Here is a 918,202-nt window from a genome sequence, read left to right on the forward strand (position 1 = left end):
TCCCCTCGGAAAGTGCAAGAAGGCCTTTTGCGAACTTGCTGCTGGCCGTCGTCGCCTCGTCCAGCTTCCCCACGGTGACAGTCAGCGAGTTGTTGAAGGCGGTCATCGCCTGACCTGCGGTGACACTCATGCTTGCGCTGAGCTCGTCTACCTTGTTTTTCTGGCTCTCAAGCGCACGCACGACGCTTTCTGAGGTTAGCTTGCCCTCGGCGCCCATTGTTCGAAGTTGACCGATAGTGACCCCCAGCCCTCGAGCAATCGCCTGGGCTAGTGCTGGGGTCTGCTCCATTATGCTATTGAGCTCATCACCTCGAAGCGTGCCAGAGGCAAGAGCCTGCCCGAATTGCACCAAGGCCGCGTCCGCCGCCTGAGCGCTCGCTCCACTGAGTGCGACCGACTTGGCGACCGTTTCGGTTATGCTTGCCACTCGATCCAGCGATAGTCCAAGTTGCTTACCGTTCTGAGCAATCCGCTGGTACACCTGAGCGGTGCTTTCAAGTGCTTGACGTGAGTTCTGGGCAACTTGGAACACGTCGTTTTGGGCCTTGCTCAGCTGCTGGCTACCCTCAGTGACTAACCGTAGGCGGTTGGTGATGTTGGTATATTCCGCGGCCGCCTGGCTGATTTTGGTGATACTGAAGGCAGCCGCCAAAGGAGCTACGAGACCAGACGCCATGGCCGCTAAAGATCGAAACTGGCGTTCCATGCCTCTGATTTGCGGAGCTGTCGCCTGGGCATTATCACCAAGCTGTTGAATGGATCTGCTCGCCTTGCTGAGCGCCGGGTTAATGAGCAACCCCTGGTCCTCAAGCTCGCCCAGCGCTTTTTTTGTATCAGCTGCTTTTTTTTCTGCGTCGCGACTATCAATCTCGAGGACGAGTCGTGAGGTCTGGGCCATATGAATCTCCGGGCATAAAAAAACCCGCCTGAGCGGGTTGGTGTAAAAACTCTTCTATTCGGTGAGCGCCGGAAGCTCCGCATGGCAGTGTTTGCATTTGATCGCTTCTTTTTGCACCAGCTCAGCGCAGATAGGGCATTTCCTGTATTTCGCGGAGACGCCAAATTTTCTCGCGATCTCCCGGCTTTTTTCTTCATCAAAACCCAAAGGCGGCAAGAACCACAGAGCGAATAGCGCTAGCAAGGAAAAGAAGAAACCTAGGATGACCCAAGCAACAACCCCCCTGCCTTTTTGGTTAGCGTAGTATCCACAAAGTCCCGCAATGGCAATTCCAAAAATTAGGTATTCCACTTCAAGACCTCCATTTCTGCCGAGCCTCTAAGATTTCTCCGCCAGGCCGCAGCTGTTTGGCAGCCCTGTCTCTGGCAGCAGGCCTCAGCGTGGAGACCTCGAACTCCATCATCTCTTCGATGGTCTGCGTAGGTGCTTGCGAGCTACCTGTAACCACAGCAGCTATACGCACGTTAACGGCCGCTTGCTCCTCTGCCCTCGCCAGCCATTCAGAGGGATGGCTATCGTAGGTAAGATCCCTATAAAACCAATCGCCCACAAGCTCTTGTATTTTCGTTAAGAGCTCATCTCTGTCGTAGTCCATTGCCTTCTCCCGGTTGGCTGGCATCAATCTACCACCATCCGCGGGAAGCGCCAAAACCCCGCCTGTACGAATCCCAGTAGCACCACTCCTCCCGCCGATAGTAGCCTCCTGCCACACGCAACGGATCCCCCAGTCCTTTGCCTGCAAGCCCAAGGACTGGGATTGCGCCAATTTCGGCGCCTTTAACGCAAGGAAAGTAAAATGAGTGAAGTTAATACAGCTGAGCAACGCCTGAACGAACTTGAAACCGTCGTCAGGACACTGATTCTCTTCAACCAAAATGCCATATCGACTGTTAGTCGGCGGATTACCCAAGGCAATCCAGCCATTGCGGACGCTCTAATCCAAGACCTCGCCAGCCTGAAATCTCGCAGCTACAGCGGCATCGACAAAGGTCTACATGACCAATATGTTGACAGTCTTATAGCCCGGGTTAGCTGACCTTCCCAAACCCAGCCGCGTAAAGCAGGCCGCTGCGATCGCACTTCTTCATAGTGACGCCCCAGCGGCTTGCCAGGCTCTGCTCGACAACCACCGGCCACCCACACTCCTGGGTGGCAGGCTCCGAGCGCCGAGTGCCTTTAGATTGATTCGTCATACCCTTCTCCCGCGGCCCTGCCGCATCATGTGGTTTCAATCTTCATTGCTCGCCAGACACACCGCATCCAGCGCAAACATCACCTCGTCTACCTCATCGCGCGGTAGTGGTGATGGATGCGATTCCAGCCAGTCGGAGATCTCCCGGGCCGATAATGGCAGCGGGAACGCCCCGGCCATGCCAGCGATGTACCGGCGCCCGCGGCAGACGTTGCGATAGAGGTTCAGCAGGTATGCCGTGATCTGGTCATTCTCGGGCTCGTCCGGCACCGCTAGTCTCAGGCGCGCGTAGACCGCCCTGCGCTTTTCGCTTTCCCCGCCCCACTCTTGCTCCCACTCGAAGCGGCAGACGGCTTTCCCACCGACTCAGCCCGATCTTCTGCGGCGTCGGTGGCGGCAGAGGCGCCCTCGCGCAGGACGAATACGAAGAACTCGATATTGGTTTCCAGAAGCTCGGCGGCGATCGCCGGGCTGTACTTAACCGGGTTGCCTTCGGCGTCCAGCACGCCTTCCCAGTCCTTCACGATGAAGTGGCTGAGCAGCATCGCATGGTTCTGGTGCTCGGTCTTTTCGCCGGCGACTACGCCCACCTGCCCCTCTTCAAATCGTGCATCGTTGCGCTGAATGCGGCGGCGCATGCGCTCCAGGGCGACCTGGTATTCGGGGTTGTCGATGCCGGCCAGCAACACCTTGGTGTCACTGTCGAACTTCGCCCAGCGCTCACCGGTAATATCCGGTTTCTTTTTGCCCAGTTGCAAAGCCATGTGGATTCCTCAACGCCACGCCAATAAAAAGGGCTACCCCGGGCGGCGTTACTGCCGGGGCGGCCAAAATTTGATTCAGGATTACGCGGTGACAGTGATGGTCGCAGTGCCGGCCTTGGTGCCATCTGCCACGCTGGTGGCGGTGATAACCGAGGTGCCGGCCGATACGCCAGTGACCAGGCCAGACGAGTTGACTGTGGCCACGCCTGGTGTGCCGCTGGACCAGGTCACTGCCTGGCTTGCACCGGCCGGGGCAACGGTGGCCGCCATCTGGCGGGTTGCTGCTACCGCGATCGAGGCGGTTGCCGGGGTCACGGTCACGCCCGTAACGACAATCGGCGCAGCTTCCCGGGTGATGGTCGGGCTGACCTTGGCCACGGTGTAATTCAGCGTCACCTCGATCAGGTCGCGCTTGCCGCCGTTCGGCAGTTCGCCGTCCACTTCCACCGCGGGGAAGTTGAAGATGTACTTGTTGCCCAGACTGTCGGTGATCGGGAACACTACGCCGATCGGTGCGCGGGTGAAGGTGTTCTTCCAGATCTCCCACGCCCGCTTCGACCAGGCCAGGGTGATGCTGCCAGTGATAGCTGCCTCAGTGGCGATATGTGCACCCGGGCCAAGCTTGTCAGAGCCGAGGCAGCGCTGAGTTTGCAGACTGTTGTCGAGGTTGACGGTCATGGCCGATACACAGGCCACGCCTTCCAGCGACTCGCCATTCACCAGGATCGTGCCGACGTTGTTGTTCGATAGGAACGGCGTGGTGGTCGGGGCGTTCGGCGAGACAACGATTGGGGTCTCGCTGTCGGTGTAGTCCAGGCACGCCATGTTAAAGGTGGCGGTGATTTTGCCGTCGGACGGGATGTCGAGTGCGAACGTCGAGGCGTGCGCACCCTTGAACACGCCGTAGACGCCGACATCGTCGTAGCCCTTGGCGATGCTGAAGGTGTGGCGGGTATCGCCTACGCTCAGCACGTTGCCGGTCCAGCTGCCGTAGAAAGCGGCCTCCAGCAGCTGATCAAACGAGCCGAACGAGAACTCCGCCGTCAGGTCGCCGCCGATATCGATGCTGGTGGCCACCGATCCTTGGCTGAGCCGGGTGTCGGTGATCTCGTCGCTGACCTGTTTGTTGACGGTTGGGGTCAGCGCGTTGCCGGTAAGGCGCAGCGTGTCCCAGGTGCCGGCCGGGGTCACGCCGGGCGTCACCTCGGCGATGATGTGACTTACAACTTTTGCGCCCGAACTCATCGGAGCCTCCTTAGATCAATTGATCCGGGGAGGCGTGATGAGCAGAGAGGCCTTTCGGCGGGTCTGATCAGCGTGCCCGGTGAATTTGGGTAAATTTATGCTGGGTCGAATGTGCGGATAATTGTCGGAACTGGGTCGCCGAGCATCCATATGGCTTGCTCGCCATCCTCAAGCTCTGGCTCTTCCCGTGGGAGGATGTAGCCGAGCCCAGATTGATCACTAGTCTGCTCGTGCTCGATGTAATGCTTGCGCTCTACCAGCTTTCCATCAATTCTGACCTGCATCGCCCTTCTCCTTTGCTGCAAGCCAGCGCTCCCATGCGGCAAGCGCTCCTTTCGCAGCACGGATAAGGCTGCGGTGAAGTTCTTTCGTTACTTCGCTCATGTCCTTCTCTCAACCGGCGCGAAACCGGATGTTGACGTTGATCTGGTAGAAGCCCTCGAACTCGCCGGCGACCACTTGGCTGGCTTCCATGCACTCAAGGTCGCCGGACTGCCAGTAGGCAAAGTGCGCCTCGAGCGCGTCGGCCAGCTCGTTGATGGCCTTGGTGCCGGCGCGCACCCGGGCGAAGCACTGGATGCTGATCTGCCCGGGCTTGCGTGTGTGGGGTCGGTCGGCCATGCCGGCCATATATGCGGTGGCGTACTGGATATTTGGCCGGCACCAGAGGCCGGTCGCCGGCGGCGTGAAAACTTCCGGCTGGTTCGGGTAGTCGATCCGATCCTGCTCGATGCCGGTGAAGGCCACCATGCGCGCGGTGATTAGCGCCCTGATTTGCTCGAAGGTCATTTGTAGGCCTCGGATACGCTGATGAAGGCAAGCTCGTAGACCCCGCCAGGCGCTTGATCAGACCAACCGTTTTCGAGCCGCTCGGCATATGGCAGATTGTTCTGGATGTAAACCACTGTGAATGGCTCAAGGCCGCTCATGACAGACAGCCCGCGCTGGATTGTTGCCCCACCGCCTGGGTCTACTTCGGCGGAAGCCGTATAGACCGGCGAGCCGATGCTCAAGATGTTGTTGCCACGGAAGCGACCAGTATCGACTGGCGATCGAAGCACTATTTTGTTGAGCATGGCCATGGCGATTACTCGAACTCGCTGCGCCATGTCCTGCTCGATCTGGTCAGCGAACAGCGTCGGCGATGTACTCCACCCTTTTGCCATCAGGCTTTTCTCAACTGGATTCGGTACGTAGCCGAGGCCGCATCGGCGCGCACCGACTTGACCAGGTAGACCACCTGCTTGGCGCGGTCCATCAGGTCAGGCGCAGTGATCTTGTGCCCAACACCCGGGGTATCCGTGACCTCGTTGGCCAGCGCGGTTAGGCGCAGATCACCGACGAGGATGTTGATGTTGTCGATCCGGCTATCTTCGTAGCGCGATAGCACGCCACGACCAGTATAGGTCGCTGGCTGGGCCGTCGTGGTTTCGTTGACCGGGTCCCATACGCCAGGCCCAAGGTACTCGCCGATGAAGGCCAGCACCGCATCAGCCAGGTCCGTATTGAAAGCCTCGGCCAGGTCCGCCTGCAGTTCCTCGCGAAGTCCCATATCAGCCCCTCACGACTTTGGTCTGGCCGCTGCTGTTCAGGTAATGCGCCAACAGTGCCAGGGCGAACGACTCGCCAGCGCTGATGGTGCGGGATGATTCGGAGTAGGTTTTGCTGCTGGACACGCCGTCGGCGTCCACTGACTTGCTCAGCACGCCGGTCTCCTTGGCGCCATAGAGCTTGCCGGCCGCAGCCTCTCGGGCAATCTCGGCGCCGGCCTGGATGACGTCGTCCGGGACCGGATCGAAGTCAGGCAGGTTCAAGTTGGTGAGCCAGGTGTTGGCCATCAGCACCGCCCGGGCTTTCTGGTCGTCGGGCGCCCAGGCCGGCCCAAGCAGGGCGTCTACCTGCTCGACGGTGATGTAGATGGTCATTACACGGCCTCGTCCAGCAGCTTCTGGAGGTCTTCCAGCGTGACGGCGGCGGTGAAGTCGACGCCCTTCTCGGTCAGCTTGGTCTTGAGATCTTCAGCCTTATTAGTGTCGTCCAGCAGCTTTTGCAGGGCAGGTTTCTTGGCGCCTGCTTCGAACGTAACCCCCTTGGCGTTCAACGCTGCACGGATCTCGTCGATGCTCAGGGCCTTACCGGACTTGCCGGCCTCGTCCAGCAGCTCATGGAAGTCCGGATTGAAGTCTTCTTCGTTGATGTGCACGAAGTCGCCCTGCCCTTCGCCCCACGGCTTTACCTTGATCAGTTTCATGCGGTTCTCCAGTGGAAGATTGGGGCCCGCAGGCCCCTGCAGGGTCAGCCCAGCAGCAGGCCGATATGTTCGGATTTCACGGCCGCGCAACCCCAGGCCATGGCGATCTCGAACTGCATTTGGCGGTACTGGGCGTACATGGACACTTCGAAGCTAAGGCCGGTCAGTGGGTCGGTCACGATCATGCGATCGATGGCCGAGTCGCCCTGAGGCGGCAGCGCCGGGGCGCGGGTGGCCAGGGCGATTGCCGAGCGGGCAAAGAACATGTTGCGCGCGCTGGTAGCCGACAGGGTGACGGCAGTGGCGGCAGCTGGGATCGCCTTCATCAGGCCTGGCGCGGCGATGGTGATCGCGCCGCCGTTGGACACGTCAGTGTCACCGGCAACGACCACGTACTTGTTGGCGTCGCCCGCGAAGCTGATCACGTCGCCAGCCAGGATGGTGCCGGTACCAGCCGAGGCCAGGGTAATGACGGTTGCGCCGACAGCGTAGCCAGCGGCGTTGGTGGTCGACGCGGCGCCGGTACCAGAAACCACGGTCTTGATCTGGGCAGACTGGCGCAGAGCCAGGTTCTGCAGGCGGTCGGTGATGCCGTTGCGCAGCATGTCTTCGCGGCCGGCTTCGTTGACCTTGAACAGGACCGACTGCTTGCCGCGCAGATTGGCCATCGCGCCGGTGCCCAGCACCAGCTGGAAGTCCAGGCCTTGGGCGCCGTTCTCTTCCAGAATGCGCAGAGCGCCGGCGGAGTCGCTCAGGTCGGCAGCGGTGCCGAACGGGGCAGTACCAGCGGTACCGTAGGCGCGGGACGCTTTGGTATGCAAGCCGGCCAGGTCCGATTCGATCTCGTTGACCAGGGTGCGCATGCCTTGCTGGATCTGCTGCGACAGGATGACGTTGTACGATGCGCCGTTGTTATCCAGGCCGCGCTTTTCTTCGCCGTTCCAGCGGATCGGCACGCGGCGGGCCTTGGTGATGGTCATCGGGACATTACCGATATCCTGGTCGCCGTCGTTCGGCGGGGTAACCGCCGGAGTGATGTCGGTGGCGGTGGCAGCCGGAGCCACCGGAGACATGACGGTCTGACCGACAGCAGCGCGCTCGTAGGTCATATCGGAGGTGACGGCAGGGATGAAGCCGACCAGTTCGCGGGAGACCACGTCCAGGGCGTTATACAGGGTTGGGATCAGGCCGGTGAGGGTGTTGGCCATGGTGATACTCCTAAGGGATCGATGTTTGAGTTTTCAGACTTCCGGGCCATCCGACCCAAGCACCGATCCCCATCCGGGGACCGGCATGTTGTCTGGCGTCATTCGGTGACGACGCCACCTTCACGCGCGAACGCGGCTTGCCCTGCTGGGTCGAGGGCGTTCCAGTTCGTGCGCGACATGGATTTCTTGCCGTTCGGCACATTGCCCTGCTGGGCTCCGCTGCCATTGGCGCCGGATGCCTTCAGGATGTGGGCCTTGTGCGGGTAGGCATCCACCAGCAGTTCGATTGCTTCGTCTGCGGTGGCGAGTTCGCCCGGGCGGGCGCGGGAAAACAGCTTTTGACCGTTACTGTCGTAGCCGACGACCTTGCCGTCTTCGACCTTGAGGCTGTTGCCGAACAGCGCGCGGGCGATCTCAACGCCGGCCGGGCCTTCAGCGGCGAACTTCTCGGCGATGAACTTGGACGAGGAGAACGCGCCACCGATCAGGTGGTTGTTCAGCTGCCCTTTCAGGCTTTCGTTTTCCTTCACGACCGGCGCGTACTTTTCCTCGAACGCCTTCACCGCCTCATTCTTGACCCGCTCTACCTCGCCGGCATCGACCAGCTTCTTGTCGTCCAGGTTCTTCACGGTGGCCAGCGCCTTGATGGCGGCGGCGGGATCGGTGATGCCTTCGAACCCCTTCAGGGTGCTTTCAGCGGCTTCAGCACGCTCACGGTGAGATTTGGCTTCAGCGTTTAGACGGGAAATGGTGTTGACGGTACCAGCGGCATCGAATGCCACCTCCTTGCCGTCGTCATGCACATACACCGGCTTGCCGTCTTGAACAACAACATGGCCTTGGTCGTCGAGCTTCAGTTTCATGCGGTTCTCCGGGCATCCGCCCATCTGCGCGGCATCCGCCGCTGTGCGCCCTACCCATCCGGGCTTCAGGCATGAAAAAGCCCCGCACTGGGCGAGGCTATGAAAATGTGCGCCACGAAATGGCGACTCAGTGTTTTGTGGCGCGGGCTACAACAGCCGCTCCCGCAGCTCATCTAGCGTCAGGAACTTGCCCTTGTCGTTGTAGAAGTCCTGCAGCTTCAGCTTGTCTTGGCGCAGCAGCTTCCCCCGCTCCGGCCCAAGGATCTCGTCCTGGCGTGCGGCAGGTTGGCGGGCAAGCCATTGCGCATAGGTGGTCTGCTGCGGTACCTGGCCGTCCATGCTTGCCCGCGTCGCCGCATCACTGATCCCCAGCGCCAAAGCGCTCTTGAGGATCGGCAGCTTGGTCGAGCGGCAGCAGAAGTGAATACGACCCGGCCCGGCCAGCCACGGCACCTTGTGCCCAATGGGCTGGTATGTGCCCAGCGTGTAAGGCAGCCGGTCACGGATTCGGCAAGTCGTCGAGGTCCGATTGTCCAGCGTACTCAGCCACTCGACATGGCTGATGATGTCGCTGTTGGCCTCGAACGCCTTGTCGCTGGCCGCCTCTGCCGTGCTGGACACGGCAGACCGGACAACCGCCTCCACCTCGCGGCGAGACTTCTGCAGGATGCCGTCGGCGTACTTCTCCGCCTTGGTGCCCATGATCTGCCGGACGATCTCCGGTGTCGTACGGCCTTCAAGCACTCCAGACCGCACGGCATCGCGGATCGACGCAGCGCGGTCAGCCTCAATGCCCGCCATCCACTCGCTGAGCAGTCGCCCCTGGAATGGCCTTGCCAGCGCAATGGCGCGTACCTGACTGAACTCAGCCACGGCAATCGGAAACTTCTCATGCACAAGCTTCGGCACAATCGAGCGCAGCACGCTGGCCTGGTAGGCGATCTCATAGCTGGCCACACCCTCGACCGACGCAGTGAGCGCCTGCTGAAGGCTAACGAAGGTTGCCTGGTTGATGCGCAGTACAGGCGCCAGCGCCGCATCGATCTGCGCAACGGACGCGTCCGCGCTCAGGCTGTCGATGGCCGCTATCAGCGCAGCCCGCAAATCCGGGTCAGAACTGTTCAGGATCCTGATGATCGCCACGACCTGGCTGTTGCTCAGACTGGACAGGTCAACTTCATGACCGATCAGCTCGTCCAGCAGCTTCTCGTTGGCCGTCTTCATCAGATAGCTCCGAGGGCTGGGCCTTGAGACCCGATCCTTCCAAGCTCTTCAGGCCATTTGTACTCGTCGCTGATAACGCCACGACGCTGCATCTCGGTGAAGAGGGTTTCGTGCGAGAGCATGCCGGCGTTGGCCATAGATACCAGGGTAGGCAGCGAGACCTCAGGCATGTAGTCAACATCGAAGTTGCCGCGCATCTCGACCGTGCCACCGTCGCCCAGGCTGCGGTAATCGGCCATGTATTGGAGCAACTGCGCCAGGCAGTCGCCGAACTGGTGCGCCATGCGCTCCAGCGGTGACAGCTCCTGCGCCGCGTCCTCCTCCGCCTGCGTGGCGGTCTTGGTCGCTACTTTCTCGGGCGTGAGCAGCTTGGCCCCGGCCATCCGCATCTCGTCGATGAGATCCTTCAGGGCGGTGCGTCCAGCCTCAACGGCTTTGCCAGTGTGCTCGACGTACTTCATGTCGCCGTTCATGGGCAGGTCAGTCAGCGCGCCGACACCCACCTTGAATTCAGTGGGCAGGGGCTTGCCTTGGTTGTCGTACTGCTGCTGCACGCCGATCCGAGCCAGGATGGGCACACGGATTACATGCAGGATGTTGTCCTGATCGCTCTGGCTCTGCCAGTGCTTGACGTTCAGGTGTGCCAGCTCCATCAGTGGCGGCTTGGCCGTCATGAAGCCGGTTCGGCCGGTGTAGAAGGTAACCCAAGGGATGACAGGAAGGCTCGTGGGGCCTTCGTCATGCACCTCCCACTCACCAGCCTTTTCACCCTTGCGGTAGATGCGCCAGGAACCCGGCTCAAGGACGCGGATCTGCTCGACGCACTTGGCGCCAAACTCGCCATCCTCCTCCTCTACCACTTCCTTGTAGCGAATCATGGTCAGGACACCGCCCTTGGACCGCCATCCAAGCACCTGCTCAGGCTTCACCAGGACGGCGTAAGGGCGAACCCCTGCGGCCTGCTCATCAGCCTGGGTGCGAACCCCTTCGACCTGCGCGTGGTCAATGAAGGCGTGGCACAGGCCGTGGCTGAGCCCCTCACTGAAGAAGGCGACCGACCATGAGTTGAGGTCGTTACCGGCGTTGTCGATGTTCTTGGCCATCTCAGCGATCTGCGGCGGAACGTCATCGCCCAGTTGCAGAGGCTCGGCAAACACACGGGAGGTCATGTTCCCGACCGTCTCGGAGTACGCCGGCAGAAGCGTGGACAGCGCCAGGCGCTCCTTGTACACGCAGTCTTCCTCTGCCGGATACTTTGGCAGCAGGCAGGTGCCAGCCTCGCGCATGGCCAGCGTGCCGAGCATTAAAGGGGTAATCCGCTCCCAGTACACGCGCATGGCGTTGACCGCTGGCAGCGTGGCGTCGGGGCTGTTGGACATTGGTCACATTCTCAAAGGTTGGGTCGTTGTCATTGGCCGTTCGATTGGGAACAGGTAGGCCAGCGGGTAACCGCCAGCGTCGTTCAGGTGATCGACCCCGCTCGATTTATCCGGCATGCCGTTCTTGTCGTACGCCTGCTGTTCCAGGCCGTCGGCCAGGTGCGGGCAGCGATTGGTGTTGATCTTCAGCCTCCTCTCACCTGCCCCATTCAGGATCAGCGCATTAACGGCGTTGACGCGATCAGCGATAGCCGGGTTCGTCGCATTCACGCGGATCACGAAGCCCGCCTGGCGAAGGATGCTCAGGTCTGACTCGCTCGCGTTCTTGCTGCTGGAGTTGGCGCCGGATGCGTCCGGAAAAATCTGGATGGGGTGACCTTTGTCGGCGTACTGCCGTTTGATCAGGTCCGCCATGTATGGGGTGTCGCGACCGTCGGTTATCTCGGCCACCGCAACCGGCCACCCGCCCCGCAGCACGTAGACCACAGCACTCATCTTGAGCCGGTTGAAGTCCATGCCGATCAGCAGCGGCTCGCGCTCCCGCTCTACCGTATCGCTGTGGTTTAGTACACGGTCAAAGTCGGGGTAGACGCTACCGCTGTTCAGGTTGGTGAACTTCCCCTCGATGTACGCTGTGATCAGCGCCGCTGGATAGCTGTCACGAAGGCTCTGCACATAGTCATCAGGAAGGAACGGGTTGGTGTACGTCGCCGCCTGGACCATCGCGTAGCCGGGCTTAGGCGAACGACCCCAGGTGTCGTAGACGAACTGGAACCCCTCAGGCGTGGTGTACGCCGAGACGCGGTTGAATGGCTGCTCAACGCCGGCTGGCCGCTGCCGGTTCCGCGCGATGATCTTGCGCCATGCCAGTGCAGCCTGGGCCTTCTTCAGCGTGTCGATCTCGTCGACATGCGCCCGGTACGATTCGTACCCGATGATGCGCGCCGGGTTCTCGAGCGTCCTCAGGATGAAGTCACCGCAGTTCGGCGCGCTGGTGTAGATAATGTTCTCTTGCTTGTTGTACTTGTACCGAATGCCCAGCTCGCTCAGCTTTTCCTCCATGCGCGGCGCCAGGATCAGCCGGACCAGGTCATAGGTCGGCTCGTACAGGGCGACCAAGGCATCCGACGATGACAGGGCATCACGAAGCGCACAGTTGGCCAGCGTCTCAGTCTTCCCAGTACCAAACCCACCGACGAACGCCGGGTATTTATCCTGCAGCTGGAAGAACTCAGCCTGGGGCTCGGTCATCTGAATTCGGAGCGTTCGACCTGCCACCTACCACCTCAATCTCTATCTTGGTCACCGGAGGCGCCGGCTCATGCCCGGCCTTCAACGCTGCGAGCTCAACCCGGCGTTTCTCGATCTCGATCCGCTTCAGCTCTGCATCAAGGTCGGCGTGGCCAGCAGGCACGAACATCCCCAGGTGCCGGCCGATATCGACCAGCGCACCTTTCTTGTCGTGCAGCTTCACCTTTAGGCCATCGCGCCCCTGGGACACCTCAGCAATCGCCGCAGCAGTGGCATCGTCGATCTCGGTCGAGTCGATCAGCGCCAGGCCGTGGTACGCCACCATGTCCTCGGCGCACTCCTCCTCACCGTCGACCATTCGGACCATCGTCTCGCCCCAGCGGACCACCTTGCGGATGTCGCTGAAGCCGATCTTGGCCAGCTCACGGAGCACCATGTCTTGAGTGATGCCGGTTCGATTCGACCGGGACTTCATGCTCTCGGACAAGGCCGCCGAAACACTAACATTTGCTAACAGGCGAGAGCCCTGCTCGTTGGCCGTCTTCTTGCTGTAGCCCGCACGGATAGCGGCCTGTGTAGCATTCAAGTCGATCAGGTATTCGTCGACGAAGCGCTGCTGTTTTGCTGTCAGCGCCATAGGGATTCCTTGAGACTTTGGTGCCTCGCTCGGGCAGCGCTTGAAATGGTGGCTGGATGCCGGTATTGGTGTGGGCTGAACCTTTCGGAGAAGCACCGATGCTAAAACTCACAGATGGCGAGAAACACTACCTGCTCGAAATGCGGGCCATATCCACTGACTCACAAGGGCGGGACATCTTTGTCGGCCTGACATCCGAAGAATCTGAGCGCTATCACCTCCTGAGCAACCATCTTCACCAAGGGACCTTTGAGGAGAAAGATGAATATCTGGCGCTCAACGAGAAACACGAGAAAGCCCGTCATCAAGTGTTAGCGGCGGAGCACATCAAGCGCACTGAGTCGCCATCCCTGCACTGACTCGAATCGGGCGACGATCTTCAGTTGTCGTCCGACAGCAGCACATCAATCAGCTTCTGCTCACCCAGCCGCATTGCGCCCAAGCACTGCAGGTCGTCGCATTTGGGGCCCAAGCCGAAGACTGTGACCTCGCCTTTCGGCCCCATCAGGGTCAACGCGCCAACAGTGCATTCCGGGTGCACGCCGGCATCAAGATCATCTGCAATCTTGCGCAGCGTCTTGGCGGCGTCGCGCCAACCCTCCCGCTTGAACTCAACGAGCTTTGCGGTCATGCCTTCACCATGTTGTGGGTTTGTGCGTGGGCGTGCCCATGCAGCTCGGCGACGATCAGGCCCTGGGGCAGACCGGAAGCTTTGGCAGCATCGATGGCCTTGGCGATCGCGCCATCCAGATCTGTCAGTGCCTTGTTGATTTCCTTGCCCGCCGACAGCGCGTGATGAAGGCGGGTGATGCTGGCCGGCTCAGGACGGTTCGCAACACAACGCTCGCACAGCCCGCACGCAGTACCCAGCGCCGAATCGCCCTTGCATACCGGCTTCGTGTAACCACTGCTCATGCTCTTCTCCAATGTCGCGACACAATTAACTGGTTCGCGAAACGTGTCGCGACCCTATGCTGCAAGCCGAAGCTGTTTGTTGAACATCTCACGGATCTCACCAAGCCTTGCCGTCACCAGCGGCTCGCCCTTCAGATGAATCAGGTGGGCCAACTGGTGGACGATCCCCTCATCCGACAGAACAACGCTCGTTGGCAACTCCTTGAACCAGCATACGAACACTGCGAAGTGCAGAGCCGCTGGCAGCTCTCTCAGGAAGCGCTTGTCGGTCATACCGGCGAACCGGGCGTGTTCCTCGCGTATGTCCTGGTAACTCGCGGAGTAGTGGTTTCCGCCGATGATGTAGTCCATGGGCCTACTCTGCCTTTCGACTCGGCAGCTTGAAGTCAGCGAACCGATCAGCCAGTTCAGCGATCTTCTTCACACCGAGGAAGCCGATGAACACGCCAGCCGGAGTCGCGAAGCTCTGCGGCAACCCGAAATACTCGAGCAGCGGTATCAGCCCGATGGTGATCAGGGTGCAGAGACAGGCCTCGAGCAGAGCCTGGCGCCGAGTCCCGCCGCCATAGATGATGCGTAGCGCACCCACTACGAACGACAGCGCCCCGGCATAGATCGTCGGCGCGTGCTGGCTCAGCCACGCAAGGACGAGCAGCCAGGTATCTGGTTTATCGGGCATGTTCGACATCTCGATGTCCTCCCGACGAGGGAGTTATGGGTTGGGGTTATCAGCCGCGGTACAGAATTCCGCCCTGCCGGAGTTCGGCACGGATAACATCGCGGACCTGGTCGGCGATTGCTGGGCCCTTGCCGATCTCGTTCAACAGGTCCTTGCCGAGCGATGTTTCGCTGATCGTGCTGGCCATGGCGTCGAGCATTGAGGTCACGCTGCCAGCCTTCATTGCATCACCAAGCTGAGGGGCATTTCCGGAAGAGCCATTGATTGCCCAGCGATCAGCACTCACCAGGAATGGCGACTCAAGGCCAGCGCCAATGCCGGCGACATACTTCTTCCCGTCCGGGCCCGCCTCCACCCTCACCGACCAGTCAGGCCCGAGCTTCTCGTTGGCGATCGAAGCCCGCTCGATCTCAGCCAGCCTGTCTTCATATTTCTTCAGGCTGGCCTCGTTGAATTTCACCAATTCTGCTGTCTGCACAACACAAGCCAAAGCTTCGCCATGCATCTTCTTAACTTCGGCCAGCTTGGCCTCCTGCGAGGTGATCGACTCGACCACCTGACGGTATTCGCTCTTCATGCTGTGCTCCAGAAATGAAAAAGCCCCAGCGAATGCTGAGGCCCTGAATAGGTGCGCGGTCTTTCCCGCCGTCTGCCGTAGCCATCGCCGCGCCGACACCTTATTGCATCGGTCTCGCCGCTCAGGCTTCGCGCCACCCTGCAGCAGTTGGTGAGGACAAGGCGCGCGGGCTGCCGGTGTTGATTCCGTACGTCGCACTATCCGGCTATCGACGTCCAGGCCTTCCCGAGGGTTGCCCTGGCTACAGGTAAATCAGAAAGCTGGCGAGATATCGAAGTAGTAATCCTTCCCTTCCTCGAAATGCTCGGTACGGTCAGCCACCACGTTGACGGTGTATTCACCATACGGGGTGTACTTGCCGTATATCGCATCCTCCTCCGCCGGGTTGGCTGACCAGACTGCACCGAAGTTCAGACGGATCAACGATTCTGAGGAGCCCTGAACAGGGCCTTTGGAGCGGAGAGTCATCTTGCAGCGCGTAATGTGGGTCATCGGTAGAACCTCGAACGTCGATTGAGCAGGAGGGTCTTTCCGGTCTTTCGCCTGCATTTGGGCAATAAAAAACCCGGCGCGGCGGCCGGGTTTTGTTTGATTTATAAGTAAGTTGCCGAAGGCAAAACTCTAACAGTGGCGAAATAGTGCCAGAACACTCCTCAAATCGTCAAGCGGCTATTTCCTCTTCGTTATCTTCGCGCTCACGCAGGCGCTCAACGACTGCCGCAACAGGCTTCAGCGCCTGCTTGTCGAGCTTATCAATGTGAGTACACAGGGCATTCCAGATGTCGCACCAGTCCCTCGCCCAGTTCTGAGGATTCATCTTCTCGCCCGTGCGATCCTCGACGAACATGCACACGGCACCCGGCCCCATGCCTTCGGCGCCAGCCACCAGCATTTTGTGCGACTGCAAGGCGGCCATGGCCATCCAGTAGGCGCGCTGCTTCTTGCGGTCGGTCAGCGCCTCCAGTCCGCTTCCGAGCCAAACCAGGCCGTGAGCGATACTCAAGTCATTGCCGGTGGCGATCGGCGAGTACATGAAGTTGCCAAAGTGGCGAATCGATTTTGGCAGCGAGTCGATGGCTTGCAGCACTAAGCCAGCAACCAGCATATGGGCGCAGCGCGATTCAGTGAGACGACGCCCCGACCTGGTTTCGGTGACGCCTTCAGTCCGAATGTCGTACACCTTGGCGACCTCTACCCCGTCATGGTTTTCCAGCATCACCATGACTTTCACGTCCCCTCCCCCTGACTTCTTGCCAAGGGCTGCTTGTTCGGCCGCTACTGCCAGAGCAGAACTGCGGTTTTCATGAAGTGCGTCGTGCCAAGCTTGGCGTGCTCCGATGATTTTCATGCTACTGCTCTCCCCTTCAGCTCTTTGATTTTCGCCCGGCAGTCAGCCTTGATCTCTTGCAGCTCCGGGATGGTGTAACGTTTTGGCTGGCAGGGCCCAAAAAGGGCCTCTACCGCTTCGATGCCGATACGGCGCTCAAGCTCTGGCCGGTATCCGTGGATGTTTCCGCTCAGGTGGTTGTTGCAGACCGAGCAGGCCTTGTGCACGTTCAGCGGGTTGAAACGATGCTCAGGCGACGACCCAACACTCAGGAAGTGCGAGGCATGCCACTGACCATTCCAGGCTGCCGGCTTGTCGCAGCTCACGCAGCCAAGGTGCGCATCGCGCAGTCGAATCCACTGATTGAAAAGAGCCTGGGCCTCGCGCAGATGGCCGGACCTGGACTTGACCCGCTCCCTGGCCGCGCGGGTCTCTCGGCGCTCGACCTGGGCCAGCGACTTGCGGGCCTTCTCCCGGTTACTCGGGGCGATGGCCAACGCACAGGCAGGACTGCAAACAGCTTGGCCCAGGCGCTGCGGTGTGAACTTCTCGCCGCAGGTGGGGTTCTTGCACTTCTTCGGCTTGGGCGGCTTGGTGGCCTTGATGGCTTTGCGCATCATGCGAAGCTCCCGATCATGTCCGCCGCGGCCAGGGCCTGCTCCTCGCTTTCGAAGTGCGCAGACAGCACCAGACGCCAGCAGGCGTTGAACACGTCGCGGTACAGCGGCTCGAACTGGGTATCGTCCATGTTCGCCCAGCTGATGGACTTGGCCTCCTTGCGCACACCGTCGGGAGTGCGCACCAGATGGAAATGGCCGGCCTCGATCGTCACCCACTCGCGGAAGGCTTCGCGGGACTTATCGACCGCCGGGAAACGCTCGGCGCGCGCCTGCTCAAGTCCGGCGATGTAGGCGTCAACGGCGTTCGATAGCTGCCCAGGCTTGCCGCTCTGCGCCTCGAAGAATTTGGCCAGGCCCTGGATGCCGCGCATCTCCTGGCGCGGTATCAGACCGCCGACAGGCTCCCAGTAATCCCAAGCCAGATCCAGCATGGCGAAGAACTTGCCGTGGAACCGGGCATTGCGCATCTTGGTGAACTTGCCGTGGATGACCTGGCCAGCCTTCCAGTGCTGGATGACTTCTCGGTCGGCTTCGGTGGCCGGCACCAGGCCTTGGGCGGTTCGAATAAGGGCGAGCTCAGCCATGGGATGCCTCCTTGGTCATGAACTCGTCAACGACAGCATCCGCAATGCCGCTGAACAAGGGCATCCTCCCCTCGTTCCAGATCGCAAGCGGTGAACTGGTCCCAATCGGGTTACGAACGAAGCGATACCGCTCTGCATCCTTGCGCAGTGCCTTGACCTCCTCCTGAAGCTGACCGGCGCCGCGCTGCACACCTTCCAACTGGGAGCGCAGAGCGCCGTTCTCCGCACTGACGTGAGCGAACTGGGCGGCGATATGCTCCTCCAGCGACACCTGATCGCGCTGCCAGTCGGCCTCATCGTGGAAATAACCGAAGCGCTCGCAGAGGCTGCGGTGGAAGCTTTTGAAGTCCACCTGGAGCTGGTCGATGCGCTTGCGGAGGACATCAGCACGATGCATGCCCAGCTCAGACCAATGGCCTGTTTTCTGAACCCATTCGGTCTTTTCGATCCACTCGAAAAATGCATGCTCGACACTTTTGAGGCGCTCGTTCTCGCTAGTCAGGGCAAAGACTGCGGCGGGACTGGCTGCCTCGATAAACGCACGGAATGCCTCAGGGCACTGCACGCTATCCCGGTATGCGCTAATCGCATCGCCATCAGCTCCGTGGCGGCCATTGACCTCAGTAGTCAGGCGCAGGGTGGAATTGCTGTCCCACCACTTCCAGTCAGCGCCACCGGCGGCTTCGGCCAGTTGTTGCAGTTTGGTGTAGTCGCTCATTGCGCGATCCCTTTCAGCAGAGCCTGCAGCTGCTTCAGCTTGCCCAGGGCTTCGGCATTCCCCTCCTGCTCGGCCGCAACAGAAAGCGCAACCTCTTCGATGCGGGCCGACATGGCCTTCATGCGCTGGCCGAACTCGTCGGCGAGCAACAACATCTCACCGGAGAGCGCCGCGAGAGAGTCGAGCGCTCCGGTTTCGGTTTTCTTGATGGACACGACGGTTTGGGTGGCGCTCTTCGACATGGTCTGTTCTTTCCTTGATTTTTGGGTGGCAGCAGCGCGCTGGAAGTGGCCATTGACCGGTTCGTAGATCAGGCCTTGTTCTTTCAGGTCGCCGAGGCAGGCGCGAACTGCCGGGAACTGGGCGCTGCTGGTTTTCGAGGCCTGCAGGGCGCGATGGATGTCGAGTGCGGCCCAGTGCTGCTGGATCGGAACGACTTGGAAAACCTTGCGCGCCAGGGCCGTTTGGCCGGCGAGCATTTGTTGTTGCCTGGCTGCGTTCACTGAGCCGCCCTCCTCGCGTCCAATTGTTCGGCCTGCTGAATCAGCAGGGCCCGGCGATCGGCCAGGTCGTTGGCCGCCTGAATTCGCATTTCTGCCTTCTCCTCGGCGCTCGCTTTCTGCATGGCAAGCATTGAGCCCCTCACTTCGGCGAGCTTGGCGCGGAGCTTTGGTGATGGCCGTGCGACCTCGCCGGTGAGCAGCGCCACCACGGCCCGGCCGTCCTCGGTAATCGGCGTCACGCTCAGGTCGGCCAGGTACTTCTGGCCGCGCTCCTGCGGGATGCGCTGCATCTGCACTGCGCGGGTTACGGCCTGGATACGGCGGCTTGCGTCGAATCCGACGGACACGTGCCAGTTAACGGGCTTTGCGTCTTCCCGGGCCTGGCCCACGAACCGCTCGTAAGCGCTGATGAACGCCATACGGGCGCCGACCTTATCGCCAGCATCGAGGACGGGCTTTGCCGCGGCCAGGGCCAGCTGAATCTCATCGGTCAGCACCACGGTCTCGAACTCGTCGTTGGTGGTCATGGCGATTGCCCATGCTTCGTCCTTGCCCGGGCGGCCGTCGGCGGCCTGAACGCGCTGAAGAATGGCGGCCAGGGTCAGCTTGCCGGTCAGCTCACGGCGGCACGCCTTCAGCGCGCCGGCCACTGCCTCCGCGGGATAGTCGGCCAGGTCGTCAGCCATCATTTCAGCGGCTTCCGACGTGATGGCCTGACCCAGCACTTCCGCGGTGGCGGCGATCGCCAGGGTCAGGCGGGCGATTTGGTCGGGCGCCATGCGCTCAGAGGAACTCATTGGGCTGTCCCCCTGCGCGCTGCATGATCCGTTGTGCCGCTTCCATGCCGGCGTTCAGGTTCGCTTGCTTGCGCTCGATCTGCTGGGCAGTGGTCGAGTTCATACGGCGATTGGTGGCCCACTGGGTGTGGTAGCCCTCAGCCTTGGCCAGCAGGTCGCTGATGCTGTGGCATCCGTTGATCAGTCGCGAGTCGTCGATGGTCAGGTAGTACGCGGCGACGTGGTGAGCAACGTCGATGCCGAGGCGATCAATGAGCTTGCCGATCTGGCCGCCGACCGTTCCGTTCCACACCGGCCAGGTCCCGTAGCGCTTGCGGTAGGCCATTGCGTAGTTCGCCCAGGTCTTGAAGGTTTTGCAGGCCTGGTCTTTTGGGCCTGGCATGTCAGCTGGGATCTCGCACCGCGGCTGCTGGGGAGTGAATGGCACCACCTGCCCCGTCACGACCTTGGCGGAAGCCCGGGGCGTAATTGGTTCAATGACTGGTTCACTGACCGATTCAGAAGAGTGACTGGTTCTGGGTGCAGCTCCTGCACTACCCCATTGTGCAGCAGATTCACTAGGGGGTGCATCTGCTGCATTACCCTGGTGAATCTCCTGCACTGCCCCTGGTGCAGGAGATTCACCACCATCAAGAGTCAGAAAGTACACGTTCGACGAGTTGCCTTTTGGCCCGCCCTTCCGGATCTCCTTGCGCAACAGTCCGGCCTCACACAAGGCGGTGACGTGGTTCATGACAGAGCGCTTACTGATCTCGCACTGGTCGGCAATGTGCTGGTAGGACGGCCAGCATTCGCCTACGTCGCTGGCGTTGTCGGCCAGCTTGATCAGCACCAGCTTGCGCAATGGATTGCCGACGCGAAGCTTCATCGCGGCGACCATAAGGCCCATGCTCACGCAGCACCTCGCAGGGCCTTGTCGTGGGTATACAGTCCGTCCCAGGTCTTCTTCATGGGCAGTTCGCCAGCCAGGTACAGGTCGTACAGGCGAACGGCACCTTTCTTGAGCAGGACCGGTGTGAAGGAGATAAAGGCCTCGCGGCCGTGCGGAGTGACCTCGTGCTGGTGCTCGGTCATGTACTTGTCGCGGGCATACGACGCCACGCGCAGGCGCAGGCCTGATTTGCTCTCGTTGTAGAGCCAGTTGCGACCCTCGAGGAATTTGCCCACCTGCATGACATTGACCCCATTGAGGCCCTTGCAGAATTGGGTGTGGGTCATCCCTTCCTTGAACAGGCTCTCCAGGGAGTGGATCTTGGTGGCCTGCTGCTCGACCTGGGCAGCCAGCAGCAAGCGGGCCTTTTCAGACTCCATGGCGATCTGCAGGATCTCGATGGTGGTGAGCTGCTGAGGCTTGGCTGCCTGGGCTTCCAGCTCCTGCCAGCGATCAACAAGCGCCGCGGTGAACTCCGGGCTGAGCTGGGCAACCACGACGAAGCTGTCACGCTTGCAGACGTGATAGACAGATTCGGCCCGCGGCCGGCCGAGAGAGTCGCGAAATTGTTCATCCCCCATTGGGGGTTGGACGATTACGCCGCGCTCTACCAGGCGCTCGATGGACTGTTTCACCTTGTCATGGCGCGAATCGACCAGGTCGGCGATCTCGCGAGAAGACATGGTGGTGCGCGACACGTTTTCAGAATTCACAAAACGTGTCGCGACATTGAAGGGGGTATTGATCGTTTCGGTTTGATGGTGCATGATTTGCTCCACATGTTTTATCGCTGTTGAAAGAGCCGACCTCGTCCGTCGGCTTTTTTTGTGCCTGGAATTCGGCAGAGGCCCTCTGGATTACCCTTAAGAGTCCCTGCCCGAGGCCCTCATTGGGGTCACCAGTTGAAGAACCTTGGCCTTCTTCCTTCCAACTTCGGAAAGCGCGCCACAGGCAATGGCGTTTTCCATCACTTCGTTGATTGTGCGGCTGAAGCTCCAGCCATTTGCGCGCATCAACCCCTCTACCTTCTCCCGCGTCTTTGGCGGCAGCCTTTCGAGCTCTACGGTCATTTGGCCCTCCAAAGGGGCTTTAACCCGCGATATCTTCTTGTTTGTCCTGCATCAGTTCCTCGATCACCCCATTGGCCACCGCCCATTCGATGATTTCGTAGAGGTAGGTCGCGTGCTGCATTCGAGTTTTCGTGGCAGCCCGACGCAGAATCCGGTCAAGCACTGGTTCAAAACGAACCTTCACCGGGATAGCGCGTTTTTGGCTGGGGTCCATGTACATGCTTCGATGCTCCTCACTGTTGAAATTGGTTATGCCGCTGTTTGCTTGGTCGAGCTGGCAGGGTCGTCGTGACGGCTCGCAGTGAGCTTCCCGGCAGACTCTTTCTCCAGCACGCATTGCATTGGGTAGGAGAAGCCGCCGGCAGATCGGCACTGCGAGACGCGGCTACGGGTGACGCGCAGGGCTTCACCGATCGCGCCGGGCGAGCCGAAGAATTGCAGGGCTTGGTCATAGGTCATTTAAGGTTTCTCCACTTCACTGCGAGCGAGTTTAGAAATGTTAACAGCAAAGTGCAAGTTATCTAAACAGATGCTTGTTTAGAATCCTAAATATGAATTTCAGCGAACGATTGAAGAGTCGAATGGAGGCCAAGGGCCTACGAGCGACTGACATAAGCGAAATGACTGGTGTCTCTCGGACGACTGTCTCTTTCTGGCTGGCTGGTACGAATGGGGCGAAGGGCAAGAACCTGCTCGCCTTGGCCAAAGCCTTGGACTGTTCGCCGGATTGGCTATCTGATGGTGTTGGGTCGCCCGAGGCGCACAAGTCGATACCGCTCGGAACGATCGAGACGTGGGACGACGACACCCCGCTCGACGATGACGAGGTCTACGTCCCCTTCCTTCAAGAAGTTGAGTTGGCGGCAGGCTCGGGAAGATTTGCTATTGAGGAAAGCGATATCTCTCGGCTGCGCTTCTTCAAGAAAGACTTGCGCCACAATGGTGTTCAGTTCAGCAACGCCAAGTGCGTGGTTGTCAGCGGAAATAGCATGGTGCCCGTGCTACGCGACGGCGCCACGGTGGGCATCAACATCGGTAAGAACACTCTGCGCGACGTGGTCGATGGCGAGATGTACGCCATCAATCACAATGGACAGCTGCGCGTGAAGCAACTCTACCGAATCCCGACCGGTCTTAGGCTTCGCAGCTTCAATCGCGACGAGCATCCCGACGAGGATTACACCTTCGATCAGATCCAGGAGCAGCAGATCGTGATCCTTGGTCACGTCTTCTGGTGGGCTATGTACTCACGCGGCGCGAACTGACGTAACACCGCCCCCCCCAAGGCCCGCCAATCGGCGGGCTTTTTTGTGCCCGCAAATCAGCCTCTCTAAACTTTTGTTAAGTTTTCTAAAAAAAAGCCTTGACCAATCTTGTTAAGTTTTCTAAATTTGCCTCAACGCCAACGCAAGACGGCGTCAGGGCCTCAAGAGACCCGCCGCTCTTTAACAGTCAGGAATCTTCGCGGATCGATCCCCGGAAACGGGCATAGCGCGAAACACAAACTTCGATCCCCATGCAGGCTCTGGAACCTGCCGGACTCCCCATAAGGGAGGACGCCAAACCATGCAAGCCAGCCGGCGAAGAACACCGAACACGAAATGTGTGACGCCGGCCAGGTGGGGAAACCGCGGCGCCGCGCATGGGGCGGATAGCAAAACCACAGATTTACTGATGCCGCTTCGATGAGGCGGCATTGGAAATCAACGGGAGAGACGCAGATGGCACGACAAAACGACATCGAGCACCTGCAGGACCTGATGCAGCGCGGCGAGTTAACCGCCGACCAGGCGAATGTGCAGATGGTCCGCAATGAACGCTTCAGGATGGTAGTGAACAGCCTTCCGGCCAACGTTCGAAAAGCTCTCAATGCAGCGGTACGCAGCGGCGAGCTGGGCCACATGAAAAAAGACGGCCACAAGCCTGAATGCTATTTCCACCCCACCTTCGAATACTTGGCAAAGGCTGAGCGCCTCAAGCGAGAGCGCGAAGTCATCAGCATGCGCGGCACAGTGACTGTCTGCATGAGCGACATTCTTCGAGCCGGCAACTCAGCATGACGGTCTTTTCACTGATGCGCCTGGTTACCCGGGCGCATTGGGAAAACAACCGGAGGGATTCACGATGTTCAACATGGCAACCATGGCGGCTGATGAATGCCGCGAAGACGCTCAAGAGCGCACCTACTACCGCTGGATCGACAAGGCGTCCGAGTTGCTCGGTCACCAGGTCGCCTTGGGTTCGCAGGAAGAAAGTGACCTGGGCGACTTCTACGCCGATGGCTGCACCCCGGCCGAGGCTGTAACTGAGCTGCTGGCCCAGCAGGCTTTGGAGGCGGCATGAACAAAGTCCTTCGCATCACCCTGCGCGGAGAGCTGCAGGTATTCGCCGATGACGACCTGGCCACCTGCATCCGCGAGGCGAACCAGCTCAACACGGAGCGCGGCTACCGCAACGGCGTGTGCGTGGTAGAGCTGGAAGACGGGCAGCGGATGACAGCAGCCGACTGCAAAGCCGCAGCATGACGGTCTTTTCACTTCTGCCACCGCCTCGGTGGCAGCGGGAAAACAACCTAGCCCTGGAGGGCAAGACGATGATCGCTCGAATAAAAGCATTTCTACTTGGCGCCATGGAGTTTCGCCTCACCGTAACAACCTCGTTCTCCGATCTCGATCACCAAGACGCTTACGACTGGGGTCGCGAAGTTGCGCACCGCTGCACCCTGCGCAGGCTTGAGCCGCACTGAACAACCAGCGCCACGACAGCCTGTCGTTAACTGCCGGTGAAGCATGGCCAGCTTGTAGAAATTGGCCCGCACCGCGATCAGTGCCCGCACATGCGGAACCCACATTCCCAAACAGGACTTCCCGATGAACGCACAACAGCAACTCACCCCGCCGGCCATCGGCGAAGCTTGGTCAGGCCAGGGCGGTATCTACCTCGGCCTTCGCCGGTATCCGGAAGGGCTCTGCCACGTCATCGTCGCGGAGAAGGATCTTCCGGGGCGCCACGCCTATGGCGACTACGGCGTTTCGGTCGAAGCGACCAGTCGAACCGATGGCCGCACAAACACTGCGATCCTTCTGGCCCGCGAAGGTAAGCACTCCGCAGCCATTGCCGCTGCCGGCTATACCGCAGACGGCCACGCTGACTTCTACCTTTCGGCCATCGGCGAACTGCATCACGCCTGGCAGTACGCTCCTGAGTCGTTCAGTGAAGACTGGTACTACCTGTCGAGCACGCAGTACTCAGCCTACGGCGCCTACCACATGGTCTTTGAGAATGGCTGGCTCAGCCTCGACGTCAAGGACCACGAGCGTCTCGTCCGTCCTGTCCGCAGATTCCTTCAGTAATTCATTCCTTCAATTCGATATCCCTGACTGCCGGAAAGACGGCCCGATCCTCTCTATGAGAGCGCATCGGAGGTGATCTTCAGTCCCGAAAGGGTCTAAGGGCGTCGAGCTGAAAGGTCATGCCCTGCGAGCCGAAAGGCTGACACATGCGGCGGGGTTCCGAGCCCTTAAATGGGAGTTCATAGGAAAGGCGGACCTGGCCTCAGCACTGAAGATTACCTCCGATGCGGACGAAACTGCGGCCTATAACCGCCCACCTGCATCAACGTAACACGCAGATGAATGCCCGGGCTGACGGGCAAGTGTAAGACCTGAGGGATCGTGGGAATCGTGGCCGGTAGAGTGAGTAAGCGCCCAGATGGCCACGGCGAGTCCAAGAATAAGCGGCTGAAACCTTCGCCCCGGTGAAACTCCGGTGTCACTAAGGCCGCTAATAGCCATGCCGGGATCAGCTCCGGCCTTCTGCATCACAACCCAAGCGGAGATCACCATGCTCCTATTGTTCCTGATCGGCGCAGCGCTGAGTCATGTGCGGCCAGAACCGCCAACTGAGGCCAGCCTGCCAACCGGTCCACTGCGCATCATCTACGCATTTTGGCGATGTACTGAGGGTCAGCGGTCGTTCTGGCGATCCCTGCCCCGCCCAAAATACTGACTTTTAATCACGGAATCTGCGCAATACACGAAAGCCCCGAAGTCCAACGGGGCTTTCTTCTTCCCCGACACCGCCCGCATGCACTCCCCTCCACGCCCAACGGCAACCAGTGGAGCAGTCGAGTGCAGCCGAGTTTTGTTGGATCAACCAAGAGGTATCCGCAATGTGCAATTGCAGGCAAGAGACCGAGGCGCGCTTGCTTGAAGCGCTTCCTGAAAGGCTCCCAGAGGGGCACAAGAACTTAAGCGCCAGACTCACTGGCTACGCGCTGATGTTCTGCGACGGAAAGATGCAATCCCGCCAGGTTATGCCCATCGAGGTGGCCTACCAGGCACCGACTAAGGCTGGCGGGATGAAGGACAAAAAGCAGTCGATGAGCATGCAGGCAAACTACTGCATGTTCTGCGGCGAGAAGTACAACAAAGACGCCGACCAGGCCGCCTAAAAACTGGAGGTCGCCATGAAACGCAAGCCATCCAAGCCTCGCCCCAACGTCCACGACTGCGCCAAAGGCCGCATGCATGACGCGCCGCGGAAAGTCGTTACCACTATGCCTGGCGGGTATCTGGCATGAGCGGCTGGCAGACGATCGATTCTGCGCCCCGCAACGGCACCGAAATCATTCTGCGGAAAGGCGATCGAGTAACCGCAGGTGCTTGGATCGAGTGGAGCAAGTCCGAAGCTGCATTCAACAGCCGAGGCGACTATCTCGGCCAGGACGAATACGACTCTGGCGCGCACTGGGCTTCTTGGGATGGTGGCTTCCATGAAGACGACGAGCCCACCCACTGGCAGCCTCTCCCTTCCCCACCCACCGAGTAAACCGCCGTGCGCAATAAGTACCAAGGCACCTGCTACCGGTGCGGACAGCGCGTAGAGGCTCGCCAAGGCCACTTTGAGCGCTATCCCGGTGGCTGGCGAACCCAGCACGCCGACTGCGCCATAAAGGCCAGGCAGGCTAAGCAAGAACAGCAGCAATCCCAATAGCGCAACCCTGGAGGCGACCATGTCCGCGCTACGCGAAGCACAGTTTGAATACGACAACCGCCAGCCACCTCCGGTGAGCGAAGAGAGCCATGCCGAAGCCGAATGGCTGGAAACGAACGCTGAGCGCCTGATCCTCGGATATCGCATTGAGTGGGGCTACCGCAAGGATGACCGCGGCGAAGTCACCCAGGCCGACTACTGGCGAGCACTTCAGGACCTGGCCAATCAGCGGCAGAAGGATGGCGAAGATCAAATTGACGCCTTCGGCGAGCTTCTGGCCCTGGCCGGCAACTTCGGCAGCGGCGGCAGGATGTTTGACCTGCAGGTGTACTTGCTGGGCTCCAAGACGGCCCGCAAGGAAGTAGCCCTTGAGCTGCTGCGACCTCACGCGGCCAAGGCCGTGGCCCTCCAGGTCGAGCAGGACGAACTGGAGCGGGAGATCGGATGGTGAGTCCTCACATCCTCATCGACCAGGCCCTGGACGGAGTCGCAGACCCGAAAAGCCAGTCGGACATCGACATCCTGGTGCAGGGCTTGATCACCCGCCTGTTCACCGACGGCGCAATCACCATCGACGAATTCAACCACTACTGCGAGCGCCTGCGTAACACCTGCCAGCGGCGCAAGGAGGCAGCATGAGCACTGCATCGGCTAATTCATTAATTGAAAAGTGCGACGAGATCGAAGCGAAGCTGATCATGTTGGGCTTCGGCATCCCCTTCAACGAGGTGATCGGCCAGCCGCGGGAGCGCGCCGTGGCCAGCCTTACCCAGCGTCTGGCACCAACGATGAAAGGCGGCCGGATAGCGGTGAGGGTTCGGCCGTGAGCTTCTACGAAGACAGCGTGGCCGACGGCAGTCACTGCATGAGCTGCTGCCAGTTCATCGGCGATGATGTTGGCTATCCGCGCTGCTGCCGGAATTGTGGCGGCGAAGGCAGCGAGCCGAACCCCGAAGGTCATAAAAAGCGCATGAAGGCCGAAGCAATGCAGCGCTTTGAAGGCTGGCTATCCCGAACTGGCATTGCCCACAAGAAGCACAACAACGGCTACCACGTTGTGCTGACGCTCCCCGATGGACGAATGATTGACTGCTGGCCCAGCACGAAAAAGTGGCAGCTTCGGGGGCAACGCATCAGTCGTAACGGAAAGGCACTTCATGAACTGGTGCTTCAGCAACTGAGGCCATGGCCATGACCTCCCGCCAGCGCGCCCGTCGCCTTCTGATATGGCGCGGCTCCTTTCCTGCGCTCGCTTTCTTCTCTTTCCTGATGCTGCTTGGCGCCCTCGCCGATCGTATCACTCAGTGATTCCACCTCTTCAAGCGCTGCGAGATTCGCGGCAAGGAATTCCCGTGTCCGCACAAACCGAACTGGCCGTCGTGCCGCCGCAAGAAACTGCCCTGGCGGTTTACAGCACGCCGAACGGCCTTGAGCCATGGCTGCAACAGATCAGGACCGAAATCGATGGCTTCACGCCGGACATCAGCACTCGCAAGGGCCGCGAAGCCATTGCCTCGATGGCCTACAAGGTCGCCCGCTCCAAGACGGCGCTCGATGACGTCGGCAAGAAGCTGGTCGCCGATCTGAAGGAGGTGCCGAAGAAGATCGACGCTGAGCGCAAACGCGTCCGGGACACCCTGGAGGCCTGGCAAGAAGAAGTACGGCGCCCGCTGAACGAATGGCAGGCCGCGGAAGATGCCCGAGTCGACAAGCACAATGACGGCATCGAGAGCATCAAGGCCTTGGCCAGGTTCGAAGAGCCGCCGGCGGCGGCCCATGTCGCCCAGGTCATCGCCGACCTGGAGCTGCTGGCTCTCGATGATTCATGGGAGGAGTTCCTGCCCGAGGCGGCCCAGGCCAAGGATCAAACCCTGATCTTCCTGCGCGGCCTGCTGGCCAAGCGCCAAAAGGAAGAAGCAGAACAGGCCGAGCTGGCCCGCCTGCGCGCCGAGGCTGTGGCCCGCGAGCAGAAAGAGCGCGAAGAGCGCATAGCTCGTGAAGCGGCGGAGCGCGCCAAGGCTGAAGCCGAACAAAAGGCCCAGGCAGAGCGAGAAGCAGCCCTGCGCCGCGAGCAGGAAGCCAAGGCCGCCGCCGAGCGCCGCGAGTTGGAACTAAAGCTGCAGGCCGAGCAAGCCGAGCGCGCCGCGGCCCAGGCGAAAGCTGATCGAATCGCAGCCGAACAACGTGCTGAGCAGGCTGCCGAACAGGCGCGCATTGAAGAGCGCCGCCGGGCAGACGCGGCTGCCGCCGAAATCGTGCGACAGCAGGAGGCCCGCGAGGCCGACAAGGCTCACCGCGCCAGAATTAATCGCGCTGTCCTGGAGGCTTTTGTCGCCGGCGGCATGACCGAGGAATGCGCGAGACAGGTAATCATCCTGATTGCCCAGCGCAAGATCCCCGCCATTTCTATTCAGTACTGAGGTCGCCATGAGCAATCTTTCAGTGACAGAAACAGTCGAACGCGTCCCGGCCATTCAAACCGAGTCGGCCACCATCATGTCGATCATCCAACAGGTGGCCATGAACCCTGCGGCGGACATCGACAAGATGGAGAGGCTGATGGTTATGCATCGGCAGCACCAGGCGCTGATGGCACAACAGGCCTACGACACAGCCCTGGCCGGCATGCAGCAGGAATTACCCGTAGTGCGGGAACGCGGCGCGATCCTAGACAAATATAAGAATGTTCAGTCCACCTATGCCCTCTGGGAGGACATCAACGAAGAGCTGAAGCCGGTGCTGGCGAAGTTTGGCTTCGCCCTCTCCTTTCGCATCCCTCGCAACGAGCGCGGCGTCGAAGTAGAAGGCGTGCTGAGCCATCGCGACGGCCATCGAGAGTCGACTTCGATCCTACTGCCCGTGGATACATCCGGCAGCAAGAACTCAGTCCAGGCGGTGGCCAGTTCAGTCAGCTACGGAAAGCGTTACACGGCCGGCGCTCTGCTGAACTTCACCACCACCGGCGAGGACGACGATGGCCACGGTGCCGGGAAGAAGCCGGAGCCGCCGAAGGAGCCGGTTATTACCGCGGCACAGGCGGCACAGCTCGAAGCGAAGCTGCAGAAGTGCAGCCAGGTACTTCAGGACAACTTCAACGCCAAGTACGGCTGCGCCGCCAACGTCTACAAATCCGAATTCGACGCGGTGTCGGCCCGGATCACCAAGGCCGCCAATCGGCCGCAGGAGTGAGTCATGCAGATCATCACCGACGTAACGCAGGGCACCCCCGAATGGTTGGCCTTGCGCCTGGGCATCGTCACCTGCTCCGAGCTGGATTGCCTGCTGGTGAACGGCAAAGGAGAGGCAGGCTTCAGCGCAGGCGCCTTCACCTACATGAACACGCTGATCGGTGAGCGAATCACCGGCGAGCTGGCCGATCCGTTCACCGGCAATCGCCATACCGAACGCGGTCATGAACTGGAAGGCGTAGCCCGCGGGCTCTACCAGGACAGTGAAGAGGTTGAGACGACAGAGGTAGGGATCATCCTCAATCACGGCATTGGCTACTCGCCTGACGCCCTTGTCGGCGATAAAGGCCTGACCGAGATCAAGACCAAGTTACCGAAGCTCCAGGTGGAAGTAATCCTCGGCGGCGAGATCCCGAAAGAGCACGTCGCCCAGTGCCAGGGCGGCCTGTGGGTGTCGGAGCGCGAATGGATCGACTTCATCTGTTACTGGCCCGGCATGCCCCTGTTCGTGAAGCGCGCCTACCGCGATGAAGCCATGATTCGCAAACTCTCCGAGCGCGTGAAGACCTTCTACGAAATCCTCGACGAACGTATGAACCAGGTGCTGGGGATAGCAGCATGATCAGTCTCAACCTCAACGCAGTTCGAGCAAAACAAGCCGAGTCGGATCATATCGCCGCTGCGATGGCTGATTTCTGGGGGCGGTCCGGCGGTAACTACAAGGAGCTGCCGCCGGCTCGCATGAAGCCCATACCTGCGCGGCGGGACTGGGTAGACCCTGAAACGATCCTCAAGCGCAAACCAAGGCCGCTGACCCTGGCCGAGCGCCGCGCCCTTCGCAAAATGGCGGACTCACTATGAGCAAGCACAAGCGCAAGCCTCACAACCTGAAAGCGCGCATTGAGCGGTCATGTCGCTCTCTGCTGGCCACCAACCATGTAGCCGTGGTGAACATTGACCCCAGCGGCCGTCAGGGCATGATCAATTACAAGTCATTGAAGAGCATCGCGCCCGGGAAAATCGGCCAGGCCGTCTGTGGCATCGCTCACCAGTGGACGATCTACCTTAGCGCGCTCTGCATCGACGCCCGCGGCGATCGATACAGCAAATCCATTGAGGTGGCGCCGAATGGCGTGTATCTGTCTGACCACCTCGCGGACGTGATCGAGCATTGCTACAAGGACCTGCGCGACTCAGCCAACCAGAGCCAGATGATAGCCTCGGGCTGGATCGCCATTCCTGAAGCCATGTCGCTGGACGAGGACCACGCAGCACGGATCTTCGAAGCTGTCGGCGCCTGGAATCAGCGGAAGGTCGCGGCGTGAAACGAACAATCAACCGGGTGGCCACGCGCCGACGACAGACCTGGCTGGACTTGCCGGCCAGCGGAATTGAAGAGGTAGGCCATGGCCAAGAGCAACGCCGAAGCGCAGAAAGTAAAGCGCCTAAAGGAGAAGCAGCTGCTGGCCAAGATCGGCGGCGAGAAGCGATCGCTGATTGTGTCAAAGGCCTTGGACGATGCACTGCAGGTGCTGGGCAACCGCCACGACTTCGAGGAGTGGCAGGAAACGATTTCCACCCTGCTGATCAACCTTGCTGCAGCGCCAGCTGAAGAGTCAGCCCGCTTCGCCACCATGTCGCGACATGATTTCGTAATGACAGAAAAGCAGTCGCGACAGCTCAAGAAGTTCGCCGAGACCGGCATCGAAGAATGACCCACCCTACTCGCTGCATCCGGGACTCCGGAGGGCGGCGCTTATCCGGAGAATCACCATGACCCAAGTTGCACAGCCAACTATCGCCGCTTCCAACCTGCCGGAGCGCGGCCAGCCACTGGCCGGCGGCACCTTCGTAACCCGCTACTGGCTCAACGGCGTAGAACGCGCCCTGGTGCTGCTCGATGACGAACTCGCCGGCGCCTGGGGCGAGTACGGCGTGAAGATCCCCGGCGCAGACAGCTACAGCGACGGCGAGGCGAATACCCGAGCCATGGCAGAGGCCGGCAGTGAGATCGCCGTGAAGGCGCTGGAGATTGGCGCACACATCCCCTCCTGCCTGGAGGGTCAACTGCTGATGGCGGCTAAGGCCGACGGCCTGGTCACCCTGCGCGATGATCGCTTCCACTGGCTCAGCACGCAGTCCTCAGCCCACGGCGCCTACCTCATGGACTTTGAGCATGGCTGGCTCAGCCTCTACGCCAAGAGCACCGAGCGGCTCGTGCGTCCTGTCCGCAGCCTTCCCATCCAGTAATTCGCTTCTTCAATCCTTTTTTTGCAGGCGATTCCGGGTTCGTCAGGATGACGATCAGACCAGAAGCGCGCCGGGAAGCGCCGGCCGCCTGCACCCTATTCCACGCGTAGGAGCATCCCATGCAACTGATCACCGTAAGCAAAGGCGAAACCATGTTGACCACTCCGGATGCCGCACTAGCGCTGCAAGTGCTGACCGAACTGAGCGTTTCCGCGAAGCCGGCAGCGGCGCCATCTGGCATCCCGGCAATCGGCGAATACTGGCCCGGCGAAGGCGGCGTCAACGGCGGCCTGTTCCAGGGCGGCGACCGCCCCTATTACCTGATCGTGCCAACGGGCGAAGATGTCGAGGCAGACCTTGAGTGGGGCGGCTACGGCCAAGAACTCGATGGCGCAAAATCCCCCTGGGATGGGCAGGCCAACACCGCTTACCTGGCAAGCAGCAACCGAGAGCATGACCACCCTGCCGCCCAGTTCTGCGCCAACTTCGAACGCGATGGACACAGTGACTTCTATCTAATGGCCAGGCGTGAGGCGACCCATCTCGAAATCACGGTGCCGCACCTGTTCAGCAAGCCCTGGCACTGGACCAGTTCGCAGTACTCAGCCCTCAGCGCCTGCAACGTGGACTTTGAGGGTGGCTGGCTCTACGGCAGCGGCAAGCACGGCGAGCGGCTCGTGCGTCCTGTCCGCAGAAAGTACTTCTGATCATTCAATGATTCATTCCTGGGCGCCTTGGCGCCCTCGCTTTTCGAGGAGGCCAGGATGGCCCTGCACACGGAACTGGAAATCCACGGAACGGCAGAAGAACTGCTCGGACTTGCGCTCGACCTAGTCAGGAACATCCCTCGCGATCTGAAACAGGTTGTCGGGTCAAAAATCCGGGACGAATGCCTACAGGTCCTGGTGCTGATTGGCCGGGCCAACATGGCGCGGGAGAAGCTGCCTCACCTGAACCTCCTTCTGGAAAGCGTTTGGGTGCTCAACTACCTGCTCCGCGTCCTGACGAACAAGGGCTTGATCAGCAAAGGGCAGCACGCCAAAGCAATGAAGCTCACGGCCTCCGTCGGCCGACAGGCCAATGCCTGGAAGAAATCCGCAATCGCAACCGCGCCCGTTGCATGAGGGTCACGGCCCTCCTGCCTGTGCGCTGAATCTGGTCGTGCCGCTGTCCAGTTGGACACCGCCATGCGCATCAGAGATACCGCCGATCTAAAGCGTTCGGGCTGGTCTCGCGCAGTTTCTCTGCTGATCGGCATCGCCTTCGGCAGAGCGACGTAGATAGCACGGCAGGTCGCAGTACTCAGCCAACAACGCCTACAACATGGACTTTGAGAATGGCTGGCTCAACAACAACGACAAGAACAACGAGCGGCTCGTGCGTCCTGTCCGCAGATTCGAGTGTTGCTCCCTTCCAGTTCGAGGATCTCGTCCAGGCCTACTACGATTGCCGACGACGCAAGCGGAACACCGCAAGCGCTCGGCGATACGAGCAGGACATGGAGATCAACTTACTGGAACTTTACGACGACCTGATCGCCGGCACTTACCGGCCAGGCCGCTCTATCTGCTTCGTCGTGACAAGACCAAAGGCCCGGGAAGTATGGGCCGCCGACTTCCGCGACCGCATAGTTCATCACCTGCTGTACAACCACATCGGGCCGGCCATCGAGCGCACTTTCATTGCGGACAGCTGCGCTTGCATCCCAGGCCGCGGCACGCTGTACGCCGCAAAGCGTCTTGAATCGAAGATTCGTAGCCAGACGCAGAACTGGTTACGACCGGGCTTTTACCTGAAGTGCGACCTCGCAAACTTCTTCGTCGCCATCGACAAGCGCGTTCTGGCTCGACAGCTGACCGACCGGATCAGCGAGCCCTGGTGGCTGCAACTGGCCCTCCAGGTGCTGATGCACGATCCCAGGGATAACTACGAGACGCGCAGCCCGGCCCACTTGTTCAACCGGGTGCCGCAGCACAAGCGGCTCACTGCGCAGCCAGCGTACCTGGGGCTACCGATCGGCAACCTATCGTCGCAGTTCTTCGCGAACGTGTACCTGGACGCCCTGGACCAGTTCTGCAAGCACACGCTCAAGGCGCGCCATTACATCCGCTACGTCGACGACTTCGTCTTCCTGCACGAATCGCCGCAGCAGTTGAACGAGTGGCTGGCCCAGGTTGAGACGTTCCTGCCGCAGCTCGGCGCCAGGCTCAACCCGAAGAAAACGATCCTCCAGCCCGTAGACCGCGGCGTCGACTTCGTCGGGCACGTCATCAAGCCCTGGCGGCGAACTACCCGGAGGCGGTCAGCGGCTCAGGCACTGAAGCGAACCGCCACTGTCCCGGCCGAGGACCTGCGCGAGACCGCCAACAGCTACTTCGGCTTGCTCGGACAGGCCAGCCACAGCGTCAAGGACCGGGAGAAGCTGGCCCGGGTCGTGCTCAAGCGCGGGCATGTCGTCAACAGCGCATTTACCAAAACCTACCCGAAGAAATAACCAACTCTGCTGGAGGCAACGCCATGTCTACCCCCCCCCCTCCGCATCAAGCGGATTGATTTGTCGCGCCCACGCATCCGTCGGCGCGTTCCGCGAGCCCTGAAAAGGAGCTACCAGCTCACTGGCGGGCCAATCACTAGAGCCTGGCTGTGCACGCCTGGAACCCTGACATTCAAGCTCGGTAAATGGTACGGCCACTACAACGAAAAGAATGAATGGGTGCCGCTATGACGCCCCATGAATTCATCGAGAAGAACGTCCACGACGAGCTGCGCAAGCTGAAGTTCAAGGAATCGGTTTGCTTCATCGTGAGTCGCGATGCCGTCGACTACTACCGCCAACGCAGCATGTTCAGCAAGAGCGTTGTGCTCGACGTTCTTGCCTGGTCGAAGAAGCGAGCCAAAGAGCTTTCCCGATGACCACCCACCAACCACCCGGGCATGCCCCGGCAAGGACTCCCCATGCCTACAGAAAACAAGCCGGTCAAGCCGTTCCAGCGCGAAGACCGATACATCGTCATCAAGCGCAGTGACCTGGACAAGCTGTCTCCACTGGATCACGACGTAGCCATGTCCAATCTTGAGCATGTCTCCGCCATTCTCTTCGGCTGGAACGTGCCTGACCGCAAGTGCCTAGTTATCGAAAGCGACTGGCCCGAGTACGAACCGGCCTGGCAGATGATCGAGCGCCGCATGACTGGGCAGCCGCCGGTAACCGCAGCAGAAGAACTGGACGCGCTGAAAGCCGCCCGGGGCGAGCCGGTGGCGTGGGATATTCATTGGTCTGATAACGGCGAATACTACTTCACGCTTCGTCGAAAGGAGCGCCTGGAAAAGTACGCAACAGACCCTGACTTCAAGGTGAAACCGCTCTACGCCGCGCAGCCGCCGGTAGCGGTGGTGCTGCCCGAGCGAAAGCCAGAACACGTCACAGCCCCAGACAACGACATGCGGGCCCGGCTCGAATGCAAGCACAAAGGCTACAACGAAGCGCTGGATGATGTAGCCCGCCTGAACAGCCTGTAACCCCCTTCCCCACTTCTAGAGCCTGCCCAGCGGCGGGATGGAGAGAGATATGTCCGAAATAAAGGAACACCAGATCCTGTTCAATGGGTCGATGGTGCGCGCCATTCTGGAAGGCCGGAAGACGGTCACGCGGCGGGTGATGAAGTTTCAGCCCGGCCCAGACGCTTCAGTCGAAGTCGGGGGCTACCACCCAACAATCAACAACCGGCGCGGAGAAGAGAGCCCAGGGCCCGAAGTTTTCGGGGCCTGGTGGCAAGACGGTGAACGCACTTGCAAAAGCCCATATGGGCCGCCAGGTGACCGGCTGTGGGTGCGCGAGAGCCTCGGCTACGACTGCGAATACGGCCACTACTTCGCCGCCGGCGGCGCCCATGGCGAGACGGTTTACCTGTGCTCGCTGTTCGACAACGAGGAGACCCAAACCGGCTACAGCTACGACGGCCTGCTGCCAGAACGCTCGGTGCCAAGCATCCACCTTCACCGGCGATACAGCCGCATCCTGCTGGAAGTCACTGCGGTTCGCATCGAGCGACTGCAGGACATCACGCCAGAACAAGCGCTCGCCGAGGGCGTGATGAGTGCCGAGCGCGATATAGACCCAGATGGCAATGACTACTCGCCATATGAGCTGTTCGGCGGCCTGTGGACAATGATCAACGGCATGGAGTCTTGGTTCGCAAACCCCTGGGTCTGGGTCATCGAGTTTCGGAGGGTTCAGCCATGATCGCCCTCCTCTGGTTTGCATGGAACATCTACACGGGGCCGAAGCGATGAACGAACAAAACACCAAAGAATTTTACTCTGCCGAGCAAGCTGCTCAGCATGCCGCCGAGTGGTGCAAGCGCAATCCAGCATGGCGCCGGATCTGTGATATCCCAGATAGCTCCGTGTTTTATAAAACCTACGATGAGATTCCGAAGCGAGAACGCGGCTACTGGGAAAAGAACGGCGGCGAAGAATGCTGGCGAGAATTCGGGATCGCTGAAAGCAAGGTGCCTACGGGGTTCATATCCGGAAAGGGCGAGTTTTTCGACCACGTGCTCAAGGTGCCATTGCATCACAACATGATGATGGTGTTTCGCGTGGGCAGGAGCTGGAAGCCATGAGCGAAATGATCGAAGTGAAGACCGCCGACCTGATCGGCGCGGCGCTGGATTGGGCTGTTGCGAAGGCTGAAGGAATGCGACAGCACACACCGGCTGGCTTGAAGCACGTCTACTGGTATTCAGGAGATCGTTGCATCGGCATCCACTGGCAGCCATCGACCAACTGGAGCCAGGGCGGCCAACTTATCGAAAAGTATGCAGCTATGGTTCGCGGATATCCCAACCAGATGTACGACACCCTGGCGATCGCCAGAGTGTGCTGTGACGGCGCACTGTCCTGGAGCAGCGGCGCAACCCCACTCATTGCCCTGTGCCGCGCCATCGCCCATACCAGGCTCGGCAAAGTGGTCCAGGTGCCCAAGGAGCTGGCCCAGCAATAGGAGTTCGCCCTGACCCGCACGTAGTCGGCTCCTGCCTGACAGCGAGCCGGGCGAACAACTTCACAGTAGCCGAGCGCAATGCCGGCGACCATCGGCCGAATCCGAAACACGCACTCAACTTTCACGAGCCTGCTGAAGCGGGCGAGGAATCTCTATGACCAAAAATCAGTTACCGGAACTGGCGGCAGCAGTCGCTCGCGCCATTGATGCCGGAAAGGCAGCATCTGCGGCCGCTCCAGATGACGGCGGCAGCGCCAACCTTGACCGCGTCTATGTGCGCGTTGGGCTTTTGCGTGAAAAAACACTGAAAGCTGCTGGCATTGAAGGTTGGATGCAGTCGGCCAGCACTTACCACGCTCGAGCGTTTCACCTCGGTGCGCCATTTCCCGGCCAAGGCAACCGGCGCTACGCCGGTGTACAGGCCATGTACAAGTCCCTCCAAGCCGACGGCGTCGATTGCGGCGTCTGGTATCAGGTTGATTAACCCATCAACACCCTCTGCCGCCGGTGGCGGCGTGGAGTACACCATGGAAACCGAGATCCTTTCGGATGAAGAACTGGCCGAACTCACCGGCTACAAGGCCAGGAGCTGGCAGCGCCGCTGGCTCCGCGATCGCGGCTGGACTTTCGTCGAGAGCCGCAGCGGGCGCCCTCTTGTGGGGCGCCAGTACGTGCGCATGAAACTGGGCGTGACGCTGGAGGTGATGCAGCTGGCACCACCTCCTCCGGCCACGCCGACATGGATGCCTGACATTTCGAAGGTGAGGTGATATGCGCCCTCGCAAAACCCAAAACCGCAATCTCCCGCCGCGGATGTATGTTCGACAACGAAAGCGCAAGAACGGGAAAGTCTGGGTCAGCTACTACTACCTGGACACTCAAGGAAAGGAGGTTACGCTTGGCAGCGACCTGAGCCTGGCTCGCCTGAAGTGGGCAGAACTTGAGGCGAAGGACAAGCCTCGAGACCTGTGCCTGATGCGGGCGATCTTCGACCGATACGAGAGGGACATCATCCCGAAGAAGGGTGAGCGAACCCAGAAGGACAACCGGGCTGAACTGCGCCAGCTCAGGCCCTACTTCAATGACGCGCCGATTGATGCAATCACCCCGGCCCAGATCGCGCAATATCGAGACGCGCGTAGCGCCAAGGTCCGGGCAAACAGGGAGATTGCCACCCTATCCCACGTTTTCAATATGGCGCGAGAGTGGGGGCTGACAGTCAGGGAAAACCCGTGCCAGGGGATTCGCAAGAACAAGGAAACGCCGAGGGACTTTTATGCTAATGACGCAGTTTGGGATGCCGTCTACAAAAAGGCAGTTCAAGAGCTGAAGGTTGCAATGGACCTTGCATATTTGAGCGGCCAGAGGCCCGCGGACGTGCTTGTAATGCGAAAGGACGATATCGAAGGCGTGGCACTGGGCGTTGAACAGAACAAGACCCACAAGAAGCTGCGGATTCTGCTGGAGGTGGAGGGAAAAGAGACGGGGCTTGGAGCGCTTGTGCGAGGCATCATGGCGCGAAACGAGGGGCACAGCTCGCCGTACCTGATTTTGACGGACGAAGGGCGGCGGGTGACGGCGACGATGCTGAGGCGTAGATGGGACGATGCGAGGGACGAGGCGGCAAAAACTGCTGACGCTGAGGGCGATGCTCTGCTGGCCAGCAGGATCAGGCAATTCCAGTTCCGCGATATACGGCCCAAGGCGGCATCGGAAATCACAAGCGTCGAAGACGCAAGCCTGTTGCTGGGTCATACCAAAGGCGACATAACAGAGCGCGTTTATCGTCGTGTCGGGGCGGTAGCGAAGCCAACAAAATGACCTGAAAAGAGTTCCAAAACTGAGAGGTGACGCCTTGCAGATCAAGGCCTGTAGCGCCATTGCTTGGCTACCTGTTTTTGGACGCCAAGCTGCTGCCGAGCAGCGAAATATCTAGGTTTATCTGTCGGTCTTGAAAACCGTCGACTGTAACAGGTCCATGAGTTCGAATCCCATCGCCTCCGCCATATTCGTCACGCTAAAGCCCCGATTATTCGGGGCTTTTTCGTTTCTGGCGTTTAAGAATCGCGCCATCAACCCGCGTGCGTTACAAAACCTCGGGGTTTTGGGCGAGCGGCGAATCGGTTGGAGGGATTATCACGTGAAGGCTTCGATCTTCGTGCTCGCCGCACTGTATTGCCTCTCCACCCGCTCAGCGTTGGCCGATGCCTCGCAACCACCAAACGACCCACGCGCACCGGCCGGCATCGCGGTCGGGGAGCCCTTGGTCGCGGCCAGGGCCAAACTCGTCGGGCACGGCTGGCTGCCGACGCCGATGCATGCCCGCGATGGCTATGAATACAGTGGCGTGGAACGGGAGCTCGCCGCACACAGGTTCTTCGAGGTCGATACCTGCTCCTTTGATAGCTCGCGCTGCATCCTCTTCTATTCCAGGAAAGGCACGTGCCTGCGCGTAGACACCCTTGGCGAGCGGCTCAATGAGATGACCGTCACTCGCTGGACAGAGGAATGTCCCGAGGCGCCTGCAGAGCCTGGCAAGGATGGTGCGGGCTAGCCACTTCCCGATGCTCCATCCGTCAGTTGCCCCTGAAATACCCCACCGGAAACTTGCAAGTAGCGTCCTGGAACCTACAGTGATATCGCAGTAATGGCGCCGTATCTCTCCGAGTTTTTCGAATACCGAACATTGTTTATCAAGGACGATAAAAATGAGCGTATGCCAGAAGTTTCCCCACTCTTCCAAGATCCCCTCGCCCCTGCCCCCCGCCTGATGGCGCGCCTGGCGAGGCTCCCGCGCCGCCTACCGGTGCTTGCGATACGCGGCTGCAAGGCAGGCCCGCAGCGCGCAAGACCACTCGGCACATGGATTCCGGAAACCATTCAATAAACGGGGCGAACTCCGAAAAGCCAGACGAGTAGGAACTTATATATGGAGATATATCGTATGACGGCTCAAGAGAACTTCGTTGGCGGATGGACTCCTTATCACAAGCTGACGCCAAAGGATCAGGAAGTATTCAAGGAAGCCCTGGCCGGGTTCGTGGGTGTGCACTACACGCCTGAACTGGTATCGACCCAGGTCGTCAACGGCACCAACTATCGTTATCAGTCGAAAGCCACGCTGCCCGGCTCGACGGAGAGCTGGCAGGCGGTCGTGGAGATCTACGCGCCGATCAAGGGCAAGCCGCACATCACCCAGATCCACCGGATCTAAGCCCGTAGCGAACCCGTCGGGCCGCGCGCAGGTGGCGCGGCCCGACGGTTCATCAAGAGGCTCTTTCCTCGACCTCTTCCCGCCCACCGCACACCGCCCATCACGCCTGGCGGTTGCCGATACCCTTGGCCTTGTCGATACCCCACTCGAACGCGCCTTCCATATCCAGGCCATCCGGGGCCAGGTGGTCGTCCTCGAGCACGACGCTGCCATCCGCCGCATAGACGCCGATGAACATCTTCAGCGAGCCATCCCTGAGGATCTCCGCCCGCACCTTGATCCTGCCCCCATTTGAAAGCGTTTCGCTGTGATTCAAATGACGCTCGGTCATGGCCGTCTCCCTCAGTCGATGAATGTCGAGTAAGGCACAAGCCGCTCATTCGCGCCAGGCGCCGAAACCTACGGGCGGCCTTTGCCGGACGCAATAAAAAGCCCCGCACAGGGCGAGGCTGGCAGGTACGGCAACCGGCCTTCAACTGGCGGGTTTCAGCGGCACCGGCGCCGACATGACATAACGCGACATCAGGTACGCGATCAAGCCACCCAGGGCCGCGCCCGCCGCATCGGCGAGGAACAGCGCCAGCTGGGAGGCCGAACGCTGGTAGACCCGGCACATTTCCACCCAGGCGTTCTCCATGAACCCGGAAGCCCAGTCCCAGCCACAGGGGTAGACCATCAGGAAGGCCAGGCCGACCAGGGTCACCCAGGCACACAGCCGAGGATGGGTCTGTGCGAAGACGAACCGGGCAAGCCGGCAGATCCCGACGAAGATCCAGGCAGCCAGCAGGCTTCTCATGAATTGGTCGAACAGCTCGAAAAAGGCCATGACAAGGTACGCAGAAAACTCGATGGCCGATGATAGCCATTCATCCCGACATAAAAAACCCGACGCATTGGCCGGGTATCAGGGGGCTGATGGCGACCTTCAGCCGGACACGCCCCGGCCCCTCTCCTCCCAGGCGCCACCCGCGGCCAGGACCAAGGCTTCAAGCAGCGCCTCGGTGTGATTGATCGACTCGCGGATCTCGTCGAAGGCGTCCTCCAGATCGCGCGCCTTCGCTGGCGCCGACGTGCCGCACAAGGCTTGCTGGATCAGGAATTCATCCTGCTTGAACTGCAGGACATTAGCTCGCAGGCCTTCGATGCGAAGGGATAGCTGCGAGAGGTGATGACGGCGACGCTGAACCATTTCGATTGTCCTTCAAGGCCCTCTTACCTATTCAGATCGTCGCGCGTCGGCAGATGTTCAGCCGTTCCTGACCAAAGGCACGCCCGGCCACCACAGCTTGCGGGCACTCACGGCTTGCCCCCCAGGGCGACCAGCAGCGCCGCGTCCCGCCCATAGATGTCCGGCGCATAGGACAGCTGGCCATGGCTGTCGGCCTGCGCCGTCCAGTAGGTGAGCAGGATCGGCACCGGCGTGGCTAGCCGGAACTCGTGGGTCAGCCCGGTGCTCAGCAGCTCGTCGGTGCGCGCCCGTTCCGCCGGGCTCACCAGCAGGTCGCGCAGTTGCAAGGCATGCTCGACTCGCACGCAACCCGAGCTGAAGGCCCGCGGCCCCTTGTTGAACAGCGCCTGGCTCGGCGTGTCGTGCAGGTACACCGAGAACGGGTTGGGAAAGCGGATCGCCATCTGCCCCAGGGGGTTGCGCGGCCCCGCGTCCTGGCGCAGGAGAATATTGCCGGGGTTGTCCCAGTCGATGTCTTCCACCGCCAGGGGGTGGCCCTCGCTATCGAGCACCTGCAGGTTCTGCCGGTTGAGGAAGGACTGGTCGCGGCGGATTTCCGGCAGCTTGTCTTCGCGGAAAATGGTCGGCGGCACCGTCCAGGTGGGGTTCAGGGTCAGGCGCGTGACCCGGGACTTGAGCAAGGGCGTCTGGCGCTCGGCGCGCCCCACTTGGGTGCGTGTCTGCCAGACCGCCACCCCACCCTGATAGACCGTCAATTGCGCCGCCGCCAGGTTGACCAGCAGGCTGTCGGGCTCCATGTCCTGCGCCAGCCAGCGGAAACGCTCGAGGTTGATGCGCAGCTGTTCACGGCGCATTTGCGGGCTGATGTTCAACTCGTTCAAGGTTCCTGCCCCGACCACCCCGTCGGCCTGCAGCGAATGGCTCAACTGGAAGCTTTTCACCGCGCTCACCAGGTCGTCGCGGTACAGGGTGCCGAGGTCGTGGGGCAGCGCGCTCAGGTAGCCCTCCTCGAACAGCCGCCGGGCCAGTTCCGGCACGCGTTCGTCCTGCATTTGCGGGCGCAACAGCGGCCCGCTGGCCAGCGGCTGCCAATGGGGCAGCGCCTGCTGGCGTTGCCGGGCGTACAACTGGCGCAAGCTCTGGTACTGCTCGAGGTGCGGCCGGGCCAGGGCGAAAGCCGCCGGCAGATCTTGCAGCCCCGGCCCGGCGATAGCGAGCACCTGGGCCTGGCGATCCGGCTGCACCGGCTGGGCATGCCACATCGGCTCGAAACGCGCCTGCGGCAGGCGTCCGTAATGCAGGTCTTGCAGGGCCTGCAGGTAATCGTGGCTGAGGCTCAGGTCGGCGCACAGGGCGTCCCCCGAATTAGCGCCGGCCGTCGTGTGGTAGTTGGCGGGTTCGAGGCCATCGTCGGCCAGTTGCTGCAATTGAGTGCGCAGTGCCGCCGAACGTCCGCCCGACGACCACAAAGGCTGGTTGCCCTGCTGTTGGTAGAACCCCTGCAACAGGCTCAGGGCCGCCACATCAAGGTGCGCCGCCAGGCCCGGGCAGGCCGCCGGCAAGCGGGTGAACAGCAGTTGCACGGGGCCTGCATGATCGACCGGGACATCCTCGGCAGTCGCGACCAACGGCGCAGCGAGCAGGAAAAGGCTCAAGTAACATGCGTGTTTTTTGAACAACTGCTTTACTCCAATCACGGCCATCACCCTGATGGCCAACCTCGGCAGTGGCTGCGAACAATTATCAGACCACCATCAACCGGAACTGCCAGGAAAACGACGGGACGTCAGGAGCCAAAGCGACAGTGGGGACCCTCTAGAATGCCGACCTTCTTGTGCCGACTCTGCCTGGCCATGACCGCCCTGGGCGCGATCTGCGGCCCCGCGCTTGCCGCCAGCAGCGCACCTGCGCCGCTGTACAACAGCCTCGCCCACGCCGCACCGGAACTCAATCCCCAAGTATTAAAAAGTGCCCTCAGCGCCATGCAGTGCGCGGTCAACAGCGGCGCCCGGCAGGCCCGGCACCTGGCGGTCATCGATTACTCGCAACCCTCCACCGCCCGCCGCCTGTGGATCTTCGACCTGAACAAACGAACCCTGGTGCTGCGCGACCTGGTGGCCCACGGGCAGAAATCCGGGGAAAACTTCGCCACCCAGTTCTCCAATCGCATGGGCAGCTACCAGTCCAGCCTCGGCCTGTTCCGTACCCGGGAAAGTTATGAAGGCAGCCACGGCTACTCGTTGCGCATGGATGGCCTGGAGCCGGGCTTCAACGATCTGGCCCGCGACCGCGACATCGTGATTCACGCGGCCGACTACGTGAACCCGTTGTGGAGCCGGCGCCAGGGCCGCATCGGCCGCAGCCTCGGTTGCCCGGCGGTGCGGCCACAGGTGGCGCGCCAGGTCATCGACCGGCTCAAGGACGGTCAGTTCATGTTTTCCTGGTACCCCGACCAGCAGTGGCTGAAGTCCTCGCCCTACCTCAATTGCCAGCCGCGCCAGGTGGCAGGCATCGTCGCCGCCAATGGCGGCTGACCCCGCTCAACCGGTCGCCACGGCCACCGGTTGCGGCTCTTCGGGCACCTTGACGAAGACGCTGTATTTCGCCCCTTCCATGGCCTCGAAGGCGATGAGTTTCTCCACCAGCGGACCGCTCAGCACCTTGCCGGCATTGAGCAGCAGCATGCCGTTGTCGGCGTTCAGGTTGCGCGCCAGGATCATCCCGGACGCCAGCTCGCGGGTGGTCAGGACCTTGACCGTCGGATCGGCCAGGGTCACGTCGCTGAGGAACGCCGCGCAGACCGCGACGAAGTCCTCCACCAGCGCCGGGTCGTAGAGTTTGCCGGCGTATTTGCGAATGAACAGCAGCGCTTCGTCGCTGTTCATTTGCCGTTCGAGTATCAGCCCGCGCTGCAACTCGATGAAGTCCACCGCCAGCTTGAGCCAGCGCGACCCCAGCGGAATGGCCTCGCCCTTGAGGTGATCGGGAAAGCCGCTGCCGTCCCAGCGTTCCTGGTGATGCAGGATGATGCGCGCCGCGTCCTTCATCGGCTCCAGGGTCATCAACAGCGACTCGCTCTGCTTCGGGTAGGCCCGGTACAGGTCACGCTCGGTGTGATGCAGCAGATCGGCGGGCGCCGTCATCATGCTGTCGGTCCAGCCGAGCTTGCCGATGTTGTACAGCGCCGCGGCCATGGTCATGTCGCGGCTCTCGGTTTCCCCCAGGCCGTGAGTGGCGCAGTACACGCGAATCAGTTCGATGATCTGGCGGTTGGTCTGCTTGGCCTTGGGCAACCGCAGGTTCGCCAGCAGCGAAAACACCTCGGTCCCGGTCACGTAGCTGCGCTTGAGCTCCTCATACGCCAGGTCGAGCATATCGGCGGTCTGCTGCAGCTCGGCGGTACGCGCCGCCACGTGTTTTTCCAGGGTCGCGTTGAGCGTCTTCAATTGCTCGTTCTGCTGCCGGGTGAGTGCTTCCAGGCGCTGGCGCTCGCTCTCCGAATGGTGATGGGCCATGGCCTGGCGCAAGGTCACGAGCATGTCCTCGTCGTTCCAGGGCTTGCTGATGTAACGGTGGATCTGCCCTTCGTTGATCGCCTTGGCGATCAGGGTCATGTCGGCATAGCCGGTGAGCAGGATGCGCAAGGTCGACGGATGGCGCTGGTGAACCTGGGCCAGCAGGGTCGCACCGTCCATGCCGGGCATGCGCGCATCGCTCATCACCACGTCCACCGGTCGCTGCCCGAGGATCTCCAGGGCCTTGGCGCCGCTGTCGGCCAGCAGGATGTCGTAGGGCTGGCTGCGCAACAGCCGGCGCAGGCTATTGAGAATCGATTCCTCATCGTCGACCAGCAGTACCGTGGGCCGCCCCTGGGCCCCGTCTGCGCGCTGTTCTTCCATGCTTGCCCCCTTTCCTCTGCTGTGATCGGACCTGCCTTCCCGGACAGGCTAGATGACTCGCAGCATTTCGGCATGAATTTGACGCCGGTCGATTAGCGCATGCGAAGGAGCCTGACTATGCTCAAGCCGAAAATGGATTGCTTGTCCAGGTATCAGGAAGGGAAACCCGATGAGCCTATATGCAAGGCCCTCCCGCCAGGCTGGAGCCCGCCGATGAAATCCATGCCGGACCGGGCCAACCGGCGGATCCTGATCGTCGACGATACCGCGTCGATCCATGAGGATTTCCGCAAGATCCTCACGCACGCGCACGCCTCCGAGGATCGCCTCAGCGATGCCGAAACCGCGCTGTTCGGTGCCCCGGCCAGTGCCTCGCTGGAACATTTTTTCCTCGATTCGGCGTTCCAGGGCCAGGAGGCGCTGGGCATGGTGCAAGCCGCCCTGGACCGCGACCTGCCGTACGCCATGGCCTTTATCGACATGCGCATGCCGCCTGGCTGGGACGGCCTGGAAACCATCGAACGGCTGTGGCAGGTCGATCCCAAGCTGCAGATCGCCCTGTGCACCGCCTATTCCGACTACTCCTGGGAAGACATCGCCGAACGCCTGTCGCTGGGCGATCGCCTGCTGATCCTGAAAAAGCCCTTCGATGCCATCGAGATCCGCCAGATGGCCAGCACCCTGACCGTCAAATGGCAGATGACCGAAGAGGCGGCGCTGAAGATGGACCAGCTGGAGCAGGCGGTCGAGGAGCGCACCCGGGAACTGGCCGACGCCAACATCATCGTGCAGAACAGCCCCACCATTCTCTATCGCCTGCGGGGCGAGCCTTCGTTCACGCTGATGTACATCTCCCACAACATCACCAAGTTCGGCCATGTGGCGGCGCAACTGGTGGCCTCGGCCGACTGGGCGCAGACACTGATCCACCCCGACGACCAGGCCAAGGTCGAGAGCGCCATGCTCCGGGTCCTGGACCGCGATGTCGCCGGGGCGTCCATCGAGTTCCGCATGCGCACCGGCGACGGCGCCTTCCGCTGGGTGGAAAACCGCTATATCCCGGTGCGCAACCAGCAGGGCCAACTGGTCGAAGTCGAAGGCATCATCCTCGACATCACCGAGCGCAAGCTGGCCGAGGAAAAGATCGCGCAGATGGCGCGCACCGACAGCCTGACCGGCCTGGCCAACCGCGCCACGCTGATCGAACGCCTGCACCAGGCCTTCGCAGCCGCCCGCCGCGGGGCCGGGCGCTTCGCCATGTTCTATCTGGACCTGGACCACTTCAAGCGCATCAACGACACCCTGGGCCACCCCATCGGCGACTTGCTGCTGCAGGAAGTGGCCCGGCGCATCAGGTCCTGTACCCGGGAAAACGATGTGGTGGCGCGCCTGGGCGGCGACGAATTCGCGATCCTGCAGCTGGACGTCGAAGAAGCCACGCACTGCGCCGCCCTGGCGACAAAGATCCGCGACATCCTGGTGCAGCCCTACTCCCTGGACGGCAACGAGGTGCGCATTTCGGTGAGCATCGGCATCAGCCTCTACAGCCCGCACACCCTCAGCGCCGACAGCCTGATGGCGCAGTCGGACATGGCGCTGTACCGCTCCAAGGACAAGGGGCGTAACCAGTTCCATTTCCACAGCGAGGAAATCGACCAGGAAGTCACCGAGCGCGTGACCCTGGCCAATGACCTGAAACTGGCCCTGGAGCGCGATGAACTGCACCTGCACTACCTGCCGGAGGTCGACCTGGGCACCGGCCGGATCCTCGGCATGGCGACGCAGGTCCGCTGGCTGCACCCCCGGCGCGGCTGGCTGGAGGCCGAGGACTTCATGCCCGCCGCCGAGAAGACCGGCATCGTCATCGCCCTCGGTCGCTGGCTGCTGGACCAGGCCTGCCGGCAGATGCGCGCCTGGCGCGACCAGAACATGGCGCCGCCGCTGATCGCGATCCACCTGTCCCTGGTCCAGCTCAAGACCGGTCCGGAACTGATCTACGACGTGTTGCGCACCACCGCGCGCTGGGACCTGTGCCCCTGGGATCTGCGGTTCGACGTCACCGAGGGCACCCTGGCCCAGACCAAATGGACCCACAACGACATCCTGCCCAGGCTGTGCGAGCTGGGTGTGAAGATCGCCATCGACGATTTCGGCACCGAGTATTCTTCGTTCGATTACCTCAAGACCTATCGGGTCAACCACCTCAAGCTCGCCCAGCGCTTTATCGACAGCGCCAGCAGCGACCCCGAGAACGCCATGACCCTACGGGCCATTCTCAACTTCGCCCGCGAAGTGGGGATCGGCGTCACCGCCGAAGGCGTGGAAACCCAGGAGCAGCGCGTCACCCTGATCTCCAGCGGTACGCCGCTGGGCCACTCGCTCGGCACGGCGGTCAACAGCGACCAGGCGGGCGAGTTGCTCAAGGCCCGAGCCGCCGCCGTGGACAACCGCGCCTGGCCGGCGGATCCGACACAGGAGAACCTCAGGTGAACCCTCTGTCCGTGGCGCCTAACCGCAGGATCCTGATCGTCGACGACACCCCGGCGATTCATCAGGATTTCCGCAAGATTCTCGGGCCTCAGGACCAAGAGCCCCTGAGCAGCATCGAAACCTCCCTGTTCGGCAGCCACCAGGCCCCGGGCCAGCACTTCCAGCTGGACTCCGCCTACCAGGGCCAGGAAGCGGTGGAACTGGTCAAGCGCGCCCAGGCCGAGGGCCGGCCTTATGCCCTGGCGTTTCTCGACATGCGCATGCCGCCGGGCTGGGATGGCCTGCAGACCATCGAGCACCTGTGGAAGATCGACCCGCACCTGCAGATCGCCCTCTGCACGGCGTTTTCCGATTACTCATGGGAAGCCATGGCCGAACGCATCGAGTTCGGCGACCAACTGTTGATCCTGAAAAAGCCGTTCGACAGCCTGGAAATCCGCCAGATGGCCAGCGCACTGACCTGGAAATGGCAATTGACCCAGGATGCCGCGAGCAAGATGCGCTACCTGGAGCAGGCCATCGAGGAACGGGTGCAGGAACTGCTGAGCGTGTCGCAACTGTTGCACTACGATGTGCTCACCGGCTTGCCCAACAGCACGTTGCTGGGCGATCGCCTGACCCAGCATATGTCCCTGTCCCGCCGGCACGACCGGCAGGTGGCGGTGATGTTCATCGGCCTGGACCGGTTCAAACGCATCAACAACGCCCTCGGCCATCCGGCGGGCGACGAAATGCTCAAGCATGTCGCTCATGGCCTGGCGGCCACGGTGCGCGAAACCGATTCGGTGTTCCGCTACGGTTCGGACGAATTCGTGGTGATTCTCGGCGACATCCTGCACCCGCAGCAGACCCGGGGGGTGGCCGAGAAGCTGCTGGCCGCGGTCAACACCAGCCACTCCGTGGCGGGGCACGACCTGACCGTCACCGCCAGCCTGGGCATCAGCCTCTACCCCGACGACGGCTACGATGCCGTGACGCTGATCAAGAAGGCCGAGACGGCCATGCGCAACGTCAAGGACAACGGCCCCAACGACTTCAGCTTCTTCATCGAAGACATGAACCTGCGCGCCCGCCAGGCACAAACCCTGGAAACCGGCCTGCGCCTGGCCCTGCAACGCGAAGAGTTCGTCCTGCACTACCAACCCAAGCTGGATCTGGCGCACGGCACGGTAGTCGGCGCCGAGGCGCTGGTGCGCTGGCATCGGCCCGGCCATGGCTGGGTATTCCCCTCGGATTTCATCCCGGTGGCCGAAGACAGCGGCCTGATCGTCGCGCTCAGCCAGTGGGTGCTGCGCCACGCCTGCCTGCAAGCGCAGGCCTGGCAAGCCCAGGGCCTGCCGCCGATCAATATGTCGGTGAACGTTTCAGCCATAGACTTTCGGCAACGCGATTTCGTCGAGCGCCTTAGCCGTACCCTCAGCGAAACAGGGCTCGAGCCGAAGCTGCTGGAGCTGGAAATCACCGAAAGCGTGCTGATGCAGAATGTCGGCGCCACCATCGCCACGCTCAATGCCATCAAGCAACTGGGCGTGCGGCTGGCCATCGATGATTTCGGCACCGGCTACTCGAGCCTGAGCTACCTGCAGAAGTTTCCCGTGGATGTGCTGAAGATCGACCAATCGTTCGTGCGCGACCTGAGTACCGACAGCAACGACGCAAAACTGGTGAGCAGCATCATCGACCTGGGCAGAAGCCTGAACCTGAGCATCATCGCCGAAGGGGTGGAGACGCTCGAGCAACTGGATTTCCTCAAGCAGCACCAGTGCGAGGAAGGCCAGGGTTTCTACTTCAGCAAAGCCGTGGAGCCCGAGGTGTTCGCCCGTATCCTGGCCGACTCCCGACAACCCCCGCCCCCCCGTCCATGAGCTCGTGACAGGTAAGGAAACCGACCATGTCGTCACTCGCCGCACTCTTCTCGGCCGGCCTGCTGCTCGCTTCAAGCGCCACCGCCGCGCCCCTGGAAGGACCGCTCAAGCCCCTGCCGCCGGCACCGGCGCTGAATGGCAAACAGGTCGAACTGGGACGACGCTTGTTCAACGACCCGCGCCTGTCGGTGAACAACAGCCTGTCGTGCGCCAGTTGCCATCGCCTCGACCGCGGCGGCGCCGACACCTTGCCCCACTCCCTGGGCTTCGATGGCAAGCCCGTGGCGGTCAACACGCCGAGCGTGTTCAACACCAGCCTGAACTTTCGCCAGTTCTGGGACGGCCGGGTCGAAACCCTGGAGGACCAGGTGCACACCGTGGTGCAAAGCCCCACTGAAATGGGCAGCGACTGGGCGGCCGTGGTACAGCGCATCGCCGACGCCCCCGGCTACCGCGCCGACTTCGCCGCCGCTTACCCCGACGCCGTGACCCAGGCCAACATCCAGAACGCCCTGGCCAACTACGAGCGCACCCTGCTCAGCGCCAACTCGCGCTTCGACCAGTACCTGGCAGGCAACACCGAGATCCTCGACATCGAGGAAAAGTACGGTTACCAGCGCTTCCAGGATTACGGCTGCATCGCCTGTCACCAGGGGGTGAACATCGGCGGCAACATGTTTCAGAAATTCGGCGTGCTCGGCGATTACTTCAAGGCCCGGGGCAACCCCACCGAAGCCGACCAGGGGCGTTTCAACGTCACGGGCGAAGAGGACGACCGCTACGTGTTCAAGGTGCCGAGCCTGCGTAACGTCGCGGTTACCGCGCCGTATTTCCACGATGGCTCGCAAACCACCCTCGAAGGCGCCGTGGCGGTGATGTTCAAGTACCAGCTGGGGCGTACGCCGTCCGAGGAGGACAAACGCCTGATCGTCAAATTCCTCAAGACCCTGACCGGCGAATGGGAAGGCAAGCCCCTATGAAAGTCTCCAGTCGCGTGAGCATCCTGCTGCTGGCCGCCCTCGCTGTGCTGCTGGCTTCCGTCCTGGTGTTTCTCTATCTCAAGTCCCGCTCCGACCAGACGGCGAGCTATACCGAGTCCCGCGACCTGATCCGCCAGATCAAGCAGCAGGATGCGCAGTGGGAGAACGAGGTCCTCAAGGCCAGGGTGGCCATCACCCACAACTATGACCCGCTGGTGTCGCCCCTGAACGAGATGACGCACTTGTGGCAGGCCTTCGACTCGATGGAGGCACAGAAACAGCGCGACGCTTCGCCGATGTGGAGCAACGCCCACGACGGCTACCTGAATGCCATGAAGGAAAAGACCCGGCTGGTGGAACAGTTCAAGTCGCACAACTCGGTGCTGCGCAATTCCCTGGCGTTCCTGCCGACCGCCGAAGACGATATCCAGCAGCAACTGGCGCAACTGCCCGACGCCGACAAACTGCAGTTGCAGAATATCGCCACCGACACCTACGACCTGTTGCTCAGCAGCCTGGAGTTCGCCCAGGTCACCTCGGACGACAAGGCCGCGGACATCCTCGTGGGCCTGAACAAACTGAGCGTCAACAAGGAGCGCCTGCCCGAGGCGTTCCACGACCCGATCGACATTCTCAGCAATCACATCGAACTGATCCTGCGCGAGCAGCCCACGGTCAACCGCCTGCTCGAGGAAATCGAAGTGGTGCCGGTCGACGAGCGCCTGGACGACATCACCGTCCTGCTCGACCGCGACCAGCAACAGGCCGAAGCCATCAACCAGCGCTATCACTTTTACCTGCTGCTGTTCTCCACCCTCCTGGTGCTGCTGCTGATCTGGCTGGGTATCCGCCTGATTCGCAGCTTCGCCGAGATCAATCAGATGAACCGTGCCCTGGTGGTCGCCAACGACGAACTCGAGCAACGGGTCGAGGAACGTACGCGCCAGCTCAAGGACACCCAGAGCGAGCTGCTCGACACCGCCCGCCAGGCCGGCATGGCGGAAATCGCCACCAATGTCCTGCACAACGTGGGCAACGTGCTCAACAGCGTGAACATCTCCGCCGACCTGGTCAGCCGCAAGCTGCGCAACAGCAAGGCCCAGGGGCTGGGCAAGGCGATGCAGCTGATCAACGAACACCCCCATGACCTGGGGCGTTTTCTCACCGAGGACGAAAAAGGCAAGCTGCTGCCGGGCTACCTGAACCAGTTGGTCGACGCCATCGACCAGGAGCAACAGGGCATGGCCGAGGAGCTGACCCAGTTGAGCAAGAGCGTCGATCACATCAAGGACATCGTCGCCACCCAGCAATCCTATGCCGGCGCCAGCAGCGTGCTGGAGCCCCTGGCGGTCAGCGAACTGCTCGAAGACGCCCTGCGCATGAACTCCGGCGCCCTCACCCGCCACCACGTGACCGTGCTCAAGGAATATGCCGATGTGCCCCGGATCATGGGCGACAAGCACCGCCTGCTGCTGATCCTGATCAACCTGATCAGCAACGCCAAGTACGCCATGTCCGACCTGACCAACCAGGCGCGCAACATGACCCTGGCGGCGGCCGTGGTCGACGGCCAGACCCTGCAGATCAGCGTGCGCGACGAGGGCGAAGGCATCGCCCCGGAAAACATGACCCGCATCTTTGCCCACGGCTTCACGACCCGCAAGGAAGGCCATGGCTTCGGCCTGCACAGTTGCGCGCTGGCGGCCATGGAGATGAGCGGCCACTTGACGGCCCACAGCGATGGCCCGGGCAAGGGCGCGCTGTTCGTCCTGCAGATTCCCCTGATACTCGCCGAAGGTGAGCCATGAACAACCCGATAAACCGGCGCGTCCTGCTGATCGACGACACCCCCGCGATCCACGACGACTTCCGCAAGATCCTCACCCCCAAGACCGGTGACAGCGCCGACCTCGATGCGATGGAAAGCGCGCTGTTCGGCAGCGCGCCGAAAACCGCCGCCACGGTGTTCGAGCTGGACTCGGCCTACGGCGGCCAGGAAGGCCTGGGCAAGCTGCTGGACGCCGCCAGCAAGGACCTGCCCTACGCGCTGGCTTTCGTCGACATGCGTATGCCCGACGGCTGGGACGGCGCGCAGACCATCGAAGAACTGTGGAAGCACGACCCGCAGTTGCAGGTGGTGGTCTGCACCGCCTACTCCGACTATTCCTGGGACGAACTGCTCGAACGCCTCAACGGGCACGATCGCCTGCTGATTCTGAAAAAGCCGTTCGACAACATCGAAGTGCAGCAGATGGCCAACACCCTCACCACCAAGTGGGAAATGACCCAGCGCGCGCAATTGCAGATGAGCCAGCTGGAAGAGCGGGTGGAACAGCGCACCCTGGCGCTGACCCAGGCCAGCGCCGCGCTGCAGCGGGAGATCGACGAGCGCAAGCTGCTGGAAAGCCAACTGGTGCAATCGGAAAAGCTCGCCTCGCTGGGCCAGTTGGCCGCGGGGGTGGCCCACGAGATCAATAACCCGATCGGGTTCATTTCCTCCAACCTCGGCGCCCTGGACAACTACTTCAAGCGCCTGCAAGAGATGCTCGAAGCCTATGGCAACGCCGAGGCCGAGATCGGCGCCAGCGAGCGCCGCGGGCAATTGCAGCAACTGCGCACGGCCATCGAGCTGGACTTCCTCCTGGAAGACATTCCACTGCTGATCAAGGAGTCCAAGGACGGCATCGGCCGGGTCAGCCAGATCGTCAAGGACCTCAAGGACTTTTCCCGGGTGGATTCGACCCAGGAATGGCAGTGGGCGAACCTGCAACAGGGCATCGACTCGACGCTGAACATCGTTGCCGCCGAAATCAAGTACAAGGCCGACGTGGTCAAGGAGTACAGCGAGCTGCCGGAAGTCGAGTGCCTGCCGTCGCAGATCAATCAGGTGGTGATGAACCTGATCGTCAATGCCGCCCAGGCCATGGGTGAGGAACGCGGTACCATCACCCTGCGCGACGGCAGCGACGGCGAGCATGTCTGGATCGAGGTCGCCGACAACGGTTCGGGCATTGCGCCGGACAGCCTGCAGAAAATCTTCGACCCGTTCTTCACCACCAAGCCGGTCGGCCAGGGCACCGGGCTCGGGCTGTCGTTGTCCTACGGCATCGTGAAGAAACACCGCGGCGACATCTCGGTCCGCAGCGAGCTCGGGGTCGGCACCACCTTCCGGGTCGAACTTCCGGTGCACCAGAGCAGAAAGGCCGGCTGACCTCACCCCGCCTCCGTAGGAGCCAGGCTTGCCGGCGATCCAGGCAACGCGATGAACCAGGCCCGCCGCCATCGCGGGCAAGCCTCGCTCCTACATCCCGCGATGACAGCACCTCCCCGTAGGAGCCAGGCTTGCCGGCGATCCAGGCAACGCGGTGAACCAGGCCCGCCGCCATCGCGGGCAAGCCTCGCTCCTACATCCCGCGATGACAGCAGCGCTCCCGTAGGAGCCAGGCTTGCCGGCGATCCAGGCAACGCGGTGAACCAGGCCCGCCGCCATCGCGGGCAAGCCTCGCTCCTACACCCCGCGATGGCAGCACCTCCCCGTAGGAGCCAGGCTTGCCGGCGATCCAGGCAACGCGGTGGACCAGGCCCGCCGCCATCGCGGGCAAGCCTCGCTCCTACATCCCGCGATGACAGCAGCGCTTCCGTAGGAGCCAGGCTTGCCGGCGATCCGGGCAACGCGGTGGACCAGGCCCGCCGCCATCACGGGCAAGCCTCGCTCCTACATCCCGCGATGACAGCACCTCCCCGTAGGAGCCAGGCTTGCCGGCGATCCAGGCAACGCGGTGAACCAGGCCCGCCGCCATCGCGGGCAAGCCTCGCTCCTACATCCCGCGATGACAGGAGCGCTTCCGTAGGAGCCAGGCTTGCCGGCGATCCAGGCTACGCGGTGAACCAGGCCCGCCGCCATCGCGGGCAAGCCTCGCTCCTACATCCCGCGATGACAGGAGCGCTTCCGTAGGAGCCAGGCTTGCCGGCGATCCAGGCTACGCGGTGAACCAGGCCCGCCGCCATCGCGGGCAAGCCTGGCGCCTACAGAACGGCATGCTGCGCGCCCAATCTCTTGTATGATGCCGCGCTTCAAGAATGGGTCGCGGATTTCGTCTTGCCAATGACCGTCGGAGCAAATCCGGCCGGACGCCTTCAGGGCACACAGCGCTTTCCCGTCTTACACAGCAGGCTCTTTCCCCAGCACCAGCCCCCTCGTGCCTGCCCCGGGATCGCAGTCGTCGAGGAGCTTTTCATGCATACGTCTTACCGGGCTTCCCGCCAGGGACTGCCCGCCCCACGGTTCGCGCGCAATCTGCTGGGCCTGCTGCTGGCCGGCGCCACGCCTGCGACCCAGGCCGCCGAAACGCTACTGCCGGCACTCACCGTGAGCGGCGACGACTACTCCGGCTATCAGGCCGACAGCGCCGCGGTCGGCGGCTTCGAGGCCGCACCGCTGCTTGACACGCCCGCCTCGATCGCCGTGTTCAACGAGGCCCTGATCAAGGACCAGCAGGCGCGCCTGCTCAGCGAGGTGCTGAAGAACGACGCCTCGGTGGGCGAAAGCTATGCACCGGTCGGCTACTACGAAAACTTCATGCTGCGCGGCTTTTCGCTGAACGCCGCCAACAGCTATCGGATCAATGGCCGCAGTATCGCCGGCGAGCAGAATGTCGGCCTGGAGAACAAGCAGCAGGTGGAAGTGCTCAAAGGCCTTTCCGGCCTGCAGAGCGGGATCAGCGAGCCCGGCGGGCTGATCAACTACGTGACCAAGCGCCCCACCGACGTGCGTTCGGTGACGGTCGCCACCGACGATCGCGGCAGCGGCTACCTGGCCACCGATGTCGGCGGCTGGTTCGGCAGCGAGCAACAGTTCGGGCTGCGCGCCAACCTGGCTCACGAAGACATCCACTCCTATGTCGAGCACGCCAACGGCCAGCGCGATTTCGCCGCCCTGGCCTTCGACTGGAACATCAGCCCCGACGCCCTGCTGCAACTGGACGTCGAGTACCAGACCCGGGAACAGCGTTCGGCCCCGGGTTATCAATTGCTCGGCGGCAGCGAACTGCCACACCACGCCTCGCCGAAGAAGCTGCTGGCGCACCAGAGCGGCTCGAAACCAGTCAGCAGCGAAGCCTTGAACCTTAACGGCAGCTTCGAATACCGCTTCGACGACCAATGGAAAGGCACCTTCAGCGCCTCGCGCAGCCGGGTGGTGATCGACGACTACAGCTCGTTCGCCTGGGGCTGCTACGGTGCCGCCAGTTGTGCCGGTACGACAGTGCCCAACCATTTCAGCCCCGAAGGCGACTATGACCTCTACGACTTCCGCAGCCCGGACGACACCCGGCGCAACGACGAAGCGCAGGCGATGCTCAGCGGCAACTTCGCGGCCGGCGGGCTGGATCACGAACTCAACGTCGGCACCAGCGCCTTGCGCCGTGTGGTGGACAAGCGCGATGCCATCAACCAGATGATCGGCAGCGCCAATATCAACGGCGAACCGGCGGACTTCCCCCGCTACGACGGGCCGCTCAACGATTCCTACCGGCACCTGGACAGCCGCCAGTACGGACTGTTCATCAATGACCGGATCAGCTTCAACGAACACTGGCAGACGGTGCTCGGCGCGCGCGAGGTGCGCCTGGACGAAAAGACCTTCGACAGCCAGGGCGACACCCGCCGCCACACCCAGCGGTACGTGTTCCTGCCCCAGGCCGCGCTGATCTACAAGCCGATCGAAAACCTGGCGCTCTACACCCGCTACAGCAAGGGCCTGTCGCTGGGCGGCGAAGCGCCATGGTTCGCCAGCAATGCCTTCGACATCCTCGCCCCCACCGTATCGCGGCAGATCGAGGCCGGCATCAAGTACGACTGGCAACGCATCAGCCTGGCTGCGGCGCTGTTCCAGATCCGCCAGGCCTACCAGTATTCCCGGCCGAACGAAGACGGCTCGTTCACCTACACCCAGCAAGGCGAGCAGAAGAACACCGGGCTGGAACTGTCGGCCAACGGCTGGGCCACCCAGCGCCTGCAGCTATCGGCCAGCGTGGCGGCGATCCGTGCGCGGGTCAGCGGCAGCGATACCCCGGCGTATGAGGGCCACCAGGCGCTGAACGTGCCGACGCTGCGCGCCAGCCTCCATGGCGACTACGCCCTGCCCTGGCTCGACGGCCTGGCGCTGCTCGGCGGGGTGCAATACAGCGGCAGCAAGTACGCCAACCGCCAGGGCGAAGTGCGAACCGGCAGCTACGCCGTGTTCAATATCGGCAGCCGCTACAGCACCCGCATCGACGGTTACGACACGGTGTTCCGGCTGACCGTGGACAACCTGTTCGACAAGCGCTACTGGCGCGACGCCGGCGACTACATGGGCGATGGCTACCTGTTCCAGGGCCCGCCCCTGACGGCGCGGCTGAGTGCCTCGATCAACTTCTGACACCCCTATGCCTATTGGAAGGCGTCGACCACTACATCGAAGATCATCTGGTTCGACGTCCTGACCAGCAGCAGGTCGGAGCCGGCCCGCCACCATTGGTAGCCTTCATAGCGCGGCAGTTGCCGGAGCAGCCTGGGGCTCAGTGGCCGGGACTGCTGCGCTGGCAGGGTGCGACCGCGGCGGATGCCCTGCCGGAGGTCCGGCGCCAGTGCCGCGGCCGGGCGCCAATCCCGCTTCGAGTCTTGCAGCAGGTTTTTCACCTGGTAGTAATTGACCACCGGCAGGCGCTCCCAATTCGCGTGGTCGTTGGAATATGGGACAGTGGCCTGGATCTCGGGCGCCGCACCGCAAACCGGCGGTAACGCCAGCAGAATCGAGACGATCGGGATTGCAAAGCCTGCTCTGAGCATCGCCTTCTCCAGGCATCGTGGCGTCGAAGCTTATGGAAAGGCATTTCCCGGCAATAGTTCCCGCACTGGCCGGCATCGCGATGTCCAGGCAAACAAAAACGCCGCTCCCGAGGGGAGCGGCGTTTGTTGTTTCGACCCGGGCCATGCAACGGGCCCCGGCCTGGGCTGCACCGCAAGGGCGCAGCCGGGTGTTACAGAGCCATGTCAGTCGACGCGTTGCTGGCTGGCGCCTTTGGCGCTTCGGCCGCAGGTTGCGCTGGCGCGGCGGCGTTACCGATGGCGGGTGGTGGGGTCAGTTGCAGGGTTTCTGCGGTATAGGCCCACTCTTTCGCGACGCGCTCAGGGCTGCCGTTGAGCTGGGTGCCGTAGCTCGGCACGATCTGGTGCAGCTTTTCCTGCCAGGCCGGGGTCGCGACCTTGTCCTTGAACACCTTCTCCAGCACGCTCAGCATGATCGGCGCGGCAGTCGAAGCACCCGGCGAAGCGCCCAGCAGGCCGGCAATGCTGCCGTCCTGGGCGGCAACGATCTCGGTGCCCAGTTTCAGGACGCCGCCCTGCTGCTCATCGCGCTTGATGATCTGCACGCGCTGGCCGGCCTGCCACAGACGCCAGTCTTCAGCCTTGGCGTTGGGGAAGTACTCTTTCAGGGCGTTAAGGCGGTCTTCATCCGACAGCATCAGCTGGCCGGCAAGGTACTCGACCAGCGGGTATTCCTTGATGCCGACCTTGGTCATGGGCCAGATGTTGTGAGTGGTGGTGCTGGTCAGCAGGTCGAAGTACGAACCTTCCTTGAGGAACTTGGTGGAGAAGGTCGCGAACGGGCCAAACAGGATCACGCGCTTGCCGTCCAGCACGCGGGTGTCCAGGTGCGGAACCGACATCGGCGGCGCGCCGACCGATGCCTTGCCGTAGGCCTTCGCCAGGTGCTGCTCGGCGATCGATGGGTTCTCGGTCACCAGGAACGAACCGCCCACAGGGAAGCCGGCATATTCCTTGGCTTCGGGGATGCCCGACTTCTGCAGCAGGTGCAGGGCACCGCCGCCGGCGCCGATGAACACGAACTTGGCATCGGTCTGGGTTCGGTACCGTCTTTCAGGTTCTTGTACACCACGCGCCACGAGCCATCGTCGTTACGCTTGATGTCTTCCACTTCGCTGGACAGCTTCAGCGAGAAGTTCGGCTGGGCTTTCAAGTGGCCGACGAACTGGCGGGTGATCTCGCCGAAGTTCACGTCGGTGCCGATCGGCGACCAGGTGGCGGCGATCTTCTGCTTCGGATCGCGCCCTTCCATCATCAGCGGGACCCACTTCTTGATCTGCTCCGGGTCTTCGGAGTACTGCATGCCGGCGAACAGCGGGCTCGCCTGCAGCGCTTCGTAGCGCTTCTTGAGGAACTTGATGTTGTCGTCGCCCCACACGAAGCTCATGTGCGGCGTGGAGTTGATGAACGAACGCGGGTTCTTCAGCACATCGTTCTTGACCTGCCACGACCAGAACTGGCGGGAAATCTGGAACGCTTCGTTGATCTCGATCGCCTTGGCGATCTCGACCTTGCCGTCCTTGTTTTCCGGGGTGTAGTTCAGTTCCGCCAGGGCGGAGTGACCGGTACCGGCGTTGTTCCAGCCGTTCGAGCTTTCTTCGGCGACGCCGTCGAGACGCTCGACCATTTCCATCGACCAGCCCGGCTCCAGCTCATTGAGCCAGATACCCAGGGTCGAACTCATGATGCCGCCACCGATGAGCAGCACATCCACTTTCTTGGTCTCGGCGGCGTACGCGGAGCTGAGCCCCATCGTCATCGCCAAGCCCAGCAGGGCCGTGTTCACTTTTTTCAACATACAGTAGTTCCTACGATAGAACGCCATCCGCCCCCCATTCCCGATCATGAGCTGCCCAGGCACCGCCGGGGGTCCCTGTACTCGGAAGAACTGAAGGGTGGGCACACAAAGCCGACATGACACTATCGACCTCAGTTTATATGTCGCTCCTGCGCTGACTTCTTATTCGTGTTGGCTTCAGCTACTTGAGTGACACGCTTTTGTTGGGACGCTCGCGGACGGCATCAGTCGATGGTCCGGTGCGCCCGCTAAAACCACATTCCCACAGAGAGACTAGTCGGGTGTAACCAAAGGAGTGAATAAACAGCACCCGGTATTACGATCGGCCTGTAGCCGCCGCTCCTGCGCTCGCCACCTGACAGCAGCGAGAAGATAGGCATGACCCACAGAGATCGCCCCCAACCCTGGCAGCCCTGCTGGTGAAAGCGAAATGGCCAGCATGGGTGGTGGCTAACGCGCCATTGTCCACGGGACGGCCAAAGCCGTCAAAAAAACTGTCAGATTTGTCCTGTTTTTATGCAGAAAAGTACCTTGATGATTCAAGAACTTACCTGGCTCAAGACGAGCGCCGGACATCCCGACCCATCGCGCGGGCATAAAAAAGCCCCGGAGACCCAGGGCTTCAGCTACAGCGCCGACCTTCATGAAGTGGCTCTGGACCGCCTACAGGCAATCCTGCACCACCTTTTTCAAGCTCCCGGACTTGGCCCAGGGAGTGCCCTGGTAGAGCGATACCAGGCTGCCATTCTTCGATTTCACCACTTCCACGATTTCATCCGAGGCCAGGCTGCCGGGGGCGGTAATCCGGTAACCATTGGAGATATCGGTCTGGGTGGTCCGGGACGTCTCGCGCTGCCAGGCCGGCAGTACGCACTGGGCATAGTCCTTGGGCGTCTTGCTGGTGATTTCGCTGACATTCGGCTTGCCCGGTGCCAGCGCCGTGGGCAACGAACAACCGGCCAGCAGTCCCATCAGCGACGCTCCGAGCCAAACTCGCATAGTGTTTCCTCATCCTTAAATAATCGACAAATGTATCATTTACCGGTGCCGCCAGTTAATGACCGGGGGTTGGACAGCGGCGCCGGGCAATATCTCCCTGCGCCGCCAATCATCGCCGCGTCGCTGTCAAAAAAACGTTAAGCCCGTCACGCCCTGGTCAAGCGAGGGCCGAGGCTCCGGCCCTGTCGATTGGCGGAAAACTCCCGCAGCCTGTCGTTTCCGAACCTTCCCGGGCCTGTGGCGCGCCGGTAGCGTGGTGCCCCTACCCAGCATTCGGAAAGAAAACCATGATCCATCGAGGAAGTTGCCTGTGCGGCGGGGTTCGTTACGAAATCGCGGGAGCCTTGACGGATGTCCTGAACTGCCATTGCTCCATGTGCCGCAAACTGCATGCCGCGGCCTTTCGCACGCGCGCCAAGGTCAGGACCGCAGATTGGAAAACCTTGTGCGGGGAACACCTGCTGTCGTTTTATGAATCGTCGCCCGGCGAGTGGAAGAGCTTCTGTTCGGTCTGCGGTTCCAGCCTGTTCACCCGGTTCGACGCCGATCCCCAGGTACTCGGATTTCCCTTGGGCACCCTGGACACCGATCCACAGGTCAGCGCCAGCCGGCATGTCTTTGTCGCCAGCAAAGCGCCCTGGTTCACCATTACCGATGCCCTGCCCAGGCACGAAACCTATTGATGGCAGGCGGCTCACCCCGCCAATGGATGGGGGGATGGCCAGTATCGAGAAGACCGAGATTCGTTACCGCTGCGCCGGGACGAACAGTGCGACACCTAGAACCCGCCCGCGAATGCCCGGCGCCCGGCCCTGATTTCCGTTCGCAGCTCCGCAACGAAATTGGCCGCCGCCCGGACACTGGTCAGGTCTTCGGTCGACACACCGGTCAGCAACAGCTCGACCCGCCCGCTTCGCGGTTCGAACACCCTGATTGCCAGGGATCCGTCGGCGTTGACGGTGCAACTGCAGGACAGCGGCAGGAACGCGGTTTCCAGGATCTGGCGAAGCTCGCTCACCGAGAGCATGAGGGATTCCTCCTTGACGGCCACGTGCAAATGGCCCGTTGAGAATAGGTCACAATGGCACCCCCCATACCCAGGCATTCGCTGGAAAGTGTTACCCAGTGCTCATTTTGCCGGGGCGATCCGCTCAACGGCACAGGCCGATCGCCCATGACCCTTAGTCGCGGCGGCGGCGCCGAGCGTCTTTTGACGCTGGGATGGCCAGGCGCTATGGTCGCAGGGCTTGCCTGCCGTCCTGCCCGAAGCGCTGCCCCCTTCGTTCAGAGTCAAGGAACCACCGTCCCGATGAGCCAACCCTGATGCTGCCCTCTTCCCCCCACTCTCTTGGCAACCCGCGCCTGTTGCGCCGCCAGCGCTGGCAGGGCCGTATCGGCCTGTGCCTGGTCGCCAGCCTGTCCGTACTGGCCGGCATGACCGACGCCATCGGCTTCATGGCCACCGGCGACTTCGTCTCCTTCATGAGCGGCAACACCACACGCCTGGCCGTGGCCATCAGCGACGCCGACCTGGCCCTGGTCCTGCACCTGGTGCTGCTGGTACTCACCTTCATCGCCGGCAACGCCCTGGGCATCGTCATCAGCCGCCTGGGCCGGCGCCGAGCCCTGCCGCTACTGCTGTGTATCGCCGTGCTGCTGGGCGTGGCCGCCGCCTGGCCTTTCGCGGAGCGCCTGCCTGCGTTGCTGGCGGCGATCGTCGCCATGGGCATGCTCAACGCGGCCGTCGAGGAAGTGAACGGGCTGCCCGTGGGCCTGACCTATGTCACCGGCGCCCTGTCGCGTTTTGGCCGGGGCCTGGGACGCTGGCTGCTGGGCGAACGGCGCAACGGCTGGCGCGTGCAGCTGGTGCCCTGGACCGGCATGTTCGCCGGGGCCGTGCTGGGCGCCATCCTGGAGCACCATTTCGGCCTCAAGGCGCTGTTCGCCAGCGCGCTGCTGTCCGCGACGCTGGGGCTGCTGTCGCTGAAGATCCCCCATCGCTGGCAACTGGGCTACACGCCACGCTAAAGCCACTTCGCCGGGCCCGGCATAAAGCTTTATCATGGCCGCCTGGTTTGCAGACAGAGTGCTTCATGAAGTTCGCCATTGCCCTTTTCTCCGCCCCTCATGCGCCGTCCTCGCGCCGTGCCCTGGCCTTTGCCCAGGCAGCGCTGGCCGGCGGCCATGAGATCGTGCGGCTGTTTTTCTACCAGGATGGCGTGTACAGCGCATCGGACAACATCGTCACCCCGCAGGACGAGCTGGACTTGCCCGCCCAGTGGCGGGCCTTTGTCAGCGAGCATCGGCTCGATGGCGTGGTGTGCATTGCCGCGGCCCTGCGCCGTGGGGTGCTGAACCCGGAAGAAGCCGCGCGCTATCAGCGCCCGGCCGTCAACCTGAGCGCGCCCTGGGAACTGTCCGGGCTCGGCCAGTTGCATGATGCGATCCAGGCGGCCGATCGCCTGATCTGTTTCGGAGGGCCATAAGACATGGCGCAATCCCTGCTGATTATCAGCCGCCAGGCCCCCTGGTCCGGCCCTGCCGCCCGCGAAGCCCTGGATATCGTCCTGGCCGGCGGCGCCTTCGACCTGCCGATCGGCCTGCTGTTTCTCGACGACGGCGTGTTCCAACTGGCGCCCGGCCAGCAAGCGGCCGCCGTCCAGCAAAAGGACCTCGCTGCCAACCTGCAGGCCCTGTCGCTGTTCGGTGTCGAGCAACTGTTTGCCTGCGGCGCCAGCGTGGCGGAACGCGGCCTGGCCCCGGAGGCCCTGAACCTGGACGATGTGCAGGTCCTGGCGCCAGCCGAACTCGGCGCACTCATTGACCGTTTTGACCAAGTGATCACCCTCTGATGTCGACCTTGCATGTGCTGTCCCATTCGCCTTTCACCGACTCCCGGCTGGGCAGTTGCCTGCGCCTGCTGGGCCCACAGGACGCCATCCTGCTGTGTGGCGACGCCGTGTATGCCTTGCAGCCTGGCAGCGCACCGCTGGCGACCCTGCAGGCGCACGGCGAGGGGCTGAAGCTCTACGTGCTGGCCGAAGACCACCAGGCCCGCGGCCTGGAAGTGCCGGCCTGGGCCACGAGCGTCGATTACCCGGGGTTCGTCGAGTTGTCGATCCACTACGCCAAGGTCAACAGCTGGTTATGAATGCACTGACCGTCGGCGCGCGCGCCATCGCCCTGGACAAGGACGGCTACCTGGTGAACCTGGACGACTGGTCCGCCGAGGTGGCCGACGCCCTGGCTGCGGCGGAACAGCTGGAACTGACCCCCGAACACTGGGAAATCCTCGAGCTGCTGCGCGGCTTCTACCAGGAGTTCCAGCTCTCGCCCGCGACCCGTCCGCTGATCAAGTACACCGCCTTGAAGCTGGGCCCGGACAAGGGCAACAGCCTGCACCTGAACCGCCTGTTCAACGGCACTCCCGCCAAACTGGCCGCCAAGCTGGCGGGCCTGCCCAAGCCGACCAATTGCCTATGACCGACTTCGCCCCGCTGACCACCGAAACGCCCGCCGAACATCCTTTCGCGCAATTCGTGCGCATCCTCGGCAAAGGCAAACGCGGCGCCCGCAGCCTCACCCGCGAAGAAGCCCGGGAAGCCATGGGCATGCTGCTCGACGAGCAAGTCGAGGACACCCAGCTCGGCGCCTTCCTGATGCTGTTGCGGCACAAGGAGGAAAGCCCGGAGGAACTGGCCGGCTTTACCGAGGCCCTGCGCGAGCGCCTGCAGGCGCCGCCGATCCGGGTCGACCTGGACTGGCCCAGCTACGCCGGTAAAAAGCGCCACCTGCCCTGGTTCCTGCTGGCCGCCAAGTGCCTGGCGCAGAACGGCGTGCGCATCCTGCTGCATGGCGGTGGTGCCCACACGGCCGGCCGGCTGTACACCGAGCAATTGCTGGAACAGTTGCAGATCCCGCTGTGCCGCGACTGGCAGGCAGTCGGCAGCGCCCTGGACCGGGGCAACCTGGCCTTCATCCCGCTGGGCGACTGGGCGCCGCAACTGCAACGCATGATCGACTTGCGCAACACCCTGGGCCTGCGCTCGCCGATCCACTCGCTGGCGCGCATCCTCAATCCGCTGGGCGCGCGCTGCGGCCTGCAAAGCATCTTCCACCCCGGTTACCAGGGCGTACACCGCGACGCCAGCGGCCTGTTGGGCGACAACGTCATTGTGATCAAGGGCGATGGCGGCGAAATCGAGATCAATCCGGACAGCGCCAGCCATCTGTATGGCACCACCGGCGGCGTGAGCTGGGATGAGGAATGGCCGGCGCTGTCCGCCCAGCGCCATGTGAAACCGGCTTCCCTCGACCCGGCGCACCTGGCTGCCATCTGGCGTGGCGAGGTGCAGGACAGCTACCCGCAACTGGCCTTGATCGCCACCATGGCCCTGGCCCTGCGCGGGCTCGGCACACCGCGGGAGCAAGCGTTCGTGCAGGCCCAGGCCTACTGGGACGCACGGGACAGATCGATCTAGCCGATCATAACCGCCCGACTTTTGCGTAATTCGTTCGAACTCCTCGGCATAGACTGCACACCAATGCACATTACCGAGGAGTTTTTTCATGGGCTTGCTGATCGAAGGACGCTGGCACGACCAGTGGTACGAAAGCAGCAAAGACGGCACGTTCCAGCGCGAACAGGCACAACGCCGCAACTGGGTGACCGCTGACGGCGCGCCGGGCCCGAGCGGCGAAGGCGGCTTTCGCGCCCAGGCCGGCCGCTATCACCTGTACGTCTCCCTCGCCTGCCCCTGGGCCCATCGCACCCTGATCCTGCGCAAGCTCAAGGGCCTGGAACAGCTGATCGATGTCTCGGTGGTCAGTTGGCTGATGCTGGAAAATGGCTGGACGTTCGACCGGGCCCGAGGCTCCAGCGGCGATCCGCTGGATCACCTGGATTTCCTGCACCAGCGCTACACCGCCGACACCCGCGACTACACCGGACGCGTCACCGTGCCGCTGCTGTGGGACAAACAGCAACAACGCATCGTCAGCAACGAATCGGCGGAAATCATCCGCATGTTCAACAGCGCCTTCGACGGCCTGAGCGGCAATGACCTGGACTTCTATCCGCAACCGCTGCGCAAGGAAATCGACGCACTGAACGAGCGCATTTATCCCGCAGTGAACAATGGTGTGTATCGCGCCGGCTTCGCCACCTCGCAACAGGCCTACGACGCCGCCTTCGACGATGTGTTCGCCGAACTCGACTGGCTGGAACGACGCTTGAGCACCCAGCGCTACCTGGCAGGCGAATACCTGACCGAAGCGGACATCCGCCTGTTCACCACGCTGATTCGCTTCGACGCCGTGTATTACGGCCACTTCAAGTGCAACCTGCGACGGATCGCCGACTATCCCAACCTGTCGAACTGGCTGCGGGAGCTGTACCAGTGGCCGGGGATTGCCGAAACCGTCGACTTCACCCATATCAAGGGGCACTACTACGCCAGCCACCGCACCATCAACCCGACCGGCATCGTGCCCAAAGGGCCGGCGCAGGATTTCGATGCTGCCCATGACCGGGAGCGTTTGAAGGGGCTTGGGGTTTGGCGCAAGAATTGAGCCAGTAGCCAGATCGCTATCGCGGGCAAGCCTTGCTCCTACCTGTAGGAGCAAGGCTTGCCCGCGATGCTTTTCAGACCTGCGACTGGGCGCCTTCGAACCAGGCGAGCTTGTCGCGAAGCTGCACCACTTCACCGACTATCACCAGGGTCGGCGCATGCACTTCGTGCTCCGCCACCAGCTTCGGCAGATCCGCCAGGGTGCCGGTGAACACCCGCTGGTTGGCGGTCGTGCCCTGCTGGATCAATGCGGCCGGCGTATCCGCCGCGCGGCCATGGCGAATCAGTTGCTCGCAGATCACCGGCAAGCCCACCAGGCCCATGTAGAACACCAGGGTCTGTGCGGGCGCGACCAGGTCTGCCCAGGGCAGATCGGTGGTGCCGTCCTTCAGGTGCCCGGTGACGAAACGCACGGACTGCGCATAGTCGCGATGGGTCAGCGGAATCCCGGCATAGGCGGCGCAACCGCTGGCCGCGGTAATGCCCGGCACCACCTGGAACGGAATGCCATGGGTCGCCAGCTCTTCGATTTCCTCGCCGCCCCGGCCGAAGATGAACGGATCGCCGCCCTTGAGCCGCAATACACGCTTGCCCTGCCTGGCCAGGTCCACCAGTTGCTGGTTGATCTGCTCCTGAGGCAAGGCGTGATCGGCGCGACGCTTGCCGACATACACCCGATCGGCATCGCGACGGCACAGTTCGAGAATCGCCGGCGCCACCAGGCGGTCGTAGAGCACCACATCGGCTTGCTGCATCAGGCGCAGTGCGCGGAAGGTCAGGAGATCCGGATCGCCCGGCCCGGCACCTACCAGGTACACCTCGCCCGGCGCATCGGGGGCTTCGCCGGCGATCTTGGCCCGCAACAGACGCTCGGCCTCCTCGCCCTGCCCGGCCAGCTGCCGGTCGGCGATCGGCCCCTGGAACACCTCTTCCCAGAACGCCCGGCGCTGTTGCACACCCGGAAACAGGCCCTTGACCTGATTGCGAAAACGCGCGGCCAGGCCGGCCAGTTGACCGTAGGTCGAGGGAATCCAGGTTTCCAGCTTGGCCCGGATCAACCGCGCCAGCACCGGCGCATCGCCACCGCTGGAGACCGCGATCACCAGCGGCGAACGATCGACGATCGCCGGAAAGATCACGCTGCACAGGGCCGGCGCATCCACCACGTTAACGGGTACGCAGCGCCGATGGGCGTCGGCGGACACCTGGGCATTGAGCGGCTCGTCGTCGGTGGCGGCAATGATCAGCACGCAGCCGTCCAGGTCCGCCTCGACATAACCGCGCAACAGGCATTCGCCACCGCTGGCTGTCACCAGGTCGCGCAACTGCGGTTCCACTTCAGGCGCAACGACCCGCAGCAGCGCACCGGCATCGGCCAGCAGGCGGGATTTGCGCAAGGCAATCTCCCCGCCGCCGACCACCAACACACGACTGCCGCGCAGGTTATGAAACAGCGGCAGAAATTCCATTTAGCCGATGACCTCGACACCGCCCATGTAAGGCTTGAGCACGTCAGGCACACGGATCGAACCGTCGGCCTGCTGATAGTTCTCCAGCACCGCCACCAGGGTACGACCGACCGCCAAGCCGGAACCGTTCAGGGTGTGGACCAGCTCCGGCTTGCCGGTTTCCGGGTTACGGAAACGCGCCTGCATGCGGCGGGCCTGGAAATCGCCGCAGTTGGAGCACGACGAGATTTCCCGGTATTTGTCCTGGCTCGGCACCCAGACTTCCAGGTCGTAGGTCTTCACCGCGCTGAAGCCCATGTCGCCGGTGCACAACGCCAGGACGCGATAAGGCAGGCCCAGCAGTTGCAGGACCTTCTCGGCATTGGCGGTCAGGCCTTCCAGGGCTTCCATGGAGGTCGACGGCTCGACGATCTGCACCATCTCGACCTTGTCGAACTGGTGCTGGCGGATCATGCCGCGGGTGTCGCGGCCCGACGAACCGGCTTCGCTACGGAAGCACGGGGTATGGGCGACGAACTTGATCGGCAGTTGCTTCGGATCGAGGATCTCGCCCGCCACGATATTGGTCAGCGACACTTCGGCGGTCGGGATCAGGTACAGGTCGGCTTCGTTTTCACGGCCGATCTTGAACAGGTCCTCTTCGAACTTCGGCAACTGGCCGGTCCCCATCAGGGCCGGCGCCTGCACCAGGTAAGGCGTGTAGGCTTCTTCATAGCCGTGCTCGCTGGTATGCAGGTTGATCATGAACTGTGCCAGGGCGCGGTGCAGACGGGCAATCGGTCCGCGCAGCAGGGCAAACCGCGCGCCCGACAGCTTGGCCGCGGTCTCGAAGTCCAGCCAGCCGTTTTTTTCGCCCAGGGCAACGTGGTCCAGGATCGGGAAGTCAAAGGCCGTCGGCGTGCCCCAGCGGCGCACTTCGACGTTACCTTCTTCGTCGGCACCTACCGGCACGGACTCGTGAGGCAGGTTCGGAATCCCCTGCAGGATCGAGTCCAGCTCGGTCTGGATGCCTTCCAGCTCGGCCTTGCCGGAGGTCAGCTCGTTCCCCATGCGCTCGACGTCGGCCATCAGCGGCGCGATATCTTCACCACGCTGCTTGGCCTGACCGATGGACTTGGAGCGCGCGTTACGTTCGGCCTGCAGTTGTTCGGTGCGGGTCTGGACGGTCTTGCGCTGTTCCTCCAGCGCTTCGATGCGTGCTACATCCAGGGCAAAGCCACGGGATGCCAGGCGGTCCGCTACGTCCTGAAGGTTGCTACGTAACAGTTTGGAATCGAGCATGTCGGTCTCTCGTTTATCAAAGTTTGGTCAGGGACAGGCCGGCCCAGGTCGCGAGCAGCCCGCCGAATACGCTGATAGCCGCATAGCCCAGGGCTAGCGGTACCTGTCCGCTTTCCAGCAGACGCACCGTATCCAGTGAAAAGGATGAAAAAGTCGTCAGGCCACCGAGGAAGCCCACGATCAACCCGGCGCGCACCTCGACGGGCACTTCCGGGCGGATCAGAAACAGGCCGTACAACACGCCGATCAGCAGGCAGCCCACGATATTAACGGCCAGCGTCGCGGTATAGAAGTGCCGCGGCCAATTGGCGTTGATCCAGTTACCGGCGGCAAAACGCAACAAGGTGCCGGCAATGCCGCCTGCCGAGACGGCAACGATCAATGGAATCACGGTTTTCTCCGTTGCTTGGGGCTGGTTCGGTCAAGTTCCGCCAGATGCTTGAGCTTCTCGCCGATCTTCAACTCCAGGCCGCGAGGCACGGGCTGATAGAAAGCCTGCGGCTCCAGCTCCTCGGGAAAATAGTCTTCGCCGGCCGCGTAGGCGTCCGGTTCATCGTGGGCATAGCGGTATTCGTCGCCATAGCCCAGTTGCTTCATCAGCTTGGTCGGGGCGTTGCGCAGGTGCAGCGGCACCTCCAGCGACCCATGCTCGGCGGCGCTGCGCATGGCGGTCTTGAAGCCCATGTACACTGCATTGCTTTTCGGCGCGCAGGCAAGGTAGGTAATGGCCTGGGCCACCGCCAGCTCGCCCTCGGGGCTGCCCAGGCGCTCCTGTACGTCCCAGGCGGCCAGGCACAGGCTCAGCGCCCGCGGATCGGCATTGCCGATGTCCTCGCTAGCCATGCGCACCACCCGCCGCGCCAGGTACAGCGGGTCGCAACCGCCGTCGAGCATCCGCGCGAACCAGTACAGGGCGCCGTCCGGGTTGGAGCCACGGACCGATTTGTGCAGCGCCGATATCTGGTCGTAGAAGGCTTCACCGCCCTTGTCGAAACGCCGCCGGGTGTCGCCCAGCAGGCTTTGCAGCAGCTCGACCCCGATTTGCGTGCCGTCCTCGGCAAGGTCCGACGCGTTTTCCAGCAGGTTGAGCAAGCGGCGACCGTCGCCGTCCGCCGCTGCCAGCAACATCTGGAAGCCTTCGTCACTGAGGCTCAGCTGGCGCTTGCCCAGCCCGCGCTCTTCGGTCAGCGCCCGCTGCACCAGCTTGTGCAGGGCGGCCTCGTCGAGGCTCTTGAGCACATACACCCGGGCCCGGGACAACAGCGCGTTGTTCAGCTCGAAGGACGGGTTTTCCGTGGTCGCGCCGATGAAAATCAGCGTGCCGTCCTCGACATAGGGCAGGAAGGCGTCCTGCTGGGACTTGTTGAAGCGGTGCACTTCATCGACGAATAGGATGGTCCGGCGCCCGTACTGGGCCGCCTGCTGCTTGGCGATCTCCACCGCCTGGCGGATCTCCTTGACCCCGGCCAGCACCGCCGAGACAGTCTCGAAGTGCGCGTCCGAGACTTTCGCCAGGAGCCGCGCCAGGGTGGTCTTGCCCACCCCCGGCGGCCCCCAGAAGATCATCGAATGCAGGGCCCCCTGCTCCAACGCCTCGCGCAGCGGCTTGCCTCGGGCGAGCACATGCTCCTGACCGACATACTCGTCCAGATTGGCCGGGCGCAAGCGCGCGGCCAGGGGTTGGGCGATCGGGTCACTGCGAAACAGATCCATGGCGGACGATTGAAACCTCTTGGCGTCGACTTATTCTTGAATCACATCGGCACCCTTGGGGATGTCGAACTTGAACTTGGTAGCGGCGATCGGCTCGTTGGCCTTGACCCCGGTGAACAGGATATTGGTGCGCTGCCCAACGCTGTCGATCAGTTGCATGTCATTGACCAGGCCATTGCGGAACGACAGGCGCAGGCTGTCGAACAGCGTGTCCTTGGTCTTCGGCTTGAGAATGAAATCGACCACGCCGCCGGCTTCCTTGGCGCTGATATCGAAACTCTCGCTGATTTTCGACACATCGCCCGACAACAACAGCGCCGGGGTCTGGGTCAGGCGCTGGTCCAGGGTCTTGATGGTGACCTGCTCCAGGTCCGGGTCCCACAGGGAAACTTTCTTGCCGTCGGAAACCATCAGTTGTTCCTGCGGCGCGTCGGTGTGCCAGTAGAACAGGCCCGGGCGCTTGAGCGCCATGTCGCCGGCGGTTTCCTGCAGCTGGGTGCCGCTGCCGTCGAGGGTCAATTGGGAAAAGCGCGCAGTCAGGGTCTGGGACTTTTCAAGCAGTTGGGTCAGACGCGCCACGTCTTTCTGATCGGCCTGGGCCGACAGGGTCGTTAAAGCCAGTACCGGTACCAGCAACATGCGGATAAGACGCATGGGAGTCCTCATTGGATTCGTGGAAAAAACCGGCGGCGCGGGTTCACGCCGCCTGTATCGGGTCGCTGCTCAATCGCGCATTGGACCCGGAGCAATCACTTCGCGGGAGCCGTTGGTGTTCATGGCGGTCACCACACCGGCCATTTCCATCGCTTCGATCATCCGCGCGGCGCGGTTGTAGCCGATCTTGAGCTTGCGCTGCACGGCGGAAATGGAGGCCCGGCGGCTTTCGAGAACGAACTGCACGGCTTCGTCGTACAACGCATCGGTTTCAGCGTCGTCACCCTCGCCGCCGCCACCGCCACCCTCGAAGCCGCTGCCGGCCTCTTCGACGCCGTTGAGGATGTCGTCGTTGTACTCCGGCGCGCCGCGCAGTTTCCAGGCTTCTACGACACGGTGCACTTCATCGTCGGAGACGAAGGCACCATGGACGCGGATCGGCAGGCTGGTGCCGGGCGGCATGTAGAGCATGTCACCGTGGCCCAGCAACTGCTCGGCGCCGCCCTGGTCGATGATGGTCCGCGAATCGATCTTGCTCGACACCTGGAACGCCATGCGGGTCGGGATGTTGGCCTTGATCAGGCCGGTGATCACATCCACCGATGGACGCTGGGTCGCCAGGATCAGGTGGATCCCCGCCGCACGGGCTTTCTGGGCGATACGCGCGATCAGTTCCTCGACCTTCTTGCCGACAATCATCATCATGTCGGCGAACTCGTCCACCACGACCACGATAGTCGGCAACTTGGTCAGCAGCGGTGCTTCGTCGTGAATGCTTTCGCGGTTGTACAGCGGGTCCGTCAGCGGCGTACCGGCCTCGATCGCCTCCTTGACCTTGGCGTTGAAGCCCGACAGGTTACGCACGCCCATCTTGGCCATCAGCTTGTAGCGCCGCTCCATCTCGGCCACGCTCCAGCGCAGGGCATTGGCGGCGTCCTTCATGTCGGTCACCACCGGGCACAGCAGGTGCGGGATGCCTTCATAGATCGACAGTTCGAGCATTTTCGGGTCGATCATGATCAGCTTGGCGTCTTCCGGGCCGGACTTGAACAGGATCGACAGGATCATCGCGTTGACCCCCACCGACTTACCGGAACCGGTGGTACCGGCGACCAGCAGGTGAGGCATCTTGGCCAGGTCGGTGATGATCGGCTTGCCGCCGATATCGTGGCCCAGGGCCAGGGTGACCGGAGACTTGAAGTTGTCGTACTCCGGCGTCGACAGGACCTCGGAGAAACGCACGATCTGCCGGTCTTCGTTGGGAATCTCGATACCCACGGTGGTCTTGCCGGGAATCACTTCCACTACCCGCACGCTGGTCACCGCCAGCGAACGCGCCAGGTCCTTGGCCAGGTTGGCGATACGGCTGACCTTGACGCCGGCCGCCGGCTGGATTTCGTAACGGGTAATCACCGGGCCGGGGTGGATCGAGTCCACCGACACTTCGACGCCGAATTCCTTGAGCTTGATTTCCAGCAGGTGGCCGACAGCCGCCAGCGATTCGGGGGAATAGTTGAGTTGTTTCTTTTCCGCCGGGTCGAGAATCGAAATGGCCGGCAAAGTGCCCTCGACCGCGCTGTCGACAAACAGCGGGGCCTGCTTCTCTTTCTGCACGCGCTTGCTCGGCTCCGGCGCCTTGACGGCGACCGGTGCAATCACCGGCGGGACCTGTTTTTCCCGCTCGGACATGTGTTTGCTCAAGGCCTGCTCGCGCTCGATCAGGCGTTCCTTGACCTTGGCCTGCTCCCGCTTGTCGGGCACGATCGGCGCCACCACCTCGTCGACCCGCGCATCCACTTCGCGCAACTGAGCGACCAGTTGCTTGCGCTCGGTACGCGCGGCCCACCAGCGATTGGCAGCTCCTTGGAACAGCTCGAACAGGTCGAGGGTGATCTTGCCGGTCACATCCATGACCTTGAACCAGGACAGATCGGTGAAAACGGTCAGGCCGAACAGGAACAGCGCGATGAACATCAGGGTGCTGCCCTGGATGTTCAACGCGTTCCGGGCCAGGTCACCGAGGCTCTCGCCCAGTGCCCCACCGGCGCCGGCTGGCAGGCCGGTCGCCGCATGAAAATGAATATGCGCCAACGCAGCGCCGGACAGCACCAGGAAGACCAGGCCGATCAGGCGCCAGGAAAACAGCCAACCGCTCCACTGCCAGGGCTCATGGCGCTGACGAAAGATCTGATAAGTCTTGATCGCCAATAACAACGGGAAGATATAGGCGAAGTATCCCAACACCATAAACAGGATATCGGCGCTGTAAGAACCGGCAGGACCACCGAAGTTCTGCACATCTTCGATCTTGCTGTTATGACTCCAGCCCGGGTCGTCTTTGCCATAGGTCAGCAATGCCATCATCAGGAACAGGCACAAGGCACCAATGGCGATCAACGCACCTTCCTTGAGCCGGTAGTGCAGTTGCTGGCGCCAGAGTGGGACTACTGTTTTAGGTGCAGCGGTGGATTTCTTCAAAACGCGTCTTTTCCTGCGCCATGGGCGCGTCCAACTGTTGATCGACTAAAAAATGCTGCCCAATCCGAGCAGATAAATAAAGTTGACGAGCATAACCGGGGCTACTTTTAACATTCTGTCCCGGTATTGCGAAACTGGAAGAGCTATCACGGCTGCAACCCTGCAAAGCCGATACTATTCAACATATGGATACAAAACCGCATTGTACGGGTTTACAAGCGCCATGCCACGCCGCTCAGTACGGGGATACAGCACGACCAGAAGCACTTTACGCAATATTCAATTTGAGCACGCATTCTCTTTTGTGACAAAGGCTTATGAGGTGTTTTTATGAACGAAGCGAAGCATTCACGCCTGATCATTCTCGGCTCCGGCCCCGCCGGTTACAGCGCCGCCGTGTATGCCGCCCGCGCCAACCTCAAACCGACGGTTATCACCGGCCTGCAAGCGGGGGGACAGCTGACGACGACCGTCGAGGTCGACAACTGGCCGGGCGATGCAGAAGGCCTGACGGGCCCGGTGCTGATGGAACGCATGCAAAAACACGCGGAACGCTTCGACACCGAGATCATCTACGACCATATCCATACCGCCGAGTTGCAACAACGCCCCTTTATCCTCAAGGGCGATAGCGGCACCTATAGCTGCGATGCCCTGATCATCGCCACCGGCGCCTCGGCCCAGTATCTGGGACTGCCCTCCGAGGAAGCCTTCGCCGGCAAAGGCGTATCCGCTTGCGCCACCTGCGACGGCTTTTTCTACCGCAATCAGGTAGTGGCCGTGGTGGGCGGCGGCAATACGGCCGTGGAAGAAGCCCTGTACCTCTCCAACATCGCCCGAGAGGTGCATCTGGTGCATCGGCGCGACAAATTGCGGGCGGAAAAGATCCTCCAGGACAAGCTGTTCGAGAAAGCGGCCAAGGGCAATATCCGCCTGCACTGGAATCAGCATCTCGACGAGGTACTGGGCGATGCCAGCGGCGTCACCGGCGCCCGCCTGCGCGACAGCCTGACCGGCGAAACCCGGGAACTGGCGCTAGCCGGCGTGTTCATTGCCATCGGCCACAAACCCAATACGGACTTGTTCCAGGGACAACTGGACATGCACGACGGCTACCTGCGGATCAAGGGCGGTAGCGAGGGGGACGCCACGGCTACCGCCATCCCAGGGGTATTTGCAGCAGGCGACGTGGCCGACCACGTCTATCGCCAGGCCATCACCTCTGCCGGCGCGGGGTGCATGGCAGCCCTGGATGCGGAAAAATTCCTCGACGACAACTGATCTCCCGACCTACGCTTGCGGCGGGCCCGGCAAGGCCCGCCACCGCCCTCCCCTTCCGCAAGTCTGGACGCCATGCTGACCTGGTTACAACGCAACACCTTTGACTTCCCGCCACTGGAAAAAGCCCTGCGCGACCCCAACGGCCTGCTGGCCGCGGGCGGCGACCTGTCAGCCGACCGATTGATCCATGCCTATCGCCACGGCTGCTTTCCATGGTTCTCCGAAGGCCAGCCAATTCTCTGGTGGTCCCCGGACCCGCGCACAGTCCTGCTTCCAGACGAACTGCATGTATCCCGCAGCCTGAACAAACTGTTGCGCCAGCAACGTTACCAGGTCACCTTCGACCAGGACTTTCCAGCCGTCATCAGTGCCTGCGCGGCGCCACGCGCCTATGCCGATGGCACCTGGATCACCGAGTCGATGCAGAATGCCTACCTCGAACTGCACAAGCGCGGCTACGCCCATTCCGTCGAAGTGTGGGACCAGGGCTCGCTGGTGGGCGGGCTGTACGGGCTAGCAATGGGCCAGTTGTTTTTCGGGGAGTCGATGTTCAGCCGCGCCGACAACGCGTCGAAATTCGGCTTCACCATACTGGTCGAACGCTTGCGGGCATGGGGATTCGCCCTGATCGACTGCCAGATGCCCACCGACCACCTGCACAGCCTGGGAGCCCGCGCCATCACGCGCCAGGAGTTCGCCGGCTACCTGCAACGCCATCTGGACCAGCCCAGCCGCGCCATATGGGTTTCCTAGGCGGGTTGCGCCAGCGTGGCTTACACTTAATTCAAAGCTAATCCCGAGGGTTGATTCATGACCGAGTTGGCGCGTTTGAAGTTCTATGCCACTCAGCCCCACTCTTGCAGCTACCTGCCCGAAGAACAGGCGACCACGCTGTTCCTCGACCCTAGCCAGCCCATGGATGTGCATGTCTACGCAGATCTGTCGGAAATGGGCTTTCGCCGCAGTGGCGATCACCTCTACCGGCCGCATTGCCAGAACTGCAATGCCTGTGTCCCGGCGCGCATTCCTGCCGCGCAATTCTTGCCCAATCGGCAGCAGAAACGCATTCTCAAACGCAATGCCGACTTGCAGGTTCAGCCTGTCAAACCGGCCTTCAGCGAAGAATATTTCGATCTTTACCAGCGTTATATCGAACAACGCCACGCCGATGGCGACATGTACCCCCCCAGCCGCGATCAGTTCTCGACCTTTCTGGTCCGTGACCTGCCCTTCTCCCGGTTCTATGAGTTCCGCCTCGACGGACGCCTGCTTGCCGTGGCTGTCACCGACCTGCTGCCCAACGGGCTTTCCGCGGTCTACACCTTCTATGAGCCCGAAGAGGAGCGCCGCAGTCTTGGCCGCTTCGCCATCCTGTGGCAGATCGGCGAGGCCTTGCGCCTGGGCCTGGACGCGGTCTACCTCGGTTACTGGATCAAGAACTGCAAAAAAATGAACTACAAGACCCAATATCGGCCTATCGAGCTGCTGATTAACCAGAGATGGGTCATCCTCAACTAGAAGCCCTTGGCTTGAACCCCACTTTTCGGGCACAATGCACGCCGCTTTTGCCTGGCGCAGTTGCACCGGGCCATTCACTGGACACCGAGGGCTTTACTGCATGTCGAAAGAAGACAGCTTCGAAATGGAAGGCACTGTCGTCGACACCCTGCCCAACACCATGTTTCGCGTGGAGTTGGAAAATGGGCACGTCGTAACCGCGCATATCTCCGGCAAGATGCGCAAGAACTACATTCGTATTCTTACCGGTGACAAAGTGCGCGTCGAGCTGACGCCCTATGACTTGAGCAAAGGGCGCATCACTTACCGCGCTCGCTAAGCAAGTCGACACAAGACGCCCGGCCCACGCCGGGCGTTTTTGTTTGTGCGCTTTATGCCTGACATGAAAAAGGCGCCTTGCGGCGCCTTTTTTGTTGCGGCCTTTCAGGCCATTTCTGCAGTGGTCTCGAACTCGAAGGTCAGCTCGCCATCCTTGATGTCGATGTGCACCACACCGCCATGCTCGGCCAGTTCGCCAAAGAGTATCTCCTCCGCCAGCGGACGCTTGATCTTGTCCTGGATCAGGCGCGCCATCGGACGAGCACCCATCGTCACATCGTAACCACCCGCCGCCAGCCAGCTGCGAGCCGCGTCGGTGACCTCCAGCTGAACGCGCTTGTCTTCCAGCTGCGCCTGAAGCTCGGTAAGGAACTTGTCCACCACGCTCTTGATGACCTCATGGCTGAGGCGACCAAACTGGATAATGGTGTCCAGACGGTTGCGGAACTCCGGCGTGAAGCTCTTCTTGATCACTTCCATCGCATCGGAAGAGTGATCCTGATGAGTGAAACCGATAGAGGCCCGCGCCGCTGTTTCGGCACCCGCGTTGGTGGTCATGATAATGATCACGTTGCGGAAGTCCGCCTTGCGCCCGTTGTTATCGGTCAAGGTACCGTGATCCATCACCTGCAGCAGCAGATTGAAGACCTCGGGGTGGGCTTTTTCGATCTCATCGAGCAGCAGCACACAGTGAGGCTGCTTGGTAATGGCCTCGGTCAGCAGGCCACCCTGGTCGAACCCGACATAACCCGGAGGCGCACCGATCAGACGCGACACGGTATGGCGCTCCATGTACTCGGACATATCGAAACGTACCAGCTCGATACCCAGCGCCTTGGCCAACTGCCGCGCGGCTTCGGTTTTACCGACACCGGTAGGACCGGCGAACAGGAACGAGCCGACGGGCTTGTCTGGCGACTTCAGGCCAGCGCGAGACAGCTTGATCGCAGTGGACAGCGAGTCGATCGCCGCATCCTGGCCAAATACGGTCAACTTCAAATCACGCTCGAGATTACGCAACAGCTCCTTGTCGGAACTGGTGACATGCTTCGGCGGAATCCGCGCGATTTTTGCCACGATATCCTCGACCTGAGCCACCTCGATGCGCTTGACGCGCTTGTCGGAAGGCTGCAGGCGCTGATAGGCACCCGCCTCGTCAATGACATCGATAGCCTTGTCCGGCATATGCCGGTCATTGATGTAGCGCGAGGCCAGTTCGGCCGCGGCGCGCAAGGCTTCGTCGCTGTACTCGATGCTGTGGTGCAGTTCGAAACGCCCCTTGAGACCGCGCAGGATACCAATGGTGTCCTCGACCGAAGGCTCGGAGACGTCGACCTTCTGGAAACGACGCGCCAAAGCGCGATCCTTCTCGAAAATCCCGCGGAACTCCTGGAATGTGGTCGAGCCAATGCAACGGATATCGCCCGAGGAAAGCAATGGCTTGAGCAGGTTCGAGGCATCCATTACCCCACCGGACGCCGCACCGGCACCAATGATGGTGTGGATCTCATCGATGAACAGGATCGCCTGCGGACGCTTCTTCAGCTCACCCAGCAACGCCTTGAAACGCTTCTCGAAATCGCCGCGGTACTTGGTACCGGCCAGCAACGCACCGAGATCCAGGGAGTACACCACGCTATTGGCCAGCAGATCGGGAACCTGGCTGTCGACAATGCGCTTAGCCAGGCCTTCGGCGATCGCGGTTTTACCCACGCCCGCCTCACCGACCAGCAACGGGTTATTCTTGCGCCGACGCGCAAGGATCTGCGCCACGCGCTCGACTTCCTGCTCACGCCCCACCAACGGATCGATACGCCCCTGGCGTGCCAGTTCATTGAGATTGCTGGCATAGGCATCCAGCGGATTGCCGGAAGAGGAAGACTCGCCGCCTTCATCGTCCTGCATGTCCTGCTCACCTTCAGAATGATCGCCATGCCCCGGCACCTTGGAGATGCCATGGGCGATATAGTTGACGACGTCGATACGGGCAACGCTCTGCTGTTTCAGCAGGAACACCGCCTGGCTCTCTTGCTCACTGAAGATTGCAACCAGCACATTGGCACCGGTCACTTCGCGCTTGCCCGAACTCTGCACATGAAAGACAGCACGTTGCAGCACACGCTGGAAGCCCAGGGTTGGCTGGGTTTCGCGATCCTCGTCATGTACGGGAATCAGTGGCGTGGTGGAGTCGATGAACTCCTGCAGGTCGTGCTTGAGTTTGTCGAGGTTTGCTCCGCAGGCACGTAAAACGGTGGCGGCGGCCTCATTATCCAAAAGAGCCAACAAGAGGTGCTCGACGGTCATGAATTCATGACGCTTCGAACGGGCCTCTTTGAAGGCGAGATTGAGGGTGACTTCGAGCTCGCGGTTTAACATAGCTTCACCTCATACCCAAGTGGTCGGCGTTAACCGTCCTTCTCGATTTCACAGAGTAGCGGATGCTGGCTTTCCCTGGCGTACTGGTTGACCTGCATGGCCTTGGTCTCGGCGATGTCGCGGGTAAACAATCCACATACTGCCCGTCCTTCTGTATGAACGGCCAGCATTACCTTGGTCGCCAGCTCGCGATTCAGGTTAAAAAACACCTCGAGCACTTCGACGACGAAATCCATCGGTGTGTAGTCATCATTGAACAAAACCACCTTGTACATCGGCGGGGCCTGTAACGTCGGCTTAGCTTCCTGTACAGCCAAGCCAGCGGAATCGTCGTCTTGGAAATCCGGGCGATCCTGATTGAATGTTAGTCGAATCTGGCTGATTGCATGCATGGAAAGAAAGGTTCGTTAGTTGAGCAAATACAGTGGTGGGGGCACTCCGGGAGGATTTCAACTCCGACCGCCGGGTCACCTTGACTATCGGCAAAACGGTGTTACAACCAATAGAGCCCACATTGGGTAATAAAGGTCCGTACCGTCAATCCCATATTTCGGATTTCGGTACGGATGAACAGGATGATACTCCAGTGATGGAGTCTGTTGCAGAGGGATATGAGCATGGCAAGCGGCAAGGTCAAGTGGTTCAACAACGCCAAGGGTTATGGCTTTATTAATGAGGAGGGCAAGAACGACGACCTGTTTGCCCACTACTCGGCCATCGAGATGGAAGGCTACAAAACCTTGAAAGCCGGTCAGGCCGTGAGCTTCGAGATCACGCAAGGTCCCAAGGGCCTGCACGCCGTGAAAATCAACTCCATCAAGACCCAGAACGCCCCTGCCGCCACTCCCTCCTTCCCGGAAACAGCCTTGAGCTGAATCCGACACCCCGTCATAAAACAGTCATAAAAAAACGGCCGGTTCAATCACTTGAACCGGCCGTTTTACTGAGCGCGTATCACTTACATGTGCGAGATCAGCGCATCGCCGAACGCCGACGACGACAACAGCGTGGCGCCGTCCATCAGGCGCTCGAAGTCGTAGGTCACGGTCTTGGCGCCAATGGCACCGTTAGTGCCCTTGATGATCAGGTCGGCCGCCTCGGTCCAGCCCATGTGCCGCAACATCATTTCAGCCGAGAGGATCAGCGAACCCGGGTTCACCTGGTCCTTGCCGGCATATTTCGGCGCGGTGCCGTGGGTGGCCTCGAACATGGCCACGGTGTCGGACAGGTTGGCGCCCGGGGCGATACCGATCCCACCTACCTCCGCAGCCAGCGCGTCGGACAGGTAGTCACCGTTCAGGTTCAGGGTCGCAATAACGTCATATTCGGCGGGACGCAGCAGGATCTGCTGGAGCATCGCATCCGCGATGGCGTCCTTGACGATCACGTTCTTGCCGGTTTTCGGGTTCTTGAATTGCATCCATGGACCACCGTCGAGCAGGGTCGCGCCGAACTCCTCGGCCGCCACTTCATAGGCCCACTCCTTGAAGGCACCTTCGGTGAACTTCATGATGTTGCCTTTATGCACGATGGTCAGCGAGTCGCGATCGTTGTCGACGACATATTGCAGCGCCTTGCGCGCCAGGCGCTTGGTGCCCTGCAGGGAAACCGGCTTGACGCCGATACCGCAGTTCTCATCGAAACGGATCTTGGTGACACCCATCTCTTCCTTGAGGAACTTGATGACCTTGGTGGCTTCCGCGGAACCGGCCTTCCATTCGATACCGGCATAGATGTCTTCGGAGTTCTCACGGAAGATGGTCATGTCGACATCGCCGGGCTTCTTCACCGGGCTGGGCACACCTTCGAACCAGCGCACCGGGCGCAGGCAGACATAGAGGTCCAGTTGCTGGCGCAGGGCCACGTTCAGGGAGCGGATACCGCCACCCACCGGCGTGGTCAGCGGGCCCTTGATGGACACCACATAATCCTTGACCGCGTCCAGAGTTTCCTGAGGGAGCCAGGTGTCCTGGTCGTACACTTGGGTGGCTTTCTCGCCGGCGTAAACCTCCATCCAGGAAATTTTGCGCTCGCCGCCGTAGGCTTTCTTCACTGCAGCATCGACAACCTTGATCATGACCGGGCTGATATCAACGCCAATACCATCACCTTCGATGAAAGGGATGATCGGGTTGTTAGGAACATTGAGAGAATGGTCTGCATTGACGGTGATTTTGTCGCCGACTGCTGGAACCTGAATCTTCTTGTATCCCATGCTGAACTCCGTTGTGTGGATTGAACATCTGGCTGCGTTCGAGCGTACCCCAGTTGAATCTGGACGGGAACCTCATGTTCCCGTCACCGAGCGCGAAACAGCACAGTTCGCGGCCTACAAGCCTGAAAACAAAGGGAAAAGCGCCAAATTCGAGCACTTTGAGCGAGCCTAGGCCAACCCTGGCTGCGACCTTTAGACCAATGGACGAGACGCGCGGCCTATGAACCATCGGCGTTTTGCCAGCTACCTATGTATAATGCCGCCGCTGACCACAGAGTCACGACGGCTGAGCGCTCTGCCACTGGAAAAAATGTAGCCGAGACTTTCCGCCAAAAGCCGGGCTGTTATCGCAGCCCACACGCTTGACGCTCGACTGATGCACCCAACATCACCGCGAAGAAACCTCGACATTCGGTTCACGGATGGCTTTGAACGAACGCGCTCACCCGGCGCCCCTCGAGTTTTTCTGCGCACGCTTTAGCAAAGAAGAGAGTTAATCCGAATATGCCCACCCGCTCGAAGATCATCTATACCTTCACCGACGAAGCTCCCGCCCTCGCCACCTACTCGCTGCTCCCTATCATCGAAGCCTTCACCGCTTCCGCTGATATTGCCGTGGAAACCCGCGACATCTCTCTCGCAGGGCGTATTCTTGCCAGCTTCCCGGAGCTGCTGGGCGACAAAGCCGTACCAGACCATCTGGCCGAGCTGGGCGAACTGGCCGTAACACCTGAAGCCAACATCATCAAGCTGCCGAACATCAGTGCTTCGGTTCCCCAGCTTCAGGCCGCCATCAAAGAGCTGCAGGCCAAGGGCTACGCCCTGCCGGACTACCCGGAAACCGTGACCAGCGACGCCGACAAAGACGCCAAGGCGCGCTACGACAAGGTCAAGGGCAGCGCCGTGAACCCGGTCCTGCGCGAAGGCAACTCCGATCGTCGCGCCCCGCTGTCGGTCAAGAACTACGCACGCAAGCACCCGCACAAGATGGGCGCCTGGGCCAAGGACTCCAAGTCCCACGTGGCCCACATGAGCAACGGCGACTTCTATGGCAGCGAAAAAGCCGCCCTGATCGATGCCCAGGACAGCGTCAAGATCGAACTGATCGCCCAGGACGGTAGCGCTACTGTCCTGAAGGAAAAAACCGCCGTACAAGCCGGCGAGATCCTCGACTGCGCCGTCATGAGCAAGAAAGCCCTGCGCGCTTTCGTTGCCGCAGAGATCGAAGACGCCAAGCAGCAGGGCGTGCTGCTGTCGGTGCACCTCAAGGCCACCATGATGAAGGTTTCCGATCCGATCATGTTCGGCCAGATCGTTGCCGAGTTCTATCAGGACGCCCTGAGCAAGCACGCCGAAGTGCTGAGTCAGATCGGCTTCAACCTGAACAACGGCATCGGCGACCTGTATGCCCGCATCAAGGCCCTGCCTACCGATCAGCAAGCCGCGATCGAAGCCGACATCCAGGCGGTCTACGCCGTGCGCCCTGCCCTGGCCATGGTCAATTCCGACAAAGGCATCACCAACCTGCACGTGCCGAGCGACGTGATCGTCGACGCCTCGATGCCTGCCATGATCCGTGACTCCGGCAAGATGTGGGGCACCGACGGCCAGCTGCACGACACCAAGGCACTGATCCCGGACCGCTGCTACGCCACCATCTACCAGGCGGTCATCGAAGATTGCAAAGCCAACGGCGCCTTCGATCCGACCACCATGGGCAGCGTGCCGAACGTCGGCCTGATGGCCAAGAAAGCCGAAGAGTACGGCTCCCACGACAAGACCTTCCAGATCAAGGCCGACGGCGTCGTACGCGTCACCGACAGCAAGGGCAACCTGCTGCTGGAACAGGCGGTCGAGGCCGGCGACATCTTCCGCATGTGCCAGACCAAAGACGCCCCGATCCAGGACTGGGTCAAACTGGCCGTCAATCGCGCTCGCGCCAGCGATACTCCAGCGATTTTCTGGCTGGACCCGATGCGCGCCCACGACGGCGTGATGATCGAGAAGGTGCAGGCCTACCTGAAGGATCACGACACCAGCGGCCTGGATATCCGCGTGATGTCGCCGGTCGACGCCATGAAGTTCACCCTGGCCCGCACCCGCGAAGGCAAGGACACCATCTCCGTCACCGGCAACGTGCTGCGCGACTACCTGACCGACCTGTTCCCAATCATGGAACTGGGCACCAGCGCCAAAATGCTGTCGATCGTGCCACTGATGAACGGTGGCGGCCTGTTCGAAACCGGCGCCGGCGGTTCGGCACCGAAGCACGTACAGCAGTTGCTGGAAGAAAACTTCCTGCGCTGGGACTCCCTGGGTGAGTTCCTGGCCCTGGCCGCCTCCCTGGAGCACCTGGGCAACACCTACAACAACCCGAAAGCGCTGGTATTGGCCAAGACCCTCGACCAGGCAACCGGTCAGTTCCTGGACAACAATAAGTCGCCATCGCGCAAAGTCGGCAACATCGACAACCGCGGCAGCCACTTCTACCTGGCGCTGTACTGGGCCCAGGCCCTGGCCGCCCAGACTGAAGATGCCGCCCTGCAAGCGCAGTTCAGCCCCCTGGCCAAGACCCTGACCGAGAACGAGGCAAGCATCGTTGCCGAACTCAATGCGGTCCAAGGCAAGCCAGTGGACATCGGCGGCTACTACAGCGCCAACCCTGAGCTGGTGAGCAAGGCCATGCGCCCGAGCGCCACGCTCAACGCGGCTATCGCTGCGCTGGCATAAGCCTACCGCTGCAATGCAAACCCCGGCCAAGCGCCGGGGTTTGTGTTTCCGGATAACACCCTCCTTGTAGGAGCGACGCTTGCTCGCGATAAGGACGCCGCGCTGAATCAGTCAAAACGCGCTGCTTTCATCGCGAGCAAGCTTCGCTCCTACAGGGTCAGTGTTCGTTTTATGATGATCGCCCACCCAAGACAGAGCCTTATCCATGGAATGGCAACCCCACATCACCGTCGCCACCATCATCGAGGATCAGGGACGCTTCCTGTTCGTCGAAGAGTTCCAGGGCGAGCAGGCGGTACTCAACCAGCCCGCCGGGCACCTGGACGCGAATGAAAGCCTGCTCCAGGCCGCCATTCGCGAAACCCTGGAAGAAACCGGCTGGGACATCGAATTGACCGGCGTGGTCGGTATCTATCTGTACACCGCCCCGAGCAATGGCGTGACCTACCAGCGCGTGTGCTTCGCCGGCAAACCGCTGCGGCACCACCCCGACTATCGACTGGACGATGGCATCATCGGCCCGCGCTGGCTGAGCCGCGACGAGTTGCTGGCCTTGCGCCCGCAATGGCGCAGCGAGCTGATCATCCAATGCCTTGACGACTATCTGGCCGGCCAGCTGCACAGCCTCACGCTGATCCGCCCATCGCTTTAACCGCAGTTTTAGCCTTGCAGGCCGCAGCCTGTTAGAATCGCGTCCTTTTTCAAGACACCCGTTGAATTCCTATGCGTGATCCAGCCCCTTCTGACAACCAAAAGAAGCGCGTCATCGTCGGCATGTCCGGCGGCGTGGACTCTTCCGTTTCCGCCCTCCTGCTGATGGAGCAGGGTTACCAGGTGGAAGGCCTGTTCATGAAGAACTGGGAGGAAGACGACGGAACCGAATACTGCACTGCCATGGACGACCTCGCGGACGCCCAGGCCGTATGCGACAAGATCGGCATCAAGCTGCACACCGCCAACTTCGCCGCCGAGTACTGGGACAACGTGTTCGAGCACTTCCTGGCCGAATACAAGGCCGGCCGCACGCCGAACCCGGACATCCTGTGCAACCGCGAGATCAAGTTCAAGGCGTTCCTCGACTACGCCATGATGCTCGGCGCCGACCTGATCGCCACCGGTCACTATGTGCGTCGCCGCGATATCGACGGGCGCACCGAACTGCTCAAGGGCCTGGACCCGAACAAGGACCAGAGCTATTTCCTGCACGCCGTCGGCGGCGAACAGATCGCCAAGACCCTGTTCCCGGTGGGCGAACTGGAAAAGCCCGAAGTCCGCGCGATCGCCGAAAAACACGACTTGGCCACCGCCAAGAAGAAGGATTCCACCGGCATCTGCTTTATCGGCGAACGGCGCTTCAGCGATTTCCTCAAGCAATACCTGCCGGCCCAGCCCGGCGAGATCAAGACCACCGAAGGTGAAGTGATCGGCCGCCACCACGGCCTGATGTACCACACCATCGGCCAGCGCCAGGGCCTGGGCATCGGCGGCCTCAAGGACGCCGGCGAAGAGCCGTGGTACGTGCTGATCAAGGATCTGGAGCACAACGAGCTGATCGTGGGCCAGGGCAATGACCATCCGTGGCTGTTCTCCCGCGCCCTGCTCGCCTCCGACATCTATTGGGTCAACCCGATCGACCTGAGCGAACCACGCCGCCTGACCGCGAAAGTGCGCTATCGCCAGAGCGACCAGCCCTGCACCCTGGAAAAGACCGCCAGCGGCTACCGCGCGACCTTCGACGACCCGCAACGCGCCGTCACCCCCGGCCAGTCCGTGGTGTTCTATGACGGCGAAATCTGCCTGGGCGGCGGCGTGATCGAAGTCGCGGAGCCCTGGAGCAGCAAGGCATGAGCCCGATCCAGGAGCAACTGACGGCACTGGGCGGCGTGTTTCTCGCCGCCGTGCTGGTGGACAAGATCGCCAAGACCGGCCAGGTCACCGAAGCCTCCTTGAGCTGCATGCTCGGCAGCCTGCTGATCCGCGACCCGAAGGACACCCTGGAAGTCTACGGCGGTGACGATATCAACCTGCGCGAAGGCTATCGCGCCCTGATCGGCGCCCTGGAACGCGACCCCAGCACGCTGCAGCGCGAACCGCTGCGCTACGCCCTGTCGATGCTCGGCCTCGAGCGCCAGCTGGCCAAGCGTGACGACATGCTGGAGATCATCGGCAAGCGCCTGCCGCAGATTCAGTCCCAGGTCGAACATTTCGGCCCGGCTCACGAAAACGTGATTGCCGCGTGCGGCTCGCTGTACCAGGACACCCTGAGCACCCTGCGCCAGCGAATCCAGGTGCATGGCGACATGCGCAACCTGCAGCAACCGAGCAACGCTTCGAAGATCCGCGCCCTGCTGCTGGCCGGCATCCGCTCGGCGCGCCTGTGGCGCCAACTGGGCGGTCACCGCTGGCAGCTGGTGATCAGCCGCCGCAAGCTGCTCAAAGAGCTTTATCCGCTGATGCGCAACAGCTGAACCGCACCCGCAAGACCTTTAGTAGTCAGTAACGCGTAATACGCCGGTCAGTTGGCAACGGACCGGCGGATATTTTCATGTATGATACGCGCCCCATTTCGTTGCCCGACTGTCCGAGAACACCCCATGCAGCTCTCTTCGCTCACTGCGGTTTCCCCTGTTGACGGCCGCTACGCCGGCAAAACCCAGGCCCTGCGCCCCATTTTCAGCGAATACGGCCTGATCCGTGCTCGCGTCCTGGTCGAAGTGCGCTGGCTCCAGCGCCTGGCCGCCCACTCCGCCATCGGCGAAGTACCAGCGTTCTCCGCACAAGCCAATGCCGTGCTGAACGCCCTGGTGGAAAACTTCTCTCTGGAGCACGCCGAGCGCGTCAAAGAGATCGAGCGCACCACCAACCACGACGTCAAGGCTATCGAGTACCTGCTCAAGGAGCAGGCCGCCCAGTTGCCTGAACTGGCCAAGGTCAGCGAATTCATCCACTTCGCCTGCACCAGCGAGGACATCAACAACCTGTCCCACGCCCTGATGCTGCGCGAAGGTCGCGACGACGTGATGCTGCCGCTGATGCGCCAGACCGCCGAGGCCATCCGCGAGCTGGCGCTGCGCTTCGCCGACGTGCCGATGCTGTCGCGCACCCACGGCCAGCCGGCCTCGCCGACCACCCTGGGCAAAGAGCTGGCGAACGTGGTGTACCGCCTAGAGCGCCAGATCGCCCAAGTCGCCGCCGTACCGCTGCTGGGCAAGATCAATGGCGCCGTGGGCAACTACAACGCCCACCTGTCGGCCTACCCGGAAATCGACTGGGAAGCCAACGCCCGCGCCTTCATCGAAGACGAGCTGGGCCTGAGCTTCAACCCGTACACCACGCAGATCGAACCGCACGACTACATTGCCGAGCTGTTCGACGCCATCGCCCGCTTCAACACCATCCTGATCGACTTCGATCGCGATATCTGGGGCTACATCTCCCTGGGCTACTTCAAGCAGCGCACCATTGCTGGCGAAATCGGCTCGTCGACCATGCCGCACAAGGTCAACCCGATCGACTTCGAAAACTCCGAAGGCAACCTGGGCATCGCCAACGCACTGTTCCAGCACCTGGCGAGCAAACTGCCGATCTCCCGCTGGCAGCGCGACCTGACCGACTCCACCGTCCTGCGCAACCTGGGCGTCGGTTTCGCCCACAGCGTGATCGCCTATGAAGCCAGCCTCAAAGGCATCAGCAAGCTGGAGCTCAACGCCCAGAAGATCGCCGAAGACCTGGACGCCTGCTGGGAAGTCCTGGCCGAGCCGATCCAGACCGTGATGCGTCGCTACAACATCGAAAACCCGTACGAAAAGCTCAAGGAACTGACACGCGGCAAGGGCATCAGCCCAGAAGCGCTGCAAACCTTCATCGACGGGCTGGAAATGCCTGAAGCCGCCAAGGCCGAGCTGAAAAAGCTCACCCCGGCCAGCTACATCGGCAATGCCGTGGCCCAAGCCAAACGCATCTGATCGATGGCAAGACCTTGACGCCCGGCAGCGCCGGGCGTTTTTATTCCCGTATGAAAAGTGCATTTTTTCAATAGGTTACACATGAATCCTGATATTCCTCTTCAACTTCTGGGTGGCATCAGCGCACGGGAATTCCTGCGTGACTACTGGCAGAAAAAGCCCCTGCTGATCCGTCAGGCCATGCCTGACTTCGAAAGCCCGATCGACGCCAACGAACTGGCCGGCCTGGCCCTGGAAGAGGAAGTCGAATCGCGCCTGGTGCTCGAGCATGGTGCCCATCCCTGGGAAATGCGCCGCGGCCCCTTCGCCGAAGACGAGTTCAGCAAGCTGCCGGAACGCGACTGGACCCTGCTGGTCCAGGCCGTCGACCAGTTCGTACCGGAAGTCGCCGAGCTGCTGGAGAACTTCCGCTTCCTGCCGAGCTGGCGCATCGACGACGTGATGATCAGCTTTGCCGCGCCTGGCGGCAGCGTTGGTCCGCACTTCGACAACTACGACGTGTTCCTGCTGCAGGGTCACGGCAAGCGCAACTGGAAAATCGGCCAGATGTGCAACTCCGAGAGCCCGCTGCTGCAACACGCCGACCTGCGCATCCTGGCGGACTTCGAAGAATCCGCCGAATGGGTCCTGGAACCCGGCGACATGCTTTACCTGCCGCCGCGCCTGGCCCACTACGGTGTCGCGGTAGACGACTGCCTGACCTACTCGGTGGGCTTCCGCGCCCCGAGCGCCGCTGAAGTCCTGACCCACTTCACCGACTTCCTCAGCCAGTACCTGCCGGACGAAGAGCGCTACACCGACGCCGACGCCCAGCCGGCCAGCGACCCGCACCAGATCCAGCACGATGCCCTCGACCGCCTCAAGGGACTGCTGGCCGAGCACATGAGCGACGAGCGCATGCTGCTGACCTGGTTCGGCCAGTTCATGACCGAGCCGCGCTACCCGGAACTGGTGACGGGCGCCGAACTGGAAGAAGAGGATCTGCTCGGCAGCCTCGAACAGGGCGCGGTGCTGATCCGCAACCCGAGCGCGCGCCTGGCCTGGTCCGAAGTCGATGACGACCTGCTGCTGTTCGCCAGCGGCCAGAGCCGTTACCTGCCGGGCAAACTGCGGGAACTGCTGAAGATGATCTGCGCCGCCGACGCGCTGCACATCGACAACCTGGGTCCATGGCTGGCCGATGACGATGGCCGTGACCTGCTGTGCGAACTGGTCAAGCAAGGAAGCCTGGGATTTGCCGATGAATAAGATTCACGTACGTGTCGCAGACTGGCAAAAGGATAACGCCGAGATCCGGCGCATTCGTGAAGCGGTGTTCATCATCGAGCAGTCCGTCCCGCCCGAACTGGAATGGGATGCCGACGACGACAGCGCCGTGCATTTCCTCGCGCTCGAAGGCGACTTTCCGGTCGGCACGGCACGCTTGCTGCCCGACGGACAGGTCGGCCGGGTATCGGTGCTCAAGGACTGGCGTGGCCTGAAGGTCGGCGATGCACTGATGCAAGCGGTGATCGGCGAAGCCGAAAAGCGCGGCCTCAAGCAACTGGTGCTCAGCGCCCAGGTACAGGCCACGGCTTTTTACGAGCGCCTGGGCTTCCGCATCGTCAGCGAGGAGTTCCTGGAAGCCGGCATCCCTCACGTCGACATGGTTCGCGACAGCATCTGACCCCCGGACCGCGCTCGCTGCCCTGCCGGGCAACCCAAACGCCCCGCCCTCCCGAATCCAGCAAGCTAAGCTGGCTCCAGGAAGGCGGGGCGTTTTGCCATCGGCGATTCAACTTGCCCCACCCAGGGCCGACAAACTGTCAAACTCAAGGCTTTCATCCCCCAGCGGAGATAACGGACATGTCCCTACGCACCCTGCTCACGACACTGCTGCTGGCTGCCAGCTTTACCGCCACTGCGGCGACGGAGATCGTGCCCCTGAACAATCGCACCAGCGCCGACCTGTTGCCGATCGCGCAGAACTTTCTCGGCAAGGACGGCCAGGTCAGCGCCTATGGCAATCAACTGATCGTCAAGGCCGAACCGGAAAAAATCGAGGAGTTGCGCGCTTTCATCGCCCAGCTGGATACCGCCGCAAAACGCCTGCTGATCACGGTCGACACCAACGAAAACAATACGCAGAACAATCAGGGCTATTCGACGAACGGCGCGCCGCAGACCCGCATCATCACTCGCAGCACCGCCAGCCGGGACGGCGGGATACAGCAGATCCAGGCCAGCGAAGGCATTCCTGCGCTGATCCAGGTCGGCCAGAGCGTGCCGCTGACCACGACCCAGACCGATCCTTACGGCCGCCTGCAGAATCAGACCCAGTATCGCAACGTCACCCAAGGCTTTTATGTCACCGCCAGCGTCACCGGCGAAACCGTTCATCTGAGCATCAGCACAAATCGTGACCGCATGAGCCAGGAACGTCCCGATGTAGTGAACGTACAAAGTACCGACACAACTGTCAGCGGTCGCCTCGGAGAGTGGATCACCCTGGCCGGTGTCAACCGCCAGAACCAGGCCGACAAACAGGCTCTAACCCGCAGCTACTCGACTCAGGGCCGGGACGACATGACTTTGCGGGTGAAAGTCGACACCCTGGACTAAAGCACCGAAAACTGACTGATTAGTCGTATTAGACCAAAGATGTAGTGATAGAAAAAAAGCACTACAAAACGTTTGACGAGCCAAAAAACCGAAGGCATGATGGCCTCGCTCCCGCTAATCAGGGGCCCTGGCAAGGGCCTTCGGATCGCCGCTCTAACCTACCCACCTGAGCCGATTCGTGTCTGTACCGCCCACAAGGTGTGTTTGACGAGATTGCGACTGGAACGAGGTTGTCCCGAGGGACGGAAGCTAATTAGGTAGACCGGCAACACCCTGCTTGATCGCATGAAGGCCCACGACGCCCGCATGTGCTCGACAGCCAGCCCTTACCTGCTCACTTCTCCCCTTGAGCCCATCGTTCAACCGTCGCCATCCGCGTCGAACCCGACTTGACCGCCTAAGCTTCTGGTCAGCGAGCAGCCAACTACGCACCTTCAACCCTGCGTATCTGGCGAGTCGGAATTTTCCGCCCAAGAACGACTTTTCACACAAGACGCGACGAGGTTTATCTCCATGGCACTGACACGCGAACAGCAAATTGCAGCCCTTGAAAAAGACTGGGCTGAAAACCCGCGCTGGAAAGGCGTGACTCGCACTTACTCCGCTGCCGACGTTGTCCGTCTGCGTGGCTCGGTCCAGCCTGAGCACACCCTGGCACGCATGGGCGCCGAGAAGCTCTGGAACCTGGTGACCCAGGGTGCCAAACCGTCCTTCCGTCCTGAGAAAGATTTCGTCAACTGCATGGGCGCCCTGACCGGCGGCCAGGCCGTACAGCAAGTCAAAGCCGGCATCCAGGCGATCTACCTGTCGGGCTGGCAGGTTGCCGCGGACAACAACTCCGCCGAATCGATGTACCCGGATCAGTCGCTGTACCCGGTCGACTCCGTTCCGACCGTGGTCAAGCGCATCAACAACTCGTTCCGTCGTGCCGACCAGATCCAGTGGAAAGCCGGCAAGAACCCGGGCGACGAAGGCTACATCGACTACTTCGCGCCAATCGTGGCTGACGCCGAAGCCGGTTTCGGCGGCGTACTGAATGCTTACGAGCTGATGAAGAGCATGATCGAGGCTGGCGCCGCCGGCGTTCACTTCGAAGACCAGCTGGCTTCCGTGAAGAAATGCGGCCACATGGGCGGCAAGGTACTGGTTCCGACCCAGGAAGCCGTACAGAAGCTGACCGCTGCCCGACTGGCGGCCGACGTGGCTGGCGTACCGACCATCATCCTGGCCCGTACCGACGCCAACGCCGCCGACCTGCTGACCTCCGACTGCGACCCGTACGACCAGCCGTTCGTGACCGGCACCCGCACCCAGGAAGGCTTCTATAAAGTGAAAGCCGGCCTGGACCAGGCGATCGCCCGCGGCCTGGCCTACGCGCCGTACGCCGACCTGATCTGGTGCGAAACCGCCAAGCCGGACCTGGAAGAGGCCCGCCGCTTCGCCGAAGCGATCAAGAAGGAATACCCGGACCAGATCCTGTCGTACAACTGCTCGCCTTCCTTCAACTGGAAGAAGAACCTGGACGACGCGACCATCGCCAAGTTCCAGCGCGAACTGTCCGCCATGGGCTACAAGCACCAGTTCATCACCCTGGCCGGCATCCACAACATGTGGCACAGCATGTTCAACCTGGCGCACGACTACGCCCGCAACGACATGACCGCCTACGTGAAACTGCAGGAGCAGGAATTCGCCGACGCCGCCAAGGGCTACACCTTCGTGGCTCACCAGCAGGAAGTGGGCACCGGCTACTTCGACGACATGACCACCGTGATCCAGGGCGGTTCGTCGTCGGTAACCGCACTGACCGGCTCCACCGAAGAAGAACAGTTCCACTGATTCGGCTTCGCAGCGAAAAACGGCCACCGCAGACCCGGTAAAAGCTAACTGCAGTGCCGCACATCTGACGCCCCGACTGGTTCGGGGCGTTTTTTTTGCGTGAAGCCTTGTGCCGACCCAAGCCGCCTCCACCCAGCCGTGTCGCGAAAAACCGCACAACCGTCCAGGCCAGGTGCTGTACGCAATGGCCTCATGCCAGCCATGGGCAATCAGGCAAAACATTGACCCAGAGCGGTATGCGCGGAAGAAAAAGCGGGTAAAAGGGGCTCGCTCGCAACTTGCAGTAACACGGATATAAAAGACAACTTAGCGAAGCGCCATGGAAGGTATTGTTTATAGATCGCCGCTAAACAATATTGATTATCATTTAGATGGAGAAATATTCGTTACAGCCCTGACAAAACATAATTAACGAAACTCCCGCTAATGCCCGCAGGGCGTGGCTTACGGGGCCTGCGAGGGGCGCTATGTCCTTATTCCACTAAATAATTTCGCTATAGAAAATTTACTTGCCCGGTGTTTAGCCATAAAATCACGCCGATTGATTGCACTGCGACATATCGTCACTGCTTTGTTTCTTTATCAAGCTCAGAGACCTTTGCTCTCTGTTAAGGATTACCAGCATGCCCGAAGCGACAGGACTCATGGCCCACAACTGGGGCTTTGCCATTTTCCTTCTGGGTGTAGGCGGCCTCTGCGCCTTCATGCTCGGCCTCTCCAGCCTCCTCGGGTCAAAAGCCTGGGGCCGCAGCAAAAACGAACCGTTCGAGTCCGGCATGCTACCCACCGGTGGCGCCCGCTTGCGGCTCTCAGCCAAATTCTATCTGGTCGCGATGCTCTTCGTGATCTTCGATATCGAAGCCCTCTTTCTCTTTGCCTGGTCTGTGTCCGTCCGCGAAAGCGGCTGGACCGGATTCGTCGAAGCTCTCGTTTTCATAGCAATTCTGTTGGCAGGTCTTGTCTACCTTTGGCGGGTGGGGGCTCTTGATTGGGCTCCGGAAGGTCGTCGTAAGCGGCAGGCGAAGCTAAAACAATGAGGCTTTGGCGATGCAATACAATCTCACCCGGATCGACCCTGATGCTCCTAACGAGCAATACCCGATCGGCGAACGGGAAACCGTTTCCGATCCGTTAGAGGATCAAGTCCACAAAAACATCTTCATGGGCAAGCTGGAAGACGTGCTGAGCGGCGCGGTCAACTGGGGGCGCAAGAATTCCCTGTGGCCGTACAACTTCGGTCTGTCCTGCTGCTACGTGGAAATGACCACCGCCTTCACGGCGCCCCACGACATCGCGCGCTTCGGCGCCGAAGTTATCCGGGCATCACCGCGCCAGGCGGATTTCATGGTTATTGCCGGAACCTGCTTCATCAAGATGGCGCCGATCATTCAGCGTCTCTACGAGCAAATGCTCGAGCCGAAGTGGGTTATCTCCATGGGTTCGTGCGCCAACTCCGGTGGCATGTACGACATCTATTCCGTCGTTCAGGGGGTGGACAAGTTCCTGCCCGTGGACGTCTACGTACCTGGCTGCCCGCCCCGCCCTGAAGCTTTTCTGCAAGGCCTGATGCTCTTGCAGGAGTCGATTGGCCAGGAGCGTCGCCCACTTTCCTGGGTCGTCGGCGACCAAGGCGTGTATCGCGCCGAGATGCCGGCACAAAAGGATGTGCGCCGCGAACAGCGTATTCAGGTAACCAACCTGCGCAGCCCTGACGAAGTCTGATCCAGACCGTTTCTTAGCAAAGAACGAAAAACTGGCTTCATTCTTTACGTTGACCGAAAGCGATAAAAAACCATGACTACAGGCAGTGCTCTGTACATCCCGCCTTATAAGGCAGACGACCAGGATGTGGTCGTCGAACTCAATAACCGTTTTGGCCCCGAGGCGTTCACCGCCCAGGCGACCCGCACCGGCATGCCGGTGTTGTGGGTTACCCGCGCCAAACTCGTCGAAGTCCTGACCTTCCTGCGCAACCTGCCCAAGCCGTACGTCATGCTCTATGACCTGCACGGCGTGGACGAGCGCCTGCGCACCAAGCGTCACGGGCTGCCAGGCGCCGATTTCAGCGTGTTCTACCACCTGCTGTCGATCGAGCGTAATAGTGACGTAATGATCAAGGTCGCCTTGTCCGAGAGCGACCTCAGCTTGCCGACCGTGACCGGTATCTGGCCGAACGCCAACTGGTACGAGCGTGAAGTCTGGGACATGTTCGGCATCGACTTCGCCGGCCACCCTCACCTGTCGCGTATCATGATGCCGCCGACCTGGGAAGGTCATCCGCTGCGCAAGGACTTCCCCGCCCGCGCCACCGAATTCGATCCGTTCAGCCTGAACCTGGCCAAGCAACAGTTGGAAGAAGAAGCCGCGCGCTTCCGTCCGGAAGACTGGGGCATGAAGCGTTCCGGCGCCAACGAGGACTACATGTTCCTCAACCTGGGCCCGAACCACCCTTCGGCCCACGGTGCCTTCCGCATCATCCTGCAACTGGACGGCGAAGAGATCGTCGACTGCGTTCCGGACATCGGCTACCACCACCGTGGCGCCGAGAAAATGGCCGAGCGTCAGTCCTGGCACAGCTTCATTCCGTACACCGACCGGATCGACTACCTCGGCGGCGTGATGAACAACCTGCCGTACGTGCTCTCGGTCGAGAAGCTGGCCGGGATCAAGGTGCCGGAGAAGGTCGACGTCATCCGCATCATGATGGCCGAGTTCTTCCGCATCACCAGCCACCTGCTGTTCCTGGGAACCTACATCCAGGACGTCGGCGCCATGACCCCGGTGTTCTTCACCTTCACCGACCGTCAGCGCGCCTACACCGTGATCGAAGCCATCACCGGCTTCCGCCTGCACCCGGCCTGGTACCGCATCGGCGGGGTCGCCCACGACCTGCCGCGCGGCTGGGAAAAGCTGGTGAAGGACTTCGTCGACTGGTTGCCCAAGCGTCTCGACGAATACACCAAGGCGGCTCTGCAGAACAGCATCCTCAAGGGTCGTACCATCGGCGTCGCTGCCTACAACACCAAGGAAGCCCTGGAATGGGGCGTCACCGGTGCCGGCCTGCGCTCCACCGGCTGCGACTTCGACCTGCGCAAGGCGCGCCCGTATTCCGGCTACGAGAACTTCGAGTTCGAAGTACCGTTGGCCGCCAACGGCGATGCCTATGACCGCTGCATGGTCCGCGTCGAAGAAATGCGCCAGAGCATCAGGATCATCGACCAGTGCCTGCGCAACATGCCGGAAGGCCCGTACAAGGCGGATCATCCGCTGACCACGCCGCCGCCCAAAGAGCGCACGCTGCAGCACATCGAAACCCTGATCACGCACTTCCTGCAGGTTTCGTGGGGCCCGGTCATGCCGGCCAACGAATCCTTCCAGATGATCGAAGCGACCAAGGGCATCAACAGTTATTACCTGACGAGCGATGGCGGCACCATGAGCTACCGCACCCGGATCCGTACCCCAAGCTACGCTCACCTGCAGCAGATCCCTTCGGTGATCCGCGGCAGCATGGTCGCGGACTTGATCGCGTACCTGGGTAGTATCGACTTCGTTATGGCCGACGTGGACCGCTAAGCATGAACAGCACGCTTATCCAGACAGACCGTTTCGCCCTGAGCGAAACCGAGCGCTCGGCCATCGAGCACGAGCTGCATCACTACGAAGACCCGCGCGCGGCGTCTATCGAAGCCCTGAAGATCGTCCAGAAGGAACGTGGCTGGGTGCCTGACGGCGCGCTCTACGCCATCGGCGAGATCCTCGGCATCCCGGCCAGCGACGTAGAAGGCGTGGCGACGTTCTACAGCCAGATCTTCCGTCAACCGGTCGGCCGCCACATCATCCGCGTCTGCGACAGCATGGTCTGCTACATCGGTGGCCATGAATCCGTGGTCAGCCAGATCCAGAGCGAACTGGGCATCGGCCTCGGCCAGACCACCGCCGACGGCCGCTTCACCCTGCTGCCGGTATGCTGCCTGGGCAACTGCGACAAGGCCCCGGCGCTGATGATCGACGACGACACTTTCGGCGACGTGCAGCCTGCTGGCGTGGCCAAACTGTTGGAGGGCTACGTATGACCCTGACATCCTTCGGCCCTGCCAACCGCATCCAGCGCAGCCCGGAAACCCATCCGCTGACCTGGCGCCTGCGTGACGACGGCGAGCCGGTCTGGCTCGACGAGTACCAGGCCAAGAACGGCTACGCCGCTGCGCGCAAAGCGTTCGCCGACCTGTCCCAGGACGATATCGTGCAGACCGTCAAGGACGCCGGCCTCAAAGGCCGCGGCGGCGCGGGCTTCCCCACGGGCGTGAAGTGGGGCCTGATGCCCAAGGACGAGTCCCTGAACATCCGCTACCTGTTGTGCAACGCGGATGAGATGGAACCCAATACCTGGAAGGACCGCATGCTGATGGAGCAACTGCCCCATCTGCTGATCGAAGGCATGCTGATCAGCGCCCGTGCGCTGAAAACCTACCGGGGCTACATCTTCCTGCGCGGCGAATACACCACCGCCGCCAAGCACCTCAACCGTGCCGTGGAAGAAGCCAAGGCCGCGGGCCTGTTGGGCAAGAACATCCTGGGCTCGGGCTTCGACTTCGAACTGTTCGTGCACACCGGCGCCGGGCGTTACATCTGCGGTGAAGAAACCGCGCTGATCAACTCCCTCGAAGGCCGCCGCGCCAACCCGCGTTCCAAGCCGCCCTTCCCTGCCGCCGTCGGCGTATGGGGCAAGCCGACCTGCGTGAACAACGTCGAGACCCTGTGCAACGTGCCGGCGATCATCGGCGACGGCGTGGACTGGTACAAATCCCTCGCTCGCGAAGGCAGCGAAGACCACGGCACCAAGCTGATGGGCTTCTCCGGCAAAGTGAAGAACCCCGGCCTGTGGGAACTGCCATTCGGCGTGACCGCGCGCGAGCTGTTCGAAGATTACGCCGGTGGCATGCGCGACGGCTTCAAGCTCAAGTGCTGGCAGCCTGGCGGCGCCGGCACCGGCTTCCTGTTGCCCGAACACCTGGATGCCCAGATGTACGCCGGCGGCATCGCCAAGGTAGGCACCCGGATGGGTACCGGCCTGGCCATGGCGGTGGACGACAGCATCAACATGGTGTCCTTGCTGCGCAACATGGAAGAGTTCTTCGCCCGCGAGTCCTGCGGCTTCTGCACCCCTTGCCGCGACGGCCTGCCGTGGAGCGTCAAGCTGCTGCGCGCCCTCGAGAAGGGCCAGGGCCAGGCCGGCGATATCGAGACCCTGCTGGGTCTGGTCGGCTTCCTCGGCCCAGGCAAGACCTTCTGTGCTCACGCACCGGGTGCCGTGGAGCCATTGGGCAGCGCCATCAAGTATTTCCGCCCAGAGTTCGAGGCCGGTATCGCAGCCACCAGCGCTGCCGCCGTCCCGCCCCTGGCCCGGCCGATCGTAGTCGGCGCGTAAACGTATCGAGCGAGGGTGGTCCGTGCCGCCCTCGTATCGCCCGAAGACGCCTAAACGCGCCGGGCGAGCACCAAGATTCCATTAGCCACGCCCGCTGACACCGGGCCAACGAAGAACTTTGAACCATGGCCACTATCCACGTAGACGGCAAAGCGCTCGAAGTCGATGGGGCGGACAACCTGTTACAGGCATGTCTGTCACTAGGCCTCGACATCCCTTATTTCTGCTGGCACCCCGCTCTCGGTAGCGTCGGTGCCTGTCGCCAGTGCGCGGTCAAGCAGTACACCGACGAGAACGACACCCGCGGTCGCATCGTCATGTCCTGCATGACTCCCGCCACCGACAACACCTGGATTTCCATCGACGACGAAGAGTCCAAGGCCTTCCGCGCCAGCGTCGTCGAATGGCTGATGACCAACCACCCGCACGACTGCCCGGTCTGCGAGGAAGGCGGTCATTGCCACCTGCAAGACATGACGGTGATGACCGGCCACAACGAGCGCCGTTATCGCTTCACCAAGCGCACCCACCAGAACCAGGACCTCGGCCCGTTCATCGCCCACGAGATGAACCGCTGCATCGCCTGCTACCGCTGCGTGCGCTTCTACAAGGACTACGCCGGCGGCACCGACCTCGGCGTGTTCGGCGCCCACGACAACGTGTACTTCGGTCGCGTTGAAGACGGCACCCTGGAAAGCGAATTCTCCGGCAACCTCACCGAGGTCTGCCCGACCGGTGTGTTCACCGACAAGACGCACTCCGAGCGCTACAACCGCAAGTGGGACATGCAGTTCTCGCCGAGCATCTGCCATGGCTGCTCCAGCGGTTGCAACATCTCCCCGGGCGAGCGCTACGGCGAACTGCGGCGCATCGAGAACCGCTACAACGGTTCGGTGAACCAGTACTTCCTGTGCGACCGTGGCCGCTTCGGCTACGGCTACGTCAACCGCGAAGACCGCCCACGCCAGCCACTGCTGAACGATGGCACCAAGCTGAGCCTGGACCAGGCGCTGGACAAGGCCGCCGACCTGCTGCGCGGTCGCAACATCGTCGGGATCGGCTCGCCGCGCGCCAGCCTGGAAAGCAACTACGCCCTGCGCGAGCTGGTCGGCGCCGAGCATTTCTACTCCGGTATCGAAGCCTCCGAGCTGGAGCGCATCCGCCTGGTGCTGCAAGTGCTCAAGGACAGCCCGCTCCCCGTGCCGACCATGCGTGAGATCGAAGATCACGACGCCGTGTTCGTCCTCGGCGAAGACCTGACCCAGACCGCCGCCCGCATGGCCCTGGCCCTGCGCCAGTCGGTCAAGGGCAAGGCCGAGGATATGGCCGAAGCCATGCGCGTCCAGCCCTGGCTCGACGCCGCGGTGAAAAACATCGGCCAGCACGCGCTGAACCCGCTGTTCATCGCCAGCCTGGCCGAAACCAAGCTCGACGACGTTGCCGAGGAGTGTGTACACGCCGCTCCCGATGACCTGGCGCGCATCGGCTTCGCCGTGGCCCATGCCCTGGACGCCAGCGCTCCGGCCGTCGAAGGCCTGGACGCCGAAGCCCTGGAGCTGGCCAAGCGCATCGCCGACGCCCTGCTCGCCGCCAAGCGCCCACTGATCATCGCCGGCACCTCCCTGGGTTCCAAGGCGCTGATCGAAGCCGCGGCCAACATCGCCAAGGCCCTGAAGCTGCGCGAGAAGAACGGTTCCATCAGCCTGATCGTGCCCGAGGCCAACAGCCTGGGCCTGGCCATGCTCGGTGGCGAATCGGTGGACGCCGCGCTGCAAGCGGTCATCGACGGCCGTGCCGACGCCATCGTCGTGCTGGAAAACGATCTGTACACCCGCACCGACGCTGCCAAGGTCGATGCCGCGCTGAACGCCGCGAAAGTGCTGATCGTCGCCGACCATCAGAAGACCGCCACCAGCGACCGCGCGCACCTGGTCCTGCCAGCGGCCAGCTTCGCCGAAGGCGACGGCACCCTGGTCAGCCAGGAAGGCCGCGCCCAGCGTTTCTTCCAAGTGTTCGATCCGACCTACCTGGATGCCAGCATCCTGGTACGCGAAGGCTGGCGCTGGCTGCATGCCCTGCGCGCCACCCTGCTGAACAAGCCGGTGGACTGGACCCAACTGGACCACGTGACCGCCGCCTGCGCCCAGAGCACCCCGCAACTGGCGCGTATCGTCGACGCCGCGCCATCGGCCTCGTTCCGCATCAAGGGCCTGAAGCTGGCTCGCGAACCGCTGCGTTACAGCGGCCGTACCGCCATGCGCGCCGACATCAGCGTGCACGAACCGCGTACCCCGCAAGACAAGGACACCGCGTTCGCCTTCTCCATGGAAGGTTACTCGGGCTCCGCCGAACCGCGTTCCCAGGTGCCGTTCGCCTGGTCGCCGGGCTGGAACTCGCCGCAAGCCTGGAACAAGTTCCAGGACGAAGTCGGTGGTCACCTGCGTGCCGGCGATCCGGGCACCCGCCTGATCGAAAGCCAGGGCGACAGCCTCGGCTGGTTCGCCAGCGTGCCGCGCGCCTTCTCCCCAGCCCAGGGCACCTGGCAGGCGGTGCCGTTCTATCACCTGTTCGGCAGCGAGGAGAACTCCTCGAAAGCCGCTCCGGTCCAGGAACGCATCCCGGCCGCCTACGTTTCCCTGGCCAAGTCCGAGGCCGATCGCCTGGGCGTCAACGATGGCGCGCTGCTGGCCCTGAACGTGGCCGGCCAGACCCTGCGCCTGCCGCTGCGCATCAACGAGGAACTGGGCGCTGGCCTGGTGGCGTTGCCGGCTGGCCTGGCAGGCATTCCGCCGGCGATCTTTGGCAAATCCGTTGACGGTCTGCAGGAGGCAGCGCAATGACCTGGTTCACCCCTGAAGTGATCGATGTGATCCTGGCGGTCGTCAAGGCGCTGGTCATCATGCTGGCCGTGGTGATCGCCGGCGCCCTGCTCAGCTTTATCGAGCGGCGCCTGCTGGGCTGGTGGCAGGACCGTTACGGTCCGAACCGCGTGGGCCCGTTCGGCATGTTCCAGATCGCTGCCGACATGCTGAAAATGTTCTTCAAGGAAGACTGGACCCCACCGTTCGCCGACAAGGTGATCTTCACTCTGGCGCCGGTCGTGGCCATGAGCGCCTTGCTGATCGCCTTCGCGATCATCCCGATCACCCCGACCTGGGGCGTGGCGGACCTGAACATCGGCCTGCTGTTCTTCTTCGCCATGGCGGGCCTGTCGGTCTACGCGGTGCTGTTCGCCGGCTGGTCGAGCAACAACAAGTTCGCCCTGCTCGGCAGCCTGCGGGCCTCGGCCCAGACCGTGTCCTATGAAGTGTTCATGGGCCTGGCGCTGATGGGCATCGTGGCTCAGGTCGGCTCGTTCAACATGCGCGACATCGTCGACTACCAGGCGCAGAACCTGTGGTTCATCATTCCGCAGTTCTTCGGCTTCTGTACCTTCTTCATCGCTGGCGTGGCCGTGACTCACCGTCACCCGTTCGACCAGCCGGAAGCGGAACAGGAACTGGCCGACGGTTACCACATTGAATACGCCGGCATGAAATGGGGCATGTTCTTCGTCGGCGAGTACATCGGCATCATCCTGATCTCGGCATTGCTGGTCACCCTGTTCTTCGGTGGCTGGCACGGTCCGTTCGGCATCCTGCCGCAACTGTCCTTCGTCTGGTTCGCCCTGAAGACCGCGTTCTTCATCATGCTGTTCATCCTGCTGCGCGCTTCCATCCCGCGTCCGCGTTATGACCAGGTGATGGACTTCAGCTGGAAATTCTGCCTGCCGCTGACCCTGATCAATTTGCTGGTGACTGCTGCGCTTGTGTTGTTGAACACGCCAGCAGGCGCGGTTCAGTGAGGATTTGACCCATGTTCAAATATATTGGCGACATCGTTAAGGGTACTGGTACCCAACTGCGCAGCCTGGTCATGGTCTTCGGCCATGGCTTCCGCAAGCGCGACACCCTGCAATACCCGGAACAGCCGGTCTATCTGCCGCCACGCTACCGTGGTCGCATCGTGCTGACCCGCGACCCCGACGGCGAAGAGCGTTGCGTAGCCTGCAACCTGTGCGCCGTGGCCTGTCCGGTAGGTTGCATCTCGCTGCAGAAAGCCGAGACCGAAGACGGTCGCTGGTACCCGGACTTCTTCCGCATCAACTTCTCGCGTTGCATCTTCTGCGGCCTCTGCGAGGAAGCCTGCCCGACCACCGCGATCCAGCTGACGCCGGATTTCGAGATGGCCGAGTTCAAACGTCAGGACCTGGTTTACGAGAAAGAAGATCTGCTGATCTCCGGCCCCGGAAAGAACCCTGATTACAACTTCTATCGTGTTGCAGGTATGGCCATCGCCGGCAAGCCCAAGGGCGCCGCGCAGAACGAAGCCGAGCCGATCAACGTGAAGAGCTTGCTGCCTTAAGGAAGAAAGATGGAATTCGCTTTCTATTTCGCGTCAGGTGTCGCCGTTGTCTCCACGCTGCGCGTGGTGACCAACACCAACCCTGTGCACGCCCTGCTCTACCTGATCATTTCGCTGATCGCCGTGGCGATGACGTTCTTCAGCCTCGGCGCGCCGTTCGCCGGCGTGCTGGAAGTGATCGCCTATGCCGGCGCCATCATGGTGCTGTTCGTGTTCGTGGTGATGATGCTGAACCTGGGGCCCGCCTCGGTTCAGCAGGAACGCATCTGGCTCAAACCGGGCATCTGGGTCGGGCCGGTGATTCTCGCCGCCCTGCTGCTGGTCGAACTGCTGTACGTGCTGTTCAGCCACCAGAGCGGTGTCGGTATCGGTCAAACCACCGTGGACGCCAAGGCCGTGGGCATCAGCCTGTTCGGACCTTACCTGCTGGTGGTCGAACTCGCCTCGATGCTGCTGCTCGCCGCAGCCGTCACGGCGTTCCACCTGGGCCGCAACGAGGCGAAGGAGTAACTCTATGCCTGCTATCCCCCTGGAACATGGCCTGGCTGTCGCCGGCATCCTGTTCTGCCTCGGTCTGGTCGGCCTGATGGTCCGCCGCAACATTCTCTTCGTATTGATGAGCCTGGAAGTGATGATGAACGCCTCGGCACTGGCGTTCATCGTCGCAGGCGCCCGCTGGGCGCAGCCGGATGGACAAGTCATGTTCATCCTGGTGATCAGCCTCGCAGCCGCCGAGGCCAGTATCGGCCTGGCGATCCTGCTGCAGCTGTATCGCCGCTTCCACACTCTCGATATCGACGCTGCCAGCGAGATGCGCGGATGAACCTTCTCTATCTGACTTTCGTGTTCCCCCTGATCGGTTTCCTGCTGTTGTCGTTCTCCCGTGGACGCTTCTCGGAAAACCTCTCTGCCCTGATCGGCGTCGGCTCCATCGGCTTGTCGGCGATTGTCGCGGCCTATGTGATCTGGCAATTCAACGTCGCCCCGCCCGAGGGTGGCCATGTCACCCAGGTGCTGTGGCAATGGATCGCCGTGGGCGACTTCAAGCCGACCTTCGCCCTGTACCTGGACGGCCTGTCCGTGACCATGCTCGGCGTGGTGGTGGGCGTGGGCTTCCTGATCCACCTGTTCGCGTCCTGGTACATGCGGGGTGAAGACGGCTACTCGCGCTTCTTCTCCTACACCAACCTGTTCATCGCCAGCATGCTGTTCCTGGTCCTGGGCGACGACCTGCTGTTCCTGTACTTCGGCTGGGAAGGCGTGGGCCTGTGCTCGTACCTGCTGATCGGTTTCTACTACAGCAACCGCAACAACGGTAACGCGGCACTCAAGGCGTTCATCGTGACCCGGATCGGCGACGTGTTCATGGCCATCGGCCTGTTCATCCTGTTCCAGCAGCTGGGCACCCTGAACATCCAGCAACTGCTGGTCCTGGCACCGCAGAAGTTCCAGGCTGGCGACTTCTGGATCACCCTGGCGACCCTGATGCTGCTCGGTGGCGCGGTCGGTAAATCCGCCCAGCTGCCGTTGCAGACCTGGCTGGCGGACGCGATGGCCGGCCCTACCCCGGTTTCGGCACTGATCCACGCCGCGACCATGGTGACCGCCGGTGTCTACCTGATCGCCCGTACCCACGGCCTGTTCACCCTGGCGCCGGACATCCTGCACCTGGTGGGCGTGGTCGGTGGCGTGACCCTGGTGCTGGCCGGCTTCGCCGCGCTGGTGCAGACCGATATCAAGCGTATCCTCGCCTACTCGACCATGAGCCAGATCGGCTACATGTTCCTGGCCCTGGGCGTTGGCGCCTGGGACGGCGCGATCTTCCACCTGATGACCCACGCCTTCTTCAAGGCCCTGCTGTTCCTTGCCTCCGGTGCGGTGATCGTCGCCTGCCACCACGAGCAGAACATCTTCAAGATGGGCGGCCTGTGGAAGAAGCTGCCGCTGGCCTACGCCAGCTTCATCGTCGGCGGCGCGGCCCTGGCGGCCCTGCCCCTGGTCACCGCCGGCTTCTACTCCAAGGACGAGATCCTCTGGGAAGCCTTTGCCAGCGGTAACGAAGGTCTGCTGTATGCCGGTCTGGTGGGGGCCTTCATGACCTCGCTGTACACCTTCCGCCTGATCTTCATCACCTTCCACGGCGAAGCGAAGACCGAAGCCCATGCCGGCCATGGCATCAGCCACTGGCTGCCGCTGTCGGTGCTGATCATCCTGTCGACCGCCATCGGCGCGATGATCACCCCGCCGCTGCACGGCGTGCTGCCGCAAAGCGTCGGCCATGCCGGCGGCGAAGCCAAGCACAGCCTGGAAATCGCCTCGGGCGCCATCGCCATCGCCGGTATCCTGCTGGCCGCGCTGCTGTTCCTCGGCAAGCGCCGCTTCGTCAGCGCCGTCGCCAACAGCGGTATCGGCCGCGTCCTCTCGGCCTGGTGGTTCGCTGCCTGGGGCTTCGACTGGATCTACGACAAACTGTTCGTCAAGCCATATCTGGCGATCAGCCATGTACTGCGCAAAGACCCGCTCGACCAGACCATCGGTCTGATCCCGCGCCTGGCCAAAGGGGGCCACAACTCCCTGAGCCGTACGGAAACCGGTCAACTGCGTTGGTACGCCGCCTCGATGGCTGCGGGTGCCGTGCTGGTTATCGGCGCCGTCGTGCTGGTAGCGGTCTGATATGAACCTTGCGAACTTGCGAAAGGAATTGAGCCCGTCATGATTCTGCCTTGGCTAATCCTGATCCCCTTCATCGGCGGCCTGCTGTGCTGGATGGGTGAGCGCTTCGGCGCCACCCTCCCCCGCTGGATTGCGCTGTTGACCATGTCCCTGGAACTCGCTCTCGGCCTCTGGCTGTGGGCCCATGGTGACTATTCATTCGCTCCGGCCCCCGGTGCCGATCCGACCTGGACCCTAGAGTTCAAGCACGTCTGGATCCAGCGCTTCGGCATCAACGTGCACCTGGCCCTCGATGGCCTGTCGCTGCTGATGATCCTGCTGACCGGCCTGCTGGGCGTGCTTTCGGTCCTCTGCTCGTGGAAAGAGATCCAGCGTCACGTGGGCTTCTTCCACCTGAACCTGATGTGGATCCTGGGCGGCGTCGTCGGCGTGTTCCTCGCCCTCGACCTGTTCATGTTCTTCTTCTTCTGGGAAATGATGCTGGTGCCGATGTACTTCCTCATCGCGCTCTGGGGTCACAGCTCCTCGGACGGCAAGAAGACCCGGATCTACGCAGCGACCAAGTTCTTCATCTTCACCCAGGCTTCCGGCCTGATCATGCTGGTGGCGATCCTCGGCCTGGTACTGGTCAACTTCAACAACACCGGCGTGATTACCTTCAACTACGCCGATCTGTTGAAGACCAAGATGTCGACCGCCACCGAATACGTGCTGATGCTGGGTTTCTTCATCGCGTTCGCGGTGAAGCTGCCGGTGGTGCCGTTCCACTCCTGGCTGCCTGACGCTCACGCCCAGGCACCGACCGCAGGCTCCGTGGACCTGGCGGGTATCCTGCTGAAGACTGCGGCCTACGGCCTGCTGCGCTTCGCCCTGCCGCTGTTCCCGAACGCCTCGGCCGAGTTCGCGCCGATCGCCATGACCCTGGGCCTGATCGGGATTTTCTACGGTGCCTTCCTGGCCTTCGCCCAGACCGACATCAAGCGCCTGATCGCCTTCTCCAGCGTTTCGCACATGGGCTTCGTGCTGATCGGTATCTACTCCGGCAGCCAGCAGGCCCTGCAAGGCGCGGTGATCCAGATGCTGGCCCACGGCCTGTCGGCGGCGGCGCTGTTTATCCTCAGCGGCCAGCTGTACGAACGCACCCACACCCGCGACATGCGTGAAATGGGCGGCCTGTGGTCGAAGATCGCCTACCTGCCGGCGATCAGCCTGTTCTTCGCCGCCGCATCCCTGGGCCTGCCGGGAACCGGCAACTTCGTCGGCGAGTTCCTGATCCTGATCGGTACCTTCGCCAGCGCTCCGTGGATCACCGCGATCGCCACCTCCGGCCTGGTATTCGGTTCGGTCTACTCGCTGATCATGATCCACCGTGCCTACTTCGGTCCGGCCAAGTCGGACGCGGTACTGCACGGCATGGATGCTCGCGAACTGATCATGGTGCTCGGCCTGGCAGCGCTGCTGGTGTACCTCGGCGTCTACCCGCAACCGTTCCTCGATACCTCTGCCGCTACGATGCATGGCGTGCAGCAATGGCTCGGCACCGCCTTCACTCAACTCGCTTCGGCCCGGTAAGAGCGCTATGGACTTTACGATTCAACACTTTATCGCGCTTGCGCCGCTGTTGATCACCAGCCTCACCATCGTTGTGGTGATGCTGGCGATCGCCTGGCGTCGCAACCATGCGCAAACCTTCCTGCTGTCGGTCGCCGGCCTGAACCTGGCATTGCTGTCGATCCTGCCGGCCTTGAAAGTCGCCCCCCTGGCGGTGACTCCACTGTTGCAGATCGACCAGTTCGCCTGCCTGTACATGGCGCTGATCCTGGTGGCCACCCTGGCCTGCGTCACCCTCGCCCATGCCTACCTGGGCGACGGCGGCACCGGCTACCCGGGCAACCGCGAAGAGCTGTACCTGCTGATCCTGATGGCCGCCGCCGGCGGCCTGGTGCTGGTCAGCGCGCAACACCTGGCCGGCTTGTTCATCGGCCTGGAGCTGCTCTCGGTACCGGTCTACGGCCTGGTGGCGTATGCCTTCTTCAACAAGCGCTCGCTGGAAGCCGGCATCAAGTACATGGTGCTGTCGGCCGCCGGCTCCGCGTTCCTGCTGTTCGGCATGGCCCTGCTCTACGCCGAAGCCGGCAGCCTGAGCTTCAACGGCATCGGCCAGGCCCTGGCCGCGACCGGCCTGCCTAGCCCGCTGGCCCAACTGGGCCTGGGCATGATGCTGATCGGCCTGGCCTTCAAGCTGTCGCTGGTGCCGTTCCACCTGTGGACCCCGGACGTCTACGAAGGCGCCCCGGCGCCGGTGGCGGCCTTCCTGGCCACCGCGAGCAAGGTGGCGGTGTTCGCGGTGATGGTGCGCCTGTTCCAGATCTCGCCAGTGGCCAGCAGCGGTGTCCTGAACACCGTGCTGACCGTGATCGCGATCGCCTCGATCCTGTTCGGTAACCTGCTGGCGCTGACCCAGAGCAACCTCAAGCGTCTGCTGGGTTACTCGTCCATCGCGCACTTCGGTTACCTGCTGATCGCCCTGGTGGCGAGCAAGGGCCTGGCGATGGAAGCCATCGGCGTCTACCTGGTCACCTACGTGATCACCAGCCTCGGCGCCTTCGGCGTGATCACCCTGATGTCCTCGCCTTACAAGGGCCGCGACGCGGACGCCCTGTACGAGTACCGCGGCCTGTTCTGGCGCCGTCCGTACCTGACCGCCGTACTGACCGTGATGATGCTGTCCCTGGCCGGTATTCCGCTGACCGCGGGCTTCATCGGCAAGTTCTACATCATCGCCACCGGTGTCGAAGCGCATCAGTGGTGGCTGGTCGGTTCCCTGGTCCTGGGCAGCGCCATCGGCGTGTTCTACTACCTGCGCGTGATGGTCACCCTGTACCTGATCGAGCCGAACCTGCGCCGCGTCGACGCCCAGCTGCACTGGGAACAGAAGGCGGGTGGCGTGATGCTGCTGGCCATCGCGGTCCTGGCGTTCTTCCTGGGCGTCTACCCACAACCGCTGCTGACCCTGGTCCAGCAATCCGGTCTGGCGGGCTGATCGCTCAAGCACCTTCCGCGGTAAAACAAACGGCGCCTTCGGGCGCCGTTTTGTTTGCCCGGGAAAAACCCATGCCCTCCCCTTCCACGTGAAAGGAATTGCCTTTCCCACGTTCAAGAAATGCCCTACGTCCGTCCCTGTGCCCGCCATCTAAGGTCATTAAAAGGCGACCAACGACCGGTTCGACGCCTTGATCTTTCAGTCAATCCCCCAGAATATATACGTAGGTAACGTACAGAGCATGGACGCCCTTTTTATCGAACTGCCCCCGTTCCAGCGCCATCGCCAGGGCCTCCTGGACGATGAGCTGTTTCACAGCCTGCAGCTGGAGTTGCTGAAGAACCCGCAGGCCGGCGACCTCATCGAAGGCACCGGCGGCTTGCGCAAGCTGCGCTTTGTCGATGAACGCCGGCACAAGGGCAAGCGCAGCGGGATCAGGGTGATTTATTACTGCTGGTGCGCGGGCGCTCAGTTCTGGCTCTTTACCCTTTACGCGAAGAACCAGCAGGACGACCTGGCACCGCACCAGAAGAAACTGCTCAAGCACCTGCTGAACCAGGAAATCGAGGCGAGGACCCAACATGAAACGTGACATCTTTTCCGAACTGGTCGAAGGTTTCGACGCCCTGGCCAAGGAGCGCGAGGGCAAAATCACACTGCGCACCCACAAGGTGAAGCTGAACGCCTTGCTGCCGATCACCGCCGAAGAAGTGCTGGCGGTGCGCGAACAACTGAACCTGTCCCGCTCGGTGTTTGCCATGTACCTGCGCACCAACACCCGGACCCTGGAAAACTGGGAACAAGGGCGCGCAAAACCCAACGCTCAGGCCACGACCCTGATCCGCCTGGTACAGCGCTTTCCCGATACTGTGGAGCGGCTGGCGACACTTGCCTGAAGGTCTGCGCCGGCCAGAAGATCGTTTTCGCGGGCAAGCCTCGCTCCTACAGGTCACCGGCGCTACATGCTCCTCCACCACTACGGCGAAAACACAACGGCACCCGAAGGTGCCGTTGTGCATGACAGATCTACCCCCTTACTTGCGCGCCGCCTCCCACGACTTGAGCAGTTCGTTGTAGCTCACGGTTTCGCCCTGGGGCTTCTCGTTGGCCAGTTTCGGCTTCGGCGCGCCCGGCTGGTCGAACCAGTATTGCGCGTCACGCTCGGGGTTCATTTTCGGCGCACAAGTGGCCTGGGCCTTGGAGCGTTCGAGCCGCGTCATGATCGCGTCCTGATCCTTGGCCAGGCCATCGAGTGCCTGTTGCGGGGTCTTCTCGCCGCTGGCGGCTTCGGCGATATGGCTCCACCACAGCTGCGCCAGGCGCGGATAGTCCGGCACGTTGGTGCCGGTCGGCGTCCACTGCACACGGGCCGGGCTACGATAGAACTCCACCAGCCCGCCGAGTTTCGGCGCCAGGTCGGTCATCGCCTGGGAGTTGATGTCCGACTCGCGGATCGGCGTCAAACCGACGATGGTCTTCTTCAGCGACACGGTCTTGGAGGTCACGAACTGGGCATAGAGCCAGGCCGCGAGTTTCTGCTTCTCCGGGGTCGACTTCATGAAGGTCCAGGAACCCACGTCCTGATACCCCAGCTTCATGCCCTCCTCCCAGTACGGTCCGCGCGGCGACGGTGCCATGCGCCATTTCGGCGTGCCATCGGCGTTCATCACCGCCAGGCCCGGCTTGGTCATGTCGGCGGTGAAGGCGGTGTACCAGAAGATCTGCTGGGCGATATTGCCCTGGGACGGCACCGGCCCGGATTCGGAGAAAGTCATGCCCGCCGCTTCCGGTGGCGCATACTTCTTCATCCAATCCACGTACTTGGTGGTGGCGAACACCGCCGCCGGGCCGTTGGTATCGCCACCACGGGTCACGCTGGAACCTACCGGATGGCAATCCTCGACACGGATGCCCCACTCGTCCACGGGCAGGCCATTGGGCAAGCCCTTGTCGCCGCCGCCGGCCATGGAGAACCAGGCGTCGGTGAAGCGCCAGCCCAGGGACGGGTCTTTCTTGCCGTAGTCCATGTGCCCGTAGACCCGCTTGCCGTCGATCTCCTTGACGTCCTCGCTGAAGAACTTGGCGATGTCCTCATAGGCCGACCAGTTCACCGGCACGCCCAGCTCGTAGCCGTACTTTTCCTTGAACTTGGCTTTCAGGTCGGCGCGCTCGAACCAGTCGGCGCGGAACCAGTACAAGTTGGCGAACTGCTGGTCGGGCAACTGGTAGATCTTGCCGTCCGGCGCGGTGGTGAAGGAGATGCCGATGAAGTCCTTGATGTCCAGGGTCGGCGAGGTGAAGTCCTTGCCCTCGTTGGCCATCAGGTCGGTAATGGCTTCGGTCTTGCCGTAGCGGAAATGCGTGCCGATCAGGTCGGAGTCGTTGACCCAGCCGTCGTAGATGTTCTTGTCCGACTGCATCTGGGTCTGCAGCTTCTCCACCACGTCGCCTTCCTGCAGCAGGTCGTGGGTCAGCTGGATCCCGGTGATTTCACTGAAGGCCTTGGCCAGCACCTTGGACTCGTATTCATGGGTGGCGATGGTTTCCGAGACCACGTTGATCTTCATCCCGCGAAACGGCTCGGACGCCTTGATGAACCACTTCAACTCTTCCAGCTGTTGTGCCGCGGTCAGGGTGGATGGCTTGAACTCGCTGCCGATCCATTTCTTCGCGGCATCCTCGTAGGCATCGGCCCAGGCCGTCGCGCTCAAGCCGCTCAGGGCCAGCATGGCCGCCAATGACACGCTATGTCGCAGCTTATTGTTTTTGTCGAACATAGAGACCTCCCGGTTGAATTTCGAAGCAGGACCACCGCGCACGCGCCCGACTAGCCCCAACGCATCACAGCCAACAGCCACACCAGGGACAGCGCGAACGCCACCCAGATGCTCCAGTCGGTGACGCCGATTACCAGCAGATGCAGGTAGGCGCTGCCGAGAAGACCGATAAACAGTCGATCGCCACGGGTGGTGGCAATCGGCAGGAAACCACGCCGAGGGATGCTCGGCGAACGCAACTCCCAACTGGTCATGCCCAGCAGGATCGCGGCAATCACGCCAAAGAACGCCGCCGTCGGGGCGGTCCAGTTCATCCATTCCATCAGCGCTTCCTCATACCCGGCCCAGGGCAAAGCCCTTGGCCACATGGTTGCGGACAAACCAGATCACCAGCATGCCCGGCAGAATGGTCAGCACCCCGGCCGCCGCCAGCACGCCCCAGTCGATACCGGAGGCGGAGACGGTGCGGGTCATCACCGCGGCGATCGGCTTGGCGTTCACCGAGGTCAGGGTCCGCGCCAGCAGCAGCTCGACCCAGGAAAACATGAAGCAGAAAAATGCCGTGACGCCGATCCCCGAGCCGATCAGCGGGACGAAGATCTTCACGAAGAACCGGGGAAAGCTGTAGCCGTCGATGTAGGCCGTCTCGTCGATTTCCTTCGGCACCCCGGACATGAAGCCCTCGAGGATCCACACCGCCAGCGGCACGTTGAACAGGCAATGGGCCAGGGCCACGGCAATGTGCGTATCGAACAGGCCAATGGACGAATACAACTGGAAGAACGGCAACAGGAACACCGCCGGCGGCGCCATGCGGTTGGTCAACAGCCAGAAGAACAGGTGCTTGTCGCCGAGGAAGCGGTACCGCGAGAACGCATAGGCCGCCGGCAACGCCACGCTCAGGGAAATCACGGTGTTCAGGCTGACGTAGTACAGCGAGTTGAGGTAACCGGTGTACCAGCTGGGATCAGTGAAGATCACCTTGTAGTTGTGCCAGGTGAAGTCCTGTGGCCACAGGGTCAGGCTGCCGAGGATTTCGTTGTTGCTCTTGAACGACATGTTCAGCAGCCAGTAGATCGGCACCAGCAGGAACAGGATATAGAGCAGCAGCGGGATCAGCTTGCGCTTGGTCATGGCGGCACCCTCAGCGATTGGCGTCGGAGTGGGTCATGGCGGTGTAGAACAGCCAGGACACCAACAGGATGATCAGGAAATACACCAGGGAGAACGCCGCGGCCGGGCCCAGGTCGAACTGGCCGATGGCCATTTGCGTCAGGGTCTGGCTGAGGAAGGTCGTGGCGTTGCCCGGGCCGCCGCCGGTGAGCACGAACGGCTCGGTGTAGATCATGAAGCTGTCCATGAAGCGCAGCATTACCGCGATCAGCAGCACGCTCTTCATCTTCGGCAACTGGATATGGCGGAACACCGCCCAGTTCGACGCCCGGTCGATGCGCGCCGCCTGGTAATACACGTCGGGAATCGCCCGCAGCCCCGAATAGCAGAGCAGTGCCACCAGCGAGGTCCAGTGCCACACGTCCATCACCAGCACCGTGACCCAGGCATCCATGGTGTTGGCCGCATAGTTGTAGTTGATGCCCAGGGCATTCAGCGCCGACCCCATCAGGCCGATGTCGGCCCGGCCGAAGATCTGCCAGATGGTGCCCACCACGTTCCACGGGATCAGCAAGGGAATGGCCAGGATGATCAGCACCACCGACGACCAGCGGCCCTTGCTCGGCATGGTCAGGGCGATGGCTATGCCTAAGGGGATTTCGATCAGCAGCACGCAGGCCGAATAGATGAACTGGCGCAGCAGCGAATCGTGCAGCCGGGGGTCGAGCAGCACCTGGCGGTACCAGTCGGCGCCGACGAAGTAGCGGCTGGACTGGTCGAAGATGTCCTGCACCGAGTAGTTGACCACGGTCATCATCGGGATCACCGCACTGAAGGCCACCAGCAGGAACACCGGCAATACCAGCCACCAGGCCTTGTTATTCTGCACTTTGTTCATGGCTGAACCTCGTTGGTGGTGTGGGCCTCCAGCAGGTATTCGTCGGCGTAGACCATCAGCCACTGCGCCGGAAAACTGATCCAGGCACGCCCTTGCGGCACAGGTTTATCTTCGGCCAGGCGCACTTTCAAGGGGGCGCCGTCGAGGTCCAGGGTCATGATCTTGTAGGTGCCCAGGTCTTCGACATGCACCACCTCGGCCTGCAGGGCCTCCTCGTAGGGCTCGTCCCAGACGTGGATGAACTCGGGGCGGATACCGACTTTCAGGCTTCGGTAATCGCTCTCGGCAATGCGTTGTTGCAAGGCTTCGGGCAGCGCCAGATGCGTCCCCGCGAACCCGACGCCGCCGGCCTCGGCCCGGACCTCGATCAGGTTCATCCCCGGGCTGCCGATGAAGTAGCCGACAAAGGTGTGGCTCGGCCGCTCGAACAACTCCCGTGGCGTGCCGAACTGGACAATCTGTCCGCCGTACATCACCGCGATCTTGTCGGCGAAGGTCGAGGCCTCCAGTTGGTCGTGGGTGACATAGACCATGGTGATGTTGAACTGCTCATGGATCTGCTTGAGCTTGCGCCGCAGCTTCCACTTCAGGTGCGGGTCGATCACCGTCAGCGGCTCGTCGAAGAGGATCGCCGACACGTCGTCGCGCACCAGGCCGCGGCCCATGGAGACCTTCTGCTTTTCGTCGGCGCTGAGGTTGCGCGCCTTCTTGTCCAGCAGCGCCTGCAGGTCGAGGACCTCGGCGATCTCCTGCACCTTGCTGTGCACCCGGGCCTCGGCCATGCCCTGGTTGCGCAGCGGGAAGGCCAGGTTGTCGAACACGGTCATGGTGTCGTAGACCACCGGGAACTGGAACACCTGGGCGATGTTGCGCAGCGACGGGCTCAACTCGTTGACCACCCGGGTATCGAACAGCACCTGGCCCTGGGAGGGGCTGAGCAGCCCGGAAATGATGTTGAGCAAGGTCGACTTGCCGCAGCCGGACGGCCCGAGCAAGGCATAGGCGCCGCCCTGCTCCCAGACATGGTTCATTTCCCGGATCGCATAGTCCTCCGGGCCCGCCGGAGTGTTGGTGTAACTGTGTGCGAGGTTGTGCAAGCGGATCTCGGCCATCAGGCAACCCTCGCGACGCGTCGTCCCGGCGCCTGGACCAGGCGGCCCTGGGCATCGAAGACGAACAGTTTGTGGGTGGGGATATAAATGCGAATCGGCGCGTCGACGTCGTACTCGTGCACGCCGGGCAGGTGCAGCACCAGCAGGAAATGCTCGTTGCGCACGTGCAGGAAGGTTTCCGAACCGCTGATCTCGGCCACTTCGACGGTCACCGCCAGTTCCAGGTCGTCGTCGTTGCTCGGCACCAGGGAGATGTGACTGGGGCGCACGCCGAAGCGGAACTCGCCCTCGCCCACCGGGCGCAGGTCCACGTTCAGGGGAAAGTGCACGAAGTTGGCGAAGCTCACTTCGTTGCCGGCGATGCGCCCCGGCATCAGGTTGATCGGCGGCTCGGAGAACAGCTCGGCGGCCAGCACCGTCTGCGGCTGGTGATAGACCTCGGGGGTCTTGCCGCTCTGCACCAGGCGGCCCTCGTGCAACAGCGTGGTGGTGCCGCCCAGGGCCAGCGCCTCGTTGGGCTCGGTGGTGGCGTAGATGGCGATGGTATGGCGGGCCTGGAACAGCTCGCGCATTTCCTGGCGCAGCTCTTCGCGCAGCTTGTAGTCGAGGTTGACCAGCGGCTCGTCGAACAGGATCAGCTCGGCATCCTTGACCAGCGCCCGGGCCATCGCGGTGCGCTGCTGCTGGCCACCGGACAGCTCCAGTGGATGGCGTTGCAGGAACTTCTCGATCCGCAGCATCTTCGCCGTCTCCAGCACCTTGCTCTGGATCAGCTCGGCAGCCACGCCGGCCTGGCGCAGCGGCGAGGCGATGTTCTCGAACACGGTCATGGTCGGGTAGTTGATGAACTGCTGATAAACCATCGACACATTGCGCAACCGCACCGGGCGGCCGGTGACATCCACGCCGTTCATCAGGATGCGCCCGCTGGCAGGCTTGTCGAGGCCGGCGATCAGGCGCATCAGGCTGGTCTTGCCGGACAGCGTGCGCCCCAGCAGCACATTGAAGGAACCGGGTTCAAAGCGTAGCGAGATGTCATCGATCCAGCTCTGGCCTTCGACGACACGGCTGACATGCTCCAGCGTTAATGACATGGCTCGGCCTTTTTATTATTGGAGTCAAGCGACCCGGGCAGCAGAGCGACTTTCGTGCCAGGAACCGCGGCCTGCGGCCAAGCTGCTGATAAGGCTGGGGTTTATATGCAGACCGGAAATCCGCCATTGCGCGACTGAACAGAAATGAACAATCGGCACTGAACAACTGAACACTTAGGCGGTTGACAATGAACAATCGTGAACAACACTGGATGGACGTTTTCGCCGCCAGGGTTGCTTTATGCAGCCGCTGGCAGGCTGCGATGGGCGGCACAGCCGTAAACCGGCCGACGCGTTTTTCCCGATCGATCGCGCAGGCAGGTGTTGCGGCAACTGCGTTGCCGATCGCAGCCTCGCACGCTTGGCAGCGGCTACATGGGCGCCACCGTCTGATGTAGCTCCATAACAACAATAAAAGCGTTTGCAGAGACCTACCGCCATGAGCGCACCTGCCTCACCGCTGTCTCACGAAACCATCGTCCAGGACTCCTGGAGCCGCTGCCGGGCCTTCGGCCTCAACCACCAGAGCGCGCCCGCCTTCGACCAGTTGCCCGCCGAGCGCATCGCCCAGTTGCTGGAGAGCCAGCACGCCCTGGTGCAGACCACTCATCAGGAGGTGCTGCCCTATTACGAGAACATCCTCAGCAACTCCAATTGCCTGATCATGCTCGCCGACAACCAGGGCCAGGTACTGACGTCCTGGGGCACCCAGCGCTTCATCGAACCCGGCCTGGCCCGCGGTTTCAGCGCCGGCGCCAGCTGGCTGGAACACTGCAGCGGGACCAACGCCATCGGCACGGCCCTGGCGTGCGAGCAGGCGGTGCATATCGAACACGACGAACACTTTCTCAAGGCCAACCGCTTCATGACCGGCTCGGCGGCGCCGATCTTCGATACCGAACGCCGGGTGATCGCGGTGCTGGACGTTTCCAGCGACAGCTACCTGCCGCCGTCCCATACTCTGGGCATGGTCAAGATGATGAGCCAGACGGTGGAAAACCGGCTGATCCTCAACCTCTTCGAAGGCCGGCATTTCCAGCTGACCTTCAACACCGGGCTGAACAACCTCGACAGCCAGTGGGCCGGCCTGCTGATCTTCGACGAAAGCGGCCAGGTGCTGTCGGCCAACCGCCGCGCCGACAACCTGCTGGGCCTCAGCCTGTCGCGGGTGGCCATCGACAGCCTGTTCCAAGTGTCCCTGCTGGAGCTGCTCAACCAGCCCGAGGGCCTGCCCTTCGCCCTGCAGGCCGCCGGACGCAACCGTTTCCACTGTCTGCTCAAGCGACCGCGGCAGGTGCCGGTCCAGGCCCGGATTTTCACTGCGCCCCCTGCCCGGCCCGCCCCTGCCAACCACGACCGTATCAGCCTCGATACCCTGCACTTCGGCGACGGCCGCGTGGAAAAGGCCGTGCGCCAGGCCGAGCGACTGCTGGAGAAGGACATTCCGCTGCTGATCCACGGCGAGACCGGGGTCGGCAAGGAAGTCTTCGTCAAGGCGCTGCACCAGGCCAGCTCGCGCAGCAAGCAGGCGCTGATCGCCGTCAACTGTGCGGCGATCCCCGCCGAACTGGTGGAGTCCGAACTGTTCGGCTACGAAAAAGGCGCCTTCACCGGGGCCAGCCAGAAAGGCAGCATCGGCCTGATCCGCAAAGCCGACAAAGGTACGCTGTTCCTCGACGAAATCGGTGACATGCCCCTGCCGACCCAGGCCCGCCTGCTGCGGGTGTTGCAGGAACGCTGCGTGCAACCGGTGGGCAGCAGCGAACTGTTCCCGGTGGACATCCGCATCATCTCGGCCACCAACCGCTCCCTGCGCGAACAGGTGCAACTGGGGCGTTTCCGCGAGGATTTGTACTACCGCATCGGCGGCCTGACCCTGGAACTGCCGCCCCTGCGCGAACGCAGCGACCGGCCGGCTCTGTTCCAGCGCATCTGGGAACAACACCGCGAACCCGGCCAATGGGCCGGGCTCAGCCGCGAAGTCCAGGACCTCTTCGAGCGCCACCCCTGGCCCGGCAACCTGCGCCAGGTCAGCAGCGTGATGCAGGTGGCCCTGGCCATGGCCGAAGACCAGCCGATTCGCGCCGAGCACCTGCCGGACGACTTCTTCGTCGACCTGGAAATAGAGCCCGCCAACCGCCACGCCGCGCCCGAAAACATCGCCCCGGAAGACACCCAGGACCTGCAACATGAACTCAAGGCGGTGGGCGGCAACATCTCCCTGTTGGCGCGGCGGCTGGGGGTCAGTCGCAATACCCTCTATAAAAGATTGCGCCAACAGGAAGGCTGACCACTGCGCAGCCGGTCGCGAGCAGGTTCGCTTCTGAAAAAGCGCGCGATAGCCAGTCGCCCACGACTGCTCGCGATAAAGCCTTCCTTTCATCAAAGACCGCAAATGCCAGCCAAACAAAAACCCGCACAAGGCGGGTTTTCGTTTGTAGCCACTACACCGGTCAGTCGGCCAGGCGCCAGGTGGTGCCGCCCTTGCCGTCTTCCAGCACCACGCCCATGGCGGTGATCTGGTCGCGGATGCGGTCGGACTCGGCCCAGTCCTTGTTGGCACGGGCCGCCAGGCGCGCCTGGATCAGCGCTTCGACCTGCGCCGCGTCGACCCGGCCTACGGCACCGGCTTGCAGGAAGTCGTCGGCTTCCAGCTGCAACACGCCCAGTACGTCGGCCAGCTCCCGCAGGCGCGCCGCCAGGCCAGCCGCGGCGTCGAGATCGCTCTCGCGCAGGCGGTTGATCTCGCGGACCATCTCGAACAGCACGGCGCAGGCTTCCGGCGTGCCGAAGTCGTCGTTCATCACCTCGGTGAAACGCTCGACAAAGGCTTCGCCACCGGCGGCCGGGACGTTCGGCAGGCCCTTGAGCGCGTGGTAGAAACGCTCCAGCGCGCCCTTGGCGTCCTTGAGGTTGTCTTCCGAGTAGTTGATCGCGCTGCGGTAGTGGCTCGACACCAGCAGGTAACGCACCACTTCCGGATGGTACTTGTCGAGCACGTCGCGAATGGTGAAGAAGTTGTTCAAGGACTTGGACATCTTCTCGCCATTGATGCGGATCATGCCGCAATGCATCCAGGCATTGGCGTAGGTCTTGCCGGTGGCCGCCTCGCTCTGGGCGATCTCGTTTTCATGATGCGGGAACTCGAGGTCGCTGCCGCCGCCGTGGATGTCGAAGGTCTCGCCCAAGCAGCAGGTGGACATCACCGAACATTCGATGTGCCAGCCCGGACGCCCGGCGCCCCATGGCGACTCCCAGCTCGGCTCGCCCGGCTTGGCGGCTTTCCACAGCACGAAGTCCAGCGGGTCCTGTTTCGACTCGTCGACTTCGATGCGCGCACCGATGCGCAGGTCTTCGATCTTCTTGCGCGACAGCTTGCCGTAGCCCATGAACTTGCCGACGCGGTAGTACACGTCGCCGTTGCCCGGGGCGTAGGCGTAGCCCTTGTCGATCAGGGTCTGGATCATCGCGTGCATGCCGGCGATATGGTCGGTGGCACGCGGCTCCATGTCCGGCTTCTTGATGTTCAGGCGCGCTTCGTCTTCATGCATCGCGGCGATCATGCGCTCGGTCAACGCCTCGAACGACTCGCCGTTCTCGTTGGCCCGGTTGATGATCTTGTCGTCGATGTCGGTGATGTTGCGCACATAGGTCAGGTCGTAACCGCTGAAACGCAGCCAGCGGGTCACCAGGTCGAAGGCGACCATGCTGCGACCGTGGCCCAGGTGGCAGTAGTCGTACACGGTCATGCCGCACACGTACATGCGCACCTTGTTGCCATCCAGCGGCTTGAAGACTTCTTTGCTCTTGGTGAGCGTGTTGTAGATCGTAAGCACGTTAATTCCTTGACTGAATCACTGACCCCAGGAGTCGCGCAGGGTCACGGTACGGTTGAATACCGGTGCGCCCGGTTTCGAGTCCTTGAGATCCGCGCAGAAGTAGCCTTCGCGCTCGAACTGGAAACGGTCTTCCGGCTGTGCGTTGCCCAGCGAGGGTTCGGCACGACAACCCGTAAGGACCTGCAGGGAGTCAGGGTTGATGTTGTCGAGGAAACTGGCGCCGTCTTCGGCTTTCTCCGGGTTCGGCGAACGGAACAGGCGATCGTACAGGCGCACCTCGCACTCGACGCTGGCAGCGGCCGGCACCCAGTGGATCACGCCCTTGACCTTGCGCCCTTCCGGGTTCTTGCCCAGGGTGTCCGGATCGTAGGAGCAACGCAGTTCGACGATGTTGCCATCGGCGTCCTTGATCGCCTCGTCGGCGCGGATCACGTAGCTGCCCCGCAGGCGCACTTCGCCGGCCGGTTCCAGGCGCTTGTAGCCCTTGGGCGGCTCTTCCATGAAATCGTCGCGGTCGATGTAGATCTCACGGGCGAACGGCAGGACCCGCACGCCCATGTCTTCTTTCGGATGGCGCGGCAGCTCGAGGTTCTCGACCTGGCCTTCCGGATAGTTGGTGATCACCACCTTCAGCGGACGCAGCACGCACATGGCGCGCGGGGCGCTCTGGTCGAGGTCGTCGCGGATGCTGAATTCCAGCATGCCGAAGTCCACCACGCCGTCGGAACGGTTGGTGCCGATCATTTCGCAGAAGTTGCGGATGGATTTCGGTGTGTAGCCGCGACGACGGAAGCCGGACAGGGTCGACATGCGCGGGTCGTCCCAGCCGTTGACGTGCTGCTCGTCCACAAGCTGCTTGAGCTTGCGCTTGCTGGTGATGGTGTAGTTCAGGTTCAGACGGCTGAACTCGTACTGGCGCGGCTTGCAGGGCACCGACAGGTTGTCCAGGAACCACTCGTACAGCGGACGGTGGCTTTCGAACTCCAGGGTGCAGATCGAGTGGGTAATGCCCTCGATGGCGTCCGACTGGCCGTGGGTGAAATCGTAGATCGGGTAGATGCACCACTTGTCGCCGGTCTGGTGGTGGTGGGCATGACGGATGCGATAGAGGATCGGGTCGCGCAGGTTCATGTTCGGCGAGGCCATGTCGATCTTGGCGCGCAGCACACGTTCGCCGTCCTTGAACTCGCCGGCCTTCATGCGGGCGAACCAGTCCAGGTTCTCCTCCACGGAGCGATCGCGGAACGGGCTGTTCTTACCCGGCTCGGTGAGGGTGCCGCGATATTCCCGGGCCTGCTCGGGAGTCAGGTCGTCGACATAGGCCTTGCCCGCCTTGATCAGTTCCACGGCCCAGTCGTGCAGCTGGTCGAAATACTGCGAGGCATAGCGCACTTCACCGGCCCATTCGAAGCCCAGCCACTTCACGTCGCGCTCGATGGCGTCGATGTACTCCTGGTCTTCCTTGGCCGGGTTCGTGTCGTCGAAACGCAGGTGAGTGACGCCGCCGAACTCCTGGGCCAGGCCGAAGTTCACGCAGATCGACTTGGCGTGACCGATGTGCAGGTAACCGTTGGGCTCCGGTGGAAAGCGGGTCACGATCTGTGTGTGCTTACCCGAGTCCAGGTCCGCCTGGATGATCGGGCGCAGGAAGTTGACCGGCACGGCCGGTCCGGTCTTGGAATTCGAGGTAGGGTCGACAGTGGGCTTGCTCATAGGATCCTTGAACGTACAAGTGCGCGGCCGGTGCGGCCTGATAAATCAAAACGGACATCATAGCCGATGCAGTCAAGCCCCTGACAGAGCAGGCTTTAAATCTGCCGCGATTAATCCGTCGCAAATGAAAAAACAGCCTCGAATTTCACGCCCGGCACGCTAAACTGCGCACCTTGGCGGATTTTTGCCAGAGCGGCTCCGCGGCGGCATGCCGGCCCGGAACCCGGGAATTCCTTGAAAACGCTCCTCCCTATAAAGAGTACCGATCATGACCCAAGTCAAACTGACCACCAACTTCGGCGACATCGTGCTGGAACTGAACGCCGAGAAAGCCCCGGTTACCGTGGCCAACTTCGTCGAATACGTTAAGGCCGGTCATTACGAAAACACCGTATTCCACCGCGTCATCGGTAACTTCATGATCCAGGGCGGCGGTTTCGAGCCAGGCATGAAAGAGAAGAAAGACAAGCGTCCAAGCATCCAGAACGAAGCCGACAACGGTCTTTCCAACGACAAGTACACCATCGCCATGGCCCGCACCATGGAGCCGCATTCGGCCTCCGCGCAGTTCTTCATCAACGTCACCGACAACAGCTTTCTCAACCACAGCGGCAAGACCGTCCAGGGCTGGGGCTACGCGGTATTCGGCAAAGTGATCGCCGGCACCGAAGTGGTCGACAAGATCAAAGGCGTGGCCACCACCATGAAGGCCGGCCACCAGGACGTACCGGCAGACGACGTGATCATCGAGAAAGCCGAGATCATTGAGTGATACTGCTGATTTCAGATCTGCATCTGGAAGAGGAGCGCCCGGACATTACCCGGGCGTTTCTGGATTTACTGGGCGGGCGTGCCCGCTCGGCGCAAGCGCTGTACATCCTGGGAGATTTCTTCGAGGTCTGGATCGGCGACGACGCCATGACCCCCTACCAGCTTTCCATTTGCCAGGCACTGCGCGAGCTCAGCGACAGCGGCACGCAGGTTTTCCTGATGCATGGCAATCGCGACTTCATGCTCGGCAAGGCCTTCTGCAAGGCTGCCGGCGCCACCCTGCTGGCGGACCCGAGCGTGGTCGACTTCTACGGCGAGCCGGTGCTGCTGATGCATGGCGACAGCCTGTGCACCCGCGACGAAGCCTATATGCGCATGCGCCGTTACCTGCGCAACCCGGTTTCGCTGTGGATCCTCAGGCACCTGCCGCTGCGCACCCGGCACAAGCTGGCGCGCAAGCTGCGCAACGAAAGCCGCGCGCAGACCCGCATGAAAGCCAATGACATTGTCGACGTGACCCCGGAAGAAGTGCCGCGGATCATGCAGCAGTTCAAGGTGCGGACCCTGGTCCATGGCCACACGCATCGCCCCGCCATCCACAAGTTGCAGATTGGCGACCTGGCCGCCAAGCGCATTGTGCTGGGCGACTGGGATCGCCAGGGCTGGGCGCTGCAGGTGGATGAGCAAGGCATGCAACTGGGGGCCTTCGAACTGATGCCGCCGCTGGCACTGCCCCGTTCATGAAAGCGAACGCTGCGCGTTCTATCGCGAGCAAGCTCACTCCTACCAGGCCGCCTATCCTCCTGTAGGAGCGAGCTTGCTCGCGATCCCTCCTCAAGCCCCACGCACTATCAATGCCCCGCCGACGCCGGCCCCGCCTTGGCGGTGAACGGCGGCTTGGCCAGCCACACCAGCAGGATCAGCCCCATGAAGCTCCAGCCCAGCAGTGTGAAGTAGTCCACCGTGGACATCATGTACGCCTGGCCGGTCAGTACCTGGTCCAGCTGCGCGTAGGCCTGGCTGCCGGCACCGCCGAGGGCGCCCAGGGCGTCGCGGGTGGCCGGCTCGAAGCTGCTGATGTGTTCGCTCATGTAGGCGTGATGTTCGTTCGCCCGGCGGATCCAGATCCAGGTGGTCAGCGAGGCGGCGAAGCTGCCGCCCAGGGTCCGCAGGAAGGTCGCGAGGCCCGCGCCGTCGGCGATCTGGTGCGGCGGCAGGTCCGACATCAGGATGCTCAGGGTCGGCATGAAGAACAGCGCCACGCCAATCCCCATGAACAGCTGCACCAGGGCGATGTGCTGGAAATCCACCTCGTTGGTAAAGCCGGCGCGCATGAAGCAGCTCAGGCCGATGGCCAGGAAGGCCAGCCCGGCCAGCAGCCGCAGGTCGAACTTGTGCGCGTACTTGCCGACGAAAGGCGACATCAGCACCGGCAGGATGCCGATCGGCGCCACCGCCAGGCCGGCCCAGGTCGCGGTATAGCCCATCTGGGTCTGCAACCACTGCGGCAAGATCAGGTTGATGCCGAAGAACCCGGCATAACCGCCCACCAACACGATGGTGCCGATGCGGAAGTTGCGATGGGCGAACAGCCGCAGGTTGACGACCGGATGGCGGTCGGTCATTTCCCAGATCACGAACACCGCCAGGGCGATCACCGAGATCAGCGTGCCGATGACGATGAAGTTGGACTCGAACCAGTCCAGGTCGTTGCCCTTGTCGAGCACGATCTGCAGGGCGCCGACGCCGACGATCAGGCTCAGCAGGCCGATGTAGTCCATCGGCTGGCGGCTGGTCACCACCGGCCGCGCCTTGAGCTGCTGCCTGACCACCCAGGCGGCGAACAGGCCGATCGGTACGTTGATGAAGAAGATCCACGGCCAGCTGTAGCTGTCCGTGATCCAGCCGCCGAGGATCGGCCCGGCAATCGGCGCCACCACCGTGACCATCGCCAGCAGCGCCAGGGCCATGCCGCGCTTCGCCGGCGGATAGACGGCAATCAGCAGGGTCTGGGTCATCGGGTACAACGGCCCGGCCACCACCCCCTGCAACACGCGAAAGCCCACCAGTTCGGGCATGGAAGTGGAAATCCCGCAGAGGAACGAGGCCAGCACGAACAGCAGCGTGGCCCAGATAAACAGCTTCACTTCGCCGAAGCGCCGGCTCAGCCAGCCGGTCAGCGGCAAGGCGATGGCGTTGCTCACGGCAAACGAGGTGATGACCCAGGTGCCCTGTTCCGAACTCACCCCGAGGTTGCCGGAAATGGTCGGCAAGGCCACGTTGGCGATGGTGGTATCGAGCACCTGCATGAAGGTCGCCAGCGACAGGCCGATGGTGCTGAGCAACAGGCTGGGCGGCGTGAAAGAGGCGTTATTGCTCATCGCGAATCCTATGAAGCGAGGCAGGCGCCGGGGCCGCTAGCGGCCCCGGCAGGGGGATCGGCGAATCAGCGCTGCGCGGTCTTGCCGGTGACGGCGCTGTTGTCGTGGATCAGCCGGCTGATCAGGGCGTCGGCCTCGCCCAACTGGCGCTCGTAGACGTTGGTGCTGAACGAGGCCTGCTGGGGCGGTTGCTGGGCCAGCACCGGACCGCTCTGGTCGCGCAGATTGACGTTGACCACGGTCGACAGGCCGACCCGCAGCGGGTGCTTGGCCAGCTCTTCGGCGTTGACGTGGATGCGCACCGGCACCCGCTGCACGATCTTGATCCAGTTGCCGGTGGCGTTCTGCGCCGGCAGCAGGGCGAAGGCGCTGCCGGTCCCGGCCCCCAGGCTGTCGACGGTGCCGCTGTACTTGACGTCGCTGCCGTAGATGTCGGCCTCGATGTCCACCGGCTGGCCGATGCGCATGTCGCGCAGCTGGGTTTCCTTGAAATTGGCATCGATCCACAACTGGTCCAGGGGAATCACCGCCATCAACGCAGTGCCCGGCTGTACCCGCTGGCCCAGCTGCACGGTGCGCTTGGCGACATAGCCGGTCACCGGGGCGATCAGGGTGCTGCGGGCGTTGGTCAGGTAGGCCTGGCGCAGTTGCGCGGCGGCGGCCTGCACGTCCGGATGGCTGGACACCACGGTGTCGTCCACCAGCGCGTTGGTGGTGTTGAGCTGCTGCTGGGCATTGGCCAGGGCGTTCTGCGCCGAGGTCAGGTCGTCGCGCGCATGGGACAGTTCTTCCTGGGAGATCGCCCCGCTGCTGGCGAGGGTCTTGCGCCGGCTGAAGTTGTCCTGGGCTTTCTGTACCTCGGCCTTCTGCGCCGCCACCTGGGCGCGCATGCCGTCGACATTGCTATACAGCCCGCGCACCTGGCGCACGGTCCGGGCCAGGTTGGCCTCGGCGCTTTGCAGGCCGACCTCGGCATCGTTGGGGTCGAAGTTGATCAGCACCTGGCCTTCGTGGACCAGGTCGCCATCGTCGGCGCCGATGCTCACCACCGTGCCGGTCACCAGCGGCGTGATCTCCACCACGTTGCCGTTCACATAGGCATCGTCGGTGCTTTCGTTCCAGCGGCCATACAGCTGGTACCAGGCAAAGACGCCCAGCCCGCCCAGCACGACCAGCGCCGCCAGGCCCAGCAGCATGACCTTGCGCTTGCGCGGATTGGCGGTGTCCGGGGTGTTTTCAGGTGCGTTGTTGGTTTCGGCAGTGGCCATGATGAGTACCTTGGATTATTGATTGCGCGAGGCTGGGGTCGGAGTGGCCGCGGCCAGGTTGTCGACCTGGAAACCACCGCCCAGGGCTTGCATGAGTTGGATCGACAGGTCGATCTGCTCGGCATTCAGGGTCGCCAGCTGACGCTGGGCCTGCAGCAGCTGTTGCTCGATGCTGAGCACGTCCAGGTAGTTGCCGATACCCGAACCGTAGCGCTGCACCACGGTGTCGTAGGAGTCCTGGGCAATGTCGGTGGCGTGTTGCTGGGCGGCGATCTGCCGACCGATGTCACGCAGCTGGGACAGGGTGTCGCTGACATCCCCCAGGGCATTCACCAGGCTCTTGTTGTATTGCGCCACGGCCAGGTCGTAGTCGGCGTCGCGGGCGTCCAGGTCGGCGCGCAGGCGGCCGCCGTCGAAGATCGGCAGCGACACGGTCGGGGCGATATTGAAGAAGCGGCTGGCCGAACCGAACATCGCATCCCCCAGCAAGGCCTGGGTGCCGGCAACGGCGCCCAGGTTGAGGTTGGGATAGAAATTGGTCTTGCCGGCATCGATGCTCTTGCTCGCTGCCTCGACCCGCCAGCGCGCCGCCACCAGGTCGGGACGGCGGCCGAGCAGTTCCGCCGGCAACACCGACGGCAGCGCCACGGCACTGGCTTGCAGGACTCTCGGCCGGGCGATTTCGTTGCCGCGGTCGGGACCCTTGCCGAGCAATACCGCCAGGGCGATCTTGGCGCTTTGCAGCCGTTTCTCGGCATCGATCAACGACGCTTCGGAGCTGGCTTCCAGGCTTTCGGTCTGCTGGTACTGGTACTGGCTGTCGATGCCCGAGCTCAGGCGCTTCTGGCTCAGTTCGAGCATCTGCCGGGTGCGCTTGAGGTCTTCGGCGGCCAGGTCATGGACGATATGCGCCTGGCCCAGGTCGCTGTAGGCCCGGGCCACATCGGCGGCCAGGGTCAGCTGGGCGGCCTGGCGATCGATCTCGGCGGCGCGGGCCTGGCCCAGCGCAGCTTCCCAGGTATCACGCTGGCCACCCCAGAGGTCGAAGGTGTAATTGAAGTTCATGCTCAGGCTGCGCAAGGTGCTGTAGGCCCCGCCCTGCCCACGCGGGTCCTGGTCACGGGCCAGGCGCGAGCGGCTGACGCTGCCGCTGGCATCCAGGGTCGGCATGCGCGCCGCGTCGGCGGCATAGGCCGCGGCGCTGGCCTGATGGGCCCGGGCGCTGGCGATCTGCATGTCCGGGCTGTCGTGCAGCGCTTCGCGGATCAGGCCGTCGAGTTGCGGGTCGCCGAGGCTTGTCCACCAGTCGCTCTTCGGCCAGGCCGCCGGCGACAGGGTCACGCCATTCAGGGATTGTCCGACCTTGAGGGATTTGGCATCGAGGCTCACCCCTTCGGTCTTCAGGCCGCTGTAATTGGCACAACCGGCCAGGCTCATGGCCAGCAGCACCAGGCTCAAACGGGTACGCAAGGTTTTACTGCTCATTTACTGGTCACCTACCCGCAGCACGGTGATCGGGTCACCGGCCGCCAGCAAAATTTTCTTGAGAATCCGTTCCAGGGTTTTCAGTTCTTCGGGGGTAATGGCGCCCGCCAGTTCGTTCATGGCGTCGGCGCCGATGTGCGGCAGGCAGTTGGCGAGCTTCTGGCCTTCTTCGGTGAGCACCAAGCGCACCTGGCGGCGGTCATGCTCGGAGCGCCGGCGAGCGAGGAAGTCCTTCTGCTCCAGGCGATCGAGCATGCGGGTCATCGAACCGCTGTCCAGGGACAGGTGGCGGCACAGCTCCGCCGGGGTATCGACGCCGAACTGGGCCATGATGATCAGCACCTTGAACTGCGCGGCGGTGATGCCGTGCGGCTCCATGTGGGTGTCGATAATCCGGTCCTTGAGCAGGGCCGCGCGGCCCAGCAGGAGCCCGAGGTGGCAATTGTGGAAATCGTCGGGGGAGAAGTGCTTCATCTGACCACCTGTTAGCTGCCTAGGCAGCGAAAGTATGTCGAGATGTTACTGCCTAGGCAGCCAATATCCAAGCAATAATTAGCATGCTTACTATCAAGCTGATTAATGGGACGGGCCTGAAGCCGAACAACACAGGGGAATGCCCGCGGGGGGCCGCAAACCGGCGGGCCCGCCCCTGGCTACAGGGGCTGGGCCGGCGCCTGGTCAGAAATCGCGTTTGTAGAAGATGTCCAGCGAGCTGGCGACGCCGCTGGCGGCTTCCAGGTAGACCTTCTTACTCAGCTTGTAGCGCAGGGCGATGGTGTTGGCCGGCTCGAAGACCCCGACCCCGTAGCGCAGGCTGAGGCGCTCGGAGATATTGCCGCTGGCCACCACGCTGGTGGTATTGCCGCTGCCCTGGGTGTCGAGCTGGAAGTCGTCGATCCCCAGGTCCTTGGCCAGGCCGCCGGTGATGTTCGAGCTGCCCATCAGGCCAAGCCCCAGGGCGGCTTGCGCCAGCATGTTGTTGTCCTCGCCGGTGGTGCTCAGCGGACGGCCGAGCACCAGGTAGGACAAGGCCTGCTCCTGGCTCATCGCCGGTTCGGAGAAGATCTGCGTGGTCGGTTGTTCGGCGCTGCCGCTGAGGCGGATACCGGCAATCACATCACCGGTCTGGCGGATCGCCTCGATGTCCAGGTACGGCTGGTCGATCGGCCCGGCGAACAACAGCCGCGCCCGACGCACAGTCAGGCGCTGGCCATAGGCACGGTAGCGGCCGTCGTTGAGCCACAGCTCGCCGCGGGTGTCCATGTTGTCGCCGATGTGCACATGGCCCTGCAGGTTGGCGGTCAGGCCGAACCCGGAGAAGCTGAGCTTGTCTTCGCCGACCACCACATCGATATCCATCGCCATGGCCATCGGCGCTTTGCCCTCTTCGGTCTGGTGCCCGATGATCACCGTGTCGTCCGACACCTTGACCGTCGACGGCGGCAGCTCGCGGACCGTGATTTCGCCCTTGGGCACCTGGACCTTGCCGGCGATCGCCAGTTTGTCGTCCTTCATCGAGATCTTCAGGTCCGGCGCCACTTCCAGCACCGCATAGGGCTCGACGGTGACCGGCAGTTGCGTGCCTTTGAGGCTCAGGTCCACCACCAGCGCCTGCCCCCAGGCGAGATTGCCGCTCAGGCTGCCCTGCCCGGCCTTGCCACTCTTCCAGCCACCCTTGAGCTGCACGCTTTCACCGGCGATCAGCGCCTGCACCTGCAGGTCCTGGAGGCTGATGGGCAACTCGGGGCCGGAGACTTCGCCACCGCTGAGCATCAGGTTGCCATTGACCTGCGGCGCCAGCAGGCCGCCGGAAATGCGTCCGCTGCCATTCAGGGTGCCGGCCAGCTTCTCGACCATCGGCACGAACGGCCGCGCCACCGCCAGGTCCAGCCCGCTGAGGCGGAACTCGCCAGAAAGCGGTCTGTTTTTCGGCAGCGGGTTGATCTGCGCCTGCAGCATCAGTTCGCCAAGCTTGCCGCCGTTGAAGGCCAGTTGCGTGTCGATGCGCTTGGGGCTCAGGGTGGTGTCAAGCTTCAGCGCCTGATACGGGAAATCCAGCCACTGCTGCTTTTCCCTGACCCGCAAAGTGCCGCCGCTGGCATCCAGGACAATCCGCCCCTGCGGGCCAGCGGCCGGCATATCCAGCTTCACGTCGGCGTTGAGCCGGCCCTTCCAGGCGAAGTCCTTGGGCAACCACTGCGCCAGGCTGTCGATCGGGAACTGCTTGAGGTGGTAGCGCAGCTTGGGCTCGGGCATCAGCCGCTGGTCCTCGCCGCACAGGCTGGCGTCGCCGCTGGCCCAGCAATGGGCGCCGAAGTTCAGTTTGCCGTCGGCCAGGTATTCGAGCTTCGCCGGGGCTTGCAGCTTCCAGTCCTGCCCGCCGGTCTGGATATCGCCGCTGGCCAGGCGCCCGCGCCAATTGCCCTGGTTCAGGTTGCCGTCCAGGCCCAGCGCCAGCTTGAGTTGCGGGCCTTGCAGGTCCAGTTGCAGCTTCTGGCTCTTGATATCGCCCTGGCCACTGGCCGTCAGCGTGCCCAGGGAGGTTTCACCGACCTGGATGCCGGCGCCCTTGAGGTCGATCCGCGCCCGCTGTGCAGCGTCCAGGTTGGCATCGAGCTTGAGGCTCTGCAGACGATTGTCGGCGAGCCCCAGTTGCTGGCCTTGCAGGTCGAGCTTGCCCTGCGGCGCCTTGAGCGTGCCGGCCACATCGACCCGGCCGTTGAGCTGGCCGCGCAGCCCGGGCCACAGCTGGCCGAGGCGGGGCAGCTTGATATCGAGCTGCCCGGCCAGGCGCTGTTGCAGGCGACCGGCACCGTTGATGCGGTTGTCGCCCAGGCGGATGTCCAGGGTGTTCAGGTTCCATTGCTCGCCACCGCCATCGGCCCTGGCCTGCAACACCACCGGCTGGCCGCGCAGCTTGCCCTTGAGATCCAGGTCGGCATTGAGCTTGAGCTGCTCGTTCTTCATTTCGCCCTGGCTGCGCAAGGGGCCGGCCAGGGTGCCGGGCAACTCGGCGACCCAGTACGCCGGGTTGATCGCCGACAGATCCAGGGCGGTATCCCAGGCAATGCCATCGGCGAATTGCAGGTTCAGGTGCCCCTCGGCCTTGCCCTGCCCGGCCGCGAGCTTGAACTCGGGCAGGAAGATTTTCGTCAGGTCGCCGCTGAACGGGCTGCCGAGGCTGAACGCGCCCGCCGGACCGTCGAGGTCGCCCTGGAAGTTGCCCAGGTAGTTGCCATCGCGGTAAGCGACCTCGGCATTAAAACGATGCACCGCCACCGCCGGCTCTTCGATCAGCGGGTACAGGCGATGCCAGGGGAAATCCAGCCAGTCGAGCCGGGCTTCGGCGTTCAGGCCCTGGCTCCAGTCCAGCTGGCCGCTGAGCTTGAGGTGCTGCTTGTCGCTGGCCGTGAGGTCGAGCGCGGCGATCTGTGCGCCCTTGGCGTCGACCTTGCCTTGCAGCGCCAGCGCCACGGCCCCCTGCTCGGCCGGCAGAATGGCCTTGCCCAGCAACTGGTAACCGGCCTTGAGGTCGCCATCGCCGGTCAGTTCCAGCTGATTGAGCGTCAGGGTATCGGGCAGTTCGGCGCTGGCCTTGAAACCATCGGCGGTGATCCGCACCCGCGCCGGCAGGTTTTCCGCCAAAGGTTGCAGTTCACCGCTCAACCGGCCTTGCAGATAACCGCTGCTGTCGGCCGTGAGCTTGAGGGTCTTCAGCAGATCACCCTCCACCTTCAGCGCCAGCGCCCAGGGTTCGCCCCCCGGGGCCGGGAGGGTCAGGGTGCCGGCGGCGCTCAATGGCCAGTCGCCGCTGGGCGACAACAGCCCGGAAAGATTGAGGCTGAGGTCGTCGCGCAGCAGGCTCAGCGTCTCGATGTGCAGGCCCTTGGCGGTCCACTGCGCGGCCAGTTGCAGGCCCTTGAGCTGCTCGCTGCCGTTGAACCGCAAATCGCCGATGCGCACCTGGCCCAGTTCGATAGCCAGGGGCAAGCGCAGATCCGGCAGGCTGATCGGGCCACTGTCCTGCTCTTCCGCGCCCGGCGGGAATTGCAGGCTGACCTGTTGCACATCCAGTTGCTCGATGCACAGGGTCATGCGCATCAGGCAGGCCGGCGACCAGGCGAACGTCGGTGCCTGGAGCTCGACCCGGCTACTGTCCTGCTGCCATAACAAGTGATCGGCGCTCCACTGGCCGCCCAAACGCCCGGCGAAGTTTTCCACCGTCAGCCCCGGTACCAGGCCCAGGGCCCAGCGACTGCCGGCCTGGGTCCCGAGCAGCGACGCCAGCGCCAGTACCGTCACGGCCACCAGCGCGAACAGCGCCAGCAGCCCGATCTTCACACCACGCTTCACAGCTCTGGCCCCATGGAAAAGTGCAAGCGAATGCCGCCGTCGTCGTCCAGCGCATGGGCCAGGTCCAGGCGGATCGGCCCCACCGGCGACACCCAGCGCACACCGACGCCCACGCCGGTCTTGAGGTTCGGCAGCTCCAGCTTGTCGAACGAATTGCCCTGGTCGACAAAGGTCGCCAGGCGCCATTTTTCCGCGATCGAGTATTGGTACTCGACGCTGCCGGCCACCATGTAGCGACCGCCGATCCGATCGCCGTCGGAGTTCTCCGGCGACAGGCTCTGATAGTCGTAGCCCCGCACGCTCTGGTCGCCGCCGGCGAAAAAGCGCAGCGACGGCGGAATCTTCTTGTAACCGTTGGTGGCGCTGCCGCCGAACTGCACGCGGCCGAGGAAACGATGGTTGTCCCACACCGTGGTCAGGCCCTTGAGCAACACGGTGCCGTACAGCAGGTTGGTGTCTGAACCGGCCCCCTCCTTGGCCACCTTGGTGTCGAATTGCAGGCGATAGCCATTGTGCGGGTCGATACGGTTGTCGCTGCGCAGGTAGGAATAACTGACGCCCGGCATCAACAGGTTACTCAGGCCCGAGTCGTCGCCCAGCCGGTATTCCTCGCGCTGCCACTTCAGCGAAATCACCCGCTGCCAGCCACTGGGCAGCTTGCTATGCCACTCGGGGCCGAGGGTGAGCAACTTGCTCAGGCTGTCGGTATTGGCGATTTCTTCGTTCTGATAGCCGCCGGCGAAACGCAGCTTGTCGGTCAGCGGCGGGTCCAGCGGTATGTCGTAGAACAGCCCGACGTTCTGCCGCGGCGCGGACACTTCCGCTTCCCAGCCATAACTGTGGCCTTCGGCGTTGACCCAGTGCCGGGTCCAGTTGGCCTTGGCCCGCGGCCCCACGTCGGTGGAAAAACCCAGGCCCAGGCCCATGGTCCGCGGCTTGCGGGTCTGCAACTGGACCGCCACCGGGATCACCTCGGCGGTGGCCGCGGTGGGCGCCGCGTCGACGCGCACGCCTTCGAAATAACCGCTCGATTGCAGCGCCTGGTTGAGCTCGGCGATCAGCTCGGAATCGTAGGGAGTGCCGGCCTTGAAGGGCACCATGCGTTGCAGCAGGTCTTCGTCGAACGGCGTATCGCCGGCGAAACTGACCTTGCCCAGGGCATAGCGCGGACCACTTTCGTACACCAGCTCGATATCCGCCACCCCGGCCTGGGGGTCCACCGCGAGCTGCTGGCGGGTGAAGCGCCCGCTGAAAAAGCCATAGCGCGACGCCTGGTTCTGGATCAGGCGCTTGGCGTCTTCGTAGTGACCGTGGTTGAGCACCGCGCCGCTCTTGAGCTGATCGCTCCTGGGCACGCGAAAGCCCTTGAGGGAAGCCGCCGGGCCGTCGACCCGGATGGTGACGTTGCGCAGATGCACCGGCTCGCCCGGGTCGATGTCGAGCACCAGGCGCGGCTTCTCGCCGCCTTTGACTTCGCTGCTGATCCGCGGCTGGTAGTAGCCCAGGGCCTGGGCGGCCTTGCGGGCCTGCTCCTCGGCGCCACGGCTGAAGCGCAGCAGCGCCTCCTCGTCACGCTCGCCAACGCCGCCAATGTAGCCTTCCACATTGGCCTTGAGCTCGTCGTTAGAGGGTTTGACCCTGACGTCCAGTTCGCTCTGCGCCAGCGCCGCACAGCTGGTGAACAGCAGCAACAAGCCGCTGGTGAATCTTCCTGAAAACTTCATAGGCGCGAATGCTATCACGAGCGGGGAACGTGATAGAGCGCACAAATGTGAGGAAAGTTCTGTTCAACCGATCGCGCTGTGCACGACCTGCGGATTGGCGTGAAAAAAAACGTGTTCGCGAATCGGGCCAACCGCGATCTCGCCGATCTCCTCATAGCCCTGGCGCTTGTAGAAGTCCAGGTAGCGCGGGTCACCGGTGTCCAGCACCACCCCCTGGGAATGCTCGTCCACCGCGCACCAGTTGTGTACGGCCTGCAGCAGCTGCTCGCCGAAATGCTTGCCCTGGAATTGCGGATGGATGCCCAGCAACGGCAGCAGGTGCACCGCCTCCGTGGGCAGGCAGCTCTGCACCGCCGCGTGGTAGTCCAGGTAGCGCCGGGTACAGCGAAAACCGGTGCTGAGCACCATGCGCAGGCGCCAGGCCCAGCTCTCGGTGATCCCCAGACGGCGCTGGGGCGGCGCGATCAGGGCAATGCCGATCAGCCGGTCGTTGACCAGCAGGCCGATGGCCGGCAGGTCCTGGATGAAATGCTGCTTGACCAGCTCGCGCACCGTGGCCCGCACGCGCTGCTCGAACCCCGGGCGCTCGGCTTCGAACAGATAAGCGAAAGTCGGCTCGTGACGATAAGCCTGATACAGCAGGGACCGGGCTTCGCGGGCGTAGCCGCTGTCGAGCATATGAATGTCGGCGATGGCCGTCGAGGTTTCAGGCATGGCGGTGGCTCTCCCCTGGGCTGGCTGGAAATGGCCGGGCGGCATGGCAGTGTTCTGCGGTGCGGGTCTTGTTGCTAGGAGCCGAAACGGTGGGTGATCGTTCCTTCGCACCGCCCATGGACCTTAGCAGCGCATCCCTGCCGTCGCCACGCTGGCTGCCGCGCGACTTGTCGGCTAGCATCGCAGTTTTGCCAGGACTGCCGACCATGAAGATCGTCTCGTTCAATATCAACGGGCTGCGTGCCCGCCCCCATCAGCTGGCGGCGCTGATCGACAAGCACCAACCGGACGTCATCGGCCTGCAGGAGACCAAGGTCGCCGACGAGCAGTTCCCCCTGGCCGAAGTCCAGGCGCTGGGGTATCACGTGCATTACCACGGGCAGAAAGGCCACTACGGTGTCGCGCTGCTTTCGCGCCAGGCGCCCCTGGAGTTGCACAAAGGCTTCGACGGTGACGAGGAAGATGCCCAGCGGCGGTTTATCTGGGGCACCTTCGCCGATGCCCAGGGTACCCCGGTGACCATCATGAACGGCTACTTCCCCCAGGGCGAAAGCCGCGACCACCCCACCAAGTTCCCGGCCAAGCAGCGCTTCTACAGCGACCTGCAACACCTCCTGGAAACCCGCTTCAGCAACGAACAACCGCTGGTGGTCATGGGCGATGTGAACATTTCCCCGGAAGACTGCGACATCGGCATCGGCCCGGACAACATGAAGCGCTGGCTGAAAACCGGTAAATGCAGCTTCCTGCCGGAAGAACGCGAGTGGATGGCCCGCCTGAAAAACTGGGGCCTGGTGGACAGCTTCCGCCACCTGAACCCCGAGGTGGCCGATCGTTTCAGCTGGTTCGACTACCGCAGCCGCGGTTTCGAGGACGAACCCAAACGCGGCCTGCGCATCGACCTGATCATGGCCTCCCACGGCCTGCTGCCACGGATCAAGGAAGCAGGCGTCGACTACGACCTGCGCGGTATGGAGAAACCTTCCGACCATGCGCCGATCTGGCTCGAACTGAGCTGATCGCCGGCACAAAAAAGCCCATCCGAAGATGGGCTTTCTTTTTATACGCTCAGCAACTCGACCCGTTCGCTGGTGCCGGCCTGCATGATGGCCTCGATGGCGGACTCGCGGGTCGGCTCCGAGTCATACAGGTGGCTGACCAGGATCACCTCCTTGCCGGCCTTGAGGTTGAAGTAGGATTTGCCGCCCGGGGCGATCTTCTTTTCGTAATGGTTTGCCGAGGCGCAGTGGGTGCGAAACAGCGCGATGGCGGCCTCGGCACTGTCACGACACGGGTAACGGTCGCTTTGAAGCATGGTCTGCGCGTCCCTGGATTTCAGCAGGAACCTGAAAGCGCCGCTGCCATATTGCTTCAGTTCGAACCAGCCACTCATTTCATACTCCTTTGACACAAGCAAATTGCAGCCGCGGCTGCATCGACGCCTGGTGACAACGAGTCCTGGCATGCGCCAGTTCCCCTCCAGACAAAGTTTTCAACTCTACTAAGCCGCTGGCGCAGGGTCTTTAGGAGCATTCTGAAAAGCCCAGGCGAACCTTCTGGATAGCTGCCTCCGCTGTCACATCCCGGTCACCTCACCGACTTAATCTCGCCGCATTCGCTTCCGCCATAGAAGGCCATCGCCACATGTCACGCGTTTGCACCGTCACTGAACGGGATCTCTGGTGCCGGACCCTGTGCCTGCTCGTGGTCGGCTTCGTCTGCTACGCCCTGCCCTGGTCGGTGTTCGCCGCCCTGCCCCTGGCCGTCGACCAGCAGCCGGTGCTGCGCATCCAGGGCTCGAACACCATCGGCGCCGCATTGGGGCCGGCCCTGGTCAAGGGCCTGATGCAGGAACAAGGCTTGCTCGATATCCGCATCGACGCCTCGGACCGGGACAACGAACGCCGGGTAAGCGGCCAGGATGCCCAGGGCCGGCGGGTCTTCGTCGAGATCGCCGCCCATGGCTCCAGCACCGGTTTCAGTGCCCTGAAGAACGCCAGCGCCGACCTCGCCGCGGCGTCACGCCCGATCAAGGACAGCGAGCTGGTGGAACTGGAAAGCCTCGGCGACCTGAAAGCCCCGGAGGCCGAGCAGGTGATTGCCATCGATGGCCTGGCCATCATTCTCCACCCGCACAACCCGCTGGCGCGGCTGGATACCGAGCAACTGGCGCGCATCTTCAGCGGCGAGGTGAAAACCTGGGAAGAACTGGGCGGCGTCGGCGGCGCGATCCACCTGTACGCTCGCGATGACCGCTCCGGCACCTACGACACCTTCAAGGAACTGGTGCTGGCCCGGCGCGGCAAGAGCCTCGGCACGGCGGCGAAGCGCTTCGAGTCCAGCGAACAGTTGTCCGACGCCGTCAGCCGCGATCCCCAGGGCATCGGTTTCATCGGCCTGCCCTATGTGCGCCAGGCCAAGGCCGTGGCCATCGTCGACGGCGGCTCGCAAGCGATGTTGCCCCTGGACAGCCTGATCGCCACCGAGGACTACCCGCTGTCCCGGCGCCTGTACTTCTACCTGCCGCCGGAGGCACAGAACCCCTGGGCCAGCGCCCTGGTGCGCTTTGCCCAGAGCGACCGCGGCCAGGCCATAGTCGCGGCCAACGGTTTCGTCGCCCAGACCGTGCTGGCCATGAGCGTCGCCCCCGCGCCACAGATGCCCGAGGGCTACCAGGCCATCGCGCGGCAGGCGCAGCGCCTGACCGTGAATTTTCGCTTCGAGGAAGGCAGCGCCACCCTGGACAACAAGGCGCGCCAGGATCTGCTGCGGGTGGTGGATTTTCTCAAGCGTTACGACAAGCTGGACAAACGGGTGAGCCTGGTCGGGTTCGGCGACGACAAGGACGATCCGGCCCGCGCCGCGCTGCTGTCCAAGCTGCGGGCCATGGCGGTGCGTCGGGAGCTGGTGAAGAACGGCGTGGTGCTGCGCGAGATCCGCGGCTTCGGCGCGCAGATGCCGGTCGCGGCCAATACCGCGGACGAGGGGCGGATCAAGAATCGGCGGGTGGAAGTCTGGGTGTATTGACGCGGCGGCCGACGTCATCGCGGGCAAGCCAAGCGCCTACAGATGTACAGCGTCCGTAGGCGCTCGACTTGCCCGCGATAGCTGTTTAGTGCCCGCTGCGCAGCATTTCCTTGGGCACGTACTTGCCGATTTCGAACTTGCCGATGGCCGCGCGGTGCACTTCGTCCGGGCCGTCCGCCAGGCGCAGGGTGCGCTGCATGGCGTACATGTAGGCCAGCGGGAAATCGTTGGAGACGCCGGCCCCGCCATGGATCTGGATGGCCCGATCGATCACCTTCAAAGCCACGTTCGGCGCCACCACCTTGATCTGTGCGATCTCGCTTCTCGCCACCTTGTTGCCCACGGTATCCATCATGTAGGCGGCTTTGAGGGTCAGCAGCCGCGCCATGTCGATCTCCATCCGCGAGTCGGCGATCTTATCCACGTTACCACCCAGGCGGGCCAGCGGCTTGCCGAACGCGGTGCGGCTCACCGAGCGCTTGCACATCAGTTCCAGCGCGCGCTCGGCCATGCCGATCGAGCGCATGCAGTGGTGGATCCGGCCCGGGCCAAGGCGGCCCTGGGCGATCTCGAAGCCGCGCCCCTCGCCCAGCAGCACGTTTTCATAAGGCACCCGCACGTTGTCGAACAGCACTTCGGCGTGACCATGGGGCGCGTCGTCATAACCGAACACCGGCAGCGGCCGGATAATCTTCACCCCGGGGGTGTCGACCGGCACCAGGATCATCGAATGCTGCTGATGGCGCGGCGCGTCCGGGTTGCTCAGGCCCATGAAGATCAGGATCTTGCAGCGCGGATCGCAGGCGCCCGATGTCCACCACTTCTTGCCGTTGATCACCCATTCGTCGCCGTCGCGTACCGCCCGGGCGGCCATATTGGTGGCGTCGGACGAGGCCACGTCCGGTTCGGTCATGGCGAAGGCGGAACGGATCTCGCCGCGCAACAGCGGCTCCAGCCAGCGCTGCTTCTGCTCTTCATTGGCATAACGCACCAGCACTTCCATGTTGCCGGTATCCGGCGCGGAGCAGTTGAACGGCTCCGGCCCCAGCAGGGAGCGGCCCATGATCTCCGCCAGCGGTGCATATTCGAGGTTGGTCAGGCCGGCGCCGAGCTCCGACTCCGGCAGGAACAGGTTCCACAGGCCTTCGGCCCGGGCCTTGGCCTTGAGCTCCTCCATGATCGCCGTCGGCTGCCAGCGATCGCCTTCGGCGACCTGGCGCTCGAACACCGCTTCAGCCGGATACACATAAGCGTCCATGAACGCGGTCACGCGCTCACGCAGTTCCTGAACCTTGGGGGAATAGGCGAAATCCATGGGGCAGCTACCTTCTTGGCAAGGTGGTTGGGGGCATGGGACCGATGCTAGAACAGCTTACGAAAATTTACCTAGCCTATTCTCGGCGTGTATTAACATTCATCACCGATATATGATCGACGGATAAAAGCGGTCCCGGCCTCGCCAGCCGACCGGACAAGATGCCCTAACAAGACGCCCTAACAATAAGAGGCAGCGCAATGAATCTGAGCAAGGTCGACCTCAACCTTTTCATCGTCTTCGACGCGATCTACACCGAAGCCAACCTGACCCGTGCCGGGCAGATCGTCGGCATTACCCAGCCCGCCGTCTCCAACGCCCTGGCCCGCCTGCGCGAAACCTTCAACGACCCGCTGTTCGTGCGTACCGCCCAGGGCATGGTGCCCACGCCCATGGCGCAGAACATCATCGGCCCGGTGCGCAACGCCCTGTCGCTGCTGCGGGTGTCGGTCCAGGAAAGCCGCATCTTCAACCCCTTGCAGGCGGTCAAGACCTACCGCATCAGCATGACCGACCTGACCGAGGCGGTGATCCTGCCGCCGCTGTTCCAGCGCCTGCGGCGCCTGGCGCCCACGGTGATCATCGAAAGCTTCCTGTCCAAGCGCCGGGAAACCACCAAGGAACTGGCCGCCGGCCGCCTGGACTTCGCCGTCGACGCACCGCTCAATACCGACCCGCAGGTCCGTCACGTCAAACTGATGGAAGACCGCTATGTCTGCGCCATGCGCAAGAGCCATCCGCTGGCGGGCAAGGACACACTCAGCCTCGACGATTACCTGTCGCTGACCCATATCCATATTTCCAGCCGCCGCAGCGGCCTGGGCTACGTCGACCTGGCGCTGGGCAAGATGGGCATCCAGCGCAAGATCGCCCTGCGTTCCCAGCATTACCTGATGGCCTCGCAGGTGCTGCAACAGACCGACATGGTGATGACCGTGCCGGAACGTTTCGCCCGCCGTCACGACCTGCAAGCCTTCCACCTGCCCGTCAGCGGTGTGCCGCCGCTGGAAACCCACCTCTATTGGCACGAGAGCACCGACCAGGATCCCGCCAACCGCTGGATGCGCGAGCAGATGATCGAGTTGTGCCAGCAAGTGACCGCCCAGGAGAAAAAACTCGAACAGTGAACCGTAGGAGCGAGGCTTGCCCGCGATAAGCACGCCGTGGTTTCCCTGAACCACCGTGTCCTCGCTCATCGCGCGCAAGCCTCGCCCCTACCGACGGCACTGGATCTTGCTTGACGTATACGTCAACCTCGAATTAGCTTAGCGCCAAGACCTTTTTCGAGTGCCTCCATGAGCAGCCAGACCTACAGCATTTCCGACCTCGCCCGAGAACTCGACATCACCACCCGGGCCATCCGCTTTTATGAAGAACAGGGCCTGCTCGCCCCCGAACGCCGTGGCCAGGAACGCATCTACTCACCGCGGGACAAGGTCAGCCTGAAGCTGATCCTGCGCGGCAAGCGCATCGGTTTCTCCCTGGCCGAATGCCGCGAGCTGATCGAACTCTACGACCCCTCCAGCGGCAACCTGAAACAACTGCACAGCATGCTGGCGAAAATCGCCGAGCGTCGCGAACAGCTGGAACAGCAGTTGCTGGACATCGAGCAGATGAAACTCGAACTGGACACCGCCGAGGAACGCTGCACCCAGGCGCTGGAGCAAACCATCAAGAATCAGAAAAGCGCCGCGCAATAACCGCCCCGGGTCACCAACGCGAACATCGCTCCCGCCCTGCGGTTTGCGTCGCCGATCGCAGCCTGCGGCAGCGGCGACATCCGTGCCCACTCATTACAGGTAAAGCCCCATGTCTCTTCCCTCCCATGTACGCCTGGTCGAAGTCGGTCCCCGCGACGGCCTGCAGAACGAAGCCCAGCCCATCAGCGTCGCCGACAAGGTGCGGCTGGTGGATGCCCTGAGTGACGCCGGGCTTGGCTATATAGAAGTCGGCAGTTTCGTCTCGCCCAAATGGGTGCCGCAGATGGCCGGATCGGCCGAGGTGTTCGCGCAAATCCAGCGCAAGCCGGGGGTGACCTACGGCGCCCTCGCCCCGAACCTGCGCGGGTTCGAGGATGCGCTGGCCGCCGGGGTCAAGGAAGTCGCGGTGTTCGCCGCCGCGTCCGAAGCCTTCTCCCAGCGCAACATCAATTGCTCCATCAGCGAAAGCCTGGAGCGTTTCGTGCCGATCATGGAGGCGGCGAAACGACAGGGCGTTACCGTGCGCGGCTACGTGTCTTGCGTGCTGGGTTGCCCCTACGAGGGCGCGGTAGCCGCGGAGCAGGTCGCCGTGGTGGCCCGCGAGCTGTACAACATGGGCTGCTACGAAGTGTCCCTGGGCGACACCATCGGCACCGGGACCGCGGGCGCCACCCGGCGGATGTTCGACGTGGTGGGCGCCCAAGTGCCGCGGGACAAGCTCGCCGGGCATTTCCACGACACCTACGGCCAGGCCCTGGCCAATATCTACGCCAGCCTGCTGGAAGGCATCACGGTGTTCGACAGCTCCGTCGCCGGGCTCGGCGGCTGCCCCTACGCCAAGGGCGCCAGCGGTAACGTCGCCAGCGAGGACGTGCTGTACCTGCTCGATGGCCTGGGGATCGAAACCGGTGTCGACCTGGAACGCCTGATCCTCGCCGGCCGGCAAATCTGCTCCGTATTGGGGCGCCCCAGCGGTTCGCGCGTCGCCAAGGCCCGTTACCCCGAATGAGGCCCTCGCCTGTTGCAGGGTGTTACCGGGCCCGCTGAGGCACGCTCGAAACGGGTAACACGGAAACAGTTTGTCGATTTTCTAGCGGTACAGATAAAACCCAGTTTTTATCAAATCATTGATTTTAAAGGGTTTTAAAAAGTTGGCACGGCAACTGCTATATCTCTGGCATAACAAGAATAAAAAGCAGCAAAGCTAATAAAAATAAGACGAAACGACTCTGACATAACAAAAACAACACGGCAGAGACGCAGCTAACAGATTTTTTTGGAGAGGATGTGTTTTCCAGGGTGCCCTCAACAACAAGAGCCACCCGCAACCGGGCAGAGAACAATAAAACTACCCCAAGGTAGCTCCCGAACTGGTTGGTCGCGCAAGCGAGAAAATAGATCAGCGCTCAAAAAAATACGTTTGCTCTTGATCCCGGATGGGGATCGCCAAAAACAGCGGTAAAGGGCAACGGTTGCCAAAAACAACAACAGACCGCCCCTTCAATAATAAAAAAGAGCACGCAACGACAAAATTAAAGGGGAGCTTCGGCTCCCCTTTGTGCTTTCTGCCATTCCTGTTTTCTTTCCTGATTCGGCGGCGACCCTGGGGTCGCTATCGCCAGGCTCGCTCCTTGTAGGAGCGAACCTTGCGATGACATCAGGAACGCCCGCGCAACTCCTCGATGCTGATCTCGCGCATCCTGAACTTCTGGATCTTGCCGGTCACGGTCATCGGAAACTCCTCGACGAACCTGAAGTAACGCGGCGTCTTGAAGTGGGCGATGCGTTCCTTGCACCAGGCCTGCAGCTCTCCTTCGCTGGCGGTATGGCCGGGGTGGAACTTGATCCAGGCGACTATTTCCTCGCCGTACTTCGAGCACGGAATGCCGATCACCTGCACATCGGCCACCGCCGGATGGGTGAAGAAAAACTCTTCCAGCTCCCGCGGATAAATGTTCTCGCCGCCGCGAATGATCATGTCCTTGTTACGCCCGGCGATGCACACGTAGCCCTGCTCGTCCATGGTCGCCAGGTCGCCGGTGTGCATCCAGCCGGCCTGGTCGATGGCTTCGGCGGTGCCCTGGGGGTTATTCCAGTAACCCAGCATCACGCTGTAGCCGCGGGTACACAGCTCGCCGATAGTGCCCCGCGGGACCACATTGCCCGCCTCGTCGATGATCTTGCTTTCCAACTGCGGCTGGGTGCGGCCGACCGTGGTCACGCGCAGTTCCAGCTCGTCCGCCGGCCCGGTCTGCAGCGACACCGGGCTGGTTTCGGTCATGCCGTAGGCGATCTGCACTTCGCTCATGTGCATCTCGCCGATGACCCGGCGCATCACCTCGATCGGGCACGTCGCCCCGGCCATGATCCCGGTGCGCAGGCTCGACAGGTCGAACCCGGCCCGCTGTGGCTGATCGAGCATGGCGATGAACATGGTCGGTACGCCGTACAAGCCGGTGGCTTTCTCCTCGGCCACGGTGCTCAGGGTCAGCAGCGGGTCGAAGGCATCGTTGGGGTAGATCATGGTGCTGCCGTGGGTCACGCAGCCCAGGTTGCCCATGACCATGCCGAAGCAGTGATACAGCGGCACCGGGATCACCAGGCGGTCCTCGGGGCCCAGGCCCAGGCTCTCGCCGACCATGTAACCGTTATTGAGGATGTTGTAGTGGCTCAGGGTCGCGCCCTTGGGGAAACCGGTGGTGCCGGAGGTGTACTGGATATTCACCGCCTGGTCGGGGTCCAGGCTGTCCTGGCGTTCGCGCAAGGCCTCGACGCTGACCGCGGCCGCCAGGTCGGCCAGTTGCGACCAGGGCAGAAAGCCCACCGGCGGGCGGGCATCGAGGCTGATCACGCCGCGCAGATCCGGCAGGCGCTCACTCTGCAACTGGCCGATGGAGTGCTGCGCCAGTTCCGGCGCCAGGCCCTGCAGCATGGCGTGGTAGTCGGAGGTCTTGAACGCGCCGGCACACACCAGCCACTGGCAACCGGACTGCTTGAGCGCGTATTCCAGCTCGGAACTGCGATAGGCCGGGTTGATGTTCACCAGGATCACGCCGATCTTGGCGCTGGCGAACTGGATGATGCACCACTGCGCGCAATTGGGCGCCCAGATCCCCAACCGGTCGCCGGTCTTCAGGCCCAGGGCCAACAGCGCCCGGGCGTGCAGGTCGACGGCCTCGGCCAGTTGCTGCCAGCTGTAACGCAACTGTTGATGACGCACCACCAGGGCTTCGCCCTGTGGGTAGGACGCCACCGTGCGATCGAACGCCTGACCGACGGTCAGCGCCAGCAAGGCCTTGTCCTGTGTGCCGCGAGTGTAGCTGCGCCCCGGCGCGGATGCGGATTGATCCATGACGACCCCTATTGTCTTTATTGTAGGAGCGAGGCTTGCCCGCGATGGGTCACCGCGATGGGGTTGTTCCATCGCGTCAGCGCCATCGCCAGCGAGCTCGGCATTGACAGAATCGCGCAAGTTGACGTTTACGTAAAGGGTGATTGACAGCCACCGTTCGCAGGCTTACGTTAACGTAAAGGTGAGAGCCAAATCAGCCGCTCTCCACAGCCCCACTCCTCACATAAAAACAAGTTTGAAGGTGCCCCCATGAGCTATCCGACCCTGAACTTTGCCCTCGGCGAAACCATCGACATGCTCCGCGACCAGGTGCAAGCCTTCGTCAAGGCCGAGCTCGCGCCACGAGCGGCACAGATCGATGCCGACAACCTGTTCCCCGCCGACATGTGGCGCAAGTTCGGCGACATGGGCCTGCTGGGCATCACCGTGCCGGAAGAGTACGGCGGTGCCGGCCTGGGCTACCTGGCCCACGTGGTGGCCATGGAAGAAATCAGCCGCGGCTCGGCCTCGGTCGCCCTCTCCTACGGCGCCCACTCCAACCTCTGCGTCAACCAGATCAACCGCAACGGCAACCACGAACAGAAAAGCAAATACCTGCCCAGGCTGATCAGCGGCGAGCACATCGGCGCCCTGGCCATGAGCGAACCCAACGCCGGCTCCGACGTGGTGTCGATGAAGCTGCGCGCCGACAAGCGCGGCGACCGCTACGTGCTCAACGGCAGCAAGACCTGGATCACCAACGGCCCCGACGCCAACACCTACGTGATCTACGCCAAGACCGACCTGGACAAGGGCCCCCACGGCATCACCGCCTTCATCGTCGAGCGCGACTGGAAAGGCTTCAGCCGCAGCAACAAGTTCGACAAGCTGGGCATGCGCGGCTCCAACACCTGCGAACTGTTTTTCGATGACGTGGAAGTGCCGGAAGAAAACATCCTCGGCGTGCTCAACGGCGGCGTGAAAGTGCTGATGAGCGGTCTGGACTACGAGCGCGTGGTGCTCTCCGGCGGACCGACCGGGATCATGCAGGCCTGCATGGACCTGGTGGTGCCCTACATCCATGACCGCAAGCAGTTCGGCCAGAGCATCGGCGAGTTCCAGCTGATCCAGGGCAAGATCGCCGACATGTACACCCAGCTCAACGCCAGCCGCGCCTACCTGTATGCGGTGGCCCAGGCTTGCGAGCGCGGCGAGACCACGCGCAAGGACGCCGCCGGGGTGATCCTCTACAGCGCCGAGCGCGCCACCCAGATGGCCCTGGACGCGATCCAGATCCTCGGCGGCAACGGCTACATCAACGAATTCCCCGCCGGCCGCCTGCTGCGCGACGCCAAGTTGTATGAAATCGGCGCCGGCACCAGCGAAATCCGCCGCATGCTGATCGGCCGCGAACTGTTCAACGAAACCCGCTAACGGAGCTGTCCATGGCTATCCTGCATACCCAGCTCAACCCCCGTTCGGCGGAGTTCGTCGCCAACAGCGCAGCCATGCTGCAACAGGTCGACGCCTTGCACACCCTGCTCGCCCAGGTCCAGCAAGGCGGTGGCGCCAAGGCCCAGGAGCGGCATACCTCGCGCGGCAAACTGCTACCCCGCGAACGCATCAACCGCCTGCTCGACCCGGGCTCGCCCTTCCTCGAGGTCAGCCAGTTGGCAGCCTATGAGGTGTATGGCGAAGACGTGCCGGCCGCCGGGGTGATCGCCGGCATTGGCCGGGTGGAAGGCGTGGAATGCATGATCGTGGCCAACGACGCCACGGTGAAAGGCGGCTCCTACTACCCGCTGACGGTGAAAAAACACCTGCGCGCCCAGACCATCGCCCAGCAGAACCGCCTGCCGTGCATCTACCTGGTGGACTCCGGTGGCGCCAACCTGCCGCGCCAGGACGAGGTGTTTCCGGACCGCGAGCACTTCGGGCGGATCTTCTTCAACCAGGCCAACATGAGCGCCCAGGGCATCCCGCAGATCGCCGTGGTCATGGGCTCCTGCACCGCCGGGGGCGCCTATGTGCCGGCCATGGCCGACGAGGCGATCATGGTCCGCGAACAGGCCACTATCTTTCTCGCCGGTCCGCCGCTGGTGAAGGCTGCCACCGGTGAAGTGGTCAGCGCCGAGGACCTCGGCGGCGCCGATGTGCACTGCAAGGTCTCCGGTGTCGCCGACCACTATGCCGACAGCGACGAGCACGCCCTGGCCCTGGCCCGGCGCAGCGTGGCCAACCTCAACTGGCGCAAGCAGGGCGAGTTGCAGCAACGCGCGCCGATCGCCCCCTTGTATGCCAGCGACGAGCTATACGGAGTGATTCCGGCGGACGCCAAGCAGCCCTTCGATGTCCGCGAAGTGATCGCGCGGCTGGTGGACGGCTCGGTCTTCGATGAGTTCAAGGCGCTGTTCGGCACCACCCTGGTGTGCGGTTTCGCCCACCTGCACGGCTACCCGATCGCCATCCTCGCCAACAACGGCATCCTCTTCGCCGAAGCCGCGCAGAAAGGCGCGCACTTCATCGAACTGGCCTGCCAGCGCGGCATCCCGCTGCTGTTCCTGCAGAACATCACCGGCTTCATGGTCGGGCAGAAATACGAAGCCGGCGGCATCGCCAAGCATGGCGCCAAACTGGTGACCGCGGTGGCCTGCGCCAAGGTGCCGAAATTCACGGTGATCATCGGCGGCAGTTTCGGCGCCGGTAACTACGGCATGTGCGGCCGCGCCTACGACCCGCGCTTTCTGTGGATGTGGCCCAACGCGCGGATCGGCGTGATGGGCGCCGAGCAGGCCGCCGGGGTACTGGTGCAGGTCAAGCGCGAACAGGCCGAACGCGGCGGACACCCCTTCAGCGCCGCCCAGGAAGCCGAGATCAAGCAGCCGATCCTCGACCAGTACGAACACCAGGGCCATCCGTATTACTCCAGCGCCCGGCTGTGGGACGACGGCGTCATCGACCCGGCGCAGACCCGCGACGTCCTGGCGCTGGCCTTGTCCGCGTCCCTCAACGCCCCTATCGAACAGAGCCGCTTCGGCGTGTTCCGCATGTAACCTGCGCGAGACTGACATGAACGACTTCAACACCCTGGAACTGCTGAAGGACCCTCGTGGTTTCGCCACCCTGTGGCTCAGCCGCGAGGACAAGAACAACGCCTTCAACGCGGAAATGATCCGTGAACTGATCCTCGCCCTGGACCAGGTGCAAAGCGATCCGAGCCTGCGCTTTTTGCTGCTGCGCGGCCGTGGCCGGCACTTCAGCGCCGGCGCCGACCTGGCCTGGATGCAGCAGTCGGCGGAACTCGACTACCACACCAACCTCGACGATGCCCGTGAGCTGGCCGAGCTGATGTACAACCTGGCCAAGCTGAAGATCCCGACCCTGGCGGTGGTGCAAGGTGCGGCCTTCGGCGGCGCCCTGGGCCTGATCAGCTGTTGCGACATGGCGATCGGCGCCGACGATGCGCAGTTCTGCCTCTCGGAAGTGCGCATTGGCCTGGCTCCGGCGGTGATCAGCCCGTTCGTGGTGCAGGCCATCGGCGAACGCGCGGCGCGCCGCTACGCCCTGACCGCCGAACGCTTCAGCGGCCAGCGCGCCCGGGAAATCGGCCTGCTGTCGGAAAGCTACCCGGCGGCCGAGCTGGAGCCACAGGTGGCGTTGTGGATCGACAACCTGCTGCTCAACAGCCCCTGCGCCATGCGCGCCAGCAAGGACCTGCTGCGTGAAGTCGGCAACGGTGCCCTGACCCCTGCCCTGCGCCGCTACTGCGAAAACGCCATTGCCCGGATTCGTGTCAGCCCCGAGGGCCAGGAAGGCCTGCGCGCCTTCCTGCAAAAACGCCCGCCGAGCTGGCAGCCTGCCCCGACCACCAAGGAGTCGCGTTGATGAGCGCCCCTGTCCTGACCACCCTGCTGGTGGCCAACCGCGGCGAGATCGCCTGCCGCGTGATGCGCACCGCCAAGGCCCTGGGCCTGACCACCGTGGCTGTGCACAGCGCCACCGACCGTGATGCCCGGCACAGCCGCGAAGCCGACTTGCGGGTCGACCTGGGCGGCAGCAAGGCCGCCGACAGCTACCTGCAGATCGACAAACTGATCGCCGCCGCCAAGGCCAGCGGCGCCCAGGCGATCCACCCGGGCTACGGCTTCCTCTCGGAAAACGCCGGTTTTGCCCGCGCCATCGAGGCCGCCGGCCTGATCTTCCTCGGCCCGCCGGCTTCGGCCATCGACGCCATGGGCAGCAAGTCGGCCGCCAAGGCCCTGATGGAAACCGCTGGCGTGCCCCTGGTCCCGGGTTACCACGGCGAAGCCCAGGATCTGGAAACCTTCCGCCTCGCTGCCGAACGCATCGGCTACCCGGTGCTGCTCAAGGCCACCGCCGGGGGCGGCGGCAAGGGCATGAAAGTGGTGGAAGACGTCAGCCAGCTGGCCGAAGCCCTGGCCTCGGCCCAGCGTGAAGCGCAGTCGTCCTTTGGCGACGCGCGGATGCTGGTGGAGAAATACGTGCTCAAGCCGCGTCACGTGGAAATCCAGGTGTTCGCCGACCGGCACGGCAACTGCCTGTACCTCAACGAACGCGACTGCTCGATCCAGCGTCGCCACCAGAAAGTCGTCGAGGAAGCCCCGGCCCCGGGCCTGAGCGTCGAACAGCGCAAGGCCATGGGCGAAGCCGCGGTGCGCGCGGCCCAGGCCATCGGCTACGTCGGCGCCGGCACCGTGGAATTCCTGCTCGATGCCCGCGGCGAATTCTTCTTCATGGAAATGAATACCCGCCTGCAGGTGGAACACCCGGTGACCGAAGCCATTACCGGGCTGGACCTGGTGGCCTGGCAGATCCGCGTGGCCCAGGGCGAAGCGTTGCCTCTCACCCAGGACCAGGTGCCGCTCAACGGCCATGCGATCGAAGTGCGGCTGTATGCCGAAGATCCGGGCAACGACTTCCTGCCGGCGACCGGGCGCCTGGAGCTGTACTGCGAATCGGCGCCGGGGCCGGGCCGACGGGTGGACAGTGGCGTCGCGGAAGGCGACAGCGTGTCGCCGTTCTACGACCCGATGCTCGGCAAGCTGATTGCCTGGGGCGAGAACCGCGAACAGGCGCGCTTGCGCCTGCTGGGCATGCTCGACGAGTTCGCCATCGGTGGATTGAAGACCAACCTGGCGTTCCTGCGGCGCATCATCGCTCATCCGGCCTTCGCCGCCGCCGAGCTGGATACCGGTTTTATCCCGCGTTATCAGGACCAACTACTACCGCCGGCCAGCGCCCTGGGCGACGAGTTCTGGCAGGCCGCCGCCCAGGCGTTCGCCCAGGGCCAGCCGAAGCAGCCGCGCGCCGACGACCGCCACTCCCCCTGGGCCGAAGCCAGCGGGTTGCGCCTCGGCCTGCCGCGGGAAACCGTGCTGCACCTGGAGTGCGAGGGGCAGGACCGGGCGCTCAAGCTGGATACGAGCAACGGCGCTATGCGCCTGGACGGAGAACGGCTGTCCATCGACCACCAGGGGCTGCGCCAGCAGCACCGGGCAATTCGCCAGGGCGACTCGCTGTATCTGCAGTGGCAGGGCGAGATGCGTCGCGTCACGCCCTACGACCCGATCGCCGCGGTCGAGGCCAGCCACAGCCATCAAGGCGGCCTGACCGCGCCCATGAACGGCAGTATCGTGCGGGTCCTGGTACAGGCCGGGCAGAGCGTCGAGGCCGGGGCGCAACTGGTGGTGCTGGAGGCCATGAAGATGGAACACAGCATCCGTGCACCACAAGCCGGGGTGGTCAAGGCGCTGCATTGCCAGGAAGGCGAGATGGTCAGTGAGGGAAGTGCCCTGGTAGAGCTCGAATAAGCTCTTGAGGCCAAAGATCGTTCCCGCAGCTTTGCGGGAACGGTCGTATTTTTACGTCAGAATTTCGCGGTAGCCTGCACCACTACACCAATAATCCGACAGTCATCACTGTAAAGAGCTTTCGGGTAAGTCGGATTAAGCGGCATCAGATAACGTTGCCCGCCCTCTTCCACCAGCTTGCGGAAGATCGCCTCGGTACTGCCCGGGCATTGCACGATCACCAGCTTGCCGGGCACCGCTTCCACCGCCGGATCCACCAGGATCAGCATGTCCTGGGCGATGCTCAGGCCACTGGGAGCGATCATCGCGTCGCCCACCACGACCAGCCAGAACGCCGAGCCCTGCGCCTGGTAGTCGGACAGCTCGTAACGCTCCCCGGCATACCCCGTGCCGCCAGCCTCGCGAACCTCGCCAACGCCCCGCCAGTCGCTGACCGGGTAGCGGAAATACGGGTTGTATTTGTGCGCCAGGGACGGCTCGTCCAGCAGCGGCTGGCCCTCGTCATCCACCTGCGGTTTCTCGCGAATCACCAGGGCGACTTCAAGGAAACCCAGGCCGATTTCCTCGAGCACACGGTTCATGTCTTCGATCTTCGGCTGGCGTCTTTTACTCAGCCAGTGACCGATGCCGCCCTGGGACATGCCCAGGCGTTCCGCGAGCTTTTCTTGGGTGACCTTGCGGTCCTTCATGTTGGATTTAACCAACTCGATCCATTTGTCCATGGCCGGAACAATACGTTGTGTATTTCGGCCCTCAACACACAAGTTGTAGTATTTGAAACCTAGTCACAAATACATTAAGTATTACCCTTTCCAGACCCTCTCAATTCCACGTCAAAGGATGGAACCGCTCATGAACAGCATCAGCAAAGACGCTCCGGAACTGGAAACCGACGTCGACTTCAACGCCCTCAAGGACAGCGAAGCCGCCCGCCGAGCCATGGACTATTACTTGAAACCGGCTGTTTCAGAATCGCTGGCCGACGAGAAGTTCTTCGAAGTCCGGCACAGCATCAGCAGCGAGGAAGCCATGATCCACGCCTCCGACCTGCTGCGCTGCGCCGCGGCGAGCGCCTACGAGGCAGCCGACCACCTGCGCGGCACCCGGCGGGACCTGGCGTTTTCCGTGGTGCACATGATCGATATGGCCAAGGCGCTGGTGGATCGTTCGCTCGACAGCCATCGCCAGGAATGAGCGCGACAGGGCTGGGCACGACTCGGCCCGCCGCTGGATCCGGCAAGCGAAAGAGAAAGGAAATTTTTTCTATCGGGCGAAGAAAAACATTTGACTTGCAAATGATAATGATTATTATTGCAAGCAACTGATCGCGAGATCAGTCGATAACCCAAGAGACCTTAGGTCGGACTCCTGGATTATCTCCTCATCAGGCTAATCACGGTTTTTGACCCGGCTTTTTGCCGGGTCTTTTTTTTCTGCCAGTTTTTCTGGCTTGGCTTCAGGCTAATGAAGTCGGGTACCGCTTGATGGGCGGCGATGATAGCAAAAGAATGCCTCATTGCAAGCCGACGCCCACCGCAACGGCTGGCAAATCCTAAAACAGCGCTTGAGAATCAATCGCATAGCTTCTAAGCTGCTTTTGCGTCAAGGACGACGCCCCCCTTCCCTCGCTGAAATTGCCCCCCTGCCACTCCCTCGCCTTGCTACAGTAACGGCCATAAAAATCATATTCAGGAAGGACTATGACCGTGGCCCAAAGCTCGTTTCAGATCTCTGCCAATTTCGACAGCGGCAACATCGAAGTACTGGATGCCAGCAACCCCTCGCAAGTCATGCTGGCCATCAAGCCCGACACGCGCAGCGCGCATTTCCAGTGGTTCCACTTCAAGGCCAGCGGCCTGCATGTCGGCCAGGAACACTGGTTCCGCCTGAGCAACGCCAGCAAATCCTCGTACAACAAGGCCTGGGCCGGTTACCAGGCGGTGGCGTCCTACGATCACGTCAACTGGTTCCGCGTGCCGACGATTTTCGAAGGCGATAGCCTGCGCTTCTGCCTGGAAGCCACCCAGACCCACGCCTGGTTCGCCTACTTCGAGCCCTACAGCCGCGGCCGCCATGACTGGCTGATCGAGCAGGCCCTGAACAAGGCCGGCACCGAGCTGCTGGCCACCGGCAAGAGCGTCGAGGGCCGGGATATCCAGCTGTTGCGCAAAGGCAGCGGCGGCGAAGGCCGGCGCAAGGTGTGGATCATCGCCCAGCAGCATCCCGGGGAGCACATGGCCGAATGGTTCATGGAGGGGGTGATCGAACGCCTGCAGCACCACGACGATGCCGAGCTGAACCGCCTGCTGGCCAGCGCCGACCTGTACCTGGTGCCGAACATGAACCCCGACGGCGCCTTCCACGGCCACCTGCGCACCAACGCCATGGGCCAGGACCTCAACCGTGCCTGGCAGAACGCCAGCCAGGAGCTCAGCCCCGAGGTGCTGTTCGTCCATCAGCAGATGGAGCGATACGGCGTCGACCTGTTCCTCGACGTGCACGGCGACGAGGAAATCCCCCACGTATTTACCGCCGGTTGCGAAGGCAACCCGGGCTACACGCCGCGCCTGGCCAAGCTCGAGGAACATTTCCGCAGCCACCTGAAGCACAAGACCCGGGACTTCCAGACCACCCACGGCTACACCCGGGACAAACCCGGCGAAGCCAACATGACCCTGGCCTGCAACGCCGTCGGCGAGAAGTTCGACTGCCTGGCGCTGACCCTGGAAATGCCGTTCAAGGACCACGACGACAATCCCAACCCGCTCACCGGCTGGTCCGGCAAGCGTTCGATGCAGTTGGGCAAGGATGTCCTCAGCACCGTGGCCGACATGGTCGGCGTGCTGCGCTGACCACCCTGCGCTGGCTGCGGGAGCACCCGCAGCCAGCGGCTATGGCACCGGCACCCGCCGGCAATCCTCAGGCCCGAGCAGGCGCCCGTCCGCCGAGCGCAGTTCCAGCGGCCGCACCGGCTGCCCCTGCTGGCGGTCGACCATCAGCGAATGCGTCTCCCCCGCCTCATAGAAATACCGCTCGCCCCACTGCCGCAGGCCGATGATCAGGTTGAACAGGCCGTTGCCCTTCTCCGTCAGCACATATTCCTGATAGGCACTGCCGTCGGAGGCCGGCACGACCTCGAAGATGCCGTGCGCCACCAGGGTCCGCAGGCGCGCAGCGAGGATGTTCTTGGCCATTCCCAGATTGCGCTGGAATTCGCTGAAGCGACGGATGCCATCGAAGGCATCGCGGACGATCAGCAGCGACCACCAGTCGCCGATGGCGTCCAGGGAGCGGGCCACCGGGCATTCGGCGCCTTCCAGGCTTGTACGTTTGACCATGGGGACTGACTCGCGACGGAAAAGTGGTTGCAATATAAAACCAGCGTCACTACCGTACAACTGGTTTCATAAAGCAACCAGAATTCGGAGCCGCCATGACCTCAGCCCTTGCCCCCTTGCCGACCGCCCCTCTCTCGGCGCCGGTGGTGCTGCTCTTCGCCATGGCCTGCGGGCTGGCGGTGGGCAACGTCTATTACGCCCAGCCCCTGCTCGATGCCATGGCCCATAGCCTGGCCATGTCGCCGGCGACCATCGGCCTGGTGATCAGCCTGACCCAGGTCGGCTACGGCCTCGGCCTGCTGTTCCTGGTTCCCCTGGGCGACCTGTTGAACCGCCGGCGCCTGATCGTCGGCCAGACGGGCTTGTCGGTCGGTGCGCTGCTGATGGTGGCGCTCGCGACGGACAGCACCTGGCTGCTGCTGGGCATGGCCCTGACCGGGCTGCTGGCGGTGGTCACCCAGGTGCTGGTGGCCTATGCCGCGAACCTGGCCGCGCCCGGCCTGCGCGGCCGGGTGGTCGGCAGTGTGACCAGCGGCATCGTGCTCGGCATCCTGCTGGCGCGCACGGTGTCGGGAACCATGGCCGACCTGGCCGGTTGGCGCTCGGTCTACTGGCTGTCGGCCGGGCTGACCCTGCTCATGGCGCTGTCGTTGTGGCGGGTGCTGCCCAAGGTCGAACAACCGGCCACCCGGCACAGCTACGGCCGGTTGATCCGCTCGCTGTTCGGCCTGTTTCGCGAAGAAAAAGTACTGCGCGACCGCGCGGTGCTGGCGATGCTGATCTTCGCCGCCGGCACCGTGCTGTGGACGCCCCTGGTACTGCCCCTGAGCGCCCCGCCGCTGTCGCTGTCGCACACCGAGATCGGCCTGTTCGGCCTTGCCGGTGCCGCCGGCGCCCTGGGCGCGGCACGTGCCGGACGGCTGGCCGACCGTGGCCTGGGCCAGTGGACCAGCGGCCTGGCCCTCTGCCTGATGCTGGTTGCCTGGTGGCCGATCGCCTATACCCAGTCGTCGCTCTGGGCGTTGCTGCTGGGGGTGATCGTCTTCGACCTGGGCCTGCAAGCGGTGCATGTCACCAGCCAGAGCCTGATCTACGCCACCCGCCCCGAGGCCCAGAGCCGCCTGGCCGCGGGCTACATGCTGTTCTATTCGATCGGCAGCGCCAGCGGCTCGATCGGCGCCACCGCCCTCTACGCCCGGACCGGCTGGACCGGAGTGTGCCTGCTGGGCGCGGCGATCAACGGCGTGGCGCTGCTCTACTGGTTATGGAGCCTGCCCCCGCGCACATCCCCGGTGCACGCGGGGTGAGCCGCCACGCCTCTCAATGCCTGCCGCGCAGCATGCTCTGCAACACCCCGTCGCGGCGCACCCAACCATGGAACAGCGCCGCCGCCAGATGCAACAGCACGGTCAGGAACAGCAGGTAGGCGAGAAAGCCATGGGCCTTGCGCAACAGGGCGAACAACGAGGCATTGGCGGGCAGGATCGCTGGCAATTGCAGCGAGCTGGACAGCATCACCGGATCGCCCGCCGCCGAGATCATCGCCCAGCCCAGCAGCGGCAGGATCAGCATCAGTGCATACAGCAAGCCATGCGAAACCTTGGCCGCCAGCGCCTGCCAGGCCGGCAGGTCCGCCGGCAAGGGCGGTTGACGGGTGGAAAAGCGCACGAACAGGCGCACCACCGCCAGCAGCAAGATAGCGATGCCCAGTGGCTTGTGCAGGTGCAGCAGCCATTCGTGACGTTCGGACACCGAGGCCGCCATGCCCGCGCCGATAAACAGCATGGCCAGGATCAGCAGCGCCATCAGCCAGTGCAGCAGGCGCGCCAGCGGCGCGAAGTGGTTCGGTTGGGCGCTCATGGGCGAGCCTCCTGGGCGGTGCCGGGCAATTGATCGACTTCACTGGTGCGACGCAGGTAGGAATTGGCATAGGCCGCCGAACGGGCCGCCAGCAGCGGGTCGTCGGAAGCGGCAATGCCGCTCGGCAAGACCAGCGGGTCATAGTTGATGTCGCGGCATTCGCCGTCGTCCTGCGGCTGGCTGCGTTCCAGCACCAGGGTCCCGGCATTCAGCACCTTGCGCTCGCTCGGCCAGGCCTTGCTGGCGTCGTCGGTGGGATCTCCGGGGTTGGCCAGGGTGAGGTTCAAGCGCCAGCGCAGCGGGCCCGCGGCCAGGCGCTGCACCAGGTCCTGGTCGAGAAAGTCGTTGCCTGGCGGCGCCACCGCGCCCGGCGCGTCCTGGACCAGCGGCACCACGCCCCAGCGCACCGCCTGGCGTTGCCCGGCCGCATTCACCAGGTAGAAGGCGTTGATGCCGTTGTAGGTTTCCGTGGCATAGCTGGCCGAAGGCTTGGCGACCTTGATCCATTGCAGGAACGGCATGGCTTCCGGATGCGCGGCGAAGAAGGCCGGCACGCTGGCCGGGTTCGGCTTGCCGGTGGCCGGGTCCGGCGAGCTGGCCTGCTGCAATTGATAAAACGCCTCGGGGGTGCCCACCGGGAAGACCGGCATGCTGTTCATCCCGGTGCGCCACTGCTGGCCGTTGGCCTGGGTGAAGCGCAGCGCCAGGCTGCGGATCGGCACGCTGCCGTCCGGCGCGTAGGGGTTGCCGGCCGGCAAGGCGAAACGCCCGACCACCGGGGTCCGCGCCTCGCTGAACACCTGGGCGCTGGAATACGCGCGGGCCTCGCCGCTGCTCTCGAAATACCCGGCCACGCACACGCCCTTGGCATGGTTGCGGCGGAACCCCGGGTGCACGCCGTTGTTTTTCTCCAGCACATCCACCAGGGCCTTGGGGGTCAGCCGCTGCGGATCGAAGCGGCCCTGCACATAAGCCATGGCGCCGGCCAGCGCGGCGGCGACCAGGGCGATGCCGCCCAGGCGCAGGCCCAGGCGGGCGGTGTTCAAGGGGGGCCGCTCGGGCGGTGACGGACGATCTACCATGAGTCTCTCCAGGGCCGTGGGCCACAGGTGCAAAGGACCTGTCAGACGTGCCTCGACAGGTTTTATTCCCGGGCCCGGTATTTATTTTCCGCACCGGGGAATAACCTGCGTTGCCAGGCGTCTGGCTGTGGCAAGCGCGCTTTGACGAGCGCCTCATGCAACCCGAGTGAATGCCAGCGAGCCGCAGGACCCCATGAACGACATCGACGACCAGCTGCGTGACATCATCCCCCGCCTGCGGCGCTTCGCCCTGTCCCTGAGCCGCCAGCCGAGCAGCGCCGACGACCTGGTGCAGGCCTGCCTGGAGCGCGCCCTGTCGAGCTGGAGCGCCAAGCGTCCCGAGGGCGACCTGCGCGCCTGGCTGTTCGCCATTCTCTACCGACAGTTTCTCGACACCCATCGCCGCTCGCGGCGCTATGCGCGCATGCTGGAATTCTTTGGCGGGCGCGACGACGCCCAGCCGTCGGTGGAGCGCAGCGTGATTGCGCAGTCGACCCTGGAAGCCTTCGACCGCTTGCCGGACGAGCAGCGCGCGTTGCTGCTCTGGGTCTCGGTGGAGGGGCTGAGCTACCAGCAAGTCGCAACCATCCTTAACGTGCCCACCGGCACCGTGATGTCGCGCCTGTCGCGGGCGCGCCAGGCCCTGCGCCAGCTCAGCGACGGCGAAATCACCAGCCCTTCTCTGCGGATACTCAAATGATCAGCCTGCCCCCCAGCGAACGCGACCTGCATGCCTATGTCGATCATCAGCTCAACGAGAGCGACCGGCGCCTGCTGGAAACCTACCTGAGCAGCCATCCGCAGCTCGCCGCCCAGGTCCAGGCCTGGCAACAGGACGCCCAGCAGTTGCGCGCGGCCCTCGGCGGCGCCCTGCGGCAACCGGCCAACCCCGAGCTGGACCCGGCATTGATCCGCCAGCGCCTCAAGCGCCAGTCGCGGCGCCAGCTGGCCAGCGTCGCGCTGTTGCTGCTCGCCCTCGGCCTCGGTGGCCTGAGCGGCTGGCAGGCGCGGGAGATGACCCTGGCCGGCAGCCAGCTGCCGATGACCGATGCCCTGCAGGCTTATCGCCTGTTCGCCGAGCAAGGCATCCTGCCGGCCGACCTCGAGGTCCAGGGCAACGCGGCCATGCAGGCCTGGCTCGACCGTTACTTCGAGCGCGCCGAACGCCTGCCGGACCTGCGCGACGCCGGGTTCCAGGCCGTCAGCGGGCGCCTGCTCAGCACCGATCAGGGGCCGGCGGCGATGGTGCTGTACGCCGACCGCAACGGGCACAAGATCAGCTTCTACATCCGTCCACCGGGACCGAAGAATTACCTGCTGCCCCGGGGCAGCCGCAGCGACGGCGAACTGCAGGCCCGATACTGGTCCGACAGCGGCTACAACTACGCCATGGTCGGCCCGGCCAGCTCGCCGGTGGCGCAACGCTTGCAGGACACCCGGACGTTCTGAGTGCTTGGCCTGCCGCGACCGTCGTGCTCTAGAAACCCACGTCCAGCACCACATTGTCGGTGTAGGTGCCCGCCGGCGGGGTGGCCTGGTCGGTGTAGATCCTGGCGTTGTAGTTGAACACCTGGCTGCCGGTGCCCAGGCCGTTGCCCGGGTTGACCTCGGCGTCGGAGCTGGCCCGCCGCGCGGCGCCGACGCTGCCCCAGCGAGTGGTGCCGGCGCTCTTGAAGATGTCGTAGGCCAGGTAGTTGCCCCCCGAGACCATCCGCCGTCGCCCGCCGACGCCGAGCGCCTGCTGCCCGTCACCCAGGCCCACGGTGTAGGCGCTGCCCTTGGTGCAGGCCAGGTTGATGGTCTGCCCGCTGACCGTGGCGAAGGCGCTGACCACCGGCGCGCTGCCGAAATTGATGTTGGGCGCGGTGATCACGCAGTCGTTGGCCACCGTCAGGTTGACCGTCAGGCTGGCGACGCCGCTGCCGATATCGCGTCCCAGGCAGGCGCCCAGCGCACCGATCCCGGCACAGTAGTTCCAGCTCCAGGCGATACTCAGGGTTTCGCTATAGACCCCGGCAGCCACGTTGCTGCCGGTGATGCTGCCCAGGTAGAGCGGGATGGCCTTGGCCACGGTCGGGCTGCCCAGCAGCCCCAGGGCGTCGACGATGGAGTTGCGCGCAAAGTCGAACTGCACGCCGCGGGTGATGGGGTAGCTGGTGCTGTTGTTGGCGTAGATCGTATAGCCGATGACATCGCCGGTGGGCCCCAGCAGCCCGCTCTGCGAAGAGGTGATGGTGGCGTAGAAGTGGTCGTTGCTGGCCAGCAGGCTCAGCAACGAGCCGGTGCAGGCCAGGCCGGCGTTGGTCGTGGAAGCGGGCTGCGAGGTGGTGCGCACCAGGATCGAACTGAGGGTGCCGAAGCCCGCCGGCGAGGTGCTGACCACCGAACACAGGGCCCAGGCGCGATTGGCGCCTATCAGCAACCACAGCGCCAGCAATACGGCCAGCGACCACCTCCTCCTGCTCCGATGCCCGCGCAACCTGTCCATGTGCGTCGCCTCCCGTTTGTATTGATGAATCCTCACTGGCACACCAGCGGCCCGATCAGCGGCACCTGCTCCTGCTCGGGCGCCAGGGTAAAGCTCGCCCGGCAGCTGCTGCCGTCGGCCAGCTCGACCCGCAGCGTATTGCTCGGCGAGAGGTTCTCCAGATACACCAGGCCATCCCACCCCACCACGGCCTGGCTCGCGCTCTGCTCGTGGGTCACCCGCGAGCCCAGCGGCAGCTCCTGCTGCCGGGCATCCACCAGGATCACGCTGGCGGCGACCACCCGGGTCAGCGGGAACTCCACCAGATAGCCACTGCCGCGACGCACCGCGACCCGTTGCTCGACCTGCGGGCTGCGCACGTTGGCCGGCAGGTTCAGCGGGTCGATCTCGTACTTGCCGCGGTAATAGGCGCTGCTCCAGGGCACCAGCAGGTGGCCGTTCTTGTCGGTCTGGCCCACCAGCTGGTTCTCATAACGCACCGGGATGTCCCGGTAGCCGTCGGTGCTGACCACCACGAAGGCATCGTCGATCCGGTTGGCGGCGAACACCTGGCGGTCCATCCACACCAACGAGCCGCTGGCGTCGGCCCAGCGGGTTTCGGCCTCGCTAGAACCGTAGACCCCGGCCTGCAACTGCACCGACTGCAAGCGCCAGGTCAGGTCGGCCTGCCGGTAGGTCGGCGCATCGCCCTGGGCATACCCCAGGTTGAAACCGACGCCGCCCTCGCTGGGCACCGCGCGGCTGTAGTTGACCCGCTGCTGGCGTTGTCCGTCCTTGCTGCGCTCGCTGCTGAGGCTGAGGCTGCCGTGGAGGTCGAAAGGCACCACCAGTTGCGCCTGGACCGCCCAGTTGCTGTCGCCGATCTCGCGGTTGGCCGAAAGGTAGAAACTGCTGCTGCGCCACAGCGGCTTGCTCCAGGTCAGGTTGAGCAGGCGGGTGCGCGAAGCGTCCGCGGCGCGTACATCGAAATAGCCGGCGCCGAGGCTGCCGTAGCGTTCCAGGTTGAGGCTCAGGGTCACCTGCTCGCTGCGCTGGCTGAGGCTGGCGTAGGGGCTGTCCACCACCGTCAGGTCGGCATAGCCGTCGCGACGCTGCATGCGCTGGTAGGACAGGCTGTAACGCTGGCTGCTGTACTGGTAGCCGAGGCTGACCTGCTGCCCGCCCTGGCCGTCGAAACGGCTCTGGCTGAGCGCGCTGTTGAGCACGCCGAAATTGCCCAGGCGCAGATTGCCGCCTACCCCGCCCAGGCTCAGGGACTCGGCCGCCTCGACATGGCTCTCCAGGGTCAGGCTGTCGCTCAGGCCATAGCGCAGGCTGCCGGAGGCGACGCCCGGGCCGTAGCTGAAATCCTTCAGCGTGTAGTCGCGGCGCAGGGTCCCGGCCGACACCGAGAAATCGCTCAGGCCCTTTTGCAGCAGGCTGCTGGTGACATAGAACGGCACCGTGGTGGACACCTGGCGCCCCAGGGCATCGGTGGTCACCACCACCGCTTCGCCGGCGCCGTTGATGAACGGAATGTTGGTCAGGGTGTAGGGCCCCGGCTGCAGGTCGCTGCTGCTGGACTTGTAGCCGTTGATGAACAGGTCCACCGACGACGGCACCGCCGCCTCCCCGGCGAACTGCGGCAAGGGATAGGTCACCAGGTCCGGGCGCACGGCAAAATCCCGCGACAGCTGCACACCGCCCAGGCGCACCGAGTTGCTCCAGGGCAGGGCCCCGCTGACCAGGTCGCCGGCCTCGTAGGTCAGCAGGCGCTCGTCGTCCGAATAGCGCCAGGTACTGTCGTAGCGCCGGTAGCCATTGTTCAGCGCGCCCCCGTCCAGCCCGGAAAACGTGCGCCGGTACTGGCCGGTAGTGGACAGCGTGCCCCAGCTGTCGAACAGCCGCACTTCGTTCCAGGCGGCCAGGTAAGTGCCGGCATCGTCGGTGTCGTTGAGGTACAGATCGTAATTGAGCAAGGCGCCGAAACTGCTCAGCGCCGGCGTTCGCGGATAGGCCTGGCGATTGCCGATCCGTTGCTCCGGCAACCAGCCCGGCGGCACCTCCAGCAACAGGCGCTGGCCCTGGCTGTCGTAGTCGCTGTGCAGCCCCGGCAGGCGGTCGAGGGCGACTTGCGCATCGGGGCCTTCGGCAAGCGGCATTGCGGGCAGCGTCATGCCGCTGTCCCGCAGGGCCTGGGCCGGGACGAACAGGCGCCCGGCACGCTGCTCGACGGCGATCACCTGCCCGGTATTCATCTGATTGACCACCAGTTCCAGGAAGAGCTGCGCATCGCTGACCGCATCCATGCCGCTGGGCGGGGGTGGTAACTCCCCAGCCAGGCTGCCGCTGGCGAATACCCAGCAGCAGAGTCCATTGACCACCCACCCGGGACGCCGCGCACCGCGCGCCGCGCCAAGGCTCATGGCGGCGTTACGTCCATCGTGGACACCTTTCATCCATGACCTGCAAGGGCTCCCCCGTAACGCTCAGCCCACCGTGCGCATCGACGGCCCGCTGCGAACGCCGCCATCACGGGCGGCGTCAGCGGGCCGGCGCAATGTCCTGCACCTGCGGCGCGCCATTGATCCGCACCTGCAGCGCCGCATCTGCCGTCGGCGCGGCGGGCAACGGCCAGCGCATGCTCGCCCCGGGCAACACATAGCCGAGCAGGCCTTCCACCACGGGCCGGGTCTGCCCGGCCTGCTTGAACGCCACGTCGGTCAGGCGCGCATGCACCGCGCCCTGGTTGCGCACCTCGACATAGTTGCGCCCGTCCACCGCCACCTTGCGCCAGCTCAGCTGGGGCACGCCGGCGCTTTTCGGGTCGCGCTGGCGGGTGCTGTCCTCCTTGCTCCAGAGCCCGGCGCCATAGGCGAACAGCGGCACCGAGTAACGCATCTGGAAACGGATCGCCGCGGCCGTCTTGCCATCGCCCTCGGCGGTTGCCGGCTGCGCCGAGGGGATTTCATCGATGATGATCCGGTAGGCCAGTTCCTGGCCCGGGGGAATGTCGCGGGTGCGGGTCAGGCGTACCAGTTGCTTCTGCCCCGGGGCGATCTTCGCCACCGGCGGGCTGCCGATCACATCGCGCTGGTTCTGGTACTGGTCTTCGAAGCCGCTCTGGCTCCAGGCGAACACCCGCACCTGCAGGTTGGCGGTTTCCGTGCCGCGGTTTTCCAGCCACAGCGCGCTGGCCTGCTGGTCGGCCTCCAGCACCGGGTCGATCGGCCAGATCAGCACCGAACTGGCAGCGCCGGCCTGGGCCACCCACAGCAACGCCAGGGTCGACACGGCACCACACACCCCCTGCAACCGCCGGAACGTCGAATACATACTGCTGCTCCTCATGGTCTTGCTCCCTCACCACGACAGCTGCACTTGCAGCACGTCGCTGTACGTCCCCCCAGGCTGGTTGCCTGGCAACTGCACCTGGCCATAGATCGGCAGGCTGATGTTGTTCGCGTCGCTGTAGGCCACCGCCACGCTCTGGCCAATGCCCAGGCTCTGGCTGAACGCCGCATCGCGAAACAGCTGGTAGGCCACTCGCGCGCTACCGCCATTGAGCTGCATGTGCCGCCCGCTGCTGTTGTACTGGCCACCGTCGACGCTCATGTTCAGCGTCACCCCCGGCGTGCATTGCAGCTGCACGCCCGCCGTGAGCGCGACCTGCAGCGTGCTGGTGGACAACGCCGACTGGCTGCCGAAATTCAGGTTGCCGTAATTGCTCACCCCGCCCACCACCAGGCACCCGGCGACCACCGTGGCGCTGACCTGGAAGCTCTGGCTGGTCACCGCCGCCAACGGCAGCGGCAGGCTGCCGGCCCCCAGCAGCACCAGCGCCGCGCAGGCATGCCGGGCCATGGCCTCAGAACGTCAGCTCGACGGCAACGGTGTCGGTGTAGGTCCCCGCCGGCAGGCCAGCCTTGCCCACCGCCTTGCCGTAGATATTCACGGTCTGCGCCACGCCGGTGCTGGCGGACAGGTTGATGACCCCGTCGATGGCCAGGAGCTGCGAATGGCCGGAGTCGGTGTACAGGTCGTAGGGCACGAAGTTGCCGCTGCCGTCGGCCAGGGCCCGGCCCCCGCCGGCGGACTGGCCGTCATGGGCGCCCGCACGTACTTTCACCGTCGGGCTGGTGCCGCTGGAACAGAGGATCGACAACGCCCCGCCGCCGCCACCGAGCACCTGCGCCGAGGCCTGGGTGAACAGGCTGTCGGTGGTGCCGAAGTTCAGCGTACCGAAGTTCAGGCCACTGCTGCCGCCCACGCCGTTGACCTGGCAGCTGCTGGTGAGAATCAGGCTGGAAGTGATCTGTCCGGTGACCGTCGTGGCGGCCTGCGCACTGGCGGCCAGGGCCAGGCCAAGCAGTGACAGGGCGATCCGGGAGACAAGCGCGTGCATGAGATTCATCCTCTGTGGGTTTACCAATCCAGCGTGACCGTCAGGGTGTCGGTGTAGACCCCTGCCGGCAGCGCGCTGGTATTCGCGACCACCGAGCCGAATACCGGGATCGGTATCTGGGCTGCGCTGGTAACGGCGAAATTGTGTTGTTGGCCGATGCTGTAGCTATCGCTGCCGGACGCATCGAGGAACAGCCGATAGGCGATGGTCTGGCGACCGTTGCTCAGGCGTCGTGTCGTGCCGTCGCCATTGAGGCCGCCGTCGATGGTCACGGTGAAACCGGTCACCGAAGGGTTGCAGGCGACTTCCAGGCGACCCTTGCCGGCACCGCTGATATTGGCGCTCAGGGGATTGTTCCAGGTTGGCCCCTGCTGGCCGAAATCCAGCAGGCCGAAGTCGCTGGCCGGGCTCTGGGGCGAAGCCGTCGCGCCGTTGGTCACCTCGCAGCCGGCGATGATGGTCAGCCGGGCATGGATCTGGCCGCTGATCGCCGCCTGCGCATTGCCCGCCAACACCAGCAAGCAGCCCAGGGCCACCAGCGCCCGGTTCGTGATTATCATCGCCGCCATCCCAGGTCCATCAGGCCTCTCACCCTGGCCGCCACGCGTGGCGACCTCCCTGTGCCGCCCGGATCCGCCGGGCAGCTCTCGCCGGGCCACCTACCAGGTGACCGTCACTTTCAGCAAATCGGAATAGCGGCTGACCCGCGGAATCTCCGCCAGCGGCTCGATCCGCCCATACAGCGGCAGGTCCACCGAGCCCGAGCTCGGCACCCGGCCGCTCACCGGCACGTCGACCGGCAGCGGGATACGCCGGGCGGCGTCCTGGTACAGCCGATACGCAATGGGCTTGCTGTGCTCGGCCGTACCGGCCAGGTAGCGCACTTCACCGACGCCGCCGTGCTGTCCGCCGTCGACACGCATTTGATAAGGGGTATCCGGGTTGCATTCGAGCCGGGGCCGACGGGTCGCGGGCAGCGCCGCGCCAAGGGCTCCCTCGGGGCCGTCGAGGCGCGGGCCGCTGCCGAAATCCAGCACGCCCAGCTGCTCGACGCCGGCGCCGCGCTCCTGCCCCACCAACTGGCAGCCGCGCTGCACGTTGACCCGGACCTCCACCTGGAACTCCGCGGCCCATGCAGTCGCGCCGAGCACAATGCCCATGCCTGCGAAAACCAGCTTGCCATTCAATGCCTCAGTCCTTTTGAGGAGCGATAGGTACAGCTCAGGTTAGCCAGCAGCGGAAAAAGCGCCAGCGACGCGGGGAACTTGCCTCGCCTGAAATCACCCCCTCAAGGCTGATCGCACCATTGCGGCACACGGCTCGACGGGCAAAAAACTGTATAGGCCAGAGCTTTTCGTATAGAAAGTCGCCCCTCCAGACAGCGCTGGATGCCAGGCCGGGGATTGGTTAAATTACCGCGCCGGTTCCAGGAGGGGAGCAGGCCTGGAACCATCGGGGTAACACCATTGGCCGCTTTACCGCCAAACCGCTCGCCGCGCCCATCGCGCTGGCCCAGGCTGCGCGCCTGGTTCGCCAGGGCGTTCAGCCGGCCCGCCGCCGGCCACGGCCACGGCACCGTGATTCACGACTATTTCCGGCATCAGGCGCATGACCAGGGTTACACCCTCAGTCACAGCCAGCAGCGGGTGATCGACTACATGGCCGGGCAGGCCGACGCCCTGCTCCAGGCAGGCGCCAGCGCCCATGCCCGTCGTGGCTTGTATCTCTACGGTGCGGTGGGACGCGGCAAAAGCTGGCTGCTGGACGGTTTTTTCCGCGCCCTGCCCCTGGCCGACAAGCAGCGCCTGCACTTCCATGACTTCTTCGCCCAGCTGCACCAGGGCATGTTCCGCCATCGCGAGCAGCCCGACGCCCTGGAAACCACCCTCGACGAACTGCTCAGCCAGTGCCGCGTGCTGTGTTTCGACGAGTTCCACGTCCACGATATCGGCGACGCGATGCTGATCACGCGGTTGTTCCAGGCCCTGTTCCAGCGCGGCATCCTGCTGCTGGTGACCTCCAACTACCCGCCCCAGGGCCTGCTGCCCAACCCGCTTTATCACGCGCGCTTCAAGCCGGTGATCGACCTGATCGGCAGCCGGATGCAGGTGATGGAAGTCGGCGGCCCCCACGACTACCGCAGCCAGCCCCGCCAGCATTCGCAGCAGCTGTTCACCCAGGGACGCTACCTGTGGCCCGGCGACGAGCAGCAGCGCCAGGCCTTGCGCCTGCCACAAGGCGACGGCCCGAGCGTGGCGCTAATGGTCGGCGCGCGCCAGCTCCAGGCGCGGTTGTGCGAGCAGCGCACCGTCGGCTTTGCCTTCAGCGACCTGTGCGAACAGCCCACCGCGGTCATGGACTACCTGGAACTGAGCCGCCGTTTCGACACCTGGATCCTCGATGGGCTGCCGTCCCTGGACGACTGTCCGATCGCCGTCCAGCAGCGCTTCATCAATCTGATCGACGTGCTGTACGACCAGGACAAACACCTCACCCTGATCGGCACGCAGCCCTTGCGCGACAGCCTGGGCGGCAACGCCATCGACCTGGCGCGTACCCGCAGCCGCCTGGGCCAGTTGCAGGAAATCGCCGCGGCTACCACGCCCACCTGAGCCGGCGGTCGCCACCGGCCACTGCCGGCCGCTATCATGGCGAGCATTTCCAGGGCCCAGCGCCCCCACCTTGCCCGAGTGTCGAACCTGTTCATGGATACCCTTGCCCAACTGCGGGCCGGCCAACTGGCCGGGCTCAAGCGTCTGGACCTGTCTTGCGGGCTGACGGAGTTTCCCCGGGAAATCTTCGACCTGGCGGACTCGCTGGAAGTCCTCAACCTCAGCGGCAACGCCCTGAGCAGCCTGCCGGACGATCTGCACCGCCTGCCCCACCTGCGCGTGCTGTTCTGTTCCGACAACCGCTTCACCGAGCTGCCCGCCTGTCTCGGCCAGTGCGCCCGGCTGAGCATGATCGGCTTCAAGGCCAACCGCATCGAGCGGGTGCCCGCCGCCGCCCTGCCGCCGCTGCTGCGCTGGCTGATCCTCACCGACAACCGCATCGAGGAGTTGCCCGAGGAACTGGGCCAGCGCCCGCACCTGCAAAAACTGATGCTCGCCGGCAACCGCCTGGCCCGGCTGCCGCACAGCCTCGGCCAGTGCCATCGGCTGGAGCTGATCCGCATCGCCGCCAACCGCCTGGGCAGCCTGCCGCCGTTCCTGCTGGCACTGCCGCGCCTGACCTGGCTGGCCTACGCTGGCAACCCGCTGGAGTCCGAGGCAGACGCCGCGGCGCTGGAGTCGGTGGCGAGCATCCCCTGGGCCGAGCTGCAGCTGCAGGAACGCCTGGGCGAAGGCGCCTCCGGGGTGATTCACCGGGCCCTGTGGCAGCGCCCCGGACACGCGCCGGTGGCCGTGGCGGTCAAGCTGTACAAGGGCGAAATGACCAGCGACGGCTCGCCGCTGCATGAAATGAACGCCTGCATCAGCGCCGGCCTGCACCCGAACCTGATTCGCGTCGAAGGCCGGATCGGCGCCCATCCCGCAGGGCAGAACGGCCTGGTGATGCAACTGATCGACCCGAGCTACCGCAACCTCGCGGCCCTGCCGAGCCTGGCCTCATGCACCCGGGACATCTACGAAGAAACCACCCGTTTCAGTGCCGACGCGGCCTTGCGCCTGGCCCGGGGCATCGCCTCGGTGGGCGCGCACCTGCATCGCCAGGGCATCACCCACGGCGACCTGTACGGCCATAACATTCTGTGGAACCCGCAAGGCGATTGCCTGCTGGGGGATTTTGGCGCCGCGTCCTTCCATGCCCTGGACGACACCGAGGAAACCCGGGCGCTGCAACGCATCGAAGTGCGGGCCTTCGGCATTCTGCTGGAGGAGTTGCTGGAGAGGATCGAGACGGGCCTGAGCCCAGGGCAGCATGAACGCCTGCGAGCGCTGGTCGGCGACTGTTGTCAGCCCCAGGTGCTGGCGCGGCCGGGCTTTGCCGAAGTGATAGGGGTATTGCAGGGCATTTGAAACAGAGCATCGCGAGCAGGCTCGCTCCTACGGGAGCGAGCTGATCGCTCAGGCAACGCGATTCACAGGGTCGGGCTCAGCCCGCCAGGCCGACGAACATGTCCTGTACGTCGTCATGGTTGTCCAGGCCTTCGAGGAAGGCTTCGACTTCCGCCATCTGCTCGTCGGACAGGCCGCTGACCGGGTTCTTCGGCTGGTAGCCGAGCTTGGCCGAGAGCACAGTGAAACCTTGTTCCGGCAGGGCTTTCTGCACGGCATCGAGGTCGGCGGGGTCGGTCAGGAACAGGGTCGCGCCCTCTTCTTCCGCCGGTTCGAAATCCTGGGCCCCGGCTTCGATGGCCGCCAGTTCCGGATCGGCATCCGGGCTGTCCGCAGTGGCTTCGATCATGCCGACATGGTTGAAGTCCCAGGACACCGAACCGGACGCGCCCAGCTGCCCCTTGCGGAACGCCACGCGGATTTCCGCGACGGTGCGGTTGATGTTGTCGGTCACGCATTCGACGATCAGCGGCACCTGGTGCGGGGCGAAACCTTCATAGGTCACGCGGTGGTACTGCACGGTCTCGCCCAGCTGGCCGGAACCCTTCTTGATCGCGCGCTCCAGGGTCTCGCGGGGCATCGAGGCCTTTTTCGCCTGCTCCACCACCAGGCGCAGGTGCGCGTTGGTGGCGACATCGGCGCCGTTGCGGGCAGCAATGGTGATTTCCTTGACCAGCTTGCCGAAGATCTTGCCCTTGGCGTTGGCTGCCGCTTCTTTGTGTTTAACCTTCCACTGTGCGCCCATTACTCACTCTCTTTGATCTGTGGCGTCGAGTTGGATGTGGCCGACGCGATGGGCAAGTTTATACGGCCTGAGGCCGCCAATCGACCAAAAAGTCAGATCCGCGACCACCTGCCCCGCCCCTCAGCCCTTGTCGGCCTTGCCCGCCGCCGCAGCCAGGCGGGCCAGGCGCACGTCCAGGTGCCGCGGCCGCCACCCGTGGTCCTCGGCCCGCTCTTTGCGACGGATGGCGTTGCGCACCAGCAGCGAGCCCAGGTAGCGAAACGGCTCCGGCGGGAAGTACCCCAGCGGGCCGTTGACCAGTGGCGAACGGGTCCAGGGATTGTCCAGGCCCAGCACCAGCGAAGCGAGGATCTGCCCACCCATGTGGCACGGGCCGACGCCGCTTCCGGAGTAGCCGAAGCCGTAGAACACATTGCCGCTGGCGCTCATCTGGCCGAAGAACGGCAGGCCGGTGACCGAGCGATCCGACGGCCCGTTCCAGGTCGCCGCCACCGGCACCTCGGCAAAGGCCGGGAAGAACGCTTCCAGGCTGCGGCGTAACTGGTCGGCATAGGGCGACGGTTGGTCGAACACCGGCAGCATGCGCCCGCCATAGGCGAAGGTGTTGCCGCCCTTGCCGAGCATGATCCGGCCGTCCGGGGTGTTGCGGTAGTAATGCACGAAGATCCGCGAATCGAGCACGGTGACGCCGCTGGTCAGGCCGATCGACTTGAGCAGTTCGGGGCGCGGCGCGGTGATCAGCATGTCGCTGGAAACGATCGCCACGCTGCGCTCGAAACGCGGAAAGGCCCGGGCCATCCAGGCGTTCATCGCCAGCACCACCCGCCGTGCCCGGATCCGTCCGCCGGGCGTATGGATCGTCGCCGGCACGCCCTCCTCCAGGCCGGTCATCGCGCTGTTCTCGTAAATCCGCACGCCCCGTTGCAGGGCCACGCGGCGCAGGCCGCGCACCAGCTTGCCCGGCTGCACGCTGGCGGCCATCGGCGAGAACCAGCCTTCCAGGTGCCGGGTGGAACCGGCCAGGCGCTGCACATCCGCCGGCGGGCGCTTCTCGAACGAATGGATGCCCTGGCGCTCCAGCGCGGCGATCACGCCATCGGTGGCGCCGCACTGGGCCCGGCTGGTGGCGGTGTAGAGCGTGCCGTCGAGACGGTACTCGGCGTCGATCCCGTGGCGTTCGCAGAACGCGCCGATGGCGCGGACGCTGCGCTCCGACTCCTTGACCAGCCGCACCGCCTCCTCGACGCCGAACAGCCGTTCGAGGGTGAAATACTTGGCCGACCAGGACAGCACGCAACCGCCGTTGCGCCCGCTGGCCCCCGCGCCACAGAGGTCCGCTTCGATCAGCGCCACGTCCAGGCCCGGGTTCTGTTCCTTGAGTTGGATCGCGGTCCACAACCCGGTGTAGCCGCCGCCGACGATGCACACATCCGCCTCGGTATCGCCTTGCAGCGGTGGGCAATTCACGGCGCTTTCGGCGCTCAGCGCCTGTTCCAGCCAGAAGGGTCTCATTGGTTTTTCTCATTCAGGGCGCGGCCGGCCCGCCGTCGACGCAACGACGGCGGGTGGGCGGCGCGGTGGGTAAAGGCGAGGTTCAGCCGCGCAGCGGCTTGATGCTCAGGGGGCGGTTGGGGACGAAGGCGCAGTGGGGCTTGAGGCCGACCGGGCGGCTGTTCCAATGCGGGATCAGCACCAGCGCCGAGAACAACGCGCAACCGGCGAAGACCAGGAACACCGTGACGGTGTCGAAGTAGCCCGGCAGCAGGCCACCGAGAATCGCCCCGACCGAGCCGCAGCCATTGACGAAACCGGCAGCGGTGGCACCGGCCCTGGCCGTGCCGAAGTCGATGGCCGCCGCGCCGCTGATCATCGAGTCCGGCCCGTACAGGGTCAGGCCCATGACAAACAGCAGGACCACCACCAGCGCCACGCTGCCGGTGTGCAGCGCGCCCATGAACAGCGCCAGGGCCAGGGTCAGCGCCAGCAGGCTGAGCACGCAGGCCGGCATGCGCCGGGCGCCGAACAGCTTGTCCGACGCCAGGCCGATCATGATCGGCCCCAGCAGCCCGGCCAGCTCGAACGCGGTGGGCACGATGGCCGCGCCGACCTTGCCCACCGAAGGCATCTGTTCGTAGACGATCACCGGGCCCCAGAGCAGGATCGCGTAGCGCGCCGGTTTCAACAGGAAATAGGCGAACCCCAGGGTCAGCACCGTGCGGTTGCGCAGGATCTCGCGCAGGGGCGCCCAGACGCTGAGCCGGCCGTGCGCCGCCGCATGTTCGGCGCTTGGCTCGGGTTCCGGGTCCACCGCTGGCAGGCCCACGTCCTGGGGTTTGTCGCGCTGCAGGAAGAAGAACAGCACCGCCACCAGGCCGACCACCGCGGCACTGGAAACAAAGGCCGCGTGCCAGCTGCCGATCGCCGTGTAGGCCCACCAGCCGGCAAAGGGCGAGGCCACCAGGCCGCCGAAGGCATAGCAGGAACTCCACAGCCCCAGCACCCGGCCACGCTGTTCGGCGGCAAAGAAACTGCCGATGTTCTTGCACAGCCCCGACCAGCCAGTGGATTGCGCCAGCCCCTGGACCAGCATGCAGGTGGCGAAGATCGGCAGCGTGGCGAAACTGCCCATCAACAGGGCCGCGGCGGCGGAAATCAGCAGGCCGCCGAGCACCACCACCCGCGGGCCGAAGCGGTCGGCGAGCATGCCCCAGGTGAACTGGCCGACCGCATAGGCCGCCAGGTAGATAGCGTCGAGGTTGGCCATGGCCATCTTGTCCAGATGGAAGGCGGGGTCGTCGGCGATCCCCAGCTTGGCCACGGAAAAAGCTTTGCGAGTGAAGTAGAAAGCGGCGTAGGCGAGCCAGGTGATGGCGAAAATCTGCACGCGCCAACGTTTAATGGTGCTGATCTGCTTGTTCATTGTTCTGACCTCAGGGTGTGAGTGTGCCGGCAGAATTGGGGGAAAACGCCTGGATTTTTTTATTGTTGAGCACGGCGGCACCGCCCTTTTTCGGGGGCGATACCGGTCAGATGAGGCTGGTGGGCGCCGCTGTTCGCGGAGAGTCACGGCACACGCACAGGCTCAGGGCCGGCGGGTGGTCGAACGGCCCGTCAGCGGCTTGCGGCGATGGAAACAAGTGCGGACTAATAAGTGAAATCGATTTATCGTATTTCAAATATAAGTCCAGCTTGTCAGAGGTTCGGCGATGTCGGTTTCCCATGCACAGCTCAAGGCCTTCCATGCCGTGGCCCAGCACGGCAGCTTCACCCGTGCCGCCGAACGGCTGTACCTCACCCAGCCGGCGATCTCCGACCAGGTGCGCAAACTCGAGGAGCGCTTCGGCGTGCAGTTGTTCCATCGCAACAAGCGCTCGGTGCGCCTGACCGACCTGGGCGAACGCCTGCTGGCCATTACCCAGCGCCTGTTCGTAGTCGAGGCCGAGGCCCAGGAACTGCTGCAGGCCTCCCGGGCGCTACAGACCGGCAGCCTGGTCCTTGCCGTGGATGCACCGGTGCATGTGCTGCCGCAGGTTGCACGTTTCTGCGAGCGCTACCCCGGCATCAGCGTGAAGATCGAGACCGGCAATACCGACGAATCGCTGCTGCGCCTGTTCAACTACCAGGCCGACCTGGCCCTGCTCGGGCGCGAGGTCAACGACGAACGCCTGCTCTGCCTGCCCCTGCGCAACGATCCGATGGTGGCTTTCGTTTCCCGCCACCATCCGTGGGCGGGACGCGAATCGATCTGCCTCGGGGACCTGGACGACACGCCGCTGGTGCTGCGCGAAGTCGGCTCGGTGACCCGGCAGACCCTGGAAGAAGAAATGGCCCGGGCCGGCTTGCGCATCCGCCCGGCGATCCAGGTCGAGGGGCGCGAGGCGGCCCGCGAAGCGGTGGTGGTGGGGATTGGCGTGGGGGTGGTGTCGGCCGCCGAGTTCGGCGCCGATGCACGGGTCTGCGCCCTGCCGATCCTCGACTGCGAACGACGCCTGACGGAAACCCTGGTGTGCCTGCGCGAGCAGAGTTCGCGGCGGGTGGTGGCGAGCTTTCTGGAGATGGTCCGCGAGAGCCTGGACGTACCCGGCTAGCCCCCCGCCGGGCTCTACCCGCCCGGCGCCAGCCCCATGAACGCCTGGATCAGGCGCAGCTCGCGGCGCCGCTCCAGGCAGCCGATCAGGTGGCGGTTCAGCAGCCCTGCGCCGATGATCGGCACCGCCCGCACCCGCGGGTCGGGGCTCAGTTCCAGGGACGACACCACACCGACCCCCAGCTGCGCCGCCACCGCCTCGGTCACCGCTTCGCGGCTGTCCAGTTCCAGCAGCACCTTGGGCGTCACCGCGGCCTGGGCGCAGGCGCGGTCGAAGGTGCGGCGGGTGATCGAACCGGGCTCGCGCAGGACCATGATCACCTGGTCCAGTTGCTCCAGCCTCAGCCCCTCGGGCTCGGCCGCCCACGGATGGCCGTCCGGCACCAGGGCGCAGATCCGCGACTCGCCGAGGCTTTGCAGGTGCAGGCCCTTGCGCGGCTCGACTTCGGTCAGCACCGCCACGTCGGCGTGCTCCGAGAGCAGGGCCGCCAGGGTTTCCTGGGCATTGCCTAGGCGCAGGTTGACGGTGACTCCCGGATAGCGCGCCCGCAGGCTGGCCAGCATCGGCATGACCATGTGCGGGCCATCCGCCGCCACTTCCAGGCGTCCGGTGAGCAACTGCCGGTTGGCTTCGAGCATCGCCTGGGCCTCTTCGGCCAGGCCGAACATGGCGCGGGTGATCGCCGCCAGCTTGGTGCCCTCCTCGGTCAGCTCGACCCGGCGCGCGGTGCGGCGCAGCAAGGTGATCTGGTAATGCTCCTCCAGGGCCTTGATGTGCCCGGTGACCGCCGGCTGGCTGATGAACAGCCGCGCGGCGGCCCGGGTGAAGCTGCCTTCACGGGCCACGGCATCGAATGCGCGCAGTTGGAACAGGTTCATATCTATCGGCCTCACTTATGGCAGGCATAACAACAAACAATTTGATTGATAACAAGCCAAACTGCAATTTAGGTCCCGTAGTTTTCACCCACAGCGCATCCCATAGCGCTTCTGCGAGGACACCTGAATGAGTACCGCCGCGCCTATCCTGCTCACTCCCGGCCCCCTGACCACCTCGGCCCGTACCCGCCAGGCGATGATGGTGGACTGGGGTTCATGGGATGACCGCTTCAACCAATTGACCGCCAGCCTCTGCGAGCGCCTGCTGGCCATCGTCGACGGCGCCGCCAGCCACCACTGCGTGCCCCTGCAAGGCAGCGGCACCTTCGCCGTGGAAGCCGCCATCGGCACCCTGGTGCCCCGCGACGGCAAGGTGCTGGTGCTGATCAACGGTGCCTACGGCAAGCGCCTGGCGAAAATCTGCGAAGTCCTGGGGCGCGACTTCAGCACCTTCGAAACCGCCGAAGACCAGCCGACCACTGCGGCCGACGTCGACCGCCTGCTGCGGGCCGATGCCGCCATTACCCACGTAGCGCTGATCCACTGCGAAACCAGCACCGGGATCCTCAACCCGCTGGCGGACATCGCCCAGGTGATCGCCGGCCATGGCAAGCGCCTGATCATCGACGCCATGAGCTCCTTCGGCGCACTGCCGATCGACGCCCGAACCCTCCCCTTCGACGCGCTGATCGCCGCGTCCGGCAAATGCCTGGAAGGCGTGCCCGGCATGGGTTTCGTCTTCGCCCGCAAGGAGACCCTGGCCGCGGCCGCCGGCAACAGCCACTCGCTGGCCATGGACCTGCACGACCAGCACGCCTACATGGCCAGGACCGGGCAATGGCGCTTCACCCCGCCCACGCACGTGGTCGCGGCGCTGCATGAAGCCCTGCTGCAATACCACGAGGAAGGCGGCCTGGCGGCGCGCCACCAGCGCTATGCCGACAACTGCCGGGCCCTGCTCGACGGCATGACGCAACTGGGCCTGCGCAGCTTCCTGCCGGCGCAGATCCAGGCGCCGATCATCGTCACCTTCCACGCCCCGAGAGACCCGCGCTATCAGTTCAAGGAATTCTACGAGCGGGTCAAGGCCAAGGGTTTCATTCTCTACCCCGGCAAGCTGACCCAGGTCGAGACCTTCCGCGTCGGCTGCATCGGCCACGTCGACCAGGACGGCATGCGCGCCGCGGTCCAGGCCATCGCCGAAGTGCTGCAAGAAATGGAAGTGCTCGACATCTAACCCCACACAACCTGTAGGAGCGAGCGGGCGGCGATCCGACTTGCCCGCGATCGCAGGCACTGCGTTCCTTCAGGTCAACCCCGTCATCGTTCATCGCGGGCACGCCTCGCTCCTACATACACAGGCATCGACACATGAACTACAACACCCCCAACCAGCTGCAAGCCGCCATCCTCGACTGGGCCGGCACCGTGGTCGATTTCGGCTCCTTCGCTCCGACCCAGATTTTCGTCGAGGCCTTCGCCGAGTTCGACGTCCGGGTGTCCATCGAAGAAGCCCGCGGCCCGATGGGCATGGGCAAATGGGACCATATCCGTACCCTGTGCAACCTGCCGGAAGTCGCCGAGCGTTATCGCCAGGTGTTCGGCCGCACCCCGACCGACGCTGACGTCACCGCCATCTACCAGCGCTTCATGCCGCTGCAGATCGAGAAGATCGCCGAACACTCCGCGCTGATCCCCGGCGCCCTGGACACCATCGCCAACCTGCGCCGCCAAGGCATCAGGATCGGCTCCTGCTCCGGCTATCCCAAGCAAGTCATGGACAAGGTGGTGGAGCTGGCGGCGAGCAACGGCTACGTCGCCGACCATGTGGTGGCCACCGATGAAGTGCCCAACGGCCGCCCGTGGCCGGCCCAGGCCCTGGCCAACGTGATCGCCCTGGGGATCGACGATGTCGCCGCCTGCGTGAAGATCGACGACACCGTGCCGGGCATTCTCGAAGGCCGGCGCGCCGGCATGTGGACCGTGGCGCTGCTCTGCTCCGGCAACGCCCTGGGCCTGACCTACGAGGCCTACCGCGCCCTGGGCAGCGATACCCTGGCCAGCGAACGCCAGCGCATCCAGGCGCTGTTCGAAGGGTCGCGCCCGCACTACATGATCGACACCATCACCGACCTGCCGCAGGTCATCGCCGACATCAACAAGCGCCTGGCCAACGGCGAAATGCCGCAAAGCAGCTGACCGCGAGGGTTCGCCAGGCACAAAACGGCAGCACCGATCCGGTGCTGTCGTTTTTTTTACCGGCACCGCCGCAAACCGCGCATTTGCCCCGCGCAGAGCCTCGGAAACAGGATTACAGTTACAGCACTCCGCCGCTTAGAACGGAGACTACTGACCTGATGAACGAGGAAGGCGCTATGCCCTGGAAGAACTCCGACAGCCGTTACAGCACGGTGTCGATTGCATTGCATTGGCTGATGCTGGTGTTGTTGATCGCGGTGTACGCCTGCATCGAATTACGCGGGATCTTTCCCAAGGGCAGTGGGGGTCGGACGCTGATCAAGGAAGCGCATTTCATGCTCGGCCTGACAGTGTTCGTGCTGGTCTGGCTGCGGCTGTTCGCCCGTAGCCTGGGGGTAGCGCCGAAGATCCTGCCGGCCCCGCCGACCTGGCAGCAGGTGCTGGCCAAGTTGATGCATTGGGCCCTGTACCTGTTCATGATCGCGATGCCGATCCTCGGCTGGCTGATCACCAGCGCAGAAGGCCACCAAGTGATGTTCTACGGCATCGACCTGCCGCTGCTGGTGGCCGAGAACAAGCCTTTGGCCAAGCAGGTCGAAGGCTGGCACGTGCTGCTGGGCACCATCGGCTATTGGCTGATCGGGCTGCACGCGGGGGCCGGCCTCTATCACCACTACTTCGTGCGCGACAACACCCTGCAACGCATGCTGCCCAAGCGCGGCTAAGCGCGCCCCGGCAGGGCAAAACCCCGGCGGCCCTGCAACCCGCCGGTGTGCACGAAGATCAACCGGCTGCCGGCGGCGAAACGCCCGGCCTCCACCTGTTGCTGCAAGGCCAGCAAGGCCTTGCCGGTGTACAGCGGCTCCAGGGGGAGGCCGCTGTGCCGTTCGGTCTCATCGATAAACGCCAGCAGCGCCGGATCGACCTTGGCGAAGCCGCCGCGACTGCTGTCCAGCAGTTCATAACCCGCAGCCTGCCTCCCCGCCTCCTGCACAATCGCCGTCACCCGTCGGGCCACGCCGTGATCGTCCGGCACCGCCAGGGCGCCATACACCGGATGGCCGCCAGCCTCCGCCAGCACCAGCCCGGCCAGGGTGGTGCCGGTACCGGCGGCCAGCCACCAGGCTTGATAATCCTCCCAGCCCAGCGCGCTCAACTGGCCGCGGACCTGGCTCACCAGCGGCATGCAACCGCTGGCGCCGAGCAAGCCGCCACCGCCCTCCGCCACCGGCAACAGCTCGGGGTATTGCGCCTGCCAGGGCTGCCAGAACCCGGGTTCGTGTCGAGCGCGGTAGCCGGCGTAACCGAGCCAGTGCAGAGCCATGCCGAAGCCTTGCAGGTCGCGCACGGTGGGCGTGTCCTGCGGGTGGCCGCGCAGCAGGCCCACAGTGGCAAAGCCAAAGCGCTGGCCGGCGGCCGCCAGCGCATGCAGGTGATTGGAATGCGCGCCGCCCAGGCTGATCAGGCCACGAGCGCCGGTTTCCCGAGCCCGTGCCAGATGCGGGGCGAGCTTGAACCATTTGTTGCCGCTGATCAGTGGATCGATCAGGTCCAGGCGCAGCACCGCCACCTCGACGCCGGCACGGGACAGCCAGTCGAGGACCAGGGGTTGCAGGGGTGCGTTCGGCAGGTTGGGGAAAGGGCCGAGACTCATAAAGCAAGACGGTGATGCATGGCGGGCGGGTTCTGGGTGGCGAAGGTGGGGAGTCTATCAGCCTGGAGGGCCCTATCGCGGGCAAGTCGGAACAGTCACAAAAAAGCCACCGGGACCCTGCACAGAGTCGCGGTGGCTGTCGTTACCGGCGAATCAGAGTTCGGCGGCCAGGCGCGAGCCCTGGTTGATCGCACGCTTGGCGTCCAGCTCGGCGGCCACGTCGGCGCCGCCGATCAGGTGCACGTTCTGCCCGGCGGCCAGCAGGCCTTCATGCAATTCGCGCAGCGGGTCCTGGCCGGCGCAGATCACCACGTTGTCCACTGGCAGCACCTGTGGCTCGCCGCTCTCGCCGATACGGATATGCAGGCCCGCGTCGTCGATCTTCAGGTACTCGACACTGTTGAGCATCTGCACCTGCTTGTTCTTCAAGCCGGTGCGATGGATCCAGCCGGTGGTCTTGCCCAGGCCGTCGCCGACCTTGGAAGTCTTGCGCTGTAGCAGGAAGACCTGGCGCGCCGGGGCATGCGGCTCGGGCTTGATGCCGGCCACCCCGCCACGGGCCTCCAGGTGCGTATCGATGCCCCATTCCTTCCAGAACGCTTCGCGGTCCTGGCTGGTGGCCACGCCCTGGTGCACGAGGAACTCGGAGACGTCGAAGCCGATACCGCCGGCGCCGATCACTGCCACGCTCCGGCCCACCGGCTTGCGCTGCAGCAACACGTCCAGGTAGCTCAGTACCTTGGCGTGGTCGACACCCGGAATCGCCGGCGTGCGCGGCGCGATACCGGTGGCCAGGATGATTTCGTCATAACCGCCCGCCACCAGTTGCGCGACATCGACCCGCTGGTTGAGGCACAGCTCGACGTGGGTGGTCTGCAGCTTGCGCTTGAAGTAGCGCAGGGTTTCATAGAACTCTTCCTTACCCGGCACCCGCTTGGCGACATTGAACTGGCCGCCGATTTCGCTGGCCGAATCGAACAGCGTCACCTGGTGGCCGCGTTCGGCCGCCACGGTCGCCGCCGACAACCCGGCAGGGCCGGCGCCGACCACGGCAATCTTCTTGATCTGCTGCACCGGCAGGTAGTTGAGTTCGGTCTCATGGCAGGCCCGCGGGTTGACCAGGCAACTGGTGAGCTTGCCGCCGAAGGTGTGGTCCAGGCACGCCTGGTTGCAACCGATGCAGGTATTGATTTCATCGCCACGCCCGGCGGCCGCCTTGTTGACGAACTCCGGGTCGGCGAGGAATGGCCGCGCCATGGACACCATGTCGGCGTCGCCTTCGGCGAGGATCTGCTCGGCCACTTCCGGGGTGTTGATGCGGTTGGTGGTGATCAGCGGGATCGATACCGAACCGCGCAACTTGGCCGTGACCTTGCTGAAAGCGGCGCGCGGCACCTTGGTGGCGATGGTCGGGATCCGCGCTTCGTGCCAGCCGATGCCGGTGTTGATAATGGTCGCGCCAGCCTGCTCGATGGCCTTGGCCAGTTGCACGATTTCTTCCCAGGTGCTGCCGCCCTCCACCAGGTCGAGCATTGACAGGCGGAAGATGATGATGAAGTTCGGGCCCACCGCCTCGCGCACCCGGCGGACGATTTCCACCGGCAGGCGCATGCGGTTCTCGTAGCTGCCGCCCCAACGGTCGGTACGGTGGTTGGTGTGCGCGGCGAGGAACTGGTTGATGAAGTAGCCTTCGGAGCCCATGATCTCGACGCCGTCGTATTCGGCCTGCTGCGCCAGGGTGGAGCAGGTGACGAAATCGCGGATCTGTTTCTCGATGCCTTCCTCGTCCAGTTCCTTGGGCTTGAACGGGTTGATCGGCGCCTGGATGGCGCTCGGCGCCACCTGTTTCGGGCTGTAGGCGTACCGCCCGGCATGCAGGATCTGCATGCAGATCTTGCCGCCGGCCTCATGCACCGCCCGGGTAACGATACGGTGCTTGAGCGCCTCCTCCTCGGTGGTCAGCTTGGCCGCGCCGGAATACACCCCGCCTTCGTCGTTGGGGCCGATGCCACCCGTCACCATCAGCCCCACGCCGCCACGGGCGCGCTCGGCGAAGTAGGCCGCCATGCGCTCGAAACCGCCGGGCTTTTCTTCCAGGCCGGTGTGCATCGAGCCCATCAGGGTGCGGTTGCGCAGGGTGGTAAAGCCCAGGTCCAGCGGGGCCAGCAAATGCGGGTAGTGAGCGGCGGCCATCGGTAACTCCACATCGAAACGATCACGGAAAGAATGCGGAAGCTCTGCGGCCTCCGTCGGTCATGCTCGACAGACTAAGAGCAGCCCCCCAGGCGCTCAATGACCGTAACTGACAACTTATTGATCCAAATGCGCAGCCCGCCCTTGGCAACCGAGAACATGCGCCCTACCCTAGTCAGCGAATCCCGCACACGGCTGCCGACTGCTTTCCCATGCGCACACTTCTGTATTTCACCTTCTCCCTGGCGCTGATCGCCGCACTGACCAGCTATACGCTATGGACCCGCGAGCGGCCGATCGGGCACTACCTGTCCGACCTGCGCATCCAGCTGGCGGTGGACCAGGGCACCCCCGCCGACAACGGCAACCTGCTGGGCATCCAGCCGGAACTGTTCCCCACCGACTACCAGAGCCCCGAGCGTCTGCACCGCAAGCTCGCCGCCTACCTGCAACAGGCCCGCGACCAGGGGCTGCTGAACGACAAGACCGTGGTCGTGCTGCCGGAACACATCGGCACCTGGCTGATGCTCAGCGGCGAGAAAAACGAGCTGTACCAGGCCGCCAGCCTGAAGGAAGCGATGAACTGGCTGGCGGTGAGCAACCCCCTGCCCTTCCTGCGCGCCCTGATCACTGCCAAGGGCGACAGTCGCCTGGACGACGCCCATCTGCGGATGAAGGCCCCGAGCATGGCCGAGCAGTACCAGCGCCTATTCGGCGGCCTGGCCAAGGAATTCCGCATCACCCTGGTGGCCGGTTCCATCGTCCTGCCGGAACCGGTGATCGAAGGCAGCAACCTGCAGATCGGCAGTGGCGCGCTGTACAACACCACCCTGGTGTTCGGTCGCGATGGCCTGCCGCTTGGCCAGCCCCAGCGCCAGCTGTACCCGAGCTTCGACGAACGCGGTTTCATCAAGGCCAGCGCCGACCAGGCGGTCCAGGTCGTCGACACCCCCGCCGGCCGCCTGGGCGTGCTGATCGGCAGCGACAGCTGGTACCCGGACAACTACCGCAAGCTCGATGCCCAGGGCGCCCAGTTGGTGGCGGTGCCGGCCTTCGTCCTGGGCCGCGGCGCCTGGGAGCGGCCATGGCGCGGCTACAAGAACCTCGCGACGCCGAGCGAGGTCAGCCTCAAGCCCGAAGAAGTCAGCGAAGGCGAAGCCTGGCGCCGCCTGACCCTGACCAGCCGGGCGCCCAGCAGCCTGGCCAGCGCCGGTGTCAGCGTGTTCCTGCGCGGCCAGTTCTGGGATCAGGGCAGCGCCGGGCAAAGCTTCATCAACGCCAGGGGCGAGAACTTCGCCGATGGCGACGCCCGCGGCGCACGCTTGCTGAATATCTGGTTGTAAGCCCGTGAAGCCCCAACCGATGCGCCTCGGAGACCTGTCGGTCGGCTTCGTCCATAGCCTGGCCGATGCCGTACGCGGCCATGGCATCGACCCGCAACCGCTGCTGGAGCAATACGGCCTGGACACCGCGCGCCTGGCCGAGGCCGGTGCACGACTGTCGATCCCGCGCTACATGCGCCTGGGCCACGCGGCGATCCAGCTGACCGGCGACCCGGCCCTGGGCTTGCGCATGGGCCAGCTCAGCCGCCTGAGCCAGGCCGGCCTGGCGGGTGTCACCGCGGCCCAGGCCCCCACCGTGCGCGAGGCGGCTCGCTGCCTGACCCGCTTCGAGGCCTTGTATGGCTCGAACTACCGCGGCCAGTCGAGCTTCCACGAAGATGCCGATGGCGCCTGGCTGCGCTTCTACTCCATCAGCCCCTACAACGCGTACAACCGCTTCGTGGTGGATTCGATCCTCGCCGGTTGGCTGCAGCAACTGGGCAGCCTTGGCGCGCCGGTCAGGGCCGAACGCATCGAGATCGAGTTTGCCCAGACCGATTACCGCGAGCGCTACGACGTCCTGGGGGATTGCCCGATCCAGTTCGGCGCCGAGCACAATCAGTTGCGCCTGGGCCAGGCCACCCTCGCCCAGCGCAATGCCGGGCACTGCCCCAGCACCTGGCAACAACTGCTCAAACTGTGCGAACGGGAACTGGAGCAACTGACCCGCACCCGCAGCCTGCGCGAACGCATCACGCAGTTGCTGGGGCCGTTGCTCAGTGGTGGCCGGGAGCCCGACCTGGAGGAAGTGGCGGCACGCCTGAAGCTGCCGACCTGGACGCTACGCCGCAAACTCGCCGAGGAAGGCACGCAGTTTCGCGCCATTCTCAACGACACCCGGCGCGATCTGGCCATGACCTACATTCGCGATACCGAACTGGCCTTCGGGGAAATTGCCTACCTGTTGGGCTTTGCCTCGGCCGAGGCCTTTCAACGGGCCTTCAAGCGCTGGAGCGGCCAGACACCGGGCGAGTTTCGCCGCAGCCACCGCCAGTCCGCCTGAAAAAAAAAGCCACCGGCGTTACAGCTCGGTGGCGTCTTCTGCGGGTTCCAGCGGGTCCAGTTCGAAAGCCTGGAATTCCAGCAGTTCTTCTTGGTAATCGTCCATGGCGGACTCCTTGTTGCAGAGAGGTGAATAACCTTGCTCGGTGATTTTCCTACTGACCTTGGCTAGCAGCATAAAGTGCCGGTATGACAGAAAAAATACCTCGCACCCGCCTTCGCCCTGCAAAAGAAACGTAATCGCCAGCGACCGATTTACCCGGGTCGGACCATTGCCCGCATCAGGGATGCGGCAATCGCGGGAACGCCCTGTCCGGGTCGGCCCCGCGAGGCCGGAGTTTTACTGCGGCAGCGCCGGAATCGGCTCTGTGGGTGGCGGCAGGGTGCTGGCGGGAGGCGGCGTGACGGTTTCGACGGACGGGGCCGGAGTCGGTTCCACGGGACCGCTCGGCGCAATCGGGGCGGCTTCGGCAGGCGCGGCCTGGGGTTGCGAGAAGTTCGACTCAGGCGGCGCGCTCGGAGCCGCGGGCGCTGCCGGCTCGGCTGCCGGGGCTGCCGGCGCCGGCTGCGGGCTCGCTGGGGCCACCGGGGCCGCCGCAGGTTCTACGGGCTTGGCCTCGGGCACGCCCAGATCGGTCTTGGGCTTCTCGATGATATGCGCGGCCTTTTTCGCTTCCTGCGGCAGGAACAGCTCCACCAGGGCGAAATAACGTTCGTAGAACTTCGCCGAGGAAACCGTCTCGCTGGCGACCTTGACCATGGAATCGTCGGTCGAGCCGATCGGCATCGACACCGAGCCCAGCACGCCCACCCCGAGGCTCGCCGAGTTGTTGACCTTCTTCAGCGCATAACGGTCCTGCAGGGCATTGGCGAACACCGTGGAATGGCGATCGCCGCTGCCGTCCTGGGCACAGACCACACTGAAGCTGATCTCCAGGTGGGTCTCGCCTGTCTGCTGGAAGCTCTTGTGCCCGTTGACCAGCTTCGGATCGCTGCTGGTGATGATGTAGCCCTGGCTGAGCAAGGCACGGCGGGCCGCCTCGCAGGAAGCTGTGTCACTCACCGGGTAATTGCGCGAAAAGGTGCCGGAATCATCGAAGTGTTCATGCTCGTAAATGGCCGTCTTCTGCGACGAGCAACCGGCAACGGCGGCCAACAGCATCAACCCGGCAGTGCGCAGGTGAAATGGTCTAAACATCGAAAATCCTGAGGGAAACGTCCGGGGCGTATTGTGCAACAGTTCAAGGTCGCAGGGCGCGCGGATTAGTGTCTTAAAATTAATACAAGTCTACTGACCCTGGTTTGCCGGAAAAAGTCGCTCGCACAGATGATCGATGAACACGCGCAGCTTGGCGGCGGCGTGGCGGCTGGACGGCCAGAGCACCCAGAACACCCCGCTGTGCTCCAGATGCGTATCGAGCACGCGCTGCAATTCGCCCCGCGCGACCGCCTCGCTCACCATGAAATCGGGCAGGCAGGCGATGCCCTGGTCGCGGCGTACCACATACTCCAGGGCCTCGATGGAGGTGCTGACCAGGCGCGTCGGCAGCAGCGGTTCCGGGACATCGAGCGATCGCCGCAACGGCCAGGGCTCGAGCTTGCCGGTGGCATGGAAGGTATGCCGCAAACAGTCGTGGTTCGCCAGGTCCGCGGGAGTCTGCGGCACGCCGCGCTCGCGAAAGTAGGCCGGCGTACCGACCAGCACCAGGCGAAACTGCCCCAGCTGACGGGCCATCAGCCGCGAATCCTTGGGGTTGCCGGTGCGCACCACGGCGTCGAAACCCTCCTCCACCACGTCCACCATGCGGTCCGTCAGGTCGATGTCCAGTTCGATCTGCGGATAGCGCTGCATGAAGGCCACCAGGACCGGCATCACCAGGCCATGCACCTGCGGCAGGCTGATCCGCAATTTGCCCCGGGGCGCACTGGCCGACTTGCACAGGTCGAACTCGGCCGCCTCGACCTCGGCGAGGATGCGCCGGCAGCGCTCGAGAAAACCCGCCCCCTCGGCAGTCAGCGTGACGCTACGGGTGCTGCGATGGAACAACCGGGTCTCCAGGCGCTCTTCCAGCCGCGCGATACTCTTGCCCACGGCCGACGACGAGACCCCGAGCAGCCGCCCCGCTTCGGTGAAACTGCGGGTCTCGGCCACCTGGACGAATACCGAGATACTGCTCAACCAGTCCATCGCGCACCTCAGGATTGCGGACATGGACGTCCGATAAGTTCGGAACCTTAGCCTATTTTTCTCTGCCCCACAGCGCCCTAGGCTCAGCCCTTCCCGGAACCTGAATCTGTAGCGAGCCTGACACCATGAGCGAACCCCTTTGCGCCGCCGACCTGCTGGACATCGAATCCCGGCGAAACCACCGACTGCCATTGAGCGGCCTGCTGGCCCTGGCGACCGCCGGCTTCATCACCATTCTCACCGAGGCAATGCCCGCGGGCCTGCTGCCGCAGATGAGCCAGGACCTGAGGGTGTCGCCCGCGCTGATCGGCCAGTTGGTCACCCTGTACGCCATCGGTTCGCTGCTGGCGGCGATCCCCCTGGTGATCCTTACCCAAGGCTGGCGCCGCCGGCCTTTGCTGATGGTCGCCATAGGCGGCTTTGCCGTGGTCAACAGCGTCACCGCGCTCTCCACGAGCTACAGCCTGATCCTGGTCGCCCGCCTGTTCGCCGGGGTGTTTGCCGGCCTGCTCTGGGCCCTGGTAGCGGGTTATGCGAGCCGGATGGTCGCGCCGCACCTGCAAGGCCGCGCCATTGCCGTAGCGATGCTCGGCGCCCCGCTGGCGCTGTCCCTGGGCGTTCCCGCCGGTACGCTGCTGGGCACCCTGCTGGGTTGGCGCGCGAGCTTTGCCTTGATGACCCTGCTGACGCTGGTGCTACTGGCCTGGGTGCGCTGGCAAGTGCCGGACTTTCCCGGCCAGCGCGCCGACAAGCGCCTGCCCCTCCGAGGCGTGTTCGCGTTGCCCGGGGTCAAGCCGGTACTGTTCGTGACCTTCGCCTATGTCCTGGGCCACAACATCCTCTACACCTACATCGCGCCGTTTCTGGAACCGGCCGGCATCGCCGGGCAAATCGAGCGGGTCCTGCTGGCGTTCGGCTTGAGTGCACTGGTAAGTATCTGGGTCGTCGGCCTGTTGATCGATCGCTGGCTGCGACAGCTGGTCCTGATCAGTTGCGTCCTGTTCGGTCTTTCGGCGCTGCTCCTGGCCTTCCGGGCCGAGACACCGCTAGCGGTCTATGCCTCGATCGCACTCTGGGGATTATCGTTCGGCGGCCTGGCCACCCTGTTGCAGACCGCACTGGCCAAGGCGGCCGGCAGTGCCGCCGATGCGGCACAGTCGATGCTGGTGACGGCATGGAACCTGGCAATCGCCGGCGGCGGGCTGGTGGGTGGCGTGCTGTTGGAAGGCCCGGGCGTGCTGTCGTTTCCCTGGGTGATCATCGGCCTGCTGCTGGTTTGCCTGCTGGTGACGATCAAGGCCCGACGGCATGGCTTTGCCGCCATCGGCTGAAAACAAAAACCCCGGCGCATGGCCGGGGTCTGTGTTTGTCGCTTCACTCAGGCATCAGAACCGCTTGATGTCAGCCTGGTTTTCCAACTGCTTGCGGTAAGCCGCGAAGTCCTGCTGCCCCATGCGCGAGGCAAGGAAACGGCGGTACTGGGCCTTCTCTTCGTCGGTCGGTGCAGCCGCTTCGTTCACGCCTTTGAGTTGCAGGACCACCACGCTGCCGTTGGGCAGGGTCACGCTACCGAAGGTCGGCTTGTCCTTGGCCGCAGGCTTGGCCATGCGGAACAGGGTCTGCAGCACGATCGGCTCGACACCTTCCTGGGCACGGGTCGCCGCTTCCGAAACCTTCCAGTTCTGGTCGTCGACAGCAGCATTCGACGCCGTCTTGCCGTCACGCAGGCTGGCGATCAAGGCATCGGCCTTGGCCTTGGCGGCAGCGCTCGCACGCTCCTTGGCCAACTGGGTACGGATGCTGCTGGCAACGCTTTCCAGTGGCAGTTGCGCAGGCTTGCGGTGCTCCTTGGCACGCAGCACCACGACGGTTTCCGGGTCCAGCTCGATGGCCGTGCTGTTGGCGCCCTCATCCAGTACTTCAGGGCTGAAGGCAGCCTGTACCACGGCACGATTGGCCGCAATGCCCTCGCCGCCTTCACGCCCGAACGGCGCGGAGGTATGCACAGTCAGTTTCAGATCCTGTGCAGGCTGGGCCAGGTCCGAGGCTTCGAACGAGGAGTCTTCCAGTTGCTTGGTCGCCTCGACGAAACGCTGCTCGACCTGCTGGGTTTTCAGCTCGCGGGTCAGCTTGTCTTTCAGGCTGGCGAAGCTCGGTACTTCCGGCGCTTCGACGCCCAGCAGCTTGATCAGGTGGAAACCGAAGGCCGTCCGCACCGGGGCGGAAACCTGGTCCTTGTTCAGCGCGTACAGCGCCTCCTCGAAAGCCGGGTCATAGACGCCAGGACCGGCATAACCCAGGTCACCGCCGTTGTTCGCCGAACCCGGGTCCTGGGAGAACTCCTTGGCCAGAGCCTCGAAGCTTTCGCCCTTGGCCAGGCGCGCCTGGATCTCTTCGATCTTGGCCTTGGCCTGAGCCTCGTTCACCTTGTCGTTCACTTCGATCAGGATGTGCGCGGCACGACGCTGCTCGGACAGGTTGGCGGTCTCTTTCTGGTACAGCGCCTGCAGCTCTTCATCCTTCACGCTGACCTGATCGAAGAAGGCAGCCTTCTTCAGCTCCAGGTAATCGATGACCACCTGATCCGGCGACATGAATTCCTTGGCGTGTTCGTCGTAGTAGGCCTTGACCTCATCATCGGTCAGCTTGATCGCCGCCGGGTCGGCCTTGATGGTCAGCGAAGCGTAATCGCGGGTCTGCTTTTCCAGGCGAGCGAATGCCAGGACCTGGGCATCGGTCACGAAGCCGCTACCCGCCAGACCGGCGCGCACCTGGCCGATCAGCATTTCCTGGGCCAGCATCTGGCGGAACTGCATCCGGCTGTAGCCCAGTTGACGGACCACCTGGTCGAAACGCTCGGGACTGAACTTGCCGTCCACCTGGAATTCCGGCGTTTGCAGGATCACTTGGTCCAGCGCGGCTTCAGAGAACGCGAACTTGGAGTCTTGCGCGCCTTGCAGCAGCAGTTTGCGGTCGATCAGACCTTTGAGAGCCGCCTCGCGCAGCATCTTCTCGTCGAGCAACGAGGCATCGAAATCCTTGCCCAGCTGTTGCATGAGCTGGCGGCGTTGCATATCGACCGCCTGGCTCAATTCATTCTGGGTGATTTCTTCGCCATTGACCTTGGCCGCGTCCTGACTGGTGGAGGTGGCTTGAAAAATGGCATCGAAACCGGTCAGCGCCATCAGTGCGACGATGACCCCGATAATGGTCTTGGCAATCCAGCCTTGTGAATTGTCCCTGATATTCTGCAGCATGCGTCCCCCAGAAACGGTTGTACTTCAAAATAGGCAACCGTGGAGCGTGGGTAGAATCCGGATAGAAGAAAGGCGCATCCGAGGATGCGCCTTTCTCGTAACTGGCGAAGCGGACGGAGGTTCGAGTCTTCGATCCCCGTGTGACAAACCGGACGTCTGACCGGCTGCCCTACCGCTCCGCTGCCAGGTCGGGAAAGACCCCGACCCGGGTAGGCAAAGGCTTGAACGAAGCTTAGTTAACGGCTTCTTTCAGTGCTTTACCGGCTTTGAAACCTGGTTTTTTGGCTGCAGCGATTTCCAGCGTCTTACCGGTCTGTGGGTTACGACCAATGCGAGCAGGACGATCGGTAACAGAGAAAGTACCGAAACCAACCAGTACAACGGAGTCGCCAGCCTTAAGAGCGCCAGTGACGGATTCGATTACAGCGTCCAGCGCACGGCCAGCAGCGGCTTTCGGGATATCAGCAGATGCAGCGATAGCATCAATCAGTTCCGACTTGTTCACTCTAAGTCCCCTTATATATCTATTTGAGTATGATTCTAAGTTTTTTGGTGAAAGCAAAAACCAGTGCTGAATGGCCTACAGACACTTAAGAGCCGCTTTATAACAAGGGCTCTAAAAAGCTGTCAAGGAAGCCCCCCAGGCTAATGCGTACTAATGCGTGCTAATTCTTTCCTTAGAGTCAGACTCGCGCTTTTCATCCTTTGCAACTATCTCGGGAGCCACATCCGGCAAGGGCTCCGGCGCGTATTGCAGCGCAATTTGGAGGACCTCGTCAATCCATTTAACTGGCTTAATTTGTAGATCCTGCTTGATATTGTCAGGAATTTCCTTCAAATCGCGCACATTCTCTTCTGGAATGATGACAGTCTTGATTCCACCGCGATGTGCTGCAAGAAGTTTCTCTTTCAAACCGCCGATCGCCAACACCTGACCACGCAGGGTAATTTCCCCGGTCATGGCCACATCAGCCCGCACCGGAATACCGGTAAGCGCCGAAACCAGGGCCGTGCACATGCCTACGCCCGCGCTAGGGCCGTCTTTCGGGGTCGCCCCTTCCGGCATATGGATGTGCGTGTCGCGCTTCTCGTGGAAGTCCAGGGGAATCCCCAGGCTCTTCGCCCGGCTGCGCACCACCGTCAGCGCGGCGGTAATGGACTCGACCATCACATCGCCCAGCGAACCGGTCTTGATCAGTTGGCCCTTGCCAGGCACCACGGCCGCTTCGATGGTCAGCAATTCGCCGCCCACCTGGGTCCAGGCCAGGCCCGTTACCTGCCCGATCTGATCCTGCTGCTCGGCCAGGCCGTAGCGGAATTTACGCACGCCGAGGAAATGCTCCAGCAGGTCGGACGTGACCTTCACCGAGAAGCGTTTCTCCAGGGCATGCTCCTTGACCGCCTTGCGGCAAACCTTGGCAATCTGCCGCTCCAGCCCACGTACGCCGGCTTCCCGAGTGTAGTAGCGGATGATGTCGCGGATGGCTTCTTCGTCGAATTCCAGCTCGCCTTTCTTCAAGCCATTGGCCTGAATCTGCTTCGGCGAGAGGTACTTGACCGCGATGTTGATCTTCTCGTCCTCGGTGTAACCCGGCAGGCGAATCACTTCCATCCGGTCCAGCAAGGCCGGTGGAATATTCATCGAGTTGGAGGTACAGAGGAACATCACATCGGAAAGATCGTAATCGACTTCCAGATAGTGGTCGTTGAAGTTGTGGTTCTGCTCGGGGTCGAGCACTTCGAGCAATGCCGACGCCGGATCGCCACGCATGTCGCTGCCCATCTTGTCGATTTCATCGAGCAGGAACAGCGGGTTGCGAACGCCCACCTTTGTCATCTTTTGAATCAATCTTCCTGGCATCGAACCGATGTAGGTACGACGGTGGCCACGGATTTCCGCCTCATCACGCACGCCACCCAGGGCCATGCGGACAAATTTGCGGTTGGTGGCATGAGCGATCGACTCTGCCAGGGAAGTCTTGCCCACCCCAGGAGGCCCTACCAGGCACAGCACCGGACCACGAATCTTCTTCACACGCTTTTGCACGGCGAGGTATTCGAGAATCCGCTCTTTGACTTCTTCCAGGCCGTAATGGTCGGCGTCAAGAATATCTTCGGCGCGTGCCAGATCCAGGCGCACCTTGCTCTGCGCCTTCCACGGCACCTGAACCAGCCAGTCGATGTACGAACGCACTACCGTGGCTTCAGCGGACATCGGCGACATTTGCTTGAGCTTGTTCAGCTCTGCCTGGGCTTTGGCCAGGGCATCTTTAGGCAAGCCAGCGGCGTCGATACGTTTTTTCAGTTCTTCGACTTCATTGTGACCTTCGTCACCGTCGCCCAACTCTTTCTGAATGGCCTTCATCTGCTCATTCAGGTAGTACTCGCGCTGGCTGCGCTCCATTTGTTTCTTCACGCGACCGCGGATGCGCTTCTCGACCTGCAACAGGTCGATTTCCGCATCCAGCAATGCCAGCACGTGTTCGACACGCGCCGACAGATCGATGATTTCGAGAATTTCCTGCTTCTGCTCGATTTTCAGCGCCATATGGGCAGCCATGGTGTCGACCAGGCGGCTCGGCTCATCGATGCTGTTCAGGGACGACAGCACTTCGGCAGGGACTTTCTTACCTAGCTGAACATACTGTTCGAACTGGGACAGCAGGCTACGAACAAAGACTTCCGACTCGCGCTCAGGAGCATCTACCTCATCAATCAGGGCGACTTCGGCACGGCAGTGGCCGTCCACTTCACTGAAACGCTCTACGGTGCCACGCTGCTCACCCTCGACCAATACCTTGACAGTACCGTCGGGCAGCTTGAGCAATTGCAAAACAGTGGCGATGGTACCCACGCGATAGAGTGCATCTTCACCGGGATCGTCATCAGCAGGATTTCTCTGAGCCAGCAGAAGAATCTGCTTGTCGCCCGTCATCGCGGCCTCGAGGGCTTCGATAGACTTCTCGCGCCCCACGAACAGCGGGATAACCATGTGCGGATAAACCACGACGTCACGCAATGGCAGGAGAGGCAATTCGATGGTTGTCTTCATGATTTCGCCTCTATGGCGGCCACAAGGCCGTAAACAGATGGAAGTAAGCTTGAAACCAAGATGGGGGCTGCCCGAGAAAAAAACAAGCTCAAGGACAGTACTTTAAAGACTGTAAAAGCAAAGGGGCCCGAAGGCCCCTTCTGTAAACCAGCAGTCCGGCACTTAGGCGTCCGGGGCTGCCTTGGCAGTCGGCTCACTGTTTTCGTAGATATACAGTGGCTTGGACTTGCCTTCTATAACGCTTTCGTCGATCACTACTTTACTCACCTCGGACTGCGAGGGGATCTCATACATAGTGTCGAGCAACACGCCTTCGAGAATCGAACGCAACCCGCGAGCACCGGTCTTGCGCTCAAGTGCGCGCTTGGCGACGGACTTGAGGGCATCGGTACGGAACTCCAGATCGACGCCTTCCATTTCGAACAACTTGGCGTACTGTTTGGTCAACGCGTTTTTCGGCTCGGTGAGAATCTGGATCAACGCAGCCTCATCCAGCTCATCCAAAGTTGCCAGAACCGGCAAGCGGCCCACGAACTCCGGAATCAGACCGAACTTGACCAGATCGTCCGGTTCGACTTCCCGCAGGGACTCACCGACCTTCTTGCCCTCTTCCTTGCTACGTACTTCAGCATTGAAGCCGATGCCGCCGCGAGTCGAACGATTCTGAATAACCTTTTCCAGGCCCGAGAACGCGCCACCGCAAATGAACAGGATATTGCGCGTATCAACCTGCAGGAACTCTTGCTGCGGGTGCTTGCGACCACCTTGAGGCGGAACGGAAGCCACAGTACCTTCGATCAGCTTCAGCAGGGCCTGCTGTACACCTTCACCCGAAACATCGCGAGTAATCGAAGGGTTATCAGACTTGCGGGAAATCTTGTCGATTTCATCGATATAGACGATGCCCATCTGGGCTTTCTCTACATCGTAATCGCACTTCTGCAGCAGTTTCTGAATGATGTTCTCGACGTCCTCACCCACATAACCGGCTTCGGTGAGGGTGGTGGCGTCGGCAATAGTGAACGGTACATTCAACAGGCGCGCCAAGGTCTCTGCCAGCAGAGTCTTGCCCGAGCCTGTAGGGCCGATCAGCAAGATGTTGCTCTTGCCCAGTTCGACCTCGTCATTCTTTTTGTCACGCTGGTTGAGGCGCTTGTAGTGGTTATATACCGCTACAGCCAGAACCTTTTTCGCACGTTCCTGACCAATCACGTACTGATCAAGGATGCCGCTGATTTCTTTAGGCGAAGGCAATTTATGCGCGCTGCTTTCGGCCTGTGCTTCCTGCACCTCCTCACGGATGATGTCATTGCACAGGTCGACGCACTCGTCGCAGATAAAGACCGAGGGGCCGGCAATCAATTTGCGTACTTCATGCTGGCTTTTGCCACAGAAGGAGCAATAAAGCAGTTTGCCGTTGTCCTCGCCGTTGCGGGTGTCAGTCATTCGATCGATCCAAATCCGATAGGCTTGCAACACAAGATGAAGGCAATTGCGGGCTTTTTCAAGTCCGCAGGTGGCCGGTTAAACCAACCACCTACATTTGAGTTGCTTAGGCAGGCATTTGACGCTTGTTGATCACAGAGTCAATCAGGCCGTATTCAGCCGCGCGCTCTGCGCTCATGAAGTTGTCGCGCTCGGTATCCCGCTCGATCGTCTCGAGGGTTTGACCGGTGTGATGGGCCAGCAACGAGTTCAGACGCGAACGGATGTGCAGGATTTCCTTGGCATGGATGTCGATATCCGACGCCTGCCCCTGAAAACCGCCCAACGGTTGGTGAATCATCATCCGCGAGTTAGGCAGGCAATGACGCTTGCCTGCTGCGCCACCGGCAAGCAGGAATGCACCCATGCTGCAGGCCTGGCCGATGCAGATGGTAGAAACGTCCGGCTTGATGAACTGCATGGTGTCGTAGATCGACATGCCTGCAGTCACCGAACCACCTGGCGAGTTGATATAAAGATGGATGTCCTTGTCCGGGTTTTCCGCTTCAAGGAAGAGCAATTGTGCCGCGACCAGGTTGGCCATGTAGTCTTCTACCGGGCCGATCAGGAAGATCACCCGCTCCTTGAGGAGACGCGAGTAGATGTCATAGGCGCGCTCGCCACGGGCGGACTGCTCGATAACCATCGGGACCAGACCGCCTGCGGCCTGGATGTCAGAGCTCTGCTGATAATAAGAATTGCGGGACATGTCCTGCAGTCACTCCCAAATAGTCATGTCTTGAATACGCATAAGCCAGCTCGAAGGCTGGCTTATGGTGTGTATTTTCGAACGAGTAAAAAATCAGTCGGCTTGTGGTGCTTCTACCGGCTTGACCGCTTCTTCGTAAGAGACCGATTTGTCGGTCACGCTAGCTTTCTGCAGAACAGTATCCACAACTTGTTCTTCCAGCACAACCGAACGGACTTCGTTCAGTTGCTGCTCGTTCTTGTAGTACCAGGACACGACCTGCTCTGGTTCCTGGTAAGCAGAAGCCATTTCCTGAATCAGCTCACGCACGCGCGCTTCGTCAGGCTTGAGGTCGAATTGCTTGACCACTTCAGCAACGATCAGGCCCAGCACTACACGACGCTTGGCTTGCTCTTCGAACAGCTCGGCCGGCAGTTGATCAGGCTTGATGTTGCCACCGAACTGCTGAACGGCCTGAACGCGCAGACGGTTCACTTCATTGTCCAGCAGAGCCTTGGGAACTTCGATCGGGTTGGCAGCCAGCAGACCGTCCATTACCTGGTTCTTGACCTTGGACTTGATGGCCTGACGCAGTTCACGCTCCATGTTCTTGCGAACTTCGGCACGGAAACCTTCCAGACCGGCTTCCTTGATGCCGAATTGAGCGAAGAACTCTTCGGTCAGTTCTGGCAGCTTAGGTTCGGAAACAGTGTTGACGGTCACGGTGAACTCGGCCGCTTTGTTAGCCAGGTCCAGGTTCTGGTAGTTCTCAGGGAAAGTCAGGTTCAGAACACGCTCTTCACCGGCTTTGGCGCCGACCAGACCGTCTTCGAAACCAGGGATCATGCGGCCCGAGCCCAGCACCAGCTGGGTGCCCTTGGCGGAACCGCCAGCGAATGCTTCGCCGTCGATCTTGCCGACGAAATCGATGTTCAGCTGATCTTCGTTCTGGGCAGCACGATCGGCCACTTCGAAGCGAATGTTCTGCTTGCGCAGGATTTCCAGCATGTTGTCCAGATCGGCGTCCGCCACGTCAGCGCTCAGGCGCTCGACCGCGATGGACTCGAAGCCGGCAACGGTGAACTCAGGGAACACTTCGAACGTTGCAACGTACTCCAGGTCCTTGCCCTTCTCCAGAACCTTGGGCTCAACCGAAGGAGCACCGGCTGGGTTCAGCTTCTGCTCGACAACAGCTTCGTAGAAGGAAGCCTGGATCACATCGCCCACAGCTTCTTGACGCGCATCGGCTTCATAACGCTGACGGATCACGCTCATTGGGACTTTGCCAGGACGGAAGCCTGGAATCTTGGCCTTTTGGGCAGTCTGCTGCAGACGCTTGTTGACCTGTGTCTCGATGCGCTCAGCCGGCACGGTGATGCTCATGCGGCGCTCAAGAGCAGAAGTATTTTCAACAGAAACTTGCATGGATATTCCTCGTTGCACAGACGTTAGCCGGCCGTTTCCGACCCCAGAATCAAGGGCATGCATTCTAGTGGGTCAAACTCAAGAAGTCACCCTACTGAAAACGGGTAAAAAACGGTTGGCGATTTAAAAGCGAGGACCGATGACTGAGCCCCGCCCTGAGAGCAAATATGGCGAACCAAACCAGGGCCTCTGCATCAACGCCTCCTATATATAGAAGGAAGACCCAGCACACCCCGGACAACCGGGCCAATTCACAGCCCGACTGGTGAAACCTCGATATTTCGACGACGAAAGGACGATTGCTTCGTCACCTCATCGACCAGGCCTGCCGAAAATAAAATCCAGCGCCCTGAAACGACAACGGCGCAGCCCTTTTCAGGTGCTGCGCCGTTATCCGCTATATAAATAGCCACTTAATTGGTGCGGACGAAGAGACTCGAACTCTTACACCTTGCGGCGCTGGAACCTAAATCCAGTGTGTCTACCAATTCCACCACGTCCGCGTATCAAGCTTTTAAAGCAAAGGCGCCAGACTGTTAATCTGGCGCCTTTTCGAATATGGGGTGGACGATGGGGATCGAACCCACGACAACAGGAGTCACAATCCTGTGCTCTACCAACTGAGCTACGCCCACCATATTGCGTTACTTGTGCCAAAGCTGCCTAATGGCGCACCCGGCAGGACTCGAACCTGCGACCATCCGCTTAGAAGGCGGATGCTCTATCCAGCTGAGCTACGGGCGCCTTATTAATCTGTATTCTTTAATGATTACAAACTAAGTGCTTTCAGTCGTTACGAGCTAAACATCAACTCTGCCCGACCTTCTTAACCAGTGCTAGGCTGTGCCCGACAAGTGCGACGAATGTTATAGACGGGCCGTTGGGTCGTCAACTCTTTTTTCAAAAAAATTCATTTAATTAAAGGAGTTAGGGGAATTTGCAGACCAAGCGCCTTTGCCCTCACGTCCTGGCATGCGAGAATGCGTGCTCTTTTTCTCTCCCTCTCGATGGTTAATCACGCGTCATGACTGCACAACTAATCGACGGCAAAGCGATCGCCGCTAGCCTGCGCCAGCAGATCGCCAAACGTGTCGCCGAGCGTCGCCAGCAAGGCCTGCGTACTCCGGGCCTCGCGGTGATTCTGGTCGGCAGCGACCCGGCCTCTCAGGTTTATGTCTCGCACAAGCGTAAAGACTGCGAAGAGGTCGGCTTTCTTTCACAAGCCTATGACTTGCCTACAGACACCACTCAAGAAGCACTGGCCGGCCTGATCGACCGCCTCAACGATGATCCGAACATCGATGGCGTCCTCCTGCAGTTGCCGCTGCCCGAACATCTCGATGCCTCCAAGCTGCTGGAGCGCATTCGTCCGGATAAAGACGTGGATGGTTTCCATCCTTATAACGTCGGCCGCCTGGCCCAGCGTATCCCGCTGCTGCGCCCCTGCACCCCCAAAGGCATCATGACGCTGCTGGAAAGCACGGGTGCCGATCTGTACGGCATGGACGCAGTGGTGGTCGGCGCCTCCAATATCGTCGGTCGCCCGATGGCGATGGAGCTGCTGCTGGCCGGCTGCACCGTTACCGTTACTCATCGCTTCACCAAGGACCTGGCCGGCCACGTCGGACGCGCCGATCTGGTGGTCGTGGCCGCCGGCAAGCCGGGCCTGGTCAAGGGTGAATGGATCAAGGAAGGCGCCATCGTCATCGACGTGGGCATCAACCGCCAGGAGGACGGCAAGCTGGTAGGCGATGTGGTCTACGAGACCGCACTGCCCCGCGCCGGCTGGATCACTCCGGTACCGGGCGGCGTAGGCCCGATGACTCGTGCCTGCCTGCTGGAAAATACCTTGTATGCGGCAGAGTCGTTGCACGACTGAACCGCGCCGTCATCTCGAACAGAAGAACCCCGCCGCTGGCGGGGTTCTTCGTTTCTGCCTCACCAAAAACCTCAAGCCATGCGCCTGCCTGCAGCAACGAGCAAGCCGGGGACCAGCAATGCAAGCCCTTCGCAAAGGGCGCCGCTCGCTGCAAAACCGATACAGCATGAAATTTAATTTACCTGAGGCTCTTTCCCCGCAGGCGTGTAGCTCTTTCCTGGGACATACTCATAAAATGTAACGTTTTTTTGAAAGCAGCCCGTTGCAGAACGGCATATCCACTCCATGAGTCCGCCCGCGTGAAAATCCGTCTTTCTATCCTGAGCCTTTTTTTTGCATTTACAGGCACCGTCATCACGCAGAGCGCCATTGCTCGCGAAACCACCGAAGCACCACGCGATACTTCCCAACTGCATATTGCCTCCGGCAGCGCGATGTTGCTGGACGTGCAAACCAACAAGGTCATCTACTCCAGCAATCCCGATGTCGTAGTGCCTATCGCCTCAGTGACCAAACTGATGACCGGCCTGGTGGTCCTCGATGCCAAACAACCGCTGGATGAATACATTTCCGTCGACATCAGCAATACCCCGGAAATGAAAGGGGTGTTTTCCCGGGTCAAGCTCAAGAGTGAATTGCCGCGCAAGGAAATGCTGCTGATTGCGCTGATGTCATCGGAAAACCGCGCCGCCGCCAGCCTCGCCCACCACTATCCGGGTGGATACGCGGCCTTTATCGCGGCCATGAACGCCAAGGCCAAGGCCCTGGGCATGACCAGCACGCATTATGTCGAACCGACAGGCCTGTCGATCCACAACGTGTCCACCGCCCGGGACCTGAGCAAACTGCTGCTGGAAGCGCGTAAATACCCGCTGCTCAGCGAGCTGAGCACCACCAAGGAAAAAACCGTGGCGTTCCGCAAGCCCAACTACACCCTGGGCTTTCGCAACACCGACCATCTGGTCAACAAGGCCAACTGGGATATCAAGCTGACCAAGACCGGCTTTACCAATGAAGCGGGCCACTGCCTGGTACTGGTGACCAGCATGAGCAATCGCCCGGTGGCCCTGGTGATTCTCGATGCCTTTGGCAAGTACACCCACTTTGCCGATGCCAGCCGCATCCGCCAGTGGCTGGAAACCGGGAAAAGCAGTTCGGTGCCGGATGTGGCCTTGCGCTACAAGGCAGACAAGAACCTGAAAAGCCGCCAGGGCGGCGTGGCCCAGACAGCCAAATAAAACAGCGGGAAGAAAAAGGGCCGCGCCTCCATCGGTCGCGGCCCCTTCGCACAGACGGCGCCTTCGGGCGCCGTCTGTATTTGTGTCGTGTCAGTTGGCGCTCAGCGCCTTGGTGGCCCGCGCCGCCGCATTTTCCTGCCCGGCCTGGGCCAGCTCATTGGCCGCCTTCAACCAGCGATCGCGATCGACCTCGGCGGGAACCTGGGTCGGCCCCTGGATCAGCACCGCCCAATGCCCGGCGCTGTTCCAGGCCGATTCGAACGCGGAGAATTCCATCGTCAGACGACGGTTCGTGCCGGCTCGCAGCAATACCGTCTGCTTATGCCGGTTGTAGCCGGCCAGCACGGCGTAGCGGGGTTCTGCCCAGAACGCCGAGCCTTCGGTGTAGCGCACCATCACCGGATAGCCCGCGGCGACCTGGCTCAACAACGCCGCCAAATTGGCGTCCAGCGGATAGACCACCATCCCGTACTCGCGGGCCAGCTTCAGCATGTTCTGCTGTAGCTGGGCCTCGGCGCCCGGCAGATGCAATGGTTTATCCAGCAATCCCGGGGTGATGGTGACGCCTTGCTGGGACAGCATGCTGGCCAGCGCGCCCGGGCCACTCTGATAAGCCTCACCAGCGAAGAACGGCACGCCATTGAGCTCCACCCGCTCCGGCAGACGCTGGATTTGCGGCTGTACGCTGCTAGCGCAACCGGCCAGCGCCAGGGCACAGGCCCCCGCCCACAACACTGTTCGAAATCGTAGAAACATCCGTTGCATCATGACTCTCTTGTTCAGTCGCCAAGCCAGGGTCCCGGCCAAAGCACCGATCATAGGGCCCCGCGCTGCGGGGGTATAGCGCCCAGCCACAGTAATTTGCCCCCTATAGAGCAAACCGGTCGATGACACGCGACTATTGGTCAATGGCCTGAAACACATCCCCGGCTAGACTGTCCCTTGCAATGTGTGTGCGCCCGGCACCGGGCAACAAGGAGGCATCCATGAGCCTGACGACGACAATCCTGATGCTGATCTGCGGCTGGCTGGCCGTGGCTGCGGCCATGCTCTGGGGAGTCCTGCGGATCACCCGCCGGCACCATCATCCGCGCCTGCCGACGCCTTCGGCGAAATCCGCGAAGCCACCCCGCCATCACGCCACCGCGCATTGACTGGCGCTTTTCCCCCAATGAAAAACGGCGGCCTGTGTCCTTGAACACAGGCCGCCGTTATTTTTATTGCCGCGCGGATCAGGCTTCGGCTTGTTCCTCAGCCGCCAGGCGCTTCTGCCGGGCACGACGGGCCAGCATGTTCAGCCCTTCGATGGCAGCCGAGAAGGCCATGGCCGCATACACATAACCTTTAGGCACATGAGCACCGAAGCCTTCGGCGATCAGGGTCATGCCGATCATGATCAGGAAGCCCAGGGCCAGCATGACCACCGTCGGGTTGTCATTGATGAACTTGGCCAGCGGCTCGGCAGCCAGCAACATCACCAGCACCGAAACCACTACCGCGATGATCATGATCGGCAAGTGTTCGGTCATGCCGACCGCGGTGATGATGCTGTCGATGGAGAACACCAGGTCGAGCATCAGGATCTGGCCGATCGCCGCGGCAAAGCCCAGGGACACGCCCGCCGTCTCGCTCTTGGTCTGCTCCGGCGCCGGGTCCATGCTGTGGTGGATTTCCGTCGTGGCTTTCCACAGCAGGAACAGGCCACCGGCAATCAGGATCATGTCCTTCCAGGAGAAGGTCTGGCCGAAGACATCGATCACCGGCTCGGTCAGCTGCACGATGAACGCGATGGTGCTGAGCAATGCCAGGCGCAGGATCAGGGCCATGCCGATGCCGATCCGGCGGGCCTTGGCCCGATGCTGCTCCGGCAGTTTGTTGGTCAGGATCGAAATGAAGATCAGGTTATCGATGCCCAGCACGATTTCCATGACCACCAGGGTAGCCAGGGCGACCCACGCGGTGGGGCTGGCGGCGAGTTGTAAAAGGTATTCCATGGCTCAGTCCTGAGTCGGGGGATGGGAATCAGATTTCCTGGGACGACGAGACGGGTTCTTTTTGCTCGTCGGCCGGTTTTTCCTGCCTGCCGGTCAAACCCTGGGTAGCGTCACTGAGGGCCTGTTCGGCGGCCTTGTGCGTGTCGTCGATCGCCTGCTTGGCGTTTTCCGCGGCCTTGCCCAGCAGCTGCTGAGCGCTTTTCTCCGCCTGGTCGCAACCGGCGACGGCGATCAGTGACAACGCCAGCAACGACGCGGCGATGGATTTGTAGGTCATTGCGTTTTCCTCGTTAGAACCGCACGGGCCAGGACACCGGCCCGGCAATAGCGAGGCATTCTATGGAGTGAAACACTTCAGGAAAATTCGTATTTTTAACAGCTATACTTCGGTTTTTACGAATTGAACCCGCCATGCTCAATTACCGCCAACTGCATTATTTCTGGGTAGTCGCCAAGACCGGCAGCATCGTCCGCGCCTGCGAGCAACTGAACCTGACCCCGCAAACCGTCAGCGGCCAGATTACGCTGCTCGAACACACCTACGGCATCGAGCTGTTTCGCCGGGTCGGCCGGCAACTGGAGCTGACCGAGGCCGGACGCCAGGCCCTGCCCTACGCCGAACAGATGTTCCAGCTGGGCGGCGAGCTGGAGGCCATGCTGCAGGCCCGCCCCAACGAACAGCAGATCCTGTTTCGAGTCGGCGTGGCCGACGTAGTGCCCAAATCCATCGTCTATCGCCTGATCGCGCCGACCATGGAACTGAGCGAGCCAATCCGCATCACCTGCCGCGAAGACAAACTCGAGCGCCTGCTGGCCGACCTGGCCATCCAGCGCCTGGACCTGGTGATCTCCGACAGCCCCATGCCGTCGCATCTGGATATCAAGGGTTATAGCCAGAAACTCGGCGAGTGCGGTATCAGCTTCTTTGCCACCCAGGAGCTGGCCGAACGCTACGGGAAGGATTTTCCCCAGAGCCTGCAAGGCGCCCCGCTGCTGATTCCCGGGCAGGAAACCGTGGTACGCAGCCGCCTGCTGCGCTGGCTGGCCGAGCAGCAGATCCAGCCGAGGATCATCGGCGAATTCGACGACAGCGCCCTGATGCAGGCATTCGGCCAGTCCGGCAGCGGGATCTTTATCGGCCCCAGCGTGATCGCCGACGAGGTGACGCGCCAATACGGCGTGCAATTGATCGGCCAGACCGACGCGGTCAGCGAGTCGTTCTATGCCATTTCGGTCGAGCGCAAGGTCAAGCACCCCGGCATCGTGGCGATCACCGAAGGCGCCCGCCGCGAGTTGTTCACCGCGATGGGCGCCTGAGGCCAGGTCAGGCGCAGCTGGCCTGTGGCTTGAGGGTCATCAGCAGCGACGCCAGCAGGATCGAGAGCAGGATGAAACCGGCGGCGGCAAACCCCAGGCTGCCCAGCCCCAGGCTGTCGATCACCCGCCCGCCGACCATCGCGCCCAGGCCGATTCCCAGGTTGGCCCCGGCGATATTCAGCGAAGCGGCGAACGCCGGCGCTTCGGGCGCGGCCTTGATCAGGCGGACATGGCTGACCAGAAACAGCGCCGCCTGGGTCACGCCCCAGATCCCCATGGCCGCGGCCAACCCCAGGGGCGAATGAATGCTCGGCACCAGCGCCAGCATGCCGCCGATCATCAAGGCGCAGAAGCCCATGGACGCCAGCAATGGGTGGCGATCCACCGCGCGGCCGCCCAGCGAATTGCCCAGCAGCCCTACCGCACCGAACCCCATCAGGCACCAGCCGACCAGCGTGCCATCGAAGCCGGCCAGGCGCTCGAGGATATCCGCCAGGTAGGTGTAGGCGGTGAACATGCCGCTGAACACCAGGATCGACAGCAGTACGTGCCCCTGCATCAACGGGCTGCGCAGGATGCCGAACTGCGAGCGCAGGCTGGCCTGCTCGTTGTGCACGCGGGTCTGCGGCAGATAGACGTACAGCAGCAACGCCTTGGCAAAGGCCACCAGCGCCAGGATGGCGAAAGCGCTGCGCCAGCCGAACGCGTCGGAAATCAGCGTGCCCACCGGAATCCCGAACACCGTGGCGCAGACGATACCGAAGCCGATCTTGGCGATGGCGCGCCCGGCATAGTCCGGACCGACGATATCCACCGCGGTTTCACTGGCCAGGGCCCAGAACACTGGCAACCCCAGCGCGGGGATCAGGCGCGCCACGGCCATCACCCAGATATTCGGCGCCAGCGCCGCCAGCGTGTTGGCCAGGCCGAACATCACCAGCACCGAAATGAACAGGCGCTTGCGCGGGAAACGGGCGAAATAGGCCGTCAGGAACGGCCCGAACGCCGCGACGGTAAAGGCGAACAGCGTCACCAGCAGGCCGGCCTGGGGAATGCTGACCGAAAGGTCACGGGCGATCGAAGGCAGCAGGCCGACGATGATGAACTCCGTCGTCAGCACGGTAAAACCGGCGGCTGACAACAGCAGGATGGGCAACAGCATGGAAAACTCCGGAAACGACGACATCAGCGTTGGCCGCAAGGCCCGCTGACGGGAGATGAGAAGAGGATGGCAAAGCCTAACAGAATGTTTGCGTCCAGGGGCGGCCAAGGGCAAAAAACCATGGCTCGCGCATGAGGCACCTGGGTGGCAGATCGTCACATCCGGGCGGCAAGCCCCTGTGATAAAGTCCGCCCCCTGCCGCAACATCCGCTACTTTCAGTAATTCATCAGCATGGCGTCCTCCCCCTGACGCAACGCATATTAAAAAAACAGAGATACCGCTATGACTGCTTCACCCTCCTCGTTCCTGGAAAAATTCAAACGCATCAGCCTGGTCACCCAGATCGTCATCGGCCTGATCGCCGGCATCGCCCTGGCGCTGTTCGCCCCCGAGCTGGCGAAAACCACCGCCTTTATCGGCAAGGTGTTCGTCTCGGCGCTGAAAGCCGTCGCGCCGATCCTGGTGTTCGTGCTGGTAATGGCCTCCATCGCCAACCACAAGCACGGCCAGGAAACCCATATCCGGCCGATCCTGGTGCTGTACCTGCTGGGCACCTTCGCCGCGGCGGTGGTGGCGGTGATCGCCAGCAGCCTGTTCCCCTCCTCGCTGGTGCTGAGCACCCATGACGTGGCCATCACCGCGCCCGGCGGTATCAACGAAGTGTTGCAGAGCCTGCTGCTGAGCGTGGTGGACAACCCGGTCAGCGCGCTGATGAACGCCAACTTCATCGGCATCCTGGCCTGGGCCATCGGCATGGGCGTGGCCATCCGCCATGCCGGCCAGACCACCCGCACCGTGCTCGACGACCTGTCCAACGGCGTGACCCTGATCGTGCGGGTCGTCATCCGCTTCGCCCCGCTGGGCATCTTCGGCCTCGTGGCCTCGACCCTGGCCACTTCCGGCTTCGATGCGCTGCTGGGCTATATCCACCTGCTGGCGGTGCTGATCGGCTGCATGCTGTTCGTCGCGCTGGTGATGAACCCGCTGATCGTGTTCTGGAAGATCCGTCGCAACCCGTTCCCGCTGGTGCTGACGTGCCTGCGCGAAAGTGGCATCACGGCCTTCTTCACCCGCAGCTCGGCGGCCAACATCCCGGTCAACCTGGAACTGAGCAAGCGCCTGGGCCTGCATGAAGACACCTACTCGGTGTCCATCCCGCTGGGTGCGACCATCAACATGGCCGGCGCCGCCATCACCATCACCGTGCTGACCCTGGCCGCCGTGCACACCCTGGGGATCGCCGTCGACCTGCCCACCGCCGTGCTGCTCAGCGTGGTCGCGGCCATCTGCGCCTGCGGCGCCTCCGGCGTGGCGGGCGGCTCGCTGCTGCTGATTCCCCTGGCCTGCAGCCTGTTCGGCATCCCCAGCGAAATCGCCATGCAGGTGGTAGCGGTCGGTTTCATCATCGGCGTACTGCAAGACTCGGCGGAAACCGCGCTGAACTCTTCCACCGACGTGCTGTTCACCGCCGCCGCGTGCATGGCCCAGGAAGAAAAGGCCCAGCCGGCTGCCTGATCGCTCCTGCTACGCACAAAAAAGCCCGGCCAGGTGCAAATCTGGCCGGGCTTTTTTGTGCGCCGGTTTCTAGACCCGGCGTTTCAGATTCAGAAGGCCCCCATTCAGAAGGCACCCATGTAGTCGCGCTTGCCGATTTCCACACCGTTGTGCCGCAGGATCGCGTAGGTGGTGGTGACGTGGAAGAAGAACTGCGGCAGGCCGTAGGTCAGCAGGTAGGACTGGCCGCTGAAGCGCTTCTCTTTCGGGGTGCCCGGACGGGTCACGATCTCGATGCCTTCCTTGCCATCGACCTGCGCCGGCTGGATGCCATCGATAAAGGCCAGGACCTTGGCCAGCAGCGCCTGCAGTTCGGCGAAGGTGGTTTCGCTGTCGTCGTACTTCGGCAGCTCGACCTCGGCCAGGCGCGCCGAAACGCCCTTGGCGAAATCCACGGCGATCTGCACCTGGCGGATCAGCGGGAACATGTCCGGATACAGGCGCGCCTGCAGCAGGGCATTGGGGTCGATGTTCTTTGCCGTGGCATGGGCCTCGGCCTTGTGCAGTACATCGCTCAGGGCATTGAGCATTTGCTTGAAGACGGGAACGGAAGCGGCGTACAGGGAAATGGTCATGACAGTCTCGAGACAGTGGTGGAAAGAATTGGCAACAAGGTGGCGGATTATAGACCTGCCGGACGTCCGTCGGCGGCTTGTCTTTTATCCGCCAGGGATTAGGCTAGGCGCCTTCGACAGCATAGGGAAAGCGCGATGAGCATCGAGCAAGAAAACGCCAACGAACCACTGACCAGCACCGAACTGCGCATTCTCGGGTCGCTGATCGAGAAACAGGCCACCAGCCCGGAAACCTATCCGCTGACCCTCAATGCACTGGTCATCGCCTGCAACCAGAAAACCAGCCGCGAACCGGTGATGAACCTGACCCAGGGCCAGGTCGGCCAGAGCCTGCGCGCCCTGGAAAACCGCGGCCTGGCGCGCCTGGTGATGGGCAGCCGCGCCGACCGCTGGGAACACCGCCTGGACAAGGCGCTGGAACTGGTCCCGGCGCAAGTCGTGCTCGCCGGCCTGCTGTTTCTGCGAGGCCCGCAGACCGTCAACGAACTGCTGACCCGCAGCGGCCGCATGCATGACTTCGAAGACAGCGAGCAGGTGGTGCATCAGCTGGAACGCCTGATCGCCCGCGACCTGGCGCTGCTGATTCCGCGCCAGGCCGGCCAACGCGAAGATCGCTACATGCATGCCCTCGGCGATCCGGCGGATCTCGAAGCGATCCTGGCCGCCCGGCAGAACCCGGCGGAACGCAGCACGGCGAGCGGCGTATCCGCCGAGCGCATCGAGGAGCTGGAGGCGCGCATCGCCGCGCTCGAAGAACGCCTGGCGAAACTCGAAGGCTGATTCCCGGCAGCGCCTGCCTCCCTGGCACGATCGCCGGGGGCGGGCAGGCCGCTACTCGCCGTCCCAGTAGTCGACGCCGTCGGCATGCCGCGCCACGGCGACGAAGCCCTCGGCGCCGCTCATGAAATCCTTCACCACATATTTGCCGGAGTCGGGGTATTCGCAGATGTCCGGCGCCTCCTGGGTGCTGACCGCCAGATAGCGCAGCTCGCCCTGGCTGTTATTGATGATCTGATGCGCACTGGCCATATCGCCCGGCGGGCAGGCAATCACATCGCCCGCCCGGATGGCGAAACGTTCGGCGCCCAGGCGGATCTCGCCCTCGCCGGAGACGACGTAGAACATCTCTTCGTTGACCCGATGGTTGTGGAAGGGGCTGGCGCGCATTCCCGGTTCCAGCGCGATCAGCCGGTAACCCAGCTTGCGCGCGCCCAGTTGCTGGCCGATGCGGGCGATGCGTTGTTGATAACGACCGGCGGTGTCGCCGGTCGGGGAGAGGGCTTCGGGCAGCGGCTGCAGATCCGCCTGGTCCAGGTTGAGAATGGCAGGGGGCATACGGACCTCGATCACGGTGGCTGGAGGAAAGGCAAGTCTCGGCTTGCTGGCCGACAGTAAAGCAGCATTTCCCTGCCCCGCTCCACCGCGATCAGCCCGGGATCACGCCCGGGCGAAGGCCACGGCTTTCTGGAACTGCTCCTCGCTCGGACGCACGCCGGTGTACAGCACGAACTGCTCCAGCGCCTGGATGGCGATCACTTCCAGGCCGGTGATCACTTGCTTGCCTTCGGCCCGGGCCCGCTGGATCAGTGGGGTTTCCACCGGAATCGCCACCACGTCGAATACCGTGCGCGCGGCCGCGATCGCCTCGACGGGGAATGCCAGCTGATCGGCCTCGGGGCCACCGGCCATGCCGATCGGCGTGACGTTGATCAGCATCGACGGGCGCAACGCCCCCAGCTCGGCTTGCCAGGCATAGCCCAGGGACTCGGCCAGGGCCTGCCCCGCCTGGGCATTGCGCGCGACGATCACGCCGTCGCGGTAGCCGCCGTCACGCAATGCGCTGGCCACCGCCTTGGCCATGCCGCCACTGCCGCGCAGGGCAAAGTGGGTGTCCTTGGGGATGCGGTGGCTGTCGAGCAATTGGGCGACGGCGATGTAATCGGTGTTATAGGCCTTGAGATGGCCGTTGGTGTTGACGATGGTATTGATCGACTGGATCGCCCGGGCCGAGGCATCCAGCTCGTCCACCAGGGCAATGCAGGCTTCCTTGAACGGCATGGACACGCCACAGCCGCGGATGCCCAGGGCGCGAATCCCGCCCACGGCGCCCTGCAGGTCCTGGCTGCTGAAGGCCTTGTAGTAGAAATTCAGCCCCAGCTGTTCATACAGGTGGTTGTGAAAGCGCAGGCCGAAATTCCCCGGACGCCCGGACAGCGACATGCACAGCTGCGTGTCTTTGTTGGGGTTCATCTGCATGTTGAATCTCCTTGGAACGCACTTTCGGATGGACGGGATTAGCCAGTCTTCGGGTTCTGCCCGATGATGTCGGCGTTGACGGGAAGACAACCCGCCGCTCACGGATGAGGGTAAAGAAACCGGTACACGACCTTACACAAAATTTACTCGGCGGCTGTGCAGTTTTTCAGGAAAACACTGTCATAGAAGTATCCCCGCGACAGTCCTCGTTTCTATCGCAGAACGAGCGCTGGGGTCGCAACCGAGGAACAACCATGATTCGTACAATCCCCAAGATTGCCTTGCTCGTTGGTGCACTCGCAGTAGCCGGCCAAGCGTCCGCCCACGGTGGTGGTTGGGGTGGGCCGGCGGTGTTCGGTGCCGTGGTCGGCGCCGCGGTGGTGGGTTCGGTCATCGCCAACCAGAGCCGCCCGGTGTACGTGCAACAGCCGGTCTATGTCCAGCCGCAGCCCGTCTATGCCGCACCGCCTCCGGTCTATTACCAGCCGCAGCCGGTGTATGTGGAGGCCCCGCCGGTCTATTACCGTCCGGCGCCGGTGTACTACGGCCCGCCTCGCTACTATGGGCCGCCGCGCCACTACTATTACGGTCCCGGCCGCTGGTAAGCCAGTAGCCATCCGACAGGCCCCGCCCTCGCCAGCGGGGCTTGTTGCGTTTTGCCATCACCCAAACGTCTGAATAAATCTTGCAAAGGTCGCTACCGGGACAGTTTTTGCGCTCCAATCGGGCAATAGTATCGCCAGCGACAGCCCGGCCGCGCGGGCCCATGACTGTCATATTTATGTCATGACAGGTCCGCAAGATCGGATCTGTCCACACAACGGTTCCATAACAACAAGGACGACCGCCATGCCGACTCAGAACCCGCACCACTCGCCCAGCCTGTGTACCTCCAGCAAGGTGTACAGCGCCCTGACCGAGCTCAAGCACCTGGAAGGCCATCGCAGCGCGAAGTTCCTGGCACTGCTGGCCGAGCACCTGGTGCGCAAGGGCCTGCTGCACGACCAGGAAGTGGTCTACATGCTCGATCAGGTCGTCGACTGAGCGACCTGCCGGCGTTTTTTTCGGCGCGATCAATGTCCACTATCGAGCGCGTTGATTTTTCGTAGCACCTGCCGGGCCGTAAGGTAACTCCACCCTTTGATGGAGGTACTTCCCATGCCCAAGATCCAGATCATGTCCGTTATCGGCAGCGCCGTTCCCGCCTCGCTCAGGGAGCTGGGGTTGCTCGCGTGCTGGTACCTGGTACGCGACGGTGAAGCGGTCAGCGGCCCCTTGACGTCGTTGCGCGCAGCCCAGGCCCTCTCGCAAAAGATCGAACCCCATGTGCTGCATGCCTAAGGCAATGGCAGCTGGGTCCGTGGCCGGCTCTCGACGAACAGGGCCCAGCTGGAAATGAACAAGGCGGCGATCAACGGGCCGATGACAAAACCGTTCAAGCCGAAAATCGCCAGGCCGCCCAGAGTCGAAATCAGGATCAGGTAGTCCGGCATCTTGGTGTCCTTGCCCACCAGGATCGGGCGCAGCACGTTGTCCACCAGGCCGATCACGAACACCCCGTACAACCCCAGCACCACCCCTTGCCAGAGCGCCCCGCTGAACAGGAAATACAGGGCGACCGGAGCCCAGACCACACCCGCCCCGACCGCCGGCAACAACGACAGCAAGGCCATCAGCACCGCCCACAGCAATGGGCTGGGGATCTCCAGGAACCAGAAAATCAGCCCGCCCAGCAAGCCCTGGCTGGCCGCCACCAGCACGTTGCCCTTCACCGTGGCGCGCACCACGCGGTTGAACTTGAGTTGCAGGCGGCGCTTCTGGTGCTCGGCCAACGGCACTGCGTTGCGCACCTTGCGCACCAGTTCGGGGCCATCGCGCAGGAAGAAGAACAGCAGGTAGAGCATGACGAAAAAGCTCACCACGAACTCGAAGGTGCCCTGGCCGACGCTGAACGCCTGGGTGGCGAAGAACTGGCTGCCCTGCAACGCCCCCTTGACGATCTTCTCGCGCAAACCCTCCAGCTCGCCCAGGCCGAAGCGGTCCAGCAACTGCTGGAAGTACGGTGGCAGGCTGTGCTTGAACTGGTCCAGGTAGCCGGCGATATCCAGCCTGCCGCTTTCGATGCTCTGGTAGAGGCGCGTCCCCTCCTGCACCAGCAAGGTACTGATGACGGCCATGGGCAGGATGGCGATCAGCAGGCAGACACTCAGGGTGCACAAGGCGGTCAGGTTGCGCGGCCAGGCGAACCTCAGTTGCAGGCGCCGCTGCAGCGGGTTGAACAGGATGCCCAGGATCACCGCCCAGAACACCGCGCCGTAGAACGGCAGCAGGATCCAGCCAAAGGCGATGGTCACCAGGCTCAGCAGAAGCAGCAGGCTTTTGTTTTGCAGCGTGTTCTGGTTCATGGTCGCGTCCTGTCGATAAGGCCTGCGGTGCCACGCGGCACCTAAAGCCTTAGTCCGCCGGCGCGCGCCCGAGTGCCCTGTTTTATTCGCCGGGCATAGATCCAGATCAATGACGCCCCCGCCCCCAGGCCTTACCCTCGCGACCCTTTGCCAGCCACCACCGACCACCATCATGACGCCCCTTGCCCGCCCCGAACTGCTGGCCCCCGCCGGCACCCTGAAAAACATGCGCTACGCCTTCGCCTACGGCGCCGACGCGGTGTACGCCGGCCAGCCGCGCTACAGCCTGCGGGTGCGCAACAACGAATTCGACCACGCCAACCTGGCCCTCGGCATCCGCGAGGCCCAGGCCCAGGGCAAGCGTTTCTACGTGGTGGTCAACATCGCCCCGCACAACGCCAAGCTCAAGACCTTCCTCAAGGACCTGGAACCGGTGATCGCCATGGCTCCGGACGCGCTGATCATGTCCGACCCGGGGCTGATCATGCTGGTGCGCCGGCACTTCCCGCAGATGCCGATCCACCTGTCGGTACAAGCCAACACGGTGAACTGGGCCAGCGTCGAGTTCTGGCAGCACCAGGGCCTGAGCCGGATCATCCTGTCCCGGGAGCTGTCCCTGGAGGAGATCGAGGAAATCCGCCAGCAGGTGCCGGGCATGGAACTGGAAGTCTTCGTCCACGGCGCCCTGTGCATGGCCTATTCCGGACGGTGCCTGCTGTCCGGCTACCTGAACAAACGCGACGCCAACCAGGGCACCTGCACCAACGCCTGCCGCTGGAAATACCAGGCCGAGGAAGCCACCCAGGACCTCACCGGCGAGATCGTCCAGACATTCCAGCCGGAGCCGACCCTGGGCCTGGGCGCACCGACCGACCAGGTGTTCCTGCTGCACGAGGCCAATCGTCCGGACGAGGCGATGCCGGCCTTCGAGGACGAACACGGCACCTACATCATGAACGCCAAGGACCTGCGCGCGGTGCAGCACGTCGAGCGCCTGGCGCGGATGGGCGTGCATTCGCTGAAGATCGAGGGCCGCACCAAATCCCACTTCTATTGCGCCCGCACCACCCAGGTCTATCGCCGGGCCATCGACGACGCCGTGGCCGGCCGCGAGTTCGACCGCAGCCTGATGAACGACCTCGAGTCCCTGGCCCAGCGCGGCTACACCGAGGGTTTCCTGCGCCGCCATGTGCACGACGAATACCAGAACTACCAGAACGGCAGCTCGGTCTCGGAACGCCAGCAGTTCGTCGGCGAGCTTACCGGCGAACGCCGGGACCGCCTGGCCGAAGTGAAGGTGAAGAACCGTTTCGCCCTGGGCGACCACATGGAATTGATGACGCCCAAGGGCAACTTCCACTTCGACCTGCATCAGTTGCAGAACGTGCGCGGCGAGCCGATCGAGGTGGCGCCGGGAGACGGGCACACCGTGTACCTGCCGATCCCGGATGCGGTGGACCTGCGCTTTGCCTTGCTGATGCGCGATGTGATGCCCAGCGGCGCGGTGTAATCCGGATTGAGGTGGCGTCTCTGATGACGCCATCGCGGGCAAGCCTCGCTCCTACAGGAAACTTCGCGGGCAAGCCGGATCGCGCCCAGAAGACCGCAGGAGCGAGCGGGTGGCGATCCGGCTTGCCCGCGATGGCGATCCTGACCTAGATGCGGAACTGCCCCACCAGCTTGCCCAGGCGCTGCCCGAGGTCCGCCAGGCTGCGTGAGGTCTGGGCGCCGAGCTGGGTCTCGTCGGCGACGCTGTCCACTGCCACCGCGATCTGATGCACGCTGCGGTTGATCTCTTCGGCCACCGCGGTCTGCTCTTCGGCGGCGCTGGCGATCTGCGCGTTCATCGAGTTGATGGTGCCGATCAACTGCGCCATGGCATCCAGCGACGCCCCGGCCTCGTTGGCCTGGTGCGAGGTGCCGTCGCCGGCATCGCTGGAGCGGCGCATGGCTTCCACCGCGGTGCGCGTGCCCTGTTGCAGGCGGTCGATCATGCCCTGGATTTCCTGGGTGCTCTGCTGGGTGCGGCTGGCGAGTGCCCGGACCTCGTCGGCCACCACCGCGAACCCGCGCCCGGCCTCACCGGCCCGCGCCGCCTCGATGGCCGCGTTGAGGGCCAGCAGGTTGGTCTGCTCGGCGATCGAGCGGATCACATCCAGCACGCTGACGATCGACGCCACGTCCTTCTGCAGGCTGTCCAGGGAGGTGCCGCTGCTGCGGATGTCGCTGACCAGGGCATGGATCTGCTGGATGCTGCCGTCCACCACGCGCTTGGCCGCCTGGCCTTCCTCGTCGGTCTGCTGCGCCGCCACCGCCGCGCCCTGGGCACTGCGCGCCACTTCCTGGGCGGCCGAGGACATTTGGTTGATCGCCGTGGCCACCTGGTCGGTCTCGTGGCGCTGACGCTCCATCGCCTGCTCGGAACGCTGCGCCTGCTCGGACACCTGGGTCACCAGGCCGGTCAACTGGCCGGTCATCTCGGTGATCTGCCGCACCAGGCCGTGGATCTTGTCGACGAAACGGTTGAAGGAGCCGGCCAGATCCCCCAGTTCGTCCTGGCTGGTGATTGCCAGGCGCCGGGTCAGGTCGCCCTCGCCGGCGGCGATATCGTCGAGGTTGAGCTTCATCAGGTTCAGCGGCCGCAGGATGGTGTTGGCCACCAGCATGCCGAGGGCGGCGATCACCAGCAGCACCACCACGGCGATGCCGACGATGCTCAGGACCATGCCGCGCATGCGCTGGTTGACGCTGGCCTCGACCTCGGCCACCTGGGCGTCGATGCCGTCCAGGTTCACCGACGAGCCGACCACCAGGTCCCACTTGGCCAGGTATTCGGTGTAGCCCAGCTTCGGCACCAGCACGTCGCTGCCCGGCTGGGTCGAGCTGTACTGCACATAGTGGGTGCCGTCCTTGCCGACCTTGACCAGCTCGCGGTTGACGTACACGCCGTTGGGGTCGCGGTTGTCCTTGAAGCTCTTGCCGACGCCGTCCGGGCTGTTGCCCTTGAACAGGCGCACCGTCTCGGAGTCGTAGCCGAAGAAGTAACCGTCCTTGCCGTAGGTGATGTTCGACAGCAGCTTCACCACCTGGGCGCGAGCCGCCGTATCGCCGGGCGCCGCCGCGTCGTAGAGCGGGCGGATGGTGCTCAGGGCGACTTCCACATAGCTCTGCAGGGTGGTCTTGGCCTCGCCGAGCAGGCGCTGGCGGGTCTCGTCCACCTCCTTGCGCGCCTGTTCCCTGAGCATGAAGACCGTGGTCAGGCTGATGACCAGCGCGAACAGCAGGACCGGGAGGACCGCGAGGGCCAGGACTTTGCCCTTCAGACTTAGGCGCATAGGAGGTTCACTCTTGATTTTGTTGGCGTGATACCGCCTTAACGGCACGCCGGATCAAAAGTTGAGCAGCGAAGGATCTGTGGACACGCAGTGTCCCTGAGATTTTTCGCGAGCAAGCTTCGCTCCTACAGGCAAGGCCCTTGTAGGAGCGAAGCTTGCTCGCGATGAAGACAGCACGGTGCCGCTGAAGCCCCGCAGGCTCAGAGCACCATCGCCGCCACCCAGCCAAAGGCCAGCAGCGGCAGGTTGTAGTGCAGGAAGGTCGGGACCACGGTGTCCCAGATATGGTGGTGCTGGCCGTCGATGTTCAGGCCGGAGGTCGGCCCCAGGGTCGAGTCCGAAGCCGGCGAACCGGCATCGCCCAGGGCGCCGGCGGTGCCGACGATGCAGACGATCGCCAGCGGGCTGAAGCCCAGTTGCACGCACAGCGGCACGAAGATGGTCGCCAGGATCGGCACCGTGGAGAACGACGAGCCGATGCCCATGGTCACCAGCAGCCCCACCAGCAGCATCAGCAACGCGCCCACGCCCTTGCTGTGACCGATCCAGCTGGCCGAGGATTCCACCAGCCCCTTCACCTCGCCGGTGGCCTTCATGACCTCGGCGAAACCGGCGGCGGCGATCATGATGAAGCCGATCATCGCCATCATCTTCATGCCTTCGGTGAACAGGTCGTCGGTCTCGCGCCAGCGCACGATGCCCGACACCGAGAAGATCAGGAAACCGGCCAGCGCCCCGATAATCATCGAGTCCAGCAACAGCTGGATGACGAAGGCCGCCACGATCGCCAGGCCCGCCACCAGCAGCGTGCGCGGGTTGTACTGCACCGTCACCTGCTCGACCTTCTCGATCAGTTCCAGGTCGTACACGCGCTTCTTGCGGTAGCTGACAAAGGCCAGCAACAGGCCGAAGACCATGCCCAGCGCCGGGATGCCCATGGCATGGGTGACGTTGATATCGCTGACGTCCACGCCGCTGCGGGCGACGTTGGCCAGCAGGATCTCGTTGAGGAAGATGTTGCCGAAGCCCACCGGCAGGAACATGTACGGGGTGATCAGGCCGAAGGTGATGACACAGGCGATCAACCGCCGGTCCAGTTGCAGCTTGCTCAGCACATACAGCAGCGGCGGCACCAGCAGCGGGATAAAGGCGATATGGATCGGCAGGATGTTCTGCGACGCGATGGCCACCACCCACAACAGGCCGATCAACAGCCATTTGACGCTGCCGCCACCCTGGCTGTCCTGGCGGTCCACCAGCAGCAGGATCTTGTCCGCCAGGGCGTGGGCCAGGCCGGACTTGGCGATCGCCACCGCGAACGCGCCGAGCAAGGCGTAGGACAAGGCCACGGTCGCCCCGCCGCCCAGGCCGTTGTTGAACGCCTTGAGCGTCGCCTCGATCCCCAGGCCGCCGGTCAAGCCTCCCACCAGCGCGCCCACGATCAGCGCGATCACCACATGCACGCGGGACAGGCTGAGGATCAGCATCACGCCAACCGCGGCAATTACTGCATTAATCATCGTTACCTCATGGCACTGCGACGGGAAAACGCCGCCAAGGAAATGAGTCCGGCCAGAGGGCAACGACTGCCGACGCCGGATCGAAAAGGAGGGTCTTGTTAGAGGGCGCGCACTTTGCAGCAGCGGGCAACGCTTGTCAAAACCGGCGGTCCGCTGCCCATGCGTTTCCTGTCGCCGCCGGCGCCGGCGGCTACCCGGCCCAAGGGGCGAATCCGCAGCGGGCCAGCCCCCGGGGAAAGTTCGAACGAGCGTTTAAAGAAGGCCGTTTTTTGGCCGATACGTTGCAAAGTCTCAAATAAATATCGAATAAGGACGTCTCCATGTCGCTCGGACAACTTTCCATCCAATGGAAAATCACCCTGCTCGCCGGCCTCTGCCTGGCCGGCATCGTGACCCTGTTGGTGGGGCTCTCGCTGTACCGCATGGAGCACAGCTCCGAACTGGTGAAGGCCTCGAGCATGGCGATGCTCAACGAGTCCGCCCAGGCCCGCATCGAAGCCCAGGGCGAAGTCCAGGCGCTGGGCATCCGCCAGCAGTTCATGGACGCCTACCAGTACGGCCACGGCTTCTCGCGCCAGGTGCTGTTCTTGCGTGAACAGGCCGAGAAGCGCTTCCTCGATGCCTTCGACCTGCGCGAGGACCTGACCCGCCAGGTCAAGTCGGCCCTGCAGGCCAACCCCGACCTGCTCGGCCTGTCGCTGGTGTTCGAAGCCAACGCCCTGGATGGCAAGGACTCGCTCTTCAGCGGCCAGGGCGAACTGGGCAGCAACGACAAGGGCCGCTTCGCCCTGTACTGGTCGCAGCCGACCCCGGGCCAGCTGACATCCATGGCGCTGCCGGAAAGCGACATGAGCGACACCACCACCGGCCCCAGCGGCCAGCCGGCCAACGCCTGGTTCACCTGCCCGCGCAGCACCCTCAAGCCCTGCGTGATCGAACCCTACTTCTATGTGATCGACGGCCAGAACGTACTGATGACCAGCATCGTGTTCCCGCTGGTGGTGGACGGCAAAGTCATCGCCTCGCTGTCGGTGGACATCAACCTCAACAGCCTGCAGTCGGTCAGCCAGCAGGCCAGCAAGAAGCTCTACGACGGCCAGACCGCTGTCAGCATCATCAGTCCCGTCGGCCTGCTCGCCGGGCACAGCGCCGACGCCGGCAAGCTCAGCCAGCGCCTGGACCAGCTGGACCCGGCCAATGGCGCCGAACTGATCCGCAGGCTGTCGACCAGCACCCAGACCCAGAGCCTGCACAACGACAGCGAGTTGAAAGTGCTCGCGCCCTTCACCCCGATTCCCGGCGGCAAGCCCTGGGGCGTGCTGCTGGAAGTGCCGGAACGGGTCCTGGTGGGCCCGGCCGAAGCGCTGAAAAGCGAGCTGGACCAGAGCAACCGCAGCGGCACCCTGATCGAACTGAGCCTGGGCCTCGCAGCCGCGGTGCTCGGCCTGCTGCTGGTGTGGCTGATGGCGCGCAGCGTGACCCGGCCGATCCTCGGCGTGGCGCACATGCTGGAAGACATCGCCAGCGGCGAAGGCGACCTGACCCGGCGCCTGGCCTACGACAAGAAAGATGAGCTGGGCCAGTTGGCCGGCTGGTTCAACCGCTTCCTCGACAAGCTGCAACCGATCATCGCCGAAGTGAAACGCTCGGTGCAGGATGCCCGCGGCACCGCCGACCAGTCCTCGGCGATCGCCACCCAGACCAGCGCCGGCATGGAGCAGCAGTATCGCCAGGTCGACCAGGTGGCCACCGCCTCCCACGAGATGAGCGCCACCGCCCAGGACGTGGCCCGCAGCGCGGCGCAGGCCGCCCAGGCCGCCCGCGACGCCGACCAGGCCACACGCCAGGGCCTGAACGTGATCGACCGCACCACCAGCAGCATCGACCACCTGGCCGCCGACATGAGCACCGCCATGACCCAGGTCGAAGGCCTGGCCGCCAACAGCGAGAAGATCGGTACGGTGCTGGAAGTGATTCGCGCCATCGCCGAGCAGACCAACCTGCTGGCCCTCAACGCCGCCATCGAAGCGGCCCGCGCGGGCGAGGCCGGGCGCGGTTTCGCGGTGGTCGCCGATGAGGTGCGCAACCTCGCCCGCCGCACCCAGGAGTCGGTGGAGGAAACCCGCCAGGTCATCGAAGAGTTGCAAAGCGGCACCCAGGAAGTGGTCGGCTCGATGGGCAACAGCCATCGCCAGGCCCAGGGCAGCGTCGAACAGGTTGGCCAGGCGGTCATCGCCTTGCGCCAGATCGGCGACGCGGTGACGGTGATCAACGACATGAACCTGCAGATCGCCAGCGCCGCCGAAGAGCAAAGCGCGGTGGCCGAGGAGATCAACAACAACGTGGCGACCATCCGCGACGTCACCGAATCGCTGTCGGAACAGGCCAACGAATCGGCCCGGGTCAGCCAGTCGCTGAACAGCCTGGCCAACCAGCAGCAGGGCCTGATGGACCAGTTCCGGGTCTGACCTCAAGCCCCCTCTTCCCGAGGGGGCATCCCTTTCAAAAACGCCTCGTCCCTGTAGCCGCTGCCGAAGAATGAGGCTGCTATCGGGCGCAACGCGCCCGCTATCCGGCCTCCTCGGTATGCCTGACAGACCCTGTCGTCGGGATTGCGACTGCTGCGCAGCCGATCGCAGCCTCGTGCCTCGGCAGCGGCTACAGCTCGGTGTTAGCGCCCAGACAAGTCGATCAGCACCTCATTTCGAGACCAACCCGGCTCTTGTAGCCGCTGCCGAAGAATGAGGCTGCGATCGGGCGCAACGCGCCCGCTATCCGGCCTCCTCGCTATGCCTGACAGACCCTGTCGTCGGGATTGCGGCTGCTGCGCAGCCGATCGCAGCCTCGTGCCTCGGCAGCGGCTACGGGTCGGCGTTAGCGTTTGGGGAGTTCGATCAATACTCGCAGTCCGCCCTGCGGGCTTTGCAGCAGGCGCAGCTCGCCGCCCCAGCTGGCGACGATATCGCGCACGATCCCCAGCCCCAGGCCGTGGCCGTCGGTCTGCTCGTCCAGCCGCGCGCCGCGGCTGAACACCTGGCTGCGCTGCTCTTCGGGAATCCCCGGCCCGTCGTCGTCCACCGCCAGCCCGTAGCCCTGGGGGGTCTGCCAGACGCTCAGCGCCACTTCGGCGTCCGCCCATTTGCAGGCGTTGTCCAGCAGGTTGCCCAGCAGCTCCAGCAAGTCTTCGCGGTCCCAGGGCAATTGCAGCCCGGGCGCGGCCTGGAAGCTCAGGTCCAGATGCTCGCCGTGGATCATCTGCAAGGTCGCCAGCAGCCCGGGCAGTTCGGCGTCGCAGTCGAACAGCGCGCCGGGCAGCGCGTCGCCGGCCAGGCGCGCCCGATTGAGCTCGCGGCTGAGCCGCTGCTGCACCTGGTCCAGCTGCTCATGGAGGATCTTGCGCAGTTCCGGGTAAGCATCGAGCTTCGGGTTGGCGGCCAGGCTCAACAGCACCGCCAGCGGGGTCTTCAGTGCATGCCCCAGGTTGCCCAGGGCATTGCGCGAGCGTTTCAGGCTGTCTTCGGTATGGGCCAGCAGATGGTTGATCTGCGCCACCAGCGGCTCCAGCTCCAGCGGCACCTGCTCGTCCAGCTGCGAACGCTGGCCGCGCTGCAACTGGGCGATCTGCTCGCGGGCCTGCTCCAGGGGGCGCAAGGCGCGGCGCACGGTGAGCCGCTGCAGCACCAGGATCAGCAACAGGCCGGCCAGGCCCAGGCCCAGGCCGATCTGCCGCATGCGCTGGAAGCTCTCGCGCACCGGGGTGTAGTCCTGGGCCACGCTGATCGAGATCGACTGCCCCAGGCGCCGATACTCGCTGCGCAGCACCAGCAATTGCTGCCCTTCCGGCCCCAGTTGCAGGTTGTTGTGCAGCCCGGTCTGCGCAAGCTTCGGCAGCTCCTGGTCCCACAACGAGCGCGAGCGCCAGTGCACGTCGGCGAAGTCGATGCGGAAGTAATGCCCGGAAAACGGCCGCTGATAGGCCGGCGACAGGCGTCGCTCATCCAGTTGCAGGCCCTGCGGCCCGCGGACCAGCGCCACCAGCAGGCTTTCGCTGTCGTTGCGCAGGCCGGCCTCCAGATAGCGTTGCAGGCCCATCTCGAACAGCCACAGGCTGGTCTGCGCCAGCACCAGGCCGACAATCACCATCACGCTGATCAGGCCCAGGCTCAGGCGGCGCTGGATCGACCTCACTGGGCCTTCCCGCCGAACAGATAGCCCTGGCCCCGCCGGGTCTCGATCACGCTGCGCCCGAGCTTGCGCCGCAGGTGGTTGACGTGCACTTCCAGCACATTGGAGTCGCGCTCGGTCTCACCGTCGTACAGGTGTTCGGCCAGGTGGCTTTTGGAAAGGATCTGCTCGGGGTGCAGCATGAAATAACGCAACAGCCGGAACTCGGCGGCGGTCAGCTGGATATCCACGCCATCGCGCACCACGCACTGGCGGCCCTCGTCGAGGTGCAGCCCGGCGGCCTGCAGCGTCGGCTGGTTGGCCTGGCCGTGGGAACGGCGCAACAGCGCCTGGATGCGCAGGTGCAACTCTTCGGGGTGGAAAGGTTTGGTCAGGTAGTCGTCGGCGCCGGCCTTGAGGCCTTCGATGCGTTCGGCCCAGGAACCGCGGGCGGTGAGGATCAGCACCGGGGTCGCGAGACCGCCGGCACGCCACTTCGCCAGCACGTCCAGGCCCGGCACCCCCGGCAGGCCGAGGTCGAGCACGATCAGGTCGTAAGGTTCGCTGGCGCCCTGGTACAGCGCGTCGCGGCCGTCGGCCAGCCAATCCACGGCGTAGCCCTGGCGGTTGAGCCCGGCCAGCAGTTCGTCGGCCAGGGAGACATGGTCTTCCACCAGAAGCAGGCGCATCAGTCATCTTCCTTGTCTTTGAGAAGGCGACCGGTGGCGGCCTCCAGGTCCAGCTCGCGGACCACGCCGTCGACGGTCAGCAGCTCGACCTCATAGATATAGACGTCGTGTTTTTCTTCCAGCTCGGCTTCCAGAAGCCGGGCCCCGGGATGGCGATCCAGGGCCTGTTGCAGCAGTTGTTCCAGCGGCAGGATCACCCCCTGCTGGCGCAGGCGCAGGGCTTCGTCCTGATCCAGGTCGCGGGCCAGGGCCAGCGAGCAGAAGGCCAGAAGCGCCAGGGCCACCTTGGCGCGGGCGCGCAGATTCGGCTTCATTACGTATCCTGATGATCCTTGAGCACCTGGCCGCTCACCGCGTCCAGCTCCAGGTTCCACTCGGCCCCTTGCGGGTCGCGCAGCTCGATCTGGTAGATGTACTTGCCGTACTCCTCTTCCAGCTCGGTTTCGCCGATGGTCGCGCCCGGGTGCCTGGCCAAGGCCGTGGCATTGAGTTTTTCGAAGGACACAATGGTACCAGCGTCGCGCAGTCTCAGGGCCTCGTCGGGCCCCAGGTCGCGGGCCTGGGCCAGGCTCGCGGTCAGGCCGACGAGGGTGGCGGTGAACAGGGCAGTCAAGGTGTTCATGGATGTCTCCACTTTCTAGTTATGTGTCGCTGATGGCGCTGAAGATAACGGCAAGATAACAAAATGAACTTAATTGAAACTGAATCGCCATCATCGCTGACCGCGCAGGTTTCATTCGGCAGCGCCGACCTGAGCTTTTATACTCACCCGCTCGCCCGAGACTGAGACCGGCATGACCGCTATCCATATCAAGTTTCCCGCCCTGACCCTCAAGGCCGGACCCCGCGCCCTGGCCCGGATCCGCGCCCACGGCCTGAGCGCGGCGCAGGTCGGCACCCTGCCCGGTGCCGCCGGCGGGCCCAAGGCCCTGGGCATCCAGGGGTTGGACCTTGCGCTGTTCGGCGAATGGTTGCCGGCGGCGCCGCGCGAACGTTCGCTGATCGGTGCCTCGGTGGGCTCCTGGCGCTTCGCCAGCGCCTGCCTGCCGGACGCCGCCGAAGGCATCCGCCGCCTGGGCCAGCTGTACAACGCCCAGAGTTTCGCCAAGGGCGTGACCATGGCGCAGATCAGCCAGAGCTCGCAGCGCATGCTGCACGACCTGCTCGACGGCCGCGACGCGAGCATTCTCGCCAACCCGCACTACCGGCTGAACATCATGGTGGTGAAAAGCCACGGCCTGCTCGCCGACGACCATCGCGGGCGCCTGGGCCTGGGCCTGTCCTCGGTGATCGCCGACAACCTGCGCGGCCGGGCGCGCCTGGCGCGGCACTTCGAGCGGCTGGTACTGCACGACCCGAGGCTCGCGCCGCCGCTGCACGCCCTCGAAGACTTCCCCTCGCGCTTCGTGCCGCTGGACACCGGCAACCTGCGCCAGGCCCTGCTGGCCTCGGGCTCGATCCCGATGGTCATGCAAGGCGTGCGCGACCTGCCCGGCGCCGGGGCCGGCACCTTCCGCGACGGCGGCCTGCTGGACTACCACCTCGACCTGCCCTACAGCGGCGACGATATCGTGCTCTACCCGCACTTCACCGACCGGGTGATCCCCGGCTGGTTCGACAAGACCCTGCCCTGGCGCCGCGGCAACCCGGGCCGCCTGCAGGACGTGTTGCTGCTGGCGCCGTCCAAGGAATACCTGGCGCGCCTGCCCTACGGCAAACTGCCGGACCGCAACGACTTCAAGCGCTTCATGGGCAACGACGCCAGCCGCCAGAAATACTGGCGCAGCGCGATGGACGAAAGCCGGCGCCTGGGCGACGAGTTCCTTGAACTGGCGCAGAGCGGGAGACTTGGCGAGCGCCTCCTGACCCTTTAGGGGCTGTACGAGAAGTCGGCGAGCGAAGGTCAGGCAAGGCAAAAACAGGCGAGGAAGCGGAGTGTAGGGGCCTACATGAGCATTCCGAGCCTGTTTTTAACGCAGCATGATCGAGCGTAGCCACTTCTCGTACAGCCCCTAGTCAGTGTTTTCCCGCAACCGCGCGATCAAGCTGATAAACTCGCCGCCTGCCTGACATCGCCCGCGGCGATAGCCACCTGACCGAGCTGACCGACACTGTGGAAATCTTCAAAGAATTTACCTTCGAATCCGCCCACCGCCTGCCCCACGTGCCCGCAGGCCACAAATGCGGGCGCCTGCACGGCCACTCGTTCAAGGTGGCCATCCACCTGAGCGGCGACCTCGATCCGCATACCGGCTGGATCCGCGACTTCTCCGAGATCAAGGCGATCTTCAAGCCGCTCTACGAGCGCCTGGACCACAACTACCTGAACGATATCCCCGGCCTGGAAAACCCCACCAGCGAAGTGCTGGCCAAGTGGATCTGGAACGAGCTCAAGCCCTTGCTGCCGGAACTGAGCGCGATCCGCATCCACGAGACCTGCACCAGCGGCTGCATCTATCGCGGCGAATAACCCGTCGCCCGCTTGAAAAAACCACCGCTCGCGGTGGTTTTTTTATGCCTGTGCCGCCCGCCCAGCCCTTGCGCCCTTGAGCGAAGATCGCCCCCTTCATGCCCTCGACCACTGGCCCGATCAGGGCTGCATCCGGCTTTACATCCACGAAGCCATGAGCGAAAACATCGCCCTGTGCACGCGCCGTGGTGCCCCCCAAGCCCACCGCGCCGAGGAGCACGGGCTGCGCCGGGTCTGGACGAGCCAGGCGCAGGACTGATCACCCGCAGAGGACCACAGCATGAGCGACTGGCCGCTGGATCGAAGCTACCGCTTCAACGGACACAACGTGCGCTACGCCATTCACGGCGAGGGCCCACCCCTGGTATTCGTGCACGGCACCCCCTTCTCTTCCTACGTGTGGCACCGTATCGCCCCGCATTTTCACGCCAGCCACCGCGTGCACTACTTCGACCTGCTGGGCTACGGCCAGTCGGAACAGGCCGCCGGCCAGGACGTCTCCCTGGGCGTGCAGAACCGGCTGCTGGCCGAACTGCTGGAACACTGGGGCCTGGAGCGCCCGGACGTGGTGGCCCACGACTTCGGCGGCGCCACCGCCCTGCGCGCGCACTTGCTCGACGGCAAGGACTACCGCAGCCTGACCCTGCTCGCCCCGGTGGCGCTGGCGCCCTGGGGCTCGCCGTTCGTGCAGCATGTGCGCGAGCATGAGCAGGCCTTCAGCGGCGTGCCGGACTACATCCAGCGCGCCATAGTGCCGGCCTACATCCGCGGGGCGATCCGGCGCGAGATCCCCGACCGGGAACTGGCGCCCTACGTCCAGCCCTGGCTCGGCGAGACCGGCCAGGCGGCCTTCTACCGGCAGATCGCGCAGATGGACGAACGCTACACCGCCGAGGTGGCCGGGCTCTATCCGCAGATTCGTTGCCCGACCCAGATCCTCTGGGGCGAGGACGATCAATGGATCCCCATCGAGCGCGGGCGCCAGCTGCATCGGCTGATTCCCGGGTCGCGCTTCCAGGCGGTGCCCAACGCCGGCCACCTGCTGCAGGAAGATGCCCCGGAAACCATAGTCGCCGCGCTGCTGCGCTTTCTGCCCCTGGCCTGAAAGGAGCAAGGCATGCACCCAGGCATCTACCTCGCCGGCTTCGACCTGTTTCGCCGCGACGCCCTGGCCCGCGGCGAATACCTCAAGCGCCTGTGCGCCGCCCAGGGCTTGCGCGGCCTCTACCCCTTCGACCAGCCGGTAGTGGCACAGGCGACACCGGAGCATACCGCTCGGCTGATCTGCCAGCAGAACCTGCGGCTGCTGCGCGACTGCGACGCGGTGCTGGCCAACCTCAATGCCTTCCGCGGCCTGGAGCCGGACTCCGGCACCGCTTTCGAGGTCGGCATGGCGGTGGCCCTGGGCAAGCCGGTCTGGGCCTGGTTCGAGGCCCCCGCGACGTTGCGCGAGCAAGTGCCCCACGACGCCGACGGCCGTGACGCCCAAGGCTTGCTGGTGGAAGACTTCAACCTGCCGCGCAACCTGATGCTGGCCTGCACCTGGGCCGGGTGCAGCGCCAGTGTCGAAGCGGCCCTGCCGGACCTGGCCGCTTACCTCGCCCGCCAACGCCCGGCCCACCCCCTGTAGGAGCGAGCTTGCTCGCGATAAGTCTTCAAGGCCGATGCAATGCTCAAAGGCCTCATCGCGAACAAGCTCGCTCCTACAGTGACGGATTTGCCCCTGCGATCACTTGAGGACACGCACCATGGAAAACGCCTGGCTCACCCACGCCAAACGCTTGCAGGCCCTGGCCTCCACCGGGCTGCACTTCTGCAAGGACCCGTTCGATCGCGAGCGTTACCAGGAAGTCGCCGACATCGCCCACAGCATGCTCGCGCAACTGGCCGACGTGCCCCTGGAACGCATCGCCGGCCTGGTCTCGGACTTCGCCAAACGCTACTCCACCCCGCTGGTGGATGTGCGCGGCGCCCTGATCGAAGACGAGCGGATCCTCCTGGTCCGAGAACGGACCGACGGCTGCTGGGCCCTGCCCGGCGGGTATGCCGACATCGGCCTGTCGGCCGCCGAGAACGTCGTCAAGGAGATCCGCGAAGAGGCCGGGCTCGGCGTCTCGGTGCGTGCCTTGTACAGCGTCCGGCACAAGGCCAAGGGGCCGTTCACCCCCGACACCCGGGATTTCTACAAGCTGTACTTTCTCTGCGAACGCCATGAGCGCAGCGCCCCCGTGGCCGGTGCGGAGGTCAGCGACGCCGGCTTCTTTGCCCGCGACGCCCTGCCCGAGCTGTCTCGCGGGCGCACCGTGGAAAGCGATATCGACGCCGCCTTCGCCTTCCACCGTGGCGAAACCCGCTTGACCCTGTTCGATTGAGCCGATGTAAAGCCTCCTTGACACAGCGGGACCGCCTGCCTAATGTAAAGCATCCTTTACTTCAGGAGTCGGTCATGTGCGGTAAACGCTACCTCGTGGAACTTACTCTCACCCTGCTGGTGTACATCGCCACCCTGCTGCTCAGCATGTACCTGATACCGGGCATGGACAGCAGCGCCGGGCGTATCGCTGTGTCGCTGATTCCCGTCATTCCGCTGATCGTCATGGCACTGGTGGTCATTCGCCAGCTGCGGCGCCTGGACGAACTCAGCCAGCGCATCCAGCTCAACGCCCTGGGCATCGCCTTTGTCTGCACCGCGCTGATCACCTTCAGCTACGGTTTCCTGGAAATAGCGGGCCTGCCGCGGCTGTCGATGTTCGCCGTGTGGCCGATCATGGGCTCGGTGTGGCTGGTGGCCACCCTCCTGGGCAACAGGCGTTATCAGTGAACAACCGCCTGCGCGAGTTGCGCGCCGCGCAAGGCTGGTCCCAGGCGGAGCTGGCCGCACGCCTGGACGTTTCGCGACAGACCGTGAACGCCATCGAGACCGGCCGCTACGACCCCAGCCTGCCCCTGGCCTTCAAGATCGCCAAGGCCTTCGGCCTGCCCATCGAAGGCATTTTCCAGGCCCCCGAGGACTGAGCGGCCGGTGATCCAATGTGGCTCACCGGTGCACCGCTTTCGCGCCCGGGCCGGCCTCTCGGGCATGCCGGAAAGCAAAAATCCCCCGCTTGTCTATAAATCTCCTGCAGCTCGCCCAACAGCGGCCGGGCGCCGCCGCCCCTGGGGCGTTGGCACGGCGGCTGCAACAGGCTGGCGTCGCTTACGCACCGGGCCAGGCCTGGGGCCAATCAGGGGAAGGCAGATGACGCAGAACGATCCAGGCAACGACTACCCGCTCAGTGAAGTTCCGCTGCATGCGCGCAAGGGCCTGGCCTCCACGGCCATGGTGCTGCTGGGCTTCACCTTTTTCACCGCCACCATGTTCGCCGGCGGCAAGCTCGGCGTGGCCTTCGGCTTTGCCCAGATGCTCGGGGTGATCGTCCTCGGCAACCTGCTGCTGGGCCTGTATGCGGCGGGCCTGGGCTATATCGCCTTCAAGAGCGGGCTGAACTCGGTGCTGATGGGGCGCTTCTGTTTCGGCGAGGTGGGCAGCAAGCTCAGCGACCTGATCCTGGGGTTCACCCAGATCGGCTGGTACGCCTGGGGCACCGCCACCGCCGCGGTGGTGCTGGGCAAGTATTTCGAGCTGAGCCAGGGCACGGTGCTGGGCCTGATGCTGCTGTTCGGCCTGGTGTTCTGCGCCACCGCCTACGTCGGTTATCGCGGCCTGGAGATCCTTTCCTGGATCGCCGTGCCGGCCATGGCCCTGCTATTGCTGCTGTCGATGTGGGTGGCCACGGTCAAGGTCGGCGGCCTGGACGGGCTGCTGGCCGTGGTGCCCAGCGCCAGCCTGGATCTGTCCACGGCCATCACCCTGGTGTTCGGCACCTTCGTCAGCGGCGCCACCCAGGCCACCAACTGGACGCGCTTCTCGCGCTCGGCCAGGGTCGCGGTGCTGGCCAGCCTGATCGGCTTTTTCATCGGCAACGGCCTGATGGTGTTGATCGGCGCCTACGGCGCCATCGTCTACCAGCAGCCGGACGTGGTCGAAGTCCTGCTGTTGCAAGGGTTCGCCACGGCCGCCATGGCCATGCTCCTGTTGAATATCTGGAGCACCCAGGACAACACCATCTACAACTTCGCCGTCGCCGGCTGCAACCTGCTGCGCACCGGCCGGCGCAAGACCGTGACCCTGGCGGGCGCGGTGATCGGCACCCTGCTGGCGCTGCTGGGCATGTACGACCTGCTGGTGCCCTACCTGATCCTGCTGGGTACGGTGATTCCGCCGATCGGCGGAGTGATCATGGCCGACTTCTTCTACCGTTATCGCGGCCAGTACCCGCGCCTGGCCGACGCCCGGCTGCCGGCCTTCAACTGGGCGGGGCTCGGCGCCTATGCCATCGGCACCGTGGCGGCCTTCGGCTCGCCCTGGGTCGCGCCGCTGGTGGGCATCGCGGCGGCGGCCCTGAGCTACATGCTGCTCAGCAGCCTGCTCGGCGCCCGTACCGCGGCGCTGGATGCCCGGGCCTGAACCCGGGCCGCGCCCCGTTGCGACGGCTGGCCCGGGCACCGTACCCTGACGGCCTGATCGAAAGAGGAATTGCCCCGATGCTCATCATCAACGCCCGCCTGCGCAACCGTGAAGGCCTGCACGAGCTGCACCTGGAAAACGGTCGCATCGCCAGCATTGCCCGGCAGACCGAAGCCCCGACGCTGGGCCCCGACGACCTCGACGCCGGCGGCAACCTGGTGGTGCCGCCCTTCGTCGAGCCACACATTCACCTGGACGCCACCCTGACCGCCGGCGAGCCGCGCTGGAACATGAGCGGCACCCTGTTCGAAGGCATCGAATGCTGGGGCGAACGCAAGGCCACCATCACCCATGAAGACACCAGGGCCCGCGCCAGCAAGACCCTGCGCGCCCTCGCCGCCCACGGCATCCAGCATGTGCGCACCCATGTCGATGTCACCGATCCCGAGCTCACCGCACTCAAGGCCATGCTCGAAGTGCGCGAGCAAAACACGCACCTGGTGGACATGCAGATCGTCGCCTTTCCCCAGGAAGGCATCGAAAGCTACCGCAACGGCCGCGAGCTGATGGAGGAAGCGATCCGCCTGGGCGCCGACGTGGTGGGCGGCATCCCGCATTTCGAATACACCCGCGACCAGGGTGTGAGCTCGGTGAAGTTCCTCATGGACCTGGCCGAACGCACCGGCTGCCTGGTGGACGTGCATTGCGACGAAACCGACGACCCGCACTCGCGTTTTCTCGAAGTGCTGGCCGAAGAGGCCCGCAGCCGCGACATGGGTTCGCGGGTGACCGCCAGCCACACCACCGCCATGGGTTCCTACGACAACGCCTACTGCGCCAAGCTGTTCCGCCTGCTCGGCCACTCGGGCATCAGCTTCGTCTCCTGCCCCACCGAGAGCATCCACCTGCAGGGGCGCTTCGACAGCTTCCCGAAACGCCGCGGCGTGACCCGGGTCAACGAGCTGCTGGAGGCCGGGATGAACGTGTGCTTCGGCCAGGATTCGATCGTCGATCCCTGGTACCCCCTGGGCAATGGCAACATCCTGCGGGTGCTGGAGGCTGGCCTGCATATCTGCCACATGCTCGGCTACCGCAACCTGCAGAACGCCCTCGACCTGGTCACCGACAACAGCGCCAGGGCCATGGCCCTGGGCGAGCGCTACGGCCTGGAGGAAGGCCGGCCGGCCAACCTGCTGATCCTCTCGGCCGACAGCGACTACGAGATGATCCGCAGCCAGGGCCTGGCGCTGTATTCGATCCGCGATGGCAAGGTGCTGATGAAACGGCAGATGGCCCAGGTGGCAATGCCGGGCGATGCGGGCTTTGCCTAACGGCCACCGCCGTCATCGCGGGCAAGCCGGATCGCCGCCCGGGACATTGAGTGGGGCCCCATCCTGTAGCCGCTGCCAAGCGCCAGCGAGGCTGCGATAGACCCGCAGGGTCTCCAGCGCCCTCAAGATCCTCGCGAGCGTTCCGCTCGATCGCAGCCTCGCCTGCGGTTCGACAGCGGCTACACAAGCATCGGCATCCCCGACTATCGAGGGGGAATCACCATCCTGTAGCCGCTGCCGAGCACCAGCGAGGCTGCGATAGACCCGCAGGGTCTCCAGCACCCACAAGCCCGTCGCGAGCGTTCCGCTCGATCGCAGCCTCGCCTGCGGCTCGGCAGCGGCTACACAAGCATCGGCATCCCCGAATATCGAGGGCGACCACAATCCTGTAGCCGCTGCCAAGCGTCAGCGAGGCTGCGATAGACCCGCAGGGTCTCCAGCGCCCGCAAGATCCCCGCGAGCGTTCTGCTCGATCGCAGCCTCGCCTGCGGCTCGGCAGCGGCTACACAAGCACTGGCATACCCGAATATCGAGGGCGACCACCATCCTGTAGCCGCTGCCAAGCGCCAGCGAGGCTGCGATAGACCCGCAGGGTCTCCAGCGCCCGCAAGCCCGTCGCGAGCGTTCCGCTCGATCGCAGCCTCGCCTGCGGCTCGGCAGCGGCTACGCAAGCATCGGCACACCCGAATATCGAGGGTGCCCCAATCCTGTAGCCGCTGCCGAGCGCCAGCGAGGCTGCGATAGACCCGCAGGGTCTCCGGCGCCCGCATGATCGTCGCGAGCGCTCCGCTCGATAGCAGGCTAGGAGATCAGGCTTGCCGTACCGAACAGGCTCACCCGCAGCAATTGCCCGCCCTGCTCTTCCAGGCGCAGCGGCGCGGTGCCGCCGGGCATCACGACCGAGACTTCACCGGCCTTGACCCAGCCAATCCGCCACGCCGCGCAGGCCACCGCGCTGGCGCTGGTGCCGGAGGACGCGGTGGGCCCCTCGCCGCGCTCGAACACCCGGGCGGCAAGGCGTTGCGGGCCCTCCAGCATCGCCCATTGCAGGTTCACCCCCGCCGGGCAAGGCTCGCCGCTGCCGGTGGGCATGGCGTAGGCGAGGCGCGTCAGGGCCTCGGCCAGGGGCGCCTGGCTCATCTGTCGGTTGCTCGGCAAGGCGCTGGCGTCATCGACCAGGGTCACGCAATGCGGGTTGCCGATCCGCACGAACTGGCTGCGGCTCCATTCCGGGCGCAACCGCGCCAGCCCGGACACACGGCTCAGGTCGAGGCAGCTCGAAGCGTCGCGCTCGATCCCTTGCCGGGCGCCCACCGCCTGGGCACCGAACGACGGTTGCCCGAGGTCCAGCCAGAAACCGGCCACCCCGGCCACCTGCGCCGGTTCGACCACAGTCGCCACCGGCGACACCCCCTCCGCCGTGTCATGGTGCACCCGCAACACAGTGGGCCCCTGGGCCGGCAGCAGTCCTTGCTCGGCCAGGGCCTGGGAAAAGATGGTCAGGCCATTGCCACTGCGCTCGGCCAGGGTGCCGTCGGTGTTGACGATCAGCAGGTCGAACGGCGCCGCGCCCTGGAACGGCCCGACCAGCAAGCCGTCGCTGCGATGGGCCTTGGCCCCTTCGGGCCGGGTGCCAGGTGCCCAGTCGCACACGGCCTGGATCGCCTGCGTACTCCAGCGGGCCCGGGCTTGCGCCGCCGCGGCCGCGCTGGCCGGCAGGGCAATGCCCAGCTCGCGCAGCCGCGCGGGCGCCACCACAGCGTAGCGATTACCGCGCGCATCGTAGAAAGAGGTCATTGCCGGGGCTCCACAAACACCAGGGCCGCTGACATTACTGTGAATGCCGCGGCCCGGCCAAGCCCCGGTCACTGCCGGCTCAGCGCACCAGGCACGGACGCTTGTTGTCGAAGCGCCAGCCCGGGATCAGGAACTGCATGGCCACGCTGTCGTCGCGCGCGCCCAGGCCCCGGCGGTTGTACAGCTCGTGGGCGCGGGCCAGGGCGTCCAGGTCCAGCTCGACGCCCAGCCCCGGGGTCTGCGGCACCACCACGCAACCCTCGACGATTTGCAGCGGGTTGCGGGTCAGGTGCTGGCCGTCCTGCCAGATCCAGTGGGTGTCGATCGCCGTGATCTCGCCCGGCGCGGCGGCGGCCACATGGGTGAACATCGCCAGGGAAATATCGAAGTGGTTGTTGGAGTGCGAGCCCCAGGTCAGGCCCCATTCATGGCACATCTGCGCCACCCGCACCGAGCCCTGCATCGTCCAGAAATGCGGATCGGCCAAGGGAATGTCCACCGCGTGCAACTGGATCGCATGGCCCATTTCCCGCCAGTCGGTGGCGATCATGTTGGTCGCAGTGGGCAAGCCGGTGGCGCGGCGGAACTCGGCCATCACCTCGCGCCCCGAGTAGCCGTTTTCCGCGCCGCAAGGGTCTTCGGCATAGGCCAGCACCCGATGCTGGTCACGGCACAGGGCGATCGCCTGCTGCAGCGACCAGGCGCCGTTGGGGTCGAGGGTGATGCGCGCCCGGGGGAAACGTTCGGCCAGGGCGGTGACCGCCTCCAGTTCCTCTTCGCCGCGCAGCACGCCGCCCTTGAGCTTGAAGTCGTTGAAGCCATAGCGCGCCTGGGCCGCCTCGGCCAGGCGCACCACGCTCGCGGCGTCCAGCGCCGGTTCGTGGCGCAGGCGCAGCCAGGCATCGTCGGCCTCGGCTTCGTTGCGATAGGCCAGGTCAGTGGCGTGCCGGTCGCCGATGTAGAACAGGTAGCCGAGCATCTTCACCGAATCGCGCTGCTGGCCTTCGCCGAGCAATGCCGCCACCGGCACACCGAGGAACTGGCCGAGCAGGTCGAGCAGCGCCGCCTCCAGCGCGGTCACCGCATGGACGGTGATGCGCAGGTCGAAGGTCTGCTGCCCGCGCCCGCCGGCATCGCGCCCGGCGAAACGCTGGCGCACCTGGTTGAGCAGCTTCTGGTAATGGCCGATGGACTGGCCGACCAGCAGTTCGCCGGCCTCTTCCAGGGTCGCGCGAATCCGCTCGCCGCCCGGCACTTCACCGACTCCGGTATGACCGGCGTTGTCGCTGATGATCACGATGTTGCGGGTGAAGAACGGGCCGTGGGCGCCGCTGAGGTTGAGCAGCATGCTGTCATGCCCGGCCACCGGCACCACTTGCACTCGGGTGATGAGCGGGGCCTGGCCGGGATGGTCGATTGCAGGGGTCATGGGGCGGTTCCTGTCGCGAAAGTCAGTGGGATTTTTCCAGCAGCGGGCGGACATCGCCCGCGGGCGTCGGCACGGCGGCGGCCTTGGGCCGGGTGCGAGCGAAGAACACGATGATCGCGGCGATCACCGAGGTTGCCGCCAGGCCGTACAGGCCGCCCTGGATCGAACCGGTGCGCTGCTCCAGTACGCCGAAGGTGGCCGGGGCGACGAAACCGCCGAGATTGCCGATGGAGTTGATCAGGGCGATCACCGCGGCGGCGATGCGCGCATCCAGGTAGGCCTGGGGAATCGGCCAGAACAGCGCGGACGCCGACTTGAAGCCGATGGCGGCAAAACACACCGCGACAAAGGCGAAGACCGGCCCGCCCGTGGTGGACAGGAACATGCCGACGGCGGCCACCAGCAGGGCGCCGGCAACCCAGGCCTGCTGGAACTTCCATTTGCCGGAAGCCGCGGCGAAGGCGTACATGGCGATGATCGAGATCAGCCAGGGAATGGAATTGAACAACCCCACCTGCAGGTCACTGAGCTCGCCCATCTTCTTGATGATGCTCGGCAGCCAGAAGGTCGCGGCATAGATCGTCAGCTGGATGCAGAAGTAGATCAGGCAGAACAGCAGGATCTGCCGGTCCTTGAGCAGGGTCCAGAGCGACGGCTTGACCGGCAGCGCCGCTTCGCGCTCGCGCTGCTCGCTGTCAATGGCCTGCACCAGCGCGTCCTGCTCGGCGCGGCCCAGCCACTTGGCGTCGTGGGGCGCGGCGTCGAGCCAGAACCAGACGAACCCGCAGAGCAGCACCGACGCCATGCCCTCGACGATGAACATCCATTGCCAACCGTGCCAGCCCAGCCCTTCGATCTGCAACAGCGCGCCGGACAGCGGCCCGGAGATCAGCGACGCCACGGCCGAGCCGCTGAGGAAGATGGCGATCGCCTTGCCCCGCTCCACACCGGGCAGCCAGCGGGTGAAGTAGTAGATCACCCCGGGAAAGAACCCGGCCTCGGCCACCCCGAGCAGAAAGCGCAGCACATAGAACTGGGTTTCGTTCTGCACGAAGGCCATGGCCGTGGCCACCAGCCCCCAGGTGAACATGATGCGGGTCAGCCAGATCCGCGCGCCGACCCGCTGCAGCAGCATGTTGGACGGCACCTCGAACAGCGCATAACCGATGAAGAACAGCCCGGCGCCAAAACCGTAGGCCGCGGCGCCGATGCCCAGGTCGTGCTCCAGGTGGGTGCGCACGAAACCGATGTTGACCCGGTCGATGTAGTTGACGATGAACATGATGACGAACAGCGGCAGCACATGGCGCTTGACCTTCGCCACCGCGCTGGCCAGCGGAGCGTCGTCCGCGGATGGATCAAGGGTGGTGTTCACGATGCTTCTCCCACGTGTTTGTTGTTGTGTGCGGGTGACTGGGCAGGCGCCTCAGTTGACAGTCATCATACAAGTAGAAAAATAGCCTCACAAGCGAAGTCTCGGGAGCGACGGGGGCAATGCGGCAAGATCACACTCGATCAGCGCCTAAATAACAAAATAACTAATTGATTTTATTCTTATAAAAATAATAACGACTAAGATGAATATTTTTTCGGTGCTTCCCGACGCATAGTCTGGACTGAACTCCACCAGCCACTTATCCGACAACTTGTCATACATGTCGGACAAGTTGCCCTCCCCCGCGCTGCTTCGGTGATAAGCTTCCGGCTTTCCCCGCACCGGCCTTGCCATGAGCACCGAATCCGCCAATGCCCCGGGCCGTCGCCGCCCGTCCACCAACCTGGCCCATGACCTGGTCAGCGACCTGACGCAGCAGATCCTGCGCGGCCTGCTCAAGCCCGGCGACAAGCTGCCCTCGGAAAGCACCATCGTCCGCGCCCATGGCGTCAGCCGCACCGTGGTGCGCGAAGCCATCTCCAAGCTGCAGGCCGCCGGCTGGGTGGAAACCCACCATGGCGTCGGCAGTTTCGTCCTGGAACGCCAGGACACCCACGGCCTGCGCCTGAACGTCGGCACCGCCCTGGGGGTGCGCGACATCCTCGAACTGCGCCTGGGCCTGGAAACCCAGGCAGTCGCCCTGGCCGCCCGCCGCCGCAGCGCCGAGCAACTGGCGCAGATGCGCCAGGCGCTGGACGACTACCAGCAGTCGCTGGCCAATAACGACAGCTGCGTGGAGGCCGACCAGCGTTTCCACCTGCTGCTCGCCGAGGCCACCGGCAACCCGTATTTCGTGCAGATCCTGCAATCGCTGGGCAATGCCCTGATCCCGCGGACCCGGGTGCGCGACGCCGAGCGCGGCGACGTCGACCTGGCGCAACTGGCGACCCTGGCCAACCTCGAGCACGAAGCCATCTACGCCGCGATCCGCCGTCAGGACCCGGATGCCGCGCGAGCGGCGATGTGGACCCACCTGAGCAACAGCCGGGAGCGGTTTTCGGCGGGATAATCGAGGGGAATCACCATCCTGTAGCCGCTGCCGAGCGCCAGCGAGGCTGCGATAGACCCGCAGGGTCTCCAGCGCCCTCAAGTCCGCTGCGAGCGTGCCGCTCGATCGCAGCCTCGCCTGTGGCTCGGCAGCGGCTACACCAGCACCGGCATACCCGAATATCGAGGGGAATCACCACCCTGTAGCCGCTGCCAAGCGCCAGCGAGGCTGCGATAGACCCGCAGGGGCTCCGGCGCCCGCAAGCCCGCCGCGAGCGTGCCGCTCGATCGCAGCCTCGCCTGTGGCTCGGCAGCGGCTACACAAGCACCGGACATGACCGGGATATTGGGGGAGCCGCGATCCTGTAGCCGCTGCCGAGCGCCAGCGAGGCTGCGATAGACCCGCAGGGTCTCCAGCGCCCTCAAGATCCCCGCGAGCGTGCCGCTCGATCGCAGCCTCGCCTTTGGCTCGGCAGCGGCTACCAAGCACCGGCACACCCGGCTATCGAGGACGACCACAATCCTGTAGCCGCTGCCAAGCGCCAGCGAGGCTGCGATAGACCCGCAGGGTCTCCAGCGCCCTCAAGCCCGCAGCGAGCGTGCCGCTCGATCGCAGCCTCGCCTTTGGCTCGGCAGCGGCTACACCAGCACCGGCACACCCGATATCGAGGGCGACCACAGTCCTGTAGCCGCTGTCGAGCGCCAGCGAGGCTGCGATAGACCCGTAGGGTCTCCAGCGCCCTCAAGATCCCCGCGAGCGTGCCGCTCGATCGCAGCCTCGCCTTTGGCTCGGCAGCGGCTACGCAAGCACCGGGGCTGGCCGGATGGCTGTGCCTAACGGATCGGCAAGGCGATCGGCCGGATCGGCGCGGCATCGGCACCGCGCAGCTTCAGCGACGCGCCGATAAAGGCGAACTGGTACACCCGGTCCCGCGACAGGCCTTCGAGGTTGACCAGCTCCAGGATCGGCGCGCCCTGCATCGCCAGCAGGTAGGTGTGCAGCGGCAGGTAGTTGCCTTCCACTTCCGATGGGAAGGTCTCGAAGCTCAGGTTATCGGCGCCCACCACCATGGCGCCGCCCTCTTCCACCAGGAACTTCGCCGCATCCAGGCTCATGCCCGGCGGGTTGGCCATATAGGCCTGGGCCTTGTCATAGTCGCGCATGCGCCCGGTACGGATCAGCACCACGTCGCCCTTTTCCAGGCTGACCTGCTGCGCCTTCAGTGCCGCTTGCAGGTCGGCCCGGGTCACCCGGTAATTGTCCGCCAGCATGTCCACGCCCTTGGCCGCGGCGACATCGATCAATACCCCGCGGGCGACGATCGGCGGCAGCTTTTCCGCCCCGGTGACATTCCAGCCGCGGTCGCCCAGATGCTGGTCGGCACGGAAGCCGTTCCAGATCTTGCCGTCGAGCCCGAAGTGGTTGAGCGCGTCGATATGAGTGCCCATGTGGGCATACATCGACACCGCCGAACCGGTGTAGCTGACATGCCGGTTCATCGCCTCGCCGACCTGCATCGGGTCGGCGATCACATTGCCGTGCGGGGTGTGGGTCATCCACATCTGGTAAGGCGGATCGCCCGCCGCCTGCCAGCTGGGCATGCCGACGTAGTAATCCACTGCCAGGTCATAGGCCTGGGCGCCGCTGACCCGGGCCATGATCGCCGCCCGCGACTGTTCGGTGATCAGGTTCAGGCGCCCGATCTCGTCCTTCGGCCCCCAAGGGCTGACGCCCACTTCGGCCCGGGGCGCCGCAGCGCACAGCGCGCTGAACAGCGACAAGGCGGCGAGGCCGGGAATAACGCGCAACAAACGGGAAACAGCCATGACGACACTCCTGTGAAATTGAAGTGGCCATGGTAAGGATTAACCATTGAGCGATAATCAGGCGCTTGGTTAAGACATATTCAACCCAGGAGAAACAATATGGATGTACTGGCAGCCATGCGCACCTTTCGCCGCGTGGTCGAGCGCGCCAGCTTCAGCCTGGCGGCCAACGACCTGGGGCAATCCACCGCCGCGGTCAGCAAGCAGGTGCGCCAGCTGGAGGAACACCTGGGCAGCCTGTTGCTGCTGCGCACCACGCGCCGCATGAGCTTGTCCGAGGCCGGCCATGCCTACTTCAGCGAGTGCTGCCACCTGCTCGACGAACTGGCCGCCCTGGAGTGCGCGACCCGCGCCGGCAGCCGCGAGCCGGGCGGCCGCCTGCGGGTCAACGCGCCGCTGTCGTTCGGCCTCAAGGTGCTGTCGCCGATCCTCGCCGACTTCATGCAGCGCTACCCGCAGTTTCACATCGACCTGACCCTCGACGATCGGCTGCTGGACGTGGTGGGCGAAGGCTTCGATGTCTCGCTGCGGATTCGCCGGCAGTTGAGCGACTCGTCGCTGGTGGCCCGGCGCCTGGGGGAAATCGAGCAGTTGATCTGCGCGGCGCCGGCCTACCTGCAGGCCAATGGCAGCCCGCAGACCGTGGACGAACTGCGCGACCACCGCTGCCTGGCCTATCGCCTGGCCGAACATCCCGGCCACTGGCAGCTGGAAGGCCCGCAAGGCAGCAGCCGCCTGGAACTACCGGTGCGTTTCGCCGTGGACAACAGCCTGATGCTCAGCGACATGCTCCAGGCCGGGCTGGGGATCGGCGCCCTGCCCTCGTTCATCGCCCAGCCGCTGCTCGACAGCGGCCGGTTGCAGCGGGTGCTGCCCTGCTACGCCCTGCCGCGGCGCTCCATCTACGCGGTGTACGCCAGCAATCGCCATGTGTCGCAGAAGATCCGCTTCTTCGTCGACTTCCTGGCCCAGGCCCTTGGCCCGGCTTCAGTCGGCACCTGAGTCAGCGGCCCGGGTCTGGGCCGCCAGCCAGTCGATCAGCCAGGATGCCGCCGGCCCCGGCGGCGTATCAATGCGGTAGATGGCGTCGAAACCATAGGGCAGGCCCTGGTTGCCCGGCAGGTCGAGCAGCACCAGGCGTCCGCTGGCCAGGTCCTCCTCGACCATCGGCTGCGGCATGTTGCCCCAGCCGATGCCTTCGCGCAGCAGCATGTGCTTGGAACCCAGGTCGGCCAGGCGCCAGCTGTGGGTGCCGACCACACCGAAATCCTGATTGCGGGTCAGTTGTGAACGATCCGACAGCACCAGTTGCACATGCTCGCGCCCGGCGCCCGGCAGGTTCTGTTCGGCCTGCGCCAGCGGGTGCTGCGGGGCCGCGACCGGAATCAGCTTGACGAACCCCACCTGCACCCGCTCGACCCCGGACAGGTTGCGGTGCATCAACCCGCAGACCCCCACCGCCGCGCGCCCCTGCAACACCATCTCGGCCACCGCCCCCAGGGCCTCCATGTGCAGGTGCAACTGCACCGTGGGAAATTCGCGACGAAAATTCTTCAGTGCATCGACAATGCGCGCCGCCGGGAACATCACATCGATCACCAGGTGGACTTCGGCCTCCAGCCCCTGCAACAGCCCCTTGACCTTGGCTCGCAGGCCGTCGATGCCGTCGTAGATGCTGCGCGCCTCGGCCAGCACCGTGCGCCCGGCCTCGGTGAGCTGCGGCTTGCGGGTGGTCTTGCGGTCGAACAGGGTCACGCCCAGCTGCAACTCCAGGTTGGCCATGGAATAGCTGATCACCGAAGTGGCGCGGTGCAGCTTGCGCGCCGCGCCGGCAAAGCTCCCCACCTCGACGATGGTGAGGAAAATGCGCAACTGGTCGAGGGTGGGCGTACCGGGATTGCTGGACATGCGGAGGCTCTCGCAGGGTTACGTTCGAAAATATCGAACCTGAGGCTCGAAATTATTCGGCTATTGCGTTCATAACGCCAGTGGCAGACTGCACTCCATCGCGGCGCACCACGAGGGTGAGGCCGAACCCACTAGAGAGAACATCGACATGACGAGCGCTACCAACACCCTGTCCGCCACATCCAACAGCAACGCCAGCATCAGCCTGATCGGGCGCATCCTGCTCAGCGCGATCTTCATCCTCTCCGGTTTCTCGAAAATCGCCGCACCGGCGGCCATGGTCGGTTACATCCAGTCGGTCGGCCTGCCCTTCCCGCAACTGGCCCTGGGCATCGCCATCGCCGTCGAACTGGGTGGCGGCCTGCTGCTGATCGCCGGCTACCGCACCCGCCTGGTCGCCCTGGGCCTGGCCGTGTTCAGCGTGGTCACCGCCCTGGCCTTCCACAACAACCTGGGCGACCAGAACCAGTTCATCCACTTCTTCAAGAACATCGCCATGGCCGGCGGCCTGCTGCAAGTGGTGGCCTTCGGCGCCGGTCGCTTCAGCCTGGATGCCCGCCGCCAGGGCTGATCGACCTGCCAGAGACAGCTTGGCTTCTGTAGGAGCGAACGGGCGGCGATCCGACTTGCTCGCGATAAGAACAACGCGGTCCTCCAGCAGGACCGCGTTTTCGTTCATCGCGGGCAAGCCTCGCTCCTACAGGTGTTGTGGGAGTCTCAAGGGCCGGTCGGCACTTCTAGCCCGACCTTGACCCGGCTCATGGCCACCAGGGTCTTGAAGCGCTTGACGTTATCGTTCTCGAAGAACAGCTCGCGGGTCAGCTCGTTGTACTGGGCCATGTTGCGCACCGCGAAGATCAGCACGAAATCGCACTCGCCGGCCACGTAGTAGCACTGCTGCACCTGCGGGCAGGCCTGGAAGCTGCGCTTGAGGGCATCGAGCTGATCGATGCGCTCACTCTCCACCTCCACCTCGACAATGATGCTCAGCTCATAGCCCAGGGCTTCGGGAGCGACGACCACGCTATAGCGTTCGATCACCCCTTCGTCGGTCAGGCGCTTGAGCCGCCGGTTGACCGCCGCCGTGGACAGGTTCACCCGCAACCCCAGCTCGCTTTGCGGGGTGCGCGCATCCCGTTGCAGCTCGGCGAGCAGTTTCAGGTCGTAGGTGTCCAGACTAGTGGTCATGGCAGGCAATCCGTGGGCGGGCAATCGGCAGGCGGCCGAACAATGAAATGAAATTGTGCGAAGCACGCCGATTATGCGAAATAAATTCAGGGTCCACGCAATATTATTTCCGGGCTCCCGCTCACCCTCAGCCCCCGGAACCTGCCTGCAATGCCTGCCGCCCCTGACCCCTTCGACCTGCGCCTCGATGGCGCGACCTTGCTCCAGCAGTTGCAAACACTGGCCACCGTCGGCCACGACCCGCAGCAAGGCGGACGCACCCGCATTGCCCTGAGCGATGCCGACAAGGCCGGCCGCGATCTGCTGGTGGCATGGATGCGCGCCCTGGACCTGCAAGTGCGCGTCGACCGTATCGGCAATATCTTCGGCACCCTGCCCGCCGCTGGCGACCAAGAGCAACAGCAGGTGCTGATGATCGGCTCGCATATCGACACCGTGACCAACGCCGGCGCCCTGGACGGCTGCTACGGCGTGCTCGCCGGGCTGGCGGTGGCGCGGGCTTATCGCGCGGCGGGCATCACGCCCCGGCGTTCGATTTGCATTGCCGCCTTCACCAACGAAGAAGGCGTGCGCTACCAGCCGGACATGCTCGGCTCGCTGGTGTATGCCGGCGGCTTCGACCTCGACCAGGCCCTGGACCTGATCGGCACCGACGGCAGCCGCCTGGGGGACGAACTGGCGCGCATCGGTTATGCCGGCGACCTGCAGCCCGGGGCGCTGGTGCCCCATGAATACCTGGAGCTGCACATCGAACAGGGGCCGATCCTCGAAGCCGAGAACCGCCAGATCGGTGTGGTGGACAACCTCCAGGGCATCTCCTGGCAGCAGATTACCGTGCGCGGCAGCGCCAACCATGCCGGCACCACCCCGACCCATCTGCGCCACGACGCCGGCTGGGTGGCGGCGGCCACCACGGTCTTCCTGCACGAGCTGGCCCGGGACTCCGGCGGCAGCACCCTGGCCACCGTCGGCTGCCTGCAGCTGCAGCCCAATGTGATCAACGTCATCCCGCGCCAGGCGGTGTTCACCGTCGACCTGCGCGACCCCGACGAGCAGCGCCTGCGGGCCGCCGAACAGCGCCTGGCGCGTTTTCTCGACGAGACCGCGGCGAGCGAAGGCGTGAGCATCGCCCGGGAACCCCTGGCGCGCTTCCAGCCGGTGGTGTTCGACCCCGGCCTGACCCGGCTGATATCCGACTGCGCCGACGAGCTAGGCCTGAGCCAGCGCCCCATGACCTCCGGCGCCGGCCACGACGCGCAGATGCTCGCGCGCATCGCTCCGGCGGCGATGATCTTCGTACCCAGCCGCGGCGGGATCAGCCACAACCCGCGGGAACACACCGACGACCAACAATTGCTCGACGGCGCCCGGGTGCTGCTGGCGGTGGTCCGCCGGCGCCTGGAACAGGCCTGAGCCCGACTTCCCCCGCCCCTGGAGGCAGCATGCCGTACGCCAATCCCCATGCCGTCCGCACGCCCTACCCCGAAGCGCTACGGCACTGGCTGAACATCGAGCGCGCCACGCAAAGCCGCGACTGGCTGGCCCACTGGTCGCTGCTCAACCCGCTGCCGACCCCGCTCTACCCATTGCCGGACCTGGCCCGACAGCTGGGCGTGGCCGAGCTGTGGATCAAGGACGAAGGCCAGCGCTCGGTGCTGGGCAGCTTCAAGGCCCTGGGCGCGCCGATCGCCCTGGTCCGACAGATCCTTGAGCGCTGGCCGGACCAGGGCCTGAGCGCGCCCGGGCTGTTCAGCGGCGAGTACCGCCCGTTGCTCAAGGACTTCACGGTGATCAGCGCCACCGACGGCAATCATGGCCGGGCGCTGGCGGCGGCTGCGCAGAGCATCGGCTGCCGCTGCGTGATCGTGCTGCATGCCCAGGTCAGCCTGGAGCGGGAGCTGGCGATCGCCGCCTATGGCGCGCATATCGTACGGATTCGCGGGCACTACGATCAGTCGGTCGCCGAGGCCGCGCGGCTGGCGGCGGACTACGGCTGGCAAGTGATAGCCGACACCTCCTATGCCGGCTACGAACAGATCCCCTGCGACGTGATGCAAGGCTACGGCGCCCTGGTGGCCGAGGTCCTGGAACAGAGCGCCAGCCAACCGCAGGCACCGGCGTTCAGCCATGTGCTGCTGCAAGGCGGCGTCGGTGGCCTGGCGGCGAGCGTGGCCAGTTACCTGTGGCAGTTCCACGGCTGCGCCCGACCCCGGCTGCTGGTGGTCGAGCCCGAGCAGGCCGACTGCCTGTACCAGAGCGCCAGGGCCGGCCGCGCGGCGCAGGCCAGCGGCACGGTGGACTCGCTGATGGCCGGCCTGGCGTGTGGCGCCACCTCGCCCCTGGCCTGGCGTTTCCTGCAACCGTCTATCGATTGTTTTGTCACTATCCCCGACGCGCTGGTCGCCGGCGCCATGCGCCAACTGGCCGGCGGCAGCGCCCGGGACATTCCCCTGGTGGCCGGCGAATCCGGCGCCGCGGGCCTCGCGGGACTGGGCCTGATGTGCAAGGATATCGCGCGGCGCAGCGTCGCCCGGCTCGACGCCCACTCCCGCGTCCTGCTGATCAACACCGAAGGCGCGACGTCGCCGGCGGTGTATCAACAACTGGTCGGTGAAACGGTTGATTCGGTCCTCCAGCGACAGCAGCAATGGCGCCCGGCTCCAGGCGAGCCAGGGTCATAGCCGGCGCGTTGCCGCCTGGAGCTGGAAAAGACCGCCAAGGATTTTTATGACAGCCCAGAACACCCACACCTCGCCACAACAACTCAGCCCCGGCCGCCCGGAACAGATGGCCACGCGCATCGCCTTCTTCATCGCCGGCTTCGGCATCGCCGCCTGGGCGCCGCTGGTGCCCTACGCCAAGGCCCGGGCCGGGCTCGACGAGGGCACCCTGGGCCTGTTGCTGCTGTGCCTGGGGGTCGGCTCGATCCTGGCGATGCCGATCGCCGGGGTGCTGGCCGGGCGCTTCGGTTGCCGTCGGGTGATGGCGGCCGGCAGCCTGCTGATCTGCCTGGCCCTGCCGCTGCTGGCCACGGTGAGCACGCTGCCGCTGCTGGTGGCCGGGCTGTTCCTGTTCGGCGCCGGACTGGGCACGGTGGACTCCACCGTGAACCTGCAGGCGGTGATCGTCGAGCGCGCCAGCGGGCGGCCGATGATGTCGGGCTTCCATGGTCTGTTCAGCCTCGGCGGCATCGTCGGCGCGGCCGGGGTCAGCGCCCTGCTCGGCCTGGGCCTGTCGCCGCTGGGCGCGACCCTGGTGGTCGTGGCCCTGCTGCTCGTCGCACTGCTCAAGGCGGCGCCGCACATGTTGCCCTACGCCAGCCGCAGTTCCGGCCCCGCCTTCGCCGTACCCCACGGCGTGGTGCTGTTCATCGGCTGCCTGTGCTTCGTGGTGTTCCTCGCCGAAGGCGCGGTGCTGGACTGGAGCGCGGTGTTCCTCAGCGCCGAACGCCAAGTCGACGCCGCCTATGCCGGCCTGGGCTATGCCGCCTTCGCCCTGACCATGACCGCCGGCCGCCTGACCGGCGACGCCATCGTGCACAAGCTGGGGGCCCGGCGTGTGATAGTCGGCGGCGGCGCGCTGGCCGCCGCGGGCCTGCTGCTGGCGACCCTGGCCCCCGCCTGGGAAGCGGCGCTGGTGGGCTATGCGCTGGTCGGCGTCGGTTGCTCGAACATCGTGCCGGTGCTGTACACCGCCGTGGGCAAACAGACCGTCATGCCCGAAGCCATCGCCGTACCCGCCATCACCACCCTGGGCTACGCCGGCATCCTCGCCGGCCCGGCGGTGATCGGCTTCGTCGCCCACGCCAGCAGCCTGAGCATCGCCTTCGGCCTGATCGCGCTGATGCTGATCGGCGTGGCGGCCAGCGGGAAAGTATTGAAGGTGTAAGCCTTATCGCGGGCCATCGGGCATCGAGATCGCTGGAAGGCCCTGCGGGCCTTATCGCAGCCTCGCCTAAGCTCGGCAGCGGCTACACAAGCCCGGGCCTCGGGATATCGAGGGGGCCACGAGCCCTGTAGCCGCTGTCGAGCAACGCGAGGCTGCGATAGACCCGAAGAGTCTCCAGCGCCCGCAAGATCGCCGCGAGCGTTCCGCTCGATCGCAGCCTCGCCTAAGCTCGGCAGCGGCTACAAGGATTTGTGCCAGGCATAAAAATCGCGGACAAACCGCGCTCTTGTAGTAGCGGCCGGTCGACGCTCGATTGCCCGCGATGGGCGCGACGCGGTCCGTCAGAAACCGACGCTGGCCTGGACGAAGAAGGTCCGGGGCGCGCCGACGTAGATACCGGAGTTGTTGTCGCTGGAGCGGGTGAAGTACTGCTTGTCGAAGAGGTTTTTCACCCCCGCGCCGAGCTTGAGGTTCGACAGCTGCGAACCGAAGTCATAGCCGCCGCGCACGTTCCAGGTGACGTAGCCCGGGATGTCGCCGTACTGGCCGTCGGCGGTGCCTTCGGTGATGTAGTTGTCGTTGAAGCTGCCGTCGGCGTTGACCATGCTCCCCGGCGAGCGCTGCTTGGACTGGGCGAAGGCATCGACGTTATAGGTCCAGCGGTTGACCGCGTAGCGCAGGCCCAGGGTCGCCACCTGGCGCGAGTAGAACGGCAGGTCGCGGTCCTTGAACGCCGAGCTGCCGCCCTCGTAGGTCGCACGGGTGTAGGTGAAACCGGCATTGGCGGTCAGGCCGTCGAGGCGCGGGTCCAGCGCGGCCAGGTCGTAGTGCACGGACGCCTCGATGCCCTGGTGCTTGGTCGCGCCGAGGTTGGTCCAGCCGACATCGTTGCTGATGTATTGCAGCTCGTCCGAGAAGTCGATGTAGAACGCCGTCAGTTCGCCGCCCCACACCGCGTCGTTGTAGCGCGTACCGATCTCGTAGGTCTTGGCCTTCTCCGGGTTCAGGCCGTTGGCGGTCTGGTCGCCGACCCCGCCCTGGCCGAGCTGGAAGTACTGCAGGCTGCCGAACGAGGTCTCGTAGTTGGCGAACAGCTTCCACGCATCGGAGAGGTGGTACATCACGCTCAGCGCCGGCAGCGGTTCGTTGCTATTGACCTCGCGGCGCTTCTCCTGGACCCGCACGCCATTGGTGCCGAGCACCGGGCGGTCGTGCCATTCGGTGCGGATGTTCTCGAAGCGGATGCCCGGGGTGATGGTCCACTTGCCGACGTCGATCTTGTCGTCGATGTAGAAGGCGTTGGCCTCGGTGCCGCCTGTACGGTCCTGGTACACGTGGCCGTCGGAGCCCGGGCGCACCACCGGCTGGTTGTTGACCAGGGCCAGGCGGCTGGCCTCTTCGTGCATGCCTTCCTTCAGGTAGCGGTAGCCGACGCTGGCTTCCTGGGTGGTCGGGCCGAGGTCGAACACATGGGACACCCGCGGCTCGATGCCGAAGGTGTAGTAGGTGCGCGGGTAGGACACCAGGGTCTTCTGGTCGCGGGCGGCGATGTTGCTGCCGCGGAAGCTGTCGGAGTAGTAGGTCAGCACTTCGAACTGGGTGCGGTCGTCGACCTGGCGCAGGTACTTGAACGACACGTCCTTGCGCCGGCCGCTGAAGTTGTCCCAGTCGCGGTCCGACTGGTAGGGGTCGGCGTCGTACTGCTTCTGGGTCAGGCCACCGGGCATGTCGGCCTTGGCGTCGTAGTAGTGGAAATTGAGGCTGAAATCGTCCTGGTCGGTAGGCGCCCAGTGGGTCTTGAGGATCACGTCGTCGATGTCGTTGCCGTTGTTGCTGCCGCGATAGCCGTTGCCGTTGACCCCGGAATACAGCAACGCCGCGCCGATGCCGTTGTCCGCGGTGCCGCCGAGGAACGCCGTGTCGATGTGCTTCCAGCCGCCGCGCTGGGAGGTTTCCAGGGTGCTGCCGATTTCCCCGGTGGCCTTTTCCGGGATCGCCCGGGTCACGAAGTTGATCACCCCGCCGACGTTCTGCGGCCCGTAGCGCACGGAACCGGCGCCGCGCACCACGTCGATGCTGTCGAGGTTGCCCGAGGAAATCGGCGCCATCGACAGCTGCGGCTGGCCATAGGGCGCGAAAGCCGCCGGCACGCCGTCGATCAGCACCGTGGAGCGCGGCGACAGGCGCGAGGTCAGGCCACGCACGCCGACGTTGAGGGAAATATCGCTGCCGCCGGTGCCGTTGGCGTCCTGCACCTGCACCCCGGGCACCCGGCGCAAGGCGTCGCCGACGTTCATCGTGCCTTGCTCGAGCATCGTTTCGCGGCGGATCACCGTGCGCGCGCCCGGGTGGTTCTGTACCACCGTCTCGTTGGCGTCGCCCAGCCAGTCGCCGACCACGCTGATGTTGGTGGCGCCCAGCTCCAGGGGACCGCCCTCGACCGTCGACGGCGCCGGGCTCAGGGTCACCGAATCGCCCTCGATCCGGTAGTGCAGGCCGCTGCCTTGCAGCAACTGGCGCAGCGCCTGCTCCGGCGACAGGTTGCCGTCCACCGCCGGGGCCTGCTTGCCAGCCACCAGCTCCGGGCTGAAAAACACTTGCAGCGGGGTTTGCAGGCCCAACTGGCTCAGGGCCTGGCCCAGCGGCTGGGCCTGGATATGAATGGCGCTCGGCGCCTGCTCGGCCTGGGCCTGGGGCAGCGCGGTGGCGACCGCCAGGGCCAGGGCCAGCGGCAGCCAGCGAGGGGATGACGGGCAGGGATTGTTGTTATTCAGGTCGAGGCGTTTCACGTTCGAGCAGTCCTGTTGATCGCAAGAAGATGCGTCTGTTAATGCAAACCAGTTGCAGTTGGACAAGAAGACGAAGAACTCGAAAAAAACCTGAATCTAGCGCGCAATTATTTCCTGGCTGCCATCGGCATGGGCCTTCACGGCCACTGGCAGGATGCTCGGCAGGGCCTTGAGCAGCGCGTCGGTGTCGTCGGCCTGGAACACGCTGGTCAGGCGCAGCCGGCCCACCGCCTCATTGGCGACCCGCAGCGGCTGCGCCCGGTACTGCGACACCTCGGCCGCCACCTCGCTGAGGCTGGCGTTGTTGAACACCAGCTTGCCGCTGCGCCAGGCGGTCAGCGCCTGGGCATCCACCGCATAGGCCGTGGCCACCTGGCCCCGGGCATCGACAGAGGTGCCCAGGCCGGCAGTCAGGCTGACGAAGTCGTTGTCGGCGGCCTCGCGGCCCTGGACCTTCACGCTGCCCTGCTCCACCACCACCCGGGTCTGCATAGCGTCGCGGCGCACATCGAAACGCGTGCCGGTAACGGTGACCTTGCCCGGCCCGGCCGCCACCACGAAGGGCCGACTGCTGTCGTGCTCGACACTGAACATGGCCTCGCCCTCGCGCAGCTCGACGCGGCGCTGGCCTTGCTCGTAACGCACCAGTAAATGGCTGCGGCCGTTGAGGTCCACCTGGGAACCGTCGGGCAAGGCCACATGCCGGCGCTCGCCCAGGGCGGTGCTGAACTCGGCGGTGTAAGCGGAGGAATGATTCAAACCGCTGAACAGCCCCAGGCCCAGAGCCACTGCCAGCACACTCGCCGCTACCGCATAACGCAATAGCGGACGGCGTTTGAGGGGCTCGGCCGGAGTGGCGCACAGGGCCTGCAAACGCGCCCTGGGCACCAGGTCGGTGGCCGCCCACAGGTTTTGCAGCAGCTGGAATTCATGCCGATGCGCGTCGTGCTGCGCCAACCAGGCGTCGAAGCGCTGCCGCTCCTCGACGGCGATCGCCGGTTCCTGCAGGCGCACGAACCACTGCGCCGCCTCGTCGCGCACCGTCGCCTGCCCGCACGCGCACTCGCCAATCTGCGTCATCGAACATCCTGTTGGGCTGGTGGGTGGAAAGTCGGGGCGATCATCGCGGCGGCCCGTCCACGCGCTCGCGCAGATGCCGCAGGGTGCGGATCATATACTTTTCCACCATGTTTTTTGACAGCCCCAGGCGCTGGGCGATCTCGGCCTGGGTCAGCCCTTCGATCTTCTGCCAGACGAACACCTTGCGGCAGTTCAACGGCAACTCGCCAAGGGCCCGCTCGATGGAATCGGCCAGCTGGATCGCATGCATGAAATGCTCCGGGTCGCCAGCGGGCGACGCAACGGGATACACCGCCTCCAGCTCCAGGGCACCGCGGCGGTCCTCGCGGCGGTAGGCATCCACCGCGATATTGCGCGCGGTCTGATGCAGATACGCCCGCGGCTGCTCGACCACCGCCGCCTGTGCCTCCAGCACCCGGACAAAGGTGTCATGGGCCAGGTCTTCCGCCTGCTGGCGGTTCTTCAACCGACGCGTCCAGGTGCCGATCAACTCTTCGTAGTGCTCGAAAAAGCCAGGTCGGCGCGGCGGCTTGGGAGTCATTGCAGTGTGCTGAGGGTGGAAAGGCGTGAATAGTAATGCTTCTTATTAATGGAGAGCAATGGATGGAGGGAAACTCGCCTCGCAGGAGATAGGGCGGGATGTTACCCGCCCTGCCCTTTTTAGCTGCGAACGAACGCCAGCAGATCGGCATTGATCGTATCGGCGTGGGTTGTCGGCATGCCGTGCGGGAAGCCCGGGTAGATTTTCAGCGTACTGTTTTGCAGGAGTCTGGCTGACAGGACGCCGGCATTCTCATGGGGGACGATCTGGTCATCGTCCCCATGCATCACCAGGACGGGGATCTTGATGCCTTTCAAATCCTCGGTGAAGTCGGTCTGGGAAAACGCCACGATCCCGTCGTAGTGGGCTATGGCACAGCCCATCATGCCTTGGCGCCACCAGTTCAGGACGATGCCCTCGGACGGTTTTGCACCCGGGCGGTTATAGCCGTAGAAAGGGCCTGCCGGAACGTCATGGTAAAACTGCGCGCGGTTGGTTTTGAGTTGGGCCTGCAAATCGTCGAACACCGACTTCGGCAGGCCGCCAGGATTGCTCGGGGTCTGGACCATCAGCGGCGGCACGGCGCTGATGATGACGGCCTTCGACACCCGGTCTTCGCCATGACGAGCGATGTAATGGATGACTTCGCCACCGCCCGTGGAGTGCCCGACATGGACCGCGCCTTGCACACCCAGGTGGTTGACCACGGCCGCGACGTCGTCGGCGTAGTGATCCATGTCGTGCCCATTCCAGACCTGACTGGAGCGCCCATGGCCCCGTCGGTCATGGGCAACGACGCGGTAGCCGTTGGCCAGGAAAAACAGCATTTGCGCGTCCCAATCGTCCGCGCTCAGTGGCCATCCGTGGTGGAAAAAGATGACCTGGGCATCCCGTGGCCCCCAGTCTTTGTAAAAGATTTCAACACCATCACGCGTAGTGACATACCCCATGTTCGTCTCTCCTGAATGAAGTGAAGGCCTTCACCGAAACCCGTTCGGAGCAGGGCCTTGTGAACGTCGTGCAGTGAACGTCGTGCGGTAAACATAGCGCCGCCCACTCGACAGGCGGTTCAAAGGGCACGCTTGTGGAGCGTCTACGCCTGCCCCGTGGCCGCCATGACGGCTGGGAAACACTGTGCATCCGGGCTGCTTGGCCGCCCGATGACTTTAGGTTTAAAGTCAACTTTAAGGTCAACAGGTTTTTCAGGGTGAGTGATGAGAATAGGCGAACTGGCAAAAATCAGCGGACTGGCGCCGTCCCGTATCCGCTTCTACGAGGCCAGTGGCCTGATCAGCTCCGTCGAGCGCAAAGCCAACGGCTACCGGGACTACGCGCCGGATACCGAGTGGGTTCTGGAACTCATCACCGGCGCACAGGCGGCAGGTTTTTCCCTGGAGGAAATCCGCCAGTTAATGCCGGTGAATGCCGGCGGCTGGCAGCACGATGAGCTGCTCAGCGGGCTCAAGCAGAAGGTCGAGGAAATCAGCGTCCTGCAGGAACGGCTAGCCCAGAATAAAGCGCAACTGCTGCTCGTCATCCAGGGCATCGAGGACAAGCCCGAGGGCGTGGCGTGTGCGGACAATGCGCAAATGCTGATCGATCGCCTGCGGGAAGAAGGGGCCGGCCGCGCGTCGGGCAAGCGAGCGACGACCGCTTCCACACGAAAGAACGCCCGCCAGGCGTCCGGGGCCTGACAGGCGCAGGGAGCAGGTTTCAGCGTTCGCCCATCAGGCTCGCGAGGGGTTTGGGCGCATAGAGCGCGCTCTGGAACTCGGGCACGTATTCGTACTTCAGCATTTTCCCCAGCTTCAGGGCGCGCAGGTAGTTCGACAGGCTGCCGTCGCCCAGCGTGAGGCTGACCGCATCCGCGTCGCGACTGGAGCCATGGCTGAGCTGGCGGGAAACCGCATACCCATAGGCCAGTTGGCCCTGATGATCGAGATTGGTGAAGCTGCTGGTGACGATATCGACATCGCGCGCGAGGTTGTCGAGTTTCTTCGCCCTGAACGACACGTCGACTTTGCCGCTCTGGCTGTCGGTGATGTCGTAGACCACGGATTGAGCATCCGCCCTGCGGTCGATCCCAGTCAGCCATTTCGGCAGGTTGTAACCGACGACGCCACGCACCCGTGCAAGCTCGGTATTGACCGGCAGCTTGAGCACATAGCCCCAGAAATCACCCGACATCGACTGGCCCAGCAGCGTGAAGGGCCCCAGGTTGGCCTTGCCTGGCTTGTTGGTAACGATCGACACGGCCACTTCGTTATAGGCGTCGTTGTCACAATGTTCGTAGGTGTAGGCGGTAAACGCGATCAAGCCGCGCCCTGGCCAGACTTGCAGGGGCTGCACGGCGGCCAGGACCTCGGCCGGCATCAAGGCCCGCAGCGCCTCCAGGTCGGCCGTGTAGACCGCCGTCACGCGACTGTTCTGGTAGTAGAAGTTCGGCGAGTACGACTCGAAGCCGATGTCGACCTTGTGCTTTTCCAGTCCCTTGAACCAGCTCAGATCCACCCCCGGCAGTTGCGCCGCAATCACCGACAAGGGCGGGTTCGAGCGATAACGATCGTACAGGCCGCCCTTGACGACCGGCACGACGTGGCCGGCGATATCGATGGTGTTGGTTTCAGTCGGGCTAGGCATTTCTGGCGTCCCCGCCAACCCATGGCTGGCAATTGAGCTGAACAGCAATCCTGTTGATACGGCGCTTGCGAGTTTCAATCGGTCTTTCTCCGGTTGGTGGGACCCACTTGGGGGTTCAGCGAGCCAGGTTGTCGCCGGCGAGCACAGCCATCACGGCTTCAGCCACGGCTTTGGGCGATTGCGGGTTCTGGCCGGTGACCAGCCTTCCCTCGGTGATGGCAAATGAGGTGAACGGCAGCCAGCCCTTGCAGTACTTCGCCCCCCGGCTCACCAGCCGGTCCTCGAGGAAAAACGGCACCTGGCTTTTCATGCCGGAAAGCAGCTCTTCGCGATCCGAGAACCCGGTGAGGTGCTTGCCCTGGATGAGCCACTGGCCCTGTTCATCCTTCAGGTCCAGAAGGCCCGCTACGCCATGGCAGACGGCAGCAACGATGCCGCCCTGCCGGTAGATGCTTTCGGCGACACGCCGCAGGTCCGGATTATCGGGGAAGTCCCACATGACCCCATGGCCCCCCGTGAAGTAGATGACGCCGAACCGGGACGGATCGACCTCGGCGATCGGCAGCGTGTTTTGCAGGCGGGCGCGAAAGGCCGGGGACTGCAAATGTTTGCGCGCTGCCTTGTCCATGTACAGCCAACCGAGGCTGCGCTCGTCCAGCGGCACCGCGCGCCCCTTGGGGCTGGCAAACACCGTGGTGTAGCCGGCCGCTTCCACCACATCGGTGAAATGCGTCAGCTCGGTTAGCCACAACCCCGTGGTATCGGTTCGCGAGGGATAGCGGGAGTGGTTGGTCATGATCACCAGTATCGGGCGATCCTTGGCCAGCGTTCCAGCAGGAGCCGTCTGGGCATTGGCAAACGTCATGAAAGCACCACCTATCAATAGCAACGCATAGGAAACAAGGAGCTTGAGCATCATCCGGGGTCCATCGGCCAGGCAGGTCAGCGCATGCTCACCTTAAACCTCGCTTTAAGGTCAACCCCCGCTGCGGCAAATAATTTCTCCCGTCGCCGGGCACCGATCTGACGCAGGTGCCAGGGGCCCGCCCGATGCGCATCGACCAACCTTAAAAAAGCTCTTGACCTTAAAGTTGACTTCAATCTTAAGGTGGCCGCATCTCCAATTGAGGGCTGCTCCATGAACCTGTTCGACACCCTGATGCTTCCCAACGGTTCGACCATCAAGAACCGAATCGCCAAAGCCGCCATGGAAGAAAACATGGCGGACGCCGACCAGGCGCCCTCCGCAGAACTGATGCGTCTCTACCAGGCATGGGCCGACGGTGGCGCCGGCCTGCTCATCACCGGCAACGTGATGGTCGACGGCCGCGCCATGACCGGGCCGGGCGGCGTGGTGTTGCAGGACGATCAGCAACTGGACAAGTTCAAGCGCTGGGCCCGTATCGGCCGATCCGGCGGCGCGCAGTTCTGGCTGCAGATCAATCACCCGGGGCGGCAGATGCAGGCCAATCTCGGGCAGAAGACCTGGGCGCCGTCGGCCGTGCCGCTGGAGCTGGGCAACATGTCCAAGCGCTTCGCCACACCTCACGCGATGACCCCTGAGGTGATCGAAGAGGTGATCCAGCGCTTCGCGAACACTGCACGCCTGGGCGAACAGGCCGGCTTCACCGGGGTGGAAATCCACGCCGCCCATGGTTATCTGCTCAGCCAGTTCCTGTCGCCGCTGACCAACCAGAGGACGGACGCCTGGGGCGGCTCCCTGGAAAACCGCGCGCGCCTGTTGCTCGAAATCGTCAAGGCGGTCAGGGCCGTGGTTTCGGCTGAATTTGCCGTAGCGGTGAAACTCAATTCCGCCGACTTCCAGCGCGGCGGGTTCACCGCCGCTGACGCGAAAAAGGTCGTTGGCCTGCTCAACGAGCTGAGCGTGGACCTGGTGGAGTTGTCCGGCGGCAGTTACGAAGTACCCGCCATGCAGGGTGAAGCGCGCGATGGCCGGACCCTGGCTCGCGAAGCCTATTTCGTCGAGTTCGCCCGGGACATCCGCACCGTCGCCAGAATGCCGGTGATGGTCACCGGTGGCATACGTCGTCGCCCGGTGGCTGAAAGCGTCGTGCAAAGTGGCGTGGATATGGTGGGCATCGGGACGGCGTTGGCCATCGACCCGTACTTGCCGCGGGACTGGTCGCAGGGTAAGGACAACGCCCCGCAACTGCCGCCGATCACCTGGAAAAACAAAACCATCGCGGCGCTGGCGAACATGGCGGTCGTCAAGTTTCAGCTGCACAAACTGAGCCGGGCCAAACAGCCCGATCCGAGCGTTTCACCTTTACGCGCCCTGATCTTGCAACAACTCGCCATGGCCGTTCGCACCCGTCAATACCGACGCTGGGTAGAAAAGCGTCTGGTATGAGTCGAAATCCGTTGCGATGCCAGATCGGCGCGTACTACCCCCTACTGGCCTGAGTGACATGGGCTCAGGGTTGGGCGCAATGCCGAGCAAGGAAATCCTCCAGCAGCTTGACGAAGTGCAGCGGCACCTCCTCCATCGGGTAGTGCCCACTGCCGGGAATAACCTGCAACGACGCATTGGCAAACCATGCCATGCAGGTTTCTTGCATGATCGCCTGGGTTTGCGCCGGGTCGGCGTCGCCCACCAGCACTAACAGCGGCGTCATTCCGGCAAGCCCGGCGCTCAAGTCCTCGCGCGCCCAGGCATGCAGATAGCCCTCGAAGGCCTGTCGTGTGCTAGTCAATCGCGAGTGCTTGACCAACGCTTGAATCCATCGCTGCGGCAAACGACTGGCGGACGTTACGTCGATAATCTTGTAGCGCAACTCGTCATCGTCCACCGCCCCGGAAAACAGGCTCCACTGTTGGGCATTGAAGGGCACCCCGCAGGCCGGTACCGGCGTAATCGCCACACCGCTGATAATACGCGCCGGATGACGAGCCAATGCCAGTTGCACCACTTTGCCCGCCATCGAATGGCCGGCGAAATGAAAACGTTTCCAGCCCAGGTTATCGGCCAGCGCCATGACATCCGCGAGCATTTCCTCGCAGGTGAATTGCCCCTTGATGTGCCAGGACAATCCATAACCACGTACATCGGGAAAGACGTAGGTATAACGCTCCGTGTCCAAGTAAGGAAAAATCGACTTATAGATTTGATGATCGCCAAACCAACCATGCAAGAGGATGACTCGCCGGGGACCATTACCGAGTTTTATATGTTCTATCATACAGACTCCGTATATTTTCAATTCACACTCAATGCATCTGAAGCCGCCAAGCAATTCCTGTAGTTTTGTGAAAGTCAAAACTTGCCACTTGAATAATTCATGCCCCTGGAGATCACTTGAATAAAATCAAGCAGACACCCACTTACTGACAAACATCATTCGCCTCCCAAGCAACAAGCTACTCATATAAAAAAGTCACGCCAATAATAGACTGCACATTACCGGCGGTAACCTGCCCACTGGTGCGAGCGTAACTGGCGCTCAGCCCAAGATTGACTGGCGAGGTATCGACAGAGCCGAGAGATACCGTGTTGTTTACCGCAAGCACGCCGCCATTACGGAAAATCTGCACACCCACGCCTTGAGCTGCCGAAGCAGAAGCAGAGTTGGTAAATATCGTATTGGCAGCATCCGTCGTCGTACCGGACAGATAGTAAGCCAGCTTTTGGCTTTTTGCGCAGTGCACGGTCACTGGAACGGCAGCCGAACCGGGATAATCCGGCAACGTCACAGTTACATTTCGAGCAGAGACATCACAGCCGCCAGTAGGAACCACAACACTATTATTTGCATACAGATTCCAGATGATTGTCTGGGAAACACTACCGCCAGGCCCTTGTTTTTGAAGGGCTAGCGACGCAAATAACTGCCCAGTCTGGATAACCACCCCGCTGGCTGAGCTTACAGGCGTCAGATATAAAACAGTTCTCCACCCCTGAAATGTCCCCCAAGGCGTATCAACCCATGAAGTTGGCGACCTTAGAGGAAATGGCTGGTTGACTCCATGATAAGATAAAGTCCCGCTAAACGAAGCAAGAACGCCCTCATACGCCGACCCACTTCCTACCCTGATAGGATCTCTATAAACAGAAGGCCTATCATTTTTACACTGAATGGATTGTGACAAGTCAACAACAAGATTTTGGCCCGGGCTTATTGCCGGCTGCAAGTTCACATAGACACTAAGAGTTCCAGAACCGCTAATAGTTTTCCCCAGCGCTTGGCAAGTGAATGCCCATCCGCTGGATGACCAACCTGCAATCGCCAACATCATGATGTAAAAATTGAAACCGGCTAAAACTCTTCGAGCACAGTTCATGTGCAACCTCGTTATGTGATTCATGCCCAGGTATAGATAATGTTAATTACAGCCTGAATACTTCCCTGGGTAGTACGACCGTTCACCGTCAATGCCCTGATCTGCAGCGGAATGCGAGCGGACTGCGTCGACTCGTTCACCTGCACCGTTTTGCTCGTACCGTTGTTCAGCGCCGTACCGCCATCGTCCTGCAACTCCAGCTGGATGTTGCCCGCCGTCCCCAGGTTCCTGTAATAGCCGGTACTGTCCGTCGCGCCGCTGAAGGTGGCCGTGACCTTGCTGGTCCCGACCGGGCAGTTGCTCAAATCGAACGACACGCTGTGCCAGGCCGAGGCGGCGCCCGGTTGAGACAGGCTGAAGGTGTAAAGATCGCCGAAGTCGACGGTGGCGTTGGTGGTGGAAACCGTGCATGGCTTCGCCACCACCCTGCCATTGACGGTAATAGTCACGTCGGCCGCCTGTAACACGCTGGAGGCCAGGGCCAGGAGCCCGGCCACCCACCACTTTGCATGAGTCCGCTTCATATCAGCCTCCGGTTACTGGAATTCAAGGGTGAATGTCGCTGTTGCGTTGACGTGGCCGGCAGTGACCGGCACGCGGGTAGCCATCAGCCGGGCATGGAAGCCCAATGTATTGGTCTGGCCGGGTTTTAGCGCGGTCCAGGGCAGCGTCGACGACGCGGCGTTGAGCGGCAGCGCCGCTTGAGCGCCGTCCAGTATCTGGATGCCCATTCCCGAGGCGTGCGAGCTGCCGCCATCCAGCTTCAGGAGGCTGGTATTGTCGCTATCCGCCGCCCCGGTGAACCCGACCTTCACCGCCGTGGTCGCGGCGCCACAGGGTGAAAGCACGATACGAAAAGCCACCATGGGCGACGTGGCCCCAACGGCATGGAATTGCTTCGTCGTGTTCTCCAGCAGATCGACGCTGAAATCTTTCGATGCCGTCGCTACCGCGCAAGCGTTATCCCGGACCCGGCCGGTGACAGTCAGGGTGCTGTCCGCGGCCTGGCTGTGGCCGGCGACAAGCCACAAGGCGAGTCCCGGAAGAACAACGTGTTTTTTCTTCATGGTTTGGTTCCTCAGAGACAGGCTGCCGTCAGTTCGCTCAATGCCTGCTTCTGGCTTTCCTCTGGCAAGCGATAGTCCGCAGTGCAGGTGCTCCCCGCGGTGTCTCCCCAGGTCGCCCGGACCTGCCCTGCCAGCGGCATGCCGCTCAGGTAGACCTGCCCGTTATCGGCGACGATGCTGCTCTGGTTGTTGTCGGCAGTGACCGTGGCGCCGAAGGGCACAGGCTCGCCGTTTCGGGTCAACGTCATGAGCACTTTCATTCCCACCCGCGCCTTGAACTCGGCCCGCACGATGGCGCCATGGGAAGGCACGACGCTCACTACCGCGTCATCCAGGTCCACGTTGTCGGCCAACGTATTAGTGTTCAGGGCTATTCGGTTTTCCCGATATTCCGTGGCGTAAGGCTGCACCGCATAACCGCGCCAGTCGGTGCGGACACCGGTCTGGTTCTCCACTTTCACGCTCTTCGCACCCGGGGCCTTGATCAAGACAGTCGTATCGTTCAACGGCTGGCTGAACGTGACGCCGTCGGCGTGGGCCAGTACGCCGCCGCTCAAGCCGTAGTACAACTGGTCATAACCGTCGCTGTGGCTGTAGCCGACATTCGCGTTGCCGTAACCACCGCGGTAATTCATCGCCGCATAACCGTTATCGCCACTACCGCCGTTCCCGCCGTCGGCATAACCACTCTGCACGCTGTAGCTGAGGTTGTTATCTTCGAGTAGCGTGCCGGATACCCCGGCCAGATTGGTCATCCGTCCTTTCAGATCGTGCGACATGCTGTAGCTGGCATTCGCATGGCGCCAGGCGGACTTGCTATCGGACCTGGTCCAATGGCTGAACGGAATATTCACGTTTATTGCCAACATCTGGTCACGCCCGCTTTGCCAGGCGTTTTGGGTCAGGCTGTAGTTCACCGTCCAGCTGATATCGCCCACCGTAGTGTTCAATCCGGCCTGCCACTGCTGATCGGCCTTGTTACTGCCCCAATAGGTCTGGTGACTGCCACTCAGATACAACGTGGACTTGTTGCCTATCTGCTGGGTGACGCTGGCCTGGAGCCTGCCGCGCTTGTTGTAAGCGAGGTTGTAGTAGTCGGTAAGTTTCGGTTTCGTCTGGAATACCCCCGGCTCGGTCTCCAGGTTGTAACCGCTCATCCGTTTGTAAGTGGTATCGGCCAGGTTGTAGTAACCCTTGGTGGAATAGCGATAGCCCACCAATCGAATGTTGGTGCCCGTATCGAGCGACTTGTTGTACAGAAAGCGCACCGACTGCCCCTGGTGCTTACTGTCATCGGGCAGCGTCGCATTGGCTTGGGTCATGTCCAGCGAAATGGCGCCCAGCCTGCCCATGTTCTTGCCGACACCCAGGTTCAGCGCATGGTAACGGTCCGCCAATTGTGTGCCGCCGTAGACCGTCCAGCCGTCCGCAAGCCCCTGTAATACCGTACTTTGCAGGAACTTGGGTTTTTCCTGTTCATCCACCCCACTGCGGTATTCGCCCGCGGTCAGGGAGTAGCGTGTATGGCCTTCACGTTGCAGCAGCGGAACGGAGGAATAGGGCACGGTAAAGACCTGTGCGCTGCCATTGGCCTCCTTGATACTGACCTCCAGGTCTCCACTGCTGCCTGCCGCATAGAGGTCAGTAATGGTGAACGGTCCGGGTGGAACGGTGCTTTGGTAGATCTCGTAACCGTTCTGCTTGATAGACACTTGCGCCGTACCGTGGGCGATGCCGCGAACCACCGGCGCGAAACCTTTCTGGCTGTCTGGCAGCATGTTTTCCTCGGAGGCCAACTGCACACCACGGAAGTTGATACCTTCGAAAATATCACCGCTGGTATAGCGGTCTCCAAGCGTCAGTCGCGAGCGCAGCGGCGTAATATCACGCTCAAGCCAGCTATTAACATGCTGCCATTTGTTTTCATAAGTTGCTGCTCCACCGCCATCGTTGTAACTCCAGTTGGTGTTATTGCGTAACCGCCAGGCGCCTAGATTGATCCCGCTCTGCAGGCTCAGGTAGGCATAGTTGGTAGTTCCGCCATTATCAAGATGGACATTATTACCAGTGAAGTTGTAGTTGATCAGCCCCGCGTTGATCCCATGATCCCATAACTCCGGTGGAATATAGCCGCGCACCTGGTTCCCCATGAACGCCTGCGGGATGGTCAGGTTCAAGCGTTGCTGGCCAACGTTAAAGTCCGTCGTAGCATCTTTGATCAGCTCGGCCAATGGCACGCAGGCATCGACTGCGATCTCGTCCATTCCGGGTATCGCCCCGGTGTTCACGCCCATGCTGGATAATTGCCCACGGGTTAAACAAGGAACTAAAGCATGCCCTTTCTCGCCGGCTTTAAAGGCCACATCACGAGTGACCATAAACCCGCTATTCAGGTAGATATCGACACGGTATTTGCCCGGAGGGACTTCCTGGCCACTTTCGAATGCACTCAGGTCCGCCACCGCATCGGGGTTGTCTGATAAAAAACGAGGATTGAAATAGAGTTCTGCCTGTACCGGAAAAATCGGCAACGCGATAAAACAGGCAAGCGATATCGGCGCGACACCAACACTAGACAGATAACGTTTGCATAGGCACTCCTCCCGAAGCCCAGACAGCCAGTAACTTTTTTTCATATATGAAATGCCTCTTCCCGGCCGACTCTATCGCCCGGAATTTGGTTCCTCTTTTCACTCGGATTAGGTGCTGTATCGGTCCCGCTCGGACTACTGCGTCACGCCATTCGCCCGCGGAGTCAATGACCCATAGTCATTAATGGTGCGATAACTGATTTCGCCGCCAGCGCCTGGTGGCAACTTGACCGATGTTTCCCCCATGGGAGGAACAAGTGCGTTTTCCAACGCCTGAGTGCCCGCCTTGAGCTCCGTGACGGTCAGGAAGTAGGGGGTCGGATTGATCAATAGCACGCTGTTCGCGCTACGGCGAAAACGCAATTGACCCGCCGCCTGGTCCGCAGGCAAATCCAGTTTCGCCGGCCGGTAATAAAGTTTGATGCGACTGGTAATTGCCAGTTGCAATGTGTTTTCACTCAACTTGGACTTGTCCATGGAAGGAATAGCCTTGACGTTGAGCCAGAACAGGCTTTCGCGGTCTTGAGGCAGCTGATTATTGGTAGCGTCAATAATACGCAGCGTGTTCTCTTTCTTTCCCTGGATGGCGAACAGTGGAGGGGTAATCACAAAACGCCCATCTTTCTGGCCGCCAGCATTTTCCACCCAGGATTGAATAAGATAAGTACTTTTTTCGTCATTATTGGTGACAGGCAGTTGCACTTGCTTCTGCCCCGCGGGATAGATCACTCGAGTCGCCCCCAGTGCCACGCCTGCCGCGGCACCAGCGGTATATCCAACTGCGGATGTCACTAGCAATACCGCTAATAAGCGGCGAGTTATCGCCGTTGTTTTGTTCACATTCTCACCTTGTGTTGTTATCACTGACTCCTGCTTTCCGGCCAGTCTCCATCGTATTGTGGGGAAAACCATCGATACCGCCGCGAACCGTGGATGGCTGCAGTAAATGAATATCAGGAGCGCAAGGTTCGTAGCCCCTGCAAAATGAAAACCGATAACGTGCCTGGCTATACCGTTCGTTATCTTCCGATCTCTCGACTGAACATGACGAAGCTCGACAATGCTGCCGGCCCGGGATTGCCTGTCAGTGCAAGAGACGTCAGCAGGGAAACCGCCAGGTTCGATACATGCTCAGCATCGTTGTCGTACCCTGGCCGATCCTCCCTGCCTGACGAACTACTTACTCGTATTGCACTTTAAAGGTGGCATCCGCGTTAGCGATACCCGCAGTGGCAACGCCTGTTGCGTAGTAGCGTGCCTGGAACGGGATAATGTTGGTGCCTTCGCTAAGGGTGTATTTGGCACTGGCGGTAGTGCCATCCAGAACCACCGGGCTGCCGGTGTTGTCGAGAATTTGTACGCCAACATTGGTTGCACCACCGGCCGCGGAGCTCTGAAGCCCCAGGACATTCGGGTTGGCGCTATCGACAGCCGTGCCAGAAAAAGCAATGGCCGCCGTTTTGATGGTCGTAATATCACAGTCGTTCAACTGGATATTGAACCCCACCGCGCTACTGGTTTGCCCTGAAGCGGCCAGTGTCGCGGAACGTACCTGGCCCAATTGAACGGTTTGCTCAATGGAACCTGCATCGACTGCGCAAGCAGCGTTAACCACTTCGCCCTTGAAGTGCACGGTACCGCCGCTAGCGGTAGTAACGGCAGCGTGGGCCAGAGTGGAACCCAGGGACAGAGCCGACAGCATGAAGATTGCCGAACCTTTGATTTTCATAACACATTCCTTTCAACAGATTATTTTCAACTAAACCCGCAGTTACAGCAGCGCATGCAATACCGCACCCGTGACCGAAACTACCGACAGCGCGCACGCCCCAATCCTTATTTAATTGAGATACAGCACGCTCTTACAGATGGCGTTCGACTCTCTATGACCAACGAACAACCTGGACTTTACCAGCCCTGACTTGCGCATAAGCTGAACGCAAAAAGCCACCAGAACAAGAATCCTCGTATTGATAGAAGAGTCGTTGCTCAATGCCAAGCTGTGACGACAATATTATAGATCGCGCAAAAAAGTACTTTAGAATAGCTGCGGAAATTTTATCAAAATTGCTTTAGCCGGCACTATCGAGGCCATGGATATTATTCATTGGATCTTGAATTGCTGACGGCAACACGGACACCTCCCCCTGACCATCCGGCAGAAGAAAGATATTCATGGAAAGCTATAGAAATGACACCCGCCGCAGTGAACAATCAAGAATGGACCTGATCAAAACACTCGCGACGGGAGAATAGGAGGATGACTATCGCAACCCTGGTAAAGGTTGCATGAGTCATTGAGGACAATAACGGTCGGTATCACACCAGGAGCTTGATACACCTGTTCTACAACACGCAGCTTAACTCCATCAAAATAGCTTCAGCACAGGTACCCAGTGCGGGAACAGCAATCTTACAACGGTAGCCAGGCGCGCCCTTCCCCTTCTTCCAGCCAACACAACATTTCATCAGGGCTCAACGGCTTGGAGTACAGATAACCTTGCCCAAAGGAACAACCCAGCTCCCTGAGCTTGCTCAATTGGCATTCTGTCTCGATGCCTTCCGCGATCACGGTCATTTCCAGGGTGTTAGCCAGCGCCAGGATCGACTCGACAATATCGGAGCATCGCGGGGAAGTGAGAATACTGGCCACGAACGACGCATCGATCTTCAGTTCGGTGAACGGCAACTCGAACAACCGCTGTAACGATGAGTAACCCACACCAAAGTCATCGATTACCAACCCACAGCCCATGACCCTGAGGTTGTAGAGGTTCTCGAAAGTACTGGAACCATCATCCAGCGATCCAGACTCGGTCAGTTCAAAAGACACATTCGACGCAGAAACGGCGTGGCTGCGTAAAACAGAATTGACCCGGATGGCAAAATCCTTGTTGGCAAGCTGCACCGGATGGACATTAAACGCCAGTTTCATCGGGAGCGCGCCATGGCTACTGTAGCGGTGCACATCCAGGCCCTGCTCCAACAACTCGAAAAACACATCGTCCATCATGCCCTTCTCGATCACCGTATCGAGAAAAGCCGAGGGCATGAGCATTCCGCGCTCGGGATGAATCCACCGCGCCAGGACTTCGGCGCCAATAAAACTGCCATCAATCAAATCGAACATAGGTTGTAAATAAGGCAGAAACTCCTTGCGCTGCAACCCCAGATAAATCTCTCTCTCGCTAAACATCTTTTTCCATTGCCCTCTGCAAACCTTCAGCCGAGCCGACTCTGCAAAGCGCCAATCAATTATTTGCGCATTAAAATAAGCCACAAACAATTCATGACTTAGATCGCCGATCTGCGTGCTGGATTTGGCGCATCATAACAACAGCAACACCCCCCTCCTTTACAATTATTGTGATGACTGCACAATATTTGCGCTGCTTCTTGAACCATCCATTTAGTCACTCACAGGCGAGTACCTAGATACCTGACCGTCGCTTCACGCCTTATAGCAAATCCATCTGCTCTTGCTGGTCAATCACGTTCATATACAAAAGCCCCGCAACAATATTGGTTCTCTTTTTTATTGCCGGACAATCGGACCAATCCGCACAACTTTTATAGCCACCGTAACGCGCATGCTAATCCTCGACTAGTCGGTCAAAATCAAAATCCATTACAGCGGAATTACAACTCATTATTAACAACCATCTAATAGCCGAAACTTCTGATAAAATACCGCCCCTTTTTTATCCCAGCCTCAGCACCGCAACTCAAAACCTCTACTAATCTCGATAAGAAAAACGATCGCCATGTAAACCCAAGGTGTTTTCGCCTCTGCCGTGCCAGGAACCACTCCCATGAAGAAAGAAAACCTCATACAAGAGAACAATCAGCCCATCCACCACCCCAGTGCCAGATCACTTGATTTGGCAGGTATCGTCTATGACACCGACTGCAAGCTTGTCACGCACTCCACCCAGTGGTCTTTTGGCAGGACCGACCGCATTGTGATCGAGGGCCTTCATGACGTTACGGTAGCGAGAAGCGAACATACTATTGTCTTGTTCGAAGACGGGGAAAACGAGCGAGGCCAGGCCACACTCGATGGCAAGCCTGTTTATCGGCGGGGAACACTACGCGGCAAAATGGACCTTATCCCCAAAGATGCTGAATACATCAGTACTTATGTAGGTCCACCGATACGTTTAACCACCATAAGTTTTTCGGAAGAGCTTATCTCGTTGATGCCATCCCGACGCGATCTGTTTCATATCAAGGCCAGGTTCTACATGATGGATAAATTCCTGGTCGCTGCCTGCGGCGAGTTTGTCAAAACCGACTCTTCCTTGCTTAAGGAAACACTGGCCTTGACGATCCTCTCCCACTCCACCCTGCTGCAAACCGAGAGCAGCCATAGTGGAGTGGGGGCTTTATCGAAACACCTCAAGGATCTGTTGTCCGACTACATCGAAGAGCATCTGGATACCGAAATAAAGATCGCCGATCTGGCTGAACTCTCGCAGATCAGCACCTTCCACTTCATTCGCCTGTTCAGGAATTCTTTCAACCTTACGCCCTACCAGTACATCATCCAGAGACGCCTTATAAGAGCTGAGGTACTCCTGGTCCATACCATGCAGCCGATCATCGACATCGCTCTGGCCTGCGGCTTCCAGGGCGCTTCGCAATTCAGCTATGCCTTCAAGAAAAACAAGGGAGTCTCGCCCATCGAGTTCAGAAGACGGCAATCATTGATATAAGCCTCCCCCAAAGAGACTCCGGCCCACTGAACGATGAGCATTGCCAGCCCATGGCACATTCAGTCGCGGCGAATTACCCAACGAACTGTCGGGACCAAGCCTCGCTGAGGGGGTATTCGCCCCATCAGGAGCGGGCCTCAGGTATAGGCGACATGTCTGAAGCCACCCATTCTTCATCCAGAACTCAAGCAAGGATGTTCAGCGCAGCACTCTGACCAGGACCCCGCTGTTTAGCGTCATGGGCGAATATCCCGCGCGACTCTGAAGCCATACATGTAGGCACGGAACTGGGACGAGTAATACGTATCGCGGTAGGCGATCCGGTCATTAAATGTGTTGTAGGGCCATGCCCCACCCTTCAGGACCGCAAAATGGCACAGGCCGCCCTCCTCGCTGCCCCACTCGCGCTGATTGGCCGGAGCGCCGACAAAATTGCCATGCCAGCAATCCGCCACCCACTCCCGCGCATTGCCAATCATGTCGAACAACTCGAAATCATTAGGCTGAAAACTGCCGACCGGAGCCAGGTAGGCATAACCATCCGTACACGGAAAATGAACGAAGCCAAATTGATTGACCTCATCGCTTTCCAGGTCGTAGACGTTGGCGAACGAGCACGCTTGCGCGTCGGCTTCGCTCCCCCAGAAGTAGGCCGTCTGTGTGCCGGCGCGAGCGGCGTAATCCCATTCTGCCTCCGTGGGTAGGCGGTAGGTTTCTCCGGTCTTTCTGGACAGCCATTGGGTATAGGCTTCGGCATCCTGGCGGCGGACACAGGTAACGGGTTGATCGTTATTTTGCGGGAACCCGACGTTTTTCAGATTGGCACGGCTTTCGAATGCCAGATTCAACGGATCCCCCTTGAGCTGAGTACAACCATCCGGGATCCGATAACCAGTTTCCTGCATGAACCTCAGAAAATTCCCAAGGCTCACTTCATGCGCACTCAAGGCAAACGCCTGGGTGACCTGAACCGGGTGCCGAGGCGTTTCCCAGGCGACGGTCTGTGGCGTAATGTCGAACGCCTTGTGCTCTTCGGCAGATCCGCCCATCACGAACCGACCGGCCGGAATGACCACCATTCGCTCACACACCGCCTCGTCGCAATCGGTAAATGACCGGGTTGGCATGACTACAGGGAGTTTCTTGACCGACCGAGTGGACTTGCCGTCCAGGTCATAGCTGTAGTTCTCCTTGATTCCCTGGTTGAAAAAGTCGATGGCACTCCTCCACTCCTGGACAAATTGCTGCAAGCGAATCTCTCGCTCCGGGCTGAACCCCGTATTGTCATAGTCGGCGGCGGCGCAGCGCTGCGCCAGAAACGCCGACTCCTCGGACAGGCTCTGGAGCGAAGGCAAGAGGTCACGGTCGACAAGGCTGGCCGTTTGCGCCGAGATGCCCCTGCGCTGACGATGCAGATGAATGTTTCTTCTCGCTGCCTGAGCGGCCACGGATATCGCCGAATTGCTCGAAGCGCATTGCGCCAGCCCGTTCCACTGCAGCGCGGCAGAAAGACCATCCAACTCCTTGCCCACCACAGTTTTGAAATCTTCGTTGGACCTGGGCTGGTCGTTACAGGCCGACAGGAACACGGCGGACGCCACCATCGTCAGCAAGGTATGCAACTTCATGAAAACTAGCCCTTTGACAGCAACGGTGAAGCAAGAGCCGATTTGCTGAGTTCAAGCACTTTCAAATGGCTCGGGCTGCTGTATTCACCCCTGCAAAAATGTAAGAGACAGCGTCTCGCGCAAAAAACAGGCGCGACCGTACGCCGGCCGCGCCTGCTCAATCAGGCCTCTTCGCCGCGAATCCGGTCGGCGATTTTCTCGGCCATCATGATCACGTTGGGGTTGAGATTGATCAGCGGGATTTCCGGAAAGATCGACGCATCGACGATCCGCAGCCCTTGCAGCCCGTGAACCCGGCCTTCACCATCGACGACCGCGAGCGGGTCGCTGGCCAGGCCCATGCGTGCGGTGGCGCAAGGATGCTGCAAGGTGCCAACGCCCTTGGCCAGCGCTTCGCTGATTTGCGCGTCGCTGTCGCCCACGGAAGGCCCCGGATAGATCTCCTCCACGATCAGGCTCTTGAGCGGTTCGGTCCGCGCCAGTTTGCGGGCGAGGCGGAAGCACTCGACCATGCGTCGCATGTCGTCCTTGTCGCTCAGGTGATTGAACTGGATGACCGGCGCCTCTTTCGGATCGCGGCTCTTGAGCTTCACCGTACCGGTGGACTTGACCTTCATCAGTTCCAGGCCAAGGGAGAACGCCACGCCCGTCTTGCTGATGGCCGGATCGAGCAAGTGCGAAGGAGAAACGGCGATGTCCAGCTCACGTGCCGAACTGGCAAACGATGAGTGCGTCCATACCTGGGCGCCCACGACCGGATGCTCTTTTCCCTTGAGTTCGGGGCGCGCGGCAAAATTCATCCAGTAAAACGCATGGTCCAGCAACTGGGTTCCCACTGGAGCGTCTTTCACCAGGGGGATGTTCATCGCAGCGAGGTCCGCCTTGGGACCCACGCCCGAACGCAACAGGATTGCCGTTGTGCCATAGGAGCCGGCAGAAAGGATGACCTGTTTACCGAACACTTCGCGGCCGTCGGCCAGCAACGCCGCCTGTACCCGGTTGCCCTGGAACCGCAGCTTGTCGATCAAGGCGTCGGAGAGGATGGTCAGGTTGCTCCGCTCGCGCACCTCGCGGCTCAGGTAGGCCATGCCCGTGTTGACCCGTACCCCGTTGACGATATTCATAGGGTTGGGCCCGGCACCGTTGTTGGCGGTCGGATCATTGAAGTCACTGACCTTGGCGTAACCCAGTTTCCAGGAGGATTCGACCATGGCCTTCTGCACCGGGGTGATGTAGTCCATGGTCAGCTGGTGGATCGGGAAAGGCCCGTTACGGCCATGGATCTCGTCACGCCCCGTGTGATAGGTCTCCATTTTGCGGAAGTACGGCAGGACCTCCTCGTAGCTCCAGCCCTTGAGGCCTTTGGCGGTAATGCGCTCGAAATCGTAAGGCAGCGCACGACAGGCAACGGCGCCATTGATCGCGGAACTGCCGCCGATGACCTTGCCTCGCGGGGTGTAGACCGGCTGCTCCTGTTTATCCGGCAGCGCGTAGTAGCCCCACTCGTAACGCGGGTCGGCATTGGCCGCGATGATGTTGCTGCTGTACAGCTCTTCCGGGTATTGCTCCGGGTCGAATGAAGGACCGGCCTCGACCAGCAATACGCTCTTTTTCCCATCCTCGCTCAGGCGCGCGGCCAGCACCGCGCCCGCGGAGCCCCCGCCCAGGATCAGGTAATCGAACGTATTGCCGATGGCCTCTTTGCGCTTGAGGCGGCTGACGGGAGCCACTGCCGGGCTGGCCGAAGCTTGACCGGTAGCGCCTGCGGCGGCTACCGCACCAGCGGCCATGACCACCATCGAACGCTTGATGAAGTCACGACGATCTTCACGCACATTGATATCGGCGGCGGATGGATTGTCGAGGTGCAACTCTTGATTATCGGACATGCCGAAGTCTCCTGTTATTCATTGCAGGCAAGAAAGGGAATGCGGGGATAGAGGTGAATCAGGGGCGATCAATGCTCATGGGGCATAGCCACGATGGCCTTTACCACCTTGCCGCCGATGCCGTCGGCGATGGCTTCATTGATCGACTCGAGCGGGTAGATCCGGCTGATTTTTTCCAGCGGCAGTTGGCCGTTGCGGTAGTACTCCACCAACTGCGGGATGAAGGTGTCCGGGTCGGTGTCGCCCATGACGCTGCCAATGACTTTGCGTCCGCGGAGCAACTTCCAGGCATCGAACTCAACCGTCGATCCCTGCGGCAATACGCCGGTCATCACCAGGGTGCCCATCTCGCGAAGGCTATCGAAGGCGGCAGCAATGACCGGGCGCACACCACTGGACTCAAAGGCATAGTGCACACCCTGGCCATCGGTCAGCTCGCGCAGTTTCGCCGCCACATCGACGCCAGGCTCGGAGAGCACGGTGTGGGTCGCCCCCAGCTCCTTGGCCAGGTCCAGCCGCGCCTGCTTGTTGTCCACCACAATGCGACGTGTGCAACCAATGATCCGCGTCGCCATCAGCCCACTGAGTCCCACGGTGCCTGCACCAAAGATCGCGACGCTGCTGTCGGCGGTGGGCTTGAGCGTATTGAGCACCCCTCCGGCGCCGGTCATCACGCCACAGGCCAATGGCCCCAGGAATTTGAGATCGACCTCCCTGGGCACCTTCACCAGCGAGGTCTGATCAGCCACGGCATAGGTCGCATGCGACGACTGACAGAAAAAGTGACTGTGCACAGCACTCGCCCCATTGTGCAGACAAGCTGTCCCGTCACGGCGCGCGCCGCTGAAGTTGAGTTCCATATGGTGAACACAGAAGGCCGGCTGCCCCTGCTTGCAAGGCTCGCATTGACCGCAGCGGCCAATCGAAAGCACCACATGGTCACCAGGCTGGAAACCCGTGACAGCGGCGCCGACCTTATCGACGATACCGGCGCCCTCATGTCCGAGCACCACCGGAAGCGGAGTAGGCAAGTAACCGTCACGTACATCGAGATCCGTCCGGCAGATGCCGGCGGCGACGATTTTCACTCGCACTTCGCTGTCTCGCGGTTCGTCAAGATCCAGCGTACGAATTGCCAGAGCCTGTTGTTTCTGCTCTGCCACTGCGGCAAGAATTTTCATGGTCTGTTCACTTGTCGACTATCAGGTTATAGGTGATCTGAATAAATACGGCGCTCCATCAGAGCAATCCGTTATTCAATTAAAAATGTTCGGAAAATCTTTTTCCCGTAATATGCAAGGCACTCTGCTATAGCGCAGAAGAGAGTAATCATTCGCCGTACCCCATGCTTGTCCATGGATGTGCTGAAACTTGTCCAGGAGTGATGTCATGGTCCACAAGGTATCTACCGATGGTATTCCCGTCGATCTTCAATTGGAGTTCTGGCGCGAAGCGATCAATGACTACTTCATACGTTTTGATATGAAGCTCAATAGTGAAACGCCCTCTTTCGCTGCCCAGTTCATTCAACATACCGACGGCCCGATTACCTTCTCCGAAGTAGTTTCAGATGGGCATACCGTTGTCCGTAAAGTACCGGGCCAGATGGATGGCAATGACGACTACTACCTGTTATTGATCCAACGCCATGGCACCAGCCAGATCGAGCAGGCCGGCCGTTCGGTTCTGATGCGTCCCGGCGACCTGGTGCTGTGCCACAGTTGCAGCCCTTATTCGATGAATATGCCCCTCGCGTTCCACCATGACGTGCTGATGATTCCCGGCAACATCATGCGTCACGCTTTACGCACGCCAGAACGCTACACGGCGCTGGCCGTGCCCAATCAGAAAGGCGCGGGCCGACTGTTCATGAGCTTTATCGATTCATTGCGCACGACCCTGCCCGAACTGGATGAGCGCAGTGCCTCTTCAGTGGCCAATGCCACGGTTGACCTGCTCTGCGCGGCCCTGCTCGCCACACCGATGGATGAAATACCTCTGAACAGCAGCCTGCAGCAGTACCATCTGCAACGTTTGCGCTTGTACGTTCAAACCCACCTGGCCGACCCGGATCTGAGCGTGGAACGTATCGCCATTGCACTGCAGCTTTCCAAACGCCACCTGCATGCCCTGTTCGACAGCCAGCCGACCACGCTCAATGCCTGGATCTGGAAGGAACGCGTGGACGCTGCACGGCGGGCGCTGGCGGCACCGGCCAATGCCCATCGCTCGATCACCGATATCGCTCACTCCCTTGGGTTCAAGAGCTCTGCGCACTTCAGTCGGCTGTTTCAATCCGCCGTCGGCATGAGTCCCCGCGATTTTCGAAGCATGGCCAGTGGGGAAGGCTGATCGGCGCACGGCATGACCAGGCAGTCCGGCAGCGCCCTGGTCAATCGATCATGCCGTGGTAGCAACTCAGCAGGATTGCCGGTGGCCCAACACTCGAACGAGCCAGCGAATACGCGCGTTTCGGGTATCGCGCGAAAGTGCGGCATCGGGCACGAAGCTGTCGTATCCATGAAACCCACCCGGCCAGACATGCAACTCGCATTCGCCCCCGGCATACCAGATCTGGTTGGCGTAATTCACCGCCTCGTCGCGAAAAGTCTCGGCCGACCCGACATCGATCAATGTCGGCGGCAAGCGCGATAAATCGGTCGCACGAGCGGGTGCCGCATAAGCAGAGACATTGGCCGTACCCCGTGACGTGCCCAGCAGGGCCGTCCAACCGGTGTTGTTGGAAACTCGATCCCAAACACCGCGTCCCTCCATCTGAAATGCCGAAATGCTGTCATTACGATCATCCAGCATCGGATACATGAGGAGTTGCGCGGCAATCGCCGGACCACCGTGGTCCCGTGCCAGCAGACAAGTAGCTGCCGCCAGCCCCCCGCCCGCACTGGCACCTGTGACGACAATGCGGCATGGATCACTGCCCAGTTCCCGGGCCCGTTCGCTGACCCATGCCAAGCCCGCGTAGCAATCTGAAACGGGGCCGGGATGGGGCGTCTCGGGCGCCAGGCGATATTCGACGGAGACCAGCGGTGCACCGAATCGAGCGGCCATTTCCAGCGCTGCCTCGATGCCATTGCGGTTGTCGCCGCTGATCGTGCCACCGCCATGGATGTAATAAAACAGCGGTGCATCGACGGTCTGCTCCACCGGCAGGCACAACAAGAGCGAAATATCCGGCGCACCAACCAACCCCTTGATCTTGCGCTCCTCCACCCGATACAAGCCGTCGCGGGTCAAATCCAGAGTACTCGGGGTCAGGTTGTATTTTCGGCCCCGCTCGATACTGCTCAAGCTATCGAATACAGGGATTTGAGGCGTGATGGCTTTCAGGGCGACAGCAAGTTCCGGGTCGAACGGTGGCGGTGTGTGGATCTGTCCACATGATGGTTTCTCAGTTTTCATAAATTACTTGTCTCGTCACCCAACTAGGTTTTTAACAGTGGCTACCAAGTGAATAATAAAGATTACCCATTCGATCTTGCTTGACTGTAAAAGAACGAGGTATTGCCTGAGCGTGCACTGCAACTCGTTCATCGACATACCCGAACGAACAAATAACCATTTGATTGCTTATTGCATCCAACAATCTGTATTCAATGCTCTTGAGTTACTGCTCATTGAACGTATCCAAAGTCATCTAACGTCGCCTTCTCTTCGCCTCTAATCCACTTCTCCCCCATCCCTGACTTCCTTCAATCAACCGAATACGTGGACAAGTTCTCCGTCACTGGAGCAGGAAGTGATAACTGCAAGTCCCAGGCATGCATCAGCACAGCCTCGCTGCACAGGGGGAGAACTTGCACGCAAAGCCTTTGCTTGTATCCGGGGAATTAGCAGCCTTTTGCCGGCAGCCCAACGCCCTGACAGCCCCGCCCGATCAATCTGCAAGCAGTGGATTTGTCCTAACACCATTCAGAAACATCTTATTTATCCCCCCAGAACAAACCCGCATGCTTTGCCCCCCGCAAACCTGCCTGGCACCTGGGCGCAACGCGGTTGCCCAACCCTGAGCCAGGCCTTGCCGACTCAAGCCAGCCCTGGACGCCGTCGCGCTCTCCCCGCGTCGCGCCACTCACCAGAGGACCCCAGCCGCCATGACCTTTACCCTCAACGGCCGCCCGCTTTCACTGGACCCGCTGCCCGCGGACACGCCCCTGCTGTACGCCCTGCGCAACGACTTCGCCCTCAACGGCCCCAAATACGGCTGCGGCCTGGGGCAATGCGGGGCCTGTACGGTGCTGGTGGATGGCGTTGCCGCCCGCTCCTGCACGCTGCCGCTGTCCAGTGTGCAGGGCAAGCAGGTGACCACCCTGGAAGGGCTGGTCGAAGAAGACCGACCGCACCCGGTGCAGCAGGCGTTCATCGATGAGCAGGCGGCGCAATGCGGCTATTGCAGCAACGGCATGATCATGACCCTGGTGGCGCTGTTCGAACGCGAGCCCGAGGCCGACGAGCAACGGATCAAGAACGAGCTGGCCTATAACCTGTGCCGCTGCGGCGCGCATTTCGAGATCCTGCGGGCCGCGGCCCACGCCCGCCAGTTGCTGGCGCAACGGAGGTCGGCATGAACGCGTTGCCGCTGACCCGTCGCCGCCTGCTGCAAGCCGGTGGCCTGATCATGATCAGCACGCTGCTGCCCAAGCCGCTGCAGGCCCTGGCCGATAGCCAGACCCCGACCGCTTTGCCCGCCGACCCGACACCCGAGCATGTCGACAGCTTTATCGCCCTGGGCGCCGACGGTGGGGTGACGGCCTTCTGCGGCCACGTCGACCTCGGCACCGGGGTGCGCACGGCGCTGGCGCAACTGGTCGCCGACGAGCTGGATGTCGATTTCGAGCAGGTGCGGATGATCCTCGGCGACACCGCCCGCACCCCGGACCAGGGGCCGACCATCGCCAGCGCGACGATCCAGGTCAGCGCCCTGCCCCTGCGCCAGGCCGCGGCCCAGTTGCGCCGCCTGCTGCTGGAGGGCGCGGCGGAAATCCTTGACCGGCCTATTGCCGAGTTGTGCGTGGAGCGCGGGCAGATCTATCGCCATGACCAGCCCCAGCGGCGCCTGAGCTACGCTGAGCTGGCCCGCGGGCAAGACCTGCACCTGCCCCTGGACAGCCGCACGCCGCTCAAGGCGCTCGGCGCCGGCCGGTATGTCGGCCAGTCCACGCCACGGGTGGACATCCCGGCCAAGGTCAGCGGCCAGCTCACCTATGTCCACGACCTGCGCCTGGACGGCATGCTCCACGGCCGCGTGGTGCGTCCGCCCTACACCGGCGCCGACGCCAGCGCGCCCCTGGGCCATGCCCTGGTCTCGGTGGACGCGGCGTCCATCGCCCACCTGCCGGGCATCGTCAAGCTGGTGGTGATCCGCGACTTCGTCGGCATAGTCGCCAAGCGCGAAGAGCAAGCCATCGACGCCATGCGCCAGCTCAAGGTGCATTGGCAGCCCTGGGCCGGGCTGCCGGACCTGCGGCTCAAGTCCCTGCACAAGACCCTGATGGCCCACCCCAAGCAAGACCGCGTGCTGCAGGACGATCCCGGTTTCGACAGTGCCCTGGGCACGCTCAACACCCGGCTCGATGCCGACTATGTCTGGCCTTTTCACCTGCACGCCTCCATCGGCCCGTCCTGCGCGGTGGCGAGGGTCGACGCCGAGCGCGCCGAGATCTGGACCGGCAGCCAGAACCCCCACGACCTGCGCAAGGACCTCGCCCTGCTGCTGGGGCGCGCGCCGCAGCAGGTGCTGGTCAATCGCCTGGAGGCCTCGGGCTGCTACGGGCGCAACGGCGCCGATGACGTGGCCGCCGATGCCGCCCTGTTGTCCCGCGCGGTCGGGCGGCCGGTGCGGGTCCAGCTGATGCGCGAACAGGAAGCCGGCTGGGAACCCAAGGGCACCGCGCAGTTGATCCGCGTTCGCGGTGGCCTCAACGGCAAGCGCGAAGTGGCGGCCTACGAACTGCGCACCTGCTATCCGTCGAACAACGCCCGCACCCTGGCGCTGCTGCTCACCGGCACCGTGGCCAACCGCCCCGAGATCCAGCAGATGGGCGACCGCACCGCGATCCCGCAATACCGCTACCCGAAGATGCGCGTCATCTGCCAGGACGCCGCCCCGATCGTCCGCGCCTCCTGGCTGCGCGGGGTCTCGGCCTTGCCCAACGTGTTCGCCCACGAATCCTGGATCGACGAACTGGCCTATATCGCCCAGCAGGACCCCATCGCCTTCCGCCTGCGCTACCTCGACGACCCGCGCGCCCTGGCGCTGATCGAGGCACTGAAACAGCAGGCCAACTGGCAGCACGGCCCTGCCTACGACAGCCCACCTCCCGCCGGGCAGGAGTGGGTCAAGGGCCGCGGCTTTGCCTATGCGCGGTATTTCCACAGCAAGTTCCCCGGCTTCGGCGCCGCGTGGGCCGCGTGGGTCTGCGACCTGAGCGTCAACCGCCGCACCGGGCAGATCCGCCTGGACAAGATCTTCGTCGCCCACGACTGCGGGCGCATGGTCAACCCGGCCGGGGTGCGGCATCAGGTGCATGGCAACGTCGTGCAGTCCTGCAGCCGGGTGCTCAAGGAATTCGTCGGCTTCGACCGTTCCGGCAGCACCTCCCTGGAATGGGGCGGCTACCCGATCCTGCGTTTCGACGAGCTGCCGGAGGTCGATGTGCAGTTGCTGGACCGCCCGGAAGAGCCGTCCATGGGCGCCGGCGAGTCGGCCTCGGTGCCCAGCGCCGCGGCCATCGCCAACGCGATTTTCGATGCGCTCGGCGTGCGCCTGCGCCAAGTGCCCTTCACCCCGGAGCGGCTGCTGCAAGCCCTGCAAGCGCAAGCTTGCGACCACCGCCAGGAGCGTCACCCATGAGCCGCCTCAAGACCATCGCCGGCGCGAGCCTGATCGCCCTGAGCCTGGCCGTCACTGCCGGCGTCTGGCTCAGCTGGCAGCCGGCGATCCCGGCGCTGGACAACCACGACACGCAGTACTTCAGCCACGCGCAGATCGCCAAGGGCGAGCAACTGGCGGCGCTGGGCGACTGCGCGGTCTGCCACACCGCGCCGGGCGGGGTACGCAATGCCGGTGGGCTGGCCATGACCATCCCGTTCGGCACCCTGTACAGCAGCAACATCACCCCCGACCCGGACACCGGTATCGGCAACTGGTCCTATCCGGCCTTCGAGCGCGCGATGCGCCACGGCATCGACCGCAACGGCCGCTACCTGTACCCGGCCTTTCCCTACACCGCCTTTACCCGCACCCGCGACGAAGACCTCAAGGCGCTCTACGCCTACCTGATGAGCCAGCCCGCAGTCCGGCACCAGCCGCCGCAAACCGCGCTGCATTTCCCCTTCAATATCCGCCCGGGCATCCTCTTGTGGAACTGGCTCTACCTGAAACCCGGCGCCTACGCCGACAACCCCGAACGCAGCGCCCAGTGGAACCGCGGCGCCTACCTGAGCGAAGGCCTGGGCCATTGCAGCGCGTGCCACTCGCCCCGCGACCTGCTGTTCGGCGAGCGCGGCGGTAGCCGCCACCTGAGCGGCGGCGTCGCCGAAGACTGGAGCGCCCACGCCCTGGCTGGCGGTAACGCGCCGCTGGCCTGGACCGAGGACGACCTGCTGGACTTCCTGCGCCGCGGCTACAGCCCGCGCCACGGCGTCGCCGCCGGGCCCATGGCGCCAGTGATCCACCAGGGCCTGGGGCAACTGCCGGACGCCGACCTGCAGGCCATCGCCCACTACCTGTCCAGCCTGCAGCCCGCCAGTGCCGAACAACCCAGCGCCGTCGCCCTGAACCGAGAGGCCGAACAACGCACCGAACCCCTGGCCTCCCCCGGCGCCCGCCTGTTCTCCGGCGCCTGCATGGCCTGCCACGCCCAGGAAAAAGGCCCGGCCCTGACCGGCGTGCGGCCCTCCCTGGCCCTCAACAGCAACCTCTACGCCGCCAGCCCCGACAACCTCATCCGCGTGATACTCGAAGGCATCGCCCAACCGGCCAGCCCGGAACTGGGCTACATGCCGGCGTTCCGCCACAGCCTCAATGACCAGCAGATCGCCGACCTGCTGACCTTCCTGCGCCAGGACCTGGCGGGCCAGGCGCCGTGGAAGGCACTGAAACAAAGGGTAGGCGAGATACGCGCGACCCTGCCTGCCGGCTGAGCCGTTACTCCCCGCCATGAAAAAGCCCCGCCTGAGCGGGGCTTTCATCATTGCCGCATGCAGTTCGACAAACCGAGGCATCACACCTTGAAGCCCGGCAAGCCATTCGCAGCTCGCCACGCCTTCACAACTCGCGTGATGTCTTCAGCTGTTCCCTTTGAACCGTCCTCTGGGTAGTAAATCAAATCGGTGCCGTCTGGATGACCGGTAATCTCGCAGAACTCCTCTAGAAGATCGTCAAGCACATCGTCGGTTGCGGTCTTGTTAGCGGCTAGCAGTTCTTTCAGATAGTTGACAAATTCGCCTTCGGTAAAATCTGTGATCTTGTTGTTCATTGATAAGCGTCATCCTTTTCGGTGAATGTCGATGTGATGTTTCGGTGTAACGACGCTCAGGTTGTCGACATCATAGAGGCTTCCACCCTGGGCAATATGATCAAGGTGGTGCAGTTCAAATGATCCGCGCTTCCCGGCCCTGTCCCTGTAACGTGCCTTTGGAGCATTGCCCCCTCGCATCCGGTCGCTATTGTTGTCTGTGAACTGCCCTGCAAACTCAGGACAATTGGCAATCGCTTTCCACAGGGCTCGCCTGAAGCTATTGAAGCTGCCGAAACTTTTTCCGCGTAGTTGCGTGGCAATCACTGCAGGTATAGGTACCCCCAACCCAATACCGGCCCCGGCAAGCCAAATACCCATGACATTTTTACCCTCGCCAGTCACCACGCCCGGATTGAATCGGACACTCATCACAATATAGAGCGGCCGTACTCCCGAGCCAGGTGGGAACACCAGAATGAAGTCCTGGTACTGCGGCGGATAGAGCGGATTGACGATGAGGTTATCCGCCTGCTCGGTCGGCGGATAAATCCAGATGGGGGGCGCTTGCGGTGCGGCTTCCAACGGCGGGATACCCGAGGTGCTGGAGGGGTCGACCGCTGGCGTCCAGATCAGGGTGATGCCATCGCCAAGGTCGGCCACCTGCTGCTGGTCCCGAAGCTGAAACCGGACCACCGGGATCATTTCCCAATCGCGGCGCTTCTCGGTGTTATACCCATAGCCCTTGAGCGTGCCATCGACTTGCTCTTCGATATGCAGGCGAACCCGGCTGCGGCCTGCTTTGAGCGACTTGAGCTGTTCCTCCGTATACAGGGCGCTATCACCCAGGCTCGACGGTGCGAGCATGGCGATAACACCGAGCAGTCCTCCCGCCACCGCACCAGAAGCCAAGGCACCGCTGGTGCCACCCACAGCCGTGCCACAAAGCCCACCGCACACCCCACCCGCAGGCACCAGCGCATTGGCGCCAAGCATCAGTCCACCTAGCGCCGCAGGCACATTTCCACTGATCCTTCCAAGCCTGAGGTTTCCCGCCGCATCGGTTTCACGTCCCCCCAACAACGCCAACTCGCCGTACTCCTTGACGGCCTCCGTGGGGATGAAAGAACAGGCGTAGTTGATCACCCCATCAGCCAGCTTGCAGGGCTTGGTAAAGGTGCATCCCACCGTCGATGGTTGCGTTTCCACTTTCGCCGGCAGGTCCTGGTACTCAGCCCAGCGCCGGGCCCCCAGATCGACCGGTTCGATACCCTTGTTGCGATAGCCCTTCGGGCTATTGGCGATGTAGCCACTCATCCATGTTGCTCCCCATTCCCCCAAGAAAACCTCGCACCGGTCATTCCGGGTGCGAGGCGTCCTAACTTGGCGAATCGGGTGGTGCCTGGAAACGTGGAGAACTCTGAGATTGACGTGGACCGGTCTGAATGACCCGTAGTCCGGATTCCGGTCAGGGCTTGCGAACCAGCAGCAGTGATGGCACCCGCTGCTTATTGGCCAACAGGCGCCACTCCCCCGTTACTTATGAAACGTCTGCCCCAACGCTTCCAGGCGGATCGCGATCGGCGGCAGGCGCTGGCTGCTCAGGGCCAGGCTGCCCATGTCGTCCGCGGTGTTCTGGGCGATGGCCTGGACCGAGTGCAGGCGCTCGACGATGTCGAGGCTGGCGCTGGACTGTTCGCGGGTGGTGCTGACGATGCGGCCGTTGAGCTGGTCGATGTGGGCGATATCGGCACCCGCCGCCTGGAACATGGCGGACGCCTGGCGGCTGTCCTCGACGCAGCGCTGGGCGCCTTCGCGGCTGTCGTGCATGGCTTCGGCGGCCTCACGGCTGCCCTGTTGCAGGGCTTCGATGATGGTGCGGATTTCTTGGGTCGACAGCGCGGTGCGCTGGGCCAGGTTGCGCACCTCGTCTGCGACCACGGCGAAGCCACGCCCCTGCTCGCCGGCACGGGCGGCCTCGATGGCGGCGTTGAGCGCCAGCAGGTTGGTCTGGGCGGCGATGCTGCCGATCACTTCCAGCACGTTGCCAATCTGCTCCGCCTGCCCCGCCAGGCGCTGCACGGTTTCGTCGGTGCCGTTGATCCGCGAGGCCAACTGGGTGATTTCCGCCTGGGCCCGGTCGACGCTCTGCTGGCCGCGGTTGATCTGCGCACTGGCCTGCCCGGCACGCTCGACCGCCTGTTCGACGTGCTGGGCGATGTCGCCCATGGCATCGCCCATGCGTTGCATGGAGCCGGTCATCTGGGTGATTTCCGTGAGCTGGTGCTGGGCGCCCTGTTCCAGGCTCTGACTGGTCTTCGCCAGGTCCTGGCCCAGTTCGCGCAAGCCATGGGTGTCGCGCACCACGCCATCGACCAGCGCGGTGATCTGCCCCATGAAGCGATCGAAGCGCTGGGCCAGCGGCACATGCGCCTGGCGTTCATCCTGGCCGGCCTCGACGGTCAGCTCGGAGGCGGCGGCGAGCATCTTGTCCAGCATGTCCTGGCTCTCTACCGCGTCGGCGTGGCTGTGCAGCGCCAGGTACAGCAGGATCACCGTCTCCACCACCACATAGAGCGCGTGCACCGCCACCATGCCGAAGCCGCCATGATGGGCCATCACATAGACCGGGAACCCCTGGTGCTGCAGCACATGGAACACCACGTGATGCAGGGCGATGGTCACCGCCGCCAGCAGGATCGGCAACCAGTCGCGGTAGAAGGTCAGCACCGCCAGCAGCACGAAGATGCCGAAGTGCGTTTCGATCAGGCCCCTGGCCTGGTTGATGTGTAGCGCGGCCAGCAGCATGAAGCCGATGGCGATGCCGCAGCGCATCAGGCGTGTACCGCTGATGACGCGGTACAGCAGGCTAAGGACCAGGGTCGTGCCACCGCCCACCAGCAGCGCCTGGGTGAAGGTGTCGTGCCAGAACGCCAGGCCCAGCGCAACGACGAACATCAACCAGATCAGGCCCATCATGATGCGGTCGGCTTTGCGGTAGTGCTCGAGAAAACGCGGTGGGAAAGCCATGCACTCTTACTCCATGTACGTGAGCGGGAAGAAACGGCAGAGGGCGACGCGGAATGAGGACTGCGGCGAGCGGCTCAGTCAGCAACGATAGTGGCAAATAGCCAAGTTCGCCTTGGCGCTATCGACAGGGCTCGGGTTTTCTTGACGCCCCACGGCGGGGAGTCGGGCTACGGAGGGGCAAAGTCGGGAGATTGGCAGGAATGCCATGGAGTATGGAACCACGGTGGCAGCGCGAAGCCGACCGCCGACACGCCGCCCGGCAAGGCGACGCGCGGCGGTCCGCAAGGGCTCAGAAGGTCACGCTGGCACTCAACCGCGCCGTGCGCGGCTCGCCGACGTTGACCTGCAACTGGCTGCCGGTGGACGACGGGTAGTACTGCTTGTCGAACAGGTTGTCGACGTTGAATTGCAGGCTGGTTTTATAGCCGAACAGCGGCGATTCCCAGCGCACGAAGGCGTCGGCCACGGTGTAGCTGCTGAGCCAGAAATCGTTGGCGTTGTTGGCCGCGCGCTCGCCGACATAACGCGCCCCGCCGCCGGCATGCCAGGCGCCAAACTCCGCGGGGACGTTCAGGTGATGGCTGAGGTACAGGCTGGCGGTGTGCTTCGGCGCGTTGGCCAGGCGATGGCCTTCGTTGCTCGGGTCGTCGAGGATTTCCGTGTGGTTGTAGGCGTAGGTGCCGATCAGGTCCCAGCGTTCGGCGATGCGCCCGGTGACGTCCAGTTCCACGCCCTGGGAACCGACCTTGCCGGCGGCTTCCGAGAGGCTCACGCCGTTGACCGTGGTGGTGGTCACCACGTTCTTCTTCTCGATGTCGTACAGCGCCAGGTTGATGTTCAGCCCCGGCAGCGGATCGTACTTGGCGCCGACCTCGTAGCTGCGGCCCTCCTCCGGATCGAAGGTCTTGCCTGTGTCGTCGACATCGGTGTTGGGCTTGAACGAGCGGCTGTAGTTGCCGTACAGCGACAGGCCGTCGGTGGCCTGGAACACCAGGCCGAGGAACGGCACGAAGGTGTCGCCGTTGCTGTCGCGGTTGACCGTGTAGCTCCTGCCCAGGCCCTGGTCGCTGTACTGGTCGTAATGCTGCTGGCGGCCGCCGAAGACCAGGATCCACTGGTCGTCCAAGTGCCAGTTGTCCTTGAAGTACACCGAGCTCGAGGTCAGCTGGTTGCGCAGGTTGCTTTGCGTGGCGCTGACCAGGCTCGGCTCGGCCAGCTTGCCGTAGACCGGGTCGGTGATGTTGAAGCCGCCCTGGGCGGTGTTGCGGTAGGTCTTGCCGCGGTACTGGTCGGAGTGCTCGCTGTCGACGCCCACCAGCAGGTCATGGCGCTGGCCGAACAGCTCCTGCTGGCCGATGAAGTCCCAGCTGGCGTAGCGGGTTTCGTCGTCGTAGTGGGCGCCGTTGGCGGCGCGGCGCAGGATATTGCCGGTCAGGCTGTTGGGCTGGGCGATCGACAGGCTGTAGCGGTCGTTGTTCCAGCCGTAGGTGACGCGGGTTTTCCAGGCATCGCTCAATTGATACTCGAAGCGCGCGCTGGCCACTTCGCGGATGCCGGTGCTTTTCGCCCAGCGTTCGTCCAGGCGCTTGTCGTAGTCGATGTCCGCCGGGTGGCCGTTGGTGAACACCGTGCCGCGGTCGAAGGGGCTGGAATAGTCGTTGTATTCGTAGTTCAGGGTCAGGCTGGCGCGCTCGCCGGTCCAGGTCAGCGACGGCGCCACCAGGGTGTGCTCGTTGACCCCGTAGTTGCGCCAGTAGTCTTCATGGCCCCGCTCGGCGACCAGGCGGTAGGCCAGGCCGGTATCGCCCAGCGGCCCGGTGGTGTCCAGGGCCATGCTGCCGCCGCCTTCGCTGTAGGCCGAGCCGCTGAGCGTGGTGCTCCGGGTGTATTGCGGCTGCTTGCTGATGATGTTGATCAGGCCGCCGGGCTCCAGCGCGCCGTAGAGCATCGAGGCCGGGCCCTTGAGCACTTCCACCCGCTCGGTGGTGGCGCTGAAGTTGCGCCCCAGGTTGGAGCGCACGCCGTCGCGCAGGACCGAGCCGTCGTCGTTGGTGCCGAAACCGCGCTTGATCAGCGAGTCCCGCGAGCCGCCCAGGGTGTTGCCCTGGGTCACGCCGCTGACGAACTTCATGGCGTCCTGCAGCGAATGCACCTGGTAATCGGCCAGGGTCTGCGGGGTCACCACATTGATCGATTGCGCCTCCTCCTTGATCGGCACGTCGCTCTTGCTCGCGGTGCTGGCTTGCGAGGTGGTGTAGCCCGTGTCCTGGCCGAGGCGGTCGGCCTGGATGTCGGTGGCCGGCAATTCCACTGTGTCCTGGGCCCACAACGGGCTGGCGACCAGGCAGCAGGACAACGGCGGCAACAGGTGTTTGAGCAGGGTCTTACGACGGGCACGCGCACAGGATGGCTTCAAGATGGGCACTCGAGGGAGGGGGATATTAATGACAATGATTATCATTGTAATGAGCGCATGATTCTCAGTAAATCCCCGCTGCCGCGCCTGCCGGGAATTTTTTGCGCCCGCCCTGGCGCCGATTGCCGGCAGCCTGGCGCGATCCGAATGCCGGCCGGTGCCGCCGACTCCCTATACTCGACCGTGCACATTCACTCCCCGCCCTTCTCCGCCAGGCGACAGACCTTCGATGACCCGCAACCAGGCTTTTCCCCTAGACGCCGGCTGGCGCCTGATCCTCAAGGACCTGGGCGTACAGCCCGCCCGCGTGCTGCGCCGTGCCGGCCTGCCGGAAGACCTGCTGTCCCGCCCCGGGCAGAGCCTGGCCACGTCAGACTATCTGCGCTTCTGGCAGAGCCTGGAGGACGAAGCCGCCGACCCGCTGTTCGCGCTGCGGATCGTCGAATCGATCACGGCGGAATCCTTCGACCCGCCGATCTTCGCCGCGCTGTGCAGTGCCAACCTGATGCAGGCCGTGCAACGCCTGGCCAAGTACAAACAGTTGGTGGCACCGATGAGCCTGGAGATCGCGGTCGCCGGCAATGGCGACCTGAGCCTGACGCCCCGCTGGCTGCAAGCGCCAAGCGGCGTGCCCGGGTCGTTGCAGGCCGCGGAGATCGCGCTGTTTGTCCGGCTGGTGCGCCTGGCGACCCGCGAACCGGTGAACGCCATCGGCGCGACGCTGCCGGTGCTCCCCGCCGCCGCCCTTGCCCGGCCCTATGAAAACTTCTTCGGCGTGCCCGTGCGGCAAGGGCCGAACCCGAGCGTCAGCTTCGCCGCGGCGGATGCGCTGCGCCCCTTCCTGACCCTCAATGAAGGTATGTGGCGGGTCTTCGAGCCCGACCTGCGCCGGCGCCTGAGCGAACTCGACGCCACCGCGACCACCGCCGAACGAGTCCGCGCGCTGCTGCTGGAATTGCTGCCGAGCAATGCCGCCAGCATCGAGGGCGTCGCCGCCCGCCTGGGCATGAGCAAGCGCACGCTGCAACGGCGCCTGGAGGAAGAAGGCGCGCCCTTTCGCGCGCTGGTCAACGGCACCCGGGAAAGCCTGGCCCGCCACTACCTGGAAAACACTGCGCTGTCCGGCGGCGAAATCGCCTTTCTGCTGGGCTTCGAAGACCCCAACTCGTTCTACCGCGCCTTCCTCGACTGGACCGGCCAGACTCCCGAGCGCCTGCGTCACGCCCAACGCCTGAACTGAAGCTGGCGCCGGCAGCCCATCGCTCGCCCTGGCGCCGTTTGCAAGCGCAATGGCGCCCATCGCCAGGGTGCTGGCGCGCTCATCCCCCTAAAGTCGCCCTGCAGACGGCGGCCGCCACGGCCCGCCGATCACTTCTCGAGCAAAGGATCGACCACCATGAGTTGCAAAGTTGCCCTGGTCACAGGCGCCTCCTCCGGCATTGGCGAAGCCACGGCCCTCACCCTGAAAAAACTCGGCTATACGGTGTATGCCGCCGCCCGCCGGACCGAGCGCATGCGCCACCTGCTCGCCGCCGGCATCCAGGTACTGCCCCTGGACGTGACCGACGAGGCCTCGATGCAGGCCTGCGTGCAGGACATTCTCGAGCGTTCGGGGCGCCTCGATGTGCTAGTCAACAACGCCGGCTACGGCTCCTACGGCGCGGTGGAGGATGTGCCGAGCGCGGAAGCCCGGGCCCAGTTCGAGGTCAATGTGTTCGGCGCCACGCGGCTGATCCAGTTGGTGCTGCCGCAGATGCGCGCGCAGCGCTCGGGAACCATCGTCAATGTCACCTCGATGGGCGGCAAGATATACACGCCGCTGGGCGCCTGGTACCACGGCACCAAGTTCGCCCTGGAGGCCATCAGCGATTGCCTGCGCCTGGAGGTCCAGCCTTTCGGCATCGATGTTGTGGTGATCGAGCCGGGCGGCATCAAGACCGAATGGGCCGGTATTGCCGCCGAAAAGCTGCTCGCCACCTCCATCAGCGGGCCCTATGCCCACCAGGCCCGGGCCATCGTCCAGACCATGGTCGATGAGAGCAGCCGCAAGTGGTATTCCCCGCCACAACTGATTGCCGACACCATCGCCAAGGCAGTAACGGCCCGGCGCCCCAAGACCCGCTATGCCGTCGGCTTCGCGGCCAGGCCGCTGCTGTTGCTGCGCCGGCTGTTGTCGGACCGCGGCTTCGACCGCCTCATGCGCCTGGCCACCGGGATCTCCCGCCAGCCCCGCTGAGCCGGTCTTTCACCGCGCCACGCCCTGGGTCAAGTGCTCGATCAGGGCCCGCGCCGCCGCCGACAGCTGGCGGTGCGGCGGGTAGATCAGCGAAAACGCTCGCGAACGGCCGCCTGCCTCCGGCAGCAGCGCCACCAGGCGGCCGCTGGCAATCCGTTCGCGGACGATAAATTCGTAGGTCTGGCAGATGCCCATGCCGTGCTCGGCGAGGGACACGATGCCCAGCACATCGTCGGCGACCTGGACAGTGGCCCGAGGTGTCCACTCCAGATCCCGCCCCTGCTCGCGCAACAGCCAGGACCCGACCCGGCCGCTGCTGGGCATGACGAACGGCAGGCAGGCATGGGCCGCCAGGTCCTCCAGGCAGCGGGGCGTGCCGGCGCGTTGCAGGTAATCGGGGGCCGCCACCAGGCACAGCGGCGCGTCCTCCAGCTTGCGCCCGACCAGGCCGCTGTCGGGCAGTGGCCCGAGGCGGATCGCCAGGTCGTAGCCTTCGGCCACCAGGTCGACATTGCGGTTGCTGATGCTCAGTTCGATGCGCACCTGCGGATACTGCCGGCCGAAGCTGGCGAGCAGCGGCGGCAGGCGGTAGTGCCCGTAGGTGGTGGGCACGCTCAGGCGCACCCGCCCGTTCAGTTCGCCCTCCTGGCCCTGGATGCGGCGCTCCGCGCTATCGATCAGCTCGAACGCCGTGCGCGATTGCTCCAGGTACAGCAGCCCGGCCTCGGTCAGGCTCAGGCGGCGGGTGGTACGGCGCAGCAACTGCACGCCCAGGCGCGCTTCCAGCCGGGAAATCGCTCGGCTGACCACCGACGCGGTGGTGCCCAAGGCCACCGCGCCAGCGCTCAACGAACCCTTTTCCACCACGCTGACGAACACTTCGACATCCGCCAGATAATCGAACCGGCGACTCATCTTGACCCCCAGCGAACAAGTGATTTCCAGCGGCGCGAGTTTATCGCCCCCAAAGGCATGAATACAGTGGGCGCCTCGTCGGCCACCGCCGGCTTCCCGACCTCCTACCCTGGAACCCCACATGCGCGCCCTCAGCCCCTTCGCCCTAGCCCTGACCCTCACCGCCGCCACCTTCAACGCCCAGGCCGCAAATGTTCTGGTGGTGCTTTCGGACTCCGATCACCTGGACCTCAAGGACGGCCGGGTGTTTTCCACCGGCTTCTACCTCAACGAACTGATGCAGCCGGTCAAGCAGTTGCTCGACGCCGGCCATTCGGTGACCTTCGCCACCCCGCAGGGCAAGGCGCCGACCCTGGACCGCTCTTCCAGCGACAAGCTGTACTTCAACAACGATGTCGCGGCCTTGCAGGCGCACCAGGCACTGCTCGATCAATTGAAAATCACCGTCCCCGGCGAGTCGCCGGTGATCAGCCTGGCGCGGGTCGAGCAGATCGGCTACGCGCATTTCGATGCCCTGTACGTACCCGGCGGCCACGCGCCGATGCAGGACCTGCTGCACAGCCCGGAGCTGGGCCGGCTGCTGAGCAACTTCCACCAGAACGCCAAGACCACCGCCCTGGTCTGCCACGGGCCCATTGCCTTGCTGTCGACCCTGCCCCAGGCGCAGGACTTCACTCGGCAACTGGCCAGCGGCGGCAAGGCCAGCGCCCCGGGCTGGATCTACGCCGGCTACCGGTTCACGGTGATCAGCAATCAGGAAGAGGAATTGGCCAAGGGTCTGCTGGGCGGCGGCAGCATGCGCTTCTATCCGCAAACCGCCCTGGAACAGGCCGGCGGCCTGTACCGCAGCAACCGCTCGCCCTGGAGCGAAAACGTGGTGATCGACCGGGAACTGGTGACCGGGCAGAACCCCGGCTCGGCCCAGGGCGTGGCCAAGGTGTTGCTGGAACGCTTGCAGGAACGCGCCGGTAACGGCGCATAAAGAACCTCGCCATGCCCGCCGCCCGGGGCAGCGCTCAGTGCAGCCTCAGGCGTTCGTCGACCAGGGCCCGGGCGTGGCGGGTCAGTTGGTCCAGATGGCGGTCGCGCTGCTTCTCGGCATCGAGCATCGCCCGCTTGCCATGCTTTTGCAGCAGGTAGCTATGGATCTGCCGCACTTCCAGCGAGCGATAGACCGCTGCCACGTCCAGCAGGCCCATCAGGCCGTCGCTGGGCTGCTCGCAGGTGCTCATCAGTACCTGCGGGCCGCGCACGCCCAGCACCTGGAAACCCAAGGCCTCGAACCAGGGCACCTTGCCCGCCGCGCATGCCAGTTCCACCTGCGGGTAACGCTCGCGCACCTGCGCCAGCAGCGCCCGGGCGATCCCGCGGCGGCGGTGGCTGGCGCGCACCGCCATATAGGCCACGCCACAGGCCTGGGCATCGTCCTTGACCGGCAGGTAGAGCACAAAGCCCAGCACCTGCTCCGGGTCGTCCTCGTCGAAGGCCACCAGCAGCTCCACGGCGATGCCCTTGGCACCGTTCAGCGCCTCCAGGTACAGGTGCACTTCGTAGCCGACGGCGTACTGGTAGATGTTGTACAGCAGGTTGCTCGGCGGCAGCGCCACCGCGCTGATATCGCTCAGGTAGTCGACCACCATCTGCAGGATCTGGCTGTTGACGGCCTCCGGGCACGGGGTCTGGAAGTGGCTGAGGATGGGCATTGCGCGCTGGGCTCCGAGAATTGAGGCTCGCCGGTGACGGCTGGCCGCGCATGATAACGCAGTCCCCGCAGGAGCGAGCCTGCTCGCGATAGCGCGCGTCCCGCCACATCGGTCGAGGGGCCCGCCCGCAGAAAAAACCCTTGCGCCAGGCGGGGCGAAATCACGCATCATGGGCGCCATTCGCCCAAGGGAGAGCTACATGCGCCGCACATCCTCCATTCTGCCGCTGGCCGCACTGTCACTGGCCATGGCCTTCGCCAGCGCCGCCGCGGCGAGCGACGAAACGCAACTGGTGGCCTCGATCAACAGCTACCGCAGCCAGGTCCAGCGCTGCGCCGGCCAGGTGTCGCAGGAACTGCCGCCGCTGGCCGCCGACCCGCGCCTGGTGCTGCCCGCCAACAGCATCGGCAACCTGCAACAGGCCCTGGCCAGCAGCGCCTACCCGATGGTCAACGTGCAGGCCATCAGCCTCTCCGGCCCGCGCGATGCGCAGGCGGCGATGCAGGCGGTGCAGGAGAGTTTCTGCCAGGTGGTGCTGGACCCGCAGTTCGTCGACATCGGCGTCAGCCGCACGGGCCAGGACTGGCGCATCGTCCTCGCCCGGCCGCTGTTGACCGCGCGCCTCGGCGACTGGCAGGCCGAAGGCCAGAAACTCCTGGAAAGCCTCAACAGCGCCCGCGCCCAAGCCCGCCAGTGCGGCGCCCAGGCCTACGCCGCGACCACGCCGCTGGCCTGGAACGCCACCCTGGCGGAGGCGGCCCTGGCCCATACTCGCGACATGGCCAACCACAACTTCTTCGATCACAAGGACCGTGACGGCCGCACCCCGGGCGACCGCGCCGAGCTGGCCGGATACGCCGGCCAGCAGATCGGCGAGAACATCGCCGCCGGCCAGGACAGCGTGCGCAAGGTGGTCGACGGCTGGCTGGCCAGCCCCGGGCACTGCGCCAACCTGATGAACCCGCAGTATCGCGAGCTGGGCGCGGCCTATGCGGTCGACCCGAAAAGCGATGCCGGCATCTACTGGACCGCGATGTTCGGCACGCCCTGAGCCCAGCCCCTTATCGGCCGCCCCGGCGGCCCCCGCGCCGCCGAACTAGACTCAACCCTACCTGCCAGGGCCACACCCGCGAGCGCCCCCGAGCCAGCACGGTTCCCCGGCGCCGCACCGATGGCCACCCCCCTTACCCGCCCGGCAGGTCCAGGCACCGCGCCTCTACCGCAGGCGCCCGTGCATCGTCAGCGGCCTGCCCGGCAGGCCCATTCGTGCGGCCTTGCCGGGGCCTGGCCTCCCGGTGCTGGCCCTGTACATTCATCCGGCCACTGCCGGGCCATTTGCGGCAGCGACCTTCACAGCGGAGGACAAGGCCATGGATGAAGCCAAGCTCAACGATTTCATGGGCAAGCTGGTGTCCGACATGGGCGGCGCGGCGATGCTCGCCAACATGATTGTCGGCGAGGAACTGGGCCTGTACCGGGCCATGGCCGACAGCCTGTTCGTCAGCCCCGAGACCCTGGCCACAAGGACCGGCTGCAACGCGCGCCTGTTGCGCGAATGGCTCAGCGCCCACGCCGCCTCCGGCTACATGGAGCACCGGGACGGCCAGTTCCGCCTGCCGGAAGAGCAGGCCCTGGCCCTGGCCGTCGAGGACTCGCCGGTGTACGTGGCCGGTGGCGCCGTGGTGGTCGCCGCGCTGTTCCACGACAAGGACAAACTGCTGGCCGCAATGCGCGGCGACGGCGCCCTGGCCTGGGGCGATCACCACCCGTGCATGTTCAGCGGCACCGAGCGCTTCTTCCGCCCAGGGTATCGCGCACATCTGGTGGCCGAGTGGCTGCCGGCCCTGGAAGGCGTGGTGGACAAATTGCAGGCCGGGGCCAAGGTGGCGGACATCGGCTGCGGGCATGGCGCGTCGACGGTGATCATGGCCCAGGCGTTTCCCGCCTCGCGGTTTTTCGGCTTCGACTACCACGCGCCGTCGGTGGCCACCGCCCGGCAACGCGCCGCGGACGCCGGCCTCGCCGGCCAGGCCGAGTTCGCCCAGGCCAGCGCCAAGAACTATCCCGGCGACGGCTACGACTTGATCTGCTACTTCGACTGCCTGCACGACATGGGCGACCCGGTGGGCGCCGCGCGGCATAGCTTCCAGGCACTGAAGGACGACGGCAGCGTGCTCTTGGTGGAGCCCTTCGCCAACGATCACCTGGACCAGAACCTCAACCCGGTGGGCCGGCTGTTCTATGCCGCCTCGACCTTTATCTGCACGCCCAACTCGCTGTCCCAGGAAGTCGGCCTGGGGCTCGGCGCCCAGGCCGGCGAGGCACGCTTGCGCGAGGTGTTCCGCGAAGCCGGCTTCAGCCAGTTCCGCCGGGCGGCGCAGACCCCGTTCAACCTGATTCTCGAGGCCCGCAAATAGAAACGCAGCCCTGTAGGAGCCAGGCTTGCCGGCGATGGGCGACGACGCGGTGTGTCAGGGGCGACGCCATCGCGGGCAAGCCTCGCTCCTACAGGTGGGGGATGATTGATGCAGAAACACGGCGCCCGGGAAATCCCGGGCGCCGCGCTTGCTTCATACCGCCGGCAGATCCACCAGGACCACCGCCTGCTGCCCAACGGGCAACAGCCGTCCGCCATGGCTGGCGACGTAGGCGCGGGCTTCGTCCAGCGACGAGAACCAGCAGTTGAGGTGCCCCGCCTGTCGGTAGACCAGCTCGAAGTGCTGCAACTGCTCGGGCGCCAGTTCGTCCAGGGCCTGGCGATAGGCTTCCCAACTGGCGAACCCGGCCTCGCGGGCCAGCGTGCGCAGCAGGTGCTTGCGTTGCACCTGGTCCCGCTGCCGATACAGCTCGGGCAACGACAGGCCCGGCAGGCTGTCGCTCGCCAGCAGGCGCCGCAGGATCGGCAAGGCGCTGGCCAGGGTGGCGCAAGTGGCGCTGCGGTGCAGGCGCCTGGCTTCGCGCAGCACCAGGCTGGCGGCGGAACTGACGGGTGAACGACGGATGGATTTCTTGATAGGCATACCAACTCCAGGAGAATCGGCCTGCTCGCTACTGGCCAGGAGGGGTATGCAAGCCTTGTGCTTGCGGGAATGAAAGGTGCTTGCGCTTTCGCGAGGTGGGCGCCCAGGAAGCCCGGCCGCCATACTACCCAATCCCCGGCGGGCTGCACATCCCCGCGCGGGGGCCCTCTTGCGCCCAGGCGTGCGCTTCAGCTCGACCAGCCTTGGCGTTTTTCCAACAGGAAATCGATGAAGGCCCGCAGGCGCAACGGCACATGCCGGCCGTGGGGATACAGCAGGCTGAAAGGCCGGGAGCGCCCGGCGTAAGGCTTAAGCACCTCCACCAGGGAGCCTTCGGCCAGTTCGCGCTCGCCCATGAAACGGTAAGTCTGGAACAGGCCGGCCCCATGCTTGGCCAGGGTCACGCCGCCGAACAGATCCTCGGAACACACATAGGCACTCTCGGCCAGCACTTCGCAGGGGCCGTCGGGACCGTTGAACAGCCAGGGGATCCGCCGGCCGCTGCTGGGCAACTCGAACTGGATGCACTCGTGCCGCGCCAGGTCGTCGAGATCCTGCGGCGTGCCGGCCCGCGCCAGGTAGTCGGGGGCGGCGAACACCACCAGTGCGGCGTCTTCCAGCAGGCGCGCGACCAGCCCGGAATCCGGCTGCGCGCGGACCCGGATCGCCAGGTCATAGCCGCCTTCGACGAAGTCGATATTGCGGTTGCTCAGGTTGACCTCCACCCGCACCTGCGGGTAGCGCCGGCGAAACTCCGGCAGCAGCGGCAGGACCCGCAAATGACCGTAGGTCGTCGGCAGGCTGATGCGCAAGGTGCCGGAGGGCTCCAGTTGCTGTCCCGTCAACTGGCGCTCGGCCTCGAGCATCTGGTTCAGCGCGCTCCGGCACTGCTGGTGATAGTCACGCCCGCCATCGGTCAGGCGGATGCTGCGGGTGGTGCGCACGAACAGGCGCACGCCGAGCCGTTCCTCCAGGCGCGACACCGAGCGGCTGACTGCGGCCGGCGTGACCCCGGCCGCCAGCGCCGCGCCGGTAAAACTGCCGACTTCCGCCGCCAGGCAGAACAGCTCGATGCTGCCCAGCAGCACATCGTCGAATTGCCGACTCATTGATTACACCGTGTATCAAGTGAAATGCGATTGGCGCTATTTATCAGCATTCCACGCACAAATATAGTCCTGCCCAACAGCGCTGAAACCTCCCGTTCCCTCGCACAGGATCATCGTCATGAGCAGTACTCGAACCGTCATCGTCACCGGTGCCTCCAGCGGCATCGGCCTCGGCCTGGCCCGGGCTTTCCTGGCCCGCGGCTACAACGTGGTCGGCAATGCCCGCTCGGCGGAGCGCCTGGCCGAGGCCGCCGCCAGCCTGGGCCACGGCGAGCGCTTTGTCGGCGTCGCCGGCGACATCGCCGACCCCGCCACTGCCCCACGGCTAATTGAGCAGGCCCTCGCCCGCTTCGGCCAGGTCGACGTGCTGGTCAACAACGCCGGTTTCTTCCTGCCCAAGCCCTTCGTCGACTACAGCGCCGCGGAGCTGGAAAGCCTGCTGCAGACCAACCTCAAGGGCGTGGTCTACGCTTCCCAGGCCGTCGCGCGGCACATGATCGAACGGCGCCAGGGCCACATCATCAACATCAGCGCCAGCGTCGCGCTGCAACCGAACCTGGCGGTGCCGGCGGCCTTGCCGGTGCTGATCAAGGGCGGGATCAACCAGATGACCCGCGCCCTGGCCCTGGAACTGTCGCCGTTCAATATCCAGGTCAATGCCGTGGCGCCCGGGATCATCGACACGCCGATGCACGACCCGGCGCACCGCGCCTTCCTGGACGGCCTGCAACCGGCCGGGCGGGTCGGGCGCATCGAGGACATCGCCGACGCCGTGCTCTATCTGGCCGGCGCCGACTTCACTACCGGTGCGGTGCTGCCCGTGGACGGCGGCATGAGCAGCGGCAAATGGTAAACCCGGCGGGAGGCGCAGCCGCCTTCCGCCCCTTGCAAGCCCCACCTTGTCTCCAGGAGTACGAACATGCCTTTCGTCAATGTGCGCATCACCCGTGACGGCGCGACCCGTGAACAGAAAGCCCAGGTGATCCGCGAGATCACCGACACCCTGCAACGGGTGCTGAACAAGGCCCCGGAACTGACCCATATCGTCATCGAGGAAGTCGACACCGATAACTGGGGCTACGCCGGCATGACCACCACCGAATACCGCCAGCGAACGGCGGAATAAACCCGCATCGGCCCGGAACCTCCCGGCCCCCGCATCGCCAGCAAGCTCGCTCCCCGTAGGAGCGAGGCTTGCCCGCGATGACGCCCGGCCCTCCGCTCAGGCATTCACCAGCATCTTGAAGCCGCCGTAAATCATGCGCTGGCCATCGAACGGCATCGGGCAGACATCGGGCTTGAGCCGCGGGTCTTCCATGGCTTTCTGCATGCCCGTGTCGCGGATTTCCCGGGACGGCCAGATGATCCACGTGAACACCACCGTCTCGTCCGCCTTGAGCTTGACCGCCATGGGGAACGACGTCAGCTTGCCGTCGGGCACGTCGTCGCCCCAGCAATCGACCACGCTCAGGGCGCCGAACTCCTTGAACACGGCCGCGGCGACCTCGGCATGCTGCTTGAACGCGTCCCGGTTGGCGGTGGGCACCGCCAGTACACAACCATCGACATACGACATGATCTTGCTCCTGCGTGCCAGGCACGCTGCGGGTGGGGAACGAAAGATTCGACCGCCGTCGCGGCGGGTCGATCTGTGAACTGGTCGTTCGGCAGGCCGGGCAATCGACAGTCGGCGGCGCAAACCGACCAGTGGCGGTCTAGCGCGGAGGCGTCCAGTATTGGCCCGGAGCGGGCGGCGATCCCGGGCCGGGTGCGGCGGGAAGCTCTTGGGCCGCGCGCTTGCCCAGCTCGCCCTCGATCTGCCCCGCCAGGTAATAGGTCCCGGCCATCACCCCGTTGCCGGTGTTGTTCATCAGCCTGAGCCAGGCCCGGTCGAACGCCTGGCCCAGGCTCTGGCGCATCTGCGCCTCGATCCCGGCCCGGTCGCTCTCATGGGCGATCGCCCGGAAACCGGCGGTGCCCAGGGAAATCACCGCGCCGGCGATCTTGCCCGCCACCGCCGACGCGGCCCCGGCAATGCCGCGGCCGGCCATCTGCGCTTCGAGCTTTTCGCTGGTCTGGCGGGCCACCGAGACGATTCCCGCCTGGGACGACATCTCGCCCGTGCCCGCGGGTGCGCTGTGGATCTGCTGGTACAGCGCCGAATAGGCCGGCAGCGTGATCAGCGGCTTGGCGTGCAGCACCTGGTACAACGAGGCATCGCGGGCCGGCGGCGGCCCCAGGCGGATCGCCGGGATGGCGTTGAGCCGTTGGTCCAGCTGCGCGGCCGGCAGGCGATAACGCTGGGCGATGGCCTGCAACGACTTATCCAGCAGCTCGAGGTAAAACTCGGTGGCCTGGCCGAGAATCGCATCCGGGTCGATCTCCACCGCCACCGGCGCCAGCACCTGTTCCTGGTATTCCTGCTGCAGGTAGGCCGACAGCCGCGCCGCCGGGGCGTCCTGCTCGTCGTGGGCGCTGAGGCTGTACCAGCTGACTTTCATGGCCATCCATTCCTGGGTCCAGTAGCTGCTGAACCAGGGAATGAAGGTCTCGTCGGTGACCGCATAGACCCGCAGCCGCCAGTGCTCCATGGAGCCGCGGGCGAAGACCTTGACCTGCAGCACCGCCTGTTGCGAGGCCTGGACGATGTCGCGGTCGACCTGGCGCCAGGTGCTGGCCGATACCGGCGCCGGCGCCACCGCCTCGCGGGCACGCTGGGACGCGGCGCACCCGGCCAGCAGCACCAGCATCGTCACGACCAGCCCACGCAGGTACACGATGGCAGCCCTCGCACAGCCTCGACCGCGGCCGCCCGCCCGTCACCGGGCAGGCTTGAACCGGCGCGACCATGCCAGGGTGGAGTATAGGACCCGGGCGCCAACCACTGGCCCGCCGTAACGCTGCTCAACCGGGCAAGGTTTTCACCTCAATCGCGCGCCCGTGGCGCAACCGCGACCCGCGCCGCTGGCCGGCGCCAGCTCAGCACGCCATGGGCCGCCAGGCCGAACACCAGCCCCCAGAAAGCCGCCGACAGGCCGAACAACGACATGCCCGAGGCCGTCACCAGGAAGGTGATCAACGCCGCCTCGCGATCCCGCGGCACGGCCATGGCGCTGCTCAGGGCGCCACCGATCGCGGCGAACAGCGCCAGCCCCGCCAGGGCGGCGATCAGTGCCCGGGGAAAGGCGCTGAACAACGAGACCAGGGTCGCGCCGAACATCCCCAGCAGCAGGTAGAACACCCCGCCCATGACCCCCGCCACATAACGCCTGCCCGGGTCTTCGTGGGCTTCGCGGCCGGTGCAGATGGCCGCAGTGATCGCCGCCAGGTTCAGGCCGTGGCAACCGAACGGCGCCAGCAACAGGCTGGCCAGGCCGCTGCTGGCGATGATCGGGCTGGCCGGCGTGGTGTAGCCGTCGTTGCGCAGCACGGCGATGCCGGTCACGAACTGCCCGGTCAGGGCCACCACCACCAGCGGCAGCGCGACGTTGAGCACGCCGCTCCAGCTGAACGCCGGGCTGATCCAGCGCGGCGTGGCCAGGCCGATCACCAGCGCCGAGCGGTCGATATCCCCCGCGCCCAGGGACAGCGCGCAGCCCACCAGCAACACCGCCAGTACCGCGTAGCGCGGCGCCAGGCGCTTGGCCAGCAGGTAGGTGGCGAACATCGCCCCCACCAGCAGCGGCCGATCCTGGATCGAGCGGAACAGCCCGGTGCCGAAACTGAACAGGATGCCCGCCAGCATTGCCGCGCAGATCGCCGACGGCAGCCGGCCGATCAGCCTGTCGAAAATCCCGCACAGGCCGATCAGCAGGATCAGCGCACTGGCCACCAGGTAGGCGCCCACCGCCTGATCCAGGCCAATGCCCGGCAACAGCACCACCAGCAGCGCCGAACCCGGCGCCGACCAGGCGATCACCACCGGCACCCTGTAGCGCAGGCTGAGGACGATCCCCAGCACCCCGCTGCCGATGGAAATCGCCCAGACCCAGGACGACAGCGCCTCCTGGGGCAGGCCTGCGGCCTTGGCCGCCTGGAAGATGATCACCAGCGGCCCGGCATAGGAAATCAGCGTGGCGATGAAACCGGCCACCAGCGCCGACAACGAAAAATCCTCGATCAACGAACGCATGCAAGCTCCGAAGCCCTGAAGCATGACTGGACCATCGGCGCCGGCGCTAGAACGCACGCGGCGCCAACCCGGGACGCGGCTACAGCGACGGCGCGCCGGCCTGGGCGGCCGACAGCCCCTTGGCGGGCCGCGGGTAGACGAAGCACATCGCCAGCGCCGCCACCGCCCCCGGCATCGCGAACGCCATGAAGTTGTAGTGCAACGGTAGCTCGCCGGCCACCAGCGCGCCGCCCAGCAGCGGGCCGACGATCGCCCCGCTGCGCCCCACGCCCGAGGCCCAGCCAAGGCCGGTGGAGCGGATCGCCATCGGGTAGAACTGGGCCACGCAGGCATAGGCCAGGATCTGCGTGCCGATGGTGGTCGCCCCGGCGATGGCGATCAGGGCATACAGCAGGCCGCTCGGACTCTTGAAGCCGAGCAGGCTGATCGACAACGCGGCCACCACGAAGAACGCCACCAGGACCTTTTGCAGTTGCAACCGGTCGCCGATCCAGCCGCCGCCCACCGCACCGAAAATCGCCCCGAAGTTCAGCACCAGCAGGAACATCAGGCTCGACCCCAGGCCGTAGCCGGCGCTGGCCATCAGCTTGGGCAGCCAGGAGTTGAGCGCGTAGACCATCAGCAGGCAGCAGAAGAAGGCGACCCAGAGCATCAGCGTGCTCAGCGCCCGGCCCTCGCGGAACAGCTGCACCAGCGGCGCGCCGCCGGGCTTGAGGGCGGTCGTGACGAAGCGGTCGCCGGGCTGCGGCACGAACCCCGGTTCGACGCGTTGCAGCACTTCGCGCGCCTGGTCCTCGCGGCCCTGGCGCAGCAGGAAGCCCACCGATTCGGGGAGGTATTTGAGAATCAGCGGCAGCAGCACCAGCGGGATCGCCGCCACGTAGAACACCGACTGCCAGCCGAAGTTCGGCAGCAGCACGATGCCCAGGCCGGCGGAGAGCATGCCGCCCACCGAGTAGCCGCTGAACATGATCGCCACCAGGGTGCTGCGGATCTTCTTCGGCGCGTATTCGTTCATCAGCGCGACCACGTTGGGCATCACCCCGCCGATGCCAAGGCCGGCGATAAAGCGGCAGAGGCCGAACTGGGTCGGCGTGGCGGCAAAACCGTTGAGCAGGGTGAAGCCGCTGAACAACACCACGCACAGGGCGATGACTTTCTTGCGCCCGATACGGTCCGACAGCGAGCCGAAGAACAGCGCGCCGAACATCATGCCGAACAGCGCATAGCTGCCCAGCGCCCCGGCCTGCAAGGGGCTCAGGCCCCATTCGCGCATCAGCACCGGCAGCACCACGCCGTAGATCACCAGGTCGTAGCCGTCGAAGATGATGATCAGCGCGCACCAGAACAGCACGCGCCAGTGGAAGGCATTGAAGTGGGCTTCGTCGATCAGTTGATTGCTGTCTATGTTTCGCATGGCATCCGACTCTTGTTGTTGTTTTTAGAGTGCGCAGCTGGTGTTGCTTGCTCTTGTAGGAGCGAGGCTTGCCCGCGATGGCGTCCGCCCTGACACACCGCGGCGCTCCGATCGCGGGCAAGCCTCGCTCCTACAGTTGGGTACGGTTTTCGATGACGCCTGAGACTTCAGCCCTGGTCGCCACCGCCTACCGGCATGACCAGGCCGGTGATATAGGAGGCCTCGTCGGAGGCCAGGAACAGGATCGCCGCGGCCTGTTCGTCGATGCTGCCGTAGCGTTTCATCAGGCTGCTGTCGACGGTCTGGTCGACGATCTGCTGGTACCAGATCTTTTCCTCGGCGCTCTGCTCGGTGCTGTTGCGCGGAATCCGCCGGGGCGGCGCCTCGGTGCCGCCGGGGGCCGTGGCATTGACCCGCACCCCGCGCCCGGCGGTCTCGAACGCCAGGCAGGCGGTCAGGGCGTTCACCCCACCCTTGGCCGCGCCATAGGGCACGCGGTTGATACTGCGGGTGGCGATGGACGACACGTTGACGATGGCGCCGCTGCCCTGCTCCAGCATGTACGGCAGCGCGGCGTGGCAGCACCACAGGGTGGGGAACAGCGAGCGGCGCACTTCGGCCTCGATCTGCCGCTCTTCGTAGTGCTCGAAGGGCTTGGCCCAGATGGTGCCGCCGACGTTGTTGACCAGCACGTCGATCCGGCCGAAACGCTCGATGGCGGCGGCCATTACTCGGTTGCATTCGGCGTATTGCTCAAGGTCGGCGGTCAGCGCCAGGTGCCGGGGCGCCAGTTCGGCCTGCAACTCGAACACCAGTTCGGAGCGATCCACCAGCACCAGCCGCGCGCCCTCCGCCGCCAGCCGCTCGGCGACCCGCCGGCCGATGCCCTGCGCCGCCCCGGTGACCAAGGCGACTTTTTCCTGAAATCTGTTCATCTCAAAACCTCACATCAATGGGCCTGACCACGCCGTCTTCTGTAGGAGCGTGGCTTGCCCGCGATGAACGATAACGCGGTATGGCTGATCCACCGCGTCGCCTGGATCGCGGGCAAGTCGGATCGCCGCCCGCTCGCTCCTACAGAAAAGCAGGGCGGGTCAGGCCGCGCTGGCGGCGAATTTTTCGTAGTAGAAATTGGCCGGGGCGATGCCCTGGTCGCGGATGAACTGGCTCACCGCCTCGACCATCGGCGGCGGGCCGCACAGGTACACGTCCACATCGCCGTCGTTCAGGTGCCTGGGCTCGATGTGCTGGGTCACGTAGCCCTTGAGCGGGTGCGAGCTCTCGGGGCTGGCCACGCAGGCGCTGAAGCTGAAGTTGGGGATGCGCGCGGCGAAGGCTTCCAGGCGGTCGATTTCCACCAGGTCGAAATCGTTCGTCACCCCGTAGATCAGGTGCAGGGGATGCTCGCTGCCCTGCTCGGCGATCTTCTCCAGCATCGCGGTGAACGGCGCCAGCCCGGTGCCGCCAGCCAGCAGCAACAGCGGCCGGCGGATGTCGCGCAGGTAAAAGCTGCCCAGGGGCCCGGCCAGGCGCATCGGGTCGCCGGCCTTGGCCAGGCCAGTAAGGAAGCTGCTCATCAGTCCACCCGGCACGTTGCGGATCAGGAAGCTGACCTCGCCGTCGCGTTGCAGCGAGCTGAAGGAATAGGCGCGGGTCTGCTCGCTGCCGGGCACGCCGAGGTTGACGTACTGGCCCGGCAGAAACGCCAGCTTGCCCAGGGCCTCGCCCTTGATCGACAAGGCGATGGTGCTGTCGGACAGCTGGCGCACCGCGCTGATGGTGGCGTCGAAGGTGGCCTGGGCGGTGCGGCAGACCTCGGACGAGGCCGGCACCCGCACCACGCAGTCGCTCAGGGCGCGCATCTGGCAGGTCAGGACAAAGCCCTGCCCGGCCTCGTCCGCGGTCAGCGCGTCGTCGATGTAGTCCTCGCCAAGGTCGTAGCGCCCGGCTTCGGCGAAACACTTGCAGGTGCCGCAGGCGCCGTCGCGGCAGTCCAGGGGGATGTTGATGCCCTGGCGGTAAGCCGCGTCGGCCACGGTTTCCCCGGGGTTGGCGGCGACGAAGCGGGTCACCCCGTCTTCGAAATTGAGTGCGATGTGATGAGTCATGGCAGTCGCCTCAGAGGTGGTAGACATCGACGACCTGACGAACGTAGTCGTTCTTCAGGATGACTTTCTTGGCCAGGATCAGCGGGTTCTCGCCCCGTACATCCAGGGTGTAGAAACTGGTGCCGAAGTAGCTGTCGACGGTCTTGTAGCGAAAGCTCAGGGTGTGCCAGTTGAAGCGCACCTTGCACAGGCCGTCGGCCTGCTCCAGCAGCTCGATATTGCTCAGGTTGTGCGAGGTGCGGGTGTCGGGAATGCTCGCGCTGGAGCGCTCGGTCTTGATCCGGAACACCCGGTCTTCCAGGCCGCTGCGGCTGCCGTACCAGATCAGCGAGATCTCCCGCTGCGGGTCTTCGGTCAGGGTGTCGTGGTCGTCCCAGGAGGGCATCCAGAAGGTCGCGTCGGGGGCGTAGAGCTCCAGCCAGCTGTCCCAGTCCTTATCGTCCAGGTAGCGCGCTTCGCGGTAGAGGAAGTCGCGCACGGTGTCATAACCAACGTTCATCACACGGCCTCCACGGGAATGCTGCGCGCGGCTTCGACGGCCACGGCCTTGAGCAGGGTTTGCTGCCAGTACTTGTGCTGCATCACGAACAGGCCTTCGTCTTCGGTGCGCACGCCGCTGAGCAGCGGTTGCAGGTCGATTTCCCTGGCCGCCTCGTCCGCGCCTTCGACCCAGTGCTCGGCGCCGCGGGACATGTCGTTCCAGGCGCTACCGCTGCCCTGGTAGCCCATCTGGCAGGAACGGAATTCCTCCAGGTCGTCCGGGGTGGCCATGCCGCTGACGTTGAAGAAGTCTTCGTACTGGCGAATGCGCATGGCCCGGGCTTCGGCGCTCTCGCCCTTGGGCGCGATGCAGTAGATGGTGATCTCGGTACGGTCCACCGAGATCGGCCGGGCGATGCGGATCTGCGAGCTGAACTGGTCCATCAGGTAGACGTTGGGGTACAGGCACAGGTTGCGCGAGTTCTCGATCATCCAGTCGGCGCGGGCCTGGCCGAAGTCCCGGGCCAGCTCGTCGCGGCGCTCGTAGAGCGGACGGTCCTCGGGGTTGGCCCAGCGGGTCCAGAGCAGCATGTGGCCCTTGTCGAAGGAGTAGAAACCGCCGCCGCTTTTCGCCCAGCCGCCGGCGCTCATGGTGCGGATATCTTCGCCGGCCTCGCGCTGCTTACGCTGGTTCTGGGTGGCCGCGTAGTTCCAGTGCACGGAGCTGACGTGGTAGCCGTCGGCGCCGTTTTCCGCGGTGAGCTTCCAGTTGCCTTCGTAGATGTAGCTGGAGGAACCGCGCAGCACTTCCAGGCCGTCGGCGGACTGGTCGACGATCATGTCGATGATCTTCGCCGACTCGCCCAGGTGCTCCACCAGCGGCAGCACGTCGGGGTTGAGGCTGCCGAACAGGAAGCCGCGGTAGGACTCGAAGCGCGCGACCTTGGTCAGGTCGTGGGAGCCTTCGCAGTTGAAGCTCGCCGGATAACCCGCGGCGGCCGGGTCCTTGACTTTGAGCAGCTTGCCGGAGTTGTTGAAGGTCCAGCCGTGGAACGGGCAGGTGTAGCTCGATTTGTTGCCGGTCTTGTGCCGGCAGAGCATCGCGCCGCGGTGGCTGCAGGCGTTGAGGAAGGCGTTGAGCTGGCCGTCCTTGTTGCGCGCGATGAAAATCGACTGTCGGCCCATGGTGGTGGTGTAGTAATCGTTGGGGTTGGGGATCTGGCTCTCGTGGGCGAGGTACAGCCAGTTGCCCTCGAAGATGTGTTGCATCTCCAGGTCGAACAACCGGGGATCGGTGAACATCTCCCGCTTGCAGCGGTAGACGCCCCGGTCACGGTCTTCTTCAAGCAGGGAGTGAAGGTATTCGGGTCGCAGGGTCATGGCCGCCGCCTCCATTGTTTTTGTTCAGGCAAGGTCATGCTAGGACGGGGGTTGTCGCGGCAATATCCAGTGCGTGCAGACCTCTATCCGTTTTCTGCAAGGGCTCTGTAGCCCTGTAACCCTGTAGCCGCTGCCGAGCCGCAGGCGAGGCTGCGATCGACTGCGCAGCAGGCGCAAAACCTGAGCATGCGTTAGGTCTGGATAACCGCGTTGGCCTCATTACGGCTGCTACGCAGCCGATCGCAGCCTCGCTGGCGCTCGGCAGCGGCTACAGGGAGGGTGGAGGCGGTTCGGGCCGGGTTGCTTGCGTAGGAGCGAAGCTTGCTCGCGATGGCGTCGGGTCAGTCACCTGCGCGTCGCTCGCCATCGCCGGCAAGCCTGGCTCCTACAGTTCCTACAGTTCCTACAGTTCCTACAGTTCCTACAGTTCCTACAGAAGCATGGGCAGGATCAATGCCGGCGCCGCAAGGTGTCGGACGGCAGTTCGCCGAACTGTTTGCGGTAGTTTTCCGAGAAGCGCCCCAGGTGCAGGAAACCGAAATCCATGGCCAGCTCGGTGACGTTGCGCACGTTGCAGCTCGGGTCGCTGAGGCAGGCGTTGACCCGCTCCAGTTTCTTCTGCCGGATGTAGTGCCTGGGCGTGGTCCGCGCGTTGCGCTCGAACAGCGCATACAGCGAACGCAGGCTCATCTGCGCCTGCTGCGCCAGCTGTTCGCAGCCGATGTCCTGCTTGAGGTTGCGCTCGATGTAGTCGGCGATCGCCTCGAAGGTCGCCGCCGACGAGCCCAGCCCGGCGCGCCGCACGTTGGTCTTCATCAGGCTGAGCAGCTTGCTCACCACGATCTGCGCGTAATGCTCCTGCACCCGCGGCATGCGCTCGGCGGCCTCGGCCTCGCGGCAGACCATGCTCAAGAGCTGGACGAAGCCCTCCAGCTCATCGAGCTGGTAGCGGTTTTCCAGGAAGCGCACACCCTGCCCCGGATACAGCCAGCGCTGCTCCTGGCACACCGACTCCAGCAGGTGGGTGGGCATCTTGATGATGAATTTCTCGCAGTCGTCGGAATAGGTCAGGTCCACCGGATCGTCGGGGTTGATCAGCAGCAGCTCGCCCGGGGCGAAGTAATGCTCCTGGCGATGGCCGCGCCACAGGCAGTGGCCGCGCAGCAGCACTTGCAGGTGGTAGATGGTTTCCAGCGCCGGCGAGGTGACGCGCACGCTGCCGCCGTAGCTGATCGAACACAGGTCGAGGCTGGCGAACTGCCGGTGGTTGAGGCTGGCCTGGGGACTGCCGGCCTTGGGCAGGCGAATGCAGTGGCTGCCCACGTGCTGGTTGACGTAGCCGGACACGGCGTAGGGATCGGCCTGGGCGAATACCCGGCTGCGCTCACTCAACAGATGCGTTTCCATAAGCGGGTCACTCCCGGTTCTTATTATTGGGATCGGGCGGTGAGTGTTCGTCACCGCCGGCACATCAGGCACAAGGTGAACCGTCGCCACAACGGCGAAAGCCACGGGACAACCGGCAGGTTATCCCGTGGCCCGCGCCGCGCGGACGCCGCCGGTCAGGCTTCCAGGGCGCGCACCCGCTCGTGACGCTGCTGCTCCTCGGGCTGGGCGGAGGGCTGCAGGGTGAAGTCGAACTCGATCTCGGCGAACCGCCCGCTGACGCCGTACTGCGCCGCACGCTGCGGGTCCTCGCTGAAGGTGATCCTGGCGATCAGCTCGTCGCGGGTGGCGTAGGCGAAATCGTCGTGCAGGTACTGATCGCCGTCGAGGTTGATCTGGGTGGTCAGGTGACGGTGGTCGTCGGCCGAAATGAAGAAGTGGATATGCGCCGGACGCTGGCCATGGCGGCCGAGTTGGTCGAGCAACTGCTGGGTCGGACCGTCCGGCGGGCAGCCGTAGCCCGACGGCACGATGCTGCGGAACCGGTAGCGGCCTTCGGCATCGGTGACGATACGCCGGCGCAGGTTGAACTCCGATTGCGCGGTATCGAAGTAGGAATAGGTGCCGCCGGTATTGGCATGCCAGACGTCGACGATGGCGCCGGCCAGCGGCTGCCCGGCGGTGTCGCGCACCTGGCCCTGCATGAACAGCACCACGCCCGGGTCGCGGCCGTCGTCGAGGCGCGCCTCGCCCTGGCTCAGCGGCGCGCCGGCCACGTACAGCGGGCCTTCGATGGTGCGCGGGGTGCCGCCGGTCTTGCCGGCCTGTTCGTCGGCGGCGTCCATCAGCAGGTCCAGGTAGTGCTCCAGGCCCAGGCCGGCCACCAGCAGCCCGGCTTCCTGGCGCGCGCCGAGCACGTTGAGGTAGTTGACCGCCTTCCAGAATTCTTCCGGGGTCACGTCGAGGTCTTCAATGATGTTCACCGCGTCACGCAGGATGCGGTAGATCAACGCCTTGGTCCGCGGGTTGCCCTGGTCGTTGAACTGGCCGCTGGCCTCCTCGAGAAATTTCTGGACGCTGGCAGTGTGGGAAATTCGGACGTTCATGGTTATTCCTCATCTTGTATTTATTAGGGGATGGAGCGGGCTGCCAGGGACTCAGCGGTCATCCGCATGAATAGACGAAGGATGCCTGCACAGCGCGTTCACTTCGATGGCCATGTAGGGGTACAGCGGCAATTGCATCAGCAGGTCGTGCAGTTCCTGCACGCTGTCGACGTCGAACACGCTGTAGTTGGCATACAGCCCGGCGATGCGCCACAGGTGGCGCCACTTGCCCTGCTCCTGCAGGCGCTGGGCCAGGGCCTTTTCGTCGGCCTTGAGCTGGGCGGCGCGCTCGGGGTTCATGTCGACCGGCAGGTTCACGGTCATTTTGACGTGGAACAGCATGGTGCTCTCCTCATGCGGGATGAATGACAGTTCAGGCTTTGTCGCGGCGGAAGAACGCCAGGCGCTCCTCGTCCAGGCTCAGGCCAAGGCCCGGCGCGCGGGGTACATGCAGCTGGAAATCGTGGTACTGCGGCGGCTCGGCGAGGATGTCCTCGGTCAGCAGCAGCGGGCCGAACAGCTCGGTGTCCCAGCTCAGGGTGCCCAGGGTCAGGAAGGCATGGGCCGAGGCCAGGGTGCCGATGCCGCCTTCGAGCATGGTGCCGCCGTACAGGCCGATACCCGCCGCCTCGGCGATCGCCGCGGTGCGCAATACCGCGCGCGGGCCGCCGTTCTTGGCGATCTTCAGGGCGAACACCGAGGCCGCACCTTCGCGGGCCAGGTTGAAGGCGTCTTCCACGCACTCGATGGATTCGTCGGCCATGATCGGCGCCGGGCTGACGGCGTTCAGGCGCACCATGCCGGCGCGGTTGTGGCGCGAGATCGGCTGTTCGATCAGGTCGATGCCGTTGCCGCCCAGCACCCGGCAGGCGCGCAGCGCCACCGCTTCGTCCCAGGCCTGGTTGACGTCGACCCGCACGCTGGCGCGGTCGCCCAGGGCCTTCTTGATCGCGATCACGTGGGCCAGGTCGCGGTCCACCTCGCCGGCGCCGATCTTCAGCTTGAAGATGCGGTGGCGGCGCAGGTCGAGCATCCGCTCGGCTTCGGCGATGTCCTTGGCGGTGTCGCCGCTGGCCAGGGTCCAGGCCACCGGCAAGGCGTCGCGCACCCGGCCGCCGAGCAGCTCGCTGACCGGCAGCCCCAGGCGCTTGCCCTGGGCGTCGAGCAAGGCGCTTTCGATACCGGATTTGGCGAAGGTATTGCCGCGGATGCTGCGCTCCAGGCGCTGCATGGCGGCGTTGATATTGGCGCCGTCCTGGCCGAGCAGCAGCGGCGTGAAGAAGCGGTCGATATTGGTCTTGATGCTGTCCGGGCTTTCATTGCCATAGGCCAGGCCGCCGATGGTGGTGGCCTCGCCCAGGCCTTCGATGCCGTCGACGCAGCGCAGGCGGATCAGCACCAGGGTCTGGTTCTGCATGGTGTGCATCGCCAGCTTGTGCGGGCGGATGGTCGGCAGGTCGACGATGATCGTTTCGATCGATTCAATGGCACTTGCAAGCATTTCCATACCCATCAGGTTCTTGACGTTATGGGCCCGATTCTCATACGGCTTTTTCCGGGGTTCCAATATAGAATTGGTCTGGTTCGATACCTTAAAGGTATTCATTGATTGCCTGTGGAGGCCTTATGGAGCTGCGTCATCTGCGTTACTTCCAGGTGCTGGGCCAGACCCTCAACTTCACCAAGGCCGCCGAACGCCTGCACATCGCCCAGCCGCCCCTGAGCCGGCAGATCCAGCAACTGGAAGACGAACTCGGGGTGTTGCTGCTGGAACGCGGCCGGCCGTTACGCCTGACCGAGGCCGGGCGGTTTTTCTATGAGCATTCCAGCGTGTTGCTGGAGCAACTGGCCAAGGTTTGCGACAACACCCGGCGCATCGGCCACGGCGAGAAGACCTGGCTCGGCATCGGCTTCGCCCCCTCGACCCTGTACGGCCTGCTGCCGGAACTGATCCGCCGCCTGCGCAGCCACGAGACCCTGGCCCTGGAACTGGGCCTGTCGGAAATGACCACCCTGCAACAGGTGGAAGCGCTCAAGGCCGGGCGCATCGACATCGGCTTCGGGCGCATCCGCATCGACGACCCGGCCATCGTGCAAAAGGTGCAGACCGAGGACCGCCTGGTGGCCGCCCTGCCCGCCGGCCATCCGCTGATCGGCCAGCCGCTGAGCCTGGCGCAACTGGCCGACGAACCCTTTGTGCTCTACCCCGGCAACCCGCGCCCGAGCTACGCCGACCACGTGATCGCGCTGTTCAATACCCATGGCCTGGACATCCGCATCGTGCAGTGGACCAACGAATTGCAGACCGCCATCGGCCTGGTCGGCGCCGGCATCGGCATCACCCTGGTGCCGGCCTCGGTGCAATTGCTGCACCGCGACGACATCGGCTTCAGCCCCCTGCTGGAAGCCAACGCCACCTCGCCGATCATCGTCAGCCGCCGGGTCGGCGATGTGTCCGCCGGGCTCAGCCACTGCCTGCGCATGATCGACCAGTTGCGTGCGGAGTTTCCCGACGCTTGAGTCCGGTGTTCGAACGCTGGTAGGCACCCGCGTTCGTTAATCGCCGGCAAGCCGGGCTCCTACAGCCCCCTCTGCAGAAAAGGGATACAGCTCTGCACGCAGCGGATAGTCCTCGCTCCATCCCCGCCCCTAGCCTGCGCGTCAGTGAACTGCTTTCAATAACAATAAGAGTAAAAAGCAATGAACCTTGCCAAGACCCTCCCCGTGCTGGGCGCCAGCGCGGTGTGCCTGAGTGCGCCCCAACCACTGCTGGCCGACGCCGGCGGTTTTATCCAGGACGCCACCGCCACCCTCCAGGCGCGCAACTACTTCTTCAGCCGCGACTACTCGGATATCCGCGGCACCGAGCAGTCCATGGCCCAGGAATGGGCCCAGGGCTTCATCCTCAACTTCAAGTCCGGCTACACCCCCGGCACCCTCGGCGTGGGCCTGGATGCCATCGGCACCCTGGGGCTAAAGCTCGACAGCGGCCGGGGCCGGGTCAACAGCGGTTTGCTGCCGGTGCAAGAGGACGGCGCAGCCGCCGACGACTACAGCCGCCTGGGCCTGGCGCTGAAACTGCGCCTGGGCAAAAGCGAACTGCGCCTCGGCGAGCTGCAACCCAACCTGCCGGTGCTGAGCTTCAGCGATATCCGCCTGCTGCCGCCCTCCTACCAGGGCGCAAGTGTTGTCTCCAACGACATCGACGGCCTGACCCTGCAAGGCGGCCGCCTGCATTCCACCAGCCTGCGCAACGAAGCCGGCGACGGCAAGCTGCAAGCCATGCTCGGCCACGTGCCGAAACGTGCGGTCAGCAGCGACGCCTTCAACTACGCCGGTGCCGACTACGCCTTCAATGCCAGGCGCACCAGCCTCAGCGCCTGGTACGGCCAGCTGGAAGACCTCTACCACCAGCGCTTCCTCGGCCTGAAACACAGCCAGCCAATGGGCACCTGGATACTCGGCGCCAACCTCGGCTACTACGACAGTGAAGAAGACGGCAAACGGCTGCTCGGCGCCATCGACAACCGGGCCTTGTTCTCCCTGCTCTCGGCCAAGCGCGGCGGCCACACCTTCTACATCGGCTACCAAGGCCTGTTCGGCGACAGCCCCTTCCCCCGGGTCTTCGCCAACATCACCCCGCTGGGCAACGAAGTGCCCACCTACGAATTCGCCTACACCGACGAACGCTCCTGGCAACTGCGCTACGACTATGACTTCGCAGCCAGCGGCCTGCCCGGCCTGACCAGCACCCTGCGCTACATCCGCGGCGACAACGTCGACACCGGCAAAGGCTACGAAGGCAAGGACTGGGAACGCGACCTGGATATCGGCTACGTGATCCAGTCCGGGCCGCTGGGGGGATTGGGGATCAAGGTACGCAATGTGGTGGCGCGGTCGAACTATCGGACCGACATCAATGAGAACCGGTTGTTGCTGAGTTACAGCTGGAAGTTGTTTTAGGGCGCTAAGCCGAGCGCGCCAGGGGATAGCGCGCTCGGCCTGGCCGGGCGCCTTGCCCAGGCCCTTGATCTTTCACCGGGTAATGTAGGGATCCTGGGTCTTGATGAAGTCGTCGAACGCCTGGGCGTTATAGATAGCGAGGCAGGCATGGAACACGACTTTCCTATCCCTATGCTTGCTATTGGCCTGCGTCTTTTCATACAGGGAAGACACAAAGTCCGTCGTCGCCTCATAAGGGTCGTGCAGCGTCTCCAGGGTGTCTTCGTTCTGCTGAATGCTATGCATGCCGTTGCCCATGAACGAGTAGCCGCCAATCGCCGACTCGATATCGCGCTTCAGATCGGACTTGGCCTTGAACTGATTGACGATGCAATAACCCAAGCCGTAGTTCTTCAACGACTGCCGGGCCGCGGCGACATCGACCCCAGCGTAAGCGACGCTGCCCAACTGGCCCGCGGTCAAAAGCAACACCGCTAACATCCGTTTCATTCTTTCAGTTCCCACTCGTTGGTCTTGCGTTGCCTTTGCCCTGATCAAAGCCGAAGGGCCGGATACCGATCGAGGGCTCACCCGTTGCGTAGCGCCGAGTCCGCTTTTAGCACGAACTCCAGCCCGATCCCGACGTCTTCCAGCACTTCAGTCGCACGATCGATAAAGAACTCGGCCTGCTCGGGCAACTCGTGCAGGCCGTGGATGCGGATGATGGGATGCTTACCCAGCGCCCCTGGGATCTCGGTGTAGATCTCACCACTCTCGATAAACGCAACGTAGGTGTTGAGCTTGTCTTGCAGCAATTGCAGGTGTTCGCCTTGCTCGCCTTTATCGCCCCATTCAAGGTGGTCAGTGATAACCAGAATGACGTTGTCAGGCTCCCAGTCGGGGATTGCCCAGATATCGATGACCTGTGAGTTCGTGATGGACATGCCGCTCCTTCAGGGTTTGGGTCGAACAATTTCAACTTTAGTGGGTGGAATTTCAGTGCCTCCGGGGAACCCGGTTTTTCCCTTGCCAACAATAGTGGCACCGCTTTCTTCGATTTCCGGAAAGGCGACTTTCTGGTTCCGGGTCAGGGGGGCTGTAGCCGATGATTTGCATTCGACACAGGAAAGCTTGCCGTCAACATCACGGCCCAACATATCAAACCGTGTACGTATTCCGCTTTTGGTTCTGACCGTCACTTCTCGCCCGCTCTGGACCTGCCTGACACTGTATTCATCGTAAGTGTTGTCTTCGAAGTCTTTTCCGTTTTGCTTGTTCTTCTCCAACTGCGTGCTAAGCACAACGTAGATCGGCTCAAGCCCCGCCCCCGCGGGGAACCAGATAATTGCATCCTGGAATTCAGGGGGATGCTCCGGATTGTGCAGCAGGGTGTCGGACTGCGCAGTGGGCGGGTACACCCACACCAGCGGCAACGGACGCACGCCTTCCAGTGCGGGAATACCCAGTACAGCGTCAGGGTTTGCTGCCGGAGTCCAAATAAGATCAATGCCGTTACAAATGTTCGCAACGTACCGCTCACCGTCCTTCGTCGCCTCGATGACGGGGACATTTTCCCAGTCCCTTTTACCGCCGGTGTAGAACCCGTATGCGTTAACGGAGCCGTCCGGCAAAGTCTTCACGTTGATCCGTACACGGGTCCGGCCCATATCAAGCTGCGCGTACTGGTCAGCTGTATAGAAGGCGCTATCAGGTGCTAGGCGGGTGTTCGGCATCAGTAGCACAAGGGTGCCCACGGCAGCACTCGCCGCAACAGAGCCGGCTGCTGCCGACAGGCTCAGCGCCAGCGAACCACCCAGCCGCTCGGCAATGGCTCCAGCGCTTGCCGAGCCGCCCACCCATTGCAGCGAGGTGCTTTCGGCCGCAATCGCAATCCCGGTGCCAAGCACCGCCCATATCCCGTAGTCGGCCAATGGCTCGACGGGAACAAAACCGGCGGGTTGTCGGTGACTGATTTCACCGTCGGGCAGGTTGCGGCTCTTGGCAAATACACAGCCCCGGAGTGGGGGACCGGCGTCAGGCTTCGGTGCAAGGTCCTTGTACTCGGCCCAGCGTCGAGCGCCGATATCGACAGGATCGACACCCTTATTGCGATAGCCCTTCGGTAGGTTGGGTACATAACCGCTCATGCAACGTCCTTGTTCCGGCTGAGATCAGCCGGCATGACGTTACCGAGACGCCCCACTCCCTGGCTTTAGGACCTATCCTGATTACCCTGCTCCGGTTTCCTGTTCGCCGGTTCTTGGGCAACTCGAACGGCCCAAGAAGCCAACCCGACACACCTTTGCGCGTCGCCCCTTGTAACTACCCGCCGCAACCGGCACCCCGGAAGGTTATTTTTCCCATGAGGACCAATCGATGATCGACTTCAACAACAAAGGCTTCTTCAAGCTCAAGCAGAACGACGAATACGCCGAGCGGGTCAGTGACCTGCTGCTGGACGGCGAGCAGGTGATAGACGCCTATAAATCCCTGCGCGACGGCGTGGTGTTCACCAACAAGCGCATCATCGCGGTCAACGTGCAGGGCATTACCGGCAGCAAGAAGGATTTCACCTCCCTGCCCTACAAAAACATCGTCGCCTACTCGGTGGAAACCTCCGGCACCTTCGACCTGGACTCGGAACTGGAGATCTACTTTTCATCCCTGGGCCAGGTGAAGTTCGAGTTCACCGGCAGGACCTCGATGGTGGAGATTTCCAGGCACATTTCCAGGCATCTGCTGGGCTGACTATTCCGCGCTCAACCCCCACAACACCTGCAGCACATGCTGGGTCGCCCGCTCCACTTCCCCGTCGCGATGGGCGATGCCCAGCTGGCGCCACAGCGGCGGCTGCAACGGGCGCATGGCGATCCGCGTGTCGGGCAGCGGCGTGGCGGCTTCATGGGGCAGCAAGGTGGCGCCGTAACCGGCAGCCACCAGGCTCTTGATCGCGTCGTTGTAGTTGAGCTGGATCCGCGCCGTGGCTTGCTGCCCGCCCAGGGCGAACCATTCCGCCGTGAGGCGCGACAGCCGGGTGCTGTGGTCGTTGAGGATCAGCGGCTGGGCGGCCAGCCACTGCGGGGTCACCGGGTCGGGGCAGTGCCAGCGGGCCGGCAGGAAGGCCATCACCGGGTCCTTGCGCCAGGGCGCGATGCGCAGGCCTTTGACCGGGGTTTGCGGCAAGGCCACGAGGCCGATGTCCAGCGAACCCTCGGCGAGTTTCTTCAGACTCTCCTGGGAGGTCAGCACCGCCACCTGCACGTCGATACCCGGATGCGCCTGGCCCAGGGTCTCCAGGGCCTGGGGCAGCAACTGGGCGATAGCCCCGGTGGACGCCCCCAGGCGCACCCGCCCGGCCAGGCCCAGCACCTGGCGTTGCACATCTTCCAGCGCCTGCTCGGCGTCGGCCAACAGGCGCCGCGCGCGCTCCACCAGGGTTTCGCCGATGGCCGAGGGTTGCACCCGGCCGCGGGTGCGCGACAGCAGCGCCGCGCCCACCCGCGCCTCCAGGTCGGCGATATGCAGGCTGACCGTGGGCGGCGCCAGGTTCAGCGCGCGGGCCGCTTCGGCAAAGGAACCGAGGTCGACAATCGCCACCAGGGTGCGCAACCGGTCGAGGCTGATCTCACGCATGGCCTGCTCCAGATTCAGAAAAACTGAAGCTTAGCGTTATTAAATTCAACTTTCTCTATTTCAGACGCCACCGGAAAATCCGCCCATCCTTCCCGCCTGCGAGTACCCGGCATGAGCACACCCCTTGTATTTATCGATGGCGACCAGGGCACTACCGGGTTGCAGATCCACCAGCGCCTGCGCGGCCGCGACGACCTGCACCTGCTGACCCTCCCCGCCGACCAGCGCAAAGACCCGCAACGGCGCGCCGAGGCCATCAACGCCTGCGACATCGCCCTGCTGTGCCTGCCCGACGAGGCCGCCCGCGAGGCCGTCGCCAGCATCCGCAACCCGGCCGTGCGGGTGATCGACGCCAGCTCCGCGCACCGCACCCATCCCCACTGGACCTACGGCTTCGCCCAGATGGACCCGCAACAGGCGCAACGCATCGCCAGCGCCAAGCGCGTAAGCAACCCCGGCTGCTACCCCACCGGCGCCATCGGCCTGCTGCGGCCCCTGCTGCAAGCCGGGCTGCTGCCCAAGGACTACCCGATCAGCATCAACGCCATCTCCGGCTACTCCGGCGGCGGCCGCGCCGCGGTCGAAGCCCACGAAGGCCCGGACGCCGCTCACACCGCCCCGTTCCAGATCTACGGCCTGGGCCTGGCGCACAAACACGTACCGGAAATCCAGCACCACAGCGGCCTCAACCAACGCCCCCTGTTCGTCCCCGCCTACGGCGCGTTTCGCCAAGGCATCGTGCTGACCATCCCCCTGCAACTGCGCCTGCTGGCTCCGGGGATCGATGGCACGCGGATCCAGAGCTGCCTGGAACGGCATTACGCCGGCAGCAATGCGGTGCAGGTGATGTCGTTGCCACAGGCACAGGCGCTGACGGGGCTTGATCCGCGGGGGTTGAACGATACGGATGAGATGCGGTTGATGGTGTTTGAGGGTGAGGGGCAGGTGTTGTTGGCGGCGGTGTTTGACAATTTGGGTAAGGGGGCGGCTGGGGCGGCGGTGGAGAATTTAGGGTTGATGATTGGGGAGGTGGGTTGAGGTAGGAGGTTTTAGGCGGGGTAATGAGCGGTCGTAGTTTGTCTTTGGTCATTAGCATTCGACCTATGACAGCTTTCGGCCATTAGCGGGCGTTCGATCATAGTTCTCCTACCCCCTTCGATCCTACTAGCTATCAGCCATTAATTTGCTACTATGAAACCGCTTCGTCTGCTTGCTGGTCGAGCCGCCACGCGGCGTTGAACCAAGTTTGCCAGACGGCAGCGTTATCTCTTCGGAGGGCGCTGTGCGGGTCGCGACCAAGATAGCCGTTCAGGTATCTGGGTCTCCCGAAGGTAGTTAGTCCCTGTAGCAGTTGGGTGAGAGCGAACTGGTGATGCCCAACAACACAAGGATCGTCTGAGTGAGCAGACTTTATAAGGACATCTGTAGTCAACGAACCCTATACGGTGCGTGGAGGAAGGTGCGCAGTAGCGCGTTTTTTTCTTCCTCCGACGAAATCAGGCGAGACGCTGAAGAATTTGAGAGTCGACTGCCTGACTCATTGATTGAAATTCAGAGGTCCCTGTCAAAGCAGACATTTGCTTTTCTCCAACAGACCGGAGTTGCACAAAAAAAACCGGGCGGGAAATCTCGTCCGTTGGTGCTATCTCCTATCCCCAATCGCGTTGTGCAGCGTGCCTTGCTCGACGTTTTACAGCGTCGTGTGCCGTTTGTTAGGAAAGTGCTCGACACTGCAACGAGCTATGGGGGAATACCCACGAAACGCGTTGCTATGGCCATATCTGACGCTAGGGATGCTATGCGAAATGGTGCCCGTTTCCATATTCGCTCGGACATTCCGGCCTTTTTTACCAAGATAAATAAAGACCGTATCCAGAATCTATTACGTTCCCACATAAAATGTGACGCAACACTCAAGCTCCTAGACTTGGCGATCACGACCGACCTCGTTAACATCGACGACTTGAGACGGCAGGGTCTCGACGAGATATTTCCGATAGGAATCGAAGGTGTAGCGCAAGGCTCACCCTTATCCCCGTTGTTAGCCAATATCTACCTAGCCGATTTCGACGTGGCCATGAACGCCGATGGCATCACCTGCCTTCGCTACATCGATGACTTCCTGCTGCTTGGAGAAAGTCTTAGCGATGTGGATCGAGCCTTCAACAGGGCTTTAAAGGAGCTAAGCAAAATTGGCTTGAGCGCCTATGACCCACGTGTAGACAAAGTAAAAGCGTCTCGAGGATCCATAGACAAAGGTTTCGACTTCCTAGGTTGCAACGTATCTCCAGGGCTAGTCCAGCCTAGCGAAGCAACTCGTAAGCGCTTCAAAGTGAAGCTAAGGGCCGAATTTGACACAGCAGCTCATGCCCTTCGCTACAATGCGGAATATAAAGATGGTAACGGTAAATACTCGTATTCATCAGCCCTCTACCGAATCGACAAGATCATCTTGGGGTGGGGAAAAGCATTTACGTTTTGCAATGGCTCTCAGTCCATGAAAACCCTAGACGATTTCATCTCAGAACGGCTCATGTCTCTTGAAGCAACAAAAACAAAGGTGCTAGCGATGGCGGATGACGAGGCGCGAAGGAGAGTGTTAGGGATCCGGCTACTGAGCAGTACCCAAGTTGCAATTGATCAATAATATTTTGGATGCACAAAGCGTTCTTGCCACTGCATTTTTAGACATCGCGGTGCATATCCACCGCGATGGCGGCATTCCGAGCTCAAACTAACCACGGCTTCATTTGCTATGAAGATGCGATGTACGCGGTAGTGTAAAAAACCTGAAAATCGACGGCCCTGAGCTTGAGTTGCAGCAATTGATTTCTGATTTGAGTTTCGTCGCTGATTAGGCCTTGTGAGCACACTGACTTAATGAAATCTCGAACACCTTTTTTGAGAGCTTCCAGTTTTTCACTAGTCATGATTCTTGTAGTTGCTTTTGGAGATGCTGCATGCTCAAACTTCTTCGCTGGATGAATCATTATGGGAAAGTATGAAACCCCTGCCCCATACTTATTTTCAAACCACTCTCCCGATCCGTTCAATTGGTTGCAGTCATGTTTATTGATAGTATCGGTTATCGCACCATTTTTACATTCTATGACGATATATTGGTTAGGACCGGTACGCCACAAGACATCTGGACCTCTGCCAGAGTCTGTTTCTGGACGTTGCGAAGTAAAGCCTATAAATCTTGCCAACTGAGCAAGCGCAAGTTCAAAGCGAGCCGCTGTCTCCGGCTCAAATTTTAGGTCCTCTAAAACGCCGTCAAGCTCAATTATCGGGATATTTGGGTTAGCAAAGCTCTGGAGATAACTTTTACATTCTCTTGCCTGCTCAAGAAGTTCACCCTCCAACTTGTGATAGCCAATCCCATCAATAGGCTTCAAAGTTCTTGGGTTATCATTCGCCGCAGAAAGCACCAGCTTTTGACTTTCGACTTGATCATACAAATTTACGTATTCCGCAGCTCTAAGCTTTAAATAGGACCTCATCACCCTGGTAGCTGTCGGCAGAGAATTTATTATCCCACCCCCAATATCCTTTGAATTATTTGCTAATGCTTGATCGTAGGCTTTACGGAGTGCCATTGTTACTGGGTCGGCATTGCTAGTAGGGGTTGCCGTGAGACTAGTTAGTGCACCTTTGCTTGCAGAAACCCAATTAGGATCTTGGTTTAAACAATAGAGCAGTGTATCCCAAATGGCTTGCAAATCAGCTTTGGCAATCTGGCTGGCGACTTTTTCTGATAGGTCAAGCTGAGCCTTGGTTCCAACCGAGAACTTTTGAACGCCGGAACTCGCATATAATTTTCGAGTTAGCGTTTTACCTATTAAGAGTACTGCACAATAATCATCGTTAGAACGTACTCCTCGGCCCATACCTTGCTCCACTCGCTGCGTGATTTGAGTGCTAGAACGGTCAGTGCCTAGCAGAATTCCTTCTTCGACTTTGTCGATCATGCGCCTTACGTCGGGAAGGCCATCAATAACCAGTAACCGACAAGCATCGTTGGGCAAGTCTATGCCATCGTAGCGATTGACTAGCACCGTTAGACCAGCTGTCGTTTTTTTCAGCGCTTTAATTCCATCGTCGATGTTTCCTTTCTTCAACACCGAGTCTGCAATATCTTTCCAGTACTTAGCGCGATGATCTGACGGCACAATAATTACTACATTTACATGTTGCTTTGCATGAATGCAAAGCTGTTTTATGTCGTCATCTGACAACTCCGGATTGATAACTTGCGGCATTAAAATCAACCGATCACCAATATCACCAAAAGAATCAGGACATATCGCTTGATACGCCCGCTCATCAGTAATCCCGAAGTGACTTGCCAGCACGCTATCATCAGCCAGAGTTGCAGTCATGAATACTTTTCGCTCTGCGTACTCAATGCTTGGGATTGAGTTGATAGGTATACAGTGAGAGGATATTTCAATTTTTGAGCTACTAACGACACAGCGCGATAGCTTTAGGCTATCTTTTATTAGCGACCACTTAAACCTAAGGTAATCTTCGTTTCTTTCTTGAATAAGAAGCTTACTTATCTCACTTACATTACTCTGCCAAGCCCAGAATGGCGCAAGCATCTGAATTGACGGGTCATAATTCTCCAACTCTAAAACGCGGGGCTCACTCTGTTGCAATAGCGAATTTCTCAGTAGCTTATAAATCCCCTTATATGACTCACTAGAGCTAGGCAGGGATACTGTATACTGCTCTTCAATTGTATCTAAACATGCATGCGCATCGTCTACTATTAAAGATCCAATACGAATTTTTATTCCTTGATCACCAACCCCGAACGCTGACAGCCCATTGACAAGAGTATAAATATTCGCGACAAGGATCTCTTTCCCCTGAAGGAAACCGTGGGAATTATAATCGGTAGTGGCCGACAGCCCTAACGACCTGGCCTCTTGGACAACTTGTTCAACTAGGTAGTTATCTGGAACGATGTAAACTGCTGGCCCCTTCCCTTCATTCAGGCAGCTTTTTAGTATTAGCAGTCCAACTACTGTTTTACCGCTACCCGTATTCATTTTTATTACGAGATTGCTCTCAGCCTTTCGACTGTGCCATTGCTCCCAAACTTTAGATTGCACATCCCGTGGATATTGATACCTTCCTTTCTCTTTTCCTGGGAGAGAATTGAATATATCCCTGGGCTGCAAGGCAGTATCGCTATTCTGGCCGGTTTGAAGTTTTGAAAAGTCGATCATCGGACGCACTCCCTGTCTGTCACTACTATAGTTATTCTAAAGACCGAGAGAGTAGTAATGACGTCAACTCGCCAGTCGTTCTAGTGCTATACCTCACTCGAATATAAATTGCAATTTTCACCTATGCGATAAACTGTCGTGGGGAGGCTTTACAGGGAAGAAGTTCCAAGTCAGCCAGGCCGCCTTTCGGTGCCATCAACGAGTGCTGCCTCCATAGAAAGGTAAGGAAGAGTCGGCTTTTGTTGATTTATACATTATGACCAGCGGCAGTTTTTGGCCGAAAGCGGTCTTCCATATGTAAAGCACCGTTCATTCCTTCAGGATAAGCGGTGCTTTCATGGTTCTTACTATAGGACCTCAAATCAAAATCAGCTCACTGGCGCTCCACTCCCCAACCCTAAACAAACATCATCAATCACCGCCTTCCCCATCTCCGCCAAAAAGTGCGAAGCCCAGGCGTAACGCTCCCCTTGCTCCTCCATGGCAGCGTCGAGTGCAAGTTTCTTGGCGTAGTACAGCAAGGTCGAAGCCTGTTCCAGCGCTTGCTGTAAAGGCACATCGGCGTTGACGCGGAACAGGGTTTGCTCGGGATCGGCGCAACTGCCGAAGGTGACGAAGCCCAGGGTTTTGATGGGGGGTGGCGTGCTCATAGGTCACCTCCTGCGACAGCCAGGAAGTGGGTGTTATTGAGCATGGAAAGGCGAGACGAAAAACAACGAAGTCCAGACAGATGACGGGCGTGCATGATTGGAACTCCCATATCGAAATGAGAGCTGCCGCGTTCGTTCTCAGGCGAATGGGTGGCAGCTGTGCGCAGGCTGAGAAACCGGAGATACAGGAACCCGGCAGACCCGAAGGTCTCCCACGCACAGCCGCCATAACACGAATTGACGGGCACAAAAAAACGCCTGCAATCGTGGGCGGGCGCTTGTGCGCCTGCATCTTACCGGGTTCTCAGGCCCGATCGCTGATTTTGCAGCGACAGGGGCAGACTAGGTGCGTGACCACCAAGCAACAACCACAAAACCGTCGCCGTTTATGTCGATGCCCTGCCCTTCAACCACCCTCGCCGCTCCCCCGCCAACATCAATTCCCTCTGAGCCCACGCCCACTGCGCCACCGCACAAAAAAAACGCCTCCCCCACAGGAAGGCGTTTCAGCTGTACAGAAACATCAAGTGGCAACTGGCTGGCTATTGCTCATCCTTTTTCATCGAGGCGCGTGCCTCGTATTCCCGGCTTTCTTCGGCGTCGGGTGCTTCGGGCAGGCTGCCGGGGGTGAACATGTGGGTTTGCAGGTCGCTGGCGTCGATGTCGACCACGCCTTGGATGCCGCGGGTCAGGCTGATGGCTTGTTCGCATTGTTTGTGGGTGGCGAGGCGGCCGCTCAGGGTGACTTTGCCGGCGTGGGTCTTGACGTGGATGGGCAGGCCACGGGTCGGTTCGGCGAAGGTCAGGGCCGAGCGGACCTTGGTGCTGAGCCACACATCGTGCATGACGCTTTCCAGGCCCTGGGAGTAATGCTGCAAGGAATGAAGTTTCATCGTGGGACCCTCTCGCGCAAGCGGTTGGACAATGCGTCCCCGGGCGCTGTCGCCCTCCGCCGGAGCCGGTTCGCTAGCGGGCAAGGGAACTCGCCGGCCCCGCAGGGACACGAAATAATTATAGTCCGGCCAGGGCCCGCGCCGACGTTGGGCAGTGGCCAGGGCACGCCCCTGTTCAGGCGGCCGCCACCACCGGCAGGCGCGGATTTTTCCGTGACACCCCGGCGCTATTCGCTAAGGTCTATGGACCACCGGCCCAAGGCTCGACGGCCTCGAAGCAGCGCCCCGGGCCGGCCCATGTGACAGACCAGGAGAACCCCATGCACCCCTTCACCCTCGAACGTATCGACCATGTCGTCCTGCGGGTCAGCGACCTGGCGCGCAGCCTGGCCTTCTACCAGTCGGTGCTCGGCTGTGAGTTGAAGAAGCGCCGCGACGACCTGGGGCTGCTGCACCTGAGCGCGGGCGCGTCGATGATCGACCTGGTGGACGTCGCCGGGCCACTCGGCCGCGAAGGCGGAGCGGCGGCCGGTGCGCAGCGGCGCAATGTCGATCACTTCTGCCTGCGCGTCGAACCCTTCGACGAGCAGGCGCTGCTGGCGCACTTGAGCGCGGCCGGCCAGCAGGTGCAAGCCGCAGAGCTGCGCTACGGCGCAGAGGGCAAGGGCTTGTCGATCTATTGCTTCGACCCCGACGGCAACCAGATCGAGCTCAAGGGCCCGCCGCTGGAGCCTTGAGCCTCTTAACCCCTGCGCAGCCGGCCAGGCTTTGCCAGGCGCCCGCGCCCCTGGCAGGCTGTTGCCCCTGTTTGATGTGTCTTGCCACTTTCGAGATCGCCATGTCGCACTACCCAGGCGTCGACGCCGACGGTTTTATCCAGTGCCTGCCCGAGCAGCCGTTGCAGCCCCTATTCGCCCCCTTGGTGGAAGAGCTGTGCGCCCTGCTCTCGCGGCGTTTTCCCGCCCTGCTCGACGGCCTGTACCTGTACGGCAGCGTGGCCCGTGGCGATGCGCGGCCGGGCACGTCCGACCTGGACGTGACCCTGGTGCTGGCCTGGGCGCCGAGCGCCGAAGAGGCGCAGCGCCTGGAGGCCACCCGCCTGGAACTGCAGGCGCGGCACCCGCAGGTGTCGAAGATCGACTTCGACATCGGCGTGCTCAGCGAGGTGCTGGCGCCGGGCAATCTCTACCGCTGGGGCTTCTGGCTCAAGCATCAGTGCCGCTGCATCTGGGGCAACGACCTGGGGCTGCGCTTTGCGCCCTTCCGCCCGAGCCGCGCCATTGCCCTGGCGGTGAACGGCGACTTCCCCGAGGTGCTGGAAGGCTACGCGCAGCACCTGGAACAGGCCGCCAGCGCCACCGAGCAGCAGCGCCTGCAACGGGCCGCCGCGCGCAAAGCGCTACGCTCGGCCAACCTGCTACGCGGCGAACAGGAACGCGGCTGGCCGAGCACCCTGCACGAGCACGCGCAACTGCTGAGCGCGGCCGAGCCGGGCCTGAGCGGCTACGCGGCGTTTTTCCTGCAGCAGGCCTATGCGCCCCAGGGGCCGGTGGCGGATTTCGTGCAGCGGCTGCGGGCCTACAGCGCCTTGCTGGCGGGGGAAGTGCGGGCCCAACCCTGACCGTGCAGGGTGCGGGTGTCGCGGCGAGGAACCTGGTTCCGACCCGATGATGGCATTTTGATTACCTTCGACTAGGGTCACAGGAGCAGCCCGCGCCGCGCTCGTGCGCTCCGTCCGGTTGCCGTGCCACGCCCTTCGTAGCCGGTCATGGAGACCTTCGATATGCGTATCGCCCTTCTATTGAGCCTCGCCCTCTTGTCAGCCTGTTCCACCACGCAACACAGCGCGATCAATCTGCAAACCACCCGCAACCTCGACCAGCAATTGCTGGCAAAAGCCCGGATCTCCCCACAGTCGGCCAAGGCCCCAGACTGTGAGGCTGCGCCTGCCGAAGGCGTCGAGGACGGTTACTTCAAAGTCCGCAAGCGCTGGCAGTTGCTCAATAAATGCCTGTACGGCGACTCGGGCCCGCGCAAGCTGGTGGTGCTGCTCGACGGCACCGAAAACACCAAGGAGGACAACACCAATATCTGGCGCCTGTATAACCAGGCGCTCGAACAGGCCAAGAACGGCGCCAGGGTGATTCCCTATTACGACAAGGGCGTGGCCACCAGCATCACCACGCCCTTCGGCGCGCTGTTCGGCAGCGGCGTCAGCCTGAATATCCGCCAGGCCTACCGCTTCCTGGTCGAGGCCTACCGCCCCGGCGACGAGATCTACCTCTTCGGTTTCAGCCGCGGCGCCTTTACCGCGCGTTCCTTGAACGGCTTTATCGAAATCGCCGGCCTGCCCAGCAACCTGAAGCCCGATGCCTGGGACAACAGCACGCTGTGGGGCTGGACCGGGCACATGCACGATGTGGTGGAGGACATGTACGACCTCTACAAGGTGCGCAACGATGGCGTGCCGGGGTTCGACGATACGCTGCGCAGAAATCTGGCGGCCTACCGGCAGGCGAACGGCATCAGCATCTATGGCGACCCTCCTGGCAAGGCCGAGGACAAAGTCGTGGTCAAGGTCATCGGGGTCTTCGACACCGTGCCGGCGGTGGGCTCCAGCCTGAAGGAAGAGCCCGACGAACACCGTCTGGAGCTGTACGCCGAGCGCGGTTACCACGCCATGTCGCTGGACGAGCAGCGGGCCTCGTTCCGCCTGCTGCGCTTCGGCCTGCCGCAATCGAAATCGCAGGTGCTGGAGGAAGTGTGGTTCGCCGGCGTCCATGCCGATGTGGGGGGCGGTTACCTCAACGAGCCGGACCTGGCCCAATGCGGCCAAAGCCCGTATGCCAAGGGCGGCCAGGGGCTGGAAACCATCCCGTTGCGCTGGATGCTGAAAAACCTCGAGGGAGACGGCATCTTCGCCAACAGCACCCACTGGCCGACCGAGTGCATCGGCGGGCCGTTGCACGATGAGTTCCACGATGCCAAGTACGTGGTCAGCTCCGCCTACCGGGAAGCCGGGCTGATCCGCCGCAAACCGGTGGAGCACGACAAGGTGCATGCCAGCGTATTCCAGCGCATGGACATTCCCCGGCTGGCGGCGCCTCACCAGCAGCGCGAACCCGATAAGCGCTACGACCCGATCAACCTCGGCTACGCCCGGCGCGACCGCTGCCGGAAGGACGATCTGGCGCGCAACTACACCATCGTCGGCCGCTACGAACCTCACTGCGCGCCCGCCAGCAACAGCCGGGGCGAGGCCGTACAGAGTGATGCGGTGAATCTCGAGAAGCGCCAGTAGCGCCACTGCGCGGGGCCGGTCCGGGACTCGGGCCGGCCCCCCGTTAACAACGCAGAAGCCGGGCTGCCGGGGACGGCCTTATCGCGGGCAAGCCTCGCTCCTACGGGGTGAGGCTGGCCTTTTGGGCGAGCCGAGCCCGGCCATCAACAGCGCCAGCGCCATCAGTGCCGCGGCCAGGGCGAAGGTCAGGTGCAGGCCGCGGGCGATGGCCTCGGCGCTGGCCGTGCCCGGGTCGCCGGCGAGCGCGGCGAACACCGCGCCCATCAGCGACGCGCCGCTCATCAGGCCGAGGTTGCGCGACAGGTTGAGCACGCCCGAGACCAGCCCGCGCTGCTGCGGCCCGACCTCGCTCATCACCGCGGTGTTGTTGGCCGCCTGGAACGTCGCATAACCCAGGGTGGTGACGACCAGCGCGCCCAGGTAACCGCCAACGCCCAGGCCGGAGGGCAATACCGCCAGCAGCAGGCAGCCCAGCAGCAGGCCGCCGAGGCCGGCGAGGACCATCGGCCGCGCACCAAAGCGATCGGCGAGGCGCCCGGCAGGCACTCCACACAGCGCGGACACACAGGGCCCGAGCGCCATCGCCAGGCCCACTTGCAGCGCCGACAGGCCCAGGCCATGGGCCAGATAAAAGGGCCCGACCACAAAGGTGCTCATGATCACCGTCGACACCAGCGCACTCATGACCAGGCTGGCGCTCAAGGCCGCCTGGCGGAACAGCCCCAGGCACACCAGCGGCGCGGCCACCCGCCCTTCCACCCAGACGAACAGCCCGCCCGCCAGCACCGCCGCCACCAACAGGGCGCCGTTGAGCAGGCCGAAATGGCCGCGCCCCAGGGTCATGGCCAGGCCGTAGGCCAGCAGGGCCAGCGCCAGCAGCACGGTGCCCGGCAGATCGAAGGCGCCGCGCAACGCCGCCCGCGCCGGGCGCTCGGCCGGCAGGTAGCGATAGCCCAGCGCCCAGGCCAGGCCGCCCAGCGGCACGCAGACCAGGAACAGCGCCGGCCAGCCGAACCCGGCGAGCAACAGCCCGCCCAGCGACGGACCGAGGGCGGTGCCGACCGCCGACAGGCTGCCCAGCAGCCCCATGGCCCGGCCAGTGCGCGCCTGGCTCACGGTCTCGCCGACCAGGGCCAGGGTCAGCGCCATCATGATCGCCGCCCCCACGCCCTGCAGGGCCCGCGCGGCAATCAGCGCGCCCAGGGTCGGCGCGGCCGCGCACAGCGCCGAGGCCAGGGTGAACAACAGCAGCCCCGCCAGCAGTACGCGCCGGCGCCCGATCAGGTCGCCCAGCCGGCCGACGCTGACAATCAGCGCGGTAATCGTCAGCAGGTAGGCCAGGACCACCCACTGCACCTGCTGGAAGCTCGCGCCGAACGCCAGCACCAGGGTCGGCAACCCGACGTTGGCAATGCTGGTGCCCAGCGACGCCAGCAGCATCGACAGCGCCAGGCTGGCCAGGGCCCGACCCGCCGCAACCGGAGGCGGGGAGCTGGTTCGGGGGGCCTGGGCATTGACGGTGTTCATCGCGGACTTCCTCGCTGATCGGCGCAAAACGCTGTTGTGGGCAATCTAGCCCGCGCCCTAACATGGCGGAAGGCGCAGCCGTTGCAGGTTATTCATGCACGTGACGCCATCTCACAGACACCCACTCCGAGGCCGTCGCCATGTCCAGCCCCGATCTCAACCTGCTGCTGACCCTCGACGCGCTGCTGGCCGAAGGCAGCGTGGCCCGCGCAGCCCAGCGCCTGCGGCTGAGCCCCTCGGCCATGAGCCGGGCCCTGGCGCGCCTGCGCGACACCACCGGCGATCCGCTGCTGGTGCGCGCCGGACGCGGCCTGGTGCCCACCCCCCGCGCCCTGGAATTGCGCGAGCGGGTCGGCCATCTGGTACGGGAGGCCGAGGCCATGCTGCGTCCCGCCGCCGGGGTCGACCTGCGGCGCCTGGTGCGCACCTTCACCCTGCGTGGCAGCGACGGGTTCGTGGAAAACTTCGGCCCGGCCCTGGTCGAGCACCTGCGCGCCGAGGCGCCGGGGGTGCGCCTGCATTTCCGGCAGAAAACCAGCAAGGACAGCGCGCCCCTGCGCGACGGCACGATCGACCTCGACACCGGCGTGGTGGACGCCGGCACCAGCCCGGAAATCCACACCCGCGCGCTGTTCCGCGATCGGTTCATCGGCGTGGTGCGCCACGGCCATCCCCTGAGCAACGGCCCGATCAGCCCGGCCCGTTACGCCGCCGGCCGGCATGTGCTGGTCTCGCGCCAGGGCCTCGACCGCGGGCTGGTGGACGAGGCGTTGCAGGCACTGGGCCTGCAACGGGAGATCGCCAGCATCGTCGACGGCTTCTGCGCCGCCCTGGCCCTGGTGAGCGTCTCGGACCTGATCAGCGCCGTCCCGGAACGCTACACGCGCAACCTGCGCGGCCACCTGTACAGCTTCGCGCTGCCCGTGACCACGCCGGAAATCACCGTGTCGATGCTCTGGCACCCACGGACCAACAGTGACCCGGCACACAAGTGGCTGCGCGACTGTGTGCGCCAGGTGTGTGCGCAATGACCTCGCTGACCGCCGTGCCGCTCAGCCTGGTGGAATTGCTGCGCGCCAGCGAGAACGTCGATCCCCTGCGCCAGGCCATCGCCCTGAAGCGGTCGAGCTTCGACCGTTATGGCAGCACCTTCCAGCCCGTTTTCCAGGGCGCCGGGACCCTGGTCCTGAGCCGGGCGGATGTGTTCGCCGCGTTCCGCCAGGCGCCGGTGCTGGGCGCCCTGACCGCGATAGCCTGGGGATTTCCCCGCGGTGGCCTGCCAGGCGGCAGGTCCCTGCGCCATGCCCTGGATGCCCTGCCGCTGATCCTGGAGCGGATCGGCCCGGGCGCGGTCCTCGATGCCGAGACCTTCCAGGCGATCAACTCGCACCACTACGTGAAGAACGGCATCACCACCAAGCTGCTGCACTTCAGCGGCATCCTTACCCGGGAAGGCCACAGGGCGCAGATCTACGACTCCAGGATCCACAAGTACCTGACCCTGGCCAGGCCAGTGGAATATGCGCCGCTGATAACCACGCTGAAAAAGTCCGAGGCCATGCCTACGCCGGCCCAGTACCTGGAGTACCTGCGGCTTACCGAGCAGGTGGCGCGCGAGGCCGGGCACGACGATCCGTCCCGGGCGGAGATGTTCATGTTCAGCAACGCCCCCGGAACGCGCCGGGCGCGGCACCGGGTCATGCCTTAAAAGCCAGGCGCCCGCCTCACGCCGGGGGCATCACCCCGGGCAGCACTTCGGCCAGCGGCACCAGCGCCGGCTGCTGGCGCAGCGCGCGCAGGCTGGCGCGCAGTTCGGCCGGGCGCACCGGCTTGGAGAGGATGGCGATATTGCGGTCGTGCAACGCGGCTTGGATCTTCTCCACCTCGTGGCCGGTGAGGATCAGCGCCGGCACCGCCCAGCCGCGCTGCTCGCGCAGCTGGTCGATGCACTCGATGCCGGTGGCGTGGTTACCCAGGTCGTAGTCGGCGACGATGATGTCGCAGTCGCTGACCAGGTCGCGGGCCGTCAGCTCGGCCTGGACCACGCAGCCCCAGCGCTCCAGCAAGGCCGAGGTGGCCAGCAGCACGTTGCGGTCGTCCTCCACCAGGCAGACCTTCAAGCCGGTCAGCAGCCCCGCCTGGCGCGCTTCGTCGCGCGGCACCGGCAGCTGCGCGGCGTATTTGAAGCAGTTGGACAGCACATTCTGGACCATGGTCGCCAGCAGCGCCGGGTCGACCCGGACCCAGTGCGAACAGGGCCGCAGGCGCAACTCCACCCCGGCCCAGCGCGCGGCCTCGGCGTTTTCGCGCACCTGCTCGGCGAGGAATTGCCCCAGGTCCAGGGACTGGAAACTGGGTTGCACCCGGCCGTTGTCCAGGGTGTAGAGGTCGAGAATCGAACGGAACAGTTGCGAGACGTTGAGCAGCGAGCGGTCGATGTTGTCCACCAGGCGCCGCTCCTCCTCGCCCAGCGGCGATTCGCGCAGGCAGGCGGTGAACAGGCCGATGGAGTGGATCGGCTGGCGCAGGTCGTGGCTGGCCTGGGCGAGGAACCGCGACTTTTCCAGGTTGGCGGCAATCGCCTCTTCCGAGGCCTTGCGCGTGCGCTCGAGCAACAGGTGGGCGTAGACCGGGATCACCGTGCTGGTGATCAGCAGCATCAGCACCATGAAGGGGTGCGCCTGCCAGGCCGGCGTCAGGCGATAGACGATCACCAGCGCCAGCAACGCCAGCACGGTGGCGATCGCCAGGTAGCGCGAACCGAAGCGCATGCCGTTGCCCAGGTTGACCCACACCATCACCGCGTACAGCGGCAACGCCGCATCCCCGCCGACCACCAGGCCGAACGAGGTGCCGGTGTAGTCGTGGACCATGCCCAGGACGCGCCGCGCCGGATAATGCCCGGGCCAGCGCACGATGGCCTGGCGCAGGACGACCGACAGCAGCAGGAACAGGCCGATGTAGATCACGATCGGCAGGTAGGTGGCGACCTGCTGTCCGGGCAAGAAGCCTAGCGCGCCGACATAGACCAGCGCGCAGCTGGCCACGATGATGCGCAGGTTGGCTTGGTCGAGCTCGGAGTTTTTCTCGAACTTCATGGGGAACATCCTTGTGCGTCAGTCGTCATACCCGGCACGAATCGCAAGGCAGTTGCCGGGCTCGCTGCTAAAGTAGCCTGCCTCAAGGAAAGCTCGACCCAAGGAGGCTCACCCTATGCCATGCCGGATCATCATAGCCGACGATCACCCGCTGTTTCGCGAAGGCATGTTGCGCACCGTACAACGCCTGCTGCCGGACGCGCAGATCGAGCAGGCCGGCGACCTGGACGCGGTACTCGCCCTGATCCGCAGCGGTGACGAGCCGGACACGCTGATTCTCGACCTGCGTTTTCCAGGCCTGACCTGCATCAGCCAGCTGGCCGCGCTGCGCCAGCAACTGCCGCGCACCACCCTGATCGTGGTGTCGATGGTCGACGACCAGGCCCTGATCGGCGAGGTGATGGCCGCCGGCGTCGACGGTTTCATCGGCAAGAACATCGCCCCGCAAGAGATCGGCCAGGCGGTGCAGGCCATTCGCGAAGGCGAAGTGCTGGTCAAGTTCGCGCCTTCGGGCCTGCTGCCCCTGGGAAGCGCCGGCGCCCGCACGCTCACCGCGCGCCAGCAGGAAGTGCTGCGCCTGATCGCCCAGGGCAAGACCAACAAGGAAATCGCCCGCGAACTGGGCATTTCGCCCTTCACCGTGCGCATCCACGTGACGGCGTTGTTGCGCGTGCTCGACGTGCCTTCCCGGGCCGCCGCGGCGGTGAAGTATTCGAGCGGGTTGTAGGCGCCCGCCCGGCGGCAACAGACGGAGCGACACCCGAGCGGGCGCACAAAGGCCTGGCGTGGAAATCTGTAGGGAGAGAAACCCGGCTCGCACGCGCTTCAGGCCGGCTGGCCGAAGGGTACGCTGGGGAAGAAAAATGGCAGGGGCGGCTGGATTCGAACCAACGCATGGCAGGATCAAAACCTGCTGCCTTACCGCTTGGCGACGCCCCTGTGATGCGATGTTGCTCGCCTTGACTGCAGGTCCTGGGAGGACCTCGGCGAGAACGGGCGCAAATTTAGCAACTTTTCTCGCGCCTGGGAAGCAATTTATTCACAAATCTGTTGTGAAAACAGCCACTTACTTTTTTACCCTCGGCGCAGCGGGCCCACGGCCGGCACAACGCCGGGATTCGTCGCCGGCGCAAAGCTTTAGCGGCGCCCGCGCCGCAACTTGGTGCAAAATACCCCGTTCAGGTTGTAGCCCAACCCCTGTCGCGTCATGCCGCGCAACGAGAACCGATATGAACACCCAATTGCAGACCCGTGCCGTGCCCACGCCGCCCCAGCGCCAGCGTGATGGCCGCCCTTACCCTCTCTCCCATCAGTCGGCGGTAACCGCATGATCGAAGTCACCGAGGTTTCCATTGCCCAACTGCGGGCCGCGCTCGAATCCGGCCAGACCACCGCGGTCGAACTGGTCCAGGCTTACCTGGCCCGGATCGACGCCTACGACGGCCCCGATACTCCCACCGCGCTCAATGCCGTCGTCGTGCGCAACCCCGAGGCGCTCGCCGAGGCCCGGGCCAGCGATGCCCGCCGCGCCCGGGGGGAAACCCTGGGGCCGCTGGACGGCATTCCCTACACCGCCAAGGACAGCTACCTGGTCAAGGGCCTGACCGCCGCCTCCGGCAGCCCGGCCTTTGCCCACCTGGTCGCCCATCGCGACGCCTTCACCATCGAACGGCTGCGCGCGGCCGGCGCCATCTGCCTGGGCAAGACCAACATGCCGCCCATGGCCAACGGCGGCATGCAACGCGGAGTCTACGGCCGCGCGGAAAGCCCCTATAACGCCGACTACCTGACCGCGCCCTTCGCCTCGGGCTCGTCGAACGGCGCGGGCACGGCCACCGCCGCCAGCTTCGCTGCCTTCGGCCTGGCGGAAGAAACCTGGTCCAGCGGTCGCGGCCCGGCCTCGAACAACGGGCTGTGCGCCTACACGCCGTCGCGCGGGGTGATTTCGGTCCGCGGCAACTGGCCGCTGACCCCGACCATGGACGTGGTGGTGCCCTACGCCCGGACCATGGCCGACCTGCTGGAAGTGCTCGACGTCGTCGTCGCTGAAGACCCGGACACCCGCGGCGACCTGTGGCGCCTGCAACCCTGGGTGCCGATCCCCAGCGTGGCCAGCGTACGCCCCGCGTCCTACCCGGCCCTGGCGGCCCCGGCCACGGCCCTGGCCGGCAAGCGTTTCGGCGTGCCGCGCATGTACATCAACGCCGACCCCGAGGCCGGCACCAGCGAAGCGCCGGGCATCGGCGGCCCGACCGGGCAGCGCATCCATACCCGGCCGTCGGTGATCGACCTGTGGCAACAGGCCCGCCAGGCACTCGAAGCGGCGGGCGCCGAGGTGCTGGAAGTGGACTTCCCGCTGGTCTCCAATTGCGAAGGCGATCGCCCTGGCGCGCCGACGGTGTTCAACCGCGGCCTGGTGTCCAAGGAGTTCCTGCACCATGAACTGTGGGACCTGACGGCCTGGGCGTTCGACGACTTCCTGCAGGCCAACGGCGACCCGCAGCTCAATCGCCTGGTCGACGTCGACGGCCCGCTGATCTTCCCCCACGACCCGGGCACCCTGCCCAACCGCGAGGGCGACCTGGCCGCGGGCATGGACGAATACGTGAAGATGGCCGAGCGCGGCATCACCCCCTGGGACCGGATCGAGACCCTGCCCGACGGCCTGCGCGGCCTGGAGAAAACCCGCAAGCTCGACCTAGAAGACTGGATGGACCGGCTCGGGCTGGACGCGGTGCTCTTCCCCACCGTGGCCGACGTCGGCCCGGCCAACGCCGATGTCGACCCGGCAGCCGCGGACATCGCCTGGAGCAACGGCGTGTGGGTCGCCAACGGCAACCTCGCGATCCGCCACCTGGGCGTGCCCACGGTCACCGTGCCGATGGGCGTGATGCCGGACATCGGCATGCCCGTCGGGCTGACGTTCGCCGGCCGCGCCTACGACGACTCGACGCTGTTGCGCCTGGCCGCGGCGTTCGAATCGACCGGCAGCAAGCGCCTGGTCCCACCGCGCACGCCGGCCTTGAACCCAGGCCGATAACGCCGTCAGGGCAAGAAAAAAGGGGATGGGCGCCAGCGCCCATCCCCTTTTGTTTGAGCTGCCATTTGTTTGAGCTGCGATTGCTCAGCGGCGCGCACAGCGGCTGGGCATAGGGCCGGGCTCAGGCCAGCAGTTCGGCGATCCAGCGGGCCTGCCGGGCCACTTCCTGCCGCGTCGCCTCGGGCACCGCCTGCCGCGCCCGGTCGAACTGGGCCAGGGTCTTGTGTTTCTGGCGCAGCCGGCGCTGCCACTTGAGCAGGAACGCCGGGCTGCGCGCCTGCAGCTGCAGCGGGCCGAAGTACAGCTCCTCGGCGCTGTAGCTCACAGGGCCCGTGGGCTCGGCGACGATGATTTCGTAGTCGAAGCGGTTCTCGTGCAGCACTTCCTCGGCAACGATGCGGTAGCCGTGGTCCATCAGCCATTGGCGCAGCGGCTGCTCGCCGCCGTTGGGCTGCAGGATCAGGCGCTCCTGGCCGCTCAGGCGGGCCTGGCCGCGGTCGAGGATGTCGCGGATGGTCTCGCCGCCCATGCCGCAGAGGCTGATCGCGGTGATCCCGTCCGCCGGCTCGATGGCCGCCAGGCCGTTGGCCAGGCGCACGCTGATCCGCTGTTCCAGGCCGCTGTCGCGCACGCTGCGCAAGGCGGCGTGGAATGGCGTGGGCGCCACTTCGCCGGCCACCGCCGCGTCGATGACGCCACGGCGCAGCAGCGCCACCGGCAGGTAGCCGTGGTCCGAGCCGATGTCGGCCAGCCGCGCACCCGCCGGCACCTGCGCCGCCACGCGCTCCAGGCGCATGGACAATGTCTGTTGGTTCAACTGCCGCCCCTTCTCGCTACGAACGTCCGGCACCTGTGGCCGGCTCGGGGCGCGATTCTGTCGGGCAATGCAGGACATTTCAAATCTATGCGCGCGGCGCCACGGACGGACCGATCGGCGGAGCCGCCCGGGCGCCAGCGCGAGCGACCCGGCGCCCCCCAAAGGAGGTGCCGGGTCGTTTGCCGGGCGTCGATCAGAACGGCTTGGTGGGCAGGTATTTGCCGTCCAGGGTGATCACCGCGCGCGAACCGCCTTCCGGGTCGTCGACTTTCTTCACGTCCAGCTTGAAGTTGATGGCGCTGATGATGCCGTCGCCGAATTTCTCGTGGACCAGCGCCTTCAGCGTGGTGCCGTAGACCTGCAGCATCTCGTAGAAGCGGTAGATGGTCGGGTCGGTGGGGATGCCGCCCGGGATGCTGCCGCGCAGCGGCACGGTCTGCAGCAGGGCCACGCCGTCGGCGTCGAGGCCGAGCTTGTCGCCCACCACCTGGGCGGCGCTGGCCGGCAGCGGGTGCTGGCCGAGCAGGGCCGCGGTGACGAAGGCTTCGGACAGGCCGGTGCCGTCGGTGATCTGGGCGAACGACAGGTCCTTGCGGGCCTTGGCCAGGAGGATGACTTCGCTCAGGGCGAGACGGGCGTTCTGGCTGATTTGCGACTGGATCATGGGGTGTCTCCGTGGGATGAAAAAAGGGTTCAGACCGCGTGTCGAAGCGGCGGGCAGATGCCCCGCACGCCGGGGTTGTCCGCCAGGGACACGAACCTGCCGGTGCCGCCATCGAAGGCCTCGATAGCGCCGCTCTCGATGTCGTAGACCCAGCCGTGCAGCGTCACCCGCCCTTCTTCGAGGGCCAGGCGCACCGAGGGATGGGTCTGGAGATTGGCCAGCTGGGCGATCACGTTTTCGCGGACCATGGCCTCGACCTTGGCCTGCGGGTGGGCGTGTTGACGGGCCTCGTTCACCACCCGCGCAGAATCGGCGTAGCGCAGCCAGCCGGCCACGGCGGGCATGTGGTCCAGGCATTTGCAGGTGGCGATGGCGGTCATCGCGCCGCAGTCGGAATGCCCGCAGATCACGATGTCCGCGACCTGCAAGGCGGCGACGGCGTACTCCACCGAGGCCGACACGCCGCCCGGCTCGGGGCCGTAGGACGGCACGATATTGCCGGCGTTGCGGATGACGAACAGCTCGCCCGGCTCGCGCTGGGTCACCAGTTCCGGCACCAGGCGGCTGTCGGAGCAGGAAATGAACAGCGCCCGCGGGCTCTGCCGGGTGGCCAGGTCCTTGAACAGGCCGGCCCGTTCGGGAAAGGCGTGCCGCTGGAATTTGAGGAAACCGTCGATGATGTCTTGCATGGGGACTCCTTGAGTCGTCGCGCTGCGATGAAGTAAAGGCTACGCAGCGCACGACATAAGGTAAAAGTCTCATTTATGATGCGCCCCATCAGATAATCTTATGAGAGCACCCATGCTTGCCCGACCTATCCACTACTTCCTGGCGGTGGCGGAACATCACAGCTTCACCCGCGCGGCGGCGGCCCTGCATGTCTCGCAGCCGGCGCTGTCGCAGCAGGTCCGGCAACTGGAGGAAAGCCTCGGCGTGCAGTTGTTCGACCGCTCGGGGCGCAGCACGCGCCTGACCGACGCCGGCGAGGTCTACCTGCGCCATGCGCGCCGCGCCGCGCAGGAGCTGCAGGCCGGTCAGCGCGCCCTGCACGATGTCAGCGACCTGAGCCGCGGCTCGCTGCGGGTGGCGGTGACTCCGACCTTCACCACCTACCTGGTCGGGCCCTTGGTCGAGGCTTTCCATGGGCGTTATCCGCACATCACCCTGAACCTGCGGGAAATGGCCCAGGAATCCATGGAGGAAGGCTTGCTGGCCGACGAGCTGGACCTGGGCATCGCCTTCGAGCAAGTGCAGGCCCGGGACATCGACAGCCGCCCGCTGCTGGTCGAGACCCTGGCCCTGGTGGTCGGCAGCGCGCACCCGCTGGCCGGGCAGCGCAGCGTGGGACTGGCCGCCTTGAACGACGAGGCGCTGGTGCTGCTCAGCGGCGAGTTCGCCACCCGCGAGCAGATCGACCGCTACTGCCGCCAGCACGATATTCGCCCGCGGGTGCAGATGGAGGCCAACGCCATCGGCGCGGTGATCGAGGTGGTGCGCCGGACCGGGCTGTCGACCCTGCTGCCGGCGACCCTCGCGCGGACGCACCCGGACCTGCGCGCGATCGAACTGCCGCAGCGGCTGCAACGCACCGCCGTGCTCATGCAGCGCCAGGGCGCCTACCAGAGCGCGGCCGCGCGCGCCTTTAGCGAAACCGCCGTCCAGGTCGCCGGGCAGCTGCAAACACCCTAGGACCTGCCGACCCGGATCAGAGGGTCATCAGCATTTCGTGCCAGGCCATGCCGCCGTGTTCCGAGGGCGAAGGTCGCACGTAGCGATAGCCCATGCGCTCGTACAGCGGCACATGCTGCGCCTTGCACATCAGGTGGATGCTGCGCTTGCCCAGGGCGCGCATGCGCGCGACGAATTCGTCCATCAAGCGCCGGGCATGGCCCTGGCCTTGCCGGGCCGGGTCGACCACCACCGACATGATCACCACGTTCGGCGCGTCCGCCGCGTGGCCCACCAGTTCCTTGAACGCCTCGTCGGCCATCACCACCTCGAAAGCACAGCCGCTGTTGATGAAGCCGACGATCTCGCCAGCCTGCTCCAGCACCAGGAAGCCCTGCGGATACTGGGCGATGCGCGTGGAGATTTTCTCCAGGGTGGCCGCTTCGTCGCCCTCGTAGGCCGTGGATTCAATCTGGAAGCAGCGGGCGGCGTCGGACAATACGGCGTTACGAAAGCCAAGGGCGGACATTGAATTCTGATCCTGAAAAGCCATGGAAGGCCGCAGTCTAGAGAAAACCCGGCCTGGGGGGTACGACCCTGCAGGCTGGCCGCCCGGCTCGCCTGCGAACCCGCCCGGCCTTACGCCGTCGTCGACGACACCTGGGCCAGGTAGTCCAGATGGCCCTGCGCGAAGTCCAGGTAGGTTCGCACGATCGCCGAGGGGTGACGGTGCGAGGGGTACAACAGGTTGATCTGCTGCTCGGGCAACGGCTGCCCGGGCAGCAGCGCCAGCAGCCGGCCTTCGCGGATCGCCTGCGCCGCCAGGAACGGTGGCAGCTCGGTGACCACATCGCCGGCCAGGGCCCGGCTGCGCAGGTGCAGGTAATCGTTGGTGGCCAGCACCGGCTCGGGCTGGAACAGTTCCTCGCCCAGACGCCAGCTCGCCCCGGCCCCCTGGCTCCACACCGCGCAGGGAAAGCCATGCAGCGCCGCCACGCTGTCGAGCCCGCCCCGCCGCTCGACCAGGGCCGGGCTGGCCACCAGGATGTGGCGATAGCTGAGCATGCGCCGCGCGATCATGCTCTCGTGGGCGATGCTGCCGACGCGCAGCGCCACATCCACCCCATCCTCGATCAGGTCGATACGCCGCTCGGTGGTGTAGACGCTGACCTGGATCTGCGGGTAGCTGCGCTGGAACGCCGCGAGGACTTCCCACCACGGCTCGAACGCGGGAGGCAGGGACAAGCGCAAGCGCCCTTTCAACTGCGCCTGGTCGCTGATGACCGCCTGCTCGCCTTCGATCAGCGCCTCGATGCCCCGGCTGGCGTGCTCGTACAGGCGCGCCCCGGAATCGGTGAGCCGGGTGCCGCGCACCGAACGCTCCAGCAACTGCACCTGCAACTGCTGCTCCAGCTCGCGGATGCGCCGGCTCAGGGTCGGCAACGGAATATCCAGGCGCTCGGCCGCAGCCGACAGGCTGCCGGCCTGGGCCACGCCGACGAACATGCGCACCGCATTGAAATCCATGGTGGCCACCCCTCTCATTTTTGAGATCCAGCTTATCTTTCCTGTGGATTATCTTCCAGATTCGATTGATGGATAGTGGCCTCACTGCCTGGCGAACGACCTCCACCCACCCGCCACGCACCCGAGGAAACGACCATGAAAGCCTACGTGATTGAACAACCCGGTGATGCCCAAGCCCTGCAACTGCAAGACATCCCCTCCCCCGAGCCGAAGCACGACGAAGTGCAGATCCGCGTCCGGGCGTTCGGCCTGAACCGTGCGGAAACCTACCTGCGGGCCGGCAAGATGGGCGAGATCACTGCCCCACGGGTGCCCGGCATCGAAGCCGTGGGCGAAGTCATCCATGACCCGGCCGGCGTGTTCCGCACCGGCCAGCGCGTAGCCACCGCCATGGGCGGCATGCAATTCGGCCGCAACGGCAGCTACGCCGAACAGGTCACCGTGCTGCGCGACAACGTGGTCTCACTGGACGGCAGCACCCTCTCCTGGGAAGAACTGGCCGCCCTGCCCGAGGCTTACCTGACAATCTGGGGCGCGCTGGACAAGAGCCTGGCGATCCAGCCCGGCCAGACCCTGCTGGTCCGTGGCGGCACGTCTTCGGTCGGCATGGCTGCCATCGCCTATGCCAAGGCCCGCGGCTTGACGGTGATCGCGACCACCCGCAGCGCCGCCAACAGCCAGCGCCTGCGAGACGTGGGCGCGGACCAGGTGGTGATCGACAGCGGCGAGATCGCCCAGCGCGTTCGGGAACTCGCCCCCGCCGGCGTCGACGCGGCCCTGGAAGTGGTCGGCGCCGCGACCTTGCGCGATACCCTCAAGACCGTGCGGCCGTTCGGCGCGGTGAGCGTCATCGGCCTGCTGGGCGGCGCGCCGGTGCTGGAGCAGTTGCACCTGATGCAGGACCTGCCCGGCGCGGTGCGGCTGAACTTCTTCCCCAGCGGCTTGCTGGGCACCGCGGCCATGCCGTTGAAGGATTCGCCGCTGGCCTGGATCGCCGAGCAGGTCGCCGCCAAGCGCATGCCGTCGATCCGCGCCCGGACCTTCGCCTTCGACGAAGTCCGCCAGGCCCACCGCCTGATGGAAAGCGATCGTGCCCTGGGCAAGCTGGTCGTGGTGCTCTGAGCCCCTGCCACCCTCAAGGAGTATTGCCATGCGTAACACATTGATCGCCATGATCCTGGGCGCCTCGGTCCTGCCCATGGCGGCCCAGGCGGCCGCCCCCGCCTCCAGCGACGCGGTGCGCAACGAAGTGACCCGGCAACTGGAACGCTATGAGCGCGCGCTCAACGCCTCCAACGTCGACCAGGTGATGACCCTGTACGCCAAGGATGCGGTGTTCATGCCGCAGAACAGCCAGCCGGTGGTGGGCCGCGACGCCGTGCGCGCCGCGTACCGCCAGATCTTCGGCCAGATCAAGCTCGAGGTGGATTTCACCATCGACGAGATCCAGCCGCTGTCGCCCGACTGGGCCTTTGCCCGGACCCGCTCCAAGGGCACGGTCAAGGTCCTGGCCGGCGACGGCAAGGCCAGCCCGGAAGGCAACCAGGAGGTGTTCCTGCTGCACCGGGAAAGCGATGGCCAGTGGCGCTTTGCGCGCTATATCTTCTCGACCACCAACCCGCCCGCCGCGCAGTAGGCGCCCCGCGCAAAAAAAACACCCTGGCCGCAAGGTCCAGGGTGTTTTTTTGCCGGCGCGATCCAGCGCCTCAGAGAAAGATCGTGCCCTTGAGGTACAGCGCGCCCTGGCCGCTGATCAGCACCCGGCCGTTATCCAGCACTTCGCACCACAGCTGGCCCTTGCGCGCCCCGCCCTGCTGCGCACTCAGGCGCTTCTTGCCCAGGCGCGCGGCCCAGTACGGCGCCAGGGAGGTGTGGGCCGAGCCGGTGACCGGGTCTTCGTTGACGCCAACGTTCGGGCCGAACCAGCGCGAGACGAAATCGAACTCCCGGCCCGGCGCGGTGACGGCGATGCCACGCACGTCGAACCGGGCCAGGGCGGCGAAATCGGGCGTGAGGCCGGCGATGCTCGCCTCGTCCTCGACCACCAGCAGGTAGTCGTCGGTGCGGTACAGCGCCTGGGCGCTCGACAGGCCGAGGGCGTGCAGCAGGCCCGGGGCGATCTCCACCGCGACCGGCTGCTTGGCCGGGAAATCCATGGACAGGCGCTCGCCGTCGCGGCGCACGCGCAACTCGCCGCTGCGGGTGGTGAAACGCAGCACGTCGCTGGGCTCGTGCAATTGCTCGAACAGCACCCAGGCCGCCGCCAGGGTGGCGTGGCCGCACAAGTCGACCTCTACCGTCGGGGTGAACCAGCGCAACTCGAACCCCTCGCCGTTGCGCACGAAGTAGGCGGTTTCCGACAGGTTGTTCTCCGCGGCGATGCGTTGCAGCGTGGCATCGGGCAGCCAGGCCTGCAGCGGGCAGACCGCGGCCGGGTTGCCGCCAAAAGGCGTGGCGGAAAAAGCGTCCACTTGAAAGATGTCGAGCTGCATCGGGTTCACTCCTGGTTTCGTGCGGATGGGTTGGCGTGGTCGGTGGCCCGGAGCTGGTCCAGGTAGTTGTAGATGGTGTAGCGGGTGACGCCCAGGGCCGCGGCGGCCTTCTCGATGCCGCCCTTGACGATGAACAGCCCGCGATCCTGCATCTGGCGCACGGCATCGAGCTTCTGCGGTTTCTTCATCAGGGCGGTGCCGCCGGGGCAGGCGCCGTGGATGATCTGCGCCATCAACTGCTCCATGTCCTGGGGTTCGTCGCCGCGCGGCTCGGGAGCGGCGGCCAGGCCCAGCAACTCGCCGAGGCAGGCATGGGCGGCGGCCAGGCCACTGAGGTCGGCGTTGCTGCACAGGGTGGCGAAGGGTTGGCCGCTGCTGTCGCGGTAGACCACCGTCGAGCTGCGCAACGGCCGGCCGTCCGGCGCGGTGGTCGGGTAGTTCTCCACCACCACCGGCTCGCTGCCGGAACGGTCCTCCATGGCCCGACGCACAGCGATGAACCCCAGGTCGTCGCGCGGCCCGCCCAGCACCGGACTGCCGACCCGGCGCCCGGTGACATGGCCATTGGCGATGGCGACGATGGACGCCTCCGGGCGGCTCAGGTCATGCAAGACGATTTCGATGTGCCGGCCGACCACGTTGCCGAGCATGGTCACGGTGCTGCGCAGCACCTTGAACAGCAGTTGGCGTTCGGCGGCGTGTTCGGCGCAAAAACGGGACTTTGGCGGCTTCATGACGGTTTCGCGGGAAAAATGATTCGCGGAAAAATATCAACACGCCATTGAATATTCAACTTTTTGTTGATATCGATTGCGCCACCGCCTCCAGCAACCAGTGCTTGAACGCCAGCATCGTCGGGCTCTGCGCCCGGGATTGCAGGCGGGTCAGCCAGTAACTGCCGGTGGTGATGCCCACCGCGAACGGCTGCACGATGCTGCCGGCCTGCAACGAGCGCTCGAACATCAGCGGCGGCGCCAGGGCCACGCCGATGCCTTGCTGCGCGGCCTCCATCATGCCCAGGGACGAGTCGAAGACGATGCTGCGCGACGGCAGGGTATTGGCCGGCAGGCCGGCGGCGCTGAACCATTCCGGCCACTCGTCGGCGCGGTAGGAGCGCAACAGGGTCTGCCCGAGCAGGTCGGCGGGATGGCGCAGTTGCCGCGCCAGCTCCGGCACGCAGAGCACCGACAGCGGCGCCTCCAGCAACTGCACGGCGTCGGTGCCGTGCCAGGCGCCGCTGCCGAAACGGATGGCGTAGTCCAGGCCCTCGGCGGCCACGTCGACCCGGTTGTTGTGGGTCGACAGGCGCAGGTCGATGAACGGGTGGCGCGCCTGGAAATCCTCCAGCCGCGGCAGCAACCAGCCGACGGCGAAGGTGCCGACCGCCCCCACGCTGAGCACTTCGCGGTAGTGCCCGCCCTCGAAGCGCCCGAGGGCCTGGGCGATGCGATCGAAACATTCGCAGAGCACCGGCAGCAGGGTTTCGCCCTCGCGGGTGAGCATCAGCCCGCGCGGCAGGCGCTTGAACAGCGTGACATTGAGCTGGGCCTCGAGGCTCTTCACCTGGTGGCTGACCGCGGCCTGGGTCACGCACAGCTCGATGGCGGCGCGGGTAAAGCTCAAGTGCCGCGCCGAGGCCTCGAACGCCCGCAGGGCATTCAGCGGCAAATGGGGTCGGATCATGACACTCCCTAGTTTTTCTAATGGCTCGGGCGAAATATCATCGTTTGCCGATCCCTCGCCGGACACCTACATTGAGCCCGCCCGCCGTACCACGCTGCACCTGAACACCTGTATGCGGGCCCGGCCGCCTGGATCGCAGCGGCTACTCTTTCTGCAAAATCATGGAATGCCTCCCCATCATGCACAACAAAAACTTAGCCTTGCCCGGCTTTATCGCCGCGTCCCTGCTGGCTTTCGGCGCCGGCGACTGCCTCGCCGCCGCTCCCCGGGACAGCGCCTTGAAACCGCTGGTCGACGCGGTGATCCGCCCGCTGATGCAACAACAGGGCATCGCCGGCATGGCCGTGGCCATCACCGTCAAGGGCCAGCCCCATTACTTCAATTACGGCCTGGCCTCCAGGGAAGAGCAGAAAGCCGTCGACCAGGACACGCTGTTCGAGATCGGTTCGGTGAGCAAGACCTTCACCGCGACCCTGGCGGCGTATGCCCAGGCCAGCGGCAAGCTGGCCTTCGACGCGCCGGCCAGCCGCTACCTGCCGGCCCTGCAAGGCAGCGCCTTCGAGCGCATCAGCGTGCTGCAACTGGGCACCTACAGCGCCGGCGGCCTGCCGTTGCAGTTCCCGCAGCAATGGGACAGCCAGGCCAAGATGCTCGGCTACTACCAGCAGTGGCAACCGAGCTACGCCCCCGGTGCCCAGCGCCTGTACTCGAACCCGAGCCTCGGCCTGTTCGGCTACCTGGCCGCGCAGAGCCTGGGGCAACCGTTCGCCCAGGCCATGGAGCAGCGCCTGTTCCCGGCGCTCGGCCTCACGCACACCTACCTCCAGGTCCCGGCCGCGCAGCAGGGCCATTACGCCCAGGGCTACGACAAGGACGGCAAGCCGGTGCGCGTCGGCCCCGGCGCCATGGACGCCGAGGCCTATGGGGTGAAGACCAGCGCCGCCGACCTGCTGCGTTTCGTCCAGGCCAACCTCCAGCCCCAAGCGCTGCCCCAGCCCTGGCAGCAGGCCATCGCCCTCACCCACACCGGCTATTACCAGGTCGAAGGCATGACCCAGGGCCTGGGCTGGGAGCTCTACCCTTACCCGTCCAGCCTGGACGCCCTGCTGGCCGGCAACTCGGCGCAGATGGCCTTCGAGCCCCACCCGACCCGCTGGCTGAACCCGCCCCAGGCGCCGCAGGCCGATACCCTGCTGAACAAGACCGGCGGCACCGGCGGCTTCGGCACTTATGTGCTGTTCGTGCCCGGCAAGGACATCGGCCTGGTGCTGCTGGCGAACAAGAACTACCCCAACGCCGAACGGGTGAAGGTCGCCCATGCGCTGCTCGAGGCCCTGGACAAGAGCACCGCGGTGGCCGGGCAACCCTGAAACGACGGCCAGCGGCACGAGCGCGATGATCGGCGCTGGCTAAAACCGGCGGAACGCGCCATCCTCCGCGTCTTTTCCCGCGCCGCCGTCATCGGCGGCGCACGCTTTTCCAAGGAAGCCGTCCATGCACAACTCGCCGCTGAACCCCGCCGAATTCGAATTCCTCGAAGACACCCTGCTCAAGTACGGCGACGACCACTCCGTGCTCAACCTCGCCGAATTCGACGGTTTCTGCACGGCCCTGGTGTCCGGCCCGACCCAGGTGGACATTGCCGAATGGTTCCCGGCCATCTGGGGCGGGCAGAACCCGGACTGGCAGAGCCCGGAAGAATGCAAGCGCTTCATCGAACTGAGCGTGCGCCATCTGAACGCCATCGCCACCGCGCTGGCCAGCGTCCCGACGCACTTCGCCCCGCGCTTCGAAGAGACCGAACACCAGGACCAGCCACTGGTCCTGGCCGAGGAATGGTGCTTCGGCTACCTGCGCGCCATGGCCGTGAGCAACTGGCCCGAACTCCCCGCCCCCCAGGCCGCCCAGTTGCAAGCGATCATCAGCTGCGCCGAACAGGACAACTTCGAACTGCCGGCCGATCTCGACCTGGCTCAGCATCGCCAGACCGTGGCCAGCGTCGAACAGGCAGCGCGTGGGCTGCACGATTATTGGTTGGCGCAACGCTGAGGGGGGACGGGGGCAGGCGGGGTGCCTGCCCTTGGGGGCTGGAGCATGACGACCAAAGGTTCGCCTAGATGACAGGCCAATGCCTTATCAGCGTTACAGCCGCGGACTCCATGAGCAGACTCAGCAACAGCCCACCCATGATGTAGTGCGAAATGATCAATCTTCTTTTGAGCGGTTGCGGGAAGTTGTTTATCTCATCGGCATCCAACAACCCTCTCCTGATGAAAAAGCCCGGGCAGGCCAAATAACCTGCGACTACTCCCACCATCATCATTCGGCCCCAGGGCCCCATGGACAGATAGAACCTGTTGCCGGTGATCATCTGGCAATTCCTGACATGTCCGAGCATCTCGTCCATACGGGTATATCCCCAATACAGATAGACGCCGAGCATGGTGAACATGCCAAGAAAAGTTATTCCGATACACCCCCCCAGAACGATATGTGCAGCAGTGATTACCATGCAGTTTTTCCCTCATAAATCAGCTCTCCAAAAAACTCTCCAGCTGATTCCCCACGCTTACTGGCAAAATAACTTCCGCCACCGGCCACCACTAAACCACAAGCGACGCTGCCCATTCCCCCTGTAGGAACACCAATAGCTACACAGATGGCGCCCGCTGTAGACGATGTTAAAAACACCCCCGCTAGCGCTCCACCGCTTACTCCCCCCAAGAAACTCCCCGCCTGCGTAAACTTCACCCGTTCACACGCTTCCTTGTTTCCCGCCAAGCACACATCCTGCACCTTCACATAAGACGCCCCGCCACCTAATGCAATGCCAACCCAACCACCCCACTTAAGCACCCTGGACGCTCTCGCAACACCTTCAATATGCGTCGCATACCCTGGTATCTGCCCAACCGCACCCGCCTGGGTCCAGCGATGCACCAGGCTGCGACTGGAAATCCCCAAGGCACTTTTAAGGTTGGGGTGATCGGGAAAGGCAATGCTCATTTTGGTGATGGAATTCAGGTTGGTATCCAACTGGGCAAACAGCTTTCTCCTTTCTGCAAAGAACTCGACGCTGCGCAAATGCCCATCCCGCAGAAAGAACGTCTGATGCAAGGCCTCGATATCCAGCAGGGTCCTTTTCAAACCGTCCATAGGGTTGCCAGCCGCCGCTGTACCGACACCTAGAACCGTCGAACCATAGGCCAGTATCGACTCGACCTGCGCCCGGTACTTGAGCATAAAAGCCGCTTCCTCATCGCTCAGGGACGCCAGGGCCGTACTCACCTGCTCCGCTGCTGCCATCAGTTGCGCTTCTTCACGGGTGCATTGGTAATTGTCGGGATGACTGAGCACGACCAGTTGCCCAGGCTTGGCATCGTTCGCGAGGTGCGGATTGAGCCGGCGGAATTTCTCCAGCACCGCCGCGTCGGCTTGACCGAAGAGCACTGTCTCCAATACAGCCCGAGTCATCGGCGTTTGCACGATATGAAACCCCGGCTCGATTAGGTGCTGCGTGTCCTGCACGGACAGCGGCGGTGACACGATATCGCCGTGGGCCACCGCAAGGCCGCGCACCTGGTCCCGCGGCACCGCATCGGCAAACGGGTTTTGCGGGTAGCCCTGGTGAATGGCGTCGGCCCAGCGTTGAGTGTTGGCCACCGCGGGCCCGACGCAATCGCTGTCGAGCGGGATAAACGGCTGGTTGCCGGAACAGACCGTCCCCTGGGTGGCGATCAGGCGATTGGCCCCGCTCGGGCAACCGCATTGCACGCGGCCGCCTTCCACCGCCGTGGCTTGATGGTTATCGGCCCAGGTGTGATGACCTTCGGCGATAAAGCCAACCGTCTGGCACACCGGGCACCAGACCGGGTCGGCAATACGGGCGATCCGTCGCCCCACGACAAAGGTGCTGCCTGACCCCGCAATGACCTTGCCACCGGTGGTGGTGGGGTCGCCTTCCCTGATGACCAAGGCCATGGCTTACGTCCGAGTGAGAAATGGGCCTCGAACGTAACGATGCGGGTCAGGCGGCTGAATCAGGCGTTCCTGAAAGTGCTTGCAGCAGTGGAAAGACATCCCGCAAAAACGCAAAAACCTCCCGCAGGAGGCTTTTGCTTCGACCGCGAGCAGCGGATCAGAACGCCAGTTTGTAACCGATGGAGAACAGCATGAGCGCCAGGAACGGTCGCAGCAGTTCGTCCGAGACACGGCCACTCATGTGGCTGCCCAGCCAGATCCCCGGCAGCGAGCCCATCAGCAGGAAGCCCAGCAACTGCCAGTCCATGTTGCCCATGCTGGCATGGCCCAGGCCGGCGACCTGGGTCAATGGCACGGCGTGGGCGATTTCGGTGCCGACCAGGCGCCGGGTGGCCAGGAACGGATACAGGATGAACAACGCCACGGTGCCCAGGGCGCCGGCGCCGATGGACGTGAGGGCGACCATGGTGCCCAGGATCAGCCCGGTGACCACGGTCAGCGCGTTGAGGCTGGAGGCCTTCAGGTGGTAGTGGTCGCCGGCATGCTTCTGGGCAAAGGCCAGCAGTTTTTTCTTGAACAGGATCGCCAGCGCAGTGAGCAGCAGGACCACGCCCAGCGCTTGCTTGATCACGCTGTTCAGCGCTTGCGGGTCGGTGTCCAGGCTCTTGAGGAACCACAGGGTGGCCAATACCGCCGGCACGCTGCCCAGGGTCAGCCAACCGGTGATCTTCCAGTCGATATTGCGGTTCTTCTGATGGACCAGCACCCCACCGGACTTGGTGATGGCGGCGTACAGCAGGTCGGTGCCGACGGCGGTTGCCGGGTTGATGCCGAACCACAACAGGATCGGGGTCATCAGCGAACCGCCGCCCACTCCTGTCATCCCCACGATGAAACCCACTATCAGGCCCGCGACTACAAAACCGAAATTGCCCACATCCATCAATAAGCCCTACGCAATCGCGGCCAGGTAAAAAACTGGCGGCAGCATAGCGCTAATGCTTATGTCCATTTATAAAAATAAAATCTAACGTTATAACCACTTTCCAAAAAACCATGCATTGCGCGCATTCAACGCGGGCTACGCATGCTTTCTGTACATGGCTTCGCGAGCGCGCCAAGGGCCCGTTTATCGGTCATTTTCCGGGGGCGATCCGCTTCACCGCGTCGATCCAGTCCGGGTCCAGGCGCTCTTGCCGAGTGTCCATGCCCAGGGTCTCCATGCGCTCCTTGTGGCGGTCGATCTCATGCACCGCCTGGCTCAAGGCGCTGGAGTTGGCGTCCAGCTGGTGCATCTGGATCAGCCCCAGGTGATAGAAACGCAGCAGCTTCATCGCCGTCGGGTCCCCGGCCTCGACCCCGGCGGTGACGTGGTGCATGACATTGGTCACGCTCATCAGGCTGCGCTTGAGCTGCCAGCCGTACACCGCGGCGGCCATCCACGGCTGCGACCAGAACCGCAGGCGCATCAGCGCGATGCTCAGCACCAACCCGGCCAGCACGCCGGCAACATTGAGACGAAAGTTGTCGCCGCCCGGGGTGCCGAACAGCAACACCGCGGCGCTGGACAGCAACATGGCCAGGGACAGGAAGATCAGGGCGATATACAGGGTGCTGCGGCGGGTCTGCTGACGGAAAAGCTCGGGGTTCTGCGGCTGGATCTCGAACATGGGGACGGCGCGCTCGGCGGATGGACAGGCCGGCATTATCACCTCGCCGGTGTCGACAGATGGCGATTAAATCCGCACTGCGACAATTCACCCCGGGCCCGCAAGACCCTACCGGCCCCGCGAGGGGCCGGTGGGCGTTGTTCAGGCCGCCCCGCCCTTGGCCTGCTGTTCCAGGTGCAGTTGCAGCTCGGGGTCGATCTTGAGCGCCGCCGCCAGTTCGTCCAGGTAATTGCGCTCGGCGTCTTGCTGGTCGTCCACCAGCATCACGCTGGCCAGGTACATTTCCGCAGCCATGCCCGGCTCGCCCGCAGCCGAGCGGGCCACGTCGGCGGCGTCCAGGGGACGCGCGACTTCCTCGTCGAGCCACTGCTGCAATTGCGGATCGTCGGTGTGCCGGCCTATTTCGGCGCCGATCAGCTGTTTTTCCTGTTCGTCGATGCGGCCGTCGGCCTTGGCCGCGGCGATCAGCGCGCGCAAGATCGCGTGGCTGTGTTCCTCGGCTTCCGGGCCGGCCAGCTGGTCGACCGTGCGCAGCCCTTGCGGCGCCGCCGTCTGTTGCTGCCGTTGCCAGGCCTGGTACGCCTGGAACGCCATCATGCCCAGGGAGGCCAGCGCCGCGTAGTTCATGCCGCCGCCGGAACGGCCCTGGGCGGCGCCACCGGAAGCCGCGCCGCCGGCTAACGCACCGCCCAGCCCGGAACCGCCCAACAGGCCGCCGAGCAGGCCACCCAGCCCACCGCCGCCCAGCCCGCCCGTGGCGCCACCGCCCGCGCTGTTGCCGCCCAACAGGCCACCGAGCAAGCCACCCAGGCCTCCGAGGCCATCCTGCGAGGCCGAAGCCCCGCCACCTTGCTGCGTCATCGAGGCCTGGCCGGCGCGCAGCAACTGTTCAAGCAAATCACTGGTGTTCATGGCATCGCTCTCTTGGGGCAGTTATTCAGATTGCCAACAATAGTCTTCGCCACGGATTGCGCCAACTGCTGGCACTTCTGCCACGGCCCGCACTGCCGAGCACCGGCCCACCAGCTGACGATCGGCGCAAGAATTGAATTGCCAGCAAATATTACATATATCATATTGCGACAATAATATTCAGCCTCCGGTGCCCCGCCATGACCAGCCTGCCCACCCTCGACCCCTCCGCCGTCACTGCCACCCCGGTCCCGGACCAACCGCCCGTGCTCAAGCGCCTGGCCTTCACCGCCCTGGCGCTGGCAGCCCTGGTGGGCCTGGCGTTCTACGGCCTGCACTGGTGGACCAGCGGGCGCTTTATCGAAAAGACCGACGACGCCTACATAGGCGGCGACGTGACCGTGGTCGGCCCCAAGGTGGCCGGCTACATCGAGCAGGTGCTGGTCAGCGACAACCAGCGGGTCAAGGCCGGCGACCTGCTGATCCGCCTCGACTCGCGGGACTACCGCGCCAACCTGGCCAAGGCCGAAGGCGCGGTGGCCGCCGCCCAGGCGCTGCTGGCCAACCTGGATGCCACCGAACAGTTGCAACAGGCGGTGATCAGCCAGGCCCGCGCCGGGATCGACGCCACCACCGCGGAGATGAACCGCTCCCGCGACGATAATGCCCGCTACAAGCGCCTCGTAGGCAGCTCGGCGGTGTCGGTGGAAAGCGCGCAACGGGCCGAGGCCGGCTTCAGGACCGCCCAGGCCCTCAACACCCGGGCCCAGGCCGAGCTGCTGGCGACCCAGCGCCAGTTGCAGGTGATCGCCACCCAGAAGCTGCAGGCCAGGGCTGCCCTGCTGCAGGCCAGCGCCGAACGCGACCTGGCGCAGCTGAACCTGGGCTACACCGAGATCCGCGCGCCCATGGACGGGGTAATCGGCAACCGCCGGGCGCGCAATGGCGCCTACACCACGGCCGGTGCCCAGTTGCTGTCGCTGGTGCCCGCCAGCGGCCTGTGGGTGGACGCCAACTTCAAGGAAGACCAGCTGCAACACATGAGCCCCGGCCAGCGTGTGGTGATTCGCGCCGACGTGCTGCCCGGCCGCGAGTTCCATGGCCACCTGGACAGCCTGGCACCGGCCACCGGCGCCCAGTTCAGCGTGCTGCCGCCGGAAAACGCCACCGGCAATTTCACCAAGATCGTCCAGCGGGTGCCGGTGCGGGTGATCCTCGATCCCCAGGATGCCCTGCTCGGCCAGTTGCGCCCCGGCCTGTCGGTGACGGCCGCGGTGGACACCCAGGACCGTCCGGCAAGCGCCGCGCCCGCCGTGGCCAGCGCGCCATGAGCCGGGCCCTCGCCGCCCCGGCCCAGCCCTTCGATGCGGCCAGCATGGCCACCGCGGCCAAGGTCTTCGCCTTCGCCACCATGTGCATCGGCATGTTCATCGCCCTGCTGGATATCCAGATCGTCTCGGCGTCGCTGCGCGATATCGGCGGCGGGCTGTCGGCCGGCACCGACGAAACCGCCTGGGTGCAGACCAGCTACCTGATCGCCGAAATCATCGTCATCCCGCTGTCGGGCTGGCTGTCGCGGGTGTTCTCCACGCGCTGGCTGTTCTGTGCCTCGGCGGTGGGCTTCACCCTGACCAGCCTGCTCTGCGGCGCGGCCTGGAATATCCAGAGCATGATTGTGTTCCGCGCGCTGCAGGGTTTTCTCGGCGGCTCGATGATCCCGCTGGTGTTCACCACCGCGTTCTTTTTCTTCACCGGCAAGCAGCGGGTGATCGCCGCGGCGACCATCGGCGCCGTAGCATCCCTGGCGCCGACCCTGGGGCCGGTGATCGGCGGCTGGATCACCGAGGTGTCGAGCTGGCACTGGCTGTTCTACATCAACCTGCTGCCCGGGGTATTCGTCGCCGTGGCGGTGCCGCTGCTGGTGAAGATCGACCACCCGGACCTGAGCCTGCTCAAGGGCGCCGACTACCTGAGCATGCTGTTGCTCGCGCTGCTCCTCGGCTGCCTGGAATACACCCTGGAAGAAGGCCCGCGCTGGAACTGGTTCAGCGACAGCACCATCCTCGCCACCGCCTGGATTTCCGGGCTGGCCGGCCTGGCCTTTATCGGCCGCACCCTGCACGCGGCCAACCCCATCGTCGACCTGCGCGCCCTCAAGGATCGCAACTTCGCCCTCGGCTGCTTCTTTTCCTTCGTCACCGGCATCGGCCTGTTCGCCACCATCTACCTGACGCCGCTGTTCCTCGGCCGGGTGCGCGGCTACAGCGCGCTGGACATCGGCATGGCGGTGTTTTCCACCGGGGTGTTCCAGATTCTCGCGATCCCGCTCTATGCGTTTCTCGCCAACCGCGTCGACCTGCGCTGGATCATGATGGCGGGCCTGGGGCTGTTCGCGGTGTCGATGTGGGATTTCAGCCCGATCACCCATGACTGGGGGGCCAACGAATTGTTGCTGCCACAAGCCTTGCGCGGCATCGCCCAGCAACTGGCGGTGCCGCCGGCAGTGACCCTGACCCTGGGCGGGCTGGCCCCGGCGCGGCTCAAGCATGCCTCGGGGTTGTTCAACCTGATGCGCAACCTCGGTGGCGCGATCGGCATCGCCGCCTGCGCGACCATCCTCAACGATCGCACCAACCTGCACTTCACCCGCCTGGCCGAACACCTCAACAGCAGCAACGAGGCGCTCAACCAGTGGCTGGCCCGGGTCGGCGGCAATTTCGCGGCGCTGGGCCAGGGCCCGGACGAGAGCGTCACCGCCAGCCTGCGCCAGCTGTGGCAACTGACGTACCGCGAAGCGCAGACGCAGACCTACGGCGATGCGTTCCTGATGATCATGGCCTGCTTCATCGTCGCCACGGTGCTGGTGCCGCTGATGCGCAAGGTCGCGCCGCCGGCGGCGCCGTCGGCCGACGCTCATTGAGCCAGGGGAGTCAGGCCTTGGGCATCTTGCGAAAGCCCACCGCCAGGCGGTTCCAGCTGTTGATGGTGGCGATGGCCAGGCTCAGGTCGACCTGCTCGCTGGGGCTGAACTGGCTGCTCAGCAGCTCGTAGTCGGCATCCGGCGCGTGGGTTTCGCTGACCCGGGTCAGGGCCTCGGTCCAGGCCAGGGCCGCCCGCTCGCGGTCGGTGAAGAACGGCGCCTCGCGCCAGACCGCAACGGCGTACAGGCGGCGTTCGGTTTCCCCGGCCTTGCGCGCATCGGCGGTGTGCATGTCGACGCAGAAGGCACAGCCGTTGATCTGCGAGGCGCGCAGCTTCACCAGCTCGATCAGGGGCTTTTCCAGGGGCAGTTTCGAGACCGCGGTTTCCAGCGCCATCATGGCTTTGAGGGCGTCCGGCGAGGCGGTGTAGAAGTCGATGCGCGGTTGCATGGGGGGGCTCCGGGTCACAGTGAATGTGGCGCTACGTTAAGCCCGGGCCTGCTGCGGACCAATAACCAATTCCGGCGAAGAGCAGGTGACCAATCGCCCCGGCCCAACGACGACCTTGCGTAGGAGCGCAGCTTGCGCGCGATCCGCGCAGCGGCCATTGATTGCGGTGGCCGGGCTGGCGTCATCGCGCGCAAGCTGCGCTCCTACACGATCGTTGGGGTCAGGCGCGGCGGCGCAGCCACTGCATGAAGCCTTTTTTCGCCACCGGGCGCGGGGCTTCCTGGGTCAGGGCCTGGGCCAGGTGCTCGCGGAAATCCAGCAGGTTCTTCATCGCCTCGTTGATGTCGCGCCGGGCGTCCAGGCACGGCTTGAGGAACTCGTTGTCGATACGGTACAGGCTGCACTGGCTCTTGGCCGTGAAGTCGGCCCGGGTCGCCTCTTCGCTGACCACCCCCGCCTCGCCCAGCACTTCCCCCGGCCCCATGCGCCCGCCCTCGAACAGCTTGCCGTCGCGCACCAGGCTCACCGAGACCACGCCCGACTCGATGATGAACAGATGGTCGCTGACCTCCCCCGCCGCCAGGATCGTCTCGCCGGCGCGGAAGGTCTGCAGGGTCATGTTCTGGCTGAAGGTTTCCTTCTCCTCCTGGCGCAGGGTGGAGAAGATGTTCGAGCTGTCGAGCAGCTTGCGCGCCCGCGAGGTATCGGCCGGCGCGCTGCTTTCGGTGCTGGACAGCAGGCTGACGCCGGACGCCTGCAAGTGCCGGAACGCCAGGTCGAACAGCTGGTTGCGCACTTCGCGCTTCTGCCCCATGGAAGACACGAAGCCGCTGATTTCATACTCCACCCCGGCGTTGCCCGAGCTTTTCAGGGTCACGCTGGGGGCTGGCGTCGCGAGCAGGAAACGGCAGCCGAGCATGGCCCGCTCCAGCGCCTCGATCACCGTTTGCGGCCGGGCGTGGGGGCTGACCTGGACACTGATCGACAGCCCGTGCATGTCGGCAGGACGGCTGAAGTTGACGATCTTGGCCTTGGCCGCCATGGAGTTGGGGATCACCGCCGTACTGCCCTGGGAGGTCTGCAGGCGGGTGGCGCGCCAGTCGATATCGATGACCCGGCCTTCGGTGCCGTCGATGGAGATCCAGTCATCGAGCTGGTAAGGCTTGGTGGTGTTCAGCACGATGCCGGAGAACACATCGCTCAAGGTGCTCTGCAACGCCAGGCCGACGATGATCGCCACTGCGCCGGAGGTCGCCAGCACGCCCTTGACCGGCAGTTCCAGCACATAGGCCATGGCCGCGATCACGGCGATCAGGAAGATCACCGCGCCCATCAGGTCTTGCAGCAGCCTTCCGGTGTGCCCGACCCGTTGCATCATCAGGGTGCCCAGCAGCACCGTCAGGGTCCGCGCGCCGAACAGCCACCAACCGATCTGCAAGCCCGTGGCGGCCAGGTGCATCGGCACATCGTCCGGCCAGGGCGCCGCCTGCAGCGGGTTCAGGCCCTGGTTGAACAGCAGCACGCTGTACAGGCTGAAAATCACCACCCGCACCACGAGCTTCCAGTAACCGACCCAGGTGCCGATCAGGCGCCACAGCAGCATGTCCAGCAGGATCAGGACCAGCGCGGCGAACAGCGGGTGGTCGACGAACAGAATCGGCATCGGGCAACTCCAGCACAGTCAGAGGCGCGACAATCGCACAGAAGCCACTTTGCAGGTATAGCCGGAAAAGAAAAAAACAGGGGCCTCGCCAGAGGCCCCTGTGCGCAACGCTGCCTTCATCCGGCCGCAGGCCCGGCCTGCGGCGGGCGGCAGGTCACTTGCCCTGGGTCAGGGTGGTGTAGCTGGTGATCAGGTTGCGGTAGTCCGGGATGTGGTTGGAGAACAGCGTCCCCAGGCCCTCGATGTCGTTGCGCCAGTCGCGGTGCAGTTCGCAGGCCAGGCCGAACCAGGTCATCAGCTGGGCGCCGGCGGTGGACATGCGGTTCCAGGCCGAATCGCGGGTCAGTTCGTTGAAGGTGCCGGAAGCGTCGGTCACCACGAACACCTCGAACCCTTCTTCCAGCGCCGACAGCGCCGGGAACGCCACGCAGACCTCGGTCACCACGCCGGCGATGATCAGTTGCTTCTTGCCGGTGGCCTTGATCGCCTTGACGAAGTCTTCGTTATCCCAGGCATTGATCTGGCCCGGGCGGGCGATGTAGGGCGCGTCCGGGAACAGCGCCTTGAGCTCGGGCACCAGCGGGCCGTTGGGGCCGGTTTCGAAACTGGTGGTGAGGATGGTCGGCAGCTTGAAGTACTTGGCCAGGTCGGCCAGGGCCAGCACGTTGTTCTTGAACTTGTCCGGATCGATGTCACGGACCAGGGACAGCAAGCCGGCCTGATGATCGACCAGCAGAACGGCGGCGTTGTCCTTGTCCAGGCGCTTGTAAGTGGAAGTCATGGGGAAATCCTCGCTTCTTGTCGATGCCGAACCCACGTCGGCGTTGGGGTGCTCATTCAGCGCTGGGAGTCCAGCACTTCATGCTCGTTGGCCACTTGCTGAGCCTTGATGTAGCTCTCGATCAGCAACTGGTAATGCGGCATGGCCTGGGCGTAGACCGCGGCCCATTGCTCGGCGTCCGGGCGGTTCCACGAACCCTGCAATTCGGAAAGCGTAGCCATGATGTCGATCGGCACCACCCCGGCCTGGGCCAGGCGGGCGATGGTCAGATCAGTGGCCAGGCTGGAGTGGTTGCCCGAGGCATCGACCACCGCGAACACCTTGTAGCCTTCGTAGGCCGCGGCGATCGAGGGAAACGCCAGGCACACGCTGGTCAGGGTCCCGGCGATCACCAGGGTGTTCTTGCCGGTGGCCTTGACCGCCGCGCGGAACTCGGGATTGTCCCAGGCGTTTATTTCACCTTTGCGCGCCACGTACTGGGCATGCGGCGCCTCCTGGTGGATCTCCGGGATCAACGGGCCGTTGGGGCCCTGGGGCACCGAAGCGGTGGTGATCACCGGCATCTTCAGCAGGGTCGCGGCTTTCGCCAGGGCGACGGCGTTGGCCCGCAGCTGCGGTACGTCCATGTCCTTGACGATCTGGAACAGCCCGCTCTGGTGGTCGATCAGCAGCATCGCCGCGTCGCTGGGATCGATGGTCGGCTTGGCGCCATTGAAGTTGGCCACATTGACGTTATTCATCTGCAGTTCCTCTTGGGGTTAAGGCATGCCTGTTCCAGGCACGTTTTTTTCAGGCAACCGCCCTCCCTGGCGCTGAATCCGGCCCACACGTCCTGTACACGCCGGTGTTGGAGGGTCAGCCGGGCATCTGCCCGAAGCGACCGGACTGGAAGTCGGCGAACGCCTGGTGAATCTCTGCCTCACTGTTCATCACGAACGGCCCGTGGCCGACGATGGGCTCGTCGATCGGTTCGCCGCTGAGCAGCAGCACCACCGCTTCGTTGTTGGCTTCCAGGCCGAGCTGGTCACCGTCGCGCTCGAACAGCGCCAGCTGCCCTTCGCGCACCAGCTCCTGGCCGTTGACCTGGACCGTGCCGCGCAGCACCACCAGCGCGGTGTTGCGCCCCGGGTGCAAGTCGAGGGTCAGGGGCTTGCCGGCATTGAGCCGCAGGTCCCAGACATCGATCGGGGTGAAGGTCCGGGCCGGGCCCCGCACGCCGTCGAATTCGCCGGCGATCAGGCGCAGGGAACCGGCCTTGCCGGGCAGCGCGATGGACGGGATGTCGCCGTCGACGATGGTCTGGTAGCCCGGCGCGGCCATCTTGTCCCGCGCCGGCAGGTTGACCCACAGCTGGACCATTTCCAGGGTGCCGCCAGACCGGGCGAACGCTTCGGAGTGGAACTCCTCGTGGAGGATCCCCGACGCCGCGGTCATCCATTGCACGTCGCCGGGGCCGATCTTGCCGCCGCTGCCGGTGGAGTCGCGGTGTTCCAGCTCGCCCTTGTAGACGATGGTCACGGTTTCGAAACCGCGGTGCGGGTGCTGGCCCACGCCGCGGCGCTCGCGGGTCGGGGTGAATTCAGCGGGCCCTGCGTGATCGAGCAGCAGGAACGGGCTGATGTGCTTGCCCAGGCTGTCGTAGGAAAACAGCGTGCGCACCGGGAAACCGTCGCCCACCCAATGGGACCGTGGGCTGGTGTAGATACCAATGATGTTTTTCATGCTGTGCCTCCGAAATGGGTGAGTTATTTCGTGGAGACACCTTAAAACCCATACCTTTGCTGCACTAGACTGCAAAAATTGCCCTTAGCGTTCCATTTGGAGAACGATGGTGGAAGACCTCAATACCCTCTACTACTTCACCCAGGTCGTCGAACATCGCGGTTTCGCTGCCGCCGGGCGCGCCCTGGACATCCCCAAGTCGAAGCTCAGCCGGCGCATTTCCCAGCTCGAGGAACGCCTCGGCGTGCGCCTGATCCATCGCACCAGCCGCCATTGTTCGCTCACCGAGATCGGCCAGGAGTACTACCAGCGTTGCCTGGCCATGCGCGTGGAGGCGGAGAGCGCCGCCGAAGTCATCGAGCGCAACCGCTCCGAACCCCAGGGCGTGGTGCGCATCAGTTGCCCGGTCGCGCTGCTCAACTCCTGGGTCGGGCCGATGCTGACCCGCTATATGCTCAAGTACCCGCTGGTGGAACTGTTCATCGAGAGCACCAACCGCCGCGTCGACCTGCTCCACGAAGGGTTCGACATCGCCCTGCGGGTGCGCTTCCCGCCACTGGAGAGCAGCGACCTGGTGATGAAGGTGCTGGGCAACAGTACCCAGTGCCTGGTCGGCCACCCGGACTTTCTCGCGCGCCTGTCGAACCCCGCCTCGCCCGCCGACCTCAGCGGCCTGCCGAGCCTGCACTGGGGCGCGGCGCAGCGCGAATACCACTGGGAACTGTTCGGCCCCAACGAAGCGCTGGCGCAGATCCGCCACCAGCCGCGCATGGTCACCGACGACCTGATCGCCCTGCGCCACGCGGCCGTGGCCGGTATCGGCATCGTCCACCTGCCCAGCGTGGTGGTGCGCGACGACATCGCCGCCGGACGCCTGGTGCAATTGGTGCCGGACTGGACGCCCAAGTGCGGGATCGTCCATGCGATCTTTCCGTCGCGCCGGGGCCTGCTGCCGTCGGTGCGCACCCTGCTCGACTTTCTCGGCGAAGAGTTCGACCGCAGCGACATGACCTGAAGGCGAGGATTCTCCAGCCTGTGGCGGTTTTGGCACTGGCTCGCGAAATATTTCGAGCATAATATTTTCTCTCGAACCCTTGTCCCGTCCTTGAGGAAACACTCATGCAAAGCCCATCACGCGACGCCACGCTGGCCCAGTGGATTGCCCAGGAACAGGCCATGCGCGCGCGCCTCGCCGGTCCGGGCAGCCTGTCCCTGGCCGAGGTCAGCGCCCTCACGCCCGCCGAGTTCTTCGCCGGCATCGGCAACGGCGAACTGCCCTCGCCGCCCATCGGCAGCCTGCTGGACTTCATCCCCATCGAATGGTCCGAGGGGCACTTCGTGTTCCAGGGCACGCCGGACTCGCGCCACTACAACCCGCTGGGCAGCGTGCATGGCGGTTATGCCGCGACCCTGCTGGATTCCTGCATGGGCTGCGCGATCCATACCCGGCTGCAAAAGGGTCAGGGCTACACCACCCTGGACCTGCGCATCAGCTATGTCCGCGCCCTGACCGGCGCCAGCGGGCCGATCCGCGCCGAAGGCAAGATCGTCCACCTCGGCCGCTCCACCGCCCTGGCCGAAGGGCGGATCTACGACGTCGACGGCCGCCTGTACGCCACCGGTTCCACCACCTGCATGATCCTCGCGCCGCGCGGCTGAAATCCATGTTCGCCGCCGGCCCGGCTCGTTACGACGGACAGCCGCGTGTCGCCCCTCGGGGGAGCAGGCAGGCGCAGGGTTGCAGGAGGAAGGATAAAGCGCGGGAGCCGAGGGCCGCTCGACCGACCTGCCCCGCCGGCCTTGCGCCGGCGCGGGCTCGAGGTTTCAGCGCAACATGGCGCTGCGCGGCACACCGTCGGGAGTGAGCTGGGCCTCGTTGCAAGAGTCGAAGGACGCTCCCGGCACCGGGGCCGGGTGCCGGCGGCCGGTGTCGACCGCGCGCATCAGGCGGCCGAGGGTGTCGTGGTCCGGCAACGCCTGGCTGCTGGTGTAGATCTTGCGTTGCCGGCCGACGGCAACCGACGGCGCCATCGACCGTTCGCAGTCATAGACCAGGCCATGGCGGATCTGCGGGTTGTCCATGCAGAACGCCAGCATGTCGAGCCGGGCGTGGCGCCCCAGGGTCGCGTTGATGATCACCAGGTCCATCGGCTCGCTGCCGTATTCCACGACGTTCAGCAGCTCGATGAGCCGGTACATCGGGGCGATCCGGTAGTAGCCGAGCTGGTTCAACACCCGCTCGATCTTCATTCGATGAAAATGCTGCTCATCGGCGATCAGGATTCGTAACGCTTTATTCGGCATTTTTCTCGACCATGAAAAAATCTGATGTGACAGGCTCCAAGCCCCGGTCATGAAGGCTAGGGGAGCGACCCGGCGTTTTCTCTAAGGTTTTCCTGAAAGTGCCGGTCCAGCGGTGCTGGACAGGCCATTTACGTTTTGCCGACCTGAAGCCAAGGCGTTATCTGTGCCGCCTCGGGATTATTCGTCCGATCACCCATCCTCCTTCGCAGGGCGAGGAGTGATATGCGCAATGAAGCGCTGGAGGATTTCCGCGGTGGCCCGGCGCACCCAGAGCACCTGCTGCAACGCCGGGGCGCCGAGCAGCACCGGCAGCGCCTGCTCGGTGCGGCCGCCATAGATCAGCGCATGGCGGATCTGCGGGTTGCCCAGGCAGAACGCCCCGGCATCCACCCCGGCGGCGAACGCCAGTTCGCCGCTGAGCAGCAACAGGTCGAAGTTGTCGAACGGCTCGCAGGAATAGTGGGTCAGGGTCGCCAGTTCGCGGAACGACGGCACCGCGGCGACACGGAAATACCCCAGGCCATTGAGCAGCCGCGTGATACCCGCGCACTGCTTGGCGGACGCGTCGGCGATCAGGATTCTCAAACGCTTGTCGAGCATGGGCGCGGCAACTATCGGCAGGACACCAGAGGGATAAAAAGACTATCCGATGGGCCTGGCCCGACTCTTTAGGAAAATTCCCAAAGAACGGCCGTAAACAGGAATTTCTTTCTTGGAAACGGCTTACCTGACAGATCGGACACCACGGCCAGGCGCACCGCGCGGGGCGCGGCGCCGCAGGCTCACTCCGTGGTGCTGGGGCTCCAGAACGCCTGCTCCACCAGGGCCGAGGTGGACAGGCGCGCCACCAGCGCATCGAGCTCGTCGCCGTCCACCGAGGTGGTGGCCAGGGTGGCCTCGATCTCCACGTCGTCGTTGCCGAAGGCGTGCACATCGATATCGCTGGCCGGGTAGTTGCTGCGCTCCAGTTCCGCCTCGAGCAGGGCGAACACGGCTTTCTGCTTGGAGCGATGGGCGATGACGTAGACGATGTTGGTGACCTCGGCGGAAATCACATCCAGCGGCTGGCGGTTGATGTTGTTGACGATCGGCCGCAGCAGGGTGTTGGCCGCCAGCACGAACAGCGTGCCGAGGAAGGCTTCGAGGATCAGGTCGGCGCCGGCGCAGGCGCCCACCGCCGCCGAGGCCCAGAGGGTGGCGGCGGTGTTCAGGCCACGGACGTTGCCCTCCTCGCGCATGATCACCCCGGCGCCGAGAAAGCCGATGCCGGACACCACATAGGCCACCACCCGCACCGCACCTTCGGCGCCGCCGAGACGGTTGGCCATGTCGACGAAGATCGCCGCGCCCACCGCCACCAGCACGTTGGTGCGCAAGCCCGCGGTGCGTTGCCGGTACTGCCGCTCGAAGCCGATCAGGCCGCCGAGGATAAAGGCCGCGCTGAGGCTGACCAGGGTGTCGACCAGGGAGGCCAGGTTGATGTTGTGCAGGGCTTGCATCGGGTCTGTCCTTGGAATTGAGGGGGGGTCGAGCAGCGGACCGCTGGGCGGTCCATCGCGCGCAAGCTGCGCTCCTACAGGATAGAGGGGCCAGGATAGTGGGGCGACCGCGATCTTGCCCCACGCCTGTTACAGCCCGGTGGCTGGCCTCCTGTAGGAGCGCAGCTTGCGCGCGATGGGGCCAGCCGGTGCAACGACCATCTTGCGCCGGCGTGCATGACGAGGAGATGGCGATTGTCGGCTGGCTCAAGGAATCAGGGCCGCTTCATTGCCAGCCGAACCGCCGGATATAGAAGCCCTTCACCGCCTGGGTCAGCGCCATGTAGGCCAGCAGGATCGCCGGCAGGAACACGAAGTACAGCGACGGCAACGCCTGCAGCTTGAAGTAGTGCGCCAGCGGGCCCATGGGCAGGAAGATGCCGATGGCCATGATCAGCCCGGTCATCACCAGCAGCGGCGTGGCCGCGCGGCTTTGCAGGAACGGGATCTTCGGCGTGCGGATCATGTGCACGATCAGGGTCTGGGTCAGCAGCCCGACCACGAACCAGCCGGACTGGAACAGGGTCTGGTGGTCCGGGGTATTGGCGTCGAACACGTACCACATCAGGGCGAAGGTGCCGATGTCGAAGATCGAGCTGATCGGCCCGAAGAACAGCATGAAGCGCCCGACGTCCGCCGGCTGCCAGCGCTGCGGCCGGGCCAGCATTTCTTCGTCGACGTTGTCGAACGGGATGGCGATCTGCGAAATGTCGTACAGCAGGTTCTGCACCAGCAGGTGCATCGGCAGCATCGGCAGGAATGGAATGAAAGCGCTGGCCACCAGCACCGAGAACACGTTGCCGAAGTTGGAGCTGGCGGTCATTTTGATGTACTTGAGCATGTTGGCGAAGGTCCGCCGCCCTTCCAGCACGCCCTCCTCCAGCACCATCAGGCTCTTTTCCAGGAGGATGATGTCCGCCGCCTCCTTGGCGATGTCCACCGCGCTGTCCACCGAGATGCCGATATCCGCAGTGCGCAACGCCGGGGCGTCGTTGATGCCGTCGCCCATGAAGCCCACCACATGGCCGTTGCCCTTGAGCAAGCGGACGATGCGTTCCTTGTGGCTGGGGGTCAGCCGGGCGAAAACGTTGGTGCTCTCCACCGCCTGCGCCAGCTGTTCGTCGCTCATGCGCTCGATGTCGTTGCCCAGCAGCAGGCCCTGCTGGTCGAGACCGACTTCGCGGCAGATCTTCGCGGTCACCAGCTCGTTGTCGCCGGTCAGCACCTTCACCGCCACGCCGTGGGCGGCCAGGGCCTTGAGGGCCGGCGCGGTGCTTTCCTTGGGCGGGTCGAGGAAGGCCACGTAGCCGATCAGGGTCAGCTCGCGCTCGTCCGCCAGGCTGTAGCTGTCGCCGCCCTGCGCCATCGCCCGGGCGGCCACGGCCACCACCCGCAGGCCTTCGCCGTTGAACGCCGCAGTGACCTCGCGGATGCGCGCCAGCAACGCCTCGCTCAGCGCTTCCTCGGCGTCGCCATGGCGCACCCGGGTGCACACCGCCAGCACCTCCTCCACCGCGCCCTTGCAGATCAGCAAATGCGGCCGCTGTTGTTCGGCCACCACCACCGACATGCGCCGCCGGGTGAAGTCGAAGGGGATCTCGTCGACCTTCTGGAACGCGGTGCCGACCCGCAGTTCGCGGTGCACTTCGACGTGTTCGAGCACCGCCACGTCGAGCAGGTTTTTCAGCCCGGTCTGGTAGTAGCTGTTCAGGTAGGCCATCTCCAGCACGTCGTCGGACTCCTCCCCCCAGACATCCACATGCCGGGCGAGGAAGATCTTGTCCTGGGTCAGGGTGCCGGTCTTGTCGGTGCACAGCACGTCCATGGCGCCGAAGTTCTGGATCGCGTCCAGGCGCTTGACGATGACCTTCTTGCGCGACAGGAACACCGCGCCCTTGGCCAGGGTCGAGGTGACGATCATCGGCAGCATTTCCGGGGTCAGGCCCACAGCGATGGACAACGCGAACAGCAGCGCCTCCATCCAGTCGCCCTTGGTGAAGCCGTTGATGAACAGCACCAGCGGCGCCATCACAAACATGAAGCGGATCAGCAGCCAGCTGACCTTGTTCACCCCGTTCTGGAACGAGGTCGGCGCGCGGTCGGTGGCGCCGACCCGCTGCGCCAGGGCGCCGAAATAGGTGGCGTTGCCGGTGGTCAGGACCAGCGCCGTGGCCGCGCCGGACACCACGTTGGTGCCCATGAACAGGATGTTGTCCAGCTCCAGCGGGTTGAGGGTCGCGGCGTCCTGTTGGCGCGGGAATTTCTCCACCGGCATCGATTCGCCGGTCATCGCCGCCTGGCTGACGAACAGGTCCTTGGCGCTGAGCACCCGGCAGTCGGCGGGGATCATGTCGCCGGCCGAGAGCTGGATCAGGTCGCCCGGCACCAGTTGCCGGATCGGCAGTTCCACGCGGGGCAAGCCCTGGCTCGCCACCGTCTCGCCGTGCAGCCGGGCAAACATCGACGGCGCGCTGCCGGCGACGTCGCGCCGCAGCACGGTGGCGGTGTTGCTGACCATCGCCTTGAGGGCGTCGGCGGCCTTGTTCGACTTGGCCTCCTGCCAGAAGCGCAGCAGGGTCGAGAGCACCACCATGGACAGGATCACCGTGGCCGCCTTCAGGTCTTCGGTCAGCCAGGAGATCAGCGCCAGCAGGCTCAGCAGCAGGTTGAAGGGGTTCCGGTAGCAGTGCCACAGGTGCGCCCACCATGGCAGCGGTTGCTCGTGCTCGACCTCGTTGAGGCCGTGCCGCTCGCGCAGCACGTGGGCCTCGGCCTCGCTCAGGCCGTCGCTGTGGCTGCCGAGGCGTTCCAGCAGGCCCGCGGTGTCGCTGTTGGCCGCGGCCACCAGGGTCTGCGCCAGGCTCGGCGGCACATCGCGGCTGACACTGGCGTCGCTGAAGCTTTCCAGCAGGGCCAGGCGACGAAAGTGCCGGGCGAAGTGCCGGGTCCGCAGGAAGCCGGCAAAAAACTCTTTGAGCAGGGTGAGGTTCATCGATGTCCCCTAAACGGTCGGCGCCGCGGGACGCGCAACAGGCTCGGGTTCGCCGGCCGCGCAGGCGCGACCGTAGCGGCGATGCGGCGCTCGGCCGGGCATCGCCCACTGGTGCAGTGTCGACGGGAAGGCATCGGGATGCGGGCCGCAAAGGCCGCGATCGGGAAGCCGCCGCTCGCTGTTACGGCAAGACAACGGCGCAAAAAGCGGGGGCGTTATCTGGCCGGGAAGGGGCCGGTCAGGACAACCGGCCGACTACTGTCACTCGAACACGTACCCACTGTGGGTCTCCGCTTGATGGAAAACGCGCGCAGCTTACGCCGCGGTTTTGGCAGAGTAAATCGACGCCGGGACGTCGGCCGGGGAATCGAAAAGTTCTTCAGCGAAGGTTCAGAAACGAGTGGCAGCGAAGGCGGGATGGGGGATTTGCGGGGGCATCAGGAGAGCAGAAACGGGACGGCTGCGCCGTCCATCGCGGGCAAGTCGGATCGCCGCCCGCTCGCTCCTACGTAGGAGCGAGGCTTGCCCGCGATGGGGCCCGAACGTCCCACACAGGAACCCCGGGCCCGACGCCAATCAGCTGGCGGTGGCCAGCAACAGGTCGCGCACCGACCGGCTGTGGCGGCCCTTGTCATGCTCGTACAGCGAGGCGGCGATTTCCTCGGCGCGGATCGGCAGCACCGACAGCAGCGTGTCGCTCAGGCCGTGGCTGGCCTGGCTGAAGCCCTGGGTGTAGATGCCGGCCTTGCAGCGCTCGTCGGTGATGACCCGGTAGTTGCGGTCCACTTCGAAGTCGCCCAGGTAGGCCTCCAGCGGCGCCAGCAGCGCGCGGTGGGTCTGGCGCTCGTAGCCGGTGGCGAGGATCACCGCATCGTAGTGGCGGGTGCTCGGTTCGCCGGTGGAGGTATTGCGCAGCACCAGCTCGATGCCCTGCGCGGTGGCGCTGGCCTTTTCCACGGTGGTCAGGGTACGGAAGGCATGGCGCGCGACGCCCGAGACTTTCTGCCGGTAGAGAATGCCGTAGATGCGTTCGATCAGCTCGACGTCCACCACCGAATAATTGGTGTTCTGGTATTCGTGGACCAGGCGCTCGCGCTCGCCGTGCGGCTGCTGGAACACCAGGTCGGTGAAGGCCGGCGAGAACACTTCGTTGACGAACGGGCTGTCGTCCGCCGGCTTCAGCGCCGACCCGCGGACCAGCATGTCCACCTGCACCGACGGGAAGCTGTCGTTGAGGTCGATGAACGCCTCGGCCGCGCTCTGCCCGCCGCCGATGATCGCCACCTTCATCGGCTGGCCACTGATGCATGGCTGGCTGGCCATGCGCTCCAGGTAATGGGCGTGGTGGAATACCCGGCCATCGTCCTTGAGCGCCTTGAAGGTGTCCGGGATCAGCGGCGTGCCGCCGGCACTGACCACCACCGAACGGCTGGTGCGCACGAACTCCTGGCCCTGGCTGTCACGGGAAATCACCCGCAGCGCCTCGACCTGCTGGTTGTGCAGCACCGGCTCGATGCCCAGCACTTCTTCGCCGTAGCGGCTCTGCTCCTGGAAGTGCCCGGCGACCCAGCGCAGGTAGTCGTTGAACTCCATGCGGCACGGATAGAAGGTGCCCAGGTTGATGAAGTCCACCAGGCGCCCGTGTGCCTTGAGGTAGTTGACGAAGGAGTACGGGCTGGTCGGGTTGCGCAGGGTCACCAGGTCCTTGAGGAAGGAAATCTGCAGATCGCTCTGGGCCACCAGCGTGTTGCCGTGCCAGCGGTAGTCGGCCTGCTTGTCGAGAAACAGCGCGTCCAGCGGCCCGTGGGTCTGCCCGCGCTCTTCCAGCGCGATAGCCAGCGCCAGGTTCGAGGGGCCGAAACCGATACCGATCAGGTCGTGAACGAGGGTCGATGCAATTGCCTGTGTCATTTCCAGTGTCCTCTGGATAAATCCCTCAACGCGGGGAGAACTCGACGGTGACCTGATCGGCCCATGGCAAGGCAGCAGGTCGTCTGTTGAGTAGGAACGAGGACAGTGAAAAAAAATTTAACCAAGAAGGATCAATGGGCGTCCCACTGCCGGACCCGCACCCGGCAGTGCTTCATCGCGTTGACGATGTGCTTTTCCACCAGGCTGCGGGAGATCCCCAGGCGCTCGGCGATCTCCGGGTGGGACAGGCCCTCGAGCTTGCGCAGCAGGAAGCTTTCGCGGCACAGCGCGGGCAGTTCGGCCAGGGCGCGCTGCAACATGTCCAGGCGCTGGCCGTGGTCGATGCTGGTTTGCGGCGACGGGCTGAAAAAGCGCTCTTCGTTGTCCAGCACGTCCAGGGGCTCTACCTGGCGCAGGGCGTTGCGCCGGTGGCCGTCGATCACCAGGTTCAGCGCGGTGCGATAGAGGAAGGCCCGCGGCTGCTCGATCGGCGTGTCGCTGGAACGCTCCAGCACCCGCACGTAAGCGTCATGCACCACATCTTCGGCCACCTGCAGGTTGCCCAGCTTGGCGTTGAGGAAACACACCAGCTCGCGATAGTAGTTTTCCAACATGACTCCCGACCGCGACCTGCGGCTTTTGTCCTTGAGCGCTACCGGCGCCCCGCCCTTGGGCAGGCGACTCGATGATGGCAGTTTAGAAGTGGCGTAATTTATAGTAATTCTCATATAGATTTAAAGTACCGCGTCGATTCGCCCGCCTTCTTTTTGTCGTCTATACCTTCGATCCGGCACCTGTAACGCCATGTGTCCCGGCTTAAATTCCCCCCGGCCTCCCTCGTTTACCTGACAGCTCCCCGTAGCTGCCGCCCTGGCGACAGCCTCCCACCCGCCCATCCCCCGGGCCGGGACGGACCACGGGCCGACTTCCTCTGGCCGGAACCCTGCATGAAACGTCCTCGTCATTCCCGACGCGCCCTGCTTGTCACCCTGTGTCTGATTCCCATCGCCGCCCTCGCCGCCTGGCAGTTGCTGCCACCCGGGCGCGACCAGTTCGCCACGGTGCAAGTCAGCCGCGGCACCATCGAAAGCAGCGTCACCGCCCTGGGCACCCTGCAACCGCGACGTTATGTCGATGTGGGCGCCCAGGCCTCCGGGCAGATCCGCAAGATCCACGTCGAAGCCGGCGATCAGGTCAAGGAAGGCCAGTTGCTGGTAGAGATCGACCCCGCGACCCAGCAGGCCAAGCTCGACGCCAGCCGCTTCTCCATCGAGAACCTGCAGGCCCAGTTGCAGGAGCAGCGGGCGCAGAACGAGCTGGCGCGGCAGAAGTACCAGCGCCAGCAGAACCTCGCCGCCGGCGGTGCGACCCGCGACGAAGACGTGCAGACCGCCCGCGCCGAACTCAAGGCCACCCAGGCGCGGATCGACATGTTCCAGGCGCAGATCCGCCAGGCCCAGGCCAGCCTGCGCAGCGACCAGGCCGAGCTGGGCTACACCCGCATCTATGCGCCGATGTCCGGCACCGTGGTCGCGGTGGACGCCCGCGAAGGCCAGACCCTCAACGCCCAGCAGCAGACCCCGCTGATCCTGCGCATCGCCCGGCTGTCGCCGATGACCGTCTGGGCCGAAGTCTCCGAAGCCGATATCGGCCACGTCAAACCGGGCATGACCGCCTACTTCACTACCCTGAGCGGTGGCGCCCGGCGCTGGACCAGCACCGTGCGGCAGATCCTGCCGATCCCGCCCAAGCCGCTCAACGAAACCAGCCAGGGCAGCGGCAGCCCCAACAGTTCGAGCAAGAGCGGCAGCGGCCGGGTGGTGCTCTATACCGTGCTGCTGGATGTGGACAACGCCGACAACGCGCTGATGGCCGAGATGACCACCCAGGTGTTCTTCGTCGCCGACCGCGCGCAGGACGTGCTGACCGCGCCGATCGCCGCCCTGGAGGGCAGCACCGAGAGCGGCGTGCAACTGGCCCGGGTGGTGGCGAAAAACGGCGCGATCGAGGAACGCAAGGTCCAGGTCGGCATCAGCGACCGCTTGCACATCCAGATCCTCGATGGCCTCGCTGAAGGCGAGCATTTGCTGATCGGCCCCACACCCGGCAGCGGAGGCTGAATGCAGACCCCGCTGATCGACCTCAAGGACATCCGCAAATCCTACGGCGGCGGCGACACGCCGCAGGTGGACGTGCTGCGTGGCATCGACCTGGCGATCCACGCCGGCGAATTCGTCGCCATCGTCGGCGCCTCTGGCTCCGGCAAATCGACGCTGATGAACATCCTCGGCTGCCTCGACCGCCCGACCTCGGGCGAGTACCGGTTCGCCGGGGAAAACGTCGCCCGACTGGGCAGCGACGAACTGGCCTGGCTGCGCCGCGAGGCCTTCGGCTTCGTGTTCCAGGGCTACCACCTGATCCCATCCGGCTCGGCCCAGGAAAACGTCGAGATGCCGGCAATCTACGCCGGCACCCCGGCGGCCGAGCGCCACGCCCGCGCCGCCGCGCTGCTGGAACGCCTGGGCCTGGGCAGCCGCACCGGCAACCGCCCGCACCAGTTGTCCGGCGGCCAGCAGCAGCGGGTGTCGATCGCCCGCGCGCTGATGAACGGCGGCCACATCATCCTCGCCGACGAACCCACCGGCGCCCTCGACAGCCACAGCGGCGCCGAGGTCATGAGCCTGCTCGACGAGCTGGCCAGCCAGGGCCATGTGGTGATCCTCATTACCCACGACCGCGAGGTCGCGGCGCGGGCCAAGCGCATCATCGAGATCCGCGACGGCGAGATCATCAGCGACACCGCCGAGCAGCAGCCCGAGGTCCAGGCCAGCGCCAACAGCGGCGCCCTGCAGGCCGTGGACCTGCGCCAGCGCCTGGCCGCCGGCAGCGAACACAACGGTGCCTGGAAAGGCGAACTGGTGGACGCCGTGCAAGCGGCCTGGCGGGTGATGTGGATCAACCGCTTCCGCACCGCCCTGACCCTGCTGGGCATCGTCATAGGCGTGGCCTCGGTGGTGGTGATGCTGGCGGTGGGCGAAGGCAGCAAGCGCCAGGTCATGGCGCAGATGGGTGCCTTCGGCTCGAACATCATTTACCTGAGCGGGCATATGCCCAACCCGCGCACCCCGCCCGGCCGGGTCACTCTGGACGACGTCGCGGCGCTGGCGGCGCTGCCCCAGGTCAAGCGCATCATGCCGGTCAACGGCGCCGAGGCCGGCGTGCGCTTCGGCAACGTCGACCATATGAGCTACGTCGGCGGCAACGACACCAACTTCCCGGCGATCTTCAACTGGCCGGTGGTCGAGGGCAGCTATTTCACCGAGGCCGACGAGCGCAACGCCGCCGCGGTGGCGGTGATCGGCAAGAAGGTCCGTGACAAGCTGTTCAAGGACATGCCCACGCCCCTGGGCCACTACATCCTGATCGAGAACGTGCCGTTCCAGGTGGTCGGCGTATTGGCGGAAAAAGGCGCCAGCTCCGGCGACAAGGACAGCGACGACCGCATCGCCATCCCCTACTCCGCCGCGAGCATCCGCCTGTTCGGCAGCCACAACCCGGAATACGTGGCGATCGCCACCAGCGACGCGCGCAATGTAAAGGAGGCCGAACAGGCCATCGAGCAATTGATGCTGCGCCTGCACAACGGCAAGCGCGACTTCCAGCTGTTCAACAACGCGGCGATGATCCAGGCCGAGGCCCGCACCCAGAACACCCTGTCGCTGATGCTCGGCGCCATCGCCGCGATCTCGCTGCTGGTGGGCGGCATCGGGGTGATGAACATCATGCTCATGACCGTGCGCGAGCGGACCCGCGAGATCGGTATCCGCATGGCCACCGGCGCCCGCCAGCGCGACATCCTGCGCCAGTTCCTCACCGAGGCAGTGATGCTCTCGGTGGTCGGCGGCCTGACCGGCATCGCCCTGGCGCTGCTGATCGGCGGCGTGCTGCTGCTCAGCGAGGTGGCGGTGGCCTTCTCCCTGGTGGCGGTGCTCGGCGCCTTCGCCTGCGCCCTGGTCACCGGCGTCATTTTCGGCTTCATGCCGGCCCGCAAGGCAGCCCGGCTCGACCCGGTCACGGCCCTTACCAGTGAATGATCGATCTATGAAAGCGTCCCTCAGCCTCATCGCCGCCAGCCTGCTGCTGGCCGCCTGCAGCGGCCCCGCGCCGCGTCCGGACAGCGGCCTGCAGGCGCCGCCGGCCTGGCATTCGCCGCACACCGCGGCGGCGACGCAAGACAACCGCCAATGGTGGACCCGCTTCGGCAGCCCGCAGCTGGAGCGCCTGATCGAACAGGCGCGGCTGGGCAGCCACGACCTGGCCGCCGCCATGGCCCGGGTGCGCCAGGCACAGGCCACGGCGGTGGTCGCCGGCGCGCCGTTGCTGCCGGAACTCAAAGGCGCGCTCAACGCCAACCGGCAGAAACTGCTGCGCGGCAACGGCTACAGCCAACTGGACGCCGACAGCAGCAACGATGCCGTGGATTACTTCGACGCCAGCCTCAGCGCCAGCTATGAAATCGACTTCTGGGGCGGCCGCCGCGCGGCCCGCGACAGCGCCGTGGACAGCCTGCGCGCCAGCGAATTCGACCAGGCCACAGTCGAGCTGACCCTGCTCAGCGGCGTCGCCAACAGCTACGCCCAGGCGCTGTCGCTGCAGGAACAGGAGCGCATCGCCGCGCTCAACCTGGCCAACGCGCAAAACGTGCAGCGCCTGGTGCAGACCCGCTACGACTCGGGCTCGGCCACCGCCCTGGAGCTGGCCCAGCAGAACAGCCTGGTGGCTGCCCAGCAACGCCAGCTGCCCCTGGTGCAGCAGCAGGCCGCCGACGCGCGGATCACCCTCGCCGCCCTGCTCGGCCAGCCGGTGCAGAACCTCGACCTCGGCCAGCAGCCTTTCGCCCACCTGACCTGGCCGAGCATCGACGCCGGGGTGCCCAGCGACCTGCTGAGCCGGCGCCCGGACATCGCCAGCGCCGAAGCCCGGCTCGCCGCCGCCCAGGCCGACGTCACGGTGGCGCGGGCGGCGATGCTGCCCACCGTGACCCTCAGCGCCAGCCTCGGCTCGGGGGCCAACAGCGCCTCGGATATCCTGCGCAGCCCGTTCTACAACCTCACCAGTGCCCTGGCGGCACCGATCTTCAACGCCGGCCGCCTGAGCGCCGAACGCGACCGTGCCCGGGCGCGCCAGGAAGAGCTGCTGGAAAGCTATCGCGCGGCGATCGTCAACGGCTTCGCCGACGTGGAAAAGGCCCTGTCCAGCATCCGCGGCCTCGACCGCCAGCGGCAATGGCAAAGCGAAGAACTGCAACAGGCGCAGACCGCCTTCGACCTCGCCCAGCGCCGCTACCAGGCCGGCGCCGCGGACCTGCTGACCGTCCTCGAAACCCAGCGCACCCTGTACGCCGCGCAAGACCAGAACGTGCAACTGCGCCTGTCGCGGCTGCAAGCCAGCGTCGCCTTGTACAAAGCCTTGGGCGGTGGCTGGAAAGCGCCCTGAACCCGAAACACAGTCCAGGCTTCAGACACACCGCGTCGCCTGGATCGCGGGCAAGCCTCGCTCCTACAGGTATGGCGTCGAATCGTCATCGACACGAATCCCGTAGCCGCTGTCGAGCGCCAGCGAGGCTGCGATCGACTGCAAGGCAGGCGCAGGGATCTCAAAACCGCAGGAGGACCTTCGGTCCTATCGCAGCCTCGCCAGGGCTCGGCAGCGGCTACAGGGTTTCGCGCCGAACGGTAGGTCGCGTTTGGATTTGATTTCCCCGCCCATCGCAAGCCAAGTGGAATTCTCAACCAGGCCGGCCGGTAGGCCGCCATCTTGCTTTTGATCTGAGCGCCCCGTTAACCACGATGGCCGAACGCAGGCATTGAGCCGTGGGTAACCCGGCAGGGATGCCGGGTTAGCCGCCCCAGGCCATGGATGGCCTGTGGCGGCGGCCCACGGATCAATGCCGGAGTGAGGGCATGCCGAGCCTAGGCGAGGCACCGAGTGGAGGGGCAAAGCGTTTTGGTTACTTTGGCGCTCTTCCAAAGTGACCCGCCGTAAGGGCGGAACCATAAGCCGCCATTACCGCAGCAATGGATATGTACACCATCCAAAAAATGCAGCGCCAGAGCAGACGCCATCGCGCGCAAGCTGCGCTCCTACGGGTTCGGGGGGGGTTAAAGCAACCGCTCGCGCACTTTCAGGTGGCGGGCATACCACGGTCGCTTGGGCACCTTGCGGAACAGCTCGGCCAGTTTGTCTTCCTCGGCGAAGGTGATGCGCAGCGCCAGCTTCATGGTTTCCGGGTCCATCTCCACCGAACGCCCCACCTGCAGGCCTGGCGTGGTGCTGCAACCGTGGGTATCCGGCCCCAGCCAGGGGTCGTCGACCTCGACCCAGCGCCCGGGGGCGAACCAGGGCACGCCATTGACCTCGAGGCGGCTGACCTCGCCCGGATGGAAACGCTCATGGGCACGGAACCAGTCCTCCACGCGATCGTCGATCCAGCCGTGGAACGACCAGAACACCGGGTTCACATGGGAAGAAAACGGATCGCCGAGGAAATCGTTCTCCGCGGCATACCAGCGCGCCGCGAAGTCCGCCGGATCGCGGGCGAACGGCACTGGCGCGCCGTTGGAAGGGTCGCGCGGCACCGAGGCCCAGCGCATGTGCAACCAGTCGTGCAGGCCCAGCTCCAGCTCGGAGCCGAACTGCCCCAGAGTCAGCGTCGACAGATAGCGCGGATCGCGGTAACGCGACTCCCAGACCTCGAAGTTGCTGTGGTAGGTCTCGGCGGTCTTGATGTCGCTGACCCACTGCGTGTAGTCGGCGTCGTCGCTGGCCTGCCAGGTCGGCGGCAGGGCGAAGCCGTCGTGGTTGTCGAAATAGCGGGCAAAGCCCTGGCGATCGCGCATCAGTTCCGGTTGCGGGGTCGGGAAGTTCGCCCAGGACGGCAGGTCCTGCATGGAGCGCGCGGTGCCGAGCATGTGCCGGTGCATGAAAAAGAAATCGATGCCCGAGCCGTTGCGATCCTTGCGCTTGCCCCGGGCGTCGCGCTCCCGGCCCCGCGGGCCGGGCTGCCAACCGATGCCCCGCAGGGCCTCGCGCTTGTCTTCGGGCAGGGTGTGCCATTTGTCCCGCGAGGCGTGCCACAGCTGATGGAACAGGCGGTGCTCGGGAGAAATCAGCCAGGCCAGCAGCGTCGGGTTCAGGCCGATGCGCTGGCGGGCTTCGGGAAACAGTTTTTTGCTGGCGACGAAGCGGTTGTCCTGCTCGGGCAACGCCAGCGGCCGATCCAGGCGTGCAATGCGACCGCTGAGGGTGCCGCCGCCGGCGTTGCCGAAATCTGCCCAGACCTCGTCGAGCTTGACGCTGAACTCATAGCAGGGCGCGCCCTGATCGGCATCGACACTCACCAGGCGCCAGTAGAGCTGCTGCGGATCGGCCGTCACCAGGTCGCCGACCACCCGGTAGCGCGGCTCGCCGGCGCCGCGCAACGCCTCGGCAGTGTCCAGGTAACCGCGCAGGCCGCGGCCGCGCTGGGCGACGTCGAGGAACAGCTCCAGGCCCTCGCGCGGCAGCCCCGCCAGGCCCGCGTCCGCGCCCTCGAAACGCAGGGTCCAGACCCCGCGCAACTTGTCCGCCAATTGCTGGCCGGCGACATCCGCCAGATCGACCGTGGCCTCGCCGGGCGTCTGCGGCTCCTCCTCACGCGTCAGTTCACGGTGCGCATAAATGGCCGCCGGCACCGCGGCGCCAGTGAGCGCCAAGCCGGCGATAAACCCTCGTCGAGAAATCGTCATTGCCCTACCTGTGTCAGCCCTGAAGCAGGCTTTATCCCAGCTAGGACGTTTGCTGAATGGGGAAATTTAAGCCGGCCCGATACCCTAAGAGCGAGGCTTGCCCGCGATGAACCTGAGAACGCCGCGCCTACCCCGCCCCACCCGCCACCACGGCTAATTTTCCCCGCGCCCCGCTCGTTCCTCCCAGATAGCACAAGGCGCACCGGCACCGGCACGCCTGTTCCCTGATGGCGAACCCGACTGAGACGGCAATGACAAAACCACGTTCGAAAAAGGCTCTTTACATCGGTCTGCCGCTGGCGCTGGCGGTCAGCGCGGGGGCCGCTTTCCTGGCTTGGGACTATGGGTTCCGGGGCAACCCCGGTTACCCGGTCAAGGTCATCAAGCAGGCCGACGAGCTGCAGGAGCGCCTCTTGTCGTTCGACAGCCATATCAGCCTGCCACTGGATTTCGGCGCCGCCGGCAACGAATTCGATAAGGACGGCGGCGGCCAGTTCGACCTGGTCAAGGCCAATCGCGGACGGCTCTCCGGCGCGGCGCTGACCATCTTCGGCTGGCCGGAAATGTGGAACGGGCCGAATGCGCCGCATCGCCCCACCGACGGTTTCGTCGAGGAGGCGCGCAACCAGCAGGAGGTGCGCTACAAGATCATCTCCGGCATGGTCCGCGACTTCCCCAACCAGGTCGGCATCGCCTACACCCCGGACGATTTCCGCCGCCTGCACGGCGAAGGCAAGTTCGCGATTTTCATCAGCATGCTCAACGCCTACCCGCTGGGCAACGACCTGGACCTGCTGGACCTGTGGACCGCCCGCGGCATGCGCATGTTCGGCTTCAGCTACATCGGCAACAACGCCTGGGCCGATTCCTCGCGGCCGCTGCCGTTCTTCAACGACTCCCCGGACGCCCTCGACGGCCTGTCGGACATCGGCAAGCAGGCGGTGCACCGGCTCAACGACCTGGGGGTGATCATCGATGTCTCGCAGATGTCGACCAAGGCCCTGGAGCAGGTGGCGCAGCTGAGCCGCACGCCGATGGTGGCCTCGCACTCGGCGCCGCGAGCCGCGGTGGATATCCCGCGCAACCTCAGCGACAAGGAAATGCAACTGATCAAGCGCAGCGGCGGCGTGATCCAGGTGGTCGGTTTCTCGCAGTACCTGCGCCCGCTGACCCAGGCCACCCAGGACAAGCTCAACGCCCTGCGCGCGCGCTTCGACCTGCCGCCGCTGCCGAACCTGGCCATGGCCCTGATGCCGGGCGACCCGATCATCTCGGCCTGGCCGGAGCAGAAGTTCGGCCAGTACGCCAGCGAGCTCTACGCGATCCTCGAGGAAGAGCCCAAGGCGACCCTCAAGGACCTGGGCGACGCCATCGACTACACGGTGCGCAAGGTCGGTATCGACCATGTCGGCATCAGCTCGGACTTCAACGAAGGCGGCGGGGTCAAGGGCTGGGAGAACGTCGGCGAGATCCGCAACGTCACCGCCGAGTTGCTGTCGCGCGGTTATTCGGAGGCGGACATCGCCAAGCTCTGGGGCGGCAACTTCCTGCGGGTCTGGGACCAGGTGCAGAAGGCCGCGAACCCCGCCGTACAACCCGTAGCCCAGCGTTGATTCCCTTGCCCATAGCGAACCCCGACATGACCGACCGCCGTACCTTCCTCAAACAGGCCGGCCTGCTGGCCGCCAGCCTGCCCCTGGGCAACGCCGCCCTCGGCACCCTGGCCCAGGCCGCCGAAACCCCGGGCAGCTCCGCCGCCACGGACAAATGGAGCCGCCTGCGCCAGCTGTTCGACCAGGACCCGGACTACCTGCACTTTTCCAACTTCCTGGTGACCTCCCACCCTAGGCCGGTGCGCGAGGCCATCGAGCGCCATCGCGCGAGCATCGACCGCAACCCCGGCCTGGCCATGGACTGGGACCTGCAGGAGACCTGGAAACGCGAAGCCGAAGTCCGCAAGTGGGCCGCGCGCTACCTGGACGCCCAGCCCGCGCAGATCGCGCTCACCGGCAGTACCACCGAAGGCCTGGCGCTGATCTACGGCGGCATTCATGTGCGTCCCGACCAGGAGATCCTGACCACCGTCCACGAGCACTACTCCACCGAGTACAGCCTGGACTTCCGGGTGAAAAAACAGGGCACCCAGGTGCGCAAGATCCAGCTGTTCGAGAACGCCCACACGGTCTCGGCGGATGAAGTGCTGGGCTCGATCAAGCGCAGCATCCGCCCCAACACCCGGGTGCTGGGCATGACCTGGGTGCAGTCCGGCAGCGGAGTGAAACTGCCCATCGGGCAGATCGGCCAACTGGTGCAAGAACTCAACCGCGAGCGTGCCGAGGCGGATCGCATCCTCTACGTGGTCGACGGCGTGCACGGCTTCGGCGTCGAAGACCTGAGCTTCCCGGACATGCACTGCGACTTCTTCATCGCCGGCGCCCACAAGTGGCTGTTCGGCCCGCGCGGCACCGGGATCGTCTGCGCCCGCAGCACCGAACTCAAGGACATCACCCCGACGGTGCCGACCTTCTCCGAAGACCGCGACTTCGCGACCGCCATGTCGCCCGGCGGCTACCACGCCTTCGAGCACCGCTGGGCGCTGGACGAAGCCTTCAAGCTGCACCTGGAACTGGGCAAGGCCGAGGTCCAGGCGCGGATCCACGGCCTCAACAGCTACCTGAAACAGCGCCTGCGGCAGCACCCGCAGATCGAACTGGTCACGCCACTGAGCAGCGAGCTGTCGGCCGGTTTCACCTTCTTCCGGGTCAGGGGCCAGGACTGCGACGCGGTCGCCGCCTACCTGATGCAGAACCGCGTGGTGGCCGACGCCGTGGACCGCGACGTCGGCCCGGTGATCCGCACCGCCCCCGGGCTGCTCAACGACGAGGCGCAGATCGACCGTTTCATGGACCTGCTGGCCCGCAGGCTCTGAGCCCGCGCCACGAGCGATCCACCTTTTCCAACCTTCGAGATGACCATGACCACAGCCCCGAATCACCCCGCCACCCCACCGCTGCCGTTGAAAAGACTCTGCGCCGCGTCCCTGCTCGCCCTGTTCGGCGGCCTGCTGTCCCAGGGCGCGCAAGCCGCCACGCCCCACCCGGGCCAGGTGTTCAAGGACTGCAAGAACTGCCCGGAAATGGTCGTGCTGCCCGCCGGCACCTTCACCATGGGCACGCCGGACGACGAGGTCGGCCGCGAACCCGACGAAGGCCCGATGCATGACGTGACCTTCGCCAAGCCCTTCGCCATGAGCCGCTTCCAGATCACCGCCGGCGAATGGGACAGCTACGTCAAGGAGACCGGCGTGGTGATCGCCAACGGCGACACCCGCCCCGGCCGCGAATGCATCGCCAGCAAGCCGCGCTACCAGCAGGGCCCACGCCAGCCGGCGGTGTGCATGGACTTCGCCGACGTGCAGGCCTATGTCGCCTGGTTGTCGAAAAAGACCGGGCACCATTACCAGATGGTCAGCGAGGCCCAGCGCGAATACGCCGCACGCGCGGGCTCCAAGGGGCCCTTCCCGTTCCCCTTCGACGAGGGCAAGGGCTACAGCATCGCCAAGCACGCCAACACCTACGGCCCGGCCGACGGCTACAGCTTCACCTCGCCGGTGGGCAGCTACCCGCCCAACGCGTTCGGCATGTACGACATGCACGGCAACGTCTACGAATGGATCGCCGATTGCGAACACGCCAACTACGTGGGGGCACCGACCGATGGCAGCGCCTGGGTGGAGCCGGGCTGCGAAGCGCGGCAGATCCGCGGCAACGACTGGGGCGAAGCGCCCGTGTTCTCCCGCTCGGGCAACCGCAACAACATCTACCCGAGCACCCGCGGCGACTGGATCGGCTTCCGCGTGGTACGCGATCTCTAATCCCCTCCCTACGGCAGCGGCTACAGGTGCGGCGTGTTCGCACGACACCTGTAGCCGCTGTCGAGCGCCAGCGAGGCTGCGATCGACCGCAAAGCGGGCGCCAATCCATACGGCCCCATCCATCAGACACACTGCGTTGCCAGGTTTTACGGGGCTGCGCCCCGATCGCAGCCTCGCCAAGGCTCGGCAGCGGCTACAGGTGCGACGTGTTTGCACGACATCTGTAGGAGCGAAGCTTGCTCGCGATGGCGTCCGTTCAGACAGACCGCGTCGCCCGGATCGCAGGCAAGCCTCGCTCCTACAATGACAGCACCTAACCCCGTAGCCGCTGTCGAGCCTTGGCGAGGCTGCGATCGACCGCAAAGCGGGCGCCAATCCAAACAACCCCATCCATCAGACACACCGCGTCGCCCGGATCGCGGGCAAGCCTCGCTCCTACAGGGAGGGCGCCGGGTCGTTTCGAGGCGGCGCCCGCCATGGGCTCAGCCCTGCCTGGCCAGCAGCGCCAGGCCTTCGTGCAGGGCCGGGAACAGGCTGTTGTTGAAGTTGTTCCAGCGCAGTTCGAGGATGGTGTCCTCGGGGCTGATCTCGGTGTTGAGCACGTCGTGGAACACCTCGCCGGAATCGATGCCGTTGTCCACGTAGTGGAAGGACGCGCCGGTCTTGTACAGCGGCTCCACCGGCACGGTTTCCCGCGTGGTCCAGTCCACCACCTTCTGCCCACGGGCACCGTACAGCGCGTTCCAGGTGGCATAGGCACCGCGGCGCTCGTAGGGCGACTCGAGGCGGGTGATGCCCGGGTGGATGTTCATGATCCGCCGCGCGAACGGCGCGCCCGGACGCACCAGCTCGTCGAGGATCACCAGCAGGCCGTCGAGCACCACGATGTCGGCTTTCAGTTCCACCAGGGTGTCGTGCAGGCGGCGCTCGAAATCCTGCTTGCCGGCGATATGCTCGGCCGAGCCCCGCGGATGGCGGCGGTAGGTAGACGGCACGCTGAGCAGCAGGTCGTTGACCAGGCGCCCATGCACTCGCAGGTCCGCCGGGTACAGCCATTGCCGGCCCGGCTGATAGGCGAAGCCGTAGTCGCTGACCAGCTGCTGGTCGCGCGGCGATTGCTCGTCGTCGTCATACACCACCCCGACCAGTTCATAGGCGTCGCCCAGGGGCGTCTGGTTGAGTGTCTCGACCAGGAACTCCAGCACCGACTTCATGTAACGCTCGTGATCCTTGTAGGCCACCGGCTGCCCCGCCTTGTCGGCCGCCGCGTTCCTCAGGGACCAGACATACACCAGATTCTTTTTCGTCATCTCAATCGCTCTCGCTGAATGGGCCAGGCACGGCGTCGTTACGCGTGCACCTGCACAACAAGAACGAATCGGGCGCCGCGCAATTTATCCGCGCCCGCGCCCGAGCTAAATACTCCCGACAACGGTTCGTCTGTCATGAGTACGGGTCTTTGTGCCTCGACCCCTCATTCACTGCCGGGAACCCCTTATGACCGACCCCAAGCGCGGCGCCTTCCACGGCCTGCTCGCCCTGCTCAGACCCTTTCGCACCACTGTGGTGATTTCCGTGGCCCTGGGCATGGTAGGCGGCCTGGCCATCACCCTGCTGCTGGCGACCATCAACAACGCCCTGCACTCGCAGACCGGCATGACCCAGGGCGTGGTCCTGACCTTCGCCGCCCTGTGCCTGCTGGCGCTGACCAGCTCGATCGTCTCGGACATCGGCACCAACTACGTCGGCCAGCGCATCATCGCCGCCCTGCGCAAGGACCTGGGCGAGAAGGTCCTGTCGGCGCCCATCGGCCAGATCGAGCGCTACCGCTCCCACCGCCTGATCCCGGTGCTGACCCACGACGTCGACACCATCAGCGACTTCTCCTTCGCCTTCACCCCGCTGGCCATCGCCGCCACCGTGACCCTGGGCTGCCTGGGCTACCTGGCGTACCTGTCGGTGCCGATGTTCCTGATGATGGTGGTCGCCATCCTCATCGGCACCAGCGTGCAGTACGTGGCCGGCGGCAAGGGGATCCGCGGTTTCGACCTGGCCCGCGACCAGGAAGACGAGTTGCAGCGCTACTACAACGCGATTGCCTCCGGCGCCAAGGAACTGCGCATGCACCGGCCGCGCCGCTACCGGATGAACACCCACCGCATCCAGGAAACCGCAGACCGCATCGCCTCGATCCAGGTGCGCTCGGTGAACATCTATATCCTGGCCAAGACCTTCGGCTCGATGCTGTTCTTCGTGGTCATCGGCCTGGCGCTGGCCATGCAGGCCTACAACCCGAACCCGGACCCGACCGTGATCACCGGCTTCGTGCTGGTGCTGCTGTACATGAAGGGCCCGCTGGAAAACCTGGTGGCCTACCTGCCGGTGGTGGGCAAGGCGAAGATCGCCTTCGGCCGCATCAGCGAGCTGTCCGAACGCTTCTCCTCCCCCGAACCGCACCTGCTGCTGGACGACAGCGAAGCGCCCAAACCGGTGGTGCGCAGCCTCGAACTGCGCGGCGTGAGCTACAGCCCGCCGCCGGTGGAAGGCAGCGAGCCGTTCCACCTGGGGCCGATCGACCTGCACATCAAGCAAGGCGACATCGTGTTCATCGTCGGCGAGAACGGCTGCGGCAAGACCACCCTGATCAAGCTGCTGCTGGGCCTGTACCCGCCCCAGGCCGGGGAGATCCGCCTGAACGGCGAGGCCGTGACCGACCCGGTCCGCGACGACTATCGCCAACTGTTCACCACGGTGTTCGCCGACTACTACCTGTTCGACGACCTGGTCCAGGGCAGCGGCGGCAAGTCCCTGGACAGCGCCAGCCAGTACCTGGACCGCCTGGAGATCGCGCACAAGGTCAGCATCAAGGACGGCGCCTTCACCACCACCGACCTGTCCACCGGCCAGCGCAAGCGCCTGGCCCTGGTCAACGCCTGGCTGGAGGAGCGCCCCGTGCTGGTGTTCGACGAATGGGCGGCGGACCAGGACCCGGCCTTCCGGCGGATTTTCTACACCGAGCTGCTGCCGGACCTCAAGCGCCTGGGCAAGACCATCATCGTGATCAGCCACGACGACCGTTACTTCGACATCGCCGACCAGCTGGTGCGCCTGCGCGCGGGCAAGGTGGTGGAGGCAATGCAGCCGGCCTGATTTTTTTCCGGTTTATTCATGGATGAACGTCTCACTATCGGTAATGAGAATTAACCGCAATAAATGCCCATAACTGCCCACCCAAAACACAGAAGAGAACGCATCCATGTCAGCACTGCTCGGTCTCAGTCCCCTGAGTAAAGCGCTATCCATGCGAAAGGCCCTGAACATCAACCTGCTTCCCAGCGCCCTGGCCCTTGCCGTGTCGCTGCCGGTAGCCGGTTATGTACAGGCGCAGGAGATCGAGCTGGACATTCCTGTGCAATCTCTGGGCAGCGCCCTGCAAGAGTTCGGGCGCCAGACCAACCTGCAGGTGCTCTACAGCCCACAGGACGTGCAAGGCAAGCAGAGCACCGCGGTGAAGGGCAAGATGGACGCGCAGCGGGCCATCGGCCTGCTGCTGACCGGCAGCGGCATCCGCTACAGCCTGCAGGGCAACTCGCTGACCCTCAGCGCCACCAGCGCCGGCGCCGAGGGCCTAGAACTGAGCCCGACGCAGGTCACCGCCAACCAGTTGGGCAACGTCACCGAAGGCACCGGCTCCTACACCCCGGGCACCATCGCCACCGCCACCCGCCTGCCGCTGACCCTGCGCGAAACCCCGCAGTCGATCAGCGTGGTCACCCGCCAGCACATGGACGACTTCGCCCTCAACAGCGTCGACGCCGTGATGCGCCACACCCCGGGCATCACCGTATCGGCGTTCGACACCGACCGGACCAACTACTATTCCCGCGGTTTCTCGATCAACAACTTCCAGTACGACGGCATTCCCTCCGCCGTGCGCAACGTCGCCTATTCGGCGGGTAACACCCTGAGCGACATGGCGATCTACGACCGCATCGAAGTGCTCAAGGGCGCGTCCGGCCTGCTCAGCGGCGCCGGCTCCCTGGGCGGCACCATCAACCTGGTGCGCAAGAAGCCCACCGCCGACTTCCAGGGCCACGCCACCCTGGGCGCGGGTTCCTGGGACAACTACCGCAGCGAACTGGATGTCAGCGGCCCGCTGACCGAAACCGGCAACGTCCGCGGCCGGGCCGTGGCCGCCTACCAGGACAAGCAGTCGTTCATCGACCGCTACTCGAGCAAGAACTCGGTGTTCTACGGCATCCTCGAGTTCGACCTGTCGCCCGACACCCTGCTGACCGTGGGCGCCGACTACCAGGACAACGACCCGCGGGGCTCCACCTGGTCCGGCAGCTTCCCGCTGCTCAACTCCAAGGGCGAGCGCAACGACGCCAAGCGCTCGTTCAGCAACGCCACCGACTGGAGCAGCTGGCAGCAGTACACCCGCACGGTCTTCGCCACCCTGGAACACGACCTGGGCGACGGCTGGGTGACCAAGCTGCAACTGGACCACAAGTACAACGGCTATGACGCGCAGATGGGCTCCATCCAGTTCGACCAGCCGCAACCCGACGGCAGCGCCGAAATCAACGCGCAGCGCTACAAGGGTGACACCACCAGCGACTCGGCCGACCTGTATGTCAGCGGCCCGTTCAGCCTGCTCGGCCGCGATCATGACCTGGTGATCGGCGGCTCGATCAGCAAGGCCCACTGGAAAGGCAAGGGCTACTGGGACGAAACCTTCTCGGTGCCCAACCGCGTGGACTACAACAACTGGCACGGCAACCTGCCCAAGCCCGACTGGGGCCCGGTGTCGCAGCGCACCGATGACGTGATCCGCCAGACCGGGGTCTACCTGACCACCCGCCTGAACGTCACCGACGACCTGAAATTCCTGCTCGGCGGGCGCGTGGTCAACTACAGCCTGACCGGCCTGACCCCGACCTACACCGAATCCGGACGCTTCATTCCCTATGCCGGCGCCATCTACGACCTGAACGAGAACTTCTCGGTCTACGCCAGCTACACCGACGTGTTCATGCCTCAGGAGAACTTCAACCGCGATCGCGACAACAAGCTGATCGAGCCGGATGAAGGCGAGAACTACGAAATCGGCATCAAGAGCGAGTTCTTCGACGGTCGCCTGAACGCCAGCCTGGCCTACTTCGAGGTCAAGGAAACCAACCGCTCGGTGCCGGACGACGCCTACAACAACCAGACCCCGACCCCGCCCAACTACGCCTTCAAGGGCAGCAAGGCGACCACCAAGGGCTACGAGCTGGAAGTGTCCGGCGAGCTGGCCCCGGGCTGGCAGGTGCAGGGCGGCTACACCCACAAGGTGGTGCGCGACGACAACGATGTGAAGCTCTCGACCTTCGAGCCCGAAGACCAGCTCAGCCTCTACACCACCTATAAGCTCTCCGGCCAGCTGGACAAGATGACCGTCGGCGGCGGCGCGCGCTGGCAGAACAAGGCCTGGCAGCAGATCTGGAACAGCCCCAAGGGCGTGAACGAGGACATCACCCAGGAATCCTACTGGGTGGTGGACCTGATGACCCGCTACCAGATCACCCAGAACCTGTCGGCGACGCTCAACGTCAACAACATCTTCGACAAGTACTACTACACCAACGTCGGCTTCTATAACTCGGCCATCTACGGCGAACCGCGCAACGTCATGGTCACCACCCGCTGGGACTTCTGACCCCCGCACCGCCCCACGCCCCGGAAAGGCCCCGCCTTCCCGGGGCGTTTTCATTTGCCCGCCCTGCCAGCGGCCACAACATGCGCATCGTCCCCCGTAGGAGCGAGGCTTGCCCGCGATCCAGGCAACGCGGTCTGTCTGCATGGACGCCATCGCGAGCAAGCTTCGCTCCTACGGATGTCGGGCTGATACCTCGCCCCTGTAGCCGCTGCCGAGCTTTAGCGAGGCTGCGATCGGGTGGGCGGCATTCCGATGCAGCCCCGAAAACCCTGACAACGCGGTGTACCTGACCTGCACGGTCGCCTGGGATGGCGCCTGCTGCGCAGGCGATCGCAGCCTCGCTGACGCTCGACAGCGGCTACAGGCATTCGCATCGACAGGTTCGGACCGTGCCCGTAGGAGCGAGGCTTGCCCGCGATCCAGGCGACGCGGTTTGTCTGCACAAACGCCATCGCGAGCAAGCTTCGCTCCTACAGATGTCGTGTTAACGCCTCGCATCTGTAGCCGCTGCCGAGCCCTGGCGAGGCTGCGATCGGGGCGTAGCCCCGTAAACCTGGCCACACGGTATGCGTGATGGATGGTGTTGCCTGGGTTGGCGCCTGCTTCGTCGGAATGCCGCCCAAGTCGATCGCAGCCTCGCTGGCGCTCGACAGCGGCTACACGGAAACAAAAACGCCCCCGGTCACCGCAAGCGGCCGGGGGCGTTTTGTTGTTGCCGGGGTTACGCCATGGCGGCGGCGAAGCTTTCGATGAACTCGGCGTTGTCGATGATCCGGTCATGGTCGGTATCGATCAGCACCGAGCGCACCACGCAGGACGGGGCGATGGCCTGGCGCATGCTCGCCTCGATCAGTTCCCGGTGCTGGCCGGCGCGGCTCAGGCCCGCCCACCAGCAACTGATCGGCGCCTTGAGCGGCTGGAAGTCGGCCTGCTCCATGCGCTGGGTCAGGACCCGGTCGACTTCCCAGGAAATCGCCGCCTCGTTGCCGCGCAGCAGCTCTTCCCTGATCTCGCAAAAAGCCTCGCCCAGGGTCTGTTCGGCCCAGGCGCAGAAGCGGCTCCACTGCTGGGCCTCGTCCGTCGTCGCGGCCTGGCTGGCCAGCCAGGCGTCGCGGATCGGCCCGGCGGACTCGCCGAACATCACCCCGAGCAAGGCCACCCGCCGTTCGTTGGCCGACACCTCGCGCTCGTCGCTGACCACCGCGGCGTCCCAGTAGCGGGTGAGCCAGGCCGGCGGCGCGGAGTCGATCCAGCCGACGAATTCCACTTCGCGGCCCGCCCGCTCCAGTCCATGGGCGACCTCGATCGCCAGGTTGCCGCCCAGGGACCAGCCGGCCAGGCGGAACGCACCGTGCGGCTGCGCTTGCAGCAATTGCCCGGTGTAGTCCTCGACCATCGCGGCCCAGGTCGGCACCTCGGCGCCCTCCTCGGCCAGGGCCCGGCAGATCACCCCCAGCACCGGCCGCTGCTCGCGCAGCGCCAGGGCCAGCGCCTTGTAGCAGTGCACCGAACCGTAGCTGGGGTGGAACAGGTACAGCGGCGTGCCCTCGGTCTGGCTGTTGAGCCTGACGATCAGCGAGCTGCGCGCCTTGCCCTCCAGGCAATTGACCTGGCCACGCACGGTCGGGTTGAGCATCAGCTGGCTGACCGACAGGCCGATGCCGCTGGCCTTGCGGATCCGTTCCTTGAGCATCAGCACCAGCAGCGAGTGCCCGCCGAGCTCGAAGAAGTTGTCGTTGAGGCCCACGCGCTCCACGCCCAGCACCTCGCTCCAGATCGCCGCGAGTTGCTGCTCCAGCTCGCTGTGCGGCGCCTCATAAGCCTGCGCGGCCTGGTGCGCCTCCGGCTTGGGCAGCGCCTTGCGGTCCAGCTTGCCGTTGGGGCTCAGCGGCATGCGCTCCAGCAGCACCCATTGCGCCGGCACCATGTAGTCCGGCAGCTGCGCCGCCAAGTGGCCGGCCAGGGTGTCGCGCCAGTTGTCCCGCGCGTCCTGCAGCACCAGGTAGCCCACCAGGTGCTGGTTTTCCACCGCCAGCACCGCCGCCTCGCGCACCAGGGCGTGTTCCAGCAGGCGCGCCTCGATCTCGCCCAGCTCGATGCGCAGGCCGCGCAGCTTGACCTGATGGTCGATCCGCCCGGCGTACTCGATCACCCCGTCGGCGCGGTAGCGGGCCAGGTCGCCGGTGCGGTACATACGCTCGCCGCCGAGGAACGGATGGGCGACGAAACGTTCGGCGCTCAGGGCCGGCCGCCGATGGTAACCACGAGCCAGGCCGACGCCGCCCAGGTACAGCTCACCGAGCACGCCCACCGGCACCGGTTCCAGGTTGGCGTCCAGCACATGGCAGCCCAGGTTGGCGATCGGCACCCCGATCGGCACCCCGTCGCGACCTTCGTCGACGCAGGTCCAGTGGGTCACGTCGATGGCCGCCTCGGTCGGGCCGTAGAGGTTATACAGCGCGGCCGCCGGCAGTTTGTCGAAGACCTGCTGCTGGGCGTCCACCGGCAGGGCCTCGCCGCTGCAGACGATGCGTTGCAGGCTGCGGCAGGCCGCCTCGCCCTGTGGCAGGGCCTGGAGGAAGGCTTGCAGCATCGACGGCACGAAGTGCAGCGTGCTGACTTGCTCGCGCTCGATCAGGCGCATCAGCCGCTCCGGATCGCGATGGTCCCCCGGCGCCGCCACCACCAGGCGCGCACCGGTCATCAGCGGCCAGAAGAACTCCCACACCGACACGTCGAAGCTGAACGGGGTCTTCTGCAAGACTGTGTCGCGGGCGTCCAGCCCATAGGCTTCCTGCATCCAGCACAGGCGGTTGGTCAGGGCCGCGTGGCGGTTGCCCGCGCCCTTGGGCTGCCCGGTGGAACCGGAGGTGTAGATCACGTAGGCCAGGTTCTCCCCGTCCAGCTGGATGCCCGGGTTGTGTTCGCCATAACCGTCGAGCCACTGCTCGCCCTGCTCCAGCACCAGGCTCTGCACACCCGCCGGTACCGGCAACTGCGCCTGCAAACGGGCCTGGGTCAGCAGCAGTTTCACGCCGCTGTCGTCGAGCATGTAGGCCAGGCGCTCGCGCGGGTATTCCGGGTCGAGCGGCACATAGGCGCCGCCGGCCTTGAGCACCGCCAGCAGGCCGACGACCATTTCGATGGACCGCTCCAGCGCCAGCCCCACCAGCACATCGGGACCGACACCGGCAGCGATCAGGCGATGGGCCAGGCGGTTGGCGCGACGGTTCAACTGGGCATAGCTCAGGCGCTCTTCGCCAAAGGCCAGCGCCAGAGCGGCCGGGCTACGCAGCACCTGCTCCTCGATCAATTGGTGCACGCCAAGGTGCAGCGGGTAATCGCGGGCCGTGGCGTTCCAGTCGTGGAGCATGCGTTGGCGCTGCGCGGCCGGCAGCGACGGCAGGTCCGCCAGGCGCTGCGGCGCCGGGCTGGCCAGGGCCAGCAGCAGTTGCCGGAAGTGCCCGGCCAGTTGCTCGATGTCCTCGGCGTCGAAGGCCAGGCGGTCGTAGTTGAACTCCAGGCCCAGGGTCTCGCCGATGGCCAGCAGCACCGTCAGCGGGTAGTGGGTCTGCTCCAGGCTGTCGATGCCGCCGAAGCGCAGGCCCGCGGGCGAGCCCTGCTCCAGCGCCTCGGACACCGGGTAGTTCTCGAACACCAGGATGCTGTCGAACAGCGCCTCGCCGCCCAGCCCGGCCCAGCGCTGGATCTCGAACAACGGCGTGTGTTCCTGCTCGCGCAGGCGAAGGTTCTGTTCCTGCAACTGGCGCAGCCATTCTTCCACCGCCATCAGCGGATCGGGCGTGGCCACCACCGGCAGGGTGTTGATGAACAGGCCGACCTGCTGCTCGATGCCCGGAAGCTCCGCCGGGCGCCCCGCCACCGTCGCGCCGAAGGCCACGGTGCGCTGGCCGGTGTAGCGTTGCAGCAGCAACAGCCAGGCGCTTTGCACCAGGGTATTGAGGGTCACCTTGCGGCCCTGGGCGAACGCCTTGAGGCGCTCGGTCTGCTCGTGGTCGAGGCTCAGGCGATGCGCGCCGTTGACCCGCGTGGCCGCGTCCCGGACCTGCCCGTCATGGCGGGCGCGGGCCAGCCGGGTCGGTTCTTGCAGGTCGGCCAGCTGGGCTTTCCAGAAGGTCTCGCTGAGTTCGCGGTCCTGCGCCTGCAGCCAGCCGATGTAATCGCGGTAACGCCCCAGCGGCGCGCGCGGCGGCTCGCCGGCGTAGTGTTGCAGCACCTCGCCGAACAGCTGCGAACCGCTCCAGCCGTCCATCAGGATGTGGTGGTTGGTGTAGATCAGGTGATGGCTGTCGGCGCCGGTGCGCACCACTTGCAGGCTCAGCAGCGGCGCCCGTTCGAGGACGAAGCCCTGGGTCCGGGCCGCTTCGGCCAGTTGCTCGAGCGCCTGGGCGCGGTCCGCGCGGTGCTGCCAGTCGTATTCCACCAGCGGCACCTTCCGCTGCTTGTAGACCACCTGCAGCGGCTGCTCCAGCTCCGCCTGCCAGAGGAAACCGCTGCGCAGGATGTCGTGGTGCTCCAGCGCCACCTGCCAGGCGGCCTCGAAGCGCGCGACATCCAGGCCCTGGACGTCGACCCGCATCTGGTTGATGTAGTCGCCCGACCCCTGGCCGTACAGGGACTGGAACAGCATGCCCTGCTGCATCGGCGACAGCGGATAGAGGTCCTCCACCTGTTGCAGCGGCAGGTCCAGGCCATCCAGTTGCGCCTGGCTCAAGCGCGCCAGCGGGAAGTCCGACGGCGTGGCGCCGCGGAGCTCGGGCTGGCAGCAATGCTCGATCAGCGCCTTGAGCTCCTCGGCGTAGTCGTCGGCCAGCTGTTGGATGGTCGCCTGGTCGAACATTTCCTGGCTGAAGCTCCAGTTCAGGTTCAACTCGCCGCCGTAGACCTGGCCGTTGATTTCCAGCCAGTTGCCCAGCGCGGCCTCGGGGCTCTGCTCGGCGCCGGCGAAATCGCCGGACGGCGCGAACAGCCCTTCCTCCTCGCCGCCGTCGAAGCTGGCGTCGAACTGGCCCAGGTAGTTGAAGGTGATGCGCGGCTTCGGCAATTGCCCCAGGGCCTGGCGAATCGCCGGGCTGCCCAGGTAACGCAGGGCGCCGAAACCCAGGCCCTTGTCGGGAATCGCGCGCAGTTGCTCCTTGATCGCCTTGAGCGAGCCGGCCAGGGTCGGCGCCGGCACCAGCTGCACCGGGTAGATGCTGGTGAACCAGCCCACGGTGCGGGTCAGGTCGATGTCGTCGAACAGCTCTTCGCGGCCGTGGCCTTCCAGGCGGATCAGGGTCGACGCATGGCCGCTCCAGCGGCCGATCACCCGCGCCAGGGCGGTCAGCAGCAGGTCGTTGATCTGGGTGCGATAGGCCGCCGGCGCCTCCTGCAACAGCTGGCGGGTGAACGCCTGGTCCAGGTGGGTGGTCACGCTCAGGGCGTGGCGGTTGCTCAGGCTGGCCTGCGGGTTGGCGCACGGCAGCTCGGCCGGCGCGTCCTGCAACTGCGCCTGCCACCAGGCCAGCTCATGCGCCAGGGCCTCGCCCTGGGCATAGCCTTGCAGGCGCCGGGCCCAGTCGCGGGTCGAGCTGGTCTTGGCCGGCAACGCCACGGCGACGCCCGCGGCCAACTGGCGGTAGGCGCTCTGCAAATCCTCCAGCAGGATGCGCCACGACACGCCGTCCACCACCAGGTGATGGATCACCAGCAGCAACCGCTGGGAGCCGTCCGCCAGTTCGGCGAGCACCGCGCGCAACAGTGGGCCGGCCGCCAGGTCCAGGCTGCGCTGGGCCTCTTCGCCGAGGGCGGCGAGTTCCTCGACGCCTTGCAGCGCGCTCTGCCACAGCACCTGCTCGGCCTGATGCCGTTCGGCCGGACGATAGCTCGCCTGCCAGCCCGCGCCGTCCGCCACGAACTGCGAACGCAGCGCGTCGTGCTGCACGATCAGGGCTTGCAGGGCCTGGGTGAGAAGGCCCGGGTCCAGGCGCTCATGGCTGCGCAGTACCACCGACTGGTTCCAGTGATGGCGCTCGGCGATCTCGTCCTCGAAGAACGCCTGCTGGATCGGCAGCAGCAACAGCTCGCCGCTCAGCGGCGCCTGGTCGATCGCCGGGCCGGCGTCGCCCTGGCGCGCGACCGCGGCCAGGCTGTGCACGGTCTGGTGCTGGAACAGGTCCTTGGGGGTGAAACGAATACCGGCCTGACGGGCGCGGCTGACCACCTGGATCGAGATGATCGAGTCGCCGCCCAGTTCGAAGAAGTTGTCGTTCAAGCCGACCTGCGGCAGGCGCAGGACCTCGGCCCAGATCGCCGCGATCTGCCGCTCCAGCTCGCTTTCGGGGGCCACGTATTCCTGTTGCAGCAGGCTGGCGTCCGGTTGCGGCAGGCCCTTGCGGTCGAGCTTGCCGTTCGGCGTCAGCGGCATCTGTTCGAGGAACATCAGGTGCGCCGGGACCATGTAGTCCGGCAGCCGCGCCTTCAGGGCCCGACGTAGATTCTCGCGGCACGTGGCCTGGGCCGAGGTGTCCGCCGCCACGCTCGGATCGAGCGCCACGATGTAGCCCACCAACTGCTTGCCGCTCGGCCCGTCCTGGGCCACCACCACCGCTTCGCGCACGCTGTCCTGCTCGCGCAGGCGCGCTTCGATCTCGCCCAGTTCGATACGGAAGCCGCGGACCTTGACCTGATGGTCGACCCGGCCGAGGTAATCCACCACGCCGTCCGGACGGCCACGGGTCAGGTCGCCGCTGCGGTAGGCACGGCTGCCCGGCTTGCCGAACGGATCGGGGACAAAACGTTCGGCGGTCATCGCCGGACGCTCCAGGTAACCGCGGGCCACGCCTTCGCCACCAAGGTACAGCTCACCGGCCACACCGATGGGTTGCAGGTTCAACTGCGCGTCCAGCACATAACCGCTGCGGTTGCCCAGCAGCTCACCAATCGGCGCATAGGCCGCGCCGCACGGATCGCCCTTGCGCGCTTTCCACAGCAGCGGCGTGACCACGGTTTCGGTCGGGCCATAGCCGTTGAACAGGTAGGTCGGGCGCAAGGCACGCCAGGCCAGGTCGTAGCTGGACTGCGCCACCGCGTCGCCGCCGAAGCAGTAGACCCGCACCGCCGGTGGGTTGCCGTCGCGTTCGGCGTGCTCGGCCAGCTGTTGCAGGTACACCGGCGGGAACACGCCGACGGTCACGCCATGGCGCTTCATTTGCGCGTAGGTGTATTCCGGCAGCCACAGGCTGTCGTCGCGGATCAGCACTCGCGCGCCGTTGATCAGCGGATGCATCCAGCCTTCGTGGGAACCGTCGAAGGCGAAGGACATGAAATGCAGCTCACAGTCCGCCGCCGTCATTTCATAACGCTCGCCGGTGGCGATGATATGCGCCACCAACGGCCCGTGAGACACCGCCACGCCCTTGGGCATGCCGGTGGAGCCGGAGGTGTAGATCACGTAGGCCAGGTTGTCGCCGTCCAGCTTCACGCTCGGCGCCGTGTCGTCCTGCCCTGCCCATTCTTCGGCACGGTCCACCGCCAGGCTGTCGAGCCCGTCCGGAATCGGCAGTTTGTGCTGCACGGCGCTATGGCTCAGCAGCAGCCTGGCGCGGCTGTCCTGCATCATGTACAGCAGGCGGTCGCGGGGGTATTCCACGTCCAGCGGCACATACACGCCACCGGCTTTCAGTACCGCGAGGAACGCCACCATGATTTCGGCGCTGCGCGGCATGGCGATGGCCACCCGTACTTCCGGGCCGACGCCACGGGCGATCAACGCCCGGGCCAGGCGGTTGGCGCGGCGCTCCAGCTCGCCGTAAGTCAGTTGTTCGTCGCCGAACAGCACCGCCACCGCCTGAGGGTTTTCCCGGGCGCGGTCGGCCACCAACTCATGCACCAGGCGCCGAGACGGGAAGCCGGAATCGGTGCGGTCCCACAGGGTCAGGATCTGCTGGCGCTCCTCGCGGTCCAGCAGGTCGACCTGGCCGATGCGCTGCTGCGGATCGGCGACCATCGCCTGCAACAGGTTCTGCCAGTGCCGCGCCATGCGTTCGATGGTCGAGGCCTCGAACAGGTCCAGGGCATAGCCCAGGGAGGCCCAGATGCCCTCCTCGGCTTCCTGGATATCCAGGTCCAGGTCGAAGTGCGCGGTGCGGCTGTCCCATTCCAGGCCCTCGACCCGCAGGCCGGGCAGCTGCTGCTCGGCGCGCCCGCCTCGGCCCTCGGTCTGGTGGTTGAACATCACCTGGAACAGCGGGTTGTGGCTCAGGCTGCGCTCCGGTTGCAGCGCCTCCACCAGTTGTTCGAACGGCAGGTCCTGATGGCTCTGCGCCTGCAACGCCCGCTGCTTGGTCTGTTGCAGCAACTGGGCGATGCTCATCTGCCCGTCGATCTCGGCCTTGAGCACCTGGGTGTTGACGAAGAAGCCGATCAGGCGCTCGGTCTCGACCCGGTTGCGGTTGGCGATCGGCACGCCGACGCGCACCTCTTCCTGGCCGCTGTAGCGGTGCAGCAGGGTCTGGAACGAGGCCAGCAACAGCATGAACATCGTCACGCCCTGTTGCTGGGCCAAGGCCTTGAGGCGCATCGCCAGCTGCGGGTCGAGGGCGATGCCCAGGCGCGCGCCGCGATGGCTCTGTACCGCCGGGCGCGGGTGATCGAACGGCAACTCCAGCACCGGCTGCTCGCCGCCCAACTGCTCGACCCAGTACGCCAGCTGGCGCTCGCGCTCGCCGGCGTCCATCCAGGCCCGCTGCCAGACCGCGTAGTCGGCGTACTGGATCGGCAAGGCCGGCAAGGCCAGCTCCCGGCCCTGGCTATAGGCCGCGTACAACTGCACCAGTTCGTCGACCATGATCTGCATCGACCAGCCATCGGAGACGATGTGGTGCTGCACCAGCACCAGCACATGCTCGTCCTGCGCCAGGCGCAGCAGCCGAACCCGCAACAGCGGCCCCTGCTCAAGATTGAACGGCTGGGCGATCTCGGCTTCCACCAGCGACTTGAGACGCGCCTCGTCGGCCTCGCCCTGCCGGAGCTCGACGCGGGCGGCGGCGCTAATCACCTGCAGCGTGCGCTGGCCGTCGTGGAGCAAGTGGGTGCGCAAGCTTTCATGGCGCGCCACCAGGGTGTCGAAGGCGCGTTGCAGGGCCGCCAGGTCCAGCCGGCCCTTCAGGCGCAGGGCGCTGGGGATATGGTAGGCGGCACTTTCAGGTTCGAGCTGCCAGAGGAACCACTGGCGCTCCTGGGCATAGGACAGGGCCAGCGGCTGCTGGCGATCCACCGACAGCATGGCCGGCGCCTGTCCGCCCTCGGCGGTGCCGGCCAAGGCACGGACGAAACCGTCGAGGCGCGGCTGCTCGAACAGGGTCCTGAGCGGTACTTCCAGGCCCAGGGCATGGCGCAGGCGCGACACCACCTGCATCGCCAGCAGGGAATGCCCGCCCAGCTCGAAGAAGTGCTCGCTGCGGCCGACGCGCTCGACGCCGAGGATATCCGCCCAGATGGCCGCCACCTGCTGCTCGACCTCGCCCTGCGGCGCCACCCAGGCCGCTTGCGCCTGGCTGGCGTCGGGCTTGGGCAGCGCCTGGCGGTCCAGCTTGCCGTTGGGGTTGAGCGGCAGACGGTCGAGGAACAGCAGGTGCGCCGGCACCATGTAGTCCGGCAGTTGCTCGCGCAACTGCGCCTTGAGCGCCTCGCCCAGGGCATGCCGCTCCTCGGCGGTGGCCAGCGACCGGGCCGCCACCACATAGCCGAACAACTGACCGTCGACGGCCAGTAGCACCGCTTCGCGCACGCTGGCCTGGGCCAGCAGCAGGGCCTCGATTTCCCCCAGTTCGATGCGGAAACCGCGGATCTTCACCTGATGGTCGACCCGGCCGACGTACTCGATCACCCCGTCGGCGCGGTAGCGCGCCAGGTCGCCGGTGCGGTACAGGCGCTCGCCGCGGCTGGAGAACGGATCGGCCACGAAGCGCTCGGCGGTCAGCGCCGGACGTTGCAGATAGGCCCGCGCCAGGCCGCTGGCGCTGCCGATATAGAGTTCGCCCACGGTGCCCAGCGGCGCCAGGTTGAGATCGCGGTCCAGCACATACAGGGCGCGCCCCGGCAGCGAGCGGCCGATGGGGCTGGCGGTGGCGCCCGTCACGTCGTGACCGGCGCTGCAATCGAGCACGCTGGAGACCACCGTGGCCTCGGTCGGGCCATAGGTATTGAGCAGGCGCACCTGCCCCAGGCCGGCGCGCTGCCATTGCGCGGGGCCGTCCAGCGGCATGGCTTCGCCGCCGATATGCACCTGCCGCAGGGCGCCGTAGGAACGCGGGCCGGCGGCCAGGCAATCGAGCAGGAACAGGTTCCAGTAGGCGGTCGGCAAGTCGGCCAGGGTGATGCCCTGGCGGATGATTTCCTGGTACAGCCGGGCGCTGTCCCACAGCTCCGGCCCGCGCAGCACCACACTGGCGCCCAGGGTCAGGGCCGGGTACAGCTGCTCGACGAAACCGTCGAAGTTCAGGGTGGCGAATTGCAGGACCCGGTCGTCGCGGGTCAATTGCGAATAGCCCGCGGCAATGCCGGCGAACTCGCCCAGGGCCTGGTGATCGATGGCCACGCCCTTGGGCTTGCCGGTGGAACCGGAGGTGTAGATCACATAGGCCAGGTTGTGCGGCTCGACCGTCAGCCCGGGGTTGTCCTCGGCGCACTGCGCCAGTGGCGCCGCGGCGCGGTCGAGTTCCAGCACCGCCAGCGTGTCCGGCAACGGCAGGCGCTGGCGCAGGTGGGACTGGGTCAGCACCAGGCGCACACCGCTGTCTTCGAGCATGTGCGCCAGGCGTTCGCGCGGGTATTGCGGGTCCAGCGGCACATAGGCGCCACCCACCTTGAGCACCGCCAGCAGGCTGACCACCATGGCGAAGGAGCGCTCCACGGCGATCCCCACCAGCACTTCCGGGCCCACGCCCTGGCCGATCAGGTAGTGCGCCAGGCGGTTGGCCTCACGGTTGAGCTCGGCGTAACTCATGCGCTGCTCGTCCAGCAGCAGCGCCACGGCCTCGGGCCGCTGCCCGGCCTGGGCCTCGAACCGCCGGTGCACCGGGCCTTGCGCCGCGACCTGCGCGCCGGCGTTCCAGTCGTGGAGCATCCGCTGCCGCTCGTCCGCGCCGAGCAGCGGCAAGGCGTCGAGCCGCTGCTGCGGGTTGTCCAGCATGCCGCGCAGCAAGCTCTGCCAGTGCTGCGCCAGGCGCGCCACGGTCGCGGCCTCGAACAGGTCAGTGGCGTAGGTCAGGGACGCCCAGAGGTCGTCGCCGGACTCCTGGGTATCCAGGCTCAGGTCGAAGTGGGTGGTGTGGCTGTCCCACTCCAGGCCTTCCACGCGCAAACCGGGCAACTGGTGCGCGGTACGTCCGCCGCGCTCTTCGGCCTGGTGGTTGAACATCACCTGGAACAGCGGGTTGTGGCTCAGGCTGCGTTCCGGTTGCAGCGCCTCCACCAGTTGCTCGAACGGCAGGTCCTGGTGCGCCTGGGCTTCCAGGGCGCGCTGCTTGACCTGTTGCAGCAGCTGGGCAACGGTGCTCCGCCCGTCGAGGTCGGCCTTGAGCACCTGGGTGTTGACGAAAAAGCCGATCAGGTGCTCGGTCTCCACCCGGTTGCGGTTGGCGATCGGCACGCCGACGCGGATGTCCGACTGGCCGCTGTAGCGGTACAGCAGGGCCTGGAACGAGGCCAGCAACAGCATGAACAGGGTCACCCCCTCACGCTGCGCCAGGCCTTTGAGGCCGGCCGCCAGGGCCGCCTCCAGCTTCAGGTCCAGGCGCGCGCCGCGCTGGCTCTGCACCGCCGGGCGCGGACGGTCCAGGGGCAACTCCAGCACCGGCTGCTCGCCGCCCAGCAGGGCTTGCCAGTAGTCCAGCTGGCGCGCCTTCTCCCCCGCCTCCATCCAGGCGCGCTGCCACAGCGCGTAGTCGGCGTACTGGATCGGCAGCGCCGGCAGCCGCGGTTCCTGGCCCTGGCTGTAAGCCGCGTACAACTGCACCAGCTCGGCCACCATCACCTGCATCGACCAGCCATCGGAGACGATGTGGTGCTGCACCAGCACCAGCACGTGTTCGTCCTCGCTCAGGCGCAGCAGCGTCACCCGCAGCAGCGGGCCCTGCTGCAAGTCGAACGGCCGGGCGATTTCCGCCTCTACCAGGGCCCGGAGCCGGGCCTCGTCGACGCTTTCGGCCGCGACCTGGACGATCTCGACCCGCGCCTCGGCGTCCACCACCTGCAACGTGCGCTCGGCCTCCTGTTGCAAGCGCGTGCGCAGGCTTTCATGGCGCGCCACCAGGGCATCGAAACTGCGCTGCAGGGCCGCAAGGTCCAGCTGGCCCTTCAGGCGCAGGGCGCTGGGGATGTGGTAGGTGACGCTGTCGGGCTCCAGCTGCCAGAGAAACCACTGGCGTTCCTGGGCGTAGGACAGCGGCAGGCTGTCGACCAGTTCGCGGGTCGGCGCGATCGGCAGTTGGGCAAAGCTCAGGCCGCGGCCTTGCAGGCGGGTGTAAAACAGCTTGCGTTGTTCCAGGGGCAGGCGAACGAAGCGAGACACCAGATCGATATTTTCAGTGGAAAGCATGGGTTCAAATCGCCTCAAGTTCGCTCATGAATTGTCTTAGGTCGTCAAAATCCTCTGCGCTGCCGGAGCGGCAAGCGCCGGCGGCCTGGGCATAGGCCTGCAGCGACTCGGTCTGGAACAGCGCAGCCAACGGCACTTCCAGGCCCAGCTCGGCCTGCACCCGCGAGGTGATCTGGGTCGCCAGCAGTGAATGCCCGCCCAGCTCGAAGAAGTGGTCGTTGCGGCCGACCCGCGGCAGGCGCAGGACCTCGGCCCAGATCGCCGCGATCTGCTGCTCCAGCTCGCTTTCGGGGGCCACGTATTCCTGTTGCAGCAGGCTGGCGTCCGGTTGCGGCAGGCCCTTGCGATCCAGCTTGCCGTTTGGCGTCAGCGGCATCTGCTCCAGGAACATCAGGTGCGCCGGGACCATGTAGTCCGGCAGCCGCGCCTTCAGTGCCCGGCGCAGGGTTTCGCGGCAGGCGGCCTGGGCCGAGGTGTCCGCCGCCACGCTCGGATCGAGCGCCACGATGTAGCCCACCAACTGCTTGCCGCTCGGCCCGTCCTGGGCCACCACCACCGCTTCGCGCACGCTGTCCTGCTCGCGCAGGCGCGCTTCGATTTCACCCAGCTCGATACGGAAACCGCGGACCTTGACCTGATGGTCGACCCGGCCGAGGTAATCCACCACGCCGTCCGGACGGCCACGGGTCAGGTCGCCGCTGCGGTAGGCGCGGCTGCCCGGTTTGCCGAACGGATCCGGCACAAAACGTTCGGCGGTCATCGCCGGACGCTCCAGGTAACCGCGGGCCACGCCCTCGCCACCGAGGTACAGCTCACCGGCCACGCCGATCGGTTGCAGGTTGAGTTGCGCATCCAGCACATAACCGCTGCGGTTGCCCAGCAGCTCGCCAATCGGCGCGTAGGCCGCCCCGCACGGATCGCCCTTGCGCGCCTTCCACAACAGCGGCGTAACCACGGTTTCCGTCGGGCCATAGCCGTTGAACAGGTAGGTCGGGCGCAAGGCACGCCAGGCCAGGTCATAGCTGGACTGCGCCACCGCGTCGCCGCCGAAGCAGTAGACCCGCACCGCCGGTGGGTTGCCGTCGCGTTCGGCATGTTCGGCCAGTTGTTGCAGGTACACCGGTGGGAACACGCCCACAGTCACACCGTGGCGCTTCATCTGCGCGTAGGTGTATTCCGGCAGCCACAGGCTGTCGTCGCGGATCAGTACCCGCGCGCCATTGATCAGCGGATGCATCCAGCCTTCGTGGGAGCCGTCGAAGGCGAAGGACATAAAGTGCAGTTCGCAATCCGCCGGGCTCATTTCATAACGCTCGCCGGTGGCGATGATATGTGCCACCAACGGCCCGTGAGACACCGCCACACCCTTGGGCATGCCGGTGGAGCCGGAGGTGTAGATCACGTAGGCCAGGTTATCGCCATCCAGTGCCACTTCTGGGGCGGTATCGCTGTAATCGGCCCACTCCTCGGTACGGTCCACCGCCAAAGTGCTCAAGCCTTCGGCAATCGGCAGTTGCTGCAACACCGCGCTATGGCTCAGCAGCAGCCTGGCGCGGCTGTCCTGCATCATGTACAGCAGGCGATCCCGTGGGTACTCCACATCCAGCGGCACATACACGCCACCGGCTTTCAGCACCGCCAGGAACGCCACCATGATCTCGGCGCTGCGCGGCATGGCGATCGCCACCCGCACTTCCGGGCCGACGCCACGGGCGATCAGCGCGCGGGCCAGGCGATTGGCACTGCTTTCCAGCTCACCGTAGGTCAGTTGCTGCTCGCCAAAGATCACCGCCACCGCCTCGGGAGTTTCCCGGGCGCGGTCGGCCACCAGTTCATGCACCAGGCGCTGGGCCGGGAAGCCGGAATCGGTGCGGTCCCACAGGTCGAGGATCTGCTGCTGTTCCTCGGCATCGAGCAGCACCACCTGGCCGATGCTCTGCCGACGGTCGGCGACCATCGCCCGCAGCAGGTTCTGCCAATGCCGCGCCATGCGCTCGATGGTCGCTGCCTCGAACAGGTCGGTGGCGTAGCTCAGGGACGCGCGCAGCTCGGCCGGTGCCTCCTCGATATCCAGGGCCAGGTCGAACTGGGCCACGCCTTCGTCCCAGGTCACCACGTCGATGTCCAGTTGCGGCACTGCGCGCCATTGGCTGTCGGCCAGGGTCACGCGATGGTTGAACAGCACCTGGAACAACGGGCTCAGGCTCAGGCTGCGCTCCGGTTGCAGCGCCTCCACCAGTTGCTCGAACGGCAGGTCCTGGTGCGCCTGGGCTTCCAGGGCGCGTTGCTTGACCTGTTGCAGCAGCTGGGCAACGGTGGTCTGCCCGTCGATTTCGGCCTTGAGCACCTGGGTGTTGACGAAGAAGCCAATCAGGCGCTCGGTCTCGACCCGGTTGCGGTTGGCGATCGGCACGCCGACGCGGATATCTTCCTGGCCGCTGTAGCGGTGCAACAGCGCCTGGAACGAGGCCAGCAACAGCATGAACAGGGTCACGCCTTCCGCCTGCGCCAGGGCCTGCAGTCCCGCCAGCAGCGACGTGTCCAGGGTCAGGTCGAGGCGTGCGCCACGGTGGCTCGGCAGCGCCGGGCGCGGGTGATCGAACGGCAACTCCAGCACCGGCTGCGCGCCGCCCAACTGTTTCAGCCAGTAGTCCAGCTGGCGCTGTTTCTCGCCGGCTTCCATCCACTGGCGCTGCCAGACCGCGTAGTCGGCGTACTGGATCGGCAAGGCCGGCAACACCGGGTCCTGGCCCTGGCTGTAGGCGCCATACAGGCGCACCAGTTCTTCGACCATCACCTGCATCGACCAGCCATCGGAGACGATGTGGTGCTGCACCAGCACCAGCACATGCTCGTCCTCGCTCAGGCGCAGCAGGGTCACCCGCAGCAGCGGGCCCTGCTGCAAGTCGAACGGCCGGGAAATCTCGGCCACCACCCGGGCCTGGAGGCTGGCCTCGTCGGTGCTTGCCAGGGCGATCTCCAGGCTCGCCCGGGGGCGGATCACCTGGACGATGCGCTCGCCGTCCTGATGCAGATGGGTGCGCAGGCTTTCATGGCGCGCCACCAGGGCGTCGAAGCTGCGTTGCAGGGCCGAGAGGTCCAGCCGGCCCTTCAGGCGCAGGGCGCTGGGAATGTGATAGGCGGCGCTTTGCGGGTCCAGCCGCCAGAGGAACCACTGGCGCTCCTGGGCGTAGGACAGCGGCAACGGCAGCGCGCGGTCGGCCTGGAAAATCGCCGACACTTCGCTGGCCGCATCACCCAGCGCCTGGACGAAATCGCCCAGCACCGGGTGCTCGAACAGCGCCTTGAGCGCCACCTCGAGGCCCAGCGCCTGGCGCACCCGCGACACCACGCGGGTGGCCAGCAGCGAATGGCCGCCAAGTTCGAAGAAATGGTCTTCCAGGCCGACCTGGGCGATTTCCAGCACCTCGGCCCAGATCGCCGCCACCTGCTGCTCCCGGGCGCTGACCGGCGCCACGTGGCGTTTGCGCAACAAGCTGGCGTCCGGCTTGGGCAGGGCCTTGCGGTCCAGCTTGCCGTTCGGGGTCAGCGGCATGCGTTCCAGGAACAACAGGTAGGCCGGGACCATGTAGTCCGGCAGCGTCTCGCGCAACGCCGCCTTGAGCCGCTCGCGCAGGCCGGCTTGCTGCGCATCCGCGAGCGGCTCGTGGGTCACCAGGTAGGCGATCAGGCGGTCGTTCTCGGCCAGCACCGCGGCCTCGCGCACCTCGGCCTGCTCGCGCAGGGCGCTTTCGATTTCCCCCAGCTCGATGCGGAAACCGCGCACCTTGACCTGATGGTCGACCCGGCCGATGTACTCGACCACGCCGTCGGCGCGGTAACGCGCCAGGTCGCCGGTGCGGTACAGGCGCTCGCCACTGCTGGAGAACGGATCCGGCACGAAGCGTTCGGCGGTCAGCGCCGCCCGGCCGTGATAACCGCGGGCCAGGCCGACGCCGCCGATCAGCAGTTCGCCGGCGGCGCCCGGCGGGCACGGCGCCAGGTCGGCGCTGAGGATAAATAGCCCGGTGTTGGCGATGGGCCGGCCGACAAAAGGCCGGGCGTCGGACAAGCGATGGGCGGCCGACCAGATGGTGGTCTCGGTCGGGCCGTAGAGGTTCCACACCCTGCCTTGCAGGTCGAGCAGGCGCTGGGCCAGGTCGCCCGGCAGCGCTTCGCCGCCGCACAGGCAGGTGACGCCGCGCAGCGCGTCACGCCGCTCGCTGTCGAGCAGCATGCGCCAGGTCGCCGGCGTGGCCTGGACCACGCTGGCCCCGTGGGCCTGCGCCAGGTCGAGGATCGCCTGCGGGTCCTGCGCCAGCGCCTGGTCGCCGAGGATCACCGTGGCGCCCACCGTCAGCGGCACGTACAGCTCCAGGGCGAAAATATCGAAGGAGAAGGTGGTCAGCGACAGCATCCGCGCATCGGCAGCGATCTCCAGGGTGCCGGCCATGCCGCTGGCGAAACTGCTCAGCGCCTGGTGGCGGACCATCACCCCCTTGGGCTTGCCGGTGGAACCGGAGGTGTAGATCACATAGGCCAGGTGCTCCGGCGCCAGCGCCACACACGGGTTGTCGGCGCTGAACACGGCGTCGACCGCCGGCTCGTCCACCAGCAGCACCCGCGGGCCGCTCGGCAGGTGCAGGCGAGCGCGCAGGTGCGACTGGGTCAGCACCACCCGGGCGCGGCTGTCTTCGAGCATGAAGGCCAGGCGCTCGGCCGGGTATTGCGGGTCGAGCGGCACATAGGCGCCGCCGGCCTTGAGGGTCGCCAACAGGCCGACCACCATCGCCACCGAGCGCTCCAGCGCCACGGCCACCAGCACGTCCGGGCCGACCCCGGCGTCCAGCAGGCGATGGGCCAGGCGGTTGGCGCGGCGGTTCAGTTCGGCATAGGTCAGCGCTTCGCCGTTGCACCGCAGGGCAATCGCCTCGGGCCGGGCCAGCGCCTGGGCCTCGAACACCTGGTGCACGCCCTGCTCCCGCGGGTAGGCGGTGGCCGTGGCGTTCCAGTCCTGGAGCAGCTGCCGGCGTTGCGCGGCACTGAGCAACGCCAGGTCATCCAGGCGCGCCGAGGCCTGGCCGACCACGGCCCGCAGCAGGTTCTGCCAGTGGTGCAGCAAGCGTTCGGCGGTAGCCTCGTCGAACAGGTCGGTGGCGTAGGTCAGCGAGGCCCACAGGCCCTCGGCGGTTTCCTGGGTGTCCAGGTTGAGGTCGAACTGCGCGGTGTGGCTGCTCCATGCCAGGCCGTGCAGCGCCAGGCCGGGCAACTGCCGGGCGTCATGCGCCTGGCTCTGATGGTTGAACATCACCTGGAACAGCGGGTTGTGGCTCAGGCTGCGTTCCGGTTGCAGCGCCTCCACCAGTTGCTCGAACGGCAAGTCCTGATGGGCCTGGGCCTCCAGGGCGCGTTGCCTGACCTGTTGCAGCAGTCCGGCAAAGGTCGTCTGCGGCTCGATATCGGCCTTGAGCACCTGGGTGTTTACGAAGAAGCCGAGCAGGCGTTCGGTCTCCACCCGGTTGCGGTTGGCGATCGGCACGCCGACGCGGATGTCCGACTGGCCGCTGTAGCGGTACAGCAGGGTCTGGAACGAGGCCAGCAACAGCATGAACAGGGTCACCCCGTGCTGCTGCGCGAGGTCCTTGAGCTCAGCCGCCAGCGCCGGGTCCAGGGTCAGGTCCAGGCGCGCGCCGCGGTAGCTTTGCAACGCCGGGCGCGGACGGTCCAGGGGCAGTTCCAGCACCGGTTGCTCACCGCCCAGCAGGCCTTGCCAGTAGTCCAGCTGGCGCGCCTTTTCGCCCGCCTCCATCCACTGGCGCTGCCACTGCGCGTAGTCGGCGTACTGGATCGGCAAGGCCGGCAATGCCGGGTCCTGGCCCTGGCTATAGGCCGCGTACAGCTGCACCAGCTCGTCGACCATGATCCGCATCGACCAGCCATCGGAGACGATGTGGTGCTGCACCAGCACCAGCACATGCTCCTCCGCGCTCAATTGCAGCAGCGTGACCCGCAACAGCGGCCCCTGCTCCAGGTCGAACGGACGGGCGATAGCCTCGTCCACCAGGCTTTCCAGACGGGCCTCGTCGGCCTCGCCCAGGAGCAGCTCGAACGGGCCGGCGGCCTCGATCACCTGCCAGGTCTGCTCGCCGTCCTGCCACAGGCGGGTGCGCAGGCTTTCATGGCGCGCCACCAGGGTATCGAAGCTGCGTTGCAGGGCCTCAAGGTCCAGCTGGCCCTTCAGGCGCAGGACGCCCGGCACGTGGTAGGCGGCACTTGCGGGATCGAGCTGCCAGAGGAACCACTGGCGTTCCTGGGCATAGGACAGGGCCAGCGGCCGGCCCCGTTGCAGGGCCTGCATCGGCGGCGTGCCGCTGCCCTGCACTGTGCTGCAGGCGGCGGCGAACGCGCCCAGGGTCGGCTGTTCGAACAGGCTGCGCAGCGGTACTTCCAGGTGCAGTTCGTGACGCACCCGGGAGATCACCTGGGTGGCCAGCAGCGAATGCCCGCCACGCTCGAAGAAGTGGTCGTCCAGGCCAATCGGCGCGCTCTGCAACACCGCTTCCCAGATCGTCGCGAGCTGGCGCTGCAACTCGGTCTGCGGCGCGACAAAGGCCTGGTCGCGCGGGGCCAGTTCGGGCTTGGGCAGCGCCTTGCGGTCGAGCTTGCCGTTGCTGTTCAACGGCAGGCGCTCGAGCAGCAGCACATGGCTGGGCAGCATGTAATCCGGCAACGAGCGGGCCAGGGCCGCGCGCAGCCCCTCGCGGTAGGCCGCCTGCAACGCCGGGGTGGCCTGGGCCGGGTCGCTGGCGACCACATAGGCCACCAGTTGCGCGCCCGCCGCGCCCTCCTGGGCGATCACCGCCGCTTCGCGCACCTGTTCCAGGGCTTGCAGGCAGGCTTCGATCTCGCCCATTTCGATACGGAAACCACGGATCTTCACCTGGTGGTCGATCCGCCCGACGTACTCCAGGTCCGCGCCGTGGTAGCGCGCCAGGTCGCCGCTGCGGTACAGCCGGGCACCCGGTTCGGCGGCGAACGGATCGGGCAGGAAACGCTCGGCGGTGAGCGCCGGCCGATCGAAATAACCCTGCGCCAGGCCGGCCCCGGCGCCGATGCACAGCTCGCCCACGCCACCGCCCGGCAGCAGCTGGCCGGCGCTGTCCAGCACATACAGCGCGCGGCCGTCGATGGCGCGGCCGATCGGCACGCCAAAGGCGTCGCTGGCGTCTTCCAGGCGGCATTCGTGCACGCTGGAGACCACCGTGGCCTCGGTCGGGCCATAGGTATTGAGCAGGCGCACATGGCCCAGGCCGGCCTCGTGCCACAGGCGCAGGCCTTCCACCGACATGGCCTCGCCGCCCACGTGGACCTGGCGCAGGCGCCCCAGGGAACGCGTGGCGTCGATCGCACATTCGCGGGCCAGCAGATACCAGTAGGCGGCCGGCAAGTCGGCCAGGGTCACCCCGTGGCGCACCACCTCGTCCGCCAGCTGGCCGACGTCCCACGGCTCGTCGCCGCGCATCACCAGCGCCGCACCGACACACAGCGGCGGATAGCACTGCTCGACGAAGCCGTCGAAGCTCACGGTGGCGAATTGCAGGACGCGATCGTCGGCCGTCAACTGCGAATACGCGGCGGCGCCCTGGCAGAACTCGCCCAGGGCCCGGTGATCGATGGCCACGCCCTTGGGCTGGCCGGTGGAACCGGAGGTGTAGATCACATACGCCAGGTCGCTGGCGGTGGCGCGGTTCTGCGGGTCGCTGTCGGCGTAGGCCGCCAGTTCGAGGTGCAGGTCGCCCAGGTCCAGGCGCGGCAGCGAACCCGGCAGCGCCAGGTCCGGCAGCAGCCCGGTGGCGCACAGCAGCAGGTCGAGGCGGCTGTCCTCGATCATGTAGGCCAGGCGCTCGGCCGGGTATTTCGGGTCCAGCGGCACGTAGGCCGCGCCGCTCTTGAGCACCGCCAGCAGGCTGACGATCAGTTGCGGGCCGCGGCCCATGGCCAGGCCGACGCGCTGGCCGGGCGCCACGCCCTGCTCCAGCAAGCGATGCGCCAGGCGGTTGGCCAGGGCGTTCAGCTGGCCGTAGCTCAGGCGTTGCTCGCCGGCTTGCAGCGCCAGCGCCTCGGGCGTGGCGGCGGCCTGGGCGGCGAAACGCTGGTGCACCAGTTGCCGGTCCGCAGGCGCTTCGCTGCGCAGGGCCGGCAGCGCTGGCCGGCTGACGGCGAGGAGCGCCGCCGCGTCGGCGTCGTCCAGCAGGCGCAGCTCGCCCAGCGGCGCCTGCGGCTGGGCGACCATCTGCGCCAGCAGGTGCACGAGGTCGGCACTCAGGCGCTCGACCTGGGCGCGATCGAAGCGCGCCAGGTCGTAGCTGAATTCCAGGCGCAGCCCGGTGCCGAGTTCGATGCCCAGGGTCAGCGGGTAGTGGGTGCGCTCGTGGTTGTGCAGCGCACCGAAGCTCAAGCCGGCCGGCGCGCCGCCCTTGAGGGCCTCGGCCACCGGGAAGTTCTCGAACACCAGCAGGCTGTCGAACAGCGCCGTGCCCTGCTGCCCGGCCCAGCCCTGGATGTCGTACAGCGGCACGTGTTCGTACTCGCGCATGCTCAGGTTGAGTGCTTGCAGCGCCACCAGCCACTGCGCCAGCGGCTGGTCCGGCGCCGGCGCGCAGACCAGCGGCAGGGTGTTGATAAACAGCCCCAGTTGCTGCTCGATGCCCGGCACGGCCGCCGAACGCCCGGACACGGTGGCGCCGAAGGCCACGCCATCCTGGCCGGTATAGCGTTGCAGCAGCAGGCCCCAGGCGGCCTGGACCAGGGTGTTGAGGGTGACCTTGTGCTGGCGGGCGAAGTCCGCCAGGCCCTGGGTCGCCGCGGCGTCCAGGGCCGTATGGTGCTCGGCGCTGCCGCTGCCAGCCACCGGCGGGCGCAGGGCCTCGGCCAGCAGGGTCGGGGTTTGCAACGGCGCCAGGGCAGCCTTCCAGAACTGCTCGCCGGCAGCGCTCGACTGCTGCTGCAACCAGCCCAGGTAATCACGGTATTTACTCAAGGGCTTGCTCAAAGGCTGGCCCGGCGCCTGCCCGGCATAGTCCTGCAGCACTTCGGCCAGCAGCTGCGCGTTGCTCCAGCCGTCCATGAGGATGTGGTGGCTGGTGTAGATCAGGTGCCAGGCCGCGTCGCCACGGCGCACCAGGTGCAGGCGCAGCAGCGGCGCGGTGCCCAGCTCGAAACCGCGCTCGCGCTCGGCGCGGGCCAGGCCGTCGAGGTCGGCGTCGCGGTCGTCGATCACCTGCAGTTGCAGGTCGACCTGGCGATGCACCAGCTGGTGCGCGACCGCCAGCCCCAGCCAGTGGAAGCTGCTGCGCAGGATCGCGTGGCGGTTCAGCGCCGCTTGCCAGGCGCGCCCGAAGGCCTGGAGGTCCAGGTCGCCCTGGATGTCCAGGCGCAGCTGGTTGATATAGGCCTCGGCCTGGGGTTCGTACAGGGTGTGGAACAGCATGCCCTGCTGCATCGGCGACAGCGGGTAGAGATCCTCGATGGCGCCGCTGTCCGGCACCAGGGCGTCCAGCTGCGCCTGGTCGAGGCGTGCCAGCGGGAAGTCCGACGGCGTGGCCTGGCCGGCCGGCGCCGCGCAGCAATGTGCGATCAATGCCTTGAGTTCGGCGACATAGGCGTCGGCCAGGCGCTGCACGGTGGCGTCGGCGAACATCTCGCGGCTGAAGCCCCACTGCAACGCCAGTTCACCGCCGTAGACCTGCCCTTCCAGGGTCAGCCAGTTGGCCAGCGGCGCTTCGGGGTCCTGGGCCCGACCGCTGCTTTCCACGGCCGGCGCCCACAGGGCCGCGTCGTCGAACTGGCGGTCGAACTGCCCCAGGTAGTTGAAGGTGATGCGCGGCGCCGGCAGCGCCTGCAACAGCTCGCGGCCGCCCGGCTCGCCCAGGTAGCGCAACAGGCCGTAGCCCAGGCCCTTGTCCGGCACGCCACGCAGTTGTTCCTTGATCGCCTTGATCGCCTGCGGCCACTCGGCGTGGGGTTGCAGGCGCACCGGGAACAGGCTGGTGAACCAGCCGATCGTGCGGCTCAGGTCGAGGTCGGCGGCCAGCTCTTCGCGGCCATGGCCTTCGAGCTGGATCAGTGCCGCTTGCTGCCCGCTCCAGCGGCACAGCACCCGTGCCAGCGCGGTCAGCAGCAGGTCGTTGACCTGGGTGCGATAGGCCGCCGGCGCGCTTTGCAGCAGTTGCCGGGTCAGCTCGCGGTCCAGCCGCGATTCGATCTTGCGTTCCAGGCGGTTGTGCAGGCCGCCCTGGGGGTTGTCGCACGGCAGGTCGAGCCCGCCCTGCTGCTGCGCCTGCCAGTACGGCAGTTGCCCGGCCAACTGGCCGGCCTGGGCCTGCAATTGCGCCGCCCAGGCCTGGTAGGCGCTGGTCTTGGCCGGCAACGCCGGGGCCTGGCCCGCCGCCAATTGCTCGTAGGCGCGCTGCAGGTCTTCGAGCAGGATGCGCCAGGACACGCCGTCCACCACCAGGTGATGGATCGCCAGCAACAGGCGCTGGCTGCCGTCGGCCAGTTCCACCAGCACGGCGCGCAACAGCGGTCCGTTTTCCAGGTCCAGGCTGCGCTGGGCCTCGTCGCAGAGGGCGGCCAGGGTCTCGCCGTTTTCCGCCTGGCACTGCCACAGGCCGCTCTCTTGGAGCGGTGCCGCGTGTTTTTGCTGCCAGCCGGCGGCGCCCTGCACAAACCGCAGGCGCAAGGCATCGTGATGATTGAGCACCGCCGTCAGCGCGCCTTCCAGCCACGGCGCTTGCAGCGCCTGGCGCGGGGTCAGCAGCAGCGACTGGTTCCAGTGGCCGCGTTCGGCGATCGCCTGCTCGAAGAAATACTGCTGGGCCGGGGTCAGGATCGCCTCGCCGCTGACCGGCCCCTGGTCGATGGCGCCCTGGCTCTCGAACACCGCCGCCAGCGCCAGGCTGCGCACGGTCTGGTACTGGAACAGGTCCCGCGGGCTCAGGCGGATGCCCGCCTGACGGGCCCGGCTAACCACCTGGATGGAGATGATCGAATCGCCGCCCAGCTCGAAGAAGTTGTCTTCCAGGCCCACCTGCTCCAGCCCCAGGACCTCGCCCCAGATCGCCGCCAGGGCTTTCTGCATGGCGTCTTCGGGGGCCACGAAGGCCTGCTGCGCGGCCGCCTCGGGCAGCGGCAGCGCCTTGCGGTCGAGCTTGCCGTTGGCGGTGACCGGCAGCTTCGCCAAGGGCATCAGGTAGGTCGGCACCATGTATTCCGGCAGGCTGCCCAGCAGCCAGGCCTTGAGTGGCTGCTGCCAGTCGGCCGCCGGCTCGGCGTCTTCCAGCACCAGGTAGCCCACCAGGTGCTTGCCGCCCTGCACCAGCACCACCGCCTCGCGCACCAGCGGGTGCTGCTGCAGGCGGGTCTCGATCTCGCCCAGTTCGATGCGCAGCCCGCGCAGCTTGACCTGGTGATCGAGGCGCCCGAGGTATTCGATCACCCCGTCGGCGCGCTGGCGCACCCGGTCGCCGGTGCGATACAGGCGCGCACCGGCCTCGAACGGGCTGGTGACAAACCGCTCGGCGGTCAGGCCCGGGCGACGATGGTAACTGCGCGCCAGGCCGGCGCCGCCCAGGTACAGCTCGCCGGCCACACCGGCCGGCACCGGCGACAGCTCGGCGTCCAGCACATAGGTGCGCAGGTTGGCGATCGGCCGGCCGATGGGCACGCTCTGTGCGCCCTCGTCGACACAGGTCCAGTGAGTCACGTCGATGGCCGCTTCCGTCGGGCCGTAGAGGTTGTACAGGCCGGCTTGGGGCAGCTTGGCGAACACCTGCTGCTGGGCATCCAGGGGCAAGGCCTCGCCGCTGCAGACGATGCGCTTGAGGCAGGTGCAGGCCTGCACGCCCGGCTCATGGATGAACGCCTGGAGCATCGACGGCACGAAGTGCAAGGTGCTGATGCGGTGTTGGACGATGGTGTCGATCAGCCGCGCCGGCTCGCGATGCGCCCCCGGCGCGGCCACCACCAGGCGCGCGCCGGCGAGCAGCGGCCAGAAGAATTCCCAGACCGACACGTCGAAGCTGAACGGGGTCTTTTGCAGCACCGAATCACTGGCGTCCAGGCCATAGGCCTGCTGCATCCAGCACAGGCGGTTGACCAGCGCGGCATGGCTGTTGCCGGCGCCCTTGGGCTTGCCGGTGGAGCCGGAGGTGTAGATCACGTAGGCCAGGTTCTGCGGCTGGGCGCTCGGCACCAGCGGCGCTTCGCTGTAGCCATCCAGCCAGTCCTGTTCCTGATCGAGAACCAGGGTCTTGACCGCGTCGCCCGGCAGCAGCGGCAGCAACGCGCTTTGCGTCAGCAGCAGGCCGATGCCGCTGTCCTCGATCATGTAGGCCAGGCGCTCCAGCGGGTATTCCGGATCCAGCGGCACATAGGCGCCGCCGGCCTTGAGGATCGCCAGCAGGCCGACCACCATTTCGATCGAGCGCTCGACACAGATGCCCACCAGCACATCCGGGCCCACGCCCTGCTCGCGCAGCAGGCGCGCCAGCTGGTTGGCGCGGGCATCGAGCCGGGCGTAGCTCAGTTCCTGCTCGGCGAACACCAGGGCCGGCGCGTGTGGGGCGCGTTGCACCTGCTCTTCGATCAATTGATGAATGCAGCGCTCGACCGGGTAGCGGGCCTCGGTCCGGTTCCACTCCTCGACTAACTGCTGGCGCTCGGCGGCGGCCAGCATCGGCAGCTCGCCGATCCGCTGGGTGCTGTCGGCAACCATCGCCTGCAACAGGCGGGTCCAGTGCTGCGCCATGCGCTCGATGGTGGCGGCGTCGAACAGGTCGTTGGCATAAGTCAGCGCGGCCTGCAGCCGGCCGGACTTCTCGAAGGTGTCCAGGGTCAGGTCGAACTGGGTGGTGCGGCTCTGCCATTCCACCAGGCCCAGCTCCAGGCCCGAGGCGGTGCTGACCGCGGCGATATCGGCGACCTGCGGCTGGTGGTTGTACATCACCTGGAACAGCGGCGTGTGGCTCAGGCTGCGCTCCAGCTTGAGGGCTTCCACCAGTTGCTCGAACGGCAGGTCCTGGTGGGCCTGGGCGCCGAGGGCGGCTTCCTTGACCTGTTGCAGCAGCGCGTCGACCCGGGTCTGGCCGTCCAGCCGGGTGCGCAGCACCTGGGTGTTGACGAAGAAGCCGATCAGCCCTTCGACTTCCGCACGGTTGCGGTTGGCGATCGGCACGCCGACGCGGAGGTCGCCCTGCCCGGTGTAGCGGTGCAGCAGCACGTTGAAGGCACCGAGCAGCAGCATGAACAGGGTCACGTTGTGCTGCCGGGCGCAGGCGCGCAGTTGCTCGGCCAGCGCCGGCTCGATGGCGAAGTCGTAGCGGGTGCCGCGATGGCTGGGCATGGCCGGGCGCGGATGATCGGTGGGCAGCTCCAGCACCGGGTGTTCGTCCCCCAGCTGCGCCTGCCAGTACTCCAGCTGCCGCGCCTGCTCACCGGCTTCCAGCCAGCGGCGCTGCCACAGGGCGTAGTCGCTGTACTGGATCGGCAGCGCCGGCAACTGCGGCGTTTGCTGCTGTTCATGGGCGTCGTAGCAGCGCACGAACTCGTCGATCAGCACGTTCATCGACCAACCGTCGGAAACGATGTGGTGCAGGGTCAGCAGCAGCACATGTTCCTCGGCCGCCAGTTTCAGCAGCGTGACCCGCAGCAGCGGGCCCGTCCCGAGATCGAACGGCAGCAGCGACTGGCGCTGGGCCTCGGCGGCCACCGCCTGTTCGCGCGCGTCCGGCGCCAGGGCGCTCAGGTCCTGCACCTGGACGGGCACCGCGACCTCGACCGCCACCTGCTCCAGGCGCTCGTCGGGGTGGCGCTTGAACACAGTGCGCAGGGTTTCGTGGCGTGCCACCAGGCTGGCGAACGCCTGCTCCAGGGCCGTCAGGTTCAGGGCACCGCGCAAGCGCACCGCGCCCGGCAGGTTATAGGCGCCGCTGTGCGGGTCCATCTGCCAGAGGAACCACATGCGGCGCTGGGCATAGGACAGCGCCTGGCGGTCGTCGGCGGCGATCCCGGCCGGAATCGGAAACAACGAAAAGTCGATGTTTTCCGCCCGCAGACCATCGAGGAACAACCGCCGTTTTTCCAGCGGCAGCTCGATAAATCGACTGGCGAGTTTCAGGGACTTTTCAGCATTCATCTGGCTTCATCCGTAGCTGTGGGGTATCGAGCAAAGGCTCGGCTATCCCTACGGAACGGATGGGCCAGGGGAAAAATTAACCGCCGCCGGACACGCGCCAGGCCGCGCCGCGCGGCTAAATTCCACGGCGGGCGACTCGTCAAGACAGGACCACCCTTTATCAAGGTCGCCATCATGTCCTCTGCCATTTCCCTGGCCGCCCTGCTGGCCAACAATCCCCTGGCACACGGCTTGCGCAAACTGGTCGGCGCCGGCAGCCAGGCACCGCGCGCCTATCGCCTGATCAATGTCGAGCTCAAGCAACGGATCGACCTCAGCCCGTGCCTGGCGCGCCTGGTGTTCGGCGGCGAAGACGTCGCCCATGTGCGCACCCTGGCGCCGGACCAGCGCATCAAGCTGCTGTTTCCCGCCGCCGACGGCTGCCCGCCGGACCTGCCGCGCATCGGTGACTGGCACGCCGCCCGGCGCAAGCTGCCGGCAGCGCAACAGCCGCCGATGCGCACCTACACCATCCGCGCCCTGCGCGCCGAGCCGGCGGAACTGGACGTGGACTTCGTGCTGCACGGGGTCAGCGGCCCGGCATCGCGCTGGGCGACCCACGCCAAGGTCGGCGACCGCCTGCAAATGGCCGTGCCGAACAAGGCGTTCAGCGGCGACCCCGGCGGCTACGAATGGCAACCGCCGGCCGGCATCCGCAAGGTGCTGCTGATCGGCGACGAAACCGCGCTACCGGCCATCGCCGGGATTCTCGAGGACCTGATGGAGTACCCGGTGCCGCCCGACGTCCAGGCCTTTATCGAGGTGCCCCACGAAAGCGATTGCCTGGCCCTGCGGCACAACCACCAGACCCGCCTGAGCTGGCTGCCCCGGGATGTGCTCGGCGCCGCGCATGGCGAGGCGCTGATGCACGCCGCGCGGGAGCTGGCCGAGCTGCCCGCGCCGAGCAGGCCGCCGCGCCGGCCCAAGCCCCGGGAACAGGCCGACGACCTGCGCCCCTGGGATTCGGCCACCCCGTCGGACAACGGCTTCTATGCCTGGATCGCCGGCGAGTCGGGCACGGTGATGAAGATCCGCCGGCACCTGATCGACGAACGCGGCCTGGAACGTCGCAACCTGGCGCTGATGGGCTACTGGCGCCAGGGCCGCTCGCTGGAATGAGCGGCCTGGAATGACCGGCGCGGCACACGCCAGCCCCGGAGCCTGGCGCCTGCTCAGCCGGTCAGCGCCTCGCGCAGCGCCTGCCGGCGCATATGCGGCTCCAGGTAGCCCTTGAGCAGGCGCAGCACTTTCGGCTCGTGCTCATGGATGAAGAAGTGCCCGCCGGACAGCATGTCCACCGAGAAACTACCGCTGGTTTCCCGACGCCAGGCCATCAGTTGCTCGCTGCTGGCCCGATCTTCCCGGCCGCCCAGCACATGCACCGGGCACTTGAGCGGGGCGCGTTGCTGCGGGCGGAAACTGCCGCATAGCAGGAAGTCGGCGCGCAGCACCGGCAGCGTCAGGCTCATCAGCTCGCGGTTGGCCAGTACCTCTTCGCTGGTGCCATTGAGGGTGCGCAGTTGCTCGATCAGCTGGGCATCGCTTTTCGGCTCGGCGAGGTCGCGGTCGTACTCGTGGCGCATGCTCGGCGCCGCGGTGCCCGAGGCGAACAGCGCCACCGGCTCCGGGCCGCCCAACTGGCGCAGGGCATGGGCCAGCTCGCAGGCCAGCAAGGCGCCCAGGCTATGGCCGAACAAGGCGTAGGGCGCCTGGGTGTGTGCCAGATGCTCCCTGGCCAGTTGCCGGGCCAGCGGCGCCAGGTCGGTCTGCAAGGCTTCGCCGAAACGCGCGCCGCGCCCCGGCAGTTCCACCGGCTGCAACTTCAGCCAGTCGGGCAACTTGCGCCGCCAGCGGCTGTAGACCATGGCGCTGGCTCCGGAATACGGCAGGCACAGCAGCGTCAGCTGGGTCACGGTGTTCCCCTCGAAAAAATGATGGCAAGGAGTGAACGTGCCGCCGCGCCAGCAAATTAGTCCCGGTCCGCCGTCAACCTCCGCCGTCAACCTGTAGGAGCGAAGCTTGCTCGCGATGATCGTTAACGATGACGCGTATCGACCGGGTCTACGCGGCGTCCTCAAGTTCATCGCGGGCAAGCCTCGCTCCTACAGTCGATCGTCGGCGTGTGCCCCATCGGCGTCAGGTGGTCGACCGCTCGCGAGGGCCTGTGCCGCAGGCCTCAGGCCGCCGCCGGCTGCCGGCGCGTCAGCCGGCGCCCGCTCTGCACCGCCGCGCCCAGCACCACCGCGCCGGCCGCCAGCGCCACCCAGAAACCGCTGCGCGCGCCGAAGGCATCCACCAGCCAGCCGGAACTCGCGGCGCCGATGGCCACGCCGATGCTCAGCCCGGTGATCAACCAGGTCAGGCCCTCGGTGAGCTTGGCCGGCGGCACGATGTTCTCCACCAGGGCCATAGCCACGATCAGGGTCGGGGCGAAGAACAGCCCGGCCACGAACACCGCCAGGGACAGGCCGAAGATATTGCTCGCCAGCAGCAGCGGCAGCGTGGTCACGGCGGTGGCGATGCCGCCGTACATGAACAGCCGCGGCAGCGGCACATCCAGCTTCAGGGCCCCGAAGGCGATGCCCGCCAGGCAGGAACCGATGGCGTACACCGACAGCACGATACTCGCCGCCGCAGGCTGCCCCTGCTGCTGGGCGAAGGCCACGCTGACCACGTCCACCACGCCGACGATCACGCCCAGGGCGATCATCAGCAGCACCAGCAGTTGCAGCTCCAGCGAACGGATGATCGACGCCTTGTGCCGCTCTTCATGGGGGTGCACCGGCGGCTCGGTCGAGCGCTGCGCCACCAGGGCGGTGACGCCGATCGCCAGCAGCACCAGCGCCACCAGCGGACCGGCCTCGGGGAACACCGCCACGCACAGCCCCACCGACAGCGGCGGGCCGACGATGAAGCACACCTCGTCGAGCACCGACTCCAGGGCGTAGGCGGTCTGCAACCGCGGCTGGCCCCGGTACAGCTCGGTCCAGCGGGCGCGGACCATCGCCGACATGCTCGGCATGCAACCGGCCAGGGCGGCGAACAGGAACAGCGTCCAGTGCGGCGCCTGCAAGCGCGTGCACAGCAGCAGGGCCAGCAGCGCCCCGCCGCCCACGCCGGCGGCGATCGGCAACACCCGGCCCTGGCCGAAGCGGTCGACCATGCGCGACACCTGGGGCGCGCAGAACGCGGTGGCCAGGGCGAAGGTGGCCGCCACCGAACCGGCCAGCGCATAGCCGCCCTTGAGTTGCGAGAGCATGGTGATCAGGCCGATGCCGGTCATGGAAATCGGCATCCGCGCAATCATCCCCGCCGTCACGAAAGCGCGGCTGCCGGGGGCGTCGAACAGTTCGCGGTAAGGGTTCGCCATTGTCTGTACACCTGTGCTGGGGGCAGTAACTTGCCAGAAATGCACCGCGCGGCAAAAATACATACGGTGCGTATGTGAAAATCATGAAAACATACGCCGCGTATGTCAAACCATTTATCAGCTGTGTGAGTGCCCGCCATGAGCCCGCGTCAACGCGCCGAGATGATCGAAGAAACCCGCAGCAAACTCATCGCCAGCGCCCGCCGGGCCTTCGGCAGCCTGGGTTATGCCAATACCTCGATGGACGATCTGACCGCCGAGGCGGGGCTGACCCGGGGCGCCTTGTACCACCATTTCGGCGACAAGAAGGGCTTGCTGGCGGCGGTGGTCGAACAGCTCGACGCGGAAATGGACCAGCGCCTGGAGGCGATCTCGCGCGGCACCGACGACCTCTGGGGCGCCTTTGTCCAACGTTGCCGGACCTACCTGGAAATGGCCCAGCAGGCCGAGATCCAGCGGGTCATGCTGCAGGACGCGCCGGCCGTGCTGGGCGACCTGTTCGAGGCCAGCGAAGAACGCTGCGTGCACTCCTTGAGTGGCCTGCTCGACGAGCTGATCCAGGCCGGGCTGGTGGTCCCCGCCCCCAGCGAAGCCCTGGCGCGCCTGATCAACGGCAGCCTGCTCGACGCCTCGCTGTGGATCGCCCGGGACGAACATCCGGGGCAGCGCCTGCACCAGGCGCTGGCCGGGCTGGACGTGCTGCTGCAAGGCTTGCGCGTGCGCTGAAGGCGCGTCCACCACGGGGCGATGCGCCGTCGCCGAGCGGCGCCATCGTAATTGCGATGAACTCCTGCGGGTGCCCGCCGGTCAGCTGATCAGGCTCTCCGGTCGAGGTACCCGCATGCAGATCACCCTGAACCAGCAAGTCGCCCTGGTCACCGGCGCCAGTTCCGGCATCGGTGCCGCGGCGGCCACCGCCCTGGCCGCGGCCGGGGCCTCGGTGGTACTCAACTACCATCGCCAGGCCGCGCCCGCCGAGAAACTCGCCGCCGATATCAACGCCTGCGGCGGCCGGGCCATCGCCGTGGGCGCCGACATTTCCCGGGAAGACGAGGTCCAGCGCCTGTTCGACAAGGCGCTGGAAGCCTTCGGCGTCCTCGACATCCTGGTGGCCAACTCGGGCCTGCAAAAAGACGCCCCGGTGGTGGACATGACCCTGGACGACTGGAACCGGGTGATCGGCGTCAACCTCACCGGCCAGTTCCTCTGCGCCCGCGCCGCCCTGCGGATTTTCCAGCGCCAGGGGATCCGCACCGGGGTGTCGCGCGCCGCCGGCAAGATCATCCACATGAGTTCGGTGCACCAGCACATTCCCTGGGCCGGGCACGTCAATTACGCGGCGTCCAAGGGCGGCGTGGAGATGCTGATGCGCAGCCTGGCCCAGGAAGTCAGCCACCAGCGGATCCGGGTCAACGCCATCGCCCCCGGCGCCATCGCCACCCCCATCAATCGCCGCGCCACCGAGGGCTCGGCCGGCGCCCGGCTGCTCGAACTGATCCCCTACGGGCGCCTCGGCGACGTCAAGGACGTGGCCAACGCCGTGGTCTGGCTGGCCAGCGACGCCTCCGACTACGTGCTGGGCAGCACCCTGGTGATCGACGGCGGCATGAGCCTGTATCCGGAGTTTCGCGACAATGGCTGACACTGAACGACAAGCCTCGATCGATGCCCACGGCATCATTGGCGACCTGCGCACCGCGGCGCTGGTCAACGACAAGGGCAGCGTGGATTTCTTCTGCTGGCCGGAGTTCGACAGCCCCTCGCTGTTCTGCTCGCTGCTCGACACCCCGGACGCCGGGATCTTCCAGCTCGCGCCGGACCTGCCCGACGCGCGCCGCGAACAGATCTACCTGCCGGACAGCAATGTCCTGCAGACCCGCTGGCTCAGCGCGCGCGCGGTGGTGGAAATCACCGACCTGCTGGCCATCGGCGACAGCGACGACGACCTGCCGCTGCTGATCCGCCGGGTGCGGGTGGTCAGCGGCCGCGCCACGCTGCGCCTGCGCTGCGCGGTGCGCCATGACTACGCCCGCGCCACCACCCGCGCGCGGCTCGACGGCGCGACCGTGTGCTTCGAGGCCGAACGCCAGCCGAGCCTGCGCCTGGTCGGCAGCCAAGCGCTGCGCATCGAGCGCGACGCCGCGGTGGCCGAGTTCGAGCTGGAGCAGGAGCAGAGCGCCGAATTCAGGCTCGGCGACCTCGACGACCCGCGCCTGCCTGCCGATGGCGAACTGTACCTGGCGCGTACGCTGAAGTTCTGGCGCGACTGGATCGGCCAGTCCAACTACCGCGGCCGCTGGCGCGAGATGGTCAACCGTTCGGCCCTGGCGCTGAAGCTGCTGACCTCGCGCAAGCACGGGGCGATCCTTGCCGCCGCCACCTTCGGCCTGCCGGAAACCCCGGGCGGCGAACGCAATTGGGATTATCGCTACACCTGGATCCGCGACGCCTCGTTCACCGTCTACGCCTTCATGCGCCTGGGCTTCGTCGAGGAGGCCAACGCCTACATGCGCTGGCTGCGCGGGCGGGTCAGCGACTGCTGCGACCAGCCGACCAAGCTCAACATCCTGTACGCCATCGACGGCCGCCAGGAGCTACCGGAAACCCTGCTGAAACACTTCTCGGGACACGGCGGGGCGACGCCCGTGCGGATCGGCAACCAGGCGTTCGAGCAGGTCCAGCTGGACATCTTCGGCGAACTGCTGGACGCGGTGTACCTGGTCAACAAATACGGCGAGGCGATCTCCCACGAAGGCTGGCAACACGCGGTCGACGTGGTGGACCAGGTCTGCGCCAGCTGGGACGGCAAGGACGTGGGCATTTGGGAGATGCGCGGCGAGGAGCATCACTTCCTGCATTCGCGGCTGATGTGCTGGGTGGCCCTGGACCGCGCCATCCGCCTCGCCTCGAAGCGCTCGCTGCCGGCGCCCTTCGCTCGCTGGGACCAGACCCGCCAGGCGATCCATGACGATATCTGGAGCAACTTCTGGGACGAGGAGCGCGGGCATTTCGTGCAGTACAAGGGCGGCACCGCGCTGGACGGCTCGATGCTGCTGATGCCGCTGGTGCGCTTCGTCGGCGCCCGCGATCCGCGCTGGCTGGCGACCCTGGAGGCGATCGAGAAAACCCTGGTGCGCGACGGCATGGTCTACCGCTACCGCAACGAAGACAGCGGCATCGACGGCCTGGCCGGCACCGAAGGCGCGTTCGTCGCCTGCTCGTTCTGGTACGTCGAATGCCTGGCCCGCGCCGGCCAGCTGGACAAGGCCCACCTGGAGTTCGAGCAGTTGCTGCGCTACGCCAACCCGCTGGGGCTGTACGCCGAAGAGTTCGACAGCCACGCCCGCCACCTGGGTAACACGCCCCAGGCGCTGAGCCACCTGGCGCTGATCAGCGCCGCCTGCTTCCTCGACCGGCGGCTCAGCGGCGAGAAGATCTTCTGGCAGCCCTGACCGCCCGCCCCCACCGCCCGCAGGAGCGAGGCTTGCCCGCGATGAACGATGACGCGGTACATCCGGCGTTACGCGTCGTCCCTATCGCGGGCAAGCCTCGCTCCTACGCAAGAAGGCCGTGGCTGTTGGCATCGATACAGGCTAACGCGCTTTGTGTAGCCGCTGCCGAGCCCTGGCGAGGCTGCGATCGAGGCCGCAGGACTCGCCAGGCGCACAACGCGTTTCTCCAGGTCCTTCGCGGCGGCAGGCTTGGCGGCCCTACGGGCCGATCGCAGCCTCGCTGGCGCTCGGCAGCGGCTACAGGGGCGGCGTGGCGTATCAACGAGAAGGGTTCGCAGCACCGGGGCTTTGCAGGCAGAATGGACCGCCCGGCCCGCTCAAGGACTGCCATGCGCCAGGTGCTGCTGATCATCGACGTGCAACCCTCGTTCAACCCGCCGGCCTGGCTGCTGGACGGCATCAACGCCCTGCTCGGCCAACTGCCGTCGGTGGCCACCGTCGAACGCCACGACGAAAGCCACACGCCCTTCGCCCGCCAGCTCGGCTGGCAACCCGCGCCGGACGACGACAGCCTGGTCGCCGCCGACCGCGTCTTCATCAAGCACGGCTACACCCTCACCGCGCCCACCCTCGCCTACCTGCACAGCCTGGCCCCGGACCGGGTGCTGGTCTGCGGCATCCAGACCGACACCTGCGTGCTCGCCGCCGGCTTCGCCCTGTTCGACGCCGGCCTGCAACCGACCCTGATCACCGACCTGACGGTAGGCTCGTCGCTGGACCGCAGCGGCGAACTGGGCGTGCGCTTGTGGCGGCATCATTTCAAGCACCTGACCACCCGCGCCGAGCTCTTGGGCTCCTAGCTCTTTTTAACCTGGCTGGAACGAACCAGCCCGCGACCGAGCGTTCGGCTGCCCAACGACAATCGCAGCCAGGCCATCCTATTGATACCATTGGTTTTCCTGGCGACACCCCACCTCGGCCATCCACCCTCCGACGCAGCGCCAGGCCCATACCTGTAATTTCGCAACAGTTTTCCAATCCCCACTCCCATGTCCACAAGGAATCAGGCATGAGCTACTTCGTACATATCTCGTTCGATCTCAAGAATGCCAAGGCTTCGCCTCACGGCACCTATGCCTACAAGCTGATAGGCAAGGCCCTGGAAAAAATCGACTACGCGAAGGTGGTCAAAGGCAAGCGCAAGAAAACCGCGACCAAGCTGACCGCCAACACCTTCATCGCCGAGTTCGAGAAGACGAACGCCCACCAGACCGATATCACCAAATTCGTCACCAAAGAGCTGCGCAAAATCTTCAAGACCTATCAAGTCGAAGGGAAATACTTCATTTCCACCGGCACCCAGTGGGCCTGGAAGATCGGCAAGTTCAGCAAGAAGAAATAGCCTGCAAGCCGGGACTGGCCAGGCGCGTGGATTGAGCTAAGGTTCTGGCTTTCCTTGTCACTGGATCCGCCATGAGCCGCCCTCTCCCTGTCCAGTTCCTCCACACCCCCCGCCTGCACCTCGCCTACGAACACCACGGCCCCGAGAGCGGTGAGCCGGTGATCCTGCTGCATGGTTTTCCCTACGACCCGCGCAGTTATGACGAGATCGTTCCCGAGCTGGCGGCGCGCGGTTATCGGGTGATAGTGCCTTACCTGCGCGGCTACGGCCCGACGCGCTTCGCCGGGCCGCAGGTCATGCGTTCCGGGCAGCAGGCGGCGCTGGCCCAGGACCTGTTGGACCTGATGGACGGCCTGAACCTGCCCCGGGCCGCCCTCGCCGGCTTCGACTGGGGCGGGCGCGCCGCCTGCATCGTCGCGGCGCTGTGGCCGGAGCGGGTGCGCTGCCTGGTGAGCGCCGACGGCTACAACATCCAGGACATCGCCCGCTCGACGCAGCCTCTGCCGCCCGAGGCCGAGCACCGCTACTGGTACCAGTACTACTTCCACACTCAGCGCGGGGTGGACGGCCTGAGCACCAACCGCCGCGAACTGTGCGAGCTGCTGTGGCGGCTCTGGTCGCCGACCTGGGCGCGCGGCGCGGCGCTGTATCCGTTGAGCGCGCCGTCGTTCGACAACCCGGACTTCGTCGAGGTGGTGATCCATTCCTACCGCCACCGCTTCATGTACGCCCCGGGCGATCCCGGCCTGGAAGCCATCGAGCAGGCGCTGGCGCAACAGCCGCCGATCGGCGTGCCGAGCATTTCCCTGTGCGGCGCCGACGACGGGGTCGGCCCGGCGAGCGAAGAGGACGAGGACATCGGCCTGTTCACCGGCCCCTACCAACGCCGCGTGCTGCCCGGGGTCGGCCACAACGTGCCGCAGGAGGCGCCGCTGGCTACCTTGCAAGCGTTACTGGAACTGCTGGAAGGCTGACCCGCCCTCCGACGAAAAGCGCTCTCGATACGCCTGCGGCGTCACCCCCACGCCGCGCAGGAAGCTGCGGCGCAGGGTTTCTTCGCTGCCGAAACCGCACTGCATGGCAATGCGCTTGATCGCCAGGCCGCTCTCGCCGAGCAGGCGCCGGGCGCTTTCGACGCGGATCCGTTCGATGGCCCGGGCCGGGGTCTGGCCGGTGTCGGCGCGGTAATGGCGCACGAAGCTGCGCTCGCTCATGCCGGCCTGTTCGGCCAGGGTCGGGATGCTCAGGTCGCGGCCGAGGTTTTCGGCGATCCAGGCATGCAGGTCGTCGAAGCGCCCGCCCTGTTTCTGCAGGGCCAGGGTGGCGCTGAATTGCGCTTGGCCGCCCGGACGCTTGAGGAACACCACCAGGTGCCGGGCCACTTCCAGGGCCAGGGCGTGCCCCAGGTCCGCTTCCACCAGCGCCAGGGCCAGGTCGATCCCGGCGGTGACGCCGGCCGAGGTCCAGACCGGGCCTTCGTTGATGAAGATCGGATCGGCCTCCACCCGCAAGCGCGGGTATTGCCGCGCCAGTTGCTCGCAGCGGGTCCAGTGGGTCACCACCCGGCGCCCGTCGAGCCAGCCGCTGGCGGCCAGCAGGAAAGCCCCGGTGCACACCGAGGCGACCCGCCGCGCCTGCGCGGCCTGTTGGCGGACCCAGGCCACCAGCGCCGGGTCTTCGGCCGCGGCATACACACCCCAGCCGCCGGCGACGATCAGCGTGTCGCAGGCGCTGTCCGGCTCCGGCAAGGGCGCGGCCAGCAGCGTCAGCCCGGCCGAGGTCAGCACCGTCCCGTCGCCCGCGGCGATCACGCTGGCCGCATAGGGCTGCGGCAGGCCCTTGTGCCGCGCCAGGTCGTTGGCCGAGGCGAACACCTGCAGGGGGCCCGTGACGTCCAGCACCTGGGCGTTGGCAAATGTCAGGACACGAATGGTTTTCGGGCTGGACATGATTGGCGTAATTCGTGGGCAGGTTGGCGAATACGCCAAAGCCTAGGGCGCTAGAGTCCAATCGTCCAGCGCGAAGACTGGATACCCTCGACAAGCCCAGGAGCTTCCCCATGACGCTGCAGATCGGTTTCCTGTTGTTCCCCAACGTCCAGCAACTCGACCTCACGGGCCCCTACGACGTGCTCGCTTCGCTGCCGGATGTGCAGGTGCACCTGGTGTGGAAAGAACGCGGCCCGATCGTCGCCAGTACCGGGCTGGTGTTGCAGGCGACCACCCGCTTCGCCGACTGCCCGGCGCTGGATGTGATCTGCGTGCCCGGGGGCGCGGGGGTCGGCGCGCTGATGGAGGATCGTCAGACCCTCGATTTCATCCGCCACCAGGCGGCGCAGGCGCGCTATGTCACCTCGGTGTGCACCGGCTCGCTGGTCCTCGGCGCCGCCGGGCTGCTGCGCGGCAAGCGCGCCACCACCCACTGGGCCTACCATCATTTGCTGGAGCCCCTGGGGGCGATTGCGGTGCAGGAACGTGTGGTGCGCGACGGCAACCTGCTGAGCGGCGGCGGGATCACCGCGGGGATCGACTTTGCCCTGGTCCTGGCCGCCGAGCTGTTCGACGAGGCCACAGCGCAACGGGTCCAACTGCAACTGGAGTACGCCCCGGCTCCGCCTTTCGCGGCGGGGAGCCCACAGACGGCGCCCGCATCGGTGGTGGCGGAAGCCCGGCGGCTCGCGGCGAATTCCCTCCGGCAGCGCGGCGAGATCGTCGAACGGGTCGTGCAGGGCTGGCAACAGGATTGAAACGGCGCCTGTAGCAACAGGCGGTAGAACAACAGATGCGGACCGGAGCAACCTTATCGGCCAGCTGAGCCCCGGCCGCATCTTCACAGGACCGGCGTCAGGCCGGGACTGCGTTCTCGCAGGCCTGGCGGAGGTGGTCGATCACCTGCTGCACGGTCTGCAAGCCATCGGCCTGGTCATCGGGGATGGTGAGGTCGAACTCGGTCTCCAGGGCCGACACCAGTTCCACCCGGGCCAGCGAATCGGCGCCCAGGTCCTCGACGAACGCATCCTGGTTGCGGATGCTCGCCAGAGCGACGCCCAGTTCGGTCGCCACCACTTCTTTCACACGCTGTTCTAGCGTTTCCATAGTCATTCCCTTGCGATTGGATATACGACGAAACAGTGGCCGGGTACGCCGGCCACCAGGTTTTGGCGTCAGCCGGGGCGATCTCAGACCGCCGTCAGGTGCATGAAGCCACCGGAGAAGCGCCCGCTCTCCGGAACGAAGCACAGCACGCGCTGGCCCTTGTGCAGGCGGCCGGATTCCAGCAGTTCGTGGACCATGATGTAGATCGACGCCGCGCCGGTGTTACCGCGCTGGGACAGGTTGGTGTACCAGCGCTCCTGGGGAATCGGCATTTCGTTGCTTTCCAGGCACTCGGCGATCGGCTTGCGGAAGTACTCCGAGGACATGTGTGGCAGGAACCAGTCGACGGCTTCGGGCGACAAGTTGTGCTTGACCATCACCTCCCGCAGCGGCCGGCCCAGGGTGTACTTCACCACATTCTCGTTGAGCAGGCGCACGTCCTGCTTGATCGCGAAGATCGAGCGCGCGGCCCAGTCTTCCGGGGTCAGGAGTTTCCAGCCGGTGAGGCTTTCGTCCTCGGCCTTTTCCGCGCCGGCGTACATGCAGGTCGGCAATTCGTTGGCGTAGGAGAAGGTGTCGATCCAGTCGATACGCAGCGACAGGCCGCCCGCGCGTGGCTGGTTCTCGATCAGGAAGGCGCCGGCGCCGTCGGACAGCATCCAGCGCAGGAAGTCTTTCTCGAAGGCAATTTCCGGACGGGCCGCCAGTTGCGCCACCAGTGCCTCGTTTTCCGCGGTGAAATTGCGCGCATGCAGCACCGGCGACAGCACCTCGGACGCCGTGGCCACGGCGTTGCTGGTGGTCCCCGAGAGGACCGACAGGTAGGCGTATTTCAGCGCGGTGAGGCCGGCCAGGCAGATGCCGGCGGCGGACACCACTTCGCAGGGCTTGTTGCCCAGCTCGCCGTGCACCATCACGCCATGGTTGGGCATCAACTGGTCTGGCAGGGTGGTGCCGGTGGACAGGCATTGCATGTTGTCCAGGGCAAAACCGTCGCCCACCAGGCCCTTGATCGCCTCGGCGGTGATCTGTGCGTTAGTGAAGCGAGGAACACCGGTTTGCGGGTCCAGCACATAGTAGCGTTGCTTGATTCCGTTATTACGCAACACGACTTGCCGAGACCGCGAAGGTCGCCCGCCCACATACCCGAGAATACTTTCCATGGTTTCGTTATCCACTGCCTCTCCCGGCATGAAAGTGGATGTTTTCGTAATATAGGCAAAGGCTTCGCTCATGATAAATCTACTCCTCGTTTTCAATGGTTAGTTGCGCACCGGACGGTTGTTCGTAATAACGCTGCAAGGCGTCCAGGCGCGCACGGATAAACGGTTGAAGCAAACGGCGTAACACCAGGGAAATAGGCAGAACCGTCAAGATGACCAGTAATAGATAAACGATGAACAAGCACAGCAAGAGTCGCCGCAACCATTGTCCATGTTTGCCGAAACGGCAGATAAGTCCCGACCAGAACCTGAAGCCTCGATAAGCCGCACGCTCGCTGAGTATCAATCCGGGGTTGACGGGCGCCGCCCCCAGCCCAGCCAGCATCGGCCCTTCGGCTTTCTCTTTGTTGGCATACAGGGCGGCATTCAATGCCCGCCCGAACCGTGCGGCGCCCTGCACATCCTCGGCGCTGACCCCGGCCGGGGGCAGGCCCATGAAAGATGCGCGGCTGCCGGTGAACATCCAGCGCGGCGTGGTGATCAGGGTGGCGAAGGTGTTGGCGCGGTCGGTCAGCACCACGTTGTCGCGCAGCGTCGCGCCGGCCTCGTCCAGCAGGCGCTTGACCACCTCCTGGGCCATCAGCCACATGTTGCGGCAGGCGATCACCGTGACCACCGGGCGCCCGGCCAGCAAGCGCTTGCCCTCCTCGCTCTGGAGAAACGCGGTGATCAGCGGCGATGGCGACAGGTACCAGACCTGATACGCCAGGATCACCAGGTCGAAGGGCCCCGGATGGTCGGTGTGCACCGGCTCGATGGCCGGCGGACGCAACTGCACGGTCTCGGGAAACACGTCGAAGAACTTGCCCACCGGCCACGGGAACGGATAGGCGACGCGGGGCTTGAGCACCACTTCATGGACCTGGATTTCCTGCGCCGAACGCGGGGGCGCGACCAGGCTCTCGACCACCTCGCTCAACTGACCGCTTTGCGAATAACGAACCACCAGAACATGTTTCATAAATACGGGGACCTTTTGCTTTACAACCACAAAGGCACGCCAGAGATCATTGACGATGAACTTCGGCATGGATGTCGGTTTTTATATTTGCGGGCACGATAAAAAGCGCGCACTGCCTTGTTGCAAGTCGAACGTAAAAACAAAAGAGGATGAACGACGAAATGGCAATCGCCGGAACAACGACCTGATAATCAATCGAAACCGGAAAACGCCCCCGCTTTTCATTACAGTTTCATTACATCCTTGCTGGACAATAAAGAACCGTTAATGGGAAGGGACGCGTCTTCTGGCTGAAACTCTATCTGCAACAGGGCGCTTGTAAACCTACCAACTCTGGTAGGGATTTGTGCTCTATCCAGAAGCCGGCTTACATGCTCTTATCGGAACTTTTTTTGCAGGTGGGAAACTTCATTCGGTACTGGCTAATGGCCCTTATCCAACTAATTACCATTACACTCGACATACTATCCTGATGGCATCGTGGCGCCCGCACTTTCGACGAGGGCATAGCCAGCCGACACTTTTTCACGGGCGAAAAAAAACCCGCCGAAGCGGGTTTTTTTCAAGACCATTCACGACTCCCTGTCGCTGCAATCCTTGCAATGGTCGGTCTTCCATGACCCTGAGCGCATCCTGCGCTGCAGTGGGTAGGTGAAGATTAAGCCTGTCGCGTAATCGGCAACAGTCGAGATAGCTGGCAGCGCGTGTAAGCCTTTTGCCATAGACCGACTTCCGTAGACCCTTAGGTCACGCGACGCCCTGGCCCGCGCCTTCCAGGGCATGAATGGCCAACTCCGCCACTTGCAGTTCGTGCTCCGCGCTGCTGACGTCGCCGTCCTCCAGGAACCACGCGGCGGACAACCCGGTATAGGCCAACACCCATTGCAGCAGGCGCTTGCGCTCCAGCCCCGCGGCATGGGCGATGACGTCGACCTGGCGGGTGAAGCGCCGCGGGTCGCCGCTGGTCGGCAGCTCCGGGTTGCAGATCAGGTTGGCGTAGTCGAAACCGCGCTCGCCCATGACCCGCTTGGGGTCGATCACCAGCCAGCCGCGCTGCTCGAAATCCAGCACATTGTCATGGTGGATATCGCCGTGCAGCACCACCTGTTCCCTGGGGCTCGCCAGCAGTTCATCGGCAGTGGCCAGGCTGCGCCGGAACACCCCGCCCTCGCGTCGGGCGGCCGGGCGCAGGGCCGCGAACCATTGCGGCAAGCCCAGCAACGCCGGCAAGGGCGCCAGGCGTGGCGCATGCAGGCGCGCCAGGCTGGCGCAGACGATCCGGCTGACCTCGTCGTCTTCACCGGCCAGCGCCATCTGCATCAGCGAGCGCTGGCCCATGGCGCGCTCCATCAACAGGGCATCGCCCTGCTGGGCATAGACCCGCGCCGCGCCCTCCCCGTCCCACCAGGCCATCAGGCGGTTGCCGTGTTTTTCCTCGTCGTCGAGGGCGATCTTGAGCATGGCCGGAGCGTCGTTCTCCAGGCGCACGGGCAGCAAGTGGCTGCCGGGGGTGACGATAGGCGCGCCATCGACCCGCAGGTCCCAGCGTTTCAGGTAAGGCTCGAACATCCGTGATGATTTCCGTTATGACTCGACAAAGGCCTGCAACTGGCCCAGCGCATGATCCCACTGCTGGCTGATGACCTCCAGCGAACGCCGGGCCTCCACCAGCCGCGCCGGCTCGAAGGCCCACAGGCGCTCGCGCCCCAGCTTGGCGTCGCGTACCAGGCCGGCCTGCGCCAGCACCCGCAAGTGTTTGGTCACCGCCTGGCGGCTGATGGCGGTGCCCAGGGTCAGCTGGCTGATCGACAGCGCGCCGCCGCCACACAAAATGGCGACGAGCCGTAGACGGGTCTCGTCGCCCAGTGCCGCGAAGATCATCGCCGGGCTGTCCGGCGAGGCCGCCACCGCTAACGGGGCGTTGGCATGGCTGTCAGGGGCCAAGGTAGTTCTCGATATTGCTCATCTGTTCATCCCAGCCGCGGCTGTTCATGCGAAACGCCTTGAGCCGCCGCTCCGGTGGAATGCCGTCGAAGCCCGATTCGACCACCCGCAGCAAGGTGCCGCCGTCCAGGTCTTCGAGTTCGAATTGCACCAGGGTGCTGGGCTCGCTTGAATAATCGACGCCCGGCTCCACCGCGTAAGGGTGCCAGCTGAACGCGAACAGGCGCTCGGGCTCCAGCCGCTCGACCTGGACGTCCCAGACCAGGTGTTCGTAGCCCGGGTAGGTAATCTGCCCGCGGGTGCGTTGCCCGACGACAAAACGCTGGCCCGCCAGCGCCACGCCAAACCAGCTGCCGAAGGCCTCGGCATCGCTCAACGCAGCCCAGACCCGGGAACGCGGGGCCTTGAGCAGGATCTTTCTTTCGATACGATCTGATGAGTTCATGGGTCACCTCCAGTGCTACACCCTAGTTCGCCCTCGCCAAAGCGCAACCTTGAAGTTGCACTTTTCGACAAAGACAGACATGCGGTCATGACAAGCTGACAGAATGCCGGCACCGTGATCCGCTTCAGACCGATCCGTTTTCCATTGCGAGAATCCTGATGAACCCACGCTTGCTGCTGGCCCTGGCGCCCTTTGTTCTCATCGCCCCGGCCCAGGCCGACGACTGCGCCAATGCCACCACCCAGACCACCATGAACCAGTGCGCCGCCAAACAGCACGAGGCGGCGGACAAGGAGTTGAACCGGCTCTACCAGCGCATCACCCAACGCCTGAAGGACAACCCGCAGGGCCAGCGGCTGCTGGTCGACGCCCAGCGCGCCTGGCTGGCCTTCCGGGACACGGAGTGCAAGTTCGCCGCGTCCGGGGTCGCCGGTGGCAGTGTCTATCCGCTGATCTACAGCAACTGCACCACCGACCTGACCAAGGCGCGGGTCGAGGCGTTCAAGACCTATCTCAAGTGCCCGGAAGGCGACCTGAGTTGCCCGGTGCCGGGGAATTGAATCGGCGGTGGTCTTGAGGTTTTTCGCGAGCAAGCTTCGCTCCTACGGGGCGTTCCCCCCCTTCTGTAGGAGCGAAGCTTGCTCGCGATAGCGGTAGCAGCACCTAGCGCACGAACACCTGGGCCGTGGTGATCGCCATGTCGCCGCCCGGCAGCTTGATGGAGCCGATCTGTTTCAGGCTGTCGGCATCGAACACCGCCACGTCGTTGAAGGTCCCCGCCAGGTAGATCTTGCTGCCGGCCCGGTTGAAGGAAATGCAGTAGTAGGAGTGCTCCAGGGTGGCGGCCTGGAGCAGTTTCTTCTGCTTGATGTCGTACTTGGCCAGGCGGTTGAGCACGCCGAACATCAGGTTCGGGTCCTTGGGCGAGCGCATGCCGCTGAAGTAGATTTCCGTCAGCGGGCCGAAGTCGGTGGTTTCGCTCTTGCCGGTCTTCAGGTCGATGCTGAACAGGCCGTACAGGTAGTCGGCGGTGGCCGGATCCTGCTTGTGGTCCTTGAATTTCGCCGTGGTGTAGAGCAACGAGAAATCATGGCGCCAGGTCTGCTGGTTCCACACATAGAGCACGTCCGGCGCACTGTAGTTGGGGCGCTTCCAGTGGCGGCTGGGGATCAGCACCTCGAACTTGCCGGTCTTGACGTCGACCTTGTACACATCCGGCCCGGCCACATACAACGAGCCGTCGTCGCCGCTCTGCATGATGGTCAGTTGCCGCGGCGCCGGGAAGCTGCGCACCGGCCTGGCCTGCAACCCGGCATCGGTGGCGTAGACATCCAGCCGCGGCTGCCGGACCTCATAGCGGTCGTTGAGCATCTGTGTCGGGTTGGCCACCGCGTACAGCTCCTTGCCGTCGTGGCTGACGGTGAAGGCGAACATCGAGCGCGCCTTCTCCCCCGGCTGCTGGGTGATGCTGGCGTGGAACACCTGCTTGCAGCTGTCGAGCTCGACGCCATAGACATCGGCGTAATGGTTGTTCAGCACATAGGCGATCTTGCGGTCCGGTGCCAGTTGCACGGTGCCCGGGCCGAAGGCGTCGGGCATGGTGCAGGTCTTGTACAGCGTGTCGCTGGCCAGGTCGATCACGTGCAGGTTGTTCGGGTAATTGGTGGTGACCATGTATTCATGGCCGGGGTCGAGGGCCTTGCCGGCCGTATCGTCGGCCAGGGCGCCGAGGGAACAGCCCCCCAGAATCACGGAAGCGGCCAGGCCGCAGGCATTGTTGCGAAGCATGCTGGAATCCTTCTGCTGACCGGTTATTTATCTTTGGGGAACACGGTGCCGAGGTTGCGCCAGTTCTCGTTGGAGGCCTGGGCATCCTTGTTCCAGTCGGGGTAGGTGCTCATCATGTCCGGCACCTGGGCCGGCCACCAGCAAGGGTCGGAGCAACCGTAGAGGTCGGCCTCCATCGGCTGGCACAGCGACGACACGCCACCGAAGGCATCGATTTCCCAACCCGGGTCGGTGGTCGAGGCGCAGCCGGCCACGGAACTCATGGCGACCACTTCTTCGATCCGGTTCTCGTCGGCGGCCTGTTGCAGTTTCTGGGCTTTTTCGTTGATCGGCTTGAGATGCTTCATGTCAGTGAGCCTTGCGCGGAGTGATGTAGCGGCTGATGAACGCAGGGTTGTGGGCCATGATCCGGCTGTAGACCTCGATGCCGAAATCCACCCAGTCGCGCATCAGTTCGCAGTAGTGGTACGTCGGGTGCGCCGGGTCGCCGTAGCGCGCGTAGCTCTCGTGGTAGCAGCCACCGGAACACAGGTTGCGGATGCGGCAACTGGCGCAGCCGGTGCCGGTGCGGTCCAGGCGCTGGGACAGGAAGTCGTTGAGCTCCACCTGCTTGACCCCGCCGTCGCGCACGTTGCCGAAGGTCGGCAGCGACGAGCCGGTAAAGCGATGGCACAGGTTCAGCTCGCCCTTGTGGTCCACCGCCAGCATCTTCAATCCGGCGCCGCAGGGCAGGGCCTTCTTGTGGCCTTCGTGGATATCGGTGATCAGCTGGTGCAGGTTGGAGAAGCCGATATTGCGCTGCTCCAGGGCCGCTTCCAGGTAACGCCGGCCCAGGCGCTTCATGCTGGCGAAGACTTCGACCAGCTCGTCGCCGCTGAGGTTGAAACTGCTGATATCCCCCGAGGTCACCGGGGCGAAACCGACCTCGGCGAAACCCAACTCGTTGAACAGGTGGTCCCAGATGGTCTCCACGTCGGTGACGCCGGTGGTCAGGGTCACCCGCGCGCCGACCGGACGGCTGTCGTAGCGCGCCAGCAGCATCTGCGCCTTGCGCCGCACCACGTCATAGGTGCCCTGCCCGCCCACGGTGATGCGGTTGCGGTCGTGCATCGTCTTCGGCCCGTCGATGCTCACCGACAGCCCGAAGCGATGGGCATTGAGGTAGTCCACCACTTCCTCGGTGAGCAGCGTGGCGTTGGTGGTCATGACGAATTCGACCCGCTTGCCCGCCGCGGCGAAACGCTGCTCGCAATAGTCGACCATGCGTTCGATCAGCGGCCGGTTGCTCAGCGGTTCGCCACCGAAGAACACCACGGTGAAGCGCTCTTCGTCGGGGGATTCGCGAAGCAGCATCTCCACCGCGGCGATGGCCGTCTCGACCTCCATCTTCTTGCCGGCCGAAGGCTTGTCCAGGTCCTCCTTGTAGCAGTAGGTGCAACTCAGGTTGCAGCCGGTGTTGACGTTGAGCACCACGGTGTTGATCGCCGTACGCTCGACCCGCTTCAGCGCGATCTCGGGGGTCAGCGGCGAACCGTCGCTGACCAGTTCCAGGGCGATCAGCTCGCGCAGGGTCTGGTGGATGTCCTCGCCGTCGAAACGTGCGCCGAGGCGCCGCACCAGGTCTTCCGGGGTGCAGCCGGGGCCGCGCAAGGTGTCGATGATGGTGCCGGTCAGCTCGTCGCTGGCGAACAGCGAACTGCTGGGGATGTGGAACAGCATGCGGTCGGCATCGACCTGCACTTCGTGCAGGTTGCGTTCGACCAGGTTCAAGATAGCGCCCATGGCAAACCTCCTGTGCCGGCCCCTGTCTGCGGGGGCCTGCGGTCATTCCGGAAAGGGTGTCTCGGATCGCGAGGCGCGCCTTAGGGGATGGGTGGATTGTTCCAGCGTTGCACCGTGACGATCAGGTGGCCCTCGCCGGTCAGGGACGTCCCCGCATCGTCGACGGCGGCGATCACCTTGAGGTTGCCGGCATTGTTGGTGGACATCTTGCGCGCCGGGTTCGGCCCCGCGTCGCCCGGGACGAACACGCCCGCGTCGGCCTGCATCCGGCCGGCGAACTTGACGTCTTCATCTTCCCTGGCGCGGTCGTCGAAGGCCTCGACCTTCCACTGCGCGGGGAACACGCCGATGCGATACGGCTTGCCGTCGGCCCCCTTACCCCAGGCCTCGGCGTCGAAGCGGCCCTGGACCTTGGGCGTCGAACCGCCGCCCTCGCCGATCCGCGCCACCGCGAAGGCCGGCACCACCTTGACCGCGTCGATCTTGCGGTAGACCGACAGGCTCGGGCCCTGCAAGGTGCCGACGCTGACCGTCCGCAGGCCCGGCTCGGCGTTGGCCGCAGCCTTGAGCCTGACCTTGATCCGCTGCGGACTCTGCGAGACGATGATCGCCGTACGCTCGACCCGCTTCAGCGCGATCTCGGGGGTCAGCGGCGAACCGTCGCTGACCAGTTCCAGGGCGATCAGCTCGCGCAGGGTCTGGTGGATGTCCTCGCCGTCGAAACGTGCGCCGAGGCGCCGCACCAGGTCTTCCGGGGTGCAGCCGGGGCCGCGCAAGGTGTCGATGATGGTGCCGGTCAGCTCGTCGCTGGCGAACAGCGAACTGCTGGGGATGTGGAACAGCATGCGGTCGGCATCGACCTGCACTTCGTGCAGGTTGCGTTCGACCAGGTTCAAGATAGCGCCCATGGCAAACCTCCTGTGCCGGCCCCTGTCTGCGGGGGCCTGCGGTCATTCCGGAAAGGGTGTCTCGGATCGCGAGGCGCGCCTTAGGGGATGGGTGGATTGTTCCAGCGTTGCACCGTGACGATCAGGTGGCCCTCGCCGGTCAGGGACGTCCCCGCATCGTCGACGGCGGCGATCACCTTGAGGTTGCCGGCATTGTTGGTGGACATCTTGCGCGCCGGGTTCGGCCCCGCGTCGCCCGGGACGAACACGCCCGCGTCGGCCTGCATCCGGCCGGCGAACTTGACGTCTTCATCTTCCCTGGCGCGGTCGTCGAAGGCCTCGACCTTCCACTGCGCGGGGAACACGCCGATGCGATACGGCTTGCCGTCGGCCCCCTTACCCCAGGCCTCGGCGTCGAAGCGGCCCTGGACCTTGGGCGTCGAACCGCCGCCCTCGCCGATCCGCGCCACCGCGAAGGCCGGCACCACCTTGACCGCGTCGATCTTGCGGTAGACCGACAGGCTCGGGCCCTGCAAGGTGCCGACGCTGACCGTCCGCAGGCCCGGCTCGGCGTTGGCCGCAGCCTTGAGCCTGACCTTGATCCGCTGCGGACTCTGCGAGACGACTTCGACGACCTCCACGCCGTTGCCGAAGTCCGGCGTACCCGCCAGTCCACTGCCGACCAGGGTCACTTCGGTTTCGCTGCCGGCCTTCACATAACCCGGTTGCACCGCCAGCAAGCGCTGGGCGCCCTGCCGGGCGGCGACAAAGTCCAGGCCGCGTTCGTCGTGCTCGGCCTCGAACATCCGGCCCTGCATGGCATCGCCTTGGGCGGCGAATACCTGGCGCAGGGTCACGCCGTCGATATTCACGTTGCCGCGCCATTCATAGCCGCTGTAGAGAATCGCGCTGCCGTCGCCATTGAACGGCGTGCCATCGGCGTATTGCCCCTTGAGGCCGACCTTGAAGGTATCGCCGCCGTCGGCGCTGACGCTCATCACCCCGGCCAGCTCGCCCTTGCCCGGCATGTGGCCGCTGAAGCTCCAGTCGCCCACCAGCGCGGCGCTGTTCGGCGCGCTGGCCTGCCATGTCTTCCAGGCCGGGTTGTCCAGCGGATAACGCTTGGCCAGCAGCGGCACCATATCCTTGCGCGCCAGGTCGAACCAGTCGCGATCGCGGGACAGCGCCTGGTACTCCAGGGACGGCCATTGGCCGAGGTGGAAATTCACCAGGCGTTCCCACTCCTGGGCCGGACGCCGTTGCAGCGCGACCCGCGCGCCGGAGTGGCAGCGGCCGCACATCTGGCTGGTCTGTTCGTCGAAGGTTTCCACGGTGTTCAGGCGCCGCTCCAGGGCATAACGCACCCCGTCGGTCTCGCTCGGTGCCAGGCCCTGGGTGTCGGCCAGGTACTTGACCAGGGTGCGGCGGTCGTCGTCGCCGATCTGCAGGCCGTGCATGGTCTGCATGCGGGCGATGCTCATCAGCCAGCCTTCCGGGGTCTTGCGCTGGTGGCTGATGCGGCTCAGGCCGCCATCGGCTTCAGGGGTATGACAGCCCTGGCAGGTTTGCGTGAGGATGGCCTGGGCATCGCGCGCGGCCAGGCTGGGTGGGGCATGCAAGGCGGCGCAGACCGCCAGCGCCAGCAGGCCGCTGGACGCGCCTGCGCGGAGTGTTCTGTTGATCAAGGTCGGCCCTCCACGGAGCTTTTTGTTTTTTATAAGTGCGCTTTCTTGTTGTGCTGCGTCTTTTTCAGTTTCCGCCGTGGCCGGCATCACCGGGCACGACAGCAGGAGAAACGGCTGAACCCAGCAATACACGGAGCGTGCCAGCTTATGAATAGTGTTTTTTATCAGTAGCTTGCTGGAGCCTGGCGGGGTATGAGGCAGAGGGTCGCCGGCCCGTCGCGTTCCATTTCGCGACACCTGTTGCACGCTGAGACGCGCCCCGCTCACACCCCGCGAGCGCAGCAGGATGCTCAAAGCTAAGCACAGGAAAGCAGCCCGCGAGCGCCTGGCCGAACCCGCGGCGTAGCGTCGCCCGGGAGGCGGTCGGAGGGCGTGGCGCCTTACCGGCGCGGGAATGGAGAGCGCTGGCCCCCGAGGGACCCGCCAGGGTCTTTTTTGTGCCGCCGCCGATCGGGGCTCACAAAAAAGACCAGAAGGCCTGCTGGGCGCTGCACATCAATCAGCGGCCATCAGCAGGAGCGTGGGGCATGACTCAACCGTTCACGGCCAGCCGGGCCAGGGTCGATTCAGTGCAGATGTTGCGCAGCAGCGCCAGGCCGCTTTCGAACACCTGCGCCGGCCGGGCCAGCGAGATGCGGATGAAGCGGGAACTCTGGATACCGCGTTCGTAATAGGCGTGCCAGAAAAAGTGGCTGCCGGGCAGGCAATGGAAGCCGTGGCGCAGGAACTGTTTGATCAGCTCGGCGTCGGTTTTCCCGGTGCGCGAGACATCGATCCACTCCACCGGCATCGCCGTCGCGCGACTGTCGGTGATGCAGCGCAAATCGGTATCGGCCAGCACGGCCCTGACCTTGGCGCTGCGCTGCCCGATCTCATGCACCAGCGCCTGCTCCAGGCCCACCGCCGCAGTGCGCCGGAACAGGTCGACGAACACGCCCATGACAAAGCGCGAATGGCACAGGTAGATCTCCTCGTAGATCTTTTCCAGGTCCACCGCCAGGTCCTCGGAATAGACGATCATGCTCGACTTCATGTCCTGGGTCGGCCAGGTCTTGCCGGTGTCCTCGATGACCACGAACGAGCCGCCGGCCTTCAACAGCGCGGCATAGTCGTTGAAGGGTTGCTTGCTATAGAAACGGAAGGTCGAGTCCACCACCAGCACCTTGCCCTGGCGCTGGCAATAGTCGGCGATGGCCTTGAATTGTCGCTCGCGGATCAGATACCCGGTGGGGTTGTTCGGGTTGACCAGGAACAGGGTATCGAACGCATAGCCGTCCAGCAGCTCGGCGACCTTGTCCTGCTCGATGGCGTCGATCATCGCTTGCTCGTTCAGCGGCGCCACCTCGCAACCGCGGCGCTTGAGCATCAGGTACAGGTTGTCGAAGGTCGGCTCGATCAGCAGCACCCGCGGGGCGCGTTCGGCCAGCAGCGTGGCGACGATATCGATGGAGTTGGAGGCCGTCGGGGACACCCGGAAGTGCTCGTGGCGCAACAACTCGCTGGAGTCGAGCAGGTTGGCCCACTCGCATTTGAAGGCCTTCTCCATGTCGCGCACCTTGGTCTGGTTGCAGTCATACCAGATGCTCGGCAGTTGCTCGACGACCCCCTCCAGCCCGCGGGACAACTCGTGATAGGCGTGCCCATCGGCAAAGCTGCACGCCGAATTCAGGGCCAGGTACTCGTGATCGGTCAATGTAGTCAACATAACACCTCCTTGTGAACGTCGACCCCTAGGGCAACGTGATTTTCAGGCCGCTCACGATCCCGGACAGGTTGTTCCCGAAGGATTCGAAGAACGGTATGAGTCCGTGGGGCATCGCCTGATAGATTTCCATTCCTTGGTAATAGCGACGCAGGTAACCGTGCGTCACCGGTAGCCCGAGATGCCGGATCGCCTGGGCGATGAACTGCTTGGGCACATTGTTGTAGGTGGCCTTGCAGTTGATGTAATAGGCGCCCAGGCCACAACGCCCGGCGAACTCGGCGACGCTGCCGAGGATGTCCAGCACCCGCTCTTCCGATTGCAACAGGCGCCCGCCCCCCTCGACGCCATCGAGCAACAGGCCCGGCGTGCCGTCGACGTCCGCCACGGCGACCAGGTTGAGCCGACCGATGCGCCGTCCCTGGTACCAGACGTACAGCCGGCACAGGTTCGGTTCGACCAGGTAACCCGGGGCGTTGTTGACCGCGTAATCGCCAATGCCGGTGCAGGAGTAGAACTCGTCGGAGCGGCTGTAGTCCTGCCAGGGGTTTCTATTCCAGGTGCTGATGAACACCCGCTGCCGCGACTGCCGATCGCGCAATCCCTGGCGGTCGTGGTCGTCGAGATAGGTCCTGATGCTGGCGATATCCTCGGGCACCGGCACCGCGCCGCCCTGGGGAAACGCCGCGTCGATCATCAGCCGCAGGCGCTGCTCGCTGTACTCGGCATGCCGGTCGAAGAGCGCCTTGTTCTGGTAGACCAGGGTTTGCCGGGCCTGCTTGTCGTAGCAGGCCTCGATCGCCTGGCCGATCAGCGTGCGAAAACGCGGGATAGCCATCTCGCCGCCCCAGTAGTCGAACGGCGAGAACCAGGCACCGGCATAGGCGTCGGCAATCTGCATGCGCGCGTTGGCGAACGCCGGTTGTTGTTCGAACCAGCGCGTGAAATCAGCGATCGACAGTTGCTGGCGCATGTTCTCCAGGGTCTTGGGATCCATGAAGCTCATGTTGGAAATGATCGCCGAGACCAGCCCGCCGTCGAACACTCCCGGGGCATCGAGGTGCGAGGTCAGGCTCGCGCCTTCCAGTTGCTCGACCGAGGCCGTGTCGGCGCGCACCGCCTCGACCTGCGGCAGGCCGTTGGCCAGCAGGTAGTGGAAATAATCGACACTGGCATCCGCCAGTTCGTCCAGGCGTTCGCGCACCGCCTGCACACTGTGCCGGGCAAACACGCCATCGGCGTTTTCCAGCAGGGCCACCGCGCCGAAACTGCCGTAGCGCGCGTGCACTTCGCAGACCAGGGCCGCCAGCGCGTCCAGCTCGCCGGCGGGCAGATGCGGGTGGTAGTTCTTGATGTGGATAAGCAAGGGCGCGCAGCACGCGCCGAGTTCGTCCTTGTGCCGCAGTACGCAGTCCATGGCGGCTTGATAGTAGGCCGTGCCCACCGCCTCCAGGATCGACTCCAGATCGTCGCACAGCGCCGAATCGGCGGTGCCGATCAGGTAGGACAAACCGCGTGCCGAATGGTCCTTGATGGCCAGCAGGAATTCGACGAAGGCCCGCATGTCCAGCTGTTGCTTGAGCAGCGGGATCTTCTCGATCAGGTAGGCCGCGACGAAGGCGCTGTTGCGCTCCAGTTCGAGAATCCCGGGCAGGAACCACGCCCATTCCTCGCGGTTCAGCTCAAGGACATGACGATGATGCTTGAGCACGTTGTTGACCAGCACATCGTCACAGGCCGCGATCCGCGACAACAGCTGGTCGACGGCCGTCGCCAGCTCGGCGCCATGCAAACGCGCCAGGCAATCGATCGCGACGTCATAAGCCTCAATATAAGTAGCCAGTACTTCACGCATGCGCACTCCCCCGTACAGACCGGCGATCTTGCGAAAATCTTGATGGTGGGTTGCCAGGCCGGGTTCGACCGGCCTGGCGCTAGGTCAGTCGTGCGCCGAGGTCGCGCACAACAGAGGGCTGTTGGGCCGGGTGACCAGCAGCAGCCGGGCCGTCAACAGCACCAGCGACAGCAGATGGCTGAGAATCAGCGCCACCCACAGGCCGACGACGCCCTGCTCCAGGTTGAAGGTCAGGTGGTAACCCCCGGCCACGCCGATCACCCAGGCGGTGGTGGTGTTGATCAGGAACGGCACCTTGGTGTCTTCCAGGCCCTTGAGCGCGCCGAGCACGATGACCTGCACACACTCGACGACGATGCTCAGGGCGGCGAGGCCGACGATCAGGTTGAACTGGGTCAGCAGGCCGAGATTCGCCGCCTCGTCGACGTTGAAGAACATCGAGGCCACCAGCGTGGAATCGAAAAACACCACGAAGGCGAAGGGGAACAGGAACAGCATGCTCACCAGGCAAGCCACCACCGTCAGCTTGCGCACCTTGTGCACATTGCCCAGCGCATGCTCCTGGGCCACGCGGATGGCGATGGCTTCCCGCACTCCCTCGACCAGCATGAAGACCGGGTAGATATAGGAGAACACCAGTTGCGCCGCGGCCAGTTCCAGGGTCCCGACCTTCTCGGTAAAGAGCATCAGCACGATGAACATCAACGAGATCACCAGGCTGTTCGCCGACAGCGGCAGGCCCATCGCCAGGTACTTCTTGACCAGCGCCCAACGCAGGCTGATCCAGCCGGTGAAGATCGCGTAGGGCTTGCCGGAGCGGCGATTGCTCAGGGAATACAGGAGGATCTCGGCGCCGAGCATGCCCCAGCTGACCAGGGACGTGGAAAGGCCCGCGCCGTAGGCGCCCAGCCGCGGAAAACCAAACTCGCCGAGGATCAGCACGTAGGAAATCAGCGCCTTGAACACGCTGGCGAACAGGGTGATGTAGAAAATCGACGAGAAGTCGGACACTGCCGCCGAGTGGTCCCGCAGGACGCAGAACAAGGCCAGCGGCAAGATCGAGTACACCGCGCCTTGCGCATACTGGTCGGCCTGCAGGGCCACCGCCGCGTCGACATTGAAGGCCACCAGCAAGCTGCCCAGGTTCAGCGTCACCAGGACCACCGGCAGGCTGAGCAGCAGGCACATATAGAAGCCGTGCTGCACATGCGCTTCCACGGCCCGCTTGTCCTTGAGCGCGTCGTACTTGGCGGAGAACACCGCGACCATACCGATGACGCACAGGCAGATGACATTGGTCGCGTCGAAAACGATGCGCGCCCCCAGCCCATAACCGGCGATTTCATCGGCGCGAAAACGCCCCATGAACACGGAGTCGACAAAGGCCATCATACTTTCGATCAGATAGACGATCGAAAGCGGCACCGCCACTTTGATAATGCGCCGACCTTCTGCAATCCACTGCATACCTGCATCCTTCATTCAATTCAGCACACACAAGAAATAAAAGTGTAGCCACCCGCCGCTCGATCGATCTCGTGCCGAAATGAACCAGCCGACCTTCCGATATTGGTGGAAGAGAGTGAGACTCGAACTCACGACTACCCACTTAAATAGTGGGCGCCCAAGCCACCGGGCGTTCTCCCCCATGTACCGCACTTGCCTCCCGGGCGCTAAGCCACCGCACCCGGGCAAAAATGGTGGAAGAGAGTGAGACTCGAACTCACGACTACCCACTTAAGTAGTGGGCGCCCAAGCCACCGGGCGTTCTCCCCCATGTATCGCACTTGCCTCCCGGGCGCTAAGCCACCGCCCCGGGCCAAAATGGTGGAAGAGAGTGAGACTCGAACTCACGACTACCCACTTAAGTAGTGGGCGCCCAAGCCACCGGGCGTTCTCCCCCATGTATCGCACTGGCCTCCCGGGCGCTAAGCCACCGCCCCGGGCCAAAATGGTGGAAGAGAGTGAGACTCGAACTCACGACTACCCACTTAAGTAGTGGGCGCCCAAGCCACCGGGCATTCTCCCCCATGTATCGATAGTGCGCCCCTCAAGCAGGGGCGCGAGCGGCCTCTTTATTCATGCCGATGTTGTGGTTGCGCCGGAACAGATTGCCCCCGTCGTAGCGCTGCTTGACCTTGAGCAGGCGCTCGCTGTCGCTGCCGAGCAAGACCGTATGCGACGAGCCTTCGGCGAACGAGTAGTTGGAATACGCCGGCGCGCTATCGTTACCCGCAGTGGCCAGCGCAGCCGCCCTGACCCAGCGAATGAAGCGGTCATCGTCCCGGGCCTGCTCCCAGCGGGCGGAAAACAGCACGCTGTAGCTTCTCGACTTGAGCGGGAAGGCAGAATCATCGGGCGTGGTCGAACGGCGTGCCTTGTTCAGATGCTCGATGGTGATGCTGCACCGTTGGCCCGGCATGCTGGACGCCGCCGTCAGCAAGGCATCCATGGCGTCGCTGGTGAAATCGTCCAGGCAAATCGATTTCCAGTAGCCGCGCATCGGTGGCTGGAATCGGTCGTCGAACCAGCCCTGCCAGGCCCGGAAGTCGTCCGTGACGTACTGGTGCCTGCCCACAAGACCCAGCGCCTGTTCCAATGCCTCGATGGCACCGAGGTCCTGATAGTCGCTGAGGCAGAAGTCGATCGCCAACCCGCACCGGTCGCTCTCCGGGACCGGGCTGAAGAGCGGCGCCAGCACCAGGTTCGCCGGGCAGTCCTGCTCCATGTAATGGCCCAGTTGCAACAGCACGCGCGGCACCTCCTGCGGTGCCACCGCAATCGAGCCACAGTAGACTTTGGGCAACGGCGACAGGCGATAGCGGAACTCCAGGACCACGCCAAAGTTGCCGCCACCGCCGCGCAGCGCCCAGAGCAGATCCCTATGCTGCGGATCCTCGGCCCTGACCACCTCGCCACTGGCCAGCATCACATCGGCGCCGACCAGGTTGTCGCAGGTGAACCCCAGCGTGCCGACAAACCAGCCGATACCGCCCCCCAGCGTCAGCCCGGCAATCCCGGTATCGCTGACCGTCCCGGTCGGCACTACATAGCCCCGCGGGCACAATGCCGCGTCCACATCCCCCAGGCGGGCGCCCGGCTGAACCCTGGCGATCCCCTGCTGCGCGTCGATCTCTACGCCCCGGAACCCGGAGAAGTCGAGCAGCACGCCGCCTTCGGTCGAACCGAACCCGGCGATATGATGCCCCCCGCCACGCAGGGCGAGTTCCAGCCGGTTCTCTGTCACCACCTTGAGCACGGTCCGGATGGCGGCGCGATCGAGGGTCCGCACAATGAGCAGCGGGTGCAGGTCGTGCATCCGGTTATAGAGCTGGCGCCCTTCTTCGTAACCCGGCTCCCCGGGGAACAGCAGTTCGACCGCCTCATGGCCCTGCAAGGCCTGTTGCAGGCGGATTTGCGTGGTAACGTCGTTCATCCTGGCTCAGCCTTCCAGTTCTGCGACAAGCGGCGAACCGAAGCCCATGCGCCGGGCGTGGCGAGTCGCATCCAGGTTGCGGTTATAGAGGTTCTTGTCGGTGCCCTGCTCGATGAAGTGCAGGATCGAAGCGACCGCCACACTCGCCATCTCGTCCCACACCGCCGACGTCATGGCGCCGACATAAGGCGTACAGATGAAGCGATCATCCGACAGGTCGAGCATCTCGATCGGCATGTTGATGGTCTTGCCATCCTTGATCAGCGGCGGTGCATCCCAGTTCTTGTCGTCGAATGCCGCGCCGGCGATCTTCTCCTCGACCAGCGCCTTGTAGACCGCCTGGCCATCGACCAGGGACGACTCCGAGGTATTGATCAGGATCGCGCTGGGCTTCATCAGCGCCAGCTCGGCCTCACCGATAAACCCTAGCGTCGAGTCGTTGTACGGGCATGCCAGGATCACCACGTCGCTGGTGGCCAGCAACTCGTCCTGCGACAACCGTTGCGCCTGGGTGTCGCGTTCCACATCCGGCTTCTGCGAGTTGGCGGTGTAGACGATCCGGCAATGAAAGCCATCGTGCATCATCCTTGCCACCCGCGAGCCGACCTTGCCCATGCCGATGATGCCGATCACCGCATCCTTGAGCAGCGGCGTGTCGGTTTCGTGCAGGCGGCCATTTTTCTGCTCGCTGTGGAAGTAGATCAGCTTGCGGCGCAAGGCAATGACCAGCCCCACCAGGAACTCGCCCATGGCCTCGTACATCACTTTCAGGCCAGGGGTGTTGGTCACTGCGATCCCCAGGCGGTCGGCCGCGTCGATATCGACCAGATGCTCGGCCCCCGACGCCAGGCACGCCACCAACTTCAACTTCCCGGCCTGCTGCAGGATCTCTTCGGTGAGGATTTCTTCACCGGCATGCATATAAATGTGGGCATCACGGATAGCGGAAATAACCCGCGCCTGATCGGGAAACGATTCGCCAATCAACGCCACTTCATAGAGCGACGGATTCAACTCGGCGATATAGCGTTGAGCCAAACGATCGGCCCCGGAGATAACTACCTTAATTCGTTCCGACACAGTGACACCCCAAAATAAGTTCTAATGGAATATTAAATTTCAAACGCCACTACATGACGCGTTGAAAGCAACAGTGATAACGGGCGAGCCCCGCCAACCGTCGAGCCATGCGTTACAACATCCACCAACAGAAGAGGCCGGACGCCAGGCAGGAGCGACGGGAAAGCCGATGACCGCGCTATGGACTCGTGGTCGGAGCGGTCTCGCAAAGGTAATGAATAGCGGGGACGAAGAGGGTCAAGAACATACACATATCCTTATGGGTACGGTGCAGTACGGCACCTGGCAATAACGATGCATCCTTTGCATCGCTGAACTTGGGACTTACCTGAAAAGTTCAGGACCCCATAAAAGATCAATATATTTACCCTGTCAAGAATTTTTCTCGAACAGCGAAAGCGGATACATTTGCGCTACATTTTCGAAACTTTTCACGACTTCATGGCAGCTTATTAGTTACGAAAAACTAATTAACCATTTCGTGAATTTTTGCCCGACCAATCACCAGCAACGTTCTAACGTTTATTTATCGCCATTCGACTAGTTTAACTATTGACAACATTCCAAGAACGCCTGTCTATTAAAAATAAACACAGCATCGGCAAGGAAGCCTGCGAATGAATGCCCTTATTGCGCCCGGAAAAATCATCTTTGTCGGCTTTGGTTCCATAGCGGAATCGTTCGTCGCACTGCTGGACCAAACTCATGATCTGGCCAGGATCGAGCTGATCGCCATCGATCCGTTGCGCCCACCGCGCCAGGAGTTCTTCCAGAGCGAGTACCACCTGAATTTCATCCAGGCCCGCCTCGACCCGAACAACCTCCGGGACATGCTTACGCCCCTCGTCGAGCGGGACTGCTTCGTCATCAATCTGTCGACGGACGTCTCGAGCCTCGACCTCATCGAGCTCTGTCACCAGGCCGGCGCCCTGTACCTGGACACCTGCATCGAACCCTGGCCGGGTGGCTACAGCGATCCCGCGCAGCCCATGGCCCAACGCACCAACTACCACCTGCGCGAGTGCATGCTGAAACTGAAAAAACGCCTTGGCGGCGGGCCGACGGCGGTGGTGGCGCATGGCGCCAATCCCGGCCTGGTCTCGCACCTCGTGAAACAGGCCCTGGTGAACCTGGGCAACGACCTCATCCCGGGTTTCACTCCCCCGCAGTGCCGCGAAGACTGGGCGCGCACCAGCAAGGAACTGGGGGTGAAAGTGATCCATATCGCCGAATACGATTCCCAGGTCGCCGTCGAGCCCAAGGCCCGGGGCGAGTTCGTCAACACCTGGTCGGTCAATGGTTTCATCAGCGAAGCGCAACAGCCTGCGGAGCTAGGCTGGGGCTCCCATGAAAAATCCCTTCCCGAGCAGGGCTTCGAACATGAGTCCGGAAGCAAGGCCGCCATCTACATCGGCAAACCCGGGGCGACGGTGCAGGTGAAGACATGGACGCCGCACGACCAGGAAACCCTGGGCTTCCTGGTCACCCATAACGAGGCGATTTCCATAGCCGACTTCCTCACCGGTACGTTCACCGACGAAACCTATCGCCCCACCGTCCACTACGCCTACAGGCCCTGCGACAACGCGATTCTTTCCCTCCTGGAATGGCTGGGTAAAAGCCGCCAGGACCCGGCGCTCAAACGCGTGTTGAAATCAGAAGAGATCGCCAGCGGCGCGGACCATCTGGGCGTGCTGCTGATGGGGCACCGCAAAAGTTGCTACTGGTTCGGCTCGACGCTCTCCATCGAGCAAGCCAGGGCGTTGGCGCCGTTGAACACCGCGACCACCCTGCAAGTCGCAGCGGGTGTCCTGGCCGGTTATCTGTGGGCCCTGAATCATCCGGATGCGGGCATGGTCGAAGCCGAGGACATGGACTATCAAGAGGTGCTCGCCTATGCCGCGCCTTACCTGGGCGGGCTGCAAGGCTTTTTCTCCGACTGGAACCCGGTCCAGAACGATCCGGGCACCTTTGCCCGCAACGACCCGAGCGACGTCTGGCAATTCAATAACTTCCTGGTCTAGAAAAACCTCCCTCCCCTGATCTGTCTGGGCTGGAAAACATTCCAGCCCGGGCAGCGTGCGCCGCCCCGCCCTCTTCCCCCACCGTTGCCACGCCAATCCCTCGACAAAGGCTGTAGCGTCCCCCCGGCAGCTGCTACGATGCCCGGCTTAACCGCTTCAGCCACCGGCCCTGATGGGCCGAGAGGAACCGCGCCATGCTCGACGCCCTGCTTTTCGATCTCGACGGCACCCTGACCGACACCGACCAATTGCACCTGCTGGCCTTGCAGCAACTGCTGCTGGAGGAAGAGGGCCGGGTGTTCACCCGCGAAGCGTTCGAGGCCCATGTCAGCGGCCAGGCCAATGCCGCCATGTGCCGCTACCTGTTCCCCGAACGCTCGGTGGCCGAGCACGAGGCCTTCGCCGATCGCAAGGAGGCGCGCTTTCGCCAGCTGTCGCCACGACTGACGCCGATGCCGGGCCTGCTGCGCCTGCTGGACTTCGCCCAGGCGCAGGCGATCGGCGTCTGTGTGGTGACCAATGCGCCGCGGGCCAACGCCGAGCACATGCTGGACGTGCTGGGCCTGCGTGAGCGATTCGCCACGGTGCTGGTGGCCGAGGAACTGCCCCGGGCCAAGCCCGACCCACTGCCCTACCTCACCGGCCTCGAATGCCTCGGCGCCCTGCCCGAGGCCGGGATCGCCTTCGAGGACTCGATTCCCGGCCTCACCGCCGCGGTGGGCGCCGGGGTCTTCACCGTCGGCCTGGCCACCAGCCAGAGCCCCGAGGCGCTGCTGGCCGCCGGCGCCCATCTGGTGATCGAGGACTTCGACGATCCACGGCTGTGGGCGGTGATCGAGCGGATGCTCGGCCCACGCTAACCCGGCGACACGCCCGTCCTGGGCGGGCGACTCAGAAATAACCCGAGGCTTTTCAGTTGTGTCTGATGGTCCGGCGCGCTTTGGCTCTTGAAGATAGCGCCCCGCCTGACCGTCGTTTCAAGGACCTTCATGAACGCCCTCATCTCCCTGCCTCTATTGGCCCTGCTTGGCTTCGCGAGCAGCCCGGCCCACGCCCAGGACATCCCCGAACCCGCCCTGCCGGAAGCGACGAGCAGTTGCCTGGCCCGGGGCGAGGCGATCAAGGGCAGCCTGGAACAGCTCCTGGCCGAGCCGCAATACCAGCAGCTGGCCGGCCTGCAACGGGTGCTCGAACCCCTCAGCCGCTATTGCGACGGCCTGCATTTCGAGCACAACCCACCGCTGCGCCAGGCCGAATACCAGGTGCTGTTGCGGCAGATGGAGCTGGACGCGGCGCGCGACTATGGCGATCCGAGCATCATCGGCAAACGCAAGGCGCGGCTGACCCACGCCTTGCAAGTCCTGCAATACGCCCTCGGCGCCCACGAGCGCTGAATCCCGTCGCGCCTGCCACACCGCCTCTCCGCCAGCCGATTTTCCCAGCCGATTCAACGACCTGCGCCAGCCGCTCGGGCGTATTCGGAATTCCTCGCAAATGGGAATGCAACTAATTGTTATGCAAGGAATTTTCATAAAACTGACTAAGATTGTTCTGAGCGGTGCCGATGGCTTGAAAGGACACAAGGAGCAATCTGGAAATGAGAAACAATCAGCCCGTAACACAACGTGAAGTGGCTTTGGGAACACACCAGAAACTCATCTCCACCACCGACGCCCGCGGCGTCATCAGCTACTGCAACGATGCCTTCGTGGACATCAGCGGTTTCGACCGCGACGACCTGATCGGTGCGCCCCAGAATATCGTCCGCCATCCCGATGTACCGCCCGCGGTATTCGCCCACATGTGGGCCGCGCTGAAACAGGGCCAGCCATGGATGGGCATCGTCAAGAACCGCTCGAAGAACGGCGACCATTACTGGGTCAACGCCTACGTCACGCCGATTTTCGAGGGCAGCAAGATCGTCGGCTACGAGTCGGTACGGGTCAAACCCACGGCCGAGCAGATCCGCCGCGCCCAGGACCTGTACCGGCGCCTCAACGCCCAGCAGCCCGCCATCCCCCGCCGGCATCGCTGGCAACCGGCCCTGCTGGGCTGGGCGCCGTCGCTGGTCGCCGGCCTGGCCGGTTGCCTGAGCGGCCTCTGGCTGGCGCCGCCCCTGGCGCTGGCGGTGGCCGCCGGGCTTTCCGTGCCCCTGGGCCTGCTGGCGACGCAGCGCCAGGGCAAGGCGGCGCGGCAACTGCTGCAACTCGCCGATCCGTCCACCTGCGATCCGCTGATCGCGCAGATGTACAGCGATGCCCAGGGCGCCCAGGCCTGCCTGGAAACCGCCTTCGTCAGCCAGGACGCGCGCTTGAAGACCTGCCTCACCCGCCTGCAGGACAGCGCCGAGCAACTCAACGCCCTGGCCAGCCGCTCCGATACCCTGGCCAGCGACAGCTCCCGCGGCCTGGACCGCCAGCGCGTGGAAACCGAGCAGGTGTCCGCCGCCGTCAACCAGATGGCCGCCACCACCCAGGAAGTTGCCAGCCACGTGCAGCGCACCGCCGACGCCACCCAGGCGGCCAACCAGCTGACCGGCCGCGGGCGCGAAGTGGCGCGCGATACCCGCGAGGCCATCGAGCGCCTGTCGGCGGTGGTCGGCGAAACCGGGCAGAACGTGGCGCAACTGGCCCGGGACAGCAGCGAGATCGGCACCGTGGTCGATGTGATCAAGGGCATCGCCGACCAGACCAACCTGCTGGCGCTCAACGCCGCCATCGAGGCGGCCCGCGCCGGGGACATGGGCCGCGGCTTCGCCGTGGTGGCCGACGAGGTGCGCCAGCTGGCCCAGCGCACCGCGCAATCCACCCAGCAGATCCACGAGTTGATCACCCAGTTGCAGACCTCTTCGCAGAACGCCGTGCACAGCATGGAAAACGGCCAGCGCCAGGCCGAGGAAGGCGTGGCCCGGGTGCTGGAGGCGGACCAGGCGCTGCTGGGGATCAGCGAGGCGGTGGCCAACATCACCGACATGACCACCCAGATCGCCGCCGCCACCGAAGAGCAAAGCGCGGTGGCCGAGGAGATCAGCCGCAATATCAGCACCATCGCCCAACTGGCCGACCAGACCTCGGAACAGGCCCACCATTCGGCCGAACTGAGCAAAGAACTGACCCAGACCGCGACCACCCAGTACTCGTTGGTGGAGCGCTTCAACCGCTAGCGGCGAGGCGCTGCGTGCCCGGCATCCAGGGCAAAAAAAACGGCGCTGGCCCTTCCCGGGCCAGCGCCGTTTTCCTGTTGCGGGGTTCAAGGTTGAGGCATGAAACCGGTGCCGATGAAGGACCGCTGAGGATTGCCGCGTTCAACGCCATGGTGGAAGTCGCGACGTTGCAGGCGCAAGTCGCTCTGCGCCGCCTGCTCGAGGGCGGCGAGGCGCTGCTCGATCAGCAGCAGCGCCATGCGCCGGTTGTCGTGCTGGCTGCGTTCGGACTGCACCTTGACGCTGATGCCGCTGGCCAGGTGGGTCGCGCGCACCGCCGAATCGGTGGTGTTGACATGCTGCCCGCCGGGACCGGAGGCGCGCATGGTTTCAAACCGCACCTCACTGTCCCAGCGCTGCTGCGGCGCCGTGAAGACCTGGCCGGCGAAGAACCAGTTCTTGCGTTTGTGCCCCGGCCGACAAGGGCTCTTGCAGACCCACAACAGCGTCCCGCTCCAGCGCCGGGCCAGGCTTTGCGCACGCTCGCCGTCCAGGCCGAGCAACAGCGATTTGTAGCTGCCCCGACGGGCCCCGGGCTCGCTTTCGACGAGACTGATCCTCACCTGCTCCGCCTCGGCTTCAAGGTCGAGGCGTTGCCAGGCCTTGGCCACCGCCAGTTCACATTCCGCCGGCCCTTGCGCCGACGACAGTTGCAACAGAATCATCAACAGCACCCCCGGCGCTTGTAGGTCAGGACCGGCTTGAGGCGGGCGATCAGCCTGACCAGGCCGGCTTCGAGCAGGCTGCCGACCACGCTGTCGATGCTCTTGTAGGCCTCGGGGGCCTCCTCGTACATGAGCGCCCGGTCTTCGCAGACCACCCGGCTGCCCAGGGCCGTGCGCTTGAGCTGGTCGAAGCTGAAGCGCGCAGCCAGGCGGCCCTTGCAGTCGCCGCGAAGCCATTTGCGGCCGGCGCCATGGGCCAGCGAGTAGAGGCTGGCGGCCTGCGGCACGGGTTGCACCAGGTAGCTGTAGTCGCCCCGGGAGCCCGGGATGACGACCACGCCCCGGTCGGAGGGGGTCGCGCCTTTGCGGTGGATCCAGCCCGCAACGCCGTCGACGGTCGCCGGCGAGACCAGGTTGTGGTCGATATCCAGGGCCGCGTGCCCGCGCGCGCGCAGGTTCGCCAGGAGGCGCTCGGCGATCAGCCGCCGGTTGGCTTGCGCGAAGCGCAGGGCTTCGTCATGCCGTTGCAGGTAGTCGATCCCCGCTTCGCTGTCGGCCGCGATGCCGGCATGGCCATAGCGGTCGACGTGACGCCGCAGAATGGCCTCGCCCAACCCGCGCGAACCGCTGTGCACCAGCAGCAGGAGTGCTTTGCGGTCCAGTTGCAGGCTGTCCATGAGTTCGTCGCAGTGAACCTGGTCGATCTGTTGCAGCTCGGCAAAGTGGTTGCCGCCGCCAATGGTGCCCAGGGCCGGTTCGTGGCCGGTGGCGGCGAAGCCCAGTTGCGCCAGGTCCTCCTGCCAGTGCTCGTCCAGCGCGGTGTCGATGTTGCCGATTTTCTTTTCGAGCTTGTCCAGGTTCAGCCTGGCGCTGGCGATGTCGGTCTGCCACAGCGCCATGCCGCAGCCGATATCGTTGCCGACCAGCGCCGGGTAGAGGGTCGTGGTGGAGAAGAACGCCGCGCCCACCGGATACCCCCGGCCCGGGTGCAGGTCCGGCATGCCGACCACGCGTTGCATGCCCTCGAGTCTTGCCGTCGTTTGAAGTTGCTGGATCGCTTGATCTTCGATCCAGGTGCTGTCGGAGGCGACCAGTGATACGCCGGCCGACACAGTGCGGATGCAATTGCCCATGTCCAATTCCTGATTGGAGAAAAATAAAAGTCAGGGAATGGCAGGTCGGATCCGGGTTAAAGCGAAGGGCTGAAAAACAGCGGATGCAGCGTTTAAACCAGGCACGTCCTGCAGAAAGCGATCGGGTATTTCATGGTGGATCTCCTCTGCTGAAGTGTGGGTTGAAGTGCGGGAATGGGCGCGCAGATTAATCGCGCCGAAACTTTCTGACAATGGCTGCGGCGTTTTTTATCGAGCAGGGCCCGCGGCGGCTGGCCAGGAGCCCGCCCGGCACCCCGGCGATGCCGGGGTGCCCCCTTTTGTGGGCGAGCGCGGAGCACTATAAGTGCACAGACCGGCGGTGGCCATCAGGCAGGTCCTAAAGCCCGCCGTGGCCTTACTTTTCCTGGAGCGGCTGTTCCTCGACCGGCTGTTCCTTGCATGCCTTCAACAGTTGCTGTTCCTTGGCCGTGTGGTCGGCTTCCAGGAAGCTCAACACACCGGCGTCGCCCTTGGTATGCCAGCGGTAGCTGTTCTGCTCGTCGTCGGCGACATACAGCGCGCCGGAACCGGAACGGGCGATATGCATCGGAATCAGCTGGCCCTTGTAGTAGAGGGTGGCGAACGAAGCGCCGTTCTCGATATTCAGGTACGCCGCCTGCACCGCGACCCCGCCCTCGCAGCGGTAATTCGCCAGGCTGCTCTGGTACGCCGGCGGTTCCTGCTCGACCGGGGTGGCGGCCGCCTGGGCCAGGAAGGGAGCCAGCAACGCGGCGGTTCCCAGGATGGTTGAAAGCTTCATGCACATCTCCTTGTTCAATGCCCCTCTACGACGAACTCATGCCCCGAAAGTTCAGGCCGGATTGGACAAGGAGCGGACCGGGAGCAGGTCGAGCAAGACCGCCGCGGTTGCGCCTTTCCACCCCGCCCGTGGATGGACCAGTAGCGTTTTAAGAATCCTCTGATCCCGAAGAAAATCCCGCATCACTACTATGCCCAGCCAGGACAGGCGCAGAGGACAACCGCTCGCACTGGCCTATCAACACTCCAAGAAGAAGCGCCTCGATGCCTCTTTCAACGCTGTCGAGAAACGTCATGAACAATTACTTTGCCAAGGGTGCGGCGCTGGGCGGTTTTCTGTCGTTGCTTACCGGGCCATCCCATGCCGGTATCACCCTGGATGGAACCCGCGTGGTATTGGCCGGACCGAAGAAAGAAGCCTCCATTCTGGTACAGAATGACGAATCGGCCTCCTTCATCATCCAGTCCTGGATCGAGCCTTTCAGCGCCAGCACCGAACAAGATATCCCCCTGGCCATCACCCCTCCCCTGAAACGCCTGGACGGCAACGCTCGCCAACGGTTGCGTGTCCTCTATCAAGGAACGGGGCTGGCAGCGGACAGGGAGTCGGTGTTCTGGCTGAGCGTGCAGGAAGTTCCCCAGAAGTCGAAGGACGAGAACGTCCTGCAGATTGCCGTGCGCCAGCGCATCAAGTTGTTTTACCGGCCCGCCAATTTGCCAGGCGACGTTGACCAGGCCCCCTCTAAGTTGCAATGGCGCCTGGCACTCAAGAACGGCAAGCCGACTCTGGAAGTCAGGAATGACTCAGCGTTTCACATCTCTTTTGCCACGGTGAACATCAAGAGCGGTTCGAACACCTATCCGGCGCCCGCAACAATGCTGCTGCCCTATTCGAGCCAATCATTCGCGGTCGAGGGGACTGATTCTCTGGTGCCAAACGGAACCACAAGGATCGAGTTCGAGACCATCAATGACGAAGGCGTGTCCATACAGCACTCAAGCAACCTCTCCAGCTGAGCAGGTTTAAAGATCGGAGTGCTTTGTTTGTCACGTAATCCAATGTCTTGCCATCGGCTGAATATCCCTGCTGAAGCAAATGCTTTGTCAACGATCTCCATTCCAGATCGATCAGAGAGAAACAGGTATGAAGAGCACAACAAGAAAAATGCCCCGCACTATATTCCTCGCTCCCCAACTTTCTGCGATAGGACTTATAGCCCTCACCCTGTCACCGTCCGCCAGGGCCCTGGATGCATTCGGGCAACAGTTGTCGATCCCGAAGAGCACGGCCAGTGGAACCATATTGGCTCGACAATACTTCACCCCCTCGCAGATATGCGGTCAGTTGAAGTGCACAGCTAAAAGCCTTTCCGCCTTCCCAAATGGAGGCGCATATACCTCAACCTCGCCAGTCATCACCACGAATGTCTCGGGCATATCGAGCCGTTTTTTAATCAATGGCAGAGCCTACGGAACTGAAACGTTCTCGATCGAGTTCAGCCAGCCAATCGAATTACAGTTGATTGGCGATGGTCGACCCAATCTAGGTGGCTCCCTCGCGGGCGTCCACCAATTCCCGTATTACTACTCTCTCTCAACGGCAGAAGGTTATATCCCGCGGTTCTACCTGATGGGCACCATCACTCCGATCGACGGCACCTGCTCGGTGCCGAGCCAGACGGTGAAACTACCCAAGACCGTAATGAACCTCATGGACCGCGTCGGCTCGACAGCCGGTACCCAGAACTTCCAGATCAGGATCAACGACTGTCCCAAGGGTTATAACCGGATTGGCTATACCCTCGATCCGGTTGGCGGCGTGATCGCGAACTCGCCTGGGGTGCTGCCGCTTGCCAGCGGTTCGACCGCGAGCGGCGTGAAAATCCGCGTCGAAAACACCCAGGGCGCTCCGGCGTCCCTCGGTACCTCGATAACGGTCGACGGATACAGTAAGACGGCAGGGGGTTCGTTTGTCATTCCGATGCAAGCGTCCTACATCAGAACCGACACGGTCGCCAAACCGGGAACGGTAAACGGTGCGATGACCGTGTATCTGGATTACCGATGACATCTAGCGCCTGACCTGCGGTGGAGGGTCGACCTGGACCCCGGGGCCATACCTTCGATCCGGCCATCCACTGCCCCTCCTCGGCACAGGCCGCCAGACTCCGCTAAAGCGTCTCAACACCGTCGCAGATTGCGACATCCACCCTCTGTCTGCTTCCTTCTCCTGCCAGCGCCCGCCCCCGGAACAGGGGCGCCGCAGCCTTCCCCGGCAGGCTGGCACACGCCTTGCGAAAGCCCTCGCCTCACGCCCAACAAGAGGTTCCGCCATGGCTATTGCAACCCTGCTTCCCGCCACCATCGCGTTCATCCGGCGCGCGCCGCGCATGCTGATCGGCGCCGACTGGGTCGAGGCCGCCGACGGCCAGACCATGCCCCTGCACAACCCGGCCACGGGCGAGCAGCTGTGCGTGGTGCCGCGCGCCACGGTGGAGGATGTCGATCGCGCGGTACTCGCCGCGCGCCAGGCCTTCGACGATTCGCCCTGGAGCCGCACCCGCCCGCGGGAACGGCAGAATCTGCTGTGGAAGCTCGCCGAGCTGATGCAACGCGACGCCGAACTGCTGGCGCAACTGGAGTGCCTGAACAACGGCAAGAGCGCGGCGGTGGCCCAGGCCATGGACGTGCAACTGGCCATCGACTTTTTGCGCTACATGGCCGGCTGGGCGACCAAGATCGAAGGCAGCAGCCCCGAGGTGTCGCTGCCGCTGATGCCCGATGCGCAGTTTCACAGTTTCATCCGCCGCGAAGCCGTGGGCGTGGTCGGGGCCATCGTCGCCTGGAATTTCCCGCTGCTGCTGGCCTGCTGGAAACTCGGCCCGGCCCTGGCCACCGGCTGCACGGTGGTGCTCAAGCCGGCCGACGAAACCCCGCTGACCGCGCTCAAGCTCGCCGAGCTGGTGCAGGAAGCCGGCTACCCCGCCGGCGTGTTCAACGTGGTCACCGGCACCGGGATCACCGCCGGCAGCGCCCTGACCCGCAACCCGCGGGTGGACAAGCTGACCTTCACCGGCTCCACCGCGGTGGGCAAGGAGATCGGCAAGGTCGCCATGGACGCCATGACCCGGGTCACCCTGGAGCTGGGCGGCAAGTCGCCGACCATCGTCCTCGCCGATGCCGACCTGGACAGCGCCGCGGCCGGGGCCGCCAGCGCGATCTTCTTCAACCAGGGCCAGGTGTGCTGCGCCGGCTCGCGGCTGTATGTGCAGCGCAAGCACTTCGACAAAGTGGTGGCCGACATCGCCGGCATCGCCAATGCGATGAAGCTCGGCAGCGGCCTGGACGCCAGCGTCGACATGGGCCCGCTGATATCCGCGCGCCAGCAGGAGCGGGTCTGGCGCTACATCGAGACGGGCCGCGAGAGCGGCGCCACCATTGCCTGTGGTGGCGAGCAGTTCGGCCCCGGCTACTTCGTCCAGCCGACAGTGATAGTCGATGTCGACCAGCGCCACCCGCTGGTGCAGGAAGAAATCTTCGGCCCGGTGCTGGTGGCGATACCGTTCGACGACGAAGCCGATGCCCTGCGCATGGCCAACGACAGCCCCTACGGCCTTGGCGCGAGCCTGTGGTCCAACGACCTGGCCGCGGTGCACCGGATGATCCCGCGGATCAGGTCCGGATCGGTCTGGGTCAATTGCCACAGCGCCCTCGACCCGGCGCTGCCCTTCGGTGGCTACAAGATGTCCGGCGTGGGCCGGGAGATGGGCCATGCGGCGATCGAGCATTACACCGAGTTGAAGTCGGTGTTGATCAAGCTGTAGCGCCTGTCGGGCTGCCGCCATCGCGGGCAAGCCTCGCTCCTACGGGGGTTGCCCATGGCCCGCGATAATCACCCGGGTTTGCGCGTTACCTGTAGGAGCGAGGCTTGCCCGCGATCAATCGCCCAGGCGACACCTATCCTCACGGCCGATACCCCTGCCCCAGCAACCACCCACGCACCGCCCTGTCCTGCTCTTCGCTCAAGCCGGCCAGGGCCTCGCCGGGCGCTTGCCGCTGCAATCGGCGCAACAACGGCGCCAACTCGACGCCCTGCACGTGCCAGACGCCCAGCGGCTGGTCCGGGGCGATCACCACCTCGGCTTCGTCCACCAGGCCATCGCGCAATACCGGGGCCCGTTCGATGCGCAACGCAGCAAAATCCGCCGCGCGGTGCGCCGGCTGGAGGTCCGGCCATTGCCGGCGGGCCTGCCAGAAAGGCTGCTCGGGCCAGCGCTGCTCGTCGCCGTAGAAATCCCGGCCGATGCGGGCAAAACGCAGAAACAGCTGCTCGACCCGCTGACCATGGAAACGCTGCGCCAGGGCCGCGCGCTCGGGGCGCTGCAACAGGGTGTTGATCACCGCGGGGGCCTGCAGCGCCGAGGACAGCGACTGGAAAATACCGTTGCCGGACAACGGGTCCACCGCCATCGCCGCATCGCCCACGCGAATCCAGTTGGCGCCGCACACCTGCGGGCAGAGGATCGCCGTGCTGCTGCGCGCATGCAGTTGCAGGTCCGCCTCGGCCGCGCCGCCAAAGAACGCGCGCGCCGGCGCCGAACCCAGGCGCCGCTGGCGGCAGTAGTCGAGCAACTGCGCCTTGCCCGGCAGCCCGGCGCTGGCCACATCCACGGTCAGTTGCCAGTAGCACTGGCCGTCGGCCTGGCGCGCCATCCAGGCCCAGCCGTCTTCCAGGCTGTGCACGGCGCTGGCGGCGCTGCCCGGCGAGCCCTGCCAGCGGTTGAGCAGGCTGAGGGTTTCCGGCCCGCGCCGGCCTTTGCGCAAGCTTTTACCCAGCTCCTTGCTCAGGGCCGGTGCCTGCCGTCCCCGCGCCTCCACCAGGAAATCCGCGAAATGCTCGCCCTGGCCTTCGATGCACACCCGATGCCCGGCCGCCGTCGACTGCACGTCCAGTACCCGGCCTTCGACCAGCTCGACACCCGCCGTGCGCAAGGCTTCGCGCAGGCCGCGATCGAAACGCGGGCGATCCAGCAGGTACTCGACGTTCTGCGCATGCTGCTCGCCATTCCATGCCACCTCGCGCCGGCACGCCTGCAAGGCGCTGTCCAGCGCCTGCCCCAGGCCGGCGCCACGCAACGCCTCGAGCACGCGCAGCGACACCCCTTCCAGCGCCGCAAAGCGCCGCCACTGGCTGACCAGCGCCACCGGGTAACCCAGGCGCCGCAAGCCCAGGGCCACCGCGGCGCCGGCCGGCCCGGCGCCGAGCACCAGCAGCGGCCTCATGGCCAGCCGCGCCGTTCGGGGCCGTGGTAGCGGGCGTGGGTCCGCAGCCACTGGAGCACCTGCGGGTTGTCGGCGTCGCGGTGCTCGCCCAGGTAACCGGCGATATGCCCGCTCAACGCCGCGCAGCCCAGGCTGGCCCCGGACTGGCCGGGATGGCTGCCCTGCACGCAGGCGGCGAAGTCGGCCTGCTGGCTGTCGAGCCACGACCACTCCCCGGGGGTGCAGCGGGCATCGCCGGTCACCCGCAGCACGCCGGGATAACGGGCCGGGTACACCGCGGCGCCCTGGGCCGGGGTCGACGCGCACAGCATCACGCCTTGCGCCAGCGCCGCGGCGCAGGCTTCGCGCAACAGGCTGCGGTCCTGGCGCAGGCCCAGGCTGAGGTTGACCAGGCGCACGCCCCGGGCCACCAGCCAGTCCAGGGCGCTGGCGATCTGCAGGGCGCTGGTCACCCCGCGCTGGTCGAACACCTGGGCGACGCAGAACCGCGCCCGGGGTGCCCGCTCGGCGATCGCGTCGAGGATCGCGCTGCCGTGGCCGAGCGGATCGTCCTGTACCTCGCCTGCGCCGACACCGTCCTCCACCAGATAGAAACGCCGTCCGGCCACCACCCGGGCGCGTTGCGCGGCCGAATGCCCGCTGTCGACCACGCCGACCAGCAATTCGGGCGTCATGCCGCCACCTGCGCGGGGCGCAATACGCCGTCCACCAGTTCGAAACGCAGGTCGGCGTCGGCCAGGGTCGAAGGCCGGTGGCTGATCAGGATCCGCGTGCGCCCGGCGAACAGCCGGTCGATGGCCTCGATCACCTCGCGCTCGGTGCTTTCGTCCACCGCCGAGGTGGCTTCGTCCAGCACCAGGATCAAGGGGTCCTGGAGCAACGCGCGGGCAATCGCGATCCGCTGTTTCTGCCCGCCGGACAGCTGCTGGCCACGCTCGCCCAGCGGGCTGTCCAGGCCCTCGGGCAACGACTCGATGAGGCTCTGCAGTTGCGCCAGCCGCGCCACCTCGGCCACCGCCGCGCGCGGTGCGTCGGGCACGCTGTAGGCCAGGTTGTCGGCCAGGCTGCCACGAAACAGCACGATGTCCTGGCTGACCACGGCGATGCGCCGGCGCAGCTCGCACAGGTCGAGCCGGCGCAGGTCGACACCGTCCAGCAGCACCTGCCCGGACTGCGGGTCGTGATGGCGTTGCAGCAGGTCGATCAGGGTCGACTTGCCGACCCCGGAGCCGCCGCTCAGGGCCACCTTCAGCCCGTAGGGAATCCGCGCCTCGATGCCGCTCAGGGTGCTGGGCCGCCCGGGGTGGCTGAAGTGCACGTCATGGAAATGCAGCTCGCCGCCCCCGGGCATCGGCGCAGGTTCCTGCGGCGTGGTCACGCCCGGTGCTTCGCCGCGCAGCTCCATCACCCGGCCCAGGCTGACGCTCATGCGCTGGACCGCCACATACAGCCCCAGCAGGCTCTGCACCGGCCCGACGGCCATGCCCAGGTAGGTGGAAAAGGCGATCAGCGCGCCCAGTTGCCAGGTGCCCTGCACCACCCAATAGCCGCCGATCAGGAAGGCACAGGCCCGCGACAGCGAGGTCAGGGTGCCGGGCACCGCCTGGGTGAAGAACTCGCTGACCTGCAAGCGCAGCAACTGGCTCAGGTAGCCCTGGCCCAGCAACTCCAGGCGCCGCGCCTCGCGCTGTTGCTGGCCGGCGCTCTGGATGAACTTCATCACCGGCAGGGTCTCGACCATGAACGACGACAGGTCCGCCGAGCGCTCGCGCAACTGCCGCACCTCGCGCTCGACCTTGCGCCGCATCCAGCGCAGCCAGAGCAGGTCCAGGGGAATCAGCAGCAGCGCCAGCAACGACAGTTGCCAGGACAGAGTCACCAGCATCGCCAGCGCCACCATCAGGCCGATCACGCTGGACACCGCGGAGAACAGCGAATCCACGGCAAAGCGCTGGATCTCCGCCACATCACCGTCGAGCCGCGAGATCAGGTCGCCGATCCGCCGCTGCCCGTAGAAGCCCGGCGACAGGCGCTGCAAATGCCGGTACAGGTCGTCGCGCAGGGCAAACAGGATGCGCCCCGACAAGCGCGTGTGCAGGTAGCGGTTGACGCCCGACAGCGCCGTGCCCAGCAGCCCGGCGAGGATCATCAGCCCGGCGATCCACGCCAGCATCGGGAAATCCCGCGCCAGCAGGCCGTCGTCGATCAGCAGCTTGGTCAGCCAGGGTTGCACCAGCACCAGCAACGAGGCGCAGACCGACAGCCCCAGCAACCCGGCGATGGCCAGGCGCTGCGGGCGGACAAAGCCATACAGCCAGCGCAGGGCCGCCTGCAGCGCCGCGGGGTCGGGGCTGTCCACCAGCCGGCTGAGCAGGCGCGCCATCAGTCGCGCAACTGCTTGAGCTTGCGGTACAGGGTCGCGCGGCTGATGCCCAGGGCCTCGGCCGCGGCGGACACATTGCCGCGATGATCGTCCAGCGCCTGGCGGATCAGTTCCAGCTGATGTTCGCGGATGCTGCCGGTGGCGGGCCGGGCGTCGGTATTGAGATCGTCGAGCAGGCTGTCGGGCAGGTGCTCCAGGCCCAGCACCCGATCGCCCTCTTCGCGCATCGCCAGGGCCGTGCGCAGGACCATCTCCAGCTGGCGGATATTGCCCGGCCAGTGGTAGCCGGCCAGCAGCTGGCGCAGGTTCGCCGCCAGGGCCATTCCGGGACTGCCGAGCTTGGCCAGCAGGACCTCCAGCAGCGCGTCGAAATCCTCGCGCTCGCGCAGCGCCGGGAGCATCACGCTGATGCCGTTGACCCGGTAGAACAGGTCTTCGCGAAACTGCTTGTCGGCCACCTGCTGCTTGAGATCGCGATGGGTGGCGCAGATCAGCGCCACGTCGATCTCCTGTTCCTCGCCGGCCCCCAGCGGCGCCACCTTGCGGTCCTGCAACACGCGCAGCAGACGCGCCTGCAGGGCCAGCGGCATGTCGCCGATTTCATCGAGAAACAGCGTGCCGCCATGGGCCTGCTGCAAGCGACCGACCATCCCGCCCCGGCGCGAACCGGTGAAGGCGCCCTCGCGATAGCCGAACAGCTCGGACTCGATCAGGCCTTCGGGGATCGCCGCGCAGTTCACCGCGACAAAGGGTTTGTCGGCGCGGGCCCCGGCCAGGTGCAGGGCGCGGGCCACCACTTCCTTGCCGGTGCCGGTTTCCCCCAGCAGCAACACCGGCAAGGCGTTGGCCAGGCCCTGCCGGGCCATGCGCAGGGCGCGGGCATAACGCGGGTTGCTGCCGGCCAGCGCATCGAGCGGGGGTTGCGCGGAAGGCTTCTTGGCTGGGCTTTTCGGCGTGCCGGCGACATTGATCGAGCGTTGCGGCGCGCGCAGGGTCTTGTAGAAGAACTCGCCCTTGGCGGTCTGCAGGCTGCCGACGCCGCCCTGCTGCAAGCGCGTCAGCAGTTGCAGGCCGTCGACCCCGAGAAACTCTTCGCAGCGCCGGCCGACCAGGGTCGCGCGCGGGGCGTCGAGCAACTGGCAGGCCTGGCTGCTGACCGCCAGGATCTGCCCACCCAGGCTCAGGGCCAGCAAGCCTTGCCAGGGCGACTCCAGGTACTGCCGGCGGCTGTGGAACGCCAGGACGATCTGCTCGGGGTAGGAGGCATTGAACACCCGGCTCTCGATCTGGCTGACCGCCATGGCCAGCAGCGCCGAGCTGTCCTGGAAGCGCCCCAGCGGCCCTTCGCGGGTCAGGTCGAGCACGCCGAGGATTTCGCCCTGGGGGCAATGGATAGGCACCGAGGTGCAGGAAAAATGGCTCAGGCGATCCAGGTAATGTTCGCCGCAGTCGATCAGGGTGGTGCGCGCTTCCACCAGCGCGGTGCCCAGGGCATTGGTGCCACGGGCGGCTTCGCTCCAGCAGGCGCCGAGGGTGATGTCGCGCACGCCGCTGCCCTGGAGGCGGTCGGCCCGGCCGCCGATCGACAGGATGGTCGCCTCGGCATTGGCCAGGATGATCAGGCCGTCCTGGCCCTGGCGCTCGGCCAGGTAGTCGACGGCCGGCAGCGCCGCGTCGAGCAGCAGGCGGTTGTTCGCCAGCAGCACCTCGAGGCTGGTGCCGGATTCCAGGCCCAGCTCCGGCTGGCCATCGACGTGCACGCCATGGCCGAGGCTGCGCCGCCATGAGGCATCGATTTCCGCACGCAACACTCCATTGGGGACGGCGCCTTCCAGATGGAGTCTTTCCCGGGCCAGTCGAGCTTCGCCGGTTATTGTTTTTATGAGAGTCATCAAGCGCTCCGATTCGGTCCGCCCGCAGCCTCCCCGGTCCATTCCCTTGGATTGCCAGGAGCACGCAAGCCAAGGCCAATGTCTACACCCGGAGCAGAGGGCAGTAAAGGGAAGTTTGGCCCGTGGCCGGCCCTGTCTCTGACACGCAAGCAAAACCTGCGCCACGGGAAAAACCGCGCCGGAGCATCTTGACGTTAACGTAAAGCAAATGGCAAGTGCCGTATGGCACCCTCAACCCCAACCTCAACCCCAACCTGTAGGAGCGGAGCTCCTCTAGGCCAGCAGCGGAGCTCCTCTAGCGGCAGCGGAGCTTGCCCGCGATAGCAATCGTATGGACAAAGCTGCCCTAACCACCCCGCGCCCGAGAAAGCCCGCGCAGCCACGGCAACACTTGCAGCGCCCGACGGGGCGACGGCGGATCGATGATCGCCATCAGGTTTTTCAGCAGCTCTCCCTCCGGCGGCCCCGCCAGGCTGACCTGCAAGGACTGCGGCAACATCAGCCACTGCGTCTGTGGGCGGTCGTAGACCAGCGCATGACGAATCGTCGGGTTGCCGCGGCAGAACCCATCGAGGTCGATATCCAGGGCATCGACCAGGGCGTCGCTGACGATCAGCAGGTCGAACGGCTGGCCGGCGAACTGCGTCAAGGCTTCGAGTTCATCGAACGATTGCACCGGGGCGATGCGGAAGTAGCCCAGGTGGTTGAGCGTCCTTTCGATTCTCAGGCGCTGGAAGTGCTGGGGGGCGGCAATCAATATCCGCAAGGTCTTGTTGATCATCGTGGAAACCGTCGTTGGAAAATGCAGTTGATCCCTATGAAAAATCAGCTGAGGCGCGAAAGCTTAGCGAGCCGGTCAATACCGGTATGTAGGACTTTTCCTAAGCCCTGGGGGGAATGTGGCGAGTTGGTATCAATGGTCGGAAACCCCGGCCTTCAGGCGCAAACCGGCTGTTTACCGAGCCAGTGCAGCAGTTGCCCGCCGCTCATGGGCCGGGCGCACAGATACCCCTGCCCCGTGGCGCAGTCCAGGCGCAGCAGATGCTGACGCTGCTCCTGGGTCTCGATGCCCTCGACCACCACCGACATTCCCAGGGCCTTGCCCAAGGCCAGGGTGCTGCTGATCGCCACTTGGCAACGCGGCTCGTGCCCGAGCCCGCGCACGAACTCGGCATCCAGCTTGATCTCGGTAAAGGGCAGCGCGCACAGCCGCTGCAATGAAGAAAAGCCGGCGCCAAAATCGTCGATCGCCAGGCCACAGCCCATCATGCGCAAGCGCACCAGGTTCTTGATGCTGGTTTGCGGGGCCTGCAACAGCCCGCTTTCGGTCAGCTCGAAGGTCAGGCTTGCGCCCGATACGCCGTACCGCGCCAGCAATGCCCTGATTCGAGGCGCCAGGGCATCGTCGACCAGTTGGGCCGCCTGCAGGTTGAAAGCCATGTTCAGGGCATGGCCGTGCCGCCGCATCTGGCAGTGCAATTCCAGGGCTAGTTCCATCTGTCCGAACAGCAGCGCATCCATCAGCTTGCAACGCTCCAGCAGCGGCATGAAGGCTGGCGGCGGCAGCACGCCCCTGGAAGGGTGCGCCCAGCGGGCCAGGACTTCCACGCCGCGCACCTGCCCCGTGCGCAAGTCGAACTTGGGCTGGTAATACGGCTGCAACTGGCCGGCCTGCAGGGCGTGCCGGATCTCATCCTCCCGCGCGACTTCCAGGGCCGGTCGTGGAACAGGCCCGGTAGCAGGCGCAGGCACGGGCTTTTTTAGCAGGCTGCGCAACGCCTCCAGGCACAGGGGTTTACCCAGATCGCCCAAGAACTCCAGGCCCAGCAGGGAAACGATCTGCCGCACCGAGCGGCGCAAATCCCCGGAGAGTTCGCTGCACAGGATCACCGAGCCGACCTGGCGGGACGCGCCGACGGCCTGGAGAAACTCCAGCCCGTCCACGCCGTCCATGCGCAGGTCGCACAGGACGATATCCACCGGCCCCGCTTCGCGCAGCAATGCCAGGGCCTCTGCCCCGTCGGCGGCCTCGAACACCTCGCGGCAGCCCAGCTGTCGCAGCATGCGCACCGCCAGGGCACGTTGAAAGGAATGGTCCTCGAGGACCAGGACACGCAAGGGAAGTCTGGGCATGGAACGACGCTCTCGATGGGAGTGGGTCTATGACCGGGGGCGCGCCCTTCCCGCACCCGGCGGGAAGCTCGCGACCATCGCTATTGGTAGTTGATGGTGAACACCGCCGAGGCATTCGCCGGCCCCGCCGTGACACTGCCCGCGGTCTGGATGTAGCGGGCCTTGAGCGGAATGCTGTAGCTGGCGCCCTCCGTGGCCCGCGGGGTGATACCGCTGGGCCGCAGGGTGGCCAGGGGCAATGCCCCGCCATGGCTGTCGGCCACCTGCAGGCCGATACCGCTGGCCGCCACTGCACCGCCTGGGGCGCTCGGATCGAGGCTCAGGATGCCCTGGCCGGGGTTGATCGCGGTGCGCACCGGGTCCAGGCGCAGACGCAAGAGGTTGTTGGTACGCGAGTCGAGGTTATTGCTGGTGCCATCGCTCAACCAGCGCGGGCCGGTACCGGAATAGATGCCGTGAAACGCCGGGCAGTTGTTCAGCGCAATGGAGAAATCCTTCCAGGGCGTGGCGCTGTTGCCCCCGGAAAACTCGCTCAACTGATGCGTGCCCATGGGCACCGTCACATCCGGGGTGCTGCAGGTACGGGACACAATATTGATGCTGCCGGTCAGGCTGACGCGTTGCACTTCAAGGGTGTTGGAGGTGACCCAGCTCTGCGCCATGGTCGGCAACAGCACACCGCGAATGGTGCCTGGAGAAACCTCGCCGATCTTGATCAAGGAAATATCGAACGCCATGGCCCTTTCCACACCAGTCCAATTGCAACTGGCGGTTCCACCGCCACAGTTGCCGTATGGCCGAGAGGAAGGCATCGCGGTATTAGCATTCCAGACAGCAACCCCGATCCCTGGCACGTTCGTCTGATAGACCTGTCCTCCATAGGGTGAACCCGACCAGGAGGATAAAGGCATGGGCGTGACCGGCAGCGTACGAACCCGCTCGATCTCGTAAATACCCCGATCACAGTTGATAGCGGTAGTACCAGGCACTTGAAAAGTCTGCCGATACACCTCCGTCCCCAGCGGCACATCCCGGCCCACGGTGATATTGCCCCCCAGCAGCGGCATCGAGCCAAAGAACGGCGCCCCCTCATAAAATCGACAATCGGCCATCGCCAATCCCGCCAGCGACGACAAGCCCAGTACAGCCATACTCAACTTCAACACTCGCATCATGTTCATCACTTGTTCTCCTGGGCGTTGTTCACAGAAGCAACGCGATTGTCTGGTTGGGCCGGCGAACACACGGCATCCACCTGGCGCAGTTGCTGGCCGCCGCTCTTGCCCGGCGGCAAGGGCAGCGAGCATTGCTGGCCGGCCTGGCTGCCCCAGCTGATCAGCAGCCGGCGGGCGTTGTCCTTGACCCGCGCGTACAGCTGGCCGCCCTGCCCGACCACGCCCACCGAGACGCCGCGGTCGTCGGTCACGCTGGCGCCGAACGGCAGCGCGCCGCCATCGGCCAGGGTCACGTTGAGCAGCAGTGCCTGACCGTTGCTGGTGCCGTACTGGAGGGCCACCACGGCGCCGGCGCGCGGGGCGATCTGCTGGCTGGTTTCGGTCAGCTCGACGTCCAGCGAGATGCCCTGCGGGTCGATGGCCACTTCGTTCAGTTCATAAGGGCGCAGGTAAGGCACCACGGCGTTGCCGCGGCCATCGAGCGCCAGGCCCGGGTAGCCGACCACCTTGGCCCCGGCCGCGCCCGGCGCGCTGACCACGGCCATGGTTTCGCCGCGATACGGGGTGAAGGTCACACCGGCCGGATGCGCGACCACCGTGCCGCTGGTGTTCAGCGACAGGCTGTCGTAGCCCTCGCCGCGGCTCAGGGTGCCGCCGAGCATGGCCTTGGAGCCGATGTACTGGCCGTTCAGCGAGGTGCTGTTGGTGCGGGTCGCGCCGTCATGGCCGGCGGTCACGCCGTAGCTGTAGCGACGGTCTTCGCCGGCGGTGCCGCTGAGGGTCGCCTGCTGGCTGAAGTCGCCCGTGGCATCGCGCATCACCCGCGCCGACAGTTGCGGCCGGTTGGCCGACGAGCCGAACTCCAGCGGCATGCTGAGGGTGAACAGCAGGTTGTTCTGCATATCGCCCAGGCCGGCACGGCTGCGGTTGGCGCTGACACCCAGGCTGACCTGGTTGACCTGTTTGTTGTAGCTGAGCTGGTACTGCACATCGCGGCCCGGCAAGTTCCAGTAGTTCTGGGTAAAACCGCTGAACGCCACTTGCCCCCAGTCGCCGAGGCTCTGGTTGGCGGTCAGCGAGACGCGGCTGCGTGGGCGGCCGAACCGGCTGGTGTCCAGGGCGTTGCGCTCGGCATCGAGCAGTTGCACGGCGTTGTTGAAATCCAGGTAGCCCTCGGTGGAAAAGCGCGTGGCGGCCACGGCGAAGTTGCTGCCGGTGCTGAGGATGTTCTTGCTGTAGCTCAGGCGCAGGCTCTGGCCCTGGACGGTGCCGCTGGTCAGGTTGGTCTGCGCCTGGGTGATGTCCGCCGCCATGGCGCCAATCGGCGTGCTGAACGCCAGGCCGCCGAGCAGCGCCAGGTAGTCGTCGCTGGCCTGGGTGCCACCAAACCCGGTGAAGGTGTTGTTCAAGCCGCGCTGATAAGTGCCTTGCAGCACCTTGGCCTGGCGCTCGATGTAGTTGTTGCGGGTTTCGCCCGCGGTGACGCTGAAGCGCGACGTGCCCGGGCGCAGCAATTGCGCGGTGGAGGCAAAGGGCACGATGAAGCTCTGCTCGCTGCCGTCGGCTTCGTAGACGGTAACCTCCAGGTCGCCGCCATAGCCGGTGGAATACAGGTCGTCGATGACGAACGCGCCTGGGGCCACGGTGGTCTCGTACAGCAGGTTGCCGGCCTGGCGCACGGCTACCCGCGCACTGGTGCGGGCGATGCCGCGGATCACCGGCGCATAACCGCGCTGCGACTCGGGCAGCATGCGGTCGTCGGTGCCCAACTGCAGGCCGCGATAAGCGATGGTGTCGAAGATCTCGCCGCTGGTGTTGGCTTCGCCCAGGGTCAGCTGGCTCTTGAGCGACGTGATATCGCGCTGGGCGTAGGTGTTCAGCACCTGGTAATCCTGGCCGGTCTCTTTCTGCCAGCTCAGCGAGCCGTCATGGCGCAGGCGCCAGTCGCCGAGGTTCAGGCCGGCATTCAGGCCCAGGTAGGCCGAATCGTAATTACCCGTGTCGGTACGGTTGTGGTTGGCGTTGAGGTTGTAGCTCAGGGTGCCGGCGGTCACGCCGCGGTCCCACAGTTCGGGGCTGACGTAGCCGCGCGCATCGCGGCGCAGGGCAATCTGCGGAATGCTCACGTCCAACTGCTGGCTGGAGGGCGAGAAGCTCGCGCCGGCGCCTTCGATCAACGATGCCAGCTCCAGGCAGGGCGCGCCGCTTTCGACGCGCATCAGGGTTTCGGCCGAGAGGCGGCGCAGGTCGACCCCGATCAATTCCAGCAGGCCACGGTTGAAGCAGACCGTCGGGTTGCTGCCATCCGCCTCGGCATCGATGCGGATGTCCTGGCGGCTGACCAGGCGACCGTTGACCGCCACGTCCGCGCGGTATTCGCCGGGCAGCACCGGGTTGCCTTTCTGGTAGGCGCTCAGGTCGAGGCTCTGCGAATCCTGGGGCAGGAAGATTTCATTGAACTGCACGTCTTCGGCCTGCGCCCCCTGCGCCACACACAGTCCCAGCACCACCGCGATGGCCCGGGGCAGCAACGCGGCCAGCGGATTCAAGGCAAAGCGAGGCTGTGCCCGCAGGTAAGCCCCGGGGCTGGGAAGAGTCTTCATAGGTACCTCGAACGCGGGAATGTGAAGCCAGGGTCAGGGCTTGAGGGCTTGCTTGCTCGGCACCAGGGCGCCGTAGTCATTGATGGCGTTGAATTCGACCTGGGCGCCCGCACCGGGCAATGCCTTGAGGGTCGGCAAGGGGAACTGCCGGGTCTGGCCTGGGCCGATCATGCCGTCTTCGCTGGGATAGCGCTGGGTGCCGGCGACCAGTGCCAATTCCACCTGGGACACGTGGAAAGCCGTGGGGTTATAGGCCTGCAGGGCATAACCCTGGCCCTGCCGGGTCAGCGACCATTGCAGTTGCTCGATGGCCTCGGCCGGTTTGCCGGGCAGGCTGTCGGGGCGGTAGAAGATCTTGATGCGCGAACGAAAGGCCATCTGCAGCACGTTCAGGTCCACCGGGCCTTCGGCCTTGGGCGGGATCTCCAGCACGTTGAGCCAGAACACCGACTCCTTGTTGGCCGGCAAGGCACTGCCGGTGAACATCAGGCGCAGGCTCTGGCCCTTGCCCGGGTCGATGCGCGACACCGGCGGCGACAGCACGAACGGCGCCTTCGAGCTGGTGGGGCTGGACTCCACGTCGCCACTGTCGACCCAGGACTGGATCAGCGCGGGACGGATGCCGTTGTTGTTCAGCTTGACGGTGATTTCCTTCTGGCTCGCCGGGTAGATCAAGCGCGTGCCGGTGATCACCACACCCGCCACGGCCTGGGAGCAGACCAGGGTGGCCAGCAGGGCCAGGGCGGCGCGACGCAGGATTTTCTTGTCTCCAGACATGGTGCACCTCATCGGTGGGGCCGATGCGCATCCGGGCGGGCGCGCATCGGCGAACGGGGCTTACTGGTAGTCGATCGAGTAGGTCACGGAGCTGACCACGGTGCCTGGGTTGGTTGCACCGCTGGCGACGTACTGAATCGCGTACGGCATGTTGGCGGCGCCGCTGGCATCCAGGGTGTTACGCGTGGTGCGGGTACGCTGGTTGGTGTTGCCCGCCTGGATCGCCGAACCGTTGGCGGCGTCGACCAGTTGCAGTTGCACGTTAGTGGCGGTGCCGGTCATGTTGCGCAGGTTGCCGCTGACCGGATCCACCGACGCACCGGACTCGAAGAAGGCCGCAGTAGTGGTGGCGGCGCCCACGCAGCTGCTCAGTTGAATGTTGAAGCCGGTGCGGCCGGCTACCTGCCCGGCAGCGGTCAGCAGGCTGGTGGAAACGGTCGGCAGGGTCACGGTCGCCGCGGCCGGGGTCACCACGCCGTCGACCGCGATGGTGCAGGTCTGGTTGACCAGCTCACCGTTGAAATTGATGGTGCCGTCGGCGGCATTGGCGAATGGCGCGGCGGAGGCAGCAACCAGTGCGGCGAGGACAAGGGCTTGGCGATTCATGGCATAACTCCAAAAAAATAGATTTTGAAACCTGTCGCGAAAGCCTGGAGGGTTGCCGGACGCGGGATGCGTCCTGTGGGAACAAACCACCTGCCCTACTGCGACGGGTTCATGATCGCCAGTTCTTTCAAACCGTAGAGCAGGGTGATTCCCAGGGATTTGTAGGAAATTTCTTAGGGAATGACTGAGGGCGTTTCGGGGGGAATGGCCAGCCGCTGCCCACCGGCCCGGCAGGGCGAGCGCGGTGGCAAGTAGAGGGAGGGATAGGCTGGGCCCAGGCGCCCGAGACCTCAGGCGCCGTGCATCTCCAGGGTCGCGGCCAGCCGCTCCATGGCCTGGTGCAGGGCATCGACCGACTGCGTCAGGCGGGCGCCGCCGTCCAGTTCGTGGCACGCGCGCTCCAGCTGTTCGCAACAGGCGACCAGCGCCTGCGCCTTGACGATCCGCGCCCCGCCCTTCACCCGGTGCGCCAGGTCCGCCAGGCCCGGCAAGTCATTCTTGCTGAACAGTTCGAGCAGGCGCGCCAGGTCCTGCTCATTGCTGCTGGCGAGGTCGCCGAGCAGGCCCCTGATCGACTCCCGATCGCCGCCGGTCAACTGCTCCAGGCTGCTCAGATCGAGGCTGTCCACCGCCACCGTCACTTCGTCGCCGAATGACGGCTCCGCACCCGGCGCGACCTCGGCCAGCCGCGCGCCCAGGTCCTTGAGGCTGATGGGTTTGAACAGGCAGTCGTCCATTCCCGCCTCCAGGCAGCGCGCTTTCTCCTCCGGCTGGGCATTGGCGGTGAAACCGAGGATCAGGCACGGCGCGAGGCCCTGGCTGGCCTCTTCCTCGCGGATCGCCTTGCTCAGCGCATAGCCGTTCATCACCGGCATGTTGCAGTCGGTGATCAGCACATCGAAGTGCTGATTGCGCCACGCCCGCAGGCCATGGGCGCCATCCTCGGCGTCGCTGACCCGGTGCCCCAGGTAGCTCAGTTGCTGGGACAGCAGCAGGCGGTTGGCCGGGTAGTCGTCGACCACCAGGATGTCGAGGACCTGCGTCGGCGCAACCCGCTCCACCGCCGGTGCCTCGACTTCGGGCAAGGGCTCCAGCGTGGGGAAATCGAGCAGCACCTCGACCCGGGTGCCCTCGCCCAGGACGCTGCCGAGGGTCAGTTGGCCGCCCATCATTTCGCACAGGGTACGGCTGATCACCAGGCCCAGGCCCGAGCCGCCACGGCCCAGCTGCTGGCTGTTGGCGGCCTGGGCGAAGGGGCTGAACAGGCGCTTCTGGTCCTCGGGCGAAATGCCGCTGCCGGTGTCCTCGATCAACAGGCGGATGGCCAGCCGTTCCTCGTCGGCGGCGGACGCCACCTGCACGCTCAGGCGCACCTCGCCTTCGCGGGTGAACTTGATGGCATTGCTCAGCAGGTTCGAAACGATCTGCTTGAAGCGCAACGGGTCGATCAGCACATCGCGGTTGCTCTTGAAATCGAGGTCGAGGATCAGTTGCAGGCGCTTCTGGCGCGCCAGCCCTTCGAAGATCCGCGCCACCGAATCCACCAGGACCCGCAGATTGGCCCGTTGCGGCGACAGCGACAGGCGCCCGGACTCGATCCGCGCGATGTCGAGGATGTCGCCGATCAGTTCCAGCAGCCCCAGGGCCGCTCCGGAGGCGACCTCGATGGAGAAGCGGTCCATGACCCCCTGGTCGGCCTTTTTCATCGCCAGTTCGAGCATGCCGATCACCGCGTTCATCGGCGTGCGGATCTCGTGGCTCATGGTGGCCAGGAAGGTGGTCTTGGCCCGGTTGGCGTCGTCGGCGTCGTCCTTGGCCTCGCGCAACTGTTCCAGCAGGTGCTGGCGCTCGCTGACATCGATCCAGCCGGAAATCAGCCCCGCTACTTCGCCGTCGCTGCCGCGGTACGGCAGCATCCAGTGGTAAATGGTCAGCACCCGGCCCTGGGACAGGGTCAGGGCGCGGTCCTGGATGCGCGACTTGCCATCGTTCATGACGGCCAGGTAATCGTCGTGATAAGCCTGGGCCTCGACTTTCTGGGTGCTCAATACACCCTCGATAATGGTCTTGCCGATCACTGCCTCACGGGCGACGCCAAACACTTCGAGGTAGGCCGAATTGCACGCCATCAGGCGCCCTTGCCGATCGCGGACATAGATCGGATGCGGGGTGCCGTCGATCAGCACGCGCATGAACTCTATCTGGTCGCCCAGGGCCCGCTCGGCCTGCTCGCGCTTGCGGACCAAGCCACGCAGGTAGCTGATCCAGCCCACGGCGAGCAACAGCAGGAACGCGGCCACGACAAATCCCTGGATGATCGCCGGACGATAGCGCTGCCAGTAGCTGTCGTTGATCACCACCTCGCTGCGCCAGCGGTTGGTCAGCGCATCCATTTCATCGGGCGTGATGCTCAACAATGCCTTGTCGAGGATCGAGTACAGCTCCAGTGCGCCGCGATCGGTGGCGAAGGCCACCCGGGCTGGCAAGCTGCCGACCGTGCTGGTCACCCGCAAGCGTTCCCGGTACTGCCGGGAGATGATGTAGCGGGCGCTGATCAGTGAATTGACCGCGCCGTCCACCGCGCCACTGGCCACCAGGGCCATGGCTTCGGCGGCGTTTTCCACCGCCACCAGCTCGATCCGCGGAAAGTGGTCGATGATGAATTCACGCTGCACATTGCCGCGGATCAGCGCCAGTTTTTTCCCCGCCATCTCGTCCAGGGTGTTCGGCATGCCCGCGCCGACCCGGGTCACCAGGACAAATGGCGTGCTCAGGTAAGGCGGGGTGAAACGCAGCTCGTTCTCGCGCTCGTAGCTGGCGGTGAAAGCGGCCAGCAGGTCGGCCTTGCCGCTCTTGACCAGGCCAGTCAGGTCATGCACCGACTCCCCGCGCACCACGTCGAACTTCAGGCCGGTACGCAGGCTGATCTTGTTCAGCACATCGGCGCTGATGCCGCGAAACTCGCCCTGGGCATCGATGAACGACAGCGGCAGGTAGTTCTCGTTGATCGCCACTTTCAGCCGCGGGTGTTGCTCCAGCCAGCGCTGTTCCTTGTCGCTGAAATGCAGGCGCGACTGCCCGGCAATGCTCGCCCCGCCGGCGCTCCAGCGGCGCTGGATAGTCATCTGCTCGCTGACCGGAATCGCCGCCAGTGCGGCGTTGACGATATTCAGCAGACGCGTGTTGCCCCGGGCCGCGGCAAAGGCGAAAGAGTTCACCTCCAGGCGCGCGAAGTCGGTCAGTTGCACATTGTTCAGGTAGTTACGGTTGATCAGGTAATTGGCACTGATCGAGTCGCCCAGGTAGACGTCGGCCTGGCCGAAGGCAACCGCGCCGATGGCGCTCAGGGCCGAGGGATAGAGTTGCAGTCGGGCGTCGGGATAGAGCTTCTTGACCGCTTCGGCCGGCAGGTAGTGATACAGCATCGCCACCTGCTTGCCTGCCAGGTCGGCGGGCAGGCCCTGGCTATCGTTGCTGCGGGTGACCAGGGTCGGCTGGTCCTCGGCATAGGGCCGGGACATCAGCAGTTGCGGGTCGGCGGCCTCGAAGCCGTTGGCGGTGGCGAGCAGATCGACCTCGCCGTTCTTCAGCGCCTGGATCACCGCATCCCGGGAGGGGTAGCGGCGCACCTGCACGTTGACGTGCAACAGGCTGGCGAGCAGCGCCGCGTAATCGGCCGACAAGCCTTCGAAGGCACGCCCGTTGCCCGTCATGTCGAAGGGTGCGTAGTCGGGCTCCGAAGCGCCCAGCAGCAAGCTGCCCTTGTGCCGCAGCCAGCTCCAGTCGGCTTCGTCGAGCGCCACCTGATAATCCGCGACGCTGGAGCGTCCGAGCACGCTCAGCGTCTCGACCCTGGCCCCGACCTCGGCCACGGCGACCGGCGCCGTACCCAGCAGGGCCAACAGAAACAGCACAGCGAGGCGGGTTCGCAAATGATTGCCCATCTAGATCAGGTTATTGCGCTTGGCGAAGTCGGCCAGGTACACCACCGACTTCATGTTCAGCTTCTCGATCAGCCGGGTCTTGTAGGTACTGACGGTCTTGCTGCTGAGCAACATGCTTTCGCCGATGTCCTTGTTGCTCATGCCCAGGGCAAGCTGCTGAAGGATGCTCAGTTCACGGTCGGACAGGCTCTGGATCATGCTCTGCTCCGAGGCCTCGCTGTCGCTGCGGCGCACCGAACTGCCGGCAAGGTTGGGGAAATACAGGTAGCCCGACATCGCCGCCCGGATGCCCTTGACCAGCTCGCTCAAGTCGTCGACTTTCGAGATATAGCCCGCCGCGCCGGCCTTCATGCAGCGCGCCGAATAATAGACCGGCGACTGCGAGGTGAGGATCAGGACCTTGGTGGCCAGGCCCAGCGCGGTGATGCGGTTCAGCACTTCCAGGCCGTCCATGCGCGGCAAGGCGATGTCCAGCAGGATCAGCTCGGGCTGGTGCTCGCGGGCCAGTTGTACCGCATCGACGCCGTTGTCCGTTTCCGCCACGACCTCGAACCCTTCCTGCTTGAGCAGCATCTTCACCGTGGACCGAATGAACGGGTGATCATCGACAACCAAAGCCTTTTGCATTGAACCTCCAGAAATAGATCGGCTGATACTGCCCGCCGGGCTCGACGTCAGGGCTGCCCGGGCTGCCCGGCCTGTCCTTCCAGCCACTGCCGCAGGCCATGCCCCGTCATCGGATGGGCGAGATAGAAACCCTGGCCGAAGGGGCAACCCATGCGCACCAATTCATCGCGGATACGCTGGCTGCTCACGCCTTCGATCACCACACTCATGTTCAACGCTCCCGCCAGGGCCAGGGTGCTGCTGACCACCGCCCGACTGCGTGGATCCCAGAGGTTCTGCACGCATTCGCCTTCCAGCTTGATCTGATTGAAAGGCACCTGACAGAGTAGCTTCAACGACGAAAAACCCAGGCCGAAATCATCGATCGCCAGGCCACACCCCATCATGCGCAAACGCAGCAGGCTCTCCAGGGTGGTGAACTGCATGTCCAGCAGGCCATTCTCCGCCAGCTCGAACAACAAGGTCGAGCCAGGAAGATCATGGCGGCGCAAGGCACGCTGGATTTCGTCGATCAGTTCACACTGCGCCAACTGCGAGGCGTGCAAATTGAACGCCAGTTCGAGGCTCACGCCATCGCGCCGCAACATGCCCAGCAGGCCCAGGCCCTGCTCCAGCAGTTGCTTGAACATCTCGTCGATCAGGTCGTAGGCCAGCACCGCCGCCAGAAAACTCTCCGGCAACAGCAGGCCCCGGGAGGGATGCTCCCAGCGCGCCAGGGCTTCGATACCGGCCAGCTCGCCGCTCGGCATCGCGAACTTGGGCTGGAACCAGGCGCGGAACTCGCCCAGCGCCAGGCCACGGCGCACATCGTCTTCGCTGGGCAGATCCTGCAGGGTCGCCACCAGCGACCGGGGCAGATGCCGCCGGTGGTTGTAGCGCTTGAGCACCCGTTGCAGAGTCTGGGACTGCAACGGGTTGGCCAACTCCCCCAGCAACTTCACGCCCATCAGCGCCAGCAGATGCCCCAGGCCCCGGCGCAGCTCCGGCTCCAGTTCGCCGCACTGCACCACGGAACGCACCATGCCGGCCTGGCTGGACTTGCGCAGGAACCGCAGCGAATCCCCGCCCTGCATGCCCAGGTCGCAGAGCACGATATCGATGCAGCCCAACCGCTCGATCCGGGCCATGGCCTGCTCGCAATGCTCGGCCTGCAGCACCTCGGACATGCCGAGCTTGTGCAATTGCATGACCAGCACATGGCGTTGAAAGGAATGGCTTTCCAGCACGAGAACCCGAGGTGAGACCATCGTTGCACGTCACTTTGCAGGCAGAGAGGCTGCCCATAGTGACAATGACACCGCGAGGTTGAAGAAGGGTTTGTCTTGCGCGGTTGTAGGAAATTTCCTAGCGATCACAGGCTGCCCGTGATGAACCCATCGCGGGCAAGCCTTGCTCCTGTAAAGGCTTGGCCGTCATCGTCCGGTCTGGGCTGTTAACCCTGACACGCTGAAATACGAATGGGCTATGGGTACCACCCCACGACTTTGCCAATGACCCATAGCAGGAAAGCAAAGCCCAGAAGCCCGATAACGCTCCACTGCAATGCGGCCAGTTTTCGCCTGAATGGCAGGGGAAAATTGTTCAAATCCGCAACGCTCAACTCCCCCCTTTTGAGATAAAAACCGGGAAACGTCACGATCCCGGAGATCCCCCCAATCAGCAAAAGCTTCCCCCAGGGACCGCCATGCCTTAACGGAGCGCGCGCCATGATGGCTGAACAGTTTTTCAGATGATCCAGGAGCTCATCCATTTCGTATAGGCCATGTGCAACGCCACACCGATCCAGACAAATGCGCCGAGAATCACGACGCCACCCAGATAGCCGAAAACAATCTCGGGGGTATTCATTGGCGGCTCTCGTCAACGATTCAAACAAGCCCCAGCTTGACCACCGCCGCAAGGCCCGTCATGACCACCATCAGCCCTAGCGCAGTCCACTGCAGCATGACCAACTTGCGCTTAAGCGCCGCAGGAAAACCCTGCAAGTCCTCGGCACTGACCCAGCCACGCTTAAGGTAAAAGCTGGGGAAGGTCACAAAACCCGAAATGCTCCCGACCAGAATCAATTTCCCCCACGGTCCACCGTGCCTGAGCGTGGTCAGGGTGCTGAGCACAGCACTGGTTTTCAGGTGCTCCAACATCAGATCCATCTTGGTGTAGGCCATGTGCAAGCAGATACCAAGCACCATAAATATCCCTGCAAAATCGACGAGTCCGATTACTAGAAATATTTTATCTGCCGTATTCAGGCTCATTTGACCGCCTTGTTTTTCGGCAAGCAAATCCTATGGAGGACGCAGAAATACGCACAGTTTATTTGTGCCAACCTACAACTTTGCCAATGACCCATAACAGGAAAGCAACACCCAGAAGTCCGATTACGCTCCACTGCAACAGTGCTAGCTTTCGTTTAAAGGGCGCGGGAAAGTTGTTTAGATCCTCAGCACTCAATTCTCCCCTTTTGAGATAAAAACCGGGAAACGTCACGATCCCGGAAATACCCCCAATCAGCAAAAGCTTCCCCCAGGGACCTCCATGCCTTAACGGAGCGCGGACCATGATGGCGGAACAGTTTTTTAAATGGTCGAGGAGTTCATCCATTTTCGTATAAGCCATGTGCAATGCGACGCCAATCCAGGCAAATATGCCGAGAATCACTACTCCTCCCAGATAGCCAAAAACAATCTCAGGGGTATTCATTTGCTGCCCTCATAAATGACCTCACCCATCTTCTCGCCAGCATTACCGAGTATTGACACTCCAGCAAAAGAGCCTCCCCCAACGACCACAACACCACAAACCAAGGCGGCTACCCCACCCGTTGGAACACCGAGGGCGACACACAATGCTCCGACTGTGGTCCCTGTTAACACGGCACCTACGGCCGCACCGCCCGCGACCCCACCGACAAAATTACCGGTCTCGGTGAATCTGACTTTCTCGCATGCCTCGGAGTTACCGGCCGCGCACACCTTTTGAACCTTCAGGTAAGAAGCTCCACCGCCAAGAGCCGTGCCGATCCAGCCGCCATACTTGACGACTTTAGCCGCCTTGACCACTCCCTCGATGTGCGTGGCATAACCGGGAATCTGCTCTGCCGCACCGGCCTTGGTCCACCGGTGAACCAAGCTGCGGCTGGAAATTCCCAGGGCACTTTTCAAGTTCGGATGATCGGGGAAGCCAATGCCTTTTCGGGTCATGGAGGTTAGTCGCGTATCGAGCTGTGCCAGCAGTTTTTTACGTTCGGCAAAGAACTCCGGCGACCGCAGGTGGCCGTCTTTCTGGAACGTGCGTTGATGCAGCGCTTCGATATCACGCAGTGTGGTTTTGACGTCTTCCAGGTTCTTGGCAAACATCGCTTCACCGATGCCGATCGCCGTCGAACCCTGGGCCAGAAAGGTTTCGATTTCGTCTCGATGCCTGGCCATGAAATCCGCTTCTTGCGCGCTGAGCGATTTGAGGGCGGCGTGGGTCTTGGCCGCGGCCTCCATCAGCAACCCCTCTTCGCGGCTACATTGCAGGTTGTTGGGGTCGCCGAGCAGGATCATCGAGCCCGCCTTGACGTCGTCCAAGCCGGGATTCAGCGACTCAAACTTGCTCATCACAGCAGGGTTGCGAGAAGGGAACAGCACGGACTCAAGCTGTTCACGGGTCATGCTTTTAGGCACGACGTAAAAGCCCGGTTCTTGCGGTTGAGGTTTTACGACAGGTTCGGCGTCAGGCCACGCAGGCTTGGCTTTTTCTTGCTCGCGATAATCCAGGGTACCCGCCACCCAGCCCTTTCCGGTGATGTGCGAATACTTGCCAAAGGTGTCTGCGCTCAAAGGGCTGAAAGGGTCATTCGAGACCAGCAACCAATCACCCTCATCCACGCTCGCCAGGATGTGGCGCAGGTCATCGTTCGATAGCTGGCCGTGCGAACTGCCGTGGGCATAAAGCAATTCGCCCAGCCCGTCGATTCTCTTGCCGTACTGTCCGAGGGCCTGCTGAACCTCGAACCGGGCAAAAAACGGCGACTCGATTCTGTTGAAACCAATGCCTTCACGTTCCCGATCTTGCCGACGAATAAGGCGCAGCCCCATACCCCCTCCTCCCTGATAAAACGACACGCCCGAACAAGCCGTCGAAGACATATCTATTGATTAGGCGGGGGGATGGTGCTGGCGCTCATCTGTTGGCTCAAGCGAACAGAGCACTTGAACAGGGTAAAACCCTGTATTTCAGGAGAGTCCTACAAGCGTACCGGTACTTGTCTGACGCTAGAGGAAAGCCATGCCCACCTTCTCGACGCCAGCCTGTTGCAGGCATAAAAAGCCCCTGAATCTTTCGATTCGGGGGCTTCGGTATCAGGGGTCAGCAGAAGCAGCGCGTTATCGTTGGCGTCCATCGCGGGCAAGCCTCGCTCCTACAGGAGCGCCATCGTCTGTAGGAGCGAGGCTTGCCCGCGAGGCGATTTCGCAGTCAGCGCCGTCAGAGCTTCCAGGCTCCGGCCTCGGCGAAGAAGGCCCGGGCATTGTCCTCCAGGCTGTCCAGGTGATAACCGCCCTCCTGCACGATCAGGCAGGGCAGGCCGAGGCTGCGGATGCGTTCGCCGAGGCGGGCGAAGCCTGCGCGGGTCACGGCCACTTTGCTTTGTGGATCGAGCTTGTAGATGTCGAAGCCCAGGGACAGTACCAGCACCTGGGCGTCGAAGGCCTTCACGGCCGCCAGGGCGGTTTCCAGCTGGGCGAGGAAGTCGGCTTCACTGGCGCCGTGGGCCATTGGCAGGTTGAGGTTGTAGCCCTGCCCCGCGCCGCTGCCGCGCTCGTCGGCGAAACCGGCGACGCCCGGGTAGAAGTTGGTCGGGTCGCCGTGCACCGAGACGTAGAGCACGTCGTCGCGGGCGTAGAAGATTTCCTGGATGCCCTGGCCGTGGTGCATGTCGGTGTCCAGTACCGCGACCCGGGCGAATTGTTCGCGCAGCACCTGGGCGGCGATCGCCGCGTTGTTCAGGTAGCAGAAACCGCCCGCGGCTTCGGGCCGGGCGTGGTGGCCCGGCGGGCGGCACAGGGCATAGGCCGCCGGCTCGCCATCGAGCAGGGCCCGGGCGCCGGCGATCGCGCTTTGCGCCGACCAGTAGGCCGAGCGCCAGGTCGTCTTGCCCACCGGGCAACTGCCGTCGGCCAGGTAGCGCGCGGCCTGGGCCAGCACGCCGCGCAAGGCGTTCGGCTCCTTGACGAAGATGTTCGACATCACCTCGTCGCCCCAGTCCTCGGGAATTTCCTTCCAGCGCTGGTGGGCTTCCTCGAGAAATTGCAGGTAGGCCGCGCCGTGCACCGCCAGCAGCGGCTGCATGCCGGCATCTTCCGGCTGCTGCACCGCAAAGCCCAGGGCATGCGCGGCCTGGACCAGGCGCCGGGCGCGCTCGGGCACTTCCTGGGGGATGCGCATCTGGCCGCGCGAGTAATAGCTGCGCGGAAGGTGCAGCAACTGTTCGGGATGGAAAAAACTGCGCATGACCTTCTCCTTATTCGGACCGGCCGGCACGGGCCAGCACGGCGTTCAACAAGACGTCGGCGCCCTGGCGCACGTCCTCGGGCAAGGCGTCTTCGGCTTCGTTATGGCTCAGGCCGTTGACGCAGGGAATGAAGACCATGGCCGTCGGGCAGAACCGCGCCAGGTGGATCGCGTCATGCCCGGCGCCGCTGACGATCGATTGTTGAGCGTAGCCCAGGCCATCCACCGCCTGCTGCACCGCCGCCACGCAAGCGGCGTCGAAGGGCGTGGCCGGGCTGATCCAGTGCGGGCTGATGCGCACCTGCAACTGGCGCTGTGCAGCGATGGCGTCCAGGCGCGCGCGCACCTCCTGTTCCATCGCGGCGATGGCGCTGTCGCGGTGGTGGCGCAGGTCGACGGTGAACTGCAACAGGCCGGGAATGGTATTGCGCGAAGACTTGGCGATGCTCAATTCACCGACCGTGGTCAGACCCTCGGGAGCGAAGTCCGCGGCCAGGGTCTCGATGGCCAGGATCATCTGCGCGGCGCCGTACAGCGCATCCTTGCGCAGCGACATCGGCGTGGTGCCGGCATGGGCCGCCTGGCCTTCGACCTGCACATCGAGCCAGCGGATCGCCTGGCCGCCGCTGACCACGCCGATGCTCTTGGCGTTGTCCTCGAGGATCGGCCCCTGCTCGATATGCGCCTCGAAGTAGGCGTCCACCGCCCCGCCCAGCGGGCGCGTACCGGCGTAGCCAGTGGCATGCAGGGCCTCGGCGACGCTGATGCCGGCGGCGTCACGCACCGCCAGCGCCGTGTCCAGGTCCATGATCCCGGTGAACACCGCCGAGCCGAACATCGCCGGGGTGAAGCGCGCGCCCTCCTCGTTGGTCCATACCGCGATCTCCAGCGGCTTGCGGGTAGAGATCCGCAGGTCATTGAGGCGGCGCACCACCTCCAGCCCGGCCAGCACCCCGTACACGCCATCGAAGCGCCCGCCTTCGGGCTGGGTGTCGAGGTGGCTGCCCATCATCACCGGCGCGGCGTCGGGGTCGCTGCCGGGGCGCCGGGCGAACAGGTTGCCGATGGGGTCGACGCTCAGGCTCAGCCCCGCCTCCGTGCACCAGTGGGCGAACAGTTCGCGCCCGGCCTTGTCCTCCTCGCTCAGGGCCAGGCGGCAGCTGCCGCCCCGGGCGGTCGCGCCGATTTCGGCCATGGCCATCAGGCTCGCCCACAGGCGTTCACCATTGATCTTCAACATGCTTGGGTTCTCCGGATTCGATAAAGGCTCAGGCCATTTCCAGGCGGTGGGCAGCGGCATGCCGGCGCGCCAGGGCCAGCACGCACAGCAACGACACCGCCGCGATCAGGCTGTAGAACAGCGCCATCGGCCACCACTGGCCGGCGAAGCGGTGCGCCAGCCAGGTGCCGATCAGCGGCGTCAGGCCACCGGCCACGGCACCGCAGACCTGATAGGCCAGGGAGATCGCGGTATAGCGCACGCGGGTGTCGAACATGCCGCTGACGTAGCCGGCGATCACCGCATAGAAAGACGCCATGCACACCACCGCCAGGGCGATGCCGAGGATGATCAGCGGCGCCTGGCCGCTGCTCACCAGCACGAACATCGGGTACGGCGAAGCCATCGCCAGCAGCGACACCAGGCACAGGAAACGCGTGGCGCCGAGCTTCTCGGCGGTCCAGGCGGCCAGCGGCTGGATGCAGAACTGGATGATCGCCACCACGAACAGGCATTCCAGGATCAGCGAACGCGGCAGGCCCAGCTGCTGGGTGCTGTAGGCGATCATGAAGGTGTTGGTGAAGTACACCCCGGCAATGCCCAGGGTATTGGCGCCGATGCACAGCAGCAGAGGCCGCCAGGCGCTGCGCAGCACTTGCATCACCGGCGCCTGCTCCTTGCGGGCGGCCTTGGCGGCCTGTTCGCGGCTGGCGATGAATTCCGGCGACTCGTTGACCCCCAGGCGAATCGCCAGGCCCACCACCAGCAACAGAGCACTGGCCAGGAACGGCAGGCGCCAGCCCCAACTCATCAGCTCGTCCTCGGGCAGGCGGGTGACCGCGCTGAACGCCAGCAACGACAGGATCAGGCCCGCCGGGCTACCCAGTTGGGCGAAGGAGGCGAAGAAGTTGCGCCGCCCCCTGGGCGCATGCTCGCCGGCCATCAACACCGCCCCGCCCCACTCGCCGCCCACGGCGATGCCCTGGACGATGCGCAGCAGGATCAGCAGCACCGGCGCCGCCGCGCCGATCTGCGCATAGGTCGGCAGCAGGCCGATGCACACCGTGACCACGCCCATCATCAGCAGGGTGATCACCAGGGATTTCTTGCGCCCGATACGGTCGCCGATATGGCCGAACACGATGCCGCCCAATGGCCGGGCGAAGAAGCCCACGGCGAAGGTGCCGAACGCCGCCATGGTGCTGAACAGCTTGTCGTCGGAGGGGAAGAACAAGGCGCCGAACACCAGCGCCGCGGCGGTGGCGTAGATGTAGAAGTCGTACCACTCGATCATGGTGCCGATAAAGGCGGCGGCCGCCGCACGGCGCGGCTGGGGCGAAGCGGAAGGCTTCATGGGGGGACTCCTTTGATTATTTTTCTGGCAGGAGATAACGGATTCGGCAGCGGCGCTCTGAAGGCGCCTGTACGGAAGGGATTTATCGAGGCGCGGCGATAATTAGTCAATTTTCTATTTGTTATTCCGATTATTATTCAGGCTTATTATCAAGCCCTGCCCCCGACCCAGAGCCCCGCGCCATGCCCAATCGCTTGCCCGACCGTCTGCTCAACGACCGCCTGGACTGGAACCTGCTGCGCACCTTCAGGGTCATCGGCCAGGAACTGAGCATCAGCCGTGCCGCCGCGCGCCTGCACCTGACCCAGCCCGCGGTGAGCCAGGCCCTCAAGCGCCTGGAGGAGCAACTGGGCCGACAGCTGATTGCCCGGCGCGGACCGCGCTTCGCCCTGACCGAAACCGGCGAGCAGATCTTCCAGCTGGCCGGGGAGATCTATGGGCAGATGTCCCAGGTCGGCAGCCTGTTGCAACAGCCGGCCGACGAGGTGATCGGCAAGGTGCGCCTGCTGATGATCAGCCGGATCTTTTCCGAGCGTTTCGACGACTTCCTCGCCGACTTCCATCGCCAGCATCCGCGGGTCGACCTGGAGATCGAGGTGATGCGCAGCTCGGACATCGTTAGCGCCTTGCAGGAAAAGACCGCGACCCTCGGCCTGAGCCTCAACCGCCGGCCGCAGCCGCGCCTGGAACAGCAGTTGTTCCTGCGCCAGCGCTATGCGTTTTTCTGCGGCAAGCACCATGCCCTGTTCGGCCGGCAGAACGTGGCCGAGGGCGACTTGCAGCGGGAGAACTTCGTCAGTTTCACCAGCGACCAGATCGGCGGCATGCTCTCGCCGCTGACTATCTTCCGCGACCAGCAGGGGTTCAGCGGGCGTCTGGTCGCCTCGTCGCCGAGCCTGGAAGAAGTCCGCCGCCTGGTAATCGCCGGCTACGGCATCGGCTGCCTGCCCGAGCATGTAGTGGCGGCCGACGTCGAGGCCGGGCTGCTCTGGCGCCTGCCGCCCGACGATGGCATCGCCGACGTCGATATCCACCTGCTGTGGAACCGCGAACAGCGCCTGAGCCGCGCCGAAACCCTCTTTCTCGAAGCCTTGCGGGCCTGCCTGAACGCTCAGTAACCCTGGGCCCGGTCCACCTCGTTCAACAGGCGCTCACCGGCGTGCAGGCGCCGCAGGTTGTCCGCCACCTGCTCGGCGATGCAGTCGTGGGAGGCCGCCGACGCCATGTGCGGGGTGATGCTGACCCCGGGCGTGGTCCACAACGGATGCCCGGCCGGCAAGGGCTCCTGCTCGAACACATCGAGCAGGGCGCCGCGCAACTGGCCGCTGGCCAGGGCCTGGCGCAAGTCGTCGAGGTCGAGGTGGGCGCCTCGCCCGACATTGACCAGCGCCGCGCCGCGGGCCAGCCGGGAGAAGGTGTTTCGCCCGAGAATGCCGCGGGTCTCGACGGTCAGCGGCAGCAGGTTGATCAACAGCTCCACGCCGTCGAGAAACGGCTCCAGTTCCCGCGGCCCGACAAAGGTCTGCACCTGCGCCAGGCGCTTGGCGCTGCGGGCCCAGCCGCGCACCTCGTAGCCGGCCTCGGCCAGGTCGAGGGCGATGGCGCCGCCCAGCGAGCCCAGGCCCATGACCCCGACCCGGAACTGCCGCGCCGGCCGTTGCAACGGGCGCTCCCAGAGACCTTCGCGCTGCTGTTCCAGCACCCGGTCGAAGCCGCGGTGATAGTGGATCACCGCCCAGCGCAGGTACTCAGTCATGCCCTGGCGGTGCCCCGGATCCACCACCCGGCACACGGGCAGGTCCGGGCAGGAAGGGTCGTGTTCCAGGTGGTCGATGCCCGCCGCCACCGAGTGGATCACTTGCAGCCCGGGCAAGTACCCCAGGCTGCCGGCCGGTGGAAACCAGCACGCCGCGACCCGCGCCTGGAGCGCCCGCGGGTCGTCGGCCAGCACCGCCTGCACCTGGGGAGCGCAGCGGGCGAAAGCGGCCTGCAGTTGTGTGAGCAACAGGCTGTCGCGGGACAGCAACACCACGATACTCATGACAGGTAGGACTCGCGCTGGGACTCGATCAGAGTCAGGGCAGCCTCCCAGGCCAGTTCGATGATGTGGTCGGCATCGTCGCGCTCGAACTGTTCGGCGGTGTGGGCGCAGACCTCCGGCGACGGGTAGTTCAGCTGGCAACCGCCGGCCAGCGCCTGGACCTGGGCCTGGCAGGCACGCTCGAGGAAATGGATTTCCTGGAAGGCGTGGGCAACGCTGGCACCGCCCACCAGCAGGCCGTGGTTGCGCAGGATCATCGCCTTGTGTGGGCCGAGGTCGGCGATCAGGCGCTCACGCTCATCCAGCGACAGGGCGATGCCTTCATAGGTGTGGTACGCCAGCTTGCCGTAGAACTTCAGCGCGTGCTGGCTGATCGGCAGCAGCCCCTGCTTCTGCGCGGCCACCGCCATGCCGGCGGCGGTGTGGGTGTGGATCACGCAGTTGAGGTCGGGGCGGGCCATGTGGATCGCCGAATGGATCACGAACCCCGCGGCGTTCACCCGGTGCCCGGCGTAGTGCGGATCGACGACGCGCCCCTCCTGGTCGATGCGCACCAGGTCGCTGGCGCGCATGCGATCGAAGATGACCCCGTAGCGGTTGATCAGGAAATGATGCTCCGGCCCGGGAATGCGCAGGGTGATGTGGGTGTCGATCAGGTCGGTCATGCGAAAGTGCGCGACCAGTCGGTACAGGGCCGCCAGTTCGCAGCGGGCTTGCCATTCGATGGGGCTCATATGCTCGGGTTTGCTCACGAATACACCTCTTTGCCAGCGTGATGGACAGTTGGGTTGGCGCGCAGCCGGGCCAGGCCGCACACGCCGATCAGCGACAGGGCCGAGAGCAGGCTGAAGAACACCGCCAGCGGCAGCCACTGCCCGGAAAACTTGCTGGCCAGCAAGGTGCCGATCAGCGGCGTGCTGCCGCCGGCGACCGCGCAGGCCAGTTGATAGGCGATGGAAATCCCCGAATAGCGCAGGTGCACCGGGAAGGCCTCGGTCATGTAGCCGGCGATCACCGCGTACAGCGCCGAAAGGATCACCACCGCCAGGGCGATGCCGAGGGTCATCAGCAGGATGTCCCGGGTCCCGACCAGCAGGAACATCGGGTACGGCGTGACCATGCACAGCAGCGCCACCAGCCTGAGGAAACGCCCTTCACCGATCCGCTCGGCGAGCAGCGCGGAGACCGGCTGGGACAGCAACTGGATGACCGTCACCAGGAACAGGCAATCGAGAATGGTCGCCCGGGAAATGCCCTGGTACTGGGTCACGTAGGTGATCATGAAGGTGTTGGTGAAGAAGAAGCCGGCCGAGCCGATGGTCACCGCGGCGGCGGCGAACAGGATCTGTTTCCAGCAGCTGCGCAGCACCTCCAGCACCGGGTACCTGGCGGTCTCGTGGTTGTCCCGGGCCTTGGCGAACTCCGGCGACTCATGCACGCCGGAGCGGATCATCAGGCCGAACATCATCAGCACGCCGCTGGCGAGGAACGGCAGGCGCCAGCCCCAGTCGAGGAAGTCCTGCGGGTCCAGGCTGGTCACCAGGCGGAAGGCGATCAACGCCAGCAGCAGGCCGGCCGGGCTGCCGAGCTGGGCGAACGAGGCGTAGAAAGTCTTGCGCCTGGCCGGGGCGTGCTCGCTGGCCATCAGCACCGCCCCGCCCCACTCGCCGCCCACGGAAATGCCCTGGACGATGCGCAGCACGATCAGGCTGACGGGCGCCCAGATGCCGACGCTGGCATAGCTGGGCAGCAGGCCGATGCCGGTGGTGGCCAGGCCCATCAGCGCCATGGTCACCAGCAGCATTTTCTTGCGCCCGAGGCGATCGCCCAGGTGGCCGAAGACCATGCCGGCCATGGGGCGGGCGATAAAGCCCACGGCAAAGCTGCCGAAGGCCGCCAGGGTGCTCATCACCGGATCGCTGCTGGGAAAGAACACCTGCCCGAGGACCAGCGCCGCCGCCGTGGCATAGATGTAGAAGTCGTAGAATTCGATGGTCGTGCCAATGAAGGCCGCCGCCGCGGCTCGGCGCGGCTGAGAGGTGGTGTGCATGCAAGGACCCTGTGTAGTTGTAGTTCTGGGCAGGTACTGAAGGCTGGTCACGGGCGCTCTGCGGCGCTTGTGGGCTTTATCGCCGCCGTGCCAGGATTAGTCAATGTTCAAATCCTTATCTTTGCTATTAGCCCTGCTACTACCTGGAGCCGCCATGCCCGCACCGCACTCCGCCTCCAACCCCTGGGTCGGCCGGCGTTTCCTCAACGACCGCCTGGACTGGAACCTGCTGCGCACCTACCTGGTGATCGGCCAGGAAGGCAGCATGAGCCGCGCCGCCGCGCGCCTGCACATCACCCAGTCGGCGGTCAGCCAGGCGCTCAAGCGCCTCGAGGAGCAACTCGACTGTGTGCTGATCGCGCGGGGTGGCCGGCGCTTCGAATTGACGGAGAGCGGCGAGGAAGTGCTGCGCATCGCCACCGATATCTACGGCGATATCTCGCGCCTGGGCACGGTGCTGGAAAGCCGCAACGACGACGTGGTGGGCAAGATCCGCATCCTCACCGTCAGCGGCGTGCAGGCGCCGCATTACGACGAATTCCTCGCCGACTTCCATGCCAGCCACCCGAAGATCGAGCTGGAAGTCGAGGTGATGGGCAGCTCGGACATCATCAGTTCGTTGCTGCAAAAGACCGCGACCCTCGGGGTCGGGCTGTGCCGCCTGCCGCAGCCGCGGCTGGAGCAGCGGGTGCTGTTTCGCGAGCGCTATGCCTATTTCTGCGGCCAGCGCCACCGCCTGTTCGGCCAGCGGGGCCTGAGCCTGCAACAGTTGGCGACGGAGAACTTCGTCAGCTTCACCAGCGACCAGTTGGGCGGCAACCTGTCACCCTTGACGCTGTTTCGCGACCAGCAGGGTTTCACCGGCAAGATCGTCGCCTCCTCCACCAGCTTCGAAGAGATCTATCGGCTGGTCTGCGCCGGGTTCGGCATCGGCTGCCTGCCGATCCACCTGGTGCGGCGCGATGTCGAGCAAGGGCTGCTCTGGCGCCTGCCGCCGGACGACGGCGTGGTGGATTTCGATATCCAGTTGCTATGGCACCGGGAACAGAAGATGAGCCAGGCCGAAACCCTGTTCCTGGACAGCATCCAGCACATGCTCAGCATCCGTGAGCAGGTGCCGGACAGCCTGATGTTCAAGTGACTCAGACGTGGGGCACGGCCGGCACCTTGGCCGGGCTGGCGTATTGCGGCTTCAGGTGGCCCTGCGGGTCCAGCAGCCAGGCGTCCATGACCTGGCGCACCACAGGCCCCGCCACGCGGCCACCGGCCTCGCCGTTCTCGATCATCACCGCCACCACGATCTGCGGGTGCTCGGCCGGGGCGAAGCCGACGAACAAGGCATTGTCACGATGACGCTCGCGGGTCTTGAGCCGGTCGTAACGCTCGCCCTGCTTGATCGCCACCACCTGCGCCGTACCACTCTTGCCGGCGATGCGGTACTGCGCGCCGGCCGCCGCGTCGCGCGCCGTGCCTCGCGGCGCGTGCATCACCATCTGCATACCGTGGCTGACCAGGTCCCAGTCGACCGCGTCCTTGAGCTGGATGTTCGGCATCGGGTGCGCATCCACCGGCGGCTGGCCGTCCACAGTCTTGGCCAGGTGCGGGCGATTCCAGATGCCCTTGTTGGCGATCAGCGTGGTGGCCTGGGCCAGTTGCAACGGCGTGACCTGCATATAGCCCTGGCCGATGCCGAGGATCACCGTCTCGCCGGGGAACCAGGGCTGGCGGCGCGTGGCGCGTTTCCAGGCCTGGGACGGCATCAGCCCGGGCGCCTCTTCGAGCATGTCCAGGGAAACCCGCTCGCCCAGGCCGAACATTGCCAGGTAATCATGCAGGCGATCGATGCCCAGCTTGTGCGCCAGGTCGTAGAAGTAGGTGTCGTTGGAACGCATGATCGCCGCGTCCAGGTCGACCCAGCCGTCACCGCTGTGGTTCCAGTTGCGGTACTTGTGGTCGACGTCCGGCAACTGGTAGTACCCCGGATCGAACACCCGGGTCGAAGCGTTGACGACCCCGGAGTCGAGCCCGGCGATCGCCACCTCCGGCTTGATGGTCGACCCGGGCGCATACAGGCCGCGCAGCACGCGGTTGAACAGCGGCCGGTCGATGGAATCGCGTAGCGCGGTGTATTCCTTGAAGCTGATACCGGTGACGAACAGGTTCGGGTCGTAGCTCGGCTTGCTGACCATGGCCAGCACTTCGCCGGTCTGCGGATCGATCGCCACCACGGCCCCACGGCGATCGCCCAGGGCCTGTTCGGCCGCCTCCTGCAACTTCGCGTCGAGGCTGAGCACGATGTTTTTCCCCGGGACCGGATCGGTGTGCTTGAGCACCCGCATGACCCGGCCCTGGGCGTTGGTCTCCACCTCTTCGTAGCCGACATGGCCATGCAGCTCGGGCTCGTAGAACTTCTCGATCCCGGTCTTGCCGATCGACTGGGTGCCACGGTATTCCACCGTGTCCAGGGTCTTGGCTTCCTTCTCGTTGATTCGCCCGACATAGCCGATGGAATGGGCAAAGTGCGCGCCCATCGGGTAGTGCCGCACGAACTGCGCCTCGACCTCCAGCCCCGGCAAGCGGTACTCGTTGACCGCCAGTACGGCGATCTGCTCCTCGGTCAGCTCATAGAACAGGGTGACCGGCACGAAGGGATGGCGCGCCTGCTTCAGCGCCTTGTCGAACAGGGCGCGGTCTTCGGCGGGCAGATGCAGCAGGCTGACCACCTGATCCAGCTCGCCTTTCAAGTCGGTGGTGCGCTCGCGGGTCACGGTCAGGTTGAAACTGGGACGGTTATCGGCCAGCAGCACCCCATTGCGGTCGTAGATCAGGCCGCGGGTCGGGGTGATGGGCAATACATGCACGCGATTGTTTTCAGAGACGGTCGAGTGGTAGTCGTACTCGACCACCTGCAGGAAGTACAGGCGCCCGATCAGGGTGCAGGTGATAGCGACCACCAGCAGCGCACAGGCCAGCAGCCTTTTATTGACCAGCCGCGTTTCTTTCTCGTGGTCCTTGATCGGTATCGGTTCGGGCATTGCTACAGCTTCTCGTGAAATGAACTAGGCGCTGGTCCGTGCGGCTGAATGTCGGTCCCTCGAAAATCGAGCTGCACCATACCAAAAACCGTCTCGACGCTTGCATGAAGAATGCCCAGCGGTTCCCACAAGACCGTCGATTCGTGATTCGTCCTCAAGATTGTTGTTCTGATTCATGCATTTTTCTGCGGGCCCGGCCTGGGGATACTGCTGTCCTGCAATCCCTTTGACCGTCTTGCTGCGGGCAAGACGCTGGAGCCTTTCATGCACCCTCGTTTCCACCGCCTGCTTGGCGAAAAGCACTTTTCCATTGGCCTGGAACTGCCTCTGGACAACGACTGGTCCAGTGCCGGACAACGTCTGCGCCAGGACGCAGGCCGCCCCTTCGGCGTACCGGACCTCAAGCAACACGCGAACCTCGCCCGCCTGGCGGACCAGGCCGGTTTCCGGGCGCTATGGGTCCGCGATGTGCCGGTATACGACCCCGACTTCGGCGATGCCGCCCAGGTCTTCGAAACCTTTTCCTACCTGGGCTACCTGGCCGGGATCACGCAGAACATCCTGCTCGGGACCGCCGCCGTGGTCTTGCCGCTGCGCCAGCCGTGGCTGACCCTCAAGGCGGCGAACAGCGTCGACGAACTGAGCGACGGCCGCCTGTTGCTGGGCGTCGCCAGCGGTGACCGGCCCATGGAATACCCCTTGTTCGGCGTCGACTACGCCCAGCGCGGCGCGCTGTTTCGCAATGCGCTGGAGTTGCTGCGCAGCCAGGGACAAGGCCGTCTTCCCCCCGGAGCTCAGTTGCTGCCGCAACGCCCCGAGGCCGCCCCCTTGCTAGTGGCCGGGTTGGGCCAGCAATCGCCGGCCTGGATCGGCGAGCACATGGACGCCTGGCTCGCTTACCCCGGTACTCCGGAGGAACACCGGCGCCGCGTCGCTCTCTGGCGAGAGGTCGGTGGCGACAAACCCTATATCAGCTTCCTGCACCTGGACCTTGCCGCCGATCCACAGGCGCCCATGCAACGCCTGCGTTTCGGCGGCCGCTGCGGACGCCTGGCCCTGATCGACGAATTGCAGGCCCTGCGTGAAGCGGGCGTGCAGCATGTCGGCCTACACCTGCGCCGCAGCGAGCGCCCGGTGGCCGAAGTCATCGAAGAAATTTCCCAACACATACTGCCGAGGTTTCATGATGCCAACTGACTACAACGCCTGGAGCTGGACCGAAGGAGCCGGCCTGGACGGCCTTGAACTGATCCGTAAACCGCTGCCGCAACCGGGGCCCGGGGAAGTGCTGATCGCCAATACGGTGATCGCTCTCAACCCGGTGGACTGGAAAATCATCGAATGGGGACATGCCGACTGGCATACCGGTCGGGTACCGGGGGTCGATGGAGTGGGTGTGGTGGTGGCCAAGGGAGAGGCGGTGACATTGAAGGTCGGTACGCGGGTGGCTTATCACCAATCGCTGAGCCGTGATGGCAGCTTCGCCGAATATTGCCTGCTTGCTGCCCATGCCGCACTGCCAATCCCCGAGGCGCTGGATGACGGCGTAGCGGCCAGTCTGCCTTGCCCGGGCCTGACTGCCCTGCAGGCGCTGGACAAAGTTCCTCCTGCCGGGGCACGCGATGTGCTGGTGGTGGGAGCTGGCGGGGCCGTGAGTTCGTTGCTGGCTCAATTGGCGGTGCAGCGCGGACTAAGGGTCTGGGCGACCGCGTCTGCCAGGCATCATGCACAACTTATAGCCCAAGGCGTGGCCGGGGTTTTCGACTATCGGGCTGCTAACTGGCAGGGCGAACTGCAATCGCGCCTGGGAGAACGTCGCCTGCATGCTGTGTTCGATACCGTCAGTGCCGCCCACGCCCATAGCCTGGCAACGCTGCTGGGGTACAACGGGCATCTGGTATGTATCCAGGATCGTCAGGAAACAGCGCCATTGCCGGCGTTCAGCAGTGCCATCTCGCTGCATGAGGTGGCGCTCAACAGCATTCACGCTTATGGCTCCCGGAGCGACTGGCAACAACTGCAACAGTATGCCGAGCAGTTAATGAGCCAAACCCTGTCAGGACTGCTGCAACCCGCACCGCTGCTTGAGTTCGACTTCAAACAACTGCCGGAGAAACTGCTGGCCTTGAAGAATGGCGAACAGCACGGCAAGTGGATAGCTCGGCTGGGTGCCCGGTAGCCAATACCCTTCTCCACAGTGCCCTTTGGCTCGAGGTATCGGCTGAGCCAAAGGGCTACCTCAAAGGCCCCCACCAGCAACGGCTCTTGGAAAAATTTCACGCACAAAAAACAAAACCCCAACTGCTTTCGCAATTGGGGTTTCGGAATTTAATCTTGACGATGACCTACTCTCACATGGGGAAACCCCACACTACCATCGGCGATGCATCGTTTCACTTCTGAGTTCGGGATGGGATCAGGTGGTTCCAATGCTCTATGGTCGTCAAGAAATTCGGTAGCCGATTCGTTACAGGAGTAACGCCTCAGCGAATGGGTATGTAATAGCGGGTGCTTTGTGAGCAATACGAACTTTCGGTTCTTGCGTCTTCACACACCGCAATCTGGTCTCTTTCGAGTTCGCAGATTGCTTGGGTGTTATATGGTCAAGCCTCACGGGCAATTAGTATCGGTTAGCTCAACGCCTCACAGCGCTTACACACCCGACCTATCAACGTCGTAGTCTTCGACGGCCCTTTAGGGAACTCAAGGTTCCAGTGAGATCTCATCTTGAGGCAAGTTTCCCGCTTAGATGCTTTCAGCGGTTATCTTTTCCGAACATAGCTACCCGGCAATGCCACTGGCGTGACAACCGGAACACCAGAGGTTCGTCCACTCCGGTCCTCTCGTACTAGGAGCAGCCCCTCTCAAATCTCAAACGTCCACGGCAGATAGGGACCGAACTGTCTCACGACGTTCTAAACCCAGCTCGCGTACCACTTTAAATGGCGAACAGCCATACCCTTGGGACCGGCTTCAGCCCCAGGATGTGATGAGCCGACATCGAGGTGCCAAACACCGCCGTCGATATGAACTCTTGGGCGGTATCAGCCTGTTATCCCCGGAGTACCTTTTATCCGTTGAGCGATGGCCCTTCCATACAGAACCACCGGATCACTAAGACCTACTTTCGTACCTGCTCGACGTGTCTGTCTCGCAGTCAAGCGCGCTTTTGCCTTTATACTCTACGACCGATTTCCGACCGGTCTGAGCGCACCTTCGTACTCCTCCGTTACTCTTTAGGAGGAGACCGCCCCAGTCAAACTACCCACCATACACTGTCCTCGATCCGGATAACGGACCTGAGTTAGAACCTCAAAGTTGCCAGGGTGGTATTTCAAGGATGGCTCCATGAGAACTGGCGTCCCCACTTCAAAGCCTCCCACCTATCCTACACAAGCAAATTCAAAGTCCAGTGCAAAGCTATAGTAAAGGTTCACGGGGTCTTTCCGTCTAGCCGCGGATACACTGCATCTTCACAGCGATTTCAATTTCACTGAGTCTCGGGTGGAGACAGCGCCGCCATCGTTACGCCATTCGTGCAGGTCGGAACTTACCCGACAAGGAATTTCGCTACCTTAGGACCGTTATAGTTACGGCCGCCGTTTACCGGGGCTTCGATCAAGAGCTTCGCGTTAGCTAACCCCATCAATTAACCTTCCGGCACCGGGCAGGCGTCACACCCTATACGTCCACTTTCGTGTTTGCAGAGTGCTGTGTTTTTAATAAACAGTCGCAGCGGCCTGGTATCTTCGACCGGCATGGGCTTACGGAGCAAGTCCTTCACCCTCACCGGCGCACCTTCTCCCGAAGTTACGGTGCCATTTTGCCTAGTTCCTTCACCCGAGTTCTCTCAAGCGCCTTGGTATTCTCTACCCAACCACCTGTGTCGGTTTGGGGTACGGTTCCTGGTTATCTGAAGCTTAGAAGCTTTTCTTGGAAGCATGGCATCAACCACTTCGTCACCTAAAAGGTAACTCGTCATCAGCTCTCGGCCTTGAAACCCCGGATTTACCTAAGATTTCAGCCTACCACCTTAAACTTGGACAACCAACGCCAAGCTGGCCTAGCCTTCTCCGTCCCTCCATCGCAATAACCAGAAGTACAGGAATATTAACCTGTTTTCCATCGACTACGCTTTTCAGCCTCGCCTTAGGGACCGACTAACCCTGCGTCGATTAACGTTGCGCAGGAAACCTTGGTCTTTCGGCGTGGGTGTTTTTCACACCCATTGTCGTTACTCATGTCAGCATTCGCACTTCTGATACCTCCAGCAAGCTTCTCAACTCACCTTCACAGGCTTACAGAACGCTCCTCTACCGCATCACTTACGTGATACCCGTAGCTTCGGTGTATGGTTTGAGCCCCGTTACATCTTCCGCGCAGGCCGACTCGACTAGTGAGCTATTACGCTTTCTTTAAAGGGTGGCTGCTTCTAAGCCAACCTCCTAGCTGTCTAAGCCTTCCCACATCGTTTCCCACTTAACCATAACTTTGGGACCTTAGCTGACGGTCTGGGTTGTTTCCCTTTTCACGACGGACGTTAGCACCCGCCGTGTGTCTCCCATGCTCGGCACTTGTAGGTATTCGGAGTTTGCATCGGTTTGGTAAGTCGGGATGACCCCCTAGCCGAAACAGTGCTCTACCCCCTACAGTGATACATGAGGCGCTACCTAAATAGCTTTCGAGGAGAACCAGCTATCTCCGAGCTTGATTAGCCTTTCACTCCGATCCACAGGTCATCCGCTAACTTTTCAACGGTAGTCGGTTCGGTCCTCCAGTCAGTGTTACCTAACCTTCAACCTGCCCATGGATAGATCGCCCGGTTTCGGGTCTATACCCAGCGACTAAACGCCCTATTAAGACTCGCTTTCGCTACGCCTCCCCTATTCGGTTAAGCTCGCCACTGAATATAAGTCGCTGACCCATTATACAAAAGGTACGCAGTCACAGAACAAAGTCTGCTCCCACTGCTTGTACGCATACGGTTTCAGGATCTATTTCACTCCCCTCTCCGGGGTTCTTTTCGCCTTTCCCTCACGGTACTAGTTCACTATCGGTCAGTCAGTAGTATTTAGCCTTGGAGGATGGTCCCCCCATATTCAGACAAAGTTTCTCGTGCTCCGTCCTACTCGATTTCATGACTAAGAGACTTTCGCGTACAGGGCTATCACCCACTATGGCCGCACTTTCCAGAGCGTTCCGCTAATCTCAAAGCCACTTAAGGGCTAGTCCCCGTTCGCTCGCCACTACTAAGGGAATCTCGGTTGATTTCTTTTCCTCAGGGTACTTAGATGTTTCAGTTCCCCTGGTTCGCCTCTTGCACCTATGTATTCAGTACAAGATAACCAGCTTATGCTGGCTGGGTTCCCCCATTCAGAGATCTCCGGATCAAAGTCTGTTTGCCGACTCCCCGAAGCTTATCGCAGGCTACCACGTCTTTCATCGCCTCTGACTGCCAAGGCATCCACCGTATGCGCTTCTTCACTTGACCATATAACCCCAAGCAATCTGGTTATACTGTGAAGACGACATTCGCCGAAAATTCGCAATGCTCTTAAGAGCCACTCACAAATTTTACCTTAGCCTGATCCACTACCAGTGAAAGTAGTGTTCAGTCTATCTTTCTATCACATACCCAAATTTTTAAAGAACGATTCTGATAAAGATCAGAAATCAACATTCATCGCCACTTGGGCGGAATGCTCATTTCTAAGCTTTAAACGATGGACACCAATCTGTAATGGTGGAGCCAAGCGGGATCGAACCGCTGACCTCCTGCGTGCAAGGCAGGCGCTCTCCCAGCTGAGCTATGGCCCCGTATCGCTACAGGGTGCACCAGTAATTGGTGGGTCTGGGCAGATTCGAACTGCCGACCTCACCCTTATCAGGGGTGCGCTCTAACCAACTGAGCTACAGACCCAATCGTCTTCTTCAATGAATCAAGCAATTCGTGTGGGAGCTTATGAAGCAGCTGATGTCGTCGATTAAGGAGGTGATCCAGCCGCAGGTTCCCCTACGGCTACCTTGTTACGACTTCACCCCAGTCATGAATCACACCGTGGTAACCGTCCCCCCGAAGGTTAGACTAGCTACTTCTGGTGCAACCCACTCCCATGGTGTGACGGGCGGTGTGTACAAGGCCCGGGAACGTATTCACCGCGACATTCTGATTCGCGATTACTAGCGATTCCGACTTCACGCAGTCGAGTTGCAGACTGCGATCCGGACTACGATCGGTTTTGTGGGATTAGCTCCACCTCGCGGCTTGGCAACCCTCTGTACCGACCATTGTAGCACGTGTGTAGCCCAGGCCGTAAGGGCCATGATGACTTGACGTCATCCCCACCTTCCTCCGGTTTGTCACCGGCAGTCTCCTTAGAGTGCCCACCATAACGTGCTGGTAACTAAGGACAAGGGTTGCGCTCGTTACGGGACTTAACCCAACATCTCACGACACGAGCTGACGACAGCCATGCAGCACCTGTCTCAATGTTCCCGAAGGCACCAATCCATCTCTGGAAAGTTCATTGGATGTCAAGGCCTGGTAAGGTTCTTCGCGTTGCTTCGAATTAAACCACATGCTCCACCGCTTGTGCGGGCCCCCGTCAATTCATTTGAGTTTTAACCTTGCGGCCGTACTCCCCAGGCGGTCAACTTAATGCGTTAGCTGCGCCACTAAGAGCTCAAGGCTCCCAACGGCTAGTTGACATCGTTTACGGCGTGGACTACCAGGGTATCTAATCCTGTTTGCTCCCCACGCTTTCGCACCTCAGTGTCAGTATCAGTCCAGGTGGTCGCCTTCGCCACTGGTGTTCCTTCCTATATCTACGCATTTCACCGCTACACAGGAAATTCCACCACCCTCTACCATACTCTAGCTCGCCAGTTTTGGATGCAGTTCCCAGGTTGAGCCCGGGGATTTCACATCCAACTTAACGAACCACCTACGCGCGCTTTACGCCCAGTAATTCCGATTAACGCTTGCACCCTCTGTATTACCGCGGCTGCTGGCACAGAGTTAGCCGGTGCTTATTCTGTCGGTAACGTCAAAATACTCACGTATTAGGTAAGTACCCTTCCTCCCAACTTAAAGTGCTTTACAATCCGAAGACCTTCTTCACACACGCGGCATGGCTGGATCAGGCTTTCGCCCATTGTCCAATATTCCCCACTGCTGCCTCCCGTAGGAGTCTGGACCGTGTCTCAGTTCCAGTGTGACTGATCATCCTCTCAGACCAGTTACGGATCGTCGCCTTGGTGAGCCTTTACCTCACCAACTAGCTAATCCGACCTAGGCTCATCTGATAGCGCAAGGCCCGAAGGTCCCCTGCTTTCTCCCGTAGGACGTATGCGGTATTAGCGTCCGTTTCCGGACGTTATCCCCCACTACCAGGCAGATTCCTAGGCATTACTCACCCGTCCGCCGCTCTCAAGAGGTGCAAGCACCTCTCTACCGCTCGACTTGCATGTGTTAGGCCTGCCGCCAGCGTTCAATCTGAGCCATGATCAAACTCTTCAGTTCAAACATCTTTGGGTTTTGAGAAAACCCTAAACTTGGCTCAGCAATCGTTGGTTACATCTTTGATTTCTCGCGGAGTAACTTGTGATGCTGATAATCTTTTTGACTATCAGTCTGACTCCACAAGCACCCACACGAATTGCTTGATTCAGTTGTTAAAGAGCGGTTGGTTAAGTCTTTCGTCTCAACCGAGGCGCGCATTCTACAGCAGCCTCTGTATCTGTCAAGCGGTTATTTTAAGAAGTTTTCAAAGTTTCCTTTGCAACTTCAACCACTTGCGCTTCCGATCTCTCGTCAGCGGGAGGCGAATTCTACAGCGTTACACGCTGCTGTCAACACCTCTTTTTCTCCGCTTTCGACCGAGACGATCGAATCGTCAACAAGGCGAAAACTCACTGCCTTATCAACTCCTTCGGGCCTCGATGAACTGAAGCGTGACCGCTGTCGAAAACTGCTTAACTCGTTGAATCTTAAGGAGCTTTCCGTTTCGACTGCGCCGGAAGTGGGGCGAATTATAGACCTGTGGAATCTGCCGTCAACACTTATTTTCCTTTTCTATCAATAACCTGGAAAAACCGACAAATCCGCCTCTATATAAGAAGCAGAAACACCATGAGCAATATATTGCTCAAGCCTTATGAGTTGAGCATCATGTCGGCGCACCAAACCCACCGCCTTCTGATCCGGACGATGCCCCGCCATGAACAACCACTCCCGCAGCCTTGCCTCAACCCTGTTCCCCGTAGGGCTGCTACTTATTGCCATGGCGTCCATTCAATCCGGCGCCTCCCTGGCCAAAAGCATGTTCCCGATCGTAGGAGCACAAGGCACCACCACCCTGCGCCTGATTTTCGCCAGCATCATCATGTTGCTTCTGCTGCGCCCATGGCGCGCCAAGCTCACCGCCAGATCCCTGCGCACCGTCATCGTCTACGGCATGGCACTAGGTGGCATGAACTTCCTCTTCTATATGTCGCTGCGCAGCGTTCCTCTGGGAATCGCCGTGGCCCTGGAGTTCACCGGGCCGCTTGCCGTTGCCATTTATGCGTCGCGCAAAGCCATCGACTTTCTCTGGATTGCCCTGGCGATCATTGGCTTGCTGCTACTGATTCCGACCAGCGATACCAGTGCTGGCATCGACCTGATCGGTGCAGGTTATGCCTTGGGGGCGGGAGCCTGCTGGGCGCTGTACATTCTGTTCGGGCAGAAGGCCGGAGCCGACAATGGCATCCAGACCGCGGCGCTGGGCGTGATGATCGCCGCCCTGTTTGTCGCGCCTATCGGCATCGTGCATGCGGGCGCCGCTTTGCTGACACCTGGCCTGATTCCCGTCGCCATCGGTGTAGCCATTCTGTCCACCGCCCTCCCCTATAGCCTGGAAATGGTTGCCCTGACCCGAATCCCAGCGAGAACCTTCGGTACGCTGATGAGTATCGAGCCTGCTTTCGGTGCCCTGTCCGGCCTGCTGTTCCTCCACGAATACCTGAGCCTGGCGCAGTGGCTGGCGATTGCCTGCATCATCCTGGCATCAGTAGGTGCAACCCTGACCATGCGCGGCGAATCGAATCCGCCGGTAGCCGCTGATTGATTCTCGGTTGTACATAGCTCTGGTATTTGCCGCTTAATTAGGCCATGTTTAGGCGCTGTAACTCAGCGCCAATCATGGATTTTTCGGCCAGGGACCGCATAGACGCTAAAAGTGACAGCCAACGCAGTCGAACTCGGGCAATAGATCCGGGATCAGCAATAGGGACGGGAATGAAACGTTTTTTGATTCTGTTAGCCGTACTTGCCATCGCAGGTTGCGCCGCGACTTCAAAAACCGAAGTCAAACGTGGAAAGAAAGGGTTGCACATCAACTGCTCCGGCCTGTCCTCTTCCTGGGACAAATGCTACGCCAGCGCCGCCGCGTCCTGTGGACCCAAAGGCTACAAAGTGATCGCCAAGTCCGGCGATACCGTGGAAGACCCGGGTGATTACCCCTTTGGCCTGAACCCCGCCGGCTATACCAGCCGCAGCATGATCGTCATCTGCAAGTAGCCAGCCCCTGCCTACTGCCCTTCCCGGGGTGGCAACTGACGAACGATTTCATCATGGTTCGACTTCAGCACCTGGTGCTGAATGTCCTGACTGACCAGCATGCGCGCCACCACCAGCGCGCCGACGCACTGCGACAGGATCGCCCAGGCCAGACTGTCGCTGCCCAAGGTGCGCGCCCAACTCTGCTGCAAACGGCAAATCCATTCCTGCGTCTGCTGTCGAGTCGCCTCGCCTGCCCGCGAGATTTCCGCCCCCAGGGCCGGCAACGCACAGCCTGTGGCAGGGCTCTCGACATGAGCCATGCTCAGATAGTGCTTGAGACAACGTTCGAGCCGGCTCCGGCTTTGTTCGCCTTCCGCTCCCAGACGCTCAAGACTATTGCGTAGCTCCCGCTCGACAATAGAGCTGAAAAGCTCATCCTTCGACGAGAAATGACTGTAGAACGCGCCGCCGCTCAGGCCGATCGCTTTCATCAAGCCATCGACCCCCACATTCGAAAACCCTGCCTCTTTGGCCGACACGGCACTGCTTTCCAGCAAGCGCTCGCGGGTTTCCTGTTTGTGGCTGCTTGAATAACGCATGACTTCCCCTCTCTTAGCGCCTTGACGGACCGGCGAATCGTAGCATAACGTTCGTTTAGTTAACGACCGTTTACCTATAGAGCGATCCGCCATGACTACATCCCCGAACAACAAGAAAGTCGTTTTGGTCGTCGGCGCCGGCGATGCCACCGGCAGCGCCATTGCCAAGCGTTTTGCCCGAGAAGGCTTCGCGGCCTGCGTCACCCGCCGCAGTGTGGAGAAGCTGCAACCCTTGGTCGACGCCATCCAGCAGTCGGGAGGCGAAGCCCATGGGTTTGCCTGCGATGCTCGAAAGGAGGAAGAAGTGGTGGCCCTGATCGAGCGGATCGAGCATGAGATCGGTCCGATCGAGGCCCTGGTGTTCAATATCGGCGCCAACGTGCCGTGCAGCATCCTCGAGGAAACCGCCCGCAAGTATTTCAAGATCTGGGAAATGGCCTGCTTCTCGGGCTTTCTCAACGCGCGGGAAGTGGCCAAACGCATGGTGACTCGCAAACGCGGGACCATTCTGTTCACCGGAGCCACCGCCGGCCTGCGCGGTGCCGCCGGCTTTGCCGCGTTCGCCGGAGCCAAGCACGGTATTCGCGCCCTGGCGCAAAGCATGGCGCGGGAACTGGGGCCCCTGAACATCCACGTGGCTCATGTGGTGGTCGATGGCGCCATCGACACTGATTTCATCCGCAGCAACTTCCCGGAAAAATATGCACTCAAGGATGAGGACGGCATCCTCAACCCCGAACATATCGCTGACAACTACTGGCACCTGCACAGCCAACCCCGGGATGCCTGGACCTTCGAGCTGGATCTGCGGCCCTGGAACGAGCGCTGGTAACCCCTCCTCCATAACAACAAAAGGGAGCACCCCATGAGTAAAACCGTCGAGTTCTTTTTCGACCTGGGCAGTCCAACCTCCTACCTGGCCTACACCCAACTGCCGAAGATCTGTGCCCAGACGGGCAGCCAGCTGATTTATCAACCCATGCTGCTGGGCGGCGTATTCAAGGTCACCGGCAATGCCTCGCCCATCAGTATCCCCGCCAAAGGCCGCTACATGCTGCTCGACCTGGCGCGTTATGCCAGGCGATATCAGGTGCCGCTGGTTTTCAACCCGCACTTCCCGATCAATACCCTGGTGCTGATGCGGGCGGTGACCGGCATGCAGCTGCGGCACCCGCAGCGGTTTCTCGGCTTTATCGATTGCCTGTTCCGCGCGCTCTGGGTCGAGCAACGCAATCTGAACGATCAGGCCATTATTGCAGCGACACTCGACGAGGCGGGTTTCGACCCGCAGGAAATCCTGGCGCTGACCCAGGATGAGGAAGTGAAGAACGCGCTCAAGGACAAGACCGAGCAAGCCCTGCAACGCGGCATTTTTGGCGCGCCGAGCATGTTCGTCGATAACCAGTTGTTCTTCGGCCAGGATCGCCTGGACTTCGTTCTGGAAGCCTTGAGCTGAGCCAAGGCCCCAGCATGGCGGACAAAGGAAAGCGCGCCGCCCGCCAAGCGCTGGCGGCGCGAGCCGTTTTCAGAGCGCCGCGGTGCGGGTGTTCAACCAGGCCAGCGCTGCACCCTGCAGTAGCGGAGCGAGGCGCCGGCGCACTTCGGCGTGATAGCCGTTGAGCCACTCGCGTTCGTCCTGGGTCAGCAACGAAGGCTCCAGGCAGCGGCTATCGATCGGGCACAGGGTCAGGGTTTCGAACCTGAGGAACTCGCCAAACTCGGTGCTGCCCGCCTCCCGGTTCAATGCCAGGTTCTCGATACGCACGCCCCAGCGGCCCGGACGATAGGTGCCCGGCTCGATGGAGGTGATCATCCCCGGCTGCATCGCGGTTTGCGGCGCCGGCGCGGCCTGATAGGCAATCACCTGCGGACCTTCGTGGACATTCAGGAAGTACCCCACGCCATGCCCGGTGCCATGCCCGTAGTCCACACCTTCGGCCCAGATCGGCGCGCGGGCGATGGCGTCCAGCAACGGTGACAGGATGCCCCGCGGGAACTGCGCCCGAGACAGCGCGATCACGCCCTTGAGCACCCGCGTGCAGTCACGCTTCTGCTCGGCGCTCGGCGTACCGACCGGAACCATGCGCGTGATGTCCGTGGTGCCGCCCAGGTATTGGCCACCGGAATCGATCAGCAACAGGCCGTCGCCTTCGATCACCGCATGTTCTTGCGCGGTGGCGTGGTAGTGCGGCATCGCACCGTTGGCGTTGAACGCAGCGATGGTGTTGAAACTCAGCGAGACATAACCCGGACGCCGGGCGCGCGCGGCGGTCAGGTGCTCGTCGATGGTCAGCTCGGTGATACGCTCGCGGCCCCAGGCGGTCTCCAGCCAGGCGAAGAATTCGCAGAGCGCCGCGCCGTCCTGCTCCATGGCCTGACGAATATGCTCGGCATCGGCCAGGCTTTTCTGCGACTTGGCCAGGGTGGTCGGGTTCAAGCCCTCCAGCAGCTTCACGCCACTGCCCAGATGATCCAGCAAACCGGCGGTGACCCGCGCCGGGTCGACCAGCAGGCTGCTGCCGTCGGCGATCGCCTTCAAGGCGCTGGCCACTTCGCGGTAGTCGCGCAAGGTCACGCCGTCCCGTTCCAGGACGGCGCGCAACGCCCCGTCGACCTTGCTCGGCGCCACGAACAGCGTCGCCTGCTGCTGGCTGACCAGGGCAAAGGACACGAACACCGGATTGAACGAAACGTCGGCGCCACGCAGGTTGAACAGCCAGGCGATATCATCGAGGGTCGCGATGAAATGCCAGTCCGCGCCGCGCTCCTTCAGGGTCTCGCGCAGCTTGCCGAGCTTCTCGACCCGGCTGACGGTGGCCTGGGGCGGCAAATGTTCGTAGATCGGCTGGTCCGGCAGGCTCGGGCGATCGCTCCAGACTTCGTTCAACAGGTCGAGATCGGTCCGCAGGCGAGCGCCGCGTTCCTGCAGCTTGTTACCCAGGGTCCGTGCCGAAGCGACCGCCATCACCGCACCATCGACTGCGACCACGGCGCCTTCGGGCGTCTGCTCGGCCAGCCAGTCCAGCGGCCCGGGCTGGCCCGGCAACAGTTTCACCAGTTCGATGCCACTGCCCTTGAGCTCCTTGGTCGCCTGCTCCCAGTAACGGCTGTCGGCCCAGACCCCGGCGAAATCCGCCGTCACGATCAGGGTGCCGACCGAGCCGTGGAACCCCGACAACCACTGGCGCCCCTGCCAGTAGCCCGGCAGGTATTCCGACAGATGCGGGTCGGCCGACGGCACCAGCAGGGCATGGATGCCCTCGCGGCTCATCAGCTCACGGGTGCGCGCCAGGCGCTGGGGGACCACTCCATTGGTCAAGGGCTGTGTACTCATTGCGTCTCCTGCTACCAGGTCAATCATTGTTATTGGATACCGAGGGCGTGGTCCCTCAGGGTTGGGCAACTGCCCAGAACGCCGGTGCACTGGCGGATGAAGCCTTGATCAGCCGGACCGCCTGATCGATGTCCTGCTCGGTAGTGAAGCGTCCCAGGCTCAGGCGGATGGTCCGCCCTGCCGCACGGGCGTCGAGCCCCAGCGCCAGCAACACATGGGACGGCGCATTGCTCGCCGAGTTGCAGGCCGAAGTCGCGGAAAAGGCGATCGACGCACTCAGCGCCGCCGGATTGAACTCGCCCTCGCCGAACGTCAGGCTCAGGGTATGGGGAATACGCCGCTCCGGGCTGCCGTTGAGACGCAGCCCCGGCACGTCGGCCAATTGCTCGAGCAGGCGATCGCGCAGGCGCGCAATGGTCGCCGCCTCCTCGTCGAAATGTTCGGCGGCCAGGGCAAAGGCCGCGCCCATGGCGGCAATCTGGTGGGTCGCCAGCGTTCCGGAGCGCAGGCCACCCTCATGGCCGCCACCGTGAATCTGCGCCTGCAGGCGTTGCTGCGCGCGAGGGCCGACGTACAGCGCGCCGATGCCCTTGGGGCCATAGATCTTGTGGGCGGAAAAGGACATCAGGTCCACCGGCCACTGCGCCAGGTCGATCGCCACCTTGCCCGCGCCCTGGGCGGCGTCGACATGCAGCAGCGCCCCGCGTTCGCGGACCACGCGGCCGATGCCCGGGATATCGTTGAGCGTGCCCAGCTCGTTGTTGACCAGCATCAGCGACACCAGGAAGGTGTCCTCGCGCAGCGCCTCGCTGACCGCCTCGGGCGTGATCAGGCCGTCGCTGTCCGGCACCAGGTAAGTCACCGCCACGCCGGCCGCCTGCAATTGGCTGGCGGTATCGAGGATGGCCTTGTGTTCGATCTGGCTGGTGATGATGTGCCCGCCGGGAACGCCCCGGGCCTGGGCCACGCCCTTGAGCGCCAGGTTGTTGGATTCGGTGGCGCCGGAGGTCCAGACGATCTGTTCGGGCGCCGCGCCCACCAGGTGCGCGACCTGCTGCCGCGCCAGCTCGACACTGCGCCGGGCCTGCTGGCCGAAAGCGTGGGAGCTGGACGCCGGGTTGCCGAAGTTACCGTCGAACCCCAGACATTCCACCATCACCTGGATGACCCGCTCGTCCACCGGCGTGGTGGCGGCGTAGTCGAAATAGAGAGGACGTTTATTCATCGCAAAATACTCGCAGAGCCTGTTCCAGGATCAGGGTTCGCTCGGTGCCGAATGCCGGCAGGCGCCTTGCGGCAACGCAACAACGGCAGACCGTCAGCATGACCCGATCGGATGCAGTTAAAGAAGGACCACTTCATTTAAAAGTGCGTAGGAACGCTCCCGAGGGGCAGCTTAACAGGCTCGGGGGGGCCGGGTTAAGCGAGGTTCGGCCAGGGCGGCCGAAGAACAGCGTGAGGCAGGGAAAATCACCACCGGATATTGCCGCCCGCCACCGGCAGCCCGGCATCCTCTCAGGCAGCAGCTCGGCCACGACGCCTCAGCTGGCACGCCCCGGCAGCACCACACTCTGTTCGGCGTTCATTGCGCCTTTCTGGTCGAAACCGAAAGTTCGTTGCGGGGCACCGAGCAACTCGGCTTTCTTCTGCTGGTATTCGTCGAAGGACAGCCCGCGCCGGTTCAGCGCTTCCATCGCCAGTTCACGGGTTTCCTCTGCGGTGTAGGGACGCGACTCCGGACCGGGCTGGTTGGCACAACCGGCCAGGACCAGGGTGGCGGCAAACAGGGAAAAGACGAGCGAACGGTTCATGGCAAACACTCCGGAATCTGGGCTGCGAGGCAATGAACAAAGGCTACCGCCGCCCCTTTCCGGACAAAAATCATCGTGCTCGATAGTGGCTATCGATTCCTCCTATTGCCGGCCCAGGATGCCCACTTATATTTCCAAACGAACTATAAATATGGAAATAAAGTATTTTTTAGGAATATCACCAAGCCTATATAACAGGCCCATCGCATCACCCGCTGTTGCCTGAGCAACTGTTCGCCAGGCAACAGCCAATCAACAAAACAGTGCTTCGCCAACAACAGCAACATTCCGCGAAAGCCCTGCAGGCCCCGTCGGCAAAGGCTTGGCGTGGCTGGTACAGCTCTTGCTCAAGCCCCGGGACTACCCACTGCTCGTCGAGCCCTGTCGAAGAAAGGAATTGATCATGTCGCGTCCATTGAAAGTCGTTGCCCTGTCCGGTGGAACCTGGCGCCCTTCGCGCACCCTGGTGCTGACCCAGGCGCTGCTCGCCGAACTGGCGGGGCACCTGCCGATCGAGAGCACGCTCATCGAACTGGGCGATATCGCCCGGCCATTGGGCGCGGCCCTGTCCCGCCAGGAACTGACGGCGGAAGTCGAAGCCCAGTTGCAGGCCATCGAAAGCGCCGACCTGCTGATCGTCGCGGCGCCGGTGTATCGCGGTTCCTACCCGGGCCTGCTCAAGCACCTGTTCGACCTGATCGACCTCAATGCGCTGATCGACACCCCGGTGCTGCTGGCCGCCACTGGAGGCAGCGAGCGGCACGCCCTGGTCCTGGATCACCAGTTGCGGCCACTGTTCAGTTTCTTCCAGGCCGTGACCCTGCCGATCGGCGTCTATGCCACCGAAGCCGACTTCGCCAACTACCAGATCACCAGCGAGCCCCTGAAGGCCCGCATTCGCCTGGCGGCGGAGCGTGCCGCGCCGCTGTTCGGCGCCCACCCGAACCCACTGCTGAAAATCGCCTGAGGATCTGTCATGGATGTTTTCTGGTTTCTCCCCACTCACGGCGATGGCCACTACCTGGGCACCGCCCAGGGCGCGCGCCCGGTCACCCTCAACTACCTCAAGCAAGTGGCCCAGGCCGCGGACAGCCTGGGTTATCACGGCGTGCTGATCCCGACCGGGCGCTCGTGCGAAGACTCCTGGGTGATCGCCTCGGCGCTGGTGCCCCTGACCGAACGCCTGCGCTACCTGGTGGCGATTCGCCCGGGGATCATCTCGCCGACCGTCTCGGCGCGCATGGCCGCCACCCTCGACCGGCTGTCCAATGGCCGCCTGCTGATCAACGTGGTGACCGGCGGCGACCCCGACGAAAACCGTGGCGACGGCAGCTTCCTCAGCCACGCCGAACGTTACGAGGTCACCGACGAATTCCTCAGGATCTGGCGCCGGGTGCTGCAGGGCGAAGCGGTGGACTTCGAGGGCAAGCACTTGCATGTGCAGAACGCCAAGGCCCTGTACCCACCCGTGCAGCGACCCTACCCACCGTTGTATTTCGGCGGTTCCTCGGATGCCGCCCATGACCTTGCCGCCGAACAGGTGGACGTCTACCTGACCTGGGGCGAGCCACCCGCCGCCGTCGCCGCGAAACTCGCCGATGTACGCGAACGGGCCGCCCGCCATGGCCGCACGGTGAAGTTCGGCATCCGCCTGCATGTGATCGTGCGCGAAACCGCGGAAGAAGCCTGGAAAGCCGCTGACCGGCTGATCGAACACATCAGCGACGAGACCATCGCCGCGGCGCAGCAATCCTTCTCGCGCTTCGACTCCGAAGGCCAGCGGCGCATGGCGGCCCTGCATGACGGGCGGCGCGACAACCTGGAAATTGCCCCCAACCTCTGGGCCGGTGTCGGCCTGGTACGCGGCGGCGCCGGCACCGCGCTGGTGGGCAATCCCGAGCAGGTGGCGGCGCGGATCAAGGAGTACGCGGACCTGGGTATCGAGAGTTTCATCTTCTCCGGCTACCCGCACCTGGAAGAAGCCTATCGGTTCGCCGAGCTGGTGTTCCCGCTGCTGCCGGAGCCCTACGCCAGCCTGGCCGGACGCGGCGTGACCAACCTCACCGGGCCGTTTGGCGAAATGATTGCCAACGATGTGCTGCCGGCAAAAAAAGCGGCTGGGGTTTGAAGGTCTCTGTCGTCTGATAAGACGCTATCGCGGGCAAGCCTCGCTCCTACAAATTCCCCCAGCGTCCTGTAGGAGCGACCGGGCGGCGATCCGATTTGCCCGCGATGGCCCCACCCGATAGCCCACCGATTCCACGGCCCATCAACCGGCCCCCAATGAGGTACACCGCGTGACTGCAAAGCCGCAAAGCGCCCTGTTGTCCCCCTTGCAGACCGCCCGCCAGCTGGCGGAGGAATTTGCCCTCACCGCCGTCGAACGCGACGAGCGCGGCGGCACCCCGAAGGCCCAGCGCGATGCCCTGCGCCAGAGCGGCCTGCTGGCCCTGAGCATTCCCACCCAGTACGGCGGCCTCGGCGCCAGCTGGAGCGAAACCCTGAACATCGTCCGCGAGTTCGCCAAGGTCGACAGCTCCATCGCCCACGTCTTCGGTTTCCATCACCTGATGTTGGCCACCGTGCGCCTGTTCGCCCGGCCCGAACAATGGCAGCCCTGGTTCGAGCAGACCGCGCGCAAGAACTGGTTCTGGGGCAATGCCCTGAACCCGCTGGACACCCGCACCGTGGTGAAGAACCTCGGTGGCTGGCGCGAGTTTTCCGGCAAGAAGAGTTTCTGTTCCGGCGCCAGCGACTCGGAAATGCTCATCGCTTCGGCGGTCGACGAAAGCAACGGCGGCAAGCTGTTGATCGCCGCCATCCCCAGCGGCCGCAGCGGCATCACCCTGCACAACGACTGGAACAACATGGGCCAGCGCCAGACCGACAGCGGCAGCGCCAGCTTCGAGCGGGTGCGGGTCGAGGAATCGGAGCTGTTGCTGGACCCCGGTCCCTTGAGCACGCCGTTCGCCTGCCTGCGCCCGCTGATCGCCCAATTGACCTTCACCCATATGTTCCTCGGCATCGCCGAAGGCGCCTTCGAGGAAGCCCGCCACTACACCCTCACGGAAACCCGGCCCTGGCATAAGTCCAGCGCGCAAGAGGCGTCCCATGACCCTTATGTGCTGGGCCATTACGGCGATTTCTGGGTCGCCCTGGAAGGCATGCGGCTGCTGGTGGAACGGGCGGCGGATCTGCTGGACAAGGCCTGGGCCAAGGGCCCGAACCTCAGCGCCGAAGAGCGCGGCCACCTGGCCACGGCCATCGCCACCGCCAAGGTCGCCACCACCCGCCAGGGCCTGGAGTTGTGCAGCCGCCTGTTCGAGGTCACCGGCGCCCGCTCCACCCATGCCTCGCTGCGCCTGGACCGGCATTGGCGCAACCTGCGCACCCAGACCCTGCACGACCCGGTGGATTACAAACTCCAAGAACTGGGCGACTGGGCGCTGAACCAGTCCCTGCCGACCCCGACTTTCTATTCCTAGCTTTCTGCCCCCGGAGCGTGCCCATGCAGCTTTTGACCTTACCGCCCTCGCCCGCCCTGGCCACCTCGATCCGGGCCACCGCCCAGGTGTTCGAGGACCCGAAATCCCAGGCGCTGCTGGCGCATCTGCAGCAGGTCGCGCCCAGCGAAGCCAGCGTGCTGATCATCGGCGAAACCGGTACCGGCAAGGAGCTGGTGGCGCGCCATATCCACAACCTCAGCGCCCGGCGCAACCGGCCGTTCGTGGCGGTGAACTGTGGCGCGTTTTCCGAATCGCTGGTGGAGGCCGAACTGTTCGGCCATGAGAAAGGCGCCTTCACCGGCGCCTTGAGCGCCAAGGCCGGCTGGTTCGAGGAGGCCAACGGCGGCACCCTGTTCCTCGACGAGATCGGCGACCTGCCGATGGCGATCCAGGTGAAACTGTTGCGGGTGCTGCAGGAACGCGAAGTGGTGCGCCTGGGTTCGCGCAAGAGCATCCCCATCGATGTGCGGGTGCTGGCGGCGACCAACGTGCAACTGGAGAAAGCCATCAACGCCGGGCATTTCCGCGAGGACCTGTACTACCGCCTGGACGTGGTCAGCCTGGAACTGAGCCCGCTGCGCGAACGCCCCGGCGACATCCTGCCGCTGACCCGGCATTTCATCGAGGCCTACAGCCAGCGCCTGGGCTACGGCGCCATCACCATCAGCAGCGAGGCCGAGCACAAGCTGCGCAGCTACAGCTGGCCGGGCAATATCCGCGAGCTGGAAAACGTCATCCACCACACCCTGCTGATCTGCCGCGACGGCGTGATCGAGCGGGACGACCTGCGCCTGTCGAACATGCGCATCGAGCGCCAGGACGACCATCACCACAGCCACGACGATTCAGCCGAAGCCCTGCTGGAGCGGGCCTTTCACAAGCTCTTCGAGGAGCAGGCCGGGGCCCTGCATGAAAAAGTCGAGGATGCGTTGTTGCGTGCGGCCTACCGCTTCAGCCACTACAACCAGGTGCACACCGCCAACCTGCTGGGCCTGAGCCGCAACGTCACCCGTACCCGGCTGATCAAGATCGGCGAACTGGCGGTGAACAAGCGCCGCCCGGCGGAACACCCCCACTCGCACGAACGCACCCTGCAACTGTCGATCTAGCTGGCCAGGCGACAGTGCAGCGCGTTGTCCGGGCTGCGTTCGATGCTGCGCACCACCTGGAACGAACCAAAGGTCACGGTCCTGGCCTGGTAGGTGCGGATCAGCTGCCAGAAGTCCTGCTCCCCGTTCTCGAACCCCTGGAACGCCGCCTCGCCGGCCTCCCGGGTCTGCCATTGCAGGTAATTGAGCACCCGCCGGCCATCGTCGCTGACCAGCACACTGGCATTCAGGAACCCCGGATAGCCCTGGGCCAGGCGCTCGGTCTGTTCGGACAGCGCCGCCACCAGGCCGGCTTGTTGATGAGGTTCGATGTCGAATTCGATCAATTGCGTGAAGCTGCGGTTTTGCTCGATCGCGTGCATGGCGGGTCCCCACTGACGAATAAACGGAATCTTGCGATTCGAAGGCCTGCAGGGTAAAACCTCTAGTTAACTAGAGGTCAAGCGCCTTTTTTCTGATCATTCGCGAGCCGCAAACGCCATGCTCAAACAGGACAGCGTCCACAAGGAACTCACCGTCGGCCAAGTGGCCGCCCGCAGCGGCGTGGCGGTCACCGCCCTGCACTTCTATGAAAGCAAGGGCCTGATCAAGAGCAACCGCAACCCCGGCAACCAGCGCCGCTATCCGCGGGAAGTGTTGCGCCGGGTGGCCTTGATCAAGGTGGCGCAGCGCCTGGGCATTCCCCTGGCGGAAATCGGCAGCGCCCTGCAACAGCTGCCGGACCACCGGGCGCCGAGCGCCGCGGACTGGCAGCGCCTCTCGCAACAATGGAGCCGGGAGCTGGACGAGCGGATCAAGCAGCTGACCCTGCTGCGCGACCGCCTCGACGGTTGCATCGGCTGCGGCTGCCTGTCGATGGAAGCCTGCCCGCTGCGCAACCAGGGCGACGTCCTGGGCGAACGCGGCCCGGGCGCACAGTTGCTGGAAAGCGACTGATCCGCCAGGCCGCAGGAGCGAAGCGTCCTCGCAGGCGCCCCGCACGACGACATCCGGCTCAGAACCCCGGGGCGATCTGGCCTTTGTAGCGGGTGAGGATGAACTGGCGCACCGCATCGGAATTCAGGGCCTTGGCCAGTTTCTGGAGGCCCGGGTCGTTGAGGTTGTCCGGCCGGGCCACCAGGAACTCGATGTACAGATCCTTGCCCTTCTCCACGATCAACGCGCTGTTGGTATCGATCCCGGCCTCCAGGGCGTAGTTGGCGAACACGAACGCCAGGTCCACCTGGCTCACCGACCGCGCCAGCAGCGCGCCTTCCAGCTCACGGATCTTCAGGTGCCGCGGGTTGTCGACGATGTCGCGCTGGGTGGCCAGGGTGTTGCTCGGGTCCTTGAGCCTGATCAGCCCGGCTTCGTGCAACAGCACCAGGGCGCGGCCGGCGTTCACCGGGTCGTTGGGGATCGACACGCTGGCGCCGTCCTTGAGTTCGGCGATGCTGTGGATCCGCGTCGAATAGGCGCCGAACGGCTCGATATGCACCCCCACCACCGGCACCAGGTCGGTGTGCCGGGTCTTGTTGAAATCGTCGAGGAACGGCCGGTACTGGTAATAGTTGGCGTCGAGGTGCTTCAAGGCCAGTTGCTGGTTGGGCTGGATGAAATCGGTGAACACCTTGATGTCCAGGTCCACGCCTTCCTTGGCCAGCTCGGGTTTGACGAATTCGAGGATCTCCGCGTGGGGCACCGGGGTGGCGCCTACCACCAGTTTCTCGTTGGCATGAACGCTCAAGGACAGTACGGCGGCCAACAGGGCCAGGGTCTTCTTCATGGGTTGCTCCTAAGGCAGAAACGGACAGCCGTCGTGGGGCGCACGTGGGGCCAGGTTTTTTTCGGGTTATCCAGTGAATTCAGCGCCGGCTGTAGCGCGCCACCAGGCGGTCGCCGGTCATTTGCAGGGCCTGCACCAGCACCAGCAGAAGCACCACGGTGACCACCATCACATCGGTCTGGAAACGCTGGTAGCCATAGCGGATCGCCAGGTCCCCGAGCCCGCCGCCACCGATCACCCCGGCCATGGCGGTGTAATCCACCAGCACGATGGCCGTCACCGTGACCGCCGCCAGCAGGCCGCCGCGGGCTTCGGGTAGCAGGGTGTGACGAATGATCTGCCAGGTGCTGCCGCCCATGGCCTGGGTCGCCTCCACCACGCCGCGATCGACCTCGCGCAGCGCGGTTTCCACCAGCCGGGCGAAGAACGGCGTGCATCCCACCACCAGCGGCGGGATGGTCCCCGGTACGCCCAGCGAGGTGCCCACCAGCAGGGTGGTCAGCGGGATCAGCACGATCAGCAAGATGATGAACGGCAGCGAACGCAGCATGTTCACCAGCACCGACAGCACCCGGTACACGCCCATGGATTCGTGCAACTGGCGCTTGCCGGTGAGAAACAGCAGCACCCCCAGCGGCAGTCCCAGCAGCACGGTAAAGCCCAGGGCCGCGCCGAGCATGCCCAGGGTGTCGAGGCAGGCCTGGCCGATGTCGGCCCAATAAATGTTGCGCAGCAGTTCGGCCATGCTTCAGGACCAGTCGTGACGCGGCGGCTTGACCCCGTTGAGCAGCCAGTTGCCGACCACGTGATACTTCCAGCGCACCGGATCGTGCAGGGTGTGCACCCGGGCATTGCGCCAGTGGCGATCGAAGTTGTGCGCCCTCAGGGTCGAACGGGTGCCGCCCAGCTCGAACAGCTTGTTGCTCGCCTCGATGGCGATCTCCGTGGTCAGCACCTTGGCCCGGGCCACCGCCAGCGATGCCTGCGCCACCTGCTCCGCATCCGGCGCCAGGCGTGCTGCGTCCAGTGCCTGCCCGGCGCGTTCGAGCAGGGCTTCGGCGGCCTCCAGGCGAATGTCCAGGGCGCCGACCTGGATGATGGTCAGCGGGTCTTCGCTGGCCTTGTCCACCCCGGCGTCGATCCACGGGCGGGCGTGTTGCTGCACGAAAGCGATGGTGTCGCGCAGGGCGGCGCGAGCGATGCCGGCGTCGATGGCGGCCGTGGTCAACTGGGCGAAGGGCCCGGCCAGGGTCGGGGTTTCATAGGAGCGATAGGTCGGGAACAGGTTGAACGCCGGGACACGCAGGTCCTGCGTCAGCACCGTGCCGCTGGACGTGGTGCGCTGGCCCATGCTGTCCCAGTCGTCGAGCACCACCAGCCCCGGGGTGCCGCGTTCGACGAACGCCAGCTGGGCCTTCTGCTCTTCGTCCAGGGCCAGCACCGCCAGCCAATGGGCATACAGCGAGCCGGTGCAATAGCCCTTGCGGGCATCGATCCGATACTCGTCGCCGTAGCGGCGCACGCTGGCCTGGATGTCTTGCACATGTTTGCCGCCGGTTTCCGACAGCGCATTGGCAAAACGATGGCCTTGCAGCGCCAGGGCGAAAAAATGCGCCTGTTGCTCGGCGGTGCCTTGCAGGCGGATGTCTTCCAGCAGGCAGTAATGGTTCTGCGGGATCTGTCCCAGCGACGGGTCCGCCGCGGAAATGATCGCAATCACCCGGGCCAGCACCGCATGCGACACCTCGGCGCCGCCGAACGCCCGGGGCACGCTGATGCCCCACAGGCCGCTGTTGGAATACAGGTCGACCACCTGCGCCGGCACCTGGCGCGTGCGATCGCGCTCGGCAGCGCCTTCCAGCAGGGCCGCGGCGACCCGCTCGGCCACCGCCAGCGCCTCGGCGGCATCGCGAATCACATGGGCGGCGGGGGCATGGATGGGGTACGCGGCGGATTCAGGCAAGGCAGGCATACAAGGCTCTCGGACGAATGAAGGGTCGAGTGGCCCATTGCAGCTTCTGTGCCGGAAGATTCGCCCCGCTATTCAAGGGCTTGCGCGCATCGACCGCGGGCCCTGGCCGCGGTTTCGGGGCAAATTGCTGGATCGCTGTTGGCCGGCGGACAGCGCCGCTGTTGCCTGGCCGACACCTCGTCGGTCCGCCAGGGCCCGGCGCCGGCCCGGGCCTATAGTGAACCGACCGGAAAACCGGCCAGGGCTCGCTGTACCGACGAGCCCACAACAAGATCAAGGAGAACCGCGATGAGCGTCAAACCTATCCCCGAGGGCTATGCCGGCGTCACGCCCTACCTGGGGATCGCCCAGGCTGCCCAGGCTATCGAGTTCTACAAGAAAGCCTTCGGCGCGATCCAGACCCTGCGCCTGGACATGCCCGACGGCAGTGTCGGCCATGCCGAGCTGCGCATCGGCAACTGCCCGATCATGCTCGGCAGCCCCTGCGACCAGGGGCCGCTGAGCAGTCCCGACCAATCGCCTTCCGTGGGCCTGCACCTGTACGTCGAAGACGTCGACCGGCAGTTCGCCCAGGCCGTCGCCGCCGGCGCCCAGGTGGTGTCCGAGGTTAAGGACCAGTTCTACGGCGACCGCAGCGGCACCCTGAAAGACCCGTTCGGCCACCTGTGGTTCATCGCCACCCACAAGGAGGACCTGAGCGAGGAACAGATCAGGCAACGGGCCATGGAGATGTTTCAGCAGCAATAACGTTGCCGCCGGAATACCGCTGATCGCGGGCAAGTCGGATCGCCGCCCGCTCGCTCCTACAGATGCGCGAGCTCTTGTAGGAGCGAGGCTTGCCCGCGATAGCGTCCGCCCCACCACCGCCCCTTTCATGGTTTTCTCCATCTCGTTTTCCCTACCGCTGGTCGCCTGGAAACATTTGCTTTCATATCGTCTTTCGGGATTTACGATTCTCATTCGTCTTAATCAGATGCAGCAGGCCGCGTTGGCGAAAGCCCCGTCGCGGCCCCACTCCTCGAATCAAGACGCGTGTTCAATGTCGAAGAAGTCCCGCTCGAAAATCTGGTTCCTCGTTCACAGCTGGCTGGCGCTGCCCATCTGGTTCTTTGTGCTGATCGTCTGCGTCACCGGCACCCTGGCCGTGGTCAGCCAGGAGATCGTCTGGCTGGCCAACCCGGACATCCGCGCCAGCAAACCCACCGACGACGCCCAGCCGCTGAGCTACGACCAGATCGTCCAGGCCATCCGGCAGGCCGAGCCGCAGACCCTGGTGGAAAGCATCAGCACCCCCGACGAATCCCATTTCGCCCTGACCGTGGGCGTCAGCTACCCCGACGGCCGTTCGGTCGATGTCTATGTCAATCCCTACACCGGCGTCATCCAGGGCATCAGCCCGGCGTTCAACTTCCAGGCCTTCACCCGCGCCCTGCACGGCTGGTGGCTGGTGCCCTTCACCAATGGCTACAGCTGGGGCTGGTACCTGGTGTCGCTGCTCGGCCTGCCGATGCTGGCGTCCCTGGTCACAGGCCTGGTGGTCTACAAGAAGTTCTGGAAAGGCTTTCTCAAGCCGACCCTGCGCCTGCGCCATGGCGCGCGGATCTTCTGGGGCGATTTCCATCGCCTGAGCGGTATCTGGTCGATCTGGTTCATCGCGGTGATCTCCATCACCGGCACCTGGTTCCTGATCGAGGCGGCGCTCAGCGACAACCAGATCAGCATTTCCAGCGAGCCCATCGTGCCGGTGATCGCCCGCGACAGCGTGCCGCTGTCCAGCGATGGCCGCCCGGCGCCGATGATCGGCATCGACCAGGCCATCCGCATCGCCACCGACAAGATCCCGGGCTTCGAAGTCGGCTTCGTCAGCCTGCCGAGCAACGCCTACAGCCACCTGTTCGTCAGCGGCCGCGGCTGGTACCCGCTGATGTACCAGACCGCCAACCTCAACCCCTACTCCGGCACCGTGGATACCGCGCACCTGCTGTCCCATCGCACGCCGCTGGAGTTCGTCACCGAGTCCATGCGCCCGTTGCACACCGGGGACTTCGGCGGGATCTGGATCAAGCTGATCTGGTGCTTCTTCGGCCTGCTGCTGAGCATGATGGTGCTCAGCGGCCTGCTGATCTGGACCAAACGCACCGCCCTGGCCACCGCCGCCGCGCTCAAACGCAGTCACCAGGCGCCGCGCCCCGCCGTCGCCCCACGCCCAGTGGCGGCCCTGCACACCGACACCCCGGAGGGCAACCTGTGAGCAAGACAGACCACGCAACGCCGGCTTCGCCCCTGGGCCGGTTCTGGCAGCGCTGGCGCTTCCACCTGAACATCCTGCTGTTGCTGATCCCCCTGGGCTTCATGCCCAAGTACTTTGCCGATGCCGCGTTGTTCCGTGGCGACAGCGGCCTGGGCGAGCGCGAGGTCGGCGAGATCCAGGTCGGCCCCTGGAGCCTGCGCCTGGCCGAACTGCGCAACGAACCGCCGCAGCTGCAAGGGCCGGCCGGCTACCTCAAAGGCTTCAACGCCGCGCTGTGCGAGCGCTGCATCGACCAGGTCAAGGCCACTTACCTGCGCATCGGCAAGCCCCGCAGCCTGCGTACCGCCGGGGTGATCTTCTTCGGCAGCCCGTACCGCATGGGCGCCAGCCTGCCCGTCGCGCAAAAGACCAGGGCCGACGCCGAGCTGTGGATAACCATGGAAGGCTGGGACGGCAGCCTGCACCAGGCGGCCATTCCCCTGGCGCAGGCGTCCCCGGCCACCCTCGCCTGGCTGAACCAACAAGGAGGCAAACCATGACTGTCCTACCCACCCGCCGCCTGCGCCTGTTCGGCAGCGCCATGCTGCTCGCCAGCGCCGTGTTCAGCGGCGGCGCCCTGGCCCACAACCCGATGTGCGAGTGCAAGCAGATCGACGGCGAGCAGATCCGCTGCACCGGCGGCTTCTCCGATGGCAGCGGCGCGCCGGGCGTCACCCTGGACGTGATCGGCTACGACGAAACCATCCTCGTGCCCGGCAAGCTGGGCGCCGATTCCACCCTGACCTTCAAGAAACCCGACGCCGAGTTCTACGTGCTGTTCGACGCCGGCCCCGGCCACGTGGTCGAGATCGACCAAGCCGACATCGAGGCCCCATGAGTACCACCACCCAAGTCGTGCGCCCGGCGGGCGCCGGTCACGAAACCCTCTACGTCCTGCTGCTGTGCCTGTTGATCCTCGGCGTGGCCGGTGCCGTGGTGCTCTGGCGCGGCGAACCCCGCGAGGTGGCCAGCGTCGCCAGCCACCAGCTGGACGCACGCCGCGACCTGACCGCCGGCGAACAGGGCATCTATGCCGACCTGCGGGTGACCCTCGACGAAATCCGCCTGTTGCACGAGGAAGCCCAGGCCCTGCCGACGCCCGGGCAACTGGCCGAGGAAGGTTTCGCGCCCTTCGCCCAGGACGCCAGCTCGGTCAGCCGTGGCGGGCACGCCTGGCAACTGCGCCAGCAGGCCTATGTCGGCCTCAGCCAGGACAATGCCGTCGCCGGCTCGTTTTTGCTGCGCATCGCCGCCGACCCGGCCGCCGCACCGGATATCTGGCTCAACCGCGCGCCCGCCCTCGCCGTTCCCGACGACTTCAGCGACACCGCCCTGGCCAGTGCCGGCTGGCAGCAGGTGGTCGCGCAATTCGATGCCGGAGTGACCCGCCAGCATCGCCACTGAACCCACGCATTCACCCGAGAGAAGACCGCTAGCCCATGCCTATTCCATCTCAACGCCGCCCGTTCCTGCGGGTGCTGCTGGTCAGCCTGCTCGCCCTGTTGCTCAGCCCGCTCGCCACGGCCGACCAAGCCAAGCGCCTGCGGATCGGCATCACCCTGCATCCTTATTACAGCTACGTGGCGAACATAGTCGGCGACAAGGCCGACGTGGTGCCGCTGATTCCCGCCGGCTTCAACCCGCACGCCTATGAACCCCGCGCCGAAGACATCAAGCGCATCGGCACCCTGGACGTGATCGTGCTCAACGGCGTGGGCCACGACGATTTCGCCGACCGCATGATCGAGGCCAGCGAGCGCCCGGACATCCCGGTGATCGAGGCCAACCAGAACGTGCCGCTGCTGGCCGCCACCGGCATCGCCGCGCGCGGCGCCGGCAAGGTGGTCAACCCGCATACCTTCCTGTCCATCAGCGCCTCCATCGCCCAGGTCAACAACATCGCCCGCGAGCTGGGCACGCTGGACCCGGCCAACGCCAAGACCTACACCCAGAACGCCCGCGCCTACGGCAAGCGCCTGCGGCAGATGCGCGCCGAAGCCCTGGCCAAGCTGACCCAGGCGCCCAACGCCGACCTGCGGGTGGCCACGGTGCACGCCGCCTACGATTACCTGCTGCGCGAGTTCGGCCTGGAAGTCACCGCGGTGGTCGAGCCGGCCCATGGCATCGAGCCCAGCCCGAGCCAGTTGAAGAAGACCATCGACCAACTGCGCGAGCTGGACGTCAAGGTGATCTTCTCCGAGATGGATTTCCCCTCCACCTACGTCGACACCATCCAGCGCGAGTCCGGGGTCAAGCTGTACCCGCTGTCGCACATTTCCTATGGCGACTACAGCGCCGAGAAATACGAAAAGGAAATGAAGGGCAACCTCGACACCGTGGTCCGCGCCATCCAGGAGGCCGGCGCATGACCGCCCTGCACAGCCTGGCCCGCGGCCCGTCCATCGAGTTCGACCGGGTCGGCCTGACCCTGGGCCGTACCACCATCCTCGACGATGTCAGCTTCAAGGTGCAGCCCGGCACCGTGCATGCCCTGGTCGGCCCCAACGGCGGCGGCAAGAGCTCGCTGATCAAGACCTTGCTCGGGCAGACGCCCCACCAGGGCCAGTTGCGCCTGCACTGGCCCGGCGAGCCGGGGGTGATCGGCTATGTGCCGCAGGCCCTGGAATTCGACCGCGGCCTGCCGATGACCGTCGACGACTTCATGGCCGCCATGTGCCAGCGACGCCCGGCGTTCCTCGGCCTCAGCCGGCATTACGCCACGGCCATCGGCGAGGCCCTGGAACGGGTCGGCATGCAGGACAAGCGCAAGCGGCGCATGGGCGCCCTGTCCGGCGGCGAACGCCAGCGCGTGCTGCTGGCCCAGGGCCTGATTCCGGCGCCGCACCTGCTGGTGCTCGACGAACCCATGTCGGCCCTCGACGAGGCCGGCATCCAGGTGTTCGAGCGCCTGCTCGGCGACTGGCGCCAGGCCGGCATCACCCTGCTGTGGATCGAGCACGACCTGGAAGCGGTCGGCCGCCTGGCGGACCGGGTCACCGGCCTGCACCGCCGGGTGCTGTTCGATGCCCAGCCGCAACAGGCGCTGACCCCGGAGCGCCTGTTGACGCTGTTTTCCACCCATCCGCGCACTGCGCAACCGGTCAGCGGGAGCCTTGCCTGATGAGTTACGAAGCCTTTCGTCTGATGGTCCAGGGCTGGGCCTCTTCCGGTTATCTGCCGGAAGCCCTGGCCTACGGATTCGTGGTCAACGCCCTGCTCGCCGGATTGCTGATCGGCCCGGTGCTGGGCGGCCTGGGCACGCTGGTGGTGGTCAAGCGCTTCGCGTTCTTCTCCGAAGCGGTGGGCCACGCCGCGCTGACCGGTGTGGCCATCGGCATCCTGCTCGGCGAACCCTACACCGGCCCTTACGGCAGCCTGTTCGGCTACTGCCTGCTGTTCGGCATCCTGCTCAACTATTTGCGCAACCGCACCGGCCTGGCCCCGGACACCCTGATCGGCGTATTCCTCTCGGTGTCCCTGGCCCTGGGCGCCAGCCTGCTGTTGATCCTCGCCGGCAAGATTAACGTGCACATCCTGGAAAACGTGCTGTTCGGCTCGGTGCTCACGGTCAACGGCAACGACCTGCTGGTGCTGCTGGTCGTCGGCGCCCTGGTGCTGGGCCTGAGCCTGCCGCTGTACAACCGCATCATGCTGGCCAGCTTCAACCCGCAACTGGCGGCGGTGCGCGGGGTCGCGGTGAAAGCCCTGGACTACCTGTTCGTGATCCTGGTGACCCTGATCACCGTGGCCGCGGTGAAAGTCATAGGTGCGATCCTGGTCGGCGCGCTGCTGGTGATCCCGGCCGCCGCCGCGCGCCTGCTGAGCCAGTCGCTCAAGGGCTTTTTCTGGATCTCGGTGTCGATCGCCACGGTCAGCACCCTGTGCGGCATCCTGCTGCCGATCGTCTTCGACCTGCCGGTGCCGTCGGGGGCCGCGATCATCCTGGTGGCCGGTGTCGCCTTCGCCCTGGCCGCCATTGCCCGCGGCCTGGTCCCCAGCCTCAAAGGGAATATCGGATAAATGCACCCTTCATTACGTCACCTGGCACTCCCCCTGACCCTGGCAATCTGCGGGCTGAGCAGCGCTGCAGCCCTGGCCCAGCCGGACCGTTTCGAACCCATGCGCGTCACCGTCAACCAGAGCCTGGGCACCACCGCGCTGCACGGCGCCAGCTCACCCAAGCCGCTGAGCGTGCTGGCCTCGCTGCCAGTGACCTTCGGCCTCGGCCAGTTGCTGCTGCACGGCACCGACGTGCGGCTCGAACGCGCCGCGCCGGCCAACCTGCCGGGCTCGCGCCAGACCGCCTACTTCACCGGCCGTGGCGCCCCGGCGCTGCACAAACTGGCGCTGGACGCCGACGCGGTGATCGGCCTGCGCTCGATCTGGCCGGACGATCCGCTCTACCCCCATGCGCGGCGCAGCAATATCCGCGTCGTCGAAGTCGATGCCGCGCGCCCGGTGGATGGCGCCCTGCCCGGGGTGGCCCTGCAGCCTGGCAAAAGCGATGGCCTGAACAGTCAGCCGTGGCTGTCTAGCAACAACCTGGGGCGCATGGCCGACGTGCTGGCCGCCGATCTGGTGCGCCTGGCCCCCGCCGCCAAGCCGAAGATCGAGGCCAACCTGGCCGGCCTCAAGCAGCGCCTGCTCAAGCTCAGCGCCGACGCCGAAGGGCAGTTGGCCAACGCCGACAACCTCAGTGTGTTCAGCCTCAGCGATCACTTCGCCTACCTGGTCAGCGGGCTCAACCTGGAACTGCTGGACACCGACGCCCGCGCCGACAACGACTGGACGCCCGAAGCCCTGCAGCAGCTGCAAACCCGGCTCAAGGACCACGACGTGGCGCTGGTCCTGCACCACCGCCAGCCGTCCGACGCGCTCAAGGCCGCCATTGCCGCCGCCGGCAGCCAACTGCTGGTGCTGGAAACCGACAGCGCCGACCCGCTGGCGGAGCTGGAGAGCGATATCCAGCAAATCACCACGGCGCTGAACGCCAAGTCCTGAATGGGCCATGCGGCAACTGCGTTGCCGATCGCAGCCTCGCTGACGCTCGACAGCGGCTACACACCGCGGTCCCTGTAGCCGCTGCCGAGCCTTGGCGAGGCTGCGATCGCCCGCGAAGCGGGCGCCAAACCAGACAACCTCAACACATCAGGCCCACCGCGGCGTCAGGTTTATGGGACACGCCTTACGCTTACAAATTTCCTGAAGAGTCTCCCGCCTTGCCGGTGCTAGGGTGCTGCTCCCATCGAACGGACAGGAAGCCCCGCCATGAGTGACTACCTCAAGCTCAACCAGGCCAACTGGGACGAGCGCGCGCCGCTGCACGCGGCCTCCCCGGACTATCAGGCGCAGATGTTTGTCGACGACCCGCGGCACCTGTCCGAGGTGGTGCGGTTCGACCTGCCGCGGCTGGGAGATATCAGCGGCCTGCGCGGCGTGCATCTGCAATGCCATATCGGCACCGACACCCTGTCGCTGGCGCGCCTCGGGGCACGGATGACCGGACTGGATTTTTCCCCCGCGTCGCTGGCCGAGGCCCGCGCCCTGGCGGCACGTACCGGGACCGCCATCGAGTACGTCGAATCCGATGTCTACAAGGCCAGCGAGGCACTGCCCAACGCTGCGTTCGACCTGGTCTACACCGGCATCGGCGCCCTGTGCTGGCTGCCCAGCGTCGACACCTGGGCGCGTAACGTCAGCGCCCTGCTCAAGCCCGGTGGCCGGCTGTTCATCCGCGAAGGCCACCCGATGCTCTGGGCCGTGGACGAACGCCGCGAGGACGGGCTGTTGGTGACGCTGCCCTACTTCGAGCACCGCGAACCGCTGGTCTGGGACGACGACAGCACCTACGTCAGCACCGACCGCCGGCTCAAGGCCACGGTCACCCATGCCTGGAACCACGGCCTGGGGGAGATCGTCAGCGCGCTGCTCAGCCACGGCCTGGACATCACCGGCCTGGTCGAGCACCAGAGCGTCCCCTGGGAGGCCCTGCCCGGGCAGATGCGCTGCGACGAGCACGGCGAATGGCACCTCAAGGAAGCGCCCCTGCGCCTGCCGCTGAGCTACACCCTGCAAGCCGTCAAGCGCTGAACCTTGCGCCCACCAAAAAGCCCGCTGGACTCTACATCCAGCGGGCTTTCTGCATTACGTGATTCCCTGTAGCCGCTGCCGAGCCCTGGCGAGGCTGCGATCGACTGCGCAGCAGGCGCCAAACCTGTGCATGCGTTGGGTCTGACTAAACGGGGTGCCCCTGTTACGGCCGCTTCGCGCCCGATCGCAGCCTCGCCCAGGCTCGGCAGCGGCTACAGGCAGCGGCGACAAGACCAGGGGTGGTCAGTTGGCCGCGGCGGCATCCATCTTCTGGCGCAGGCTCAGCGGGCGCATGTCGGTCCAGACCTCTTCGATATAGGCCAGGCATTCCTTTTTCAGGCCGCTCTTGCCCACGGTGCGCCAGCCTTGGGGCACCGCCTTGTAGTCCGGCCAGATCGAATACTGTTCCTCGTGGTTGACCACTACCTGAAAGAGGATGTCCTCGCGGTCAAATACTGACGTCATTGCTTGTCTCCATCGCTGTAAGGCTCGCTGCGCCAAGCGCGCAGCGGTTGTGAATAAGGAACGTGCCACTGCGGCGAAAAATTAGAGGCTGGCCACCGCCGCGGCCAGGGCCTTGCTGAAGATTTCCGCCACCTCGTCGATTTGCGCCGCGCTGATCACCAGCGGCGGCAGGAACCGCACCACGCTGCCATGGCGCCCGCCCATCTCCAGGATCAACCCGCGCTTGAGGCATTCGCGCTGCACCAGCGGCGCCAGGCGGCTGAACTGCGGCGGATGGCCCAGGGCGTCTTTTTCGCCGCTCGGATCCACCAGTTCCACCCCGAGCATCAGGCCGCGCCCACGGATGTCGCCCATCTGCGGGTAGTCGCGCTGCAGGATCCGCAAATGCTCGCTCAGGCGCTCGCCCATGGCCGCCGCGTGTTCGGCCACATGGTGTTCCTTGAGGTAGCGCATCACCGCGGAGCCGGTGGCCATGGCCATCTGGTTGCCGCGGAAGGTGCCGGCATGGGCGCCGGGCAACCAGGTGTCGAGCCAGTCGCGGTAGACCACCACCGCCATCGGCAGGCTGCCGCCGATGGCCTTGGACATCACCACCACATCCGGGATGATCCCCGCATGTTCGAAGGCGAACATCTTGCCGGTGCGGGCGAAACCGCTCTGGATCTCGTCGACGATCAAGGCCACGCCGGCCTTCTCGGTGATCCGCCGCACACCGCGCAGCCAGTCGAGGTCGGCGGGAATCACCCCGCCTTCGCCCTGCACGGCTTCGACGATGATCGCCGCCGGCAGCTGCACGCCGGCTTCCGGGTCGCTCAGCAGGTTTTCCAGGTAGCTCAGGTTGGCCTTCACCCCGGCCGCACCGCCCAGGCCGAACGGGCAGCGGTAGTCGTAGGGAAACGGCAGGATCTGCACGCCATTGCTCAGCAGCGCGCCCAGCGGCCGCTTCGGCCCCAGGCTGCCCATCAGGCTCAGGGCACCCTGGGTCATGCCGTGGTAGGCGCCCTGGAACGACAGCACGGTGCTGCGGCCGGTGGCGGTGCGCGCCAGCTTCAACGCGGCTTCCACCGCGTCGGTGCCGGTGGGGCCGCAGAACTGGATTTTCGCCTCGGCGGCCAGCTCCGGCGGCAACAGGCCGAACAGGTCCTGGACGAACCGGTCCTTGACCGGGGTGGTCAGGTCCAGGGTCAGCAGCGGCAGCTCATCGGCCAGCACCTGCTGGATGGCCTCGATCACCACCGGGTGGTTGTGGCCCAGGGCCAGGGTCCCGGCGCCGGCCAGGCAATCGATGAAACGCCGGCCCTCGACGTCCTCGACATAAATGCCCCGCGCGCGCTTGAGCGCCAGGGGAATGCGCCGCGGGTAGCTGCGGGCGTTGGATTCCTGCTGGTTCTGCCGCGCCAGCAACGGCGATTCGGTGAACTGGTAAAGCGTCTCGGCCGGCGCGGGGCTGGTCCGCGCGGGCTGATCGTCGACAAGGCTGGTAGCAACTGACATCTCTCGAATCCTCACGCTGATGAGTTGAGCGAAACCGCACACCACGCAGGTACGCCGCCGGTTCAGCGCGCACTCGCAGGTTTTCCTGTTCTGGAAACGCATCAGCGGGGGGAGGATTTACACCCGGGAGAGGGTTTATTGCGGATCAACCATAAGGTTGTGGTGAATATCAGAATGTCATCGCGGGCAAGCCTCGCTCCTACAGAAGAATGCGTTCCTCTGTAGGAGCGAGCGGGCGGCGATCCGACTTGCCCGCGATAAGGCCGTCAGGCCGACTGCAACGGCATGGTCAACTCGACGCGCAGCCCATCGGGCCGGCTGTCGAAACGCAGCACACAGCCGCAACGCTGGACAATCGCCTGCACGATCGCCAGGCCCAGGCCGCAGCCGGTGCTCTGGCCGTTGCGCCAGAAACGCTGGGTCAGGTGCTGCAGGTCGTCCTCGGGAATGCCGCTGCCGTGGTCGCGCACCTGGAAGCGCACGCGGTTGCCGATGGTTTCCAGGTTCAGGTCCACCGGCGCATCGCTCGGGGTATGGCGCAGGGCGTTGTCCAGCAGGTTGCGCAAGGCGGCGATGGCCAGCACCGAAGGCATTTCCAGAGGCGCCGCCGACACCCGCTCGTCGACATGCAACCGCACCCGCTGCCGCGCACCGCTGGCGGCATCCTGGATCGCGGTCTGCGCCACCTGCTCGGCACTGCACTGCACGCCATCCTCGAACGACAGGCTGCCTTCGACCCGCGCCAGCAGCAACAGCTGCTCCAGGGTCCGGTGCAAGCGGTCGGCGCCCTCTTCGGCGCGCGCCAGGGATTGGTCGCGCGCCGCGCCTTCGGTCATGCGCGCCACCTGCAGGTGGGTCTTGATCGCCGTCAGCGGGCTGCGCAATTCGTGGGCCGCGTCGCCGGTCAGGCGGCGTTCGCGCTCGATGGTCTTGCCGATACGCTGGAACAGCTGGTTCTGGGTTTCCAGCAGCGGCCGCAACTCGCTGGGCAGCGGGTGGATCTGCAACGGCTCCAGGGAGTCGGCGCTGCGCCGCATCAAGGCATCGCGCATGCGGTTCAGCGGCGCCAGGCCCTGGCCCATCCCCAGCCACAACAGCCACAGGCACGCCAGCAGGGCCACGCCCACCGGCACCGAGGCCGCCAGCAGCACCGACAGGTTCAGCGCCTCGCGCTCGACCTGGCGGTCGGCGGTGGTAATGCGCAGGTCGCCCCGGGCCAGGGTGAAACTGCGCCAGCGCACGCCGTCGATCATCTGGTCGTGAAAGCCCATGCGTTCGGCTTCGAGCTTTTCATCGGGGTGGTTGTGGCTGCGGGCGAGGATCTCGCCGCGCAGGGAACTGACTTGGCAGGCCATGCCCCCGGGAATGTTCAGCTGCTCGGCGCTGAAATGGGTGCCCTCGCCCTTGCTCGGCAACGCCGGCAACTGCTCCAGCAGGCCGGCGACCATGCGCGCCGACGCCACCAGGCGCTGGTCCAGGGAGAACATCATCTGGTTGCGCAAGTCGCTGAACATCCAGGCCGACGCCAGCGCCCAGATCAGCACGAACGCCGCGCCGATGGTCAGGCTCAGGCGCAGACGCAGGCTCACCACTTACGCCTCCTCCCCGCCATCCGCCGGCCCCAGGCGATAGCCCAGGCCGCGCACCGTCTCGACGATGCCGTTGCCGAGCTTGCGCCGCAGGTGGTGGATATGCACGTTGAGGGCATTGCTTTCCAGCTCGTCGTTGAAACCGTAGACGCTGTCCTTGAGCTGCTCGCTGGACAGCACCCGGCCGCGGTTGTGCAACAGCGCCTGGAGCAGTGCCTGCTCGCGCCGCGACAGGTCCACCGGCTGGCCGCCGAGCAGGGTTTCGCGGGTGCTCGGGTCGTAGCTCAGGCGGCCATGCTCGATCAGGTTGACACTGCGCCCCGCCACTCGCCGCAGCAGGGTGTGCAAGCGCGCCGCCAGCTCACGCAGGTCGAAGGGCTTGAGCAGGTAATCGTCGGCGCCGGCCTGCAAGCCGTCGACCCGGTCGGTGACCGAGTCCCGCGCGGTGAGGATCAGCACCGGAATCTCCAGGCCGGCGTGGCGCTGCTGCTTGAGCAGTTTCAGGCCGTCTTCGTCGGGCAGGCCGAGGTCGAGCACCATCACGTCGAACTGGGCCACCGCGAGCATGGCCCGCGCCGCCGAGGCGCTGGCCACGTGCTCGACCGTCAGGCCCTGGGCCGTGAGGCCGGCGACGATCCCGCTGGCGATCAACTCATCATCTTCACAGACCAGTACGTGCATGGAGAAACCTGTAGAAAAGGAGGCATTAAAACTATCATCGATTAAGCCGACATTATGCCTGCACCGCCAGTGTCACAAGGCGTGCAGGGTTAATCATCGGTTAATCGCCATCGGCCATTGTGCCGTCCACTTGCACCGGCTTAAGGCTTTTCCATGCGTCGTCTGTTCATCCTGCTGTTCATGCTGCTGTCGGGCCTGGCCCAGGCGGGCAACAACCCGTTCGAGGTCAAGCCCGACTTTCTCCCGGTCGGCAAAGCCTTCGTCTTCACCTCCGAGCGCCTGGCGTCGGGGGAAACCCAGCTGTTCTGGCAGATCGCCGACGGTTATTACCTGTATCAGCAGCGTCTGCGCTTCGACGGCCTGGCAGACGCACAAAAACCGGCGCTGCCCGAGGGCGAGGCGCACAGCGACGAATTCTTCGGCGCGCAGCAGGTATATCGCCAGGGCCTGGAACTGAAAATCCCCGCCGGCGCCACCGGCAAGGTCAAGGTCGGCTGGCAGGGCTGCGCCGATGCCGGCCTGTGCTACCCGCCGCAGTCCATGGAAGTCGACCTGGGCGGCAGCCCGGCCGCCGCCAGTACGACCACTAACGAAGCCACCGACCAGGCCCTGGCCAGCGGCCTGCAACAGCGGGCCCTGGGCTGGAGCCTGCTGGTGTTCTTCGGCCTGGGCCTGTTGCTGGCCTTCGCCCCCTGCTCGCTGCCGATGCTGCCGATCCTCGCCGGCCTGGTGGTGGGCAGCGGCGCCAGCCCGCGCCGCGGCCTGGCCCTGGCCGGCAGCTATGTGCTGTGCATGGCCCTGGTGTATGCCGCCATGGGCGTGCTGGCCGCGCTGCTGGGCGCCAACTTGCAGGCCCTGTTGCAACAGCCGTGGCTGCTGGGCAGCTTCGCCGCAGTGTTCGTGCTCCTCGCGCTGCCGATGTTCGGTTTCTTCGAATTGCAGTTGCCGGCGGCCCTGCGCGACCGCCTGGAAAACGCCAGTCGCTCGCGCCGCGGCGGCAGCCTGGTGGGCGCCGGGGTGCTCGGCGCGCTGTCCGGCCTGCTGGTCGGCCCGTGCATGACCGCGCCGCTGGCCGGCGCCCTGTTGTACATCGCGCAGAGCGGCAACGCCCTGCACGGTGGCTTGATCCTGTTCGTCATGGGCCTGGGTATCGGCCTGCCGCTGTTGCTGCTGGTGACCGTGGGCAACCGCTTCCTGCCCAAGCCCGGCCCGTGGATGAACCTGCTCAAGGGCCTGTTCGGCTTCCTGTTCCTGGGCACCGCCATCGTGCTGCTGCGCCCGGTACTCGCCGAGTCGCTGTGGATCGGCCTGTGGGGCGCGCTGGCGCTGGTCCTGGCCTACACCGCCTGGCAACAGAGGCAGGCCGCCGGGCGCGCCGGCCATCTGTTCGGCGCCGGCGCGGTGGTATTCGGCCTGTGGGGCAGCCTGCTGCTGGTGGGCGCCGCCGGTGGCAGCGACGACCTGTGGCGACCGCTCAAGGTCTACAGCGGCGGCACTGGCGGGGCGACAGTCAGCGCCCACGATGCCTTCACCACCGTCAAGGACCCGGCCGCCCTGCAGAACGCCCTCGACACCGCCAAGGCCCAGGGCCAGTGGGTGCTGCTGGACTACTACGCCGACTGGTGTGTGTCGTGCAAGATCATGGAGAAACAGGTGTTCGGCCAGCCCCAGGTCCTCGAGGCCCTGAAAGAGGTGCGCCTGCTGCGCCTGGACGTGACGGCCGACAACGCCGCCAGCCGCGAACTGCTCAACCGGTATAAAGTGCCCGGGCCGCCGAGCCTGCTGTGGATCGGCCCGGACGGCGAAGAACGGCGCAGCCAGCGGATTACCGGCGAGGTAGACGCCGCTGCCTTCCTGCAACGTTGGACCGCCACCCGAGAAGCCCATTGATGCTGACCTTTACCATCGGCACCTTTGCCATCGCGCTCAACCACCTGCTGCTGATCAGTGCCCTGGCACTGGCCACCCTGGTCGGCTGGCGAGTGGCCAAGCGCGGCGGCGAGAACCCGGAGTCGGTGCTGTTCGGCCTGTTCCTGCTGGGCATGCTGGCAGCGCGGGTCGGTTTCGTCCTCGCTTACTGGAAACATTACCGCGACGACCTGTGGCAGATCGTCGACCTGCGCGACGGCGGTTTCCTCGCCTGGCCGGGGGTGATCGCCCTGCTGCTGGCCGCCCTCGCCTGGGGCTGGCGCCGCCCGGCCCTGCGCAAGCCGCTGGGCGCCGGCGTCGGCAGCGGCCTGGCGTTCTGGCTGCTCGCCAGCCTGTCCCTGAGCATTTTCGAGCAAGGCACGCGGCTGCCGGAAATCGCCCTGCGCAACGCCGACGGCGGCACCGTGCAACTGACCAGCTACCAGGGCAAACCGCTGGTGATCAACCTCTGGGCCACCTGGTGCCCGCCGTGCCGGCGGGAAATGCCGGTGCTGGAAAAAGCCCAGCAGCAACGCCCCGACCTGACCTTCCTGTTCGTCAACCAGGCCGAAAGCATGCAGAGCGTCACCACCTTCCTGGCCACCCAGGACCTGACCCTGAACAACGTACTGTTCGACGGCAGTGGCCGCCTGGGCCAGGCCGTGGGTTCCATGGCGCTGCCGACCACGCTGTTCTACAGCGCCGACGGACGCATGCTCGGCAGCCACCTCGGCGAGCTGTCCGAGGCCAGCCTGGCCCGCGCCCTGGAATATTTCGAGCAACCGCATTCGGCCACGGCCCCGCAGGCCGCCCCTGTAAGGAAACCACCATGCCCTTCATCCGCCACCTGCTGAGCCTGTCCCTGGGCGCGGCCCTGCTCCAGGCTCCGCTGTTGCACGCCGAAGAACTGCCCGAGGCGATCAAGAAGATCGAAGCCAAGGGCGCCAAGATCGTCGGCAGCTTCGATGCCCCGGATGGCCTCAAGGGTTATGCCGCGCAATACCAGAACCGTGGCATGGCCCTGTACCTGACCCCGGACGGCAAGCATGTGCTGCTGGGCAACCTGTACGACGCCGACGGCAAGGACCTGAGCGCCGAGCCCCTGCAAAAGCTGGTGTACACGCCGATGGCCAAGGAAGTCTGGGCGAAGATGGAAAAGAGCCACTGGATCGCCGACGGCAAGGCCGACGCGCCGCGGGTGGTCTACCTGTTCAGCGACCCCAACTGCCCGTACTGCAATATGTTCTGGGAACAGGCGCGGCCCTGGGTCAATGCCGGCAAGGTGCAGCTGCGGCACATCATGGTCGGCATCATCCGCGAAGACAGCCCGGGCAAATCCGCCGCCCTGCTCGCCGCCAAAGACCCGCAACAAGCCCTGCAAGACCACGAAAAGGCCGGCAAGGGCAGCAGCCTCAAGCCGCTGGACAAGATCCCCGCCGAGGTCCAGGCCAAGCTCGACGCCAACATGGCGCTGATGGACGAACTGGAGCTGTCCGCCACCCCGGCGATCTTCTACCTGGACGACAAGGGCGAACTGCAACAGCAACAAGGCGCGCCCGCGCCGGGCAAGCTGGTGAAGATTCTCGGGCCCAAGTAAGGCGCGAATCCGGCGGCGTTCGATACGCCGCCATCGCGGGCAAGCCTCGCTCCTACAGGGAATGTGCAAATCCTGTAGGAGCGAGGCTTGCCCGCGATAGGGCCCTCAAAAACACCAAAAATCAACGGGCCTGACGCCCATCCAACAACGCATCCACCACCGCCCTGGCCATCTCCACGGAATGGACCATCGACCAGATCAACCCCCGCTCCAGGCCACTGCCGCGTTCGGTGATCTCATCGCTGACTTCTTCGGCGCATTTGAGCAACAGCGAAACATGCACCAGGGCTTCTTCGGCGCTGATGCCTTGGCGGACCTGGAACAAGGAGTCCGGGGTAACACGCACCGACGCGGTGGACGCCAAAGAAGCAAACGGCAGCGCCTCGACAGGTTGCTCGGCCAGGGATTGGCGCAGGGCCTGGTTGGCGAGTTTCAGTTCGGGGTAGCGGTAGGTGCTGGATTCGACGGGTGGATCGGGAACAAGTTTTTTCATGGTTAGGCTCCTGGTAAATAAAGGAGCTGACACCGTTCGCTTGCACACGAATTAAGGGTGGCAGCCATACGCGGGTGTGCAAGACCGAGCTACCAGGTCACTCAGCAGATCCGAGGATCTCCCGCGCATGGCCGCCATAAAGCAGCGGACATGAAAACGCTCACTCACGAATGAGCGCTTATGCATCTGGTAGCGTCGGACTTGCACATCCGTGTCATCGATTTGGCGATGACCAACGCAGGCTAGCCCCGTCCCCCAGCGCACTCAAGCGCGCAGAAGTTTCTAGGAAATACCTTACAAAAGAAAGCGAATTGGCCCCTGTAGCCGCTGCCGAGCCTGCGAGGCTGCGATCGACTGCGCAGCAGGCGCCAAACCTGCCCACGCGGTGTATCAGGCGAAACAGAGGCGCCTGGTTTGCGGCCGCTGCGCGCCCGATCGCAGCCTCGCGGAGCTCGGCAGCGGCTACAGGGCGTGGGATGGCGTGGATCGCGGGTAGGGTCAATCCGGGGTGGCGAGGCTCAGCCTGATAAAACCCAAGGCATCCTTGAAAAGCTGATGCCAGGCCGCGCCAGGCTCGCTCATCAACGGGTGCCAGAAAAACCTGAACTCATGCCCTCCGTCGTCTTCGGCGTGATGCACCCAGGTTTCAGGCAGGGGTTGCGCGACATGGCACTCGTGGAATGCCCACAGGTGCCCCGTCGCAGGGGCGCGCCAGGTTCCCAACGCGCGGACCGCCGTGCCTTGAATCCCCGCCTCTTCGAACAGCTCGCGGGCGGCGGCGACGTCCGTCGGCTCGCCGGGCTCGACGCTGCCCTTGACCAGTTGCAAACCTGCCAGGGGATGTTCGAACGCAAGGATCTCCAGGATTTCACGCCTGCGCAGCACGACCGGGCAGGCTTTATCTACGCTCATGTCAGTTTCTCCTTGCTGGGGTGTTTCGCACCCCGGTCCATTGATCCGGACCGTCGGCAGCTCTAGTCGCGACGCTCGATGATCGCTTGCAGATGTTCGGTCGCCTCGTGCTCGTGCAGGTGGCGGGTCACTTCGTCGACCCAGGCCTGATCCGACTCGATCCCCGCCCAACTGTGGGTCGAGGCGTTGTAATAAGGCCGGTTGTCGAAGGTGTTGATCAGCGCGCGGTTCAAGGTGTCGACGTCGAAGTTGGGGTTGCGCGCGCTTTGCATCATCAGCGAATCCAGCACCCGCTGTTGGTTCTCCGGGCAGGGGTTGATGGCCTGGATACGCGTGGCGCTGAGGACGATGAAGGTCGGCGGGAGGTTCTCAGCAAGGGCGGCCTGCAAGCGGTAATGACCGTCGATGATCACGTAGGACGCCAGGCCGCCGACGTGCCACAGCAGGATTGGCGGCAGGCTGCCTTCGCGGGCCTTTTTGCGCCACCACTTCAAGCGCCCGGCCAGCGGGTCCACGGGGTGCAGGCCGACCAGCCTGCCGCCGCCTTCCCACCAGTCGATCCATTGCACGGTCTCGGGTTGCAGGTTGTCGAGGATGTCTTCGCCGTACAGCGACCAGGTCGGCAGGTGGCTGTGGCTGCCGCTGCCGGAATGGAAGGACCAGGCTGCCAGCCCGCGCTGGGCCACGGCTCGGGCGTTGTCCGGGTTGGGCAGCAGGCCCTGGGCCAGCCAGCGGCCCGGGTAGAGAAAATCGGCGCAGTGCTCGCTCAGTTGCGCGACGAAGAAACGGCTCCAGGCCTTGATCCGCTGTTGCGGTGCCAGGGGCGCATGGCGCTCCACCTGGGCCGAATCGATGGGCGGGATCGGCAGGAACTCCAGTTGCGCCGGCATCGGGTTGCGCACCAGCCAGGCGCCGCAATACCCCTGGGCCACGGTGGCCCAGAACAGCGGCGTGTCGTGCAGCATCAGCTTGATCCGGCCGTTGTGGCCGGTGAGCAGGTGCAACGGCGGCCGGGCCGCCTGGCGCTCGACCGTCACCCCCAGGCCGACCCACTGCCCTTGCAGGTCTTCGATGTCGTGCCAGTACCGTTGCTCAGCCATCGTCCGTGATCCCCTTTTACACAGGGGCGCGACTATAACAGAGGGTTGAGTGGTGGCCGCGATGACGTCATTGCATCCTCAGCAGGAATACCGCTCAGCCAAAAACGTCAACAGCACCTCGGTGACAAACCCCGGATTCTCCAGGTTGGAGATATGCCCCGCGTCGGGCACCAGTTGGTAAGGGCAACCGATCAGCTCGGCCATTTCCCGGGTTTCGGAAGGTGGCCGCGGTTTGTCCTGGTCGCCGCACAGCAGCAAGGTGCTGGCGGGGTCCAGCTGGTTCAGGCGGGACAGCACATCCGCGCGGCTGAAGGTGATGCGGCCCATGGGCACCACGCTTTCGCGCAGGCGTTCGGCGGGCAGCGCCGCGAGGGTGGCGCGAAAGTCCTGGTAGAGCGCCGACTGCGGGTCGATACCCGGGCGGAAGAAGATCGGCACCACAATGTCCAGCAGTGGCGCCGGGATGGTGCCCGCCTCTTCGATCTGCTGGAACAGCGAGAAGTAATACTGCCGTGTCGGCTCGGGTTCGGCGCCGAGGTAAGTGTCCATCAACACCAGGCCGTTGATGCGCTGCGGCGCCGCCAGGGCCAGGCGCGCGCCCCACATGCCGCCCACCGAGAGGCCGACCAGGCTGATGCGCTCGATCGCAAGATGATCCAGCAGCGCCAGCACCTGCCGGGCGATGTCGTCCAGCGAAGTGGTGCCTTGCGGCAACGCGCCGGACTGGCCATGGCCCCACAGGTCCAGGGCGATCACCCGGTACTGCTTGGACAGCGCCTCGATCTGCGGCGCCCACATATTCAGGTCCCACAGGTAGCTGCCGGCGAGCAATACCGCCGGGCCGCTGCCCTGGTCGAGGTAGTGAAGGGGTTGTCCATCAATAGTCGCGAAAGGCATCAACTGTCTCCTGTCAGGTGGGCTGCGAAAAAGCTTCGGTAGACTGTGCCGGTGAAGGGTTGCCGTCAATCGGACAAGTCCTAAGGGGCGTGCAAGCCTGACAACCCATGACGAGCAGGCCCGCGCCTACAGCGTAGACGCGGGCCTGTTTGCCAAAGAGCTAAAGAGGCGGTGTTACAGCCCCTCCAGCTCCGCCATCAGATCGCTCAGCCGATCGACCTTCTCCTCGTTGATTTCACTGTTCGCCAGGCCATCGATGTAGTGCGCCAGTTCCTCCACCGTGCTGCACTCGAACATGGCCCGCAGCGGCACGTTGCGTTGCAGGGCCTTCTGCACCCGCGAGGCGATCTGCGTGGCCAGCAGCGAATGCCCGCCCAGCTCGAAGAAGTTGTCGCGCACGCCCACCTGCTCGACCTTGAGCACCTCGGCCCAGATATCGGCCAGGGTCTGTTCCAGCTCGCTGCGCGGCGCCAGGTAGTCGGTGCTCTGCAACTGGCCGATCTCCAGGGCCGGCAGGGCCTTGCGGTCGAGCTTGCCGTTGGCGTTGAGCGGCAGGCGCTCCAGCCACAGCCAGTGCAGCGGCACCATGTATTCCGGCAACTCGGCACGCAGGCGCTGCTTGATGCGTTCCAGGCGTTCGCTCGGACTGAGAGCCGAGTCACTGGCCACCAGATAGCCCACCAGGTGCTTGCCATTGACCCCTTCCTGCACCCCGACCGCCGCATCGCGGACTTCCGGCTGTTCGTGCAGGCGCGCTTCGATTTCCCCCAGTTCGATGCGGTAGCCGCGGATCTTCACCTGATGGTCGATGCGCCCGACGTATTCCAGCACGCCATCGGCGCGGCGCCGGGCCAGGTCGCCGGTGCGGTACAGGCGTTCGCCCGGAGCCCCGAACGGATGCGGCACGAACACCTGGGCGGTGCGCAGCGGGTCGCTGACATAACCGCGGCCGACCCCGGTCCCGGCCACGCACAGCTCGCCCACCGCGCCCAGCGGCACCAGTTGCAGCGCGCCGTCCATCAGGTACAGGCGGTTGTTGTCGGTGGGCGTGCCGATCGGCAGGTAGCTGCCACGGGTCGAGGCCATATCGACGCGGTAGAAGGCCACATCGTCGGAGCACTCGGCCGGACCATAGGCGTTGACCAGGCCGACCTGTGGATAACGCAACAGCCATTGGTGCGCCAGCTCCGGCGGCATCGCCTCGCCGGTCGGCAGCATCCAGCGCAGGCTGTCGAGATCGATGCTGTCCTGGGCGAGCATGCCCTGGATCAGCGACGGCACGCTCTCCAGCACCGTGATGCCCTGCGCCTGCACATGGGCCAGCAAGCCTTGCGGGTCATGGGCGATGGTGTTCGGCACGATGTCCACCCGCGCACCGAACAGCGGCGCGGCGAGGAACTGCCAGACAGAGATGTCGAAGCTCTGCGACGCGGTCTGGGCGATCATGTCGGCTTCGCTCAATTGCAGGTACGGCACCTTGCTCAGCTGGTTGTTGAGCATGCCGCGCTGCTCGACCATCACGCCTTTCGGCAGGCCGGTGGAGCCCGAGGTGTAGATCACGTAGGCCAGGTTATCCGGGCCGCTGTAGACGCCCGGGTTTTCCGGCGAATGGCCGCCCGCCTGGACCTCGTCCCAAACCAATAGCCGCGGCCGGTTGGCGCAGGCGAATTCGTCGAGCAGGGCTCGCGCCTGTTCCAGGCAGGCCGCGCTGCACACCAGCAGCGGCGTGCGGCTGAGCTCGATGATCCGCGCCAGGCGCTGGCCCGGCAGGCCCGGATCCAGCGGCAGGTAGCCGGCGCCGGCCTTGAAGCTGCCGACGATCATGCCCAGCAGCTCCAGGCCGCGTTCGGCCAGCAGCGCCACCGGCTGGTCCAGGCCCACGCCCTGGGCGATCAGCGCATGGCCGAGGCGGTTGCTGCGCTGGTTCAGCTCGGCGTAGCTGTATTGCAGGTCTTGGCAACTGGCGGCGATGCGTTGCGGATGCGCCGCCACCTGGGCCTCGAACAGCTCGACGTAGCTGCGCTGCAACGGATAGTCCCGCGCGCTCTGGTTGCAGCCGGCGAGCAGGAAGTCCTGCTCCTCTTCGCCCAGCAGCGGCAACTCGGCCATGTCGCCATGGAAGCCCTGCACCAGCGCCAGCAGCAGGCGCTTGAACTCGCCGAGCATGCGCTCGATGGTCTCGCGTTCGAAGTAACGCTGGTCGTAAGACAGGTGCAGCCCCAGGTCGTCCCCCGGGTAGCACACCGCGGTGATCGGGAAGTTGGTGTGGGTACGGCCGGAATCCGAGGTGGCGTTCAGGCTTTGCGCCCGGTCCAGCACCGAGACTTCCACCGGCGCGTTCTCGAACACGAACAGGCTGTCGAACAGCGGCTGGCCCTTGGGCAGTTCGCTGCTTTCCTGGATCGCCACCAGCGGCAGGTACTCGTACTCGCGCAGCTGCATGTTGCTGTCCAGCAAGCCGCTGAGCCACTGGCGCACGCCGCAGCGCTGGCCGTCTTCCGGCAGTTTCACCCGCAGCGCGATGCTGTTGATGAACAGGCCGACGGTGCGCTGCATCTGCGGCATCTCCACCGGACGCCCGGCCACGGTGACGCCGAACAGCACGTCGCGGTCGCCGCTCAGGCGCCGCAGGACCAGGGCCCAGGCCGCCTGGGCGAAGGTGTTGACGGTCAGCTGGTGCTGCTGCGCCAGCTCACGCAATTGCGCGCCGTCGCGGGCATCCAGGCGGGTGTAGCAATCGCCGACCAGCATGCCGCCGCTGTCGCCGGCGTGTTCGCGCAGGAACGGCCGGTCGCTCGGAATCGGCGTAGTGCGCTCGAAGCCGCGCAAGTTGTCTTGCCACCACTGGCGCGCCTCGGCCAGGCTCTGGCGTTGCAGCCAGCCGATGTAGTCGCGGTAGCGGCTCGGCACGGCCAGCTGGGCTTCGCGCCCCTCGCCGAGGGCGGTGTAGACCTCGAAGAAGTCGTTCATCAGCAGCGAACGGCACCAGGCATCGATCAGGATGTGGTGGTTGCTCATCATGAACCAGTAGCGCGCGGCGCCCACGCGGATCAGGCGCAGGTGGAACGGCGCCTGGTTGAGCAGATCGAAACCGGCCTCGCGCTCGCTCTTCAGCAGCGCCTGCAGCTTCGGTTCCTGCTCGGCCTCGGCCACGGCGCTCCAGTCCAGGTACTCGACCGGCGTGCTGCCCGGCTTGTGGATCACCTGCAGCATGGCTTCGCCGACGTTCCAGCAGAAGGACGCGCGCAGGGCTTCGTGACGGGCCACCACCGCCTGCCAGGCCCGGGCGAAGCGCTCGGGGTCCAGCTCGCTGTTGATGCGGTAGCGGTCCTGCATGTAGTACAGGCCGGTGCCCGGTTCCAGCAGGGTGTGCAGCAGCATGCCTTCCTGCATCGGGGTCAGCGGGTAGACGTCCTCGATCACGCTGGCCGGCACCGGCAGCGCGTCCAGCTGCGCCTGGGTCAGGCGCGCCAGGGGGAAGTCCGACGGCGTCAGGCCACCGGCCTCGTCTTGCAGGCAATGGGCGATCAGGCTGTGCAGTTCGTCGAGGTAGGCCTGGGCCAGCGCGTCGATGGTCTGCACGTCGAAACGTTCGCCGCTGAAGGTCCAGCGCAGCACCAGCTGGCCGGCATAGACCTGGCTGTCGACACTCAGCTCGTTGGGCAGCGGCGCCTCGGGCGAATGGGCGGCGCCCAGCGGCTCGTCCAGCGGCCGGAACAGCGCGTCGCTGGCAAAGCTCTGGTCGAACTGCCCCAGGTAGTTGAAGGTGACCGGCGCCTGCGGCAGGGCCGCCATGCCCTGGCGGATCGTCGCCTCGGCCAGGTAGCGCAGCACGCCATAACCCAGGCCCTTGTGCGGTACGGCGCGCAGTTGCTCCTTGATCGCCTTGATCGAGGCGCCCTGCCCGGCCGCCGCTTCGACCGCCACCGGGGTCAGGCGCAGCGGGTAGGCGCTGGTGAACCAGCCGACGGTGCGGGTCAGGTCGATCTCGTCGAACAGGGCTTCGCGGCCGTGGCCTTCGAGCTGGATCAAGGCCGATGCCTCGCCGGTCCAGCGACACAGCACGCGGGCCAGGGCGGTCAGCAGCAGGTCGTTGACCTGGGTGCGGTAGGCGCTCGGCGCCTGTTGCAGCAGCTGCCGGGTACGCTCGGCGTCGAGCGTCACGCTGACGCTGCGGGCGTGTTTATTTTGCTGCCCGCCATCGGCGTTCTGCACCGGCAACGCCACCGTCGGCCCGGCCAATTGGTCCTGCCACCAGCTCGACTCTTCGCGCAGCGACTCGCTGCCGGCATAGGCCAGCAGGCGGGACGCCCAATCGCGCAAGGCGCTGGTTTTCGCCGGCAGGCGCGGCGTCTGCTGAGCTTCCAGCTGGCGATACACGCTCTGTAGATCTTCCAGCAATACGCGCCAGGACACGCCGTCGACCACCAGGTGGTGGATGGCGATAAACAGCCGTTGCTGGCCGTCCGGGCCGTCCACCAGCAGGGCGCGCCACAGCGGTCCGTGGCCCAGGTCGAGGCTGCGCTGAGCCTCGGCGAACAGTGCCGTGCACTGTTCCATCGAGTCCACGCGCAGCGGCACCAGCAGCGGCGCTTCGGCCAGCGGCTGATGCTCAGCCTGCCACTGGCCGGCCACCTGGGTGAAACGCAGGCGCAAGGCGTCATGCTGGGCCAGCACCTGTTGCAGCGCCTGTTCCAGGCGCCGGGCATCGAGTGCCTGGGTTGGCTCCAGCAACAGGGCCTGGTTCCAGTGGTGCCGCTCGGCGATTTCGCTGTCGAAGAACCAGTGCTGGATCGGCGTCAGGCCCGACTCGCCACTGAGCAGTCCCTGCTCGGCGACGATCTGTTCGCTGCGGCTGGCCACCGCGGCCAGGGTCTGCACGGTCTGGTGCTGGAACAGGTCGCGTGGGCTGAAATGAATACCCTGCTGGCGAGCGCGGCTGACCACCTGGATCGACAGGATCGAATCGCCGCCCAGCTCGAAGAAGTTGTCGTGCAGGCCGACCTGCGACAGGTTCAGCACCTCGCGCCAGATCTGTGCCAGGGTCCGTTCCAGTTCGCTGCTCGGCGCCACGTACTGCTGGCGGTTGAGCTCCAGGTCCGGCGCCGGCAAGGCGCGGCGGTCGAGCTTGCCGTTGGCGGTCAGCGGCATGCTCGCCAGCAGGATCAGGTGGGTCGGCACCATGTAGTCCGGCAGCTGGGTTTTCAACTGGGCCTTGAGCGCCTCGCGCAGCTCTGCCTGGGCCTCGTCGCCCTGCTCGGCGACATCGGTCACTAGATAACCGGCCAGCTGTTTGCCGCCCGGCATGTCCAGGGCCAGCACCACCGCTTCGCGCACCGCGTCATGTTCCAGCAGGCGGCTTTCGATTTCCCCCAGCTCGATGCGGAAACCGCGGATCTTCACCTGATGGTCGACCCGGCCGATGTATTCCACCTGGCCGTCGGTGCACTGGCGCACCAGGTCGCCGGTACGGTACAGGCGCCCGCCCTGCGCGCTGAACGGGTCGGCGACAAAACGCTCGGCACTCATGCCCGGGCGCTGGTGATACCCCTGGGCCAGGCCGGCGCCGCCGACATACAGCTCGCCGGTGGCGCCCTGGGGCACCAGGGCCAGATCAGCGTCGAGAATATAGGCCACGCGATCGCCGATCACCGTGCCGATCGGCACGCTGCCCACGCCCTCCTCCAGCTGCTGCGGCGCCAGGCTGGCCAACGGCATGACCACGGTCTCGGTGGGGCCGTAGGCGTTGAAGAACAGGCTCGGCTGGAAGGCAGCGCGGATCCGGCTCAGGTGTTCGCCGGTCAGCGCCTCGCCGCCAGTGATGCACATGCGCACCGGCAGCGTCTGGCCCTGGGTCGCCAGCCACTGCGCCAGCTGGCTGCCGTAGCTCGGGGTGAAACCGAGGATATTGATGCGGTGCTCGCGGATCAGTTGGCAGATCGCTTCGGCGTCCCATTGCCCCTGAGCGCGCAACACCACCTGGGCACCGCTGAGCAGCGGCACCAGCAGGCGCTCGGTGGCGGCATCGAAGTTGATCGAATAGAAGTGCAGCTCGCAGTCGTCCGGGCGCATGCCGAAACGCTCGATCACTGCGCGGCAGTGCATGGCGATCTCGCCGTGGGACACCACCACGCCCTTGGGCTTGCCGGTGGAACCGGAGGTGTAGATCAGGTACGCCTGGTGCTGCGGCAGGCTGATAAACGGCAGCTCACCGGCCGGGTAGTCGGCCAGTCGCGCGCCGTCTTCCTCCAGGCACCAGCGCGCCACAGTCGGCGGCAGCTCGCCGAGGGCGGCGAACATCGCCGCGTCGCTGAGCAGCAGGCCGATGCCACTGTCTTCGATCATGTAGTGCAGGCGGTCCAGCGGGTATTCCGGGTCCAGCGGCACATAGGCGCCGCCGGCCTTGAGGATCGCCAGCAGGCCGACGACCATTTCCAGCGAACGTTCCAGGGCCAGGCCTACCCGCACCTGCGGGCCGACGCCGCGCTCGCGGAGCATCCAGGCCAGGCGGTTGGCGCGGCCGTCGAGTTCGGCGTAGCTCAGGGTCTGCCCGGCGAAGGTCAGGGCCGGGGCGTCCGGGCGCAGCAGCGCCTGCTCGCTGAACAAGTGATGGATGCACTGGTCGAGGCGATGCACGCCGGGCTCGACGCCCAGGCTGTCCAGCAGCTGTTGTTGCTCGGCGCTGTCGAGCAGCGGCAACTCACTCAGGCGCCGCTCGGGGTCGGCCAGCAGCGCTTCCAGCAGGTTGCGCCAGTGCGCGGCCATGCGCGCGATGCGCGGTTCGTCGAACAGGTCGGTGCTGTAGGTCAGGCAGCAACCCAGGCGGTGGTCGAGGTCGGTGACTTCCAGGTTGAGGTCGAACTTGGTGGCCCGGGCGTCGTTGGCCAGGTATTCCACGGTCATGCCGGCCAGGGTGCGGCTCTGCTGGAACTCCCAGCGCTGGACGTTGCACATCACCTGGAACAGCGGGTTGTAGGCGGCGCTGCGCGGCGGTTGCAGGGCTTCCACCAGGTGGTCGAACGGCAGGTCCTGGTGCGACTGGCCCTCGATCACCGTATGCCGTACCTGCTCCAGCAACTCGCCGACGCTCATCTGCCCGTCGAGCCGGCAACGCAGCACCTGGGTATTGAGGAAGGCGCCGATCAGCCCTTCGCTTTCCGGGCGGATGCGGTTGGCCACCGGCGCGCCGATGCGCAGGTCGGTCTGGCCGCTGTAGCGATAGAGCAGCACCGCCAGGGTGGCGGTCATGGTCATGAACAGGGTCAGGCCGTTCTCAGCATTGAAGCGCCGCACCCGCGCCGCCAGCTCGTCGCTGAGGTCGAAGCGGTACAGCTCGCCCTGGTGGCTTTGCACCGGCGGCCGCGGCCGGTCGCCCGGCAGTTCCAGCAGCGGGTGTTCGTGGCCCAGCTGCGCGGTCCAGTAGTCCAGCTGGCGCTGGCGCTCGCCGGATTCCAGCCACTGCCGTTGCCAGACGCTGTAGTCCAGGTACTGCACCGGCAGCGGCTCCAGCGGCGAGTCACGGTCGTCGACAAAGGCTTCGTACAGCGCGCTCAGCTCGCGGGCGAAGATGTCCATCGCCCAGCCTTCGGTGACGATGTGGTGCAGGGTCAGCACGAAGTAGTGCTCCTGCTCCGCCGCCTTGACCAGGCAGGCGCGCAGCAGCGGGCCGGTCTCCAGGTCGAACGGCAGGTGCGCTTCGCTGTCGGCCAGCTGTTGCAGGCGTTGCTCGCGGCTGGCGGCATCCAGGGCCGAGAAATCCTTCCAGGCCATGCGCACGCCGGTTTCCGCGTGCACCCGTTGCCGGGCCACGCCATCGACGCTGGGGAAAGTGGTGCGCAGGGTTTCATGGCGCAGGATCAACGCCTGCAACGCCGCCTCGAACCGCCCGACATCCAGCACGCCCTTGAAGCGCGCCATGCCGCCAACGTTGTAGGCCGGGCTGTCCGGCTCCATCTGCCAGAGGAACCACATGCGCTGCTGGGAATACGACAGCGGCACAGGCGCGCTGCGGTCGACCTTGGCGATCGGCAACTGCTGGTTACGCTGGCCGGCTTCCTGGATCAGCCGCACCTGCTCGGCGAAGTCGCCCAGCTCGCTGGCTTCGAACAGCGCCCGCAGCGGCAACTCGACGTCGCAGGCCTGGCGGGTGCGGGAAATGATCTGGGTCGCCAGCAGCGAGTGGCCGCCCAGGGCGAAGAAGTCGTCGCGCAGGCCAATGCGTTGCAGGCCCAGCACCTCGCGCCAGATCGCCGCGATCTGCCGTTGCAGCTCGGTCGCCGGCTCGACGTGTTCGCGTACCTGCCACTGCGGCTCGGGCAAGGCGCGGCGGTCGAGCTTGCCGCTCGGGCTCAGGGGCATCGCGTCCAGGCGCAGCAGTTGCGCCGGCACCATATATTCCGGCAGCTCGCTGGCCAGGGCGGTTTTCAGGCGCTCGTTCTGCGCGGCCTCATCCTCCCCGGCGACGCTCGCGGTGTAGTAGCCGATCAACTGCGCGCCGGCCGCGGTCTCGCGCACCAGCACTGCGGCCTGGGCCACGCCGGCCTGGGCCAGCAGCCGTGCTTCGATTTCCTGGGGTTCGACGCGAAAACCGCGCAGCTTGACCTGCTGATCGAGGCGGCCGAGGTATTCCAGCGCACCGTCGGCGCCCCAGCGCACGCGGTCGCCGGTGCGGTACAGGCGCGCACCCTCGGTGCTCAGCGGGTCGACCACAAAACGCTCGGCGCTCAGCCCCGGCCGCCCGAGGTAGCCCCGGGCCAGGCCGCTGCCGGCAATGCACAGCTCGCCCGGCACCCCGGCCGGCACCGGGTTGAGGTCGGCGTCCAGCACCCGGCAGACCACGTTGCCCAGCGGGCGGCCGATGGGCGAACGCTCGCCATCGCTGCTCCGGCACTGCCAGTGGGTGACGTTGATCGCGGTTTCGGTCGGGCCATAGCGGTTGTGCAACTGGGTATCGGGCAGCTGCGCCAGCAGGCGGTCGCGCAGCTCGGCCGGCAGGGCTTCGCCCCCGGAGAACACCCGGCGCAAGCTGCTGCATCCAGCGGCCAGCGGCTCGTCGACGAACAGCTGCAACAGCGGCGGCACGAAGTGCAGCGTGGTCACGCCGTAGTGCTGTACCAACTGGGCGATGCGATGCGGATCGCGGTGTTCGCCCGGCGCCGCCAGCAGCAGGCGGCAGCCGGTGATCAGCGGCCAGAAGCACTCCCACACCGACACGTCGAAGCTGATCGGGGCCTTTTGCATCAGCACGTCGCTGGCGTCCAGGCGGTAAGTGTCCTGCATCCACTGCAAGCGTTCGCTCAGGGCCGCATGGGTGTTGCCCACGCCCTTGGGCTGGCCGGTGGAACCGGAGGTGTAGATCACATAGGCCAGGTTGTCGCCGTGCAGGTGCAGGCCCGGCGCGTGGCTCGGCCAGTTGTCGAGCTTGAGGCTGTCCATGGCGATGGCGCTGACGCCCGCGGCTCGGGGCAGGCGTTCGAGCAGATGGGTCTGGGTCAGCAGCAGCGCGACGCCGCTGTCGGCCAGCATGTAGGCCAGGCGCTCGGCCGGGTAGTCCGGGTCCAGCGGCACATAGGCGCCGCCGGCCTTGAGGATCGCCAGCAGGCCGATCAGCAATTGTGGCGAACGCTCGGCGGCAATCGCCACGCACACATCCGGGCCGACGCCCTTGTCGCGCAGGTAATGGGCCAGGCGGTTGGCCTGGGCGTGCAGCTCGGCGAAGCTCAGCTCACCGCCCTCCCACAGCAGCGCGGTGCGCTCCGGGGTCAGTTGCGCCTGATGCTCCAGCAGCTCCGGCAGCCACTGGCTGGCCGGCGCGCACGGTGCTTCGCCCCACTGGTGCTGCTGCGCCTGCTCGCAGGGGTTGAGCAACGGCAGATCGGCGATGGCGGTTTGCGGACGCTCGCAAGCGGCGCGCAGCAGGCTGACGAAATGCTCGGCCAGACGCTCGATGGTCGCGGCCTTGAACAGCTCGTTGGCGTAGTCGAAGGACAGGCTGAGGCGGCCGTTGCGGTCTTCCTCGCTGTGCAGTTGCAGGTCGAACTTGGCCTCGCGGCTGTGCCACGGCAGTTCTTCGGCCAGCAGCCCGGGCAAGCGGCGCAGGGCACTGAGGTCACGCTGCTGGTGGTTGAACATGACCTGGAACAGCCCCTGTTCCCGGGCCTGGGGGAAGGCTTCGAGCAGTTGCTCGAACGGCAGGTCCTGGTGGGCCTGGGCCTGTAGCGCGGCCTGGCGGGTGTGCGCCAGCAGCTCGACGAATGGCAGGCGGCCTTGCACCTCGGCACGCAGCACCAGGGTGTTGATAAAGAAGCCGATCAGGCCCTGGGTTTCCAGGCGCGGACGGTTGGCGTTGGGCACGCCGATGCGAATATCGCGCTGGCCGCTGTAGCGATGCAGCAGGCTCTGGAACGCCGTGAGCAACAGCATGAACGGTGTGGATTCATGGGCCTGGGCAGTCTGGCGAATCGCCTCGCTCAGGCTCGCCCCCAGGCGCAGGCTGTGGCGCGCGGCGCTGTGTTGCTGTTGCGCCGAACGCGGGTGATCGGTGGCCAGGCCCAGGCTCGGGTGCTCGTCGCCTAACCGCTGTTTCCAGTAGGCCAGTTGCCGCTCGCCTTCGCCCTCGGCCAGCCACTGGCGCTGCCAGCTGCCGTAGTCGGCGTACTGCAACGGCAATGGCGCCAACGCCACCGCCTGGCCCTGGGACGCACCGGCATACAGCCGCGAGAACTCATCGATCAGCACATTCAGCGACCAGCCGTCGGCGATGATGTGGTGCAGGGTCACCAGCAACAGGTGTTCCTCGTCGTCGAGGCGCACCAGGGTCACCCACAGCAGCGGGCCCTGCTCCAGGTCGAACCGGGTGCGGGCCTCGTCCTCGCGGATCTGCTGCGCCCGCGCCTCGCGCTCGGCCGGCGGCAGGTCGCTGAGGTCGATCGTGCGCAGGTCGAATTCGCCGGCCGGCAGCACCTGTTGCAGCGCCTGGCCGTCGCGCTCGAAAAACCGCGTGCGCAGGGATTCGTGACGCTCGATCAGGTGCTGGAAGCTGGCGCGCAGGGCGTGCGGGTCCAGCTCGCCGCGCAGGCGCAGGCCGCCGGGAATGTTGTAGGCGCTGCTCTGCGGGTCGAGCTGCCAGGTGATCCACAGACGGTTCTGCGCCAGGGACTGCGGCAGTGCCTCGCTGCGCGGCAAGGCATGGATGCTGCCCTGGGCCAGGCCGCCGTCCTGTTGCAACTGCGCCACCCGGGCGGCGAAGGCCCCCAGGGTCGGCGCCTCGAACAGCAGGCGCAGGTTCAGCTCCAGGCCGAGTTCTTCGCGCAGGCGTGCCACCACCTGGGTCGCGGCGATGGAGTTGCCGCCCAGCAGGAAGAAGTGATCGTCGCTCGCCACCTGCTCGACCTGCAGCTGCTCGCGCCAGATGCGGCCGACCAGGTCTTGCAGTGCACTGGCGGTGTCGCCGCCGGCCTCGCTCTTCGCCGCCTGGCAGTCGGGGAAGACCGCATAGCTGTCGAGGCTGCCATCGGCCAGGCGGTTGCGGCAGGCGGAGCGCTGCAACTTGCCGCTGGAGGTCTTGGGCAACGCGCCGGGGTTGAGCAATACCACCACGCTCGGCGCTTCCTGGTAGGCCTCGGCCACGGTCTGGCGGATCAGTTTGATCAGCGCGTCGGGCGTGAGGATCTTCTGCACGCTGCGGCTGATTTCCGCGGCGATGCCGATGCCTTCCTGACCCTGGTCGCTGACGGCGAACGCCGCGACCCGGCCCTTGCGCACCACCTCGACTTCCCGCTCGATGGTTTGCTCGATGTCCTGTGGATAAAGGTTGTGCCCGCGCACGATCAGCATGTCTTTCAAGCGGCCGGTGATGAACAGCTCGCCACCGCGCATGAAACCCAGGTCGCCGGTGCGCAGCCAGGTCCGGCCGGCGTGCTGGACGAAGGTCTTGGCCGTGGCCTCGGGGTTGCGCCAGTAGCCGTGGGCGATGCTCGGGCCGGCGGCCCAGACTTCGCCCACCAAGTTCTCTGCCAGTTCGGCCAGGCTGTTGGGCTCGACGATCAGCACCGCGTGCTCGGGCTGGCTGGTGCCGCAGCTCATCATGGCGTTGCCGTTGCCCGGCTCGGCGCGGTTCTGCGCCAGGGCCTGCTCGTCCAGGCGCAGGGCCGGGATGCCCTGACCGCGGGTGCCGCCGGCGACGAACAGGGTGGCTTCGGCCAGGCCATAGGAAGCGAAGAACTGATTCGGGGTGAAACCGCAGGCGGCGAACTTCTCAGCGAAGCGCTCCAGGGTGTCCAGGCGGATCGGCTCGGACCCGGAATAGGCCACGCGCCAGCGGCTGAGATCGAGGCGTTCCAGCGCCGACTCGCTGACCCGCTCGCTGCACAGGCGGTAGGCGAAGTCCGGACCGCCGCTGATGGTGCCGCCGTATTCACTGATCGCCTCCAGCCAGCGCAACGGCCGGCCGAGGAAATACGCCGGCGACATCAACACGCAGGGCACGCCGCTGAAGATCGGTTGCAGCAGGCCGCCGATCAGCCCCATGTCGTGGTACAGCGGCAGCCAGCTGACGATCACGTCGTCCGGGTTGAGGTCGATGCCGAAGCCGCGGCGGATCAGCAGCTCGTTGGCCACCAGGTTGCCGTGGCTGACTTGCACGCCCTTGGGCAACGCCGTGGAACCGGAGGTGTATTGCAGGAAGGCGATGTCGTCGCCCTGCAACTCGATCGGGCTCCAGCCTTCGGCCAGGCTGGCTGGCAGGCTGTCCACGCAGAGCAGCTGCGGCGCAGCGGCACCTTGCAGTGCGTCCATCTGCGCCAGGGAGTCGCGCAACCCGCCGCTGGTCAGCAGCAACCGCGGCTCGGCGTCGGCGATGATCGAGATCAGCCGCTCCTGGTGATGGCGCCGGCTCGACTCCGGCGGATAGGCCGGCACCGCGATGACGCCGGCATACAGGCAGGCGAAAAAGGCCGCGACATAGTCCGGGCCGCTGGGGAACAGCAGCACCGCGCGATCGCCCAGCCCGGCGTTGGCTTGCAGCGCTGCGGCGATGGTCCGGGCGCGCCGGTCCAGGTCGCTGTAGCTGAGGACCACGTTCTGATCCTGCTCTTCGGCAAGAAAGCGCAAGGCCACTTGATCGGGGGTCTGCGCCGCCCGGCGTTGAAGGGCTTGAGCCAGAGTGCTGGGGAGTTCGAACGCGTCCATCATGGGGTTTTCCTGCGCGGATTGTGCTTGCACGTAGAGCCGCGAGCCAGGGCCGCGACCGTTACATAAACCTTTGAAAAATAAAGGCCCCTACCCTCAAGACGGAGTATCTGGAGACGGCTGCGAGGGCTTTTTTCACCCGGAACCTTTCTCCAATGAGAACGGATGACATCTTGAAATAATTAGTCCGCACGCTGCTCCTGGACGCCGCTACGGGATGCGACAACGAGCCGCAGTTCGCACGCTGCACCAAAGAGGATCATTAATTCTCTTTCTCAATTGACAATCATTATCATTCAACATAATTTGTCGCTCGTTGTGTAGGACGAATCTGATTTTTAAGTCGTCCTACTCCCCTTTTGCAGCAAGGTGATTTCCATGACGGAACAAGTGTCCACAAGCAGGTGCGATTCACCGCTACTCCAGGCTTTTGTCGATAACCGCCTGATCCTGGTCAAGATCGCGGCGCGCATTACCGGCTGCCGCTCCCGCGCCGAAGACGTGGTGCAGGACGCCTTCTTCCGGCTGCAGTCGGCACCGCAGATCACGTCGTCGTTCAAGGCCCAGCTGAGTTATCTGTTCCAGATCGTGCGCAACCTGGCGATCGACCACTATCGCAAGCAGGCGCTGGAACAGAAGTATTCGGGCACTGAAGAAGAGGGCTTGAATGTGGTCGTGCAGGGTGCGTCGCCGGAAACCTCCCACATCAATTTCTCGACCCTGGAACACATCGCCGATGCGCTGACGGAGCTGCCCAGCCGCACCCGCTACGCCTTCGAGATGTATCGCCTGCATGGCGTGCCGCAAAAGGACATCGCCAAGGAGCTCGGGGTGTCGCCGACCCTGGTGAACTTCATGATCCGCGACGCACTGGTGCATTGCCGCAAGGTCTCGGGCACTCGTGCCGACACCTGCGCCCGTCACTGATCCGCACTACCCTCCCCCTCTCCCCCACCTGCTCGCGATAGCCCGGCACCGCCACGGCGCTACCGCGAACAGGCGCGCTTGCCCCAGGCCTGCTCGATCACCCGCCGCTGCTCGACACCCTGCCTCTGCGCGAGAATCAGCAAGGCCGCACGCTTGTGGGAAAAATCGAAGGGCCGCTGGCAATGCAGGCAACGCTCCTGCGCATCGTCGGGCGTGCCGTCGGCCTCGCCCGGCGCCGCCTCGGACGACTCCTGGTCCAGGTACAGCGAATGCACCAGCGCCGACAACCAGCCGGCCATCCACTCGTCGCGCAGCGCTTGAGGGCCGGCAGCGGCGCAACGACAGGTGTCGGCAAGGGCCACGGCAGGCGGTGTGTCGAAAGAGGACATGGCACGGGCTCGACGTCGTCAGGGTTCAAGCAAGTGACGTGAGCCGCGCAGGGAAATTTAGGCCGGCCGCGGACAAGCCGGCCGCCGGGGTCATTTGGCCGGAGGCATGACCACGATGCGGTAGGGATCGAAAATCTTCAGCAACTCGCCGCTGTCGCGCAGGCGCCCCAGCAGTTTCGCGAAGTCGTCGCCGCTGATCGCCGCATTCGGGCGAATCAGGGCGTAGTGGTGATAGACCTGATCGATGCGCTCGGAGGCCATCAACTGTTGCGCGCTGTCGAGGTTGTGCGAGAGGAAGTCGCTGAGGTAGGAACGGGTGATCAAGGCAATGTCGGCGCGCCCGCGCAACACCATCAGCAGGTTGCTGTCATGGGAATAGGTCAGGGTCGCGTTGTAGGTCTCGGCCAGATACTTGGGGTCGGCATTGAAGTTGGCGAAGGCGTAGTGGTAACCGCTGAACAAGGCCAGGCGCTTGCCCTTGAGGTCGGCGAAATACTCCTGGCCCCGGCCGGGCTCACGCTGGGCGACAAAGATTTCGGCATCTTCCAGGCCCATGTCGACGTTGATATGAGGAATGTTCTGCCAGCCCCAGGCCGGATTCTCGAAAATCGCCATGTCGACGCGGCCCTGCTCGAAGTCGCGGAACCGCCGGGGAATCGAGGTCGGCACCAGCACGAACTGATAGTCGCTTTGCAGCGCGTTCAAGGCTTCCACCAGTTGCGGCAGCAGGCCGGTGTCGGCGCCCTGCTCGGGCCGCACGGTATAAGGAGGAAAATGTGCCGCGCCCACTCGCACCAGTTGCGCGGCGCTGAGCGGGAAAGCCATCAGACAAGCCGACAACCACAACAGAATTCGTACAGCCGTCCGCATTGGCGAAGACATCAAGACCACTCACCTCAAGAGAGAAAGACACAAGATATTGCATTCAAGCTAGGCCGTTTCGCCCGCTTCGACAACTTTCCGTCGAATAATTAATTACTTGCGCGAAACACTCACACGTCCTTGAGGATCAGGGTCAGGGCTTCTTCGGCCAGCTGTTCGAGGGTCATGCTGCCATCGGGGCGAAACCAGGTGGTGGTCCAGGACAGCGCCCCGGTAAGAAAGCGCCGGGTGATGAACACATCGCCCTTGATGAAACCGGCCGTCTTGGCCTCGCCCAGCACCTGCAGCCAGATCTGCTCATAGATGTCGCGCAGCGCCAGGACGTCGGCCTGGCCCTGGGCCGACAGCGAGCGCCATTCGTAGACCAGCACCGCCATGGCTTCGCCGCTGCCGCCCATGATCGATTGCAGCTCGCAGCGGATCAGCGCCAGCACCCGCTCGCGCACGTCGCGCGCCTCGGCCAGCTCGGCGCGCATCAGGGCGGTGTTGTAGTGGATGGTTTCTTCCATCACCGCGCGCAGGATGTCGTCCTTGCTCTTGAAGTGATGAAAGATGCTGCCCGACTGGATGCCCACCGCGCCGGCCAGGTCGCGCACCGTGGTGCGTTCGTAGCCTTTATTGCGAAACAGGTGGGCCGCGGTTTGCAGCAGCTTGCCGCGGGCACTGTCCGGATCGGTCAGCTGTCCGTTGGCGACCAGTTGGCGCATGACCAGCAGCGCTTTTTGCTCATCCACGGCTTCTCTCCTACATTCGCTCGATCGTTATGCGGCGCAGCCCGCTGAAACGGGAGGTGGCGCGCGCAATTTAAGCCTGCGGGGGCGACCAAGCAAGCGCTTGGGGAGAAGATATTTCCAGCGTTTACAAACCAAGCGCTTGCTTGGTAGTCTCGCCAGCAGTTCTTTCATTGCGTCTTTGACCGAGAGCAGCGCCATGACCAAGACCTTGCGCATCGGCTGTGCCAGCGCCTTCTGGGGCGACACCTCGAGTGCCGCCGAACAGTTGGTGCAAGGCGGCCGCCTGGATTACCTGGTGTTCGACTACCTGGCCGAGATCACGATGTCGATCATGGCCGGAGCGCGGATGAAGGACGCCACCGCCGGCTACGCCACGGATTTTGTCGAGGTGCTGGCCCCGCTGCTGGGCGCCATCGCCCACCAGGGCATCCGGGTGATCAGCAATGCCGGCGGGGTCAATCCGCAGGCCTGTGCGGCGGCCCTGCAAGCAGCCTGCGACCAGGCCGGCGTCGCCCTGAAAATCGCCGTGCTGCTGGGCGACGATCTGCAACCGCAACTCAAGCGACTGAGCGGCGCCGGCCTCCATGAAATGTTCACCGGCGCGCCGCTGCCGCCGCTGTGCGTGTCCACCAATGCCTACCTCGGCGCCCCCGGGATAGTCGCCGCCCTGGAGCTCGGCGCGGACATTGTCATCACCGGCCGCGTGGTCGACAGCGCGGTGGTCAGCGCCGCCCTGGTGCATGAGTTCGGCTGGTCCTGGCACGACTACGACAAACTCGCCCAGGCCGCCCTCGCCGGGCATATCATCGAGTGCGGCGCGCAGTGCACCGGCGGCAACTTCACCGACTGGCGCGATGTGCCGGACTACGAACACATCGGCTTTCCCATCGTCGAAGTCAGCGCCGACGGCCAGTTCGTGGTCAGCAAGCCCGAGGGCTCCGGCGGGCTGGTGACGCCGCTGACCGTTGGCGAACAGCTGCTCTACGAGATCGGCGACCCGCGGGCCTACCTGCTGCCCGACGTGGTCTGCGACTTCACCCAGGTCAAGCTGCGCCAGCAGGGCAAGCACGCGGTCAGCGTGCACGGCGCCAGGGGCCTGCCGCCCACCCGCCAGTACAAGGTCAGCGCCACCTACCCGGACGGTTTCCGCTGCACCGCCAGTTGCCTGATCGCCGGCATCGACGCGGTGGCCAAGGCGCGCCGGGTCAGCCAGGCGATCATCGACAAGACCACGGAAATGTTCGGCCAGCGCGGCTGGGCGCCCTACAGCGAAGTGCATATCGAACTGCTCGGCAGCGAAGCCACCTATGGCCCCCACGGCCAGCGCCACGACAGCCGCGAAGTGGTGATCAAGCTCGCCGTGCGCCATCCGGACAAGCGCGCCCTGCTGCTGTTTTCCCGGGAGATCGCCCAGGCCGCCACGGGCATGGCCCCAGGGCTGACCGGGATCGTCGGCGGGCGGCCCACGGTGTATCCATTGATCCGCCTGTTCTCGTTCCTGATCGACAAGAGCGCCTGCACCCTGGAGGTCGAGCTGGCCGGCCAGCGTCACCGGGTCGAGCTGCCCGAACTGGACAGCCTCGACTCCGGCGCCCTGCCGGCGCCCCATGCCGTGGCCAGGCCCACGGGGCGCGCCGATGCCAGCGTGGCCCTGGTCAAGCTGGCGGTGGCGCGCTCCGGCGACAAGGGCAACCACAGCAACATCGGGGTCATGGCCCGCGCGCCCGAGTACCTGCCATGGATCGCCGAGGCCCTGACACCCGAGGTGGTGGTGGACTGGATGAGCCATGTACTGGACCCGGTGCATGGCCGGGTCCAGCGCTGGTATCTGCCCGGCAGCCACAGCCTGAACTTCCTGCTGGAAAACGCCCTGGGCGGCGGCGGCGTCGCCAGCCTGCGCATCGATCCGCAAGGCAAGGCCTTCGCCCAGCAATTGCTGGAAATCCAGATCCCGGTGCCGCAGGGCATCTATGACGCCGTTAACCAAAAGGATGACCGCCGTGGCGTATGACTCGATTTTCAAGGCCGGCCTGTTCGCCGGCCAGACCCTTGTCGTCACCGGCGGCGGCAGCGGCATCGGCCGTTGCACCGCCCATGAACTGGCGGCCCTCGGTGCCCATGTGCTACTGGTGGGGCGCAAGGCGCACAAGCTCGAAGCGGTCGCCGCCGAGATCGCCGCGGACGGCGGCCGGGCCAGCGCGCAGGCCTGCGACATTCGCGACGAAGAGGCGGTCAAGGCCCTGGTCGCGCAACTGATCCGCGAGCACGGCCCCTTGCATGGCCTGGTCAACAACGCGGGCGGGCAATACCCCGCGCCCCTGGCCTCGATCAATCAGAAGGGCTTCGAAACCGTGCTGCGCACCAACCTGGTGGGCGGCTTCCTCATGGCCCGGGAAGTCTTCAACCAGTCCATGAGCCAACACGGCGGCAGTATCGTCAACATGCTCGCCGACATGTGGGGCGGCATGCCCGGCATGGGCCACTCCGGCGCCGCGCGTTCGGGAATGGACAACTTCACCAAGACCGCCGCCTTCGAATGGGGCCATGCCGGGGTGCGGGTCAACGCCGTGGCGCCGGGCTGGATCGCCTCCAGCGGCATGGACACCTACGAAGGCGCGTTCAAGGCAGTGATCCCGACCCTGCGCGAACACGTGCCGCTCAAGCGCATCGGCACCGAGTCGGAAGTCAGCGCCGCGATTGTCTTCCTGCTCAGCCCCGCGGCGGCCTTCATCAGCGGCAGCACCCTGCGCATCGACGGCGCCGCCAGCCTCGGCAACCGCGCCTGGCCCCTGCACAAGGCGACCCATAGCCAGTCCTACAACGGCTTCCACCGCGCCTACCTGCCGGATGTGCTCAAGGACCAGGAGTAAAACATGCCCGTCATCCACTCCCAGCTCGATCCGCACAGCCCGCAGTACCTGCAGAACCGCGAGGCGATGCTGGCCGGCCTGGCGCAGTTGCACCAGCTGGAGCAGAACCTGCTGGCCAAGGCCGCCGAGGCCAAGGCCAAGTTCGACAAGCGCGGGCAACTGCTGCCTCGCGAACGCCTCAACCTGCTGCTGGACCCCGGCGCGCCCTTTCTCGAACTGGCGGGCCTGGCCGGCTACAAGCTGCACGACGACAAGGACGGCAGCCAGGCCGGCGGCGGGCTGATCGCCGGCATCGGCTACGTCAGCGGAGTGCGGGTGCTGGTGGTGGCCAACAACAGCGCGATCAAGGGCGGCACCATTTCCCCCAGCGGCCTGAAGAAATCCCTGCGCCTGCAACAGATCGCCATGGAAAACAAACTGCCGGTAGTGACCCTGGCCGAAAGCGGCGGCGCCAACCTCAACTACGCGGCGGAGATCTTCGTCGAAGGCGCGCGCAGCTTCGCCAACCAGGCGCGCATGTCGGCCATGGGCCTGCCGCAGATCACCGTAGTGCACGGCTCGGCCACCGCCGGCGGTGCCTACCAGCCGGGGCTCTCGGATTACGTGATCGTGGTGCGCGGCAAGGCCAAACTGTTTCTCGCCGGGCCGCCGCTGCTCAAGGCGGCCACCGGCGAAGTGGCCACCGACGAGGAACTGGGCGGCGCCGAGATGCATGCCCAGGTGGCCGGGACCGCGGAATACCTGGCGGAAAACGACGCTGACGGCGTGCGCATCGTGCGTGAGATTCTCGCCGCCCTGCCATGGAATGCCCGGCTGCCGGTGCAACCACCCCGCCCTTACGCGGAGCCGCTGTACCCGATCGACGAGCTGCTGGGGCTGATCCCCGACGACCCGAAAAAACCCTATGACGCCCGGGAAATCGTCGCGCGCATCGCCGACGGCTCGAATTTTCTCGAATTCAAGGGCGAGTTCGACCAGCAGACCCTGTGCGGCCACCTGCACATCCAGGGGCGCCCTTGCGGGTTTATCGGCAACAACGGCCCGATCACCCCCCAAGGCGCGAGCAAGGCCGCGCAGTTCATCCAGCTGTGCGACCAGAGCGGCACCCCGCTGCTGTTCTTCCACAACACCACCGGCTTCATGGTCGGCACCGAGTCGGAACAGCAAGGCGTGATCAAGCACGGCGCCAAGCTGATCCAGGCGGTGGCCAATGCCCGGGTGCCGAAACTGACCGTCGTGGTCGGCGGCTCCTACGGTGCCGGCAACTACGCCATGTGCGGCCGCGGCCTGGACCCGCGCTTCATCTTCGCCTGGCCCAACAGCCGCACCGCGGTAATGGGCGGCGCCCAGGCCGGCAAGGTGCTGCGCATCGTTACCGAGGCCAAGCATGCCAAGCAGGGCCAGGCCGCCGATCCGCAGATGCTGGATATGTTGGAACAGGTCACCGCGCAGAAACTCGACAGCCAGTCCACGGCTTTGTACGGCAGCGCCAACCTGTGGGACGACGGCCTGATCGACCCGCGGGATACCCGCACCCTGCTCGGTTACCTGCTGGATATCTGCCACGAGGCAGAGGTGCGCCAGCTACACCCCAACAGCTTCGGCGTCGCGCGGTTCTGACCGGGCGACCCGGTTCAGGGATGGCGTCACTCAACTTGAGGAGAACCATAAAAATGATCTTCACCCAGGAACATGAGGAACTGCGGCGCACGGTGCGCAACTTCGTCGAGCGCGAGATCAACCCCCATGTCGAGGTGTGGGAAAAGGCCGGGCGCTTCCCGATCCACGAGATCTTCCGCAAGGCCGGCGAGCTGGGCCTGCTGGGCATCTCCAAGCCGGAGCAGTTCGGCGGCATGGGCCTGGACTACAGCTATTCGATCGTCGCCGCCGAAGAGTTCGGCACCATCCACTGCGGCGGCATCCCGATGTCCATCGGCGTACAGACCGACATGTGCACCCCGGCCCTGGCGCGCTTCGGCTCCGACGAGCTGCGCGAGGAATTCCTGCGCCCGGCCATCAGCGGGGAGATGGTCGGCTGCATCGGCGTCTCCGAAGTCGGCGCCGGCTCGGACGTGGCCGGGCTCAAGACCACCGCGCGCAAGGACGGCGACGACTATGTGATCAACGGCAGCAAGATGTGGATCACCAACTCCCCCAGCGCCGACTTCATCTGCCTGTTGGCCAACACCTCGGACGACAAGCCCCACGTCAACAAGTCGCTGATCATGGTGCCGATGCACAGCCCCGGCGTCAGCCTCAGCCCGCACCTGGACAAGCTCGGCATGCGCAGCTCGGAAACCGCCCAGGTGTTTTTCGACAATGTGCGGGTACCGCAGCGCTATCGCATCGGCCACGAAGGCGCGGGCTTCATGATGCAGATGCTGCAATTCCAGGAAGAGCGGCTGTTCGGCGCCGCCAACATGATCAAGGGCCTGGAATATTGCGTCGACAGCACCATCGCCTACTGCAAGGAACGCAAGACCTTCGGCAACGCCCTGATCGACAACCAGGTGATCCACTTCCGCCTGGCCGAGCTGTCGACCGAAATCGAATGCCTGCGCGCCCTGGTGTACCAGGCCACCGAGCAGTACGTGCGCGGCCAGGACGTCACCCGCCTGGCGTCCATGGCCAAGCTCAAGGCCGGGCGCCTGGGCCGCGAAGTCAGCGACAGCTGCCTGCAATACTGGGGCGGCATGGGCTTCATGTGGGACAACCCGGTGGCCCGCGCCTACCGCGACGTGCGCCTGGTGTCGATCGGCGGCGGCGCCGACGAAATCATGCTGGGCATCATCTGCAAACTCATGGGCATCCTCCCGGGGAAACGCCAATGAGCCGCCTGCCCGCCTGCGAAACCCTGTTGCTGGCGCCCCGCGGGGGTGTCCTGCATATCACCCTCGACCGGCCGGACAGCCGCAACGCCATGAGCCTGCAAATGGTCGCCGAGTTGCGCGCGGTGCTGGCGGCGGTGCGCGATGACCGCGGCGTTCGCGCCCTGGTCCTGAGCGGCGCCGGCGGGCATTTCTGCGCCGGCGGCGACCTGAAGGACATGGCCGCCGCCCGCGCCCGGGGCGCCAGCGCCTACCGTGACCTGAACCGCGCGTTCGGCAGCCTGCTGGAAGAGGCCCAACATATTCCGCAGGTGCTGATCGCTGTGTTGCAGGGCGCAGTGCTGGGCGGTGGCTTCGGCCTGGCCTGCGTCAGCGATATCGCCATCGCCGAGCGGCAGGCGCAGTTCGGCCTGCCGGAAACCAGCCTCGGCCTGCTGCCGGCGCAAATCGCGCCCTTCGTGGTCAAGCGTATCGGCCTGACCCAGGCCCGCCGGTTGGCACTGACCGCCGCGCGTTTCGACGGCATCGAAGCCGAGCGCCTGGGCCTGGTGCATTTTGTCGAAGACGGCCCGCAGGCCCTGGCCGAACGCCTGGATGAAGTGCTGGCCCATGTGCTGTGCTGCGCCCCCGAGGCCAATGCCGCGACCAAGGCGCTGTTGCTGGCCAGCGCCGAAGAGCCGCTGGCGCCCTTGCTCGACCGCGCCGCGGAGCAGTTCGGCGCCGCCGTCACCGGCGCGGAAGGCATCGAGGGAACCATGGCCTTCGTGCAAAAGCGCAAACCGGCGTGGGCGTGCGAACCACTTCCCAAGCAGACACCTCCGACTTCAGGAATCTGACCGATGCCCGCCTTCAGCAAAATCCTGATCGCCAACCGTGGCGAAATCGCCTGCCGCATCCAGCGCACCGCCCAGGCCCTGGGCTATCGCACCGTGGCGGTGTTCAGCGACGCCGACGCCGATGCGCTGCATGTGCAGATGGCCGACGAGGCCGTGCGCATCGGCCCGGCGGCGGTCCAGCAGTCCTACCTCGCGATCCCGGCGATCCTCGACGCCGCCCGGCGTACCGGTGCCGACGCGCTGCATCCCGGCTACGGCTTCCTCTCGGAAAACGCCGAGTTCGCCCGCGCCTGCGAGGCGGCCGGCATCACCTTTATCGGCCCCGGCGCCGAGGCCATCGAGCTGATGGGCAGCAAGCGCCTGTCCAAGCTGGCGATGCTCGCGGCGGGCGTGCCCTGCATCGCCGGCTACCAGGGCGCGGAACAGGACGATGCGACCCTGCAACGCGAGGCCGAACGCATCGGCTACCCGCTGATGATCAAGGCCAGCGCTGGCGGAGGCGGCCGTGGCATGCGCCTGGTGCAGCGGGCCGAGGAACTGCTGGCCCAGCTGCGCACCGCGCGCTCGGAAGCACTGCACGCCTTTGGCAGCGGCGAGTTGATCCTGGAACAGGCGCTGCTCGCACCGCGGCATGTGGAAATCCAGGTGTTCGGCGACCGCCACGGGCAGCTGATCTACCTGGGGGAACGCGATTGTTCGATCCAGCGCCGGCATCAGAAAGTCGTCGAGGAAGCGCCCTGCCCGGTGCTGACCGCCGAACTGCGCCAGGCCATGGGCGAAGCGGCGCTCAAGGCCTGCCGCGCGGTGGATTATGTCGGCGCCGGCACCGTGGAGTTTCTCCTCGATGCCCGCGGGCAATTCTACTTCCTGGAAATGAACACCCGGCTGCAGGTCGAACACCCGGTCACCGAACTGATCACCGGGCTGGACCTGGTGGCCCTGCAACTGCACGTGGCCGCCGGGCAGCCGCTGCCCCTGCGCCAGGAACAGGTGCAACTCCAGGGGCACGCCATCGAGGTGCGCCTGTATGCCGAGGACCCGGCGCAGGGCTTCCTGCCGCAAACCGGGCGGGTACAGCGCTGGGAACCCGCTCTGGGCGCGGGGGTGCGCATCGATCACGGCCTGCTGGAAGGCCAGGACATCAGCGCGTTCTACGACCCGATGCTGGGCAAGCTGATCGCCCACGGCGCCACCCGCGAAGAGGCCCGCCGCAAGCTGCTGCGCGCGGTGGAGGATTCGGTGCTGACCGGCGTGGCGAGCAACCAGGCGCTGCTGGCGAACCTGCTGCGCCACCCCGGCTTTATCGACGGCGAGTTCAGTACCGCCTTCATCAGCGAACATTTCGCCGACGACTCCAGCCTGCGCCCGCAACCGCCCAGCGCCAGCGAGCTGGCCCTGGCCGCGGCGCTGTTCTACCAGCACGCCGCCCAGGCGCACGGCACCGCACTGGCCGGCTGGCGCAACCAGGCCAACGTGCCCCTGAACTATCGCCTGGGCAGCGCTGAAGCCGCCTGGACTCTCGAAGTGAGTCAGCAGGACGCCGGCACCTTGCAGATCCGTCACGCCGACGCCTGCTTCGAGGTACGGCTGCTGTCCGCCGACGGCCGCTGGGCCTGCGCCATCGTCGACGGCATCCGCCGCTGCTACGCCTACACCCTGGAGGCCGGGCACCTCTGGCTCTTCACCCGGCCCGGCAACCTGCACCTGCAGGACCTGAGCCACGCGCCGGCGGCCAGCCAGGCCAGTACCCACGACGGCACGCTCAGGGCGCCCATGGACGGGGCAATAGTCGATGTCCTGGTCAGCGAGGGCACGACCGTCAGCAAGGGCCAGTTGCTGCTGGTCCTGGAGGCCATGAAGATGGAGCATCCGCTGAAGGCCGGGATCGATGGCGTGATCAAACGCCTGCAGGTCGACCTCGGCGACCAGGTGAAAAATCGCCAGGTGCTGCTGGAGGTGGAATAAGTCGCTAGGCGGATACCTCGCGTTTGGCTACGCTCAAGCCTCATCGGGATGTTGAAGCTGGAGCCTGTGATGCCCCACTGGTTGGTAATTGATCTGGAAGCCACCACGGATGAAGGGGGCTGGCCGGTGACCGACATGGAAATCATCGAGATCGGCGCCACCCTGGTAAACCGCGAAGGACGCGAAATGGATCATTTCCAGCGCTTCGTGCGGCCGCTGCGGCGGCCGATGCTGACCCCCTTCTGTCGCGAGCTGACCCACATCACCCAGGCACAGATCGATGGCGCCCAGCCCTTGAGCGAGGTCTGGCCGCTGTTCGAGCGCTGGCTGGGCCAGCATCAGGCACGCCTGGAAGGCTGGGCTAGCTGGGGCGACTACGACCGCAAGCAATTGCTGCAGGAGTGGCAACGTGCGCAACTGCAAAGCCTGCTTGCCCAACTGCCGCACATGAACCTCAAGCAACGCTTCGCCAAGGCGCGCCGCCTCGAGCGTCCGCTGGGGCTCAACGGTGCCTTGCAACTCGCCGGGCTGCAGTTCTCCGGCCAGCAGCATCGCGCCCTGGAGGATGCCCGCAATACGGCGCGTTTATTGCCTTTGATTCTTCCCGGCTGATCCTTGAGCGCAACAGGTGACGCACCTGAAGGCCTTGTGCATACTGGCCGGCCTTTTTGACCCCTTTTCGAGGAATCGCCCATGTTTAAAGTCAACGAGTACTTCGACGGCACCGTCAAGTCGATTGCCTTCGGCACGGCCGAAGGTCCGGCCACCATCGGCGTCATGGCTCCGGGCGAATACGAGTTCGGCACCGCTCAACGGGAAATCATGCACGTGGTTTCCGGCGCCCTGACCGTCAAGCTGCCCGACAGCAGCGATTGGGAAACCTTCGCCGCCGGTAGCCAGTTCAACGTCCCGGCCAACAGCAAGTTCCAGCTCAAGGTCGCCGTCGACACCGCCTACCTGTGCGAATACCGCGGTTGATCTCCCCCCGGGACTGATCGCCGGCCATGAAAAAGCCCGTATCTTGCGATACGGGCTTTTTTCGTTGCAGCGCCGCGGTTACTCCAGCACGGTGACCGACATGCCCACTTCCAGCCGGCCATTGCCATCGTTCACCAGGTTCTGCCCGAACATCGCGCCGTCCTCTTGTGCCCGATACTGCTGCAACGTGGCCAGCGGCTCCCGGTCGGCGCTGCGCTCGCCGGTCTGCGGGTCGATGGTGGTGAGGATGCAACGCGAGCAAGGCTTGACCACCCGGAACTCGATATCGCCAATGCGGATACGCTTCCAGCCATCCTCGGCGAACGCCGGGCTGCCCTCGATCACCAGGTTGGGACGAAAACGCAGCATCTCCAGCGGACGGCCGACGCGGCTCGACAGGTCCTGCAAAGACGACTCGCCGATCAGCAACAGTGGAAAACCGTCGGCAAAGGCCACCTGGTCGTCATCCTTGCCGTAACCGGCCTGGGTGGTCCGCGCGCGCTCCAGGGGGATCTGCACCAGGCGGGTCGGCTTGCCGATGAAATCGCTCAGCCAGGCATGGGCCGCGTCGCCGGCATCCGGCACCCGCAGGGTATCGCGCCAGATCGTCACGCCCCGCAACGGCGCTTCAGCGTCAGGCAAGGGCACCTCGAGGGACGGAAAACCGGGCGCACTGAGGGTCAGCCCACCCTCGGCATTCCATAACGCGCCAAGCTGGCTCATCTGCGGGACTGCACGCTGGGTCAGGAAGCGACCGCTGGGCTCATCGACCAGCATCCAGCGTCGGTCCCCTTCCAGGCCCAGCCTGTCCAGCGCGACCTGTTGCAGGGACTCGCCCCGGCCGGATTTCAAGGGGTATCGATAAAGCGCGCTGAGACGCATGGCCAGCTCCCTGGAAGCAAAGAAAGCAACCTTATACGAGGCGGCCGGCGATTCAAAGACACACCGGCGGCACAAATGTGTGCTGGATTATCGTCAGGCGGGCACTTCATCCAGCATCAGGCGCTGGCGCACCACATCGACCAGTTTGTCGGGCTGGAATTTGGAGAGGAAGTTGTCGCAGCCGACCTTCTTCACCATCGATTCGTTGAAGCTGCCGGACAGCGAGGTGTGCAGCACCACATACAGGCCACGCAGGCGCGGATCGTTGCGGATCTCGGTGGTCAAGCGATAGCCGTCCATCTCCGGCATCTCGGCGTCGGTGAACACCATCAGCAGCTTGTCGGTCATGTCGAGCCCGCTATCGGCCCAGGCCTTGAGCATCTTCAGCCCTTTCAGGCCATCGCTGGCGATGTGCATCTTCACCCCCAGTTGCCCCAGGGTATCGCGCAGTTGCGACAGGGCCACGTTGGAGTCGTCCACCAGCAGCACCTCACGACCGCGGGCGCGCTCGAGCACCGGATCGGCGAGCTTGTCGCGCGATACCTTGGCGTTGTACGGGACGATTTCGGCGAGGACTTTTTCCACATCGATGATCTCGACCAGTTGATCGTCGACCTTGCTGATCGCCGTCAGGTAATGCTGACGCCCGGCGCTGGTCGGCGGTGGCAGGATGGCTTCCCAGTTCATGTTGACGATGCGATCGACGCCTCCCACCAGGAAGGCCTGCACCGAGCGGTTGTATTCGGTGACGATGATGGTGCTGTTGGGCCCGGGCACGAGCGGGCGCATGCCAATCGCCTGCGACAGGTCGATGACCGGCAGGGTCTGCCCACGCAGGTTGACCACGCCACAGACGAATGGATGACGCTGGGGCATCAGCGTCAGCTTTGGCAACTGCAGAACTTCCTGCACCTTGAACACGTTGATTGCGAACAACTGGCGCCCGGCCAGACGGAACATGAGGATTTCCAGGCGATTCTCACCCACCAGTTGCGTGCGTTGGTCTACCGTGTCGAGAATGCCGGCCATGTAATGACTCCTGGGCTTGTTCTGATGAATTCACTAACGTGGGTTATCGGCGCCATTCGCCTAATCTTGACCCGCGTACAAAATGCCATGCAAAGGCATTGATGTCACATTAACATCATGCTTTACTGCCTCGGCAATTCCACTTCATCGACTCCCCTCGGCGCGACCTCGTTTTCGACGCTGGGTTCCCTTGCATAAGGGATTCCCCTATCAACAATCAGGACCAACCTGATATTCGCAATATCCAATAGCCATTAATGTGACGCCATTCTCATTGCATGAATGGAGTCAGGCTTTTGTTTGTGATCGCAGGAAGATGGCCTGGTGCCCTTTCGAGCCCTACCGCCTCCGCTGTCCAAGCGTTGCCGCCCATACTCCGTGGCTGCTTTGCCTGCGAGCGCAGACCTGCAATTGCTCGAAGGATCAGACTAAACCCACCCAAACCGGTTTCGTTTACCAAGCACCTATCAGATTCGTCCTATTTTCCACGGCATACCCGGCGTACTACCTTACAGCCGCTCATCAAACGCACCATTCCATCATCTGACGTGGCGTCGTGGAGACAAGCATGCTGAACGACGATAAAGAGTGGCACCTGCCGTCCGACTTTCTACTCGAGGCAGAAACCTTGCTGGCCAAGTCCGTGGAATGCCTGAACCATCTGAACCTGATCAAGAATGATCGGGACGCCATCGATTGCATGCTGGCCACGCTGCTCAAACTTGCCGAGAAAACCGACGCCCTGGCACTGCGCTGTACCGCCGAGTTCTCGCGACAGGTGCATGCCCTGCTGGATCACTCCCACTCCTATCCGGACATGAACGAGCAGATCCTTGGCACGCTCGGGGATTGCTTCACGCTGATGGCCTGGCAACTCGAACTCGTCGACCCTGTTACCGGCCAGTTGAACCTCGATGACAACGAACAGGCCACACTCATCGAATCCCTCGCTGTACAGGTCGATCCTCTACATGCGCCCCTGTCCTGCCAACAATCTTCGTTTAACGTGTTTTCAATCGCCAAGCGAAACGCCTAAGAGAGCCCGTCGTTAATCCACAACTTCGGGTATCGGCCTTGTTGATTTATTGATGCGCATCATGTCGTTATTCACTATTCCATGTCTGTTAACGACAGTGCCAACTAGCGTCATTAAATAACACCAACAGCAAGTGCATAGTCATTCATGGCCGCTTGGCTCAAGCCGGCATATTGCCAGTGTTTCAGCAAACTCCGTTGAAACCGGCGAAGCGGAACAAGCGTCCCACAAGGCCATATTCCTGACTCTTCGGACATATATAGAGACGCGACCAACGGTAGCTAAAGTGATATTATGCGCGCCACTAGGTGATGCACTTAATGGCACTGTGACTTCAGCTTGATCCTGTTACACGCCGAATCAGTGCAAGGCTTGCTCCCAATGACATAGATCGCGTTAATTGAAGTCGCATACCCAAACAATACCGTTTTCCAAACCGGGGCCCGTCAATCGACTTGACCGGTCTCCCCGCAGCGAACACCCATTGGCTCCATTCGCTATGTACGCCAGCCTCAAGTCATTCGCTACCTGGCTTCTTTCCCGGAAAAACCTGCGCTGGCTCAGCCTGTTGCTGGGCTCATGCTCGGCAGTTGCCAACCTGGTCGTCTATTGCCTGTCGAATACTTTTCCCCTAGGCCTGCTGATCCTCAACCTGGCCGCCTTGGCCAGTGTCCTGGCCTATTACGGCGAGTCGCGCAAATCGATCAGGTTCCGGCCTCAGGAACTGGCGGATCGGTTGCTGCAGGTACAAGAAAACGAGCGCCATCGCCTCAGCCGCGAACTGCATGACGATATCGGCCAACTGCTCACCGCCGCCAAGCTGCAAAGCGACTGGTTGAAGCGGCGCCTGCCCGAGGACCTGCAGCAGCACTGCGCGACCCTGCACTGCACCCTGGAAGAAACCCTAGCGAAAGTGCGCGATGTATCGGCCATCCTCAAACCCCGGCAACTGGCCAGCCTGGGCCTGGAAGCCAGCCTGCGCGCCCATTTGCTGAAGACCCTGGAAAACACCTCGGTGCACTGGAGCCTGGAATGCAAGCAAGGGCTGGCGGGCATCCCCGAGGAAATGGCGGTAGCCGCCTTCCGCATTACCCAGGAAGCCGTCACCAACATGCTGCGTCACGCCCAGGCGCATAACCTGCTGGTACGCCTGCAACGCCTGCCCGAAGGGCTGTCGCTGTTCATCAGCGACGATGGCCTGGGGTTTTCCCCGGCAGCCAACCCTGGCGAGCAAGGGCAACGCGGCATGGCCGGCATGTCGGAAAGAATCGCCCAGCTAGGGGGGACCCTGAAGGTTTCCAGCCAGCCCGACCAGGGCACACAAATCGAAGCACTCTTTCCCTGGGCGCCCCGCGCACTCGAACGCGCCAGTACGAATAAGGTTTTACATTGACCTGCAACTTACTTCTGGTGGATGACCACTCGCTCATCAGGGCTGGCGTGCGTGCCCTGGTCATGGACATTCCGGGCTATGCCGTGACCGGCGAAGCCAACGATGGCGCGCAGTTGCTGGAAATGGTCGAAAGACTGTCTCCGGACATCGTCCTGCTGGATATTTCCATGAAGGATATCGGCGGCCTGGAAGCCCTGAAGAAACTCAAGGCCGTGCGTCCGCAAAGCAAGGTGCTGATCCTTTCGATGCACACCGATCCCGCGCTGATCATGCAGGCCCTGGAATCGGGGGCGCATGGCTATCTGCTCAAGGACACCACCGCCAACGAGCTGGAACATGCGCTCGATGCCTTGCGCAACAACGAACGCTATCTCAGCCCGGCCATCGCCCATACGGTGATCAACCAGGCGCTGGTCCGTGTCCAGAAACCCCACCCGGAGCCTGTCGACACGCATAACCTGACAGCGCGCCAGCTGGAGATTCTCCGGCTGATCGTGCGGGGCAAGTCGACGCGTGAAATCGCCCATGGCCTGGGCCTGAGCATCAAGACCGTGGAGACCCATCGCTCGCAGATCATGAAGCGCCTGCAGATCTACGATGTGGCTGGCCTGGTACTCTTTGCCGTCCGCGAGCAGATCATCAGCCTCGACGATTAGAGCGCCTGGCTCCCCAACAGCGGGGAGTCTTGCGGCAAGTGCACCCGCAACGCCCCCGGCAGCGCGCGAAAACGCAGGTTGTCGCCCTGCAGGGGCTCTCCGTCGAGGTTGATATCCAGCCCTTCGGCGACTTTGATTTCGACCCAGGGCAGTCGCGTGCGCACGAACAGATTGTCGATCCCCCAGCCACCGGCCAGCAAATCCTTCAGGGTGCCCACCAGCTCCTGGGGAGCCGGCAGGATGCTGACGTCCAGCAACCCGTCGTCGGCCAACGCCTCCGGACACAACAGATGACCGCCACCGGCCTGGCGTCCATTGCCGATACCCAGGGCCAGCAACTCGCCACGCCAATGGAAATCCGGTCCCTGCAATTCCCCGTAGGCAGCATGCAACTCGCTGAAGCGAGACAAACCGGTGAACAGATAGGCAGCACCGCCCAGAATCTTTTTCAGGTCCTCGGACGTATTGGCGGTCACTTGGCTGCCGAAACCGCCCGTGGCCATATTGAGAAACACCTGGCCACCGACTTCGCCGAGGTCGATCGCCCGAGCCGGCACGTCCAGCAGGTCCAGTGCCTCCAGCGGCAGTAGCGGCACGCCAGCGGCCCGGGCGAAATCATTGGCTGTCCCCAGCGGCAGCAACACCAGGCTGGCATCGTGCTCCTGCGCTGCCATGGCCTCGGCGATATCCCGCAACGTGCCATCGCCGCCGCCGGCGATCAAACACCTGTAGCCGGCCGCCAGGGCCTCCTCCACCAGGCGCTGGGCATCGCCGGCTTCCCAGGTCAGGCGGACCGCCAGCTCCCAGCCCTCTTCGCGCTTGCGCTCGACAGCGTCGCGAACCTCTTCGTTGAGGGCCTGCTTGCCGTGCAATATCAGCATCGCCTTGCGCTCGCTCATTGCTTTTCACTCCTGTCATCAGAGGATCGTTGAAGGATGTTGACCCTCGCCCCATGAGAAAAAATCCGACGTCATGCAATCAATCTGCTTCTCACGCGCAGGCCGCGGACAAGCTGGTAACTTTTCTGACCAAAGATTGAGAATCACCTGAATTGACCCCTGACAGCCAATCAGGGAATGTTCATGGCAGGCGAACGACGCCCGAAAAAACAGGGAAACGAATGACCATGGATGACAAGAAATGCTTTGAAGGCTCGAACTCAGCGCTCAACCGGCTTGAGGGAAGCATCTTGCTGAGTGCGGGCAAACATTCGGAATTGAGTGTTCATCACGAGCAGGAGCAACAGTCCGACAGTCGCCTTCATACCTGGCTCAGAAGGCTTGGATGGCTACTGGCCTATGCCGGCTTTCTATCGGCACTGCTGTCGTGGGGCCTGAACAGCCGGTTTGGGCTGCTGATTCTGTTACTGCTGAGGTAATGGGCACGGCCTTTGGAGAGTGGACCCGGCCACCAAGGACCCGGTCCGCCTCCCCTGAAGTCAGCCCAGGACTTCGCTCAACGGAATGAAGTTGACCCAGTCGCCCTCAGCCAGCGTTCGCCCTTCCAGCACTTCGACCAGCCCTTGCGCCCAAGCGGCGCTGCGCAGTACGCCGGAGCTCTGGTTAGGGTAGATGACGGCCTTGCCCTGCTCCAGGCGGCCACGCAGGTATTCCCTTCGATTCCCTGGTTTCGGCCAGGTGAAACCGGCGGGAACCTGGAACTGCAAAGGCTGCAACTCCCTCACCCCCTGGCGCCGCAAAATATACGGCCGGGCCAGCAAGGCGAATGTCACCAGTGTCGAGGCCGGGTTACCCGGCAGGCCGATGACGGGCACGCCACGGAAATGCCCGAACGTCAGCGGTTTGCCAGGCTTGATTGCCAGCTTCCACAGGGCCAGCTCACCCTCTTCTCTCAAGGCGACCCCCAGGAAGTCCGCTTCGCCCACCGAGACGCCGCCAGTGGACAGAATCAGATCCACATCCGCCAACTCGGCAAGGCGCCGCCGGGTCAGGGCCAAGTCGTCCGGCAGGATTCCACCGTCGAGCACTTCGCAGCCCAGACGCTGCAACCAACTGCAGAGCAGGACGCGGTTGCTGTTGTAGATCTGCCCAGGACCCAGCGCCTGCCCCGGCTCGATCAATTCATCGCCGGTGGAGAGCACGGCGACACGCACCCGGCGCACCACATCCAGCTCGGCCCGCCCCAGCGAAGCGGCCAGCCCCAGCTCGATCGGTCCCAGTTGCGTTCCCGCCGCCAGGACACACTCGCCGACCGTGGTTTCCTGGCCCTGGGGACGGATGTTCTGGCCGGCGCTGAGCGACTCGGTAAAGGTCACTCGCCCATCAACCTGGACCGCTGCGTTTTCCTGCATTTCCACGCAATCGGCCCCCGCCGGCACCGGCGCGCCGGTGAATATGCGGGCGCACGTGCCGGGCGCCAGGGGTTCAGGCGCCTGGCCGGCAAAGATGCGCTGGCTGACCAGGAGCGGCTCGCCGGCCCAATCCGCGACACGCAAGGCGTAACCGTCCATGGCGCTGTTGGGCCAGGGCGGAAGATCCAGGGTCGAGATCAGGTCGTCAGCCAGCACCCGCCCCTGAGCCGCCGCCAGCGACAACCGCTCACGCTCGGCGATAGGTGCCGCTTCAGCCATTTCCAGCAGACGCGCCAACGCCTCCTCAACCGGCATCAAGGCACCGGTCTTGCCCGGCTTACCCACGGGATTCACAAGGCGCTGCCTGTTTCAGGTGGGCCACGAAGTTGCACGGACGATGCCGCGCATCCAGTTGCTCGGCCAGAATGCCATCCCAACCGGTACGCACAGCGTTGGTCGAGCCCGGCAGGCAGCAGACCAATGTGCCGTTGGCCAGGCCGGCCAGGGCGCGAGACTGCACGGTGGAGGTGCCGATGTCAGCGACCGAGATCTGGCGGAACAATTCGCCAAAACCATCGACCTGCTTGTCAAGCAGGCAGGACACCGCTTCCGGGGTGCTGTCACGGCCGGTGAAACCGGTGCCGCCCGTAATCAGCACGACCTGGACCACGTCATCGGCGATCCAGGTCGCGACTTGTGCGCGAATCTTGTAGAGATCGTCCTTGAGCAGGACACGCGCGGCCAGGTTATGACCAGCGGCCCCCAGACGGTCGACGAAGACCTGGCCGGATGTGTCGGTCTCCAGGGTCCGGGTATCGCTGACAGTCAGCACCGCGATGTTCAGAGGTACGAAAGGTACATCAGCCTTGGCTTTCATAGGCTCGATCCAGTTGTAGGAGAAACGGCCCGGTGTTATATCACAGCACTCTCTTTGACCGCCCCTGTGGAGACACGCATGACCCCGCGCGCAGATCTGCCGCCCTGCTCCATCCTGCTCCTGGCTGGAGGACGCGGCCAACGCATGGGGGGAAGGGACAAGGGGCTGATCGAATGGCAGGGGCAACCCCTGATCGCCCACCTGCACCGGCTGACGCGCAGCCTGAGCGACGATCTCATCATTTCCTGCAACCGCAACCAGGAGCAGTACGCACCTTACGCCGATCAACTGGTGCAGGACGACAGCAGCGATTTTCCGGGACCACTGGCAGGCATCCGGGCCGGCCTCGCCGCCGCCCGGCACGCCTGGGTCCTGGTATTGCCCTGCGATGTGCCACGCATCGATGCCCCATTGATCGATGCCATGCGCCGGGCCGCCAGCCAGCATCCGGACAAACCCCTGATGCTTCGCCACGGCGAGCACTGGGAACCCCTGCTGTGCGTCATTCCGCGCGCCCTGTTCGAGGCCTTCGATAGCGCCTGGCAAAACGGCGAACGCAGCCCCGGGAGTCTCATGCGCGGACTGGGCGCCCAGGCCCTGCAATGCCCGGACAACGATCCCCGGTTGGCCAATTTGAATACGCCAGAGCTGTTAAGCCAGCACCACGGCGTGTCAGAATGCCCATAATTCAAGGAACTTGCAGACGCTGCATACGTCTCAAGCACAGCAACCAAAAGTATTCACCTCGGAGATACACAATGATTCAGCGGACTCTCGCCACTCTCATGCTTGCACTGGGCCTCGCCACTCTCGCCGGCTGCGCATCGCCTACTGTGATCACCCTGAATGACGGTCGCGAAATCCAGGCCGTCGATACGCCGAAATACGATGAGGATTCCGGCTTCTACGAGTTCGAACAACTGGACGGCAAACAGACCCGGATCAACAAGGATCAGGTTCGTACCGTAAAAGAACTGTAATCCGTACTGTTACAGCCTTGAATGCATAAAGCCCGCTTTCGCGGGCTTTATCGTTCCTGGAGCCGGCAATGCGCTGCCAGCCTCACCACTGCAAGGTAATCCGACTCTCGAACTCGCGCATCTCTCCGGTCAGCGGATCGTTGAAACGCAATCCCTGGGCCAGCAGCTTGAGGGGCTTGGCGTAATCGTCCTGCGCATCCTTGAGCACCTCCGGGTAGAACGGGTCATTGCAGATCGCCGCTCCCAACGCACTCATGTGCACGCGCAATTGATGCTTCTTGCCGGTCACCGGGTACAACCCATAACGCCAGAGTTCGCCGTTCTTTTCCCGTACTTCTACCGCCGTTTCCGTATTGCTGGGGCCAGGCCCTTCCTGCATGCGGAAAAAAGGCTCGCCATCGACCAGGCGGCTTTTATGCACCCGCGGAAACTCGAGCCCGGGCAGCGCCGGGGCAATCGCTTCGTAGCGCTTGTCGATCCGGCGCGTCGGAAACAGCGACTGGTAGGCCGCGCGACTTTGCGGATTGGCCGAAAACAGCACCAGCCCCGCCGTATGCCGGTCGATGCGATGCAAGGGCACCAGGTGGGGATTGCCCAGCGTGCGGATCAACCGTCGCAACAGGGTTTGCTCGACATATTCCCCGGCCGGGGTGACCGGCAGGAAATGCGGCTTGTCCGCCACCACCAGGTGTTCATCGACATGGATGATCGACTCCTGAACCGCGATGACCTTTTCGTCGGGTACTTCACGGAAATAGTGAATGCGCAGGCCTTCGCGGTATGCCAGGTCGACTCCGATCGGCAGCCCCTGGCCGTCGAGCACCCGGCCACGGGCGATCCGGTCCAGCCACTGCTCGCGGCTGATGGCGCTGAAGTGGTCACACAGGCAGTCCAGCACGGTTGCCCATGAACCGGGAGGCAGGTACAGGGTACTGGCCTGCTGCTGGGCGGCGGAAAAAGGTACGGAAGACATACAAAAGCTCGAGCGGACAATGCAGAGCGGCATTATCCAACATGGGCCCCGGGGAACCTAGGAGAGTTTCCCCCGTCCGGGATCGGAGCCTAGGAAGCATGAGCCACGCCGGTCTGCGCGGCCGCCTCGGTAAACTCCTTCAGCCAGCGCAGTACGTCGACGGCCTCCCAGCGGGCCGGGTCATACAAGGCGTACAACAACCCTTGATAACCCACCACATCCAGTTGCCGGTGATACCCCGCGCGCTGGAACAGCGCTTCGATCTCCGCGAAGCAGGTATTGAAATGCAGTTTGTTGAACGGCGTCTTGCCCTCCGTGACCAGCCCGTCCAGACGCAGCTCGAGCACCGCCTCGCGCACCACATCGACGGACATGCGGTTCACACTGTTCTTCAATTGTTCGACATTGACCATCATCAGTCCTTCATCCTTTCATTCGTCCACTGAGCACACGCCCTTCGCTATCAGCCACGGCCGACATAACTGACGACCCACAGCACCACGCCCCAGATCTGCATCGAGTCCCGACCGTTCAGGGGGATGGAGGCGATCGAAGGACGCGCCGCCTTGAGCAGCAACCCGCCCCGGGGATCGGGCGCCAGCAGGCGCACGCCGTAGGCGTCCTCGCCATCGACTGGAACCACTACGTATTGATCCACCGCCGGGGTCGCCGAACGATCGACGATCAGCCGATCGCCGGGATAGATACCGAAACCCAGCAGGCTGTCGTCATCCACCAGCACCGCGCGGATCTGCGGCGCCCCGAGCCCGACGGTGCGATCCAGGGAAAAGCCACCCTCGGCAGCGGCATCGGCAGCCTGCGCGTCATGTCCCCCAGGGGCGGGCGACAGGTGCTGCAAACGCTCGGCGCGGGCCAGGATTGTGAGAGACATGACGGATCACCCCCGATAACTGTATGCATATACAGTAACCGAATCATCGGGATCTCGCCAAGAGGTTGTCGCAAGGAGCGACGGACGGAGGGTGTCGCAGCAGGGCAGCCGGCTCAGCGCAGAAAGGCCACCACCTGTTCGGCATCGAACGGCCAGCCCAGCTCGGCGCCGTTGTCGACCCGGCGCAAAACCGGTATGCGCAAGCTGTAGGCCTCCAGCAGGGACTCGTCTTCCGCGATATCCACCAGCTCGACCATCAGCCCGTGCTCCACCAGCGGCATCAACTCCGCCTCGGCGAGTTCACACAGGTGGCACCCCAGGGTGCCGAACAACTGACATTCAGGAGGCATGGCTACAGACCGAAAAAGGACAGGCGCCTATTCTAGGCCCGTGGAAAAAAGCCGTCGACCGATGACGCTCGAATCGGCCCGGCACCGCCGTCGCCAGGCCTTTGCGCCAAAGCACTGATGCAAGTCAGCGCCGCCCACAGGCCATTGCGCGATCCTCGCGGCTTTTTTTGTCTCTACGCTCTGTAGAGGTCATCCGTTACCCGGAGATAGCTGTGTTCGCCAACCTATTGATCATCCTCGCCTCCTCCCTGGTGGTGATTGCCCTGTTCCGGCGCCTGCGCCTGCCGCCGGTGCTGGGCTACCTGTGCGTGGCCCTGCTGGTGGGCCCGACGGCCTTCGGCTGGGTCAACGACAACGAAAACCTGCCCGACCTGGCGGAGCTGGGCGTGGTGTTCCTGCTGTTTTCCCTGGGGCTGGAGTTTTCCGTGTCGAAAATGCTCGCCCTGCGGCGGGTGGTGTTCGGCCTGGGGAGCCTGCAGGTGCTGTGCAGCGGGGCTGCCCTCGGCGGCCTGCTGATCTTCGCCGGCGGGCCGCCGATTGCGTCGCTGCTGCTCGGTGCCGGGCTGGCGTTGTCTTCCACCGCTATCGTCAGCAAGGAGTTGAGCAGCCTCGGGGAGATCTTCAGCAGCCATGGGCAGAATGCGATCGGCGTCCTGCTGTTCCAGGACGTGGTCGCGGTCCTGCTGCTGACCCTGGTGCCGGTGTTCGCCGGCGACACCGAGCAAGCCTGGTACTGGGCGCTGCCCCTGACCCTGGGCAAGACCGTGCTGCTGTTCATCGGCCTGGCGCTGGCCAGTCGCTGGCTGCTGCCCCGGCTGTTCCACGAGGTGGCCGCGTCCCACTCGGCCGAACTGTTCGTGCTGCTGGCGCTGGTCATCGTCCTGCTGACCGCCTGGCTGACCCACCTGCTGGGCCTGTCGCCGGCGCTCGGGGCCTTTCTCGCGGGCATGCTGCTGGGGGAAAGCCGCTACCGGCACCAGATCGAGGCCGATATCCGGCCGTTTCGCGACATCCTGCTGGGGCTGTTCTTTGTCAGCATCGGCATGCTGATCGACCTGCAACTGTTCGCCAGCCACGGCCTGCTGATCCTCGCCCTGACCCTGGCCCTGATGCTGATCAAGGGCGCGGTGGTGGGGTTGCTGCTCAAGCTGCGCGGCAGCGACGGCGAGACCGCCTGGCGCAGTGGCCTGGCCCTGGCCCAGGGCGGCGAATTCTGCTTCGCGCTGATGGCGCAGATGCAACAAAGCCAACTGATGCCGGCCGAATTGAGCGGCCTGCTGCTGGCCGCGACCTTCTGCTCGATGCTGCTCACGCCCCTGTTGCTGCGCGCCGCGCCGGGCATGGCCGCGCGCCTGCACCGCAAACCGAACCAGGAAGCCCGCCTGGACGAAATCAGTGCCCTCAACGCCGATGTGCAGGGCCATGTGGTGATCTGTGGTTATGGCCGCGTCGGCCAGTCGATCGGCCGCTTCCTGCGCCGCGAGCAACAGCCCTTCATTGCCCTGGACGACGATCCGGTGCGGGTCCAGGAAGCGGCGGCCGGCGAACACGGCGTGCATTACGGCGACTCCCGCCGCGAGGATCTGCTCGCGGCGGTCGGCCTCGAACGCGCGCGCCTGCTGGTGATCGCGGTGGACAAGACCGAGGTCGCCCTGAGTGTGCTGAACAGCGCCCGCCGGCTCAGCGCCAGCGTGCCGATCCTGGTGCGCACCCGCGACGACAGCCAACTGACCGAACTGAAGGCCGCCGGCGCCAGCGAAGTGGTGCCGGAGCTGCTGGAGTCGAGCCTGATGCTGGCCTCCCACGCCCTGGTGATGCTCGGTTTGCCCGAAGCCCAGGTGCAGGCCAAGGTCGATGAAGTGCGCCGCACCCGTTATCGCTTGCTGCACGGCTTCTACCACGGCGCGCAGACCGACCTGCTGAACAATCGCGGCCAGCCGCGGGTGCTGATGCATGCGGTGAACCTGAGCAGCACCGCCCACGCCTGCGACCTGGCCCTGGGCGAGCTGGCGCTGGAGCAACTGGGGGTGGATGTGCAAGGTGTGCAACGGGCCGGCCAGGACCTGGAACCGACCGCCAGCACCCGGCTGCAATCCGGCGATACGGTCTTGATGTCCGGCCCGCTGGCCGCCATCGAGGCCTCGGAGGCGCGCCTGCTTGGCGGCCAATGATCCGCCGGCCCCGGCAGGCAGCGCCCGCCGGGGCCACGCGACTCAGTCCTGGCTGACCGCGCCGATCTTGTGCAGCGACAGGTCGGCGCCGTAGTACTCCTGCTCCTGGGTCAGGCGCAAGCCGCAACAGGCCTTGATCGCGCCATACACCAGGAAGCCGCCGAGCAGCGCCACCAGCACGCCCAGGCCGGTGCCGATCAACTGGCTGGCCAGGCTGACTCCGCCCAGGCCGCCCAAGGCGCTCTGGCCGAAGATCCCGCAGGCGATACCGCCCCACACGCCGCACAGCCCGTGCAGTGGCCAGACACCCAGCACATCGTCGATCTTCCAGCGGGTCTGGGTCGCGATGAAGCACCAGACGAACAAGGCCCCGGCAATCGCGCCGGTGATCAAGGCGCCGACCGGATGCATCAGGTCGGACCCTGCACAGATCGCCACCAGACCAGCCAACGGTCCGTTGTGCAGGAAGCCCGGGTCGTTGCGGCCGACGATCAGCGCCGCCACGGTGCCGCCGACCATGGCCATCAGCGAGTTCACCGCCACCAGCCCGCTGACCGCCTGCAAGGTCTGCGCGCTCATCACGTTGAAGCCGAACCAGCCGACGATCAGGATCCACGACCCCAGCGCCAGGAACGGAATGCTCGATGGCGCGAACGCCACCAGCTTGCCGTCGCGGTAGCGGCCATTGCGCGCGCCGAGCAACAGCACCGCCGCCAGCGCCAGCCAGCCGCCCATGGCGTGCACCACCACGGAACCGGCGAAATCATGGAAGCCCGCGCCGAAGCTCGCCTGCAACCAGGCTTGCAGGCCGTAGTTGCCGTTCCACACCAGGCCTTCGAAGAAGGGATAGATGAAGGCCACGATCAGCGCTGTGGCGCAGAGCTGCGGGACGAACCGCGCCCGCTCGGCGATACCGCCGGAGATGATCGCCGGAATGGCCGCGGCGAACGTCAGCAGGAAGAAGAATTTCACCAGCCCATAACCGTGATCGGCACTGATCACCGTCGCCGGTTGCAGGAAGCTGACGCCGTAGGAGATCCAATAGCCTATAAAGAAATAGACCAGGGTCGAGACGGCGAAGTCGCTGAGGATCTTCGACAACGCATTGACCTGGTTCTTCTGGCGCACAGTGCCCACTTCGAGGAAGGCGAAGCCGGCATGCATGGCCAGGACCATGACCGCACCGATGAGGATGAACAGGGTGTTGGAGCCATGGACCAGAGTGTCCACGGCGCTTTGCAGATTTTCCATGGAATGGGCAGACCTGATGTCAGGAACAATCCCCGAGCCGCTCGAAGGTTTTGCACCAAATTGGCACCGAAGGTCCTGTCGACCCCTCGATTGCGACCCGTTTTGGCGCAGCGCTTGTTCGAAAAGGTGTGGCGCTCGAAGGCGTTTCCAAAAGTGTTGATTTTTTAGGGTAAGGTTTTGCCGCTCATGCGCCGCTTCCTGCGCGCTTTCGGCGCAACCACCCGTGTTTACGCACCAGGACACAGCAAAAGCTGTACCAGACAATTGCACTGAACCTTCGCGCAGGGCTCATACTCGAACCCTTCAGAACGCCACTAAGGAGATCACCATGGCCAGCAAAACCACCAAGACAGCGCAAGAAACACTGATGGCGGACTTTCAGGCACTGGTCAGCGACACGGAACGCCTGCTGGAACACACCGCCACCCTGGCCGGCGACCAGGCGGACGAATTGCGCACGCAGATTCACGACAGCCTGCTGCGGGCCCGTGAAACCCTGCAGTTGACCGAACAATCCCTGCGCGAACGCGGCCAGGCGGCGGTCACCGCCACCGAGGACTACGTCCAGAGCAACCCTTGGCAGGCCGTGGGCATCGCGGCCGGCGTGGGTTTCCTGATCGGTCTGCTGGCGACCCGGCGCTGATCATGGCTATCGATGAATCCGCTTCGTCCGTGGGCCAAGGCTCCTCACCGCGGCGCCTGGGCGCCGCTTTCCTGGGTTTGTTGCACAGCCATGTCGAACTGTTCGGCATCGAGTTGCAGGAACAGAAGGCCCGGACCGTCAGCCTGCTGCTGTTCGCCGGGCTGGCCCTGGTCTTTGCCCTGCTGCTGTTGGTAGGCCTGTCGGCCCTGGTGCTGATCCTGTTCTGGGACACCTATCGCCTGCCCGCCATCATCGGTCTGTGCCTCTTCTATACGCTGGCCGCGCTGTTCTGCGCCCTGCGCCTGAAGGCGGCGATTTTCGACGAGTCCTCGCCCTTCCACGCCACCCTCGAAGAATTGGCCAACGATCGGGAGCGCCTGCTGCCATGAGCCTGCCTGAAATCCCGCAAACCAATTCTCGACGTGAGATGCGCAAGGCGCTGATCCGCCTGCGCATGGAAATGCACCGCCAGGAAATCCGCCACGAATCCCGGCAATTGCTGCAACCCTTGCAGCGGGTCCGTGGCCTGGGGCAAAGCTGGCAACAGGGGTTCGGCATCAAGCATGCGCCGTTGTGGGGCGTGGCCGCCGTGACCCTGCTGGGTTTCCTCACCGGCAAGGGAGCCAGAAGCGGCAGTGTCAGAAGCTTCTCTCGGCTGGTGCGACTCAGCGCCGGCCTGTTGCCGCTGCTCAAGCTGATCATGCAAGGCTCGGCGAACAAACCCTGAGCGGCGCCATCTGGCTGCATTCTTGCAATCGCTCCAGGCACCAGCCCTGCCCCGACTTCTTGCGCGGGGCGGGGTTTGTCCTGTCTGGGACATAGCCACAGCCCCCTCGACCAAGGAGGTCCCGTGATCGCCGGGCAACCGCTCGCCTGCTTTCAACCCTTCATCGACACCGCCACCGGCCGGATCGCCGGGGTGGAGGCCCTGGGCCGCCTGCGCCAGGCGGACGGCCAATTGCTCTCGGTGGGCCCGCTGTTCAGCGACCCCAGGAGCTCCGCCACCGCCCTGCGGCGGCTCGACCGGCTGATTCGCGCCGACGCCCTGGGCCGCCTGCATGAAGCGCCGGCTGACTGGTTCCTGAGCATCAATATCTCGCCCCGCTGGATCAGCCGCCTGCGCATCGGCCAACCCTTGCCGAGCCTGCGGCAAGTGCAGCAGCACGGCGTCGATCCGCGGCGCCTGGTCTTCGAAATCACCGAGCTGGGCGGCAACAAACAGCGCCTGGGCGAGGTGGTGGCACGCTATCGCGAAGCCGGTGCGCGCATCGCCATCGACGACTTCGGCGCCGGCTACTCCCAGCTCGACCGGGTGCTGGCCCTGCAACCGGACATTCTCAAGCTCGACATGCGCCTGTTCCAGGCCGCGGCCCGTGGCGGCCCCAGCAGCGACGTGGTCCGGGCGCTGGCGCAGATGGCCGAGAAAACCGGCTGCCGGATCATCGCCGAAGGGGTCGAGAGCGAAACCGAACTCGACTTCGCCCTGGAATGCGGCGCGCGTTACGTGCAGGGATACCTGTTCGCCCGAGCCGAGCAGGCCTTCTTCGCCAGTGATGCCTTTGTCGCGCCGTTCGCCCGGCTGCGCGAACGTTATGTGCGCCGCAAGCTGGCCGAACGCGGGCGCCTGATGCAGATCCGCCAGCAACTGGCGCACCTGATGAACCAGCTGCAGGACTGGGCCCAGGCCCAGGCGCCGCTCGAACGCTTGCCGCGGGTGGAAACCTTTGCGCGGCTGCTGCGCTTCTATCAGTGCGACCGCCATGGCACGCAACTGACGCCGAACCTGGAATGGCGTGACAACCGCTGGCGGGCCGACCCGAGCTACCTTGGCCACAACTGGTCGTGGCGGCCGTACTTCCATCACCTGCTGGCCGAGGGCTGGGACGAGCGGCGACTGATCCTGTCGGACACCTACCGCGATGCCACCAGCAACCAGTACTGCCTGACCGCCGGGCAGTTCTTCGCCAACGGCCAGCGCCTGTTGCTGATCGATATCGACGCTGCCGGGCTATAACCCCCCCGATGCCCCGGCTGCGGACGGCCCCGTCGCCGGCGCCAGCCACTCGTTCCGCTTGCAGGCGCCGGCGCGAACCGGGAAGCTAGCCCATCAGTCATTCGACGGAGAGACCCCGCCTTGGATTGGCATACCCTGCTTACCCGCGAACGCCTCGGCAAACCGCTGCACAGCTCGGAAGAACTGGGCCGCAGCCCCTTCCACAAAGACCATGACCGCATCATTTTCTCCGGTGCCTTCCGCCGTCTGGGCCGCAAGACCCAGGTGCACCCGGTCTCGAGCAACGACCATATCCACACCCGCCTGACCCACTCCCTGGAAGTCAGCTGTGTCGGTCGTTCCCTGGGCATGCGGGTCGGCGAGACCATTCGCGACACCCTGCCCGACTGGTGCGAACCGAGCGACCTGGGCATGGTGGTGCAATCGGCCTGCCTGGCCCACGACATCGGCAACCCACCGTTCGGCCACTCCGGCGAAGACGCCATCCGCCACTGGTTCCAGCAAGCCGCCGGACGCGGCTGGCTGGACGCCATGAGCGAAAACGAGCGTAACGACTTTCTCAACTTCGAAGGCAACGCCCAGGGCTTCCGGGTGCTGACCCAACTGGAATATCACCAGTTCGACGGCGGCACACGGCTGACCTACGCCACCCTCGGCACCTACCTGAAGTACCCCTGGACCGCGCGCCATGCCGACTCCCTGGGCTACAAGAAACACAAGTTCGGCTGCTACCAGAGCGAGTTGCCGCTGCTCGAACAGATCGCCAGCAAGCTCGGCCTGCCCCAGCTCGAGGAGCAGCGCTGGGCGCGCCATCCGCTGGTGTACCTGATGGAAGCCGCCGACGACATCTGCTACGCGCTGATCGACCTCGAGGACGGCCTGGAAATGGAGCTGCTCGACTATGCCGAAGTCGAATCGCTGCTGCTCGGGCTGGTGGGCGACGACCTGCCGGAAACCTATCGCCAGCTCGGCCCGCGGGACTCGCGCCGACGCAAGCTGGCGATTCTGCGCGGCAAGGCCATCGAGCACCTGACCAACGCCGCCGCCCGGGCCTTCGTCGAACAGCAGGACGCCCTGCTCAGCGGCACCCTGCCGGGCGACCTGGTGGAACACATGCACGGTCCGGCCAAGCGCTGCGTGCTCAATGCCAAGGACATCGCGCGCAAGAAGATCTTCCAGGACAAGCGCAAGACCCTGCATGAGATCGGCGCCTACACCACCCTGGAAATTCTCCTCAACTCGTTCTGCGGCGCAGCGCTGGAACAGCACGGCGGACGCACGCCGTCGTTCAAGAACCGGCGGATTCTCGACCTGCTGGGCAACAACGCGCCGGATCCGAACGGCTCGCTGCACACCTCGTTCCTGCGCATGATCGATTTCATCGCCGGCATGACCGACAGCTACGCCAGCGAAATGGCCCGGGAAATGACCGGGCGTTCCAGCCCGCAATGAGCCGCCGTCGAACGGCCGCTTCGTCTATCGAGGTGGCCGTTCGAGCGTTTTTTTCACCGCTCGATAACTAAGGGATTCCCCTAGTCGCTGACCAGGCGATAACTGGGCAAACACCTTAGTTCAACTTATCAACCCCAGCACTTGGCCCGCGCCAGAGTGTCGCCAGCGCTCGACAAGTTCATCCGATATATCCGTCCCGGCAGCCACTAGAGTACTTGCTCTATAACTAATAATAGTGACCGACACATGCAGCCCGACGCACAACTCAACTAGCCAGAATTAAACGGACGGTTAACCAGACAACCAAACATCCTACCTTTACCTTTCGCTACATTTTCCCCTTCCCTGCCTCCACACCCCTGAAATACAAGGCCTTCGTCGGCTTCCAACGCTTACAAATTACGTACAAACCCACTTTGACGTTTCCGCTATCTTTCAGACAAGTCTTATTCACTACCAGATAATTCCTATGCAAACTGCCGAAAAATCGGCACGAAACAAATAGCAAGCAAACTAACAAACCCCACTGAAACTTCAATCTCGTCAGTTGGCCCAACTGCCATTTTCAAAATAATTTCATCTTTCGCTGTAACAAAGAACGCCCCCAGGACTCAAGCGTAAAAATGGAAGTGATTACACGGAGAACATCCGTGTCGACCCGTTGTTCCTGCACTTCCTCGTCCGTTGCCACTAATTAAGGATGTCGAGTGCCTTACACGTCCTCCCGTCACCCCAGCTGTCACCCCGGCCTGCGCCGCTGGCTGCTGCTCTCGTTGCTGGCCGGCGCCCTGCCGGTGGCCGCCGCCGATATGCCGCAACCGGGGCAGGAAGCCCTGCGCCTGCAGCAACAGCAACAGCGCGACCTGCAACAACTGCAACTGGAACAACGCCAGCGCCAGTTGCAACGCGGCAGCTTCGGGGCACCGGCGGTCACGCCCGCCGAGGCGGCGCCCCATCGCGAGGATGAACACTGCTGGGCCCTGAGCGGCACGCGGCTCGCCGGCGTCACGCTGTTCAAGAAAGATTGGCTGAACCGCCAGCTCGAACCCTATATCGCGCCCTGCATGGGCGTGAACGGCATCAACCGCCTGCTGGCGCAGATCACCCGGATCTATGTGGACGCCGGCTACATCGCCAGCCGCCCCTACCTGAGCAGCGCGCCCGCCGACGGCCATTCGCTGGATATCGTGATCGACGAAGGTTATGTCGAGGCCGTCGAGCTGGCCGACCAGAGCCTGCCGGTTTCCCTGGCCGGCGCTTTCCCCGGGATGCTCGGCAAGCCGCTGAACCTGCGCGACCTGGAACAGGGCCTGGACCAGCTCAACCGCCTGCGTTCGGTGGACCTGACGGCCGATATCGCCCCCGGCAGCCAGCCCGGGGCCTCGCGGATCGTCCTGCGTCCACGGGGCAACGCCGCCTCGCGCTGGGCGCTGGGGCTGGGTGTGGATAACCTCGGCAGCGCCAGCACCGGGCGCGACCGCAACGCCATCAACCTTGGCTTCGACAGTCCGCTGGAGCTCAACGACGCCCTCAACCTGAATTTCAGCGACACGCTCAATCACGGCCCGCGCTACAGCCGCAGCGCCAGCGTCTTCTACTCGATCCCCTACGGCTACTGGACCTACAGCCTGTTCGCCAGCCATGCCGAGTACCGCGCGCCGTTCAAACTCAGCAGCACCACGCTCTACAACAGTGGCCGCACCGACCTGTTCAGCCTGCGGGCCGACCGTGTGCTGTGGCGCGACCAGGGGCACCAGTTGAGCGCCAACCTGCAACTGGCCCACAAGGATGTCGACAGCTACCTGCAGAAGGTCCGCCTGGGGATCCAGAGCCCGACCCTGACCGTGGCCGAGGCCGGGCTCAACCTGTTCTGGCTCGACAGCGCGGTGTGGAACCTGGATATCAACTACGCCCAGGGCCTGACCTGGTTCGGCGCCGACCGCGACTCGCAACAGGTGCAGAAAAACCTGCCGCAGGCGCAGTTCCACAAGTACCGCGCCAACCTCAGCCAATGGCGCAACGGGCGCTTGGGCAACCAGCCGTGGCAATGGCAGAGCCAGCTGTCGTTGCAGTACAGCCCCGATCCGCTGCCGGCCATCGAACAGCTGCTGGGCACCGACGACTCCGCGGTGCGCGGCTACCGCGAGAACAGTGCCTCGGGCGCCATCGGCGCGATCTGGCGCAACACCCTGCGCCTGCCGTTGCAGAACGATGCGCCCGTCAAGCTGACCCCACGCCTGGCCTTCGACCACGGACGCATCAAGGCACAGGAAGGCGCCGCCAGCGAGCGCCTGAGCAGCGCCAGCATCGGCCTGAACCTGAGCTGGAAGAACCTGCAGGTCGACGTCGACTACCAGCGCAGCCTGGAAACCCCGCAACGCTTTCACCGCGAACCCGCCGCCTGGCTGACCCGCCTGAGCCTGCAGATCTGAGGACCTTCGAATCGTGCATCAGCCTGAAAAAAACCGCCGAGCCTGAGCCTGCCAGCCGCGCTGCAACGCACAGCGCGCATCGCCACTCGGCCCACACATAGAGAGACTCCCATGCCCGACAACAGCTCCCTGTTCCACCTGTCCCCCAGGGGCAGATTGCGCCTGGTCATCGCCAGCCTGCTGCTGGTTTCCCATCTGCCGCACGCGCTAGCCAACGGCATCGTCGTGCCCCAGGGGCCGGGGGCCCTGCCGCAACTGCAAAACCAGAACGGCGTACCCATCGTCAACATCGTCGCGCCCAACGGCGACGGGCTCTCCCATAACCAGTTCCTCGACTACAACGTCGACCGCCAGGGCGTGGTGCTGAACAACGCCTTGCAGAATGGCATCTCGCAACTGGCCGGCCAGCTGGCCGCCAACCCGCAATTCCATGGCCAGGACGCCAGCGTGATCCTCAACGAGGTGATCGGCCGCAACGCCTCGGCGATCAACGGTGCCCAGGAAATCTTCGGCCGCCCCGCCGACTATGTACTGGCCAACCCCAACGGCATCTCGGTCAATGGCGGCAGCTTCATCAACACGCCGAACGCCAGCCTGCTGGTGGGCCGCCCCGAGTTCGACAACGACAAACTGCAAGCCCTGAGCACGCGCGACGCCAAGGGCCAGCTGACGATCCAGGACCAGGGCCTGATCAATAAAAAAGGCAGCATCAACCTGATCGCGCCGCGCATCGACAGCCAGGGCGCCCTTACCGCCGGCGAGCAACTGAACCTCGTCGTCGGGCGCAACCGTGTCGACCCGGCTGGAAGCCGCGTGCTCAGCACCGACCCGGCCGGCAACGCCGACAAACTCGCCCCTCAGGAGCAACGCATCGACGCCAGGCTGTTCGGCGCCATGCAGGCCGGGCGCATCAATATTGTCAGCACCGCCGAGGGCGCCGGCGTGCGCGTTGGCGCGGTGCAGGTCAAGGGCACCCAAGGGGTGGATATCGCCTCCGCCGGCGACCTGCACATCAGCGGCCAGGCCAAGGCCGACAGCCTCGACGCCATCCGTGCCGGCGTACACAGCGAACAGGGCGACGTGCAGTTGCGCAGCGGCCGCGACCTGACCCTCGCCGCCAGCGATGTCAGCGCCCGCGACATCAAGCTCGACGCCGGACGCAACCTCACCCTGAGCGCCATCGAAAGCCGCAAGCTCCAGGAAAAGCGCGAGCAGTGGAGCAACAGCACCATAGGCATCACCTGGGAAACCTACGACCGTACCCTGACCGACAGTGACAGCCGCCAGCACGGCAACCGGCTGACCGCGAGCCGCGATGCCGAGCTCAAGGCCCGCGCCAACGCCGAACTCAAGGCCAGCCAGATCAAGGCCGGCAACAACCTGAGCGTCGACAGCAAGGCCGACCTGAGCCTGACCGCCGCCACCGAAACCCACGAACAACGCGACCAGGGCCGGCATCGCAAGCACCTGTGGAAAGCCGACTGGGACAAGTCCAGCACTGAGCAACGCAGCGTCACCAGCCAGCTGGAAGCCGGCGGCAATCTGCAATTGAGCAGCCGCAAGCAGGTGCAATTGCAGGGAGCCGAACTGGCCAGCGGCGGCGACACCGAACTGACCGGGCAGCAGGTGGACATCACCAGCGCCAGCCGCACCCAGAGCCACAGCGACAAGTCCTATTCCGGCGACCTGGTCGGCGGCAGCTTCTTCGGCAAGAACGGCGACGGCGACCAGGGCAAGACCCTGAACAAGGGCAGCAAGGTCAACGCCAAGGGCGACCTGATCGTCAAGGCCGACGAAGTACGCATCAGCGGCAGCCAGGCCCGTGGCGGCACGAAAGCCGAAGTGATCAGCAACAAAGGCTCGCTGACCATCGACGGCGTGCAGGACCGCTCCCACGACAACCGCTACAGCAACGACAGCAAGTTCTTCGGCATCGCCAAGGACGAAAACCGGCAGAACCGCAAAGACAGCACCACCGTCACCAGCGACCTGCGCTCGGACAGCAACCTCACGCTCAAGAGCGCCAAGGACATCGCCATCAGCGGCGCCCAGGTGGCCGCGACCGGCAAACTCAAGGCCGAGGCCAAGGGCGACATCAAGGTCGACTCGGCGCAAAACACCTCGCAGAGCGAAACCACCACCCACACCCGCGGCTTCGACGCCTACGCCAAGGAGAACGCCCCGGGCACCCGGCAATACCGCGCCGGCGTGCGCTACGAAGACCAGCAGCAGACCGTCAAGACCGATAACACCCGGCAGCAGGCCTCGAGCCTCAGCGGCGGCAGCCTGGAAGTCGCCGCCGAAGGCAACCTGAGCGTCAAGGGCGGCAAGCTGGAAGCCACCCGCGGCGATGCCAGCCTCAGCGGCCAGCAGGTCGAGCTGCTGGCCGATCATGACAGCACGAGCAAAGACACCGACACCCGCACTACCGGCGGCGGCTTCTACTACACCGGCGGCCTGGACCGCGCCGGCAGCGGCGCGGAGTTCGCCCACAGCAGCAGCCAGGACAGCGACAAGAGCAGCACCGCCCACACCACCGGCATCAACGCCAGCGGCAACCTGACCATCACCGCCGGCAACAAACTGGTGACCGAGGGCGCCCAGGTCAAGGCCGGCGACCAGCTTCAGGTCAAGGCCGAACAGGTCGACAACCGTGCGGCGCATAACACTCAATCCAGCAGCCACAAGGACAACACCTGGACCGCCGATGTCGGCGCCAACGTCGAATACAAGGGCCTTACCCGCCCGGTGGAAAAAGCCATCGAAGGCGTGGCCCAGCGCAAGTTCCATCAGCCGGGCCTGCTCGACGCCCTGGAGCCGGGCAACGTCGGCCTGGACGTGGAAGTCGGCCACCAGAACAAACAAAGCATCGAGCAAGGCAGCACCGCCGTGGTCAGCCAGTTCAAGGGCGGCCAGGTCAAGGTCGATGTGAGCGGCCAGTTGCAGGACGAAGGCAGCCGCTACGAAGCCACCCAGGGTGCGCTGGACATCGACGCCGGCAACCATCTGGCCAAGGCCGCCAGCAATACCCACAGCAGCAGCGAACAGGCGCTGGACGCCAAGGCCGGCGTGCGGGTCTACACCACCACGGGCGAGGACCTGAACGTGCGCGCCAGCGGCGCCGGTGGCAGCAGCGACATCCGTAGCGACAGCAGCCAGGCGGTGGTCGGCAGCTATACCGGCAAACAGGGCGTGGACATCAATCTGCGCGGCGATGGCCAGTACGAAGGCAGCCGTTTCGATGGCGGCGAGGCCGGCGTCAAGCTGCACAGCGGTGGCGAACTGGCGCTGAACCAGGCCAATGACCGCCAGACCAGCAGCACCTCCAGCCTGCGCGGCGATGCCGCGCTCACCGTCGGCAGCGCACCGGGCGCCAATGGCAAGAACCTCAACCTCGGCGCCGGCCTGCAACTGGACCACAAGCGCCTGGACCAACAAGACAGCCAGGCGCACGTCGCGACCATCCAGGGCAAGGGCCCGATCGAGCTGTCCAGCGGCGGCGACCTGATCCTCCAGGGCACCACCATCGGCAGCCAGACCGCCAAGACCGGCGACATCACCCTGGACGCCGGCGGCAAGCTCGACCTGCAGGCCGCCGTCGACACCCACGCCAGCCAGGGCAGCAACCTCGGTGGCGGCCTGACCGCCGGCGCCAGCAAGACCAGCAGCGAGCAGAGCAGCGGCAAGAGCGCCAACCTGAGCGCCAACTTCAACATCGGCCGGGTTGCCGAGCAGGACCGGAGCCAGACCGGCGGGCAACTGCACAGCAACGGCCAGGTCCGCCTGGCCAGCGCTTCCGCCAGCAACACTGCGCTGCACTTGCAGGGCACCCAGGTCGAGGCCGCGGGCGTCACCCTCAGTGCCGAGAAGGGCGGGATCCTCCAGGAGTCCGCGCAATCCACCCAGGCCCACAACAACTGGGGCCTGACCCTGGGCGCCGGCGGCAACGGCGGCAAGACCACCCGCGCCGATGCCGGCGAACACGACTCGCCGAAAACCGATCGCGGGATCCATGCCCGGGCCAAGATCGACGTCGAGCAACTGGCCAGCGAGCTCCAGCACAACAGCCTGATCAAGGCCGACCAGGTGACGCTGATCAGCGGCGCCGATACCCGCCTGGCAGGCGCGCGCATCGACGCCACCCGGCTCGACGGGCAGATCGGCGGCGCGCTCGACATCGAAAGCCGCAAGGACCGGATCAGCAGCACCACGGTCAACCTCGACGCCCGCCTGGACGCCGAGAAGAACCAGCCGGGGGTGGTCGACAAACTGACCCGCCAGACCGGGCCGCTCAAGGACAAGCTACAGGCCAAGGCCGAAGGCAGTTTCGACAAGCACCGCGGGAAACTGGAAAACGTCGTCGACAAAGGCAGCGAACGCCTGGTAGCGGCCAAGGACAACCTGGTGGACAAGGCCCAGACCGCCAAGGAACGCCTGGGCGAGAAGTTCACCCGCAGCGGCAGCTATGACGTCAACCCGGAACCCAAGGGCGCTTTCGGCCGTGGCGTCGACAAGGCCAAGGGTTACCTCGCCGACAAGACCGAAGCCCTGGGCGATCGCCTCTCCGGGCTCAAGCAGCGGGTCTGGCCGAAAACCAGCGACAGCTACGCGGTCAGCGAGAAGACCACGCCCGGAGCCAAAGTGGCCAACACCGCCGAAGGCGTGCTGTTCGGCGACAAGAGCGGCAACACCTCCTACACCCCGACCCTGAACCTGAACGTCAGCCGGCAGAGCAAGGACAGCGTGGCCCAGGCTTCGGGCATCAGCGCCAGCCAGGGTGTGAACCTGCGCGTGTCCGGCGACACCCACCTGAGCGGCGCGCGGATCAGCGCCAGCGAAGGCCGGGTCGATCTCGGCGGCTCGACCGTCACCAGCACTGCGCTGGCCGGCTCGGACTACCGCGCCGACGTGGGCCTGAATGTATCGAAATCGCCACTCAACCTGGCCCTAGGGGCCAAGGACGAGCTGACCCGCAAACAGGACGACGCGACCCGCCAGGATCAATCGTCCAACCTCGGCCTGCTGCGCACCGGCGGTCATAACGACAGCCAGCTGTTGCAGGCCGGCATCGATCAAAAGACGCCATGAGGTAACGCGTCGTGAAGCAAGGCCCTCACGTACCCTGCGTGTCGTGAGGGCGCAACCCCCCGGTAAAGGCTGCCCTGCGCAACGGGGCAGCCTTTATCGCTTCCAGGGAAAGTGCATCAAGGGCTCAACATCTGCTTACCCTTTACATCGCTGGATACTCATTCCTACTTCAAACTGAAAAACCGTTGTAATCCGATACCGTCTTTCATGTAAGAACTGCCTTATTGTCCCCATACTCGCCTTAACCCGCATATATCCACCCCCTGCCCTGCGCTAAGGTCCAGCCTGAAGTTTATTCACACGGGTTTGACCATGAGTTCTGTTTTCATTATCGACGACCATCCTGTAATTCGACTGGCCATCCGCATGTTGCTGGAACATGAGGGTTATAAGATCGTCGGCGAAACCGATAATGGCGTCGATGCCTTGCAGATGGTCCGCGACAGCATGCCCGACCTGATCGTGCTCGACATCAGCATCCCCAAGCTCGACGGGCTGGAACTGCTGTTGCGCTTCGCGGCGCTGGACAAGTCCCTGCGGGTGCTGGTGCTGACGGCGCAATCGCCGGCCCTGTTCGCCGCGCGCTGCATGCAGGCCGGGGCTTGCGGCTATGTATGCAAACAGGAGGACCTGAGCGAAGTGCTCAGCGCCATGAAGGCCGTGCTGTGCGGATACAACTACTTCCCCAGCCATGCCTTGCAGAAACCCCGTCCGGATAAAACGTCGAACAGCGAACTGAATCGCCTGATGTTGCTCAGTGATCGGGAACTCATGGTGTTGCAACTTTTTGCCAAGGGCAGCACCAGCACACAAATAGCCAACAGCATCTTTCTCAGTGGCAAGACCGTCAGCACTTATAAAAAAAGAATCATGCATAAACTTCACGCCCATTCCATGGCAGAACTTATCGAACTGGCACAACGTCACGAACTGGTATGAGCAACAGGATATTCCAATACATTCCTTATTACGGATCGCTGCTGAGCCTAATACTTTCGGCGGGGCTGTTTTGCGGCCCGCTCGCCGCCGGGCAAATCCTGTTCGCCGGCCTATCGCTGCTGGCATCCCTCGGCACAATCGCCTGGTTGCACCGGCGCCTGCTCCGCCAGCGACAGGTCGCGCTGGGCCTCGAGGAACAGCTCGAACGGCTGCAAGGCTGGTTCGAGGGCATGCCTCATCCGGCCTTTCTGCGCGATCGCCAGGGCGTGCTGCAACAGTGCAACGCCAGCTACCTGGAACACTTCGCCACGCAGCGCGCCGACGTCATCGGCCAGAGCGTACTGCAGGGGCCGCTGGAGGATCCGGAACAAGCCCGGGAGTATCACGCCGACTATATGCGGGTGATCGCCCAGGAGCAGGCGCTGCAGCTTGAGCGGCCGCTGCGCGTCAACGGGCGGGAACTCACCGTGCGGCACTGGGTGGCGCCCTGCCGGGATTCGCGCGGACAGGTCCGGGGCATTGTCGGTGGCTGGGTCGACATCACCCGGCAGCGGCAACACGCCGACCGCCTCGAAGCCGCCAGGCAACAGGCGGAAGCGGCCAGCCAGGCAAAAACGGCGTTCCTGGCCAGCACCGGCCACGAACTGCGCAGCCCGGCGAAGGCCTTGGCAGGGCTGCTGGAGCAGGTCCTGCAAGGCGCCGCGGACCCGCCGGCGCAACAACCGCTGCTCGCAAGGGCTTATCGTACGGTCCGGCAGATGCAGGTCCTGATCGACGATACCCTGGACACCGCTCGCGTCGAATCGGGACGCCTGGCGCTGACGCCCGAATGGCTGGACCCGCAGCGGCTGGTCGAAGCCATCCTCGGCGAATTCGCCGACCAGGCCCGGGAGAAAAACCTCAAGCTGCTGCCGGCCTTCTCCTGCGACGCCGAGCCCCTCGAGGTGCTGCTCGATCCGCGGCGCTTCAGACAGATTCTCGGCCACCTGCTGAGCAATGCGATCCGGTTCACCGAGCAGGGGCAGATCAAGGTCCGGCTCGACCTGCAGCGCGCCACGCCACAACAGCTGCAACTGACGCTACGGGTGACCGACAGTGGTATCGGCATCGACGAGCAGGCGCCAGCGCAATTGGGCGAGCCCAGCGGCGAGGCCAACCCGCTGCCGAAACCCGAGGGGCCGGGGCCAGGACTGGGGCTGCGCCTCTGTCGCCACCTCTGCGAACTCATGCAAGGCACCCTGCATCTGGCCAGCCAACCGGGGATAGGTACGGAAGCCCGGGTGCAGTTGCCACTGGCCTGCCGGCCTCGACGAACGCCTGCAGCCCCCGCCGAGCCCCCCACTGCTCGCGCAGCCGATACCTCGCACGGCCTGATCGACGGCCAGCCGGCGAACCTGGGCCAGCCGCCGGCCGACCTGCAAGCGCAGCCCTGGCACAACGCATTCAGCCTGAAGGCGCTGCACAGCCTGTCCCGGGGCAAACCGCAGTTCCGCCTGCGGATCCTCAACGAGCTGCTGCGTTGCAGCTATCGGGATCGCCAGCAACTGCGCGAACTGTGCGACGCCCCCTCGATCCCGGCGCTGGCGGAGCTCGCCCACAAGATCAAGGGCTCGGCCCTGATGGTCCAGGCCAGGGCACTCGAAGCGCATTGCGCGGCCCTCGAACGGGCCTGCCAGGAAGAAGCGGACCTGCCCGATCTGCTGCAGCACGGCAGTGCCCTGGAACAGGCCATGCTGATGTTCGAGCGCGCCCTGGCGTGGCAACTGGAACAGCCGGACAGCCCGGGGACATCCTGACCACCGGCCGGTGCGGCGCTTCATGCACGGGCGACTTGTCAGAAAAATATCAAAAGGCCACTATCCTTTCCCTCGGTCCGGCCCCTCCCCGCCAACCGCCGTCCGGCAGTGGCCGACAGCGTCCCACGGACCGTGCGCCCAGGCACGATGCACCTGCCTTAACTATGCTGAAACGTTGAATTGCGCATCACGCGCCCCTGGAGAGAGCTGCAATGCCGAGCACGCTGCCGTTCGAAAAACGCCGATTCCCTCTCCATGTGCATATCAGCGTGATGTTCACCTGCCTGCTCCTGCTGACCGGCATCGTGCTGGGCATTTTCAACTATCAGCAAACCACCCGCATCATCCTCTCCAGCAGCGAAAAACTGTTCCAGCGCATCGAGCAGGACGTGCAGCTGGACTTGAAAGCCACCTACGAACCGATCCGCCACTTGCTCAGCCTGCTGGTGGACAACCCCGCCGTGCACGGCGCCGACCTCGACCAACGACTGGCGCTGCTCGAGCCTTTCGCGCAGTCGCTCAAGGACAACACCGAGCTGGCGTCCCTCTATGTCGGGTATGCCAACGGTGATTTCTTCATGGTCCGGCCCCTGCGCACCCAGTCCCTGAAAGTCGCTCGCCAGGCCCCCGAGGCCGCGGCCTATGAGGTCTGGAGCATCGAGCGCCACCACGGCAGCGGCCAGGCGCATTCGCAATCGCTGTTCTATGACGCCAGCCTCGCCCTCCTCGGCCGCCGCGACAACACCGCGGAAACCTACGATCCGACGGCCCGCAACTGGTTTGCCGACGCCCAGGCCGGAACCGACCAGATCACCACGCAGCCCTATGTGTTTTTCTCCACCCGCAACGTCGGCACCACCCTCGCCCGACGCAGCGACGCTGGCGCGGTCATGGGCGCCGACCTGACCCTGGAACAACTGTCGGCCACCCTGGCCAAGCACCGGGTCACGCCCAGCACCGAGATCGCCCTGGTGGATGGCGACGGCAATGCGGTGGCCTACCCCGATGCCCGCCGCCTGATCGTCGAGGCCCAGAGTGCCCGGCTGATCCGCGCCAACGACCTGAACCCGGCGCTCGACGCGTTGCTCCAGGGCAAGGCCCGGGGCAATCGTCTGCGGCTCGCGGAGCGCCAGTGGATCGTTGCCAGCAGCCATCTGCAGGAAGGCGGCCCGCAGGGGTTGCAACTGGCACTGCTGGTGCCCGAGGACGAGTTGCTGGTGGATGCCTATCGCCTGCGCTGGCAAGGGGCGCTGATCACCCTGGGCATTCTGTTGCTGTGCCTGCCGCTCGGCTGGTTGACCTCGCGCGCGCTGGTCAGGCCGTTGCGCGCCCTGGTGCAGGAAGCCGACGCCATCCGCAGCTTCGACTTCGACTACCCCTTGACCCGTCGCTCGCCCGTGCTGGAAGTCGACCAGTTGAGCCTGTCGATGGCGCGCATGAAGGACACCCTCGCCAGCTTTTTCGAGATCACCGCCAGCCTGTCCGCGGAAACCCGCTTCGAACCGCTGCTGGAACGGGTGCTGTCCGAAACCGTGAAGATCGGCCAGGCCCAGGCCGGGCTGATCTACCTGCGGGAAAACGAAGGCACGGGCCTGGAGCCCTACGGCCTGATCGTCGCCGATGAGGTTCGCGACCTGCGGGCATTCGACATCCAGGCCCGGGATCCCCGGGACGACACCGGCCCGGACTGGCTGCGCCAATTGAGCGACAGCGAGAACGTGGTCACCACCCTGGGGTTCGAGCAGGCCGCCGACCTGCAAAGCGTGCTGCTGGCGATGAACTGCCCCAGCGTGCACCTGATCGGCATCCGCCTGCACAATCGCCACGACGAAACCGTCGGCATCCTCGTCCTGCTCCTGGCCGACAGCGGCCAGGAGCAGGACCTGGACAAGCTGCGCCCGGACCGCATCGCGTTCCTGCAGGCGGTTTCCGGCGCCGCGGCGGTGAGCATCGAAAGCCAGCGCCTGCAGAACCGGCAAAAGCAATTGCTCGACTCGTTCATCCAGTTGCTGGCCGGCGCGATCGATGCCAAGAGCCCCTACACCGGCGGACATTGCCAGCGAGTCCCGGCCCTGACCCTGATGCTCGCCCAGGCCGCGGCGGCCAGCCAGAAACCGGCGTTCAGCGCCTACCACCCCACCGAGGACGAATGGGAGGCGCTGCACATCGCCGCCTGGCTACACGACTGCGGCAAGGTCACCACCCCCGAATACGTGGTGGACAAGGCCACCAAGCTGGAAACCCTGAATGACCGCATCCACGAGGTCCGCACCCGCTTCGAGGTGCTCAAGCGCGATGTCTGGATCGACTATTGGCAGGCGCGCGCCGAGGGTGGCGACGAACCGTCCCTGGCGGCGGCCCGCGACGCCGAGCTGGCCGCGCTGGACGACGACTTCGCCTTTATCGCTCGCTGCAACCTGGGCGGCGAGACCATGGCCGAGGCCGACCTGCAACGGCTGGACCGGGTGGCCCGGCGGACCTGGAGCCGGACGCTGGACGATCGCCTGGGCGTGTCCTGGGAAGAAAACCGCCGCCAGGAACGCACGCCCGCGCCGACCTTGCCCGTCACTGAACAGCTGCTGGCCGACAAGCCCGAACACCTGATCCAGCGCGACCCCGCCGAACTGATCCCGGAGGACAACCCCTGGGGCTTCAAGCTCGATGTGCCGGCCTGCAAGTACAACCGCGGCGAGCTGTACAACCTGAGCATCAGCCGGGGCACCCTGACCCGCGAAGAGCGCTACGTGATCAACCATCACATGGTGCAGACCATCCTGATGCTCAGCCGCCTGCCCTTCCCCAGCCACTTGAACACCATCGCCGAGATCGCCGGCGGCCACCACGAGAAAATGGACGGCACCGGCTACCCCAAAAAACTGAAGCGCGAGCAGATGAGCCTGCCGGCGCGGATGATCGCCATCGCCGATATCTTCGAAGCGCTGACGGCCGCGGACCGCCCCTACAAGAAGGGCAAGACCCTGAGCGAAGCGCTGGGCATCATGGCGACCATGTGCCGCAGTGCCCATATCGATCCGGAGCTGTTCGAGCTGTTTATCCAGAGCAGGATCTACCAGCAGTACGCCGAGCGGTTCATGGAACCGCAGCAGATCGATGAAATAGACCCCGAGGGCTTGCTGGACAAGGCCGGGCTCAGGGTCTGAAGGGGTTCAGCAAGCGCTCAGGCGCAGGAAGATCGCCGCCAGCCGTTCGATGCCGGCCTGGTCTTCGAGGGTGAACCGGGCCAGCTTCGGGCTGTCCAGGTCCAGCACGCCGATCAGCCGGCCGTCCTTGACCAGCGGCACCACCAACTCGCTGTTGGACGCACTGTCGCAGGCGATATGCCCGGGGAACGCATGCACATCCTCGACCCGCTGGGTCTGCCGACTCGCCGCGGCCGCCCCGCACACGCCACGCCCGAAGGGAATGCGCACGCAGGCGATCTGGCCCTGGAACGGCCCGAGCACCAGTTCCTCGTTGCGGTTGAGGTAGAAACCGGCCCAGTTCAGGTCGTCCAGCTGGTTGAAGAGGAACGCCGAGAACTGCGCCGCGTTGGCGATGAAATCGCGCTCGTCGGCCAGCAGCGACTCCAGCTGGGCGCACAGCAAGGCATAGCCGTCCAGGCCCTTGCCCGTGTTCTGCAGATCGATCATGGTTTTTGCTCCAGCAACTGCAAGCCGACCCAGTAGCGGGCGAACTGATACGCGCAACGACCGTTGCGATTGCCGCGGCCGGTGGCCCAGCGCACGGCGAGGATGTCCAGGGCTTCGTCCCGTTGCCATTGCAGGCCGGCCTTTTTCCCCAACTCGCCGATCCAGTGTTCGACCACGTTCAGGTAATGCTCCTGGGTGAATGGATAGAACGACAGCCACAGGCCAAAACGGTCCGACAGGGCAATCTTGTCTTCCACCGCCTCGCTCGGGTGCAGCTCGCCGTCGACGCGCTTCCAGTTCTCGTTGTCGCTTTCCTTCTCGGGCACCAGGTGCCGGCGGTTCGACGTGGCGTACAGCAGCACGTTATCCGGCGCCTGCTCCAGCGAACCGTCGAGCACGCTCTTGAGCACCCGGTAGTCGCCCTCGCCCGACTCGAACGACAGGTCGTCGCAGAACAGCACGAAGCGCTGCGGCAGCTTGATCAGTTGCTCCACCACCCGCGGCAGGTCGGCCAGGTGATCGCGTTCGATTTCGATCAGGCGCAGGCCCTGCCCGGCGTATTCGGCCAGCAGCGCCCGGACCAGGGACGATTTGCCGGTGCCGCGCGAACCCCACAGCAAGGCGTGGTTGGCCGGCAGGCCGTCGAGAAACTGCCGGGTATTGCGCCCCAGTTGCTCGCGCTGGTTATCGACGCCGATCAGGTCGGACAGGCGCATATCCAGGCTGACCTCCAGCGGCAGCAGAAAACCGCTGCGGCCTTCGCGCTGCCAGCGCGCGGCCAGGCACCGGGTCCAGTCGATGTCTTGTCGCGGCGTGGGCAGCAACGGCTCGATACGCGCCAGAACCGCATCGGCGCGTTCAAGAAAAGCATTCAATCGAGATTCCACGACTTCTCCTCGGGCAGGTTCACGGTAATGATGTCGCACTCAGACGAAACGACCCTCGATGCGTCCGGTCTACCGCAAGCGAACGGCGCCGGTCCGTGCCGGCCCGTACTGATGATCAGCTATGCTTGCCCAGCGAAGGGAAACGGAAATTGGCTCGACACCCCATGGACATCAAATTCACCAACCGCCTGTCTTACAAGCAAGCCAGGCTCACCGTGCTGGTCGGTTTTGTCCTGGCGACGGCGCTCAGTCTGGTGCAGATCGGCATCGATTATGCCAGTGAAGACGCCTCCATCAACCGTGAAATCAACGCCCTCCTGGAAATCAGCCACAATCCGGCCTCGCGTATCGCCTACAACATCGATGCCGAACTCGCCCAGGAACTCACCCTCGGGCTGCTGCGCTCGCCCGCGATCATCGGCGCCCGGCTGATCGACAACAACGACACCCTGCTGGCCAATGTCTCCCGGCCGCCCCAGCAAAGCCCCTACCGGATGCTCAGCGACTTCCTGTTCGGCGCCAAGCGCGAGTTCCAGGACCGTCTGTACCTCGACCACCTGCCCTCCGAATCCCTCGGCGTGCTGCACCTGGAAGTCGACACCTATGCGTTCGGCAGCCGCTTCCTGCGCCGCGCCGAGATCACCCTGCTCAATGGTTTCGTCCGCAGCCTGATCCTGACCGGGCTACTCCTGGCGCTGTTCTACGTGATGCTGACCAAGCCCCTGGTCGGGGTCATCCGCGAACTCAGCGGGCGCGATCCGCGCAGCCCCGACCAGCCGCGGCTGGACTTCCCGCCCAACCACGAACAGGACGAGATCGGGGTGCTGGTCAAGGTCGCCAACCAGCAGTTCGACAACATGGCCACCGAAATCCAGCAGCGACGCAACGCCGAGAACCGCCTGACCGATTACCTCGGTCAGCTGGAAAACATCGTTTCGGCGCGCACCACCGAGCTCAAGGCGATCAACGACCGCCTGAGCCAGTCCAACGAAGAGCTGGAAATCGCCCGTAGCACCGCCCTCGACATGGCCCAGGCGCGGGCCGCGTTCCTGGCCAACATGAGCCATGAGATCCGCACGCCGCTCAACGGCCTGCTGGGCATGATCGCCCTGTCGCTGGACAGCCCGCTGAACGCCGAGCAGCGCCAACAGCTGTCCATCGCCCACGACTCGGGCAAGGTGCTGGTGGAATTGCTCAACGATATTCTCGACATGTCCAAGTTCGACGCCGGCCAGTTGGAACTGGAGCGCATCCCCTTCGATCTCGGGGTGCTGGTGGAAGACACCGCCAACCTGCTGTCGCAGAATGCGGCGCCGAGCGTCGAGCTGGCCTGCCTGATCGCGCCGGACTTCCCGGCGCTGGTGCTCGGCGACCCCACGCGCGTGCGGCAGATCGTCAGCAACCTGCTGTCCAACGCCCTCAAGTTCACCCGCTTCGGCCGGGTCGATGTGCGCCTGCGCGCACTCGACGACGGGGTCAGGATCGAGGTCTGCGACACCGGCATCGGTATCGCCCGCGAGGCCCAGGTGAAAATCTTCCAGCCCTATACCCAGGCGGGCGCCGGGATCACCCGGCAATACGGCGGCACCGGCCTGGGCCTGGCGCTCACCTACAACCTCTGCGAGGCCATGCAGGGCCGGCTAAGCATCAGCTCGGAAGTCGGCTTCGGCAGCCAGTTCTGCGCCGACCTGCCGCTGCCCTGCCATGCCCCCGCCGTCGCCCCGCCGCCCCTGCGCGGCCAGGTGCTGGCCATTACCGCCGAAAGCAGCGGCCTGGCTGAATTGCTGAGCGTGCAGTTGCCGGCCTGGGGGCTGGAATACCGGCGCTTCGACCTCGGCGAATCACTGGTCGGGCTCACGCCGGACCTGCTGATCACCGACTGCCCCGAGTGCCTGTTCGGCCTGCGCCCGACCCTGGCCGCGCCGATCCTGCTGGTCACCGCCTATGGCAGCTTCCTGCCCAGCGAAGAAGCCAGCGCCCTGGCGCCCCTGCAGCAACAGGCCCGGCCGCTGGCGCGCAACGCCCTGTACCAGACCCTGCGCCGGGCCCTGTCGGCCGAGACCGCGGTGATCAACGAGGCCCAGCTGGAAACCCTGGCCCCTCAGCGACGCGCCTTCATCCTGCTGGTGGAAGACAACCCAGTGAACCAGCTGGTGGCCAAAGGCATGTTGAGCAAACTGGGCTGCGAAGTGACGGTCGCCTCCCAAGGCGCGGAAGCCCTGGACGTGCTGGAGCACCAACATTTCGACCTGGTCCTGATGGACTGCAACATGCCGGTGATGGACGGCTACGAGGCCAGCCGGCAGATCCGCCGCAGCGGCCGCTGGCCGGACCTGCCAATCGTGGCCCTGACCGCCAATGCCATGCCCGAAGAGCGCGAACGCTGCCGGGCCGCGGGGATGAACGACTACCTGGCCAAGCCCTTCCGCCGGGAAGAACTGATCGCCCTGCTGGAGCTCTGGGTGCCGATTACGACAGCGCTTTGATCTGGGCCAGCAGGCGGTCCAGGCCATCGCGCAACTCATTCAAGCCATCGAGATCGACACCGCTGTCGCACAACAGCGCCGCCTTGAGTGGCGGCACCCGATCGCGCAGGGCCAGGCCGGCCGGCGTCAGGCTCAGGTGCACCTCGCGCTCGTCGCGCAACGAGCGCTGGCGCTGTACCCAGTGCAATTGTTCCAGGCGCTTGAGCAGCGGCGTCAGGGTGCCGGAGTCCAGCGCCAGGCGTTCCCCCAGCGCCTTGACCGTCGGCAGCTCGGGCGGGGTGGCCTGCCATTCCCAGAGCACCAGCATCACCAGGTACTGCGGATAGGTCAGCCCCAACTGATCGAGCATCGGCTTGTAGCCGCGCACCACGGCCCGCGAGGCGGCGTACAGCTTGAAGCACAGCTGACTGTCGAGTTTCAGCGAATCGGCGGACAAGTCGGTCATTTGAGCAGGGCTTCGATCTCGCGAGTCAGGTCCTGAGGCTTGGTGGCCGGGGCAAAACGCTTGACCAGCGAGCCGTCCTTGCCGATCAGGAACTTGGTGAAGTTCCACTTGATGCCCTGGGAACCCAGGACACCCGGTGCGCGTTTTTTCAGTTGCACGAACAGTGGGTGCGCCCCGGCGCCGTTGACCTCGATCTTCTTGAACAGCGGGAAGCTGACCCCGTAGTTCAGCTCGCAGAACTCGGAAATCGCCCCTTCGTTGCCCGGCTCCTGCTTGCCGAACTGGTTGCAGGGAAAGCCCAGGACCACCAGACCCTGGTCCTTGTAGGTCTGCCACAGTTCTTCCAGGCCCTTGTACTGCGGGGTGAAACCGCACTTGCTCGCGGTGTTGACCACCAGCACCGCCTTGCCGGCGAAGTCGGCCAGGGTTTTCTGCTCGCCCTTGATGGTAGTGCACGGAATGTTCAGCAGGGTATCGCTCATGGCACGGACTCCAGATCTGAGGTGCGCTAAAAATAGCGACCAATTAAATTGTGTGCAATCTAATTAACCGGAAAACGATTTCGCCCAATCGCCTTCCTGCCGCCCTACCCGCTCAACGCGGGACCAGGTCCAGGCATACCGAGTTGATGCAGTAACGCAGGCCGGTCGGCGGCGGGCCGTCCGGGAACACATGGCCCAGGTGCGCGTCGCATTTGGCGCAGACCACTTCGGTGCGGATCATGCCGTGGCTCAGGTCGCGGATCTCGACCATCGCGCTCGTGCCGATCGGCTCGTAGAAACTCGGCCAGCCGCAACCGGAATCGAACTTGGCCCGGGAGTCGAACAGCGGCGCCTCGCAGCAGATGCAGTGATACACGCCGTCCGTCTTGGTGGCGTTGTATTTACCCGAGAACGGCCGCTCGGTGCCTTTGAGGCGGCAGACGTTGTACTGCTCCGGATCGAGCATCGCGCGCCATTCTTCAAGGGTTTTTTCCAGCTTTTCCATGGTCCCTCCTCTGCAACTGAAAAAGCCCGATCTGTATCTTTTCCACGGATCGGACGGCACGTATGATTGCGCCTCGTTAGACGCCAGTCTGGCAGCCGTATTACGCGCGTTCAAACGGATTTTTCCAGTGCGAACCCAGGCTCTCAGGCCTGTGTACAACGCAGGATTCCCAGCACGGCCCTTCATCCGCCGCCTGGATCGTTCATTTTCGGGAACACATCGCCATGCAGGTCAGCAAATCGAACAAGCTCGCCAACGTCTGTTATGACATTCGCGGCCCAGTGCTCAAGCACGCCAAACGCCTGGAAGAGGAAGGCCAACGCATCCTCAAGCTGAACATCGGCAACCCGGCGCCATTTGGTTTCGAAGCGCCGGACGAAATTCTCCAGGATGTGATCCGCAACCTGCCGACCGCGCAAGGCTACAGCGACTCCAAGGGCCTGTTCAGCGCGCGCAAGGCCGTCATGCAGTACTACCAGCAAAAGCAGGTGGAAGGCGTCGGCATCGAAGACATCTACCTGGGCAACGGCGTTTCCGAACTGATCGTCATGGCCATGCAGGCCTTGCTCAACAATGGCGACGAAGTGCTGGTCCCGGCGCCTGACTATCCGCTGTGGACCGCGGCCGTGAGCCTGGCCGGCGGCAACCCGGTGCACTACCTGTGCGACGAGCAGGCCAACTGGTGGCCGGACATCGCCGACATCAAGGCCAAGATCACCCCGAACACCAAGGCCCTGGTGATCATCAACCCGAACAACCCGACCGGCGCGGTATACCCCAAGGCCGTGTTGCTGGAGATGCTCGAACTGGCCCGCCAGCACAACCTGGTGGTGTTCTCCGACGAGATCTACGACAAGATCCTCTACGACGACGCCGTGCACGTGTGCACCGCCTCCCTGGCGCCGGACCTGCTGTGCCTGACCTTCAACGGCCTGTCCAAGTCCTACCGCGTGGCCGGCTTCCGCTCCGGCTGGGTGGTCATTTCCGGGCCGAAGCACCACGCCCAGAGCTACATCGAAGGCATCGACATGCTGGCCAACATGCGCCTGTGCGCCAACGTGCCGAGCCAGCACGCCATTCAAACCGCGCTGGGCGGCTACCAGAGCATCAATGACCTGGTGCTGCCGCCGGGCCGCCTGCTGGAGCAGCGCAACCGCACCTGGGAACTGCTCAACGACATCCCCGGGGTCAGCTGCGTCAAGCCCATGGGCGCACTGTATGCCTTCCCCAGGATCGACCCGAAGGTCTGCCCGATCCATAACGACGAGAAGTTCGTCCTCGACCTGCTGCTCTCGGAAAAGTTGCTGGTGGTCCAGGGCACGGCCTTCAACTGGCCATGGCCCGACCACTTCCGCGTCGTGACCCTGCCCCGGGTGGACGACCTGGAACAGGCGATCGGCCGTATCGGCAGCTTCCTCAAGTCATACCGCCAGTAAGCCTGGCAACGCGGTGCGGCCGGTCCCGGTCGCACCGCGATTAATTCAGCAACACATCTGCACTCCCGGCGACACCTTCCCTTCTGTATCTTTGCCTGACGCCCGGCGATCGTTCGCCAGGCGCCGGGCTCTCGCCCGTTGCCTTCCCGACCCGCGAAAGAAAGCTCCTGCACGCGCCTGGAACCAGCCGACAGGACACAGTTTGAAATAGTCACCCGGTTGAATAGGCCGTTGCCGCACCTTATATACCCCGCAGAACGCTACATCTTTAGCATGAGGAGATTTCTACAACCATGATGCGCATCCTGCTGTTCTTGGCCACTAACCTGGCGGTCGTGCTGATTGCCAGCATCACCCTGAGCCTTTTCGGCTTCAACGGGTTCATGGCGGCCAATGGGGTTGACCTCAACCTCAATCAGCTGCTGGTTTTCTGTGCGGTCTTTGGTTTCGCCGGTTCCCTGTTCTCGCTGTTCATCTCCAAGTGGATGGCGAAAATGAGCACCAGCACCCAGATCATTACCCAGCCTCGCACTCGTCATGAGCAATGGCTGCTGCAAACCGTCGAGCAACTGTCCCGCGAAGCCGGGATCAAGATGCCCGAAGTCGGCATTTTCCCTGCCTACGAGGCCAACGCCTTCGCCACCGGCTGGAACAAGAACGACGCGCTGGTAGCGGTCAGCCAGGGCCTGCTCGAGCGTTTCTCGCCCGATGAAGTGAAAGCCGTGCTGGCCCACGAGATCGGCCACGTGGCCAACGGCGACATGGTCACCCTGGCGCTGGTCCAGGGCGTGGTGAACACCTTCGTGATGTTCTTCGCCCGGATCATCGGCAACTTCGTCGACAAGGTGATCTTCAAGAACGAAGAAGGCCAGGGCATCGCCTACTACATCGCGACCATCTTTGCCGAGCTGGTCCTGGGCTTCCTCGCCAGCGCGATCGTCATGTGGTTCTCGCGCAAGCGCGAATTCCGGGCCGACGAAGCCGGCGCACACTTGGCCGGCACCGCGGCGATGATCGGCGCTCTGCAACGCCTGCGTTCGGAACAGGGCCTGCCGGTGCACATGCCCGACACCCTGAACGCCTTCGGCATCAACGGTGGCCTGAAGCAGGGCCTGGCTCGCCTGTTCATGAGCCACCCACCGCTGGAAGAGCGTATCGACGCACTGCGTCGTCGCGGCTGAGAAAACTGACGAAACAAGAAAGGGCGACGCAAGTCGCCCTTTTTTATTGCCCGTCTGTTTGTCCGGAGCCTGCCGGCGCTCAGCGCGCCAGCAGGCGATAGACCCGCTCCTCGAGACGGGTGACGCCACCCTGGAGAAACTTCCAGCTTTCGCCCAGGATGTCCCGCTCCTCTTCTACCTGCAGTTGCCAGCGCGCGCCGAGCAAAGCCCGGACCTCGTCATCGAGCACTGCGAAAGGCGGCCCCGCCATCAGCGCCTGATCGTAATCCAGGGTAATCAGCAGTCCCTGGCACCCCGCCGGCAGGATCGCCCGCAGATGCGCCGCATATCGCTCGCGCATCGGCGGCGGCAAGGCAATCAACGCCGCCCGATCGTAGAGCGCCTGGCAGTCGGCTACATCGGCAGCCTGCAGGGCAAAGAAGTCGCCGCACCAGAGCTGGATCGGACCGTACTCGTAGACCTTGAACGCCCCTCGGAGGCTGACCTGGGGCTGCACCTGCTGCTCGCTGAAGAAGTCTTGGATGGCTTTCTCCGACAATTCGATACCCAGCACCTGATGCCCCTGCCCCGCCAGCCAGCCCAGGTCCAGGCTCTTGCCGCACAGCGGCACCAGCACCCGCGAATTCGCTGCCAGCCCCAGCTGCGACCAGTAACGCTGCAGGTAGGGATTGACCTCCGACAGATGGAAGCCGATCTGATTCTGTTCCCACCGCTTGTGCCAAAACTCCGGTTGCATAAATCACCTTGAAATTCGATCAGAATCCACAAGAACTTATATTAGATTTAGATCGATGATCTGATTGAAGATGGCGCATCTTAACGCTCAGGATCCTACCCATGTTCCCTAGCCTGTTCATCTCCCATGGCTCACCGATGCTCGCCCTGGAACCCGGCGCCAGCGGCCCGGCGCTCGCTCGCCTGGCGGCCGAGCTGCCACGGCCCAAGGCCATAGTGGTGGTGTCGGCCCATTGGGAAAGCCAGGACCTGCGGGTCGGCAGCAACCCGCACCCAGAGACCTGGCATGACTTCGGCGGCTTCCCCGCCGCACTGTTCGCCGTGCAGTACCCGGCCCCCGGCCAGCCCGAACTGGCGGCACAAGTAGCGCAGTTGCTGCGGGCCGATGGCTTGCCGGCGCAACTCGACGACCAGCGCCCGTTCGACCATGGAGTCTGGGTTCCGCTGTCGCTGATGTATCCACAGGCGGATATCCCGGTGGTCCAAGTTTCCCTGCCCAGCCGCATGGGCCCGGCCTTGCAGACCCGGGTCGGACACGCGCTGTCCGGCTTGCGGCAACAGGGCGTGCTGCTGATCGGCTCCGGCAGCATTACCCATAACCTGCGCGAACTGGACTGGCACGCCGGCCCGGAAAGCGTGGAGCCCTGGGCCAAAGCCTTTCGAGACTGGATGATCGAGAAACTCGCCGCCGACGATGAGCCGGCCCTGCATGACTATCGTCGCCAGGCGCCGCATGCCGTGCGCAGCCACCCCAGCGACGAACACCTGCTGCCGCTGTACTTTGCCCGGGGCGCCGGCGGCGACTTCAGCATCGCCCACCAAGGCTTCACCCTGGGTGCGCTGGGCATGGATATCTATCGCTTCGGCTGAGCCGTTCGCCGCCACCAGCAATTGAAGTAGCGCACGCCGGGCCCTCGCAGAAAACGCAGGGCAAAAAAATCCCCGCACCAGGCGGGGATTTTTTCGTTCAACCGATCAGCTCACGCCGATCAGTCTTCGCGATAACGACGCAGTTTCAGCTGCTTGCCGGCAACGCGAGTGTCCTTCAGCTTGGCCAGCAGACGCTCCAGGCCTTCCTCCGGCAGCTCTACCAGGCTGAAGCTGTCGCGCACCTGGATGCGACCGATGGCTTCGCGGGCCAGGCCGCCTTCGTTGAGGATGGCGCCCAGCAGGTTCTTCGCCGCGATACCGTCACGCGCGCCCAGCGCGGTACGGCAACGGGCACGGCCTTCGGCCAGAGGCATCGGTGCACGACGCTCGCGATCACCGCGATCCGGACGATCGCCACGCTCAGGACGGTCGCCACGCGGGGTGCTGTTCGGCACCAGCGGACGCTCCTTCTCGATCGCTGCCAGGTTCAGCGCCTGGCCGTTGGTGGCCTTGCGCAGCAGGGCCGCGGCCAGGGCGCGCGGGCTGCAACCGATATCGGCGGTCAGGCGATCCAACAGGTCACCGTGGGTCGATTCGGCTTCGGCAACCAGCGGCGCCAGGCTGTTGGTCAGCTTCTTGATGCGCGCATCGAGAACGGCCTGGGCGTCCGGCAGGCGAACCTCGGCCACCTTCTGCCCAGTCACACGCTCGATCACTTGCAGCATGCGGCGCTCACGCGGAGTCACCAGCAGCAGCGCGCGACCTTCGCGACCGGCACGGCCGGTACGGCCGATACGGTGCACGTAGGATTCCGGGTCGTACGGCATGTCCACGTTGAATACGTGGGTGATGCGCGGTACGTCCAGGCCACGGGCGGCCACGTCGGTCGCCACAACGATGTCCAGGCGGCCATCCTTGAGGGAGTCGATCACACGCTCACGCTGGTTCTGGGCGATGTCGCCGTTCAGCGCAGCGGCTTTGTAGCCTTTGGCTTCCAGGGCACTGGCCAGGTCCAGGGTCGCTTGCTTGGTGCGCACGAACATGATCAGGGCGTCGAAGTCTTCCACTTCCAGCAGGCTGAGCACGGCGGAAGTCTTCTGGTCGGCGTGAACCAGCAGGTGAGCCTGCTCGATCGCGGTGACGGTCTGGGTCTTGCTCTGGATCTTGACGTGTTTCGGGTCCTTCAGGTGACGCTCGGCGATCGCGCGGATCGACTGCGGCAGGGTGGCCGAGAACAGGACGGTCTGGCGGGACTCCGGCATGGCCTTGAAGATCACTTCCAGGTCATCCATGAAGCCCAGCTTGAGCATTTCGTCGGCTTCGTCGAGAACCAGGTGGTTCACGGTCGCCAGGACTTTTTCGTCGCGACGCAGGTGGTCGCACAGACGGCCCGGAGTGGCGACAACGATCTGTGCACCATTCCGGATTGCTTTCAGTTGTGGGCCCATCGGCGCGCCGCCGTAGACAGCCACAACAGTTACGCCCGGCATCTGCTTGGCGTAGGTTTCGAAAGCGGTTGCAACTTGCAGCGCCAACTCACGGGTTGGGGCCAGGATCAGAGCTTGCGGCTCGCGCTTGGACGGATCGATGCGGTGCAGGATAGGCAGGGCGAACGCGGCGGTCTTACCGGTACCGGTTTGCGCCTGGCCAATCATATCGTGACCGGCGAGGATGATCGGGATCGACTGCTGCTGAATGGCCGAAGGCTCTTCATAGCCGGTAGCGACTACTGCAGCGACAATATTGGGATGAAGTTCAAGAGCGGCGAAGCCGCCGATTTCCTGGGTCATGGGTCTGCCTCTAAGTGCATCCGCAAAGACCCATGCTCCAAAGCTGCGCATGCCGTGTAAGACTCAAGAGTCACCCTGGCAGCTTTGTCGGCGGGGATTTGCGAAAACGATTGAAAGAAATGAACGTCAAGGATAGTCCGCGCAGCGGACAAGCAGCCGAAGCTGACTTCGGGGAATTGCATCACCTAAACGAGGCCCGGTTAAAGGCCGGCGCGCACTATACCGGAATTACTCAAAAAAGGGAGTTTTTTTTATCGGAAAAACCCGCTGAACGCCTAGCTGTCACAGGCTTTGCGGATCATCCGGCAAAGGTCTATTTTGCACAGGCCCATGCCTGTCGGGGGGATGAAGCTTAAACGGTTCACCTTGCCAGTCCGACACCGTCGGCCCGAGCCCCTCACCACCGTCCGAGGAAATGCTCCCATGAGTCAGCCCAGTGGCAGTCGCGTCAGCCGTGAACAGCGTGGTCATCTCTTCCTCATCGGCCTGGACCGGGTCGCCAAGCGCAATGCCTTCGACCTGCAACTGCTCGACCAGCTCAGCCTGGCCTACGGCGAGTTCGAGGCCAACGCCGAGGCCCGGGTCGCGGTGGTGTTCGGCCACGGCGAGCATTTCACCGCCGGGCTCGACCTGGCCAATGTCGGCGCCAGGCTGGCCGAAGGCTGGCAGGCACCGGCCGGGGGCTGCGACCCCTGGGGCGTGTTCGCCGGACCGCGGGTCAGCAAGCCGGTCATAGTCGCCGTGCAGGGCTACTGCCTGACCATTGGCATCGAGCTGATGCTGGCGGCGGACATCAACCTATGTGCCAGCAATACCCGCTTCGCCCAGCTGGAAGTACAGCGCGGCATCTTTCCCTTTGGTGGCGCGACCCTGCGCCTGCACCAGATCGCCGGTTGGGGCAATGCCATGCGCTGGCTGCTCACCGGCGATGAATTCGACGCCCATGAAGCCTTGCGCCTGGGGCTGGTGCAGGAAGTGATGGCCAGCGAGGACTTGCTGCCGCGGGCCTTGGCGCTCGCGGAGCGGATCGCGCGCCAGGCGCCGCTGGGCGTCCAGGCGACCCTGATGTCGGCCCGCCAGGCCCGGCTCGAAGGGGAAACCGCGGCAGCCCGGGGCTTGCCACCGCTGGTGAAGAAGCTGTTGACCAGCGAAGACGCCAAGGAGGGCGTGCGCGCGATGATCGAAAAACGGCCGGGGGTGTTCAAGGGGCATTGAGCCGTGAATGTGAGGCCCTATCGCGGGCAAGCCTCGCTCCTATAGGCCACACCATCCTGTAGGAGCGAGGCTTGCCCGCGATCCGCGAAGCGGCCAACCCACTCAAGTCGCCGGCCGGATGCACTTGATCAATGACTGCAACGAATACCCCAGGCGCGGCGCCAGCGCCTCGGCCCGGGCGCACAGGCCGGCCATATCCAGGTCCTGATCCAGATCGGACGGCACGATCAAAATCACGTTGCCCTCCTTCACCGGCAGCTCCCAGTAATGCCGATGGTAGAGCCCGCGCAGCAAGGCCGCGCCCAGCGGCTTGCCGTCGTCGGTGGCCCATTGGTTGATCACCAGCCAGCCGCCGGGGTTGAGGCGCTTCTGGCAATTTTCCAGGAAGCCCCAGGCCAGGTGCCCGACACCCGGCCCGACGTCAGTGTAGAGGTCGACGAAAATCAGGTCCGCCGGCTCGGCGCTGTCCAGCAATTCGAGCGCATCGCCGACCCGGATATATAGACGCGGATCGTCGTCCAGCCCCAGGTATTCGATGGCCAGGCGCGGTACGTCCGGGCGCAGCTCGATGGCCTCGACATCTTCCAGCGGCAGGAACTTCAGGCAGGCCTGGGTCAGGGTGCCGGCGCCCAGGCCGAGAAACAGCGCGCTTTCAGGCTGTTCATGGCACAACGCGCCGATCAGCATCGCGCGGGTGTAGTCATACTCCAGCCAGCTCGGGTCGGCGGTGAACACACAGCTCTGCTCGATGGCATCGCCAAATTCGAGGAAGCGGTAATCCGCCACTTCCAGGACCCGGATCATGCCGAACTCATCGTGCACTTCGGCGAGCAGACGCTCGACGCGCTCCTCAGTCATCTCTTCTCCTAGCCGCGACGGGGCTCAACCTCGCCATCGCGATAAACCGGCCGCTCGGCGCCGAGCGGGAAAGGCGCGATTGTCCGCGAACCGGCGGGAACAGGTCACGCACTAATTGCTGATAACATGCCAGCCCGATCTCAAAACACCCGAGTCCACGATGAGCCAACCCTGGAGTCCTGACAGCTGGCGCGCCCTGCCGATCCAGCAACAACCCGCCTACCCCGATGCTGCCCACCTGTTGCAGGTCGAACAGACCCTGGCCAGCTATCCGCCACTGGTGTTCGCCGGCGAAGCCCGGGAGTTGCGCCGCCAGTTCGCCGAGGTGACCCAGGGCCGTGCCTTTCTGCTGCAGGGCGGCGATTGCGCCGAGAGCTTCGCCGAGTTCTCCGCGGCGAAGATCCGCGACACGTTCAAGGTCCTGCTGCAAATGGCTATCGTCATGACCTTTGCCGCCGGCTGCCCGGTGGTCAAGGTCGGGCGCATGGCCGGACAGTTCGCCAAGCCACGTTCTGCCAACGACGAAACCATTAACGGCGTGACCCTGCCGGCCTATCGCGGCGACATCGTCAACGGCATAGGTTTCGATGCCCAGAGCCGCGTGCCGGACCCGGACCGCCTGCTGCAGTCCTACCACCAGGCCACCGCCACCCTGAACCTGCTGCGTGCCTTTGCCCAGGGGGGCTTTGCCGACCTGCACCAGGTGCACAAATGGAACCTGGACTTCATCGCCAACTCGGCCCTGGCCGAGAAGTACAGCCAGCTGGCCGACCGTATCGACGAGACCCTGGCCTTCATGCGCGCCTGCGGCATGGACAGTTCGCCGCAACTGCGCGAGACCAGCTTCTTCACCGCCCACGAGGCGCTGCTGCTCAACTATGAAGAAGCCTTTGTCCGTCGCGACAGCCTGACCAACGACTACTACGACTGTTCGGCGCACATGCTGTGGATCGGCGACCGTACCCGCCAGCTCGACGGCGCCCATGTGGAGTTCCTGCGCGGGGTGAACAACCCGATCGGGGTCAAGGTCGGACCGAGCATGGACAGCGAGGAACTGATCCGCCTGATCGACATCCTCAACCCGGCCAACGATCCGGGCCGCCTCAACCTGATCGTGCGCATGGGCGCGAACAAGGTCGGCGACCACCTGCCGCGGTTGATCCGCGCGGTGGAGCGCGAAGGCAAGCAGGTGCTGTGGAGTTCCGATCCGATGCACGGCAACACCATCAAGGCCAGCAGCGGCTACAAGACCCGGGACTTCGCGCAGATCCTCACCGAGGTGAAGGAGTTCTTCCAGGTCCACGAAGCCGAGGGCAGTTATGCCGGCGGCATCCATATCGAGATGACCGGGCAGAACGTCACCGAGTGCATCGGTGGCGCGCGGCCGATTACCGAGGATGGCTTGTCGGATCGCTACCACACCCACTGCGATCCACGGATGAACGCCGATCAGTCGTTGGAACTGGCCTTCCTGATCGCCGAGACCTTGAAACAGGTCAAGCGCTGAACCGGTAGCGGTCGATCATCCGAGGGTGCCGGATGATCGATCGCCATCGCCTGCAAGCTGCGATACCCCTCAAAGAAAGCCGCGCAAGCGCTGGGCGCTGGCCCTCGGGCAATTGAGCCGGACCTCGGCCAGGCCCAGCCAGTCGGCCAGGCGCCGCAAATGGCTCGCCAGCGCCTGCATGCCCTGCTCGTCCAACCCTGGATTCTCTTCATGCACGGCATGCACCGCCAGGCGCCCCTGCGCGCGCTCCGCCCGCAGGTCGACCCGCGCCGCGATGCGTTCGTGGTGCAGGAAGGGCAACACGTAATAGCCATACACCCGCTTGTGCTGCGGCGTGTAGATTTCCAGGCGGTAGTGGAAGTCGAATAGACGCTCGGTGCGACTGCGCTCCCAGATCAACGAGTCGAAGGGCGACAGCAACGCACTGGCCGGCACAGCACGCGGCACCTTAGCCTCTGGCAAGCAGTACGCCGGCTGCTTCCAGCCCGCTACTTCACAGGCCAGCAATTCGCCGTTCTCCAGCAACTCCGCCAGCCGTGCGCGGCTGTCCGCCGGGGCCAGGCGGAAGTAATCGCGCAAGTCCTTCTCGGTGGCCACGCCCAGGGCGCTGGCGGCGTGCAGCAACAATGTGCGCTGGGCCTCGGCCTCCCCGGGATGCGGCTGTTGCAGGATCCGCGCCGGCAGCACCCGCTCCGGAAGGTCGTACAAACGCTCGAATCCTCGTCGCCCCGCGACCGTCACCTCGCCCGCGGCAAACAGCCATTCCAGCGCATGTTTTTCCGCGCTCCAGTCCCACCAGGGCCCAGCGCGCTCCTGCCGGGTCGACAGGCTACCCGCACCGAGGGCCCCCTGCTCCTCGACCGCGGCCAACACCCGGCGGATGGTCGCCTGCTGTTCCTGGCCAAAACGCGCCAACTGCTGATAGATCCCCTGGCCCTGGCTGGCCCGCTGCATGCGCCAACGCATCAAGGGATACAGCGACAACGGCAGCAACGAGGCTTCATGCCCCCAATACTCGAACAGGCTGCGTCGCCGGCCCTGGCTCCAGGCTGCCTGGTCCAGCAGTTGCGCGGGGTAGTCGCCCAAGCGGGAAAACAGCGGCAGGTAGTGCGAGCGCACCAGGGCATTGACCGAGTCGATCTGCACCACGCCCAGGCGTTCGAACAGGCGGTTGACCTGCGCCGGCCCGATCGTCGCAGGCAGCGGCCGCCCGGAAAAACCCTGGGCGGCCAGGGCCAGGCGCCGGGCCTGCTTGAGGGAAAAGGACAGTAGTGCGGGCATGGCAATCTCCTTGTCTGCCCGCAAACTACCTCAGGGGGAAGTGGCTTGTGTAGCACCGTGACGCTCATTTGTGCATCGGGTCGTCCCAGAACGGCCGCAGCGTTTCCTGCTCCACATCGGCGCGGCTGAGGCCGATGTCCTTCAGCGCCTCGTCGCTCATGCCGGCCAGCATGACGCGTTCGCGGTGGAGTTCGTGCCAACGCACGATCCTGTGCAGCAAGGACCGCAAGGACATTTCGTGCCAGGGGAACCGGTGAGCCAGTACATAACCTTTTTGACCTTTCATCGTCTTGTCCTCCAGTGGGGATGGCTCCAGTTTCCGCCTGGGACTAAGATCAATCCAACGAATGTTTCTTATGCAATACATCTCGGAGTTTGATGAATTGTCCAGCTACCCCAGTATCGATACCGAAGTGCTGCGCACCTTCGTCGCCATCGCCGACCAGGGCGGCTTCACCAAGGCCGGGGAACAGGTCAACCGCACCCAGTCGGCGGTGAGCATGCAAATGAAACGGCTCGAGGAAGACGTGCTGCAACGCCAGCTGTTCCAGCGCGAGGGACGCCAGGTGCGCCTGACCGCCGAAGGCCAGGTATTGCTGGGTTACGCGCGGCGCATCCTGAAATTGCACAGCGAAGTGTTCAATACCCTGCGCGAACCGCACATGGTCGGCACCGTGCGCATCGGCACGCCGGATGACTACGTGATGCGTTTTCTGCCCGGGATCCTCTCGCGCTTTGCCCAGGCGTACCCGCTGATCCAGATCGAAGTGCATTGCGAGTCGTCCAGACAACTGCTGCAACGCCAGGACCTGGATCTGTCCATCGTCACCCGCGAACCGGGCAACGAAATCGGCCAGTTGCTGCGCAAGGAGCGATTCGTCTGGGCTGAGGCCCAGGGCTTCTGTCCCCACGAGCAGACGCCGATCCCCCTGGCCATGTTCAACAGCGACTGCTTCTGCCGGCAGTGGGCGTGCAATGCCCTGGACGCCGCCGGGCGCGACTATCGCATCGCCTACAACAGTTCCAGCCTGTCGGCCCTGATGGCCGTGGTCAGCGCCGGCCTGGCGATCACCGCGCAGCTGGAAAGCCTGATCACCCCGGACCTGCGCATCCTCGGCGCCGCCGAAGGCCTGCCCCTGCTGCCAGAAGCCAGCATCATGCTGGTGCGCAACCTCAATACGCCCTCGCCCATCACCGAATGCCTGGCCGAGCACATAGTCGAAGGCTTCAAACTTTAAGGGCGAGCATCACCGCGCAGATCACCAGGAAACCGCAGAACAGCCCGCGCAGCAGCCGCTCGGGCAGAGCGTGGGCGATTTTCACCCCCCAACTGATGCTCAACAGGCCACCCGCGGCCAGGGGCAGGCCAATCATCCAGTCCACCTCCCCGTGCACGCCGTAAGTGACCAGCGTCACCCCGGTGCTGGGCAGGGCCAGGGCCAGCGACAAGCCCTGGGCGACCACTTGGGTGGTGCCGAACACACTGGTCAGCACCGGCGTGGCGACCACCGCGCCACCGACGCCGAACAACCCACCCATGGCCCCGGAAGCCGCCCCCAGGACGCCAAGCCACGGCCAGGGATAACGCATCTGCGCCGAAGCTGGCGCACTGGCCAGGAACATGCGCACCAGGTTGTAAGCGGACAGCGTGATCAGGAACGCCACGAAGCCGATCCGCATGATGTGAGCATCGATACCCACCGCCCAGATGGAACCGAGCCAGGCAAAGCAGAAGCCCATCGTGGCCAGCGGCACCGCATGCCGCGCCTCGATCCGGTTGCGCTGGTGATAACGCCATAACGCCAGCATTACATTGGGCACCACCATCACCAGCGCGGTGCCTTGAGCGATCTGCTGGTCCAGCCCGAACAGCACGCCCAGCACCGGAATCGCGATCAGGCCGCCGCCGATCCCGAACAGGCCACCCACCGTACCCAACGCCGCGCCCAACAACAGATACATCGCCACATCGATCACAAACGTTCTCCTCGCCTCAGGCCTCGCATGCTACGCAGTCGGCTCTAGCGGGGAAACGCACAGCAACGCACAATGGCTTTGCTGATTTCGCACAAGCAGATACTTACCATGAATCCCAACGCCCTCACCGACCAGCTCGGCCTGTTCCTCGACGTGTTGGAAGCCGGGAGCTTTTCCGCCGCCGCCCGCCGGCATCCCTTGACTCCTTCGGCGGTGGCCCGGCGCATCGACAGCCTGGAAAACGCCGTCGGCAGCAAGCTGTTCATGCGCACCACCCACGCCGTGGTCGCCACGGCGGCCGGCCAGGCCTTCGCCGAACGCGCCCGGCGCATCGTCGCCGAGCTGCAACTGGCCCGGGCCGAAGCGGTGTCCTTGAGCCATGCGCCAGAAGGCCTGATTCGCATCGACGCCCCGGCGGCATTCGGCCGCCGGCACCTGGCGCCGGCGATCGCCGACTTCCTGATGCTCTACCCGGGGCTGGACGTGCAATTGCATTTGATCGACAGCTTCGTCGACATGCAGGGGTCACACCTGGGCAAGGTCGACCTGGTGCTGCGCGCCGGGCAGCGGGTCGATACGCGCATGGTGGCGACATCGCTGGCGAGCATCGTGCGAATCGCCTGCGCCAGCCCGGCCTATCTCAAGCAGCGCGGCACGCCGGCCCACCCCGCCGAACTGAGCCAGCACGACGGCCTCGACTGGGACGGCCTGGCGCCGCTGTTCGCCTGGCGCTTCGAACGGGACGGGCAGTTGCAGACTCACCGCCCGCAACGCATCCGCCTGAGCGCCAACAATGCCGAAGCCCTGCTGTCCGGCGCCCTGGCCGGCCTGGGAATCGCCCATTTGCCGACCTGGCTGGCCAGCGAATACCTGCTGCGCGGCGAATTGCTGCCACTGTTCTGCGAAACCGGCCTGCCCAAGCCGGAAAGCGCCGGTATCTACGCCCTGCGCCTGGAACAACACACCAACGCGCGCAGCCGGCTACTGCTGGAATACCTGAAGAGCCGCTTCAGCCCAATACCGCCCTGGGACCTGGCCCTGCAGAGCGCCATGGGTTGAGAACGAACGAAAATTATCTGGTGCATTAAAGATTCGCCCGCTAGATTCACAGTACGTCTCGATCAAGGCCCGACCATGACCACCCAACGCCCCCCCCTGGAAAAATGCGACGACCTGCTGCTGGACAACCAGCTGTGTTTCGCCCTGCATTCGACTTCGCTGCTGATGACCAAAGTCTACAAACCGCTGTTGCAGGAGTTGGGCCTGACCTATCCCCAGTACCTGGCAATGATGGTGCTCTGGGAGCAGGACGGGCTGACCGTCGGTGACATCAGCAGCCGCTTGCTGACCGACCCCGGCTCGCTGACCCCGTTGCTCAAACGCCTGGAAGCCGAGGGCCTGCTGAGCCGGACTCGTAGCCGCACGGACGAACGCGTAGTGATCATCGAACTGACCGAACAAGGCCGTGCCCTGCATGATCGGGCGCGTGGCATCCCGAAGTGCATCCTCGGCGCCAGCGGCCTGACCCTGGAGCAATTGCGCGCACTGCAGGCCGACCTGCTGAACCTGCGTGGCCACCTGCAAGACAGTCTGTAACGGCACCCTCGCGAGCACGACGTGCCCCGGCGCACGAACCGGCTCGCGATTTCCCCTCTCTTGGCGCACCGCGCGCTGTGGCGAAGAAAAATTTTCATAAAAAAACACCATTAAAATCATCTGGTTAGCTGAAAACCAGAAGTCTCCGATGGATTTTTCGAAAATTTATCTTGCGCGCAAAATATTTGAGCGATACATTTATTTCGCACTTACTTAGCGCGCAAACTTTTAGCGCAACACAATCAAACCCAAGAGGCTCCTACCATGCAAACTCTCTACACCGCAGTCGCAACCGCTACCGGTGGCCGTGATGGCCGCGCCATCTCCAGCGACAACATCCTCGACGTCAAACTCTCCACCCCCAAAGAACTGGGCGGTGCCGGCGGGCAGGCGACCAACCCCGAGCAACTCTTCGCCGCCGGCTACTCGGCCTGCTTTATCGGCGCCCTGAAATTCGTCGCCAGCCAGAGCAAACGCAAGATTCCGGAGAGCGCCTCGATCACGGCCCATGTCGGCATCGGCCAGATTCCTGGCGGCTTCGGTCTGGACATCGACCTGCACATCAGCCTGCCGGGCCTGGAACAAAGCGAAGCGCAATCCCTGGTAGAGGCTGCTCACCAGGTCTGCCCTTACTCCAACGCCACCCGTGGCAACGTCGACGTACGTTTGCACGTGACCGTCTAACCCAGCCACGCACTGTCCAGGAGAAGAACATGAACACTTTCAGCAAAGTCTTGACCGGTAGCCTGCTTGCCCTGTCCATCAACACGGCGTTTGCCGCAGGCGGGGTCGAGCACAACACCCAGGCGTTCCTCGACGCCTTGAACGCCGGCGGCGGCAAGCCGATGGAACAGCTGACGCCCAAAGCGGCCCGGGCCGTGCTGGTCGGAGCCCAGGCCGGGGTCAAGCTGGAGCTGCCCAAGGCGGATGTCAGCCAGAAGACCATCACGGTCGATGGCCAGGCTATCGACCTGACCATCGTCAGGCCGGCCGGGGCCAAGGGCACCTTGCCCGTGTTCATGTTTTTCCACGGTGGCGGCTGGGTACTGGGCGACTTCCCGACCCATGAACGCCTGGTACGGGACCTGGTGGTGGGCTCCGGGGCGGCGGCGGTGTTCGTCAACTACACGCCGTCTCCGGAAGCGCATTACCCGGTGGCGATCAACCAGGCTTACGCTGCCACCCGCTGGGTGGCCGAACATGGCCAGGAAATCAACGTCGACGGCAAGCGCCTGGCCGTCGCCGGCAACAGCGTCGGCGGCAACATGGCCGCGGTGGTCAGCCTGATGGCCAAGGACAAGGGCACGCCGGCGATCAAATTCCAGCTGCTGCTGTGGCCGGTCACCGACGCGAACTTCGACACCGCGTCATACAACCAATATGCCGAGGGGCACTTCCTCACTCGCAACATGATGAAGTGGTTCTGGGACAACTACACCACCGACGCCCGCCAGCGTAACGAGATCTACGCCTCGCCACTGCGTGCCACCAGCGCCCAGCTCAAGGGCCTGCCGCCGGCACTGATCCAGACCGCGAGCGCCGATGTGCTGCGCGACGAAGGCGAAGCCTACGCCCGCAAGCTGGACGAAGCCGGCGTGGCAGTCACTGCGGTGCGCTACAACGGGATGATTCATGACTACGGCCTGCTCAATGTGGTCAGCCAGGTGCCCGCCGTACGCTCGGCAATGTTGCAAGCCTCGGAAGAGCTCAAGCAGCACCTGAAATAAGGCTGGTCGCAACAAAACCCGGCCACAAAAAAGCCCGACGCATTGGTCGGGCTTTTTTGTACGCGAGGATTCAAGCAGTGCTTAAACCTTGGCGCGGCCTTTGTAGGAGCCGCCTTCGCGAGTGTCGATCTCGATCCAGTCACCGATTTCGATGAAATCGGCAACGCTCAGCTCGGTACCGTTTTTCAGTTTGGCAGGCTTCATCACCTTGCCCGAAGTGTCGCCGCGAGCGGAACCTTCGGTGTAGTCGACCTGACGCACGATGGTGGTCGGCAGGTCAACGGAAACCAGACGCTCCTCGAAGAACACGGCTTCGCAAACGTCGGTCATGCCTTCTTCGATGAACGGCAGAACGGCTTCGATGTCTTCGGCGTTCAGCTCGTACATGGTGTAGTCGGAGGTATCCATGAACGTGTAGGTGTCACCGCTGATGAAGGACAGAGTCGCTTCTTTGCGGTCCAGGATCACGTCGTCCAGCTTGTCGTCCGCACCGTAAACGGTTTCGGTCTTGTAACCGGTCAGCAGGTTCTTCAGCTTGGTCTTCATGATCGCGCTGTTACGACCGGACTTGGTGAATTCAGCTTTCTGAACCAGCCAAGGATCGTTGTCGATACGGATCACGGTACCGGGTTTGAGTTCTTTACCAGTTTTCATTGCGAATATCCGAATTTGGATGGGATTTACAAAAATCTAGGCCGCGTATCATATCCAATTTAGGTAAAACTGCACCAGCGCCGCAGCAAGATCGGGCTGCGAGCCCTGTTCCAGACACCATTTTTCGGCATGGGCCGCCACTTCCGGCCAGTGTTCCAGCAGTTTTTTCCAGGCATGCGCCATCTCGCCGCCAGCATTCCAGGAGCGCCACAGGTCGATCAGCGCCCCCCTGGCCAGCGGCGACAACCCTTGGGTGTAGAGCTCGAGAAAGGCGTCGAGCTTGTCCAGGTGAATGTCTTCTTCCTGTTGATAGATGTGCCAGAGCATCGGCCGCCCTGCCCAGTGCGCCCGCACGAACGAGTCTTCACCGCGCACGGCGTTGAAATCGCAGGACCACAGCAAGCGGTCGTATTCCTGCTGCCGGACGAAAGGCAGCACCTGCACCGTCAAGGCGCCGCGGACCTGCACGTCCCCCACCGTCAGCGCCCCGACACCCAGCCAGTGCTGCACGTCACCGAGGATCCGCCCTTCGGGCACCAGCAGATGCGTGCGATGCGCATCGCTTGCCAGCACGTCCAGCCAGCTGGCCAGGCCGGCGTTCTCATAGGCGAACAGCGACATCAGCCGCGCATCGGCCGCGGCAAAGACGCCCAGGCCTTCCAGGAAGCTGCGCCGCGCCAGCGGGTCCTGCTGAAACGCGCGACGTTGCTCCAGCAATCCGGCCTCCCGCAGCAGCCCGCCGGTGCCGGCCTGGAACCCGGGGAAGAAGAAGTACTTCTGCACTCCCTTGAACTTCACCGACGGCAACCCATGACAGCCCGTCACCCAGCCCTCGGCACTGAGGTAGTCGAGGTTCAACCACAGCGGCGTGCGCTCGCGCTCGGCCATGGCCTCCATATAGGCCGGGGGCAATTGGCAGGCGAAAGCGGCGATCACCACATCGGCCGCCGCCACCGGCGACCACTGTGCCGGCCAGTAGCGCACATCGACGCCCTCCTGCCACTGTTGCGGCAAGCCACAGTCGATTGACGGACACAAACGCTCGAAGGCCCGCAGGTCGTCCACCCACAGTCGCACCGCGCATGGCTGCTCGGCGACCAGTTGCCGCGCCAGCCGCCAGGTCACGCCGATGTCACCGTAGTTGTCGACGACACTACAGAAAATATCCCAGGAGGCTTTCATTCCGGGCTCCAGTTGGCAAAGGCGCCGATTGTCCGCATAAATCACCACTGACAGAAGAGCCAACGCCGATAATCTTCATGCGACAATCGCCACCTGCCCGACACCGCCCGCCAGGAGGCTGCCATGACACCCCGTCGCCCCTTACGAATCAGCGTAAACCTGCTTCAGCTCAGCGCCAGCATCGCCCTGGGGCTGTGGCTGGGTTTTCTGGCGATCGCCCTGACCTGCTGGCTGGCGTGGCGCTTTGTCTTCGAACAGCCACTGGCCCCGGTCGCCCAGGCCGTGCAGCAGTTGGGCAAACCTGTCGGCGCCGAGCCGGCGGCGCCCAATCGCCTGTTCGAGCAATACCAGGAAAACCTGCGCAAGAATGAACAGCAGCAGGCCCTGGACAATGCGCGCAGCAACCTGCGCAACCAGTCCAATCCCAAATGCCAGTTCTGGTTGCAGCAGGATCAGACGGCACCAAGCGAAAAGAGCCGGGCCAACGTCCTGCAATTCTGCGATTGATGATGAACCTGACCATGCACAAGCCTACGGTTCACCAACTGATTCTCGACAAGCTGCGCGGCGATCTGGATATCGCCCAGCGCGCGGCGCAGACCGCCTACGAGGCGGCGACCCACGAAGAGAACATTGCCGAAAACAAATACGACACCCTGGGGCTCGAGGCCTCTTACCTGGCGGCGGGCCAGGCCCGGCGCGTCGAGGAGATCCGCCAGGCCCTGGCCCTCTGCCAGAACCTGACACTGCGCCCGTACGACGAACAGGTCGGTATCCAGGTCGGCGCGTTATTGGGTCTCGAAGACGAAAACGGCCACGAGCAATGGCTGTTCCTGGCACCCGACGGAGCAGGACTGAAGGTCGAGGTCGTAGGACAAACGGTGACCGTCATCACCCCTCGCTCGCCACTGGGCAAAGGCTTGCTGGGCAAGTTCGAGGGGGATGAACTGGAGATCGTCGTCGCCGGCACTCGGCAACAGTTCGCTGTCACCGAGGTGAAGTGAGCCGGCTACGGCTTAGTGGACAGGCAGCTCGACACCGTCGAACAGATCCTCGAGTTCCTGCTTGTTATGGCACTGGATGGCCTTGGCCATCACTTCACGCGTCAGGTGCGGCGCGAACTTCTCGATGAAGTCGCACATGAAGCCCCGCAGGAACGTACCGCGGCGGAAACCGATCTTGGTGATGCTCGACTCGAACAGTTCACTGGCATCCAGCACCACCAGGTCGCTGTCCAGCTTGGTATCGACCGCCATCTTGGCGACGATGCCCACGCCCAGGCCCAGGCGCACGTAAGTCTTGATCACGTCGGCGTCGGCGGCGGTGAACACCACCTTGGGCGTCAGGCCGCGATGGCTGAAGGCTTCGTCGAGCTTGGAACGACCGGTGAAACCGAATACATAAGTCACGATCGGGTATTCGGCGAGGGTTTCCAGGGTCAGCTTCGGCAGCTTGGTCAGCGGGTGGCCTTGCGGCACCACCACGCAACGATTCCAGCGATAGCACGGCATCATCACCAGGTCACCGAACAGCTCCAGCGCTTCGGTGGCGATAGCGAAATCGACGGTGCCATCGGCGGCCATTTCGGCAATCTGCATCGGCGAACCCTGATGCATATGCAGCGCCACATCGGGGTACTGCTTGATGAAACTGCTGATCACCGGCGGCAAGGCATAACGCGCCTGGGTGTGGGTGGTGGCGATCGACAGGGTGCCCTTCTTCTCGTTGGAGAATTCCTGGGCGATCTGCTTGATGCTCTCGACCTTGCGCAGAATCTCACCGGCGGTGGTGATGATGCGCTCGCCGGCCGGGGTGACGCGGGTCAGGTGCTTGCCGCTACGGGCGAATACTTCCACGCCCAGCTCGTCCTCGAGCAGGCGGATCTGCTTGCTGATACCTGGTTGCGAGGTGTAGAGGCTTTGGGCTGTAGCGGAAACGTTGAGGTCGTGGTGCGCCACTTCCCAGATGTAGCGCAATTGTTGAAGCTTCATATGAATCCCTCAAAGCAGGTAGACGCCACGGGCATCAGCGACGGTATATAACTATATTAATGGTTTGATGAATAAATCTAGAACTTTTCCTCAGAAAATTCCAATAACCATCTCAGATATCTCCGAGCCGCCGACGCTGCACCAAAGGCACCAGGTAAACCGGTACCTTGGCCAGCTGCAATACCCTGGCCGCCGTCCTGCCCAGCGGCGTTTCCCCGCCCGCCCCGTGGCTGTGACTTCCTACGATCAACAAATCCACGGAGAGTTTCGACGCCTGCTCGAGAATGACCTGCGAGGGGTCGCCCTGAAACACCCTGACCGATTGGATCAGGGCAAGATCCTGCATGCCCTCTCCCAGCTCTTCGCGAAAGCTGTCGAGTACCCGCTGTTCGATATTCGCCATCACCGTATTCAGGCCCTGGCTGTGGAACTCGTTCAGGGCCTGCTCGTCGAGATAACTCTGCAGCACCGATTCGGCGAACAGCCCCATGGGCTCCACGGCATGCACCACATGCAAGTCGGCATTGAAGGTCCGAGCCAGTTCCAGGGCATGCTGCATCACGAAGGGCGCGTACAGACCGAGGTCAGTGGCATACAGCATCGAACGAATCATATGACCTCCTCGAACTGCCAATGTGGCGGAGATTGATTCAGCTTAGCAGCGCCAAGGCGACTACGATGTCCGGCGCGAGCCCGGGAACATTGAGCTAAACCTGGGTTTCGTTGCTGATGCCATGGGGCACATGGCCGGTGGCGACCACCTCGCGAGCCAGCTCGCAATGACCGGCCTGATCGTCGAAAAACACATCCGCCGCGAAGGCTTCGAGAAAGGCGGCCTTTTCCAGGCCACCGAGGAACAGCGATTCATCCAGGCGGATGTCCCATTCGCGCAGGGTGCGGATCACCCGTTCGTGAGCAGGGGCCGAGCGGGCCGTCACCAGGGCGGTGCGGATCGGACAGCCATCGTCGGGAAACTCCCGCTGCAGCAGATTGAGCGCCGCGAGGAAGCCTTTGAACGGCCCGCCACGCAGCGGCTCGCGGGCCGACTCGCGCTCCTTGGCTTGAAAGGCTTCCAGGCCGCCGAGTTGGTACACCCGCTCCGACTCATCGGAAAACAGTACGGCATCACCGTCGAAGGCGATCCGCAATTCGCCGCTGGCGGCACGGCGCGCGCCGCCGGAAAGAATGGTCGCCGCAGCGAACCCTGCCTCCAGCGCGCTGCGCACATCCTCGGCATGGGTGGAAAGAAACAGGTCGCAGCCAAACGCGGCGAGATAAGGATAGGGGCTGCGCCCACCGACAAAAGCGGCCCGAGAGATATCCAGGCCGTAGTGCTGGATCGAATTGAAAACCCGCAGGCCGGTGTCGGCACTGTTGCGCGACACCAGCACCACCTCGACCCGCGCCCGGCCAAGGCTGGTATTGAGGCTCAAGAGTTTTTTCACCAGGGGGAAGGCGTCGCCCGTCTCGAGGATTTCTTCCTCATGATCGATCTGGTATTTGCGATAGGCCTCGACCCCCTCGGCCAGATAGACCTTGTGGCTTTCGCTCAGATCGAACAGCGCCCGCGACGAAATCGCCACGACCAGTTTACCGCCCAAGCTCTTTGCCATGTCGCTTCCCCCAATACGGCAATCAACCGTTATGCCGGTCGATGAATCTCAACGCCTGATACAAGGCCTGCATCTTCGGCAACTCGCATCCCGCGGCCCTGGCGGCGGCCAGCGGAGCGGCATAGATGGCCGACAGTTCCAGTGCGCGCTTGTGCTGATGATCGTGGTACATGCTCGGCCAGTAGTCCGGCATGCCTTCGGTCACCTTGAACAAGTGCTCAGCATAGCCGTCCGGCATGCTGTGACCACAGGCCTGAGCGCCCTGCACCACTTCGCGCATCAGGGCCTGGATCAGCTCGCGGCTGTCGGGGTCGGCCATCAATGGCGTGGTGCTGGCCTTGAGCAATACCGACAGGCCGTTATAAGGCACGTTCCACACCAGCTTCTGCCAGCGCGCCTGCTGCAGGTTGGCCATGGCCTGGGAACCGATCCCGGCCTTGCGGAACAATGCGGCGCCCTCTTCCACTATCGCCTGGCGCTGCGACTCGTCCCGCGCTGCCGGCCCGCTGTGATAACCCAGGTTCACCGCGCCCAGCGCTTGATGCTCGATCACTCCGGGCCCGGCCCGGTGCACACAGATGAAACACAGGCCGCCCAGCAGGTGCAGCGACTCGGGAAGCAGCTCGCGCAACTCCTCTTCCACATCCAGGCCGTTCTGCAGCAACAACACCCTGGCACCTGGCGCCGCCGCGCTCAGGATCGCGGGAGCCAATTCGGCGTTACTGGTGGTCTTGGCCCCGACCAGCAGCCAATCACAGGGCGGCATGTCTTCGGCATTGGCATAAGCCTGGACGGGATTCAGGGTCAGCGCGCCATGCACGGCACTATTGAGTTGCAAGCCTCGCTCGGTGACAGCGGCGAACTCGCTGCGTAGCAGAAAGTGTACGTCCAGGCCGGCTCGTGCCAGCAACATCCCATAAAAACCACCAATCGCGCCGGTACCGATAATGCCGATTCGCGGGCTGTGGACTGCTTCCATCAAGGTAACTCCTCTGGAATTCGATTCAGCGCCCGGGCCAGTTGCTCGCTGAGTTCACCAGCGCTCAGGCGCGACTGCAAGGCCCCATAGAACTCACCGTCGCGCACTACAAACAGTGCCGGCAGGTGAAATACCTGATAACGCTCGACCGCACCGCCGTTGTTCCCCGCGTCGATCCAGCACAACTGCTGGATCGGCAGGTCGAAGCCCGGCAACTGCTGCCTGGCCCAGCGACAGCTGGAGCAGCCGACACTGGTGAATACCACCAGCGAAACTCCGCTCATCGCCAGCAGCCGTTGATCGATATCGAAATCAGTCAGCTCCGATTCGACCACTATACTGGGGGAAACAATGTCACATAGCCGACACTCGGAGTTCGCGTTCATGGGACGTTTCATTCCTCATCCTGACGATGTTCCGGTTGAGCTGACCTTGCGCAAGCATGCCTGCATTTCGCGTCAACGGTTGCACACTATCAGCCTGGGAGGCATGGCTTGCAATTATCACCGTGCCTGGCGCCGCGGCACTGCCCTGGAAGTACGCATGCCCACTCTCGGTGAAAATGCCTGCTACAACGGCTATGTCGCCTGGTGCCTGCGACGCAAGCACGGCTACCTGGTGGGCATCGCCTTCATCGACGAACAGACGCTGTTCCGGGCTCGAATGAGCGAGCAGGTCTGCCAGATCGCGCGCTACTGCCACCTGCACGAACCCCAGGCCGAACAGCGACAGATCGAGGTCCTGGCCCAGCAATGGGTGGAGCAGCATGCCGCCGAGTTCTCCCACGCCCGGGTCCACCAGGCTTTTATGCAGCCAGCGCTGGATTAAACCCGCCTCTGCCCATTGTCGAGCCCCGGTGTAACGCGCTAAGGTTCGGCTCCCCGACGCGCTTAAATCCGCTGTGCACCGCCGCGCGGGGATCGCTGGCGGCCGGCACCCGTGACCTGACGAGTAACACGATGGCTGATTTACCGATCAACGACCTTAACGTCGCCTCCAACGAAACCCTGATCACTCCCGACCAGCTCAAGCGTGACATTCCGCTGAGCGACGCCGCCCTGCGCACCGTGACCAAGGGTCGCGAAGTGATCCGCAATATTCTCGATGGCACCGACCACCGCCTGTTTGTCGTCATCGGCCCCTGCTCCATCCACGACGTCAAAGCCGCCCATGAATATGCCGAGCGCCTGAAAGTCCTGGCCGCCGAGGTCTCCGACACCCTGTATCTGGTGATGCGCGTGTACTTCGAGAAACCGCGGACCACCGTTGGCTGGAAGGGCTTGATCAACGACCCGTACCTGGACGACTCGTTCAAGATCCAGGACGGCCTGCACATCGGTCGCCAGCTACTGCTGGATCTGGCCGAAATGGGCCTGCCGACCGCTACCGAAGCGCTGGACCCGATTTCCCCGCAATACCTGCAGGACCTCATCAGCTGGTCGGCGATTGGCGCGCGTACCACCGAATCCCAGACCCACCGCGAAATGGCTTCCGGCCTGTCCTCGGCGGTAGGTTTCAAGAACGGCACCGATGGCGGCCTGACCGTTGCTATCAACGCCCTGCAATCGGTATCCAGCCCTCACCGCTTCCTCGGCATCAACCAGGAAGGCGGTGTCTCGATTGTCACGACCAAGGGCAATGCCTACGGTCACGTGGTGCTGCGCGGTGGCAATGGCAAGCCGAACTATGATTCGGTCAGTGTCGCGCTCTGCGAACAAGCACTGAACAAGGCCAAGATCAAACCGAACATCATGGTCGACTGCAGCCACGCCAACTCCAACAAGGATCCGGCCCTGCAGCCTCTGGTCATGGAGAACGTGGCCAACCAGATTCTCGAGGGCAACCAGTCGATCATCGGCCTGATGGTTGAAAGCCACCTGAACTGGGGCTGCCAGGCGATCCCCAAGGACCTGGCCGAACTGCAATACGGCGTATCGATCACCGACGCCTGCATCGATTGGGAAAGCACCGAAAAAACCCTGCGTGGCATGCACGCCAAGCTCAAGGACGTCCTGCCGAAACGGGTTCGCAACTGATCCCATATCGCAGACACAAAAACGCCGGGCCAAGCCCGGCGTTTTTTTTGTGTCCCCGCTCAGAGTTTCGCGGCGTGACGCTGATGGCGCTCCATGTAGCGCTCCACATACGAGCACGACGGAATGACCGTGTAGCCCATGCGATCAGCATATTCCAACGCCTGTTCGGTCAGTGCGGCGGCAATACCACGGCCGCGCAACGCGTTGGGCACGAACGTCCGATAGATATCCAGGGTCTGCTTACCCAGGTCCATATAGGTCAGGTAGGCACGATGACCGTCCACATTGGTCTCGAACTGATGACCAGCCTGGTCATGGTGGATGGACAACGCCTCGCTCATCACTACTCCTCGCGGGTCTGATTCTGACCCCTACCTTACCGATGTTTTTCCGGCGAAGGAACAACTACGCCACCCCGTGCCTGTCCGGACACCAGGGAGAGCTTGCCGCTTCCGCATGACCGAGCACGTTTCAGATAGTAAGCACCATTGGCGCCAATGCTCAAGGGACGCTTGTGGTTTAGCTACTGGCATCAGGCCAGTTCACCTTCGATGCTTGCGCAAGCCCGCTCACGCTACATCCAACACATTCGTTCGAAGCGCTTGGCGATCAACAACCTGAACATCGCCGGATGTTGAGATTTAAGACGAACCCGGCCATTTAAAGTCACCTCAACATGGACAAAGATGCGTGAGACGCCCCACAGATTCTGAACAAAAGTGTAGACGAATCGATATAGATAGACTTTGCCCTACACTGCGCAAACACCGTGCGGAGGGGCTCCGGGGCAGATGCGCTTAACAAGCGCACGCTCCAACAGAACGACAAGGCTGCATATTTTTTATACAGCTCGATAAAAAGTTGCTCGAAAAAGATTCAACGCCTAGAATTTTTTTTGCTTCTTGCGCTACGTCAGTTTACTTACTACAAGTAATGGGTAGTATGTACGCCGGCCATTTCATCACTCGGATGAGATAGCTACTTAATAGAAAGTCCTTGAAGGGGAACACGATGAACAACGTTCTGAAATTCTCTGCTCTGGCTCTGGCCGCAGTTCTGGCTACCGGTTGCAGCAGCGTATCCAAAGAAACCGAAGCTCGTCTGACTGCTACTGAAGACGCAGCAGCTCGTGCTCAGGCTCGTGCAGACGAAGCCTATCGTAAAGCTGATGAAGCTCTGGCTGCTGCTCAAAAAGCACAACAGACTGCTGACGAAGCTAACGAGCGCGCTCTGCGTATGCTGGAAAAAGCTAGCCGCAAGTAATAGTCCTTCGGGATTGTTATCGAGCCGGCCCATTCATTGGGCCGGCTTTTTTATTGCCCGCTTTTCTTGCGGCAATAAAAAACCCGTCGATACGCTGAAGCATCGACGGGCTTCCATTCCAGCCGTTACTGCTGCATATCGATAGGCAAGGCCGAAACCACCGGGGCATTGGTGGGTACGGCGATCTCTACCGGCAAGCCATCTTCGGCTGCCACCACGTCGCGCACCACATCCCAATTCATACGCAGGTTATTGGCCAGGTCTTCACGCTTGAGCAGCGCGTTGATCACTGCCGTGTGTTTGTCCACGACCGACGGGTTCCCCTTGTCGTCCAGCGGCGTATGGGCTTCCAGGTAGACCTTGCCACCGCTGACGCCAAACTTGTACGGATCGTTGAGAATACGTACCGAGGTTCCCACCGGCACCATGCTCGCCATTTCCAGGACATTGTTGTTGAACATCCGGAAGCAGCCATGGCTGGTCCGCATACCGATACCGAATTTCTTGTTGGAACCGTGGATCAGGTAACCCGGCGTACCCAAGGTGAACTTGAAGGGGCCCAATGGATTGTCCGGCCCCGCCGGCACTACATTTGGTAGCGGATCGCCGTCAGCCGCGTGCTCGGCCTTGATCGAGGCCGGAGGCGTCCAGGTCGGATTGGGGGTTTTCGCGACAATGCTGGTATGCGCGATCGGCGAGCCCCAGCCTTCCCGGCCAATACCCAGCGGGAAGGTGTACACCACGTTCCGCCCCTTCGGGTAGTAGTACAAACGATACTCGGCCAGGTTGATCACAATGCCTTCGCGAGGTCCCGGCGGCAGGATGAAGCGCGTCGGCAACACCACTTCGGTCCCCGCGCCCGGCAGCCACGGATCGACACCCGGATTGGCCGCGACCATCTCGTAGTAGCCCAGGTCATAGGTGGTACCCAGGTCGGCAAAGGTGTCTTCGTACTTGGCCTTGATCACCTGCACCTGGCCGACGATATCTTCGCCCGGCGGAGGGAGAGGCAGTTCCAATGCGGCAACGGGGCCGGCCACACACAATGCGGCGAGCGTCAGGCAGCGGGTGACGACAGGAAAGCGCGGCAACATCCGGAAAATCCTTCGCATGATCAACGAATAAAAAAGTGATTGTACACCCGCCCCCTTGACTGCGGGAGCGACAGCTGCGGCAACCTCGGAGGGTGCCCGGGCAGCAACTTGCGGCCTTACAACTCGAAACGCAACTCTGGCCAGATCGGTGGCGTGCCACGCTTCTGCGACTCGAGGATCGCACGGCATAACGGGCACAGGCGCTGGTCCTGGAAAATGGTCCGGTCGACGCTCGACCAGCGCGGCTGCGCGGGCAACAAGCTGCCACACAGCGTGCGATCAGCGGAACCGCCCAGCTCCAACTGACGCGCCACCAGATGCACCCGGACTTCCTGGCAGGCGAACAGGTCGAGCTGTTCGTCAGGCTCGATCAGTTGGTAGGCAAACAGTGACCAGGCGGGACGCGGCATCGGGGGCTCCAAATCGGGGGCGCCACATTAGCCGAAACACTGCCGGTAGAAAAGCGTCAAAGCAGCGGTTTTAGCGTCGGCCAGACATTTTCCAGCAACTTGCCCTGGGCACTGGCCGCAGGGTGGATACCGTCGGCCTGCATCAGCTCCGGATGACCGCCGACCCCCTCCAGGAAAAACGGTACCAGCGCGATGCTTTTCTCGTCCGCCAGCTTGCTATACACCTCGGCGAACGCCCGGGTGTAGCGCACACCGTAGTTCGGTGGCAGTTGCATGCCCAGCAGCAACACCTTGGCGCCGCTGGCCTTGGAGTTGTCGATCATCGAAGCAAGATTTTGTTGCAATTGCGTCGGTAGCTGTCCACGCAACCCGTCATTGCCACCCAACTCGAGAATCACCAGCTCCGGCTTATGCTCTGCAAGCAGCGCCGGCAGCCGCGCCTGGCCTCCTGCACTGGTGTCTCCGCTGATGGAAGCATTGACCACCTTGTCGTTGAAACCTTCGTTCTTGAGCCGCTGTTCGAGCAGCGCCACCCACCCTTGCCGGGTATCCAGGCCGAAAGCCGCGCTGATACTATCGCCAACGATCAGGACTGTACCCGCCGCTGCGTTCTGGGCCATGCACATCAGGGCCAGGCCAGCACTCAAAAACCACACACGCATCGGATTCTCCATGGGCGCAAGCATTCTCAGTGCGCGGAACCTTAGCAAAGTGGTTCCCAGCGCGGAAGGTGAACTGACCATCCTGCATGAACTCAGCCTGGAGCTGAACAAAGGCGACAGCCTGGCCATCGTCGGCAGTTCCGGCTCTGGAAAATCCACTCTGCTCGGCCTGCTGGCAGGGCTCGACCTGCCCAGCAGCGGTGAGGTCACCCTGGCTGGCCGCTCGCTGAGCACCCTGGACGAAGACCAGCGCGCCCGGGTACGCGCAGAGCACGTGGGTTTCGTCTTTCAGTCATTCCAATTGCTCGACAGCCTCAACGCCCTGGAAAACGTCATGTTGCCCATGGAGCTGGACGGCCGTCGCGATGCTCGCGAACGAGCAACGGAACTGCTGCAGCGCGTCGGGCTCGGACAACGCCTGAGTCACTCGCCGCGCCAGCTCTCCGGCGGAGAACAGCAGCGCGTGGCCATCGCCCGCGCTTTTGCCGCCGAACCCGACGTGCTGTTCGCCGACGAGCCGACCGGCAACCTCGACAGCCATACCGGCGAGCGCATCAGCGACCTGCTGTTCGAACTGAACAAGGAAAGCGGCACGACACTGGTGCTGGTCACCCATGACGAACGCCTGGCCCATCGTTGCCGGCGCCTGATCCGTCTCGAAGCCGGCCTGCTGGTCGCCCCCCTGGAGCCTTGATGGCACGCCTGCCGCTGTTGCGCCTGTTCAGCCTCGCCGTTCGCCAACTGCTGCGCGATGCCCGCGCCGGCGAGCTGCGGGTATTGTTCTTCGCTCTGGTGGTGGCGGTCGCCGCCAGTACCGCCATCGGTTATTTCGGCGCCCGCCTCAATGGCGCGATGCTGCTGCGCGCCACGGAATTTCTCGGCGCCGACCTGCTGCTAGAAAGCAGCTCTCCGGCGAGGCCCGAGCAGCTACAAAGCGGCAAGGAACTGGGCCTGCAACATGCGCAGGTCGTAGAGTTCTCCAGCGTGATCGCCACCGACAACGGCATCCTGCTTTCCAGTATCAAGGCCGCGGACGACGCTTATCCACTGCGGGGAGAACTGAAAAGCGCTCCGGCGCCGTATGCCGCAGAAGAATCCGGCGGCGGCCCGCAACCCGGCGAAGCCTGGGTCGAGGCTCGCCTGCTGACCGCGCTGGACCTGAAAATCGGCGACAGCATCGACGTCGGCATGAAAACCCTGCGCCTGAGCCGCGTATTGACTTACGAGCCCGATCGCGCCGGCAACTTCTATAGCCTGACTCCCAGGGTGCTGATCAACCTGAGCGACCTGGATGCCACCGGGGTGGTGCAACCGGGCAGCCGCGTCAGCTACAAGGAGCTCTGGCGCGGCCCGGGAACGGCGCTGGAAACCTACCGTCAATTGATCAAGCCGGGGCTGGCAGCCAATCAGCGCCTGCAAGACGCTCGGGACGGCAACCGGCAGATCGGCGGGGCACTGGGCAAGGCCGAACGCTATCTGAACATGGCCAGCCTGGTCGCGGTGCTGCTCGCAGGTGTGGCAGTCGCCCTGTCTGCTGCACGCTTCGCCGCTCGGCGCTTCGATGCCAGCGCGCTGTTGCGCTGCCTGGGCCTGTCGCGCCGGGAAACCATGCTGCTGTTCACCCTGCAACTGGCCCTGCTCGGCATCCTGGCCAGCCTTGTCGGCGCACTGCTGGGCTGGCTCGCCCAGCTGGGGTTGTTTTACTTGCTGCATGACCTTCTGCCAGCCGATGTTCCGCCCGGAGGCTTGCTCCCCGCCGTAGCCGGCATCGGTACCGGCCTGGTGGCGCTAGGCGGTTTCGCCCTGCCGCCACTGGCAGCGCTGGGCCGCGTCCCTCCCTTGCGGGTGCTGCGTCGCGACCTTTTGCCGATCCCACCGAGCACCTGGATGGTTTACGGCACGGCCTTGCTGGCCCTGGGCCTGATCATGTGGCGCCTGAGTCTCGACCTGGTGCTGACCTTCGCCTTGCTGGGCGGCGGCGTCATCGCGGCGCTGGTTCTGGGGGGCTTGCTGTTGCTCGCCCTGCAAAGCCTGCGGCGCCTGCTGGCCAGGGCCTCATTACCATGGCGCCTGGGCCTGGGCCAGTTGCTGCGGCATCCGTTGGCCGCCGCCGGGCAGTCCCTGGCCTTCGGGCTGATCCTGCTGTCGATGGCCCTGATCGCCCTGTTGCGTGGCGAGCTGCTCGACACCTGGCAAAACCAGTTACCCAAAAATGCACCGAACTACTTTGCCCTGAATATCCTGCCTGCGGATAAACAGGCGTTCACCGACAAACTGCTGGCGTTGTCCGCCTCTTCCGCGCCGCTGTACCCGGTAGTGCCAGGCCGGTTGATCAGCATCAACGGCGAGCCGGTCCGGGACATTGTCAGCAAGGATTCCAGCGGCGACCGCGCCGTGCAGCGAGACCTGAGCCTGACCTGGGCCGCGGAGTTGCCTGCTGGCAACAAAATAACCAGTGGCGCGTGGTGGGCAACCCAGCCTGAAGGGGATTTGCCTGGCGTCTCGGTCGAGGCCAAAGTGGCCGAGAGCCTGAAACTCAAGCTGGGCGACCGGATGACGTTCAGCGTTGGCGGGGTCAATCGCGAAGCCAGGGTGACCAGCCTGCGGGAAATCAACTGGGACAACTTCCAACCCAACTTCTTCATGATCTTCCAGCCGGGCACGCTGCGGGACCTGCCTGCCACCTATCTGACCAGCTTCTATCTGGCTGCCGGTCACGATCAGCAGGTGGTCGAGTTATCCAGGGCTTTCCCGGCGGTGACCATCCTGCAGGTCGAGGCCCTGCTCGAACAACTGCGCAGCATCCTGGCCCAGGTCACCCTGGCCGTGGAGTACGTACTGCTGTTTGTGCTCGCCGCCGGCCTGGCCGTGTTGTTTTCCGGACTGCAAGCCACCCTGGACGAACGTATTCGCCAGGGTGCGCTGCTGCGTGCGCTCGGAGCGGAGCGGCGATTGCTGGTCAAGGCACGGCGTATCGAGTTCGGGCTGTTGGGAGCCGTCAGTGGACTGCTGGCGGCACTGGGATCGGAAGTGGTGAGCCTGGTGCTGTATCGGTATGCGTTCGATCTGCCCTGGCATCCGCATCCCTGGCTCTTGCTCCTGCCCGTGATTGGCGCCCTGCTGGTCGGCGGAGCCGGGGTCTATGGAACCCGCCGGGCGCTGAACGCCAGCCCCCTGACCGTACTGCGCGAGGGGTAGCCCCTCGCCCGCGGCTTACTTCACGTATTCGATCTGGTTGATCCACCAGCACATTTCACCGCCAGGCGTCTGGACCATCGCCTCGTCGCCCACCTCCTTCCTCAACAGCGCCCGAGCCATGGGCGAATCGATGGAGATGTAATCCTTCTGCCCGTATATCTCGTCATAACCCACGATACGGAATCGTTTGGTTTCACCCTCTTCATTCTCGATATCGACCCAGGCACCGAAAAAAACCCGGCCTTCCTGTTCTGGCGAATAGGACACCACCTTCATGTCTTCGAGACGCTTGCGCAGGTAGCGAACCCGACGATCGATTTCTCTCAGCAGTTTCTTGTTGTACTGATAATCGGCGTTTTCACTCCGGTCTCCCAAGGACGCCGCCCAGGTGACTTTCTGCGTCACATCCGGACGCTTTTCCCGCCAGAGGTAGTCCAGCTCGTTTTTCAGAGCCTCGAACCCCTCCTGAGTGATGAGCTTGGTACTCAATGGTTGGATTCCCCGTGCAACGCCTTATGGCTATTCAGCATTGTTGGATCGGGAGCCAGCGCCTACCGTGGCGCTCGCCCCTGCCTTGAACGCGCCATGATAAATGAAGCGTCTCGATCGACTCCACCTCGTTAACATCTGGAACAATGTTATCGATTCACACACTAAAGAATGGCAGTTACGAACGGCATACGCCCTACACAATTCTTGGATATTCCAACTAAAGACTTACAGAAGCCAAGTAACAGAAAGATCGAGTTATAGTTTCGCCAGCTCCCCATCCAATGGCCCCTCCAACTCTTCCCCCCTCAGTCTCCTCACTGCGGAATCTCCTGCCGCTCCTCAAGGCCCAGAGAATGGGGCTACACAGGACTGTCCGTGAAATTGGCGAAACATTATTCATGCGCCTTGAGCACTTATAAGATTCGTCTGATTTGATTTTCAGAGGGGTCGGATAATATACATAAAAACAATCACCTGAATATCGAGATGCATTGTATGGGAAGTATCATTATCGTCGACGATCACCCGTTGATTCGACTTGCTATAAGAACCGTCCTCGAGCCTCACGAACATAACATTGTCGCGGAAGCGGATAACGGAGCCGATGCCGTCCAGCTGGTGCGCAAGCATCTCCCGGACCTGCTCATCCTGGACCTGAACATACCCAATCTCGACGGGTTTTCCGTTATTTCCCATATAAAGTCTGCAGGGCTGCCTATAAAGACACTGGTGCTGACCTCCAGTAACTCCAAGAACTTCGCCCTGCGCTGTTTACAAGCGGGTGCCGCGGGTTTTCTGTGCAAGAACGACAATCTGCACGAATTGGCCAACGCGGTAAAAGCCATATTGTCGGGCTACAGCTACTTCCCCGAAGACACCATCAGCACCTTGCAACAGAATACGAACGCCGCCTGCCAGGAAAGCGTGTTGATCGCTCAACTGACCGATCGAGAAATCACCGTATTGAAACTGCTGGCAAGCGGCCTCAACAATCAGAAAATAGCGGACGCCCTGTTGATCAGCCATAAGACTGTCAGCACTTATAAAGTCAGGCTGCTAAAGCGATTCAACGTATCCAATCTGGTAGCCCTGGCAGAACTCGCCAAACGCAATTCCGTCGTTTAAAACGGCGAGAGTTCGATTTCTCCAGCGGCGAAAAGCCTCTTCCCAACAGACGGTTGATCACCTGCGGTACTTACCGACGGGTGATCAGCCCCTGCCGAGCCACGCGGGTCAGATGCCTGATGACTTCAGCGGCATTTTCCGAGCTTGGAGCCTGTATCACTGCCAGATCAAAACTGTCGTTGGCAAAACGAGCCAGCGACTCGCCGTCTTCGATGAATTGAATCAGAAAGGCCGAAGGCCCGGTGCTGCGGCGCGGCCAACCATCGAGATAGCGCAGCAATGTTGGCTGGTGCGTACCACCAAGGAGAATCTTTGGATTGCGCTGGATAAGGTTCGCCGTGATTGGCGCAAGACGTACAGGAGGGTGAAGTGCATTCATCGTGTCGTGTCTCTGCCTCAATTTTCTGCCGGGCAGGTGAGAGGCAACACCGAACCAGCGCTTTAGCGGTATTTCGAAGCTGGTTTGAAGCTTCTATCGGCGATGTTCCTGATCACCTGGCGCCCCGCAAGTAGCTGTTTAAATCGGCGCATGAGCAGCAATCCTAGAGAGCCCATGGGGGAGTGTCAAGAATCCACGGTAACGAAAAGACCCGCAACAAGCGGGCCTTTGAGTGTCTGTTGGAAGTTACTTGGCGATGGCGCCATCGACGGACAATCTGCCCGCCCCTTCGACCAGCACGGCAACAGTCCCGCCTAACAGGGCAAGGGCAAACTCATAGCCGTTGTTCGCCATGAACAGGCCATTGCTGATATGCACGGAGAAAATCGCCACCAGCAAAGTAAAGCTCAGCCCCAGTGCGGCAGGCCGCGCCAGCAACCCGATAATCAGCGCCAGGCCACCGAAGAACTCGGTGCCGCCCGACAGCAGCGCCATCAGGTACCCAGGCGCCAGACCGATGCTTTCCATCCATTGCGCAGTCCCCGCCAAGCCGTTACCGCCAAACAGGCCAAAAAGCTTTTGCGCGCCATGGGCGGCGAAAATGATGCCGACAAAAATCCGCAAGACAGTCAGGCCATAGCCTGCACGGGTGCTCAGTACAGTTTTAATCAGTGTGCTCATGCTGCGTCGTCCTTTCTAAGGTTGAGTGCTGGCCGCCATATTAATCATAAAAACTCATGCTAATAGCGCAAAAACAGCGATATACCAATCAAGTTTATCGATTACTTCCGTAATACAACCTTCGACGCTTGCGGCTCCAGTGATTCCCGCTCTCGATCAAACGCCAAATAGTATTTGTTGACGCTATTAACATAGCTGACGGCGCCCATCCCGACCTGCTCCATGGCGATGCGCTCTACCTGGAAGAACCACTGATTGGGGTTCAGCCCCCGTCGCCGGGCCTCGGTACGCATCCCCTGCACGCGCTCGGGGCCCATGTTGTAGGCCGCCAGGACAAACGCCATGCGCTCGCGCTCATTGAGCTTGGGACTGGCAAAGAACTTGCGCCGGATCAACGCCAGGTACTTGGCCCCCGCCAGTACATTGTTATCCAGGCTCTGAACATTGTTGACGCCGACCCGCTGGCCCGCCGACGGGGTGATCTGCATCAGGCCGGTCGGGCCACTGCCGCTCCTGGCATTAGGTTGCAGCGATGACTCCTTGAAGGCCAGGGCCGCCAGGTTCAGCCAATCCATCCCCTGTGCGGTAGCGTGCTTCTGCAATACCGGACGCAGCTTTTCCAGACGCTGGCGATCGGCGCGAGTCAGCGGGTTATGAACCTGGTACAGGCGCCGATAAATGCGCAGGAAAGCGACATCCTGGTCCGCAGGCGCCTTGTAGACCTTGAGGAAACGATCGATGCTCGCTCGCAGCATCGAGGCATCCCGCCGCACGAACCAGTGCTCCTCGCCTGGCTCGCTGATGACCAGTTGCCGGTCGAAACGCAGCTTGGGCAGGATCTTGCCCCAGCGCTCGGCAATGGGCTTTTCGACAATAGTCAGGTGAAATATTCCGCCCTGGACCATTTCCAGGACATCTTCGACCGCCAGGCTCGGGTCGACCCACTCGACCTTGACCGGCGCCAGCTTATGCAGTGCCAGCTTCTGATTGATCTGACTCACGGCGTCCCCGGCAGCACTGCCGGTGGTCAATGCCAGGGTCTTGCCGGAAAGCTGCTCGACGCGGGTGTAACGGCGCTCGCCCTTGATGCCCACCAGTAGCAATGGCACGTTGCTGGCGACCGGTTCACTGGCGCTTACGGCCTGCCCCGGCAGCGCGTCCAGCAATTCTCCTGGCGCGACCAGATCGCCCTCGCCTCGTTGCAGGGCACCGAGGAGCTGGTCCTTGGCTTTGGGAATGATCTTGAGGCTGATTTCCTGGCCATCACGGGCATGGCCGTTGAGGTACTGCTCAAAGGCGCGCAAGCGATGGTATTCGACGCCGATGGCCTGCCCCTGGACTTCCCCTGAACTGTTGCGGCTCTGGTTGACCAGGACCCGCAGGACCCGACTGCTGCGAATTTCCGCCAGGTCGCGGACCTTGCCCGTGACGGTCGCTTCCGGAGGGCCAGCCAAGCGCGCTACTGCCGGCAGCGGCAGCAGCAACGACAAGCACAACGCTAGCAAAACCGAGGGTCGCGTCATCCGCTCTCCGGGAAGAATACTGTCCGAACTCACGCAAACGAGCGAGAAATCGGGCGACAGAAACAGAGCGCCTAGAGCGCTGACAAGATGCGAAAGACTGGCACAACCCCGGCTGGCAAACCAACTGCAGTTGTTCTTCCGGCATCAAGAGACAGCTTCAACTCGTTGTAGTTCTTGGCTTTTCTTATAAATCTACAGCTCTGATATGCTTTCCGGCCGCAGGCGGAGATAGCACCATGCAACTCATCGATATCGGCGTCAACCTGACCAACCCGAGTTTCGCCGAAAAACATCGCGCCGTCCTGGACCGTGCCTATGCCGCCGGCGTGTGCCAATTGGTACTCACCGGCACCCATATCGAGGACAGTGAACAGGCGCTCGAACTGTCTCGGCAACTGGACGCAAGCGGTCGCCACCTGTTCTCTACCGCCGGTATCCATCCGCATTGCGCCAGCGACTGGAACAGCGCCAGCGCCCAGCGTTTGCGCGACCTGCTCAAGGAGACCAGCGTCAAGGCCGTGGGCGAATGCGGACTGGACTTCAACCGGGACTTCTCCCCCCGCCCGCAGCAAGAAAAAGTGCTGGAAGAACATCTGGCCCTGGCCGTCGAACTGCAACTGCCGGTGTTTCTCCACGAGCGCGATGCCAGCCAGCGCCTGCTGGAAATAGTCCGTGAGTTTCGTGACCGTTTACCCGCCGCCGTGGTGCATTGTTTCACCGGTGAACAGCGCGCGCTGTTCAGCTATCTGGACCTGGACCTGCACATCGGTATCACCGGATGGATCTGCGACGAACGCCGCGGCACTCACTTGCACCCGCTGGTAAAGGAAATCCCCCGCGGCCGCCTGATGCTCGAAAGCGATGCGCCGTATTTATTGCCGCGCAGCCTGCGCCCCAAGCCGAAGAATGGTCGCAACGAACCGGCCTACCTGACGGAAGTGCTGCGTGAAGTGGCCCTGCATCGAAGCGAAAGCCAGGAAGACCTGGCTACCCACACCACAGCCACCGCCCGCGCCTTTTTCGACTTGCCCGATATTGCTTGATGCACATCAAGATTCGGCCCTCTGCATGGCGGCACAATAATGGCACCTTGCCAATACTGTTCCGCTTAATCAGAGAAGACCTTCCATGGGTGCCTGGCTCAGCAATATCTCACTGAAGTACAAGTTCTGGGCGGTCAATGCTGTCGCCTTCGTCACTACCCTGCTACTGGTTCTGTACGCCGTCCAACTGGAACAGCAAGCCCGTAGCCAAGCCGCACAAAATACCGCCCGGGCCCAGGCAGATCTGCTCGCCGCATGGCCCACGGGGCAGGCGCTGCCCAACGCCGGGCCTCTCTTGAGCTTTGCCGCCGGACAGATCCCCAGCCTTGACCAACGCCCGTTGCCGGAGCTTAGCCATGCCACGGGCTGGGTAGCACTCAATGAAATGCCCCTGTTTGGCGACAACCCGCTGATCGGCGCACATGTGCTGTCTCGACCCGAGGGCCAGCAACTGGCGGTGCTTGCCCACGCCCCGAGCCTGAGCCAGGTCTTCAGCGAACGCTTCCGCCAATATGCGGTGGCCGTATTCATCCTGATGCTGGCCATGCTCGGCGCTTCGCAACTGCTGATCCGCTTTCTGCTCAGCCAGTTGAACACCCTCAAGGATGTGATGCTGCATGTGGAAAAGACCGGTGATCTTTCGGCGCGCGTGCCGCTGTCGTGCACCGATGAGGTCGGCCAGATGGCCGGTGCCTTCAACGCCATGCAGGCCGGCTATCAGCGCGTGGTCAACACGGTCGCCAATACCGCCCGGCAGCTGGATATCGGCGCCGCTCGCCTGGCTTCGAGCATGAACGATGTACGTCACGGCATGCTGGGCCAGCAAAGCGAAACCGACCAGGCCGCAACCGCGATCAACGAAATGTCCGCCACTGTCTATCACATCGCCCAGCACGCCGGCGCGACCCGGGACCGCTCCCAGGCCGCCGACACACTCGCCGGCAGCGGCCAGGAGGTGGTGAGCCGCGTGCAGAAGTCGATCTCCGGACTCTCTACCGGCGTGCAGCAGACCGCGGAGATGATCCAGCGCCTGGCCGAGGACAGCCAGAAGATCAATGGTGTGGTCAATGTGATCCATAGCATCGCCGAGCAGACCAACCTGCTGGCGCTCAATGCCGCGATCGAAGCGGCACGGGCTGGCGAGATGGGGCGCGGGTTCGCCGTGGTCGCCGACGAGGTCCGCAACCTGGCCAAGCGGGTCCAGACCTCCACGGATGAAATCACCCGGATGGTCGCAGCCTTGCAGGCCGGTACCCGCGACGCGGTGGATTTCATGCAGGAAAGCTCGTTCAAGGCCGACGACTGTGTGCAACAGGCTCAGGAAGCCGGCGCAGCCCTGGCGGAAATCACCGCCGCCGTGGCGCAGATGCGTGAGAGCAATACGCAGATCGCCGTGGCGGCCGAGCAGCAGAGCCAGGTGGCGGAAGAAATGAATCGGGCGGTGGTGAGCATCCGCGACGTCACGGAAAATACCGTGCAGCAGACCGTCGACTCCGCCACTACCAGCAACGAACTGGCGACCCTGGCCGGAGAGTTGAGCAAGGCGATCGGCCAACTCAAGCTCTGAGCCCCCAGAGCGCCTATTGCCCTGATAGCCAGCCTTGATTCGCCTGGGCAGCACCCGCGACCTATCCTTGGTTCATCGGTTTTTCACGAATCAAGGATTATCGTCATGGGTAAACGTCACCCTAACCTCCCCGCCTGGCAATGGCGCTCCTACCCGCACAACCATCGCAACCCAACCAATCTGGTGCTGCACCTGATCGCCGTGCCGTTGTTCATCGTCGGCTTTCTGTTGCTGGTGTCGGGGGTATTCGGGTTGAGCTTCACCAACGTCGCCATCGGCGTGGTCGGCCTGCTCGCCGCGCTGGGCCTGCAGCGTCACGGCCACAGCCTGGAAGCCCAGGCCGCCGAGCCGTTCACCGATCGAAAGGATGCCGTCCAGCGTCTGTTGGTAGAACAATTCGTGACCTTCCCGCGCTTCGTCCTCAGCGGCGCCTGGTGGCGTGCCTGGCGCGAGCGCCATCGGCATTGAGAAGGTCTCAGCCGAAGATGGTCACCGTCTGGCGGCTCAGGGCGATCAGTCCGCCGTCCGCACTCCAGAGTGCCGCGGCCGCGTGCCCGTAACCATCACGGGCATGCTCGATGTTCACCCGGTACTTGCACCAGTCCAGGGTGCTCAGCGCGAGTAGCGGTTGCACGAACTCGATGGTCCAGGTCAGGGTGCTGCCAGGGGCCGGGCTGGTCAGGTGCGGCAACAGCGCCGGAGGCCAGGCATCCACCAGGGCCAGGATATGCGACTCGGTCACCGGCTCCTCTTTCACATCGCCGCGCAGGCGCACCCAGCCGCCCATGTCCCGCGACTTGTTGCCGGTGAACGGCATGCCGCCAATGGCCCAGCGCATCGCCAGATGACGCATGAACTCCGGCATCACGCCCTTGACGTACGGCAGCTCGGGGCATTCATCCCAGTGCTGCATGACCGGGGCTTGCTCGGCAACGACACTCACCTGGGAAGGACGAGAGGCACCGAAACTGCCCTGGACCAGCGTCACCACCTGACCGTCCTGCACGGCGCGCCCCAGGACCTGGCTGACCGCCTTCCCTTCGCGCAGCACCTCGACTTCGAAGCGCACCGGTACATCGGGAGTCACCGGGCCGACAAAGGTGATGGCCAGGGAACGCACTGGCCGCTCGGCAGGGACTTTGGCGCGCATCGCTTCATATTGCAGAGCCGCTACCAATCCGCCGAAACTGGCACGCCCCTGCGCCCACTCGGCTGGAATCGACAGCTCCAACGGCTGGCTGCGCACAGCATCGAGCAAATCGGAAAAGCGCATGGAAACCTCTGATCGAAAGAAGGACTCGAGGATCTTAACCAGCGGCGCCCGAGCGTAAAGCACTTATTCCCGCCAAAACGGCTGGCAGATAAGCCGCCAGGCACCTTTCAGCCGCGGAAACAGGCCGCACTCAATTTATCGAGTACCCGATCGGCACGTGCTTCGGCCTTGTGCATGGTGCTGCGCCACACCGCCACACAAGGCAACAGATCGGCCTGGTGCTCTGCCTGGGCCAACCACTGCCAGCAATCGTGCCAGTCGCCCAAGGCGCCCTGCGCCGCCTTCAAGCGAGAGACTGCCTGGGGTGAAAGCGCCGCCAGTTCGGGATAGGCCTCGGCGGCATACCGCACGCGCTTGATCAGCAAGCGCAAGCGGTGCCGGTCATGGGCCGGGTCATGCAGGGCCTCATCCAGCGCCTGCCACTGTTTGCCCAGGCGTTTTTCGATGCGTTTGCGCAAGCCGCGCAACAGCCCTTCACGTTGTGCCGCCCGCAGGAAACGCGGAAAGGCGTCGAGCACCAGCAGCAACTGCTTGAGTTCGGCGCTGGCCGCCACGGCTCGATATTCGTCGGCCAAGCCCGCGGTACGGTGCTGCGCCGCCTGATGGTAATCGTGCTGATGCAGGTAGGCGGCCAGCACTTCGCGGTCACGCAATGGTGTCGTCAACTGCCCGACCGACGCCGCGACCGCCTCCAGCTGCTCGACGCCCGGCAATCCACGCAATGCCCGCAACAAGCTGCGCAAGCGGCGAACCGTGGTACGCAGATCGTGCAACGCCTCATCGTCGACCACGCCCTGCAAACGCGCCTGGCACGCCAGCAAGCGCACCTCCAGCCCCAACACCTGTGCCACCAACCGATCAACCAAGGCAGACATCATTGACCCCCGAAACGAACGGCCCGGCTCGCAGCACGAAGACTGCGACCGGGCCCTGGCATGACTGCAGGCATCGGTGCCTGCGAGACGAAAACTGAAGAGCGTCCTTCAGTCTAGCGGCAAACCGCGATCCGACGATCAGCGACCGGCACGCGACTCACGGATATAGAAACGGGCCTTTTCGGCCTTCCTGGTACAGCCCTCGAAGGCTTCGAACTGCTGCTGGGTCTTGGCTCCGGTCAGCAGGGACAGGGCCTTGGAGTAACTGACCGTGCCGGCAAAACCTTCCGCCTTGGCCAGGTCCAGTTCATGCCAGGCCGCATCCAGCTGCGTACCGCAGCTGTCGCGATAGGCGGTCTTGCCCGCGCAACCAGCCAGCACCAATGCAATCAACGGCAGACAGATCCAGGCTTTCATCAATGACACCTCAAGATAGGGAAAACAGTCGGGAACGATAAGAACAGTCGTAGCGGTAAGACGATCGGCGGCGCAAAAAGTGCCTTGGCCCGCCGATGGAAAATATAGCCGCGCGAGCATGATCCCATGTCGCAAGGCATTGGAAAAATCCCTTCGCGCCCGGTCCGGGCCGGCAGCCAGTCATTGAACCGAAACCCTCGATGGGTGCATTGTGGGAATCTGTCTGGCGAAGGGTCGAGTCATGAAGAAGCGTGTTGCACTGGTCCTGGGCTCTGGTGGCGCCCGGGGTTATGCCCATATCGGGGTGATCGAGGAAATCGAAAAGCGTGGCTACGAGATTGCCTGTATCGCGGGATGCTCCATGGGGGCGGTGGTCGGCGGCATCTACGCCGCCGGCAAGCTGGACGACTATCGCAGCTGGATCGAAAGCCTGGACTACCTGGACGTGCTGCGCCTGGTGGATGTCAGCTTTCGCCTGGGGGCGATACGCGGGGAGAAGGTGTTCGGCCAGATCCGCAAGATCGTCGGCGAAATCAATATCGAAGACCTGCGCATTCCCTATACCGCCGTCGCCACGGACCTGACCAACCAGCAGGAAATCTGGTTCCAGGAAGGCTGCCTGCATCAGGCCATGCGGGCATCGGCAGCGATCCCCAGCCTGTTCACGCCGGTCATGCAGGGCAATCGCATGCTGGTGGACGGCGGTCTGCTCAACCCGCTGCCGATCGTGCCGGTGGTTTCCAGCCACTGCGACCTGATCATCGCCGTCAACCTCAACTCCACCAACCAGCGCCGCTATCAGTTACCGGTGATCCAGCGCCCCGCCGCGTTCAAGAGCCGCTTCGACAGCCTGATCAACTCCCTGGGCTCGCATCTGCCCTTTCGCCGCAAGCAGGCCGAGCAATTGCTGCTGCTCGAACAGGAAGCGCTACGCAGCGAGGCCGCCGACGTCGGCACGCCCTGGATCGAGTCCGCCGAACCCGAGGCCCAGCAACCGGCCGCGGCCCCGGAAACCGACGGCGCGCCGAAGTCGGCCACTGGCTCGTTCATCATCGACAACGTCGGCCCCGCGTCCCTGCTGGACCTGATCAACCAGAGCTTCGAGGTGATGCAGACTTCGCTGGCGCAGTACAAGATCGCCGGCTACCCGCCGGACATCCTGATCAACGTACCGAAACGGGTATGCCGCTTCTTCGAGTTCTACAAGGCGCCGGAACTGATCGCACTGGGGCGTGAAATCGCCAGCGATACGCTGGACCGCTACGAGAACGACCTGAATTGAATCAACGCGGCCGCGAGCCCATCAGCTCTCGCCTTCCAGCAACCGGTATCCCACGCCGGCTTCGGTGACGATAAAACGCGGCCGGGTGGGATCGTCCGCCAGCTTCTGGCGCAGGTGCCCGACCACGATACGCAGGTAGTGACTGTCGTCGGTGTGGGTCGGGCCCCAGATATCCTTGAGCAACTGCTGCTGGGTGATGACCCGCCCAGGGTGTCGCGCCAGTTGCGCCAGCACCGCGTACTCCTTGCGCGTCAGCGCCACTTCGGTCCCGTCGAGCAAGACCCGGCGATACGCCAGGTCCACAGTCAGCGGGCCGAAACTCAAGGCCGCTTCCGGCGCCTCGCCGGCTGGCGCCTGGCGCAACAGGGCGCGAATCCGCGCCAGGAATTCCTGGATGCCGAAGGGCTTGGTCACGTAATCGTTGGCCCCGCCATCCAGCGCCTCGACCTTCTGCCCTTCACTGGCCCGCACCGACAACACCAGCACCGGCGCGCCCGACCATTCGCGAAACTCGCGCAGCACCTGCTGGCCGTCCATGTCCGGCAGGCCGAGGTCGAGCACCAGGAGGTCCGGCTTGTTCAATGCCGCCTGGGCCAGGCCTTCGTTGCCGGTCCCAGCTTCGAGCACTTTGTAGCCCTGGGACGCCAGGCTGATGCGCAGGAACTTGCGGATCTGCGGCTCGTCGTCGATGACCAGGATGGTTGCGGTCTGGCTCATGGTTTCAGTTCAAGGCAAATGAGTGGCGCAAGAGTAGCGCAGAGTGTCTCGAGATTCGTCAGGAACATGTGCGGCCCTCCTGGCCACGCTGGATTGATGTGGGCTGCCGGCATTCAGGCCTCGCCCTCAAGCTCGGGTTGCGCCTGCAGCGGCAGGCACAAGGTGATGCAAGTGCCACGCCCTTCGATGCCCTCGCCCACCGTGATACGCCCGCCGTGGGCGCCGACCATGCCCTGGCAGATCGCCAGCCCCAGGCCGGTGCCTTGCCCGCCGCGATCGCCGCGGGCAGCGGTGTAGAACATGTCGAAAATCCGCGGGCGGTCCTCTTCCGGAATCCCCGGCCCTTCGTCGCTCACCGCGAACAGCAGCTCGCTGTCGCGTGTACTGACCGTCAGGTGCAAACGCCCCTGGGCCGGCGAAAAGCGCGCGGCGTTTTCCAGGACATTGATCAACGCTTGTTCGATCAGTGCCGCATGCACATACAGCAGCGGCAGCTCGGCCGGCAGCTCGGTGCTGACCCGCAACGGCGCCAGCACCACCCGCAGGCGATTCAGGGCACTACCGACGATGTCGGCCGGCGCGACCCAATCCCGCGCCAGCTTCAGCGAGCCATGCCCGAGGCGGGTCATGTCCAGCAGATTCTGGATGTAGCGATCCAGGCGCTCGGCCTCGTCGCGCGTGCCTTCGAGCAGCTCGCGGCGGTCCTCCAGGGGAATCGCCTCCCCCAGCGCCAACAGGCTGTCGATGCTGCCACGCATCGAAGTCAGCGGTGTGCGCAGGTCGTGGGACACCGAGGCCAGCAACGCGCTGCGCAATTGCTCGGTTTCACCGTGCAGGCGCGCCGCCTCCAGGTCTTCGGCCAGTCGGGCCCGGGCCAGGGCCTGGGCCAGGGGTTGGCTCAGGGCGCTCAGCAGGCGACGCCGCTGGGCGTTCAGTTCCTCGCCCTCCTTCGGACACACCCCCAACAACCCCAGCGGGCCCTCGTCCACGGATAGCGGCCACCACCACCAGCGCCCGAACGGCAAGGTCCCGGTGCCCATGCCCGCCGGCTGGTCATGCTGCCAGGCCCAGTCGGCGGCAGCCCGCTCAGCTTCGGAAAACTGCAACGGCCCGCCCGTCTCGACGTTCCAGCCACCCTGCCCGTCGCGATTGACCAGGCACAATTGCAACTCCTTCCAGCCATTGAGGTGTTGGGCCGCCGCGCTGATCACCGCCTGCCGGTCGGTGGCCGCCGTCAGCTTGCGCGACAGGTCCAGCAATTCGCTGGTTTCTTCCTGGGTATCGCGCAGGGCCTGCAACTGCCGGCGCTGGCGTGCCGCCAGGTTACCGGTCAACGCCGCCATCAAGAGGAAGAACAACAGCGTCAGCACATCCTCTTCGCGCTGGATGGCAAAGGAAAAGTTCGGCGGGATGAACAGAAAGTCGTACGTCAGGAACGACAGGGCCGCACACACCAGCGCCGGCCCCAGGCTGCTGCGCACCGCCACCAGCAACACCGCGGCCAGGAACACCAGGGAGATGTTCGGTAACGCCAGCACGCTGGCGACCGCCCAAGACAATCCCGACGCCAGTACCGTCGCCAGCACCGCCAGCACGTAGTCGAACCACACCAGCGAACGCTCCGCCCGCAGGCGCGGCTGCCCGGGCTCATCCTCGCTGTCGAGGACGTTGATTTCCAGGCCTTCGGCATTGCGCAACAGGCGCGCCGCCAGCCCCCCGCCAAACAGCCGCCGGCGCAGGCGTTTGCGCGACTGCCCCACCAGCACCAGGCTGGCGCGGCGCTCGGCGGCATGCTGGATCAGGGTTTTCGCGACCTCGCCGGCCCGCAGCAGGACCACCTCGCCCCCCAGGCGCTCGGCCAGTTGCTGAGCGCTCTGCAGGCGCTGGCGCGATTGCTCGTCGGGCACCCGGCCGTCGTCCACGTGCACCAGGCTCCATGGCAAATGCCGCCGCCGGGCAACGTGGCTGGCGTGGCGCACCAGGCGTTCGGCCTGGGCATCGCCATCGACGCCCACCAGCAAGCGACCGCGCACCGCCGGCGCGGCCTGTCCGAGGCGGCGATAACCCTGGGCCAAATCATCGTCGACCTGGGCCGCCGCTGCCTGCATCGCCAGTTCGCGCAAGGCCGTGAGGTTGGTCTGGGTGAAGAATGCATCGATCGCCGCCCGGGCCTGTTCCGGCACGTACACCTTGCCTTCGCGCAGGCGCTCCAGCAGTTCCCGTGGCGGCAGGTCCACCAGCAGCAACTCGTAGGCCTCCTGCAGCACCCAGTCCGGCAGGGTTTCCCGGACCTGTACGCCGGTGATGCCGCGGACCTGGTCGTTGAGACTTTCCAGGTGCTGCACGTTGACCGTGGTAAAGACGTCGATCCCCGCCGCCAGCAACTCCTGAATATCCTGCCAACGCTTGGCGTGCCGGCTACCCGGGGCGTTGGTGTGGGCCAGTTCGTCCACCAGCACCAGCTTGGGCCTGGCCTTGAGCAGGCCGTCGAGATCCATCTCTTCGAGCATCACCCCGCGGTATTCGGAACGTACCAGCGGCTGTTGCGGCAGGCCGCCGAGCAAGGCTTCGGTTTCCGCCCGGCCATGGGTTTCCACCACGCCGGCCAGGACCTTCACCCCCTGGCGCAACTGCGTGTGCGCCGCCTGCAGCATGGCGTAGGTCTTGCCGACACCGGGAGCGGCGCCGAGGAAGACCTTGAGCCGGCCACGACCGTCATGGGGCAGGTCGGCTAAGAATGCGTCGGCACGCCCGGAATCACTCATGCATTTTTCTCTCTGAACTCAAACCATCGACCTACGGATGTTTAGCAGCTGGCTACAGGGCGAGCTTGTCCAACGCCATGTTCAAGGCCAGCACGTTGACCACCGGCGGGCCTATCAGGGGTTGCTCGATATGCGCATCGACCAGTTGCTGCAGGGTGGCGACCGGCAGGTTGCGCGCCGCTGCGACCCGCGCCAGTTGATAGTTAATCGCCGCCGGAGGCAAGTGCGGATCCAGGCCGCTGCCCGAAGTGGTCAGCAGCGCCAGCGGCACCGGCCCCTGTCCGGGCACCGCCAGCTTGCCAGCCTCCTCGATCACCCGCGCCGCCAGCGCCGGGTTGCTCGGCGCCAGGTTGCTGGCCGCGCTGGAGACCGTGGCGAATGCCCCGGCCGATGGCCGCGGATGAAACCAGGCATCGCCGGTGAAATCCTGGGCGATCAGGGCCGACCCACGGACCTTGCCCACGCCATCCTGGACCAGGCTGCCGTTGGCCTGCCGGGGAAAGGCCACCTGGGCCACGCCGGTGACCACCAGGGGATAGGCCACGCCGGTAATCAGGGTCATCAATACGATCAGGCTCAGGGCCGGACGCAATACAGTGGACATCATCAAATCCTCGATTCAGTTAACAAATCCACCTCATCTTCTGAAGGAGCGAACCGGCTGGCGCCAGGCCCTACGCGGAGCATCAGGCAGGACGCCTCGCGAGCAAGCTCGCTCCTACAGAAAGTCGGTTACACCAGGTGCAAGGCGCTCAGCAGCATGTCGATCAGCTTGATGCCCACGAACGGCACCAGGATCCCGCCCACGCCGTACACCAGCAGGTTGCGGCGCAGCAGGTGGGCCGCGCTGGCCGCCTGCACCCGTACGCCGCGCAGGGCCAGGGGAATCAGCACGACGATGATCAGCGCGTTGAACACGATCGCCGAGAGGATCGCGCTCTGCGGGCTGGTCAGTTGCATGACGTTGAGCACGCCCAGCTGTGGATAAATCGCCGCGAACAGCGCCGGCAGGATCGCGAAATACTTGGCGATATCGTTGGCGATGGAAAAGGTGATCAAGGCGCCACGGGTCACCAGCAATTCCTTGCCGATCTGCACCACGTCCAGCAGCTTGGTCGGGTCGCTGTCGAGGTCGACCATGTTCGCCGCCTCGCGCGCCGCCTGGGTGCCGTCGTTCATCGCCATGCCGACGTCGGCCTGGGCCAGCGCCGGCGCATCATTGGCACCGTCGCCGCACATCGCCACCAGGCGCCCGTCGTTCTGCTCGTGGCGAATACGCGCCAGCTTTTTCTCTGGCGTGGCTTCGGCCAGCACGTCATCCACCCCGGCCTCCGCCGCAATGGCGGCAGCGGTCAGCGGGTTGTCGCCGGTCACCATCACGGTGCGGATCCCCAGCTTGCGCAGCTCGGCGAAACGTTCGCGGATGCCGGGCTTGACCACGTCCTTGAGGTGAATGGCGCCCAGCAGCTTGCCCTCGGCGCAAACCAGCAACGGCGTGCCGCCGCTCTGGGCGATCTTGTCGATCTCCCGCGACAGCGCCGGTGCCAGTTCGCCGCGTTGCAGGCCGACGAAAGCCAGCACCGAATCCACCGCGCCCTTGCGATAGACCCGGCCTTGGTAGTCGACACCGGAGAGGCGGGTTTCGGCGCTGAACGGCACCGCGGTCAGCTCGTCGGCGCCCGGCTCGGGCTGTGGATAAAGCCCGCGCAGGTATTCGACGATGGACTTGCCCTCCGCCGTGTCGTCCGCCAGCGAAGCCAGCAGGGTCGCCTCGGCCATTTCCGGGCCGGTGACGCCAGGCGCCGCATGGATGGCCGCGCAACGACGGTTGCCGAAGGTGATGGTGCCGGTCTTGTCGAGCATCAGCACATGCACGTCCCCCGCCGCTTCCACGGCGCGACCGGACTTGGCGATCACGTTCAGACGCACCAGGCGGTCCATCCCGGCGATGCCGATGGCCGACAACAGGCCGCCGATGGTGGTCGGGATCAGGGTCACCAGCAGCGCGACCAGGAACACCAGCGGCAGGCTGCCGTTGGCGAAGTGGGCGAACGGCTGCAGGGTCACGACCACCATCAGGAAGATCAGGGTCAGGCCGATCAGCAGGATATCCAGGGCCACTTCGTTCGGGGTTTTCTGGCGCTTGGCGCCTTCCACCAGGGCGATCATCCGGTCGAGGGTCGATTCGCCGGGATTGCTGGTCACGCGCACCAGCAACCAGTCGGACACCAGGCGCGTATTGCCGGTCACGGCCGAGCGGTCGCCGCCGGATTCACGAATGACCGGGGCCGACTCACCGGTGATCGCCGCTTCGTTGACCGCCGCGATCCCTTCGATGACCTCGCCGTCGCCCGGGATCATCTCCCCGGCCTCGACCCGCACCACATCACCCTTGCGCAGATTGGCGGCGGGGATCACCTGGAAGCTGCCATCGGCCTTTTTCAGCCGCGCGCTCAAGCCTTCGCTGCCGGCCTTGAGGCTGTCGGCGCGGGCCTTGCCGCGACCTTCGGCCAAGGCCTCGGCGAAGTTGGCGAACAGCACGGTGAACCACAGCCAGAGCGCGATCTGCGCGGCAACGAAAGTCGGCACCGCGGTATCCGGCACCAGGCACAGCACGGTGGTGAGGATCGCGGTCAGCTCGACCACCAGCATCACCGGCGAGCGTTGCAACTGGCGCGGGTCGAGCTTGACGAACGCCTGGACCAGCGCCGGACGCCACAGAGCGCCGATCGAGGTTTTCTGTTGTTCGGCCGCGGCGTGCTTCGAGGCCTTGCTCTTGTCTGCCACGCTATCGGTTGCCACCTTCTTGGAGGCAGGAACGTGCATATTCATCATTAAGTCCTCAGCCCTTCATTCCAAAGGCGACCATGCTCAAGTGTTCGGCAATCGGGCCCAGCGCCAGGGTCGGCAGGAAGGTCAGCCCCCCCACCAGCAGGATGGTCACGGTCAGCAGCGTGACGAACAGCGGACCATGGGTCGGGAAGCTGTTCTGGCCGGTCGGCGCGGTCTTTTTCAGCGCCAGGCTGCCAGCCAGTGCCAGCACCGGCAGGATGTAGCCGAAGCGGCCGATCAGCATGCCCAGGCCCAGCATCAGGTTGTGGAACGGCGTGTTGGCGCCCAGGCCGGCGAACGCCGAACCGTTGTTGGCACTGGCCGAGGTATAGGCGTACAGCAACTGGCTGAAGCCGTGGGGGCCAGGATTGCTCACCGCGGCCACCGGCCCCGGCAGGCTGGCGGCGATGGCGCCCAGCACCAGCACGCCGACCGGCATCACCATCAGGGTTACTACCAGCAATTGCACTTCCCTGGCCTGCAGCTTCTTGCCCAGGTATTCCGGGGTGCGCCCAATCATCAGGCCGGCGAGGAACACCGCGATCAGGACGTTCAGCAACATGCCGTAGAGCCCTGCGCCGACACCGCCGAAAATCACCTCGCCCACCATCATGTTGACCAGCGCGACCATGCCGCTCAGCGGACTGAGGCTGTCATGCATGCCGTTCACCGAACCGTTGGACGCTGCGGTAGTGGTCACCGACCAGAGCACCGTGGCGGTGGTGCCGAAGCGTGTTTCCTTGCCTTCCAGCGGTGCGGTCTGCTCGACGGCGACATTGTTCAGGGTCGGGTTGGGCTGGTACTCGGCCCACAGCGAGGTGGCGCCGCCGATCAGGAACAAGGCCAGCATGCAGGCGATGATCGCCCGGCTCTGCCGCAGGTCCTTGACGTAGTGGCCGAAGGTGAACACCAGGGCCACCGGAATCAGGATGATCGAGGCCACCTCGAACAGGTTGCTCCAGGCCGTCGGGTTTTCGAACGGGTGCGCCGAGTTGACACCGAAGAAACCGCCGCCGTTGGTACCCAGTTGCTTGATGGCGATCTGGCTGGCGGCCGGGCCCAGCGGAATCACCTGGTCGACACCTTGCAGGGTCACGGCATTGACGTACTGGGCGAAGGTTTGCGGCACGCCCTGCCAGACCAGGAACAGCGCAAGCAGCAAGCACAGCGGCAGCAGGCCGTAGAGGGTGGCGCGGGTCATGTCGACCCAGAAGTTGCCCAGGGTTTGCGCCGAGCGCCGGCCGATGCCCCGGCACAAGGCAACCAGCACCGCCAGGCCGGTGGCGGCACTGACGAAGTTCTGCACGGTCAGGCCAGCCATCTGGCTCAGGTAGCTCAACGAAGCCTCGCCGCTATACGACTGCCAGTTGGTATTGGTCATGAAACTGACCGCGGTGTTGAACGCCAGCGTCCACTCCTGCCCTGGCAGGTTCTGTGGGTTGAGCGGCAAATGGTCCTGGAACAGCAGGATCGCGAACAACAGCACAAAGCCCGCCAGGTTGAAGGCGAGCAGCGCCAGGGTGTATTTCTGCCAGCTCTGTTCACTCTGCGCATCGACGCCCGAGAGCCGGTAGCAGGCACGCTCGACCGGCCCCAGCAGCGGTGTCAGCCAGGTGCGCTGGCCCTCCATGACCTTGTAATAGAAGCGCCCCAGGAAAGGCGCGGGCAGCAGCACCACGGCAAAGAAGCCGAGGATCAGCCAATAGTCATAACTGTGCATAGCCGCTCCTAGTTCCGATCCGCGCGCAACAGCGCAACCAGCAGATAAATGAACAGCCCCACTGCCAACAGCAGGGACACCCCGTCCAGAACACTCATGGAATCTCTCCGTCGTACGGCAGTCGCCGCGTGTCAGGCATTGTCCGCAGGGAGGCTGTAAAGGAACGAGGGCGAGGGTCCGGGCGGGGCATAAAGAAAGCGTAAAGAATGGCTTTACGCGGGGTTTACAACGCGACAAGACCTGCACTGATAGCAGGCGCGGGTGGCGCGCTCACCAATCCTGACGCTCCGTTTCGATGCGCACTGCGCCCTGGCGTGGCGCTTTTGAATGATCAACTAGCGGTAAACGTCATCGATACGCCCGCATTAAGCGTTTTACGACACTCTTCTGTGCCCTGGCATGGGCGCTGCAATGAGCAGCCCGAGCCCTTCATTCCGCTTCGGGAGCCATGCATGAACACACAACTCAAACCCACGCTGGGCACACTGCATTTATGGGGGATCGCAGTCGGGCTGGTGATCTCCGGCGAGTACTTCGGCTGGAGCTACGGCTGGGGTGTCGCCGGCACCCTGGGCTTTCTGCTGACCTCGCTGCTGGTCGCGACGATGTACAGCTGCTTCATCTTCAGTTTCACCGAGCTGACCACCGCCATTCCCCATGCCGGCGGGCCCTTTGCCTACAGCCGCCGGGCTTTCGGTGAGAAAGGCGGGCTGATTGCCGGGCTGGCGACCCTGATCGAGTTCGTCTTCGCCCCACCGGCCATCGCGCTGGCGATCGGCGCCTACCTGAATGTGCAATTCCCGGCCCTGGACCCGAAACACGCGGCCGTCGGCGCCTATATCGTGTTCATGGGGCTGAACATCCTCGGGGTCAAACTGGCCGCGACCTTCGAACTGGTGGTCTGCGTGCTGGCGGTGATCGAGCTGCTGGTGTTCATGGGCGTGGTCGCCCCGGCCTTCAGCTTCAGCCAGTTCGCCCTCAACGGCTGGGCAGGCTCGGATAGCTTCGGCGCGCCGGCGATTGCCGGGATGTTCGCGGCGATCCCCTTCGCCATCTGGTTCTTCCTCGCCATCGAAGGGGCGGCCATGGCCGCCGAGGAAGCCAAGGACCCGAAACGCACCATCCCCAGGGCCTACATCAGCGGCATCCTGACCCTGGTGCTGCTGGCCATGGGCGTGATGTTCTTCGCCGGCGGCGTGGGCGACTGGCGCACCCTGGCGAATATCAACGACCCATTGCCCCAGGCGATGAAAGCCGTGGTCGGGGACAACTCCGGCTGGCTGCATATGCTGGTGTGGATCGGCCTGTTCGGCCTGGTGGCGAGTTTCCACGGCATCATTCTTGGCTACTCGCGACAGTTCTTCGCCCTCGCCCGCGCCGGTTATCTGCCGGCATCGCTGGCCAGGCTGTCGCGCTTCCAGACGCCACACCGCGCCATCATCGCCGGCGGCCTGATCGGCATCGCCGCCATCTACAGCGACGGGTTGATCAACCTGGGCGGCATGACCCTGACCGCGGCGATGATCACCATGGCCGTATTCGGCGCCATCGTGATGTACATCATGAGCATGCTCAGCCTGTTCAAGCTGCGTAAGACCGAGCCGCACCTGGAGCGCACCTTCCGTGCACCGGGTTATCCGCTGGTGCCGGCCATCGCTTTGGCACTGGCGGTGGTCTGCCTGGTAGCCATGGCCTGGTTCAACGGGCTGATCGGCCTGATCTTCCTCGGGTTCATGGCTGTCGGTTTCGTCTACTTCCAACTGACCGCGCAATCGCGCGCCGATGCACCAGCCGACGCGATGTTGACCGGGAACTGAGCGGAGCCGGGCATCGCCCTCCGCGCTTCTGCGGATGCGGCGCCCGTGGGAGGTGATGCGGAAGAGGCCAGCCAGGCCATCCGGGCCTACAATGGAACCACTGCGAAACGCTGTCACTCGAAGTGGTACGGCAACTTGACGGGCGAAACTCCTCGCCCGCCGGTATGCCCTCAAGGAGAACCCTATGCCCTGGTATGCCTGGTTGATTCTGGTTGTTGCAATAGGCTCGATCGTTGGCGGCTTGATGATGCTGCGCGACACCGCCAGCAAGGTGGAACTGACTGAAGAGCAACGCAAGCGCGTTGCCGAACGCAACGCTGAAGCCGACGCCAAGGACGCGCAGGACCGCTGAGCAATTCGCCGGATCGAAGAGCCCCGCCATCGCCCGGATGGTGGGGCTTTTTATTGTCGCGAACTCCGGCTATTTCTCCCACGCCGCCTTGGCGATATGCAGGCCATGCTGGCCCTTGTAGGCCGCTCGCTCGGGCTGGCTCCAGCCTTCGAGCAATGCCTCGTCGAGGCGGTAGATCTCCACGCCCAACGGGCGACAGACACTGAGTGGATCCTGAGCATCCGGGCCCCACATGGGCAACGACAGATCCCCGCCGGGGCAAGTCGATAGCGCGCACAACAGGTCGATTTCGGCAAAGAACTCCAGGTAATCACCCTGCTGCGCGGGGCAGGCCTTCATGAAGTACATGTCGTCCTGATTCAGCCCGGTGCATTGGAAAATGTTCAAGACATCGTGCACGTCGAACTCAGTCAGGCCATGGGGCAAGACCGCGCGCGTCAGGTTGGAATGGCAGTGGTGATGGAAATCCTCCCCTGTGAGCATCCGGTTCACATAGGGGTCGCAACGCGTGCCGAGCAGATCGTGCAGGCGCCCACCATGTTCGTCGATGCCATAGTCGGCCAGGCTGTCATCGGTGATGGTTACCAGCGGCCGCAGGAACGGCAGGTTCGACCACAACCGGTCATGGGTGCTGACATGCGCGCCTTGCAATTGCCGGGTCCGCGCCGCCCACAGGCGCTCGCGCGGATCGTTGGCATTCCAGACGTTGAAGTCGCCGACCTGCGGGCCAGCCGGCGTGGTGACACGGAATACATGCCCTGCCGGCACGTGCCAGGCGCGGCCCGTGCGGATCGGCACTTCGAATTGCTCGATCAGCACCCGTTGCTGCCTGCTGTCGCGGATCCGCTCATAAAAGGCTGTGTCCACCTGCAGGGCCGAGCCTTTGCTGACCTGGTAAGCCGCGGGATAGTTCTTGTACATGTTGGAACCCTCGATCAGTGATGGCAGGAATGACTGAGCAGGTCGAGCAGCGCGCGCTCGGAATCGTCCAGGTAGACCGACAGGGCTTCTGCGGCCGCATGCTTGTCGCCTTCGGCGAGCAAATCGTGGATCTGTCGGTCCCGTGCCAGCCAGGGCGCTTGGAAACGCTGTTCGTCCGGAGCGGCACAAAACACCAGGCGCATCTGTGCCACGACGTTGGTGAAAAACTCATCGAACAAGGGGCTGCGCATCAACCCGACGATGTGTTGATGAAAAGCCAGGCTATGGGTACCCACCGAGCGCCAGTCCTCCCGCTCGCGAGCGAGTTCGCTGGCCTCGATAGCCTCGAGCATCCGATCGGACTGGTATTCGCGCAGCGGTTTGCTGCAAGCGATAGCCTGTAATTCCAGGGTACGACGCACCTGAAACAGATCACGGACCTCATCCGTCCCCAACCTGCGCACCGTGACCCCCTTGTTACGCGCATAACGGGCCAGGCCTTCCTGCCCCAGGCGATGCAACGCTTCGCGGATGGTGTTGCGCGAGGCGTTGTAGGCGGATACCAGCTCGCCCTCCACCAGGGCCATGCCCGGCAGCAAGCGGCCACCGATGATATCGGCACGCAATTCGAGGGTTATCTGGTCGGCCAGGGACAATGCGTCGCTCATGAGTATCGCCTTGCGATTGTTGAACAATCTTTTGATATTCAGTAACCACTATTCATGCCAATAGCCGCAAAGCACCGACCAAGCCGCGACTTGCTGGGAGGGATGAGGTTTCGAGGGTTAAAAGGGCCGCCACCCTGCCGGCAACCTTGGGTAAGATGGCCCCCTAGTTGTGGAGATTTTTCCGATGCGTTACTCGCAAGACCATAAGGCCCAGACCCATCAACGCATCATCAAGGAAGCCGCCGAGCGCTTCCGACGCGACGGTATCGGCGCCACAGGCCTGCAACCGCTGATGAAGGCCCTGGGCCTGACCCATGGCGGCTTCTATTCGCATTTCAAATCCAAGGACGAGCTGGTCGAGAAAGCCCTGCAAGCCGCAGCCGCAGAACTCGATGCCCATTGCGCCACACTGTTTGCGCAGGAGCGGCCACTGCACGCGTTTATCGACAGCTACCTGTCGGAATGGCACCAGACCTCCCCCGGCCAGGGTTGCCCGCTGCCTACCATGTGTTCGGAACTGGGCCTTCGCGGACAAGCCAGCCCCACGACCGACGCCGTGCTCAATGCGCGGCTCGCGCAGGTAGAAGCAAATCTCGAAGAAGAAAACGCCGCCGACCAGAGCCTGGTGATCCTCTCGACCCTGGTCGGAGCCCTGGTGCTGTCTCGCAGCGTCGAGAACCCGGACCTGGCCAGACGGGTACTGGAAGTCACCCGCGAGCATCTGAAAAAACAGGATGGGCAGCCGGAGTGATCGGCCACCCTCTCCTGCTTCGGCGCAGCTATTTGTAACGAGCCGCAGCGCTGCTTCTCGACAGGTTCGGCGCAAGGGCAAGGCGCGCAGCGACGAAGGCGTCCCAATCCGCCGAGTCAGGCAATGAAGGAATGGTGATCAATTCCCCCTGGTCAAAACCGGCCAGGGCCGCATCCACCATTTCCGTGGCCGCCATGATCATTTCCGCAGGAATACCCTGGGCATCGATGCCGGCGCGCTCCCAGATCTCGGTACGAGTCACGCCGGGCAATACCGCCTGAACCTGCACACCTTTGCCGCCCAGTTCCGCAGCGAGCGATTGGGTGAGACTCAAGACATACGCCTTGGTCGCGCTATAGGTAGCGTTGAAGCGCTCGGGAATCAGCGCCACCACCGAGGCGATATTGACAATCGCCCCCCGGCCCGCCGCCGAAAAGCTGGCAGCCGCCGCCGCGGCCAGACGTGTAAGCGCAACCACATTGAGCTGGATCAGGGAGTCCAGCTGATCAGCATCGGCAACAGCCAGGCTGCCATCAGCCGCAACACCGGCGTTGTTCAACAACAGGGTGATGTTCGCGTCGGAACGCACACGCTGTTCAACCTTCAGCACATCCGCCTTGAGCGTCAAATCGGCCTTCAGTACCTCAACCTCCACCTTGTACTCGGCGCGCAACCGAGCGGCAGCGCTTTGCAGGCGCTGCTCATCGCGTGCGACCAGCAGCAGGTTGTAACCACGCGCAGCCAGCCGCTCGGCGTAGACCGCACCGATACCCGATGAAGCACCGGTAATAAGCGCAACGCCTTTGGACGAAATCGAATTCATGACAGCTCTCCAGAGAAATGCTTGGGAAGTGAAAGGCAAGGAATGGATGCGATGCCCGGGAAGCGATTTGATTATAGTCATAATTCAATAAAATATTACGATTATAATTTTATCGATACGATAGGCAAAATTGAATGGAGCAATCCTGTGAAGAATGGTGGGTCCACACACCACCAGCGCAAAAGACAAGGCCGATCATTGATCGGCCTTGTGGACGGATTGAAGCGTCAGTTGACCTTCAACTTTTCACGATTGCTTTCCAGGATCGCCTTGCCGATGCCCTTGACCTCAAGCAGTTCGTCGACCGAAGCGAAAGGACCGTTGCTCTCACGATACTTGACGATCGCCTGCGCCTTGACCGCCCCCACGCCGGACAACTCACGCTGCAAGACCGCAGCATCGGCGGTGTTCAGATCGATTTTGCCCGCCTGCTCCGACGGGACTGTTTGCGCCACCACCGGCGTCTTGACCTCGGTGCTGACCACAGGAGCTGCATGGGTGATGGGAGAAAGGCTGGTCATCAGGGCGAAGACCAGAGAGGAGAAATAAGCGATACGCATAGTAGTACTCCATGAAGTTTAAGAATAACAGCAACTTCCAAAGCTGCTACCCAAAAACTAGATCATGGAGCCACCCTGTCAAAAAAGTATAAGTTTCAGATTATGTGCAACAAACAACAACAAACTTATTGTTGAAATCTTGAAACAGCCCCCACAACGAGTTTTACCATTAGCTATCAGGCGCCTATCTTATCCAGTTTAAACCACCCCAAATCAAGTTAAGCACTCCGAACCAAACCAACCTCCGCCCGCTGAATCTTTGTTTTCCTCATGAACCTTTTCTCAATATTTATAAAAGTAAATGTGGAAACCAAGACTATTAGAGGTATCGTAGAAAAGTTTATCGCCCAAAACGTAAACTTATCCACACTAGAGAGTTCAACAACACCAGAAACGGCTTTAAAGCAAAGAAACAAGATCGGCAAATGAAGCAGATATATACTATAACTAATATCACTCATTCGATTTAAAAACTGGAAGTGCAAAAACGAAGGATTCGAGATGGTAATACACAGAAAGAATACAGTCGTTAACATAAATCTAAGGGCACCGTAGCCTGGAACCTCAACCACCCCACAAGTAATAACAAATGCCACTGCCGCTACCACTACGGCCATACCCTTCACTAGTTTATTCGTTACAGCAGTTTTGTGCACAATAGCCGCTACGATACCAGATAGAAAATACGCCCAACAAACATTGACCGAGTAGCCAAGATCCACAGCAGCCAACATCATGGCAACAACCATAATTAATACTTTATATTTCGATCTATAGCAAATAGCTACCAACGGCAAAACGGCATAGAATCTCCACTCATGGATAAGTGTCCAGGTAACTGAGCTTAATGGGACAAGAGATACATCACCAATCCGCATTGGATTGTCTATAAAATTGAAAGACAACAAGCCAGCTACAGTAATCAACGAATCCTTTTCTAAGATATTAAAACCTGCGAAAGATGCTGCAATAATAAAAACCAAAAGCGAGGACACATAATAAAGTGGCGCGACTCTTTTTATCCTTGCAATAAAAAACTCAACCCAGTCAATTTTTTCATTCTTGATTATTTTATCAAAGAACAGAAAACCAGTTATGCAAAAAAATATTTGAACCCCAAAAGACCCTAAGTTAGGATACAACTGCCCCCAAGAAGAAAACACTGTATTTTGCACGCCTAAGTTAGCCAATACAAAGGGGGCGTGGTTAATAAAAACGAATATTGCAGCCAACCCACGCATTCCATTTATAAACTTATATGCATGAGGTACTTCTGCGCTTTCAATTTTTTCCTTAAATAGCGTTGAAAACAACACAAACACCATCACAATTGCCAATGTGATAGCAATAACCTCAAATGAATATTCAGCTTTCATTATTTTAGATTACTCATATAATACATTAACAGCACACCAACCTAAAAACTTCGAATCGCGAGTTCTTTGGCCACGTCAAAAGCCACAGAAAACCAAGTCAAAATAAAAGTAGGCCAGCGAAGGACCTGCAATTGATGCATGTAAACAATAGGGCTACGATCAGAGTCAAGAGTAAAGTATCAAGAGACTGAACGTAGCCCTTAGAGTTAAGGATCAAGTCGCCGTTGCTGATATATCCAGTCAACGATCTCACCATCTGGGGTATAACCGCTTACAGTATCGCGCAATAATTGACGGACGCGAGAATAATCATCCTGCTGCACAGCATTTAGCAATTCAGCCAGTTTTAGCTTAAGAAGCGCCCATGGCAGATGATCTTCATTAGCACACATGATCATTGGATGTTGGGTAGCCGCGACATTGTCTCCAATCAATAACTCTTCATAAAGCTTTTCACCTGGACGGAGCCCGGTAAATTCAATAGCTATATCACCATGGGGATTTCTCTCTGAGCGTACACTCAAGCCTGATAAATGGATCATCTTCTCAGCTAGCTCCACGATCCTCACTGGCTCCCCCATGTCCAGCACAAAAACATCCCCGCCTTGGCCCATCGATCCAGCCTGGATCACTAATTGAGCCGCTTCGGGAATGGTCATGAAATACCGAGTGATCTTTGGATGGGTAACAGTCAGGGGCCCCCCCGACTTGATTTGCTTATGGAACAACGGAATTACTGAGCCAGAAGATCCTAAAACATTCCCGAACCGCACCATGGTAAAACGAGTTTTATTGACTTGCGAAACGCCAGAACTGTCCCCAAAGAGAACTGGTGCCAGCTCTTGGCTTAATGCCTGGAGCGTAAGCTCTGAAAGACGTTTAGTACTACCCATTACATTGGTAGGACGAACAGCTTTATCAGTGGAAATTAATACAAAATTTGAGACCCCAACTTGAAGCGCAGCTTGAGCAGTATTAAGCGTACCCATGACATTGTTCAGCACACCTTCCGCTATATTATGCTCCACCATCGGTACATGTTTGTAGGCTGCAGCATGATAAACAGTATTTACATGCCATGTTCTCATTACATCGCGGAGTTTTTCCTGATCTCGGACAGATCCTAGTATCGGTAAAACCTTAACCGATAATGACTCACGAGCAATACGCTGCTCCAGCTCTGATAAAATACTGTAAAGATTAAACTCACTATGCTCGAACAGTAATAGGACTTTAGGCCGCTGCACAAGTATTTGACGACAAAGCTCTGAGCCTATAGACCCCCCAGCTCCAGTCACCAGAACCGCTTGATCTTTAATACAATGCTCAAGTAGCTCCGCCTGAGCAGGGACGGCGTCGCGACCGAGCAAATCTGCGATGTCCACCTCTTGAATATCATCGACTTTTACACGTCCGCTTGCCAAATCCATGAAACCTGGAACGCTACGCACATGCAAAGGAAACCCTTCCAGGAATCCTAATATCTCCCGACGGCGAGCCCGATTTGACGAGGGAATCGCCAACAGAATTTCTTGAGCCCCGGTAGCGTCGATCATCTGTTGAATATGTTTTGGTTTATAAACCTGGAGTCCCGAAATGACTCGATCGGAAATTCCATTGTCATCATCAATGAATGCCACCGGACGCATAACGCGCCCCATACGTAACGCTGCAACAAGCTGGTTACCTGCAGCTCCAGCACCATAGATGGCTACCCGAGGTAGCCCATTATCCCTATTTGTAAATGGAACATGCTGAACTGCAGCAAACCAATCTCCAACGAAGTACTGACGCATGGCCAAGCGTAAACCACCCAGCATCATCAGGCTCAACCACCAGTAGTTGAAAATTATCGAGCGAGGAATCACATTTTGGTGGTTGCTATACCAATAAACTACAACGCCTAGTATCAACGCGGAGAATGTTACGGCCTTAACAATGGCAATCAACGCATCGTTGCCAAAATAGCGCATAACTGCTCTATACATACCAAAGCGTATAAACAAAGGAATGGAAATAATAGGAGCACTCAGAAACAACCACGTATGATCTGTCAGCGGGTTAATGATCTCATCAAGCCCCAGACGAACCACAAACGCCATCCACAATGCCCCCCAAACCAACAATATGTCGGTAAGGACTTGAAGTAGTCGCTTCTGGCGACGGGGCAGCCCCAGAAGAAACGCTCTCAATCTATCCATGACTCCTCCGGACACCTTGTTCACCTATTACCGACCAGCAGAAACTTAATTTTAAGTGTAGTAAATATCATTAACGAGACTCCAGCATCCCCGCTTTGTATTTAATCGCAATCATTACCAAGGGGATATACGCAATCAGTAGTGCTGCAAACCCATCTAGATAACCCGCTGTCACACAGAAAGCCAAGGGAAGTAGCCATAGGATGTTGATAGCCCCAACAGTCAATGAGACCGGCCGATGCTTGCCCCATTTGCGCGACGCAAATTGATACGCATGACTGCGGTGCGCCTCATAAACTTTCTCGCCTCTAAACAGCCGCCGTATCAAGGTAACAGTAGCGTCAACGATAAATACTCCAAGCAGGATCAACCACGCCCAGAAAAAATCGGCATGCGCTGATGCCGCTGTCAGTGAAAAAACACCCAACATGATCCCCAAGAAGCCGCTGCCGGCGTCTCCCATGAAGATTCGCGCGGGCGGAAAGTTCCAATAAAGAAATCCCAATACAGCAAAGGCAAGCAATAGGGGAGCCCAGATCAAATTATGAAAACCACTAACCCAATAAAGCAGCGCTGCGCCAACACACGCTGTAACAGCCTCAATGCTTGCAATGCCGTCAATGCCATCCATGAAGTTATATAAATTCAACATCCAGACAAGATACAACGCAGCAACAATGTAACCGAATATACCAAAATCTATTTGCAGCCCCAGTATGGACAGAGCAGGCAGACCTGCCACCCAATACATTGCCCAAAAAGCCGCCGCAAAATGCCCCAATAACCTCCATCGCGCAGCGATATGACCGTGATCATCCAGAAAGCCGAGAATCGCTATACCCGCGCCCGCACCGAGAAAACCAAGGACATGCTCCCAAGGTAAAATATTCTCGAAAGCGAGAAAGGGTAGAAACAAAATAAAGCTCACTACGATAGCTACTCCTCCACCTCTCGGTGTGGGGATCACATGCGAACTACGATCATTCGGTACGTCGATTAGACTGTGCGATAGTGCATAACTACGGAGCTTAGCCGTCAGAAAAAGAGCGCACAGAAAAATAATAGGCAATACAAACCAGACGCTCATTGATTACGGCTTCCTAGATAATGCCTGACTGCTTCAAGTAATGCATTATCAACAGTCATAGGCGGAGTCCAGTCTAAAAGCTCGCGATTCTTGCTGATATCAACCTCAAGCGAACCGCAGAGACGATTAGTTATATTTTCCTTGCCCACGAGACGCGCAGCTACTCTCAAAAGGCTAACAGGGAAAGGTAAAAGATTTATATTTTTCCCAAATGCTTTTGCTATTTTCTTTAATAACTCTGGCGTGGATAAATCTTCACCATCGCTGACCAAAAAAATCTGGTTAGCTGCGCGTGGGTGACTTATACAAACGCTGATAAAGTCAACAAGATTATCTAGCGCAACAAAGCTTCTCTTATTTTTAACAGATGAAAGCGGGAGGGGAATCCCCTTTTCAACAAGCTTCATCATATTCATAAAGTTCGCCTTGACGCCAACACCGTACACCAAGACCGGCCTAATAATAACTACTTCCATTCCTGTCTCTGCAGAAATTTTTAGTAGACCTTGTTCAGCCTCAGCCTTAGAAATCCCATATCCATCAACTGGATGCACTGTTCCATCAGCCGTATATTTAGTTCCAAGTGTGGTTTCTTCACCGTTAACTTTTATCGAGCTTATAAATATGAATCGCTTGACGCCAGCCATAGCAGATTGAGCCGCAAGATTCAATGTGCCTGCAACATTTACTTTTCGAAATTCAGACAGAGGATCCGAAGCTTGCTCGTTCATAACATGCACACGAGCTGCAGAATGGATTACTACATCGATATCTTTGAGTGCCTGCTCCCAAGACTGCGATGGGCTCAAATCACCGAGCGATACCGATTCAGAGACTTCACTTGAAAAAGCTGCCGGCTTCCGTGTCACTGCACGTACACTATACTCTGGATGGCGGCACAGGTAGCGTAGGACTGCTCCGCCAACAAATCCCGTTGCCCCAGTCAATAGTATTTTTTTATTTACGCTTTCCATTCGTCCACCGATACTACGATAGTGCAGAACTTTAATTCTCTCACAAAATCACATGAAGTAGCTCATCAATCGCTCGTTGACCACAACGGCATCAAAATCCTGCTGAGCCATTCTATGACTTTGTAGCCCCATCATTTGTATTTGCTCAGGATTATCAATAAAAAACATCATTTTTTCAGCCAAGTCCTCTGCTGACCATGGCGGCACTATGAAACCATTCACACCATGTACCACTGTATCTCTACAACCAGGAACATCGGTTGTAATGACTGCACGCCCTACAGCCATTGCTTCCTGAGTACTTCTAGGGACACCTTCTCGGTAAGAAGGTAAAACAAACACACTTGAATCTTTCAACCAACCAACAACATCCTCGACATGGCCACGATGGTCGACCAATCCTTCTTTTACCAAAGTATGGACGGCTTCCGCAGTCAACCCTCCTGGATTACTTTCATCGAGACCACCTAGCATAATAAATTTAGCACTGTCACATTTTTTTTTGACTAAGCGGGCCGCCTCGACAAACTCATTGACTCCTTTTTCAGCCAATAGTCTTCCAACAAATATAAAGCTCACAGGATCTACTGGGGGAGTACTATAAGGATAATCCGAGAGTTTTAGCCCAATCCCTCCAAGCACACTAATATCAGATACTTTTATTCTGTTATTTTCTACCAAATCAATTCGATCGTCTTTATTCAGAAAAATCAAACGTTCAAGAAAAGGAAAGGAAATTTTGTAGAGAAATACTTGCACCTTTCGCAGGAGCTTGACCTTAATCGAGGCGCCACCAGGCTGTTCTGTAAATACATACCCCAAGCCTTCGAGCATTGCTAAGCGGCGCTCTACCCCTGCGAATACAGCTGCTAGAGTTCCAAAAATTACCGGTTTTGCAAAATAACTAAATACAATATCAGGCGCAATTTTCTTTAAAATTTTCGATAACTTATAAGTATTTATCAAGTCACCTAATGGATTCAACCCTGCCCTGCTAAACACATAATCAACCGGTTCAGCTCCAAGCTGACGGACCTTTCTCCGCGTATCTGCACAATAATCAAGAGCAAAAGCAAATACTTGATGCCCTTCCTTCACCAAAGCGCCGATCAAATCAGCGCGAAATCCAAGGACGCAAGCAGCGGTCGTTCCAACTAGTGCTATTTTCATGTGACCCAACATTCAACAAAGCCCTGGCGGCGCGTAAAGGACTTATCCATCATCTGCAGCTCGTTCCACCAACGCCCCTGCACGAAACTCAAAGCTCTTAAATAGAGCCATCGACGCAAGATACCATGCCAACTCTCACGGAGCGATACCGCTCCGTCTACCAGTAACAACTCAGGTACGGTATAGCTCAACCCATCTTCTAACAACTGTGTCAAGAGAGTATTTATCAAGAATTCTTTGTCTTGCTCGTCGCCCCATTGCTGCTGCTGATACTGGATCGATATCCAAAGCAGACCTTATTGCAACAGCCAAGTCATCCGAACTTCCGGGACGGACCAAAACTCCTTCATTCCCTAGAACCTCCTTTACTCCACCGCAATCGGAAGCAACAACGACTCTCTCTGCCGCCATCGCTTCAGCAACGACAAGACCAAAACCTTCCCACGACGAAGAAAGAACATAGACGTCAGCAGCGCTATAAAAATCCGCGACATCCTCTCTAACACCGAAGAATGTGACCTCCTGAGAAATGCCCAATACTTCAGTAAGAGCTAACAAGGCTTCTCTCAATACCCCATCGCCAACAATCCAAAGCTTTAGGGCTGAATCACTCTTAAGCACAGAGGCAAATGCATGGAGTAAGCTTGGATAGTTCTTGGCCTCGGTAAACCTTCCCACTGCAAGAATTATTTTTTGATCAGCAGAAACACCTTCTCTGCCTCTTACCTTCTGCCGCGAATCCTCACTAAAACTGAACCTGTCAGTATCTATTCCATTTGGAACCATTAACATGGTCCCAGGTTTAACAGCTTTCCTGGCCTCAAACTCTTTAACAGCCCCTTGACTCACATTCGTGGTTGCATCAGCTAAGAAATTGGTAAACCGGTAGGCGAACATTCTCATCCCCCCGCCTTCATTTGTACTATGTGCGGTACAAATAAGTCGCGGAATGTGAATAGTCAATCTCACCAAGCGAGCCAGAAGATTGGCATGAACCATATGACTATGAACCACATCTGGTTTAAAACTCTTGATGGTATCCCGTAAAAGAAAAAAACTTTCCACTAGACTTTTTGGCGATTTGGCAGCATGAAAGCCAATTGTTTTAAGCGAGCTATCTTTAGGTAATAATTTAGCCGTACCAGTCAGGTAAGCTATCAAAATCTCATGTTGTTGAGACTCAAGACGTTGGGCCAGATCTAAAACCTGGCGCTCTGCACCGCCAACATCCAAACTGGTAATGAAAAATAATATTTTCATGAAAACCTTTTAAACAACGTATAAAAATAGCATTGTATGGAGCGAATCAAAAATTTTAACTTATATCGAAAATCATTTTCTCGAAAAATTTGCGCCCAGTAAAAGGTCAGAAATCCTTTGGGATTCCGCCTCAAATTAGAGGAAAAATTTTTGGAGTAACCATCTTCAAGATAATCACAGAGATAAAGAGTGGTGTTTCCAAAAAAGTAAATTTCCCCTTCATCTCCAATTTTATTCCAAATGTATAGCTCTGGTACAAATCTTTCTTCAGGAACTACAGGAAAAGGGTGCCTCAGCATAACCTCAGTTTTAAAAACATATGCAAGGTCTCCTTTAAAATAATGCCCAGCCTCCGTCGGGCTCATGACCAGCGGAAAGTTAGAATCTTCAATGTTTCGCCCCACAGTCCGCATATCAAAATATGCTTTGCGGTAGCAAAAACCAACAACGTTTGCTTCTCTGAATGTAGAGATAGCATCACTCACGCACTCGACTGCATTAGGCACGAGAGAGTCATCACTATCTACGATGAAAATCCATGGGGTATCAGCCTTGCGAACACCTAAATTAAGGGCGACATGTTTTCCGCCATTCGGTTGATAACAAACATGAACTTTAAACGGCGCAATATTAGAATACTCAAGCAACAGGCGCTGCGTTTCATCCTGACTTCCATCGTCAACAATTACCCACTCAAAATCCTTGTGTGTTTGAGCACAAAGACTTTCATACAATCGTGGCAAGGTAGTCTCACGATTATAGGTCGGAGTCAAAATTGTTATCATACTCCCTCCATCTTCCGTTTTTTATCTCTGTCACCCAAAACGAAAATAATTAATGCAATAAACAAAAAAGCTTCAACAAGAACAAACGCCGATACCACTCCGGCAACACCATACCAAATGGATAACAGCGCCGCTAACAGCATAGATATTACAGACGAGAGCATCATGAGGAAACTGGTGGCCTTATCTCTCCCCATAGGAATCAACATACACAGCCCCAATGCTTGGTTAGCCAATCTGAATGGTATAACCCAAACAAAGACTTTCAAAATCTCGCTCGCCGCAGTAAACCCCGCCCCCAAAACCTTGAAGATTAGGAAGTCGCCGACAAAATATATTAATCCCGCTGCAAAAACACCAGAGAATAGCATTCCAATTACGATCATCCAGGATAATCTTATGGTATTGACTTGTGAAACCTGAAATTGTCGATTCAGATAAGGATAAAACCCAATTAAGATCGGATTCACAAAACTCACAAACCCGCGAATTATCTTTTCTGCTGGCACATAGGATGCTACAGCTACATGTCCAGAGGTTAAACCAACTAGAGACGGCCCAGCACTCATAAGTATATTGTTCGAGCTTTTATATACAAAAACATGAAACCCTATTTTTATCTGTTGCAAGCCACCAGAAAGACTCAGAGAAAATTTTCCGACCTTGCAAACACATACAACGTTACCAACAATGGTATTTAACAGACCAAACCCCGACATAATACCAAAAGCTAATAGTGCATCTTGCTCCCCATGGATAAACATATACAAAAATAGCAAGCTGGTAAAACGCAAAGAAACTTCTACAACTACAACCAGGGTAATTCTTTCTAGCCCCTGAAAAAACCAGAATGGACTAAAACCAAAAGCTACAAAGTACAGGAACCCCATTAGAACCAAATTACTGTCATGAAAGGAATTCCCCTTCACCACAAAAATAAAAAACCCTAATACCGCTACAATAGAAAAAATTAATAGTTTTGCAGAAAGAACTTCGCCAAATATACGCGCAAGAACACTTTTATCATCTCGAGAGATTGCTACTTGTCGCGACCCACTTAATGAGAAACCATACTCCACAACCAAGGAAGTCAGTAGAGCCACTGACTGGATAAGCACAACCTTCCCATACTCCTGAACCCCTAAGGCACGTGCCAATACGGGAATTTCAAGTATGGGAATCAAGTATCCACAAAGCTGCACAAAGAAAAGCAGCCCCATATTTTTTAGCAATCGCGTCAAGATTAAGCTCTCTGTGATTCAAAACCATGAAAATTATTAATTTCTTTATACAGCTTAAACCTTGATAAACTGGACGACCAAGACAACATGATTGCCCAGTACCCCCACTCAGACATCTCCGAACTTAGAGGATGGAACAACAAAACAAAACAAAAACATAAAACACCAAGGCAAGCGGCTGCTCTAAAATATATATTGGACGTATGTCTACCAACAGCTCTCCACTCCCGAGAAAGGAAAAGAAGAATCGGAGAGATTAAAATCATCAAAAGGCCACCGCCTCCGAGCACACCAAGATCTCCCAGAATTGCTAAGTAGGTATTATGAACAACCATTGGTGCACCATCGACCAATGACGTGGAGCTTCCAAAACCGCACCCAAGAGGAAGACACACATCTGCATTTACAACACCGTCATTTAGCATCTTTTCTCGAATAGGGTCACCTTCGAACAGTCTATTTATCACCAAGAACGAATCACCGGTAACAATTTCATATATCGCATCTGAGTTAAAGGCAACTAGCACGCTAATAAACATGACGGCTACAGATGCCAAAACCACAAAACGATTCGTGCTAATTAAAAACTGCAAAAAAGCAAATACAGCAATTATTACAGAGAACCATAAAAAGCCAGTACGACTCGAGTCAGCCAACAAAAGATATATTGAGGCCAATATTAAAAGTGATGCTGGAAAAGACTTAAAAAACGGAAGAGTAAAAACTCTAGCAATTATAAAAGATACAAAAAATGCACTCGTCTTCCAGAGTACGCCCGGAAACGCAAACATGCTTCCCTGCCGACCATCACCAAGCAAAACATAGTACTCAATTAAAAAATACTTACATAATAAAAAAAAGAACAACCCAACCAATGTAACAATCATTGAGATACGATAAAACTGCTCCTCATTCAAAGCCTGCGAACTTTTAAAAATCACAACGGTTATCATGGCTATGGCAAAATATTTTGAAGCCTGATAAGCCGTGTATTCATCAGAGTTAGTTAAACTAATAAGCAAAAGAGATAAAATCAAAATAGTAAAACCGAGCAGAACACCAATTAATGCCCAGTCTATCTTCAAGCGCTTCCAGCCAGAGGACAAGCACCCCATACAGAGCACGCCCCCCCACAACCCCCAATAACCTGCAGGAGTAATAATATTTCTTAGATCGCCCAAAACAACTAATACGCAGGAAAACAATACAATATAAAAAGGTATTATTTTTTTACTCATCTTAACCCCTTCAGTTTGTATCGAACGCATGAATTGAACCTACTACCATGCTAAACATTAAACTCACTTTTATTACTATTGGATATATAAATAGTTTCTGCTAGACGATGAGAACTACTCCACTAGCCAGCCTCAACCTCATTCGCCGCGATTATACTATTTAGGGACGGCTATCAGGTCCCTTTCGTGACAAAAACTATGCATGATGAAGCCTTATTCTGCGCCTGATCGCAATCCAATCATGCAGATTTGCGCTGCAGAAGCACCATGTCGCCTTTCGGCGACATGTGAATTCTCAGAAGATTGAGAGAGAGCAGGGGACCTAGCGCTTTTTACCAAAAAAATAAAGGACAAGAGAGACCGCTCCACCCATCATCAAGCCTAATATTAGACCCAAGCTTAATATTAGCATTCTCTTCGGCTTTATCGGTGAATCGGGATACCGTGCGAGTCCGTCTTGTCTATAGACCGAAATATCAGCTCTATATGACTCCAACTCTTTATAAAAGTCATAGCTAGATTCAAGCCTACGCAGATCTATAGAAAACGGATCATCAGATTCACGACGTTTTAAATTTTCTATTTCTGCTTTAAGTGCTTTTGTCCCTCGCATATAGAGAGCTTGACCATCTACATCACCAGCCACTTCAACACCAGAGTTACGCATGATAATTGGCGAGTTTTCCAGGCCAACAGCCTCAGCTATGCGCAAGGCTTCTTGCAACTTAGTTATCGAGTCCTCTCGGAGCTTCCGACTGACTTCACGCAGAGATTCAATCCTGTGAAAAAGATTACGCGCACGGATGGTATTTTCGCTTGATACATCTTTATATATTTCTGCCTTCGCCATGGTAGAAGCTCGATCAACATAATCTTGAGCCCAGCTCAATGCCTGCTCAGGATCAGCACTTTGCACAGTAACGATAGCTTGGTCACCACCGTCCTTTGTCGGAAGCTCTACCAACAGGCTCTTAGAAAGACGTTGATATAATTCACCCTGAGAAATTTTACGCGCATCATCAGTAACCGAAGGCAAATAAATCGTATTAAAAAAAACCTGTCGAAGAGCTTCAGAGCTGAGTGCTTGTAAAAAAACCTTATAAATAGCATCAGCCTTTAAAGGTTCCAAACCAGAATCCTGCGTACGACCGTAGTTAATTGCAGATATATCATTTACCGTAGGAGCCAACAAAAAAATCTTGGCTTCATAAATCGGCCTAGCCGTAAAGGCATATAGAGCAGCAGCCAACGTTGATAGAGAAACAATAATTAAGATAAGCCACTTGTGATACCAGAACGAATATACCAATGCTTGGAAATCTACATCCGAATTATTAGGAGACTCCGCAGAGCGATTTTGCATATTCTAGTTGCCCTTCTCCGATACGAAGCATCACCGAAGCGATACAGCAATTCACTTAAGCTTCCCCTACTATTAGGGTAGAAGAATAAATACCAAGCGATCACGAGTTAGCATAGCACTCAAGCATGTGCACTTCTCACTATAAAATCACGATCATATGACATTTCATCATCGAGGATTTTTCTTTCTAAAAGAAATACTTCTCAGCCAAGTGATAATAGGGCCAACAAACATACCGGTAAGCAGAGCGCCACCAATATAGATAGAGATAGGAAGCGGCGAAGTTGCCCAACCAAAAAGCAATAAGCTCGCCGGCTGTTGATTCTCCAAAACAAACGACAGCACTACTCCTACCAAAAAAAGAATACAAACCGCTCCCCCTATACGACCAAGTATAGACATTCCTGGCTCCCTTCAAATCTATAGGACATTATCCTCTTCCTCATTCACACGATCTCGAAGCTCTTTACCCGGCTTGAAATGCGGAACGAACTTACCATCCAAGCTGACAGACTGACCGGTTTTAGGATTGCGACCTACACGCGGAGCACGATAGTGCAAGGAAAAGCTGCCGAACCCCCGGATCTCAATACGATCCCCGGTTGCCAGGCATTGGGACATTTGCTCGAGCATGGTCTTGATGGCCAGCTCCACATCCTTGGATGAGAGTAGCCCTTGATGGGTGACAATTCGTTCGATCAACTCCGACTTCGTCATATTTTTCCCTTCTTTTTCAAGCAGCTAGATAAGCGCCTCAAAGGTTTTAGCACGACCAGGAGGTTTTGAACAGCCCGCACAATGACTTATCTCCTACCTTGCCCGAACACCAGAAACAAAGGTATTCAACGACCCGCAAACAAAAACCCTGCAGCATTTTGCCCTTCGAGACGCCATTCTACTAACCACATATGACAAGCATGGTCCGCGTAAGGTATCCCGCCGGATTCCAGCCAAAGGGATAGTCGCCCTCTTCATCCTTCGCATCACTGGACCTGGTGATGACCTTATAGCCCTCACCTCCGCATTCACGCTCAGCGCGCTTGTAGCACTTGGCCCATTCAGCCCCAAGGCCGGAGCAGTCGATCTCGATGCCACTGACGCCACGAACCACATGGGTTTTGGCATTGGTTGCACAGCCCGCCAAGATCAGAACAGCGAATACCACGATGAGATTTTTCATCTACTTCCTTATGTCACGCAACTGCCTCACCTTTATCCAGCCCATACAAGCCTAGCTCGGAATAGGTTATTGATCTGCCTAAGAAAATAGACATCCGAATAGCCTTGTTGGTTTCCCCCTTGATACAGGCAAGGCGATCCTAAATCGCAGGCACAAAAAAGGGCGACCGAAGTCGCCCTTTTCTATGGTCTGACAGAACTTAGTTCTGCTTTTCCATTTGCGCACGCAGCAGGTCACCGAGAGTGGTAGGACCAGCAGCGATATCCGAAGCAGCTGGCTTGTCGCGCAGGCTCTGGATAGCTTCTTTCTCGTCTTCAACGTCTTTCGACTTGATCGAGAGCTGGATTACACGGCTCTTACGGTCAACGCTGATGATCTTGGCTTCTACTTCTTCGCCTTCTTTCAGGACGTTACGAGCATCTTCGATGCGATCACGGCTGATTTCGGAGGCTTTCAGAGTAGCTTCGATATCGTTGGCCAGGGTGATGATGGCGCCTTTGGCATCAACTTCTTTTACAACACCCTTAACGATTGCACCTTTGTCGTTCTCTTGAACGTACTCGGAGAACGGATCGCTTTCCAGTTGCTTGATACCCAGGGAGATACGCTCACGCTCTGGGTCAACCGACAGGATAACGGTGTCCAGCTCGTCGCCCTTCTTGAAGCGGCGTACAGCTTCTTCGCCCACTTCGTTCCAGGAGATGTCGGACAGGTGAACCAGACCGTCGATGCCGCCGTCCAGGCCGATGAAGATACCGAAATCGGTGATCGACTTGATGGTGCCGGAGATCTTGTCGCCCTTGTTGAACTGGCCAGAGAAGTCTTCCCATGGGTTGGACTTGCACTGCTTGATGCCCAGGGAGATACGACGACGCTCTTCGTCGATGTCCAGAACCATAACTTCCACTTCGTCGCCGACTTGTACGACTTTCGAAGGATGGATGTTCTTGTTGGTCCAGTCCATTTCCGAAACGTGCACCAGGCCTTCAACGCCTTCTTCCAGCTCAGCGAAGCAACCGTAGTCGGTCAGGTTGGTTACACGAGCGGTAACGCGAGTGCTTTCTGGGTAGCGGGCTTTGATAGCAACCCATGGGTCTTCGCCCAGTTGCTTGAGGCCCAGGGAAACACGATTGCGCTCGCGATCGTACTTCAGAACCTTGACATCGATCTCGTCGCCAACGTTGACGATTTCGGAAGGATGCTTGATGCGCTTCCAAGCCATGTCGGTGATGTGCAGCAGGCCATCGACGCCACCCAGATCGACGAATGCGCCGTAATCGGTGAGGTTCTTGACGATACCTTTGACTTGCTGACCTTCCTGCAGGGATTCCAGCAGAGCTTCACGCTCGGCGGAGTTCTCGGCTTCGAGGACGCTACGGCGGGAAACGACAACGTTGTTGCGCTTCTGGTCGAGTTTGATGACTTTAAACTCGAGCTCTTTGCCTTCCAGGTGCGTGGTGTCGCGCACTGGACGGACGTCAACCAGAGAACCTGGCAGGAACGCACGGATGCCGTTAACGTCGACAGTGAAGCCGCCTTTAACCTTACCGTTGATAACGCCCTTGACCACTTCTTCGGCTGCGAAGGCTGCTTCCAGAACGATCCAGCATTCAGCGCGCTTGGCTTTTTCACGGGACAGCTTGGTTTCACCGAAGCCATCTTCAACCGAGTCCAGAGCAACGTGAACTTCATCACCAACATTGATGGACAGGTCGCCAGCATCGTTGTAGAACTGCTCAAGCGGGATAAGCGCTTCAGATTTCAGACCAGCGTGAACGGTTACCCAACGCGCTTGGTAATCGATGTCGACGATAACGCCGGTGATGATGGAGCCTGCCTGAAGGTTCAGGGTTTTCAGGCTTTCTTCAAAGAGTTCCGCAAAGCTTTCGCTCATTTTAATTCCTGTTGATAAGGGCGAAGAATACGCCCATCTGCCACATCCCAGACAATGTGGGTTACGTTCATATAAAAGAAAGACCGCAGGACTATGACTGGTCCCCTGCGCCCTTCCTTGATCATCCGGCGATATCGCGTATGGCGATCTCGCTCAAGATGCGTTCCAGCACCTGCTCGATGGACAACTCCGTGGAATCCAGCTGTATAGCGTCGACCGCCGGCTTGAGTGGGGCAACCGCTCGCTGGGTGTCACGCTCATCGCGCGCACGAATCTCATCTAGCAGACTCGACAGACTAACACCATCGACTTTTCCCTTCAACTGCAAGTATCGGCGACGCGCACGCTCCTCGGCACTGGCAGTGAGGAATATCTTCAAGGGAGCGTCAGGAAACACCACTGTTCCCATATCACGCCCATCGGCCACCAACCCCGGAGGCTCCTGAAATGCGCGCTGGCGCTGCAACAAGGCATCACGCACTGCCGGCAAGGCGGCGACCTGGGAAGCCCAGGCTCCTACTTGCTCGTTGCGCAGATCATCGGTGACATCGTCACCTTCCAGGATGATCCGTTGCGGATGGCCTTCGGTCGCGCCGACAAACTGTACATCCAGATGAGCCGCCAGCAGCTTCAGCGACTCCTCGTTGGTCAGGTCGACCCCATGGTTACGCGCGGCAAAGGCCAGCAGCCGGTACAAGGCACCGGAATCCAGCAGACCCCAACCCAGGCGCTTGGCCAGAATCCCGGCGATGGTGCCTTTGCCCGAGCCGCTCGGCCCATCGATGGTGATGACTGGCGCCTTGATGTTCACGACTGAGCCTCTTGCGCAACGCGAATGCCGACCTGCGCGCACAGAGCGAGGAAGTTCGGGAAGGACGTGGCGACGTTGGCGCAATCATGGATGCGAATTGGCGCCGTGGCGCGCAACGAAGCCACACTGAAGGCCATGGCGATACGGTGGTCGCCATGCCCATGCACTTCGCCGCCACCGATCTGGCTGCCATCGATGATGATGCCGTCCGGGGTTGGCTCGCACTTGACGCCCAATGCCAACAAACCATCCGCCATCACCTGGATGCGGTCGGACTCCTTGACCCGCAGCTCTTCGGCGCCGCGCAGCACAGTACGCCCCTCGGCACAGGCCGCGGCGACGAACAGCACCGGGAACTCATCGATGGCCAGCGGGACCAGCTCTTCCGGAATCTCGATACCCTTGAGCTTCGCCGCGCGAACCCGCAGGTCCGCCACTGGCTCGCCACCGACCTCGCGCTGATTCTCCAGGCTGATATCAGCCCCCATCAGACGCAGGATGTCGATGACACCGGTACGCGTAGGGTTGATACCTACATGCTCGAGCACCAGCTCGGAACCCTCGGCGATGGATGCCGCCACCAAGAAGAAGGCCGCCGAGGAAATATCCGCGGGCACCTCGATATGGGTCGCCTGCAGCTTGCCACCGGACTCAACCGAGGCCGTGGCCCCCTCGACCGCTACCGAATAACCGAAACCACGCAGCATGCGCTCGGTGTGGTCACGGGTTGGCGCCGGCTCGGTCACTGTGGTCTTGCCCTCAGCGTACAAGCCAGCCAACAGCAGGCAGGACTTAACCTGGGCACTGGCCATTGGCATAGTGTAAGTCAGCCCCTTGAGCTTGTTACCACCACGGATGGTCATCGGTGGACGCCCTTCCGCGGCGGTTTCAATCACCGCCCCCATCTCTCGCAGCGGATTGGCCACACGATTCATCGGGCGCTTGGACAACGAGGCATCGCCCGTCAGCACGCTGTCGAAATCCTGCGCGGCCAGCAGGCCGGACAGCAGGCGCATCGAGGTGCCGGAGTTGCCCAGGTAGATCGGCCCTGGAGCCGGTTTCAGACCATGCAGGCCAACGCCGTGAATGGTCACGCGACCATGGTGCGGACCTTCGATCACCACGCCCATGTCGCGGAAAGCCTGCAGCGTCGCCAGGGCATCTTCGCCCTCGAGAAAACCTTCGACCTCGGTAGTACCTTCGGCCAGGGAGCCGAGCATGATCGAACGGTGAGAAATCGACTTGTCGCCCGGTACACGAATCCGCCCATTCAGGCGGCCACCAGGGTTTGCCAGGAAAATCAGGTTATTGGAGTTCATAGCGTCCACATAGGCCCGGCGGGCCAGGATTTTACTGAAATGCTCGCGGGCCACCCGGGCGCGAGTGAATACGCCCAACAACTGGTGCCCGTCCCCTGCATCGACCGCGTCGCGAAGAGCGTCGAGGTCGTTGCGAAATGTATCGAGTGTGCGCAGGACAGCTTCGCGATTGGCGAGGAAGATGTCGTGCCACATGACCGGGTCGCTGCCGGCGATTCTCGTGAAATCGCGGAAACCGCCCGCAGCGTAACGGAAGATGTCCAGATTTTCACTGCGCTTGGCCAACGAATCGACCAGGCCGAACGCCAGCAGGTGCGGCAGATGGCTGGTCGCCGCCAATACCTCATCGTGACGCTCGACCTGCATGTGCTCGACATCGGCTCCCAGCTCGCGCCAGAGCCTGTCGACCACCGCCAGGGCTGCCGGATCAGTCTGTTCCAGAGGCGTCAGGATTACCTTGTGACGCCGGAACAATTGGCCATTGGAGGCTTCCACCCCACTCTGCTCGGAGCCGGCGATCGGATGCCCGGGGACAAAACGCGATGGCATTCCACCAAACGCCTCGGTCGCGGCTCGCACCACATTGCCCTTGGCACTGCCGACGTCTGTCAGAATCGCCTGCCCCAGGTCCATGCCAGCGAGAATCGCCAGCAGCTTTTCCATGGCCAGGATCGGCACCGCCAGCTGGATCACGTCGGCGCCCCGGCACGCGAGCGCCAGGTCTTCCTCGCAACGATCCACCACGCCCAACTCGACTGCCAGCTTGCGCGATTGCGGGTCGAGATCCACACCAACCACTTCACGACAGACACCAGTTTCACGCAGCCCCTTGGCAAAGGAGCCGCCGATCAACCCCAGACCGACCACCACCAGGCGACCGATCATAGGCACCGCAGGTTGCATTGGAATGACATCAACCACGGGCCAGGACCTTGGCCAGCGCCTCGAGGAAACGTGTGTTTTCAGCCGGCAAGCCAATGGTCACCCGCAGGTGATTGGGCATGCCGTAGTTCGCCACCGGACGAACGATCACCCCTTCACGCAACAGACCCTGGAACACCGGCGCGGCAACCCGCCCGAGATCCACGGCGATGAAGTTCCCCCGGGAAGGAATCCAGGTCAGGCCCTGCTCGCGGAAGCCGGCTTCCAGCTGCTGCATGCCAGCCTCGTTCAGGCGGCGGCTCTCGGCCAGATACTCATCATCCTGCAACGCAGCACAGGCCGCCGCCAGCGCCAGGCTGTTGACGTTGAACGGCTGACGCACGCGATTGAGCACATCGGCCACCGTCGCGGTCGACAAGCCATAGCCTACGCGCAGTGCCGCCAGGCCATAGGCCTTGGAGAACGTCCGCGAAACCAGCAGGTTCGGATAGGCCGCCAGGAAATCCAAGCCGTCCGGCAAATCGCTACCTTCGGCATACTCGATATAGGCCTCGTCCAGCACCACCAGCACATGCGCCGGCACGTCCTGGAGGAACTCATCCAGCGCCTCGGCACTGAACCAGGTGCCGGTCGGGTTGTTCGGATTGGCGATGAAGACCACCCGGGTATCGGCGTCGATAGCCTGCAACATGGCCGGCAGGTCGTGCCCCCACTCCCTGGCAGGAACCACACGAGCCTGCGCTCCGACCGCCTGGACGACAATCGGATACACGGCAAAAGCATGCTCGCTGAATACCGCATTCAGACCTGGCGCCAGATAGGCACGAGCGACCAGTTCCAAGATGTCGTTGGAGCCGTTGCCCAAGGTCACCTGCGCCGGCTCGACGCTGCAGCGCTCAGCCAGCAGCGTCTTGAGCGCAAAACCGTTGCCATCCGGATAACGGGTCAGCTCGGCCAGCTCTTCGCGAATCGCCGCCAGCGCCTTGGGGCTGGCACCCAGCGGGTTTTCGTTGCTGGCCAGCTTGACGATTTTTGCCGGATCGATATCCAGCTCGCGCGCCAGTTCGTCCACAGGCTTGCCCGGAACGTACGGCGAAAGTTGTTGCACGCCCGGCTGCGCCAGAGCGAGGAAGTCGCCACTCATTGTTAAAGCCTCAGAGAACCGCTTTCGGGTAGGAACCCAGCACCTTCAGTGCCACTGCTTCCTGACTGATCTTTTCCAGCACACCCTTGATCAATGGATCACGGTGATGGCCGATGAAGTCGATGAAGAACACATAGGTCCATTTGCCGCTGCGCGAAGGCCGGGTTTCGATACGCGTCAGGTCGATACCGTTGTCATGGAAAGGCACCAGCAGCTCATGCAGAGCGCCAGGCTTGTTGCTCATGGAAACGATGATCGAGGTCTTGTCGTCGCCGGTCGGCGGCACTTCCTGGTTACCGATCATCAGGAAGCGCGTGGAGTTGTCCGGGCGATCCTCGATCTTCTCGGCCAGGCGGGTCAGGCCGTACAGGCCCGCCGCCATGTCGCCGGCGATGGCCGCCGAATTCCACTCGCCCTTGACCCGCTTGGCTGCCTCGGCGTTGCTGGACACCGCGACGCGCTCGACATTCGGATAATGGGCATCCAGCCACTTGCGGCATTGCGCCAGGGACTGGGCATGGGAGTAGATGCGGCTGATGCTGTCGGTCTTGGTGTTTTCCCCGACCAGCAGATGGTGGTGGATACGCAGCTCGACCTCGCCGCAGATCACCATGTCGTGTTCCAGGAAACTGTCGAGGGTGTGGTTGACCGCACCCTCGGTGGAGTTTTCCACAGGCACCACGCCAAAGTTCACCGCGCCCGCAGCCACTTCACGGAAGACTTCGTCGATCGCCGCCATCGGCTTGCTGATCACTGCATGGCCGAAATGTTTCATGGCCGCCGCCTGGGTGAAAGTACCCTCCGGACCGAGATAAGCCACTTTCAGCGGCTGCTCGAGCGCCAGGCACGAAGACATGATTTCACGGAACAACCGCGCCATCTCTTCGTTGCCCAGCGGTCCCTGGTTACGCTCCATCACCCGCTTGAGCACCTGAGCCTCACGCTCAGGACGGTAGAACACCGGCACTTCGCCTTCGGCCAGCGAGGCCATCTTTACTCGCGCGACTTCCTGGGCGCAGCGCGCGCGCTCACTGATCAACTCCAGGACCTTTTCGTCCAGGGCGTCAATGCGCAGGCGCAGTGCCTTGAGTTCTTGCTCAGACATTAGCCATGTTCCTTCTCGAACTCTGCCATGTACGCCACCAGCGCGTTGACCGCGTGGATGTCAACGGCGTTGTAGATGGAAGCGCGCATGCCCCCCACCGAACGGTGCCCCTTGAGATTCAGCAGGCCACGCGCTTCGGCGCCTGCCAGGAACGGCTTGTCCAGGCGATCGTCGGCCAGGCGGAAAGGCACGTTCATCCACGAGCGATCCGACTTGTTGATCGGGTTGCTGTACAGGCCGCTGGCATCGATGAAGTCATACAGGGTGCGCTGCTTGACTTCGTTGAGCTTGGCGATGGCTTCGACACCGCCCTGCTCCTTGAGCCACTCGAACACCAGGCCGGACAAGTACCAGGCCAGGGTCGGCGGCGTGTTGTACATCGAGCCGTTGTCCGCGGCGACCTTGTAGTCGAGCATGGTCGGGCACAGCGAACGCGCACGCCCCAGCAGGTCCTCACGAATGATATTGACGAGGATGCCGCTCGGACCGATGTTTTTCTGCGCGCCGGCATAGATCATGCCGAACCGGGAGATATCCACAGGGCGCGAAAGAATGTCGGAAGACATGTCGGCCACCAGCGGAACGTCGCCGGTTTCCGGGATCCACTGGAATTCCAGGCCACCAATGGTTTCGTTCGGTGCGTAATGCACGTAGGCCGCGTCTTTCGACAACTGCCATTCGTTCTGGCCGGGGATGGCGAAGTAGTCGTAGGGCTTGGCAGTGGCAGCCACATTGACATGACCATAGCGCGAAGCTTCTTCGATGGCCTTCTGCGACCAGATACCGGTGTCGATATAGTCGGCCGAGCCGTTTTCCGGCAGCAGGTTCAGTGGAATCTGAGCAAATTGCTGGCTGGCGCCGCCTTGCAGAAACAGCACTTTATAGTTCGAGGGGATATTCAGCAGATCACGCAGATCCTGCTCGGCCTTGGTGGCAATGGAGACGAACTCATCGCTGCGATGGCTCATCTCCATGACCGACAGGCCCTTGCCGTGCCAGTCCAGCAGTTCGGCCTGGGCACGCAACAGGACAGCTTCAGGTAGCGCAGCGGGACCTGCGCAGAAGTTATAGGCTCGTTTGCTCACATCCACTCTCGCTATGCATTCACGGTAGCGGACAGAGCAAACACTCTGCCCTGCTACGATTTATTTAGTCTTGCGACTCTTCTTCGCCTGCGGCGTCAGCCTGTTGGCCTTCGACGCCATCGTCGGAGTCGGCCACCGCATCCAGCACGGTCCCCTCGAGTACCTCGCCGTCCTCGTCATCCAGCTCGTCGCCTTCGACTTCGGATGGCTCCTGCACCCGCTCCAGGCCCACCAGCGTTTCATCGTTGGCCAGCTTGATCAGGGTCACGCCCTGGGTGTTACGACCCAGGCTGGAAACTTCGTCCACCCGGGTGCGCACCAGGGTGCCCTGGTCGGAAATCAGCATGATCTCCTCGCCGTCGAGCACCTGGACCGCGCCGACCAGACGGCCGTTACGCTCGTTGCTGACCATGGCGATAACGCCCTGGCCGCCACGCTTGTACTCGGGGAACTCGGTGATGGCGGTACGCTTGCCATAACCCCGCTCGGAAGCGGTGAGGATCTGGCTGCCTTCTTCCGGAATCAGCATGGAAATCAGCTTCTGCCCTTCCGGCAGGCGCATGCCGCGCACACCGCGGGCGGTACGGCCCATGGCACGCACGTCGGATTCCTTGAAGCGGGTTACCTTGCCACCGTCGGAGAACAGCATCACTTCGCGCTCGCCATCGGTGATCGCGGCGGAAATCAGCACATCGCCCTCGTCCAGTTCCAGCGCGATCAGGCCAACGCTGCGCTGACGGCTGAAGGATTCCAGCGGAGTCTTCTTCACGGTGCCGTTAGCGGTTGCCATGAAGATGTAGTGACCTTCGGTGTATTCCTCGACCGGCAGCATGGTGGTGATGTATTCACCGTCATCCAGCGGCAACAGGTTGACCAGCGGACGACCGCGGGCGGCACGGGAAGCCTCGGGAATCTCGTAGGTTTTCAGCCAGTAGACCTTGCCCTTGCTGGAGAACAGCAGCAGCGTGGTGTGGCTGTTAGCCACCAGCAGGTGCGCGATGTAGTCCTCGTCCTTGACGCCGGTCGCCGACTTGCCTTTGCCACCACGACGCTGGGCCTGGTAGGCAGCCAGCGGCTGGGTCTTGGCATAGCCGCCATGGGAAATGGTCACGACGCGCTCTTCTTCCGGAATCATGTCGCCCAGGGTCAGGTCGAGACGGGCATCGAGGATTTCGGTGCGACGCACATCGCCGTATTCGGCGCGGATCACTTCCAGCTCTTCGCGGATCACTTCCATCAAGCGCGTGGCGCTGTTGAGGATGCGGATCAGCTCGCCGATCTGGTTGAGGATCTCCTGGTACTCGGCCAGCAGCTTTTCGTGCTCCAGGCCGGTCAGGCGGTGCAGACGCAGTTCCAGAATGGCTTGCGCCTGTTCTGGAGAGAGGAAGTACTTGCCGTCGCGCAGGCCGTACTGTGGGTCGAGGTTTTCCGGACGGCAGGAATCCGCACCGGCACGCTCGACCATGGTCATCACCGCGCTGGATTCCCACGGCGTGCTGACCAGCGCTTCCTTGGCTTCCGACGGAGTCGGCGAGGCCTTGATCAGGGCGATGACCGGGTCGATGTTCGACAGGGCAACGGCCTGGCCTTCGAGGATGTGGCCGCGCTCACGGGCCTTGCGCAGCTCGAACACGGTACGGCGGGTCACCACTTCACGGCGGTGGCGCACGAAGGCTTCCAGCAGGTCCTTGAGATTGAGGATCCGCGGACGGCCATCGATCAGCGCAACGATGTTGATACCGAACACGCTTTGCAGCTGGGTCTGGGCGTAGAGGTTATTGAGGATCACCTCCGGCACCTCACCACGACGCAGCTCGATTACCACGCGCATGCCATCCTTGTCGGACTCGTCGCGCAGCTCGGTGATACCTTCGAGTTTCTTCTCTTTAACCAGCTCGGCGATCTTCTCGATCAGACGCGCCTTGTTCAGCTGGTAAGGCAGTTCGGTGATGACGATCTGCTGGCGGCCACCGACCTTGTCGATGTCTTCGATGATCGAGCGGGCGCGCATGTAGATACGGCCACGACCGGTACGGTAGGCCTCGATGATGCCTTCGCGACCGTTGATGATCGCCGCGGTCGGGAAATCCGGACCGGGGATGTGCTGCATCAGCTCGTCGACGGTCAGCTCGGGGTTGTCGATCAGCGCCAGGCAACCGTCGATGACTTCACCGAGGTTGTGCGGCGGAATGTTGGTCGCCATGCCCACGGCGATACCGCTGGAACCGTTGACCAGCAGGTTGGGGATCTTGGTCGGCATGACCGCAGGGATCAGTTCGGTGCCGTCGTAGTTCGGTACCCAGTCCACGGTTTCCTTGTGCAGGTCGGCCAGCAGCTCGTGCGCCAGCTTGGTCATGCGCACTTCGGTGTATCGCATGGCCGCCGCGTTGTCGCCGTCGACCGAACCGAAGTTACCCTGGCCGTCTACCAGCAGGTAGCGCAGGGAGAATGGCTGGGCCATACGAACGATGGTGTCGTACACCGCGATATCACCGTGCGGGTGATACTTACCGATCACGTCACCGACAACACGGGCAGATTTCTTGTACGGCTTGTTCCAGTCGTTACCGAGCTCGCTCATCGCGTACAGCACACGCCGGTGCACGGGCTTCAAGCCATCGCGCGCATCAGGCAGTGCCCGCCCGACGATTACGCTCATCGCGTAGTCGAGATAGGACTGTTTCAGCTCGTCTTCGATATTGACCGGGAGGATTTCTTTGGCCAGTTCGCCCATGAGAAGCCTGATTCCTTTTTCTGGTGAAACTTCGTCACATCCATATGGGACGAACGAAGCTCGCCGCTGCAGGCCTAGTGCCATGCACCGACTTACGACAAATCAACAAGTTAAGCCATGGATTTGCGCAGTGAAGGCAGCCACTTCGGACCGCCTTGGAAACCGCCGGATGTTATCACAATCGCCGCCACGCACCTATCCCCCTGATGCGCATGGAGCATAGTTAGTTGACCGGTGACAGGCTGATAAGAGACGAGAGAAGCTCTGAGGCAGATTTCGCGCGTAAATACAGATTTTTTCCGCGGCGGACGGCCACCCCACGGCACCCGTCATCGACACGTCGCACGAAATGATTTCAGTGCAGGCGCTTGCGACACATCAACTGGGCCAGCTTCGCGGTGTCGGGACGCTCGACCAGGCCCTTTTCGGTGACGATGGCGTCGATCAGGTCCGCCGGGGTGACGTCGAACACCGGGTTGTAGACCGCCACATCCGCCCCGACCCTCTGACCGCCAACCTCCAGCAGCTCCTTGCCATCGCGCTCTTCGAGCGGGATATCCTCGCCACTGGCCAACGCCATGTCGATGGTCGAGCTGGGGGCGACCACCATGAAGCGCACGCCATGGTGCATGGCATTGACCGCCAGTTGATAGGTACCGATCTTGCTGGCCACATCGCCGTTGGCGGTGATGCGATCCGCCCCCACGACCACCCAGGTCACGCCCTTGGTCTTCATGATGTGCGCGGCAGCGGAATCGGCATTCACGGTCACCGGGATGCCTTCATTGGCCAGCTCCCAGGCCGTCAGCCGCGAGCCTTGCAACCAGGGCCGGGTTTCGTTGGCATACACCCGCTCCACCATGCCCTCGAGAAAGGCCCCGCGGATCACTCCCAGGGCCGTGCCGAAACCACCGGTGGCCAGGGCCCCGGTATTGCTGTGGGTCAGGATCGCCTGGGCGTTGCCCTGATGCTTGCGAATCAGCTCGACACCCAGTTGCGCCATGGTCAGGTTGGCTTCGCGGTCGCTTTCATGAATGGCCAGGGCTTCCGCCTCCAGCGCCGCCAGCGGATCGGCGTGCCGCTTGAGGCGTTCCAGGCGTTCGCGCATGCGGCTCAACGCCCAGGACAGGTTGATCGCGGTCGGACGCGCACCCGCAAGCAGCGCGAAGTCCTCTTCGATTGCCGATTGCCAGTCACCACCGCCGGCAACCCGCGCGCGCGCCGCCAGGACCACGCCATACGCGGCGCTGATACCGATCGCCGGCGCGCCACGCACTACCATGTCGCGAATGGCTTGCGCGACATCGGCCACAGCGGTGCAGGCAATCCAGCGCTGCTCGGAGGGCAAGGCACGCTGATCGAGCAGATACAGGGCGTCGTCCCGCCAATCGATGGCCTTCACCTTCTCTGCCGCCAACAGTCGCTCGCGCATCCCTCACCCCGCACTCATGAACAAAAGCCGCCGATTATAGCGAGCCCCCGGCGAAGACGCTCGGGTATACTTCGCCATCTTCCATACACACCCTGGAACCGATCTTCGATGCCGAAACCTGTCGCTGCCCTCGACCTGCTCCTGCTGCCGACCTGGCTGGTGCCTGTGGAACCGGCCGGCGTAGTGCTCAAGGAGCATGGCCTGGGCATCCGCGACGGGCGCATCGCATTCATCGGTCCACGCGCCGACGCCATGAAACTGCAAGCTGCCGAGGTCCGCGAATTGCCGGGTATGCTGCTGGGCCCAGGCCTGGTCAACGCTCATGGCCACGCGGCGATGACCCTGTTCCGCGGCCTGGCCGACGACCTGCCGCTGATGACCTGGCTGGAAAACCACATCTGGCCCGCCGAAGCCAAATGGGTCGATGAAGCCTTCGTCCGCGACGGTACCGACCTGGCCATCGCCGAACAGCTCAAGGGCGGCATCAGTTGCTTTTCCGATATGTATTTCTTCCCCAAGGTGGCCAGCGAATGCGTGCACAACAGCGGCATTCGGGCGCAGATCGCGATTCCGCTCCTCGACTTTCCGATTCCCGGCGCCAGCACCGCCGACGAAGCCATTCGCCAGGGCGTCGAGCTGTTCAGCGACCTCAAGCACCATCCGCGCATCAAGATTACCTTCGGCCCCCACGCCCCCTACACGGTCGGCGACGAAACCCTGGAGAAAATCCGGATCATCGCCGAAGAGCTCGACGCCTCGATCCACATGCATGTCCATGAAACGGCCTCCGAGGTCCAGCAGGCTGTTGCCCGGCATGGCGAGCGGCCTCTGGCCCGACTGGCACGACTCGGGCTGCTCGGCCCGCGCTTCCAGGCCGTACACATGACGCAAATCAGCGATGACGACCTGGCTTTACTGGTAGAAACCAACAGCAATGTCATTCACTGCCCGGAATCGAACCTGAAACTGGCCAGCGGCTTCTGCCCGGTGGAACGGCTGTGGCAGGCAGGCGTCAATGTGGCGATCGGCACCGACGGCGCCGCCAGCAACAACGACCTTGACCTGCTCGGCGAAACCCGCACCGCCGCCCTGCTGGCCAAGGGCGTGGCCGGTTCGGCCACCGCGCTGAACGCACACCAGGCGCTGCGCATGGCCACGCTCAATGGTGCGCGAGCCCTGGGCCTGGACGGCGAGATCGGCTCGCTGGAGCTCGGCAAGGCCGCGGACCTGGTGGCCTTCGACCTGTCCGGCCTGGAGCAGCAACCGATCTACGATCCGGTGTCGCAGCTTATATATGCCACCGGGCGCGACTGCGTGAAACATCTTTGGGTCGCCGGCAAGCAATTGCTCGACGACCGGCGCCTGACGCGCCTGGACGAACAACAGCTGCACGCCACGGCGACAGCCTGGGGCCGGCGCATCAGCGGCCATACCGAATAGCAGGAACCCTCGGGCCACGGCTCGAGAGCGACAGCAGAATTTTCCAGATTCAGAGGATTACCCCATGAGCAACGTCGACCACGCTGAAATCGCCAAATTCGAAGCCCTTGCCCACCGCTGGTGGGACCGCGAGAGCGAATTCAAGCCCTTGCACGACATCAACCCGCTGCGGGTCAACTGGATTGACGAACGCGTCAACCTGGCCGGCAAGAAAGCCCTCGACGTCGGCTGCGGCGGCGGCATCCTCAGCGAAGCCATGGCGCAACGTGGCGCCACGGTCATGGGCATCGACATGGGCGAGGCGCCGCTGGCGGTGGCCCAGTTGCACCAGCTGGAGTCCGGGGTGAGCGTCGAATACCGACAGATCACCGCCGAAGCCCTGGCCGAAGAGATGCCCGAGCAGTTCGACGTCGTCACCTGCCTGGAAATGCTTGAGCACGTGCCTGATCCGTCCTCGGTGATCCGTGCCTGCTTCCGCATGGTCAAGCCGGGTGGCCAGGTGTTCTTCTCCACCATCAACCGGAACCCGAAGGCCTACCTGTTCGCGATCATCGGTGCCGAATACATCATGAAGCTGCTGCCGCGCGGCACCCATGACTTCAAGAAGTTCATCCGCCCTTCGGAACTGGGTGCCTGGAGCCGCTCCGCCGGCCTGACCGTCAAGGACATCATCGGCCTGACCTACAACCCGCTGACCAAGCACTACAAGCTGGCCGCCGATGTCGACGTCAACTACATGATCCAGACCCTGCGGGAGGAATAAGCCCATGCGTATCAGAGCAGTTCTTTTCGACATGGATGGCACCCTGCTCGACACCGCGCCGGACTTCATCGCCATCTGCCAGGCAATGCGCGCCGATCGCGGCCTGGCGCCGATCCCGGACAAGCATATCCGTGACGAAATCTCCGGCGGTGCCCGGGCGATGGTGGCCGTCACCTTCTCCATGGACCCGGAGTCCCCGGGATTCGAGGAACTGCGCCTGGAATTCCTGGAGCGCTACCTCAAGCATTGCGCCGTGCACAGCAAGCTGTTCGACGGCATGGCCGAGCTGCTGGCCGACATCGAGAAGGCCAACCTGATCTGGGGCGTGGTCACCAACAAGCCGGTGCGTTTTGCCGAGCCGATCATGCGCCAACTGGGCCTGGCCGAGCGCTCTGCCCTGCTGATCTGCCCGGACCACGTGAAGAACAGCAAGCCGGACCCGGAACCGCTGATCCTCGCCTGCAAGATGCTCGACCTCGATCCGGCCAGCGTCTTGTTCGTCGGCGACGACCTGCGCGACATCGAGTCGGGTCGCGATGCCGGCACCAAGACCGCCGCCGTGACCTACGGCTACATCCATCCGGACGACAACCCCAGGCACTGGGGCGCCGATGTGGTGGTCGATCACCCACTGGAACTGCGCCAGCTCCTGGACCAGGCGCTGTGCAGCTGCTGACGGCCAAGCCTTCGCTTCTGATTTCCCGAGGTTTTTATGTTTGATTATTCCGCCCGCCCCGAACTGCTCAAGGACCGGGTCATCCTGGTCACCGGCGCCGGCCGTGGCATCGGCGCCGCCGCCGCCAAGACCTTCGCCGCCCATGGCGCCACGGTACTGCTGCTGGGCAAGACCGAAGCCAACCTGACCCAGGTCTACGACGAGATCGAAGCCGCTAGCCATCCGCAGCCGGTGGTGATTCCGTTCAACCTGGAAACCGCCCTGCCACACCAGTACGACGAACTGGCCGCCATGGTCGAGGCCGAATTCGGCCATCTCGACGGCCTGCTGCACAATGCGTCGATCATTGGTCCGCGCACACCGCTGGAACAGTTGTCGGGCGAGAATTTCATGCGGGTGATGCAGGTCAACGTCAACGCCACGTTCATGCTGACCAGCACCCTGTTGCCACTGCTCAAGCTGTCCCAGGATGCGTCGGTGGTGTTCACCTCCAGCAGCGTCGGGCGCAAGGGGCGCGCCTACTGGGGTGCCTACGGCGTGTCGAAGTTCGCCACCGAAGGCCTGATGCAAACCCTGGCCGACGAAGTCGATGGCGTGGCGCCGGTACGGGCCAACAGCATCAACCCGGGCGCGACCCGCACCAGCATGCGCGCCCAAGCCTATCCGGGAGAAAACCCGAGCAACAACCCGGCCCCCGAGGAGATCATGCCGGTCTACCTCTACCTCATGGGCCCGGACAGCGCCGGGATCAACGGCCAGGCCTTCAACGCCCAGTAAACCTGCCCTTGGCCGCGACGGAATACCGTCGCGGCACCTCCGCACTCACGGCATTGGCCCCGATAAAGCCAGGCAAATGCCGCCCTGAGCGCGCCCCATCGCGACACTTTCATTCAAGCCTCTGAATTCAAAAGCCTTTTATCCGGCTGAACCGCGTGGCACGACTTTCGCTCTAATCTTGCGCAGATACGCAGCCTATTGGCGAAACCCGGCAGCGATCGGGCGGGGCTTATAACGGGTCGTAAAGCGGATTAGACTGTGGGCTATTGTCCTGCGGGACTGATGGAACAGTATGACGTGCAGCCCTGAGCCGCTCTCACCCAGCCAGTAAGACTGCATTACATGCTCAGGGGCTCACGCCATATGAAAACACCGACCCAGACCAACGCAATTGACTTCGACAGCGCCAAATTGCAACGCCTGGGCTTTGGCCGGCCTTCACCACTGCTACAACGCCCGGTCAGCCTTGCACAATTGCGCCAGCAATTGAGCCTGCAGTTACAGACCAGCCTGGAACCACAACGCATTCTTGGCTTGTTCTACCGCGAAACCCAACGCCTCGTCCCTCTGGATGCGCTGGTCTACCAGCACAAACCCAGCGACCTGCGCCTGGAATTCGGCCAGCGCGGCCACCATTCCGTCAGCTACAGCCTGAGCCATGAAGGCGAGTCCATGGGGGAGCTGGTGTTCCGGCGCAACCAGCGTTTCAGCGACCAGGAACAAAGCCATCTGGAGTCGCTGCTGTCCGCGCTGCTCTACCCCATGCGCAATGCCCTGCTTTATCGGGCCGCCACCCGCAGCGCCCTGCGCGACCCCTTGACCGATACCGGCAACCGGATCGCCATGGACCAGACGCTGCAACGGGAAATCGAGATGGCCCGCCGCCACCTGCACCCGCTGTCGTTGCTGATGCTGGACATCGATCACTTCAAGAAAATCAACGACAGCCATGGCCACAGTGCCGGCGATGAGGTCCTCAAGACCGTGGCCGCCACCATCAAGGCGCAGTTGCGCAATGTCGACATGGTGTTTCGTTTCGGTGGCGAGGAGTTCCTGATCCTGTTGTCCAACACCGGCCGCGATGCCGCTGCCATGGTGGGAGAGCGCTTGCGCCAGGCCGCTCAAGCCAAGGACTACTGGGCAGATGGCACCTTGATCGAACTGACGGTCAGCCTGGGTTGCTCGACCCTGCTGCCGGGAGAGTCTGCCGAAAGCCTGCTGCGTCGCGCGGACAGCGCGCTGTACGTGGCCAAACGCGAGGGTCGCAATCGCCTGGCGATGGCCGGCTGAGCCAAGGCGTCCCCGCTCCCCTCAACCTTGAGCCAGCGCCATCCGTTCACGACCGGCCGGCGCCTTTTCCTGCTGCATGCAGCGCTCCAGGAACAGGTGCATATAGTCGTAACTCTTGCAGATCGCCTGGCGCAGCTCGACCTGCAGGGCCTTGCTCGGATTCGTGCCCGCCAGGGTACAGATGATCTCCAGCGCCTCCCAGGGATGGGCGTCATCGTACTGGGCATGCATTTTCAGCCATTTCATCGCCCGTTTGCGTTCTTCCTCGGGAAAGGCCGCGGCATATACGCCGGAAGAGCAGACCAGCGCCGACCACTCGCCCGTCGCGCCCTCGATGGCATAGTTGGTGGCCGCGATCGCCACGATCAGCGAGTCGGCGGAACTGGTGTGCCAGCACCAATGGCTCAATGCGTGCAGCTCCGGTGGCACCTGCTGCGCTTGCAGATCCTCCAGGCTCACGCCATGGGCGCGGCTCCAGTTCACCCAATAGTCGGCATGATTGAGCTCGACCCGGATATTGCGCATCAGCCAGCGTCGCGCCATGTCTTCCCCGGGATGACGGGCGAAACGGGTCTTGGTCAGGTTCTGCGCCATGTACAGGGCAAACTGCTCCACCACCGGCCAGCCACCGATCAGGTATTGGCGCATGGTCTTGTTGCTGAGCTGGTTGTCGCGCATGCGCTGGTACAACTCGTGCTCGACCACGCGGCGCTTGCTCTCGCTGCAGTCCTGAATCAGCTGCTGGGCCCAGGCGGGATAACTGGCGGCGTCCATGAGCGGACCGGTCCTGTTGAATGCGTCGATCACTGTCGGGGCTCCTTTTGAGGGTGATGTACGGATCAGCGAAAGATTCAACGGAACGTGCCAGGAGCCTTGAACAACAGCGGCTGTGGTCGCGAAGGACGGCGCTGCAGACTGTCGCAGGTGAAGAGTTGCGGGCGCTCGATCAGGTAGCCCTGAGCGTAATCCACGCCGATCTCCAGCAATGCCTGCTCAATCTGCGGTGTTTCGACAAACTCGGCAATCGTGCGTTTGCCCATCACATGACCGATATGGTTGATCACCTCGACCATCGCGCGATTGATCGGGTCGTCCAGCATATCCTTTACGAAACTTCCATCGATCTTCAGGAAGTCTACAGGCAAATGTTTGAGATACGCGAATGACGACATTCCCGCGCAAAAGTCGTCCAGCGAGAAATGGCAACCCAAGCCCTTGAGTTCATTGATGAACCGAATGGCGCTGCCCAGATTGGAGATGGCACTGGTCTCGGTAATCTCGAAACAAATCAGGTCCGGCGGGATTCCATGGACACTGAACTGTTCGCGCAGGAAATCCAGGAAGGCATCATCGCCAATGGTCGCGCCCGACAGATTGATCGCACACATCGCCAAGGGGCCTTCGCGCTCTTCGCGAATGCACTGAGCAATGATCTTGAACACGTTCTCCACCACCCAGCGGTCCAGGGAGGTCATCAAGCCATAACGCTCGGCGGCCGGAATGAAGCTGTCGGGGAGAATCATGCGTCCGGCCTCATCGTGCAGGCGCAGCAGAACCTCGATATGCCCACCTGGGCGGTCCACATACCCCAGAGCGGCTATCTCCTGGGCATACAGACAGAAACGATTTTCCTCCAGGGCCATGTGCAGGCGCTGGACCCAGGCCATTTCACCGAAGCGCAGGGACAACTCCGAATCGTCCGCGTGATAGACCTGAACCCGATTACGCCCTTTCTCCTTGGCCATGTAGCACGCCATATCCGCGGCTCGCAGCGAGGCTTCGAGGGTGGTCGGGGTTTGCGCCACATGCACTAGGCCGATGCTGACCGTGGTGACGAACGGCCTGCCCTTCCAGACAAAATGCAGGTTCTGCACCGTCTGGCGCAGGCCTTCGGCGATCTTTTCCGCCGCTTCCGGCGAGCAGTTCTCCAACAGGATGCCGAATTCGTCGCCCCCCAGGCGCGCCAGGGTATCGCCCTCGCGCAGACCCGACTGGAGCAAGGCACAGATATGCCGGAGCAGTTCGTCCCCTGCCGCATGGCCGCAGGTGTCATTGACCAGCTTGAACTGGTCCAGGTCGAGGAACATCAGCGCATGCCGCCCCGATTGCCGGGTCAGGTTATGCAGCGCCTGTTCCAGGCGGTATTCGAACTCACGGCGGTTGGCCAGCCCGGTCAACGCGTCGTGGGTCGCCTGCCACGACAGATTGGCAATGTACTGGCGCTCCTGGGTCATATCGTGCAACACCAGCACGGTGCCGCTGACTTTGCCGGCGTTCTGGATCGGCGCGCCGACCAGCGTCACCGACACCGTACTGCCATCGAGCCGCTGGATCAGCTTCGAGTGCTCGCTGCCGCCACTGAGGTGCCCACTGAGGATGTGCTCGATCAGGGTGAAACCTTCGGCCTGGGCATTTTCATCCAGCAGGTTGAACAAGGCTGCCAGCGGTAGCCCCGCGGCCTGCTCGGCCTTCCAGTGGGTCAGCTCCTCGGCGGCCGGGTTCATGTAGGCGATCGCCCCATCCACGTCCGTGGTGATGACGCCGTCGCCAATGGATTGCAGGGTGATCTGCGCCCGCTCCTTCTCCAGCTGCAAGGCGTTGGCAAAGGCATGACGCTGCGCCAGCAGTTTATGGGTGCGCAACAACGCCAGGACAATCAGCCCCAGCGCAGTGGCCAGGTTGGTGACCAGCAACAGCCGCAGGATGACCCGCGAGCCCTCGCCCAGTGCGTCGCTGAAGGCCTTGGCCGCCGGCGTCACGCCGTCGTTGATGGCGAAGATCTGGTTCTTCCAGCGCCGGATATCGGCGTCGGATGCCTGGTTGCTGGTGATGCCCTGGTGCATTTCACGGGCCACGTCATCCAGCTGCACCAGGTAGCTGTCGCCCACCGTCCATAGGTCGATGGCTTTTTCCAGGTAGCTGAAATGGCGGAAATTCAGGTACAGCCAGATCACGCTGTCGCTGTCGTCGGGGTGGTTGCCGCCCTTGAGGATGCCCGCCCGGGCAGCGGCCAGGTCAGGGGGTTGCTGATCCAGGGCGAGCCGCAGCTCGTGCCCGCCCTGATGCACGGAGATGGCGTTCTGATACTTCAGAAAGATCGACTCATCGCGGCTGTCGGCATACAGGTTGAGGTAGTAGATCGCGTCCTTCTGCCCCTTGGACCAGAGGCTTTCCCCGGCGACATAACCGCGTACCGCCGACAGGACATACAGGCTGAGGCCACCCAACAGCGCCTGGAACAACACCACCGCGATAAAAGGCCAGACGATGCCCAATAACCGCGGGGTTCCGAGAGTCCGCTTTTGCTTCATGAGGTCCCTTGCGTCAGCACAGCCAGATGAACACCCGAGAAAATACCGATCCTGACAGCACAGACTAGGCTAATTTCCGCGCCTTTGAACGCGCGGGCCGCGACGCTCGGGCACGATGCCAGTCAGAGCACGGAGCGACCGTGCTGCAAGAGGGTCATTTCCACCAGGGAATTCAGGCACTAAGCACAGAAAACCGGATAAAACTCAAGGTTGCTGGACTTGCTGCAAATGTCCGTAAAGCTTGGCGTAAAGGCCACCATCGGCAATCAACTGCTGATGGTCGCCATCTTCGGCAATCTGCCCGCCATCGAACACCAGGACCCGGTCCGCCTGTTTAACCGCAGACAGGCGGTGGGCAATGATCAGGGTGGTGCGTCCGTGCAGGAAGCGCGTCAGCGCCTGATGCAGGTTGTACTCGGTGGCGGCATCCAGGGCGGAGGTGGCTTCATCGAGGATCACCACCTTGGGTTCGGCCAGCACCATCCGCGCGATCGCCAGGCGCTGGCGCTGGCCACCGGATAACCGAACGCCGGAACGACCGACGACACTGTCCAGGCCATTGGCCAGGGCACGGACCGTGGCGTCCAGCTGGGCGATTTCCAGCGCCTGCCAGCAGGCTTCGTCCGTGCGCTCGCGGCCCATGGTCAGGTTGGCGCGGATGCTGTCGTTGAACAGCGCCGGATGCTGCAACACCACCGCCACGTTCTCGCGCAGGGTTTCCAGGCCGATCTCCTGCTGGGTCGAGCCGCCAAACCGAATGACGCCCGCCTGCGGCGTATAAAGCCCTAGCAGCAGTTGCACCAGGGTGCTTTTACCGCCGCCGCTGGCGCCGACTATCGCCACCTTTTCACCCGGCTGGATCGACAGGTTCATCTGGTCGAGCACCGGCTCATCGCCATAACCGAAGCTCAGGCCGCTGACCTCGATACCCACGGTCTCGCGCCCCTGGAACGGGTCGATGCCCCCGGCGTACTGCGGCTCGTCGGCCCGCGACAGCAGTTCGTTGATCCGCGACAGCGCGCCACCGGCGGCGTAGTAGGCGTATTGCAGGTTCAGCAGTTGCTCCACCGGGCCGATCATGAACCACAGGTAGCTGAACACCGCCAGCATCTGGCCGATGGACAGGTCGGAAAACAGCACGGTGAGCATGGCCGCCGCGCGGAAGATGTCGATGCCGAACTGGAACAGCAGCCCGCTGGCGCGGTTGGAAGCATCGCTTTTCCATTGCGAGGCCATGGCATAGTCCCGCACGTCCTGGGCCCGCCGACCGAGACGCCCGAGGAAAAAGCCCTGGCGGTTGCCGGCGCGGACCTCCTGGATCGCGTCCAGGGTTTCGGTCAGGGCCTGGGTGAAGCGCGAGGTGCTGTCGTTCTCGAGTTTCTTCAGGTGCTTGACCCGTTTGCCCAACTGCACCGTGGCGTAGATCACCAGCGGGTTGAACAGCAGGATCAGCAGCGCCAGCTGCCAATGCATCCACAGCAGGATGCCGGCCGTGCCCACCAATGTGAGCATCGCCACCAGGAAGCGGCTGAGGGTCTCGCCGACAAACTTGTCGAGGGTATCGAGGTCGGTGACCAGGTGCGTGGTCACCGTGCCACTGCCCAGGCTTTCGTATTCGCCCAGGGAGATGCGCTTGAGGCGCTCGATCAAGCGCAGGCGGATGCGATAGACGATGTCCTTGGCCAACCCGGCGAACAGCCGGGCCTGCAGTACGTTGAACAGCAAGGCCGCGCAACGCAGCAGCAGGGTGACCGACAGCATCAGGCCGATATAGCCGGCGGCGCTCTGCCAACCCGCGGGCAAGGCTTGGTTCATGACTTTCAGCGCGGCATCGCCCTGGCCCAGCAGCACCTCGTCCACCAGCAGCGGCAGCAGCAACGGAATCGGCACGCTGCACAATGTCGCCAGCACGGCCACGCCGTTGGCGATCCACAGGGCTTTCTTGTGCTGCAATGCCAGCCGGCGGACTTCCGCCCAGCTCAAGCGGTCGGCAGGTTCCGGCGCCTGGGGATCACGAACCCGATCAAGCACAGGCGGCACGCTCCAGCCAGCGGCCGAGCAAGGGTGACAACTCGCTCAAGGGCTGGTAGCCGTTGGTCAGCAACGCCAGCTGGCCGTTGCGTTCGGCGAGCAGGGTCGGGAAGCCGGCGATCCCCAGGTCCTGGACCCAGGTGAAATCCGCGGCAGTGGCGGCATGCTGCTCGGCGCGGTCGAACGCTTCGGCGAACTCGATGCGCGGCACGCCTGCCTGTTCGGCCAGCGCCACCAGCACGCTGGCCCGGGTGACATCGAGACCCTCGACATAAAACGCGTGCTGGATCAGCCCCAAAAGTTTCCAGGCGCAATCGGCTGCCAGGCCGCGCGCCGTGACGATGGCACGGCACGCCGGCTCGGTGTCATAGACGAAACCTTCGGGCAAGGCGCCCTCGAACCTGAACGGCTGGCCGGTGGCCTCGGTGACCGCCTGCCAGTGTTCGAAGATATAGCGCCGGGTGGTCGGCTCGAGCGCCGCACCGCTGCCGGTACGCAGGCCACCCACCACCAGATGCACCTCGACGCCCGCCTGCCGCGCCTGCTCGACCAGGGCCTCGGCCACTGGAGCGAAGCCCCAGCACCACGAACACATCGGGTCCATTACATACAGCAGGCGGGCGGACATGGCTCAGGCCTCGGAAGAAGATTGCTTGTAGTTGTAGCCAATCGGGTGCGGCATGTTGCGGGCCTTGGCCAGTTCGATCTGCTTCTGCCGGTCGATGGCGCTGCGGCGGGTTTTCTCGCTCAGCGTGTTCCAGCAATGCGGGCAACTGATACCCGGCACATAGTGCTCGCTGGCCCGGTCTTCGACGCTCACCGGTGTACGGCAGGCATGACATTGATCGTAGTCGCCTTCGCTGAGGTCGTGCCGCACGGTGACCCGATTATCGAAGACGAAGCAGTCGCCCTGCCATTTACTCTCCTGCTGCGGCACCTCTTCGAGGTACTTGAGGATGCCGCCCTTGAGGTGGAAGACCTCGTCGAAGCCTTCGCTGAGCATGTAGCTCGAGGCCTTCTCGCAGCGGATGCCGCCGGTGCAGAACATCGCCACCTTCTTGTGCTTGCTCGGGTCGAAGTTGGCTTTGATGTAGTCGGGGAACTCGCGAAAACTGGTGGTTTTCGGATCGATGGCGCCTTCGAAGGTGCCGATCGAGACTTCGTAGTCGTTGCGGGTGTCGATCAGCAGCACTTCCGGGTCGCTGATCAGCGCGTTCCAGTCCTGCGGTTCGACGTAGGTGCCGACCTTCTTGTTCGGGTCGACGCCCGGCACGCCCAGGGTCACGATCTCTTTCTTGAGCTTGACCTTGGTGCGGTAGAACGGCTGCTCGTCGCAGTACGACTCTTTGTGGTCGATGTCGACCATGCGCGGGTCGCTGCGCAGCCAGGCCAACAGCCCGTCGATGCCTTCGCGGCTGCCGGAAACCGTGCCGTTGATGCCTTCTTCGGCAATCAGCAGGGTGCCCTTGATGCCGTTGTCGAGCATGGCGTTGAGCAGCGGCTCGCGCAGGGAAACGTAATCTTCGAGGGTGACGAACTTATACAGTGCCGCCACGACAATAGGTTGTGTCATGGGTGATTCTCCAGGTGGCTACCCTCGCAAAGGGTGAACCGGATGCAAAAAAAAACGCGCCGGCTTGAGCGGCGCGTTGCGGATTCTAGCAAAAAACCTGTGGTCAGTGCTTGCTGCCGCCGGCGCAGGTCGGCGAGGCCGGAGCCACGCCGATCTTCGCCCATTCCTCTGGCGTGTAGGTATGCAGCGCCAACGCATGGAACTGGCCCATCAGGTCGCCCAGGGTGGCATAGACCTTCTGGTGGCGCTTGACGCTGTTGAGCCCGGCGAACTGCTCGCTGACCAGCACCGCCTTGAAGTGGGTCTGCAGGCCACGGCTGTGCATGTGGCTTTCGTCCAGCACTTGCAGGTGCTCGGGCTGCAATGCGCCGAGCGCCGATTCGATACGTTGTTGCATGGTCATTCCCGGCTCCGCTTACTTCTTCTTCGCCGGAGCGGCCTTAGGCTCGAGCTCGGCGGTCATGTCGGCCAGCAGCTTGTTGACCACCGGCACCGCGCTTTCCAGCTTGGCCTGGGTCATCTGGGCCGATTGCTGGGTCAGCTGCGGCATTTTTTCCAGGACTTTCTTGCCCAGCGGCGACTGGTAGAACGCCACCAGGTCCTTGAGCTCGGATTCGCTGAAATTGCTGGTGTAGAGTTTGACCATGTCCGGCTTCAGCTTGTTCCAGCCGATGGCCTGGTCCAGGGCAGCATTGGCCTTGGCCTGGTAGGTTTCCAGAACGGCTTTCTTCGACTCAGGGGCTTTGGTCTGTTCAAAGCGCTGGGCGAACATTTGCTGCACTTGCATGTACACCGGAGTGCCCAGCTTGTCAGCGTGTGCCAGGGTCAGGAAAGCTTCGGCACTGGCGTTGTGGCTGGCGGTATCGGCAAGAACCTGGCCGCTGGCGCAAACCAGAACAACCGCGGTACAGATGGCACGAAGACGAGTCATCGAGTTTCCTTTTCTAGCAGGCGAGGTATAACCCCAAGGGCGCTCATTCTGCGCCTAAAAAACGCCGCCGCTCAACCCCACCCCTTGCGGTGCCTGCATTTGCTCGACCAAACGACACAAAAAGTGCTTTATGGAACCCGGGCTGTGGATCACGGCCTAAACTGCGCAATCAGACCTACAGGAGTGAGCACGATGAGCCGAATCGAAACCGACAGCCTTGGCCAGGTTGAAGTCCCGGACGAAGCCTACTGGGGCGCCCAGACCCAGCGTTCGCTGATCAACTTTGCCATTGGCAACGAGCGCATGCCGCTGTCGGTCCTGCATGCCCTGGCGTTGATCAAGAAAGCCGCGGCCCGGGTCAACGACCGCAACGGCGACCTGCCCGCCAACATCGCCCGGCTGATCGAACAGGCCGCCGACGAAGTGCTGGACGGCCAGCATGACGACCAGTTCCCGCTAGTGGTCTGGCAGACCGGCAGCGGCACCCAGAGCAACATGAACGTCAACGAAGTGATCGCCGGGCGCGCCAACGAACTGGCCGGCAACCCGCGTGGCGGCAAGACGCCCGTCCACCCCAACGACCATGTGAACCGCTCGCAAAGCTCCAACGACAGTTTCCCCACGGCCATGCACATCGCCGCGGCCCAGGCGGTACAGCAGCAGTTGTTGCCGGCGATCGCCGAGCTGTCCGGCGGCCTGGCCGAACTTTCGGCGCGCCATATGAAGCTGGTGAAAACCGGGCGCACCCACATGATGGACGCCACCCCCATTACCTTCGGCCAGGAGCTGTCGGGCTTCATCGCCCAACTGGACTACGCCGAGCGTGCCATCCGCGCGGCCTTGCCGGCCGTCTGCGAACTGGCCCAGGGCGGCACCGCCGTCGGCACCGGGCTGAACTCGCCCCACGGTTTCGGCGAGGCGATTGCCGCCGAGCTGGCGGCCCTGTCCGGGTTGCCGTTCGTAACCGCGCCGAACAAGTTCGCCGCCCTCGCCGGCCATGAACCCCTGACCACCCTTTCCGGCGCCCTGAAGACCCTGGCGGTATGCCTGATGAAAATCGCCAACGACCTGCGCCTGCTCGGTTCCGGGCCGCGCGCCGGGCTGGCCGAGGTGCGGCTGCCGGCCAACGAGCCGGGCAGCTCGATCATGCCGGGCAAGGTCAACCCGACCCAGTGCGAAGCCCTGTCGATGCTGGCGTGCCAGGTGCTGGGCAACGACGTCGCCATCGGCTTCGCCGCCAGCCAGGGCCATCTGCAACTGAACGTGTTCAAGCCGGTGATCATCCACAACCTGCTGCAATCGGTGCGCCTGCTCGCCGACGGTTGCAGTAACTTCCAGCAGCACTGCATCGCCGGGCTGGAACCCGACCCGGTGCAGATGGCCGACCACCTGGAACGCGGGCTGATGCTGGTGACCGCGCTCAACCCGCATATCGGCTACGACAAGTCGGCCGAGATCGCCAAGAAAGCCTATGCCGAAAACCTCACCCTGCGCGAGGCGGCCCTGGAGCTGGGCTATCTGACGGACGAAGAGTTCGATGCCTGGGTACGCCCGGAAAACATGCTGGAGGCAGGCAAGCAGGGCTGATGGAATACGCTGATTAAACCGATGCTGTCGCGGGCAAGCCTCGCTCCTACACGATAGGGGCTTGCCCGCGATCCAGGACAGCGCACCCTATCGCTGCGGCACTTGCAGCCGGGCCCGCCGAGCCTTGAGCCCGGCCATCAGCGACGGCCCCAATGCGGTCAATGCCGACCCCAGCACCACCAGTACCGCCCCGCCATAACCCAGGACGTTGATCTGCTCGGCCTGCACGTATTCCGGCCACCACCAGGCCGCCAGCGCCACCGCGCCAAAAGTCACCAGGGGCGTGATCGCCAGCGTCGCGCTGACCCGCGAGGCCTCCCAATGCGCCAGGGCTTCGGCGAACGCACCGTAGGCGATCAGCGTATTCAGGCAGCAGGCCAGCAGCAGCCAGCCTTGCAAGGGGCTCAGCGCAAGCGCTTCGAGCGGGTGGGCCCAGGGGGTGAGCAACAGCGCACAGGACAGATAGATCACCATCATCACTTGCAGGGAGTTCCACACCGTCAGCAGTTGCTTCTGGCCCAGGGCATAGAAGGTCCAGACCGCCGACGCGGCGAGCACGGTCAGCACCCCGGCGGTGTAGTGGCTCAGGGAAGTCAGCAATTCGGCCAGGCGCTGGTTGAAGAACAAGCCGAAGCCGATCAGCAGCACCGCCAGGCCAATCCCCTGCCCCAGGCTGAAACGCTCCTTGAACACGAAGAGGCTGGCGATCAACAACAGGATCGGCCCCATCTGCACCACCAACTGCGCGGTCCCGGGGCTCAGCAGATTCAGCCCCATCAGGTACAGCACGTAGTTGCCCACCAGCCCGCAGACCGCCATCAGCACCAGCCAGCCGCCCCGTGGCCCGAGTACGCGCCAGCTGGGCAGACGCTTGACCAGCGCCAGGTAGACCAACAGGCAACCGCCGGATACCAGCAGGCGAAACCAGGTCACGGTCACCGGGTCCATCACCAGCAGCACTTGCTTGAGCTTGATCGGCAGGATGCCCCACAACAGCGCCGTCAGCAGCGCGAGGAACAATCCATAAGCCCAGCGACCGGACGAGATGTGCATGCGAACCCCAAGAGCCAGGAGGAGAGAGCCCGCATTCTAGGCCCCCGGCCCGGAACGCACACAGAGACAGTTGGGGGATTAACGCAAATGGAATTGTGCGGGTCGCAAACAGCATCGCGGGCAAGCCTCGCTCCTACGGGACCGAATGTTCCTGTAGGAGCGAGGCTTGCCCGCGATGGGTTTAGCGCACGGCTTCGAACAGGCCGGTGGCCCCCATGCCGCCGCCCACGCACATGGTGACGATGCCGTAGCGCAGGTTGCGCCGTTGCAGTTCGCGCACCAGATGGCCGACCTGGCGCGAACCGGTCATGCCGAAGGGGTGGCCGATGGAGATCGAACCGCCGTTGACGTTATACCGGGCATTGTCGATTTCCAGCCGGTTGCGGCTGTACAGGCATTGCGACGCGAAGGCCTCGTTGAGTTCCCAGAGATCGATATCGGCCACTTGCAGGCCCTTGGCCTTGAGCAGCTTGGGCACCGAGAACACCGGGCCGATGCCCATTTCGTCCGGCTCGCAGCCGGCCACGGTGAAACCGCGGAAGAACGCCTTGGGCTTGAGCCCCAGGGCCAGGGCGCGCTCCAGGCTCATGACCAGGGTCATGGACGCGCCGTCGGACAGTTGCGAGGAGTTGCCCGCGGTCACCGAACCGTCCTCGGCGAACACCGGCTTGAGGCTGGCGAGGTTCTCCAGGGTGGTGTCCGGGCGGTTGCAATCGTCGCGATCGACCACGCCGTCGAGAATCTGCACCTGGCCGCTGTGCTTATCCTCGACCCGGTACTTCACCGCCATCGACACAATCTCGTCGTCGAACAGCCCCGCCGCCTGGGCCGCCGCGGTACGCTGCTGGCTTTGCAGGGCGTACAGGTCCTGTTCTTCGCGGCTCACGTTGTAGCGCCGGGCGACCACCTCGGCGGTCTGGCCCATGGGGAAGTAGATCCCCGGCACTTGCTCCTTGAGCAGAGGGTTGATCAGGTGGTCGGTGTTGACGCTTTTCATCGTCAGGCTGATGGACTCGACCCCACCGGCGACGATGATGTCGCTGCACCCCGAGGCGATCTGGTTGGCCGCGATGGCGATCGCCTGCAAGCCGGACGAGCAGAAACGGTTGAGGGTCATGCCCGCCGTACCGGTGCCCAGCCGCGAAAGCACCGCGACGTTGCGCCCGATGTTGTAGCCCTGGGCGCCTTCGTTGGAACCTGCGCCGACGATGCAATCCTCGACGCTGGCCGGGTCGATGCCGTTGCGGTCGAGCAGCGCATTGACGCAATGGGCGGCCATGTCGTCCGGACGGGTCTGGTTGAACTTGCCGCGAAAGGACTTGGCCAGGCCGGTCCGCACGCTATCGACGATCACCACTTCACGCATGGCATACCTCATTGTTGGAGTCGGTTGTGAGTGGCTCGAGCATAGATCCAGCCCCTGCCCGACCGCGACGATCATTCACCCGCCGTATGCAAAACCATTGCAGTCATGGCGGGCTATCACCCCCCCTCTGCCATCGGTTCGACCCGCTTATTTCTTGCCCTTGCGCTCTTTCTTGTCGGACTTGTCGAAGGCCGCCTCCAGCGCCCGGTTGAGGGTGCGCAACACCTTGACCCGGGCCCAGCGCTTGTCGTTGGCCTCCACCAGGGTCCAGGCGGCGACCTCGGTGCTGGTGCGGTCGACCATGTCGCCGACAGCGGCGCGGTAGGCATCCCATTTGTCGCGGTTGCGCCAGTCGTCCTCGGTGATCTTGAAGCGCTTGAACGGAATCTCCTCGCGAGCCTGGAAACGCTCCAGCTGGGTTTCTTTGTCGATCGCCAACCAGAACTTGACCACTATCACCCCGGCATCCTCGAGCTGCTCCTCGAAATCGTTGATCTCGCCATAGGCACGCAGCCAGTCCGCCGGGCTGCAAAAGCCCTCGACCCGCTCCACCAGCACCCGGCCATACCAGGAACGGTCGAATATGGTGAACTTGCCCCGCGCCGGGATATGCCGCCAGAACCGCCACAGATAGGGCTGGGCCCGCTCCTCTTCGGTCGGCGCGGCAATCGGCACGATGCTGTACTGGCGCGGGTCCAGGGCCGCGGCCACCCGCCGGATCGCCCCGCCCTTGCCAGCCGCGTCGTTGCCCTCGAACACCGCCACCAGGGCATGCCGGCGCATGCGTTTGTCGCGCAGCAGGCCAGCCAGGCGCGCCTGCTCGGTAATCAACTGTTCTTCGTAGTCGTCCTTGTCCAGGCGCTGGGTCATGTCCAGGCTGTCGAGCAGGGTCAGCCGGTCGACCGGCTCGCCCAGCGGCGCCACATGCGACTCGACTTCGACCGCCGGCCGGTTGAGGGCATTCTGCAGGCCTTCGAGCAGGATCCGGCCTACCGCCAGGCTGCGGTAATGCGGGTCCATGCCCTCGATCACATGCCAGGGCGCGTAGTCGCGGCTGGTGCGGCGCAAGACGCGCTCGCCGTATTTGACGAACTTGTCGTAGGTCTGCGACTGCTGCCAGTCCAGCGGGCTGATGCGCCAGCTGTGCAGCGGGTCGTCCTGCAGCGACTTGAGGCGGGCCTTCATCTGTTTCTTGGACAGATGGAACCAGAACTTGAAGATCAGCGCGCCTTCGTCGCAGAGCATTTTCTCCAGGCGCTCGGCTGCGGCGATGGCCTGGTCGAACCGACCGTCCTTGAACAGGCCATGGACCCGCCCCTGGAGCATCTGGCTGTACCAGTTGCCGAAAAACACCCCCATGCGGCCCTTGGCCGGGAGCATCCGCCAGTAGCGCCAGGCCGCTGGCCGCGCCAGTTCCTCGTCGGTCTGCTGGTCGAAGGTGCGCACTTCGATCAGGCGCGGGTCCATCCATTCGTTGAGCAGCTTCACCGTCTCGCCCTTGCCGGCGCCCTCGATGCCGTTGATCAGCACGATCACCGGGAACAGGGCTTTCTGCTTCAGCTCGAACTGGGCCTCCAGCAAGGCTTCGCGCAGGGCTGGCACTTCGGCGTCATAGGTTTGTTTGTCGATGGCGTGACCGATCTCGGCTGATTCGAACATGAGCGACTCCCTGGCAAGATGGAGCAAGACTAGCGGATCGACACCCGGTTTGTCGGCAGGTAACCGCGATCCCCTTGCCGTGGATCATTACCCCTTGTGACGATCGGCTAGAATGGCCGCCTTACCGCCGCCGAGCCGAACATGACTGCTGAATTGCCCCCTGCCACCGCGCCCCACGCCCAGCTCGACTGGGATGACCAGGGCCGCCCGCGTTCGCGGGTCTTCGACGATGTGTACTTCTCCAGCGAATCGGGCCTGGACGAAACCCGCCATGTGTTTCTCGAACAGAATCGCCTGCGCGAGCGTTTAGCCGCGCTGGCGCCGGGAGCTCGCTTCGTCATCGGCGAGACCGGTTTCGGCACCGGGCTGAACTTTCTCTGCGCCTGGCAGCTGTTCGAGCAACAGGCCGACGCCAGCGCGCGCCTGCACTTCGTCAGCGTGGAAAAATACCCGCTGAGCCCCGCCGACCTGCAACGCGCCCTGGCCCTGTGGCCGGAACTGGCGCCACTGGCCGCGCGCCTGGTGCAGGCCTATGTCGCGGTGCATCAGGGGTTTCAACGCCTGGTGCTGGACGGTGGCCGGGTGACCCTGACCCTGCTGATCGGCGACGCCCGGGAGCAACTGCCGCAACTCGACGCCCAGGTCGATGCCTGGTTCCTCGACGGCTTCGCCCCGGCGAAAAACCCGGAAATGTGGACCGCCGAGCTGTTCGCCGAACTGGCGCGCCTGGCCGCGCCGGGGTCAAGCATCAGCACCTTCACCAGCACCGGCTGGGTCCGCCGCCTGCTCAATGCCGCCGGTTTCAAGATGAAGCGCACCCCCGGCATCGGCCGCAAATGGGAAGTGCTGCGCGGCGAGTTCCTCGGTTGGCCCGAAGACACGCCGGCGCCGGCGGCGAACAAACCCTGGTTCGCCCGGCCGGCGCAACGCGTCCAGGACCGACACGCGCTGGTGATCGGCGCCGGCCTCGCCGGTTGCGCCAGCGCGGCCAGCCTGGCCGCGCGGGGCTGGCGGGTCAGCCTGCTGGAGCGTCACGGGCACTTGGCGCAAGAGGCGTCGGGCAATCCGCAGGGCGTGCTGTACCTGAAGCTCTCGGCCCACGGCACCGCCCTGTCGCAGATGATCCTCAGCGGTTTCGGCTACACCCGGCGCCTGCTCGAGTCGTTGCAGCGGGGCCTCGACTGGGACGACTGCGGCGTGCTGCAACTGGCCTTCAACGCCAAGGAGGCCGAGCGCCAGGCGCAGTTGGCGGCCGCTTTCCCGGCCGACCTGTTGCATCCGCTGGATCGGCCCCGGGCCGAGGCGGTGGCCGGCATCGGCCTGGAACATGGCGGGCTGTTCTATCCGGAGGGTGGCTGGGTGCATCCGCCGGCCCTGTGCCAATGGCAAGCCGCACACCCGCGGATCGAGCTGCTGCCGCATCACGATGTACTGGAACTGCGCCGGGTCGACGGCCAGTGGCAGGCCTGGGACGGCGAGCGATTGCTGGCCAGCGCCGCGGTGGTGATCCTCGCCGGCGCCGCCGAGATCAAGCGTTTCCCGGCCAGCGCCGGGTTGCCGCTCAAGCGTATTCGCGGGCAAATCACCCGCCTGCCGCAGACCGCCCGCAGCCAGAGCCTGGCCACGGTGGTCTGCGCCGAAGGTTATGTCGCGCCCGGGCGGCTGGGCGAACACACCCTGGGCGCCAGTTTCGATTTCACCAGCCTCGACCTGACGCCAACCGCCGCCGAGCATGCGGGCAACCTGGCGCTGCTCGAGGAGATCTCCACGGATCTGCGCGAGCGCCTGGAAGCCGAGCAATTGCAACCCGAGGCCCTGGAAGGCCGCGCGGCCTTCCGCTGCACCAGCCCGGACTACCTGCCGATCGTCGGCCCGCTGGCGGACCAGGCGGCCTTCGCCGAGACCTACGCCGTGCTGGGCAGGGATGCGCGCCAGGTTCCGGACCTGCCCTGCCCCTGGCTGGAGGGCCTGTACGTCAACAGCGGCCATGGCTCGCGCGGGCTGATCACCGCGCCGCTGTCGGGCGAATTGCTGGCTGCCTGGCTGGACCACGAACCGCTGCCCTTGCCGCGCAGCGTGGCTGAAGCCTGTCACCCCAATCGCTTTGCCTTGCGTCGGTTGATTCGCGGCAAGCCCTGAAACCGGACGGCGATGCCAGCGCCCCCGGCATCGCCGCAGCACCCGCCGCAAACGCCCACGGCCCCTGCCGCCGAGGCAAAACTCCAGACATATCAAGGCCTTCACCTCGGCCAGCAGCGCACTCCCTTCCGCCACTTATAACCCATCGGTCTAAAACTCCAGGGTTTCACCTGGGTCAGTTTCCGGGTACCCGGCTGTTTTTGCCCGGTATGGCTTGACCCCTCCCCAACGGAAAAACCGGTAAGGACTTATGTGCGGATTAGCTGGAGAACTACGTTTTGATCACCGACCCGCCGACCTGGCAGCGGTCGAACGAATCACCCACCACCTCGCCCCTCGCGGCCCCGATGCCTGGGGCTTCCATAGCCAGGGTCCGATAGCCCTCGGCCACCGGCGCCTGAAGATCATGGACCTGTCGGACGGCTCGGCCCAGCCGATGATCGACAATCAACTGGGCCTGTCCCTGGCCTTCAATGGCGCGATCTACAACTTCCCCGAGCTGCGCGCCGAACTGGAAAGCCTGGGCTACGCCTTTTATTCCGGCGGCGACACCGAAGTGCTGCTCAAGGGCTACCACGCCTGGGGCGCCGACCTGCTGCCACGGCTCAACGGCATGTTCGCCTTCGCCATCTGGGAGCGCGACGCCCAGCGCCTGTTCCTCGCCCGCGACCGGCTGGGGGTGAAACCGCTGTACCTGTCGCGCACCGGCCAGCGCCTGCGCTTCGCCTCGGCCCTGCCGGCGCTGCTCAAGGGCGGCGATATCAACCCGCTACTCGATCCGGTGGCGCTCAACCACTACCTGAATTTCCATGCCGTGGTGCCGGCGCCGCGCACCCTGCTGGCGGGCATCGAAAAACTGCCGCCGGCGACCTGGATGCGAATCGAGGCCGACGGCCGCAGCGAGCAGCACATCTGGTGGACACTGCCCTACGGCCCTCGCGCCGATGAAACCGGGCTGACCCTGGAGGACTGGCGCGACCGGGTGCTCGAGAGTACCCGCGAGGCGGTGGCGATCCGCCAACGGGCGGCGGTGGATGTCGGCGTGCTGCTGTCCGGCGGGGTCGATTCGAGCCTGCTGGTCGGCCTGCTGCGGGAGGTCGGCGTGGAGCAGCTGTCGACGTTCTCCATCGGCTTCCAGGATGCCGGCGGCGAGCGCGGCGACGAGTTCCAGTATTCGGACCTGATCGCCCGCCACTACGGCACCGACCACCATCAGTTGCGCATCGACGAGCGCGAAATCATCGAACAGCTGCCCGCGGCGTTCCGCGCCATGAGCGAACCCATGGTCAGCCACGACTGCATCGCCTTCTACCTGCTGTCCCGGGAGGTCGCCCGGCACTGCAAGGTGGTGCAGAGCGGCCAGGGCGCCGACGAGCTGTTCGCCGGATACCACTGGTACCCGCAGGTGGACGGCGCCAGCGATCCCTACAGCGCCTACCGCCAGGCGTTCTTCGACCGCAGCTACGACGACTACGCCGCCACCGTGCAGCCGCAGTGGCTAGTGGCCAACGACGCCGCCGGCGATTTCGTGCGCGAGCATTTCGCCCAGCCCGGCGCCGACGCACCGGTGGACAAGGCCCTGCGCCTGGACAGCACGGTGATGCTGGTCGACGACCCGGTCAAGCGAGTGGACAACATGACCATGGCCTGGGGCCTGGAGGCCCGCACACCGTTCCTCGACTACCGGCTGGTGGAGCTGTCGGCCCGCGTGCCCGCCAGGTTCAAGCTGCCCGACGGCGGCAAGCAGGTGCTCAAGGAAGCCGCGCGCCTGGTGATTCCCAGCGAAGTGATCGACCGCAAGAAAGGCTACTTCCCGGTGCCGGGCCTCAAGCACTTGCAGGGCGACACCCTGGACTGGGTGCGCGAACTGCTGCTCGACCCGAGCCAGGATCGCGGCCTCTTCGACCCCGCGATGCTTGACCGCCTGCTGACCGACCCACAAGGCCAACTGACGCCGTTGCGCGGCTCCAAGCTCTGGCAACTGGCCGCGCTGAACCTGTGGCTCAGCGAACAAGGAATCTGACTGATGAAACCCCATGCCACGGCCTACAGCCAACGCTTGCAGCGCGGCCAGGCGCCGTCCTACGAGCGGCTGCAGGCCCGTCTTGCCGAAGACCGCAGCGCCAGCGCCACCGATCCCATCACCGTGCATTGCGGCTGGGGCCGGCTGCTGATCGGCCACACCTTCCCCGACCCGACGAGCCTGGCCGAGGAGCTGCTCAACGAAAACCCCGGCGAACGCGACATCGCCCTATATGTCGCCGCGCCCCAGCAGATTCTCGGACTGGAGCCCACCCAACTGTTCCTCGACCCGTCGGACACCCTGCGCCTGTGGTTCAGCGATTACCGCCAGGCCACCCGGGTGTTTCGCGGTTTCCGCATCCGCCGGGCGCAAAGCACCGCGGACTGGCAGGCCATCAACCAGCTGTACCTGGCGCGCAACATGCTGCCGGTCGACCCGAGCCTGCTGACGCCACGGCATGCCGGCGGCCCGGTGTACTGGCTGGCCGAAGACGAGGACAACGGCGCGGTGATCGGCAGCGTCATGGGCCTGGATCATCGCAAGGCGTTCCACGACCCCGAGCACGGCAGCAGCCTGTGGTGCCTGGCGGTGGACCCGCACTGCACCCGGCCGGGGGTCGGCGAAGTGCTGGTCCGGCACCTGGTCGAACACTTCATGAGCCGCGGCCTGAGCTACCTCGACCTGTCGGTGCTGCACGACAACCGCCAGGCCAAGTGCCTGTACGCCAAGCTGGGTTTCCGTCCCCTGCCCAGCTTCACCATCAAGCGCAAGAACGGCATCAACCAGCCGCTGTTCCTCGGCCCGGGGCCCGAGGCGCCGTTCAACCCCTATGCGCGGATCATCGTCGAGGAGGCCCACCGCCGCGGGATCGACGTGCAAGTCGACGACGCTGCCGCGGGGATGTTCACCCTCAGCCATGGCGGGCGCCGGGTGCGCTGCCGCGAGTCGCTGAGCGACCTGACGAGCGCCATCAGCATGAGCCTGTGCCAGGACAAGAGCCTGACCCACAAGGTGCTGAAAAACGCCGGGCTGAACCTGCCGGCGCAACAACTGGCGGGCAACGCCGACGACAACCTGGCGTTTCTCGACGAGCACGAGCGGGTGGTGGTCAAGCCGCTCGACGGCGAACAGGGCCAGGGCGTGGCGGTGGATCTGCGCACGATCGAGGAGGTGCAACAGGCCATCGACACGGCGCGGAGGTTCGACAGCCGGGTGCTGCTCGAAAGTTTCCACGAAGGGCTGGACCTGCGCATCCTGGTGATCGGCTTCGAGGTGGTCGCGGCGGCCATTCGCCGGCCGGCCGAGGTGATCGGCGACGGCCAGCATTCCATCGGCGAGCTGATCGAAGCGCAAAGCCGGCGCCGCCAGGCCGCCACCGGCGGCGAAAGCAGGATCCCCCTGGACCACGAGACCCAGCGCACCCTGCAAGCCGCCGGCCATGACTACGCAAGCATCCTGGCGGCCGGCGAACGGCTGTTCGTGCGGCGCACCGCCAACCTGCACACCGGCGGCACCCTGGAAGACGTCACCGCCATCCTCCACCCGGAACTGGTGGACGCCGCGATCCGGGCGGCCCGGGCGCTGGACATCCCGATGGTCGGCCTCGACCTGATGGTGCCGGCGGCGGACCAGCCGCAGTACGTGTTCATCGAAGCCAACGAGCGCGCCGGCCTGGCCAACCATGAACCCCAGCCCACGGCGGAGCGCTTCGTCGACCTGTTATTTCCCCATAGCCAGCCGGCGGCCTGAGCGTCATGGGCTGACCGTATCGGCCTCATCGCGGGCGGCGATCCGACTTGCCCGCGATAACGCCCTCACTGGCTCCACTTCACCAGGAGTTTCCATGACCCGATCCCTTCCCGAACCGGACCTCACGTACCTGCAGAAAGTCCTGCTGGAAATGCTCGCCATTCCCAGCCCCACCGGCTTCACCGATACCATCGTGCGGTATGTGGCCGAACGCCTGGAGGAACTGGGCATTCCCTTCGAGATGACCCGCCGCGGGACCATTCGCGCCACCCTCAAGGGCCAGAAGAACAGCCCGGACCGCGCCGTCTCGGCACACCTGGACACCATCGGCGCCAGCGTGCGCGCGGTAAAGGACAACGGCCGCCTGACGCTGGCCCCGGTGGGCTGCTGGTCCAGCCGCTTCGCCGAGGGCAGCCGGGTCAGCCTGTTCACCGACAACGGCGTGTTGCGCGGCAGCGTGTTGCCGTTGATGGCCTCCGGGCATGCCTTCAACACCGCGGTGGACGAGATGCCCATCAGCTGGGATCACATCGAGTTGCGCCTGGACGCCTACTGCACCACACGCGCCGACTGCGAATCCCTGGGGATCGGCATCGGTGATTTCGTGGCGTTCGACCCCTTGCCGGAGTTCACCGAAAGCGGCCATATCAGCGCCCGCCACCTCGACGACAAGGCCGGGGTCGCGGCGCTCCTGGCCGCGCTCAAGGCGGTGGTCGACAGCGGCGAGGCGCTGATGATCGACTGCCATCCGCTGTTCACCATCACCGAGGAAACCGGCACCGGCGCGGCGGCGGCCCTGCCCTGGGACGTCAGCGAATTCGTCGGCATCGACATCGCGCCGGTCGCCGCCGGCCAGCACTCCAGCGAACACGCGGTGAGCGTGGCCATGCAGGATTCCGGCGGGCCCTACGACTATCACCTGTCGCGGCACCTGCTGCGTCTGGCCACGGAACACGAGCTGCCGGTACGCCGCGACCTGTTCCGCTATTACTTCAGCGACGCCCACTCGGCGGTCACCGCCGGCCATGACATCCGCACCGCCCTGCTGGCCTTCGGCTGCGACGCCACCCATGGCTACGAACGCACCCACATCGACAGCCTGGCGGCCCTCAGCCGTCTGCTGGGCGCCTACATGCTCAGTCCGCCGGTGTTCGCCAGCGATGCGCAACCGGCGCAGGGCTCCCTGGACCGCTTCAGCCACCAGCTGGAACACGACGCCCAGATGGAGAGCGACACCCGGGTGCCCTCGGTGGACAGCCTCGTGGGGCAAAAGTCCTAGAGTGAAAAAACCGAGGTGAAAAACCGCGGCCCGGGCAAGGTTTGCCTGGCCGCGCGGGGCCCGGCGCAGTAGGATCCGGGATTGTTTGCCGGAGGCCCCCTATGCTGATTCCCCACGACCAACTGGAAGTCGACACCCTGACCCGCCTGATCGAAGACTTCGTCACCCGCGACGGCACCGACAATGGCGATGACACCCCGCTGCAAACCCGCGTCCTGCGGGTGCGCCAGGCCCTGGCCAAGGGCCAGGCGGTGATCGTCTTCGATCCGGACAGCGAGCAGTGCCAGTTGATGCTCAAGCACGACGTGCCCAAAGAGTTGTTCGACTGAGCCCCGGCCGGGACCTCAACCGTTGGTGAGGCGCGGCCCGAACAGGATGATGCTCGCACCCACCACGCACAGCGCCACCCCCAGCCAGTCGGAGCCCAGGGGCCGCACCCGCTCCACCACCGCCAGCCAGCCGATCGAGGCGATGATGTAAATCCCGCCGTACGCCGCATAGGCGCGGCCGGCATAGGTCGCCTCGATTTTGGTCAGCAACAGGGCGAAGAGCATCAGGCTCGCCAGCGCCGGAACCACCCACCAGGCGCTCTTGCCCTGGCGCAGCCACATCCAGAAGGCATAGCAGCCGGCGATTTCGAACAGCGCGGCGAGGAAAAACCACAGGTAGTTGAGCATGGGAGGTCTCGTCAGGAAGGCCAGATGCCGGCCACCCTAACGATGCCCCGGGCCGGGAGCAAGTTCAGCTGGCGTTCTGGCGGGCCTTGGCGCGCATCTTGTCGGCCATGACGGTCATTTCGTCGTACAGCGCCTGCGGGTTCTTCTGCTTCAGGGCCCAGGCCAGGCGGCCCTGCTCGTGGGGCAGGATCATGAACTCACCGGCGGCGATCCGGGTGTAGATGTAGTCGGCGATGTCCGCCGCACTGATTGGCGAGCTTTCCAGCAACTTGCCGACCTGCGCCTTCATCGCCGGGGTCGGGCCGCGGAACGAATCCAGCAGGTTGGTCTGGAAGAACGACGGGCAGACCACGTGCACCGCGATTTCCGCCTGGGCCAGCTCGACCAGCAGGCTTTCCGACAGCGCCACCACGCCGGCCTTGGCCACGTTGTAGTTGCTCATGGCCGGGCCCTGCATCAGCGCCGCCATCGAGGCGATATTGACGATCCGCCCCTTGCTCTGCTCCAGCAACGGCAGGAACGCCTTGCAGCCCTTGACCACGCCCATCAGGTTGATCGCGATCTGCCAGTCCCAGTCTTCCAGGGACAGCTCGCTGAAGAAGCCGCCGGACGCCACCCCGGCGTTATTGACGATCACGTCGATGCCGCCGAGCTTGACCTCGCAGGCCTGAGCCAGGGCGGTCAGCTGGCTGTAGTCGCGCACGTCGCAGCGTTGCACGAAACCATCGCCGCCCGCTTCGCGCACCAGCCTGAGGGTTTCCTGCAGGCCGGGTTCACTGACATCGGACAAGGCCAACTGCCAGCCCTCGCGCGCCCAGCGCAGAGCGATTTCGCGACCCAGGCCGGATCCGGCGCCAGTGATCATCATGCGATTTTGCATAAGAGTTGCCTTGTTGTTCCGGGGAAGATGGGGCGCAGTGTAGCGAAGGATTTTGTACCCCCCACGCACCATCAGATTGCTGAATGCCCCAGGCAAACCGGGGCCTCGGTGCGACTTCCCGGCACCTTTGGCGCCGCGCTCGCCCGACCTTGCGCCCCGGTTCGCGGGCACCCGGACCGGCAATCCAAAAAGCTGGAAAAAACTTGGAATCATCCTTCAAGGCAGGCAGTCCGAATGTTTAAGCGGTTCGGATCGATACGTCCGGACCTGCCGTCGCCTCTCGATCATCCAATAAGGAAAAACGACATGGGCACAATCCTGATCATTATTCTGATTCTCCTGCTGATCGGTGGTCTTCCGGTGTTCCCGCACTCCAGAAGCTGGGGTTACGGGCCGTCCGGCGTCATCGGCGTGGTACTGGTGGTCCTGCTGGTCCTGCTGTTGCTGGGCCGGATATAGCTGTCGGCGTGTTGTAGCCAGCCCCAAAAAAAAGAGGCCCGAAGGCCTCTTTTTTAATCAGCGCGCGCTGTCAGTCCGGCGTGCCGTGCACCACGCCCGCGGTGTTATCCAGCAGGCTCTTGGTGGCGGTTTGCAGGAAGGCTTCCAGCTTGTGCTTCAGCTCGGCGGTACGCGGAGCGTCCGGCACCACTTCGGCGTGCGGGTTGGCGCCCAGCTCGTACTGGTAGATCTTCGGCGCCATTTCCTTCTCTTTCGGCAGCACCAGGATCTGGTCGGCGGTGACGATGGCGGTGGTCTGCTCGCTGCCCGACGGCTTGATCACACCGAAGCCGGTGTCGCCTTCCGGCAGGTTGAGCAGGTCGCGGCCCCAGCACTGGTGACGCACTTCGCCGCCCAGGCGGCCCATGATGGTCGGCACGATGTCGACCTGGGTGCCCACGGTGTGGTTGCGCTGGCCGAACTTCTCCTGGATGCCCGGGGCGATCATCAGCATCGGCACGTTGAAGCGGCCCAGGTCCATTTCGGTGATCTGGCGCTCGTTGCCGAAACCGTGGTCACCGACGATGACAAACAGGGTTTCCTTGAAGTACGGCTCCTTGCGCGCCTTCTCGAAGAACTGGCCCAGGGCCCAGTCGGCGTAGCGCATGGCGGTCAGGTGTTCGTTCAGGCTGCCACGGTCGGTCACGCGCTCGACCGGCAATGGCGTCGGCAAGGCATACGGGGTGTGGTTGGACAGGGTCTGCAGCAAGGCATAGAACGGCTTGCCGTTTTCCCGCGCCTTCAGCTCTTGCAGGCCACGGTCGAACATGTCCTGGTCGGACACGCCCCAGGTCGGATCGGAGAACACCGGATTGACGAAGTCGTTGCGACCGACAAAGTTGGTCATGCCCTGGTTGCTGAAGAAGCCCGACTGGTTGTCCCAGGCGAAGTCGCCGTTGTAGACGTACACGTCGTCATACTTGCGGGCGCTGAGCACCTGCGGCAGGCCGGACAGCTTGTGGCTGCCTTCCGGGGTCTGCATCAGGTATTCGAAACCCGGCAGGTTGGGGAAGCAGGCCATGGTGGCGAACATGCCCTGGTGGGTATGGGTGCCGTTGGAGAAGAAGCGGTCGAACAGCAGGCCTTCCTTGGACAGCTTGTCCAGGTAGGGGGTGATGTTGCCCGGACCGCCCAGCGCGCCCACCGAGTGGCCGGCCATGCTTTCCATCAGGATCACCACCACGTTCTTGATCGGCAGGGTCTTGTCGGCCGGCGGCGTGTAGTCGCGGCGCACGGCGGCGATGTCGGCGTCCACCAGCTTGTCGTCCGGCACCAGCAGCAGGTCGCGCACCACTTGCTGCGCCTCGGGCTGCGGCAAGGTGGCTTTCCAGATATTGCTGCGATCCTCGCCCATCCGGCTCTTGGCCGCCTCGACCAGCGACAGCGTGCCGTTGAGGCCCAGCTGGTTGGCGAAGTTCGATTCGGTGGTGTAGACATCGCCCCAACGCATCGGCGGACCTTGACGCAAGGTGCCACGTACGGCGACCACGCAGATCAGCAGGCAGACCACGAACACGACGCTACGGGCGTACCACGGCGCGACCTGGCGGGTGCCGATGCTGCCGCCGCTGAACGGGCCGCGTGGCCGGGTCGCGCGGTCGGCGCCCTTGAACGCCAGGCTCAGCAGCCAGGTGCCGACGGCCCAGGCCAACAGGTAGCGCACCACCGGGAAACCGTACCAGAGCATGCTCATCACGGTCTTGGGGTCTTCCTTCACATACTGGAAGACCAGGCCGTTGAGGCGCTGGTGGAACTCGCGGTAGAAGTCCATCTCCATCAGGCCGAGAAACAGCGCGATGCTCGAGACGACGGTCAACCAGAAGCGGAAGAAGCCGCGGGCGGCCATGGCGCGGGCACTGAACAGGGCCAGCAGCAGCGGCACGCAGAAGAAGACCACCAGGCGCAGGTCGAAGCGCAGGCCGTTGGCGAAGGCTTCAAGGAAGGTCGAGGCCGGGGTGTCGAGAATCATCTCGCGGTTGTAGACCAGCAGCGCCAGGCGCAGCAAAGACAGCATGACCATCATGACCAACGCGCAGAGCAGCGTATAAGCCAGGTGCGATTTGACGGTCGGTTGCAGCAGGCGACTCGAGGCTCGCTGCTGACTCAGGGCGTCCGGGTTTGCCATATCGTTTTAGGACCCAATGGAAGTTGAAGTTTTGAAAAATCCAGCTGCGCTCTGCCCCTCTTCTAGCCACTGCAGGCCTGGGGGATGGCGCGGTGCGCAAATGTTGCACGATCGGCAGCGGCATTGCCATTGATTACTGGCAGGCGCCAGCACCTGGCCTGCAAGGGCCTGGAATCAGGGGACATGACCGGAGATCGCAGGGCGTCGGGCCCGAAAACAGCGCTGGCGGATTGTCATGGAGGCTTTGTGAAAATTTCGTGCAACGCATATTTGGTCACATAAAAAAGGGCCTGCTGGCCCTTTTCCCCAAGTCCGCGCCAGCCTTCAGAGCCGCACGTTGCCACGCGGCCCGGCAATCGCCCAGATGATCAGGCCCAGTACCGGCAGCAGGACGATCAGCAGGACCCAGAGGATTTTCATCCCGGTTTCGGCGCTGCTTTTAAGCACATTGATGATTGCCCAGATATCCAGCGCGAGGATGATCAGTCCGACCAGGCCATTGAAGGTAGAACCCATGATGTCGCTCCTAAGTGAGGGCTTGCCCCCTTAGGATAGCCGGCCAGCGCCAGGGTTCCTTTTATCGCCCGCGCGCCCGCCGCACGACTAGACGTGAACCGCGACCTTGAGCGCTTCCAGGGCAGGCGCGGCAGCGATGCCGACCTCGGCGCACAGCGCCAGTACGCGCGGCACGTCGTTGCCGTAGACCAGGACCATTTGCAACTCGTCGTCCAGCAACTGGCTGAAGTTCAGCAGCACGTAGCCGCCGTTTTCCGGGTTCATGCTGCCCATCTGGATCTGGATGCGGTTGAGCGCGGTCAGCGCCTCGGTCTTGGCCAACTGCTTGGGCTTGATGTTGAACGCCACGCCCGGGCCGAAAGAGGCGACGATCTGCGCGAACAGGTCCATATAGGTGTCGGCCTGGAACAGTACGGTGTCCGGCAGGCTGCCCACCACGACCCACTCGCCCAGCGGGATCGGGAAACTGTCGTCGTAGTTGATGTCCGGGTTGGCGGCCAGGAAGGCCTGGGGATCGGCGTAGGCCTGGGCGGCTTCGTCGGCGATCCGCAGGATTTCTGCTTCGCCCATGCAGCCGGAGCTGATGCGGGTGATGAGTTCGGCGAGGACGGTTTGCATGGGTGAATCCTGTGACGGGGCAATGGCGGGCGCGCAGGATAGCCTAAACCCGTCCCGCGCACCTACCGCCGCGACGACGCCCGGCGGCGGAGTCAGCCCAGCAACTTCTGCAACTGCGCAGTGGTGTCGACGGCGCCCATGGTCTTCGCCGCGTCCAGGGCGCTCACGCCATTGGCGTCGGTGGCTCGCGGATCGGCGCCCTGGCCGATCAGGTAATCGACGATTTCGCAGCGGTTGAACATCGCCGCCATCATCAGCGCGGTACGCCCGTCGAACGATGCCCCCTCCACTTGCGCGCCGCCTTCCACCAGCGCCTTGACCACCGCCAGGTCGCCCTTGAAGGCGGCTCCGGCGATCGGGCTCTGGCCGTTGTCGTTACGGATCTCGGGGTCGGCCTTGTGCTTGAGCAGCACTTGCACCGCCTCCACATGCCCGTAGTAGGCGGCCAGCATCAGCAGGGTGTCGCCCTTGTGATTGCGCAGGTTGACCGGCAGACCGCTGCTCGCCAGCTTGTCGAGCATCTGGGCATCGCCTTGACGGGCGACATTGAAGACCTGCTCGGTAAATTCGGCGGCCTCTTCTGCGGTCATCTGGCGGCTTTTGTCTGACATCGGAAACTCCACGTTCGGCCAATCGGAAAGTCGCTAGTGTCCCCAAGCCGCTCCGGCCCTGTCATCCCTTTTTTCTCAAGAGCGGCGATAGCCAGAATCAATAGCGGTGCCGGCCGGCGCAAATATCCGCCCATACCGCGGCGGTCACCGGGACGTAGGTGTCCGCCCCGGGCAGCCAGGCGTACACCGGATCGCCAGCGGTTTTCGCCGGATCGAAGGCTTCGTCCTTGAGCCTCGTCTTCTGGTACTTGAAGGTGCCGGTGGTTTCCATCTTCACCTTGACCCGCAGGAACAGCGGCACCGCGTAGCCCGGCAAGCGCTGCCGGGCGAATTGCAGCAGCTCGGCGAAGTCCAGGGTGGCCAGGGATTCGGCCGGGGTGATGGCCGCCATCCCGGCCCGCCCATCGGTGTTGTGCACTTGCACGCCGTAGGCCACCGCCTCGGCCACCTGCGGATGTTGCAGCAGGATGTTCTCCACCTCGGTGGTGGATACGTTTTCCCCCTTCCAGCGATAGGTATCGCCCAGGCGATCGATGAACTGCGCATGGCCGAAACCGATGTCGCGCAGCAGGTCGCCGGTGTTGAAGTAACGGTCACCCTTCTCGAACACGTCGTGGAGGATCACCTTGAGGTTCTTCTCCGGCTCGGTATAGCCATCCAGCGGCGCCTTGTCGTCGATCTTCGCCAGCAGCAGCCCCTGGCCGCCCCGGGCGACCTTTTGCATGAAGCCGGCACCGTTGCGGATCGGCGCACTGGTGTCGTGGGCGTACTCCACCAGCGCCCAGGGCGCCAGGGAAAAGCCCACGGTATTGTCGAAATTGAGCACGTTGGTAAAACCGATGTTGCCGTCGCTGGCGGCGTACAGCTCACACACGTGCTCGACGCCGAAACGCTGCTTGAACGGCCCCCAGACACCGGGGCGCAGGCCATTGCCGACCATCTTCAGCACGGGGTTGTGGCGATCGTTGTCGCTGGCGGGCTGGTCGAGCAGGTAGCGGCACAGCTCGCCCACATAGCCGATGGTGGTCGCCTTGAACCGGCGGGCGTCGTCCCAGAAACGGCTGGCGCTGAACTTGCGGCGGATGGCGAAGCCCGACGCGCCGCTGATGGCCGAGCCCCAGCACACACACAGCCCGGTGGCGTGATACAGCGGCAAGGTGCAATACAGGATGTCGGCCGGGCGCATGTCGAGGGCGATCATGCCGAAGCTGGCCGAGGTGCGCATCCAGCGGCCGTGCTTGAAGATGCCGGCCTTGGGCAGCCCGGTGGTGCCCGAGGTGTAGATATAGAAGCAGGGGTCGTCGAGGTAGATCCGGGCGCTGCTCGCGGGGTTGCGCGCGTCGCTGTCGGCGCTCGCGGCCATAAGGTCGGTGCATCCCGCAGGCGTCAGCATGGGCTCGGCGTCCGGGTCGGCGACGAACCAGGTGCGCACCTCGGCAATGGCGACCTGGTCGCGGATGGCCGAATAGGCTGGGAGCAGTTCGCCGCCGAGGATGATCGCCAGCGGCTTCACCAGATTCACGCTATGCACCAGCACACTGCCGGTCTGCGCGGTGTTGAGCATGGCGCAGATGCCGCCGAGCTTGGCCACCGCCAGCACACTGACCAGCAGTTCGGGACGGTTCTCGACGAAGATCGCCACCACGTCGCCCTTGCCGATGCCCTGGCCCGCCAGGTAGTGGGCGATCCGGTTGGCCCACTGGTTGGCCTGTGCATAACTCAGCACGCGCTCGCCATACAGCAATGCCGGGCCGTCGGGATTGCGCTGCGCCGCCTGCTCGAAGGTCCAGCCGAGCCCGCAGGGCTGGTCGGCGCGCTTGACGTGGGCGACCCGCATGCCCCTGACCACCCGGGGCAACGCCCGGGCGATGGCGGGCAGCTTTCGCAGCATCATGCCCCAGGTGATCATGTCGGGCTCACGCGGGCTCATGGCGGCTCCTGTTCGACACACAAGCAGAAGCCTGCCGGCGAAGCGTCGGGGGGCGAGCGGCAGGAGAAACAGGCGGAGCGCCGGCGACAGGGGCGCAAAACATGGCGTTCATGGATGACGTCCTATTTTCTTATTATCAGGCGCTCATGACCCGCAGGATCACGACGCATGACTGTCCATGTCGATGAAGCCTCTGGTTGACCTGTACAGCCTGGAACATCAAAGGCGTGGGGCTGATCGACAGCCCGGGCGATGCGCCCTGCGAAGCGTGCTGCTGGCCGAAAAATACGTCAGCGGTTCTCGGCCTGTACACGGAGTTTTTGCAAAGTTTTGTATCTCTCCCAGCCCCAGGATTCCCGGCAGCGGAACGACGCGGTGCGGCCCCGGGTTGGCCCTGCGCGCCGGCGGACGGACGCAACATTCCCCCGACCGGCGCCCCCTGGGCAATCTCGCAAAATGCAGGATGCACGATGGCCATTCATGCAAATTGCACGGAAGCGTAATCCGCAACAATTATTAACTTATTGATTTATATAGGTTTTTAAAAATTTAATTGCTGGCACAGTCGCTGCAACTACCTCTTCAGGTTTGCCATTCAAGAACCATGGAGCTGATAGACATGAGCCTGATCCAAGAAAAATTCGCTTCCCTGTTCTCCGATTACCAAGTGACCACTCAGCCACGTCCCGACGGCGGCATCCTGCTGACGCTGCGCAACAGCGAGGGCAAACAGCTCAAGCGCTCGATTTCCTATGCGCAGTTGCATGCCGGCGACCAGTTGACGTGGGTGATCAGCGCACTGCGTCGTGACCTGGCGGAACAGGCCAGCGAGTTGCCACAGATTTCGCTGCTGCAGAGCCAGAACCGCTTCGCCCTGCCGTCGTATCACTCGGTGTGAGTCCAGCGCGTCGTCTCTGAACCGCAGTCCCGGCGACGCCGCAGCACGCCACCATGGATCACCCTTCAGGCCATGTCAGCCTTGCGCTGACATGGCCTGAATGCTTTTGGACGAGCCTCAGTCGTCCAGGCCGGGGAACTGGCGGGCGAGCTCGGAACCCGTGAGCCGAGGGGCCGAACCCGCGGCATTGGCGAACAGGCGGATCGCCACCAGGTATGGGTTCTCGCCCATGTCGAACCAATGCGCGGTCCCGGCCGGCAGCGAAATCAGATCGTGTTTCTCGCAGAACACGGCATACACGTAGTCGTCGATATGCAGGTTAAGCAAGCCTCGACCGGCGACGAACAGCCACTCCGCGGCCTGCGCCTGCTGCTGTTCGTCGAGCAGGCCGGCCCGCAGCTCGGCCTTGTGCGGATGATGCTCGGCAACGCTGAGCACCTCCACGGCACGGTAGCCGCGCTCGGTCATCAGCCGATCGAGCGGTTCCTGGCAGGCAGCGATGACCTCCTCCTGGCTCGCGCCCGGAACGATCCGCGGCGCGAGCTGCCAGCGGTCGAAACGCACGCCCTGCTCAGCCAGGGTCGCGACGATATCGTCGAAATGGGTCAGCACCTTGTTCGGCAGGTCCGGGCTGGATACGTGGTAAACGGACAAGCTGCTCATCGTGGCAATTCCTCTATAAACGGCAGTGCCCTGCGGCGTGTTCGACGCCGGCGGGGCTGGAGCATCATCAGGCGGTGGCTGCCTCGGTCGAAGCAAGCCTCGAGGGTTCAATGCAGTGCAAGCCTTCGCCGCGCACTCGGACAGGCACGCTGAAGAGGCGACTCATGGCCTGTCCTCTTGCATGCGCGTGGCAATGATAACGGCTGCCGCCAACGCCGCGAGGCTTGCAATACTAAAGGTCAATGTCGCGCCCAGGGCGTTCCAGCTGTAGCCGGCATACAACGCACCCAGGGCCCCGCCGGTGCCGGCCAGGGCGGCATACAGGGCCTGGCCCTGCCCCTGCTGGCGCGCGCCGAAACTGCGCTGCACGAAATGAATCGCCGCGGCATGAAAGCTGCCGAAGGTCGCCGCATGCAGCACCTGGGCGAACAGCAGCACCCACAGGTATTCGGCGAAGGCGCCCAGCAGCAGCCAGCGCAGGGCCGCCAGCAGGAAACTCGCCAGCAATACCCGGCGCACCGAAAAACGCGACAGGATCCAGCTCATCGCCAGGAATATCAGCACTTCGGCGACCACCCCCAGCGCCCACAGCAGGCCGATCAAGCCGCGGCTGTAGCCCAGGTGTTCCAGGTGCAGGGTCAGGAAGGTGTAGTAAGGGCCGTGGCTCATCTGCATCAGCGCCACACAGGCGTAAAAGGCCAGCACGCCGGGGCTGCGCAGCTGGTCGAGAAAGCCGCCGGCGGCCGCACGGCTGCCCGGATTGGCGGGCTGGGCGTTGGGCACCCAGGCACTGCTGAGGACAATCCCGGCCATGATCAGCACCAGCGCCGCCGGGTAGATGTCCAGGCTCAGCCACTCGAACAGGCGCCCCAGGGCGACCACGGTGAGAATGAAACCGACCGATCCCCACAGGCGAATCTGGCTGTAGCGGGCAGTCTGGCCTTGCAGGTGCGCCAGGGTAATGACCTCGAACTGCGGCAGCACCGCATGCCAGAAGAACGCGTGCAAAGCCATGACCAGCGCCAGCCAGACGTAGCTCTTGTCGAGAAAAATCAGCGAAAAGCTCAGCAGCGTGCACACCGCGCCAAAACGCACGATGGCCAGGCGCCGGCCGGTGTAGTCGCCGAGCCAGCCCCAGAGGTTCGGCGCCACGCAGCGCATGAGCATGGGAATCGCCACCAGCTCGCCGATGCGCGCACTGGAAAACCCCAGGTGATCGAAATACAACGCCAGGAACGGCGCAGTCGACCCCAGCAGGGCGAAATAGAACAGATAGAAACTGGAAAGCCGCCAGTACGGCAGCGCCGCCACGGCCTTCAGACCGTGGCGACCGGCAGGGATGCCATTACCGCTGGCCCAGCACCGGCGTGCCGACGCGCACGTCGGCGTTCTGCCCACGATGACGCAGCAGATGATCCATCAGCACGATGGCCATCATGGCTTCGGCGATCGGCGTGGCGCGGATACCGACGCACGGGTCATGACGGCCCTTGGTGATGACGTCCACCGGGTTGCCGTCGATATCGATCGAACGGCCCGGGGTGGTGATGCTCGAGGTCGGCTTGAGCGCCAGGTGCGCGACGATCGGCTGCCCCGAGGAAATCCCGCCGAGGATGCCGCCGGCGTTGTTGCTGAGGAAACCTTCGGGGGTCAGTTCGTCGCGGTGCTCGGTGCCACGCTGGGCGACGCTGGCGAAACCGGCGCCGATCTCCACGCCCTTGACCGCGTTGATGCTCATCAGCGCGTGGGCCAGCTCGGCGTCCAGGCGGTCGAAGATCGGCTCGCCCAGGCCCGGCATCACGCCTTCGGCGACCACGGTGATCTTCGCGCCCACCGAGTCCTGGTCGCGGCGCAACTGGTCCATGTAGGCCTCCAGCTCCGGGACCTTGTCCGGGTCGGGGCTGAAGAACGCGTTGTCCTCCACCGAATCCCAGGTCTTGAACGGGATTTCGATCGGGCCCAACTGGCTCATGTAGCCGCGCACCACGATGCCCTGGCTGACCAGGTACTTCTTGGCGATGGCGCCGGCCGCCACGCGCATGGCGGTTTCCCGCGCCGAGCTGCGGCCGCCGCCGCGGTAGTCGCGGATGCCGTACTTGTGGTGGTAGGTGTAGTCGGCATGGGCCGGGCGGAACAGATCCTTGATCGCCGAGTAGTCCTTGGACTTCTGGTCGGTATTGCGGATCAGCAGGCCGATGGAACAGCCGGTGGTCTTGCCCTCGAAAACGCCGGAGAGGATTTCGACTTCATCGGCTTCCTGGCGCTGGGTGGTATGGCGGCTGGTGCCGGGCTTGCGCCGGTCCAGGTCGCGCTGCAGATCGTCCAGCGACAGCTCGAGCCCCGGCGGGCAGCCGTCGACAATGGCGACCAACGCCGGGCCATGGCTTTCGCCCGCGGTGGTGACAGTGAACAGCTTGCCGTAGGTATTGCCGGACATGCAGGGTGCTCCGTGAAATCAGCCGAAATAACTCAGTTGTGATTGCTGAGCGCGCCAGTATACGCAGGCTACCCAACTAGTTCATCCTCGAACCTTATCCGTGCCTGGAAGTCCAACCGGCACCCTTTTCAATGATGGCGTGATGATGCTGCGAGTTCTCCTCTTGAGCCTTACCCTGTTCACCGGCCTGGTCCAGGCGGCCGTGCTGCAACGGCCCATCAGCCTCGACACCGGCCACGGCGAGTTGTACGGCTCGCTGCTCTTGCCCAAGTCCGATGCCCCGGTGCCGGTGGTGCTGATCGTCTCCGGCTCCGGCCCCACCGACCGCGATGGCAACAACCCCGACGGCGGGCGCAACGACAGCCTCAAGCGCCTGGCCTGGGTGCTGGCCAAGCACAACATCGCCAGCGTGCGCTACGACAAGCGCGGGGTGGCCGCCAGCCTCGCCGCCACCCCGGACGAACGCAACCTGACCCTCGATGCCTATGTCGCCGACGCCGTGGCCTGGGGCAAGCAACTCAAGACCGACCCGCGCCTGGGGCCGCTGATCCTGCTCGGCCACAGCGAAGGCGCGTTGATCGCGACCCTGGCCGCTCCCCAGGTCGATGCCGCGGCGCTGATTTCCATCTCCGGCACGGCACGCCCGGTGGACCAGGTGCTGCGCCAGCAACTGAGCTACCGCCTGCCGGCGCCGCTGATGCTGCGCAGCAACGAACTGCTCGACAGCCTCAAGGCCGGCCGCGTCGACACCGACGTACCGCCGCAGCTGGAAGTGATTTTCCGCCCCAGCGTGCAGCCGTACCTGATCACCCTGTTCAAGGAAGACCCGGCCGCCGCCTTCGCCCGTTTGAAAATGCCGGCGCTGATCGTCCAGGGCAGCAGCGATATCCAGGTCAGCGTCGACGATGCGCGGATGCTCAAGGCCGCCAAGCCGGATGCCCAGCTGGCGCTGATCGAGGGCATGAACCACGTGTTGCGCATCGTGCCCAAGGACGTCAAGCGGCAACTGGCCTCCTACAGGGATCCACAACTGCCCCTGGCCTCGGAACTGGGGAGCCGCATCATCGGTTTTATTGACGGACTTCGCGCCGGTTGACGCGTTTTCCCCTCCAGTCCTGAAAAAAACGGCCGATAAGCCTTTGCCGGCCGTTTCCTTGCCGTCGGCATGCAGCGCTTGGACAGGATCTCGCCGTTATGACCGATACCCAGAACCCTCCCGAAACCGAGGTTGAAACCCCCGCTCCCGAAGCCGTGGCCTTGCCCTGGGCGGACGTCCACGCCGAGCATCATCGGATGCTTCGCCTGGCTCCGCTGCAGACCGATCGCGCCACCGGCGGGCGGCCCCTGCGCTTTATCGAGTTCGGTTACGCCGAGCGCAGCAACAAGGAACGCAGCCTGCTGCGCATGACCCTCCAGTTGCCGGGCCAGCGGGTGCGCAAGGAACAGAACCACCTGGATGTCTGGGTCGACCACACCACCCGCCGCGTGCGCTTCGAGCCGGAAAACCTGCAGATCGAGCCGGCGAACCGCGGTATCGGGCGTTTCCTGCTGGCCCAGGGGGCAAGCTGGGCCCAGAAGAAATGGCCGCACTACCGCGTGGACGGTTTCGAACTGGCGAACAAGGACGCGCTGAACGAGGCCACGCGCCTGCGTCGCGATCATTTCCTGCGGGTCCAGGGCTTCGATGTGGTGTACGCCGACGCCCAGCACCTCAAGGGCAGCGTCAAGGACGTGCAGGTCGGCGAGCTGCTGCCCACCTGGAACAGCGAAAAGCTGCAATTCGTCGAGATCCTCGAAGCCGCGCAGATGCTGCAACAGGCCGAGCAGAACCTCGAGGAGCAGGAAGTCAAACTGCGCAAGCACGAAGAAAAGGTCGCCAAGTACAAGCGCGAAGACACCGGACTGCGCTTTACCATCACCTGCCTGGTGGCCTTCGCGGTGTTCCAGGCCGGGTTGCTGATCTGGATCGCCACCCACCGCTGACTCCAGACCTGCGGGGATACCTGTAGGAGCGAGGCTTGCCCGCGATCCAGGCACCGGGGTGTGTCTGGATGGACGCCATCGCGAGCAAGCTTCGCTCCTACAGAAACGCCGATCAGACCCGGGCGGCGAACAACGCCTGGTGTTGCCGGCACTGCTCGGCGGTGAGCATGAACACGCCATGGCCGCCGCGCTCGAAGTCCAGCCAGGCGAAGTCGACCTCCGGGTACAGCGCCTCGACATGCACCTGGCTGTTGCCGACCTCGACGATCAGCAAGCCCTTCTCGGTCAGATGATCGGCCGCTTCGGCCAGCATCCGCCGCACCAGGTTCAGGCCGTCGTCGCCGCATGCCAGGCCCAGCTCCGGTTCGTGCTGGTATTCCTCGGGCATGTCGGCGAAATCCTCGGCATCGACATACGGCGGGTTCGACACGATCAGGTCGAAGCGCTGGCCCGGCAGGCCCTCGAAACCGTCACCCTGTACGGTGAACACCCGCTCGTCGACACCATGGCGCTCGATGTTCTGGTTCGCCACTTCGAGGGCTTCGAACGACAGGTCGGCCAGCACCACTTCGGCGTTCTGGAACTCGTAGGCGCAAGCGATACCGATGCAGCCGGAACCGGTGCACAGGTCGAGAATCCGCGCAGGCTCGGCGCCCAGCCAGGGTTCGAAACGCTTTTCGATCAGCTCGCCGATCGGCGAACGCGGGATCAGCACACGCTCATCGACGATGAACGACAGGCCGCAGAACCAGGCTTCGCCCAGCAGGTAGGCGGCGGGTACGCGCTCTTCGATGCGGCGCTTGAGCAGGCGCTGCAGGTTGACCAGTTCGTCGTCCTCCAGCGCGCAATCCAGATAGCTGTCGGCAATTTCCCAGGGCAAGTGCAAGGCGCCCAGCACCAGCTGACGAGCTTCGTCCCAGGCGTTGTCGGTCCCATGGCCGAAAAACAGATCCTCCCCATGAAAGCGGCTGACAGCCCAACGGATGTGGTCGCGCAGAGTGCGCAGGCGGGAAGTGATCACGGGACAGACTCCTGAAAAAACGACTGGCGATTCTAACAGCCAAAACGTCTTAGGACGACGCATGAAAAATCTGAGTCTGCGCGGCATCCAGGCCGTTTTCCCCCGGTTCGGCTCGTGTGCGCATAGCCCTTGACACGGCTGTAGGCCAGCAACCACGCACCTTACGTTAGTAGCGATTCACAGAAGGGCTCCGCCAGAGGACAATGTCGCAAAAGCCCCACCCACAGGAGCCCCAGAATGTCCGTTCCAAAGACGATGTTTCAACTCAGCGGTCGTGGTTATGCAGCAGCCAACCTGAGCCACGCGACCCTTGTGATCATCGACGCCCAGAAAGAGTACCTCAGCGGCCCGCTGGCCCTGTCCGGCATCGACGCCGCGGCCGCGAACATCAAGCAACTGGTAGCTGCCGCCCGCTCCGCCGGCCGCCCGGTCGTGCACGTGCGCCACCTCGGCACCGTCGGCGGCCTGTTCGACCCGCAGGGCGAACGCGGCGAATTCATCCCCGGCCTCGAACCCCAGGGCGACGAGACCATCATCGGCAAGTTGCTGCCGAGCGCCTTCCACGGCACCGAACTGGAAAAACGCCTGCAGGATCTGGGTTCCCTGGATTTGATCGTCTGCGGTTTCATGAGCCACTCCAGCGTCAGCACCACAGTGCGCGCCGCGAAGAACCTGGGCTTTCGCTGCACCCTGGTGGAAGACGCCTGCGCCACCCGCGACCTGCCCTACAAGGGCGGTATCCTCAGCGCCGCGCACGTCCAGCAGACCGAAATGGCCATCATGGCGGACAACTTCGCCACCCTCGCCCTGACCAAAGACCTGATCTGATCGACCCGTCATGAGCGGCTTGCGGGCCGCTCATCTGCAAAAGCCTCTCATTTGCTGCAATTGCCTTAGCCTCAGGAACCACCCGGTCATCTTTCGGTCGAAGGGCCGATATCCATTGAGGAAGGTCGGAATGAAGATATCCGATGGTTTTGACGCACGTCGGCTGCGGCCCAAAGGCCCGCGGAACTGGCGTTTGCGCCTGGGCGCGGGGTTCTCCGCGCTGCTGGCGACCTTCGGTGTGCTGCTGGCGATGGCCGGCGCTGCCAGCCTGCTGGGGCGCCCCCCGGCGCTGGGCGAATTGAATGCCAGCCCGGCGGGTTCAGCGGTGATTCTAGTGCTGGGTCTGTTACTGCTGTATGTCGGCGTCTGGTTGTGGCGGCGCTGCCGGCGGCGCATGCGCCAGCCGCAAACCCTGAACATGGCTCCGCACCTGATGAAGAAGCACGACTGAATCGCCGCACTGGTTTTGTTCCGCCCTCTCCCGTCGAGTTGGGTAAACTGCTCGGTCTTCGCGGAGGCTGACATGCAAGACGACGATTTTTCCCTGTTCAAAAGCGCGATCCAAGGCGTCAAGCCGATCAAGCACGATCGCGCCGATACCGGCAAACCCAAGGCTGACCGGGCGCAGATCGCCAAGCTGCGCCAGTCCGCTACCGTGCGTACCGAAACCACCACCGTCGATGGCCTGTCCGATCAGTTCGTGATCGACGTCGGCCCGGAAGACGAACTGATGTGGGCCCGCGACGGCGTCCAGGACAGCCAGGTGCGCAAGCTCAAGGCCGGCCAGATTCCCTTCGAGGGCAGCCTCGACCTGCACGGCATGAACGTGGAAAAGGCCCGGGAAACCCTCTGGGCGTTTCTTGCCGAAGCCACGAAGTTCGAGATCCGCTGCGTGCGCGTCACCCACGGCAAGGCCGTGCGCCTGGACGGCAAGCGGCCGATGATCAAGAGCCACGTCAACACCTGGCTGCGCCAGCATCCCCAGGTACTCGGCTTCACCTCGTGCCAGGCCCGGCACGGCGGCGCCGGCGCGGTCTACGTGATGCTCAAGCGCACCATGATGGAAGGCCGCGACGAGTAAAGCCGCTTCGTCGTGCTTGCAGCGCCGGGTCCGCCACCGTACCCTTGCCCTTTGCGTAAAATCCCACAGGTAGTTTCATGTCCCTGGAACAGAATTACACGGCGATCCTCGGCCAATTGGGCGAAGACGTCTCCCGCGAGGGCCTGCTCGACACGCCAAAACGTGCCGCCAAGGCCATGCAGTACCTCTGCCGCGGTTATGAGCAAACGCTGGAAGAAGTCACCAACGGTGCCTTGTTCAGCTCCGACAACAGCGAAATGGTGCTGGTCAAGGACATCGAGCTCTACTCGCTGTGCGAGCACCACATGCTGCCTTTCATCGGCAAGGCCCACGTCGCTTACATTCCGAGCGGCAAGGTGCTGGGCCTGTCGAAAGTCGCACGTATCGTCGACATGTACGCACGCCGCCTGCAGATCCAGGAAAACCTCAGCCGCCAGATCGCCGATGCGGTCCAGCAGGTGACCGGCGCCCTGGGCGTTGCGGTGGTGATCGAAGCCAAGCACATGTGCATGATGATGCGCGGTGTGGAGAAGCAGAACTCGTCGATGATCACTTCGGTGATGCTGGGCGAATTCCGTGAAAACGCAGCGACCCGCAGCGAGTTCCTCAGCCTGATCAAGTGATACGGGCTGCCCGAAAGAACCGGCGTTCATCGCCGGTTTTTTTTTCGCCAGGCAAAAATCAGGTAAGCTGCCGCCCCTTCTCACCAGGGCAAGAGGCAATACCGTGATCGTCAAAGCGCTTCGAGTCGGCCTCGGCCAGCTCATCATCTTCATCGACTTCATCACCCGCCCACGCAAGCAGCAGCGCCCTGCCGCGGCTCAAGCCCAGGTCGAACAGGACGCCAAGAGCCTGACCCTGTACCAATTCCACGCCTGCCCGTTCTGCGTGAAAACCCGCCGCACCCTGCATCGCCTGAACGTGCCGGTGGCCCTGCGGGACGCGAAGAACAACGAGCAGGACCGCCAGACCCTGTTGGAACAGGGCGGCAAGATCAAGGTGCCGTGCCTGCGTATCGAGGAAAACGGCCAGACCACCTGGATGTACGAATCCAAGGCGATCATCGATTATCTGGACAAGCGCTTTGCAACAGCTTGAATGGTTGGTGGCGTTCTGACGGGCGTCATCGCGGGCGAGCCTCGCTCCTACAGGTTTGCGACCGAGTAGGAGCGAGGCTTGCCCGCGATAGCGCCAGAACAGCCCCATAAGAGCCAGACCATAAAAAACCGACCCAAGGGTCGGTTTTTTCATTTCCTGCAGCCGCTCAATCGAGCATCCCGACATGCAGCGGATGGCTCTGCACCCGCTCCATCCACGCCAGGATCGCCGGATAGCGGCCAAGGTCGAAACCGCCCTCGTGGGCCACATGGGTATAGGCGTATAGCGCGATATCGGCGATCGAATACTGCTCGCCCACCAGGTACGGTGTGCGCGCCAGCTGGTGCTCCATCACATCCAGCGCCTTGTAGCCGCGCTTTTGCAGTTTTTCGTACTCATGGCGTCGCTCTTGCGGCAGGCCCAGGTACTGCTGGATAAAGCGTGCCACGGCAATGTACGGCTCATGGCTGTATTGCTCGAAAAACTGCCATTGCAGCACTTGCGTGCGTAAACGCGGTTCGCTTGGCAGGAATTCGCTACCGTCGGCGAGAAAGTTGAGAATCGCGTTCGATTCCCACAGGCAGGTGCCGTCTTCCAGCTCCAGCACCGGGATCTTGCCGTTGGGGTTCTTCGCCAGGAACGCTTCGGTCTGCGTATCGCCGTTCAAGATGTCCACGGCCTGCCACTGGTAAGGCTGGCCGAGCAGATTGAGCATCAGCTTGACCTTGTAGCAGTTGCCGGACCGGTAATCCCCATAAACCTTGTACATGGCCCTCTCCTCTCAGGCTGCCTGTGCAGCCTGTGCTTGACGTATCACGGTGGCCAGCCGCTTGAGACCTTCGTCCAGCCGCGCTGGATCGATATGACTGAAATTCAACCGCAGGTGACCTGGATTGCGGTCCGGCTCGGAGAAGAAAGGTTCGCCCGGCATGAATGCCACGTCCTGCTCCAGCGCCGCCTTGAGCAAAGTGCGGGTGTCCAGCGGCTGTTTCAAGGTCAGCCAGAAAAACAGCCCGCCTTGCGGCACCTGCCAGTCGGCCAGCCCGGCGAAATGATGTTGCAGGGCGTCCTGGAAAGCGTCGCGGCGCACCCGGTAGAAATCGCGCAACTGGCCCAGGTGCCGCTGGTACTTTTCGGTCCCGATCCATTGCAGCGCCTGCCATTGGCCGACGCGGTTGGTGTGCAGGTCAGCCGACTGCTTGAGGCGCAGCAGATGGGGAAACAGATCCGGGCTGGCGATCAGGTAGCCGACTCGCAGCCCCGGCAGCAAAGTCTTGGAGACGGTGCCGGTATAGATCCAGCTGGCCTTGCGCAAACGCCCGACAATGGGCGTGGCACCGCCACCGTCGAAGGTCAGTTCGCGGTAGGGCTCGTCTTCGATCAGGGTCACGCCGAACTCGTCGAGCAAGGCGGCCACGGCGTCGCGCTTGGCCTCGCTGTAGCGCACCGCCGAGGGGTTCTGGAAGGTCGGAATCAGATAGATGAAGGCCGGACGGTGCCGCTCCAGGCGCGCTCGCAGCTGGTTCAGGTCCGGCCCGTCGGCCTCCAGCGGCACAGTCAGGCAATCGGCGCCGAACAGCTGGAAGATCTGCAGCGCCGCCAGGTAGGTCGGCGCTTCCAGCAGGATCTCGGTGCCCTTGTCGATGTACAGCTTGGCCGCCAGGTCAAGGGTCTGCTGCGAACCGCTGACCACCAGGACCTGGCTGGCTTCGCACGGCACGCCCAGCGCCCGGGCTTGCGCCGCCAGGGCTTCGCGCAACTGCGGTTCGCCTTCGCTCATGCCGTATTGGCCCATGGCGGTGGGCATCTCCTGCCAGTCGAGCGGTGGCAGCATCGCTTCGGCGGGCAGGCCGCCGGCGAAAGACATCACCTGCGGACGCTGGGCAGCGGCGAGGATTTCACGGATCAGTGAGCTTTTGAGACGCGAGACACGTTCGGAGAAGGCCATGAGGGTCACCGGTGGCAAAGGCAGAGGAAAATACGTCAAACTACTTGACCGAAATTACGCCGACCTCTGTAGATACGTCAATATGCTTGACCTTAAAAACCAGACCACCCAGCAAGCCGCCATGGAGGCCTTCTTCTTCGGCTACCAGGCTTTTACCGCCAAGGCCGACGAAATGCTCGAACGCCGTGGCCTGAGCCGCGTGCACCAACGCATCGTGTTTTTCATCGCTCGCTACCCGGGGCTGAGCGTCAAGGAACTGCTCACGGCGCTGGGGGTGAGCAAGCAGGCGCTGAACATTCCGCTGCGCCAGTTGATGGAAATGCACCTGGTCGACAGCGTCGCCCCCGAGAGCGACAAGCGCAAACGCCTGCTGGAGCTGACGGCAGACGGCGCGCGCTTCGAGCAGGCGCTGCGCCGCGAACAGGTAAAGCTGCTACAACGGGCATTCGCCGAGGCCGGCGAGGCGGCGGTGGATGGCTGGCTGGCGGTGAACAAGGCCCTGGGCGAGAACCGCTGACACCGGGCATGCAACGGGCGTCAGCCTAGCGCCCCCCTCTGTCAGACTGCGCCAGCCCCCTCCCCTGGCGCCTGCCGCGTGCCCCGGTCGAGCCGGCTCCAGGTCATATAGCCTTTGTGGCGAACTTTTCGCACACAACCTCAAAAACATTATTTGCTTTATTTGTATACAAAAGCATAATTCGCCACGTGCGAGTTCTTGACCCATAGGTCAATAAAAGCCCGCAAGCCTTACCTGCCTCAAAGAGCCGCTGCCCCCCCCCCCTGCGTGTCCGGCTCTGGAAAAAATAATAAAACTCTTGAGGAGTACTGCTGTGGAAAGCCGCAAATCCGAAGCCCCTTCGCTGGAACTTTCGCCGCCACTGAGCAGTGGCTGGCTGGAGCGCCTCTTCAAACTCAGGTTGCATGGCACCACGGTGAAGACCGAACTGATCGCCGGTATGACCACCTTCATCACCATGGCCTACATCATCTTCGTCAACCCCAACATCATGGCCGATGCCGGCATCGACCACGGCGCGGCATTCGTCGCGACCTGCATCGCCGCGGCCTTGGGTTGCCTGTTGATGGGGCTGTATGCCAACTGGCCGGTCGGCCTGGCACCCGGCATGGGGCTCAATGCCTTTTTCACCTACACCGTGGTCGGGACCATGGGCTACAACTGGGAAACCGCCCTGGGCGCCGTGTTCGTGTCCGGCGTGCTGTTCATGTTCCTGACCTTCTCGCGGATCCGCGAATGGCTGCTCAACAGCATTCCGGCAAGCCTGCGCTTCGCCATGGGCGCCGGGGTGGGCCTGTTCCTCGGGCTGATCGGCCTGAAGACGGCCGGCATCGTGGTCGACAGCCCGGCAACCCTGATCAAGCTCGGCTCCCTGCGCGAACCCGGCCCGCTGCTGGCGGCCATCTGTTTCCTGATGATCGCGGTGCTCAGCTATCACCGGGTGTTCGGCGCGATCCTCATCAGCATCATCGCCGTGACGCTGGCCGGCTGGGGCCTGGACCTCGTGCACTACGAGGGCATCCTGTCGACCCCACCCAGCCTGGCACCGACCTGGATGGCCATGGATGTCGCCGGCGTGTTCAACGTCAGCATGATCAGCGTGGTGCTGGCCTTTCTCTTCGTGCACATGTTCGACACCGCCGGCACCCTGATGGGCGTGGCCCAGCGCGCCGGCCTGGTCAACCCCGACGGCAAGATCGACAACCTCTCCCGCGCGCTCAAGGCAGACAGTGCCTCCAGCGTCTTTGGCGCGGTGGTCGGCGTCCCGCCCGTCACCAGCTATGTGGAAAGTGCCGCGGGGGTCGCTGCGGGTGGTCGGACTGGTCTTACCGCGGTGACCGTAGGTGTGTTATTTATCGCCGCCATGTTCTTCGCCCCGCTGGCTGGCATGATTCCCGCTTACGCCACCGCCGGTGCGTTGATCTATGTAGCGATGCTGATGATGGGCGGCATGGCCCACATCGACTGGGAAGAGGCCACCGACAGCATCCCGGCGATCGTTACCGCGATCATGATGCCCCTGACCTTTTCGGTCGCCGACGGTATCGCCCTGGGCTTCATCACCTACGTGGCGCTGAAGGCCGGGACGGGCAAGTACAAGGAAATCTCCATCAGTCTGTGGGTGCTGTGCGCGATCTTCATCGCCAAGTTCATTTTCTTGTAAGGCCAGCGGTTTCAAACGGCCTCACCCCCTCGGGTGAGGCTTTTGCACATAAGGAGAAAAACAATGAGCGTGGAAACCTGGCTGCTGTTCAGCGGCGCTGCACTGGTGGTGATCCTGATTCCGGGGCCGCTGTCTCTCTTGATGATCAGCAACAGCCTGAATTACGGCTTGCGCAGGTCCTATCCGGCGTTCCTCGGTGGCGTGTTCGCCTCGATCTGCCTGCTGAGCGCCTCGGCCCTGGGCCTGGGCGCCCTGCTGCTGGCTTCGGAGCAGTTGTTCAGCGCGCTGAAGATCGTCGGCGCGCTGTACCTGTTCTACCTTGCCTGGCAAAGCTGGCAGCAGTCGCGGCAGCCATCCCAGGGCGCCGAGGTGCCGCAAGCCCTGGCCAAGCCCCGCTTTCGCGCCCTGTTCGGACGCGCCTTCGTGCTGGGCGCCAGTAACCCGAAAGACATTCTGTTCTTCGCCGCCTTCCTGCCGCAGTTCCTCAGCGCCGAACAGCCCTTCCTGCCGCAGCTGCTGATCATGATCGCTACCTGGACCGTACTGGACCTCCTGTGCAAGTTGGCCTATGGCCTCGGCGCCCACGGCGCGGCGCGCTACCTGCGCAGCGGCAAGGGCCAGAGCTGGTTCAACCGGATCAGCGCCGGGCTGTTCGGCGGCGCCGGTGCCGCGTCGCTGTTGAGCCGCTGAAAAGCTTCGCCAGCAAGCCACGCGCCTACAGGATTGGCTTCTGTAGGAGCGTGGCTTGCCCGCGATGACGTCCTCACCCACAACACATTTCCGGGGACGAAAAAAAGCCCGCAGTGTGAGCGGGCGAAAGACCAAAGAAGCTATTTGCGCAGGATTCGTGGGGGGAGAGTCCTAGCTTCCTCTGTAGGTCGAATAGCTGTACGGCGAGATCAGCAGCGGCACGTGGTAATGCTCCTGCTGCGCCGAGATGCCGAAGCGCAGCACCACCACATCGAGAAACGCCGGCTCCGGCAGTTGCACGCCACGGGCGCGGTAGTAGTCGCCCGCATGGAATTGCAGTTGGTAAACCCCGGTACGGTAGTCGTCGCCTTGCAGCAGCGGCGCATCGCAACGACCGTCGCTGTTGGTCAGGGCACTGGCGACAAGCTCCAGGTGCGCCCCTTCGACCCGGTACAACTCGACCTTGATGGCGCTGCCGGGGCAGCCATGCGCGGCGTCCAAAACGTGTGTAGTCAAACGTCCCATTGATTCTGCGTGCCTGCGCGCTACATGCGCCCAGACCTCGCGCCTCCTGAAGTCAATTGATGAGCAGACCGCACCGTTTCGGAGCATCGAAGGGTGCGACGAGGATTTTATTAAGACACTTTTAAAAAAAATTGTACACAATAAAAATCACCGCTTTTCCACAGCTTCCGGCGGGCCACGGCCTACCGGCGATTCGCGGCGATGTCGCAGGCGCACACGACTTTACATCCATTACCTGACCTATCAGGCAGGTTTCTTGCAGTACCCGGACAAGTGCCTTGCGGATGAAAAATGCAAAAAAACGGGCTTACAAAGCGCAATAAAAGTTGTATACAATCAGCCCATCGCTGTGACGCCAGCCTGTCCTTCCCCCCAGGCCCCGCCACGCCACCGTTATCACGATAGAAGGAAGACTGCAGTGAGCGCTGACTACCCACGCGACCTGATCGGTTACGGCTCCAACCCTCCTCACCCTCACTGGCCGGGCAATGCCCGCATCGCCCTGTCGTTCGTGCTCAATTACGAAGAAGGCGGCGAGCGCAATATTCTCCACGGCGACAAAGAGTCCGAAGCCTTCCTGTCCGAGATGGTCGCCGCCCAGCCGCTGCAGGGCGAGCGCAACATGAGCATGGAATCGCTGTACGAGTACGGCAGCCGTGCCGGTGTCTGGCGGATCCTCAAGCTGTTCAAGGAATTCGACATTCCGCTGACCATCTTCGCCGTCGCCATGGCCGCCCAGCGCCATCCGGACGTGATCCGTGCGATGGTCCAGGCCGGCCATGAAATCTGCAGCCACGGCTACCGCTGGATCGACTACCAGTACATGGACGAAGCCCAGGAGCGCGAGCACATGCTAGAAGCGATCCGCATCCTCACCGAAATCACCGGCGAGCGCCCGCTGGGCTGGTACACCGGACGCACGGGGCCCAATACCCGGCGCCTGGTAATGGAGGAAGGCGGTTTCCTCTACGACTGCGACACCTACGACGACGACCTGCCCTACTGGGAACCCAACAACCCGACCGGCAAGGCACACCTGGTGATCCCCTACACCCTGGACACCAACGACATGCGCTTCACCCAGGTCCAGGGCTTCAATCAGGGCGACGATTTCTACCAATACCTCAAGGATGCGTTCGACGTGCTCTACGCCGAAGGCGCCGAGGGCGCGCCGAAGATGCTGTCCATCGGCCTGCACTGCCGCCTGATCGGTCGCCCGGCGCGCCTGGCCGCGCTGAAGCGCTTCCTCGAATACGCCAAGGGCCACGACCAGGTCTGGTTCGCCCGCCGCGTGGACATTGCGCGCCACTGGCAGCAGGCCCATCCGTTCCCGGGAGCGTCGAAATGAGCACCTTCCAGACCCTGAAACCCTCGACCCTGAGCCGCGACGCCTTCGTCAAAGCCTTCGCCGATATCTACGAACATTCGCCATGGGTGGCCGAGAAGGCCTTCGAACTGGGCCAGGATCCATCGATCGACGAGATCGAAACCCTGCACCAGCGCATGAGCGACATCCTGTTGAGCGCCGATCAGCAAAGCCAGCTGGCCCTGATCAACGCTCACCCGGACCTGGCCGGCAAAGCCGCCGTCCAGGGGCAGTTGACCGAAGCCAGCACCCATGAACAGGCTGGCGCCGGTATTCACCAATGCACGGCCGAAGAGTTCCAGCGCTTCACCGAGCTGAACGACGCCTACAAGGCCAAGTTCAAGTTTCCCTTCATCATGGCGGTAAAAGGCAGCAACCGGCATCAGATCCTCGCGGCGTTCGAAACGCGCATTCACAACCCGGTCGACACCGAGTTCAAATGCGCGCTGGCGGAGATCAACAAGATCGCCCTGTTCCGATTACTGACGCTCTAGCGAACTGGGCCCACGTACCAACGAATGCAACGTACCCGGGGCCCTGCAAGCATCCCAAGCCACTTTATTAAAGGCAGACAAGAAGAATGAAAGCTTACGCCGTACCTTTCGAGAAGTTCGTCAACCTGGCCGACGCCCGCCTGGGCACCAAGATCATCTCGGTGACCGATGACTGGTTCGCTGACGCCAACCGACTGTTCCAGCCGACCCCGGCCGTATGGAAGGAGGGCGTATTCGATGACAACGGCAAGTGGATGGACGGCTGGGAATCGCGCCGCAAGCGCTTCGAAGGCTACGACAGCGCGGTGATCCGCCTGGGCGTGCCCGGCCAGATCAAGGGTGTGGACATCGACACCTCGTTCTTCACCGGCAACTTCCCGCCGTCGGCGTCCCTGGAAGCCTGCTTCCTGGCCGAGGGCGAGCCGAACGAAAATACCCAGTGGGTGGAAGTGCTGTCGGCCGTCGAGCTGCAAGGCAACAGCCACCACTACCACGAGATCGGCAACGACCAGGCATTCAGCCACCTGCGCTTCAACATCTACCCGGATGGCGGCGTGGCCCGCCTGCGCGTGTACGGCATTCCCTACCGCGACTGGTCGGCGGTCGGCGACAACGAACAGATCGACCTGGCCGCCGCGCTCAACGGTGGCCGTGCCCTCGCCTGCTCCGACGAACACTTCGGCCGCATGAGCAACATCCTCAACCCGGGTCGCGGCATCAACATGGGCGACGGCTGGGAAACCGCACGCCGCCGCACACCGGGCAACGACTGGGTGATCGTCGCCCTGGGCCACCCGGGCGAAATCGAGAAAATCATCGTCGACACCCTGCACTTCAAGGGCAACTACCCGGACAGCTGCTCGATCCAGGGCGCCTTCGTCAAGGGCGGCACCGACAGCCAGATCGAAACCCAGTCGCTGTTCTGGCGCGAGCTGCTGCCGAGCCAGAAGCTGGAAATGCACGCCGAACACACCTTCGCCGAGCAGATCAAGGCCCTGGGCCCGATCACCCATATCCGCCTGAACGTGTTCCCGGACGGTGGCGTCAGCCGCCTGCGGATCCTGGGCAAGGTCGCTCGCTAATGCCGAGCCTGTAGGAGCGCAGCTTGCGCGCGATGGCGGTTGTCCAATCGACATCTGCTGTCCGGGCTGACGCCATCGCGAGCAAGCTTCGCTCCTACAAAGAACATTCGAATTCACAGATCAAGAAGAACAGCATGCGCACATTGACGATTGAACCGCTGACCAAAGAAGCCTTCGCCCCCTTCGGTGACGTGATCGAAACCGACGGCAGCGATCACTTCATGATCAACAACGGTTCGACCATGCGCTTCCATCGTCTGGCTACCGTGGAAACCGCCACGCCGGACGACAAGGCGATCATCAGCATCTTCCGCGCCGACGCGCTGGACATGCCCTTGACCGTCCGCATGCTGGAACGCCATCCGCTGGGCAGCCAGGCTTTCATTCCGCTGCTCGGCAACCCCTTTCTGATCGTGGTCGCGCCACTTGGCGATGCACCTGTATCAGGCTTGGTCCGCGCCTTTGTCAGTAATGGCAGGCAGGGCATCAATTACCATCGCGGCGTCTGGCACCACCCGGTGCTGACGATCGAAAAGCGGGATGACTTCCTGGTGGTTGATCGCAGTGGCACAGGCAATAACTGCGATGAGCATTTCTTTGAAGAGGATGAATGTTTGATCCTCGCCCCCCACCAATAAGAGAAGGTCTGATCACTCGACGACAAGGGTGACAGGCGAGAGGTAAAGACTGTGGAAGCACATCTGTTGGAATGGCTCAACCTGAGCGTGCGTTGGGTTCACATGATCACTGGCGTGGCCTGGATCGGCGCGTCGTTCTACTTCGTCTGGCTGGAAAACAACCTCAATCGCGTCAACCCCCGGGACGGCCTGTCCGGCGATCTCTGGGCGATCCACGGTGGCGGTATCTATCACCTGGAGAAATACAAGCTGGCCCCGCCGTCGATGCCGGAGAACCTGCACTGGTTCAAGTGGGAAGCCTACTTCACCTGGATGTCGGGCATCGCCCTGCTGTGCCTGGTGTTCTACTACAACCCGATGCTCTACCTGGTCGCTCCCGGCAGTGGCCTGACCGGCCCTGAAGGCGTGGCCATCGGCGTCGGCGCGCTGATCGCCGGCTGGTTCGTCTACGACTTCCTCTGCGACTCGCCCCTGGGCAAGAAACCCGCCCTGCTCGGCTTCATCCTGTTCGTGCTGCTGATCGCCGCGGCCTATGGCTTCAGCAAGGTGTTCAGCGGTCGCGGGGCCTACTTGCACGTTGGCGCCATCATCGGCACCATCATGGTCGGCAACGTGTTCCGCATCATCATGCCGGCCCAGCGCGCACTGGTGGCCGCCATCGCGGAAAACCGCACGCCGGACCCGGCCCTGCCGGCCAAGGGCCTGTTGCGTTCGCGGCACAACAACTACTTCACCCTGCCCGTGCTGTTCATCATGATCAGCAACCACTTCCCGAGCACCTACGGCAGCCAGTACAACTGGCTGATCCTGGCCGGGATCGCGGTACTGGCGGTGCTGGTGCGTCACTACTTCAACACCCGCCACGACAGCCACCGGTTCGCCTGGACCCTGCCGGTCGCCGCGCTGGGCATGATCTGCCTGGCCTATGTCACCGGCCCGGCGCAGATGTCCAGCGCACCGGACGTGGCCAAGGCCCCGGCGAAGATCGAGTACCAGCCCCTGCCGGAAACCGCGCTGGGTGGCGGTGCCAAGCCTGAGACCGCAGCCGCGTCGGCAGCCCCGTCGGAACCCGCCGCACCCGCGGCCGCTCCAGCGCAGGCCGCTGCCCAGGGCCCGGCCTTCGACAAGGTGCATAACGTGATTCAGGAACGTTGCGCCGTCTGTCATTCGGCCAAGCCCACCAGCCCGCTGTTCAGCGCCGCGCCGGCCGGCGTGATGTTCGATACCCCGGAGCAGATCAAGCTCCAGGCGCCACGGATCCAGGCCCAGGCCGTCGCCAGCCAGATCATGCCGCTGGGCAACATCACCCAGATGACCCAGCAGGAACGTGACCTGATCGGTGCCTGGATCAGCCAGGGGGCGCGTACCAACTGAGTTATCGCTGAAAAGCATCGCGGGCAAGTCGGAGCGCCGCCCGCTCGCGCCTACAGATCATGCAATACCTGTAGGCGCGGGTTTGCTGGCGAGCAACCGCAACGCGGTTGGCCTGCTGCAAAAGCTGTTCGCAACCACACAGCTTTCTAATCACAAGAATAAAAAAGACCCGAGGTGTTGCATGTCCGCGTTAAACGAACCGCGCATCCCCGACGCACCCGCCATTGCACGACTGCCCCTTTTGCAACTGATCCTGGTCGGTTTGCAGCATGTCCTGCTGATGTATGGAGGTGCCATCGCGGTGCCGCTGATCATTGGACAGGCCGCGGGTCTGAATCGTGAAGAAATCGCCTTTCTGATCAATGCCGACCTGCTGGTCGCGGGGATCGCCACTATCGTGCAGTCCTTCGGCATCGGCCCCATGGGTATTCGCATGCCGGTGATGATGGGTGCCAGCTTTGCCGCCGTGGGCAGCATGGTGGCCATGGCCGGCATGCCCGGCATCGGCCTGCAGGGGATCTTCGGCGCGACCATCGCCGCCGGCTTCTTCGGCATGCTCATCGCGCCGTTCATGTCGCGGGTGGTGCGCTTCTTCCCGCCACTGGTCACGGGCACCGTGATTACCTCCATCGGCCTGTCGCTGTTCCCGGTCGCGGTGAACTGGGCGGGCGGCGGCAGCCACAACGCCGAATTCGGCTCCCCTATCTACCTCGGCATCGCCGCGCTGGTGCTGGGCACCATCTTGCTGGTGCACCGGTTCATGCGCGGCTTCTGGGTCAACATTTCAGTGCTGATCGGCATGGGCCTGGGCTACGCCCTGTGTGGCCTGATCGGCATGGTCGACCTCAGCGGCCTGGCCCAGGCCCCCTGGCTGCAAGTGGTCACGCCGCTGCACTTCGGCATGCCGCAGTTCCACCTGGCGCCGATCCTTTCGATGTGCCTGGTGGTGGTGATCATCTTCGTCGAGTCCACCGGGATGTTCCTTGCCCTGGGGAAAATCACCGGCCAGGAAGTCACCCCGCGCATGCTCCGGCGCGGCCTGCTGTGTGACGCCGGCGCCTCGTTCTTCGCCGGCTTCCTCAATACCTTCACCCACTCCTCGTTCGCTCAGAACATCGGCCTGGTGCAGATGACCGGCGTGCGTTGCCGCTCGGTGACCATGGTCGCCGGCGGCCTGCTGATCGTCCTCAGCCTGCTGCCCAAGGCCGCCTACCTGGTGGCCTCGATCCCGCCGGCGGTGCTGGGCGGCGCCGCCATTGCGATGTTCGGCATGGTGGCGGCGACCGGGATCAAGATCCTCCAGGAAACCGACATCGCCGACCGCCGCAATCAACTGCTGGTGGCGGTGAGCATCGGCATGGGCCTGATCCCGGTGGTCCGGCCGGAGTTCTTCGCCCATCTGCCCTTGTGGATGAGCCCGATCACCCACAGCGGCATTGCCATGGCGACGCTCAGCGCCCTGGCCCTGAATCTGTTGTTCAACATCCTTGGTGGCACCGAACGGGCCGCGCATACCGCGCACGCCCATCCCCACTGAAACCTGCACGGGGCAGCCACACGCTCGCCTCCGCTTGACCGTCGATACCCGAAGTACACGCACGACAGGCAGACCCGGCAACACGCCCGGGCGCAGTCGGCGGCTGCCTGCGCCTTGACAATAAAAACAAACAGGGAGCAACACGATGAGACATGCCCACATGCGCCTGCTGCTCAGTGGCGGCCTGCTGGCGACGACCCAGGCCATGGCTGGCGATCTGCTGCTGTGGCAGACCAACAGCCTGACGTACCTGTACGGCAAGAATTTCGCGATCAACCCGTCGATCCAGCAGACGGTGACGTTCGAGCACGCCAACAAATGGAAATACGGCGACACCTTCCTGTTCGTCGACAAGATCTTCTACAACGGCAAGGAAGACCGTAACAAAGGCCCCCACGCCTTCTACGGCGAATTCAGCCCGCGGCTGTCGTTCGGCAAGATCCTCGACCGCCCGCTGACCCTCGGGCCGGTCAAGGACGTCTTGCTGGCCATGACCTACGAATATGGCGAGGGCGACAGCGAAGCCTACCTGATCGGCCCCGGCTTCGACCTCGCGGTCCTGGGCTTCAACTATTTCACCCTGAATTTCTATCGTCGGCAGACCGAGGGGCCGCGTCCCGGCGACGGGGTCTGGCAGATCACGCCTTCCTGGTCCTACAGCATCCCGCTGGGGCGCTCCAACCTGTTGATCGACGGCTACCTGGACTGGGTAGTGGACAACGACCGCAACGAACGCGGCACCTATCACGCCAACCTGCATATCAACCCGCAGATCAAATATGACCTGGGCAAGGCACTGAGCCTGGGCGACAAGCAGCTGTACGTCGGCCTTGAATACAGCTACTGGAAAGACAAGTACGGCATCCCGCACAGCGCCAACCTGGACACCAACCAGAACACCGCCAGCCTGCTGGTGAAGGTGCATTTCTAGGATGGCTCGCCAGCCCCTCCCTAAATTGTTGCAAGTGCACTGTTGCAGGGCACTTGAGCAAGGCCGTGGGAGCCAGTATTCTCCGCGGCCGCCCGAATCCGGTGAAAAAAAAAGCCCGGATTTAAAACCTGACCAGAGAGCCAACTTATCCCGGCCTCCGGAAAGTCCCAAGGCGTACCGATTTAAACCGAATCAACTCTCGGGCGACTGTATTCGTACAGCCGCGCGGGAGTTTTTGCGCTTTTTTTTCGCCTTGGCTCAGCTCTTGCTAAAAGCAACAAAGCTGACCGAACGGATGATTTTTCAGCCATTGAAAGGTGCCACACCAGAGCACCGGCTTTTAAAAGAAAAAACGTGGAACCACTTACTTTTTGGGAGCAACCGAATGAACCGCACCTGTAAAGGCCTGATGCTGGCCGGGTCCTTGCTGGCCGGGGCCCAGGCCACCGCCGGCGACTTGCTGCAATGGCAGAACAACAGCCTGACTTACCTCTACGGCAAAGACTTCGCGATCAACCCGGAAATTCAACAGACCGTCACTTTCGAACATGCCGATGCCTGGAAGTACGGTGACAACTTCCTGTTTATCGACAAGATCTTCTACAACGGCAAAAAAGACGGCAACGTCGGCCCGAACACCTATTACGGCGAGTTCAGCCCGCGTCTTTCTTTCGGCAAGATCTTCGATCGGAAGTTGGAGTTCGGCCCGATCAAGGACGTCTTGCTGGCCATGACTTACGAGTTCGGCGAAGGCGATAACGAGTCCTACCTGATCGGCCCGGGCTTCGACCTGGCCATCCCCGGTTTCGATTACTTCCAGCTGAACTTCTACAACCGCCAGACCGAAGGCAGCCGCGCTGGCGACAATGTCTGGCAGATCACCCCGGTCTGGTCCTACACCATTCCCGTGGGCCGCTCGGACATCCTGATCGACGGTTTCATCGACTGGGTGGTAGACAACGACAAGAACGCCCGCGGCGAGTACCACGCCAACCTGCACATCAACCCGCAGATCAAGTACGACCTGGGCAAGGCGCTGAAGCTCGGCGACAAGCAGTTGTATGTCGGTATCGAGTACGACTACTGGAAGAACAAGTACGGGGTCAAGGACACCCCCTATTTCGACACCGACCAGAACACCGCCAGCCTGCTGCTCAAGTACCACTTCTGATGCGGCAAGGTCTGCTCCCGCGCTGACTGCGGGAGCGGATCGCATCGAAAATTCCGATAACAACCCGCCGATATTCGCAACCATCGATCAGTTGATCCGGCATAGCATGTCGCTCATTCCCACCTGATCAGGAGTTGCATCGATGACTCAGTTTCGCAAAGTACTCAGCGTCCATACCGGCCAGCCCGCCTCCGATGGCGCCGGCGTCAGACTGACCCGGGTCTTCGGTGGCCAGGGTGTCGAGCGCTTCGACCCGTTCCTGATGCTCGACGAATTCGGCTCGGAGAACCCCGACGACTACATCGCCGGTTTCCCGCCGCACCCTCACCGCGGTTTCGAAACCGTCACCTACATGCTCGAAGGCCGCATGCGCCACGAGGATCACCTGGGCAATGTCGGCCTGCTGGAAGGGGGCGGCGTGCAATGGATGACCGCCGCCAAGGGCATCATCCACAGCGAGATGCCGGAACAGGAAGAAGGCGTGATGCGCGGCTTCCAGCTCTGGCTGAACCTGCCGGGCAAGCACAAGCTCGACAAGGCCGGCTACCGGGACATCCAGCCGCAGGACATTCCGCGCCTGACCACCGCCCATGGCGTGGAGGTGGTGGTGATCGCCGGCCGCTTCGACGATGGCCAGGTGCAGCAGGTCGGCGCCGTCGAACGGCCGGACACCGAGCCCCACTACTTCGACCTGCGCCTGCCCGCGGGCGCCAGCATCAGCCCGCGCCTGCCCGAGGGGCATCGGGCGTTGCTGTATGTCTACGAAGGCCAGATCGAACTGCCGGGGCAGCCGCAGCCGGTGGCCAGCAGCAAGCTGGTACGCCTGTCCGACCAGGGCGAGATCCAGCTGAGCAGTACGGCGGAAGCCCGCGTACTGCTGATCGCCGGCAAGCCGCTGGGCGAGCCGATCGTGCAATACGGACCGTTCGTAATGAACACCCGGGAAGAGATCGAGCAGGCCTTGCGGGACTTTCGCGATGACAAGCTGACGGCCTGAGCAGGGTTCTAAAAAGCGCTATCGCGAGCAAGCTCGCTCCTGCAGAGACGATGAACTCCCTGTAGGAGCGAGCTTGCTCGCGATGCTTTTTCAGGCAGTCGCTGTCGCCGTCAGCCCCAGGAACTGGCGCAACTCGTCGCGCTTGGCCAGCGCATCGCTACGCCCCAGCTCGATCAGCTCGCTGCAGTATTTCGCCTCGAACAACAGATAACTCAATACCCCGGCGCCGCTGGTCCGTGTCGCGCCCGGTCCGCGCAGAAACAGGCGCAATGCCGCTGGCAGTTCCTGCCGGTGACGCGCGGCGATTTCGTCGATCGGCTGGCTGGGCGCGATCACCAGCACCTCCACCGGGGCCACACCCAGGGCGCGGACCGGCGTGCCCGCCGGCAACAGGTGACTGAACTGGTTCAGCCGCTGCAACAGTTCGATATCGCTTTCCAGGCTGTCGATGAAGGTGCTGTTGAGCATGTGCCCGCCGATCTGCGCCAGCGTCGGCTGCTGCCCGGTGTAGGCACGTTGCAAAGGCGCCTGGGGATCGACGCCGCGGGGGTTGCCGCTGACCCCGACCACCAGCACCCGACTGGCCCCCAGGTGCAGGGCCGGGCTGATGGGGGCCGATTGCCGCACGGCACCGTCGCCGAAGAATTCCTGGCCGATTTTCACCGGAGCGAACAACAAGGGGATCGCCGAGCTGGCCAGCAAGTGTTCGACCGTGAGTTCGGTGGGCAGGCCGATGCGCCGATGACGCAGCCAGGCATCGATGGTGCCGCCGCCCTGGTAGAAGGTCACCGCCTGGCCCGACTCGTAACCGAAGGCCGTGACGGCCACCGCCTTCAGATGCTTTTGCGCAATCGCCTGGCGGATGCCAGACAGCTGCAGCTTATCGTGCAACAGCCGCCGCAACGGTGAACTGTTGAGCAGCGCCACCGGCACCTGCGCGCCCAGGCCGAGCAGGCTGTGGCCGACGAACCGGCTGGCCTGGCGGATCACCCCGGGCCAGTCGCTGCGAATCACCTGGTGGCTGCGAAAGCCCTGCCAGAACGCCGTGAGTCGCTCGATGGCCGCGGGAAAATCCAGTGCACCGCTGGCCAGGCTGACCGCGTTGATCGCTCCCGCCGAAGTCCCGACTATCACCGGAAACGGGTTGCATGCCCCCGCCGGCAGCAGCTCGGCGATCGCCGCCAGCACCCCCACCTGATATGCCGCACGCGCCCCGCCGCCGGAAAGAATCAATCCTGTGACCGGTTCCGCTGGGCTCATCGCTACACTCCATGGCGCTGCTAAAGGGCTCTCAAATCTAACGCGATAATTTCAACCGCGCTTCTTATATAGCTTCGGCTCGCCTGGCGGACGGCTCTTGAAGCGCCGGTGCGCCCACAGGTACTGCTCCGGCCACTCGCGCAACACGCCTTCGATCCACTGGTTGATCCGCAGGCAATCGGCCTCGTCGGTCTCCCCCGGGAAATCCTCCAGCGGCGGGTGGATCACCAGGCGATAACCACTGCCGTCGGCCAGCCGTTGCTGGGTGAAAGGCACCACCAGGGCCTTGCCCAGGCGGGCGAATTTGCTGGTGGCCGTGACCGTCGCCGCCTGGATGCCGAACAGTGGTACGAACACACTCTGCTTGGCGCCGTAATCCTGGTCCGGTGCATACCAGATGGCGCGCCCGGAACGCAGCAACTTGAGCATGCCGCGCACGTCTTCACGCTCCACCGCCAGAGAGTCCAGGTTGTGCCGCTCGCGACCGCGGCGCTGGATGAAATCGAACAGCGGGTTCTTGTGCTCGCGGTACATGCCATCGATGGTGTGCTGCTGGCCCAGCAGGGCCGCGCCGATTTCCAGGGTGGTGAAGTGCAGGGCCATGAGGATCACGCCCTTGCCTTCCAGTTGCGCCTTTTTCAGATGCTCCAGGCCCTCGACATGGGCCAGGCGCGCCAGGCGCCGCCTGGACCACCACCAGCTCATGGCCATTTCGAAGAAGGCGATGCCGGTGGAGGCGAAGTTTTCCTTGAGCAGGCGCTTGCGCTCGGCCGGGGACTTCTCGGGGAAACACAGTTCCAGGTTGCGCTTGGCAATCCGCCGGCGTTCACCGGCCACGCGGTACATCAGGGCGCCCAGGGCACGACCGATCCACAGCAACAGCGGATAAGGCAACTGGACCACCAGCCATAACAGGCCCAGGCCCAGCCACAACGGCCAAAAACGGGGATAAAGAAATGCAGCTCGAAAACGCGGGCGATCCATTACAGATTCCGGACAGACAACAAGGTCGCGCATTCTACATCGGTTCGACCCGGCTTGCGGCCTGCGGGCGTTCTCGCTATAAGTCTCGGCACTTTTAGTGACAAGCCGCTTTATGCCGACCATGAGCCAAACCGAATCGCAAAACCTGGATCCCGTGTTCCAGTTGAAGGGCAGCATGCTGGCCATCACCGTGCTGGAACTGGCCCGAAACGACCTCGAGGGTCTCGATCGCCAACTGGCGGTAAAGGTCGCGCAAGCACCGAACTTCTTCAGCAACGCGCCACTGGTTCTGGCCCTGGACAAGTTGCCGGCCAGCGAAGGCGCCGTCGACCTGCCCGGCCTGATGCGCGTCTGCCGCCAGCACGGCCTGCGCACCCTGGCGATCCGCGCCAGCCGCATCGAAGACATCGCTGCCGCCATCGCCGTCGACCTGCCGGTCCTGCCACCTTCCGGCGCCCGGGAACGACCGCTCGAGACACCAGAAGCCGAAGCCCGGAAAAAGCCCGAAAAGCCGCCTGAACCCACGATCAAACCCACCCGCATCATCACCTCGCCAGTACGCGGCGGACAGCAGATCTATGCCCAGGGTGGCGATCTGGTCGTGACCTCCTCGGTCAGCCCGGGTGCGGAACTTCTCGCCGATGGCAACATCCATGTATACGGCCCGATGCGCGGCCGGGCACTGGCCGGGGTCAAGGGCGATACCAAGGCGCGGATTTTCTGCCAGCAACTGAGCGCGGAACTGCTGTCCATCGCCGGCCAGTACAAGGTTTCCGAGGACCTGCGGCGCGATCCCTTGTGGGGTGCCGGAGTCCAGGTCAGCCTGTCGGGTGACGTGTTGAACATCACACGTCTTTAACGGATACTGCCGCATTTTCCAAGCATCTCTAAAACCTGGCGAAAACGGCTCAAACGAAGTAGGAGCAGGTCAACAGCAATGCTGGCCGGTCTCCAGCCAAGGCTGTCCGACTGCAGTAGTTTTCAAGAGATGTTTTTCAGGGGCTCAACAGTCCTTTTTCCTTAGGGGTGAAACACCTTGGCCAAGATTCTCGTGGTTACATCCGGCAAGGGTGGTGTGGGTAAGACCACCACCAGCGCCGCTATCGGTACCGGTCTCGCTCTGCGCGGCCACAAAACAGTCATCGTCGACTTCGACGTCGGCCTGCGTAACCTCGACCTGATCATGGGGTGCGAGCGCCGCGTGGTGTATGACTTCGTCAATGTGGTCAACGGCGAAGCCAACCTGCAGCAAGCCCTGATCAAGGACAAGCGCCTGGAAAACCTCTACGTGCTGGCTGCCAGTCAGACCCGCGACAAAGACGCGCTGACCCAGGAAGGCGTGGAAAAAGTGCTGATGGAGCTCAAGGAGACCTTCGACTTCGTGGTCTGCGACTCCCCGGCCGGCATCGAGAAAGGTGCCCACCTGGCCATGTACTTCGCCGACGAAGCGATTGTCGTGACCAACCCCGAAGTGTCCTCGGTCCGCGACTCCGACCGCATGCTGGGCCTGCTGGCCAGCAAGTCGCGCCGCGCGGAAAAAGGCGAAGACCCGATCCAGGAACACCTGCTGATCACCCGCTACCACCCGGAGCGTGTCGAGAAGGGCGAAATGCTTGGCGTCGAAGACGTGAAGGAAATCCTCGCCGTTCGACTGCTGGGCGTCATCCCGGAATCCCAGGCAGTGCTCAAGGCCTCCAACCAGGGTGTACCCGTCATCCTCGACGACCAGAGCGATGCCGGCCAAGCCTACAGCGATACCGTCGATCGCCTGCTGGGCAAGGAAAAAGAACACCGGTTCCTGAATGTCGAGAAGAAGGGATTCTTCGAGCGTCTGTTTGGAGGTAGGTAATGAACCTTTTTGACTTCTTTCGTGCCAACAAAAAGCAAAGTACCGCCTCGGTAGCGAAAGAGCGTCTACAGATCATCGTGGCGCATGAACGCGGCCAACGCACTACCCCCGATTACTTGCCTGCCTTGCAGAAGGAACTGGTGGAAGTAATCCGCAAGTACGTCAATATCGGGTCCGATGATGTGCATGTGGCTCTGGAAAACCAGGGCAGCTGCTCGATCCTGGAACTCAATATCACCCTGCCCGATCGCTGATCGATCCGGCTGGAGCCACGGCGGCTCGATCCCTCGGTTTTCTTCGGAAGCCGGGGCGATCGAGCCGCCGTTGGCGTTTGTTACGAGGCTGTTTTAATGCCGCTGTCGAATATCCGCATCATTCATCAGGACGCCGCCATTCTGGTGGTGGACAAACCCACCCTGCTGCTTTCCGTGCCTGGCCGGGCCGATGACAACAAGGATTGCCTGATCACCCGCCTGCAGGAAAACGGCTACCCCGAAGCGCGGATCGTGCATCGCCTGGACTGGGAAACCTCCGGCATCATCCTGCTGGCCCGCGACCCCGACACCCACCGCGAACTGTCCCGGCAATTTCACGACCGCGAGACCGAAAAGGCCTACACCGCGTTGTGCTGGGGCCAGCCGGAACTGGACAGCGGCAGCATCGACCTGCCCCTGCGCTACGACCCGCCGACCAAACCGCGGCATGTGGTGGATCACGAATTCGGCAAGCACGCGCTGACCTTCTGGCGAGTGCTGGAACGCTGCGGCGACTGGTGCCGGGTCGAGCTGACCCCGATCACCGGGCGCTCGCACCAGTTGCGCGTACACATGTTGTCCATCGGTCATCCATTGCTGGGCGACGGGCTGTACGCCCACCCGCAGGCCCTCGCCGCCTGGCCGCGCCTGTGCCTGCACGCCAGCATGCTCGGCTTCACTCATCCGCAGAGTGGCGAGCGCCTGCGTTTCGAGTGCCCGGCACCGTTCTGAAGACCCGGGCCGAGGCACTGGCCCAACCTGCCGCAGGCGCTCGCGACGCAGAACCGCCAGCGCATTGCAGCGCAACCTGCAAGAGGCGCCGCTGCCACCAAAGTCGCGCATGCGGCGCGACGCCAAACCCTGGTCAATACGGTAAACTCGCGCCACTGCTGTCTGGAGTTACTTATGCGCGAAGAGTTGAACCAGGGCCTGATCGACTTCCTCAAGGCCTCCCCTACCCCTTTCCATGCAACCGCCAGCCTCGTTCAACGCCTGGAGGCGGCGGGCTACCAGCGTCTCGACGAACGCGAGCCGTGGACCACCGAAGCCAACGGCCGTTATTACGTCACCCGTAACGACTCCTCCATCGTCGCCTTCAAGCTGGGCCGGCAGTCGCCCCTGCAAGGCGGCATCCGCATGGTCGGCGCGCACACCGACAGCCCGTGCCTGCGGGTCAAGCCGCAGCCGGAGCTGCAACGCCAGGGCTTCTGGCAGCTGGGCGTGGAAGTCTATGGCGGGGCGTTGCTGGCCCCCTGGTTCGACCGCGACCTGTCGCTGGCCGGCCGCGTCACCTTCCGCCGCGACGGCAAGGTCGAGAGCCAGCTGATCGACTTCAAGGCACCCATCGCGATCATCCCCAACCTGGCCATCCACCTCAATCGCGAAGCCAACCAGGGTTGGGCGATCAACGCCCAGACCGAACTGCCGCCGATCCTCGCGCAATTCGCCGGCGACGAGCGAGTCGATTTCCGCGCGGTACTCACCGACCAGCTGGCCCGCGAGCACGGCCTGAATGCCGATGTGGTGCTCGACTACGAGCTGAGCTTCTACGACACCCAGAGCGCGGCGGTCATCGGCCTGCATGGCGACTTCATCGCCGGCGCACGCCTGGACAACCTGCTGTCCTGCTACGCCGGCCTGCAAGCCTTGCTCAACGCCGACACCGAGGAAACCTGCGTACTGGTGTGCAACGACCACGAGGAAGTCGGCTCCTGCTCAGCCTGCGGCGCCGACGGCCCGATGCTGGAACAGACCCTGCGCCGCCTGCTGCCGGAAGGCGAGGAGTTCGTGCGCACCATCCAGAAATCGCTGCTGGTCTCGGCCGACAACGCCCACGGCGTGCACCCCAACTACGCCGACAAGCACGATGCCAACCACGGCCCGAAACTCAACGCCGGCCCGGTGATCAAGGTCAACAGCAACCAGCGCTACGCCACCAACAGCGAAACCGCCGGTTTCTTCCGTCACCTGTGCATGGCCGAGGAAGTGCCGGTGCAAAGCTTCGTGGTGCGCAGCGACATGGGCTGTGGTTCGACCATCGGCCCGATCACCGCCAGCCACCTGGGCGTGCGCACCGTGGACATCGGCCTGCCGACCTTCGCCATGCACTCGATCCGCGAACTGTGCGGCAGCCATGACCTGGCACACCTGGTGAAGGTCCTGAGCGCCTTCTACGCCAGCCGCGACTTGCCCTGACCCCCTCTGCTGCAGGAGCGAAGCTTGCTCGCGATGAACGATGACGCGGTCGTCCGGTACCTCCGCGGCGCGGCCATCGCGAGCAAGCTTCGCTCCTACCGGATGTGGGAAGCCGGGCTGCCGGGCATTTCTGATGCATATCAACCCCCGTTGCGCCAAAGCCACCTAGACTGGTGGTACTCCCTCTGACAAGGCCGTCTCCATGATCTCGATGTCTTCGTTCCACTCCATGCTCATTCCCATTCTCTCGGGGATGATCCTGCTGGCCATCGGCTACAACTTCCGCGACAAGAATGCCGGCATCTTCAGCATGTGGGCCGGCATGCTGCTGATCCTGGGCACCGTGGTGTACAAGATCCTCGCCAAACTCGCCGAATAAAATGCGCCGTCCAGGCTCGCATTGGCATTAGCTGCCTCGTACACTCGGTCGATCCGCTTTCTCTGAGGTTGACCGCCCAGTGTTCGTCCGTCTTTCCGCTCTGCGCTACTGCCTGTTTTTCTGTCTCCTGACACTGTTGCCGCTGTCATCGGCCCACGCGGTGGGGTTGCCCGGGTTGCTCAACACCGGCAAAGCCCAGCCACAGGCCGAGCAACCCCTGGGGCAGTCGCTGGATGAAGTGATCAAGTCCCTGGAAAACGACCAGCAACGCAGCCAGTTGCTGAGCGACCTGAAAAAGCTTCGCGATGCCACGAAAAAAGCCCAGACACCCGCTGAGGAAGGCGTACTCGGCCTGATCGGCGGCACCCTGTCCACTTTGGAGAAACAATTCTCCGGCGCCGACAGCCCGGTCAAACGCTGGTCGAACGAGTTCGACCAGGCCAAGGATGAACTGTCGGCCCTGATGCTGCCGGCCAGCGAATGGCTGCCGATCATCTTCGCCTTCGCCCTGATCCTGATGGTCTGGAGCCTGCTGGCGGCCGCGCTGATCTGGCTCAGCCACCGCGTCCGCGAACGTTTCGGCCTGACCGAGGAACTGCCGCAGCACCCCAAGACCTGGGACCTGCTGCGGTTTGCCCTGCGCAAGCTGGGGCCCTGGCTGATCGCCCTGATCATGACCGTGTACATGACCTACAAGCTGCCCTCGTCCCTGGGCAAGGACCTGGCCATGGTCCTGGCGTATGCGCTGGTGGTCGGCACCTGTTTCTCGGCCATCTGCGTGATCGCCTTTTCCGTGCTGGATGGCCCCAACCGCCACCGCGCGCTTTACATCCTGCGCCGCCAGGCCTTTCGCCCGCTGTGGCTGATCGGCAGCTTCGCCGCGTTCGGCGAGGCCTTGAGCGACCCGCGGCTGATCGCCAGCCTGGGCAGCCACCTGGCGCATACCGCGGCGACCTTCGCCAATGTCATGGCGGCCTTGTCCACCGGGGTATTCATCCTGCGCTTCCGGCGGCCGATCGCCCACCTGATCCGCAACCAGCCGCTGTCCCGGCGCCTGACCCGTCGCGCCCTGAGCGACACCATCGAAATCATCGGCACCTTCTGGTACCTGCCGGCGCTGGTGCTGGTGGGCATCTCGCTGTTCGCCACCTTCATTTCCGCCGGCGATACCAGCACCGCCCTGCGCCAATCGCTGATCTGCACCGTGCTGCTGGTGCTGTGCATGGTGATCAACGGCCTGGTACGCCGCCACGCCCTCAAGCCGCAACGCGGGCACAAGCGCCACGCGTTGTATTCCGAGCGCCTGAAAAGCTTCTTCTACACCCTCGCCCACCTGGTGGTCTGGCTGGTGTTCATCGAGCTTGGCCTGCGGGTCTGGGGCATGTCGCTGATCCGCTTCACCGAAGGCGACGGCCATGAAATCAGCGTCAAGCTGTTCGGCCTCGGCGGCACCCTGCTGTTCGCCTGGCTGATCTGGATTCTCAGCGACACCGCGGTGCACCACGCCCTGACCCGTTCGCGCAAGGGCCTGGCCAACGCCCGGGCGCAAACCATGATGCCGCTGATCCGCAACGTGCTGTTCGTGGCGATCTTCATCATCGGCCTGATCGTCGCCCTGGCGAACATGGGCATGAACGTCACGCCGCTGCTGGCCGGTGCCGGTGTGATCGGCCTGGCCATCGGTTTCGGTGCCCAGTCACTGGTGGCCGACCTGATCACCGGCCTGTTCATCATCATCGAGGACTCCCTGGCCATCGACGACTATGTGGACGTCGGCGGCCACCTGGGCACCGTCGAAGGCCTGACCATCCGCACCGTGCGCCTGCGCGACATCGACGGCATCGTGCACACCATCCCGTTCAGCGAGATCAAGAGCATCAAGAACTACTCGCGGGAGTTCGGCTACGCGATCTTCCGGGTGGCCATCCCGTACAACATGGACATCGACGAGGCCATCAAGCTGATGCGCGACGTCGGCCAGAAGATGCGCAGCGACCCGCTGCAACGACGCAATATCTGGTCGCCGCTGGAGTTCCAGGGGGTGGAGAGCTTCGAGTCCGGCAACGCCATCCTGCGCGCGCGTTTCAAGACCGCGCCGATCAAGCAATGGGAAGTGTCGCGGGCCTTCAACCTGTCCCTCAAGCGCCACCTCGACGAAGCGGGCATGGACCTGGCCACCCCACGCATGAGCGTGCAGGTGATCACCGCTGGCGGCGGCTCTCAGCAGGAGCAGTAAGGCACCCGGCCGCGCATCGGCAAGGGCGCGGCCGCACTCTCCATGGCTGGGGCGGTCACAGGCTGTGACAGCTGAACACCACAACAATAAACATGGAGAGAGTCCCTTATGCAGCTATCCGTTATCGCCCAGGCCTGCCTGATCGGCGTCCTGGCCCTGTCCAGCCAGGCCGCCGGGGCTGTCGATGCCAATGCCATGGAACAGGCCCGCCAGCACATTGCCGAGCAGGCCAAGGCGCTGGAACCGGCACTCCTGGAAACCCGTCGCGACTTCCACGCCCACCCGGAACTCGGTAACAGCGAACACCGCACCGCCGAACGGGTGGCCACGCAATTACGCGCCCTGGGCCTGGAAGTGCAGACCGGCGTCGCCCGTACCGGCGTGGTGGCGGTGCTCAAGGGCGCCCTGCCCGGTCCGACCGTGGCCTTGCGCGCCGATATGGACGCGCTTCCGGTCAAGGAAGTCGCCGACCTGCCGTTCGCCTCCAAGGCCAAGGGGCGCTACCTGGACAAGGAAGTGGATGTGATGCACGCCTGCGGCCATGACGCCCACACCGCCATCCTGTTGAGCACGGCAAAAATCCTCAGCGACATGCGCGAGCGCCTGCCCGGCACCGTGGTGTTCTATTTCCAGCCGGCCGAGGAAGGCCCGAGCGATTTCGTCCCCGACGGCAAGAACACCTGGGGCGCCCGAATGATGGTGCAGGAAGGCGTGATGCGATCGCCGAAGCCGGATGCGGTATTCGGCCTGCATGTCTGGGCCGGCATTCCGGCCGGGCGCATCGCCTATCGGCCGGGCCCGACCCTCGCCAGCTCCGACGATCTGCGCATCAGGATTCTCGGCAAGCAGACCCACGCCGGCCGCCCATGGGATGGCATCGACCCGATCACGGTCGGCGCCCAGACCGTAGTCGGGCTGCAGACCGTGGTCAGCCGCCGCACCGACATCTCCTCGTTCCCCTCGGTGGTCAGCATCGGCACCATCAACGGCGGCACCCGCTACAACATCATCCCCGAGTCGCTGGACATGACCGGTACCATCCGCTCCTACGACTATGGCATTCGCCAGAAGCTGCACAGCGACGTGCGCCAGACCGTGGAGAAGATCGCTGAAAGCGGCGGCGCCAAGGCCGAGGTGACCATCATCGAGAAGTACGACCCGACCATCAACGACCCGGCCCTGACCGAGAAGATGCTGCCGAGCCTGCGCTGGGCGGCCAGGGATGACGTGGTGCAGGGCCCGCTGGTGGGGGGCGCGGAAGACTTTTCCTTCTATGCCAAGGAAGCGCCGGGGCTGTTCGTGTTTCTCGGCGTAACACCGCGCGACCAGGACATGGCCAAGGCCGCGCCGAACCACAACCCGGGGTTCTTTGTCGACGAGTCGGCGCTGCAGGTGGGCGTGCGCACCCTGGCGTCGTTGACCACGGACTACCTGTTTGCCGGAACCCGGCCCTGAGGGCCTGCCCGGCCTTATCGCCAGCCAGCCCGCTCCCGCCGAGGCGCGGGCTCAGGCCACATCGACACCGACATGGATCGCGTCATGGCGCCAGAACTCCAGGTCGCAGTCGATCAGGCGCTGATGCTGGTCGTAGTTGACGCGGGCGATCCTCAGCCCCGGGCTGCCCGCCGACACCTTCAGCGCAGCCGCCGCCTCCACCGGCAGCGACGTCGGCACGATCTCGAAACGCACCCGGCCGTAATGCAAATCGTAGTGCCGCGCATACAGCTCGGTGATCGACTGGTCGAGGTCGAAATCGAGGATGCCCGGGAAATACTGCGGGTTGAGGTAGTGCTCGACATACAGCACCAGGCGCTCGTCGATACGCCGCGCCCGACAGATCTGGATCACGCTGGACAGCGCCGGCAGCTGTAGCCAGGCACAGACCGCCGCCGAAGCCGGTTGCAACCGCGCGCTGATCACTTCGGTGGAGGGCAGCCGCCCCTGGGCGCTGACCATGGCGTGGAAATGGCTGCGCTGCATCAGGTTGTAGGCCAGGCGCGGCGGCGAGACGAACCAGCCACGCCGCTCCTCGCGATAGATCTGCCCCTGGGCCTCCAATTGCAGCAAGGCTTCGCGCACGGTGATCCGGGTGGTACCGAACAACTCGCTGAGCTTGCGCTCGGCCGGCAGCTTGCTGCCGGGCGCCAGCAAGCCGTGATCGATCTGTTCCTGCAGGACCTGCCCAATGGCTGTCACCGCCTTGACTGCCTCTTCACGCATCGACGTTACCTATCTGGACTAGACCAGCACCGTTTCAGGGCAATGCGCCCCAGGAAAATGCCTGTGCTCTTTCAGCGAAAGCCTAGGCAACCCATATGACTGGCAGATGACAAAGCCGCCGAACGGCCGTGCCAGACACCTGCAAATCGCCGGCCAAGCCCTTTCATATCAGCTGTTTAGCCTTGGTCTACGCTTATCTCGCAGCCGCGCCTGTGGCGCCCGCCAATGCCCTGCGGGACCGTGACCGACATCAAAGTGTCATCCAGCCGGCTTAAATTGGCTCAGGTATTGCTGACCTAGACCAACCCACCCCGCTAGATAAGAACGCAGCGTTGAACACGCCCAAAGGAGCTTCGGAATGAAACAGCTTTTCCTGGCATCACTGTTAGGCTCGACCATCGCCCTGTGCACCGCCGCCATGGCCGCTGATACCGACTTGAAGACCCTCGAGGCCGCGGCGAAAGCCGAAGGCGCCGTCAACAGCGTCGGCATGCCCGACGACTGGGCCAACTGGAAAGGGACCTGGGAAGACCTGGCCAGGAACTACGGCCTCAAGCACATCGACACCGACATGAGCTCGGCCCAGGAGATCGCCAAGTTCGCCGCCGAGAAAGACAACGCCAGCGCCGACATCGGCGACGTGGGCGCCGCATTCGGCCCGATCGCGGTCAAGCAGGGCGTGGTCCAGCCTTACAAGCCAAGCACCTGGGCGCAGGTCCCGGACTGGGCCAAGGACAAGGACGGCAACTGGGCGCTGGCCTACACCGGCACCATCGCCTTCATCGTCAACAAGAAGCTGCTGCACGGTTCCGAGGCGCCGAAAAGCTGGGCCGACCTGGAAAAAGGCAAGTACAAGGTGTCCATCGGCGACGTGAGCACCGCCGCCCAGGCCGCCAACGGCGTGCTGGCCGCGGCCATCGCCAAGGGCGGCGATGAAAAGAACATCCAGCCCGCGCTGCTGATGTTCGCCGAGATCGCCAAGCAGGGCCGCCTGTCGCTGGCCAACCCGACCATCGCCACCATGGAAAAGGGCGAAGTGGAAGTGGGCGTGGTCTGGGACTTCAACGGCCTGAGCTACCGCAACAAGATGGTCAACAAGGATGACTACATCGTGCTGATCCCGTCGGACGGCTCGGTGATCTCCGGCTACACCACCATCATCAACAAATACGCCAAGCACCCGAACGCGGCCAAGCTGGCCCGCGAGTACATCTTCAGCGATGCCGGGCAGATCAACCTGGCCCGCGGCAATGCGCGGCCGATCCGTGCCGAGCACCTGACCCTGCCGGCCGACGTCCAGGCCAACCTGCTGCCCAACGAGCAGTACAAGAAGGTCACGCCGATCAAGGACGCCGACGCCTGGGAGAAGACCTCCAAGGCCCTGCCGCAGAAGTGGCAGGAAGAAGTGATCATCAACATGCAGTAATGCTGCATCCGTAGGAGCGAGGCTTGCCCGCGATCCAGGCGCTGCGGTCTGACTTGAAATCGCAGCGACGCCATCGCGGGCAAGCTCCGCTCCTACGGGATTCTTCTGTCTTGCGGAGTCCTCGCCCCATGCCCCACACCGTCATCCTTGTCGTGCTCGACGGCCTCAACCACGAGGTCGCCCGCCATGCCATGGGACACCTTCAAGCCTACGTCGGCGCAGGACGCGCAGCGTTGTACAAACTGGAATGTGAACTGCCGGCCCTGTCCCGACCGCTCTACGAATGCATCCTCACCGGCGTGCCGCCGATCGACAGCGGCATCGTGCACAACAATGTCTCGCGCCTGTCCAGCCAGCGCAGCATTTTCCACTATGCCCGCGCCGCCGGACGCAGCACCGCCGCCGCGGCCTACCACTGGGTGAGCGAGCTGTACAACCGCTCCCCCTTCGACCCCGCCCGGGATCGCCACACCGACGACCAGGCGCTGCCGATCCAGCACGGGCACTTCTACTGGAACGACCACTACCCCGACTCCCATCTGTTCGCCGACGCCGAACACCTGCGACGGCGCCACGCGCCGGACTTTCTGCTGGTGCACCCGATGAACATCGACGACGCCGGGCACAAGCACGGCCTCGACAGCCCGCAATACCGCAACAGCGCCCGCACCGCCGACATCCTCCTCGCCGACTGCCTGCAAGGCTGGCTGGACGCCGGCTACCAGGTCCTGGTGACCGCCGACCACGGCATGAACAACGACCGCTCCCACAACGGCCTGCTGGCCGAGGAGCGGCAAGTGCCGCTGTTCGTCCTGGGCGATGCCTTCAGCCTGGATCTCGCGGCGACCCCGCAACAGACCGAGCTGTGCGGCACTGTCTGCGAGCTGCTCGGCGTGCCCCACGACAAACCTGTGTGCCGGGAGCTGCTCAAGTGAATGCCCTCACCCGCGGCAAGTGGCTGGCGATCCTCTGCCTGCTGCCCTTCGCCCTGTTCTTCATCGTGTTCCAGATCGCCCCGCTGCTCTGGGTGCTGGTCAACAGCCTGCAATCGGAAGAGTTCGGCTGGGGCCTGGCCAACTTCAACAAGATCTTCAGCTCCAAGTTCTACCTGCAGGCGATCCAGTACAGCCTGGAGATCAGTTTCTGGTCGAGCCTGTTCGGCATCGTCATCGCGATTCTCGGCAGCTACTCGCTGCGCCGGGTCGACTCGAAGCTGCGCAACTTCGTCAACGCCTTCGCCAACATGACCAGCAATTTCGCCGGCGTGCCGCTGGCGTTCGCGTTCATCATCCTGCTGGGTTTCAACGGCAGCATCACCATCATGCTCAAGCAGGCGGGGATCATTCAGGACTTCAACCTGTACTCCAAGACCGGCCTGATCATCCTCTACACCTACTTCCAGATTCCCCTGGGCGTGCTGCTGCTCTACCCGGCCTTCGACGCCCTGCGCGAAGACTGGCGCGAATCCGCCGCCTTGCTCGGCGCCAGCGGCTGGCAGTTCTGGCGCCATATCGGCCTGCCGGTGCTGACCCCGGCGCTGCTCGGCACCTTCGTGATCCTGCTGGCCAATGCCCTGGGCGCCTACGCCACGGTCTACGCGCTGACCACCGGCAACTTCAACGTGCTGCCGATCCGTATCGCCGCCATGGTTTCCGGCGATATCTCCCTGGACCCGAACATGGCCAGCGCCCTGGCCGTGGTGCTGGTGGCGCTGATGACCCTGGTGACCATCGTCCATCAGTTGCTGCTGAAGAGGAGCTACCATGTCTCGCGCTGAACCCGGCTCCGCCGCCCTCTACCACCGGATCGTGGTCTACCTGCTGTTCGCCATCCTGCTGCTGCCGCTGGCCGGCACCCTGGTCTACTCGATCGCCAGCAGCTGGTCGGCGACCATCCTGCCCAGCGGCTTCACCTTCAAGTGGTACCTGCAGCTGTGGAGCGATCCGCGCTTCCTGCATGCCTTCGGCCAGTCGCTGCTGGTCTGCGTCGGCGCGCTGATCCTGTCGGTGGTGCTGATCCTGCCGCTGCTGTTCGTGGTGCATTACCATTTCCCCCGGCTCGACGCGCTGATGAACATCCTGATCCTGCTGCCGTTCGCGGTGCCGCCGGTGGTGTCCTCGGTGGGCCTGTTGCAACTCTATGGCTCGGGGCCGTTCGCCATGGTCGGCACGCCATGGATCCTGGTCGGTTGCTACTTCACCGTGGCCCTGCCCTTCATGTACCGGGCGATCACCAACAACCTGCAGGCGATCAACCTGCGCGACCTGATGGACGCCGCCCAACTGCTGGGCGCCAGCACCTGGCAGGCGGCGTTCCTGGTGGTACTGCCGAACCTGCGCAAGGGCCTGATGGTGGCCCTGCTGCTGTCGTTCTCGTTCCTGTTCGGCGAGTTCGTGTTCGCCAATATCCTGGTGGGGACGCGCTACGAAACCCTGCAGGTGTACCTGAACAACATGCGCAACAGCAGCGGGCATTTCACCAGCGCGCTGGTGATTTCCTACTTCTTCTTCGTGCTGGTCCTGACCTGGGCCGCCAACATCCTGAACAAGGACAAAAGCCCATGAGCTACATCAGCATCCAACACCTGCAGAAGAGCTACGCCTCGCCAGGATACGCCGGCACCCCGGTGTTCAGCGACATCAACTGCGAAATCCGCAAGGGCGAGTTCGTCACCCTGCTCGGCCCGTCCGGCTGCGGCAAGTCCACCCTACTGCGCTGCATCGCCGGCCTGACCCCGGTGGACGCCGGCCAGATCCTCCTCGACGGCCACGACATCGTGCCGCTGAGCCCGCAGAAACGCGGGATCGGCATGGTGTTCCAGAGCTACGCGCTGTTCCCCAACATGACCGTGGAACAGAATGTGGCGTTCGGCCTGCGCATGCAGAAGGTCAATGCCGACGAAAGCCACAAGCGCGTGCTCGAAGCCCTGCGCCTGGTGGAACTGCACGACTTCGCCAGCCGTTATCCCCATCAGCTGTCCGGCGGTCAGTGCCAGCGCGTGGCCCTGGCCCGCTCGCTGGTGACCCGGCCGCGCCTGTTGCTGCTGGACGAGCCGCTATCGGCCCTGGACGCGCGGATCCGCAAGCACCTGCGCGAGCAGATCCGGCAGATCCAGCGCGAGCTGGAGCTGACCACGATATTCGTGACCCACGACCAGGAAGAAGCGCTGACGATGTCCGACCGCATCTTCCTGATGAACCAGGGCAGGATCGTCCAGAGCGGCGACGCCGAGACGCTCTACACCGCACCGGTGGATGTGTTCGCCGCCGGCTTCATCGGCAACTACAACCTGCTGGACGCCGAAAGCGCCAGCCGGCTGCTGCAACGCCCGGTCAGCGGGCGCATCGCGATTCGCCCCGAGGCCATCGAGCTGCGCAAGGACGGCGAACCCGACGCGCAGATCCGCAGCCACAGCCTGCTGGGCAACGTCATCCGTTACCGGGTCGAGACCCGCGGCGTGGAACTGGTGGTGGACGTCTTGAACCGTTCGCCGGACGATCTGCACGCCGACGGCCAACGCCTGGCACTTTCCATCGATCCCGCGGCCCTCTGTGAGGTAGCCTGATGACTTTGACGCCAACGATTAAGAGAGAGCGGTACTAATGGCCCTGGCAATTTTTGATCTGGACGAAACCCTGATCCACGGCGACTGCGCCACCCTCTGGAGCGAACAGATGGGGCGCCTGGGCTGGGTCGACAGCGAGTCCTTCATGCGTCGCAACAATGAGCTGATGGACGCCTACAGCCACGGCAAGCTGCAAATGGAGGAGTTCATGGCCTTCAGCCTGGAGCCGATGGCCGGTCGTACCCCGGAAGAGGTCGAACACCTGGTGGCCCCCTGGGTCGAGGACGTGATCGAACCGATCATCTTCAGCGATGCCTGCAAGGCCATCGCCGCCCACCGCCAGGCCGGCGACCGGATCCTGGTGATCTCGGCCTCGGGCACCCATCTGGTCAAGCCCATCGCCGAGCGCCTGGGCATCGATGAAGTGCTCGGGATCGAGCTGGAGGTGCTGCACGGCGTCTACAGCGGCAACACCCTGGGCACCCTGACCTACCGCGAAGGCAAGGTCACGCGCCTGCTGGAATGGCTCGATGCCGAAGAGGAAAACCTTGAAGGCGCGAGCTTCTATTCCGACTCGCGCAATGACCTGCCGCTGCTACTGAAGGTCGACCAGCCCCATGTGGTCAACCCGGACCCGGTGCTGCGTGAACATGCGGAAAAGGCCGGCTGGCCGATTCATCAGTGGAAATAAGCGGCGGCTGATGGATCTGATCGCGAGCAAGCGAACTTGCTCGCGATAACGATCTACCCCGTCACACCAGCGTCTCGTCGATCACCAGCACCAGCTTGCCCGACACCTGATTACCCGCCAGCTCGGCGAAGGCCGCCTCGGCGTCGGCGATCGGGAAGGTCCTGGCCAGTTGCGGGCTCAGGCGCCCTTCGGCGAACAGTGGCCAGACCTGCTGGCTGAGGTCGCTGAACAGGTCGGCCTTGAACTGCTCGCCGCGGCTGCGCAGGGTCGACCCCAGCAGCTGGATACGCTTGCCGAGGACCTGGGCCAGGTCCAGCTGGGCCTCGCGGCCACCCATCAGGCCAATCAGCACCCAGCGTCCGTCCAGAGCCAGCAACTTGACGTTATCCGCCGCATAGTTGGCGCCGACCGGGTCGAGGATCACATCGAACGGCCCGAAATCCCGCAGGCTGTCCAGGCCGTCGGTACGCACCACACCGCCCTGGGCGCCCAGCGCCTCGCAGTAGGCCAGGCGGTCGGCGGAACCGACGCTGACCCAGCACGGGTTGCCGAACGCCTTGCACAACTGGATCGCCGCCGAACCGACGCCACTGGCGCCAGCATGCAACAAGACCTTTTCCCCCGGCTTGAGGGCCGCCAGCTGGAACAGGTTCAACCACGCCGTGCTGTACACCTCGGGCAACGCCGCCGCTTCCGCCAGGGACAGGCCTTCGGGGACCGGCAGCACATGACGCGCGTCGACCACCACTTCCTCGGCCATGCCGCCACCGGCCAGCAACGCGCAGACCCGATCGCCGACCTGCCACGAAGAACCCGGACCGACTTCGCTGATCACCCCGGAACATTCCAGGCCCAGCACCTTGCTGGCGCCCGGCGGCGGCGGATAGAGCCCGGCCCGCTGCAACAGGTCGGCGCGGTTCAATCCGGCGGCCGCCACACGAATTCGTACTTGTCCTACGTCGCACGTCGGACTCGGCTCTTCAACCCACTCCACATGACCTTCAACGCCTTGCAATGCTTTCACAGTGCCTCCATAGTGAGTCTGGACTGAGCCCGGAGCTGTAGCACCGGGCTTTTTGCATTATGCGACCGGCCCTTGTGGAACCGGCGACTTCAAAGACGGCCTAATATGCGTTATCAATTGCCCCCGCGTCGAATCAGCATGAAGCATTTGTTCCCCAGCACCGCCCTCGCTCTTTTCATTGGTCTTGGCCTGCTGCCGATGTCGACCAATACGTTCGCAGCCAATAGCTGGGACAAACTTCAGCCCGATCGCGACGAGGTGATTGCCAGCCTCAATGTCGTCGAATTGCTCAAGCGCCATCATTACAGCAAGCCCCCCCTGGACGACGCGCGTTCGGCGATCATCTACGACAGCTACCTGAAGCTGCTGGACCCGTCGCGCAGCTACTTCATGGCCAGCGATATCGCTGAGTTCGACAAGTGGAAAACCCAGTTCGACGACTTCCTGAAAAGCGGTGACCTCAACGCCGGCTTCACCATCTACAAGCGCTACCTGGACCGCGTCAAGGCGCGCCTGGACTTCGCCCTGGCCGAACTGGGCAAAGGCGTCGACAAGCTGGACTTCACCACCAAGGAAACCTTGCTGATCGATCGCAAGGACGCGCCGTGGCTCAAGACCACCGCGGAGCTCGACGACCTGTGGCGCAAGCGTGTGAAGGACGAAGTCCTGCGCATGAAGATCGCCGGCAAGGAACCCAAGCAGATCCAGGAAACCCTAACCAAGCGCTACAAGAACCAGCTGGCGCGCCTGGACCAGACCCGCGCCGAAGACATCTTCCAGGCGTACATCAACACCTTCGCCATGTCCTACGACCCGCACACCAACTATCTGTCACCGGATAACGCGGAGAACTTCGACATCAACATGAGCCTGTCGCTGGAAGGCATCGGCGCCGTGCTGCAAAGCGACAACGACCAGGTCAAGGTGGTGCGCCTGGTACCGGCCGGCCCGGCGGACAAGACCAAGCAGGTGGCCCCGGCGGATAAGATCATCGGCGTGGCCCAGGGCGACAAGGAAATGGTCGACGTGGTCGGCTGGCGCCTGGACGAAGTGGTCAAGCTGATCCGCGGGCCGAAAGGCTCGGTGGTGCGCCTGGAGGTCATCCCGGCCAGCAACGCGCCGAACGACCAGACCAGCAAGATCGTCTCCATCACCCGCGAAGCGGTCAAGCTGGAAGAACAGGCGGCGAAGAAGTCGATCCTCAACCTCAAGCAGGACGGCAAGGACTACAAGCTCGGGGTCATCGAAATCCCGGCGTTCTACCTCGACTTCAAGGCCTTCCGTGCCGGCGATCCGGACTACAAGAGCACCACCCGCGACGTGAAGAAGCTGCTCACCGAGCTGCAGAAAGACAAGGTCGACGGCGTGGTCATCGACCTGCGCAACAACGGCGGCGGCTCCCTGCAGGAAGCCACCGAGCTGACCAGCCTGTTCATCGACAAGGGCCCGACCGTGCTGGTGCGCAACGCCGACGGCCGGGTCGATGTGCTCGAAGACGAAAACCCCGGCGCCTTCTACAAGGGGCCGATGGCCTTGCTGGTCAACCGCCTCTCGGCTTCGGCCTCGGAGATTTTCGCCGGTGCGATGCAGGACTATCACCGCGCGCTGATCATCGGCGGCCAGACCTTCGGCAAAGGCACCGTGCAGACCATCCAGCCGCTCAACCATGGCGAGCTGAAACTGACCCTGGCCAAGTTCTACCGGGTTTCCGGGCAGAGCACCCAGCACCAGGGCGTGCTGCCGGACATCGATTACCCGTCGATCATCGACACCAAGGAAATCGGCGAAAGCGCCCTGCCCGAGGCCATGCCGTGGGACACCATCCGCCCGGCCATCAAGCCGGCGGTGGATCCGTTCAAGCCGTTCCTCACCCAACTGAAATCCGAGCATGACGCACGCTCGGCCAAGGACGCCGAGTTCGTCTTCATCCGCGACAAGCTGGCCCTGGCCAAGAAGCTGATGGCCGAGAAAACCGTCAGCCTCAACGAGGCGGAACGTCGGGCGCAGCATGCCGATATCGAGGCCAAGCAACTGGCGCTGGAAAACATCCGCCGCAAGGCCAAGGGTGAAGAACCGCTCAAGGAACTGAAGAAAGAAGACGAGGACGCCATCGCGGCCGCCGACCCGGACAAGACCAAGCCGGAAGACGACGCCTACCTGAGCGAGACCGGGCGGATTCTCCTCGACTACCTGAAGCTCAATACCGCGGTAGCCAAGCACTGAAATGATGGCAATTTAATGCCGGCGCTCCTCGGAGCGTCATCAAACAGTCATCATTCTGTCGTGAAATAAAGGACCGGGCGCAGCTCTTGAATCAAGGGCAGCGCCCGGTCCTTTTTTATCGACAGAGATCGCCATGACCACGACCGAACAGCTGAGTGCCTTGACTTCAATCCTGGCTCAAAGCGGTTTGCACAGTCTGTTCCAGCCGATCATCTGCCTCTCCGAACGCCGGATTCTCGGCTATGAAGCCCTCAGCCGCGGCCCGTCCAACAGTCCGCTGCACTCCCCGGTCGCGCTGTTTGCCGTGGCTCGCCAGGTCGGGCGCCTCAGCGAACTGGAAATCGCTTGCCGCCAGAGCGCCTGCAAACATTTCAGCGCGCAGCAGTTGCCCGGCAAGCTGTTCCTCAACGTATCCCCGGAATCGCTGCTGGAAGCCACCCACCAGCCGGGACGCACCCTGCAACTCTTGCAAGACTTCGGTATTCCGCCGAGCCAGGTGGTGATCGAGCTCACCGAGCAGACGCCGATCGATGATTTCCAGCTGCTGCAGAACGCGCTGCACCATTATCGCGACATGGGTTTCTCGATCGCCCTGGACGACCTCGGCGCCGGTTATTCGAGCCTGCGCCTGTGGTCCGAACTGCGCCCGGACTATGTGAAGATCGACCGGCACTTCATCGATGGCATTCATCAGGATGCCCTCAAGCGCGAATTCGTCGGCTCCATCCTGCAAATCGCCAAGGCATCCCGCGCCCAGGTGATTGCCGAGGGTATCGAAAGGGTCGAGGAACTGGCGGTGCTCACGGAAATGGGCGTCGACCTGCTCCAGGGCTATCTGCTCTGCCGGCCTCAGGAACATCCGCCGCGGGACGGGCGCCACCTGCTGCCCAAGCGTGAAAGCAGCACCGCGCCGCTCAATGACGAAGGCAGCGACCTCAGCGCCCTGCTCAACGAACAGCCGGCCGTCGCGCGTAACGTGCCGACCGCCACCGTGCTGGAAGCCTTCCGCCGCCAGGCCAATCTCAACTCACTGGCGGTACTCGACGAACAGGGCCAGCCTTGCGGCATCGTGCATCGTCATTCGCTGTCCGATGCCCTGCTCAAGCCTTTCGCCACCGACCTGTTTGCCCGCAAGCCCATCAGCCGCCTGATGAGCGATGACTTCCTGGCGGTGGAGCTCAGCCAGTCGCTGCAACAGGTCAGCCGCCTGATCACCAGCCGCGCCCGACAACGGATCGAAGAGGATTTCATCATCACCCTCAATGGCGGCTACCTGGGCCTGGGCCGGGTGATCGATGTGCTCAAGCTGATTACCGAACTGAAGATCCAGCAGGCCCGCTATGCCAATCCGCTGACCCTGCTGCCGGGCAATGTACCGATCCAGCAGTGCCTGACTCATCTGCTGCAACAAGGACGGGAATCGCTGATCTGCTACGTGGACATCGACAGCTTCAAGCCCTTCAACGATATCTATGGCTACGGGCGGGGCGATGAAGTGCTGTTGTGCCTGGCGCAATGCCTGAACGACCGGGTGGACCCGAGCCGCGATTTCGTCGGCCATATCGGCGGCGACGATTTTCTCCTGGTACTGGGCCCCGAAGACTGGCAACGGCGCCTGAACCAGTTGCTGGACGACTTCCATAGCCAGTGCCGGCGCTTCTACCGCAGCGAACACCTGGAAGCCGGCTGCTTCATTGCTCCCAACCGCCAGGGCCTCCGCCAGGAGTTCGCCTTGCTGTCACTGTCCATTGGCGTGGTGCACCTGTATCCACAGGCCTGTGGCCAGCTCGACGCCAGCCAGTTGGCCGAACTGGCCTCGCAAGCCAAGCACCACGCCAAGAACGTGCCGGGCTACAGCATTCACGTGATCGACAGCCGCGAGGCGGCAGGCGGTTTTACCGCTGATGCGGATCTGCCGCGCTCGACTGATTCAACTGCGCCAGTTTGACTTCAGCCAGGGGATGCCCGGCCTTCGCCGCCAGCGTCCACCAACGGACGGCTTCCGTCGCGTCCCCGGCCTTGGCCGGCGAGCCGGCGAGGCTGATGACACCCATCTGGTAAGCGGCCTTGCCGTCCCCGGCCAACCCCGCCAGGCGCAACAGGCGCATGCCTTCTTCCCGAGCCCCCAGGCCCTGGCCACGAAACGCCAGGATATGCCCATAGAAGCTTTGCGCCCCGACATCCCCCAGGTTGGCCATCCGCGCCAGTTGCCCCTCCAGCCAGCGCCAGCAGCGGGGTTGCCGCACAAACCAGGACCAGTGAAACAATCGGCGGGCCAGCCAGTAACCGGCCCGCGCCTTAAGGCGCCAGTACACTCAGGCCTCCGCCGACTCGGGGTATTCGTACTCGAATACGCGCACCACTTCCGAGGCATGCCATGAGGCGGCCGCCACTCCGTCGGAAGGCCCGGAAAAACGTCCCAGACGCTCCACGCACTCGAAAAAACCGGTGCGCGGCAGCCGGCTGGCCCCCTGGCTGATCACCAGCGAGCTGCGCAACGGCTGCTCCGCGCGCGCGTCCAGCGCGGCCAGGTGCTCAAGGGCCGCAGTCAGGGTCTGCATGGCGGGGCTGGGTAGCTGCAAGCGCTCGAGCAGAGCGCGGTAGGTCAAAAGATGGCGTTGCCGACGGGCCTGATCCAGTTCACTCAACAGGCCGTCCCAATGATGACGACTGATCCTTACGCTCACGATTCATCCCTCCAACCCGGAACCGTCAATTCCCAGGCCAGGCTGCGGCGTATAGCGGCGTCCGGTTGACGCTCACCGCTTTCGATCATGGCCAGATAAGACGGACTGATACCTACCGTACGGGCAAGCGCTTCGATGGCGATGCCCTTGGCTTCACGCAAACTGCGGAGTTGATCCAGACCTGGAAGCGGCTGGTCAGTTGTGGTGGCGATCGGCGCCTCGGCGTCTCGCGAAGAGTGGTCGGTGATACCTGCTGCTTTTAACAAAGCCTGATACTGAGCCCATGGCAGCACCGCGTACTCGGGCTCGCCATCGCGTGCGATTATCTGAATATCCATTACTACCCCGTAGGACAACGACACATAACGAGTCGGACTTTTCCTTATGAAGTGTAATCCTAACAGTCACCAAGGTCGCGGGGGCATTGTCGTATTGGATCCTCAGATATCCCGGTTCTTTTTCGGGCCCTCCAGCTGCAATTGTTCCGGGGTAGCGGGCAGGCGCTCGACCACGGCCAGCTTCTCCGGCTGCTGGCGATTGCGCCAGGCACGAAACGCGCCGAGTTCGCCGTCCAGGGTTTTCATGATCCAGGCCAGGACGGCAATGTCATCGAGCATGCCGAACATGGGCAGGAAATCCGGGATGGCGTCCACCGGACTGAGGAAATACATCAGGCCGGCGACCACCGACAGCAATGCCTTGGGGCTGATCGCCCGATACTCGCCACGCCAGTAAGCCAGGCACAGGGCCTGCAGCAGGCGCAGATCGTCCTTGAGCTTGCCAAGACGGCCGCCTTGCTGGGCGCCCTTGCTGGCCACGGCGAACAACAGAGTGGGCAACCGGCCACGACTGAGCAGGCGGCCGGCCAAGGGCAGGAAACGGGCAAAATTCCAGGGTGCTTTCATCGTCACTCCCACTGAAATGTTATCCACACAAATTGTGGATAACCTTGTGAACAGAGCCGCTTTTCACAGCTGAGAGCCCCGTTCTACAAGGGCCCGGCTCAGATCGGGCGTTTTTTACTCACATAAAAAAACCCATTATTTCATTGACTTGGCCGCCTCATGCGGCTAGCTGCGACGCGCCTTGTTAAGACTATGCGCGCTGTCGTCGGTTCGCATTTTTTCCCGCACCGCGACCAGATACGACAACGCCCCGCAAGAGCGGGGCGTTGTCATTGAACCAGCCAGGAATTACTTGGCGTCGTCTTGTTTCGCCGGATCCTTGATACCCAGCAGTTCCAGCTCGAATACCAGAACCGAGTTCGCCGGAATGGCCGGGCTCGGGCTCTGCGCGCCGTAGGCCAGGTCGCTCGGGATGTACAGCTTGTACTTCTCGCCGACATGCATCAGTTGCAGGCCTTCGACCCAACCTGGGATCACGCCGCTGACCGGCAGGTCGATCGGGCTGCCACGCTCGACCGAACTGTCGAACACGGTGCCGTTGGTCAGGGTGCCGGTGTAGTGCACGGTCACCACGTCGGTCGGCTTGGGCTGGGCGCCGTCGGCCTTCTTCAGCACTTCGTACTGCAAGCCGGAGGCGGTAGTGGTCACGCCAGCCTTCTTGCCGTTTTCTTCGAGGAATTTCTTGCCGGCGGCGGCCGACTCTTCGCTGATCTTGGCCATGCGCTCTTCGGCACGCTTTTGCAGGGCAGCAAAGGCTTCGACCAGTTCGTCGTCTTTCAGCTTCTGTTCTTTCTTGCCGATGGCATCTTCGATGCCCTGGGCTACCGCTTTGGAGTCCAGGTCATCCATACCTTCCTGGGCAAGGCTTTTGCCCATGTTCAGGCCGATACCATAGGAAGCTTTCTGCGCCGGGGTTTTCAGCTCCACGCTGGTCTGCGAGTCACAACCCGCGAGTACCAGGCTAACCAGGGCTACCGCCGCCGCTAACCGATGCTGTTTCATGCTATTTCCTTGTTCATGCGCCTAAAGGGCAATCGAATAAAGCCGCGAGCTTATCAGGCGGCCACGACCAATGGCTACCGGCATGAGAGCCGGATTAGCCCGATAAGTTCACGGCTGCAAGGCATTTGCCTGACGCTGGCATCGGATGCTGGCACCGCGGGAATGAGACTCGATCGGTCTTCCAGGTCATGGCCACTTGCCCAGCCGTTTGCCCTGAGGCATAAGAGAGCCCAAATTCGACAAGGATGTACATCTTGCGCCTCTTATTCCGTGTTCTGCTTCTGATCCTCGCCCTGATCGGCGTCGCCCTGGCCGTGGTGCTGTACTACGTGGCCAACCCGAAACTGCCCGATTACGTGCCCGCCCGGCAAGTGCACTACCAGGACCAATGGAGCGCCGCCGACCGCCAGACCTACTACTTCACCCCTCAAGGCACCCAGGTGAAGGGCCTTCGATACGAATGGTTCGCCGCGCTGGAGCTGCCGTTTTCCAGCCAGCGCTTTGCGGCGCCGGAGTACCTGGCCCGATTCGGCTTCCTGGTCGACCCGACGCAACAGGCCAGTGCCGACAACCCGGCGAACCTGCCAGTGGGCTTCACCCGCCATCAGAACCCGGGCAGTTCTCAACAGTACCTGGACATCACCTGCGCCGCCTGCCACACCGGAGAACTGCGCTACAACCAGCAAGCGCTGCGCATCGACGGCGGCTCGGCGCAGCATGTATTACCCTCGAGCGTCCCGACCCTGCGCGGTGGCAGCTTCGGCCAGGCCCTGGTCGCCAGCCTGGCCTCGACCTACTACAACCCGTGGAAGTTCGAGCGCTTCGCCCGCAACGTGCTGGGCCAGGACTACGACGCCGAACACCAGCAATTGCGCAAGGACTTCAAGGCCTCGCTGGACACCTTCCTGCGAGTCGCCTGGAATGACACCCACCGAGGCCTCTACCCCACCGAAGAAGGTCCCGGGCGCACCGATGCCTTCGGCCGGATCGCCAACGCCAGCTTCGGCGACGCCATTTCCCCGGACAATTACCGGGTCGCCAATGCGCCGGTGGATTATCCGCAGCTGTGGGACATGTGGACGTTCGACTGGGTGCAGTGGAACGGCTCGGCCCAACAGCCCATGGCGCGCAATATCGGCGAGGCGCTCGGCGTCGGCGCCACCCTGAATTTCTTCGATGCCCAAGGCCAGCCGCTCCAGGGCGATGCGCGCTATCCATCGAGCGTGCGGGTACGCGACCTCAATCGCATCGAAGAAACCCTGCAACGCCTGAAACCACCGAGCTGGCCCGAAGCGTTGTTCGGCAATATCGACAAGCCACTGGCGGCCAAGGGGCGGACGCTGTTCGCGGAAAACTGCGCCGGCTGCCATGTCCCGTCGGTCACCGAGCTCAATGGGCGGCCGGTCCAGCAACTGAAGATGCTGCCGGTTGCGGTGATCGGCACCGATCCCAATACCGCCAACAATATCGCCGACCAGCGTTACGACCTGAGCGCGCTGCAATGGGACGCCGCCGAGCTGGCGCAGTCGAACGTGGAGCTTCATCCAACCCCCGGCGAACCACTGGACCTGCGCCAGCTATCCGTGGCCAAGGGCCTGGCCTACGTCACCGCCTTCGTCGAGGAACGTGCCTACCGCGACGCCCAGGTGACTGCGGCCGAACGTCCACGGCTCGATGGCTATGGCTTGCCGATTGGCGTTCGCGAACTGCGCGCCTACAAGGCCCGGCCACTGGCCGGGGTCTGGGCCACCCCGCCGTTTCTGCATAATGGCTCGGTTCCCAGCCTCTATCAGTTGCTGTCGCCCCAGGCCGAACGCGCCAGCACCTTCTATAAAGGCACCTTCGAATACGACCCAAAACACTTGGGCTACCGCACCGAGCCATTCAAGAACGGTTTCCTGTTCGACACACGGATCAGCGGCAACCACAACAGCGGCCATGAATTCCGCCCAGGCCAGCGCGGCAACGGGGTGATCGGCCGCCTGCTGCTGCCGGAGGAGCGCTGGGCCTTGCTGGAGTATCTGAAAGTGCTGGGCGGCCCGCTGGAGGCGCAGCTGCCATGATCCAGGCATTCATCAAGAGGACGCTCGCATGCTGATCACCCTGTGGCTGCGCCTCGGCGCCCTGTTGCTCAAGACCCTGGTGGCGCTGGTACTGATTGCCCTGCTCGGCTGGGCGCTGGGCAGCGCCTGGTCGGCCTGGCGCTACCAGGGGCCGGTTGCGAGCGAAGAACAGATCCCGCCCGGCGAAGCCGCCATGACCCAGGACATCATCCAGACCGCCATACGCATCGTCGACCAGTACCGGGACAACACCCGCTACCTGCGCGACGCCCATGCCAAGGCTCACGGTTGCGTAAAAGCCGAGGTGCAGGTGCTGCAACAGCTGGCGCCGGCATTGCGCCAGGGCGTGTTCGCCGAGCCCGGCAAGACCTGGCAGGCCGTGGTCCGGCTATCCAACGGCAATGCCTATCCACAGTTCGACAGCATTCGCGATGCGCGAGGCATGGCGATCAAGTTGTTGAACGTGCCCGGTCCCCAGCTCTTGAAGGACCAACAGGGCCGCGGCGAACAGGATTTCGTGATGTTCAACCATCCGAGTTTTTTCGTCAGCGACGTCGCCGAGTATCGGCAGAACGTTGCCGCACAGGCAGACGGAAAAAAGGTCGCCGCCTTTTTCCCGGGCTGGGATCCACGCACCTGGCAGGTCCGCCATCTGTTCATCGCCCTGGCCACCCTGTCCCCGCCTCCGGCCAGCCCGACGCAAACCACTTACTTTTCGGTCTCGCCCTATAAGTTCGGCAGCGCCAACGCCAAGTTCCGGGTCGCGCCGGACCCGGACAGCTGTCCGGCATACAGCCTGCCGGCGCAAAACCAGGCGCTCCCCAACTTTCTGCGCAATGCCCTGAGCCAGCAGTTGTCGACCGACCGGGTGCCGGCGTGCTTCGTGCTGCAGGTCCAGCGCCAGGATCCGAGCCATTACATGCCCATCGAAGACACCAGCATCGAATGGCGAGAGCAGGATGCACCCTTCGAAACCGTGGCGCGGATCAGCATTCCCGCCCAGGACTTCGATACCCCGCCGCAAAACCTGCACTGCGACAACCTGAGCTTCAACCCCTGGTTCGGGCTGGAGGAGCACCGCCCCATCGGAGGCATCAACCGCCTGCGCAAGGCGGTGTACGAAGCGGTCAGCGACTATCGGCACAGCCGCAACGCCGCCCAGTGACCCCAAAACGAAAAAAGCGGCCCGCGGGCCGCTTTTTCTTGGAAGTATCTAAACACCAGATAGCAAAAAGCCCGCGTTAGCGGGCTTTGCATAATGACCTGGCGTTCAGTGTTCCAGACCATCGAATATGGCGCAGCGGACGGGACTCGAACCCGCGACCCCCGGCGTGACAGGCCGGTATTCTAACCGACTGAACTACCGCTGCGCGTAGCGTTGAAAGCAAGTGGTGGGTGATGACGGGATCGAACCGCCGACCCTCTGCTTGTAAGGCAGATGCTCTCCCAGCTGAGCTAATCACCCTTTACCTTCGTTGCGGGGCGCATTATTACACAGAAATTCATAACGTGCTGATTTAAATAACAAAATTATTAAAAAAAGCTGAATTTCGCTGTAACAGACACCCGCACAATAAACTCAGGCACAAAAAAGCCCGCCTAAGCGGGCTTTCTGTGATGACCTGGCGTTCAGTGTTCCAGATCATCGAATATGGCGCAGCGGACGGGACTCGAACCCGCGACCCCCGGCGTGACAGGCCGGTATTCTAACCGACTGAACTACCGCTGCGCGTAACACTGAAAGCGAATGGTGGGTGATGACGGGATCGAACCGCCGACCCTCTGCTTGTAAGGCAGATGCTCTCCCGGCTGAGCTAATCACCCTTCACGTTCGGTGTGGCGCGCATTCTACGGAGCGCCCCCTGCTCTGGCAAGCACTTTTTAAAATAATTTTTTCAGGCCTTCCAAAGGCTTAGCGGAGGGTTGGCCTATGGAGCTGCGCGGAGAATAATGCCCCCCTTTGTATAAAGGAGAGATTCACCCCATGTGGTTCAAGAACCTGCTTGTCTATCGCCTGACCCAAGATCTGCCTGTTGATGCGCAGGCGCTGGAAACCGCACTGGCCACCAAACTGGCGCGTCCATGTGCAAGCCAGGAGTTGACCACTTACGGTTTCGTCGCCCCTTTCGGCAAAGGCGAAGATGCGCCACTGGTGCATGTCAGCCAGGACTTCATGCTGGTCGCCGCACGCAAGGAGGAACGTATCCTGCCAGGTAGCGTGGTACGCGATGCGGTCAAGGAAAAGGTCGAAGAGATCGAAGCCGAGCAGATGCGCAAGGTCTATAAAAAGGAGCGCGATCAGATCAAGGACGAAATCGTCCAGGCGTTCCTGCCGCGCGCCTTTATTCGCCGCTCCTCGACTTTCGCCGCCATCGCGCCGAAACAGTGCCTGATCCTGGTCAACTCGGCCAGCCCGAAACGCGCCGAAGACCTGCTCTCCACCCTGCGCGAAGTGCTCGGCACCCTGCCGGTACGCCCACTGACCGTGAAGACCGCTCCTACCGCGATCATGACCGACTGGGTGAAGACCCAGCAGGCCGCCGATGACTTCTTCGTCCTCGACGAGTGCGAACTGCGCGACACCCACGAAGACGGCGGGATCGTCCGTTGCAAGCGCCAGGACCTGACCAGCGAAGAAATCCAGCTGCACCTGAGCACCGGCAAGGTGGTCACCCAGCTGTCCCTGGCCTGGCAGGACAAGCTGTCCTTCATGCTCGACGACAAGATGACCGTCAAGCGCCTGAAGTTCGAAGACCTGCTACAGACCCAGGCGGAAGAGGATGGCGGCGACGAAGCCCTCGGCCAGCTGGACGCCAGCTTCACCCTGATGATGCTGACTTTCGGCGAGTTCCTGCCGGCGCTGTTCGAGGCCCTGGGAGGCGAGGAGATTCCACAAGGCATCTGATGCCTTGAGCGATCCCCGTTCGCGGTACAGACGCCACCCTTTCGGTGGCGTCTTCATATAAGAAGGAACAGGCCATGCGTGCACTGGCAGCATTAAGTCGTTTTGTCGGCAACACCTTTGCCTACTGGGTACTGATTTTCGCGGTGGTGGCGTTCTTGCAGCCGGGCTGGTTCATCGGCCTCAAGGGCGCCATCGTGCCGCTGCTGGGGTTGGTGATGTTCGGCATGGGCCTGACCCTGAAGCTCGAAGACTTCGCCGCAGTCGCCCGCCACCCATGGCGCGTGGCGCTGGGCGTGGTCGCGCATTTCGTGATCATGCCGGGCGTGGCCTGGTTGCTGTGCCAGATCTTCCACCTGCCGCCGGAAATCGCCGTCGGCGTGATCCTGGTCGGTTGCTGCCCCAGCGGCACCTCGTCCAACGTCATGACCTGGCTGGCCCGTGGCGACCTGGCCCTGTCGGTGGCGATCGCCGCCGTCACCACCCTGCTGGCGCCATTGCTGACCCCGGCGCTGATCTGGCTGCTGGCTTCGGCCTGGTTGCCGGTTTCGTTCATGGAGCTGTTCTGGTCGATCCTGCAAGTGGTGCTGCTGCCGATCGTGCTCGGGGTGATAGCCCAGCGCGTGCTCGGCGCGCGGGTGCAACATGCGGTGGAGGTATTGCCGCTGGTATCGGTGGTCAGCATCGTGATCATCGTCACCGCGGTCGTCGCTGCCAGCCAGGCGAAAATCGCCGAATCCGGGCTGCTGATCATGGCCGTGGTCATGCTGCATAACAGTTTCGGCTACCTGCTGGGTTACTTCACCGGTCGCCTGTTCAAGCTGCCGTTGGCGCAGCGCAAATCCCTGGCCCTGGAAGTCGGCATGCAGAACTCCGGCCTGGGCGCCGCCCTGGCCAGCGCACACTTCTCGCCCCTGGCGGCAGTGCCCAGCGCGCTGTTCAGCGTCTGGCACAATATTTCCGGGGCCTTGCTCTCGACCTGGTTCCGCCGCATGAGCGAAAAGCCCGGCCCAGTACCGGTCGGCCAGCAGGCGAGCGACTGAGCAGAAAGCTTGATCCGCGGATTAATGCTGGGCACTATACTGCGCAACGCGGGGACGACCCCGCGGCTCGCAAGAGTCATTAATCTGGGGACGACCCCGTCAATCGATGGAGGTCATCATGTCTTGGATCATTCTGTTTTTTGCCGGCCTGTTCGAAGTCGGCTGGGCTGTCGGCCTCAAGTACACCGACGGTTTCAGTCGCCCTCTGCCTACCGCCCTGACCATCGCCGCCATGGCCGTCAGCCTCGGCCTCCTGGGGCTGGCCATGAAGGAGTTGCCGCTGGGCACCGCCTACGCGATCTGGACCGGCGTCGGCGCGGTCGGCACGGTGATCGCCGGGATCATCCTGTTCGGCGAATCCATGGCGCTGTTCCGCCTGGTCAGCGTGGCGCTGATCATTGCCGGACTGATCGGCTTGAAGGTCAGCGCGACCTGATATCCCCGGCGCACGCCACCCACAAAAACGCCTACAACCGTGGGCGTTTTTGCCTCCGCGAAAAGCCTAGCGCCGCGTACCGCGCAGCTCACCGACCAAGGCTTGCAAGCGCGCCGGCTCGGCGGCATCGGCAGGCACCGAAGGGCCCGCTACCAGGGTCACCCGTGACCAGAAGCGCCGGAACAGGCCCTTGCTCGGATCGCGGCTGAAGAAACTGCCCCACAGCCCCTGCAGCGCCAGCGGAATCACCGGCACCGGCGTTTCTTCGAGAATCCGCGTCAGCCCGCCCTTGAACTCATTGATCTCGCCATCGGCGGTCAACTTGCCTTCCGGGAAAATGCACACCAGCTCACCGTCCTTGAGGTAGTGGGCGATTTTCGTGAAGGCCCTCTCGTAGATCTGGATGTCTTCGTTGCGCCCGGCGATCGGGATGGTCCCGGCGGTACGGAAGATGAAGTTGAGCACCGGCAGGTTGTAGATCTTGTAATACATCACGAAACGAATCGGCCGCCGCACCGCGCCGCCGATCAGCAAGGCATCGACGAACGACACGTGATTGCACACCAGCAGCGCCGCGCCTTCGTCGGGGATCGCGTCCAGGTTGCGGTGCTCGACGCGATACATGGAATGGCTGAGCAGCCAGATCATGAAACGCATGCTGAACTCGGGGACGATCTTGAAGATGTAGGCGTTGACCAGCACGTTCAGCAGCGACACCACCAGGAACAACTGCGGGATCGACAGCTTGGCCAGGCTCAGCAGCACGATCGAGACGATGGCCGACACCACCATGAACAGCGCGTTGAGAATGTTGTTCGCGGCAATCACCCGCGCCCGCTCATGCTCCGGGGTGCGCGACTGGATCAGGGCGTACAGCGGCACGATGTAGAACCCGCCGAAGATGCCCAGGCCGAGAATATCGATCAGCACCCACCAGGCATGACTGAACCCCAGCACTTCGAGCCAGCCGTAACCTGCCTCATTGGGCACGATTCCGCCGGAATGCCACCACAGCAGCAGGCCGAATACCGTCAGGCCGAACGAGCCGAAGGGCACCAGGCCGATTTCGACCTTACGCCCCGAGAGCTTCTCGCAGAGCATGGAGCCGGCCGCGATGCCCACCGAGAACACCGTAAGGATCAGCGTGACCACCGTTTCGTCGCCGTGCATCCATTCCTTGGCGTAGGCCGGGATCTGCGTCAGGTAGATGGCCCCGACGAACCAGAACCACGAGTTGCCGACGATCGAGCGCGACACCGCCGGCGTCTGCCCCAGGCCCAGGCGCAAGGTGGCCCAGGACTGGCTGAAGATATTCCAGTTCAGGCGCAGGTCCGGGGTGGCCGCCGCGGCCCGGGGGATGCTGCGGCTGGCCAGGTAGCCGAGCACGGCGACGCCGATGATCGCCGTCGAGACCACCGGCGCGTAATGCGCAGAAGACATCATGATCCCGGCGCCTATGGTTCCCGCGAGAATCGCCAGGAAGGTGCCCATTTCCACCAGGCCGTTGCCGCCGACCAACTCTTCCTCGCGCAGCGCCTGGGGCAGGATCGAATACTTGACCGGGCCGAACAGCGCCGAGTGGGTGCCCATGGCAAACAGCGCGAGCAGCATCAGCGACAGATGATCGAAGACAAAACCCACCGCCCCCACCGCCATGATCACGATCTCGCCCAGCTTGATCAGGCGGATCAACGCGTCCTTGGCGAACTTTTCGCCGAACTGCCCGGCCAGCGCCGAGAACAGGAAGAACGGCAGGATAAACAGCAAGGCGCAGAGGTTGACCCAGATCGAACGATCCCCCTCGATGGCCAGCTTGTAGAGAATGGCGAGGATCAGCGACTGCTTAAAGATGTTGTCGTTGAACGCGCCCAGGGACTGGGTAATGAAGAACGGCAGGAAACGCCGCGTGCGAAGCAAGGTGAACTGCGAGGGGTGACTCATCTTCCATGTCCCTGAGTGGCTTGGATGCTGTTATTGGAGTATCGATTTTCGATCCAGGCCACAACCTTACCTAAAGTTCGCGGATTATTTCGCTAATCCTGCGATGCAGGGCGAAACGAACAACTCGCCCCGATAGGCCCCCTGCAAGGTGCGCTTGCCGACCAGCAGCCACATCAGCGCCAGCGCCAGGACCAGCAGGCTGCCGAAGACCGCGAAAAACGTCAGGTGCAAGGTACTGGCCAGCTTCAGGGTGGTCAGGGCATAGACCCCCAGCGGGAAGGTGAAACCCCACCAGCCGAGGTTGAAGGGAATGCCATCACGCAGGTAACGCAAGGTGATCAACAGCGCCATCAGCATCCACCACAGGCCGAAACCCCAGAGCGTGATGCCGGCCACCAGCCCCAGGCCCTCGGCGATTTCCCCGACGCCCGCCAAGCCATTGGCGGTGAAGATCGCCGGAGCGTCCGCGCCCAGCAGCAACATGCCCAACGCCCCCGTACCGATCGGCCCCAGCGCCAGCCAGCTCGAGGCGGCCATGCTTTCGTGCGGCAACTTGTGCAAGGCCATGCGCAACAGGAGGATGGTCAGGATGCTGAACGCCACCGGCAGCGAAAAGGCCCAGAGCACATAGCTGGTGACCAGCATCACCAGTTGCGAATGCGCGTCCGCCAGGTGCGGCGCCAGCAATCCACCGCTGGCGGCGGCGACTTCGGCGGCGACCACCGGCAACAGCCAGACCGCGGTCATCTGGTCGATGCGGTGCTCCTGGCGGGTGAACATCATGTAGGGGATCAACACCCCGCAGGCCAGCGACAACGCCACGTCCAGCCACCACAGCAGCTCGGCCAGCGCCACTACGCCGTCGCCCCAGCGCGGTACGCCGAACAGCAGGAAGCCGTTGATGATGGTGGCCAGGCCCATGGGAATGGTGCCGAAGAACATCGAGACCGTGGAATGCCCGAAAATCCGCCGCGCCTCGTCGAAAAACAGCACCCAGCGCGCCGCATAGGCCAGGCTGAACAGCACGAACAAGCCGATCGTGAAGAACCACAGCCCCTCGGCCAGCAGATGCAGCCCCGGGATTCGCACCGGCAGCTGGGCCAACGCCAGGGCCAGCACCCCGGTGCCCATGGTGGCGGCGAACCAATTGGGGGTGAACTGGCGGATGGCTTCGCGAGGATGTTGCAGCTGGCTCAGGGGCCGTCTGGTGGCGCGGGTGTTGGTGCATGTCATGGGGGTGTTCTCCTGTCCTCCGATGAGGTAGAGCCCATGGTAGAACCGGATCGAATATCTATATAACGGGTAATTTCTCTATCTGTTATCTATTTTGTAAATATATAGCAGCACACTGTCGACGGTTTCGTGCCCCGCGCTCAACTTTCTTGCGCCATACAAGCCTTGGCGGCTCGGCGACGCAATAACCCCAGCAAGGCCCCCAGAGACAAGAGGATCAACACCCCGCCATAACCATCGGTGGTCGCGACCAGGCCAAAACTGCGCGTCAGGTTTCCCGCCAGCAGGGACGGCAGGCAGAACGCCAGATAACTCAGGACATAAAACGCCGACATCAACCCCGCCCGCTCATGGGGCAAGGCGAGCGGCATCACACTGCGCAAGGCACCGAGGAATCCGGAGCCAAAACCGCCTCCCGTGACCAGGGTGCCGAGGAAGAACAGCGGCAGGCTGGCGGTGTGCACGGCAATGAGGATCAGGCCGATGCCGACAACCAACAGGCTCGCACCCAACTGCAAGACCTTGTCCGCCGGACGATGGCGCAGGGAAAAAATCATCAAGGCACCGCTCAGCGTCAGCACCGCCACCAGGCCGCCACCAATCAGGTTCGAGGTCGAGCCGGTGGCGGTGCGCACCAGCGAAGGCGCCAGCGACAGGAAGAAGCCGCCCACCGCCCAGACCGCCACGTCCACCGGCAGCGCCAGCCACAGCGCTCGCCGTGCCTGGGGCGGCACATGCAGCGTGGGCCGCAGGGAGGCCCAGGCGCCGGGCTGGGCGCTGACCGTCTCCGACAGCCGCCAGACATACAGGGCCTGGGCGACAAACAGCCCGAGCAGCAGCCAATAAGCCAGTTGCAACGGCAGCGGCGCATATTCCACCAGCAAACCGCTGCCCATCGCCCCGCACGCCATGCCCAGCAGCGGTGCGACGCTATTGACCAGCGGGCCCTGCTGGCGGTCGGTATCCAGCAGCGCCGCCCCCAGCACACTGGTGGCCATGCCGGTGGCAAATCCCTGCACCACCCGGGCCGCAATCAGCCAGGCCACGCTTTGCGCCTGGATGAACAGCAGCATCGCCAGGATATCCAGCAACAACGCGCCGAAGATCACCGGCTTGCGCCCCAGGTAATCCGACAACGAACCCACGGTCAGCAAGGCCGCCAGCAGGCTCAGGGCATAGACGCCGAAAATCAGGGTCAAGGTGGCCGACGAAAAATGCAGGGCCTCCTGATACAGGTGATACATCGGCGTCGGCACGCTGGAAGCGGCGAGAAAACTGAGTAAGGTGATCGCCAGAAACATCAGTCTGGAACGATCCGACCGTAACGGCTCGACAGGACTGGACATACGCACGCTCCACTAAAGCTAATATTTTGCTTTTGCGGAGTGTGCTACTGCCTCGCTCTTAAAGCAAATTCTTTGTGTTAAGGTTCGACCCCATGGCTATTAAAGAAGGTTTACGCCCAGGCGGGCGCAGCGCCCGGGTACAGGAATCCATCCATTCGGCAGTCCGCGAACTCCTCGAAGAACAGGAGCGCTCGACCCTGACCGTGCCGCAGATCGCCACCCGCGCCGGCGTGACGCCCTCGACCATCTACCGGCGCTGGGGCGACTTGTCGACCCTGCTGGCGGATGTCGCCCTGGCACGCATGCGCCCGGACAGCGAACCCGCCGCCACCGGCAGCCTGCGCGGCGACCTGCGGGCCTGGGCCGAACAGTACCTCGACGAAATGAATTCCGAGCCCGGGCGCAACATGATGCGCGACGTGCAATGCAGCGCCACGCCCGGCTATTGCGTGAGCATCCTCGGCGGGCAACTGCAGATCATCCTCGATCGCCACCGGCACAGCACAGCGGTGCTACCCGACATCGACCGGCTGCTGAACCTGCTGGTGGCGCCGACGGTGTTCCGCATCCTGTTCGCCGCGCAACCGCTTGAAGTGCAGGAACTGCATGAACTGATCGAGATCGCACTGCGGCCCTGAAACCCTCTGCGCACGCTTCTCCACGGGAGCGTGCCGGCTTGCGCTCAAGCCCGCTGGACGCGCCTTTTCCCCTGCGACACCTGGCCGCGCCAATACCTTGGTCGACACTGACGAACCCCGGACATCGTGCGAGACTGTCTGACCGGGCTTGAACGCCCGGCGCGCCTTTATGTTTGGAGTTCCCATGTCGCTGTCCAGCGGGCTGATCGCTCTCGTCGCCCTGGCCTATATGGCCATCATGTTCGCCATCGCCTTCTACGGCGACCGTCGCAGCACACCCCTGCCGCCACGGGTGCGTGCCTGGGTGTACAGCCTGTCGCTGGCGGTGTATTGCACCAGCTGGACCTTCTTCGGCGCCGTTGGCCAGGCCGCCGAACAACTCTGGTCGTTCCTGCCGATCTACCTGGGGCCGATCCTGCTGCTGGTCCTGGCGCCCTGGGTACTGCAGAAGATGGTGATGATCAGCAAGCAGGAGAACATCACCTCCATCGCCGACTTCATCGCCGCGCGCTATGGCAAGTCCCAGACCCTGGCGGTGGTGGTGGCGCTGATCTGCCTGGTCGGCGTGCTTCCTTATATTGCCCTGCAGCTCAAGGGCATCGTGCTCGGGGTGGACCTGCTGATCGGCGCCGGTGCCGACACCATGGGCACTCGCGCCCAGGATACGGCGCTCATCGTGTCGCTGATCCTGGCCCTGTTCACCATTGTCTTCGGCACCCGCAACCTCGACGCCACCGAGCACCATCGCGGCATGGTGCTGGCGATCGCCTTCGAATCCCTGGTCAAGCTGCTGGCCTTCCTCGCCGTTGGCGCCTTTGTCACCTATGGCCTGTACGACGGCTTCGACGACCTGTTCAGCCAGGCGATGCTCGCTCCGCGCCTGGAGCGGTACTGGCAGGAAACCATCAACTGGCCGTCGATGGTGGTGCAGACCGGCGTCGCCATGATGGCGATCATCTGCCTGCCGCGGCAATTCCACGTCACCGTGGTGGAGAACATCGAGCCCCAGGACCTGCGCCTGGCCAAATGGGTTTTTCCCGCCTACCTGGCCCTGGCCGCACTGTTCGTGGTGCCGATCGCCCTGGCCGGGCAGATGATGCTGCCCAGCTCGGTCCTGCCGGACTCCTTCGTCATCAGCCTGCCCCTGGCCCAGGCCCATCCGGCCCTGGCGGTACTGGCCTTCATCGGTGGCGCGTCGGCCGCCACCGGCATGGTGATCGTGGCCAGCGTGGCGCTGTCGACCATGGTGTCCAACGACATGCTCCTGCCCTGGCTGCTCCGCCGGCAGAGCGCCGAGCGACCGTTCGAAGTGTTCCGCCACTGGATGCTGTCGGTGCGCCGGGTCAGCATCGTGGTCATTCTGCTGCTGGCCTACGTCAGCTACCGCCTGCTGGGTTCCACCGCGAGCCTGGCGACCATCGGCCAGATCGCCTTCGCCGCCGTGACGCAGCTGGCCCCGGCCATGCTCGGCGCGCTGTACTGGAAACAGGCCAACCGTCGCGGGGTGTTCGCCGGGCTGGCGGCGGGCACTTTCCTGTGGTTCTACACTCTGGTCCTGCCGATCGCGGCCCACAGCCTGGGCTGGTCGCTGAGCAGCTTCCCGGGCCTGGCCTGGCTGCACAGCAACCCGCTGCACCTGCCGATCACCCCGCTGACCCAGGGCGTGGTGCTGTCGCTGGCGGGGAACTTCACCCTGTTCGCCTGGGTTTCGGTGCTGTCGCGTACTCGGGTATCGGAACACTGGCAGGCCGGGCGCTTCATCGGCCAGGAAATCAGCGGCCGGCCCAGCGCCCGCTCGATGCTCTCGGTACAGATCGACGACCTGCTCAAGCTCGCTGCGCGTTTCGTCGGCGAAGAGCGGGCTCGCCAGAGCTTTATCCGCTTCGCCTACCGCCAGGGCAAAGGCTTCAACCCCAACCAGAATGCCGACGGCGAATGGATCGCCCATACCGAGCGGCTGCTGGCCGGTGTGCTTGGCGCCTCCTCTACCCGCGCGGTGGTCAAGGCCGCCATCGAAGGCCGCGAGATGCAGCTTGAGGACGTGGTGCGCATCGCCGACGAAGCCTCGGAAGTGCTGCAGTTCAACCGCGCGCTGTTGCAAGGCGCGATCGAAAACATCAGCCAGGGCATCAGCGTGGTCGACCAGTCCCTGCGGCTGGTGGCCTGGAACCGCCGTTACCTGGAACTGTTCAACTACCCGGACGGGCTGATCAGCGTCGGCCGGCCGATCGCCGACATCATCCGCCACAACGCCGAGCGCGGCCTGTGCGGACCGGGCGAAGCCGAAGTGCATGTCGCCCGCCGCTTACACTGGATGCGCCAGGGCCGCGCCCACACCTCCGAGCGGCTCTTCCCCAATGGCCGGGTGATCGAACTGATCGGCAACCCGATGCCCGGCGGCGGTTTTGTCATGAGCTTCACCGACATCACGCCGTTCCGCGAAGCCGAACAGGCCCTGACCGAGGCCAACGAAGGCCTGGAACAGCGGGTAGCCGAACGTACCCACGAACTGTCGCAACTGAACGCCGCGCTGACCGAAGCCAAGGGCAACGCCGAGGCAGCCAACCAGTCCAAGACCCGCTTCCTGGCGGCCGTCAGCCACGACCTGATGCAACCCTTGAACGCCGCCCGGCTGTTCTCCGCCGCCCTCTCCCACCAGAACGACGGCCTGTCCGCCGAGGCCCAGCAACTGGTCCAGCACCTGGACAGCTCCCTGCGCTCCGCCGAGGACCTGATCAGCGACCTGCTGGATATCTCGCGCCTGGAAAACGGCAAGATCACCCCCGAACGCAAGCCGTTCGTACTCAACGAGCTGTTCGATACCCTGGGGGCCGAATTCAAGGCCCTGGCCCAGGAGCAAGGCCTGAAATTCCGCCTGCGCGGCAGCCGCCTGCGAGTCGACAGCGACATCAAGCTGCTGCGCCGGGTCCTGCAGAACTTCCTGACCAACGCCTTCCGCTATGCCAAGGGGCCTGTGCTACTGGGCGTGCGCCGCCGGGGCGAGCACCTGTGCCTGGAAGTCTGGGATCGCGGGCCGGGCATTCCACTGGATAAACAGCAGGTGATCTTCGAAGAGTTCAAGCGCCTCGACAGCCATCAGACCCGCGCCGAAAAAGGCCTGGGGCTGGGGCTGGCGATCGCCGACGGCTTGTGCCGCGTCCTCGGCCATGGCCTGCAGGTGCGCTCATGGCCCGGCAAGGGCAGTGTCTTCAGCGTCAGCGTGCCACTGGCCAAGACGCTGGCCAGCGCACCGGGACAGGTGGCCGAGCTCAACGGCCACCTGCTTTCCGGCGCCCAGGTCCTGTGCGTCGATAACGAAGACAGCATCCTGATCGGCATGAACAGCCTGCTCACTCGCTGGGGCTGCCAGGTCTGGACCGCACGCAACCGGGAAGAATGCGCGGCGCTCCTGGGCAAGGGCGTACGGCCGCAACTGGCGTTGGTGGACTATCACCTGGACGAGGGCGAAACCGGCACCGAGGTCATGGCCTGGCTGCGCACCCAGATGGGCGACCCGGTGCCCGGCGTGGTGATCAGCGCCGACGGACGCCCGGAGATGGTTGCCGAAGTCCACGCCGCCGGCCTGGACTACCTGGCCAAGCCAGTGAAGCCAGCAGCACTGCGGGCCCTGTTGAGCCGACACCTGCCGCTCTGACGCCGCGCCAGCCGCTGCTGCCGGCGGCGCTCACCGATCAGTCCGGCAGTTCGAGCACGGCGCCGTCGGCATCGGTCATCGCCCGTTCCAGCAGATCCGCCGGCAGGCTCTTGCTGGCTCGCGCACCGAGCAAGCGCAGTTGTTCGCTGCGACTGACCAGGTTGCCGCGCCCTTCGGTCAGCTTGTTGCGCGCAGCGCTGTAGGCCTTGTCCAGCTGTTGCAGGCGATTGCCGACTTCGTCCAGGTCCTGGATGAACAACACGAACTTGTCGTACAGCCAACCGGCTCGCTCGGCGATTTCCCGAGCGTTCTGGCTTTGCCGCTCCTGCTTCCACAGGCTGTCGATCACCCGCAGGGTGGCGAGCAAGGTGGTCGGGCTGACGATTACGATATTGCGGTCGAAGGCTTCCTGGAACAGATTGGGTTCAGCCTGCAGGGCGGCGGAAAAGGCCGCTTCGATCGGTACGAAAAGCAGCACGAAATCCAGGCTGTGCAAGCCTTCCAGGCGCTTGTAGTCCTTGCCGGCCAGGCCCTTGACGTGATTGCGCAAGGACAGGACGTGCTGCTTCAGCGCCGCCTGGCCGATCGCTTCGTCGTCCGCGGCGATGCATTGCTGGTAGGCCGTGAGGCTGACCTTGGAATCCACCACCACTTGTTTGTCGCCGGGCAGCATGATCAGTACGTCAGGCTGGAAACGCTCGCCATCAGGGCCCTTGAGGCTGACCTGGGTCTGGTACTCGCGCCCCTTCTCCAAGCCGGCATGCTCCAGTACCCGCTCGAGAATCAGCTCGCCCCAGTTGCCTTGGGTTTTCTGGCCCTTGAGGGCCCGGGTCAGGTTGGTCGCCTCGTCGCTCAACCGCAGGTTCAGCTGTTGCAGGCGCTCCAGTTCCTTGCCCAGGGAGAAACGCTCACGGGCTTCGGCCTGATAACTTTCCTCGACCCGCTTCTCGAAGGACTGGATACGCTCCTTGAGCGGGTCGAGCAATTGTCCGAGGCGCTGCTGGCTGTTTTCGGCAAACCGCTGCTCGCGCTCGTCGAAGATCTTGCCCGCCAGCTCGGCGAACTGCGCCCGCAGCTCGTCCCGCGAACCTTGCAGGTCGTCCAGGCGCTGCTGATGGCTTTCCTGCTGCTCGCGCAGCTCGGCGGTGAGCGATGCAACCTGGGCGTCCAGGCGTCGCAGCTCGGCTTCCTTATTAGCCCGTTCGAGGTTCCAGGCATGGGCGGCATCGCGGGCATTGTCGCGCTCGATCTGCAGCAACTCGACTTCCCGGCGCACCGCCGCCAGGTCGACCTGCTTCACAGTGTTGGCCTGGGCCAGGTCGCTGATTTCGTCGCGGCAGGCATCCAATTGAGCGTTCAAGCCGTCCTGCGCCAGCTGCGCCGTGGCCAGGCGCTCTTCCAGCAGGGACAGTTCGTTTAGTCTGGAGCTCAGACGGCGCTGCAATTGCCAGGCGAGCACGGTCAAGGGCAATGCCGCGCCTGCCAGCCCCAGCAGTACACCGGTCAAGTCCATAGCCATAGCCACTCCAGGCAGGGAAATAAAGCTTGAAGGTTAACCAAGCGACCGGAGCTTGGACAGCTCAGTCTTCGATCTGGCCAAGCTCACGCTGGGCCTGGCGGTCGCCGGCGCGGGCCGCCTGGCGCAACAGATCGTGGCCGATCCGCCGGTCCCGGGCATTGCCGCATTCGCGGCACATCAACTGGCCGAGACGGCTCTGCGCCGCCACCACCCCTTCCCGCGCCGGCTGCTTGAGCAGACGCCCGGCAAAATGCTTGACGTTGCGGTTATCGCCCAGGCGCGGACTGTCGAGCAGCCACATGGCCACACGCAACGAAAAACGCTTGGATTCGGTAACACTGGAAGGTGAAGAGGTAACAGAAGGTGATACTGAGCGAAACTTCATAAAGCACTGTAGGGCAGATCGGAAGGCGCGCCACTCTACTCCTTTTTTCGCATGCGTAAAGTCGAAAAAAACTCGGCACGCCCGTGCTAGAGCAAGCGCTTGGGACAATCCACAGAAGCTGTGGATAACTCAGTGGACAACCGCCCTACAAGTCGCCGAAAGCCCCACGGGACGGGGCTCGCAGTCAAACTGACGATTTTTTCACCAGTAAAAAAAACCGATGTTTTTCATTGACTTAAATTTTCATCGCAGGCATTGGAGGGCGCCGCGGATGAGGTGACAGGTCGGTGACAGGCTGCGCAACTATTGTGCACAAGTACCCGCGATCCAGTTATATCGATGCACCTTTTTTGTCCATTCCCGGGAAAACGACAACCGCAATGAAGACTCTGGTAACAAACGGCCCGTTGCTGCGGCTAGATGAGCTTTTTGCCTAACACACTTGCAACAGGCAATTCAATTCGATATCATCCACAGCGTTAGTACCAAGCTGAAAGTCAATTCTGGTCGAACAAATCCCCTTCGGTTCACCTTCCCTCAAGAGAAGTCTTACCGATCCCATTGGGACCGACCACCTCGCTGGTTTCCAGGTAAAGCTTTCGCCGACACGCCCTTTGAACACACTGCAAAGGATGTCGCGATCCCCTTACTCTGACCGAACCAACCTGCAATTGATCAGGATCTTCACCTGGGGCCCAGAACCTTAACCCCCGCTGTGACTGCCTGACCTCCTAAGTACCTACCTGCCAGCCCTAGCGCGCACTTGATAAAGCGCTTCCAACTGGCTGCTTTGTTCCAGTCGGGTTCTTCGTTCGACCAATGGTGGTCGGCGTTACTGGAACGTTTTAACGTTGCACGGTTCTTAACCGTGTCATTTGTAGGAACACCCAATAACTATGTCTACTCAAATCCAGACTCAGGATGCCATCCGCACCCTCACCAACGCTTTTGCCCCAATGAACTGCCTGATCATGGCCGCTCGCAAGGGCTGCTTCAGCTTCACCCTGGTCAACGAACACGGGATCGCCCGCCATAGCGAACGCCTGTACCCCGACCAGTACTCCAGCGCCGAGCCGCTGCAAGCGGTGATCGAACGCACCCGTCAGGCCCTGACAGCCTGAGATGCCAAAGCGTTGAAACGTCGAAGCCTCGCCTGAACAGCGGGGCTTTTTTATTGCCTGTTATTTCGACTTGGCTGCCGGCGCTAAAGCACGATCCGATATAAGGGTTATAACGCAACGTTGGAAATATTTTAAAAACAGGCCTTTACAGCAAAGATATGACACTACACTTCAACTCAAGCGGCACGATCCGCTTCCGGCGAGCCTGACCGACCCACCGCTGCCAAGCTCCCCCTCAGGCTCAGCCGGCCACTTCACGTTTCGAGGGCTTTATGGGTATCGCCGCCAGCGAACTGTGCCGCTATGTGATTCGTCCGACCCTGATCTATCTGGGCAGTCACAGCCGTACCGCGGAATCCCTGCTACTGGGTATCGCCGCCAGCCAATCCGCCCTCGGCTCTGCCCTCCACGACCGCCGGGGCCACGACCTCTACCGCATTGCCGAGCTCCGCCACCAGGCCCTCTGGGACCACTACCTGGCCCTGGACCCGGAACGCGCCAGCCTGGTTCGCGGACTGGCCAGCCAGCACGCGTTCCTCAGCGGCCCGCACCTGGAATTGACCGTCAACCTGCGTTACGCCACTGCCATTGCCTGGCTGCTGGTCGAAGAGCAAAACACCCCGCTCCCCCATGCCGGCGATCTCGTCGGCATGGCGCGCATCTGGCGGCAGATCTTCCAGCCGCAAGGACGCCTGCGGGACTTCACCGATGCCTGGCAGACCTGCGTGGCGCCACTGCACCAGGTCGCTTGTTGATCGGGCTTTTTGCAAGATCCTGGAAATCACCGGGAATCTGGTCGGATTGTCCTACAAAACCGCTCTAACTCAAGCCATACAGGCTATAGCGCTGGGCAGGAAATGTTGGTAATCTTCGCTCCGGTGATCACCAGGAGTTCTAATAATGAAAAAAGTAATGCTCAAAACCAGCCTTAGCTTCGCCGTTGCCATGGCATCCACTCAACTCTTCGCAAGTGGCTTTGCCCTGAACGAACAAAGCATCAGCGGCATGGGTACTGGTTTCGCCGGTCGATCCTCTGCCGCCGATGATGCGAGCACCGTTTTTGGTAACCCTGCCGGTATGTCGCGCCTGAAACGCCAGCAAGTCACTGGCGGTGTAGCGGCCATCGATGCCTCCACCGATATCAACGATGCCAGTGGTAGCCGCAGCGGTACCAACAAAGGCGACATGGTGCCTTTTACTGCCGTGCCAATGGCTTACTACGTCAAGCCTATCGATGATCAGTGGGCCTTCGGTATGGGGGTCTATGCCCCATTCGGCCTGATCACCGACTACGAAAACGGCTTCCAGGGCCGCAACTTCGGCAGCAAGAGCGAAGTTAAAGTCGTCACTTTCCAGCCTACTGTCAGCTATGCCTTCAACGACCGCGTATCGATCGGTTTCGGCCCGACGATCAACCGCATTTCCGGCACCCTGGAATCCGCGCTGACCACCCCGCTGTCGCCCAACGACGGCCGCGTCCAGATCAAGGGTGACGACATTGGCTATGGCTACAACATCGGCCTGCTGGTCCAGGCGACCGACACCACGCGCGTCGGCCTGACCTACCACTCGAAGGTCAAGTACAAGCTCGAAGGCCACACCGAAGTCAGCCCGGGCGCCGGTACGCCGGGCGCGCTGCTGCGCGACGCTCGCTACGATGCCTCGCTGGACATCACCACGCCTGAATCGGCCGACCTGTCGGTGACCCAGGAACTCAACGATGCCTGGAAACTCTACGCCGGTGCCACCTGGACCCGCTGGAGCCGACTGAAAGACATCACCGTGCAAAACGACGGCGTCACCGCCGGCGCCGGCGGTCTTCTGGCCCCGGGCGCCCTCAGCTCGATCAAGGAAGAGCAGAACTGGCATGACACCTGGGCCTACGCCATCGGTACGTCCTACCAGCTGAACAAGCAGTGGGTGCTGCGTACCGGCCTGACTTTCGACCAGTCGCCGACCAACAATACCGACCGCTCGCCACGCATCCCTACCGGTGACCGGACCATCTTCAGCCTGGGTGCCGGCTGGAGTCCAACCGATGACTTGACCATCGATGTGGCCTACTCCTACCTCAAGGAAGAGAAGGTCAACATTCACCGTACCAACGCCCTCGGCCAGTCCTATAACGCCGAGTACGAGAACAGTGCGAACGGTTTCGGCGTAGGCGCCACCTACCGCTTCTAAGCCCTCGCCTGTCGAAAAAAAAGCCCGCGCATCCTGGATGCGCGGGCTTTTTCATGGGGCAGGACAATGCTCAGGATCCGGACGCCAGCGCCTTCTCCACCGCCTCGATCAGCTCAGGACTGTCCGGCTTGGTCACGCTGGAAAAACTGGCAATCACCTTGCCCTGGCGATCGACCACATACTTGTAGAAATTCCACTTCGGCGCACTGCTCTGCTCGGCCAGCATCTTGAACAGATGGACCGCATCCGCCCCCCTGACCGGCTGCGGCTCGGTCATGGTGAAAGTGACGCCGTAGTTCACATAGCAGACCTTGGCGGTTTCCGCGCCATCCTTGGACTCCTGCTTGAAGTCATCGGACGGCACGCCCAGCACTTCCAGCCCCTGATCCTTGTAGCGCTGGTAGAGCGCCTCGAGCCCCTTGAACTGCGGAGCGAAGCCGCAAAAGCTGGCCGTGTTGACCACCACCAACGGCTTGCCTGCAAAGCGCTGGCACAGGTCGATGGTTTCCTTGGCACGCAGCTTGGGCAGCGAACCCTGCAACAGCGCAGGGCATTCAGCCGCCCACGCGGCACCGGAAAACGCCACGAGTACCGCCGGAACAGCCAGCCAGCGCATCCACATATTCAGCTCCTTGAAAATATCCTCGGCAGGCCAAGGTACTTGCCCGACGGACGCTCTGGCAAGCGCCTCCTAGCACGCGCCCATGCCCAGCTGCATCAAGGCCAGGCCACCCTGGTGCCAGCCCCACCAGGCCAGTGCCAGCAGCCCGAGCACGACCAGCAGGCCGAGCCAGCGCAGCGCGGACGCACTCATGCCGCACTGGCCTGCAAGCGCGCGACCGGACGTTCGCGCACCGGCCAATTGAGCGCCGCGGCCATCAGGCTGAGAAGAATCGCCACCTGCCAGATCAAGTCATAACTCCCGGTTCGATCGTAGACCACCCCGCCAAGCCAGCCGCCAAGGAACGAGCCCAACTGGTGGAACAGAAACACGATGCCGCCCAGCATGGACAGGTTACGGACACCGAACAAGGTGGCCACCGTGCCATTGGTCAGCGGCACGGTCGACAGCCACAGGAAGCCCATCGCCATGCCGAACAGATAAGCGCTGAACTGCGTCACCGGCACCCACAGGAACAGGCCGATGACCACTGCGCGCAACAGGTACAGGCCCGTCAGCAAGCGTGGCTTGGACATGCGCCCGCCCAGCCAGCCGGCGGTGTAGGTGCCAAAGATATTGAATAGGCCGATCAAGGCCAGCACCGTAGTACCGACGGTGGCCGGCAGATGCTGATCCACCAGGTAGGCCGGCAGGTGCACACCGATGAACACCACCTGGAAACCACAGACGAAAAAGCCGAAAGCCAGCAGCCAGAATCCGGAGTGGGAGCAGGCTTCGCGCAAGGCCTCGGAGAGACTCTGTTCATGCCCCAGGCTGGGCAGCGGCTTGTCCTTGAGCATGCTCACCAGCGGCACGATCAACGCCACCAGCAGCCCCAGCACCAGCAACGCCGCGGACCAGCCGAGCCAACCGATCAACCCCAGGGTGCCCGGCAACATGGCGAACTGCCCGAACGAGCCGGCGGCGCTCGCGATCCCCATGCCCATGCTGCGTTTTTCTGCCGGTACGGCGCGTCCCACCACGCCCAGAATCACCGAGAACGAGGTGCCCGAAAGGCCGATGCCGATCAGTAATCCGGCGCTCAGCGACAACGACAGCGGCGAGTCGGCCAACCCCATGAACAGCAAGCCCAAGGCGTACAGCACGCCGCCGATCAGCACCACCCTGGCCGCGCCGAAACGGTCGGCCAGCGCTCCGGTAAAGGGCTGGGCCAGACCCCAGATCAGGTTCTGCAAGGCGATGGCGAAGGCGAAGACTTCTCGCCCCCAGCCGAATTCGGCGCTCATGGGCGGCAGGAAGAGTCCGAAGCCATGCCGAACGCCCAGCGACAAGGCCAGGATCAGCGCACTCCCGAGAAGCACCCAGCCACTGGTACGCCATATTGAAGTCATGGTTATTCTCCTTTTACGGGTATATACCCGCTTATGTTCGAACGAATGGCGCTCAAGCCAGTTCGTTCAGCAAGGCCAGCAAGGTTTCGCGCTTCTCTACCCCAAGACGATCGATCAACCGTTGTTGCGCCGCCTCCCACGCCGGCAGGGCCGCCGCCAGTCGCAGCCGGCCTTCCTCGGTCAACTGGACGATACGGTTGCGCTGATCCTCGCCTTCGGCCAGCCGGACCAGCCCCTCGCCCTCCAGCACCCGCAGGTTGCGGCCCAGAGTGCTGCGATCCAGGCCCATGGCTTCCGCCAGGCTGGAAATGCTCGGTTGATCCAGGCGCTGCAGATTGCTCAGCAAGGAATACTGGGCAACGTTGATCCCGAAGCCATCGAGGGCGCCGTCGTAGAACCTGCTGACACCGCGGGCGGCGCGACGCAGGTTGGTGCACAGACATTGAGAAGGAAGCATGGTGCGTGTATATACCCGCGATTAATGGAATGCAAGAAATTTGCAGAAGACCCAGGCCCGGGACAACCCAGGGCCATCTCTTTCTAGAACAGCGCCAGGCCCACCAGTACCGCCATTTCCAGCAGCTCCAGCAAGGCACCCGCGGTATCCCCGGTGGTACCGCCCAGCCGCCGCATCATCAGTTGGCGCAGGCCGGCGAATAGCAGCGCCGCCAGCAGCAAGGCGAACAGCGCGCCATAGCCGCCGAGCCCCACGCATACCAGCGCAGCGAGGCCCAGTACCTGCTTGCCGGCCCGTCGTGGCAGATGCTCGGCCAACGCTTGCCCCAGGCCGCCGGCGCGGACATAAGGCGTGCTCAGAAACAGCCCCAGCAAGGCGCCTCGACCGATCAGCGGCGCCAGCAACAGAGCGCTGCCCTCCTGCCGGTCTATCAGCGCCACCAGCGCCGCGAACTTGAGCAGCAACACCAGCCCCAGGGTCACCACGGCGATCGGCCCGCTGCGCGGGTCCTTCATGATCGTCAAGGTGCGCTCGCGATCGCCGAAGCCGCCCAGCCAGGCATCCGCGCTGTCGGCCAGCCCGTCCAGGTGCAAAGCACCACTGAGCACGACCCAGACCGTCAGCAACAAAGCCGCGTGCAACAGCAGCGGCGCCCCGGCCAACAACAGGTCCAGGCCCCAGAGCAGCAGCCCGAACAGCAAGCCCACCAGCGGATAGAACAACAGCGACCGGCCCATCTCCTGGGGCGACGGCATGCCCGGCAGGCGTACCGGAAAACTGCTGAGAAATTGCAGGGCGATCCAGAATGGCAACACGCTCAGGCTCCTTCGCTCAACCGCAGCCCCGCCTCGATCCTCAGGGCAAACAACCCGCCATGAGCGACCTCGACGCTGAGCAACTGCTCGCGCGGCAAACCACGGGCGCGGGCCAGCAGCAGCCGCATCACCCCACCATGGCTGACCAGCAGCACACGCTCGCCCGCGTAACTTTGATAAAGGCGTTCGACCGCCCCCAGTACCCGCGTGGAAAACGCCAGCACCGGCTCTCCCTGGGGCGGGGTGAAGGCATAGGGATCGGCCCAGAATCGCCCCAAGGCGTCGGCGTCGCTGGCCATCAGGGCTGCCGCGCTCTGCCCTTCCCAGGCACCGAAATGCAGCTCCTGCAGATCCGCTTCCAGCACCACCGGCAGCGCCAGTCGCGCCCCCAGCTCCTCGGCGAAACGCGCACAACGCTGCAAGGGCGAACTCACCACCCGGTCCCAGGGCCCCCGCCCCGCCACAGCCGCGCGCATCTGCTGCCAGCCGGCATCGGTCAAGGCATCGTCGAGGCTGCCGCGCAGGCCGCCACCGAACTCGGTTTCACCGTGACGCAGCAGGTCCAGGCGCAACGTCATGCCGGACGGTCCGCCACCGCCGCTTCGGCGAAAGTCGCCATCTGTCCGTGCAGGTCGCAGGCCAGGCGCAACAGCGGCACCGCCAGCGCCGCGCCGCTGCCCTCGCCGAGGCGCAGGCCAAGCTCCAGCAGCGGTTCGGCTTCCAGGGTCTGCAGGATATACCGGTGCCCCGGCTCGGCCCCGCGATGGCCGAACAGCAACCATGGGCGGCATCCGGGATTCAACCGCACCGCGACCAACGCCGCCACGCTGCAAATGAAGCCATCCACCAGTACCGCGACGCCCTCCTGGGCGCAGGCCAGGTACGCCCCGGCCAACGCCGCGATCTCGAAACCGCCAAGGTTGAACAAGGTCTGCAAGGCATCGCCGCGCTGAGGCGCGTGCAGGCTCAATGCGCGCTCGATCACTCGCGCCTTGTGCTCGACCCCCGCCGCATCCAGACCGGTTCCCGGCCCGGCGAGATGCGTCACCGGAATGTCCAGCAAGGCACAGGCCACGGCGCTGGCCGCCGTGGTGTTGCCGATCCCCATTTCGCCGCCGATAAACAGCTCGCTGCCCTGGGCGACAGCGCGCAACACACTGTCACGCCCGGCCTGCAGGGCCTGTTCGCCCTGGCTCCGGGTCATGGCGGGCGCCTCGACGAAGTTCCGGGTGCCCGCCCCGAGGTTCAGGTGGCGCACCCCGGGCAGGTCCAGGCCAGGTGTCACAGTCCCCAGGTCGACCACTTCCAGGCGGGCCCCCAACTGCCGAGCCAGCACACTGATAGCCGCGCCGCCGCTGACGAAGTTGAGCAGCATCTGCCCCGTGACTTCCTGTGGGTAGGCGGAAACGCCTTCGGCCACCACCCCGTGGTCGCCGGCGAAAATCGCGATCCACAGCTGCTCCAGGCCGGGCTTGACCCGTCCCTGCAAACCCGCCAGTTGCACCGCGAGCCGCTCCAGTTGCCCCAGCGAGCCGGCGGGCTTGGTCAATTGCTGCTGACGCGCCTGTGCCGCCTCCAGCGCTTGGATGTCGGGCGCCTTGCAGGGCCGTTGCCACCAGAAGTCATTCATAACGCAGTTCCTTTCAAAGTCAGGGGCAGGCCGGCCACGGTCAGCACCACGCGCTGACAACGCTCGGCCAGGGCTTGATGCAGCCAACCGGCTTCATCGACATAACGGCGAGTCAGCTCGCCCAGCGGCACGACCCCCATTCCGGTCTCGTTGCTGACAAAAATGACGTTCCCCGGCAGCGACGCCAGGCAATCGAGCAAGGCTTCGCGCTCGCGGGCGAGCCGCTCGGCATCCTCCAGCAGCAACAGGTTGGTCAGCCACAGGGTCAGGCAATCCACCAGCAGGCAACGCTCGGCGCTCGCGGTTTCGCGCAGCACCCGCGCCAGCTCCAGCGGCTCTTCGATCAACGCCCAGTCGCTCGGACGCCGCTCGCGGTGATGCTTGATGCGCTGGCTCATCTCGCCGTCGAGCGCCTGGCTGGTGGCGATATAGGTCACGGCCAGGCCGCTCTCGCCGGCGAGCTTTTCCGCCAGGCGGCTCTTGCCGGAACGGGCACCGCCGAGGATCAGTTGCAACATGCTGGGAAATCCTTGAAGTGAGGAAAGCGCCGCGCTGCCGGCGCCGGCATTGTCACAGCCCGCACAGCTGGCGCAGGCGCCCGGTGTCCAGATGCTGCTCCACCAGATCGGCCAGGCGCTCAATGTCGCGCTCGCGCAGGGCGTGATAGTCGACCTCCTGCACCTCGCGCAACCCGGCCCAGCGCAGCAGGGCGCTACAGGCCGCCGGCGCCTCGAACAGGCCGTGCAGATAGGTCGCGAGAATCTGCCCGTCCTCGCTGCACGCACCGTCGCAGCGCCCGTCTTCCAGGGTCACCGCGGGCCGCTCCAGCGCAGGCCCCGTGGTGACCCCGGCATGAATTTCGTAACCGCTGACCGCAGCCTGCTCCAGCAACAGCTGTCCGCGAACATTGCGCAGCTGTTTCTCTTGCTCCAGCACCGTCTCGAAGGCGAGTAAATCCAGCCCCGCGCTGGACCCCGGCGCGCCTTCCAGCCCCAGCGGGTCGTGCAACCGCTCGCCCAGCATCTGTAAACCGCCACAGATGCCCAGCAGCTTGCCCCCGTAGCGCAGGTGCCGGGCGATGGCGCTGTCCCAGCCCTGGGCGCGCAGGTGCGCCAGGTCGCTGCGCACGCTTTTCGAGCCGGGCAGGATGATCAGGTCGGCCGCAGGAATCGCCTGCCCCGGGCCGATGAATTGCAGGTCCACTTGCGGATGCAGGCGCAGTGGGTCGAAATCGGTGTGGTTGCTGATGCGCGGCAGTACCGGCACCAGCACTTTCAGCACTTGCGCGGCCTTGTCGGCCTGGCGCCGGTCGATGCCGTCCTCGGCTTCCAGGTGCAGGTCCGTCACGTAGGGCAATACGCCGATCACCGGCTTGCCGGTACGCGTTTCGAGCCAGTCGAGGCCTGGCTGCAACAGCGCGATGTCGCCGCGGAAGCGGTTGATGACGAACCCTTTGACCCGCTCCTGCTCGCTCGGCGACAGCAGCTCCAGGGTGCCGACCAGATGGGCGAACACCCCGCCGCGATTGATGTCGGCGATCAGGATCACCGGGCAGTCCACCGCCTCGGCAAATCCCATGTTGGCGATATCGCCGGCGCGCAGGTTGATCTCCGCCGGCGAGCCGGCGCCCTCCACCATCACCACCGGATAGGCCGCGCTCAAGCGTCGGTGAGAGGCCAGCACGGCCTGCATGGCGATGGCCTTGTAGTCGTGATAGGCCACGGCGTTCATGCTGGTCACCGCGCGACCGTGAATGATCACCTGGGCCCCGGTGTCGCTGTTGGGCTTGAGCAGTACCGGGTTCATGTCGGTATGCGGTTCCAAGTACGCGGCCTGGGCCTGCACCGCCTGCGCCCGGCCGATCTCGCCGCCATCGGCGGTCACCGCGCTGTTGAGCGCCATGTTCTGCGGCTTGAAGGGCACGACGCCGCCCCCTTGGCGCGTCAGCCAGCGGCAAAGCGCCGTCACCAGAGTGCTCTTGCCCGCATCGGAGGTGGTGCCTTGCACCATCAGGGTGGTCATGGGTGTTCCTTGGCGTAGGCGACGAGTGCCTGTTCGAGACGCGTCCAGTCGGCTTCGTCGGCCGGCAGGCCGAAACGCAGGCTGCTGTCATGGGCGAACAGGCGCAGCAGGATGCCCCGGCGCGCCATGAACTCATGCACCTGCTCGGCGCGCTCGGTGATCAGCCATTGGAACAACGCGCAGCCACCCTGGGGTTTCAGGCCGTGACGCTCGAGCAGCAGCGCCAGACGCAGGCTTGCCGCTTCACTGCGCGCCCGTTGTCGTGCATGGCCTTCGCTGTCGCGCAGGCACACCTGCCCCAGCACCCGGGTCGGCCCGCTGACGGCCCAGGGCCCGACCTGCTCGGCCAGCAATCGCAGCAGCTTGCGCTCGGCCAGCACGAAGCCCAGGCGCACACCGGCCAGGCCGAAAAACTTGCCGAAGGAGCGCAGCACGATCAGCCCCACCTGGTCGGACCGGGCCGCCAGGCTCAATTGCGGCGTGTTGTCCATGAAGGCTTCGTCGACCACCAGCCAGCCACCGCGCTGCGCCAGACGCGCATGCCAGTCGAGCAGGCGCTCCGGGGTCAGGCTCAGGCCCGTGGGGTTGTTCGGATTGACCACCACCAGTACGTCCAGGCTGTCGAGGAAGAAGTCCACTTCCTGTTCCAGCACTTCGCGCACGATGTAGCCGCTGCGGCGCCAGGCTTCGGCATGCTCGGCATAACAGGGCGAGAGCACGCCGACCTTGCCGGCGCGACGCAGACGCGGCAGCAACTGGATCGCCGCCTGGGAACCGGGCACCGGCAATACATGGGGGGCGCCGTAATAGTCGCGGGCGGCCTGCTCCAGGCCGTCTTCGGTTTCCGGCAAACGGGCCCAGGCGCGCATGCCTATCTCGGGAATCGGCCACGGCCAAGGCGCCAGTCCGCTGGACAGGTCCAGCCAGTCGGCCTCGGCAATGCCGTACTGTTCAGCCGCCTGGCGCAGGCGGCCACCGTGCTCAAGCATAGAATTGCGCTCCCAGGCAAAGAATCAACAGCCACAACCAGACCCCATGCTGCACCAGCCGCCAGCCGCGATCGATCGATGCCGCGTCGGCCGGCGGGCCTTCGCCCAACGTTGGGCGCTGGTGCAACTCGCCGTGATAGATCGCCGCGCCGCCCAGCTCGACCCCCAGCGCGCCCGCGCCGGCAGCCATCACCGGGCCGGCGTTGGGGCTGTCCCAGGTCGGCCCCTGGCGGCGCCAGCATTTCAGGGCCAGGCGGGTCTTGCCCAGTACGGCGTAAGTCAGCGCCACCAGCCGCGCCGGAATGTAATTGAGCACGTCGTCGATCTTCGCCGCCGCCCAGCCAAAGCGTTCGAACCGCTCATTACGATAGCCCCACATGGCATCCAGGGTATTGCTCAGGCGATAGAGCACCACGCCCGGCACGCCGGCCACGGCAAACCAGAACAAGGCGGCGAACACCGCGTCGCTGCCGTTCTCCAGCACCGACTCGGTCGCGGCACGGGCGACGCCGGTGGCGTCCAACTCGCTGGTCTGGCGGCTGACCAGGTAACCCACCCGCTGCCGCGCCTGGTCCAGGTCATCGCTACGCAGGGCCCGGGCCACCGGCTCGACATGCTCGCCAAGGCTGCGCAGGCCGAGGGCGCAATACAGCGCCAGGATGTCGAACAGCCAGCCGATATAAGGCAGCCAGGAAAACAGCGTCGCCAGCAACGTCAGCGGCAGCACCGCGATGACCCAGGCGGTGACGCCATGGCTGCGCCAGCCGCGGCCGCCGGAGTTGAAACGCTGCTCGATGCGATCGGCGAAACGGCCGAACTCCACCAGCGGGTGCCAGCGCTTGGGTTCCCCCAGCAACGCATCCAGCGCTACCGCGGCGACACTCAGCAACGCCACGCTCATTGACTCACTCCCCAATAGTTTTCATACAGCAATTCGTTCAGCGGGCGCTCCCGCGCCCAGCCTTCGAGCACCAGCATCGGCGCCGGGTAAAACTCGTCCACCGGCCCCAGGCACAGCACCGCCAACGGCTTGGCCCCGGCCGGCAGACCCAGCAAGCGGCCCAGGGCAACGGGCTCGAACAGCGATACCCAGCCCATGCCCAACCCTTCGGCACGAGCCGCCAGCCACAGGTTCTGAATGGCGCAGGAGAGCGAGGCCAGGTCCATTTCCGGCAAGGTCCGGCGCCCGAAGATATGCCGCTCGCGATCGTCCATCAGCGCCGCCACCAGCACTTCGGCGCAGTCGTGGATGCCTTCGACCTTGAGCTTCATGAATTCGTCGGAGCGTTCGCCCAGGGCCTCGGCCGTGCGTACCCGCTCCTCTTCCACCAGTTGCTGGATCTGCCCACGCAACGCGCGGTCGCTGATACGGATGAAACGCCAGGGCTGCATCAGACCGACGCTCGGCGCCTGGTGCGCGGCCTCCAGCAGGCGCCGCAGGACCTGCGGCTCGACCGTGCCCCCGGTGAAATGGCGCATGTCGCGCCGCTCGGCGATCGCACGGTAGACCGCTGCACGCTCGGTCGCGGAAAAGGCGTTGTCGGTCATGGACGCTGCGAACCTTCAGGCGCCAACAGCGCCGCGATCGCTCCGGGGTTGGACGGGAAATAGAAATGCACATACGAGGCTGTCAGTCGCCCCTGGCGATACACCGCTTCCGCACCGCGCCCGCCGTTCGGGCTCTGGCCTCGGGCGATCGGCACCAGCTCGGTGCTGGTCAACGAATGATGGTAGGTGTGGCCGCGCAGCGCGCCTTCCGGCAACGCCACCGCCTGCAACGCCAGGGCCGCCAGGCGCTTTTGCATCACCGCGTCGCCGGGCAGCAGGCCCAGCAGCACGGCGCGTTCGCCCTCGACGTCGGTCAGCGAATCCAGCAGGTACAACATGCCGCCGCACTCGGCGAGCAAGGGCTTGCCCGCGGCATGGTGCGCGCGGATCGCGCTGAGCATCGAGCCATTCGCCGCCAACGCCCGGTGATGCAGTTCCGGGTAACCGCCCGGCAGGTACAGGCTGTCCGCCTCGGGCAGCATGGCGTCATGGAGCGGCGAGAAAAAACGCAACTCGGCGCCCATCGCGCGCAACAGATCGAGGCTCGCACCATAGGTAAAGGCAAAGGCTTCGTCGCGGGCCACGGCAATGCGCACGCCGGCCAGCAATGGCTCGACGACAGGCACCGGCGGTGCGGCGAACTCGACGGCCGGCGGCAGGGCCACCTGGCAACTGTCGGCCAGGGCCGCGGCGGCCGCGTCGAGGCGCAGGTCCAGGTCGTTGAGTTCACTGGCCTGCACCAACCCCAGGTGACGACTGGGCAGTTCGATCCCGGTTTCCCGCGACAAGGCGCCGTACCAGCGCAGGCCTTCGGTCAGGCTACCTTCGAGCAACTGCGCATGACGCAGCGTGCCGACCCGGTTGGCCAGCACGCCGGCGAACGGCAGGTCCGGCTGATAACGCGCCAGCCCCAGCGCCAGGGCACCGAAGGTCTGGGCCATCGCCGTGCCGTCGATCACCGCCAGCACCGGCACCCCGAAATGCCGCGCCAGGTCGGCGCTGGACGGCGTACCGTCGAACAGCCCCATCACGCCTTCGATCAGGATCAGGTCCGCCTCGCCCGCGGCTTCCCACAGCAGGCGCCGGCTCTCCTGCTCGCCGACCATCCACATGTCCAGCTGGTACACCGGGGCGCCGCTGGCGCGCTCGAGGATCATCGGGTCGAGAAAGTCCGGTCCGCACTTGAAGACCCGCACCTTGCGCCCCTGGTTGCGATGCAGGCGGGCGAGCGCGGCGGTCACGGTGGTCTTGCCCTGGCCGGAAGCCGGCGCGGCAATCAGTACCGCGGGGCAATGACGGGCATCCCTCACAGTTCGACGCCCTTCTGAGCCTTGATCCCGGCCTGGAAGGCGTGCTTGACCATGCCCATCTCGGTGACGGTGTCGGCCAGTTCGATCATCTGCGGCTGGGCGCCGCGACCAGTCACCACCACATGCTGCATGGGCGGGCGGGCCTGAAGATCGCCGAGCACCTGGTCCAGGTCGAGATAACCGTGCTTGAGGGCAATGTTCAGCTCATCGAGCACCACCAGGCCGATTCCCGGGTCACGCAGCAGCTCCCGGGAAACCGCCCAGGCCGCTTCGGCCGCGGCGATGTCGCGCTGGCGGTCCTGGGTTTCCCAGGTGAAGCCTTCGCCCATCACATGGAAACGCACCTGCTCCGGGAAACGCCGGAAAAACAGCTCCTCGCCCGTGCTGTTGCGGCCCTTGATGAACTGCACCACGCCACATTGCATACCGTGGCCCATGGCCCGCGCGAGCATGCCGAAGGCCGAGCTGCTCTTGCCCTTGCCGTTGCCGGTCAGCACCAGCAACAGCCCGCACTCGTTCGGCGAATTGGCGATGCGTTCGTCGATCACGGCTTTTTTGCGTTGCATGCGCGCCAGATGGCGTTCGTCACGATCGGGGGACTCAGTCATGGGGCAGCTCTCCGTTGGGGCTGGATAACGGGGGGCAGGCATAGGAATAGACGGCGCAAGCCTGGCATCGCCCACCGTGATGCCGTTGGATGGATCAGGCCGGTCTCCGGGCTTGTGAGTGGCGTGGATGCCCAACTGCGCGCCTTCCCATGTCGACCATCGACACAGTGGCATCGAGCGCAGTCTTGACTCATTTACCGTTGCGGGGGCAGCGCCGGAATCGTCATGTGCGCCTATCGGCACGGGGACTCACCGGCTTCCCTGTTTCACTCTGTCGACCCACGGCCACAGAGCACCTGAAACAAGTCGCGAAGGTTAGAGGGTTGGGGGTGGAGCGTCAATGAAAGCCAGGGCCTGGCGAATCGGCGAATGACTGCAGATGGCAAACGCGACGCGAATCTTGTGCCACACTCAAGGCAGTGATATCAAATAGCCATATTCGCTTCAAAAAACTCCAAAATCTCAACAATAATAGGAAAAGTCCGATGCAAGGCATGATCATCAGCAATCCGAAACTGGAATTCCTGCGCCCTGCCCTGGAACGCTGGTTCGATTGCATCGACCGCTACAACTCCGTACGTGGCGATAACGAAAGCCCGTACTGGTTCGACGAAAAAGCCAACCTGGGACTGCTCTCCTCCGCGGCCTGGATGGCGGAAATGGTCACGCTGGAACATACCCCGAGCAAAAAGCAGCTCGAAGAAGGCAACCGCAACGGGCGCACCGACCTCTACATCGCCACTCAGGAAGAGCGCGTCTATATCCAGGCCACCCAGCGCTGGCCCCGAGTCAACAGCCTGCACCTGACCCAACCGTTGCTGGATGCCGCCAGCGATGCGAAAAAAGCCAGCTACCCCAGCGACCTGAGGCTCGGCTGCCTGTTCGTCACGCCGCAGAAGACCCAGCACAGCGCCACCCCGGAAGAACTGCAGGACATGGTCGACGATCTGCAAAAGGAACACTGCTGCGCCGTGGCCTGGTACTTCCCCTACGCCTATCGCAAATTGCGCAACGACACCGGCAACTACCACCCGGGCATTGCCGTACTGTTCAAGGAAGCTCACTGACACGGTTGAACCATCACCGGCCTGTGCTTCTCTATGACTACACCGACATCGTGCATTCATAGGGAAGTCAGCATGTTCAAGTTACGCTACGCCATTCTCATCACCGCCGCCGCAGGCCTCGCCGCCTGCGGCGAAAGCTCCAGCCTCCAAGTCTCCGATGGCACCGGGCCCTCGCCGAAACTGCCCGAGCCGAACAAGACCCTGATCCCGACCGTGAACATCGCCCCGGCGATCGGCTGGCCGCAAGGCGCCAAGCCGGTGGCCGCCGCCGGCACCCAGGTGGCGGCCTTCGCCGAGGGCCTGGACCATCCGCGCTGGCTGTATGTGCTGCCCAACGGCGACGTGCTGGTCGCCGAGACCAACGCTCCGCCCAAGCCCGATGACAGCAAGGGCATCCGCGGCTGGGTGATGGGCAAGGTCATGGGCCGCGCCGGGGCCGGCGTACCCAGCCCGAACCGCATCACCCTGCTGCGCGACAAGGACCATGACGGCGTGGCGGAAACCCGCACGGTGTTCCTGGACAACCTCAACTCCCCATTCGGCATGGCGCTCGTGGGCAACGACCTGTACGTCGCCGACACCGATCGGCTGCTGCGCTTCCCTTATCAGGAGGGGGATACCCGGATCAGCGCCCAACCGACCAAAGTGGTGGACCTGCCCGGCGGCACGCTGAACCATCACTGGACCAAAAACGTGATTGCCAGCCAGGACGGCAGCAAGCTGTACGTCACCGTCGGCTCCAACAGCAACGTCGGCGAGAACGGGCTGGACCAGGAAGAAGGCCGCGCGGCGATCTGGGAAGTCGATCGGGCCACCGGCCAGCAGCGGATTTTCGCCTCCGGTCTGCGCAACCCCAACGGCATGGCCTGGGAACCGCAAAGCGGGCAGCTATGGACCGCAGTCAACGAGCGCGACGAAATCGGCAGCGACCTGGTGCCGGACTACATCACTTCGGTCAAGGACGGCGCCTTCTATGGCTGGCCCTTCAGCTATTACGGCCAGCATGTGGACGTGCGCGTCACACCGCAGAATCCGGAACTGGTGGCCAAGGCCATCGCCCCGGACTACGCCGTCGGTCCGCATACCGCGTCCCTGGGCCTGGCATTCGCCGAAGGCAGCAAGCTGCCGGCGCCTTTCACCCAGGGTGCGTTCATCGGTCAGCACGGCTCCTGGAATCGCAAGCCCCACAGCGGCTACAAGGTGATTTTCGTGCCCTTCGCCAATGGCAAGCCGACAGGTCAACCCGTGGACGTGCTGACAGGCTTTCTGAGCGCGGACGAAAAAGCCATGGGCCGTCCGGTCGGCGTCGTGATCGACAAGCAAGGGGATCTGCTGGTGGCCGACGACGTCGGCAACAAGGTCTGGCGCGTGTCGGCGGCGGACAAACCGCAGGCTCAGTAAGGAAAGCGTCGTCGAGGTTGAGGTGACGCGCAGTCATCGCAACCTCGACGCGAGGGGGAAGCTAAGGGTTGTGCGCCAGATGCTCTGGCTGCAGCACGCGCTTGGCGCTCAGGTAGGCTTTTTGCCAATAGGCCTTGGACAGGCTGTCCAGCTTCACCGTGCCGCCAGTGGCCGGCGCATGCACGAAGCGGCCCTCGCCGACATAAATGCCGGCATGGCTGACCTGGGAGCCGCCATTGGTGGCAAAAAAAATCAGGTCGCCGGTCTGCAAAGCGTTCTTGCCCACATCCGGTGCTCGCATGCCAATCATTTCGCGCGTGGAGCGAGGCAGCGAGATACCGGCCGCATCGCGGTAGACATAACCGATCAGGCCGCTGCAATCGAATCCGGAATCCGGCGTGTTGCCGCCCCAGCGATAAGGCGTACCCACTAGCCCCAGGGCGCGAAACAGTACGTCTTCGGCAGCTGGCGAGAAGGTGGCCTGGGGGGTATTGAAAACGGGAGCACGTACCACGGGCGCGGGAGGCGGGGTACGACTGGCGCACGCGCTGAGCAGCGCGGCGAGAGCGATCAATGCAAGGCGGGCCGACGTCGACATATGCAGAACAATCCTGATCTGGATGCGGCTTTCTCTGCCGTGAGGCCGAAAACAAAACCGCGTAAGCAGGGCTTACGCGGTTAGTTTTCAACAATAGATCAGAATTCTAGCGTCTACGCGCCAAACTTCAAGTAAGACTTTAAGTTTGCCTTACAAAAAGTCCGCTTATTTACGCGCGGTGACCACAGTCGGGGCCATCGCAAGGGCGCGCTTGGCTTCGATGAAGGTCTTGCTCCAGTAGCTGTCACCCAGGCTGTCTACCCGGACACCACCACTACGGCGGCTGCTGGAATGGATGAACTGGTCGTCGCCCAGGTAGATGCCAGCGTGGCTGACACGACCGCGGCGGCCATTGGTGGCGAAGAACAGCAGATCGCCGGGTTGCAGCTTGTTACGCGCAACCAGCGGGGCGTCAACGTTGATCATTTCGCGAGTGGAGCGCGGCAGGTTCATGCCCGCTTCTTCACGGAACAGGTAGCCGATGAAACCACTGCAATCGAAGCCGGCTTCGGAGGTGCCGCCGAAACGGTAACGGGTACCGATCAGGGACATGCCGCGCTCGAGGATGCTGTCGGCCAGTACCGGCAACTGGTAAGGCTTGCTGTCGGCGAACTCGGCGAGTTCTTTTTCGGTTGCCAGTTCTTCCTGGTAAATAGCGGAAGAGCGGGCTTTTGAAGAGTTCTGGACCTGCTGCTGAGGTTCCTGCTGGCTCACCGGAGAGTGGGTGGCGCAACCAAACAACAGGGTAACGAGTGCAAGAGGCACGAGGGGTGCGAAGCGCTTCAGCATGGGCACGACCGTGGCTAAAAGTTATAAAGAAGCCGCGACTATGCCTTCTATCGCTCTCATTTGCAAATTCAATCGATTAATTTGTGACTTATCGGTTTCCTGTTTACATCTAAGGCCTTAAGCCCATTTTAAACGCACACGCCTCTGGAACCGCTTCCGGATGCGGGTTTTCTGGCGCCTGGAATATGCCGAAAAGCCCCTGCGAGCCGCTGTTTTACCAGCCCAGGGTTTCTTTCAGGAAGGGAATGGTGAGCTTGCGCTGGGCTTGCAGGGAGGCCTGATCGAGACGCTCCAGCAACTCGAACAACGCGCTCATGCTGCGAGTGCCGCGGGTCAGGATGAAATGCCCGACCTCATCGGTCAGGTGCAGCCCACGACGGGAAGCGCGCAGCTGCAATGCGCGCAGTTTGTCTTCGTCGGAGAGTGGACGCATCTGGAAGATCAGCGCCAGGGTCAGGCGCGACTTGAGGTCCGCCAGCTTCACCGGCAATTCCCGCGGAGAAGTCGAAGCCGCGATCAGCAGGCGCCGACCGCTGTCACGCAGGCGGTTGAACAGATGGAACAGCGCCTCTTCCCAGTCAGCCTTGCCCGCCACCGCCTGCAGGTCGTCGAGGCAGACCAGTTCGTACTGCTCAAGGTTGTCGAGGATTTCGATACCGCGATCCAGCAACTCCGCCAGGGGCAGGTAGACCGCCGGCTCTCCCAACTGCTCGAACCGCAGGCAAGCAGCCTGCAGCAAGTGCGTGCGCCCTACCCCATCCTTGCCCCAGAGATAGATCAGGCTTTCGGTCCAGCCGGCGTCGGCTTCGCAAAGCCGCTCGACATAGCCGAGTGCAGCGGCATTGGCGCCTGGGTAGTAGTTGATGAAGGTGGCGTCATCACGCAGACGCACACCTAGGGGCAGCTGAATCGGTTTCATGCTGACTGAACAGTTCCAAACGAACCGTTAGTGGCCTCTGTGTAAAGTTTGCAAAGTTTATACCCGTGACGCCGGGCGCACAATGCAGCAGACCACAAGCAAAATCAAAGGTTTGCGTTAGCCTGGGGAAATCTCGAGGGTTTCTTTGACGCAGGTTGTGACAGCCACAAGAACCTCCGGAGCCACTCGCCCGCCAGGCGAGCGCCCCGAAGGCACAGGGACCGGGTGACTACTGCCCGGCCCCGTCCGCTCCGCTATAGATGTCGGAGTCCTTATACAAGTCGTGCACGTGGCGCACCAGCACCATGATCACCGCCGCCACCGGCAACGCCAGCAGAACGCCGGTGAAGCCGAACAGCTCGCCCCCCGCGAGAATCGCGAAGATCACCGCCACTGGGTGCAGGCCGATCCGGTCCCCCACCAGCAGCGGGGTCAGCACCATGCCTTCAAGCGCCTGGCCGACCATGAAGACCGCCACGATGCCAATCATCGGGTACAGGTCGCCGCCGAACTGGAACAACCCGGCAATCAGCGCCGCACCGATACCGGTGATGAAGCCCATGTACGGCACGATCGCCGCCAGGCCGGCAATCAGACCGATCAACAGCCCCAGCTCCAGCCCGACCAGCATCAGGCCGGCGGCATAGATCCCGCCCAGCGCCACCATCACCAGCAACTGGCCACGCACGAATGCCCCCAACACCTCATGGCATTCCCCGGCCAGTTCCACCACGCGCGCCTCACGATCCCGGGGCAGCAGGCTGCGGATCTTCGCCATCATCAGGTCCCAGTCACGCAACAGGTAAAAGCTCACCACCGGGATCAGGACCAGGTTCGCCAGCCAGCCAATCAGCGCCAGGCTGGAAGCCGTCGCCTGGCTCAGGATCACCCCGACGATATCGGTGGTCTGCCCCATGTGCTCGCTGATCGCCGCCTTGACCTTGTCGAACTTCCAGAACCCGTCGGACAGGCCCAGCTTGGACTGCGCCCACGGCATCGCCGTGTGTTGCAGCCAGTCGAGCATCTGCGGCGCCAGCTCGTACAGGCGCAGCAATTGCTTAGCAAGCATCGGCACCAGTATCAGCAGCAACGCCATGACAATCAGGGTAAACAGGGCGAATACCGCCACCACTCCCCAGGTCCGCGAGAGCCCGAGTTTTTCCAGGCGATCCACCAGCGGATCGAACAGGTAGGCCAGCAACAAGGCCACCAGGAAGGGGGTCAGGATCGAGTGCAACAGGTAAATGAACCCTGCCACCAGGACCAACCCGCCCAACCAGACCCAACGACGCGTATCAGCCATGAACCACTCCATTGCTTCTATATAAGGAAAGAAAATCTACCAGCGAAAACGCAACTGCGCGGCCGGCGCGGGAGCAGCCACAGGCGCAGGCAACGAGCCTTCGACACTCGCCGGCTGGCGGGGTGCCACATCCGCAGGCACTTCCTGCAGATGAGCCAGGCTCAACTGCGCGCGCAACTGCTCGGCGCTGCCGCTGACCCGGTAGACCGAGCGATCGCCATCGACGCTCTGCAAGCGCCCGCCGAAAGGCTCGAGCAAATGCCCGAGCGCCGCGTAACGCTCCAGGTTCATGCCCTGCACCTCCAGCAATTGCTCGCTGGAAGTGCCGGGCTTGGCCACAAAGCGTGGCGCCAGGCGCTGACTGACCGCCAGCAGCACCGCGTCGGCCAAAGCCGGCACATCGGCGCCCTGGACGCTGCCCTGCTCCTTCTGATCACCCAGCCACAGGCGCCATTTGGCCTGCCACTGGCCTCCCTCTTCACTGGCATGCACCGCCAGCAGGGCATCGGTTCCATAGCGTTCCGAAGCGGCCTGCAGGGGCGCCGGATCGGAACCTTCGAGATTCGGCGCCGTGGCGACAATCTGCTCGCTCAAGTCGGCGAGCGGCAATCGCAGCGGCAAACCACGATGCTGCGCCGCACGCCGCAAGGGCGCGGCACTGGCCTGGCCATCGCCGACCAGGCTGGAGCCTTCGGCGGAATCGGTCAGCCACCAGCCGAGGATCGACGGCCGATTGCTGCCCCACAGGGACAAGCCGGCCTGGCGCAATGCCCGATCAGTGCTAACCGGATCGAAATCGACCTGCAGGCTTTCCGGTGGGCCGGCGTCATAGCCGTACTGGCTGATGATCTGCTGCGGATCCTTGCGGATGGCCGCCAGCCCGGGATTCTGCAACGCCTTGCTATCGCCAGTCAGGCGCAGCACCAGGGTTTCCAGGGCGCGCTGAGTGGCCTGGTCGCGCTCGCCGGGAGACTGGCTGCCCACCGGTTCGCGAACTTGATACAGGCCATTGAGGGTTTCGGCATGACTCGCCAGGCTGATCAGTGACAAACAGCCCACAAAAAGAAATTTACACAAACGCATGGAGGATTCCCGACGGCAAAAAGCGGCTGGAACAGACCGCGTGAACTGGGTTGAGCAAGGCTGTGACCACGAAGCCCAGGCAAACATTCACCCGATCGCTGGAAGTTTTCGGGCTGTCATGACGACAGCCGGTACAAGGCTATACCTTATACAACCCGCAGCGGCACGATAGACGCGCGCAATCGCGGATTTTTTTTAAGCGGATGTGCCCTGCCCGTCGGCCCGAGGATGGCCGCTACACCTCAAGCCTGATAAAATCGCGCGCCTTCGCAGACCGGCAACAGCCGGGGTCGCTGAAAAGGTCGCGCGGCAGTGCCGCCCTGACGCTTTCAATGGCCTCCCTGGACTCGGTCGATACCCCTGAATCCCCCCTAAAGGCCTGGATCATGAGCAAGCAACCCTCCCTGAGCTACAAAGACGCCGGTGTAGACATCGACGCCGGTGAAGCATTGGTCGAACGCATCAAGAGCGTCGCCAAGCGCACCGCGCGCCCGGAAGTCATGGGCGGCCTGGGCGGTTTCGGCGCCCTCTGCGAAATCCCGGCCGGCTACAAGCAGCCGGTGCTGGTCTCCGGCACCGACGGCGTGGGCACCAAGCTGCGCCTGGCGCTGAACCTGAACAAGCACGACAGCATCGGCCAGGATCTGGTCGCCATGTGCGTGAACGACCTGGTGGTCTGCGGTGCCGAGCCGCTGTTCTTCCTCGACTACTACGCCACCGGCAAGCTGAACGTCGACGTCGCCGCCACCGTGGTCACCGGCATCGGTGCCGGCTGCGAACTGGCTGGCTGCTCCCTGGTTGGCGGTGAAACCGCTGAAATGCCAGGCATGTACGAAGGCGAAGACTACGACCTGGCCGGCTTCTGCGTCGGCGTGGTGGAAAAGGCCGAGATCATCGACGGCTCCAAGGTTGCCACCGGCGACGCGCTGCTCGCCCTGCCCTCCTCCGGCCCGCACTCCAACGGCTACTCGCTGATCCGCAAGATCATCGAAGTCTCCGGCGCCGACATCGAAACCGTGCAGCTCGACGGCAAGCCGCTGACCGAACTGCTGATGGCCCCGACCCGCATCTACGTCAAGCCACTGCTCAAGCTGATCAAGGACACCGGCGCGGTCAAGGCCATGGCCCACATCACCGGCGGCGGTCTGCTGGACAACATCCCGCGCGTCCTGCCAAAAGGTGCCCAGGCCGTGGTCGACGTAGCCAGCTGGCAGCGTCCGGCGGTGTTCGACTGGCTGCAAGAGAAAGGCAACGTCGACGAACACGAAATGCACCGCGTGCTGAACTGCGGCGTGGGCATGGTGATCTGCGTGGCCCAGGAGCATGTCGAGACGGCCCTGAACGTCCTGCGCGAAGCTGGCGAGCAGCCTTGGATCATTGGTCAGATCGCTAGCGCCGCCGAAGGCGCTGCCCAGGTCGAGCTGAAAAACCTCAAGGCACATTGATGCAAGAGCCGATGCCAGCCACCTGTGATGTGGTGGTGCTGTTGTCCGGTACCGGCAGCAACTTGCAGGCCCTGATCGACAGCACCCGGGCCGCTGACAGCCCGGTGCGCATCCGCGCGGTGATTTCCAACCGCGCCGATGCCTACGGCCTGCAACGAGCCAGGGATGCGGGTATCGACACCCGCGCCCTCGACCACAAGGCATTCGAAGGCCGCGAGGCTTTCGATGCCGCCCTGGTCGAACTGATTGACACCTTCCAGCCCCAGCTTGTGGTGCTTGCCGGATTCATGCGCATTCTCAGCGCCGACTTCGTACGGCACTATCAGGGCCGCCTGCTGAATATCCATCCTTCGCTGCTACCCAAATACAAAGGGTTACACACTCACCAGCGAGCACTGGAGGCCGCAGACACCGAGCATGGCTGCAGCGTGCACTTCGTGACGGAGGAACTCGATGGCGGACCACTGGTCGTACAGGCAGTGATCCCGGTAGAGTTGCACGACTCGCCGCAAAGCCTGGCGCAGCGGGTCCATGTCCAGGAACACCGGATTTACCCGATGGCCGTACGCTGGTTTGCCGAAGGTCGACTCACACTCGGCGACGAGGGTGCTTTACTGGATGGTCAATTACTGCCTGCCAGCGGCCACTTGATTCGTAATTAGGAGATTTTATGCGTCGCGCCCTGCTCTTCGCTTGTGCTCTGCTTGCCCTGCCCTTCGCGCAGGCGGCAGACCTTCAACCCTTCTCCGCCAGCTATACCGCCGACTGGAAACAGCTGCCAATGAGCGGTACAGCCGAACGTAGCCTGGAAAAAGGCGCCAATGGCACCTGGAAGCTGAGCTTCAAGGCTTCCATGATGATTGCCAGCCTGACCGAAGAAAGCACCCTGACGTTCGACAAGGACACCCTGCTGCCGCAGTCCTATCACTTCGAGCGCGGCGGCCTGGGCAAAGCCAAGAAGGCCGACCTGGACTTCGACTGGAACGCCAAGATGGTCACCGGCACCGATCGCGGTGACGCGGTCAAGATCCCGCTCAATCGCGGCATGGTCGACAAGTCCACCTATCAGCTCGCCCTGCAGCACGATGTCGCCGCCGGCAAGAAGAGCATGAGTTATCAGGTGGTCGACGACGGCGAGGTCGATACCTATGACTTCCGCGTCCTGGGCTCGGAAAAAGTCGACACCAAGGCTGGCCAGATCGATGCGATCAAGGTCGAGCGCGTGCGCGACCCGACGCAAAGCAAGCGCATCACCGTCATGTGGTTCGCCAAGGACTGGGATTACCTGCTGGTCCGCCTGCAACAGGTCGAGACCGACGGCAAGGAATACAACATCATGCTCCTGAACGGCACCGTCAACGGCAAGCCGGTCAAGGGCAGCTAAGCCGCCCGAGCATGAAAAAGCCCCGCCGATGCGGGGCTTTTTTTCGCCTGTCGGTTTTGCCCGAGCGCTCTGGCGCAACCTTTTCAGCAACAGGAACAGCCCGCCCAAGATGAAACTTTTGTCATGAAAGCCCAGGCCGTGCGACCGGATGTCGCAGTTTACGTGGCCTGCGGGATTGTTTCCGGAGCTGCAAAAGATTGTTGCACCTTCCGGCAATTTACTTAGCCAGCTAACAAAATATATAACGAAGTCCTGCACACGCCTTGCTGCAGAATCAACAGAGATTGGAGCTAGCAGATGACTGTAAAAGTAACTGAACGCGACGATTCACATATGTCCCATGAAGGCGTAGCCGCAGGTGTACGGATCTGGGACGTGCATCAACAAGACATGCTGGTGGGCATGTTCCATTCCGAGAGCGATGCCCATAATTACAAGGCCGAACTGGAGAAGCTGGAGCAGAAGCGCTTTACCCAAGACTCCTGACTTCCCGCCGACTGCCACGGCTGTCGCCACGCATCGGCAGCCGCCGCAGAAACAACAAACCCCGCCTTGAGCGGGGTTTGTTGTTTCTGCCGGTTTACCACATCAGATCGTCGGGGATCTGGTAGGCCGCGTACGGATCGTCCTCGTCCGGCGCCTCGGTCGGCGTGTTGAGTTGCACGATACGCCGCGGATCGCGCTCCTGGATCTTCAGCGCCGCTTCCCTCGGGATCACCTCATAACCGCCGGCATGGTGCACGATGGCCAGCGAGCCGCTGCTCAGCTTGTTGCGCATCAGGGTGTTCACCGACAGGCGCTTGACCTTCTTGTCGTCGACGAAGTTGTAGTAGTCCTCGGTGGTCAGCTTCGGCAGGCGCGACACTTCGATCAACTGCTTGATCTGTGCGGCACGCGCTTTCTGCTCGACCTTTTCCTGCTGCTGGCGGTTAAGCTCCTGGTCACGCTTGACCTTCTCGGCCTGCGCTTCCTGGGCCAGGCGTGCCTGGGTATCGTCCGCCTCGACCTGGCCTTTGTGGACCAGGCGTTGCTGCTTCTGTTTCTCTTTGCTGACCTGCTTGGCCTGCTTTTGGTTGACCAGCCCTGCTTTGAGCAACTGGTCGCGAAGGGAAAGGCTCATTGGTGCTTACTCACTTAGGCAACAGCCTCAGCCGCAGCTGGGCAAATTCTTTTCCTGACGTTTGGCTTCGCCCCACAAGGCGTCCAACTCTTCGAGGGTGCAATCTTCCATGGGACGGCGGGTATCGCGCAATGCCTGCTCGATAAATCGGAAACGTCGCTCGAACTTGGCATTGGCGCCGCGCAAGCCGGTTTCCGGGTCGACCTTGAGGTGCCGGGCCAGGTTGACCACGGCGAACAGCAGATCGCCCACTTCGTCGGCGATCGCTGCCGGATCGTTCTCCGACATGGCCTCGAGCACCTCGTCGAGCTCCTCGCGGATCTTGTCCACCACCGGCAAGGCATCCGGCCAGTCGAAACCGACCTGGGCCGCGCGCTTTTGCAACTTGGCCGAACGCGACAGGGCCGGCAATGCCGTGGGCACATCGTCGAGCAAGGACAGCTGCAAAGGCTGCTCAGCCTTCTCGGCGCGCTCCTCGGCCTTGATCTGCTCCCAGCGCTGCTTGACCTGCTCTTCGTCCAGCCGCGGAGTATCCAGCGGCGCGTACAGGTCCCCGGTCGGGAAGACATGGGGGTGGCGACGGATCAGCTTGCGGGTGATGCTGTCGATCACGCCGGCGAATTCGAAACGCCCCTCCTCCCGTGCCAGCTGGCTGTAATACACCACCTGGAACAGCAGGTCGCCCAACTCGCCCTGCAAATGCTCGAAGTCGCCCCGCTCGATGGCATCGGCCACTTCGTAGGCTTCTTCCAGGGTGTGCGGAACGATGGTGGCGTAGGTCTGCTTGATATCCCAGGGGCAGCCGTACTGTGGATCGCGCAACCGCGCCATCAGGTGCAACAGGTCTTCAAGGCTGTACATCGGCAACTCTCATTAGCGCCTCTCCCTGTAGGAGCGAGCTTGCTCGCGATAGCGATGGCGGCCATCGCGAGCACGCTCGCTCCTACAGTATCGGGGCCATCTTCAAGGGGTACGGTTACGACGGGTCTCGATGATGTTCGGCAACTGGGAAATCCGTCCCAGCAACCGCCCCAGCGCGTCCAGCCCCGGAATCTCGATGGTCAGGGACATCAGCGCGGTGTTGTCCTCCTTGTTCGAGCGGGTGTTGACCGCCAGCACGTTGATCCGCTCGTTGAGCAATACCTGGGACACGTCACGCAGCAGGCCGGAACGGTCGTAGGCGCGAATAATGATGTCCACCGGGTAGGTCTGCACCGGCACCGGGCCCCAGCTGACCTGGATGATCCGCTCCGGCTCGCGACCAGCCAGTTGCAGCACCGAGGCGCAATCCTGGCGGTGAATGCTCACCCCGCGACCCTGGGTGATGTAGCCGACGATCGCGTCCCCCGGCAGCGGCTGGCAGCAGCCGGCCATCTGGGTCAGCAGGTTGCCGACGCCCTGGATCTGGATGTCGCCACGCTTGCCCGGCTTGTAGCCGGTGGCCTTGCGCGGAATCAGCTCCAGCTGTTCGTTGCCGCGCTCCGGCTCCACCAGTTGCTGGGCCAGGTTGACCAGTTGCGCCAGGCGCAGGTCGCCCGCGCCCAGGGCGGCGAACATGTCCTCGGCGGTCTTCATGTTGGCCTTGTCGGCCAGCTTCTCGAAATCCACCTGCGGCAGGTCGAGGCGATTGAGTTCGCGCTCGAGCAGGGTCTTGCCCGCGGCCACGTTCTGGTCCCGCGCCTGCAGCTTGAACCAGTGGACGATCTTCGCCCGCGCCCGCGAGGTGGTGACGTACCCCAGGTTCGGGTTCAGCCAGTCGCGGCTCGGCGTGCCGTGCTTGCTGGTGATGATCTCCACCTGCTCGCCGGTCTGCAGGCTGTAGTTGAGCGGCACGATGCGCCCGTTGATCTTCGCGCCGCGGCAGTTGTGACCGATCTCGGTATGCACGCGGTAGGCGAAGTCCAGCGGCGTCGCGCCCTTCGGCAAGTCGATGGCGTGGCCGTCGGGGGTGAAGATGTACACCCGGTCCGGCTCGATATCCACCCGCAGCTGCTCGGCCAGGCCGCCGATATCCCCCAGCTCCTCATGCCACTCGAGCACCTGGCGCAACCAGGAGATTTTCTCTTCGTAGTGGTTGGAGCCGGACTTGACGTCGGTGCCCTTGTAGCGCCAGTGCGCACAGACCCCCAGCTCGGCCTCTTCGTGCATCGAGTGGGTACGGATCTGCACTTCCAGCACCTTGCCTTCCGGACCGATGACCGCCGTGTGCAACGAGCGGTAACCGTTCTCCTTGGGGTTGGCGATGTAGTCGTCGAACTCTTTCGGGATGTGCCGCCACAACGTGTGGACAATGCCCAGCGCGGTATAGCAGTCGCGCATTTCCGGGACCAGCACACGTACGGCGCGCACGTCGTAGATCTGGCTGAATTCCAGGCCCTTGCGCTGCATTTTGCGCCAGATCGAATAGATGTGCTTGGCCCGGCCGCTGATGTCGGCATCGACTCCGGTGGCCTGCAATTCGCTCTGCAACTGGTTCATCACATCGCTGATGAAGCGCTCGCGATCCAGGCGCCGCTCATGCAGCAACTTGGCGATCTGCTTGTACTGCTCGGGCTCCAGGTAGCGGAAGGACAGGTCCTCCAGCTCCCACTTGATATGGCCGATACCGAGGCGGTGAGCCAGCGGTGCATAGATGTCGAAGACTTCCCGGGCGACCCGGTTGCGCTTCTCGTCGTCGGCGTTTTTTACCGCGCGGATCGCGCAGGTCCGCTCGGCCAGCTTGATCAGTGCCACGCGCACGTCGTCGACCATGGCCACCAGCATCTTGCGCAGGTTTTCCACCTGGGCCTGGGTGCCGAGCACGAGGGATTGACGGGGGCTGAGGCTGGCGCTGATAGCAGCCATGCGCAGCACGCCGTCGATCAGCTTGGCCACCACCGGGCCGAAGCGCTGGCTCACGGCCGGCAGCGGAATCTGGCCTTCGCGGACGCCGCGATAAAGCACCGCGGCCACCAGCGAATCCTGGTCCAGCTTGAGGTCGGCGAGGATCTCCGCGATCTCCAGGCCGGTGCTGAAACTGGACATGTCTTCGCCGCTGAGATTCTTCGACGCGATATGTTGTAGCTCTGCCTCACGAGCGTACTCGCAGGCTTCTTTCAAGGCTTCACGGTCCAGTGCCATATCGACGCTGACCGCATGATCGAGCCATGCCTCGAGATTGATACTGCCGTCGGTGTTGATCGGCTGGTGCGCTCTCACCTGTACCATCTTGCTTTACCTTCCCTACGACGCACATTCAATGCGTCAAATCGCTGACCTTCACTGCCAGTATTTCCTCGCTGGGCCGGCGAGTGCTGCCTGACGGGCCAACGGATTAGACGAGCCATCCTAGCTCGCTTCAAATAACGCCATGGCCTCGACATGCGCCGTCTGAGGAAACATATCGAGGATCCCGGCACGTTTTAAACGATAGCCCTGCCTGATCAGTTCGACGGTGTCCCGCGCCAGCGTGGCCGGGTTGCACGACACATAGACCAGACGTTTCGCACCCAGGCTCGCCAGCGTGCGGACCACCTCGAAAGCACCGTCCCGAGGTGGGTCCAAGAGTACCGCAGAAAAGCCTTCGCGCGCCCATTCGGCATCGCTCAGGGGCTGCGATAAATCGGCCTGAAAAAACCGGGTGTTATGCAAATTATTGCTGGCGGCATTCTCCGCCGCGCGCGCGACCATGGTCGCCACCCCTTCGACCGCGACCACTTCACGCACGTTCTGCGCCAGCGGCAGGGCAAAGTTGCCCAGGCCGCAGAACAGGTCCAGCACGCGCTCCTCGGCCTGTGGCGCCAGCCACTCCAGGGCCTGGGCCACCATCGCCTCGTTGACCCCGGCGTTGACCTGCACGAAATCTCCCGGCCGGTAAGCCAGCTGCAGGTTCCACGTCTCCAGGCGATAGCCCAGGGCCTGCTGCGGATCCGCCGGTTGCGGCTCGCCCTCGCCGTGTAGCCACAGCTGGGCGTCATGGAAAGCGCAGAACGCCTGGAGAATCTCCAGGTCGGTGGTGGACAGCGGCGCCATGTGGCGCAGCAACACGGCAATCGCCGACCCGCTGAACAACTCCACATGCCCCAGCGCCTGCGGTTTGCTCAGGCGCCGCAGCATGGCCGGCAAGCGGCTCATGATCGGTTGCAAGGGCTGTACCAGCACCGGGCAGTCGTCGATGGCGACTATGTCCTGGCTGCCGGCGGCACGAAAACCCACTTCGAGTTCTTTCGCCTTGGCGTCCCAGCGCACCGCGACTCGCGCCCGGCGTCGATAGCCGAACTCCGGGCCGCTCAAGGGTGCTGCCCACTCCTGCGGCTCGACCCCAGCGACGCGCGGCAGTTGCTCGGCGAGCATGCGCTGTTTCAGGGCAAGCTGTTCGGCATGGGGCAGATGCTGCACGCTGCAGCCGCCGCAACGGCCCGCATGGGCGCAAGGTGCCGGACGCCGCAGATCGCTGGCGCTGAACACGCGCTCGGTACGGGCCTCCACCACCTTGCCGTGGGCGCCCAGCACCCGCGCCTCGACCTCTTCGCCCGCCAGCGCGCCAGCGACGAACCAGGTACCCCCTTCGACAAAGGCGATGCCGCGGCCGTCGTTGGCCAGGCGTTCGATGCTCAGGCGCTGTTTCTTGCCCACCGGTATCTGCACCGCCCGGCTACCGCCCGAAGGCTGGAAGCGCAGGCCTCTGACTGGCTTAGCCATCAGTTGGGCGCATCGAAGATGCCGGTCGACAGGTAACGGTCGCCACGGTCACAGACGATCGCGACGATCACTGCGTTCTCGACTTCGCGGGACAGACGCAACATCGCCGCCACCGCACCGCCCGAGGACACGCCGCAGAAGATGCCTTCCTCGCGCGCCAGGCGCCGGGTCACGTCCTCGGCTTCGCTTTGCGCCATGTCGACGATGCGATCGACGCGGCTGGCCTGGTAGATCTTTGGCAGGTATTCCTGCGGCCAGCGGCGAATGCCGGGAATGGCCGAACCTTCCATGGGTTGCAGGCCGACGATCTGCACGTTCGGGTTCTGCTCCTTGAGGTAGCGCGAGGTGCCCATGATGGTGCCGGTGGTGCCCATGGAACTGACGAAATGGGTGATGGTGCCCGCGGTCTGGCGCCAGATTTCCGGGCCGGTGCCGGTGTAATGCGCCTGCGGGTTATCGAGGTTGGCGAACTGGTCGAGCATCTTGCCACGGCCTTCGGCCTGCATCCGTTCGGCCAGGTCGCGCGCGCCTTCCATGCCCTCTTCCTGGCTGACCAGGATCAGCTCGGCGCCATAGGCGGTCATTGCCGCCTTGCGCTCGGCGCTGGAGCTGTCGGGCATGATCAGGATCATCTTGTAGCCCTTGATCGCCGCGGCCATGGCCAGGGCGATCCCGGTATTGCCCGAGGTCGCTTCGATCAGCGTATCGCCGGCATGAATCTGCCCACGCAACTCGGCCTGCGTGATCATCGACAGCGCCGGGCGGTCCTTGACCGAACCCGCCGGGTTATTGCCTTCGAGCTTGAGCAGCAGGGTGTTACTGGTGGCGCCAGGCAGGCGCTGCAAACGGACCAGCGGGGTGTTGCCGACGCAATCGGCGATGGTGGGGTACTGCTGAGTCATGGGCGTATTCGCAATCCAGGCCGCGGGGGCGCCTATCATACCGGCAAACGTTCGCAGGCCATATCACGCAAAGTGAGGGGCTTATGGCTTAACGCTATAAGGCGACGCCCCCTCTCAATCGCCGGCCGGCCCGCTTACCTCGGCAGCCCGCAACAGCATGTTCAGGCGCAGGCCACGCCCGGCATTCTCCGCCCACATACGCCCGCCCTGACGCTGCACGGCGTTGCGCGCGATGCTCAACCCCAGGCCGAAACCACCGTCGCCGGGGCGCGAGCCATCGAGGCGGGTGAAAGGGTCGAAGATCCGCTGCAAGTCCGCATCGGCCACGCCCGGCCCTTCGTCCTCCAGCCACAGCAGCCAGTACTCGCCCTGGCGCTGGCCGTCCAGCACCACCCGGCCGCCCACCGGCGAATGGCGGATGGCATTGCGCAGGAGGTTTTCCAGCGCCTGGGCCAGGGTATTGAGGTTGCCCCTGACCCAGCACGAGGCATCCAGCGCGCACTGCAACCGGGCAACGGGCCAGGCGCTTTCGAAGCAGGCGTTTTCCGTGAGCATTTCCCACAAGGCCTGGACCTGGATGTCCTCTTCGGCCAACGGCGCCCGTTCCGTGTCGAGCCAGGCCAGTTGCAAGGTGTCGTCGACCAGCCGTTGCATGCCGTCCACTTCCCGCGCCAGGCGTTCGCGCAGGGCCGGCAAGCTCTGCTCGCCATCGCAGGCCACCCGCAAGCGGCTCAAGGGCGTGCGCAACTCATGGGAAAGATCGCGCAGCAATTGCTGCTGCAAGGCCACGGTGCCCTGCAGGCGCTCGGACATCTGGTCGAAGGCCCGGCCCAGTTCGCCCAGTTCGTCCTGGCGACTGGTGGTCTGGCTCGACAGCCGCGTGCTCAATTGATCGGCGCGCCAGGCGTTGGCCTGCTCGCGCAACTGGTTCAGCGGCACCACCAGCAGTCGATACAGCCCGACGCACAGCAGCAGGGTGAACAGCCCCGGAATCACGCCGTTGGTCAGCATGCGCCAGAACACCCGGTAACGCCCCGGCATGAAACGCTGGGGCAATTCGATCACCAGGCTGCCGGCCGAAGGGTCGCCGGGAAACGGGATTTTCAACCAGGGCAGGCCGCGGGTATGCCGGCTGACCGGCCAGTCCAGGCCGCGCAGGAACGTCAGGCGCTGGCTCTCGGCCTCGCTTAGCGGATAGCTGCTCAGCGATTGCAGGTCGCGCCCGATGACCCCGACCCAATGCTGCTCGCGCCCGGCCATCGCCTGCAGCCAGGCATCGACCCCGGCGCTCTGCCCCTGGTTCCAGGCCTGCTCGGCTTCGGCGGCGTAGCCGGTCAGGGTGCCGCGGGCCTCATCGGACAGGAACAGGTTCTTCTGTTCCATGTAGCGGCCCCAGGACCAGCTCAGCCAGATCATCAGCAAACAGAAGGCGACCAACAGACAGGCCAGTTTCCAGAACAGCGAATGGCGCCCGGGCAGTTCAGGCCATCTCATCGACGGCACTCAACACATACCCCTTGCCCCAGACCGTGCGTATTTCCCGCGCGACATAACCGACGGCCTTGAGCTTGCGGCGGATCTGGCTGATGTGCATGTCCAGGCTGCGATCGTGCGGGGCGTAGCCGCGCTGCAGCACATGCTGATAAAGGAAGGGTTTGCTCAGGACCTCGTCGCCATTGCGGTTGAGCGTCTCCAGCAAACGATATTCGCTGCGGGTCAACCCGGCCCATTGCTGGCGGTAATGGACGTCGCACAGCTCGTCGTCGAAGCGCAGGCCCTGGGTTTCCTGGCGGAGCGGCACCGCGGCCGGCCGGCGGTCCAGCGCCACCCGCCGCAGGATGGCCTCGATGCGTACCCGCAGCTCGGCCATGCTGAAGGGCTTGGGCAGATAGTCGTCGGCGCCCAGGCGAAAGCCGCTGATGCGATCGGCCTCGGCCCCCAGCGCCGACATCAGCAGCACCGGCGTGGAGTGGCTCTGGCGCAAGTGCGTGAGCACCGACAGGCCGTCCATGCCCGGCAACAGGATATCCATCAGCACCACGTCGAAAGATTGCCGGCGCACGATCTCCAGGCCTTCCTGGCCGTTCTGGCACCAGGTGACCGCAAAACCGCTGCGCCCCAGTTGTTCGTGCACATAGGCGCCGAGCACCGGATCGTCTTCGATGCTCAGGATCCGGGGCTGGTCGATAGATACGGGATTCATTGGCTTCTGCAAGCGATTCTCAGTTGAGCGATTATTCAAGATTGGCCGCGCCCGGGCAACCGACGCCGGTCAACAAAATGTTCGAGGGCGCCAGTACCGGTTCGGCGATCGATTTGCCGAGATTGCCGCTCGGCAAATGGCTACACTGCGCAGGTGTTGCGCACCGGATGTGCGCAAGGTTCATTCAAAACAGCGTGGTAGCAGGAGAGTTGCGTGCTTAAGAAACTGGGGATCAAAGGCCGCGTGCTGTTGCTGACCTTGCTGCCAACCAGCCTGATGGCGTTGGTGCTGGGCGGCTATTTCACCTGGATGCAGCAATCGGACCTGCAAACCCAGCTTCTGCAACGCGGCGAGATGCTCGCCGAACAACTGGCGCCCCTGGTCGCGCCCGCCCTCGCCCACTCGAACACCGCCCTGCTGGAGCGCATCGCCACCCAGTCGCTGGAACAACAGGACGTACGCGCGGTGACCTTCCTCGCGCCCGACCGCACGCCGCTGGCCCATGCCGGCCCGACCATGCTCAATGCCGCGCCGACCGGCAACGGCAGCCAGATGCTGCAACGCACCGGCAGCGACGCCACCCGCTATTTGCTGCCGGTGTTCGGCCGCCATCGCAACCTGGCCGGCGATCTGATTCCCGACGAGTCCGACCGCCTGCTCGGCTGGGTCGAACTGGAACTGTCCCACAACAGCATGCTGCTACGCGGTTATCGCAGCCTGTTCGCCAGCCTGCTGCTGATCAGCGCCGGACTGATCGGCACCGGTCTCTTGGCCTTGCGCATGGGCCGCACCATCAACAACCCGCTGAACCAGATCAAGCAGGCCGTTACCCAGCTCAAGGACGGCAACCTGGAAACCCGCCTGCCGCCGCTGGGCAGCCAGGAACTGGACGAACTGGCCGCGGGCATCAACCGCATGGCCGGCACCCTGCAGAACGCCCAGGAAGAATTGCAGCACAGCATCGACCAGGCCACCGAGGACGTACGCCAGAACCTGGAAACCATCGAGATCCAGAACATCGAGCTGGACCTGGCGCGCAAGGAGGCCCTGGAGGCCAGCCGGATCAAGTCCGAATTCCTGGCCAACATGAGTCATGAAATCCGCACGCCGCTCAACGGCATCCTCGGCTTCACCCACTTGTTGCAGAAAAGCGAGCTGACTCCGCGCCAGCTGGATTACCTGGGCACCATCGAAAAATCCGCCGACAGCCTGCTGGGGATCATCAACGAAATCCTCGACTTCTCGAAAATCGAAGCCGGCAAGCTGGTGCTCGACAGCATTCCGTTCAACCTGCGCGACCTGTTGCAGGACACCCTGACCATCCTCGCCCCGGCGGCCCACGCCAAGCAGCTGGAACTGGTCAGCCTGGTGTACCGCGATACCCCGCTGTCGCTGGTGGGCGACCCGCTGCGGCTCAAGCAGATCCTCACCAACCTGGTGAGCAATGCGATCAAGTTCACCCGCGAGGGCACCATCGTCGCCCGCGCGATGCTCGAGGAAGAGCACGAAGACAGCGTGCAATTGCGCATCAGTATCCAGGACACCGGCATCGGGCTGTCGAACCAGGATGTGCGCGCCCTGTTCCAGGCGTTCAGCCAGGCCGACAACTCGCTGTCGCGCCAGCCCGGCGGCACCGGCCTGGGGCTGGTGATTTCCAAGCGCCTGATCGAACAGATGGGCGGCGAAATCGGTGTCGACAGCACCCCGGGCGAAGGTTCGGAGTTCTGGATCAGCCTGCGCCTGCCGAAAACCCGCGACGACGCCGAGGACCTGCCCGCCCCGCCGCTGCTCGGCCGGCGGGTCGCGGTCCTGGAGAACCATGAACTGGCACGCCAGGCCTTGCAGCACCAGCTCGAGGACTGCGGCCTGGAAGTCACGCCGTTCAATACCCTGGAAGCCCTGACCAACGGGGTCACCGGTGTGCACCAGACGGAACAGGCGATCGACCTGGCGGTCCTCGGCATCACCACCAACGACATGCCGCCGGAACGCCTCAACCAGCACATCTGGGACCTCGAACACCTGGGCTGCAAAGTGCTGGTGTTGTGCCCGACCACCGAACAGACGGTGTTCCACCTGTCGGTGCCCAACCCGCACAGCCAGTTGCAGGCCAAGCCGGCGTGCACGCGCAAACTGCGCCGGGCCCTGGCCGACCTGGTCAACCCCAAGGTAACGCGCAGCGAGCCGAGCGAACCGATCGCCAGCCGTCCGCCGCGGGTGCTCTGTGTCGATGACAACCCGGCCAACCTGCTGCTGGTGCAGACCCTGCTCGAAGACATGGGCGCCAAGGTGCTCGCAGTGGACAGCGGCTATGCCGCAGTCAAGGCTGTGCAGAACGAAGCGTTCGACCTGGTGATGATGGACGTGCAGATGCCCGGCATGGACGGTCGCCAGAGCACCGAGGCGATTCGCCAGTGGGAAAGCGAGCGCAACTGCACGCCATTGCCGGTGATCGCCCTCACCGCCCATGCCATGGCCAACGAAAAACGCGCGCTGCTGCAAAGCGGCATGGACGACTACCTGACCAAGCCCATCAGCGAGCGCCAACTGGCGCAGGTGGTACTGAAATGGACCGGCCTGGCCCTGCGCAACCAGGGCCCGGAACGCAGCGGCGAACCGTCCGGCAACGGCCTCGAGCTGCAGGTACTGGACCACGACGAAGGCTTGCGCCTGGCCGCCGGCAAGGCGGACCTGGCCGCCGACATGCTGGCGATGCTCCTGGCCTCGCTGGAGGCCGACCGGGAAGCGATCCGCACGGCGCGCGCGGCCAACGACCACACGGCGCTGATCGAACGGGTCCACCGTCTGCACGGCGCCACCCGCTACTGTGGCGTGCCGCAACTGCGCGCTGCCTGCCAGCGCGCCGAAACCCTGCTCAAGCAGGAAGACAGCAAGGCCTTCGCCGCCCTCGACGAGCTCGAACGGGCCATCAATCGCCTGGCCACGGAAGCCCGCATCAACGCCTGACTCAGGGCAACACCCCGGCTGCCCCGAAGGTGCAAGCTATGGGCAGCCTCCCACAAGGAAGACGCCATGCGCACGATTCTCTTCAGCAGCCAGAACCACGACCGCGACAGCTTCCTCGGCGCATCACTGCCGCCAGGTATCGAACTGCAATTCCAGGCCGCGCGACTGAGCCTGGACACCGCGCCGCTGGCGGAACACCACGAGGTGGTCTGCGCCTTTATCAACGACGACCTGAGCGCACCGGTGCTGGAGCAACTGGCGGCCGGCGGCACGCGCCTGATCGCGCTGCGCTCGGCCGGCTACAACCATGTCGACCTGGCCGCCGCCAAGCGCCTGGGCCTGGATGTGGTGCGGGTCCCGGCCTACTCGCCCCATGCCGTGGCCGAACACGCGGTGGCGCTGATCCTGGCGCTGAACCGCCGTCTGCACCGTGCCTACAACCGGACCCGCGAAGGCGACTTCAGCCTGCACGGCCTGACCGGTTTCGACCTGGTGGGGAAAACCGTCGGCATCGTCGGCACCGGGCAGATCGGCGCGACGTTCGCGCGGATCATGGCCGGCTTCGGCTGCCGATTGCTGGCCCACGCCCCCTTTCCCAACCCCGAGGTCGAGGCCCTGGGCGCACGTTACCTGAGCCTGCCGGAGCTGCTGGCCGAGGCGCAGATCATCAGCCTGCACTGCCCGCTGACGGCCGCCAGCAAACACCTGATCAACCGCCAGAGCCTGGCCCGGATGCAACCGGGGGCGATGCTGATCAACACGGGCCGCGGCGGCCTGGTGGACACCCCGGCGTTGATCGAAGCCTTGAAGAGCGGCCAGCTGGGCTACCTGGGGCTGGATGTCTATGAAGAGGAAGCCCAGCTGTTCTTCGAGGACCGTTCCGACCTGCCGCTGCAGGACGACGTGCTCGCGCGCCTGCTGACGTTCCCCAACGTGATCATCACCGCGCACCAGGCCTTCCTCACCCGCGAGGCCCTGGCGGCGATCGCCGAGACCACCTTGCACAACATCGCCGCCTGGGCCGGCGGCTCGCCATGCAACCGGGTGGACAGCTGAAGCGACGGACAGGCGGCACGCCCAGGTCATCTGCCTGCAACCTGAGGGATCGGGGCGCGTGCTAGCATACGCGCCAGATTTGGAGGACCCATGGTCGAACACGATTTCCGCTACAGCCTGATGAACCCGCAACACACCCTGATCGAATGCCGCGCCCTGGTGCCCGGCCGCTACCAGGTCACCGGCAACGGTGGTTCGATTCGCAACGACGACGTGCTGATCGTCACCCTCAAGGGCAGCAAGGACCTGTCGATGCGCCTGACGGTGGAAACCGTGCGCCATCTGATCAACCCGGCCGGCCAGTGGGTCGCCGTGGCCCGTGGCCCGGTATTCGGCGAACTGGCGATCCACCAGTGGCAGGTCAACTGCGACAGCTGCGCCAGCGAATTGAGTTTCGAGTTCGCGGTGGATGCCAAGCTCGGCAGCAAGGCGCAAAAACCGGCAGCCAGCGCACGAATCGCCGAGCTGGGCTGGATCAGCGAAGGGGAAAAACACCTGTGCCCGAAATGCCAGCGAGCCGCCCAATGAAACGCCTGGCCTTGAGCGCCGCTCTCGGCGCCGGCCTGCTGGGTTGCGCGGCGGAACCGGTGAAACTGCAACAAGACCGTAGCTACATTCTCGAGTGGATCGGCGAGCGTCCGCTGATCGACTACAGCCACCTGACCATCACCCTCGGTGAAGACGGTCGCGCCTACGGCAATGGCGGCTGCAACCACTGGTTCGCGCCCTACACCCTGGACGGCGACAAACTCAGCTTCGGCAAGGTCGGCAGCACCCGTAAGATGTGCGCGCCCGCCCTGATGGAGCAGGAGCGGCGCTTCCTGCAGGCGCTGGAGAATGTGCAGCGCTGGGACATCTCCCCGATCGAGCAAGTGCGCTTCTGGCCGGCCGAAGGCAAGCCGCTGCGCTGGTGGCTCGAGGAAGGTTGATCCGCGCCCCTGTCGCCGCTGCCGAGCGCAGCGAGGCCGCGATCGGCAACGCAGTTGCCGCAAACCACGTTCTGTCTGGATAAACGCGTCGGCTGGTCTGGCGCGATCGCGGGCAAGCCTCGCTCCTACAAGGGCGGTGTACTGTCAATGCCCCCGCAGGGCTTCGAGCTTCGCCATCACCCCCGCCGCGGTCTGCTCGCCCATCAGTTGCTCACGCACTTTGCCCTTGTCATCGATGATGTAGGTCACCGGCAGGCCTTCGCTGCGCGGCAGATCGAAAATCTCCGCCGGGTTCTGCGCCAGCACGGTGAACTTGATGCCCAGTTTTTCACTGGCGCTCTTGAGCTCCTCGCCCTGGACGTTATCGAAATTCACCCCCAGCACGCTCACCGGCTGGCCCTTGAGGCTTTCGGCCAGGGCATTGAGCTCGGGGATCTCGGTACGGCACGGCCCGCACCACTCAGCCCAGTAATTGAGGACCAGCCACTGCTTGTCCACACGTTCGGCGGCGACTTTCTGGCCATATTGATCGACCCCGTAATCGTTGCCGCAGCCGCTCAGCAACAAGGTGCCGATGATCGCCAATGCCGCTGCCAATTGCCTTGCCATGCCTAGATCCTTGTATTGAAAAACCTGTCAAACCCGCTTTCTCGTGCGACCCATCGCCTCGCGAGGTTCAGGACTGCCCGTCGCGCAGGTAGAATAGCCGCCACCTTACGCAAGATGCGACCCGCCCATGACCGATCTGACGCTTTATCACAATCCGCGCTGCTCGAAATCCCGCGGCGCGCTGGAACTGCTGGAAGCCCGCGGCCTGACCCCGACCGTGGTCCGCTACCTGGAGACCCCGCTCGATGCCACCCGGTTGCAAGCCTTGCTGGGCAAGCTCGGGATCAGTGCCCGCCAACTGCTGCGCACCGGCGAAGACGAGTACAAGACCCTGAACCTGGCCGACCCCGGCCTGAGCGAAGCGCAACTGATCGCCGCCATCGCCGCCCATCCGAAGCTCATGGAACGGCCGATTCTCGAAGCCGGCGACAAGGCCATCATCGGCCGGCCGCCGGAGAACGTGCTGGAGATCCTGCCTTGAGCACGCCGTACATCCTGGTTCTCTACTACAGCCGCAACGGCTCGACCAACGAGATGGCCCGGCAGATCGCCCGGGGCATCGAGCAAGGCGGCCTGGAAGCGCGCCTGCGCACCGTGCCGGCGATCTCCGCCGAGTGCGAAGCCGTGGCCCCGAGCATTCCCCAGGACGGCGCGCTGTATGCCAGCCTCGACGACCTCAAGCACTGCTCCGGCCTGGCCCTGGGCAGCCCGACCCGTTTCGGCAACATGGCCGCGCCCTTGAAGTACTTCCTCGACGGCACCAGCAACCTGTGGCTGACCGGCGCCCTGGTGGGCAAGCCGGCCGGGGTGTTCACCTCCACCGCCAGCCTGCATGGCGGCCAGGAAACCACCCTGCTGTCGATGATGCTGCCGCTGCTGCACCACGGCATGCTGATCACCGGCCTGCCTTACAGCGAATCGGCCCTGCTGGACACCCGTGGCGGCGGCACCCCTTATGGCGCCAGCCATCACGCCGGCGCCGACGGCAAGAGCCCGCTGAACGAGCATGAAATCGCGCTGTGCCGCGCCCTGGGTCTGCGCCTGGCCAAGACCGCCCTGCAACTGGAGAGCGGCCGTGGCTAGGAAGCCGAAGATCCTGCCGGCCATCGAATGGCTGGAGCCGCGCGTGCGCCTCGCCCGGGTGCTGAGCCTGGTGTGCTTTTTCGGCCTGGTCGGCCTGCTGTGCGGCTACTACCTGTTCGTTGCCGACCTGCATGGCGCCCGTCCCTGGGTGATCCTGCTGGTCGAACTGGTGCCGCTGCTGCTGATGGCGCCGGGCATGCTGATGGGCAGCGCCCGCGGGCACTCCTGGATGTGCTTCGTGGTCAACCTGTACTTCATCAAGGGCGCGCTGGCCGCCTACGACCCGAACCGGCAACTGTTCGGCCTGCTGGAAATCCTCGCCAGCCTGGCGCTGTTCTGCTCGGCCTTGCTGTATGTGCGCTGGCGCTCCCAGCTCAACCGCAAGCGGGCCGGCGAAGGCGACGTCAGCGCCGCCTGACGGCGGCGTTATCGCGGGCAAGCCTCGCTCCTACAGAAGCAGGTCTGTGTAGGAGCGAGGCTTGCCCGCGATGAACGATGACGCGGTGCTCCAGAGAGCACACCCAGATCAGTGGTTGACGGTATACGCCAGCATCATCGAGATCTGGCACAGCGGCCGGCCACTTTCCGCATGCCACTGGTTGAAGGCACCCTGCACGGTGGCCAGGTCCTTGAGGCTGCTGGGCACTTTGTCGACGATCTTCTGCGCGTTCAGCGCCGCCACCACGTCGTTGGTCGGCACGAAGGTGTCCTTGCCGACCATCCGCAAGAAGCGCGGGGCCGACAGGCCGCCCAGCTGATGACCGTGCTTGGACAGGTACTTCCACAGGCCGACGATGTCGGTCACCGGCCAGTCGGCGATCAAGGCGCCGAAGCTGCCCTTTTCCTTTTCCACATCCAGCACCATCTGGGCGTTGCGCGGCACGCTCTTGAGCTTGCCCAGGTGGCGGATGATCCGCTCGTCCTGCATCAGCCGCTCGAGATGCTCGGCGCCCATCAGCACCACTTTCTCCGGGTCGAAACCAAAAAACACTTCTTCGAACGCCGGCCACTTGGCATCCACCAGGCTGTGTTTCAGGCCGGCGCGAAACACCCGCAGGGCCAGGGTCGAGAGATAGCGGTCATCGCTGATCTTGCGCAATTGCGCCGGGGTTTTCGGCACCGGCAGGTGGGCTTCCAGTTCGGCCGCCGAACCGAAGCGGTTCAGACAGTATTCGTGCAGCCACTTGTAGTCGCGCATGCCCGCTCCTTAAGACGCTAAAGAAACGGCGCCCAAGAGCGCCGTGATTCCACAATGCAGAGCCGCGAAACGACTCAGAGGTTCACCACGTTGACGAAACGCGAGGCGGCGGTTTCGTCGATTTTCAGGCTGGTGAAGTCGAACAGGTTGCGGTCCGCCAGTTGCGACGGCACCACGTTCTGCAGCCCGCGGAAAATGCTTTCGGTACGCCCGGGGTTCTTGCGTTCCCACTCCTGGAGCATTTCCTTGACCACCTGGCGTTGCAGGTTCTCCTGGGAACCGCAGAGGTTGCACGGAATGATCGGGAACTGCTTGAGATCGGAATAGGCCTGGATGTCCTTCTCGCTGCAATAGGCCAGCGGCCGGATCACCACGTTGCGCCCGTCGTCGGCCCGCAGCTTGGGCGGCATGGCCTTGAGCGAGCCGTTGTAGAACATGTTGAGGAAGAAGGTCTCGACGATGTCGTCGCGATGGTGCCCGAGGGCCATCTTGGTCGCGCCGATCTCGTCGGCGAAGGTGTACAGGGTGCCACGACGCAGGCGCGAGCACAGCGAACAGGTGGTCTTGCCTTCCGGCACCAGTTCCTTGACCACCGAGTAGGTGTCCTTCTCGACGATGTGGTACTCGACGCCCAGCTCCTTGAGGTAGGCCGGCAGGACGTGCTCGGGGAACCCGGGCTGCTTCTGGTCCATGTTCACGGCGACGATGTCGAACTTGATCGGCGCAACCTTCTGCAGGTGCATCAGCACGTCGAGCATGGTGTAGCTGTCCTTGCCGCCGGACAGGCAGACCATGACCTTGTCGCCGTCTTCGATCATGTTGAAGTCGGCGACCGCTTCCCCGGCCTGGCGGCGCAGGCGTTTCTGCAGTTTGTTCTGGTTGACCGTAAGAGTGCCCATGGCGCTTGGAATCCGCGATGTGTGACGAAAAGCCGGACATTTTACGCATAAAGCACGCGCGGGCGAAGCGCCGGGCGCCCGCCGAGCGAGCAAATCACCTCTGGCGATTACCAGCCGGGCCGACAGCGCGATTTGCTCTAACGCCCGCCACTATTGGCGGTCAGTCCTTTCTATACTGCGACATAAGGTCGCACACATATTCAGACCTTTACTTACTTGGCCGCTGGCCCGTAGGCGCTCCGCTGGGGGGCGATGGCAATAACAAAGGAGTGACTGACTATGATCCATCATGTCGTGGGACTCTTCACCCACCCCGATCAGGAATGGCGAGAAATACGTGGCGACGAAGAGGAAAGCATCAGCCACATGTATCTCACCCACACGCTGATCCTCGCCGCTATCCCGGCGATTTCGGCGTTTATCGGCACCACTCAGGTCGGTTGGGTCATTGGCAGCCGGGCGCCGGTCATGCTGACCATGGAAAGCGCGCTGTGGATGACCATCATGTCGTACCTGGCGATGCTCGGCGGGGTCGCGGTCATGGGCGCCTTCATCCACTGGATGGCTCGCACCTACGACGCCAACCCGAGCCTGGCGCGCTGCGTCGCGTTCGCCACCTATACCGCGACACCGTTGTTCGTCGGCGGCCTGGCAGCGCTGTATCCGCACATGTGGCTGGGCATGATCGTCGGCACGGCGGCCATCTGCTACACCGTCTACCTGCTGTATGTCGGGCTGCCGACCTTCATGAACATCCCCGCGGACGAAGGTTTCCTGTTCTCGAGCTCCGTACTGGCCGTCGGGCTGGTGGTACTGGTCGCGATCATGGCCTTCACCGTGATTGTCTGGGGCCTTGGCGTCGGCCCCGTCTACACCAACTGACGCTGCTCAGAAAACAAACACCATCTGCCAACAGAGGCCGCCGCAAGGCGGCCTTTCCATCTCTACCACGACCATTCGGCGCCTGGACGATTCGGAATGCACTCGCTTTGCGGCATACTCACCCGCTCTGGAGAGCCGTTAAGCATGCCCGAGCAACTCTTTACCCGCGTCGAAGACTGTTTCCAACTCGCTGAATCCTTTTTCAAACGACCTTTCAAACGCCCGACGGTCAGCCTCAAATTGCGAGGCCAGAAAGCCGGCGTTGCCCACCTGCACGAAAACCTGCTGCGCTTCAATCCACAGCTGTACCGGGAAAACACCGAAGACTTCCTCAAGCAGACCGTGGCCCACGAAGTCGCCCACCTGATCGCCCACCAACTGTTCGGGGAGCGCATCCAGCCCCACGGCGAGGAATGGCAATTGATCATGCGCGGCGTCTACGAGCTGCCACCCAATCGCTGCCACACCTATGAAGTCCAGCGCCGCAGCGTGACCCGCTACATCTATCGCTGCCCTTGCGACAACGACTTCCCGTTTTCCGCCCAGCGCCATCGCCTGGTCGCCCAGGGGCGGCGTTACCTGTGCCGGCGTTGCCGCCATACCCTGGTTTTCAGCGGTGAAATGCGGGTCGAGTGAGCCCGGGCGAGGCGCCTACAGGATGACCCCGGCCTGGCGCAGCTCGGCGATGCGCGGCGCGCTGTAGCCCAGTTCGGCAAGCACCTGGTCGGTGTGCGCACCCAACGCCGCACCGATATGCCGGGGCTGCGGCAACCCCGCGGAAAACTTCAGCGGGCAGGCCATCTGCGCCTGGTGGCTGCCATCGCCGCGGGGCACCTGGCTGACCAGTTGCCGCGCCTGCAACTGCGGGTGCGCCACCGCCTCCGCCAGCCCGAGTACCGGTTCGACGCAAGCGTCGACTGCCGCGAACAACTCGCAGAGTTCGGCAAAATCGCGCTTCTCGAACTCGACCTGCAACGCCTGCTTGAGCGCCTTCTGCTGCTCAGGCCGCGGCGACAGCCCCTGGGCCGCCAGTTCCGGACGGCCCAGGGCCTTGCACAGCGCCTGCATGAACGGTGGTTCCAGGCTGCCCACCGACAGCCAGCGGCCGTCCCGGCTGCGGTAATAGTCGTAGAAGCTGCCACCATTGAGCACCTGCTGCTCCGCTGCGGGCTCGACCCCGCACGCCAGGTAGCCGGCCCCGGCCAGGGCGTTCAGGCTGAACACGCAATCGGTCATGCTCACGTCCAGGTGCTGCCCCAGGCCGCTGTGCTGACGGGCGATCACCGCCGCCAGCAGGCCGATGACCCCATGCAGCGAGCCCCCGGCAATATCCGCCGCCTGGATGCCCAGCGGCAGCGGTCCGCTGTCCTGGCGTCCGGTGTAGCTGGCCAGGCCGGCCAGCGCCAGATAGTTGATGTCGTGCCCGGCGCGATCGCGGTAGGGCCCGGTCTGGCCGTAACCGGTGATAGAGACGTAGATCAGCTTCGGATTGAGCGCCTTCAACGCCTCGTAGCCCAGCCCCAGGCGCTCCATCACCCCGGGGCGAAACTGTTCCAGGACGATGTCGTATTCCAGCACCAGTTGGCGGATCACCTCCAGCGCCTCGGGCTGCTTGAGGTCCAGCGCCAGGCTGCGCTTGTTACGGTTGAGGTAGGCATGGCTGGCGGAGGTGCCCTGGTCGTGGGGCGGCAGTACCCGCAGCAGGTCCATGCGGGTCGGCGACTCGATGCGCAGCACCTCGGCGCCCATGTCCGCCAACAGCAGCGAGGCGAACGGCCCCGGCAGCAGCGTGGAGAAATCCAGTACCTTGAGTGACGCCAGCGGCCCTTGCATGAGCACTATCCCTTCCCGATTGACTGCCCACAGAGTAGGCAGCCCCTCAAGGCCTCGCAATCACCGCAAATGCCAGCCGGGCTGACCGTTGCGCTCAAGCGCCAGGCATGAAAAAACCCGCCGGAGCGGGTTTTTCATCGACGCGGGAACGTTACTTCACCGATGTCGGGGCCGGGCCTTCGGCAACGCCCAGGTCGTCTTCCTGGCGAGTCTCGAGGATGGCACTGCCACCGGAAGCCAGCTCGCTGTGCAGCTTGTCTTCGTCCAGCTCCTTGACCCACTTGGCGACCACCACGGTGGCTACCGCGTTACCGACCAGGTTGGTCAACGCACGGGCTTCGGACATGAAGCGGTCGATCCCCAGGATCAGCGCCAGGCCGGCCACCGGCAGGTGACCCACGGCCGACAGGGTCGCCGCCAGCACGATGAAACCGCTACCGGTCACGCCCGCAGCGCCTTTGGAGGACAGCAGCAACACCAGCAACAGGGTGATCTGATGGGTGATGTCCATGTGGGTGTCGGTCGCCTGGGCAATGAACACGGCCGCCATGGTCAGGTAGATCGAAGTGCCGTCCAGGTTGAAGGAGTAACCGGTAGGAATCACCAGGCCCACGACCGACTTCTTGGCACCCAGGCGCTCCATCTTGATCAGCATGCGCGGCAGGGCCGATTCCGAGGAGGAGGTGCCCAGCACGATCAGCAGTTCTTCACGGATGTAGCGGATCAGCTTCAGCACGCTGAAACCGTGGGCCCGGCAGATCGCGCCCAGCACGAACAGCACGAACAGTACGCAGGTGATGTAGAAGCAGATCATCAACTGGCCCAGTTGCACCAGCGAACCCACGCCGTAGGCGCCGATGGTGAAGGCCATGGCACCCAGCGCACCGATCGGCGCGAGCTTCATGATCATATTGATGATGTTGAACATCACGTGGGCGAAACGGTCGATGAAGTCCAGCACCGGCTTGCCGTAGGCACCCAGGCGGTGCAGGGCGAAACCGAAGATCACCGAGAACATCAGCACTTGCAGGATATCGCCGTTGGCGAAGGCGCCGACGATGGTGTTCGGGATGACGTTGAGGATGAAGCCAACGATGCTCTGGTCCTTGCCCGCGGTGACGTAGGCCGCCACTTTCGAGGCATCCAGGGTGGAAACGTCGATGTGCATGCCGTTGCCCGGCTGCACCACGTTGACCACGACCAGGCCGATCAGCAGGGCAATGGTCGAAACGATTTCGAAGTACAGCAGCGCATAGCCGCCGGTCTTGCCCACCGACTTCATGTTCTGCATGCCGGCGATACCGCTGACCACCGTACAGAAGATGATCGGCGCGATGACCATTTTGATCAGTTTGATGAAGCCGTCACCCAGGGGCTTGAGGGCCACGCCGGTCTGCGGATAGAAGTGACCGAGCAGGATGCCGACGGCGATGGCAACGATCACCTGGAAATACAGGGATTTGTACAGTGGCTGACGAGTCGTCATTACAAAGTTCCTCAAGGGCACCGTTGCACACCATCCATCGATGCACACGACACCTAAAGTGCGAACCCTCCTGCGCTGGAGGGATTTGTTGTGTCGAACTGCGCGAGCACAGCTTTCGCCGCTTCAGTTCTGCCCTCTTCCATCGCAAGGCCCGTGCCAGATCGCCGAAAAAACCTGAAGGCCTTTAGACATCAGGGTTGGCTGGCGCCTTTCCCGCTTCCCGACGCCCGCCGAAGTGGCGGATTTCCGCCCATCGACCGGCGCTCGTCCTACAATTTGGCGGATATCCGCCTTGCTCCGCCCTTGCCGGCTGCTAACATCCGCCACTCCATGGCCGGATCAACCTTCATGCGCGAACGCACCATCGCCAGTCACTTCGCCCGTGCCGCCCTGGGCGGGGCCCGCCGGCGCGGCTATGACTATTCGGAACTGTTGCAGACCCTGGGTATCAGCCTCGAACTGCTGAACGAACCCAAGGCCCGTATCGCCCCCGAGCAATTCGCCAGCTTGTTGCAACAGCTCTGGCAAGTCCTGGATGACGAGTACCTGGGGTTCGGCGACGGCCCGAGCAAACGCGGGACCTTCGCCATGATGTGCCACGCCCTGATCCACTGCACCAGCCTGGAGAAGGCCCTGCACCGCGGCCTCCTGTTCTACAGCCTGTTCCCGCAGGCCCCGCGGCTGAGCCTGACGCGCGAAGGGGAAATGGCCCGCCTGAGCCTGGACGATGCGCCGCTGTGGGACCCGGACCACTTTCTCAGCGAAAGCCTGCTGGTGATCTGGCATCGCCTGGGCAGCTGGCTGATCGGCCAGCGCATCCGCCTCGAGCAGGCCTGCTTCAGCTACCCGAAACCCGAGCACGGCAACGAATATGACCTGCTGTTCCCCTGCCCGCTGGTGTTTTCCCGCGACTGCAGCAGCCTGCTGTTCCACAGCCGTTACCTGAGCATGCCGCTGCTGCAGGACGAACGGACCCTCAAGCACTTTCTCGAACGCTCCCCCGCCGACCTGCTGGCGCGCCCGGACGATGGCGACAGCCTGAGCAGCCAGTTGCGTCGCTTGCTCAGCCGCGACAGCAGTCATTGGCCGGACCTGGAACACATTGCCCAGCACCTGCACATCAGCCCGCAGACCCTGCGCCGGCATTTGCGCGAAGAAGGCACGAGCTTTCAGGAACTCAAGGATCAATTGCGGCGCGATATCGCCATCTATCACCTGCGTCGGGCCGACCTGTCATTGCAACAGATCGCCGAGCAGACCGGCTTTTCCGAGCCGTCGGCCTTTCATCGCGCGTTCAAGAAGTGGACCGGACTGACCCCGGGGGCCTACCGCGCCCAGGAAACCTGAGCGCGGCCCTCAGATCGCCGGGAAGTGGATGCGGAATGCCGCGCCGCCCAGGGTGGAATCGCCCAGGGTCAGCTGGGCGCCGTAGCTGTCGATGATGTCCTTGACCACCGCTAGGCCGATGCCCTGCCCCGGATGCTGGCGATCCAGCCGCTCGCCGCGCTGCAGGATTCGCGCGCGCTGGTCCGGCGGCACGCCCGGCCCATCGTCCTCGACACACAACTGCGCGCCGCGCAGGTCCTCGCGCACGCTGATGCGCACCTCGCTCAGGCACAGGCGGTAGGCGTTTTCCAGCAGGTTGCCGAGCAGTTCGAGCAGGGCGCCCTGCTCGATGGGCACATAGCAACGTTCCGGCAGATCGAACGAGACCCGCACCTGCTTGTCGCGATAGACCTTGTCCAGGGTGTCGCACAGGCTTTTCAGCACCGGTCGCAAACGCACCTGGTGGCGCACCAGGCCGCTCTTGCGCAGGCTGGCGCGTTGCAGCTGGTAACTGATCTGCTGGCTCATGCGTTCGATCTGGGCTTGCAGCACCCAGGCCTGCTCGCGGTCCTGGGGGCGCTGGGCCATGTCTTCGCTGACCCCTTGCAACACCGCCAGCGGGGTTTTCAGGCTGTGGGCCAGATCGTCCAGGGAATCGCGATAACGGCTGCGCTGCTCACGCTCGCTGTGCAGCAGGCGGTTCAACGAGCCGGTCAGGCGCAGCAGTTCCCGCGGATGCTCCTCGCTGAGGCTTTGCCGGGTGCCGCTCTCGATCTCGTCCAGCTCCTGGCTCAGCCGGCGCAATGCCTGCAGGCCCCAGGTCAGGCCGAGCCAGAGCAACGCCAGGAGTACCAGCAACGCGGCGCCGAACCCCAGGTAGAGGTTTTCCCGCACCCCTTCCAGGGTCAGTTGATATTCACGCACCGGTTGCAGGGCGACGATGCTGAACGCCGCGCTTTTACCGCCCAGCAGCTTGACCTCGACGTCGTAGACGAAAAACTCCTGGCCGTTGGCTTCGCGGATCCGCGCAAACTCGTTGCCGCGCCCGTCGTAACGCGGCTTGTAGTTGATGTTCTCTTCCTGGGTCGCCCTCGAACGCCAGACCAGCCGCCCCTCGCGATCGTAGATGTAGCCCAGCAGGCGGCTGTCGGTGAGGTTGAAACGCTCGTCCGGCAATTGCGCCGGCATTTGCAGATGATTGTTCTCGACCCGCGCCGCCGAGATCAGCGTGGTCACGTCGGAGGCCAGGCGCTGCTCGATGGAATCCTGCAGCGCCAGGCTGAACGCGCCTTGCATGGCCGGCAGCAAGGCCAGCATGAACAGCACGGCCAGGGTCGTGGCCGCCAGCATCAGGCGCAGGCGTAGCGATCGGATCATCGGCAGCGCTCGTTGAACAGGTAGCCCAGGCCGCGCACGGTATCGATGGGCTTGAAGCCCGACGGCCCTTCCAGCTTGCGCCGCAGGCGGCCGACCAGCACTTCGATCACGTTCGGATCGCGCTCGTCGTCATCCGGGTACAACTGCTCCATCAACCGATCCTTGGCCACCACCTGCTGATGGTGGCGCATGAGGTATTCCAGGATCCGGTATTCATAGGCGGTCAGCGCCAACGGCTGTTCGTCGAGCGAGGCCTGCTTGCGATTGAGGTCCAGCAGCAGCGGACCGGCGATGATGGTCGACTGGGTGAAACCGCTGGAACGGCGCAGCAACGCATTCAGGCGCGCGTCCAGTTCCTCGAACTGGAAAGGCTTGACCACATAGTCGTCGGCACCGGCGGCCAGGCCTTCGACCTTGTCCTGCCAGTTGCCGCGCGCCGTCAGGATCAGGATCGGAAACGCCTTGCCGCGCGAACGCAACTGACGGATCAGGTCCAGGCCGCCCATGCCCGGCAGGCCCAGGTCGATGACCGCCAGATCATGGTTGAACTGCTCGGTCTGATACAGCGCCTCCTCGGCATTGGCCACGGATTCGACCACATGGCCGGCGTCCGTGAGACGGGTTTGCAGGTGGTGGCGCAACAGCGCCTCGTCTTCCACGACGAGCAGTTTCATACAGCTCTCCCAGGCAAAATTCGACATCTCCAAGGGCGCTCACTCGCCCTGATCCTATATATGGCAGCGCCGGATCCTGCGTGGGCAGATCCGGCGCGGTCAAACCAGGACAGAATGTTAGAAAGCGTAGTTGGCCGACAGGTAAGTCTGGGCGCTGCTGGTCAGGCTCAGCGAACCCTGCTTGCTGCCGCCGTGCTCGCTCATTTCGGTGCTGGCATTGCTGCGCAGGTAACGGTAACCCAGTTCGACCGAAGTGTTCTGTGAAACCTGCTGCAGGACACCGGCCTGCACCCCGACGGCATAACCGATATCGCTGTCGCGGCTATAGCCTGGGGAGTCCTGGGTCAGCTTGGTCAGGCCCGCGGTGCCGCCACCGAACAGCTTGGTGCTGCTGGTCACCGGCAGGAACACATCGTAGCTGCCCAGCAGGTTTTCCTGGCGCAACTTGATGCCGTTGTGGGAGCCGGAGACATTGTCGTAGGTGGCGTAGTAGCGATGCTGGTCGTTCTGCTGGCCCAGGCGCACGCCCCAGGTGTTGTCCTTGCCGATCGCGCCGTCGGCGTTCGGGTGGTTCAGGTTGCTGTTGAGCAAACTGGATTTCTTGATCTTGTCGCTCGTCTGGCCGTAGGTAAGACTGGCGAAGTTGCTGTCGGCGGCCTGGACGACGGCGCTGGCGCCGAGAACAGTGAAGGCCAGAATCATCTTCTTGAAAGTGGTCATGGGGAATTTCCTCATTCGCTCTGTGTTTTTGGGTACGGGGCCAGACTACCGACCCCGCCCTGAACTCCCCCTGAACACACTCTGAACCTCGGCTGAATCAAATCGACTAGGCTGATTGCCAGTCTTTTCAAAGGAGAACACCCCATGCGCGCGCTTTTAACCTGCTTGTTGCTGGCTTTCTGCGGAATCAGCCAGGCTGCGATCAAGACCCAGGAGATTCCCTACCAGAGCCCCGACGACACCCGGCTCATCGGTTACTACGCCTATGACGACAGCCTGAAAGGCGCTCGCCCGGGGGTCGTGGTGGTGCATGAATGGTGGGGCCTGAACGACTACGCCAAACGCCGGGCGCGCGACCTCGCGGCCCTGGGCTACAGCGCCCTGGCCATCGACATGTATGGCGACGGCAAGCACACCGAGCACCCACAGGATGCCCTGGCCTTCATGCAGGCCGCCCTGAAGGACGGCCCCGCCGCCAGCGCCCGCTTCAAGGCCGGGCTCGATCTGCTCAAGCAACAGCCGCAGACCGATCCGGACAAGCTCGCCGCGATCGGCTACTGCTTTGGCGGCAAGGTGGTGCTGGACGCCGCACGCCAGGGGCTACCGCTGGCCGGCGTGGTGAGTTTCCACGGCGCGCTGGTCACCGATACCCCGGCCAGCCCGGGCAGCGTCAAGGCCAGGATCCTCGTCGAGCACGGCGCTCTGGACAGCATGGTCACCGCCGCGCATGTCAGCGCCTTCAAGGCGGAAATGGACAAGGCCGGCGCCGACTACCGCTTCGTCACCCTCGAAGGCGCCAAGCATGGCTTCAGCAATCCGGACGCCGACCGCCTGAGCCATGGCGAGCATGGCGGGCCGGACATCGGCTACAACAAGGCCGCCGACGAACGCTCCTGGGCGGACATGCAGGCATTCTTCAAGAAGCTGTTCGACTGAGCCACGGCAACGGTGTGCGGGGATTGTCGCGGGCGCCGGGTAGCCCGGGCGATTGCCAGGCTACCCTCCGGCCCCGCAACCCGGCAAAATGCCCGGCATGAATCCGTTGCCCCCTCTTCCCGCCTGCTGCACCCCATTCGACGACCAGTGGCCGCTGCCCGAAGCCCTGCCGGGCAGCGTCCTGCTCGGCACGCATTTCGACCCTTCGCGCCTGGCCGGCGACGACTTCCAGCGCAGCGCCATCGAGCCGCCCGCGAGCATTCAACGCTCGGTCGCCAAGCGCCAGGCCGAATTCCTCGCCGGGCGCCTGTGCGCACGGGCGGCCCTGCAACGCCTGGACGGCCTCGACTGCATCCCTCCGATCGGCGAGGACCGGGCGCCGGTCTGGCCGGCCCATATCTGCGGCTCGATCACCCACAGCGCCGGACGCGCCGCGGCGATTGTCGCGCGCAAGGAAGACTGGCGCGGGCTGGGCATGGACCTGGAAAACCTGCTCAGCCTCGAACGCGCCGAGCGCCTGGCGGGGGAAATCCTGACCCCCGCCGAGCTACGACGCATGGCCGCCGCCCCGCGCGAACAACTCGCCCTCTGCGTGACCCTGACCTTTTCGGTGAAGGAAAGCCTGTTCAAGGCGCTGTACCCGCTGGTCGGGCAGCGCTTCTATTTCGAACACGCCGAAGTGCTGGAGTGGCACGCCAGCGGCAAGATCCGCCTGCGCCTGCTGACCGATCTGTCCAGCGAATGGCGCAACGGCAGCGAACTGCAGGCCCAGTTCGCACTGCAGGACGAGCAACTGCTCAGCCTGGTCGGCATCCGCGCCTGAGCGCACAGTACCCGCCCTTCACGACGGGTCCTGCTGGCGCGGCCAGCTCAGGCTGAAGCAGGCGCCACCGAGCGTCTTGCTCTTGTCGATCAGCGCCCTGCCGCCGTGCCAGTAAATGATCCGCCGCACGATCGACAAGCCCAGGCCATGCCCTCCCGAGGCGCGGGTACGGCTGTCATCCAGACGCAGGAACGGGGTGAAGATCCGCTCCCAGGCGCTTTCCGGGACACCGGGACCGTCGTCCTCGACATCGATCCGGCAGCGCATCTGCCCCACTTGGTAGCTGACCAGCACCTGCGATTCGGCATGCCGCATGGCGTTGCCCACCAGGTTCTGCAAGGCCCGGTGCAGGTAGCGCGGCTCGGCCTCGACCCAGGCGCCGTCGCAATCCGCCGCGGACAGGCACAAGCCCCGCTGGACCCTGACCTGCGCCCGCAGGGGCGCCAGCTCGCTGATCACCTGATTGACCAGGGCATCCAGATCGACGCGCTGGAAATTCAGCGCCGGCGATCCCTGCTCCAGCCGCGCATAGGTGAGCATTTCATCCACCAGCCGGTCGAGGTCCTGGATATCGTTGTCCATGCCTTCCATGTATTTGTCCCGGGCCTGGGGCGTGGTTGCCGAGCCGATCATCTCCAGGCCGAAGCGCAGGCGCGCCACCGGCGTGCGCAGCTCGTGGGACACCGCACGCACCAGTTCGCGCTGGATGGCCAGCAAGCGTTGCAGATGCTCGGCCATGCCATTGAAGGCCGCCGCCAGCCGTCCTACGGAGTCGGCGCCGCCGGCGGGCACCCGGGTTTCCAGGCTGCCCTTGGCAATGCGCGTTGCCGCCGATTCCAGGCCGCGCAGCCGCCGCTCCAGCTGACGCACCAATAAATAGACAATCAAGCCGATCAGGCTCAGGCCCAGCACCGCGATCAACACCAGCCATTGCGGCGGATAAGGGTTCATCTGATACAGCGGGCCGATTTCCAATACCCAGGGCGTGCCCACCATTCCGGCGAACACCCGGATCGAATCCCCGCCCTTGCCCAGCGCCATCACCGTATCGCCTTCCGACACCCGGCGCCGCTGGTCCTCGTCCATATCGGCTTCCTCCTGGGTGACCAGGTGCATGTCGAAGCCGAAGCCCTTGTCCTTCTTCAACGCCGCCAGGCGCGCCGGCTGTTCGGCCACCGGAAAGCGCACCAGCTCATCGGCCAGCAGATAGATAGTCGCCCGCGCCAGCTGTTCGCTGATCTGCTGCACCTCGCCGGTGAGCACCAGTTGCTCCGGTTCGCTGACCAGCCGGTAGACCCGTGCCGCGTAGGGCCCGGTCTGTTCCACCAGGGCCTGGCCGCGCAACACGCGATTGCGCTGCCCGAGGTCGAGCCCGGTCTGGGTGAAGGTCTGCAGGGTCAGGGGAATGCCCAGCAGCCGCTCCCACACCGCCAGTGCCCGGCGCCGCTCGATCTCGCTCATGGGTTGCAGGTTGTCGGCCATCAACGAAAAGGTGCCGTGGGCCAGGCGCTCGCGGTACTGCTCGCTGCGCACCTGGTTGAGCAAATGCAGCGCCAGCACGCCCAGCAGCGCCACCAGGATCAGGGCGGCGCACATGCCGCCATAGATGCGCAGGAAGATGGAATTCACGGCGACAGGTCGGCGGCGGCTTCGGGAACGAACAGATACCCCTTGCTGCGGATGGTCTTGATCAGGCGGGGATGCTCCGGGTCGTCGCCGATTTTCGGACGGATCCTGGAGATGCGCACATCGATGGAGCGGTCCTGGCCGTCATAGCCGATGCCGCGCAGGGCGGTGAAGATTTCCTCGCGGGAAAGGATGCGCCCGGCATTGGCCACCAACAGCCAGAGCAGGTCGAACTCGGCACTGGTCAGCTCGATGCCGGCCTCATGCAGCCAGGCCTCGCGCAAGGCGCTATCCACCACCAGCGGGCCGAATTGCAGGCGGCGGCTTTTTTCCGGCGCGACGTTGTCCGTCGGCGGTTCGCTGCGCCGCAACAGGGCCTGGATCCTGGCGAGCAACAGGCGCGGGCGAACCGGCTTGCACACATAATCGTCGGCCCCGGTGTCCAGTCCCAGCACCTGGTCCATGTCATCGGTGCGCGCGGTGAGCATCAGGATCGGCCCGGCGTAGCGATCGCGGACCTTGCGGCAGATGCTCAGGCCATCCGCGCCGGGCAGCATCAGGTCGAGGATCACCAGGTCAGGCTGTTCGGCGATGATCCGCGCCGCGGCCAGGGCGCCGTTGCCTTCGATGGCGACCCGCAGGCCGTTGCTTTCCAGGTATTCACAGGTCAACTCGGCCAGTCGCTGATCGTCCTCGACAATCAATATCTGCCACGCTTCTTGCTCCACGACGACCTCTGCTTGCCAGATACGGGTTGAGGAAATTCCTGCCCGTCTTTTTGTAATGTGGGGTAGGTAAAACAGCGTATGGAAGGCCCGATTGTAGCAACGGCTCGGGTCGCGAACACAAGGTGGCAAATGCGCTCGGTAAAGGCATTTTTTTGTGATAGGGTTCGCGCCCGCAAAAATCCGCTCCGGGCAGCCGGGGACGGTAAAAAACAGTGACAAACGGTACGATCCAGCCCCGCTGCGGCCTGCGTGAGATTTACCCGCTTCATACACAAATTACGCACAACCTTATCCACAGCCTGTACATTGCATTCACCCCCAAAAACGCATTATCTTGTAGCCCGGCTGCAAAAAAACCCTATATCTAGGGTTTCATGCCAAAAACCAAACACGAATCAGACAAGAAACTCAAGCGCTTTTCTTGCACTCGTTTGGTGGAACCAATCGGATTTTCAACAGCCAAACCGCGCGTGCGGATGGCATGAGGTTTTCCCGCCCACGGCAAGGAAAACGGTACGGGTGTTGCAGCACATGACTGCCACCCACCAGGAATACGGTCACGAGCCCCAAGGCTCGCGACCTATGACTTCGGCATGGAAGCGGCGCCAATAGCCCCCTTCCTGAACTGTCCCGAAGTCGTTATGCCCGGCGTGCGCCGGCTGTAGTGCGCTTCAGGACGGAACGGTGGGCACCCCAGGGTGCCCAAACAAACATAGAGAACGTGGAGACACCCATGCAAACCGACACAACTCGCGAGAACCCGCAGGCCAAGGCGCCGCAGGCTGCCGATGCCAATCTGGATCTGTCTGCCACCGCGCCAGGCCAACTGCGCGTGATCAAGCGTAACGGCACTGTCGTTCCTTATACCGATGACAAGATCACCGTCGCCATCACCAAAGCGTTTCTCGCAGTTGAGGGCGGCACCGCTGCCGCTTCGTCGCGAATCCACGACACCGTGGCCCGCCTGACCGAACAGGTCACCGCCACCTTCAAGCGTCGCATGCCTTCGGGCGGCACCATTCACATCGAAGAAATCCAGGACCAGGTAGAACTGGCCCTGATGCGCGCCGGCGAGCAGAAAGTCGCCCGCGACTACGTGATCTACCGTGACTCGCGCGCCAAGGAGCGCGCCACCCGCAGCCCGAGCGAGCAGCCGGTACAGGCTCACCCGTCGATCCGTATCACCCGCACCGACGGCAGCCTGGCACCGCTGGACATGGGCCGCATGAGCACCATCGTCAGCGAGGCCTGCGAAGGCCTGGAAGAGGTCGACGGCGACCTGATCCAGCGCGAAACCCTGAAGAACCTCTACGACGGCGTAGCGCTCAAAGACGTCAACACCGCCCTGGTGATGACCGCGCGCACCCTGGTGGAGCGTGAGCCGAACTACTCGTTCGTCACCGCCCGCCTGCTGATGGACACCCTGCGCGCCGAAGGCCTGAGCTTCCTGGAAGTGGCCGAGAGCGCCACCCACCACGAGATGGCCGAGCTGTACGCCAAGGCGCTGCCGGCCTATGTCGCCAAGGGCATCGAGTTCGAACTGCTGAACCCGGTACTGGCCGACTTCGACCTGGAAAAACTGGGCAAGGCGATCAACCACGAGCGCGACCAGCAGTTCACCTACCTGGGCCTGCAGACCCTGTACGACCGCTACTTCATCCACAAGGACGGCGTGCGCTTCGAACTGCCACAGATCTTCTTCATGCGCGTGGCCATGGGCCTGGCGATCGAAGAGAAGCAGAAAGAAGACCGTGCCATCGAGTTCTACAACCTGCTGTCGTCCTTCGACTACATGGCCTCGACCCCGACCCTGTTCAACGCCGGCACCCTGCGTCCACAGCTGTCGAGCTGCTACCTGACCACCGTGCCGGACGACCTGTCGGGCATCTACGGCGCCATCCACGACAACGCCATGCTGTCGAAATTCGCCGGCGGCCTGGGCAACGACTGGACTCCGGTCCGTGCACTGGGCTCGTACATCAAGGGTACCAACGGCAAATCCCAGGGCGTCGTGCCATTCCTGAAAGTGGTCAACGACACCGCCGTCGCCGTTAACCAGGGTGGCAAGCGCAAAGGCGCTGTGTGTGCCTACCTGGAAACCTGGCACATGGACATCGAAGAGTTCATCGAGCTGCGCAAGAACACCGGTGACGATCGTCGTCGTACCCACGACATGAACACCGCCAACTGGATCCCCGACCTGTTCATGAAGCGCGTCTTCGATGACGGCAAATGGACCCTGTTCTCGCCATCGGAAGTACCGGACCTGCACGACCTGACCGGCAAGGCCTTCGAGGAGCGCTACGAGTACTACGAAGCCCTGTGCGAATACGGCAAGATCAAGCTGTTCAAGACCATCCAGGCCAAAGACCTGTGGCGCAAGATGCTGTCGATGCTGTTCGAAACCGGCCACCCTTGGCTGACCTTCAAGGACCCGTGCAACCTGCGCAGCCCGCAGCAGCACGTGGGCGTGGTCCACAGCTCGAACCTGTGCACCGAGATCACCCTGAACACCAACGCCGACGAAATCGCCGTCTGCAACCTGGGCTCGATCAACCTGCCGAACCACATCGTCGACGGCAAGCTGGACGCCGCCAAGCTGCAACGCACCGTGAACACCGCGGTACGCATGCTCGACAACGTGATCGACATCAACTACTACTCGGTGCCGCAGGCGAAGAACTCCAACTTCAAGCACCGTCCGGTCGGCCTGGGGATCATGGGCTTCCAGGATGCGCTGTACCTGCAGCACATTCCTTACGGTTCCGACGCGGCCGTCGAGTTCGCCGACAAGTCCATGGAAGCGGTCAGCTACTACGCGATCCAGGCCTCCTGCGACCTGGCCGACGAGCGCGGCGCCTACGAGACCTTCCAGGGCTCGCTGTGGTCCAAGGGCATCCTGCCGCTGGATTCGCAACAGATCCTGATCGAAGCCCGTGGCCAGAAGTACATCGATGTCGACCTGAACGAAAGCCTGGACTGGGCTCCTGTGCGCGCCCGTGTCCAGAAAGGCATTCGCAACTCGAACATCATGGCCATCGCGCCGACCGCGACCATCGCCAACATCACCGGCGTATCGCAGTCGATCGAACCGACCTACCAGAACCTGTACGTGAAATCGAACCTGTCGGGCGAGTTCACCGTGATCAACCCGTACCTGGTTCGCGACCTCAAGGCTCGCGGCCTGTGGGACTCGGTGATGATCAACGACCTGAAGTACTACGACGGTTCCGTGCAACAGATCGAGCGCATCCCGCAAGAACTCAAAGAGCTCTACGCGACCGCGTTCGAAGTGGAAACCAAGTGGATCGTCGACGCGGCCAGCCGTCGCCAGAAGTGGATCGACCAGGCTCAGTCGCTGAACCTCTACATCGCCGGCGCTTCGGGCAAGAAGCTCGACGTGACCTACCGCATGGCTTGGTACCGTGGCCTGAAAACCACTTACTACCTCCGTGCCCTGGCCGCGACCAGCACCGAGAAGTCGACCATCAACACCGGCAAGCTGAACGCTGTTTCCAGCGGCGGCAACCACGGTGACGACTCGGTCCTGGCGGCTCCGGCCGGTCCCGCTCCAGTGCCGAAGGCGTGCGCCATCGACGAGCCGGATTGCGAAGCCTGCCAATAAGCGGCAACCGGTAAGCGCCACCAGACGCTGACCCGAACCCCCGCCAGGGCCTGCCCTGCCGGGGGTTTTCTTTTGCCTGGAGAACACCGGCGGCCGTTGCCGAACCTGTTCACGAACGCTCGCGGGCCAAGCCGCCCCCTGCTCTCAAACCCCGACTCACCGCCAGCCCCCGCCTTGCCGATTCGTGGCAAGCCCAGCGCCTGGCGGACAAATCCTACAGGCACAAAAAAGCCCCTGCGAAGAGGGGCTTTTTCAAACGCGATCAGGCGGCAATCATCAGGTCATCTGAATGATGGTCTGCATGATGGTGCTCTGGGTGGAAATGGTCTTGGCGTTCGCCTGGTAGTTACTCTGGGCCTTGATCAGGTCCACGAGTTCGTTGGTCAGGTTGACGTTCGACTCTTCCAGCGAGTTGGAGACGACCGAACCCAGGGTGCCGGTCTGAGGAGCATCGTAGCCCGGTACGCCCGACGCGTAGGTTTCTCTCCAGCTGGTGCCGCCTACCGGCTGCAGGCCTTGTTCGTTGGTGAAGCTGGCCAGGGAGATCTGCCCGATCGCCTTGTTCTGGCTGTTGCTGAAGTTGGCGAACAGGGTACCGGTACCGTCGATGGTCAGGTTGGTGATCTGGCCAGTGGCATAACCGTCCTGCACCGGCAGCGAACGCGCGGTGTCGGCGTTGAACTGGGTGGTGCTGGTCATGGAGATGGTCACGCCGGCAGGGTTGGCACTGGCGCCGTTGGCCGTCCACACCCCATTGGTCACGGTGCCAGGCACCCAGCCCGCCAGGGTCAGGTTGTTGCCCGGATTAGGCGTGGTGGCAGGTGGCGTGATGACCGAAACCAGCTTGCCGGCGGAGTCGAAGGTCATGGTCGAGGCGATGGGAGCCGTAGCGCCAGTAGTGGTCGGCGCGGAGCCGTCGAGGTTGCGACCGTCGACCAGGGTGTAGGTCTTCCAGGTGTTGGAGCCGGTTTTCACCATGTACTGGTCCAGCTTGTGCTCGTTGCCCTGGCTGTCGTAGATCGGCGTGCTGAACTGCTTGGTGTAGGTTTCCACCTTGGTCGGATCGAAGGCAAAACCTGTCGCGCTCTGGTCGATGACCGGCGCGGTGGAGTTCAGGTTGATGGTCGAGGACACCGAACCAGTGGCTTTCGGCGACAGGTTCGAAGTATCGATGCGCAGATCGGTCAGCACGCCGTTGACGATCTTGCCATTGGCATCGACCGCATAGCCTTGCAGGCGCGCGGTGCCATCGGTGTTGGTGATGTAGCCGTCCTTGTCGGTCTTGAAGGTACCGGCGCGGGTGTAGGTCAGCGAGCCGTTGTCGCTCAGCACGAAGAAGCCCGAGCCCTGGATACCCATGTCCAGCACGTTGCCGGTGTTGTTCACGTCGCCCTGGCCAAACTGCTGCGAAACGTTGGCCAGACGCACACCGTTACCCACGGTCTTGCTGCCGGTGCCCAGCTTGGTGGCCGAGTAGACGTCGGCGAATTCGGCACGGGACGATTTGAAGCCGGTGGTCGCCACGTTGGCGATGTTGTTGCCGGTTACGTCCAGTTGCTTGTTGGCAGCATAGAGACCGCTAAGGCCGATATTGAAAGACATGTTCCACTCCTTGTGCCGCGTTAATCGGCTCTAGATACCAATGGTTTGAACTTTGGAGAGCGCCACGGCGCTGCTCTGCCCTGCCAGGTTCAACATCAACTCACCGCCGGTCTGGCTGATAGTGACGCTGTTGACCGTCGCTGGCAGGTAGGTGACCAGGTCGGTCGCCTTGCCATCGATCGTTGTGCTGGCCTTGAAGGTGTAATTGCCCGGATCGGCCTTGGTGCCGTCGGTCTTGGTGCCATCCCAGACGAAGCTGGTGCTGCCAGCTTTCTGGCTACCCAGGTCGATCGTCTTGACCGCCTTGCCATCCTTGTCGGAGATGGTCACGGTGAGACCGCTGACGCTGGCAGGCACCTTCACCGAACCGGTCATGCTCTTGGTGGTATCGACCTGCGTGGTAGCCGCCTGCACGATCACCGAGCGCCCGACCAGGGAAGAAGCCTGCAAGGCTTGCGAAGACTTGTAGTTGCCCGCGATCGCCGTAACCGAGTCATTCAGCGTGGTAATGCCTTCCAGGCTGCTGAACTGCGCCAGCTGGGCGACGAACTCGCTGTTGTCCTGCGGGTCCAGCGGGTTCTGGTTCTTCAGCTGGGTCACCAGCAATTTGAGGAACGCGTCCTTGCCCAGGGCGTTCTTGCCCGTGCTGCTATTGGTAGCCGCTGCCAGGCCATCATTGCTGGTGGTCGGGGTTTTCTTCGAGGAGTTCGCCAGGATCTCCTTGAGCGTCAGGCCACTGGTGGTATCGGTAATACTCATCTGAGTCGCCTCTTATCACTGACCGAGGGTCAGGACCTTCTGCATCATGGTTTTGGCGGTGTTCATCATTTCTGCGTTGGTCTGGAACGAGCGGCTGGCGGAAATCATGTCGGCCATTTCCTCCACCACATTGACGTTGGGGTAGTAGACATACCCCTTGGCGTCGGCGGCCGGATGATTCGGCTCGTAACGCGCCTCGAGATTGCTCTGGTCCTCGACCACACCCAGCACCTGTACGCCCTGGCCTGCCGCGTCCTGGTTCTGGAACAGCGAGTCGCTGCCGCCGCTTTGCGCACCCTGGAACATGGTGGCGAACACCGGATGGCGAGCGCGGTAGGTCTGGTCGATGCTCGACGAGACGGTCTCGGCGTTGGCGATGTTACTGGCGACGGTGTTCAAGCGAGTGGTCTGGGCACTCATGCCACTACCGGCAATATTGAAAACACTGGCGAGGGACATGGATTACTCTCCGCGCAGGGCTGACACCAGCCCTTTGAATTTGCTGTTGAGCAGCGTGAAGCTGGCCTGGAAGTTCACCGAGTTCTCGGCGTAGTTCGACTGTTCCAGTTGGGCATCCACGGTGTTCTGGTCGATCGATGGTTGCATCGGCGTGCGGTACAACAACGACTCGTCGCCGCTGCTCAGGCCTTCGGCTTCGATATGACGGCTGTTGGTCATGTTCAAGGCGAAGGTGCCGTTCTTGGCTTTCTCGTTCTGCTCGGCGAGCACGGCGGAGAAGTCCAGGTCCCGAGCCTTGTAGTTCGGGGTGTCGGCGTTGGCGATGTTGTTGGCCAGCACCTCGGCACGCTTGGCGCGAAAGCCCAGCGCCTGTTCATGGATGCCGAGCGCTTTATCGAAGCTGATGCTCATGTCGGGAAACCTTCGACCAGATTTTTCGTAAGCAGGACATAGCAATCGTCATGCCAAGTGATCAAACCCTTGTAAATCGAGGCTTTGCGGGCAGCGGCAAAGCGGCAATGCCAGAAAAGCGGCAAGGCATTTCCGCGAAACGTCAGCAAAGCGGCAATGCCACGATTGCCGCTCCTTCCGTTGCGGCTAAATCGCAGGCATAAAAAAAGAGGCCCGAAGGCCTCTCTTCCAACACTCTTCACTTCGCCTGGTAAATGATTCCAGGGCTGCACTGCACCATCTGATAATGGTCCGGCAATCCGTTGAGCGCTTCGGACGCTCCGAGAAACAGGTAGCCGCCCGGCTTCAGGGTGCTGTGAATACGCATCAGGATGTCCTTCTTCACCTCGGCGGAGAAGTAGATCAGCACATTGCGGCAGAACACGACATCGAACTTGCCCAGGCTGGCATAGCTGTCCAGCAGGTTGAACGAACGGAACTCGACCCGGCTCTTGATCGGTGCCTTGACCACCCAGCGCCCCGGCCCCTTGGGATCGAAATAACGTTGCAGGCGGTCGGCCGACAAACCGCGGCCGATCGCCAGGCTGTCGTATTCCCCGGTCTTGCAGTTGTTCAGCATGGTTCCGGAGAGATCGGTGGCAACGATCTGCACCCCCATCTTCAATTGCCCGATGTTGGTTTTCTCGAACTCGTCGATCGACATGGACAACGAATAGGGCTCCTGCCCCGAAGAACAAGCTGCCGACCAGATGCGCAGACGCTGGTTGGGACTGGCCTTGATCGCCTCCGGCAACACCTTGTTCTTCAGGACCTCGAACGGATAGGTGTCGCGAAACCACAGGGTTTCGTTAGTCGTCATGGCATCGACCACCATCTCGCGCAAACCACTGCGCGGCTGGCTCTGGATGCGCTGAACCAACTCACCGAGGGACTTGATGCCTTGCTGTTCCATCAGTTTGTTGAGACGGCTCGACACCAGATATTGCTTGTTCTCGCCCAGCAAGATCCCACAGGCTTTTTCCAGGAATACCCGGAACTGTTCGAAATCCAAATTACCCGTAGACAAAGATGCCGCCTCTTAAATCGTGTGACCGCCAGGGACCGGTGTCCCTAGCTGTTATCTGCTGCTTTGATCCGGTCGACAACCCGGGATGCCAGGTCATCAGGACGAAACTTGGCAAGGAAGTCATCGGCACCGACCTTCTTCACCATCGCCTGATTGAATACGCCTGACAACGAAGTATGCAGGATGATGTGCAGCTTTTGCATGCGTGGATCGTTGCGTATTTCAGCGGTGAGGGTGTAGCCATCCATCTCCGGCATCTCGATGTCGGAGATCATCATCAGAAACTCTTCTTCAGGTTTCTTGCCCTCGTCGACCAGCTTGCGCAGGTAATCCAGCGCCTGCCGGCCGTCATTCAAGGCCACCACTTCGACCCCTACGGTCTGCAGGCAACGCGTGACCTGCTTGCGCGCCACCGACGAGTCGTCGACCGTCAGCACCCGCAGCGAAACGGCCTTGTGCTGGGTCTCGACGTCCACTACGCCGACCGAAATGGTTTCGGGAGTGGGGGCGACTTCAGCCAATACCTTTTCGACGTCGATGATTTCCACCAACTGATTGTCGACCCGCGTCACCGCCGTCAGGTAGTGATCGCGCCCCGTCCCCTTGGGTGGCGGATGGATCTCCTCCCAGTTCATGTTGACGATGCGCTCGACCGACCTCACCAGGAATCCCTGGGTCTTGGTGTTGTACTCAGTGATGATGACAAAGGGGTTGCTCTGATCCTGCAACCCACCCGAACCGGTGGCCATTGCCAGGTCCAGAATCGGGATGGTCGCCCCCCGAATATTCGCGACACCGCACACCACAGGACTGGATTTGGGCATCAGGGTCAGTTTGGGGCATTGCAGCACCTCCCGAACCTTGAACACGTTGATCCCATAGAGCTGCTCCCCATCGAGGCGAAACAACAACAGCTCCAGGCGATTCTGCCCTACCAGTTGCGTGCGCTGGTTCACCGAATCCATTACACCAGCCATGTCCCAGACTCCCCAAAGCTCAAGATCCGACGCGCGCTCATTGCTAAACGGCACGGCGCTTGCTTTTTAACTGTTATGAACGCCAAAACGACATTTTCCCGACGCCTGACATCAAACTACCGCAAATTGCTGTGCGGGCTATCGGCTCTGTTTTTTTTAAACCCTGGCCATCCTGCCGTTGCTGACTCGGTAACCCTGCCTGATCTACTTATCGGCGTCACTCAAGGGTTTCTTGAATTCACCGTAGAAGACTATCTCGCTACCAGTCAAACCCCGGGACGCTACGAGATTCAGGTCAATCAACTCGATCCGCGGATGCGCATGCCGCACTGCGACAAGGAATTGACAGCGAGCCTGGAAAGCCCGGCGCAGCCGCTGGGACGAGTGACCGTTCGCGTACGCTGCGAGGGCGCTTCGCCCTGGACCGTGTTCGTTCCCGCCCAGGTCAAGCTGTTCCGCGAAGTCGTCACCACGACCCGCCCACTCAAGAGGGCCGGCATCATCAGCGCGGAAGACGTGATGCTGCGCGAGCGCGATATCGGCCAGATCAATCAGGGCTACCTGACCTCAGTCGATCAGGCCATCGGCCAGCGGCTTGTCCGACCAATGGTCGCGGACCAACTGGTTACCCTGGTTCATCTGGAGCAAGCGGAAGTCGTGCGCAAAGGCGATCAGGTGGTGATCTCCGCGCGCAGTGGCACGCTGAACGTCAAAATGCCGGGAGAAGCCTTGTCCAATGGCGGCATGAGCGAACAGATACGGGTCAAGAACCTCAACTCACAACGGATCATCAAGGCGCGCATCACCGCTCCAGGACAGGTGGAAGTAGCCATGTAGACGACTGGCGCAGCGCACGGTTGCCCCCTAAACTGTGGCCCAGACAGGGCAACAGCGGTGCGTGCGGGCTTATCGATATTTGAGTCTAAAGTTTTCCGGGGTATTGCCGAAAACCAGTCATGCGTCCAAATACCCAGAGGTTTTCACCATGGTCATCGATTTCAGCCGTTTGAACAGCTCTCCCTCACTCACCGGTAGCACGCGCACCAGCGCCAGCAAGGAAACCGGCGACGCCGAAAAATCCGCGCCGCTGAACGCACCGGCCGAACAGGCCAGCAGCGGGGAGTCGGTACACCTCAGCAATGAGGCTCAACAGTTGCAGAAGATCACTGACAAGCTGCGCGATCAGCCTGCCGTCGACAACGCCCGCGTGGCCGAGTTGAAGCAAGCGATTGCCGATGGCAGCTATAAAGTCGACAGCAACCGTGTAGCCAGCAAACTGCTCAACTTCGAAGCCCAGCGCTAGCCCAAAAGGCCTGCGCCAGCTTTTTGGACGCTAAAACCCAAGGCCGTACATGCACGACATCAATTTGCTGCAACTGATCACTGATGACTTTGCTCCAGCTCAACAACTGCTGGAATTGCTGCGCACCGAATCTCTCGCCCTGCACGGTCGCGACATGCCGTTGCTGGAAGACATTCTTGCGCAGAAGCAAGCCTTGATCATTCTGCTTGAGCAGCATGGCCGCAAACGCAGTGAAATCCTCGCCAGCCTGAATCTTCCTGTCAGCCGGGCCGGCCTGGAACAATTGGCCAGCCACTCCTCGATTGGCGACGAGCTACTGGCCCAAAGCGACGTCCTGACGCAGATGCTCGCTGATTGCCAGGCCGCGAACGAACTCAATGGCCGTTCGATCCAGGTCCAACAGGCCACTACCGCCAATCAGTTGAAAATCCTGACGGGTGGCGAGCCTCCAGCCCTCTACGATGCCCGCGGCTCGACCGCCAAGCTCGCGAAACCGCGCCCGCTCAGCCAGGCTTGAGCCCCAAGATGAGCGCGCCCTATCAAGTCGCGGAACATGATGGCAGAATGCCAGATCTTGCGCGTAGCCATATTTTGTCTGGAGATTGATGAACCGTGTTCAATGCCGCAAACGCAGAAGATGCGCCGCAGCCCCCCAAGGTGCTCACCACTCCCCTGGAAATCACCTCCACGCTGCGCCTGCTGCAAGACAGCCATGATCCACTGATCATCACTTTCCACGAACGCAGCCAGCGCTTCCAAAGCTATCTGGTCGAAAGCGATCGCGAAACCAACATGATTGCCCTGGATGAAATGATTCCCCGCGATGGCGAACGCTTCATGCTCGCCGGCGAACCATTTCGCGTCGAAGGTTTCCATGAGGGCGTACGCATCGCCTGGGAAAGCAACGGAACCCTGACCATCGACGAATCCAATGGCGGGCGCTGCTACCGCGGCACACTGCCGAACGAAGTGATCTATCACCAGCGGCGCAATGCCTTTCGTGCAGCCCTGAAGCTGGCCCAACTGGTCGATATCGAACTGGGCGGTGAAAAACTCAAGGCGCCCATCACCGGTAAACTGCTGGACATCTCCGCCACCGGCTGCAAGCTGCGTTTCGATGGCGATATCTCCAGCCGCCTGCAACTGGGCCAGGTCTACGAACGTTTTATCGCCGCCCTGCCCTTCGGCAGCATGACTGCGCCAGTAGAGCTGCGTTACCTGCACCATGAAGAGAAGATCGACACCACCTTCGCCGGCGTGCGCTTTCACAACATGAGCGGCCTGGTCCAACGCCAGGTCGAACGTTTTGTCTATCAGTTGCAGCGCGAGGCCCGACGCTTCGACAAAGACGACCTGTAACATTCGCAGGCTGAAAAAAACGGGCAGTCCCTTGCGGCGACTGCCCGTTTTCTGTTTCTAGGGCCTGGCCCCGCCAAGCTGATCCGGCTCATCCGGCCTGTCTGGCGCTTCGACCTCATCCTCCACTGCCGATGCAGCCGGAGCCTCGGCTTCCGGTGCACCGCCCTGCTGCATCTGATCCTGCACCACTTGCTCGTCGACCCGTGGGTCGAGTGCCGCCACCAGCGGCGAACTGGCCATGCTGTCGGGCATCGCCACGTGATGCAGCGGCGCGTCGTCGACCTGATGCAAATTGGTCACGGCTTTCGGCCGGATGCGCCAGACCAGTACCAGGGCGAAGAAGCTGAAGAAGGCATACAGCATCTGACTGCCGAACAACTTCATCAGTACCCCTGCAACCAGCGGTCCGATACTCGCACCGACGCCATAGGTCACCAGCAGCATGGCCGTCAGGGAGACCCGCCGATCGCTTTCGACATGGTCGTTGGAAAACGCTACCGCCAGCGGATAGAGACAGAACTGCACCAGTGAACACAGGAACCCCAGGACGAACAGCACCTCCAGCGGCACCTGCGGCAGAATCGCCAACGGCAGGGCCGTCACCGCCAGGAAGCAGGCGAAGCAGCGAATCAGCAGCGCCCGGTCGTAACGATCGGACAGCCAGCCCAACGGCCACTGCACCACCAGTCCGGCAAAAATGCAGCTACCCATGAACAGACCGACCTGCTCGGTACTGAGCCCCTGCTGGGACGCGTAGAGTGGCGCCAGGCCATAGAACGAACCGACGATCAAGCCCGCGCCAAGCACCGTACTCAACGACTGCGGCACCCGCTTGATGAAGAAGCGTGGCTCCATGGGGGCCGGACGCAAGGGCGCCGGGTGAATGCGCCGGGTCATCGCCACCGGCACCAGGCACAGGGCGAAACACAGGGCCACCAGCATCAGCAACTCAGGCCCGAGCGCCGGATGCATGACCAGGATCAGTTGCCCCAGGACCAGCCCCAGGTACGAAGCGATCATGTACCCGCTGAAGACCAACCCACGCTGCTTGGCATCCGCCTGCTCGTTGAGCCAGCTTTCGATGACCATGTACTGGCACATCATGCCCAGGCCGACCACCGTCCGCAGCACCAGCCAGGCCGGCAGCCAGTCCACCAGGCCGTGCCCCAGGACCGCCGCGCCGACGATACCGGCGCAGGTAGCGTAGGCCCGGATATGCCCGACCCGGGCAATCAGGCGATGGCCGATTTTCCCGCCCAGCACCAGGCCGAAATAGTTGGCCGCCATCAAGGCGCCCACCCATAACCCGTCGATATGGTCGGCGGCCAGGCGCAACGCCAGATAGGTACTGAGCAAGCCCGAGCCGATCAACATCATCAGCGAGGCGAAATAAAGCGCTCGAAAGGATTTCCAGATTTGGCGCATCGGCGTTCCGAGCGGCTCCTTGAGTTGAGTGTCGGGCCACCCGAAGATAACCCGACCGCGATGTTTGCGTTAAGCCTGGGCCGCTAAAACACGCCGCTCCCAAGGCGTTATTTCATCAAGGAAGCTGGTCAGTTCCATGGTCTTCGAAGCGATGTAGCCCTCGACGAACTCGGTGCCGAACAACTCCCTGGCCAACTGGCTACGTTTCAGACGCTCGAGGGCCGCATGCAAGGTACAAGGCAGCGATAAACTGTCCGGCACGACAAACTCCCCTTGAATCGCCGGGGTCGGCTCCAGCTCGTTTTCAATGCCATGCAACCCCGCCGCGAGGCTGGCGGCGATTGCCAGATAAGGGTTGGCATCGGCCCCCGGCAAACGGTTCTCGACCCGCCGCGCCACCGGTGAACTGGCCGGAATACGCAAACCGGCCGCCCGGTTGTCGTGGGACCAGCAGGCGTTGTTCGGCGAGGCGTATGGATGGCACAGACGCTGGTAGGAGTTGACGTTCGGCGCAAACAGCGCAGCGAAGTCCGCCAGCCCCGCCTGCAGCCCACCGATGAAATGACGGAACACCGCGGTCGGCTCGCCCGCCTCGTCACTGAAGACGTTCCGTCCGGTGGCCGACTCGACCAGGCTCTGGTGAATATGCATCGAACTGCCCGGCGTGTGCGCCAGCGGCTTGGCCATGCAGACCACGGTCACGCCATGTTTTAGCGCCACTTCCTTGAGCAGGTGCTTGAACAGGAATGTCTGGTCGGCCAGCAACAGCGGATCGCCGTGCAGCAGGTTGATCTCGAACTGGCTGACGCCCATTTCATGCATGAAGGTATCGCGCGGCAGGCCCAGCGCGGCCATGCAGGCATAGACCTCACTGAAGAACGGCCGCAGACCGTTGTTGGAGCTCACGCTGAACGCCGAATGCCCGTCTTCGCGACGACCGTCCAGGCCCACGGGCGGCTGGAAAGGCTGGGTCGGATCGGTATTGGGAGCGAACACGAAAAACTCCAGCTCGGTCGCCACCACTGGCGCCAGCCCACGAGCGGCATAGCGCTCGATGACCTGCTTGAGCTGGCCCCGAGTCGACAGACGCGAGCTTTCTCCGCTCAATTCGTCCGCATCGCAAATCGCCAGCGCACGTGGCTGCGAGCTCCAGGGCAGGCGATGAATCTGTTGCGGGTCGGCATTGAGCGCCAGGTCGCCGTCGTCGCTGCCGTAAAAACGCGCGGGTGGGTATCCGCCCATGATGCATTGCAGCAAAACCCCACGGGCCATCTGCAAACGCCGCCCTTCAAGGAAACCCTCGGCGGTCATTACCTTGCCCCGTGGCACGCCATTGAGGTCCGGCGTGACACATTCAATCTCGTCAATGCCCGTCAATCGCTGTGCGAGTGAACTGCGGCCATCGGTTGTCATGACTCAATCCTTGTTGTTGTACGAGCCGAGAACGGCGACCCGTACAAAATAGGCTCCGGCTGTTCGGAATATCAAGCACGGCCGCTCGAAATACCCTGATAAACGAACATCGCCCGCCCCTTTTGCCGGCTGGCACTTGTCATAAAACACAAGCCAGCTTGTCGAGCCGATGATTTATCGTGCGAGCACCCTCGCCCTATGATTTTTCCGCCCCTCGCCAGCCTCTCGGCCGAGTGCGCAAAAACACCATAACAATGGAGCGCGAGTGATGCCCAACGATTTTCCCCAGCCCCTGGATGCCGCTCTGGTACCACGCTTCGCCGGTATTCCGAGCTTCATGCGCCTGCCGGTTTTCGATGACCCGAGCCAAGTGCAAATTGCTCTGGTCGGGGTCCCATGGGACGGTGGCACCACCAATCGCGCCGGCGCCCGGCACGGTCCGCGAGAAGTACGCAACCTGTCCAGCCTGATGCGCAAGGTGCACCACGTCAGCCGTATCGCCCCCTATGACCTGGTGCGCATCGGCGATCTGGGCGATGCCCCCGTCAACCCTGTCGACCTGCTGGATTCGCTGGCCCGCATAGAAGGTTTTTTCCACGACTTGCACGCGGCGGGCGCCGTCCCCCTGGCCGTGGGTGGCGATCACTTGGTGACCCTGCCGATCTTTCGCGCCCTGGCCCGCCAACGCCCGATCGGCATGGTGCACTTCGACGCCCATTCCGACACCAACGACCGCTATTTCGGCAACAACCCCTACACCCACGGCACGCCCTTTCGCCGCGCCGTGGAAGAAGGCCTGCTGGACCCGCGACGCACGGTACAGATCGGCATTCGCGGTTCGATCTATTCGGCCGATGACGAGGCCTTCGCCACCGAGACCGGCATTCGCGTGATTCATATGGAGGAGTTCGCCGAGCTCGGCGTGGCCGCCACCCTGGCCGAGGTGCGGCGAGTGGTCGGCGACGGGCCAACCTATGTCAGCTTCGATGTCGACGTGCTCGATCCTGCCTTCGCCCCCGGCACCGGCACCCCGGAAATCGGCGGCATGACCACCCTCGAGGCTCAACAGCTGATCCGTGGTTTGCGCGGCTTGAATCTGATCGGCGCCGATGTGGTGGAAGTGTCGCCTCCCTTCGATGCAGGGGGCGCCACGGCGCTGGTGGGAGCGACCATGATGTTCGAGCTGATGTGCCTGCTGGCCGAGGCCATCACCTGCCGCCGCTGACCCGGCTGCGCCAGCGGTGTAGGCTTGCCTCATCCCCTGGGTGCGCCTGATGGAGGCCAATGTGCTGGGCAGCCTTTCCGATATCGACCTGCGCATGCTGCGAGTGTTTTGCACCATAGTCGAAGCCGGCGGCTTCACCGCGGCCCAGGCCCGGCTCAACACTAGCCTGTCACGCCTGAGCGTGGTGGTGCGCGACCTAGAGGAGCGCCTGGGCTGCTCGCTGTGTCGGCGCGGCAGCAGCGGCTTTCAACTGAGCGAGGAAGGCCTGGAATTGTTCGACGCGGCGCAGTTGCTGTTTCGGGATATCGAGCGCTTTCGTCATCAGGCCAACCAGCTCGGCGGACTGGCTCGCGAACAGCTGCAGATCGGCAATGTCGACAGCATGCTCAGCCTGCCCTGCGCGCCGTTGCCCCTGGCCATCAGCCTGTTCCGCCAGCGCCTGCCGGAGGTCCGCCTGGGCCTGCACATATTGCGCCCCGACGAACTTGAACAAGCTGTGCTAGACGAGCGCTTGCACCTGGCGCTCGGCGCCTTCCACCACCAACTCTCCGGGTTGCATTACCAGCCACTGTTCGACGAGGAACAAAACCTCTACTGCGGTGCCCGGCACCCGCTGTATCGACGCGCCGACACCGACCTGACACTGGAGGAAATCTGCAGCACCCCCTACGTTGGTCGAGGCTACATGGCAGAAAACCAACGCCCCCATGGCCTGGATTTCCTGCAAAGCGCCACCGTCTACACCATGGAAGCGATTGCCACTCTGGTGCTTTCCAACAGCTACCTGGGGTACCTGCCCAGCCATTACGCCGCCAGCTGGGTGGGCAAGGGCCAAATGCGCGCCCTGTTACCGCAGCGCCTGGCCTATCACTCGACCTTTCATTGCATCACTCGCCAGGGCCAGGAACCCAAGGCGGCCCTGGCCTGCTTTCTGCTGGCTCTGGAACAAGCGCAGCAGCAACTGGCTCAAGGCAGATAGAGGCTGAATACGCCGCCGCCCAAGGGGCCACCGTTGCTGATTTGGGTACGCCCGCACACACCGTTGCGCTGATGCAGCGCGGCAATGCGGCCGGCGAAATACAGGCCCAGGCCAGTACTGCCGCTGCTGTGATTGATCCCTTGCACATAATCGACCTGGTTATCGATCATCTGCTGCGGATAACCCTCGCCATCGTCATTGATGGTCAGCACCGTCTGCCCAGCCTCGTCGTGCACGCTGATCAGCACCGCATAGCGTGCATAGCGAATGGCGTTGTTGATGCAGTTAGCCAGCACCGAGGCAATCAGTTCCCGGTCGAAGAACCCCAGGGGAGTCAAAGGATCGACCTCATAAGTCGCAGCAATGCCGCGGCTGATGAATACGTCCTGGTGACTGACCAGTTGCGCTTCGATGAAATCATCCAGCTCGTGATAGCCCGGCTGCACGGGCAATTGATTGACACCCAGCTTGTAGAGCCCCAGCAACTGCACCAGCATGCCGTTGAGGTGGGCAAACTCGAACTCCATCACCCCCTGCTCGGGCGTACGCTGCTGTTCCGGCGGCAATGCCGCCAGCCATTGGGCATGTGCCTGCATGAGCAGGGTCAGGGAGTTTTTCATGTCGTGCACGGTGGAGGCGATCACCGTGGAGAAATCCAGAGCCTGTTCGTGAGTATTCATTCGCCAAACGCCTTGCTTCGCAGCTTCTGATAACGCGGATAACGCGCGTCGGTATCGGGCATCAGGCCAACCATTTTCAGACAGGTCTGGCACTCTTCCAGCAGCGCCGCATCCTGAGTGATATCGGTGCCGTGCAATAACGATTGCGCCATGTTCAGGGCAATACTGATGTTCTTCGGTTGCATGGCCAGGGCCCGACGGAACAGGTCCCGGGCTTCGCCTAGCGCCCCGGCCTTGTAACTGCGCACGCCTTGACGGTTCATGTCGGCCGCGGCGCTGGCAGAGTTGAGAATCGCCGGATCATCGGTCAGTTTGGCGATGCCCTCCATGACCTTGGGATCGTCGCCGTAGATTTCCGCGCAGTTTTTCAGCATCGATGCGCCGGCATCGGCCTGCCCCAGCATCTGCAGTTGCTTTGCCACCAGCAGCGCCGCTTCCGGACTCATGAACTGCTCCATCCCATCCAGTCGCAGCATCGCCTGCTCGGTGAGTTTTTCCGCCGTTTCAGCGTCATTGAGCAACAAGCTGGTGGCCTTCATCAGCCGGGCACGAATCTGCAAGCCCGGATCACTGGGGTTGTCCTTGGCCACCGCGCTGAGCGTGCTGTTGATCTCCAGGCGCGTGCGGGTGTCCAGCCCCTTTTCGCTGCCCTTGCTGATCAGCGCATGCGCCAGCCCAAGATTGCTTTCGGGGTCCTTGAAACGCGATTGCGCACCTTGCGATACCGCCTGGCGATACGCCTTGGATGCCGTATCGAAATCTTCATTGGTCATCGCCAGCTTGCCCAACAGCGCTTGGCGACGCACGGCCAGCGGCGACAGACGCACCGCCTCCTCCAGCACGCTCTGGGCCCGCCTGAAGTCGCCTTCGGCAAGCAGTACCTCGGCCAGGCCGTCGTAGAGGGCCGGCATCATCGGAAAAGCCTTCAAGGCCTTTTCGTAGATCGCCTTGGCCTGAGTCACCTGGGCGCGCTTGAACAACAGGCGTCCCAGGCCGACATAGGCCCAGGGCAATGGCCGATCCGCCAGAATGCTCTCGTACAGCCGCTCCAGCGCTTCGTTCTGGTTCATGTCACGCAAGGCATCGGCGCGGTAGCGCAGACACAGCGGTGCATAACGCGGATCCTGCTTGCACAGGGCGATGCAGGCGTTCAACACCTCGAGCGGCTTGCCGCGGTCAAGCGCCTGGAGAATCGGCTTGAGCAAGGATTTGCGCTGCTGCAGTCGCTCCAGCCGCTGAGCGAGGCTGGAACGGTTGAAAGGCTTGGTCAGATAGGCGTCCGGCTCGTGTTCGAGGGCGCTGAGCACCATCGACTGGCTGGTCTCGGCGGTGACCATGAGAAAGACGCTTTCATGGCTGATCAGCTTGTCGGTCATCAGGTCTTCGAGTACCTGCTGCCCATTCTTCTTGCCGTCGCCCAGGTGGTAATCCTGCAGGATGAAGTCATAGCGCTTTTGCGCACACATGCGCAGCGCCTGCTCACCCGTATCGGCAGTGTCTACATCCTTGACGCCCAATTCGCGCAACATGGACCGGACAGAACTGCGGAAGTCGGAGAAATCATCGACGATCAAAAAGCTCTTTTGGTGGTACGCCAGCATCGAGGATTCCAGACCCGTAAAAAAGATGATGTCCGCGGCGATAGCATTCAGGACTGCCGCCAGACAACGATTATGGCCATAAGCTACTAGCGCATTCCAATCAACCCATATGGCGCTCCCGGCTCGTGCCCGGCACGAAACACTGGAGCCTCGCCATTTGACCTACAGCAATGTCCGTAGGAGTTATCGGCCGATTCTGGCGTTCCCTTATAGATAGTTGCTAAAAGCATTGAATATCCTTGGCCTCCCTGTACACCGGCCTGGGGCTATCCAAGAAGAATCCTTCGAAATATCAGAAATACAGCAGTCAACTTTACTCAAGCCACGTCGATAACCTTCCCATAACGCAGCAGCCACGAGCACGCCATGCACACCTGCATCCAAAACCTCATTGACCAGGGCGCCCATATTTTCGGCGAGATCCTGGACGCCGACCGCACCCAGGCGCTCTACCGCGAGATGATCGCCGCACGGGCCTTCGGCGCGGGCCTGTTCATGGATGAGGCGGAATACCTCGCTCAGGAAAATCATCTCAACGCCAACCCGAACAAGACGTTCAACTTCCTCAACGCTTTCGAGCCGCAACTGCAGTTCATCGAGCAGGACCCACGGCTTACCGCCGTGCTCGGCGAAGTGCTCGGCACCGACTATGAAGTGGTGATCAAGAAAGCGGTCTGCGGCGTACCGGACTCATGGCTGCCGGACTGGGTGCGGGAACGGATCCGCGACGTGAATGTGGCGAATCTCGGGCCGTATATCAAAAAACCCTTTCGCGACATCACTTACTTCCGCGGAATCGACTTTCACCAGGACATCATCGACTGGCCCCAGGGACGCGTGGAACTCGACCCTTCGACTTTCCTGACCCTTTATGTGTACCTGCACCAGGTCACCGAAAATGATTCGCCCCTGCACCTGATACCCGGCACTCATCGCTTTGGCGCCACCCTGTTCCCACATCGACTGGAGCACCAGGAACACGACCTGTGGACCTACGCCGATGACCAAGGGCAGCAGATGGCCTGCCAGGACCACCGGCTGACAGGCGGGCCCGGTTATGTCGGGCTCTGGCACAACTGCACCTTGCACGGCACCCGCCCGGTGGCCAATGAATCGGAACAGTTCCGTCTGTCACTGCGCTATCTGCTGGGCAAGTCCCGAAGCAATACCAGCAAGACGGCAATCGACACCATCAACGATACAATCCAGGGTGAGCTGCAACCGGTCAGAACCCGCCGCGACCTGGACGCCAAGGGCGTCGCTCAGATCAAGGGCAACATCATCAATAACAACCGATAGCGTTAGCGCCTTACCCGGTGCTCCAGATGACGATCTATCGCGATTGCAGCAAGACGAGGTCAATGTGTCGACAGGGTTTGGACAGAAGGCGCGGGTGCTGATCTTTGGCACCGGCGCCGGCGGGGTCAACTTCTACAAGTACAACCATCGCCGCTACCAGGTGATCGGCTTTGTCGATAACAACCAGCAGAAACAAGGCCAGCACCTGTTCGGCAAGTTGATCCACGCCCCTCAACAACTGGGCACGCTGATGTTCGACAAGATCATCATTGCCAGTGACTACTACCGTGAAATCTACTCGCAGCTCACGCAGACGCTGGCCATCGACGAACAAAAGGTCGAGGTATTCCATAGCGCGCAGATCCGCGCGCAACTGCCATGGCGCCAGCGTCTGAATAAACGCCTGGAGCAGTTGGGCCAGGAGCTTCTGTGCAGAAAGCCGGGCGTGCTCAGCGACCTGCTGTACCGCCTGTTCTTTCAACGCCAGGATGTCCGCCGCCTGGCCCTGCGCTGGTTGGACGAAAGCGACGAGCACAAGGTCCATGTATTTCGCCCGCGCCAACAAGGTAGCAGCCAGCCCCCGCGATTCGTCCATCACGCAAAACCGGCGATCACCCTCGAGTTCCCCGAGATCGCCCTGTATCACTTCCGTCAGGGGCAGGTTTGCTCGGTATCGCGCTCGGTCATCCTGCCCGGCGAACAATTGATCCTGGAGCGAGTACCCACTGCAACCTCTGCAAATGCCGACTACAGCGCCGCGCACCTGCTTTATCACGGACAGCGTCTGGCGCTGGTCCGGACGGGGCACCCTATCGAACTGAAGAAAGGCCTGCTGATCAGCGGCTGCAATGAACTCAACTATTACCACTGGACGGTGGAGGTCTTGTCGCAACTGCAATTCGTCGCCGAATTGCCTGCACAATATGCCGACTATCCGCTGCTGATCTCCAAGAGCAGCCAGGACATTCCTTCGATCAAGGCCCTGATCGAGGCCATTGGCGTTGATCGCCCGCTGATACTGCTGGAAAACATCACCAGCTACCAAGTGGCCGATCTTTTGATGATCAGCGCGCCCAACAATATGATCCCGAATTTCAAAGGCGTGGCCCAGAACAGCGCCAGCAGTGGCTTCACCCGTTCGGACTCGATCAATTTCCTGCGCGAAAAAGCCTTGGGCCTGGCCGGGGATATTCCTGTCAGCGCGCTGCCTAAAAGAGTGTTCCTGGCCCGCAAGGGGTTTCTAAGGCACTACAACCAGAGTGAAATCCTCGAGTTGCTCAAGCCCTATGGTTTTACCTGTGTCTACATGGAAGAACAGGACATCAACCATCAGATAGCGATCATGGCCAACGCCGAGGTGATAATCGGCCCCACAGGAGCCGCCTGGACCAATCTGATCTTCGCATCGAAAAATGCCCGCGCCCTGTGCTGGATGGCCGAGGAATACGGGGAACTATCGTGCTTTTCCAATCTGGCAGCGATCGTCGGCGTCGAAATGGACTACATCGCTTACCAGGTAGGTTCGACAGACTCGCGGGAACTGTATTACCGAAACTACCGTGTCGACGCCAAGAGCGTTGAAAACTGGCTGCAACAGCATCTGTCGAAAAGCGTCGAAGGGGAGACACGATGAAGATTCACATTCTGCCGCTACAGACTCATGGCGATGACCGCGGCTCGCTGATCGCCTTGGAAGAGGGAAAAAACATCCCCTTCGCGGTCAAGCGGGTGTACTACATGTTCAACACTGGCGAAGGGGTCCGTCGCGGCTACCATGCCCATAAAACCCTGAAACAGGTGGCGATCGCGGTACGCGGCTCCTGCCGTTTCCTGCTGGACGACGGCCGGGAAAAAATCGATATCACGCTGGACAACCCTTGCCAGGGCTTGCTGATCGAATCGTTCATCTGGCGGGAAATGTATGATTTCTCTCCTGACTGCGTACTGATGGTTCTGGCCGATCAACTCTATGAAGAAGGTGACTATGTCCGTGACTACGCCCAGTTTCTGGACATGATCGAACAATGAACCAGATGATGAATATCCCGTTTCTGGATTTGAAAGGTATCAATCACCAGTATGCCGAGCAGCTTAAAGCGGCGTGCAATCGAGTGATCGATTCAGGCTGGTACCTGATGGGACGCGAGCTCGAGCAGTTCGAAGCGACCTTTGCCGACTACTGTGGCAGCCAGCACGCCATCGGCGTCGCCAATGGCCTGGATGCCCTGACGCTGGTCCTGCGCGCCTGGAAAGAACAAGGCCGGCTGCGGGCCGGCGATGAAGTGATCGTTCAGAGCAACACCTTTATCGCGACCATCTCGGCGATTCTGGAAAACGATCTGGCGCCGATCCTGGTGGATGTCGATCCCACTACCCATAACCTGGAGATCGACGCCGTTGAACGAGCCATTACCGACAAGACCCGGGTCATCCTGCCGGTGCATCTTTACGGGCAACTGTCGCCGATGCCTCAGATCATGGCCCTGGCCAAACAACATGGACTGTTGGTGCTCGAGGACGCGGCGCAGGCTCATGGGGCCGAACTGGCCGGGCGCAAGGCCGGTAACTGGGGGGATGCCGCGGCGTTCAGTTTCTACCCCGGCAAGAACCTCGGCGCCCTGGGCGATGGTGGCGCCGTTACCACCAATGACGCAGAGTTGGCGGCTCTGGTCCGGGCCCTGGGCAACTACGGTTCACGCATCAAGTATCAGCATGACCATCAGGGGGTGAACAGCCGCCTCGATGAAATCCAGGCCGCGATGCTGAGCGTCAAGCTGGCCCACCTGGACAGCGATACCGCCCGGCGGCGCGATGTCGCCCGCTACTACAGCGAACACATCCGTCATCCACACATCATCCTGCCTTGCGTCGAAACGGCGAGCGCCCATGTCTGGCACCTGTATGTCATTACCTGCCCATGGCGCGACGAGCTGAAAGCCTACCTGGCCGAGCGTGGCATCCAATGCCTGATCCACTACCCGATGGCGATTACCGAACAACAGGCCTACCGCGACCTGGCCAGAACGTCCCGGGCAACCAGGACACCGCTCCATGGCTCGGTCTTGTCATTGCCGATCTACCCGACGCTCCCCCAGGAACAACAGCGCTATATAGTCGCGGCCATCAACCAGTTCACGGCTCCCCATTAACCCATCGATGCGAGGCGCCTAGCGGGCGTCTCGCAACAGAGCAAGCTGCTCCTCTGTCACATAGTCGGCAAGCGCACGCCCGCAATGGTCGACCGCCTCCAGCGTTGCTCCTTTTCGCAGCAACAATGGAAAGGTTTTACGGCAGCGTCCGGCCAGAAAAGCGTCCTTGGCATACATCAATGGCGTAGTCCCTTTATGGTTCGCCCTCCCCGGGTCCGCCCCCTGCTGCAACAGCCACTCCACCACCGCATAGGCGCCGGCATAACTGGCGACGATCAACGGCGTCCAGCCTTTCGAGTTGGCATCGTTGTAGCCAGCGATATTCGCCTGAAGTGCCATGACCGCGGCTAGATCGCCCTGTTCGCATGCGGCGAGCATCTGCGGCAAGCGATCGAAGTTCAGCCTGACGTCATAGTCGATGGTAGAGAGCTCGACATAGTCAGGGGTGGCATCGATCAGGGTTCCGGCCTTGAAAGATGAACGTCCAGGCAAAATGGTCGCCGAAACGACCGACTCGCCCTGCCATTGCAGGAACTGATATTCACGAAAAGCGAATGCCCTGATTTTGTTGCGCAGCGACCAGGCCGTCGACAGCGGGTCGATCTTCAACGCCCCATAGTCGATGGCATCCCGCGAGAAATAGCTGGCCCCTGCAGCACTCTGTGGCTCGGCAGGGACAGTCCCATCGACCAGCCTGGCGAACCACTGTTCCAGCAAACGGCTGGCGTGCTGATTGAACGCGAAGTAAAGATCGCGGCAGGTCCACCATGGTTCGATCGGAAACACCTGCTGCGCGACGATATCCCCCGTATCGATTCCCCGGTCGATGATATGCAGAGTGACACCCGCCTCGTCCCTGGACTCCAGCAACGGCCAGACCGAAGTAAACATTCCCTTGTATTCGGGCAACTTCGAGAAATGAATATTGAACACCCGAGTGATGGAAAAGCGCTCGGGGACGACAATCCGGTCGAACTCCAGGGAAAGGAATGCGACAGAAGCGACTTCGTACGCCGCCTCCAGGCTGATTTCTCGCACGCCGTACCTTTGCGCCGCCGCGCGCAATGAACGTTGCCAGCCATCGATACCTGGGTCGGTACGGTTGCACACCACGGCCACTTCATCGGGGGAGAACTGGCGCAGAGCCCATTCCAGGCCGAATACAGAAATGTCGTTTTTTCCAGCAATGACAATCATGGGTGACTCCCCCGACATCGAGAACTACGTCAACCAAACGTAGCCGTTACTGCGAAATAGGGACGGGAGCCACGCTTGGCCTGAAAGCCCGGAAGAAATAGATGGTGTCCCAGGGCAGGTTCGAACTGCCAACCTTCCCCTTAGGAGGGGGATGCTCTATCCAATTGAGCTACTGGGACAAATTGACCGCCGCGGGTGCTGCTGCGGCGCAAAGGACGGCGTGCATGTTAACGGCCAGCCCTGCTTTTGTCATGTCGTGAACAGGGCTTTTTAGCCGAGGCCCCGTTCTACACACTCAGCAGGTTGTCAGTATCATCGTGCAAATTGCATAACCTCAAAAAGCCATCATTGCAAAATGCAATTAACCGCGTCCCAAGACCATGATTAAATCGTTGTTTTTAAAGGATTTAATAGCAGGTAGACTCTTGGCATGCACGCTGCTTGATCTCTCTGAAAGAACGATGGAGATCAAAGCCCATGAACAGCGCCCTGCTTCTATCGAACGTCGTAGCCATTGCCGTGCTGGTGGTCTTCCATTTTCAGCCCGCTAGTCACGCTGATCAGAACCTCCACACCAAAAGCCGGTACCTGCAACAATCCGCGCAATTGGCGGTGATCCACAGCGCTTCGCAGATTCCTGCGGCCGTTCAGATGGCCAATGAGCCGAACACCGCTGCTGTACCTGCCGCGACAAGACCCGAAAGCTGGGTATTTTGAAGATGACTCATCAGGAGCCGTAAATGTCCCGAATCGCCAAAGGCTTTCTTATCGTGGCTGTACTCAGTGCAGTACTGGGCTGCCTCACCACTGAAAACAGCTCGGGCGATGCATTTCTGATTGCGAGTGGTGTTTTTTCCGGTTTGTTCCTGCTGGCGCTTATAGCGGGACGCAAAATCAAGTTCGATCCGGTCCTGCGCTGATTCCCTGAGCGACCAACAGCGTCAAAAAACGCTTCAGCGTCATGGATAACTCACCCGAATTATCCAGAGAAAACACTGGCCCTCCTTCCGTCGCTCCGGTGTCCATAGAAAAGGCAGCGCTTCTCTTGAGCCTCGCTTCAATTTGCACGGCACTTTCCCGCCCGCGCCCCATCAAACGCTGCCGCAACACTTCAGGATTTACCGTCAACAGAATGGCTAGAAGCTGCGGGTAACGCTGACGCGCCTGCTCCAGGTAGGCTCGGGAACCATTGACCAGGACATTGCGCCCAGCGGCCAACCATTCATCGATTTCTGCGGGAATACCGTACGCCAGGTCATTGGCGCGCCAGCTCAAAGCAAAGGCGCCCTGCTGTTCCAGGCGGTCGAACTCATCGGCACTGACGCCCTGGGCATCCTCCCCGACAGACTCCGCAGACCGCGTGATTACCCGTCGCACCACTTCGCAATTCAACTGTTCCAATGCCCCACGCGCAGCATCGATCAGGCTGTCCTTGCCCGATCCGGAAGGCCCTATCAAATAAATCAGTCTGCCTGGCATTCAGAGGCTCCATAATGCTCGCAGCTAGTAAATCGGCAATTTGCCACTATTCTGAACAGGGTAGGGAACGCGATCAGAATCCGCAGCCCGCCGAGCTGGCGACGCTCAGCCATGCGCCAGCGGACACCGAATGCGGACAGGCGGGCGGACCGGCAATCTTTTCAAACCAGTCCGCATTTCTGATAATTGGTGCTGGCATAACGCCTTTACCCAGTTCAATATTTGTCACAGAATTGACGCCAAGGATCTGGCAATTTTGAGGCATGATGCGGGCCTCTTAACAATTCAGGTTGAACATTTGGCAACGACGCTTGTCCTAACTGACATCCCGCGGCCAATTCCGAGAACCGCTCCCCTGAACTAACCGGTTAAATATATGCGCCCATTGAAACAGGCAATTTATTCCAGCCGTACGGCTGACAAGTTCGTCGTACGTCTACCCGACGGGATGCGTGAACGCATTGCCGAGGTGGCTCGCAATCATCACCGCAGCATGAACTCCGAAATCATCGCGCGCCTGGAACAGAGTCTTATTCAGGAAGGCGCCTTGGGTGAAGAGCTGAGCATGCGCCTGGACAGCCCGGAGCTGTCTTTGCATGAACGCGAACTGCTTCAACGTTTCCGTCAACTCTCCCACCGCCAGCAAAACGCCCTTGTTTCGCTGATCGCCCATGACGCCGAAATGGCCGCAGACGCTTCCTGACTCTCCATGGAAAGCTAGAGCCAGCCTTGGGCTGGCTTTTTTTTTACCCGAAATCTACTCAGACGCTACAAAAGCTCCTGAGCAGGCATGACCAAACATCGGGAAACGATACAGCCCCATCAAGGGGCTGCAGGCGGGTTACAACAGGAAGATGGTGGCCAGGCCAAGGAAGATGAAGAAGCCGCCACTGTCGGTCATGGCCGTGATCATGACACTGGCTCCCATCGCCGGATCGCGCCCCAGGCGTGCCAGGGTCATCGGAATCAGAACCCCCATCAACGCCGCCAGCAATAGATTGAGCGTCATCGCCGCCGTCATCACCACGCCCAGCGACCAGCTACCGTAGAGCATGTAAGCCACGACACCGATCACACCGCCCCAGACCAGGCCATTGATCAAGGCGACTGCCAGCTCTTTGCGCATCAGGCGCGAGGTGTTGCCGGTGCTGACCTGATCCAGGGCCATGGCACGGACAATCATCGTGATGGTCTGGTTACCCGAATTGCCACCTATACCCGCCACGATCGGCATCAAGGCTGCCAGCGCCACCAGCTTTTCGATCGACCCCTCGAACAGACCAATCACGCGCGACGCGACAAATGCAGTGATCAGGTTGATTGCCAGCCAGGCCCAACGGTTGCGCAGGGAACGCCAGACCGAGGCGAAGATGTCTTCTTCTTCACGCAGACCGGCCATGTTGAGGACTTCGGTTTCGCTTTCCTCACGGATCAGGTCAACCATTTCGTCGATGGTCAGACGGCCGATCAATTTGCCGTTCTTGTCGACCACCGGCGCCGAAATCAAGTCATAACGCTCGAACGCCTGTGCGGCATCGTAGGCATCTTCGTCCGGGTGAAAGCTCACCGGATCGCTGGCCATGACTTCCGAAACCTGCTTCTCCGGATCATTCACCAGCAATCGCTTGATCGGCAGCACGCCCTTGAGCACACCGTCATAATCAACGACGAACAGCTTGTCGGTATGCCCTGGCAACTCTTTGAGTCGGCGCAGATAACGCAGAACCACCTCGAGACTGACATCCTCACGGATGGTCACCATCTCGAAGTCCATCAGCGCACCGACCTGCTCCTCGTCATAAGACAAGGCGGAGCGAACGCGCTCACGCTGCTGGCTGTCCAACGCCTCCATCAGCTCATGGACAACGTCTCGCGGCAGCTCGGGGGCCAGGTCAGCAAGTTCGTCGGCGTCCATCTCCTTGGCGGCAGCCAGGAGCTCATGATCGTCCATGTCGGCGATCAGGGTTTCACGTACGGAATCGGAAACTTCGAGCAAGATGTCGCCATCGCGCTCGGCCTTGACCAACTGCCAGACAGTCAGACGCTCATCGAGCGGCAAGGCTTCAAGAATGTAGGCAACGTCAGCGGAGTGCAGGTCATCGAGCTTGCGTTGCAGCTCGACGAGATTTTGCCGATGAACCAGGTTCTCGACCCGATCCTGATGGTGACCTTCCTGACGATGGGTCAGGTCTTCGACCACCCGCTGCCGCTGCAGCAGCTCAACGACTTGAGCAAGGCGGTCCTGCAGGCTGTCTTGCGATTTCTTTACTTCTACTTCGGTCATAGGCGAACTCCACTCCCAGCAGAGGAGCACGCCGGAAGGATCAATCAGTCAATTCATGATTGTAAAAACGAGATACTGAGTAACTACTGGGTAAGTCCATGGAGGTATTCCACAAGCCCCGGCGGGGCTGACGGGCGCAATCATACACCGCTTGGCGGCTTTAAACGTTAAAAAATCATGGCAAGAACAAGCGCTTGCGGCATAAAGCTGAACAACCGCTGAATCTATAAAGCTGCGACGTCCTCTCGAAAAAAGAAAACACACCACCAGCGAAAAAAGTGCGTCCAGGGCGCAGCCCAACTATCCAGCCGGAATTGTCGGAAGCTTCGAAAGCCCCTATCAAGAAGAGAAGCACACGCCGATGCCGGCGCCGGAATGCGTGGCCGTTGCGCTCAAAGAGGAAGAACAGCTCGGGAGAGAAAAACCTGAACAGCAGAAAGCAAAAAGCCCGCAATGAATGCGGGCTTCTTGGTGTATGGTGCACTCGACAGGATTCGAACCTGTGACCGCTCGGTTCGTAGCCGAGTACTCTATCCAGCTGAGCTACGAGTGCATTTTGTGTTTTTAGACCAGACCACAACTGGTTGAAACCGAGTTATTTGCATTACTACAACTAACTCTTAAATGGTGCACTCGACAGGATTCGAACCTGTGACCGCTCGGTTCGTAGCCGAGTACTCTATCCAGCTGAGCTACGAGTGCATTTGTTGCCGCGCATTATAGGCCGTTAAATCTTTTTGTAAAGCACTTTTTCTAGTAATTTCAACAACTTACAGAAGAAGCCAGATTACAACGTACTAAGCAAATAATGGCGGAGAACGGGGGATTCGAACCCCCGACACCCTTGTGAGGTGTACTCCCTTAGCAGGGGAGCGCCTTCGGCCACTCGGCCAGCTCTCCGCAACACGGGGCGTATATTAACCAGCTTTCTCCCCGTTTGCAAACAAAAAAAACGATAAAAATTAATGGCTTGGTTCTTCGTCCTTCTCTTTCTTTATCCGCAGGTAAATTTCTTCCCGGTGCACCGCTACCTCTTTAGGAGCGTTGACACCAATACGCACTTGATTTCCTTTGACGCCGAGCACGGTCACGGTGATTTCGCCATCACCAATAATCAGGCTTTCTGCGCACCGACGAGTCAGAATCAGCATACCTTTCTCCTCACGCATTTCATTTCAGGGACAACAGTCTGCAAAAAAAAGGGTATCGACCTACAACCAGGACGGCCGTAGCCCTACACGCCTAAGTATTGACTAGCGCGAGCAAAAGAACAGTTTTCTGTCACGCCGATCAAAAAAACGAAGGGCGCGGTAAACCGCGCCCTTCGGGCAACGCATCACTCGCCCTGTCGGGCCGGAGCGTCCAGTTCGAAAGCCGTATGCAGAGCGCGCACGGCCAGTTCCAGGTACTTCTCTTCGATTACCACGGAAACCTTGATTTCAGAGGTCGAGATCATCTGGATGTTGATGCTTTCTTTAGCCAGGGCTTCGAACATGCGGCTGGCAACGCCCGCGTGGGAACGCATACCGACGCCAACGATCGAAACCTTGGCGATCTTGGTGTCGCCCTCCACTTCCCGTGCGCCGATTTCGCGGGCCGTATTTTCCAGCACTTGCTGGGCAGCCAGGTAATCGTTGCGATGCACGGTGAAGGTGAAGTCGGTGGTGTTATCGTGCGAAACGTTCTGCACGATCATATCGACTTCGATGTTCGCGGCGCTGATCGGGCCGAGAATCTTGAAAGCCACGCCGGGGGTGTCTGGCACGCCACGGATGGTCAGCTTGGCTTCATCGCGGTTAAAAGCGATGCCGGAAATGATCGGCTGTTCCATGGATTCCTCTTCATCGATAGTAATGAGGGTCCCCGGACCCTCCTTGAAGCTGTGCAGGACGCGCAGCGGAACGTTGTACTTGCCGGCGAATTCAACCGCGCGGATCTGCAGCACCTTGGAACCCAGGCTGGCCATTTCCAGCATTTCTTCGAAGGTGATCTTGTCCAGGCGCTGGGCCACGGGCACCACACGCGGGTCGGTGGTATAGACGCCATCCACATCGGTGTAGATCTGGCATTCGTCAGCCTTCAGGGCTGCGGCCAGCGCCACGCCGGTAGTGTCGGAGCCACCGCGACCGAGGGTCGTGATGTTGCCGTGCTCGTCGACACCCTGGAACCCCGCGACCACGACCACACGCCCGGCCTTCAAGTCACCGCGGATTTTCTGGTCGTCGATCTGCAATATGCGCGCTTTATTGTGCGCGCTATCGGTCAGAATCCGGACCTGGTTACCGGTATACGACACCGCCGGCACCCCGCGCTTGATCAGCGCCATGGCCAGCAGTGCAATCGTCACCTGCTCACCGGTGGAAACGATCACGTCCAGCTCGCGAGGAACCGGCTGACCGTCACCGCTGATTTGCTTGGCAAGGTCGATCAGACGGTTGGTTTCGCCGCTCATGGCCGACAGTACAACCACCAGGTCGTCACCGGCTTCGCGGAATTTTTTCACTTTGTCGGCGACCTGCTCGATTCTTTCGACAGAACCGACCGAGGTGCCTCCAAATTTCTGTACGATCAAAGCCATTTCTAAGCCGCCTCAGCCCGTAAAGGGGCGCCCATTAATCAATCAAACTGCGCAGCTCCAAAGCCCGCCACTAGACGACGGGCTCGGCCTGGAACCTTAAATACCCTGCTCGACGAACGGGACGGCCAGCGCCAGCGCGGCATCCAGAGCAGCGGCATCGACACCACCACCCTGCGCCATGTCCGGACGACCACCGCCCTTCCCGCCCACCGCCGCAGCGGCTTGCTTCATCAAATCACCGGCTTTGAGTTGGCCAGTCAGGTCCTTGGTTACGCCCGCAACCAGTACGACCTTTTCCTCATGGACACTGCCGAGCAGGATCACTGCGCGACCGAGTTTGTTTTTCAACTGATCGACCAGCGCCAACAGCGCCTTGCCATCCTGCCCATCCACGCGCGCCGCCAGCACTTTCGCGCCTTTGATATCCAGCGCCTGCGCCGACAGGTCGTCGCCAGCGGCACTGGCTGCCTTGGCCTGCAGCTGCTCGAGCTGCTTCTCCAGCAGGCGGTTGCGCTCCAGCACAGCCGACAGCTTGTCGATCAGGTTGTCGCGACTGCCCCTGACCAGGGTCGCCGCTTCCTTGAGTTGTTCTTCCGCAGCGTTGAGGTACGCCAGTGCCGCGGCACCGGTTACCGCTTCGATACGGCGCACGCCCGAGGCCACGCCGCCTTCGCTGGTAATTTTCAGCAGGCCGATATCGCCGGTACGGCTGGCGTGGATACCGCCACACAGTTCGACGGAGAAATCGCCGCCCATGCTCAGCACCCGGACGCTATCGCCATATTTCTCGCCGAACAGCGCCATGGCGCCCTTCTGCTTGGCGGTGTCGATATCGGTTTCTTCGGTTTCTACCGCGGTGTTCTTGCGAATCTCGGCATTGACGATGTCTTCCAGGGCCTTGATCTGCTCCGGCTTGATCGCTTCGAAGTGGCTGAAGTCGAAACGCAGGCGCTGACTGTCGACCAGCGAGCCCTTCTGCTGCACGTGCTCACCCAGCACCTGGCGCAGGGCGGCATGCAACAAGTGCGTGGCAGAGTGGTTCAACGACGTGGCATGACGTACCTCGGCGTCGACCTGGGCCTGCAGCGGCGTGCCGACCGTCAGGCTGCCGCTGGCCAATACGCCGTGGTGCAGGAAGGCGCCACCGGTCTTGGTGGTATCGCGCACGTCGAAACGCGCGCTCCCCGCCTGCAGGTAACCGCAGTCGCCGACCTGGCCACCCGATTCCGCGTAGAAAGGCGTCTGGTCGAGCACCACCACAGCCTCTTCGCCTTCGCTCAGCACGTCGACCGACTGCCCGTCCTTGTACAGGGCGACCACTTTGGCGGAACCCTGGGTGGCGTGATAACCGGTGAACTCGGTAGCCACATCGACCTTGACCAGACTGTTGTAGTCCATGCCGAAGGAGCTGGCGGAACGCGCACGCACGCGCTGGGCCTCCATCTCGCGCTCGAAACCTTCCTCGTCGAGAGTCAGGTTGCGCTCACGGGCGATGTCGCCGGTCAGGTCCATCGGGAAACCGTAGGTGTCGTACAGCTTGAACACCACGTCGCCCGGCACCACGGTGCCTTGGAGCTCGGCCAGGTCTTGCTCGAGGATCTTCAAGCCCTGCTCGAGGGTCTTGGCGAACTGTTCTTCTTCAGCTTTCAGTACGCGCTCGATCTGCGCCTGCTGGGCCTTCAGTTCCGGGAAGGCTTCGCCCATTTCGGCGACCAGCGCAGCGACGATCTGATAGAAGAAGCTGCCCTTGGCGCCCAGTTTGTTGCCGTGACGGCACGCGCGGCGAATGATGCGGCGCAGCACATAGCCGCGGCCTTCGTTGGAAGGCAGCACGCCGTCGGCGATCAGGAAACCGCAGGAGCGGATGTGGTCGGCCACGACTTTCAGCGAGGCCTGGCCATCGTTGGTGCAGCCAATGGCCTTGGCCGCTGCATTGAGCAGGCTCTGGAACAGGTCGATTTCATAGTTCGAGTGAACGTGCTGCAGCACCGCACTGATCCGCTCCAGGCCCATGCCGGTATCCACCGACGGCGCTGGCAGCGGATGCAACACGCCGTCGGCGGTGCGGTTGAACTGCATGAATACGTTGTTCCAGATCTCGATGTAACGGTCGCCGTCTTCTTCCGGCGAGCCCGGTGGGCCGCCCCAGATATCAGCGCCGTGATCGTAGAAAATCTCGGTGCAAGGACCGCACGGGCCGGTATCGCCCATGGTCCAGAAGTTGTCGGAAGCGTACGGCGCGCCTTTGTTGTCACCGATACGCACCATGCGCTCGGCTGGAACGCCGACTTCCTTGGTCCAGATATCGTAGGCCTCGTCGTCGCTGGCGTAGACGGTGACCCAGAGTTTTTCCTTCGGCAGGTTCAGCCACTTGTCGGAGGTCAGGAAGGTCCAGGCGAAGGTGATGGCGTCACGCTTGAAATAATCACCGAAGCTGAAGTTGCCCAGCATTTCGAAGAAGGTGTGGTGACGGGCGGTATAGCCGACGTTTTCCAGGTCATTGTGCTTGCCGCCGGCGCGTACGCACTTCTGGCTGCTTACAGCGCGGGTGTAGGCGCGCTTTTCCTGGCCCAGGAAGCAGTCCTTGAACTGGTTCATCCCCGCGTTGGTGAACAGCAGGGTTGGGTCGTTGCCCGGAATCAAAGAGCTGGAGGCTACACGGGTGTGGCCTTGCTCTTCGAAGAAGCGAAGGAAGGCTTCACGGATTTCTGCGCTTTTCATTAGGTTCTTCCACGGAGACTGCGGCCAAAGGCCTGTGCGAAACGTCATCAGACGAAACGACGGCAAAGGGCCGCATTATATCGGCCCTGAGCTTGGGGTACAGCGTGTTTATACGATAGAGGCGGTCAATTGGACGCCTGACACTGTCAGTTGCGGGAAAAATCGATAAAAGTCCCGATGACCTGTTCGATTTGCGCACGATTGACGTCCATGTGAGTGACCATCCGCAGCCGCGGTGCGGCACTCAACCTCACCCCGCGCTCGCCGGCGAAGGCCTTGAGGGCCTCTGCCCGGTTACCCATCGAGACGTACACCATGTTGGTCTGTACCGGCTCGACCTCGTACCCCGCTTCGCGCAGGCCGTCGGCCAGCAACAGGGCATTGGCGTGGTCGTCGGCCAGGCGCGCGACATGCTGATCGAGCGCATACAGCCCCGCCGCCGCCAGGATCCCGGCCTGGCGCATGCCGCCACCGACCATCTTGCGCAAGCGGCGGGCCTTGCCGATCACGTCCGCCGAGCCGCACAGCACCGAGCCGACCGGCGCCCCCAGGCCTTTGGACAGGCACACCGAGACCGAGTCGAAATGCTGGGTAATCTGCCGCGCATCGACGCCCAGCTTGACCGCCGCGTTGTACAGCCGCGCACCATCCAGATGCAGGGCCAGGCCATGCTCACGGGTAAAGGCCCGGGCCTGCGCCAGGTAGCTCAAGGGCAGCACCTTGCCTTGCATGGTGTTTTCCAGCGCCAGCAGACGGGTACGGGCAAAGTGGAAGTCGTCCGGCTTGATCGCCGCGGCCACCTGGTCCAGATCCAGCGAACCATCGGCCTGGACCTCCAGCGGTTGCGGCTGGATCGAACCCAGCACGGCCGCGCCGCCGCCTTCGTATTTATAGGTATGGGCCTGCTGGCCGACGATGTATTCGTCGCCACGCCCACAGTGGGCCATCAGGCCCAACAGGTTGCTCATGGTGCCCGTCGGCACGAACAGCGCCTCGGCAAACCCCAGGCGCCGGGCCAATTCGGCTTCCAGATGGTTGACCGTCGGGTCTTCGCCGTAGACATCGTCGCCGGTGGCCGCCGCGGTCATGGCCTCCAGCATGCCCGCCGTGGGCTGGGTAACGGTGTCGCTACGAAGATCGATAATGCTCATGAATCAGGCCTCGGCAAAGTGACGCGCGCGTCACTGGGTAGGAGAATTCCTTTCGAATGGACTTACTACGGGCGCCACCGCGATTTATCAAGGCCCGCCCGGTAAAAGCGCTCCGCCGAAAATGAAAAATCGATATTTATCATTCAAAAGCCGCAATGCACGGGCGAAAGATATGTGTTAAAAACTCAACGCCGCCGCAAAGCCGGAGGCAAACGTTCTCAGGGCGGGGTGTAATTCCCCACCGGCGGTAATTGCGCGCAACGCGCATAGCCCGCGAGCGCTTGGCGCCAGAAACCGCTGCGGCGGCGAATGACGGCAAGGTCAGCAGACCCGGTGTGATTCCGGGGCCGACGGTCATAGTCCGGATGAAGAGAGAACGGGATTGGCACCAAAGGGCCGTCCGCAGGCGACCGCACGATACGTTCGTGCCCGAGCCTGTACGTACCCTTAAATCCCTTTCGATTCATAACGCCCTGTTTTTCACACAAACAGGAGTCAGAACAGATGCAACCCACCGCAATCGACAGCAAAAGCAAATCCCATCACGGCGAGCGCGTAGCCTTTATCCAGGCCTGCTGGCACAAGGAAATCGTTGATCAGAGCCGCCAGGGTTTCGTCAGCGAAATGCTCGCCCAGGGCTACCAGGAAAGCGACATCGATTTCTTCGAGGTCGGCGGCGCCTTTGAAATCCCGTTGCACGCCAAGCTGCTGGCCAAATCCGGCCGTTATGCCGGCATCGTCGCCGCGGGCCTGGTGGTAGATGGCGGTATCTACCGTCACGAGTTCGTCGCCCAGTCGGTGATCAGCGGCCTGATGCAGGTCCAGCTGGAAACCGAGATACCGGTATTCTCGGTCGTCTTGACCCCGCATCACTTCCACGCCGGCGAAGAACACCAGAAGTTCTTCTTCGAGCATTTCGTGCACAAGGGCCAGGAAGCGGCGAAGACCTGCGCCGACACCCTGCATAAGACCCGTGCCCTGCGCCGCAATGAACATCGGGTAGCGGTGTAAGCGACAGACGCGAAAAGCCATCGCGAGCAAGCTCGCTCCTACAGGAATCGAGTTTGCTCGCGATGCTTCTTATAGCTAACGGCTGTCAGGCCAGGCCGTCGGCCGTGGTCGGGACGATCAGAATCCCGGCACGCAGGCCGTTCTTCACCTTGGGGTTGGGGAAAATGATCCGCGCGCCCTCTTCCTCGACTATCCAGCGGGTCTGGGCGATGTCGTCGGCCAGCAGGTAACCCACTTCCAGTTCGGAGAAGTTCTCGATATCCGCCGGCAGATGCAGGTGGAAGGTATCGCTGTGCTTGATGATTTCGCGAGCGACGCTGAACAGCTGCAGACCGTCCAGCCCCTCTTGCGCCATCGGCGGCTCGCAGCCTTCGATGATCTGCTTCAGGCGGGTTTCCAGGCGCTCGACGTTCACCCCCTGGTTCTGCCCGAACGGCCGGGCCTTGCCCAATTCGAGGGTGAAGGACTCGGCATCCAGCTTGTCGTAGGTGTAGGCACTGAACACGATGGACGGTTTGTTCTGCAACAACACCGCCTCCATCCCCGCCGCCCGCAGGCGCGCCAGTTCCCGGCGCGAGTGCTGGCGCCCGTCTTTCCAGGGATACAGGGCGAACTGCTCGATCTTCGAACCACGGATCGCGGTATGCAGGTCGTAATGCAGGCGCGTCCGTTCCGGCAGGCTGAAGAAGCTCGCCGCCAGGCGCTCCAGCTCACAGGCGCGCAAGGCTTCGTTGCCGCTGCTTTGTTCGTGACGGCCGTTGAACAGCCGATTGATGTCCTGCTCGATGAAACGCTCGCCGCGACGCATGGCCTCAGGGTTGCCGAACAGGAACAGAATGCGTGCGCACGGCTTAAGATCGCCGCGGGCAATGTCGTGCAACAGGCGGTCGAGCAATTCGATCGGCGCTGTCTCGTTGCCATGGATGCCGGCCGACAACAGCAAGTCCATGCCGTTGTCGCGCGCCTGGGGCGGCCGGACTTCCAGCGCGCCTTCGCTCAGCCAGCGCATCCGCACGCCGTCGACAGTCAGTTGAGTCTTCTCCGCCGGTTCACGACCGGCGAGGGTCAGTTCAAGCAGTTTGCCGAGGGCGAGCATAGAACGTTATTCCTTAATGGTCGTGCTGGCAGTCGGGGCCGTGCACGTGATCGTCGTCACCGGCGTCGGCCGGTTCCATTTCCAGTTGCAGACTTACCAGATTAGTCGCCAACGGACGCAGCAGCAGGTTGGCGTATTCCTCGTCGCCCTCCTCGACGTCCACGCCGATCAGCAGCTGGCCGCGGCCGTCCTGCTGGATCCACACTTCCTTGCCTTGCCACATCACGGCGAAGCGGGTGCAGGAGGTTTCCAGTTGAGTGCCGTCTTTGTCTTCAAGGATCAGCTGCAGGGTATCGCTCATTTATTACGCTCTCATCTGGATGATAAAGCGGCGCGCCCGATCGGCAGACCGGGGCGCGGGCTTTCAATTGATCTGGAATGGATAAACCGCGCCCAGTTTAAGGATTTGCGTCAGTTCATCCAGTGCCGTCCGGCATTCAAGCAGCAATTGCGGATCCGCCAGGTCGCTTTCGCTCAGGCGGTCGCGGTAGTGCTTGTCGACCCATTGGGTCAGCGTGTCGTACAACGGCGCGGTCATGATAACCCCTGGGTTGACTGCCGCCAGTTCGGTTTGATTGAGCGCGACCCGTAGCCGCAGGCACGCCGGGCCACCGCCGTTCTGCATGCTCTGCTTGAGGTCGAAGACCTTCACTTCGCGGATCAGCCCACCGGAACCGGTCAGGCTTTGCAGGTACTGCCAGACACGCTCGTTGGCGCGGCACTCTTCCGGCACGATCAGCAGCATCGAACCATCGGCGCGCGACAGCAGCTGGCTGTTGAACAGGTAGGAACGCACCGCGTCTTCCACCGTGACTTGCGAACGCGGCACGCAGATCGCCTGGAAGTTGCCGCCGCGCTTGCCCAGCTTGGCCTGCAGCTCGGCGAGCATCTTGTCGGTCTCGAGGAAGGCATCCTCGTGATAGAACAGCACTTCGCCGTTGCCCACCGCGATCACGTCATTGTGGAACACGCCCTGGTCGATCACCGACGGGTTCTGCTGGGCATACACTACGCCGTCGTCGCTCAAGCCATGCAGGCGGGCGACGGCCTGGGAGGCCTCCAGGGTCTGGCGCGCCGGGTACTTCTGCGGAGCCGGATAACGGGTATCGAAGGCGCTGCGGCCAAAGACGAAGAACTCGACGCCCGCCTGGCCGTAGTCACGGCAGAAACGGGTGTGGTTGGCTGCGCCTTCGTCGCCGAACTGCGCCACCGCCGGCAGCGCCGCGTGATGGGCGAAGTGCTTCTGGTCGGCGAACATCGCCCCCAGCACCCGGCTGGTGGTCGGGTGCTCGATGCTGCGGTGGTATTTGCAGTTCAGGTTGGCGGCGGTGAAATGCACGCGACCGTCGGCGGTGTCGGCGCTCGGGCTGACCGTGGCGGCGTTGGCCACCCACATGCTCGACGCCGAGCAACTGGCGACCAGCAGCGGCATCGCCTCCTTGGCGGCACGCGCGATGACCTGGGCATCGCTACCGGCAAAACCCAGCCGGCGTAGCGCGGCCACGTCCGGGCGTTCCTGAGGGGCCAGCACGCCTTGCTGGAAACCCATTTCCATCAGCGCCTTCATTTTCGCCAGGCCCTGCAGCGCGGCCTCCCGGGGGTTGGAAGACTGCTGGCTGTTGCTCTGGGATGCGACGTTGCCGTAGGACAGGCCGCCGTAGTTATGGGTAGGCCCCACTAGACCGTCGAAATTGACTTCATAGGATTTCATCAGCGAGGCTCCACGAAAATCTGTTGTTATAAATTCGATTCGACCGCTGCGCGGTCATCGCGGGCAAGCTCGCCGCTACCTGGAGCGAGCTTGCCCACGGCCTTACGAAAGCTTCACACCCGGGGTCAGGGCGCTCGGCAGGACCAGGCTTGCGGTCTCCAGCGACGCCACCGGGTACGCGCAGTAATCCGCCGCGTAATAGGCACTGGCGCGATGGTTGCCCGAGGCGCCCACGCCGCCGAACGGCGCGCTGCTCGCGGCGCCGGTCAACTGCTTGTTCCAGTTGACGATGCCGGCCCGGCTTTCCAGCCAGAACTGCTGGTAACGGGCCTCGGAATCCGACAGCAAGCCTGCCGCCAGGCCGTATTGGGTGTCGTTGGCCTCGGCGATCGCCGCATCGAAATCGGCGTAGCGAATCACTTGCAGCAGCGGACCGAACAGTTCTTCGTCCGGGCGCTCGGCCACCGCGCTCACATCGAGGATGCCCGGGGTCAGCAGCGCGGCCTGGGCCTGCGGCTGGGTCATGGGCAACAGCGCCACGGCGCCCTTGGCCAGCAGGTCTTCCTGGGCCTGCAGCAGCGCCCGGGCCGCGCCGAGGGAAATCACCGAGCCCATGAACGGTGCCGGCTGCTGGTCGAACGCCCCGACCTCGATCGTCGCGCTGACCGCCACCAGGCGCTCCAGCAACCGGTCGCCCCAGGCGCCTTGCGGCACCAGCAGGCGGCGTGCGCAAGTGCAGCGCTGGCCGGCAGAAATGAAGGCCGACTGAATGATGGTGTAGACCGCAGCGTCCAGGTCCGCGACCTGATCCACCACCAGCGGGTTGTTGCCGCCCATTTCCAGGGCGAGGATCTTGTCCGGACGACCGGCGAACTGCTGGTGCAGGTGATTGCCGGTGCGGCTAGAGCCGGTGAAGAACAGGCCGTCGATACCCGGGTTGGCGGCCAGGGCGATGCCGGTTTCCCGCGCGCCCTGCAGCAGGTTCAGGACACCCGCCGGCAGGCCGGCTTCGATCCAGCACTTGACGGTCAGCTCGGCGACTTTCGGCGTCAGTTCGCTGGGCTTGAACAGCACGCTGTTGCCCGCCAGCAACGCCGGCACGATGTGCCCGTTGGGCAGGTGGCCCGGGAAGTTGTAAGGGCCGAAGACCGCCACCACGCCGTGGGGCTTGTGGCGCAACACCGCAGTGGCGTCGCCCAGCGGGCCGCTCTTCTCGCCGGTACGCTCGCGGTAGCTCTGCACCGAAATGGCGATCTTGTTGACCATGCTGGTCACCTCGGTCGCGGCTTCCCACAGCGGCTTGCCGGTTTCCTCGCCAATGCAGCGGGCCAGTTCGTCGGCGTGCTGCTTGAGGCTGGCGGCAAAGGCTTCCAGCACCGCGATACGTTCGTCCAGCGAACGCTTGGCCCAGCCCGGGAACGCCTGGCGCGCAGCCTGCACCGCGCTTTCAACCTGAGCCACGGTCGCCCCGTTGCCCGACCACAACACCTCTTGGGTCACCGGGTTCAGCGACTCGAAGGCCTCGCCCTGGCCTGGCAGCCACTGACCTGCGATGTAAAGCGTGTTCATCATTTCGACTCCCGGGAAGCGGACAGCGCAACGGCACGGACCTGATCGCCCGCGTTGAGTTGCAGGCGCTTGGCGGTCAGCGCATCGACCACCAGCGTGCCTGAGGCAAAGCGCGCGGGAGCGGCGGTAATGCGGCAATCCTCGCGCTTGCGGTTGTGAATCAGGAAAGGCGTGGCATCGTCGCCCGGCGTGCCGATGGCCAGCACCAGCGCCTGGCTGTCGCGCACCGCGCGGATCTTGCTGGTCTCGCACTCCACCGCCGGGCCGGCGTCGAAGATGTCGACGTAGCCCTGGTAGCTGAAACCCTCGCTCTTGAGCATAGCCAGCGCCGGCTCGGTATCGGTGTGGACCTTGCCGATCACGTTGCGCGCGTCCTCGGAAAGGAAGCAGGTGTAGAGCGGGAATTTCGGCATCAGCTCGGCGATGAACGCCTTGTTGCCCACGCCGGTCAGGTAGTCGGCCTGGCTGAACTCCATCTTGAAGAAGTGCCGGCCCAGGCTTTCCCAGAACGGCGAACGCCCGGCGGCGTCGGACATGCCGCGCATCTCGGCAATGATCTTGTTGCCAAACAGCTGCGGGAATTCGGCGATGAACAGCATGCGCGCCTTGGCGAGCATGCGGCCGTTGAGCCCGTTGCGGTAATCGGCGTGCAGGAACAGCGAGCACAACTCGGAATTGCCGGTCAGGTCGTTGGCCAGGAACAGCGTCGGAATCTCGCGGTAGATGTTCAGCTCCTGGGAGGCGCTGACGGTCAGGCCGACCCGGAAGTTGTACCAGGGCTCGCGCAGGCCGACTGCGCCGGCGATCGCGGAAATCCCCACTACGCGGCCGTTGTCGTCCTCGAGCACGAACAGGTAGTCCGCATCGCCCCGCTCGGCTTCGCCGCGGAAGGTCTTTTCCGCCCAGCCCACACGATGGGTCAGGCGCTCTTCGTTGGCCGGCAAGGTGGTGAGGCCGGTGCCGGTGCTGCGGGCCAGGTCGATCAGAGCGGGTAAGTCGCTGCTGCGTACGGGACGAACGATCATGCTATCTCCTCGGACGAAGGCCGCTGCCGACCTTCGTGAAACTCGCTGCTTTTTGCGGCAGGCTTTGCGGATTATGGAAGCCGCCGTTAAACCGCCACCAGGCGTACGCTGGCGCCTTCGCCGACACCCAGGGCGTCGGCGGCTTGCGGATCCAGGGTCACCGGTTTGCCCGGGGCGTAATCCAGTTCCAGCAGCACCGCGCGGTAGTCCTGCAACTGGCCGTTGGACACCAGGTACTGGCGGCCGCCGCCCTTGGCGACGTCACCGACCTTCACGGGCACCACGCGGCTCTGGGCGATCGAACGGATGCCCGAGACCCGGGCATGCAGGGTCGGGCCGCCATCGAAGATGTCGATGTAGTGATCGGTCTCGAAGCCTTCGCGCATCAGGATGTCGAAGGTGATCTGCGCCCGCGGATGGACCTGGCCCATGGCTTCCTGCGCGGCATCCGGCAGCAGCGGCACATAGATCGGGTAATGCGGCATCAGTTCGGCGAGGAAGGTCCGGCTTTTCAGCCCGCACAGACGCTCGGCGGCGGCATAGTTCAGGTCGAAGAAGTTGCGGCCAATGGCATCCCAGAACGGCGAGTCGCCGTTTTCGTCGCTATAGCCGACGATCTCGGTGACCACCGAATCGGCGAAACGCTCGGGATGGCTGGCGACGAACAGCAGGCGGCCACGGGAATTGAGTTCGGACCACGGCGAGCCGACCAGCTCCGGGACCACGTAGAAACTGGTCAGCAGGCTGTTGCCAGTCAGGTCGTGGCACTGGGAAAGCACGTGGATCTTGTTGTGGATCTTCAGCTCGCGGGAGGCGTGCACGAAGGTCTCGTTGCGGAAGCTGTAGAACGGCTCGGAATAACCGGCCGAGGCGACGATGGCCGAGCAGCCGACCAGCTTGCCGGCCTCGGTGTCCTCGAGGACGAAGAAGTAACTCTCTTCACCATTGAAGCTCACTTCGGCGGCGAACGAGGCTTCGCTGGCCGCGATCTTGTCGCTCAGGCGTTCCACGTCATCCGGCAAGGAAGTGACACCAATCGGGCTGTCCGCAGCCAGACGCTGTACCTCGCCCAGATCAGCCATTTGCGCGGGGCGCATCACCAGCATGGTGTCACTCCTTACTCAGAACAGGCCGGCCGTGAGGCCGACTCGGGGAAAAAAATGCCGGGACAGCCCGGCACGGAAAATGTGGCTCGACGCTCACCGCGAACGATGAACGCCGAGGAGGACCGCCGCCCGGATCAGGCCTGGGTCAGTTTGGCCACCGCGCGCTCGAAGCGCTGCAGGCCTTCTTCGATGTCCGCGTCTTCGACCACCAGGCTCGGGGCGAAGCGCACCACGTCCGGACCGGCCTGCAGGATCATCAGGTTTTCTTTTTCAGCGGCGTTGAACACGTCCTTGGCCTTGCCTTTCCAGGCCTCGCTGAGCACGCAGCCGAGCAGCAGGCCCAAGCCACGCACCTCGGTGAACAGGCCATACTTCTCGCCGATCTGCAGCAGGCGCGACTTGAAGACCTCATGCTTGGCCTTCACGCCGTTCAGCACCTGCGGGGTGTTGATCACGTCGATCACCGCGCCCGCTACCGCGCAGGCCAGCGGGTTGCCGCCGTAGGTGGTGCCGTGGGTGCCGACCACCAGGTGCTTGGCCAGTGCTTCGGTGGTCAGCATCGCCGCGATCGGGAAACCACCGCCCAGGCTCTTGGCGCTGGTCAGGATGTCCGGCGTCACGCCGTAGTGCATGTAGGTGAACAGCTCGCCGCTGCGGCCCATGCCCGTCTGGACTTCATCGAACACCAGCAGCGCATTGTGCTGGTCGCACAGTTCGCGGGCGCCTTGCAGATAAGCTTTCTCGGCCGGCAGCACGCCGCCTTCGCCCTGGACCGGCTCCAGCACCACGGCGCAGGTCTTGTCCGAGATCGCGGCTTTCAGCGCAGCCAGGTCGTTGTAAGGAACGTGGCTGATACCGGTGATCTTGGGGCCGAAGCCGTCGGAGTACTTCGACTGGCCACCCACGTTCACGGTGAACAGGGTGCGGCCGTGGAAGCTGTTGAGGGCTGCGATGATTTCGTATTTTTCCGCGCCGAAACGGTCGAAAGCGACACGACGGGCCAGCTTGAAAGCGGCCTCGTTGGCTTCGGCGCCGGAGTTGCAGAAGAACGCACGCTCGGCAAAGGTGGCGTCGACCAGCTTGTGCGCCAGGCGCAGGGCCGGCTCGTTGGTGAAGACGTTGGATACGTGCCACAGCTTGCCGGCCTGTTCGGTCAGCGCCGCCACCAGCGCCGGATGAGCATGACCCAGTACGTTGACCGCAATCCCGCCGGCAAAGTCGATCAGCTCTCGGCCCGACTGATCCCAGACTCGGGAACCCGCGCCACGCACGGGAATGAAAGCCGCAGGCGCATAGTTGGGAACCATGACCTGATCGAAATCGGCGCGTTGCACCGGGGCTTGCTCAACGGACATCGGAGTCTCCTGAAGAGGAACGCCTGCCTGAAACTGGCGAGCGATGGGGGGATTGTAAGGACAGTTTTCTGCCCGGCCTTGTCGCCAAGCGACAACTTCTTATAGCGCCAACCCCGGTTTTACGCGGGTTTACGGCAATGCGACAAATAGCGTCGCAAAGGCGCAGTTTAAACTGCCGGAGGCTTTAACGGCAGGATTGTCCAACGATTTGTGCCCGGCATGACGATGCCATCGCGAGCAAGCTTCGCTCCTACAGAATGAGTGCATTCCTTTGTAGGAGCAGCCGGTCGACGCTCGATTGCTCGCGATAAGAATCTGACAGACAAAACGAGGAAGCGAATCAACCGCGCTCGGCAGGCACCGAGGACAATTCGAAGGGGCTGCTGCTGCGCCGCTGGTTGCGATCTTCCCGTGGCGTGGCACCGAAGAAGTTGCGGTAGGCGCTGGAGAAATGCGGCCCCGAGGAGAAGCCGCAGGACAAGCCGATCTGGATTATCGACTTGCTGGTCTGCATCAGCATCTGCCGGGCCTTGTTCAGGCGCAATTCCAGGTAGTACTGGCTCGGCACGCGATTGAGGTATTGCTTGAAGATCCGCTCCAGTTGCCGGCGCGAGACACACACATGCTGGGCGATCTCGTCGGTGGTCAGCGGCTCTTCGATATTGGCCTCCATCAGCAGCACCGCCTGGGTCAGCTTCGGGTGGCTGGAGCCCAGGCGATTCTGCAGCGGAATGCGCTGGCGCTCGCCGCCCTCGCGAATGCGCTCGACCACCAGCTCTTCCGACACCGCGCCGGCCAGCTCCGCGCCGTGGTCACGCGCCAGTACCGCCAGCAACAGGTCCAGCACCGACATTCCGCCGCAGGCGGTAAGGCGATCGCGATCCCAGTCGAACAGGTGGCTGGTGGCGATGACCTTGGGGAAACGCTCGGCGAAATCGTCCTGCCAGCGCCAGTGCACCGCCGCCCGATAACCGTCGAGAAAACCCAGTTGCGCCAGGGGATACACGCCCGCGGACAAACCGCCGATCACACACCCGGAACGCACCAGTTGCTTGAGCGCGCTGCTGAGTGCCGGCGCCATCGAGGCGGGCGGCTCGTCAGCCAGAAGGAACAGTTTCTGGCAGCCCTCGAGCTTGCCCGACCAGGGCTCGCCCGGCAGGTGCCAGGCCCCTTCGGCCGGCGCCTCGGCCTGCAGGAAAGCCAGTTCGTAGACCACTTCCGGATGCACGCGCTGAGCGACACGCAAGGCCTCCTCCGCCAGCGCCAGCGTCAAGGCTTTAGTGCTGGGCCAAATCAGGAAACCAATTCGATGGGCAGTCATGGCGGGCAATCCGAAACGAAAACAGGATGAAAGGCAAAAGAGGCTGCAACCAAATTAGACCATCTGGCGCGCGGTGCGCAGCATGACCTAATTTGGTGCGTTACGGGAGTGATTTACTTCAGGCTGCCCGAGAGGAATTGTTGCAAACGTTCCGACTGTGGGTTCGCCAGCACTTCGCGCGGGTTGCCGCTCTCCTCCACCAGCCCCTTGTGCAGGAACACCAGCTGGTTCGAGACCTCGCGGGCAAAGCCCATTTCGTGAGTCACCACCACCATGGTCCGGCCTTCCTGGGCCAGGGCCTGCATCACTTTCAGCACGTCGCCCACCAGTTCCGGGTCGAGCGCCGACGTCGGCTCGTCGAACAGCATGACCTCAGGCTCCATGGCCAGCGCCCGGGCGATCGCCACACGCTGCTGTTCGCCGCCGGACATATGGCCCGGGTAGGCATCCTTGCGATGCGCGACGCCAACCTTGGCCAGGTAGTGCTCGGCCTTTGCCCGGGCTTCGGCCTTGGGCACGCCCAGCACATGCACCGGCGCTTCCATGATGTTTTCGATGGCGGTCATGTGCGACCACAGGTTGAAGTGCTGGAACACCATCGACAGGCGCGAACGCATGCGCTGCAGTTGCTTGGGATCGGCCGCCTTCAACCCGCCGCCCTTGTTCGCCACCAGCTTCAACTCTTCGTTGTTCAGCAGGATCCTGCCGGCGTGCGGCTGCTCCAGCAGGTTGATGCAACGCAGGAACGTGGATTTGCCGGAGCCACTGGAGCCGATGATGCTGATCACATCGCCGGCCGCCGCTTTCAGGGACACGCCCTTGAGCACTTCGTGACTGCCATAGCGTTTATGCAGGTCTTGGACTTCAAGTTTGTACATGCTGTCGATTCTCACAAAAGCAGTCAGTCGTTGAGCAAGCGCCCGTGCCGCAGCGCTTCGCGCCCCGCCACCTTGGCCAGCCAGAAACCGGGTTGGGCATAGCGCAGCCGCTCAACGGCGAACAACACGCCACTGGTGCCGGCACACAGGGTGCTGACCCGATCGGATAAGGGATCAATCACTTCAAAAATCGGCTCGCCCTTCTCCACCCAGCTACCGGCCGGACGCAGAAAACTCACCACGCCGGGGTGCGGCGCAAACAACAATTCGGTGCCTTCGAACGGCATGCCTTCGCAGGCTTCATGCTGCGGCGCCGGCCATTCGCCCAGGATCAGCCCCTGCTCGGCGAGGAACGCCAGGATGCCGTCGGCATAGGCCTCGGCCGCCGGACGCCCGGTATCGGCCTGGCCGCCCAGTTCGAGGGTGGTCGCCAGGCAGGCCAGCGGGATCTGCGCCTGTGGAAACTGGCGCGACAGGCGCAACCACGGGAGCGAGCAAGCCTCGTCGAACGAGCTGCCGCCGGAATCTTCCGCCAGCAGGCCGACGCGCACGTTCAGGTGCGCCGCCAGGGAACGCCATTGCGGCCAGTGCTGCGGCAAGGCATACATATGCAGCGCTGCCTCCGCGTCACAGTGCAGATCGAGCACCACATCCGCGGTGCAGGCATGACTCAGCAGGATGCGCTGCATGCCCTGCAACTGGCTGGAAGGCGCCGGCAACTCGGCCAGCACATCGCCCATGGCCTGGCGGATCATCCGCACATTGGCATGCGGATCGTCCCCCAGGCGCCCCTCGAGCCGGCTCGCGACCGGCGCGCTCAGCTCGACGAAATCGCGGTTGAAGTTCTTGCCGCTACCCGCCTCGAAACGCCCCTGGTGGTTGCCCTGCAGCAACTGCCCCAGGCCCATCGGATTGGCCACCGGCACCAGCTCGATCACACCGTTCAGCGCGCCCCGGGCTTCCAGCTCGACCAGGCGTTTTTTCAGCTCCCAGGCCGTGCGCATGCCGGGCAGTTCGTCGGCATGCAGGCTGGCCTGGATATAGGCCTTGCGCTCGCCGTGACCGAAGCGGAATACCGAGATCTGTCGTTCGCTGCCCAGATGGCTCCACGGCAACGCGTGGTCGATGCGTTCCATATCAGTGCTTCCGCGGCGCCAGGTAGCTCAGCCAGCGGCCTTCGGCCAACTTGAACAGGCGCACCAGGATGAAGGTCAGGCACAGGTAGAACACGCCGGCGGTAATGTAGGCCTCGAACGGCAGGTAGTACTGCGCGTTGACCGTGCGCGCCGCGCCGGTGATGTCGATCAGGGTCACGATGGAGGCCAGGCTGGTGGTCTGCAGCATCATGATCACTTCGTTGCTGTACTGCGGCAGCGCCCGGCGCAGGGCCGACGGCAGCAGGATGCGGGCATACATCTTGTAGCGCGACATGCCCATGGCCTTGGCCGCTTCGATCTCGCCGTTCGGCGTGGCCTTGAGGCTGCCGGCGATGATTTCGGCGGTGTAGGCGCTGGTGTTGATGGCGAACGCCAGGCAGGCACAGAAGGACGCGCTGGACAGCCACGGCCAGAGGAAGCTCTGGCGCACCACATCGAACTGCGCCAGGCCGTAGTAGATCAGGAACAGCTGCACCAGCATCGGCGTGCCGCGGATCACATAGGTGTAGAGCCAGGCCGGCAGGTTGACCAGCGGCTGCTTGGAGACCCGCATCAGCCCCAGGGGCAAGGCCAGCAGCAGCCCGAAGAACAGCGACAGGGCCAGCAGCTTCAGGGTGGTCAACAGGCCGCTGAAATACAGCGGCAGGGCCTCATAGATGACGTTGTAGTCGAAGATCATAGATCAGCCGCCCTTACGCCTACCGAGTAGCGCTTCTCAAGGTGACGCAATGCCAGCAACGAGACACTGGTGATCACCAGGTACATCGCCGCCACCGCGAGGAAGAAGGTAAAAGGCTCGCGAGTGGCGTCAGCCGCCTGCTTGGCCTTGAACATCATGTCTTGCAGGCCCACCACCGAAATCAGCGCGGTGGCCTTGGTCAATACCAGCCAGTTGTTGGTGAAACCGGGAATCGCCAGGCGGATCATCTGTGGCACCAGCACCCGGAAAAACACCTGGAAGCTGTTCATGCCGTAGGCCATGCCAGCCTCTGCCTGCCCCTTGGGGATCGCCATGAAGGCGCCACGGAAGGTTTCCGACAGGTAGGCCCCGAAGATGAAGCCCAGCGTGCCGATACCGGCGGCCAGCGGGTTCAGGTCGATGTAGTCGTCATAGCCGAGCAGCGGCGCGACACGGTTGAGCAGGTCCTGGCCGCCGTAGAAGATCAGCAGGATCAGCACCAGGTCGGGAATCCCGCGGATCACCGTGGAATACAGGTCGCCCAGCCAGGCCAGCCAGCGCACCGGCGAGAGGCGCAGCGCGACCCCGACCAGACCCAGAACGATGGCCAGGGCCATGGACGACAAGGCAAGCTGAAGCGTCAGCCAAGCGCCATCGAGGATGACAGCCCCGTAGCCTTTCAACATGATTCAGGTCCTCGAAAATTGGGATGAAAAAATGGCGCAAACTTCAGAGATTCTGCTGCTTGCGCCATCTCGGACTTGCTGATTCGACGATTTACTGGCCGTAAATATCGAAATCGAAGTACTTGTCCTGGATTTGCTTGTACTTGCCATTCGCGCGAATGGCGGCGATCGCACCGGTGATCTTGTCTTTCAGCGCATCGCCCTTGCGCACGGCGATACCTACGCCGTCGCCGAAGTATTTGGGATCGGTGAACGCCGGGCCGACGAACGCGAAGCCTTTGCCGGCATCGGTCTTCAGGAAGCCGTCATTCAACAGGGTAGCGTCGGCCACCGTGCCATCGAGGCGACCGGCCGCCACATCCAGGTAGATTTCGTTCTGCGAACCGTAAGGCTTGATCTCGGCTCCCAGCGGCGCCAGCACTTCACGGGCGAAACGCTCGTGGATCGAACCGCGCTGCACACCGATGTTCTTGCCCTTGAGCTCGGCCAGGCCGTCGCTGACCTGGGTGCCGGACTTCATCACCAGGCGTGCCGGGGTGTTGTAGTACTTGCCGGTGAAATCCACGGACTTCTTGCGGTCTTCGGTGATCGACATGGAGGAAAGGATCGCGTCGATCTTGCGCACCTTGAGCGCCGGGATCAGGCCGTCGAACTCCTGCTCGACCCATACGCACTTGACCTTCATTTCTTCGCACAGGGCGTTGCCGATGTCGTAGTCGAAACCGACGATGCTGCCGTCTGGAGCCTTGGAGGCGAATGGAGGGTAGGCCGCCTCGATACCAATCTTCAGAGGCTTTTCATCGGCGAACGCCGGCAGGGAGAGTACGGAGGACAGTGCCAGGGCGCCAAGAAGCACGAGTTTCTTCATCTTAGGACTCCATCGGTAAAGGGCAAAAACGGCAGAGTGAGCGACAGCCCAATATGCGAATGGGTGGAACCTGATAGCGGTGCTGCGTCCTTGAAGCCCCGACGACGAACTCCAGACGGGTTCTCCGGCAGGCAACGACGAGCGAGTGATCGGCATTCTAACGACAGGCCCGAAGCCGATATTTCCTCAATGCGACAACAAATTACAGAAGCACCGAGAAACCAGGGCGAGCACATTGACAGCTCTTCAGATTTATGCAAGAGCAAAAGAAGATGAACCTATCTACGCTGCAAATTGCGGGCCTATTATTCGCAAAGCCTTCTATTCCGGCAAGCGCAGCGTTATGACTTATTTTTTACCGCCCCCGCAACGGCCCTGAAACGGGGCTTTTCGTTTCTCATTGCCCCGAATCCGTGCAGCGGGTTACACATTCCCTCCAGCCGGTAACATTCAGAATCATCCGATTGACGTTACCGATATTTATTGGATCGAGACTGGCGGTGCCTGGGCCGACGCTATCGCGAGCAAGTTCGCTGCAACAAGAACCAGAGCAATCCCTGTAGGAGCGAGCCTGCTCGCAATACGGCCACCAAGCCGACACAAAAAAGCCCCGCCCGGCGCAAGGCCGGGCGGGGCTTCGGTCGATGCCGCTTTGCCTCAAGCGACGTTCATGGTCTTGTGGGTATCGACCAGATGCTGCACCACGCTCGGGTCCGCCAGGGTGGAGATATCGCCCAGGCTGTCGTATTCCGCGGTGGCGATCTTGCGCAGGATGCGGCGCATGATTTTCCCGGAACGGGTCTTCGGCAGCCCAGGCGCCCACTGGATGACATCCGGCGAGGCGATCGGACCGATCTCGCGACGGACCCAGTTCTTCAGCTCCAGGCGCAACGCCTCGCTGGGCTCTTCGCCGCCGTTGAGGGTGACGTAGACATAGATGCCCTGCCCCTTGATGTCATGAGGCACGCCGACCACCGCCGCCTCGGCGACTTTTGGGTGCGCGACCATGGCGCTTTCGATCTCGGCGGTACCCATGCGGTGGCCGGAAACGTTGAGCACGTCATCCACACGCCCGGTGATCCACCAGTAGCCGTCTTCGTCGCGACGGGCACCGTCACCGGTGAAGTACATGCCGCGGAAGGTCTTGAAGTAGGTGTCGACGAAACGATCGTGGTCGCCGTACAGGGTACGCGCCTGGCCTGGCCACGAATCGAGGATCACCAGGTTGCCCTCGGCGGCCCCCTCGATGATGTTGCCCAGGTTGTCCACCAGTGCCGGCACCACGCCGAAGAACGGACGCGCAGCCGAACCCGGCTTGAGGGCGTGGGCCCCCGGCAACGGACTCATCAGGGTGGCGCCGGTCTCGGTCTGCCACCAGGTATCGACGATCGGGCAACGGGAGTGGCCGACGTTCTTGTAGTACCAGTCCCAGGCTTCCGGGTTGATCGGCTCACCCACCGAACCGAGCAGGCGCAGGCTGCTGCCGTCGGCGCCTTCGCAGGCGGCGGTGCCGGACGCCATCATCGCGCGGATCGCGGTCGGCGCGGTGTAGAGGATATTGACCTTGTGCTTGTCGACGATCTTCGCCACGCGGGTCACGTCCGGGTAGTTCGGCACCCCCTCGAACAGCACGGTGGTCGCGCCATTGGCCAGCGGGCCATAGACGATATAGGTGTGGCCGGTGACCCAGCCGACGTCGGCGGTGCACCAGTAGATTTCTCCCGGACGGTAATCGAACACGCGCTCATGGGTCAGGGCCGCGTACAGCAGGTAACCGCCGGTGGTGTGTTGCACACCCTTCGGCTTGCCGGTGGAGCCGGAGGTATAAAGGATGAACAGCGCTTCCTCGGCGCCCATTTCCTTGGGCGCGCAGACAGTGCCCGCCACCTTCATCAAGTCTTCGTACCAGATGTCGCGATGCTGGTTCCACTTGATGTCGCCCGAGGTGCGCTTGCACACGATAACCTTCTGGATACTGCTGGTTTCCGGGTTGGTCAGCGCGTCGTCGACATTGGCCTTGAGCGGAATCTTCTTGCCTGCGCGAATGCCTTCGTCGGCGGTGATCACCACCTTGGAACGGCAGTCGATGATCCGCCCGGCCAGCGCTTCCGGCGAGAAACCGCCGAACACTACCGAGTGAATCGCGCCGATCCGGGTACAGGCCAGCATGGCGACCACGGCTTCGGGGATCATCGGCATATAGATGGTCACCACGTCGCCGCGGTGTACGTCCTGGCCACGCAGGGCGTTGGCGAACTTGCAGACCTGCTCGTGCAGCTCGCGGTAGGTAATGTTGCGGCTTTCGGAAGGATCGTCGCCTTCCCAGATGATCGCGATCTGATCGCCACGCTCGGCCAGATGACGATCCAGGCAGTTATAGGAGACGTTGAGGGTGCCGTCGGCAAACCATTTGATATCGACATGGTGATCGTCGAAGGAAGTCTGCTTCACCGTGGTGAAAGGCTTGATCCAGTCGAGGCGCTTGGCCTGCTCGCGCCAGAAGCCGTCGGGGTTGACGACCGACTGCTGGTACATGGCCTTGTAGGTCGCCTCGTCAGTCAGGGTGTTGGCCGCAACCTCGGGACGAACGGGATACAGAGAAGCCGCACTCATCTTTCTTACCTCGGTGACATAGTTGTTGTTGTATGGCCCCGTTGTAGCCGGGGCGGCCTTATAGAACCATTCGACGATGGTAGTAACAACCCCCTGCCGCGCCACGAAAAAGTACCGCTTGGCCCTCTAGCACGGCACTTGTCGCAATAATCGCAGCACTTGAACCCGCGCAAACAGGCCTGCAGAAGGCGCGTTTAGCGGGATTGTTACAAAAACCGTCAATAGTGTTTATCAAAAGCATGCCTGTATGGGCCGCACTCGGGCGCCTAAAATCAACCTCGCCAACAAGGCAATGTGATTAACCAAGTTACAGCCCCCACGAAGGCAGTTAATCCGAACTTCTACTCAAGCTCCACACGCAGCCCCACAAAGGTTGCGTGCCCCCACACGACCTTAGAAAGGTGAAATGAAATGAAAGCTTTATTAGTTCTGGCCCTCAGCAGTCTTTGCGCTACAGCAATGGCCGACGAGATCCCGACTGATGTTGCGAGCCAGCAGCCCGCTGTAGAGGAATACTCTTACTCGTCCCACCTGGACATCGCCAAAGTTATATCCACGAGCGAAGTTCCCAATGTATGCGAAGTTGTACCTGCGCGTATGGAATATGAAGATTCGCAAGGCCAGCGGCATATTCTGCAATACCGTGTCATGGGTAACGGCTGCTCTAACGGCTGATACTCAAAGTTAGTTTTTCAAACACTTTAAAGTGCCGGCCGCAAGAAATCCTTCTTGCGGCAAAGATGGCCGGCGGCCCCACTTGAGCAAGCCATCCCCACCTAGTGCGGACACGGCATTCGCACTCACCCTTTTCACCTGTCATGTCGCCCTGCGGAAGCATTTTTTCCGAGCATTGCAAGGGGCTTGACGGGAGTTAAAACCACCGGCTCGAACGTCGATCCCAACGCAGGACCGGCATCCGATGCAGTAGTGTTGCAAAGGTCAAAAATTGACCATAAGACACAAGATGTAGTGGCCAAAGTGTTATTTTGCTCATTTTTTGAGCAGAAAAAACAGGCGACAATTTTCACGTAAAATTGAACACAATCCTCACCACAACGCTCCTCTCCACGCCTGGAGGCTTTGTCCTACGGGGCTTTCAGGGCATCGGATGAAAAACCCGATCCTCTCGCCGCAAAAAACCTGCAAAAACGCCTGAAAAAAAATCTTCAGCGGTCAAAGCCCTGTAAACCCTCGCTCCGCCGCGATCACGCCCCTCGCCGGCCGGATCGTGAGCCACTTCGTCGCACCACAGCGACAAAAAAGTCCCTATAATGCGGCCTTAAAACGGGCCTGCAATATTCCCTTACAGGGGTAAACAGCAGTTCGAGGCCAAAGCAGGAGTCGATTCGTTTTTCTGCTTCCATAGGCCGCTTCGGAACTCCCGTACATATTTTCTGTTTATTGCCTGCGCTAGCTGCCGCAACAAACGATTCCTTAAGATCCAACGCGGCCAGTTCGGCCGTGTGAAAAATCAACCATCAGTTTTCACACGGGCATCTGGCCCTCACGCAGGAGACGACACGTCATGCTGAGCTGGGACGAATTCGACAAAGAAGAAGGCGAAGTCGCTGTCAAGGGCGCCAACGCCGGCCACGCGGCCGAAGCCAACATGGACCGCCTCGACAGCGCCGGCGGTGCCGCCGCACTCGAAGCCCGCGCCGTAACCGCCAACGACTCGGCAGCCGTCGCCCGCGCCAAGGCCTCCCTGGACCAGCTCGACATCGCTGAGGGCCTGGCTGAACTGGAAGGTGCTTCTGCCCGTGTCGCCGTCGACGAAAAGCGCATGATCAACTGCCGCGCCGACCTCAACCAGCTGGTGCCGTTCAAATACGACTGGGCCTGGCAGAAGTACCTGGACGGTTGTGCAAACCACTGGATGCCGCAAGAAGTCAACATGACCGCGGACATCGCCCTGTGGAAAAACCCGGAAGGCCTGACCGACGACGAACGTCGTATCGTGATGCGCAACCTGGGCTTCTTCTCCACCGCCGACTCCCTGGTAGCCAACAACCTGGTGCTGGCCGTCTACCGTCTGATCACCAACCCGGAATGCCGCCAGTACATCCTGCGCCAGGCGTTCGAAGAGGCGATCCACACCCACGCCTACCAGTACTGCATCGAATCGCTGGCCATGGATGAAGGCGAGATCTTCAACATGTACCACGAGATCCCATCGGTCGCGAAGAAGGCCGCCTGGGGCCTGAAGTACACCCGTTCGATCTCCGATCCGAAGTTCGAAACCGGCACCGTCGAAACCGACAAGGAACTGCTGCGTAACCTGATCGCCTACTACTGCGTTCTGGAAGGCATCTTCTTCTACTGCGGCTTCACCCAGATCCTGTCCATGGGCCGCCGCAACAAAATGACCGGCGTCGCCGAGCAGTTCCAGTACATCCTGCGTGACGAATCCATGCACCTGAACTTCGGTATCGACGTGATCAACCAGATCAAGATCGAAAACCCGCACCTGTGGGATGCCGAGATGAAGGAAGAAGCGACCCAGATGATCCTCCAGGGCACCCAACTGGAAATCGAATACGCTCGCGACACCATGCCGCGCGGCGTACTCGGCATGAACGCGGCGATGATGGAGGACTACCTGAAGTTCATCGCCAACCGTCGCCTGTCGCAGATCGGCCTGAAGGAAGAATACCCAGGCACCACCAACCCGTTCCCATGGATGAGCGAGATCATGGACTTGAAGAAAGAGAAGAACTTCTTCGAGACCCGCGTGATCGAGTACCAGACCGGTGGCGCGCTGAGCTGGGATTGATCCCGGGCTCCCGCCTGGTGCCGGCTCGCTGCGAACCGGCACCAGCAACGATCAAAAAAGCCCTGACTTGTTCAGGGCTTTTTTATTGCCTTTGGCGAAGCTTGTTTCCCACCACTCCGCCACCAGCGCGCTCCCTGCTCAATCAGCCAAGGCCAGGGCGCCGCGAATCTCCTGCTTCACTGCCTCGAAATCCGCTGCCGCCCGGGGATCGTCCAGCAACCGCGCCACCAGCACCGCGGCGCTTATCTTTCCCCCCTCCAGGTCGCTGGGAAAATGCACGCCGGCGATCACCCGGCTGTCGGCGTTGATTTGTGCCCGAGCAAACAATTCACTGCGCTTTTCCGGCAGCGCCATGCCCAGCAAGGTGGCATTGAGGTAGCCGTTCATCGAATGGCCGCTGGGGTAGGAGTCGCCTTCCGGCGGCGGCAACACCGGCTTCACCAGCGACGAGGCTTCATAAGGCCGCGCACGGGCATAGCTGTGCTTGGCCGGCATCAGGAACTGCACCAGGTCTTCCTGGGCACGCCGGAAGAAGGCTCGGGTCAGGGGCAGGCCCTCGACGTTGAACGCGGCCCCCAGGGACTCCCTGGCAAAATGGAACACGCTGTCTTCCCACTCGTCATCCTGCCGCACCTGGTTCACCTGGGCGCTGCTGCGCGCCGCCTGGGCGGCCAGCACTGCCTGCAGGTCGTTTTGCTGCAGCGGCGAATCGCCAGTGGGTGGCGGTGGCAGATAATCCGCCAAGCGGAATTGGTTCACCGGCAGATAAGGAGCAGCCGCCTGCTCCGCCAGGGCAATCCCCGCGCCGGACAGGGCCAGACAAATCAACAATGAACGCGCCAGAACTGGCATATCGAGGTCCTCGTTATTGTGAGGGGAAAAGCCGTCTGGCTTGTTCCCACCGGACCTTCATTCGTGAGGCCGGCGCCGTCTTATCGGCCATTTATCCGAGGCGTACTTGTCCCTCTTTGCCAAGGCTATGACGCTCTCTGCCAGGGCAGGGTATGATGGCTAACCTTTTGTTTTTACAAGCTTTATCACGTAAGACTCTCCTCTAAACGTTGAGAGTTTTGTTAGCTAGTTCGGTAGGAAATTTCGCAGATCAAACCGCCAATAAACCGGGCGGGAATAGGGGCGCAGCCTTTGTGAATGCCCTGAATGCGGCTGCGGCGACAGGCATGTTTTTCGCGAGCACGCTCGCTCCTGCCGGGGGAGCAGGTAGATTTATGGCTTGTTCTGCTCCAGCGGCCGCCAATCGAAGTGTTGCCGTTCGCCAACGCCATTGAAGTCGACCCGGTAGGTGTGTTGCTTGCCGCCAAGATCGCAAACGCCGATCAGGTCGTGGTTGTGCTGTTCGCGGGGCGGAGGGAGCTGGATGCGCACGGTTCCCTTGCAGTTTTCGTAGTTGCAGGGGGCAGTATTGCGGTACAGCAGGTAATCGCCGCTCTCGTCCCGCTCGACCCAGCGCCCATCGATGAAACGTGCCTGGTCGGGAGGAATGCTGGTGGTGGCCATCTTGCGCTTGCCGTTGCACAGCATGACGGCGCCCATGGCCACGGCCATCACGACATAGGCCAGGATCTTCGACTCCACATTGAAGTAGGACAGGATGCCCAGGGCATCGGCCACGATCGACATGACCGCCAGCGCCAGTACCGGCAACGACAGGAAGAACGCCGCCGCCCCCTTGATCACGCTGCCCCGGCTCACCCGCTCGACACTCCGGGGGTCGATCACGAACTGGATGCTGCTGCGCGCGGGCGCCTGGTTCTGGGCGATATTGATGTGATTGGCGTCACCGATGGAGCCAATGTTGATGCGATTACCGTCAGACATGACCCAGATCCTTTGCAGTGATGGATGGAGCGCGCGCCCTACAAGATTATGCCGAGATAGGGCCCCATGCTTGAAAAGATCCGTGCACGCCTCGCCCTCACCCGCTATTAATAGTCTCCGTCACTCAAGGACCCGAGCCCGCCCATGAAATTCGATACCGCCTACTGCATCGGCCTCGACGACAAGCTGTCGATCTATGACGTGCGCGACCTGAATTTCGACGAGACCCTGGATTTCGATTCGGCCAGGGAACACTTCCAGTGCCCCAACGACGCCTGCCGCGCCGCGTTCGCCGCCGACAATCAGTTGGGGACATTCAACGCCAAGAACATCCATTACATCCGTACCCCACACTTCAAGAACCTGCCTGGCACCCGGCACATCGAAGGCTGCCCGTATGGCGCCAGCAGGAGCGTGGCCAATGGGGTGGATGAACGGGAAGCCGAGGATGGCCGGGAGGAACACTTCCCCTCGGAACTGCTGCTGAGCCGCCGCGAATACCAGCGCCAGCCTGCCAGCCCGACAGCGGATGGCGACACGCCACGGGTAGCGCTGCCGGCCTCGTCTACAAGCCCCCGCCCGCCTCGCTCGAGCCAGGACGGCACACCCGACAAGACCAGCGTCTTCGCCCATCCGGTGGAATGCTTTGTGTCGAATATCGACGACAAGGAGTTGCTCAAGCGCATGCCGTTGAAGATCGGCGACCACACGGCGTCCTACGCCTCGTTCTTCAAGAAGATCGAATACCTGCTGGACAACAAAGGGCTGGTCTACTGGGGCAAGATCAAGGAAATCAAGGATTACACCCAGAGTTTCCGGATCGATTTCGAGCAGAAGATCTGGTTCAAAAAGGCAGACGAAACCAGGAAGAAGCCCTACTCGGTGAACGTCTACCTGAGCAAGAAGCTGATCGACAACTACCGCAAGCGCCAGGCCTTCCTTGCCGAGATCAAGCATGCCATCGGCAGCCAGGGGGACCTGTACTGCTTCTTCTACGGCGTGACCCCGGAACTGAAGCAAGTGCCGAGCAAAAAACACCCCGACCAGACCTTCGGTGTGTTCAGCGCCAATATCGAGAACCTCGACCATTTCATCATTCGGGAAGTACCGGGACTGGCGACAGATTGATCCAGGCGCCGACAGGCCGAAAAACAATGGCATTTTAATGGCACTTCTTTGAATATTTCCCGGGCAAAACCAAGGAAACATTTTGAAATAAAATGCCCCGCCCCTTGCGCCACGGGACATTGAAGAGCAGTGCGCAACTTCTTGCGCAGTAAGGACGCGCTAGATTACGCAACGTATTAATCACCCGCCTGTTTATCGGCTCAAGCGGCCATGGGCACAGGCTGGCCGGATTCATGGAAGAACATTCATCCCAAGGAGCGGCACATGTTCAATCCTTCCAACGAAACCCACTTCAGCCTGACCGTCGACGACTTCCAGGGTGAGGTGCAGGTGCTGTCCTTCGAAGGGATCGAAGGCATCAGCCAGCCGTTCCGCTTCGACCTGGAACTGGTCAGCGAGAACCCCGACCTGGACCTGGAAACCCTGCTGCACAAGCAGGCGTTCCTCGCCTTCGACCCGCAGGGCTCGGGCATCCATGGGCAGATCTACCGCGTGGCCCAGGGCGATGCCGGCAAGCGCCTGACCCGCTACAAGGTGTCGCTGGTGCCGCAACTGCAATACCTGGCGCACCGCACCAACCAGCGCATCTACCAGCAGCTGTCGGCGCCGAAGATCATCGCGCTGATCCTCGAAGAGCACGGCATCCAGGGCAACGCCTACCGCTTCCAGCTCGGCACCCCGTGCCCGGACCGCGACTACTGCGTGCAGTACGACGAGACCGACCTGCACTTCATCCAGCGCCTGTGCGAAGAGGAAGGCCTGCACTACCACTTCCAGCACAGCCCCGAAGGCCACCTGCTGGTGTTCGGCGACGACCAGACCGTGTTCCCCAAGCTCGGCCAGCCCACCGCCTATGTCCAGGGCAGCGGCATGGTCGCCGACGAGCCGGTGATCAAGGGCTTCAACCTGCGCCTGGAAACCCGCACCAGCCGCACCACGCGCCGCGATTACGACTTCGAGAAACCGCGCCTGCAACTGGAGGCCGGCTACCAGCCCGAGGCGGAATACGAAGAGCCGGAGCTGGAGGATTACGACTACCCGGGCCGTTTCCTCGACCGCGCCCGCGGCAAATTCCTCAGCCAGCGCGCCTTGGAACGCCACCGCGCCGACTATCGCCAGGCCGAAGGCTGGGGCGACCAGACGCGGCTGGTCAGCGGGCATTTCCTGGAACTCTCCGATCATCCGCGCAGTGAGTGGAACGACCTGTGGCTGCTGACCCATGTCGTCCACGAAGGCAAGCAGCCACAGGTGCTGGAAGAGTCGGTGACCAGCGACACCACTGATAACAAGGACGACTTCCACCAGGGCTACCGCAACCGCTTCCTCGCCACCCCGTGGGACGTGTTCTACCGCCCGCCGCTGGAGCATCCCAAGCCGCGCATCCTCGGCAGTCAGACCGCGGTGGTCACCGGGCCCAAGGGCGAAGAGATCCATTGCGACCAATACGGCCGCGTGAAAGTACAGTTCCACTGGGACCGCGAAGGCCTGGCCGACGACAAGACCAGTTGCTGGCTGCGCGTCTCCAGCAGCTGGGCCGGCGACCGCTACGGCGCCATCGTCATCCCGCGCATCGGCATGGAAGTACTGGTGACCTTCCTCGAAGGCGACCCCGACCAGCCGCTGATCACCGGCTGCCTGTACCACAAGGAACACCCGGTGCCCTACACCCTGCCGGCGAACAAGACCCGCACGGTGTTCAAGTCCATGAGCTCGCCGGGCGGCGCCGGCTACAACGAACTGCGCATCGAAGACAAAAAGGGCGCCGAGCAGATCTTCATCCACGCCCAGCGCAACTGGGACGAAAACATCGAGCACGACCAGAAAATCCGCATCGGCCACGAACGCCACGACACCGTGGTCAAGAACACCTACACCGAACTCAAGGCCGAAGAACACCGCACCACCCACGCCGACCGCAAGACCGAAACCAAGGTGGACGACCACCTGACCGTAGGCGAAAACCAGCACATCAAACTCGGCACCGCGCAACTGACCAAGGCCGGCCAGGAAATCCACCTCAAGGCCGGCGCCAAGATGGTCATCGAAGCCGGCAGCGAACTGACCATCAAGGCCGGCGGCAGCTTTATCAAGCTGGATTCCGGCGGCGTCACGGTGGTGGGGCCGATGGTGAAGATCAACGCCGGGGGATCGCCGGGGAGCGGGACGGGGATCGGCATCAAACCGCCGACGTTACCGGGGGCAGCGGATGCCGACAAGGCAGGCAGCCTGATGGAAGAGGCGCTGGCCAATCCGGCCAAGGAAACGCCGCCGGGCCAGCTGTGCATTCGTATGTCCCCCTTGCCCAACATGCCGGGGTATCCGGATGAGCCTTACCAGCTGTATGCCGACGGCGCGCTGATCGACAAAGGCTTCAGCGACGAAAAGGGCAATGTGCTGTTCCAGCATATTCCCGGCACCCGCCACTATTCGGTGGAAACGGTAAACGGACACCGCTTCAACCTGGACATGAGCGAAACCTCGACCGAACAGACACGCCAGCGCGCTGAACGCCTGGGACGCGAGGGATATCGCGACTTCCCCGACGCGGCCGCCTCCCTCGAGGCGCTGAGCAGCAGCGAGGCGTTCCGCCAGTTGTGGGCGGATCAAAGCGAGCAGAAAGAGTAAAAGGACTCACTCCATGACCTACCTCGATCAAAAACTATCGATCTCGCTTGAAGAAAGCGCCGCCACCCTCAGCGCGGACTGGTTCGCCCACAAGAACAATCCGCTGAGCCCTCCCCGCCCGGCCGGCAACGTGGTGACGCCGTTGGTGTGTGGCGAGGAAGCCTTCAAGAAAGTCTATGACTGCATCATGGCAGCCACGAAAAGCATCGACCTCATCAGTTGGGGATTCGACCCCGGGCTGCGCCTCGACCGAAGCTCGAGCGACAGCCTCAACCTGGGCGAACTGCTCAGGCACAAAGCCGACAATGGCGTCGAAGTGCGGGTGCTGATCTGGAACAACCGCCTGGCGCAGATCGGCGAAAACTCGGTGATCGGCGAGGGCTGGAGCGGCAAGGGCGGTACCTCCCTGGGCTCCGGCCTGCGCGATGGCCAGCCGGCGGACACCAGCGGCCTGGACGACAAACGGAAAAAACTCCTGGCACAACAGCAGAAGCAGCAGGCACGCCTGGAACAACTTCCAGCCAACGACGAAGCAGGCAGGCGAGCCATACGCAACGACCTGATCGACATCCAGCAAAGCCTGGACAACCTGGACACCGGCTACACCAAGGGCCGCGATTCGGGCGGAACGGTGCAGGACCCGGACGAGCAGATCAAGACCCGCAACTGGCATCGCTGGGTGCACAGTCACGAGGCCCGCAACATCGAATTCCGCACCCGGGATTTCAAGCTCGTCGGGGAGCTGACCTACGACGACCAGAACGGTCTGCGCATGCACTACGGACGCCTGGCGATCCTGTGGCGCCTGCTCAAGGGCGAGTCCGACAACGTGCCCTTCATGCAGATGCTGTTGCTGAGCCTGTTCCCCAGCCATCACCAGAAAACCCTGGTGGTCGACTACATGGACCCGCAAAAGGCACAAGGCTTCGTGATGGGCCACAACCTGCAGCGCAACTACTGGGACACCACCGCCCATGCCTACGACGATGAAGCCGGCAAGCGCGACAAGGGCTTTGGTCCCTGGCAGGACCTCTCGCTGCACGTGCTCGGCCCGGTGCTGTTCGACCTCAATCACAACTTCTGCAATGCCTGGGACAAGAGCAGCAGCTGGATACGCCGCGTGTTCAAGGGCACCCTGAGCAGCCAGCGCTCCGCGGTCAAACCCTTGAGCCTGATCCGCGACGGCGGGGAGCCCGCGCAGATCTGCCGGACCCATCCGGAGGAAGGCCCGGAAACCACCATCCTCGAGGTGTATGAAAAGGCCCTGGGCAACGTGCACCAGTACGCCTATATCGAGAACCAGTACTTCCGCTACAAGCCCCTGGCCGAACGCCTGAAGAAGATTGCCGCCGACTACGTCGCCGCCGGCAAGCAACAGGACCTGCACCTGTTCGTGGTCACCAACAACCCGGATAGCGGGCACTTCTCCAGTTCCACCTACGAAATGCTCGACACCCTGGGCCAGGGCGAACTGATGCCCCTGGCCCACCGCGACCTGCTCTACGATCAACGCCAGCTCGCCTACCGCCAACGCGAACTGAACGCCCGCGACCCATCGCCGGCACGCGATCAGGAACTGGCCAAGGTGCAAACCCAGATGAACGAACAAGGCATCGGCCCGAGCCGCGCCGACGAACTGCTGGCCATGGACCCCAACAAGCACTACAACCAGGCCGCGGCCCGTGAACTGGAGCCGGAACTGCTGCCGCCCAAGGGCCTGAAGATCATTGTCGCGACCCTGGTCAGCTGCAAGGACGGCAGCGGCGCCAGCACCGCCCCCATGGCCAAGACCCGCGAGCAACGCCAGACCGAACACGACATCACCGAACACCTCGGCCCGGAACAAGGCACCGCGCAATACAAGTCCATCTACGTACACAGCAAGTTGCTGCTGGTGGACGACCTGTTCTTCACCCTGGGCTCGGCCAATATCAACGAACGCAGCCTGAAATACGACTCCGAGCTGAATATCGCCATGCCGAGCCCGCAAACGACTCGAACTTGGCGGGAGCGGTTGTGGGAGATGCATTCGGGGAAGGCACCTAAAAGCAACAAGAAAACATTAAGCGAGAACATTGCAGACGATTATGAAATATGGGACCGCGTTATAACAGACAACTGGGAAAAGCAAAAAAAGAAGCTTCCATTAATGGGAAAATTAGTTCGATTCTGGGATGTGGTGACACCTTATGCAAAAGCTCTTGATTAATATAGCACTCACTACACTTTTATTTTTCACAGGAGCAGATGCCATGGCAGAAGATTTTAAATGCGTCCATGAGCTTGATGTCGCCCCAGCCTTGGACGCACAAGCCAACCAACTATTCGAACAAGCCCGTACCATTAGCAAAGAACGTTTACCCGACTGGCCAAAAGTTGCTAACCTATACCAAGAATCGGTAAAAAAAAACCACTGGAAGGCCATGCACAATTTGGCCGACCTATATTTACGTGGAGACGGGGTACCTAAAGATACAAACAAGGCTATAGATCTTTACATGCAAATGATCAAACTTGAAGCCCCACTGGGCTACTACGATATGGGTGTAATGATTCAACGAGGCATAGGTGTTACTCAATCCGACAAGGATGCGATGCAATATCTAAAAAAAGCTGCAGACTTAGGTAACCCTCAGGCTCTAACTCATATTGGATACCTATACATTTATGAAAAAAATAACGATCAGCTAGGCGTAAAACTCCTTAAATGTGCTGACAAACAAAACTATGCCGATGCATCTTACAAGCTTGCATCTTACAACAGCAACATTGATAAAAACTTTCCAGTTGCAATGCATTACTACCAGCGAGCTACTGCATTGGGCATGAGAAAGGCTGCACTCGTAATTGAAAGCACTTTCACAGACGGTGACTTCGGTTATGAAAGAAATGAAAAAGTAGCACTTTACTACAGTAATATTTCCAGCCAACTCTATAAGAACCCGGACCTTCGTTTTCCTAATTTGACCAAAGACCAACCTCTCCCCCCTCATCCTATTCAGGGCTACCACGCCGACAAAGACATCAACTGGAAACCCACCGGGCGTGATGATGATTATTAAAGCATTGCTAGTTGCTGCGCTATTAGGCAGCAGTAGCCTCTCCATGGCGTACGACTTCAAATGTATTCATGAAAAAGATACTGTTCCGCCTCTTGACCAGCAAGCGGATCAATGGTTTCAGCAAGCTCGGGCCCTTAGCCAAAAGCGCCCCGCTGATTGGAGCAAGGTTGCCGAGCTATACCAACAAGCTGTAGAGAAAGGCCACTGGAAAGCGATGCATAACCTTGCGGAGCTATATTTACGTGGTGATGGGGTTACCAGGGATACAAACAAGGCGATTGACTTATATCTAAAAATGACACAATTGCAGGTTCCATTGGGTTACTACGACATGAGCGTAATGACTCAACGAGGAGTAGGTGTCATCCAATCAGATAAAGAGGCTATGTTATTCCTGATCAAAGCAGCTGACCTGGGCACCCCTCAGGCACAAACTAGAATTGGCTACATTTACATCTACGACAAGAAAAACTATCCCGTAGGGTTGGGATATTTAAAATGCGCAGAAAAACAAGATTATGCGGACGCAGCTTATAAGCTCGGATCCTATTATGAGGTCGTGGACGAAAACTATCCTGTCTCCATGCATTATTACCAGCGTGCCGCAGCTCTAGGGGAGCCCAAAGGTGCAATGGAGATCAAAAAAGTTTTTGAAAAAGGCTTACATGATTATTCAAAAAACTTGAATTTGGCAAAAGCCTACGATGACATCTCTAGTCGCTTCTACAAAAAACCTGATCTGCGCCTACCCAACTTAGCAAAAGACCTTCCACTTCCACCACATCCTATTCAGGGCTACCACGCCGACAAAGACATTAACTGGAAACCCACCGGGCGTGATGATGATTATTAAAGCACTGCTAGCTGCTGCGCTATTAGGCAGCAGTAGCCTCTCCATGGCGTACGATTTCAAATGTATCCATGAAAAAGATACTGCTCCGCCTCTTGATCAGCAAGCCGATCAATGGTTTCAACAAGCTCGGACCCTTAGCAGAAAACGCCCGGCTGATTGGAGCAAGGTTGCCGAGCTGTACCAACAAGCAGTAGAGAAAGGCCATTGGAAAGCGATGCATAACCTTGCGGAGCTTTATTTACGTGGTGATGGGGTTGCCAAGGATACAAATAAGGCGATTGACTTATATCTAAAAATGATACAGCTGCAGGTTCCACTGGGTTATTACGACATGAGCACAATGACCAAAAGAGGTCTCGGAGTTGTGCAATCAGACAGGACCGCCATGCAGTTCCTGATTAAATCCGCCGATATGGGAGGCCCTCAGGCTCAAACAAGAATCGGGTATATTTATATATATGAAAAAAACAAAGACCCTATTGGTATTAGCTATCTCAAATGCGCCGAAAGGCAAGACTATGCAGATGCCGCATATAAACTTGGTACGTATTATGAATCGGTAGATAAAAATTATCCTGTTTCTTTACACTATTATCAGCGAGCAGCGGCGTTAGGTGAACGAAAAGGAGCCATAGAAATAGAGGACGTGTTTCAAAATGGAAAGTTTTCTTATAACAAAGATAAGAAAACTGAAGATGCATACTACAAAGTATCTAGAGAGCTCGCCAAAAACCCAGACTTACGCTTCCCCAATTTAGCTAAAGAACACCAACTACCTCCGAACCCTGTACAGGGCTACCACGCCGACAAAGACATCAACTGGAAACCCACCGGACGTGATGACGACTACTGAGAAACCGTAAACCCGCTACTCCCGACAAAGAACCAAACCTCACTACCGACCCGCCAATAAAGGAACAAGCCGATGCGCACCACACTAGGGATAGTGGCAATTGTACTGTTCAGCCTGTCGATTCTCAGTGCGCTACTGGGCCTGGGAGGTATTGCCGCAGGTGTAACCGGTGGGGGGAGCGTGTCCGGTCTCGTGGACATTGCCTTTACGGTGGCGAAAATACTCTTTGTCTTGAGCCTGATAGGCGGGCTGCTGATGCTGGCCTGCCCCAAGTAATGGCAGGAAGCGGCCCCGGGTCGACCAGGAACGCCACCTCCCTATCTCACCGCCTCGACGCCCACTCCCGTGCCCTTCCCCCAGGTAGCGCGAACTACCAGGCGATGCCCCAGCGAACCTACCCCGCCAGCATGCTCAACATCACCAGCACCAGCAGGCCGATGTACACCCGGGCATGTAGCCCATCGGGAATGCGCCCGATCCAGGGCGATGCCAGACGAACGCCCAGCAGGGAGCCGAGGGTCAGCACGACGAAGGCGAGCAGATCGATATAGCCGATGTACCAGGGGCCCAGGTCGAAGTGGCTGAAGCGGGCCAGGGCCAGGTACGTCAGGGTTCCGGCGAGGGCCACCGGTACGCTCAGCGGATTGGCCATGGAGGTGGCCTGGATCATGCTCAGGCCGCAACGACGCAGCAGGGGCACGGTCATCACGCTGCCACCGACGCCGAGAAAAGTGGCGATGATTCCAATCCCCAGGCCGCCGCTCAGGGTTTCGCCCCGGCCCAGGCGACGCGCGGAACGACGCTCGGCCTGCTGCAGAAAACCGCGCCGCAACAGGCAGTCGGCAATGGTTAGCGCCAGGTAGGCGATAAAGGCATAGCGGATCAACTTGCCGCTCGCCAGCATCGCCCCGGCTGCGCCCAGCACTGCCCCCAGGCCGATATAGCCGCCCAGCGGCCACAGGTAATGGCGGATCAGGTTGCCCGCGCGACGATGCTTTGCGCTGGCCAGCAGGGCGTTGACGATCATCACGCAAGTCGAAGTGGCCACCGCAACGTGCATGGCCGACTGACTGACGGCGGGGTCGTGGCTGCCCAACAGCATCCGGTACAGCAACGGCACCACGACGAAGCCGCCCCCAAAGCCGAACAGTACCGCGCTAATCCCGGTCATACAGCCACACAACGCCAGCCACAGGTAAAACATCGAAGTGCTCCCTTGATAGAAGAGCGCCACGGTAGAGCGCCAGGGCTTGGCCGGCTTCAGCAAGTCGGCCAATATTCTTTGCATTTACGCCAACCTGCAAAGGCCCGAACGATGCGCAACACCTCGATCGACCTGCTGGACCCCACGCCCCGCGCCCTGGTGGCGATCGGCAGCGATTACCCCTACGGCCATCTGCTGCCGAGCCACCGCCATCGGCGCGCGCAATTGTTGTACGGCGCCACCGGGGTGATGCAGGTGAGTACCCGGGACGGCCGCTGGGTGGTGCCGCCACAGCGGGCGGTGTGGATTCCGCCGCAGGTGAATCATGAAGTGTTGATGCTGGGGGTCAGCACCCGCAGCCTGTACATCGAGCCGGAGGCGATGCCGGCGCTGGGCAGCGAGTGCCAGGTGATCAGCGTGTCGCCGCTGATGCGGCAGTTGTTGCTGGAGGCCGTGGACCTGCCGCTGGAGTACGACGAAAACGGACGCGACGGCGCGCTGGTCAGCCTGTTGCTGCATGAACTGACCCGCGCCAGCCACCTGCCCCTGCATGTGCCCCTGCCCGAATCACCTCCTCTGCTCGCCCTGTGCCAGGCGTTCCTGCAAGAGCCCAACGCACATCAGGCGCCAGTTGCCTGGGCGCAGCACCTTCATATCAGCCTGCGCACCTTCACCCGCCTGTTTCGCCAGCAGACCGGCATGAGCTTCGTCCAGTGGCGCCAGCGCGCTTGTGTGGTCAGGGCCTTGACCCGCCTGGCCGCCGGCGAGGCCGTGACGCGCATTGCCCTCGATCTCGGCTACGACAGCCCTGCCGCGTTCTCCACCATGTTCCGCCGGATCCTGGGGCAGGCGCCCACGGCCTACCTCGCCGCGGAACTCCCGGCACCAGGCAAAGCCTTGTCACGAAGACATTCAGGCGATCGGCAAAATGAGTTTGATCCGCGAGCAAAACAACTGTACAAATAAACAGTATTTTATCGAATCACCTTCACTCGCTTCCGGAGAAAACCCATGGCCTCACTCGCGATGAAAGTCACCCTGGAACGTATCGCCCTCTTCCAGTTCACCCCCGAACACTGCCTTCAGGCCCGCGCCATGCTGGGCTGGAGCCAGGAGTACCTGTCGCAGGCATCCGGCGTCTCGGTAGACGCCATCCAGCGTTTCGAGGCCGGCGGCGAATTGCTCGACGTCACCCGCCTGGCGCTCGCGTTTTGCCTGGAGGCCGAAGGCCTGGTGTTCTTCCCCGGCTTCGCTCCGGGGCGCGGCATGAATATCAAGGGCGCCACGCCCAACCCGATGGAACGGCCGGACTACCTGCTGATCGAGTGATCCAGGGCGCTCAGCACCTCTTCCTCCAACGCCTGCACCGAGCAGTGAGTGGTATCGAGGCGGATCACCGGGCAACTCAGGCCGGTGATCCAGCTTTCATGCCGACGCAGGCTGCGCGTGCCTTGGCCGCCGGTGTCGTAGCCGGCCGCCCAGGCGAGGAACGTCTGGGTAGCGAGGTGGCGTTCACCGCCCTCATGGATCTGCTCGCCATAGCGCTGAAACTCGCGTGCCCGCAGGCGCTGCAAACGGATCTCGGGATCCAGCCGCAGGAAAACGACATGGGTGAACGCAGGAATCATCGGGTCGCCCCAGCCACACAGCGAGCCCGACAATACCCAGCTGTCCAGCCCCGTTACCTCCTGTTGCAGCAGCCGGATGCGCTCGTCCCGTGGCCGTCGAAGGCTGAAGGGACGTTCGCTGGGATGCCAGAAGAAGTTGTCCGAGTCGAAATGCGCTATCCCCAGACGCCGGGCCAGCGCCTGGCCCAGGGTCGTGGTGCCGGAGCCGGACGCTCCGAACAGGTGCAGCCGATAAGCCATCGCAAGGTCCGTGGGCAGGGGGAGTTTTCTAGATACTCCCCCACGGGCCGGTCCGGCAACCCGGTGCAGGTCGGGCCCGATGAAGGGCCTACAGGCCGCTCGTCGCCGCTTGCCCGGCTACCGGGTCGACCTCCATCCACCAGGCGTATCCCCGCTGCGGCTGCGCCAGGTTGAAAGCCTCGCCCATCCGCGGCGTGGCAATGGCGATGCTGCGTTCCCAGGCGAGCGAGAGGATGCGGTCGAACGGCTCGTACCAGGCATGCATCGACAGGTCGAAGGTGCCGTTGTGGATGGGCAGCAACCAGCGCCCCCTGAGGTCGATATGCGCCTGCAGGGTCTGCTCCGGTTGCATGTGCACGCCCGGCCATTCGACGTTGTAGGCACCGGTTTCCATGAGGGTCAGGTCGAAGGGGCCATAACGCTCGCCAATCCGCTTGAAGCCGTCGAAGTAACCGCTGTCACCGCTGAAGAAGATCCGTGTGTCGCCATCGATCATCACCCAGGACGCCCACAGGGTAGCGTTGCCATCGAACAGGCCACGGCCGGAAAAATGCTGCGAAGGCGTGGCGACAAAACGGATGCCATCGACTTCCGTGCCTTCCCACCAATCCAGCTGGCGAACCTTGTCGGCAGGCACTCCCCACTTGATCAGGGTATCGCCCACTCCCAGCGGAGCGAGGAAATGGCGGGTCTTGGCCGCCAGCTTGAGCACAGTCTGGTGGTCCAGGTGATCGTAGTGGTCATGGGACAGGATCACCGCCTCGATCGGTGGCAATTCGTCCAGGCCGATGGGGGGCTGATGAAAGCGTTTCGGGCCGGCCCACTGCACGGGCGATGCGCGCTCGGCGAACACCGGGTCGGTGATCCAGAACTTGCCGCGCAGCTTCAGCAGTACCGTCGAATGGCCCAGGCGGAAAACGCTCTGGTCCGGTGCCGCCACCAGTTGTTCCCGGGTCAGCGGTTGCACCGGGATGGCTCCGACCGGCCGGGTATTGCGCGGTTTGTGGAACAGCATGCGCCAGAAGATGCCCAGCGTCTTGCCCAGCCCGGCACGCCGTACCGGCGCGTGATTGCGGAACGCGCCTTGTTCCTGCAGGGACGTTTCGGCACGTGGGGCGCTGTTTACGTGGGAAGAGGAAATGGCCATGAATCTGTGACTCCAAGGAACCCGGCAAGGCTCCGGTGATTCTCTGCGGGATGAGAAAAAGGCCAGTGCACGCACGCCTCGGCCGACCCTCTTTGTTCTTGCCTTGAATTACACTAGGTAGTGTAGTTTTTCTAGATTGCAACAACCCCGCGGCTAAGTAAACTGCCCCGGACGATTGCCCACGACCGCCACCGAACCCAACTTATGACAGCTCCAAAGCGCCTGACCGACCGTAAACGCGAAGCCATCCTCCAGGCGGCGATCACCGAATTCCGCGCCAGCGGGTTCGATATCACCAGCATGGACAAGATCGCGGCGACGGCCGGTGTTTCCAAGCGCACGGTGTACAACCACTTTCCCAGCAAGGAAGAGTTGTTCACTGAAATCCTGCACAAGCTATGGGCGAGCATCAGGGCGCGGTCGGACATTCTTTACCAGCCAGGATTAACCCTGCGTGAACAGTTGCGGGCGTTGTTGCTGGCCAAGCTGCAACTGCTGGCCGACCACAACTTCCTCGACCTGGCGCGGGTCGCCATTGCCGCCACTCTGCACTCCCCCGAGCGCGCCCAGTACATGGTGGCGCGCATGGGCGAACGCGAAGAAGGCTTGATGGTATGGATTCGTGCGGCCGCGGCGGACGGGCGGCTCAAGCCCCTGGACCCGGACTTCGCCGCCCAGCAGCTGCATGGCATGCTCAAGACGTTCGCCTTCTGGCCACAGGTCACCCTGAATCGCCCTCCTCTCGAAGCGCCGGAACAACAACGCATCGTCGAATCGGCGATAGACATGTTCCTGGCCTGCTACCAGGCCTGAATGCTTCTCCTGTCGCTGTCTGCGCCAGCGGATCTTGCCCCTCTCCCCCACCTCCAACCGCTCTGCAATGGGTGTTTGCGTACGGCCGTGCCATTAAATGGCCTGCAAGGACACTGATTATTCCTACTGGAATAAATGACAATGTTCGCCACCTTGCCCACCGAAGGGCGCAGGCATAAAAAACACCACAAAGTGTTTCAACGCAGGACTGGCGTACATCCATGGATAACCAACAAGGCAAAGGGCTGTCGTTTGCCAAGCGCATTTACCTGCCCCGGGTGATCGGGCTGGGGATCGGCTGTTTCAGCGTGTTCGCCGGGTTGTACCCGATATCGCAGCCGCCCTGGGTATGGATACTCCTGGTGTTCAACGGCTATGTCTGGCCACACCTGGCCTACCTGATCTCGACCCGCGCGGCCTTCCCCTACCAGGCCGAACGCCGCAACCTGCTGGGCGACTCGCTGTTCGGCGGCTTCTGGGCCGCGGCAATGCAATTCAACCCGCTGCCGACCGTCACCATCCTGGCCATGATGACCATGAACAACGTCGCCGCCGGCGGCGGGCGGCTGTTCGTCCGGGGCCTGCTGGCGCAACTGGGCGGCGTGCTACTCGCCTGGCTGTTGCTCGGCCCGGCGTTCATCGGACACACCACGCAACTGCAGATCTACGCCTGCCTGCCCATGCTGACCCTCTACCCGATGGCCGTGGGCATGGTCTGCTACCAACTGGCGATCAAACTCGCCGCGCACAAACGCACCCTGAAGGCGCTGAGCCGCACCGACAGCCTCACCGGCCTGCTCAACCATGGCGCCTGGAAAGACCTGCTGCACCTCAAGTTCGTCAAATGCCAGCAGCAACGCGGCCACGGCACCATTGCCCTGATCGATATCGATCACTTCAAGCAGATCAACGACAGCCACGGCCATATCCTCGGCGACGCCGTGCTGCATCAACTGAGCCGGGACCTCAAGCGCAACCTGCGCCAGGGCGATCTGGCCGGACGCTACGGCGGCGATGAGTTCTGCGTGATCCTGCCGGCGACCAGCCTGCAGCAGGCCAGCGAAGTGATGGAGCGGCTGCGGGAGCTGTTCGGCGATTACCGCCACCCGGGGGTGCCGCAACTGCGGGTCAGCCTGAGTATCGGCCTGGCCACCTGGCACCCGGGCTTGCGCGATGCCGCCGCATGGCTCATCGAAGCCGACCGGGCCCTGTATGTGGCGAAAAACACCGGTCGCAATAAAATCGCCAGCGCCAGCCTGCCCGGCAGCCTGTCCATCGCCACGTGAACAGCCCCTGAAAAGTTGTACAAAAATGTAAAAATCCATATTTTTGTACAACTTCGTTCAGCACATGAACGAAGCGAGCCGGCATAATGCCGCCATGCGGTTATTGCAAAGAACCGGGCGGGCATTCGTCGCGGTGCAACATAACTTCCCTAAATTAACCCACAGGCCCAGCGTCTTACTCCAGGCGTTGCGCAAGGCCAGGCTCCGTCCGCGCAAGACGGCCGAGCCAGTCCAGGTTTTATCTGTCAGTCATGGAATGCTGGCATTGAGCAGACAAGGCCGAGACCCCGGGGTTTTCGGCATGCAGGCGCATACAAAGGGACTGACTCCAGGTTTTTCCCACTGAGCACCAGCCACCATGCTATTCAACCGCCACAACAGAACCATCGACGCCCTGCAGCACACCATCGCCCAGCAAGCCGGCCTGCTCGAAGCCATCGACCGCTCGATGGCGGTGATCGAGTTCGACCTGGAAGGCACCGTCCTGCGGGCCAACGACAACTTCCTGCGCACCATGGGCTATCAGGCGGAACAGGTCGTCGGCCATCCCCATCGCCAGTTCTGCAACGCCGAATTCGTCCGCGGCAGCGGTTACCGCGAACTCTGGGCGCGCCTGAAAAACGGCCAGTTCGAATCGGGGACCTTCGAGCGCGTCAATGCCAAAGGACAACCGGTGTGGCTGGAGGCCAGCTACAACCCGATCAGGAATGCCGACGGCAAGGTGTTCAAGGTGGTCAAGTACGCCCTCGACGTCACCGAGAAAATCCAGCAGGAAAGCGAGTCCAGGGGCAAGCTGCACGCCATCGACCGCGCCATGGCGGTCATCGAGTTCAACCTCGACGGTAGCGTCATCACCGCCAACCAGAACTTCCTCGACCGCCTCGGCTACAGCCTGGCGGAAATCAAGGGCAAGCATCACCGGATCTTCTGCACGCCCGAACTGACCAACAGCAGCGCCTACCAGGACTTCTGGCGACGCCTCAACCAGGGCGAGTTCTTCAGCGGCCAGTTCGAGCGGGTCGACAAGCGCGGGCAGTCGCTGTGGCTGGAGGCCAACTACAACCCGGTGTACGACGCCGCCGGGCGCCTGTGCAAAGTGGTGAAATTCGCCTCGGACGTCACCGCGCGGGTGGAGAAACACGCCCAGGACGCGCAAAGCGCGACCCAGGCCTACCACATCTCGATGGAGACCCGGCAAGTCGCCGAACAAGGCACCGCCGTGATCCAGCAGGCGGCCAGCGAGATGCGCCAGATCGCTGCCAACATCGAAGATTCCTCGACCCTGATCGCCAAGCTCGGCGAGCGCTCCGAACAGATCACCGCCATCGTCAACACCATCCGCGCCATCGCCGAGCAGACCAACCTGCTGGCGCTCAACGCGGCGATCGAAGCCGCGCGTGCCGGCGAACAGGGGCGCGGCTTTGCCGTGGTCGCCGACGAAGTCCGGCAATTGGCCGCCCGTACCAGCGGCTCGACCGCGGAAATTTCGGCAATGATCGACATGATCCAGAACGAAACCCAGCAGGCCATCAAGAGCATGGACGGCACCCGTGACCGCGCGGCCAAGGGCGTGGACCTGGCGGACCAGGCCGGTACGGTGATCCTGCAGATCCGCGACGGCGCCAGCGAGGCGGTACAGGCCGTGAGCATGTTCGCCAACGAGCGCGCCGCACTCTGATTCAAGGACGCCGGTCGCCCGCCACGTGCTTCACTGTGGCGCGTGCAGGCGCTGGCCCAACTCGTCGAACAGCGTCACTACCGCGCGCAATGCCCGGCAATCGGCCCGGGTCAGCAACCAGAGCGCGGTGTCGCAGCCCGGGAGCGGGTCGCTCAAGGGTTGCAGGCCCGCGCCGGGTTCGAGCAGGAAATCCGGCAACACCGCCACGCCCAGCCCGGCCTTCGCCAGTTCGCTGACCGCCAGCATGCTGTTGCAGCGATACCCGGGCACCACGCCCGGCAACGTCTGGCGGCGCCAGGCCACCGTGGCGTGGTCGGGGAGAAAGTCGTCCGGGGCGATCCAGGTCAGTTGCGCCAGGTCCGCCGCTGCCGCCGACCGCGCATAGGCCGGGCTGGCACAGACCCGGTAGGACACGGCGCGCAAGCGCCGGCCCACCAGATGCTCGGGTGGCCTGTCCGTCAGGCGCAAGGCCAGGTCGGCGTCGCGCCGGCTGAGGTTGGCGAAATCATTGGACGTGTTCAATTCCAGGGCCAGCGCCGGGTAACGCGGCATGAACTGCGCCAGCGCCGGCAGCAGCAGGCCTTGCAACACCGAGTCGGAACAGGTCAGGCGTACCGTGCCGCTGACCACCGCGCCCCCCTGCTCCACGCCGACCCGCGCCGCCTCCAGGGCCTGCTCGGCACGTTCGGCCTGCTCGGCCAGGGTGCGCGCCAGTCCGGTGGGCAGGTAGCCGGCGCGGCTCTTGTCGAACAGTTGCTGGCCCAGGGCGGCCTCCAGGCGCCGCACCGCCCGGAACACCGTGGACACATCCACCTTCAGCAACCCCGCCGCGCGGGCCAGGGAACCGCCGCGCACCAGGGCGAGGATCAGCGACAGGTCGGGGTAGTCGAGGCGATAGTGCACGGCTGCATTGATCACTTTGATAAACGCCAATATTGAGTGCGTGAACGCCAATCTATAGTGGCCTCCAGCAATCGACAAGCGTTGGCCGACCCGGGAGAAACCCATGCCTCATCGTGCGCCCCTGCCTACCCTGCACATCGCCCTCGTGGGTGACCACGACCCTCAAGTCACCGCGCACCGGGCCATTCCCCGGGCCCTGGAAATGGCCGCCGAGGAAACCGGCCTCAAGGTGCGCTACCACTGGCTGGCCACCGACAGCCTGGGCAGCGACGAGCCGTTGCAAGCGTTCGACGGCATCTGGTGCGTGCCCGCCAGCCCCTACCGCTCGATGGACGGCGCCTTGCGGGCGATCCGTTTTGCCCGCGAACGGCAGCGACCCTTCCTCGGCACCTGCGGCGGTTTTCAACACGCGGTGCTGGAGTACGCGCGCAACGTGCTGGGTTGGGCCGATGCCGAGCACGGCGAGACCCATCCCGAGGCCGAGCGGGCCTTGCTCACGCCGTTGACCTGCGCCCTGGTGGAAGCCACCGACAGCATTCACCTGAGTCCAGGCAGTCGCATCGCCGAAGCCTACGGCGAGCAGCAGATCTGCGAGGGTTATCGCTGTCGCTACGGAGTCAACCCGGCGTTCGCCGGGCAATTGCTCGAGCACGACCTGCGCCCCAACGGCTACGACTCGGCCGGCGACCTGCGGGCGGTGGAACTGCGCGACCATCGGTTCTTTGTCGCCACCCTGTTCCAGCCGGAACGGGCGGCGCTCAACGGCGTCGTGCCGCCCCTGGTCAGCGCCCTGCTCGCCGCCTGCCTGGAGCGGCACCCATGATCGCCGGTACGCCCGAGGCGCCCTACTACGCGGTGATCTTCAGCGCTCAACGGCGCGAACCGGACCCGGCCTACGAGCAGGCCGCCGAACGCATGGTCGAGCTGGCGCGAGAGCAGCCGGGCTTTCTCGGCATGGAGTTCGCGCGCAACGAGGACGGCTTCGGCATCACCGTGTCCTACTGGCGGGACCAGGATTCGATCCTCGCCTGGAAGCAGCACGCCGAACACCGCAGCGCCCGCGAGCGTGGCCGCAGCGACTGGTACGCGGCCTGTCACACGCGGGTGTGCAAGGTCGAGCGGGCCTATCTGTTCGAACGCTGAGCGCTGCGGCGCCCGCCCGGTTATTGCGCAACCGGCAGCAGGCTGCGCAGCGCCGAGATCTCCGGCAGGTCGGTGCGCCGCATGTAAACGCGCAAGGGTTCGCTGATGTTGATGCGGTCGTCGATGTTCTGTTCCAGCAGCAACTGGATCAGCTCGCGCTTGAGCACCATGACCTGGCCCTCGGCGCGGGCCCAGACGAATTCATGGGCGGGCGTGATGGCGTCGTCGGCGACGTCCATGCCGAAGGAATCTTCGCTGAAACGCACGATGTGCCGGCCGCTCTTGTGGTTGAACCCGACAAAGCCCTTGAGCTGGTCGGCGGCCTGGCAGATGAGTTCGGAAGTGATGCGCATGGTAAACCTCACGGAGTGTCCCGAGGGACAGGTGATCGATGGTCTACACGCCGGGCAAGAATGAAACGGCTCACGGGTTTCCCTCTGGCGGGGAAACTCCAGGACGCAAGCCTACTGCAAAGCGCCCCGCGCTGGCGTCGGAAAATTTGCCGCAGGTGCGGATTTATGTCGGTTTCGCGATAGCGCAACGGCCCTTCAGTTGTTAAAAGGTAGTCCTTTGAAAACCGCTCCCACGAAAGGACCTCGACCATGCCTGCCACCTTCACCAAAAGCGCCCTGCTGCTGAGCCTCCTGCTTGGCCTGGGCCAGGCACAGGCCGCCAGCCCCAGCCCTGCCGCACTGGCCCTCGGCCAGGGCATTCCGCACCCCGCGGTGATCGCGCACCGGGGGGCCTCGTTCGACGCCCCGGAATCCACCGCCGCGGCCTACACACTGGCCCGCGACCTGGGCGCCGACTACCTGGAGATGGACCTGCAGCGCAGCAAGGACGGCGTGCTGTTCGCCCTGCACGACAACAACCTGCAACGCACCACCGACGTCGCCAGCAAGTTTCCCGAGCGCAAGGACAGCCCGGCCAATGCCTTCACCATGGCCGAGCTGAAAAGCCTCGACGCCGGCAGCTGGTTCAACCAGGCCCACCCGGAGCGCGCCCGGCCGTCCTACGCCGGCCTGAAGATCCTGACCCTCGACGAAATCATCGACATCGCCCAGAGCAGCCCGACGCACAAGCCCGGCCTGTACATCGAGACCAAGGAACCCAAGCTGTTCCCCGGTATCGAGCGTGACCTCAAGGAAAAACTCCAGGACCGCGGCTGGCTGAGCCCGGCCGGCTCCAAGCTGGCGAAAAGCGAACTGGCAGTCGGCCAGGGCAAAGGCAAGGTGGTGTTGCAGACCTTCGACAAGAGCAGCCTGGAACTGCTGCACAAGGAAATGCCCAAAGTGCCGAAGATCCTCCTGCTGTGGGTCGGCGAAGGCGGCATGCAGCCCAAGTCCGAGGTGACCTTCGCCAACAGCGGCGAGAAGGACAAGGCCGCCTACTACGCCAAGCAGGAACCCAAGGACAAGGCCGAGTTCGAGCAGTGGGTCAGCTACGCCAAGGCCCAGGGCGCCATCGGCACCGGTCCGTCGGCGGCCTTGACCAACGGCGGCGACCAGAGCTACTCGGACCTGGTGCAACCCTGGATGAACCAGTTCACCCACGACCAGGGCCTGCTGATCCACGTGTACACCATCGACGAACCGGTGGACTTCAAGAAGGTGCTGGACGCCGGTGTCGACGGCATCTTCACCAACCGCGCCGCGGAGCTGCTCAAGTACGTCAAGCGTCCGGCCAGCGCCAGCGTGCCGCAACTGCTCGAAGCCAACGGCTACTGAGCCCGGCACCGTGCGCCCGCCCGAGTGGACAGGCCAGCTGTGGCTCGGGCGTGACTACGGGTTGATCCAGGGAGAGCTGGGTTGCACCGCGCCCCACGCCCACTACGCCCACCAACTGATCCTCGCCCCCGCCGCACCGGTCACCGTCCAGCTCGACGGCCAGCTTTGCACCGCTCGACACCTGTTCATCCCGGCCCTGCAACGCCATGCCATCCTCGAGGCGCCCGGGCCGCTGTTCACCCTCTACGCCGAACCGCTGACGATTGACGCCCAGGCCCTGCAACACAGCCTGCTGGGAGTCGAACTGACACTGCCGGCGCTGGCCGAAGCGCTGCGGCATTGCCCGCGCCGAATCGTGCAGGACCGGCGGATCGAAAAAGCCCTGGCGGCCCTCGACAGGCAACTGACCGGCAAGGTCTCGGCCAGTGCCCTGGCGGCCCATGCGCACCTGTCCCTGAGCCAGCTCGAACGGCTGTTCAGTGGTCAGCTCGGGTTGCCGGTGCGGCGCCTAGTGCTGTGGCGGCGCCTGCGCCTGGCGATGGGTCTGGTGCTGGCGGGCCAGGCCATCACCGAGGCGGCCCATGGCGCCGGCTTTGCCGATTCCGCGCACTTTTCCCGCACCCTGAAAGTCCTGTTCGGCGTCACCGCGCGCCAGGCCCTGCAACAGCTCGAACTGCGCCTGCTGGACTGATTCAACGCCGCAACGGCAAAGGCACCGGCGGCTCCTCGCGAACGGCTTGCCTGCCGAACGGCGCCAACAATTGTTTCCAGTACGCCTGCGGATAATCCGGCTGGCTGCCGATGCCCAGGTCGCCCTGACGAATCGGGTAGGCCGAGGAGTAGAACGCCGTGCCCAGCAACCCGTCCCAGACATTCAGGAACAGGCCGAAATTCACATTGCCGGCGGTGCCGTATTTCATGTGGTGAAAGCGATGCATCGGCGCCCAGGCAAACACCCAGCCCAGGGGGCCGGGGCGCATGTCGACATTGGAGTGCTGCAACAACAGCTGGATGGCGATGGCAAACGCCAACAGCTGCGCTACCGGCAACGGGATGCCCAGAAACAGCAACGGCAACAGCCCGGCACTGGCTTCCAGCAGTTGATGCAACGGGTGTTTCATCAAGCCGTTGAAGCCATACAGGCGTTGCACACTGTGATGCACCGCGTGCAGGCGCCACAGCCAGGACAGCCGGTGGCTGAAATAATGCGCCAGGGTCAGGCCACAGTCGGCGATGACAATCGCCAGCGCCAGCTGCGCCCACAGCGGCCAGGCGCGCGGCCACAGCCCCTCGAACGCCATCAGGCTCACCAGCCCCGGCAACAGCAGCAACCCCAGGGCGTTCAGGCTTTCATTGACCAACGCGTGCAACACATCGCGCAGACGATCCTGCCGCGGGCGGTTCCAGTCCACCTCATAGGGCAACCACCACTCCGCGAGAAAGGACACCCCGAGCGCCCCGGCGAACACCAGCAGCAACCCGCTCGGGGCCAGCCCCGGCGTGCCGACCAGCCACACGCCAGTGCCGATGAAGCCGGCGAAGAACGCCGGACCGTACAAGCCTTTGATCATGGATTTCATCACTGTCTCTCCTGGTTCCAGAGCACAGCTTGAAATACCCGGGGGCCAGCGCAATTGAACAAACGGCGCAACGCTGGAGGCGAATTAAGGGTGAGTTAAGTTGCGCCGGTTAACCTGGCGCCACTCAAACGAATCACCCCAAGGAAAGAAGCAATGAAAACGTTGACTGCCCTGTTCGCCGCTACCGCCCTGACCCTGACCGCCGGCCTGGCCCAGGCCGACGTGCGCCCGGACCTGATCCCGGGCCTGCTCAAGGCCGGCACCATCATGGACCTGGAAAAACTCAACCAGGCCGCGCTGGCCCAGCACCCGGGCACCAGCGCCGCCAACATCACCGACACCGAACTCGAGCAGACCGCGGCCGGCGCCTACGTCTACCAGGTGGAACTGCGCGACGCCAAGGGCGTGGAGTGGGATGTCGACCTGGACGCCAAGACCGGCAAGGTGCTGAGCAACAAGCAAGACCGGTAATCCTTACCTGCAAAAAAAAGCCGCGTGGCCGAAAGGCCACGCGGCTTTTTCATGCCTGGCGCATCAGGCACTCAAGCGTGCCGTCACCTCGTTCAACTGCCCCGACAGGCCGTGCAGGTTCTGGCTCGCGCTTTCGGTGCGCTGCACGTTATCCAGGTTGGTGCTGGCGATGCTGGTGATCTCCGTCAGGTTGCGCGAGATGTCCTCGGCCACCGAGGTCTGTTCTTCCGCCGCCGTGGCGATCTGCCGGTTCATGTCGCGGATCGCTTCCACCGCTTCGGTGATCCGCTCCAGCATGGCGCCGGCCTGGGTCACCTGCTCGACACTCTCGTCGCTGCGCGCCTGGCCGGTCTCGATCGCCTGGGCCGCGTCCAGCGCACCGGTCTGCACGGTCTGGATGATCTGGTTGATCTCGATGATCGACGCCGCAGTACGCTGCGCCAGGCTGCGCACCTCGTCGGCGACCACGGCGAAACCGCGCCCGGCCTCGCCGGCACGCGCCGCCTCGATGGCGGCGTTGAGCGCCAGCAGGTTGGTCTGCTCGGCGATCCCGCGGATCACCTCCAGCACCTTGCCGATGCGTCCGCTGTCGGCTTCCAGGCGGCGGATCACCTCGGCGGTGTTGGCGATTTCCCCGCGCATCTGCGTGATGGTGTGGATGGTGCCCTGCATCACCTGCTCGCCCTGCTGCGCCGACTGGTCGGCATCGTCGGCGGCACGCGCCGCATCCGCCGCGTGGCGCGCCACTTCCTGGGCGGTGGCGGACATCTCGTTCATCGCCGTGGCGACCTGGTCGGTACGCTCGAACTGTTCGTTGGTGCCCTGGGACATCAGCGTGGCGATGGCATTCAGCTCGCCGCTGGCGCTGTCCAGGTCGGAGGCGCTGCGTTGCAGGCGGCTGAAGGTTTCGGCGAGGAAATCGCGCAGGGTATTGGCGGCGACCGCCAGCTTGCCCAGTTCGTCCTGGCGCTCGCTGGCCACGCGCTCGGCGATCCGCCCCCGGCTGAGTTGCGCCACGTAGTCGATCAACTGGCGAATCGGTTCCACCAGGCTGCGGTTGACCAGCCACAGGCTCAGCAGGCCGATCAGCAAGCCCGACACCAGCATCACCAGCAAGCCGCCCCACACCGTGCGCTGTGCGGCGGCGCTGATGGTGTGCGACTGCGCGCTGCCCTGCTTGCGCAGCTCGCTCACCAGTTCGCTCATCTGCTCGCTGGTGGCCCGGTCCACGCCCTTGACTGCGGCATCGCCGGCAACCGGATCGGCACCGGCGGCGACAAAGGCGTCGCGGCCCTTCTGGTAGGCCGCGCCCAGTGCCCGATGCTCATCGCGCAAGCGTTCGATACGGCCCTTGAGTGTCGCCTCGATGCCGGGCTCGGCCGCCAGCTGGCCAAGAATGCCCTGCACGTCGCGCTGGCGATCCTCGAACTGCTGCCAGTATTTGTTCAACTCCGCACTCTGCTTGCCCCGCAGCAGCACGTTTTTCCACTCCTGCACCTGGACCTTGAACTGCAGGTTGGCCTCATCGATCAGTTGCGAGGTGCGCAACGGCCCCTCGATCAGGTCGCGATAACCTTGCACGCCATTGGACAGGAAATGAAAACACGCCAGCGCGATCAACAGCATCGCCAGCAGGCTGCCGCTCAATAAGGCCAGGACTTGCGCTCTCAGGGATTTTTGCAAGGACATCGAATGAAATCTCTCAACAGGGATAAGGCACGCCCGGGGCGGGCATGCGTAGCGTGCGAACATCCCTGTCAGGCGAACCGGGGCCAACCGATCGCGCCGTTGTCTTGGGCGTGATCGGCCTGGCGAAGGCTTTCTTGAGAGCCTTCGACAAACGGTTATAGCCGCGGAATATTGCACTTCGAAATGTCACAAAATCGTCATGGCGGCTTGCGATGATCCGGCTCAAGTGAACCTGTAAAACCGCCTACAGGTGCCTTCCCCCCTGCGAGCCTCCATGAATCACAGCCTCGACCACGCCCACCGCGATTCCGATCTGTTCGGCCTGCTCTACGGCTTCGCCTTCCGCCCCGGCGAGCGGGGGCGCGAGCTGGACTCGGCCAAGGCCCTGGAGGCCCTGCAACGGCCCGACGAGGGCGAGGAGTTTCTCTGGCTGCACCTGAACCTGGCGCATGCCGCCTGCGAACGCTGGATGCAGACCCACCTGCAGCTGCCGGACGAGTTCTTCGAGGCGCTGCACGAGGGCTCGCGCTCGACCCGCATCGAGCATGTCGACTCGGCCCTGCTGGCGGTGGTCAACGACGTGGTGTTCAACTTCGGCAGCATGCTGTCCTCGGACATCTCCACGCTGTGGGTCTGCGCGCGCAGCCGGCTGATCGTCAGCGCGCGCCTGCAACCGCTGCATTCGGTGGACAAGCTGCGCTCCTCGGTCAAGGCCGGCGAACGCTTCCGTTCGCCCCTGGAACTGCTGGTACACCTGCTGCGCGACCAGGGCGAGGTGCTGACCCAGATCGTGCGCAAGACCAGCCTCAACGTCGACCAGATCGAAGACCAGCTGCTGGCTGCGCGGATTTCCACCAACCGCGCCGAACTGGGGGCCATGCGCCGGGTGCTGGTGCGCCTGCAACGCCTGCTGGCGCTGGAGCCGGGCTCGCTGCTGCGGCTGCTCAACCGGCCGCCGCAATGGTTGCAGAAGGACGACGTCAAGGAGCTGCGCAAGTCCACCGAGGAGTTCGCACTGATCATCAACGACCTCACCGCCCTCGGCGAGCGGATCAAGCTGTTGCAGGAAGAAATCGCCGCCAATATCAACGAACAGACCAACCGCACCCTGTTCACCCTGACCGTGGTCACGGTGCTGGCGCTGCCGATCAACATCATCGCCGGCTTCTTCGGCATGAACGTCGGCGGCATTCCCTTCTCCGGCGACCCGGAAGGCTTCTGGATCCTCGTCGCCCTGGTCGCCACCTTCACCGTCATCGCCGGGCGCTGGGCCTTCCGCAAGCGCCAGGACCTGTAGGGCAGCGCTTGGCGTAGGAGCGAGGCTTGCCCGCGAAGGCGTCGGCGCTGGCACCCGACAGGACAAAGTCCGAACCGGGACGGCCCTATCGCGGGCAAGTCGGATCGCCGCCCGCTCGCTCCTACAGTCAATGGCGCTGATTCTTGACCAATGGTTAGAGGATTCACCCAAACCATGACCTGAGGCAGTCTCTCTGTAATATTTGGCAACGATCATGGGCGGCACTCCTCCCTGCCACAGGATTGTCCGGCCATGGCCACCCCTTCCCTGAGCGCTTCCGGCACAGCTTCGACCGCCGCCCAAGCCCGACCGCAACTGGATAAGAAACCCAGCCCCTTCACCCTGGTCACCTTCTTCGCGGTGCTCGCCATGGGCCTGCTGTTCACCGCCTACAGCCTGATGCACGACATGCACGAACTGGGCACCAGCGTCACCACCTGGACCCCGTTCCTGCTGCTCGGCGTAGCACTGCTGATCGCCCTGGGCTTCGAGTTCGTCAACGGTTTCCACGACACCGCCAACGCGGTGGCCACAGTGATCTACACCCATTCGCTGCCGCCGCACTTCGCGGTGGTCTGGTCGGGCCTGTTCAACTTCCTCGGCGTGCTGCTGTCCAGCGGCGCCGTGGCCTTCGGCATCATCGCCCTGCTGCCGGTGGAACTGATCCTGCAGGTCGGCTCCTCGGCCGGTTTCGCGATGATCTTCGCCCTGCTGATCGCCGCCATCCTGTGGAACCTCGGCACCTGGTGGCTGGGCCTGCCGGCCTCGTCGTCGCATACCCTGATCGGCTCGATCATCGGCGTCGGCGTGGCCAACGCGCTGATGCACGGGCGCGACGGCACCAGCGGCGTGGACTGGAGCCAGGCCACCAAGGTCGGCTACGCCCTGCTGTTCTCGCCGCTGATCGGTTTCGCCTGCGCGGCGCTGCTGCTCCTGGCCCTGCGCCTGTTCGTGAAGAACCGCGCGCTGTACAAGGCGCCCAAGGGCAACACGCCGCCGCCCTGGTGGATTCGCGGCATGCTGATCGCCACCTGCACCGGTGTGTCCTTCGCCCACGGCTCCAACGACGGCCAGAAAGGCATGGGCCTGATCATGCTGATCCTGGTCGGCACCCTGCCCATGGCCTACGCGCTGAACCGCACCATGCCGGCCGACCAGGCCCTGCAATTCGCCGCGGTGGCCGAGGTGACCCAGCAAGCCCTGGTGAAAAGCGCCCCGCAACCGGCCCCCGCCGACCCGCGCGCAGTGCTGTCCGACTACGTGCGCAGCAAGGAAGCCACGCCGCAACTGGTCCCGGCCCTGGCCGCCCTGGCCGGCCATATCGGTGACGAAGTGAAAGGCTACGGCTCGCTGGCCAAGGTACCGGCCGAGGCCATGGGCAACGTGCGCAACGACATGTACCTGAGCAGCGAAACCATCCGCCTGATGGACAAGCACCAGGTCGGCCACTTCGACGCCGACACCCAGGGCAAGCTGCAGCTGTTCAAGCAGCAGATCGACAACGCCACGCGCTTCATTCCGCTGTGGGTGAAGATCGCCGTGGCCATCGCCCTCGGCCTGGGCACCATGGTCGGCTGGAAGCGCATCGTGGTCACCGTCGGCGAGAAGATCGGCAAGACCCACCTGACCTACGCCCAGGGCGCCTCGGCGGAAACCGTGGCGATGCTGACCATCGGCGCCGCGGACCTGTTCGGCCTGCCGGTGTCCACCACCCACGTGCTGTCCTCGGGCGTGGCCGGGACCATGGTCGCCAACGGCGGTGGCTTGCAGATGCAGACCATCCGCAACCTGCTGATGGCCTGGGTACTGACCCTGCCGGCAGCGATCCTGCTGTCCGGCAGCCTCTATTGGCTGTTCACCCAGCTGTTCTGAGCCCCCCATGTAGGAGCGAAGCTTGCTCGCGATGGCGTCGGTGATCACACAACCGTGCTCAGGAACCTGGCCCGGTGGCGTTTGTCACGGCCCTATCGCGGGCAAGTCGGATCGCCGCCCGCTCGCTCCTACAAGGGATAGGTGTCAGGGGCAGCGGGTCGCGGGGTTTTGCACCCAGCGCTTGGCGGTGCCGGCGATGCGCTTGGCCAACTCGTCGATGGCCCGCTGATGGGCCTGGACCAGGCTCGACAGTTCGACGCTGGCCGGCTGGCTGATGCGGCTGCTGCAGGTCAGGCTGCGCCGGTCGACGCCGTCGCCGCGCAGGCGCAGGTTCCACACCACGTCGATCAGCGCATGGCGGCCCGGCACCGACTCGAAGCGCCGCACGTCGGTCTGCAGCGACAGGATCGGCTGCCCCGCCGCCTTGGGCAGGCCTTCGAGGTTGCGCGTGCCCAGTTGCTGTTCCATCTGGCTGGCCAGAGCGTCGTGGAACTCATCCACCAGCGGGGCGCTCCAGCGCGCGGTTTCCAGAATCGCCAGGGTGCCGCCGTCCTGGCGCACGACCAACTGCGGCTGGTCGACCTGCATCGGAATGCGTACCGCGGCCATCTCGAATTGCAGGCCCGACCCCGCGACAGCAGCCGATGCCGGCTCGGGCGCCGGCGCCATCAGCGTGTAGTAATGGGTCGGCGCCGAGCTGCAGGCCGCCAGGCCCAGGGATGCGATCAACAACACAAGCGTTTTTTTCATGGCTGGGTTTCCGGTTCGGGCTCACGCGAAGACGAGGTCGAGGATTTGTAGGCGTCCGGCTGGTTGTCCTTGAGCCGCCCACGGATCAGCGCCTCCGGATGCCGGCTGAGGAAGTCGGTGAGCACCCGCACCGAACGCGCGGTGCGCTGCACTTCGTCCATCGCCTGGCCCAGTTGCAGGCGTTGCGGCGAGTCCTCGGCGAAGCTGTCGTTGGCCGTGGCCAGGGTCTTCTTGGTCTGCTCCAGGGTGTCGCGTATTTCGGGCAGCACCTTGCCGTTGACGTTCTGCAAGGTCTTCTGCATCTCGCTCAGGCTGCCGTTGAGGTTGTTGGCGATGGCATCGATCGGCAGCTTGCTGATCTTCTCCACCACTCGCTGCAACTGTTCCTGCAGCTTGTCCAGGCCGCCCGGCACGGTAGGAATTTCCAGCGGCCGGATGGTCGGGTCGAAAGCCACCGGCTTGGCGTTGGGGATGAAATCCATGGAGATGTACAGCTGGCCGGTCAGCAGGTTGCCGCTGCGCGCCTGGGCGCGCAGGCCATGCTGGACGAAAGCGCCGATCAGGTAGCCCGCGCGGCTTTCATCGGCACCGCTGATTTTCTCCAGCTGCTGATGGACCTTGCCCAGCCGCGCCGGGTAGATCACCACGCCGACCACGGTGGAGAAGGTCTTTTTCTGCTCGTCGTAATCCAGGTCCATCGACACCACCCGGCCGAAGTTCACCCCGAGGAACTCCACCGGGGCATTGAGCGCCAGCCCGCGCAAGGTCTGGTCGAACCGCATGCGCATGTAGTACGGGTCGCCATCGGGCGGCGCCAGCGCGGTGTCCTGGTCGGCGAACAGCTGGTAGCTGGCGTTCTCGTCGGCCGGCTTGGCGTTGGGGCTGTATTTGGGTTCAACGAAGGCGACGCCGCCGGCGAGGATCGTCGACATGGACTCGGTGTTGACCTTCAGGCCGTTGGCGCCCAGGGTCACGTCCACGCCGCTGGCGTTCCAGAAGCGCGAGTCAGTGGTGACGAACTGGTCGTTGGGGGCGTTGACGAAGATCCGCACATCCACGCCCTTGCCGTTTTCCGAGAGCTTGTAGGAAATCACCTGGCCCACTTCGATGCGTCGGTAATAGACCGGCGAGCCGACGTCCAGCGAACCCAGGTCGTCGGTGTGCAGGGTGAAGCGCTTGCCCTTCTGGCCGTAGGTCACCGCGGGCGGCGTCTCCAGGCCGACGAAGCTCTTCTTGCGTTTCTCGTCCTGGCCGGCGTCGGCGCCGATGAAGGCCCCCGACAACAGGGTATCGACCCCGGACACGCCCCCGGCGCCGATGCGCGGACGCACCACCCAGAACGCCGAGTCGGCGGCGGTGAAGGACTCCGCGGACTGGTCCAGCTCGACCTTGGCGATCACCTTGCTGCGGTTCTTGCTCAGGGCGATGGAAGTGACCTTGCCGATCACCACGTTCTTGTATTTGACCTGGGTCTTGTTGGCTTCCAGGCCCTCGGCGGTCTGGAAGCTGATGGAGATTTCCGGACCGGCCGACAGCGACTTGTGCACCAGCATCGACAGGCCGACCAGGGCCGCGACTATGGGCACGATCCACACCAGCGAAACGTTGAACCGCCGCGTCCTGACCGCGGGGGTGCCCGGCGTCGCTGGCGCGCTTGAAGCGTTGGAACCTGGATGATCAGACATCTTCAACCTCTACATCCCAGATAAGCCGGGGATCGAAACTCATGGCCGCGAACATCGTCAGGACCACGACCAAACCAAAGAACAGAATGCCCATGCGCGGCTCGATCGAGCTCAGGGCGTGAAATTGCACCAGCGCCGCCACCAGGGCGACCACCAGCACGTCGAGCATCGACCAGTAGCCGATCACCTCGATGAAGCGGTACAGCTTGGCGCGCTCGCGCATCGCCCAATGACTGCGGCGCTGGCAGGTGACCAGCAGCATCGCCAGGACGAAGAACTTGATGCAGGGCACCACCACGCTGGCGACGAAGATCAGCAGCGCGATGTCCCAGGAACCGTGATGCCAGAACTCCAGCACCCCGCTCAGAATAGTATTCTCGCTGCCGCTGCCGAAGACCTGGGTGTACATCACCGGCAGCACATTGGCCGGAATGTAGAAAATCAGGCTGGCCAGCAGGAAGGCCCAGGTACGGCTCAGGCTGTTGGGCTTGCGCGCATGCACCGTGGCTTCGCAACGCGGGCAGACGTGGACGTCTTGCGGGCAGCTCTGGCCGCAGGTGTGGCACAGCATCAGGCCCAGGTCGCGGGCATAGGGGGGCTGGCTCATCAGTAGCGGCCCTCCAGGTCGTCCCAGAGGCGCCGGATGCCCTTGCCGGAAATCAGGATGATCAGCACCGTCAGCATCGACAGCGACCACAGCCCCAGGCCCGGATGCACATCGAGCATGCCCGCCAGCTTGACGATGGCCACCAGGATGCCCAGCAGGCACACCTCGAGCATGCTCCAGGGCCGCAGATGCTCCAGGGCCCGCATGCAGGCCTTGAAACCCGGCGCCGCGTGCCCGGCGCAGGCGAAGCCCAGCACCCAGCACAGCAAGGCGATCTGCAGGCCGGGAGCCAGGATGATCGCCAGGCCGGTGACCGCGGCGATCACGCTGATACGGCCCTGGGCCAGGGCCTCGACCGACTGCCACAGGGTCGCTTCGTTGCTCAGGCCTTCGAGGCTGATGCCGATCACCGGGAAAGCGTTGGCGAACACGAACAGCAGCGCCGCGGTGATCGACAGCGCGAACAACTGTTGCACGTTCAAATGCCGGGCCCGTTCCAGCACGGCGCCGCAACGCGAGCATTGGGCCGTCTGGCCTTTTGCAAGCGGCACGGGCTGGTACAGCGAGTCGCAATGCTCGCAGATGATCCAGTTGGGAGAGAGAGTCATGGTCTTCGAGATTCAGGTTGGACAGCGGAGGGCGCTGGTCCGCGGCGCGTATTCTCTGCAAAAGTAGAGAATGGTGTCTAGTTTTTCATCGGTACTGTAAATGTTCCGGTGCGCCATAATGTATGCCCCTTGCCGCTTGTCAGACCATGAACGATTCAAAAATGCTCCCGGCCAAACCCTCGCGCTCGCCCAAACAAACCCGTGGCCATGATCGGGTCACGGCGATTCTCGACGCCTGCGCGCACCTGCTGGTCAGCCAGGGCGTGGCCAGCCTGACCATGCATGGCCTGGCGCGCGAAGCCGGCACCTCCATTGGCTCGCTATACCACTTCTTCAGCGACAAGCAGAGCGTGTTCGACGCCCTGGGCCAGCGCCACATCGACGCTTTCGAACAGATCACCGCCAACCTCCTGGCCATCGACCCGGCCACCTGGGTCGAGTCGAGCAGCCAGGAGGTGATCGAGCGAATGAGCATGCCGATCATGGAATACCTGGAAGCCCATCCCGACCTGCTGCTGATGATCAGCCCCACGTTCACCCCCGGCCAGCTCCAGGCCCCGACCATCCAGGCGCGGATCGAGGAGACCTACCACCGTATGCTCGCCCTGCGCCTGCCTGCCGCCAGTGCCGCGCAACTCAACGCCTACGTGGCGGCCATGCGCGGATTGCCCATCGGCCTGTTCCAGGTTGCTCTGGAGAATAGCCAGCTCAAGAGCATTCTGCTGTTGCAGGAAGTGCCCCGCGCGTTGACGGCCTACCTGGAGGCCATCGAGCGCCACCACGCCGCTCCCTGAGCGCGCGGTTTCAGCTGGCGCGATCGAGCGCCCGCCCCGCTACCAGGCGCTCGCGCACCAGGTCGTAGACCCAGTGGTAGACGTAGGTGTACGGCAGGAAGAACAGCAGCACGCCCAGGTCCAGGATCAATGCCTGCAGCAGGCTGACGTGCAGCCACCAGGCGATCAGCGGCACGCTTGCCGCCACCAGGCCGCCCTCGAACAGCAGCGCGTGGGCGACCCGGGTCCAGCCGTTGGGCACCAGGGCCAGGCGCTTGAGCAGGCGATCGAACAAGGCGTTGAAGACCACGTTCCAGGCCAGGGCGACCAGGCCGATGAACAGCGTCACCAGGCCCATGTCGACCAGGGGCCTGTCCATGATCCAGGCCAGCAGCGGCGTACACAGCGCCAATGCGAGCAGTTCGAAGCCTACGGCCTGGCAAACGCGTTCGGTCAAGGATTTGGGGGCGCTCATGAGCGGGCTCCTGCAAGTGGGTGTGGTTGCGATCATCCCGTCCCTTACCGATACTTCATAATCAGTAACCATCGATCAAGGCGATAGTTCATGGCCTCACACGAAGTACTACTGGCCTTTGTCCAGGCGGCGACCCAAGGCTCGTTTTCCGCGGCCGCGCGCAAGCTCGGCAAGAGCCAGTCGACCATCAGCGCGGCGGTGGCCAGCCTGGAAATCGACCTCGACCTGACGCTGTTCGACCGCAGCAGCCGCAAGCCCGCCCTCACCGCACAAGGGCGCGTCATGCTGCAACGGGCCGAAGAGATCCTGGCCGCCACCAGCCGCCTGGAAATGGCGGCCAGCCAATTGTCCCGAGGGGTGGAAGCCAGGCTCACGGTGGCCTTGTCCGATACCTATCAGTCGGACCGGTTCGAAACCTCGCTCAGTGCCTTCGAGCAACGCTACCCGGACCTGAAACTGGAATGCCTGATCGCCGAATGCGACGACCTGGTGGAGCTGGTGCAACGCGGGCGGGCGCAGATCGCCTTCGCCGAAATGCAGCCCGACTACCCGGCGGACCTGGACCACGCGACAGTGGACGAGCGCACCGAAATCGCCCTGTTCGTGTCCCGCGGCCATCCCCTGGCGGCGCTGGAACGGGTCGATCAGGCGCAGTTGCAACAGCACCGCGAACTGCGCCTGGCGACCATCGTCAATCCCTACGACAGTCGGCCCCGGGGCCGGGTGTGGTCGGCGCCGAGCTACCTGATGCTGTTGGAAATGGCCCAGGGCGGCTTTGGCTGGGCGCCCTTGCCGCGCTGGCTGGTGGAGCGCTTCGGCGGCGACAGCCTGGTGCAACTCGATGCCCGCGGCTGGCCGCGGGAAGTCTCGGTCGATGCCCTGTGGTCGCGCCTGCACCCGCCCGGCCCGGCGGGCAGCTGGTTATTGGGGCAGATGCTGGAATAGCGGCCACGCGCGAGGCTCAACGCCCTTGCAGGGCTTGCAGCCGCTTCTCGATAAAGCGCCGCTCCGGCGCTTGCCGGGTCAGCTCCAGGGCACGCCGATACGCCTCTCGCGCTTGATCGACCCGCCCCAGTTGCCGGCAGAATTCGGCCCGTGCCGAATGGGCCAGGTGGTAATCCTGCAACTCGCCCCGGGCCAGGATCGCCTCGACCCGCTCCAGCCCGGCCAGGGGCCCGTCCCGCTGGGCGATGGCGGCCGCGCGGTTGAGTTCGATCACCGGCGAAGGCGTGACGCGCAGCAGCACGTCGTACAGGCCGACGATCTGCTGCCAGTCGGTGGCCCCGGCCGTGGCCGCCTCGGCGTGCACCGCGGCGATCGCCGCTTGCAGGCAATAAGGACCGAAACGCCGGGTGCCCAGGGCGTGCTCCACCAGGGCGCAGCCTTCGGCGATCAGCCCGGCGTCCCATAACGAACGGTCCTGCTCGTCCAGCAGCACCAGCTCGCCGGTCGCCGAGGTCCGCGCCGGGCGCCGCGACTCATGCAGCAGCATCAGGGCCAGCAAGCCCATCACCTCCGGCTCCGGCAGCAGTTCCAGCAACAGCCGCCCGAGACGGATCGCCTCGCGGGTCAGGTCCTCGCGGATCAGCTCGGCGCCCATCGACGCCGAGTAGCCCTCGTTGAACACCAGGTAAATCACCCGCAACACGCTGTCCAGGCGCTCGGGCAACTCGCCCAGGGACGGCACCTGGTAAGGGATTTTCGCGTCGCGGATCTTGGCCTTGGCGCGCACGATGCGCTGGGCGATGGTGGCCGGCGCCGCGAGAAAGGCCCGGGCGATTTCCTCGGTGCTCAGGTCGCAGATCTCGCGCAGGGTCAACGGCACCTGGGCATCCGCCGCGAGCGCCGGGTGGCAGCAGGTGAAGATCAGGCGCAAGCGGTCGTCTTCCACGTCTTCCTCGCTCCAGTCGGCCTGCTCCAGTGCGTCGAGCTGGCTGACCAGCGCCGCCTGCGACGCCGCGAAACGCGCCCGGCGGCGCAGACCGTCGATGGCCTTGAAACGCCCCGCCGACACCAGCCAGGCCCGGGGATTGTCCGGCACGCCATCGCGCTGCCAGCGTTCCACGGCGATAAAGAACGCCTCGTGCAGGGCTTCTTCGGCCAGGTCGAAATCCCCCAGCAGGCGGATCAGGGTCGCCAGGATCCGCCGCGACTGAGTGCGATAGACCGACTCCACCAGCGCCTTGACGCTGTCTTGCCCCGCCGCCGGCATCAGTCCGGCATGCCCCGGGTCACCAGCGCTTCCAGGCGATCCAGGCTCTGCCCCCAGCCCTCGTGGAACCCCATGGCCTCATGGGCCTGGCGATCCTCTTCGCTCCAATGCATGGCGCGCGCGGTGTAGAGGGTCTTGCCGGCTACATCCTCGAAGGTCACCTCGGCGCTCATGAACGCCTTGCCCGAAGGCACCCAGCCCGGCAGGAAGGCATCGGTGAACACCAGGCGCCGAGGCGCGACGATCTCCAGGAACACCCCCATGGTCGGGTATTCGTTGCCGTCCGGGGCGCGCATCAGGGTGCGGAACTGGCCGCCGACCCACAGATCCATTTCACATTCCGGGGTGGTCATGCCGTGCGGGCCCCACCATTGCACCAGCAGCGCCGGTTCGGTCCAGGCGCGGAACAGCCTGGCGGGCGGCGCGTCGATCAGGCGGCTGATGGACAACTCATGCTGGGCCGGCGCGCGGCCCGGGGTGTGATCGGTCATCGGGAAACTCCTGCTTATGATTATTTTCAGGATGGGGTTCGGGTAATGAGCCAGGTGCCACTCAGGGGTTCAGCTGACGCACCGGGCGCACCTCGACGCTGCCGACCCGGGCCGCCGGGATGTTGCCGGCGACCTGGATGGCCTCGTTGAGGTCCCTGGCCTCGATCAGGTAGAACCCGGCCAGTTGCTCCTTGGTTTCGGCGAACGGGCCGTCGGTGATCGACAGCCGGCCGCCGCGCATGCGCACCGTGGTGGCGGTCTGCACCGACTCCAGGGCCTCGGCGGCGAGCATCCGCCCGCTGCCCTGCACCGACTCGGCGTATGCCATGCATTCGGCATCCTTGGGGCTCTCCGGCAGGCTGTGCAGCAACTGCTCGTCGCTATACACCAGGCAAAGGTATTTCATGGGGCTCTCCTTTATCGAGCTGATCAACTATGGCCGCAGTTTCAGGCCTTGGCGAAAAAGCCGACGATCAGGGTTGCAGGTCGAACAGCGCGGTGCCGCTCTGCATATCGAACGGCGCCGACCAGTGTTCGTGAACCACTTTCCACTGTCCGCCAAGGCGCTGGTAGCCGGCGGTCACACGCATCCAGCAGGCCTTGGTCTCGCCCTTGTCGTCGGTGCCGCCGCAGTGGGCCAGCCAGTGGGCGAAGGCGCTGTCGCCGCTCCCGACGACCTGCAACTGCTCGAAATCGAAGATGCCCGGGCCGGGGCAGAATTCCATGCAGGTTTTCCAGTGGGCGCGGTAGGCTTCCTTGCCCTTGAATTGCAACGCGGCCACGGCATCGAACGCGGTGATGTCGTCGGCGTAGTAACTGACGATGCGCTCGAGGTCCTTGGCCACCACGGCCTGGCGCCAGGCGTCGATCAGGTGGCGGATTTCGCTGTCGGTGGTTGGGCTGTTGCTGTTCATGGCGGTTCTCCTTGCGGTTGAGTGACACAGGCCCAGGGCGATAACGGGCGGCGCTCTGAGTCCTGAAGACACCCTTAGTCGTCTGGCCGCCGGGCAAATCGACAGGGCCCGGAAAAAAAACCGGGACCCGGGGCAAAATCGCTAGAATCGCCCCTCAACCTGAATGCTTGGACAGGGACAGCCCAGTGACCACCCGACTCATCCCCTACGAACAGCTCGACGCGAAACAGCGACAACAGCTCGACGCGCTCGAGGTGCACCCGCAGCAAAAGAGTTATTCCGGCGATATCTACACCGCGCTGCACACCCTGCTCAAGGCACCGGAACCCGGCATCAAGGGCTTCGCCCTGCTGGCCGACGAGGCACCGGTGGCCTTCCTGCTGCTCAAGCGCCCGCCGTTCCTGCCCCACTGGGCCGATCCCGACACCGCCACCCTGCACGCCTTGCAGGTCGACCACCGGGTCCAGGGCATGGGCTACGGCCGGGCCTGCCTGCAAGCCCTGCCCGCCGCGGCGCGCCAGGCATGGCCAGAAATCAAGGGGTTGATGCTGTCGGTGGACGCGGACAACCAGGCGGCCTTCAACCTCTACCTGAAACAGGGCTGGGTCGACAGCGGCGAAGCCTACCGCGGCCGCATCGGCTACGAACGCCGCCTGGCCCTGATGTTCTGACCTTACGGAGAAGCCTGATGCTGACCACCCTGGAACAGCTGGAAGCGATCTACGGCCTGCCCCTGGAACGTGCCGTACGCAAAGAGATTCCCTTCCTCAATGCGGATTACCAGGCCATGGTGCGTGCCTCGCCGCTGGTGATCCTGAGCACCGTCGGCCCCGACGGCATGGACGGTTCGCCCCGTGGCGACAGCCCGGGTTTCGTGCGGATCGTCGACGAGCGCACCCTGGCCCTGCCCGACCGGCCGGGCAACAACCGCATCGACAGCCTGCGCAATATCATCCAGGACCCACGGGTAGCGCTGCTGTTCATCATCCCCGGCATCGGCGAGACCCTGCGGGTCAACGGCCGGGCATGCATCTCGGCGGAGCCTGAGTTGCTGGAGAGTTTCGCGGTGCAGGGCAAGCCGGCGCGCACGGTGATCCTGGTGGACATCGAGGCGGCCTATTTCCACTGCTCCAAGGCCATCGTGCGCTCCGACCTGTGGAACCCCGAGCGCTTCCTCGAACGCTCCGCCCTGCCCTCGGCCGGCACTATTCTCAAGCGCCTCAACGGCGAACAGTTCGACGCCGACCGCTACGACCGGGAAATGCCGGAACGGCTGCGCAACAGCCTGTACTGAGCAATTCTGTAGGAGCGCAGCTTGCGCGCGATGAATGCTGGTGCGGGGCATCGACCAGACCGCGGCGTCTTTATCGCGGGCAAGCCTCGCTCCTACGAGGGGACATGGCGCGTAAGGCTTGCATATCGATGGCCGGCGACGCCGTAAAACCTGCGTAGCGTCGCTGTCTTTCGCACGCCGGCCGGGCTATTTATCAGGGCCCCATCCTGGTCGAGTACGGAAATCACCATGAGCAATGTGCAGATCGGTTTGCTGGTGCTACTGGGCATCAGCATGTTCGGCTTCGTCAGCCTGTCCATCGACCTGTGGCGCGCGCGCCGGCCGGGCAAAGGCAAGTGACCTGCGCCGGGCCCGGCCTTTTGCCTGCGGTGCGGATCACTGTTCCTTGAGCGGCAGCCAGATTTCCAGCACGCCGCGGCCGGTGTCGGGGTTGAAGTCGGCGCTGTAGCGCTCGAACTCCGGCGCCTCGGCGGCTTCGCGCCCGGACTGTGGCAGCCAGGTTTTCCAGATGTACTGGAAAGTCTGCGGCAGGCCGGCAAGCGACCCTTTGTGCTCGAACACCGCATAGTGCTGCGGCGGCATCTCGACCCAGCGGTACAGCTCGGGCAAGTCGTCGAGCCTGCTGATCTCGACCCCGGCGATATACTCGAAACCGCCCTGCCCGTCGGGGTTGCAGCAGACGCCGTAGGTGATCTCCCCCACCTGGTCGGGAATCTTGCCCAGGTGCGCCACGAAGCGCTTCCAGAGCTCGGGAATGCGCTGCGTGGTCTCGGGGGTGAAACGTTCGCCCAGACCGGCAATCAGCAGGAAACGCCCCTTTTCGAAGCGCGGCGCCAGCCCTGCGCCAGTGTTGTGCTCATCCATGGTGCAACTCCGCAAAAAGGTGGATTCGGCAGGGAGTATAGAGCCAAATCCGCCTCCCCTCTCAGAGCCCGGGCAGCTCGCCGGCCGCGCTGCCCACGATGAACTCCTGGTAACCGGAAAGGATCACGTAGCCCGCGAAATAGCAGAAGATCGCCGCCGATGCCAGGTAGGAATAGCGCAGCAGCTTGTCACCCAGCAGCTTGCCGCCCTGGGTTGCGGCCAGGCACAGGCCCACCACCCAGGCCAGCCCGGCGCAGAAGAAACCGCCGAGGAACAGGCCGGCGCTGAGCAGGTCGCCACCGCCGGAACGGGCGATCAGGCTACCGCCCACCGCGGCGAACCAGAGGATCGCGCTGGGAGACGACATGGCCAGGAAAATGCCGCGGAAGAACTCCTTGCGCGGCGAACCGTTGTCCACCTCCCCGGCCTCGGCCAGCACGGCGCTGTGATAGATCGCCGAGTGGATCATCTTCGCCGCGAAGTACACCAGCAGCAGCGAGCCGCCGATCCACAGCACCCAGCGCACCGCCGTGTACTGCAGCAGTACGGTCATCCCGGCCAGCGCCAGGACGGCGTAGATCAGGTCGCCGACGCAGGTCCCCAGACCCAGGCAGAAGCCCTGGAAATAGCCGCGCTGCATGGCCAGGGTAATCATCGCGATATTGGCCACGCCGATGTCCAGGCACAGCGAAAGGCTCAGCAGAAAGCCGCTGGTAAACTCCATCATTCATCCTGTTCGATACGGTGGTTCGAGTGCGGGGTATTTAACGCGGGCGAGCCCGTCCAGCACAATGCGCGGCTCGCCAATCCCCGGCCGGGGATGCAAATCGCTGTCCAGGCCAGCGCCGCACCGGGCGGAAAATAATTGCCGTGCCCCTCTGGACAGCCTCGCGCCGCTGCCCTTATCGTCTGCCCCCAGGCCACCGCAGTGGCCGACGTCGCTCGGACGGTTCCGGGCGCTCACGTACTCCGAGGCAACAATGGCCAAACAAGGTTCGCCGCGCCGCTTTGCGCGCATCGATCGACTCCCCCCCTACGTTTTCAATATCACTGCCGAGCTGAAGATGGCTGCGCGTCGGCGCGGCGAAGACATCATCGACTTGAGCATGGGCAACCCCGACGGCGCGACTCCGCCGCACATCGTCGAGAAACTGGTCACCGTCGCCCAGCGCGAAGACACCCACGGCTACTCCACCTCCAAGGGCATCCCGCGCCTGCGCCGGGCCATCTCGCACTGGTACAAGGATCGCTACGAGGTCGATATCGATCCGGAAAGCGAAGCCATCGTCACCATCGGTTCCAAGGAAGGCCTGGCGCACCTGATGCTCGCCACCCTGGACCAGGGCGACACGGTGCTGGTGCCCAACCCCAGCTACCCGATCCATATCTACGGCGCGGTGATCGCCGGCGCCCAGGTGCGTTCGGTGCCGCTGGTGCCCGGCGTGGACTTCTTCGACGAACTGGAACGGGCCATCCGTGGCTCGATCCCGAAACCGAAGATGATGATCCTCGGCTTCCCGTCCAACCCCACCGCGCAGTGCGTGGAGCTGGATTTCTTCGAACGGGTGATCGCCCTGGCCAAGCAGTACGACGTGCTGGTGATCCACGACCTGGCCTACGCCGACATTGTCTACGACGGCTGGAAAGCCCCGTCGATCATGCAGGTGCCGGGCGCCAAGGACATCGCGGTGGAGTTCTTCACCCTGTCCAAGAGCTACAACATGGCCGGCTGGCGCATCGGTTTCATGGTCGGCAACCCCGAGCTGGTCAGCGCCCTGGCGCGGATCAAGAGCTACCACGACTACGGCACCTTCACCCCGCTGCAAGTCGCGGCCATCGCCGCGCTGGAAGGCGACCAGCAGTGCGTGAAGGACATCGCCGAGCAGTACCGCCAGCGCCGCAACGTGCTGGTCAAGGGCCTGCACGAGCTGGGCTGGATGGTCGAGAACCCCAAGGCGTCGATGTACGTCTGGGCGAAGATTCCCGAGGCCTACGCGCACCTGGGTTCGCTGGAGTTTTCCAAGAAGCTGCTGGCCGAGGCCAAGGTCTGCGTCTCGCCGGGAGTGGGCTTCGGCGAGTACGGCGACGACCATGTGCGCTTCGCCCTGATCGAAAACCAGGACCGCATCCGCCAGGCCGTGCGCGGCATCCGCGGCATGTTCCGCGCCGATGGCCTGGTACAGAAAGGCGCCTGATCCCACAGCGAGGCTTGCGTAGGAGCGAAGCTTGCTCGCGATGAACGATAACGCGGTGAGTCAGCCAGACCGCGGTGCCTTTATCGCGGGCAAGCCTCGCTCCTACAGCGGGCAGACACAAAAAAACCGCATCGCTGCGGTTTTTTTGTGGGCGGCGTAACGGGGCGTCAGACCACCAGCGACAGCAGCAGGATAAAGATCAGGCCCACCACCGAGAGGATGGTTTCCATCGCGGTCCAGGTCTTGAAGGTTTCCGCCACAGTCATGTTGAAGTACTGCTTGACCAGCCAGAACCCGGCGTCGTTGACGTGGGACAGGATCAAGGAACCGGCGCCGGTGGCCAGCACCAGCAGCTCGCGGTTGACCCCGGGGATCATTCCGACCACCGGCACCACGATGCCCGCGCCGGTGATGGTCGCCACGGTCGCCGAACCGGTGGCGATACGAATCACCGCCGCCACCAGCCAGGCCAGGAGGATCGGCGAGATCTGCGCGTTGACCGCCATGTGGCCGATCACGTCACCCACGCCGCTGGTCACCAGCATCTGCTTGAAGCCACCGCCGGCACCGATGATCAGGATGATCGCCGCGGTCGGCGCCAGGCTGGCGTCGAGCAGCTTGAGGATCTGCTTGGAACCGATGCCCTGGCGCGAACCGAAGGTGTAGAGCGACAGCAGCAGGGCCAGCAGCAAGGCACTGATCGGGTGGCCGATCATGTCCATCCAGATGCGGAAGAAGTGCCCGTCCGGGAAGGCCACGTCGGCGAAGGTCTTGAGCAGCATCAGGAACACCGGCAGCAGCACGGTGAGCAGGGTCACGCTGAAGCTCGGCAGGTTCTGCGAGGTGTTCTCGCGCGCCAGCTGGTCCACCAGTTCCTGGTTCGGATGCCCCGGGATGTGCTTGGCGATGAAGGTGCCGTAGATCGGGCCGGCGATGATGGCGGTCGGCAGGGCGACGATCAGGCCGTAGAGAATGGTCTTGCCGATGTCGGCGCCGAACACGCCGATCGCCAGCAGCGGGCCCGGGTGCGGCGGCACCAGGCCGTGCACCGCGGACAGGCCGGCCAGCAGCGGGATGCCGATCTTGATGATCGATACGCCGGTGCGCCGGGCGACGATGAACACCAGCGGGATCAGCAGCACGAAGCCGATTTCGAAGAACAGCGGGATGCCCACCAGGAATGCGGCGAACATCATCGCCCACTGCACCCGCTCCTTGCCGAACGAGCGGATCAGGGTCTGGGCGATCTGATCCGCGCCGCCGGACTCGGCCATCATTTTGCCGAGCATGGTACCCAGCGCCAGGATGATGCCGACGAAACCGAGCACGCCACCGAAGCCGTCCTGAAACGCCTTGATGATCTTGTCCACCGGCATCCCCGAGGTCAGGCCGAGGAAACCCGCGGCGATGGTCAGGGCGATGAAGGGATGCAGCTTGAACCGGGTGATCAAGACGATCAGACCGATGATGGTGACCACTGCGTCTAGCAGCAGAAAGGTCTCTTGGGACATGCCAAACATGGGGGTTGCCTCCGGTTTGTTGTTTTTATTCGCATTAAAAACGTGAGCCGAGTGGGATAGCGCTATCTAGGGAAGCCAGGCTTAGCGGGACGGATCCAGGCCATGCTCCAGCCACCAGCCGTGGGCCTGTTCGGCCAGCCGGTCAACGCTGTGGATGGTGGCGTCCAATGCCAGGGTCAGGGGTTCGCCCACGGGAGATTCGAGGGTCGCGAACTGACTGTCGATCAGGGTCGAAGGCATGAAATGCCCCGGCCGGTGGGCCACGCGTTCGGCGGCCACCTGGGGTGTCAATTGCAGGAAGACGAAGCCCAGCCCCGGGCTGGCGCTGCGCAGGCGGTCGCGGTACTTGCGCTTGAGCGCCGAGCAGGTCAGCACCGGACGCTGGCCGGCGGCCAGGGCGCGGCGCAACTCGTCGCACAGGCTGTCGAGCCAGCCGGCACGGTCGTCGTCGTCCAGGGGAATACCGGCACTCATCTTGGCGATATTGGCGGCAGGGTGGAACGTATCGCCTTCAATGGCCGTGGCGCCGCTGCGTCGGCACAGCGCTTCGCTCACGCTGGACTTGCCGCAGCCGGCAACGCCCATGATGACCAGGGCGGTGATGGGTTGACTCATGTAACACCTCAGCGCGCAGACAGCGCTACCTTCGCTCTTGGAAATGCTAGTGCAAAAATAGTTTCTGCCGACGCCTTCTTGTCATTTTTGTGGGTTGCCGCGTATATAGGCCGCGAAACCAAAGAGTGCGGGTCAGGCCGACCGCGCTCACGCATTGCAGCTGTTTCGAGACAGCGCTACCTTAGTGACTTGAATTTTGTTTGGCAAGCCGTCTGATGACCTCCTCCAAGAACGATAAAAATACCCGTACCACCGGGCGCCCTACCCTCAACGAAGTCGCGCGCCTGGCCGGCGTCAGCCCGATCACCGCATCGCGGGCCCTGCGCGGCATCGACACGGTGGCCAAGGAGCTGGTGGAAAAGGTGCAGAAGGCCGCCCGCGAGCTCAACTATGTAGTCAACCCCGCCGCCCGCGCGCTGGCTTCGGCCCAGAGCCATTCGGTGGTGGTGCTGGTGCCGTCGCTGTCCAACCTGCTGTTCATCGAAACCCTGGAAGCCATCCATCAGGTGCTGCGCCCCAAGGGGTTCGAAGTGCTGATCGGCAACTACCACTACTCCCCCGACGAAGAAGAAAACCTGCTGCGCAACTACATGGCCTACCAGCCACGCGGCCTGTTGCTGACCGGTTTCGATCGGACCGAAAGCGCCCGGCGGATGGTCGAGGGCAGCAATGTGCCTTGCGTCTACATGATGGACCTCAACCCCGACGCCGGCCTGAACTGCGTGGGCTTCTCCCAGCACAACGCCGGCGAGACCGCCGCCGAGCACCTGATCTCCCGCGGGCGCAAGCGCCTGGCCTACATCGGCGCCCAGCTCGACCAGCGCACCCTGATGCGCGGCGAAGGTTTCCGCCGCGGCCTGGAAAAAGCCGGCCTCTACGACCCGGTCCTGGAGATCCTCACCCCGCGCCCGTCGTCGGTAGGCCTGGGTGGCGAGCTGTTCCTGCAACTGCTGCACAGCCACCCGGACGTCGACGCGATCTTCTTCGGCAACGACGACCTGGCCCACGGCGCCCTGCTCGAAGCCATGCGCTGCGGCATCAAGGTCCCCGAACAAGTGGCGGTGATGGGTTTCAACGACCTGCCCGCCTCGGCGCACATGGTGCCGCGCCTGAGCAGCATCAGCACCCCGCGCGAAGCCATCGGCCGCCGCGCCGCCGAGCAACTGCTGACCCTGATGGCCGGCAACACCGTGGCCCGGCCCCAGGTGGACATGGGCTTCGAATTGAAGGTGCGCGAAAGCACCTGAGCCCCGCTCAGGAACGCAGGCTCAAGGCCCCGAGCAGCACGCCGAAGCCCACCAGCAGCACGCCGAACAATTGATCGATACGCCGTTTGCAAGCCAGCAGCCGGCCGCGAATGCCCGGCGCCGAGAAGAACAGCGCCACCGCCACGAACCACACCACATGGGCCAGGACAATGATTGCGCCGTAGCCCAGCTGCACGACTGGCGCGGTGCCTGGCTGCATCACCTGCATGAACAGGCTGACCACGAAAATCATGGTCTTGGGGTTCAGCGCATTGGTCAAAAAGCCGGTGCGCAACGCCTGCCATGCCGAGACTCGCGGCGCATCCAGCCTACCTTGCCCTTCCTCGGTCGGGCGCGCGCGCAACATCTGGATCCCGAGATACACCAGGTACAGCGCCCCGGCGACTTTCAGCACGCTGAACAACAGCAGTGATTCCTTGATCAGCAAGCCGACGCCGAACAGCGTGTAGCCGATATGCAGCATCACCCCCAGCCCGATACCCAGCGCCGTGTACACCCCATGCCGACGCGACAGCACCAGGCTGTTGCGGGTGACCATGGCGAAATCCGCCCCCGGGCTGAGCACCGCCAGGACAGTGATGGTGATTACGACTAACAATTCGGTCATTTTCAAACGCCTGCGCTATAGAATCCGGCCCATACTTTATGGGAGCCGACAGCCACAGGGCGAACGATGAAAACTGACACCTTCGGTGAGAAAAAATCACAGAGCAATACGCGTCAGCTGCCTCCCCTCAGCGCCCTGCGCTGCTTCGAGGCCGCCGCGCGCCTGGAGAGCTTCACCCGCGCCGGCGAGGCCCTGCACCTGACCCACGGCGCCATCAGCCGCGCGGTGCGGGCCCTGGAAGAAAACCTCGGTACGTCACTGTTCGAGCGGCGCAGCCATCGGGTATTTCTCACCGAAGCCGGGCATGACCTGCTACGCAGCGTGGAGAGTGCGTTTGACCTGATCGAAGCCACCGCGCGCAAATTGCGCACGCCCGACAAGCCCGCGACGCTGGTGCTGTCCTGCGAACCGACCCTGTTGATGCGCTGGCTGATCCCGCGGATGCCGGCGTTCTTTGCCGCTCATCCGGATATCCCCCTGCAACTGGTGGCCGGCGGCGGGCCCTTCACTTTCGCGCAGGGCATCGACCTGGCGATCCGTCGCAACGACTTCCCCTGGCAACGACACACCCACGCGCAGTGGCTGTTCGATGAAGCCATAGGTCCGGTCTGCCGCCCCGAACAGGCGGCCCTCTGGACCCGCGACGAAACCGGCCACAGCCAACTGTCGAACGCGGCCCCCCGCCTGCACAGCGCGACCCGGGCGCAAGCCTGGGACCAGTGGCTGAATCTCAAGGGCATGGTGCAGCCGCCGGGCAAGAAGCAGGTCTTCGAACATTTCTACTTCAGCCTGCAAGCGGCTGTGGCTGGCTTGGGGCTGGCCATCGCGCCCTGGCAACTGGTGCGCGACGACCTGGAATCGGGCCTGCTCGTCGCGCCTTTCGGTTTTATCGCCGACGGCAGCGCCTATTACCTGCTGTCGCCCGAGGCCATCGACGCGGATTCGCCCCTCGCCCGTTTGCTGGAGTGGTTGCGCGACCAGGCGTTGCCGCCAGGCAGCGCGCCACCCGACGCTGCCCGCCCAGCCCCCTGAATCCGCAGGCTCAGGCTCGAACCTGCAGCAGCGCCGGGTCCTGCCCACCCAACAACTGCACCAGGGCCTGGGCGGCCTTTTGCAGCGGCTGGTTTTTCAGCCATACCGCGTGCACCGGCAGCAGCAGGCCGTTGTCGATGTTCTTGAAGGTCAGGCGCTTGAGCCGTCCGGCGTCGAGCAGCGGGGTGATCACCGACAGCGGGAAGTTGCCCCAGCCGATGCCGGCCTCGACCATGTCCAGGGCCATGGCCAGGCTGTCGGTGCGCCAGTAGGACTCGGCGATCAGCGGCC

840 protein-coding genes, 18 tRNA genes, 3 rRNA genes, 5 pseudogenes and 2 riboswitches (2 of these 868 running past the window's edge) are annotated in these 918,202 nt (G+C 63.4%); of the genes and pseudogenes, 388 read left to right on the forward strand and 478 right to left on the reverse strand.

Annotation, left to right across the window (positions count from 1 at the left end; all coding sequences use genetic code 11):
- The 3 genes in view from TO66_RS19650 to TO66_RS33460 are tightly spaced (at most 54 nt apart) and all read right to left on the reverse strand, a layout consistent with a single transcriptional unit that may run on beyond the window.
- Nucleotides 1-898, reverse strand: the 5' portion of a protein-coding gene (locus TO66_RS19650) for a phage tail tape measure protein (RefSeq protein WP_052506142.1). 1,820 nt of this gene lie to the left of the window's left edge; the window shows 898 of its 2,718 coding nt (coding positions 1-898); it begins with the start codon at nt 896-898; its stop codon lies beyond the left edge, outside the window.
- Nucleotides 899-952: 54 nt separating this feature from the next.
- Nucleotides 953-1,249 carry a hypothetical protein gene (locus TO66_RS19655; RefSeq protein WP_044463832.1) on the reverse strand — a complete coding sequence of 99 codons (297 nt, stop codon included), beginning with the start codon at nt 1,247-1,249 and terminating at the stop codon, nt 953-955.
- 1 nt (nt 1,250) lies between these two features.
- The gene (locus tag TO66_RS33460) at nt 1,251-1,553 is read right to left on the reverse strand and encodes a hypothetical protein (RefSeq protein WP_156162090.1); all 303 of its coding nucleotides are present in this window, start codon (nt 1,551-1,553) and stop codon (nt 1,251-1,253) included.
- A 201-nt stretch (nt 1,554-1,754) separates the two neighbouring features.
- Here TO66_RS33460 and TO66_RS33465 point away from each other — a divergent pair, with 201 nt between their 5' ends.
- On the forward strand, nt 1,755-1,994 hold the full coding sequence (locus TO66_RS33465; protein WP_156162091.1) for a hypothetical protein: 240 nt from the start codon (nt 1,755-1,757) through the stop codon (nt 1,992-1,994).
- Between the two features lie 192 nt (nt 1,995-2,186).
- On the opposite strand, the gene TO66_RS19665 is transcribed toward TO66_RS33465, so the two are convergent.
- The 15 genes from TO66_RS19665 to TO66_RS19735 form a co-directional block, all read right to left on the reverse strand.
- Nucleotides 2,187-2,420, reverse strand: coding sequence for a hypothetical protein (locus TO66_RS19665; RefSeq protein WP_256240814.1), 234 nt, complete (start codon nt 2,418-2,420; stop codon nt 2,187-2,189).
- Nucleotides 2,421-2,428: 8 nt separating this feature from the next.
- Nucleotides 2,429-2,914, reverse strand: coding sequence for a hypothetical protein (locus TO66_RS19670; RefSeq protein ID WP_044463835.1), 486 nt, complete (start codon nt 2,912-2,914; stop codon nt 2,429-2,431).
- A gap of 81 nt (nt 2,915-2,995) precedes the next feature.
- Entirely contained in the window at nt 2,996-4,159 is a 1,164-nt protein-coding gene (locus TO66_RS19675; RefSeq protein WP_044463836.1) for a phage tail tube protein, read from the reverse strand.
- A 95-nt stretch (nt 4,160-4,254) separates the two neighbouring features.
- The gene (locus tag TO66_RS19680; protein WP_044463837.1) at nt 4,255-4,443 is read right to left on the reverse strand and encodes a hypothetical protein; all 189 of its coding nucleotides are present in this window, start codon (nt 4,441-4,443) and stop codon (nt 4,255-4,257) included.
- A 109-nt stretch (nt 4,444-4,552) separates the two neighbouring features.
- A complete protein-coding gene (locus tag TO66_RS19685; RefSeq protein ID WP_044463838.1) occupies nt 4,553-4,948 on the reverse strand; it encodes a phage tail terminator-like protein in 396 nt (131 codons plus the stop codon).
- A complete protein-coding gene (locus TO66_RS19690) occupies nt 4,945-5,325 on the reverse strand; it encodes a phage protein (RefSeq protein WP_044463839.1) in 381 nt (126 codons plus the stop codon). Before TO66_RS19690 ends, TO66_RS19685 begins: the two co-directional genes overlap by 4 nt.
- Nucleotides 5,325-5,711: a hypothetical protein gene (locus TO66_RS19695; RefSeq protein WP_044463840.1), complete on the reverse strand. Its 387-nt coding sequence runs from the start codon at nt 5,709-5,711 to the stop codon at nt 5,325-5,327. Before TO66_RS19695 ends, TO66_RS19690 begins: the two co-directional genes overlap by 1 nt.
- A gap of 1 nt (nt 5,712) precedes the next feature.
- Entirely contained in the window at nt 5,713-6,084 is a 372-nt protein-coding gene (locus tag TO66_RS19700; RefSeq protein WP_044463841.1) for a hypothetical protein, read from the reverse strand.
- Nucleotides 6,084-6,410: a hypothetical protein gene (locus TO66_RS19705; RefSeq protein ID WP_052506143.1), complete on the reverse strand. Its 327-nt coding sequence runs from the start codon at nt 6,408-6,410 to the stop codon at nt 6,084-6,086. The genes TO66_RS19700 and TO66_RS19705 overlap by 1 nt, the downstream gene beginning before the upstream one ends.
- 44 nt (nt 6,411-6,454) lie before the next feature.
- Nucleotides 6,455-7,618, reverse strand: a complete 1,164-nt coding sequence (locus TO66_RS19710; protein WP_044463842.1) for a coat protein — start codon at nt 7,616-7,618, stop codon at nt 6,455-6,457.
- 98 nt (nt 7,619-7,716) lie between these two features.
- The gene (locus tag TO66_RS19715; protein WP_044463843.1) at nt 7,717-8,481 is read right to left on the reverse strand and encodes a DUF6651 domain-containing protein; all 765 of its coding nucleotides are present in this window, start codon (nt 8,479-8,481) and stop codon (nt 7,717-7,719) included.
- Nucleotides 8,482-8,628: 147 nt separating this feature from the next.
- Nucleotides 8,629-9,705 (reverse strand): hypothetical protein, encoded by a 1,077-nt coding sequence (locus TO66_RS19720; protein WP_044463844.1) that lies wholly within the window; start codon nt 9,703-9,705, stop codon nt 8,629-8,631.
- Nucleotides 9,705-11,084, reverse strand: coding sequence for a DUF4055 domain-containing protein (locus TO66_RS19725; protein ID WP_044463845.1), 1,380 nt, complete (start codon nt 11,082-11,084; stop codon nt 9,705-9,707). The genes TO66_RS19720 and TO66_RS19725 overlap by 1 nt, the downstream gene beginning before the upstream one ends.
- A gap of 3 nt (nt 11,085-11,087) precedes the next feature.
- Complete coding sequence (locus TO66_RS19730) at nt 11,088-12,335, reverse strand: terminase large subunit domain-containing protein (RefSeq protein WP_044463846.1); 1,248 nt, start codon at nt 12,333-12,335, stop codon at nt 11,088-11,090.
- The gene (locus tag TO66_RS19735; RefSeq protein ID WP_082061122.1) at nt 12,316-12,972 is read right to left on the reverse strand and encodes a terminase small subunit; all 657 of its coding nucleotides are present in this window, start codon (nt 12,970-12,972) and stop codon (nt 12,316-12,318) included. Before TO66_RS19735 ends, TO66_RS19730 begins: the two co-directional genes overlap by 20 nt.
- A gap of 56 nt (nt 12,973-13,028) precedes the next feature.
- On the opposite strand from TO66_RS19735, the gene TO66_RS19740 reads away from it, so the two are divergent.
- Entirely contained in the window at nt 13,029-13,331 is a 303-nt protein-coding gene (locus TO66_RS19740) for a hypothetical protein (RefSeq protein WP_156162092.1), read from the forward strand.
- Nucleotides 13,332-13,351: 20 nt separating this feature from the next.
- Here the strand turns inward: TO66_RS19740 and TO66_RS19745 are convergent, their stop codons facing one another.
- From TO66_RS19745 to TO66_RS19825, 17 genes are all read right to left on the reverse strand, one after another.
- Nucleotides 13,352-13,603, reverse strand: a complete 252-nt coding sequence (locus TO66_RS19745; protein WP_044463848.1) for a hypothetical protein — start codon at nt 13,601-13,603, stop codon at nt 13,352-13,354.
- Nucleotides 13,600-13,782 carry a hypothetical protein gene (locus tag TO66_RS19750; RefSeq protein WP_044466102.1) on the reverse strand — a complete coding sequence of 61 codons (183 nt, stop codon included), beginning with the start codon at nt 13,780-13,782 and terminating at the stop codon, nt 13,600-13,602. Before TO66_RS19750 ends, TO66_RS19745 begins: the two co-directional genes overlap by 4 nt.
- Nucleotides 13,783-13,941: 159 nt before the next feature.
- Entirely contained in the window at nt 13,942-14,238 is a 297-nt protein-coding gene (locus tag TO66_RS19755) for a hypothetical protein (protein ID WP_044463849.1), read from the reverse strand.
- Nucleotides 14,239-14,242: 4 nt separating this feature from the next.
- Nucleotides 14,243-14,575 (reverse strand): phage holin, lambda family, encoded by a 333-nt coding sequence (locus TO66_RS19760; RefSeq protein ID WP_044463850.1) that lies wholly within the window; start codon nt 14,573-14,575, stop codon nt 14,243-14,245.
- A gap of 40 nt (nt 14,576-14,615) precedes the next feature.
- Complete coding sequence (locus TO66_RS32070) at nt 14,616-15,143, reverse strand: DUF1983 domain-containing protein (RefSeq protein ID WP_052506144.1); 528 nt, start codon at nt 15,141-15,143, stop codon at nt 14,616-14,618.
- Between the two features lie 252 nt (nt 15,144-15,395).
- Nucleotides 15,396-15,635, reverse strand: a complete 240-nt coding sequence (locus TO66_RS19770; RefSeq protein WP_156162093.1) for a hypothetical protein — start codon at nt 15,633-15,635, stop codon at nt 15,396-15,398.
- Between the two features lie 169 nt (nt 15,636-15,804).
- Nucleotides 15,805-16,491, reverse strand: coding sequence for a hypothetical protein (locus TO66_RS19775; protein ID WP_044463852.1), 687 nt, complete (start codon nt 16,489-16,491; stop codon nt 15,805-15,807).
- Nucleotides 16,488-17,087 carry a recombination protein NinG gene (locus TO66_RS19780; protein WP_044466104.1) on the reverse strand — a complete coding sequence of 200 codons (600 nt, stop codon included), beginning with the start codon at nt 17,085-17,087 and terminating at the stop codon, nt 16,488-16,490. Before TO66_RS19780 ends, TO66_RS19775 begins: the two co-directional genes overlap by 4 nt.
- Complete coding sequence (locus TO66_RS19785; RefSeq protein ID WP_044463853.1) at nt 17,087-17,674, reverse strand: DUF1367 family protein; 588 nt, start codon at nt 17,672-17,674, stop codon at nt 17,087-17,089. Before TO66_RS19785 ends, TO66_RS19780 begins: the two co-directional genes overlap by 1 nt.
- Complete coding sequence (locus TO66_RS19790; protein WP_044463854.1) at nt 17,667-18,392, reverse strand: hypothetical protein; 726 nt, start codon at nt 18,390-18,392, stop codon at nt 17,667-17,669. Before TO66_RS19790 ends, TO66_RS19785 begins: the two co-directional genes overlap by 8 nt.
- Nucleotides 18,389-18,895: a hypothetical protein gene (locus TO66_RS19795; protein ID WP_044463855.1), complete on the reverse strand. Its 507-nt coding sequence runs from the start codon at nt 18,893-18,895 to the stop codon at nt 18,389-18,391. The genes TO66_RS19790 and TO66_RS19795 overlap by 4 nt, the downstream gene beginning before the upstream one ends.
- Nucleotides 18,892-19,692 carry a hypothetical protein gene (locus tag TO66_RS19800; RefSeq protein WP_044463856.1) on the reverse strand — a complete coding sequence of 267 codons (801 nt, stop codon included), beginning with the start codon at nt 19,690-19,692 and terminating at the stop codon, nt 18,892-18,894. Before TO66_RS19800 ends, TO66_RS19795 begins: the two co-directional genes overlap by 4 nt.
- Nucleotides 19,679-20,587 (reverse strand): helix-turn-helix domain-containing protein, encoded by a 909-nt coding sequence (locus TO66_RS19805; protein WP_044463857.1) that lies wholly within the window; start codon nt 20,585-20,587, stop codon nt 19,679-19,681. Before TO66_RS19805 ends, TO66_RS19800 begins: the two co-directional genes overlap by 14 nt.
- On the reverse strand, nt 20,584-21,390 hold the full coding sequence (locus TO66_RS19810; protein WP_177330411.1) for a Rha family transcriptional regulator: 807 nt from the start codon (nt 21,388-21,390) through the stop codon (nt 20,584-20,586). The genes TO66_RS19805 and TO66_RS19810 overlap by 4 nt, the downstream gene beginning before the upstream one ends.
- Nucleotides 21,391-21,486: 96 nt before the next feature.
- A complete protein-coding gene (locus TO66_RS19815) occupies nt 21,487-21,693 on the reverse strand; it encodes a hypothetical protein (protein ID WP_044463858.1) in 207 nt (68 codons plus the stop codon).
- A 19-nt stretch (nt 21,694-21,712) separates the two neighbouring features.
- Nucleotides 21,713-21,913, reverse strand: a complete 201-nt coding sequence (locus TO66_RS19820) for a hypothetical protein (RefSeq protein WP_044463859.1) — start codon at nt 21,911-21,913, stop codon at nt 21,713-21,715.
- A gap of 29 nt (nt 21,914-21,942) precedes the next feature.
- Complete coding sequence (locus tag TO66_RS19825; protein ID WP_044463860.1) at nt 21,943-22,152, reverse strand: hypothetical protein; 210 nt, start codon at nt 22,150-22,152, stop codon at nt 21,943-21,945.
- A 92-nt stretch (nt 22,153-22,244) separates the two neighbouring features.
- Here TO66_RS19825 and TO66_RS19830 point away from each other — a divergent pair, with 92 nt between their 5' ends.
- The 31 genes from TO66_RS19830 to TO66_RS19975 all read left to right on the forward strand — a co-directional run bounded on the left by TO66_RS19830 (nt 22,245) and on the right by TO66_RS19975 (nt 40,345).
- On the forward strand, nt 22,245-22,958 hold the full coding sequence (locus tag TO66_RS19830; RefSeq protein WP_044463861.1) for a helix-turn-helix transcriptional regulator: 714 nt from the start codon (nt 22,245-22,247) through the stop codon (nt 22,956-22,958).
- Nucleotides 22,959-23,414: 456 nt separating this feature from the next.
- Nucleotides 23,415-23,753 carry a hypothetical protein gene (locus tag TO66_RS19835; RefSeq protein WP_044463862.1) on the forward strand — a complete coding sequence of 113 codons (339 nt, stop codon included), beginning with the start codon at nt 23,415-23,417 and terminating at the stop codon, nt 23,751-23,753.
- A 64-nt stretch (nt 23,754-23,817) separates the two neighbouring features.
- Nucleotides 23,818-24,036, forward strand: coding sequence for a hypothetical protein (locus TO66_RS19840; RefSeq protein ID WP_044463863.1), 219 nt, complete (start codon nt 23,818-23,820; stop codon nt 24,034-24,036).
- Nucleotides 24,033-24,218, forward strand: coding sequence for a hypothetical protein (locus TO66_RS19845; protein WP_044463864.1), 186 nt, complete (start codon nt 24,033-24,035; stop codon nt 24,216-24,218). The genes TO66_RS19840 and TO66_RS19845 overlap by 4 nt, the downstream gene beginning before the upstream one ends.
- Before the next feature lie 345 nt (nt 24,219-24,563).
- Nucleotides 24,564-25,046, forward strand: coding sequence for a hypothetical protein (locus tag TO66_RS19850; protein WP_044463865.1), 483 nt, complete (start codon nt 24,564-24,566; stop codon nt 25,044-25,046).
- Between the two features lie 851 nt (nt 25,047-25,897).
- Nucleotides 25,898-26,146, forward strand: coding sequence for a hypothetical protein (locus tag TO66_RS19855; RefSeq protein ID WP_156162094.1), 249 nt, complete (start codon nt 25,898-25,900; stop codon nt 26,144-26,146).
- 125 nt (nt 26,147-26,271) lie between these two features.
- The gene (locus TO66_RS33470; RefSeq protein ID WP_156162095.1) at nt 26,272-26,523 is read left to right on the forward strand and encodes a DUF551 domain-containing protein; all 252 of its coding nucleotides are present in this window, start codon (nt 26,272-26,274) and stop codon (nt 26,521-26,523) included.
- Between the two features lie 184 nt (nt 26,524-26,707).
- Complete coding sequence (locus TO66_RS19865) at nt 26,708-27,139, forward strand: hypothetical protein (RefSeq protein ID WP_044463868.1); 432 nt, start codon at nt 26,708-26,710, stop codon at nt 27,137-27,139.
- Nucleotides 27,136-27,327 (forward strand): hypothetical protein, encoded by a 192-nt coding sequence (locus TO66_RS19870; protein ID WP_044466106.1) that lies wholly within the window; start codon nt 27,136-27,138, stop codon nt 27,325-27,327. Before TO66_RS19865 ends, TO66_RS19870 begins: the two co-directional genes overlap by 4 nt.
- Nucleotides 27,324-27,515, forward strand: coding sequence for a hypothetical protein (locus TO66_RS19875; protein WP_044463869.1), 192 nt, complete (start codon nt 27,324-27,326; stop codon nt 27,513-27,515). The genes TO66_RS19870 and TO66_RS19875 overlap by 4 nt, the downstream gene beginning before the upstream one ends.
- On the forward strand, nt 27,512-27,883 hold the full coding sequence (locus TO66_RS34010; RefSeq protein ID WP_256240835.1) for a hypothetical protein: 372 nt from the start codon (nt 27,512-27,514) through the stop codon (nt 27,881-27,883). The genes TO66_RS19875 and TO66_RS34010 overlap by 4 nt, the downstream gene beginning before the upstream one ends.
- Before the next feature lie 157 nt (nt 27,884-28,040).
- The gene (locus TO66_RS19880) at nt 28,041-29,108 is read left to right on the forward strand and encodes a hypothetical protein (protein WP_044463870.1); all 1,068 of its coding nucleotides are present in this window, start codon (nt 28,041-28,043) and stop codon (nt 29,106-29,108) included.
- 7 nt (nt 29,109-29,115) lie between these two features.
- Nucleotides 29,116-29,877, forward strand: coding sequence for an ERF family protein (locus TO66_RS19885; protein ID WP_044463871.1), 762 nt, complete (start codon nt 29,116-29,118; stop codon nt 29,875-29,877).
- A gap of 3 nt (nt 29,878-29,880) precedes the next feature.
- A complete protein-coding gene (locus TO66_RS19890) occupies nt 29,881-30,498 on the forward strand; it encodes a lambda exonuclease family protein (RefSeq protein WP_044463872.1) in 618 nt (205 codons plus the stop codon).
- The gene (locus tag TO66_RS19895) at nt 30,495-30,737 is read left to right on the forward strand and encodes a hypothetical protein (RefSeq protein WP_044463873.1); all 243 of its coding nucleotides are present in this window, start codon (nt 30,495-30,497) and stop codon (nt 30,735-30,737) included. Before TO66_RS19890 ends, TO66_RS19895 begins: the two co-directional genes overlap by 4 nt.
- On the forward strand, nt 30,734-31,201 hold the full coding sequence (locus TO66_RS19900; protein WP_044463874.1) for a hypothetical protein: 468 nt from the start codon (nt 30,734-30,736) through the stop codon (nt 31,199-31,201). Before TO66_RS19895 ends, TO66_RS19900 begins: the two co-directional genes overlap by 4 nt.
- 81 nt (nt 31,202-31,282) lie before the next feature.
- Nucleotides 31,283-31,591, forward strand: a complete 309-nt coding sequence (locus TO66_RS19905) for a hypothetical protein (protein ID WP_044463875.1) — start codon at nt 31,283-31,285, stop codon at nt 31,589-31,591.
- 58 nt (nt 31,592-31,649) lie between these two features.
- On the forward strand, nt 31,650-32,126 hold the full coding sequence (locus TO66_RS19910; protein ID WP_044463876.1) for a hypothetical protein: 477 nt from the start codon (nt 31,650-31,652) through the stop codon (nt 32,124-32,126).
- Nucleotides 32,127-32,245: 119 nt separating this feature from the next.
- The gene (locus TO66_RS19915; protein WP_044463877.1) at nt 32,246-32,833 is read left to right on the forward strand and encodes a hypothetical protein; all 588 of its coding nucleotides are present in this window, start codon (nt 32,246-32,248) and stop codon (nt 32,831-32,833) included.
- A gap of 57 nt (nt 32,834-32,890) precedes the next feature.
- Entirely contained in the window at nt 32,891-33,250 is a 360-nt protein-coding gene (locus TO66_RS19920) for a four helix bundle protein (protein WP_044462320.1), read from the forward strand.
- Between the two features lie 374 nt (nt 33,251-33,624).
- The gene (locus TO66_RS19925) at nt 33,625-34,620 is read left to right on the forward strand and encodes an RNA-directed DNA polymerase (RefSeq protein ID WP_256240840.1); all 996 of its coding nucleotides are present in this window, start codon (nt 33,625-33,627) and stop codon (nt 34,618-34,620) included.
- Nucleotides 34,621-34,835: 215 nt separating this feature from the next.
- Nucleotides 34,836-35,039: a hypothetical protein gene (locus tag TO66_RS19930; RefSeq protein ID WP_156162096.1), complete on the forward strand. Its 204-nt coding sequence runs from the start codon at nt 34,836-34,838 to the stop codon at nt 35,037-35,039.
- Between the two features lie 42 nt (nt 35,040-35,081).
- Entirely contained in the window at nt 35,082-35,645 is a 564-nt protein-coding gene (locus TO66_RS19935; RefSeq protein ID WP_044463878.1) for a hypothetical protein, read from the forward strand.
- 49 nt (nt 35,646-35,694) lie between these two features.
- Nucleotides 35,695-36,369 (forward strand): hypothetical protein, encoded by a 675-nt coding sequence (locus tag TO66_RS19940; protein WP_044463879.1) that lies wholly within the window; start codon nt 35,695-35,697, stop codon nt 36,367-36,369.
- A gap of 46 nt (nt 36,370-36,415) precedes the next feature.
- Nucleotides 36,416-36,751, forward strand: a complete 336-nt coding sequence (locus tag TO66_RS19945; protein ID WP_044463880.1) for a hypothetical protein — start codon at nt 36,416-36,418, stop codon at nt 36,749-36,751.
- Nucleotides 36,748-37,131 carry a phage protein NinX family protein gene (locus tag TO66_RS19950; protein WP_044463881.1) on the forward strand — a complete coding sequence of 128 codons (384 nt, stop codon included), beginning with the start codon at nt 36,748-36,750 and terminating at the stop codon, nt 37,129-37,131. The genes TO66_RS19945 and TO66_RS19950 overlap by 4 nt, the downstream gene beginning before the upstream one ends.
- A gap of 154 nt (nt 37,132-37,285) precedes the next feature.
- Nucleotides 37,286-37,615: a hypothetical protein gene (locus tag TO66_RS32775; RefSeq protein WP_082061125.1), complete on the forward strand. Its 330-nt coding sequence runs from the start codon at nt 37,286-37,288 to the stop codon at nt 37,613-37,615.
- Nucleotides 37,616-37,658: 43 nt separating this feature from the next.
- Entirely contained in the window at nt 37,659-37,901 is a 243-nt protein-coding gene (locus TO66_RS19960; protein ID WP_044463883.1) for a DUF4224 domain-containing protein, read from the forward strand.
- 1 nt (nt 37,902) lies between these two features.
- A complete protein-coding gene (locus TO66_RS19965; RefSeq protein ID WP_044463884.1) occupies nt 37,903-38,952 on the forward strand; it encodes a tyrosine-type recombinase/integrase in 1,050 nt (349 codons plus the stop codon).
- A gap of 157 nt (nt 38,953-39,109) precedes the next feature.
- The gene (locus tag TO66_RS19970) at nt 39,110-39,685 is read left to right on the forward strand and encodes a hypothetical protein (RefSeq protein ID WP_256240845.1); all 576 of its coding nucleotides are present in this window, start codon (nt 39,110-39,112) and stop codon (nt 39,683-39,685) included.
- Nucleotides 39,686-40,075: 390 nt separating this feature from the next.
- A complete protein-coding gene (locus TO66_RS19975) occupies nt 40,076-40,345 on the forward strand; it encodes a hypothetical protein (protein ID WP_044463885.1) in 270 nt (89 codons plus the stop codon).
- Between the two features lie 100 nt (nt 40,346-40,445).
- Here the strand turns inward: TO66_RS19975 and TO66_RS19980 are convergent, their stop codons facing one another.
- The 4 genes from TO66_RS19980 to TO66_RS19995 form a co-directional block, all read right to left on the reverse strand.
- Complete coding sequence (locus TO66_RS19980; RefSeq protein WP_044463886.1) at nt 40,446-40,676, reverse strand: hypothetical protein; 231 nt, start codon at nt 40,674-40,676, stop codon at nt 40,446-40,448.
- 141 nt (nt 40,677-40,817) lie between these two features.
- Nucleotides 40,818-41,141, reverse strand: a complete 324-nt coding sequence (locus TO66_RS19985) for a hypothetical protein (protein WP_177330412.1) — start codon at nt 41,139-41,141, stop codon at nt 40,818-40,820.
- 129 nt (nt 41,142-41,270) lie between these two features.
- Nucleotides 41,271-41,534 (reverse strand): hypothetical protein, encoded by a 264-nt coding sequence (locus TO66_RS19990; protein WP_177330413.1) that lies wholly within the window; start codon nt 41,532-41,534, stop codon nt 41,271-41,273.
- 107 nt (nt 41,535-41,641) lie between these two features.
- Nucleotides 41,642-43,213, reverse strand: a complete 1,572-nt coding sequence (locus TO66_RS19995; RefSeq protein ID WP_044463888.1) for a murein L,D-transpeptidase — start codon at nt 43,211-43,213, stop codon at nt 41,642-41,644.
- Between the two features lie 141 nt (nt 43,214-43,354).
- Between TO66_RS19995 and TO66_RS20000 the strand changes: the two genes are divergently transcribed.
- Nucleotides 43,355-44,068, forward strand: coding sequence for a murein L,D-transpeptidase catalytic domain family protein (locus TO66_RS20000; protein ID WP_044463889.1), 714 nt, complete (start codon nt 43,355-43,357; stop codon nt 44,066-44,068).
- Nucleotides 44,069-44,074: 6 nt separating this feature from the next.
- On the opposite strand, the gene TO66_RS20005 is transcribed toward TO66_RS20000, so the two are convergent.
- Complete coding sequence (locus TO66_RS20005) at nt 44,075-45,433, reverse strand: HD domain-containing phosphohydrolase (RefSeq protein ID WP_044463890.1); 1,359 nt, start codon at nt 45,431-45,433, stop codon at nt 44,075-44,077.
- A 213-nt stretch (nt 45,434-45,646) separates the two neighbouring features.
- Between TO66_RS20005 and TO66_RS20010 the strand changes: the two genes are divergently transcribed.
- From TO66_RS20010 to TO66_RS20035, 6 genes are all read left to right on the forward strand, one after another.
- Nucleotides 45,647-47,923: an EAL domain-containing protein gene (locus TO66_RS20010; RefSeq protein WP_044463891.1), complete on the forward strand. Its 2,277-nt coding sequence runs from the start codon at nt 45,647-45,649 to the stop codon at nt 47,921-47,923.
- The gene (locus tag TO66_RS20015; protein ID WP_044463892.1) at nt 47,920-49,788 is read left to right on the forward strand and encodes a GGDEF and EAL domain-containing protein; all 1,869 of its coding nucleotides are present in this window, start codon (nt 47,920-47,922) and stop codon (nt 49,786-49,788) included. Before TO66_RS20010 ends, TO66_RS20015 begins: the two co-directional genes overlap by 4 nt.
- A 26-nt stretch (nt 49,789-49,814) precedes the next feature.
- Entirely contained in the window at nt 49,815-50,768 is a 954-nt protein-coding gene (locus tag TO66_RS20020) for a cytochrome-c peroxidase (protein ID WP_044463893.1), read from the forward strand.
- Nucleotides 50,765-52,576, forward strand: coding sequence for a DAHL domain-containing protein (locus tag TO66_RS20025; protein ID WP_044463894.1), 1,812 nt, complete (start codon nt 50,765-50,767; stop codon nt 52,574-52,576). Before TO66_RS20020 ends, TO66_RS20025 begins: the two co-directional genes overlap by 4 nt.
- A complete protein-coding gene (locus TO66_RS20030) occupies nt 52,573-53,979 on the forward strand; it encodes an ATP-binding protein (protein WP_044463895.1) in 1,407 nt (468 codons plus the stop codon). The genes TO66_RS20025 and TO66_RS20030 overlap by 4 nt, the downstream gene beginning before the upstream one ends.
- A gap of 1,026 nt (nt 53,980-55,005) precedes the next feature.
- On the forward strand, nt 55,006-57,189 hold the full coding sequence (locus TO66_RS20035; RefSeq protein WP_044463896.1) for a TonB-dependent siderophore receptor: 2,184 nt from the start codon (nt 55,006-55,008) through the stop codon (nt 57,187-57,189).
- 11 nt (nt 57,190-57,200) lie between these two features.
- Here the strand turns inward: TO66_RS20035 and TO66_RS20040 are convergent, their stop codons facing one another.
- The 3 genes and pseudogenes from TO66_RS20040 to TO66_RS20050 all read right to left on the reverse strand — a co-directional run bounded on the left by TO66_RS20040 (nt 57,201) and on the right by TO66_RS20050 (nt 60,435).
- Nucleotides 57,201-57,599 carry a hypothetical protein gene (locus TO66_RS20040; RefSeq protein ID WP_044463897.1) on the reverse strand — a complete coding sequence of 133 codons (399 nt, stop codon included), beginning with the start codon at nt 57,597-57,599 and terminating at the stop codon, nt 57,201-57,203.
- Nucleotides 57,600-57,790: 191 nt separating this feature from the next.
- Nucleotides 57,791-59,436: pseudogene (mqo, locus tag TO66_RS20045) on the reverse strand (malate dehydrogenase (quinone)).
- 663 nt (nt 59,437-60,099) lie between these two features.
- The gene (locus tag TO66_RS20050) at nt 60,100-60,435 is read right to left on the reverse strand and encodes a hypothetical protein (RefSeq protein WP_044463898.1); all 336 of its coding nucleotides are present in this window, start codon (nt 60,433-60,435) and stop codon (nt 60,100-60,102) included.
- Nucleotides 60,436-60,722: 287 nt separating this feature from the next.
- On the opposite strand from TO66_RS20050, the gene TO66_RS20055 reads away from it, so the two are divergent.
- Complete coding sequence (locus tag TO66_RS20055) at nt 60,723-61,118, forward strand: GFA family protein (protein ID WP_044463899.1); 396 nt, start codon at nt 60,723-60,725, stop codon at nt 61,116-61,118.
- A 95-nt stretch (nt 61,119-61,213) separates the two neighbouring features.
- Here TO66_RS20055 and TO66_RS20060 read toward each other — a convergent pair whose 3' ends face one another.
- Complete coding sequence (locus TO66_RS20060; RefSeq protein WP_044463900.1) at nt 61,214-61,462, reverse strand: DUF1652 domain-containing protein; 249 nt, start codon at nt 61,460-61,462, stop codon at nt 61,214-61,216.
- Between the two features lie 296 nt (nt 61,463-61,758).
- Here TO66_RS20060 and TO66_RS20065 point away from each other — a divergent pair, with 296 nt between their 5' ends.
- The 7 genes from TO66_RS20065 (at nt 61,759) to TO66_RS20095 (ending at nt 66,006) form a co-directional block, all read left to right on the forward strand.
- Nucleotides 61,759-62,463, forward strand: coding sequence for a YoaK family protein (locus tag TO66_RS20065; protein ID WP_044463901.1), 705 nt, complete (start codon nt 61,759-61,761; stop codon nt 62,461-62,463).
- A gap of 65 nt (nt 62,464-62,528) precedes the next feature.
- On the forward strand, nt 62,529-62,921 hold the full coding sequence (gene tusD / locus TO66_RS20070; protein WP_044463902.1) for a sulfurtransferase complex subunit TusD: 393 nt from the start codon (nt 62,529-62,531) through the stop codon (nt 62,919-62,921).
- Nucleotides 62,922-62,924: 3 nt separating this feature from the next.
- Entirely contained in the window at nt 62,925-63,287 is a 363-nt protein-coding gene (gene tusC / locus TO66_RS20075) for a sulfurtransferase complex subunit TusC (protein ID WP_044463903.1), read from the forward strand.
- Nucleotides 63,287-63,586 carry a sulfurtransferase complex subunit TusB gene (gene tusB / locus TO66_RS20080; protein WP_044463904.1) on the forward strand — a complete coding sequence of 100 codons (300 nt, stop codon included), beginning with the start codon at nt 63,287-63,289 and terminating at the stop codon, nt 63,584-63,586. The genes tusC and tusB overlap by 1 nt, the downstream gene beginning before the upstream one ends.
- A complete protein-coding gene (locus tag TO66_RS20085; protein WP_044463905.1) occupies nt 63,583-63,918 on the forward strand; it encodes a TusE/DsrC/DsvC family sulfur relay protein in 336 nt (111 codons plus the stop codon). Before tusB ends, TO66_RS20085 begins: the two co-directional genes overlap by 4 nt.
- Nucleotides 63,915-64,916 (forward strand): glycosyl transferase family protein, encoded by a 1,002-nt coding sequence (locus TO66_RS20090; RefSeq protein ID WP_044463906.1) that lies wholly within the window; start codon nt 63,915-63,917, stop codon nt 64,914-64,916. The genes TO66_RS20085 and TO66_RS20090 overlap by 4 nt, the downstream gene beginning before the upstream one ends.
- 88 nt (nt 64,917-65,004) lie before the next feature.
- Entirely contained in the window at nt 65,005-66,006 is a 1,002-nt protein-coding gene (locus TO66_RS20095) for a glutathione S-transferase family protein (RefSeq protein ID WP_044463907.1), read from the forward strand.
- Between the two features lie 73 nt (nt 66,007-66,079).
- Here TO66_RS20095 and cysG read toward each other — a convergent pair whose 3' ends face one another.
- From cysG to ftsK, 6 genes are all read right to left on the reverse strand, one after another.
- Entirely contained in the window at nt 66,080-67,474 is a 1,395-nt protein-coding gene (gene cysG, locus TO66_RS20100) for a siroheme synthase CysG (RefSeq protein ID WP_044463908.1), read from the reverse strand.
- Nucleotides 67,475-68,755, reverse strand: a complete 1,281-nt coding sequence (gene serS / locus TO66_RS20105) for a serine--tRNA ligase (protein WP_044463909.1) — start codon at nt 68,753-68,755, stop codon at nt 67,475-67,477.
- Nucleotides 68,756-68,771: 16 nt separating this feature from the next.
- Nucleotides 68,772-69,146 carry a fluoride efflux transporter CrcB gene (crcB, locus tag TO66_RS20110; protein WP_044463910.1) on the reverse strand — a complete coding sequence of 125 codons (375 nt, stop codon included), beginning with the start codon at nt 69,144-69,146 and terminating at the stop codon, nt 68,772-68,774.
- Nucleotides 69,143-70,468, reverse strand: a complete 1,326-nt coding sequence (locus TO66_RS20115; RefSeq protein ID WP_044463911.1) for a replication-associated recombination protein A — start codon at nt 70,466-70,468, stop codon at nt 69,143-69,145. Before TO66_RS20115 ends, crcB begins: the two co-directional genes overlap by 4 nt.
- A gap of 30 nt (nt 70,469-70,498) precedes the next feature.
- On the reverse strand, nt 70,499-71,122 hold the full coding sequence (lolA, locus tag TO66_RS20120) for an outer membrane lipoprotein chaperone LolA (protein WP_044463912.1): 624 nt from the start codon (nt 71,120-71,122) through the stop codon (nt 70,499-70,501).
- A gap of 69 nt (nt 71,123-71,191) precedes the next feature.
- Nucleotides 71,192-73,600, reverse strand: coding sequence for a DNA translocase FtsK (gene ftsK, locus TO66_RS20125; protein WP_044463913.1), 2,409 nt, complete (start codon nt 73,598-73,600; stop codon nt 71,192-71,194).
- Between the two features lie 330 nt (nt 73,601-73,930).
- Here ftsK and trxB point away from each other — a divergent pair, with 330 nt between their 5' ends.
- The 4 genes from trxB to infA all read left to right on the forward strand — a co-directional run bounded on the left by trxB (nt 73,931) and on the right by infA (nt 76,718).
- Nucleotides 73,931-74,881, forward strand: a complete 951-nt coding sequence (gene trxB, locus TO66_RS20130) for a thioredoxin-disulfide reductase (RefSeq protein ID WP_044463914.1) — start codon at nt 73,931-73,933, stop codon at nt 74,879-74,881.
- A 72-nt stretch (nt 74,882-74,953) separates the two neighbouring features.
- Nucleotides 74,954-75,634 carry a leucyl/phenylalanyl-tRNA--protein transferase gene (gene aat / locus TO66_RS20135; RefSeq protein ID WP_044463915.1) on the forward strand — a complete coding sequence of 227 codons (681 nt, stop codon included), beginning with the start codon at nt 74,954-74,956 and terminating at the stop codon, nt 75,632-75,634.
- 57 nt (nt 75,635-75,691) lie between these two features.
- The gene (locus TO66_RS20140; RefSeq protein WP_044463916.1) at nt 75,692-76,399 is read left to right on the forward strand and encodes an arginyltransferase; all 708 of its coding nucleotides are present in this window, start codon (nt 75,692-75,694) and stop codon (nt 76,397-76,399) included.
- A gap of 100 nt (nt 76,400-76,499) precedes the next feature.
- Nucleotides 76,500-76,718 (forward strand): translation initiation factor IF-1, encoded by a 219-nt coding sequence (infA, locus tag TO66_RS20145; protein ID WP_002553999.1) that lies wholly within the window; start codon nt 76,500-76,502, stop codon nt 76,716-76,718.
- Between the two features lie 104 nt (nt 76,719-76,822).
- Here the strand turns inward: infA and clpA are convergent, their stop codons facing one another.
- Both clpA and clpS read right to left on the reverse strand, forming a co-directional pair.
- Nucleotides 76,823-79,093, reverse strand: coding sequence for an ATP-dependent Clp protease ATP-binding subunit ClpA (gene clpA, locus TO66_RS20150; protein WP_044463917.1), 2,271 nt, complete (start codon nt 79,091-79,093; stop codon nt 76,823-76,825).
- Between the two features lie 29 nt (nt 79,094-79,122).
- Nucleotides 79,123-79,485: an ATP-dependent Clp protease adapter ClpS gene (clpS, locus tag TO66_RS20155; protein WP_009044582.1), complete on the reverse strand. Its 363-nt coding sequence runs from the start codon at nt 79,483-79,485 to the stop codon at nt 79,123-79,125.
- A 225-nt stretch (nt 79,486-79,710) separates the two neighbouring features.
- Between clpS and cspD the strand changes: the two genes are divergently transcribed.
- Complete coding sequence (gene cspD / locus TO66_RS20160; protein ID WP_044466109.1) at nt 79,711-79,968, forward strand: cold shock domain-containing protein CspD; 258 nt, start codon at nt 79,711-79,713, stop codon at nt 79,966-79,968.
- 83 nt (nt 79,969-80,051) lie between these two features.
- Here the strand turns inward: cspD and icd are convergent, their stop codons facing one another.
- The gene (icd, locus tag TO66_RS20165; protein ID WP_044463918.1) at nt 80,052-81,308 is read right to left on the reverse strand and encodes an NADP-dependent isocitrate dehydrogenase; all 1,257 of its coding nucleotides are present in this window, start codon (nt 81,306-81,308) and stop codon (nt 80,052-80,054) included.
- Between the two features lie 504 nt (nt 81,309-81,812).
- On the opposite strand from icd, the gene TO66_RS20170 reads away from it, so the two are divergent.
- The 24 genes from TO66_RS20170 (at nt 81,813) to TO66_RS20285 (ending at nt 108,890) form a co-directional block, all read left to right on the forward strand.
- Complete coding sequence (locus tag TO66_RS20170) at nt 81,813-84,038, forward strand: NADP-dependent isocitrate dehydrogenase (protein ID WP_044463919.1); 2,226 nt, start codon at nt 81,813-81,815, stop codon at nt 84,036-84,038.
- A 205-nt stretch (nt 84,039-84,243) separates the two neighbouring features.
- Nucleotides 84,244-84,690, forward strand: coding sequence for an NUDIX hydrolase (locus TO66_RS20175; protein ID WP_044463920.1), 447 nt, complete (start codon nt 84,244-84,246; stop codon nt 84,688-84,690).
- Between the two features lie 71 nt (nt 84,691-84,761).
- A complete protein-coding gene (mnmA, locus tag TO66_RS20180) occupies nt 84,762-85,886 on the forward strand; it encodes a tRNA 2-thiouridine(34) synthase MnmA (RefSeq protein ID WP_044463921.1) in 1,125 nt (374 codons plus the stop codon).
- Entirely contained in the window at nt 85,883-86,506 is a 624-nt protein-coding gene (gene hflD / locus TO66_RS20185; RefSeq protein WP_044463922.1) for a high frequency lysogenization protein HflD, read from the forward strand. Before mnmA ends, hflD begins: the two co-directional genes overlap by 4 nt.
- Before the next feature lie 126 nt (nt 86,507-86,632).
- Nucleotides 86,633-88,003, forward strand: a complete 1,371-nt coding sequence (purB, locus tag TO66_RS20190) for an adenylosuccinate lyase (RefSeq protein WP_044463923.1) — start codon at nt 86,633-86,635, stop codon at nt 88,001-88,003.
- An 81-nt stretch (nt 88,004-88,084) separates the two neighbouring features.
- Nucleotides 88,085-89,251 carry a cupin domain-containing protein gene (locus tag TO66_RS20195; RefSeq protein WP_044463924.1) on the forward strand — a complete coding sequence of 389 codons (1,167 nt, stop codon included), beginning with the start codon at nt 88,085-88,087 and terminating at the stop codon, nt 89,249-89,251.
- Nucleotides 89,244-89,669, forward strand: coding sequence for a GNAT family N-acetyltransferase (locus TO66_RS20200; protein WP_044463925.1), 426 nt, complete (start codon nt 89,244-89,246; stop codon nt 89,667-89,669). Before TO66_RS20195 ends, TO66_RS20200 begins: the two co-directional genes overlap by 8 nt.
- A gap of 179 nt (nt 89,670-89,848) precedes the next feature.
- A complete protein-coding gene (locus TO66_RS20205) occupies nt 89,849-90,604 on the forward strand; it encodes a secretin N-terminal domain-containing protein (protein ID WP_044463926.1) in 756 nt (251 codons plus the stop codon).
- Nucleotides 90,605-91,117: 513 nt separating this feature from the next.
- Nucleotides 91,118-92,443: an isocitrate lyase gene (gene aceA, locus TO66_RS20210; RefSeq protein WP_044463927.1), complete on the forward strand. Its 1,326-nt coding sequence runs from the start codon at nt 91,118-91,120 to the stop codon at nt 92,441-92,443.
- Nucleotides 92,444-93,066: 623 nt separating this feature from the next.
- A complete protein-coding gene (locus TO66_RS20215; RefSeq protein WP_044463928.1) occupies nt 93,067-93,480 on the forward strand; it encodes an NADH-quinone oxidoreductase subunit A in 414 nt (137 codons plus the stop codon).
- Nucleotides 93,481-93,490: 10 nt separating this feature from the next.
- Complete coding sequence (locus TO66_RS20220; protein ID WP_044463929.1) at nt 93,491-94,165, forward strand: NADH-quinone oxidoreductase subunit B family protein; 675 nt, start codon at nt 93,491-93,493, stop codon at nt 94,163-94,165.
- 72 nt (nt 94,166-94,237) lie between these two features.
- Nucleotides 94,238-96,019 carry an NADH-quinone oxidoreductase subunit C/D gene (gene nuoC / locus TO66_RS20225; protein ID WP_044463930.1) on the forward strand — a complete coding sequence of 594 codons (1,782 nt, stop codon included), beginning with the start codon at nt 94,238-94,240 and terminating at the stop codon, nt 96,017-96,019.
- A 2-nt stretch (nt 96,020-96,021) separates the two neighbouring features.
- Nucleotides 96,022-96,519 (forward strand): NADH-quinone oxidoreductase subunit NuoE, encoded by a 498-nt coding sequence (gene nuoE / locus TO66_RS20230; protein WP_007929184.1) that lies wholly within the window; start codon nt 96,022-96,024, stop codon nt 96,517-96,519.
- Nucleotides 96,516-97,874, forward strand: a complete 1,359-nt coding sequence (gene nuoF / locus TO66_RS20235; RefSeq protein ID WP_044463931.1) for an NADH-quinone oxidoreductase subunit NuoF — start codon at nt 96,516-96,518, stop codon at nt 97,872-97,874. Before nuoE ends, nuoF begins: the two co-directional genes overlap by 4 nt.
- A gap of 125 nt (nt 97,875-97,999) precedes the next feature.
- Nucleotides 98,000-100,714 carry an NADH-quinone oxidoreductase subunit NuoG gene (nuoG, locus tag TO66_RS20240; protein WP_044463932.1) on the forward strand — a complete coding sequence of 905 codons (2,715 nt, stop codon included), beginning with the start codon at nt 98,000-98,002 and terminating at the stop codon, nt 100,712-100,714.
- Nucleotides 100,711-101,718 (forward strand): NADH-quinone oxidoreductase subunit NuoH, encoded by a 1,008-nt coding sequence (nuoH, locus tag TO66_RS20245; protein ID WP_044463933.1) that lies wholly within the window; start codon nt 100,711-100,713, stop codon nt 101,716-101,718. Before nuoG ends, nuoH begins: the two co-directional genes overlap by 4 nt.
- A gap of 11 nt (nt 101,719-101,729) precedes the next feature.
- Nucleotides 101,730-102,278 (forward strand): NADH-quinone oxidoreductase subunit NuoI, encoded by a 549-nt coding sequence (gene nuoI, locus TO66_RS20250; protein ID WP_044463934.1) that lies wholly within the window; start codon nt 101,730-101,732, stop codon nt 102,276-102,278.
- A 9-nt stretch (nt 102,279-102,287) separates the two neighbouring features.
- Entirely contained in the window at nt 102,288-102,788 is a 501-nt protein-coding gene (gene nuoJ, locus TO66_RS20255) for an NADH-quinone oxidoreductase subunit J (protein ID WP_044463935.1), read from the forward strand.
- 4 nt (nt 102,789-102,792) lie between these two features.
- Nucleotides 102,793-103,101 (forward strand): NADH-quinone oxidoreductase subunit NuoK, encoded by a 309-nt coding sequence (nuoK, locus tag TO66_RS20260; RefSeq protein WP_044463936.1) that lies wholly within the window; start codon nt 102,793-102,795, stop codon nt 103,099-103,101.
- Nucleotides 103,098-104,951: an NADH-quinone oxidoreductase subunit L gene (gene nuoL, locus TO66_RS20265; protein ID WP_044463937.1), complete on the forward strand. Its 1,854-nt coding sequence runs from the start codon at nt 103,098-103,100 to the stop codon at nt 104,949-104,951. The genes nuoK and nuoL overlap by 4 nt, the downstream gene beginning before the upstream one ends.
- Nucleotides 104,952-104,990: 39 nt before the next feature.
- Nucleotides 104,991-106,523, forward strand: coding sequence for an NADH-quinone oxidoreductase subunit M (gene nuoM, locus TO66_RS20270; RefSeq protein ID WP_044463938.1), 1,533 nt, complete (start codon nt 104,991-104,993; stop codon nt 106,521-106,523).
- Nucleotides 106,524-106,530: 7 nt separating this feature from the next.
- Nucleotides 106,531-107,994, forward strand: a complete 1,464-nt coding sequence (gene nuoN, locus TO66_RS20275; protein WP_044463939.1) for an NADH-quinone oxidoreductase subunit NuoN — start codon at nt 106,531-106,533, stop codon at nt 107,992-107,994.
- Between the two features lie 241 nt (nt 107,995-108,235).
- Nucleotides 108,236-108,586, forward strand: coding sequence for a hypothetical protein (locus tag TO66_RS20280; RefSeq protein ID WP_044463940.1), 351 nt, complete (start codon nt 108,236-108,238; stop codon nt 108,584-108,586).
- Nucleotides 108,576-108,890: a DNA-binding transcriptional regulator gene (locus TO66_RS20285; protein WP_044463941.1), complete on the forward strand. Its 315-nt coding sequence runs from the start codon at nt 108,576-108,578 to the stop codon at nt 108,888-108,890. The genes TO66_RS20280 and TO66_RS20285 overlap by 11 nt, the downstream gene beginning before the upstream one ends.
- Nucleotides 108,891-109,028: 138 nt before the next feature.
- Here TO66_RS20285 and TO66_RS20290 read toward each other — a convergent pair whose 3' ends face one another.
- The 6 genes from TO66_RS20290 to TO66_RS20315 are packed head-to-tail and all read right to left on the reverse strand — an operon-like array spanning nt 109,029 to nt 114,988.
- Nucleotides 109,029-110,771 (reverse strand): ABC transporter substrate-binding protein, encoded by a 1,743-nt coding sequence (locus TO66_RS20290; protein ID WP_044463942.1) that lies wholly within the window; start codon nt 110,769-110,771, stop codon nt 109,029-109,031.
- A gap of 50 nt (nt 110,772-110,821) precedes the next feature.
- The gene (locus TO66_RS20295; protein ID WP_044463943.1) at nt 110,822-111,094 is read right to left on the reverse strand and encodes a DUF2160 domain-containing protein; all 273 of its coding nucleotides are present in this window, start codon (nt 111,092-111,094) and stop codon (nt 110,822-110,824) included.
- Nucleotides 111,095-111,104: 10 nt separating this feature from the next.
- Nucleotides 111,105-111,905, reverse strand: coding sequence for a carbohydrate ABC transporter permease (locus tag TO66_RS20300; protein WP_044463944.1), 801 nt, complete (start codon nt 111,903-111,905; stop codon nt 111,105-111,107).
- A 10-nt stretch (nt 111,906-111,915) separates the two neighbouring features.
- Nucleotides 111,916-112,782: a carbohydrate ABC transporter permease gene (locus TO66_RS20305; RefSeq protein ID WP_009049796.1), complete on the reverse strand. Its 867-nt coding sequence runs from the start codon at nt 112,780-112,782 to the stop codon at nt 111,916-111,918.
- Complete coding sequence (locus TO66_RS20310; protein WP_044463945.1) at nt 112,779-113,894, reverse strand: ABC transporter ATP-binding protein; 1,116 nt, start codon at nt 113,892-113,894, stop codon at nt 112,779-112,781. Before TO66_RS20310 ends, TO66_RS20305 begins: the two co-directional genes overlap by 4 nt.
- Nucleotides 113,894-114,988: an ABC transporter ATP-binding protein gene (locus TO66_RS20315; protein WP_044463946.1), complete on the reverse strand. Its 1,095-nt coding sequence runs from the start codon at nt 114,986-114,988 to the stop codon at nt 113,894-113,896. The genes TO66_RS20310 and TO66_RS20315 overlap by 1 nt, the downstream gene beginning before the upstream one ends.
- Nucleotides 114,989-115,427: 439 nt before the next feature.
- Here TO66_RS20315 and TO66_RS20320 point away from each other — a divergent pair, with 439 nt between their 5' ends.
- Nucleotides 115,428-117,278: a sigma-54-dependent Fis family transcriptional regulator gene (locus TO66_RS20320; protein WP_044463947.1), complete on the forward strand. Its 1,851-nt coding sequence runs from the start codon at nt 115,428-115,430 to the stop codon at nt 117,276-117,278.
- 163 nt (nt 117,279-117,441) lie between these two features.
- Here the strand turns inward: TO66_RS20320 and cysS are convergent, their stop codons facing one another.
- Together cysS and TO66_RS20330 are read right to left on the reverse strand one after the other, a co-directional pair.
- A complete protein-coding gene (cysS, locus tag TO66_RS20325; protein WP_044463948.1) occupies nt 117,442-118,824 on the reverse strand; it encodes a cysteine--tRNA ligase in 1,383 nt (460 codons plus the stop codon).
- Between the two features lie 18 nt (nt 118,825-118,842).
- Entirely contained in the window at nt 118,843-120,540 is a 1,698-nt protein-coding gene (locus TO66_RS20330; protein ID WP_044463949.1) for a glutamine--tRNA ligase/YqeY domain fusion protein, read from the reverse strand.
- A gap of 268 nt (nt 120,541-120,808) precedes the next feature.
- Between TO66_RS20330 and TO66_RS20335 the strand changes: the two genes are divergently transcribed.
- A complete protein-coding gene (locus TO66_RS20335) occupies nt 120,809-121,312 on the forward strand; it encodes a peptidylprolyl isomerase (RefSeq protein WP_044463950.1) in 504 nt (167 codons plus the stop codon).
- Entirely contained in the window at nt 121,309-122,055 is a 747-nt protein-coding gene (gene lpxH / locus TO66_RS20340) for a UDP-2,3-diacylglucosamine diphosphatase (RefSeq protein WP_044463951.1), read from the forward strand. The genes TO66_RS20335 and lpxH overlap by 4 nt, the downstream gene beginning before the upstream one ends.
- Nucleotides 122,056-122,162: 107 nt before the next feature.
- Here the strand turns inward: lpxH and TO66_RS20345 are convergent, their stop codons facing one another.
- From TO66_RS20345 to TO66_RS20375, 7 genes are all read right to left on the reverse strand, one after another.
- Nucleotides 122,163-123,692: a DHA2 family efflux MFS transporter permease subunit gene (locus tag TO66_RS20345; RefSeq protein WP_044463952.1), complete on the reverse strand. Its 1,530-nt coding sequence runs from the start codon at nt 123,690-123,692 to the stop codon at nt 122,163-122,165.
- Nucleotides 123,693-123,757: 65 nt separating this feature from the next.
- Nucleotides 123,758-124,960, reverse strand: a complete 1,203-nt coding sequence (locus tag TO66_RS20350) for an efflux RND transporter periplasmic adaptor subunit (protein ID WP_044463953.1) — start codon at nt 124,958-124,960, stop codon at nt 123,758-123,760.
- 15 nt (nt 124,961-124,975) lie between these two features.
- Nucleotides 124,976-126,445 (reverse strand): efflux transporter outer membrane subunit, encoded by a 1,470-nt coding sequence (locus TO66_RS20355; RefSeq protein WP_044463954.1) that lies wholly within the window; start codon nt 126,443-126,445, stop codon nt 124,976-124,978.
- On the reverse strand, nt 126,446-126,919 hold the full coding sequence (locus TO66_RS20360) for a MarR family winged helix-turn-helix transcriptional regulator (RefSeq protein ID WP_044463955.1): 474 nt from the start codon (nt 126,917-126,919) through the stop codon (nt 126,446-126,448).
- A 204-nt stretch (nt 126,920-127,123) separates the two neighbouring features.
- Nucleotides 127,124-130,798, reverse strand: coding sequence for a translocation/assembly module TamB domain-containing protein (locus TO66_RS20365; protein WP_044463956.1), 3,675 nt, complete (start codon nt 130,796-130,798; stop codon nt 127,124-127,126).
- Entirely contained in the window at nt 130,795-132,522 is a 1,728-nt protein-coding gene (locus TO66_RS20370) for an autotransporter assembly complex family protein (protein WP_044463957.1), read from the reverse strand. The genes TO66_RS20365 and TO66_RS20370 overlap by 4 nt, the downstream gene beginning before the upstream one ends.
- 63 nt (nt 132,523-132,585) lie before the next feature.
- On the reverse strand, nt 132,586-133,236 hold the full coding sequence (locus tag TO66_RS20375) for a GNAT family N-acetyltransferase (RefSeq protein WP_044463958.1): 651 nt from the start codon (nt 133,234-133,236) through the stop codon (nt 132,586-132,588).
- A gap of 206 nt (nt 133,237-133,442) precedes the next feature.
- On the opposite strand from TO66_RS20375, the gene xthA reads away from it, so the two are divergent.
- A complete protein-coding gene (gene xthA, locus TO66_RS20380) occupies nt 133,443-134,255 on the forward strand; it encodes an exodeoxyribonuclease III (protein ID WP_044463959.1) in 813 nt (270 codons plus the stop codon).
- Between the two features lie 41 nt (nt 134,256-134,296).
- On the opposite strand, the gene TO66_RS20385 is transcribed toward xthA, so the two are convergent.
- Nucleotides 134,297-134,629, reverse strand: a complete 333-nt coding sequence (locus TO66_RS20385; RefSeq protein WP_044463960.1) for a YegP family protein — start codon at nt 134,627-134,629, stop codon at nt 134,297-134,299.
- A gap of 251 nt (nt 134,630-134,880) precedes the next feature.
- On the opposite strand from TO66_RS20385, the gene TO66_RS20390 reads away from it, so the two are divergent.
- Nucleotides 134,881-136,263 (forward strand): substrate-binding domain-containing protein, encoded by a 1,383-nt coding sequence (locus tag TO66_RS20390; protein WP_044463961.1) that lies wholly within the window; start codon nt 134,881-134,883, stop codon nt 136,261-136,263.
- 85 nt (nt 136,264-136,348) lie between these two features.
- Here TO66_RS20390 and TO66_RS20395 read toward each other — a convergent pair whose 3' ends face one another.
- Nucleotides 136,349-137,578 (reverse strand): acyl-CoA dehydrogenase, encoded by a 1,230-nt coding sequence (locus TO66_RS20395; RefSeq protein WP_044463962.1) that lies wholly within the window; start codon nt 137,576-137,578, stop codon nt 136,349-136,351.
- A 200-nt stretch (nt 137,579-137,778) separates the two neighbouring features.
- Here TO66_RS20395 and TO66_RS20400 point away from each other — a divergent pair, with 200 nt between their 5' ends.
- From TO66_RS20400 to TO66_RS20410, 3 genes are all read left to right on the forward strand, one after another.
- Entirely contained in the window at nt 137,779-138,705 is a 927-nt protein-coding gene (locus tag TO66_RS20400; protein ID WP_044463963.1) for a LysR family transcriptional regulator, read from the forward strand.
- A gap of 168 nt (nt 138,706-138,873) precedes the next feature.
- Nucleotides 138,874-139,278 (forward strand): MerR family DNA-binding transcriptional regulator, encoded by a 405-nt coding sequence (locus TO66_RS20405; protein WP_044463964.1) that lies wholly within the window; start codon nt 138,874-138,876, stop codon nt 139,276-139,278.
- Between the two features lie 109 nt (nt 139,279-139,387).
- Entirely contained in the window at nt 139,388-140,287 is a 900-nt protein-coding gene (locus TO66_RS20410) for a hydroxymethylglutaryl-CoA lyase (protein ID WP_044463965.1), read from the forward strand.
- A gap of 648 nt (nt 140,288-140,935) precedes the next feature.
- On the opposite strand, the gene TO66_RS20415 is transcribed toward TO66_RS20410, so the two are convergent.
- Complete coding sequence (locus TO66_RS20415; RefSeq protein WP_044463966.1) at nt 140,936-142,630, reverse strand: AMP-binding protein; 1,695 nt, start codon at nt 142,628-142,630, stop codon at nt 140,936-140,938.
- A 249-nt stretch (nt 142,631-142,879) separates the two neighbouring features.
- On the opposite strand from TO66_RS20415, the gene TO66_RS20420 reads away from it, so the two are divergent.
- The 4 genes from TO66_RS20420 to TO66_RS20435 are packed head-to-tail and all read left to right on the forward strand — an operon-like array spanning nt 142,880 to nt 148,440.
- A complete protein-coding gene (locus TO66_RS20420) occupies nt 142,880-144,043 on the forward strand; it encodes an isovaleryl-CoA dehydrogenase (protein WP_044463967.1) in 1,164 nt (387 codons plus the stop codon).
- A gap of 11 nt (nt 144,044-144,054) precedes the next feature.
- Nucleotides 144,055-145,662 carry a carboxyl transferase domain-containing protein gene (locus TO66_RS20425; protein ID WP_044463968.1) on the forward strand — a complete coding sequence of 536 codons (1,608 nt, stop codon included), beginning with the start codon at nt 144,055-144,057 and terminating at the stop codon, nt 145,660-145,662.
- 16 nt (nt 145,663-145,678) lie between these two features.
- Nucleotides 145,679-146,494 carry a gamma-carboxygeranoyl-CoA hydratase gene (locus TO66_RS20430; protein ID WP_044463969.1) on the forward strand — a complete coding sequence of 272 codons (816 nt, stop codon included), beginning with the start codon at nt 145,679-145,681 and terminating at the stop codon, nt 146,492-146,494.
- Nucleotides 146,494-148,440 (forward strand): acetyl/propionyl/methylcrotonyl-CoA carboxylase subunit alpha, encoded by a 1,947-nt coding sequence (locus TO66_RS20435; protein ID WP_044463970.1) that lies wholly within the window; start codon nt 146,494-146,496, stop codon nt 148,438-148,440. Before TO66_RS20430 ends, TO66_RS20435 begins: the two co-directional genes overlap by 1 nt.
- Nucleotides 148,441-148,496: 56 nt before the next feature.
- Here the strand turns inward: TO66_RS20435 and TO66_RS20440 are convergent, their stop codons facing one another.
- Nucleotides 148,497-149,162, reverse strand: a complete 666-nt coding sequence (locus TO66_RS20440; RefSeq protein WP_044463971.1) for a LexA family transcriptional regulator — start codon at nt 149,160-149,162, stop codon at nt 148,497-148,499.
- Between the two features lie 130 nt (nt 149,163-149,292).
- Between TO66_RS20440 and TO66_RS20445 the strand changes: the two genes are divergently transcribed.
- A complete protein-coding gene (locus TO66_RS20445; protein ID WP_044463972.1) occupies nt 149,293-149,634 on the forward strand; it encodes a DUF6124 family protein in 342 nt (113 codons plus the stop codon).
- Between the two features lie 506 nt (nt 149,635-150,140).
- Entirely contained in the window at nt 150,141-151,292 is a 1,152-nt protein-coding gene (locus tag TO66_RS20450) for a M14-type cytosolic carboxypeptidase (protein WP_044463973.1), read from the forward strand.
- Nucleotides 151,293-151,331: 39 nt separating this feature from the next.
- On the opposite strand, the gene TO66_RS20455 is transcribed toward TO66_RS20450, so the two are convergent.
- Nucleotides 151,332-151,778, reverse strand: a complete 447-nt coding sequence (locus tag TO66_RS20455) for a helix-turn-helix domain-containing protein (RefSeq protein ID WP_044463974.1) — start codon at nt 151,776-151,778, stop codon at nt 151,332-151,334.
- Between the two features lie 95 nt (nt 151,779-151,873).
- Between TO66_RS20455 and TO66_RS20460 the strand changes: the two genes are divergently transcribed.
- Nucleotides 151,874-153,085 carry an MFS transporter gene (locus TO66_RS20460; protein WP_044463975.1) on the forward strand — a complete coding sequence of 404 codons (1,212 nt, stop codon included), beginning with the start codon at nt 151,874-151,876 and terminating at the stop codon, nt 153,083-153,085.
- A 13-nt stretch (nt 153,086-153,098) separates the two neighbouring features.
- On the opposite strand, the gene TO66_RS20465 is transcribed toward TO66_RS20460, so the two are convergent.
- Nucleotides 153,099-153,638, reverse strand: coding sequence for a cytochrome b (locus TO66_RS20465; RefSeq protein ID WP_044463976.1), 540 nt, complete (start codon nt 153,636-153,638; stop codon nt 153,099-153,101).
- On the reverse strand, nt 153,635-154,720 hold the full coding sequence (locus tag TO66_RS20470; protein ID WP_044463977.1) for a catalase family peroxidase: 1,086 nt from the start codon (nt 154,718-154,720) through the stop codon (nt 153,635-153,637). Before TO66_RS20470 ends, TO66_RS20465 begins: the two co-directional genes overlap by 4 nt.
- 193 nt (nt 154,721-154,913) lie before the next feature.
- Between TO66_RS20470 and TO66_RS20475 the strand changes: the two genes are divergently transcribed.
- Nucleotides 154,914-155,420, forward strand: a complete 507-nt coding sequence (locus TO66_RS20475) for a sigma-70 family RNA polymerase sigma factor (RefSeq protein ID WP_044466110.1) — start codon at nt 154,914-154,916, stop codon at nt 155,418-155,420.
- On the forward strand, nt 155,417-156,169 hold the full coding sequence (locus tag TO66_RS20480) for an anti-sigma factor (RefSeq protein WP_044463978.1): 753 nt from the start codon (nt 155,417-155,419) through the stop codon (nt 156,167-156,169). Before TO66_RS20475 ends, TO66_RS20480 begins: the two co-directional genes overlap by 4 nt.
- A 28-nt stretch (nt 156,170-156,197) precedes the next feature.
- Here the strand turns inward: TO66_RS20480 and TO66_RS20485 are convergent, their stop codons facing one another.
- The 7 genes from TO66_RS20485 to TO66_RS20515 all read right to left on the reverse strand — a co-directional run bounded on the left by TO66_RS20485 (nt 156,198) and on the right by TO66_RS20515 (nt 162,752).
- Nucleotides 156,198-157,208, reverse strand: a complete 1,011-nt coding sequence (locus TO66_RS20485) for a spore coat U domain-containing protein (protein WP_044463979.1) — start codon at nt 157,206-157,208, stop codon at nt 156,198-156,200.
- A gap of 32 nt (nt 157,209-157,240) precedes the next feature.
- Nucleotides 157,241-159,613 carry a fimbria/pilus outer membrane usher protein gene (locus tag TO66_RS20490; protein WP_044463980.1) on the reverse strand — a complete coding sequence of 791 codons (2,373 nt, stop codon included), beginning with the start codon at nt 159,611-159,613 and terminating at the stop codon, nt 157,241-157,243.
- Between the two features lie 118 nt (nt 159,614-159,731).
- The gene (locus TO66_RS20495) at nt 159,732-160,523 is read right to left on the reverse strand and encodes a molecular chaperone (protein WP_044463981.1); all 792 of its coding nucleotides are present in this window, start codon (nt 160,521-160,523) and stop codon (nt 159,732-159,734) included.
- A 27-nt stretch (nt 160,524-160,550) separates the two neighbouring features.
- On the reverse strand, nt 160,551-161,051 hold the full coding sequence (locus tag TO66_RS20500) for a spore coat U domain-containing protein (protein ID WP_044463982.1): 501 nt from the start codon (nt 161,049-161,051) through the stop codon (nt 160,551-160,553).
- A gap of 4 nt (nt 161,052-161,055) precedes the next feature.
- A complete protein-coding gene (locus tag TO66_RS20505; protein WP_044463983.1) occupies nt 161,056-161,592 on the reverse strand; it encodes a spore coat U domain-containing protein in 537 nt (178 codons plus the stop codon).
- Between the two features lie 20 nt (nt 161,593-161,612).
- A complete protein-coding gene (locus tag TO66_RS20510) occupies nt 161,613-162,152 on the reverse strand; it encodes a spore coat U domain-containing protein (protein ID WP_044466111.1) in 540 nt (179 codons plus the stop codon).
- A 99-nt stretch (nt 162,153-162,251) separates the two neighbouring features.
- Complete coding sequence (locus TO66_RS20515; protein ID WP_409077197.1) at nt 162,252-162,752, reverse strand: spore coat U domain-containing protein; 501 nt, start codon at nt 162,750-162,752, stop codon at nt 162,252-162,254.
- A 306-nt stretch (nt 162,753-163,058) separates the two neighbouring features.
- Between TO66_RS20515 and zapE the strand changes: the two genes are divergently transcribed.
- Both zapE and TO66_RS20525 read left to right on the forward strand, forming a co-directional pair.
- Nucleotides 163,059-164,204, forward strand: a complete 1,146-nt coding sequence (gene zapE, locus TO66_RS20520) for a cell division protein ZapE (RefSeq protein WP_044463985.1) — start codon at nt 163,059-163,061, stop codon at nt 164,202-164,204.
- Between the two features lie 93 nt (nt 164,205-164,297).
- Entirely contained in the window at nt 164,298-165,611 is a 1,314-nt protein-coding gene (locus TO66_RS20525) for a leucine-rich repeat-containing protein kinase family protein (protein WP_044463986.1), read from the forward strand.
- A gap of 76 nt (nt 165,612-165,687) precedes the next feature.
- Here the strand turns inward: TO66_RS20525 and TO66_RS20530 are convergent, their stop codons facing one another.
- The 3 genes from TO66_RS20530 to TO66_RS20540 form a co-directional block, all read right to left on the reverse strand.
- Complete coding sequence (locus TO66_RS20530) at nt 165,688-166,395, reverse strand: YebC/PmpR family DNA-binding transcriptional regulator (RefSeq protein WP_044463987.1); 708 nt, start codon at nt 166,393-166,395, stop codon at nt 165,688-165,690.
- Nucleotides 166,396-166,515: 120 nt separating this feature from the next.
- Nucleotides 166,516-167,907 (reverse strand): FAD-dependent oxidoreductase, encoded by a 1,392-nt coding sequence (locus TO66_RS20535; RefSeq protein ID WP_044463988.1) that lies wholly within the window; start codon nt 167,905-167,907, stop codon nt 166,516-166,518.
- 82 nt (nt 167,908-167,989) lie between these two features.
- Nucleotides 167,990-169,315 carry an MFS transporter gene (locus TO66_RS20540; protein ID WP_044463989.1) on the reverse strand — a complete coding sequence of 442 codons (1,326 nt, stop codon included), beginning with the start codon at nt 169,313-169,315 and terminating at the stop codon, nt 167,990-167,992.
- Between the two features lie 286 nt (nt 169,316-169,601).
- Between TO66_RS20540 and TO66_RS20545 the strand changes: the two genes are divergently transcribed.
- Nucleotides 169,602-170,483, forward strand: a complete 882-nt coding sequence (locus tag TO66_RS20545; protein WP_044463990.1) for a LysR family transcriptional regulator — start codon at nt 169,602-169,604, stop codon at nt 170,481-170,483.
- Nucleotides 170,484-170,497: 14 nt separating this feature from the next.
- On the opposite strand, the gene TO66_RS20550 is transcribed toward TO66_RS20545, so the two are convergent.
- Complete coding sequence (locus TO66_RS20550; protein ID WP_044463991.1) at nt 170,498-171,361, reverse strand: LysR substrate-binding domain-containing protein; 864 nt, start codon at nt 171,359-171,361, stop codon at nt 170,498-170,500.
- 127 nt (nt 171,362-171,488) lie between these two features.
- Here TO66_RS20550 and TO66_RS20555 point away from each other — a divergent pair, with 127 nt between their 5' ends.
- The 3 genes from TO66_RS20555 (at nt 171,489) to TO66_RS20565 (ending at nt 174,285) form a co-directional block, all read left to right on the forward strand.
- On the forward strand, nt 171,489-172,598 hold the full coding sequence (locus TO66_RS20555) for a 2-aminoethylphosphonate--pyruvate transaminase (RefSeq protein ID WP_044463992.1): 1,110 nt from the start codon (nt 171,489-171,491) through the stop codon (nt 172,596-172,598).
- A gap of 134 nt (nt 172,599-172,732) precedes the next feature.
- Nucleotides 172,733-173,560 carry a phosphonoacetaldehyde hydrolase gene (gene phnX, locus TO66_RS20560; RefSeq protein WP_044463993.1) on the forward strand — a complete coding sequence of 276 codons (828 nt, stop codon included), beginning with the start codon at nt 172,733-172,735 and terminating at the stop codon, nt 173,558-173,560.
- A gap of 176 nt (nt 173,561-173,736) precedes the next feature.
- Nucleotides 173,737-174,285: a cytochrome b gene (locus TO66_RS20565; RefSeq protein ID WP_044466112.1), complete on the forward strand. Its 549-nt coding sequence runs from the start codon at nt 173,737-173,739 to the stop codon at nt 174,283-174,285.
- Here TO66_RS20565 and TO66_RS20570 read toward each other — a convergent pair.
- Nucleotides 174,282-175,214 carry a 1-aminocyclopropane-1-carboxylate deaminase/D-cysteine desulfhydrase gene (locus tag TO66_RS20570; protein ID WP_044463994.1) on the reverse strand — a complete coding sequence of 311 codons (933 nt, stop codon included), beginning with the start codon at nt 175,212-175,214 and terminating at the stop codon, nt 174,282-174,284. The genes TO66_RS20565 and TO66_RS20570 overlap by 4 nt on opposite strands.
- Before the next feature lie 153 nt (nt 175,215-175,367).
- The gene (locus TO66_RS20575) at nt 175,368-177,407 is read right to left on the reverse strand and encodes an NADPH-dependent 2,4-dienoyl-CoA reductase (protein WP_044463995.1); all 2,040 of its coding nucleotides are present in this window, start codon (nt 177,405-177,407) and stop codon (nt 175,368-175,370) included.
- A 212-nt stretch (nt 177,408-177,619) separates the two neighbouring features.
- Between TO66_RS20575 and TO66_RS20580 the strand changes: the two genes are divergently transcribed.
- Nucleotides 177,620-178,750, forward strand: coding sequence for a carbon-nitrogen hydrolase family protein (locus tag TO66_RS20580; protein ID WP_044463996.1), 1,131 nt, complete (start codon nt 177,620-177,622; stop codon nt 178,748-178,750).
- 19 nt (nt 178,751-178,769) lie between these two features.
- Nucleotides 178,770-179,792 (forward strand): AraC family transcriptional regulator, encoded by a 1,023-nt coding sequence (locus tag TO66_RS20585; RefSeq protein WP_171820042.1) that lies wholly within the window; start codon nt 178,770-178,772, stop codon nt 179,790-179,792.
- A gap of 18 nt (nt 179,793-179,810) precedes the next feature.
- Here the strand turns inward: TO66_RS20585 and TO66_RS33475 are convergent, their stop codons facing one another.
- From TO66_RS33475 to TO66_RS20595, 3 genes are all read right to left on the reverse strand, one after another.
- Complete coding sequence (locus TO66_RS33475) at nt 179,811-179,969, reverse strand: hypothetical protein (RefSeq protein WP_156162097.1); 159 nt, start codon at nt 179,967-179,969, stop codon at nt 179,811-179,813.
- A 162-nt stretch (nt 179,970-180,131) separates the two neighbouring features.
- Nucleotides 180,132-180,989 carry a DUF2242 domain-containing protein gene (locus TO66_RS20590; RefSeq protein WP_044463998.1) on the reverse strand — a complete coding sequence of 286 codons (858 nt, stop codon included), beginning with the start codon at nt 180,987-180,989 and terminating at the stop codon, nt 180,132-180,134.
- A 90-nt stretch (nt 180,990-181,079) separates the two neighbouring features.
- Nucleotides 181,080-181,979 carry a LysR family transcriptional regulator gene (locus TO66_RS20595; protein WP_044463999.1) on the reverse strand — a complete coding sequence of 300 codons (900 nt, stop codon included), beginning with the start codon at nt 181,977-181,979 and terminating at the stop codon, nt 181,080-181,082.
- A 125-nt stretch (nt 181,980-182,104) separates the two neighbouring features.
- Here TO66_RS20595 and TO66_RS20600 point away from each other — a divergent pair, with 125 nt between their 5' ends.
- Nucleotides 182,105-183,310, forward strand: coding sequence for an MFS transporter (locus TO66_RS20600; protein ID WP_044464000.1), 1,206 nt, complete (start codon nt 182,105-182,107; stop codon nt 183,308-183,310).
- 54 nt (nt 183,311-183,364) lie between these two features.
- On the opposite strand, the gene TO66_RS20605 is transcribed toward TO66_RS20600, so the two are convergent.
- From TO66_RS20605 to TO66_RS20645, 9 genes are all read right to left on the reverse strand, one after another.
- On the reverse strand, nt 183,365-185,236 hold the full coding sequence (locus TO66_RS20605; protein WP_044464001.1) for a SurA N-terminal domain-containing protein: 1,872 nt from the start codon (nt 185,234-185,236) through the stop codon (nt 183,365-183,367).
- A gap of 232 nt (nt 185,237-185,468) precedes the next feature.
- Nucleotides 185,469-185,798 (reverse strand): HU family DNA-binding protein, encoded by a 330-nt coding sequence (locus TO66_RS32780; protein WP_020296819.1) that lies wholly within the window; start codon nt 185,796-185,798, stop codon nt 185,469-185,471.
- A gap of 93 nt (nt 185,799-185,891) precedes the next feature.
- On the reverse strand, nt 185,892-188,288 hold the full coding sequence (gene lon / locus TO66_RS20615) for an endopeptidase La (RefSeq protein ID WP_044464002.1): 2,397 nt from the start codon (nt 188,286-188,288) through the stop codon (nt 185,892-185,894).
- 162 nt (nt 188,289-188,450) lie between these two features.
- Nucleotides 188,451-189,734 carry an ATP-dependent Clp protease ATP-binding subunit ClpX gene (clpX, locus tag TO66_RS20620; protein ID WP_007927204.1) on the reverse strand — a complete coding sequence of 428 codons (1,284 nt, stop codon included), beginning with the start codon at nt 189,732-189,734 and terminating at the stop codon, nt 188,451-188,453.
- A gap of 106 nt (nt 189,735-189,840) precedes the next feature.
- Nucleotides 189,841-190,482, reverse strand: coding sequence for an ATP-dependent Clp endopeptidase proteolytic subunit ClpP (gene clpP / locus TO66_RS20625; protein WP_044464003.1), 642 nt, complete (start codon nt 190,480-190,482; stop codon nt 189,841-189,843).
- Between the two features lie 93 nt (nt 190,483-190,575).
- Complete coding sequence (gene tig / locus TO66_RS20630; protein WP_044464004.1) at nt 190,576-191,886, reverse strand: trigger factor; 1,311 nt, start codon at nt 191,884-191,886, stop codon at nt 190,576-190,578.
- Between the two features lie 418 nt (nt 191,887-192,304).
- Nucleotides 192,305-192,389: transfer RNA gene (locus TO66_RS20635), tRNA-Leu, on the reverse strand.
- 56 nt (nt 192,390-192,445) lie between these two features.
- Nucleotides 192,446-192,521: transfer RNA gene (locus TO66_RS20640), tRNA-His, on the reverse strand.
- 32 nt (nt 192,522-192,553) lie between these two features.
- Nucleotides 192,554-192,630 (reverse strand) — tRNA-Arg (locus tag TO66_RS20645).
- Between the two features lie 280 nt (nt 192,631-192,910).
- Between TO66_RS20645 and folD the strand changes: the two genes are divergently transcribed.
- Together folD and pbpG are read left to right on the forward strand one after the other, a co-directional pair.
- Nucleotides 192,911-193,765 carry a bifunctional methylenetetrahydrofolate dehydrogenase/methenyltetrahydrofolate cyclohydrolase FolD gene (gene folD / locus TO66_RS20650; protein WP_044464005.1) on the forward strand — a complete coding sequence of 285 codons (855 nt, stop codon included), beginning with the start codon at nt 192,911-192,913 and terminating at the stop codon, nt 193,763-193,765.
- Nucleotides 193,766-194,064: 299 nt separating this feature from the next.
- Entirely contained in the window at nt 194,065-195,003 is a 939-nt protein-coding gene (pbpG, locus tag TO66_RS20655; protein WP_044464006.1) for a D-alanyl-D-alanine endopeptidase, read from the forward strand.
- 90 nt (nt 195,004-195,093) lie between these two features.
- Here the strand turns inward: pbpG and TO66_RS20660 are convergent, their stop codons facing one another.
- Nucleotides 195,094-195,822, reverse strand: coding sequence for a PA2778 family cysteine peptidase (locus TO66_RS20660; RefSeq protein ID WP_177330415.1), 729 nt, complete (start codon nt 195,820-195,822; stop codon nt 195,094-195,096).
- Nucleotides 195,823-195,989: 167 nt separating this feature from the next.
- Here TO66_RS20660 and TO66_RS33690 point away from each other — a divergent pair, with 167 nt between their 5' ends.
- The gene (locus TO66_RS33690; RefSeq protein ID WP_177330416.1) at nt 195,990-196,157 is read left to right on the forward strand and encodes a hypothetical protein; all 168 of its coding nucleotides are present in this window, start codon (nt 195,990-195,992) and stop codon (nt 196,155-196,157) included.
- 78 nt (nt 196,158-196,235) lie between these two features.
- Here the strand turns inward: TO66_RS33690 and TO66_RS20665 are convergent, their stop codons facing one another.
- Nucleotides 196,236-196,997 carry a TerC family protein gene (locus TO66_RS20665; RefSeq protein WP_044464008.1) on the reverse strand — a complete coding sequence of 254 codons (762 nt, stop codon included), beginning with the start codon at nt 196,995-196,997 and terminating at the stop codon, nt 196,236-196,238.
- A 28-nt stretch (nt 196,998-197,025) separates the two neighbouring features.
- Nucleotides 197,026-197,274, reverse strand: a complete 249-nt coding sequence (locus TO66_RS20670; RefSeq protein ID WP_044464009.1) for a hypothetical protein — start codon at nt 197,272-197,274, stop codon at nt 197,026-197,028.
- Between the two features lie 134 nt (nt 197,275-197,408).
- On the opposite strand from TO66_RS20670, the gene nhaR reads away from it, so the two are divergent.
- The gene (gene nhaR / locus TO66_RS20675; RefSeq protein WP_044464010.1) at nt 197,409-198,314 is read left to right on the forward strand and encodes a transcriptional activator NhaR; all 906 of its coding nucleotides are present in this window, start codon (nt 197,409-197,411) and stop codon (nt 198,312-198,314) included.
- 7 nt (nt 198,315-198,321) lie between these two features.
- Here nhaR and TO66_RS20680 read toward each other — a convergent pair whose 3' ends face one another.
- The gene (locus TO66_RS20680) at nt 198,322-199,476 is read right to left on the reverse strand and encodes an MFS transporter (protein WP_044464011.1); all 1,155 of its coding nucleotides are present in this window, start codon (nt 199,474-199,476) and stop codon (nt 198,322-198,324) included.
- A gap of 283 nt (nt 199,477-199,759) precedes the next feature.
- Here TO66_RS20680 and sstT point away from each other — a divergent pair, with 283 nt between their 5' ends.
- Entirely contained in the window at nt 199,760-200,992 is a 1,233-nt protein-coding gene (gene sstT / locus TO66_RS20685; protein ID WP_044464012.1) for a serine/threonine transporter SstT, read from the forward strand.
- A gap of 104 nt (nt 200,993-201,096) precedes the next feature.
- Here sstT and TO66_RS20690 read toward each other — a convergent pair whose 3' ends face one another.
- On the reverse strand, nt 201,097-201,606 hold the full coding sequence (locus TO66_RS20690; RefSeq protein ID WP_044464013.1) for a DUF1993 family protein: 510 nt from the start codon (nt 201,604-201,606) through the stop codon (nt 201,097-201,099).
- A 135-nt stretch (nt 201,607-201,741) separates the two neighbouring features.
- Between TO66_RS20690 and TO66_RS20695 the strand changes: the two genes are divergently transcribed.
- Nucleotides 201,742-202,386, forward strand: coding sequence for a YceH family protein (locus tag TO66_RS20695; protein ID WP_044464014.1), 645 nt, complete (start codon nt 201,742-201,744; stop codon nt 202,384-202,386).
- A gap of 51 nt (nt 202,387-202,437) precedes the next feature.
- Here the strand turns inward: TO66_RS20695 and TO66_RS20700 are convergent, their stop codons facing one another.
- Both TO66_RS20700 and TO66_RS20705 read right to left on the reverse strand, forming a co-directional pair.
- Nucleotides 202,438-202,941, reverse strand: a complete 504-nt coding sequence (locus tag TO66_RS20700) for a cupin domain-containing protein (protein ID WP_044464015.1) — start codon at nt 202,939-202,941, stop codon at nt 202,438-202,440.
- Nucleotides 202,942-203,043: 102 nt separating this feature from the next.
- Complete coding sequence (locus TO66_RS20705; protein WP_044464016.1) at nt 203,044-203,862, reverse strand: shikimate 5-dehydrogenase; 819 nt, start codon at nt 203,860-203,862, stop codon at nt 203,044-203,046.
- Between the two features lie 254 nt (nt 203,863-204,116).
- Here TO66_RS20705 and TO66_RS20710 point away from each other — a divergent pair, with 254 nt between their 5' ends.
- The 3 genes from TO66_RS20710 (at nt 204,117) to TO66_RS20720 (ending at nt 205,203) form a co-directional block, all read left to right on the forward strand.
- Complete coding sequence (locus TO66_RS20710; RefSeq protein ID WP_044464017.1) at nt 204,117-204,467, forward strand: hypothetical protein; 351 nt, start codon at nt 204,117-204,119, stop codon at nt 204,465-204,467.
- A gap of 244 nt (nt 204,468-204,711) precedes the next feature.
- The gene (locus TO66_RS20715) at nt 204,712-204,906 is read left to right on the forward strand and encodes a hypothetical protein (protein ID WP_044464018.1); all 195 of its coding nucleotides are present in this window, start codon (nt 204,712-204,714) and stop codon (nt 204,904-204,906) included.
- A 114-nt stretch (nt 204,907-205,020) separates the two neighbouring features.
- Complete coding sequence (locus tag TO66_RS20720; protein ID WP_044464019.1) at nt 205,021-205,203, forward strand: hypothetical protein; 183 nt, start codon at nt 205,021-205,023, stop codon at nt 205,201-205,203.
- Here the strand turns inward: TO66_RS20720 and TO66_RS20725 are convergent.
- Nucleotides 205,200-206,267, reverse strand: coding sequence for an AI-2E family transporter (locus tag TO66_RS20725; RefSeq protein ID WP_044464020.1), 1,068 nt, complete (start codon nt 206,265-206,267; stop codon nt 205,200-205,202). The two genes, TO66_RS20720 and TO66_RS20725, sit on opposite strands and share 4 nt — an antisense overlap.
- A gap of 172 nt (nt 206,268-206,439) precedes the next feature.
- On the opposite strand from TO66_RS20725, the gene yegQ reads away from it, so the two are divergent.
- Complete coding sequence (gene yegQ, locus TO66_RS20730) at nt 206,440-207,777, forward strand: tRNA 5-hydroxyuridine modification protein YegQ (RefSeq protein WP_044464021.1); 1,338 nt, start codon at nt 206,440-206,442, stop codon at nt 207,775-207,777.
- A 145-nt stretch (nt 207,778-207,922) separates the two neighbouring features.
- Here yegQ and TO66_RS20735 read toward each other — a convergent pair whose 3' ends face one another.
- Both TO66_RS20735 and TO66_RS20740 read right to left on the reverse strand, forming a co-directional pair.
- Complete coding sequence (locus TO66_RS20735; protein WP_044464022.1) at nt 207,923-209,602, reverse strand: methyl-accepting chemotaxis protein; 1,680 nt, start codon at nt 209,600-209,602, stop codon at nt 207,923-207,925.
- Between the two features lie 200 nt (nt 209,603-209,802).
- Complete coding sequence (locus TO66_RS20740; protein WP_171820113.1) at nt 209,803-211,119, reverse strand: Na+/H+ antiporter family protein; 1,317 nt, start codon at nt 211,117-211,119, stop codon at nt 209,803-209,805.
- Nucleotides 211,120-211,661: 542 nt separating this feature from the next.
- Here TO66_RS20740 and TO66_RS34320 point away from each other — a divergent pair.
- Nucleotides 211,662-212,732, forward strand: a pseudogene (locus TO66_RS34320) (HAMP domain-containing protein); the annotation flags it as partial.
- Between the two features lie 339 nt (nt 212,733-213,071).
- Nucleotides 213,072-213,590 (forward strand): annotated as a pseudogene (locus tag TO66_RS34325) (methyl-accepting chemotaxis protein); the annotation flags it as partial.
- A 406-nt stretch (nt 213,591-213,996) separates the two neighbouring features.
- On the opposite strand, the gene TO66_RS20750 reads toward TO66_RS34325, so the two are convergent.
- The 4 genes from TO66_RS20750 to TO66_RS20765 are packed head-to-tail and all read right to left on the reverse strand — an operon-like array spanning nt 213,997 to nt 216,597.
- Entirely contained in the window at nt 213,997-215,310 is a 1,314-nt protein-coding gene (locus TO66_RS20750; RefSeq protein WP_044464025.1) for a sensor histidine kinase, read from the reverse strand.
- Nucleotides 215,307-215,975 (reverse strand): response regulator transcription factor, encoded by a 669-nt coding sequence (locus TO66_RS20755; protein ID WP_044464026.1) that lies wholly within the window; start codon nt 215,973-215,975, stop codon nt 215,307-215,309. The genes TO66_RS20750 and TO66_RS20755 overlap by 4 nt, the downstream gene beginning before the upstream one ends.
- The gene (locus tag TO66_RS20760; RefSeq protein WP_044464027.1) at nt 215,975-216,289 is read right to left on the reverse strand and encodes a PepSY domain-containing protein; all 315 of its coding nucleotides are present in this window, start codon (nt 216,287-216,289) and stop codon (nt 215,975-215,977) included. The genes TO66_RS20755 and TO66_RS20760 overlap by 1 nt, the downstream gene beginning before the upstream one ends.
- Nucleotides 216,289-216,597: a PepSY domain-containing protein gene (locus TO66_RS20765; RefSeq protein WP_044464028.1), complete on the reverse strand. Its 309-nt coding sequence runs from the start codon at nt 216,595-216,597 to the stop codon at nt 216,289-216,291. The genes TO66_RS20760 and TO66_RS20765 overlap by 1 nt, the downstream gene beginning before the upstream one ends.
- A gap of 172 nt (nt 216,598-216,769) precedes the next feature.
- On the opposite strand from TO66_RS20765, the gene TO66_RS20770 reads away from it, so the two are divergent.
- The 9 genes from TO66_RS20770 to codA all read left to right on the forward strand — a co-directional run bounded on the left by TO66_RS20770 (nt 216,770) and on the right by codA (nt 224,283).
- A complete protein-coding gene (locus TO66_RS20770; protein WP_044464029.1) occupies nt 216,770-217,849 on the forward strand; it encodes a patatin-like phospholipase family protein in 1,080 nt (359 codons plus the stop codon).
- 239 nt (nt 217,850-218,088) lie between these two features.
- Nucleotides 218,089-218,445 (forward strand): 6-carboxytetrahydropterin synthase QueD, encoded by a 357-nt coding sequence (gene queD, locus TO66_RS20775; protein WP_044464030.1) that lies wholly within the window; start codon nt 218,089-218,091, stop codon nt 218,443-218,445.
- A 280-nt stretch (nt 218,446-218,725) separates the two neighbouring features.
- Complete coding sequence (locus TO66_RS20785; protein WP_044464032.1) at nt 218,726-219,550, forward strand: alpha/beta fold hydrolase; 825 nt, start codon at nt 218,726-218,728, stop codon at nt 219,548-219,550.
- Between the two features lie 12 nt (nt 219,551-219,562).
- The gene (locus TO66_RS20790; protein ID WP_044464033.1) at nt 219,563-220,075 is read left to right on the forward strand and encodes a nucleoside 2-deoxyribosyltransferase; all 513 of its coding nucleotides are present in this window, start codon (nt 219,563-219,565) and stop codon (nt 220,073-220,075) included.
- Between the two features lie 118 nt (nt 220,076-220,193).
- Nucleotides 220,194-220,817 carry an NUDIX hydrolase gene (locus TO66_RS20795; protein ID WP_044464034.1) on the forward strand — a complete coding sequence of 208 codons (624 nt, stop codon included), beginning with the start codon at nt 220,194-220,196 and terminating at the stop codon, nt 220,815-220,817.
- Nucleotides 220,818-220,891: 74 nt separating this feature from the next.
- Nucleotides 220,892-221,266, forward strand: coding sequence for a hypothetical protein (locus TO66_RS20800; RefSeq protein WP_044464035.1), 375 nt, complete (start codon nt 220,892-220,894; stop codon nt 221,264-221,266).
- Nucleotides 221,263-221,460 carry a helix-turn-helix transcriptional regulator gene (locus tag TO66_RS20805; protein ID WP_044464036.1) on the forward strand — a complete coding sequence of 66 codons (198 nt, stop codon included), beginning with the start codon at nt 221,263-221,265 and terminating at the stop codon, nt 221,458-221,460. The genes TO66_RS20800 and TO66_RS20805 overlap by 4 nt, the downstream gene beginning before the upstream one ends.
- 223 nt (nt 221,461-221,683) lie before the next feature.
- Complete coding sequence (gene codB, locus TO66_RS20810; RefSeq protein WP_044464037.1) at nt 221,684-222,952, forward strand: cytosine permease; 1,269 nt, start codon at nt 221,684-221,686, stop codon at nt 222,950-222,952.
- A 77-nt stretch (nt 222,953-223,029) separates the two neighbouring features.
- Nucleotides 223,030-224,283: a cytosine deaminase gene (gene codA, locus TO66_RS20815; protein WP_044464038.1), complete on the forward strand. Its 1,254-nt coding sequence runs from the start codon at nt 223,030-223,032 to the stop codon at nt 224,281-224,283.
- Between the two features lie 801 nt (nt 224,284-225,084).
- Here the strand turns inward: codA and TO66_RS20820 are convergent.
- The 3 genes from TO66_RS20820 to TO66_RS20830 all read right to left on the reverse strand — a co-directional run bounded on the left by TO66_RS20820 (nt 225,085) and on the right by TO66_RS20830 (nt 228,884).
- Complete coding sequence (locus tag TO66_RS20820) at nt 225,085-226,080, reverse strand: DeoR family transcriptional regulator (protein WP_044464039.1); 996 nt, start codon at nt 226,078-226,080, stop codon at nt 225,085-225,087.
- 79 nt (nt 226,081-226,159) lie between these two features.
- On the reverse strand, nt 226,160-227,509 hold the full coding sequence (gene gudD, locus TO66_RS20825) for a glucarate dehydratase (protein ID WP_044464040.1): 1,350 nt from the start codon (nt 227,507-227,509) through the stop codon (nt 226,160-226,162).
- 22 nt (nt 227,510-227,531) lie between these two features.
- Nucleotides 227,532-228,884, reverse strand: coding sequence for an MFS transporter (locus TO66_RS20830; protein WP_044464041.1), 1,353 nt, complete (start codon nt 228,882-228,884; stop codon nt 227,532-227,534).
- 352 nt (nt 228,885-229,236) lie between these two features.
- Between TO66_RS20830 and TO66_RS20835 the strand changes: the two genes are divergently transcribed.
- The gene (locus tag TO66_RS20835; RefSeq protein WP_044464042.1) at nt 229,237-229,953 is read left to right on the forward strand and encodes a FadR/GntR family transcriptional regulator; all 717 of its coding nucleotides are present in this window, start codon (nt 229,237-229,239) and stop codon (nt 229,951-229,953) included.
- Nucleotides 229,954-230,765: 812 nt separating this feature from the next.
- Here the strand turns inward: TO66_RS20835 and TO66_RS20845 are convergent.
- Nucleotides 230,766-231,758 (reverse strand): cyclase family protein, encoded by a 993-nt coding sequence (locus TO66_RS20845; RefSeq protein ID WP_044464044.1) that lies wholly within the window; start codon nt 231,756-231,758, stop codon nt 230,766-230,768.
- 99 nt (nt 231,759-231,857) lie between these two features.
- On the opposite strand from TO66_RS20845, the gene TO66_RS20850 reads away from it, so the two are divergent.
- The gene (locus tag TO66_RS20850; RefSeq protein WP_044464045.1) at nt 231,858-232,760 is read left to right on the forward strand and encodes a LysR family transcriptional regulator; all 903 of its coding nucleotides are present in this window, start codon (nt 231,858-231,860) and stop codon (nt 232,758-232,760) included.
- On the opposite strand, the gene TO66_RS20855 is transcribed toward TO66_RS20850, so the two are convergent.
- Nucleotides 232,746-233,666: a LysR family transcriptional regulator gene (locus TO66_RS20855; protein WP_044464046.1), complete on the reverse strand. Its 921-nt coding sequence runs from the start codon at nt 233,664-233,666 to the stop codon at nt 232,746-232,748. The genes TO66_RS20850 and TO66_RS20855 overlap by 15 nt on opposite strands.
- Nucleotides 233,667-233,814: 148 nt before the next feature.
- On the opposite strand from TO66_RS20855, the gene TO66_RS20860 reads away from it, so the two are divergent.
- Complete coding sequence (locus tag TO66_RS20860; RefSeq protein ID WP_044464047.1) at nt 233,815-234,237, forward strand: DoxX family protein; 423 nt, start codon at nt 233,815-233,817, stop codon at nt 234,235-234,237.
- A gap of 146 nt (nt 234,238-234,383) precedes the next feature.
- Here the strand turns inward: TO66_RS20860 and TO66_RS20865 are convergent, their stop codons facing one another.
- Nucleotides 234,384-234,854 carry an Lrp/AsnC family transcriptional regulator gene (locus TO66_RS20865; protein WP_044464048.1) on the reverse strand — a complete coding sequence of 157 codons (471 nt, stop codon included), beginning with the start codon at nt 234,852-234,854 and terminating at the stop codon, nt 234,384-234,386.
- A 150-nt stretch (nt 234,855-235,004) separates the two neighbouring features.
- Between TO66_RS20865 and TO66_RS20870 the strand changes: the two genes are divergently transcribed.
- From TO66_RS20870 to TO66_RS20880, 3 genes are read left to right on the forward strand one after another with little or no spacing between them, the layout of a single operon-like run.
- Nucleotides 235,005-236,267 (forward strand): Zn-dependent hydrolase, encoded by a 1,263-nt coding sequence (locus TO66_RS20870; RefSeq protein WP_044464049.1) that lies wholly within the window; start codon nt 235,005-235,007, stop codon nt 236,265-236,267.
- Nucleotides 236,268-236,296: 29 nt separating this feature from the next.
- Nucleotides 236,297-237,535 carry a diaminopropionate ammonia-lyase gene (locus tag TO66_RS20875; RefSeq protein WP_044464050.1) on the forward strand — a complete coding sequence of 413 codons (1,239 nt, stop codon included), beginning with the start codon at nt 236,297-236,299 and terminating at the stop codon, nt 237,533-237,535.
- 46 nt (nt 237,536-237,581) lie between these two features.
- Nucleotides 237,582-238,742, forward strand: coding sequence for an MFS transporter (locus TO66_RS20880; RefSeq protein ID WP_044464051.1), 1,161 nt, complete (start codon nt 237,582-237,584; stop codon nt 238,740-238,742).
- Between the two features lie 341 nt (nt 238,743-239,083).
- Here the strand turns inward: TO66_RS20880 and TO66_RS20885 are convergent, their stop codons facing one another.
- From TO66_RS20885 to TO66_RS20900, 4 genes are all read right to left on the reverse strand, one after another.
- A complete protein-coding gene (locus tag TO66_RS20885; RefSeq protein ID WP_044464052.1) occupies nt 239,084-241,531 on the reverse strand; it encodes a TonB-dependent receptor in 2,448 nt (815 codons plus the stop codon).
- Between the two features lie 96 nt (nt 241,532-241,627).
- Nucleotides 241,628-242,611, reverse strand: a complete 984-nt coding sequence (locus tag TO66_RS20890) for a FecR family protein (protein WP_044464053.1) — start codon at nt 242,609-242,611, stop codon at nt 241,628-241,630.
- Nucleotides 242,612-242,651: 40 nt separating this feature from the next.
- Nucleotides 242,652-243,152: a sigma-70 family RNA polymerase sigma factor gene (locus TO66_RS20895; protein ID WP_044464054.1), complete on the reverse strand. Its 501-nt coding sequence runs from the start codon at nt 243,150-243,152 to the stop codon at nt 242,652-242,654.
- Nucleotides 243,153-243,271: 119 nt separating this feature from the next.
- On the reverse strand, nt 243,272-244,102 hold the full coding sequence (locus TO66_RS20900; protein ID WP_044464055.1) for an alpha/beta fold hydrolase: 831 nt from the start codon (nt 244,100-244,102) through the stop codon (nt 243,272-243,274).
- 264 nt (nt 244,103-244,366) lie between these two features.
- Between TO66_RS20900 and TO66_RS20905 the strand changes: the two genes are divergently transcribed.
- On the forward strand, nt 244,367-244,846 hold the full coding sequence (locus TO66_RS20905) for a MerR family transcriptional regulator (protein ID WP_044464056.1): 480 nt from the start codon (nt 244,367-244,369) through the stop codon (nt 244,844-244,846).
- Nucleotides 244,847-244,865: 19 nt separating this feature from the next.
- Here the strand turns inward: TO66_RS20905 and TO66_RS20910 are convergent, their stop codons facing one another.
- Together TO66_RS20910 and TO66_RS20915 are read right to left on the reverse strand one after the other, a co-directional pair.
- Nucleotides 244,866-245,792 carry a hypothetical protein gene (locus TO66_RS20910; protein ID WP_044464057.1) on the reverse strand — a complete coding sequence of 309 codons (927 nt, stop codon included), beginning with the start codon at nt 245,790-245,792 and terminating at the stop codon, nt 244,866-244,868.
- A 115-nt stretch (nt 245,793-245,907) separates the two neighbouring features.
- A complete protein-coding gene (locus TO66_RS20915) occupies nt 245,908-246,711 on the reverse strand; it encodes a type 1 glutamine amidotransferase domain-containing protein (RefSeq protein ID WP_044464058.1) in 804 nt (267 codons plus the stop codon).
- A gap of 219 nt (nt 246,712-246,930) precedes the next feature.
- Here TO66_RS20915 and TO66_RS20920 point away from each other — a divergent pair, with 219 nt between their 5' ends.
- The gene (locus TO66_RS20920; RefSeq protein WP_044464059.1) at nt 246,931-248,163 is read left to right on the forward strand and encodes an NADH:flavin oxidoreductase/NADH oxidase family protein; all 1,233 of its coding nucleotides are present in this window, start codon (nt 246,931-246,933) and stop codon (nt 248,161-248,163) included.
- Nucleotides 248,164-248,227: 64 nt separating this feature from the next.
- On the opposite strand, the gene TO66_RS20925 is transcribed toward TO66_RS20920, so the two are convergent.
- The 8 genes from TO66_RS20925 to TO66_RS20955 form a co-directional block, all read right to left on the reverse strand.
- The gene (locus TO66_RS20925) at nt 248,228-248,992 is read right to left on the reverse strand and encodes an alpha/beta fold hydrolase (protein WP_044464060.1); all 765 of its coding nucleotides are present in this window, start codon (nt 248,990-248,992) and stop codon (nt 248,228-248,230) included.
- A 178-nt stretch (nt 248,993-249,170) separates the two neighbouring features.
- Nucleotides 249,171-250,091: a fimbrial protein gene (locus TO66_RS32785; protein ID WP_082061126.1), complete on the reverse strand. Its 921-nt coding sequence runs from the start codon at nt 250,089-250,091 to the stop codon at nt 249,171-249,173.
- 20 nt (nt 250,092-250,111) lie between these two features.
- On the reverse strand, nt 250,112-250,615 hold the full coding sequence (locus TO66_RS20930) for a fimbrial protein (protein WP_044464061.1): 504 nt from the start codon (nt 250,613-250,615) through the stop codon (nt 250,112-250,114).
- 12 nt (nt 250,616-250,627) lie between these two features.
- Complete coding sequence (locus TO66_RS20935) at nt 250,628-251,158, reverse strand: fimbrial protein (protein WP_044464062.1); 531 nt, start codon at nt 251,156-251,158, stop codon at nt 250,628-250,630.
- 11 nt (nt 251,159-251,169) lie between these two features.
- Nucleotides 251,170-253,794: a fimbrial biogenesis usher protein gene (locus tag TO66_RS20940; RefSeq protein WP_082061127.1), complete on the reverse strand. Its 2,625-nt coding sequence runs from the start codon at nt 253,792-253,794 to the stop codon at nt 251,170-251,172.
- A gap of 90 nt (nt 253,795-253,884) precedes the next feature.
- A complete protein-coding gene (locus tag TO66_RS20945) occupies nt 253,885-254,589 on the reverse strand; it encodes a fimbria/pilus periplasmic chaperone (protein ID WP_310732168.1) in 705 nt (234 codons plus the stop codon).
- 340 nt (nt 254,590-254,929) lie between these two features.
- Nucleotides 254,930-255,478 (reverse strand): type 1 fimbrial major subunit FimA, encoded by a 549-nt coding sequence (gene fimA / locus TO66_RS20950; RefSeq protein ID WP_044464063.1) that lies wholly within the window; start codon nt 255,476-255,478, stop codon nt 254,930-254,932.
- 684 nt (nt 255,479-256,162) lie between these two features.
- Nucleotides 256,163-257,029 carry an EAL domain-containing protein gene (locus tag TO66_RS20955; RefSeq protein WP_156162098.1) on the reverse strand — a complete coding sequence of 289 codons (867 nt, stop codon included), beginning with the start codon at nt 257,027-257,029 and terminating at the stop codon, nt 256,163-256,165.
- 532 nt (nt 257,030-257,561) lie between these two features.
- Here TO66_RS20955 and TO66_RS32075 point away from each other — a divergent pair.
- Complete coding sequence (locus TO66_RS32075; protein ID WP_052506147.1) at nt 257,562-258,464, forward strand: helix-turn-helix domain-containing protein; 903 nt, start codon at nt 257,562-257,564, stop codon at nt 258,462-258,464.
- 236 nt (nt 258,465-258,700) lie between these two features.
- Here TO66_RS32075 and TO66_RS20965 read toward each other — a convergent pair whose 3' ends face one another.
- From TO66_RS20965 to TO66_RS32790, 3 genes are all read right to left on the reverse strand, one after another.
- On the reverse strand, nt 258,701-260,092 hold the full coding sequence (locus TO66_RS20965; protein ID WP_044464064.1) for a formylglycine-generating enzyme family protein: 1,392 nt from the start codon (nt 260,090-260,092) through the stop codon (nt 258,701-258,703).
- A 161-nt stretch (nt 260,093-260,253) separates the two neighbouring features.
- Nucleotides 260,254-261,981 carry a GMC family oxidoreductase gene (locus tag TO66_RS20970; RefSeq protein ID WP_044464065.1) on the reverse strand — a complete coding sequence of 576 codons (1,728 nt, stop codon included), beginning with the start codon at nt 261,979-261,981 and terminating at the stop codon, nt 260,254-260,256.
- A gap of 68 nt (nt 261,982-262,049) precedes the next feature.
- Entirely contained in the window at nt 262,050-263,162 is a 1,113-nt protein-coding gene (locus TO66_RS32790) for an NAD(P)-dependent alcohol dehydrogenase (RefSeq protein ID WP_044464066.1), read from the reverse strand.
- 208 nt (nt 263,163-263,370) lie between these two features.
- Here TO66_RS32790 and TO66_RS20980 point away from each other — a divergent pair, with 208 nt between their 5' ends.
- Nucleotides 263,371-264,333, forward strand: coding sequence for a helix-turn-helix domain-containing protein (locus TO66_RS20980; protein WP_044464067.1), 963 nt, complete (start codon nt 263,371-263,373; stop codon nt 264,331-264,333).
- A gap of 66 nt (nt 264,334-264,399) precedes the next feature.
- Here TO66_RS20980 and TO66_RS20985 read toward each other — a convergent pair whose 3' ends face one another.
- Complete coding sequence (locus TO66_RS20985; RefSeq protein ID WP_044464068.1) at nt 264,400-265,401, reverse strand: alpha/beta hydrolase; 1,002 nt, start codon at nt 265,399-265,401, stop codon at nt 264,400-264,402.
- Nucleotides 265,402-266,093: 692 nt separating this feature from the next.
- Between TO66_RS20985 and TO66_RS20990 the strand changes: the two genes are divergently transcribed.
- The 3 genes from TO66_RS20990 to TO66_RS21000 are packed head-to-tail and all read left to right on the forward strand — an operon-like array spanning nt 266,094 to nt 270,144.
- On the forward strand, nt 266,094-266,567 hold the full coding sequence (locus TO66_RS20990) for a (2Fe-2S)-binding protein (RefSeq protein WP_044464069.1): 474 nt from the start codon (nt 266,094-266,096) through the stop codon (nt 266,565-266,567).
- Entirely contained in the window at nt 266,564-268,852 is a 2,289-nt protein-coding gene (locus TO66_RS20995; protein WP_044464070.1) for a molybdopterin cofactor-binding domain-containing protein, read from the forward strand. The genes TO66_RS20990 and TO66_RS20995 overlap by 4 nt, the downstream gene beginning before the upstream one ends.
- Complete coding sequence (locus TO66_RS21000) at nt 268,849-270,144, forward strand: cytochrome c (RefSeq protein WP_044464071.1); 1,296 nt, start codon at nt 268,849-268,851, stop codon at nt 270,142-270,144. Before TO66_RS20995 ends, TO66_RS21000 begins: the two co-directional genes overlap by 4 nt.
- An 80-nt stretch (nt 270,145-270,224) precedes the next feature.
- On the opposite strand, the gene TO66_RS21005 is transcribed toward TO66_RS21000, so the two are convergent.
- The 4 genes from TO66_RS21005 to TO66_RS21020 all read right to left on the reverse strand — a co-directional run bounded on the left by TO66_RS21005 (nt 270,225) and on the right by TO66_RS21020 (nt 275,904).
- Nucleotides 270,225-270,479, reverse strand: coding sequence for a bacteriocin immunity protein (locus TO66_RS21005; RefSeq protein ID WP_044464072.1), 255 nt, complete (start codon nt 270,477-270,479; stop codon nt 270,225-270,227).
- A gap of 9 nt (nt 270,480-270,488) precedes the next feature.
- A complete protein-coding gene (locus TO66_RS21010) occupies nt 270,489-271,775 on the reverse strand; it encodes an S-type pyocin domain-containing protein (protein ID WP_044464073.1) in 1,287 nt (428 codons plus the stop codon).
- Nucleotides 271,776-271,994: 219 nt separating this feature from the next.
- Complete coding sequence (locus tag TO66_RS34135; RefSeq protein WP_044464074.1) at nt 271,995-273,488, reverse strand: methyl-accepting chemotaxis protein; 1,494 nt, start codon at nt 273,486-273,488, stop codon at nt 271,995-271,997.
- Between the two features lie 289 nt (nt 273,489-273,777).
- The gene (locus tag TO66_RS21020; protein ID WP_044464075.1) at nt 273,778-275,904 is read right to left on the reverse strand and encodes a TonB-dependent siderophore receptor; all 2,127 of its coding nucleotides are present in this window, start codon (nt 275,902-275,904) and stop codon (nt 273,778-273,780) included.
- Nucleotides 275,905-276,133: 229 nt separating this feature from the next.
- Between TO66_RS21020 and TO66_RS21025 the strand changes: the two genes are divergently transcribed.
- Nucleotides 276,134-277,144 carry an AraC family transcriptional regulator gene (locus TO66_RS21025; RefSeq protein WP_044464076.1) on the forward strand — a complete coding sequence of 337 codons (1,011 nt, stop codon included), beginning with the start codon at nt 276,134-276,136 and terminating at the stop codon, nt 277,142-277,144.
- A 156-nt stretch (nt 277,145-277,300) separates the two neighbouring features.
- A complete protein-coding gene (locus tag TO66_RS21030) occupies nt 277,301-278,140 on the forward strand; it encodes an oxidoreductase (protein WP_044464077.1) in 840 nt (279 codons plus the stop codon).
- A gap of 9 nt (nt 278,141-278,149) precedes the next feature.
- Here TO66_RS21030 and TO66_RS21035 read toward each other — a convergent pair whose 3' ends face one another.
- The gene (locus TO66_RS21035) at nt 278,150-279,055 is read right to left on the reverse strand and encodes a LysR family transcriptional regulator (RefSeq protein WP_044464078.1); all 906 of its coding nucleotides are present in this window, start codon (nt 279,053-279,055) and stop codon (nt 278,150-278,152) included.
- 121 nt (nt 279,056-279,176) lie between these two features.
- Between TO66_RS21035 and TO66_RS21040 the strand changes: the two genes are divergently transcribed.
- Nucleotides 279,177-280,037, forward strand: coding sequence for a type 1 glutamine amidotransferase domain-containing protein (locus TO66_RS21040; RefSeq protein WP_044464079.1), 861 nt, complete (start codon nt 279,177-279,179; stop codon nt 280,035-280,037).
- A gap of 34 nt (nt 280,038-280,071) precedes the next feature.
- Here TO66_RS21040 and TO66_RS21045 read toward each other — a convergent pair whose 3' ends face one another.
- A complete protein-coding gene (locus tag TO66_RS21045; RefSeq protein ID WP_044464080.1) occupies nt 280,072-280,758 on the reverse strand; it encodes a GNAT family N-acetyltransferase in 687 nt (228 codons plus the stop codon).
- Nucleotides 280,759-280,957: 199 nt separating this feature from the next.
- Between TO66_RS21045 and TO66_RS21050 the strand changes: the two genes are divergently transcribed.
- A complete protein-coding gene (locus TO66_RS21050; protein ID WP_044464081.1) occupies nt 280,958-281,809 on the forward strand; it encodes a CAP domain-containing protein in 852 nt (283 codons plus the stop codon).
- A 319-nt stretch (nt 281,810-282,128) separates the two neighbouring features.
- The gene (locus tag TO66_RS21055) at nt 282,129-283,175 is read left to right on the forward strand and encodes a class I SAM-dependent methyltransferase (protein ID WP_044464082.1); all 1,047 of its coding nucleotides are present in this window, start codon (nt 282,129-282,131) and stop codon (nt 283,173-283,175) included.
- A gap of 153 nt (nt 283,176-283,328) precedes the next feature.
- Here the strand turns inward: TO66_RS21055 and TO66_RS21060 are convergent, their stop codons facing one another.
- Both TO66_RS21060 and TO66_RS21065 read right to left on the reverse strand, forming a co-directional pair.
- Nucleotides 283,329-283,778 (reverse strand): hypothetical protein, encoded by a 450-nt coding sequence (locus tag TO66_RS21060; RefSeq protein ID WP_044464083.1) that lies wholly within the window; start codon nt 283,776-283,778, stop codon nt 283,329-283,331.
- Nucleotides 283,779-283,966: 188 nt separating this feature from the next.
- The gene (locus TO66_RS21065; RefSeq protein WP_044464084.1) at nt 283,967-284,887 is read right to left on the reverse strand and encodes a LysR family transcriptional regulator; all 921 of its coding nucleotides are present in this window, start codon (nt 284,885-284,887) and stop codon (nt 283,967-283,969) included.
- Nucleotides 284,888-285,005: 118 nt separating this feature from the next.
- Between TO66_RS21065 and TO66_RS21070 the strand changes: the two genes are divergently transcribed.
- The gene (locus TO66_RS21070; RefSeq protein ID WP_044464085.1) at nt 285,006-285,740 is read left to right on the forward strand and encodes an SDR family NAD(P)-dependent oxidoreductase; all 735 of its coding nucleotides are present in this window, start codon (nt 285,006-285,008) and stop codon (nt 285,738-285,740) included.
- 66 nt (nt 285,741-285,806) lie between these two features.
- Nucleotides 285,807-286,013, forward strand: a complete 207-nt coding sequence (locus tag TO66_RS21075; RefSeq protein WP_044464086.1) for a 4-oxalocrotonate tautomerase family protein — start codon at nt 285,807-285,809, stop codon at nt 286,011-286,013.
- A gap of 96 nt (nt 286,014-286,109) precedes the next feature.
- Here TO66_RS21075 and TO66_RS21080 read toward each other — a convergent pair whose 3' ends face one another.
- From TO66_RS21080 to TO66_RS21135, 12 genes are all read right to left on the reverse strand, one after another.
- The gene (locus TO66_RS21080) at nt 286,110-286,463 is read right to left on the reverse strand and encodes a DUF1428 domain-containing protein (protein WP_044464087.1); all 354 of its coding nucleotides are present in this window, start codon (nt 286,461-286,463) and stop codon (nt 286,110-286,112) included.
- A gap of 139 nt (nt 286,464-286,602) precedes the next feature.
- On the reverse strand, nt 286,603-287,664 hold the full coding sequence (locus TO66_RS21085) for a hypothetical protein (RefSeq protein WP_044464088.1): 1,062 nt from the start codon (nt 287,662-287,664) through the stop codon (nt 286,603-286,605).
- Nucleotides 287,665-287,813: 149 nt separating this feature from the next.
- Nucleotides 287,814-289,019, reverse strand: coding sequence for a benzoate/H(+) symporter BenE family transporter (locus TO66_RS21090; protein ID WP_044464089.1), 1,206 nt, complete (start codon nt 289,017-289,019; stop codon nt 287,814-287,816).
- A gap of 79 nt (nt 289,020-289,098) precedes the next feature.
- Nucleotides 289,099-290,436 (reverse strand): aromatic acid/H+ symport family MFS transporter, encoded by a 1,338-nt coding sequence (locus tag TO66_RS21095; protein ID WP_044464090.1) that lies wholly within the window; start codon nt 290,434-290,436, stop codon nt 289,099-289,101.
- Nucleotides 290,437-290,603: 167 nt separating this feature from the next.
- The gene (locus tag TO66_RS21100; RefSeq protein WP_044464091.1) at nt 290,604-291,371 is read right to left on the reverse strand and encodes a 1,6-dihydroxycyclohexa-2,4-diene-1-carboxylate dehydrogenase; all 768 of its coding nucleotides are present in this window, start codon (nt 291,369-291,371) and stop codon (nt 290,604-290,606) included.
- A gap of 159 nt (nt 291,372-291,530) precedes the next feature.
- On the reverse strand, nt 291,531-292,544 hold the full coding sequence (gene benC, locus TO66_RS21105; RefSeq protein ID WP_044464092.1) for a benzoate 1,2-dioxygenase electron transfer component BenC: 1,014 nt from the start codon (nt 292,542-292,544) through the stop codon (nt 291,531-291,533).
- A gap of 10 nt (nt 292,545-292,554) precedes the next feature.
- The gene (benB, locus tag TO66_RS21110) at nt 292,555-293,043 is read right to left on the reverse strand and encodes a benzoate 1,2-dioxygenase small subunit (RefSeq protein WP_044464093.1); all 489 of its coding nucleotides are present in this window, start codon (nt 293,041-293,043) and stop codon (nt 292,555-292,557) included.
- Entirely contained in the window at nt 293,043-294,404 is a 1,362-nt protein-coding gene (gene benA / locus TO66_RS21115) for a benzoate 1,2-dioxygenase large subunit (RefSeq protein WP_044464094.1), read from the reverse strand. The genes benB and benA overlap by 1 nt, the downstream gene beginning before the upstream one ends.
- Before the next feature lie 450 nt (nt 294,405-294,854).
- Nucleotides 294,855-295,811 carry an AraC family transcriptional regulator gene (locus tag TO66_RS21120; RefSeq protein WP_044464095.1) on the reverse strand — a complete coding sequence of 319 codons (957 nt, stop codon included), beginning with the start codon at nt 295,809-295,811 and terminating at the stop codon, nt 294,855-294,857.
- Nucleotides 295,812-295,966: 155 nt separating this feature from the next.
- Nucleotides 295,967-296,896 carry a catechol 1,2-dioxygenase gene (gene catA, locus TO66_RS21125; protein WP_044464096.1) on the reverse strand — a complete coding sequence of 310 codons (930 nt, stop codon included), beginning with the start codon at nt 296,894-296,896 and terminating at the stop codon, nt 295,967-295,969.
- 51 nt (nt 296,897-296,947) lie between these two features.
- Nucleotides 296,948-297,238, reverse strand: a complete 291-nt coding sequence (gene catC, locus TO66_RS21130) for a muconolactone Delta-isomerase (RefSeq protein WP_009044734.1) — start codon at nt 297,236-297,238, stop codon at nt 296,948-296,950.
- A gap of 31 nt (nt 297,239-297,269) precedes the next feature.
- Nucleotides 297,270-298,397 carry a muconate cycloisomerase family protein gene (locus tag TO66_RS21135; RefSeq protein WP_177330444.1) on the reverse strand — a complete coding sequence of 376 codons (1,128 nt, stop codon included), beginning with the start codon at nt 298,395-298,397 and terminating at the stop codon, nt 297,270-297,272.
- Nucleotides 298,398-298,522: 125 nt separating this feature from the next.
- Between TO66_RS21135 and TO66_RS21140 the strand changes: the two genes are divergently transcribed.
- Entirely contained in the window at nt 298,523-299,416 is an 894-nt protein-coding gene (locus TO66_RS21140) for a LysR family transcriptional regulator (RefSeq protein WP_044464098.1), read from the forward strand.
- 180 nt (nt 299,417-299,596) lie between these two features.
- The gene (locus tag TO66_RS21145) at nt 299,597-300,859 is read left to right on the forward strand and encodes an OprD family porin (protein WP_044464099.1); all 1,263 of its coding nucleotides are present in this window, start codon (nt 299,597-299,599) and stop codon (nt 300,857-300,859) included.
- Nucleotides 300,860-300,931: 72 nt separating this feature from the next.
- On the opposite strand, the gene TO66_RS21150 is transcribed toward TO66_RS21145, so the two are convergent.
- From TO66_RS21150 to TO66_RS21160, 3 genes are all read right to left on the reverse strand, one after another.
- The gene (locus TO66_RS21150) at nt 300,932-301,348 is read right to left on the reverse strand and encodes a hypothetical protein (RefSeq protein WP_052506150.1); all 417 of its coding nucleotides are present in this window, start codon (nt 301,346-301,348) and stop codon (nt 300,932-300,934) included.
- Nucleotides 301,349-301,425: 77 nt separating this feature from the next.
- The gene (locus TO66_RS21155; protein WP_044464100.1) at nt 301,426-301,782 is read right to left on the reverse strand and encodes a DUF6572 domain-containing protein; all 357 of its coding nucleotides are present in this window, start codon (nt 301,780-301,782) and stop codon (nt 301,426-301,428) included.
- Between the two features lie 9 nt (nt 301,783-301,791).
- Nucleotides 301,792-302,985: an S-type pyocin domain-containing protein gene (locus tag TO66_RS21160; protein WP_044464101.1), complete on the reverse strand. Its 1,194-nt coding sequence runs from the start codon at nt 302,983-302,985 to the stop codon at nt 301,792-301,794.
- 229 nt (nt 302,986-303,214) lie between these two features.
- Between TO66_RS21160 and TO66_RS21165 the strand changes: the two genes are divergently transcribed.
- Nucleotides 303,215-303,586, forward strand: a complete 372-nt coding sequence (locus TO66_RS21165) for a PH domain-containing protein (RefSeq protein WP_044464102.1) — start codon at nt 303,215-303,217, stop codon at nt 303,584-303,586.
- Here the strand turns inward: TO66_RS21165 and TO66_RS21170 are convergent, their stop codons facing one another.
- Complete coding sequence (locus tag TO66_RS21170; protein ID WP_044464103.1) at nt 303,587-304,471, reverse strand: LysR family transcriptional regulator; 885 nt, start codon at nt 304,469-304,471, stop codon at nt 303,587-303,589.
- A gap of 111 nt (nt 304,472-304,582) precedes the next feature.
- Here TO66_RS21170 and argC point away from each other — a divergent pair, with 111 nt between their 5' ends.
- Nucleotides 304,583-305,509 carry an N-acetyl-gamma-glutamyl-phosphate reductase gene (gene argC / locus TO66_RS21175; protein WP_044464104.1) on the forward strand — a complete coding sequence of 309 codons (927 nt, stop codon included), beginning with the start codon at nt 304,583-304,585 and terminating at the stop codon, nt 305,507-305,509.
- A gap of 361 nt (nt 305,510-305,870) precedes the next feature.
- Nucleotides 305,871-307,118, forward strand: a complete 1,248-nt coding sequence (locus TO66_RS21180; RefSeq protein ID WP_044464105.1) for a reverse transcriptase domain-containing protein — start codon at nt 305,871-305,873, stop codon at nt 307,116-307,118.
- 106 nt (nt 307,119-307,224) lie between these two features.
- Here the strand turns inward: TO66_RS21180 and TO66_RS32795 are convergent, their stop codons facing one another.
- From TO66_RS32795 to TO66_RS21190, 3 genes are all read right to left on the reverse strand, one after another.
- Nucleotides 307,225-309,708: a DEAD/DEAH box helicase gene (locus TO66_RS32795; protein ID WP_082061128.1), complete on the reverse strand. Its 2,484-nt coding sequence runs from the start codon at nt 309,706-309,708 to the stop codon at nt 307,225-307,227.
- Between the two features lie 368 nt (nt 309,709-310,076).
- Nucleotides 310,077-310,358 (reverse strand): DUF3077 domain-containing protein, encoded by a 282-nt coding sequence (locus TO66_RS21185; RefSeq protein ID WP_044464106.1) that lies wholly within the window; start codon nt 310,356-310,358, stop codon nt 310,077-310,079.
- Between the two features lie 542 nt (nt 310,359-310,900).
- On the reverse strand, nt 310,901-311,251 hold the full coding sequence (locus TO66_RS21190; RefSeq protein WP_044464107.1) for a BON domain-containing protein: 351 nt from the start codon (nt 311,249-311,251) through the stop codon (nt 310,901-310,903).
- Between the two features lie 320 nt (nt 311,252-311,571).
- Here TO66_RS21190 and TO66_RS21195 point away from each other — a divergent pair, with 320 nt between their 5' ends.
- The 3 genes from TO66_RS21195 (at nt 311,572) to TO66_RS21205 (ending at nt 314,552) form a co-directional block, all read left to right on the forward strand.
- Nucleotides 311,572-311,988, forward strand: coding sequence for a VOC family protein (locus TO66_RS21195; RefSeq protein ID WP_044464108.1), 417 nt, complete (start codon nt 311,572-311,574; stop codon nt 311,986-311,988).
- 101 nt (nt 311,989-312,089) lie between these two features.
- Nucleotides 312,090-312,872, forward strand: a complete 783-nt coding sequence (locus tag TO66_RS21200) for a nucleotidyltransferase domain-containing protein (RefSeq protein ID WP_044464109.1) — start codon at nt 312,090-312,092, stop codon at nt 312,870-312,872.
- A gap of 162 nt (nt 312,873-313,034) precedes the next feature.
- Complete coding sequence (locus TO66_RS21205; RefSeq protein WP_044464110.1) at nt 313,035-314,552, forward strand: DUF2235 domain-containing protein; 1,518 nt, start codon at nt 313,035-313,037, stop codon at nt 314,550-314,552.
- 78 nt (nt 314,553-314,630) lie between these two features.
- On the opposite strand, the gene TO66_RS21210 is transcribed toward TO66_RS21205, so the two are convergent.
- Nucleotides 314,631-316,079 carry an MFS transporter gene (locus tag TO66_RS21210; protein ID WP_044464111.1) on the reverse strand — a complete coding sequence of 483 codons (1,449 nt, stop codon included), beginning with the start codon at nt 316,077-316,079 and terminating at the stop codon, nt 314,631-314,633.
- A gap of 140 nt (nt 316,080-316,219) precedes the next feature.
- Here TO66_RS21210 and TO66_RS21215 point away from each other — a divergent pair, with 140 nt between their 5' ends.
- Both TO66_RS21215 and TO66_RS21220 read left to right on the forward strand, forming a co-directional pair.
- Nucleotides 316,220-317,110 carry a LysR family transcriptional regulator gene (locus TO66_RS21215; RefSeq protein ID WP_044464112.1) on the forward strand — a complete coding sequence of 297 codons (891 nt, stop codon included), beginning with the start codon at nt 316,220-316,222 and terminating at the stop codon, nt 317,108-317,110.
- Nucleotides 317,107-317,787 (forward strand): hypothetical protein, encoded by a 681-nt coding sequence (locus TO66_RS21220; protein ID WP_044464113.1) that lies wholly within the window; start codon nt 317,107-317,109, stop codon nt 317,785-317,787. Before TO66_RS21215 ends, TO66_RS21220 begins: the two co-directional genes overlap by 4 nt.
- Nucleotides 317,788-317,803: 16 nt before the next feature.
- On the opposite strand, the gene TO66_RS21225 is transcribed toward TO66_RS21220, so the two are convergent.
- Nucleotides 317,804-319,177: a hybrid sensor histidine kinase/response regulator gene (locus TO66_RS21225; protein WP_044464114.1), complete on the reverse strand. Its 1,374-nt coding sequence runs from the start codon at nt 319,175-319,177 to the stop codon at nt 317,804-317,806.
- Nucleotides 319,178-319,292: 115 nt separating this feature from the next.
- Between TO66_RS21225 and TO66_RS21230 the strand changes: the two genes are divergently transcribed.
- Nucleotides 319,293-319,904 (forward strand): response regulator transcription factor, encoded by a 612-nt coding sequence (locus TO66_RS21230; RefSeq protein WP_044464115.1) that lies wholly within the window; start codon nt 319,293-319,295, stop codon nt 319,902-319,904.
- 137 nt (nt 319,905-320,041) lie between these two features.
- On the opposite strand, the gene TO66_RS21235 is transcribed toward TO66_RS21230, so the two are convergent.
- Nucleotides 320,042-320,116: transfer RNA gene (locus tag TO66_RS21235), tRNA-Gln, on the reverse strand.
- Between the two features lie 388 nt (nt 320,117-320,504).
- On the opposite strand from TO66_RS21235, the gene TO66_RS21240 reads away from it, so the two are divergent.
- Nucleotides 320,505-322,217, forward strand: coding sequence for an amidase (locus tag TO66_RS21240; protein WP_044464116.1), 1,713 nt, complete (start codon nt 320,505-320,507; stop codon nt 322,215-322,217).
- Nucleotides 322,218-322,338: 121 nt separating this feature from the next.
- Here TO66_RS21240 and TO66_RS21245 read toward each other — a convergent pair whose 3' ends face one another.
- The 3 genes from TO66_RS21245 to TO66_RS21255 all read right to left on the reverse strand — a co-directional run bounded on the left by TO66_RS21245 (nt 322,339) and on the right by TO66_RS21255 (nt 324,387).
- Nucleotides 322,339-323,034: a tRNA (adenine(22)-N(1))-methyltransferase TrmK gene (locus TO66_RS21245; RefSeq protein WP_044464117.1), complete on the reverse strand. Its 696-nt coding sequence runs from the start codon at nt 323,032-323,034 to the stop codon at nt 322,339-322,341.
- 193 nt (nt 323,035-323,227) lie between these two features.
- Nucleotides 323,228-323,698, reverse strand: a complete 471-nt coding sequence (cynS, locus tag TO66_RS21250) for a cyanase (RefSeq protein WP_044464118.1) — start codon at nt 323,696-323,698, stop codon at nt 323,228-323,230.
- 29 nt (nt 323,699-323,727) lie between these two features.
- Nucleotides 323,728-324,387, reverse strand: coding sequence for a carbonic anhydrase (locus TO66_RS21255; protein ID WP_044464119.1), 660 nt, complete (start codon nt 324,385-324,387; stop codon nt 323,728-323,730).
- Nucleotides 324,388-324,499: 112 nt separating this feature from the next.
- On the opposite strand from TO66_RS21255, the gene cynR reads away from it, so the two are divergent.
- Nucleotides 324,500-325,387: a transcriptional regulator CynR gene (gene cynR / locus TO66_RS21260; RefSeq protein WP_044464120.1), complete on the forward strand. Its 888-nt coding sequence runs from the start codon at nt 324,500-324,502 to the stop codon at nt 325,385-325,387.
- Nucleotides 325,388-325,403: 16 nt separating this feature from the next.
- Here cynR and TO66_RS21265 read toward each other — a convergent pair whose 3' ends face one another.
- Nucleotides 325,404-325,895: a GNAT family N-acetyltransferase gene (locus TO66_RS21265; protein ID WP_044464121.1), complete on the reverse strand. Its 492-nt coding sequence runs from the start codon at nt 325,893-325,895 to the stop codon at nt 325,404-325,406.
- Between the two features lie 110 nt (nt 325,896-326,005).
- The gene (locus tag TO66_RS21270; protein ID WP_044464122.1) at nt 326,006-326,893 is read right to left on the reverse strand and encodes a LysR family transcriptional regulator; all 888 of its coding nucleotides are present in this window, start codon (nt 326,891-326,893) and stop codon (nt 326,006-326,008) included.
- A 135-nt stretch (nt 326,894-327,028) separates the two neighbouring features.
- Here TO66_RS21270 and TO66_RS21275 point away from each other — a divergent pair, with 135 nt between their 5' ends.
- Both TO66_RS21275 and TO66_RS21280 read left to right on the forward strand, forming a co-directional pair.
- Nucleotides 327,029-328,015, forward strand: coding sequence for a zinc-binding dehydrogenase (locus tag TO66_RS21275; protein ID WP_044464123.1), 987 nt, complete (start codon nt 327,029-327,031; stop codon nt 328,013-328,015).
- Nucleotides 328,016-328,043: 28 nt separating this feature from the next.
- Nucleotides 328,044-328,529: an SgcJ/EcaC family oxidoreductase gene (locus TO66_RS21280; RefSeq protein WP_044464124.1), complete on the forward strand. Its 486-nt coding sequence runs from the start codon at nt 328,044-328,046 to the stop codon at nt 328,527-328,529.
- 70 nt (nt 328,530-328,599) lie between these two features.
- Here TO66_RS21280 and TO66_RS21285 read toward each other — a convergent pair whose 3' ends face one another.
- Genes TO66_RS21285 through TO66_RS21295 form a run of 3 tightly spaced genes read right to left on the reverse strand, consistent with a single transcriptional unit; the run spans nt 328,600 to nt 331,068 of the window.
- Entirely contained in the window at nt 328,600-329,385 is a 786-nt protein-coding gene (locus tag TO66_RS21285) for a PhzF family phenazine biosynthesis protein (RefSeq protein WP_044464125.1), read from the reverse strand.
- A gap of 5 nt (nt 329,386-329,390) precedes the next feature.
- Nucleotides 329,391-330,119: a transcriptional regulator gene (locus tag TO66_RS21290; protein ID WP_044464126.1), complete on the reverse strand. Its 729-nt coding sequence runs from the start codon at nt 330,117-330,119 to the stop codon at nt 329,391-329,393.
- 55 nt (nt 330,120-330,174) lie between these two features.
- Nucleotides 330,175-331,068, reverse strand: coding sequence for a LysR family transcriptional regulator (locus TO66_RS21295; RefSeq protein ID WP_044464127.1), 894 nt, complete (start codon nt 331,066-331,068; stop codon nt 330,175-330,177).
- A gap of 179 nt (nt 331,069-331,247) precedes the next feature.
- On the opposite strand from TO66_RS21295, the gene ampC reads away from it, so the two are divergent.
- Both ampC and TO66_RS21305 read left to right on the forward strand, forming a co-directional pair.
- Nucleotides 331,248-332,438, forward strand: a complete 1,191-nt coding sequence (gene ampC, locus TO66_RS21300; protein ID WP_044464128.1) for a class C beta-lactamase — start codon at nt 331,248-331,250, stop codon at nt 332,436-332,438.
- A gap of 124 nt (nt 332,439-332,562) precedes the next feature.
- Complete coding sequence (locus tag TO66_RS21305) at nt 332,563-333,117, forward strand: UPF0149 family protein (protein ID WP_044464129.1); 555 nt, start codon at nt 332,563-332,565, stop codon at nt 333,115-333,117.
- A 64-nt stretch (nt 333,118-333,181) separates the two neighbouring features.
- Here the strand turns inward: TO66_RS21305 and TO66_RS21310 are convergent, their stop codons facing one another.
- From TO66_RS21310 to TO66_RS21330, 5 genes are all read right to left on the reverse strand, one after another.
- Nucleotides 333,182-333,580: a hypothetical protein gene (locus tag TO66_RS21310; protein WP_044464130.1), complete on the reverse strand. Its 399-nt coding sequence runs from the start codon at nt 333,578-333,580 to the stop codon at nt 333,182-333,184.
- Entirely contained in the window at nt 333,574-335,049 is a 1,476-nt protein-coding gene (locus tag TO66_RS21315) for a PAAR domain-containing protein (RefSeq protein ID WP_044464131.1), read from the reverse strand. Before TO66_RS21315 ends, TO66_RS21310 begins: the two co-directional genes overlap by 7 nt.
- A 157-nt stretch (nt 335,050-335,206) precedes the next feature.
- Nucleotides 335,207-335,992 carry a sulfite exporter TauE/SafE family protein gene (locus tag TO66_RS21320; protein WP_044464132.1) on the reverse strand — a complete coding sequence of 262 codons (786 nt, stop codon included), beginning with the start codon at nt 335,990-335,992 and terminating at the stop codon, nt 335,207-335,209.
- Nucleotides 335,993-336,185: 193 nt separating this feature from the next.
- The gene (locus tag TO66_RS21325) at nt 336,186-336,719 is read right to left on the reverse strand and encodes a DUF3087 domain-containing protein (RefSeq protein WP_044464133.1); all 534 of its coding nucleotides are present in this window, start codon (nt 336,717-336,719) and stop codon (nt 336,186-336,188) included.
- Nucleotides 336,720-336,860: 141 nt separating this feature from the next.
- Nucleotides 336,861-337,631 (reverse strand): tellurite resistance TerB family protein, encoded by a 771-nt coding sequence (locus TO66_RS21330; protein ID WP_044464134.1) that lies wholly within the window; start codon nt 337,629-337,631, stop codon nt 336,861-336,863.
- 200 nt (nt 337,632-337,831) lie between these two features.
- Between TO66_RS21330 and TO66_RS21335 the strand changes: the two genes are divergently transcribed.
- Both TO66_RS21335 and TO66_RS21340 read left to right on the forward strand, forming a co-directional pair.
- The gene (locus TO66_RS21335) at nt 337,832-338,962 is read left to right on the forward strand and encodes an HlyD family secretion protein (protein ID WP_044464135.1); all 1,131 of its coding nucleotides are present in this window, start codon (nt 337,832-337,834) and stop codon (nt 338,960-338,962) included.
- Complete coding sequence (locus TO66_RS21340) at nt 338,959-340,551, forward strand: DHA2 family efflux MFS transporter permease subunit (RefSeq protein WP_044464136.1); 1,593 nt, start codon at nt 338,959-338,961, stop codon at nt 340,549-340,551. The genes TO66_RS21335 and TO66_RS21340 overlap by 4 nt, the downstream gene beginning before the upstream one ends.
- 10 nt (nt 340,552-340,561) lie before the next feature.
- On the opposite strand, the gene TO66_RS21345 is transcribed toward TO66_RS21340, so the two are convergent.
- The 5 genes from TO66_RS21345 to TO66_RS21365 form a co-directional block, all read right to left on the reverse strand.
- The gene (locus TO66_RS21345; RefSeq protein ID WP_044464137.1) at nt 340,562-341,002 is read right to left on the reverse strand and encodes a carboxymuconolactone decarboxylase family protein; all 441 of its coding nucleotides are present in this window, start codon (nt 341,000-341,002) and stop codon (nt 340,562-340,564) included.
- A gap of 220 nt (nt 341,003-341,222) precedes the next feature.
- Complete coding sequence (locus TO66_RS21350; protein ID WP_044464138.1) at nt 341,223-342,665, reverse strand: mechanosensitive ion channel family protein; 1,443 nt, start codon at nt 342,663-342,665, stop codon at nt 341,223-341,225.
- A 154-nt stretch (nt 342,666-342,819) separates the two neighbouring features.
- Nucleotides 342,820-343,446, reverse strand: a complete 627-nt coding sequence (gene ycaC, locus TO66_RS21355) for an isochorismate family cysteine hydrolase YcaC (protein WP_044464139.1) — start codon at nt 343,444-343,446, stop codon at nt 342,820-342,822.
- Nucleotides 343,447-343,502: 56 nt separating this feature from the next.
- Nucleotides 343,503-344,186, reverse strand: coding sequence for an isochorismatase family protein (locus TO66_RS21360; protein WP_044464140.1), 684 nt, complete (start codon nt 344,184-344,186; stop codon nt 343,503-343,505).
- Between the two features lie 115 nt (nt 344,187-344,301).
- Nucleotides 344,302-345,168, reverse strand: coding sequence for a pirin family protein (locus TO66_RS21365; protein ID WP_044464141.1), 867 nt, complete (start codon nt 345,166-345,168; stop codon nt 344,302-344,304).
- Between the two features lie 106 nt (nt 345,169-345,274).
- Here TO66_RS21365 and TO66_RS21370 point away from each other — a divergent pair, with 106 nt between their 5' ends.
- Both TO66_RS21370 and TO66_RS21375 read left to right on the forward strand, forming a co-directional pair.
- A complete protein-coding gene (locus TO66_RS21370) occupies nt 345,275-346,183 on the forward strand; it encodes a LysR family transcriptional regulator (protein ID WP_044464142.1) in 909 nt (302 codons plus the stop codon).
- Between the two features lie 104 nt (nt 346,184-346,287).
- On the forward strand, nt 346,288-346,827 hold the full coding sequence (locus TO66_RS21375) for a PaaI family thioesterase (RefSeq protein ID WP_044464143.1): 540 nt from the start codon (nt 346,288-346,290) through the stop codon (nt 346,825-346,827).
- A 165-nt stretch (nt 346,828-346,992) separates the two neighbouring features.
- Here the strand turns inward: TO66_RS21375 and TO66_RS21380 are convergent, their stop codons facing one another.
- From TO66_RS21380 to TO66_RS21405, 6 genes are all read right to left on the reverse strand, one after another.
- Nucleotides 346,993-347,472: a hypothetical protein gene (locus TO66_RS21380; RefSeq protein WP_044464144.1), complete on the reverse strand. Its 480-nt coding sequence runs from the start codon at nt 347,470-347,472 to the stop codon at nt 346,993-346,995.
- A 189-nt stretch (nt 347,473-347,661) separates the two neighbouring features.
- Nucleotides 347,662-348,072, reverse strand: a complete 411-nt coding sequence (locus TO66_RS21385; protein WP_044464145.1) for a hypothetical protein — start codon at nt 348,070-348,072, stop codon at nt 347,662-347,664.
- 182 nt (nt 348,073-348,254) lie between these two features.
- A complete protein-coding gene (locus TO66_RS21390; RefSeq protein WP_044464146.1) occupies nt 348,255-348,971 on the reverse strand; it encodes an MgtC/SapB family protein in 717 nt (238 codons plus the stop codon).
- A 265-nt stretch (nt 348,972-349,236) separates the two neighbouring features.
- Nucleotides 349,237-352,002 (reverse strand): magnesium-translocating P-type ATPase, encoded by a 2,766-nt coding sequence (mgtA, locus tag TO66_RS21395; RefSeq protein ID WP_044464147.1) that lies wholly within the window; start codon nt 352,000-352,002, stop codon nt 349,237-349,239.
- A 576-nt stretch (nt 352,003-352,578) separates the two neighbouring features.
- Nucleotides 352,579-353,913: a lysine N(6)-hydroxylase/L-ornithine N(5)-oxygenase family protein gene (locus TO66_RS21400; RefSeq protein ID WP_044464148.1), complete on the reverse strand. Its 1,335-nt coding sequence runs from the start codon at nt 353,911-353,913 to the stop codon at nt 352,579-352,581.
- A gap of 131 nt (nt 353,914-354,044) precedes the next feature.
- Nucleotides 354,045-354,527, reverse strand: coding sequence for a sigma-70 family RNA polymerase sigma factor (locus tag TO66_RS21405; RefSeq protein ID WP_016702389.1), 483 nt, complete (start codon nt 354,525-354,527; stop codon nt 354,045-354,047).
- Nucleotides 354,528-354,860: 333 nt separating this feature from the next.
- Between TO66_RS21405 and TO66_RS21410 the strand changes: the two genes are divergently transcribed.
- Genes TO66_RS21410 through TO66_RS21420 form a run of 3 tightly spaced genes read left to right on the forward strand, consistent with a single transcriptional unit; the run spans nt 354,861 to nt 359,409 of the window.
- A complete protein-coding gene (locus TO66_RS21410) occupies nt 354,861-356,033 on the forward strand; it encodes an efflux RND transporter periplasmic adaptor subunit (protein ID WP_044464149.1) in 1,173 nt (390 codons plus the stop codon).
- Nucleotides 356,034-358,007: a MacB family efflux pump subunit gene (locus tag TO66_RS21415; RefSeq protein WP_044464150.1), complete on the forward strand. Its 1,974-nt coding sequence runs from the start codon at nt 356,034-356,036 to the stop codon at nt 358,005-358,007. It abuts the gene before it with no gap.
- A 7-nt stretch (nt 358,008-358,014) separates the two neighbouring features.
- The gene (locus tag TO66_RS21420; RefSeq protein ID WP_044464151.1) at nt 358,015-359,409 is read left to right on the forward strand and encodes an efflux transporter outer membrane subunit; all 1,395 of its coding nucleotides are present in this window, start codon (nt 358,015-358,017) and stop codon (nt 359,407-359,409) included.
- 665 nt (nt 359,410-360,074) lie between these two features.
- On the opposite strand, the gene TO66_RS21425 is transcribed toward TO66_RS21420, so the two are convergent.
- Nucleotides 360,075-361,700, reverse strand: a complete 1,626-nt coding sequence (locus tag TO66_RS21425; protein ID WP_044464152.1) for a hypothetical protein — start codon at nt 361,698-361,700, stop codon at nt 360,075-360,077.
- A gap of 251 nt (nt 361,701-361,951) precedes the next feature.
- Between TO66_RS21425 and pvdM the strand changes: the two genes are divergently transcribed.
- The 3 genes from pvdM to TO66_RS21440 are packed head-to-tail and all read left to right on the forward strand — an operon-like array spanning nt 361,952 to nt 365,574.
- Nucleotides 361,952-363,313: a pyoverdine-tailoring dipeptidase-like protein PvdM gene (gene pvdM, locus TO66_RS21430; protein WP_044464153.1), complete on the forward strand. Its 1,362-nt coding sequence runs from the start codon at nt 361,952-361,954 to the stop codon at nt 363,311-363,313.
- A 26-nt stretch (nt 363,314-363,339) separates the two neighbouring features.
- Nucleotides 363,340-364,629, forward strand: coding sequence for an aminotransferase class V-fold PLP-dependent enzyme (locus tag TO66_RS21435; RefSeq protein ID WP_044464154.1), 1,290 nt, complete (start codon nt 363,340-363,342; stop codon nt 364,627-364,629).
- Between the two features lie 45 nt (nt 364,630-364,674).
- Nucleotides 364,675-365,574: a formylglycine-generating enzyme family protein gene (locus TO66_RS21440; RefSeq protein ID WP_044466118.1), complete on the forward strand. Its 900-nt coding sequence runs from the start codon at nt 364,675-364,677 to the stop codon at nt 365,572-365,574.
- Between the two features lie 482 nt (nt 365,575-366,056).
- Here TO66_RS21440 and TO66_RS21445 read toward each other — a convergent pair whose 3' ends face one another.
- Entirely contained in the window at nt 366,057-366,884 is an 828-nt protein-coding gene (locus TO66_RS21445; protein WP_044464155.1) for a N(5)-hydroxyornithine transformylase PvdF, read from the reverse strand.
- Between the two features lie 187 nt (nt 366,885-367,071).
- Here TO66_RS21445 and TO66_RS21450 point away from each other — a divergent pair, with 187 nt between their 5' ends.
- Together TO66_RS21450 and TO66_RS21455 are read left to right on the forward strand one after the other, a co-directional pair.
- Nucleotides 367,072-368,724, forward strand: a complete 1,653-nt coding sequence (locus TO66_RS21450; protein WP_044464156.1) for a cyclic peptide export ABC transporter — start codon at nt 367,072-367,074, stop codon at nt 368,722-368,724.
- A 151-nt stretch (nt 368,725-368,875) separates the two neighbouring features.
- A complete protein-coding gene (locus TO66_RS21455) occupies nt 368,876-371,275 on the forward strand; it encodes a TonB-dependent siderophore receptor (protein WP_044464157.1) in 2,400 nt (799 codons plus the stop codon).
- Nucleotides 371,276-371,996: 721 nt separating this feature from the next.
- Here TO66_RS21455 and TO66_RS21460 read toward each other — a convergent pair.
- Both TO66_RS21460 and TO66_RS21465 read right to left on the reverse strand, forming a co-directional pair.
- On the reverse strand, nt 371,997-383,876 hold the full coding sequence (locus TO66_RS21460) for a non-ribosomal peptide synthase/polyketide synthase (protein WP_044464158.1): 11,880 nt from the start codon (nt 383,874-383,876) through the stop codon (nt 371,997-371,999).
- Nucleotides 383,877-383,880: 4 nt separating this feature from the next.
- On the reverse strand, nt 383,881-398,070 hold the full coding sequence (locus TO66_RS21465; RefSeq protein WP_044464159.1) for a non-ribosomal peptide synthase/polyketide synthase: 14,190 nt from the start codon (nt 398,068-398,070) through the stop codon (nt 383,881-383,883).
- A 174-nt stretch (nt 398,071-398,244) separates the two neighbouring features.
- On the opposite strand from TO66_RS21465, the gene TO66_RS21470 reads away from it, so the two are divergent.
- Entirely contained in the window at nt 398,245-399,228 is a 984-nt protein-coding gene (locus tag TO66_RS21470) for a siderophore-interacting protein (protein WP_044464160.1), read from the forward strand.
- A 53-nt stretch (nt 399,229-399,281) separates the two neighbouring features.
- Here the strand turns inward: TO66_RS21470 and TO66_RS21475 are convergent, their stop codons facing one another.
- Together TO66_RS21475 and TO66_RS21480 are read right to left on the reverse strand one after the other, a co-directional pair.
- A complete protein-coding gene (locus tag TO66_RS21475) occupies nt 399,282-400,022 on the reverse strand; it encodes a thioesterase II family protein (RefSeq protein WP_044464161.1) in 741 nt (246 codons plus the stop codon).
- 263 nt (nt 400,023-400,285) lie between these two features.
- A complete protein-coding gene (locus TO66_RS21480) occupies nt 400,286-401,479 on the reverse strand; it encodes an MFS transporter (protein ID WP_044464162.1) in 1,194 nt (397 codons plus the stop codon).
- A gap of 138 nt (nt 401,480-401,617) precedes the next feature.
- Between TO66_RS21480 and TO66_RS21485 the strand changes: the two genes are divergently transcribed.
- The 6 genes from TO66_RS21485 to TO66_RS21510 all read left to right on the forward strand — a co-directional run bounded on the left by TO66_RS21485 (nt 401,618) and on the right by TO66_RS21510 (nt 407,307).
- Complete coding sequence (locus TO66_RS21485) at nt 401,618-402,205, forward strand: TetR/AcrR family transcriptional regulator (RefSeq protein ID WP_044464163.1); 588 nt, start codon at nt 401,618-401,620, stop codon at nt 402,203-402,205.
- 115 nt (nt 402,206-402,320) lie between these two features.
- On the forward strand, nt 402,321-403,121 hold the full coding sequence (locus TO66_RS21490; protein WP_044464164.1) for a glucose 1-dehydrogenase: 801 nt from the start codon (nt 402,321-402,323) through the stop codon (nt 403,119-403,121).
- Nucleotides 403,114-404,931, forward strand: coding sequence for a glycoside hydrolase family 15 protein (locus tag TO66_RS21495; protein WP_044464165.1), 1,818 nt, complete (start codon nt 403,114-403,116; stop codon nt 404,929-404,931). Before TO66_RS21490 ends, TO66_RS21495 begins: the two co-directional genes overlap by 8 nt.
- 389 nt (nt 404,932-405,320) lie before the next feature.
- Complete coding sequence (locus TO66_RS21500) at nt 405,321-405,791, forward strand: cysteine hydrolase family protein (protein WP_044464166.1); 471 nt, start codon at nt 405,321-405,323, stop codon at nt 405,789-405,791.
- Nucleotides 405,792-406,000: 209 nt separating this feature from the next.
- Nucleotides 406,001-406,333, forward strand: a complete 333-nt coding sequence (locus TO66_RS21505) for a hypothetical protein (protein ID WP_044464167.1) — start codon at nt 406,001-406,003, stop codon at nt 406,331-406,333.
- A gap of 71 nt (nt 406,334-406,404) precedes the next feature.
- Nucleotides 406,405-407,307 (forward strand): alpha/beta fold hydrolase, encoded by a 903-nt coding sequence (locus tag TO66_RS21510; RefSeq protein WP_044464168.1) that lies wholly within the window; start codon nt 406,405-406,407, stop codon nt 407,305-407,307.
- On the opposite strand, the gene TO66_RS21515 is transcribed toward TO66_RS21510, so the two are convergent.
- A complete protein-coding gene (locus TO66_RS21515) occupies nt 407,284-408,285 on the reverse strand; it encodes a GlxA family transcriptional regulator (protein ID WP_156162131.1) in 1,002 nt (333 codons plus the stop codon). The two genes, TO66_RS21510 and TO66_RS21515, sit on opposite strands and share 24 nt — an antisense overlap.
- Nucleotides 408,286-408,392: 107 nt before the next feature.
- Here TO66_RS21515 and inhA point away from each other — a divergent pair, with 107 nt between their 5' ends.
- Nucleotides 408,393-409,079, forward strand: a complete 687-nt coding sequence (gene inhA / locus TO66_RS21520; protein WP_044464170.1) for an isonitrile hydratase — start codon at nt 408,393-408,395, stop codon at nt 409,077-409,079.
- A gap of 97 nt (nt 409,080-409,176) precedes the next feature.
- Here inhA and darC read toward each other — a convergent pair whose 3' ends face one another.
- The 6 genes from darC to TO66_RS21550 form a co-directional block, all read right to left on the reverse strand.
- Nucleotides 409,177-409,428, reverse strand: a complete 252-nt coding sequence (darC, locus tag TO66_RS21525) for a 2-hexyl-5-propylresorcinol biosynthesis acyl carrier protein DarC (protein WP_044464171.1) — start codon at nt 409,426-409,428, stop codon at nt 409,177-409,179.
- Between the two features lie 83 nt (nt 409,429-409,511).
- Nucleotides 409,512-410,663, reverse strand: a complete 1,152-nt coding sequence (gene darB / locus TO66_RS21530; RefSeq protein WP_044464172.1) for a beta-ketoacyl synthase DarB — start codon at nt 410,661-410,663, stop codon at nt 409,512-409,514.
- A 7-nt stretch (nt 410,664-410,670) separates the two neighbouring features.
- Complete coding sequence (gene darA / locus TO66_RS21535; RefSeq protein ID WP_044464173.1) at nt 410,671-411,612, reverse strand: 2-hexyl, 5-propylresorcinol biosynthesis aromatase DarA; 942 nt, start codon at nt 411,610-411,612, stop codon at nt 410,671-410,673.
- A gap of 747 nt (nt 411,613-412,359) precedes the next feature.
- A complete protein-coding gene (locus tag TO66_RS21540; RefSeq protein WP_044464174.1) occupies nt 412,360-413,181 on the reverse strand; it encodes an aminoglycoside phosphotransferase family protein in 822 nt (273 codons plus the stop codon).
- 15 nt (nt 413,182-413,196) lie between these two features.
- The gene (locus TO66_RS21545) at nt 413,197-413,556 is read right to left on the reverse strand and encodes a helix-turn-helix transcriptional regulator (protein WP_256241012.1); all 360 of its coding nucleotides are present in this window, start codon (nt 413,554-413,556) and stop codon (nt 413,197-413,199) included.
- Nucleotides 413,546-414,001, reverse strand: coding sequence for an SRPBCC family protein (locus TO66_RS21550; protein WP_044464175.1), 456 nt, complete (start codon nt 413,999-414,001; stop codon nt 413,546-413,548). The genes TO66_RS21545 and TO66_RS21550 overlap by 11 nt, the downstream gene beginning before the upstream one ends.
- Before the next feature lie 158 nt (nt 414,002-414,159).
- Here TO66_RS21550 and TO66_RS21555 point away from each other — a divergent pair, with 158 nt between their 5' ends.
- Nucleotides 414,160-414,561 (forward strand): lysozyme inhibitor LprI family protein, encoded by a 402-nt coding sequence (locus TO66_RS21555; RefSeq protein WP_044464176.1) that lies wholly within the window; start codon nt 414,160-414,162, stop codon nt 414,559-414,561.
- A gap of 103 nt (nt 414,562-414,664) precedes the next feature.
- Here TO66_RS21555 and peaD read toward each other — a convergent pair whose 3' ends face one another.
- From peaD to TO66_RS21625, 14 genes and pseudogenes are all read right to left on the reverse strand, one after another.
- The gene (peaD, locus tag TO66_RS21560) at nt 414,665-415,789 is read right to left on the reverse strand and encodes a quinohemoprotein amine dehydrogenase subunit beta (RefSeq protein WP_044464177.1); all 1,125 of its coding nucleotides are present in this window, start codon (nt 415,787-415,789) and stop codon (nt 414,665-414,667) included.
- A gap of 23 nt (nt 415,790-415,812) precedes the next feature.
- A complete protein-coding gene (gene qhpC, locus TO66_RS21565) occupies nt 415,813-416,136 on the reverse strand; it encodes a quinohemoprotein amine dehydrogenase subunit gamma (RefSeq protein ID WP_044464178.1) in 324 nt (107 codons plus the stop codon).
- Nucleotide 416,137: 1 nt separating this feature from the next.
- The gene (gene peaB / locus TO66_RS21570; protein WP_044464179.1) at nt 416,138-417,571 is read right to left on the reverse strand and encodes a quinohemoprotein amine dehydrogenase maturation protein; all 1,434 of its coding nucleotides are present in this window, start codon (nt 417,569-417,571) and stop codon (nt 416,138-416,140) included.
- 80 nt (nt 417,572-417,651) lie between these two features.
- Nucleotides 417,652-418,242: pseudogene (locus TO66_RS34140) on the reverse strand (quinohemoprotein amine dehydrogenase subunit alpha); the annotation flags it as partial.
- Nucleotides 418,243-418,559: 317 nt separating this feature from the next.
- Nucleotides 418,560-420,140, reverse strand: a complete 1,581-nt coding sequence (gene peaA, locus TO66_RS21580; RefSeq protein ID WP_044466121.1) for a quinohemoprotein amine dehydrogenase subunit alpha — start codon at nt 420,138-420,140, stop codon at nt 418,560-418,562.
- 535 nt (nt 420,141-420,675) lie between these two features.
- Nucleotides 420,676-421,848 (reverse strand): pyridoxal phosphate-dependent aminotransferase, encoded by a 1,173-nt coding sequence (locus TO66_RS21585; RefSeq protein WP_044464180.1) that lies wholly within the window; start codon nt 421,846-421,848, stop codon nt 420,676-420,678.
- 25 nt (nt 421,849-421,873) lie between these two features.
- Entirely contained in the window at nt 421,874-423,700 is a 1,827-nt protein-coding gene (locus TO66_RS21590) for a hypothetical protein (RefSeq protein WP_044464181.1), read from the reverse strand.
- Nucleotides 423,701-423,784: 84 nt separating this feature from the next.
- Nucleotides 423,785-425,167: an MATE family efflux transporter gene (locus TO66_RS21595; RefSeq protein WP_044464182.1), complete on the reverse strand. Its 1,383-nt coding sequence runs from the start codon at nt 425,165-425,167 to the stop codon at nt 423,785-423,787.
- A gap of 107 nt (nt 425,168-425,274) precedes the next feature.
- Nucleotides 425,275-425,347 (reverse strand) — tRNA-Lys (locus TO66_RS21600).
- Nucleotides 425,348-425,402: 55 nt separating this feature from the next.
- Nucleotides 425,403-425,475 (reverse strand) — tRNA-Lys (locus TO66_RS21605).
- Nucleotides 425,476-425,529: 54 nt separating this feature from the next.
- A tRNA-Lys gene (locus TO66_RS21610) sits at nt 425,530-425,602 on the reverse strand.
- A 54-nt stretch (nt 425,603-425,656) separates the two neighbouring features.
- Nucleotides 425,657-425,729, reverse strand: a tRNA-Lys gene (locus TO66_RS21615).
- A gap of 21 nt (nt 425,730-425,750) precedes the next feature.
- The gene (locus TO66_RS21620) at nt 425,751-427,136 is read right to left on the reverse strand and encodes an FAD-dependent oxidoreductase (protein ID WP_044464183.1); all 1,386 of its coding nucleotides are present in this window, start codon (nt 427,134-427,136) and stop codon (nt 425,751-425,753) included.
- Nucleotides 427,137-427,142: 6 nt separating this feature from the next.
- A complete protein-coding gene (locus TO66_RS21625; RefSeq protein WP_256241019.1) occupies nt 427,143-428,174 on the reverse strand; it encodes a D-isomer specific 2-hydroxyacid dehydrogenase family protein in 1,032 nt (343 codons plus the stop codon).
- A gap of 659 nt (nt 428,175-428,833) precedes the next feature.
- Here TO66_RS21625 and TO66_RS21630 point away from each other — a divergent pair.
- The 4 genes from TO66_RS21630 to TO66_RS21645 all read left to right on the forward strand — a co-directional run bounded on the left by TO66_RS21630 (nt 428,834) and on the right by TO66_RS21645 (nt 433,403).
- Nucleotides 428,834-430,240: a saccharopine dehydrogenase NADP-binding domain-containing protein gene (locus TO66_RS21630; protein ID WP_044464185.1), complete on the forward strand. Its 1,407-nt coding sequence runs from the start codon at nt 428,834-428,836 to the stop codon at nt 430,238-430,240.
- 194 nt (nt 430,241-430,434) lie between these two features.
- Nucleotides 430,435-431,100, forward strand: a complete 666-nt coding sequence (locus TO66_RS21635; RefSeq protein WP_044464186.1) for an HAD family phosphatase — start codon at nt 430,435-430,437, stop codon at nt 431,098-431,100.
- Between the two features lie 129 nt (nt 431,101-431,229).
- Nucleotides 431,230-431,634, forward strand: coding sequence for a DUF1090 family protein (locus tag TO66_RS21640; protein ID WP_044464187.1), 405 nt, complete (start codon nt 431,230-431,232; stop codon nt 431,632-431,634).
- Nucleotides 431,635-431,948: 314 nt separating this feature from the next.
- A complete protein-coding gene (locus TO66_RS21645) occupies nt 431,949-433,403 on the forward strand; it encodes a PAS domain-containing methyl-accepting chemotaxis protein (protein ID WP_409077198.1) in 1,455 nt (484 codons plus the stop codon).
- Nucleotides 433,404-433,489: 86 nt separating this feature from the next.
- Here TO66_RS21645 and prfH read toward each other — a convergent pair whose 3' ends face one another.
- The 3 genes from prfH to TO66_RS21660 all read right to left on the reverse strand — a co-directional run bounded on the left by prfH (nt 433,490) and on the right by TO66_RS21660 (nt 436,021).
- Entirely contained in the window at nt 433,490-434,107 is a 618-nt protein-coding gene (gene prfH, locus TO66_RS21650) for a peptide chain release factor H (protein ID WP_044466122.1), read from the reverse strand.
- Complete coding sequence (locus TO66_RS21655) at nt 434,107-435,240, reverse strand: RNA ligase RtcB family protein (RefSeq protein WP_044464189.1); 1,134 nt, start codon at nt 435,238-435,240, stop codon at nt 434,107-434,109. Before TO66_RS21655 ends, prfH begins: the two co-directional genes overlap by 1 nt.
- Before the next feature lie 376 nt (nt 435,241-435,616).
- A complete protein-coding gene (locus TO66_RS21660; RefSeq protein WP_044464190.1) occupies nt 435,617-436,021 on the reverse strand; it encodes an MliC family protein in 405 nt (134 codons plus the stop codon).
- 293 nt (nt 436,022-436,314) lie between these two features.
- Here TO66_RS21660 and TO66_RS21665 point away from each other — a divergent pair, with 293 nt between their 5' ends.
- The 3 genes from TO66_RS21665 (at nt 436,315) to TO66_RS21675 (ending at nt 439,844) form a co-directional block, all read left to right on the forward strand.
- Entirely contained in the window at nt 436,315-437,037 is a 723-nt protein-coding gene (locus TO66_RS21665) for a molecular chaperone (RefSeq protein WP_044466123.1), read from the forward strand.
- A 127-nt stretch (nt 437,038-437,164) separates the two neighbouring features.
- Entirely contained in the window at nt 437,165-438,088 is a 924-nt protein-coding gene (locus TO66_RS21670) for a fimbrial protein (protein ID WP_044464191.1), read from the forward strand.
- A 265-nt stretch (nt 438,089-438,353) separates the two neighbouring features.
- Nucleotides 438,354-439,844, forward strand: a complete 1,491-nt coding sequence (locus TO66_RS21675) for an aldehyde dehydrogenase (protein ID WP_044464192.1) — start codon at nt 438,354-438,356, stop codon at nt 439,842-439,844.
- Nucleotides 439,845-439,983: 139 nt separating this feature from the next.
- Here the strand turns inward: TO66_RS21675 and TO66_RS21680 are convergent, their stop codons facing one another.
- The 20 genes and pseudogenes from TO66_RS21680 to TO66_RS21775 form a co-directional block, all read right to left on the reverse strand.
- Entirely contained in the window at nt 439,984-441,303 is a 1,320-nt protein-coding gene (locus tag TO66_RS21680) for an NAD(P)/FAD-dependent oxidoreductase (protein ID WP_044464193.1), read from the reverse strand.
- Nucleotides 441,300-441,977 (reverse strand): S8/S53 family peptidase, encoded by a 678-nt coding sequence (locus TO66_RS21685; protein ID WP_044464194.1) that lies wholly within the window; start codon nt 441,975-441,977, stop codon nt 441,300-441,302. The genes TO66_RS21680 and TO66_RS21685 overlap by 4 nt, the downstream gene beginning before the upstream one ends.
- Entirely contained in the window at nt 441,974-443,686 is a 1,713-nt protein-coding gene (locus TO66_RS21690; protein WP_044464195.1) for an ABC transporter ATP-binding protein, read from the reverse strand. The genes TO66_RS21685 and TO66_RS21690 overlap by 4 nt, the downstream gene beginning before the upstream one ends.
- Nucleotides 443,686-445,578, reverse strand: coding sequence for a sigma-54-dependent Fis family transcriptional regulator (locus TO66_RS21695; protein WP_044464196.1), 1,893 nt, complete (start codon nt 445,576-445,578; stop codon nt 443,686-443,688). Before TO66_RS21695 ends, TO66_RS21690 begins: the two co-directional genes overlap by 1 nt.
- 346 nt (nt 445,579-445,924) lie before the next feature.
- Nucleotides 445,925-446,359 carry a hypothetical protein gene (locus tag TO66_RS21700; RefSeq protein WP_044464197.1) on the reverse strand — a complete coding sequence of 145 codons (435 nt, stop codon included), beginning with the start codon at nt 446,357-446,359 and terminating at the stop codon, nt 445,925-445,927.
- 155 nt (nt 446,360-446,514) lie between these two features.
- Complete coding sequence (locus TO66_RS21705; RefSeq protein ID WP_044464198.1) at nt 446,515-447,711, reverse strand: EAL domain-containing protein; 1,197 nt, start codon at nt 447,709-447,711, stop codon at nt 446,515-446,517.
- Between the two features lie 80 nt (nt 447,712-447,791).
- Nucleotides 447,792-448,448: a fimbrial protein gene (locus TO66_RS33705; protein WP_052506151.1), complete on the reverse strand. Its 657-nt coding sequence runs from the start codon at nt 448,446-448,448 to the stop codon at nt 447,792-447,794.
- Nucleotides 448,449-448,891: 443 nt separating this feature from the next.
- The gene (locus TO66_RS21715) at nt 448,892-451,489 is read right to left on the reverse strand and encodes a fimbria/pilus outer membrane usher protein (protein WP_082061133.1); all 2,598 of its coding nucleotides are present in this window, start codon (nt 451,487-451,489) and stop codon (nt 448,892-448,894) included.
- Nucleotides 451,490-451,522: 33 nt separating this feature from the next.
- Nucleotides 451,523-452,266 (reverse strand): molecular chaperone, encoded by a 744-nt coding sequence (locus TO66_RS21720; RefSeq protein ID WP_156162101.1) that lies wholly within the window; start codon nt 452,264-452,266, stop codon nt 451,523-451,525.
- Nucleotides 452,267-452,326: 60 nt separating this feature from the next.
- Complete coding sequence (locus tag TO66_RS21725; RefSeq protein WP_044464200.1) at nt 452,327-452,872, reverse strand: fimbrial protein; 546 nt, start codon at nt 452,870-452,872, stop codon at nt 452,327-452,329.
- Nucleotides 452,873-453,162: 290 nt separating this feature from the next.
- Entirely contained in the window at nt 453,163-456,804 is a 3,642-nt protein-coding gene (locus tag TO66_RS21730) for a transporter substrate-binding domain-containing protein (protein WP_256241032.1), read from the reverse strand.
- 12 nt (nt 456,805-456,816) lie between these two features.
- Nucleotides 456,817-457,443 (reverse strand): response regulator transcription factor, encoded by a 627-nt coding sequence (locus tag TO66_RS21735; RefSeq protein ID WP_044464202.1) that lies wholly within the window; start codon nt 457,441-457,443, stop codon nt 456,817-456,819.
- Between the two features lie 47 nt (nt 457,444-457,490).
- Nucleotides 457,491-458,630, reverse strand: a complete 1,140-nt coding sequence (locus TO66_RS21740; RefSeq protein ID WP_256241034.1) for an EAL domain-containing protein — start codon at nt 458,628-458,630, stop codon at nt 457,491-457,493.
- Nucleotides 458,631-458,905: 275 nt separating this feature from the next.
- Nucleotides 458,906-459,291, reverse strand: a pseudogene (locus tag TO66_RS21745) (hypothetical protein).
- Between the two features lie 20 nt (nt 459,292-459,311).
- Nucleotides 459,312-459,698 (reverse strand): hypothetical protein, encoded by a 387-nt coding sequence (locus TO66_RS21750; RefSeq protein ID WP_044464204.1) that lies wholly within the window; start codon nt 459,696-459,698, stop codon nt 459,312-459,314.
- A 58-nt stretch (nt 459,699-459,756) separates the two neighbouring features.
- The gene (locus TO66_RS21755) at nt 459,757-460,143 is read right to left on the reverse strand and encodes a hypothetical protein (RefSeq protein ID WP_044464205.1); all 387 of its coding nucleotides are present in this window, start codon (nt 460,141-460,143) and stop codon (nt 459,757-459,759) included.
- Complete coding sequence (locus tag TO66_RS21760) at nt 460,140-461,525, reverse strand: hypothetical protein (RefSeq protein WP_044464206.1); 1,386 nt, start codon at nt 461,523-461,525, stop codon at nt 460,140-460,142. Before TO66_RS21760 ends, TO66_RS21755 begins: the two co-directional genes overlap by 4 nt.
- A gap of 388 nt (nt 461,526-461,913) precedes the next feature.
- Nucleotides 461,914-462,939: a histone deacetylase family protein gene (locus tag TO66_RS21765; protein ID WP_044464207.1), complete on the reverse strand. Its 1,026-nt coding sequence runs from the start codon at nt 462,937-462,939 to the stop codon at nt 461,914-461,916.
- 10 nt (nt 462,940-462,949) lie between these two features.
- On the reverse strand, nt 462,950-464,179 hold the full coding sequence (locus TO66_RS21770) for a Zn-dependent hydrolase (RefSeq protein WP_044464208.1): 1,230 nt from the start codon (nt 464,177-464,179) through the stop codon (nt 462,950-462,952).
- 28 nt (nt 464,180-464,207) lie between these two features.
- The gene (locus TO66_RS21775; protein ID WP_044464209.1) at nt 464,208-465,512 is read right to left on the reverse strand and encodes an MFS transporter; all 1,305 of its coding nucleotides are present in this window, start codon (nt 465,510-465,512) and stop codon (nt 464,208-464,210) included.
- A gap of 182 nt (nt 465,513-465,694) precedes the next feature.
- Here TO66_RS21775 and TO66_RS21780 point away from each other — a divergent pair, with 182 nt between their 5' ends.
- Nucleotides 465,695-466,630: a LysR family transcriptional regulator gene (locus TO66_RS21780; protein ID WP_044464210.1), complete on the forward strand. Its 936-nt coding sequence runs from the start codon at nt 465,695-465,697 to the stop codon at nt 466,628-466,630.
- On the opposite strand, the gene TO66_RS21785 is transcribed toward TO66_RS21780, so the two are convergent.
- Genes TO66_RS21785 through TO66_RS21795 form a run of 3 tightly spaced genes read right to left on the reverse strand, consistent with a single transcriptional unit; the run spans nt 466,624 to nt 469,603 of the window.
- Nucleotides 466,624-467,553: a glyoxylate/hydroxypyruvate reductase A gene (locus TO66_RS21785; protein WP_044464211.1), complete on the reverse strand. Its 930-nt coding sequence runs from the start codon at nt 467,551-467,553 to the stop codon at nt 466,624-466,626. The genes TO66_RS21780 and TO66_RS21785 overlap by 7 nt on opposite strands.
- Nucleotides 467,550-468,305 (reverse strand): class II aldolase/adducin family protein, encoded by a 756-nt coding sequence (locus tag TO66_RS21790; protein WP_044464212.1) that lies wholly within the window; start codon nt 468,303-468,305, stop codon nt 467,550-467,552. Before TO66_RS21790 ends, TO66_RS21785 begins: the two co-directional genes overlap by 4 nt.
- Nucleotides 468,302-469,603, reverse strand: coding sequence for an MFS transporter (locus TO66_RS21795; RefSeq protein WP_044464213.1), 1,302 nt, complete (start codon nt 469,601-469,603; stop codon nt 468,302-468,304). The genes TO66_RS21790 and TO66_RS21795 overlap by 4 nt, the downstream gene beginning before the upstream one ends.
- 154 nt (nt 469,604-469,757) lie before the next feature.
- Here TO66_RS21795 and TO66_RS21800 point away from each other — a divergent pair, with 154 nt between their 5' ends.
- Nucleotides 469,758-470,744 (forward strand): LysR family transcriptional regulator, encoded by a 987-nt coding sequence (locus tag TO66_RS21800; RefSeq protein ID WP_044464214.1) that lies wholly within the window; start codon nt 469,758-469,760, stop codon nt 470,742-470,744.
- Between the two features lies 1 nt (nt 470,745).
- Here the strand turns inward: TO66_RS21800 and mrdA are convergent, their stop codons facing one another.
- Complete coding sequence (gene mrdA / locus TO66_RS21805) at nt 470,746-472,638, reverse strand: penicillin-binding protein 2 (protein ID WP_044464215.1); 1,893 nt, start codon at nt 472,636-472,638, stop codon at nt 470,746-470,748.
- Nucleotides 472,639-472,902: 264 nt separating this feature from the next.
- On the opposite strand from mrdA, the gene TO66_RS21810 reads away from it, so the two are divergent.
- Nucleotides 472,903-473,835 (forward strand): TIGR03571 family LLM class oxidoreductase, encoded by a 933-nt coding sequence (locus TO66_RS21810; protein WP_044464216.1) that lies wholly within the window; start codon nt 472,903-472,905, stop codon nt 473,833-473,835.
- Nucleotides 473,825-474,817 carry a zinc-binding dehydrogenase gene (locus TO66_RS21815; RefSeq protein WP_044466126.1) on the forward strand — a complete coding sequence of 331 codons (993 nt, stop codon included), beginning with the start codon at nt 473,825-473,827 and terminating at the stop codon, nt 474,815-474,817. The genes TO66_RS21810 and TO66_RS21815 overlap by 11 nt, the downstream gene beginning before the upstream one ends.
- Nucleotides 474,818-474,970: 153 nt before the next feature.
- Here the strand turns inward: TO66_RS21815 and rrf are convergent.
- From rrf to TO66_RS21840, 5 genes are all read right to left on the reverse strand, one after another.
- Nucleotides 474,971-475,086, reverse strand: a 5S ribosomal RNA gene (gene rrf / locus TO66_RS21820).
- Between the two features lie 151 nt (nt 475,087-475,237).
- Nucleotides 475,238-478,129, reverse strand: a 23S ribosomal RNA gene (locus TO66_RS21825).
- 250 nt (nt 478,130-478,379) lie between these two features.
- A tRNA-Ala gene (locus TO66_RS21830) sits at nt 478,380-478,455 on the reverse strand.
- A gap of 26 nt (nt 478,456-478,481) precedes the next feature.
- Nucleotides 478,482-478,558, reverse strand: a tRNA-Ile gene (locus TO66_RS21835).
- Nucleotides 478,559-478,623: 65 nt separating this feature from the next.
- Nucleotides 478,624-480,160: ribosomal RNA gene (locus TO66_RS21840) — 16S ribosomal RNA — on the reverse strand.
- Together the 16S, 23S and 5S rRNA genes with 2 tRNA genes alongside form the textbook arrangement of a ribosomal RNA operon.
- Nucleotides 480,161-480,857: 697 nt before the next feature.
- On the opposite strand from TO66_RS21840, the gene rhtA reads away from it, so the two are divergent.
- Nucleotides 480,858-481,745: a threonine/homoserine exporter RhtA gene (rhtA, locus tag TO66_RS21845; protein ID WP_044464217.1), complete on the forward strand. Its 888-nt coding sequence runs from the start codon at nt 480,858-480,860 to the stop codon at nt 481,743-481,745.
- A gap of 170 nt (nt 481,746-481,915) precedes the next feature.
- Nucleotides 481,916-482,197, forward strand: a complete 282-nt coding sequence (locus tag TO66_RS21850) for a hypothetical protein (RefSeq protein WP_009044877.1) — start codon at nt 481,916-481,918, stop codon at nt 482,195-482,197.
- Between the two features lie 11 nt (nt 482,198-482,208).
- On the opposite strand, the gene TO66_RS21855 is transcribed toward TO66_RS21850, so the two are convergent.
- The gene (locus TO66_RS21855; protein ID WP_044464218.1) at nt 482,209-482,778 is read right to left on the reverse strand and encodes a TetR/AcrR family transcriptional regulator; all 570 of its coding nucleotides are present in this window, start codon (nt 482,776-482,778) and stop codon (nt 482,209-482,211) included.
- A 91-nt stretch (nt 482,779-482,869) separates the two neighbouring features.
- Between TO66_RS21855 and TO66_RS21860 the strand changes: the two genes are divergently transcribed.
- The gene (locus TO66_RS21860) at nt 482,870-483,610 is read left to right on the forward strand and encodes an SDR family oxidoreductase (RefSeq protein WP_044464219.1); all 741 of its coding nucleotides are present in this window, start codon (nt 482,870-482,872) and stop codon (nt 483,608-483,610) included.
- Between the two features lie 33 nt (nt 483,611-483,643).
- Nucleotides 483,644-484,234, forward strand: a complete 591-nt coding sequence (locus tag TO66_RS21865; RefSeq protein ID WP_044464220.1) for a 2-hydroxychromene-2-carboxylate isomerase — start codon at nt 483,644-483,646, stop codon at nt 484,232-484,234.
- A 69-nt stretch (nt 484,235-484,303) separates the two neighbouring features.
- Here TO66_RS21865 and TO66_RS21870 read toward each other — a convergent pair whose 3' ends face one another.
- The 3 genes from TO66_RS21870 to TO66_RS21880 all read right to left on the reverse strand — a co-directional run bounded on the left by TO66_RS21870 (nt 484,304) and on the right by TO66_RS21880 (nt 487,923).
- Nucleotides 484,304-486,112, reverse strand: coding sequence for an aminopeptidase P family protein (locus TO66_RS21870; protein ID WP_044464221.1), 1,809 nt, complete (start codon nt 486,110-486,112; stop codon nt 484,304-484,306).
- 55 nt (nt 486,113-486,167) lie between these two features.
- On the reverse strand, nt 486,168-487,337 hold the full coding sequence (locus TO66_RS21875) for a cysteine desulfurase family protein (RefSeq protein WP_044464222.1): 1,170 nt from the start codon (nt 487,335-487,337) through the stop codon (nt 486,168-486,170).
- 316 nt (nt 487,338-487,653) lie between these two features.
- Complete coding sequence (locus TO66_RS21880) at nt 487,654-487,923, reverse strand: hypothetical protein (RefSeq protein WP_044464223.1); 270 nt, start codon at nt 487,921-487,923, stop codon at nt 487,654-487,656.
- A 403-nt stretch (nt 487,924-488,326) separates the two neighbouring features.
- On the opposite strand from TO66_RS21880, the gene msuE reads away from it, so the two are divergent.
- The 4 genes from msuE (at nt 488,327) to TO66_RS21900 (ending at nt 492,538) form a co-directional block, all read left to right on the forward strand.
- Entirely contained in the window at nt 488,327-488,890 is a 564-nt protein-coding gene (gene msuE / locus TO66_RS21885) for an FMN reductase (protein WP_044464224.1), read from the forward strand.
- 9 nt (nt 488,891-488,899) lie between these two features.
- Entirely contained in the window at nt 488,900-490,051 is a 1,152-nt protein-coding gene (ssuD, locus tag TO66_RS21890; RefSeq protein WP_044464225.1) for an FMNH2-dependent alkanesulfonate monooxygenase, read from the forward strand.
- 169 nt (nt 490,052-490,220) lie between these two features.
- On the forward strand, nt 490,221-491,408 hold the full coding sequence (locus TO66_RS21895) for an acyl-CoA dehydrogenase family protein (RefSeq protein WP_044464226.1): 1,188 nt from the start codon (nt 490,221-490,223) through the stop codon (nt 491,406-491,408).
- A gap of 23 nt (nt 491,409-491,431) precedes the next feature.
- Nucleotides 491,432-492,538, forward strand: coding sequence for a sigma-54-dependent Fis family transcriptional regulator (locus tag TO66_RS21900; protein WP_044464227.1), 1,107 nt, complete (start codon nt 491,432-491,434; stop codon nt 492,536-492,538).
- On the opposite strand, the gene TO66_RS21905 is transcribed toward TO66_RS21900, so the two are convergent.
- Complete coding sequence (locus TO66_RS21905; protein ID WP_044464228.1) at nt 492,535-492,900, reverse strand: antibiotic biosynthesis monooxygenase; 366 nt, start codon at nt 492,898-492,900, stop codon at nt 492,535-492,537. The genes TO66_RS21900 and TO66_RS21905 overlap by 4 nt on opposite strands.
- Nucleotides 492,901-493,018: 118 nt before the next feature.
- Here TO66_RS21905 and soxR point away from each other — a divergent pair, with 118 nt between their 5' ends.
- On the forward strand, nt 493,019-493,474 hold the full coding sequence (soxR, locus tag TO66_RS21910; protein ID WP_044464229.1) for a redox-sensitive transcriptional activator SoxR: 456 nt from the start codon (nt 493,019-493,021) through the stop codon (nt 493,472-493,474).
- Between the two features lie 58 nt (nt 493,475-493,532).
- On the opposite strand, the gene TO66_RS21915 is transcribed toward soxR, so the two are convergent.
- The 3 genes from TO66_RS21915 to TO66_RS21925 form a co-directional block, all read right to left on the reverse strand.
- Nucleotides 493,533-494,303 carry a MetQ/NlpA family ABC transporter substrate-binding protein gene (locus TO66_RS21915; protein WP_044464230.1) on the reverse strand — a complete coding sequence of 257 codons (771 nt, stop codon included), beginning with the start codon at nt 494,301-494,303 and terminating at the stop codon, nt 493,533-493,535.
- A 79-nt stretch (nt 494,304-494,382) separates the two neighbouring features.
- On the reverse strand, nt 494,383-495,048 hold the full coding sequence (locus TO66_RS21920) for a methionine ABC transporter permease (protein ID WP_044464231.1): 666 nt from the start codon (nt 495,046-495,048) through the stop codon (nt 494,383-494,385).
- Nucleotides 495,049-495,051: 3 nt separating this feature from the next.
- Nucleotides 495,052-496,275, reverse strand: coding sequence for an SfnB family sulfur acquisition oxidoreductase (locus TO66_RS21925; protein WP_044464232.1), 1,224 nt, complete (start codon nt 496,273-496,275; stop codon nt 495,052-495,054).
- A gap of 288 nt (nt 496,276-496,563) precedes the next feature.
- On the opposite strand from TO66_RS21925, the gene TO66_RS21930 reads away from it, so the two are divergent.
- The 10 genes from TO66_RS21930 (at nt 496,564) to TO66_RS21975 (ending at nt 504,655) form a co-directional block, all read left to right on the forward strand.
- Nucleotides 496,564-497,022, forward strand: coding sequence for a VOC family protein (locus TO66_RS21930; protein ID WP_044464233.1), 459 nt, complete (start codon nt 496,564-496,566; stop codon nt 497,020-497,022).
- Between the two features lie 292 nt (nt 497,023-497,314).
- A complete protein-coding gene (locus TO66_RS21935; protein ID WP_044464234.1) occupies nt 497,315-498,526 on the forward strand; it encodes a PepSY domain-containing protein in 1,212 nt (403 codons plus the stop codon).
- A complete protein-coding gene (locus TO66_RS21940) occupies nt 498,523-499,065 on the forward strand; it encodes a hypothetical protein (RefSeq protein ID WP_044464235.1) in 543 nt (180 codons plus the stop codon). The genes TO66_RS21935 and TO66_RS21940 overlap by 4 nt, the downstream gene beginning before the upstream one ends.
- Entirely contained in the window at nt 499,062-499,403 is a 342-nt protein-coding gene (locus tag TO66_RS21945; protein WP_044464236.1) for a hypothetical protein, read from the forward strand. The genes TO66_RS21940 and TO66_RS21945 overlap by 4 nt, the downstream gene beginning before the upstream one ends.
- The gene (locus TO66_RS21950; protein WP_044464237.1) at nt 499,400-499,969 is read left to right on the forward strand and encodes a DUF6162 family protein; all 570 of its coding nucleotides are present in this window, start codon (nt 499,400-499,402) and stop codon (nt 499,967-499,969) included. Before TO66_RS21945 ends, TO66_RS21950 begins: the two co-directional genes overlap by 4 nt.
- A 35-nt stretch (nt 499,970-500,004) precedes the next feature.
- Entirely contained in the window at nt 500,005-500,934 is a 930-nt protein-coding gene (locus TO66_RS21955; protein WP_044464238.1) for a metal ABC transporter substrate-binding protein, read from the forward strand.
- Nucleotides 500,931-501,686, forward strand: coding sequence for a metal ABC transporter ATP-binding protein (locus TO66_RS21960; protein ID WP_044464239.1), 756 nt, complete (start codon nt 500,931-500,933; stop codon nt 501,684-501,686). Before TO66_RS21955 ends, TO66_RS21960 begins: the two co-directional genes overlap by 4 nt.
- Nucleotides 501,686-502,585, forward strand: a complete 900-nt coding sequence (locus TO66_RS21965) for a metal ABC transporter permease (protein ID WP_044464240.1) — start codon at nt 501,686-501,688, stop codon at nt 502,583-502,585. The genes TO66_RS21960 and TO66_RS21965 overlap by 1 nt, the downstream gene beginning before the upstream one ends.
- Nucleotides 502,586-503,566 carry a metal ABC transporter solute-binding protein, Zn/Mn family gene (locus TO66_RS21970; RefSeq protein WP_044464241.1) on the forward strand — a complete coding sequence of 327 codons (981 nt, stop codon included), beginning with the start codon at nt 502,586-502,588 and terminating at the stop codon, nt 503,564-503,566.
- A 267-nt stretch (nt 503,567-503,833) separates the two neighbouring features.
- The gene (locus TO66_RS21975; RefSeq protein WP_044464242.1) at nt 503,834-504,655 is read left to right on the forward strand and encodes a bifunctional 2-polyprenyl-6-hydroxyphenol methylase/3-demethylubiquinol 3-O-methyltransferase UbiG; all 822 of its coding nucleotides are present in this window, start codon (nt 503,834-503,836) and stop codon (nt 504,653-504,655) included.
- Nucleotides 504,656-504,898: 243 nt separating this feature from the next.
- On the opposite strand, the gene TO66_RS21980 is transcribed toward TO66_RS21975, so the two are convergent.
- From TO66_RS21980 to TO66_RS21995, 4 genes are all read right to left on the reverse strand, one after another.
- Nucleotides 504,899-505,120 (reverse strand): MbtH family protein, encoded by a 222-nt coding sequence (locus TO66_RS21980; RefSeq protein WP_044464243.1) that lies wholly within the window; start codon nt 505,118-505,120, stop codon nt 504,899-504,901.
- 81 nt (nt 505,121-505,201) lie between these two features.
- Nucleotides 505,202-506,614, reverse strand: a complete 1,413-nt coding sequence (locus TO66_RS21985; RefSeq protein ID WP_044464244.1) for an aspartate aminotransferase family protein — start codon at nt 506,612-506,614, stop codon at nt 505,202-505,204.
- A gap of 266 nt (nt 506,615-506,880) precedes the next feature.
- A complete protein-coding gene (locus TO66_RS21990; RefSeq protein ID WP_044464245.1) occupies nt 506,881-508,206 on the reverse strand; it encodes an ATP-binding protein in 1,326 nt (441 codons plus the stop codon).
- A complete protein-coding gene (locus tag TO66_RS21995; protein ID WP_044464246.1) occupies nt 508,207-508,884 on the reverse strand; it encodes a response regulator in 678 nt (225 codons plus the stop codon).
- A 153-nt stretch (nt 508,885-509,037) separates the two neighbouring features.
- On the opposite strand from TO66_RS21995, the gene dsbD reads away from it, so the two are divergent.
- From dsbD to dsbG, 3 genes are read left to right on the forward strand one after another with little or no spacing between them, the layout of a single operon-like run.
- A complete protein-coding gene (dsbD, locus tag TO66_RS22000; RefSeq protein WP_044464247.1) occupies nt 509,038-510,774 on the forward strand; it encodes a protein-disulfide reductase DsbD in 1,737 nt (578 codons plus the stop codon).
- Nucleotides 510,774-511,646 carry a TlpA disulfide reductase family protein gene (locus TO66_RS22005; protein WP_044464248.1) on the forward strand — a complete coding sequence of 291 codons (873 nt, stop codon included), beginning with the start codon at nt 510,774-510,776 and terminating at the stop codon, nt 511,644-511,646. Before dsbD ends, TO66_RS22005 begins: the two co-directional genes overlap by 1 nt.
- Nucleotides 511,622-512,389, forward strand: coding sequence for a thiol:disulfide interchange protein DsbG (gene dsbG / locus TO66_RS22010; RefSeq protein ID WP_044464249.1), 768 nt, complete (start codon nt 511,622-511,624; stop codon nt 512,387-512,389). Before TO66_RS22005 ends, dsbG begins: the two co-directional genes overlap by 25 nt.
- A gap of 121 nt (nt 512,390-512,510) precedes the next feature.
- On the opposite strand, the gene TO66_RS22015 is transcribed toward dsbG, so the two are convergent.
- From TO66_RS22015 to TO66_RS22035, 5 genes are all read right to left on the reverse strand, one after another.
- Nucleotides 512,511-512,882, reverse strand: a complete 372-nt coding sequence (locus TO66_RS22015) for a DUF6124 family protein (protein ID WP_044464250.1) — start codon at nt 512,880-512,882, stop codon at nt 512,511-512,513.
- A gap of 498 nt (nt 512,883-513,380) precedes the next feature.
- Nucleotides 513,381-513,794, reverse strand: a complete 414-nt coding sequence (locus TO66_RS22020; protein WP_044464251.1) for an NUDIX domain-containing protein — start codon at nt 513,792-513,794, stop codon at nt 513,381-513,383.
- 62 nt (nt 513,795-513,856) lie between these two features.
- Nucleotides 513,857-514,894 (reverse strand): hypothetical protein, encoded by a 1,038-nt coding sequence (locus TO66_RS22025; RefSeq protein ID WP_044464252.1) that lies wholly within the window; start codon nt 514,892-514,894, stop codon nt 513,857-513,859.
- A 78-nt stretch (nt 514,895-514,972) separates the two neighbouring features.
- Nucleotides 514,973-515,791, reverse strand: a complete 819-nt coding sequence (locus TO66_RS22030; protein WP_044464253.1) for an alpha/beta fold hydrolase — start codon at nt 515,789-515,791, stop codon at nt 514,973-514,975.
- A gap of 174 nt (nt 515,792-515,965) precedes the next feature.
- Nucleotides 515,966-528,982, reverse strand: coding sequence for a non-ribosomal peptide synthetase (locus tag TO66_RS22035; protein ID WP_044464254.1), 13,017 nt, complete (start codon nt 528,980-528,982; stop codon nt 515,966-515,968).
- A gap of 375 nt (nt 528,983-529,357) precedes the next feature.
- On the opposite strand from TO66_RS22035, the gene TO66_RS22040 reads away from it, so the two are divergent.
- The gene (locus tag TO66_RS22040) at nt 529,358-529,906 is read left to right on the forward strand and encodes an RNA polymerase factor sigma-70 (RefSeq protein WP_044464255.1); all 549 of its coding nucleotides are present in this window, start codon (nt 529,358-529,360) and stop codon (nt 529,904-529,906) included.
- Between the two features lie 59 nt (nt 529,907-529,965).
- Here TO66_RS22040 and TO66_RS22045 read toward each other — a convergent pair whose 3' ends face one another.
- From TO66_RS22045 to TO66_RS22055, 3 genes are all read right to left on the reverse strand, one after another.
- A complete protein-coding gene (locus TO66_RS22045) occupies nt 529,966-530,295 on the reverse strand; it encodes a hypothetical protein (protein ID WP_044464256.1) in 330 nt (109 codons plus the stop codon).
- A gap of 90 nt (nt 530,296-530,385) precedes the next feature.
- On the reverse strand, nt 530,386-531,177 hold the full coding sequence (locus TO66_RS22050) for an ABC transporter substrate-binding protein (protein ID WP_044464257.1): 792 nt from the start codon (nt 531,175-531,177) through the stop codon (nt 530,386-530,388).
- Nucleotides 531,178-531,287: 110 nt separating this feature from the next.
- On the reverse strand, nt 531,288-531,911 hold the full coding sequence (locus TO66_RS22055) for a TetR/AcrR family transcriptional regulator (RefSeq protein ID WP_044464258.1): 624 nt from the start codon (nt 531,909-531,911) through the stop codon (nt 531,288-531,290).
- 196 nt (nt 531,912-532,107) lie between these two features.
- Between TO66_RS22055 and TO66_RS22060 the strand changes: the two genes are divergently transcribed.
- The 8 genes from TO66_RS22060 (at nt 532,108) to TO66_RS22095 (ending at nt 541,388) form a co-directional block, all read left to right on the forward strand.
- Nucleotides 532,108-533,922: an acyclic terpene utilization AtuA family protein gene (locus TO66_RS22060; RefSeq protein ID WP_044464259.1), complete on the forward strand. Its 1,815-nt coding sequence runs from the start codon at nt 532,108-532,110 to the stop codon at nt 533,920-533,922.
- The gene (locus TO66_RS22065; RefSeq protein WP_044464260.1) at nt 533,912-534,781 is read left to right on the forward strand and encodes an SDR family oxidoreductase; all 870 of its coding nucleotides are present in this window, start codon (nt 533,912-533,914) and stop codon (nt 534,779-534,781) included. Before TO66_RS22060 ends, TO66_RS22065 begins: the two co-directional genes overlap by 11 nt.
- 3 nt (nt 534,782-534,784) lie before the next feature.
- Nucleotides 534,785-536,401: a geranyl-CoA carboxylase subunit beta gene (gene atuC / locus TO66_RS22070; protein ID WP_044464261.1), complete on the forward strand. Its 1,617-nt coding sequence runs from the start codon at nt 534,785-534,787 to the stop codon at nt 536,399-536,401.
- Nucleotides 536,402-536,454: 53 nt separating this feature from the next.
- On the forward strand, nt 536,455-537,612 hold the full coding sequence (gene atuD / locus TO66_RS22075) for a citronellyl-CoA dehydrogenase (protein ID WP_044464262.1): 1,158 nt from the start codon (nt 536,455-536,457) through the stop codon (nt 537,610-537,612).
- Nucleotides 537,609-538,445, forward strand: a complete 837-nt coding sequence (locus TO66_RS22080; protein WP_044464263.1) for an enoyl-CoA hydratase/isomerase family protein — start codon at nt 537,609-537,611, stop codon at nt 538,443-538,445. The genes atuD and TO66_RS22080 overlap by 4 nt, the downstream gene beginning before the upstream one ends.
- Nucleotides 538,446-538,448: 3 nt before the next feature.
- The gene (locus TO66_RS22085; RefSeq protein WP_044464264.1) at nt 538,449-540,410 is read left to right on the forward strand and encodes an acetyl/propionyl/methylcrotonyl-CoA carboxylase subunit alpha; all 1,962 of its coding nucleotides are present in this window, start codon (nt 538,449-538,451) and stop codon (nt 540,408-540,410) included.
- A gap of 69 nt (nt 540,411-540,479) precedes the next feature.
- On the forward strand, nt 540,480-541,022 hold the full coding sequence (locus tag TO66_RS22090; RefSeq protein WP_044464265.1) for an exonuclease domain-containing protein: 543 nt from the start codon (nt 540,480-540,482) through the stop codon (nt 541,020-541,022).
- Between the two features lie 81 nt (nt 541,023-541,103).
- Nucleotides 541,104-541,388 (forward strand): pyrimidine/purine nucleoside phosphorylase, encoded by a 285-nt coding sequence (locus TO66_RS22095; protein ID WP_003226701.1) that lies wholly within the window; start codon nt 541,104-541,106, stop codon nt 541,386-541,388.
- A gap of 78 nt (nt 541,389-541,466) precedes the next feature.
- Here the strand turns inward: TO66_RS22095 and TO66_RS22100 are convergent, their stop codons facing one another.
- Entirely contained in the window at nt 541,467-542,270 is an 804-nt protein-coding gene (locus TO66_RS22100; protein ID WP_044464266.1) for an MOSC domain-containing protein, read from the reverse strand.
- Nucleotides 542,271-542,363: 93 nt separating this feature from the next.
- Nucleotides 542,364-543,299, reverse strand: a complete 936-nt coding sequence (locus TO66_RS22105; RefSeq protein ID WP_044464267.1) for a chemotaxis protein CheV — start codon at nt 543,297-543,299, stop codon at nt 542,364-542,366.
- 568 nt (nt 543,300-543,867) lie between these two features.
- Here TO66_RS22105 and TO66_RS22110 point away from each other — a divergent pair.
- The 3 genes from TO66_RS22110 (at nt 543,868) to TO66_RS22120 (ending at nt 546,384) form a co-directional block, all read left to right on the forward strand.
- The gene (locus tag TO66_RS22110) at nt 543,868-544,335 is read left to right on the forward strand and encodes a hypothetical protein (protein ID WP_044464268.1); all 468 of its coding nucleotides are present in this window, start codon (nt 543,868-543,870) and stop codon (nt 544,333-544,335) included.
- 499 nt (nt 544,336-544,834) lie between these two features.
- The gene (locus tag TO66_RS22115) at nt 544,835-545,728 is read left to right on the forward strand and encodes a sensor histidine kinase (RefSeq protein WP_044464269.1); all 894 of its coding nucleotides are present in this window, start codon (nt 544,835-544,837) and stop codon (nt 545,726-545,728) included.
- Nucleotides 545,725-546,384 (forward strand): response regulator transcription factor, encoded by a 660-nt coding sequence (locus tag TO66_RS22120; protein WP_044464270.1) that lies wholly within the window; start codon nt 545,725-545,727, stop codon nt 546,382-546,384. The genes TO66_RS22115 and TO66_RS22120 overlap by 4 nt, the downstream gene beginning before the upstream one ends.
- Here TO66_RS22120 and yegS read toward each other — a convergent pair.
- Nucleotides 546,381-547,283, reverse strand: coding sequence for a lipid kinase YegS (gene yegS, locus TO66_RS22125; protein ID WP_044464271.1), 903 nt, complete (start codon nt 547,281-547,283; stop codon nt 546,381-546,383). The genes TO66_RS22120 and yegS overlap by 4 nt on opposite strands.
- 227 nt (nt 547,284-547,510) lie before the next feature.
- On the opposite strand from yegS, the gene TO66_RS22130 reads away from it, so the two are divergent.
- Nucleotides 547,511-547,762 (forward strand): hypothetical protein, encoded by a 252-nt coding sequence (locus TO66_RS22130; RefSeq protein WP_044466127.1) that lies wholly within the window; start codon nt 547,511-547,513, stop codon nt 547,760-547,762.
- A 60-nt stretch (nt 547,763-547,822) separates the two neighbouring features.
- Here the strand turns inward: TO66_RS22130 and glp are convergent, their stop codons facing one another.
- Together glp and moaB are read right to left on the reverse strand one after the other, a co-directional pair.
- Nucleotides 547,823-549,049 carry a gephyrin-like molybdotransferase Glp gene (gene glp / locus TO66_RS22135; protein ID WP_044464272.1) on the reverse strand — a complete coding sequence of 409 codons (1,227 nt, stop codon included), beginning with the start codon at nt 549,047-549,049 and terminating at the stop codon, nt 547,823-547,825.
- Nucleotides 549,033-549,572, reverse strand: a complete 540-nt coding sequence (moaB, locus tag TO66_RS22140; protein ID WP_044464273.1) for a molybdenum cofactor biosynthesis protein B — start codon at nt 549,570-549,572, stop codon at nt 549,033-549,035. Before moaB ends, glp begins: the two co-directional genes overlap by 17 nt.
- Nucleotides 549,573-549,650: 78 nt before the next feature.
- Between moaB and mobA the strand changes: the two genes are divergently transcribed.
- Together mobA and TO66_RS22150 are read left to right on the forward strand one after the other, a co-directional pair.
- Nucleotides 549,651-550,259, forward strand: a complete 609-nt coding sequence (gene mobA / locus TO66_RS22145) for a molybdenum cofactor guanylyltransferase MobA (protein ID WP_044464274.1) — start codon at nt 549,651-549,653, stop codon at nt 550,257-550,259.
- A gap of 71 nt (nt 550,260-550,330) precedes the next feature.
- Nucleotides 550,331-550,552: a YgdI/YgdR family lipoprotein gene (locus tag TO66_RS22150; protein WP_007923269.1), complete on the forward strand. Its 222-nt coding sequence runs from the start codon at nt 550,331-550,333 to the stop codon at nt 550,550-550,552.
- An 82-nt stretch (nt 550,553-550,634) separates the two neighbouring features.
- Here TO66_RS22150 and TO66_RS22155 read toward each other — a convergent pair whose 3' ends face one another.
- From TO66_RS22155 to TO66_RS22170, 4 genes are all read right to left on the reverse strand, one after another.
- A complete protein-coding gene (locus TO66_RS22155) occupies nt 550,635-551,525 on the reverse strand; it encodes a pseudouridine synthase (RefSeq protein WP_044464275.1) in 891 nt (296 codons plus the stop codon).
- Between the two features lie 89 nt (nt 551,526-551,614).
- Entirely contained in the window at nt 551,615-551,938 is a 324-nt protein-coding gene (locus TO66_RS22160; RefSeq protein WP_044466128.1) for a transcriptional regulator, read from the reverse strand.
- A gap of 50 nt (nt 551,939-551,988) precedes the next feature.
- Entirely contained in the window at nt 551,989-552,417 is a 429-nt protein-coding gene (locus TO66_RS22165; protein ID WP_044464276.1) for a S24 family peptidase, read from the reverse strand.
- 113 nt (nt 552,418-552,530) lie between these two features.
- Complete coding sequence (locus tag TO66_RS22170) at nt 552,531-552,767, reverse strand: glutaredoxin family protein (RefSeq protein ID WP_044464277.1); 237 nt, start codon at nt 552,765-552,767, stop codon at nt 552,531-552,533.
- A 212-nt stretch (nt 552,768-552,979) separates the two neighbouring features.
- Here TO66_RS22170 and TO66_RS22175 point away from each other — a divergent pair, with 212 nt between their 5' ends.
- On the forward strand, nt 552,980-554,938 hold the full coding sequence (locus tag TO66_RS22175; protein ID WP_044464278.1) for a monovalent cation:proton antiporter family protein: 1,959 nt from the start codon (nt 552,980-552,982) through the stop codon (nt 554,936-554,938).
- A 42-nt stretch (nt 554,939-554,980) separates the two neighbouring features.
- Here the strand turns inward: TO66_RS22175 and TO66_RS22180 are convergent, their stop codons facing one another.
- On the reverse strand, nt 554,981-556,189 hold the full coding sequence (locus TO66_RS22180) for an ammonium transporter (RefSeq protein WP_044464279.1): 1,209 nt from the start codon (nt 556,187-556,189) through the stop codon (nt 554,981-554,983).
- A 328-nt stretch (nt 556,190-556,517) separates the two neighbouring features.
- On the opposite strand from TO66_RS22180, the gene TO66_RS22185 reads away from it, so the two are divergent.
- From TO66_RS22185 to TO66_RS22230, 10 genes are all read left to right on the forward strand, one after another.
- The gene (locus TO66_RS22185) at nt 556,518-556,832 is read left to right on the forward strand and encodes a YqjD family protein (protein WP_025805463.1); all 315 of its coding nucleotides are present in this window, start codon (nt 556,518-556,520) and stop codon (nt 556,830-556,832) included.
- 2 nt (nt 556,833-556,834) lie between these two features.
- A complete protein-coding gene (locus TO66_RS22190) occupies nt 556,835-557,221 on the forward strand; it encodes a phage holin family protein (RefSeq protein ID WP_044464280.1) in 387 nt (128 codons plus the stop codon).
- Nucleotides 557,218-557,559, forward strand: a complete 342-nt coding sequence (locus TO66_RS22195; protein WP_044464281.1) for a hypothetical protein — start codon at nt 557,218-557,220, stop codon at nt 557,557-557,559. Before TO66_RS22190 ends, TO66_RS22195 begins: the two co-directional genes overlap by 4 nt.
- Nucleotides 557,560-557,682: 123 nt before the next feature.
- The gene (locus tag TO66_RS22200; protein ID WP_044464282.1) at nt 557,683-558,846 is read left to right on the forward strand and encodes an EAL domain-containing protein; all 1,164 of its coding nucleotides are present in this window, start codon (nt 557,683-557,685) and stop codon (nt 558,844-558,846) included.
- Nucleotides 558,847-558,966: 120 nt separating this feature from the next.
- Nucleotides 558,967-560,298 carry a deoxyguanosinetriphosphate triphosphohydrolase gene (locus TO66_RS22205; protein ID WP_044464283.1) on the forward strand — a complete coding sequence of 444 codons (1,332 nt, stop codon included), beginning with the start codon at nt 558,967-558,969 and terminating at the stop codon, nt 560,296-560,298.
- 707 nt (nt 560,299-561,005) lie between these two features.
- Nucleotides 561,006-562,730 (forward strand): ShlB/FhaC/HecB family hemolysin secretion/activation protein, encoded by a 1,725-nt coding sequence (locus tag TO66_RS22210; RefSeq protein WP_082061134.1) that lies wholly within the window; start codon nt 561,006-561,008, stop codon nt 562,728-562,730.
- Nucleotides 562,731-562,841: 111 nt separating this feature from the next.
- The gene (locus TO66_RS22215; protein WP_044464284.1) at nt 562,842-567,818 is read left to right on the forward strand and encodes a hemagglutinin repeat-containing protein; all 4,977 of its coding nucleotides are present in this window, start codon (nt 562,842-562,844) and stop codon (nt 567,816-567,818) included.
- Nucleotides 567,819-568,130: 312 nt separating this feature from the next.
- Nucleotides 568,131-568,757, forward strand: a complete 627-nt coding sequence (locus TO66_RS22220; protein ID WP_044464285.1) for a response regulator transcription factor — start codon at nt 568,131-568,133, stop codon at nt 568,755-568,757.
- The gene (locus tag TO66_RS22225; RefSeq protein ID WP_256241085.1) at nt 568,754-570,553 is read left to right on the forward strand and encodes an ATP-binding protein; all 1,800 of its coding nucleotides are present in this window, start codon (nt 568,754-568,756) and stop codon (nt 570,551-570,553) included. Before TO66_RS22220 ends, TO66_RS22225 begins: the two co-directional genes overlap by 4 nt.
- 212 nt (nt 570,554-570,765) lie before the next feature.
- The gene (locus tag TO66_RS22230; protein ID WP_044464286.1) at nt 570,766-573,714 is read left to right on the forward strand and encodes an HD domain-containing phosphohydrolase; all 2,949 of its coding nucleotides are present in this window, start codon (nt 570,766-570,768) and stop codon (nt 573,712-573,714) included.
- 6 nt (nt 573,715-573,720) lie between these two features.
- On the opposite strand, the gene TO66_RS22235 is transcribed toward TO66_RS22230, so the two are convergent.
- Together TO66_RS22235 and TO66_RS22240 are read right to left on the reverse strand one after the other, a co-directional pair.
- A complete protein-coding gene (locus TO66_RS22235) occupies nt 573,721-574,203 on the reverse strand; it encodes a GAF domain-containing protein (RefSeq protein ID WP_044464287.1) in 483 nt (160 codons plus the stop codon).
- Nucleotides 574,200-575,090: an ATP-binding protein gene (locus TO66_RS22240; protein ID WP_044464288.1), complete on the reverse strand. Its 891-nt coding sequence runs from the start codon at nt 575,088-575,090 to the stop codon at nt 574,200-574,202. Before TO66_RS22240 ends, TO66_RS22235 begins: the two co-directional genes overlap by 4 nt.
- A 164-nt stretch (nt 575,091-575,254) precedes the next feature.
- Here TO66_RS22240 and TO66_RS22245 point away from each other — a divergent pair, with 164 nt between their 5' ends.
- Entirely contained in the window at nt 575,255-577,576 is a 2,322-nt protein-coding gene (locus TO66_RS22245) for a response regulator (RefSeq protein ID WP_044464289.1), read from the forward strand.
- Here TO66_RS22245 and TO66_RS22250 read toward each other — a convergent pair.
- The 3 genes from TO66_RS22250 to msrB all read right to left on the reverse strand — a co-directional run bounded on the left by TO66_RS22250 (nt 577,560) and on the right by msrB (nt 579,008).
- Nucleotides 577,560-578,021 carry a MarR family winged helix-turn-helix transcriptional regulator gene (locus TO66_RS22250; protein WP_044464290.1) on the reverse strand — a complete coding sequence of 154 codons (462 nt, stop codon included), beginning with the start codon at nt 578,019-578,021 and terminating at the stop codon, nt 577,560-577,562. The two genes, TO66_RS22245 and TO66_RS22250, sit on opposite strands and share 17 nt — an antisense overlap.
- Nucleotides 578,018-578,503 carry a glutathione peroxidase gene (locus TO66_RS22255; RefSeq protein WP_044464291.1) on the reverse strand — a complete coding sequence of 162 codons (486 nt, stop codon included), beginning with the start codon at nt 578,501-578,503 and terminating at the stop codon, nt 578,018-578,020. Before TO66_RS22255 ends, TO66_RS22250 begins: the two co-directional genes overlap by 4 nt.
- A 112-nt stretch (nt 578,504-578,615) precedes the next feature.
- Nucleotides 578,616-579,008, reverse strand: a complete 393-nt coding sequence (msrB, locus tag TO66_RS22260; RefSeq protein WP_044464292.1) for a peptide-methionine (R)-S-oxide reductase MsrB — start codon at nt 579,006-579,008, stop codon at nt 578,616-578,618.
- 224 nt (nt 579,009-579,232) lie between these two features.
- Between msrB and TO66_RS22265 the strand changes: the two genes are divergently transcribed.
- On the forward strand, nt 579,233-580,444 hold the full coding sequence (locus tag TO66_RS22265; RefSeq protein ID WP_044464293.1) for a pyridoxal phosphate-dependent aminotransferase: 1,212 nt from the start codon (nt 579,233-579,235) through the stop codon (nt 580,442-580,444).
- 293 nt (nt 580,445-580,737) lie between these two features.
- The gene (gene htpX / locus TO66_RS22270) at nt 580,738-581,625 is read left to right on the forward strand and encodes a protease HtpX (protein ID WP_044464294.1); all 888 of its coding nucleotides are present in this window, start codon (nt 580,738-580,740) and stop codon (nt 581,623-581,625) included.
- 79 nt (nt 581,626-581,704) lie between these two features.
- Here htpX and TO66_RS22275 read toward each other — a convergent pair whose 3' ends face one another.
- On the reverse strand, nt 581,705-582,361 hold the full coding sequence (locus TO66_RS22275) for a thiopurine S-methyltransferase (RefSeq protein ID WP_044464295.1): 657 nt from the start codon (nt 582,359-582,361) through the stop codon (nt 581,705-581,707).
- Nucleotides 582,362-582,462: 101 nt separating this feature from the next.
- Here TO66_RS22275 and TO66_RS22280 point away from each other — a divergent pair, with 101 nt between their 5' ends.
- A complete protein-coding gene (locus tag TO66_RS22280) occupies nt 582,463-583,230 on the forward strand; it encodes a class III extradiol ring-cleavage dioxygenase (RefSeq protein ID WP_044464296.1) in 768 nt (255 codons plus the stop codon).
- A gap of 119 nt (nt 583,231-583,349) precedes the next feature.
- Here TO66_RS22280 and TO66_RS22285 read toward each other — a convergent pair whose 3' ends face one another.
- The gene (locus TO66_RS22285; RefSeq protein ID WP_044464297.1) at nt 583,350-585,020 is read right to left on the reverse strand and encodes a DEAD/DEAH box helicase; all 1,671 of its coding nucleotides are present in this window, start codon (nt 585,018-585,020) and stop codon (nt 583,350-583,352) included.
- A 119-nt stretch (nt 585,021-585,139) separates the two neighbouring features.
- On the opposite strand from TO66_RS22285, the gene TO66_RS33710 reads away from it, so the two are divergent.
- A complete protein-coding gene (locus TO66_RS33710; protein ID WP_171820037.1) occupies nt 585,140-585,376 on the forward strand; it encodes a hypothetical protein in 237 nt (78 codons plus the stop codon).
- Between the two features lie 67 nt (nt 585,377-585,443).
- Nucleotides 585,444-586,235 carry a crotonase/enoyl-CoA hydratase family protein gene (locus tag TO66_RS22290; protein WP_044464298.1) on the forward strand — a complete coding sequence of 264 codons (792 nt, stop codon included), beginning with the start codon at nt 585,444-585,446 and terminating at the stop codon, nt 586,233-586,235.
- A gap of 102 nt (nt 586,236-586,337) precedes the next feature.
- On the opposite strand, the gene TO66_RS22295 is transcribed toward TO66_RS22290, so the two are convergent.
- Nucleotides 586,338-587,093 (reverse strand): spermidine synthase, encoded by a 756-nt coding sequence (locus TO66_RS22295; RefSeq protein WP_044464299.1) that lies wholly within the window; start codon nt 587,091-587,093, stop codon nt 586,338-586,340.
- A gap of 160 nt (nt 587,094-587,253) precedes the next feature.
- On the opposite strand from TO66_RS22295, the gene TO66_RS22300 reads away from it, so the two are divergent.
- Nucleotides 587,254-588,600: a class II 3-deoxy-7-phosphoheptulonate synthase gene (locus TO66_RS22300; protein WP_044464300.1), complete on the forward strand. Its 1,347-nt coding sequence runs from the start codon at nt 587,254-587,256 to the stop codon at nt 588,598-588,600.
- 69 nt (nt 588,601-588,669) lie between these two features.
- Here the strand turns inward: TO66_RS22300 and TO66_RS22305 are convergent, their stop codons facing one another.
- On the reverse strand, nt 588,670-589,881 hold the full coding sequence (locus TO66_RS22305; protein ID WP_044464301.1) for a winged helix-turn-helix domain-containing protein: 1,212 nt from the start codon (nt 589,879-589,881) through the stop codon (nt 588,670-588,672).
- A gap of 64 nt (nt 589,882-589,945) precedes the next feature.
- On the reverse strand, nt 589,946-590,167 hold the full coding sequence (locus tag TO66_RS22310; protein ID WP_044464302.1) for a DUF1127 domain-containing protein: 222 nt from the start codon (nt 590,165-590,167) through the stop codon (nt 589,946-589,948).
- 97 nt (nt 590,168-590,264) lie between these two features.
- On the opposite strand from TO66_RS22310, the gene TO66_RS22315 reads away from it, so the two are divergent.
- Nucleotides 590,265-591,119, forward strand: coding sequence for a LysR substrate-binding domain-containing protein (locus TO66_RS22315; RefSeq protein WP_171820110.1), 855 nt, complete (start codon nt 590,265-590,267; stop codon nt 591,117-591,119).
- On the opposite strand, the gene TO66_RS22320 is transcribed toward TO66_RS22315, so the two are convergent.
- Nucleotides 591,109-591,858: a sulfite exporter TauE/SafE family protein gene (locus tag TO66_RS22320; RefSeq protein ID WP_044464304.1), complete on the reverse strand. Its 750-nt coding sequence runs from the start codon at nt 591,856-591,858 to the stop codon at nt 591,109-591,111. The genes TO66_RS22315 and TO66_RS22320 overlap by 11 nt on opposite strands.
- A 108-nt stretch (nt 591,859-591,966) precedes the next feature.
- Between TO66_RS22320 and TO66_RS22325 the strand changes: the two genes are divergently transcribed.
- The 4 genes from TO66_RS22325 (at nt 591,967) to TO66_RS22340 (ending at nt 595,181) form a co-directional block, all read left to right on the forward strand.
- Nucleotides 591,967-592,917: a LysR family transcriptional regulator gene (locus TO66_RS22325; RefSeq protein ID WP_044466131.1), complete on the forward strand. Its 951-nt coding sequence runs from the start codon at nt 591,967-591,969 to the stop codon at nt 592,915-592,917.
- A 75-nt stretch (nt 592,918-592,992) separates the two neighbouring features.
- A complete protein-coding gene (locus tag TO66_RS22330) occupies nt 592,993-593,454 on the forward strand; it encodes a MarR family winged helix-turn-helix transcriptional regulator (RefSeq protein WP_044464305.1) in 462 nt (153 codons plus the stop codon).
- Between the two features lie 264 nt (nt 593,455-593,718).
- Complete coding sequence (locus TO66_RS22335; RefSeq protein WP_044464306.1) at nt 593,719-594,138, forward strand: organic hydroperoxide resistance protein; 420 nt, start codon at nt 593,719-593,721, stop codon at nt 594,136-594,138.
- Nucleotides 594,139-594,167: 29 nt separating this feature from the next.
- Entirely contained in the window at nt 594,168-595,181 is a 1,014-nt protein-coding gene (locus TO66_RS22340; RefSeq protein WP_044464307.1) for an alpha/beta hydrolase, read from the forward strand.
- A gap of 81 nt (nt 595,182-595,262) precedes the next feature.
- Here the strand turns inward: TO66_RS22340 and TO66_RS22345 are convergent, their stop codons facing one another.
- Both TO66_RS22345 and earP read right to left on the reverse strand, forming a co-directional pair.
- A complete protein-coding gene (locus TO66_RS22345; protein ID WP_044464308.1) occupies nt 595,263-595,835 on the reverse strand; it encodes an elongation factor P in 573 nt (190 codons plus the stop codon).
- A gap of 48 nt (nt 595,836-595,883) precedes the next feature.
- Nucleotides 595,884-597,017 carry an elongation factor P maturation arginine rhamnosyltransferase EarP gene (gene earP / locus TO66_RS22350; protein ID WP_044464309.1) on the reverse strand — a complete coding sequence of 378 codons (1,134 nt, stop codon included), beginning with the start codon at nt 597,015-597,017 and terminating at the stop codon, nt 595,884-595,886.
- Nucleotides 597,018-597,140: 123 nt separating this feature from the next.
- Here earP and TO66_RS22355 point away from each other — a divergent pair, with 123 nt between their 5' ends.
- The gene (locus TO66_RS22355; RefSeq protein WP_044464310.1) at nt 597,141-597,524 is read left to right on the forward strand and encodes a hypothetical protein; all 384 of its coding nucleotides are present in this window, start codon (nt 597,141-597,143) and stop codon (nt 597,522-597,524) included.
- Between the two features lie 14 nt (nt 597,525-597,538).
- A complete protein-coding gene (locus tag TO66_RS22360) occupies nt 597,539-598,021 on the forward strand; it encodes an elongation factor GreAB (RefSeq protein WP_044466132.1) in 483 nt (160 codons plus the stop codon).
- Between the two features lie 12 nt (nt 598,022-598,033).
- Here TO66_RS22360 and cysB read toward each other — a convergent pair whose 3' ends face one another.
- The 5 genes from cysB to TO66_RS22385 all read right to left on the reverse strand — a co-directional run bounded on the left by cysB (nt 598,034) and on the right by TO66_RS22385 (nt 601,986).
- A complete protein-coding gene (cysB, locus tag TO66_RS22365) occupies nt 598,034-599,008 on the reverse strand; it encodes an HTH-type transcriptional regulator CysB (protein ID WP_044464311.1) in 975 nt (324 codons plus the stop codon).
- 112 nt (nt 599,009-599,120) lie between these two features.
- Nucleotides 599,121-599,621, reverse strand: coding sequence for a universal stress protein (locus TO66_RS22370; protein WP_044464312.1), 501 nt, complete (start codon nt 599,619-599,621; stop codon nt 599,121-599,123).
- Nucleotides 599,622-599,715: 94 nt separating this feature from the next.
- Nucleotides 599,716-600,621, reverse strand: coding sequence for a 5'-nucleotidase (locus TO66_RS22375; RefSeq protein WP_044464313.1), 906 nt, complete (start codon nt 600,619-600,621; stop codon nt 599,716-599,718).
- Nucleotides 600,622-600,643: 22 nt separating this feature from the next.
- Entirely contained in the window at nt 600,644-601,600 is a 957-nt protein-coding gene (locus TO66_RS22380) for a putative 2-dehydropantoate 2-reductase (protein ID WP_044464314.1), read from the reverse strand.
- On the reverse strand, nt 601,600-601,986 hold the full coding sequence (locus TO66_RS22385; protein ID WP_044464315.1) for a co-chaperone YbbN: 387 nt from the start codon (nt 601,984-601,986) through the stop codon (nt 601,600-601,602). The genes TO66_RS22380 and TO66_RS22385 overlap by 1 nt, the downstream gene beginning before the upstream one ends.
- Here TO66_RS22385 and TO66_RS22390 point away from each other — a divergent pair.
- Entirely contained in the window at nt 601,985-602,428 is a 444-nt protein-coding gene (locus tag TO66_RS22390) for a PilZ domain-containing protein (protein ID WP_044464316.1), read from the forward strand. The two genes, TO66_RS22385 and TO66_RS22390, sit on opposite strands and share 2 nt — an antisense overlap.
- A 131-nt stretch (nt 602,429-602,559) precedes the next feature.
- Nucleotides 602,560-603,636: a 3-deoxy-7-phosphoheptulonate synthase gene (locus tag TO66_RS22395; protein ID WP_044464317.1), complete on the forward strand. Its 1,077-nt coding sequence runs from the start codon at nt 602,560-602,562 to the stop codon at nt 603,634-603,636.
- 59 nt (nt 603,637-603,695) lie between these two features.
- On the opposite strand, the gene TO66_RS22400 is transcribed toward TO66_RS22395, so the two are convergent.
- On the reverse strand, nt 603,696-603,977 hold the full coding sequence (locus TO66_RS22400; RefSeq protein ID WP_007931380.1) for a GNAT family N-acetyltransferase: 282 nt from the start codon (nt 603,975-603,977) through the stop codon (nt 603,696-603,698).
- Nucleotides 603,978-604,647: 670 nt separating this feature from the next.
- Here TO66_RS22400 and oprI point away from each other — a divergent pair.
- Complete coding sequence (gene oprI, locus TO66_RS32825) at nt 604,648-604,899, forward strand: outer membrane lipoprotei OprI (protein ID WP_003448337.1); 252 nt, start codon at nt 604,648-604,650, stop codon at nt 604,897-604,899.
- 125 nt (nt 604,900-605,024) lie between these two features.
- Here the strand turns inward: oprI and TO66_RS22410 are convergent, their stop codons facing one another.
- The 3 genes from TO66_RS22410 to TO66_RS22420 all read right to left on the reverse strand — a co-directional run bounded on the left by TO66_RS22410 (nt 605,025) and on the right by TO66_RS22420 (nt 607,065).
- Nucleotides 605,025-605,993 (reverse strand): L,D-transpeptidase family protein, encoded by a 969-nt coding sequence (locus TO66_RS22410; RefSeq protein ID WP_044464318.1) that lies wholly within the window; start codon nt 605,991-605,993, stop codon nt 605,025-605,027.
- Nucleotides 605,994-606,109: 116 nt separating this feature from the next.
- The gene (locus TO66_RS22415) at nt 606,110-606,403 is read right to left on the reverse strand and encodes a hypothetical protein (protein WP_044464319.1); all 294 of its coding nucleotides are present in this window, start codon (nt 606,401-606,403) and stop codon (nt 606,110-606,112) included.
- A 56-nt stretch (nt 606,404-606,459) separates the two neighbouring features.
- On the reverse strand, nt 606,460-607,065 hold the full coding sequence (locus TO66_RS22420; RefSeq protein ID WP_044464320.1) for an arylesterase: 606 nt from the start codon (nt 607,063-607,065) through the stop codon (nt 606,460-606,462).
- A gap of 10 nt (nt 607,066-607,075) precedes the next feature.
- Between TO66_RS22420 and TO66_RS22425 the strand changes: the two genes are divergently transcribed.
- Both TO66_RS22425 and TO66_RS22430 read left to right on the forward strand, forming a co-directional pair.
- The gene (locus TO66_RS22425) at nt 607,076-607,759 is read left to right on the forward strand and encodes an ABC transporter ATP-binding protein (protein WP_044464321.1); all 684 of its coding nucleotides are present in this window, start codon (nt 607,076-607,078) and stop codon (nt 607,757-607,759) included.
- On the forward strand, nt 607,759-610,263 hold the full coding sequence (locus TO66_RS22430) for an ABC transporter permease (RefSeq protein ID WP_044464322.1): 2,505 nt from the start codon (nt 607,759-607,761) through the stop codon (nt 610,261-610,263). Before TO66_RS22425 ends, TO66_RS22430 begins: the two co-directional genes overlap by 1 nt.
- Nucleotides 610,264-610,278: 15 nt before the next feature.
- On the opposite strand, the gene greB is transcribed toward TO66_RS22430, so the two are convergent.
- Entirely contained in the window at nt 610,279-610,752 is a 474-nt protein-coding gene (greB, locus tag TO66_RS22435; RefSeq protein ID WP_044464323.1) for a transcription elongation factor GreB, read from the reverse strand.
- A 498-nt stretch (nt 610,753-611,250) separates the two neighbouring features.
- On the opposite strand from greB, the gene TO66_RS22440 reads away from it, so the two are divergent.
- Nucleotides 611,251-611,880: a response regulator transcription factor gene (locus TO66_RS22440; RefSeq protein ID WP_044464324.1), complete on the forward strand. Its 630-nt coding sequence runs from the start codon at nt 611,251-611,253 to the stop codon at nt 611,878-611,880.
- A gap of 70 nt (nt 611,881-611,950) precedes the next feature.
- Here the strand turns inward: TO66_RS22440 and TO66_RS22445 are convergent, their stop codons facing one another.
- From TO66_RS22445 to TO66_RS22455, 3 genes are all read right to left on the reverse strand, one after another.
- Nucleotides 611,951-612,259, reverse strand: a complete 309-nt coding sequence (locus TO66_RS22445) for a hypothetical protein (RefSeq protein WP_044464325.1) — start codon at nt 612,257-612,259, stop codon at nt 611,951-611,953.
- Between the two features lie 246 nt (nt 612,260-612,505).
- Entirely contained in the window at nt 612,506-612,940 is a 435-nt protein-coding gene (locus tag TO66_RS22450) for a DoxX family protein (RefSeq protein ID WP_044464326.1), read from the reverse strand.
- Between the two features lie 101 nt (nt 612,941-613,041).
- Entirely contained in the window at nt 613,042-614,463 is a 1,422-nt protein-coding gene (locus tag TO66_RS22455; protein ID WP_044464327.1) for a transglycosylase SLT domain-containing protein, read from the reverse strand.
- 236 nt (nt 614,464-614,699) lie between these two features.
- On the opposite strand from TO66_RS22455, the gene TO66_RS22460 reads away from it, so the two are divergent.
- The 3 genes from TO66_RS22460 to TO66_RS22470 all read left to right on the forward strand — a co-directional run bounded on the left by TO66_RS22460 (nt 614,700) and on the right by TO66_RS22470 (nt 617,541).
- On the forward strand, nt 614,700-615,506 hold the full coding sequence (locus TO66_RS22460; RefSeq protein WP_044464328.1) for a TatD family hydrolase: 807 nt from the start codon (nt 614,700-614,702) through the stop codon (nt 615,504-615,506).
- 85 nt (nt 615,507-615,591) lie between these two features.
- Nucleotides 615,592-617,073 (forward strand): methyl-accepting chemotaxis protein, encoded by a 1,482-nt coding sequence (locus TO66_RS22465; protein ID WP_044464329.1) that lies wholly within the window; start codon nt 615,592-615,594, stop codon nt 617,071-617,073.
- Between the two features lie 105 nt (nt 617,074-617,178).
- Nucleotides 617,179-617,541, forward strand: coding sequence for an Mpo1-like protein (locus TO66_RS22470; RefSeq protein ID WP_044464330.1), 363 nt, complete (start codon nt 617,179-617,181; stop codon nt 617,539-617,541).
- A 7-nt stretch (nt 617,542-617,548) separates the two neighbouring features.
- Here TO66_RS22470 and TO66_RS22475 read toward each other — a convergent pair whose 3' ends face one another.
- The 3 genes from TO66_RS22475 to TO66_RS22485 all read right to left on the reverse strand — a co-directional run bounded on the left by TO66_RS22475 (nt 617,549) and on the right by TO66_RS22485 (nt 619,638).
- Complete coding sequence (locus TO66_RS22475; protein WP_044464331.1) at nt 617,549-618,346, reverse strand: acyl-CoA thioesterase II; 798 nt, start codon at nt 618,344-618,346, stop codon at nt 617,549-617,551.
- Between the two features lie 107 nt (nt 618,347-618,453).
- The gene (locus TO66_RS22480; RefSeq protein ID WP_044466133.1) at nt 618,454-619,221 is read right to left on the reverse strand and encodes a CHAD domain-containing protein; all 768 of its coding nucleotides are present in this window, start codon (nt 619,219-619,221) and stop codon (nt 618,454-618,456) included.
- 138 nt (nt 619,222-619,359) lie between these two features.
- Nucleotides 619,360-619,638 carry a hypothetical protein gene (locus TO66_RS22485; RefSeq protein WP_044464332.1) on the reverse strand — a complete coding sequence of 93 codons (279 nt, stop codon included), beginning with the start codon at nt 619,636-619,638 and terminating at the stop codon, nt 619,360-619,362.
- A 241-nt stretch (nt 619,639-619,879) separates the two neighbouring features.
- On the opposite strand from TO66_RS22485, the gene TO66_RS22490 reads away from it, so the two are divergent.
- The gene (locus TO66_RS22490) at nt 619,880-620,920 is read left to right on the forward strand and encodes a patatin-like phospholipase family protein (protein WP_044464333.1); all 1,041 of its coding nucleotides are present in this window, start codon (nt 619,880-619,882) and stop codon (nt 620,918-620,920) included.
- A gap of 21 nt (nt 620,921-620,941) precedes the next feature.
- On the opposite strand, the gene TO66_RS22495 is transcribed toward TO66_RS22490, so the two are convergent.
- From TO66_RS22495 to kdpF, 6 genes are all read right to left on the reverse strand, one after another.
- On the reverse strand, nt 620,942-621,637 hold the full coding sequence (locus TO66_RS22495) for a response regulator (protein WP_044464334.1): 696 nt from the start codon (nt 621,635-621,637) through the stop codon (nt 620,942-620,944).
- Nucleotides 621,638-621,750: 113 nt separating this feature from the next.
- Entirely contained in the window at nt 621,751-624,402 is a 2,652-nt protein-coding gene (locus TO66_RS22500) for a sensor histidine kinase KdpD (RefSeq protein ID WP_044464335.1), read from the reverse strand.
- A 52-nt stretch (nt 624,403-624,454) separates the two neighbouring features.
- The gene (kdpC, locus tag TO66_RS22505) at nt 624,455-625,006 is read right to left on the reverse strand and encodes a potassium-transporting ATPase subunit KdpC (RefSeq protein WP_044466134.1); all 552 of its coding nucleotides are present in this window, start codon (nt 625,004-625,006) and stop codon (nt 624,455-624,457) included.
- Between the two features lie 128 nt (nt 625,007-625,134).
- On the reverse strand, nt 625,135-627,234 hold the full coding sequence (gene kdpB / locus TO66_RS22510) for a potassium-transporting ATPase subunit KdpB (protein ID WP_044466135.1): 2,100 nt from the start codon (nt 627,232-627,234) through the stop codon (nt 625,135-625,137).
- 10 nt (nt 627,235-627,244) lie between these two features.
- Complete coding sequence (gene kdpA, locus TO66_RS22515; RefSeq protein ID WP_044464336.1) at nt 627,245-628,954, reverse strand: potassium-transporting ATPase subunit KdpA; 1,710 nt, start codon at nt 628,952-628,954, stop codon at nt 627,245-627,247.
- Between the two features lie 8 nt (nt 628,955-628,962).
- Nucleotides 628,963-629,052, reverse strand: a complete 90-nt coding sequence (gene kdpF / locus TO66_RS32830) for a K(+)-transporting ATPase subunit F (protein ID WP_007899818.1) — start codon at nt 629,050-629,052, stop codon at nt 628,963-628,965.
- Nucleotides 629,053-629,406: 354 nt separating this feature from the next.
- Between kdpF and eat the strand changes: the two genes are divergently transcribed.
- Together eat and TO66_RS32835 are read left to right on the forward strand one after the other, a co-directional pair.
- Nucleotides 629,407-630,771, forward strand: a complete 1,365-nt coding sequence (gene eat, locus TO66_RS22520; protein WP_044464337.1) for an ethanolamine permease — start codon at nt 629,407-629,409, stop codon at nt 630,769-630,771.
- 184 nt (nt 630,772-630,955) lie between these two features.
- Entirely contained in the window at nt 630,956-631,123 is a 168-nt protein-coding gene (locus TO66_RS32835; protein ID WP_068801188.1) for a DUF2897 family protein, read from the forward strand.
- 69 nt (nt 631,124-631,192) lie between these two features.
- Here the strand turns inward: TO66_RS32835 and TO66_RS22525 are convergent, their stop codons facing one another.
- Nucleotides 631,193-632,044: a DUF1989 domain-containing protein gene (locus TO66_RS22525; RefSeq protein WP_044464338.1), complete on the reverse strand. Its 852-nt coding sequence runs from the start codon at nt 632,042-632,044 to the stop codon at nt 631,193-631,195.
- Between the two features lie 14 nt (nt 632,045-632,058).
- Nucleotides 632,059-632,712: a GntR family transcriptional regulator gene (locus TO66_RS22530; RefSeq protein WP_044464339.1), complete on the reverse strand. Its 654-nt coding sequence runs from the start codon at nt 632,710-632,712 to the stop codon at nt 632,059-632,061.
- 184 nt (nt 632,713-632,896) lie between these two features.
- Here TO66_RS22530 and TO66_RS22535 point away from each other — a divergent pair, with 184 nt between their 5' ends.
- Nucleotides 632,897-633,463, forward strand: a complete 567-nt coding sequence (locus TO66_RS22535) for a TetR/AcrR family transcriptional regulator (protein WP_044464340.1) — start codon at nt 632,897-632,899, stop codon at nt 633,461-633,463.
- Between the two features lie 28 nt (nt 633,464-633,491).
- Here the strand turns inward: TO66_RS22535 and TO66_RS22540 are convergent, their stop codons facing one another.
- The 23 genes from TO66_RS22540 to mtnA all read right to left on the reverse strand — a co-directional run bounded on the left by TO66_RS22540 (nt 633,492) and on the right by mtnA (nt 661,127).
- Complete coding sequence (locus tag TO66_RS22540) at nt 633,492-634,286, reverse strand: SDR family oxidoreductase (RefSeq protein ID WP_044464341.1); 795 nt, start codon at nt 634,284-634,286, stop codon at nt 633,492-633,494.
- Nucleotides 634,287-634,513: 227 nt separating this feature from the next.
- Entirely contained in the window at nt 634,514-634,846 is a 333-nt protein-coding gene (locus TO66_RS22545) for a helix-hairpin-helix domain-containing protein (protein WP_044464342.1), read from the reverse strand.
- A 218-nt stretch (nt 634,847-635,064) separates the two neighbouring features.
- The gene (locus TO66_RS32840) at nt 635,065-636,222 is read right to left on the reverse strand and encodes an acyltransferase (RefSeq protein WP_082061135.1); all 1,158 of its coding nucleotides are present in this window, start codon (nt 636,220-636,222) and stop codon (nt 635,065-635,067) included.
- 206 nt (nt 636,223-636,428) lie between these two features.
- On the reverse strand, nt 636,429-638,423 hold the full coding sequence (locus TO66_RS22550) for a nucleoside-diphosphate sugar epimerase/dehydratase (RefSeq protein ID WP_044464343.1): 1,995 nt from the start codon (nt 638,421-638,423) through the stop codon (nt 636,429-636,431).
- 70 nt (nt 638,424-638,493) lie between these two features.
- On the reverse strand, nt 638,494-639,510 hold the full coding sequence (locus tag TO66_RS22555; RefSeq protein WP_044464344.1) for a glycosyltransferase family 4 protein: 1,017 nt from the start codon (nt 639,508-639,510) through the stop codon (nt 638,494-638,496).
- A complete protein-coding gene (locus TO66_RS32845; RefSeq protein WP_082061136.1) occupies nt 639,507-640,484 on the reverse strand; it encodes an SDR family oxidoreductase in 978 nt (325 codons plus the stop codon). The genes TO66_RS22555 and TO66_RS32845 overlap by 4 nt, the downstream gene beginning before the upstream one ends.
- 48 nt (nt 640,485-640,532) lie before the next feature.
- Nucleotides 640,533-641,654, reverse strand: a complete 1,122-nt coding sequence (locus tag TO66_RS22560; protein ID WP_044466136.1) for a glycosyltransferase family 4 protein — start codon at nt 641,652-641,654, stop codon at nt 640,533-640,535.
- A 171-nt stretch (nt 641,655-641,825) separates the two neighbouring features.
- The gene (locus tag TO66_RS32850) at nt 641,826-642,914 is read right to left on the reverse strand and encodes a glycosyltransferase (protein ID WP_082061137.1); all 1,089 of its coding nucleotides are present in this window, start codon (nt 642,912-642,914) and stop codon (nt 641,826-641,828) included.
- Nucleotides 642,911-643,699: a glycosyltransferase family 2 protein gene (locus TO66_RS32855; protein ID WP_080925928.1), complete on the reverse strand. Its 789-nt coding sequence runs from the start codon at nt 643,697-643,699 to the stop codon at nt 642,911-642,913. Before TO66_RS32855 ends, TO66_RS32850 begins: the two co-directional genes overlap by 4 nt.
- The gene (locus TO66_RS32860) at nt 643,696-644,940 is read right to left on the reverse strand and encodes an oligosaccharide flippase family protein (RefSeq protein WP_156162102.1); all 1,245 of its coding nucleotides are present in this window, start codon (nt 644,938-644,940) and stop codon (nt 643,696-643,698) included. The genes TO66_RS32855 and TO66_RS32860 overlap by 4 nt, the downstream gene beginning before the upstream one ends.
- A 2-nt stretch (nt 644,941-644,942) precedes the next feature.
- Nucleotides 644,943-646,208 carry a hypothetical protein gene (locus tag TO66_RS33490; protein WP_148558629.1) on the reverse strand — a complete coding sequence of 422 codons (1,266 nt, stop codon included), beginning with the start codon at nt 646,206-646,208 and terminating at the stop codon, nt 644,943-644,945.
- Between the two features lie 292 nt (nt 646,209-646,500).
- Nucleotides 646,501-647,541 carry a Wzz/FepE/Etk N-terminal domain-containing protein gene (locus TO66_RS32865; protein WP_082061139.1) on the reverse strand — a complete coding sequence of 347 codons (1,041 nt, stop codon included), beginning with the start codon at nt 647,539-647,541 and terminating at the stop codon, nt 646,501-646,503.
- 168 nt (nt 647,542-647,709) lie between these two features.
- Entirely contained in the window at nt 647,710-647,943 is a 234-nt protein-coding gene (locus tag TO66_RS32870; RefSeq protein ID WP_080925925.1) for a lipopolysaccharide assembly protein LapA domain-containing protein, read from the reverse strand.
- An 18-nt stretch (nt 647,944-647,961) separates the two neighbouring features.
- Nucleotides 647,962-648,258: an integration host factor subunit beta gene (gene ihfB / locus TO66_RS22570; RefSeq protein WP_044464346.1), complete on the reverse strand. Its 297-nt coding sequence runs from the start codon at nt 648,256-648,258 to the stop codon at nt 647,962-647,964.
- Nucleotides 648,259-648,439: 181 nt separating this feature from the next.
- The gene (locus TO66_RS22575) at nt 648,440-648,721 is read right to left on the reverse strand and encodes a hypothetical protein (protein ID WP_044464347.1); all 282 of its coding nucleotides are present in this window, start codon (nt 648,719-648,721) and stop codon (nt 648,440-648,442) included.
- A gap of 199 nt (nt 648,722-648,920) precedes the next feature.
- Nucleotides 648,921-650,615, reverse strand: coding sequence for a 30S ribosomal protein S1 (gene rpsA, locus TO66_RS22580; RefSeq protein ID WP_044464348.1), 1,695 nt, complete (start codon nt 650,613-650,615; stop codon nt 648,921-648,923).
- Between the two features lie 121 nt (nt 650,616-650,736).
- A complete protein-coding gene (gene cmk / locus TO66_RS22585) occupies nt 650,737-651,426 on the reverse strand; it encodes a (d)CMP kinase (RefSeq protein ID WP_044464349.1) in 690 nt (229 codons plus the stop codon).
- Nucleotides 651,423-653,630, reverse strand: a complete 2,208-nt coding sequence (locus TO66_RS22590) for a bifunctional prephenate dehydrogenase/3-phosphoshikimate 1-carboxyvinyltransferase (RefSeq protein WP_044464350.1) — start codon at nt 653,628-653,630, stop codon at nt 651,423-651,425. Before TO66_RS22590 ends, cmk begins: the two co-directional genes overlap by 4 nt.
- Before the next feature lie 28 nt (nt 653,631-653,658).
- On the reverse strand, nt 653,659-654,771 hold the full coding sequence (hisC, locus tag TO66_RS22595; RefSeq protein WP_044464351.1) for a histidinol-phosphate transaminase: 1,113 nt from the start codon (nt 654,769-654,771) through the stop codon (nt 653,659-653,661).
- 10 nt (nt 654,772-654,781) lie between these two features.
- Entirely contained in the window at nt 654,782-655,876 is a 1,095-nt protein-coding gene (pheA, locus tag TO66_RS22600) for a prephenate dehydratase (RefSeq protein WP_044464352.1), read from the reverse strand.
- Complete coding sequence (gene serC / locus TO66_RS22605; RefSeq protein ID WP_044466137.1) at nt 655,876-656,961, reverse strand: 3-phosphoserine/phosphohydroxythreonine transaminase; 1,086 nt, start codon at nt 656,959-656,961, stop codon at nt 655,876-655,878. Before serC ends, pheA begins: the two co-directional genes overlap by 1 nt.
- 64 nt (nt 656,962-657,025) lie before the next feature.
- Nucleotides 657,026-659,695: a DNA gyrase subunit A gene (gyrA, locus tag TO66_RS22610; protein WP_044464353.1), complete on the reverse strand. Its 2,670-nt coding sequence runs from the start codon at nt 659,693-659,695 to the stop codon at nt 657,026-657,028.
- Nucleotides 659,696-660,050: 355 nt separating this feature from the next.
- Nucleotides 660,051-661,127, reverse strand: a complete 1,077-nt coding sequence (gene mtnA / locus TO66_RS22615; RefSeq protein ID WP_044464354.1) for an S-methyl-5-thioribose-1-phosphate isomerase — start codon at nt 661,125-661,127, stop codon at nt 660,051-660,053.
- A gap of 108 nt (nt 661,128-661,235) precedes the next feature.
- Between mtnA and TO66_RS22620 the strand changes: the two genes are divergently transcribed.
- The 5 genes from TO66_RS22620 (at nt 661,236) to TO66_RS22640 (ending at nt 666,073) form a co-directional block, all read left to right on the forward strand.
- Nucleotides 661,236-662,567 (forward strand): TRZ/ATZ family hydrolase, encoded by a 1,332-nt coding sequence (locus tag TO66_RS22620; protein WP_044464355.1) that lies wholly within the window; start codon nt 661,236-661,238, stop codon nt 662,565-662,567.
- Between the two features lie 64 nt (nt 662,568-662,631).
- Nucleotides 662,632-663,330, forward strand: coding sequence for a bifunctional 2-polyprenyl-6-hydroxyphenol methylase/3-demethylubiquinol 3-O-methyltransferase UbiG (gene ubiG, locus TO66_RS22625; RefSeq protein WP_044464356.1), 699 nt, complete (start codon nt 662,632-662,634; stop codon nt 663,328-663,330).
- Between the two features lie 4 nt (nt 663,331-663,334).
- A complete protein-coding gene (gene mupP, locus TO66_RS22630) occupies nt 663,335-664,006 on the forward strand; it encodes an N-acetylmuramic acid 6-phosphate phosphatase MupP (protein WP_044464357.1) in 672 nt (223 codons plus the stop codon).
- Between the two features lie 36 nt (nt 664,007-664,042).
- Nucleotides 664,043-664,783 (forward strand): YciK family oxidoreductase, encoded by a 741-nt coding sequence (locus TO66_RS22635; protein ID WP_044464358.1) that lies wholly within the window; start codon nt 664,043-664,045, stop codon nt 664,781-664,783.
- A 363-nt stretch (nt 664,784-665,146) separates the two neighbouring features.
- Nucleotides 665,147-666,073 carry a GGDEF domain-containing protein gene (locus tag TO66_RS22640; protein WP_044464359.1) on the forward strand — a complete coding sequence of 309 codons (927 nt, stop codon included), beginning with the start codon at nt 665,147-665,149 and terminating at the stop codon, nt 666,071-666,073.
- Between the two features lie 21 nt (nt 666,074-666,094).
- On the opposite strand, the gene TO66_RS22645 is transcribed toward TO66_RS22640, so the two are convergent.
- The 7 genes from TO66_RS22645 to TO66_RS22675 form a co-directional block, all read right to left on the reverse strand.
- Nucleotides 666,095-666,847, reverse strand: coding sequence for a TenA family transcriptional regulator (locus TO66_RS22645; protein WP_409077199.1), 753 nt, complete (start codon nt 666,845-666,847; stop codon nt 666,095-666,097).
- Nucleotides 666,848-666,924: 77 nt separating this feature from the next.
- Nucleotides 666,925-669,384: an EAL domain-containing protein gene (locus TO66_RS22650; protein ID WP_044464361.1), complete on the reverse strand. Its 2,460-nt coding sequence runs from the start codon at nt 669,382-669,384 to the stop codon at nt 666,925-666,927.
- Between the two features lie 204 nt (nt 669,385-669,588).
- A complete protein-coding gene (locus TO66_RS22655) occupies nt 669,589-671,415 on the reverse strand; it encodes an ABC transporter ATP-binding protein (protein ID WP_044464362.1) in 1,827 nt (608 codons plus the stop codon).
- Nucleotides 671,408-672,043, reverse strand: coding sequence for a DsbA family protein (locus TO66_RS22660; protein WP_044464363.1), 636 nt, complete (start codon nt 672,041-672,043; stop codon nt 671,408-671,410). The genes TO66_RS22655 and TO66_RS22660 overlap by 8 nt, the downstream gene beginning before the upstream one ends.
- A gap of 3 nt (nt 672,044-672,046) precedes the next feature.
- On the reverse strand, nt 672,047-672,988 hold the full coding sequence (locus tag TO66_RS22665; protein WP_044464364.1) for a rhodanese-related sulfurtransferase: 942 nt from the start codon (nt 672,986-672,988) through the stop codon (nt 672,047-672,049).
- 103 nt (nt 672,989-673,091) lie between these two features.
- Nucleotides 673,092-673,391: a BolA family transcriptional regulator gene (locus TO66_RS22670; RefSeq protein ID WP_044464365.1), complete on the reverse strand. Its 300-nt coding sequence runs from the start codon at nt 673,389-673,391 to the stop codon at nt 673,092-673,094.
- A gap of 12 nt (nt 673,392-673,403) precedes the next feature.
- Nucleotides 673,404-673,919, reverse strand: a complete 516-nt coding sequence (locus TO66_RS22675) for a DUF2059 domain-containing protein (protein WP_007932229.1) — start codon at nt 673,917-673,919, stop codon at nt 673,404-673,406.
- Nucleotides 673,920-674,111: 192 nt separating this feature from the next.
- On the opposite strand from TO66_RS22675, the gene TO66_RS22680 reads away from it, so the two are divergent.
- Nucleotides 674,112-675,506 (forward strand): class II fumarate hydratase, encoded by a 1,395-nt coding sequence (locus TO66_RS22680; RefSeq protein ID WP_044464366.1) that lies wholly within the window; start codon nt 674,112-674,114, stop codon nt 675,504-675,506.
- Nucleotides 675,507-675,593: 87 nt separating this feature from the next.
- Here the strand turns inward: TO66_RS22680 and TO66_RS22685 are convergent, their stop codons facing one another.
- The 3 genes from TO66_RS22685 to pap all read right to left on the reverse strand — a co-directional run bounded on the left by TO66_RS22685 (nt 675,594) and on the right by pap (nt 679,584).
- Nucleotides 675,594-676,559 (reverse strand): DMT family transporter, encoded by a 966-nt coding sequence (locus tag TO66_RS22685; protein WP_044464367.1) that lies wholly within the window; start codon nt 676,557-676,559, stop codon nt 675,594-675,596.
- A 181-nt stretch (nt 676,560-676,740) separates the two neighbouring features.
- Nucleotides 676,741-677,925, reverse strand: coding sequence for a thiolase family protein (locus TO66_RS22690; RefSeq protein ID WP_044464368.1), 1,185 nt, complete (start codon nt 677,923-677,925; stop codon nt 676,741-676,743).
- A gap of 147 nt (nt 677,926-678,072) precedes the next feature.
- Entirely contained in the window at nt 678,073-679,584 is a 1,512-nt protein-coding gene (gene pap, locus TO66_RS22695) for a polyphosphate:AMP phosphotransferase (RefSeq protein ID WP_044464369.1), read from the reverse strand.
- Between the two features lie 141 nt (nt 679,585-679,725).
- On the opposite strand from pap, the gene mnmC reads away from it, so the two are divergent.
- The 5 genes from mnmC (at nt 679,726) to TO66_RS22720 (ending at nt 687,103) form a co-directional block, all read left to right on the forward strand.
- Nucleotides 679,726-681,723 carry a bifunctional tRNA (5-methylaminomethyl-2-thiouridine)(34)-methyltransferase MnmD/FAD-dependent 5-carboxymethylaminomethyl-2-thiouridine(34) oxidoreductase MnmC gene (mnmC, locus tag TO66_RS22700; protein ID WP_044464370.1) on the forward strand — a complete coding sequence of 666 codons (1,998 nt, stop codon included), beginning with the start codon at nt 679,726-679,728 and terminating at the stop codon, nt 681,721-681,723.
- Between the two features lie 250 nt (nt 681,724-681,973).
- On the forward strand, nt 681,974-683,746 hold the full coding sequence (locus TO66_RS22705; RefSeq protein ID WP_044464371.1) for an N-acetylglutaminylglutamine amidotransferase: 1,773 nt from the start codon (nt 681,974-681,976) through the stop codon (nt 683,744-683,746).
- Between the two features lie 3 nt (nt 683,747-683,749).
- Nucleotides 683,750-685,495 carry an N-acetylglutaminylglutamine synthetase gene (gene ngg, locus TO66_RS22710; RefSeq protein ID WP_044464372.1) on the forward strand — a complete coding sequence of 582 codons (1,746 nt, stop codon included), beginning with the start codon at nt 683,750-683,752 and terminating at the stop codon, nt 685,493-685,495.
- 94 nt (nt 685,496-685,589) lie between these two features.
- Complete coding sequence (locus TO66_RS22715; RefSeq protein ID WP_044464373.1) at nt 685,590-686,774, forward strand: osmoprotectant NAGGN system M42 family peptidase; 1,185 nt, start codon at nt 685,590-685,592, stop codon at nt 686,772-686,774.
- A gap of 101 nt (nt 686,775-686,875) precedes the next feature.
- Nucleotides 686,876-687,103: a YheU family protein gene (locus TO66_RS22720; RefSeq protein ID WP_044464374.1), complete on the forward strand. Its 228-nt coding sequence runs from the start codon at nt 686,876-686,878 to the stop codon at nt 687,101-687,103.
- A 15-nt stretch (nt 687,104-687,118) separates the two neighbouring features.
- Here the strand turns inward: TO66_RS22720 and TO66_RS22725 are convergent, their stop codons facing one another.
- Nucleotides 687,119-687,451 carry a YnfA family protein gene (locus TO66_RS22725; protein WP_044464375.1) on the reverse strand — a complete coding sequence of 111 codons (333 nt, stop codon included), beginning with the start codon at nt 687,449-687,451 and terminating at the stop codon, nt 687,119-687,121.
- Nucleotides 687,452-687,515: 64 nt separating this feature from the next.
- Nucleotides 687,516-688,331 (reverse strand): SDR family oxidoreductase, encoded by an 816-nt coding sequence (locus TO66_RS22730; protein ID WP_044464376.1) that lies wholly within the window; start codon nt 688,329-688,331, stop codon nt 687,516-687,518.
- A 306-nt stretch (nt 688,332-688,637) separates the two neighbouring features.
- Here TO66_RS22730 and TO66_RS32875 point away from each other — a divergent pair, with 306 nt between their 5' ends.
- Complete coding sequence (locus TO66_RS32875; protein WP_022640148.1) at nt 688,638-688,790, forward strand: DUF3309 family protein; 153 nt, start codon at nt 688,638-688,640, stop codon at nt 688,788-688,790.
- A gap of 70 nt (nt 688,791-688,860) precedes the next feature.
- Here the strand turns inward: TO66_RS32875 and TO66_RS22740 are convergent, their stop codons facing one another.
- From TO66_RS22740 to TO66_RS22760, 5 genes are all read right to left on the reverse strand, one after another.
- A complete protein-coding gene (locus tag TO66_RS22740) occupies nt 688,861-690,954 on the reverse strand; it encodes an LTA synthase family protein (protein WP_044464377.1) in 2,094 nt (697 codons plus the stop codon).
- A gap of 324 nt (nt 690,955-691,278) precedes the next feature.
- Nucleotides 691,279-691,470 (reverse strand): PLDc N-terminal domain-containing protein, encoded by a 192-nt coding sequence (locus TO66_RS22745; protein ID WP_044464378.1) that lies wholly within the window; start codon nt 691,468-691,470, stop codon nt 691,279-691,281.
- Between the two features lie 87 nt (nt 691,471-691,557).
- Entirely contained in the window at nt 691,558-692,088 is a 531-nt protein-coding gene (locus tag TO66_RS22750) for a hypothetical protein (protein WP_044464379.1), read from the reverse strand.
- 92 nt (nt 692,089-692,180) lie between these two features.
- Entirely contained in the window at nt 692,181-692,699 is a 519-nt protein-coding gene (locus TO66_RS22755; RefSeq protein WP_044464380.1) for an ankyrin repeat domain-containing protein, read from the reverse strand.
- Nucleotides 692,700-692,796: 97 nt separating this feature from the next.
- Nucleotides 692,797-694,629, reverse strand: coding sequence for a long-chain-acyl-CoA synthetase (locus TO66_RS22760; RefSeq protein WP_044464381.1), 1,833 nt, complete (start codon nt 694,627-694,629; stop codon nt 692,797-692,799).
- Nucleotides 694,630-695,248: 619 nt separating this feature from the next.
- Here TO66_RS22760 and TO66_RS22765 point away from each other — a divergent pair.
- A complete protein-coding gene (locus tag TO66_RS22765; RefSeq protein WP_044464382.1) occupies nt 695,249-695,527 on the forward strand; it encodes a DUF3509 domain-containing protein in 279 nt (92 codons plus the stop codon).
- A gap of 117 nt (nt 695,528-695,644) precedes the next feature.
- Here the strand turns inward: TO66_RS22765 and TO66_RS22770 are convergent, their stop codons facing one another.
- The 3 genes from TO66_RS22770 to aroC form a co-directional block, all read right to left on the reverse strand.
- A complete protein-coding gene (locus TO66_RS22770; RefSeq protein ID WP_044464383.1) occupies nt 695,645-696,190 on the reverse strand; it encodes an acireductone dioxygenase in 546 nt (181 codons plus the stop codon).
- A 162-nt stretch (nt 696,191-696,352) separates the two neighbouring features.
- A complete protein-coding gene (locus TO66_RS22775; protein ID WP_044464384.1) occupies nt 696,353-697,501 on the reverse strand; it encodes an MFS transporter in 1,149 nt (382 codons plus the stop codon).
- Nucleotides 697,502-697,535: 34 nt separating this feature from the next.
- On the reverse strand, nt 697,536-698,627 hold the full coding sequence (gene aroC, locus TO66_RS22780; protein ID WP_044464385.1) for a chorismate synthase: 1,092 nt from the start codon (nt 698,625-698,627) through the stop codon (nt 697,536-697,538).
- A gap of 142 nt (nt 698,628-698,769) precedes the next feature.
- On the opposite strand from aroC, the gene TO66_RS22785 reads away from it, so the two are divergent.
- The gene (locus tag TO66_RS22785) at nt 698,770-699,723 is read left to right on the forward strand and encodes an alpha/beta hydrolase (RefSeq protein ID WP_044464386.1); all 954 of its coding nucleotides are present in this window, start codon (nt 698,770-698,772) and stop codon (nt 699,721-699,723) included.
- Between the two features lie 98 nt (nt 699,724-699,821).
- Nucleotides 699,822-700,610 carry a hypothetical protein gene (locus TO66_RS22790; RefSeq protein WP_044464387.1) on the forward strand — a complete coding sequence of 263 codons (789 nt, stop codon included), beginning with the start codon at nt 699,822-699,824 and terminating at the stop codon, nt 700,608-700,610.
- A 112-nt stretch (nt 700,611-700,722) separates the two neighbouring features.
- Here TO66_RS22790 and prmB read toward each other — a convergent pair whose 3' ends face one another.
- Nucleotides 700,723-701,631 (reverse strand): 50S ribosomal protein L3 N(5)-glutamine methyltransferase, encoded by a 909-nt coding sequence (prmB, locus tag TO66_RS22795; RefSeq protein ID WP_044464388.1) that lies wholly within the window; start codon nt 701,629-701,631, stop codon nt 700,723-700,725.
- 237 nt (nt 701,632-701,868) lie between these two features.
- Between prmB and TO66_RS22800 the strand changes: the two genes are divergently transcribed.
- The 5 genes from TO66_RS22800 (at nt 701,869) to TO66_RS22820 (ending at nt 704,638) form a co-directional block, all read left to right on the forward strand.
- Complete coding sequence (locus tag TO66_RS22800) at nt 701,869-702,459, forward strand: cysteine hydrolase family protein (protein ID WP_044464389.1); 591 nt, start codon at nt 701,869-701,871, stop codon at nt 702,457-702,459.
- A gap of 130 nt (nt 702,460-702,589) precedes the next feature.
- Nucleotides 702,590-702,910: a hypothetical protein gene (locus tag TO66_RS22805; protein WP_044464390.1), complete on the forward strand. Its 321-nt coding sequence runs from the start codon at nt 702,590-702,592 to the stop codon at nt 702,908-702,910.
- Nucleotides 702,911-702,982: 72 nt separating this feature from the next.
- Entirely contained in the window at nt 702,983-703,540 is a 558-nt protein-coding gene (locus tag TO66_RS22810; RefSeq protein WP_044464391.1) for a Smr/MutS family protein, read from the forward strand.
- Between the two features lie 77 nt (nt 703,541-703,617).
- A complete protein-coding gene (gene folE, locus TO66_RS22815) occupies nt 703,618-704,163 on the forward strand; it encodes a GTP cyclohydrolase I FolE (RefSeq protein WP_044464392.1) in 546 nt (181 codons plus the stop codon).
- 103 nt (nt 704,164-704,266) lie between these two features.
- Nucleotides 704,267-704,638, forward strand: coding sequence for a glutathione S-transferase N-terminal domain-containing protein (locus tag TO66_RS22820; protein WP_044464393.1), 372 nt, complete (start codon nt 704,267-704,269; stop codon nt 704,636-704,638).
- 166 nt (nt 704,639-704,804) lie between these two features.
- On the opposite strand, the gene TO66_RS22825 is transcribed toward TO66_RS22820, so the two are convergent.
- Nucleotides 704,805-705,407 carry a glutathione S-transferase family protein gene (locus TO66_RS22825; RefSeq protein ID WP_044464394.1) on the reverse strand — a complete coding sequence of 201 codons (603 nt, stop codon included), beginning with the start codon at nt 705,405-705,407 and terminating at the stop codon, nt 704,805-704,807.
- A 12-nt stretch (nt 705,408-705,419) separates the two neighbouring features.
- Nucleotides 705,420-706,586, reverse strand: coding sequence for a PLP-dependent aminotransferase family protein (locus TO66_RS22830; protein ID WP_044464395.1), 1,167 nt, complete (start codon nt 706,584-706,586; stop codon nt 705,420-705,422).
- A gap of 82 nt (nt 706,587-706,668) precedes the next feature.
- On the opposite strand from TO66_RS22830, the gene TO66_RS22835 reads away from it, so the two are divergent.
- The 3 genes from TO66_RS22835 (at nt 706,669) to TO66_RS22845 (ending at nt 709,456) form a co-directional block, all read left to right on the forward strand.
- A complete protein-coding gene (locus TO66_RS22835; protein WP_044464396.1) occupies nt 706,669-707,103 on the forward strand; it encodes a MarR family winged helix-turn-helix transcriptional regulator in 435 nt (144 codons plus the stop codon).
- 313 nt (nt 707,104-707,416) lie between these two features.
- Entirely contained in the window at nt 707,417-708,766 is a 1,350-nt protein-coding gene (locus tag TO66_RS22840) for an NCS2 family permease (protein ID WP_044464397.1), read from the forward strand.
- 63 nt (nt 708,767-708,829) lie between these two features.
- The gene (locus tag TO66_RS22845) at nt 708,830-709,456 is read left to right on the forward strand and encodes a LysE family translocator (RefSeq protein WP_044464398.1); all 627 of its coding nucleotides are present in this window, start codon (nt 708,830-708,832) and stop codon (nt 709,454-709,456) included.
- Nucleotides 709,457-709,627: 171 nt separating this feature from the next.
- On the opposite strand, the gene uraH is transcribed toward TO66_RS22845, so the two are convergent.
- Nucleotides 709,628-709,981 (reverse strand): hydroxyisourate hydrolase, encoded by a 354-nt coding sequence (uraH, locus tag TO66_RS22850; protein ID WP_044464399.1) that lies wholly within the window; start codon nt 709,979-709,981, stop codon nt 709,628-709,630.
- 418 nt (nt 709,982-710,399) lie between these two features.
- On the opposite strand from uraH, the gene puuE reads away from it, so the two are divergent.
- The 9 genes from puuE (at nt 710,400) to TO66_RS22895 (ending at nt 719,571) form a co-directional block, all read left to right on the forward strand.
- Nucleotides 710,400-711,329, forward strand: coding sequence for an allantoinase PuuE (gene puuE / locus TO66_RS22855; RefSeq protein ID WP_044464400.1), 930 nt, complete (start codon nt 710,400-710,402; stop codon nt 711,327-711,329).
- Nucleotides 711,326-711,841 (forward strand): 2-oxo-4-hydroxy-4-carboxy-5-ureidoimidazoline decarboxylase, encoded by a 516-nt coding sequence (uraD, locus tag TO66_RS22860; protein WP_044464401.1) that lies wholly within the window; start codon nt 711,326-711,328, stop codon nt 711,839-711,841. The genes puuE and uraD overlap by 4 nt, the downstream gene beginning before the upstream one ends.
- 86 nt (nt 711,842-711,927) lie before the next feature.
- A complete protein-coding gene (gene alc, locus TO66_RS22865) occupies nt 711,928-712,923 on the forward strand; it encodes an allantoicase (protein WP_044464402.1) in 996 nt (331 codons plus the stop codon).
- 134 nt (nt 712,924-713,057) lie between these two features.
- A complete protein-coding gene (locus TO66_RS22870) occupies nt 713,058-713,561 on the forward strand; it encodes an ureidoglycolate lyase (protein WP_044464403.1) in 504 nt (167 codons plus the stop codon).
- A gap of 51 nt (nt 713,562-713,612) precedes the next feature.
- A complete protein-coding gene (locus tag TO66_RS22875; protein ID WP_044464404.1) occupies nt 713,613-714,935 on the forward strand; it encodes a urate hydroxylase PuuD in 1,323 nt (440 codons plus the stop codon).
- A 181-nt stretch (nt 714,936-715,116) separates the two neighbouring features.
- Entirely contained in the window at nt 715,117-716,472 is a 1,356-nt protein-coding gene (locus TO66_RS22880) for a nucleobase:cation symporter-2 family protein (protein WP_044464405.1), read from the forward strand.
- 145 nt (nt 716,473-716,617) lie between these two features.
- Nucleotides 716,618-717,403, forward strand: a complete 786-nt coding sequence (locus TO66_RS22885; RefSeq protein ID WP_044464406.1) for an outer membrane protein OmpK — start codon at nt 716,618-716,620, stop codon at nt 717,401-717,403.
- A gap of 385 nt (nt 717,404-717,788) precedes the next feature.
- Nucleotides 717,789-718,574 (forward strand): outer membrane protein OmpK, encoded by a 786-nt coding sequence (locus TO66_RS22890; RefSeq protein ID WP_044464407.1) that lies wholly within the window; start codon nt 717,789-717,791, stop codon nt 718,572-718,574.
- A 142-nt stretch (nt 718,575-718,716) separates the two neighbouring features.
- Nucleotides 718,717-719,571 (forward strand): pirin family protein, encoded by an 855-nt coding sequence (locus TO66_RS22895; RefSeq protein WP_044464408.1) that lies wholly within the window; start codon nt 718,717-718,719, stop codon nt 719,569-719,571.
- 90 nt (nt 719,572-719,661) lie between these two features.
- Here TO66_RS22895 and TO66_RS22900 read toward each other — a convergent pair whose 3' ends face one another.
- Nucleotides 719,662-720,831, reverse strand: coding sequence for a patatin-like phospholipase family protein (locus TO66_RS22900; RefSeq protein WP_044464409.1), 1,170 nt, complete (start codon nt 720,829-720,831; stop codon nt 719,662-719,664).
- A 51-nt stretch (nt 720,832-720,882) separates the two neighbouring features.
- Nucleotides 720,883-721,815, reverse strand: a complete 933-nt coding sequence (locus tag TO66_RS22905; protein WP_044464410.1) for a lipid A biosynthesis lauroyl acyltransferase — start codon at nt 721,813-721,815, stop codon at nt 720,883-720,885.
- A 121-nt stretch (nt 721,816-721,936) separates the two neighbouring features.
- Between TO66_RS22905 and minC the strand changes: the two genes are divergently transcribed.
- The 8 genes from minC to TO66_RS22940 all read left to right on the forward strand — a co-directional run bounded on the left by minC (nt 721,937) and on the right by TO66_RS22940 (nt 730,184).
- Nucleotides 721,937-722,674, forward strand: a complete 738-nt coding sequence (gene minC / locus TO66_RS22910; protein ID WP_044466138.1) for a septum site-determining protein MinC — start codon at nt 721,937-721,939, stop codon at nt 722,672-722,674.
- A 177-nt stretch (nt 722,675-722,851) separates the two neighbouring features.
- Nucleotides 722,852-723,664 (forward strand): septum site-determining protein MinD, encoded by an 813-nt coding sequence (gene minD, locus TO66_RS22915; protein ID WP_044464411.1) that lies wholly within the window; start codon nt 722,852-722,854, stop codon nt 723,662-723,664.
- The gene (gene minE / locus TO66_RS22920) at nt 723,664-723,918 is read left to right on the forward strand and encodes a cell division topological specificity factor MinE (RefSeq protein ID WP_044464412.1); all 255 of its coding nucleotides are present in this window, start codon (nt 723,664-723,666) and stop codon (nt 723,916-723,918) included. The genes minD and minE overlap by 1 nt, the downstream gene beginning before the upstream one ends.
- A gap of 96 nt (nt 723,919-724,014) precedes the next feature.
- On the forward strand, nt 724,015-724,650 hold the full coding sequence (locus TO66_RS22925; RefSeq protein WP_044464413.1) for an RluA family pseudouridine synthase: 636 nt from the start codon (nt 724,015-724,017) through the stop codon (nt 724,648-724,650).
- Between the two features lie 174 nt (nt 724,651-724,824).
- Nucleotides 724,825-726,114 carry a M18 family aminopeptidase gene (locus tag TO66_RS22930; protein WP_044464414.1) on the forward strand — a complete coding sequence of 430 codons (1,290 nt, stop codon included), beginning with the start codon at nt 724,825-724,827 and terminating at the stop codon, nt 726,112-726,114.
- Between the two features lie 202 nt (nt 726,115-726,316).
- Entirely contained in the window at nt 726,317-726,493 is a 177-nt protein-coding gene (locus TO66_RS33715) for a hypothetical protein (protein WP_171820036.1), read from the forward strand.
- Nucleotides 726,494-726,572: 79 nt separating this feature from the next.
- On the forward strand, nt 726,573-728,729 hold the full coding sequence (locus TO66_RS22935; protein WP_044464415.1) for a mechanosensitive ion channel family protein: 2,157 nt from the start codon (nt 726,573-726,575) through the stop codon (nt 728,727-728,729).
- A 108-nt stretch (nt 728,730-728,837) separates the two neighbouring features.
- A complete protein-coding gene (locus TO66_RS22940) occupies nt 728,838-730,184 on the forward strand; it encodes an amidohydrolase (RefSeq protein ID WP_044464416.1) in 1,347 nt (448 codons plus the stop codon).
- A gap of 51 nt (nt 730,185-730,235) precedes the next feature.
- Here TO66_RS22940 and TO66_RS22945 read toward each other — a convergent pair whose 3' ends face one another.
- Nucleotides 730,236-730,949, reverse strand: coding sequence for a UTRA domain-containing protein (locus TO66_RS22945; protein WP_044464417.1), 714 nt, complete (start codon nt 730,947-730,949; stop codon nt 730,236-730,238).
- Between the two features lie 358 nt (nt 730,950-731,307).
- Here TO66_RS22945 and TO66_RS22950 point away from each other — a divergent pair, with 358 nt between their 5' ends.
- The 6 genes from TO66_RS22950 (at nt 731,308) to TO66_RS22975 (ending at nt 736,631) form a co-directional block, all read left to right on the forward strand.
- Complete coding sequence (locus tag TO66_RS22950) at nt 731,308-732,375, forward strand: ABC transporter substrate-binding protein (RefSeq protein ID WP_044464418.1); 1,068 nt, start codon at nt 731,308-731,310, stop codon at nt 732,373-732,375.
- A 128-nt stretch (nt 732,376-732,503) separates the two neighbouring features.
- Nucleotides 732,504-733,310 carry an alkaline phosphatase family protein gene (locus tag TO66_RS22955; protein ID WP_044464419.1) on the forward strand — a complete coding sequence of 269 codons (807 nt, stop codon included), beginning with the start codon at nt 732,504-732,506 and terminating at the stop codon, nt 733,308-733,310.
- Nucleotides 733,307-734,152 carry an ABC transporter permease subunit gene (locus TO66_RS22960; protein ID WP_044464420.1) on the forward strand — a complete coding sequence of 282 codons (846 nt, stop codon included), beginning with the start codon at nt 733,307-733,309 and terminating at the stop codon, nt 734,150-734,152. Before TO66_RS22955 ends, TO66_RS22960 begins: the two co-directional genes overlap by 4 nt.
- Nucleotides 734,139-734,939, forward strand: a complete 801-nt coding sequence (locus TO66_RS22965; protein ID WP_044464421.1) for an ABC transporter permease — start codon at nt 734,139-734,141, stop codon at nt 734,937-734,939. Before TO66_RS22960 ends, TO66_RS22965 begins: the two co-directional genes overlap by 14 nt.
- Nucleotides 734,936-735,940, forward strand: coding sequence for an ABC transporter ATP-binding protein (locus TO66_RS22970; RefSeq protein ID WP_044464422.1), 1,005 nt, complete (start codon nt 734,936-734,938; stop codon nt 735,938-735,940). The genes TO66_RS22965 and TO66_RS22970 overlap by 4 nt, the downstream gene beginning before the upstream one ends.
- Before the next feature lie 37 nt (nt 735,941-735,977).
- The gene (locus tag TO66_RS22975; RefSeq protein ID WP_044464423.1) at nt 735,978-736,631 is read left to right on the forward strand and encodes an HAD family phosphatase; all 654 of its coding nucleotides are present in this window, start codon (nt 735,978-735,980) and stop codon (nt 736,629-736,631) included.
- Between the two features lie 61 nt (nt 736,632-736,692).
- Here the strand turns inward: TO66_RS22975 and TO66_RS22980 are convergent, their stop codons facing one another.
- Nucleotides 736,693-737,655 (reverse strand): zinc-binding dehydrogenase, encoded by a 963-nt coding sequence (locus TO66_RS22980; RefSeq protein WP_044464424.1) that lies wholly within the window; start codon nt 737,653-737,655, stop codon nt 736,693-736,695.
- A 138-nt stretch (nt 737,656-737,793) separates the two neighbouring features.
- On the opposite strand from TO66_RS22980, the gene TO66_RS22985 reads away from it, so the two are divergent.
- Together TO66_RS22985 and TO66_RS22990 are read left to right on the forward strand one after the other, a co-directional pair.
- Entirely contained in the window at nt 737,794-739,878 is a 2,085-nt protein-coding gene (locus TO66_RS22985; protein WP_171820035.1) for a carboxy terminal-processing peptidase, read from the forward strand.
- Nucleotides 739,879-740,011: 133 nt separating this feature from the next.
- Nucleotides 740,012-741,826: a bifunctional diguanylate cyclase/phosphodiesterase gene (locus TO66_RS22990; protein ID WP_044464426.1), complete on the forward strand. Its 1,815-nt coding sequence runs from the start codon at nt 740,012-740,014 to the stop codon at nt 741,824-741,826.
- On the opposite strand, the gene TO66_RS22995 is transcribed toward TO66_RS22990, so the two are convergent.
- The 5 genes from TO66_RS22995 to TO66_RS23015 form a co-directional block, all read right to left on the reverse strand.
- Entirely contained in the window at nt 741,774-742,193 is a 420-nt protein-coding gene (locus TO66_RS22995) for a hypothetical protein (protein WP_044464427.1), read from the reverse strand. The two genes, TO66_RS22990 and TO66_RS22995, sit on opposite strands and share 53 nt — an antisense overlap.
- Entirely contained in the window at nt 742,194-742,565 is a 372-nt protein-coding gene (locus TO66_RS23000) for a hypothetical protein (protein ID WP_044464428.1), read from the reverse strand.
- Entirely contained in the window at nt 742,562-742,903 is a 342-nt protein-coding gene (locus TO66_RS23005) for a helix-turn-helix transcriptional regulator (protein WP_044466139.1), read from the reverse strand. The genes TO66_RS23000 and TO66_RS23005 overlap by 4 nt, the downstream gene beginning before the upstream one ends.
- Before the next feature lie 102 nt (nt 742,904-743,005).
- Complete coding sequence (locus TO66_RS23010; protein WP_044464429.1) at nt 743,006-743,470, reverse strand: YkvA family protein; 465 nt, start codon at nt 743,468-743,470, stop codon at nt 743,006-743,008.
- Nucleotides 743,471-743,758: 288 nt separating this feature from the next.
- Nucleotides 743,759-744,472, reverse strand: a complete 714-nt coding sequence (locus TO66_RS23015) for an FKBP-type peptidyl-prolyl cis-trans isomerase (protein ID WP_007927823.1) — start codon at nt 744,470-744,472, stop codon at nt 743,759-743,761.
- A 254-nt stretch (nt 744,473-744,726) separates the two neighbouring features.
- Between TO66_RS23015 and TO66_RS23020 the strand changes: the two genes are divergently transcribed.
- Nucleotides 744,727-746,535, forward strand: coding sequence for a di-heme-cytochrome C peroxidase (locus TO66_RS23020; RefSeq protein WP_044466140.1), 1,809 nt, complete (start codon nt 744,727-744,729; stop codon nt 746,533-746,535).
- 28 nt (nt 746,536-746,563) lie between these two features.
- Nucleotides 746,564-747,700 (forward strand): catalase family protein, encoded by a 1,137-nt coding sequence (locus tag TO66_RS23025; RefSeq protein ID WP_044464430.1) that lies wholly within the window; start codon nt 746,564-746,566, stop codon nt 747,698-747,700.
- Between the two features lie 128 nt (nt 747,701-747,828).
- On the opposite strand, the gene TO66_RS23030 is transcribed toward TO66_RS23025, so the two are convergent.
- The 4 genes from TO66_RS23030 to TO66_RS23045 form a co-directional block, all read right to left on the reverse strand.
- Nucleotides 747,829-747,905, reverse strand: a tRNA-Asp gene (locus tag TO66_RS23030).
- A 19-nt stretch (nt 747,906-747,924) separates the two neighbouring features.
- A tRNA-Val gene (locus tag TO66_RS23035) sits at nt 747,925-748,000 on the reverse strand.
- 187 nt (nt 748,001-748,187) lie between these two features.
- Nucleotides 748,188-748,264, reverse strand: a tRNA-Asp gene (locus tag TO66_RS23040).
- Nucleotides 748,265-748,283: 19 nt separating this feature from the next.
- A tRNA-Val gene (locus tag TO66_RS23045) sits at nt 748,284-748,359 on the reverse strand.
- Nucleotides 748,360-748,519: 160 nt separating this feature from the next.
- Between TO66_RS23045 and rdgC the strand changes: the two genes are divergently transcribed.
- From rdgC to sugE, 3 genes are all read left to right on the forward strand, one after another.
- Nucleotides 748,520-749,440 (forward strand): recombination-associated protein RdgC, encoded by a 921-nt coding sequence (gene rdgC / locus TO66_RS23050; protein WP_044464431.1) that lies wholly within the window; start codon nt 748,520-748,522, stop codon nt 749,438-749,440.
- A 74-nt stretch (nt 749,441-749,514) separates the two neighbouring features.
- Nucleotides 749,515-750,480 (forward strand): bile acid:sodium symporter family protein, encoded by a 966-nt coding sequence (locus TO66_RS23055; RefSeq protein WP_044464432.1) that lies wholly within the window; start codon nt 749,515-749,517, stop codon nt 750,478-750,480.
- Nucleotides 750,481-750,598: 118 nt separating this feature from the next.
- Nucleotides 750,599-750,916, forward strand: a complete 318-nt coding sequence (gene sugE / locus TO66_RS23060; protein ID WP_044466141.1) for a quaternary ammonium compound efflux SMR transporter SugE — start codon at nt 750,599-750,601, stop codon at nt 750,914-750,916.
- 66 nt (nt 750,917-750,982) lie between these two features.
- On the opposite strand, the gene TO66_RS23065 is transcribed toward sugE, so the two are convergent.
- From TO66_RS23065 to TO66_RS23075, 3 genes are all read right to left on the reverse strand, one after another.
- Nucleotides 750,983-752,857 carry an MFS transporter gene (locus tag TO66_RS23065; RefSeq protein ID WP_044464433.1) on the reverse strand — a complete coding sequence of 625 codons (1,875 nt, stop codon included), beginning with the start codon at nt 752,855-752,857 and terminating at the stop codon, nt 750,983-750,985.
- An 84-nt stretch (nt 752,858-752,941) separates the two neighbouring features.
- Nucleotides 752,942-754,090: a TDT family transporter gene (locus tag TO66_RS23070; RefSeq protein ID WP_044464434.1), complete on the reverse strand. Its 1,149-nt coding sequence runs from the start codon at nt 754,088-754,090 to the stop codon at nt 752,942-752,944.
- A 140-nt stretch (nt 754,091-754,230) separates the two neighbouring features.
- Complete coding sequence (locus tag TO66_RS23075; RefSeq protein ID WP_044464435.1) at nt 754,231-755,436, reverse strand: MFS transporter; 1,206 nt, start codon at nt 755,434-755,436, stop codon at nt 754,231-754,233.
- Between the two features lie 92 nt (nt 755,437-755,528).
- On the opposite strand from TO66_RS23075, the gene TO66_RS23080 reads away from it, so the two are divergent.
- Both TO66_RS23080 and TO66_RS23085 read left to right on the forward strand, forming a co-directional pair.
- Nucleotides 755,529-756,074, forward strand: a complete 546-nt coding sequence (locus tag TO66_RS23080; protein ID WP_044464436.1) for a TetR/AcrR family transcriptional regulator — start codon at nt 755,529-755,531, stop codon at nt 756,072-756,074.
- Nucleotides 756,075-756,258: 184 nt separating this feature from the next.
- On the forward strand, nt 756,259-759,729 hold the full coding sequence (locus TO66_RS23085) for a PAS domain-containing hybrid sensor histidine kinase/response regulator (protein WP_044464437.1): 3,471 nt from the start codon (nt 756,259-756,261) through the stop codon (nt 759,727-759,729).
- Nucleotides 759,730-759,766: 37 nt separating this feature from the next.
- On the opposite strand, the gene rmuC is transcribed toward TO66_RS23085, so the two are convergent.
- The gene (gene rmuC / locus TO66_RS23090) at nt 759,767-761,134 is read right to left on the reverse strand and encodes a DNA recombination protein RmuC (protein WP_171820109.1); all 1,368 of its coding nucleotides are present in this window, start codon (nt 761,132-761,134) and stop codon (nt 759,767-759,769) included.
- Between the two features lie 175 nt (nt 761,135-761,309).
- Nucleotides 761,310-761,633, reverse strand: coding sequence for a hypothetical protein (locus TO66_RS23095; protein WP_044464439.1), 324 nt, complete (start codon nt 761,631-761,633; stop codon nt 761,310-761,312).
- Between the two features lie 896 nt (nt 761,634-762,529).
- On the opposite strand from TO66_RS23095, the gene TO66_RS23100 reads away from it, so the two are divergent.
- The 3 genes from TO66_RS23100 to TO66_RS23110 all read left to right on the forward strand — a co-directional run bounded on the left by TO66_RS23100 (nt 762,530) and on the right by TO66_RS23110 (nt 764,938).
- Complete coding sequence (locus TO66_RS23100) at nt 762,530-762,754, forward strand: hypothetical protein (protein ID WP_007927809.1); 225 nt, start codon at nt 762,530-762,532, stop codon at nt 762,752-762,754.
- Between the two features lie 272 nt (nt 762,755-763,026).
- Nucleotides 763,027-763,509, forward strand: coding sequence for a hypothetical protein (locus tag TO66_RS23105; RefSeq protein ID WP_044464440.1), 483 nt, complete (start codon nt 763,027-763,029; stop codon nt 763,507-763,509).
- A gap of 145 nt (nt 763,510-763,654) precedes the next feature.
- Complete coding sequence (locus TO66_RS23110) at nt 763,655-764,938, forward strand: OmpP1/FadL family transporter (protein WP_044464441.1); 1,284 nt, start codon at nt 763,655-763,657, stop codon at nt 764,936-764,938.
- A gap of 70 nt (nt 764,939-765,008) precedes the next feature.
- Here TO66_RS23110 and TO66_RS23115 read toward each other — a convergent pair whose 3' ends face one another.
- The 14 genes from TO66_RS23115 to cobO all read right to left on the reverse strand — a co-directional run bounded on the left by TO66_RS23115 (nt 765,009) and on the right by cobO (nt 776,330).
- Entirely contained in the window at nt 765,009-765,560 is a 552-nt protein-coding gene (locus TO66_RS23115; RefSeq protein ID WP_044464442.1) for a glutathione peroxidase, read from the reverse strand.
- Between the two features lie 69 nt (nt 765,561-765,629).
- Entirely contained in the window at nt 765,630-765,752 is a 123-nt protein-coding gene (locus TO66_RS34020) for a hypothetical protein (RefSeq protein ID WP_256241173.1), read from the reverse strand.
- Nucleotides 765,749-766,951: an MFS transporter gene (locus tag TO66_RS23120; RefSeq protein ID WP_044464443.1), complete on the reverse strand. Its 1,203-nt coding sequence runs from the start codon at nt 766,949-766,951 to the stop codon at nt 765,749-765,751. Before TO66_RS23120 ends, TO66_RS34020 begins: the two co-directional genes overlap by 4 nt.
- Nucleotides 766,952-767,003: 52 nt before the next feature.
- Complete coding sequence (locus TO66_RS23125) at nt 767,004-767,408, reverse strand: MarR family winged helix-turn-helix transcriptional regulator (protein ID WP_044464444.1); 405 nt, start codon at nt 767,406-767,408, stop codon at nt 767,004-767,006.
- A gap of 83 nt (nt 767,409-767,491) precedes the next feature.
- On the reverse strand, nt 767,492-768,223 hold the full coding sequence (locus TO66_RS23130; RefSeq protein ID WP_044464445.1) for an adenosylcobinamide-GDP ribazoletransferase: 732 nt from the start codon (nt 768,221-768,223) through the stop codon (nt 767,492-767,494).
- Between the two features lie 2 nt (nt 768,224-768,225).
- The gene (gene cobC / locus TO66_RS23135; RefSeq protein ID WP_044464446.1) at nt 768,226-768,801 is read right to left on the reverse strand and encodes an alpha-ribazole phosphatase family protein; all 576 of its coding nucleotides are present in this window, start codon (nt 768,799-768,801) and stop codon (nt 768,226-768,228) included.
- Nucleotides 768,798-769,853 (reverse strand): nicotinate-nucleotide--dimethylbenzimidazole phosphoribosyltransferase, encoded by a 1,056-nt coding sequence (cobT, locus tag TO66_RS23140; RefSeq protein ID WP_044464447.1) that lies wholly within the window; start codon nt 769,851-769,853, stop codon nt 768,798-768,800. Before cobT ends, cobC begins: the two co-directional genes overlap by 4 nt.
- The gene (gene cobU / locus TO66_RS23145; protein ID WP_044464448.1) at nt 769,850-770,371 is read right to left on the reverse strand and encodes a bifunctional adenosylcobinamide kinase/adenosylcobinamide-phosphate guanylyltransferase; all 522 of its coding nucleotides are present in this window, start codon (nt 770,369-770,371) and stop codon (nt 769,850-769,852) included. The genes cobT and cobU overlap by 4 nt, the downstream gene beginning before the upstream one ends.
- 52 nt (nt 770,372-770,423) lie before the next feature.
- Nucleotides 770,424-771,875, reverse strand: coding sequence for a cobyric acid synthase (locus tag TO66_RS23150; RefSeq protein ID WP_044464449.1), 1,452 nt, complete (start codon nt 771,873-771,875; stop codon nt 770,424-770,426).
- Entirely contained in the window at nt 771,872-772,864 is a 993-nt protein-coding gene (gene cobD, locus TO66_RS23155) for a threonine-phosphate decarboxylase CobD (RefSeq protein WP_044464450.1), read from the reverse strand. Before cobD ends, TO66_RS23150 begins: the two co-directional genes overlap by 4 nt.
- Nucleotides 772,857-773,765, reverse strand: coding sequence for an adenosylcobinamide-phosphate synthase CbiB (gene cbiB / locus TO66_RS23160; protein WP_044464451.1), 909 nt, complete (start codon nt 773,763-773,765; stop codon nt 772,857-772,859). The genes cobD and cbiB overlap by 8 nt, the downstream gene beginning before the upstream one ends.
- On the reverse strand, nt 773,762-774,412 hold the full coding sequence (gene bluB / locus TO66_RS23165) for a 5,6-dimethylbenzimidazole synthase (RefSeq protein ID WP_044464452.1): 651 nt from the start codon (nt 774,410-774,412) through the stop codon (nt 773,762-773,764). Before bluB ends, cbiB begins: the two co-directional genes overlap by 4 nt.
- Complete coding sequence (locus tag TO66_RS23170) at nt 774,409-775,722, reverse strand: cobyrinate a,c-diamide synthase (protein WP_044464453.1); 1,314 nt, start codon at nt 775,720-775,722, stop codon at nt 774,409-774,411. The genes bluB and TO66_RS23170 overlap by 4 nt, the downstream gene beginning before the upstream one ends.
- Nucleotides 775,719-776,330: a cob(I)yrinic acid a,c-diamide adenosyltransferase gene (gene cobO / locus TO66_RS23175; RefSeq protein ID WP_044464454.1), complete on the reverse strand. Its 612-nt coding sequence runs from the start codon at nt 776,328-776,330 to the stop codon at nt 775,719-775,721. The genes TO66_RS23170 and cobO overlap by 4 nt, the downstream gene beginning before the upstream one ends.
- A gap of 79 nt (nt 776,331-776,409) precedes the next feature.
- Nucleotides 776,410-776,645: riboswitch (cobalamin riboswitch) on the reverse strand.
- Nucleotides 776,646-776,815: 170 nt separating this feature from the next.
- Between cobO and TO66_RS23180 the strand changes: the two genes are divergently transcribed.
- The gene (locus TO66_RS23180; protein ID WP_044464455.1) at nt 776,816-777,397 is read left to right on the forward strand and encodes a hypothetical protein; all 582 of its coding nucleotides are present in this window, start codon (nt 776,816-776,818) and stop codon (nt 777,395-777,397) included.
- A gap of 72 nt (nt 777,398-777,469) precedes the next feature.
- Nucleotides 777,470-778,798, forward strand: coding sequence for a sorbosone dehydrogenase family protein (locus TO66_RS23185; RefSeq protein WP_044464456.1), 1,329 nt, complete (start codon nt 777,470-777,472; stop codon nt 778,796-778,798).
- A gap of 61 nt (nt 778,799-778,859) precedes the next feature.
- Here TO66_RS23185 and TO66_RS23190 read toward each other — a convergent pair whose 3' ends face one another.
- From TO66_RS23190 to TO66_RS23210, 5 genes are all read right to left on the reverse strand, one after another.
- The gene (locus TO66_RS23190; RefSeq protein WP_044464457.1) at nt 778,860-779,396 is read right to left on the reverse strand and encodes a C40 family peptidase; all 537 of its coding nucleotides are present in this window, start codon (nt 779,394-779,396) and stop codon (nt 778,860-778,862) included.
- 165 nt (nt 779,397-779,561) lie between these two features.
- A complete protein-coding gene (locus tag TO66_RS23195; RefSeq protein WP_044464458.1) occupies nt 779,562-780,185 on the reverse strand; it encodes a C40 family peptidase in 624 nt (207 codons plus the stop codon).
- Between the two features lie 214 nt (nt 780,186-780,399).
- Nucleotides 780,400-781,104, reverse strand: coding sequence for a DnaA regulatory inactivator Hda (gene hda, locus TO66_RS23200; protein WP_007898944.1), 705 nt, complete (start codon nt 781,102-781,104; stop codon nt 780,400-780,402).
- Nucleotides 781,105-781,333: 229 nt separating this feature from the next.
- Nucleotides 781,334-782,407: an AI-2E family transporter gene (locus tag TO66_RS23205; protein ID WP_044464459.1), complete on the reverse strand. Its 1,074-nt coding sequence runs from the start codon at nt 782,405-782,407 to the stop codon at nt 781,334-781,336.
- A 36-nt stretch (nt 782,408-782,443) separates the two neighbouring features.
- Nucleotides 782,444-783,490, reverse strand: a complete 1,047-nt coding sequence (locus TO66_RS23210; RefSeq protein WP_044464460.1) for a DUF2066 domain-containing protein — start codon at nt 783,488-783,490, stop codon at nt 782,444-782,446.
- Between the two features lie 386 nt (nt 783,491-783,876).
- Between TO66_RS23210 and purM the strand changes: the two genes are divergently transcribed.
- The 4 genes from purM (at nt 783,877) to TO66_RS23230 (ending at nt 786,805) form a co-directional block, all read left to right on the forward strand.
- On the forward strand, nt 783,877-784,935 hold the full coding sequence (gene purM / locus TO66_RS23215; protein WP_044464461.1) for a phosphoribosylformylglycinamidine cyclo-ligase: 1,059 nt from the start codon (nt 783,877-783,879) through the stop codon (nt 784,933-784,935).
- 11 nt (nt 784,936-784,946) lie between these two features.
- A complete protein-coding gene (gene purN / locus TO66_RS23220) occupies nt 784,947-785,597 on the forward strand; it encodes a phosphoribosylglycinamide formyltransferase (RefSeq protein WP_044466142.1) in 651 nt (216 codons plus the stop codon).
- 8 nt (nt 785,598-785,605) lie between these two features.
- Complete coding sequence (locus TO66_RS23225; protein WP_044464462.1) at nt 785,606-786,319, forward strand: DUF3108 domain-containing protein; 714 nt, start codon at nt 785,606-785,608, stop codon at nt 786,317-786,319.
- A gap of 297 nt (nt 786,320-786,616) precedes the next feature.
- Nucleotides 786,617-786,805 (forward strand): hypothetical protein, encoded by a 189-nt coding sequence (locus TO66_RS23230; protein WP_044464463.1) that lies wholly within the window; start codon nt 786,617-786,619, stop codon nt 786,803-786,805.
- A gap of 94 nt (nt 786,806-786,899) precedes the next feature.
- Here the strand turns inward: TO66_RS23230 and TO66_RS23235 are convergent, their stop codons facing one another.
- The 7 genes from TO66_RS23235 to TO66_RS23265 all read right to left on the reverse strand — a co-directional run bounded on the left by TO66_RS23235 (nt 786,900) and on the right by TO66_RS23265 (nt 795,224).
- Entirely contained in the window at nt 786,900-787,439 is a 540-nt protein-coding gene (locus tag TO66_RS23235; RefSeq protein ID WP_044464464.1) for a DUF2058 domain-containing protein, read from the reverse strand.
- A gap of 27 nt (nt 787,440-787,466) precedes the next feature.
- Nucleotides 787,467-788,300, reverse strand: coding sequence for a nucleoside triphosphate pyrophosphohydrolase (mazG, locus tag TO66_RS23240; RefSeq protein WP_044464465.1), 834 nt, complete (start codon nt 788,298-788,300; stop codon nt 787,467-787,469).
- A gap of 102 nt (nt 788,301-788,402) precedes the next feature.
- On the reverse strand, nt 788,403-790,646 hold the full coding sequence (gene relA / locus TO66_RS23245; protein ID WP_044464466.1) for a GTP diphosphokinase: 2,244 nt from the start codon (nt 790,644-790,646) through the stop codon (nt 788,403-788,405).
- 120 nt (nt 790,647-790,766) lie between these two features.
- Nucleotides 790,767-792,119: a 23S rRNA (uracil(1939)-C(5))-methyltransferase RlmD gene (gene rlmD / locus TO66_RS23250; protein WP_044464467.1), complete on the reverse strand. Its 1,353-nt coding sequence runs from the start codon at nt 792,117-792,119 to the stop codon at nt 790,767-790,769.
- A complete protein-coding gene (cysM, locus tag TO66_RS23255; RefSeq protein WP_044464468.1) occupies nt 792,119-793,021 on the reverse strand; it encodes a cysteine synthase CysM in 903 nt (300 codons plus the stop codon). The genes rlmD and cysM overlap by 1 nt, the downstream gene beginning before the upstream one ends.
- 114 nt (nt 793,022-793,135) lie before the next feature.
- The gene (locus tag TO66_RS23260) at nt 793,136-794,515 is read right to left on the reverse strand and encodes a sensor histidine kinase (protein WP_044464469.1); all 1,380 of its coding nucleotides are present in this window, start codon (nt 794,513-794,515) and stop codon (nt 793,136-793,138) included.
- Nucleotides 794,502-795,224 (reverse strand): response regulator transcription factor, encoded by a 723-nt coding sequence (locus TO66_RS23265; protein ID WP_044464470.1) that lies wholly within the window; start codon nt 795,222-795,224, stop codon nt 794,502-794,504. Before TO66_RS23265 ends, TO66_RS23260 begins: the two co-directional genes overlap by 14 nt.
- Before the next feature lie 213 nt (nt 795,225-795,437).
- Here TO66_RS23265 and TO66_RS23270 point away from each other — a divergent pair, with 213 nt between their 5' ends.
- The 4 genes from TO66_RS23270 to TO66_RS23285 all read left to right on the forward strand — a co-directional run bounded on the left by TO66_RS23270 (nt 795,438) and on the right by TO66_RS23285 (nt 800,176).
- A complete protein-coding gene (locus TO66_RS23270; protein ID WP_044464471.1) occupies nt 795,438-798,191 on the forward strand; it encodes a response regulator in 2,754 nt (917 codons plus the stop codon).
- Nucleotides 798,192-798,257: 66 nt separating this feature from the next.
- Nucleotides 798,258-799,247, forward strand: coding sequence for a 2-hydroxyacid dehydrogenase (locus TO66_RS23275; protein WP_044464472.1), 990 nt, complete (start codon nt 798,258-798,260; stop codon nt 799,245-799,247).
- 90 nt (nt 799,248-799,337) lie between these two features.
- Entirely contained in the window at nt 799,338-799,775 is a 438-nt protein-coding gene (locus TO66_RS23280; protein ID WP_044464473.1) for a hypothetical protein, read from the forward strand.
- On the forward strand, nt 799,772-800,176 hold the full coding sequence (locus tag TO66_RS23285) for an META domain-containing protein (RefSeq protein WP_044464474.1): 405 nt from the start codon (nt 799,772-799,774) through the stop codon (nt 800,174-800,176). Before TO66_RS23280 ends, TO66_RS23285 begins: the two co-directional genes overlap by 4 nt.
- Nucleotides 800,177-800,320: 144 nt before the next feature.
- On the opposite strand, the gene TO66_RS23290 is transcribed toward TO66_RS23285, so the two are convergent.
- The gene (locus TO66_RS23290) at nt 800,321-800,785 is read right to left on the reverse strand and encodes a TlpA disulfide reductase family protein (RefSeq protein WP_044464475.1); all 465 of its coding nucleotides are present in this window, start codon (nt 800,783-800,785) and stop codon (nt 800,321-800,323) included.
- 127 nt (nt 800,786-800,912) lie between these two features.
- On the opposite strand from TO66_RS23290, the gene arsC reads away from it, so the two are divergent.
- From arsC to TO66_RS23305, 3 genes are read left to right on the forward strand one after another with little or no spacing between them, the layout of a single operon-like run.
- Nucleotides 800,913-801,266 (forward strand): arsenate reductase (glutaredoxin), encoded by a 354-nt coding sequence (gene arsC, locus TO66_RS23295; RefSeq protein WP_044464476.1) that lies wholly within the window; start codon nt 800,913-800,915, stop codon nt 801,264-801,266.
- Nucleotides 801,263-801,868 (forward strand): NAD(P)H:quinone oxidoreductase, encoded by a 606-nt coding sequence (gene wrbA, locus TO66_RS23300; protein WP_044464477.1) that lies wholly within the window; start codon nt 801,263-801,265, stop codon nt 801,866-801,868. The genes arsC and wrbA overlap by 4 nt, the downstream gene beginning before the upstream one ends.
- Nucleotides 801,861-802,286, forward strand: a complete 426-nt coding sequence (locus TO66_RS23305; protein ID WP_044464478.1) for a DUF2069 domain-containing protein — start codon at nt 801,861-801,863, stop codon at nt 802,284-802,286. Before wrbA ends, TO66_RS23305 begins: the two co-directional genes overlap by 8 nt.
- Nucleotides 802,287-802,394: 108 nt before the next feature.
- On the opposite strand, the gene TO66_RS23310 is transcribed toward TO66_RS23305, so the two are convergent.
- Nucleotides 802,395-803,066, reverse strand: a complete 672-nt coding sequence (locus TO66_RS23310) for a DNA-3-methyladenine glycosylase I (protein ID WP_044464479.1) — start codon at nt 803,064-803,066, stop codon at nt 802,395-802,397.
- Nucleotides 803,067-803,140: 74 nt separating this feature from the next.
- Complete coding sequence (ttcA, locus tag TO66_RS23315; protein ID WP_044464480.1) at nt 803,141-803,965, reverse strand: tRNA 2-thiocytidine(32) synthetase TtcA; 825 nt, start codon at nt 803,963-803,965, stop codon at nt 803,141-803,143.
- 279 nt (nt 803,966-804,244) lie between these two features.
- Here ttcA and TO66_RS23320 point away from each other — a divergent pair, with 279 nt between their 5' ends.
- Nucleotides 804,245-804,847 carry a Yip1 family protein gene (locus TO66_RS23320; RefSeq protein ID WP_044464481.1) on the forward strand — a complete coding sequence of 201 codons (603 nt, stop codon included), beginning with the start codon at nt 804,245-804,247 and terminating at the stop codon, nt 804,845-804,847.
- A 144-nt stretch (nt 804,848-804,991) separates the two neighbouring features.
- Nucleotides 804,992-805,483, forward strand: a complete 492-nt coding sequence (locus TO66_RS23325; protein ID WP_044464482.1) for a SprT family zinc-dependent metalloprotease — start codon at nt 804,992-804,994, stop codon at nt 805,481-805,483.
- A gap of 15 nt (nt 805,484-805,498) precedes the next feature.
- Here the strand turns inward: TO66_RS23325 and TO66_RS23330 are convergent, their stop codons facing one another.
- Nucleotides 805,499-806,680, reverse strand: coding sequence for a CaiB/BaiF CoA-transferase family protein (locus tag TO66_RS23330; RefSeq protein WP_044464483.1), 1,182 nt, complete (start codon nt 806,678-806,680; stop codon nt 805,499-805,501).
- Nucleotides 806,681-806,831: 151 nt separating this feature from the next.
- Complete coding sequence (locus tag TO66_RS23335) at nt 806,832-808,166, reverse strand: dicarboxylate/amino acid:cation symporter (protein ID WP_044464484.1); 1,335 nt, start codon at nt 808,164-808,166, stop codon at nt 806,832-806,834.
- Between the two features lie 348 nt (nt 808,167-808,514).
- Here TO66_RS23335 and TO66_RS23340 point away from each other — a divergent pair, with 348 nt between their 5' ends.
- The gene (locus TO66_RS23340) at nt 808,515-809,513 is read left to right on the forward strand and encodes an AraC family transcriptional regulator (protein WP_044464485.1); all 999 of its coding nucleotides are present in this window, start codon (nt 808,515-808,517) and stop codon (nt 809,511-809,513) included.
- Between the two features lie 9 nt (nt 809,514-809,522).
- Here the strand turns inward: TO66_RS23340 and TO66_RS23345 are convergent, their stop codons facing one another.
- The 3 genes from TO66_RS23345 to TO66_RS23355 all read right to left on the reverse strand — a co-directional run bounded on the left by TO66_RS23345 (nt 809,523) and on the right by TO66_RS23355 (nt 812,263).
- Nucleotides 809,523-810,869 carry an ATP-binding protein gene (locus TO66_RS23345; RefSeq protein WP_044464486.1) on the reverse strand — a complete coding sequence of 449 codons (1,347 nt, stop codon included), beginning with the start codon at nt 810,867-810,869 and terminating at the stop codon, nt 809,523-809,525.
- The gene (locus TO66_RS23350) at nt 810,866-811,543 is read right to left on the reverse strand and encodes a response regulator (RefSeq protein WP_044464487.1); all 678 of its coding nucleotides are present in this window, start codon (nt 811,541-811,543) and stop codon (nt 810,866-810,868) included. Before TO66_RS23350 ends, TO66_RS23345 begins: the two co-directional genes overlap by 4 nt.
- Nucleotides 811,544-811,660: 117 nt before the next feature.
- On the reverse strand, nt 811,661-812,263 hold the full coding sequence (locus TO66_RS23355) for a membrane protein (RefSeq protein WP_044464488.1): 603 nt from the start codon (nt 812,261-812,263) through the stop codon (nt 811,661-811,663).
- A gap of 144 nt (nt 812,264-812,407) precedes the next feature.
- Between TO66_RS23355 and TO66_RS23360 the strand changes: the two genes are divergently transcribed.
- Nucleotides 812,408-813,199 (forward strand): dienelactone hydrolase family protein, encoded by a 792-nt coding sequence (locus TO66_RS23360; RefSeq protein WP_044464489.1) that lies wholly within the window; start codon nt 812,408-812,410, stop codon nt 813,197-813,199.
- A 97-nt stretch (nt 813,200-813,296) separates the two neighbouring features.
- Nucleotides 813,297-814,022, forward strand: coding sequence for a 4'-phosphopantetheinyl transferase (locus TO66_RS23365; RefSeq protein WP_044464490.1), 726 nt, complete (start codon nt 813,297-813,299; stop codon nt 814,020-814,022).
- A gap of 18 nt (nt 814,023-814,040) precedes the next feature.
- On the opposite strand, the gene TO66_RS23370 is transcribed toward TO66_RS23365, so the two are convergent.
- Nucleotides 814,041-815,651: an ATP-binding protein gene (locus tag TO66_RS23370; RefSeq protein WP_044464491.1), complete on the reverse strand. Its 1,611-nt coding sequence runs from the start codon at nt 815,649-815,651 to the stop codon at nt 814,041-814,043.
- Nucleotides 815,648-816,376 (reverse strand): winged helix-turn-helix domain-containing protein, encoded by a 729-nt coding sequence (locus tag TO66_RS23375; RefSeq protein WP_044464492.1) that lies wholly within the window; start codon nt 816,374-816,376, stop codon nt 815,648-815,650. Before TO66_RS23375 ends, TO66_RS23370 begins: the two co-directional genes overlap by 4 nt.
- 733 nt (nt 816,377-817,109) lie before the next feature.
- Between TO66_RS23375 and TO66_RS23380 the strand changes: the two genes are divergently transcribed.
- Nucleotides 817,110-820,001, forward strand: coding sequence for a ribonucleoside-diphosphate reductase subunit alpha (locus tag TO66_RS23380; protein WP_044464493.1), 2,892 nt, complete (start codon nt 817,110-817,112; stop codon nt 819,999-820,001).
- A gap of 276 nt (nt 820,002-820,277) precedes the next feature.
- On the opposite strand, the gene flgE is transcribed toward TO66_RS23380, so the two are convergent.
- The 4 genes from flgE to flgB are packed head-to-tail and all read right to left on the reverse strand — an operon-like array spanning nt 820,278 to nt 823,232.
- Nucleotides 820,278-821,603, reverse strand: coding sequence for a flagellar hook protein FlgE (gene flgE, locus TO66_RS23385; RefSeq protein ID WP_044464494.1), 1,326 nt, complete (start codon nt 821,601-821,603; stop codon nt 820,278-820,280).
- A 30-nt stretch (nt 821,604-821,633) separates the two neighbouring features.
- Nucleotides 821,634-822,362 carry a flagellar hook assembly protein FlgD gene (gene flgD, locus TO66_RS23390; protein WP_044464495.1) on the reverse strand — a complete coding sequence of 243 codons (729 nt, stop codon included), beginning with the start codon at nt 822,360-822,362 and terminating at the stop codon, nt 821,634-821,636.
- A gap of 15 nt (nt 822,363-822,377) precedes the next feature.
- Nucleotides 822,378-822,821, reverse strand: a complete 444-nt coding sequence (gene flgC, locus TO66_RS23395; RefSeq protein ID WP_044464496.1) for a flagellar basal body rod protein FlgC — start codon at nt 822,819-822,821, stop codon at nt 822,378-822,380.
- A 3-nt stretch (nt 822,822-822,824) separates the two neighbouring features.
- Complete coding sequence (gene flgB / locus TO66_RS23400; protein ID WP_044464497.1) at nt 822,825-823,232, reverse strand: flagellar basal body rod protein FlgB; 408 nt, start codon at nt 823,230-823,232, stop codon at nt 822,825-822,827.
- Between the two features lie 50 nt (nt 823,233-823,282).
- On the opposite strand from flgB, the gene TO66_RS33720 reads away from it, so the two are divergent.
- Entirely contained in the window at nt 823,283-823,435 is a 153-nt protein-coding gene (locus TO66_RS33720) for a hypothetical protein (protein ID WP_177330418.1), read from the forward strand.
- Between the two features lie 35 nt (nt 823,436-823,470).
- On the opposite strand, the gene cheR is transcribed toward TO66_RS33720, so the two are convergent.
- Both cheR and TO66_RS23410 read right to left on the reverse strand, forming a co-directional pair.
- Nucleotides 823,471-824,298 (reverse strand): protein-glutamate O-methyltransferase CheR, encoded by an 828-nt coding sequence (gene cheR / locus TO66_RS23405; protein ID WP_044464498.1) that lies wholly within the window; start codon nt 824,296-824,298, stop codon nt 823,471-823,473.
- A 44-nt stretch (nt 824,299-824,342) separates the two neighbouring features.
- Complete coding sequence (locus TO66_RS23410; protein WP_044464499.1) at nt 824,343-825,275, reverse strand: chemotaxis protein CheV; 933 nt, start codon at nt 825,273-825,275, stop codon at nt 824,343-824,345.
- Nucleotides 825,276-825,350: 75 nt separating this feature from the next.
- Here TO66_RS23410 and flgA point away from each other — a divergent pair, with 75 nt between their 5' ends.
- The 4 genes from flgA to TO66_RS23430 all read left to right on the forward strand — a co-directional run bounded on the left by flgA (nt 825,351) and on the right by TO66_RS23430 (nt 827,937).
- Nucleotides 825,351-826,112 (forward strand): flagellar basal body P-ring formation chaperone FlgA, encoded by a 762-nt coding sequence (flgA, locus tag TO66_RS23415; protein ID WP_044464500.1) that lies wholly within the window; start codon nt 825,351-825,353, stop codon nt 826,110-826,112.
- Nucleotides 826,113-826,260: 148 nt separating this feature from the next.
- Complete coding sequence (flgM, locus tag TO66_RS23420; RefSeq protein ID WP_044464501.1) at nt 826,261-826,578, forward strand: flagellar biosynthesis anti-sigma factor FlgM; 318 nt, start codon at nt 826,261-826,263, stop codon at nt 826,576-826,578.
- 49 nt (nt 826,579-826,627) lie between these two features.
- Complete coding sequence (locus TO66_RS23425) at nt 826,628-827,095, forward strand: flagella synthesis protein FlgN (protein WP_044464502.1); 468 nt, start codon at nt 826,628-826,630, stop codon at nt 827,093-827,095.
- A 95-nt stretch (nt 827,096-827,190) separates the two neighbouring features.
- Entirely contained in the window at nt 827,191-827,937 is a 747-nt protein-coding gene (locus TO66_RS23430) for a flagellar brake protein (protein WP_044464503.1), read from the forward strand.
- A gap of 57 nt (nt 827,938-827,994) precedes the next feature.
- Here the strand turns inward: TO66_RS23430 and TO66_RS23435 are convergent, their stop codons facing one another.
- Both TO66_RS23435 and TO66_RS23440 read right to left on the reverse strand, forming a co-directional pair.
- Entirely contained in the window at nt 827,995-829,362 is a 1,368-nt protein-coding gene (locus TO66_RS23435; RefSeq protein ID WP_044464504.1) for an MFS transporter, read from the reverse strand.
- A 69-nt stretch (nt 829,363-829,431) separates the two neighbouring features.
- Nucleotides 829,432-830,673 carry a glutamine synthetase family protein gene (locus tag TO66_RS23440; protein ID WP_171820107.1) on the reverse strand — a complete coding sequence of 414 codons (1,242 nt, stop codon included), beginning with the start codon at nt 830,671-830,673 and terminating at the stop codon, nt 829,432-829,434.
- 370 nt (nt 830,674-831,043) lie between these two features.
- Here TO66_RS23440 and speB point away from each other — a divergent pair, with 370 nt between their 5' ends.
- Together speB and TO66_RS23450 are read left to right on the forward strand one after the other, a co-directional pair.
- Nucleotides 831,044-832,000, forward strand: a complete 957-nt coding sequence (gene speB / locus TO66_RS23445; RefSeq protein ID WP_044464506.1) for an agmatinase — start codon at nt 831,044-831,046, stop codon at nt 831,998-832,000.
- A gap of 49 nt (nt 832,001-832,049) precedes the next feature.
- Nucleotides 832,050-832,979, forward strand: a complete 930-nt coding sequence (locus tag TO66_RS23450) for a LysR family transcriptional regulator (protein ID WP_227698265.1) — start codon at nt 832,050-832,052, stop codon at nt 832,977-832,979.
- On the opposite strand, the gene TO66_RS23455 is transcribed toward TO66_RS23450, so the two are convergent.
- Both TO66_RS23455 and TO66_RS23460 read right to left on the reverse strand, forming a co-directional pair.
- Entirely contained in the window at nt 832,967-833,659 is a 693-nt protein-coding gene (locus TO66_RS23455) for a sensor histidine kinase KdpD (RefSeq protein ID WP_044464508.1), read from the reverse strand. The two genes, TO66_RS23450 and TO66_RS23455, sit on opposite strands and share 13 nt — an antisense overlap.
- Nucleotides 833,656-835,260, reverse strand: a complete 1,605-nt coding sequence (locus TO66_RS23460; protein WP_044464509.1) for a tetratricopeptide repeat-containing response regulator — start codon at nt 835,258-835,260, stop codon at nt 833,656-833,658. The genes TO66_RS23455 and TO66_RS23460 overlap by 4 nt, the downstream gene beginning before the upstream one ends.
- 366 nt (nt 835,261-835,626) lie before the next feature.
- On the opposite strand from TO66_RS23460, the gene TO66_RS23465 reads away from it, so the two are divergent.
- The 4 genes from TO66_RS23465 (at nt 835,627) to TO66_RS23480 (ending at nt 839,708) form a co-directional block, all read left to right on the forward strand.
- Nucleotides 835,627-836,559 (forward strand): phytanoyl-CoA dioxygenase family protein, encoded by a 933-nt coding sequence (locus tag TO66_RS23465; RefSeq protein WP_044464510.1) that lies wholly within the window; start codon nt 835,627-835,629, stop codon nt 836,557-836,559.
- 64 nt (nt 836,560-836,623) lie between these two features.
- Complete coding sequence (locus TO66_RS23470) at nt 836,624-838,192, forward strand: glycosyltransferase family 61 protein (RefSeq protein WP_044466143.1); 1,569 nt, start codon at nt 836,624-836,626, stop codon at nt 838,190-838,192.
- Nucleotides 838,189-838,587: an FdtA/QdtA family cupin domain-containing protein gene (locus tag TO66_RS23475; protein WP_044464511.1), complete on the forward strand. Its 399-nt coding sequence runs from the start codon at nt 838,189-838,191 to the stop codon at nt 838,585-838,587. The genes TO66_RS23470 and TO66_RS23475 overlap by 4 nt, the downstream gene beginning before the upstream one ends.
- On the forward strand, nt 838,584-839,708 hold the full coding sequence (locus tag TO66_RS23480) for a DegT/DnrJ/EryC1/StrS aminotransferase family protein (RefSeq protein ID WP_044464512.1): 1,125 nt from the start codon (nt 838,584-838,586) through the stop codon (nt 839,706-839,708). The genes TO66_RS23475 and TO66_RS23480 overlap by 4 nt, the downstream gene beginning before the upstream one ends.
- A gap of 18 nt (nt 839,709-839,726) precedes the next feature.
- Here the strand turns inward: TO66_RS23480 and TO66_RS23485 are convergent, their stop codons facing one another.
- Both TO66_RS23485 and TO66_RS23490 read right to left on the reverse strand, forming a co-directional pair.
- Complete coding sequence (locus TO66_RS23485; protein ID WP_044464513.1) at nt 839,727-840,905, reverse strand: ankyrin repeat domain-containing protein; 1,179 nt, start codon at nt 840,903-840,905, stop codon at nt 839,727-839,729.
- A gap of 102 nt (nt 840,906-841,007) precedes the next feature.
- A tRNA-Arg gene (locus TO66_RS23490) sits at nt 841,008-841,084 on the reverse strand.
- Nucleotides 841,085-841,382: 298 nt separating this feature from the next.
- Here TO66_RS23490 and TO66_RS23495 point away from each other — a divergent pair.
- Nucleotides 841,383-841,622: a hypothetical protein gene (locus TO66_RS23495; protein ID WP_044464514.1), complete on the forward strand. Its 240-nt coding sequence runs from the start codon at nt 841,383-841,385 to the stop codon at nt 841,620-841,622.
- A gap of 23 nt (nt 841,623-841,645) precedes the next feature.
- On the forward strand, nt 841,646-841,825 hold the full coding sequence (locus TO66_RS23500) for a PA3371 family protein (RefSeq protein WP_044464515.1): 180 nt from the start codon (nt 841,646-841,648) through the stop codon (nt 841,823-841,825).
- Here TO66_RS23500 and phnN read toward each other — a convergent pair.
- Nucleotides 841,800-842,384 (reverse strand): phosphonate metabolism protein/1,5-bisphosphokinase (PRPP-forming) PhnN, encoded by a 585-nt coding sequence (gene phnN / locus TO66_RS23505; protein WP_044464516.1) that lies wholly within the window; start codon nt 842,382-842,384, stop codon nt 841,800-841,802. The genes TO66_RS23500 and phnN overlap by 26 nt on opposite strands.
- A gap of 376 nt (nt 842,385-842,760) precedes the next feature.
- On the opposite strand from phnN, the gene TO66_RS32890 reads away from it, so the two are divergent.
- Nucleotides 842,761-843,087 (forward strand): Arc family DNA-binding protein, encoded by a 327-nt coding sequence (locus TO66_RS32890; protein ID WP_003178899.1) that lies wholly within the window; start codon nt 842,761-842,763, stop codon nt 843,085-843,087.
- Between the two features lie 138 nt (nt 843,088-843,225).
- Here TO66_RS32890 and mgtE read toward each other — a convergent pair whose 3' ends face one another.
- The 8 genes from mgtE to ltaE all read right to left on the reverse strand — a co-directional run bounded on the left by mgtE (nt 843,226) and on the right by ltaE (nt 851,118).
- Nucleotides 843,226-844,668: a magnesium transporter gene (gene mgtE / locus TO66_RS23515; protein WP_044464518.1), complete on the reverse strand. Its 1,443-nt coding sequence runs from the start codon at nt 844,666-844,668 to the stop codon at nt 843,226-843,228.
- 476 nt (nt 844,669-845,144) lie between these two features.
- A tRNA-Arg gene (locus TO66_RS23520) sits at nt 845,145-845,221 on the reverse strand.
- Between the two features lie 72 nt (nt 845,222-845,293).
- Nucleotides 845,294-845,370, reverse strand: a tRNA-Arg gene (locus TO66_RS23525).
- A gap of 107 nt (nt 845,371-845,477) precedes the next feature.
- A tRNA-Ser gene (locus tag TO66_RS23530) sits at nt 845,478-845,568 on the reverse strand.
- A 62-nt stretch (nt 845,569-845,630) separates the two neighbouring features.
- Nucleotides 845,631-845,819 (reverse strand): carbon storage regulator CsrA, encoded by a 189-nt coding sequence (csrA, locus tag TO66_RS32895; protein ID WP_002554426.1) that lies wholly within the window; start codon nt 845,817-845,819, stop codon nt 845,631-845,633.
- 185 nt (nt 845,820-846,004) lie between these two features.
- Complete coding sequence (locus tag TO66_RS23540) at nt 846,005-847,246, reverse strand: aspartate kinase (RefSeq protein WP_044464520.1); 1,242 nt, start codon at nt 847,244-847,246, stop codon at nt 846,005-846,007.
- 96 nt (nt 847,247-847,342) lie between these two features.
- Nucleotides 847,343-849,967: an alanine--tRNA ligase gene (gene alaS, locus TO66_RS23545; protein WP_044464521.1), complete on the reverse strand. Its 2,625-nt coding sequence runs from the start codon at nt 849,965-849,967 to the stop codon at nt 847,343-847,345.
- A 146-nt stretch (nt 849,968-850,113) separates the two neighbouring features.
- Nucleotides 850,114-851,118, reverse strand: coding sequence for a low-specificity L-threonine aldolase (ltaE, locus tag TO66_RS23550; RefSeq protein WP_044464522.1), 1,005 nt, complete (start codon nt 851,116-851,118; stop codon nt 850,114-850,116).
- A 210-nt stretch (nt 851,119-851,328) separates the two neighbouring features.
- Nucleotides 851,329-851,500: riboswitch (FMN riboswitch) on the forward strand.
- Between the two features lie 122 nt (nt 851,501-851,622).
- Here ltaE and TO66_RS23555 point away from each other — a divergent pair.
- Nucleotides 851,623-852,129: a 6,7-dimethyl-8-ribityllumazine synthase gene (locus TO66_RS23555; RefSeq protein ID WP_044464523.1), complete on the forward strand. Its 507-nt coding sequence runs from the start codon at nt 851,623-851,625 to the stop codon at nt 852,127-852,129.
- 85 nt (nt 852,130-852,214) lie between these two features.
- Here TO66_RS23555 and astE read toward each other — a convergent pair whose 3' ends face one another.
- The 14 genes from astE to acs form a co-directional block, all read right to left on the reverse strand.
- Nucleotides 852,215-853,225 (reverse strand): succinylglutamate desuccinylase, encoded by a 1,011-nt coding sequence (gene astE / locus TO66_RS23560; RefSeq protein ID WP_044464524.1) that lies wholly within the window; start codon nt 853,223-853,225, stop codon nt 852,215-852,217.
- A gap of 13 nt (nt 853,226-853,238) precedes the next feature.
- Complete coding sequence (locus tag TO66_RS23565) at nt 853,239-853,526, reverse strand: hypothetical protein (RefSeq protein WP_044464525.1); 288 nt, start codon at nt 853,524-853,526, stop codon at nt 853,239-853,241.
- Between the two features lie 63 nt (nt 853,527-853,589).
- Nucleotides 853,590-854,936, reverse strand: coding sequence for an N-succinylarginine dihydrolase (gene astB, locus TO66_RS23570; protein ID WP_044464526.1), 1,347 nt, complete (start codon nt 854,934-854,936; stop codon nt 853,590-853,592).
- A gap of 102 nt (nt 854,937-855,038) precedes the next feature.
- Complete coding sequence (gene astD / locus TO66_RS23575; RefSeq protein WP_177330419.1) at nt 855,039-856,508, reverse strand: succinylglutamate-semialdehyde dehydrogenase; 1,470 nt, start codon at nt 856,506-856,508, stop codon at nt 855,039-855,041.
- Nucleotides 856,505-857,530, reverse strand: a complete 1,026-nt coding sequence (gene astA, locus TO66_RS23580; protein WP_044464528.1) for an arginine N-succinyltransferase — start codon at nt 857,528-857,530, stop codon at nt 856,505-856,507. The genes astD and astA overlap by 4 nt, the downstream gene beginning before the upstream one ends.
- A gap of 86 nt (nt 857,531-857,616) precedes the next feature.
- Nucleotides 857,617-858,636, reverse strand: coding sequence for an arginine/ornithine succinyltransferase subunit alpha (gene aruF / locus TO66_RS23585; protein WP_044464529.1), 1,020 nt, complete (start codon nt 858,634-858,636; stop codon nt 857,617-857,619).
- 134 nt (nt 858,637-858,770) lie between these two features.
- Complete coding sequence (locus tag TO66_RS23590) at nt 858,771-859,991, reverse strand: aspartate aminotransferase family protein (protein WP_044464530.1); 1,221 nt, start codon at nt 859,989-859,991, stop codon at nt 858,771-858,773.
- Nucleotides 859,992-860,331: 340 nt separating this feature from the next.
- Nucleotides 860,332-861,312, reverse strand: a complete 981-nt coding sequence (gene argR / locus TO66_RS23595; protein ID WP_044464531.1) for a transcriptional regulator ArgR — start codon at nt 861,310-861,312, stop codon at nt 860,332-860,334.
- Between the two features lie 113 nt (nt 861,313-861,425).
- Entirely contained in the window at nt 861,426-862,190 is a 765-nt protein-coding gene (locus tag TO66_RS23600; RefSeq protein ID WP_044464532.1) for an ABC transporter ATP-binding protein, read from the reverse strand.
- A 23-nt stretch (nt 862,191-862,213) separates the two neighbouring features.
- Entirely contained in the window at nt 862,214-863,326 is a 1,113-nt protein-coding gene (locus TO66_RS23605) for a succinylglutamate desuccinylase/aspartoacylase family protein (protein WP_044464533.1), read from the reverse strand.
- 1 nt (nt 863,327) lies between these two features.
- On the reverse strand, nt 863,328-864,026 hold the full coding sequence (locus TO66_RS23610) for an ABC transporter permease (RefSeq protein ID WP_044464534.1): 699 nt from the start codon (nt 864,024-864,026) through the stop codon (nt 863,328-863,330).
- On the reverse strand, nt 864,023-864,712 hold the full coding sequence (locus tag TO66_RS23615) for an ABC transporter permease (protein ID WP_044464535.1): 690 nt from the start codon (nt 864,710-864,712) through the stop codon (nt 864,023-864,025). The genes TO66_RS23610 and TO66_RS23615 overlap by 4 nt, the downstream gene beginning before the upstream one ends.
- Nucleotides 864,713-864,803: 91 nt before the next feature.
- Nucleotides 864,804-865,580 (reverse strand): ABC transporter substrate-binding protein, encoded by a 777-nt coding sequence (locus TO66_RS23620; RefSeq protein ID WP_044464536.1) that lies wholly within the window; start codon nt 865,578-865,580, stop codon nt 864,804-864,806.
- Nucleotides 865,581-866,237: 657 nt separating this feature from the next.
- The gene (gene acs, locus TO66_RS23625) at nt 866,238-868,193 is read right to left on the reverse strand and encodes an acetate--CoA ligase (RefSeq protein ID WP_044464537.1); all 1,956 of its coding nucleotides are present in this window, start codon (nt 868,191-868,193) and stop codon (nt 866,238-866,240) included.
- Between the two features lie 411 nt (nt 868,194-868,604).
- On the opposite strand from acs, the gene TO66_RS32900 reads away from it, so the two are divergent.
- On the forward strand, nt 868,605-868,868 hold the full coding sequence (locus TO66_RS32900; protein WP_082061141.1) for a DUF2790 domain-containing protein: 264 nt from the start codon (nt 868,605-868,607) through the stop codon (nt 868,866-868,868).
- Between the two features lie 850 nt (nt 868,869-869,718).
- The gene (locus TO66_RS23630) at nt 869,719-870,966 is read left to right on the forward strand and encodes a ribonucleotide-diphosphate reductase subunit beta (RefSeq protein ID WP_044464538.1); all 1,248 of its coding nucleotides are present in this window, start codon (nt 869,719-869,721) and stop codon (nt 870,964-870,966) included.
- Nucleotides 870,967-871,104: 138 nt separating this feature from the next.
- Here TO66_RS23630 and TO66_RS23635 read toward each other — a convergent pair whose 3' ends face one another.
- Together TO66_RS23635 and TO66_RS23640 are read right to left on the reverse strand one after the other, a co-directional pair.
- Nucleotides 871,105-871,818, reverse strand: coding sequence for a phosphatase PAP2 family protein (locus tag TO66_RS23635; RefSeq protein WP_044464539.1), 714 nt, complete (start codon nt 871,816-871,818; stop codon nt 871,105-871,107).
- A 372-nt stretch (nt 871,819-872,190) separates the two neighbouring features.
- Entirely contained in the window at nt 872,191-872,802 is a 612-nt protein-coding gene (locus TO66_RS23640; RefSeq protein WP_044464540.1) for a hypothetical protein, read from the reverse strand.
- Between the two features lie 144 nt (nt 872,803-872,946).
- Between TO66_RS23640 and TO66_RS23645 the strand changes: the two genes are divergently transcribed.
- From TO66_RS23645 to TO66_RS23670, 7 genes are all read left to right on the forward strand, one after another.
- Complete coding sequence (locus tag TO66_RS23645; RefSeq protein ID WP_044464541.1) at nt 872,947-873,930, forward strand: hypothetical protein; 984 nt, start codon at nt 872,947-872,949, stop codon at nt 873,928-873,930.
- A gap of 264 nt (nt 873,931-874,194) precedes the next feature.
- A complete protein-coding gene (gene tssI, locus TO66_RS23650) occupies nt 874,195-876,555 on the forward strand; it encodes a type VI secretion system tip protein TssI/VgrG (RefSeq protein WP_044464542.1) in 2,361 nt (786 codons plus the stop codon).
- A gap of 13 nt (nt 876,556-876,568) precedes the next feature.
- A complete protein-coding gene (locus TO66_RS34145) occupies nt 876,569-878,764 on the forward strand; it encodes a phospholipase D-like domain-containing protein (protein WP_044464543.1) in 2,196 nt (731 codons plus the stop codon).
- On the forward strand, nt 878,745-879,617 hold the full coding sequence (locus tag TO66_RS32905; protein ID WP_256241237.1) for a tetratricopeptide repeat protein: 873 nt from the start codon (nt 878,745-878,747) through the stop codon (nt 879,615-879,617). The genes TO66_RS34145 and TO66_RS32905 overlap by 20 nt, the downstream gene beginning before the upstream one ends.
- Nucleotides 879,604-880,470 (forward strand): tetratricopeptide repeat protein, encoded by an 867-nt coding sequence (locus TO66_RS23660; RefSeq protein ID WP_044464544.1) that lies wholly within the window; start codon nt 879,604-879,606, stop codon nt 880,468-880,470. The genes TO66_RS32905 and TO66_RS23660 overlap by 14 nt, the downstream gene beginning before the upstream one ends.
- Complete coding sequence (locus TO66_RS32910) at nt 880,457-881,323, forward strand: tetratricopeptide repeat protein (RefSeq protein WP_082061143.1); 867 nt, start codon at nt 880,457-880,459, stop codon at nt 881,321-881,323. Before TO66_RS23660 ends, TO66_RS32910 begins: the two co-directional genes overlap by 14 nt.
- A gap of 72 nt (nt 881,324-881,395) precedes the next feature.
- A complete protein-coding gene (locus tag TO66_RS23670; RefSeq protein WP_044464546.1) occupies nt 881,396-881,599 on the forward strand; it encodes a hypothetical protein in 204 nt (67 codons plus the stop codon).
- 118 nt (nt 881,600-881,717) lie between these two features.
- On the opposite strand, the gene TO66_RS23675 is transcribed toward TO66_RS23670, so the two are convergent.
- Nucleotides 881,718-882,527 (reverse strand): sulfite exporter TauE/SafE family protein, encoded by an 810-nt coding sequence (locus TO66_RS23675; protein WP_044466144.1) that lies wholly within the window; start codon nt 882,525-882,527, stop codon nt 881,718-881,720.
- A 111-nt stretch (nt 882,528-882,638) separates the two neighbouring features.
- On the opposite strand from TO66_RS23675, the gene TO66_RS23680 reads away from it, so the two are divergent.
- Nucleotides 882,639-883,493: a helix-turn-helix domain-containing protein gene (locus TO66_RS23680; RefSeq protein ID WP_044464547.1), complete on the forward strand. Its 855-nt coding sequence runs from the start codon at nt 882,639-882,641 to the stop codon at nt 883,491-883,493.
- A 45-nt stretch (nt 883,494-883,538) separates the two neighbouring features.
- The gene (locus TO66_RS23685) at nt 883,539-883,856 is read left to right on the forward strand and encodes a helix-turn-helix transcriptional regulator (RefSeq protein WP_044464548.1); all 318 of its coding nucleotides are present in this window, start codon (nt 883,539-883,541) and stop codon (nt 883,854-883,856) included.
- On the opposite strand, the gene TO66_RS23690 is transcribed toward TO66_RS23685, so the two are convergent.
- Nucleotides 883,838-884,395, reverse strand: a complete 558-nt coding sequence (locus tag TO66_RS23690; protein ID WP_044464549.1) for an AAA family ATPase — start codon at nt 884,393-884,395, stop codon at nt 883,838-883,840. The genes TO66_RS23685 and TO66_RS23690 overlap by 19 nt on opposite strands.
- Before the next feature lie 88 nt (nt 884,396-884,483).
- Nucleotides 884,484-885,542, reverse strand: a complete 1,059-nt coding sequence (locus tag TO66_RS23695; protein WP_044464550.1) for an MBL fold metallo-hydrolase — start codon at nt 885,540-885,542, stop codon at nt 884,484-884,486.
- A gap of 204 nt (nt 885,543-885,746) precedes the next feature.
- Between TO66_RS23695 and TO66_RS23700 the strand changes: the two genes are divergently transcribed.
- The 3 genes from TO66_RS23700 to TO66_RS23710 all read left to right on the forward strand — a co-directional run bounded on the left by TO66_RS23700 (nt 885,747) and on the right by TO66_RS23710 (nt 889,319).
- Entirely contained in the window at nt 885,747-886,355 is a 609-nt protein-coding gene (locus TO66_RS23700) for a TetR/AcrR family transcriptional regulator (RefSeq protein ID WP_044464551.1), read from the forward strand.
- Between the two features lie 221 nt (nt 886,356-886,576).
- Nucleotides 886,577-887,641: a diguanylate cyclase gene (locus TO66_RS23705; RefSeq protein WP_044464552.1), complete on the forward strand. Its 1,065-nt coding sequence runs from the start codon at nt 886,577-886,579 to the stop codon at nt 887,639-887,641.
- 358 nt (nt 887,642-887,999) lie between these two features.
- A complete protein-coding gene (locus TO66_RS23710; protein ID WP_044464553.1) occupies nt 888,000-889,319 on the forward strand; it encodes a methyl-accepting chemotaxis protein in 1,320 nt (439 codons plus the stop codon).
- A gap of 30 nt (nt 889,320-889,349) precedes the next feature.
- On the opposite strand, the gene TO66_RS23715 is transcribed toward TO66_RS23710, so the two are convergent.
- The gene (locus TO66_RS23715) at nt 889,350-890,300 is read right to left on the reverse strand and encodes a LysR family transcriptional regulator (protein ID WP_177330445.1); all 951 of its coding nucleotides are present in this window, start codon (nt 890,298-890,300) and stop codon (nt 889,350-889,352) included.
- A 25-nt stretch (nt 890,301-890,325) separates the two neighbouring features.
- On the opposite strand from TO66_RS23715, the gene TO66_RS23720 reads away from it, so the two are divergent.
- Together TO66_RS23720 and TO66_RS23725 are read left to right on the forward strand one after the other, a co-directional pair.
- Nucleotides 890,326-891,045 (forward strand): CTP synthase, encoded by a 720-nt coding sequence (locus TO66_RS23720; protein ID WP_044464554.1) that lies wholly within the window; start codon nt 890,326-890,328, stop codon nt 891,043-891,045.
- A complete protein-coding gene (locus tag TO66_RS23725; protein ID WP_044464555.1) occupies nt 891,042-891,365 on the forward strand; it encodes an antibiotic biosynthesis monooxygenase in 324 nt (107 codons plus the stop codon). Before TO66_RS23720 ends, TO66_RS23725 begins: the two co-directional genes overlap by 4 nt.
- A 20-nt stretch (nt 891,366-891,385) precedes the next feature.
- Here TO66_RS23725 and TO66_RS23730 read toward each other — a convergent pair whose 3' ends face one another.
- A complete protein-coding gene (locus TO66_RS23730; protein ID WP_044464556.1) occupies nt 891,386-891,718 on the reverse strand; it encodes a DUF2025 family protein in 333 nt (110 codons plus the stop codon).
- Nucleotides 891,719-891,967: 249 nt separating this feature from the next.
- Between TO66_RS23730 and TO66_RS23735 the strand changes: the two genes are divergently transcribed.
- A complete protein-coding gene (locus TO66_RS23735; RefSeq protein WP_044464557.1) occupies nt 891,968-893,092 on the forward strand; it encodes a glycerophosphodiester phosphodiesterase in 1,125 nt (374 codons plus the stop codon).
- 10 nt (nt 893,093-893,102) lie between these two features.
- Nucleotides 893,103-893,783 carry a helix-turn-helix domain-containing protein gene (locus tag TO66_RS23740; protein WP_044464558.1) on the forward strand — a complete coding sequence of 227 codons (681 nt, stop codon included), beginning with the start codon at nt 893,103-893,105 and terminating at the stop codon, nt 893,781-893,783.
- A gap of 1 nt (nt 893,784) precedes the next feature.
- On the opposite strand, the gene TO66_RS23745 is transcribed toward TO66_RS23740, so the two are convergent.
- Nucleotides 893,785-894,672: a sterol desaturase family protein gene (locus TO66_RS23745; RefSeq protein WP_044464559.1), complete on the reverse strand. Its 888-nt coding sequence runs from the start codon at nt 894,670-894,672 to the stop codon at nt 893,785-893,787.
- Nucleotides 894,673-894,825: 153 nt separating this feature from the next.
- Here TO66_RS23745 and TO66_RS23750 point away from each other — a divergent pair, with 153 nt between their 5' ends.
- Nucleotides 894,826-895,143 (forward strand): PepSY domain-containing protein, encoded by a 318-nt coding sequence (locus TO66_RS23750; protein ID WP_044464560.1) that lies wholly within the window; start codon nt 894,826-894,828, stop codon nt 895,141-895,143.
- Between the two features lie 63 nt (nt 895,144-895,206).
- Here the strand turns inward: TO66_RS23750 and TO66_RS23755 are convergent, their stop codons facing one another.
- Nucleotides 895,207-896,832, reverse strand: coding sequence for a methyl-accepting chemotaxis protein (locus TO66_RS23755; RefSeq protein ID WP_044464561.1), 1,626 nt, complete (start codon nt 896,830-896,832; stop codon nt 895,207-895,209).
- Between the two features lie 274 nt (nt 896,833-897,106).
- On the opposite strand from TO66_RS23755, the gene TO66_RS23760 reads away from it, so the two are divergent.
- Nucleotides 897,107-898,129, forward strand: coding sequence for a transporter (locus tag TO66_RS23760; RefSeq protein WP_044464562.1), 1,023 nt, complete (start codon nt 897,107-897,109; stop codon nt 898,127-898,129).
- A gap of 252 nt (nt 898,130-898,381) precedes the next feature.
- The gene (locus tag TO66_RS23765; protein ID WP_044464563.1) at nt 898,382-900,001 is read left to right on the forward strand and encodes an inorganic phosphate transporter; all 1,620 of its coding nucleotides are present in this window, start codon (nt 898,382-898,384) and stop codon (nt 899,999-900,001) included.
- Nucleotides 900,002-900,145: 144 nt separating this feature from the next.
- On the opposite strand, the gene TO66_RS23770 is transcribed toward TO66_RS23765, so the two are convergent.
- The 4 genes from TO66_RS23770 to TO66_RS23785 are packed head-to-tail and all read right to left on the reverse strand — an operon-like array spanning nt 900,146 to nt 903,651.
- Entirely contained in the window at nt 900,146-900,751 is a 606-nt protein-coding gene (locus TO66_RS23770) for a membrane integrity-associated transporter subunit PqiC (protein WP_044464564.1), read from the reverse strand.
- The gene (locus TO66_RS23775) at nt 900,748-902,436 is read right to left on the reverse strand and encodes an intermembrane transport protein PqiB (protein ID WP_044464565.1); all 1,689 of its coding nucleotides are present in this window, start codon (nt 902,434-902,436) and stop codon (nt 900,748-900,750) included. The genes TO66_RS23770 and TO66_RS23775 overlap by 4 nt, the downstream gene beginning before the upstream one ends.
- Complete coding sequence (locus TO66_RS23780) at nt 902,429-903,043, reverse strand: paraquat-inducible protein A (protein ID WP_044464566.1); 615 nt, start codon at nt 903,041-903,043, stop codon at nt 902,429-902,431. Before TO66_RS23780 ends, TO66_RS23775 begins: the two co-directional genes overlap by 8 nt.
- The gene (locus TO66_RS23785) at nt 903,043-903,651 is read right to left on the reverse strand and encodes a paraquat-inducible protein A (RefSeq protein WP_044464567.1); all 609 of its coding nucleotides are present in this window, start codon (nt 903,649-903,651) and stop codon (nt 903,043-903,045) included. The genes TO66_RS23780 and TO66_RS23785 overlap by 1 nt, the downstream gene beginning before the upstream one ends.
- A gap of 146 nt (nt 903,652-903,797) precedes the next feature.
- Between TO66_RS23785 and TO66_RS23790 the strand changes: the two genes are divergently transcribed.
- Entirely contained in the window at nt 903,798-904,445 is a 648-nt protein-coding gene (locus tag TO66_RS23790) for a TetR/AcrR family transcriptional regulator (RefSeq protein WP_044464568.1), read from the forward strand.
- Nucleotides 904,446-904,455: 10 nt separating this feature from the next.
- Here the strand turns inward: TO66_RS23790 and TO66_RS23795 are convergent, their stop codons facing one another.
- Complete coding sequence (locus tag TO66_RS23795) at nt 904,456-904,899, reverse strand: multidrug/biocide efflux PACE transporter (RefSeq protein WP_044464569.1); 444 nt, start codon at nt 904,897-904,899, stop codon at nt 904,456-904,458.
- A gap of 90 nt (nt 904,900-904,989) precedes the next feature.
- Between TO66_RS23795 and TO66_RS23800 the strand changes: the two genes are divergently transcribed.
- On the forward strand, nt 904,990-905,844 hold the full coding sequence (locus TO66_RS23800) for a LysR family transcriptional regulator (protein ID WP_044464570.1): 855 nt from the start codon (nt 904,990-904,992) through the stop codon (nt 905,842-905,844).
- A 16-nt stretch (nt 905,845-905,860) separates the two neighbouring features.
- On the opposite strand, the gene TO66_RS23805 is transcribed toward TO66_RS23800, so the two are convergent.
- From TO66_RS23805 to TO66_RS23820, 4 genes are all read right to left on the reverse strand, one after another.
- Nucleotides 905,861-907,111, reverse strand: coding sequence for an RNA polymerase sigma factor (locus tag TO66_RS23805; protein ID WP_044464571.1), 1,251 nt, complete (start codon nt 907,109-907,111; stop codon nt 905,861-905,863).
- Nucleotides 907,111-907,602: an SRPBCC family protein gene (locus TO66_RS23810; protein ID WP_044464572.1), complete on the reverse strand. Its 492-nt coding sequence runs from the start codon at nt 907,600-907,602 to the stop codon at nt 907,111-907,113. Before TO66_RS23810 ends, TO66_RS23805 begins: the two co-directional genes overlap by 1 nt.
- A 61-nt stretch (nt 907,603-907,663) precedes the next feature.
- The gene (locus TO66_RS23815) at nt 907,664-908,008 is read right to left on the reverse strand and encodes a YciI family protein (protein ID WP_044464573.1); all 345 of its coding nucleotides are present in this window, start codon (nt 908,006-908,008) and stop codon (nt 907,664-907,666) included.
- A 67-nt stretch (nt 908,009-908,075) separates the two neighbouring features.
- Nucleotides 908,076-908,516, reverse strand: a complete 441-nt coding sequence (locus tag TO66_RS23820; RefSeq protein WP_044464574.1) for an SgcJ/EcaC family oxidoreductase — start codon at nt 908,514-908,516, stop codon at nt 908,076-908,078.
- 185 nt (nt 908,517-908,701) lie between these two features.
- Between TO66_RS23820 and TO66_RS23825 the strand changes: the two genes are divergently transcribed.
- Both TO66_RS23825 and TO66_RS23830 read left to right on the forward strand, forming a co-directional pair.
- Nucleotides 908,702-909,187: an N-acetyltransferase gene (locus TO66_RS23825; protein ID WP_044464575.1), complete on the forward strand. Its 486-nt coding sequence runs from the start codon at nt 908,702-908,704 to the stop codon at nt 909,185-909,187.
- A gap of 17 nt (nt 909,188-909,204) precedes the next feature.
- Nucleotides 909,205-909,810 carry a pyridoxamine 5'-phosphate oxidase family protein gene (locus TO66_RS23830; protein ID WP_044464576.1) on the forward strand — a complete coding sequence of 202 codons (606 nt, stop codon included), beginning with the start codon at nt 909,205-909,207 and terminating at the stop codon, nt 909,808-909,810.
- 375 nt (nt 909,811-910,185) lie between these two features.
- On the opposite strand, the gene TO66_RS23835 is transcribed toward TO66_RS23830, so the two are convergent.
- Together TO66_RS23835 and TO66_RS23840 are read right to left on the reverse strand one after the other, a co-directional pair.
- A complete protein-coding gene (locus TO66_RS23835; RefSeq protein ID WP_044464577.1) occupies nt 910,186-910,674 on the reverse strand; it encodes a GyrI-like domain-containing protein in 489 nt (162 codons plus the stop codon).
- Between the two features lie 61 nt (nt 910,675-910,735).
- On the reverse strand, nt 910,736-911,398 hold the full coding sequence (locus TO66_RS23840) for a LysE family translocator (protein WP_044464578.1): 663 nt from the start codon (nt 911,396-911,398) through the stop codon (nt 910,736-910,738).
- Between the two features lie 256 nt (nt 911,399-911,654).
- Between TO66_RS23840 and alaC the strand changes: the two genes are divergently transcribed.
- Entirely contained in the window at nt 911,655-912,869 is a 1,215-nt protein-coding gene (alaC, locus tag TO66_RS23845) for an alanine transaminase (protein WP_044464579.1), read from the forward strand.
- A 167-nt stretch (nt 912,870-913,036) separates the two neighbouring features.
- Here the strand turns inward: alaC and TO66_RS23850 are convergent, their stop codons facing one another.
- Together TO66_RS23850 and TO66_RS23855 are read right to left on the reverse strand one after the other, a co-directional pair.
- Nucleotides 913,037-914,389 carry a GntP family permease gene (locus TO66_RS23850; RefSeq protein WP_044464580.1) on the reverse strand — a complete coding sequence of 451 codons (1,353 nt, stop codon included), beginning with the start codon at nt 914,387-914,389 and terminating at the stop codon, nt 913,037-913,039.
- An 81-nt stretch (nt 914,390-914,470) separates the two neighbouring features.
- A complete protein-coding gene (locus TO66_RS23855) occupies nt 914,471-915,004 on the reverse strand; it encodes a gluconokinase (protein WP_044464581.1) in 534 nt (177 codons plus the stop codon).
- Between the two features lie 215 nt (nt 915,005-915,219).
- Between TO66_RS23855 and TO66_RS23860 the strand changes: the two genes are divergently transcribed.
- Nucleotides 915,220-916,251 (forward strand): LacI family DNA-binding transcriptional regulator, encoded by a 1,032-nt coding sequence (locus TO66_RS23860; RefSeq protein WP_044464582.1) that lies wholly within the window; start codon nt 915,220-915,222, stop codon nt 916,249-916,251.
- A 7-nt stretch (nt 916,252-916,258) separates the two neighbouring features.
- On the opposite strand, the gene TO66_RS23865 is transcribed toward TO66_RS23860, so the two are convergent.
- Nucleotides 916,259-916,879, reverse strand: a complete 621-nt coding sequence (locus TO66_RS23865) for a LysE family transporter (protein WP_044464583.1) — start codon at nt 916,877-916,879, stop codon at nt 916,259-916,261.
- A 66-nt stretch (nt 916,880-916,945) separates the two neighbouring features.
- Here TO66_RS23865 and TO66_RS23870 point away from each other — a divergent pair, with 66 nt between their 5' ends.
- Nucleotides 916,946-917,911 (forward strand): LysR family transcriptional regulator, encoded by a 966-nt coding sequence (locus TO66_RS23870; RefSeq protein WP_044464584.1) that lies wholly within the window; start codon nt 916,946-916,948, stop codon nt 917,909-917,911.
- Nucleotides 917,912-917,921: 10 nt separating this feature from the next.
- Here TO66_RS23870 and TO66_RS23875 read toward each other — a convergent pair whose 3' ends face one another.
- On the reverse strand, nt 917,922-918,202 hold the 3' portion of the coding sequence (locus TO66_RS23875; RefSeq protein ID WP_044464585.1) for a LysR family transcriptional regulator. Its footprint extends 628 nt past the window's final position; the window shows 281 of its 909 coding nt (coding positions 629-909); the start codon falls outside the window, past its right edge; it ends in the stop codon at nt 917,922-917,924.

The organism is Pseudomonas sp. MRSN 12121, from assembly GCF_000931465.1.
In the GTDB taxonomy this organism is placed as follows: Bacteria; Pseudomonadota; Gammaproteobacteria; order Pseudomonadales; family Pseudomonadaceae; genus Aquipseudomonas.

Coding starts and splice junctions, on each gene's coding strand:
- TO66_RS33460 (WP_156162090.1), bottom strand. CDS start 1,553: ATGGACTACGACAGAGATGAGCTCTTAACGAAAATACAAGAGCTTGTG.
- TO66_RS33465 (WP_156162091.1), top strand. CDS start 1,755: ATGAGTGAAGTTAATACAGCTGAGCAACGCCTGAACGAACTTGAAACC.
- TO66_RS19670 (WP_044463835.1), bottom strand. CDS start 2,914: ATGGCTTTGCAACTGGGCAAAAAGAAACCGGATATTACCGGTGAGCGC.
- TO66_RS19675 (WP_044463836.1), bottom strand. CDS start 4,159: ATGAGTTCGGGCGCAAAAGTTGTAAGTCACATCATCGCCGAGGTGACG.
- TO66_RS19680 (WP_044463837.1), bottom strand. CDS start 4,443: ATGCAGGTCAGAATTGATGGAAAGCTGGTAGAGCGCAAGCATTACATC.
- TO66_RS19685 (WP_044463838.1), bottom strand. CDS start 4,948: ATGACCTTCGAGCAAATCAGGGCGCTAATCACCGCGCGCATGGTGGCC.
- TO66_RS19690 (WP_044463839.1), bottom strand. CDS start 5,325: ATGGCAAAAGGGTGGAGTACATCGCCGACGCTGTTCGCTGACCAGATC.
- TO66_RS19695 (WP_044463840.1), bottom strand. CDS start 5,711: ATGGGACTTCGCGAGGAACTGCAGGCGGACCTGGCCGAGGCTTTCAAT.
- TO66_RS19700 (WP_044463841.1), bottom strand. CDS start 6,084: ATGACCATCTACATCACCGTCGAGCAGGTAGACGCCCTGCTTGGGCCG.
- TO66_RS19705 (WP_052506143.1), bottom strand. CDS start 6,410: ATGAAACTGATCAAGGTAAAGCCGTGGGGCGAAGGGCAGGGCGACTTC.
- TO66_RS19710 (WP_044463842.1), bottom strand. CDS start 7,618: ATGGCCAACACCCTCACCGGCCTGATCCCAACCCTGTATAACGCCCTG.
- TO66_RS19715 (WP_044463843.1), bottom strand. CDS start 8,481: ATGAAACTGAAGCTCGACGACCAAGGCCATGTTGTTGTTCAAGACGGC.
- TO66_RS19720 (WP_044463844.1), bottom strand. CDS start 9,705: ATGAAGACGGCCAACGAGAAGCTGCTGGACGAGCTGATCGGTCATGAA.
- TO66_RS19725 (WP_044463845.1), bottom strand. CDS start 11,084: ATGTCCAACAGCCCCGACGCCACGCTGCCAGCGGTCAACGCCATGCGC.
- TO66_RS19730 (WP_044463846.1), bottom strand. CDS start 12,335: ATGACCGAGCCCCAGGCTGAGTTCTTCCAGCTGCAGGATAAATACCCG.
- TO66_RS19735 (WP_082061122.1), bottom strand. CDS start 12,972: ATGGCGCTGACAGCAAAACAGCAGCGCTTCGTCGACGAATACCTGATC.
- TO66_RS19740 (WP_156162092.1), top strand. CDS start 13,029: ATGCCGGTATTGGTGTGGGCTGAACCTTTCGGAGAAGCACCGATGCTA.
- TO66_RS19745 (WP_044463848.1), bottom strand. CDS start 13,603: ATGACCGCAAAGCTCGTTGAGTTCAAGCGGGAGGGTTGGCGCGACGCC.
- TO66_RS19755 (WP_044463849.1), bottom strand. CDS start 14,238: ATGGACTACATCATCGGCGGAAACCACTACTCCGCGAGTTACCAGGAC.
- TO66_RS19760 (WP_044463850.1), bottom strand. CDS start 14,575: ATGTCGAACATGCCCGATAAACCAGATACCTGGCTGCTCGTCCTTGCG.
- TO66_RS32070 (WP_052506144.1), bottom strand. CDS start 15,143: ATGAAGAGCGAATACCGTCAGGTGGTCGAGTCGATCACCTCGCAGGAG.
- TO66_RS19770 (WP_156162093.1), bottom strand. CDS start 15,635: ATGACCCACATTACGCGCTGCAAGATGACTCTCCGCTCCAAAGGCCCT.
- TO66_RS19775 (WP_044463852.1), bottom strand. CDS start 16,491: ATGAAAATCATCGGAGCACGCCAAGCTTGGCACGACGCACTTCATGAA.
- TO66_RS19780 (WP_044466104.1), bottom strand. CDS start 17,087: ATGCGCAAAGCCATCAAGGCCACCAAGCCGCCCAAGCCGAAGAAGTGC.
- TO66_RS19785 (WP_044463853.1), bottom strand. CDS start 17,674: ATGGCTGAGCTCGCCCTTATTCGAACCGCCCAAGGCCTGGTGCCGGCC.
- TO66_RS19790 (WP_044463854.1), bottom strand. CDS start 18,392: ATGAGCGACTACACCAAACTGCAACAACTGGCCGAAGCCGCCGGTGGC.
- TO66_RS19800 (WP_044463856.1), bottom strand. CDS start 19,692: ATGAGTTCCTCTGAGCGCATGGCGCCCGACCAAATCGCCCGCCTGACC.
- TO66_RS19810 (WP_177330411.1), bottom strand. CDS start 21,390: ATGCACCATCAAACCGAAACGATCAATACCCCCTTCAATGTCGCGACA.
- TO66_RS19815 (WP_044463858.1), bottom strand. CDS start 21,693: ATGACCGTAGAGCTCGAAAGGCTGCCGCCAAAGACGCGGGAGAAGGTA.
- TO66_RS19820 (WP_044463859.1), bottom strand. CDS start 21,913: ATGTACATGGACCCCAGCCAAAAACGCGCTATCCCGGTGAAGGTTCGT.
- TO66_RS19825 (WP_044463860.1), bottom strand. CDS start 22,152: ATGACCTATGACCAAGCCCTGCAATTCTTCGGCTCGCCCGGCGCGATC.
- TO66_RS19830 (WP_044463861.1), top strand. CDS start 22,245: ATGAATTTCAGCGAACGATTGAAGAGTCGAATGGAGGCCAAGGGCCTA.
- TO66_RS19835 (WP_044463862.1), top strand. CDS start 23,415: ATGGCACGACAAAACGACATCGAGCACCTGCAGGACCTGATGCAGCGC.
- TO66_RS19840 (WP_044463863.1), top strand. CDS start 23,818: ATGTTCAACATGGCAACCATGGCGGCTGATGAATGCCGCGAAGACGCT.
- TO66_RS19845 (WP_044463864.1), top strand. CDS start 24,033: ATGAACAAAGTCCTTCGCATCACCCTGCGCGGAGAGCTGCAGGTATTC.
- TO66_RS19850 (WP_044463865.1), top strand. CDS start 24,564: ATGAACGCACAACAGCAACTCACCCCGCCGGCCATCGGCGAAGCTTGG.
- TO66_RS33470 (WP_156162095.1), top strand. CDS start 26,272: ATGAGCGGCTGGCAGACGATCGATTCTGCGCCCCGCAACGGCACCGAA.
- TO66_RS19865 (WP_044463868.1), top strand. CDS start 26,708: ATGTCCGCGCTACGCGAAGCACAGTTTGAATACGACAACCGCCAGCCA.
- TO66_RS19875 (WP_044463869.1), top strand. CDS start 27,324: ATGAGCACTGCATCGGCTAATTCATTAATTGAAAAGTGCGACGAGATC.
- TO66_RS19885 (WP_044463871.1), top strand. CDS start 29,116: ATGAGCAATCTTTCAGTGACAGAAACAGTCGAACGCGTCCCGGCCATT.
- TO66_RS19890 (WP_044463872.1), top strand. CDS start 29,881: ATGCAGATCATCACCGACGTAACGCAGGGCACCCCCGAATGGTTGGCC.
- TO66_RS19895 (WP_044463873.1), top strand. CDS start 30,495: ATGATCAGTCTCAACCTCAACGCAGTTCGAGCAAAACAAGCCGAGTCG.
- TO66_RS19900 (WP_044463874.1), top strand. CDS start 30,734: ATGAGCAAGCACAAGCGCAAGCCTCACAACCTGAAAGCGCGCATTGAG.
- TO66_RS19905 (WP_044463875.1), top strand. CDS start 31,283: ATGGCCAAGAGCAACGCCGAAGCGCAGAAAGTAAAGCGCCTAAAGGAG.
- TO66_RS19910 (WP_044463876.1), top strand. CDS start 31,650: ATGACCCAAGTTGCACAGCCAACTATCGCCGCTTCCAACCTGCCGGAG.
- TO66_RS19915 (WP_044463877.1), top strand. CDS start 32,246: ATGCAACTGATCACCGTAAGCAAAGGCGAAACCATGTTGACCACTCCG.
- TO66_RS19920 (WP_044462320.1), top strand. CDS start 32,891: ATGGCCCTGCACACGGAACTGGAAATCCACGGAACGGCAGAAGAACTG.
- TO66_RS19925 (WP_256240840.1), top strand. CDS start 33,625: ATGGAGATCAACTTACTGGAACTTTACGACGACCTGATCGCCGGCACT.
- TO66_RS19930 (WP_156162096.1), top strand. CDS start 34,836: ATGGGTGCCGCTATGACGCCCCATGAATTCATCGAGAAGAACGTCCAC.
- TO66_RS19935 (WP_044463878.1), top strand. CDS start 35,082: ATGCCTACAGAAAACAAGCCGGTCAAGCCGTTCCAGCGCGAAGACCGA.
- TO66_RS19940 (WP_044463879.1), top strand. CDS start 35,695: ATGTCCGAAATAAAGGAACACCAGATCCTGTTCAATGGGTCGATGGTG.
- TO66_RS19945 (WP_044463880.1), top strand. CDS start 36,416: ATGAACGAACAAAACACCAAAGAATTTTACTCTGCCGAGCAAGCTGCT.
- TO66_RS19950 (WP_044463881.1), top strand. CDS start 36,748: ATGAGCGAAATGATCGAAGTGAAGACCGCCGACCTGATCGGCGCGGCG.
- TO66_RS32775 (WP_082061125.1), top strand. CDS start 37,286: ATGACCAAAAATCAGTTACCGGAACTGGCGGCAGCAGTCGCTCGCGCC.
- TO66_RS19960 (WP_044463883.1), top strand. CDS start 37,659: ATGGAAACCGAGATCCTTTCGGATGAAGAACTGGCCGAACTCACCGGC.
- TO66_RS19965 (WP_044463884.1), top strand. CDS start 37,903: ATGCGCCCTCGCAAAACCCAAAACCGCAATCTCCCGCCGCGGATGTAT.
- TO66_RS19970 (WP_256240845.1), top strand. CDS start 39,110: ATGAGTTCGAATCCCATCGCCTCCGCCATATTCGTCACGCTAAAGCCC.
- TO66_RS19975 (WP_044463885.1), top strand. CDS start 40,076: ATGACGGCTCAAGAGAACTTCGTTGGCGGATGGACTCCTTATCACAAG.
- TO66_RS19980 (WP_044463886.1), bottom strand. CDS start 40,676: ATGACCGAGCGTCATTTGAATCACAGCGAAACGCTTTCAAATGGGGGC.
- TO66_RS19985 (WP_177330412.1), bottom strand. CDS start 41,141: ATGAGAAGCCTGCTGGCTGCCTGGATCTTCGTCGGGATCTGCCGGCTT.
- TO66_RS19990 (WP_177330413.1), bottom strand. CDS start 41,534: ATGGTTCAGCGTCGCCGTCATCACCTCTCGCAGCTATCCCTTCGCATC.
- TO66_RS20000 (WP_044463889.1), top strand. CDS start 43,355: ATGCCGACCTTCTTGTGCCGACTCTGCCTGGCCATGACCGCCCTGGGC.
- TO66_RS20005 (WP_044463890.1), bottom strand. CDS start 45,433: ATGGAAGAACAGCGCGCAGACGGGGCCCAGGGGCGGCCCACGGTACTG.
- TO66_RS20010 (WP_044463891.1), top strand. CDS start 45,647: ATGAAATCCATGCCGGACCGGGCCAACCGGCGGATCCTGATCGTCGAC.
- TO66_RS20020 (WP_044463893.1), top strand. CDS start 49,815: ATGTCGTCACTCGCCGCACTCTTCTCGGCCGGCCTGCTGCTCGCTTCA.
- TO66_RS20025 (WP_044463894.1), top strand. CDS start 50,765: ATGAAAGTCTCCAGTCGCGTGAGCATCCTGCTGCTGGCCGCCCTCGCT.
- TO66_RS20030 (WP_044463895.1), top strand. CDS start 52,573: ATGAACAACCCGATAAACCGGCGCGTCCTGCTGATCGACGACACCCCC.
- TO66_RS20035 (WP_044463896.1), top strand. CDS start 55,006: ATGCATACGTCTTACCGGGCTTCCCGCCAGGGACTGCCCGCCCCACGG.
- TO66_RS20040 (WP_044463897.1), bottom strand. CDS start 57,599: ATGCTCAGAGCAGGCTTTGCAATCCCGATCGTCTCGATTCTGCTGGCG.
- TO66_RS20050 (WP_044463898.1), bottom strand. CDS start 60,435: ATGCGAGTTTGGCTCGGAGCGTCGCTGATGGGACTGCTGGCCGGTTGT.
- TO66_RS20055 (WP_044463899.1), top strand. CDS start 60,723: ATGATCCATCGAGGAAGTTGCCTGTGCGGCGGGGTTCGTTACGAAATC.
- TO66_RS20060 (WP_044463900.1), bottom strand. CDS start 61,462: ATGCTCTCGGTGAGCGAGCTTCGCCAGATCCTGGAAACCGCGTTCCTG.
- TO66_RS20065 (WP_044463901.1), top strand. CDS start 61,759: ATGCTGCCCTCTTCCCCCCACTCTCTTGGCAACCCGCGCCTGTTGCGC.
- tusD (WP_044463902.1), top strand. CDS start 62,529: ATGAAGTTCGCCATTGCCCTTTTCTCCGCCCCTCATGCGCCGTCCTCG.
- tusC (WP_044463903.1), top strand. CDS start 62,925: ATGGCGCAATCCCTGCTGATTATCAGCCGCCAGGCCCCCTGGTCCGGC.
- tusB (WP_044463904.1), top strand. CDS start 63,287: ATGTCGACCTTGCATGTGCTGTCCCATTCGCCTTTCACCGACTCCCGG.
- TO66_RS20085 (WP_044463905.1), top strand. CDS start 63,583: ATGAATGCACTGACCGTCGGCGCGCGCGCCATCGCCCTGGACAAGGAC.
- TO66_RS20090 (WP_044463906.1), top strand. CDS start 63,915: ATGACCGACTTCGCCCCGCTGACCACCGAAACGCCCGCCGAACATCCT.
- TO66_RS20095 (WP_044463907.1), top strand. CDS start 65,005: ATGGGCTTGCTGATCGAAGGACGCTGGCACGACCAGTGGTACGAAAGC.
- cysG (WP_044463908.1), bottom strand. CDS start 67,474: ATGGAATTTCTGCCGCTGTTTCATAACCTGCGCGGCAGTCGTGTGTTG.
- serS (WP_044463909.1), bottom strand. CDS start 68,755: ATGCTCGATTCCAAACTGTTACGTAGCAACCTTCAGGACGTAGCGGAC.
- TO66_RS20115 (WP_044463911.1), bottom strand. CDS start 70,468: ATGGATCTGTTTCGCAGTGACCCGATCGCCCAACCCCTGGCCGCGCGC.
- lolA (WP_044463912.1), bottom strand. CDS start 71,122: ATGCGTCTTATCCGCATGTTGCTGGTACCGGTACTGGCTTTAACGACC.
- trxB (WP_044463914.1), top strand. CDS start 73,931: ATGAACGAAGCGAAGCATTCACGCCTGATCATTCTCGGCTCCGGCCCC.
- aat (WP_044463915.1), top strand. CDS start 74,954: ATGCTGACCTGGTTACAACGCAACACCTTTGACTTCCCGCCACTGGAA.
- TO66_RS20140 (WP_044463916.1), top strand. CDS start 75,692: ATGACCGAGTTGGCGCGTTTGAAGTTCTATGCCACTCAGCCCCACTCT.
- infA (WP_002553999.1), top strand. CDS start 76,500: ATGTCGAAAGAAGACAGCTTCGAAATGGAAGGCACTGTCGTCGACACC.
- clpA (WP_044463917.1), bottom strand. CDS start 79,093: ATGTTAAACCGCGAGCTCGAAGTCACCCTCAATCTCGCCTTCAAAGAG.
- clpS (WP_009044582.1), bottom strand. CDS start 79,485: ATGCATGCAATCAGCCAGATTCGACTAACATTCAATCAGGATCGCCCG.
- cspD (WP_044466109.1), top strand. CDS start 79,711: ATGGCAAGCGGCAAGGTCAAGTGGTTCAACAACGCCAAGGGTTATGGC.
- icd (WP_044463918.1), bottom strand. CDS start 81,308: ATGGGATACAAGAAGATTCAGGTTCCAGCAGTCGGCGACAAAATCACC.
- TO66_RS20170 (WP_044463919.1), top strand. CDS start 81,813: ATGCCCACCCGCTCGAAGATCATCTATACCTTCACCGACGAAGCTCCC.
- TO66_RS20175 (WP_044463920.1), top strand. CDS start 84,244: ATGGAATGGCAACCCCACATCACCGTCGCCACCATCATCGAGGATCAG.
- mnmA (WP_044463921.1), top strand. CDS start 84,762: ATGCGTGATCCAGCCCCTTCTGACAACCAAAAGAAGCGCGTCATCGTC.
- hflD (WP_044463922.1), top strand. CDS start 85,883: ATGAGCCCGATCCAGGAGCAACTGACGGCACTGGGCGGCGTGTTTCTC.
- purB (WP_044463923.1), top strand. CDS start 86,633: ATGCAGCTCTCTTCGCTCACTGCGGTTTCCCCTGTTGACGGCCGCTAC.
- TO66_RS20195 (WP_044463924.1), top strand. CDS start 88,085: ATGAATCCTGATATTCCTCTTCAACTTCTGGGTGGCATCAGCGCACGG.
- TO66_RS20200 (WP_044463925.1), top strand. CDS start 89,244: ATGAATAAGATTCACGTACGTGTCGCAGACTGGCAAAAGGATAACGCC.
- TO66_RS20205 (WP_044463926.1), top strand. CDS start 89,849: ATGTCCCTACGCACCCTGCTCACGACACTGCTGCTGGCTGCCAGCTTT.
- aceA (WP_044463927.1), top strand. CDS start 91,118: ATGGCACTGACACGCGAACAGCAAATTGCAGCCCTTGAAAAAGACTGG.
- TO66_RS20215 (WP_044463928.1), top strand. CDS start 93,067: ATGCCCGAAGCGACAGGACTCATGGCCCACAACTGGGGCTTTGCCATT.
- TO66_RS20220 (WP_044463929.1), top strand. CDS start 93,491: ATGCAATACAATCTCACCCGGATCGACCCTGATGCTCCTAACGAGCAA.
- nuoC (WP_044463930.1), top strand. CDS start 94,238: ATGACTACAGGCAGTGCTCTGTACATCCCGCCTTATAAGGCAGACGAC.
- nuoE (WP_007929184.1), top strand. CDS start 96,022: ATGAACAGCACGCTTATCCAGACAGACCGTTTCGCCCTGAGCGAAACC.
- nuoF (WP_044463931.1), top strand. CDS start 96,516: ATGACCCTGACATCCTTCGGCCCTGCCAACCGCATCCAGCGCAGCCCG.
- nuoG (WP_044463932.1), top strand. CDS start 98,000: ATGGCCACTATCCACGTAGACGGCAAAGCGCTCGAAGTCGATGGGGCG.
- nuoH (WP_044463933.1), top strand. CDS start 100,711: ATGACCTGGTTCACCCCTGAAGTGATCGATGTGATCCTGGCGGTCGTC.
- nuoI (WP_044463934.1), top strand. CDS start 101,730: ATGTTCAAATATATTGGCGACATCGTTAAGGGTACTGGTACCCAACTG.
- nuoJ (WP_044463935.1), top strand. CDS start 102,288: ATGGAATTCGCTTTCTATTTCGCGTCAGGTGTCGCCGTTGTCTCCACG.
- nuoK (WP_044463936.1), top strand. CDS start 102,793: ATGCCTGCTATCCCCCTGGAACATGGCCTGGCTGTCGCCGGCATCCTG.
- nuoL (WP_044463937.1), top strand. CDS start 103,098: ATGAACCTTCTCTATCTGACTTTCGTGTTCCCCCTGATCGGTTTCCTG.
- nuoM (WP_044463938.1), top strand. CDS start 104,991: ATGATTCTGCCTTGGCTAATCCTGATCCCCTTCATCGGCGGCCTGCTG.
- nuoN (WP_044463939.1), top strand. CDS start 106,531: ATGGACTTTACGATTCAACACTTTATCGCGCTTGCGCCGCTGTTGATC.
- TO66_RS20280 (WP_044463940.1), top strand. CDS start 108,236: ATGGACGCCCTTTTTATCGAACTGCCCCCGTTCCAGCGCCATCGCCAG.
- TO66_RS20285 (WP_044463941.1), top strand. CDS start 108,576: ATGAAACGTGACATCTTTTCCGAACTGGTCGAAGGTTTCGACGCCCTG.
- TO66_RS20290 (WP_044463942.1), bottom strand. CDS start 110,771: ATGTTCGACAAAAACAATAAGCTGCGACATAGCGTGTCATTGGCGGCC.
- TO66_RS20295 (WP_044463943.1), bottom strand. CDS start 111,094: ATGGAATGGATGAACTGGACCGCCCCGACGGCGGCGTTCTTTGGCGTG.
- TO66_RS20300 (WP_044463944.1), bottom strand. CDS start 111,905: ATGACCAAGCGCAAGCTGATCCCGCTGCTGCTCTATATCCTGTTCCTG.
- TO66_RS20305 (WP_009049796.1), bottom strand. CDS start 112,782: ATGAACAAAGTGCAGAATAACAAGGCCTGGTGGCTGGTATTGCCGGTG.
- TO66_RS20310 (WP_044463945.1), bottom strand. CDS start 113,894: ATGGCCGAGATCCGCTTGCACAACCTCGCACACAGTTACACCAACACT.
- TO66_RS20315 (WP_044463946.1), bottom strand. CDS start 114,988: ATGTCATTAACGCTGGAGCATGTCAGCCGTGTCGTCGAAGGCCAGAGC.
- TO66_RS20320 (WP_044463947.1), top strand. CDS start 115,428: ATGAGCGCACCTGCCTCACCGCTGTCTCACGAAACCATCGTCCAGGAC.
- TO66_RS20330 (WP_044463949.1), bottom strand. CDS start 120,540: ATGAGCAAGCCCACTGTCGACCCTACCTCGAATTCCAAGACCGGACCG.
- TO66_RS20335 (WP_044463950.1), top strand. CDS start 120,809: ATGACCCAAGTCAAACTGACCACCAACTTCGGCGACATCGTGCTGGAA.
- TO66_RS20345 (WP_044463952.1), bottom strand. CDS start 123,692: ATGAGCAATAACGCCTCTTTCACGCCGCCCAGCCTGTTGCTCAGCACC.
- TO66_RS20350 (WP_044463953.1), bottom strand. CDS start 124,960: ATGGCCACTGCCGAAACCAACAACGCACCTGAAAACACCCCGGACACC.
- TO66_RS20355 (WP_044463954.1), bottom strand. CDS start 126,445: ATGAGCAGTAAAACCTTGCGTACCCGTTTGAGCCTGGTGCTGCTGGCC.
- TO66_RS20360 (WP_044463955.1), bottom strand. CDS start 126,919: ATGAAGCACTTCTCCCCCGACGATTTCCACAATTGCCACCTCGGGCTC.
- TO66_RS20370 (WP_044463957.1), bottom strand. CDS start 132,522: ATGAAGTTTTCAGGAAGATTCACCAGCGGCTTGTTGCTGCTGTTCACC.
- TO66_RS20375 (WP_044463958.1), bottom strand. CDS start 133,236: ATGCCTGAAACCTCGACGGCCATCGCCGACATTCATATGCTCGACAGC.
- xthA (WP_044463959.1), top strand. CDS start 133,443: ATGAAGATCGTCTCGTTCAATATCAACGGGCTGCGTGCCCGCCCCCAT.
- TO66_RS20385 (WP_044463960.1), bottom strand. CDS start 134,629: ATGAGTGGCTGGTTCGAACTGAAGCAATATGGCAGCGGCGCTTTCAGG.
- TO66_RS20390 (WP_044463961.1), top strand. CDS start 134,881: ATGTCACGCGTTTGCACCGTCACTGAACGGGATCTCTGGTGCCGGACC.
- TO66_RS20395 (WP_044463962.1), bottom strand. CDS start 137,578: ATGGATTTCGCCTATTCCCCCAAGGTTCAGGAACTGCGTGAGCGCGTG.
- TO66_RS20400 (WP_044463963.1), top strand. CDS start 137,779: ATGAATCTGAGCAAGGTCGACCTCAACCTTTTCATCGTCTTCGACGCG.
- TO66_RS20405 (WP_044463964.1), top strand. CDS start 138,874: ATGAGCAGCCAGACCTACAGCATTTCCGACCTCGCCCGAGAACTCGAC.
- TO66_RS20410 (WP_044463965.1), top strand. CDS start 139,388: ATGTCTCTTCCCTCCCATGTACGCCTGGTCGAAGTCGGTCCCCGCGAC.
- TO66_RS20415 (WP_044463966.1), bottom strand. CDS start 142,630: ATGGATCAATCCGCATCCGCGCCGGGGCGCAGCTACACTCGCGGCACA.
- TO66_RS20420 (WP_044463967.1), top strand. CDS start 142,880: ATGAGCTATCCGACCCTGAACTTTGCCCTCGGCGAAACCATCGACATG.
- TO66_RS20425 (WP_044463968.1), top strand. CDS start 144,055: ATGGCTATCCTGCATACCCAGCTCAACCCCCGTTCGGCGGAGTTCGTC.
- TO66_RS20430 (WP_044463969.1), top strand. CDS start 145,679: ATGAACGACTTCAACACCCTGGAACTGCTGAAGGACCCTCGTGGTTTC.
- TO66_RS20435 (WP_044463970.1), top strand. CDS start 146,494: ATGAGCGCCCCTGTCCTGACCACCCTGCTGGTGGCCAACCGCGGCGAG.
- TO66_RS20440 (WP_044463971.1), bottom strand. CDS start 149,162: ATGGACAAATGGATCGAGTTGGTTAAATCCAACATGAAGGACCGCAAG.
- TO66_RS20445 (WP_044463972.1), top strand. CDS start 149,293: ATGAACAGCATCAGCAAAGACGCTCCGGAACTGGAAACCGACGTCGAC.
- TO66_RS20450 (WP_044463973.1), top strand. CDS start 150,141: ATGACCGTGGCCCAAAGCTCGTTTCAGATCTCTGCCAATTTCGACAGC.
- TO66_RS20455 (WP_044463974.1), bottom strand. CDS start 151,778: ATGGTCAAACGTACAAGCCTGGAAGGCGCCGAATGCCCGGTGGCCCGC.
- TO66_RS20460 (WP_044463975.1), top strand. CDS start 151,874: ATGACCTCAGCCCTTGCCCCCTTGCCGACCGCCCCTCTCTCGGCGCCG.
- TO66_RS20465 (WP_044463976.1), bottom strand. CDS start 153,638: ATGAGCGCCCAACCGAACCACTTCGCGCCGCTGGCGCGCCTGCTGCAC.
- TO66_RS20470 (WP_044463977.1), bottom strand. CDS start 154,720: ATGGTAGATCGTCCGTCACCGCCCGAGCGGCCCCCCTTGAACACCGCC.
- TO66_RS20475 (WP_044466110.1), top strand. CDS start 154,914: ATGAACGACATCGACGACCAGCTGCGTGACATCATCCCCCGCCTGCGG.
- TO66_RS20480 (WP_044463978.1), top strand. CDS start 155,417: ATGATCAGCCTGCCCCCCAGCGAACGCGACCTGCATGCCTATGTCGAT.
- TO66_RS20485 (WP_044463979.1), bottom strand. CDS start 157,208: ATGGACAGGTTGCGCGGGCATCGGAGCAGGAGGAGGTGGTCGCTGGCC.
- TO66_RS20490 (WP_044463980.1), bottom strand. CDS start 159,613: ATGAGCCTTGGCGCGGCGCGCGGTGCGCGGCGTCCCGGGTGGGTGGTC.
- TO66_RS20495 (WP_044463981.1), bottom strand. CDS start 160,523: ATGTATTCGACGTTCCGGCGGTTGCAGGGGGTGTGTGGTGCCGTGTCG.
- TO66_RS20500 (WP_044463982.1), bottom strand. CDS start 161,051: ATGGCCCGGCATGCCTGCGCGGCGCTGGTGCTGCTGGGGGCCGGCAGC.
- TO66_RS20505 (WP_044463983.1), bottom strand. CDS start 161,592: ATGCACGCGCTTGTCTCCCGGATCGCCCTGTCACTGCTTGGCCTGGCC.
- TO66_RS20510 (WP_044466111.1), bottom strand. CDS start 162,152: ATGATAATCACGAACCGGGCGCTGGTGGCCCTGGGCTGCTTGCTGGTG.
- TO66_RS20515 (WP_409077197.1), bottom strand. CDS start 162,752: ATGGGCATTGTGCTCGGCGCGACTGCATGGGCCGCGGAGTTCCAGGTG.
- TO66_RS20525 (WP_044463986.1), top strand. CDS start 164,298: ATGGATACCCTTGCCCAACTGCGGGCCGGCCAACTGGCCGGGCTCAAG.
- TO66_RS20530 (WP_044463987.1), bottom strand. CDS start 166,395: ATGGGCGCACAGTGGAAGGTTAAACACAAAGAAGCGGCAGCCAACGCC.
- TO66_RS20535 (WP_044463988.1), bottom strand. CDS start 167,907: ATGAGACCCTTCTGGCTGGAACAGGCGCTGAGCGCCGAAAGCGCCGTG.
- TO66_RS20540 (WP_044463989.1), bottom strand. CDS start 169,315: ATGAACAAGCAGATCAGCACCATTAAACGTTGGCGCGTGCAGATTTTC.
- TO66_RS20545 (WP_044463990.1), top strand. CDS start 169,602: ATGTCGGTTTCCCATGCACAGCTCAAGGCCTTCCATGCCGTGGCCCAG.
- TO66_RS20550 (WP_044463991.1), bottom strand. CDS start 171,361: ATGAACCTGTTCCAACTGCGCGCATTCGATGCCGTGGCCCGTGAAGGC.
- TO66_RS20555 (WP_044463992.1), top strand. CDS start 171,489: ATGAGTACCGCCGCGCCTATCCTGCTCACTCCCGGCCCCCTGACCACC.
- phnX (WP_044463993.1), top strand. CDS start 172,733: ATGAACTACAACACCCCCAACCAGCTGCAAGCCGCCATCCTCGACTGG.
- TO66_RS20565 (WP_044466112.1), top strand. CDS start 173,737: ATGCCCTGGAAGAACTCCGACAGCCGTTACAGCACGGTGTCGATTGCA.
- TO66_RS20570 (WP_044463994.1), bottom strand. CDS start 175,214: ATGAGTCTCGGCCCTTTCCCCAACCTGCCGAACGCACCCCTGCAACCC.
- TO66_RS20575 (WP_044463995.1), bottom strand. CDS start 177,407: ATGGCCGCCGCTCACTACCCGCATTTGCTGGCCCCGCTGGACCTGGGC.
- TO66_RS20580 (WP_044463996.1), top strand. CDS start 177,620: ATGCGCACACTTCTGTATTTCACCTTCTCCCTGGCGCTGATCGCCGCA.
- TO66_RS20585 (WP_171820042.1), top strand. CDS start 178,770: ATGCGCCTCGGAGACCTGTCGGTCGGCTTCGTCCATAGCCTGGCCGAT.
- TO66_RS33475 (WP_156162097.1), bottom strand. CDS start 179,969: ATGCTGCTAGCCAAGGTCAGTAGGAAAATCACCGAGCAAGGTTATTCA.
- TO66_RS20590 (WP_044463998.1), bottom strand. CDS start 180,989: ATGTTTAGACCATTTCACCTGCGCACTGCCGGGTTGATGCTGTTGGCC.
- TO66_RS20595 (WP_044463999.1), bottom strand. CDS start 181,979: ATGGACTGGTTGAGCAGTATCTCGGTATTCGTCCAGGTGGCCGAGACC.
- TO66_RS20600 (WP_044464000.1), top strand. CDS start 182,105: ATGAGCGAACCCCTTTGCGCCGCCGACCTGCTGGACATCGAATCCCGG.
- TO66_RS20605 (WP_044464001.1), bottom strand. CDS start 185,236: ATGCTGCAGAATATCAGGGACAATTCACAAGGCTGGATTGCCAAGACC.
- lon (WP_044464002.1), bottom strand. CDS start 188,288: ATGAAGACAACCATCGAATTGCCTCTCCTGCCATTGCGTGACGTCGTG.
- clpX (WP_007927204.1), bottom strand. CDS start 189,734: ATGACTGACACCCGCAACGGCGAGGACAACGGCAAACTGCTTTATTGC.
- clpP (WP_044464003.1), bottom strand. CDS start 190,482: ATGTCCCGCAATTCTTATTATCAGCAGAGCTCTGACATCCAGGCCGCA.
- tig (WP_044464004.1), bottom strand. CDS start 191,886: ATGCAAGTTTCTGTTGAAAATACTTCTGCTCTTGAGCGCCGCATGAGC.
- folD (WP_044464005.1), top strand. CDS start 192,911: ATGACTGCACAACTAATCGACGGCAAAGCGATCGCCGCTAGCCTGCGC.
- TO66_RS20660 (WP_177330415.1), bottom strand. CDS start 195,822: ATGATCGGTGCTTTGGCCGGGACCCTGGCTTGGCGACTGAACAAGAGA.
- TO66_RS33690 (WP_177330416.1), top strand. CDS start 195,990: ATGAGCCTGACGACGACAATCCTGATGCTGATCTGCGGCTGGCTGGCC.
- TO66_RS20665 (WP_044464008.1), bottom strand. CDS start 196,997: ATGGAATACCTTTTACAACTCGCCGCCAGCCCCACCGCGTGGGTCGCC.
- TO66_RS20670 (WP_044464009.1), bottom strand. CDS start 197,274: ATGACCTACAAATCCATCGCCGCGTCGTTGCTGGCGTTGTCACTGATC.
- nhaR (WP_044464010.1), top strand. CDS start 197,409: ATGCTCAATTACCGCCAACTGCATTATTTCTGGGTAGTCGCCAAGACC.
- TO66_RS20680 (WP_044464011.1), bottom strand. CDS start 199,476: ATGCTGTTGCCCATCCTGCTGTTGTCAGCCGCCGGTTTTACCGTGCTG.
- sstT (WP_044464012.1), top strand. CDS start 199,760: ATGACTGCTTCACCCTCCTCGTTCCTGGAAAAATTCAAACGCATCAGC.
- TO66_RS20690 (WP_044464013.1), bottom strand. CDS start 201,606: ATGACCATTTCCCTGTACGCCGCTTCCGTTCCCGTCTTCAAGCAAATG.
- TO66_RS20695 (WP_044464014.1), top strand. CDS start 201,742: ATGAGCATCGAGCAAGAAAACGCCAACGAACCACTGACCAGCACCGAA.
- TO66_RS20700 (WP_044464015.1), bottom strand. CDS start 202,941: ATGCCCCCTGCCATTCTCAACCTGGACCAGGCGGATCTGCAGCCGCTG.
- TO66_RS20705 (WP_044464016.1), bottom strand. CDS start 203,862: ATGCAGATGAACCCCAACAAAGACACGCAGCTGTGCATGTCGCTGTCC.
- TO66_RS20710 (WP_044464017.1), top strand. CDS start 204,117: ATGATTCGTACAATCCCCAAGATTGCCTTGCTCGTTGGTGCACTCGCA.
- TO66_RS20715 (WP_044464018.1), top strand. CDS start 204,712: ATGCCGACTCAGAACCCGCACCACTCGCCCAGCCTGTGTACCTCCAGC.
- TO66_RS20720 (WP_044464019.1), top strand. CDS start 205,021: ATGCCCAAGATCCAGATCATGTCCGTTATCGGCAGCGCCGTTCCCGCC.
- TO66_RS20725 (WP_044464020.1), bottom strand. CDS start 206,267: ATGAACCAGAACACGCTGCAAAACAAAAGCCTGCTGCTTCTGCTGAGC.
- yegQ (WP_044464021.1), top strand. CDS start 206,440: ATGACGCCCCTTGCCCGCCCCGAACTGCTGGCCCCCGCCGGCACCCTG.
- TO66_RS20735 (WP_044464022.1), bottom strand. CDS start 209,602: ATGCGCCTAAGTCTGAAGGGCAAAGTCCTGGCCCTCGCGGTCCTCCCG.
- TO66_RS20755 (WP_044464026.1), bottom strand. CDS start 215,975: ATGCGCCTGCTTCTGGTGGAAGACCATGTCTCCCTGGCCGACGAACTG.
- TO66_RS20760 (WP_044464027.1), bottom strand. CDS start 216,289: ATGAAGCCGAATCTGCGCGCCCGCGCCAAGGTGGCCCTGGCGCTTCTG.
- TO66_RS20765 (WP_044464028.1), bottom strand. CDS start 216,597: ATGAACACCTTGACTGCCCTGTTCACCGCCACCCTCGTCGGCCTGACC.
- TO66_RS20770 (WP_044464029.1), top strand. CDS start 216,770: ATGACCGCTATCCATATCAAGTTTCCCGCCCTGACCCTCAAGGCCGGA.
- TO66_RS20785 (WP_044464032.1), top strand. CDS start 218,726: ATGAGCGACTGGCCGCTGGATCGAAGCTACCGCTTCAACGGACACAAC.
- TO66_RS20790 (WP_044464033.1), top strand. CDS start 219,563: ATGCACCCAGGCATCTACCTCGCCGGCTTCGACCTGTTTCGCCGCGAC.
- TO66_RS20795 (WP_044464034.1), top strand. CDS start 220,194: ATGGAAAACGCCTGGCTCACCCACGCCAAACGCTTGCAGGCCCTGGCC.
- TO66_RS20800 (WP_044464035.1), top strand. CDS start 220,892: ATGTGCGGTAAACGCTACCTCGTGGAACTTACTCTCACCCTGCTGGTG.
- codB (WP_044464037.1), top strand. CDS start 221,684: ATGACGCAGAACGATCCAGGCAACGACTACCCGCTCAGTGAAGTTCCG.
- codA (WP_044464038.1), top strand. CDS start 223,030: ATGCTCATCATCAACGCCCGCCTGCGCAACCGTGAAGGCCTGCACGAG.
- TO66_RS20820 (WP_044464039.1), bottom strand. CDS start 226,080: ATGACCTCTTTCTACGATGCGCGCGGTAATCGCTACGCTGTGGTGGCG.
- gudD (WP_044464040.1), bottom strand. CDS start 227,509: ATGACCCCTGCAATCGACCATCCCGGCCAGGCCCCGCTCATCACCCGA.
- TO66_RS20835 (WP_044464042.1), top strand. CDS start 229,237: ATGAGCACCGAATCCGCCAATGCCCCGGGCCGTCGCCGCCCGTCCACC.
- TO66_RS20845 (WP_044464044.1), bottom strand. CDS start 231,758: ATGGCTGTTTCCCGTTTGTTGCGCGTTATTCCCGGCCTCGCCGCCTTG.
- TO66_RS20850 (WP_044464045.1), top strand. CDS start 231,858: ATGGATGTACTGGCAGCCATGCGCACCTTTCGCCGCGTGGTCGAGCGC.
- TO66_RS20855 (WP_044464046.1), bottom strand. CDS start 233,666: ATGTCCAGCAATCCCGGTACGCCCACCCTCGACCAGTTGCGCATTTTC.
- TO66_RS20860 (WP_044464047.1), top strand. CDS start 233,815: ATGACGAGCGCTACCAACACCCTGTCCGCCACATCCAACAGCAACGCC.
- TO66_RS20865 (WP_044464048.1), bottom strand. CDS start 234,854: ATGACCACTAGTCTGGACACCTACGACCTGAAACTGCTCGCCGAGCTG.
- TO66_RS20870 (WP_044464049.1), top strand. CDS start 235,005: ATGCCTGCCGCCCCTGACCCCTTCGACCTGCGCCTCGATGGCGCGACC.
- TO66_RS20875 (WP_044464050.1), top strand. CDS start 236,297: ATGCCGTACGCCAATCCCCATGCCGTCCGCACGCCCTACCCCGAAGCG.
- TO66_RS20880 (WP_044464051.1), top strand. CDS start 237,582: ATGACAGCCCAGAACACCCACACCTCGCCACAACAACTCAGCCCCGGC.
- TO66_RS20890 (WP_044464053.1), bottom strand. CDS start 242,611: ATGACGCAGATTGGCGAGTGCGCGTGCGGGCAGGCGACGGTGCGCGAC.
- TO66_RS20895 (WP_044464054.1), bottom strand. CDS start 243,152: ATGACTCCCAAGCCGCCGCGCCGACCTGGCTTTTTCGAGCACTACGAA.
- TO66_RS20900 (WP_044464055.1), bottom strand. CDS start 244,102: ATGGGGTATGTCACTACGCGTGATGGTGTTGAAATCTTTTACAAAGAC.
- TO66_RS20905 (WP_044464056.1), top strand. CDS start 244,367: ATGAGAATAGGCGAACTGGCAAAAATCAGCGGACTGGCGCCGTCCCGT.
- TO66_RS20910 (WP_044464057.1), bottom strand. CDS start 245,792: ATGCCTAGCCCGACTGAAACCAACACCATCGATATCGCCGGCCACGTC.
- TO66_RS20915 (WP_044464058.1), bottom strand. CDS start 246,711: ATGATGCTCAAGCTCCTTGTTTCCTATGCGTTGCTATTGATAGGTGGT.
- TO66_RS20920 (WP_044464059.1), top strand. CDS start 246,931: ATGAACCTGTTCGACACCCTGATGCTTCCCAACGGTTCGACCATCAAG.
- TO66_RS20925 (WP_044464060.1), bottom strand. CDS start 248,992: ATGATAGAACATATAAAACTCGGTAATGGTCCCCGGCGAGTCATCCTC.
- TO66_RS32785 (WP_082061126.1), bottom strand. CDS start 250,091: ATGAACTGTGCTCGAAGAGTTTTAGCCGGTTTCAATTTTTACATCATG.
- TO66_RS20930 (WP_044464061.1), bottom strand. CDS start 250,615: ATGAAGCGGACTCATGCAAAGTGGTGGGTGGCCGGGCTCCTGGCCCTG.
- TO66_RS20935 (WP_044464062.1), bottom strand. CDS start 251,158: ATGAAGAAAAAACACGTTGTTCTTCCGGGACTCGCCTTGTGGCTTGTC.
- TO66_RS20940 (WP_082061127.1), bottom strand. CDS start 253,794: ATGAAAAAAAGTTACTGGCTGTCTGGGCTTCGGGAGGAGTGCCTATGC.
- fimA (WP_044464063.1), bottom strand. CDS start 255,478: ATGAAAATCAAAGGTTCGGCAATCTTCATGCTGTCGGCTCTGTCCCTG.
- TO66_RS32075 (WP_052506147.1), top strand. CDS start 257,562: ATGAAGAAAGAAAACCTCATACAAGAGAACAATCAGCCCATCCACCAC.
- TO66_RS20965 (WP_044464064.1), bottom strand. CDS start 260,092: ATGAAGTTGCATACCTTGCTGACGATGGTGGCGTCCGCCGTGTTCCTG.
- TO66_RS20970 (WP_044464065.1), bottom strand. CDS start 261,981: ATGTCCGATAATCAAGAGTTGCACCTCGACAATCCATCCGCCGCCGAT.
- TO66_RS32790 (WP_044464066.1), bottom strand. CDS start 263,162: ATGAAAATTCTTGCCGCAGTGGCAGAGCAGAAACAACAGGCTCTGGCA.
- TO66_RS20980 (WP_044464067.1), top strand. CDS start 263,371: ATGGTCCACAAGGTATCTACCGATGGTATTCCCGTCGATCTTCAATTG.
- TO66_RS20985 (WP_044464068.1), bottom strand. CDS start 265,401: ATGAAAACTGAGAAACCATCATGTGGACAGATCCACACACCGCCACCG.
- TO66_RS20990 (WP_044464069.1), top strand. CDS start 266,094: ATGACCTTTACCCTCAACGGCCGCCCGCTTTCACTGGACCCGCTGCCC.
- TO66_RS20995 (WP_044464070.1), top strand. CDS start 266,564: ATGAACGCGTTGCCGCTGACCCGTCGCCGCCTGCTGCAAGCCGGTGGC.
- TO66_RS21000 (WP_044464071.1), top strand. CDS start 268,849: ATGAGCCGCCTCAAGACCATCGCCGGCGCGAGCCTGATCGCCCTGAGC.
- TO66_RS21005 (WP_044464072.1), bottom strand. CDS start 270,479: ATGAACAACAAGATCACAGATTTTACCGAAGGCGAATTTGTCAACTAT.
- TO66_RS21010 (WP_044464073.1), bottom strand. CDS start 271,775: ATGAGTGGCTACATCGCCAATAGCCCGAAGGGCTATCGCAACAAGGGT.
- TO66_RS34135 (WP_044464074.1), bottom strand. CDS start 273,488: ATGGCTTTCCCACCGCGTTTTCTCGAGCACTACCGCAAAGCCGACCGC.
- TO66_RS21025 (WP_044464076.1), top strand. CDS start 276,134: ATGACCCGCAACCAGGCTTTTCCCCTAGACGCCGGCTGGCGCCTGATC.
- TO66_RS21030 (WP_044464077.1), top strand. CDS start 277,301: ATGAGTTGCAAAGTTGCCCTGGTCACAGGCGCCTCCTCCGGCATTGGC.
- TO66_RS21035 (WP_044464078.1), bottom strand. CDS start 279,055: ATGAGTCGCCGGTTCGATTATCTGGCGGATGTCGAAGTGTTCGTCAGC.
- TO66_RS21040 (WP_044464079.1), top strand. CDS start 279,177: ATGCGCGCCCTCAGCCCCTTCGCCCTAGCCCTGACCCTCACCGCCGCC.
- TO66_RS21045 (WP_044464080.1), bottom strand. CDS start 280,758: ATGCCCATCCTCAGCCACTTCCAGACCCCGTGCCCGGAGGCCGTCAAC.
- TO66_RS21050 (WP_044464081.1), top strand. CDS start 280,958: ATGCGCCGCACATCCTCCATTCTGCCGCTGGCCGCACTGTCACTGGCC.
- TO66_RS21055 (WP_044464082.1), top strand. CDS start 282,129: ATGGATGAAGCCAAGCTCAACGATTTCATGGGCAAGCTGGTGTCCGAC.
- TO66_RS21060 (WP_044464083.1), bottom strand. CDS start 283,778: ATGCCTATCAAGAAATCCATCCGTCGTTCACCCGTCAGTTCCGCCGCC.
- TO66_RS21065 (WP_044464084.1), bottom strand. CDS start 284,887: ATGAGTCGGCAATTCGACGATGTGCTGCTGGGCAGCATCGAGCTGTTC.
- TO66_RS21070 (WP_044464085.1), top strand. CDS start 285,006: ATGAGCAGTACTCGAACCGTCATCGTCACCGGTGCCTCCAGCGGCATC.
- TO66_RS21075 (WP_044464086.1), top strand. CDS start 285,807: ATGCCTTTCGTCAATGTGCGCATCACCCGTGACGGCGCGACCCGTGAA.
- TO66_RS21080 (WP_044464087.1), bottom strand. CDS start 286,463: ATGTCGTATGTCGATGGTTGTGTACTGGCGGTGCCCACCGCCAACCGG.
- TO66_RS21090 (WP_044464089.1), bottom strand. CDS start 289,019: ATGCGTTCGTTGATCGAGGATTTTTCGTTGTCGGCGCTGGTGGCCGGT.
- TO66_RS21095 (WP_044464090.1), bottom strand. CDS start 290,436: ATGCGAAACATAGACAGCAATCAACTGATCGACGAAGCCCACTTCAAT.
- TO66_RS21100 (WP_044464091.1), bottom strand. CDS start 291,371: ATGAACAGATTTCAGGAAAAAGTCGCCTTGGTCACCGGGGCGGCGCAG.
- benC (WP_044464092.1), bottom strand. CDS start 292,544: ATGACTCATCACATCGCACTCAATTTCGAAGACGGGGTGACCCGCTTC.
- benB (WP_044464093.1), bottom strand. CDS start 293,043: ATGAACGTTGGTTATGACACCGTGCGCGACTTCCTCTACCGCGAAGCG.
- benA (WP_044464094.1), bottom strand. CDS start 294,404: ATGACCCTGCGACCCGAATACCTTCACTCCCTGCTTGAAGAAGACCGT.
- TO66_RS21120 (WP_044464095.1), bottom strand. CDS start 295,811: ATGGAAACGCATCTGTTGAGTGAGCGCAGCCGGGTATTCGCCCAGGCC.
- catA (WP_044464096.1), bottom strand. CDS start 296,896: ATGAACGTCCGAATTTCCCACACTGCCAGCGTCCAGAAATTTCTCGAG.
- catC (WP_009044734.1), bottom strand. CDS start 297,238: ATGCTGTTCCACGTCAAAATGACCGTGAACCTGCCGGTCGACATGAAC.
- TO66_RS21135 (WP_177330444.1), bottom strand. CDS start 298,397: ATGCTTGCAAGTGCCATTGAATCGATCGAAACGATCATCGTCGACCTG.
- TO66_RS21140 (WP_044464098.1), top strand. CDS start 298,523: ATGGAGCTGCGTCATCTGCGTTACTTCCAGGTGCTGGGCCAGACCCTC.
- TO66_RS21145 (WP_044464099.1), top strand. CDS start 299,597: ATGAACCTTGCCAAGACCCTCCCCGTGCTGGGCGCCAGCGCGGTGTGC.
- TO66_RS21150 (WP_052506150.1), bottom strand. CDS start 301,348: ATGAAACGGATGTTAGCGGTGTTGCTTTTGACCGCGGGCCAGTTGGGC.
- TO66_RS21155 (WP_044464100.1), bottom strand. CDS start 301,782: ATGTCCATCACGAACTCACAGGTCATCGATATCTGGGCAATCCCCGAC.
- TO66_RS21160 (WP_044464101.1), bottom strand. CDS start 302,985: ATGAGCGGTTATGTACCCAACCTACCGAAGGGCTATCGCAATAAGGGT.
- TO66_RS21165 (WP_044464102.1), top strand. CDS start 303,215: ATGATCGACTTCAACAACAAAGGCTTCTTCAAGCTCAAGCAGAACGAC.
- TO66_RS21170 (WP_044464103.1), bottom strand. CDS start 304,471: ATGCGTGAGATCAGCCTCGACCGGTTGCGCACCCTGGTGGCGATTGTC.
- argC (WP_044464104.1), top strand. CDS start 304,583: ATGAGCACACCCCTTGTATTTATCGATGGCGACCAGGGCACTACCGGG.
- TO66_RS32795 (WP_082061128.1), bottom strand. CDS start 309,708: ATGATCGACTTTTCAAAACTTCAAACCGGCCAGAATAGCGATACTGCC.
- TO66_RS21185 (WP_044464106.1), bottom strand. CDS start 310,358: ATGAGCACGCCACCCCCCATCAAAACCCTGGGCTTCGTCACCTTCGGC.
- TO66_RS21190 (WP_044464107.1), bottom strand. CDS start 311,251: ATGAAACTTCATTCCTTGCAGCATTACTCCCAGGGCCTGGAAAGCGTC.
- TO66_RS21195 (WP_044464108.1), top strand. CDS start 311,572: ATGCACCCCTTCACCCTCGAACGTATCGACCATGTCGTCCTGCGGGTC.
- TO66_RS21200 (WP_044464109.1), top strand. CDS start 312,090: ATGTCGCACTACCCAGGCGTCGACGCCGACGGTTTTATCCAGTGCCTG.
- TO66_RS21205 (WP_044464110.1), top strand. CDS start 313,035: ATGCGTATCGCCCTTCTATTGAGCCTCGCCCTCTTGTCAGCCTGTTCC.
- TO66_RS21210 (WP_044464111.1), bottom strand. CDS start 316,079: ATGAACACCGTCAATGCCCAGGCCCCCCGAACCAGCTCCCCGCCTCCG.
- TO66_RS21215 (WP_044464112.1), top strand. CDS start 316,220: ATGTCCAGCCCCGATCTCAACCTGCTGCTGACCCTCGACGCGCTGCTG.
- TO66_RS21220 (WP_044464113.1), top strand. CDS start 317,107: ATGACCTCGCTGACCGCCGTGCCGCTCAGCCTGGTGGAATTGCTGCGC.
- TO66_RS21225 (WP_044464114.1), bottom strand. CDS start 319,177: ATGAAGTTCGAGAAAAACTCCGAGCTCGACCAAGCCAACCTGCGCATC.
- TO66_RS21230 (WP_044464115.1), top strand. CDS start 319,293: ATGCCATGCCGGATCATCATAGCCGACGATCACCCGCTGTTTCGCGAA.
- TO66_RS21240 (WP_044464116.1), top strand. CDS start 320,505: ATGATCGAAGTCACCGAGGTTTCCATTGCCCAACTGCGGGCCGCGCTC.
- cynS (WP_044464118.1), bottom strand. CDS start 323,698: ATGATCCAGTCGCAAATCAGCCAGAACGCCCGTCTCGCCCTGAGCGAA.
- TO66_RS21255 (WP_044464119.1), bottom strand. CDS start 324,387: ATGCAAGACATCATCGACGGTTTCCTCAAATTCCAGCGGCACGCCTTT.
- cynR (WP_044464120.1), top strand. CDS start 324,500: ATGCTTGCCCGACCTATCCACTACTTCCTGGCGGTGGCGGAACATCAC.
- TO66_RS21265 (WP_044464121.1), bottom strand. CDS start 325,895: ATGTCCGCCCTTGGCTTTCGTAACGCCGTATTGTCCGACGCCGCCCGC.
- TO66_RS21270 (WP_044464122.1), bottom strand. CDS start 326,893: ATGGATTTCAATGCGGTGCGCATGTTCGTCGGCGTGGCCCAGGCCGGC.
- TO66_RS21275 (WP_044464123.1), top strand. CDS start 327,029: ATGAAAGCCTACGTGATTGAACAACCCGGTGATGCCCAAGCCCTGCAA.
- TO66_RS21280 (WP_044464124.1), top strand. CDS start 328,044: ATGCGTAACACATTGATCGCCATGATCCTGGGCGCCTCGGTCCTGCCC.
- TO66_RS21285 (WP_044464125.1), bottom strand. CDS start 329,385: ATGCAGCTCGACATCTTTCAAGTGGACGCTTTTTCCGCCACGCCTTTT.
- TO66_RS21290 (WP_044464126.1), bottom strand. CDS start 330,119: ATGAAGCCGCCAAAGTCCCGTTTTTGCGCCGAACACGCCGCCGAACGC.
- TO66_RS21295 (WP_044464127.1), bottom strand. CDS start 331,068: ATGATCCGACCCCATTTGCCGCTGAATGCCCTGCGGGCGTTCGAGGCC.
- ampC (WP_044464128.1), top strand. CDS start 331,248: ATGCACAACAAAAACTTAGCCTTGCCCGGCTTTATCGCCGCGTCCCTG.
- TO66_RS21305 (WP_044464129.1), top strand. CDS start 332,563: ATGCACAACTCGCCGCTGAACCCCGCCGAATTCGAATTCCTCGAAGAC.
- TO66_RS21310 (WP_044464130.1), bottom strand. CDS start 333,580: ATGGTAATCACTGCTGCACATATCGTTCTGGGGGGGTGTATCGGAATA.
- TO66_RS21315 (WP_044464131.1), bottom strand. CDS start 335,049: ATGGCCTTGGTCATCAGGGAAGGCGACCCCACCACCACCGGTGGCAAG.
- TO66_RS21320 (WP_044464132.1), bottom strand. CDS start 335,992: ATGGATGTGGGCAATTTCGGTTTTGTAGTCGCGGGCCTGATAGTGGGT.
- TO66_RS21325 (WP_044464133.1), bottom strand. CDS start 336,719: ATGTTCGAGATCCAGCCGCAGAACCCCGAGCTTTTCCGTCAGCAGACC.
- TO66_RS21330 (WP_044464134.1), bottom strand. CDS start 337,631: ATGAACACCAGTGATTTGCTTGAACAGTTGCTGCGCGCCGGCCAGGCC.
- TO66_RS21335 (WP_044464135.1), top strand. CDS start 337,832: ATGACCAGCCTGCCCACCCTCGACCCCTCCGCCGTCACTGCCACCCCG.
- TO66_RS21340 (WP_044464136.1), top strand. CDS start 338,959: ATGAGCCGGGCCCTCGCCGCCCCGGCCCAGCCCTTCGATGCGGCCAGC.
- TO66_RS21345 (WP_044464137.1), bottom strand. CDS start 341,002: ATGCAACCGCGCATCGACTTCTACACCGCCTCGCCGGACGCCCTCAAA.
- TO66_RS21350 (WP_044464138.1), bottom strand. CDS start 342,665: ATGCCGATTCTGTTCGTCGACCACCCGCTGTTCGCCGCGCTGGTCCTG.
- ycaC (WP_044464139.1), bottom strand. CDS start 343,446: ATGACTTCCACTTACAAGCGCCTGGACAAGGACAACGCCGCCGTTCTG.
- TO66_RS21360 (WP_044464140.1), bottom strand. CDS start 344,186: ATGAATAACGTCAATGTGGCCAACTTCAATGGCGCCAAGCCGACCATC.
- TO66_RS21365 (WP_044464141.1), bottom strand. CDS start 345,168: ATGAAAAACATCATTGGTATCTACACCAGCCCACGGTCCCATTGGGTG.
- TO66_RS21370 (WP_044464142.1), top strand. CDS start 345,275: ATGGTGGAAGACCTCAATACCCTCTACTACTTCACCCAGGTCGTCGAA.
- TO66_RS21375 (WP_044464143.1), top strand. CDS start 346,288: ATGCAAAGCCCATCACGCGACGCCACGCTGGCCCAGTGGATTGCCCAG.
- TO66_RS21380 (WP_044464144.1), bottom strand. CDS start 347,472: ATGCCGAATAAAGCGTTACGAATCCTGATCGCCGATGAGCAGCATTTT.
- TO66_RS21385 (WP_044464145.1), bottom strand. CDS start 348,072: ATGCTCGACAAGCGTTTGAGAATCCTGATCGCCGACGCGTCCGCCAAG.
- TO66_RS21390 (WP_044464146.1), bottom strand. CDS start 348,971: ATGCAAGCCCTGCACAACATCAACCTGGCCTCCCTGGTCGACACCCTG.
- mgtA (WP_044464147.1), bottom strand. CDS start 352,002: ATGAACCTCACCCTGCTCAAAGAGTTTTTTGCCGGCTTCCTGCGGACC.
- TO66_RS21400 (WP_044464148.1), bottom strand. CDS start 353,913: ATGACACAGGCAATTGCATCGACCCTCGTTCACGACCTGATCGGTATC.
- TO66_RS21405 (WP_016702389.1), bottom strand. CDS start 354,527: ATGTTGGAAAACTACTATCGCGAGCTGGTGTGTTTCCTCAACGCCAAG.
- TO66_RS21410 (WP_044464149.1), top strand. CDS start 354,861: ATGAAACGTCCTCGTCATTCCCGACGCGCCCTGCTTGTCACCCTGTGT.
- TO66_RS21415 (WP_044464150.1), top strand. CDS start 356,034: ATGCAGACCCCGCTGATCGACCTCAAGGACATCCGCAAATCCTACGGC.
- TO66_RS21420 (WP_044464151.1), top strand. CDS start 358,015: ATGAAAGCGTCCCTCAGCCTCATCGCCGCCAGCCTGCTGCTGGCCGCC.
- TO66_RS21425 (WP_044464152.1), bottom strand. CDS start 361,700: ATGACGATTTCTCGACGAGGGTTTATCGCCGGCTTGGCGCTCACTGGC.
- pvdM (WP_044464153.1), top strand. CDS start 361,952: ATGACAAAACCACGTTCGAAAAAGGCTCTTTACATCGGTCTGCCGCTG.
- TO66_RS21435 (WP_044464154.1), top strand. CDS start 363,340: ATGACCGACCGCCGTACCTTCCTCAAACAGGCCGGCCTGCTGGCCGCC.
- TO66_RS21440 (WP_044466118.1), top strand. CDS start 364,675: ATGACCACAGCCCCGAATCACCCCGCCACCCCACCGCTGCCGTTGAAA.
- TO66_RS21445 (WP_044464155.1), bottom strand. CDS start 366,884: ATGACGAAAAAGAATCTGGTGTATGTCTGGTCCCTGAGGAACGCGGCG.
- TO66_RS21450 (WP_044464156.1), top strand. CDS start 367,072: ATGACCGACCCCAAGCGCGGCGCCTTCCACGGCCTGCTCGCCCTGCTC.
- TO66_RS21455 (WP_044464157.1), top strand. CDS start 368,876: ATGCGAAAGGCCCTGAACATCAACCTGCTTCCCAGCGCCCTGGCCCTT.
- TO66_RS21460 (WP_044464158.1), bottom strand. CDS start 383,876: ATGCTTTCCACTGAAAATATCGATCTGGTGTCTCGCTTCGTTCGCCTG.
- TO66_RS21465 (WP_044464159.1), bottom strand. CDS start 398,070: ATGAATGCTGAAAAGTCCCTGAAACTCGCCAGTCGATTTATCGAGCTG.
- TO66_RS21470 (WP_044464160.1), top strand. CDS start 398,245: ATGTCCTCTGCCATTTCCCTGGCCGCCCTGCTGGCCAACAATCCCCTG.
- TO66_RS21480 (WP_044464162.1), bottom strand. CDS start 401,479: ATGGCGAACCCTTACCGCGAACTGTTCGACGCCCCCGGCAGCCGCGCT.
- TO66_RS21485 (WP_044464163.1), top strand. CDS start 401,618: ATGAGCCCGCGTCAACGCGCCGAGATGATCGAAGAAACCCGCAGCAAA.
- TO66_RS21490 (WP_044464164.1), top strand. CDS start 402,321: ATGCAGATCACCCTGAACCAGCAAGTCGCCCTGGTCACCGGCGCCAGT.
- TO66_RS21495 (WP_044464165.1), top strand. CDS start 403,114: ATGGCTGACACTGAACGACAAGCCTCGATCGATGCCCACGGCATCATT.
- TO66_RS21500 (WP_044464166.1), top strand. CDS start 405,321: ATGCGCCAGGTGCTGCTGATCATCGACGTGCAACCCTCGTTCAACCCG.
- TO66_RS21505 (WP_044464167.1), top strand. CDS start 406,001: ATGAGCTACTTCGTACATATCTCGTTCGATCTCAAGAATGCCAAGGCT.
- TO66_RS21510 (WP_044464168.1), top strand. CDS start 406,405: ATGAGCCGCCCTCTCCCTGTCCAGTTCCTCCACACCCCCCGCCTGCAC.
- inhA (WP_044464170.1), top strand. CDS start 408,393: ATGACGCTGCAGATCGGTTTCCTGTTGTTCCCCAACGTCCAGCAACTC.
- darC (WP_044464171.1), bottom strand. CDS start 409,428: ATGGAAACGCTAGAACAGCGTGTGAAAGAAGTGGTGGCGACCGAACTG.
- darB (WP_044464172.1), bottom strand. CDS start 410,663: ATGAGCGAAGCCTTTGCCTATATTACGAAAACATCCACTTTCATGCCG.
- darA (WP_044464173.1), bottom strand. CDS start 411,612: ATGAAACATGTTCTGGTGGTTCGTTATTCGCAAAGCGGTCAGTTGAGC.
- TO66_RS21540 (WP_044464174.1), bottom strand. CDS start 413,181: ATGTTCGAGCCTTACCTGAAACGCTGGGACCTGCGGGTCGATGGCGCG.
- TO66_RS21550 (WP_044464175.1), bottom strand. CDS start 414,001: ATGAACTCATCAGATCGTATCGAAAGAAAGATCCTGCTCAAGGCCCCG.
- TO66_RS21555 (WP_044464176.1), top strand. CDS start 414,160: ATGAACCCACGCTTGCTGCTGGCCCTGGCGCCCTTTGTTCTCATCGCC.
- peaD (WP_044464177.1), bottom strand. CDS start 415,789: ATGCTTCGCAACAATGCCTGCGGCCTGGCCGCTTCCGTGATTCTGGGG.
- qhpC (WP_044464178.1), bottom strand. CDS start 416,136: ATGAAGCATCTCAAGCCGATCAACGAAAAAGCCCAGAAACTGCAACAG.
- peaB (WP_044464179.1), bottom strand. CDS start 417,571: ATGGGCGCTATCTTGAACCTGGTCGAACGCAACCTGCACGAAGTGCAG.
- TO66_RS21585 (WP_044464180.1), bottom strand. CDS start 421,848: ATGTTGACTACATTGACCGATCACGAGTACCTGGCCCTGAATTCGGCG.
- TO66_RS21590 (WP_044464181.1), bottom strand. CDS start 423,700: ATGCGTGAAGTACTGGCTACTTATATTGAGGCTTATGACGTCGCGATC.
- TO66_RS21595 (WP_044464182.1), bottom strand. CDS start 425,167: ATGCAGTGGATTGCAGAAGGTCGGCGCATTATCAAAGTGGCGGTGCCG.
- TO66_RS21620 (WP_044464183.1), bottom strand. CDS start 427,136: ATGAACGACGTTACCACGCAAATCCGCCTGCAACAGGCCTTGCAGGGC.
- TO66_RS21630 (WP_044464185.1), top strand. CDS start 428,834: ATGAATGCCCTTATTGCGCCCGGAAAAATCATCTTTGTCGGCTTTGGT.
- TO66_RS21635 (WP_044464186.1), top strand. CDS start 430,435: ATGCTCGACGCCCTGCTTTTCGATCTCGACGGCACCCTGACCGACACC.
- TO66_RS21640 (WP_044464187.1), top strand. CDS start 431,230: ATGAACGCCCTCATCTCCCTGCCTCTATTGGCCCTGCTTGGCTTCGCG.
- prfH (WP_044466122.1), bottom strand. CDS start 434,107: ATGATTCTGTTGCAACTGTCGTCGGCGCAAGGGCCGGCGGAATGTGAA.
- TO66_RS21655 (WP_044464189.1), bottom strand. CDS start 435,240: ATGGGCAATTGCATCCGCACTGTGTCGGCCGGCGTATCACTGGTCGCC.
- TO66_RS21660 (WP_044464190.1), bottom strand. CDS start 436,021: ATGAAGCTTTCAACCATCCTGGGAACCGCCGCGTTGCTGGCTCCCTTC.
- TO66_RS21665 (WP_044466123.1), top strand. CDS start 436,315: ATGAACAATTACTTTGCCAAGGGTGCGGCGCTGGGCGGTTTTCTGTCG.
- TO66_RS21670 (WP_044464191.1), top strand. CDS start 437,165: ATGAAGAGCACAACAAGAAAAATGCCCCGCACTATATTCCTCGCTCCC.
- TO66_RS21675 (WP_044464192.1), top strand. CDS start 438,354: ATGGCTATTGCAACCCTGCTTCCCGCCACCATCGCGTTCATCCGGCGC.
- TO66_RS21680 (WP_044464193.1), bottom strand. CDS start 441,303: ATGAGGCCGCTGCTGGTGCTCGGCGCCGGGCCGGCCGGCGCCGCGGTG.
- TO66_RS21685 (WP_044464194.1), bottom strand. CDS start 441,977: ATGACGCCCGAATTGCTGGTCGGCGTGGTCGACAGCGGGCATTCGGCC.
- TO66_RS21690 (WP_044464195.1), bottom strand. CDS start 443,686: ATGGCGCGCCTGCTCAGCCGGCTGGTGGACAGCCCCGACCCCGCGGCG.
- TO66_RS21695 (WP_044464196.1), bottom strand. CDS start 445,578: ATGACTCTCATAAAAACAATAACCGGCGAAGCTCGACTGGCCCGGGAA.
- TO66_RS21700 (WP_044464197.1), bottom strand. CDS start 446,359: ATGATCAACAAGACCTTGCGGATATTGATTGCCGCCCCCCAGCACTTC.
- TO66_RS21705 (WP_044464198.1), bottom strand. CDS start 447,711: ATGCCCAGACTTCCCTTGCGTGTCCTGGTCCTCGAGGACCATTCCTTT.
- TO66_RS33705 (WP_052506151.1), bottom strand. CDS start 448,448: ATGGCGTTCGATATTTCCTTGATCAAGATCGGCGAGGTTTCTCCAGGC.
- TO66_RS21715 (WP_082061133.1), bottom strand. CDS start 451,489: ATGAAGACTCTTCCCAGCCCCGGGGCTTACCTGCGGGCACAGCCTCGC.
- TO66_RS21720 (WP_156162101.1), bottom strand. CDS start 452,266: ATGTCTGGAGACAAGAAAATCCTGCGTCGCGCCGCCCTGGCCCTGCTG.
- TO66_RS21725 (WP_044464200.1), bottom strand. CDS start 452,872: ATGAATCGCCAAGCCCTTGTCCTCGCCGCACTGGTTGCTGCCTCCGCC.
- TO66_RS21735 (WP_044464202.1), bottom strand. CDS start 457,443: ATGCAAAAGGCTTTGGTTGTCGATGATCACCCGTTCATTCGGTCCACG.
- TO66_RS21740 (WP_256241034.1), bottom strand. CDS start 458,630: ATGCAATTGCACAAGCTCGGCATGTCCGAGGTGCTGCAGGCCGAGCAT.
- TO66_RS21750 (WP_044464204.1), bottom strand. CDS start 459,698: ATGAGCCTGAATACGGCAGATAAAATATTTCTAGTAATCGGACTCGTC.
- TO66_RS21755 (WP_044464205.1), bottom strand. CDS start 460,143: ATGAATACCCCTGAGATTGTTTTTGGCTATCTGGGAGGAGTAGTGATT.
- TO66_RS21760 (WP_044464206.1), bottom strand. CDS start 461,525: ATGGGGCTGCGCCTTATTCGTCGGCAAGATCGGGAACGTGAAGGCATT.
- TO66_RS21765 (WP_044464207.1), bottom strand. CDS start 462,939: ATGCGCAGTTTTTTCCATCCCGAACAGTTGCTGCACCTTCCGCGCAGC.
- TO66_RS21770 (WP_044464208.1), bottom strand. CDS start 464,179: ATGTTGAAGATCAATGGTGAACGCCTGTGGGCGAGCCTGATGGCCATG.
- TO66_RS21775 (WP_044464209.1), bottom strand. CDS start 465,512: ATGAAGCCTTCCGCTTCGCCCCAGCCGCGCCGTGCGGCGGCCGCCGCC.
- TO66_RS21780 (WP_044464210.1), top strand. CDS start 465,695: ATGCCCAATCGCTTGCCCGACCGTCTGCTCAACGACCGCCTGGACTGG.
- TO66_RS21785 (WP_044464211.1), bottom strand. CDS start 467,553: ATGAGTATCGTGGTGTTGCTGTCCCGCGACAGCCTGTTGCTCACACAA.
- TO66_RS21795 (WP_044464213.1), bottom strand. CDS start 469,603: ATGCACACCACCTCTCAGCCGCGCCGAGCCGCGGCGGCGGCCTTCATT.
- TO66_RS21800 (WP_044464214.1), top strand. CDS start 469,758: ATGCCCGCACCGCACTCCGCCTCCAACCCCTGGGTCGGCCGGCGTTTC.
- mrdA (WP_044464215.1), bottom strand. CDS start 472,638: ATGCCCGAACCGATACCGATCAAGGACCACGAGAAAGAAACGCGGCTG.
- TO66_RS21810 (WP_044464216.1), top strand. CDS start 472,903: ATGCACCCTCGTTTCCACCGCCTGCTTGGCGAAAAGCACTTTTCCATT.
- TO66_RS21815 (WP_044466126.1), top strand. CDS start 473,825: ATGCCAACTGACTACAACGCCTGGAGCTGGACCGAAGGAGCCGGCCTG.
- rhtA (WP_044464217.1), top strand. CDS start 480,858: ATGAACAACCACTCCCGCAGCCTTGCCTCAACCCTGTTCCCCGTAGGG.
- TO66_RS21850 (WP_009044877.1), top strand. CDS start 481,916: ATGAAACGTTTTTTGATTCTGTTAGCCGTACTTGCCATCGCAGGTTGC.
- TO66_RS21855 (WP_044464218.1), bottom strand. CDS start 482,778: ATGCGTTATTCAAGCAGCCACAAACAGGAAACCCGCGAGCGCTTGCTG.
- TO66_RS21860 (WP_044464219.1), top strand. CDS start 482,870: ATGACTACATCCCCGAACAACAAGAAAGTCGTTTTGGTCGTCGGCGCC.
- TO66_RS21865 (WP_044464220.1), top strand. CDS start 483,644: ATGAGTAAAACCGTCGAGTTCTTTTTCGACCTGGGCAGTCCAACCTCC.
- TO66_RS21870 (WP_044464221.1), bottom strand. CDS start 486,112: ATGAGTACACAGCCCTTGACCAATGGAGTGGTCCCCCAGCGCCTGGCG.
- TO66_RS21875 (WP_044464222.1), bottom strand. CDS start 487,337: ATGAATAAACGTCCTCTCTATTTCGACTACGCCGCCACCACGCCGGTG.
- TO66_RS21880 (WP_044464223.1), bottom strand. CDS start 487,923: ATGAACCGTTCGCTCGTCTTTTCCCTGTTTGCCGCCACCCTGGTCCTG.
- msuE (WP_044464224.1), top strand. CDS start 488,327: ATGTCGCGTCCATTGAAAGTCGTTGCCCTGTCCGGTGGAACCTGGCGC.
- ssuD (WP_044464225.1), top strand. CDS start 488,900: ATGGATGTTTTCTGGTTTCTCCCCACTCACGGCGATGGCCACTACCTG.
- TO66_RS21900 (WP_044464227.1), top strand. CDS start 491,432: ATGCAGCTTTTGACCTTACCGCCCTCGCCCGCCCTGGCCACCTCGATC.
- TO66_RS21905 (WP_044464228.1), bottom strand. CDS start 492,900: ATGCACGCGATCGAGCAAAACCGCAGCTTCACGCAATTGATCGAATTC.
- soxR (WP_044464229.1), top strand. CDS start 493,019: ATGCTCAAACAGGACAGCGTCCACAAGGAACTCACCGTCGGCCAAGTG.
- TO66_RS21915 (WP_044464230.1), bottom strand. CDS start 494,303: ATGAAGAAGACCCTGGCCCTGTTGGCCGCCGTACTGTCCTTGAGCGTT.
- TO66_RS21920 (WP_044464231.1), bottom strand. CDS start 495,048: ATGGCCGAACTGCTGCGCAACATTTATTGGGCCGACATCGGCCAGGCC.
- TO66_RS21925 (WP_044464232.1), bottom strand. CDS start 496,275: ATGCCTGCCTTGCCTGAATCCGCCGCGTACCCCATCCATGCCCCCGCC.
- TO66_RS21930 (WP_044464233.1), top strand. CDS start 496,564: ATGAGCGTCAAACCTATCCCCGAGGGCTATGCCGGCGTCACGCCCTAC.
- TO66_RS21935 (WP_044464234.1), top strand. CDS start 497,315: ATGTCGAAGAAGTCCCGCTCGAAAATCTGGTTCCTCGTTCACAGCTGG.
- TO66_RS21945 (WP_044464236.1), top strand. CDS start 499,062: ATGACTGTCCTACCCACCCGCCGCCTGCGCCTGTTCGGCAGCGCCATG.
- TO66_RS21950 (WP_044464237.1), top strand. CDS start 499,400: ATGAGTACCACCACCCAAGTCGTGCGCCCGGCGGGCGCCGGTCACGAA.
- TO66_RS21955 (WP_044464238.1), top strand. CDS start 500,005: ATGCCTATTCCATCTCAACGCCGCCCGTTCCTGCGGGTGCTGCTGGTC.
- TO66_RS21960 (WP_044464239.1), top strand. CDS start 500,931: ATGACCGCCCTGCACAGCCTGGCCCGCGGCCCGTCCATCGAGTTCGAC.
- TO66_RS21965 (WP_044464240.1), top strand. CDS start 501,686: ATGAGTTACGAAGCCTTTCGTCTGATGGTCCAGGGCTGGGCCTCTTCC.
- TO66_RS21970 (WP_044464241.1), top strand. CDS start 502,586: ATGCACCCTTCATTACGTCACCTGGCACTCCCCCTGACCCTGGCAATC.
- TO66_RS21975 (WP_044464242.1), top strand. CDS start 503,834: ATGAGTGACTACCTCAAGCTCAACCAGGCCAACTGGGACGAGCGCGCG.
- TO66_RS21980 (WP_044464243.1), bottom strand. CDS start 505,120: ATGACGTCAGTATTTGACCGCGAGGACATCCTCTTTCAGGTAGTGGTC.
- TO66_RS21985 (WP_044464244.1), bottom strand. CDS start 506,614: ATGTCAGTTGCTACCAGCCTTGTCGACGATCAGCCCGCGCGGACCAGC.
- TO66_RS21995 (WP_044464246.1), bottom strand. CDS start 508,884: ATGCACGTACTGGTCTGTGAAGATGATGAGTTGATCGCCAGCGGGATC.
- dsbD (WP_044464247.1), top strand. CDS start 509,038: ATGCGTCGTCTGTTCATCCTGCTGTTCATGCTGCTGTCGGGCCTGGCC.
- TO66_RS22005 (WP_044464248.1), top strand. CDS start 510,774: ATGCTGACCTTTACCATCGGCACCTTTGCCATCGCGCTCAACCACCTG.
- dsbG (WP_044464249.1), top strand. CDS start 511,622: ATGCCCTTCATCCGCCACCTGCTGAGCCTGTCCCTGGGCGCGGCCCTG.
- TO66_RS22015 (WP_044464250.1), bottom strand. CDS start 512,882: ATGAAAAAACTTGTTCCCGATCCACCCGTCGAATCCAGCACCTACCGC.
- TO66_RS22020 (WP_044464251.1), bottom strand. CDS start 513,794: ATGAGCGTAGATAAAGCCTGCCCGGTCGTGCTGCGCAGGCGTGAAATC.
- TO66_RS22025 (WP_044464252.1), bottom strand. CDS start 514,894: ATGGCTGAGCAACGGTACTGGCACGACATCGAAGACCTGCAAGGGCAG.
- TO66_RS22030 (WP_044464253.1), bottom strand. CDS start 515,791: ATGCCTTTCGCGACTATTGATGGACAACCCCTTCACTACCTCGACCAG.
- TO66_RS22035 (WP_044464254.1), bottom strand. CDS start 528,982: ATGATGGACGCGTTCGAACTCCCCAGCACTCTGGCTCAAGCCCTTCAA.
- TO66_RS22040 (WP_044464255.1), top strand. CDS start 529,358: ATGACGGAACAAGTGTCCACAAGCAGGTGCGATTCACCGCTACTCCAG.
- TO66_RS22045 (WP_044464256.1), bottom strand. CDS start 530,295: ATGTCCTCTTTCGACACACCGCCTGCCGTGGCCCTTGCCGACACCTGT.
- TO66_RS22050 (WP_044464257.1), bottom strand. CDS start 531,177: ATGTCTTCGCCAATGCGGACGGCTGTACGAATTCTGTTGTGGTTGTCG.
- TO66_RS22060 (WP_044464259.1), top strand. CDS start 532,108: ATGACCAAGACCTTGCGCATCGGCTGTGCCAGCGCCTTCTGGGGCGAC.
- atuC (WP_044464261.1), top strand. CDS start 534,785: ATGCCCGTCATCCACTCCCAGCTCGATCCGCACAGCCCGCAGTACCTG.
- atuD (WP_044464262.1), top strand. CDS start 536,455: ATGATCTTCACCCAGGAACATGAGGAACTGCGGCGCACGGTGCGCAAC.
- TO66_RS22080 (WP_044464263.1), top strand. CDS start 537,609: ATGAGCCGCCTGCCCGCCTGCGAAACCCTGTTGCTGGCGCCCCGCGGG.
- TO66_RS22085 (WP_044464264.1), top strand. CDS start 538,449: ATGCCCGCCTTCAGCAAAATCCTGATCGCCAACCGTGGCGAAATCGCC.
- TO66_RS22090 (WP_044464265.1), top strand. CDS start 540,480: ATGCCCCACTGGTTGGTAATTGATCTGGAAGCCACCACGGATGAAGGG.
- TO66_RS22095 (WP_003226701.1), top strand. CDS start 541,104: ATGTTTAAAGTCAACGAGTACTTCGACGGCACCGTCAAGTCGATTGCC.
- TO66_RS22100 (WP_044464266.1), bottom strand. CDS start 542,270: ATGCGTCTCAGCGCGCTTTATCGATACCCCTTGAAATCCGGCCGGGGC.
- TO66_RS22105 (WP_044464267.1), bottom strand. CDS start 543,299: ATGGCCGGCATTCTCGACACGGTAGACCAACGCACGCAACTGGTGGGT.
- TO66_RS22110 (WP_044464268.1), top strand. CDS start 543,868: ATGCTGAACGACGATAAAGAGTGGCACCTGCCGTCCGACTTTCTACTC.
- TO66_RS22115 (WP_044464269.1), top strand. CDS start 544,835: ATGTACGCCAGCCTCAAGTCATTCGCTACCTGGCTTCTTTCCCGGAAA.
- yegS (WP_044464271.1), bottom strand. CDS start 547,283: ATGAGCGAGCGCAAGGCGATGCTGATATTGCACGGCAAGCAGGCCCTC.
- TO66_RS22130 (WP_044466127.1), top strand. CDS start 547,511: ATGGATGACAAGAAATGCTTTGAAGGCTCGAACTCAGCGCTCAACCGG.
- moaB (WP_044464273.1), bottom strand. CDS start 549,572: ATGAAAGCCAAGGCTGATGTACCTTTCGTACCTCTGAACATCGCGGTG.
- mobA (WP_044464274.1), top strand. CDS start 549,651: ATGACCCCGCGCGCAGATCTGCCGCCCTGCTCCATCCTGCTCCTGGCT.
- TO66_RS22150 (WP_007923269.1), top strand. CDS start 550,331: ATGATTCAGCGGACTCTCGCCACTCTCATGCTTGCACTGGGCCTCGCC.
- TO66_RS22155 (WP_044464275.1), bottom strand. CDS start 551,525: ATGTCTTCCGTACCTTTTTCCGCCGCCCAGCAGCAGGCCAGTACCCTG.
- TO66_RS22160 (WP_044466128.1), bottom strand. CDS start 551,938: ATGGTCAATGTCGAACAATTGAAGAACAGTGTGAACCGCATGTCCGTC.
- TO66_RS22165 (WP_044464276.1), bottom strand. CDS start 552,417: ATGTCTCTCACAATCCTGGCCCGCGCCGAGCGTTTGCAGCACCTGTCG.
- TO66_RS22170 (WP_044464277.1), bottom strand. CDS start 552,767: ATGCCTCCTGAATGTCAGTTGTTCGGCACCCTGGGGTGCCACCTGTGT.
- TO66_RS22180 (WP_044464279.1), bottom strand. CDS start 556,189: ATGGAAAATCTGCAAAGCGCCGTGGACACTCTGGTCCATGGCTCCAAC.
- TO66_RS22185 (WP_025805463.1), top strand. CDS start 556,518: ATGGCCAGCAAAACCACCAAGACAGCGCAAGAAACACTGATGGCGGAC.
- TO66_RS22190 (WP_044464280.1), top strand. CDS start 556,835: ATGGCTATCGATGAATCCGCTTCGTCCGTGGGCCAAGGCTCCTCACCG.
- TO66_RS22195 (WP_044464281.1), top strand. CDS start 557,218: ATGAGCCTGCCTGAAATCCCGCAAACCAATTCTCGACGTGAGATGCGC.
- TO66_RS22215 (WP_044464284.1), top strand. CDS start 562,842: ATGCCCGACAACAGCTCCCTGTTCCACCTGTCCCCCAGGGGCAGATTG.
- TO66_RS22220 (WP_044464285.1), top strand. CDS start 568,131: ATGAGTTCTGTTTTCATTATCGACGACCATCCTGTAATTCGACTGGCC.
- TO66_RS22225 (WP_256241085.1), top strand. CDS start 568,754: ATGAGCAACAGGATATTCCAATACATTCCTTATTACGGATCGCTGCTG.
- TO66_RS22230 (WP_044464286.1), top strand. CDS start 570,766: ATGCCGAGCACGCTGCCGTTCGAAAAACGCCGATTCCCTCTCCATGTG.
- TO66_RS22235 (WP_044464287.1), bottom strand. CDS start 574,203: ATGATCGATCTGCAGAACACGGGCAAGGGCCTGGACGGCTATGCCTTG.
- TO66_RS22245 (WP_044464289.1), top strand. CDS start 575,255: ATGGACATCAAATTCACCAACCGCCTGTCTTACAAGCAAGCCAGGCTC.
- TO66_RS22250 (WP_044464290.1), bottom strand. CDS start 578,021: ATGACCGACTTGTCCGCCGATTCGCTGAAACTCGACAGTCAGCTGTGC.
- TO66_RS22255 (WP_044464291.1), bottom strand. CDS start 578,503: ATGAGCGATACCCTGCTGAACATTCCGTGCACTACCATCAAGGGCGAG.
- msrB (WP_044464292.1), bottom strand. CDS start 579,008: ATGGAAAAGCTGGAAAAAACCCTTGAAGAATGGCGCGCGATGCTCGAT.
- TO66_RS22265 (WP_044464293.1), top strand. CDS start 579,233: ATGCAGGTCAGCAAATCGAACAAGCTCGCCAACGTCTGTTATGACATT.
- htpX (WP_044464294.1), top strand. CDS start 580,738: ATGATGCGCATCCTGCTGTTCTTGGCCACTAACCTGGCGGTCGTGCTG.
- TO66_RS22275 (WP_044464295.1), bottom strand. CDS start 582,361: ATGCAACCGGAGTTTTGGCACAAGCGGTGGGAACAGAATCAGATCGGC.
- TO66_RS22280 (WP_044464296.1), top strand. CDS start 582,463: ATGTTCCCTAGCCTGTTCATCTCCCATGGCTCACCGATGCTCGCCCTG.
- TO66_RS22285 (WP_044464297.1), bottom strand. CDS start 585,020: ATGACCCAGGAAATCGGCGGCTTCGCCGCTCTTGAACTTCATCCCAAT.
- TO66_RS33710 (WP_171820037.1), top strand. CDS start 585,140: ATGAACGTCAAGGATAGTCCGCGCAGCGGACAAGCAGCCGAAGCTGAC.
- TO66_RS22290 (WP_044464298.1), top strand. CDS start 585,444: ATGAGTCAGCCCAGTGGCAGTCGCGTCAGCCGTGAACAGCGTGGTCAT.
- TO66_RS22295 (WP_044464299.1), bottom strand. CDS start 587,093: ATGACTGAGGAGCGCGTCGAGCGTCTGCTCGCCGAAGTGCACGATGAG.
- TO66_RS22300 (WP_044464300.1), top strand. CDS start 587,254: ATGAGCCAACCCTGGAGTCCTGACAGCTGGCGCGCCCTGCCGATCCAG.
- TO66_RS22305 (WP_044464301.1), bottom strand. CDS start 589,881: ATGCCCGCACTACTGTCCTTTTCCCTCAAGCAGGCCCGGCGCCTGGCC.
- TO66_RS22310 (WP_044464302.1), bottom strand. CDS start 590,167: ATGAAAGGTCAAAAAGGTTATGTACTGGCTCACCGGTTCCCCTGGCAC.
- TO66_RS22325 (WP_044466131.1), top strand. CDS start 591,967: ATGAATCCCAACGCCCTCACCGACCAGCTCGGCCTGTTCCTCGACGTG.
- TO66_RS22330 (WP_044464305.1), top strand. CDS start 592,993: ATGACCACCCAACGCCCCCCCCTGGAAAAATGCGACGACCTGCTGCTG.
- TO66_RS22335 (WP_044464306.1), top strand. CDS start 593,719: ATGCAAACTCTCTACACCGCAGTCGCAACCGCTACCGGTGGCCGTGAT.
- TO66_RS22340 (WP_044464307.1), top strand. CDS start 594,168: ATGAACACTTTCAGCAAAGTCTTGACCGGTAGCCTGCTTGCCCTGTCC.
- TO66_RS22345 (WP_044464308.1), bottom strand. CDS start 595,835: ATGAAAACTGGTAAAGAACTCAAACCCGGTACCGTGATCCGTATCGAC.
- earP (WP_044464309.1), bottom strand. CDS start 597,017: ATGAAAGCCTCCTGGGATATTTTCTGTAGTGTCGTCGACAACTACGGT.
- TO66_RS22355 (WP_044464310.1), top strand. CDS start 597,141: ATGACACCCCGTCGCCCCTTACGAATCAGCGTAAACCTGCTTCAGCTC.
- TO66_RS22360 (WP_044466132.1), top strand. CDS start 597,539: ATGCACAAGCCTACGGTTCACCAACTGATTCTCGACAAGCTGCGCGGC.
- cysB (WP_044464311.1), bottom strand. CDS start 599,008: ATGAAGCTTCAACAATTGCGCTACATCTGGGAAGTGGCGCACCACGAC.
- TO66_RS22370 (WP_044464312.1), bottom strand. CDS start 599,621: ATGATTCGTTCGATGCTGTATGCCACTGACCTCGGTCTGTACGCGCCC.
- TO66_RS22375 (WP_044464313.1), bottom strand. CDS start 600,621: ATGGCAAAGAGCTTGGGCGGTAAACTGGTCGTGGCGATTTCGTCGCGG.
- TO66_RS22380 (WP_044464314.1), bottom strand. CDS start 601,600: ATGGAAGCAGTCCACAGCCCGCGAATCGGCATTATCGGTACCGGCGCG.
- TO66_RS22390 (WP_044464316.1), top strand. CDS start 601,985: ATGGGACGTTTCATTCCTCATCCTGACGATGTTCCGGTTGAGCTGACC.
- TO66_RS22385 (WP_044464315.1), bottom strand. CDS start 601,986: ATGAACGCGAACTCCGAGTGTCGGCTATGTGACATTGTTTCCCCCAGT.
- TO66_RS22395 (WP_044464317.1), top strand. CDS start 602,560: ATGGCTGATTTACCGATCAACGACCTTAACGTCGCCTCCAACGAAACC.
- TO66_RS22400 (WP_007931380.1), bottom strand. CDS start 603,977: ATGAGCGAGGCGTTGTCCATCCACCATGACCAGGCTGGTCATCAGTTC.
- oprI (WP_003448337.1), top strand. CDS start 604,648: ATGAACAACGTTCTGAAATTCTCTGCTCTGGCTCTGGCCGCAGTTCTG.
- TO66_RS22410 (WP_044464318.1), bottom strand. CDS start 605,993: ATGTTGCCGCGCTTTCCTGTCGTCACCCGCTGCCTGACGCTCGCCGCA.
- TO66_RS22415 (WP_044464319.1), bottom strand. CDS start 606,403: ATGCCGCGTCCCGCCTGGTCACTGTTTGCCTACCAACTGATCGAGCCT.
- TO66_RS22420 (WP_044464320.1), bottom strand. CDS start 607,065: ATGCGTGTGTGGTTTTTGAGTGCTGGCCTGGCCCTGATGTGCATGGCC.
- TO66_RS22425 (WP_044464321.1), top strand. CDS start 607,076: ATGGGCGCAAGCATTCTCAGTGCGCGGAACCTTAGCAAAGTGGTTCCC.
- TO66_RS22430 (WP_044464322.1), top strand. CDS start 607,759: ATGGCACGCCTGCCGCTGTTGCGCCTGTTCAGCCTCGCCGTTCGCCAA.
- TO66_RS22440 (WP_044464324.1), top strand. CDS start 611,251: ATGGGAAGTATCATTATCGTCGACGATCACCCGTTGATTCGACTTGCT.
- TO66_RS22445 (WP_044464325.1), bottom strand. CDS start 612,259: ATGAATGCACTTCACCCTCCTGTACGTCTTGCGCCAATCACGGCGAAC.
- TO66_RS22450 (WP_044464326.1), bottom strand. CDS start 612,940: ATGAGCACACTGATTAAAACTGTACTGAGCACCCGTGCAGGCTATGGC.
- TO66_RS22455 (WP_044464327.1), bottom strand. CDS start 614,463: ATGACGCGACCCTCGGTTTTGCTAGCGTTGTGCTTGTCGTTGCTGCTG.
- TO66_RS22460 (WP_044464328.1), top strand. CDS start 614,700: ATGCAACTCATCGATATCGGCGTCAACCTGACCAACCCGAGTTTCGCC.
- TO66_RS22465 (WP_044464329.1), top strand. CDS start 615,592: ATGGGTGCCTGGCTCAGCAATATCTCACTGAAGTACAAGTTCTGGGCG.
- TO66_RS22470 (WP_044464330.1), top strand. CDS start 617,179: ATGGGTAAACGTCACCCTAACCTCCCCGCCTGGCAATGGCGCTCCTAC.
- TO66_RS22475 (WP_044464331.1), bottom strand. CDS start 618,346: ATGCGCTTTTCCGATTTGCTCGATGCTGTGCGCAGCCAGCCGTTGGAG.
- TO66_RS22480 (WP_044466133.1), bottom strand. CDS start 619,221: ATGTCTGCCTTGGTTGATCGGTTGGTGGCACAGGTGTTGGGGCTGGAG.
- TO66_RS22485 (WP_044464332.1), bottom strand. CDS start 619,638: ATGAAAGCCTGGATCTGTCTGCCGTTGATTGCATTGGTGCTGGCTGGT.
- TO66_RS22490 (WP_044464333.1), top strand. CDS start 619,880: ATGAAGAAGCGTGTTGCACTGGTCCTGGGCTCTGGTGGCGCCCGGGGT.
- TO66_RS22495 (WP_044464334.1), bottom strand. CDS start 621,637: ATGAGCCAGACCGCAACCATCCTGGTCATCGACGACGAGCCGCAGATC.
- TO66_RS22500 (WP_044464335.1), bottom strand. CDS start 624,402: ATGAGTGATTCCGGGCGTGCCGACGCATTCTTAGCCGACCTGCCCCAT.
- kdpC (WP_044466134.1), bottom strand. CDS start 625,006: ATGTCCACTGTATTGCGTCCGGCCCTGAGCCTGATCGTATTGATGACC.
- kdpB (WP_044466135.1), bottom strand. CDS start 627,234: ATGAATATGCACGTTCCTGCCTCCAAGAAGGTGGCAACCGATAGCGTG.
- kdpA (WP_044464336.1), bottom strand. CDS start 628,954: ATGCACAGTTATGACTATTGGCTGATCCTCGGCTTCTTTGCCGTGGTG.
- kdpF (WP_007899818.1), bottom strand. CDS start 629,052: ATGAGTGTTCTGGACGGGGTGTCCCTGCTGTTGGCAGTGGGGCTGTTC.
- eat (WP_044464337.1), top strand. CDS start 629,407: ATGAACACACAACTCAAACCCACGCTGGGCACACTGCATTTATGGGGG.
- TO66_RS32835 (WP_068801188.1), top strand. CDS start 630,956: ATGCCCTGGTATGCCTGGTTGATTCTGGTTGTTGCAATAGGCTCGATC.
- TO66_RS22525 (WP_044464338.1), bottom strand. CDS start 632,044: ATGTACAAGAACTATCCCGCGGCTTACCAGGTCAGCAAAGGCTCGGCC.
- TO66_RS22530 (WP_044464339.1), bottom strand. CDS start 632,712: ATGAGCGACGCATTGTCCCTGGCCGACCAGATAACCCTCGAATTGCGT.
- TO66_RS22535 (WP_044464340.1), top strand. CDS start 632,897: ATGCGTTACTCGCAAGACCATAAGGCCCAGACCCATCAACGCATCATC.
- TO66_RS22540 (WP_044464341.1), bottom strand. CDS start 634,286: ATGAATTCGATTTCGTCCAAAGGCGTTGCGCTTATTACCGGTGCTTCA.
- TO66_RS22545 (WP_044464342.1), bottom strand. CDS start 634,846: ATGCGTATCGCTTATTTCTCCTCTCTGGTCTTCGCCCTGATGACCAGC.
- TO66_RS32840 (WP_082061135.1), bottom strand. CDS start 636,222: ATGAAAGCTGAATATTCATTTGAGGTTATTGCTATCACATTGGCAATT.
- TO66_RS22550 (WP_044464343.1), bottom strand. CDS start 638,423: ATGGATAGATTGAGAGCGTTTCTTCTGGGGCTGCCCCGTCGCCAGAAG.
- TO66_RS22555 (WP_044464344.1), bottom strand. CDS start 639,510: ATGAGCGTCTGGTTTGTATTGCCTATTATTTTTCTGTGCGCTCTTTTT.
- TO66_RS32845 (WP_082061136.1), bottom strand. CDS start 640,484: ATGGAAAGCGTAAATAAAAAAATACTATTGACTGGGGCAACGGGATTT.
- TO66_RS22560 (WP_044466136.1), bottom strand. CDS start 641,654: ATGAAAATAGCACTAGTTGGAACGACCGCTGCTTGCGTCCTTGGATTT.
- TO66_RS32850 (WP_082061137.1), bottom strand. CDS start 642,914: ATGAAAATATTATTTTTCATTACCAGTTTGGATGTTGGCGGTGCAGAG.
- TO66_RS32855 (WP_080925928.1), bottom strand. CDS start 643,699: ATGATAACAATTTTGACTCCGACCTATAATCGTGAGACTACCTTGCCA.
- TO66_RS33490 (WP_148558629.1), bottom strand. CDS start 646,208: ATGCGTTCGATACAAACTGAAGGGGTTAAGATGAGTAAAAAAATAATA.
- TO66_RS32865 (WP_082061139.1), bottom strand. CDS start 647,541: ATGCAAAATCGCTCTGCGGAGTCTCCTAATAATTCGGATGTAGATTTC.
- TO66_RS32870 (WP_080925925.1), bottom strand. CDS start 647,943: ATGTCTATACTTGGTCGTATAGGGGGAGCGGTTTGTATTCTTTTTTTG.
- ihfB (WP_044464346.1), bottom strand. CDS start 648,258: ATGACGAAGTCGGAGTTGATCGAACGAATTGTCACCCATCAAGGGCTA.
- TO66_RS22575 (WP_044464347.1), bottom strand. CDS start 648,721: ATGAAAAATCTCATCGTGGTATTCGCTGTTCTGATCTTGGCGGGCTGT.
- rpsA (WP_044464348.1), bottom strand. CDS start 650,615: ATGAGCGAAAGCTTTGCGGAACTCTTTGAAGAAAGCCTGAAAACCCTG.
- TO66_RS22590 (WP_044464350.1), bottom strand. CDS start 653,630: ATGATCGGTCGCCTGGTGGTGGTCGGTCTGGGGTTGATCGGCGGCTCC.
- hisC (WP_044464351.1), bottom strand. CDS start 654,771: ATGAGTGGCGACTTCCTCGCTCTGGCGCAGCCGGGCGTGCAACAACTT.
- pheA (WP_044464352.1), bottom strand. CDS start 655,876: ATGTCTGAGCAAGAACTCAAGGCACTGCGCCTGCGCATTGACGCCCTG.
- gyrA (WP_044464353.1), bottom strand. CDS start 659,695: ATGGGCGAACTGGCCAAAGAAATCCTCCCGGTCAATATCGAAGACGAG.
- mtnA (WP_044464354.1), bottom strand. CDS start 661,127: ATGCGCGAGCGACTGTTGGCGGCAGAGAAGGTGAAGGCCATCGATTGG.
- TO66_RS22620 (WP_044464355.1), top strand. CDS start 661,236: ATGCCGAAACCTGTCGCTGCCCTCGACCTGCTCCTGCTGCCGACCTGG.
- ubiG (WP_044464356.1), top strand. CDS start 662,632: ATGAGCAACGTCGACCACGCTGAAATCGCCAAATTCGAAGCCCTTGCC.
- mupP (WP_044464357.1), top strand. CDS start 663,335: ATGCGTATCAGAGCAGTTCTTTTCGACATGGATGGCACCCTGCTCGAC.
- TO66_RS22635 (WP_044464358.1), top strand. CDS start 664,043: ATGTTTGATTATTCCGCCCGCCCCGAACTGCTCAAGGACCGGGTCATC.
- TO66_RS22640 (WP_044464359.1), top strand. CDS start 665,147: ATGAAAACACCGACCCAGACCAACGCAATTGACTTCGACAGCGCCAAA.
- TO66_RS22645 (WP_409077199.1), bottom strand. CDS start 666,847: ATGGACGCCGCCAGTTATCCCGCCTGGGCCCAGCAGCTGATTCAGGAC.
- TO66_RS22650 (WP_044464361.1), bottom strand. CDS start 669,384: ATGAAGCAAAAGCGGACTCTCGGAACCCCGCGGTTATTGGGCATCGTC.
- TO66_RS22660 (WP_044464363.1), bottom strand. CDS start 672,043: ATGTCCGCCCGCCTGCTGTATGTAATGGACCCGATGTGTTCGTGGTGC.
- TO66_RS22665 (WP_044464364.1), bottom strand. CDS start 672,988: ATGACACAACCTATTGTCGTGGCGGCACTGTATAAGTTCGTCACCCTC.
- TO66_RS22670 (WP_044464365.1), bottom strand. CDS start 673,391: ATGACCATGCAACAACGTATCGAATCGGCGCTCGGCGCATTGCAGCCC.
- TO66_RS22675 (WP_007932229.1), bottom strand. CDS start 673,919: ATGACTCGTCTTCGTGCCATCTGTACCGCGGTTGTTCTGGTTTGCGCC.
- TO66_RS22680 (WP_044464366.1), top strand. CDS start 674,112: ATGAGCCGAATCGAAACCGACAGCCTTGGCCAGGTTGAAGTCCCGGAC.
- TO66_RS22685 (WP_044464367.1), bottom strand. CDS start 676,559: ATGCACATCTCGTCCGGTCGCTGGGCTTATGGATTGTTCCTCGCGCTG.
- TO66_RS22690 (WP_044464368.1), bottom strand. CDS start 677,925: ATGCGTGAAGTGGTGATCGTCGATAGCGTGCGGACCGGCCTGGCCAAG.
- pap (WP_044464369.1), bottom strand. CDS start 679,584: ATGTTCGAATCAGCCGAGATCGGTCACGCCATCGACAAACAAACCTAT.
- mnmC (WP_044464370.1), top strand. CDS start 679,726: ATGACTGCTGAATTGCCCCCTGCCACCGCGCCCCACGCCCAGCTCGAC.
- TO66_RS22705 (WP_044464371.1), top strand. CDS start 681,974: ATGTGCGGATTAGCTGGAGAACTACGTTTTGATCACCGACCCGCCGAC.
- ngg (WP_044464372.1), top strand. CDS start 683,750: ATGAAACCCCATGCCACGGCCTACAGCCAACGCTTGCAGCGCGGCCAG.
- TO66_RS22715 (WP_044464373.1), top strand. CDS start 685,590: ATGACCCGATCCCTTCCCGAACCGGACCTCACGTACCTGCAGAAAGTC.
- TO66_RS22720 (WP_044464374.1), top strand. CDS start 686,876: ATGCTGATTCCCCACGACCAACTGGAAGTCGACACCCTGACCCGCCTG.
- TO66_RS22725 (WP_044464375.1), bottom strand. CDS start 687,451: ATGCTCAACTACCTGTGGTTTTTCCTCGCCGCGCTGTTCGAAATCGCC.
- TO66_RS22730 (WP_044464376.1), bottom strand. CDS start 688,331: ATGCAAAATCGCATGATGATCACTGGCGCCGGATCCGGCCTGGGTCGC.
- TO66_RS32875 (WP_022640148.1), top strand. CDS start 688,638: ATGGGCACAATCCTGATCATTATTCTGATTCTCCTGCTGATCGGTGGT.
- TO66_RS22740 (WP_044464377.1), bottom strand. CDS start 690,954: ATGGCAAACCCGGACGCCCTGAGTCAGCAGCGAGCCTCGAGTCGCCTG.
- TO66_RS22745 (WP_044464378.1), bottom strand. CDS start 691,470: ATGGGTTCTACCTTCAATGGCCTGGTCGGACTGATCATCCTCGCGCTG.
- TO66_RS22750 (WP_044464379.1), bottom strand. CDS start 692,088: ATGCAAACCGTCCTCGCCGAACTCATCACCCGCATCAGCTCCGGCTGC.
- TO66_RS22755 (WP_044464380.1), bottom strand. CDS start 692,699: ATGTCAGACAAAAGCCGCCAGATGACCGCAGAAGAGGCCGCCGAATTT.
- TO66_RS22760 (WP_044464381.1), bottom strand. CDS start 694,629: ATGAGCCCGCGTGAGCCCGACATGATCACCTGGGGCATGATGCTGCGA.
- TO66_RS22765 (WP_044464382.1), top strand. CDS start 695,249: ATGAGCCTGATCCAAGAAAAATTCGCTTCCCTGTTCTCCGATTACCAA.
- TO66_RS22770 (WP_044464383.1), bottom strand. CDS start 696,190: ATGAGCAGCTTGTCCGTTTACCACGTATCCAGCCCGGACCTGCCGAAC.
- aroC (WP_044464385.1), bottom strand. CDS start 698,627: ATGTCCGGCAATACCTACGGCAAGCTGTTCACTGTCACCACCGCGGGC.
- TO66_RS22785 (WP_044464386.1), top strand. CDS start 698,770: ATGATGCTGCGAGTTCTCCTCTTGAGCCTTACCCTGTTCACCGGCCTG.
- TO66_RS22790 (WP_044464387.1), top strand. CDS start 699,822: ATGACCGATACCCAGAACCCTCCCGAAACCGAGGTTGAAACCCCCGCT.
- TO66_RS22800 (WP_044464389.1), top strand. CDS start 701,869: ATGTCCGTTCCAAAGACGATGTTTCAACTCAGCGGTCGTGGTTATGCA.
- TO66_RS22805 (WP_044464390.1), top strand. CDS start 702,590: ATGAAGATATCCGATGGTTTTGACGCACGTCGGCTGCGGCCCAAAGGC.
- TO66_RS22810 (WP_044464391.1), top strand. CDS start 702,983: ATGCAAGACGACGATTTTTCCCTGTTCAAAAGCGCGATCCAAGGCGTC.
- folE (WP_044464392.1), top strand. CDS start 703,618: ATGTCCCTGGAACAGAATTACACGGCGATCCTCGGCCAATTGGGCGAA.
- TO66_RS22825 (WP_044464394.1), bottom strand. CDS start 705,407: ATGTACAAGGTTTATGGGGATTACCGGTCCGGCAACTGCTACAAGGTC.
- TO66_RS22830 (WP_044464395.1), bottom strand. CDS start 706,586: ATGGCCTTCTCCGAACGTGTCTCGCGTCTCAAAAGCTCACTGATCCGT.
- TO66_RS22835 (WP_044464396.1), top strand. CDS start 706,669: ATGCTTGACCTTAAAAACCAGACCACCCAGCAAGCCGCCATGGAGGCC.
- TO66_RS22845 (WP_044464398.1), top strand. CDS start 708,830: ATGAGCGTGGAAACCTGGCTGCTGTTCAGCGGCGCTGCACTGGTGGTG.
- uraH (WP_044464399.1), bottom strand. CDS start 709,981: ATGGGACGTTTGACTACACACGTTTTGGACGCCGCGCATGGCTGCCCC.
- uraD (WP_044464401.1), top strand. CDS start 711,326: ATGAGCACCTTCCAGACCCTGAAACCCTCGACCCTGAGCCGCGACGCC.
- alc (WP_044464402.1), top strand. CDS start 711,928: ATGAAAGCTTACGCCGTACCTTTCGAGAAGTTCGTCAACCTGGCCGAC.
- TO66_RS22870 (WP_044464403.1), top strand. CDS start 713,058: ATGCGCACATTGACGATTGAACCGCTGACCAAAGAAGCCTTCGCCCCC.
- TO66_RS22880 (WP_044464405.1), top strand. CDS start 715,117: ATGTCCGCGTTAAACGAACCGCGCATCCCCGACGCACCCGCCATTGCA.
- TO66_RS22885 (WP_044464406.1), top strand. CDS start 716,618: ATGAGACATGCCCACATGCGCCTGCTGCTCAGTGGCGGCCTGCTGGCG.
- TO66_RS22890 (WP_044464407.1), top strand. CDS start 717,789: ATGAACCGCACCTGTAAAGGCCTGATGCTGGCCGGGTCCTTGCTGGCC.
- TO66_RS22895 (WP_044464408.1), top strand. CDS start 718,717: ATGACTCAGTTTCGCAAAGTACTCAGCGTCCATACCGGCCAGCCCGCC.
- TO66_RS22900 (WP_044464409.1), bottom strand. CDS start 720,831: ATGAGCCCAGCGGAACCGGTCACAGGATTGATTCTTTCCGGCGGCGGG.
- TO66_RS22905 (WP_044464410.1), bottom strand. CDS start 721,815: ATGGATCGCCCGCGTTTTCGAGCTGCATTTCTTTATCCCCGTTTTTGG.
- minC (WP_044466138.1), top strand. CDS start 721,937: ATGAGCCAAACCGAATCGCAAAACCTGGATCCCGTGTTCCAGTTGAAG.
- minE (WP_044464412.1), top strand. CDS start 723,664: ATGAACCTTTTTGACTTCTTTCGTGCCAACAAAAAGCAAAGTACCGCC.
- TO66_RS22925 (WP_044464413.1), top strand. CDS start 724,015: ATGCCGCTGTCGAATATCCGCATCATTCATCAGGACGCCGCCATTCTG.
- TO66_RS22930 (WP_044464414.1), top strand. CDS start 724,825: ATGCGCGAAGAGTTGAACCAGGGCCTGATCGACTTCCTCAAGGCCTCC.
- TO66_RS33715 (WP_171820036.1), top strand. CDS start 726,317: ATGATCTCGATGTCTTCGTTCCACTCCATGCTCATTCCCATTCTCTCG.
- TO66_RS22940 (WP_044464416.1), top strand. CDS start 728,838: ATGCAGCTATCCGTTATCGCCCAGGCCTGCCTGATCGGCGTCCTGGCC.
- TO66_RS22945 (WP_044464417.1), bottom strand. CDS start 730,949: ATGCGTGAAGAGGCAGTCAAGGCGGTGACAGCCATTGGGCAGGTCCTG.
- TO66_RS22950 (WP_044464418.1), top strand. CDS start 731,308: ATGAAACAGCTTTTCCTGGCATCACTGTTAGGCTCGACCATCGCCCTG.
- TO66_RS22955 (WP_044464419.1), top strand. CDS start 732,504: ATGCCCCACACCGTCATCCTTGTCGTGCTCGACGGCCTCAACCACGAG.
- TO66_RS22965 (WP_044464421.1), top strand. CDS start 734,139: ATGTCTCGCGCTGAACCCGGCTCCGCCGCCCTCTACCACCGGATCGTG.
- TO66_RS22970 (WP_044464422.1), top strand. CDS start 734,936: ATGAGCTACATCAGCATCCAACACCTGCAGAAGAGCTACGCCTCGCCA.
- TO66_RS22975 (WP_044464423.1), top strand. CDS start 735,978: ATGGCCCTGGCAATTTTTGATCTGGACGAAACCCTGATCCACGGCGAC.
- TO66_RS22985 (WP_171820035.1), top strand. CDS start 737,794: ATGAAGCATTTGTTCCCCAGCACCGCCCTCGCTCTTTTCATTGGTCTT.
- TO66_RS22990 (WP_044464426.1), top strand. CDS start 740,012: ATGACCACGACCGAACAGCTGAGTGCCTTGACTTCAATCCTGGCTCAA.
- TO66_RS23005 (WP_044466139.1), bottom strand. CDS start 742,903: ATGGATATTCAGATAATCGCACGCGATGGCGAGCCCGAGTACGCGGTG.
- TO66_RS23010 (WP_044464429.1), bottom strand. CDS start 743,470: ATGAAAGCACCCTGGAATTTTGCCCGTTTCCTGCCCTTGGCCGGCCGC.
- TO66_RS23015 (WP_007927823.1), bottom strand. CDS start 744,472: ATGAAACAGCATCGGTTAGCGGCGGCGGTAGCCCTGGTTAGCCTGGTA.
- TO66_RS23025 (WP_044464430.1), top strand. CDS start 746,564: ATGCTGATCACCCTGTGGCTGCGCCTCGGCGCCCTGTTGCTCAAGACC.
- rdgC (WP_044464431.1), top strand. CDS start 748,520: ATGTGGTTCAAGAACCTGCTTGTCTATCGCCTGACCCAAGATCTGCCT.
- TO66_RS23055 (WP_044464432.1), top strand. CDS start 749,515: ATGCGTGCACTGGCAGCATTAAGTCGTTTTGTCGGCAACACCTTTGCC.
- sugE (WP_044466141.1), top strand. CDS start 750,599: ATGTCTTGGATCATTCTGTTTTTTGCCGGCCTGTTCGAAGTCGGCTGG.
- TO66_RS23065 (WP_044464433.1), bottom strand. CDS start 752,857: ATGAGTCACCCCTCGCAGTTCACCTTGCTTCGCACGCGGCGTTTCCTG.
- TO66_RS23070 (WP_044464434.1), bottom strand. CDS start 754,090: ATGACATGCACCAACACCCGCGCCACCAGACGGCCCCTGAGCCAGCTG.
- TO66_RS23075 (WP_044464435.1), bottom strand. CDS start 755,436: ATGTCCAGTCCTGTCGAGCCGTTACGGTCGGATCGTTCCAGACTGATG.
- TO66_RS23080 (WP_044464436.1), top strand. CDS start 755,529: ATGGCTATTAAAGAAGGTTTACGCCCAGGCGGGCGCAGCGCCCGGGTA.
- TO66_RS23085 (WP_044464437.1), top strand. CDS start 756,259: ATGTCGCTGTCCAGCGGGCTGATCGCTCTCGTCGCCCTGGCCTATATG.
- TO66_RS23095 (WP_044464439.1), bottom strand. CDS start 761,633: ATGAAGTTTCGCTCAGTATCACCTTCTGTTACCTCTTCACCTTCCAGT.
- TO66_RS23100 (WP_007927809.1), top strand. CDS start 762,530: ATGTCTACTCAAATCCAGACTCAGGATGCCATCCGCACCCTCACCAAC.
- TO66_RS23105 (WP_044464440.1), top strand. CDS start 763,027: ATGGGTATCGCCGCCAGCGAACTGTGCCGCTATGTGATTCGTCCGACC.
- TO66_RS23110 (WP_044464441.1), top strand. CDS start 763,655: ATGAAAAAAGTAATGCTCAAAACCAGCCTTAGCTTCGCCGTTGCCATG.
- TO66_RS23115 (WP_044464442.1), bottom strand. CDS start 765,560: ATGTGGATGCGCTGGCTGGCTGTTCCGGCGGTACTCGTGGCGTTTTCC.
- TO66_RS34020 (WP_256241173.1), bottom strand. CDS start 765,752: ATGAGTGCGTCCGCGCTGCGCTGGCTCGGCCTGCTGGTCGTGCTCGGG.
- TO66_RS23120 (WP_044464443.1), bottom strand. CDS start 766,951: ATGACTTCAATATGGCGTACCAGTGGCTGGGTGCTTCTCGGGAGTGCG.
- TO66_RS23125 (WP_044464444.1), bottom strand. CDS start 767,408: ATGCTTCCTTCTCAATGTCTGTGCACCAACCTGCGTCGCGCCGCCCGC.
- cobC (WP_044464446.1), bottom strand. CDS start 768,801: ATGACGTTGCGCCTGGACCTGCTGCGTCACGGTGAAACCGAGTTCGGT.
- cobT (WP_044464447.1), bottom strand. CDS start 769,853: ATGAATGACTTCTGGTGGCAACGGCCCTGCAAGGCGCCCGACATCCAA.
- cobU (WP_044464448.1), bottom strand. CDS start 770,371: ATGTTGCAACTGATCCTCGGCGGTGCCCGTTCCGGCAAGAGCCGCCTG.
- TO66_RS23150 (WP_044464449.1), bottom strand. CDS start 771,875: ATGACCACCCTGATGGTGCAAGGCACCACCTCCGATGCGGGCAAGAGC.
- cobD (WP_044464450.1), bottom strand. CDS start 772,864: ATGCTTGAGCACGGTGGCCGCCTGCGCCAGGCGGCTGAACAGTACGGC.
- cbiB (WP_044464451.1), bottom strand. CDS start 773,765: ATGAGCGTGGCGTTGCTGAGTGTCGCCGCGGTAGCGCTGGATGCGTTG.
- bluB (WP_044464452.1), bottom strand. CDS start 774,412: ATGACCGACAACGCCTTTTCCGCGACCGAGCGTGCAGCGGTCTACCGT.
- cobO (WP_044464454.1), bottom strand. CDS start 776,330: ATGACTGAGTCCCCCGATCGTGACGAACGCCATCTGGCGCGCATGCAA.
- TO66_RS23180 (WP_044464455.1), top strand. CDS start 776,816: ATGCAAGGCATGATCATCAGCAATCCGAAACTGGAATTCCTGCGCCCT.
- TO66_RS23185 (WP_044464456.1), top strand. CDS start 777,470: ATGTTCAAGTTACGCTACGCCATTCTCATCACCGCCGCCGCAGGCCTC.
- TO66_RS23190 (WP_044464457.1), bottom strand. CDS start 779,396: ATGTCGACGTCGGCCCGCCTTGCATTGATCGCTCTCGCCGCGCTGCTC.
- TO66_RS23195 (WP_044464458.1), bottom strand. CDS start 780,185: ATGCTGAAGCGCTTCGCACCCCTCGTGCCTCTTGCACTCGTTACCCTG.
- hda (WP_007898944.1), bottom strand. CDS start 781,104: ATGAAACCGATTCAGCTGCCCCTAGGTGTGCGTCTGCGTGATGACGCC.
- TO66_RS23205 (WP_044464459.1), bottom strand. CDS start 782,407: ATGGCTGATACGCGTCGTTGGGTCTGGTTGGGCGGGTTGGTCCTGGTG.
- TO66_RS23210 (WP_044464460.1), bottom strand. CDS start 783,490: ATGCGTTTGTGTAAATTTCTTTTTGTGGGCTGTTTGTCACTGATCAGC.
- purM (WP_044464461.1), top strand. CDS start 783,877: ATGAGCAAGCAACCCTCCCTGAGCTACAAAGACGCCGGTGTAGACATC.
- purN (WP_044466142.1), top strand. CDS start 784,947: ATGCCAGCCACCTGTGATGTGGTGGTGCTGTTGTCCGGTACCGGCAGC.
- TO66_RS23225 (WP_044464462.1), top strand. CDS start 785,606: ATGCGTCGCGCCCTGCTCTTCGCTTGTGCTCTGCTTGCCCTGCCCTTC.
- TO66_RS23230 (WP_044464463.1), top strand. CDS start 786,617: ATGACTGTAAAAGTAACTGAACGCGACGATTCACATATGTCCCATGAA.
- TO66_RS23235 (WP_044464464.1), bottom strand. CDS start 787,439: ATGAGCCTTTCCCTTCGCGACCAGTTGCTCAAAGCAGGGCTGGTCAAC.
- mazG (WP_044464465.1), bottom strand. CDS start 788,300: ATGTACAGCCTTGAAGACCTGTTGCACCTGATGGCGCGGTTGCGCGAT.
- relA (WP_044464466.1), bottom strand. CDS start 790,646: ATGGTACAGGTGAGAGCGCACCAGCCGATCAACACCGACGGCAGTATC.
- rlmD (WP_044464467.1), bottom strand. CDS start 792,119: ATGGCTAAGCCAGTCAGAGGCCTGCGCTTCCAGCCTTCGGGCGGTAGC.
- cysM (WP_044464468.1), bottom strand. CDS start 793,021: ATGACTCAGCAGTACCCCACCATCGCCGATTGCGTCGGCAACACCCCG.
- TO66_RS23260 (WP_044464469.1), bottom strand. CDS start 794,515: ATGAGATGGCCTGAACTGCCCGGGCGCCATTCGCTGTTCTGGAAACTG.
- TO66_RS23265 (WP_044464470.1), bottom strand. CDS start 795,224: ATGAATCCCGTATCTATCGACCAGCCCCGGATCCTGAGCATCGAAGAC.
- TO66_RS23275 (WP_044464472.1), top strand. CDS start 798,258: ATGCGCACGATTCTCTTCAGCAGCCAGAACCACGACCGCGACAGCTTC.
- TO66_RS23280 (WP_044464473.1), top strand. CDS start 799,338: ATGGTCGAACACGATTTCCGCTACAGCCTGATGAACCCGCAACACACC.
- TO66_RS23285 (WP_044464474.1), top strand. CDS start 799,772: ATGAAACGCCTGGCCTTGAGCGCCGCTCTCGGCGCCGGCCTGCTGGGT.
- TO66_RS23290 (WP_044464475.1), bottom strand. CDS start 800,785: ATGGCAAGGCAATTGGCAGCGGCATTGGCGATCATCGGCACCTTGTTG.
- arsC (WP_044464476.1), top strand. CDS start 800,913: ATGACCGATCTGACGCTTTATCACAATCCGCGCTGCTCGAAATCCCGC.
- TO66_RS23310 (WP_044464479.1), bottom strand. CDS start 803,066: ATGCGCGACTACAAGTGGCTGCACGAATACTGTCTGAACCGCTTCGGT.
- ttcA (WP_044464480.1), bottom strand. CDS start 803,965: ATGGGCACTCTTACGGTCAACCAGAACAAACTGCAGAAACGCCTGCGC.
- TO66_RS23320 (WP_044464481.1), top strand. CDS start 804,245: ATGATCCATCATGTCGTGGGACTCTTCACCCACCCCGATCAGGAATGG.
- TO66_RS23325 (WP_044464482.1), top strand. CDS start 804,992: ATGCCCGAGCAACTCTTTACCCGCGTCGAAGACTGTTTCCAACTCGCT.
- TO66_RS23330 (WP_044464483.1), bottom strand. CDS start 806,680: ATGCAAGGGCCGCTGGCGTCACTCAAGGTACTGGATTTCTCCACGCTG.
- TO66_RS23335 (WP_044464484.1), bottom strand. CDS start 808,166: ATGACGACTCGTCAGCCACTGTACAAATCCCTGTATTTCCAGGTGATC.
- TO66_RS23340 (WP_044464485.1), top strand. CDS start 808,515: ATGCGCGAACGCACCATCGCCAGTCACTTCGCCCGTGCCGCCCTGGGC.
- TO66_RS23345 (WP_044464486.1), bottom strand. CDS start 810,869: ATGATCCGATCGCTACGCCTGCGCCTGATGCTGGCGGCCACGACCCTG.
- TO66_RS23350 (WP_044464487.1), bottom strand. CDS start 811,543: ATGAAACTGCTCGTCGTGGAAGACGAGGCGCTGTTGCGCCACCACCTG.
- TO66_RS23355 (WP_044464488.1), bottom strand. CDS start 812,263: ATGACCACTTTCAAGAAGATGATTCTGGCCTTCACTGTTCTCGGCGCC.
- TO66_RS23360 (WP_044464489.1), top strand. CDS start 812,408: ATGCGCGCGCTTTTAACCTGCTTGTTGCTGGCTTTCTGCGGAATCAGC.
- TO66_RS23365 (WP_044464490.1), top strand. CDS start 813,297: ATGAATCCGTTGCCCCCTCTTCCCGCCTGCTGCACCCCATTCGACGAC.
- TO66_RS23380 (WP_044464493.1), top strand. CDS start 817,110: ATGCAAACCGACACAACTCGCGAGAACCCGCAGGCCAAGGCGCCGCAG.
- flgE (WP_044464494.1), bottom strand. CDS start 821,603: ATGTCTTTCAATATCGGCCTTAGCGGTCTCTATGCTGCCAACAAGCAA.
- flgD (WP_044464495.1), bottom strand. CDS start 822,362: ATGAGTATTACCGATACCACCAGTGGCCTGACGCTCAAGGAGATCCTG.
- flgC (WP_044464496.1), bottom strand. CDS start 822,821: ATGTCCCTCGCCAGTGTTTTCAATATTGCCGGTAGTGGCATGAGTGCC.
- flgB (WP_044464497.1), bottom strand. CDS start 823,232: ATGAGCATCAGCTTCGATAAAGCGCTCGGCATCCATGAACAGGCGCTG.
- TO66_RS33720 (WP_177330418.1), top strand. CDS start 823,283: ATGCCAAGTGATCAAACCCTTGTAAATCGAGGCTTTGCGGGCAGCGGC.
- TO66_RS23410 (WP_044464499.1), bottom strand. CDS start 825,275: ATGGCTGGTGTAATGGATTCGGTGAACCAGCGCACGCAACTGGTAGGG.
- flgA (WP_044464500.1), top strand. CDS start 825,351: ATGAACGCCAAAACGACATTTTCCCGACGCCTGACATCAAACTACCGC.
- flgM (WP_044464501.1), top strand. CDS start 826,261: ATGGTCATCGATTTCAGCCGTTTGAACAGCTCTCCCTCACTCACCGGT.
- TO66_RS23425 (WP_044464502.1), top strand. CDS start 826,628: ATGCACGACATCAATTTGCTGCAACTGATCACTGATGACTTTGCTCCA.
- TO66_RS23435 (WP_044464504.1), bottom strand. CDS start 829,362: ATGCGCCAAATCTGGAAATCCTTTCGAGCGCTTTATTTCGCCTCGCTG.
- TO66_RS23440 (WP_171820107.1), bottom strand. CDS start 830,673: ATGACCGCCGAGGGTTTCCTTGAAGGGCGGCGTTTGCAGATGGCCCGT.
- speB (WP_044464506.1), top strand. CDS start 831,044: ATGCCCAACGATTTTCCCCAGCCCCTGGATGCCGCTCTGGTACCACGC.
- TO66_RS23450 (WP_227698265.1), top strand. CDS start 832,050: ATGGAGGCCAATGTGCTGGGCAGCCTTTCCGATATCGACCTGCGCATG.
- TO66_RS23455 (WP_044464508.1), bottom strand. CDS start 833,659: ATGAATACTCACGAACAGGCTCTGGATTTCTCCACGGTGATCGCCTCC.
- TO66_RS23460 (WP_044464509.1), bottom strand. CDS start 835,260: ATGCTGGCGTACCACCAAAAGAGCTTTTTGATCGTCGATGATTTCTCC.
- TO66_RS23465 (WP_044464510.1), top strand. CDS start 835,627: ATGCACACCTGCATCCAAAACCTCATTGACCAGGGCGCCCATATTTTC.
- TO66_RS23475 (WP_044464511.1), top strand. CDS start 838,189: ATGAAGATTCACATTCTGCCGCTACAGACTCATGGCGATGACCGCGGC.
- TO66_RS23480 (WP_044464512.1), top strand. CDS start 838,584: ATGAACCAGATGATGAATATCCCGTTTCTGGATTTGAAAGGTATCAAT.
- TO66_RS23485 (WP_044464513.1), bottom strand. CDS start 840,905: ATGATTGTCATTGCTGGAAAAAACGACATTTCTGTATTCGGCCTGGAA.
- TO66_RS23495 (WP_044464514.1), top strand. CDS start 841,383: ATGAACAGCGCCCTGCTTCTATCGAACGTCGTAGCCATTGCCGTGCTG.
- TO66_RS23500 (WP_044464515.1), top strand. CDS start 841,646: ATGTCCCGAATCGCCAAAGGCTTTCTTATCGTGGCTGTACTCAGTGCA.
- phnN (WP_044464516.1), bottom strand. CDS start 842,384: ATGCCAGGCAGACTGATTTATTTGATAGGGCCTTCCGGATCGGGCAAG.
- TO66_RS32890 (WP_003178899.1), top strand. CDS start 842,761: ATGCGCCCATTGAAACAGGCAATTTATTCCAGCCGTACGGCTGACAAG.
- mgtE (WP_044464518.1), bottom strand. CDS start 844,668: ATGACCGAAGTAGAAGTAAAGAAATCGCAAGACAGCCTGCAGGACCGC.
- csrA (WP_002554426.1), bottom strand. CDS start 845,819: ATGCTGATTCTGACTCGTCGGTGCGCAGAAAGCCTGATTATTGGTGAT.
- TO66_RS23540 (WP_044464520.1), bottom strand. CDS start 847,246: ATGGCTTTGATCGTACAGAAATTTGGAGGCACCTCGGTCGGTTCTGTC.
- alaS (WP_044464521.1), bottom strand. CDS start 849,967: ATGAAAAGCGCAGAAATCCGTGAAGCCTTCCTTCGCTTCTTCGAAGAG.
- ltaE (WP_044464522.1), bottom strand. CDS start 851,118: ATGAGCATTATCGATCTTCGTAGCGACACCGTTACCCAGCCCACGGCG.
- TO66_RS23555 (WP_044464523.1), top strand. CDS start 851,623: ATGCAACCCACCGCAATCGACAGCAAAAGCAAATCCCATCACGGCGAG.
- astE (WP_044464524.1), bottom strand. CDS start 853,225: ATGCTCGCCCTCGGCAAACTGCTTGAACTGACCCTCGCCGGTCGTGAA.
- TO66_RS23565 (WP_044464525.1), bottom strand. CDS start 853,526: ATGAGCGATACCCTGCAGCTGATCCTTGAAGACAAAGACGGCACTCAA.
- astB (WP_044464526.1), bottom strand. CDS start 854,936: ATGAAATCCTATGAAGTCAATTTCGACGGTCTAGTGGGGCCTACCCAT.
- astD (WP_177330419.1), bottom strand. CDS start 856,508: ATGATGAACACGCTTTACATCGCAGGTCAGTGGCTGCCAGGCCAGGGC.
- astA (WP_044464528.1), bottom strand. CDS start 857,530: ATGATCGTTCGTCCCGTACGCAGCAGCGACTTACCCGCTCTGATCGAC.
- aruF (WP_044464529.1), bottom strand. CDS start 858,636: ATGCTGGTGATGCGCCCCGCGCAAATGGCTGATCTGGGCGAGGTACAG.
- TO66_RS23590 (WP_044464530.1), bottom strand. CDS start 859,991: ATGTCCGTTGAGCAAGCCCCGGTGCAACGCGCCGATTTCGATCAGGTC.
- argR (WP_044464531.1), bottom strand. CDS start 861,312: ATGACTGCCCATCGAATTGGTTTCCTGATTTGGCCCAGCACTAAAGCC.
- TO66_RS23600 (WP_044464532.1), bottom strand. CDS start 862,190: ATGTACAAACTTGAAGTCCAAGACCTGCATAAACGCTATGGCAGTCAC.
- TO66_RS23605 (WP_044464533.1), bottom strand. CDS start 863,326: ATGGAACGCATCGACCACGCGTTGCCGTGGAGCCATCTGGGCAGCGAA.
- TO66_RS23610 (WP_044464534.1), bottom strand. CDS start 864,026: ATGATCTTCGACTACAACGTCATCTATGAGGCCCTGCCGCTGTATTTC.
- TO66_RS23615 (WP_044464535.1), bottom strand. CDS start 864,712: ATGTTGAAAGGCTACGGGGCTGTCATCCTCGATGGCGCTTGGCTGACG.
- TO66_RS23620 (WP_044464536.1), bottom strand. CDS start 865,580: ATGAAGAAACTCGTGCTTCTTGGCGCCCTGGCACTGTCCTCCGTACTC.
- acs (WP_044464537.1), bottom strand. CDS start 868,193: ATGAGTGCGGCTTCTCTGTATCCCGTTCGTCCCGAGGTTGCGGCCAAC.
- TO66_RS32900 (WP_082061141.1), top strand. CDS start 868,605: ATGAAAGCTTTATTAGTTCTGGCCCTCAGCAGTCTTTGCGCTACAGCA.
- TO66_RS23630 (WP_044464538.1), top strand. CDS start 869,719: ATGCTGAGCTGGGACGAATTCGACAAAGAAGAAGGCGAAGTCGCTGTC.
- TO66_RS23635 (WP_044464539.1), bottom strand. CDS start 871,818: ATGCCAGTTCTGGCGCGTTCATTGTTGATTTGTCTGGCCCTGTCCGGC.
- TO66_RS23640 (WP_044464540.1), bottom strand. CDS start 872,802: ATGTCTGACGGTAATCGCATCAACATTGGCTCCATCGGTGACGCCAAT.
- TO66_RS23645 (WP_044464541.1), top strand. CDS start 872,947: ATGAAATTCGATACCGCCTACTGCATCGGCCTCGACGACAAGCTGTCG.
- tssI (WP_044464542.1), top strand. CDS start 874,195: ATGTTCAATCCTTCCAACGAAACCCACTTCAGCCTGACCGTCGACGAC.
- TO66_RS34145 (WP_044464543.1), top strand. CDS start 876,569: ATGACCTACCTCGATCAAAAACTATCGATCTCGCTTGAAGAAAGCGCC.
- TO66_RS32905 (WP_256241237.1), top strand. CDS start 878,745: ATGCAAAAGCTCTTGATTAATATAGCACTCACTACACTTTTATTTTTC.
- TO66_RS23660 (WP_044464544.1), top strand. CDS start 879,604: ATGATGATTATTAAAGCATTGCTAGTTGCTGCGCTATTAGGCAGCAGT.
- TO66_RS32910 (WP_082061143.1), top strand. CDS start 880,457: ATGATGATTATTAAAGCACTGCTAGCTGCTGCGCTATTAGGCAGCAGT.
- TO66_RS23670 (WP_044464546.1), top strand. CDS start 881,396: ATGCGCACCACACTAGGGATAGTGGCAATTGTACTGTTCAGCCTGTCG.
- TO66_RS23675 (WP_044466144.1), bottom strand. CDS start 882,527: ATGTTTTACCTGTGGCTGGCGTTGTGTGGCTGTATGACCGGGATTAGC.
- TO66_RS23680 (WP_044464547.1), top strand. CDS start 882,639: ATGCGCAACACCTCGATCGACCTGCTGGACCCCACGCCCCGCGCCCTG.
- TO66_RS23685 (WP_044464548.1), top strand. CDS start 883,539: ATGGCCTCACTCGCGATGAAAGTCACCCTGGAACGTATCGCCCTCTTC.
- TO66_RS23690 (WP_044464549.1), bottom strand. CDS start 884,395: ATGGCTTATCGGCTGCACCTGTTCGGAGCGTCCGGCTCCGGCACCACG.
- TO66_RS23695 (WP_044464550.1), bottom strand. CDS start 885,542: ATGGCCATTTCCTCTTCCCACGTAAACAGCGCCCCACGTGCCGAAACG.
- TO66_RS23700 (WP_044464551.1), top strand. CDS start 885,747: ATGACAGCTCCAAAGCGCCTGACCGACCGTAAACGCGAAGCCATCCTC.
- TO66_RS23705 (WP_044464552.1), top strand. CDS start 886,577: ATGGATAACCAACAAGGCAAAGGGCTGTCGTTTGCCAAGCGCATTTAC.
- TO66_RS23710 (WP_044464553.1), top strand. CDS start 888,000: ATGCTATTCAACCGCCACAACAGAACCATCGACGCCCTGCAGCACACC.
- TO66_RS23720 (WP_044464554.1), top strand. CDS start 890,326: ATGCCTCATCGTGCGCCCCTGCCTACCCTGCACATCGCCCTCGTGGGT.
- TO66_RS23725 (WP_044464555.1), top strand. CDS start 891,042: ATGATCGCCGGTACGCCCGAGGCGCCCTACTACGCGGTGATCTTCAGC.
- TO66_RS23730 (WP_044464556.1), bottom strand. CDS start 891,718: ATGCGCATCACTTCCGAACTCATCTGCCAGGCCGCCGACCAGCTCAAG.
- TO66_RS23735 (WP_044464557.1), top strand. CDS start 891,968: ATGCCTGCCACCTTCACCAAAAGCGCCCTGCTGCTGAGCCTCCTGCTT.
- TO66_RS23745 (WP_044464559.1), bottom strand. CDS start 894,672: ATGAAATCCATGATCAAAGGCTTGTACGGTCCGGCGTTCTTCGCCGGC.
- TO66_RS23750 (WP_044464560.1), top strand. CDS start 894,826: ATGAAAACGTTGACTGCCCTGTTCGCCGCTACCGCCCTGACCCTGACC.
- TO66_RS23755 (WP_044464561.1), bottom strand. CDS start 896,832: ATGTCCTTGCAAAAATCCCTGAGAGCGCAAGTCCTGGCCTTATTGAGC.
- TO66_RS23760 (WP_044464562.1), top strand. CDS start 897,107: ATGAATCACAGCCTCGACCACGCCCACCGCGATTCCGATCTGTTCGGC.
- TO66_RS23765 (WP_044464563.1), top strand. CDS start 898,382: ATGGCCACCCCTTCCCTGAGCGCTTCCGGCACAGCTTCGACCGCCGCC.
- TO66_RS23770 (WP_044464564.1), bottom strand. CDS start 900,751: ATGAAAAAAACGCTTGTGTTGTTGATCGCATCCCTGGGCCTGGCGGCC.
- TO66_RS23775 (WP_044464565.1), bottom strand. CDS start 902,436: ATGTCTGATCATCCAGGTTCCAACGCTTCAAGCGCGCCAGCGACGCCG.
- TO66_RS23780 (WP_044464566.1), bottom strand. CDS start 903,043: ATGAGCCAGCCCCCCTATGCCCGCGACCTGGGCCTGATGCTGTGCCAC.
- TO66_RS23785 (WP_044464567.1), bottom strand. CDS start 903,651: ATGACTCTCTCTCCCAACTGGATCATCTGCGAGCATTGCGACTCGCTG.
- TO66_RS23790 (WP_044464568.1), top strand. CDS start 903,798: ATGAACGATTCAAAAATGCTCCCGGCCAAACCCTCGCGCTCGCCCAAA.
- TO66_RS23795 (WP_044464569.1), bottom strand. CDS start 904,899: ATGAGCGCCCCCAAATCCTTGACCGAACGCGTTTGCCAGGCCGTAGGC.
- TO66_RS23800 (WP_044464570.1), top strand. CDS start 904,990: ATGGCCTCACACGAAGTACTACTGGCCTTTGTCCAGGCGGCGACCCAA.
- TO66_RS23805 (WP_044464571.1), bottom strand. CDS start 907,111: ATGCCGGCGGCGGGGCAAGACAGCGTCAAGGCGCTGGTGGAGTCGGTC.
- TO66_RS23810 (WP_044464572.1), bottom strand. CDS start 907,602: ATGACCGATCACACCCCGGGCCGCGCGCCGGCCCAGCATGAGTTGTCC.
- TO66_RS23815 (WP_044464573.1), bottom strand. CDS start 908,008: ATGAAATACCTTTGCCTGGTGTATAGCGACGAGCAGTTGCTGCACAGC.
- TO66_RS23820 (WP_044464574.1), bottom strand. CDS start 908,516: ATGAACAGCAACAGCCCAACCACCGACAGCGAAATCCGCCACCTGATC.
- TO66_RS23830 (WP_044464576.1), top strand. CDS start 909,205: ATGCTGACCACCCTGGAACAGCTGGAAGCGATCTACGGCCTGCCCCTG.
- TO66_RS23835 (WP_044464577.1), bottom strand. CDS start 910,674: ATGGATGAGCACAACACTGGCGCAGGGCTGGCGCCGCGCTTCGAAAAG.
- TO66_RS23840 (WP_044464578.1), bottom strand. CDS start 911,398: ATGGAGTTTACCAGCGGCTTTCTGCTGAGCCTTTCGCTGTGCCTGGAC.
- alaC (WP_044464579.1), top strand. CDS start 911,655: ATGGCCAAACAAGGTTCGCCGCGCCGCTTTGCGCGCATCGATCGACTC.
- TO66_RS23850 (WP_044464580.1), bottom strand. CDS start 914,389: ATGTTTGGCATGTCCCAAGAGACCTTTCTGCTGCTAGACGCAGTGGTC.
- TO66_RS23855 (WP_044464581.1), bottom strand. CDS start 915,004: ATGAGTCAACCCATCACCGCCCTGGTCATCATGGGCGTTGCCGGCTGC.
- TO66_RS23860 (WP_044464582.1), top strand. CDS start 915,220: ATGACCTCCTCCAAGAACGATAAAAATACCCGTACCACCGGGCGCCCT.
- TO66_RS23865 (WP_044464583.1), bottom strand. CDS start 916,879: ATGACCGAATTGTTAGTCGTAATCACCATCACTGTCCTGGCGGTGCTC.
- TO66_RS23870 (WP_044464584.1), top strand. CDS start 916,946: ATGAAAACTGACACCTTCGGTGAGAAAAAATCACAGAGCAATACGCGT.